Genomic DNA, 771452 nt, shown 5'->3' on the forward strand with positions numbered 1-771452 from the left:
GGGTCGAACGCCACGCTGGCGTGACGCTCGGCGGGGTGAGGCGCGCCTAGACGTCGGACGAGTAGCGGATCCCGCCGTCGGGAATCGACACACCGGGCCACACCCGGGCGCCGCGCAACAACTCGCAGCGCGCCCCGATGTCGGCGCCGTCGCCGATCACGCCGTCGCGGACCAGCGCCCGCGGGCCGATGCGCGCGCCGAAGCCGATGATCGAACGCTCGATCACGCTGCCCGCCTCGACCTTGACGCCGTCGAAGATCACGGCGCCGTCCAGCCGGACGCCGGGGCCGATCTCGGCTCCCCGCCCGACGACCGTGCCGCCGATCAGCACCGCGCCCGGCGACACCGCCGCGCCGTCGTGCACCAACTGCTCGCCGCGGTGGCCGTGCAGCGCCGGCGACGGCGCGATGCCGCGCACCAGATCCGCCGAGCCGCGGACGAAGTCCTCCGGCGTACCCATGTCTCGCCAATAGCTGGCGTCGACGTAGCCGCAGACCTTCACGTCGGGATCCGACAGCAGCGCGGGGAATACCTCGCGTTCCACCGACACCTCACGGCCCCGCGGAATCCGGTCGATCACCGCGCGCGAGAAGACGTAGCACCCGGCGTTGATCTGGTCGGTCGGCGGGTCCTGGGTCTTCTCCAGGAACGCGGTCACCCGGCCCTCCTCGGTGGTCACGCAGCCGAACGCGCGTGGGTCGCCCACCCGGACCAGGTGCAGCGTGACGTCGGCGTCCTGAGCCGAGTGAAAGTCGAGCATCTGGCCCAGGTCGGCTCCGGAAAGCACGTCGCCGTTGAACACCATCGCGGTGTCGTGCCGCAGGTGGCCGGCGACGTTGGCGATGCCGCCGCCGGTGCCCAAGGGCCGCTCCTCGGTGACGTACTCGATCTGCAGACCCAGCTTGGAGCCGTCACCGAACTCCGCCTCGAACACCGCGGCCTGATACGAGGTGCTCAGGATGACGTGGTCGATGCCGGCCGCCGCGACCCGCGAGAGCAGATGCGTGAGGAACGGCAGTCCCGCGGTGGGCAGCATCGGCTTGGGCGCCGACAGCGTCAGCGGCCGCAGCCGGGTGCCCTTGCCGCCGACCAGGATCACCACATCGACGTCTGGAGTTCCCACCTCAGTGTCGCCCTTCTAGGAGTTTGCGCCGCCCGGACGCGCGCAACGCACTGCGCACCATCAGGCGCGACCGCACCATCAGCGAGGCGCGCAGCGTCCAGCGGAGCGGAGCGCGCAACCAACCGGAATGCCGGTCGGCCAGAAACATGTACGTGCTCCTGTGGTGCGCGGCCAGGTGGCTGGCCGGGTCCGAGCCGGTGGAGTGGCCCTTGTGATGCAGCACCTCCGCCGACGGCACGTACACCGACAGCCAGCCGGCCTTGCCGAGGCGGTCGCCCAGGTCGACGTCCTCCATATACATGAAGTAGCGCTCGTCGAACCCGCCGATCTGGCCGAACGCCGACCGCCGCACCAGCAGGCACGACCCCGACAGCCAGCCCACCGGGCGCTCGCTGGGCTCCAGCCGCTCCTGGCGGTACGCCGCCGACCACGGGTTGCTCTTCCACAACGGCCCGACCACCGCGTGCATGCCGCCGCGGATCAGGCTGGGCAGGTGCCGCGCCGACGGATACACCGATCCGTCGGGCTCGCGGACCAACGGGCCCAGCGCGCCGGCGCGCGGCCAGCGCGACGCGGCGTCCAGCAGTTCGTCGATGCTGCCCGGGCCCCACTGCACATCCGGGTTGGCGACGATCACCCAGTCGTCCTCGGGATCCAGTTGCGCCACGGCGCGATTCACCGCGGTCCCGTAGCCGAGGTTGGCGCCGGTGTGGAAGAGCCGCACGTTGGGATAGCGGTCGACGGCCGCCTCCGGGGTGCCGTCGGTGGAGCCGTTGTCGGCCAGCAGCACGCACACCTCTCGCTCCGTGGCCAGCGACAGGGAAGCCAGGAAGCGTTCCAGGTGCGGACCCGGCGAGTAGGTCACGGTCACGACCGGCAGGACGTCAGTCACGCGTAGAGGGTAACGGTCGATCGGCGGCGGCCCCGTTATCGGCGGCGGCCAGCGCCGCGGCAAGCGCGGGGCGCCAAGGCCGCAGCGGCCGCATCCCCGCCGCGACGGACTGGCCGCTCGACAACGCGGAGTAGACGGGCCGGGGTGCGGGGCGGGGGAAGTGATCGGTGGTGACCGGCCGCACCCGCTCCGGGTCGGCGCCGCATTCCTCGAAGACCGCGCGGGCCTGCTCGAACCGCGAGCAGGCGCCCTCGTTGGCGGCGTGCAGGATCGGGCCGGGCGTGCGATCGTCGACGATCTGCAGCAGCGCGGCGGCCAGGTCGCCGACGTAGGTCGGCGAGCCGGTCTGGTCGTCGACCACGTCCACCGGGTCGTCGCCGGCGGCCAGCCGGCGCATGACGGCGACGAAGTCCTTGCCCGTGCCGCCGGTATAGACCCAGGCGGTGCGGACCACGACCGCCTCCGGCAGCGCCGCCAGCACGGCCCGCTCCCCCGCGGCCTTGCTGCGTGCGTACACACTCTGCGGCGCGGTCTGATCGGTGGGCTCGTAGGGCCGCGGCGGTGCGCCGCCGAAGTCGCCGTTGAACACGTAGTCGGTGGAGACGTGGACCAGCTGCGCGCCGGCCCGCGCGCAGGCGCAGGCGATGTGCGCGGGTCCGGCTTCGTTGACCGCGAACGCGCCCGCCTCGTCGGTTTCCGCGCCATCGACGTCGGTGTAGGCCGCGCAGTTGATCACCACGTCCCCGCGCCGCACGATCCGCTCGGCCGCCGCGGGGTCGGTGATGTCCCACTGCGACGACGTCAGCGCCAGCGCGTCGCGGCCCTGACTCGCGGTCAGCGAGGTCAAATAGCCGCCCAGCTGGCCACCGGCACCGGCGATCACAATCCTGCCTGACATGGTTTTCAGTCTGGCATGGCCCGAGAAGGCTGGAACCAAGCCCGGGGCGCGCGGGCGCCGGCTACCAGTGAAGCCACTGTGTCGCAAGTAATGTAGTGGGATGCCTGTGCAACGTGTGGTTCGTGTGATTGCCACCGCGCTGACCCTCGCGGTCGTCGTCGGCACCGGGATCGCGTGGAGCAACGTCCGGTCCTTCGAAGACGGGATCTTTCACATGTCCGCGCCCTCGTTGGGCAAGGGTGGCGACGACGGCGCGATCGACATCCTGCTGGTCGGCATGGACAGCCGCACCGACGCGCACGGCAATCCCTTGTCGCAGGAGGAACTGGACACGCTGAAGGCCGGCGACGAGGAAGCCACCAACACCGACACGATCATCTTGATCCGCATCCCCAACAACGGGAAGTCGGCCACCGCGATCTCGATCCCGCGCGACTCCTACGTCGCCGCCCCTGGGCTGGGCAAGACCAAGATCAACGGCGTTTACGGCCAGACCCGGGAGGCCAAGCGCACCGCCCTGGTCAAGGCCGGCGCCTCCCCCACCGAGGCCGCCGCGCAGGGCACCGAGGCCGGTCGCGAGGCGCTGATCAAGACGGTCGCCGACCTCACCGGCGTCACCGTCGACCACTACGCCGAGATCGGCCTGCTCGGCTTCTCACTGATCACCGACGCCCTCGGCGGCGTCGACGTGTGCCTCAAAGAGCCGGTGTTCGAACCGCTTTCGGGTGCCGACTTCCCGGCCGGCCAGCAACGACTCAGCGGCCCCGAGGCGCTCAGCTTCGTGCGTCAGCGCCACGAACTGCCGCGCGGAGACCTGGACCGGGTGGTACGCCAGCAGGTGGTGATGGCCTCGCTGGCCCACCGGGTCATCTCCGGCCAGACGCTGTCCAGCCCCACCACGGTCAAGCGGCTGGAGTCCGCTGTCCAGCGCTCGGTGGTGATCTCGGCCGGTTGGGACGTCATGGATTTCGTGCAGCAGATGCAGAAGCTGGCCGGCGGCAACGTCGCCTTCGCCACCATTCCGGTGCTCGACGGTGCCGGCTGGAGCGACGACGGCATGCAGAGCGTGGTGCGGCTGGACCCGCATCAGGTCGCCGAGTGGGTGGGTGGCCTGCTGCACGATCAGGAACAGGGCAAGACCGAGGAGATCGCGTACACGCCGGCGAAGACCACGGCCAGCGTCGTCAATGACACCGACATCAACGGGCTGGCCGCGGCCGTATCAGATGTGTTGAGCGCCAAGGGGTTTGCTGCTGGCACGGTGGGCAACAACGACGGTGGGCACGTGAAGGCCAGCCAGGTGCGCGCCGCCAAGAGCGACGACCTGGGGGCCAAGGAGGTCTCCAAGGAGTTGGGCGGGTTGCCGGTGATCGCCGACGCCTCGCTGGCGCCGGGTGCGGTCCGGGTGGTGCTGGCCAACGACTACAGCGGTCCGGGCTCGGGCCTGTCCGGCGGCGAGACGGTCATGCCCGCCAAGGTGTCCACCGCCGGCGCGGTGGCGACCGACCCCAGGGTCCCCGCGCCGTCGCCGATCCTGACCGCCGGCTCCGACAAGCCGGAGTGCATAAACTAACCACCGGTGCATCAACTGATCACGCTCAGCGGGGCCATCCTGGATCCGATGCTGCGGGCCGATCCGGTCGGTCCGCGCATCACCTACTACGACGACGTCACCGGCGAGCGCATCGAACTGTCCGCCGTGACGCTGGCCAACTGGGCGGCCAAGACGGCCAACCTGTTGCGCGACGAGCTGGGCGCCGGGCCGTCCAGCCGGGTGGCGATCCTGTTGCCCGCGCACTGGCAGACGGCGGCGGTGCTGTTCGGGGTCTGGTGGATCGGCGCCGAGGCGGTGCTGGCGGGCCCGGCGGACCTCGCGCTGTGCACGGCGGAGCGGCTCGAGGAAGCCGATGCCGCGGTATCGGGGGGCGAGGTGGCGGTGCTGTCGCTGGATGCGTTCGGCCGCCCGGCACCCGACCTGCCGATCGGCGTGACGGACTACGCCACCGCCGTGCGGGTGCACGGCGATCAGATCGTTCCCGAGCCGCGCCCGGGGCCGGCGCTGGGTGGACGATCCGTCGAGCAGGTGCTCGCCGATTGTCAAAGCTCCGCCGCGACAAGGGGTTTGACGTCGAGCGATCGAGTACTGTCCGGCGCGTCATGGTCCGGGCCCGCCGAACTGGTGGACGGCCTGCTGGCGATCATGGCCGTCGGCGCCTCGCTGGTGCAGGTGGCCAACGCGGACCCGGCCGGGCAACAGCGCCGAATCGAGAGCGAAAAGGTCACCAGGGTGCTGTGACGCCCGGCGGCCCCGCCCCAATACATATTGATATCGCTATATTTCGATGTTAACGTCGTGCAAGCATGGCTGAACGCTGAGGCGATAGGAAGGGTGCGGCAATGGCGGTGTACGGACTCCTGGCAAAGGCGGCAGGCACGGTGGTCACCGGGCTGGTCGGCGTGACGGCCTACGAGGTGGTGCGCAAAGCCGTGGCCAAGGCGCCGCTGCACGAGACCGCGGTCAAGGGGGCCGAGCTCGGACTGCGTGGCACCCGCAGGGCCGAGGAGGCCGCCGAGTCGGCGCGCCTCAAGCTCGCCGACGTCATGGCCGAGGCCCGCGAGCGAATTGGCGAGGAGGCGCCCACGCCGTCGATCGCCGATACCCACGACCACGAGCACTGATCCTTTGATTCAGCCGCAAGACCCTGCGCTGCAAGTCATTTCGGATGCCGGCGGACGCATGCGGGTGGCCGTCGACTGGGTGCGCGCCAACTCCCGGCGCGCCGTGGCGGTGGAAGAGGCCGTGGCCAAGTGTGACGGCGTGCGCGTGGTGCACGCCTACCCGCGCACCGGATCGGTCGTCGTCTGGTACTCGCCCCGGCGCTGCGACCGCTCCGCGGTGCTCGCTGCAATCGGCGAGGCGGCGCATGTCGCCGCCGAGCTGATCCCGGTCCGCGCGCCGCATTCGGACGAGATCCGCAACGCCGACGTGCTGCGCATGGTCGTCGGGGGCGCCGCGCTGGCCCTGCTCGGGGTGCGTCGCTACGTCTTCGCGCGGCCGCCGCTGCTGGGACCCAGTGGCCGGCTGTTCGCCACCGGTGTCACCGTCTTCACCGGCTATCCCTTCCTGCGCGGCGCGCTGCGCTCGCTGCGCTCGGGCAGGGCCGGCACCGACGCGCTGGTCTCGGCGGCGACCGTGGCAAGCCTGGTGCTGCGCGAGAACGTCGTCGCGCTCACCGTGCTGTGGTTGCTCAATATCGGTGAGTACCTTCAGGATCTGACGTTGCGCCGGACCCGCCGCGCCATCTCCGAACTGCTGCGCGGCAGCCAGGACACGGCCTGGATCCGGCTGTCCGACGGGCCCGAGGCGGGAACCGAGGTTCAGGTGCCGATCGACACCGTGCAGATCGGCGACGAGGTGGTGGTGCACGACCACGTTGCCATACCGGTCGACGGCGAGGTGGTCGACGGCGAGGCGATCGTCAACCAGTCCGCGATCACCGGCGAGAATCTGCCCGTCAGCGTGGTGGTCGGTGCGCACGTGCACGCCGGTTCGGTGGTGGTGCGCGGACGCCTGGTGGTGCGCGCCCGCGCCGTCGGCAACCAGACCACCATCGGCCGCATCATCACCCGGGTCGAGGAGGCGCAGCACGACCGGGCGCCGATCCAGACCGTCGGCGAAAACTTCTCCCGCCGTTTCGTTCCCACCTCGTTCATCGTCTCGGCCATCACGCTGGCGATCACCGGCGACGTCCGGCGGGCAATGACCATGCTGCTCATCGCCTGTCCGTGCGCGGTGGGCCTGGCCACCCCCACCGCGATCAGCGCGGCGATCGGCAACGGTGCCCGCCGCGGCATTCTGATCAAGGGTGGTTCGCACCTAGAGCAGGCCGGCCGCGTGGACGCGATCGTGTTCGACAAGACCGGCACGCTGACCGTCGGCCGGCCCGTCGTCACCAATATCATTGCGCTGCACTCCGATTGGCAACCCGAGCAGGTGCTGGCGTATGCGGCCAGCTCGGAGATCCACTCCCGGCACCCGCTGGCCGAGGCGGTGATCCGGTCCACCGAGGAACGCCACATCACCATTCCGCCACACGAGGAGTGCGAGGTCCTGGTGGGCCTGGGCATGCGGACCTGGGCCGACGGCCGGACCCTGCTGCTGGGCAGCCCCGGGCTGCTGCGCGCCGAAAAGGTGCGGGTGTCCAAGAAGGCGTCGGAGTGGGTGGAACGCCTGCGCCGGCAGGCCGAGACCCCGCTGCTGCTCGCCGTCGACGGCAAACTGGTGGGACTGATCAGCCTGCGCGACGAGGTGCGCCCCGAGGCCCCCGCCGTCCTGGAGAAGTTGCGCGCCAACGGGATTCGCCGGATCGTCATGCTCACCGGCGATCACCCCGACATCGCCGAGGTGGTGGCCGGCGAGCTCGGGATCGACGAGTGGCGTGCCGAGGTGATGCCCGAGGACAAGCTCGCTGCGGTGCGCGACCTGCAGGACGAGGGTTATACCGTCGGCATGGTCGGCGACGGCATCAACGACGCCCCCGCGCTGGCCGCCGCCGACATCGGGATCGCGATGGGGCTGGCCGGAACCGACGTCGCCGTCGAGACGGCCGACGTGGCGCTGGCCAACGACGACCTGCATCGCCTGCTCGATGTGGGCGACCTGGGCGCTCGCGCGGTCGACGTGATCCGGGAGAACTACGGCATGTCCATCGCCGTCAACGCCGCCGGGCTGATCATCGGCGCGGGCGGCGCGCTGTCCCCGGTGCTGGCCGCGATCCTGCACAACGCGTCGTCGGTTGCCGTGGTGGCCAACAGTTCTCGGCTGATCCGCTACCGGCTGGACTCGCCACGCGGCTCGGTGAACGGCGAGCGCGCCGGCTGAAGACAGCGCGGGCGCGCACCTCGCGCCCGGGCCTCCGGCGCCGGTAGTTATGGTGGCTAACCAGTAGATCGGAAGGAATCCCTCGATGGCGCGCACCGACGACGACACCTGGGACCTGGCGACCAGCGTGGGAGCGACCGCCACCATGGTGGCCGCCGGGCGGGCCCGGGCCACCCGCGACGGGCTGATCGACGATCGGTTCGCCGAGCCGCTGGTGCGCGCGGTCGGCGTCGACTTCATGACCCGGTGGGCCGCCGGCGAGCTCGCCGCCGCCGACGTCGACGAGCCGGGCGCCCCGTGGGGCATGCAACGCATGACCGACATGATGGCCGCCCGTACCCGGTACATCGACGCGTTCTTCGCCGAGGCGGGCGTCCAGAAGGACCCCGCCATCGACCAGGTGGTCATCCTGGCCTCCGGCCTGGACGCGCGCGCCTACCGCCTGCCGTGGGCGCCGGGCACCACGGTGTTCGAGATCGACCAGCCCCAGGTCCTGGAGTTCAAGGCCGCCACCATCGCCGAACTCGGCGCCGAGCCCACCGCCGAGGTGCGCAACGTCCCGGTCGACCTGCGCCACGACTGGCCGTCGGCGCTGCGACAGGCCGGCTTCGACACCGGGCGGCCCGCCGCCTGGGCGGCCGAGGGGCTGATCGGCTTCCTGCCGCCGGAGGCTCAGGATCGGTTGCTGGACAACGTCACCGACCTGTCCGCCGACGGCAGCCAGTTGGTGGCCGAGGTGTTCACGAACACAGGGGTCAGCGGGGACGCGCTGAACGCCGCGAGCGAGAAGTGGCGGCGCAGCGGCCTCGACATCGCCCTAGGCGAACTGGGCTTCCCCGGCGAGCGCAACGACGTGGCCACCTACCTGCAGCAGCGGGGGTGGCAGCCGGTGCGCACCCCGCTCAACCAGCTGCTGGCCAACACCGGCCTGCCGCTGCAGTCGACCGACCCCGACGCGCCCTTCGCCCAGAACTACTACTGCACCGCGGTGCTGAACAAGACGGGGTAGACGATGCCGAACAGCAAGCCCGCCAAGCCCCTTGACGGATTCCGGGTGCTCGACTTCACCCAGAACATCGCCGGGCCGATGGCCGGACAGGTGCTGGCCGATCTGGGTGCCGAGGTCATCAAGATCGAGGCGCCCATCGGCGAGGCGGCCCGGCACATCACCGCCGTACTGCCCGGGCGCCCGCCGCTGGCCACCCTGTTCCTCCCCCACAACCGGGGCAAGAAGTCGGTGATGGCCGACCTGCGCAGCGACGACGCCAAGCAGCAGATCCTCAAGCTGGTCGACACGGCAGACGTTGTGCTGGAAGGGTTTCGGCCCGGGGTGATGGAACGCATGGGCCTGGGTCCCGACGAGCTGCAGTCGCGCAATCCCAAACTCATCTATGCGCGTCTTTCCGCGTACGGCGGCAACGGCCCCGAGGGCAGCCGGCCGGGGGTGGACCTGATGGTCGCCGCCGAGTCCGGCATGACCACCGGGATGCCCACGCCCACCGGCAAACCCCAGATCATCCCGTTCCAACTCGTCGACGCCGCCAGCGGTCACGTGCTCGCCCAGGCGGTGCTGGCCGCGCTGCTCAACCGTGAACGCCACGGGGTCGCCGACGTGGTGCGGGTCGCCATGTATGACGTCGCGGTCAGCCTGCAGGCTAGTCAGCTGACCATTCACCTGAACAAGCCGAGCGACGCCCCCCAATCGGAAGCCACGCCAAAACCCAAGCGGCGCAAGGGTGTTGGATTCGCCACCCAACCGTCGGACGCCTTCAAGGCCGCCGACGGCTACCTGGTGATCAGCGCGTACGTGCCCAAGCACTGGGACAAGCTGTGCGAGATCATCGGCCGGCCCGACATGCGCGACGACGAGCGATTCGTCGACCAGCGCGCGCGGGCGCTCAACTATCCCGAACTGACCGAGGAACTCGAGAAAGCTTTGGCCGCCAAGACCGCCGACGAATGGGTCCGGCTGCTACAGGCGGGTGGCCTGATGGCCTGCCATGCCTACACCTGGAAGCAGGTGGTTGCCACCCCGCTGTTCGCCGAGAACGAGCTCGCCCTGTCGGTCGGCGAGGGCGCGGATGAGGTCACGGTAATCCGCACTCCGGCACGCTATTCCAGCTTTGACGCCTTGTCGGCCGGGTGGGCCGCCGAACCCCCGCCCGCCCTCGGCCAGCACACCGAAAAGTATCTGGGCGCACCCTAGGCCTTACGGCATCAGCTTGACCACCCGGTCGTTGCCGCGGTCGGCGACGTAGAGGTTCTGGTCCTTGTCGACCGTCACCGCCAAGGGGGTGTTGAGTCCGGTGAACGGCACGACGGTCCCTGTGGTCGCGCCCTGAGGGTATTTCATGACGTCGTTTTTGTCGTGCTCGGTGACGTACACCGTGCCGCTGTTGTCCACGGCGATCCCCCACGGCACCGACAGGTCGTGAAATGGCAACTCCGACGCGGTATTCGACGCGGCGTCGAGCTTGACCACCCTGTTGTTGTCGGTGTCGGCGACGTACACGTTGCCCGCGGGATCGACGGCCACGCCGTCCGGGTTCTTGAGCCCGTTGAACGGAAGCACGGTCTGAGTGCTGGATCCCGCCGCCAGCTTCACCACCCTGCTGTTGCCGCGGTCGGCGACATACACGGCACCCTGGCTGTCGACCGCGACGCCCTCCGGATAGCTCAGGCCGGTAAACGGCAGCTGCTTCTGGCTGTTGGAGCCCGCGGCCATGCTGAGCACCCGGTTATTGAAATCGGCGACGTACACCGTGCCCGCACCGTCGACGGCCAAGCCCTGCGGCTGGTAGAGCCCGTTGAACGGCAGCACCGTCGTGGCGTCCGAACCGGTCGTCAGCTTCACCGCCCGCCCGTACATGCCCTCGCTGGTCACGTAGACGTTGCCTGCGCTGTCCAGCGCCACCCCACCCGGGGACAAACGAAAGTCAATGCCCTTGAACGGCAACACACTTTGACCGCTCGCCTGCTTCGACGGCCCAGAGGATTCGGTGGAAAGGTAGCCGACGACCGCCACGACGAAAGCGACCAGCGCGACCAGAGCGATGGCGCCGACGATGATCCACTGTCGACGTTTGTTGTCGGGCGGCACGACGGGACGCCTGAAGTCGGTCGGGGGTCCATACATGCGGCCGGAAGTCGTTGGGGCGGCACGGATCAGCGAGGGTCCCTGACCGGACCGGTCGCTCCTGATCGCGCCGCTGCCCCCGGAGGGCCACGGACCGGCCACGGTGTCGGCGCCCGGCGACGGGGCGAACGATTGCGGCCCGCGCGCCCCGCCCTGGGCGTTGACGGCCGCGCCCAATGCCGCGCTCTCGCCCTCGCGCAGGATGGTGGTGGCCTTGCGCTGCTCGGATGTGGTCAGCGCGTCATGGGCGGCGGCGGCGAATTCGCCGGCGGTGCGATAGCGCTCCTCGGGGCGTTTGGCCATGCCCTTGGCGATCACGTGATCCAGGGCGGGCGGAAACGCGCCGGGGCGCAATTGGCTGGGCGGGGGGGCGGTCTTCGTCAAATGCGCGGCGACCAGCCGTTCGACGGTATCGGCCCGGTACGGCGGCGAGCCGGTCAGGCACTCGCTCAAAACGCATGCGAGCGAATAGATGTCGACACTGTGGGTGACCTCGTCGTCGGTGAAGCGTTCCGGGGCCATGTAGTAATACGTTCCGATCGCGGTCCCGACCTGGGTCAGGCCCGGATCCGTCGCGGCCTGCGCGATGCCGAAATCCGCCAGGTAGGCGAAGTCGCTGGGGGTGACGAGGATGTTCCCGGGGGTGACGTCGCGGTGCATCACCCCGGCGGCGTGCGCCGCGTCGAGTGCGGCGGCGACCTGGCGGATGATGGCGATCGCCCGCGGCGCGGCCAACGGCCCGTCCCGGTGCAACAGCGTGCCGAGATCGACGCCGTCGACAAGGCGCATGTCCACGTAGAAGCGCCCGTCGAACTCGCCGTAGTCGTGGATCGGCACCACATGCGGTTCGGTCAGCCGCCCCGCGATGTCGGCCTCGCGCTGCAGGCGCGCGCGGAACTCTGAGTTGCCGGTGAACTGCTGGGAGATCAGCTTCAGGGCCACCCTGCGGCGCTTGCGGGTGTCCTCGGCCTCGTAGACCTCACCCATGCCGCCCTTGCGCAGAAGTCGCACCAGCCGGTAGGGGCCGAACCAGGACCCGACCAGTGAGGCCGGCGCGCTATCGCTCACCCTCGAGCCTCCTTCACATCGTCACGAAATCGCATTGACCGCGCTCGACAGCTTCGTCGTGAACGAGCTGGGCAGCGGGATGGAACCGTACTGCTCCAATCCGTCCTGGCCCGGACCGATCGCCGCCTGCATGAACGCCTTCACCGCCTTGCCCGTGGCCGCGTCCGGGTACTTCGAGCAGACGATCTCGTAGGTGGCGAGCACGATCGGGTACGCGCCGGACTGCGTCGGCTTGTAGAACGACGAGGTGTCCAGCACCAGGTCGTTGCCCTGCCCGCTGAAGGTCGCCCCGGCGATCGTCTTCTCGACGGAGTCCTTGGTGATGGCCACCGCGTCCGGGGCCGCCGACGTGATGATCGACGCCATGCTCAACTGCTTGCCCACCGCGAAGGACCACTCGTTGTAGGTGATCGACCCCTCGGTGTTCTGCAGCAGCGCGGACGTGCCGTTGTTCCCGCTGGCGCCCTGCCCGACGCCGCCGTTGAACGTCTCGCTGCCGCCCTTGCCCCAGGCGCCGTCGGACGCGCCATCGAGATACTTCTGAAAATTCGCCGTCGTACCGGATTTGTCACTGCGGAAGATGACCGTGATGGGTGTCGAGGGCAGGTTGAGGCCCGAGTTGATCGCCTTGAGCGCCGGATCGTCCCACTTGGTGATGGTGCCGTTGAAGATCTTCGCGGCGGTCGGCCCGTCCAATTTCAGCCCGTTCACCCCGCTGAGGTGGTAGGTGACCGCGATCGGCCCGAACACGGTGGGCAGATCCCAGGCCGGCGAACCGCACCGCTGCGCCGCCCGGTCGTTCTGGCCCGTCGAGGGGTCCAGGGGGACATCGGAACCGGCGAGGTCGGTCTGGTTGTTGACGAATTCCGTCACGCCGGCGCCGGACCCGTTCGCGTCGTAGTCCAGCGTGTAGCCCGGGCACGCACGGACGTAGGCGTAGACGAATTGTTCGATCGCGTTCTGCTGCGCCGTCGAGCCGCTGTCCTTGAGCACCTTCTTGCCGCCGCAGTCCACCGGCGGCGCCTTGGCGCCGGAGTTCGAATCGCCGCCGCATCCCGTCAGCGCCAGGGCGGTGACGGCCGCCAGGCCCAATGCGACACAAGATCGGGCGAACCTCACAAAACTCCTTCGATCGTCAACAAAAGTTAACCAATCGCGAATATACAAACCCTTGACAAAGAATGAGAGGTTACTGAGCGGTGACCGCGTGCCGCGCCGCAAACACGTAGCATCGGTTGTCAATGCGTCGCGAACAACAGATACCCGCCGCAGTTGCGGCTCCTGTCGCCGACAAAGGTGGCCAGCCCATGCGCGCGGTCGACCTGACCCTGGGATTCGGCCCCAAGACGGTCCTCGAGCAGGTCAGCCTCGATTTCCCCGCCCGCTCCGTCACCACCCTGCTTGGCCCGACCGGCTCGGGCAAGACCACCTTTCTGCGAACCCTGAACCGGATGAACGACAAGGTCTCCGGATTCCGGCACAGCGGTGATGTCCTGTTGGGCGGGCGCACCATCTTCGCCGACCGCGACCTGATGGAGTTCCGCCGCAGCGTCGGCATGCTGTTCCAGCGCCCCAATCCGTTCCCGATGTCGATCATGGACAACGTGGTGGCCGGCGTGCGCGCCCATAAGATGGTGCCGCGCAAGGAATTCAAAAACGTCGCCGAGGCCCGGCTCACCGAGGTCGGCCTCTGGGGCGCGGTCAAGGATCGGCTCGGTGATTCACCATTCCGGCTCTCCGGTGGCCAGCAGCAGCTGTTGTGCCTGGCCCGCGCGCTCGCCGTCGACCCGGAGGTGCTCCTGCTCGACGAGCCCACCTCCTCGCTGGACCCCACCACGACCGAGAAGATCGAGGGACTCATCCGATCACTCGCCGACCGGCTGACCGTGATCATGGTCACCCACGACCTCGCGCAGGCCGCCCGCACCGGCGACCGGACGGCTTTCTTCTTCGAGGGAAGGCTCGTCGAGGAGGGGCCGACCAAGCAGTTGTTCCTGTCGCCGAAGCACGAGGAGACCGTCCGCTACTTCGCGCCGTTCCGGCCCCCGGCCGGGAGCGCCTCGCCGGACAACGGGCACGAGGAAGCGAGGACGTGACGGCTCGGTGGGTTGCGCTGTTGGGCCTGGTGGGCGCCGCGCCCCTGGCCCTGGTCGCGGCCTGCGGGTCGCACGCGACCGGCGGCGCGCAGAGCCCAGCCGAAAGCGCCGCCACCGTCGCCACCGCGCCGGCGGCGTCCACGATGGAGCTCTCCGAGACCGGCAGCACGCTGCTCTACCCGCTGTTCAGTGAGTGGGGCGCCGCCTATCGGGCCAAGTACCCGAACGTCACCATCACCACCCAGGGTGGCGGCTCCGGCGCCGGGATCTCCCAGGCCGCGGCCGGGGCGGTCGTCATCGGCGCCTCCGACGCCTATCTGTCCGAGGGCGACATGGCCGCGCACAAGGGATTGATGAACATCGCGCTGACGATTTCGGCGCAGCAGGTCAACTACAACCTGCCCGGTGTCCATCAGCACCTCAAGCTCAACGGCAAGGTACTGGCCGCCATGTACCGGGGCGCCATCAAAACCTGGAACGATCCGCAGATCGCCGGCATCAACCCCGGCCTGCAGCTCCCGGACACCCCGGTGGTCCCGCTGCACCGCTCCGACGGCTCCGGCAGCACGTTCCAGTTCACCCAGTACCTCTCCAAGCAGGACCCGGACGGCTGGGGCCGCTCGCCCGGTTTCGGCACCACCGTCGCCTTCCCGGCGGTGCCCGGCGCGCTGGGCGAGAACGGCGACGGTGCCATGGTGACCGGCTGCGCCGCGAACCCCGGCTGTGTGGCCTACACCAGCATCGGCTCGCTCGACGAGGCCGACCAGCACGGGCTGGGCGAGGCCAAGCTGGGCAACGCCTCCGGCAAGTACCTGCTGCCCAAGGCCAAGAGCATTGCGGCCGCGGCCGCCGGCTCCGCCTCGAAAACCCCGGCGAGCCAGGCGATTTCGCTGGTCAACGGCCCAGCCCCGGACGGCTATCCGATCGTCAACTACGAGTACGCCATCGTCAACGAAAAACAGCGCGACGGCGCCACCGCCCAGACGCTGCAGGCGTTCCTGCACTGGGCGATCACCGATGGCAACAGCGCCTCGTTTTTGGACAAGGTTCACTTCCAGCCGCTGCCGGCCGAGGTGGCGAAGTCGTCGGACGCCCAGATCGCCAAGATCAGCGGGTGAGCACAGAAACGCAGGGGACACCAAGGAAAGGGAGAAGATCGTGAAAGTTCGGATGAGTAGGTTGCTCGCGGCGGCCGCCGCACCGTTGGTCCTCATCGCGGCGGGGTGTGGTTCGAACTCGCAGAACGGCGCGCCGAGTCAGGGTGGCGGCGGCGGCCCGGTGGCGACGACGCCGGCGTCTTCGCCGGTGACGCTGTCGGAGACCGGCAGCACGCTGCTCTACCCGTTGTTCAACCTGTGGGGCCCCGCCTATCACGACAAGTACAACAACGTCACGATCACCACCCAGGGCACCGGCTCGGGGACCGGGATCTCGCAGGCGGCGGCCGGGGCGGTCGCCATCGGCGCCTCCGACGCCTACCTGTCCGAGGGCGACATGGCCGCGCACAAAGGGCTGATGAACATCGCGCTGGCGATCTCGGCGCAGCAGATCAACTACAACCTGCCCGGTGTCACCGAACACATCAAGCTGAACGGCAAGGTGCTGGCCGCCATGTACAACGGCACCGTCAAGACATGGAACGACCCGCAGATCGCCGGGCTGAACCCCGGCGTGAATCTGCCCGCCACGCCGGTCGTTCCGCTGCACCGCTCCGACGGCTCCGGCGACACCTTCCTGTTCACCCAGTACCTGTCCAAGCAGGACCCGGACGGCTGGGGTAAGTCGCCCGGTTTCGGCACCACCGTCGCCTTCCCGACGGTTCCCGGCGCGCTGGGCGAGAACGGCAACGGCGGCATGGTGACCGGCTGCGCCGACACCCCGGGCTGCGTGGCCTACATCGGCATCAGCTTCCTCGACCAGGCCCAGCAGAAGGGGCTCGGCGAGGCGCAGCTGGCCAACGCCTCCGACAAGTACCTGCTGCCCGACGCCAAGAGCATCCAGGCCGCGGCGTCCGGCTTCGCCTCGAAAACCCCTGCGAATCAGGCGATCTCGCTGATCAACGGCCCGGCTGCGGACGGCTACCCGATCGTCAACTACGAGTACGCCATCGTCAACAGCGGGCAGAAGGACGCCGCCACCGCCCAGACGCTGCAGGCGTTCTTGCACTGGGCGATCACCGACGGCAACAACGCCTCGTTCCTGGACAAGGTTCACTTCCAGCCGCTGCCGGCCGAGGTGGCGAAGTCGTCGGACGCCCAGATCGCCAAGATCAGCGGCCAGTAAGGGTTCGGTGACCGACGTGATGGGGGGCGCGCTGCGGCGGATCCGTGGCGTGCGCCGCCCCGGCCTGGCGATCCGTTCCCTGGGTGCCCTGGGTGCGGTGGTTCCGCTGCTCGCGCTGGTGTTCGTGCTCGCGACCCTGCTGCTCGAGGCGCTGCCCGCGATCAGGGTCAACGGGCTGCACTTCTTCACGGCCACCGACTGGAACCCCGGCAACACCTACGGCGACGCCGTCGTCACCCGCGGCGTCCAGCATCCGACCGGCGCCTACTACGGTGCGCTGCCGCTGATCGTCGGGACCCTGGCGACCTCGGCGATCGCCCTGATCATCGGGGTGCCGGTGTCGATCGGGGCGGCGCTGGTGATCGTCGAGCGGTTGCCGAAGCGTCTCGCGTCGGCCATCGGGATGGTGCTCGAACTGCTCGCCGGCATCCCCAGCGTCGTCGTCGGCCTGTGGGGCGCAATGACATTCGGGCCGTTCATCGCCCACTACGTGGCTCCGGTGATCGCCCGCAACGCCCCCGACGTGCCGGTGCTGAGCTACTTCCGCGGCAACACCGGTAACGGCGAGGGCTTGTTGGTGTCCGGCCTGGTGCTGGCGGTGATGGTCATTCCCATCATCGCCAGCACCACCCGCGACCTGATCCGGCAGGTGCCGGTGCTGCCCCGCGAGGGTGCCGTCGCACTGGGGATGACCGATTGGGAGTGCGCGCGGCGGGTCACCCTGCCGTGGGTGTCGAGCGGCATCGTCGGCGCCGTCGTGCTCGGACTCGGGCGCGCGTTGGGCGAGACCATGGCCGTCGCCATGGTGTCGGGCGCGGTGTTGGGCGCGATGCCCGCCAACATCTACGCGACGATGACGACCATCGCCGCCACCGTTGTGTCGCAGCTGGATTCGGCGATGACCGACTTCACCGACTTCGCGGTGAAGACGCTGGCCGAGGTCTCCCTGGTGCTGATGGTCATCACGTTGCTGACCAACGTCGCTGCCCGCGCGATGGTGCGGCGGGTGTCGGGCACGGCGCTGCCGGTGGGGCGGGGGGTCTGACGTGGCCGGTACCCGGCGCAAGGTCGTCAACGCGCTGTTCTGGGTTGCGTGTGCGTGCTGCCTGGCGGTGGTGGTCGTGCCGACGCTGTGGATGCTGATCGAGGTCGTCGGGCGTGCGTTGCCGGTCTTCAAATGGAGTGTGCTGACCGAAAACACCCGCGGCAACGGCGGGGGGCTGCGCAACGCCATCGTCGGGACCGTCGTCGTCGGCGTCGGCGTCATGCTGGTCGGCGGCACCGTCAGCGTGTTGACCGGCATCTATCTCTCCGAATTCGCCGGTGGCAGAACGCGTTCCATTCTGCGCGGCGCCTACGAAATACTGTCCGGCATCCCTTCGATCGTGCTCGGGTACGTGGGCTATCTGGCGCTGGTGGTGAAGTTTGGCTGGGGGTTTTCCCTGGCGGCCGGGGTGCTGACGCTTTCGGCGATGAGCATTCCGTACATCGCCAAGGCCACCGAATCCGCGCTTGCCCAGGTGCCCACGTCCTACCGGGAGGGGGCCGAGGCGCTTGGCTTGCCGCTCGGTTGGACGCTGCGCAAGATCGTGCTCAAGTCCGCGATCCCCGGGATCGTCACCGGCCTGCTGGTGGCGCTCGCGCTGGCGGTCGGCGAGACGGCGCCGATGCTGTACACGGCGGGCTGGTCGAATTCGGCCCCGAGCGGAAAGCTCACCGGCTCACCGGTCGGGTACCTGACCTATCCGATCTGGACGTTCTACAACCTGCCGTCGAAGACGGCGCGCGACCTGTCGTATGACGCGGCGTTCCTGCTGATCGTGTTCGTGCTGCTGCTGATCGTCCTCGGCAGGCTGATCACCTGGTTCGCGCGGCGGCACTCGGAATCGCAGTGACCCCGGCTAGGCCCCGTTGCCCGGCAGCCGCACGACCTGAACGAAGAACTCGTCGATCTGCCGGACGGCCTTCATGAACTGGTCCAGGTCAACGGGTTTGGTGACGTAGGCGTTGGCGTGCAACTTGTAGCTCTTGAGGATGTCCTCCTCGGCCGAGGACGTGGTGAGCACCACGACCGGGATGCGCGCCAGGTCGGGGTCGGACTTGATCTTCTCAAGTAGCTGGCGGCCGTCGTATTTGGGCAGATTCAGGTCGAGCAGGATGAGGTCGGGCCGCGGCGCGTCGGCGAATTCACCGCGCCGGTAAAGGTAGTTGAGGCCTTCCTCCCCGTCGTGTGCGACGTGCAGGCGGTTCTTGAGCTTGTTGTGCTCGAACGCTTCTCGGGTGATGAGCTCGTCGCCCGGGTCGTCCTCGACGAGCAGGATGTCGATTGCTCTGCCTTCCGGCGTGGTCATTGATGCGCTCCTTCCAAAGCAACCGAGTCTGCTTCGTCGACGGGTTCGGGCATGGGAAGGGTGAATTCGAATCGGGTCCCCTCGGTGTAGGACGTGTCGATTCGGACGGTGCCGCCGTGGTGCTCGATGATCTTCTTGACCAGGGCCAGGCCTACTCCGGTGCCGGCGTACACATCCCGGCCGTGCAGCCGCTGGAAGATCACGAAGACCTTGTCGGAGAATTCCTCCGGGATGCCGATGCCGTTGTCGGCCACACTCAGCAGCCATTCGCGGTCGTGGATGCCGGTCCCGGGCGCGCATTCGATGACGACGCGGGGCGCACGGTCCTTGTGCCGGAACTTGATTGCGTTGCCGATCAAGTTCTGCCACAGCATCGTCAGCAGCATGGGATCGCCGAGGATCTGTGGCAGCGGCTGCGCCGGGCGCACGATTTGGGCGTCCGTTTCCTCAACTGCGACAGCCAGATTGGCCAGGCCGGCATCGAGCGTCGCGTCGAGCTGCACCTCGGTTTCGGTGGTGCCCAGCCGGCCGACCCGCGAGAAGGTGAGCAGGTCGTTGATCAGCGCCTGCATGCGTTTGGCGCCGTCGACCGCGAACCCGATGTACTCGATGCCACGCTCGTCGAGCTTGTCGCCGTAGCGCTTTTCGAGCAGCTGGCAAAAGGACGCCACCTTGCGCAGCGGCTCCTGCAGGTCATGGGAGGCCACATAGGCGAACTGCTCGAGCTCGGTGTTGGATCGCCGTAGTTCGGCGGCCTGTTCGTCCAGCTGCGCCTGCGCACTCTGCGACACCGCGAGTTCGGAGACGATGCGCTTGCGCATGTCCTCCACGTCGATCGCCATCTTCCGAATGTCCCTGGGCCGGCGCGGGGGTGAAATCGTCTCGTCGAAATTGCCCTCGGTGATCCGCCGGCAGGCCGCGGCCAGCGCCGCGATCGGCCGGGTGACCGCGGCGCGACTGAGCAGCCCCAGCACCAGGGCCGCCCCGATGACGATCAGCACCGTGGTGCCCAGCACCCAATCGCGCCAGCCGTTGATCTCGTTGAGCTCGTTGGTGGCCGCCGCGGAGGCCGCCGCCAGATGGGTGTTCTGCGTATCGAAAAGCTCACGTAGACGGTCGAATTTGACCTTGCCCATGTCGGCCGTGCGGGGGCTGAGGTAGGTGGGCGTCTTGGGAGCCACGTTGGCGATCAGTGGTTCGGCATAGTTTGTCCGCCAGTCGGCGGCGGCGGATTCCACCGCGTCCAGATCGGCTATCAGCTCCGGGCGGCCGCCGACCAGACGCCGAATCTCGTCGGCCGCAGCCTGTTCGGCGCGCTGCCCGTCGTAATACGGCGCGAGGAACTGCCGGTCGGCGGCCATCAGGTAGCCGCGCATGCCGGTCTCCTGGTCACGCAGAGCCGCCTGCAGGCGTGCCGCCGCGACGCGCGCCGGCTGAATGTTCTGCGCCATCTGGCGCGACACCTCGTCGGTGCGATGCAGCAACACGGCGCCGACCAACGCCCCGACGAGCACCGTCACGCCCATGACCCACAGCACCAACGCCAGCCATCCCCGCACGGTGAGCTCCGTGAACCGAAGCGGACGCGACGCGATCACGTGGTAGTCCTTTCGATGCGCAGTACGGCGATGTCATCGGTCAGGCCGCCGCGTGGCTGGGCGAGCGTCTGGGCACCGTTGATGAGCGCGTCGACGAACGCGGGGCCGGGCTGATCCGCGTGCGCGCGGGCCAGGGCGAGCAGGCCGTCCTCGCCGAGGCGTTCCGTGCCCTGTCCCGAATATCCCTCGAAGAGCCCGTCGGTCAGCAAGAGCAGGGCGTGCCCGGTCGGTAAGTCCAGCTCCTCGGACGGCCAATCGCCGGCATGCAGGCCCAGTGCCGGGCCACCCGCCGGCTCATGCCATCGGACGGTTCCCCCGGCCTGTACCAGGATCGGCGGATGCCCGGCACGGATGACGCTGACCCGCGGGGTGTCGGGCGAGATCTCGAGGCTGAGCACCGTCGCGAAGATTCCCGTTTGGGTTCGTTCCGAATACAAGACCCGTTCGAGCTGGCGCATCCGTTCGACGCCGTGCACACCGGCGAAGGTGAGCGCCCGAAACGCGATCCGCAACGCCGCGCCCAGCGCCGCCTCGTGCGGACCGTGCCCGGCGACGTCGCCGATCAGGACGTGCACGACCCGGTCGGCCGTTTGGACGACGTCGTAGAAGTCTCCGCACAGCAATGCGTCTTCGCGGCTCGGCCGGTAGCGGGCGACGATGTCGACGCCCGGGTTGTCCAGCAGCAGCGGTGAGGGCAGCAGGCCCCGTTCCAGCAGCGCGTTCTCCCGGGCCCGCAGCTGCGTCGCGTGCAGATCCGCCGCGATGAGTTCGGCGCGCTTGCGCTCGATGGCGTACAGCAGCGCCCGGCGCAACATCTCCGGCTCGACCCGGCCCTTGACCAAGTAGTCCTGGGCGCCGGCTGCCACCGCCGAAGCCCCGAAGTACTCGTCGTTCAGCCCGGTCAGCACCACGATCGGCACCGTGGCGTCGAGGTTGGCGATGCGGTTGAGCGCGTCGATCCCGCTGGCGTCGGGTAGGTGCAGATCCAGCAGCACGCAGTCGGGCCGGGCGGATTCCAGCTCGCGTTCCGCGTGCGCCATCGACTTCGCCCACACCACCCGGGTGTCGGTGACCGCGTCGGTGATCAGGTCTTCCACCAGGACCGCGTCGGCGCGGTCGTCCTCGACCAGCAGCAACGACAGTGACTGCCAACTAGCCGTCGGGGTCACCGGAGCGCGCACAGGCATCAAATCCCAGCCATCTGTGGACCGGCATCGAAAGGCACGTTCTGCACTGCAGACCCCTTTGCCGCGATAGCCCTTTGCTCTGTGATGACAGTGGTCGGACGTAAGTCGGTGACTGTTTACCGATCGTCGGTGTGGACTTCACGCACCGAGTGCAGATCCTAAGCGGTGCGGCTCGACTCTTCGCAACAGCATCGCCGAAAAGCCGTCAGCGCAGCAGCGCTCGCGACATCACCACGCGCTGAATCTGATTGGTGCCCTCGTAAATCTGCGTGATCTTGGCGTCACGCATCATCCGCTCGACAGGGAAGTCGGTGGTGTAGCCGGCGCCGCCGAACAGTTGCACGGCTGCCTCCGTCACGTCCATGGCGGTGTCGGAGGCGAAGCACTTTGCGGCCGCGGAGATGAATCCGAGGTTCGGCTCGCCGCGTTCGGCGCGAGCCGCGGCGGTGTAGACCATCAGCCGGGCCGCTTCGACCTTCATCGCCATGTCGGCCAGCTCGAACTGCACACCCTGAAAGTCCGAGATCGACCTGCCGAACTGCTTGCGCTCCTTGGTGTAGGCGACGGCGGCGTCCACCGCGCCCTGCGCGAGGCCGACGGCCTGCGCGCCGACGGTGGGGCGGGTGTGGTCGAGGGTCTGCAGTGCGGTTTTGAACCCGGTGCCGGGTTCGCCGATGATCCGGTCGCCCGGAATGCGGCAGTTCTCGAAATACAACTCCGTGGTCGGTGAGCCCTTGATGCCCATCTTCTTTTCCTTCGGGCCGAAGGAGAAGCCCTCGTCGTCTTTGTGCACCATGAACGCCGAGATGCCGTTGGCGCCCTTGTCGGGATCGGTCACCGCCATCACGGTGTACCAGGTCGACTTGCCGCCGTTGGTGATCCAGCATTTGGTGCCGTTGAGGATCCAGTCATCCCCGTCGGCCTTGGCCTTGGTCCGCATCGACGCCGCGTCACTACCCGCTTCGCGCTCGCTCAAGGCGTAGGAGGCCATCGCCCCGTCCTTGGCCAGGGCTGGCAGCACCTGCTTTTTCAGCTCCTCCGAGCCCTGCAGGATCAGGCCCATGGTGCCCAGCTTGTTGACGGCCGGAATCAGCGAGGCGGAGCCGTCGACGCGGGCCACCTCTTCGATCACGATGCATGCGGCGACCGAATCCGCGCCCTGACCGCCGTATTCCTCGGGGATGTGGACCGCGTTGAAGCCCGACGCGTTCAGCGCGTCCAGGGCCTCCTGCGGGAAGCGCGAATTCTCGTCTACGTCGGCGGCGTGCGGAGCGATCTCCTTCTCCGCCAGCGCGCGAATCGCCGCCCGCAGCTCAACGTGTTCCTCGGGCAATTGGAACAAATCAAAGTTGGGGTCTCCGGCCCACTGAGCCATGTCGGCCTCCTTGCACTCTGCCAAATCCGCCCGACCTGTCCGCGGGCCGCTAGCCGGCCCACTTCGTCGCCAGGCTACTGGCCAGTAACCCTACCCTGACGCTGCTGCAGCGCCTCATCCTTGGCCCGCACGCTGTCCGCCAGCTGCTCCTGAAAGGCGACGATCCGCGCCCGCAGCGCCGGGTCGGAGGAGCCGAGGATGCGCACGGCGAGCAGGCCCGCGTTGCGGGCGCCCCCGATGGACACCGTGGCCACCGGTACCCCCGCGGGCATCTGCACGATCGACAGCAACGAGTCCAGCCCATCGAGGCGCGCCAGCGGCACCGGCACGCCGATGACCGGCAGCGGCGTCGCGGACGCGACCATTCCGGGCAGGTGCGCGGCTCCCCCGGCCCCCGCGATGATCACCTCGATGCCCCGCCCGGCCGCCTCACGCGCGTAATCGAACATCACCTGCGGGGTGCGGTGCGCGGAGACGACCCGGACCTCGGCCGGCACGTCGAACTCGGCCAGCGCCGCGGCGGCGTCGGCCATCACCGACCAGTCGCTGTCGCTGCCCATGATCACCCCGACGCGAGGCGCTCTAGTCATGGTCATCTATGCCGCTTCTCCCGCCTTTTCCGATCGCACTGCCCTGTTGATCGTCGCCGGCATGTGGATCCCATCCGTCCGGCCACCGCCCATGTGACAACCAGTGTGCCGCCAGGCCGGCGCGTTCCCGCAGCTTCCCCACGCTTTCCCGGTCCGCCGGCCCGGAGCCGACGAAGTTGATGTGGCCGACCTTGCGGCCGGGACGTTCTTGTTTGCCGTAGAGGTGGACGCGCGCGTCGGGCATCCGCGCGAACAGGTGATGCAGCCGCTCGTCGACGCTCATCTCCGGGGTTTCGGCCGCGCCCAGCACGTTGGCCATCACGGTCACCGGTGCGATGGCGTCGGTATCGCCGAGCGGGTAGTCCAGCACCGCGCGCAGGTGCTGCTCGAATTGACTGGTGCGCGAGCCGTCCATGGTCCAGTGCCCGGAGTTGTGTGGCCGCATCGCCAGTTCGTTGACCAGCAGTTCGCCGTCGACCGTCTCGAAGAGCTCGACGGCGAGCACCCCCACCACGCCGAGCTCGGCCGCCAGCCGCAACGCCAGCTGCTGCGCGGCGGCGGCCCGTTCGGCGGGCAGCTCGGGCGCGGGCGCGATCACCTGCACGCAGATGCCATCTCGCTGCACGGTCTCGACGACCGGCCACGCCGCGCCCTGGCCGAACGGTGATCGGGCCACCAGGGCCGACAGTTCGCGGCGCAGGTTCACCTGCTCCTCGGCCATCAGCGGCACATCGTCGGCCAGGAAGGCGGCCGCGATCTCCCGGGCGTGCGACGGGTCGCGCGCCATCCGCACCCCGCGTCCGTCGTAGCCGCCGCGGATCGCCTTCACCACCACCGGGCCAGCTATGCGTCGCGCGAAGGCGTCGAGTTCGTCGACGCCCCGGATCTCGGCGTAGCGGGGCACCGGAACGCCGAGGGCCTCGAGCCGGCGGCGCATGACGAGCTTGTCCTGCGCGTGCAGCAGGGCCTGCGGCGGCGGCGCCACGTTCACACCCTCGGCGACCAGTTTCTCCAGCAGGTCGTTCGGCACGTGTTCGTGGTCGAACGTCAGCACGTCGGCGCCCGCGGCCACCCCGCGCAGGTCGTCGAGATCGGTGTGCGAACCGAGCACGACGTCGGGCGCCACCAGCGCGGCCGGCTCGTCGGCGGCGGTGGCCAGTACCCGCAGCGTCTGCCCCAAAGCGATCGCCGCTTGGTGGGTCATCCGGGCGAGCTGGCCGCCACCGACCATTGCGACCACGGGGACGGCGCGCGGGACGGCGCGGGCAGCTGCGACGGGGGCTGCGCCCGGTACGCGTGGAGTCGACACGGCCATCATGGTGTCACGGCGAAACTCTCCGGCGCCAAAGGCGTGTTGACCGGGGCCGACGCCGAATTGTTATGTAGGATTTTGCGTCGAATTTGGGTCCGTCCGTAGACTGACGTGTTGTGTCCTTCGCCGAAGCCACGATCGCGCGTCTACCTAGGGTTATGCAGCCCTATTTGCAACGCCATCACGAACTGATCAAATTCGCCATCGTCGGCGGAACCACATTCGTCATCGACTCGGCGATTTTCTACACGCTGAAGCTGACAATTCTCGAACCCAAACCGGTGACCGCAAAGGTGATTGCGGGCATTGTCGCGGTCATCGCGTCTTATGTGCTGAACCGGGAGTGGAGCTTCCGCAACCGCGGCGGCCGCGAGCGCCACCACGAGGCGCTGCTGTTCTTCGCCTTCAGCGGCGTCGGGGTGCTGCTCTCCATGGCGCCGCTGTGGTTCTCCAGCTACGTGTTGCAGCTGCGCGAGCCGACGGTGTCGCTGGCGGTGGAAAACGTCGCCGACTTCATCTCGGCGTACATCATCGGGAACCTGCTGCAGATGGCGTTCCGGTTCTGGGCGTTCCGGCGCTGGGTGTTTCCCGACCAGTTCGCGCGCGACCCCGAGAAGGCGCTGGAGTCCGCGCTTACCGCCGGCGGTATCGCCGAGGTCTTCGAGGACGAGATCGAGGGCGGCAACGTCACGCTGCTGCGCTCTTGGCGCAACCGCGCCGGCCGCCTGGGTCAGCTGGGCGATTCCTCGGAACCCAGGGTGTCGAAGACTTCGTGATACAGCAGCGCGTGTACCTCGCGCAGCCGCGGAATGTCGTAGAACTCCAACGGATCCTGTGATGCCGATTCGATGATCAGCGTCCCGGTGCGGAACATCCGCTCGGTGATCCGGTCGCGAAACTCCACGCTGTTGATCCGGGCCAGCGGGATGTCGATGCCGGTGCGGGTCAGCACCCCGTGGCGAAACATCACCCTCCGGTTGGTCACCACGAAATGGGTCGTCAGCCAACTCAGGAACGGCCACAGCGTCAGCCAGCCCACGATCACCAGCCAGATCCCCCAGATGACGCCGTAGATGATGTTCTTGGCGAGCTGTTCCCAATGCGTCGAGTTGAGGTATCCGGAGCCGAATGCGGCCAGCCCGGTCACTCCGATGAGAACCAGCACCGGCCAGATCAGCCGCTTCCAGTGCGGGTGGCGGTGCACGATGACATGTTCGCCGGCGGCCAGAACGTTATCCGGGTAGCCCATGCCCGCCGACATTAGCTGTGCAACGCGACATTTTGCGCCCGACTAGCGCAAATGCACCACGTCGCCGGCCGCGACGACGACGGTCTGCCCGCCGCTTTCCAGGCAGAGCCTGCCCTGGTCGTCGATTGCGCTCGCGGTGCCGTCGACCTGCTTGCCGCCGGGCAGGTGCGCGCGGACCCGGTTGCCGATGGTCAGGCTGCGCGCCCGGTAGTCGGCGGCCAGCGCCCAGTCGGCCCCGCGCGCCGCGCGCCAGGCCACGATCCGCCGGCCCAGCTCCCGCAGCAGGGCCGACACCAGCTCGGTGCGGTCCGGCGCGGCGACGCCCAGGTCGAGCAGCGACGTCGCGCCGGGGCCGTCGATCTCGTCGGCGGACTGAGTCACGTTGAGCCCCAAGCCGATAACGACGACGGGCTTGTTCACCTCGGCGAGGATTCCGGCCAGCTTGCCCGGCGCATCCGGCGGGCCGGCCAGCACGTCGTTGGGCCATTTGAGACCCGCCTGCACCCCGGTGCCCGACAGCAACGGGGTCACCGTGTCCACCACCGCCACCCCGGTCGCCAGCGGCAGCCAGCCCCATCCGGTGGTCGGGACGTCGACGACGCTGACCCCTACCGACATCGTGATCTGGGCCCGCGGCGTGGCCGACCAGCCGCGGCCGTGCCGGCCCCGCCCCGCGGTCTGGTGCTCGGCGATCAGCACCGCACCGGCGACGTCGTCGCCCGAGGCCGCGCGCGCCAGCAGGTCGGCATTGGTGGAGCCGGTCTGCTCGACGACCTTGAGCCTGCGCCAGCCCAGCCCGGTGCCGATCAACTCGGCGCGCAATGCGCTCTCGTCCAACGGTGCTCGAAGCTGATCTCGTTCTGTCACCGCACCCAGCCTAGAACTCAGGGCCGACGGTCGCGCATGTCCAGCACGGCCAAATGACTGAACAGCATGCTGGTTCCGATCGGGTTGCCGCCGCCGGGATACGCGGTGCCGCTGGGCGCGGCCATGGTGTTGCCCGCCGCGTACAGGCCGGGGATCGGATTGCCGAACGTGTCGAGCACCCGCGCCGCGCTGTCGGTGCGCAGGCCGCCCTTGGTACCCAGATCGGAGATGCCGAACGCGGCGGCGTGATACGGCGGCGAGTCGATGGGCACCAGCGGCGACGCTCCCGCGCAGAACGCGCGGTCGAAGGCCTCGTCGCCGCGGCCGAAGTCCTCGTCGACGCCTGCGGCGGCAAAGGCGTTGAACCGGGCCACGGTTGCCGCCAGCCGCTCACCCGGAACGCCGATCTTGGCGGCCAGTTCCTCCAGCGTGTCCGCGGTGTGCCACAGGCCGGCGGCGACGTACTTCTCGGTCTCGACGATGGACACGTTGGCCGCCTTCACCGGCGGCACCTCGCCCTCCCTATCGTCGTAGATCATCCAGTACGGCAACGTGATCGAGCCGTCGCGCAGCTGCGCGATGATCTCGCGGCCCGCGCGGTCATACGCCCGGGATTCGTTGACGAACCGGTCGCCGTCCTGGTTGACGAAGATGCCGCCGGTGAACCACAGCGCGAACGCCGACCGGCCGTCGGGGTGGGTCATGCCGGGCGACCACCAGGCCTGGTCGAGCAGGTCGGTGTCGGCGCCCGCGGCGATGCCGGCCTGCAGCGCCTGCCCGCGACTTCCCGGCCCGCCCATGGTGTCTCGCGACGTTCCCGGCACGCCGTAGCGGCGGCGCAGCTCCTCGTTGGCTTCAAAGCCGCCGGCGGCAAGCAGCACTCCGCGGCGGGCGCGGATGGCGCTACGCTGCCCGGCGGTCTCGACGATCGCGCCGGTGACCCGACCGTCGGACAGCACCAGCTCGACCAGGGCGGCGTCACGGCGCAGCGACGCCGTCGGGTACTGGCCGATGGCCTTGAGGAATCGCGCGATCAGGGCGCGGCCGCCCAGGTAGTAGTCCGACGGGGGCTGGGCGCCGAGCCGGTCGGTGTCCAGCGGACCGCGGATCGCCTCGCGCAGTTCCGGCGCGGCGTCCACCTTCAGCGGCTTGGCCGCGATGTGGCGTTGGCCGTCCAGCCGCGCCTTGGGCGCCTTGCCGAAATAGTCGGGCCACGGCAGTGGCACGAACTTCAGGTTCGGGTCGGCCTCCAGGTACTCGATCAGCGGCGCGCCGCCGCGGACATAGGTTTCCTGCAGCTCGCGCGGGGTCCGGTCGCCGACCACGGCGTGGTAGTAGGTGAGCGCGTCCTCGAGGGTGTCGTCGTCCATGCCGGCGCGGACCAGCACGGGATTGCACGGAAACCAGACGCCGCCCCCGCCGGAGTAGGCGGTGGTGCCACCGAATTTTGACGTCGCCTCGACCAGCAGCACGTCGAGGCCTTCGCGCGCCGCGGTGTACGCACCGGTCACGCCGCCGCCGCCCGAGCCCGCGACCAGCACGTCGCATTCGGCCGCCCAATCCGCGGTTCCCAACGGGCGGGCGTGCATCAGCGGAGAGTACCGCGCCGCTAAGCTCGACTCCCATGACGAGCGTTACCGACCACACTGCGGAACCGGCCGCCGAGCACAGCATCGACATCCACACCACCGCGGGCAAGCTGGCCGAGCTGCACAAGCGGCGTGAAGAGTCACTGCACCCGGTTGGCGAAGAGGCCGTCGAGAAGGTGCACGCCAAGGGCAAGCTGACCGCCCGCGAACGCATCCTCGCGCTGCTCGACGAGGACTCGTTCGTGGAGCTCGACGCGCTGGCCCGGCACCGCAGCAAGAACTTCGGCCTGGAGCACAACCGCCCGCTCGGCGACGGGGTGATCACCGGCTACGGCACCGTCGACGGCCGCGACGTGTGCATCTTCAGCCAGGACGCCACGGTGTTCGGCGGCAGCCTCGGCGAGGTGTACGGCGAGAAGATCGTCAAGATCCAGGACCTGGCGATCAAGACCGGTCGCCCGCTGATCGGCATCAACGACGGCGCCGGCGCGCGGATCCAGGAGGGCGTCGTGTCGCTCGGCCTGTACAGCCGCATCTTCCGCAACAACATCCTGGCGTCCGGCGTCATCCCGCAGATCTCCCTGATCATGGGCGCGGCCGCCGGTGGGCACGTCTACTCGCCCGCCCTGACCGACTTCGTGGTCATGGTCGACCAGACCAGCCAGATGTTCATCACCGGGCCCGACGTCATCAAAACCGTCACCGGTGAGGACGTCACCATGGAGGAGCTGGGCGGCGCCCACACGCACATGGCCAAGTCGGGCACCCTGCACTACGTCGCCTCCGGCGAGCAGGACGCCTTCGACTGGGTCCGCGACCTGCTGAGCTACCTGCCGCCCAACAACGCCACCGACGCGCCGCGCTACGCCGAGCCGCATCCCCCGGGCGCCATCGAGGACAACCTCACCGAGGAGGACCTCGAGCTCGACACGCTGATCCCGGACTCGCCCAACCAGCCCTACGACATGCACGAGGTGATCACCCGCATCCTCGACGACGACGAGTTCCTCGAGATCCAGGGCGGCTACGCGCAGAACATCGTCGTCGGCTTCGGCCGCATCGAGGGCCGCCCGGTCGGGATCGTGGCCAACCAGCCGACGCAGTTCGCCGGCTGCCTGGACATCAACGCCTCGGAGAAGGCCGCGCGGTTCGTGCGGACCTGCGACTGCTTCAACATCCCGATCATCATGCTGGTGGACGTGCCGGGCTTCCTCCCGGGCACCGGCCAGGAGTACAACGGCATCATCCGGCGCGGCGCCAAGCTGCTGTTCGCCTACGGCGAGGCCACGGTCCCGAAGATCACCGTCATCACCCGCAAGGCCTACGGCGGCGCCTACTGCGTGATGGGGTCCAAGGACATGGGCTGCGACGTCAACCTGGCGTGGCCGTCGGCGCAGATCGCGGTGATGGGCGCCTCCGGTGCGGTCGGGTTCGTCTACCGCAAGCAACTGAGCGAGGCCGCCAAGGAGGGCAAGGACGTCGACGCGCTGCGGCTGCAACTGCAGCAGGAGTACGAGGACACCTTGGTCAACCCGTATGTCGCCGCCGAGCGGGGCTATGTCGACGCGGTGATCCCGCCGTCGCACACCCGCGGTTACATCGGCACGGCGCTGCGCCTGCTGGAACGCAAGATCTCGCACCTGCCCCCCAAGAAGCACGGGAACATCCCCCTATGACCGAGACTCAGACCGAGGCCACGCCCGAGGCGCACGAGCCGCACATCCAGATCCTCAAGGGTGAGCCCACCGCCGAGGAGGTGGCCGCGCTCGTCGCGGTGCTGGGCTGTGCCGGCGGTGCGCCGGATCCCGAGCAGCCCGAGCGGACCCGCTGGGGTCTGCCGGTCGACCGGTTGCGCTTCGCGATGACCAACTTTCAGCGGCTCACGTTCCAGCAAATGACCCACATGAGGCATTGACCCGCCTGGTGCTGGCTTCGGCGTCGGCCGGCCGGCTCAAGGTGCTGCGCCAGGCCGGCGTCGATCCGGTGGTCGTGGTCTCGGGCGTCGACGAGGATGCCGTCGCCGCCGCGCTGGGCCCGGACGCGCCGCCGCGCGACGTGGTGTGCGCGCTTGCCCGGGCCAAGGCCGAACGGGTGGCGGGCGAGCTCGACGCCCGAGTCGCGGCCGATTGCGTTGTCATCGGCTGTGATTCGATGCTGTCCATCGACGGCCGGCTGTGCGGGAAGCCCGGTTCGGCCGAGGCCGCCGCGACCCAGTGGCGCGTGATGAGCGGCCGCTCCGGCGAACTGCACACCGGGCACTGCCTGCTGCGGCTGCGCGACGGCGCCATCACCCACCGCGAAGTCGAATCACGATGCACCACAGTGCATTTCGCCGCCCCAACGGACGCGGACCTGCGCGCGTACGTCGCCCACGGCGAGCCGTGGCACGTGGCCGGCGGCTTCACCCTGGACGGCCTGGGCGGCTGGTTCGTCGACGGCATCGACGGCGACCCGTCCAACGTGATCGGCGTCAGCCTGCCGCTGCTGCGGTCGCTGCTGGGGCGGGCTGGGCTGTCGGTGTCCGCGCTGTGGACGGCACCGCCGAGCCGCTGAATCCGCAGGGCCGCTCGCGCTTTCGCCGCCGAAGTACACGTCGGGCCCGAACCCTAGGGTCAAGCCATGACCACGTGGACCGAGTTCACCGCCCAAGCGCCGCGCATCGCCGGCATCTTCACCCGTCGCCATCGAGCCAGCGGCAACCTGTGCATGCTGGCCACCCTGCGCTCCGACGGCTTCCCGCGGATCAGCCCGATGGAGCCGCGGATCTTCGAGGACGAGTTGTGGCTGCCGGGGATGCCGGCCACCACCAAGTTCCTCGATCTGGCGCGCGACCCGAGGTTTTGTCTGCACACCGCGACGGTCGACACCGAGGTGACCGACGGGGACGCAAAGTTGTGGGGGCTGGCGCGCGTCGTTCCCTACGGCGCGGTGCACCGGCGCTTCGCCGAGGCGCTGTTCTCCGAGACCGGATTGGACCTGCGCGATCAGCGATTCGACCTGCTCGGCGCCGATGTCACCGGGGCATCGGCGGTCGAGGTCCGCGACGGCCACATGGATGTCACCATCTGGAATCCCGGCGTGCCCGAGCGGGTGGTCCGCAAGCACTGACCTGCTGGCCGTTTCGGAAGCTGGCGGTAGGCTCGGCAGCGTGGCATTACCACCCGATCCGAGCCCGACATTGCAGGCCTACGCCCATCCCGAGCGACTCGTCACCGCCGACTGGCTGTCCGCCAACCAAGGCACCCCAGGCCTGGCGATCGTCGAATCCGACGAGGACGTCCTGCTCTACGACGTCGGTCATATCCCCGGGGCCGTGAAGGTCGACTGGCACACCGACCTCAACGACCCCCGGGTCCGCGACTACATCAACGGCGAGCAATTCGCGGAGCTGATGGACCGCAAGGGCATCGCCCGCGACGACACCGTGGTGATCTACGGCGACAAGAGCAACTGGTGGGCGGCCTATGCCCTGTGGGTGTTCACGCTGTTCGGCCACCCCGACGTGCGGCTGCTCAACGGCGGCCGCGACCTCTGGCTGGCCGAACGCCGCGAGACGACGCTGGACGTGCCCACCAAGACCTCCAGCGGCTATCCCGTCGTCACCCGCAACGACGCACCGATCCGCGCCTTCAAGGACGACGTGCTGGGCATCCTCGGCAGCGAGCCGCTGATCGATGTCCGCTCGCCCGACGAGTACACCGGCAAACGGACGCACATGCCCGAGTACCCCGAGGAAGGCGTGCTGCGCGGCGGCCACATCCCCACCGCCCGGTCGATTCCCTGGGCCAAGGCGGCCGACGAGAGCGGGCGGTTCCGCAGCCGCGAGGAGCTCGAGGAGCTGTACGGCTTCATCGAGCCCGACGACAAGACGGTCGTCTACTGCCGCATCGGCGAGCGCTCCAGCCACACCTGGTTCGTGCTGACGCATCTGCTCGGCAAGCCCGGGGTGCGCAACTACGACGGATCGTGGACGGAGTGGGGCAACACCGTCCGCACGCCGATCGTGGCGGGTGAAGAGCCGGGCACCGTCGAAGTCTGATGGCGCCCCGATGAGCATGCCCGCGCCGCTGGCAGAGGTGGTGTCCGACTTCGCCGAAGTCGAGGGCCAGGACAAGCTGGCGCTGCTGCTGGAGTTCGCCAACGAGCTCCCGGCGCTGCCGTCCGATCTCGAAGAGGCGGCCATGGAGCCGGTGCCCGAATGCCAGACCCCGCTGTTTTTGCACGTGGACGCCAGCGACCCCGAGCGGGTGCGGTTGCACTTCAGCGCGCCGGCCGAATCGCCGACCACGCGGGGGTTCGCGTCGATCCTGGCCGCCGGTCTCGACGAACAGCCGGCCGCCGACATTCTGGCGGTGCCCGAGGATTTTTACGCCGACCTCGGGCTGGCGGCGCTGATCAGCCCGCTTCGGCTGCGCGGCTTGTCGGCGATGCTCGCCCGCATCAAGCGCAGGCTGCGCGAGAGTGCTTAGAAACCCCACAAATCCGGACCGCCTCGTCGGGCCGAACGGCGCGGCGCTTAGACTTCCCGTGAACTCGTTGTAAGAAATTCTCTTAGAGAAGTCCGCAGAAATGCGTCTGCGGTGATGCCGAACAGGAGGCGCTGTGGCCACTCACGCCAGCTCGAGGATCTCCAAGGTGCTCGTCGCCAACCGCGGCGAAATCGCAGTCCGGGTGATCCGGGCGGCCCGCGACGCGGGCCTGTCCAGCGTGGCGGTGTACGCCGAGCCCGACGCCGACGCGCCGCACGTGCGTCTGGCCGACGAGGCGTTCGCATTGGGCGGCCAAACGTCCGCGGAGTCCTACCTGGACTTCGGCAAACTCCTTGACGCGGCGGCCAAGTCGGGCGCCAACGCCATCCACCCCGGCTACGGCTTCCTGTCGGAGAACGCCGACTTCGCCCAGGCGGTCCTGGACGCGAACCTGATCTGGATCGGGCCCAGCCCGCAGTCCATCCGCGATCTCGGTGACAAGGTCACCGCCCGCCACATCGCCGCGCGCGCGCAGGCCCCGCTGGTGCCCGGAACCCCCGACCCGGTGAAGGACGCCGACGAGGTGGTGGCTTTCGCCCAGGAATACGGCGTGCCGGTCGCGATCAAGGCGGCGTTCGGCGGCGGCGGCAAGGGCATGAAAGTGGCCCGCACCATCGAGGAGATCCCCGAGCTGTTCGAGTCGGCCACCCGTGAGGCCGTCGCGGCGTTCGGCCGCGGCGAGTGCTTCGTCGAGCGCTACCTGGACAAGCCGCGCCACGTCGAGGCGCAGGTGATCGCCGACCAGCACGGCAACGTGATCGTCGCCGGCACCCGCGACTGCTCGCTGCAGCGCCGCTTCCAGAAGCTGGTGGAGGAGGCCCCCGCTCCGTTCCTGACCGACGCGCAGCGCAAGGAGATCCACGAGTCGGCGAAGCGGATCTGCAAGGAGGCGCACTACTACGGCGCCGGGACCGTCGAATACCTGGTGGGCCAGGACGGCCTGATCTCCTTCCTGGAAGTCAACACCCGTCTGCAGGTCGAGCACCCGGTCACCGAGGAGACCGCCGGCATCGACCTGGTGCTGCAGCAGTTCAAGATCGCCAACGGCGAGAAGCTGGACCTCACCGAGGACCCCACGCCGCGCGGGCACGCCATCGAGTTCCGGATCAACGGCGAGGACGCCGGACGCGGGTTCCTGCCCGCGCCCGGCCCGGTCACGCGCTACGACATCCCGACCGGCCCCGGCGTCCGCCTCGACTCGGGCGTCGAGGCGGGCTCGGTCATCGGCGGTCAATTCGACTCGATGCTGTCCAAGCTGATCGTGTACGGCGCCACCCGCGAGGAGGCGCTCGCGCGCTCGCGCCGGGCGCTGGACGAGTTCCACGTCGAAGGCTTGGCCACGGTCATCCCGTTCCACCGCGCCGTGGTGTCCGACCCGGCTTTCATCGGTGACGGTGACGGCTTCTCGGTGCACACCCGCTGGATCGAGACCGAGTGGAACAACACGATCGAACCGTTCACCGGCGGCGAGCCGCTGGACGACGAGGACGCCCGGCCGCGCCAGAAGGTGGTCGTGGAGGTCGGCGGCCGCCGGCTCGAGGTGTCGCTGCCCGGGGATCTGGCGCTGTCCAGCGGCGGCGCGGCGGACCCGGCCGGCGTCATCCGCAAGAAGCCCAAGGCGCGCAAGCGCGGGGGGCACGCGGGTGCTGCCGCCTCCGGTGACGCGGTGACCGCCCCCATGCAGGGCACCGTGGTCAAGGTCGCGGTCGAGGAAGGCCAGGAGGTTGCCGCGGGCGACCTGGTGGTGGTGCTCGAGGCGATGAAGATGGAGAACCCGGTCACCGCGCACAAGGACGGTGTGATCACCGGACTCGCGGTCGAGGCCGGCGCCGCCATCACGCAGGGCACGGTGCTCGCCGAAATCAAGTAGCGCTGGCTGAGAGTTTTCCCAGACAACGTTGTCGCCCCTCGCTGTCGCGAGTAGGGTTCGGACAAGGTTGAGTTCACAGCCGCCCGGGATACGTCGGTGACGTGGGGGTAGGCCGAATTCCCATCTTCTCCGAACTCTTTGCATGTGGCTGACGTATCGATAGCAGGATCTCCCTGAATGGGATGGAGTCAGCGATGTCTGTGGCGCAATCTTGGCAACAAAGCCGCACAGCACAATTCACCGCCCGCTGGGGCCCGGCGGGAGCCCTGATCACCGTGGACGGCGAGCTCGACGCGGCCAACGCCGATCAGCTCGTCGCGTACGTGCAGCAGGGCACCAGCCGCTGCCGGCGAGTTATCCTGGATCTGCGCGGCCTCAAATTCATTGGTACCGCGGGCTTTTCGGCCCTGCACCGGATCAATGTGGCATGTTCGGGCGCTCAGGTGTCCTGGGCCATGGCGCCCAGCCCGGCGGTAGCCAGGCTGCTGCGGGTGTGCGACCCCGACGCGACGCTGCCGGTGACGACACAGCAGGCCGAGCCGCTGCTGGAACCGCTGTGGGTCGAAGACCAGTCCCCGCCGCTACTGCAACTGGTCACGGAGCCGCGTTAGCGACTTCGCCAGCAGCCGCGACACGTGCATCTGTGAGATGCCGACCCGCTCGGCGATCTGTGTCTGCGTCATCGACTCGAAGAATCGCAGCACCAACACCGTCCGTTCCCGCTCGGGCAGCGCCTCGAGCAGCGGACGCAACGATTCCTGATCCTCGATCCGGTCCAGGCCGGTGTCGACGTCACCGAGGGTGTCCGCGATCGCGCGGGCTTCCTCTTCCTCGCCGCCGCCACCGCTGTCGATGGACAGGGTGTTGTAGGAGCTGCCCGCCACCAGCCCCTCGACCACCTCTTCACGGTCCATGTCCAGCTCCGCGGCGAGTTCGGTCGCGGTGGGCGCCCGGCCCAGCCGCTGCGACAGGTCGGCGGTGGCGGTGCCGAGCCGCAGGTGCAGTTCCTTCAGCCGCCGCGGGACTTTCACCGACCAGCTGTTGTCCCGGAAGTGGCGGCGGACCTCCCCCATGATCGTGGGCACCGCGAAGGAGACGAAGTCCGAGCCGGCGTCGACGTCGAATCGGACCACCGCGTTGACCAGCCCGACGCGCGCCACCTGAACCAGGTCGTCCCGCGGTTCGCCGCGGCCTTCGAAGCGGCGCGCGATGTGGTCGGCGAGCGGCAGGCAGCGCTCGACGATCTTGTCCCGTTGACGCTGAATTTCCATCGAGTCGGGCGCGACAGCGGCCAACTCACGGAACATGTCCGGAACATCGGCGTATTCGTTCGGACGAGAAACCGAACCGCCGGCAGCTCGCGCTGTCACCTGCTGGAGGCCGCCCGTCGCGCCGTCAGTGTGATGCCGAAAACACTGCCGGTTTCATCGGGTTCGCGGCCGTCGTGGAAAGTCTGGACGTCGTCGGCGAGCGACGTCAGCACGTGCCAACTGAAGCTTCCGGGCGCCACCACGTCGTGAGTGTCGCATGCCGCCGAAGCTTCCACTACCAATTGGTCGTCCTGGGGGTCGACCACGACGATCAGGGTCGCGTCGGGAGTGGCCGAACGAATCAACCGGGTGCACACTTCGTCGACCGCGAGCCGAAGGTCCGCCACCGCATCGAAATCCAGGTCCTCGAAGGTGCCGATGGCACCGACCAGGGTGCGCAGCATCGCCAGGTTCTCCAGTCGCGCAGCAACGTGAAGTTCGACGGCGCGATGGCCGCGCGGACGCTTGTTAGCGTGCAATCCAGCATCGTTCATATGGTCTCCCGGCAATGTTCGACTGACACTACTACTGCTCCGCAGTCCGCCATGGACCTCGGGTTCGAGCCGGTTAGTCATGATCGCCGCCGGGTATTCGGCCCGCCGTCGGCGGGCCTCACACGACCGACATCCGGTAGCGCCGGCACCGGCGCTGTTCGGTGATCGCCGGGGCCACGCAGGTCATATCGGTGGTCGTCGCAGTAGGCATACATATCTTCGGTGTGTTCGTGATTCCGAACCCCATGATGGGGTGACCACGCAACCGTTCCGGCACTCATCATGGTGCACACCTGATACCCACAAGTTCACGCCCGTAACCCCGCAATCATCTTTGATGCGGAATATCACACCGGTGGTGTCGAGGCAGGTCACGCGAAGAAAACGCGCGACCGCCGGGACGCGTGTCAATTAGCCGGCGGCCCGCCCTAGCTGGCCGGCCGTTGGCGGTACACGTCCGGATGTTCGGTGTACCAGCGATCGCAGATCCGGCGAATCCTGCGGTGCTCCACCGCCAGCCAGGCCAGCCCCAGCACCGCGGCGATCAACCCGACGATTCCCGCCGTCATGCCCTCGTGGTGATGTCCGCTGGCGAAGGCCGCAAGGCTGCCGCAGGTCCCGATCACGCCCGCGACGACCAAGAGGTATCCGGGCCAGTGCAGGACGTCGATCAGCGACTCGCCGGCGAGCGGCCGCGTTGTCCTCAGATGGTCGACGGGGTCGTGGTAGGTGTCTCCCATAGCTGCTCCTCACCGCACCTTCAACGGTAGAACGCGGGAGGACAAACCTAAAGGGCCAGTACCGGACCGGCGATCGGCGCGACGCCCATCGCGACCATCAGCGCCATTGCCGTGAGCAGGAACCAGCCCGCGCCGTGCCACCCCCACCAGGTCCCCCGGGCCTTCCACACCAGATAGGTGCGCACGAAAGCCCAGATCCCGGCGCCGAGCGCGATCAGCGGGCCCCCGAACGCCAGCAGGGTGCGCTGCGGTGGGCCACACGCCACCATGTCCACGCCCACCCCCGGGCAGGTACTGACCCATACCGCGGCGATCAACAGGAAACCGACGGCGGCCAACGTGGACAGGACGGCGAAACGGATCGCGGCGTTCACCTCGCCGTCCTCCTGGCCCAAGCGGTCACCGCCCGATCGCGCGTCCGCTTTCTGCATCGTTGTTCACCTCCCCTTGGAAACCCCGCGCTGAGTTCATCGCTCGCTACGTCGCATTAGTTACAGGGCGGCAGTGCCTGCGCTGGTAGCTGCGGAATGCGCACGAATTCACATACCCCGTGGCAAACCCCGGTAAACGGCGTCGATGTGAGGCCCAGCGCCAGGTCATCGGCGGGGCACGAAGGTGCGCGGCGCGGGCATCCGCTTTCGTCCGCCGTCTTCTCACCCCCACCCGCGGCGGGCGCGAATCCGGAGTGGACTCGCCGAAGGCCTACCCGCGCCAAAGTGCCGATACCGTCAATTATTCCGGCGATTTATCGCCGGTCCGCGCTGTGGAGTTCGGATGATTCCAATGTGGCTAGGGGCTTATGTCCCATGGGTACTATCTGACACATGCCAACCGCCCGCAGGCGCTTATCCCCCGAGGATCGACGCGCTGAGCTGCTCGCCTTAGGAGCAGAGGTCTTCGGGAAGCGACCCTACGACGAGGTCCGGATCGATGAGATCGCGGAACGTGCCGGAGTGTCTCGGGCCCTGATGTACCACTATTTCCCCGACAAGCGCGCGTTCTTCGCTGCGGTCGTCAAGGACGAGGCCGACCGCCTGTACGAGAACACCAACATGGACGACGCGACCGGTCTGACCATGTACGAGGAGATCCGGGTCGGCGTGCTGGCCTACATGGCTTACCACGAGCAGAACCCGGAGGCCGCGTGGGCCGCGTACGTCGGCCTGGGCCGGTCCGACCCGGTCCTGTTGGGCGTCGAGGACGACGCCAAGAACCGCCAGATGGAACACATCATGTCGCGGATCAACCGGTTGCTCGGTGAGGTCAACGCCGCCAGCATGGCGCCCGACGTCGAGCGGCACCTGCGGGTGATCCTGAACGGCTGGCTTGCCCTGACCTTCGAGATCTGCCGGCAGCGGATCATCGACCCCTCCACCGACGCCGAGAAGCTCGCCGACGCGTGCGCGCACGCGCTCCTGGACGCGATCGCGCGGGTTCCCGAGATCCCGGAGGCACTCGGCGAGGCGATGTCCAACTCGCGGCTGTGAGCGGCGCGGCCATCGTGTCGGTGGCCGTTGGCACGATGGATAGATGAGCACGCGCGCTGATTCCGGGCCGTCCGGGCGCCCCGACCCGTTGGGCCGCTTCAGCGCGATCACCCGCGAGTGGTTCACCAGCACCTTCGACGCACCGACCACCGCGCAGTCCGAGGCTTGGAACGCCATCGCCGACGGCAACAACACCCTGGTGATCGCGCCCACCGGCTCGGGCAAGACGCTGGCGGCGTTCCTCTGGGCGCTGGACAGCCTCGCCGGCGCGGCCGAGCGCCCGCCCGGCACCCGCGTGCTCTATGTGTCACCGCTCAAGGCGCTGGCGGTCGATGTCGAGCGCAACCTGCGCACTCCGCTGGCCGGGCTCACCCGCATCGCCGAACGTCAGGGTCTGCCGCCACCCGAAATCAGCGTCGGCGTCCGTTCCGGGGACACCCCGCCCGCCGCCCGTCGCCAACTGATCAACCAACCCCCCGACGTGCTGATCACCACCCCCGAGTCGCTGTTTCTCATGCTCACCTCGGCCGCCCGGGAAACGCTGGCCGGCGTGCAGACGGTGATCGTCGACGAGATCCACGCCATCGCCGCCGGAAAGCGCGGCGCGCACCTGGCCGTGTCGCTGGAGCGCCTCGACGCGCTGCAGCAGGACAAATCCGCGCAGCGCATCGGATTGTCGGCGACGGTTCGTCCGCCCGAGGAACTCGCCCGGTTCCTGTCCGGGCAGGCGCCGACGACCATCGTGGCCCCGCCGTCGACCAAGACGGTCGAGCTCACCGTGCAGGTTCCGGTGCCCGACATGGCCAACCTGGCCAACAACACGATCTGGCCCGACGTGGAGAACCGCCTGGTCGACCTGATCGAATCGCACAATTCGACGATCGTCTTCGCCAACTCGCGGCGGCTGGCCGAGCGACTCACCGCCCGCCTCAACGAGATTCACGCGGAACGCAGCGGCGTTGGACTGTCTACGGACGCCAATCCGAAGGTGGCCGGCGGCGCTCCCGCGCACATCATGGGCAGCGGACAGACCTACGGCGCCGACCCGATACTGGCCCGCGCCCATCACGGCTCGGTGAGCAAGGAGCAGCGTGCCCTGGTCGAAGAGGACCTCAAGCGCGGGCTGCTCAAGGCGGTGGTGGCCACCTCGAGCCTGGAGTTGGGCATCGACATGGGCGCCGTCGACCTGGTGATCCAGGTGGAGGCGCCACCCTCGGTGGCCAGCGGCCTGCAACGCATCGGCCGCGCCGGCCACCAGGTCGGCGAGGTCTCGCAGGGAGTGCTGTTCCCCAAGCACCGCACCGACCTGATCGGCTGCGCGGTCACGGTGCAGCGCATGCTCACCGGCCAGATCGAAACCATGCGGGTGCCCGCCAATCCGCTCGACATCCTGGCGCAGCAGACGGTGGCGGCGGCCGCACTGGAACCGTTGGACGCCGACCGCTGGTTCGACACGGTCCGGCGGGCCGCGCCGTTCGCGACGCTGCCGCGCAGCGTGTACGAGGCGACCCTGGACCTGCTGAGCGGAAAGTACCCGTCCACCGAATTCGCCGAGCTGCGACCGCGATTGGTGTACGACCGCGACACCGGCACCCTGAGCGCCCGCCCCGGTGCGCAGCGCCTGGCCGTGACGTCCGGCGGCGCCATCCCCGATCGGGGACTGTTCACCGTCTACCTTGCCTCCGAGGCCGAAAAGCCTTCGCGGGTAGGCGAACTCGAAGAGGAAATGGTCTACGAGTCGCGTCCCGGCGATGTCATCTCGTTGGGCGCCACGAGCTGGCGTATCACCGAGATCACCCACGACCGGGTGCTGGTGATCCCCGCACCCGGCCAGCCGGCCCGGTTGCCGTTCTGGCGCGGCGACGGCCTGGGCCGCCCGGCCGAGCTGGGCGCCGCGCTCGGCGCGTTCACCGGCGAGCTGGCCGGCCTGAAGCGAGAGGCATTCGAAACGCGTTGTAAATCACTGGGTTTCGACGCATACGCCATCGACAACCTGTGGGGCCTGCTCGACGAGCAGCGCAGCGCCGCCGGGGTGGTGCCGACCGACACCACCTTGCTGGTCGAGCGGTTCCGCGACGAGCTGGGCGACTGGCGGGTGATCCTGCACTCGCCGTACGGCCTTCCGGTGAACGGACCACTGGCGCTGGCGGTGGCCCGCCGGCTGCGCGAACGCTACGGCATCGACGAGAAACCCACCGCCTCCGACGACGGCGTCGTCGTGCGCCTGCCGGACATGTTGTCCGATGCCGGGGAAACCCCGCCCGGCGCCGACCTTTTCGTGTTCGACGCCGAGGAGATCGACCCGATCGTCACCGCCGAGGTGGGCGGCTCGGCGCTGTTCGCCTCGCGGTTTCGTGAGTGCGCGGCCCGGGCCCTGCTCTTGCCACGCCGGCATCCCGGGCGGCGCTCGCCGCTGTGGCAGCAGCGCCAGCGCGCCGCCCAGTTACTGGAAGTGGCCCGCAAATACCCCGACTTCCCGGTGGTACTGGAGACCATCCGCGAATGCCTGCAGGACGTCTACGACGTTCCGGCCCTGACGCGGCTGATGTCCGGTATCGCGCAGCGGCGGGTGCGGGTGCTCGAGGTCGAGACGCAGCGGCCGTCGCCGTTCGCGGCGTCGCTGCTGTTCGGGTACGTCGGCGCGTTCATGTACGAGGGCGACAGCCCGCTGGCCGAGCGCCGGGCCGCCGCGCTCTCGCTGGACAGCACGCTGCTGGCCGAGCTGCTGGGCCGGGTGGAGCTGCGCGACCTGCTCGATCCCGAGATCATCGCCGCCACCGGCCGCCAGCTTCAGCACCTAGCGCCCGACCGGGCCGCCCGCGACGCCGAGGGCGTCGCGGACCTGCTGCGGCTGCTGGGTCCGCTGACCGAGGACGAGGTGGCCGCCCGCGCCGGCGGCGCCGACGTGGGTGGCTGGCTGGAGGGGCTGCGCGCGGCGCGCCGCGCGCTCACCGTGTCGTTCGCCGGCCGCGGCTGGTGGGTGGCCATCGAGGACATCGGCCGGCTGCGCGACGGCATCGGCATCGCGGTACCCCTCGGCGTGCCGGCCGCTTTCACCGCGGAGGTCGCCGACCCGCTGGGCGAATTGCTCGGCCGCTACGCGCGCACCCACACCCCGTTCACCACGGCGCAGGCCGCCGCCCGGTTCGGGCTGGGGTTGCGAGTGACCGCCGACATCCTCGGCCGGCTGGCCAGTGACGGCCGACTGGTGCGCGGCGACTTCGTCGCCGCGGACGGGGCGCCCGTGGCCGGGGGCGAGCAGTGGTGCGACGCCGACGTGTTGCGCATCCTGCGGCGGCGGTCGCTGGCGGCGCTGCGGGCCCAGGTCGAGCCGGTCAGCACCGCCGCCTACGGCCGGTTCCTGCCGGCCTGGCATCGCGTGGGCTCGGCCGAATCATCGCGCTCCCCAGGCCATTCCGGGCTGGACGGGCTGATGTCGGTGATCGATCAGCTGGCCGGCGTACGGATGCCGGCCTCGGCGATCGAGCCGCTGGTGCTGGCCCCCCGGGTCCGCGACTACTCCCCCGCGCTGCTCGACGAGCTGCTGGCCACGGGCGAAGTCACCTGGTCGGGGGCCGGCTCGATTTCCAGCGGCGACGGCTGGATCGCGTTGCACCCCAGCGAATCCGCGCCGCTGACGCTGCCCGGGCCCGCCGACATCGAATTGGGCGACGCCCACCGCGCCGTCCTGGACACGCTCGCACCGGGTGGTGCCTACTTCTTCCGGCAGCTCACGCACGGCGGATTCGGCGAGTCCGAGCTCAAAGCCGCGCTGTGGGAACTGATCTGGGCCGGCTGGATCACCGGCGACACGTTCGCCCCGGTGCGTGCCCTGCTCGGTGGCGCCGGGACCCGCAAGCGCTCGGCCCCCGCGCATCGCTCGCATCGCCCGCCGCGGCTCAGCCGATACAGCGTCGCGCACCCGCATTCCCGGCCCGCCGACCCGACCGTGGCGGGCCGCTGGTCGATCTTGCCGGCCCCGGAGCCGGACTCCACGCTGCGCGCCCACTATCAAGCCGAACTGCTGCTGGGCCGCCACGGCGTGCTGACCCGGGGCGCGGTGACAACCGAGGGAGTGCCCGGCGGATTCGCCACCCTGTACAAGGTGCTGAGCACGTTCGAGGATGCCGGGCGGTGCCAGCGTGGCTACTTCATCGAGTCGCTGGGTGGGGCGCAGTTCGCGGTCGCGTCGACCGTCGACCGGCTGCGCGCCTATTCCGACGGGGTCGATCCGGAACGGCCCGAGTACCGCGCGGTCGCGCTGGCCGCCGCGGATCCGGCCAACCCCTACGGAGCGGCGCTGCCCTGGCCGGCCGCCCGCGGTGAGGGCACGGAGTCCGGGGGGCCGGGGGCACGCCCGGGCCGCAAGGCCGGTGCGCTGGTGGTGCTGGTCGACGGCGAGCTGGCCTGGTTCCTCGAGCGCGGCGGGCGGTCGCTGCTCACTTTCACCGGCGACCCCGCCGCCCATCTCGCCGCGGCGACGGCGCTGGCCGATTTGGTCTCGTCCCGGCGCGTCGCGTCGATCCTGGTCGAACGCGTCGACGGAGTGACGGCCCTGCAGCCCCGCGCGGACGGGGCCGGCCCAGTCGATGCGCTCTCCGACGCCGGCTTCGCCCGGACTCCGCGCGGGATGCGGCTGCGCTGAGATGCCCGAAGGCGACACCGTCTGGCACACCGCCGCCGTGCTGCGCGAGCGACTGGTCGGCGGCACCCTGACCCGTTGCGACGTCCGGGTGCCGCGGTTCGCCACCGTCGACCTCACCGGACGGGTGGTCGACGAGGTGCTCAGCCGCGGGAAGCACTTGTTCATCCGGGTGGGGGACGCCAGCATTCACTCGCATCTGAAAATGGACGGCAGCTGGCGGGTCGGCAACCGCTCGGTGCGGGTCGACCACCGCGCGCGCATCGTCTTGGAGACCGACAGCGTCCGCGCGGTCGGCGTCGACTTGGGCGTGCTGGAGATCCTGGAGCGCGAGCGGGACGGCGACGCGGTCGCGCATCTGGGACCGGATCTGCTGGGCGAGGATTGGGATGCCGCGCTCGCCGCCGCCAACCTGACCGCCGACCCGGACCGGCCGATCGCCGAGGCCCTGCTGGACCAGCGCCTGCTGGCCGGGGTCGGCAACGTCTACTGCAACGAATTGTGTTTCCTTGTCGGGCATCTGCCCACCGCGGCCGTGCGCGACCTCGCCGACCCGCATCGGCTGGTCTCGCGAGCACGAGACATGTTGTGGCTCAACCGCTTTCGTTGGAACCGGTGCACCACCGGCGACACCCGGGCCGGACGTCAGTTGTGGGTATACGGGCGATCCGGGCAGCCGTGCCGTCGCTGCGGCACCCCGATCAGATTCGACGACTCCGGGGATCGGGTGACGTACTGGTGCCCGTCCTGCCAGCGCTGACGCTGCTTTTGGGCCTAGTCGCGGGCGTGGGCGAGGAAGAACTGGGCGATGGCCTCGGACCCGTCGAGCGCGCGGGTGGTGGGACCGATGACGGCCGCGGGCAGATATTGCTTGCCGCCCGGCCAGGTGTGCCCGCCGCTGTCGATCTTGTAGAACACCACCTCGGTGTTGTCCGCGCATCGCATCGACCGGTAGCGGTGCACCACCGTGCCGTCGCGGACGTCGGGCAGCGCCTCCATCGCCGGCTGCGACTGGCAGCCATCGATCGAGCGCCACTTGTCCACCATGGCGTCCGCCGAGACGGAGTGACTGACGCCGCCGCGGCCGCGCACCGTCCCACCCTTGAAGGGCACCAACGGGTCAGCGGTCCCGTGGGCTTCCCAGACCGACACGGGTCGCGACGGGTTGCAGGCCACCCCCACGCCCAGCGTCCCGGCCACCGGCGCGACCGCGGCGAAGACGTCGGCGCGGTCGCACGCCAGCCGGTTGCTCATGAAGCCGCCGTTGGACATCCCGGTGACGAAAACGTGCCCGGGAGCAACGCCGTAGTCGCTCTGCAGCTTGCTCACCAGCCCGACCAGAAAGGTCACGTCATTGATGTGGCGGCGATCGGCGGGCGAGGCGCCACGCCCGTCGGCCCAGCTCTTGTCGTAACCGTCGGGGTAGACAACCAACAAGTTGTGAGCGTCGGCAACGGTGTTGAAGCCCGTCAGGCCCCGCTGCGAGAACCCGGTACCGCCGCCCCCGTGCAAACTCAGCACCAGCCCGACGGGTTCGCCCGCCGGCACGTGCAACATGTAGGTTCGGTCCATGCCGCCGGATCGAAAGGTGCCGGAGATGTCTCGAGCGCTAGCGGCCGACACATCCCGCACACCGCAGCCGACCACGCATATCGCCACCACCCCGAGCCACAACCACCGCACGTACGCCATGTCGTCAGATCACCGGCGACGCGTCGCCGAAGGCTCGCCGGTAACGCGCGTGCGACCGCGGAGCAAACACTTGTGTGGCACACACCGCATTATCGGCGATACAGCACCGGGTGGCGCCGCGAGATGCAAGCATGCGCACTAGCCCCACCTTCAGCAAGCACCGGCAGTTCTGTTCCACGGGAGTATCAGAAATGACGACTACCCAGATGCGCAAGCCCGTCCGACCGCTGTCGCTACTGGCGATCGGCGTGCTGCCGGTGGCCGGGCTGCTCGGCGCGCTGGTGGCATCCGTTGCCGCGCACGCCACATCCGCCGATGACGCGTTCCTGGCCGCGCTGAAAGCCAAGGGCATCAACTACGAGTCACCCGACGCCGCGGTCAACTCCGGGCACACCGTCTGCCACGAACTCGACATGGGCCAGTCGCCGGAGCAGGTCGCCAACAGCGTGCTCTCCAGCAGCAGCCTGGACAGCTATCACGCCGGCTATTTCGTCGGGGTCAGCATCAAGGCGTACTGCCCGAAGTACGCGGAAGCTGCGACATCGTCGGGATCCTGAAACGCGGCCCAAAGCGGTTGCGGAAACTCGTTGTTCACGATCGGTAAACCCGACAGCCACTCGCTAGCGCCGCGGTCGCCGACTACCCGTGCTGGTCTTGACGTATCCGGGCCGTCGGGCCCGGAGTTCTGCGAGCAGGTGGGTGTCATGGAGCAATCAAACCGGTTGCGGCTCAAGTCATATCGAGCCGTTTCCGAGCACGTCGACGGCGCCTGGTGGCCGCGCTCGACGAACCTGTCCGGCGAGCTGCCGAGCCTGGTGGCGTCATTGCGCGGCCGGCTCGGACAGATCGTCATGGGGGGCTACCGCCGCAACGGCTGGCAAAACACACCCGCGGTGGCTGAAATCGACGGGCACACAATCGAATTGCTGGGCTTCGTCAGCGACGAGGAGGCCAGCGTCATCGTGCTGGGCGGCAACGGCCGCCACCTCACCCTGCATGTCATCCGGCCGGACACCGATGAGGACGCCGCACGCCGGGCACTCGATGCGGTGCGAGCACCCACCGCTGCCGGCGCCGAACTCCCCCCGGCCGCCCGGGCCACGGTTGGGCGATCGGTGGCGGACGTCGCCGACAAGCTAGCCCGTCGCGAAGGGCTCGGTGACGAAAGGCGGAACGCTCAGATCAGGCGCTGGTGCGAAGAGACGGCGCAACGATTCGTCGACGCACCGGTGCAGACCTTCGTCCCCATCCTGGTCGAACACATCGTCCGCAACCGCATGACGCAGTCGCGCAAGCAGCGCTATCCAGCCGACGGCGGTCGGTGCATCACGGTGCCCGGCAGCTCCGCGCCGTATTCAATATCGTCGTAGTCGCGTCCCTTGCGCCGCCGACCGTTCGCCGAGCCACGCGTCGGGCGCATCGGGACCATCGGGAGCATGGGTGTCTGGCCGGCCGCGGGCGGCAGCGCCGAGACCGCCGACGCCAGCTGCACCGGCGCCGAAGACCCCAGCATGCCCACCGTCGCGGGCGGAAAAGTCAGGTTGCCGAGCGAGATACCGACACCCAGCGTCGCCTGGGGCGCCAACGACGATCCCACCGCGCCGACCAGGCTCGCGTCCGCCGCCGACAGGTCGGCCGCGGCTTCGGACAGGCCGCCGAAGATGTCGGTGGCCACGCCGCCCTGCAGGGCCTGGGCGCCGCTGACCTGGGCGAAATAGCTGAGCATGTTGACCGGGAATCCGCTGGCGATGAACTGCCATCCCCAGATGCTGAAGTATCTGAACCAGCCCGAGTCGGGGTCCAGTCCGACGGCGCTGGAAGCGGCGAGGTTCTGGCTTGTCCCCGAGAGCGCGGCCGCGGTCTGTGTCCCCACATCGGCGGTGTTCGTGGCGGGCACCATGGCGGCTTGCGTCGTCACGCCCGACGGATTGGCAACCGGGGGAGGCGGCTCGAAGGCGGGCGGTCGGACGGCGCTCGCCGAAGTCGCGTCGTAGCGGACCAATGCCGCCGAGTTGTTCACCCACATGGCGTGGTACTCGGCCTCGGTCTCCGCGATGGCCGGGTAGTTGATCCCGAAGAAGTTGGTGGCCAACAACATCGCCAACCGCGCGCGGTTGGCGGCGACCAGCGAGGGATGCACCACGGTCCAGTGCGTCAGCTCGAACGCCGCCGTCATGACTTCCGCCGACGTGGCGATCTCCTGACACTGCTGGGCGGTGGCGCGCAACCAGGCGAGGTAGGGCTCGAAGGCTTGGGCCATCGCCCGCGACGACGGGCCATGGTACGTCGTAGACAGCCACGCCAGCTCCGCGCTGTAGCCGGCGGCCGATTGCTCGAGCTCCGCGCTGAGCTCCTGCCAGGCGCCGGCGGCCGCGATCCATGACCAAGCGCCGGGCCCAGAGTGGATCAGCGCCGAAGTGACCTCCGGCGGCAGTATCCCGAAATCCATGAATTTTTACCTTGGGGAAGAACGTGGGTGGGGCGAACGCGGCGCGTCGGCTCCCCTGCTGCCGGTCGCCGTTGCACGCGGTGTTCGGCACCCGCAGTCGTGGGGCAGCATCGTCGCCGTCATCCCGCGGATGGATTTCGAGGCATCACTTTGCCTGTGACCTCCCGGCCGACGGCGACGTCCTCGTACTTCTGCTGTTTGCGCTTGCGCCAGCCGGTGCCCGCCGAGGCCGTCGTCGGCGGCACCATCATCGGCATCAGCGGCAATCCCGATTCCGCCGCCGGCAGCGGCGAGGCGGCGGACGCGAGCTGCACCCCGGTCTGCGTGCCCGGCAACAGCCCCACCACGGCGGGCGGCGCGGTCAGTTTGCCCAGCGATACCCCCACGCCCATCGCACCCGTCGGCGCCATTCCTTCGCCGATGCCGCTGACCGCGCTGGACAGGCTCGCCGTGGCCGCTCCCAGGCCCTCCGACAGGCCGCTGCCGATGTCGCCGCCGACGCTCTGCAGCGCGCTGGCCGACGAGTTCTGCGCCAGGTAGCTGAGCATGTTGATGGGAAAACCGGACGAGATGAACTGGTTGCCCCAGGTGCTGAAGTAGCCGAACCACCCTTGGTTCGGATCGCCGTCGGCGCCGAAGATGCCGGCGGACGAGAGGTCCGAAACCAGTGAGTTCCCCACGTTGCCGGCGTCCAGCGCCTGGGCCTGGTTCACCGCCAGTTCTTGGCGGGTCGTTCCGCCCGGATCGGTGGCCGACAGCGGCGAATTGAAATTCGACAGCTGCGTGGTCGCCTGCGACGACGACGCCTGGTATCGGGTCATCGCCGCCGAGTTGTTCGCCCACATGGTCTGGTATTCGTTCTCGGTCTCGGCGATGGCCGCCGTGTTGGTGCCGAACCGGTTGGTGGCCAGCAGCTGCGCCAGTCGCGTCCGGTTGGCGGTCACCACCGAGGGATGAACCACCGTGGACCGGACGGTGGTGAAGGCCGTCGCGGCGCCTTCGGCGGAGGTGGCCAGCTGCGCGGATTGCTGAGCGGTCTCGCGCAGCCAGAGCAGGTAGGGCTGGACGGACTGCAGCATCGCCATCGCCGACGGGCCGTCCCAGGAGTCGATGAGCGACGACAACGTCGAGGCATAGGTGGAGACCGAATTCTCCAACTCGACGGCCAGGCGCTGCCAGGCGCCGGCGGCCTCGATCAGCGAACCCGCTCCCGGTCCGGTGTGGATGAGAGTCGAGGTGACCTCTGGGGGTGCAAAAAGATCCATCACGTCTCACAATGCCCACGCTGAGAACAGCCTCAGCAAATTTGCGTTGACCAGGCCACGAAGAACCTTGAAACTCTGCACGTCGAAGCCCTTAACCTGCGGCCGGGACCTCCCAATTCGACCGCCAGGTGTTAGGCCACCCTATCTCATAGCTGAGAGCGATTTGACATTTGCTGGCCAGGGCAACCTGCGCGACACCGGCCGTCTTTCAAACGGTCACCGAGGCGCCGCGATTCACCGTGACGATCCGGTCCCCGAGGCCTCGGCGCTGCATCTCCCGGGTGAAGTCGGCCAGTGGCGACGCGAAGACCGCGTAGTCGTCGAAGTGCACCGGGATCGCCTTCGGCAGGGCGAGCATCGCGACGAGTTCGGCGCCCTGACGGCCATCCATGGTGACGGTCAGTCCGAACGGCAACCGCCCGCCTGCGGGCAGCCGGGTGCCGCCGAGGTGCAGCATGCCCACGTCGATCGGGTCGAACCTGGTGGGGATCTCGTTGAGCTCCTCGATCAGCAGGGTGTCGCCGGAGATGTAGAGCCGGCGCGGGGGTGAGCCATCGTCGGCGGCGACCTCCACCATGGTGCCCATCACCGGCGGGAGCAGCCGCTGGCTCCATCCGGGTGCGTGACGCCCCGGCAACGACGTGAGGGTGAGCGTGGTGCCGCCCTTTGTGATCGTGTGCTGCTGCCAGGTTCTCAGGCCGCGTGCCTGCGCAAAGCCGCGCTGGTGCAGCCGTTTGGCGGCGTGCGGGGTGGTGACGACGGGCAGTTCGTGGTCGAGTCCCTTCTGCGACACGCGGTCCCAGTGATCGCCGTGCATGTGCGACAGCACGATCGCGTCGACCGGAGGAAGCTCGCTCAGTTGCAGCGCAGGCTCCTTGAGCCGTTTGGACACCAGCCCATGGCCGAGGTAGGCGCGTTGCCCCTTGTGCAAGAAATTGGGGTCGGTCAACAGCGTCAGCCCGCCCGCGGAAATGAGCGTGGTGGCGTTGCCCACGAACGTGACGGTGATGTCCATAGCCCCGGGCTACCCGGTCCCGCGCCTTCCATGCCGGAAGACCTCCATGCCGCTAGAAGGGCGGCGGGTCGTCGGCGCCGGGCGGGGCGGGCCCGTTGCAGCTTGCGGGCCCGCTGGCCAGCCGGGTGGCGCGGTTGTGCCGGCGTTCGGCCGCGACGCGCGCGGCCCGGTTCTGGGCGCGGGTGCGACGCCGGGTGGGCATCATCGCCGTGCGAGCCCCGCAGTAGTCGGGCGCCACGTCGGCTTCGGCGGCGGGGATCGCGCCGACACCCTGGCACAAATTCGGAAACAGCAGCGCGCTGCCCGGCGTGGTGACATAGGTCTGCCCCGACGGCGAAGTCAGCACGAGGGTGCCGTCGGGAAGTTGATTCTCCCGCCAGCCCCAGAAAGTTTTCACCAAATGGTGTGTGCGGCAATAACATTTGAGATTCGAGGCGTGCGTGGGGCCGCCGTCGGCGTAGGGAATCGTATGGTCGAGATCGCATTCCGTAGCCGGGCGGTCGCAACCCGGCCAGCGACACGTCAGATCCCGGCAGCGCACGAAATCGGCCAGCGCCTTGGACGGCACATAACCGGGTTCCGGGGGCGCGTCGCCGGGTGAATCAGCGGCGCCGGCGTGGCCGAGGCGGCCAACTCGGCGAGCAACTCCGGCGGGATCAAACCCTGCGCACCTATCTGAGCGGCGACCGCCGAACCGCGGCCGTCCAGACCGGCCTGTTCGGCGATCACGTGAATCAGCACCGGGCTCGACGCGGCCCGTTTACCGGCCGCACAATCCGATCGCCCGCACCCGCACGCCAACCGGTTCGCCCCGGCAGCCAACGCCCCCAACGCATCGGCGCGGCGCTGCTCGCGGGTGCGCGGATCGTGCTCACACACCGTGGCCGCCAACGCAGTCAACCGCTGGTCCAACGCCTGCGCGTCCGGGGCCAGCAGGGTGCCCTCCAGATGCGCCAACCCCTCCCCCATGTCGGCCACCCACACCTCACGCCCGGCCGCACGCTCCTTGCGGCGTCGCACCGCGTCCGCGTCGGCACGCGCGACGAGCTTGTCCACCTGCGCGGCCAGCCGGCCTCGAGTCATCGACGGCCAGCGCGCCACATTGGCCGCCAGCCGCGCGTCCACCACCGCCAGCACCTGCGGATCGGTGATCAGATCCGTTCGGTACACCATTGTGGCGAACATCCGGAAGTCGATATCACCGGCCTTGAACACCTCACCCACCTGCGGAAGCCGCTCGCGCATCGCGCGGGCGTAGCGCACCTTGCTGCCGGCCAGACCCTGACTGATCCGCAACTCGGCGGCGACTTCAGCACCGACGGCCGCCTCGGTGTCCACGGCCCACTCCTCGGTCTCCGAACACCGTGACAACCGATATCCGAACAACTCACCGATGGCCACCAACTGCGCGGCCGCCGCCCGGTTCTCCGCGCGCGCCGCCGCTCCGATCCGGTCCAGCAGCCCCTTGGACACCGGCGTCGTCGACGGGTATTGGCGCTCGGCCAGCTCGTCGAAGTAGGCGATCACCTCCGGCGGAGACGCGATACGCCGGCCATGTTCGAACATGTGTTCGACACTACCAGCTTCCGACGACACGCGCCGTCGCCTGCCAAACCGCCTAGGGCTCGGTACGACGGCTGACGAACTCCCGCCGCGCGCCGGTCAGCGGATCGGTGAACTCGATGCGCTGCGCCAATAGGCGCAGCGGCGTGCTGAAGTCGTCGGCCGCCACGTCGATGACGTTGGGATACAACGGGTCTCCCTCGATCGGTATCCCCAGCGACGCCATGTGCAGGCGCAGCTGATGCGTTCGCCCGGTTCGGGGGGTGAGCCGGTACAGACCGTCCGGCGATACCAGCTCCACGCGGGTCTCGGCATTGGGCGCGCCCGGCTCGCACACCGCCTGTAGGTGGCTGCGCCGCTTGATGATTCGGCTCTCCACCACTCGTGGGAGCTGCAGCTGCGGGTCGACGGCCGCCCGGGCCAGATATGTCTTACGGACCGATCCGCGGGAGAACAGCGTCTGGTAGGCACCGCGCACCTCGCGCCGCGCGGTGAACAGCAGCACCCCGGCGGTCAGCCGGTCCAGGCGGTGCGCCGGGCTCAGCTCGGGCAGGTCCAGTTCACGCCGCAGCCGCACCAGCGCGGTTTGGGCGACGTGGCGTCCGCGCGGCATGGTGGCCAGGAAATGCGGCTTGTCGACGACGACGATGTCGGCGTCGCGATGCAGCACCGGGACGTCGAACGGGACGGGCACCTCGTCCGGCAGCTCGCGATACAGGTACACACTCGCGCCGGCGGGAAGCACTGTGGCGGAATCGATTACCGCTCCGTCGGCGCCGACGACCTCTCCGGCCAGCACCCTGGCGCGGGCCCGCGCGCCGAACCGGGCGGTGAGCTCGGCCAGCACCGGGCCGCCGCGCAGCCGCACGCGCCGGACCGAGTCCGTCCCGCACGGGCAGTGGCGCCGGCTTCACCATAAGCTCAACTGAGCGGGACCGGCTCGAGGATCTCGGCGCGCGCCTCGGGGGCGCTGGCCCGCAGCTCGTCGGCGGACACGTCGTCGGGCTGGGCCTGCGACAGGATCTCGGCCTCCACCCGGGCGGTGTAATTCGCGACCTCGCGCCCGATCTCCTCTGCGGACCAGCCCAGCACCGGCGCCACGACTTCGGCGACCTCGCGCGCGCAGTCGACACCGCGGTGCGGGTATTCGATGGAAACGCGCATCCGGCGGGCCAGGATATCCTCCAAATGCAAAGCGCCCTCGGCGATTACGGCGTACAACGCCTCCACCCGCAGATAGCCCGGCGCCTCCTTGATCGGTTCGAGCAGCTCGGGGCTGTCAGCCGCCAGCGCCAGCACGTCGCCGATCAGCGAGCCATAGCGGTCCAGCAGATGACGCACCCGGTAGGGGTGCAGACCCTGCAGCTGGGCGACGTGTTCGGCCTGGTTGATCAGCGCGAAGTAACCGTCGGCCCCCAGCAGGCTGACCTTCTCGGTGATCGACGGCGCCACCCGGGCCGGAACGAATTGGGCCGCAGCATCAATCGCGTCGGCGGCCATCACCCGGTAGGTGGTGTACTTGCCGCCGGCGATGGCCACCAGGCCCGGCGCGGGCACCGCCACGGCGTGTTCCCGGGACAGCTTGGAGGTCTCCTCGCTCTCCCCGGCCAGCAGCGGCCGCAGCCCCGCGTACACCCCGTCGATGTCGGCATGCGTCAGCGGGATGGCCAGCACGGTGTTGACCGTTGAAAGGATGTAGTCGATGTCGGCCTTGGTGGCCGCCGGGTGAGCCAGGTCGAGATTCCAGTCGGTGTCGGTGGTTCCGATGATCCAGTGGCTGCCCCACGGGATGACGAACATCACCGATTTCTCGGTGCGCAGGATGATCGCGACGTCGCTGACGATGCGGTCACGGGGCACCACCACATGCACGCCCTTGGACGCTCGCACCTGAAAACGCCCGCGCTGCTTGGACAATGCCTGGATCTCGTCGGTCCACACCCCGGTCGCGTTGACCACCACATGCCCGCGGACCTCGGTGATCGCGCCGTCCTCGGAGTCGCGGACGCGCACACCGGTCACCCGATCGCCTTCGCGCAGCATGGCGACCACCTGGGTGGAGGTCCGCACCACCGCGCCGTAGTGCGCGGCGGTGCGCGCCACGGTCATGGTGTGCCGCGCATCGTCGACAACCGTGTCGTAATAACGGATTCCACCGATCAGCGAGCCGCGCTTGAGGCCCGGGCTCAACCGCAACGCACCGGCACGCGTCAAATGCTTCTGCGCGGGAACGGATTTCGCCCCGCCGAGCCGGTCGTACAGAAATATACCGGCGGCGATGTACGGGCGTTCCCACATGCGATTGGTCAACGGGAACAGGAACGGCATCGGCTTGACCAGATGCGGCGCCAGCGTGGTCAGCGACAGCTCACGTTCGTAGAGCGCCTCGCGCACCAGGCCGAACTCCAGCTGTTCGAGGTAGCGCAGGCCGCCGTGGAACATCTTCGACGAGCGACTCGAGGTGCCCGAGGCGAAATCACGCGCTTCGACCAGCGCCACCTTGAGACCACGGGTCGCGGCGTCCAGCGCGCAGCCCGAGCCCACCACGCCGCCGCCGATCACCACCACGTCGAACTGTTCGGTGCCCAGCCGTTCCCAGGCGGCCTCGCGCTGCCGCGGCCCCAGCACGGAAACCGGTGAGCTGCGCTGGGTGGGCGCGTGAACGGGTTCAGTCACGGCCAGGACTCCTCACTGGGGAAACTCCTCGGTTACTCGTCAGTAGGACGTGCTGCACCAAGGCTAACCGCTAGTCCAGGTCGTCGTGCGCCATCAGCCGCCGTGCGGCCTCGGTGATCGAGCCGGACAACGACGGGTAAACCGCCAGCGTCTGCGCCAGCTCGTTGACGGTGATCCGGTTCGTCACGGCCACGGCGATCGGCAGGATCAGCTCGGACGCGATGGGAGCAACCACCACACCGCCGATGACCACGCCGGTGGCCTGGCGACAGAACAGCTTCACGAAGCCCCGTCGCAGGCCCGACATCTTGGCGCGCGCGTTGGTCCGCAGCGGCAGCATGACCGTGCGGGCCGGCACCGAGCCGTCGTCGATCATCGACTGGGGGACCCCGACGGCGGCGATCTCCGGCCTGGTGAACACCGTCGCCGCCACCGTGCGCAGCCGGATCGGGCTGACGCCCTCGCCCAGCGCGTGATACATCGCGATCCGGCCCTGCATGGCGGCGACCGAGGCCAGCGGCAGCAGCCCGGTGCAGTCACCGGCGGCGTAGATGCCGGCCACCGAGGTCCGTGACACCCGGTCCACGGTCAGGTAGCCGCCGCGGCCCAGCTCGATGCCGACCCGGTCCAGGCCCAGGCCGCTCGTGTTGGGCACCGACCCGATGGTCATCAGGGCGTGGCTGCCCTCGACCGTGCGCCCGTCGGCCAGCGTGACCAGCACGCCGTCCTCCGTGCGGGTCACCGATTGCGCGCGGGCATTTTTCACCAGCTGGACGCCGCGGTCGGAGAACTCCCCTTCCAGCACCAGGGCGGCGTCGGCGTCCTCGTAGGGCAGCACCCGGTCGCGGCTGGCGACCACGGTCACCGGCACGCCCAATTCGGTGTAGGCGTGCACGAATTCGGCGCCGGTGACCCCGGACCCGACCACGATGAGGTGCTCGGGCAGGGCCTCCAGGTTGTAGAGCTGGCGCCAGGTCAGGATCCGCTCGCCGTCGGGCGGCGCCGACGGCAGCACCCGCGGGCTGGCGCCGGTGGCGATCAGCACGACGTCGGCCTCGTACTCGCTGGTGACGCCGTCGGCGGTGGTCGCCTTGACGCGGTGGCAGGCCAGGCCGGGCGTGGGATCGATCAGCTCGCCGTGGCCGGCGACCACGTCCACGCCGACGCCGAGCAACTGGTCGGTGATGTCGGCGGACTGTTCGGTGGCGAGTTGCTTGACCCGGGCATGGATCTGCGGCAGCGAGATCTTGGCGTCGTCGATGTCGATCTCGAATCCCAGCCGCGGCGCCCGGCGCAGTTCGGTGCGCAGCCAGGTCGAGGCGATGAAGGTCTTGGACGGCACACAGTCATCCAGGACGGCGGCCCCGCCGATGCCCTCGGAGTCGATCACCGTGACGCGGGTGGTGTCGGGGTGCGAGGTCGCGGCGACCAGGGCGGCTTCGTAACCGGCCGGGCCTCCACCGAGGATCACGATGCGGGTCACCACAGCCACCAACCTAACGAAGCGCCCGTCCGAATGCTCAGGGAAGACCGGCCAGCATCGGACGTCTAAGCTTTCCCCGTGCCGCTCTACGCCGCTTACGGGTCGAACATGGATCCCGAGCAGATGCAGAAACGCGCGCCACACTCGCCGATGGCCGGAACCGGCTGGCTGCACGGATGGCGATTGACCTTCGGTGGCGAGGACATCGGCTGGGAGGGCGCGCTGGCCACCGTCGTCGAGGATCCGGATTCGAAGGTGTTCGTCGTCCTCTACGACATGACACCGGCGGACGAGAAAAACCTGGACCGCTGGGAGGGCTCGGAGTTCGGCGTCCACAAGAAGATCCGGTGCCGCGTGGAGCGCATCGCGTCGGACACCGATACCGACCCGGTTCTGGCGTGGTTGTACGTTCTGGACGCCTGGGAAGGCGGGGTCCCGTCGGCCCGGTACCTGGGGGTGATGGCGGACGCCGCCGAAATCGCCGGTGCGCCAAGCGATTACGTCCACAGTCTGCGGACCCGCCCGGCCCGTAACATCGGCCCGGGCACCAGCGCCTGATCCGGAAGGAAACTCGGCTGTCAGTTCTGTCCCTACCGCTGGTCGCGGACGCGCTCGCGCGCACATTCGCCGCCACGGTCAACCCCACGCCCAAGGCCGCCGTGCGATTCCCGGAGATCGGGGGCCGAACCACCGAGGTTGCCATCGATACCCGCCACGGCCCGGTCTCGGCAACGATCTATCACCCGCCGGCGGCGACGAACCCGCCCGTCTACGTCAACGTGCACGGCGGCGGGTTCGTCGTCGGCCACCGCGAGCAGGACGATCCGTGGTGCCGATACCTGGCCGCCCACGCGGGTGTGCTGGTGATCAACCCCGACTACGTCCTAGCACCACGGCGCCGCTTTCCCGCCGCGGTGCACCAGATCTATGACGTCGTGTGCTGGGCGGCGGGCCCGGACCGCGAGTGGGACGGCACCCGGCTGTGCGTCGGCGGCCAGAGCGCGGGCGGCAACCTGTCCGCCGCGGCGGCGCGACTCGCGCTGGAGAACGGTGGCCCCGACATCGCGCTGCAGGTGCTGCACTACGCGCCGCTGGACCTCGTGACGCCCAGCCGCGACAAGGCATCGACGCTCGGGCGCCGGGCGATCATGAAGCCGTGGATGAGCGAGGTCTTCGACACCGCCTACATCCCCGAGCCGGCCCAGCGGCGCGACCGCCTGGCCTCGCCCGCCTGGGGCGACAACGCCGATGACATCGCCGGCATCGCGCCCGCGCTGGTCGTGACGGCCGAGCACGATCGGCTGCGCGACGAAGCCCGCAGGTACGCAGGCAAACTCGCCGACGTCGGCGCGTTAGCGGAGTACCACGAGGTGGCCGGCGTCGACCACGGCTACAACATCATGAGCGAGGCCGGCGACGTCACGCGGCGCGCGTACGCCCACATCGCCGAACACGTCGTCCGCGCCACCGGCGCTTAGGACCGCTCGAACGCGGCCGCCTGCTCGACGATGTTCGTCATCACGCGCACGCCGATCGGCAGGGCGCGCTCGTCGAGATTGAACGTCGGCTGGTGCAAGTCCAGCTGAGGTCCCACTCCCGGCCACACCCCCAGCCGGGCCATCGCACCGGGAACCTCCTCGAGGTACCAGGAGAAGTCCTCGCCGCCACCGGACTGACGGGTGTCGGCGAGCGCGTCGGGGCCGATCTGTTCGATCGCGTGGGTGAGGATGCGCGTCGAGACGTCCTCGTTGACCACCGGCGGCACCCCGCGCCGGTATTGCAGCGTGTGCTCGATGGCCAGCGGCGCCAGCAGCCCGGTCACCGTCTCGCGGATGACCTCCTCCATGCCCACCCAGGTCTGCCGGCTCGCGGTGCGCACGGTGCCCGCCAGCACGCCGGTCTGCGGGATGGCGTTGGCGGCCACGCCGGCGTTGACCGCGCCCCAGACCAGCACGGTGCCGTTGCGCGGGTCGAGGCGCCGCGACAGCACGCCGGGCAGCCCGGTGATCAGCGTGCCCAGCCCGTACACCAGGTCGGCGGTCAGATGTGGGCGCGACGTGTGCCCGCCGGGTGAGTACAACGTGATCTCGATCTGGTCGGCCGCCGAGGTGATGGGGCCGTGCCGGACCGCGACCTTGCCCACCTCCAGCCGGGGGTCGCAGTGCAGGGCGAAGATCCGCGACACCCCGATGACGGCGCCGGCCGCGATGGCGTCGATCGCCCCGCCGGGCATCAGCTCCTCGGCGGCCTGGAAGAGCAGCCGCACCCCGACCGGCAGCGCGGGCACCGACGCCAGCACCAGGGCGGCGCCCAGCAGGATCGCGGTGTGCGCGTCATGCCCGCAGGCATGCGCCACGCCCGCCAGGGTGGAGGCGTACGGAACGCCGGTGAGCTCGGCCATCGGCAGGGCGTCCATGTCGGCCCGCAGCGCGATCCTGGGCTCGTGTTCGGGGCCGATGTCGCAGACGAGACCGGTTCCGCCCGGCAGCACCTTCGGGTTGAGCCCGGCTTCGGCCAGCCGCTCGCCGACGAACTGGGTGGTGGCGTGCTCCTGGCGGCCCAACTCCGGGTAGCGGTGAATGTGGCGGCGCCATTCGACCAGGTCTTGGTGATGGGTGGCCAACCAGGAATCGGCGGCGTCGGCGAGGCTCATCGATGCTCCCCGCCACGCCTGCGCTGCTGCGCGTCCAGCACCCGGTCGCGCTGGGCGGGCGTCTGGGCAAGCTGAACCACCGTGCGCGCCAGCATGATCGCGCCCTCGACGACCGCGCGGTCGGCGCTGGGGCCCGCGGCGGCGTCGGCGAAGGCGCGCTGGTGCACCATGGCGCCCCCGGCATCGACGCCGACGATCGGGTGGATCCCCGGCAGCACATGCGTGACGTTGCCCATGTCGGTGCTGCCCATGGGCAGCGCCGCCTCGTACTCGCGGGCCACCGGCTCGCGGCCCAGGCGGCACATCTCGTCACGGAAGGTGTCGGCCAGCCATTGGTCGGGCTTCAGTTCGTCATACGGGGGTGCGGGAACGTCGATCTCGTATTCGCAGCCGGTGCCCAGCGCGCCGGCGGCGAAGCAGGCGTACATCCTGCCCTCCAGCTCGCGCAGCGAATCCGCTTCGAGGGCTCGCATCGCGTACTGAAGCGCCGCGCGCCCGGGGATGACGTTGACCGCCTGTCCGCCGTTGGTGACGATCCCGTGCACCAGCTGCCCCGGCGCCAATTGCTGTCGCAGCAGCCCGATGGCCACCTGCGCGACGGTGACCGCGTCGACGGCGTTGATACCCAGGTGTGGCGCGACGGCCGCGTGGGATTCCTTGCCGCGGTAGTTCACCGTCGCCTCGGACAGGGCCAGCGAGCGGGACCCGGCGATGTCGGCCGGGCCGGGGTGGAGCATGACCGCCGCGGCGATGTCGTCGAAGACCCCGGCCTTGAGTAGCAACGCCTTGCCGCCGCCGGCCTCCTCGGCCGGCGTCCCCAGCAGCGACACCCGCAGGCCGAGGTCGTCGGCCACCTCGGCCAGCGCCAGGGCGGTGCCCACCGCCGACGCCGCGATGATGTTGTGGCCGCAGGCGTGGCCGATCTCGGGCAGCGCGTCGTATTCGGCGCAGATCCCGATGGTCAGTGGCCCGCTGCCGAAGTCGGCGCGAAAGGCCGTGTCCAGCCCGCCGGCGGCCGCGGTGATCTCGAAGCCGCGCTCGGCGACCAGCGCCTGCGCCTTGGCGCAGCTGCGGTGCTCGGCGAAGGCCAGCTCGGGCTCGGCATGGATGTCGTGGGACAACTCGACAAGCTCGGCACCACGCCGCCGCACGACATCTTCAACGCTGTCTAACGGGGTGATGGGCACTCTCGCAGTATGTCGCAGTGTGTGATCGAGGCCCAACCCCGCCGGGGCTACACCAGCCCGGCGATGAACCCCGCCGCCTGGCCGGGGTACGGCGGTACGGAGTAGTCGTGGTGCGCATCGCGGTCACGGCCACCGACGACGCAGACCGGATCGCCCTCGCTGCACAGGTCGATGGCGCGGCCGGCGAACGCACCCGTCGACGACAGCGGCGTATTGAAGCGGTTGCCGGGGTTACCGAACACCGCGACCGCCCTGATCTTGCCGGCGAGCCCGGGATCCAGCGCCGGAGCCGAGCCGAAGTTGCCGATGCGCTGGCCCACCGGCGGCACCCCTGCGAGCATCGACACCGCGGCGGCGCCCTGCGAGAAGCCGCCCAGCACCAGCCGCGTGGACGGGCACTGGTCGACCATCTGCGCGATGTGGTCGCGCGCGTCGTTCGCGCCGTCGGCGGTGGTCAGGAAGTTGTAGCTGGCCGGGTAGTTCACCGCGTACGAGTCGACGCTGCGCGATCCCAGCGCGGGCTGCAGCGCGCCGAACAGCGCGTCGCCCACGACGCCCAGGCCGGGCGGCTCGGCGGTACCGCGGATGAAGATGAGTTGCACGTCGGGGCAGTCCGCTTTGGCCGACGGCGCCGGGCCGAATGTGATCGAAACCACCGACAGCGCAATAGCGACGGCTACCCCCATGGCCGGGCCAACCACCGGCCACCTACGAAGATTCATACGGCAGATCCTGACACATACCGGCGACACCTCCCCACCGCTAGGCTCCCGCTGTGACCGAAACCCCGTCGGACCCAGGCGACCTCGCCCGCCGGGCGGCCGAGGTCATCGCCGAACGCACCGGGATCGCCGAGCATGACGTCGCCATCGTGCTCGGATCCGGCTGGCCGCCGGCGGTCGCGGCGCTGGGCACGCCCACCGCCGTGCTGGCCCAGGCGGAGGTGCCCGGCTTCGCCCCGCCCACCGCGGTGGGGCACACCGGCGAGCTGTTGTCGATGCGCATCGGTGCGCACCGGGTGCTGGTGCTGGTCGGGCGCATCCACGCCTACGAGGGCCACGACCTGTCTCATGTCGTGCACTCGGTGCGGGCGGCCTGCGCGGCCGGCGTGCGCGCCGTCGTGCTCACCAACGCGGCGGGCGGCCTGCGCCCGGAGATGACCGTCGGCGAACCCGTCCTGATCAGCGACCACCTGAACCTGACCGCCCGGTCGCCGTTGGTGGGCCCGCAGTTCGTGGACCTGACGGACGCCTACTCGCCGCGGCTGCGTGCGCTCGCCCGGCAGGCCGACCCCACGCTGGCCGAGGGCGTCTACGCCGGGCTGCCCGGCCCGCACTACGAGACGCCCGCCGAGATCCGGATGCTGCGCACGCTGGGCGCCGACCTGGTCGGCATGTCGACGGTGCACGAGACCATCGCGGCCCGCGCGGCCGGCGCCGAGGTGCTGGGGGTCTCGCTGGTGACCAACCTGGCCGCCGGCATCGGCGGCGAACCGCTGAGCCACACCGAGGTGCTGGCCGCCGGCGCCGCGGCGGCGACCCGGATGGGGGCGCTGCTGGCGTTGATCCTTACCCAGCTCCCCCGCTTCTAGGGCCATGACGCCCGAGGAGTGGATCGCCCACGATCCCGACCCGGCGACGGCGGCCGAGCTCGCCGCGTGCGACGCGGGAGAGCTCGCCCGGCGGTTCGCCCGCCCGCTGATGTTCGGCACGGCGGGCCTGCGCGGGCCGGTGCGCGGCGGGCCGGACGCCATGAACGTCGCGGTGGTCTCGCGGGCGACCTGGGCCGTCGGACAAGTGCTGATCGCGCGCGGCCTACCCGGCTCGCCGGTGATCGTGGGACGCGACGCCCGGCACGGCTCGGCGGTATTCGCCACGGTTGCCGCCGAAGTACTTGCCGCCCAAGGGTTTTCCGTGCTGATGCTGCCCGGTCCGGTCCCCACCCCCGTGGTCGCCTTCGCGGTGCGGCACACCGGCGCGGCGGCCGGGATCCAGATCACCGCATCGCATAATCCGGCCGCCGACAACGGCTACAAGGTGTACCTCGACGGCGGCATCCAGATCGTCTCCCCCACCGACCGCGAGATCGAAGCCGCGATGGCCGCCGCCCCGCCGGCCGACCAGATCGGCAGGACCCCCGTCGAACCCGCGCGCACCGATCTGGTCGAGCGCTACATCGAGCGGGCCGCCGGGTTGCGGCACGGCAAGGGGTCGGTGCGGGTGGCGCTGACCGCGCTGCACGGGGTGGGCGGTGCGGCGGCCGTCGAGGCGTTGCACCGCGCGGGGTTCGTCGAAGTGCATTCCGTCGGAACGCAATTCGCACCCGACCCGGATTTTCCCACCGTCGCGTTCCCCAACCCCGAGGAGCCCGGCGCCACCGACGCGGTGCTGGCCCTGGCCGCGGACGTCGGCGCGGACGTGGCGATCGCGCTCGATCCCGACGCCGATCGGTGCGCCGTCGGCATCAAGGACGGGCCGCGGTGGCGGATGCTGTCCGGCGACGAAACCGGTTGGCTGCTGGGCGATTACCTGTTGGCGACGACCCAGGTGGACAAACCGGTGGTGGCCAGCACGGTGGTGTCGTCGCGGATGCTGTCGGCCATCGCCGCGCGCTACGGCGGCGTCCACGTCGAAACCCTCACCGGATTCAAATGGCTGGCCCGCGCCGACGCGAAAGTGCCCGGCGGCACGCTCATCTACGCCTACGAGGAAGCGATCGGGCACTGCGTCGACCCCGAAGCCGTGCGCGACAAAGACGGCATCAGCGCCGCGGTGCTGGTGTGCGACCTGGTGGCCGCGTTGCAGGCGCGTAACCGCACCGTGCCCGACGCCCTCGACGAACTGGCCCGCCGGTACGGCGTGCACGACGTCGCCGCGGTGTCGCGCCGGATCGCCGACGCCACGGAGGCGGCCGCACTGATGCGGCGCTGGCGGGCGGACCCGCCGACAACGCTGGCCGGTTACGCCGCAACCCTCACCGATATCACCGACACGCTGATCTTCACCGCCGGCGACGGCGACACGTCGATCAGGCTGGTGGTGCGGCCTTCCGGGACCGAGCCGAAGTTGAAGTGCTACGTGGAGATTCGCTGTGCGGTTGACGGCGACCTTGACTCTTCGCGGCGCCGCGCCGCCGCCCTGCGCGAGGCGCTGATCGCTGCTGTGCGGAGCTGGTGAACAGGTTGGGCCCGAATTGGCGGTCGCCGGCATCGCCGAGACCCGGCACGATATAGGCCGATTTGTTCAGCCCCTTGTCGACCGCGGCGCAGAACACTCGCGCGTCCGGCGCCGATTTCTCCACCGCCGCAAGGCCTTCCGGAGCCGCCACCACACAGAGCACGGTGATATCGGTGGCGCCGCGACCCTGTAGCAGGCCGATGGTGTGCACCATCGACCCGCCGGTGGCCAGCATGGGATCGAGGATGATCACCGGCCTGCCCGCAAGCTTGTCGGGCAGCGCCTCCAGATACGGCACCGGCACGTGGGTTTCCTCGTTGCGGGCGACACCGACGAATCCCGCCTCCGCCTCCGGTATCGCGGCGTGCGCGGCGTCGAGCATGCCCAGTCCGGCCCGCAGCACCGGCACCAGCAGCGGCGGCTTGACCAAGCGGGTCCCGGCGGCCGAGGAGACCGGGGTGCGAACCCGCACCGACTTTCGCGGCGCGTCCCGGCCGGCTTCGTAGACCAGCATCAGCGTCAGCTCGCGCAGCGCGGCGCGAAAACCGGCGTTATCGGTGCGTTGGTCGCGCAGCACCGTCAGCCGGACGGCGGCCAGCGGGTGGTCGACGACGCGAATCTCCATGGGGTCGAGGGTATATAACGATCGGGCTAAGCCCTTCTGACACGCTCGTGCCCATCCCCGGAACCGTCGGCGCCCGTTCATATACTCCGGGCGTGTTGCGCGAAATCCGCGGTCCGCTCGGCGGCGCGTACCGGGCCCTGCGGCTGCTGGGTGCGTGCGCGCTGGTGGCGCTGGCGGCCAGCCCGTTGACGCCGCGCATAGGCCTTGCCGCAGCGGTCATTCCGCAACCCGCGCACATCGTGATCGTGGTCGAGGAGAACCGCTCCGAGACCGGCATCATCGGGAACAAATCGGCGCCCTTCATCACCACGCTGGCCTCGGGCGGCGCCAACATGACCCAGTCGTTCGCCGAAACCCATCCCAGCGAACCGAATTACCTGGCGCTCTTCGCCGGCAATACGTTCGGGGTGACCAAGGACGTGTGCCCGGTCAATGGCGGCGCCGCGCCGAACCTGGGCTCCGAATTGCTCGCCGCCGGTTACACATTCGTCGGTTTCGCGGAGGGCCTGCCGGCGGTCGGCTCACCGGTCTGCAGCGCCGGCAAGTACGCGCGCAAGCATGTGCCGTGGGCCAACTTCACCAACGTGCCGGCGGCCAACTCGCTGCCGTTCTCCGCGTTCCCGATGGGCAACTACTCCAGCCTGCCGACCGTCTCCTTCGTCATCCCCAACAACGACGACAACATGCACGACGGTTCGATCGCGCAGGCCGACTCCTGGCTCAACCGCGAACTGTCCGGGTACGCGAACTGGGCGGTGGCCAACAACAGCCTGCTGATCGTGACGTTCGACGAGGACGATAACGGCGGCCGCAACCAGATCCCCACGGTGTTCTACGGCGCGCACGTCCGTCCCGGCAGCTACACCGAACAGATCAACCACTACAACGTGCTGTCCACGGTGGAGCAGATGTACGGATTGCCGAAGACGGGCTACGCCGCCGGCGCCGCGCCCATCACCGATATCTGGGGCTAGCCCCGACATGGGGCACATTCGGCCGCCGTCGCTATTCTGTGCCGCATGGTTGCTGACCTCGTGCCGATTCGCCTGAGCCTGTCCGATGGTGACCGCTACACCGTGTGGGCACCGCGCTGGCGTGACTCCGGTGACGAGTGGGAGGCGTTCTTGGGCAAAGACGAGGACCTGTTCGCGTTCGCTAGCGTCGCCGACCTGGTCGCGTTCGTGCGCGCCGACGACGACAACGACCTCACCGACCACCCGGCGTGGAAGGAGCTGCGGGCCGCACACGCGCATGCGTTCGAACCGGCCGAGGACAAGCAGTTCGACCTGGTCGCCGTCGAGGAGCTGGTCGCCGAGAAGCCCACCGAGGAGTCGGTGTCCGCGCTGGCCGGCGCGCTGGCCATCGTGTCGTCCATCGGATCGGTGTGCGAGCTGGCGGCGGTGTCGAAGTTCTTCAACGGCAACCCCAGCCTGGGCACCGTGTCCGGCGGCGTCGAGAACTTCGCCGGCAAGGCCGGCGCCAAACGCTGGCACGCGATCGCCGAGGTGATCGGGCGCAGCTGGGACGACGTGCTCGCGGCGATCGACGACATCGTCACCACCCCCGAGGTCGACTCCAAGCTGTCGGACAAGGCCGCCGACGAACTGGCCGAAGAGCGCGAACCCGACGAGCCGGACGAGGACGCCGGCGCCGAGGACGCCGCCGGCGACGAGACCGCCGAGGAGTCCTCGGAGGACGAACCCGAGGCCGAAGGCGAGGAGGCCGACGACGAGGCCGACCGGGCGACCGGCGACACCGTGGTGCTGGGCAGCGACAAGGACTTCTGGCAGCAGGTGGGCATCGATCCGATCCGGATCATGACGAGTTCGGGCACCTTCTACACGCTGCGCTGCTACCTGGACGACCAGCCGATCTTCCTGGGCCGCAACGGACGCATCAGCGTCTTCACGTCCGAGCGCGCGCTGGCCCGCTACCTGGCCGACGAGCACGACCACGACCTGGCGGACCTGAGCACCTACGACGACATCCGCACCGCCGCCACCGACGGCTCGCTGGCGGTCGAGATCACCGAGGACAACATCTACGTGCTCAGCGGGCTGGCCGACGACCTGGCCGACGGACCGAACGCCGTGGATCGCGAGCAGCTGGAACTGGCCGTCGAGGTGCTCCGCGACATCGGCGACTACTCCGAGGAGGGCACCGTCGACAAGGCGCTCGAAACCAGCCGGCCGCTCGGCAAGTTGGTGGCCGCCGTGCTCGAGCCCGACTCGGTCGCCAAGCCGTCGCCGCCGTACGCCGCGGCGGTCCGCGAGTGGGAGAAACTGGAGCAATTCGTCGACGGGCGGCTGCGCCGCGAGTAGCGCCACCGTTTGACGGGCCGGGCTTAGACGGGAAGGTTGGGTGACGTGTCGCTTCCCGGTATCGGGCCGTTACCGCTCTACGGATTCCAGCGTCCCGCCCTGTTGTTGTTCGGGCTGGTGCCCCTGGCGCTGCTGGCCGTCTACATCTGGGTCCAGGCGCGACGACGCCAACGGCTGCACCGCTACACCGATGCGCCCGTGGCGCAGTCGCCGTGGCGGCATCTCCCGATCGCCGTGTCGCTGCTGTGCCTGGCGCTGTTGACCATCGCGCTGGGCACGCCCACCCACGACATGCGCATCCCGCGCAACCGCGCCGTCATCATGCTGGTGATCGACATGTCGCAGTCCATGCGCGCGACCGACGTCGAACCCAACCGGCTCAAGGCCGCCGAACAGGCCGCGACCCAGTTCGCCGATCAGCTCACGCCCGGCATCAACCTCGGGCTGGTCGGATTCGCCGGCACGCCGTATCTGCTGGTGCCGCCCACCCCGCAGCACCAGGCCACCATCGACGCCCTGAAGAAGCTGGATTTCGCCGACAGCACCGCGACCGGCGAAGCGATCTTCACCGCCCTGCATGCGATCAGCGCCACCGCGGTCGCCGGCGGCGACACACCGCCACCGGCGCGGATCGTGCTGCTCTCCGACGGCGGCGAGAACAAGCCCTCCAATCCCAGCGATCCGCACGACGGCGTCTACACCGCGGCGCGGCTGGCCAAGGACGAGGGCGTGCCCATCTCGACGATCTCGTTCGGGACCAAGGGCGGCGAGATCGAGATGGACGGGCAGCGCCACGCCGTCCCGGTCTCGACCGACCAGATGAAGACCGTCGCCAAGTTGTCCGGCGGCCAGGCCTACACCGCCACCAACCTCGGCGAGCTGCAGAAGAGCTACAACGCCATCGAGAACGAGATCGGCTACCGCAGCGTCCCGGGGCCCGGCAGCTCCGGCTGGCTGCGCCTCGGCGTGCTGACCGCCCTGATCGCGACGGCGCTGGCGCTGCTGATCAACCGGCGCCTGCCCAGCTGAGAACTCAGGCGGGCAGCCTGCGGTTCAGCAGCAGACCGGCCAGCACGGCGCCGGCCATGACGAAGGCGCCGAGCAGCATCCAGGCCAGGCTCGCGTCGCCCTTCACGGTTTCGTAGCCGATCTGGCGCTGCAGCGTCGAGTACACGTTCTTCAGCGAATCCAGGCTGTCGGCGTGGAACGACTGGCCGTCGGTGATCTCGCAGATCTTCTGCAGGGTCTGGTCATCCACCGGAACCGGGATGGTGGCACCCTCGTAGTCGACGGTGCCGTACGGGGTGCCGAACGAGATCGTCGAGATCTGCACGCCCTCGGCCTTGGCGGCCCGCGCCGCGGTGAACGCCCCCTGCGGGGCATTGGGGTCCAGCGGCACATTCTCGGCGCCGTCGGACTCCAGCACGATCCGCGCCGGCGGTGGCCCGTCGCCGCCGCCCATCACCGACCCCACTGTCGCGATCGCCTGCAGGGCGGTGAAGATGCCCTCTCCCGTCGCGGTTTTGGGCATCGGCTTGAGGCTGTCGATGCCGGCCTTCACCGCGCCGCGGTTGGTCGTCGGGGGCACCAGCAGGGTGGCGTTGGCCGCGAACTCCACCAGTCCCAGGTTGATCGCCGGGGTCAGCTGGTCGGAGAACTGCTTGCCGGCCTCCTTGGCCGCGTCCAGGCGGTTGGGCGGCACATCGGTGGAGGCCATCGACTCCGAGACGTCGATCACCAGCATCACGACCGCGCGGTTGAGCGGGATCCGGACGTCCGAGGTCGGCCCCGCCATCGCGGTGGTCAGCAACACCAGCGACACGGCCAGCAGGATGGTCGGCACGTGCCGCCACTTGCCGGGCGCCGCCGGGGCCACCCGCTCCAGCACCTCCATGTTCGCGAAGCGCAGCACCCGGCGACGGCGGGCGAATTGCTGCACGACGTAGAGGCCGATCACCAGCAGCACGATCAGCAGGACCAGGAAGAACCAGGCGTTCTGGAAGCCGGTGAGCGACACCGGTCCCAGCAGGGGCACCTTCATGTCCAGCCACACTATGCGCCGAACTCCGGCGGTGCATGGGCCGCCGCCGGGACTATCCGGCGCCGAGATCGCGACGCTGGGTGAACTTGATATCCAGGCTGCGCAGGTAAGTCTGCAATCCGGCGTCTTGGATCGGGATCAGGTGGGCGGGCTCGTCGGTCTCGTTGTAGTGGGCGTGCCACATCCCCGGCGGGGTGGTGAAGGCGCAACCGGCCCGCCAGTCCACCCGAATGGGGTCGACGATGTCGCCGCGGGAGTCGAGGCGGGTGCCCAGCAGCGTGTAGCAGCCGAACTCCGGCGCATCCAGGATGAGGTCCAGCGCGACCGACTGGTGCCGGTGCGGGCGCTGCACCTGGTTGGGTGGCAGCACGCCGAACATGGCCCACAGCACGTGAGTGATGGTCAGCGTCTGCGCCTGATCGGCGTTGGCCAGCAGCACGCTGACCCGGCTCTTGTCGTTGGCGCCGGGACGCGACGCGATCTTGTCCAGCCTGGCCACGGCGTCGGCGCGGCGAAACTTCGTTGCCTCAAACCGCGGCTGGGTGGCTTCGGCGCCCAGGTAGCGCATCAGCGGCTCGTCGTGCACCCAGTACATGGCCGTGTCGGTGGCGGCGTAGAACACCGAGTGGCTGCCCGCGGGCAGCGTCACGAAATCGCCCTTCTCCCAGTCGATCAGCCGCCCGTTGACCGCCGCGAAGCCCCGCCCGTAGAGCACGTAGTACAGCTGCGAGGTGGCGTTGGGGCTGGTGTCGACCTGCTCGCCGGAGCGGATGCTGATGAAGTTGGCCAACAGCGCGGGGCTGGTCGCGGCGCCGGAGTCGATGCGCAGTTCCTCGGACAGGTCCAGCGGGATCACGCCGGTCGGCGCGTCGAGATAGACCTCGGGATCGAAGCGCCGCATCGGCATCGGTGGTATGTGCCCGGCTCCGATGGGGTTGGCCGCCTTGGAGTACTCGAAGTATTCGGCCTGCTGCGCCCATTGCTCGAAACGGCCCTCGAACCCGTACTCGGCCACGTTGATCATCGGTGCCGGAATCGTCGGGTCCAGATTCGGCGTGACCAGCTTGTGCGCGGTCGGCATCTCCGCCTCCATTTCCTAGCTCTGTTTCGTATCTGAATAGTATTTATCTTGTATCTTAGCGTCAATCCGCGCAGGTGGGCGCCCGGTGTTAGGGTCATGACCACGCTTGAGATACGGCCACCGGAAGGGGGTGTGCGTGCCGGCAAAGGTCCGTCGACCGGGCACCGCCAAGGACCGCGCGCTGGACTACGTCAAGACGCAGGTACTCACCGGCGCGTTCCCGGGCGGTGAGCTGATCAGCGAAGGCGATGTCGCCACGGCGCTGGGGATGTCGCGCACCCCGGTGCGCGAGGCGTTCCTGCGGCTGGAGGCCGAGGGGTTGTTGCGGTTGTATCCGCAGCGCGGCGCCCTGGTGGTGCCGGTCTCGCCCGACGAGGTGCGGGCGGTGATGGAGTCTCGGCTGGTGCTCGAGCAGTTCGCGGCCGGCAAGGTGATCGGACGCGGCCCAGTCGTCTGCGCCGCGGTCTTCGAACGGCAATCGGGCGAACTGCGGCGGCAGCGCGACGCCGCGTCCGCGGCCGACTGGCGGGCGTTCGTGGAGTCCGACCGCGCCTTCCACGCCATCACCCTGGAAGAGTCGGGCAACACCATCCTGGCGAATTTCTATTCGACGTTGCGCGACCGGCAGATGCGGATGATCGGGGAATCGTCGCTGCGCGAGCCCGATCGGGTGGCCACGATCGTGGCCGAGCATCAAGGCATCGCGGAAGCGTTGCGCGACGGCGACTTACCGCGCGCGCTGCAGGCGGTGCAGACCCACCTGGCCAGCACGGTGCGGGCCATGGGGTTGTCCGTCCTCTAGGGCTCGGGTCGCAGATGATCGACGGGCGTGCGCATCCGCCCCCGCACGATCGGCACGCAATCATCGGGGAGCTCCGTGGTGACCTCCAGACCCGCGCGCGTGAGTTCATCGAGAAATCGCGGTAGCTGCTCCATCGCGCCGGTTGGCAGGTCATGCAGTACGACCACGGTGTGCTGAGACTTGTCGGCATCGGCGAGCGCCCGGCTGACCCATCCGACGGGGTCGGCCCAGTCGCGCGGCACGCTGTTCCACAGGACGCAGGTGTACTTCTGCGCGACGAGGTAGTCGACGGCCGCTTGGTTCAGGCAGCGACGTTCGAGTGCGCCCTCGGTTCCCCACGGCCGGAAGTACCGATCGGCATCGGCGACATCGTCCAAAAGCGTTTGCGTGCCGCTGATTTCGTCGATGGCTTGCGCCGGGGAAAGCTCTCCGAGAGGCAATCCATGGGTGTAGGAGTGATTGCCGATCAGGTGCCCCTCACGCGCGGCGCGCTCCATCAGCCGGCGTCCCGCCGGCGCGCGAACGTTGCGCCCTACGACAAAGAACATGGCGGACATCTGACGCTGAGCGAGCGCATCGAGAACCTGATCCGTGACCCCGGGAGTCGGTCCGTTGTCAAAGGTCAAGGTGATTTTCGAAGGCATGGCGGGTGCTCATCCATCACGTCATAGTTGCCTGACTGATTGATCAGACAGTACGTTATCGGGTAGCCGGTGACCAAGAGAAGAGTCGATGTTGACCGCAACCGTTCCGACAGCCCCGAACGCTGATTCCGCGGGGACGGCCGGCGACGCCCGGCAGCGGATCCTGCAGACGACGATGCGGTGCTTCGGCGCGTACGGCTATGAGAAGTCGTCGATGAAGCTGATCTCGGCGAAAGCCGGCGTCTCGCAGACCCTGCTGCACTATCACTTCGAGACCAAGGAAAAGCTGTTCCAGGCCGCGATCGACGACATGGCCAAGGCGATGTTCTCCACCGCGTCGGCCCGGCTTGCTGACCGGATGTCGGTGACGGACGGTCTCAACGAGGCGGCCGATCTGGTGTACACCCTGTTCATCGACAACCTCGAAGCGGTCACGTTCATGGTCGAGTTCACCGCGGCGGCCAATCACAACGAGTTCTTGCGGAGCGCGTACGTCGACTATCGCGATACTCAGCGCCGGCGGATCGCTGAGCTGCTACGCGCGATCGTCGGTGACGACGCGCCGCCAGGTTTGATCGACGAGACGGTGCATCTCGTGGAAATCGTCTTGCTGGGCATGTCGATGCAGCGCCCGTTCGTCGGCGACACTGCGCGCTTCCGCGGCGATTTCGACGCTTTCGCGCGCATGATCGCCACCCACATCACCGAACGATTGAATTCGAGGCGCCGATGACCGCGAACACCACCACGCAGGCAGTCCCGCCGATGGCAGAGGACGCGGTGACCGGATCCGGTGGACGACGAATCTTCGTGCGCCGCTACGACAACGACAACGCCGACTACGTCTTGGTGCTGGTGCATGGCACCGCCGGGAACAGCGAAGGCTACGACACCTTCGCCGAGCACATGCGCCGCCATCATCGGGCGGCGGTGTATTCGTTCGACCTCACCGGGCACGGCCGCACCGAAGGCAGGGCGGGCGTGTTCAGTTTCGAGGCCTTCCTCGAAGACACCCGGGCGGTAACCGATTACGCCGCGCAACGCACTTGCCTGCCCGTCATCGTGCACGGCGCGAGCCAGGGCGGCGAAGTCGCATTCCACGCGCTCGACGCGTGCCCCGCCGTGGTGGCCGGTGTGTGCATGAACATCTTGTTGAACCACGAGGCGCCGATGAGCCTGGCGATCCGGCTGTTTCAGTCGCGCCCGGCCCGATTCGCGGCAGCGAAGATAGGCGATCGGCTTCGGATCCCGCTACGGCGGGTCATCGACTTCAAGGCCGCCTACCAAGAAGACCCCGGCTTACTGGCAACGAAGAAGAAGGACCCGCTGTACGTCTGGTCGTACGGGTTGCGAAGCTACCACTCGGTGTTCAACTATGTCCCGCCACGGCCCGCAGCGGCCAACACGAAACCAGTCCTGATCACGTGTGGCGAGCACGATGAAATAGTCGGCGCCGAACACTGCCGGGCGTGTTTCGAGCGGATCGGCGGGACCAAAGACTTCTTCATGATGCCCGGCGGCGGCCATCAGCTGATGTTGTTCGACAGAGACGTCTACGGCCGGGTCATCGACTCGTGGATCCGGGAGCGTGCGCTCGGTAACGCCCAATCATGGCAAGCGCCAATCGAACCCGAGGAGCGAAGGTACTTCGAGTTCCTCGACCACGAACGGGCGAACGACGCAGTCGGTGAGCCCGAGTACCGCTATTCGATGATCGATCGCGCGCTGATGCGGATCAGCAACGGCACGATCGAGCGCGGGGTCCGCTACTTCTCCAACGCCGACGTCAGCGCACAGTGGCGTTTCACGGCAGACCTGGTCAGCGAAATCGACTACACCGCATGGGATTTCCTGCGCGACTATCTGCCGTCCACAGATAGCGACCGCCCGGCGATGGCGGTGGTCGGCTCCGGCGGCGGAGGGGCGATCGCGGGGTTGCTGGAACGTTATCCGCAGCTGCGCGAGTGGGACATCGTCGGCGTCGACGTCGACTACAAATCGATCGACGCGGCCCGCAAGCGCTTCGCCGGCCGGCCCGGGGTGGACTTCGTCGTCGGCGACGCGCGAAACGCGGATGTGTTGGCGGCCAATCGGTTCGACCTGATTTACCTGCACGGAGTCTTCGACCATTGCACGGAGCACCGCCGTCTGCTCGACAGCGTGTTCACCGCGCTGAAGCCGGGCGGCCGAATGTTCTATGTGACACCGGATCGCAACGTGTTCACCTGGCTTTACTTCATCACGGTCGGGCCGCTGTTCGTGTTCGGCCTGCACAAGCCCAACCACGACTTTCGGCGATTCCCCCGCCCGGCCGAGTTGAATACCATGCTCCGGCACGCCGGTTTCGAGCTGCTGCCCAGGCGAGACCGGCCGACGGCACCGGCCATGGTCGGCCTCGAGTACAAATCCGGGATGAATCCGTTCCCGGTCAAGAGGTCGGTGCGCACTCGTGCCCTCGGCGACGAGATCTTCAAGCACACCAGCCCCAGGTGGTGGTTGGGCAACGGCTTCCTCGGTGAATATGTGGGAGCGGCGCAAAAACCGAACCGGTGATATCTGCCGGTGCTTAATATGCTTCTACGCGGCCGGGGCCGCCCGACATGAAGGGGAACCGATGGGTTGGGAAATGGCTCCGAAGATCCGCGGCGCGATCACGAGAGCGGCCGTGGCCGCGGCGGTGCTCGGGGTCGTTGCGACGGGTGCCCCAGGTGCAGCGAACGCGATGCCCGCGCGTATGCCCGGTGCGCCCGTTCCGCTGGACGACCCCGATCCCAACCTGCCCACCAACCCATCTGATCCCCGTTGCGTGGCGATGCCCGAGGTGGCGCAATGCCAGGGCGGGCCGTATGCGGCCGGCGGCGCGCCCACCGGCCCGGCGGACCTGAGCTGCATCAGCCAGCCCACTAACCCGGTGTGCGCGGGTGGTCCGTACGCGCCGCCCCCGGCGGATCCGCCGATCGCCCCGCCTCCGCCGGTGGACGCGCCACCGCCGGTGGACCCGCCACCAGTGGCGCCGCCACCCGTCGCACCACCACCGATGGAAGCCCCGCCGATGGCGCCGCCACCCATGGAGCCGCCGCCCATGCCGATCGCGCCCGCAGCGCCGGCCGACACCGGGATGGCCGGGATGCCCGGGCACATCTGACGGCGGGCCGCTAGCCGATCAGCACCGCGTAGCGCGGCTTGATCACCTCGTCGATGATCGCCAGCCGCTCGTCGAACGGGATGAACGCGGACTTCATCGCGTTGATGGTGAAGCGCTCGAGGTCACTCCATCCGTAGCCGAAAGCCTCCACCAGTCGGTGCATTTCGCGGCTCATGAAGGTGTCGCTCATCAGCCGGTTGTCGGTGTTGACGGTCACCCGAAAGCGGGCGCGGGCCAGCAGATCGAACGGATGCTCGGCGATGCTCTTGACGGCACCGGTCTGCACGTTGGAGCTGGGACACAGTTCCAGCGGAATTCGCTTGTCGCGCAGAATCGATGCCTGTTGGCCCAGCCGCACTTCACCGTCGTCCGACACCTCGATGTCATCGACGATGCGCACCCCATGGCCCAGCCGGTCGGCACCGCAGAAGGCGATGGCCTCATGGATGGACGGCAGCCCGAACGCCTCACCGGCGTGAATGGTGAAGCGGGCGTTGTGGTCTCGCATGTACTCGAACGCGTCCAGGTGCCGTGTCGGCGGGTTGCCGGCCTCGGCGCCGGCGATGTCGAACCCGACGACTCCCTTGTCCCGGAACCGGATCGCGAGCTCGGCGATCTCGCGGGACACCGCCGCGTGCCGCATCGCCGTGACCAGAAGGCGCACCACGATCGGGCGCCCCGCCGCCGCACACGCCTTCTCGCCGTCGGCGAAGCCGGCCAGCACGGCCTCGACGATCGCATCGAAGGACAGCCCGCGGTCGATGTGCAGCTCGGGCGCGAACCGGATCTCGGCGTACACCACCGAGTCCTCGGCCAGATCCTGCACGCACTCGTAGGCGACCCGATGCAGCGCCTCGGGCGTCTGCATCACGGCCACGGTGTGCGAGAACGGCTCCAGGTAGCGCTCCAGCGAGCCGCTGTGCGAGCGGGTGCGAAACCACCTCGCCAGCTCGTCGACATCGGTGGCGGGCAGCCCGCCATAGCCGACCTGCTCGGCGATCTCCAGCACGGTGGACGGGCGCAGGCCGCCGTCGAGGTGGTCGTGCAGCAGGGCCTTGGGGGCCCGCCTGATCTGCTCCAGGCCCAGCGGTGCGGTCATGCGACGATCCGATCGATGATCAGCGCTCGGGGCTGGATCTCGGCCGCATCGCCGGCGATGCTCCAGCCGCCGTCCAGCTCGGCGAGCGCGGCATCGAAGCGCTCCGGGGTATCGGTGTAGAGAGTGAACAACGGCTCGCCGGCGGTGACCGGCTCGCCGGGGCGCCGGTGGATCCGGATGCCCGCGCCCGACTGCACCCGTTCGCCCGGACGGGACCTGCCCGCACCGAGGCGCCATGCCCCCAGCCCCACTGCCATCGCGTCGATATCGCCCATTGTGCCGCCCCGCGGGGCGGTCACGTTCTCGGCATGCCGACCGACGGGCAACGGCATCGTCAGGTCGCCGCCCTGTGCCGCGACGAGCCGGCGGAACCGGTCCATCGCGGTGCCGTCGCGCAGGGTGTCGGCGGGGTCGCGGTCGTCGATCCCGGCCAGCTCGAGCATTTCGGAGGCCAGCCGCAGGGTCAGCTCGACGACATCGGGCGGGCCGCCCCCGGCCAGCACCTCCAGCGCCTCGACGACCTCGAGGGCATTGCCGACGGTCGCGCCCAGCGGGCGGTGCATGTCCGTCAGCAGCGCGCGGGTGGGCACCCCGTGCGCCGCGCCCAGCTCGACCATGGCGTGCGCCAGTTCGCGGCACTGCCGTTCGGAGTCCAGCAACGCCCCGGAACCGACCTTCACGTCGAGCACCAGCGCGCCGGCCCCCTCCGCCAGCTTCTTGCTCATCACCGAGCTGGCGATCAGCGGCAGCGACTCGACGGTGGCGGTGATGTCGCGCAGCGCGTAGAGCTTGGCGTCGGCCGGGGCCAGGTCCCCGGCGGCGAAGATGGCCGCGCCCACCTCGCGCAGCTGGTCGCGCACGCGCTGATTGGACAGCTTTGCGGTGAAGCCGGCGATGGATTCCAGCTTGTCCAGGGTGCCGCCGGTATGGCCGAGCCCGCGGCCCGACGCCTGCGGCACCGCGGCCCCGCAGGCGGCGACGACGGCCACCAGGGGCAGGGTGATCTTGTCCCCCACCCCGCCCGTGGAGTGCTTGTCGACCGTGGCCAGGCCCAGGTCGCCGAAGTCGAGCGTGTCGCCCGACGCCAGCATCGCCGCGGTCCACCGGGCCGTCTCGCCGCGGTCCATGCCGCGCAACAGGATCGCCATCAGCAGGGCCGCCATCTGTTCTTCGGCCACCCGGCCGCCGGTGTAGGCGTCGATGACCCAGTCGATCGCGGCGTCGGACAACCGGCCGCCGTCGCGCTTGGTCCTGATCACCGTGGGCGCGTCGAAGGCGGGCTCAGTCGGGTCGCCAAGGCTCAGGGCGTCATCCCGTTCTCGTTGAGGAACGACGCCAGCGCCCCGACCAGCTGGGTGGAGAACGGTAGGGCCTTCGTGTAATTGGCCGGCGTCCTGCTGGCGTCCTCCTTCAGGACATGGTCCACACCGGTCAGGTGGACATAGTCGGTCTTGGTGCCCGCGCTGGTCAGGCCGGACACCAGCGAATCGACGTCCTGGCAGGTGATTTGCAGATCGGCGTCGCTGCAGGTGACCAACACCGGCATGGCGCGCGGCAGTTTGGCCGCCAACGCCGCCGGGTCGATCGCGTCTTCCTGCAACAGGGCGTGCGCGTTGGCGGCGTTGATCACCGACCTCAACGCCGGTGGTTCGTCCGGCGGAACCTGCCCGGTCGCGCGGAACTCCTGGATGGCGTGATCGATCGCCGCCGTGCTTTGGGCGGCCTGCGCGGCGGTGAGCCGCCCGGACCTGACGGCCGCGTCGGCCTGGGCGCGGGCCTGCGCCGACACGTGGTCGAGGATGCGGCGGCTGGCGGGCTCCACCAGCCCCAGGGCCCGCACCGCGGGGGCGGTCCCGGGCGCGGCGGCGGCCAGCATCATCGCGTAGAGGGCGCCCTCGCTATGGCCGAGCACCATCAGGCGGTTCCGGTCGATGCCGGACTGGCCCGCGAGGAGGTTCAGCGCGCCGGTCGCCTCGTCTTGGAATACGCCGATATCGACCTTTGCCGGGTCGGCCGCGTAGGGTCCGAGGCCGGTCTGGCCGGTGCCGAGCTTGTCGTAGCGCAAGCTGGCGACGCCGTCGTCCGAGAGCGCCTTCGCCAGGTTCCGCAGCGTGTCGAGCCGACCCGGCATGACGGCCGAGTCACCGTTGCGATCCGTCGGTCCGCTGCCGGCGATCAGCAGCGCCCCCGGCACGGCCCCGCCGCGCCCGGCCGGATGACGGAAGGTGCCGTACACCGTCATGTCGGCCACCGAGAATGAGACGGCGTCCTCCACCCAGGACGCCGCCGCCGACGACGCGGTCGGCGACGGCGACTTTGCTTTGGTTGACTGCGACGCGCATCCCGCGGCGCCCACAGCAGCCGCGATCAGCACCGCGACAAAAAGGCGGGGCAGCGGTCCCGTCGGCGCTGCGCTCCCCCGTTGCACACGCATGACGGTAAGCGGGCCGACAACGCTCAGCAAGCGGCGGCGTGCATCAGCCGCGGCCCGCGGCCAGGTCGTCGGGGCCGAAGGCCTCCGGCAGCAGGTCGCCGAGCGGCCGCGGCCCGCCCGGGTGGTCGATCAGCAGTTCGGGGCCGCCGTGTTCGGCCAGCACCTGACGGCACCGGCCGCAGGGCATCAGCACCGCGCCCCGCCCGTCCACGCACGCCAGCGCCAGCAGCCGGCCGCCGCCGGTGGCATGCAGGGCGCATACCACCGCACATTCGGCACAGAGACCGAGGCCATATGAGACGTTCTCCACATTGCAGCCGGTGACCACCCGGCCGTCATCGACCAGCGCGGCCGCCCCGACCCGGAACCGCGAGTACGGCGCATACGCACCCGCAGAGACATCGATTGCCTTGTCCCGCAACATCTTCCAGTCGATCTCAGGCATAACGAACCCCGCTCACCCGTCGCCGATTCCGACAGTCACCCTAGTCTCAAAACTGCATTTCGCTTGACGGACATTGGCGCAAGCGGCACCGTGTCCGAGCTAAGCTCAAGTGCCCGGCGTGACTGGCGTTGAAGTCGGAAGAAGGCGGTGAGGACTGGGGTGACTACGCGACCGACAACCGCGGATCCGGCGGCACCGGTATCGGCCCGCAAGCGCAGGCCGCCACGGACGCTGTACCGGGGCGACCCCGGCATGTGGTCGTGGGTGCTGCACCGGATCAGCGGCGCGACGATCTTCTTTTTCCTGTTCGTCCACGTGTTGGACGCCGCGATGCTGCGGGTGAGCCCGCAGACCTACAACGCGGTGATCCACGACTACCAGATGCCCATCGTCGGCCTGATGGAATACGGCCTGATCGCCGCGGTGCTCTTTCACGGCCTGAACGGGATCCGGGTGATCCTGATCGACTTCTGGTCCGAAGGCCCGCGCCACCAGCGCCTGATGTTCTGGATCGTCGGCATCGTGTTCCTGCTGCTGATGGTCCCGGCCGGCGTGGTGACGGTCATCCACATGATGGAGCACTTCCGATGAGCGAGCTTCAGCAGCTGGGCTCCCAATCCCACCGGGGCGGCCTCGCCCCGGTCAAACAGCGCCTCTACGACCGCCCCGCCAGCCTGGACAACCCCCGCTCGCCGCGGCGGCGGGCCGGCATCCCCAACTTCGAGAAGTTCGCCTGGCTGTTCATGCGGTTCTCCGGGATCGCGTTGTTCGTGCTGGCGATCGGCCACCTGTTCATCATGCTGATGTGGGATAACGGCGTTTACCGCATCGACTTCAACTACGTGGCGCAGCGGTGGGCGTCGCCGTTCTGGCAGTTCTGGGACCTGGCCCTGCTGTGGCTGGCGCAACTGCACGGCGGCAACGGCCTGCGCACCATCATCGACGACTACAGCCGCAAGGACAGCACCCGCTTCTGGCTCAACAGCCTGCTGCTGTTGTCGATGGGGTTCACGTTGGTGCTGGGCACCTACGTGCTGCTGACATTCGACCCGAATATCGGAGGCTGATCGATGATCCAGCAACACCGGTACGACGTGGTGATCGTCGGCGCGGGGGGTGCCGGCATGCGCGCCGCGGTGGAATCCGGCCCGCGGGTGCGCACCGCGGTGCTGACCAAGCTCTACCCCACCCGCAGCCACACCGGGGCGGCGCAGGGCGGCATGTGCGCGGCGCTGGCCAACGTCGAAGAGGACAACTGGGAATGGCACACCTTCGACACCGTCAAGGGCGGCGACTACCTGGCCGACCAGGACGCGGTGGAGATCATGTGCAAGGAAGCCATCGACGCGGTGCTCGACCTGGAGAAGATGGGGATGCCGTTCAACCGCACCCCCGAGGGCCGCATCGACCAGCGCCGCTTCGGCGGGCACACCCGCGACCACGGCAAGGCCCCGGTGCGCCGGGCTTGTTACGCCGCCGACCGCACCGGTCACATGATCCTGCAGACCCTGTACCAGAACTGCGTGCGGCACGACGTGCAGTTCTTCAACGAGTTCTATGCGCTGGATCTGGTTTTGACGCAGACCCCGAGCGGGCCGGTGGCCACCGGGGTGGTCGCCTACGAGCTGGCCACCGGCGACATCCACGTCTTCCACGCCAAGGCGGTGGTGCTCGCCACCGGCGGTTCGGGCCGGATGTACAAGACCACCTCGAACGCGCACACGCTGACCGGTGACGGCATCGGCATCGTCTTCCGCAAGGGACTTCCCTTGGAGGACATGGAGTTTCACCAATTCCATCCGACCGGCCTGGCGGGCCTGGGCATCCTGATCTCCGAGGCGGTGCGCGGTGAGGGCGGCCGGCTGCTCAACGGCGAGGGCGAGCGCTTCATGGAGCGTTACGCACCGACGATCGTCGACCTGGCGCCGCGCGACATCGTCGCGCGCTCCATGGTTTTGGAGGTTTTGGAGGGACGCGGGGCCGGCCCGCACAAGGACTACGTCTACATCGACGTCCGCCACCTCGGCGAGGACGTGCTGGAGGCCAAGCTGCCCGACATCACCGAGTTCGCGCGCACCTACCTCGGTGTGGACCCGGTGCACGAGTTGGTCCCCGTCTACCCGACCTGCCACTACGTGATGGGCGGCATCCCCACCACCGTCACCGGACAGGTGTTGCGGGACAACACTTCCACGGTGCCGGGGCTGTATGCGGCCGGCGAGTGCGCGTGCGTCTCGGTGCACGGGGCCAACCGGCTGGGCACCAATTCGCTGCTGGACATCAACGTGTTCGGCCGCCGGGCCGGCATCGCCGCGGCCAATTACGCGCGGGGCCACGACTTCGTGGACATGCCGCCGGAGCCGGCGGCGATGGTCGTCGGCTGGGTCGGCGACATCCTCTCCGAGCACGGCAACGAGCGCGTCGCCGACATTCGCATCGCGCTGCAGCAGTCGATGGACAACAACGCCGCGGTGTTCCGCACCGAGGAGACACTCAAGCAGGCGCTCACCGACATCCACGCGCTGAAGGAGCGGTACGCCCGAATCAGCGTGCACGACAAGGGGAAACGATTCAACAGCGACCTGCTGGAGGCCATCGAGCTGGGCTTCCTGCTGGAGCTCGCCGAGGTGACCGTGGTCGGCGCCTTGAACCGCAAGGAGTCTCGTGGCGGCCACGCCCGCGAGGACTACCCCAACCGCGACGACGTCAACTTCATGCGCCACACCATGGCCTACAAGCAGGGCAGCGACCTGCTCAGCGACATCGCGCTGGACTTCAAGCCCGTGGTGCAGACGCGCTACGAACCCAAGGAACGGAAGTACTGATGAGTGTCGAAACAGGGGACGAAACCACTCTGGAGCCACCCCTGCCGCCCGTTCCCGACGGGGCGGTGATGGTCACCGTCAAGATCGCCCGGTTCAACCCCGACCAGCCCGACGCCTTCGCGGAAACCGGTGGCTGGCAAAGCTTTCGGGTGCCGTGCCTGCCCAGCGACCGGATGCTCAACCTGCTGATCTACATCAAGAGCTACCTGGACGGGACGCTGACCTTCCGGCGTTCGTGCGCGCACGGGGTGTGCGGCTCGGACGCCATGCGCATCAACGGGGTCAACCGCCTGGCCTGCAAGGTGCTGATGCGCGACCTGCTGCCCAAGAGTGGGCCGGGCAAACGCCAAAAAACACTGACCATCACGGTCGAGCCGATCCGTGGGCTGCCGGTGGAGAAGGACCTGGTGGTCGACATGGAGCCGTTCTTCGACGCCTATCGGGCGGTGAAGCCGTACCTGGTCACGACCGGCAACCCGCCGACCCGCGAACGCATTCAGAGCCCGACCGACCGGGCCCGCTACGACGACACCACCAAGTGCATCCTGTGCGCGGCGTGCACCACCAGTTGCCCGATCTTCTGGCACGAGGGCAGCTACTACGGCCCGGCCGCGATCGTCAACGCGCACCGGTTCATCTTCGACAGCCGCGACGAGGCCGCCGCCGAGCGCCTGGACATCCTCAACGAGGTCGACGGCGTGTGGCGGTGCCGCACCACCTTCAACTGCACCGAGGCCTGTCCGCGCGGCATCGAGATCACCAAGGCGATCCAAGAGGTCAAGCGCGCGATCATGTTCTCCCGCTAGGCGGGTTTTTCGCGCCGAGTGTCACGCCAGCGTGGCATTCGATGCCGAGCGTCACGCCAGTGTGACGCACCGGCGCCGCCAGCCCGTCACACATCGCGGCCCTGTCCCGTCTGACGGGTATGACACAGAAAACCCGCATCGAGCCCCTGCCGCCCAAGCGCACCGGATTGCTGACCCGGGCCATGTACCGGATCGCCAAGCGGCGCTACGGCCAAGTTCCCGAGCCGTTCGCCGTGGCCGCGCATCATCGCAAGCTGATGATCGCCAGCGCCGTGCACGAGACGATGGTCGACCGGGCCTCGAAAACGCTGCCGACCAGCGTGCGCGAGCTCGCGGTGTTGTGGACCGCGCGCCAGATCGGCTGCTCGTGGTGCGTCGACTTCGGATCGATGCTGCAGCGCCTGGACGGCCTGGACATCGCGCGCCTCAAGGAGATCGACAACTACGCCACCTCAACGGCATTCACCGACGACGAGCGCGCGGCCATCGCCTATGCCGCCGCGATGACCACCGATCCGCACACCGTCACCGACGGACAGGTCGACGATCTGCGCGCCCGCTTCGGCGACGCCGGTGTGTTCGAGCTGACCTACCAGATCGGGTTGGAGAACATGCGGGCGCGGGTGAATTCCGCGCTGGGCATCACCGAGCAGGGCTTCAATTCCGGTGACGCCTGCCGCGTTCCGTGGGCTAGCCAGCCAGGCGAGACCGCGGCGCGGCGCTAAGGTGGCTTATGCGCGTCTGGGAGCTGGAACCGGGCCGGCTGATGGTCGCCGGTGCGTTCTCCGACCTCGCGCCGCACCACCACCCAGCGGTACAGATCACCGTCGGCGGGCATGGCCCGCTGTCGGTGACCCGCGACGGCGACACGCACGACACGTGCCGGCTTGTCGTGATCGCCAGCGGAGCGCGTCATGCCGTGCGGTCCGATTCCGATTCCGGGGCGCTGACGCTGTACCTCGGGCTGCAGACGCCGCAGGGCAGCGCGCTGAACACGTTGGCGCGCAACCATGCTCGCGGCGTCTGGATCGTCAACGACGGAACGCAACTGGCCGAGGCGACGGCCGCAGAGCTGGCCGAAACCGGGCCCGAGACGGCGGCCGGTTTCCTCCTCGACAGTCTCTGCGGGACGCAAGATGGGCGACGATCGGTTCACCCGCAGCTTCGGCAGGCGATCGAAGTCGTCGCGGGCCGCGTGCCCGAGCGCATCGATGTGGCCTCAGTCGCCGGGGCCGTCGCGCTGTCCCCCGACTACCTCGGGCGGCTGTGCAAACAGCAGACCGGCGTCTCGTTCTCGGCCGCCATCCGCTGGGAGCGGCTGGTGGCCGCCATCAGCTACCTGCTCGATGGTCGCTCCATCACCGACGCTGCTCACCTGGCCGGGTTCGCCGACGGGTCGCATGCCAACCGGGTGTGCTGGGAGATGACCGGGGCCACCCCAAGCGAACTCGCCGAAGCGGTCAACAAACCCTGATCTGACGGATCCATACAAGCGCTCGCCCGCGGATTACCGCAGGGTGGATGCATGCCTGCGATGTCACGGTCCGAACGGGCCTTCTGCTGCGGCGCCGTGTGGCGCTCGTCTTGCGCAACCATCGCGTGCGAGCTTCGGGAAGGAGAAATCTGATGTCATCGTTGAGCATTCGCGCCAAAGCGGCGGTGGTTCGCACCCTGTTCGCCGCGCCCACCCCCGTCCGCCGGATGCTGGCGGGTCCGCCGCTGCGCATCGACGGCCAGGAGATGGCGCTCGACGCGCAGCTGGTCATCTGGCTCAAGAAACTCTCCGGCTCCGACGTTTTCGACGGTCCGGTGAAGCAGGCCCGGTCACGATACGACGAGTTGCCCAGCCTGATCGGCTACCGGTCACCGGTGGCCATCGCCACGCGGGAGATCACCATTCCCGTCGCGACAACAGCCATTCCGGCCACCCTGTACAGCCCCGGGCACGTGCCCGCACCGTCGGGCCTGCTGGTGTATTTCCACGGTGGCGGCTTCTCGGTCGGGTCCCGGTTCAGCCACGACCCCGTCGTCCGCTACCTGGCCGGCCACGCCGGCGTGCGGGTGCTGTCGGTCGAATACCGGCGCGCCCCCGAGCACCAATTCCCCACTGCCGCAGACGATGCGCTCGCCGCGTTCGATTACGCCCACGCGCACGCCGCCGAGCTGGGTGCGGATCCTCACTGCATCGGCGTCGGGGGCGACAGCGCCGGCGGCAACCTCGCCGCCGTTACCGCGCAGCGGGCGGCGCGGCGAGGCGGCGGGGTTCCGGTGTTCCAAATGCTGATGTATCCCGTGACCGACCTCAGCACACGCCGGCCGTCACGCGATTTGTTCGCCGAAGGGTCGACGTTCACCGACCGCAACATCGATTGGGTGATGGCCAACTACATTCCCGCGCAAACCGATCCGGCAGATCCGCGGCTGTCACCGCAGCACGGCGATGTCACCGGCGTACCGCCCGCTTATGTCGCCACCGCGGGGTTCGATCCGATCCGCGACGACGGCGAAGCGTACGCGGACAAACTGCGCGCCGCCGGGGTCCCGGTGGCGCTGACCCGCCAGGCCGACCTGCCGCACGGATACCTCAACTTCGTGGGCATCGGAGGGCGGTTCGCCGAGGCCGCGAGCGAGGCGGCCGGCGCGCTGCGGCTCGGGCTCGCCGCGAATGCCGGGTCAGCCTCGCAGCGGGGAGCCGGTGAATTTGTCGGGGTTGGCGACATCCCATAGCGCGCAGACCTTTCCGTCGCGCACCGTCGCCGCCATGATCCGCGGCATCATCTCGCGATACCCGTCACTGGCGGGGCAGCCCGCCGTGTAACCGCCCAACTCGCCGTTGACGAGCCCCAGCTGATACGAGGTGAACATGGCCGGGCCGTAGCGCTGGGCCAGGCCGAAGAAGAATCGGGCCACCTTGTCCGCGCCGTGGATGACGTTGATTGCGGTGGGCGCCTTGCCGTTCGCGTCGCCGGTCAGGATGACGTCGGGATGCAGCAGCGCCACCACGGCCTCCAGATCGCCGGATGCCATGGCCGCCAGCAACTTCCCCACCACCTCGGCGTGCGCCGGGTCGGGCTTGGGCGGCGCGTCGGCCGCGACCGCCTTGCGCGCCCGTGACGCCAGCTGCCGGGCGGCGGCCTCGTTGGTCCCCAGCACCTGCGCCACCTCCGCGAAGGGCACGGCGAACCCGTCGTGCAACACGAAGGCGACCCGTTGATCCGGTGACAGCCGCTCCAGCACCACCATCGCCGCGAACCGGGCGTCCTCGCCGGCCACCACCGCGGACAGCGGATCGGCCGCGTCAAACCCGGTGACCACCGGCTCGGGCAGCCAGTTGCCGGTGTAGGTCTCGCGACGACGCGCGGCCGAACGCAACCTGTCCAGGCCCAGCCTGCTCACCACCGTGGTCAGCCAGGCCCGCAGGTCGGTGATCGCGCCATCCTGCCGGTGCCAGCGCAGCCAGGCGTCCTGGACTATGTCCTCGGCGTCGGCCACCGTGCCGGTGAGGCGGTAGGCGACCGACATGAGATGGGGACGTAGCGACTCGAACTCGCTGACCTGCTGCGCAGAGGTCATGCCGCGAGGTTACGCTCAGCGTCGAGATGACCGACAACCTATGGCTGCACTTCGCGAGGCACGGCCCGAACATCACCGCGCCGATCATCACCCGCGGCGAGGGTGTCACCCTGTTCGACGACCGCGGCAAGAGCTACCTCGACGGCCTGTCTGGACTGTTCACCGTCCAGGTCGGCCACGGGCGCACCGAACTCGCCGAGGTCGCCGCCCGCCAGGCGGGCACGCTGGCGTTCTTCCCGCTGTGGGGGTACGCGACGCCCCCCGCGATCGAGCTCGCCGAACGCCTCGCCGGCTACGCGCCGGGCGATCTGAACCGGGTCTTCTTCACCACCGGCGGCACCGAGGCCGTCGAGACCGCGTGGAAACTGGCCAAGCAGTACTTCAAGCTCACCGGCAAACCCGGTAAGCACAAGGTCATTTCGCGCGCGATCGCCTACCACGGAACCACGCAGGGCGCCCTGGCGATCACCGGGCTGCCGAAATACAAGGCACCGTTCGAGCCGGTGACGCCCGGCGGCTTCCGGGTGCCCAACACCAATTTTTACCGCGCGCCCGAGCAGTTCGGAACCGACCCGAAGGCCTTCGGGCGGTGGGCCGCCGACCGGATCGCCGAGGCCATCGAGTTCGAGGGCCCCGACACCGTCGCCGCGGTGTTCCTCGAGCCGGTGCAGAACGCCGGTGGCAGCATCCCGCCTCCCCCAGGCTATTTCGAGCGGGTGCGTCAGATCTGCGACGAATACGACGTGCTGCTGGTCTCCGACGAGGTGATCTGCGCGTTCGGCCGGATCGGGTCGATGTTCGCCTGCTGCAGTGAGATCGGAGACTTCGGCTATGTGCCGGACATGATCACCTGCGCCAAGGGAATGACGTCGGGCTACTCACCCATCGGCGCCATGATCGCCAGCGAGCGGTTGTTCGAACCGTTCAACGACGGCGCCACCATGTTCCCGCACGGGTATACCTTTGGCGGCCATCCGGTTTCGGCGGCCGTGGGGCTGGCGAACCTCGACATCTTCGAGCGTGAGGGCCTCAATGACCACGTTCGAACCCACGCGCCCGCCTTCCGCGCCACCCTGGACAAGCTCAACGACCTGCCCATCGTCGGGGACGTGCGCGGCGAGGGCTTCTTCTACGGCATCGAACTGGTCAAGGACAAGGCGACCAAGCAGACCTTCACCGACGACGAACGCCGCACGCTGCTCGGCCGGGTGTCCTCGGCGCTTTTCGAGGCCGGTTTGTACTGCCGCACCGACGACCGCGGCGATTCCGTCATCCAGCTGGCGCCGCCGCTGATCAGCGGCCAGGCCGAATTCGACACCATCGAAGCCATCCTGCGCGATGTGCTCAGCGACGAGTGCCGTCGGTGGTGGCCAGGATCCGGTTGACCTCGTAGGCGGCCAGCAGCACCTCCCGGGAGCGCGCGGGGGTCGGATCGGCCACCAGCCGCGATTGCGCGTTGCACAGCCAGGTGAGCGCGGAGCGCAGGCCGGCGTCGGGCGTGGCGTCGCGATGCCGCTGCAGCTCCGCCAGCACGCGGTCGGATCCGCGCCCGCGCACCTGGGTGCCCTTCTGCACCTGCTCGAGCAGATCCGTCAGCGGCCGCGGACCGTCGCCGCGGCGCCCCCATTTCGATCGAATGTTGGGAATGACGCGTCCTCTCGCCGGTCGCGTGTCAGCGTAGCCCACCCGAAGCTCAGTAACTTCCGTCTCACCAGTCACAGCGCGGCTCCCCGGATTCGGGCCGCCGATCGCTTACTGTGCACAGACGATGAGCCTGTTACGTTCCGCTTCATGCCTGGCAGCGGCGCTTTTCCTGATGGCCGCCCCGGTCACGCTGGCAGCACCGGCGAACATGCCGCTCGCGAAGGCCGAGCCCGGCGCCGAACCCAATGCCGCGCCCGCGGACTGCCCATACAAGGTGAACACCCCCAAGGCCGTGGACTCGTCGGAGGCCCCCACGGCCGGTGACCCGCCGATCCCGCTGGCGGTGCCGGCGAAGCCGGTCGGCGGCGACGCACTGGGCAGCTGCGGCATCGTCGCCGCGCCGAATACGCCGGCGTTGCCGAACGACGTCTCCGCCGAGGCCTGGCTGGTGGCCGACCTGGACAGCGGCGCGGTCATCGCGGCCAAGGACCCGCACGGGCGGCACCGCCCGGCCAGCATCATCAAGGTGCTGGTCGCGATGGCCGCCATCAACGCCCTTAACCTGAACAAGTCGGTCCCCGGAACCGCCGACGACGCCGCCGCCGAGGGCACCAAGGTCGGCGTCACCGACGGCGGCGTCTTCACCGTCAACCAACTGCTGCACGGGCTGCTGATGCACTCCGGCAACGACGCCGCCCACGCGCTGTCCATGCAGCTGGGCGGGATGCAGCAGGCGCTGGAGAAGATCAACGTGCTGGCCGCCAAGCTCGGCGGCCAGGACACCCGGGCGGCGTCGCCGTCGGGCCTGGACGCGCCCGGCATGAGCACCTCGGCCTATGACATCGGGCTGTTCTACCGCTACGCCTGGCAGAACCCGACGTTCGCCGACATCGTCGCGACGCGCACGTTCGACTTCCCCGGCCACGGCGACCACCCGGGCTACGAGCTGGAGAACGACAACCAGCTGCTCTACAAGTATCCCGGCGCCCTGGGCGGCAAGACCGGTTACACCGACGACGCGGGCCAGACGTTCGTGGGCGCGGCCAATCACGACGGGCGACGCTTGATGGCGGTGCTGCTGCACGGGACGCGGGTGCCGATCGCGCCGTGGGAACAGGCCGCGCACCTGCTGGACTACGGCTTCTCCACCCCGCAGGGCACGCAGGTCGGGTCGTTGATCGCGCCCGACCCGTCGCTGACCCCGGCCAAGCACGACGCCGCCGCGGACCCGCTCGCCAACAACGCCGCGGCCGACGGGATCATCGGATCCGCGGACGCCATGCCGATCCGGGTGGGGGTGGCGGTGATCGGCACCATGGTGGTGTTCGCGCTGATCATGATGGCCCGCTCGATGAACCGCCGACCACTTCATCGCTGAGCGTGCCCACCGGATCGCGACTGCTCGCCGGGCTGACCGCCGCCAGCGTGGGCATCATCTTCGGCTACGACCTGTCCATCATCGCCGGGGCGCAGTTGTTCATCACCGAGGACTTCGGGCTGTCCACCCGCCAGCAGGAGCTGCTGACGACGATGGTGGTGATCGGCCAGATCGCCGGGGCGCTGGGCGCCGGCGTGCTGGCCAACGTGATCGGGCGCAAACGGTCGGTGGTGCTGATCCTGTTCGCCTACGCCGCTTTCGCACTGCTGGCCGCGTTCTCCGTCTCGCTGCCGATGTTGCTTTCGGCGCGGTTGCTGCTGGGGCTGACCCTCGGCGTGGCGGTGGTCGTGGTCCCGGTCTACGTGGCGGAATCCGCCCCGACGGCGGTGCGCGGTTCACTGCTGACGGCCTATCAGCTGGCGATAGTCAGCGGCCTGATCGTCGGCTATCTGACCGGCTATCTGCTCGCCGGCACCCACAGCTGGCGGTGGATGCTGGGGCTGGCCTGCGTGCCCGCATTGTTGTTGCTGCCGTTGGTGATTCGGATGCCCGACACGGCGCGATGGTACGTGCTGAAAGGCCGGACGGACGATGCCCGGCGGGCGCTGCTGCGGATCGAACCCGCCGAGCGTGTCGAGGCCGAACTCGACGAGATCGGCCGGGCGCTGAGCGAGGCCTCGCGCGGGAGCGGGATCTCCGAGCTGCTGCGGCCCCCGTACCTGCGGGCCACCGCCTTCGTGGTGGTCCTCGGCTTCTTGATCCAGATCACCGGCATCAACGCGATCATCTACTACAGCCCCAGAATCTTTCAGGCCATGGGTTTCACCGGCAATCTCGCGCTGCTGGGGCTGCCCGCGCTGCTTCAGGTCGCCGGGTTGGCGGCCGTCGGCACTGCGCTGGTGCTGGTGGATCGAGTGGGCCGGCGGCCAATCCTGTTGTGCGGCACCGCCATGATGATCGTCGCCGACGTCGTGCTGATGGCGGTGTTCGGGCGGGGTTTCGGCGGCACGATCGTCGGATTCGCCGGAATCCTGCTGTTCATCTTCGGCTACACCATGGGGTTCGGCTCCCTGGGCTGGGTGTACGCCAGCGAAAGCTTCCCGTCCCGGCTACGCTCGATCGGGTCGAGCACCATGTTGACCTCCAACCTGGTGGCCAACGCCATCGTCGCCGCCGTCTTTCTGAGCCTGCTCCATTCACTGGGCGGCGCAGGCACTTTCGCGCTGTTCGGGGCGCTCGCCGCGGTCGCGTTCCTCTTCGTGTACCGGTACGCGCCGGAAACCAAGGGCCGCCAGCTCGAAGACATCCGCCACTTCTGGGAAAACGGCGGCCGCTGGGAGAACCCGTGCCCGTGATCGCCGCGGGCACCATGGTGCTCGACGGACAGGTCTGCCGCCCCGGCTGGCTGCAGACGTCCGGCGGACGGATCGCGGCCTGCTCGCCCGGGCCGCCGCCCCAACCGGCCGACGTCGACCTCCCCGATTGCACGGTGGTGCCGGGCTTTGTCGACATGCACGTGCACGGCGGCGGGGGGGCCTCCTACACCGACGGCGACGGTATCGTCGACGCCGCCGCCTTTCACCTGCGGCATGGCACCACCACCACGCTGGCCAGCCTGGTGACCGCCTCGCCGGCCGAACTGCTGGGCGCGGTGCGCGCGCTCGCCGGGGCCGCCAAACGCGGCATCGTCGCGGGCGTCCACCTGGAGGGGCCGTGGCTGAGCCGCGCACATTGCGGAGCCCACGACCCCACCCAGATGCGTGACCCGGACGCGGGAGAGATCGATGCGGTGCTGGCCGCGGGCGACGGCACCATCCGGATGGTGACGCTGGCACCCGAGCTGCGCGGCGCCGACGCGGCCATCCGGCGTTTCGTGGACGCGGGAGTCGTTGTGGCGGTGGGCCATACCGCCGCTTCCTACGAGCAGACCACTAATGCGATCGCGCTGGGCGCCACGGTCGGCACGCATCTGTTCAACGCGATGCCGCCGCTGCACCATCGCGAGCCGGGCCCGGCCCTGGCCCTGCTGCGGGACCCGCGAGTGACCGTCGAGGTGATCGCCGACGGCGTGCACCTGCACCCCGACGTGGTGACGGCGGTGATCGCTTCGGCGGGCGCGGACCGCGTCGCCATGATCACCGACGCGATCGCCGCGGCCGGACGCGCCGACGGGGCGTTTCGGCTCGGCGCGGTGCCGATCGATGTCGTCGCCGGGGTCGCACGGGTGCACGGGACGACGACGATCGCGGGCAGCACCGCCACGATGGATCGGGTCTTCCGCACGGTGCATGCCGACGCCGGCCTGGCCGCCGCGGTGCAGACGACCGCCGCGACGCCGGCGCGAGCGCTCGGCCTGCGCCGGGTGGGCGTCCTCACCCCCGGCTACGACGCCAATCTCGTTGTGCTGGACGATCATTTAGGCATCTCGGACGTCATGGTGCGCGGCGCCTGGCGCCGGGGAGGTGCTTGATGGCCTGGCTCGTGTTGATTGCGTCGGGAGTCCTCGAGGCGGTGTGGGCGACCGCGCTGAACAAATCCGACGGCTTCTCCCGACTCGTCCCGTCGCTGGTATTCCTTGTCGCCGTGGCGCTTTCGATGACCGGATTGGCGCTCGCCATGCGCACCCTGCCGGTCGGAACCAGCTATGCGGTCTGGGTCGGCGTGGGAGCGGTGCTCACCGTCGGCTACGCGACGCTGATCGGCGACGAACCGGCGTCGTTGATCAAGCTGGTGCTGATCGGCGGGATCGTAGCCTGCGTCGCGGGCCTGAAGCTGGTCGGCTAGCGATCGCGGCGGCTCAAGCGGGCGATCCGGGAAAGCGCCAGCGCCCCAACGGCTCCCACCGCCATCGCGGTCAGCGTTTGGCGGGTCCCCCGGCCCTCATCCAGCTGCACGCGCGGCGCGATGATCGCCGGGGCCGGAGGGGCGACGGGTTGGCCGCGCGGATCGTTCGAGGCCGTCGCCGCCCACGCGGTGCAGAACAGGACGAGATACGCGGTGATGTAGGCGAACACCATCAACCCGAGCACCGGGCCGAAGGCCGCGCCCGCCGGGCTGCGCAGCACCGTCCGCAGATAGATGGAGGCGACCTGTTTGAACACCTCGAAGCCGATCGCAGCGATCAGCCCGGCCCGCATCGAATCGACGAAGCTGACCTTTTCGCGGGGCAGGCGGGCGATCATCCAGGTGAACAGCAGCCACGACACCAGCGTCGCGATCAGAATCGAGAACAGCCAGAAAAGCCAGTCGAACACGACGAACTGCGGTATGCCAAGCCATTTCAGGAGCGCGGCCATGGGTGCGGCGTGTCCGACGGTGGTCAGGCCGACGGTGGCCACGATGATCGCGAACGTCCCCATCATCGCCAGCAGATCGGAAAGCTTGTTGCGCACGAAGCCCGGCGACTCGATGTGTTCGTCCCACCACATCTCCGTCACCGCCTGGCGCAGGTGCGATATCCAGCCCAATCCGGCCCACACGGCGGTGGCCAACCCGATCACACCGACCGACGTCCGGGCGTCGATGGCCGAGTTCATCAACTCCTGCAGCTGATTACCGAGCGCCCCGGTGACCTGGGAGCGGATGTGGTCGTCGATGGTGCTCAGCAGCTGCGGCCGGCGGGCCAGCACGAACCCGAAGACCGCGAAACCGACCATGAGCAAAGGAAACAACGCGAAAATCGTGTAATAGGTGAGCCCGGCCGCAAAGAACCCGCCGTTGCGCTCATCGAACCGCTGGTAGGCGCGAATCACGTGATCGAGCCAGCCGTACCGGGCCCGCAACCGGTCGAAAACGCCCGCCTTGGCCGGCTCGCTCATCGCACGACTCCAATGAGAGCGGTACTAGCTCCGTTGTGGAAGAAACCCAAGGCGATCGTAAACCCGCTGAACCGTTTTCCCGGCCACATCGTTGGCCTTTTCCGCTCCGGCCGCGAGCACGGCCTCCAATTCGGCGAGATCGGCGGTCAGTTCGTCGACTCGGGCCTTGATCGGGGCGACGAACTCGACGACCGCCTCGGCGGTGTCCTTCTTCAAATCGCCGTAACCCCTTCCGGCATAGCCTTCCACGAGCGTGTCGATCCCGGCGCCGGTGACCGCGGACTGGATGCTGAGCAGGTTGGAGACTCCCGGCTTGGCCGCGGTGTCGAAGCGAATCTCGCGTTCGCTGTCGGTGACCGCCGAGCGAATCTTCTTGGCCGACACCGCCGGTTCGTCGAGCAGGTTGATCAGCCCGGCGTCGGTGGCCGCCGACTTGCTCATCTTCGATGTCGGGTCTTGCAAGTCGTAGATCTTCGCGGTCGCCTTGGGAATGAACATGTCCGGCACCACGAACGTCTCCGGGAAGCGGCTGTTGAACCGCTCGGCGATGTCGCGCGCCAGCTCGAGATGTTGTCGCTGGTCCTCACCCACCGGTACCAGATCGGTGTCGTAGGCCAGCACGTCGGCCGCCTGTAGCACCGGGTAGGTGAACAACCCCACGGTGGTGGAGTCGGCGCCCTGGCGCAGCGACTTGTCCTTGAACTGCGTCATCCGCGACGCCTGTCCGAAGCCGGTGAAGCAGCCCAGCACCCAGGCCAGCTGGGTGTGGGCGGGCACGTGGCTCTGCACGAACACGGTGCTGCGGGCCGGGTCGATGCCCAGCGCCAGATACTGCGCGGCCGTGATCAAGGTGCGCCGACGCAGCGCCTCGGGATCCTGGGGGACGGTGATGGCATGCAGGTCGACCACGCAGAAGAAAGCGTCATGGTCGTCCTGCAGCGCGACCCACTGTGTGATGGCGCCCAGCGCGTTACCCAGGTGAAGCGAATCGGAGGTGGGCTGCACGCCGGAGAAAATCCGGCTCGATCCGGTAGCGGTGCTCATGATGCACCGATCTTTTCATGACGTGCGGGCGCTGCGAGGGGGCCGCCTTGCGGTACCGGCGGTACCACATTTACTGTCGGGCTATGACCAAGCTCGTCTGCTCGGCTCCTTCCTCGTGAGCCCCGCTCACTCGGCGTCGCCTTCGGCCCGGTCCCCCATCCACCTCGGTCCCAGGGATGGTTCCGGAGAGCCCGTCCTGATGCTGCACGGATTCCTGATGTCGCAGACGGTATGGGATCCGGTCGCGCCGCGGCTGGCCGAGACCGGTCGCTTCGAGGTCTTCGCCCCCACCATGGCCGGGCACAACGGCGGGCCCTATGCGGGCACCTGGCTGCTGAGCTCGTCGGTGCTGGCCGACCACGTCGAGCGCCAGCTCGACCAGCTCGGCTGGGAAACCGCTCACCTCGTGGGCAACTCGCTGGGCGGATGGGTCGCCTTCGAACTGGAGCGGCGGGGCCGCGCCCGCAGCGTCACCGGCATCGGCGCCGCGGGCGGATGGACGCGGTGGAGCCCGGTGAAATTCGAGGTCATCAGCAAGTTCATCGCGGGCATGCCCGTCCTCGCGCTGGCCCGGCTGTTCGGGGAGCGCACCCTGAAGCTGCCGCTGAGCCGGCGGCTGGCGACCCTGCCGCTCACCGCGACGCCGGAGGGCATCAGCGACGACCAGCTGCACGTCGTCATCGACGACGCCGCGCACTGCCCCGCGTACTTCCAGCTGCTCGTCAAGTCGCTGTTGGATCCGGGCCTGCTTCAGTTGGCCGACACCGCGGTGCCGGTCCAACTCGTGCTGTGCGAGAAGGACCGGGTGGTGCCCGCGAGCAGGTTCAATCGGCACTTCACCAACTTCCTGCCCCCGGGAACGAAGGTCACCAAGCTCGACGGCGTCGGTCACGTCCCCATGTTCGAGGCCCCCGACCGGGTCGCCGCGACCATCGCCGACTTCGTCGACGAGTGCGGCGCCGGGGCCGACCGGCGGCAACCACCGGCTAGTTAGCCAGCCGCTTTTCCAGGTCCTCCGCGATCGAGTTCAAGAACTCCTCGCTGTTCTGCCACTCCTGGTCGGGGCCGACGAGGACGGCGAGGTCCTTCGTCATCTTTCCGCTCTCGACGGTGGACACCACCACGTCCTCCAGCGTTCGCGCGAACTCGGTGACCTCGGGGGTGTCGTCCAGCTTGCCGCGGTGCGCCAGTCCACGCGTCCAGGCGAAGATCGAGGCGATCGGGTTGGTCGACGTCGGCTTGCCGGCCTGATACTGGCGGAAGTGCCGGGTTACGGTGCCGTGCGCGGCCTCGGCCTCGACCGTCTTGCCGTCGGCGGTCATCAGCACCGACGTCATCAGCCCCAGTGAGCCGTAGCCCTGCGCGACGAGGTCCGACTGCACGTCGCCGTCGTAGTTCTTGCAGGCCCACACGTAGCCGCCCTCCCACTTCAGGCAGGCCGCAACCATGTCGTCGATCAATCGGTGCTCGTAGGTCAGTCCCTCGGCCTCGAACTGCTCGGCGAACTCCTCGTCGTAGACGCGCTGGAACTCGTCTTTGAACATGCCGTCGTACGCCTTGAGGATGGTGTTCTTGGTCGACAGGTACACCGGCCACTTGGCGTCCAGCCCGTACTTCAACGAGGCGCGGGCGAAGTCCCGGATGGAGTCCTTGAAGTTGTACATCCCCATCACGACGCCCCCGTCCTCGGGGATGGACACCACCTCGTGCACCATCGGCTCGCCGCCGTCGGCGGGCGTGAAAGTGATTGCGACGGTTCCGGGTTTGTCGACCTCGAAGTTGGTCGACCGGTACTGGTCGCCGAAGGCGTGGCGGCCGATGACGATCGGCTTGGTCCAGCCCGGTACCAGCCGCGGCACGTTCGAGATCATGATGGGCTCGCGGAAGATGGTGCCGCCCAGAATGTTTCGAATCGTGCCGTTGGGCGAGGGCCACATCTTCTTGAGATCGAACTCCTCGACGCGGGCCTCGTCGGGGGTGATGGTGGCGCACTTGACACCGACGCCGTGCTTCTTGATGGCGTTGGCCGCATCGATGGTCACCTGGTCATCGGTGCGGTCGCGGTGCTCGATGCCCAGGTCGTAGTAGTCCAGGTCGATGTCGAGGTGCGGCAGGATCAGCATGTCCTTGATCGACTTCCAGATGACGCGGGTCATTTCGTCACCGTCGAGCTCTACGACGCGGCCTTTGACCTTGACCTTGGCTTCCCCTGCCATGTCGAGTCCCGCTTCCTGCCGGGGGCCCTAGCCTGTCGAAGCCGCCAGCGCCTCATTGAAGGTCTTGCTCGGGCGCATGATCGCCGTCGTCTTCTCGCTGTCCGGGTAGTAGTAGCCGCCGATGTCGACCGCCTCGCCCTGCGCCTCGGCGAGCTCGGCCACGATGGTCTCCTCGTTTTCGCGCAACGCGTCGGCGAGCGCGGCGAAATGCTTGCGCAATTCTTCGTCGTCGGATTTCGCGAGTTCGGCCGCCCAGTACAGCGCCAGGTAGAACTGGCTGCCGCGGTTGTCGAGTTCACCGGTCTTGCGCGACGGGCTCTTGTCGTTCTCCAGCAGCTTGCCGATGGCGGCATCCAGCGTCTTGCCCAGGACCTTGGCGCGCTCATTGTCGGTCTTGATGCCGATGTCCTCGAAACACGCTCCGAGAGCAAGGAATTCACCCAGGGAATCCCAGCGCAGATGGTTCTCCTCGACGAGTTGGTGGACGTGCTTGGGCGCCGAACCGCCCGCGCCGGTTTCGTACATCCCACCGCCGGCCATCAGCGGCACGATGGACAACATCTTGGCGCTGGTGCCCAGCTCCAGGATCGGGAACAGGTCGGTGAGGTAATCGCGCAGGATGTTGCCGGTCGCGGCAATGGTGTCCTGCCCGCGCATGGCGCGCTCGATGGTGTACCGCATTGCCCACACCTGCGGCATGATCTGGATCTCCAGGCCCTCGGTGTCGTGCTCCTTCAGGTACGCCTTGACCTTCTTGCGCAGCTCGACCTCGTGCGGCCGCTCGGTGTCGAGCCAGAACAACACCGTCATACCGGAGTTCCTGCCCCGGGTGACCGCGAGCTTGACCCAGTCGCGGATCGCTTCGTCGGTGACGATGGGCATGCGCCAGATGTCACCCTCCTCGACGTTCTGGGTCAGCAGCACTTCCCCGGTGTCGAGGTCGACGATGTTGGCGACACCGTCCTCGGGAATCTCGAAGGTCTTGTCGTGCGAGCCGTACTCTTCGGCCTGCTGCGCCATCAGGCCGACGTTGGGAACGGTGCCCATCGTCCGCGGATCGAACTGCCCGTGGGTTTTGCAGAAGTTGATGATCTCCTGGTAGATCCGCGAAAAAGTCGACTCGGGGTTGACGGCCTTGGTGTCCTTCTGGCGCCCGTCGGCGCCCCACATCTTGCCGCCCGCGCGGATCATCGCCGGCATGGACGCGTCCACAATGACGTCGCTGGGCGAATGAAAGTTGGTGATGCCCTTGGCCGAATCGACCATGGCCAGCTCGGGGCGGTGTTCGTGGCAGGCGTGCAGATCGCGGATGATCTCCTCGTGCAGTGACGCCGGCAGCGACTCGATCTTGTTGTAGAGGTCGACCAATCCGTTGTTGACGTCGACGCCGAGCTCGTCGAACAGCTCCTGGTGCTTGGCGAAAGCGTCCTTGTAGAAGATCTTCACCGCGTGACCGAAGACGATGGGGTGCGACACCTTCATCATCGTCGCCTTGACGTGCAGCGAGAACATCACGCCGGTCTCGTAGGCGTCCTGCATCTGCTCCTCGTAGAACTCGACGAGGGCCTTCTTGCTCATGAACATGGAATCGATGACGTCGCCCTCGCGCAGCTCGACCTTGGCCTTGAGCTCGAGGGTCTGCCCGCTCTTGGTCTCCAGCACCATCTTCACGTTGCGCGCGCGGTCCAGCGTCATCGACTTCTCGCCGTGGTAGAAGTCGCCGTGCCGCATGGTCGCGACGTGAGTGCGCGAGGCCGGCGACCAGTCCGCCATGCTGTGCGGGTGCTTGCGGGCGTACTCCTTCACCGCCTTGGGCGCGCGCCGGTCCGAATTGCCCTGCCGCAGCACCGGATTGACGGCGCTACCAAGGCATTTGGCGTAGCGCGCGCGAATCTCTTTGTCCTCGTCCGTCTTTGGACTCTGCGGGAAGTCCGGGATCTTGTATCCCTTGCCCTGCAACTCCTTGACGGCGGCGATCAGCTGGGGGACCGAGGCGCTGATGTTCGGCAGCTTGATGATGTTGGTGTCGGGGAGTTCTGTCAGCCGGCCCAACTCGCCCAGGTTATCCGGAACGCGCTGCTCTTCGGTCAGATCGTCGGGGAACTCCGCCAGAATCCGGGCGGCCACGGAGATGTCGCTGGTCTTGATCTCGATGCCCGCCGGCTCGGCGAAGGCGCGCACGATCGGCAGGAACGCATAAGTCGCCAGCAGCGGCGCTTCGTCGGTCAGTGTGTAGATGACGGTCGGCTGTTCGGCGCTCACGGTCCCTCTCCCGGCGTCAATGATGGGTTCGAATTCTGGGGGGCTCAGCGGTCTTCCTGCCACGTTAGCAAGGGTGTTTGGACAGGTGTCGACCTGCACGTGCACCGCGATGGTTGGCACCGACTCGGCACAGTAAGATAATCTTCGAATTGGTCATGAGCGCCAGCATCAAGCCCCGGCTTGCTGGCCGGCAACCCTCCAACCGCGGTGGGGTGCCCCGGGTGATGACCAGGTTGAGTAGCCACACAACCGGCTATCCGGCAAGCGCGGGTCCGCCATGACGGGCCCCTGAGCAGACAGGGAAACGTGATGTGCATTCTCCCGGCCTTTTCGCGCCTCATCGTGTGTCGCTGCTAATCCGCGGTGCCGGCTGACGCCCCATTCCGGCGTCCCGGCCGTCGCCGAGCACATTTCCCTACCAGCAGAAAGCAACCCCGTGACCTCCGACAACGCCGAGCACGACACCGACCCGACCGCGAATTGGTCGTTCGACACCAAGCAGGTACACGCCGGCCAGCAGCCGGACAGCGCCACCAGCGCCCGCGCCCTGCCGATTTACCAGACCACGTCGTACACCTTCGACGACACCACGCACGCCGCCGCCCTGTTCGGGCTCGAAGTGCCGGGCAACATCTACACCCGGATCGGCAACCCGACCACCGATGTCGTCGAGCAGCGCGTCGCCGCACTCGAGGGCGGGGTGGCGGCGCTGTTCCTGAGCTCCGGGCAGGCCGCCGAGACCTTCGCCATATTGAACCTGGCCTGTGCCGGCGATCACATCGTCTCGAGCCCGCGGCTCTATGGCGGGACGTACAACCTGTTCCACTATTCGCTGGCCAAGCTCGGCATCGACGTCACCTTCGTGGAGGACCCCGACGACCTGGATTCGTGGCAGGCCGCGGTGCGGCCGAACACCAAGGCCTTCTTCGGCGAGACCATCTCCAACCCGAAGATCGATGTGCTGGACATTCCCGGGGTCGCCGGGGTCGCGCACGCCAACGGCGTCCCGCTGATCGTCGACAACACCATCGCCACGCCGTACCTGATCCAGCCGTTCTCCCACGGCGCCGACATCGTCGTGCACTCCGCCACCAAGTACCTCGGCGGCCACGGCTCGGCGATCGCCGGGGTCATCGTCGACGGCGGCACCTTCGACTGGACGCAGGGACGCTTCCCGGGGTTCACCACGCCCGACCCGAGCTACCACGGCGTGGTGTTCGCCGAACTCGGCCCGCCGGCCTTCGCGCTCAAGGCGCGCGTGCAGCTGCTGCGCGACCTCGGTTCTGCCGCTTCGCCGTTCAACGCGTTCCTGGTCGCCCAGGGCATCGAGACGCTGAGCCTGCGCATGGAGCGCCACGTCTCCAACGCGCAGCGCGTGGCCGAGTACCTGGCCGGCCATGATGGCGTGGTGTCGGTCAACTATGCGGGCCTGCCCAGCTCGCCCTGGCATGAGCGGGCAAAGAAGCTGGCGCCCAAGGGAACCGGCGCGGTGCTGGCCTTCGAGCTGGACGGCGGCGTCGAGGTGGGCAAAGCGTTCGTCAACGCGCTGAAGCTGCACAGCCACGTCGCCAACATCGGCGACGTGCGCTCGCTGGTGATCCACCCGGCGTCCACGACGCACGCCCAGCTCAGCCCGCAGGAGCAGCTGAGCACCGGGGTCAGCCCCGGTCTGGTGCGCCTGGCCGTGGGCATCGAGGGCATCGACGACATCCTGGCCGACCTGGAGCTCGGCTTCGCCGCGGCGGCCAAATTCGGTGCGACCGCGGGGGCGTCGGGCACCGATCCGCAAGCGGTGGCGGCATTTTGAGGAGACCGGCAATGACGATCTCAGACGCTGCAACCCAGCCGCTGCCGGCCGAAGGCGAGATCGGCGTGGTGCGCATCGGGTCGCTGACCACCGAGAACGGCGCGGTGATCGACGATGTCCAGATCGCCGTCCAGCGTTGGGGCGAGCTGTCCCCCAACCGCGACAACGTGGTGGTGGTGCTGCACGCGCTCACCGGCGATTCGCACCTGACCGGGCCCGCCGGGCCGGAACATCCCACGCCGGGTTGGTGGGACGGTGTCGCCGCGCCGGGTGCCCCGATCGACACCAATCGCTGGTGCGCGGTGGTCACCAACGTGCTGGGCGGTTGCCGCGGCTCCACCGGGCCGAGCTCGATTGCCCCGGACGGAAAGCCATGGGGCTCAAGGTTTCCGCAGATTACCGTGCAGGATCAAGTTGCGGCGGACGTCGCCGCGCTGGCGGCGCTGGGCATCGACCGGGTTGCCGCCGTCATCGGCGGATCCATGGGCGGGGCAAGGGCTTTGGAGTGGATCGTCGCCCAGCCCGACCGGGTTCGGGCCGGGCTGGTGATAGCGGTCGGCGCGCGCAGCACCGCCGATCTGATCGGCCACCTGAGGACGCAGATATCGCTCGTCAAGACCGACCCGAACTGGCAGGGCGGCGACTATTACGGAACCGGGCGCAAACCCGACACCGGAATGGCGCTCGCCCGGCAATTCGCCCACCTGACCTACCGCGGCGAGCTGGAGCTCGACACCCGGTTCGGCAACGGCAGCCAGGGTGGCGAGGATGCGGGGAACGGCGGCCGCTACGCAATACAGAGCTACCTGGAATATCAGAGCGAAAAGCTGGTCGATCGCTTTGACGCCGGCAGCTACGTGGCGTTGTCGGACTCGATGAGCAGCAATGACGTGGGCCGCGGCCGCGGTGGAGTGCGAAAAGCGCTGAGCGAGTGTCCCGTACCGGTCGTGGTCGGCGGCATCACCAGTGACCGGCTCTACCCGCTGCGTCTGCAGGAAGAGCTGGCCGAGCTGCTGCCGGGCTGCGCCGAACTGGACATCATCGAATCAATCTACGGGCACGACGGATTCCTGATCGAAGCCGACGCGGTCAACGAATTGATTGCGAAAACCCTCAAATTGGCCGATGAGCAAGGCGCGTGACGACCGTGACCCGCTCGCGCCACGACCGCTCCCTATCGTTCGGTTCGGCGGCCGCAGCCTATGAGCGGGGACGCCCTTCCTACCCCCCGGAGGCGATCGACTGGCTGTTGCCGGTCGGGGCGCGCCGGGTGCTCGACTTGGGTGCCGGTACCGGGAAGCTGACGACGCGGTTGGTGGAGCGCGGCCTGGACGTGGTGGCCGTCGACCCCATCCAGGACATGCTGGAGGTGTTGCGCGCCTCGCTGCCGGAGACCCGGGCGCTGCTGGGCACCGCGGAAGAGATTCCGTTGGAGGACAACAGCGTTGACGTGGTGCTGGTGGCGCAGGCCTGGCATTGGGTGGATCCCGAGCGCGCGATCCCGGAGGTGGCGCGGGTGCTGCGGCCCGGCGGCCGGCTGGGTCTGGTGTGGAACACCCGCGACGAACGGCTCGGCTGGGTGCGCGAACTGGGGCAGATCATCGGCAGCGACGGCGACGGCGGCCGCACCCAGGTAACGCTGCCGGAGCCCTTCACCGACCTGGCGCATCATCGGGTCGAGTGGACGAGTTACCTTACGCCGCAAGCATTGATCGACCTTGTCGCATCCCGCAGCTACTGCATCACCTCGCCGGCCGAGGTCCGCACCCAAACGCTCGACCAGGTGCGCCAATTGCTGGCAACCCATCCGGCGCTGGCGAACTCGACGGGCCTGGCGCTGCCTTACGTCACCATGTGCACCCGCGCGACGCTGGCGGGATAGCGAACGCTACGGCCCGGCGTCGTCTCCGTCGCGCAGCAGTTTCTCGGGGTGGTGGAAGGTGTTGGTGCGCGGCTGGTCTCGGTCGAGATGTGGCGGTGGAATCCATTCGGTGTCTCCGCGCGGGCGTTTTCGGGTGGTCCAACCACCGGGTTTGAGGAGTCGGTGGTGGGGGCCGCAGGCGAAGGTGAGGTCGTTGACGTCGGTCACGTGGCACTTGCTGTAGTCGGTGGCGTGATGGACTTCGCAGTAGTAGCCGGGCACGGTGCAGCCCGGGTTCGAGCAGCCGCGGTCCTTGGCGTACAACACGATTCGCTGTCCCGGTGAGGCCAGGCGCTTGGTGTGATAGAGCGCCAGCGCCTTGCCCTTGTCGAAGATCGCCAGATAGTGGCGGGCGTGGCGGGCCAGGCGGATCACGTCGCTCATCGGCAGCATGGTGCCGCCCCCAGTCAGGCCTCGCCCGGCGGCGGATTCCAGCTCGGCCAGCGTCGTGGTCACGACGATGGAGGCCGGTAACCCGTTGTGCTGCCCCAACTCTCCGGAGGCAAGCAGCGCCCGCAGCGCCGCGTTGAGTCCGTCGTGGTTGCGCTGGGCGGCCGAGCGCGGGTCGCCCTCGATGGCCTCTTGGGTGGGTGCGCCGTCGATGCACGGGGTGTCGTCGAGGGGGTTGCACATGCCCGGGGCGGCGAGTTTGGCCAGGACGGCTTCCAGGGTGGCGCGTGCTTCGGGGGTGAGCCAGCCGCGCAGCGCCGACATGCCGTCGGCTTGCTGGTTGCCCAGCGTCAGCCCCCGTCGGCGGGCGCGGTCGTCGTCGGTGAAGGTGCCGTCGGGGTTGAGCACATCGGCCAGTCCCCGCGCCAGGGCGGCGAGTTGTTCGGGGCGAAACCGCGTTCCGAACTCGGCCAGTTGGGCTTCGGCCTGCTCGCGCGCCGCGAAATCCACCCAGCCGGGCAGCTGGTGGTAGAACTTGCGGATCACTGCCACCTGGCCCGCGCCTAGCTCGCCCTGGCGTTGGGCGGCCGAGGTCGCGGCCAGCACCGAGGCCAGCGGTTCGCCGGTCAGGCCGTGTCGCGGGCCCAGATCGCGCGCCTCTTTGACCCGCCGGGCGGCTTCGGTGCGGCTGATCAGTGTCGCCTCGGCGAGGGCATGGACCACTGTGCCGCCGAGGTCTAGGGAGGGGGCTTGGCGGGCAAGAGAATTGATCAGCGGATGCTCGACGGCCGGGATGCGCCGGCGCTGCTTTTCGCAGCGCTGCAACGCCATTAGCTGTTGCTGCGGGTTGAGCGCGTCGTAGTCCAGCGCGCAGGCTCGATCCCAGGCGGCATCGAGCGCGTCGAACACCGCATCGACATCCTGCAGACCACTTGAACTCACACCGTCAAACTAGCCGCACCCACCGACAGAATCGCCCCACCGGCCGCCATAGATTCACACTCGCGCAAGATCTTTCGTTGTTGGTCAACCCCCAGGCGACAGGTTCGAGCCGCCCGCGTCCAGATCACAGTGTGGTGTCGATTGACCGCCCGGCCTTGCGCAATCGAGCTGGGTAATAACCGATGTGGCGGGCGTCGTGGCCTCACGAAACGCTTATTGTGCGAACCTTTATCCCACCGTGTCGCAAACGTGACAGTCATGGCTCAGAGTTCCATACGTGGTTCGAGTGCCGCTGACGCACTCCATTGGCGGACGGGGAGGCTGGCGTGAAGGCACTTGCACGAACTCATCGGTGGGTCTGGCTTTTTCGTCGCCAGCCCTTCACCATCCGCCTGCTGGCCGCTGCCGCCGGACTGCTCACCGTGGCCTCGGCGTTCGCGGCGCCGGCCGAAGCGGAGGGCAACGGTGACGACTTCATCGACGCGCTCAACCACGCCGGCATCGACTTCGGGGAGCCCGGAAACGCGATGTCCGTCGGCGAATCGATCTGCCCGATGCTCTCGCAACCGGGTGGCAATTTCGCCGCGGCCGCGTCCAGCGTCGCCGGTAGGGGCATGTCGCCCATGATGGCGCGGATGTTCACCCAGATCGCGATCCAGACGTACTGCCCCGAGGAGATGGCAAACATCGCCAGCGGCAACCTGTCCGCCGCCATGCCGCCGGGAATGCCGGGAATGCCGGGCCAGATCCCGGGAATGCCAGGGCAAATCCCGGGAATGGCCGGCCAGGTCCCGGGCCTGCCCGGGCAGGTACCCGCACTGCCAGGCCAATACCCGGGAATGGCGGGCCAACTGCCCGCGATACCCGGGCAGGCTCCGGCGCTGCCGAGGTTCTAGCGGGTGCCCAGCGGGTCGATGGTCCACGCGATGTAGAACATCGCCGCCCCGACCGTCGCGGTGGTGATGAAGTCGATTCCCTTGCCGCGCACCACCAGAAGGCCGGCCCGGTCCTCGGACAACACCAGCCGCAACAGCGCCGCCACCGCCACACCGATACCGATCAGCAGCGAACCACGACGCCAGAAACTGGCCCCGACCAGGGCCAGCGCTACCGCAAAGATCATGCCCACCAACACAATTGGCCATTGGGCCCGCAGCAGGGTGCGCGCGGTCATTGCCGCTCGGCCAGCTCGACGACGTTGGTCAGCAGGAACGCACGGGTCAGCGGACCCACGCCGCCCGGGTTCGGCGACACGTGGCCGGCCACGTCCCACACGTCGGGATGCACGTCGCCGACAAGCTTGCCGTCCACGCGGCTGACGCCGACGTCGAGCACCGCGGCGCCGGGACGCACCATGTCGTCGGTCACCATGTGCGGCACCCCCACGGCCGCGACGATGATGTCGGCCTGCCTGGTCAACGCAGGCAGGTCACGAGTCTTGGTGTGGCACAAGGTCACCGTGGCGTTCTCGGAGCGGCGGGTCAGCAGCAGCCCCAGCGGGCGCCCGACGGTGACACCGCGGCCGATGACGACCACGTGCGCCCCGGCGATCTCCACGTCGTAGCGACGCAACAGGTGCACGATGCCGCGCGGGGTGCACGGCAGCGGGGCCGGGTTGTTGAGCACCAGCCGGCCCAGGTTGGTCGGGTGCAGGCCGTCGGCGTCCTTATCCGGGTCGACCCGCTCCAGCGCCGCGTTCTCGTCGAGATGCTTGGGCAGCGGCAACTGCACGATGTACCCGGTGCAGTCGGGGTTGGCGTTGAGTTCGTCGATGGTCTCGTTGAGCGTCGCGGTGCTGATGTCGGCGGGCAGGTCACGGCGAATCGAGGTGATGCCCACCTTCGCGCAATCGGCGTGCTTGCCCCGGACGTACGCCTGCGAGCCGGGGTCATCGCCCACCAGGATGGTGCCCAGCCCGGGGGTGCGACCCGATGCGGCCAATGCCGTCACGCGCTGCTTGAGGTCGACGAAGATCTCGTCGCGGGTGGCCTTGCCGTCCAGCGTGATTGCTCCCACGGTGACAGTCTGGCAGACCTCGATGATGGCGACCCGCCGCGCCCGGCTCCGCCGCGCTTGCGATCGCCATGGTGCCCAATGATGGCGACCCGCCGCGCCCGGCTCCGCCGCGCTTGCGATCGCCATTAGGCTCCCGGTATGTCTACCCCTCCGGACGTGTTCAGCCCCGCGAAGCTCGGTCCGATTACGCTGCGCAACCGCACCATCAAGTCCGCCACCTTCGAGGCGCGCACACCCGAGGCGCTGGTGACCGACGACCTCATCGAGTACCACCGGCTGCCTGCCGCCGGTGGGGTCGGCATGACGACCGTCGCGTACTGCGCCGTCTCCCCCGGCGGCCGCACCGAGGGCAACGGCATCTGGATGCGGCCGGAGGCCGTGCCCGGCTTCCGGCGGCTCACCGACGCGATCCACGCCGAGGGCGCCGCGGTCAGCGCGCAGATCGGCCACGCCGGCCCGGTGGCCAACGCCAAGTCCAACAAGGCGAAGGCCCTGGCGCCGGTCCGGTTCTTCAACCCGATCGGGATGCGGTTCGCCAAGAAGGCGACCCGCGAGGACATCGACGAGGTCATCGAAGGGCACGCCAACGCCGCGCGGCTGGCCATCGAGGCCGGCTTCGACGCCGTCGAAATCCACCTGGGCCACAACTACCTGGCGAGTTCATTCCTGTCCCCCCTGATCAACCGGCGCGACGACGAGTTCGGCGGGTCGCTGCAGAACCGGGCCAAGGTCGCCCGCGGCATGGTGATGGCCGTTCGGCGTGCGGTGGAGAAGGAGGGCACGCCCATCGCGGTCACCGCCAAACTGAACATGGCCGATGGCGTTCGCGGCGGCATCAGCACCGAGGAATCGCTGGCCACCGCCAAGTGGCTGGAGGAGGACGGCGGGCTGGACGCGATCGAACTCACCGCGGGCAGCTCGCTGGTCAACCCGATGTACCTGTTCCGCGGCGACGCGCCGCTCAAGGAGTTCGCCGGCGCGTTCAAACCGCCGCTGCGCTGGGGCATGCGCATGACGGGCAAGAAGTTCCTGCGCGAATACCCCTACCGCGAGGCCTATCTATTGCGCGACGCCAAGCTGTTCCGCAACGAGTTGAAGATGCCGCTGATCCTGCTCGGCGGAATCACCAACCGGGAGACGATGGACCTGGCGATGGCGGAGGGATTCGATTTCGTCGCGATGGCCAGGGCTCTGTTGGCCGAGCCGGATCTGATCAATCGAATCGCCGCTGATGGCGCCCGGCACCAGGTGCATTCGGCGTGCACGCACTGCAACCGGTGCATGCCCACGATCTACACCCGAACGCACTGCGTGGTGACCGGCGCGCCCGACGCTCACGGGTAAACCACAGGGCTGCAAGCTACAGTTGTGGCGATGTCAGCACCAGCCCCGCCAGCGCTAACCGTCCATCACGAAGGATCGGAACGCACCTTCGCAGCGGGCCACGATGTAGTAGTCGGGCGCGATCTGCGAGCGGACATGCGTATCACCCACCCGTTGATTTCGCGCGCCCATCTGCTGCTGCGTTTCGATCAGGGCAAGTGGCTGGCCATCGACAACGGTTCGCTCAACGGCACTTTCGTCAACGGCCGACGGGTGCCGGTGGTCGAGATCCACGACGGCCAGAACCTGAACATCGGCAACCCGGACGGACCGCTGCTGACGTTCGACGTCGGCCGTCACCAGGGCATGGCCGGGCGTCCGCCCCGCACCGAATCGATGAACATCCCGGTGGCGGCGGCACCGCCGCAGGCCGCGGCGTGGCCGGGGCAACCGGCGCCGCCCACCGCCGCCCCACCGCCTCCGCCGCCGCCCGGGCGCACGCCCAATTGGGCGGCGCCGCCGCGGCGGCCGCAGCCCGCGCCCGTGCCGCGGCAAGTCCCGCCGGGTCACACCATGTACGGGGGCGGCGGTGGACGCCCGCCTGCTGCGCCGCCCCCGACGCGCAACGCCCCGCCCATCGCGCAGATGCCCGCCGTGGGCTCGGGGAGCCCGCCGACCCACATGGCCCCCGCCTCCGCCAAGCCACCCGAGGTGGCGAACCTGGCGACCAAGATGTTCCAGGCGCTGCTGCCGTCGCGCTCCGACTCGGCTGCGCAGCCCGCCGGGTCGCAAACCATCGGCCGGGCCACCGACAACGACATCGTCATCCAGGACGTTCTGGCGTCGCGCCACCACGCCTTCTTGATCCAGACGCCGCTGGGCACCGAGATCCGCGACGCGCACAGCGTGAACGGGACCTTCGTCAACGGCGTCCGGGTCGGTTCGGCGGTGCTCACCGAGGGCGACGTGGTCACCATCGGCAACGTCGACCTGGTGTTCACCGGCGACAGCCTGGTCCGGCGCACCGAGGCGGCGACCCGTACCGGCGGGCTGGAGGTCAACTCCGTCTGCTACACCGTCGACCACGGCAAGCAGCTGCTGGACCACATCTCGCTGACGGCCCGGCCCGGGACGCTGACCGCCATCATCGGCGGGTCGGGCGCCGGCAAGACCACCCTGTCGCGGCTGATCGTCGGCTACACCAGCCCCACCTCGGGCAATGTGACCTTCGAGGGCCACGACATCCACACCGAGTACGCGTCCATGCGCAGCAGGATCGGCATGGTCCCGCAGGACGACGTCGTGCACCGCCAGCTCACGGTCAACCAGGCCCTCAACTACGCGGCCGAACTCCGCCTGCCGCCCGACACCAGCAAAGAGGAACGGGCCCGCGTCGTCGCGCAGGTGCTCGAGGAACTCGACATGACCCAGCACGCCGACACCCGGGTCGACAAGCTCTCCGGCGGTCAGCGCAAGCGTGCCTCGGTCGCTCTCGAGCTGCTCACCCAGCCGTCGCTGCTGCTGCTGGACGAGCCGACGTCGGGCCTGGACCCGGCGCTGGACCGTCAGGTGATGCTGATGCTGCGCCAGCTCGCCGACGCGGGCCGCACCGTCCTGGTGGTGACCCACTCGGTGTCGTATCTGGACGTGTGCGACCAGATCCTGCTCGTCGCGCCCGGTGGCAAGACCGCGTTCTGCGGGCCGCCCGACCAGGTGGAATCCGCCATGGGGACGCGCAACTGGGCCGACATCTTCGCCAAGGTGGGCGCGGACCCGGACGAGGCGAACCGCCGGTTCAAGGAGCGCAACCAGCAGTCGTCGAAACCACCGTCCCCGCAGAGTCCGGCGGACCTGGGCGAACCACCGCAGACCAACCTGTTCCGGCAGCTGTCCACGATCGCCCGGCGCCAGGTTCGCCTCGTCGTCTCCGACCGCGGTTACACGATCTTCCTGGCGGTCCTGCCGTTCCTCATCGGCGCGCTGTCGCTGACGGTGAAGGGCCCGCACCCGGGCCTCGGCCCGGCCGACCCGATGGGGCCGGCGCCGACGCAGCCGCAGTACATCATGGTGCTGTTGAACATCGGCGCCGTGTTCATGGGCACCGCGCTGACCATCCGCGACCTGATCGGCGAGCGGCCGATCTTCCGGCGCGAACAGGCCGTCGGCCTGTCCACGACCGCCTATCTGCTGGCCAAGATCGCGGTGTTCTGCGTCTTCGCGACCGCCCAGGCGGCGATCGCGACCATCATCGTGCGGCTGGGTAAGGGCGCGCCGACGGCGCATCCCCAGTTCTTCGGCAACTCCACCTTCTCGCTGTTCGTCACCGTGGCCGGCACCTGCATTGCGTCGGCCATGCTCGGGCTGCTGCTTTCGGCGCTGGCGCAATCCAACGAGCAGATCATGCCGCTGCTGGTGGTGTCGATCATGTCGCAGCTGGTGTTCTCCAGCGGCATGATTCCGGTGTATCAGCGCGTCGGGCTCGAGCAGATGGCGTGGCTGACGCCCGCCCGGTGGGGCTACGCGGCGGGAGCGTCCTCGATCGACTTCCCGTCGCTGGTGAAGGTCAAGCAGATCCCGACCAACGACCCGATCTGGCAGCACTCGAAACACATCTTCGTGTTCGACATGTTCATGCTCGCGGCCCTGTCGATCGGTTACACCGGCTTCGTCCGCTGGCATATCCGGCTGAAACGCTAGGCCGGCGTCCCAACCGCGACTTGCAACCTGGATGTGATGACTCGACCTGAGCAGCCCGTGCTGACGGCTCGGTCTGACCGCTCCGAGGGAAGTTTCGCCGCCGGCCGCGACGTGGTGGTGGGCAGCGACCTGCGCGCCGACCTGCGCATGGCGCACCCGCTGATCGCCCGCGCGCACGTGCTGCTGCGCTTCGATCAGGGGCGGTGGCTGGCGGTCGACAACAACTCGCTCAACGGGGTCTACCTGGACGGCCAGCGGGTGCCGGTCATCGACATCCACGACGGCCAGACGATCAACATCGGCAAGCCCGACGGTCCGCGGATCACCTTCGAAGTGGGGATGGGCAACGTCGGCCTGCTCCCGCCGACCACGAAGTCGATCGCGATCATCGCCGCCCAGCCCGGCGCCCCGGCGCCCCCGCGGGCACAACCCACGGGACCGCGACCCGCGGCCGGGCCGGCCCGGCCGCCCGCGCCTCCGCCACGACCGCCCGCCTCGCCGCCGTCGCGCCCCTTCCCACGACGAGACACTCAGCGCAGGCCGGCCGTCCCGATCGCCCCGCCGGAGGCCGCGACCCGCGCCGTACCGCAGTCCGGGTCGCATCCCGCCGCACCGAACCCACCCACCGGCAGGAGCGACGCCGGGGAGTTCCCCACCACCTGGGTCAGCGTCCCGGGGGGTGAAGCCGAGCGCCGGCCGGCGGCCGGCCGCTCCGCCTGGATCGGGCGCGCGCTCAACAACGACATCGTCGTGCACGACGTGCTGGCCTCCCGCCATCACGCCTTCTTGAACCCCACCCCGACGGGCGCCGAGATCCGCGACGCGAACAGCAGCAATGGCACCTTCGTCAACGGCGTCAAGGTCGGGTCGGCGGCGCTGTCCGACGGCGACGTGGTGACGATCGGCAACGTCGACCTGGTGTTCCACGACGGCATGTTGGTGCGCCGCCAGGAGGCGGCGACGCGAGCCGGCGGCCTGGAGGTGCGCGAGGTCAACTTCGGCGTCGGCGGCAAGAGCCTGCTCGAGCGGATCTCGCTGGTCGCCCGGCCGGGCACGCTGACCGCGCTGATCGGCGGTTCGGGCGCGGGCAAGACCACGCTGTCGCGGCTGATCGCCGGGTATGCCACGCCGTCATCGGGCTCGGTGACCTTCGAGGGGCACGACATCCACTCCGAGTACGCCTCGCTGCGCACCAGGATCGGGATGGTTCCCCAGGACGACGTCGTGCACCGCCAGCTCACCGTCAGCCAGGCGCTCGGCTACGCCGCTGAGTTGCGCCTGCCGCCCGACACCAGCAAGGCCGATCGCGCGCAGGTCGTCGCCCAGGTCCTCGACGAGCTGGGCCTGACCGAGCACGCGGACACCCGGGTCGACAAGCTCTCCGGGGGCCAGCGCAAACGCGCGTCGGTGGCGCTCGAACTGCTGACCGGGCCGTCGCTGCTGATCCTCGACGAACCGACCTCCGGCCTGGACCCGGCGCTGGACCTGCAGGTCATGACCATGCTGCGACAGCTCGCCGACGCCGGCCGCGTGGTGCTGGTGGTCACCCACTCGCTGACTTACCTCGACGTCTGCGACCAGGTGCTGCTGATGGCGCCGGGCGGCAAGACGGCGTACCTCGGCCCGCCCGGCCAGATCGGCGCGGCCATGGGGACCACCAACTGGGCGCACATCTTCGCCAAGGTGGGCGCCGACCCCGACGAGGCCAACCGCCGCTTCCTGGCCCAGAACAGACCCCCGCCGCCCACCCAGACCGAGGCGCCGGCCGAGCTGGGCGTTCCCCCGCACACCAGTAAGCGCCACCAGTTCTCCACGATCGCCCGCCGCCAGGTCCGGCTGGTGGTCTCGGACCGTGCCTACTTCCTGTTCCTGGCGGTGCTGCCGTTCGTCATGGGCGCGCTCTCGCTGACCGTTCCCGGCAGCGTCGGTTTCGGTTATGCCGATCCGGTGAGCGAGTCGGCAGGCGAAGCCGGGATGATCCTGACGCTGCTCACCATGGCGGCCGTGTTCATGGGCACCGCGCTGACCATCCGCGACCTCATCGGCGAGCGGCCGATCTTCCGGCGCGAACAGGCCGTCGGCCTGTCGAGCACCGCCTACCTGCTGGCCAAGGTCGCGGTGTTCTGCACGTTCGCCGTCCTTCAGGCGGCCATCGCCACGGCCATCGTGGTGCTGGGCAAGGGGCCGCCGACGCGCCCGGCGGTGCTGCTCGGTAATGCCACTTTCGAGCTGTTCACCGGGGTCGCGGCGACCTGTGTGGCCGCGGCGATGCTGGGTCTGCTGCTCTCGGCGCTGGCCCGCTCGGGCGAGCAGATCATGCCCCTGCTGGTGGTGTCGCTGATGATGCAGATGGTGCTCTGCGGCGGCATGGTGCCGGTCACCCACCGGATCTTCCTCGACCAGCTGTCCTGGCTGGCGCCCTCGCGGTGGGGCTATGCCGCGCAGGGGGCGACGGTAGACCTGTGGACCGTGTCGCCCGGGCCGCAAAGCCCGCGGGACAGCCACTTCGAGCACACGGCGGCGGCCTGGCTGTTCGACATGGGCATGCTCGCGGTGCTCACCGTCGGCTACGCCGCGCTGGTGCGCTGGCGCATCCGGCTCACCCGCTGAGCGCTGCGCCGCGTGGTCTGCGCCGCGTGGTCAATTGGCCGACAGGCTGGCCAGGGCGTATTCGCTGACCGCGATCAGGGCGTCGGTCGCCGACCGGCGATCCCTGGCGTCGACGGTGATCACCGGGATGTGCGTCGGCAGGGTCAGCGCCTCGCGCACTTCCGCGACCGGGTAGCGCGGAGCGCCGTCGAACTCGTTGACCGCGACGAGGAACGGCAGGTTGCGGTGCTCGAAGAAATCGACGGCGGCGAAGCTGTCCTGCAGGCGGCGGCAGTCGACCAGCACCACCGCGCCGATCGCGCCGCGCACCAGGTCGTCCCACATGAACCAGAAGCGGCGCTGCCCCGGCGTGCCGAACAGATAGAGCACCAGGTCTTCGGCCAGCGTGATGCGGCCGAAATCCATTGCGACGGTGGTGGTCCGTTTGTCGGGCGTGGCCTCGAGCGCGTCGACGCCGGTCGAGGCGTCGGTGAGCATCGCCTCGGTGCGCAGCGGCATGATCTCCGACACGGCCCCGACGAAGGTGGTCTTGCCGGCGCCGAATCCGCCGGCGATCACGATCTTCGTCGACGCGTGGGCGCCGGCATCGCGCTGCGCCTCAGAGTGCGCGTAAGCCACGCAGTGTCCTCCCTATGAGTTCGTGGCGCTCATCTCTGGTCGAACGCTCCGACAACGTCTTGTGCACTCGAACGTAGCCGGACAGCACCAGATCGCCGACCAAGACGCGCGCGACACCTAGCGGAAGATCCAGCCGGGCCGAGATTTCGGCGACCGACGGGCTGTCGACGCACAGTTGGATGATTCTGCCTCGCGGGTCGTTGGGCGGCCACCGGTGCGCCAGCCCGGGCTGCAGCGATTCGATCGGCGCCTCGAGGGGAAGGTCGACGTTGGTGTCGGTGCGCCCCGACGTCAAGGTGTACGGACGGACCAGGTTCCCCTTGCGGTGCGCCGGCCAGGTCTCCGAACTATCCATCGGGGCTCACGAGTGCTGCTGCACGGCCGACCGGCGGGTCGATTGGACGACGCCGCCCACCCGCTCGACCAGCACCGCCATCTCGTAGCCGATCTGACCGATGTCGCACGACGCCACCGCGAGCGTCGCCAGGTGCGAGCCGTCCCCGACGCGCATCAGCAGCAGGTAGCCGTTCTGCATTTCGACCACCGACTGCAGCACTTGCCCGCCCTCGAACAGCTGCGCGGCGCCGGTGGCCAGGCTGGCCAGCCCGGAGGCGACGGCCGCGAGCTGGTCGGCGCGTTCCCGCGGGAGATGCTCGCTGGCGGCGATGGGCAGCCCGTCGACGGATACCAGCAACGCGTGCGCGACGCCGGGGACTTCGCGGGCGAACCTGGTCACCAGCCAGTCCAGGGAGTTGTCCGATGACGTCATCGTTGGTCGGATCCTTGGTCGGTCTCACGGGCGTGCGAGCGTCCGGTGCGTACGCCACCGAAATGGCTGCTGAACGAGGCGCGAACCGCCTCGGGGTCCCGGGCGAAGGGACCGGTGGCCGCGTGCTGCGGCTCCCGGTGCGACCGGCCGTTCACGCCCTCGTCGGGCTCGGCCGGCTCGTCTTGTTCGGCGCCGTTGGCGTTCCCGGGCACCAGCCGGGCGCCCGGCGTGCGCACCGGCAGGCCGTGGTCGGTGGTGTGCGCCTCGACGGGTTTCTCGTCGGCCGCGGCCGCCAGCGTCCAGCCGCGGTCCCAGACGGACTGCCAATCCAGGTCGGGGCTGTTGACCAGGTCGTGTGGGTCGCCCAGCATCTCCGACAGCATCCGCCGGTAGATGACGTCGTCGGCGGCGGGACTCGCCTGGGCCTTCGGCGCCGACGGGAGGGACGAGACCGGGTCCGGTCGCGCCGGCTGGTCTGGCCGGGACTCCGTGCGACTGTCGGCCTCCCGGGAGCGGGCGGAGAAGAACGCCGAGGTGTCCGACGCCGCCCGGGCCGGCTGCACCGGCGCCGGCTTGGGTTCCGGCTCGGGAGCCGGCGTGGGCGTCGGTTTCGGCGTCTTCTCCCACCAGGGGGTCGCCAGCTCGCGACGTTGGCGGCCGGGCTGCGGTTCGGCGGGCGGGGCGGGAACTTCGGTGATGCCGCTGGAACCCGGGTTGCGGCGCGGCAGCAAGGTGACCGACGGCCCGGACGCGTCCGGGGCGGTGCGCGCCGCCGGCTCCTGCGGGCCGTCGTCCCGTCCGGTGTCATCCGTCGCGGCGGCGTTCGCTCTGGCCGGCTTTGCGCTCGGCGAGGAGACCGCGCGGATGTGGCGGGGCGGCGCCGCCTCGGCGACCGCCAGGCCGGCGAGCACCGTCGGCGGCAGGTAGATCTCGGCGGTGGTACCCGACCCCGATTCGTTGGCCGCGGGGCCGCGCAGCCCCACCCGAATGCCGTGCCGGGCCGCGATCCGGCCGACCACGAAGAGACCCATGTGCCGGGCGTTGTCGGGACTGACGTCGCCGCCGGCCTGCAGTCGCATGTTCGCCATGCGCCGGTCGGCGTCGTTCATCCCCAGGCCGGCGTCGGCGATCCGCACCACGACTCCGCCGTCGCCGCCGCGCGCCGCCGAGACCCGGGCCGAGGTCGTCGGCGGCGAGTAGCGCAGGGCGTTGTCGATCAGCTCGGCGAACAGATGGATGGCACCACCGGCGGCCGCGCCGACCAGCGCACAGTCGGGCATCCCGGCGAGTTCGACCCGGCGGTAATCCTCGACCTCGGACACCGCGGCGTTGATGACCGTGGCCAGCGGCACCGGGTCGCGCTGGTCGCGGGCGAGCTGTGCGCCCGCCAGCACCAGCAGGTTGGCGCTGTTGCGGCGCAGCCGTGCCGCCAGGTGGTCGAGCCGGAACAGGCTGTCGAGGCGGTCGGGATTCTCCTCGTTGCGCTCCAGCCGGTCGATGAGCGCCAGCTGCTGGTCCACCAGCGTGCGGTTGCGCCGCGACATGGTCTCGAACATGTCGTTGACCAGCAGCCGCAACCGCGCCTCGTCTCCGGCCAGCAGCAGGGCCTGGGTGTGCAACTCGTCGACCGCGTGCGCGACCTGGCCGATCTCCTCGGTGGTGTACACCGGCAGTGGGCTCGGAACCGGTTCTGCCCCACCGGCTTTCACGCTCGCGATCTCCTCTTCGAGATCGGTGTGGGCGACTTTGAGGGCGCCGTCGCGCAGGATGCGCAGCGGCCGCACCAGCGCGCGCGCCACCAGCAGCACGACCACCAGCGCGATCACGATCGCGGCCAGCACCAGGACGGCGTCGGTGATCGCGGCCGAGCGACGCTCGGCGGCCTGGGCGTGCACCGACCTGGTCACCGACCCCGTGGAATCCTTGATGACCTCATCGGCGATGTCGTCGGTGGTCTGGATCGAACGCAGCAGATCGGCGTTGTCGACCAGCACGCTGGCCGGATCGGACATGATCGCCATCCGGCTCACCATCTGCTGTTGCAGCGTCTTGGCCTCGGGCGACCCGGCGCCGAGCACTTCGCTCATGCCGAACAGCGTCGACGGCTCGGTGCCCGCCAGGGTGATCATCGACGTCCGCAACTGCGGCTCGGGAAGCTCGGCCCCGCGGGTGATCAGGATTTTCTGCATCGTCATCTGCCCGCGGGCGCCGACGGCCCGGCTCAGGCCCTGCGCCTGGGCGCGGATCTTTTCGTCGTCGACGCGGACCGAGGCGTTGATGACGTCTTCGGCCGTCAACAGGATCGGCGCGTAGAGCGTCACCCGCTCCCGCAAACCGAGGCTGGGGTCGGCCGCCTTGTTCACCAGCATCTGACCGCCGTCGAGCAGGTTGCTGATTCCTGAGCTGACGTCGGCGCTGACGTTGGTCTCGTCGAGCCTGGCCTGCAATTCGTACTTGCGCGCCTCGTAGTTCTTCTTGGCGCCCTCGAGGTCGCGTCCGGTGGAACTGGCCACCAGCGCGACGTCGAGCGCCGACATGTACTTGGTGATCACCGGCACCACGTCGGCGCGGCTGGCCGCCAGCCGCAGGCCGGCGGCGTTGGCCATCGCGCCGTGAATGCGCAGCGCCCCGAACACCGTCGCCAACACCAGCGGGACCAGCACGATCGCCAGCACCTTCCAGCGCACCGGCCAGTTGCTCAACGACCAGGTCGGCGGGCGTTTGGCCGGCGCGGCCCCGGCGCCGCGGTTGGGTGCGGGCTCTACGCCTTCCGCCTCGGCCGGGTTTGCCGGGCGGGTGAACATGGTCATGTCATCGCGGCCGCGCGAGCGGCCGCTGCGCTGACACTGAGCGCTGAAGGAAACGAGAGGCTCATGAAACTTCCTGCTTTATTTGGCCCGCCCCGCGCCAAATACGCGTGTGCGTGTAGGTGTGGCAATCCGACGAGTATGACAGCCCGCGGCGCATGCCACCAGAATCGTTACTGAGCAGACAGGCCCCTCCAAGGTGGCGCCGCACCCGCGCGGCCGCCCCTGGCAAACACTCCGAGCGCGACGGCCTAGGCGGGCCGAAGGAGCGCAACGAGGAAATCGGAGTCGTCGGTGAACGGCCGCATGTCCCACGTCGACAGCAGCAGATCGGGGGCGAAGCCGGCGTCGGCCGCGTCGTTGAGAAAGTCGGCGAACTCGTATTCGCGGTAGGCACCGAAGCCGATCGCCGCGCGGCCGTCGCCGGCGACGTGGGCCCGTAGCCGGCTCAGCACCTGGACCCGGGTGCTCGGGGCGAGGAACGTCATGACGTTGCCGGCGGACACGATGACATCGAAAGGTTCGGCGATGCCGCGCGCAGGCAGGTCCAGTTCGGCGAGGTCGCCGACCAGCCAGCGCGGGCCGGGGTAGTCCTGTTCGGCCGCCTCGATCAGCGCCGGGTCCACGTCCACACCGACCACGTCGTGACCGGCCTTGGCCAGATACCCGCCCAGGCGCCCGGGACCGCAGCCGGCGTCGAGAATCCGCGCTGCGCGCGGCGCCATGGCGTCCACGAAGCGGGCCTCGCCGGCCAGGTCGTCGCCGGCGCGCGCCATGGCACGGAAACGCTCGATGTACCACTGCGAATGCCCCGGATCGGCAGCGACCTTCTGCATCCAGATGCTCGGCTCGACCATGCGACCATTATTCCGTTGTGTTCAAGCTGATGTTTCACTCGCCGCGGATCCCGCCCAATACCGGCAACGCCATTCGGACGGTGGCGGCGACGGGCTGCGAGTTGCACCTGGTCGAGCCGATGGGATTCGACCTGTCCGAACCCAAGCTGCGCCGGGCGGGCCTGGACTACCACGACCTCGCCTCGGTCACCGTGCACGCGTCGCTGGCTGCCGCCTGGGCGGCGCTGTCACCGCAGCGGGTGTTCGCGTTCACCTCGCACGCGCCGACCTCGTTCGCCGACGTGCGCTACCGGGCCGGCGACGTGCTGATGTTCGGCCCCGAACCCACCGGGCTGGACGCCGCGACGCTGGCCGACCCGCACATCACGGCGCAGGTGCGCATCCCGATGCTGGCGGGCCGGCGCTCGCTGAACCTGTCCAACGCCGCGGCGATCGCCGTCTACGAAGCCTGGCGGCAGCACGGCTACGCCGGCGCGGTGTGATCACCAGGCATTCCAGTGCGTGAGCTGTTCGGCGGGCAGCCGCTTGGCCGGGCGGAAGTCGGTGCCCTTGGTGTAGGCGATGGGAAACAGCCCGCCCTGGCTGTACTTGTCGTGCGGGATACCGAGCACGTCCGCGACCTGCTGTTCACCGCCACCGAGCAGGTGCAGCGTCGTCCAGCAGGAGCCTAATCCCCGAGACCGCAGCGCCAAGCAGAAGCTCCACACCGCCGGAAACAGCGACGCCCAGAACGAGACGCCGCCCAGCGGCTGCTTCTCCTCTCGGCCGAAGATGCAGGGGATCATCAGCACCGGCGCCTGGTGCATGTGCTCGGCGAGGTAGGTCGCGGAGTCGCGGACCTTGTCCATCCGCTCCCCCCGGGTGTCCCCCTCGCCGTAGTCGGGAGCGGGCGACGCGAGGTAGGCCCGCGCGTTCTTCAGGTAGACGTCGGCGATCGCCTTCTTCTTGTCCGCGTCCTCGACGAACACCCATTGCCAGCCCTGCGAATTGGAGCCGGTCGGCGCCTGCAGCGCCAATTCCAGGCATTCCATCAGCACGTCACGGCCGACCGGCTTGTCGAAGTCGAGGCGTTTGCGGACCGAGCGGGTGGTGGTGAGGACTTCGTCGACGGACAGGTTGAGGGTCATGTGTTTGGAGGCTACATAGGCGGCCTCGTCCGCCGAACGTGCACTCACGGCGACGATTCGGCGAATTTTCCGCCCTGGGTGCACGCTCGGCGGGCCGGTCACCGGAAGTCGCGGGACTTCGAGCCGACCGCCAGGGTGATGTGGCCCAGCCGCTCGGCGACGACGGTGATCGCGCCGCTGGCGTTTTGGACCTGGCCGCGCACCAGCAGCGCCGGTGCCGAGTTCGCCAGCTTGCGATGCCGTGCCCACACCCACGGCGCGCAGAGCACGTTGACCATCCCGGTCTCGTCCTCGAGGTTGATGAACGTGACCCCCTGCGCCGTGCCGGGCCGCTGCCGATGGGTGACCGCGCCGGCGATCAGCACCCGGTCGCCGTCGGGCACCGAGCCCAGCTTCTCGGCCGGCACCACCCCCATCGCGTCCAGATCGGCCCGCAGAAACTGCGTCGGATAACTGTCCGGGGAGACACCGGTGGCCCACACGTCGGCGGCGGCCAGTTCCAGCTCGCTCATCCCGGGCAGCGCCGGGATGTGCGACGACGATCCCACGCCGGGCAGCCGACCCGGCCGCTGGGTGGCCGCGGCCCCGGCCGCCCACAGCGCCTCGCGGCGAGACATGTCGAAGCAGGCAAAAGCCCCCGCCGTCGCCAGCGCCTCGGTCTGTGGCACCGAAAGCTGCAACCGGGTCGTCAGGTCCAGCAGAGAAGCGAACGGGCCGTTGGCCTTTCGCTCCTCGACGAGTTGCCCGGCCAGGTCGTCGCCGATATGGCGGACCGCACCCAGCCCCAGGCGGACCTCGGTTCCGGCGTTGTGCAGGGTGGCGTGCGCCAGGCTGGCGTTGACGTCCGGGCCGTGCACCGTCACGCCGTGCCGGCGCGCATCGGCCACCAGCGATTGCGGCGAGTAGAACCCCATCGGCTGGGCGCGCAGCAGCGCCGCGCAGAACGCCGCCGGATGGTGCAGCTTGAACCACGACGAGTAGAAGACCAGCGACGCGAAGCTCAGCGCATGGCTTTCGGGAAAGCCGAAATTGGCGAAGGCCTCCAGCTTTTCGTAGGTGCGGTCGATCACCTCGTCGGCGGCGCCGTGCAACTCGCGCATGCCCTCGTAGAACCGGCCACGCAGCCGTCGCATGCGTTCGGTCGAGCGCTTGGACCCCATGGCCCGGCGCAGCTGATCGGCCTCGGCGGCCGAGAAGCCGGCGCAGTCGACCGCGAGCTGCATCAGCTGCTCCTGAAAGAGCGGCACCCCCAGCGTCTTTCGCAGGGCCGGCTCCATCGACGGGTGGTCGTAGACCACCGGGGCCTGCCCGTTGCGCCGCCGGATGTAGGGATGCACCGACCCGCCCTGAATAGGGCCGGGGCGGATCAGCGCGACCTCCACCACCAGGTCGTAGAACACCCGCGGCTTCAGCCGCGGCAGCGTGGCCATCTGCGCGCGCGACTCCACCTGGAACACGCCGACCGAATCGGCGCGGGCCAGCATCTCGTACACCGCAGGCTCGGAGAGGTCGAGGTGGGCCAGGTCCACCTCGATCCCCTTGTGCTCGGCCACCAGGTCGATGGCATAGTGCAGCGCCGAGAGCATCCCCAACCCGAGCAGGTCGAACTTCACCAAACCGATTGCCGCACAGTCGTCTTTGTCCCACTGCAGGACGCTGCGGTTCTCCATGCGCGCCCACTCCACCGGGCACACGTCGGCGATCGGGCGGTCACAGATCACCATGCCGCCGGAATGAATGCCCATGTGCCGCGGCAGGTTCCGGATCTGGTTGGCCAGGTCGACCACCGGTTCGGGGATGCCGTCGACATCGGGTGAGTCGGCCAACCCGTTCCAGTGGCTGATCTGCTTGCTCCACGCGTCCTGCTGGCCCTGCGAAAAGCCAAGGGCGCGAGCCATATCGCGCACCGCGATCTTTCCCCGGTAGGTGATGACGTTGGCGACCTGAGCGGCGTAGTCGCGGCCGTACTTGTCGTAGACGTACTGGATGACCTTTTCGCGCTGATCGGACTCGATGTCCATGTCGATGTCGGGCGGCCCGTCGCGGGCCGGCGACAGAAAGCGCTCGAACAGCAGCTCGTTGGCCACCGGGTCGACGGCGGTGACACCGAGGGCGTAACAGACCGCGGAGTTGGCGGCCGATCCCCGGCCCTGGCACAGGATGTTGTTCTCCCGGCAGAACCGGGCGATGTCGTGCACCACCAGGAAATAGCCCGGAAACGTCAGCTGGGCAATGACTTTGAGTTCGTGTTCGATCTGGGCGTATGCGCGCGGCGCGTGCTCGGCCGACCCGTAGCGGTCGCGCGCCCCGGCCATGGTCAGCTGCCGCAGCCAACTGTCCTCGGTGTGCCCGGCGGGCACGTCGAACGGCGGCAGCTGCGGCGCGATGAGCGCCAGCCCGAACGCGCACTGCTCGCCCAGCTCGGCGGCCGCGGTCACCGGGTCAGGGCCCCCAAAGGGCACATGCGCGAACAGCCGGGCCATCTCCTCACCGGAGCGCAGGTGCGAACCACCCAGCGGGGCCAGCCACCCGGCGGCCGAATCCAGGGATTCCCGCGCCCGGATGGCGCCCATCGCCATGGCCGGCCGGCGCCGCGACGGCCCCGCGAAATGCGCGCCGGTGGTGGCGACGACGCCGACACCGAAGCGCGGGGCCAGTGCGGCCAGCGCCGCGTTGCGTTCGTCGTCGAGCGGTTGACCGTGATGAGTCAGCTCGACGCTGACCCGGTGAGCCCCGAACCGGTCCACCAGGTCGGCGAGCGCCCGCTCCGCCGCCGATGGGCCGCCCTCGGAAAGCGCTTGGCGGACATGCCCTTTGCGACAGCCCGTCAGGATGTGCCAGTGGCCGCCTGCTGCCTCGGTCAGCGCGTCGAAATCGTAACGGGGCTTGCCCTTCTCGCCGCCGGCCAGATGGGCCGCGGCCAGTTGCCGCGACAACCGCCGGTAACCCTCGGCGCCGCGGGCCAGCACCAGCAGGTGCGGGCCGGGCGGGTCCGGCTGCTCGGTGCGGGCGCCCGGGCCCAGCGACAGTTCGGCGCCGAACACGGTGCGCATCTCGAGCTCGGCCGCCGCTTCGGCGAACCGCACCGCCCCGTACAGGCCGTCGTGGTCGGTGAGCGCCAGGGCGCGCAGGTCCAGCCGGGCCGCCTCCTCGACAAGCTCCTCGGGTGTGCTGGCCCCGTCCAGGAAGCTGTACGCCGAATGCGCATGCAGCTCGGCATAAGCGACGGACGAGCGGGACGCCCGGCCGTCATCCGGCGGCTGATACGTCGCGCGCCTGCGCGACAGCGGGCCGTCGGATTCCGGGCCCGCCGACTCCCCGGCATGGCGCGGCTTGCTGTCGAGCACCCGCTCCATTTCCGCCCAGCTCGGCGGCCCGTTGAACCAGCCCACGCCTGCGAGTATATCGAAAGTATGTTCGATTACCGAGTCCTGGAAGGGTTGAGGAATGACCGCCACGATCGACCCGCGCCGCCACGATGCGGTGCTGTTCGACACCGAGTCCGCGCTGGGCTCCGCGCTGGCCGCACAGCTGCGCGAGATCGGGGTGGGCGCCGCCGTCATCTCGGCGGACGGTCCGGTGCAGGCGGCCGACGGTCTGCGGGTACGCCCAGGCCGCTGCGTCGTAGTCGCCGGGGATGCCGCGGGGGTCGAGGCCGCGCGTGCCGCCGGCTTCGCGTTGGTGATCGGCGTCGACCCGGCCGGGAACGGCGGCGCGTTACGCGAGGCCGACGCGGTGGTCGCCGATCTGGGCGATGTGACCGTGCGGACCGGCGACCGCCGGATGTCGCAGCTGCCCGACGCGTCGCAGGCCCTGGCCGATGGGCTGGCCGACCGGCGACCGGCGGTGTTCTTCGACTTCGACGGAACCCTGTCCGACATCGTCGACGACCCGGACTCGGCGCGGCCCGTCGCCGGGGCCACCGAGGCGCTGGAAAAACTGGCCGCTCGGTGCCCCGTCGCGGTGCTGTCCGGCCGCGATCTCGCCGACGTCACGAAACGCGTTGGCGTGCCTGGCGTCTGGTATGCCGGCAGCCACGGTTTCGAGCTGACCGCCCCCGACGGCACGCACCACCAGAACGACGACGCGGCCGCCGCTATCCCGGTGCTCGAGCAGGCGGCCGCTCAGCTGCGCGACCAGCTCGGCGCGATCGCCGGTGTTGCGGTGGAGCACAAGCGATTCGGGGTGGCCGTGCATTACCGCAACGCCGAGCGCGACCGCGTCGGCGAGGTGCTGGCGGCGGTGCGCGCGGCGGGTCGCCACGACGAGCTCCGGGTGACCACCGGCCGCGAGGTCATCGAGCTGCGCCCAGACCTGGACTGGGACAAGGGAAAAACGCTGCGCTGGGTGATCGATCACCTGCACGAGGCCGGGTCGGGTTCGCTGACGCCGGTCTACCTCGGCGACGACATCACCGACGAGGACGCGTTCGACGCGGTGCGCGCCGATGGCGTGCCGATCCTGGTGCGCCACGGCGACGACGGCGACCGCGCCACCGCGGCGCTGTTCGCTCTGGACAGCCCCGCCCGGGCGGGCGAGTTCACCGACCGGCTGGCCGATCAGCTCCAAAATCTCCAGCGCTAGGCGTATTCCACGGCGCCGTCGTCGAGCACCACCCGGGTGTCGGCCCCGTCCGGGCCGGAAGCCTCGGTGCGGAACACGGCCTTGCCCGGCTCGGTGCGCCAGATCAGCGTGGTCAGCGTCTCGCCGGGGAATACCGGCGAGGTGAACCGCGACGCGATCGAGGTGACGTTGGCCGCGACACCTCCACCCAACTCGGACACCAGCGCTCGACCCGATACCCCGTAGGTGCACAGCCCGTGCAGGATCGGCTTGGGGAAGCCGGCCAGCTCCCGGGCGAACCACGGGTCGCTGTGCAGCGGGTTGCGGTCACCGGAGAGCCGGTAGATCAGCGCCTGGTCCTCGCGGGTGGGCAGCGGGATGCGGGCGTCGGGCTCGCGGTCCGGGAATTCCGGTGCGACGGGCCGCTGCCCCGGCATGCCCCCGAAACCGCCCTCACCGCGGATGACCAGGGTGGTGAGCGTCTCGGCGATCAGCTGCCCGGAATCCGGCTCGGTGCCCCGGCCGCGCAACACCAGGATCGCGTTCTTGCCCTCGCCCTTGTCCTGGATGTCGGCGACCTCGGACACGACCGAGAGCTTGCCCGCGGGCGGCAGCGGCGCATGAAGCCGGATGCTTTGGGATCCGTGTAACAGCATGGCCCAGTTGAACTTTCCGACCAAACCGGCCGCGCCGAAGGCCGGGCAGCAGATGACCGCGTACGTGGGCAGCACCTGCTGGTCGATGTCGTGGCTGTTCTCGGTGGTGAAAGGCAGGTCCTCGACCCCGGCGCCGACACCGAGCGCGTAGAGCAGCGTGTCCCGGTCGGTCCATTCGAACTGCATGGGCTCGGTGACCGCGCCGACGGCACTCGGATCAATCGCCATGAATGTCTCCTGATCGTTGGTAGGGATCCTGAAGTCCACTCTGGCATCCGGCGGAATCGCGGCGCTACTGTAGGCCGCGCGGTAACAAACCAGCGCAAACCCTTCCCACCGGAGGCGTCGGCAGGGCAGGCTATCGACATGCCCAAGCGCAGCATGATCCGGAAAGCCGCGGTGACGCTCGCCGCGCTCACCGCCACGATGATCGTCGCCGGCTGCGGTGGTTCGCCGCAGGCGCGGTCCATCACCGTCACGTTCATCCGGCACGCCCAGTCCGAGGCCAACGCCGCCGGCATCATCGACACCGAGGTGCCTGGCCCGGGCCTGACCCCGGAGGGCAAGGCGCAGGCCGAACAGCTCGCGCACCAACTGGGCCATAAGGACTACGACAGCGTCTACGCCTCCACGATGACCCGGGCTCAGCAAACCGCCGCTCCGCTGGCTGCCGAGCTCGGCAAGCAGGTGGAGGTCCTGCCCGGCCTCCAGGAGATCAACGCCGGCTGGTACAACGGCAAGCCCGAGTCGATGTCGAAGTCGACGTACATGCTGGCGCCGGTGGACTGGATCAACGGCGACGTCTCCAACAGCATCCCCGGCTCGGTCAGCGGCAAGGAATTCAACGACCAGTTCACCGGGGCCGCCAACAAGATCTACAACAGCGGCCACCGCAACCCGGTGGTGTTCTCGCACCGGAACTCCATCATGGTGTGGACGCTGCTGAACGTGAAGAACGCCAAGGACAGCCTGATGGACAGCCACCCGATTCCCAATACGGGTCGCGTGGTGATCAGCGGTAATCCGATGAACGGCTGGACGCTGGTCGACTGGGACGGGATCCGCGACTTCCGCAACTAGCGCTGCGCGCTGAACATCACAGTTGACGTGCGCGGCCGTCACCGCCACCATGTCTTCATGCGGTATGTCGTTACCGGCGGTACCGGGTTTATTGGTCGCCGTGTGGTGTCTCGTCTTCTGGAATCACGTCCCGACGCGCAGGTGTTCGTGCTGGTGCGACGGGAGTCGCTGGGCCGCTTCGAGCGGCTCGCCGAACACTGGGGCGAGCGGGTGAAACCGCTGGTCGCCGGGCTGCCCGAGCTGGAGCTGAGCGACGAGGTCGTTGCCGAGGTGGGCCGGATCGATCACGTGGTGCACTGTGCGGCGATCTATGACATCACCGCCGGCGAGCCCGAGCAGCGGGCCAGCAACGTCGAGGGCACCCGCGCGGTGATCGGGCTGGCGCAGCGGCTGGACGCGACCTTGCACCATGTGTCGTCGATCGCGGTGGCCGGCGATTTCGCCGGCGAATACACCGAGGACGATTTCGACGTCGGCCAGCAACTGCCGACGCCGTACCACCAGACCAAGTTCGAGGCCGAGCTGCTGGTGCGCTCGGCGCCCGGACTGCGTCATCGCATCTACCGCCCGGCGGTGGTGGTCGGCGATTCACGCACCGGCGAGATGGACAAGGTGGACGGGCCGTACTACTTCTTCGGGGTGCTGGCCAAGCTGGCCGTGCTCCCGTCGTTGACCCCGATGCTGCTGCCCGACACCGGCCGCACCAACATCGTCCCGGTCGACTACGTCGTCGACGCGCTGGTCGCGTTGATGCACGCCGACGGCCGTGACGGACAGACGTTCCACCTGACCGCCGAGAAAACGATTGGCCTGCGCGGCATCTACCGCGGCGTGGCCAAGGCGGCCGGGCTGCCGCCGCTGCGCGGTTCACTCCCCCGCGCGGTTGCCGCTCCGGTGCTCAAGGTGCGCGGACGCGCCAGAGTCGTGCGCAACATGGCGGCCACCCAGCTCGGCATTCCCGCCGAGGTGCTCGACGTCGTAGACCTGGCGCCCACCTTCGTCAGCGAGAAGACACGAAATGCCTTGCGGGGCACTGGCATAGACGTTCCGGAGTTCTCCAGCTACGCGCCCAAGCTGTGGCGGTACTGGGCGGAGCACCTGGATCCGGACCGTGCGCGCCGCGACGATCCGCACGAACCGTTGCGGGGCCGCCACGTCATCGTCACCGGCGCGTCCAGCGGCATCGGCCGGGCGGCGGCCATCGCGATCGCCGAGCGGGGCGCAACCGTTTTCGCGCTCGCCCGCAGCGGTGAGGCGCTGGATTCGCTGGTCGCCGAGATCCGCGCCAATGGTGGTGCCGCCCATGCCTTTACCTGCGATGTCACCGATTCCGCGTCGGTGGAACACACGGTCAAAGACATCCTGGGGCGCTTCGACCACGTCGACTACCTGGTGAACAACGCCGGACGGTCGATCCGCCGCTCGGTGGTCAACTCGACCGACCGGCTGCACGATTACGAACGGGTGATGGCGGTCAACTACTTCGGCGCGGTGCGGATGGTGCTCGCGCTGTTACCGCATTGGCGCGAGCGGCGATTCGGTCACATCGTCAACGTGTCGAGCGCCGGCGTGCAGGCGCGCAATCCCAAGTACAGCTCCTACCTGCCGTCCAAGGCCGCGCTGGACGCGTTCTCCGACGTGGTGGGTTCGGAGGTGCTGTCCGACCACATCACCTTCACCAACATCCACATGCCGCTGGTGCGCACCCCGATGATCGTGCCGTCACACCGGCTCAACCCGGTGCCGGCGATCAGCCCCGAGCGTGCGGCGGCGATGGTGGTGCGCGGCCTGGTGGAAAAGCCTGCCCGCATCGACACCCCGCTGGGCACGCTGGCCGAGGCCGGCAATTACTTCGCGCCGAGGACCTCGCGACGGGTGCTGCACCAGCTCTACCTCGGCTATCCGGATTCGGCCGCGGCGCGCGGGTTGACCGCCGAACCCGCGCCGACGCCCGCTCCGCGGACCGCGCGGCGCAAGCCCAGCCGGCCCGTGCGCGCCGTCGCCCGGGGCATCCGGACACCCCGCCCAGTCAAGCGGCTGGTCCGCCTGGTGCCCGGCGTGCACTGGTGATCATTTCTCCAGCGTGAACTGGTTGACGTCGATGTATCCGATCCGGAACGCGTCGGCGCAACCGGTCAGGTATTTCATGTACCGCTCGTAGACTTCCTCGGACTGCACCGCGATGGCCTCGTCCTTGTGGGCCTGTAGTCCGGCGGCCCAGATGTCGAGCGTCTTGGCGTAGTGCGGCTGCAGCGACTGCACGCGACTCACAGTGAAGCCGTTCGCGGTGGCGCGTTCTTCCACCATCGGTATCGACGGCAGCCGCCCGCCCGGAAAGATCTCGGTGACAATGAATTTGATGAACCGGGCGAACGTGAACGAGATGGGCATGCCGCGTTCGGCCATCTCCTTCGGATGCAGCCCGGTGATGGTGTGCAGCAGCATCACCCCGTCGTCGGGCAGCAGGTCATGCGCCAGGGTGAAGAACGCGTCGTAGCGCTCGTGCCCGAAGTGCTCGAAGGCGCCGATGCTGACGATCCGGTCAACCGGCTCGTCGAACTGCTCCCAGCCTTTCAGCAGGACCCGCGCCGAACGAGGGCTGCCGGACTGGGCGATCAGCCGTTCGACGTGTTCGGCCTGGTTGCGGCTCAGGGTGACGCCGACGACGTTGACGTCGTACTTTTCCACCGCGCGCATCATCGTGGCGCCCCAACCGCAGCCGACGTCGAGCAACGTCATGCCCGGCTGCAGGCCGAGTTTGCCGAGCGCGAGGTCGATCTTGGCGATCTGCGCCTCTTCCAGCGTCATGTCGTCGCGCTCGAAGTAGGCGCAGCTGTAGGTCTGGGTCGGGTCTAGAAACAGCCGGAAGAACTCGTCCGACAGGTCGTAGTGGGCCTGCACATCGTCGAAGTGCGGCGTGAGATCAGTCCCCTCGGGGGGCTCCGACGTGGTTGGCATCGTGCCAGCCTAGCCCCGGTATCTTGGAAACAATGAACTCGCCCGTTTTCGTCGACGTCGATACCGGCGTGGATGATGCGCTGGCGCTGATGTACCTGTTCGCCAGCCCGGACGCCGAAGTGGTCGGTATCGCCTCGACCGGGGGAAACGTTGGGGTAAAGCAGGTTTGCGAAAACAACCTGGGCCTGCTGGAGCTGTGTAAACGCACCGGGATCCCGGTTTCCAGGGGTTACGAGCAGACCCTGACCGGCCCGATGCGGCTGCCGTCAAAAGTTCACGGCCCCAGGGGATTGGGTTACGCCGACCTGCCGCCGGGGTCGGGCCGGCTCACCGGCTACGACTCGGCCGGCGCCTGGGTGCGCGCGGCGCGCGCGGATCCCGGCGAGCTCATCGGCGTGGCGACCGGGCCGCTGACCAACCTCGCGCTGGCACTGCGCGCCGAACCCGAGTTGCCGGCGCTGCTCAAGCGGCTGGTGATCATGGGCGGTTCCTACGATCACCGGGGCAACACCACCGCGGTGGCGGAGTGGAACATCAGCGTCGACCCCGAGGCGGCGGCCGAGGTGCTGGCCGCCTGGTGCCCGGAAGTCGTTGGGCAACAGCGGCTTCCGATTCTGTGCGGCCTTGATCTGACGCGCAAGGTGGCGATGACGCCCGATCACCTGGCGCGCCTGGCGGCGGTCGCGGAGTCGACGACGACGCTGCTGAGCGAACATGACGCGCCGGGAACCCGGTCGAGCGCGTCCAACCCGCTGATTCGGGTGATCGAGGACGCGATGCGGTTCTACCTGGAGGCCTATCACGAACTCGGCCACGGGTATCGGGCACACCTGCACGATCCGTTGGCCGCGGCCGTCGCGCTGGATCCCGAACTGGTCAAGACGCGTCCGGCGACGGTGGACATCGAGCTGACCGGAACGCTGACCCGCGCCATGACGGTGACGGATTGGTCGAGCCGTCGAGAACCCAACGCGCTCATCGGGATTGACGTGGACGCGGCGGCATTTTTCGATCGGTTCATCGAACGGGTGGGACTGTTCGCACGTCAAATAGGGGGTTTCTGAATGAAGATTCGTGCGATCGAGCTGATCCGGGCGGGGTGGGGCGCCGTGCTGCTGGCCGCCCCGGGCGAGGTGCTCGAGCACATCCACGGGGTGCGGGTGGACCGAAAGGCGCTCGTCGTCACCCGGATCCTGGGCGCACGCCACCTGACTCAGGCGGCGCTGTCGGGGGTCAATCCCGGCCCGGAGGTGCTGGCGGCGGGGGTTTGGGTCGACACCGTGCACTCGGCGACGGCGCTCGGCCTGGCCGTGGTCGACCGGCGCCGCGCTCGCGGAGGGGTGACCGACGCCGTCGTCGCGGCGTCGTGGGCGGTCCTGGGCTGGCGCCACCTGCGCGCCGGCAAAGCCAGGACCGACGGTGTGCACGGCCGCGACCGGCTGGCCCGCGCCGTGGTGGGCGCGCTGCCCGGCGGTCGAGGGCTGATGGCGCGGGCGCAGGCGGTCCGCGCGCAATAACGCCGGGTGAGCTGCGGTATCCGCAAAGCGAAAGGCGGCCGTCCAACGTTTCCGCCGTTGGGGGCAATGACGCATTGTGTTTTCATGTTTGGTGGGGAGGGGGGTCGACGTGACGCGTCGGCGGCCCTGAAAGTGAAAGGTTTTTGCAAGTCATGACGGAGTTGGTTACCGGAAAAGCGTTGCCTAATGTGGTCGTCACCGGTGTGGCGATGACGACCGCGCTGGCAACTGATGCCGAAACCACCTGGAAGTTGTTGCTGGACAGGCAAAGTGGTATCCGCAAGCTCGAGGACTCGTTCGTCGAGGAATTCGACCTGCCGGTGCGCATCGGCGGGCATCTGCAGGAGGAATTCGACGCCGGACTGACGCGCGCCGAACGCCACCGGATGGGTTACCTGCAGCGGATGTCGACGGTGTTGAGCCGTCGGGTCTGGGAGAACGCCGGTTCGCCGGAGGTCGACAGCGATCGGTTGATGGTGTCCATCGGCACCGGCCTGGGGTCCGCGGAGCAGATCGTGTTCAGTTACGACGATTTGCGGGCTCGCGGCATCAAGGGGGTCTCACCGCTGGCGGTGTCGAAGTACATGCCCGACGGAGCGGCCGTCGCGGTGGGACTGGAGCGGCACGCCAAGGCCGGGGTGATCACGCCGGTGTCGGCGTGCGCGTCGGGTTCTGAGGGCGTGGCGCAGGCGTGGCGCAACATCGTGTTCGGCGAGGCCGACATCGCGATCTGCGGCGGCGTGGAGGTCAGGATCGAGGCGGTCGCGATCGCGGCGTTCGCTCAGATGCGCATCGTGATGTCGACCAAGAACGACGACCCGGCCGGCGCGTGTCGCCCGTTCGACCGCGACCGCACCGGCTTCGTGTTCGGCGAGGCCGGCGCGCTGATGGTCATCGAGACCGAGGAGCACGCCAAAGCCCGCGGCGCCAACATCTTGGCCCGCATCATGGGCGCCAGCATCACCTCCGACGGCTACCACATGGTGGCGCCGGACCCCAACGGCGAACGCGCCGGGCACGCCATGAGCCGGGCCATCCAGCTCGCGGGCCTGTCCCCCAGCGATATTCACCACGTCAACGCCCACGCCACCGGCACCTCCGTCGGTGACGTCGCCGAGAGCAAGGCCATCAACAACGCGCTGGGCAGCAACAAGCCGGCCGTCTATGCCCCCAAAGCCGCGCTGGGCCACTCGGTGGGCGCGGTCGGAGCCGTGGAATCCATCCTTACCGTGCTCGCGCTGCGCGACCAGGTGGTCCCGCCCACGCTCAACCTGGAAAACCTCGACCCCGAAATCGACCTCGACGTCGTGGCCGGCAAACCACGGCCGGGCAACTACGAGTACGCGATCAACAACTCGTTCGGGTTCGGCGGACACAACGTGGCCATCGCCTTCGGGCGCTACTGATCCGCGGCATAGACCGCCGCGCTGATCCTCGAGCGCTCGTTTGGTGATCCAGGCACGGGGAAGTCAGCGACTATGGCCTTCGCCGATTATCAAAAAGAGTTGTACGACCAGTCCCTGCACGGAAATCAGCCTCAGTACCCGATCAAGTTCGAGGACCTGGAGGCAAAGGCCGCCGCGGCGATGACGCCGAAAGTGCTGCAATACGTCGCGGGCGGCGCCGGTGACGAGCACACCCAGCGCGCCAACTGTGCGGCGTTCAAGCGCTGGGGCCTGTATCCGCGGATGGGGATCGCCCCGGAGGAACGCGACATGTCGGTCGAGCTGTTCGGCATGAAGTTTCCGTCTCCGATCTTCATGGCACCCATCGGCGTCATCGGGGTGTGCGACCCGAACGGCCACGGGGACATGCTGTGTGCGCGGGCCTCGGTCCGCACCGGTGTCCCGTTCTTCGTCGGCACGCTTACCTCCGACCCGATGGAAGATATCGCCGCCGAGCTCGGGGACACCCCGGCGTTTTTCCAGCTGTACACGCCGCCGGATCGCAAGATGGGCGCCAGCCTGGTGCACCGCGCCGAGGCGGCCGGTTTCAAAAGCATCGCCGTCACCCTGGACACCTGGGTCACGGGCTGGCGGCCTCGTGATTTGAGCGGGGGGAACTACCCGCAGGTGCCCAGCGGGTGCCTGGCCAACTACACCAGCGACCCGGTTTTTCGCGCCGACCTGAGCCCGGGCGAAGACGCCACCGAGGCGGCGGTGCGCAAGCTGCCGATCTTCGGCGGCCCGTTCCGGTGGGACGACCTGGAGTGGCTGCGGGCGGAGACAGACCTGCCGCTGATGGTCAAGGGCATCTGCCACCCCGACGATGTTCGCCGCGCCAAAGACATTGGCGTGGACGGCATTTACTGCTCCAACCACGGCGGACGGCAGGCAAACGGTGGGCTGCCCTGCTTGGATTGCCTGCCCGAAGTGCTCGAGGCGGCCGACGGAATGCCGGTGCTGTTCGACTCGGGTGTGCGCAGCGGGGCCGACATCATCAAGGCGCTCGCGCTGGGGGCGACGGCCGTCGGGATCGGCCGGCCCTACGCCTACGGGCTGGCGCTCGGTGGCGTCGACGGCGTCGTGCACGTGCTGCGCTCGCTGCTGGCCGAGGCGGACCTGATCATGGCCGTCGACGGATATCCCTCGCTGAAGGACCTGACCCCCGAGGCGCTGCGGCCCACCTACTCGTAACTCCCCTCCACATACCAGCGTCGCTGGCGATAGCACAGCAGCAGCGCACGCTCGTTCTCCAGCAACACCTGGGCGCGGGCGGTGCGGCCCTTACTCAATTCGGGGTCCCACCATCGCTCGTCGACCGGCCAGGGCCCGGACCACCAGCACAGCCGCTCGTCGCGGCCGTGGGCGATCATGCGTGCGGGGTCGGCCGAGAACAGCCCCCGGATGGTCACCCGTATCGGGTTTCCTTGGGCGTCAAGCAGTTCCACCGGGTCGTCCAGCAGCACCGCCGGTGACGGCTCGGGCAGCCGGCCGGGCCACGGCGGATCGGGATCGGCCCGCGGCACCGGCTCGTCGCCGAGCGGGATCAGCGTGATGCGTTCGGCCGGGCCGCGCCCGCCGGACAGCACCGGCACTCGCACCGCCTCCGGGCCGAGCAGACCCTGCACCCGCACCAGCGCCCGGCGAGCCCGCAGCCTGTCCTCCTCGCCCAGGCCGCCCCAGAGCGGCAACTGCAGCGCCTCGGCGGAGACCACCTCCACCGCCTTGAGCCGCAACAGCGTCACCGCGGCGGTGGGACGGGGATTGCGCGCGGTGCGGCTGCTCAACCATCCGTCGAGCTGCCAGCGCACCCGGTCGGCGGTGGCGTCTTCGGTCAACGGCTCGGCGCACCGCCAAACCCGGTGCAGTTCTTCGCCGTTGGCGGTGACGGCGTGGATGGCCAGCCGGGTGCATCCCACACCGGCGGCCATCAGCGTCTGATGCAGGCTGCCGGCCAGTGAGCGACCGGCGAACGCCGCGGCATCCACCCGGTCGATCGGCGGGTCGCAGTCCAGCACGGCTTCGAGTTCGGCCGGCGGCTCCCGGCCCGACGGCGGTCGTTCGGGTTCGCCGCGGGCCAACCGGTGTGCGGCCACCCCGTCGGCGCCGAACCGGGAAGCCACGTCGCTGCGCGACAGCGCGGCGAACTGCCCGATGGTGCGAATCCCCATCCGCCACAACAGGTCCGTCAGCTCTTCTCGGCCGGCGCCGGACAGGCTCGGCTCGGTGGCGAGTTGGCGGATGGACAGCACCGACAAGAACTTCGCGTCACCCCCCGGCTCGACGACACGGCCCGCCCGCGCCGCGAAGACCGCGGTGGACAACTGGTCGGCGACCCCGGCCTGACACTCCGCGCCGGCCACTGAACTCACAGCCACGGCATCGATCAGCCGTTCGGCGGCGGTGGCCTCGGACCCGAAATAGCGGGCCGCCCCACGCACCGGCAACACCAGGAGGCCGGGCCGCAGCACCTCGGCGCGGGGCACCAGGTCGTCCACCGCCGCGATCACCGCTTCGAAAAAACGGGCGTCGCGGTCCGCGTCGGCGGCGGTGACGTGCAGTTGCGGGCACCGGGCGGCCGCCTCCCGACGCCGCAGTCCCCGCCGCACCCCCGCCGCGCGGGCAGCCGACGAGCAGGCGATCACCCGGTTGGCCAGCGTGACCGCGATCGGGGCGGTCGCGGACAGACCCGCGGCCGTCGCCGCCGCGACCGCGGGCCAATCCATGCACCAGATCGCCAAAACCCTTGAGTTAGAAGGGGATACCATGGGCTACCCGGCTCGCGCTGGGGTCATCACCCGTCGTCCCGCGCACGTCCCGCTGACCTGCAGCCGCACCCCACCGATCCGGCCGAATCCGGGACGGCCGTCTGCGGTGATCTCGTAACCACAGACCCGGGCGGCAAGGCGCGTCGGCGCCCCCTGCCAATCGCCGCCGGTGACCAACAGGGTGCAGCCCTTGTTCCGGGCGCGGGCCACCACCGCCCGCGCCCGGGTGGGCGGCACCCGGCGCCCACCCAGCCCCAGGACCACCAGATCCATGCCGTCGGCGAGCACCGCGGCCACCTCCACCGGATCGGTGCCGGGATCCGGTATCACCGCGAGCCGGCTCAGATCCGCACCCATCTCCGCGGCGGCCAGCAGCCCGATGTCCGGCTGGCCGACGATTGCAGCGTTGCCGCCGGCCGCCGTGACGGCGGCCACCATGCTCAGCAGCAGCGACCGGGCGCCCGAGAGCACCGCGACCGTGCCCCGCGGCACCGGCGCGGGCAGCAGTTCGGCCAGCCACGGCGGGAGGGCCAGCTGGGATTCCGAGTTCGGCAGCAGGTCCTCAGTGGGCGCGGCGGCGGCGGGCGCGGCCTTCTTCCCGGAGATGCTCGCCATCCGCCGGCGAAGCGATTCCAGCTGCTCAGCACGGGTTTCCCGGTGACGACTGGAGGCAAAAGCCGCGGTCATGACCAGCCTCCCCTAATCCCAATTCGAAAGTATGTTCGAAGTAAACACTCGCCCTCCGACAGCCGTCAAGCAACGTGAGGGACAGCGTTATGCGATCGATACTGATGGGACTGATGGTGCTTTTTTGGTGAGAAATTTTTTCGGCGCTACCGCCGGCCCCTCATCCAAAGCCGGCGGCCGCGCGGATCTGCCGACGGGCCGCCAGCGGATCGGAATCGGGAAATATGTAATGGCTCAAGGCGGTTCGCGCGATCGCACCCGCAAGGTCAGGGGCGGCCGCCGCGGCACCGAAGCCACCCTCGCGCGCGCACTGGCGCAGGACGCCCACCAGCCCTTCGGTGATCATCGGCAGCGCCCGGGCCATTTGCTGGTACGCGAAACCCGGCTCCAGGTCGAGCTGCCGCCCGGGCGGCTGATCTTCGACGAAAGTCGCGATGACGTCGACGGCGGCCTCCAGCCGCGCAACCCCGGTCACCCCGGCCATCGCCCTGTCCAGGGCCGCGTTGAAGCGCCGGCGCTCCTGGGTCCCCAGCGCATCGATCAGGGCCTCCTTGGAGGCGAAGTAGCGGTAAATGGTCGGCCGGGACACCCCGGCCCGGGTCGCAACGTCGGACATTGACAGCTTGCGGGCGCCCATGCCGAGCACGAGCTGCCGCGCGGCGTCGAGTATCCGGTCGGCCACATCGGCCTGGGGTGAAGAGGATTGGCGCGGTTCGGCCGTGGGCACTGCGGCCTCCCCTTTCAGGCGGGCACCGAATCGAGCCGGCCCAGTTCACGCAGCCACGGGATCAGCAGGCGCAGCCCGTCGTCGAACGACATCGGGTCGTAGCCGAGGCGCCGGGCCGTCAGGTTGTCCTTGGACCTGGGCTTGCGGACGTCCTTGGCCGCCGCCTCGGCGATGGCCATCAAGGTGGGCCCGAACTCTGCCGTCAACGCTTCCGGGTCGGACCGGTAGTCGAGATCTTCGACCCGATGATCGATTCCGGCGATCTCACAGGCGCGATTGATACCGGCGGCGGTGCTGATGGTGGCCTGCGACTGGCCGACCAACAGGTATCGCTCGCCGGCGATTCCGCGGTCCAGCGCGGCGATCGAGCCCTTGGCGACATCCCTGCCCGCGACCCATGTCACGGGAAAGGCCAGATAGCGCTTGATCTTTCCGCGCAGACCGGCCAGCAGCACCCTGTTGAAGCTGGTGCGGTGCAGGGCACGCTCGACGACGGGCGCGGGTCCGAAGATCGCGCCGGGGTGGCAGGTCAGCACGTCCTCGCCCGCGGCGGCACGTCGGTGGGCGTCCAGGAACGCGGCGAGCTTGGTGACGGTATAGGGATCGGTGGGCGGGTTCTCCAGCACCGGGGCCTCCTCGAAGTCGAGGTTGGTGCTCAGGTTCAAAAAGGTGGCCGTGCTCAGCGCGACGACTCGGCGCATGCCGTGGCGCTTTGCCGCATCGAGCACGTTGGCGGTGCCCACCACGTTGACCGCCTTGAAGTCGTCGAGGTCTTGGCTTGCCCCGCCCAGCAGCGCCGCGCAGTGGATGGCCGCTTCGGCACCCTTGGCCGCCCGAAGCACATCGCCGGCGTCGCTGATGTCGCCCTCGATCAGTTCGACCCCGATACCGGCCAGCGCCGTGGCCTCGTCCGGATTGCGGACCAGCGCGCGGACCCGGTCGCCGCGCTCGATCAGCTGTTCGCAGACATTGCCGCCGGTCTGGCCGGTGGCACCGGTGACGAAGATCGTATCGGCCATGGTCCGACCCCTTCGTTACATATCAAACAATTACAGTAAAACTTGTAATGCGTGAACTGTAAATACTATGCTGACATCTATGACGCTCGATCCGGCGAGCATCCTGTTGACCGACCGCGTCGCAGTCGTCACCGGTGGCGGGGCAGGCATCGGCCGCGGCATCGCCGCGGGGTTAGCGGCGTTCGGCGCGAAGGTGGCGATTTGGGAGCGCAACCCCGAATCGTGCGCAGCGGCCGCCGAGGAGATCGGCGCGCTGGGCATCCCTACCGACGTGCGCGACAGCGCCGCCGTCGACGCCGCACTCGCACGGACCACCGGGGAGCTCGGCCCCGTCACCATCCTGGTCAACAACGCCGGAGGGGTCTTCTGGTCCGGCATCCTCGACACGAGCGAGAACGGCTGGGACGCGCTGTACAAATCCAACCTGCGCCACGTCTACTTATGCACCCAACGGGTGGCGCGCGGACTGGTTGAACGAAAGCTGGCGGGCAGCATCATCAGTGTCACCTCGATCGAAGGCGTCCGCGCCGCACCGGGTTTCGCGACATACGCGGCGGCCAAAGCCGGCGTGATCAACTACACCAAGACCGCGGCTCTCGAACTCGCACCGCATCGCATTCGGGTGAACGCTCTGGCCCCCGACATAACGCTGACCGAAGGCATCATGCAGATGGCCCCTTCGGGCTCGGAGGGACGTTTCGGTTCCGTCGTTCCGATGGGGCGCGCCGGCCACGTCGACGAGATGGCCGGCGCCGCAGTCTTTCTCGCATCCGACATGTCCAGTTACATCACGGGACAGACGATCCATGTCGACGGCGGGACCCACGCCGCCGGCGGCTGGTACCACGATCCAAAGACCGGCGTATACGCCCTGGGACCGACCTGAGGAAGGATTCTGGAACGATCATGCCTCGTATCGAACCCATTCCGATGGATCGGCTCAGCGAGCATTCGCGCCACATCGTCGAGGCAGGAGTCGAAGCGGGACTCTACGCCACGCCGGTGCCGCTGCAGATTTTCGCGTATCGCAGCGCGCAACTTGACCAGGTCAACACGGCCAGGGCCCAGCTTGGGGCCGAAACCCTGCTCGGCGCAAGGATATTGGAGCTGGTGCGCATCCGCAGCGCCCAGCTGGGCGAGTGCGAACCCTGCAGCCAGTCCCGCAAGCACGACTCGATCACCGACGAAGACGTTGCGTGTCTGCTGGCCCCGCAGCACGACGCTTTGACGCCGCAGGAGCAGATCGCCGTGGAATTCCTCGACCGGCTTTCGGGCGATCACCGCTCGATCGACGACGAGTTCTACCGGCGGTTGGGAGAACACTTCACCGCGGCGCAGATCGTCGAACTCGGATTCACGTGCGCCTCGACGATGGGACTGCACCGCTTCCTGCACACCCTCGACGTGTATGGCGATTCGCGTCCCGTTATCGGCTACTCGGCCGACCAGGTCGATTCTGCCCGTCGGTAAAGCGGGCTACTCCCACTCGATGGTGCCGGGTGGCTTGCTGGTGATGTCCAGCACCACGCGGTTGACCTCGGCTACCTCGTTGGTGATTCGGGTCGAGATGCGCTCCAGCACCTCGTAGGGAACCCGGGTCCAGTCGGCGGTCATGGCGTCCTCACTGGTCACCGGCCGCAGCACGATCGGGTGCCCGTAGGTGCGGTTGTCGCCCTGCACGCCCACCGATCGGACGTCGCCCAGCAACACCACCGGGCACTGCCAGATCAGGCTGTCCAGGCCCGCCGCGGTCAGCTCCTCGCGCGCGATCGAATCCGCACGCCGCAGGGTGTCCAACCGCGCCGCGGTGACCTCGCCGACGACCCGGATTCCCAGGCCGGGCCCCGGGAACGGCTGGCGCGCAACGATTTCCTCAGGCAGGCCCAGCTCGCGCCCGACGGCGCGGACCTCGTCCTTGAACAGCAGCCGCAACGGCTCGACGAGTTTGAACTTCAGATCGCCGGGCAGGCCGCCGACGTTGTGGTGGCTCTTGATGTTCGCGGTGCCGCTGCCGCCACCGGACTCCACCACGTCGGGATACAGCGTGCCCTGCACCAGGAACTCAACGTCGGAACCGTTGTCCCCCACGATGTCTCGCACCGCGCCTTCGAAGGCCCGGATGAACTGGCGGCCGATGATCTTGCGCTTACCTTCGGGATTGGTCACTCCAGCGAGCGCATCCAGGAAGGTGTCGGCCGCATCGACGGTGACCAGGTTGGCGCCGGTGGCCGCGACGAAGTCGCGTTGCACCTGTGCGCGCTCACCGGCGCGCAGCAGCCCGTGGTCGACGAAGACACACGTCAACCGGTCCCCGATGGCGCGCTGCACCAGCGCGGCGGCCACCGCGGAATCCACGCCGCCCGACAGCCCGCAAATCGCCCGGCCGTCCCCGATCTGGGCGCGCACCTGCTCGACCAGCGCCTCGGCGATGTTGGCGGCCGTCCAGTGCGCGCCCAGCCCGGCGAAGTCGTGCAGGAATCGGCTGAGCACCTGCTGCCCGTGCGGGCTGTGCATGACCTCCGGGTGGTACTGCACGCCGGCCAGGCGCCGCTGCCGGTTTTCGAAGGCGGCCACCGTTGCGCCGGAGCTGCTGGCCACCACCTCGAACCCGTCCGGCGCCGCCGTGACCGCGTCGCCATGGCTCATCCACACCGGCTGCGAACTCGGTAACCCCGAATGAAGTTCCCCACCAAGGACTTTCAGCTCAGTACGCCCGTATTCGCTGGTGCCGGTGTGCGCGACGGTCCCACCCAGCGCCTGCGCCATGGCCTGAAACCCGTAACAGATGCCGAACACCGGCACCCCGAGATCGAACAGAGCCGGATCGAGCTGGGGCGCGCCGTCGGAGTAGACACTGGACGGGCCGCCGGAGAGCACCAGCGCCAGCGGGTCGCGGGCCTTGATCTCCTCGACCGTGGCGGTGTGCGGGATGACCTCGGAAAACACTCGGGCCTCGCGGACGCGGCGGGCGATCAGCTGCGCATACTGCGCGCCGAAGTCCACGACGAGCACCGGTCGAGCCGGCGCACCGGACGCATCGGATACCTCGAGTTCAGGGGTTTGGGTGGGGTCGGCCACGCACGCGAGTCTAGTGGCTGGCCGCGTCGTCTCCGCCCCCGCAGGGTTACAGCGCAAACGCGGTGTGCTGCCGTTTCTATGCCTTTGATATGAGGTCGGCGCCCGAGTATTGATAACGACAATCATTTTCAATGAACTAGTCCCGGATTCTGCGAACCTCGCCCAACCCAGGAGTTGCCGTGACGACGTTGCCCGCCGCAATCACCCCGCCGAGGGCCGACCGCCGAGGGGGTGCCCGGCGATGACCGCACCGGTGTGGATGGCTTCCCCGCCGGAGGTGCACTCCGCGTTACTGAGCAGTGGCCCGGGACCGGCGTCGATCTTCGCCGCCGCAGCGGCGTGGAACTCGCTGGGGGCCGAATACGCTTCGGCCGCAGAAGAACTCAACGCGCTGCTGTCGTCGGCGCGGGCCACGACGTGGCAGGGGCCCAGCGCCGAATCCTACGTTGCCGCGCACGCCCCGTACCTGGCCTGGTTGACGCAGGCCGAGGCGCACAGCGCCGCCGCGGCCGCACAACACGAGGCGGCGGGCACCGCCTACGCCGCCGCGCTAGCGGCGATGCCGACCCTACCCGAGCTGGCCACCAACCATGTGGTCCACGGCGCCCTGGTGGCGACGAATTTCTTTGGAATCAACGCCATTCCGATCGCCGTCAACGAGGCCGACTATGCGCGGATGTGGGTCCAGGCCGCCAGCACCATGGCGACCTATGAGGCGGTCTCCGCCGCGACGGTGGCGGCAGTACCGCCCACCGATCCGGCGCCGCCGATCCTGAAATCCGAGGCCACCGCGCACCACGACCACGAGGAAGAGGACGACCACCACGACCACGAGCACGGCTTCGACAGCCCGCTCAACCAGTTCGTCGCCCAGCTTCTGCGGCTGTTCGGCATCGACTGGGATCCGGTCGAGGGGACTCTCAACGGACTGCCCTACGAGGCCTACACCAACCCCGGCGACGTGCTCTGGTGGGTGGCCCGGGCCCTCGAACTGTTTTCGGATTTCCAGCGGTTCGGAGCCTTGCTGCAGGAAAATCCCGCGGCCGCTTTCGAGTTCATCACCAACCTGGTGCTGCTCGACTGGCCGACACACCTGGCCCAGCTTGCCAGCTGGCTCCCGACGCAGCCGCAGTTGTTGTTGCTGCCGATGCTCGTCGCCGCGGCCCCCTTCGGCGCGCTGGCCGGTTTCGCGGGCCTGGTCACAACGGCGCCCCCGGCTGCGCCCGCCGCGGTGCCGGTGGCCCCACCCGCCGCCGCGCCGCACATCCTGCCGGCGGCGCTCACCACGACCCCGGCGGCCGCACCGGCCACGGCGGCCGCGGCGGCACCCGCCCCCGCACCCACCGCGGCCACGGTGACCAGCCCGGCCCCGGCCGCGCCACCGGCCCCGGGCGCTGTCCCCTTCACCCCTCCGTATGCCCTCGCGCCTCCCGGCATCGGCTTTGGTTCGGGAATGAACGCCAGCGCCGCGTCCGGTGCGAAAAAGAAAGCGCCCGAACCCGATTCGGCCACCGACGTCGTCTCGGCGGCGGCCGCGGCGCGGGCCCGCCGGCGCACGCGGGCGCGGCAACGCGACCACGGCGACGATTTCATGGACATGAACGTCGACGTCGATCCGGACTGGGACGACCCGGTGACGACGGCGTCGCAACGCGGCGCCGCAAACCTGGGCTTCGCCGGCACGGCGCGCAAGGAAGCCATCGTCGCGGCGGGCCTGACCACCGTGGCCGGCGATGAATTCGGCGACGGGCCCCGCATGCCGATGATGCCGGGCACCTGGCCCCGCGAGCGCGGCAACGAGACGCACGATAGCGGGCGCTGAGGTTCAGTATCGGCGTATCGATTGCGGCACAGCATGATAGCGCGTTAGCCGGCCAGCCCACCGCGTCCGCCGGTCCCCGCGGGAGCCGCGTCGCCGTGACTCATCCAGGCCGGCTGGGAATGCGGCACAGAGCCTCGTGGCCGCCCGCCCCCGCAGGGTTACAGCGCAAAGGCGGTACGCACCGCGTCGACGGCTGTCGGGTCGCCGTCGAAGTTGATGCGTCGCAACGCCGCCATGCGTTTGACCTCGCCGGACCCCAGACGGGCGGCCACGAGGTCGGCCGCGCTGGCCGTGATCGTCACGGCGGGTTCGCCATGCGGGGCGGCAAGGTGGCCTTGCACCACCGCGAAATCGAAACGCCGACCGTCGATCTCGATGCGGCAGGTGACATCCAAGCCGGGGGCGCCGGCCGGCTCGAACGGCAGCAGTATTCCGGCAAGGAAGCCGTTGAGCGGTGAGACCGGGCCGTCCTCGACCGGATCCAGCCGGTCCAGGCCCAACCAGGCGATGCTGCGCAAGACGGGTAGCACCTTCTGCCAGCCCAGGTCGCTGAGCTTGTACACCGTGCGCCCGATCGGCGCCGGCAATTCGGTCCGGTCCACCAGGCCGGCGTCTTGTAGCTCTTTGAGCCGGTCGGCGAGCAGGTTGGTCGCGATACCGGGCAGCGCCGCGCGCAGGTCACCATAGCGGCGCGGTCCGCCGACCAGCTCACGCAAGATCAGCAGGGTCCACCGCTCCCCGAGGATGTCAAGCCCGAGAGCGATTGGGCAGTTCTGGTTGTACTTGCGCGCTCGCACTTCCCAATCCTAACCAACATCAGACAACTTTTTCAACTTATCACTTGATTTATTTGTCTATCGGATTTACTGTCTTGTCCATGCGTTCCGACCCCACGTTTCGCGAGCACCCCATTGCCGCGCTCGCCGTCATCTGCCTCGGCGTCTTCGTCATCAGCGTCGACGCCACCATCGTCAACGTCGCACTGCCCACGTTGTCGCGTGAACTCGGCGCCGACACCGCGCAACTGCAATGGATCGTCGACGCGTACACCCTGGTGATGTCCGGGCTGCTGCTCTCAGTGGGCAGCCTGTCCGACCGCTACGGCAGGCGAGGCTGGCTGAACGCCGGGCTCGCACTGTTCGCTGCCACTTCTGCGGTTGCCGCACAAATGAATTCGGCGGACGCGTTGATCGCTGCGCGCGCGGCCATGGGCGTGGGCGCAGCGGTGATCTTCCCGACCACGCTGGGCCTGATCACCAACATCTTCACCGATCCGATACCACGCGCCAAGGCGATCGGCGTGTGGGCGGCCATGGTCGGCGTCGGAGTCGCCGTCGGGCCGATCAGCGGCGGATGGCTGCTCGAACACTTCTGGTGGGGCTCGATATTCATGGTGAACATCCCGATCGCGGCTCTGGCCATCATCGGCGCCAGGCTGTTCGTTCCCACCTCGCGCGACCCCGCGGCGCCCCGTGTCGACGTCCCCGGCCTCATCCTGTCCGCGACCGGAGTCACGACGCTGGTCTACACGGTCATCGAGGCACCCACCTGGGGATGGACCGACGGGCGCACCGGTGCCGGATTCGCCCTCGCAGCAACACTTCTCGCGGCGTTCGCGCGCTGGGAACGGCGCAGCACCCATCCGATGCTCGACGTCTCGGTGTTCTTCAACCGCAGGTTCTCCGGCGGCAGCCTGGCGGTGACCGCCGGATTTCTCACTCTGTTCGGCTTCATCTTCGTCATCACGCAGTACTTCCAATTCATCAAGGACTACACCGCGTTTCAGGCCGGCGTGCGCCTGCTTCCAGTCGCCGCCTCGATCGCGCTGGCCAGCATCCTGGGGCCCCGGCTGGTCGAACTCGCCGGCACCACCGCCGTCGTCGCCGCCGGTCTCGCCGTGTTCGCCGCCGGCCTGGCCTGGGCGTCGACCGCAGACGCCGCCACACCGTACATCCAGATCGCCACACAGATGTTGCTACTCGGTGGCGGCCTCGGCCTGACCTTCTCGCCGGCCACAGAGGCCATCATGGGATCGCTGCCGGTGGACAAGGCCGGCGTGGGTTCGGCAGTCAACGACACGACACGCGAACTGGGCGGCACCCTCGGCGTCGCCGTCGCCGGCAGCATCTTCGCATCGGTGTACGCGGGACACCTCGGCGCATCCGCGCTGACGGGATTGCCCGCCGATGCTATGCGCCACTCGATGGCTCTGGCGCACATGGTGATTCAGCGCCTGCCCGCGCAGCAGGCCGCCCAGGTGCGCGTCGCCGTCGATCGCGCGTTTCTGGACGGGATGCGGGTGAGCTCGCTGGTGTGCGCGGGCATCGCGCTTGGCGCGGCAATCGTCGTCGGCTGGCTTCTCCCGGCCAGGGAACCGGCGCGTCAACAGGAAAGGACGGGAACGCGATGAGCACCGCACCACAAGGCAGCACCTACGTCTTGGGCCACGCCGACGCGGAGGTGCAGCGGCTCCTCCTGCAAGGACGGCTGTACGACCATTACACGGAGCATGCGCTGCGCCTCGCCGGGCTGCGGCCGGGCATGCGGGTGCTCGATATCGGGTCCGGGCCTGGCGACGTGTCGTTTGTCGCCGCGCGGCTGGTCGGTCCGACGGGGACCGTTCTTGGCGTGGACGCCGCGCCGGCGATGGTCGAGCTCGCCCGCGCCCGTGCAGACGAAAAGTCGTTGCCCACAGTGCACTTCATCCTGGACGCGGTCGACGAGGTATCGGTGGACGAACCGGTGGACGCGGTGATCGGCCGGTTGATCTTGATGCATCTGCCCGACCCGGCCGCGACGCTGCGGCGTCTCAGTTCCTTCGTGCGCCCCGGTGGGATCGTCGCGTTCTCGGAGAACGACATCACGGCCACGCACACCACCCCGGACATCCCGCTGTTCGGGCAGGTCGTGGCGGCGATCGTTCGCGCCTTCGAGGCCATGGGGCTCAGCGCCGCGTTCGGTACCACACTGCACCGCGTCTTCGCCGACGCGGGCCTGGGCGCCCCGCACCTCATCCAGGGCGCGCCGACCGGCACGGCCGCCGACACCGATGTGTTGGCGTACGCCGCCGAAGTCTGGCGCCTGGTGTCCCCCGTCGCCGAGCAGCGCGGTTTCTCCGTCGATACCGACATCGACACTTTCGTCGAGCAATTCCGTCAGCTGGCGCTTGAGGCCGACGCCCTGATCACGATGGCCCCGATGATCACCGCATGGGCGCAGGTGCCGAAATGACGGGCATCATCGAAAACCAGTACTCGAACGGACTTTCGCGGCGCAGCATCGAGCGGGCTCTGATCGACGCCGGCAAGGATCTCGATCGTCTCACGCCCGCGGACCTGGCGCCGCTGGAGGACTTTCACACGATGGGCCGCTTCGCCACCGCCCAGTTGGTGGAGGTGTCGGGAATCGCTGCGCCGAACCGGGTTCTCGACGCGGGCAGCGGGATCGGCGGCACCGCGCGCTACCTCGTCGGCAGCTTCGGCTGCGCTGTCACCGCGGTGGATCTCACCGCCGAATATTGCGAGACCCACCGCTGGCTGAATCGACTTGTCGGGCTGGATGATTCGATCACCGTTGCGCAGGGCGACGTCACCGCATTGCCGTTTCCCGACGGCTCCTTCGACGTCGTCGTCAGCCAGCACGTTCAGATGAACGTGGCCGATAAGGCGCTCCTGTACAGCGAGGCCCGCCGGGTGCTCGCGCCCGGAGGCCGGCTTGCCCTGTGGGATTTGACGATTGGCGATCGCCGCGCGCTCGACTTCCCGCTACCCTGGGCCGACGCTACCGCCAACAGCCACCTCGTCACCCCCGACGAGCTGCGCACCGTGATCACCTCGGCCGGATTCGCGGTCGAGCACTGGAACGACCTCACCGCCACCGCGAGCTCGCTCATGCAGGCGTTGCTGGCTCAGCCTCCCCAACCACTGGGCCTGCACGCGTTCGTCACCGACTTCGATCGCAAAGCCCGTAACCTCACCGCGGCGCTGGCCGACGGGAGGCTTCGCGCGATCCAGGGCGTCGCCACGGCAATCGGAACCTAGATCTGGCGACACGCATAGCGGGCATGGTGAAGTGGGTATCGGTTAAACCAGTCACCAAGACCAGGAAGCGAGGACCGCCGGTGAGTTCAGCGCTGGGTCTGCCGGAGAAGGTGCGTGCCTGCCTGTTCGACCTCGACGGCGTGCTCACCGACACGGCCAGTGTGCACACCAAGGCCTGGAAGGCCATGTTCGACGCCTACCTGTCCGACCGGGCCGAGCGCACCGGCGACGAGTTCGTTCCCTTCGACGAGGCCGCCGACTACCGCGAATACGTCGACGGCAAGAAGCGCGAGGACGGCGTCCGCTCATTCCTGGAAAGCCGCGACATCCACCTGCCCGACGGCAGCCCCGACGATCCCGACGACGCCGAGACCATTTATGGCCTGGGCAACCGCAAGAACGACATGTTCCAGAAGGTGCTGAAGGAGGACGGCGTCAAGGTGTTCGACGGGTCCCGCCGCTACCTCGAGGCGGTGTCGGCCGCCGGGCTGGGGATCGCCGTGGTGTCGTCGAGCGCCAACACCCGCGACGTCCTCGAGATCACCGGCCTGGACCGGTTCGTGCAGCAGCGGGTGGACGGCGTCACCCTGCGCGACGAACACATCGCCGGCAAGCCGGCCCCCGACTCCTACCTGCGGGGGGCGCAGCTGCTTGACGTCCCCGCCGGCGCCGCGGCGGTGTTCGAGGATGCCTTGTCGGGGGTGGAAGCCGGCCGGGCCGGTAACTTCGGGTTCGTGGTAGGTGTCGACCGGGTGGGCCAGGCCGAGGACTTACGCCGCAACGGCGCCGACGTGGTGGTCACCGACCTCGCCGAGTTGCTGCAATCATGATCACCGACGAATCGTTTCCCGTTGACCCATGGCATGTCCGCGAAACCCAGCTCGACCTCAACCTGCTGGCGAATTCCGAATCCCTGTTCACCCTGTCCAACGGGCACATCGGGCTGCGCGGCAACCTCGACGAGGGTGAGCCGTACGGCCTGCCGGGCACCTACCTGAACTCGTTCTACGAGATCCGGCCGCTGCCCTACGCCGAGGCCGGATACGGCTACCCCGAAGCCGGGCAGACGCTTGTCGACGTCACCAACGGCAAGATCATTCGGCTGCTGGTCGAGGACGAGCCGTTCGACGTCCGCTACGGCGAACTGCTGTCCCACGAGCGGGATCTGGACCTGCGTGCCGGAACGCTGACCCGCACGGCGCACTGGCGCTCACCCGCGGGCAAAGAGGTCAAGGTGGTATCGACCCGGCTGGTGTCCCTGGCCCAGCGGGGCCTCGCCGCCATCGAGTACTGCGTGGAGGCGGTCGACCAGTTCGTGCGGGTGACGGTGCAATCCGAGCTGGTCACCAACGAGGACCAGCCGCAGACATCCGGTGACCCCCGGGTTTCCGCCATCCTGGAGAACCCCCTCGAAGAGGTCGCCCACGAAAACACCGACACCGGAGCGGTTCTCATGCACCGCACGCGCGCCAGCGCGCTGATGATGGCCGCCGGCATGGATCACGAGGTCGACGTCGAAGGCCGCGTCGAGGTCGGCACCGACGCGCGCGCCGACCTGGCGCGAACCACCGTCATCTGTGGTCTGCGCGAGGGACAGAAGCTACGCATCGTCAAATACATCGCGTACGGCTGGTCGAGCATGCGTTCGCGTCCGGCACTGCGTGACCAGGTCGCCGCCGCGCTGCACAGCGGTCGTTATACCGGCTGGCAGGGGCTGCTGGACGCGCAACGCAAGTATCTCGACGATTTCTGGGATTGCGCCGACGTCGAGGTCGAGGGCGACTCCGAATCCCAGCAGGCCGTGCGATTCGGCTTGTTCCACCTGCTGCAGGCCAGCGCCCGGGCCGAACGGCGCGCGATCGCCGCCAAGGGGCTCACCGGAACCGGTTATGACGGCCACGCCTTCTGGGACACCGAGGGTTATGTGCTGCCGGTGCTCACCTACACCGCGCCGCACACGGTGGCCGATGCGCTGCGCTGGCGCGCCTCCACCCTGGACTTGGCCCAGGAGCGGGCAGCCGAGCTGGGGCTGGAGGGCGCCGCCTTCCCGTGGCGGACCATCCGCGGGCAGGAGTGCTCGGCCTACTGGCCGGCCGGCACGGCGGCCTGGCATATCAATGCCGACATCGCCATGGCCTTCGAGCGCTACCGCGTCGTCACCGGGGACCACGATCTGGAGGCCGAGTGCGGCCTGCAGGTGCTGGTCGAGACCGCCCGGCTCTGGATGACCCTCGGCCACCACGACCGGCACGGCGTCTGGCACCTCGACGGTGTCACGGGCCCCGACGAGTACACGGCGGTCGTGCGTGACAACGCCTTCACCAACCTGATGGCCGCGCACAATCTGCGCGTCGCCGCCGAGGCCTGCAACCGCCACCCCGATGTGGCCAAGGCGTTGGGAGTCACCACCGAGGAGACGGCGTCCTGGCGCGATGCCGCCGAGGCCGCCAACATTCCCTACGACTCCGGGCTGGGCGTTCATCAGCAATGCGAGGGCTTCACCACCTTCGCCGAATGGGACTTCGAACGCAACACCACCTACCCGCTGCTCTTGCACGAGGCATACGTGCGGCTGTATCCCGCGCAGGTGATCAAGCAAGCCGACCTGGTGCTGGCGATGCATTGGCAGAGCCACGCCTTCACCCCCGAGCAGAAGGCCCGCAACGTCGACTATTACGAGCCGCGCATGGTGCGTGACTCGTCGCTGTCGGCGTGCACCCAGGCGGTGATGTGTGCCGAGGTCGGGCATTTGGACCTCGCGCACGACTACGCGTACGAGGCCGCGCTGATCGACCTGCGGGACCTGCACCACAACACCCGCGACGGCCTGCACATGGCCTCGCTGGCCGGTGCCTGGACGGCGCTGGTGGCCGGCTTCGGCGGCCTGCGCGACGACGAGGGCATCCTGTCGCTGGATCCCCAACTGCCCGACGGCATTTCGCGGCTACGGTTCCGGCTGCGGTGGCACGACTTCCGGGTCACCGTCGACGTCAACCACGACGACGTCACCTACACGCTGCGCGACGGCCCCGGCGGCGAGCTGACCATCCGGCACGCCGGCGAAGAGCTCGAGCTGAGCACCGAATCCGCGACGACAGTCGAGATCTGCCCCCGCAAGCCACTGCTGCCGGCGCCCCAACAGCCGCCCGGCCGCGAGCCCATGCACCGGCGGGCGCTTTCGCGGCGTCACTGAGGGTCGGCGGGCTCGAGAATCCGTTGCACCTCGGCGCCGACCGCGTGGCGTAGTTCGGCATCCGTCAGGTCTTCGATCCCGGTGGCCGAGCGCAGGATTGGGGCGAACAACCGCCAACCGAATTGCAGCGCAAGGGCATTGGCGACCGCGAGCCGGGCCGTGACCTCGTCATCGTACTGCGGCCGCACTCCGTCGAGCAGCGTCGCGATGTTGGGAAAGCGTTTCTGTAGCTGGCCCGCCGGATAGCCGTCCAGGACGGTGCGGGCCATCACCCGCATCTGCCGGTCCAGGGAACTCTCCAGCACGCCCGCGGGCGCATCGGTTTCCAGCAGGGTGCTCAGGTTGGCGCCCAGATGATCGAGCACGGCACCGACCAGTCGCTCCTTGGTGCCGAAATGCCGAAACACCAATCCGTGGTTGACGTTGGATCGCGCGGCGATGTCGCGGATGGACGTCGCGGCCGGACCGCGCTCGGCGAACAGATCGGTGGCGGCCTCCAGGATCGCCGCGGCAACTTCCGCGCGCCCGGTGGGCGCTTTTCCGCGACCCGTTGCGGAAGTTGTAGTCATCTGACTACACTACCAAATGTAGTCAGCTGACTACACCCCTTTTGATTTCAAGGATGACGAAAATGACAGGTCAGTTAACCGTCACCAAGCTGGGCAGCCGCATCGGCGCCCGGGTGGACGGGGTTCGCCTGGGCGGCGATCTCGACCAGGAAGTGGTCGAGGAGATCCGCCGGGCGCTGTTGGCCCACAAGGTGATCTTCTTCCGTCACCAGCACCACCTCGACGACTCCCGGCAGCTCGCGTTCGCCGAGTTGCTGGGCACGCCCGTGGGCCACCCGGCCGCCGGCGCCCTGGCCGCCCGGGACGTCCCGGTGATCACCCCGATCGACTCCGAGTACGGCAAGGCGAACCGCTGGCACACCGACGTGACGTTCGCCGCCAACTATCCCGCGGCGTCGATCCTGCGCGCGGTCAAGCTGCCGAGCTATGGCGGTGCGACGCTGTGGGCGTCGACCGCGGCGGCTTATCAGCACCTGCCCGAGCCGCTGAAAACTCTGGCGGAAAATCTGTGGGCGCTGCACACCAACCGCTACGACTACGTGACCGCGGAAGCGGCCGTGTCGATGAGCGACGCACAGCGGGCGCTTCGGCAGGCGTTCGAAAAGCCGGACTTTCGCACCGAGCATCCCGTGGTGCGGGTGCATCCGGAGACCGGTGAACGCACCCTGCTGGCCGGTGATTTCGTGCGCGGCTTCGTCGGCCTGGACAGTCACGAATCCAGTGTCCTGCTGGAACTGCTGCAGCGACGGATCACCTTGCCGGAGAACACGATTCGCTGGAACTGGGCGCACGGCGACGTCGCCATGTGGGACAACCGCGCGACCCAGCACCGTGCCATCGACGACTACGACGACCAGCCCCGGCTGATGCACCGCGTCACCCTGATGGGCGACGTTCCGGTCAACGTGCGCGGTGAGCGCAGCCGGGTTGTCAGCGGCGCCCCGCTGGACGTGCTCGCAAGCTGATGGTGACGACCCGCAGCGCCCGGCTGCGCCGCGCTCGCGATCATCACGAAGCTAACTGGCGTCGGCGGTGGAGCTTATGTGATTGCTCGGCAACCAGCGCAGCGCGCCGGGCGCCTCGGCAGGGACGACGGGCGCCTGGGGCGGGATGGGCTCCAGCCGTCGATACGGCTCGCCCTGCGCGGGGCGCTCGTCGTTCTCGCCGACGTTCGGCCACAACGACGCGGCCCGCTCGGCCTGGGCGGTAATTGACAACGAGGGGTTGACGCCCAGGTTCGCCGAGATCGCCGCGCCGTCCACCACGAACAGCGTCGGGTAGCCGTAAACCCGGTGATACGGGTCGATGACCCCGTGCTCGGCGTTGTCGCCGATCACGGCGCCGCCCAGGAAATGCGCGGTCAGCGGGATGTTGAACAGCTCTCCCCAGGTGCCGCCGGCCACGGCGTCGATTTTGTCGGCGATGCGGCGGGTGACCTGGTTGCCGACCGGAATCCAGGTCGGGTTCGGCTCGCCGTGTCCCTGCTTGCTGGTGTACCAGCGGATGCCCAGCTTCCCGCGCTTGGTGTAGGTGGTGATCGAGTTGTCCAGGTGCTGCATGACCAGGGCGATCAGCGTGCGCTCGCTCCATTGACTGACGTTGAGCAACCGCATCATGCGGCGCGGATCGTCGCGGGCCTGATCCCACAGCTGCTTCCAGCGCGGCACGTCGCTACCCTCGGGGCCGGTCCCGTCGGTCATCAGCGTCTGCAGCAGCCCCATCGCGTTGGAGCCCTTGCCGTAGCGGACCGGTTCGATGTGGGTGTCCGACGTCGGGTGGATCGACGACGTGATCGCCACCCCGTGCGTCAGGTCGAGGTCCGGGTCGACCTCGAGCTTCCCGGCGCCGACGATGGATTCGGAATTGGTGCGGGTGAGCATGCCCAGCCGATTCGAGAGCCGGGGCAGCAGACCCTGATCGCGCATGTTGAACAGCAGATGCTGGGTGCCCCAGGTTCCGGCGGCCAGGACCACATGCTTGGCCGTGTAGGTGCGCCGGTCGCGGCGCAGCCAACTTCCGGTGCGGACGGTGCGGACCTCCCACAGCCCGTCGGGACGCTGCTGGAAGCGCTTCACTGTTGTCATCGGAATCACCTGCGCCCCAGCCGATTCCGCGAGAGCGAGGTAGTTCTTCAGCAGGGTGTTCTTGGCGCCGTAGCGGCAGCCGGTCATGCAGCAACCACATTCCAGGCACCCGGTGCGCTCCGGCCCCGCGCCACCGAAATACGGGTCCGGCACCGTCTTGCCCGGGGCCTTGGTGCCGTCGGGGCCGAAGAACACGCCGACCGGCGTCGGCACGAACGTGTCGCCACAGCCCATCTCGTCCGCGACCTGTTTGACGATCCGGTCGGCGTCGGTGAAGGTCGGGTTCTCCACCACGCCGAGCATCCGCTTGGCCTGCTCGTAGTGCGGCATCAGCTCGTCGCGCCAGTCGGTGATGTGCTTCCACTGCGGGTCGTTGAAGAACGGTTCCGGCGGCACATACAGGGTGTTGGCGTAGTTCAGCGAGCCGCCACCTACCCCGGCCCCGGCCAGGATCAACACGTTCTTCAGCGGATGGATGCGCTGAATTCCGTAGCACCCCAGCTTCGGGGCCCACAAGAACTTGCGCAGATCCCAGGACGTCTCGGCGAAGTCCTTGTCCTCGAATCGGCGGCCGGCCTCGAGTACGCCAACGCGGTAGCCCTTCTCCGTCAGCCGCAATGCGCTGACGCTGCCCCCGAAACCCGAACCGATGATCAATACGTCGTAATCCGGCTTCATCGCACCAGTATGGCCTTACCCGCGGGTAACAAGCCAGCGCCCGCAGTCAGCTACCGACGGTCAGGCCAACCTTCTGGAACTCCTTGAGGTCGCAATAGCCGGCCTTGGCCATCGACCGGCGCAGCCCACCGACCAGGTTGAGGCTGCCGAACGGGTCGTCGGAGGGGCCGTTGAGCACCTGCCGCAGCGACGGGCGCTCGCCGACCGCGATCTGCAGCAGCGCCCCGCGCGGCAGCGACGGGTGCGCCGCGGCGGCCGGCCAGAACCACCCCTCGCCCAGCGCCTCGGCCGACTCGGCGAGTGGCGTGCCGAGCACCACCGCGTCGGCCCCGCAGGCGATCGCCTTCGCCAGCTCGCCCGAGGTGTGGATGTCGCCGTCGGCCAGCACGTGCACGTAGCGGCCGCCGGTCTCGTCGAGGTACTCGCGCCGCGCGGCGGCGGCGTCGGCGATCGCGGTGGCCATCGGCACGCTGATGCCCAGCACCTCGTCGCTGCTGGTCACTCCCCTGGTGGCGCCGTAGCCGACGATGACGCCCGCGGCGCCGGTGCGCATCAGGTGCAGCGCGGTGCGGTGGTCTTGCACCCCGCCGGCGACCACCGGGACGTCGAGCTCGGAGATGAAGGTCTTGAGGTTCAGCGGTTCGCCGTCGCTGGCCACCCTCTCGGCCGAGACGATGGTGCCCTGGATGACCAGCAGGTCGATGCCGGCCTGCACCAGCACCGGCGTGAGTGCCTGCGCATTCTGCGGGCTGACACGCACCGCGGTGGTGACCCCCGCCTCCCTGATCCGGGCGACCGCGGCGCCCAGCAGGTCCGGGTTGATTGGCGCGGAGTGGAATTCCTGCAGCAGCCGGATCGCCGCCGAGGGTTCGGGCTCCTTGCTGGCGGCCTCGACCAGCTGCGCGATCTTGGCCTCGACGTCGGCGTGCCGTCCGATCAGTCCCTCGCCGTTGAGCACGCCCAGGCCGCCGAGTTTGCCGAGCTCGATCGCGAACTCCGGCGACACCAGCGCGTCGGTCGGATGGGCCAACACCGGGATCTCGAACCGGTAGGCGTCCAGCTGCCAGGCCGTCGACACGTCCTGCGACGAGCGGGTGCGCCGGGACGCCACGATGCTGATTTCGCTCAGTTCATAACTGCGACGGGCGGCGCGGCCCATCCCGATCTCGACCATGTGGGCCTCAGCGTGCGTAGTAGTTGGGGGCTTCGACGGTCATGGCGACGTCGTGCGGGTGGCTTTCCCGCAAGCCCGCCGCCGTGATCCGGACGAACTGCGCCTGTTGCAGCGCCTCGATGCTCGCCGAGCCGGTGTAGCCCATCGCCGCGCGCAGCCCGCCGGTCAGCTGGTGGATCACCGAGGACAGCGGGCCGCGGAAGGGCACCCGGCCCTCGATTCCCTCCGGCACCAGCTTGTCTTCGGAGAGCGCATCGTCGGCGAAGTAGCGGTCCTTGGAGTACGACTTTCCGGTGCCCGAGCCGCGGCCGGCCATGGCGCCCAGCGACCCCATCCCCCGATAGCTCTTGAACTGCTTGCCGTTGACGAAGATCAGCTCGCCGGGGGCCTCGGCGGTGCCCGCCAACAGCGAGCCAAGCATGGCCGTCGACGCGCCGGCGGCCAGTGCCTTGGCGATGTCGCCCGAGTACTGCAGGCCGCCGTCGGCGATCACCGGCACGCCCGCCGGGCCGCAGGCCGCGACCGCCTCCAGAATCGCCGTGATTTGTGGTGCGCCGACGCCGGCCACCACCCGGGTGGTGCAGATCGAGCCCGGTCCGACGCCCACCTTCACCGCGTCGGCCCCGGCGGCGACCAGGGCCGCGGCCGCCGAGCGGGTCGCGACGTTGCCGCCGATCACCTCGACCTTCTCGCCCACCTCGGCCTTGAGCTTGCCGACCATGTCGAGCACCAGCCGGTTGTGCGCGTGCGCGGTGTCCACGATCAGTACGTCGACACCCGCGTCGACCAGCATCATCGCGCGCACCCAGGCGTCGCCGCCGACGCCGACGGCGGCGCCGACCAGCAGCCTGCCGTCACTGTCCTTGGTGGCCAGCGGGTGTTGCTCGGTCTTGACGAAATCCTTGACGGTGATCAGACCGGTCAGCCGGCCGTGGCCGTCGACGATCGGCAGCTTCTCGATCTTATGGCGCCGCAACAGGCCCAGGGCCGCGTCGGCGGACACGCCCTCCTGCGCGGTGATCAGCGGGGCCTTCGTCATCACCTCGGCGACCTTCTTGGTCTGGTCGACCTCGAACCGCATGTCGCGGTTGGTGATGATGCCGACGAGCGCTCCAGACTCGTCGACCACCGGCAACCCGGAGATCCGGAACCGCGCGCACATCGCGTCGACCTGGGCCAGGGTGTTGTCGGGGCGGCAGGTGACGGGATCGGTGACCATGCCGGCCTCCGACCGTTTGACCATCTCGACCTGGCCGGCCTGTTCGGCGACCGGCAGGTTGCGGTGCAGAACACCCATGCCGCCGGCCCGGGCCATCGCGATCGCCATCCGCGACTCGGTGACGGTGTCCATCGCCGAACTCACCAGCGGCACCTTGAGCCTGATCTTCTTGGTGAGCTGGCTGGAAGTGTCCGCGGTCGCGGGGACCACGTCGGAGGCCGCGGGCAGCAAGAGCACGTCGTCGAACGTCAGCCCGAGCATGGCGATCTTGTGCGGGTTGTCGCCTCCGGTGGGCACCGGGTCATCGACCAGGCCACCTACCCGCACATAAGCACTGCCGACGAGGTCGGAACTGTCTTCCAGGTGGGACGTGCCACGGGTCATCTCCTGCGCCCTCCAAACGATGCGGAGTGAGAGGCCCATCCTATCGGCTCGCCTCCCGCGGTAGTCGGCTTGCTCGGGCGCGCCGCCCGCACCAAACGAGGAGAATGGCGCGTGGGCTCCCTGCTGGCGTTATCCCCGGCGGGCTGCGTAGGCTAGGGGCGTGCGCGACCACCTCCCACCGGGTTTGCCGCCCGACCCCTTCGCCGACGACCCTTGTGATCCGTCGGCTGCGCTGGAAGCCGTCGAGCCGGGCCAGCCCCTGGATCAACAGGAGCGGATGGCCGTCGAGGCCGACCTCGCCGATCTGGCCGTGTACGAGGCACTGCTGGCGCACAAGGGCATTCGCGGACTCGTGGTCTGCTGCGACGAATGTCAGCAAGATCACTACCACGACTGGGACATGCTGCGCGCGAACCTGCTGCAGCTGCTGATCGACGGGACCGTGCGTCCGCACGAGCCCGCCTACGATCCCGAGCCGGATGCCTACGTCACGTGGGATTACTGCCGGGGCTACGCGGACGCGTCGCTCAACGAGGCCACGTCCGACGCCGACGGTTTCCACCGCCGGCACTGATCACTCACTGATTCGGGCTTAGCGGCGCCACCGGGGGTGGCGTCTGCCCGTGATGGTGATGCTTGCTTGGACTCGGCGGCACGCTCGGCGGGCTGAGCGGCGCGGGCGTAGCCACCTTCGTCGGTGCGACCGAGGCGGCGGGCGGCGCCGCCGGAATCGCGGTGGCCGGCCCGGGTGGCGCCGCGGGAGGCGAGGCGACCGGCAGCGTGGCGTTCGGGTCGCGCGCATCGACCTTGGCGTTCAACAGCTTCAGCTGGTTCGTCAGGTCTTGTCTGCTGGCCGGGTCGTCGATCGACTGCACCAGGCTGCTCACCTCGGTCAGCTGATTCTTGGCCTGCTCCCACTGCCCCCGGTCGATCGATTCCTGGACCTTCGCCAGGTCGGCCTTGGCGGCGAGCATCTCTTGACTTCCGTGCACCTGGGGTTCGTCGAAGAACATCGCGTGCAACCCGTACAGGGTGCCGCCGGGGCGGGCCTCGACCACCATGGCGCCGAACCCACTGAGCACTATCAGCGCTGCGGCGATCGACCCGATGACGGCCAGGCCACGATGGCCCCGCGGGCGCTCGGCCAGTCCGGTCCGCAACGCGTTCACCGCCTCTTCGGGCGTCACCAGCGCGCTGGCCGGCGGCCACCTCAGGTTGTCGCGCCAGTCCTCCAGCAAGGAGGTCAGCACCTCGACGTCGGGGTCCTCGACATCCACCGGCCGGCGCTGCGCGAGCGCATCGAGCAGCAGGTCGGTGCGGGCGAATTCATCCAGGGATTCAGGCACAGTCACCTGCCGCGATCATCTCGGACTTCAACCGCGACAGAGCGCGGTGCTGGGCAACTCGGACCGCCCCGGTGGTACTGCCGACCGCGGCGGCGGTCTCCTCTGCGGACAACCCGACGACGACACGCAGGATCAGGATCTCGCGCTGCTTGGCGGGCAGGATCTCGAGCATTTCGCTCATCCGGCTCGCCGAATCGGCTTCGATCGCAAGCTGTTCGGGTCCCGCGTCGTTCGACCACCGCTCGGGAATCGTGTCGGTGGGATAGGCCAGATCGCGTCCGGCGGCCCGGTGCGCATCGGCGACCTTATGGGCCGCGATGCCATAGAGGAAGGCCAGGAAGGGGCGTCCGCGATCGCGATAACGCGGCAGTGCCGTGATAGTCGCCAAGCACACCTCCTGTGCCACGTCATCCGCTGACAGCCCACCCCGATCGACCGTGCCGACACGCGCTCGGCAATATCGGACGACGATCGGACGGATGGTCTCCAGCACCTCCCTCAATGCGTTGTGGTCTCCGGTGACGGCCTGGGCGACCACGGCGTCGAGACGTTCCCCTGCTGGAATTGTCATCGACGGTGATCTCTCCAACGTTACGAAGCGGACACATCGCGGCCCAACCGGGCTAACTTACGAAATGACGATAACGGGCGGGGAGCCGTTTCAAGCGGAACGCCACGTCCCTCCGGCGCGCCGCACCTGGCCTGCGCAGACATCGCGGATTTCGTGCAGCTGATGTGTTGAAAACGTGACACTTTCGATATCGATCAGCAAGCAAGCCAGCGCCCAACGAAGCGGCAGCAGCCCCAACCGCTCGGTGGTCTGCAGCGCGGCGTCGGCGACCGTGCGGGCGCGCTCGAGATCGCCCGCGCAGCACAGCGCGGCGGCGAGCACCACATCGCTTTTCACCCGGTGCCGCGGCGACGCGACGGCCATGCCCGCCGCGAGCTTCACCCCCTCGCCGGCAAGGCGGACGGCGGCGTCGCCGTCGCCGCGTGCCATCGCGAGCTCGGCGGCCACCCATCGTCGACGCACCGGCAGCCGGTCGGGCACCGCAGAGTCGGTCGATGCCAGCAGCGGCTCGGCGCGCGCCAGCAGCGTCTCGGCGGCCGCGAAGCGCCCGACGCCCAATGCGTCTGCGGCCAGCCCGATGAGGGCGTCGGCGCACGCCTCGGGATCTCCGGCGGCCAGCGCGAGGGCGCGGCCGTCCCAGCCGCGGGCCAGGGCGTGCCAACCGAGTTGGCGCAAAAACGACCCCTGCGTGCTCATGCCCAACGACGCCAGCCGCCCGGCCGGTCCGCTGCGCCGCAGCGCCGCGAGGTCGCGGAATGCAGCGCCGTACCGTCCCTGCCCCCCGGCCGCGACGGCGCGCAGCCACAGCTGAGCCGGGGTCGTCGCCGAGGGCAGCGGCCAGCTATCGGGCCGGTCGCCGAAGGCGGCGTCGGCCAACTGCCGCCCAATCAAGGAAGTGTGACGAGTTTCAATCACAATGATGTAGTAAACAGTTTGTGGTCTTCATGTTACCGATCCGTTAATCACTATAGCCCATGGATAAATTTGTCTTATCCCTCGTCCGCGGGCTGAGCTGGGAAATCGCGTTTCCGCCAACTGCCTGGTAGCACGGCCCCCGTTTCGCATTTTCAATGGAGATGAACGCAAAGTAAATTCTGCTCCAACGGGCACATACTTTGTCCGGCTAACTGGCTATTGACGGAAATTCACCGCGGCCCCTAACGTCTACGGATGACGGGAAGTCATCGGTGACCCCACTCCACTTAATTTAAGTTGCATCAATCGCTTTCACGAGCCTGACCTCGAGCGGACGGTGCAGAGAGGGAACGAACCAATGCCACAGCCGGAACAGCTACCTGGACCCAACGCCGACATCTGGAATTGGCAACTGCAGGGCGTGTGCCGCGGCGTTGACTCATCGATGTTCTTCCACCCCGACGGAGAGCGTGGCCGGGCCCGCATGCAACGCGAGCAGCGCGCCAAGGAAATGTGTCGGCAGTGCCCGGTGATCCAGGCGTGCCGCTCGCACGCCCTCGAAGTCGGTGAGCCCTACGGGGTTTGGGGTGGCCTGTCGGAGTCCGAACGCGACATGTTGCTGAAGGGCGACATCGGGCGCGGGCGCGCCATCCCCCGCAGCGCCTGAGGACGCTCGCATCCCGCAGGGCATCGCCAGCCGGTTGCGCCGTTTCGGGGCAGGCCAATGCGGGTAGGCACCGCAAATGAACAAGGCCGCATGTTTTGCGGTCGCGGCGCTCACCGCGACCGTCGCACCGTTAGCCGCATGCGCGAATCAGCAAGGCAGTCAGCCCAACACCTCACCGCTGACCAGTCCGACTTCCGGCGCGGAGAGGCTGACCACCCAACTGAAGACCGCCGACGGCAGTCCGGTCGCCAACGCCACCTTCGAATTTGCCAACGGCTACGCGACGGTGACCGTGGAAGCCGGCCCCAACCATGTGCTCAGCCCCGGCTTCCACGGCCTGCAAATCCACGCGGTGGGCAAGTGCGAGGCCAATTCGGCTGCGCCCAACGGGAGCTCGACGGGCGACTTCGACTCCGCCGGAAGCGTGTACCAGGCGGCCGATCACACGGGTTATCCCGCCAGCGGCGACCTGACCGCGTTGCAGGTGCGATCCGACGGCTCGGCGAAGCTGGTGACCACCAGTAACGCGTTCACCTCCGCCGACCTGAGGAACGGCTCGGGCACCGCGCTGATCATCCACCAGACCGCGGACAATCTGGGCACTACCGCCCCCACGGGTGAATCGGGCAAGCGCCTGGCCTGCGGTGTGATTGCGGCGCCGTCCGCGTCGACAACGACGTCGTCGTCGACCACGAGCGTCACGACGAGCACGACCACCACCGTCGTGCCACCGGCGTCGACGAGCACCAGCACCAGCACCGTCACGGTCACGAGCACCCCGACCACGACGCCCACGCCGACGACGACGGTGACGACTCCGCAGTACTATCCGCCCGGGCGTTGACGCTCAAGCCACCATGAAAGAGGCACCCCCGATCCGCAAGGGAACGGGGGTGTTTCGCAACCGCCTAGTCGGCGTCGGTCTCGACGGCCGCGGTCACTTGGGCGATGCCTCGACGGCGGTGACTTGAATCTCGACGCGCATCTGCGGACCCGCCAAAGCGGCGACACCGATGCATGTCCACAGGGGCGCACGGTCGCCCATGCGTCGACGGAACTGTTCGACCATGGTATCCAAGTGCTCGCGCCCAATCTGGCCGTCTGCGTCCGGCACGTGATACGAGTGCACGTGCACCACGTCGCGCCAGGAGGCTCCGGCCGTCGCCAAAGTCCGTTCGACATTGTCGAAGGCCGCAATGACTTCCTCGCGAACTGACTCGGGGTAGTGCCAGCCCTCGTCCCAACCTCCTTGACCGGCGGTCTCTATCCGGTCGCCGTATCGAACGGCCTGTGAATAGTGGAAGTTCCGCAGCTGATGATCGCCATAGCCAGCAGTGACAGAGAATATCGGCCTATCCATGTGGCCCATCTTCGTCGCGGGCGGCGGCGCAGGCGGCGCTTCACCGGAATCCAAGGGGCGCGACGCGTTACCGCGCGTGCACGTCCGGGGTGCGGACATGCTCGGGACGGAAACCGCGCCCGACCAAGATCGGCGGAATAGCTTGCAGCGGGCCGAAACCCACGATCTTGGGTATGCGGATCGGGGAAAGGTCACCGCTCAAATTCGGCGCGATCGCGTTGTCTTGCATCAGCACCTGGAAGCCCTGAACGATACGGGTGGGCAGTTCGCGCCGCCGCTGTACCTTGGCGAGATCGTTGTCGGTCAGCCGGCCACCGCGAAGCGGGGCGCACAAAATGTTGGCCGCGGCGACCGCATCGGCGACGGCGAGGTTGATGCCGACGCCGCCGGCCGGCGACATGGCGTGCGCGGCATCGCCGATGCACAGCAACCCGGTGCGCCACCACGTCTCGAGCCGGTCGACCCGCACGTCGAGCTCGCTGGTGTAGTCCCACGAGCTCAGGTCGTTGACGTGCTCACGCAGCCGCGGCTGCGCGGTGACGATCCGCTCCTTGAACTCCTCCAGGGATCCATCGCGCGGGCTCGATCCCTTCGGCAGAAGATAGGCGATCTGCCAGTAATCGCCCCGGTAGATCATGGCCATCATCAGGCCTTTACGCAGCACCGCGAACAGTTCCTCCGGGTCGCCGGGGCGCCATTTCAGCCGGAACCACAGCACGTCCATCGGGGAGTGCGCCGCGGCTGTCTGCAACCCCGCCACCGCGCGCACCGCGGACTTGCGCCCGTCCGCGGCGATGACGAGCTCGGCCCGCACCTCCAGGTCGGGCGTGCGCACCCCGGCCACCCGGCCGCCGTCGAATACCAGGTCGGTGACCTCTGCGTTGCGGACCAAGGTGAATTCCGGGTAGGCACCGGCCTTTTCGGCGATGAAGTCGAGGAAGTCCCACTGCGGCATCATGGCGATATAGGGCTGCCTGAATCCCAGCCGCTTGAGCACTTTGAAGTTGCCGAAGGTGCGAATCGAGCCATCGGTGTCGAAGGCGACGCGGTCGATCTTGGTGTGTGGTAGCCGAAGGAACTCGTCGATGAAGCCCAGCTCGTCCATGATTCGCAGGGTGGTCGGGTGCACGGTGTCGCCGCGGAAGTCGCGCAGGAAATCGTTGTGCTTCTCCAGAACGACGACCCGGATTCCGGCCCGCGCCAGCAGCAGGGCGTGAACCATGCCGGCGGGACCGCCGCCGGCAACGCACACCTGGGTCTGCATCACTTGCGTCATGGTCCTCAAATTCCTCGTGGGAGTGTGGAATACAAAAGCAGATTACTCACCCCCATCGGCCGGAGTAACAGCTGAATCGAGTCCGAAGATCGTGACAGCGGCGGACTTGCCTTTCAGTCCATGTGCCCCCCCGGTCGACGAGTCCGGGCGGTCGACAAGCCAGCGCATCGACTGACCGCCGGGTGAGCAGGATCGCGTCCCCGGTGGTCTTGTGAGCTGCTCGACGCGGGCGGCGACGTTGACCGTGTCACCGATCAGGGTGAACGCCAATCCGTCGCCCCGGCGATGAACCGACGACGACCTACAACATGGCGGTCCAGGCAGCAGTGCCCACCACCGCTCGGGAAATGGTGCGACGAGCCCACCTATAGGTGGAGTCCAACGCCCGGGCCGCGTTGAGTAGTCGACTACCCAGCCGAACAGCAGGCTTCCGGCGGATACTCAGTTCACACCCGGAGGAAGATCGTCATGTCGAACCAATTCGATGGCAAGGTCGCGTTCATCACCGGAGCCGCGCGTGGACAAGGACGGTCGCATGCGATTCGGTTCGCAGAGGAGGGCGCGGACATCATCGCGTTCGACCTCTGCGGTCAGATCGACAGCGTCGCCTACCCGATGACGACCCGCGAGGATCTCGACGAGACGATCAACCTGGTCGAAAAGACCGGTCGCCGAATCGTCGCGGAGCAAGGCGACGTCCGGGACTTCCGGAGCCTGAGGTCCGCTGTCGCCAACGGCGTGGCCGAGTTGGGCAGAGTCGACTTCATACTCGCCAACGCCGGGATCCTCCCGGCGGTCGGCGAACAGCGCTACGACATTGCCGCCTACGTCGATTCGGTGAACGTGTTGCTCAACGGCGTGTACTACACGATCGAGGCCGCCCTGCCCGCGATGCTCGACCACGGCGAGGGCGGGGCCATTGTGATTACGAGCTCGACTGCTGGGTTGAACAGCCTTTGCCCGACGTTCAGCGGCCGGAGCCACGGCTTGGCCGGCTACCAGGCCGCCAAACATGGCGTGGTCGGCCTGATGAGATATTATGCAACCTCATTGGCGGAGAAGAACATTCGGGTCAACACGGTACATCCGACCGGAGTCGCAACACCGATGATCGTCAACGAACCCTTTGCCCAATTGATGGCAGAGCACCCCGAAGGTGCTTCCGCGTTGCAGGCGCCGTTGCCCGTCGAGCTCATCGAAGCCGCGGATGTGAGCGAGGCGATGGTTTACCTCTGTGGACGCTCGGGCCGCTACATCACCGGAGTCACGCTGCCGGTCGACGGCGGAATCTCGGTCAAGTAATTCAGTCCGGGTAACGGAGCGCCGACTCGAGTCCGAAGATCTGGACAGCGGCGGACTTGCCTTTCAGTTCATGCAATCCCTTGTCAACGAGCCCGGGCGGTCGAGAAAGCAAAGCATCGACGGTCTGCTGCGTGAGCAGGATCGTGTCACCGGTGGTCTTGGTGAGCTGCTCCACGCGGGCCGCGACGTTGACGGTGTCACCGATCAAGGTGAACTCCAGCTTGCTTCCGCCGCCGATGGTTCCGGCAATCACCTTGCCGGTGTTGATGCCGATGCCGATGCGAAGCGCACCCTCAAAACGCTCGGCCACGAGGCGCTGAATCAGCGCTGCGGCGGCCACCGCCGCTCCGGCATGGTCGGCGAGATCGTTCGGGGCGCCGAAGACGGCCAGCGCACCGTCGCCGAGAAACTTGTTCACGTGCCCACCGGCGTCGACGACAGCGGGCACCACGATCTCGAACAACGCATTAAGCCGCGCGACCGTGTCCTCGGCGGTATTCGCCTCAGCGAACGGGGTGAAGTCGCGGATGTCGACGAACATCACCGTCACCTCCCGCCGCTCCCCGGTGAACACGTCGTCGCCCTGCTGCAGCAGCCGCGCTGCCAACGCCGGATCGACATACGTCCCGAACGCGCTCTGAAGCCGTTGCCGCTCAGCCAAACCCGCCTGCATCCGATTGAACGACGCGGCAAGGGCGCCCAAATCGTCATCCTGTACCACCGGCAAACGCCGACCGTAATCGCCGGCCGCCACCCGTTCCGTCCCTTCGGCGAGGTCGCGAATCGGCCGCAGCGATGGCGCGAGCGCGGCACCGACGGTCATCGGCATCCCGAAGCCGATCACCAACGCGCACCCGATGATCGCAAAGAGCACCGGTTGCTCACGCGCCCAACCGAATGCAGCCAGCAGCATGGTGCCGTCGACGGCGAACAGGAACGAACTCGCCAGTAGGGCCACGCTTGACCAGAAGGCGAAAGTCGGACGAGAGCGCGGCAGGTTGTCACCAACCGCCGTGTCACCGGCGATCGCCATTCTGACCGGCCGAGCCGCTGCTTCGGCCGTGCCGTGCACTCCACTCATCACAACGGCCGTCCCCATCAAAGCGCCCAGGACCCCGTATTGGACGCTTTGCGACCTCGTCGCCCCGGCAATGGTGGCGACAACGACGGATAACAGCCCGGTCCACATAGCGTTGAACGCCACAGCCCGAACGACCGTCCCCCGGGCCCAGGCGTAGGTGGCGTCCAATGCGGTCGCCCGATCGACATCGCGTCCCGTCGCCCACCGCTCCACGAGGCGCCCGCTCCCCACGCCGGGAAGCACGGCCACATACCACGACACGGGTGCGGCGATGAGGGCGAGAACAGCCGCTTCGACGTACCGACCGGATCCCTGCACGGCAACAATCAACAACAGCCAGAACAGGTAGGTCCATAGCATCAAAGGGACCCCGACGGCGTAGACCGCCCACGAGTATCCCGCCTTGCAACGATCCCACGCCCACTGCCAGATGCGGTCCATGCGGCGACCGTAGACGCTGAACCGCGGCCCGTGGGCGGAGTCAGCGAACAAACAAGCGCCCCCGGCCTTTTGAGCCGGGAGCGCTTGTCTTTTCACTCAGTGGTGGTGATGGTGACCGTGGCCGTGGTCGGCCTCCTCGGCCGGCTTGTCGACGATCACCGTTTCGGTGGTGAGGACCATCCGGGCCACCGACGCCGCGTTGAGCACCGCCGAGCGGGTGACCTTCACCGGGTCGATGACGCCATCGGCGATCAGGTCGCCGTAGGTCAGCTTGTCCGCGTTCAGCCCGTGCCCGTTGGGCAGCTCGGTCACCTTGTGCACCGCGACCGCGCCGTCGAGCCCGGCGTTGGTGGCAATCCAGTACAGGGGTGCCGCCAACGCCTCGGTGAAGACGTCGACGCCCAGCGCCTGATCGCCGCTCAGCGACTTGCGGAGCTTTTCCAGCGCCTTGCGGGTCTGCAGCAGCGCCGAGCCACCGCCCGCGACAATGCCTTCCTCGACAGCCGCTTTCGCGGCCGCGACGGCATCCTCGACGCTTTCCTTGCGCTCCTTGAGCGCGGTTTCGGTCGCGGCCCCCACCTGGATGACGGCCACGCCGCCGGCCAGCTTGGCCAGCCGCTCCTGCAGCTTCTCGCGGTCCCAGTCGGAGTCGCTCGCCTCGATCTCGGCGCGCAGCTGCTTGATGCGGTTGGCCACCGCATCCTTGGGGCCACCGCCGTCGACGATGACGGTGTCGTCCTTGCTGACCACCACGCGGCGGGCCGAACCCAGCACATCGGTGCCGACCTCGCGCAGCAGCAGGCCCGCGTCGGGGTTGATCACCTGGCCGCCGGTCACCACCGCCAGATCCTCCAGGAACGCCTTGCGGCGGTCGCCGAAGAACGGCGCTTTGACCGCGACGGCCTTGAGAGTCTTGCGGATCGAGTTGACGACCAGCGTCGCCAGCGCCTCGCCCTCGATGTCCTCGGCGATGATCAGCAGCGGCTTGCCCGATTCCGCGACCTTCTCCAGCATCGGCAGCAGGTCCGGCAGCGAGCTGATCTTGTCCTGGTGCAACAGGATCAACGGGTCGTCCAGGACGGCCTGCTGGGCGTCGAAATCGGTGACGAAATACGCCGACAGGAAGCCCTTGTCGAAGCCGACACCCTCGGTGAACTCGAGCTCGGTGCTCAGCGTCGAGGATTCTTCGACGCTGACCACGCCGTCCGCGCCGACCTTGGTCATCGCCTCGCCGACCAGCTCACCCAGCAGCTGGTCGCGCGACGACACGGTCGCCACCTGCGCGATGGCGTCCTTGCCGGAGACCGGGGTGGCCGACGCCAGCAGCGCCTCGGACACCGCGTCCGCGGCCTTGCTGATTCCCACGCCCAGTTCGATGGGGTTGGCGCCGGCCGCAACCAGCCGCAAGCCGCCCTTGACCAGCGCCTGGGCCAGCACGGTCGCGGTCGTGGTGCCGTCGCCGGCGACGTCGTTCGTCTTGGTGGCCACCGACTTCACCAGCTGGGCGCCCAGGTTCTCGAACGGGTCGTCCAGATCGATCTCACGCGCGACGGTCACACCGTCGTTGGTGACGGCCGGACCGCCGAATGCCTTGGCCAGCACCACATGCCGGCCCCGCGGTCCGAGGGTCACCCGCACCGCGTCGGCGAGCGTGTTCACGCCCGCCTCGATCGCGCGACGCGCTGTCTCGTCGTACTCAATGATCTTGCTCATCAGGCTCCTTGTTTGAATGGTGGCGACCCGCTTCGCCCGGCTTCGCCGCGCTTGCGATCGCCACTAGCCCCAAACGCATGCCGCCCCGGAAATCACCCGCGCAGGACGCGGGGATCGCCGGGGCGGAACACGGTTCTTACTTGGAGACGACAGCCAGCACGTCGCGTGCCGACAGGATCAGGTACTCCTCGCCGCCGTACTTGATCTCGGTGCCGCCGTACTTGCTGTAGATGACGGTGTCGCCTTCCGAGACGTCCAGCGGGATGCGCTTTGCGCCGTCGTCGTCCCACCGGCCGGGGCCGACTGCGACGACGGTGCCTTCCTGCGGCTTCTCCTTGGCGGTGTCAGGAATGACCAGACCAGACGCGGTCGTGGTCTCGGCCTCGTTGGCCTGCACGAGAATCTTGTCCTCGAGTGGCTTGATATTCACCTTCGCCACGATTGGAGCCCTCCACTGTTTGGGTCGGGTCCGGGAGTCCCCGGACCGGAGTTGACGACCGGTGCGGGTTGAACCCGCCCCTGCCGAATTATCAGGTGTTCGGCATTCGTCCGTGCCCGAGCGCCGTCGTCGCGGGTGCCGACACAGGGTTTGGCCGATTGCCACCTAGCACTCTATACACGAGAGTGCTAGCACTCAAGGGCGCCCTGCTGCTTCCCGTGAGAGTCGCGGCGAGTCACCTTGCGCACGTGGACCAAAGTGAATAATCAATTCGTGGACTCGCGCATCCGGCGTGCCAACGGCGCCGCCATCGCAATAGCGAACATCATCGCGTTCTCGTCTATCTGTACCGGGCTGACCGGGGCGGCGCACGCCGACCCAAACGGCCAGATGTACGGCAATCCGCAAGCCGCCGCGCCCTACTGGCGCTATCAGATCGGCGAGGACTGCGGCCTGATGGCCGTCGCCGACGTGGTCGGGCAGGTCACCGGTAAAGAACCCAGCCAGGTCGGCATCGAGCTACGCGGGGTGTTCACCAGAAGCGAAGCCCACCACGGCGGCGTCTACTTCTTCGACGGCACCTCTCCGCAAGACATGGTGCTGCTGCTGAGCAAGTACGGTGTCCAATCCCAGCTGACGACGGGCAACACCTTGCAAGGAATGGAGCAGGACCTGGCCGCCGGCCGCAAGTTGATCGCGGCGATCAACGCCGAAACCATCTGGAACTACCCGCAGGGAAAGGGACAGCGGACCAACGCCGACCACGCCGTCGTCGTCACCGGCGTCGACACCCGCAACAACGTCGTTCACCTCAACGACAGCGGCACACCCAACGGCCGCGACGAGCTGATTCCCCTGGCCACCTTCACCCGAGCCTGGGCGACGAGCAACAACCTGCTCATCGTCGCCTAGGCCACCTGCGGTTTTACCACCGGCAGACCGGGATCGCTGGGCACGTCCAGCGGTGACTGCGGCGCCCCGGCGGCGACCAGGTGCGCGGCGAAGGACGCGATCATCGCGCCGTTGTCGGTGCACAACCTGGGCCTGGGGATCCGCAAGGTCAGCCCGACCGCCGCGCTGCGCTGCTCAGCCAGCTCGCGCAATCGCGAATTCGCGGCCACCCCACCGGCGATCAGCAGGGTCTTGACGCCGAGATCCGTGGCCGCGCGCACCGCCTTTTTGGTCAGCACGTCCGCGACGGCCTCCTGGAACCCGGCGGCGATGTCGGCGTTCACCGCGTCCGGGTGGCTTTCCAGGTAGCGCGCCACGGCCGTCTTGAGCCCGGAGAAGCTGAACGCGTACGGGTCGTCGCGGGGCCCGGTCATGCCGCGCGGGAAGGCGATGGCGTCGCGATCACCGGTGTGCGCCAGCTCGTCGAGGACCCTGCCGCCCGGATAGCCCAGCCCGAGCAGCCGCGCCACCTTGTCGTAGGCCTCGCCGGCGGCGTCATCGACGGTGCTGCCCAGCTCGATGATCGGGTCGCCGAGCGAACGCACATGCAACAGATGGGTGTGGCCGCCGGAGACCAGCAGCGCCACACACTCGGGCAGCGGCCCGTGCTCGTAAACGTCGGCCGCCAGATGGCCGCCCAGGTGATTCACCGCGTAGAACGGCACGCCCCACGCAGCCGAATACGCTTTGGCCGCAGCGACTCCCACCAGTAGGGCGCCGGCCAGTCCGGGCCCGATGGTGGCCGCAACGACGTCCGGCTTGTCCAGGCCGGCGGTCGACAGCGCGCGGCGCATCGCGGGCCCCAGCGCCTCCAGGTGCGCGCGTGAGGCGATCTCGGGGACCACGCCGCCGAAGCGGACGTGTTCGTCGACGCTGGAAGCCACCTCGTCGGCCAGTAGCGTCACCGTGCCGTCGTCGTCCAGCCGCGCGATGCCGACTCCCGTTTCGTCGCACGAGGTTTCGATTGCGAGGATAGTTGTCATGTGGCCTCCCTGCGCATCGTGTACGCGTCGGCGCCGCTGACCCGGTAGTAGCGGCGGCGCAGGCCGATCTGCTCGAACCCGACGCTGGTGTAGAGCCCGATGGCCGCCTCGTTGTCGGTGCGCACTTCCAGGTAAACGGCGCCGCCGTCGGCGAAGGTCAGCAGCTCCTCGAGCAGCCGGCGACCAATCCCCCGGCCTTGGTATGCGGGATCCACACCGATGGTGTGCACCTCGTACTCATACGGAGGGGTACGGCCCAGCCGCGAGATGCCGGCATAACCGATCAGCGTCTCACCGATCCGTGCGGCCACGTAATGGTTGTGGGCACTGGCCAATTCGCGGTGGAAAGCCGCCGCGGGCCAGGGGTCGTCGCCGTCGAAGAGCTGGGCCTCCAGCTCCGCGCAGCGCCGCGCGTCGGCTCGGGTCAGGCCGCCGAAGGTCACGGCTTCGCTGTGGGCGGTCATCGGCCCGTCGCCAGCGGTCTGGCGTCGGGCCGACGCAGATACAGGGCCACCAGCGGCTCCGGGTCGACGGACCAATCGGCCACCGCCGCAACCAGTCCGGCCGGTGTCGGGCAGCTCGGCTCGCACACCGGCAAAGCGAACAGGCCGGCGTGTTCGGGTGAGCCGGCGACGGCCGCAGCGGTACCCGGGTCGACGTCGGCCGCCGCATCGACCGCGGGTCCGTGGGTTCGTACACCGTCGCGATAGCGGGCCCAGTACACCTCGCGCCGCCGGGCGTCGGTGACCACCAGCGTGTCCCCGGCGGTACGCACGCCGATGGCGTCCAGGCTGCACACACCGTGCACCGGAATGTTCAGCGCGTGCCCGTAGGCGGCGGCGGTGGCCATCCCGGCCCGCAGACCGGTGAAAGGCCCCGGCCCACAACCCACCACGACGGCATCCAGGTCCGCCATCGTCAGTCCCGCATCGTCCAGGGCCGCAACGACATTCGGGGTGAGCCGTTCCGCGTGGGCCCGGGGGTCGACGGTGACGCGCTCGGCGAGCACGCACAGGTCCTCACGGCGCACGAGGCCGGCCGTCACGGCCGGCGTGGCGGTGTCGAGGGCGAGGACGATGCTCATGATCCACCGTCATCGTCGGCGTTGTCGGCCCACCGCCAGGTCGCGATCCGCACATCGGATCGGGTGACGCGCTCGAGCCGGATGTCGAGGTGGCGTTCGGCCAGCCGCTCGACCAGGCCCTCACCCCATTCCACGACGACGACGGCGTCGTCGAGATCGCTGTCCAGGTCCAGTGAATCGAGTTCGCCGAGCAGGCCGGCGCCCTCAGGGCCGGTGTGGTCGAGCAACCGGTACATGTCGACGTGGATCATGGTCGGGGTGCCGCGGCGCCGCGGCGGATGCACCCGCGCCAGCACGTAGGACGGCGAGGTGACCGGCCCGTCGACATCCAGTGCCGCGGCAATCCCCTTGGCCAGCACGGTCTTTCCCGCACCGAGCGGACCGGAGAGCACCACCACGTCGCCCGCCCGCAGCTGTTGCCCGAGTCGTGAGCCCAGCGCCATGGTGTCCTCGACGCGCTCCAGGGTTGCGGCGCCCTCGCGGTCGATTTCAGCCACGGCGCCGCAACCTTTCCCGCATCCGTCGCATCCGCAGCACCGCCTTGCCCGGGGTGGCCCGCCTGACCAATCGGACCAGCCCGCCATTGATGGCTTCGGGCTTGTCCAGCAGCGCCAGATGGCTGGCCCCGGCGACGATGACCAGCTCGGACTGCGGCAGGCTGGCGGCCATTTTTCGTGAATACTCGTCCGGGGTGAGCAGGTCGTGGTCGCCGCATGCGATGAGGGTCGGGATGCGCAGCAGCGTCCACAGCCCGGCGGTCTCGTCATGCTTTTCCAAGGCGTCCAGGAAGCCCACCATGGTGGGGATCGGGGTGCTGTTCATCATGCGCTGGGAGAACGCGTCCAGGCTCCGGCTGACCTGCAGGTCGCTGTAGGAGGCGGCCCGCAGCACCGGGCCGATCAACGACCGGGACACGTTGCGGCCCCGGTGCATCAGCTTCGGTGCGGACCGCGCGGCAACGCGGACCGCTTCCAGCGCAGGGTTTTTGAGTATCTCACCGAGTGGTGACCTCGAAACGCCTTCTGCCGCCGAGGAAATTATCGCGGCGCCCACGATTCGGCGCCCGTACTGCTCGGGGAACTGGCGGGCATGCGACAACACCGTCATGCCGCCCATCGAGTGGCCCACCAGCACGATCATTCCACGCGGCGCCACCACGTTCAGCACGGTTTGCAGGTCCCTGCCGAGTTGGGTCAGCGTGTAGGTCTCGGGATCGGCCTCGCCGGATCTGCCGTGCCCGCGCTGATCGTAGAAGACCATCCGCACGTCGGGACCCAACTGATCGGGCAGCCGCGTGCGCTGAAAGTGAAAGGCGCCCATCTGCAAACAGAATCCGTGGACGAACACCAGGGTCAGCGGTGCGTCGGCCGGACCGGCTTCGCGGACCGCCAGCGGTACCCCGTCGGGAGTGGTCACCACCAGGCTGGTGTCGTCTTCGAGCCGGTTGAAATCCTCATGGGCGTACGGGTCTTCGACGGTGGCACGCTGGGTCATCGACCGGCGGGCCGAGGCTCCTATGATGGTGGCGACGGCCGTCACCCCCGCACCTCCCGCAAGCCAGGCCCTGCCCTTGCGGCGCCTGCGGGGTTTTTCAGGACTCAACGGTTCGCGCCTCGCGGTAGGTTCTGGTGATCCGGCCGCGGGGGCTGGTCACCACTTCGTAGTGGATGGTGCCGAGCAGGTCGGCCCAGTCCTGCGCGGTGGGTTCACCTTTGACGCCCGGCCCGAACAGGATCGCCTCGTCGCCTTCGGCCACGTCGGCGCGTCCCGGCCCGAGGTCGACGACGAACTGGTCCATGCAAATCCGCCCGACGCCCGGCCGCCGCTTGCCGTTGATCAACACCTCCAGCCGACCGCCCAGGGACCGGAAGACGCCGTCGGCGTAGCCGACCGGAATCAGCGCGAGGTTGGTGTCGCGCTGCGCGGTCCAGGTGTGGCCATACGACACGCTCTCCCCCGCGGTGATCGACTTCACCAGGGCCACAGTGCATTTCACCGTCATCGCCGGCACCAGACCCAGGTCACCGCGCTCGGGCACCGGGCTCAGCCCGTATATCGCGATGCCGGGGCGCACCATGTCGAACGCCAGGTCGGGGCGAGACATCGTGGCCGACGAGTTCGACAGGTGCGCCACCTCGAACCGCACACCCTGCTCGCGCGCCTGGGCCAGCATGTCGCTGAATCGTTGGGCCTGAAGGTTGTTCACCGGATTGGCGGGCTGGTCGGCATACACCATGTGGGACATCAGCCCCCGCAGCACGATGGCCTCCTCGGCGACGGCCCTGCGCAGCGCGGTCAGCACCGAGGGGTACTGCCCCGGGGGCACCCCATTGCGGTTCAGCCCGGTGTCGACCTTGACGGTCACGGTCGCGGTCCGGCCGGTGCGGCGCGCCGCGTCCAGCAGCTCGTCGAGTTGGCGCTCCGACGACACGGCGACCTGTATGTCGGCCAGCAGCGCGGGCCCGAAGTCGATGCCGGGCGGGTGCAGCCAGGCCAGCACCGGCGCGGTGATTCCGGCCGCACGCAGCGCCAGGCCCTCGGCGACGGTGGCGACACCCAACTCGGTGGCCCCCGCGGCCAGCGCTGCGCGCGCCGTCTGGGGGGCTCCGTGGCCGTAGCCGTCGGCCTTGACCACGGCCATCACCTGCGCGTCGCCCGCGTGTTCGCACAGCAGCCGCACGTTGTGCTCAATCGCCCCCAGGTCGACCAGGGCCTCAGCGAGGACGCCCGGTGTCAGGGATGTCGTCGTAGCGGACACGGCCGCCATTGTCCCAGACCCCGCAATCGGGCCCGACAACTCGACGTTCGGCGCAGAACCTAGTGCGCGAAGTGCTCGGCGCTGTAGTGCCCACCCGGCTTGAGCTTGTCCAGCGACGCCAGCGCGGTGCGGGCGTCGTCGTGCAGGGCCCGGGCCAGGTCGGCGGAGAGCCCCTCGCGCACCACGATGCGCAACACCGAAATGTCGGTGGCGTTGTCCGGCATGGTGTAGGCCGGCACCTGCCAGCCATAGCCGCGCAGCTCGTGGGAGACGTCGAACTCGGTGTAGCCGAGGCCGCGGGCCAGCCGGAAGGCGACCACCGGGATCGCCGAGCCGTCGGAGATCAGCTCGCAGTGTTCGCCGACGCGCAGCTGCTCACCCAGCCAGCGCGCGGTCGACGACAGCGTCTGCATGACCTGCGTGTAACCCTCGCGGCCCAGCCGCAGGAAGTTGTAGTACTGGCCGACCACCTGATTGCCGGGCCGGGAGAAGTTCAGCGTGAACGTCGGCATGTCGCCACCCAGATAGTTCACGTGGAACACCAGGTCCTCGGGCAAGTACTCCTTGCTGCGCCACACCACGAAGCCGACGCCCGGATAGGTCAGCCCGTACTTATGGCCGCTGACGTTGATCGACACCACCCGGGGCAGCCGGAAGTCCCACTTCAGGTCGGGGTGCAGGAAGGGCACCACGAACCCGCCGCTGGCGGCGTCGACGTGAACCGGGACGTCCACCCCGCCGCCGGCGGCCAGCTTGTCCAGGGCCGCGCAGATCTCGGCGATGGGCTCCAGCTCGCCGGTGTAGGTGGTGCCCAGGATCGCCACCACCCCGATGGTGTCCTCGTCGACAGCGTCGGTGACCTGCTCGGGCGTGATGACGTAGCGCCCCTCCTCCATCGGCAGGTAGCGCGGTTCGACGTCGAAGTAGCGACAGAACTTCTCCCAGACCACCTGCACGTTGGAGCCCATCACCAGGTTCGGGGTGCGCGTCTTCCAGTCCTTGCCGACCTTCTCGCGCCAGCGCCACTTCATCGCCAGCCCGCCCAGCATCACCGCCTCGCTCGAGCCGATCGTGGACACCCCGCAGGCGCTGGACGGGTCGTCGTCGCGCAGGCCGTCGGCGTGGAACAGGTCGGCCACCATGCACACGCAGCGCTGCTCGATGGCCGCGGTGGCCGGGTACTCGTCCTTGTCGATCATGTTCTTGTCGAACGTCTCGGCCATCAGCCGCCCGGCCTGCGGATCCATCCAGGTGGTGACGAACGTGGCCAGGTTCAGGCGCGAGCTGCCGTCGAGCATCAGCTCGTCGTGGATGAAGCGGTACGCGGCCTCCGGGTCCATCGACTCGTCCGGCATCCGCAGCGCCGGTACCGGCGCGGTGAACAGGCGGCCCGTATACGCCGGGGCGATGGAATGCGCGGGCATGGAAGGGTGTTGGGGCACAACGAATTCCTTTCTGAAGGTCTCTCCTACAGGGCGGCCAGGGCGGCTCGGATGTGCGGAACCATGCGCGATGCCGAGGTGGGCGCCTCGCCGGGCCCCGGGTCGGCGGCCGACAGCGCCGCGGCCCGCGCGTGCACGAAGGCGGCGGCCGCGGCCGCCTCGGCCGGCGGCAACCCTGACGCCAGCAGCGCGCCGATCATGCCGGACAACACGTCACCGGAGCCGGCGGTGGACGCCCACGACTGCCCGGCCGGATTGAGGTAGACCGGGCCGCCCGGATCGGCGATGACCGTGACGTTGCCCTTGAGCAATACCGTGGCGCCGAACGCGTCGGCCAGCTTGCGGCACGCACCCACCCGGTCATCACCGGGTGGGTTACCCGCCAGCCGGGCGAATTCACCCGCGTGCGGGGTCAGCACCGTCGGCGCGGTGCGGTTGGCCACCAGCTCGGGATGGGCCGCCAGGATGGTCAGCCCGTCGGCGTCCACGATCACCGGCAGGTCGGTTTCGAGGGCGAACCACAGCGCCGCGGCGCCGACGTCGTCGGTGCCCAATCCCGGCCCGACGACCCAGGACTGCACCCGTCCGGCCGACGCGGGGGTGGGCGACGCGATGACCTCGGGCCAGTGCGCGAGCACCTCGCGGTGCGCGCTGCCGGCGTAGCGGACCATGCCGGAGGTCGCCGCGACGGCGGCGCCGGTGCACAGCACGGCGGCGCCCGGATAGGTCGACGAGCCGGCCATCACGCCGGTGACGCCCTGGGTGTATTTGTCGTCGTGGGGTCCGGGCACCGGCCAGCGGGCGGCCACGTCGGCGGCCTCGAACCCCAGCGCTGCGACGTTCGGTGGACCGGGCAGCCTCAGCCCGATGTCGATCAGTGCCACGCGGCCGCAGTCGGCGAGTGCGTGCACGGGTTTGAGCCCACCGAAGGTGACGGTCAGGCAGGCGTGCACCGCGGGACCGCTGATCGCCCCGGTCGTGGCGTCGATGCCGCTGGGGATGTCGACGGCGATCACCGGGATTTTCGCGTCGCCCGGCCTGTCCAAGGCGGCGAACACCTCGGCCGCGGCGGGTCGCAGCGCTCCGGAGCCGGAGATGCCCACCACGCCGTCGATGACGAGATCGGTTGTCGGCGAGACGCTTTCGACGATGCGGCCGCCGGCCCGCAGGAACGCCGCCAGGCCTTTGCGGTGGGTGCGCTCGGGGTTGAGCAGAATCGCGTCGGCGGCCGCGCCGCGACGGCGCAGAAAGGTGGCCGCCCACAACGCGTCACCGCCGTTGTCTCCGGAGCCGACGACCGCACACACCCGTCGGCCGGTGACGCCGCCGGTGCGGGCGGCCAACTCGCCGATGATCTCGGTGGCCAGCCCATACGCCGCGCGCCGCATCAGCACACCGTCGGGCAGGCTGGCCAGCAATGGCGCCTCGGCCTGCCGGATCGCGTCTACGGAGTAGTAATGGCGCATCAGAGTCAGATTACGTGTCGCGGTCGCGGTGGACGGCCGCGCTCGGTTCGCGGGCGCCGACGGCGGCCGGCGCTATCTCGAAATAATCTGGCGCCCACAGTCTTTCGGGTTCCGGCAGGTGCCGGCATTAGGCCGAAGTCTCCGGCGGCACATTGCGGCGCGCCATGGCCCGCAGGCGCGCGGGACTCAACGGGCCGCTGCGTTTCGAGCGTGTGCGAGTCATCGGGTAGAAGCACAAGCCGATGAAGATCGAGGTGAAGTGCCCGATCGCGGTGAAATTCAATTCGCTGCCCATGGTGATCAGCGGGAAACCGAAGATGACGAACAACACCCCGAGATATCCCCAGCGCCAAGGCCGGACGATGTGGTAACTCAGCACGGCCATCACGCCGACAAGGAAATAGCTGACCCCGATGTCGCGGGCGTGCACCAGGCGTTGCGGGGCGTCGTGGTCCTCGATCGCAAAGTAGAGGATGCCTTCGCTGATGTAGGTGGCAAGGATGTGCGAGCTCAATCCCACAGTGAGCCAGCGGAGCTGGCCGAGCCAGTGTTCGGCCGGCGCGAGAAACAGCGTGAACAGCAGCAGGTACGGCTCGAAGTGTTTGCCGTCGATCCACAGCAGGCTGGCGAACAGGACGCCGAGCGGGTCGCTGCCCAACTCGTGAATGTTGGTGGAGCGGTGCAGCAGTACGGAGTGCAGCTCGCGGCCGGTGAGATGGGTCTGGATGAACGTCGTGATCATCAGCACCAGCAGCCAGCAGTAGGTCAGCGGCGCGGTGATGACGAAATGCCAGACCACCAGCGTCATGCTGCGCACTCGACTGCGAACCGATGGAGCCGCCACGACATCAACCTTCGCACGAGGGGCGGGGCGCCGGACGACTTCGGCGGCAACACGCCGCCCGCGATCGGCTACTTCGCAGGCGCGGGAGCCGGATCCGCCGGGTCCGGCGCCGGGGCCGGACTCGCCGGCGCCGGGGTGGGCACCGGCTTCAAATGCCGCCACCAGCACCCGATGTAGAGAATCATCGAGACCGCCAACGCGACCAGCACCCAGATGACGACGGTGATGTCGACCCAGCTGCCGAATGGCGGCGAGCCGGGTAGCGCGTTGCGCAGGGGCACCACGGCGAACAGCATGGCCGCGTACCACGTCGTCATCGGTGGCTGAAACGGCCGCCGGTCGCGGGCCGTCTGAACCGCTACCACCAGAGCAAGACTGGCGATCGTGATGAGCACGCCGAGGATGACGATGGCGAACGCCGCGGTACTGAGCGACCGCCGCACGTTCAGTCGGTAGGGGCCGTCCGCCTGCGCCCTGGTGGCGGATAGCCGCCACCCCGAAAGGTGATCGACGAAGGTGACCGGCACATGGTCGGGTTGCCGGTCGGTGTCAGGGCCGTAGAAGATCTCGACTTCGATCGGCCCCGAGCGGTATTGATCGAAGGGCCACCGCTCGATCTGGCCGGCGATGGTCAGCGGGACGGCCATCAGGCCCGGCAGCATGCCCTTGGTCCAGGTGTGCCGAGAAGGCATCGCGGCGGACCTGACGCGCAGGCTCAGATCGTCCTTGAGGTGGTGGGTTTTCGGGTCCAGCAACGCCGATCCGGGATTGAACGCCAGATTGACGGCGAGCACGCTGTTGTTGGACTGAATGTCTTCGACATTGATGGTCGCCGACGGCTTGTCGCCGTCGCCAGTCGGCGTGGCAACATCCAGGCGCCGGCCGGTACCGCTTTGCGCATACATCCCGACCGCTACCGCGTATGCCGCGAGGATCAGAACGACAAGGCCCACGACGCCGTATTTCGTGCCGGCCGATCGCATACTTCCTCCCGTACGGACTTCACCCCAACCCGCCTGCCGCAAATGCTGCCCCAGGGCAATGTAATGGATCGGCTGGGTGTCCGCCGGTGATACGGGCGAAGTATCGACGCGAGCTGGGCGCGCCTATTCGACGGTGACGGACTTGGCCAGGTTTCGCGGCTTGTCGACGTCGTAGCCACGGGCCTGGGCCACCGACGCGGCGAACACCTGCAGCGGGATCGTCGACAGCAGCGGCTGCAAAAGCGTTGACACCGAAGGGATTTCGATCAGGTGGTCGGCGTAGGGGCGCACGGTGTCATCGCCTTCCTCGGCGATGACAATGGTGATCGCGCCGCGGGCCTGGATCTCGCGGATGTTGGACAACAACTTGGCGTGCAGCACGGCCGAGCCCTTGGGGGACGGCATGATGACGATGACCGGCAGATCGTCTTCAATCAGCGCGATGGGGCCGTGCTTGAGCTCGCCGGCGGCAAATCCCTCGGCGTGCATGTACGCCAATTCCTTGAGTTTCAGCGCGCCCTCCAGCGCCACCGGGTATCCGACGTGGCGGCCCAGGAACAGCACCGTCGGGGCCTGGGCGAACTGATACGCCAGGGCGGCCACCGGCTTGATCGTCGCGATGACCCGCGCGACGAGGTCCGGCATCGCTTCCAGCTCGTGGTATTCGCGCTGCACCTCGTCGGGGTACTTGGTGCCGCGGGCCTGCGCCAGCGCCAGACCGACCAGATAGTTCGCGGTGATCTGGGCCAGGAACGTCTTGGTCGAGGCCACCCCGATCTCCGGGCCGGCGCGGGTGTAGAGCACGGCGTCGCACTCGCGGGGTATCTGCGAGCCGTTGGTGTTGCAGATCGCCAAGACCTTGGCCTTCTGCTCCTTGGCGTGCCGGACCGCTTCGAGGGTGTCCGCGGTCTCGCCGGACTGCGAGATGGCGACCACCAGGGTGCTGCGGTCCAGAACCGGGTCGCGGTACCGGAATTCGCTGGCGAGCTCGACCTCGACCGGCAGTCGTGTCCAGTGCTCGATCGCGTACTTCGCCAGCAAGCCGGAGTGATATGCGGTGCCGCAGGCCACCACGAACACCTTGTCGATCTCGCGGAGCTCCTGGTCGGACAGCCGCTGCTCGTCGAGCACGATCCGGCCGTCGACGAAGTGCCCCAGCAGGGTGTCGGCCACGGCGGTCGGCTGCTCGGCGATCTCCTTGAGCATGAAGTACTCGTAGCCACCCTTTTCGGCGGCGGCCAGGTCCCAGTCGATGTGGAACTCGCGGTATGCCCCGGGTCCCAGGTCGTCGTTGCCGTCGAAGTCGGTGATCCGGTAACCGTCGGCGGTGATCACCACGGCCTGGTCCTGCCCGAGTTCGATGGCGTTGCGGGTGTGCGGGATGAAGGCCGCCACGTCGGAGCCGACGAACATCTCGCCGTCGCCGATGCCGATCACCAGCGGGGTGGAGCGGCGGGCGGCGACGATGGTGCCGGGGTCGTCAGCGTTGGCGAACACCAACGTGAAGTGGCCGTCCAGGCGGCGCAGCACCGCGAGCACCGAGGCGGCGAAATCGCCCGCGGTGGGGCCGTGCCGGTAGGCCTGCGACACCAGATGCACCGCCACCTCGGTATCGGTGTCGCTGGCGAACTCCACGCCCTCGGCCTCCAGCTCGTGGCGCAGGTTGGCGTAGTTCTCGATGATGCCGTTGTGGACCACCGCGATCTTGCCGGCGGCGTCGCGGTGCGGGTGGGCGTTGCGGTCGGTGGGTCGTCCGTGGGTGGCCCACCGGGTGTGGCCCAGGCCGGTGGTTCCGGTCAGCGACGACGCCGGCATTTCGGCGATCGCCTCCTCCAGGTTGGCCAGCCGGCCGGCACGACGGCTGACCGTCAGCGCGGCCGCCGACGGGCCGCCGCCGTTGACCAAGGCGACGCCCGACGAGTCGTAGCCGCGGTACTCCATCCGGCGCAGCGCGGACATCACGACCTCACACGCGGGCTGCTGCCCGACATAGCCGACAATTCCGCACATTCTGAACAGGGTAGTGCAGGCGGACCACCAACCCCGCACTCCGCGGTTAGGGTTAGGCCGCCCACCTGCGCGAAAGGCCCACTGTGACCTATCCCTACCGCCAATGAACTGGGCCGCGCTGACCTCCAATTGGACCGCGATCCGATACTGGGACAGCGCCAACTGGACGCCGTGGACCTATCCGCCGAGCCCATTCACTCACTCGTCATAAACGCGGATTCGTATTCACTTGATGTATTTGCGACGTTTTCGTTCCGACCAACACCCAATGGGATATCCCGCGGTAATATCTGAAACGCCAGCAAAGACCGGAAAAACCTCAAGGCTCCGAAAGACGAGCTGCCTTTCAAGCCCGTCCGATCACGATTACGCAGCGTGACTGCGGCAGAACCGGGGCCATCGATTTGCAGTCAGGCTTTTGTCAGGCACGAGTCGGATATTCTGGCTACCTGGGACCACGCATTGTGCCGCGCCGTGAATTCAGCCCGACGGGCGCCATGAGGAGGCAATCATGACCGCGGTTCGCGACGACGATCTGGCGCCGGCCGTCATGGTGCCGACGCTACGGCAGGCACCCAAACCGTGCGCGCAGGCGTCGACCAGTTCCGGCCACCCGTTGATGGACTTGACCACCAAAGTGTTCTCCGTCCCGCTGCGCCAGCTCTACGCGGCGCTGTGGCGGGCGGGCGTCATCGAGGTCACGGGCTAACAGAGCCTCGCGCACCGGCCGGCCCAGCGGGGCGGCGTTCCTTCTCCCCCGGCGCTCGATTGCGATGCGCTAACGTCAACGCGTGGCCCGCATCCGCAAGCTCGTCGCAGCTCTCAGCCGCCGTGGCCCCCATCGGGTTTTGCGTGGTGACCTGGCCTTTGCCGGCCTGCCGGGAGTGGTGTACACCCCCGAGGCGGGGCTGAATCTGCCCGGCGTGGCGTTCGGCCACGACTGGCTCACCGGCGCGGACCGGTATTCGAACTTGCTCGAGCATTTGGCGTCCTGGGGCATCGTGGCCGGCGCTCCCGACACCCAGCGCGGCCTGGCTCCGTCGGTGCTGAACTTCGCCTTTGATCTCGGCACCGCCCTGGACATCGTGTCCGCGGTGCGCCTGGGTCCCGGCAAGATCAGCGTCCATCCGGCCAAGCTCGGCGTCGTCGGTCACGGTTTCGGCGGCTCGGCGGCGGTGTTCGCCGCGGCCGGGATGCCGGCCAAGCCCGCCGCAGTCGCCGCGATTTTCCCCAGCGTCACCAGGCCGCCGGCTCAGCAGCCGGCCGCGACGCTGAAGGTTCCCGGGGTGATCTTCACCGCGTCCGGTGATCCCAAGACGCTGAACTCCAACGCATTGGCGCTGGCCGACGCGTGGGACGCGGCGACGCTGCGCATCGTCAGCAAGGCCCAGCCCGGTGGGCTGGTCGAGGGCCGTCGGCTGACCAAGGTGCTGGGGCTGGCCGGCGCGCACCGCCGCACCCAGCGGTCGGTGCGCGCGCTGTTGACCGGTTACCTGCTCTACACCCTGGGCGGCGACAAGAAGTATCGCGATTTCGCCGATCCGCAGGCGCACCTGCCGGGCACGGATGCGATCGACCCCGAGGCCGAAGCGATTCCGCTGGAAGAGAAGATCGTCGCGCTGCTCAAGTGAGGAAGGCGCACTTGACCTTCGTGTCGACCGTGCAAGCGCTCTATGACCGCTGGATCGTCGAATTGTGGAAGGGCGGCCCATCGCTGCGGAGATCGTCATCGACGACTTCGGGCACCTCCGCCGGCTGAGGGTCCAGGCCCGCGCGACAGCGTGGTAAGTGTCATTGATGCGAATCGGGATCGCCCTCAATTATTCGGGTGGGTTTCACGAGGCCGTGGACCGCGTGGTCGAACTCGAAAAGTCCGGCATCGAAGTGGTAGTGGTGGCCGAGGCGTATGCCTTCGACGCCATCAGCCAACTGGGCTATCTGGCCGCCAAGACGAACACCGTCGAGCTGGCGTCCGGGGTGCTGCCCATCTACATCCGCACGCCGTCGCTACTGGCGATGACCGCCGCGGGGCTGGACTACGTGTCCGACGGTCGATTCCGCCTCGGCATCGGCACCTCCGGGCCGCAGGTGATCGAGGGATTCCACGGCGTCCCGTTCGACGCCCCGATCGGCCGCACCCGCGAGATCGTGGAGATCTGCCGCAAGGTGTGGCGCCGCGAACGCGTGCAATACGACGGCAAGCATTACCAGCTGCCGTTGCCCGCCGATCGCGGGACGGGTCTGGGCAAGTCGCTGCAGCTCATCAATCACCCGGTGCGCGAACGCATTCCGGTCAGCATCGCAGCGTTGGGCCCCAAGAATGTCGAGCTCACCGCCGAGATCGCCGAGGGCTGGCAGCCCGTCTTCTACCTGCCTGACAAGGCCGCGTCGATCTGGGGCGAGTCGCTGGCGGCCGGCGCCGCCAAGCGCGATCCCGCACTGGGCCCGCTCGATGTGATGGTGCACGCGTCGCTGGCCATCGGGGACAACGTCGACAATCGGCTCGCGTGGGTCAAGCCGCAGCTGGGCCTCTACATCGGCGGGATGGGCGCCAAAGGCCGCAATTTCTACCACAATCTGGCGACGCGGTATGGGTTCGGAGATGTCGCCGACCGGATCCAGGAGCTGTATCTGTCCGGTCGCAAACAGGAGGCCATCGACGCGGTGCCCGACGAGCTGGTGCGCGGCATGTCGCTGATCGGCCCACCCGGATACGTCGCCGAGCGCATGGCCGCCTTCGCCGAGGCGGGTGTGACGACGCTGTTGGTGAACCCGCTGGCCGTCGATCGCGCCGAATCCATGCGGTTTGTCGAGGAAGCTCTGAAGCTGCGGCCCTGAGCCGTCACTGCCCCGCCTGCGGAAGCTGGTCGGCGGCAATCTCGCACGGCGTCGAGCCCTGGTCGGCCGCGGGCGCCGGTCCGGCGACAGGGGCGGCGGGTGGTGCGGGCGGCGCGTCCGGTGGCGGTGTACCGGCCGGTGGTGGAACCTCGACCGGTGCGTCGTCGGGCCCGGGCTCAGGTTCGTCGACGGGTTGGTTGGTTTCGGCGGGATCGTCTGGACGACCGGGGGTCTTGTCGGCAACGGCCTGATCGTCGGTGACGTCGTCGGCGGCGTCCCCGGTGCGCTCGGGATCGTCTGCGTCGAAAGGCCTTTCGTCGAACGGATCCTCGCCGTCGCTCATTGCGTCCGAGCCGCCCAACCCGTCACCGGCCGATCCGATCAGCCCGCCCACCGCATCGACGATCCGGCCGGCCAGCCCGAGAAGACCGCCACCACCGCCAAGCCCGCCACCGAGTCCGCCACCGCCAAATCCGCCACCGAGGTCGCCACCGCCCAGCCCACCCGGATCGCCCATCGGCATGCCCGCGGCAGCGACCGGCGGCGGTGCCGGGGCCGCCGAAGCCGGTGCGGCACTGACGGGATCGGGCACGGCGGACGTCAACGTCGGCGCGGGGCCCACCGCCGGGACGGGGCCGGTGTCCACCGCCGGGACGGGGGCGGTGTCCACCGCCGGGGCGGGGCCGGTGCCCACCGGCGGGGCGAACTGCGCCGGCGCAATTCCCGCACCGAGATCGCCAGGGAATTCAAAGCGCGCCGTCGGGACGGCGGTCATCTTGTCGATGACCATGGCGTAGGACGTCTCGACGCCGTCCGAGGCGGACCGCATCGCCGTCACCCAGTCGCTGCGAATGTCGTTGTCCACGTAGGGCATCACCTGCTGGCGCACCACGTCGGCGGCACCGTCCCGGTCGCCCGCCAGGACCGCGGCGGCGGCGGCCAGCCAGGCCGGCCGCTGAGCGCGCACCCGGTCGTCGACGGCAATGACGTTCGACACCTCCGAATCGACCAGATACCACAGGTTGTCGCGCAGCGACTCACATCGCTGGGCCGCCGCGCGCAGTTCGGTGACGACGGCGTCGCCGGTGTCGCAATGCCGCTGCAACAGCTGCACGGCGGCGTCCCCGCCCGGACCGATCCACGCCGCGGCCAGCTCGGCCACCTGGGCGCGCTGCATCCGCAGCGCTTCGGCCGCCACCACGCCCGCCGCCCGCAACTCCGCGCAGTCGCGGTCCAGCACGCGCAGGTCCAGGCCGTCCTCGCCCGCATACCGCTCGCGAACCTGCGCGGGATGCGGCGTCAGGTCGGGGTTCTGGTAGCCCAGCGCATGGCAGGCCTGCACGTAGGTCTGGGTGTGCTCGACGGCGGCCCGGCCTTCGGCGAGGCGCGCGGCCACATCCAATCGGTCGGCCACGAGTCAGGCGATCCGCGCCGCGGCATACAGTTCGGCATCGGCGTAGCATTCGGCGCTCGACCGCAGCGCCGCGGCGATCTCGGCCGACGCGCGCGACCACTGCGATACCTGTGCCACCAGCCGCTCCAATTCGGCGCGCAGTGCCTCGCCACGCGTCGTGTGCGTGCGGCCGGCGCCGGCGCCGCCGAAAGCGAGCCTGGACAAATGGTCGGATACCGCGCGGTCGATGAATTCGGCCGCGGTCGCGAATCGGTTAGCGACCCGCCGCGCCGACGACACGTCGAGCTGCGTTCGGGCGATGGGTACGGGACGTGTTCCCCCAACGGATTTCATGCCTTATCCGACGCCCGCGGGCGCGGCGGGGTTCCGGGGAGATCTACCGTGCGTCGCTGACCGCCTCGGCGACCCGGGTGGCGACACGCTGAGCGAGGTCCTTCTCCGGCGCTTCCACCATGACCCGGATCATCGGTTCGGTTCCCGAGGGGCGCAACAGGATTCGGCCGGTATCGCCCAGTTCGGCCTCGGCCTCTCCGACGGCGCTTCGCACCGCGGGCGCGCTGGCGGCGCTGTCCTTATCGGCGACCGTCACGTTGATCAGCACCTGCGGCAACGTCTTCATCGTCGAGGCCAGCTCGGCCAGCGACGAGCCGGTCTGCACCATGCGGGTCATCAGCCGTAGGCCGGTGACGATGCCGTCGCCGGTCGAGCCCAGCGCGGGCATCACGATGTGCCCGGACTGCTCGCCACCCAGGCTGTAGTCGCCCGCCCGCAATTCCTCCACGACGTAGCGGTCGCCAACGCCGGTGGTGCGCACCGTGATTCCCGCCGAGCGCATAGCCAGGTGCAACCCCAGATTGCTCATCACGGTGGTCACCAGTGTCTTGGACGCCAGTTCGTCGGCCTCGTGCATCGCGAGCGCGAGCACCACCATGATGTGGTCGCCGTCGACCAGGTTTCCGTCGGCGTCGATGGCCAGGCAACGGTCGGCGTCCCCGTCGTGGGCCAGGCCCAGGTCGGCGCGGTGCGCGACGACGGCCGCCCGCAGCGAATCCAGGTGCGTGGAGCCGCAGTCGTCGTTGATGTTGAGCCCGTTGGGGTCGGCGTTGATCGCGATCACGCGGGCGCCGGCGGCGCGGTAGGCGCGCGGGGCCACCGCAGAGGCCGCGCCGTGGGCGCAGTCCACCACCACGGTCAAGCCGTCGAGGCGCAGCGTGCTCGCCTTGCTCAGGTGGCGCAGGTAGCGGTCGTCCGCGTCCTCGGCATCGATGACCCGGCCGATCCCGGCGCCGACCGGGCGCAACTCAGGATCGACCTCGAGCAGGGCCTCGATGCGGTCCTCGGTGCCGTCGTCGAGCTTGTGGCCACCGGGGCCGAAGATCTTGATGCCGTTGTCGGGCATCGGGTTGTGCGACGCGGAGATCATCACCCCGAAGTCGGCGTCGTAGGCGCCGGTCAAATAGGCCACCGCGGGCGTGGGCAGGACCCCGACCCGCAGCGCGTCGACGCCCTGACTGGTCAGCCCGGCGATCACCGCGGCCTCCAGCATTTCGCCGCTGGCCCGCGGATCGCGGCCGATCACCGCAACCCGCCGGCCCGGTGCCCGCGCGCTCGCCAGGTGCCGCGCCGCCGCGGCACCCAGCGCGAGCGCCAGCTCGGCGGTCAACTCGCGATTGGCGACCCCACGGACACCGTCGGTGCCGAATAGTCGACCCATGCGACCAAACCTCTCACAGTTGTCGGGCTAGCACCTAACGTGCCCGTTCCTTTGTGGACGAAACCGGCCGCGCAGGGGCGCAGACACGCCGCAACCGGCCACAACTTGTGCACCACGATGCCAAGTTGTGGCCGGATAGCGACTGCTGATCAGCGCTTGCTGTACTGAGGCGCCTTGCGGGCCTTCTTCAGGCCGTACTTCTTGCGCTCGGTGGCACGCGGGTCACGGGTGAGGAAGCCGGCCTTCTTCAGCGGCGGCCGGTCCTCGGGCTGGGCCAGGATCAGCGCCCGCGCGATGCCCAATCGCAGCGCGCCGGCCTGCCCCGAGGGGCCGCCGCCGTGCAGCAGCGCGTAGATGTCGAAGCTCTCCACCCGATCGACGGTGACCAGCGGGGCCTTGATCAGCTGCTGGTGCACCTTGTTGGGGAAGTAGCCCTCCAGGGTGCGGCCGTTCAGGTTGAACTTGCCGGTACCGGGCACCAGGCGCACCCGCACCACGGCCTCCTTGCGGCGGCCGACCGTCTGGATGGGCCGGTCGAACACGAAGGACGCGGCGGGCGCGGCGGCTTCGGCGGTCGCGGGGGCTTCGGCGGCCTCTGCCGGCGCCTCGGTCACCTCGGCGACGGCCTCGACGGCTTCTGGGGTTTCCGGGTTCTCGGGGTTTTCGGGGTTTTCCACGGCCTCGGGCGTTTCGGTCACTGGGCCACCTGCTTGATCTCGTACGGAACGGGCTGTTGTGCGGCGTGGGGATGCGTCGGACCGGCGTAGACGTGCAGCTTGCGCGCGACCTGACGGGCGAGCTTGTTCTTGGGCAGCATGCCGACGATCGCGTCCTCTACCACGCGGTCGGGGTGCTTCTCCATCAGCTCGCGGATGGTGCGGCTGCTCAGGCCGCCGGGATACCCCGAGTGGCGGTAAGCCAGCTTCTTGTCCAGCTTCTGGCCGCTGAAGGACACCTTCTCGGCGTTGATGACGATGACGAAGTCACCGCCGTCGACATTGGGGGTGAACGTCGGCTTGTGCTTGCCGCGCAGCAGGGTGGCCGCCGCGACGGCAAGGCGGCCAAGCACCACGTCCGTGGCGTCGATGACGTGCCACGACCTCGTGGTGTCACCCGCCTTTGGCGTGTACGTAGGCACAGCGCTTACCACTTTCTCTTTGCGAGCCTCTTGGCTCGAGGTGGATCCCGGTGTGACCCGGGGGCCGGTCAGGCGTTCGCGGCAGGGCTTCGTCTCGGCGACCGACATTGACCCGAGGCCCGGCGTACCGCACGCCAACGGAGCAGCTTACCGACCGCCATCCCCGCAGGTCAAAATGACTGTGTGGTCCCAGCGGCTCTCCCCCGCCAGGACCACACAGTCTCACGGCGCGGCTACCTCCGCGCAGTGGTCTATTCGGTCGCTACCGCGCCCAGACGCCGGCGGCCCGGCGGTCGGCGTTGGCCACCTCTTGCGCACCGTCGCGCACGGCGTGTCCCAGGGCAGTCAGAATTTCGTTGAGGGCCGTCGCCGACTGGTGCCATTTGAGCTGCTCAGCCTGGTATGCGGCGGCCGCTTCGCTGGTCCAGAGCTGCTGCAGCGGTGCGATCTGCGATCGCAGCTCCTCCAGCGCCGCGTTGAAGCGTTCCGACGTGGAGTGAATTTCCTGACGCACCGTGTGTTCGATTTCGCCGAAGTTATAGGACAGGACCGAGTCCACCGGAATCCTCTCTCGTCACACATCCCCGCCGGCGGCGGCGATGTGGTGTGCGTGGTTCTGGCCGGCCTCCTGTAGGGCCGCCGCGTTGTGCCGAATGGTGTCGGCGATGGAGTGCAGGGCGTGATAGAGCCGCACCGACTCCGCGTTCCAGCGATCCATCACGTCTTTGAAGCGAGCGGCCGCGGGCCCGCCCCATGCCGACGGCGGCACACCGTTCATGCGGCCGACGAACGCCTGCAGCAGCGCCCGGATCTCCTCATTGCGGGCGTCGGTGGTGCCCGCCACCGACCGCATCAGGTCGAGATCGGTGCTCACTGTGTTCGATGCAGCCATACCAAATACGACCCCCGGCGCGGCCCTTCGGTTCCACAAATTTTCATCCGATCGCGTGAGCGGATCGCACCGCCTGGTCGCAGGCATCGCGGACGGCGTCTTCGTCGCCGGTCCGGCTCTGGCAACCGATGCTGATCCGAACCGGGCCGTCCAGGAGCACGGCCCAGCGCACGTGATGACCGGGGCGCACTTCGCGGTACGTCACCGCCGGGCGGCCGGCGCTGGTTCCGGCCGGGTTGAAGTCGACGAACACCCCCGGGGTCTCAGCATCGATCGCGTGCTTCAAACGCTCGGCGGTACCACTGAGCGTCTCGCCGGCGACCGGGGATTGGGTGATGTGCAAGGCCACGTCGGGATTTGTCTGCGAGGTGACCTGTACCCGGGCCGAGCCGGGTCCGCTCACCACGCGCTGGACCGACCACGTCGCCGGCACCGACAGCGCCACCCGGCCTTCCACCAGAAACGTTGTCGGCGCGGTCGCTACCGGCCTCGGCGCCACCACATCGGTTCGGCCCATCGTCATTGCGGTCGGCGCCGCCGCGGCGACCACGATCGCGGCCGCCACGAGCCCGCTGCGCGTGCGGGCGCGAGCGGCGCCTGCGGTGGCGGCCGGCCCCGGCGGCTCGGGTGTTGCCGGGTACGTCGACCGCGCGAGCCGGGCAAATCGAAAGTCGTTGATCTCCAGAATGTCTGGAATGTTGTGTCCGCCATCGCGTACCGCGTCGGCGATCAGCGCCGCCAGCACCGGCGCACCGGCGACGGTGCTCGGGGTGTCGATCAGCACGGCTTCGGGCGCCAGCGCCGCGACGATGCCCGCAACGCTGTGGGCGACGGCCTGCGGTTCGGCCGTGCGCGGTACGGCTGCGACCTGGCTCGCGGTGATCGCCACCAGCCGCTCGGCGATTTCGATCACTACGGTCGCGTCCGGTGCGGCGCCCGACGCCTGCCTCAGCAGCGACGCTCGCGTCCGCGTCCGACCTGAAACGGCCGCGGCGGCCTCGCTCACCACACCGACGCGCGACGCCCACCACCACGACGGATGCACGACGACCATTCCGTCGCGGTGACCGCGGTTTGCCGAGCGCAACGCGGCTTCCCACAGTGCGTCGACGGCCGCCGGCCGCTCCCCTGCCAGCGCCACCCCGTCGTCAATCGCATCCAGTGCCGCTTGGACAATGCCGGCCATCTCCTCGTCGCCGACTTCGCCTGTGGCGCAGCATAACCGCCGGATCGTGCCGGGCCCGGCCTCGACCACCGCGGGGTGCTCGCTCACGGTGGGCTCCACGCGACCTGGACAAGTGTCTCGTCACCGGCCCGACCGGCGAGTACACCGCGGCCCGGCGGCAATCGCATCGGCGCGGTGGAAGTCAACGATGCACCCCGCGCTGGACATCCGCTCATCATCAGCGACGCGCAACCGAGGTCGTGCAGACTCGCCAACAGCGGCTCGAACATCGCGCGCTCGAGTCCGCCGCTGCGCCGAGCGATGACCAAATGCAATCCCAGATCCGCTGCATACGGCAGGAATTCGGCGATCGGTGCCAGGCCATTGCCCGCCGGGCCGGTCACCAGATCGTAGTCATCGACGACGACGTAGAGGTCCGGTCCAGACCACCAACTGCCACCGCGCAGCTGGGCCTGGGTGGCGTCAGCCGGCGGCATCCGCGCCTGCAGCGACTCCAGCAGGCCGGGCAACAACACCGCCAGGGCGGCGGGCGACATGGCGTAACCGCCGAGATGTTCCGACTCGACGACACCGAGCAGCGTGCGCCGGAAGTCGACGATCAACAGCTGGGCCTCGGCGGGCGTCGTCGTCCGGACGATCTCGCGGCACAAGGTCCGCAGCGTCGCGGTCTTCCCGCACTCGTTGTCACCGAGAACGAGGAGATGCGAGCAGCGTTCGAAATCGACTGAGGCCGGCTGCAGTTCGCGCTCCCGCAGGCCGAGCAGTATTCGCGTCCGCAACTCGGCACCCCACCGGCGCACCACCGCCTCGCGATCCACGCGCTGCGGCAGTAGCGGTATCGCCGGAGCAACCGATTCACCGCCAGGCACCTCGGCGACGGGCAAGGCGATCACCATGTGCAGACCCTCACGGGAAAGTCCACGCCCCGGGCTGGCATACGGAACATGTTGGGCCGCCTTGCGGTCGATTTCGGAGTCGGCGGGATCACCCAGCCGCAACTCGATGCGCGTGCCGATCTGATCCCTCAGTGACGGCCGCACCTCCGACCACCGCGATGCGGACAACACCACGTGCACGCCGTACGAAAGCCCCTGAGCCGCCAGCGCGGTGACCGACTCCTCCAGCGTGTCGAAGTCCTGGCGCACGCTCGCCCAGCCGTCGATGACGAGGAACACGTCACCGAACGGATCACGCGACGCGTCGATGTCCGAACGCCGCTGCCGGTATTCGGCGATCGACGCGATGCCATGCTCGCGGAACAAGGCTTCACGGCGACGAACGACCGACTCGCACTCGGCGACTATCCGGGCGACCAGACGCGGCTCCGCCCGGCCCGCGACCGCACCCACATGCGGCAGCGTGCGCACCGCGGACAGCGCCCCACCGCCGAAATCCAGGCAGTAGAACTGCACTTGGCGCGGGCTATGCGTGGCCGCCAAGGCCGTGGTGAGCGTGCGCAGCGCCGTCGATTTTCCGGATTGGGGTGCACCGACGACCGCGAGATTTCCTGCGGCTCCGGACACGTCGACCACCAGCGGCGTTCGGCATTGGTCGAAGGGCCGGTCGACAATGCCGATGGGAACGGCCAGGCCGCCCGGCGCGCACGTGGCATCGGCCAGGACGGCGCGCAGCGCCGGCGCCGGCCCGAGCGGAGGCAGCCAAACCCGATGCGCGTGCGGTCCTTTGCCAGTCAAGCGGTCCAGGACCGCACTCGAGATGGTTCGTTGGGGCGCCTCGCTCACCTCGGCGGCGCGGCTGACCGCTCCGGTCACCCAGGTGCCGAACACCCGCGCCGTACGCGCCGCCGCGGCGTGCCCACCGGTCGTCTTGTTCGTCGGCAGCGGCGCCGAAACCAGGGCGGCCTGGAAGCGGATCGGTTCGCCGCCGCCGACGCGCAAGAAGCCGGCGCCGGGGGCGCTCGGCAGACGGTATGCGTCGAGACTACCCAGTATGGTCTGGGATTCGTTGGCCGACAGTGTCTTCAGGCACATCCGATACGACAGGTGGGCTTCCAATCCGCGCAGCCGGCCCTCGTCGAGACGCTGGCTCGCCAGCAGCAGATGCATGCCCAGCGACCGGCCGAGGCGGCCGATCGCGGCGAACGTGTCGGCGAAATCGGGATGCTGGCTGAGCAGTTCGGAGAACTCGTCGACGATGACGAACAGAGTGGGCAGTGGGGGTAGCCTTCGGACACCGCGTGCCCGTTCGTAAGCCGCGACGCTGGCACAGCCCGCCCTCCGCAGCAGCTGCTGGCGGCGGTTCATCTCACCGGAGAGGGCATCGCGCATCCGCGCCACCAGCGGCGCGTCGTCGGCCAGATTGGTGATCACCGCCGCCACGTGCGGGGCCTGCGCGTAGTCGAGAAAGGCTGCGCCGCCCTTGAAGTCGATGAGCAACAGGTTGAGCGTGTCCGGCGGGTTGTGCGCCATCATGCCCAGCGCGATGGTGCGCAACAGCTCTGACTTGCCGGACCCGGTCGCGCCGATGCACAACCCATGCGGGCCCATTCCGTCTTCGGCCGGCTCCTTGATGTCCAGCTCGAGCGGGGCGCCTCCGGCCGTGGTTCCGATCGGTACGCGAAGTCGGTCGCGGCCTCGTCGGCGGCGCCACGACGCGACCGGGTCGAGTCGGTCCAAGTCGGAAAGCCCCATCAACTGCAGCCAATTCGCCTCAGCGCCGCCCGGGCGCGGGTGATGCCGGGCCAGCCGGCGCGCACATATCAGCGCATCCAAGGGCGCCATCCGGTCCGGACACCATCCAGGTGCCGGACCGGCGGGCGTCCGGATCGTCAGCGGGGCGCCGTCGCAGCTGGTGCCTATCCCGATCGTGGTGACGTCGGCGATCGGGTCGATGCCCGGGGCCAGGTCCGTGACCACCACCGCTTCGGGTCCTGGGACCGCGGCGAGCGCGCGCTGAGCTTCCGTAGTGCTCGGGTAGATCATCCGCACCGGGCCCGCCTCATCAATGTCGACCGGGTGTTGATTGTGCGGAAGCCATTTCAGCCAATCCCAGTGACCGCGATTCTCGTCGTCGACGACCGCGACGATCAGCATCTGGTCGGGCGCGTGCAGCACGGCGATTTGGCAGAGAATCGCGCGGAGCAGCCCGCGCACCTCGTCCCGATCGCCGTCGATCGTCACGCGTGTCCCCGCACGCAGGCCGATCGCGACGGGAGCGCGGACCGTCGAGCGCACATGCAGGAAACGTTCGAGCGCGGTGGCGGTGACCGGGTCGCGGAGTTCTTCCGACGGAAGCCGCGGCGCCACCAAGCGGCGCGCGAGCGGCTGGGTTCCCATGCCCACACGCACGAGGCCGAAGTCCGCGTCGGTTGGCCGCCGCTCCCACATCCGCGAGCCGCCGATCAGCGTCCACAGCGTGTCGGGATCCGGATGCCGACCGATCGATGAACGGTATTGTGCCACAGCGATTTCGGACACGGACCGGTCCAGCTCGCTGAGGTAGCTCAAATATCGATCGCGGTCGGCATCGACGCTACCGCCCTGCCTGCGGGCACGACCGGCCAGCCCCGTCACCACGGTCGAAACCAGCATGGTGGCCGGGAATGCCAGAAACATGGGGCTACGGGCCGCACCAGTCCCAGCGGTGAACATCGCGGCCATGGCGCCCAGTCCCACCAGAGACAGCGCAACCGGCAGCAACCGCGCGAGTGTGCCCGGCGCTGTAGGTGACGGCAGGTCCGGGGGCGCCTCGACATCGATGTCCGCGGCAGCCTCGGTCACCTCATCCCCTTCCCGTGCGACGACGCTAAGCAGCGCCGACGCCGGCGGCAAGTCACCTGTGCACAACCGGATACCGGGTCGTATCGGCCTGGCTATGTTTCTTCGCAATCCGACGGAAGGGTTCGCTGTTGCCTGCATCCGATACCGGACTGCGGCGCGTCTCGGTGTATTGGGACGCTGCGGTCGCCGATGTCACGCTGCCCGCGAAAATCGCTATCGCCGTGCTGATTCCCTCGGTCGTCGACATCTTCGGGGTTGCCCATCCCGGCAACGAGGCCTGGCGCTACCGCTTGTCGCTGCCCGGCGCATCCGGGTTGGATCCGTCGATGACGCTGGCGCAGCACGGCATCGAGGACGGCGCAACCCTGGTGCTGAGCCGGAGCACCGCGCCGTTGCCCGACGTCCGCTACCTCGACGTGGCGGAGGTCGTGTCGGCCACCCTCGACGCGGGGACCGAGCCGCGCGGCGGCGCTTCACACGCGCGCGCTGCCCGACTCATCGCGGCGGCGGCTGCGATCGTCTGGTCCGCCGCAGGTGGCCTGACGATTGTGCGTAACGCGTTGCGCCTCAACGATAACCGAGAGCCGGCCACGACGGTCGCCGCGTTGGCGGCGGCCGGCGGCCTCGCCGTCGTGCTGGCCGCCGTCGCGCACCGCGGCTATCAGGACCCGACCGCCGGATTGACGTTGGGCCTTGTCGCTACGGTGTTCGCGGCGGCCGCCGGCTTTGTGGCGGTGCCCGGCGCGCCAGGCATGCCCAACGCGCTGCTGGCCGCGGCGGCCGCCGGTCTCACCGCCATTGTCGCGATGCGCGTATCGGGCTGCGGTGTGGTCACTTCGACCGCCGTGGCGACCTGTGCCGTGGTCATTGCGATGGCGGGGCTGGTGGGCGTGGTCAGCGCGGCGCCACTGCGCATCGTCGCTTCTGCCGCTGCGCTGGTCTCCGTCGGCCTGCTCTCCGTGGCGGCGCGCGCATCGATCGCCGTGGCCGGGTTGTCGCCACGGCTGGGGGTACCGGAGAGTCAACCGAGCGACGCGACGCTGCGTTCCCAAGCGGTCCGCGCCGACAGGTGGTTGACAAGCCTGCTTGCCGCCTTGTCATTATCGGCGACCCTGGGCGCGGTGGTTACCGTGCTGGCCGGCGCGCCAAATTTGGCCTGCACCGCCTTCGGCACCCTCACCGGTGCGCTACTGCTGCTGCGCTCCCGGTCCACCGACCCGAGAAAGATGCTGGTGTTCGCGATCTGCGGGATCATCGTTACCGCAACAACCTTCGGCGTTGCGGCATCGCGCGCCCCGGTGCCCGCCCCATGGATCGTGACGGCGACGATACTGGCGGTCGCGATGGCGGTGTACTTGGGCTTCGCGGCACGGCCGGCCTCGGCCGTCCTGCGCCGGAGCCTCGGGCTACTGGAGCTGGTGGCGCTGGTCGCGATGGTTCCGTTGACTTGCTGGATCGGTGGCCTGTACGGCGCCGCCCGGGGATTGAACCTCACGTGATGGGTCCGCGCGCTACCGGCCGCCTGCTGGCGGTGTCGGCGCTGACGCTGGCAGCCACATTGGAAATGCCAATGGCGCAAGCGGTTTCGCCGCCGGACATCGATGAGAGCCGGCTGCCGAAGCCCGCCTTGCCGGCACCCCCGTGGCCGACCGTGCAACGCGAGATTTGCGCGACGATGACGGTCGACGCGGGACCGGGCCGCAATCCGCCGACGGGCCTGGGGGACCTGGCGGCGGTCTGGCAATTCGGCCGCGGGGCCGGACAGCGGGTCGCGGTCATCGACACCGGGGTTTCGCGACACCTCCGGCTGCCCGATGTGGTGCCGGGCGGCGACTACGTGTCCACCGGCGACGGCACCCAGGATTGCGACGCGCACGGCACGCTGGTGGCTGGAATCATCGCGGCCGCAGCCGATTCCAAGGCCGACAGCTTCAGCGGGATGGCACCGGAAGCCACATTGATCAGCATCCGTCAGTCCAGCGCGAAATTCGCCCCGACCGGCGACCGGTCCCGCACTGGAGTCGGTGACGTCGACACACTGGCGAAAGCCGTTCGGACGGCGGCCGATCTGGGCGCCTCGGTGATCAACATTTCGTCGGTTGCGTGCGCACCGGTGGCTTCGGCGCTCGACGACCGCGCGCTCGGCGCGGCACTGGCCTACGCCGTGGACGTCAAGAACGCCGTCGTCGTGGCCGCGGCGGGCAATGCCGGCGCGGGGCAGTGTCCCGCCCAGCGTGCCGATGCAACCTGGCAGACCATCACGGTGGCCGTGAGTCCGGCGTGGTACGACGACTACGTGCTGACCGTCGGCTCGGTGAATGGCGGCGGAGGGCCGTCGGCGTTCACCCTTGCCGGCCCCTGGGTGGACGTCGCGGCGCCGGGTGAGGCGGTGACGTCACTCGCGCCGGAGCCGGTATCCGGCACGAGCTATGCCGCCCCACTGGTCAGCGGACTGGCCGCGCTGATCCGGGCCCGGTTCCCGGCTTTGACCGCCCGCCAGGTGATGCAGCGCATCGAGACGACGGCGCATCATCCACCCGCCGGATGGGATCCCCTCGTCGGCAACGGCACCATAGACCCGCTCGCCGCGGTCAGCACCGGCACGGGCCCTCCCGGTGACGGTCCCGTCCCTTCGAAGGCACCCGTGCCGCTCACCGCGCCGCCGCGGGCGCAACCGCGCGATTCTCGCGCGCGGGACACCGCGCTGCGCGGGGCCGCGATCTGCGTGGTTGCGCTGACCCTCGCCTTGGCCACCGGGGCGATCAGGGGTCGCCTACGGCGAGCCCGGGACCACATCGCGTGCGATTGATGCGTTCTGTCGGCTCAGCTCGGGTCCGGCGGGCAACAGCGTGAGAAGCGGCCACGGTGCCTGGCCCGCTTCGTCGACCCCGAGGGCGTGCGCGGCGTCGTCGTCGTGAATGGCGAACCGGACGCCGGTGTCGGTGATCAGGTAACGGGTACCGGCGTTGTCTCCCGCCCGCACGTACGCGCTTGCGCCGGGCGGCACGTATACGGCGTCCAGCGCGGGGCCGGGGCCGTCGGCTTGCGCCAAGGCCACTGGCGCCCGGCCGGACGGGATCGGTAGCCGGCTCTCGGCCAGGAACACGACTTCGCTGTGGCCGGATCCCACCCGCTCCCAGCCGGCGCACAACGCGCCGGCCGGCTCGGTCAGCGTTGGCGCCCGGTCGGGAAAGAGGCCAACCGGCAGCTCGGCGACGACGGGCGCGGCCCGGATCGCGTCGGGCGCGACGGTCACCGGGTGGGTCGTCTCCTGCGGGTTGTCGAACCGCAGGAGGTCGGCGGCCACCTGGCCGATGCGCTGCACCCCGGCGGCTAACACCACGTAATAGTCGTCGCCGCCGGAGCGTGTGACGCGAAGCACACTGCCGACCGCGAATCCGGGCAATCGCGGCGCCGTGGTACCCCGACCGTGGATGCGTGGCGGCGCGATCGGCGGCGCTTCCGGCACCGCATTCAGCAATGCCTGCGAAACGAGGAGCGGCGATCTGCCCTCGAGGCGCAGCGCGCGCACCACTGCAGCGTCGCCGAGGTCCACCAGCGCCCGGTGCCCGTCGTAGAGCAGGTAGGCAGGTGAGCCGGAAGCCGTACCCACCAGGATCGCTTGCCCGGTGAGAACGCGGTGCACCGCTGGTGCCTCGGAGCGGCGGCCGATGATGACGGTCGTGGTGCTAGCGCCGCTGCTAGCGCATATCAACCAATCCACCTCCCCGGGAGGCAACGACCTGCCGAGAAACTGCGGTGCGCCCGGAATGCCCAGCAGCGGGCCGCGTTTGGTGGCGTTGAGGTCGGACTCGGTGACCGCCTGCGGGTTGGCGGCCGTCGCGGCGATGAGCCGGGCGGACGCCAGGTTGAGCACCGGATGCCAGACGTCGCCCACTCGTACGAATAAAGCGCCCGACGCCGGGCTCACCACGATCTGCGCGCGATCCAGCGCCACATGAGGCCGCAGCACGGCCAGCAGCGCGCAGCCGGCTACGGCAACAGCGGTGATCACGCACCCAAACGCCACCGGCCGCGGGCGCGAGCGAAACCCGGCATGCTGCCCCAGCAGCGCGCTTTCGGTGCGCCGCAGCAAATACCGGTACGCGCTGACCTGCAGCCACATGGCCGGCTGACGCGGCACGTGATCTCCTGACTCGATGGTTGCGCTGACCGCCACGGTAGGCCGCCGCTTCGGGGTGCCAGAGCGGTTATCCACAGGTCATTCGGGTTCGGGCGCATCACGAGTCGGATAAAATTGCCCGGTGCAAACTCACCGTGTACGTACCCGTCGGGCGGTTACCGCGTGGTCAGCGGGCCCTCTGATCGGCCTGGGCGTTTCTGCCCTGGTTATCGCTGCCGGCCTGGTCGCGACGCCCGCCGCGGCGCCGAAAGCCTCCGCCGACGACTGCCCGGACGTCGAGGTGATCTTCGCCCGCGGCACCAACGAGCCGCCGGGACTGGGCCGGGTGGGCGACGCGTTTGTGGACTCGCTGCGCCAGCAGACCGGCCTGAACATCCTGCCCTACGGCGTCAACTACGCGGCCAGCAAGCTGCAGCTGCACGGCGGCGACGGCGCCAACGACACGATCGACCGCGTCAAGAAGAGCGTGGAGAAGTGCCCCAACACCAAGATCGTGCTGGGCGGTTACTCGCAGGGCGCCTCGGTGATGGACATCGTGGCCGGCGTCCCGATCGGTGGCATCAGCTGGGGCAGCACGCTGCCTGCGCAGTACGCCAACAACATCGCGGCGGTCGCTACCTTCGGTGACGTGGCCGACCGCGCCGGCGGCACCCTGCCCAGCCAGAGCGCGATGCTGGGCTCCAAGGCCATCGACCTGTGCAACCCCAACGACCCGATCTGCCATGCCGGCCCCGGCAACGAGTGGAGTGGGCACACCGAGGGCTACGTCCCCGTCTACACCACCCAGGCCGCGGCCTTCGTCGCGCAGAAACTGGCCGGCGCCGGTCTCGGCCAGCAGTCGCCCGCCTTCGGGCCACCGCTAGGAACCGGCCCGCAGACCTCCCCCGGCTACGGTCCACAGCAGCCCGGGTCGGGCCCGTCGATCCATGGCGGTACCGGCCCCGGTCCGGCGCCCACGCCGGCGGCGCCCGCGCCGGCTACGGCTTCACCGCAAGCACCTCTCGTCTAAATCGTTACCGTCGGGTTATCAACGCCCCCTTAACATCGCTGTGTGAGGCTTATCCCGTTCGGGCTGGGCATCGGAGTTGGCGTGATGGGAGCGTTATTGATTGCTCCCCAACTGATTCCGCATGCGTCGGCGTCGTGCCCCGGCGTTGAAGTGGTGTTCGCCCGGGGCACCGACGAGCCACCGGGCGTCGGCAAGGTGGGCGGTGCCTTCGTCAGCGCGTTGCGCGAGCAGACCCGCAAAAGCGTTGGCGCATATGCGGTGAACTACCCGGCCAGCAAGGACTTCCTGGCCGCCACCAACGGCGCCAACGACGCCAGCACCCACGTTCAGCAGATGGCCGTCAACTGTCCCAACACCAAACTGGTGCTGGGCGGCTACTCCCAGGGCGCCGCCGTCGTCGACATCGTCACGGCCGCACCGATATCCGCCCTCGGCTACCGCCAGCCGTTGCCGCCCCAGGCCGCCGACCATGTCGCAGCCGTCGCCCTGTTCGGCAATCCGTCCGGCCGCGCGGGTCAGCTGATGAGCGCTCTGTCCCCGAATTTCGAGGGCAAGACCATCGACCTGTGCAATCCGGGCGACCCGATCTGCTCGGGGGGCACGCAATGGAGTTCGCACCTGAGCTACGTGCCCGGATTGACCAACAGGGCCGCGAATTTCGTGGCGGGCAGGGTCTGATTTTGAGTCAGCGCTGGTACGGCGCGGCGGGTGCCGCGTCCATCGCCGGGGCATCGCTGCTCACCCTGGCGGTCACCACCCTCCCCCTACCGGCCGCATCGGCGGAATGCCCAGGCGCCGAAGTGGTTTTCGCCCGCGGCCGCGAGGAGCCACCCGGCGTCGGTTACGTCGGCGCCGCATTCGTCAACTCCCTGCGCGCCAAGGTGCGTATGCCGGTGGGGGCCTACGGCGTCAACTATCCCGCCGATGTCAGCCCGGCCAAGGGCGCGAACGACATGAGCGCGCACGTCCAGCAGATGGCGAGAACCTGCCCGGGTACCCGCGAGGTGCTCGGCGGCTATTCGCTGGGTGCCGTTTCCGCCGATCTGGTTGTCGCCGTGACGCAACCGGCATTCGGATTCACCAACCCGCTGCCGCCGGCATTCGATCAACAGGTGGCGGCCGTCGCCTTGTTCGGTAACGGCACCCGCAAAGTGCTTGGCCCGGTCCCGGACTTCGACCGCGCCTTCGCCGCCAAAACCATCGATGTGTGTGCGAAGGGGGACCCGATCTGTTCGGCGGCCGGCCTGAATTGGCCTTCGCATCTGCAGCCCTCGTATATCGACTCCGGGCTGGTCGATCAGGCCGCCGACTTCGTCGCTGCCAGGCTGTGACCGCTCAGTCCCGCGAGCGCACATCCCGGGTGATCAAGTTGCGCGCGGCGAGTTGGTCATCGGGCGGGTAGTCGACACCGACCAGCGACAAGCCATGGGCGGGCGCGGCGGCAAAGTCGCTGGATCGTGCCGTGGCGGTGAGCAATTCGCGGCAGTAAGAGACCGGGCGGCGATGTTCGCCGACGGCCAGCAGCGCGCCGACCAGTGAGCGCACCATCGACCAACAGAACGCGTCGGCGCTGACGGACGCGGTGATCAGGTCACCGTCGCGAGTCCAGTCCAGTCGCTGCAGGTCGCGAATGGTGGTGGCGTTCTCGCGATGACGACAGAACGCGGCGAAATCGTGCAACCCCAACAGGTCTCGTGATGCGGCGGCCATCGCCTCGACGTCCAGTTGACGCGGCCAGGCGGTGACGTAGCGGGCCTGCAGCGGCTGCACACCCCAGGGCGCCGTCGAGATGCGATACACATAGTGACGGCGCAGCGCAGAGAATCGGGCGTCGAAACCCGCAGGCGCGCGGGTGATATCGACGACCCGGACATCGGTGGGCAGAAACCGGCCCAGCCGCCGCAGCAGCGGCAGGAACTCGGGTTCACCGACGTGCGGTGCGCGCGGGTAGGCGTTCGGCAGCGCGTCCAGCGGCACGTCGACGTGAGCCACCTGGCCGGTGGCATGCACCCCGGCGTCGGTGCGTCCCGCCGCGCGCAGCCGCACCGGCGTGCGAAGGACGGTCGTCAGCGCTTCGTCGAGCACTCCCGCCACGGTCCGTTGGCCGGCCTGAGTGGCCCAGCCCGCGAAACCAGTTCCGTCGTAGGCGATGTCGAGCCGCAGACGGACGTGATCGTTAACTCTCGTCAGCCTCGTCGTTCGCCTCGGCGGCTTCGGCTTCGGCTCGCGCGGCCACGGCCTCGTCATGCTTCTCTTCAGCGGCGGCCTCGGCCGGCGTGGCCTCGGTTTCCGCCGCCTCGGTCTCGGCCGGCTCGGTGACTTCCTCGGCCGTCGGGCCGACGGCTTCCTGCGGCTCGACGGCCGCCTGAGGCGCCGCCGCTGCCGCGACAGGAGCGTCGGCCTTCTTCGACGCCTTCACTCGACGAGCCCGATCGGCCTCGGAGGTGACCGTCTTCTCCCGCACCAGCTCGATCACGGCCATGGGCGCGTTGTCGCCCTTACGCGGCTCGACCTTGATGATGCGGGTGTAGCCGCCGTTGCGGTCGGCGAAGAAGGGACCGATCTCCTCGAACAGGACGTGCACCACGTCCTTGTCGCGGATCTTCTTCAGCACCTCTCGACGGTTGTGCAGCGCACCCTTTTTCGCGTGCGTGATCAGCTTTTCCGCGTACGGCCGCAACGCGCGCGCCTTGGGCTCGGTCGTCTTGATTCGGCCGTGCTCGAACAGCGAGGTGGCCAAGTTGGCCAGCAGGGCCTTCTGGTGCGAAGACGACCCGCCGAGGCGAGGTCCCTTGGTGGGCTTGGGCATTGCGACTATCTCCTCATTGGGGCCGGCCCCCGTATCAGGTAGGGCCGGGACGGATTGATTACAGCTGTTCGGTTTCCGCGTAGTCCTGGTCGTCGTAGGACGCCTCGCTGGACCAGGTGCCGGTTGCGACGTCGTAACCCGCGACCTGCGAGGGGTCGAAGCTCGGCGGGCTGTCCTTGAGCGACAGGCCCAGCTGGTGCAGCTTGACCTTCACCTCGTCGATGGACTTCTGACCGAAGTTGCGGATGTCGAGCAGGTCGGACTCGGTGCGGCTCACCAGCTCACCGACGGTGTGCACGCCCTCGCGCTTGAGGCAGTTGTAGGACCGCACCGTCAAGTCCAGGTCGTCGATCGGCAGGGCGAACGACGCGATGTGGTCGGCCTCGGCCGGCGACGGCCCGATCTCGATGCCCTCGGCCTCGACGTTGAGTTCGCGTGCCAGACCGAACAATTCGACCAGCGTCTTGCCGGCCGACGCCAGCGCGTCGCGCGGGTTGATCGAGCTCTTGGTCTCGACGTCCAGGATCAGCTTGTCGAAGTCGGTGCGCTGCTCGACACGGGTGGCGTCCACCTTGTAGGTGACCTTGAGCACCGGCGAGTAGATGGAATCGACTGGGATACGGCCGATTTCGGCACCGGAGGCGCGGTTCTGCACGGCGGGCACGTAGCCACGGCCGCGCTCGACGACCAGCTCGACCTCGAGCTTGCCCTTGTCGTTCAGCGTCGCGATGTGCAGGTCGGGATTGTGCACGGTGACACCGGCCGGCGGAACGATGTCACCCGCGGTGACCTCGCCCGGGCCCTGCTTGCGCAGGTACATGGTGACCGGCTCGTCCTCCTCGGAGGACACCACCAGGCTCTTGAGGTTCAAGATGATCGCGGTGACGTCTTCCTTGACGCCCGGCACGGTGGTGAACTCGTGCAGCACGCCGTCGATGCGGATGCTGGTGACGGCCGCACCCGGAATCGAGGACAGCAGCGTCCGGCGCAACGAATTGCCCAGGGTGTAGCCGAATCCCGGCTCCAGCGGCTCGATGACGAACTGGGAACGGCTGTCGGTGAGAACTTCCTCCGACAATGTGGGTCGCTGAGAGATCAGCATGGTGTTTCTTCTTCTCCTTCTCGGCACCCGCTATTTGATGCCGCGGTGTTGTCTCGCGGTGACCCGCTGCGCCCGGCTTCGCCGCGCTTGCGATCCCCGCAAGTTTCCGGGCCGGACGGCCCGGAAGTCCGTTACTTCGAGTAGAACTCGACGATGAGCTGCTCGGTGAGCGGCACGTCGATCTGCGCCCGCTCGGGCAGCTGGTGGACGAGGATGCGCTGACGCTCCCCCACCACCTGCAGCCAGCTCGGGATCGGCCGGTCGCCCGCAGTCTCCCGCGCGATCTGGAACGGCACGGTGTTCAGCGAGCTGTCCCGCACATCGATGATGTCGTGCTGGGACACCCGGTAGCTCGGCACGTTGACGTGCACGCCGTTGACGCTGAAGTGTCCGTGGCTGACCAGCTGACGCGCCATCCGCCGGGTCCGCGCCAGACCGGCGCGGTACACGACGTTGTCCAGCCGGCTCTCCAGGATACGCAGCAGCTCCTCACCGGTCTTGCCGGATTGCCGCACGGCCTCTTCGTAGTAGCGACGGAACTGCTTCTCCATCACGCCGTAGGTGAAGCGGGCCTTCTGCTTCTCCTGCAGCTGCAGCAGGTATTCGCTTTCCTTGATCCGCGCGCGGCCGTGCTGGCCGGGCGGGTAGGGACGCTTCTCGAAGGCCTGGTCCCCACCGACGAGGTCGGTGCGCAGCCGGCGCGACTTGCGAGTGATGGGTCCGGTGTAACGAGCCATGGTTGTCTCCTAGACCCTTCTGCGCTTCGGCGGTCGGCAGCCGTTGTGCGGCTGGGGGGTGACGTCGGCGATCGCGCCGACCTCCAGGCCGGCGGCCTGCAGCGACCGAATCGCGGTCTCGCGGCCCGAACCCGGGCCCTTCACGAACACATCGACCTTCTTGACGCCGTGCTCCTGCGCCTTGCGCGCGGCGTTCTCGGCGGCCAGCTGGGCTGCGAACGGGGTCGACTTGCGGGACCCCTTGAAGCCGACGTGACCCGACGAAGCCCAGGCGATGACGTTGCCCTGGGGGTCGGTGATCGTGACGATCGTGTTGTTGAAGGTGCTCTTGATGTGGGCGGCACCGTGCGGGATGTTCTTCTTTTCCCGCCTGCGGGTCTTCTGACCCTTCTTGGGCGCCGAGGCGCCCGCCTTCTTTGCTGGTGGCATCGGGGGTTACCTGGCCTTCTTCTTGCCGGCGATGGTGCGCTTGGGGCCCTTGCGGGTACGCGCGTTGGTCTTGGTCCGCTGACCGCGTACCGGCAGGCCGCGGCGGTGCCGCAGGCCCTGGTAGCAGCCGATCTCGATCTTGCGGCGGATGTCGGCCTGCGTCTCGCGGCGGAGGTCACCCTCCACCTTCAGGTTTGCCTCGATGTAGTCACGCAGGTGGGTCAGCTGGTCATCGGTCAGATCCCTGGTGCGCAGGTCCTTGTCGATGCCGGTAGCTGCCAGGATCTCGTTCGACCGCGTGCGGCCGACGCCGAAAATGTAGGTCAGGGCGATCTCCATCCGCTTATCACGCGGAAGATCGACGCCGACTAGTCGAGCCATAGGTGGCGTTTCCTCTTTTTCTAGGCGGAGGTCTGTTCCCAGCCCGTTCCCCTTGATGGGGGCCCGGCCTCCGTCCGGGCGTGGATGAGCTAGCCCATCTCTATAGATGCCAGCCGCTCACTGGTGCTGGGAGGTCTGCATTCAGTTGTGTGGGTACTACCGGGGCGCCACAGCGCCTACCGGCTAGCCCTGGCGCTGCTTGTGGCGCGGATCGGAGCAGATCACCATGACCCGCCCATGCCGACGGATCACCCTGCACTTGTCACAGATTGGCTTGACGCTCGGGTTCACCTTCACGGCTATTCGATCCTGTTCTGTTTCGTTCGAGTTGTTGGAGATCAGGCGCTTTTACTTGTACCGGTACACGATGCGGCCGCGGGACAGGTCGTAGGGAGACAACTCCACCACCACCCGGTCCTCGGGCAGGATGCGGATGTAGTGCTGCCGCATCTTGCCGCTGATGTGGGCAAGCACCTTGTGACCGTTCTCCAGCTCAATGCGGAACATCGCATTGGGCAGGGGCTCGACCACCCGGCCTTCCACCTCGATGGCGCCGTCCTTCTTGGCCATAACTAGTTAAGAATCCTCGTCGTATAGTTTCGTTCTCGTCTGCGCCCGCCTCGACGCAACATTGCACCGACTTGGAACGTGAGCCGGTGACAGGAAATTCCTAGGAACTTGGCACACAAAAAGTCGGCGCGGATGCCGCACCGTTGTTCCACGATACCTGGTGAATCCGCTCCACCAAAATCGCTGTCGGCGCAACGCGGCGGCCGCCCTCGACCTCCCACACGGCCGCTGACGAGCGCATACTTGACGCCGATGACCAACCCCTCAAGCCCGCGCAAGCCCGTCATGCTGACCGTCGACGACGATCCCTCGGTGTCCCGGGCGGTCGCCCGGGACCTGCGCCGCCATTACGGCGAGGCCCATCGGATCGTGCGCGCGGAATCCGGGCCCGACGCCCTGGGCACGCTCAAGGAGCTCAAACTGCGCGGCGAGACGGTCGCTGTGCTCATCGCCGACTACCGGATGCCGCAGATGAGCGGCATCGAGTTCCTCGAGCAGGCGATGGACCTGTATCCCGCGGCGCGCCGGGTGCTGCTGACCGCCTACGCCGATACGCATGCCGCCATCGACGCGATCAACGTCGTCGACCTGGACCACTACCTGCTCAAGCCGTGGGATCCGCCGGAGGAGAAGTTCTACCCCGTCATCGACGGGCTATTGGACGCCTGGCGGGCCGCGCCCGAGCACCCCGTCCCACACACCAAGGTGGTCGGCCACCGCTGGTCGGCGCGTTCATGGGAGGTCCGCGACTTCTTGGCCCGCAACGGCCTGTACTACACGTGGTTCATGGCCGACGAGCCCGCCGGCGAGCGGCTGCTCAACGCCGCCGGCGCCGACAGCCTGCGGCTACCCGTCGTCATCACCGAACGCGGCCACCCGCTCGTCGAACCCACCGACGCCGAGCTGGCCGACAAGCTCGGCCTGACCACCACGCCGTCGCAGGAGTTCTACGACCTGATCGTCGTCGGCGGGGGCCCCGCGGGCCTGGCCGCCGCCGTATACGGCGCCTCCGAGGGCCTGCGCACGGTGCTCATCGAGCACACCGCCACAGGCGGTCAGGCGGGCCAGAGCTCGCGCATCGAGAACTATCTGGGCTTCCCGGACGGGGTTTCGGGAGGTCAGCTGGCCGACCGCGCCCGCCGGCAGGCGGAGAAGTTCGGCGCCGAGCTGATCACCGCCCGCAAGGCCGTCGCCCTGGAGGTGAACGGATCCAAGCGCACCGTGCGGTTCGCCGACGGCGGCTCCATCGACGCGCACGCGGTCATCCTCGCCACCGGGGTCGCCTACCGCCAGCTGCAGGCCGAGGGCTGCTCGGAGCTGACCGGCTGCGGCATCTACTACGGGGCGGCCGTCTCCGTCGCGTCGGACTGCGAGGACGAAGACGTCTACGTGATCGGCGGGGCCAACTCGGCCGGCCAGGCCGCCATGTACCTGTCCCGGACGGCCAAGTCGGTCAACATCGTCGTGCGCGCCCCGTCGCTGGAGGCGTCGATGTCCTACTACCTGATCCAGCAGATCGAGGCGAACCCGAAGATCAACGTCCTGACCTGTACCGAGGTGCGGCGCGCGACCGGCGAGGGCCACCTGGAGAAGCTGACCCTGGTCAACAACCGGACCGAAGAGACCCAGGAAGTCGCCTGCGCCCGGATGTTCATCTTCATCGGGGCCGCCCCGCGCACCGACTGGCTGGACGGGGTGGTGGCCCGCGACGACCACGGCTTCATCCTGACCGGTCCGGACCTGCGCAACGTGTGCGGCTGGACGCTGGATCGCCCGCCGCATCACCTGGAAACCAGCGTCCCGGGGGTGTTCGCCACCGGCGACGTCCGCTCGACGTCGGCCAAACGGGTCGCGGCCGCCGTCGGTGAGGGATCGATGGCCGTCATGCTGGTCCACCGCTACCTGGCCGAGAGCTAGGAGGGGCATGACCGCCACCGAATCGAGGCCGATGCCGTGTGAGCCCGACGAGCTGCGCAGTCTCTTCTTGTTCGAGGCGCTGACCGACGAGCAGCTCGCGGTGCTGTGCGCCAACGGGCACATCCAGCGCTACGAACCGGGTCCGATCTGCGTGGAAGGCGAACCGGCGACCTGCTTCTACGTCCTCATCGACGGGGAGCTGACCATGAGCAAGCTGTCCGGCGGCCAGGACATCGAAACCAACCGCACCTCGCAGCGCGGCGTGTACTGCGGGGCCTGGCGGGCGTTCACCGGCGGCAACCAGAAGAGCTACGACGCCTCGGTGCACGTGACCAAGCCGTCGCGCTTCTTCGTGATGGATGCGCCGGTCTTCGCCCGGTTCATGAAGGACCAGTTCCCGATGGCGGTGCATCTGCTCGACGGCATCGCCGTCGGCACCGACCGGACCCGCCGGATCATCGGCAATCGGGAGAAGCTGCTGGCCCTGGGCCGGCTGTCGGCCGGGCTGACGCATCAGCTGAACAACCCCGCGGCCGCGATCTCACGGTCCGCGGCGGATCTGCGCGAGCGCGTGGCCAACATGCGGCACAAGCTGGCGATGCTCGCCGACGGCACCATCAGCGCCGAGGCATTGAGCGCGCTTGTGCGGTTGCAGGAGAGAGTCGCCGAGCAGGTCGCCAAGTCGGCGTCACAGCACCTGAGCGCGCTCGAGACCTCCGATCGCGAGGACGCCGTCGGCGACTGGCTGGAAGACCACGGCATCGACGACGGGTGGGACATCGCGCCGACGTTCGTCGAGGGCGGCATCGACACCGATTGGCTGGAGCGCATTTCCGCGGTCAGCGAGGAGCTCGGGTCGACGTCGCTGGAGCAGGCGATCCGATGGATCAACTACACCATCGAGAGCGAGCTGCTGATGAACCAAATCATGGAAGCGAGCAAACGGATCTCGGCACTGGTCGCCGACGCCAAACAGTATTCGCAAATGGATCGGGCCCCGTTCCAGGTGACCAACGTGCACGACCTGCTGCGCAGCACGCTGGTGATGTTCGCCGACCGGTTGACCAAGGAGGTGGGCAAAGGCGCCGGCAAGGACCACGCCGTCACGGTGGTCAAGGACTTCGACCAGACGTTGCCCGAAATCCCTTGCTATCCAGGCGATCTCAACCAGGTGTGGACCAACATCATCGACAATGCGATCGCGGCGATGCGCGATACCGGCGGCACCCTGACCATCCGCACCTGCCGGGAAGGCGACAACCTGGCCCGCATCGAGATCTGCGACACCGGGCCCGGGATACCCGAGGACGTGCGCGAGCACATCTTCGAGCCGTTCTTCACCACCAAACCCTTCGGCGAGGGCACCGGCCTGGGCCTGGACTTGGCGTTCAACATCGTCGTGAAGAAGCATCGCGGGGACCTGCGGGTGGAGTCGGCGCCCGGCGACACCCGGTTCATCGTGCTGCTGCCGCTGGAGCCCCCCGCCGTGGACGCCGCCGCAGCGGACCTCGCCGCCGACGAGGATGTCGCCGTTCCGGAATAGGTCTCACGGGGTGCGGGTTACGAACACCATGACCGATGCAGCGAGCAAACCCAATCTTGGCCGGTTCGGATCGTTCGGACGCGGCGTCACCCCCGAGCAGGCCAGGGACATCGAAGCGCTGGGCTACGGCGCCGTCTGGGTCGGCGGTTCCCCGCCCGCCGAGTTGGCGTGGGTCGAGCCCCTCCTGGAGGCGACGACGACGTTGCAGGTGGGCACCGGCATCGTGAACATCTGGACCGCGGCGGCCAAGCCGGTCGCCGAATCCTTCCACCGCATCGACAAGGCCTACCCGGGCCGCTTCCTGCTGGGCATCGGCGTCGGCCATCCGGAGGCTCACACCGAATACCGCAAGCCCTACGACGCGCTCACCGACTACCTGAAGCAGCTCGATGACTACGGCGTGCCCGCCAACCGCCGGGTGGTGGCGGCGCTGGGCCCGCGCGTGCTCAAGCTCTCCGCGGAACGCTCGGCCGGGGCGCACCCCTACCTGACCACCCCGGAACACACCGCGCAGGCACGCGAGCTCATCGGACCGTCCGCTTTCCTGGCCCCGGAGCACAAGGCCATCCTGACCACCGACCCGGAGAAGGCCCGGGCCGTGGGCCGCAAGGCCCTCGACATCTACTTCAATCTCGCCAACTACCGAAACAATTGGAAGCGGCTGGGTTTCACCGAGGACGAAGTGAACCGCCCCGGTAGCGACCGCCTGGTGGACGCGGTGGTGGCATATGGCACCGCGGACCAGATCGCGGCGCGGCTCAAAGAACACCTGGACGCCGGCGCCGACCACGTCCCGGTGCAGGTCCTGACGAAGGATGAAAACCTGGTCTCGGCGCTGGCCGAACTGGCGGGGCCCCTGGGGCTGACTCGTGCAACGTGACCGATCGGCTCGGTTAGGGTTTGGGCATGCGGTTACTGGTCACCGGCGGCGCTGGATTCATCGGCGCGAACTTCGTGCACAGCACGGTCCGCGAACACCCCGAGGACTCCGTGACGGTGCTCGACGCCATGACCTACGCCGGTCGGCGTGAGTCACTGGCCGACGTCGAAGACGCCATAGAGCTGGTGGTCGGTGACATCACCGACGCCGAGCTGGTGTCGGGGCTGGTCGCCGAATCGGACGCGGTGGTGCATTTCGCCGCGGAGAGCCACGTCGACAACGCATTGGACAGTCCCGAGCCTTTCCTGCACACGAACGTCGTCGGCACCTTCACCATCCTCGAGGCGGTGCGCCGTTACGGCGTGCGGCTGCACCACATCTCGACCGACGAGGTCTACGGTGACCTGGAGCTCGACGACCCGCAGCGGTTCACCGAGGCGACGCCCTACAACCCGTCCAGCCCGTATTCGGCGACCAAGGCCGCCGCCGACATGCTGGTGCGCGCCTGGGTCCGCTCCTATGGGGTGCGCGCGACGATTTCGAACTGCTCCAACAATTACGGGCCGTACCAGCATGTGGAGAAGTTCATCCCGCGCCAGATCACCAACGTGCTCACCGGGCGCCGGGCCAAGCTCTACGGCGCCGGCGCCAACGTGCGCGACTGGATCCACGTCGACGACCACAACAGTGCGGTCCGGCGCATCTTGGAATCCGGCGAAATCGGGCGCACCTACCTGATCAGCTCCGAAGGAGAGCGCGACAACCTGACCGTGCTGCGCACGCTGCTGCAGATGATGGGCCGCGAGCCCGACGACTTCGACCGGGTCACCGACCGCGTCGGTCACGATCTGCGCTACGCCATCGACCCCTCGTCGCTGTGTGACGAATTATGTTGGGCGCCAAAGCATACCGATTTTGAGGACGGCCTGCGTGCCACCATCGACTGGTATCGCGCGAACGAATCGTGGTGGCGTCCGTTGAAAGACGCCTCGGAAGCCCGCTACGAAGAGCGTGGGCAGTAGCGTGCACGTACGCGAACTGAAGATTCCCGGTGCCTGGGAGATCACGCCCACCCTGCATGGTGATTCGCGCGGTCTGTTCTTCGAATGGCTCAGCGACAAGGGATTCCGCTCCTTCACCGGCCACGGACTGGAGGTCATGCAGGCCAATTGCTCGGTGTCGTCGGCCGGCGTGTTGCGCGGATTGCACTTCGCGCAGCTGCCGCCTAGCCAGGCCAAATACGTGACCTGCGTTCGCGGTGCGGTGTTCGACGTCGTCGTCGACATCCGGGTGGGCTCGCCGACATATGGGCAGTGGGATTCGGTCCTGCTCGACGACTGCGATCGCCGGACGATCTACATTTCCGAATGCCTCGGGCATGGTTTCCTTGCTTTGCAAGACAATTCGACCGTGATGTATTTGTGCTCGGCGGAATACAGCCCACAGCGCGAACACACGATCTGCCCGACCGATCCGGAGCTAGCCATCGACTGGCCGCTGGTCCACGGGGCGGCACCCAACCTGTCCGACCGGGACGCCGCGGCACCCAGCTTCGCTCAGGTGCGCGCCTCCGGCCTGCTACCCACCTGGGACGAGACCACGGCGTTTGTGGACAGACTCAAGCAGAAGCGGCCCGATTCCGCCTAGCCGCCACAGCGCTCGCCCACAAGGCCACCGTGAGCACTTCGGCCAGCACGCTGACGGCGGCGTACGGTGCCGGATCCCAACCCCGTTCAAGGAAGCCGGACAGGCCGACGGTGCGCGACATGACGAACGCGACCAGCGAACCGGCGGCCAGCGCGGCGCCGGCCCAGCGCAGCCACGCGGGACCGCCGATCAGGATCAGCAGCGCGACCGCGAACGACAGGCTGGCCTGAACCAGGAACGCCGTGCCGATCGTCGGAATATGCCGGTAGCCATGCACATAGAGGTAGGCGTGGCTGGCGGCGCTGACGGTCAACGACACGGCGAGGCCGAGGCGGACCAGGATGCTCGTCAAACTCATTGCAGTGTCGTCTCCTTCAGTGCCAGAGCGGTCTGCCCCTTGGCGTAGCTGACCTCGCGGATGCCCAGCGCGTCGCGCAGCTTGCCGGCCGGAAGCGTGACCGGCTTGGGCGCGGGCCCGTCGCCCGGTCGCGGCAGCGGGTACGCGGTGGTGGTGCCGCTGTAGAAAGTGACGTTGTCCTCCGTCTTGGAGAACAGTTGGTGGACATGGCCGTTCAGACACGTCACCGACGAGAAGCGGCGCAGGTAGCTCAGCGCCTGGGTGGCATCGTCGGTGCCCCAGCCCCATTGCGGGTACATCGCGAACAGCGGGATGTGACTGAACACGATGATGGGAGTGTCGCTGGAAAGTCCCGCGACGTCCTTCCTGACGAACTCCAACTGATCGGCACCGAGATGACCGAGCTTGCGCAGATTCAGCGTGTTGACCAACGCGATCAGGTGCACGCCGGCGATGTCCTGGCTGTACCACCCATCGCCAACGGAGCCGGCGCCGAACGCGTTTCGATACTTCTGCCCCGCGTCGTCGATCGAGTCGTGCTCTCCGGGGACGGTGAACACGTGTGGAGTCTTGAGTCCGTTCATCATCTGCTTCACCTGGTCGAACTGCTCCGGACTGGACAGGTGGGTGAGGTCCCCGGTGTGGATGACGAAATCCGGTGTGTAACCGAGGTTGTTGACCAGATCGATCGCGTGGCCGAACGTCGCGGTGACGTCGGGGTTGGGCGGCCCGCTGAACCCGAGGTGGCTGTCGCTGATCTGGGCGAACCGCAGGGTGGGCTTGGCCGCCACGTGCTGCGCCCCCGCCTGGCCCGCGACGTGCGAGATGACCTCGCCCCCGGCCACGGCGAATCCGACCGCCGCACCGAACCATGCCGTGTGCCGGATGAGCTGGCGGCGAGTCATGCCCCTGTCGTCGCCGGGGCGGCTCATCCCGTCACCACCACGGTGCCGTGCATCATCGGATGTATCGAACAGACGTACTCGAAAGTCCCTGCGGTGGAAAAGGTGTGGGTGAAGGTGGCACCCGTTCCCATCCCGGGTGAGTGAAACGAGCCGTCGCTCGCTGCCACCGTGTGGGGTTCCTCGTCGCGATTGGTCCACGTGACGGTGGTCCCGGCGGGCACGGTCAGGGTCACCGGCGCGAACGCGAATCCGTCGATGCTGACCTGGTCGCCGCGCACCGGAGCCGCCGGCGCGGTGATCGACACCGCGGTGGTCGTGGGTGCGGCGGTGGTCGCCGTCGGCCGGGGCTGGGAGCATCCGGCCAGCAGCAACACGCCTACTGCCGGAACGGCCGCCAAAAGTCTTCGTCGCCTGGGGATATCCATGCCAAGAGATAGCGCGGCGGGTTACACGCTCAGGCCGGGCGCTCGGGGGCCGCCGGGGCGAATACCTCGATGACCCCGTTGACCTCGCGAACCATCAAGGCCGGCAGCGGTTTCGGCGCTATCGGCAACTGGTGGGCGAGCACCTGCCCGGCGGGCGAGAACGACGTGGTGTGGCAGGGGCAGCGCAGGGTGTCCTCCGGTGCGTCGAACCAGAGCCTGCAGCCCTGGTGGGTACACACCCCGGATATCGCCTGAATTCTGCCGCCGACGCGGCGGACGAACCCGGTCACCGAGCCGAGGTCGAACGCGTGCATGGCACCGTCGGGCACGTCCGAGCCGGCCGCGACGCGCTGCCAGCTGCCCTCGGTAGGTGTGAGTTGCCCGGCGGCAGTCTCGGGGGTGCGACCGTCGCCGGCTCGGCCCGAGATCAGGGCGCGGTCGACGGACACCGCGGCGACCGCCGCGGTGGCGGCGGCCGACGTGCCGACGATGACCTGGCGCCGCGTGCTGCCGCGGCCCCGAGCCGTTTCCGTTGGCGCGCCCGACATCTGCTCGGCGACTCGCCGGTGCAGGTCGGCGACGAACTCCGGGCGCGGCGCGTCACCGCCCTCGCGAACCGCGCGCAGTTCGATCGCCGTGCGGACCTGCGCGGCCTCGAAGTCGTCCGGCGCGAAGGGCCTGGGCCGGCGCCCCCGCAACAGGTCGTCGACATACCGTCGCAGCCCTCGCGCATTCATGGCTGGCCCCCATCGTTGACCTGCGCCGCCAGCCGCAGGGCGCGGTGCTGGAGCACTTTGGCGTTGGCCACGCTGATTCCGAGTTCCGCGGCTGACTCCTTGATCGAATTGCCCCGCAGGAAGCGGGATTCCAAAATCTGGCGGTAGCGGTCCGGCAGGCTGTCCAGAACCCGGGCAACGCGCTGCGGCGCGGTGCTGATCGCGTCCTGGCTGTCGGCGGGTTGTTCGATGTCCTCGATCGAGGTTATCTCTCGCCCCAGCGTCTCGCGCCAATGCGCGGCCAGCACCGTCCTGGCAGTCGTCCGCAGGTACGCGCGCACCTCGGCGACGCTCGCGGTCAGCCGCAGCGGCCGCAGCGCGGCGAGGAACACCTCGGCGGTGAGGTCTTCGGCGTCGGTTTGGTTGCCGACGCGCGCGAACAGCGTGCGGTACACCCAGGTCACGTTGTCGGAGTACACGGCTTCCCAGTTCGGGTAGCCGCCGTCCTGGCCGTCTTCGGGCACCGCGCGCAGGGGTCGCGGCCCGACGGGTTCGTTTCTTGCCGCCACTTGCCTCCTTCACCCGATGAATAGCGGCTCGGGTTACACGGCTCAGGGCGCGTAGTGGGCCTCGATGGTGCGCATACAGGTGTCAGGCTAGCCTGGCTTGCGGCCTTCAAGAGTCGTCCACGCGCCACCCGACTGACCGGTTGCGCCATCCTTCGGGAAACTCCGGCAACGTGAAGTCGTTCTCGTACGGTGAGCAGCCCACCGTGCGGCCGATGTCGAGCGCCGGATCGGTCAATTCGCTCAACTCGATGCCGGTCCCCATCGGCATGATGTGAACGACACAGTTGCCGACCACCGCGCGGACGTGTCCGAGGTAGGACAGGACGAACGCGTATTCGCCGGGTTGGGGCCCCGCAATCTCGTAGGCGTCCGGATTGGGAGTGTGCAAATCCGATTCGGGCGAACATTCCTGCCGCACCATCTCGCGGAATTCGTTCGCCCGCTGCTCGCCGTCAGCGGCCCGATAGATGGACACCGTGAGGTTGCGCGTGTGGCCCGTTTCTCGGTTCGCCCAACTGCAGAGAAGCGAGTTTTCCCAGAACTTTTCGACGGTTTCCGAGGTGGGCCTCATGTTGATAGGCGGCACGCAGCGTGGGGCCGACTGCTCGATCTGCCGCGCCGGGCACCCGCGCAGCCTCGGTCAGCTCCACCTTGCCAACGTCCGATCCGGGTTACTAGGATATGCAAGTATCCGCTTAAGCGCGTCAACCACACTCGAGGGCCCCATGACCACACAGATTCCGCACTTCATCGATGGGCAGCGCACCGCCGGACGGTCCGGCCGCAGCGCTGACGTCTTCGATCCCAGCACCGGCCAGGTCCAGGCGACGGTGCCGATGGCCGGCCAGGCCGACATCGACGCCGCGGTGGCGTCGGCCGTCGAGGCCCAAAAGGGTTGGGCCGCAACAAATCCGCAGCGCCGCGCGCGGGTGATGATGCGCTTCATCGAGCTGGTCAACAAACATATCGACGAGCTGGCCGAGTTGCTGTCGCGCGAGCACGGCAAGACCCTGGCCGACGCCAAGGGCGACATCCAGCGCGGCATCGAGGTCATCGAGTTCTGCATCGGCATCCCCCACCTGCTCAAGGGCGAGTACAGCGAAGGCGCCGGCCCGGGCATCGACGTCTACTCGCTGCGCCAGCCGCTGGGCGTGGTCGCCGGCATCACGCCGTTCAACTTTCCGGCGATGATCCCGTTGTGGAAGGCCGGCCCGGCGCTGGCCTGCGGCAACGCATTCGTGCTCAAGCCCAGCGAGCGTGACCCGTCGGTCCCGGTGCGGCTGGCCGAACTGTTCGGCGAGGCGGGCCTGCCGCCCGGCGTGTTCCAGGTCGTGCACGGCGACAAGGAGGCCGTCGACGCCATCCTGAACCACCCCGACATCCAGGCGGTCGGGTTCGTCGGCAGCTCCGACATCGCGCAGTACATCTACGCGGGGGCCGCGGCCACCGGCAAGCGCTCGCAGTGCTTCGGGGGCGCCAAGAACCACATGATCGTGATGCCTGACGCCGATCTGGACCAGGCCGTCGACGCCCTGATCGGCGCCGGGTACGGCAGCGCCGGCGAGCGCTGCATGGCGATCAGCGTCGCGGTCCCGGTCGGTGACAAGACCGCCGACCGGTTGCGCGCCCGGCTCATCGAGCGGATCAACAATCTGCGCGTCGGCCACAGCCTGGACCCCAAGGCCGACTACGGCCCGCTGGTGACCGAGGCCGCCGTGGCACGGGTGCGCGACTACATCGCCCAGGGCGTCGACGCGGGTGCCGAACTGGTCATCGACGGCCGCGAACGCGCCAGCGACGACCTGACTTTCGGCGACGCCAACCTCGAAGGCGGCTTCTTCATCGGCCCCACACTGTTCGACCACGTCACCCCGGAGATGTCGATCTACACCGACGAGATCTTCGGTCCCGTGCTGTGCATCGTAAGGGCGCACGACTACGAAGAAGCGCTGGCGCTTCCTTCTCAGCACGAATACGGCAACGGCGTGGCGGTTTTCACCCGCGACGGCGACGCGGCCCGTGACTTCGTCTCCCGCGTGCAGGTCGGCATGGTCGGTGTCAACGTGCCCATCCCGGTGCCGGTGGCCTACCACACCTTCGGCGGCTGGAAGCGTTCCGGCTTCGGTGACCTCAACCAGCACGGCCCGTCGTCGATCATCTTCTACACCAAAACCAAGACGGTGACGTCGCGGTGGCCGTCCGGCATCAAGGACGGCGCCGAATTCGTCATTCCCACAATGGATTGAGACTGCTCTATGGCTTCTTTTACCCTCGACGACGACGAACGGGTGATCACCGAGACGGCCGCCGCGTTCGCCGCCAAGCGCCTCGCCCCGCACGCCCTGGAATGGGATGCGGCCAAACACTTCCCGGTCGACGTGCTGCGCGAATCGGCAGAGCTCGGCATGGCGGCGATCTACTGCCGCGAGGACGTCGGCGGCAGCGGCCTGCGCCGGCTCGACGGGGTGCGCATCTTCGAGCAGTTGGCCATCGCCGACCCGGTCACCGCCGCGTTCCTGTCGATCCACAACATGTGCGCGTGGATGATCGATAGCTTCGGCACCGCCGAGCAGCGCAAGGACTGGGTCCCGCGGCTGGCGTCGATGGACGTCATCGCCAGCTACTGCCTCACCGAGCCCGGCGCCGGGTCCGACGCGAGCGCGCTGAGTACCCGCGCGGTCAGACAGGGCGGCGACTACGTGCTCGACGGCGTCAAGCAGTTCATCTCCGGCGCGGGCGCCTCGGACGTCTACGTGGTGATGGCCAGGACCGGCAGTGAGGGGCCGCGGGGCATATCGGCGTTCGTGATCGAAAAGTGCGCTGCCGGGCTGAGTTTCGGCTCGCTCGAGGAGAAGATGGGTTGGCATGCCCAGCCCACCGCGCAGGTGATCCTGGAGGGCGTCCGGGTGCCGGCCGAGGCGATGCTGGGCGGCGCCGACGGCGAGGGCGCCGGATTCGGCATCGCGATGAAGGGCCTCAACGGCGGTCGGCTCAACATCGCGGCGTGCTCGCTCGGCGGCGCCCAGGCCGCCGCCGACAAGGCCGGCGCCTACGTGCGCGACCGGCAAGCGTTCGGGTCGTCCCTGCTCGACGAGCCGACCATCCGGTTCACCCTGGCCGATATGGCCACCGGCCTCGAGACGTCGCGAATGATGTTGTGGCGGGCGGCCAATGCGCTGGACGCCGACGATCCCGACAAGGTCGAGTTGTGCGCGATGGCCAAGCGCTACGTCACCGACACCTGCTTCGAGGTCGCCGACAAAGCCCTGCAGCTGCACGGCGGCTACGGCTACCTGCGCGAGTACGGTCTGGAAAAGATCGTCCGCGACCTGCGCGTGCACCGAATCCTGGAAGGCACCAACGAAATCATGCGGGTGGTCATCGGCCGGGCCGAGGCCGCACGGGTCCGCGCAAACGCGTAGAAGGGTCTTCGGAGATGACCGAGCACCTGACGGTGGCCTTCCTGGGCCTGGGCCATATGGGTGGGCCAATGGCGGCGAATCTCGTTGCGGCCAAGCACGCGGTGCGCGGATTCGATCCGGTGCCGGCGGCGCTGTCCGCGGCGACCGAGGCCGGGGTCACCGGATTCGGCAGCGCCACCGACGCGGTGGCCGGCTCCGACGTGGTCATCACCATGTTGCCCAACGGGGAACTGGTCAAACGCTGCTACGCGGAAGTCCTGCCCGCGGCGCGGCCCGGCGCGTTGTTCATCGACAGCTCCACGATCTCGGTCAACGACGCCCGCGAGGTGCATGCGCTGGCCGAATCGAACGGCGTGACGCAGCTGGACGCACCTGTGTCCGGCGGGGTGAAGGGTGCCGTCGCCGGGACACTGGCGTTCATGGTGGGCGGCGACGAGGACGCCCTGCGACGGGCGCGGCCGGTGCTGGAACCCATGGCGGGCAAGATCATTCACTGCGGGGCGGCCGGGGCGGGGCAGGCCGCCAAGGTGTGCAACAACATGGTGCTGGCGGTGCAGCAGATCGCGATCGGCGAGGCGTTCGTTCTGGCCGAGAAGCTCGGGCTGTCCGCCCAGTCCCTGTTCGATGTGATCACCGGGGCGACCGGCAACTGCTGGGCCGTGCACACCAATTGCCCTGTGCCCGGCCCGGTCCCGACGTCACCGGCCAACAACGACTTCAAGCCGGGCTTTGCGACGGCGCTGATGAACAAGGATCTGGGGCTGGCGATGGATGCGGTGTCCTCCAGCGGATCGGCGGCGCCGCTGGGCGCCCACGCCGCCGAGATCTACGCGAAATTCGCTGCGGATCACGCGGATAAGGACTTCAGCGCGGTCATCGAGATGCTGCGCGGCAGCTGAACTCACGCGGACTGGCTTCCACCACGCTGAGCGGCGAAGCGGTTCGTCGGATCCTGGTCATCTCGAACCCCGCTTCGCCCAGCAGATATCGATACTCGGCGGCCGTACGCTCCCGAGCGCCCAGATTCAACAGCATCTCCAGGTCCACCCAGTTTCCCGGGAAGTCGCGGTCGTGCTCCGGAATGACCATCTCGACCAGCAGCACCCTGGCCCGCGGGCCCGCCGCGGCGCGAACGTTACGCAGGATCCGGACCGCCATATCGTCGCGCCAGTCGTGGATGATGTTCTTGAGGATGTAGGCGTCACCCCCACCCGGAACGGTGTCGAAGAACGATCCCTCCGCGATGCGCACCCGGTCGGCCACACAGTGCTTTTCGAGCAATGGCCGCGCGCTCGCGACGACCGAGGGCAAGTCGTACAGCACACCGCGCGAACCGGGCGCCGCCGCGAGGACGGCGGCCAGCAGCGGGCCGTGACCGCCGCCGACGTCGACGATCGTGGGGTAGGCGCTGAAGTCGTATCCGGCCACCACCGACGCGGTGGTCAGCTCCGAAATGTTCGTCATCGTCTCGTTGAAGAGCTCCGCGAGCTCGGGCTCATCGGCGAAGTAGGCGAAGCTGTCCTTGCCGTGCAGCGCCGGGACGACGGACAGACCGGTGCGGACCGAATCGACGAGCAGGGTCCATCGTTCGCGCTGCTCCCGCGATCCATAGAATCGCGCCGCCGATGTTGTCGACACCGGCGCATCCGAACGCAGCGTCGCCGCAAGGGGATTCAGCTCGTAGCGGCCGTCGCGGCGGCGGCGGAAAACCCCGCGGCCGATCAGCGCGCGCAGCAACCGTCGTAGCGCGTCGGCGTCCGCGCCAGCCCGGTCCGCCAGTTCCGCGATCGGCAGCGGGCCGTGGGCCAGCGCGTCGGCGATGCCCAACTGGGCCGCCACCGTGATCGCCTGCGAAGTCCAAGTGGCGGTGATCATTTCCATCATCGCCGCCGGCGGGGGGACCAGCCGCTGATGTAGCCGATACAGGCGATGACGGATCCACTCGACAACGCGGGCAAGCCGCGGCGGCGGCGGCTTGGCGCTCGTCGGCATCACCTCACCTCCGATCGGACGCGCGCCGGTGCGCCCGCCGCGAGCTCCCGACTGATCTGGGCGGACATCCGGCTGTGACTCACCTTGTGCAGGAACGCCGCCAGCGCCCAGGTCATGAACCGGTCCGAGATCATCGCCGCCGGCCTCAGCATGGACTCGCTGCGGGACACCTGCTGCGTGGTCACCCAGGACACGGCCCTGACCTGGCGCCGCCGGGTCTTTTCGTACCGGCGCAGCGCGCTCGCGAGATCACGTCTGCTGCCGGGAGGAACTGTCCGGACGAGATGAGAAAGCGCCTGGCACAACACCATCGTGTCGAGCAGCGCCTGGTTGGTCCCCTGCGCAAGGGTGGGCGGCATCGTGTGTGCGGCATCGCCGAGCAGCGTGACGGCGCCACGGCCCGCGCGGGGAATCGGATGGCGGAAATGCGGGAATGGCGAAGGGGCAAGGTCCTCATCGCTCAGCGTCACCAGCACGCGGTCGACAAGACCGGACCACCCGGTGAAGTGGGAACGCAGCGTGTCGAGCGGGCGCGGCGGCCTGACGAAATCCGACGACCACGGCAAGTCGAACCACCACTGCAGATCCGAGCCTCCCGCCGGCCACAGGCCGAGGTTGCCATGCTCGCCGATGATCATGAGCGCGACGTTCCGATCGACGTCGCCCGGAAGCGTCACAAGTCCCTGCCAGCTGCACCAGCCCGTGGGCCGCGCGGCCGGGCCGCCGACATAGTCACGGACCCTCGAGTGCAGGCCGTCCGCGCCGATCAGCAGGTCCCCTTCGACCGAAGTGCCGTCGTCGAATTCGGCTCGCACCCCAGTGGGGGTGTTGGCGAAATGGGTGGCGCGGCGGTTGAACCGAATGCGCTGCGCGGGAAACCCTTCCAGCAGGCGTTCGAGCAGGAGCCGACGCGGGACCATCCGGACCGGTGCGCCCAATCGTGCCGTGACGGCCGTCAGGTCCACCGTGGTGATCCGGCGGCCGGTGGGTGTCGTGACGCGCACACTGGAAAGTAGCTGCCCGGCGCCGTCCATATCGACGCCGAGCTGGTCCAAAACCCTTGCGCCATTGGGCCAAATGGTTACGGCGCCCCCGCCCGGCTGCGAATCCGGGCGCCGCTCGAAGACGGTGACGTCATGCCCGTCGCGCATGAGTCCCCGGGCAACGGAGATGCCGCCGACACCGGCGCCGACGACGAGGACGCGAAGCGGCATCGGCGTCAGTTCCGCGTAGAGCCAAGGTTCATCGCAGACCTCCTACCGCTACCACGTAGGACGTCGGCGAGAGGTTCAAAAGTCGCCGGCGTGGCGCCGCAGTGTCTCAATGGACGACACGAGCGCTTCGGACTCATCGGCGTCGATTCCGATGTCGGCGAACACCTGCTCGTTGAGCGTGATGGTGGCGTCCTCGACGGTCGAGCGCCCGAGATCGGTGATCTGCACCAGTGTGGTGCGCCCGTCGGTGGGGTGGGGCACCCGCTGCACCAGCCCGTTGGCCTCGAGCCGGCGGATCGCATGCGTGACGCTGGTGACGTGGACCTGCAGGCGGTCGGACGCCTTGGTGATAGGCAGCGCGCCGCTGCGGCTGAAGGCCAACAGCCGCAACAATTCGAAGCGCGAAAAGCTCAAGTCGTAGGGGCGCAGCGCGTTCTCGACGCGGGCGAGCAGGATCTGGTGCGCCCGCATCACGGACGTCACCGCAACCATGCCCGGCGCCACGTCACCCCAGCCGGCCCGCGTCCAGTTCGCCCTCGCCAGTGCGATCGGGTCGGGTTTGTCGGATGCAGAAGGGGCCACGCCCTTTCTTACCGCACTTGGCCGCGATTTACCTCAGGCTCGTGGCTTTGCCACCGCGGCCAGCACCGCTCGGGTGGATGCGCGGCTCCCGACGGTGATCCGCGCACCTCCGTCGGGATAGTGCCGGACCTTCAGCCCGGCCTCACCGAACACCTGTTGCCAGTGCCGCCCGACGGGCGGCAGGTAGACGAAGTTGGCGTGACCGTCGGTGGTGCGCACCCCCAACGCGGCGAGGCGCCGGGACAGGTAGTGCCGCTCACCGGCGATTCGCAGAATCCGTTGCCGCAACTGGTCGTCGGCCGCATAGGATGCGGCCACCGCGACCAGGCTGGTGATCCCCATGCCGAACGGCAGCTGCATCTTCCACAGGATCGCGGCGAGCTGCGGTGCGGCGAACCCGTAGCCGATACGCAGTCCGGCCAGGCCGTAGGCCTTCGAGAACGTCCGCAGCACCACGACATTCGGGAAGCGGCGCACCAGATCCGGCCCGCCGACGCGGTGCTGGGGGGCGACGAACTCGATGTAGGCCTCGTCGAGCAGCACGACGGTGTCGTCCGGCACGCGGCGCAGGAATCGTTCGACCTCCGCGACGGGCTCCATGGTTCCGGTCGGATTGTGCGGCCGGCACAGCACGACGACTTTCGCGTCCGCCGCCGCCTCGGCCATGGCCCGCAAATCGTGGTGACCGGATTCGTGGAGCGCAACGGTGACCGGCGTCAGGTGGGCCATCTGTGCGAAGATCGGATACCCGTCGAATGTCGGTTCGCTCAACACGACTCGGTCGCCGGGCCGCGTCACCGCGTACAGGACCTGCATCGCCACCCCGCTCGCCCCGGCTCCGAGGACGACCTGCTCGTCGCCGACCCCGACGTGCCGGGCGACCAGGGTCCGCATCCGTTCGGGCCGGAATTCGGGGTAGCGGTTGGCGGCGTCGATCGAGCGGATCAACGCCGACCGCACGGCCGGCAGCGGCGGGAACGGGTTCTCGTTGAGGGACAGCGCCAGCGGATCGATCGCGTCCGGCAGTGCGCCGCCCACCTCGACGGGGTCCGCTTCCAGCACGGCCGACATCAGTCTCGCCCGCCCCACCGGACGGCGGCCGCGCCCGCGAAGTCACCGGCGTGCGCGAAGGCGGCCATCAGCACCATGTCGCCGGCCTCGAGCTGGCCGTCGGATATCGCGCGGTCGAGGTTGATGGGGATGCCGGCGCCGAACAGGTTGCCGCACTCGTCGAAGGTGTCGCGATGGCGTTCGGCCGGCACGTCGAGCGCCTCGCGCCAGTTGCGCAAGAACACCCGATTGGGCTGATTGGTCACCAGCAGGTCGATCTCTTTGGACGGCAAGCCGATCCGGTCGCACACCGCGAGCGCGACTTCGGGGACCTGCCTGTTGCCGCGCGCCAAGACCTTGGTGATCTTGCTTTCGGTGAAACCGATGCAGCCTTCACCCGGTCCGGGTTGCCACCATTTGCGGGGCGGGTCGACGGCGATCGTCATGTCGCCGGCGTATTCGCCGTAGGTGCGGCACTCGACGTCGAGAATCGGTGAATCGTCCGACAGCGTGACGAGTCCCACGGCGGCGCCGTCGCCGGGCACCGACGACTGCGCCTTCGCCCGCACGCCGGGTTGGTCGAAGATCTGCCCGGCGGCGTTCTGCGCGACAGCGATCAGTGCGGTGCGCCCTTCGCCGGACGTCAGGAGACGTCGGGCTACCTTGAGCGCCAGCACGAACGCCGCGCACCCGCCGTTGTGCAGATCCAATACCCAGTCGGGTCGCATGCCCAGGCGGTGCGCGATGCTGCCGCCCCCGCCGTAGAACGGCATGTCGGGCATTTGAGTGTGGGTGATCAGCACGTCCACGTTGGCGATGACGTCGTGGCCGTTGCGTTCGATGACACCGGCGGCGGCCCGCTCCACCATGTCGACCGCGGTTTCGTCGGCCGCGACGTGATGGCGGAATTTAGGGGCGCGGAACATCAGGTTGTCGGCCAGCTCATCGGAGCCGGCGAACTGCGCGTAATAGCTTGCGCCGATGGGTTTTCCGGGCAGGTAGGTGGAGACGTCGGTCAGGCTCGCGGTCGGTTGCTTCATTGTGCGGTGCTCACCTCATCCAAACCGGCGTGATCGGCAGGCCGTTGCGGTGGCGGTACTCGGCGATGGTCTTGAGGTTGTGCAGTTCCACCCCGTGGCCGGCACCGAAGATGTCCCAGAAGTCACCCACCCAGCCCGTCCGATCCGGCGGCGCGGCGTCGGTGTACGGGTTGTTGTCGTAGAAGGGGTGGTGGCAGTTGGTCCACAGCACAACGGAACCGGGCTTGTTCAGCACCAGCTGCGCGTCGACGACCCGCATCAGGTAGATCATCCACAGGTGCTCGCCCTGGTCCCAGGCGCAGTGGTAGTCGACGGTGCCCGCCTCGGCGTTGGCCACCGTTCGGGTGAAAATCTTGGTATCCGGCAGCAACCGGTCGTGGGCCAGCCACAGCCCCGGCTCATTGGTGGGGGTGAAGTCGCGCAGCGTGTAGGTCCACTCCTCGAGGCTGCGCGTGTCGGCCAGGTATTCGAACAGCTCGTCGGGTGGACAGTCGACGTAGTCGCTGACCGTGCAGTACCGCCCGAAGACCTCGTCGTGCGGGTACACGGACCGCATCTGGGCCATGAACATCGGCGCGGTCTTCTCGAGCGGCGAGGTCTCGATGCGGACCAGCCCCTCGATCGGCTCGGTGGTGCCGGTGTGAACGTGAATGTCGTCAAGCGCGGGCAGGGACATCTGATCTTTCCCCTTCAGGTGTCGGTCGGCCAATGCATTTGGTCGCTTGCTGGTTCAAAAATGATGCGAAGGGCGGGATTTCGTCAGCCGAGCACTCAATGCTGATCACCGACGGGCCATCGGTGGTCAGCGTCCCGTCGAGCACGGCGGCCAGCGCGTCGACGTCGGCCACGTCTATCGCCGAGAGCCCCGGGAACATCGCTGCCAGCCCGGCACCCAGCCGGCTGGGGCCGAACCGGTTGTAGCTGTACAGGTCGTCGTAGAACAGCTGCTCGCGGGTCACGCACATGGCGTGGGCGTTGTTGTTGAACAGGACGAACGTCACCGGCAGCCGATACTGCACCGCCGTGTGAACTTCCATGCCGTGCATGAAGAATGCGCCGTCGCCGGCGATGACGACCGTGCGCCGGCTGAGCCGGCTGCCCACGGCACGGCCGAAGGCCATCCCGATGGCGGCACCGAAGCTGTAACCCATGCCCCCCATGCCGAGCGCGACGGCGAACCGCCCGCCACGGCGGACCGGCAGATGATGAATGGCCGCCGCGCCGGTGTTGCCCGCGTCGACGACGATGTCAACCCCGTCGGGCAGCATCCGGTCCAGCACCGTCAGCGCATCGCGGTAGCGGACGCCGGGACCGCGGTACGGCGGTGGGCGCAGTTCGGTGTCGGTCACGAAATCGGGCACCCGCAGGCCCCTCGGCCGGCCCCGCCCGGACAGTTCCATGGCCACCATGCGCAACGAGGTCCGCAGGTCGTCGGTGTACACGTGCGCGCATTCGACGTAGGGAGCCGCCGACCCGATCGAGACCGTCCGCGCCGCCGTCAGCGCGTCGTCGAGGCCCGCCCGGGCCGTCACCGACAGGCGGGTGCCCACCACCAGGCACACCGTGCTGTCACCGACCGCCTCGGCCACGCCGGGATGCCCCATGACACCGGTCACGCCCAGCGCCGACGACGAGCCCGAACCCGGCGTGCCCGCGACGTCTTTGGCGTCGGGCACGCATGCCACCCGTGCGCGCAGCAGCGCGCGCAGCGCCTCCAGCTCCGCTCGGGCGTCGTCGCGGGCCACCTGCTCGCCGGCGATGATGGTGACCGGCCCATCGGGGGCGCGTAGCGCGCGCAGTACCGGATCCAGATCACCGATCCGGGGCGCCACCGACGGACCGGCGGCATGCCCTTCGCGACCGATGACCGTGACCGGCTTCTGCTGAATGTCCTTGGGCAACAACAGGACAGCCGGGCCACCGCCGCGTGCGGCCGCGATGGCCTCGGGCAGGGCGGTGACGATGTCGGAGGGCGTCAGCACTCGTTGGCACCAGACCGATACCGCCGAGAACAGCGCCTCGGCATCCAGCGCGCCATTGCGGCCGCTGGTGTCCTGGAAGCTGCCCCGACCATCCATCGTTGTCGCCGGCTGGCCGACCAGTGCCAGCACCGGGACGCGACTGGCCAACGATTCCCCAAGGCCGGGAACAAGATTGAGAGCTCCCCCGCCGGAAGTCGCCGCCACGACGCCCAGGCCCGCGCCGCTGCGGCTGTACCCGTCGGCCATCGTGGCCGCGGAGAATTCATGCTTGGCCAGCACGGCGGTGATGTCCGCGCAGAAGTGTGCGGCGTCGTAGAGGTCTTCGATGTTGGCGCCGTCGACACCGAAGATGTAGTCGGCGTCGGTCCTCGCGAGATGCTCGACGATGTGGTCGACCACCCGGTGTTGCCTCGACATCTGCTCACCTAACTTATGACGATGCCAGTGACACGACCCGCGGGTGACTTCAGTTCACTCCGGCAGCGGATGCCCGCGGACTGCCAGCGCTTTTAGATATGTGTCAAATAGCTGTGGAACCGGCCATCCGGGTCGTAGGCGGCGCGCACCCGGTCCAGCCGTGCCATGTTCGGTTCGGTGACGAATCGCGCGGGGCGCCGGCACAGGTTCTCGTCCGCCAGCGCGATACCGGTCGCCAGGTGCGACATCGCGGCCATGTTGGACGCGGCCCAGTCGCGGTACCGTTCGTCGTCCGCCGGGTCCCGCCAGATGGTGTACAGCGCCAAATAGATGTCGTCTTCGAGGCCGTACACCATCTCGGTGCGGCGCGGCGACGTCTTCCAGCCCGTGAAGATGAAGTGTGACGGGTGCGGCGGCATCGTGTCGATGACCCGGCGGATGCCCGGCAGTAGTTCTTCGGCGGAAGCCGCGGTGAACATGCTGTCCGCAATGTAGCGGTGGCCCTTCGGGTAACTGGTCATCACCGCCGTGTACCAATTGGCCAGGGTCGTCGGCGCGTAGGGAAGGCCGACGATCGCCTTGTCGACGACCGGGCAACTACCTAGCGGCGCAAGGGCTTTGGCCGCCTCCTCTTCCGAATCGGCGAAGACGGGCGAGGCGATCGTGATGCCCGGCTGCTCGAGGCCGGCTCCCGGGAAGCTACGGGCGGTATGCATCTGCAGTTCGACCCGGTCGTCGAGCTCGGCGCTGATCGAGCGCGCCCACGTGAAGACCTCGTCGGCGAGTTCGATCGGGTACATGTACAGGCAGGTGCCCCACACCGCCGGACGCGGATAGACCCGTAGCTTGAACGAGGTCACGACGCCGAAGAAGCCGGGGCCCGAACCTCTTGCAGCCCAATACAAATCGGGGTGGTTCTCGGGATCGCAATAGATCCGCTCACCGTCCGCGGTGATCACCTCCAGCCCCAGCACGCTCTCGCACGCCGGCCCGAGGGCCCTGCTGTTCCAGCCGTAGCCGCCCTGCAGCAGATAGCCACCGAGGCAGATCCCCTCGCAATGGCCCGCGGGGAAGAACAGGTTTTGCGCGTCGAGTTCGGCCGCGAAGACGCTGGCGCTCTTTCCCGGGCCGACGTTCGCGGTCATCCGTTGCGGATCGACGCTGCAGTGGTCGAGGCGGCTGACGTCCAGGAGCAGGCCGCCGTCGCGAAGGTGGCTGGCGACCCAGCTGCGCCCTCCCGAACACACCCCGATGCGGTGCCCGTTCGCCCCCGCGTAACGCAGCGCCGAGACCACGTCGTCGGCGTCGCGCGCCTGCACGATGACATCCGGAAACCGTTCCGGCACAAGGCCGTTCCACACGGTGTCGAGACGGGCCGTTTCGTAGCCGGCTTCGCCGCGAAAGAAAGTGCATTCGGTGGTGAGCAGGGCCATTCGCGTTCCTTACACCGTCGCCAGTTGGTCGCTGTTCTGCGACCCTTTGAGGTAACCCGCGACCTTGGCGGCCAGCGGCGTGGCGGCCAGCCGGATCGCCCGCAGCGGGCCGTTCGGCGGAATCCCGTATCCGATCGCGAAGAGTCCCTCGCCGACGTGGCAGGCGAAGCCGCCGCGCGGGTTGCCGTGCTCGTCGAGGACGCCGAGGTGGCCGACCACACCGCGCAGGTTCGCCTCGAACCCGGTCGCGGTGATGATCACCTCGGGCGCCACCGACGTGCCGTCGGCGAGGATGACGGAGCCGGGTTCCAGCCTGGTGACCGCGCCGACGACTTCGACGCGGCGCGCTCGCACCGCGTCGACCAGCCCGTCGGCCAGCGTGGGAATGCGTCCGCGGGTCTCGACGGTCGCTTTGAGGCCCACCGCCGGTCGCCGAAAACCGTAGCGGGACAGGTCGCCCCACATCAGGCGGGTCGCGCGGGCGATCAGCGGATCGACCATGCGGGCGGGGACCCGTGCGGACAGCTCGAGGAAGATGTCCGACGGGAACCCGCCGATGGCCCGCCGCACCAGGTGCGGCGGGGTGCGCACCGCCAGCCAGATCCGGCGGGCGCCGTCGTCGGCCAACTGCACGGCGATGTCGGCGGCGGAGTTACCCGCCCCGACGACGAGCACGTCTCGGCCGCGATACGGCCACGCGTTGACGAAGTCCGCGGAGTGAACGATCTCGCCTTCGAAGCTTTTCAGCCCCGGCCAGCGAGGGGCGACCGGCGCGCCATAGTTTCCTGTTGCGAGAACGACTGTCCGGCTTTGGATTTCGCCCGTCGATGTGTCCAGCCGCCACACTCCCCCGCAGCGGTCGAGCGAGTGGACTTCGCACCCGAGCAAGAGCGGGATCTGCTGCCGCACGACGTAGCGATCGAAGTAGCGGACCATGTCCTCCTTGGTGGGCCAACGGCCGGCAGTCAACGGGATACGTTGTCCCGGTAGGTGAGACAAGAACCCCGTCGTGTTGAGGCGGAAGTCGTCATAACGCGTGCGCCAGGAGATCGCCGGGGCCGCCGCCCGGTCGAGCACGAGCGCTGTGACACCGTGCCGATGGTGGAGTTGCCGCGCGACGGCCAGGCCCGCGGGCCCGGCTCCGATGACAACGGCATCGACGCTGTCCCGAAGCCCGGCCGCGAGGTGGGTCCTTGGCATGCCGGTGTAACGACAGGCGAGGCCGTTGGGTTCACCGCGCGGTGTTCACAGCGAACGCTGCAACAGGACCTGTCCGGTGTCGGCGGCAACCACCTGCACGGCGGCGATCTGGTCGACCGGAGTCGAGATCGCACCCGCCGGGGTCGCCGTGTGGCCGGGCACGGCCACCCATGTCGCCAGCCGGCTCTGGCTGCCGTCGCGGCCCAACACGACCATCGCGAGCGTGTCATGGTGCGCGGTCAGCGGAGCCAGGCACACGCAGCGCAGGTTGATCGACGTCCCCCAGTGCTGGCCGCTGACGGCCACCGTCGACGTCAGCAGGCTGGTGCCCACCTGCGCCATCGGCTCCGCCGACGCGGTCGCCTGCTGCGACGGGGCCGACGACCACCCGTGCAGGCCGACGAACACCGCGATGGCCAGCACCGCGGCCGCGGCCGTCGACGCCACCCAGGTCACCACCCGGGCGCGGCGGCGCCGCCAACGAACCGTCGCCAGCAGGGACGGCAGCAATTCCTCAGACATCTGCCGGGCCGGACCGGACTGGTCGATGGCGGCCACCTCGTCACGGTCAAGCTGTGACAGCAGCGCCGGCACCCCGCTGAGATCGGCGACCGCGGACCGGCAGGCCGGGCAGTGCGTCAGGTGCGTCTCGAATTCGCGCCGTTGCGCGGCCGACAACGAGCCCAACACGTATGCGGCGTCCCACATCGCATAACGATCTTCGGGAGGGCCGATATCGCGCACCGGCGTCCTCATTTCATCCATCTCTCTCACCCCTCGCGCATTCGGAGCCCCTCATCGGGTGACCCCAAGTTCTTGCAGAGTGAGCCGCAACGCCCGCACGGCATAGTGTAGTCGCGACTTCACCGTCCCCTCTGCGATTCCTAGGTCTGCAGCAGTCTGTGTGGTGGTCCAACCGCGGTAGTAGGACCGTTCGATCACCGCGCGGTGCTCGGCGGACAATTGGGTGATCGCGTCCGCTATCAGCAACCGGTCCAGCGCCGCATTGACCTCGTCCGGCGTGGACTGTTCGGGCGCGCCCTCGACGTCTGTGGAGCCGACGACGTTGCGGAAACGCGCGCTGCGCCGGTCGTCGATGATCATGTTGCGGGCCACGGTGAACAACCACGCCCGCGCCGAGCGCTCGGTGTCGCCGATGACCTCGGGGTGTTGCCACGCCCGCAGCAGCGTTTCCTGAACCACATCCTCGGACTGGCTCGCGTCCCCCGTCAGCCGCAGCGCATACCGCCACAGCACCGCGGCGTGCTCGTCGTAAAGCGCCTTCATCAGAGCGGCTTCGGCGGGGCCGGTCACTCCGCGACTGCCAGAAACCCGAGCCACTCGATCACCTCCTGCCGGGGAAACGAGGCGAGTGGGCGTTTAGTTCAAGGCTAGTCGGCGACTAAGCCGAGGTCAGGATGCGTGGCCCGGCGTCGGTGACCGCCACGGTGTGCTCCCAGTGGGCCGCCCGCGACCCGTCGGTGGTGGTGACCGTCCACTGGTCGTCGAGCACCACGGTCTTGCCGGTTCCCAGCGTCAGCATCGGTTCGATGGCCAGCACCGATCCGGCGGCCAGCAGGGGGCCGCGTCCCGGCGAGCCCTCGTTGGGCAGAAACGGGTCCATGTGCATCTGGCGGCCGATGCCGTGGCCGCCGTAGCCCTCGACGATCCCGAACGACCGCGCATGGCGGGCCTCGGCGTCGCGGGTGCCCATCTCGATGGCGTGCGAGACGTCGGTCAACCGGTTACCGGGCACCATGGCCGCGATCCCGGCCTCCAGCGATTCCCTGGTCGCCTGCGACAAGGCTTCGTCGGCCGCATCCAGCGTCCCCACTCCGAAGGTGATCGCGGCGTCGCCGTGCCAGCCGTCGAGCACCGCCCCGCAATCGATCGACACCAGGTCACCGGGCACCAAAATCTCGGCGGCAGAGGGAATCCCGTGCACCACGCGCTCGTTCACCGACGCGCAGATCGACGCGGGGTACCCGTGATAGCCCAGGAACGACGGCACCGCGCCGGCGTCCCGGATCACGGATTCGGCGATCTGGTCCAGGCTCAGCGTCGACACCCCGGACGCCGCGGCCGCGTGGACCGCCCGCAAGGCCGCCGCCACCACCGCGCCGGCCGCGGCCATCGCGTCGAGTTCGCCGGCACTGCGCTGCGGCACCACCTTGCGACCCCGCAGCCGCGCCAGCGGGTTCATCCCTACTTGCCCAGCGCCTGCAGCGCGCGGGCGAACACTTCGTCCATGGTGCCGATGGCGTCGACCGTCTTGAGTTCGTCGCTGTAGTAATCCAGCAGCGGCGCGGTCTCGGCGCGGTAGATCTTCATCCGGTTCAGGATGACGTCGTCGGTGTCGTCGGCGCGCCCGCGGCCCTTCAGCCGTTGCAGCAACTCGTCTTCGGAGACCCGGAATTCCAGCACGGCGTCGATGTCGGTGCCCCGGCGTCCCAGCATGTCGTGCAGCGCCTTGGCCTGCTCGATCGAGCGTGGGTACCCGTCCAGGATGAAACCGTTGGCCGCGTCCGAATCGTTCAGCCGGTCGTCGACGAGCTGGTTGGTCAACTCGGAGGGCACCAGGTCGCCGGCGTCGAGGTAGCGCTTGGCCTCCAGGCCGAGCTTGGTGCCGTTCTCGATGTTGCTACGGAACAGCTCTCCGGTGGAGATTTGCGGGATTCCCAGCTTCTCCGCGAGCTTCTGGGCCTGCGTCCCCTTGCCCGCCCCCGGCGGTCCCAGCAAAACGACTCTCACTTGAGGAACCCTTCATAGTTGCGCTGCATGAGCTGGCTCTCGATCTGCTTGACCGTATCCAAGCCCACGCCAATCATGATCAACACCGCGGTACCGCCGAACGGCAGATTCTGCACCGCTCCGCTATTGCCGATCTGCAGGAACAAGTTGGGCAGCACCGAAATTGCGCCGAGGTAGATCGAGCCCGGCAGGGTGATCCGGCTCAGCACGAAACGCAGGTAATCGGCCGTCGGCTTGCCCGGCCGGATGCCGGGAATGAAGCCGCCGAACTTCTTCATCTCGTCGGCGCGCTCGTCGGGGTTGAAGGTGATCGAGACGTAGAAGTACGTGAAGAAGATGATCAGGCCGAAGTAGATGGCGATGTACACCGGGTCGCTCGGGTCGGACAGGTAGGTGCCGACGAACTTGTCCCACCAGCTGTTGCCCACGCCTCCGGCGCCGCTGCGGATCAGCTGGGTGATCAGGTGCGGGATGTAGATCAGCGAGGACGCGAAGATCACCGGGATAACACCGGCCTGGTTGACCTTGAGCGGCAGATACGTCGACGTTCCGCCGTACATGCGGCGCCCGACCATGCGCTTGGCGTACTGGACGGGGATCCGCCGCTGGCCCTGCTCGACGAACACCACGCCGACGATGATGACCAGCGCGGCGATCAGGACCGCGCCGAAGATCATCCCGCCGCGGCTGTCCAGGATCTGCTTGCCCTCGGCGGGGATGCGCGCCGCGATGCCCACGAAGATCAGCAGCGACATGCCGTTGCCGATGCCGCGCTCGGTGATCAGCTCACCCATCCACATCACCAGCGCCGCCCCGCTGGTCATCACCAGCACGATGACGACCAGCGTGAAGATGCTCTGGTCGGCGATGATGTCGAGCGAGCAGCCCTGCAGCAGCCCACCGTTGGCCGCCAGGGCCACGATGCTGGTGGCCTGCAGGATGGCCAGCGCGATGGCCAGATACCGGGTGTACTGCGTCATCTTGGCCTGGCCGGATTGGCCTTCCTTGCGCAGCTCCTCGAACCGCGGGATGACCACCGTGAGCAGCTGCACGATGATGCTGGCGGTGATGTAGGGCATCACCCCCACCGCGAACACGGTTAGTTTGAGCAGCGCACCACCGGAGAACAGGTTGATCAGCGAATAGATCTGTCCGGCCGCGCCGCCGCTGGCCTCTTTGATGCACTGCTGGACGTTGGGGAAGTTGACGCCAGGGGACGGTAGCGCGGCGCCGACCCGATACAAGACGACGATGCCAAGCGTGAAGAGGATCTTCCGTCTCAGGTCGACTGTCCGCAGCGATGAGATGAAAGCGGAAAGCAACTCTTCCTCCTGCGCAGCCGGGGTTTCCTGCATCACGCGCCCAACACCCGCAGGCCAGGACGTACGGCCGCCTTATCTAAAGCGCGTCAAACCGTGTACGAGACTAACAGCTGGTACGCCAAGGTCTGGTCAGGGCCTTTGCGTCGGCCTTTCGATACCCCGCAGCCGTACGCCGTGAGGCGTAGAGTTCGTCGTGACTCGTTGCATTTGCTAAATAACTTGGGAGCAGCATGACACGCACTGACCAGGACAGCTGGGACCTGGCCTCGAGCGTCGGTGCCACGGCCACGATGGTCGCCGCGGCCCGCGCACTGGCCAGCGAGGCCGGCAACCCGATCATCAACGACCCGTTCGCCGCGCCCCTGGTGCGCGCCGTCGGTCTGGATTTCTTCCGGCGCCTGGTCGACGGTGAGGTCGCCGGGTCCGAGGGCTACGAGGGTAGGGGCAAGGATCTGGGGCTGGAGACCGACTCCATCGCGGTGCGCACCCGCTTCTTCGACGACTTCTTCACGGGCGCCGCCCGCGACGGGGTCCGCCAGGCCGTGATCCTGGCGGCCGGCCTCGACGCCCGCGCCTACCGGCTGAGCTGGCCGCCCGGCTGCGTGGTCTACGAGGTCGACCAGCCGGCCGTCATCGAGTTCAAGAGCGCCACCATGTCCAGCCTGGCCGCCACGCCGACCGCCGAGCGGCGCACTGTCAGCGTCGACCTGCGCGACGACTGGCCGGCCGCGCTGCGCGCCAGCGGTTTTGACGCGACGCAACCGAGCTCGTGGAGCGCCGAGGGCCTGCTGATGTACCTGCCGCCCGAGGCCCAGGACCGGCTCTTCGACAACATCACCGAGCTCAGCGCCCCCGGCAGCGTGCTGGCCACCGAGTACCACCCCGCCGCCGCGGGCACGACGATGTCGCAGCGCGCCCGGGAATTCAACGACAGGTGGGCCAAGGTCGGCTGCGACATCGACCTGTCGGGCCTGTTCTTCGACGGCGAGCGCAGCAACGTCGTGGACTACCTGACCGGCAAGGGCTGGGAGGTGGCCGCCCGCCCGCGCCGCGAGCTGTTCGGCGACTACGGCCTGGAATTCCACGACGACGAGGCGACGGCGCAGTTCCGCAACATCGTCTCCGTCACCGCCACCCTGCGCTGAAAGCTCAGCGGGGGTTGGCCGCCGGCGCGCGCACGACCATGGGCACCGCGGGGAAACACCACGCCATCTCCGAGCGCGACTTGCGCAGCGCGGCGGTGCCGTAGCCCCGCTTGCGGTGATCGGGGTGGATCCAGATCCGGACGTCGACCTCGCCCCGGACCAGCTCGCCGAACACCATGCCGACCTTCTCGCCGGAGTCGATGGCCACGAACCACGCGGCCTCTTCGTCGGCGACGCGTGCCAGCGCGGCCTTGATCTCGTCGTCCACGTTGCCGGCGGGTCCACCGGAGCCGTCCCCGGCGAAGCCGATGTCCTCGGTGCGCACGGCGAAGATGTCGCGGTCGGCCGCGGCGGAGAAGGGCCGCAGCTCGAGTGTCTCGCCCAGGCTCGCCGGACGCTCGCCCAGGGTGAAGCTCAGCTGCTTGTTCAGGTCTTCGAGCTCGGCGAGGATCTTGCGGCGCGAGTCGACGGTGAGCTGATCGAACGACATGCCCATCACCGCTTCGGCGGCGACGTGGGAGGTGTCGAGCAGGCGGACGATCGCCTCCACCGCGGCCGCCTTGTTCTCCGATTCCACGACGACGTCGGCGATTTCGTGCCGTCGCTCAAGGGCTTTCAACAGTGCGTCCGCGATTTCGCGGCGGACGGCTTTGCGGTCCTGGTCGGTCATTGCACCAGCCTAGAACGCCGGTGGTGTCACCGCGCTACATCTGCGGCTCCCCAGCTCGCCGAAGCGCTGATAGCGATCCTTGACCGCGCTCGCCCAGGCGGGATCTGGCTCGACGATGCGATCGATGCGGGCCCATCGGGCGGCATCGGCGATGGTCGTCTCCAGCCCAACCGCCATCCGCGCCAGAAATGCCGCTCCCAGCGCCGCCCCTTCCGCCACCCCGGAGACCTCGACGGGCCGCCCGGTGGCGTCGGCGATCGCCTGCAGCCACGGCGCGACTCGCGTGCCGCCGCCGGTGGCCACGATGCGCGACACCGGGGCGCCGCCGAGTTCGATGAGGCTGCGGACCACGAAGCCGGACGCCTCGTAGGCGGCGCGCCGCAGCGCGGCGGCGTCGTGGGTGAGATCCAGGGCCTCGAGCACGCCCCGGCGGTCCCGATCGTGAAACGGCGTGCGCTCACCGCGCAGGTAGGGCGCCCACACCGGAACGCGCCCTGGTTCGACATCGGTCGGATCCGCCGCTGCCACAACGCGATCCACCCAGCCCAGGAACAGCCCGCCCGCGTTGCTGGCACCGCCGATCTGGCTCTTGCCGGGCGTGGTGTGCGGAATGGTCCACAGGCCGGGCATCTGCCGCGCCTGCGAGATGGTGGTCCACACGATCAGCGTGGTGCCGCACATCACCAGTACGTCGCCGTCGTGGTCGGCGCCGGCGACGATCTGCTCGCACAGCGCGTCGATGGCGCCGGTGGCCAACGCGGCGTCGGTGCCGCGCACCTGCCCGACGACGGCTCCCATGCTCTCCACTCGGGGCATCTGTTCGACGGCCGCGCCGCGCTCGGCGCAGGCCTCGGCATTCCAGCCCGTCCCGTCGAACAGGGGGAACGCGGTGGCGGCGGTGGCGATGTCGATCACCGGCTGGCCCGCCAGCGCGTGGTTGGCCACCGCCGGCGCGGGCCAGTAGCCGGCCGCGCCCGGTGCGTGGGCGGCCGTCCAGCGCAGGAACTCCGCGGCCTCGCCGAGCGCGGGCAGCGGCTGCGCTTGTTGTTCCGGGCCGCCGGGCGCGCGGCCCCGGCCGTCGCCGTAGAGGAGCCCCGGGGTGATGGGCGTGCCGCTGTCGTCGACGGCGGTCATCGACGGCACCATCGCGGAGACGGCCGCCGCCGCGATGCCGGGCTGGTGGATCAGCTCGCCCAGGGCCGCCGACGGCCCACGGCGCCACGCCGCCTCGGCGTCGTGCTCGAGCTGGTCGGGCGCCGGCACCCGCAGCTCATGCGGGATGCGCACGCGGCCCGTCACGTTGCCGTCGGCGTCGGCGGCTATCGCCTTGACCGCGGTGCTGCCGACGTCGATGCCGATTGTGACGTCTTTGCGTGACACGGGCGTCACCGTACGCCAGCATTGGCACTCGTGACGTCTAAACCGCGCGCCTTGGTGACCGCCCCGCTGCGGGGGGTGGGCTTCGCCAAACTGCGTGAGCTGGCCGACGTCGTGTACGACCCCTGGATCGAGCAGACCCCGCTGCGCATCTACAGCCCCGAGCAGCTGGCCGAGCGAATCACCGCCGAATCCGCCGAAATCGTGGTGGTGGAAGGCGATTCGGTGCGCGGCCCGGTGTTCGGCCTCGGCGTGCGGGCGATCGCGTCCACCCGCGGCGACCCCAACAACGTCGACATCGCGGGCGCCACCGCGGCCGGCATCCCGGTGCTCAACACCCCGGCCCGCAACGCCGATGCCGTCGCCGAGATGACGGTGGCCCTGCTGCTGGCCGCCACCCGTCACGTGCTGAGCGCGGACGCGGATGTCCGCAGCGGCAACATCTTTCGGGACGGCAGCATCCCGTATCAGCGGTTTCGCGCGGCCGAGATCGCCGGCCTCACCGCGGGGCTGGTGGGCCTGGGCGCCGTCGGCCGGGCGACGCAATGGCGGTTGTCCGGACTGGGCCTGCGGGTCATCGCGCACGACCCCTACAACCCCGACGCCCGGCACAGCCTCGACGAGCTGCTGAGCGAGGCCGACGTGGTCTCGCTGCACGCCCCGGTCACCGACGACACCGCAGGCATGATCGGCGCGCGGGAGTTCGCCGCCATGCGCGACGGCGTGGTCTTCCTCAACACGGCGCGCGCCCAGCTGCACGACACCGATGCCCTGGTGGACGCCCTGGCCGCGGGCAAGGTGGGCGCCGCGGGGCTCGACCACTTCGCCGGCGAATGGCTGCCGGTCGATCACCCGCTGGTGGCGATGCCCAACGTGGTGCTGACGCCGCACATCGGGGGCGCCACCTTCGACACCGAGGCGCGGCAGGCGCAGATGGTGGCCGACGACCTGGAGGCGCTGCTGGCCGGCAAGGCGCCCATTCACATCGTCAACCCGGAGGTGCTGGGGCCATGAAGTACGTCGACAACCCGGAAGCCGCGGTGCTGGACGCCGCCAAGGACATGCTGCGCCGCGGCCTGGTGGAGGGGACCGCGGGAAACATCTCGGCCCGGCGCGCCGACGGCAACGTCGTCATCACCCCGTCGTCGGTGGACTACCGCGACATGCAGCTCGACGATCTGGTGCTGATCGACGCGGACGGCTCGGTGCTGCAGGCGGCCGAGGGCCGCTCACCGTCGTCGGAGATGCAGCTGCACCTGGCCTGCTACCGGGCCTTCGACGACATCGGCAGCGTCATCCACAGCCATCCGGTGTGGGCGACCATGTTCGCCATCGCCCACGAAGCGATCCCGGCGTGCATCGACGAGTTCGCGGTGTACTGCGGCGGCGACGTCCGGTGCGCCGACTATGCCGCATCGGGCACGCCGGACGTCGGCACCAACGCCGTGAAGGCGCTCGAGGGACGCGGCGCCGCGCTGATCGCCAACCACGGCCTGGTGGCGGTGGGACCGCGGCCGGACAAGGTCCTGCACATCACCGCCCTGGTCGAGCGGACCGCCCAAATCGTCTGGGGCGCACGCGCACTCGGCGGCCCGGTGCCCATTCCCGAGGACGTCAACCGTAACTTCGCATCGGTGTACGGCTATCTGCGCGCCAACACGTGACGCGAACCTTACGGTGTGAGTCATGGCGCCATATCGCGTAGTCCAGTGGTCGACCGGCAACATCGGCAGTCGAGCGCTCGGCGTCCTGCTGGACCGCGGCGACTTCGACGTGGTGGGCGTTCACGCGTTCGGTTCGGACAAGGTGGGCCGCGATGTGGGTGTGTTGGCCGACCGAACCCCCATCGGTGTGCAGGCAACAGCGGACGCCGACGCGTTGATCGGGCTTCGGCCGGACTGTGTGAACTACATGCCCCGCGTCATCGACTACGAGCTGGTGATCAGGATGCTGCGCTGCGGCATAAACGTCGTCACGACGGGAGATTTCCTGACCGGCACCCATCACCCGGCCGAACTGCCGGCTCTCGAGGAGGCGGCGCAACACGGGCGGGCGACCTTTTTGGGCACGGGATTCGAGCCGGGCTTCATCAACGTCGTCGCAGGGTTCCTCACCGGTGCCTGCCGACGCGTCCGCAGCGTCAAGCTCGTCGAAACATTGGACTGCACAACCTATCCCGTACAGGACGTGTGGAAGGCGCTCGGATTCGGCAAACCACCCCGTGGGCGGGTGACTTACCTCGACCCGGAGACGCAGCGATACGGTCTCGGCTACTTCGAGACGCTGGACATGATCGCCGCCATGTTGGGCACCGAGCTCGACGCCAAGGAGGCATTCGTCGAACCCGCCGTGCTGACAAGGGATTTGAATCTAGGCTGGGTAAACTATGCCGCCGGCACCGCCGGGGGCCAGCGGCGCACCTATCGCGGCTATCGTGGCGGCCGCCCGGTGGTCGAGTTGGCCATCTGCTGGACCATGAGCGACGACGCGCTCGACCCGAAATGGACCGACCCCAAGGGATTCAGTGTGGTGATCGACGGTGAACCACTCATCGACGCGACCATCCGGTTCGGCAGACCCGGTGAGGACGTGATGACCGTGTTGATGGACAGCACCGCCGTCGCGGCGGTCAACGCCATACCGTTCGTTTGTGACGCGCCGCCGGGTGTCATCACCCCGATCGACCTGCCGATCACCGGATCCCAAGGGGCACTTGCCTAGCGCTGGTCGATCCCCACCTTCACCGCGCCGCTGTCCCCCTGGTTCGCGATCGCCGAGAAGGCGTCCCGCCATTGCGCCAGCCCGAAGGTGTGGGTGAGCATGGGACGCAGGTCCATCCGCCCGGCGGCGGCCAGGTCGAGGTAATGGGCGATGGCGTGCTTGCGCTGCCCGTCCACCTCTTCGATGCCGAACGCGTTCGAGCCGACGTACGAGATCTCCTTGAAGTAGAGCGGGCTGTCCTCCCAGCGGCCGGGGGCGTGAACACCGGCCTTCACCAATGTCCCCCGCGATCGCAGGACCCGCACGCCGACTTCGAAAGTCTCGGGCTTGCCGACGGTGTCGTACACGACGTCGACCGCGCCGGGGTGAGCCATCGGCAATCCCTGCAACGGCTGGCGCAGCCGGCCACCGCCCCACGCGACCAATTCCTCGATGACGGCCAGGCGCGGTTCGTGCGCAAGGACTTTCGCGGCACCGAACCGGCGAGCCAGCTCGGCCTGCGCGGCGAAGCGCGCCACCGCCGCGACGGCCACGTCGGGATACAGCGCCCGCAGGATCGCGACCGCACACAACCCCAGCGAGCCGGCGCCGTACACCAGCGCGGCGCCGGAGCGGGGCGGCGGGTGGCGGGTGATCGCGTGCAGCGACACCGAGAACGGGTCGGCGAACACGGCCATCTCGTCGGGCATCGACTCCGGCACGGCGAACAGCATGCTGTCGTGGGCGGGCATCAGTTCGGCGTAGCCACCCGTCACGTCGGCTGATACCCCGGTGTGAATGCCCGGCTTGATGTCGCCGTCGGCGAAACTCCAGCACAGGGTGTAATCACCGGCTTCGCATGCGGGACAGGGCGGTTGGATGCCGCGCGGCCCGCAGGACAGCCACGGGTTGAGCACCACTCGCTCGCCGACCTGCAGCCCCCGGGCCCTGGGGCCGAGCGCCACCACGTCGGCGACCACCTCGTGGCCCATGACTTGCGGGAACGAACAGAACGCCGCCATGGCGTTGTCGGTGTCGCCCTCGCCGAAGTCCATCAGGATCTGCTTGGAGTCCGACCCGCAGATCCCGGTCAGCCGCGGCCGGGTGATCGCCCAGTCCTCATGCGGCAGTTCCGGATCCGGCAGATCGCGCAGGGCGGTCGGGGTTTGCGCCAGGTTCCGGGTCAACGCGTTGGCGTCGCCGGGGACCTCGAAAGGCTCCGGCGGCACGCCGTAGACGAGGGCCTTCACCGGGACGCCATCCCCGCCGCCCCGGCGATGAACGCATCCAGGTCGGCGTTCTTGGCGTCGACGACGGCCTTCATGTCGGGCACGTAGTGCTCGAAGCGCTCAATGCCCAGGGCCTCGATGATGCCGTTGGCCACCACGTCCGCGGCCACCTTGGGTCCCTGGTAGAGCGGTTCCTCGCTGCCCGGGTGGTCCCATATCTCGGTGTCGACCGGGCCCGGCTCGATCAGCTTCACACTGATCGGTGTGCCGTGCAGGTCGACGGCCATCGACTCGCTCCAGCCGCAGAGCGCGAATTTGCTTGCACAGTAAGCGGCTTCGTGGATTATACCGAGCCGGCCGCCGACGCTGGACACGTTGACGATCATGCCCGATCCGCGTGTCAGCATCCGCGGCAACAGCGCCAGCGTCAGGCGCATCGGGGCGAAGAAGTTGACCCGCATGACGTCTTCGGCCTCGTCCGGGTCCAGTTCGATGACGCTGCGCCGCTTGGGCATCGCGGCGTTGTTGATCAGCACGTCGATGCCGCCGAGCGCATCCCAGGCCCGCAGCGCCAGGTCACCCAGCGCCGACGCGTCGGCCAGGTCGGCCACGAAAATCGCCGATCCGGGTGAGGTGTGCCGGCAGTCGGCCAGCACCTCGCCCAGCCGGTCCCGCCGGCGCGCTATCAGCCCCACCACCGCGCCGCGGGCGGCCAGCTGCCGCGCCAGGGCCGCCCCCAATCCCGACGAGGCACCCGTGATGAGCACCCCCTTGCCAGCCGCCGCGTACGTCATCAGTAAAGGTTGCCGCTAAACGCGGGAAGCGTACAGTGGGGGAAGCTTGTTATATCGGCTAAATATTAGATTGACTATCTCCGATAGGGGCACAAACATGACTTCCACCAGGTACGAAGGCGACACCTGGGACCTGGCCTCCAGCGTCGGGGTGACCGCGACGATGGTCGCGGCGGCCCGCGCGATGGCCACCCGCGCCGAGCGCCCACTGATCGACGACCCGTTCGCCGAGCCGCTGGTCAAGCTGGTCGGCGTGGACCTGCTCTCGCGGCTGGCCAGCGGCGAGCTCGATCCCGCCGAGCTGAACGACGTGCACGACGGCGCCGCGGGGTCCGCCGGGGCGATGTCGCGGATGGCCGACAACATGGCGGTCCGCACCAAGTTCTTCGACGAGTTCTTCCTGGCCGCGACCAACGCGGGTATCAAGCAGGCGGTGATCCTGGCCTCCGGCCTGGACGCCCGCCCCTACCGGTTGGCGTGGCCGGGCGGAACGGTGGTCTACGAGGTCGACCAACCGCAGGTCATCGAATTCAAGACCCGCTCCCTTGCCGATCTTGGGGCCGTCCCCACCGCCGAGCGCCGGGTGGTGGCCGTCGATCTGCGCGACGACTGGCCCACCGCGCTGCGCAACGCCGGCTTCGACCCGTCCCAGCCCACCGCCTGGAGCGCCGAGGGACTGCTGGGCTACTTGCCGCCCGAGGCGCAGGACCGCCTGCTGGACACCATCACCGAGCTCAGCGCGCCGGGCAGCCGGCTGGCCACCGAAAGCGCCCCCAACCCTGAGCCCGGCGACGAGGACAAGTTGAAGGAGCGCATGCAGACGATCTCCGAGCGCTGGCGTGCGCACGGGTTCGAGCTGGACATGGCGGGCTTGGTCTACTTCGGCGACCGCAACGAGGCGGCTGGATACCTCGCCGATCGCGGGTGGCGGCTGAACAGCGCCAGCATCGCAGAACTGTTCGCGGCCAATGGACTTGACCCGCTCACCGACGACGACATGCGCATGGGCGAGATGCTGTACACCTGGGGGATCTATGAGTGAGGGACGCGCCGAGGGCGACAGCTGGGACCTGGCGTCCAGCGTGGGAGCGACGGCCACGATGGTCGCCGCATCCCGCGCCGTGGCGTCGCAGGGACCCAACCCGCTGCTTGACGATCAACTGGCCGATCCTCTGGTCCGCGCCGTCGGGTTGGACCCCTTCATCCGGATCATCGACGGTGAGGTCGATTTCGGCGACGACCCGCTGATGAACCGCAAGACCAGGGCCGAGCAGATCACGGTGCGCACCAGGTTTTTCGACGATTTCTTCGCCAACTCCGGTGTCCGCCAAGCGGTGATCCTCGCTTCCGGCCTGGACACCAGGGCCTACCGCTTGTCGTGGCCCGCGGGCACGGTGGTTTACGAGATCGACCAACCGCAGGTCATCGCGTTCAAGACCAATACGCTGGCCGGCCTCGGTGCCACCCCGACCGCCGAGCGCCGCACCATCGGCATCGACTTGCGCGACGACTGGCCAACCGCCCTGCGCGAGGGGGGATTCGATGTTTCCCAGCCGACCGCGTGGAGCGCGGAAGGGCTGCTGCCCTACCTGCCGCCCGACGCCCAGGACCGGCTGTTCGACAACATCACCGCGCTCAGCGCGCCGGGCAGCCGGCTGGCCACCGAACACGTGCCGGACCCCAATTCCTTCACCGACGAGCGCCTGCAGCGCATCACCGAGCGGTGGCGGCGTGCCGGGTTCGACCTCGATGCGGGTGATTTGTTCTACCGGGGCGATCGCAGCGTCGTCGTCGACTACCTGACCGAGCACGGGTGGGATGTGAGGGCCCATGCCGTCAGGGAACTGTACGCGCGCAACGGCTTCGAATTCCCCGAAGAACTGGTCGCCGCCTTCGGCGACCTGAGCTACGTCGCCGCGACTCTCAAGTAGGGTTCCACCTATGTCACGCACTCACGACGATGAGTGGGATCTGGCGTCCAGCGTCGGCGCGACCGCGACCATGGTCGCCGCCGGGCGCGCGATGGCGACCAAGGATCCCCGCGGTTTGATCAACGATCCGTTCGCCGAGCCGCTGGTGCGTGCGGTCGGAGTGGAGTTCTTCACCAAGATGATGGACGGCGAACTCGATGTGGATGCCATCGAGAATGCCTCGCCGGTGCGTCTCCAATCGATGGTCGACGGAATGGCCGTGCGCACCAAGTACTTTGACGATTACTTCGTCGATTCCACGCGTGGCGGAGTGCGCCAGGTGGTGATCCTGGCCTCCGGCCTGGACTCGCGCGCCTACCGGTTGCCCTGGCCGGCCGGCACGGTGGTCTACGAGATCGACCAGCCACGGGTGATCGAGTTCAAGAGCGCCACCCTGGCCGATGTGGGTGCCGAGCCGACGGCATCGCGGCGCACCATCCCCATCGATCTGCGCGCGGACTGGCCGGCCGCGCTGAAGGCGGCGGGATTCGACACGGCGGCGCCGACGGCCTGGCTGGCCGAGGGACTGCTGATCTATCTGCCACCGGAGGCCCAGGATCGGCTGTTCGACAACATCACCGCGCTCAGCGCACCCGGCAGCACAATCGCCACCGAATTCGTGCCGGGCATTGTGGATTTCGACGTGGAACGGGTGCGTGAGATGTCCGGGTCATTCCGGGAGCACGGTGTCGACATCGACATGGCGTCGCTCGTCTACGCCGGCGATCGCAACCACGTCGTCGACTACCTGTCCGGCATCGGATGGCAGGCGCAGGGCGTGACCCGCACGGAACTCTTTGGGCGCAACGGCATCGAGGTGCCCGCGCCGGAGAACGACGATCCCCTCGGCGAGATCGTCTTCATCACCGCGAAGCTGACCGGGCCGCCCACGTCGGATTAGAGTCGCCCGGGTCCCAGCCAGAGCGCGCTGGCCCCGCTGTAGGACCTTTCGACGTTGTCCAGGATGCCGCCGATGGTGCGGCCCAGCACCGCGCCGAGCGCGTCGGGCAGCGACGCCGCGGCCGGCTGCGAGGAGGCCCGCGGCCGCAGCATGTCCAACAGCGATCCGCCCGGGTAGGTCACGATGCGCACGTCGGTGTCCTCATCCAGTCCGGCAAGGATTTTCGCCCGGCGCAGCGCCGTGCGGAAGCCGCCCAGTTCGTCGACCAGGCCCCGCTCGCGCGCGTCCGCGCCGGTCCACACCCGGCCACGGGCGACGCGTTCGACGGCCTCGGTGGTCAGGTTGCGACCGTCGGCGACGCGCTCCAGAAAGTCCGCGTACACCAAGTCGGCTTCGGCCTCGCGGTGGGCGCGCTGTTCCGGGGTGAACGGCGATTCGATCGACCAGGCGTCGGCATTGGCGTTGGTGCGCACCGTTTCCAGCCCGACGCCCAACCGCTCCAGCAGATCGCGAAGCACCAGCTTGCCGGTGAACACGCCGATCGAACCGGTGATGGTTGCGGGGCTGGCCACGATCGCGTCGGCGGCCACCGCGATGTAGTAGCCGCCGGATGCGGCGACCGCACCCATCGACGCCACCACCGGCTTGCCCCGCTTGCGCGCCCTTTTCACTTCGCGCCACAGGGTTTCCGATGCGGTGACCGAGCCCCCGGGACTGTTCACCCGCAGCACGATCGCCGACACCGAGTCGTCGGCGGCGGCTTCCCGCAGCGCCGCGGCGATGGTGTCGCCGCCGACAGCGGGGCTGGCGAACGGCAGGAACTGGGGTCCACCACGACCATCGACGATCTCGCCGTCGACGTTGATGACCGCCACCGTCGGCTTGGCGCGGCGCCCGGGAACCGACGGCACCGGCGGAGTGAGCCGTGACCGGGCCGCACCCGCGTAGCGCGACACGTACAGCCGTGGTGGTGTCGTATCGGAAACATCCTCCGCCCCAACCAGTTCCGCAATGCGCTCGAAGGCTTCGTCCCGGAAGCCGATCCGGTCGACCAGGCCTGAGGCCACGGCCTGCTCGCGTAACAGCGGGGCACGATCGGCCAGCGCGTCGAGCGTGGCGGCGTCGAGCTTGCGTGATTTCGCGACCGCTTCCCACACCTGCTCTTGCACGCTGCGCAACATCCGCGTGACGGCCTCGCGGTGGGCCTCGGTGAATGTGTGCTCGGTGTAACGGTTTACCGCCGACTTGTATTCGCCGCGCGCGACGAATTGGGGTTCGATCCCTGCCTTGTCGAATGCGTCGCGCAGGAACGTGGCATTGCTTGCGAAGCCGATCAGGCCGACGCTTCCGGCCGGCTGCATCCAGACCTCACCGAAGGCCGAAGCCAGGTAGTACGACAGCGTGCCCGGGTAGGTCTCGGCCCAGGCCAGTGACGGCTTGGCGGCGGTGAAGGCGACGACCGCCTCGCGCAGCTCCTGCACCGCGGCCGCCGGCGACGCCGTGAGTTGCACACGGGCGATCAGCCCGGCGACCCGCGGGTCCTCGGCCGCCCGGTGGATGGCGGCCACCATGTCGCGCAGCGCCGTCGGCCTGCTCCCCCCGCTGATGAGGGCCAGGGGATCAAAGCCCGACGCCTCCGGCGGCATCGCGCGCAGGTCCAGTTCGAGCACGCAGCCGTTGGGCACGCCATGATGGCGGGCGGTATCGACCCGTCCGGCGAGGGCCCGAACCTCATCGACGCCGGGGATCGAAGGCAGGAAAGCAAACATGCCTGCAGACTACCGATGCACGGCCGTACGGTGGTCGGGTGAGCTTTGCCATCGCGATCCCGCAGTTCGACTACGACGGCTTCGACGGAGCGGGACTGCGCGCCTTTCTCGCGCGCGCCGAAGAGCTCGGATTCGAGGGCGGCTGGCTGCTCGAGCAGATCGTCGGGCCCGCACCGCTACTGGCGCCCCTGGAGCTGCTGGCGTACTGCGCGGCCTGCACCGAGCGGCTGCGGCTGGGCGTCGCGGTGATGGTGACCTCGTTGCACGACCCGCTGCAGTTGGCGTCGGCGGCGACCGCGGTCGACCGACTGAGCCACGGCCGGCTCGACCTCGGTGTCGCACCCGGCGGTGGCAGGCGGAAATTCGCCGCCTTCGGCGTCGAGAAGGACACCTTCATCTCGTATTTCACCGAGGGCCTGGAGCTGATGAAGGCGGCGTGGTCCGACGAGCCGCGGGTGACGTTTCACGGTCGCTTCCGCGACGTCGACGACCTGCCCATCCAGCCCAAGCCGGTACAGCGGCCGCACCCGCCGATCTGGTTCGGGGGCCTCGCCCCGAAAGCCCTTGCCCGCGCGGTGCGCCACGGCGACTCGTTCCTGGGCGCCGGCTCGTCGACCACCGAGGCGTTCGCCGGGGCGGTGACCGTGGTGCGCCGCGAGCTCGACGAGCAACGGAAGGATGCCGCGAATTTCACCATCGGCAAACGGGTCTACCTGATGGTCGACGACGACGCCGCGCGGGCGCGGGAGCGAGTGCTCGACGGGCTGGACCGCATCTACGGACGCATGCCCGGCGTGCAGGACGTACCGGTGTCCGGCACCCCCGATGACGTGGTGCGCGGGTTGCGTGAGGTCATCGACGCCGGGGCGCAGATGGTGCTGCTCAATCCCGTGGGCAAAGACACGGGAGAGAACCGCGAGCAGATGGAACGCCTTGCCGCGGAAGTGATTCCGCAGGTGAGCTAGCTAGGACAGCTCGGTCGCCGAACCGCCTGCGGCGGTGATCTTCTCGCGCGCACTGCCGCTGAACTTGTGCGCCGTCACCTCGACCTTGACCGTCAGCTTGCCGTCGCCGAGAACCTTGACCAGGGAGTTGCGGCGAACCGCGCCCTTGGCCACCAATTCGTCCACACCGATCGAACCACCTTGCGGGAAAAGCCGATTGAGGTCGCCGACGTTGACGATCTCGTACTCGGTGCGGAACCGGTTGCGGAAGCCCTTGAGCTTGGGCAGCCGCATGTGGATCGGCATCTGGCCACCCTCGAAGGTCGCCGGCACGTTCTTGCGTGCCTTGGTGCCCTTGGTACCGCGACCGGCGGTCTTGCCCTTGGAGCCCTCACCGCGACCGACCCGGGTGCGGGCGGTCTTCGAACCGCGCGCGGGCTTGAGATCGTGCAGCTTGATCGTCATTTCTTGCTACCTCCGGTGCCCGTGGCCTTCGCCTCGGCCGGCTCCACCTCGACGAGGTGGCTGACCACCGCGATCAGGCCGCGGGTCTGCGCGTTGTCCTCGCGGATCACCGAGTGGCGAATCCGCCGCAGACCCAGGGTGCGCAGGGACTCGCGCTGCTTCCAGCGGGCCCCGATGGTGCTGCGCACCTGGGTGATCTTCAGTTGACTGCTCATGGTTGTGCCCCCGAAGTCTGGGCCTCTCGCGCGGCCGCACTGGCCATCGCGTCGCTTTCGCGGCGCGCCTTGAGCATTCCGGCCGGCGCAACGTCCTCGATGGGCAGGCCGCGCCGAGCGGCCACCTCCTCGGGACGCTGCAGCAGCTTCAGCGCGGCGACGGTCGCGTGCACCACGTTGATCGCGTTGTCACTACCCAGCGACTTCGCCAGGATGTCGTGCACGCCGGCGCATTCCAGCACCGCGCGCGCCGCGCCACCGGCGATCACACCGGTACCCGGGCTGGCCGGGCGCAGCAGCACCACGCCGGCGGCGGCCTCACCCTGCACCGGGTGGGTGATGGTCCCGCGGATCAGCGGCACCCGGAAGAAGCCCTTGCGGGCCTCCTCGACGCCCTTGGCGATGGCCGCGGGCACCTCCTTGGCCTTGCCGTAGCCGACACCGACCATGCCGTGGCCGTCGCCGACGATCACCAATGCGGTGAAGCTGAAACGTCGACCACCCTTGACCACCTTGGAGACACGGTTGATCGCGACAACCCGCTCCAGATAGTTGCTCTTGTCGCCGTCGCGGTCGCGGCCGCCACGACCGCCGTCGCCACGGCGACCGCGGCTGTCGCGGTCACCGCGCGAGTCACGGCTGTCGCCGGCGCCCTGTCCGCCGGTCGGCTGCTCCGCCATTATGCGGTCCTTCCAGTCGTGTTCAAGCTGTTGTCCATCAGAATTGCAATCCGTTCTCGCGTGCGGCATCGGCCAGTGCCGCGATCCGTCCGCCGTAGGTGTATCCGCCACGGTCGAAGACCACGCTGTCGATGCCGGCGGCCTTCGCGCGCTCGGCGATCAGCTGGCCCACCCGCACGCTGCGGGCTTTCTTGTCCCCCTGCAGGCTGCGCACGTCGTCCTCGATCGACGACGCGGCGGCGACCGTGGTCCCGTTCTCGTCGTTGACCAGTTGCACGTGAATGTGTCGCGAGGACCGGTTGATCACCAGCCGCGGCCGCTGCGGGGTACCTGCGAGCTTCTTGCGCAGCCGCGCGTGCCTGCGCAGCCGAGAGACGCGCCGGGTCGCGGAAACGCTCTGCCCCACCGGCTTTCGCGCGGCGGTGTCAGCTTTTGTTTGCGCCATGATCACTTACCTGTCTTTCCGACCTTGCGGCGGATCTGCTCACCCTCGTAGCGCACACCCTTGCCCTTGTACGGGTCGGGGCGGCGCAGACGGCGAATGTTCGCCGAGATCTGGCCGACCTTCTGCTTGTCGATCCCGGTGATGGAGAACTTCGTCGGCGACTGCACGGCGAACGTGATGCCGTCCGGAGCCTCGATCACCACGGGGTGGCTGTAGCCCAGCGCGAACTCGAGGTTGGAGCCCTTGAGCTGCACGCGGTAACCCACGCCGAAGATCTCCATCTTGGTGGTGTATCCCTCGGTCACGCCGGTGACCAGGTTGGACACCAGGGTGCGCGACAGTCCGTGCAGCGAGCGGTTGCGCCGCTCGTCGTTCGGACGGGTGACCACGATCGCGCCATCGTCGTTGCGCGACACGGTGATCGGCTCGGCCACCGTCAGATCCAGGACACCCTTGGGCCCCTTCACCGAAACCTTCTGGCCATCGATCGTCACGTCGACTCCGGACGGAACCGGAACCGGCTGCTTACCAATGCGAGACATAGTGTTTCGTTACCTCCCCGCCCTTACCAGACGTACGCGAGGACTTCGCCGCCCACGCCCTGTCGGGCTGCCTGGCGGTCGGTCAGCAGGCCCGAGGAAGTGGAGATGATCGCCACACCCAGGCCACCGAGCACGCGCGGCAGATTGGTGGATTTCGCGTACACCCGCAAACCGGGTTTGGACACGCGGCGCAGGCCGGCGATGCTGCGCTCCCGGCTCGGCCCGTACTTGAGCTGGACGACCAGCGACTTGCCGACTCGAGCATCCTCGGTCCGGTAATCGGTGATGTAGCCCTCGCTCTTGAGGATCTGGGCGATGTTCGCCTTGAGCTTCGAGTGCGGCAGCGTCACCTCGTCGTGATACGCCGAATTGGCGTTGCGCAGACGTGTCAAGAAGTCTGCGATCGGGTCCGTCATCGTCATGACAGCGTTGGTACCTTCCTCGCGATGGTTCCCGGTCCGGGCCTGTCGCGCACCTTTTCTGGGTTGGTCTTGGGGGTTAGGGCTGTTACCAGCTGCTCTTCTGCACGCCGGGCAGTTCGCCCGCGTGTGCCATCTCGCGCAGGCAGATCCGGCACAGGCCGAACTTGCGGAAGACCGCGCGCGGGCGGCCGCACTTGTTGCAACGCGTGTAGCCGCGCACCGCGAACTTCGGCTTGCGCGCGGCCTTGTTGACCAGTGCCTTCTTTGCCATCTACTCAGTTCTCCTTGAACGGAAAGCCGAGAGCCCGCAACAGCGCTCGCCCTTCGTCGTCATTCGTCGCCGAGGTGACGACGTTGATGTCCATGCCGCGGACCCGGTCGATCTTGTCCACGTCGATCTCGTGGAACACCGACTGCTCGGCGAGCCCGAAGGTGTAGTTGCCGACGCCGTCGAACTGCTTGGGCGACAGCCCGCGGAAGTCGCGGATACGGGGCAGCGCGATCGAGGTGAGCCGGTCGAGGAACTCCCACATCCGGTCCCCGCGCAGGGTGACCCGCGCACCGATCGGCATGCCCTCGCGCAGCTTGAACTGCGCGATGGACTTGCGCGCGCGACGGATCTCGGGGCGTTGCCCGGTGATCAGACTCAGGTCGCTGACCGCGCCGTTGATCAACTTCGCGTCCCGCGCCGCATCGCCGACACCCATGTTGACGACGACCTTGGTCACCGTCGGGATCTGCATGACGTTGGCGTAGCCGAACTGCTGCTGCAGCGAATCACGAATCTCGCTGCGGTAGCGCTCTTTCAGGCGCGGCTGAACTTTCTCTGCAGTGCTCATCAGATGTCCTTGCCGTTGCGCTTGGAGATACGAACCCGCTTGCCGGTCTCCTCGTCGACCCGGTAACCGACGCGGGCGGGCTTACCGTCCGAGTCGACGACCATCACGTTGGAGACGTGGATGGGGGCTTCCTGGGTGACGATGCCGCCCGACTGCGCTCCGCGCTGGTTGGTCGAAATCGCGGTGTGCTTCTTGATCCGGTTGACGCCCTCGACCAGCACTCGGTCGCGTTCCGGGTAAGCCTGCAACACCTTGCCTTTGGCGCCCTTGTCCTTGCCGGCGATGACCAGGACGGTGTCGCCTTTACGGACCTTCATTTACAAAACCTCCGGGGCAAGCGAGATGATCTTCATGAACCGCTTCTCGCGCAGTTCGCGGCCCACCGGCCCGAAGATGCGCGTCCCGCGCGGGTCGTTGTCGGGCTTGATGATCACCGCGGCGTTCTCGTCGAACTTGATGTAGCTGCCGTCGGGGCGACGGCGCTCCTTGACCGTGCGCACCACGACGGCCTTGACGACATCGCCACGCTTGACGTTGCCACCGGGAATGGCGTCCTTGACGGTGGCGACGATGACATCACCGATGCCGGCGTAGCGTCGCGACGAACCGCCGAGCACACGGATGCACAAGATCTCCTTGGCGCCGGTGTTGTCGGCGACCTTCAGTCGCGATTCCTGCTGAATCACTCGATCTCCTGACCTGGTTGCGTGTGCACGGCAGGAGAACCCACCTGGGTGAGCATTCGGCGGGCATGACCCACCAAAAACCTGACGTGCGCGGTCTTTGTCACCGAAGGGCACGCGGGGCCGATTCGCACCGGCCGAGGTCTGCCCAAGGCAACCCCTAGAGTCTAGGGGACGACCAGCTCAGAGCCAAATTCTGCGCGAGGACCAGCGAGACCCGGAGCGTCTTCGGCTACTGAAGGCTTCAAATCGCCGAGGAATCCCTCCGCTGCACGCTCTTGAACTGCGGAAACGCCTGCTGAGCCGCCTACTGAGAACTAGACTTCCGCAATGTTCTCCGAGACGCGGTATGCGATGAATGGGGACCTGCGCGTCGCCTACCGCGCGTCGCGTGAAGGTTCTCGAGACATCGTGGTCGTCCCGAACTGGTTCACGTGCTGCGAGCTTCTTCCGGAGCTACCGTCCGTTCAAGGATGGGTCGAGGCCATGACGTCGCTCGGGCGACTGATCTTTTTGGACCAGCCGGGCACGGGAGCGTCTGATCCGGTCACGCCGGGAGCCCTTCCGACTTTGGAGCAGTGGGCCGACAGCATCACCGCCGTATTGGACGAGCTCGAAAGTCGCGAAGCGGTCCTCGTCACCTTCGATGGCTCGTTCGCGACGGGGGCGCTGTTCGCGGCATCACATCCGTCCCGCACCAGCGCGCTCGTCGTGCTTGAGGGCTACGCCATTCCGCAGGCCGAATTGACGACTGAAGCGCCCGCGGCCGAAGAAATCATTGCCGCCGTGGTCGCCATGTGGGGCACGGGAGAACTCGAGCATGTGCTTAATCCGGATATGCCGTGGAATGAGGAGATCCGGGCAGCGTGGGCCCGATACGAACGCTTGGCGGCGAGCCCAGCGACCGTCGCCCTCATGCAGCCGCTGCTGGCTGAAATGGATGTGCGGGCGGTGCTTCCGACAATCCGCGTGCCCACTCTCGTCGTGCACCACGCCGACGACCCGATCGCCCTGCCGGTTTTAGGGAAGGACGTCGCCGATCGCATTTCGGGCGCGACATACGTTGAGCTGCCTGGACGCAACTCGTATCACTTCGTCGAACCGTGGCGCGAATGCTTCCAGGTGATCGCCGAGTTCCTCACCGGCGAGCAGGCCGACGTGGCCGATGATCGGGTACTCGCCACGGTGTTGTTCACCGACATCGTGGATTCGACGCGGCGCGCGGCCGATATGGGTGATCGGGACTGGCGTGCGTTGCTCGACGCACACGACGCGATCGTGCGCTCACAGCTGTCCCGCTTCCGGGGCCGCGAGGTGAACACGTCAGGTGACGGCTTCCTCGCGATGTTTGACGGCCCGCAGCGAGCGATCCGCTGCGCCTTGGCAATTCGTGACGCGGTGCGGGCGCTGGGCATCCAGGTGCGTGCCGGGGTGCACACCGGCGAGTGCGAGGTCCGCGGCGACGACATCGGCGGCATCGGCGTGCACATCGGCGCGCGGGTGAGCGCCCTGGCCGGGCCGATCGACGTGCTGGTCTCCAGCACACTGCGCGACTTAGTGATCGGCTCAGGGCTCGAGTTCGAGGAACGCGGCGCTCACCAGCTCAAGGGCGTGCCCGGCGAGTGGCGTCTGTTCGCCGTCGCCCCTGGGTAAAAGGTTGCGCGCCAATCAGAATGGCGGCGGGTCGTCGTCCCCTTCGGCCGGAGGTGCGGGGCCGAAGTAAGCGGCCTCACGTTCTCGGCGTTTCGGTAGGCGGGCATGGTGGTTTTGCCGCCGTTCGGTGGCGACGCGATGGGCGCGGTTTTGGGCCCGGGTGGTGCGACGTTTGGGCATCATCGCGGTGCGGTCGGAGCAGTAATCGGGGGATGGGTCGGCCTCGGGGGCCGGTATCGCGCCGGTGGCCATGCACAGGCTGGGAAACAGCAGCGCGCTGCCCGGAGTGGTGACATACGTGTGTCCGGCCGGCGAGGTCAAGATCAGCGTGCCGTCGGGCAACTGCTGATCGCGCCAGCCCCAAAACGTTTTCACCAAATGATGTGTGCGGCATAAGCACTTGAGATTCGAGGCGTGCGTGGGCCCGCCGTCGGCGTACGGGATCGTATGGTCAAGGTCGCAGTCGGACGCCGGGCGATCACACCCGGGCCAGCGACACGTCAAATCCCGGCACCGCACGAAATCGGCCAGCGCCTTGGACGGCACATAACCGGGTTCCGGCGGCGCGTCGCCGGGATGAATCAGCGGCGCCAGCGTGGCCGAGGCGGCCAACTCGGCGAGCAACTCCGGCGGGATCAAACCCTGCGCACCTATCTGAGCGGCGACCGCCGAACCGCGGCCGTCCAGACCGGCCTGTTCGGCGATCACGTGAATCAGCACCGGGCTCGACGCGGGCCGCTTCCCCGCGGCGCACTCCGATCGCCCGCACCGACAGCCCAACCGGTCCGCCCCGGCAGCCAACGCCCCCACCGCATCGGCGCGGCGCTGCTCGCGGGTACGCGGATCATGCTCACACACCGTGCCCGCCAACGCATCCAACCGCTTGTCCAACGCGTGCGCGTCCGGGGCGAGCAAGGTGCCCTCCAGATGCGCCAACCCCTCCCCCATGTCGGCGACCCACACCTCGCGCCCGGCCGCACGTTCCTTGCGGCGCCGCACCGCATCCGCATCGGCCTTGGCCACCACCTTGTCCACCTGCGCGGCCAGCCGGCCCCGGGTCATCGACGGCCACCGCGCCACGTTGACCGCCAACTCGGCGTCCACCGCCGCCAACACATCGGAATCGGTGATCAAATCAGTGCGGAACACGATCGTCTGAAACATCAGGTAGCCGATATCCCCGGCCGCGAACACCGCGCCCACTTTCGGCAACCGCTCACGCATCGCCCGCGCGTACCGCACCCGGCTGGCGGCCAGGCCCTGACTGATCCGCAACGCCGCGGCCACTTCCGCGCTCACCGCCGCCTCGGTGTCGACCGCCCAGTCCTCGCACTCCGAACAGCGCGAGAGCCGGTACGAAAACAACTCCCCGATCGCCGTCAACTGCTCGGCCGCCGCGCGGTTCTCGACCCGCGAAAACGCACCGATCCGCTCCAGCAGCGCCGCGGACGCCGGCGTCGACGACGGATGGTGTCGCTCGACCAACTCGTCGAACCGGGCGATCACGTCTTCGAACATACATTCGATTATGCCATCGGCCGCCGACAACTTGCGAGCGGATTTGTTACGCCGACGGTGGGTCCGCCACGCAGCGAAATCCGATGTGCGTCGTCGCGGAGTCCTGCGATTGCGGCGACCGGGCCGCGGGACGGTAGCGGTGGCAGTACTCGGGCGCGCACAGGTGGCTGCCGCCCTTCAGGGTCTGGCTGACGGACGGATTGGCGGGAGCCGACGGGGTGCAGCAGGACTTGGGCGGCTGATCGAGCCGGTGATGCGCGGCGAACTCGGTCGCCGTCCACTCCCACACGTTGCCGATCATGTCGACAAGCCCAAAGCCGTTGGGGGCGAACGTCCCAACGGGCGAGGTTCCCACCCAGCCGCGCGCCCCCTCATTGCGGTACGGGAAATCGCCCTGCCAGGTATTGGCCATCAATCGGCCAGCGCTCGTGGCCTCGTCTCCCCAGGAGTACGTCGTCGTGGACCCGGCCCGGGCCGCGTACTCCCACTCGGCCTCGGTCGGCAGCCGCCGGCCGGCCCAGCGCGCATAGGCCGCCGCGTCCGGGTACGCCACCTGCACGACCGGATGGTCGCCGCGGTCCGCGACAGCGCTATCGGGCCCGAACGGGTGGCGCCAGCTCGCCCCCGGCACCCACTCCCACCACCGTCGCCAGTCGCGCAGGTCGACCGGCCCGGGTGTCGGCCGGAAAACCATTGCGCCCGGACATAACTCGTCCGGGCTCGCTCCCGGGTACAGCGCCGGATCGATCGGCTGCTCGGCCACCGTCACATACCCGGTAGCGTCGACGAATTCGGCGAACTGCGCGTTGGTCACCGGATGCCGTTCCACCGCAATCGGACCCACCGTCACGGTGTGGATCGGCGCCTCTTCGGGGTAGAAGCTCGTCGAGCCCATGCGGAAGGAACCGCCCGGGAGGTCGACCAGCTCGCTTAGCACCCCGTCAGGCTACGCCGGTCGAGCGCCCTAATCGGATTGCCGATACCAGGTGAGCATGTAAAGAGCCATCGCCGCGACCAACGCGATCAGCACCCAGATCACCAGCACTTGGTCGATCCACGCGCCCGGCGGGGGCGCACCTGGCAAGAAGTTGCGAATGGGGATGACGGCGAACAACATGGCGGCGAACCACGTCACGAATGGCGGAACGAATTTCCTTCTGCCCAAGGCGATTTGGATCACCACGGCGAAGGCTAATGCGGGTAGCGCGAAGAGCACCAAGCAGATGCCTAAGTCGAAGATCAGCGGCCCCTTGGCCCGGTGCAAGGTGATGACGACGTTGTCGGCGCGATCCGAGTCCTGACTGGCTTCGCCGACGCGCTGAACGCTGACGTCCCAGCCATCCAAGCCGCCGGTCACCTCCACCCGTGCCGGTACGTAGCGGCGCGCATCCCCCTGGCCGACAAGCACATCGGCGGACAGGGTGTCGGTGCGGTAGGAATCGAACGGCCAATTGTTCGGGTCGCCGTGTGCCTCGATGGTGGTCGCGACCTGCGCTGGCGACTTGCCGGCCGGGTACTGCAAGTCGCCGAGGTCGTTCGGGGGATCCATCCGCACTGCGGTGTCGGTCTGGAGCACTTCGAGACGTTTGTCGAACATCGACTCCTCAGGGATCACCAGCACCTTCACCGTCAATCGGTTCGCGGTGGTGTCCAGCTTTTCCAGCCGCACCAGCACGACGGTGTCATTGGTGGCGTTGAGGTCGGGCGGCTTGAGCGGGCCTCCCGATTTCGCCAGCAGATGCACGCCGAACAGTGACAGCGCATACACGGCGACGAAGCCCGCGACTGCGGCCACGGCAACGACCCTGCGCCGCTTGCGCCGGTCGGGCGCGGCCGAAACAGGAGGTTTCGCAGGTGGTTGCTCCGACGGCGCCGGAGGCGGTGGCGAAGGTGGCGCTTGGTGGGTCATCGGTCAACACCTCCGTGAGGAAACCGGACACTCGAGGACGGATGCTAGCGAACTCCCGTCCGGCACGGGTGAAGATTGACAATTCGTCATATTTAGGTAATTTTCGCCGACAGCCCCAGCGCTGCGCGGCGGGCCAGCGAAACCGGTCCGCAGGCTCGGCGGCCCCCGCGTCGCACTACGCGCAAACTTCGACGCGCAGCCGGGAGCCGCACCAGTTCATCCGGAGTTTGTTTGCCTGGCAAGCCGGTACCGGCACCGATTCGCCGGCTTTTCGCGTGCCGATACGTCAGTCCCGCGAAAAGGCAAGCGCCATCTCGGCTTCCACGTCCACGTAGGGCCGGCCGGACAGGTCGACGGTGACCTGGGTGATGGTGCCGCCGGTGAACGTGAACGGCGCCTTGTAACGGCTGGACACACCCGACCCGCCGTTGCGGCCGACCGTGATACCGGCACCGGCGAGCCCGAAGGTTCCGGGGTGGGTGATCACGCCGGCCAGCGTGCCGACGACCTGGTCGTCGATGAACAGGGTGACGTCGCCCAGCGGCGTGTGACTGTTCTCGACCGTTCCAGTGCGCGAATAGCTGGCGCCGAACAGATGTCGGCCGAGGGGCACCGCGCCGGACGAGGAGACCTCCTGCTGGCGCTCGCCGAGGAAGTTGTATACGTAGTGCAGCCGACCATCCTGGATGAACAGCACATGCCCGCCGTGCGCGCCGCCCTGCTTGAACAGCACGCCCTCGGCGCCGGTGGTGTCGACGGACACCTTGGCCAGCACCGAGAAGGACCGGCCGCGGATTTCGGCCGCGGCACCGATGCTCACGTCGGCGCAATCGGGGTAGTAAAGATAGCTATTGCGTTCGCTGACCAGATATGGCCGCTGCCGCGTCAGCGTCTCCATGATGTTCAGATCCGCCAGCGGCAACCCGTTGTACTTGGCCGCCTCCGAGAACCACAGCGCCTTGAGTTCTTCGAGTTTGTCCGGGTTTTTGGCTGCCAGGTCGTGGCACTGGCTCCGGTCGACCTCGATGTGGAACAGTTCCCAACGGTCGGCGTCGAAATGCGACCAGCCGGCCGGGGTAGCCGCGTGCACGGTGTTGGCGAACCAGCCCCGGTGCCAGATGCCGCGGGTGCCCAGCATGGTGTAGAACTGGGTGCTCTTGCCGGTGTCGGCACCCGGATCGGCAAGGGCCGCTTTGAAGCTCACGCCGTCCAGCGGCTTCTGGACGATGCCTTTGACGGTCTCCGGCGGCGTCATGCCCAGCAGGTCGTAGACGGTCGGGGTGATGTCGCAGACGTTGACGTAGTTGTCGCGGACTTCCCCATGTGCGGGAATTCCCTTGGGCCACGAGATGATTGCCGTGTCGGCAATGCCGCCCTCATGGGAGGCGTAGCGCTTGTACAGCTTGTAGGGCGTATTGAAAGCCATCGCCCATCCGATCGGGTAATGGTTGTAGGTCTCGGGGCCGCCTAGGTGTTCGAACATCTTCATGCTCTCTTCGACGGTGTCGATATAGCCGTTGAAGAACTTGCCCTCGTTGACCGATCCGTTCGGGCCGCCCTCGCCGCTGGCGCCGTTGTCGGAGATGACCACGATGATGGTGTTGTCGAGCTGCCCCGAATCCTCGAGATAGTCCAGGATCCGGCCGATCTGGGCGTCGGTGTAGCTCAGGAACCCGGCGAACACTTCGGCCATCCGGGAGAACAGCCTCTTCTCCTCGTCGTTCAGCGAATCCCAGGGCCGCACTGTGTCCTGCAGCGGCCACGGCTCGCCACTCGGCCCCTTGACATCGAGATACGGGTTCACCGGCGATAATTCGGTGTCGGCCGGCACTATGCCCAGCGCCTTCTGTCGCTCAAGCACCACCTCGCGGTATCGCTCGTAGCCCATGTCGAACTTGCCGGCGTAGCGGTCCGCCCATTCGGAGAAGACGTGATGTGGCGCATGCCCGGCGCCGGGGCATACGTAGGAGAACCAAGGCTTTTCCGGCGCAATCACTTTGGCGTCGCGGATGAATTCGATGGTCTTGTCGGCGATGTCCTTCGACAGGTGGTAACCGTCCTCCGGGGTGCCCGGCGGAGTCACCGGGTGGTTGTCGTAGACCAGGTCGGGATACCACTGATCCGTCTCCCCGCCCATGAATCCGTAGAACCGTTCGAAGCCGCGCGAGGTCGGCCAGTGCCGCTTGGTCGAGGCGAGGTTCGATTCCTCGAGGGGCGTCAGGTGCCATTTGCCCACGCAGTAGGTGTTGTATCCGCGTTCGGCGAGAGCCTCGGAGAGCAGGCCGGTTTCGAACGGGATGCGGCCGTTGGCGTTGGGGAAGCCCTCGGTGAACTCCTCGATGGTGGCCATGCCGACGGTGGTGGCGTTGCGGCCGGTGAGCAACGACGCCCGGGTCGGCGAACACAGGGCGGTGGTGTGGAATTGCGACAGCCGGATGCCGCGCTCGGCGATGCGCGACATGGCGGGCATTTCGACCAAGCCACCGAAGCAGTCCCAGGTCGCTATGCCCGTGTCATCCCACACCAGGTACAGGACGTTGGGCGCGCTCGGCGGTGCCGTCGGCGCGGCGTAGGGCCCCCAATCCGGTTCGGAGTCCCGGATGTCGAGCTCGATCTTCCCGTTGAACTGCCCCGACCCAGTCGCCATCGCCGCAGACTACACCCGGGGCCGGGCGTTCGCTGCCGCTAGCTGAAAGGGCTTACTTCGCCTTTTCCAGGATTTCGACGAGCCGCCAACGCTTGGTCGCCGACGTCGGGCGGGTCTCCATCAGCGAGACGCGGTCGCCGATTCCGGCGGTGCTGTTCTCGTCGTGCGCCTTGACCTTGGTGGTGGTCCGGATGATCTTGCCGTACAGCGGGTGACGCACGCGGTCTTCGAGCTCGACCACGATGGTCTTCTGCATCTTGTCGCTCACCACGTAGCCGATGCGCACCTTGCGGCGGCCCCGCACCTTCGGGTTGGCCGGAGTGTGCTTGGGGCCCTTGTCCTTCGACGCGGCCTCGGTTGCGGCGGCCTTCTTCGGGGCGGCCTTCTTCGGGGCGGCCTTCTTGGCTTCTGCCATCACGATTCCTTACCGTCGGGCCCGGAAGCCAAGCCCAGTTCTCGTTCGCGCAGCACGGTGTAGACCCGCGCGATCTCCTGACGCACCGTGCGGAGCCGGCGGTTGTTGGTGAGCTGCCCGGTCGCCATCTGGAAACGCAGGTTGAACAGCTCTTCCTTGGATTCGCGCAACCGCTCGGTCAGCTCCTCTTCGGTGAGCTCACGCAGTTCGCCAGGCGAAGTTCCCACTGCCATCAGAACTGATCCTCTCGAGTGACGATGCGTGCCTTGATCGGCAACTTGTGGATTGCACGCGTCAGAGCCGCGCGGGCGGTCTGCTCGTTGGGGTAGCTGAGTTCGAACAGCACCCGGCCCGGCTTGACGTTGACGACCCACCACTCGGGCGAGCCCTTACCCGAACCCATCCGGGTTTCGGCGGGCTTCTTGGTCAGCGGGCGGTCGGGGAAGACGTTGATCCACACCTTGCCGCCACGCTTGATGTGCCGGTTGATGGCGATACGAGCGGATTCGATCTGCCGGTTGGTGACGTAGGCGTGCTCCAGAGCCTGGATGCCGTAGTCGCCGAAGTTCACCGCCGTGCCGCCACTGGCGATGCCGCGCTGGCGGGGGTGATGCTGCTTGCGGTGTTTAACCCTGCGGGGAATCAACATGATTCAGCTCTCCGTGCTTTGTGGTTCTGCAGCGGGTGCGGTCTGGGTCGCGGCGGCTGCTCCCTCTTCTGCGCTCGCTGCGGCGCGACCGGCTTCGGTGCTGGTGGCCGTGGTGCCCGACGCCCCACTGCGACGCGGGCGGGTGCCCGACGGACGCTCGCGACGCGAGCGCTCGGCGCCCGCCGGAGCCGCGGCGGCCAATTCGCGCTTCCCACCGACGATGTCGCCCTTGTAGATCCACACCTTCACGCCGATCCGGCCGAAGGTCGTCTTGGCTTCGTACAGGCCGTAGTCGATGTCGGCGCGCAGCGTGTGCAGCGGCACCCGGCCCTCGCGGTAGAACTCCGAGCGGCTCATCTCGGCACCACCGAGACGTCCGGAGCACTGCACCCGGATGCCCTTGACGTTGGGCTGGCGCATCGCGGACTGGATGGCCTTGCGCATCGCCCGGCGGAACGCCACGCGGTTGCTCAGCTGCTCGGCGACGCCCTGGGCCACCAATTGCGCCTGGGATTCCGGGTTTCGGACCTCGAGGATGTTGAGCTGCACTTGCTTGCCGGTCAGCTTCTCCAGGTCGGCGCGGATCCGGTCGGCCTCGGTGCCGCGACGGCCGATGACGATGCCGGGACGCGCGGTGTGGATGTCGACCCGGACCCGATCACGGGTGCGCTCGATCTCCACGTCGGCGATCCCGGCGCGCTCCAGGCCGGTCGACAGCAGCCGCCGGATCGCGACGTCCTCCTTGACGTAGTCCGCGTACTGCTTGTCGGCGTACCAGCGTGACTTCCAGTCGGTGGTGATGCCCAGCCGGAAGCCGTGCGGATTGATCTTCTGGCCCACTAGTCTGAGCCTCCCTTCGCGTCAGAGGTCTCAGACGTCTTGGCTTCGGCTTTTGGTGCGGCCTTCTTGGCGGGCGCTTTGGTGGCGGCCTTCTTGGCCGGCGCCTTCTTGGCCGGCGCCTTCTTGGCGGGTGCCTTCGAGGCGGCCTTGCTGGCCTCGGCGCGACGGGTCCGCGCCGACTTCGCCGACCCCTGGTCCTTGCCCGGCCGGCTTTCCACCACGACCGTGATGTGGCTGGTGCGCTTGCGAATCCGGAACGCGCGGCCCTGGGCGCGCGGACGGATGCGCTTGGCAGTAGGTCCCTCGTCGGCGTAGACGGTGGCGACCACCAGGGTCGCCGGGTCCAGCCCGTCGTTGTTCTGCGCGTTGGCCGCGGCACTCGCGATCACCTTGGCCACCGGCTCGCTGGCGGCCTGCGGCGCCCAGCGCAAGATGTCCAGCGCGTCGGCCACCGAGCGGCCGCGCACCAGGTCGATCACCCGGCGCGCCTTTCTCGGCGACACCCGCACGAAACGCGCTTTGGCCACCGCCGATGGGAATTCCGTTGTGGTCATCGCCGTTTGGCCTTCCGGTCGTCCTTGATGTGTCCCTTGAAGGTTCGGGTGGGCGCGAACTCACCAAGCTTGTGGCCGACCATCGACTCGGTGACGAACACCGGGACGTGCTTGCGTCCGTCGTGGACGGCGAAGGTGTGGCCGATGAAGTCAGGAATGATCGTCGAACGCCGCGACCATGTCTTGATCACCTGTTTGGTGTTCTTCTCGTTCTGCGTGTCCACCTTCTTGAGCAGGTGGCCATCGACGAACGGGCCCTTCTTCAGGCTGCGTGGCATGTGCTACTCCTGACTTCCTAGCGACCGTGCTTCTTGCCGGTGCGCCGGCGTCGGACAATGAGCTTGTTACTGGCCTTGTTCGGGTGGCGGGTGCGGCCCTCGGGCTTGCCCCACGGGCTCACCGGGTGACGACCACCGGAGGTCTTACCCTCACCACCACCGTGCGGGTGGTCCACCGGGTTCATGACCACACCACGAACCGAAGGGCGCTTGCCCTTCCACCGCATCCGGCCGGCCTTGCCCCAGTTGATGTTCGCCTGCTCGGCGTTGCCGACCTCGCCGACAGTGGCGCGGCAGCGCACGTCGACGCGGCGGATCTCACCGCTGGGCATACGCAGCGACGCGTAGGTGCCCTCTTTACCGAGCAGCTGGATGCTCGACCCGGCCGACCGCGCCAGCTTGGCGCCACCGCCCGGTCGCAGTTCGACGGCGTGGATCACGGTACCGGCCGGGATGTTGCGCAGCGGCAGGTTATTACCCGGCTTGATGTCCGCGTTCGGGCCGCACTCCACCACGTCGCCCTGTGAAAGTCCCTGCGGCGCAATGATGTAGCGCTTCTCGCCGTCCAGGAAATGCAGCAACGCGATGTTGGCGGTCCGGTTCGGGTCGTACTCGATGTGCGCGACCTTCGCGTTCACGCCGTCCTTGTCGTTGCGGCGGAAGTCGATCACCCGGTAGGCGCGCTTGTGGCCACCACCCTTGTGGCGGGTGGTGATGCGGCCGTGCGCGTTTCGCCCACCGTGGCCGTGCAGCGGGCGCACCAGCGACTTCTCCGGGGTGGAACGGGTGACCTCGGAGAAATCGGACACGCTCGAGCCGCGACGGCCGGGGCTCGTCGGCTTGTACTTACGAATTGCCATGTCTAATCAGGTTTCCTCTCGCGGCGGCTACGCCGGTGCCCCGAACAGATCGATCGGCTTGCTACCCGGCGCCAGCGTGACGATGGCCCGCTTGGTGCTCTTGCGCTTGCCGAACCCGGTCCTGGTGCGCTTCCGCTTACCTTGCCGGTTCGCGGTGTTCACCGACGCGACCTTGACGGAGAAGATCTTCTCGACGGCGATCTTGATCTGCGTCTTGTTCGAATCGGGGTGCACCACAAACGTGTACACGTTGTCGTCGAGCAACGAATACGACTTCTCCGAGATGACCGGGCCCAGAATGATGTCGCGGGGGTCAGTGATGGTCGCCATTTACGCCGAAACCTCCACATCTTTATCGGCGGCACCGCCGGTGGCCCCGGCGATGTAGGCGTTTAGCGCCTCGACGCTGAACACCACGTCGTCCGAGCGCAGCACGTCATAGGTGTTGAGCTGGTCGGGGGCCAGGATGTGCACGCCCGGCAGGTTGCGCACGCTCTTGGCGCCGGCCTCGTCGCTGCGGCCGATCACGACCAGCACCCGCTTGCGGTCGGTCAGCGTGCCCAGGAACGCCCTGGCGTTCTTGGTGGACGGCGTCTGACCGGAGACCAGCTCGGTGATCGCGTGAATGCGGCCGTTGCGCGCCCGGTCGGACAACGCGCCGCGCAACGCCGCGGCGATCATCTTCTTGGGGGTGCGCTGGCTGTAGTCGCGGGGCTTGGGACCGTGCACGACGCCACCGCCGGTGAACTGCGGGGCCCGCGTCGAACCCTGGCGGGCCCGGCCGGTTCCCTTCTGCCGGTACGGCTTACGGCCACCGCCGCTGACGTCGCCGCGCGTCTTGGTCGAGTGCGTGCCCTGGCGAGCCGCCGCCCGCTGCGCGGTGACGACCTGGTGCATCAGCGCGATATTGGCCGGCGCGTCGAACAATTCGGCCGGCAGCTCGATCGAGCCCTCGACCTTGCCGGCCGGCGTCTTGACGTCGATCTTGAGCGTCTTGGAGCCTTGTGCCATCACTTCTCACCTCGTTTGACCGCGCTGCGGACCACGACGAGTCCACCGGTGCGGCCGGGGACCGCGCCCTTGATCAGCAGCACGCCGTTCTCGGTATCGACCTTGTGCACCAACAGGTTCTGGACGGTCACCCGGTCGCTACCCATCCGGCCCGACATCCGGGTGCCCTTGAACACCCGGGCGGGGGTGGCGCAGCCACCGATCGAGCCCGGGCGGCGGTGCACCGCCTGGGCACCGTGGCTGGCGCCCTGGCCTCGGAAGCCGTGGCGCTTCATGGTGCCGGCGAAGCCCTTGCCCTTCGAGGTTCCCGTGACGTCGACGTAGGCGCCGTCGGCGAAGATCTCCGCCGTCAGCTCCTGGCCGACCTCGTACTCGGCGACCGCCTCGGGGTTCTCCAGCCGCAGCTCGGCCAGGAACCGGCGCGGGTTCACTCCCGCGGCGGCGTACTGACCGGTCACCGGCTTGTTGACCTTGCGGGGACTGATCTCGCCGTAGGCCAGCTGCACGGCGCTGTAGCCGTCGCGCTCGGGGGTACGGATCCGGGTCACCACGTTCGGGCCGGCCTTGACGACCGTCACCGGCACGACCCTGTTGTTCTCGTCGAACACCTGCGTCATGCCCAGCTTGGTACCCAGAATGCCTTTTCTTGCCATGAGTCTGGATCTCCTACTGGATGTTGACGTCGACACTGGCCGGAAGGTCGATGCGCATCAGCGCGTCGACGGTCTTCGGCGTCGGGTCGAGGATGTCGATCAGCCGCTTGTGCGTGCGCATCTCGAAGTGCTCCCGCGAGTCCTTGTACTTGTGCGGGGAGCGGATGACGCAATACACGTTCTTCTCAGTCGGCAGCGGCACCGGACCTACAACACTGGCACCCGTGCGGACGACGGTCTCGACGATCTTGCGCGCCGACGCGTCAATAGCCTCATGGTCGTAGGCCTTAAGCCTGATGCGGATCTTCTGTCCCGCCACGCTTCTCCTACCCTCACTCCTGTTGAGGCCCGAATCCGGGCCTGGTGCCACCGGCGCGCCGATCGGGCCGGCCAACTCTGGGCCGATCGAGCGTTGCGCCGGATACTGCGCCGCTGTTTACCTGTCGTGGTCCACCGGCCCCCGCGGTCGGGCGTGTCACCCTCACGCAGCCTCATCCGCGATCGAAATTCGTCGCTCTCAAAGGATGGGACCGGACGCGCCCGTTTGGACGCTGGTCGTATGCCCGACCAGGCGCAAACCCGGCTCAAGGCAACCTGAACAGTATGCCTGAAGATCGTGCCCCGACAAAATTCGGCCGCGATCTCGGGCCGAATCCCCCGCACCCGACTCGACGAGGGTAGCGCCGGAGCCCAAACGGGCTGGTCAGAGGGCTCCAGGCGGCGGGCGGCAGACGCTTAGGCCCCGGCCGATTCGACGTCGGCCGCGCCCGCCGTGCCGCACTGCACATGTAAGAAGCCGTCGACGGCGGCCAGCGCGCACTGGCGGTAGTCGAAATCGGGCAGGGTGGACAGGCGGCCCAGCACCAGCGGGCCGATGAGCAGGGCGATCGCCCGCGACCGGTCCACCTCCCCCAGCTCGGCGGCCTGCGGGCTGTCGAAGATGGCATCGAAGGGCTCCGCGTACTGCTGGGCGATGCGCTCGCGCAGGGTGGTGATCGCCGCGCTGTCGGCGTTGCCGCTGCGCCGCGGCTCGGGCAGGCCCTCCAGATCACGTCCCAGCGCCAGCCACGACATCGCGGTCATGAGGGTGGGCGCCTGCGCCACGGATTCGGCCTGGGCCAGCACCACCGCGATCAGGCGGTCGCGCAGCGAACCCTCCGCCGGCGGGGCGGGCGACGCCGGAATCAGGCTGTTGAAAGCGGCTGCCAGTAAATCGTTTCCGCTCGGGAAGTGGCGATACAGGGTCGCCCTGGCGACGTTGGCGGTGCGGGTCACGGCGTCGACGGTCACCGCGCTGGGACCCCCGGCACGCAACAGCGTGACGGCGGCTTCCAGCAGCCTGGCCCGCGACCGCGCGGGGCGCGGGTCGGACGTCTCGGCGGTAATTGTGACCCACCTCCCGGTTCCAACACGAGACTATCGGTCTGCCTACAAGACTATTGGTCTCGAAACTTCGCACCCTCGCTAGGAGGCGCACCGCATGGTCGACACCTTCGTTCGGTCTGACCAGCACCAGCGTACTGACGCGAGCGGCGTCGACGACAGCCTGCGGGCACGAAACTGGACGCCGGCCGTCGCCCGCATCGCCGTAGCCCTGGTGGTGTGGGGCGGGCTCGTCGTCGGCGCGGTGATCGCCGCGGGGTTGGGCGGCCTCGAATTGCGCCTGGCGTTGCAGGCAACCACTGCTGGACGTCCGGCTGTTCGCCCGGTGCGACGGCTGCCGTCGCGTCACTGAACGCCCCAGCCCCAATGCCGTTGTCCAACAGTGGATTCAACGCGTAAGACACCGCCGCGAAATACTTGCGACCGCTCGCCGTATCTGGTATCAGAGATGTATATCGACAGATACAAATCATCTCTGTACTCCCGAGGTGGATGTGGTGTTGATGGGCGTTACGAGCGTGGTTCAGCCGGCATGCGCGGCGATCAGGGCGCGGGAGCGTTCGCCTCCGTCATGCCAACGTCTTTCGCACTTCGGCGAGAGGAGGTAACTGACCAAAGACAAGCACGAGCTATCGAACAATGAGATGGCGGTCGTGCCGTCCACGAATATTGCGACGCATCGTTCGCGCGACGCACATCTGCGCGCGCACAGCCACTTGTCGTGGCCATCTACGTGGACCGCATGATCTCCGCGGTCTCTTCGGGCGGGCCGCTGCCCGGTCGCCGCTTTCGGTGACCGCGTCGCGGCCCGCCCACTGCCTTCGCCATCACTGAACGAACTTTGCGGCCCGGTGCCCGATCATCACGATCGTGGCGTGCGGGCCGCGGCTGGTGATCGCGGGGAGGATAGAGCCGTCGATCACCCACAGGTTGTCGATGCCGAGCACCCGGCAGCGGGAGTCGACGACGGCGCGCGGGTCGGCGTCGGGGCCCATCGGTGCGGTGCCGCACAGGTGTTGGGACGTCGACCAGATTGCCGCCGCGGCATCGATTGTGCCGCGGGACAATTCGCGGGCCAGCTCGCTGCCGCGGCGCAGCGCCGCGACGTCTTCGGGCTCGCTGTCGTAGCGGTGTTCGATCCGCGGCGCCACGTCGGGATCGGCCGAGACCAGCGAAATGCGCCCGCGCGCGCGTGGCTGCATCAGCGCCACCCCGATGTGGGGCCAGTCGGCATGCCCGGCGGTGCCGTCACCGGTCATCGCGACGAATCCGCCTGTGTAAGGCCTGATCTCGAGATCGTCGGCCGTGCAGAGCACCACCTCGAGCACGGGCCGTCCGGGTGCCACCGCCCATTCGGTGGGCAGCACCCACTCGGCATGGTCGGTGAACGACGTGCCCACCGGCAGCGGCACCACCACCGGTACTCCCGCGGCGCTCAGCATCGGTTCGTCGCCGATACCCGAGGCCATGAGCAGCCGCGCCGTTTCGATCGCGCCGGCGCACAACACGACCCGGTCGGCGGTCAGGGTCACCCCTCCGCCGGGACCCATCGCGTCGACGCCGACCGCGACGGTGCCGGCGAAACGCAACCGGGCGGCCCGGGTCCGCGCGCGCAGGTGCAGGTTCGGCCGGCTCAGCGCCGGGATCAGGTAGCCCGCGCCGGGGCCGCGCCGTACGCCGTCGACGATGTTGAGCGGGACGGCCCCGATTCCCGAAACGTGCTCCGGCGCACAGTCATTGAGGTCGGGAATCCAGCCGAATCCGGCGCGCTCGGCGGCGGCGATGAATCGCTCGGTGGTCCCGGTCATTTCGTGCGTGCGGCGCACCTGGATGGGCCCGCTGTTGCCGTGGGCGGGACCATCGAAGTCCAGGTCGTTCTCGATGGCGCGGAAGCTGTCCAGCACGTCGGACCATCCCCAGCCCTCGATGGCGAGGCGATCGAAGTCCCGCGGCAACCCGCGGCAGAAGTAGCCGCCGTTGATGGCGCCCGATCCGCCCACCGTCGCCCCGCGCACCAGCGGGTGCTGGCGGACCGGTTCGTCGGTGAGCCGGGTCTGGTAGCGCTGGACCAGCGGACTGCCGGCGCCGATCGGCAACTGCAACCCGTTGGCCGTCTGGGCGAGCAGTCCGGGGTCGTCGAGCGCCGGGCCCGCCTCGAGGACCGTCACCGTGCACCGCGGATCGGCGGAAAGGCGTTCCGCAACAACCGATCCTGCACTGCCGGCGCCGACGATCAGCACATCGCTGTGCGAGGCGGCTGCGGTCAAGGTGGTGGTTAACTCCGGATCTGGGGCTTCAGGGCGCGCGCGTTGCGCTCCCGTAGCACACCCCACCACAACCCGAGCCCGTACGCCAGGTCGTCGACGCGTTTGAGCACCAGGTAGGTCGGCAGCCCGATCGGTTCGACATCGTCGCTGATGGCGTCGCGGCGGCGAAGCCAGTCGACCACCCCATCCATGACGGCCGCGACCAGAACGACCCGCCGGAAGTGACGCGACATGGCCGCGGCCAGCAACGCCAGCGGCCAGTAGTGCCGGCACAGCGCGGACGCCAGCTGCAACGCCGCGGACCACAGGCCGCGTCCCGCGATCATCGCGACATCGGTCATCGACGTCTCGGCGTTGCGCATCGCCCGCGCGATCCGGTGACCGGTCAACACGGCGAAGACCACGGACACCAGCCGCGACAGGGTGGACCCGAACGCCATCAGGATCCACGTCATCAGCGCCCAGCCGGAAATCACCACCGGGGCCGTCTTGTCCGGGTGGCGTACCGAGAGCGGGGCCGCCGAACCGCCGTAAAAGGCTTTGCGCGCAAGCCAATCCCGCAACTCGGTGCGGTGGTCGTGGGCGACCAGCGCGATCGGCTCGTAGCGCAGCCGAACGCCGGCCTCGATGAGCCGCCAGCACAGGTCGACGTCCTCGCCGGACTGCAGGGTCTCGTCGAACCCGCCGACCCCCCGGATCGCCGCACACCGGCAGATGATCGCCGCGCTGGGCACGTAGGACACCGTGCTGTGCGGCAGCACGGGCGCCTCACGCTCCCCGAGGTCGAGCGAGGAGTGCACCGCCTCGTAGCGCGCCACGACGTTCTCGTTGTGCGACAGGCCCACGATGCGGGGCGCGACCAGGCCGACCGTGGGATCGCAGAAGTGACCGAGCAGGGCCTCCAGCCAGCCCCGGCGCGGCGCGACATCGGAGTCCAGGAAGGCGACGAAGTCCGTCCGGCAGGCCGCCAGCCCGGTGTTGCGGGCCGCCGCCGGGCCCTTGCTGCGGTGGTGGCGCAGCACCTCGATGTCACAGTGCGCGCCGACGAAATCTTCCGGTTCGACGGGAGGAAACGAGCCGTCGTCCACCACGACGATGCGCAGCCCACGCAGGGAGCTGACCAAGCGGCGCACTCCAGAAAGGTTGTCGCGCACCGGGATTACCACCGTCACGTCATGGTGTGACGGCCCACCGGCGGGCCGCGGATGTGCCACCGTGGCGTCCAGCAGCGTGCGGGCAAGCTGGGCGCTGAGGTCGTCGCGCACCTTCAGCCGGCCATCCGAGAGCATGTCCTGCGCGGCGGGGGCCAACTTCAGCAGCCGGGTCGGCGAACCGCCGAGCAGCGCCGAGCCGTCGCCGAGCACCCGCACGCGGCGGTCGACCTGAACGGCGAACCCGTTCGGCAGCCGGGGCGCGGTCACCTGAGCATCCCGTCCGGCCCGGGCCGCCATCGGACGACTCGACGGACACACCCGTCGACCATCTCGGTCAAGATCCGCTCGCCCTCGGCGGCGGTGGCGGTGGTCGGGTCGCCCAGCACGCCGACCGGGCTGACCGCCGCGACTCCCCCACGGCGCATCGACCCGAGCAGCTCGGGCAGGGGTGCGACGTTGCCCGGCACCCACTCGTCGGTCCGGACGACGGCCGGTGAGATGTGCAGCAACAGTGATGTTTCGGTATGGCCGGCGTGGGCGTCGCCGCCGGCGGTCAGGCAGGCAGACCAGCCGACGTCGCGGCCCTCGGCGCGCAACTGGGCCACCGCCCGGCTGCACGCCGTGACGTTGCCGCCGTGACCGTTGACGAAGACCAGGCGCCGGGCCCAGGCGGCCGCTGACCTGCCGTACTCGACCAGCAGCAACGTCAACGCCTCGGTGCCCAGCGAGACCGTTCCGGCGAAACTCTGGTGCTCGCCGCTGGCGCCGTAGGCGACGGCGGGCGCCACCAGCCAGTCGGGTCCGAGGCGCGGCGCAGCGCCGACGGCGACCGCCGTCGCGATCCGGGTGTCGGTGTCCAGCGGCAGGTGCGGGCCGTGTTGTTCGGTCGACCCCAGCGGAACCAATACCGACGCCGACATGCTCGATAGCTGGCTCGACGTCGCGGTTCCCAAGTCGCCGAGTACGGACACTCGGTGATGGTAGGACGAATTCACCTGGCGTGCACCAATTGTTGGAGCTTGAAAATAACTTTTTTTCTCCGGCCGTTCACCGGGCGTTCGAATCGTGGGCTCGTCCGTCACGGTTACCCCGCCCGTATCACGATTTGCGGCCGCGTCACTTAATCCGGAGATGTCCGCCCGGCATGGCCAGGCTTTCCCTACGCGCCGCCCGAGTGCACGCCCAGCGCCCGGGTGAATCCGGACGGCACCAGGACGTGGTCGGGTCCGAGGTCGTGAACCGAGGACAACCCGAGACCCATCAGCGCCGAGTCGATGCCGCCCCGCAAGATGTCGAGAACGTTCTCCACGCCCGGTTGGCCGGCCGCGGCCAGCCCCCACAGATAGGCGCGGCCGATCATCACCGCGCGCGCTCCCAACGCGACGGCCTTGACGACGTCGCTGCCGCGCCGGACGCCGCCGTCGAGCAGCACCTCGATCTGATCGCCGACGGCGGCCGCCACCGCGGGCAGGGCACGGATCGAGGCCGGCGTGCCGTCCAGATTGTTGCCACCGTGATTCGAGACCGAAATGGCCGAAACCCCGGCGTCCACCGCCTTTTTGGCGTCATCGACGCGCATCACGCCCTTGAGCATGAACGGGCCGCCCCACAGCTCGCGCAGCCAGGCGATGTCCTCCCAGGTCGGCGGCGGAGTGCCCATCCACTCCCCGTACGCCTGAAAGAACGGGGGGCCCGGCTCGCCGCGGCGGGCCTGGTTGGGCACCCGCAGCTCCGGGGGCCGCATGGTCTTAGCCCACTGCAGGAACCACCGCGGTTTGGTGATGACCTCCGGGCTCATCTTGACGATGGTCTTGAAGTCCATCTTCTCCGGGATCGACGGGCTGCCCCAGTCCCGGCCGTGCGAGAAGCTCCAGTCGGTGGTGACGATCAGCCCCACCGCCCCGGCGGCGCGAGCGCGCTCGACCCGCGCGGCGATCGCGTCGCGGTCACCCAGCCAGTACACCTGAAAGAACACCTTGGGGTTCGCCGCGATGACCTCTTCGATCGGCTTGCTGGCGAACGATGACAGCCCCATGGCGGTGCCACGGGCCGCGGCGGCACGCGCCACGGCGACCTCGCCGTCGGGGTGCACCGCCTGCACGCCGGTCGGTGAGATCAGCACGGGTAGCGAAATGTCTTGCCCCATAACGCTGGTCGACAAGTCGCGCTTCTCCTGCGCACCGATCACGTGCGGCGCGAATCCGAGTTCGCTGTAGGCTGCCACGTTGTCGGAGACCGTGACTCCCTTCTCGCTGGCCGAAATCAGCGACGAATAGGCCGATTTCGGCAGCCGCCGCTTGGCGCGTTGCTGCGCGATGGCGACGGTTTCAAACCATGCGTCGGCCACCGCTACACCGGGCTTTCGTTACACATGCGCGCAGGCGGCGCGGCCGGCGTGACCGCCGGTGGTCGCAGCGACAGCGTGAGCGGCACCGGCTGGCGGATGCGCTTGCCGCGGGAGTGATCGGCGCGGGGACGCGGCGTCTCGCGGTCGTGCGCCAGCGCCGTGACGCTGTGGCCCTGTACGCATTCGGGGTCCGGTCCGTCCAGCGGCAGGCCGGTGAAGAATTTGGCGGCCATGCATCCGCCCCGGCAGCTGTCGTAGTGCCCGCAGCTGCCGCAGGCGCCCGCCGACTGGGGCTCGCGCAGCTCGCGGAACAGCGGGGCGTTTTTCCAGACGTTGGAGAAACCGCTGTCGGACAATACGTTTCCGGCCAGGAAGCGGTCGTGGATGGCGAACGGGCACGCGTAGACGTCGCCGACCGGGTCGATCAGGCACACGACGCGACCAGCGCCGCACATGTTCAGACCGGCCAGGGCGCCGGATTGGCCGAGCGGAGCGAGGTGGAAGAACGAGTCGCCGGTGAGCACCCGCTCGCCCTTGGCGACCAGCCAGTCATACAACTGGACCTGCTGGTCGGCGGTGGGGTGCAGTTCCTCCCAGACATCGGCGCCACGCCCGGACGGGCGGAGCCGGGTGATGCGCAGCGTGGCGCCGTAACGGCTTGCCAGCGCGGCGAATTCGTCGAGTTGGTCGACGTTGTGCCGGGTGACGACCACGGAGATCTTGGCGTCGGAGAAACCGGCGTCGGCAAGGTTTTCCAGCGCTCGCACCGCCATGTCGAACGATCCGGGCCCGCGGACGGCGTCGTTGACCTCGGCGGTGGCGCCGTCCAGCGAGATCTGCACGTCGACGTAGTCGCTGGCGGCCAGCCGAGCGGCGACCTCGGGTGTGATCCGGACGCCGTTCGTGGAGAATTTCACGCCGACGTGGTGTTCGGTCGCGTAGTCGACCAGCTCCCAGAAGTCCGGGCGCACAGTGGGTTCCCCGCCACCGATGTTGACGTAGAACACCTGCATGCGTTCCAGCTCATCGATGATGTCCATGCACTGACGGGTGGACAGCTCTCGCGGATCCCGCTTGCCCGACGACGACAGGCAGTGCACACAGGCGAGGTTGCAGGCGTACGTCAGCTCCCAGGTGAGGCAGATCGGCGCGTCCAGCCCGCGCTCGAACTGCTCGATCAGCCGGGGTACAGGGGCCGCTGTTGTCATTGATCGTCCTTCCGGGGCACCAGCATGTTGGACTCGACGAGCACCCCCAGCGCGTGCAGATACGGCGCCTGCGCGGCGTCGTCCACTCCCGCCGCGCGGCAGGCGGCCCGGACGTCGGCGTGGTCGGCCAGCGACTGCACCACGGTGAGGATGGTGCGGTTCTTCAGGAACGACAGCTTGCGGGTACCGAAGTGGTAGAGCAGCGCGCCGAACGGTTCCGGCCGAACCGCCACCTGCGGGTGCAATCGCCAGCCGCGATCAGGATCGAACGACGTCGGCGTCCGAGCCTGCGCGGGCGCGGGCACGGTCAGTAGACCCCGCACATGCCGTCGATGGACACCTCTTCGACCAGGGTCTCGGCGACGAGCTGGGTGTCGGTTTCGGTCTCGTGGTCCACGGGGCTTGCCTTTCGTCCGGTCTTGACAACGATGGGAGCTGAGTCACACTCGCCGTCAGAATATGGCATCGAGTGCCGAAATGGAAGGGCGGGGTCTGATGGTGCCGCAGCCGCGGGTGGGCAGGCGCCGCTCGACCACCCCGCACCACATCACCGACGTCGCGATCGACATGTTCGCGGCCCGCGGTTTCGCCGACGTGAGCGTCGACGATGTCGCCGAGGCCGCGGGCATCTCCCGCCGGACCCTGTTCCGGTATTACGCATCCAAGAACGCCATTCCGTGGGGCGACTTCGACAACCACCTTGCCCACCTGCGCGATTTGCTCGACGACGTCGATGCTGACGTGCGCCTGGGCGATGCGCTGCGCGCTGCGTTGTTGGCGTTCAACACCTTTGACGAATCCGAGATGGCCCGCCACCGGCAGCGCATGCGGGTGATCCTGCAAACCGCTGAGCTGCAAGCGTATTCGATGACGATGTATGCGGGCTGGCGGGAGGTGATCGCGGGATTCGTGGCGCGCCGGCTGGACTGCAAGACCACCGATCTGGCGCCCCAGACGGTCGCCTGGACGATGCTCGGGGTGGCCTTGTCGGCATACGAGCACTGGCTGAGCGACGAATCCGTACCGCTGCCGGTCGCCCTGGGCAATGCCTTCGACGTCGTTGGCGCGGGGCTGGACGGGTGGGGCAGGTGACGGCCGAGCACCTGCTGCACACCCTGCGGTCACAGGGCAGCTTCTGCGCCTCGTCGGGATCGCCGATGTATGGCGAGCTGTTCGAGTTGGTGGCCGGCGACGTCGAAGCCGGCGGTGTCTTCGCGACCGTCTTGTCCGGGCGCGAGGACGCGCCGTCGCGCGACGCGGTGCCGCTGCGGTTGCTCGGCGGGCTACACCGACTGGTGCTCGACGGCCGGGCGGCGCGGTTACGCCGCTTCTACCCCAGCACCGGGGGCCGGTGGGACGCCCGGTCCGCCTGGCCGGAAATCCTCGACACGGCCGCCGGTCACGTCGACATGCTGCGCGCGGCGCTCGGCCACCCACCGCAGACCAACGAGGTGGGCCGATCGGCCGCCCTGATCGGCGGGCTGCTGCACATCAACCACGAATTCGGCTTGCCGATAAGGCTTTACGAGATCGGGTCGAGCGCAGGACTGAACCTGCGCGGGGATCACTACCGCTACGGGTTCGCCGGTGGGCAGTGGGGGCCGGACGACTCGCCGGTGACCATCGACGACGCATGGCGCGGCGCCCTGCCACCCCGGCGCGACGTGCGGATCGTGGCGCGCCACGGCTATGACATCGCGCCCGTCGACGTCGGTGACGCCGACGGGGAGCTGACGGTGCTGAGCTACGTGTGGCCCGATCAGGGTGCCCGGCTGGCGCGGCTGCGCGGCGCCATCGAGGTGGCCCGCCGGGTCCCGGCCGTGCTCGAGCGCCGCACGGCGGCCGACGCGGTCGCCGGCCTGACGCTGGCCGACGGGGCGCTGACTGTCCTGTGGCATTCGATCACCTGGCAGTATCTGTCCGCCGAGGAACGCGGCGCCGTGCGCGCCCATCTGGACTCGCTGGCCGCGTGCGCCGATGCGCGCTCGCCGTTCGTCCACCTCACGATGGAGCCCGCGCGTGACGGGCCGGGCGCACCGATCAAGTTCCTGGTGCGTGCCCGCGTCTGGCCGGGGGGCGGTCCGCAGGTGCTGGGCGAATGTCATCCGCATGGCCCGCCGGTGGACTGGCAATGATCCGGCGCAGTCGAGCGAGCGAAAGTCCGTGTCAGCCAAGCACTTCCGCGATGGGTACGGCCGCGGCGATCTTGGCCCGAACCTTCATTACCTTGCCGGGCATCCCACCGCCGACCACCCCGACCAGCGCCCCGTCGCGTTCGTAGTAGGCAAGGAACTTGCGGCCGTCGTCCTCGACGATATGGACGATGTCGCCGGCTTCCGGCTCACCCAGGCACTGGATCTTGACGTCGTATTGGTCGCTCCAGAAGTAGGGGACGACCACCACCGACGGCACGTCCTGACCCAGCAACGCGGGCACCACGGCCCGTGCCTGATCGGCGACGTTGCTCCAATGTTCCACGCGCCCTTGGTGTCCCGTCGCGTCACGCCACGATGCGACGTCGCCGAGGGCCCAGACGTTCGGCGCGCTGGTGCGTCCGGCCTCGTCGCAGATGACGCCGTTGTCGACCTCGACGCCGCTGCCTTCAAGCCATTCGGTCGCCGGGCGCGACCCGATGCCGACCACCACGATGTCGGCCGGCAATTCGGTACCGTCGCTCAGCACCACCGCCTCGACGTGCGAGTCGCCGCGCACCTCGGCCACCCCGACCCCGAGGCGAACGTCGACACCTTCGGCACGGTGCAGCCGCGCGACCAGCTGCCCGATCTGCTCGCCGAGCACTGCGGCCAGCGGCGTCGGCTGCGGCTCCACCAGCACCACGTCCACGCCCAGGCTGCGCAGGCTGGCCGCCACCTCGCAGCCGATGAAGCCGGCGCCGATGACCACGGCGCGTTGCGCCGCCGACGCGTGCTCGCGCAGCGCCAGGCTCTCGTCGAAGGACCGCAGCACGCGGATGCCCTCGAGATCCGGGATGGCCGGGATGCGGCGGGGCACCAGGCCGGTGGCGATGACGAGTTCGGCGTAGCTAAGCGTCGTCCCGTCGTCCAGAGTCACCGTCTGCGCGGCGGTGTCCAGGCTCGTCGCGGCCGACCCCAGTCGCAGGGTGATGCCGTTCTCGTCGTACCACTCGCGCGGTTTGAGCGCGGTGTCGTCGACCTCTTTGCGCAGCACCTCTTTGGACAGCGGCGGGCGGTCGTAGGGCAGGTGCGCCTCGTCGCTGACGATCGTGATGGGCCCGGAATACTCCGCCTTCCGCAGCTGCTCGGCGGTGCGCGCGGCGGCCAATCCGCCGCCGACGATCACGATCCCGTTGTTGGCGCTTTCGTCACTACTCACGTGGTGTTCTTAGCACGATGGCCGCTCAGTACTTGAGTGCACCCTTATCCACGGGGATCTGCGTGCCGGTCAGGGTGCCCGAGCCTTCGCCGGCGAGCCACGCCACCACGTTGGCCACTTCATCGGCCGCCATGAATCCGTTGGGCTGCACCGGCATTGGCGGAAAGCTGTGGACGAAGGTGGGATGCTTGGCGAAAATCTCCATCATCGCCTCGGGTTCGATCATCGGGGTGTCCACCGAGTACGGGTGGATGGAGTTGACCCGGATGCCGAATTCGCCGAGCTCGATGGCGAGCGTGTTGGTGAGCGCCGTGAGCCCGTGTTTGCTGGCCGAGTAGTGGCCGTTGCCCGGTGTGGCCTTGATACCCGCCGACGAGCTGACCACGATTATGGAGCCGCCGTTTCCCGCGTCGATCATCGCGGGCACGGTGGCGCGCAGCGTGCGCCAGGTGCCGGTCAGGTTGACCCCGATGACCGCGTCCCACTGCTCGTCGGTCAGCTCCCAAATGCGGCCCCAGCTCAGCACTCCGGCGTTGGCCACCACGACGTCGAGCCGGCCGAACTGCTCGATCCCGTCGGCGACGAGATCCCGAAGCGCGGCGTCGTCGCGGATGTCGACCTCGCGGCTCAAGACCTTGCGCCCCTCGTTCTCCACCAGGCGGGCGGTCTCGTCGAGGTCTTCGCGGGTGGCCGGCGGGTAGGTCACGCTTGCGGACGCCGGCCCGCAGATGTCGAGCGCGATGATGTCGGCGCCTTCGCGGGCCAGCCGCACGGCGTGCGAGCGTCCCTGCCCGCGGGCGGCACCGGTGATGAATGCGACCCGTCCCTGCAGTGATCCGGCCTGTCCAGCCACGTGTAACCCCTTCGACCGCCGATAGATCAAGCCAGGCTAGCAGCGCAACTGAAACGTGTTCTAATTCACCCGGCGTTGCCGGACGGGCGCCTAGATTTCGGAGATGATCGACGCGCGCCGGCTGGCGTATTCGTCGTCGGTCAGCGCCCCGCTGGCGTGCAGATCCTTCAGTTCTTGCAACCGCGCCGCGATCGACGGCTCGGGAGGCGTGACCACCGCGGCGGGCGCGCCGGCCGGAGCCGGTTGCGGGGCAGGGGTCTGCTGTTCGACCGCTCGGCGGACCACCGCCTGGATCTGGCCGCGCAGGGCCGGGTTCGACCGGATGTCGACCATCTGATTGAGCGCGACGTTGTTGGCCTTGAGGATCTGCAGGATTTCCATCAGCGGGCCGGCCTGCCCGCTGAGGTCGTAGGTCTTGTTGTCCTCGGCCACGGTGAACTGCGCGGGCACCAGCCCGTTGACCAAAGCGCTTCGCTCCCAGTCGATCCGGTATTCGCTGGTGGTGGGGTTGACCAGGACCACCACCTTGCGGGCGTTGAGGTTGCCGAGCCGGGTGACGCTGGCGATCACCCGGTCTTCGCTGTCGAACGGCAGGATTCCGGGACCGGCGATGTGCAGGCGCACTTTGACGACCTGCTGGTTGTTCACCCACGTTCCGGTTTCGGTGATCCCGGTGATCTGCGCGAGCGCCAGCACCCCGTTCTGCTCGAGCGCGGCCGCCTTGGCCGACGACTTGGCGCCGTAGTTCGCCAACGCGAGCGCGACCAACACGTCGGCCACGGTGACCAGCAGACCGACGTAGAACATCCACTGCAGCAGGCTGTCTTGCCCCAGGTTGAAGTACACGATCAGAAAGATCGGTCCGACCAGGCCGCCGCACAGCAAAACGATCAACTGTGCCTTCAGGTAGCGCGCTAACACATGCCCCTCCTCGGCTTGCTGGGGAATCGGTGTCAGATTAGCGCTCACCGGGCCGCGGCGAACGAATTACGCGCAAACCGCGTCAGGTCACCGTTCGGGGGGCACGACCGGCACCCGTTTGACCGGCGTGCCCGCCGGGGGCCCCGGCTGCGCGGCGGCCTCGGCGTGCGGTACGGCGCGCGCCGACACCGGCATCGCCGGGGCCGCGGAGGTCTGCGGCGGCACCCCGGCCTGCGCGGCCGCGGCGGGAGCGGCGGCCGGTGTCGCCACCGATACCGGCGATGCCGCCGGCTGGACGGTGGCGGCAGAACTGGCCGGCGCGTAAGCCGGTGTCACCACCCGCGCCACGCCGGCCGGCGTGGTGGCCGAGGCCAGCGTCGCCGATCCCGTCGGTGCGGCCGCAACCGGCGGGCCGGCCGGTGCAGGCGGCGCGGCGGCCGGCGCCATCCCCGCCGCCAGCGGTCCGGCGGGCGCGGCCGGCGCGGACGTACCCACGGCGCCGGCGCTCACCGCCGGTACCTGCGCGGCCACCGACGCCTGGGCCGCCGCGGCCTGCAGCGGGGCGGTGTTGGCGGCCTCGGCGAACGCGTACTGCGCCGCACCGCCGTTCATCAACTCCACGAACTGGCTGTGAAACGCGGTCGCCTGGGCGCTGAGCGCCTGATACACCTGGGAGTGCGCATCGAAGAGCGCGGCGATGCTCACCGACACCTCGTCGGCGCCGGGAGCCAGCACGCTCGACGTCGGACCCATCGCGGCGGTGTTGGCAGAGGTGATCGTCGACCCGATGCTGGCCAGGTCCCCCGCCGCGGCCTCGACGAATTCGGGCGTCGCTTGAACGAACGACATTGCCAACCCCCCGCAACGCTACGGTCAGGAAAAGATGGGCAAATCCTAAACCAGGTCGCGCCACCGCCGCAGGGACTCGTCCGCTTTGGTCCCAGCCCGCCCAACGCGCAAAGCCCGGATTGCCGAGTCGGCAATCCGGGCTTTGCGGTGCTGCGAGATTACTTGATGATCTTGACGACCCGGCCGGCGCCGACGGTGCGGCCACCCTCGCGGATCGCGAACCGCAGACCGTCGTCCATGGCGACGGGCTGGATCAGCTTCACCGAGATGTTGGTGTTGTCACCGGGCATCACCATTTCGGTGCCCTCCGGCAGCGTCACCACACCGGTCACGTCGGTGGTGCGGAAGTAGAACTGCGGACGGTAGTTGTTGAAGAACGGCGTGTGCCGGCCGCCCTCGTCCTTGGACAGGATGTAGACCTGGCCCTCGAACTCGGTGTGCGGGGTGGTGGTGCCGGGCTTGGTCACGACCTGACCGCGCTCGACGTCCTCACGCTTGATACCACGCAGCAGCAGCCCGACGTTGTCGCCGGCCTGACCCTGGTCGAGCAGCTTGCGGAACATCTCCACACCGGTGACGGTGGTCTTGGTGCTGGTCGGCTTGATACCGACGATCTCGACCTCTTCGTTGACGTTGATGATGCCGCGCTCGACACGACCGGTGACCACCGTGCCACGACCGGTGATGGTGAAGACGTCCTCGACGGGCATCAGGAACGGCTTCTCCGTCTCGCGGACCGGGTCCGGGATCGACTCGTCGACGGCCTCCATCAGCTGCTCGACGGACTCGACCCACTTGGCGTCGCCCTCGAGCGCCTTGAGCGCCGACACCCGCACGACCGGGGCGTCCTCGTCGAACTCCTGGGCGGCCAGCAGTTCGCGGACCTCCATCTCGACGAGCTCGAGCAACTCCTCGTCGTCGACCATGTCGGCCTTGTTCAGCGCGACCAGGATGTAGGGCACGCCGACCTGACGGGCCAGCAGCACGTGCTCACGGGTCTGCGGCATCGGGCCGTCGGTGGCGGCCACCACCAGGATGGCGCCGTCCATCTGGGCCGCACCGGTGATCATGTTCTTGATGTAGTCCGCGTGACCCGGGGCGTCCACGTGGGCGTAGTGACGCTTCTCGGTCTGGTACTCCACGTGGGAGATGTTGATGGTGATACCGCGCTGACGCTCCTCGGGCGCGTTGTCGATCTGGTCGAACGCGCGGGACTCGTTCAGGTTGGGGTACTTGTCGTGCAGAACCTTGGTGATAGCCGCGGTCAGCGTGGTCTTGCCGTGGTCAACGTGACCAATGGTCCCGATGTTGACGTGCGGCTTCGTCCGCTCGAACTTCGCCTTCGCCACTTCTGTGTCCTCCTGGACTAGTTGGTGCTTGTTAAAGCAGTGTTGGTGTTTTCAGTTGTGCCGCGTCCCAGGCATTCCAATGACCCGGCAAGATTACTCCCAGCAGATTTTTACTGACCCGTCGCTTTGGCGATGATCTCCTTCGACACGTTCGCCGGCACTTCGGCGTACGAGTCGAACACCATGGAGTAATTCGCCCGGCCTTGAGTCTTGGACCTCAGGTCGCCGACGTAGCCGAACATCTCCGACAGCGGCACATGCGCCTTGACGACGCGCGCACCGCTTCGCTCCTCCATGGCCTGGATCTGGCCACGGCGGGAGTTCAGGTCGCCGATCACGTCACCCATGTAGTCCTCGGGTGTGGTGACCTCGACGGCCATGATCGGTTCCAGGATCACCGGCTGCGCTTGCTGCGCAGCCTTTTTCAGCACCTGCGAACCGGCGATCTTGAACGCCATCTCCGACGAGTCGACCTCGTGGAACGCCCCGTCGAGCAGAGTGACCTTCAAGTTCACCAGCGGGTAGCCGGCCAGCACGCCGTACTGCATCGCGTCCTGGGCTCCGGCGTCCACCGACGGGATGTACTCGCGCGGGATGCGGCCACCGGTGACCTTGTTCTCGAACTCGTAGGTTGCACCGTCTTCGCCGGTGAACGGCTCCAGGTTGATGATGACCTTCGCGAACTGGCCCGAGCCACCCGTCTGCTTCTTGTGGGTGAACTCGACGTTCTGCGCCACCCGCCGGATGGTCTCCTTGTAAGCCACCTGCGGCTTACCGACGTTGGCCTCGACCTTGAACTCGCGGCGCATCCGGTCCACCAGGATGTCCAGGTGCAGCTCGCCCATCCCGCCGATCACGGTCTGGCCGGTCTCCTGATCCAGGTGCACCTTGAACGTCGGGTCCTCCTCGGCGAGCTTCTGGATCGACAGCGACAGCTTCTCCTGGTCGCTCTTCGTCTTGGGCTCGATGGCCACCTCGATGACCGGGTCGGGGAAGGTCATCGACTCCAGCACGATCTGCTGGTTCGGGTCGCTCAAAGTGTCACCGGTGGTGGTGTCCTTGAGCCCGATCACCGCGTAGATGTGCCCCGCCGAGGCGGTCTCCACCGGGTTCTCCTTGTTGGAGTGCATCTGGAACAGCTTGCCCAGCCGCTCCTTCTTGCCCTTGGTGGCGTTGATGACCTGGCTGCCGGAGTCGACCTTGCCCGAGTACACCCGGACGTAGGTCAGCTTGCCGAAGAAGGGGTGCGTCGCGACCTTGAACGCGAGCGCGGAGAACGGCTCGTCGGTCGACGGGTTGCGGGTGACCTCTTCGTCCTCCTTGCCCGGAGCGTGGCCCACGGCAGGCGGCACATCCAGCGGAGACGGCAGGTAGTCGATGACGGCGTCGAGCATCGGCTGCACGCCCTTGTTCTTGAACGCGCTGCCGCACAGCACCGGATATGCCTCCGAGCTGATGGTCAGCTTGCGGATGGCGCCCTTGATCTCGTCGACCGTGAGCTCCTCGCCGCCGAGGTACTTGTCCAGCAGCGCCTCGTCGGTCTCGGCGACGGCCTCGAGCAGCTTGGTGCGGTACTCCTCGGCCTTCTCGGCCAGCTCGGCCGGGATCGCGATGGTGTCGTAGGTTTCGCCCAGCTTCGTCTCGCCGCGCCACACCTTGGCGTTCATCTCGACCAGGTCGACGATGCCCTCGAAGTCACCCTCGGAGCCGACGGGCAGCTGAATCGGGATGGCGTTGGCGCCGAGCCGCTCCTCCATGGTCTTCACGGAGAAGTAGAAGTCGGCCCCGATCTTGTCCATCTTGTTGACGAAGCAGATACGCGGGACGTCGTACTTGTCGGCCTGCCGCCAGACCTGCTCGGACTGCGGCTCGACACCTTCCTTGCCGTCGAAGACGGCCACGGCACCGTCGAGCACGCGCAGGCTGCGCTCCACCTCGACGGTGAAGTCGACGTGCCCGGGGGTGTCGATGATGTTGATCTGGTTGTCTTTCCAGAAGCAGGTGGTGGCCGCGGAGGTGATGGTGATCCCCCGCTCCTGCTCCTGCTCCATCCAGTCCATGGTGGCGGCGCCGTCGTGCACCTCACCGATCTTGTAGCTGATACCGGTGTAGTAGAGGATGCGCTCGGTCGTCGTCGTCTTGCCGGCGTCGATGTGCGCCATGATGCCGATGTTGCGGACCTTGGTCAGGTCGGTCAGCACGTCCTTCTGTGCCACAGAAGTCTTCCCACTCTTTCGATTGCTTGGTTAGTTCGCTGTCGGTTGGCGCCCGGCGACACTGCCTTGGGCGTCGTTGAGCCCCTACCAGCGATAGTGCGCGAAGGCGCGGTTGGCCTCGGCCATCTTGTGGGTGTCCTCGCGCCGCTTGACGGCGGCCCCGAGGCCATTGCTGGCATCCAGGATCTCGTTGGCCAGCCGCTCGACCATGGTCTTCTCACGGCGTTGCTTGGAGAAGCTGACCAACCAACGCAGAGCCAGCGTCACGGAGCGATCCGGACGCACCTCGACGGGGACCTGGTACGTGGCGCCACCGACGCGGCGGCTGCGCACCTCGAGGGAGGGCTTGACGTTGTCCATCGCGCGCTTGAGCGTGATCACCGGGTCGGTACCCGTCTTTTCCCGGGCGTTCTCGAGCGCTCCATAAACAATGCGTTCGGCCAGCGATTTCTTCCCGTCCAGCAGAACTTTGTTCACCAGCTGCGTCACCAGCTGCGACCCGTAAACCGGGTCATTGACCAGCGGACGCTTCGGCGCGGGCCCCTTGCGCGGCATCAGCTCTTCTCCTTCTTGGCGCCGTAACGGCTGCGCGCCTGCTTGCGGTTCTTGACGCCCTGGGTGTCGAGCGAACCGCGGATGATCTTGTACCGGACACCGGGGAGGTCCTTCACACGGCCACCGCGGACCAGCACCATCGAGTGCTCCTGCAGGTTGTGGCCTTCGCCGGGAATGTAGGCGGTGACCTCAACCTGGCTCGTCAGCTTCACGCGGGCGACCTTCCGAAGCGCCGAGTTCGGCTTCTTCGGGGTGGTGGTGTACACGCGGGTGCATACGCCACGGCGCTGCGGGCTGCCCTTCAGGGCCGCGGTCTTGACCTTGGCGACCTTGTCGCGGCGACCCTTGCGGACCAGCTGCTGAATGGTTGGCATCTAGGAGGCTTTCTGTGTTCGTGTTCGGCGTACTTCGAGCGTTCTCAAGTCTGGGTACTGCAGTTATGTCCGGCCGCATCACCCCGCGTCCGGGTGTGTCGCATGCGCTGCGCACCGGGCTTGGCCCGATGCTTCGTGGACACGCGAATTCGCCCGGCATCCACTCCCTTACGGTTAGGCGCCGTAAGCCGCCAGGCACGAGGGACCACAATACCCGCCGCCGGTCTCGCAGGTCAAAGCGACGGCGGCGCTCGTGCCGATCGCCGGGAAACGCGCTCCGGCTAGTGCAGGGCACCGTCGGCGGCGGTGCGCCTTTCCAGGCCCGCCGCCAGCCGAAGCACCATGTCGGAGAACAACGCGTCGGTGTCGATCTCGTCCATCACACCGGTCATCTCCAGCAGGACGAAGCCGTGCATCGCGGACCAGAACTCGATAGCCGCGTGAAAGGCCGCCTCGCCGTCCAGGCCGTAGGAGGACAGCACGGCGATCACCGGTGCGGCCGCGCCGCGTGTCGCGGAGGTGTATTCGGGATCGTCGCCGCCCAGCGGCATCCGCGTGAAGGCGGAGTAGCGGCCGGGGTGGTGGTGGGCGTAGCTGCGGTAGGCGCCGGCCATCACGAGCACCGCGTCATCGCGGGCACGGCCCTCGCCGACCCGGTTGAGCATCGTGATGATGTCGTCGATGACGCGGATCCGCACCGCGCGCCGCAGGTCTTCCAGGCTGTCGACGTGGTTGTACAGCGACGGCCCCTTGGTGCCGAGCTGCATCGCCAGCGCGTTGATGGTCAGCGCGTCCCAGCCCTCGCGATCCAGAAACGTCAGGGCGCCGTCGATGATCCCGTCCCGGCTCAGCTTGGCGGGACGGGAGGCGGGCCGTCCCGCGCGTTGGCGCCCGGTCGCCGGCGGCGGATCCGGTGGAGCTGCCATGGCGTGCCCTTCGATCGCGTGAACGGGTTGCGGTTAACTAATGACTCTAGTTGACGACCGTTCAGACACTGATCTCATGGGGATATGAGCGCCGGGCAAAGGAATTCAAAGTCTGCCACCGGGCAGGCGAATGCACGTAATGTCATGCTTGCCTCGTTTCGAGCAGCCGACCCGTCTAAAAGGGGGCCCGCAGTGAAGTGGACGACTGTCGTAGGGTCACTGGCTGCCTGTGTCCTCGCCGTCGTTGCCACCTCCGTCGCCGCGCCGCACGTCGCGCAGGCCAAGAACGGTGACACTCACGTCATCGGGGAGGGCATCGAGCAGACGGTCGACTGCAACGACGCCACCCTGATGGTCAACGGCACCCGCAACAACGTCACCGCGCTGGGCAACTGTTACGCCGTCACGGTGATGGGTTCGTCGAACACCGTCATCGCCGACTCGGTGTCGCACGACATCACCGTGTACGGCTACGACCAAACGGTGTTCTACAAGGGCGGTCAGCCCGCCCTGTGGGACCGCGGCCGCGAACTGGGCATGACCAACCGGCTCCAGCAGGTGCCGGGCTGAACCACGGCACCACAACCGATCAAGAATCGAGGAAGCATGCCCGCCTACCTCCGTGACCGTTCGCTGCGGCTGGCCGTGTTCGCCATGACGCCGGCCGCCGCAGCCCTGGTGCTGGCCGGTTGCAGCTCGACGGCCGGGCCGCCGTCGGGTTCGTCGACGACCACCACGAAGAGCAGCAGCGCCACGACGAGTGCCGGCGCCGCCCCGACGACGGGATCGAGCGGCGCGAGCACCACCGCGTCCCTCGAGATCGGCAACACCATGAACTACGGATCGATGGGCACCACCACCACCCTGGACTGCGCCGGCGGCAAGTCGCTGAACGTCGGTGGCTCGGACAACACCTTGACCATCACGGGCACCTGCGAGACCGTCACCGTCACCGGCGCCAACAACAAGATCACCTTCGACAAGGTCAACACCCGAATCACCGTGCTGGGCATGGACAACACCATCACCTACAAGGACGGCGCGCCCAAGGTCGACGAGATCGGTTCGGGTAACACGATCAACAAAGCGGGCTGACCGGTAGTCGTTCGCCGGCAACGGTTTTCACGCGTGCCGCGGTGGTTCCAGCCGCGGAGCGGTCAAGATGTGCCGGTGCGGCGTGCGCGGTCGCACACAGCCATTTCCTCTGCCGCTCGAAATGCCGCGCGCCCTGCCGCGGCATATGATCGTGCCGGCAGAACGGAATCCAGTCATGTTCAGCACCAACCACGCCGGCACCCTGGTTACGGCCCTCTTGGTGCTGACCGGCATCGTCATGCTGCCCAACGACATGGCGGCGGCCGACCCCAACCCCGACGACCAGTTCGTGGCACTGCTCGACCAAAAGCAGATCCCGGCCCTCGAGAATGTGCCGAGCCTCATCGCCGCCGCCCACCGGATTTGTCGCCAACTCGACGGCGGAATGCCGGTCGACGGCGTGGTCGACGACATGAAGCAACGGGCGTTCAATGCGAATTCGGGCGGCGGCCCATACCCTGCCGACCGAGTCATGCGCACCGTTGCCCGATTCATCTCCGCCGCGGTCGAGGCCTACTGTCCGAACAATCAAGCCAAGATCGCTTCCATCTCGTCGATGGCGAATCCCGTGCCCGGATCGCAGGACCCGGCGCAGCACCGCGCCGCGGACACGCGCTACGCAGCCCTGGCATGGCAGTTTCCCTCGGGGGAGACGGGCCAGCCGGACCCACCGCAACTTCCGCCGGATCCACCGCCGACCGTTCAAATCCTGACACCACCACAGCCGGTCGTGAAACCGCCGCCACCCAAACAGCCGCCGCTTCCGCAGCAGGAGCCCGGACCGCAACAGGAGCCGCCCGCCGCTCCCGCGCCGGCGAGCCCACCCAGCGGTGGCGGGGGTGGTCCGGACTCGCCGCCCACACAGCCCGGCCGGGTGCGGCTGGCACCGTAAGGCAGGAGCCCCGTCGGTTACCCGGCCGGCGCCCCGTGCCGCCCGGCGCCCGCCGCGAAACGCCCGGCACCTTCGTTCGCCTCGGCGGCCACCCGGGAGATGCTGGCGAATTCGAAGTCGATCGCGTCGGATTCGGTTGCGCCCCATTGGTTCAACGCCGACAGCCGGTCCGAGCGCAGGCACTGCTGCGGCAGCGCCGCCAGCTGCGCCGCCAACTCCTCGGCGGCTTGACGCGACTGCCCTTTGGGCACAACCCGATTCGCCAAGCCGATGGCAAGGGCCTCGTCGGCGGCCACCGCGCGGCCGGTGAGGATCATGTCCATCGCCCGGCTGTGTCCGATCAGCCGGGGCAGCCGCACGGTGCCGCCGTCGATCAGGGGCACGCCCCAGCGCCGGCAGAACACGCCGAACACGGCGTCCTCCTCGGCGACTCGCAGGTCACACCAGATGGCCAATTCCAGGCCGCCTGCGACGGCGTAACCGCTGACCGCGGCGATGACGGGCTTGGACAGCACCATCCGCGTCGGGCCCATCGGACCCGGGCCGCTGCGATGCACGGCGTTGGCGTCGGGCGTCCCGAATGCCTTCAAATCCGCTCCGGCACAGAATGTTCCATTATCGCCGCACAGCACCGCCACCGACGCGGTGTCATCGCGGTCGAATTCCTCGAACGCGTCGTACAGCGCGGCGGCCGTCGGGCCGTTGACCGCATTGCGGGCCGCCGGCCGGTTGATGACCACCGTGGTCACCGGGCCGTTGCGCTCGATACGCACCGGGTCAGTCATGTCGCCTCCGCAAATAGTGGTTCGCGCTGCCGCATCAGCTCAGCGGCAAAGTCGTGATATGCGGCCCGCAACCGGGCGCCGGGCCAGTCGCGCGGCAGCAGCTCGTCGGGCAACACCGGGTCGGTGAGCAGGTGTCGCACCGTCGCCGCGGCCACCAGAAAACGGCCGGGAATGTCTGGCGCCGTGGACATCTCGTCGAGCAGCCGATGGCCGGTCTGAGCCCAGGCGGGCAGATCCCACAGCTGCGCGGCCAGTTCGGCGGGGTCGTCGTCGCGGGCCCGCAGCACCCTCGCCTGGGCGGTCACCTCGGGACCGGGGTCTGCGTCGATATTGTCGGGGCGCATCCACACACCTTCACGGAGTTCACCGAAGCGCCTGTCGTGCAACGCGGTTCGCAGTGCCGCGCGGGTACGAGCGTCCTTCCCCACACTGGTCACGATGAGCGCGACCCAGTCCCCGCTCCACGGCTGCACCCGCGGGTCGATGGCGTCGTCCTGGCGTCGCTGACGAGCCAGCAGGCGATCCGAGAGCCGGTAGCCGTCCGCGGAGCGGATCAGGTCGCCGGCACCGACCATGCGGGTCAGCGCCACGCGAAGCGTCGACTCTTTGATGTCGAAATCGGAAGTGAGCCTGACCAATTCGCTGGCCCGGGCGTGCGCGGGGTGAGCGCCCAGCAGCACGCTGAGCACCACCGACCGTGCCGTCATGTCCGCCATGGCTACACTCCGGACGCGCGGCGGCCGTGGTCGCCGAACGGTTCGTCGCGATGCCGCACCGCCTCGCGGAATCCGTGCTCGACCGCGTCGGCCACGAAAGCGTGGCCCTCGGGCGTGTGGCGGGCCACGCCGTCGAACACGGTGCTGACCATCCTGCTGGTCGCCACGCCCTGTTGCAGCAGAGCGGAATTCAGCGCGAGTTTGACCATGATCAGCTGGTTGACCGGCACCGCCGCGATCCGCTCCACGAGCCGCTCGGTGCGCTCGTCGAGGTCTTTTGCGTCCGGCGCCTCCACCGCCAGACCCCACTCGGCGGCCTGCGCGCCGGTGAGGCAATCACCGGTTAGCAGAAGGCGTTTGGCACGTTGGTCGCCGAGCCGATGGGCCCACAGCCCCGCCGCCGGGACGCCCCACACCCGGGTCGGCGGGTAACCGATCTTGGCGTCGGCGGCGGCGATCACCTGATCGGCGTGCAGCGCGATGTCGGTGCCGCCGGCCACGCAGTAGCCGTGAATCTTGACCACCGTCGGCTTGTCGGCGTGCATGAGGCTGGAGAAACCCCGCACGAAGCGGCTCATCATCTGGTAGTCGATCATCGGGTCCCACGGCTGGTCCGCCAGATGGTTGACCGCCTGAGTCTTTCCGTCCAGCACGGTGCCCTGATATGCGCCGGTGCCGCCGGCCGACCCGGTGCGGTCGGCGTAGGCGCTCAGGTCGAAGCCCGCGCAGAAGCCCTCGCCGCGGCCGGACACCAGGATGACATGAACATTCGGGTCGAGATCCGCGCGCTCCACCAGTGCCGACAGTTCCAGTGGGGTGTCGGCGACGATCGCGTTGCCCTTGTCCGGTCGGTTGAACGTGATGCGCGCAACCCGGTCGGTGACCTCGTAGGTCATCGTTTTGAGGTTGTCGAAGTCGACCGGCCTGATCGCGTGAGTCATGTTGCGGCTCAGCCCTTGACCAGCGCCCGCTCCAGGATGGGTGCGAGGTCGAGCCCGTCCGGCATGGTGCCGAACGCACCGCCCCATCGCCGGTCGAGCCGGGTGGTCAGGAACGCCTCGGCCACGGCGGGGTGGCCGTGGCGGACCAGCAACGAGCCCTGCAGCGCCAGGCAGATGTCCTCTGCCACCTTGCGGCCGCGGTAGGCGATGGTCTCCAGGTCGCCCAGCTGGTCGCGCAGCCGCGCGACGTGGCCGGCCAGGCGTGGATCCTGGCCCGCGCCGTCGGCGAGCTCGTCGAACAGCACCTCGATGCATTCGGGGCGAGTTGCCATGGCGCGCAACGTGTCCAGTGCACTGACGTTGCCCGAGCCCTCCCAGATGCCCATCAGCGGCGCCTCGCGGTACAGCCGCGGCATGCCGGAGTCCTCGACATAGCCGTTGCCGCCCAGGCATTCCAGCGCCTCGGCGGCGTGCGGCGTGGCGCGCTTGCACACCCAGTACTTGCTTGCCGCCAGGCCGATGCGGCGCAGCAGCGCCTCGCGCTGGTCGCCGCGCACGGCCTTGTCGGTGGCGCCGGCCATCCGCATCGCGACGATGGTGGCCGCCTCCGCCTCGACGGCCAGGTCGGCCAGCACGTTACGCATCAGCGGTTGGTCGATCAGGTAGGCGCCGAAGGCCTTTCGGTGCTGGGCGTGGTAGATCGCACGGGTCAGGCCGGTGCGCATGCTTGTCGCGCTGCCCAGCGTGCAGTCCAGCCGGGTGAGGTTGACCATCTCGATGATGGTGGGCACCCCGCGCCCTTCCTCCCCCACCAGCCACGCGACGGCGCCGTCGTATTCCACCTCGCTGGACGCGTTGGCGTGGTTGCCCAACTTGTCCTTGAGCCGCTGCAGGAACATCCGGTTGCGGCTGCCGTCGGGCAGGACCCGCGGCAGCAGGAAGCACGACAGCCCGCCCGGCGCCTGCGCCAGCACCAGGAAGATGTCGCACATCGGCGCCGAGGTGAACCACTTGTGGCCGGTCAGGCGGTAGGTGCCGGAGGCGTTGGGGCCAATGGGGATGGCCTCGGTGGTGCCGGCGCGCACGTCGGAGCCGCCCTGCTTCTCGGTCATCGACATGCCCGCGGTGATGCCCGGCTTGGTGGTGGCCAGCCTGAGCTCGGGGTCGTATTCGCGGCTGGTCAGCAGCGGCTCGTACACCTTGGCCAGCTCGGAATTGCAGCGCAGCGCGGGAACGACGGCGTATGTCATCGAGATCGGGCACATGTGGCCCGGTTCCGCCGTCCACACCGAGGTCTTGGCGGCGCGCACGACGTGTGCGCCCGGGCGCTCGTCGGCCCAGGGCGCGGCGTGCAGGCCGTGGGCGACCGCGGCGCGCATCAGCTCGTGGTAGGCCGGGTCGTATTCGACCTCGTCGACGCGGTGACCGTTGCGGTCGTGGGTGTGCAGGACGGGCCGGTTGCGGTCGGCGAGCTCGCCCCACCGTTGCGTCTGGTGGCTGCCCGAGAGCGCACCCACCTCGTTCACCTCGTCCAGGCCCCACTGCCCGCCCTCGCGGATCAGGGCCTCGATCAGCACCGGGAAGCTGGCGGGATTGTGGTTCTCCAGGGGCGGGACCTGGTTGGTGACGACGTGGGTATCCGGCATGCCACCAATGTTACATTTTCCCGACAGTTGCACAAGAGGTGTAACAGGCGGACGGGTCAGTCCTTGACGTTCTCCCGCAGGAAGGCGATGTCGTCCTTGCGGCCCTCGTCCGCGGTCTCGCAGATCACCGGCGCGCCGGCGGCCTCGACCACGGCGACGAGCAGCGCCGGGTCGATCTGGCCGGTGCCGAAGTTGGCGTGCCGGTCGGCGCCGGAACCCGCCGCGTCCCTCGAGTCGTTGCAGTGCACCAGATCGATGCGTCCGGTCAGGGCCTTGATCCTGTCGACCGCATCGATCAGTGCCTCGCCGGCGGCCCAGGCGTGACACGTATCCAGGCAGAAGCCAATTCCCTTGTCGCCGATGTGATCCCACAGCTTGCCGATGGTGTCGAAGTAACGGGCCATTGCGTGGTCGCCGCCAGCGGTGTTCTCCAGATACACCTGCACGTCTGTTTCCAGATAGTCCAGCGCTTTGACCCAGCGCTCGAAGCCGGCTTCCATGTCGTCGTCGTCGGCGTGGCCGCCGTGCACGATCACCGCCGTCGCGTCGATGGCCGCGGCCGCGTCGCAGGTGTCCTGCAAGATCTTGCGCGACGGGATGCGGATGCGGTTGTTGGCCGAGGCCACGTTGATCAGGTACGGCGCATGGACGTACAGCGGAATGGCCGACGCCTTCAGCGCCTCGGCGTCGTCGCGCGGCTTGGGTTTCTTCCAGCTCTGCGGGTTGCCGAGGAAGAACTGCACGACGTCGGCGCCGTCGGTTTGCGCGGCGGCCAACGGGTCGTCATTGCGGACGTGTGAACCGATGAGCACGTCGGCCAGTGTAGTGAGGGGCTGTGACGCACCTAGCTCGACCGCGAATGTGAACTTAGTTGCACGTTCGGCGAGAGAACACAACGAAAAAGCCCCGGGCGAACCCGGGGCTTTTTCGTTGTCGACTAGCGGTAGTCGCTGTAGCCGTAGTCGTCCAGCGGCACCGCGGCGCCGGTGGCCTGGCCGAAGTCCGGGCTGTAGTACTGATCCTCGTAGGACGGGATCGTGTACGCGGCGGCCCGGGCCTCCTCGGTCGGCTGCACCTGGATGTTGCGGTACCGGTTGATGCCGGTACCGGCCGGGATCAGCTTTCCGATGATCACGTTCTCCTTCAGACCGTTGAGCTTGTCGCTGCGGCAGTTGATCGCCGCATCGGTCAGCACTCGCGTGGTCTCCTGGAACGACGCCGCACTCAGCCACGAGTCGGTGGCCAGCGACGCCTTCGTGATACCCATCAGGACCGGACGTCCGGCGGCGGGCTCGCCGCCCTCGGCCACCACCCGGCGGTTCTCCGCCTCGAACTCGGCACGGTCGATCAGCGAACCGGGCAGGAACTCCGTCGAGCCCGAGTCGATGATGGTGACGCGGCGCAGCATCTGGCGAACGATCACCTCGATGTGCTTGTCGTGGATCGACACACCCTGAGCGCGGTAGACCTCCTGGACCTCGCGGACCAGGTGGATCTGCACCTCGCGGGGGCCCTGCACGCGCAACACCTCGTGCGGGTCGGCCGAACCCTCCATCAGCTGCTGGCCCACCTCGACGTGGTCGCCGTCGGACAGCACCCGCTCGGACCCGTCTTCGTGCTTGAACACACGCAGCCGCTGCCGCTTGGAGAGCTTGTCGTACACGACCTCTTCGCTGCCGTCGTCGGGAACGATGGTGATCTTGTAGAACCGCTCACCGTCCTCGAGACGCACCCGACCGGTGACGTCGGCGATCGGCGCCTTGCCGCGCGGGATGCGGGCCTCGAACAGCTCCTGCACCCGGGGCAGACCGCCGGTGATGTCCTCACCGACACCACCCTGGTGGAAGGTACGCATGGTCAGCTGGGTACCGGGCTCACCGATGGACTGCGCCGCGACGATACCGACGGCCTCGCCGATGTCGACCAGCTTCCCGGTGGCCATGGACCGCCCGTAACAGGTCGCGCACACGCCGGTGCCGGTGGTGCAGGTCAGCACCGAGCGCACCTTGATCTGCGTGATGCCCGCGGCCAGCAGGGCCTCGATCGACGGGTCGCCGAGGTCCTCGCCACGCGCGACGACGACATTGCCGGCCTCGTCGACCGCGTCGGCGCCCAAAGTCCGTGCGTACGCCGAGGTTTCGATGTACGGGTCGCGGATCAGGGTGCCGTCCGGCTGACGCTCGGCCAGCTCGACGATGATGCCCCGCTCGGTCTCGCAGTCGTGCTCGCGGACGATGACGTCCTGGCTGACGTCCACCAGACGACGGGTCAGGTAACCCGAGTCGGCGGTACGCAACGCGGTGTCCGCCAGGCCCTTTCGAGCGCCGTGCGTGTTGATGAAGTACTCCAGCACGGTCAGGCCCTCACGGAACGACGACTTGACCGGACGCGGAATGAACTCACCCTTCGGGTTGGTCACCAGACCCTTCATGCCGGCCAGCGTTCGCGTCTGGGTGAAGTTACCCGTGGCGCCCGAGTCCACGATCGTGATGATCGGGTTGTCGGCCGGGTAGTGCTCACGCAGCGCCTGACCGACCTCGTCGGTGGCTTCCTTCCAGATCTCCACCAGCGCCTCGTTGCGCTCGTCGTGGTTCAAAGCACCACGCTGGAACTGCTTTTCGACCTTCTCGGCCCGGTCCTCGTACTGGTCGAGGATCTCCTTCTTGCGCGGCGGGACGAGCACGTCGGCCATCGAGACCGTGACACCGCTGCGGGTCGCCCAGTAGAAACCGGCGTCCTTGAGCTTGTCCACGGTCTGCGCGACGACGATCATCGGGTAGCGCTCGGCCAGATCGTTGATGATCGACGCCTGCACCTTCTTGTGCATCTGCTTGTTCACGAACGGGTAGCCCACCGGCAGCAGCTCGTTGAAAAGCACACGGCCCAAAGTGGTCTCGGCCATCCAGGCGTCGCCCGGCTGCCAGCCGTTGGCGCCGAACAACTCGGCCTCGATCTCCGCGGGCGGACGCAACTGGGTGAGCCGCACCTTGATCTTGGCCCGCACCGACAGCACGCCACGGTCGGACGCCATGATCGCCTCGGCCGGCGAGGAGTACACCCCGACCTCGGGCTCGTCCTTGGCGGCGGCCTTGAATTCGCCCTTGTCGCCCTCGACCTCGGTGGTCAGGAAGTACAGACCGGTCACCATGTCCAGACGCGGCATGGCCAGCGGACGGCCCGATGCGGGCGACAGGATGTTGTTGGAAGACAGCATCAGGATGCGGGCCTCGGCCTGCGCCTCGGCGGACAGCGGCAGGTGCACCGCCATCTGGTCACCGTCGAAGTCGGCGTTGAACGCCTCACACACCAGTGGGTGCAGCTGGATTGCCTTGCCCTCCACCAGCATCGGCTCGAAGGCCTGGATACCCAGCCGGTGCAGAGTAGGTGCGCGGTTCAGCAGCACCGGGTGCTCGGCGATGACCTCTTCGAGGACATCCCACACCTGGGGACGCTGACGCTCCACCATGCGCTTGGCGCTCTTGATGTTCTGCGCGTGGTTGAGGTCGACCAGCCGCTTCATCACGAACGGCTTGAACAGCTCCAGCGCCATCAGCTTGGGCAGACCGCACTGGTGCAACTTGAGCTGCGGGCCGACCACGATAACCGAACGGCCCGAGTAGTCGACGCGCTTACCGAGCAGGTTCTGGCGGAACCGGCCCTGCTTACCCTTGAGCAGATCCGACAGCGACTTCAGCGGGCGGTTACCCGGCCCGGTGACCGGGCGGCCGCGACGGCCGTTGTCGAACAGCGCGTCCACCGACTCCTGCAGCATCCGCTTCTCGTTGTTGACGATGATCTCGGGCGCGCCGAGGTCGATCAGCCTCTTGAGGCGGTTGTTGCGGTTGATCACACGGCGGTACAGGTCGTTCAGGTCCGACGTGGCGAACCGGCCACCGTCGAGCTGCACCATCGGGCGCAGCTCCGGCGGGATCACCGGAACCGCGTCGAGCACCATGCCCATCGGGGAGTTGCCCGACTGCTGGAACGCGGCGACGACCTTCAGGCGCTTGAGGGCGCGAAGCTTCTTCTGCCCCTTGCCGTTCCGGATGACGTCCCGCAGGATCTCGGCCTCGGCGTCGATGTCGAAGTTCTCGATCAGCTTCTGGATCGACTCCGCGCCCATGGCGCCGGTGAAGTACTCACCGAAGCGGTCGATCAGCTCGCGGTAGAGGTTCTCGTCGACGATCAGCTGCTTGGGGGCGAGCTTGGTGAAGGTCGTCCAGATCTCCTCGAGCCGGTCCAGCTCACGCTGGGCCCGGTCGCGCAGCTGACGCATCTCGCGCTCGCCGCCATCGCGAACCTTGCGGCGCGCGTCGGCCTTGGCGCCCTCGGCTTCCAGCTCGGCCAGGTCGGCCTCGAGCTTTTGGGCGCGGGCCTCCAGGTCGGCGTCGCGCTGGTCCTCAATGGCCTTGCGCTCCACCATCATTTCGGCCTCGAGCGTCGAGAGCTCGTTGTGGCGCATCTCGTCGTCGACCGACGTGATGACGTAGGCGGCGAAGTAGATGATCTTCTCGAGATCCTTCGGCGCCAGGTCGAGCAGGTAGCCCAGCCGGCTCGGCACGCCCTTGAAGTACCAGATGTGCGTGACGGGCGCCGCCAGCTCGATGTGGCCCATCCGCTCGCGACGCACCTTGGCGCGGGTCACCTCGACGCCGCAGCGCTCACAGATGATGCCCTTGAACCGGACCCGCTTGTACTTGCCGCAGTAGCACTCCCAGTCGCGAGTCGGTCCGAAGATCTTCTCGCAGAACAGGCCGTCCTTCTCCGGCTTCAGCGTGCGGTAGTTGATCGTCTCCGGCTTCTTGACCTCGCCGTAAGACCATTGCCTGATGTCCTCCGCGGTGGCCAGACCGATACGGAGTTCATCGAAGAAGTTGACGTCGAGCACGTAACTCCCTTTCCCCTTGCGGGTTTAGTAACTGAAAAACGTTGTTAGGCGAGATCCTCGACGGACGCGGATTCGTTGCGGGACAAGTTGATTCCCAGGTTCGCCGCCGCCCGCTCCAGGTCCTCGTCCTCGCCTTCGCGCAGCTCGATCGCCGCACCGTCGCTGGAGAGCACCTCGACATTGAGGCACAGCGACTGCAGCTCCTTGAGCAACACCTTGAAGGACTCGGGAATGCCCGGCTCCGGGATGTTCTCGCCCTTGACGATCGCCTCGTAGACCTTGACCCGGCCGACGGTGTCGTCGGACTTGATGGTCAACAGCTCCTGCAGCGTGTACGCCGCGCCGTAGGCCTGCATGGCCCAGCACTCCATCTCACCGAAGCGCTGGCCACCGAACTGCGCCTTACCACCCAGCGGCTGCTGCGTGATCATCGAGTACGGCCCGGTGGAGCGGGCGTGGATCTTGTCGTCCACCAGGTGGTGCAGCTTCATGATGTACATGTAGCCGACGGTCACCGGGTACGGGAACGGCTCACCGCTGCGGCCGTCGAACAGCACCGCCTTGCCGTCGCCGTTGACCATGACCTCGCCGTCGCGGTTGGGCAGCGTGCAGGACAGCATGCCGGCGAGCTCCTCCTCCTTGGCGCCGTCGAACACCGGCGTCGAGACGATCTGGTTCGGCTGCGCGTGCAGCAGCTGTTCGGGCAGGTTGACCGCCCAGTCGGGCGAGCCGTCGATGTTCCAGCCGGACTTGGCCACCCACCCGAGGTGGGTCTCCAGGATCTGGCCGATGTTCATCCGTCGCGGCACACCGTGGGTGTTCAGGATGATGTCCACCGGGGTGCCGTCCGGCAGGAACGGCATGTCCTCCTGCGGCAGGATCTTGCCGATGACGCCCTTGTTGCCGTGGCGTCCGGCGAGCTTGTCGCCGTCGGAGATCTTGCGCTTCTGAGCCACGTAGACGCGCACCAGCTCGTTGACGCCGGCCGGCAGCTCGTCGTCGTCCTCGCGGGAGAACACCCGGATGCCGATGACCTTGCCGGACTCGCCGTGCGGCACCTTCAGGGAGGTGTCGCGAACCTCGCGGGCCTTCTCACCGAAGATCGCGCGCAGCAGCCGCTCCTCCGGGGTCAGCTCGGTTTCACCCTTCGGGGTGACCTTGCCGACCAGGATGTCGCCGTCGCGAACCTCGGCACCGATGCGCACGATGCCGCGCTCGTCCAGGTCGGCCAGCACCTCGTCGGAGACGTTCGGGATGTCCCGGGTGATCTCCTCGGCGCCCAGCTTGGTGTCGCGGGCGTCGATCTCGTGCTCCTCGATGTGGATCGAGGTGAGCACGTCCTCCTCAACCAGCCGGTTGGAGAGGATGATCGCGTCCTCGTAGTTGTGGCCCTCCCACGGCATGATCGCCACGAGCAGGTTCTTGCCCAGCGCCATCTCACCGTTCTCGGTACAAGGACCGTCGGCGATGACCTGGCCGGCCTCGACCCGCTCCCCCGCGTCGACGATCGGCGACTGGTTGGCGCAGGTGCCGTGGTTGGACCGCTCGAACTTGCGCATCCGGTAGGTGTGCCGGGTGCCGTCGTCGGCCATCACGGTGATGTAGTCGGCGGAGACCTCCTCGATGACGCCGGCCTTGTCGGCCACCACCACGTCGCCGGCGTCGATCGCCGCGCGCAGCTCCATGCCGGTACCGACCAGCGGCGCCTCGCTGCGCACCAGCGGAACGGCCTGGCGCTGCATGTTGGCACCCATCAGGGCACGGTTGGCGTCGTCGTGCTCGAGGAACGGGATCATGGCCGTGGCCACCGACACCATCTGGCGCGGCGAGACGTCCATGTAGTCCACCTCGGACGAGGGCACGTACTCGACCTCGCCCGCCTTCCGGCGGACCAGGACGCGTGCCTCTTCGAACCGGCCCTTGGCGTCGATCGGCGAGTTGGCCTGCGCCACCACGTGGCGGTCCTCCTCGTCCGCGGTCAGGTAGTGGATCTCGTCGGAGACCACACCGTCGACCACCTTGCGGTAGGGCGTCTCGATGAACCCGAACGGGTTGACCCGGGCGTACACCGACAGCGAGCCGATGAGGCCGATGTTCGGCCCTTCCGGGGTCTCGATCGGGCACATGCGGCCGTAGTGCGACGGGTGGACGTCACGGACCTCCAGGCCGGCACGCTCACGGGACAGACCACCGGGGCCCAGCGCCGAGAGACGACGCTTGTGGGTCAGCCCGGACAGCGGGTTGTTCTGGTCCATGAACTGCGACAGCTGGCTGGTGCCGAAGAACTCCTTGATCGCGGCGACGACCGGCCGAATGTTGATCAGGGTCTGCGGCGTGATGGCCTCGACGTCCTGCGTGGTCATCCGCTCCCGGACCACGCGCTCCATGCGCGACATGCCGACCCGGATCTGGTTCTGGATCAGCTCACCCACGGTGCGCAGCCGGCGGTTGCCGAAGTGGTCGATGTCGTCGGTCTCCACCGGCACCTCGGTGCCGCCGGGGACAGTCATGACAGCGGGCTGGCCATCCGTACGGGCGTGGTGCAGCCGGACCAGGTATTCGATGGTGGCGACGACGTCTTCCTCGGTGAGCGTCGACGACGTGATCGGCTCGCCCGTGTGCAGGCCGAGCTTCTTGTTGACCTTGTAGCGGCCGACGCGCGCCAGGTCGTAGCGCTTCTCCTTGAAGAACAGGTTCTCCAGCAGGGTCTGCGCGGACTCCTTGGTCGGCGGCTCGCCCGGACGCAGCTTGCGGTAGATGTCCAGCAGCGCCTCGTCGGTGCCGGCGGTGTTGTCCTTCTCCAGCGTCGACATCATGATCTCGGAGAAGCCGAACCGCTCCGTGATCTGCTCGTTCGTCCAGCCCAGCGCCTTGAGCAAGACGGTGACGGGCTGGCGACGCTTGCGGTCGATGCGGACGCCGACGGTGTCGCGCTTGTCGACGTCGAACTCCAGCCAGGCGCCGCGGCTCGGGATCACCTTGACGCTGTGCAACAGCTTCTCGGTCGACTTGTCGATGGACTCGTCGAAATACACACCGGGCGAGCGGACCAGCTGGCTGACCACCACGCGCTCGGTGCCGTTGATGATGAAGGTGCCCTTCTCGGTCATCATCGGGAAGTCACCCATGAACACCGTCTGGCTCTTGATCTCGCCGGTGTTGTTGTTGATGAACTCGGCCGTGACGAACAGCGGGGCCGCGTACGTCATGTCCTTGTCTTTGCACTCGTCGACCGGCGCCTTGACCTCGTCGAAACGCGGGTCGGAGAACGACAGCGACATCGAGCCGGAGAAGTCCTCGATCGGCGAGAGCTCGTAGAGCACCTCTTCCAGGCCACCCACCGGAGTGACGTCCCCGCGTGCGGCGGCGGCCTCGCGCCACCGCGGCGCGCCGATCAACCACTCGAAGGAGTCGATCTGCACGTCAAGCAGGCCCGGAACCTCGAGCGGTTCACGGAGCTTGGCGAAGGAAACTCGGTTGGGCGCTCCGGGCACGGAGCCGTTTGAGGAACTTCCGTTAGAGGAACTTTGTGGGCGATCCGTCTTGCTCTGGCGGAAATCTGCCAAGATGCATCCTTCCAGCACCTCGTGCGACTCACGAAGACCGGGACCACCGGCCAGCTCGCCGCGAATTGTGTCGGTTCGGCCGGCGGACGATCTGTCCGGATCTCACGCGCAACTAGAACTAAGCCGCTTACGGGGCTCAGGCTTAGACCACGGTGTCAGGTGGCGGGTGAGGTGGGCAGGAGGTAGCCAGCGCAACGTCCAACAATAGCGCAGGACGGCGCATTCCTCAACTGCCCAGCATTAGCAGTCCAGGGACATCGGCGCTGGCTGGCATCTCGACTCTCCACTGGATACATGCTGCCCAACAGACTGGCCCGTTTACGGCCCGTCGTCAAGAGGGCGGGCCGGGAGTGTTACGCGGAGTTATCGCGAAACCCGGTGCCACCCTGGCCCTAGTCGCCGAACTCGTGCGACCGGAACTTGTGGGTCCCTTCGAGGTCGTCGAGGATGGCCGCCTGCGCGTTCTTCGGCAGGGTGTGCAGAATCTCGCGCACCCGGGCCTGGCGGCGGGCGACGGCCTTGCGCTCGGGCATGCCGGGCGTGGCGGTGATCTGCGGGGGCACCCCCTCGATCTCCTCGACACCGCCGGCGTGGTGACCCGCGTCGAGCAGGGCCTGCTCTTCGGCCATGGTCGCCTCGTCCTTCTCCTCGGACATGCCGATCGGGCCGATCCGGCGGCCGTTGAGGAACTGCCGCACGACGGGCTCGTCGCTGGTCAGCAGCACCTCGCGCGGGCCGAACATGACCAGCTTGCGGCGGAACAGCATGCCCATGTTGTCCGGCACCGTGCGGGCGATGTTGATGTTGTGGGTAACGATCAGCACCGTGGCGTCGATCTGGGCGTTGATGTCGAGGATCAGCTGGCTCAGGTAGGCGGTACGGACCGGGTCCAGACCGGAGTCGGGCTCGTCGCACAGGATGATCTGCGGGTCCATCACCAGGGCGCGGGCCAGGCTGGCGCGCTTGCGCATACCGCCGGAGATCTCCCCGGGGAACTTCTTCTCGTCGCCACCGAGACCGACCAGGGTCAGCTTCTCCATGACGATGTCACGGATCTCGCCTTCCTTCTTCTTGGTGTGCTCGCGCAGGGGGAACGCCGCGTTGTCGAACAGGTTCATCGAACCGAACAGCGCGCCGTCCTGGAACATGACGCCGAACAGCGTGCGGATCTCGTAGAGCTCCTTGGCCGAACACTGCAGGATGTCGGTGCCGTCGATGACGACCGAGCCGCGCTCGGGCCGCAACAAACCGATCAGGGACTTCAGGAAAACCGATTTGCCGGTACCCGATGGTCCCAGTAGGACGCTGACCTCCCCGGCGGGGATTTCCAGCGTCACGTCTTCCCAAATCCTCGAGGAGCCGAAGGACTTCGTCAGTCCATTCACCTCGATAGCGACGCCCATGGGGAATCCTTCCGTCGACAGTCGTGCCCGCCACCTGCCCTTTTATGTGGCATGAGTCACTGTAGCGCACGCCTGCCACACGGCATCAGGGATGCGCACGACAGCCGGAAAAATTGGCCGTCCTGAGACCACCCGGAAGCCCGCGCGGCACCGCTTATTTGACGCACGTGTTAGCCAGCGGGCGCCCAGTTGCCGTGAAAGCCCATCGGCACCCGCTGCGGCAGGTGGACGGTGGCCACGTGCTCGAGCGTCTGCGCGTCCAGCAAGACCAGCTGGCCTTCGTCGCGGTCGCGGTGATAGCCGAAGCCCATCAGGATGCCGTCATCCTCGGCGCGGGCCCCGGGGTTGGGCACAAAGGACATCTCGCCGAGCAAAAGGGGGGCATCGAGGGCCGCAACCGCGCTGGATCCCGTGGCGTAGTCGTGTTTGTAGAGCGCGGTGGACATCTCGGACGCCCCGTTCGCCAGGTAGCCGCCGTCGGTGCCGATGGTGTAGCCGAATCGGTGCCGCCCGCCCAGCAGGCCCTCGTTGATGCGCGGGAACTCCTGTGGACGATCGTCGCGACGTTCGCTGCTGACCGCGCCGGTCGCAAGGTTGATCGTCCAGCGGTCCAGCGTCGGCCGGCTGTCGCCGGGGCCGCGCAGGTCGCGGTCGAACATCCGCGAGTAGCGGACCACATCGAGCACCAAAACCTCTGCGCCACCGCGTATCTCGGAGTAGGCGTTGAGCGGGTGATAGACATAACAGGGCTCGATGTCGAACCAGCGGATGGCATCCTTGCCCGCGTTGCTCCCACGGCCCTCGCGCGGCATGACCCCGATGCGCGCCGGGTAGTCAGGATTCCAGCGGTACGGCATCCGACTGATCGGTTCGCGGTTGCGGTTGATCATCGTGGTCACCGGACCGGGGACCCGGACGCGTCCGATCAGCGACTGCATCACGAGCCGGGCCGGCAAACTCAACCACCGCGGCACGTTCGCCGGCATCACCTGCACGGGATCGAACGTCACCGGCAGGTCGTAGATCACCACGTATTTGTCGGTCAGCGAGAAGTCGTGCATCATCGGCGACCCTGACACCTCGATGTCGACGGTGCGACGGGCCCGGCCGGCGGTATCGATCACGGAGTACTGCACGGTCCGCCCGCGGGTGAACGCGTAGGACACCGCGTGCAATTCGCCGGTACGGGGGTCGCGGTGCGGATGGGCGGTATAGCCCCCGAACAGGGTGCCGTCGAAATCGCACGCCCCCTCGGTGTCCAGTTCCTCGGTCAGCCGGTAATTCGCCCCGCCGCCCTCGACGAGCGCGAGCGTTTGGCCGGCATGGCTCAGCACGTTGGTGTTCGGGCCCACGGACAGCATCCCGGCGCGCGGGTCCAGCCCCGGGGGTGCCGGCTCGTTCAATGCCGCGCACACGTGCGCGGTGCGCACCCAGCGGTTGCGGTACCAACGGGCCTGCCCGTCGCGCAATCCCACGCCGTGCACCATGCCGTCGCCGCTGAACCAGTGGTAGACGGCCGGGTTCACCTCCGCGACGGGGTTCGGCCCGTTGCGCAGGTAGCGACCGTCGAGGTGTTCGGGGATGCGGCCGGTGACCCGCAGATCGTGCGCGGTGACTTCCGCGCTCACCGGCGCCAGGAAGTCCTCGAGGTACGGGTTGCCGGGCTTGGCGGTCGTCGTGGTCGCCATGCTGAACTCCTATAACACTGTTATTTCGGCGTTATTGGCACGCTACGCCGCCGATGAGAAGATGGCAAGGATGACTTCATACGTTCACCGCAGCGTTCGGGCGGAGATGCTGCACGCCGCGGTCGGCCTGCTCGACGAACACGGGCCGGACGCCCTGCAGACGCGCAAGGTCGCCGGCGCCGCGGGCACCTCCACGATGGCGGTGTACACCCACTTCGGCGGCATGCGCGGGCTGATCGCCGAGGTGGCCGAGGAGGGGCTGCGGCAGTTCGACGCGGCGCTGAGCGTGCCGCAGACCGCCGACCCGGTTACCGATCTCTTCGTCGTGGGTGCGGCCTACCGCCGCTACGCCATCAGGCGCCCGCACATGTATCGGCTGATGTTCGGCAGCACCAGCGCACACGGCATCAATGCGCCCGCCCACAACGTCCTGACGCTGACGGTCGCCGAGATCGAGCGGCGCTACCCCAGCTTCGCCCACGTGGTGCGCGGGGTGCACCGATGCATGCTGGCCGGCCGGATCACGGTGGGTGCCGCCGACGACGATGCGTCCGTCGTGGCCACCGCGGCCCAGTTCTGGGCGTTGATCCACGGGTTCGTCATGCTGGAGCTGGCCGGCTACTACGGCGACGACGACTCGGCGGTGGTACCGGTGCTTACCGCGATGACTACGAATCTACTTGCCGCCCTTGGGGATTCACCCGAGCGGGTGGCGCAGTCGCTACAGTCGGCCAGGCGCTGAACGCACGAAACCCCCGGGATGGCGATCCCGGGGGTTTGCGCGCAGTAGACCTACTTGACGGTGACGGTGGCGCCGGCGGCCTCGAGCTTGGTCTTGGCCTCGTCGGCGGCCTCCTTGGCCACCTTCTCCAGCAGCGGCTTGGGCGCGCCGTCGACCAGGTCCTTGGCCTCCTTGAGGCCCAGGCCGGAGACGATCTCGCGGACCACCTTGATGACGCCGATCTTCTTGTCACCGGCGGCCTCGAGGATCACGTCGAACTCCGACTGCTCCTCGGCGGCCTCGGCGGGCGCGCCACCGGCGGCGCCACCACCGGCGGCGGCAACGGCGACCGGGGCGGCCGCGGTGACCTCGAAGGTCTCCTCGAACTTCTTCACGAAGTCGGAGAGCTCCAGCAGGGTCATTTCCTTGAAAGCGTCGAGCAGGTCGTCGGTAGACATCTTTGCCATGGGTACGGGTCCTTCCTTGTTTTTCCCAGGTTCCGGGGTGGTTGTTATTCGGCTTCGGCCGGAGTTTCCGGCACCTCGGCGGCTGCGTCCGATGCGGGTTCCGGGGTGGTGGCCTCCGCGGCGGCCGCGGGCTCCGCGGGAGCTGCCGGCCCCTCTGCGGCCTTCTTCTCTTGCAGGGCGGCCGCAAGGCGGGCGACCTGCGACGCCGGAGCGTTGAACAGCCCGGCCGCCTTGGCCAGGTTGCCCTTCATCGCGCCCGCCAGCTTGGCCAGCAGCACCTCGCGAGACTCGAGGTCGGCGATGCGCTCCACTTCGGCGACCGTCAGAGCCCGGCCGTCCATGTAGCCGCCCTTGATGACCAGCGCCTTGTGCTCCTTGGCGAAGGTCTTGATGGCCTTGGCGGCGTCGACCGGTTCCCCTTTGACGAATGCGATGGCCGTCGGGCCGGCGAAGAGCTCGTCGAGCCCCTCGACCCCGGCCTCCGAAGCCGCACGCTTGACCAGCGTGTTCTTGGCCACCGAGTAGGTGGCCGCCCCGCCCAGCGAGCGCCGCAGCTCGGCCAGGTTGGCGACGGTCAGACCGCGGTACTCCGTGATCAGAGTCGCGGTCGCTTCCTTGAACTGCTCGGCAATGTCTGCAACGGCGGTGGCCTTGTCAGCCCTGGCCATGCCTACCTCCTGAAAGTCAATGCGACGTGTCGTCTCGATTCCCCCGAAGAACGACGAACGCCCCGGCGCAGAAGCGGCCGGGGCGTGGATAGGCGCCGGCGCGAGCCGGCGCTGATGCCTCGTCCTCCTGCGTGGGCCGCCGGGATGCTCCCGGACCTTCAACCGATTGCTCGGTGACCGACGGTCTTCGGTGGATCGGCTAACACAATAGCGTTGCCAGCCCGATCAGCCAAAACGGCGGCCTCAGGTGACGGCGAGGGCCAGCAGGACGAACACGGCCAGCAGCAGGATCACCCGGACGCGGTGCCGCCGATCCCAGCGGGCGGCGAGCTCGCGGGACAACTCGCCGGTGCTCGGCCATTTCGCGATGCGGTTGTTGATCGGCACCAGCATGGTCAGCGTCAGGAGGATCACCGCGGCCATCAGGCCGGCGGCGACGCCGCACAGCCAGTCGCGCTGCTCGCCGCGTTCCTGGATGGCGAGCGAGCCCACCAGCAGCAGGACGATCGCGTACCAGAACGGCATCGTCGTGCCCAGCGCTCGGGCGGCGCCGCCGCGGGCCGCGCGGAAGCCGTCGTCGGGCAACCGGGCGATGAGCGGGTGGAAGAAGACCGCGACGCCCAGCTCCACGCCGACCAAGAGTCCGGTGACCACGACCGCGAGCGCGTCGATGCTGTTGTTCATGGCTACGACCCTGGCACGAAACCCGCGCCGGGTCAGCTGAGTCCCGCGAGCCGGGCCGCGCCGATCAGCCCGGCATCAGCGCCCAGCTCGCCCGGCACCACCCGCAATCCGGACAAAAAGTCCAGGCCGGCGTATTCGTCGAGTTTCGCCCGCAGCGGGTCGAAAAGCAGCGGCCCGGATTTGGCGACCCCTCCCCCGATCACCACGAGATCCAGATCGCACACCGCGCCGACCGAGGCGATCATCGCGGCCAGCGCGTTGGCCCCCCGGTGGAATGCCTGCTGGGCCAACGGATCTCCGGCCGCCGCTGCAACCGCCAGGTCACCGGCGCCGGCGCCGGCCGGCGCGGACCAGCCGCTCTCTCGCGCCCGGCGCACCAGCCACGGCCCGGACGCCACGGTCTCCACGCAACCGTGACCGCCGCAGGTGCAGGGCCGCCCGTCCAGTTCGACCACCACATGCCCGACGTGGCCGGCGTTGCCGGTGCGCCCCGAATAGGGGACACCGTCGAGCACCAGACCGCCGCCCACCCCCGTCGAAACCACCATGCCCAACAGGAATCGGGCGTCCGCGCCTTTCCCCGCTCCAATCCAGTGCTCCGCCAAGGCCATACAGACGCCGTCTCCGGCCAGTACCACCGGCAGTCCGGGCACCGCCGCGGCGACCTTGTCGCGCAACGGGAAACGGTCCCAGCTGTCGATGTTGATCGGGCTGACCGCCCCGCTGCGCACATCGATGGGCCCGGCCGACGCGATCCCGACGGCGCCGACCGGAGCGTCCGCGGCCTGCAGCGCGTCGGTGATCATCGCTTCGACGACGGCCCAGACGTCGCCGGCGGCGGGCGTGATCGGCGTGGGGCGGACGGCGGTGTGCACCAGCTTTCCAGCCGAATCTGCCAGTGCGACAGCGATTTTGGTGCCGCCGATGTCCAGGCAGAGGGTGAGCATGGCGTTCAGTGCCGGTGGGTGTTGTCGGGTTGGCGAGGGTCGCCGGGATGCTCGTAGCCGGGTGCCAGCTCGACCAGCGCGGCGCGGCGCGCGTCCAGCCACAGCCGAAAGGCCCGCCGTCGCGCGGCGGCGCGCAGCTGCTCTTCGATGGCCGATCGCACCTCGTCCAGCGGTGGTGCCGCGGACGCCGTTGTGCGCCAGCCATGTTCGAGCTGTTGCGGCGCGGCGAAGCGCAACGGGTTGCGGGCGTGGTAGGCGGCCACCTCGGTGTCGGCAACCCGCACCTCGGCGGTGACCTCGGCGAACAGCGCGCGGGCACGCGGATCGGCCAGCGCGGCGGCGGCGACGCTGCCGAGCTCCAGCCGGGCGGCCACGTCGGGCAGCAACTCGGCCTCGGATGGCGCGCCGAGTCCGGTCAGCCCGCGCGCGGCCGCCTCCGCGGCGACCACCCGCTCGGTGACGATCAGCTGGGTCAGCCAGCGCCGCAGTTGACGGCCCTCGCTGGTGCCGCCGGCCGGCAGGCCGGCCGCGCCGCGTGAGCCGCGCAGCCGTGCTTCGGCGGCGTCGAGCACGCCAGGCGCAACGGGCACGCCGGCAACGATCGCTATCGGCCGCACGCTCATGTCACCGTCACCTTCACCGCCGGCGAGTAGACCAGTCGGCCCGCGCAGCCGATCCGCACCAGCGCCCACCACTGGCCGGGTTCGAGCCAGGCCGGCGGTGTCAGCTGGAAGCCTAGGTCGACGGTGGAGCGGGCCGGTAGCACCGCGCCGAGCGCGCCGGGACCCATCCATTCCCAGGTGCCCCACGGGCTGATCAGGTGCGCCTCGAGATTCAGGTCGGCGCCGGCGTGGCTGCCGACCGTGACGGTCAGGGTGCCCGCTTCGCCGGCTCGCAGCGCGACCTCGGCGGGACCGTCGGCCAGGTAGACGAGCTCATCGGCTGCCTCGCCCACCGTCACCACGCACACATCCTCAACGGGCTGGCGCCACGACGGCGGGACCTCGTCGCCGGTGACGCGCAGTTCGGCTCGGATCGCGTAAACGCCGGGTTCGGCGCGCGCCGGGACGGAGACCAGCACGTCGGTGTGCAGGTGGTCACCGCTCGGCAGGGCGAAGGGCAGTTCGGCGGGCTGGGCCGTCCAGCCGTCCGGACACCGCAAAGTGACCGTGCCGTGCAGCGTGGCGTCGGTGCTGTCGCTGGCCGCGGTGAGGCGCAACGTCATCTCGCCGCCGGCCTGCCCGGTCACCCGTGGCGGGTGCAGGTGGGCGACCGCCGGCAGCCCGCCGAGCGGCGCGGGGCCGCGATTGTGCAGCCAGTACCGCGCGTACAGCGGCTGCGCGGCCTCGACGTTCGGGGCCAGGTCGGGGGCGCCGGTCGCGGCGCGGGTCGCGCCGAAGCGGGCCAGCACGGTCGCCACCTGGTAGCCGTGCAGCCTGACCGAGGACACGCGTTCGGGGTGCGTTTCCAGCAGATCGGCGCGTCGCAGGTCGCGCACCGTTGCGACGTCGGAGTCGATGACGACGTCGGCGCCCGCCCCGGTGGTCTCCACCAAGCGCAGGGCGACCTCGTTCGGGTCCAGCGGCGCCGCGCTGCCCGCGGCCAGTGGGTTTCCGGCTGCCTTGAGGGCGGCCAGCTGTACCGATTCGGCGGGCTCGACGCGCAGCAGCGACCCGGCCGGCGGCAGCGCGGTCCCCGGTCGGCCCGATGCGACGGCGAGCAGTGGCTGGGAGAACTGCGCGCTGCGGGCGGGGATCTCGGCCCGCCGCCAGTCGCCGGCCCCGCTGACCAACGCGTAGTCGAAGGTGTGGGTCCAGTGCTGCAGGCCGAAGTTGGACCCGTCCGGCGCGGTGCGCCGCGGGTCGTCGATCCAGATGCCCGACGGCCAGCCGGTGCAGGAACGCATCAGCGCGGTGTGCAGCGTGCCCTCGGTGTCGACGGCGAAGCTGGGCACCCCGCGGTTGAGCAGGGCGACGGTGCGGTCCTCGAAAACGCCTGTCCCCGAGGGTGCGTGCTGCGACACGGTGATCTCGGCGTCGGCGAGGTCGTCGACGACGGCGGCGATGGCGGCCCGCAGGTCGGCCTCGTCGTGGCCGTCGATGACCAGCACCGGCAGCGCGCGCGTCGCGCGCAGGTCGGCGTCGGGCACCCACACGGCGTTCAGCGGCGTCTCGGCCGGCACCCATACTCGGGCCCGACCGGTCGTCGCCAACTGGCGCTTCAGTTCTGCGGCGTGGGCCGGAGCCCCGGCCAGCACGGCCGCGGCGAAGGCGTTGCGCGCGGGCCCGCCCAGCGCGATGCGGACGTCGGGCAGGTTCGAATCGACCTCGAGGTTGCCGTAGCGCGGCTTGGCCGCGGAGCTGCAGGTGGCCGTGACGCCGGCGCGGACCAGCGCGACCATCAGCTCGCGGGCCAGCTGACCGGACACCGCCTCGGCCGGCGACACCACCTCGGCGACCGAGATCGCCCGCACGCCGGTGCCCGATACCCGGACCCGGGCCGCCGAGGACAGGCCGAACCAGCCGTACGCCGGGTTGTCCAGGGTCCACAGGTGCTGGGCGGTGTCCACCGAGCGGGGGCCGCCGGGGGTGGGGTGCAGCAGCGCAAACCCGCGGCCGACGACGGCGTCGCCCACCTCGCTGACCGGCATGGCGCCCGGCACCGGGCACGGCCAGCGCAGCCGCACCAGCTGGTCGGCGCCGGTGAACTCGTCGATCGTGGTGCGGCAGTCCACCCGCGCGACGCCGTGCCACAGGGTCAGGGTTTGGGCGTAGCGCAGCAGCGTGCCGACCCGGCCGTGCACCACCACTCGCTGGCCCAGCGGCCCATGAAAGGCCTGCACCCGCGCGGGGCTTTCGGCCGAGCACACCACCGGCCCCTTGGGCAGCAGATGCCACGGGCCTTCGCCCTGGCTCGGGTGCGCCGGATACTCCTCGTAGACAGCGAGCTCGTTGCCCACCCGCCCGTCGGCGATCAGCTCGCGTCCGTCCTGGATCAGCGAGGCGACTCCGCCGCCGCGCGCCGGGTCGACCTCGACGCGGTAGTGCTCGTTGCAGATCGCCGTTCCCACCACCGGTTGCCAGCCGGCCGGATCGCCCCCTGCGCCGGGCACCAGCCGATACGCCCGCCAGCCCAGCGACGGCACGTCGCGCGCCAACCAGCTGATCGACCGGCCGCCGTGCTCGACGTGGGCGGCCAGCTCGACACCATCGGCGCCGAGCACCCGAACCCGCGCGCCCAGGGACGGGTCGAGGCGCACGGTGACGACGTCGGTTCGCGGGCAGGTCAGCGGGCTCCACACCACCACGTCGCCGTCGACCGCGTTGGACAACACCGCCAGCGCGCGGTCGCGGGCCGTGCCGCCGAGCTCCCACGCGTCGCGCCATCCGGTCAGCAGGTCGAGGTACACCTGGTCGGATTCCGAGCCGGTGATGGCGTCGTGGTGTGCGCCGTAGACCAGCTGCACCCAGGCCTTGGCCAGGGCGGCCTGCGGGTACGCGGCGCCGGTCAGCAGCCCGGCGAACACCGCGAAGCGCTCGGCCGCCAGCACGGCGTCCTCGGCGGCCCGGTTGGCCTGCTTGGTGTCGATGTAGGAGACGTCCTTGCCGGTGTAGATCGGGTTCATGTCCCGGGTCTGGGGCGATGGTTCTCCAGGCGCGCAGCGCCCATCCGTCAGTTCGGCACGCACCGCCGCGAAGAACTCGCACGGCAGCCCGCACACGAACCGCGGCCAGGTGTAGCGGGCGGCCCAGTCGCGGTGGATCTCGGTGACCCACTTGTTGGGCGGGGTGTAGTCGGTGCCGACCGGTAGCAGCACATTGCGGGTGAGGGCGACCTTTTTGAGCTGAGCGAAAAGGTCGTACGTGGCGCTCTCGGCCTCGCCCAGCGACGCCGCGGAGTCCATCCACCAGCCCGCCGAGTAGTGCGCCGGCATGTAATGCGTCAGCAGCCCGCGGCCCGATGGCGAGATCCACTCGAACTCGCTGCAGAACTGCATCCGCTCGACATCGCCGCCGCCCAGCGCCGGACCCCACTGGTGGTGCGGGCCCCTGGCCCACGAACTCGACGTCAGCCCCGCGTCGGCGGCCATCCCGGGGAATTGCGGATCGTGGCCGAACACGTCCAGCTGCCACGCGGTGGCCGGGTTGGCGCCCAGGACGTTCCGCTGAAAACCCATGCCGTGCACCAGGTTACGAATCGTCGTCTCGGGACTGGTGAGGTTGGTGTTGGGTTCGTTGTAGGTGCCGCCCATCACCTCGACGCGGCCCTGGCCGATGAACCGGCGCAGGTCGGCCCGGTCCTCGGGCCGGGTGTCCCAGTACGGCTTGAGGTAGTCGACCTCGGCCAGCACGAACTTGTAGTCGGGATCGCGGCGCGCCATCTCCAGATGCGCACGCACCAGGTCGAAGCCGTTCCGTTGACGGGCTCGTCCCGGCGGATCCTCGGCCCACTCGCTGGTGTACGCGCCCTGGGTGTTCCACCACACCGGGTCGTAGTGGAAGTGGCTGACCATGAACATCGTCCAGCCGGGCTCGGCCACGGTGAACTCGAACGGCAGCCGCTGGCCACCGGCGTGCACCCGCGCGGAGCGGCGCTGCCCGACGACGCCCTCCTGCACGGTCACCGCGACCTCGACGACCTCGCGCCCGGGTTCGGCGACCGCCTCGCCGAGCAGGCCGTGGCCGTCGACGCGGACCGGCGTCTGGTCCGCACACTCGGCAACGGTGACGCGGACCAACTGCAGCGGCGCATGCGGTGGCCCGACGAACAGCTCGGTCGACTCGGCCTTCGTCAGTTGCATGCCGAAACCACCTGCATCCCCGAACCTTACGGCGCGTCGAGCCCCTAGGATCGATCAATGCCCGCCCTCGCCCCGCCGGTGGCCGACGAACGCAGCGCCCTCCGCGAATTCCTGGCGTACCACCAGAGCGCCTATTTCGCGGTCAGCCATGGCCTCACCGACGACCAGGCCCGATCCACGCCCTCGGTCAGCGCGCTGTCGATCGGCGGCCTGGTCAAGCACGCCACCGGGATGCAACGCAGCTGGATGGCGCGCGTGGCCGCGGCACCGGACGCGCCGCCGAAGGACCCGCGCCCGTTCGAGCAGATCGCCGCGGAGTTCGGCGATCAGCACGTGATGCGGCCCGACGAGACGCTGGCCGGGCTGCTGGGGGCGTTCGAGGCGCAGAACGCGACGTCGCTGCGGCTGGTGGAGACCGCCGACCTGGACGCCGCGGTGCCGGTTCCGCAGGACATCCCGTGGTTTCCCAAGGATCAGCGGGCCTGGTCGGTGCGCTGGGTGATCCTGCACGTGATCAACGAGCTGGCCCGGCATGCCGGGCACGCCGACATCATCCGGGAGACGATCGACGGCGCCACCATGTACGAGCTGATCGCCGCGCGGGAAGGCTGGGCGATCGAGGGCTGGGTGCAGCCCTGGAAAAGCGGGGAAAGCGGTGGCCGCCCGCGTTAGAGGATTGGGATTCATCCGTGCCGGTTTGGCACACTGCACTGATGAGCTCTACCAAACATCGAGAGGGAGCCAAGCTCGACCGGGTGCCGCTCCCGGTCGAAGCGGCCCGGGTGGCCGCGACGGGTTGGCAGGTCACCCGCACCGGCGCTCGCATCCTCACCAAGCTGCCGGGTAGGGGTCCGTGGCAGCAGAAGGTGATCAAGCAGCTGCCGCAGACCTTCGCCGACCTGGGACCGACGTACGTCAAGTTCGGACAGATCATCGCGTCCAGCCCCGGAGCGTTCGGCGAATCCCTGTCCCGCGAGTTCCGCGGCCTGCTCGACCGGGTGCCGCCCGCCGACTCCGGCGAGGTGCACAAGCTCATCGTCGAAGACCTGGGCGGCGACCCGTCGGAGTTGTTCGCCGAATGGGACGAGACGCCGTTCGCGTCGGCGTCCATCGCCCAGGTGCACTACGCCACCCTGCACACCGGCGAGCAGGTGGTGGTCAAGATCCAGCGACCGGGGATCCGACGCCGGGTCGCGGCCGACCTGCAGATCCTCAAGCGTTTCGCGCAGGCCGTCGAATTGGCCAAGCTGGGCCGGCGGCTCTCGGCGCAAGACGTGGTCGCCGACTTCTCCGACAACCTGGCCGAGGAGTTGAACTTCCGGCTGGAGGCACAGTCGATGGAGGCCTGGGTGTCGCACCTGCACCCCTCCCCACTGGGCAAGAACATCCGGGTGCCGCAGGTGTTCTGGGATTTCACCAGCGACCGGGTGCTGACGATGGAGCGGGTGCAGGGCATCCGGATCGACGACGTCGCGGCCATCCGCAAGGCCGGGTTCGACGGTGTCGAGCTGGTCAAGGCGCTGCTCTTCTCGCTGTTCGAGGGCGGGTTGCGGCACGGGTTGTTCCACGGCGACCTGCACGCAGGCAACCTCTATGTCGACGATCAGGGCCGCATCGTCTTCTTCGATTTCGGCATCATGGGCCGCATCGATCCCCGCACCCGCTGGCTGCTGCGCGAGCTGGTGTACGCGCTGCTGGTCAAGAAGGACCACGCCGCGGCGGGCAAGATCGTGGTGTTGATGGGCGCCGTCGGCACCATGAAGCCCGAGGCCGAGGCCGCCAAGGACCTGGAAAAATTCGCGACCCCGCTGACCATGCAGACGCTCGGCGACATGTCCTACGCGGACATCGGCCGGCAGTTGTCGGCGCTGGCCGACGCCTACGACGTCAAGCTCCCCCGCGAGCTGGTGCTGATCGGCAAGCAATTCCTCTATGTCGAGCGGTACATGAAGCTGCTGGCGCCCAGGTGGCAGATGATGTCGGATCCGCAACTGACGGGCTATTTCGCGAACTTCATGGTCGAAGTCAGCCGCGAGCACTCCTCGGACGTCGAGGTCTGATGGAGGTCCGCGCCGGGAACGCCACATCGGGCGACTTGAAGCTGTACTACGAGGACATGGGCGACATCGACGACCCGCCCGTGCTGCTGATCATGGGGCTGGGCGCCCAGCTGCTGCTGTGGCGAACCGCGTTCTGCGAGAAGCTGGTCGGGCACCGGCTGCGCGTCATCCGGTACGACAACCGCGACGTCGGCCTTTCGAGCAAGACCCAGCGTCGCAGCTCGGGGCAGCCGCTGGTGATGCGCTTGGTCCGCTCCTTTCTGGGGCTGCCGAGCAAAGCGGCGTACAAGCTCGAGGACATGGCCGACGACGCCGCGGCCGTGCTCGATCACCTGGGCATCGAGCAGGCGCACATCGTGGGCGCTTCGATGGGCGGGATGATCGCCCAGATTTTCGCCGGGCGATTCCAGGAGCGGACGAAGACCCTGGGAATCATCTTCTCCAGCAACAATTCGGCGTTCTTGCCACCGCCCGGGCCTCGCCAATTGCTGGCGCTCATCAAGGGACCGGCGCCGAGTTCGCCGCGCGACGTGATCATCGACAATGCCATTCGCGTCAGCAAGATCATCGGCAGCCCGCGGTACCCGGCTCCCGAGGAGCAGCTGCGGGCCGAGGCCATCGAAAGCTACGAACGCAGCTACTACCCGTGGGGCGTCGCCCGGCATTTCGACGCGGTGCTGGGCAGCGGCAGCCTGCGTGGCTACAACCGCCAGACCACCGCGCCCACCGTGGTGATCCACGGCCGGGCCGACAAGCTGATGCGCCCCTCCGGTGGGCGCGCCGTGGCGCGGGCGATCGATGGGGCCCGACTGGTGACATACGACGGCATGGGTCATGATCTTCCACAGCAGTTGTGGGATCAGGTGATCGGCGTGCTAGCGGAAAACATCAACGAGGCGCGCTAGCCAAAAACATTTGGTAGAAACACATCCCCGCGATTTCCGGTCCGTGTCGCAGGGTTGTACGGTTGGCACAGAAGGGCGGGTGTCGCTAATGGCAAAGCTGAAGCCGTATTACGAAGAATCGCAGGCAACCTACGACATTTCGGACGACTTCTTCGCACTGTTCCTCGACCCGAACATGGTGTACACCTGCGCCTACTTCAAAAACGACGACATGACCCTGGAAGAGGCGCAACTCGCCAAGATCGATCTGGCGCTGGACAAGATGAAACTCGAGCCCGGGATGACGGTGCTCGACGTCGGATGCGGCTGGGGCGGCGCCGTGGTGCGGGCGGTGGAGAAGTACGACGTGAATGTCATCGGCATCACGTTGAGCCGCAACCACTACGCGCGCACCAAAGCTCGGCTGGCGGCGATCCCGACGACGCGGCGCACCGAGGCCCGTTTGCAGGGCTGGGAAGAATTCGACGAGCAGGTCGATCGGATCGTCAGTTTCGAGGCCTTCGACGCATTCAAGAAAGAACGCTGGCCGACGTTCTGGGATTGGGCCTATAAAACCCTTCCCGAAGGCAGCCGAATGCTGATGCATAGCATTTTCACGCATCCGCAGAACTACTGGCACGAGCACGGCATCACGATCACGATGTCGGATCTGCGATTCCTGCGCTTCCTCGGCAAGGAAATCTTCCCCGGCGGACACATGTGCGGCGAGCCCGATATCGTCGACAATTCCCGGAACAGCGGATTCACACTCGAGCACACCCAGTACCTGCAGCCGCATTATGCGCGGACACTCGACACGTGGGCGGCCAACCTGGCGGCGAATCGCGAACGCGCCATCGCCATCCAGTCCGAAGAGGTCTACGACCGCTTCATGCGCTATCTGACCGGCTGCGCGGAGCTGTTCCGCAAAGGCATCTCCAACGTGGCCCAGTACACGCTCACCAAATAGCGCCAGGCCGGCGCATCCGGGCCGGGGCTGACTGAACCGAACTGTTCGCGGCTTCGTAACAGGGGTATACAGAGCAGAACGCTTGCCTGCCAGAGGGGGGCCAGGAAGAAAGGCGCGCAGGCTGATGGCTGCCAAAAATCTCACGCCGCACTTCGAGGACGTGCAGGCGCACTACGACCTATCGGACGATTTTTTCCGCCTGTTTCTCGATCCCACCCGGACCTACAGCTGCGCGTTCTTCGCCCGCGACGACATGACGCTGGAAGAGGCACAGCTCGCCAAGATCGACCTGGCGCTGGGGAAGCTGGGGCTGCGGCCCGGCATGACGCTGCTCGACGTGGGCTGCGGGTGGGGCGCCACCATGCGCCGGGCGATCGAAAAGTATGACGTCAACGTCATCGGGCTGACCCTGTCGAAGAACCAGGCGGCGCACGTTCAGCAGTCGCTCGATCAGGTGGACAGCCCGCGTGACAGGCGGGTGTTTCTCAAGGGTTGGGAGCAGTTCGAGGAGCCCGTCGACCGCATCGTGTCGATCGGGGCATTCGAGCACTTCGGCCGCGACCGCTACGACGGTTTCTTCGCGATGGCCCACAACGTCATGCCCGACGAAGGCGTAATGCTGCTGCACACTATCACCGGGCTGACGAAGCAGGAAACCATCGACCGGGGCTTGCCGATATCCCTCCGGCTGCTTCGCTTTCTCAAGTTCATCCAGACCGAGATTTTCCCCGGCGGCCAGTTGCCGTCCATCGAGATGGTGGAGGAGCACTCGTCGAAGGCGGGCTTCACGCTCACCCGCCGCCAGTCGCTTCAGCAGCACTACGCCAGAACCCTCGACCTGTGGGCCGAGGCCCTGCTTGCGCACAAGGACGAGGCCATCGAAGTGCAGTCCGAGGAAGTCTACGAGCGCTACCTCAAGTATCTGACCGGCTGCGCGAAGTTATTCCGGGCCGGCTACGTCGACGTCAACCAGTTCACCCTCGAAAAGTAGACTGCTATCCGCGGCCGGGACCGCGACGCGCACGTGCACCCTTGCGAATTCACGCCTCGACATTGGGTATCGTTGCAGGTCACGTGCGACCCCGGCGGTGGTGCGCGGATCGCAGGAAGTGCACCTCATCGGAGAGAACAGGACGAAAATGGCTGAGCAACCGACTAGCCCGACGAAGACGCGGACGCGTTCGGAGGACATCCAGGCGCATTACGACGTCTCCGACGACTTCTTCGGCCTCTTCCAGGACCCGTCCCGGATCTACAGCTGCGCGTACTTCGAGCGCGACGACATGAGCCTGGAAGAGGCCCAGTACGCCAAGATCGACCTCAACCTGGACAAATTGGACCTCAAGCCGGGCATGACCCTGCTCGACATCGGCTGCGGGTGGGGCACCACCATGAAGCGCGCCGTCGAGCGGTTCGACGTCAACGTCATCGGCCTGACGCTGTCCAAGAACCAGCACGCCCGCGCCGAAGCGTTGCTCGGTTCGATCGACACCGACCGCTCACGCCAGGTCCGCCTGCAGAACTGGGAAGACTTCAACGAGCCCGTCGACCGCATCGTGTCGATCGAGGCCTTCGAGCACTTCGGCCACGAGAACTACGACGACTTCTTCAAGCGGACGTTCGACATCATGCCCGAGGACGGCCGGATGACCGTTCAAAGCAGCGTCAGCTATCACCCGTATGACCTGGCGGCGCGCGGCAAGAAGCTGAGCTTCGAGACCGCGCGGTTCATCAAGTTCATCGTCACCGAGATCTTCCCGGGGGGCCGGCTGCCGTCCACCCAGATGATGGTCGACCACGGCGAGAAGGCGGGATTTGTTGTCCCCGAACCGCTTTCACTGCGCCCGCACTACATCAAGACATTGCACATCTGGGGCGACACGCTCGAGTCGAACCGGGACAAGGCGATCGAGGTCACCTCGGAAGAGGTCTACAACCGCTACATCAAGTATCTGCGCGGCTGCGAGCACTACTTCGGCGACGAGATGCTCGACGTCAGCCTGGTGACCTACCTCAAGCCGGGAGCTGCCGCCTAGCTGTCGGATCGGCGCTGCGGCGTTCGTCGAATAGGTAGAGAGTGGAGCACGGGCTCCGCTCACGACCGGAGGTGACGACCATGCAGTACTTCGCGCTGTTGATCAGCCAAGAACAAGACCGCACACCCGACGATGCGGCCGCCGCGATGGCGGAATGGGAGAACTTCCACGCCAAAGCCGGCTCCGCGATCAAATCCGGAGATGCGCTGGCTTCCGCCGCCGAAGCGGTGCTCATCACCGGCGGTCCGGATGCCCCGGTGGTCACCGACGGGCCCTTCGCCGAGACCGCCGAGGTGGCCTGCGGCTATTACGTGTTCGAAGCGGAAAACCTCGACGAGGCGCTGGCACTGGCGCGCGACATCCCGCTCGCCGCGTTCGGGGCCGTGGAGGTGTGGCCAGCCGTTCATTCGATCGAGCTGTCGCGCAAGCTCACCGGCAACGACTGGCTCGCGCTGCTGCTGGAGCCGCCCGCCACCGCCCACACGCCCGGCACACCGGAGTGGGAGGCGGTGGCGGCGAAACACGCCGACCTCCACGCGGCCGCGGGCGATCACATCGTCGGCGGCGCCGCGCTGCACGACCGGTCCACGGCGACGACCGTGCGGGTCCGCGACGGCGAGGTTCTGCTCACCGACGGGCCGTACGTGGAGGGCGCCGAAATCGCCACCGGGATCTACCTACTGGGCGCCGCCGACCGCGACGAGGCCGTCAAGATCGCATCGATGATCCCCGCCTCGGCGGTGCAGGTCCGGCAACTGGCTGGAGTCTCGGCGCTGTAGACCATGGCGAACCTGGACGGCGTCTTCCGCCGGGAATGGGGACCCGCGGTGGCCGCGCTCGCGCGGTGGTCGGGTGACCTCACCGTCGCCGAGGACGCCGTCCAGGAGGCCTGCGCCGAAGCGCTGCGCACCTGGCCGCATGAGGGGATGCCCGCCAACCCGGGCGGCTGGCTCATCACAGTCGGCCGTAACCGGGCCCGGGACCGGCTGCGCCGCGAGTCCGCGCGTCCCGGAAAGGAATTGGCGGCTGTGCTGGACGACATCAGGGCGCGTACCGATCACACCGATCCGCATCCGGTGCGCGACGACGAGTTGCGGATGATGTTCACCTGCGCCCACCCGGCGCTGGATCGGCAATCGCAATTGGCCCTGACGCTGCGGTTGGTGTCCGGGTTGACCGTCGGCGAGATCGCGCGCGCGCTGTTGCAGAGCGAGGCGGCCGTCGGTCAGCGAATCACGCGCGCCAAGAACAAGATTCGGCACGCCAACATCCCGCTGCGGGTGCCGCCGGCCGAGCTGCTGCCCGAGCGCACGCCGCACGTGTTCGGTTGCGTCTATTCGGTGTTCACCGAAGGCTACTGGTCGACCGCTGGCCCGTCGGCCATCCGGGACGACCTGTGCGACGAAGGGATCCGGCTGGGCGCGGAGCTGTGCGCGCTGCTGCCCGACGAGCCGGAGGCGCACGCGCTGTCCGCGCTGATGTTGCTGCACGATTCGCGGCGCGCGACCCGGGTGGACGATTCCGGGATGCTGGTGCCGCTCGAGGACCAGGACCGGCGCCGATGGGACCGGGGGCGCATCTCGCGCGGGCTCGACCGGTTGAAGCGCGCCCAGGGGTCGACGGGCAGTTATCTGCCCCAGGCGGTGATCGCAGCGTTGCATGCCACGGCGCCGTCCTGGGAGCAGACCGACTGGGTGACCATCTGCGCCGCCTACGACCGGCTGTTCGGACTGACCCACTCGCCGGTGGTGGCGGCCAACAGGGCGCTGGCGATCGGATTTCGCGACGGCCCCGATGCCGGCCTGGCCGCCCTGGACAAGGTGGCCCACGATCCGCGGCTGACCCGCTCCAATCTCGTCGCGACCGTGCGCGCCGACCTGCTGCGGCGCGCGGGCAGACCCGCCGATGCCCTCAGGTGGTACCGAGAGGCATTGGAGTCCAATGGATCTGACCCCGGCCGCGCGTTTCTGCGGCGGCGCATAGTCGAGTGCGGGGGTTAGCCCTCAGCGAAGTTGCGGGTGACGGCCGGGTCCACCGGGATACCCGGTCCGGTCGTCGTCGAGACCACGATCTTGCGCAAGTAGCGGCCCTTGGAGGCGGACGGCTTGAGCCGCAGGACCTCGTCCAGCGCGGCGCCGTAGTTCTCGGCCAGGGCCTTCTCGTCGAACGAGGCCTTGCCGATCACGAAGTGCAGGTTGGCCTGCTTGTCGATGCGGAAGTTGATCTTGCCGCCCTTGATGTCGGCGACGGCCTTGGCGACGTCGGGAGTCACCGTGCCCGTCTTGGGGTTCGGCATCAGCCCGCGGGGGCCGAGCACGCGAGCGATGCGACCGACCTTGGCCATCTGGTCCGGGGTTGCGATCGCGGCGTCGAATTCCAGCCAGCCGCCCTGGATCTTCTCGATCAGGTCGTCGCTGCCCACGATGTCGGCGCCGGCGGCCTGGGCCTGCTCGGCCTTGTCACCCACCGCGAACACCGCGACGCGGGCGGTCTTGCCGGTGCCGTGCGGAAGGTTGACCGTGCCGCGGACCATCTGGTCGGCCTTGCGCGGGTCGACGCCAAGCCGGATGGCGACCTCGACGGTCGAGTCCTGCTTGCTCGACGACGTCTCCTTGGCGAGCTTGGCCGCTTCCAGCGGGGTGTAGAGGTTGTCGCGGTCCACCTTTTCGGCGGCGGCGCGGTATGCCTTGCTGTTCTTGCTCATTCATTCATCCAATCGTGTGTTGGGTCGTGGTTGAACGGGCCGAAGCTGGCCCTCCCACGGTGGTGATGCGGGTATTACTCGACGGTGATACCCATCGACCGGGCGGTGCCGGCGATGATCTTGGCGGCTGCGTCGACGTCGTTGGCGTTCAGGTCGGCCTTCTTGGTCTCGGCGATCTCCTTGACCTGATCCCAGGTGACCTTGGCGACCTTGGTCTTGTGCGGCTCGGCCGATCCCTTGCCCACGCCGGCGGCCTTGAGCAGCAGCTTGGCGGCGGGCGGCGTCTTGAGCGCGAAGGTGAAGCTGCGATCCTCGTAGACCGTGATCTCCACCGGGATCACGTTGCCGCGCTGGTTCTCCGTGGCAGCGTTGTACGCCTTGCAGAACTCCATGATGTTGACGCCGTGCTGACCGAGCGCGGGCCCGACCGGCGGCGCCGGGTTGGCCTGCCCCGCCTGGATCTGAAGCTTGATCAGCCCGACGACTTTCTTCTTCGGGGCCATGAGGTTGTGCTGTTCCTTCCTGGGTTACGCCGGGCGTATGCGCCGGTTTAGAGCTTGGAGACTTGGCTGAACGTCAATTCGACCGGCGTTTCGCGGCCGAAGATCGACACCAGCACCTTGAGCTTCTGCTGTTCGCCGTTGACCTCGCTGATCGTGGCGGGCAACGTCGCGAACGGGCCGTCCATGACCGTCACCGATTCGCCGACCTCGTAGTCGACCTCGATGGCCGGCCGTTCCAGGCCGCCGACCTCGGCGGCGGCAGCCGTGGTGGCGGCGCCCTTGGCGGCCTTCTTCGTCGCGCCGCGCGGCAGCAGGAACTTGACCACATCGTCGAGTGTCAGCGCCGACGGACGCGAGGTCGCCCCGACGAAGCCGGTGACGCCGGGGGTGTTGCGGACCGCGGCCCACGAGTCGTCGGTCAGGTCCATGCGCACCAGGATGTAGCCGGGCAGCACCTTGCGGTTGACCTGCTTGCGCTGGCCGTTCTTGATCTCGGTGACCTCCTCGGTGGGCACCTCCACCTGGAAGATGTAGTCACCGACATCGAGGTTCTGCACCCGGGTTTCGAGGTTGGCTTTGACCTTGTTCTCGTACCCCGCGTAGGAGTGGATGACATACCAGTCGCCGGGCTTGCTGCGCAGTTCCGCCTTGAGCGTGGCGGCCGGGTCGGCCTCTTCGGCCGGCTCGTCGGGCGCCGCGGCGGCCTCGGCCGTCTCGTCGGCGGCGTCGTCCGCGGTCGCCTCGGTGACCTCAGCGGCCGCGGAGGTGTCCGTGGCCTGCGCCTGCGCGATTTCGTCCACGTCGACCGCTTCACCCGCGGACGGGTCACCGTCGAAGGTAGTCACGGTTTGAGTCCTCTCTGTCACTTTCAAAGCGGCGTCACTCGCTCAGCCGAACACCAACAGCACCAGCTTGGTCAGGCCGAAATCCGCCAGGCCGACCAGCGCCACCATGAAGGCCAGGAATGCCAGCACAACGGAGGTGTAAGTGAGCATCTGCTTGCGGTTGGGCCAGATGACCTTCCGCATCTCTGCAACGACCTGCTTGAGGTAGTTGAAGACGAACACGAACGGGTTGACGCGGTGGTCGCCGGCCTTCTTGGGCTTCGCGGCCTTCTTCGCCTTGGCGCCCTTCTTGGCCTTGTCCGGCGCGGAAGCTTCGACCTCGTCCGAAGCCTCGGCGTCTTCACCGCCCTCGATGACCCGCTGCCGGGACCGCTTGCCGGTGGGGCGCTGTGGCCGCGTCACCACCGCCGTCCGGCTGGCGCTCGCGCGGCCGTCCTCGTTCTCAGTGCCGTCGCTTGCGGCGTCGTTGGCAACGTCGCCTTCGTCGCTCACCGCATGCTCCTTTGTTTGCTAGTACTTCGCGAACCATCCCGCCGATGGTGGGAACTTTCTTCCAGTGTCCACCATGCCAGGACGTTCGCCATTAGCAGGGGCGACAGGACTTGAACCTGCAACCTGCGGTTTTGGAGACCGCTGCTCTGCCAGTTGAGCTACGCCCCTTCGCGGTTGGCAGGCCAACCTGCGCTTACCTACCGGGGCCTACATGACACGCGCGCCTTCCGATTGCTCGACTCACGGAAAGCGCGCTAATGCTGGGAAAACCCCGAGGACCGAGTGTACTTGATTGCCCCTAAGCGCGGGAAATCCAATAGTGATTACGCCGTCCTGACGACCTGCCCGGATTCCGGGTCCCAGCGCAGGTTGTCGGACTGTTCGGCGTACTGGCTCATCAGCGTGGTGTAGGCCTCCAGGACCAGCTCACCCTGATCGTTGGTGCAGATGTTCTTGGTGACGACGATGTCGGCGCCGAAGCGCTCGTCCACGGATTGGATTTCCATCCGGGCCCATAGCCGGTCGCCGGCCTTGATCGGCTTGGCGAACACGAAGCGCTGGTCGACCTGGACGATCACCAGGGTTTCCATGCCGATGTCGACGTGCCGGAAGAAGTCCAGCTGGACCAGCTTGGCGAAGATGGTCGCGAAGGTCAGCGGCGCGAGGATCGCGCTGTGGCCGAGTTCGGCGGCCGCGTCTTCCCTGTAGTACGCCGGGTGGTCGTTCTTGATGGACTGGGCGAAGGCACGCAGCTGCTCGCGCCCCACCACGAAGGAATCCGGGTACCGCCAGATCATTCCGCGGATGTCTGTCTTGAGCGCCATGAGCTATGCCAGAGTTGCGGACGCGATCGCCCTGCCGAAGATCTTCTTGCCGCCGGTGGTGGCCGTGAGCGCGATCGTCACGGACTTGGTCTCGGGATCGGCGGACTTCACCCGGCCGCTGAAGACGAGTTCGGCGCCCTTGCCGTCGTTGGGCACCGGGACCACCGCGGTGAACCGCACGTTGTACTCGGTGACCGCGCCGGGGTCGCCGATCCACGCGGTGACGTAGCCGCCGCCGATGCCCATGGTGAGCATGCCGTGCGCGATCGCGGTGTCCAGGCCGACGACCTTGGCGATCTCGTCGTCCCAGTGGATCGGATTCAGGTCGCCGGAAACGCCCGCGTAGTTGACCAGATCCTGTCGGGTCAGCGGGTAGGTCTTCTCAGGAAGCTGGTCACCCACCTTCACGGAGCTGAACTCACGCAGTGGCATCAGTAAATCCCTCTTCTCCATCCTCACCGGCACGGCCCGCGAGGGTCGTGTAGGTCTCTTGCACGACGTCGCCGGCGGCGTTGGTGACGACATTCTTGGTGACCACGATCTGGGTGCCGTGCGACTCCCGCAACGAGTCCACGTAGACGTCGCAGTACAGCCTGTCGCCGGCGACGATCGGCCTCTGCATCTTCAGCACCTGGTCGACCTGCACGATCTGCTGGTCGGCGATCGCGATGTTCGCATAGTGGAAGAACGCGGTCTGGGCCTTGTATCCGAAAACACAGATGAAGGTAGGGGGCGCCACCAGACCGCCGTAACCGAGTTCGGCCGCCGCCTTCTCCTCGAAGAACGAGGGGTCGTCGTTCTGCACGGCCACCGCGTATTCGCGGATCTTCTCCCGCTCGACCTCGTAATGATCGGGGTAGCGGTAGTGCATACCGACGATGCTCGGACTTAACGGCACGGTTCTTAAACTACCTAGTCAATCGGAATAAACGCCCGCGGGTGACCGCTAGCGCGTCTCCCTGTGCGCCTGGTGCTTACCGCAATTGGGGCAGAACTTCTTCAGCTCCAGTCGGTCCGGGTCGTTCCGGCGGTTTTTCTTGGTGATGTAGTTGCGGTGCTTGCACACCTCGCATGCCAAGGTGATCTTCGGCCGTACGTCGGTACTGGAAGCCATGACGTTCTCTCTCGATTCCTGAACTGTGCTGTTGTGTTGTAGCGATGGCCGGACTCGAACCGGCGACCTAACGATTATGAGTCGTTCGCTCTAACCGACTGAGCTACATCGCCTCTGGCCACCCCTTTCGGGGTCGGGGCCGCCACGCCTGCTCGGCGTCCGCCGAGCCCCCTAACGGAATCGAACCGTTGACCTTTTCCTTACCATGGAAACGCTCTACCGACTGAGCTAAGGGGGCCGTTCACCCGCAGCGATCTCCTCCGCGCGGGCCTAAAAGAGGGTACAGCCTGGCTCGCAGCGGAACCAAACCACGTTGTATTCCTAGGGATCACCCGGCGATCGACGAAGCCGCGGCAAACATCAGCCGCTTTTGCCGTTGCGCTGAGGTTCCCAGGCACCGAGGTCGCTGAACTCGTCGTATTCGTCGTCCTGTTCGACGGAATCGCCGTCGTTGAGCAGGGTCCGCAACGCGAGATTGATGGCCTCGCGCGCGTCGAGGAGATGGAAGCGGCGGATGGCCTCATCGATCAGATCGGCGTCGACCTCGATTTCCACCTTCTTCCTCATGCGCCAACAATACCCACCACGCCCCGGCCTAATCGGCTCCGAAACGGCGGTGTCGGTGGGCCCTTGGGCTGGGGGTCCTAGTCTGGTCACGTGCCAGAGGACCGGCTGTATTTCCGACAACTGCTCTCCGGTCGCGACTTCGCCGCCGGTGACATGTTCGCGACGCAGATGCGCAACTTCGCCTACCTGATCGGCGACCGGCAAACCGGTGACTGCGTGGTGGTCGACCCGGCCTACGCCGCCGGCGACCTGCTCGACGCGCTCGAGGCCGATGGCATGCACCTGTCCGGCGTGCTGGTGACCCATCATCACCCCGACCACGTGGGCGGTTCCATGATGGGGTTCGCCCTGCCGGGGCTTGCCGAACTGCTGGAGCGGGCATCGGTGCCGGTGCACGTCAATACCCATGAGGCGCTGTGGGTTTCGCGGGTCACCGGGATAGGTCTGGGTGACCTGACCTCCCACGAAAACCACGACAAGATCAGCGTCGGCGACATCGAGATCGAGTTGCTGCACACCCCCGGCCACACGCCGGGCAGCCAGTGCTTCCTGCTCGACGGCCGCCTCGTCGCCGGTGACACGCTGTTCCTGGAGGGCTGCGGGCGCACGGACTTCCCGGGCGGGGACTCCGACGAGATGTACCGCAGCCTGCAACGGCTCGCCACCCTGCCCGGTGACCCGACCGTGTTTCCGGGTCACTGGTATTCGGCGGAGCCCAGCGCGCCGCTCGCGGAGGTCAAGCGTTCCAACTACGTGTATCGGGCAGCCGACCTCGACCAATGGCGGATGTTGATGGGCGGCTGAGGCCGTATCGCTCCGTCACGACCATGCGGCGAGGGCACCGCCCCTGTGATATAAGCGGAGGGTGGATTCCATGGGTTGGATCCAGGACAGCTGGCATGATGTCACGCACGTCGGGTCCGACACCTGGATAGCGTGGGCGGCGTGGGCGGCAATCGTCCTGGCGATCGTCACGCTGGTCTTCATCAATAGGCAGATCAACCGGAATCGCCGCGTCGCTGCCGAGCAGACGCGTCCGCAGGTCGCGATGTTCATGGAGCCGCATTCCGCTGACTGGCACGTGATCGAACTCGTGGTCCGCAACTTCGGGCGGACCGCGGCCTATGACATCGGGTTCTCCTTCGCCAATCCCCCGACCGTGGCCGAATACGAGAACGCCACCGACGGCTACGCCGACGTCGTCGAACTGCGGCTCCCCCGCGAACTGCCCATGTTGGCGTCCGGCCAGGAGTGGCGCATGGTGTGGGATTCCGCGCTCGACCGCGCCGAGATCGGCAGCGGCATCGAATCGCGCTTCACCGGCACCCTGACCTACTACGACCGGCCCGACCGCGGGCACGGCCGGCGGTTTTGGGAGCGCGAGCGTTCCCCGCTGCACACCGACGTCGTGCTGGACTGGGATGCGCTGCCGCCCGTCCAGCGCATCGAATTGATGACCACCCATGATTTGGCGAAGCGGGAGAAGGAGAAGCTGGAGCTGCTGCGCGGCCTGCTCACCTATTTCCACTACGTCAGCAAGGAAACCCGGCCCGAGGTGTTCCGCAGCGAGATCGAACGGATCAACGCCGCGGTCCGGGAAACCCAAGACAGATGGCGCACACGCCAACTCGACGAACCGACCGATGTCAGCCTGCGCTGGAGTAACGCCGAAAACGATCTGGGCAAACACCACAGCCAGCCCGCCTGACGGCAAGGAGTAACCGATGAGCGCCCCGGTCCACTACAGCACCAAGGACTCCATCGCCGTCATCAAGATGGACGACGGCAAGGTCAACGCGCTGGGCCCGACCATGCAGCAGGCCCTCAACGACGCGATCGACCGGGCCGAGGCGGATGACGCCGGAGCGCTGGTGATCGCCGGCAACGAACGGGTGTTCAGCGGCGGCTTCGACCTGAAGATCCTGACCTCCGGTGAGGTGCAGCCCGCGATCGACATGCTCCGCGGCGGGTTCGAGCTGGCGTATCGCCTGTTGTCCCATCCGAAGCCGGTGGTGATGGCGTGCACCGGCCACGCGATCGCGATGGGGGCGTTCCTGTTGTCGGCGGGCGATCACCGGGTGGCCGCACACGCCTACAACATTCAGGCCAATGAGGTCGCGATCGGCATGGTCATTCCCTATGCCGCGCTGGAGATCATGAAGCTGCGGTTGACGCCGTCGGCCTACCAGCAGGCCGCTGGGCTGGCCAAGACGTTTTTCGGCGAAACCGCCCTTGCGGCAGGCTTTGTCGACGAGATCGTGTTGCCCGAGGTGGTGATCGATCGCGCGGAAGAGGCCGCAACCGAATTCGCCGGCCTGAATCAGCGGGCGCACGCCGCCACCAAATTGCGCACCCGCGCCGACGCGTTGACGGCCATCCGCGCCGGCATCGACGGGATCGAAGCCGAATTCGGGGTATAGCGGCGGGGCGTTCGCCCGGACCGGTTTGAGGGGCCGCCGCCGGGGAAGTCAGCGGAATGGCCATAGATCGCATCGCTGACCCCTGGGGAACACGGACTCCCTACGCACCCGGCACGCGGTGGCCGGAACGAGTCGACTCCTACCTGGCCGACGGAGTCAGCGCCGAGTCGGTCGACCGCTGGGTGCAATCGGCCGCGGTGTTGCACTCCAACGGCGACGGCCTGGACATCGCCGTCAAGGACGGGCGGATCGTGGGCGTGCGCGGGCGCGCCGTCGACCGGGTCAACCACGGGCGGCTCGACCCGAAGGATCTGTTCGGCTGGCAGGCCAACGCGTCGCCCGACCGCCTCACCACGCCGATGATCCGGGTCCGCGGCGAGCTGAAGCCGTGCGACTGGGACACCGCCATGCAACGGATCGTGGACCGCACCAAGGAGTTACTCGGCAGCTACGGCCCCAGCTCGATCGGGTTCTACACCTCCGGGCAGCTGTTCGCCGAGGCGTACTACACCCAGGGTGCGATCGCGCACGGGGCGATCGGCACCAACCACGTCGACGGCAACACCCGGCTGTGTACGGCGACGGCCGCCGAGGCGCTCAAGGAATCGTTCGGCTGCGACGGGCAACCGGGCTCCTACACCGATGTCGACCACGCCGACGTCATCGCCTTGTTCGGGCACAATGTCGCCGAGACGCAGACGGTGCTGTGGGCGCGGATGCTGGACCGGCTGGGCGGCGAGTCGCCACCCGCGATCATCTGCGTCGACCCCCGGCTCACGCCGGTGGCCCGCCACGCCACGGTTCACCTGGCGCCGCTGCCGGGCACCAACGTGGCGTTGATGAACGGTCTGCTGCACGAGATCATCGGCCACGGCTGGGTCGACCAGGACTACATCGACACGCACACAGTCGGTTTCGACGAACTGCGTCGCCGGGTCGAGGAGTTTCCGCCCGAGCGGGCCGCCGACATCTGCGGTGTGGCGGCCGACGACATCCGGCACGCGGCGCGGCTGCTGGGCACGGCCGAGCGGCTGATGTCCACCGTGCTGCAGGGCTTCTACCAGTCTCACCAGGCCACCGCGGCGGCCGTGCAGGTCAACAACATTCACGTGGTGCGCGGCATGCTGGGCAAGCCGGGCTGCGGGGTGCTGCAGATGAACGGGCAGCCGACCGCGGAGAACACCCGCGAGTGCGGGGCCGACGGGGACCTGGCCGGCTTTCGCAACTGGTCCAACGACTCTCACGTGGAGGAGTTGGCGAAATTGTGGAACCTGGAACCCCTGCAGATTCCGCACTACGGCCCACCGACGCACGCCATGCAGATGTTCCGCTTCGCCGAAGAGGGAACGCTGCGGATGCTGTGGGTCACCGCCACCAATCCCGCGGTGTCGCTGCCGGAGCTGGCGCGGATCCGCGACATCCTGTCGCAGGAACGGCTGTTCCTCATCGTGCAGGACATCTTCATGACCGAGACCGCCGCGCTGGCCGACGTCGTGTTACCCGCCGCGGCATGGGCGGAGAAGACCGGCACCTTCACCAACGCCGACCGCACCGTGCACCTGTCCGAAAAGGCCGTGGAGCCACCGGGTTCCGCGCGTTCGGACCTCGACATCTTCCTGGACTACGCGCGCCGGATGGACTTTCGCGACAAGGACGGCCAGCCGTTCCCGCCCTGGACGGACCCGGAATCGGCGTTCGAGGCGTGGAAGAAATGCACCGCGGGCCGGCCGTGCGACTACACGGGTCTGACCTACGACAAGCTGCGCGGCGGCAGCGGCATCCAATGGCCTTGCAACGCAGAGCATCCCGACGGCACCGAACGGCTCTACGCCGACGCGAAATTCTGGGCAGCCCCGGACTATTGCGAGGCATACGGCAAAGACCTGATCACCGGCGCCCCATTGCAGCCCGACGAGTACCGCTCGATGAACCCGTTCGGTAAGGCGATCATCAAGGCGGCCGAGTACGTGCCCCCACACGAGCAACCGAGTCCCGACTACCCGTTCGCGTTGATCACCGGCCGCACCGTCTACCATTTCCATACCCGCACCAAAACCGCTCGGGCACAGCAACTTCAACGGGCCGCCCCGGAGGTGTGGGTCGAGGTGTCCGACCGCGACGCGCGGCGCCTGGGCATCGGGGAAGGCGATCTGGTCGAGGTGAGCACGCCGCGCGGCTGCGTGGTGTGCGCCGCGCGCATCTGCGGCATCCGCGACGGGGTGCTGTTCGTGCCCTTCCATTACGGTTACTGGGACACCGACGGCAGGGCCCATCACCGGGCCGGCAATGAAATGACGCTGACCGATTGGGATCCGGTGTCCAAGCAGCCGATCTACAAGACCGCCGCCGCCCGGCTGCGCAAGGCTCGGGTGAGGCCGCCCGGCCGGAATGGGCAGGCGCCGACGACCGCGGCGTCAGCCGATGGATCGGTGCCCGCGACGGTGGGCGGCGCGATGGCCGGCGTCACCGAAGTCGTCCCCGGGGGAGGCCGGCCATGAAGCTGAAGTTGGCGATCCGCGAGCTGCACCGCTCCGAACGCAAGCTGGCGCACGAGCTCAACGTGGTGGCGGCGCGTCACCACAGTGACCAGGACATTCACCACCTCGCACGCGACATGTCCCGCTGGTCGCAGCATCACGTCAGCGAGCTGGCGCGGCACGGGCGTCACTACGGTCTGCGCCTGTCCTCGGACCCGCGCACCGGCGCGATCACCGGCTTTCTGCAGTCGCGGATGAGCGGCCTGCTGCGACACCGGCCGGAGCCCGGCCTGGCGCTGCTGGCCGACCTGCGGCGGATTCACCGGCTGTCGGCGGGGGTGTCGCTGGATTGGGAGCTGCTGGCGCAGGGCGCACAGGCCGCCAAGGATTCCGAACTGCTGAGCCTGTCGTCGCGCTGCCACCCCGAGACGTTGCGCCAGATGCGCTGGGCCAACGCGATGCTCAAAGAGCTGTCCCCGCAGGTCTTGATGAACTGAAACGGCGAACGCGGTGGCCGCCACTGGCCGCCACCGCGTTCCCTTCGCCTCCTCGACGCTAGTTTGACACGCTCGCGACACGCCGTCACTTCACTTTGGCGTGCTCGCCTCAGCCGTCCGCCTCGACCCATTGATAGGGAAGGAATTTGCCGTCGAACGTCACTACGACCCGGTCACCGGACGGGTGCGGCCTCTTCTGCACGTCGAGGCTGAAGTTGATCGCACTCATGATCCCGTCGCCGAACTGTTCGGCGATCACCTCCTTCAGCGCGCCGCCGTACACCTGCAGGGCTTCGTAGAAGCGGTAGATCGTCGGGTCCGTCGGGACCGCGGTGGGCAGCCCGCCGCGCATCGGCGCGGCGGCGAGCACCGGCACCGCGGACTCGTCCAGCTTCAACTTCTCCGCCAGAACCTTGGCCTGCTCCACCGGAATCGGGTGTTGGCCGAGCAGCGCCGCCGTGGTCCACATGAGTGGCCTGCCGATCGCGTCGGCCAGCTCTTGCCACGTCAGACCCTCGCGGAGCCGGGCTATGACGACCTGTTCGGTGATTTCGGTTCTGTTCATGGCCTAAGCATGCCCCGCGGTTTGGCCCGGCGCAGGTGCACGCTTCGGCATACTCAGACGTTATGCCTGAAGTGGTTGATCCGCTGCTGCTGGGCCAGCGCGTAGTGGCAATCCTGGAGACCGGCCTTCGAACTGCGACTTACAAGCTGGCAACCTTGATGGCGTTGCTCGATCAATGCATTGAGCACCTGCCGGCAGATCCGGCCGACACACTCAGTGTGCCGATTCCTGATTTGGCCCACCGAGTCCTTGAAATCTATTGGCGTCAGATCCGGCCCTTCGACGGCCGAGAACTCCGCCAGTCGACGCAATCACGCGCGCGGATCCTTCTCGCGGCCAACGTACTTCGCAATGTTTCAGGAGGCGCTGCGTCCGTCGATCGCGCAATCGTGCAACAACCTCGGGCGTACCAAGCGGCAATCGATGAAATTACGATCTGTTTGGCTCAGCAGCCATTGCATCGGCTTCAACGGCTGCCGGGCACAAGCCAACGCGACGCCTTTCTTTACGACGACTCATTCCTTCATGACCAGATCTCGCGCAGGAGTTTGAGGGAGCACGGTGATGCCATCCATCTCAGACCGGGTATCGCATATGGGCTCGCTCGTTTGGCAGGACTGCTGAAGCCTGCGCTGGAAATCATGTGGGTAGAGGACGTGAGGCGGATGAACAAGTTCCTTGAGGCGGAGGTACCGGACGTGGCGGGACATCTCTTCGGGCGAGAACGAATTGCCCTGGCCGCTGTCCGAGAACCATTCAAGGACGCTTTCGGCGCGCATTGCTTTTACTGTGGTGCGCATTTAGCGGCAGACAATCCGATCGATCACGTCTTGCCCTGGTCCCTGGTCGGCATCGACGGGCTGACCAACCTCGTTTTGGCGTGCAGCAGGTGCAATGGGGACAAAGGCAATCTTCTACCCGCTGTCGAGATCGTGGACCAGGTCCTTGGGCGTGACCGGCAACAGATCCTCGACGACATCGCGGCCGAGTTGCAGTGGCCGACCCAGCGTGATCGGGTCGTCGCGGCGGCCCGTGGGGTATATCGGGGTCAGCCACCAGGGGTACCTACGTGGTCTGGATATCGTCAGACCGCCGTTCTCGATATCAGCTATCCGCCATGGTGGGTCCGGGTCGCCGGGCGAATGGAAGGCTAGTTGCGCCGAGCCGTGTCCGGACCACTGATGCTTCGCACTTTTAGCTAGCAGATGCGCTATCGGAAACGGCCGCGCCATCTATCCTCCGCCGGATACAGCTGCATGCCCGCCGGGCATCACTCCGGCTTGGTCGCGGTGACCACGCGGGTGGAGAACCAGGGTCCGCCGTACCACATCCGCCAGCCGAGGTTGCGCCGCCGCACGTCGCGCCAACCGAGTTCGCGCAGCCGGGCGGCGTGTTGACGCGTCTCCCACAGGTCGGCGATGGCGAGCCGGCCCCCCGGCCGCAGCACCCGCACGGCTTCGTCGAGCGCGCGACGCCGCCCGGCGTGCCCTGGGATGTTGTGGATGGCCAGGTTGCTCACGATCACGTCGACGCTCTCGTCGGGCAGCGGCAGCGCGGTCATGTCCGCGGTGTGCAACTCGATGCGGTCGGCGACATCTTCGGCCACCGCGTTGGCCAGCGTGGCCTGCTCGGAGTTGTCGGTCTGGTCGGCCTGCCAGAGGTCGACGCCGATCGCGCGGCCCCGCGGCAACCGCTTGGCCGCCGCCAGCAGCACGGCGCCGCGCCCGCAGCCGAGGTCGAGCACCGTTTCGTCGCCCGTGAGCCGCAAGTCACGCAGAATCCGTTCCCACACAACGAATTTCCCGGTGCGGGTGGCGTACATGTAGAGGACCACCGCACCCGTGACCCCGGCGGAGGACACCGCGGCCAGCGCCGCCCGAAGCCGCCTGCCGCGCGCCCAGCTGATACCCGCGAACACGGCCAGGGCGGCGGCTTGAGCGCCGATGCCTACCGCCTGCGCGCGCGCCGAGATGGTGTGAAAGGAACCGTCGACTCCGTAATCGCCCTGGTGTTCATGCACGCCGATCAGCTTAGGACTCGGTAAGGCGCCGAAGGTTTTTCGTGTTGGCGATCACCATCGGCCGTGGTGGACGACCTCGGCGAACGGCCGCCTATTCGGTTTGCGGATCGCGGTGAGCGGGCGATCGGCGGGATAGCCCACTCCGAGCAGGAAGGCCACCAGGTGATCGTCGGGCACGCCCAGGATCGCGCGCGCCTTGTCCTGCTCCCCCACCGACGAATGACCGGTCCCGATCCCCAGGTCGGTGGCGGCGATCATCATCGCCATGGTGGCCTGGCCGACGTCGTAGTTGTCGGTGACCACTCGGCGCTCGTCGGGCGGCACCGGGACCACGATCGCTATCGCGGCGGCGGCCCCGGCGATGTGGCCGGCGCCCCGCCAGACCGTGGACAGCTCCGTCAGCTGGTTGCGGTCGGTGACGATGACGAAATCCCACGGCTGGCGGTTCTTCGCCGACGGCGCGCGCCAGCCGGCCTCGGCGATGCGGTCCAGATCCTCGGCCGGTATCGGTTTCGGCTGGTACTCCCTGACATTGCGACGTGCGCAGATCGCGTCCCAAGCTTCCATCTGGGTCCCTCCACTAGCTGTTTCACGGATCAACCGGCCTGGCATGGCACCGATTCCCACGGATGCCGCGCCCTAAGCGCCCACTCTCGTCGGTGTCGGGGTTTATCGTGACAGCGCAATGCCGCTTCATCTTCACCGCGCCGAGCGCACGGATCTGCTGGCCGACGGTCTCGGCGCCCTGCTGGCCAACCCGCTGCCCGACCCGTTCGCCACCGAACTCGTCGTCGTGCCGGCGCGCGGGGTGGAACGCTGGCTGAGTCAGCGGTTGTCGCACGTGCTGGGTGCGCGTGGCGGTGACGGGGTGTGCGCCGGGGTGGCGTTCCGCAGTCCGGGCTCGTTGATCGCCGAACTCACCGGCACGGCCGACAATGATCCCTGGTCGCCGGACGCCATGGCCTGGCCGCTGCTCGAGGCGATCGACTGCTCGCTGGACGAACCGTGGTGCCGCACGCTGGCCATGCATGTCGGCCACTTCCACACCGGCGCGGAGGCCGAGCTGCGCCGGGGCCGCCGCTACGAGGTGGCACGCAGGCTGGCCGGCCTGTTCGACTCCTACGCGCGCCAGCGCCCGCAACTGCTCGTCGACTGGGGCAACGGCGACCCCGGCGAGCTCGACGAGGACCTGCGCTGGCAGCCCGAGCTGTGGCAAGCGCTGGTGGCGCGGGTCGCCGCCGACCCCCCACACATCCGGCACGCCAAGGCCATCGCGCGGCTGCGCGAGGCGCCCGGCGAGCTACCCCCTCGGCTGTCGCTGTTCGGGCACACCCGCCTGACCCGCACCGACGTCGAGCTGCTGGACGCGGTGGCCGCCCACCACGACCTGCATCTGTGGCTACCGCACCCGAGCGAGGAGCTGTGGCGCGCACTGGCCGGCAGCCAGGGCGCGATCCGCCGGCGCGAGGACGTCAGCCACCGCGCGGTGTCCCACCCGCTGCTCGCGACCCTGGGACGAGACCTGCGGGAGCTGCAACGCAGCCTGCCGGCGGATCCGGTGACCGACGACTATCTGTCCGGCGACGTGCGCCCGGACACGCTGCTCGGCTGGTTGCAGTCCGACATCGCCGCCAATGCCGTTCGCCCACTTGGCCGCACGATGCGAGCCGACGACCGATCGGTGCAGATTCACAACTGCCACGGCCCGGCCCGCCAGGTCGATGTGCTGCGCGAGGTGCTGCTCGGCCTGTTGCAGGACGACCCGACGCTTCAGCCGCGCGACATCCTGGTGATGTGCCCGGACATCGAGACCTACGCGCCGCTGATCATGGCCGACTTCGGCCTGGGCGACGTGGTGCACGGCGCCCATCCCGCCCACCAGCTGCGAGTCCGGCTGGCCGACCGCTCCCCGATCCAGACCAATCCCCTGCTCGGCGTGGCCGCGCAACTGCTGGCCCTGGCGGCCGGACGGGTGACGGCCAGCGAGGTGCTCGACCTGGCCCAGTCCCCGCCGGTGCGGGCCCGGTTCGGCTTCACCGATGACGACCTAGAGGCCATCACCCGCTGGGTCCGGCAGGCGAACATCCGCTGGGGGCTGGACCAGGAGCATCGGCGGCCCTACCACGTCGACTTCGTGCACAACACATGGCGTTTCGGCATCGACCGGATACTGGCCGGCGTCGCGATGTCCGACGATTCGAACGCATGGATCGACGCGACGCTGCCGCTGGACGACGTCAGCAGCAACCGCGTCCAATTGGCCGGCCATTTCGCCGAATTCGTCGCACGGCTGCAGCACGTCCTCGACTCGCTTTCCGGAACCCGCCCGCTGACCGAGTGGCTGGACTGCCTCACCGAGGGCATCGCGCTGCTGACGCACGTCCGCGATGCGGACGCATGGCAGACCGGTCAGATGCAACGCGAGTTCGCCCAGACGGTTGCCCAGGCCGGACCCCGGGCCGGAACCGCGCTGCGGCTTCCCGACATTCGCGCGCTGCTCAGCCACCGCCTGGCCGGTCGACCGACGCGGGCCAACTTCCGCACCGGCACCCTGACGGTGTGCACCATGGTGCCGATGCGCTCGGTGCCGCACCGGGTGGTGTGCCTGGTCGGGCTGGACGACGGGCTGTTCCCACGGCTCGGCGTCGTCGACGGCGACGACGCGCTGGCCCGGTGCCCGATGACCGGCGAGCGCGACATCCGTTCGGAGGACCGGCAATTGCTGCTCGACGCGATCGGCGCGGCCACCGAGAAACTGGTGATCACCTACACCGGCGCCAACGAATATTCGGGCCAGCCGCGTCCACCGGCGGTGCCGCTGGCCGAACTCCTGGACAGCCTCGACGTCACCACCCCGACCAAGGTGCGTGCCCACATCGTCGTCGAGCATCCGTTGCAGCCGTATGACATTCGCAATGTCATTCCCGGCGCCCTGGCCGGCGACGAGCCGTTCAGTTTCGACCCCACGGTGCTGCGTGCGGCGCGCGCGGCCACCGGCGAGCACCGCGAACGCCCGAGATTCATCTCCGCGCCCTTGCCGGCACCGCCGGCCGCCGACGTCATCCTCGCCGACCTGGTCGCCTTCTTCAAAGACCCGGTGAAGGGCTTCTTCCGCGCGCTGGAATTCACGCTGCCCTATGACGTCGACGGCGTGCAGGACGCGATGCCGGTCGACATCGACGGCCTCGAAGAATGGACGGTCGGCGACCGGATGCTGGGCGACATGCTGCGTGCAATGACTCCGGACGACGCGCGGCAGGCCGAGTGGCGGCGCGGCACGCTGCCGCCGGGCCAGCTGGGCTGGCGCAAGGTCACCGAGATCCGCGACCAGGCAGCGCTGTTGGCGCGCGAGGCGCTAGGTCATAGGCAAGGGCACGATCACGGCGCCGCATACGATGTCGACATCGACGTGGGCGGCGGGCGGCGGCTGACCGGCACGGTGTCGCCGGTGTACGGCGATCGCACGGTATCGGTGACGTATTCGCGCCTCGACGGCAAGCATCTGCTCGAGTCATGGATTTCCTTGCTGGCCTTGGCCGCCCATGATCCCGACCGGGACTGGTCGGCGGTGTGTGTCGGCCGCATGCGCAGGGGCGTCGGCACCCGGGTCGAGGGGCTGGGCCCGCCGCGCGACCGTGCGCAGGCCGTCGAGGTGCTGCGCGAGCTGGTGACTATCTACGACGCTGGCCGGCGTGAGCCAATCCCGTTGCCCATCAAGACATCCTATGCCTGGGCGGCCGCCCGGTATGGCGGCGACGACCCGGTGACCGAGGCGCGGTACCGATGGAGGTCCACCGACCGCGTTCCGGGCGAGGATCAGGCCCCCGCTCACGCGCGGGCGTGGGGCAAGGGTGCGGCGCTGGACGAGCTGATGCAGCCCGTGCGCCCGGGCGAGGAGTGCGACGGCGAGGACAACCGGCTCGGTGCCTACGCAGCGCGGGTCTGGCTGCCGATGCTGCGCGCCGAGAGGAAGCCCACGTGATGCAGCGCTTCGACCTGCTGGGTGCGCTTCCGGCCGAACGCTCCACCACCGTGCTGGAGGCAAGCGCGGGAACCGGGAAGACTTTCGCGTTGGCCGGTCTCGTCACGCGGTACATCGCCGACGGGGCTGCGACACTGGACCAGATGCTGCTCATCACGTTCGGCCGCGCCGCCAGCCAGGAGCTACGCGAACGCGTCCGCTGCCAAATGGTGGATGCCGTAAAGGCTTTCGCCGATCCGTCGACCGTCGGCGACAACCAGGTGGTTGCCCACCTGCTGGACGGCACCGACGAGCAGCGCGCGGCGCGCCGACAGCGCCTTCGCGACGCGCTGGCCAGCTTCGATGCGGCGACGATCGCCACGACCCACCAGTTCTGCCAACTGGTGCTGCGCTCGCTCGGCGTGGCCGGCGACACGGCGGCCAGCGTGACACTGCTCGACAGCCTCGACGACCTGGTGACCGAGATCGTCGACGACCTGTACCTGGCGCACTTCGGCCAGGAGCGCGACGACCCGGCGCTGCACTACCGCGAGGCGCTGCGACTGGCACGCGCGGTCGTGAACAATCCGTCGACCGAGCTGCGGCCGCGCGACCCGGATCCCGATTCGCGGGCCGCCGCCAGTGTGAAGTTCGCCAAAGATGTTCTGGCCGAGCTTGATACGCGCAAGCGCCGGCTTGGCGTCCTCGGCTATGACGACCTGCTGATCCGGCTCGCCGACGCGCTGGCCACCGACGACTCCCCCGCCCGGCTGCGCATGCACCAACGCTGGCCCATCGTCATGGTGGACGAGTTCCAGGACACCGACCCGGTGCAGTGGCAGGTGATCGACCGGGCCTTCACCGGGCGTTCCACCCTGATCCTCATCGGCGATCCGAAGCAGGCGATCTACGCGTTTCGCGGCGGTGACATCGTGACCTATCTGCGGGCGGCCCAGTCGGCGGGCGAGCGCAGGACGCTGGACACGAACTGGCGCAGCGACTCCGCGTTGCTGCAGCGGCTGCAGGTGGTGCTGCGCGGCGCCCAACTGGGCGACCCCGCGATCGTGGTGAACGACGTGGACGCGCAGCACCGCGGTCATCGGCTCGCCGGCGCACCGCACAACGATCCGTTCCGGCTGCGCGTGGTCGCGCGAAAGACGCTGGGGCGTCGCGGTGTTCAGAACCTGCCGATCGACGAGGTGCGCGAGCACATCGGCGCCGATCTCGCGTCGGACATCCGGGCGTTGCTGGCCGGCGGGGCGACGTTCGACGGCAGACCACTGCAGGCCCGCGACATCGCCGTGATCGTGGAGAAGCACCGCGACGCGCACGCGTGCTTCAAGGCGCTCTGTGCGGCGGGTGTGCCGGCGGTGTACACGGGCAACTCCGACGTGTTCACCTCCGAGGCCGCCGAGGATTGGCTGTGCCTTCTGGAGGCCTTCGACCAACCGCACCGGCCCGGGATGGTGCGCGCGGCCGCCGCGACGATGTTCTTCGGCGAGACCGCCGAATCGCTGGCCGCCGGCGGCGACGCTCTCACGGACCGGGTCGCGAAAACCCTGCGGGAGTGGGCCGGTCACGCCCGCGAGCGCGGTGTGGCGGCCATCTTCGAGGCCGCTCAATTGCTGGGCATGGGCAATCGCGTGCTCGCCTGGCGGGGCGGTGAGCGGCACATGACCGACCTGGCGCACCTCACCCAGCTGCTGCAGGACGTCGCGCACCGCAACCACTACAGCCTGCCCGCGCTGCGCGAATGGCTGCGCCGGCAGCGTGACGAGCGCGGCGGTGCGCCGGAACGCAATCGCCGGCTCGACAGCGACGCCGCTGCCGTGCAGGTCATGACCGTCTTCGTCAGCAAGGGCCTGCAGTACCCCATCGTGTATCTGCCGTTCGCGTTCAACCGCAACACCCAGGACAGCGACGTGGTGCTGTTCCACGACGAGGACGGCACGCGCTGCCTGCACGTCGGCGGAAAGGACAGCCCCGACTTCAAAGCCGTTGAGCGGCTGGGGCGTAAGGAGGACGCCAGCGACGACAGCCGGTTGACCTACGTCGCGCTGACCAGGGCCCAGTCCCAGGTGGTGGCGTGGTGGTCGCCGGCGTACTACGAACCTCACGGTGGGCTGTCGCGGCTGCTGCGCGGTCGCCGGCCCGGGCAACCGGTGGTGCCGGACCGATGCGAGCCCGCCCGGATCTCCGACGACGACGCGTTAGCCCGGCTGCGGGAGTGGGAGGCGGCGGGCGGGCCGGTGATCGAGGAATCGGTGGTGGCGCCTGCCCCGTCGCTGCCCGCCGAGCCGATGGTTGAACGCCTGGCGAACCGGCATTTCCACCGCGCCATCGACACCGGCTGGCGGCGCACCTCGTATTCCGGTTTGATCCGGGCGGCGCAGGCCAGCGGGGTGAGCAGCGAACCCGAAATCGGCGAACTCGACGACGAAGTCGCCGACATCCCCTTGGTGTCGGCGGCGGCCGGGCCCGACGTGGCCTCGCCGATGGCCGACCTGCCGGCGGGCGCCACGTTCGGCACCCTGGTGCACGCCGTGCTGGAGACGGCCGACCCATTGGCCGCGGACCTGGCCGCCGAACTCGAGGCGCAGATCCGGGCGCACTCGGCGTGGTGGCCGGTCGCCGCGGCCCCCGACGAGCTGGCGGCGGCGATGGTGCCGATGCACGATACGCCGCTGGGCCCGTTGACGGGTGGCAGGACGCTGCGCCAGATCGGTTTGCCGGACCGGTTGCGCGAACTCGACTTTGAGCTCCCCCTGGCGGGCGGTGACCGCCGCTCGACGGCACCGGAGGTCCGGCTCGCGGATCTGGCGTCGCTGCTGCGCGCCCACCTGCCGGGCGACGATGTGCTGGCGTCGTATGCCGACCGGCTGGCCGAACCCGGCCTCGGCGATCAGTCGCTGCGGGGATACCTCACCGGGTCGATCGACGCCGTGCTCCGCGTCCCCGACGGATCGGGCCACCGCTTCGTGGTGGTGGATTACAAGACCAACCGGCTCGGAGACCCCGAACGACCGCTCACCGCTGCCGACTACGACCGGTCACGGATGGCCGAGGCGATGTTGCACTCGGACTATCCGCTGCAGGCCCTGCTGTATTGCGCTGTGCTGCATAGGTTTTTGCGGTGGCGGTTGAACGATTACGATCCGGGCCGGCATCTCGGCGGCGTCCTCTACCTCTTCGTGCGAGGCATGTGCGGCGCAGACACGCCCGTGCTCGAGGGCCACCCGGCGGGCGTCTTCGACTGGCGTCCGCCCTGGCCGTTGATCGCGGCCCTGTCGGACCTGCTCGATGCCCAGGGGGTGGCCGCGTGACGGTGGAGATCATGTCCGCGACCGGGCTGCTGCGCACCTTCAGCGACGCCGGCGTATTCGAGCCCGCCGATATCCATGTGGCGCAACGGCTTACCTCGCTGACCGGCGAATCCGATGAGCGGGTGGCGCTCGCGGTCGCCGTGGTGGTGCGCGCGCTGCGGGGTGGTTCGGTCTGCGTCGATCTGCGCGCGGTACACGCCCAGATCGAGGAGGCCGACCTGCCCTGGCCCGACGCCGACGACTGGATCGCGACAGTGCGGGCGAGCGCATTGCTCGGGTCGCCGCCCGTGCTCCGATTGTTCGGCGACCTGCTGTATTTCGACAGGTACTGGCTCGAGGAAGAGCAGGTGTGCACCGATCTGCTGGCCCTGTCGGTGACCCCGGCCGCCGTCGAATCGGCCAGCTACGAAAGGCTTTTCGGTCCCGGCTATGAGGAACAGCGGGCGGCCGCCGAGATCGCGGTCACGCAGGCGCTGACGGTGTTGACGGGCGGGCCCGGCACCGGCAAGACCACCACTGTCGCGCGCCTGCTCGCCCTTCTGGTCGAACAGGCGGAGCGTGCCGGTCTGCCGCGACCGCGGATTGCGCTGGCCGCGCCGACCGGCAAAGCGGCGGCGCGGCTGGCCGAGGCGGTGGCCGTGGGCAGCGAGGAGCTCGCCGCGGCGGACAGGGCGCGGCTGACCGGCCTGGCCGGAACCACGCTGCATCGACTCCTGGGTCCCCGGCCGGACACCTCGGTGCGCTTCAAGCACAATCGCGGTAATCGACTACCGCACGACGTCATCGTGGTCGACGAGACATCGATGGTGTCGTTGACGATGATGGCCCGGCTGGTCGAGGCGGTCCGGCCGAACACCCGGCTGATTCTGGTCGGCGACCCCGACCAGTTGGCCTCGGTTGAAGCCGGTGCCGTGCTGGCCGATCTGGTGGACGGGCTGGCCGCCCGCGATGACGTGCGGGTCGCGGCCCTGCACACCCCGCACCGATACGGCACGTCGATCGGCGCCCTGGCCGAGGCGATCCGGGTCGGCGACACGGACCATGTCGTGCAGTTGCTGTCGGCCGGCGGTGAACACATCGAGTGGGTCGACTCCGAGCGCCCGGCCGAGCGGCTGCGCGAGGTGCTGGTCGCTCACGCGCTGCGGCTGCGCTCGGCCGCCCTGCTGGGCGCGGTGGCCGAGGCGTTGGCGACGCTGGACGAGCATCGGCTGTTGTGCGCCCACCGCGCGGGGCCGTATGGGGCGACGCACTGGAACACGCAGGTGCACAAGTGGATTGCCGAAGCGACCGGCCAGCCTGCCTGGTCGCAGTGGTATGCCGGTCGACCCTTGCTGGTGACGGCGAACGACTACGGGCTGCGCCTCTACAACGGCGACACCGGCGTGACGGTGGCCGCCGCGGACGGTCTGCGCGCGGTCGTCGCCGGCGCCACCGGGCCGCTGGACTTCGCGACCAGCCGCCTCGGCGAGGTGGAGACGATGCATGCCATGACCATCCACAAGAGCCAGGGCAGCCAGGCCGACGAGGTGACGGTGCTGATACCGCCGGAAGATTCGCGTCTGCTGACGCGAGAATTGTTCTATACGGCGGTGACCCGGGCGAAGACCAAGGTGCGGGTGGCCGGACCCGAGGCGTCGATCCGGGCGGCGATCCAACGCCGGGCGGTGCGGGCCACCGGGATGCGGCAGCGCCTGCGGGCCGGCCCGAAATGACCACGCCCATGGACGGCGACGCGCTCGCACCGACATCGCGACGGGTCCACGTCGTGCGGCTCGCGGTGTTCGCCGGCTTTCTGGCCGTCGTCTTCTATCTGGTGGCCATCGCGCGGGTGATCGACATCGACGAGATCCGGCGCGTCGTGTCGGCGACCGGTCCCGCGGCGCCACTGACCTACGTCGTGCTCTCGGCGATGTTGGGCGCCTTGTTCGTCCCGGGATCGATTCTGGCCGCGGGCAGCGGGTTGTTGTTCGGTCCGTTGGTGGGCGTCTTCGTGACGCTCGGCGCGACGGTGGGCACCGCGATCGTCGCCAGTTTTGTCGGCCGGCGAGCCGGCCGGGCCAGCGCCCGGGGCCTGCTCGGGGACCAACGTGCCGATCGCTTCGACGCGCTGATCGAGCGGCACGGGTTGTGGGCGGTCGTCGGGCAGCGCTTCGTCCCCGGCATCTCGGATGCGTTGGCGTCGTACACGTTCGGCGCCTTCGGCGTTCCCGTGTGGCAGATGGCGGTTGGCTCTTTCATCGGGTCGGCGCCGCGGGCGTTCGTCTACACCGCGCTGGGCGCCTCGATCGGGAATAGGTCGTCGCCGTTGGCGTACGCGGCGATCGCGGTGTGGTGCATCACCGCCATCATCGGCGCGTTCGCCGCGCATCGCGGGTACCGCAAATGGCGCCGGCACGGCCGTGCGTACGACGAGGACGACGGTGCGCCAGAGGCGAATTCGGAAACTCGCTAGCGGGGATCGGGCGGCCCGAACTTGTCGGAGGGGGCTGTCATGATGGCGTTATGTCCCCGACCGCGATGGCAGCCAGCGTCGAAGTACGCCCGAAGGATCGTCTCGAGGTGCTGTTCGAGGAGATGGCGGAGTTAGCCGGTCAGCGCAACGCGATCGATGGGCGCATGGTGGAGATCGTCGCCGAGATCGATCGCGACGGGCTGTGTGGCATGACGGGCGCGCGGTCGGTGTCGGCGTTGGTGGCCTGGAAGTTGGGCTGTTCGTCGGCGAACGCCCACACGATCAGCACGGTTGCGCGCCGGTCGGCGGACTTCCCGCGTTGCGTCCAGGGCCTGCGGGAGGGTCGGTTGTCGCTGGATCAGGTCGGGGTCATCGCGGCCCGCGGGGGTGAGGGGTCTGATGAGCACTATGCGCAGTTGGCCGCGGTCGCCACGGTCAATCAGTTGCGTACGGCGGTCAAGCTGGAACCGCGGCCCGACCCCGGACCGCGGCCAGAACAGCAGGCAGCGATCACCAAGACCGGCGACGAGTGGGGCAGCTGCTATCGGATCACGCTTGGCCGTCATGAGGCGGCGAAGTTCGACGCCGCCTTGGCGTCGCATCGGGATGCGCTGATCGCCGAGTGGAAGCACGATCGCGGCACTGGCCAGGGCGCTTCGGATACCGCGCCGCCGTTGCCGGGCAGCGCCGAGGCGTTCATGCGGCTGGTCGAGGCCAGTTGGGATGCTGAGGCGGCGCGGCGCCCGCATGGGCAGCACACCACCGTGGTGGTGCATGTCGATGTGGCGGCCCGCGTCGCGGGGCTGCATCTGGGTCCGCTGCTGACCGATGCCGAGCGGCGTTATCTGACCTGTGATGCCACGTGTGAAGTGTGGTTCGAACGTGGCGGCGAGGCGATCGGTGCGGGGCGGTCTACTCGGGTGATCAATCGGCGGCTGCGCCGCGCGCTGGAGTATCGCGACCGCACGTGCGTGGTACCCGGCTGTGGGGCCACGCGTGGCCTGCACGCCCACCACCTCCGGCACTGGGAAGACGGCGGCCCCACCGAATTGGCCAACCTGGTGCTGCTGTGTCCGTATCACCACCGGTTGCATCATGGTGGCGCCATCACCATCACCGGACCTGCACACGCACCCATCGTCACCGACAGCGCCGGACGGCCACTGACCCCGGGACCGCTGGCGCGCCCACCCACTTCGCCCCCGCCCGCGGTCCCGCCCTGCCGTGGGCCTCTCGGCGAGCGCGCCGACTGGTGGTGGTACACACCGTTCCAACCACAACCGCCGCCGACAACCAACTAGCGCTGGTCGCCCGTCGCCGTCACCCCGCCGAACCCAGCATCGTCTTCCACCCCTCGTCTCCGATGTTGGTCGAATTCGCAACGGAATAGACCACACCGTCGGGGCCCACGACCTTGCCGCTGCGCACGTCGTACAGCGCGGTGGGCAGGGTGTTGGGCGTGTAGGTGCACGGGTTGGGCTGCTGCCCATTGCACAAGACGCTGCCCGATCCGGGACGCTGCAGCGGGTCGCTTTTCGGCGGCGGTGTGCCCGGCACCTGATCGGCGGGCGCGGGGTTGAGGCCGTTGTTGACCGACGGCGCCGGGATCACCAGCCCCGGTTTCACCGGCTGGTCGCAACGCGCGCCGGGCGCGGGACACGTCAGTATCTGATTCGGGTCGCCATACCAGGGGTTGGTGCCGGCCGGCACGTACGGTTCGGTGCTGCGACATTCCCGCGGCGTCGCCGCCCGCTTTCCCGGTACGTCCACACATGGGTAATTGCGCGCTCCGCGAACAACATTCGTTGCATCCATCGGGATCTTGCAGTAGGTGCCTGCCGGGAGCGGGGCGGTGCTGGTATCCGCGGGAGCCCGCCACTCCGATGCCGGCAGGAAGCCGGTCAGGCACGGCGGCGGTTGGTTGAGCGAGATGGCACCGACGCCGAGCGCTGCCTGGCCGGGAAACTGTGCGGTCACCGACTGAGCGATCGCACCCGACTGGGGTAAGAACACCAACGCCTGCTCGACGCCGTTGTGATAGCGCTTGAGCATGTCGATCACGACCTCGAGATTGGCCAAGGTCTGCGGCAACGACTCCCGCACGTCGCCGAACGTGCTGTTCACCTGCGCGGCCGTCGGCGCCGCGTTGGTCAAGATGCTGCGCACCGCCTGATCGGACTGCGCGGTCTGTGCGGTCAGCGTGTTCAGATTGGCGGCCCAACGACCAATCGTGTCAGCGGAATCCGCCTGACTGTCGATGATGGGCGCCGAACGTCCGATGATGTCGTCGACATCGTCGATACTCCCCCGGAAGTCGTGGGCGATCGCCTGGGTGGCGTCCACCAGGCGTCGCAGGGATGGCCCCAGGCCGCCCACGGCCTGTGACGTCTCGTAGAGCAGCGAGGCGATCTTGTCTTTGGGTAGCACCACCAATCCACGGTTGGCGGCGTCCAGCGCGGGACCGATCTGGCTGGGAACGGTGCTTTTGCTGATCGTCTGACCGTTCGCCAGGTACGGACCCCGGCCGGCGGTCGATACCAGGTCGATGTATTGCTCACCCACCGCCGAGACCGAATGCACGTTGGCCGATGCGTCGGCCGGTATGCGGTATCCGTCCTCGATGCTCATCGTCGCGCGCGCGCCGCGCTGGGTCGGTTCGACGCGGATGACCTTGCCGATGGTGATTCCCCGGTATGTGACGTTGGCCGTTCGGTACAGGCCCCCGGACTGGGGCAATTCGGCATAGAGGGTGTAACGACCGACGCCGACCAGGCTCGGTATCCGAAGGTAATACCAGCCGAGAACCACCACGGCGACCACCGCCACCGCCGTCAGAAGCATCAGCTGGGTTTTGATCAAGCGGGGCAACATCTTTCATTCGCCCCTTTCCACCAGCGGCCCGCCGGGGGCGTCATTGGGATTGGGCGTGTAGCGGACGTCCGGGATCATGGTGTCCGGATTCCGCCCCCACGATTGCTCGAGCGCCCGCAGCGCACCGGAGAATCCCGTACCGGTCAGCGTCGTGTTGTCGATGGTGGACAGCGTCAGGTCGAGCGCGCCGGAAACATTGACGTAGTCACCGCGGATCACCTGGGAGACGTCGTCGATATTGAACGGCGCCGTGAGACCCAGCTTCAGCGCGCCGGCGATGAACGGAGAGGCGAGAACGAGTTGGCGTAGCGGTCGCTGCAGCGACTGCAGGCTGCGGTAGAGGTTGGGCCGGGTGTCGGCCAGCGCCCGGTTGGCGGCGCTGCTGAATCGCCCGAGGGATTCGGTGGCGTCGGCGAACAGTTCTCGGGTGTCGGCGAAATGCTGGATCAGCGGCGGGATGTCGGTCAGGACCCGGTCCAGCGTGTCTTTGCGGTTCGCGAAGATCCTCAGGAGTTCGTTGCTCGAATCGATTGCGCGCGTGAGGTCGTCGCGTTGACGGCTCAAACCGGTGATGAAAGTGTCCAGCCGACCGAGGAATTCGCGGATCTGATCGGCGCGGCCGTCGAGGATGTTGACGACCTCGGATTGGATCGCGTCGAGGTTGGCGATGCCGCCGCCGTTGAGGATCACCGCGACGCTTGCCAACGTCCGTTCGACGGTGGGGTACGCCGAGGCACTTCTCAGGGGGATCGTGTCGCCGCTTCTCAGTTGCTGCGCGGACGGGTTTTTCGGCGCGGTCAGCTCCACGTGCTGCGTGCCCAGCAGGCTGGTCTGGCCGATCTTCGCGGTCGCATTCGCCGGCAGCTTCACGCCCGGATCGAGGTCCAGCCGAACAGTCGCGATCCAGTTCTTCAGGGTGATGGCACGGACCGTGCCGACCCACACGTCGGCGACCCTCACCCGGCTATTGGTGTTGAGCGCCAACGTGTCTGGCATCTGCACGTAAATGGTCATGTGGTCACTGCCCGTGCCGTGGCCGACCGGGAGCGGCATGTCGGCGATGCCCCGCCAATGGCAGGACGCCAACATCGTCCCGGCCATTAGGAACGCCAGTGCGCGGCGGACCACTCCGATGACGCGCCGCCGTCCCGCCGGTCGGCTCGGCACGCCGCTCGCGCTCACCGGCCCGGCCCCGGCTGCGCGGGCCGCGAAAACCACGGCGGGGACGGCGGATTCGACTCGTCATAGGCGTTGGGCGGGCCGGGTGCGTTGGTCCCCGGCGGTGGCAGCGCGATGTCCTGACCGCCCACCAGCTCGGCGAGCGATTCGGCGGTGAGCATGTTGGCGGTGGCCGGCTGGACCTGCGTGCCCTGCATCCCGGGCGCGACCACCCAGCCCGGCTCGTGGTTGCCGTACGAAAAGGGGGTGTCGCGCGAGAAGATCCCCGGAACGGTGGTGTCTTTGTATCCGGGCGGCGGGCGCAGCCGGTCTTCGGAGTACGCGACCTCCTTGGGCAGCGTGGCCGCGGAGTTGAACGGGTTCAGGCTGGCCGGCAGGTAGTTGAACTTGATGGTGTCCAGCACCGGGGCCAGATACTGTGCGCACAGCTCGGCCGAGTCCTGATACCCCAGCCGGCTGCCGGCCTGAATCGCACTGCAGATGAAATGAATCGGGTTGGCGAAGTTGGGAAAGACGAACAATCCCACCAGCGAGCTGTGGGCGGGCTGGTAGAGGTTGTTGAAGTTGCCCGCAAAGGTGGGCAGCACGTGTAGGGCGGTTTCCAGCCCATTTCGCGGCTCGGGTTGCAGGATCGTGGTGGTCACGTCAGCGAGGTTGTCGACATCGTGAGTGAGCTCGGCGCCGTTGTCGTGCAGGAACTTTCGGGCTGCGTCGAGTACGTCGTCGAGGTGGGTGATGGTGTCGCTCACGTCGTGATCGGACTTGGTGAACCAGTCGGTGAACTGAGCCAGGTTGTCGTTGAGTGCGACGAACTGTTGCTTGTGCTGGTATAGCGCGGTGACGAACTGCGCCAGGCTTTTGGTGATGGCGACGAAGTCCCCCCGGCCCTCGTTGAGCGCGGTCAGCGCCTGCGACAAACTGTTCAGGGTGTCGTTGATCTGCTTGCCCTTGCCGGCCAGGTTGTCGGCGGCCGACTCGATGATGTCGCCGAACGGCCCCGCCGGCTGCTGGGGTGTCGGGCCGAGCTGCCGCAGGATCCCATTGATGGAGTCCCGCAACTGATCCCACTCGACGGGCACCTGAGTGCGCTCGATCGGGATGACCGCGCCGTTTTTCAGCACCGGGCCGCCGGTGTAGGGCGGGGACAGCTGGATGGTGCGCGAGGCCACCAGGCTCGGGTTGAGAATCGATGCGGTGGCCTTGGCGGGCACTTTGTATTTGTTGTTGTAGTGCAACGTGACTCGCATCTTGTCGCCGGCCGGCTCGATCTTGTCGATCGATCCCACCCGGACACCCATGATCTGAACTCGGTCGCCTGGGTAGAGGGCCAGGGTCTCGGAGAAGTACGCGACGACCGTCGTGGTGGTGAGTTTTCGGTAGAGCTGCACTCCGGCGACCGCCGCGATGAAGACGAAGGCCGCCGCCAGCGCCGCGACGACCAGTACCCGCGCGGACACGTTGGGCAGTCGCAGGTTGCGGATGTCGAAGATGGTGCTCATCGGTCGCTACCCCCTCGGTCCTGGGTCGGGTCGGCCGGGCGAAGGTCCTCGGTGCGCGCCCCCGGTGGCGCATGCTCCGGAAGCGGCACCGCGGTGCCGGGAACGTCCGGCGGCGCCTCGCCCGGCCGGGCCGCGCTCGGGATACCGGGGGTCGGCGGCAGCCCGTCAGGCTTAGGCGGCGACGCCCCGACGTCCAGCGGCGCCGGAAAGCCGCCGAGGACGGCGCCGAACGGGCCCTGGTCGGAAAGCGCGCACGGCAACGGGTTTCCGGGCCGCGGCGGGCTATCCGGCGCCGGTGTGTACGAACAGGGCGATCCCGGCGGTACGGCCGGTCCCGGATGGTCCGGGGTGCCCTCCAGCACCGGCGGGCCCGGCGGGGGTGCGCCATTGGGAAACCGGGTGCCGTTCGGGTCGGGCCAGCGGAACGCCGGCAGCCCGGCGCTGCGCCAGAAGTTCTCCGGGTCGATGCCCCGCTTCTTGAACGCCGCGTCGAGCCACGGCTGAAGCACTTGCGCGGGAATCAAATTCGCCACGATGGCCTTGAAGAACGGTCCGGACGCGACCGCTTCGGTCAGGGCCGCGGTGTATCTGCTGACCAGCACGAGCACATCGGACAGTTCCTTCTTCCGCTTGACCAGCTCGTCGCTGACCGTGCCCAGCTGCTGCAGCACACGGTGCGCATTGGGGTTTTCCTTGATGAATCCGGACACCTGCGTCGACACCGCTGACACGTTGCTCAGCAGGATGCTCAGCGCCTGGCTGCGCTGCCGGAAGGCGGCCAGCAGGCTATCGGCGTCGACCAACAAACTGTCGACCTGTTGGCTGCGGTCGCCGAGTACGCGAGTGATCTTGTCGGCGTTGGCCAGCAGCTGCTTGATCTGAGCGTCCCGATTGCCGATGGTGCCGGAGAATTTGGAGACACCGTCCAGCGCCGCTTTCAGGTGCGGGGCGGTCTGATCGAACGTCTCCGACAAGACATTCAACGACCGTTTGACGACGTCGATGTTCCAGTCCGTCGCCGCCTTCGTGACATCGACGAACGCGTCGTAGATCTGATACGGGGTGGTGGTCTGCCCGGAAGGGATGATTCCGTTGGGCCGCAGCGAATCCGAACCACGGGGCTGGATCGCCATGTTCTTGCGCCCGAGGAAGGTGTCGGTGCGGATCGCGGCGCGGCTTTGCGTCCCAATAGTCTTGCCGGGCATCGAAAAGCCAACCAGGACCTTATCGCCGCTGATCACCAGCGAGCGCACCAAACCGACATTCACGCCGGCGATTTCCACCTTGTCGCCGACGCTGATACCGCCGGTGTCGGCGAATTGCGCGTAATAGGTCGGGGTGGCGAACAGGATCGGCACGCTGGTGAAGCTCTGCCCCACACCGACGGCGAGCAACGTCACCAGCGCGCCCATCAGACCGACACGCGTCCGGTTGAACTCCGTCAGGGTTCTCACTGCGGGGTGCACCTTCCGGTCGGCTGCCCGAAGAGCTTGATCGTGCGTACCGGGCCGCCCGGCTGCAATCCGTTGACCTTGATCGAGAGGTCACACAGGTAGAAGTTGTAGAAGTCGCCGTAAATGCCACCGGCACGGCCGATTACGCGGAAGGCGCCCGGGAGTTTTCCCAGCACGTCGTCAACCGTCGGCAGGTCGCTGATCAGCGATTGCTGGATGCCCTCGAGGTGGCCGAGCGTGTCGTGCAGCGGTGGCCGGTCCTCGCTCAACAGGCCGGCCACCGTTCCCGCGGCGTCGCTGATGTGTGCGGCGGCCGCGGCCAGCGGATCGGCCCTGTTCTTCAATCCGGTGATGAGCAATTCCAGCTTGTCGACCGTTCGATCGAACTCCTTCTCGTGCTTGACGGTGGTGGCCAGCACCGTGCTCAAATTGTTGATCACCTCGCCGATCGCCTTATCGCGGTCGGCCAGCGCCCCGGTGAGTGCCGCGGTCTGGTCGAGGATGTCGTTGATCGTGGCACCTTGTCCCTGGAACACGGTGATGATCGACTGGGCGATGCTGTTGACCTTGTTGGGGTCCAACGCCTTGAACAGCGGCCGGAACCCGCCGATCAGTGCGTCGAGGTCGAGCGCCGGCTGGGTGTGTTCGAGCGGGATCTCGCCGCCGGGGGCCAGCCGCTGCCCGCTCTCGCCGCGTTTGAGCTCCAGGTAGCGGTCACCGATGAGGTTGAGGTAGCGAATCGACGCGGTCGTCGCGCGGTCCAGTGTCAATGAGCGATCCACGTTGAACTCCACCAACACCCGGGTGTCGCCGTCGGTCAACGTCACCTTGGCGACCTTGCCGACTTCGACCCCCGACGCGCGTACGAATTGCCCGGCCCGTAGCCCGCTCGCGTCGGTGAACACCGCGGAGTATCCGGTGGTGCGATCGAATCGCACCTGGCCGAACACGATGATGATCATCACGGTGAACATCGCCAGCACGGACCAGAAGACGCCGAGTTTTACTGCTGTACCAGTGATTTTCATGGGTTGATCGTGTTCTCCCCGAATTGGCGTCCCCAGACGTATTCGGTGGCCAGCGGCTGGCCGAGCCCGAAGTGGTTGTAGGGCGCGAGGCTGGCGCCGGTGTCCATCACCAGATACGGGGCGGGCCACAAGTCCCGGGTGATCTTCTGCCAGCAGCCGGGCCGGCCGCCGGGGCCGCCGTGAGCGTTGACCCGCGGCAGGTTATCCGGATAGACATAGGGATTGGGCGCACCGATGATCGATCCGGCCGCGGCCAACGAATAGCCGTTGCCGCCAGCCGCTTTCGCGACTTCCGGAGCGGCGTCGTGGAAGTTGCGGATCATGCAGAACAGTTCGGGGCTGTAGGTGTCGAGCAGGTCGGCCGTCGGCACCAGATCCGCGGCGCCGCGGGAAAGGTATGGTCCGCCGCGGGTGAAGATGTCCTCGCCGTTGCGACCGACGCCCACCGCCGCCAGCAGCGCGGCGTCCAGGTCGCCCTGTTGCCTGGTCAGGGTGCGTGCGGTGGTCACCGCGTTGTGCAGGAAGTCCCACAAGTCCGGTGAGGCCTTGGTGTAGACGTCGGCCAGGTCCGCCAATCGCCGTACGTCATACCGGATTTGAGGCATCCGCGGGTTCAGCTGGGCCAGGATGGCGTTGCCGTTGACGATGGATTCACCGAACCTGCTTCCCAGCCCGTCCAGCGCCTGCGCCAGCGCGGACAACGTCGCGTTCAGCTCGATCGGACTCACTTTCTCGGATATCGAGGTGACCGTCTCGAACAGCGTGTTGAATTCGGTGGTCACCGAGCGCGCGTCGATAACATCATGCGGCGAGATGCGCTGTCGTGACGCATTTTCCGGCGCGATCAGCGACACATACTTGTTGCCGAACAGCGTCGCCGCCTCGATGTTGGCCACGACGTTCGCCGGAATAAGCGTGACGTAGCGCGGATTCACGTCCAGCACCAGCTTGGCGGCCGGGGCGCCGTCACGCTCGATCTCCGAAATGGCGGCGACCCGGCCGATCTCGACTCCGTTGTAGGTGACCTTGGATCCCGGCTCCATCACCAGGCCCGCCCGGGTGGCGACCATCGTCAGCTCGGTCTTCGGGGTGAAGTCCCCGCGAAATTGCAGGTATACCAGCGCCAGAACCAGTCCGCAGACCAACAGCAGGACGACGCCCTCGACGTACACCCAGGCGCGTCGACCCTTCCGCGGCACCGGCGTCATCGGTTACACCGTCAGATTGAAGTTCGGGTCGACGCCGTAGAGCGCCAACTGGGCGAGCAGGACCACCACCACCACCGAAACCAGCGAGAATCGCATCGACCGGCCGACCGCCTGGCCGACCCCGACCGGGCCACCGCTGGCGGTATAGCCGTAGTAGCAATGGGTGATCATCACGACCACCGCGATGATGACGACCTCCAGCACCGACCAGCCGACGTCCTCGGGGCGCAGAAAGGTGCGGAAGTAGTGCTCGTAGGTGCCGTTCGACTGGCCGTAGAACACCGTCGTGACCACCTGGCCCGACGTGAAAGCCATGTCGAGGGCGAGCGCGTACAGCGGCACGATCACCGCCAGCCCGCCCAGAATTCGGGTGGAGACCAGAAACGAAATCGATTTGATGCCCATGACTTCCAGCGCGTCGATCTCCTCGCTGATCCGCATGGCACCCAGCTGGGCGGTCGCGCCGGCGCCGACCGTGGCGGCCAGCGTGACCCCGGCGACGATCGGGGCGGCGATGCGGGTGTTGGCCAGCGCGGCGAAGAACCCGGTGAACGCCTCGACGCCGATGTTGCCCAGCGACGCGAAGCCCTGGATCGCGATCAGCGATCCGCCGGACAGCGTGACGAACCCGATGATCGCGACCGTGCCGCCGACCACGGCCATCGCGCCGGTGCCCATGCCGATCTCGGCGATGAGCCGCAAGGTCTCGCGTCGGTAATGGCGCACCGCCCACCCGATCTGCCCGACGCTGGTCCGGGCGAACCGCGCGAAAATCCCGATCTGCCATAGCCTTCGGGCCGTACCGCCGCCGTAGCGGTTGAGGTTGGCGGCCGTTCGCGGGTAGCGGGCGCGCAGCGCGCCGGGAGCCGATATCGCGGCCACGTCAGCGACCCGTCCCGAACCGCACGCCGATCGTGGTGAGCACCACGTTGACGGCGAACAGCGCGATCACGCACAACACCAGCGTCTCGTTGACGGCGGTGCCGACGCCCTTGGGGCCGCCCTTGGTGGTCAGCCCGCGATAGCAGCCGACCAGGCCGGCGATCGTTCCGAAGATGGCCGACTTCACCACCGAGATGACCACCTCGGGCAGGCCGGTGATCAAGGTGAGGGTGCCGACGTAGGCGCCCGCCGAAATGTGTTGGATGAAAACACCGAACACGAATCCACCGACCAGGCCGATGGTGATCACCGCCCCGTTGAGCAAGGTGGCGACGATGGTCGCGGCGACGACGCGCGGCACCACCAGCCGGTGGATCGGGTCGATGCCGAGCACCTCCAGCGCATCGATCTCCTCGCGGATGGTGCGCGCGCCCAGGTCGGCGCAGATCGCCGTGGACCCGGCGCCGGCGATCACCAGCACGGTGGTCAGCGGCCCCAGCTGCGTCACCGCGCCCAAAGCCGCACCGGCGCCGGAGATGTCGGCGGCACCGAACTCCGCCAGCAGGATGTTGAGGGTGAAGATGATCAGCACGGTCAGCGGAATCGCGACCGCGAGGGTGGGCAGCAGCGAGACACTGGTGATGAACCAGCCCTGCTCGATCGTCTCCCGCCACTGGAACGGCCGGCGGAACAGCGCCTTGCCGGTCAGCACGCAGGTCCGGAAGAACCCGCCGATGGCGTCGACCCCCGGCTGGATCTGGCCGCGCAGATACGTCGCGATCACGGTGTGGGTGCTCATCGCCGCTTCTCCCGCAGCTCGAGCGCGGCGATCATCGTGGAGTTGGCCAGTTCGAGGACGTGCTGGGCCAGGGTTCCCGCCTCGTCCGCGTCGCCGGCGCAGACGGCCTCGGCCAGCTTCCGGTACTGGTCCGTTCGGTTCGCCTCGGCGTCGATCGCGGCGGCCAGGGCGGTCAGGGCCCGCTCGTACGCGGCGCGAAAAGGGTTGTACATCAACCGGAACACGATCGAGCCGGAGCTGTCGATCATGTGATCCCAGAATGCGAGGGTGTCGCGGTGCCACTCGAGCGTGCCGGCCGAGGCCTCGAGGCTGCGCAGCGAATCTTGCAGCAGCGCCGCCAATTCGGGTCCGTGTTGTTCGGCCGCCAGTTCTGCGACCTTCGGCCCGATACGCAAGCGGGCCTCGAGGATGCTGCGGAAAACGCCCGTGTCGAGTTCGTCATCGCGAAACAACAACTGGGGCAGCAGGTCCAGGCCGGCGTGCCGCCGAAAATCGCGCACGGTGGTGACGCCGCCCTGGCGCACCTCGACCAGGCTGGCCGCCGAGAGCCGCTTGAGCGCCTCGCGGACAGCGGGCCGCGATACCCCGAGGACCTCCGCCAGCCGGCGCTCGCTGGGCAGCGCCGCACCCGGGCGCATCTCGCCGCTGAGCACATCGGTTGCGATCTGGTCGAAAACCGCTTCGGGCACAGATCGGCGAATCACCGGCTGCAGCGCCATGCGGCCAGTGTGGCTGGCCGAAAGCCAGTCAGGTGGTCAGACCACCGGCGTGTCGCAAATCTTTCCGGGCGGCTACCGTTGCGTCCGCTGCGCCGCCACAAACAGATTGCTGGGCACGTAGTCCCGGACTTCCTCGGGCGCCGCGCGCCCGTAGCCGGCCATCAAGTCGTCGGCCGGTGTCACCGTCACGTCCCAGCCGTGGCGGCCGAACCACTCGCCGACGTCCTCGCGCTCCTCGAAATACCAGAGCTCGTCGGTCCGCGGCAGCTCTCGGTCCGGATCGACGCCGGCCATCAGCCCGCGGATCCGGTCCATCCGTTCGCGGCGCTTGGCGCGGGCCTGCGGGTCGAGGAATTTCGGGCCCAGCGCCTCCACCGCGACCCGGCTGCCCGGAACGGTCAGCCCCTGAATGCGGTCGAACAGCAGCTCCTGGGCGGCGGCGGGCAGATAGGGCATCAGCCCCTCGGCCGACCAGACGCTGGGCGCTTCAGCGTCAAACCCCGCCTGCCGCAACGCGGCCGGCCAATCGTGGCGCAGGTCCACCGGCACCGCGATGCGGTTGCAGGCGGGCTGTGCCCCATGCTCGGCCAGCGTGGCCGCCTTGAAGTCCAGCACCCGAGTCTGGTCGAGCTCGTAGACCGTCGTCCCCGCCGGCCAATCCAGCCGCCATGACCGCGCGTCCAGGCCGGCCGCCAGGATCACCGCCTGGCGGATGCCCGCGCCGGTGGCATCGAGAAAGAACTTGTCGAAAAACGCAGTGCGCGAAGCCATGTAGCCGACCATCGACTGCATCTGCAACGGCAACGTCGGTTCGGCTTCGATGACCTCGTCCGGCAGCTGACCCGCGGAGTGCCAGTTCCACACGCCATCGCCCGCGGCATCGAGGAACACCTGAGCGAATGGGTCTGTGATCAATGGGTTTTCGTTGCGGGTCTCCGCCGCGCGGGCCGAGGCCACACCCAGCGCGGTAGCCCCCACGCTTTCGGTGATCTCCCAGCTGTCGTTGTCGGTTCTGGCTCGGCTCATTTCTGACGTCACTCGCCCTTTCCGGCCCGTTGCGCCCGTATCCGCCCATCAGCTCCGGCGCCGATGCGACCGTCCCGGGCCGGCCGCGCCATGTCATCATCCGTCCTGGCCACGCCGCTGCCCCCTTGATTCGCTAGCACGCCTACGTACCCGACCCTACGCGCGCCGGATGAGTGGAAGCTGTCAACGAACCCGGTATTGAGTTAACTTGTCGGCGGGCCACTTGGCAGGCCGAAGGCAAGGCGCCAGCGCGCGAACCCGAAGGATCGTTGCTACATGCGAGTTGACGGGCGCGACATCGTTGTTTCCGGCAACTTGCTGCACCCGCTGACCCGGCGGACCAATGACATCCTGCGGCTGATGCTGGCCTCGCTGTTCCTGGCGCTGGTGATCACGGGTTCGCTGATCACCCGCCCGCAATGGATCGCGCTGGAGAAGTCCGTTTCGCAGATCGTCGGCGTCTTGTCACCGACGCAATCCGACGTGGTCTACCTGGTGTACGGGTTCGCGATCGTGGCTTTGCCATTCGTGATCCTCATCGGCCTGATCGTCGCCGGGCAGTGGAAACTGCTGGGCGCGTATGCCGCGGCGGGCTTCGGCGCGATCCTTTTGCTGTCGATCAGCGCCAGCGGCATCGCGTCACCACGATGGCACTTCGACGTTCACGATCGGCTCAGCACGGTTCCGGCGCAATTCCTCGACGACCCGCGCTGGATCGGGATGCTGGCGGCGGTGCTGACGGTCTCGGGCCCGTGGCTGCCGGCGCGCTGGCGGCACTGGTGGTGGGCGCTGCTGCTGGCCTTCGTACCCATCCACCTGGTGATCAGTGCCATCGTCCCGGCGCGCTCGTTGGTGGGCCTGGCGGTGGGGTGGATCGTCGGCGCGCTGGTGGTCCTCGTGGTCGGCACTCCCGCGCTCGAGGTGCCGCTGGAGGCCACGGTGCGGGCGCTGGCCAAGGGCGGCTTCGCCGTGTCCCGGCTGACCGTGGTCCGGCCGGCCGGCCGCGGCCCGCTGATTCTTTCGGCCGACGGCGAACATCTCGGCGAGACGGCGCTGATCGAGTTGTACGGCCCGCACCAACGCAGCGGCGGAGCGCTGCGCCAGCTCTGGGAGAAGCTGAAGCTGCGCGACGCCGAAACCGCACCCCTGGTGACCTCCATGCGCCGGGCCGTGGAGCACCGCGCACTGATGGCGATCGCGATCGGTGAGGCGGGCCTGGCCAATACGGCGACGATCGCCGTCGCCCCGCTGGACCGGGGCTGGATGCTGTACTCGCACCGGCCCCCCGCCGGGACGCCCATCGACGAATGCGCCAGGACGACTCCCGTTGCCCGGCTGTGGGAATCGCTGCGAGCCCTCAACGACCACCGGATCGCCCACGGTGACCTGCGCAGCCACCACATCACGGTGGAGGACGACACCGTGATGTTCGGTGGGTTCGGCAACGCCGAGTACGGAGCCACCGACGCCCAGCTCCAATCCGACATCGCGCAGCTGCTGGTGACCGCCTCGGCGCTCTACGAGCCGAAATCCGCGGTGAGCGCGGCGATCGAGGTGTTCGGCAAGGACACCATCCTCAGCGCTTCCCGCCGGCTCACGAAAGTCGCTGTGCCGCGATACATTCGGCGGTCGGTGCCGGACGCGGGTGCCGTCATCTCCGGCGCGCGTGCCGAGGTCAAGCGCCAAACCGGCGCCGACCAGATCAAGCCTGCGACCATCACCAGATTCACCCGCAGCCAGATCGTGCAGCTGGTGCTCTTCGGCGCGCTGGTCTATGTCGCCTACCCCTTCATCAGCACGGCACCGACGTTCTTCTCCCAACTGCGGACGGCGAACTGGTCGTGGGCGCTGCTGGGCCTGCTGGTGTCGGCGCTGACCTACGTAGGCGCGGCCGCCGCATTGTGGGCCTGTGCCGACGGCATGGTGAACTTCTGGACGCTGTCAATCGCACAGGTGGCCAACACTTTTGCCGCAACCACCACGCCGGCGGGGGTCGGCGGGCTGGCACTGAGCACGCGGTTCTTGCAGAAGAGCGGCTTGTCGGCGATGCGAGCCACCGCCGCCGTGGCCCTGCAGCAGTCGGTTCAGGTGATCGCGCACCTCGCGCTGCTGGTCTTGTTCAGCGCCGCGGCCGGCGCCTCGATGAACCTGCGCCATTTCGTCCCGAGTGCGACGCTGTTGTACCTGATCGCGGGGGTCGCGCTGGGCATCGTCGGCGCGTTCCTCTTCGTGCCCACGCTACGCAAGTGGCTGGCGGCCGAGGTGCGCCCCAAACTGAACGAGGTGGTGACCGATCTGGTCAAGCTCGCGCGCGAACCGCGGCGGCTGGCCCTGATCCTGCTGGGTTGTGCGGGCACCACCCTGGGCGCTGCGCTGGCGCTATGGGCGAGCGTCGAAGCCTTCGGTGGCGGAACGACTTTCGTTGCCGTCACCGTCGTCACCATGGTCGGCGGGACGCTGGCGTCTGCCGCGCCCACGCCCGGCGGCGTCGGAGCGGTCGAAGCGGCGCTGATCGGTGGCCTGGCCGCGTTCGGTGTGCCGGCGGCCGTCGGCGTGCCGTCGGTCCTGCTGTACCGGGTGCTGACCTGCTGGCTACCGGTGTTCGTCGGCTGGCCGGTGATGCGGTGGCTGACCGCCAACGACATGGTCTGAGGATCCGGTCCTCGGATTCGGCCGCATCTTCCTGTGCCGTTTTGGCCGACGAATTTGATTGCAGTCGGCGTTCGGCGGCGCCGCGACATAACGCCGGAAAAGATTTTGGCAAACCGGCGAGATATTTCGGTTACTGTCATCCCACCATGGCTGGCGCTGGTACCGGCCCAATTTTCGGGAGATTGGATCGATGAAACATTTGACGCTAGCAACCATTTCTGTGGCGCTGAGTTTGGCGCTCGTGGGTTGCGGAAGCGACAACAAATCGGGTGACAAAACGTCGACGACCACTTCGACGACGACGTCGACGGCCTCGTCAACGTCGTCGACAACGAGCGCGGCACCGGCGGCCAAAGCCAAGTACACGATCGCCGACTACGTGAAGGACAACAACATCGCCGAGACACCGGTGCACCACGGCGATCCCGGCCCGAACGTCGACTTGCCGGTGCCCGCGGGCTGGCAGCTGAACCAGAACTCCGGCACCTCCTACGGAGGAATCGTGCAACTTCAGCCGTCCAATCCCTCGGATCCGCCCACCGTCTCGGCGCTGTTCTCCAGGCTCAGCGGCAACGTCGACCCGGCCAAGCTCATCCAGTACGCGCCGGGCGAAGTGCAGAATCTGCCCGGGTACCAGGGCCAGGGCGACGGCTCGGCGTCCACGCTCGGCGGCTACCAGGCGTGGCAGATCGGCGGCACGTACCAGCGCGGCGGTCAGACCCGCGCGATCGCACAGAAAACGGTGATAATTCCCAGCCAGGGCGCGGTCTACGTGTTGCAGCTCAACGCCGATGGTCTGGAGGCCGATCAAGGGCCGTTGATGGACGCGACCAACATCATCGACGACCAGACCACCATTACCGCCGGCTAGACCGGCTCACGCAGGTCCCGCGCCCGCGGCCGCGCGGGTTCGGGTGACGACGGGTTGCTCGAAGCCGGCGCCGGCCGCGGCGCGCCGCACCGCCTCGCCGACCCTGTCCGCGCGGTCCAGCGGCACCAGGGCGATCACACAGCCGCCGAAGCCGCCGCCGGTCATCCGCGCGCCCAGCGCGCCCGCGCGCACGGCGGTGTCGGCGATCAGGTCGATGCGTTCGGTGGTGATCTCGAAGTCGTCGCGCATGGAGGCGTGCGAGGCGGTGAAGATTCGTCCGGCTTCGGGATAGTCCGAGTCGCGCAGCGCCGCAACGCAATCGATCACCCGATGATTTTCGGTGAGCACGTGGCGGGCGCGGCGGGCGTCGACGGGATCACGCACGCCGGCCAAGGCGGCGAGGCCTTGCCCGCCCGCGGTGTCCTGCAGCTCACGCAGCGACGATGCCGACAGGTCGGCGGCCGCCCGCTCGCACGACGCGCGCCGTGCCGCGTAGTCGCCGCCGGCGTGGGTGTGGCGCTCGCGGGAGTCGATCAGCAGCAGCACGACACCCGCCGAATCCGGGTCGAAAACGACCGGCGTGACCGTGAGGTCGGCGAAGTCGATCAGCACTGCCGTCGCGTCCCGGCCGAACAGCGCGGCCAGCTGATCGAGCAAACCCGTTGGCGCGCCTACGTATTCGTTCTCCGCGCGCTGAGCCAGCCGGGCCTGCTCTGCCGCGTCGATGCGGAGACCGGCGGCCGACGCGATCGCGCCCAGCGCCGCGCACTCCAGCGCCGCCGAGGATGACAGGCCCGATCCCATTTCCACGTCGCTGGTGATCGACATCGTGCCGCCGGGTACCGGATGACCACCCTGGCGCAACGCCCAAACCACGCCGGCCACGTAGGCGGCCCAGCCGGCCACCTCGCCCGGAGCGGTACCGATCCGAACGCGCACCGGTCCGTCCGCGCGGTCGCTGACAACGGTGATCGCATCGTCGTCGGCGGGGGTGAACGTCGCGACGGTCCGCTGCGGTAGCGCGATGGGCAGCGCGAAACCCAGGTTGTAGTCGGTGTGTTCGCCGATCAGATTGATCCGCCCCGGCGCGGCGTAACGGATCGTCATGGTCATTGCGCGAGGTCCCGCAGCCGCTGGGCCACGATCTCCGGCGTGACGTCACCGATGAAGGCGTCCATCGCCGATTCGGAGGCCGCCAGGTATTTGAGCTTGGTGGCGCTGCGCCGGATGGACATCAATTCGACGTGGAAGTAGCCCTCGGCTAACGCGGCGGTGTCGGCGTATTGGTGCAGCGCCGAAATGTAGGGCAGCGGTGCGGAATACATCCGGTCGAAGCGCCCGAGCACGTCGAGGTAGACGGCCACGAAAGCGTCCACTTCGGCCTGGCTGAGTTCGGTCAGGTTGCGCACGAACCTGTTCGGGTAGATGTGCACCTCGACCGGCCAGCGCGCCGCGAACGGCACGAACGCGGTGAACAGTTCGTCGTGGGCGATGATGCGGCTGCCGTCGGCGACCTCACTCGCCAGCAGATCACCAAAGAGGTTGGTACCGTGCCGTTTCCGATGCCGGCGCGCCTGCTCCAGCATCGTGGAGGTGCGCGGCGTCAGGTACGGATAGCCGTAGATCTGACCGTGTGGATGGGTCAGCGTCACCCCGATTTCCTCGCCCCGGTTCTCGAAACAGAACACCTGCTCGACACCCGGCATGGCCATCAGGTCGGCCGTGCGATGCCGCCACGCCTCGACCACCAGCCGCGCGTGCGCGGGCTCCAGCTGGGCGACGGACCCGTTGTGGTCGGCGGAGAAACAGATCACTTCGCAGCGGCCATGCCCGGGCGCGGTGACGAAGCCGTCGTCGCCCGCAACGGGTGCCGAGGCGGGTGGTGCCGGCAGCGCGCCGGACAGACTCGGGAATCTGTTCTCGAACACGACTACGTCGTAATCCGGGGCGGGTACCTCACTGGTCAGCCCGGTCGGGCCCGGACACAGCGGGCATGCCTCCGGTGGTGGCTTGTAGGTGCGGTCCTGGCGCAGCGCCGCGATGATCACCCATTGCCCGGTGGATCGGTCGAACCGCAACTGCGACTGCGCGGCGGGATCCCGCGCCGGCAGCGGCCGGCGATCTTCCACCGGCGCCGGGCGATGCCCGGGCAGCGCGAAGAACAGCAGGTCACGACCGTCAGCCAGCTTCGCGCGCGTCGGCGGAGTCACGATGTCGAAGACTAGCTTGTGCCGATTTTCGGGTAAGCATGTTGGGTTAGCGCAAGAGAGGTGGTCCGTCGATAACTGTTCTCTACGAACGCGCCCGCAACTGGGTGATCGGCTCGGATCCTGGCTTGCTTCGGCTGCGGATGGCGACTCGGACCACGGCCGCGCTTGGATGTTCACTGCTGGCGCTGTTCATCCTGACCAGGGCGACGGGACAACCGCTGACCGTCGCCCTGTTGGGCGTCGTCATCACCATGGTCGCGTCGCGCTCGGTCAACGAGCCCGACCCGCGCCGCCAGCGGGTCACCATGGCGCTGCTGCCGCTGCCCGCCGCGGTGTCCATCACGGCCGCGGCGGTGCTGGCGCCGCGCACGGTGGTCAGCGACATCGTCTTCGTGATCGTCGTGTTCACCGCGGCCTACATCCGGCGCTTCGGCGCGCGGGGCAGGGCGCTGGGCATGGTCGCGTTCATGTCCTACTTCTTCACGCTGTATCTGCACGCCCGCCTCGCGGAGCTGCCCTGGATGATCGGGGCGGTCGCGGTGGGCACCGTGTGCACGTACGTGATGAGCGCCTGCGTGCTGCCCGATCGGCCAGAGCGGGTGCTGCGGGCCACGATTCGGGCGCTGCGGGCGCGGATGGCGATCGTCCTCGACACGACCGCCGAAGCGGTGCGGACCGGACGCCTCGATGAACGACGGCGCCGCCGCATGCGGGCCCGCACCGTCCGGCTCAACGAGACCGCCCTGATGGTGCAGAGCCAGATCGAGGACAAGGCCGACCCCGGCACCGTGTGGCCCGGCGTCACCGCCGAAGAACTGGTCCCCTGGCTGCTGGACGCGGAGCTGGCCATCGAATGGGTCGCCACCGCCGGTCGCCGGGCGGCCATCCTCGCTTGCGAGGATCCCGCTGCCATGCCCTCGCCCGCCCGGGCCGCGCTCGTCGGCGCGCTCACCCAACTGTCGCGAGCCATCCGGCTGCCGGAGCCCGACGGGCTGCGCCGCGCCGCCGACCAGGCGCAGCGCTTGCTCGACGAGCAATGCGAGCCCGGAGCCGACGACGCGGGCGGCGCCGCCGTCCGCCGCCTCGCCCTGGCGATCATCAACGCCGCATCGGCGACCTCGGACGTGCGGGCGATCGTCGACCGGGTTGCCGCCGGGCGCCCCCTCGACGATGCCGACGGGCAGCGACTCCCGGTGCCCGAGGGCGCTGTCTCCGACGAGGAAGCGCCGGGCCCCCGGCTGCGCCCGACCACCCGGCAGGCCATCCAGGTCTCCGTCGCCGCGTCCTTGGCCATCGTCGTCGGCGAGCTGGTCTCGCCGGCGCGCTGGTATTGGGCGGTGATCGCCGCGTTCGTCATCTTCGCCGGCACCAACTCCTGGGGCGAAACCTTGACCAAGGGCTGGCAACGCCTGGTCGGGACGCTGCTCGGCGTGCCCTGCGGCGTGCTGGTGGCCACGCTGCTCACCGGCCACAAGAACGCCGCGCTGGCGGGCATCTTCGTGTGCTTGTTCTGCGCCTTCTACTTCATGACGGTCACCTACAGCTTGATGACCTTCTGGATCACCACGATGCTGGCGCTGCTGTACGGCCTGCTCGGCCAGTTCTCGTTCGGCGTGCTGATGCTTCGGATCGAAGAGACCGCGATCGGTGCCGTCATCGGAGTGACCGTCGCAGTCGTGGTCCTGCCGACCAACACCAGAACGGCGATCCGCGGCGACGCTCGCGCCTTCTTGACGAGCCTGTCCGTGCTGATCGAGGTCTCGGCCGCGACGATGTTCGGTGTCCAGGACAGCGCCAGCCCGTCGGAACAGGCGCGCCAGCTCGACCGCGATTTGCAGCAGTTCCGGGTCACCGCCAAGCCGTTGTTGGCCGGCGTCGCCGGACTCGCCGGCCGGCGCAGCATCCGGCGCGCCCTGCGGATCTTCGCCGCCTGCGACCGCTACGGCCGGAGCCTGGCGCGCAGCGCCGAGCAGTATCGGGATCCGGTGCGGTCAGCATCGCTGGTTTCGGAACTGGCGCAGGCCTTTTCGGTGGCCGCGGCCCAGACACGACGAAACATCGACGCCCTGCAGGAAGCCATCGAGGGCGGCCACGCCCCGACCCTGGTCTCGGCGACAGACGAGCTCGACGCCGCCGAAGCGGTGGCCCGACAACAGGACGGCGACGGTCGCGGCGGCACCAGCCCCGACACCCGGCGCTTCCTCACCGCGGTGCACGCCCTGCGCCAGATCGAACGCGCCGTCATCACCGCGGCCACCAATCTCGGTGGGCGCGAAGGCGCGAAAGTACCCGCGGCAACTGCGAGCTGACCCGACTACGCGCTGACGTGCACCGCTGCGCCTTTCCCCGAAGCCGCGAAGAACAGCCGTGGCCCGCTTAGCATGTATTGCGGGTCGAGCGGTGAGGACTGCCATGTGGGATCTGAAGTCGCCATTGGTGCTTCTCGGTGTCGTCTGCATCCTCGCTGCAATCGTGGGGGGCGGCGTGAAAGCGCTTGGCGCCGAATTGCCGTTGATCAACAGTTGGCGTCGGCAGAGCGTGCTCGCGGCGTTCGGTATCGCCCTCATCGCGATTCCGCAGATGGTCATCCGGATTGGAGAGTTCCGGGTGACAAACGTGACGGTGTCGTGGGATGGCAACCAGTACAGCGGTTGTGTGGTCCGCGCGCGCTACACCGCATCGATCACGACCAAGGGTTCCGCCGGCGAGTTCGAGAGCCGGGCATTGGTTGTCACGACCTACACCAGCCCTGTGCGGACACATGTCGACGGTCCTGGTTTGCACGTCATTCATGGAACCGCCGAGAACGAGTTGGCCGCCGGCAGCCATGGCAATTACCCGGTCATCGTGGAAATCCTTGCCCCACAGGAACTCAAGTCGTCCCCGAGTTATCTCCATGTTGTCGACTGTTGACGTCTTTTAGCGATCGCGTGAGGAGCAAACCCATGGCGACACCGGACCTCCCGCCTGGCTTCGATTTCACCGACCCCGACATCTACGCGCACCGGCTGCCCGTGCGGGAATTCGCCGAACTGCGTGCCACAGAGCCCATCTGGTGGAACGAGCAGCCCCTCGATCAAGGGGGCTTCGGCGACGGCGGCTATTGGGTGGTGACCAAGCACCGCGACATCCGCGAGGTGTCGCTGCGCAGCGACGTTTTCTCGTCGGCAACCAAGTCGATCGTGCCGCGCTATCGGCAAGACCTGGCGCAGGGGCAGATCGAGGCGGGGCGGGCGTCGATGATCATGATGGACGACCCCGAGCACAGCCGGCTGCGCAAGATCGTCTCGCGTGGCTTCACGCCGCGCGCGGTCGAGCGGTTACGCGCCGAACTCACCGAACGCGCGCGACGCATCACCGCCGAAGCCGCCGCGCAGGGCTCGGGCGACTTCGTCCGTCAGGTGGCGTGTGAGCTTCCGCTGCAAGCCATTTCGGGCCTGCTCGGGGTGCCGGCGGAGGTTCAAGGCCCAGCGACCGAAAACCGCTGCCGACGAGATCATCCGGTGGGCCACCCCGATCACGGCGTTTCAGCGCACCGCGCTGGCGGACACCGAACTCGGCGGCGTGCGCGTCAAGAAGGGCCAGCGGGTGGTGCTGTTCTACCGCTCGGCGAACTTCGACGAAGAGGTCTTCGACGCCCCGTTCACGTTCGACATCCTGCGCAGCCCCAATCCGCATGTCGGATTCGGCGTCACCGGAGCACATTACTGCATCGGCGCGAATCTGGCCCGCATGACGATCGATTTGATGTTCAACGCGATCGCCGACCACATGCCCGATCTGCGCTCGGCCGGTGACCCCGAGCGGCTGCGGTCATCCTTCATCAACGGCATCAAGCACTGGCAGGTCGCCTACTGACCGGAACCTAGTGGAGAAGCGAAGCGACCTTCTTGGCTGTCTCCTTGGCCGAGCCTGGATTCTGTCCGGTGACGAGGTTACCGTCTACCACGGCGTAGGAAATGAAGGGAAGTTTGGCCTTTTCGTAGAGCGCGCCACGATCTTTGGCACGTTGCTCAGCGTTGTAGGGCACGAGCTTGTCGACCCGGGCGAACACCTCTTCTCGCCAAGCGAAGCCCGTCATCTTCTTGCCGGCGATGAGGTAAGAGCCGTCGGAAAGCTTGGTGTTGAGAAGTCCGCAGTAGCCGTGGCACACCGAGGAGACGATGTCGCCGCGTTCGTAGATCTCACGGGTGATGCGTTGCAGCCCATCGCTGTCGGGGAAGTCGTACATGACGGCGTGGCCGCCGGTGAAGTAGATCGCGTCGTAGTCGGCTGAGTCGATTTCGTCGGGACTGCGGGTGTTGTTCAGAAGGGCCATCTTGGCCGGGTCGGCGCGCCAGGCCTTGGCGGTCTTGTCGTAATTGGGGAACTTCAGCGCTCTGGGCTCCAGCGGCACCTTGCCGCCGGCGGGGCTGACGAGGGTCTGCTCGAAGCCGTGCGCGTCGAAGATGTGCCACGCGTGGGTGAGCTCGGATAGCCATAGGCCGGTCGGGTGCTCGGGGTCGTCGTAGTGGGCGACGTTGGTGACCACGTTGAGGATGCGTTTTGTCATCGACGGCCTGCTTTCGTGTGTTTGATGAATCGGTCAACCGGCCGGCCCGCGTAGCCGTCATGCCCGAATGTGTGCATCGCTTACATTGACGCTAGCGCGGCCCGCGCGAGAGGTCAACTGCAAGTCCGGCTCGGCTGAACTCAACGGGTTTGGGCGGCGAGCACGGCGATGAAGGACGCGCGAACCTGGGCGGCGACCTCTTGGATCGACGAAGCGGTGAGCTTGCGGTCCAGGTATAGGCAGGCCAGGCCGTGGACCAGTCCCCAGCCCCCCAGGGCGAGGTCGATGGGGTCGGAGTCGGGGAAGACGCGCGTGATCGCAGTTGCCAGAAGTTCGTGCACCTCGGCGGCCGCTCGCACGCGTTCGTCGTTCTCGTCGTCGCACTCGTTGCCGAACATCAGCCGGAACAGCGCGGGTCGGCGCAGCGCGAACACGACGTAGGCGACACCGAGTTCGGCCAAATCTTCGACATTGCAGGGCAATTCGCGATCCCGAGTCAAAGCGGCCTTCAAATCGCGTAGCCCTTGAGCCGCTAGTGCAGATTCCAAGGACTCACGGTCGGGAAAGTGCCGGTAGGGAGCGGTGGGCGAAACACCGGCCTCGCGCGCCGCGGCGCGAATGGAGAACGACTCGCCCCGTTCCAGCATGCCCATGGCCGTCGTCAGCAGCGCGGCACGCAAGTCGCCGTGGTGATAACTGCTCTTCGTCGTCGCAGTCATGGCCGCGTGGTCCTCCTGGTGGCTCTGGGCTCAATCATCAAACGCAGATTCCTGGTCAATCGGCGGACACGCCGGGGGGGCGCTCGCCCCGTCCCGGAAGCGCGCTGCCCGTCGTCGCGCCGATGTTGACTCCGCTCACATTGGATTCTATCGTGCAATGTAAGCAATGCACACATCAAGAGAGGCGGTGGCGTCAAAGATGGTCCCGAGCGAGGGCATGGTCGCGGACGTGGTCGAGATCGAACTAGGTGGCCGCAAGATCGCCATCCCGAAGGGCGGGCTGTATGACCGCTACCGGATGGACACCAGCCTGGATGCTGTCGCCGCGGACCCGCGCGTGCGCAACGTTGACTTCTTCCGGGCGCTGCCCAAGACCCAGGTTCAGTCGGTGATTGGTCCGACTCGGACGCCGAACTTCTACTATGCGATGTCGAAGGCGCAGATCACCTACCTCGCTCCGACGACGGCGCTGCGGTCCCGACTGCCCAGCGAGTTGGATCCTCTGCAGATCGCTCCAGGGATCGGGCTGTTCTCGGTGGTGTTCTTCCGATACGACGTGTGCGACATCGATTTCTACACCGAGGCCACCGTCGGCATCGCCGTCCGACCCGCGCACCACGGCAAGCTCCCGGCCGCCGACCTCCTCTCCTCACTGGCCAACGACTCGATGCACGCCTACGTCCTGTCGCTGCCGGTAAACACCGAGATCGCGCACGTCCGCGGTCACGACGGCTATGGCTTCCCGAAGTGGGTCACCGAGATCGATGTCGACATCGACGAGCGACGGACCACGGCGCGGGTGGCCAACGACGACGGCGGCACCGACATCGCGATCGACGTCGCCACCCCGGCGCAAAAGCGGGTCCCCAGCGGCACCCAGGTCTCGACACTGATCTCGTACACCCAACTCAATGGGGGCTGGCACGCCACACTGAGCCAGACCAACACCCTGGCCGCCGGCGGCAAGCTGCTGCCGAAAGACCTGGAGCTGGGCTGCGGACGGCTGACCGACGACGTCCGCTCGCTCAAGCCGATCAAGGCGCTGCGCTTGGACGTCTTCACGGAATGTCAGAACGCCCTGCACATTCCCGTACCCGTCTCGTTCCCGGCGTGAGCCCGAACCACAGGAAACGCAATGCAGACCGTCCTGGGAGCCAACGGCCAGATCGCCGAGCAGCTCACCCGCTACCTCCACGACAACTTCACCGAAAACATCCGACTGGTCAGCCGCAAACCCACCAAGATCCATGACACCGATCAGCTGTTGCCGGCCAACCTCATGGACGCCGACGCCACCGCCGACGCCCTCGCCGGCAGCGACATCGCCTACCTGACAGTGGGACTGCCCATGGACTCAACGCTGTGGGAGCAACAATTCCCGGTCATGATGGCCAACACCATTGCCGCCTGCCAGAAACACGGCACCAAACTGGTCTTCTTCGACAACACCTACATGTACCCGCGGACCTCGACGCCCCAGGACGAAGACACCCCATTCCAGCCAGTAGGCCGCAAGGCGGCGGTGCGAGCCCAAATTGCGAACATGCTGCTCAAAGAAATGGACTCTGGGTCAGTCGAAGCCGTCATCTGCCGAGCACCCGAATTTTACGGGCCCGGCAAGACCAAGAGCCTGTCCAACTCCGCCGTCTTCGACCGCATCAAACAGGGCAAGCGACCGATGATCCCGATCACCGCGCACACAAAACGAACCCTGATCTGGACCCCCGACGCCAGCCGCGGGATGGCACTGATCGGCAACACCCCCGACGCCTACGGCCAAACCTGGCACCTACCAACCGATCCCAAACGACTCACATACGCGCAAATGATCGGCATCGCCTCGGATGTCACCGCGCGCGACATCCGCTACACGACGGTCCCAGAACTCGCATTCAAGGTCGGCGGATGGTTCAACCCCGCAGTCAAGGAAGCCTCCGAGCTGCTGCCCCGCTACCGCGACGACAACATCTTCGACTCCGCCAAATTCGCCCGCCGATTCCCCGACTTCACAATCACGACCTACCGAGAGGGAATCGCCGAGATCCTCAACGATTAACGAGGGTCTCCCGTAGGAAGCGATGCGCGCCGCACTCGATGATGTCGGTGACCGCTCGTTCGGCGTCAGTTGGGCTCTGACGGCTGTGGGCTCTGCGCATCGCGGCGCTCACCCGTCGCGATGAAGTCCTCGATCAGCTCCACCACCTGCTCGGGCGCCTCCACCTGTGCGAAGTGACCGACGTCGGGCAGCACCTCGAGCCTGGCATCGGTGCGCGCCTCGTGCGCGGCGTAGGCGTGGGCGACGGGAATGATGCCGTCGCGCTCCCCCCAGATAGCCATGACGGGTAGATCTTCGCGCAACCGCAGCCGGTTGAGCGCGCTGACCGCCTGCCCGCGGTAATCCACGACCGATCGCAGCGTCCGCAGGAACGACTGCCGCGTTTGGCCGTCCGACAACGACGAATAGGCGCTCCACAGCTCCGCGCCGCGCGGCGACCGGATGCCGGCGCTTTTCATCCAGGACCGCAGCTTGTTGCCGACGGACAGCACGGGCGGCGGAGCGACGATCGGCAGCACGAATTCCGCCCCGGGCGCCGAGAGCAGCCGCAACACCCATCCCACGTCGGGACCCAGGCCGCCGCTGCTGATCAGGATCAACCGTTGGGCGTAGTCCGGGTGCTGGTAGACGAACTGCATCGCGACGCCGCCACCGAGCGAGTGACCGACGACCGTCGCGTGGCTGACGCCGAGCTCGTCGAGGAAATCACGCAGCCATACCGCGAATGCGCCCAGCGAGTAGTCCGTGCGGGGTTTCGCCGACTCGCCGTGGCCGAGCAGATCAGGGGCGATCACCCGGAACTTCTTCGACAGCGGCGGGATCACCGACCGCCACGTCTCCGAACTGCCCGCCATGCCGTGGATGAGCAGCAGCACCTCGCCGTCACCCTCATCGCGGTAGGCGATGCGGTCGCCGTGTAGTTCGAGAACCTTCAGCTCATTCATGTGGCCTGTGTACCCGCTTTGGTCCTGCTCAGCAATGATCTAGTGCATGACCGAACCGGTTGCGACCCGAGTGGCCGTCTACCTCGACTTCGACAACATCGTGATCTCCCGGTACGACCAGATCCACGGGCGGAACTCGTTTCAGCGGGATAAGGCCAAGGGGCTCGAGCAGCACGGGGAGCGGCTGGACCGCGCGACGGTCGACGTCGCCGCGATCCTCGACTTCGCGTCGTCGTTCGGGACCCTGGTGCTCACCCGCGCCTACGCGGACTGGTCGGCGGACATCAACGCCGGGTATCGCGGACAGCTGGTGGCCCGCGCCGTCGACCTGGTGCAGTTGTTCCCGGCGGCGGCCTACGGCAAGAACGGCGCCGACATCCGGTTGGCCGTCGACGCGGTCGAGGACATGTTCCGGCTGCCCGACCTGACCCACGTGGTGATCGTGGCCGGCGACTCCGACTACATTCCGTTGGCCCAGCGCTGCAAGAGGCTCGGCCGGTACGTCGTGGGCATCGGTGTGGCCGGCGCGTCGAGCCGCGCGCTCGCGGCCGCGTGCGACGAGTTCGTCATCTACGACGCGCTGCCGGGGGTTCCGGTGCCCGAACCGGCGCCGGCGGACTCGGAGGCGGACAAGCCGAAAAAACGGACTGCCCGCGCCAAGTCGGCAAAGCGGGACGAGCCCGACGAGCAGCCCGACCCGCAGGCCGCCGCCACGGCGCTGCTGACGCGGGCGCTGCGAATCGGCTTGGAGAAAGACGATGTCGACTGGCTGCACAACTCCGCCGTGAAGGCACAGATGAAGCGGATGGACCCGTCGTTCAGCGAAAGATCGCTGGGATTCCGCTCGTTCAGCGACTTCCTGCGTTCGCGCTCGGACGTCGTCGAGCTGGATGAGACGTCGACGACGCGGATGGTGCGGCTGCGCGCGCAGGATTGAGCGGCGCGGCAAGTATTCAGTGGGTCGCCGGACGATCGAATGACCAGGGATGGGCCGATTCCAATTGGGACGCAACACGAATGAGGACGTCTTCGCGCCCGTAGGCGGCGGCGAGTTGCACCCCGACGGGAAGACCCTCAGCGTTGCGATGCAGGGGAAGGCTGATCGCCGGCTGTCCGCTCATGTTGAAGGGGGGCGTGAACGCGGCGAACCGACCGGCCCGCCGCATCGGCGCCGTAGGGTGCTCGGGATCGTTCTCGAATTCGGTTAGCGGTGGCGGTGGTTCGGTCACCGTCGGCGTGAGGAGCAGGTCCCAGCCGTCGGCCCACCACTGCTGCAGCGCCCGCCGAAACGCATAGACCGCCTCCTGCGCCACCGCGTAGTCGAGCGCGCTCACTTCGCGGGCCCGCTGGGCGAGCACCCAGTTCACCGGCTCGACCTCGTCGGAGGTCAGCTCACGCCCGAGGGTCTGGCCGAAGGCGCGCACCCCCATCGCCATCTGCGTGGCCCACAGCGCCATGAACTTCTCGGTCAAGGTGGTGTCGGCCAGGCAGGCCGGCCACGCCGGCTCGACGATGTGCCCGAGGCCCTCGAGCATCGATCCGGCGGCACGCACGGCCGTGACGCAGTCGGGGTGCAGGACGTCGTTGCGCGGGTGGACGTCGAGCAGCCCGATGCGTAGCCGGCCGGGTTGGGCGCCGACCTCGTCGCGGTAGGCGCGCTCGGGCGGCGGCGCGATCACGGTGTCCCCGACTCCGGGCCCGCGCACGGCGTCGAGCAGGCCCGCCGTGTCGCGCACCGTGCGGCTGACGCACAGCTCGACGCCCAGGCCCACCTCGGCGCGCACCGGCCCGACGGTGATCCGGCCCTGGCTCGGCTTGAGTCCCACCAGCCCGCAGCAGGACGCCGGGATGCGGATGCTGCCGCCGCCGTCCGAGGCGTTGGCGAACGGCACCATCCCGGCGGCCACGGCGGCGGCCGCGCCGCCACTGGATCCGCCCGGCGTGCGGTCCAGCGCCCAGGGGTTGCGGGTCGCCCCCCACGCGAGCGGCTGAGTGGTCGGCAGGCTGCCCAGCTCGGGGCTGTTGGTCCGGCCGGCGATCACCAACCCGGCCGCCTTGAACCGGGCCACGAGCGTGGTGTCGCGGGCGTCGACCTTCGCGGCCTCTTTCAGCGCCACATTCCCGTTGGACAGCGTCTGGCCCGCGAAGCTGGTGTAGAGGTCCTTGAGCAAGAAGGGAACCCCGCGGAACGGGCCGTTGGGCAGGCCCGGGTCGGCCGCCACGGAGCGCGCGTGCCCGAACCACTCGATGACCACGGCGTTCAGCGTGGGGTTGAGACGCTCGATCCGCTCGATCGCCGCCTCCAGCAGTTCACTCGGCGTGACCTCGCCTCGGGCCACCAGCGCGGCCTGATCGGTGGCGTCCATCCAGCGCGTCTCGTCGGCCAGAGCAGTCATGGCTTCCGGTGTATCACGGGGTCAGCGTCACACCCGCGCCCGCGCACGAGTCGCGGTGCCGGCGCACCGGCCTTACGCTCGTTGGTTGCACGAACACAACGGGGGTTTATTGATGCGTGGGATCAACGGGCGAACCATGTCCAGACGGTGCTTCGCCCCGCTCGCGCTCGCGTCGGTTGCCTGCCTGCCCATCGCGTCCTGCTCGGAAACCGCGGCCCCTCCCCCGCTCAGCGCCACCACGTCGACATCCGCCGCGAAAACCAGCACCCGCGCGCCCGCCCCGCCCGCCCCGATAACCGGGCCGCTGGAAAAGGATTGGAAAAGCTACGGCGGCACGGCCTACTTCGGTTGCCCCGAGAAGTTCTCGGCCGGCAGATCGGCGCTCGAGGACATCCGGCCGAAAATCTTCGACCCGAAATCCGGGCAATACGTCGCGCCGGGCATCCCCTCGCTTCCGGCCGGCGAGAACCTCACCGGCGCCATCTGCGCGCCGACCGGCACGGCCGACGACATGAAGGTGGTGTACGTCGTCACCACGGTCAAGCCGGCGCAGGCTTCCGCCCCGGAAGTCGCCAAAACCACCGCCTACGTGTTCGACACCAAGTCCGGCCGTCAGTTGGCCGACAAGGAGCTGCAGCCGCCGGCCCCGGAGCTGAAAATGACCGCGCCGAAGGAATGGGGGTTGGCCTCGACCGCCTCGGGTGTGGCGTGGCTGAACGCCTTCACCGACGGCCACGGCGCCGCATCGCCGCCACGGACCGTGGTCCTGTCCGGCGGCGACCTGTCGATGATGTGGAACGACCCGCAGCCCGGGCGGGTCTGGCAGGACGTGCTCGCGTTCGCGCGCAACACCGAGCCCGGCAAGTCTTCCGGCGCGGAGCTGCGCCGGCCCAGCGGGGAAGCGATCTATCAGGACAACGACGCGCAATCCGTCGATGCCGAATTAACCGACGGCACAACCAAACTGGTGAAGATCACGCACTGGGATTCCTACAACCCGCCCGTGCTGTCGACGATGTTCTACGACCTCAACGCCAAGTCCGTCATCAAGATCGGCGATTCCGACCGGCTCCCCGGCGGCGGGCTGGCCGCGGCGCTGTCCGACGGCAAACTGTTCGTCGACGGCCACGGCTCGGACACCTCTCAGCTCGGCTTCGGCGTATGGAACCTGCGCAGCCAGCAGTGGGACTTCCAGAAGAGCCGAGACGACGCCAAGAAGCTGTCGGTCTCCAAGCTGGCGTTCTTCGAAGACCACCTGTACATCACCGGCACCGGCGGGACGTACTCCGTGATCGCCCTGCCCGCAACCGATCCCGTGGCATCGAACTGGACACTACGGCCTTTCGAGCGGATCTCCGGGTGGACGCTGGTGTGCCGCGGTGAGACCGCGCCGGCGTCCAACGGCGAGTGCAAGGAGATCGTCATGGTGCAAGATCAGGACGGCCACTACCCCGGCCCCTGGTTCTAGGGCGCGCTCGCCGGCGTGCCCTCAATCGGCCTGCCTTGCAACGCTTCTCGTTCTGACAACGATCAGTGCGGTGCAGGCCACCAGCACACCGGTGGCCGCGGCTTCGGCGATCAACGCACCGGAGTTCAGCACTTGCCGGTCGGCGACCAGAGATATTCCCATTTCATTCTTGGCGTCGCCGACCAGTACCGACGGATAGACCAAACACAAAACAACGGTCACGAACGCGATGACCGCGCAGCCGCATGCGACGATCCCGAGCCAGCGCGCCCGCGTCGCGGCGAGCAGCGCGCCGCCGGCCGCCAGCGAGGTGATCACCACGATCCACCCCGGCGTGCTGTCCACCATGTCGGTGAGCAAGGAGCCGTAGTATTCGCCGTGCTCACCGATGTACATGCCGAGGCCATTCCACCGAATGGGTAATCCCAGCTGGCTCACGTCGATCCAGGGCAGAAGTGTCAGTGCGGCCGACGCGATCGCCGCCGCAACGGCCACTACGGTGATTGCTTTGGTACGCAACATGTTCCTCTTCGATAGTCGGGACGAACTTCCAGCCGGCCAGCCAGGTTACGCGTACCAGTCACTAATCCGGGCGCCGCGAGTTAACCGGGCCGCGCTCGGGGGTATCCGACGGGGCATGGGGTGGGTGACGATGCACGCGGTCGCGATCGTCTCGGCTTTGCTTTCCGCTTTCTGGGCTGCGGTGGGAATCGTGGTCCGGCAACGAGCCACTCAGCGCGTTCCGGGTGATGAAGCCATGTCCGCGACCATGGCGACCAACCTGGTTCGCCAACCGTCGTGGTGGGCCGGGACGTTTGCCGCGGGGGCCGGCTACGCGTTTCAGGCCGCGGCGCTGGCGCATGGATCCCTGCTGCTCGTCCAACCGCTTTTTGTGTCGTCGTTGCTGTTCGCGTTGCCGTTGGGCGCGGCACTGTGCCACCAGCGCATCAGCCGGGCCCAGTGGGGCTGGGCGATGTTGCTGACGGCCGCACTGGCGGTTTTCCTGCTGGTGGGCCAGCCCCGCGAGGGCCACGGCCGTCCCCCGATTCCGGCGTGGACGCTGGCGCTGGCGATCACCGTGCCGTCGGTGATCGCGTGCGTCATCGCCGCCCGCCGCGCCACCGGCCGGGTGCGGGCCTCGCTGCTGGGCGTCGCGGTCGCGGTCCTGCTCGGCATGATCGCGGTCGTCACGAAGGTCTGCACCCACCGCTACTCGGTCGGCGGGTGGCATGAGCTGATGACCGTCCCGGCTCCGTACGTGCTGGTGGGGCTGGCGGTCACCGTGACCGTAGTGCAGAACTCGGCGTTTCACGCCGGTGCTCTGCAGGCGTCGGTGCCGATCATGCTGGTGGGCGAGCCGGTGGTCGCCGTCCTGCTCGGGGTTGTCGTCCTGGGTGAGCATCTGGCCGTGGGCGGGCCGACGGCGTTGATCCTTCTCATCGCGGTGGTGGCGATGGCGGCGGCCACGGTCGCCCTGAGCCGCAGCCAGGCGATCGAAAACGGCGATGTGCCAAGTGAGCGGCTACCTTCGCCGAGTCCGGACGAGGCTGCTCTGGCGGCCGCCGGGGCGAGCCGGGGACTTGCGGAGGGGCGACATCAGCTCGAGTGAGCGTCGAAGTCACTTTTTGTCGCGCGGCAACCGGCAGCCGGTGTAGCCCGAGACGACGAGGTTGCCCCGGTAGCCGACCTTGACGAAGATGCCGGTCGGGCCGTAGAAGCCCACGTCGTGGTTCCCGGGGTTGTCGTGCATGACCTGCATGTCGGTGGCGTCGAGTTTGGCGGCCGCCTGTTTGGCTGCCTCCTGGATGCTCGCCCACTGCTGCTCGGAGACTTCGACGTTGGCGGCCACCTCGTCGGGGAGGAAGTAGCCACGTCCGTCGGTCTGATCGTAGGGTCGTTCGCAACCCAGGCCCGAGCCCTCGTGCGGGGTTTCCCAGGTGATCGAGGGTATCAGTTTACTTGTCGCCGAGGTGATTTCGTTCATCGCCGCCTGCACCTGAGTTTGGGTTTCCTCGAACGACGGCAGGGATTTCAGCGTCGCCAGCGCCTTGGCGGCGTCGGTGGGCGGGGTGGGGTGGTGGGGCTGATTCACGTGGCATCCTGTCGCTAGTGCGGTGGCGGTCACGGCGGCCAAGATCAGTCCGTGGCGCCGCCGGCTCGGGGTGCTCGCTATTCGATTGTCCGTCACTTCTGCGGAACCGCCTGATCTCCCAGTCCGGCCAGCACGGCCGCGATGTTGTAGTTGGTCGTCCGGGTGCCGCCGCCGTCGGGGAAGCGGGGGTAGTCGCTGTGCCCGTGCGCGTCACTCAGGTTGAGGGTGCCACCGTGGCCGTCGGGCACCGTGGCGGCCCCCGTCGCCAGGTGCGTGAAGTTGGGGTTGGTAGCCGGATTCGGGCCGAAGTGGCCCGCGCCGGTGGCGTCGGCCGCGCCCAGCACGGTTTCGGCCAGGGTGCTCAGCGGTGGGGGCAGGAACGGGGCGACCGTGTGGGCGATGGCGGGACCGTCGTAGGTCCACTGGATCGGGTCGTCGGGGGTTTCCATGGTGAACACGTGGCCGGGCTGCAGGTGGAGTTGTTGCGGCGTGGACGCTTCGATGCCTGGGGAGCCGTAGAACAGAGCCCGCGATACGCCATGGTCGCCGGGCTCCTGCAAGGCCAGACCGGTGGTCAGCGACCCGTAGGAGTGGCCGATCGCGGTGAGATCGGCGGGGCCGCCGTGGTGGGCGGCCTGTAGCCCGTCGTAGAAGCCGGCCAGGTCGTGGGCGCCGGCCCGCGCGATGTCGTCGTGGCTGACACCCCAGCCGCCGGCCAGCGACTTGCCGAGGTCGTCGAAGCCGGGCACCTGGGGCGGGTCGTACCCGATCCAGGCGATCGCCGAGACGGTGTCGTGTTCGTGGCCGGGGGCCAGGCTCAGCTGTCGCAACGCTTCGCTTCGGAGCCGGGTCGCCTCGTCCGACATGCTGCCGATGGCGCCGTGCACAGTGGTGTTGAGGCCGGGCACGGTGACCGACACGTGGGTGGACGCGTCGGGGTCGCCGACCGCGATCGCGGCGCGGGCCTGCTTGCCGGTCTTGGTGTCCAGCAGCATGAGTTTTCGATCCGGGCTCATCTTGACGGCCTTGTCGACGGCCTGGAGGTCGGGCAGGTACTTGGCCCCGTCGCGGGCGGCATCGTATTGGCGTTGCCAAGCCTCGTACGCCAGGCGATCGTCGAAGATCGCTCCCGGCTCGTTCGGCGGCGGAATGTTCTTGCCCTGCGCCCAATCCGGATGCTGCGCCCTGAGGGCGTCGGCCTGGGCGGCGGCCGCCTGGGCGCCGGTCAACTCGGTGGCCAGAGTGAGCCGGTTGTAATGATCGCGGTCCACCGCGGGCATCCCGTTGTGGTTGCCGATGTACGGATTGTGTTGGTACTCGGCGTCTTTCTGCGCCGGCGTGAGCGAGCTCCACACCTGCGCGAATTGCTTGGGGTCATCCGGCAACGCGGGCAGCGGCGACAGCGGACCCTCCACGGCCTGGATGGCCGCGGGGTCATAGCCGTCGCCGTGCAGGGCCCCGAGTGCGTTCTGCAACGTGTTCGAGTAGCCGTCGCGTGTCGCCTGCAGCTGGCCCAGCGCGGCTTTGGTGTCGCTGATGGCGTCCTGCTCACACTTGGCAATGAGCGTCTCGAGCGCATCGATGTCGGCGGCCGTAAGGCTTTCGTCGTCCTCCATTTCGTCGGCTTCCCCGATCAGGTCGTCGAGCTCCTGCAGCTGGGCCTCCAGCGCGGCGATCTGTGCGGCCGCTGCCTTTTGCGCCTCGGCCAGGCTTGCGGCGATGTTCTCCAGGTCCGCCCCGATCTTGGGCAGCTGCAACGACTGCGCCCCAAGCGATTTGGTCACCCGCTGCACCTCGTCGGAGTCGTTGATCGGATGGCCGCCGTCCTGGTGGTTCCAGGCGGCTTCGAAGCGGGTGCGGGCCTGTTCGAACGCGTTGTTGCTCTCCGCCGTGCATACGCCCGCTTTACGAAAGGCCTGCGCCAGGTTGGAGATCTGCAGTGGGCTGCCGGCCTGCAGGCTTCGGTTGATCGCCCAAGGGTCGCCACCGGCTGCGGCGATCAGCGCCGGGATGCTCAGGTAGCGCAGTTGCATGGGATCCTCAGCCGCTCTCCCGACCAGTACCCATCGCCACCCCTTCGACGCTTGGGAAAAAGGTTACCGCCGCAGCTTCGCCAATCAATTCAGCTGCGGGTAGACCACCACGTGTTGGAAGGCCGGCCCTTCGCGACGGGTCTATCGCGACCATTTGTTTGAACTAGACCAGAATCAGCACGGCCCTCGCCTTCCGGCCTCGATATGCGACAAGATCGAGCGCGAAAGTTCGCCGCGGAAAGGACAACGATGCCGCCCAAGTCACCGACATCAACCCCGAAGCTGCCGCCCGCCCGGGTGGCTCGCGCGGTCGAACGAATCCGTCATCATGTGGGGCGTGTATACCAGCGACTGGCACCTCCGCCGATCACGGTCATCGACCTCATCTTTGGAGGTTTTCTGTCGCAGGCCATTTCGGCTGCCGCGCAGCTTGGCATCGCCGACGCGCTTGCCGCGGGCCCGTTGACCAAGCAGGATTTGGCGCGTCGCGTCGGAGCCGACCCGGACAGCGTGGCGCGGCTGATGCGGTTGCTGATCAGCCGCGGCGTGTTCCGCAGGTGCCGCGACGGTCGCTTCGCGCTCAACGCTTTAGCCGACACGTTGCGCACCGATTCGCCGATTTCGACGCGTGGGGTCGCCTTGCTTTACGGCTCGCCGCAACACCGGGCCAACTGGACGCTGCTAGCCGACGCGGTGCGCACCGGAGAACCGAACCCCCCGAAAGTGTTGGGCAAGGACGTGTTCGGCTACCTGCGCGAGGATCCGGAGTTCGCGGAGATCTTCAACACCGCGATGACGTCCACGTCGGCGATATTGGAGGCGGCGGTGGTCGCGGCCTACGACTTCAGCGACTTCGGTGTCATCGCCGATATCGGGGGCGGCCACGGCCGGCTACTATCATCGCTTCTCGCCGCCGCCCCCAATGCCCGCGGCGTGCTGTTCGACCTTCCCGAGGCGGTCGAGGGAGCGCCACCGTTACTGGCCGCGCACGGTGTCGCCGACCGAGTCACGGTGACCGGCGGATCGTTCTTCGACAGCGTGCCGTCCGCCGATGCCTACGTGATGAAGAACGTCATCCACGACTGGCCCGACGACGAGGCCATCGCGATCTTTGGCACCATCAAAGCCGCGGCTCCTCCGGGTGCGAAACTGCTGCTGTTGGAGATGGTCATCCCGGATCATGACCGCGAGTTCCTTGGCCACTATGCCGACATGGAGATGCTGGTGATGGCCGGTGCGCTGGAACGAAACCGCAAGCAATGGACCGACCTGCTCCAGCGTGGCGGCTTCCGGCTGCAGCGAGTGGTGCAGACGGCAGGGCCGCTGTGCGTCATCGAAGCCATTCCCGGCTAGGAAGCGAACCCCTCGGCGCGGCCAAGAACGCCCGTACCCAGAGTCACCCGCAAAGTTGCCCCAACTGTCCGTGATTGGAGCTCGCGTCGCACTGCGTCTGCTCGCGTCTTTGAATGAAGTCATTGATGCAGTCTTGGTGGGCAGCGGGATCGACAATGCCGGCGCAGGGGTCGCCGGCGTGTGCTTGGGCGGGTGAAATGCAGAGCGGCGCCAGTGCCAGGATTGCGGCCGCCAACAGGCCGAATATTGCCTTCTTCATCGGAATCTTCCTTCCACGCCCCTTATCTTCTATCGATTGGACGCCTGGATCACGGAATGTGTCGAGTAGGTGGCCAACAATGCGCGTCAGGGGGTCTGCTGCCAGGTCCCACAATTCCGTGTCAGGAAAGCGGTGTCACTGCCCCGGATTCCGACTACCTGCGGACCGTCTGTCTTCTTGCTATCGATTACGTCCCTTGGATCGGGACTACCGAGCCGCGCCCAATAACACGTCGGCCCACCGGCGCTGCGATACTTGCCCACCGCAATGTCAACGCCGACAAGGAAAGTCCCGTCATTGTCGATGACTGACCAGTACGAGCCCTGAGGGTCGCCAACGGTCTTACTGCCCGGCGGCGTGCGACCTGCCGTTTGACTGGCGGTGGGGCTAAGGGTGCCGGCCACGGTCGGAGTTGTGCTGTTCGTGGCGGTTGCGCATGCCGCAATCAACAGCGTGGGCGCGGTCAATGCGAGGCGCTTCATGCACGTGGATTGTAAAAACAGCCGATGGCGGTGTCCACCATGTCGAGGTCGCCGCACAATCCGCCTGAGGGCGGCATCACCGGTTATTGTCCGACGCGCATCTCGTAGAAGCGCAAGCGCACAGCGCCCTGCTGACCTATGGACGAAGTATGGCCGACCACTCCGATTGTGTGGGCGTCGATCTGCAGGTTCGTGCCGTTTACGAGCACAGGCGTACTGAGGAGGAACGGCTCGGCGGCATTGGCGACAATCAGGCGGTAGGTAACCCCGTCGAGCACGACGGTCCAGGCGGTCGGCGGAGCGATGGTTCCTTGGAAGAGCCGGTCGACGGCGGACGGTTGCAGGTCGATCCCGACCAGGACCGCCATGTTCGGTCCGCTGGGGGTTGGGACCGCGATCACGTCGTTTCCGTGGACGGTGACCTCCGACAGCGCAGTGAGCGGACCACAGTGCGGCCCGGTACGGGTGAAGAGAGCCCAGCGGTTCTCGGCTCCGGTCAGGGTGTAGTTGCACAGCAGCGCACGCGAATATCGTGGGGATTCTTCGACGCCTAGCCGGCCGCCCATGCCGCCGACGCCGGTAGCGGGCGAGGCCGGCGATTGCCTGGACAAAATGAACTTTGGCCCGTTAGCCAGGGATTCGCTGTTCAGGTCATCGAGGGCGGGCGTGTTGGCAGCGGACGTCTGATAAACGGGCGCGGGGCGCCACGACAGATCGTAGGCCCACGCCGCCGACGTCTCATAGGGATCGACGTGGACCGTTGACGACCCGATGGTTTTGATGAAGCGGTCCGGAATCGCGTAGAGCGCACGCTGGCGTGCCTTGGCCTCTGCGACGCGTTGGTCGACGCGCCCTGGCAGGGCGAGCGTGACCAGGCGGTCGACCGTTTGCGCGGGCGCCCGTAGCGCCTCCGCGAAGCGCGAGGTATCCGGGGGATATCCCCCTGCGAGCACCACGACGGCATACTCTGCGCCAAGCAGAACCAAGGTGGTGGCCAGCACCACCACTACTAACGCACGACCACGGGTTCCTGAAAGAGGGGTGATCGCCACCGCAACAATGATGAGGCCGAGAAGCGCGTAGAGATGCCAGATGTCAGGTTTTGAGAACGCACTTTTGGCCGGGATCATGGTCGCGAGGCCGACGAGCACTACTAGCCGACGGGGAATCTGCGGTCCGCCGCGGATGAACATCATCCACAACGCTCCTATCCAGGCAAGCGTTAACAGGACCGCGACGACCGTGAGCAAAGTTAAGTCATCCTCGGCCGCACCGTAACCCGATGCGAGGGTGGCGCTGGATCTGAGCCAGGCGGGCAGGTTGTCCGGTCGTTGCCCGTCGACTACCCACCAGATGAATGTCGATGCTGCGAATGCGGTCACCGTTGCGCAATGGCGTCCGATAGCTCTCCAGTCGAGCAAAACCGACAGGCCCAGTGCGATGGCCACAATCGCGAGGCCGGCGTTTAGTTTCACGAGCAGCTGCAGGCCTGCGAATGCGCCCAGCACGGTGCACGTGCTCATTACCGTCGAGCGCTTGGGATATTGCTGCAACAGGGGCACCGCCGCCCACGGCAGTGCCGCGAGACCGGCCAGCTCAGGGTATTCCAGGCCCGAAACCCCGCCGTGACCGATGTGCAGGATGGCGACGATGCCGGTGGTCAGGAAGGCACCCAGAAGCGAAGTCATCGGGGCGTGGCGCTGGCGTAACGCTGCCGCGATACCGAGGAACAGGACGGCGACGATGATCGGCTGGTAGATCGTTGCGAGCACCGACTGACCGAAGGAGTAGTAAGCGGTGTTCTGGAGGAATGCAAGCGGCCCGTAAGTCGATACGACTTCGGGGCCCCATGCGAGGTGGTGAATTCGTGCGAGCGCCACCCCGGCCAAAGTCGATTGGTCAGGTCCGATGGCCGCGTCGACTGACGCCTGCGGCCAAAAAATCAAAACCGTAATTAAGGCGGCGACGCCTCGTTGCCAACGCGCAGAGCCCCACGCAGTCGTCGAACACCAGGTCCTGATGCGTCCAAGCGCCGTCGTCGGGACCGACGCGGTTGTCACCATTCACCAAAGCTACCAATCACTTCAAAGGGCATTGGACGTTTCATGAATTGCCCTGCCCGCCTAACTCGGTCGATACCTTTCAGAAAAGTACACCGCTTGCAATCGAGGCTTTATTCGGCGACAGAGCGTCCCGCCGCGAGTATCTTGGCGGACTATGGGCCTCTCGCGATTGGGCACCAGGGAGGCCAACAAGAAGCTCCGTTACGCTGCTGTGTCGGTCGTATTCGTCCCCCTCGGGCAGATTCTCATCCAGGTTTTGGGCTTATGGCTGCACAACTACACTGCCGGTTCGCTATTGGCGGCCGCCATCGTGACCGTCCCTAACTTTTTCGTCAACAAACTTTTCGTCTGGCGGATCAGGTCGCGCGAGAACTTGCGCAGCCAGGTTCTTGTGTTCTGGGTGGCCATGATGCTGGGTGTCGCGTTGGCAACGTTGTTCACTTACCTCGTCGAGGCCGCGATGGCAAACCACACGACGCTCGCCCGCGGCGCAGCAGTGTTCTGCGCCCAGCTGCTGGGATTCGGCATCGTCTGGGTGGGTCGTTTCCTCATCCTGGACCGCTGGCTGTTCAAGCTGGCGGGCGACACCTCTGAGCACGCCGACGAGGTCATCGGCGAGATTCCTGTCTGAGCCAATCGAGCCACTGGGCGGCTCTACGCGCATGGACGCGATCGGGCGGTTCGCCCTACGGCAACCCGGTGTAGCCAAAATCACAATTGACAGGACCCACCCGGCCATGCGTCGGTACTGTTACTCCACTGGACGCGTCCGTTCAGGGAGGCAAACGCGTGACTGGTGACCACCAATCGAGCCGTGTGGACTCGATCAGCGTCGTAATCCCGGTCTACAACGGAGCCGCGACCTTGCCGGGGTTGGTAAAGGAGCTCGAGCAGCACCGTTCGCTGCAGGAGACCAGGGGCGGCCGCAAATTCCGCGTCGACGAGGTGCTTCTCGTGTGGGACCGCGGCATCGGCGGTAGCGAAGAAGTCGTGCGCGATTTGGCCGCGCGCGACGAGTGGCTCCGTCCGGTGTGGCTCTCCCGCAACTTCGGACAACATCCCGCGACGCTGGCGGGCATGACGTCATCAGGTGGCGACTGGATCGTGACGATGGATGAGGACGGACAACACGATCCGGCGTATATCGGCGACTTGCTCGACACGGCGTACCGCGACCGCACCGAACTGGTGTACGCGTCGCCGACGAACCGACCACCGCACGGTGCCTTGCGCAATGTGGCGTCCTGGCTGACGAAGTGGTTGTTCCTACATGTCCTGGTGTCGTCCAAAGGCCTTCGAGCTTTCAACAGTTATCGACTGGTCCTCGGCGAGGCCGGACGAAGTGTCGCCGCCTACGCCGGCGCCGGGGTGTTCCTCGATGTCGCCCTGTCTTGGGTCGTCACCGAACCCTCAACCTGTCCCGTGGTGCTGCGCCAAGAGGGCCGGCCCGCCAGCGCGTACACCCTCCACCGCCTCGTCTCGCATTTTTGGCGGCTGGTCATCTCCTCGGGCACCCGGCCGCTGCGCTTCGTCTCCACGATTGGCGTTCTGTTCGCTCTTCTGGGCTTCGCCACCGCTATTTACAGTGCGGTCCGGAAACTGGTGGGCGATGTCAACGTGCAAGGTTGGACATCGGTGTTCGTAGCGGTGCTTGTCATCGGTGGGGCGGCCTTGTTCTCACTGGGGATCATTGCCGAATACATCGCAGCTGCCGCCGGCATGGCGATGGGCAAGCCGGTGTATGTCATCGTGCGCGATCCGGGTGAAGCATTCGATAGCCCGGAGGGCTGACGGATGCTTACTTGGATTGTCGGCCGGCGGGGATTGCTGGGCAGCGCCGTCTCGCGGTCGATCGGTTCGGAGTTCATCGGCGCTCCGGTGCCGTGGGAAGATCACGATGCTGCGGCTGCGGTGCTCGATGCCAGCCTCGATGAATTCACCCGGGCGGCGCGCGACGACGACTGGTCGGTCATCTGGGCCGCCGGCAGCGGCGTCATAGGTTCCACGATCGACAAACTCGCAGCGGAGACCCGCATCATGTCCCACCTGCTCACACGAATTCGAGAGTCGCGGCCAACCGGTCGGGGTGCGTTCTTCCTCTCCTCATCCGCGGGCGGCATCTATGCCGGGTCGACTCACCCCCCGTTCAGTGAATCGACGACGCCGCAGCCACTGAGCCCGTACGGCGAGGCAAAACTCGCTCAGGAGGAGATTTCGCGGTCGGCGCTCGACGGCTGCGTCCCACTCGTCATCGGACGATTGTCAAACCTCGCAGGGCCCGGTCAGAACGTCATGAAACCGCAGGGTCTGGTCAGTCAGCTGTGCCGAGCCGCCGTGACGCGACAATCGGTGAACGTTTTCGTGCCGATGGAGACCCTCCGCGACTACTTGTATGTCGATGATGCCGCCGCGATGGTGCGGACGCTGGTCCAGAGAGCGGTAGAAACGCAGCCGGCCGCGCCGGTGCTGCGCAATCTGTCGTCTCAACGACCACTGCCGGTTTGCGCCGTCTTGAGGACGGTGGAGCAAGTGGCCCATCGCACGGTTCGTATCGCACTGGGAACGAGCCCGTCGACGAGATATCAAGTCCGGGACCTGAGGCTGTGCACACAGTTCGCGCAGGACTTTCAGGGCGTCGCAATAACTCCGTTTCCCGTGGCGGTCAAACGTGTATACGACGATGTACTGCGTCGACAGCTATCTCCGAACTGATCAAATGACTCTCATTGATTGCCACTCGCGAGTCCTACATGCCGGCCTTTCCGAACCCCTCACACCTTAGTGAAGCAGTACATCCGGTAAGAGGTTTGTCCATTAAGCAATCCATCGCAGAATTTGGGATGTATATATTGCCGAAGAACGCCAAAACTATTGCGAGACAACTCATGCCACCGCCGGAGATTCTGCGCTAGTGCACGCGCAACGTCCGCACTGATGTCCCTCTGCGACACGATCCGCATAGGGCCGTCTTCTAGCTCTTGTTCCCATTTGTGAATGCCGTCATGTCGGCGCCAATCGGCGTATAGGAAGTGGCCGCCGGGCCGTAGCACACGTGCTACTTCAGCGAGGAAACGCGGAAACGCGGGGTAGCAGTGCGAGGCCTCGACATTTATCACCGCATCGAAGGTTTCATCGGAGAAGGGGAGGTCCGCGGCGTTGCCCTGCACGAAGTCAAGGCCAGGCAGGTTGTGCCGTTTGCGGCAGAAGTCGACACCGGCCCGACTTAAGTCCAATCCCGTGTAGGAGGCCAGACCCAAGGTGCGCATTAGATATTCGGCTCCGCCGCCATGACCACAGCTGACTTCCAGCGCCCGTTTTCCACCTAGATCAACCTGGGTCGCCGTTCGGTGATAGAGCTGAATGAAGTAGCGGTTGGGCTCGTCGGACGCCTCCAGGGGGAGGGCCATGGGCGGATCTTCCTCATAGCCCCAGTTGATGAAAACCTGATCGTCACCGCTGAAAAAGCGGGTCGTTAGCGGGTAAAAGTATTTGGCAAAGAATTTCCACCCTGGAGTAAGTAACAGGTGGTTGGTGAGGCTCACGCGTGTGAGTATGACAGAACGCTCCGAGGGTCTGCGCCGACTTCGCCCGGCGCTACGGAACACTTCGCAAGGTGCACCGCCGGCTCAACGCGACGCCACTTGATCCCGCACATCGATTTCCTCGGCTGGGTGCCCGCTGCCGCCACCAATCGCACGTCGGTTGCAGGCCAGCGGCCAGGCCGGAGCAAAACCGGCCCAGACCCGGCTGAGGCTTGGTGGCAGGTACAGGATTCGAACCTGTGAAGCTTTCGCGACGGATTTACAGTCCGCTCCCATTGGCCGCTCGGGCAACCTGCCGCCAGACAGGTTACAACGAGCGAGTAGACAAAGCACAAACGCCTATCACCGGATGAAGGGACGGAATGCATGGCGGACTCATCGTTCGACATCGTCAGCAAAGTGGATCGCCAAGAGGTCGACAACGCGCTCAACCAGGCCGCCAAGGAATTGGCCACCCGGTTCGACTTCCGCGGCACCGACACCACGATCGCCTGGAAGGGCGACGAGGCTATCGAGCTCACGTCATCCACCGAGGAACGCGTCAAGGCGGCGGTCGACGTCTTCAAGGAGAAGCTGATCCGCCGCGACATCTCGATGAAGGCCTTCGACGCCGGTGAACCGCAGGCCTCCGGCAAGACCTACAAGATCAGCGGCTCCCTCAAGCAGGGCATCAGCAGCGAGAGCGCCAAGAAGATCACCAAGCTGATCCGTGACGACGGCCCCAAGAACGTCAAAACCCAGATCCAGGGCGACGAAATCCGGGTCACCAGCAAAAAGCGGGACGACCTGCAGGCCGTGATCGCGATGCTCAAGCAGGCCGACCTGGACGTGGCGTTGCAGTTCGTCAACTACCGCTGACCGGCGCGGTCCGTGCCGCGCGGCGCGGATTCGCGAGTTACTAGCCCGACCAACCGGTGGGTCTCTACGCTGGTACGAGTCCCACAATTCGAGCGAGGTTCACGATGACCGCGACTCCCCAGGAGGCCGCCGATAACGGTGCCGCCGAGGCCGGATACTCCGACGTGATCATCGTCGGTGCCGGCATCTCCGGCATCGACGCGGCATATCGGATCACCGAGCGCAATCCGCACCTGACGTACACCGTCCTGGAGCGGCGCGCGCAGATCGGCGGGACGTGGGATTTGTTCCGCTATCCCGGCGTGCGATCGGACAGCAGCATCTTCACGCTGTCCTTTCCGTTCGAGCCGTGGACCCGCAAGGAGGGCGTCGCCGACGGCGTGCACATCCGCGAGTACCTGGTCGCCACCGCGCGCAAGTACGGCATCGACCGGCACATCCGGTTCAACAGCCATGTGCGCTCGGCGGACTGGGACTCCGCAACCGACACCTGGACAGTCACCGTGGAGCAGGACGGCGCACGCAAGCTGTACCGCGGCCGCTTCCTGTTCTTCGGCAGCGGCTACTACAACTACGACGAGGGCTATACCCCGGACTTTCCGGGCATCGAACAGTTCGAGGGCACCGTCGTGCACCCGCAGCACTGGCCCGAAGGCCTGGACTACACCGGCAAGCAGGTCGTGGTGATCGGCAGCGGGGCGACCGCGGTCACGCTCCTGCCGTCGTTGTCGGACCGCGCCGCCAAAGTGACCATGCTGCAGCGCTCGCCGACCTACCTCATTTCCGCGTCAAAGTACGGCGCGGTCGCCGCCATGGCTCGAAAGCTGTTGCCCCGCAAGCCCGCTCACCTCGTCATCCGCATGTACAGCGCCCTGACCGAGGCGGTGTTCTACGCGTTGTCCCGCAAGGCGCCGGGGCTGGTGCGGTGGCTGTTGCGGCGCAAGGCGATCAACAGCCTGCCCGCAGGCTACGACGTCGACACCCACTTCAAGCCGCGCTACAACCCGTGGGACCAGCGGATGTGCCTGATCCCCGACGCCGACCTGTACAACGCCATCGCCGCGGGCGGCGCCGAGGTGGTCACCGATCACATCGACCATTTCGACGCGACGGGGATCGCGCTGAAATCCGGTGGACACCTGGCCGCCGACATCATCGTCACCGCCACCGGCCTGCAGCTGCAGGCGCTTGGCGGGGCCGCGATCAGCCTGGACGGCAACGAGATCAAGACCAGCGACCGCTTCGTCTACAAAGCGCACATGCTCGAGGACGTGCCGAACCTGTTCTGGTGCGTCGGCTACACCAACGCGTCGTGGACGCTGCGCGCCGACATCACCGCCCGGGCGACGGCGAAGCTGATCGAACACATGGGTTCTCACGGCTACACGCACGCCGCACCGCATCGGGGCAACGAGCCGATGGCCGAGAAGCCGTCGTGGGACATCAACGCCGGCTACGTGCTGCGCTCGGTGCACATGCTGCCGAAGTCGGGCACCAAGCGGCCATGGAACGTGCGACAGAACTATCTGGCCGACGCGCTCGACTACCGGTTCGACCGGATCGAGGAGGCGATGGTGTTCGGCCGGCTCGAGGATCGGGCGCCGCTGGCCGGCTAGGCTAGCCCGCGGCCGGCGGCCTGGCCATCACCGACGGTTTGAATCCGTAGCTCGGCAGGTTGCGCCAGCCGCCTTGTCCGACCATCGGCCCGAACGGTGTCATCGGCACGGCAGGCAACCCGTTCGCGGCCGGCGGCACCGCGGACGTCGCGCTCACCAGCGTCGCGACCCCGGGGTTGGTGACGGCGTTGACCGGAGCCCAGCTGGGCGGCACGGACAGCGCTCCCAGCGGAACCGCGCGCCCCACACCCGCTGCCACGGAGCCCGCGTTGCCCAGGCCGGCACCGGCCGCGCCCAGCGCCTTGGCGCCGTTTCCCGCCGCCTGAGCCGCCGAGGAGGCCGCCGGGGCCAGACCCTTCGCGAATGTGCTCATCGCCGTGATCCCGTTGCTGATCTGCCCGAAGGACTGTGCCGTCTGAACGCCGACCTGCCCCGAGGAGATATACGGTACAACGTATTTCGAGTACATCGAGGCGATGTCGTCGAACGGGGTGTTCTCCGAGATCCATTCGTCGATCGGCTTGAGGTTGCCGAGGGTGGGCTCTGCCAGAGTCTGCAGGTTCTCGGCAGCCTGCGCGTTCGCGTTCGCCGCGGCGTCTTGCGCACCGCTGCGAGACGAATTGCCAACGGCTTTCGCGACCGCGGCGGCCTGCTCGGACAAAGCGGCGGGATTCGTCACTTCCGCCGGCTCGTCGAATTCGGTCAGCTGCGCGGCCGTCGCCGAGGACCCCGCGTAGCCGTACATCGCCGCGGCGTCTTGCGCCCACATCTCGAAATACTCCGCCTCGACCGTCGCGATGGCGGCGGTGTTCTGTCCCAACACATTCGACGCGATCAGCGACGCCAGCAGCGCGCGGTTTGCCGCGATCACGGGCGGGGGCACCGTCAGCGTGAACGCCGTCTCGTACGCGGCCGCCGCCATGGTCGCCTGGCTGGAGGCCAGTTCGGCGTTGCCGGCGCTGGTGCGCAACCACGCCACACAGGGGGTGGTCGCCGCCGCCAGGGCCAGCGCCGACGGACCCAACCACGGTCCGCCGGTCAGCGCGGAGATGACCGACTGAAAGGAGGCGGCGCTGCTGTGCAACTGTGCCGCCAGCTCGCCCCAGCTCGCCGCGGCGCCCAACAACGAACCCGCTCCCGGCCCCGCATACATACGCCCCGAGTTGATCTCCGGCGGCAGCAGCGCATAGTCCATGTGCGTCTCCGCTCTTACAGCGCCGACGCGGCGGCGTTGGCGGCCTCGGTGGCCGCGTAGGTTCCCGCGCTCTGCGCCAGGGTGGCCGCGAGCAATTCATGCACCGCGATGGCCCGGGCGGCCAGCGCCTGGAACTGCGCCGCATGGGCGGCGAACCTCGCCGCGGTCAGCGCGGACACCTCGTCGGCGGCGGCCGGAACGACCCCGGTGGTCGGGATGGCCGCGGCCGCCTTGCCGACGTTGAGCGCCGCGGTGATCGACTGGAGATTGCTTGCCGCCGCCGACAACTTGTCCGGCTGGACAGTCACGAAAGACATACCGTTTTCCCTTCAGCGTGTGTTCGGATGTCGCGAAACGCTAAACGAGGGTTCGGCGAATTCAGTGCCGACAATTCATTCAAATGGACCTTGAGCTTGTCTTTTCGGCAACACTCATGCTGATTTTTAGCCGCACGCCGTTTCGCGTGCTTTTCTCCGTCACCGCTCCGACGCGAGGCTCACCAGTGGCTTTGAGCCGGTTGGCTTTTGGCGGGAATGGCGCACACCTGTTGATTGCCCGACCTGAGCGGGGGTCCATTTAGCATTTTATGAATCTCCCATGCATTTTCAAAGGTATTCGGCACAAATGACCGGCGCCGACTTGCCGAACGCAAATGTTGTCGCCGATAAATATGAAATCGGCATGGATAACCGCGGATACCACGCCGGGCCGTGCGGGGTGTGCAGGCACGGTGCCGCCCCGCTTCGTGAACTCCTACAAAATCGCAGGTGTCCGCAATACGCTGATCGCCATGGCATCTGAGAAGCGCGAACCCAAAGTCGTTGTCCTCGGTGGCGGTTCCTGGGGCACCACCGTGGCGTCAATCTGCGCGCGTCGCGGGCCGACGCTGCAGTGGGTGCGCTCCGAGGCCACCGCGTCCGACATCAACGACAACCACCGCAACAGCCGTTACCTCGGCAACGACGTCGTGCTCAGCGACACCCTGCGCGCCACCACCGACTTCGCCGAGGCGGCGAACTCGGCGGACGTCGTCGTGATGGGCGTTCCCTCGCACGGCTTTCGAGGGGTGCTGAGCGAGCTGGCCAAGGAGTTGCGGCCGTGGGTGCCGGTGGTGTCACTGGTCAAGGGCCTCGAGCAGGGCACCAACATGCGGATGTCGCAGATCATCGAGGAGACGTTGCCCGGCCATCCCGCGGGCATCCTGGCCGGGCCGAACATCGCGCGCGAGGTGGGCGAGGGCTATGCCGCCGCGGCCGTGCTGGCGATGCCCGACCAGCATCTGGCGACGCGACTGTCGGGCCTGTTCCGCACGCGGCGCTTCCGCGTGTACACCACCGACGACGTCATCGGGGTGGAGATGGCCGGCGCGCTGAAGAACGTCTACGCCATCTCGGTCGGGATGGGCTACTCGCTGGGCATCGGCGAGAACACCCGGGCGCTGGTGATCGCCCGCGCGCTGCGCGAGATGACCAAGCTGGGCGTCGCCCTGGGCGGCCATCCCGACACCTTCCCGGGCCTGGCCGGCTTGGGCGACCTGATCGTCACCTGCACCAGTCAGCGCAGCCGCAACCGGCACGTCGGTGAACAACTGGGGGCGGGCAAACCGATCGACGAGATCATCGCCTCGATGAACCAGGTCGCCGAGGGCGTCAAGGCCGCCAGCGTGATCATGGAGTTTGCCAACGAATTCGGCCTGACCATGCCGATCGCCCGCGAAGTCGACGCCGTGATCAACCACGGCTCCACCGTCGAGGAAGCCTATCGAGGCCTGATCGCCGAGGTACCCGGACACGAGGTGCACGGTTCCGGCTTCTGAACTGGTGCTTTGACGCCGGGCAATTCAAATCTTTGCGTTCTCTATGGGCCGCGCCAGTCGGCTTGACCGGCCTTTGCCAGCAAAATACCGTCGACGCAGGTGGCCAGGGATTTCCGGGCGCGATGCAGCGGGTCCATCCCGTCGTAATCCTCTGTACGCCAGCGCGTTACGAAGAGGTAATGGGCGCACAATGGGGCGGATATCGGAACATCCCCCGCTAACACCTACCGAGGGACGCGACCGATGCACAACGCCGAACAAATGGGTGACAAAGCCCGCGCTCAAAGCCTCGCCGAACCGCGTCTCGAACGGTTGCGCGGCATCATCCGGCACGATCTGCCGTCCTCACTCGTGGTTTTCCTGGTCGCGCTCCCCCTGTCGCTGGGCATCGCGATCGCTTCGGGCGCCCCAGTACTCGCCGGCCTGATCGCTGCGATCGTCGGCGGAATCGTCGTGGGCTCGTTGGGCGGATCCCCGCTGCAGGTCAGTGGCCCCGCGGCCGGACTGACGGTGATCGTCGCCGGCCTGGTTTCCGATTTCGGTTGGGGCATAACGTGCTTGATCACCGTCGCCGCCGGAGTCGTGCAGGTTCTGTTGGGGCTCAGCCGTGTTGCGCGCGCCGCCCTGGCGATCTCACCGGTCGTCGTGCACGCCATGCTGGCGGGCATCGGCGTCACGATCGCCCTGCAGCAGGCGCACGTGTTGCTCGGCGGGAAATCCAAGAGCTCGGCCTGGCACAACCTCATCGGGCTTCCGGGCCAGATCATCGGTGCGCACCGTCCGGGGGTGATCCTGGGTGTGCTGGTGATCGTCATCCTGGTGGCCTGGCGATGGGTTCCCGCCAAAGTGCGCCGCGTCCCGGGGCCACTGGTCGCCATTGTCGCGGTGACGGTCATCTCGGTGGTCTTCCCGTTTCACGTGCGCCGGATCAACTTCGAGGGGTCGCCGCTGGAGGCGCTGCGGTTGCCCGATCTTCCCCACGGCAACTGGGGCGCGGTCGCGATCGGGGTGATCACGGTGGCGCTGATCGCCAGCGTCGAGAGCCTGCTGTCGGCCGTGTCGGTCGACCGGATGCACAACGGGCCACGAACCGATTTCAACCGCGAGCTGGTGGGGCAGGGAGCCGCCAACATCGTGTCGGGCAGCATCGGCGGGCTACCGGTGACCGGGGTGATCGTCCGCAGCTCGACAAATGTCAACGCGGGGGCCAAATCCCGCGCCTCGTCGATCATGCACGGCGTCTGGATCCTGTTGTTCACCATCCCGTTCGCCGGGCTGGTCGAGGAGATTCCCACCGCCGCCCTCGCCGGGCTGCTCATCGTCATCGGAATTCAGCTGCTGAAGCCGGCTCACATCGAAACCGCAATGAAACACGGCGATCTCGCGGTCTACGTCGTGACCGCCGTCAGCGTCATATTCCTCAACCTGCTACACGGCGTCATGATCGGACTCGCCCTGGCCATCACACTGACCGGATGGCGGGTTATCCGCGCCAAGATCGAAGCCACGCCGACCGACGACGGATGGCGGGTGAGCATCGAGGGCGCGGCATGCACCTTCCTGGCGCTGCCGAGGCTGACGCGGGTGCTGGCGTCGGTTCCGCAGGGCGCGACGGCGACGGTGGTCATTGCGGTCCACTACCTCGATCACGCTGCGCATCAAGCCATTACCGACTGGCAACAACAGCATGAGGCGACGGGCGGGGCGGTGGCGATCCACGGCGGAACCGAGACGGATCAACGCGACGCGCGCCCATCCTCGGTCGAAGCCGAAACATCCGAAGCCGCAGCGTAATCGGTTCGCCGCCCGGCCGAGCCGGGTCAGTCCACGTCGATGCTGATATGCAGCCGCTTGCCGCACACCTGCGCCAGCCGCTGCAGCACGTCGACGCGGGGCACCTCGGTCCCGTCCTCCCACGCGGCGACGGCTTCCTGGGTGGTGCCCATCGCTTCGGCCAGTTGGGCCTGGTTCATACCGGCACCGGCGCGCGTTTCGAAGATCAAGTCCGGCAGATCCAGCGCGAGGCCGGCTTCGTGAATGTCCATCGAGTTGGGTTCAGTCATCGCCATCACCATCCGAACTCAATGGTACTTGCGAATCGGACTACCGCCCCGCCATTTCCTCCAGCCGGCGGATACGGTCCTCGATCGGCGGGTGCGTGGAAAACAGCGACCCGATCCGCTCGCCCACCCGGAACGGGTTGGCGATCATCAGGTGCGCCTGGCTGGCCAGCTGGGGCTCCGGCGGCAGCGGGGCAGCCTGGACCCCGCCGGAAATCTTGCGCAGGGCCGACGCCAGGGCCAGCGGGTCGCCCGTCAACACCGCGCCCGATTCGTCCGCCTGGTATTCGCGTGACCGCGACACCGCCAACCGCACCACCGTCGCCGCGATCGGGCCCAGCAGCGAAACCAGCAGCAGCGCAAAAGGATTGCCGCCTTCGCGGTCATTGCCACCGAAAAACATTGCCATGTAAGACAGTGCGGTGATCACCGAGGCCAGCGCGCCTGCCACACAAGAGATCAGAATGTCGCGGTTGTAGACGTGCGAAAGTTCGTGACCCAGCACCGCGCGCAACTCACGCTCGGTGAGGATGTCCAGAATGCCGGTGGTGCAGCAGACCGCCGCGTTGCGCGGGTTGCGCCCGGTCGCGAACGCATTGGGCGCGTTGGTGTCGCTGATGTAGAGCCGGGGCATCGGCTGGTGCGCGCCCGTCGCCAGCTCTCGCACGATCCGGTACATCGCCGGCGCCTGCACCTCCGAGACCGGCTGCGCGTGCATCGCCCGCAGCGCCAGCTTGTCGCTGTTGAAGTACGTGTAGACGTTCATGCCGATCGCGAACAGCACCGCGAGGAACATCGCGGTCCTGCCGAACATCGAGCCGACGAACACGATCAACGCGGACATACCAAGCAACAACGCGAACGTCTTGAACGTGTTGTGATGCGGATGCCAGGTCATCGGTGTCCTCCTTGCGAACACTCGGGAGCGCGCGCTACTGCGGTTTACAGCTCATTGAACGCCCGAGATGGCCTTGTTGGTTCCGCAGGACTTCGCGATCGCCACTAGCCGTGCCGGCTGATGGTGTAGTCGACCAGCGTCTGTAGCGCCCGGCGGCCGGGAACATCCGGTAACAGGGCCAGCTCCTGGCGCGCCTGCTCGGCGTACTCGTGAAGCGACTGCTTGGCCTTGGCCATGCCCGGCGAGGCCCGCAACAGTGCCAGCGCCTCGGCCACCGCGTCGTCGTCCTCGATGGGGCCGACCAGCAGCTCGCGCAGCCGCGCCGCCTCGGGCCCGGGTTCGCGCAGCGCGTAGACCATCGGCAAGGTGCGCACGCCTTCGCGCACGTCGGTGCCGGGCAGCTTGCCGGACTCGTGGGAGTCGCTGTCGATGTCGATGATGTCGTCGGAGATCTGGAACGCGGTGCCCACGATGCCGCCCAGGCGGCTCAGCCGCTCCACCTGGTCGGCGTCCGCACCCGAGAACATCGCACCGAACCGGCCCGCCGCCGCGATCAGGCACGCGGTCTTCTCGTACACCACCCTCAGGTAGTGCTCGATGGGGTCCGATCCCTCGACGAAGCCTCGGGTCTCGCGCATCTGCCCCGTCACCAACTGGGCGAACGTCTCGGCGATCAGCCGCACGGCCTCGGGGCCCAGCCGCGAGACCAACCGCGAGGCCGTGGCGAACAGGTAATCCCCCGCCAGGATCGCGACGTTGTTGCCCCAGCGCACGTTGGCGGTGGGCGCGCCGCGACGGACCTCCGCTTCGTCCATGACGTCGTCGTGGTACAGCGTGGCCAGGTGCACCAGTTCGATGACGGCGCCGGCGATGGTGACGTCTCCGCTGTCCGGGTTGGGCCCGATCTGGGCCGACAGCACGGTGAACAGCGGCCGGAACCGCTTGCCGCCGGCCTTGAACAGGTGCGTCAGCGACTCGGTCATGATGTCGTCGGCGCTGAGCAGCTCGGTGTCCATGAGCTGCTCGATCCGCCCCACACCGTCCCGTACGGTCGCCGCGAAACCGGGGTTGCCGAAGTCGACGCCCGCCACCACCGTTGCCGGAGTACTCACGGCACCAAACATACTGGTGTGCATGAAGACGGGAGCGACCCGAGCCCAAGTGGTGGTCGTGGGCGCCGGGCCCGCCGGTTCGGCCGCGGGTGCGTGGGCCGCCCGCGCGGGCAACGACGTACTGGTCATCGATTCGGCGAGCTTTCCTCGCGACAAGGCCTGCGGCGACGGACTGACCCCGCGCGCGGTCGCGGAGCTGGAACGGCTGGGGCTTGGCGACTGGCTGGACAGCCGCATCCGGCATCGCGGGTTGCGGATGAGCGGATTCGGCGGCGAGCTGGAAGTCGACTGGCCCGGTCCGTCATTCCCGTCGACCGGCAGCGCGGTGGCCCGCTTGGAGCTGGACGACCGGATCCGCAAAGTCGCCGAAGATTCCGGGGCGCGAATGCTGCTTGGCACCAAGGCCGTTGCCGCGCAACATGATTCATCGGGCCGCGTGACATCGGTGACATTGGCCGACGGCACGGAGGTCAGCTGCCGTCAGTTGATCGTCGCCGACGGCGCCCGCTCGTCGCTGGGCCGCAAGCTGGGCCGGCGCTGGCATCAGGAGACGGTGTACGGCGTTGCCGCCCGCGGCTATCTGACCACCGCGCGGGCCGACGACCCCTGGCTGACGTCGCATCTGGAACTGCGCTCCCCCGACGGCTCCTTGCTGCCCGGCTACGGCTGGATCTTCCCGCTGGGCAACGGCGAGGTGAACATCGGCGTCGGAGCGTTGTCGACGTCCAAGCGACCCGCCGACCTGGCGCTGCGGCCGCTGATCGACTACTACACCGACCTGCGCCGCGACGAGTGGGGCTTCACCGGCCACCCGCGGGCGGTGGCCTCGGCGCTGCTGCCGATGGGCGGCGCGGTGTCCGGCGTGGCCGGCGCCAACTGGATGCTGATCGGCGACGCCGCGGCCTGCGTGAACCCACTCAACGGAGAGGGCATCGACTACGGGCTGGAGACCGGGCGGTTAGCCGCGGCGCTGCTGGACTGCCCCGACCTGTCACAGGTGTGGCCGTCGCTGCTGCAGCAGCACTATGGCCGCGGCTTCTCGGTGGCGCGCAGGCTGGCGCTGCTGCTGACGTTCCAGCGGTTTCTGCCGTCGACCGGACCGATCGCCATGCGCTCGACGACGCTGATGACCATCGCCGTGCGGGTCATGGCCAATCTGGTCACCGAGGACGACGCGGACTGGGTGGCGCGCGCCTGGCGGGGCGGCGGCCGGCTGTCCCGGCTGCTCGACCGCCGAACGCCCTTCAGCTGACCGAGTGCCGTGCATCGCCGCTGGTCAGCGGGCTTTCGTGGCCCCTTGCGGGCGCAAAATCGGCGATTCGCTTTCGGCCGCGCAGCTTGAGCGGGCCGTGTATAGTCCAGCTAATGAAGGGAACGACGCTGGCTACTATCGGAGCCGCCGCTGCTATCGCGCTTGCCGCGCTGGCCGCGCCGGCGCAGCTCTCCGTGCCGGCGCAGGCGGATCCGCCGCCGACGGCGCCATACCCCACCCCGCGGACACCGTCGCCGCCGAGCGACTACGACGCGCCATTCAAGAACACCGTCAACGGCTTCGGCATCTACCAGCCGCAGGACCAGTTGGCGTGGCTGGGCAAGATCACCTGCGACCGGTTGGGCCGCGGCGTGGACCACGACGCCCATCAGTCCGCGACTTTCATCCAGCGCAACCTGCCGCGCGGCACCACCGAGGGGCAGTCATTGCAGTTCCTGGGCGCGGCGGTCGACCACTACTGCCCCGACCAGATCGGCGTGGTCCAGGCCGCCGGCAACCACTAGAACCTTCAGCGCCCGGGTTTGGTCCCGGCGTGTAGGGCGACGATGCCGCCGGTCAGGTTGCGCCAGCGCACCCCGGACCAGCCGGCCTGGGTTATCTGCTGCGCCAGCGCCGCCTGATCGGGCCACGCCCTGATCGATTCCGCGAGGTAGACGTACGCGTCCGGATTGCTGGACACCGCCCGCGCCACCCGCGGCAGCGCCCGCATCAAATACTCCTTGTAGACCGTGGCGAACAGCGCATTGGTGGGCGTGGAGAACTCGCACACCACCAATCGGCCACCGGGACGGGTGACCCGGGCCATCTCGCGCAGCCCGGCCTGCGTGTCGACCACGTTGCGCAGCCCGAAACTGATTGTCACGGCATCGAACACGTCGTCACCGAACGGCAGCCTGGTGGCATCGCCGGCGACCTTCGGAACGTCGCGCGCGGCGCCCGCCGCCAGCATGCCGACGGAAAAGTCGGCGGCCACACACCAGGCCCCGGACTTCGCCAGCTCCACGGTGGACACCGCGGTGCCCGCAGCGAGGTCCAACACCTTCTGACCCGGCCCGATGGCCAGCGCCGACCGGGTGGCCCTGCGCCAGTACCGGTCCTGGCCCATCGACAGCACGGTGTTGGTCAGGTCGTACCGGCGGGCGACACCGTCGAACATCGACGCGACATCCCGGGGGTCCTTGTCCAATTCCGCGCGACTCACCAGAGAAACGCTACCCGTTGGGGGAATGAGGTGGCGCCGTCGGCGTTGTAAGGGGGCGTGACTGAAAAAGTTTGGTTTATCACCGGTACATCGCGAGGTTTCGGCAGGGCGTGGACGATCGCGGCGCTGGAGCGCGGCGACAAGGTTGCCGCCACGGCCCGCAACACCACCGCGCTGGACGACTTGGTGCAGAAGTACGTCGACGCGCTGCTCCCGATTCGCCTGGACGTGACCGATCGGGCGGCGGATTTCGCGGCGGTCAAGCGCGCGCACGACCACTTCGGCCGGCTCGACATCGTGGTGAACAACGCCGGCTACGGCCAATTCGGGTTCGTCGAGGAGCTTTCCGAGCAAGACGCACGCGATCAAATCGAAACGAATGTGTTTGGGGCGCTGTGGATCACGCAGGCCGCGCTACCCTACCTGCGGGGGCAGGGCAGCGGCCACATCATCCAGGTTTCCTCGATCGGTGGCATCACCGCGTTCCCCTTGGTCGGCATCTACCACGCGTCGAAGTGGGCGCTGGAGGGCTTTTCGCAGGCGCTGGCGCAAGAGGTCGCTCCGTTCGGTGTGCACGTCACGCTGATCGAGCCGGGCGGTTTCGACACCGACTGGGCCGGCGACTCGGCCAGGCATGCCGATCCGCTGTCGGCCTACGACGATGTTCGCGCCGCCGTGCAGGCCGAGCGCAGCCGCCGGTGGGCCAGCCCGGGTGACCCGTCGGCGTCCGCCGCGGCCCTGCTCAAGGTCGTCGACGCCGAAAAGCCGCCGCTGCGAGTGTTTTTCGGCGCTTCGCCGCTGGAAACGGCGAAGGCCGACTACGAGAGCCGGCTCCAGAATTGGGAGGAATGGCAATCCGTCGCCGAGCTGGCGCAGGGCTAGCCGGCGTTGAGTCCCGCTCGCGCCTGGTCGATTTGGTCGTAGGCGTAGGTCACCATGGCGGCGGCAGTCATGCCTTCTCCCTCCCGCGCGAGAGATTCGTATGTCTGGTCTTCACCTCTGCCAGACGCCTCGCGTGTGGACATATCCCGACTGACCAGTTTCACGGCAATGTCGCAGCCCACGCGATATGTTCCTGGTAGCCAAGCGCTTTCGCCATCTCGCGGTGGTGATGCAAGAAGTGCGAATAAGAGTCGTCATCACCCCGGCTGCGGGCCAGCAGCACCCGCAACCGCAACAACCAGATGTCGCGCATCACCAGACCGTCATCGGCTCGCGCGGCCATCAATCGGTCGATCGCTGCCTCGGCTTCAGCCACATCAGCGCCGGCCCCGCGATCAAGCAGCGTCTCCGCCAGAACGGCCGTCGCCGGAACGCCCCACAAAAGGAGGTGTTCTTGGCGAAACAGATGGTCGGCAGCGGCACGCATTACCGATATGGCGGCATCGCGATCTCCTTGCCTCGCCGTCTCACGTGCCGCGTAGACCTGCACGATCGGCAGATCGCTTAGGTTGTGCCCTTGGTTCAGGAACACTTCGCCGGTCTCGCCCAACAGCTTCTGGCCCAGACCACGCTCCTCAATGGTGTCGCGGTGCGCCAGCGCGACGCCCAACGTCGCCTTGATGAAGCCCACCACCACGTCATCGCTGGATCGCTCGGCGATCCGCAGAGCGTTCTCGATCTCGTGCAGTGCACCATCATCGGCCCTCAGCACGCCGAACGGTATGCCCAGCAAGTAGATATAGCCGACGACCCCTGCGTATGACGCGGGGTCGGCGCGGCGGGCCATAGCCAGGCCGTGTCGCAGGTCTGCCGGCCATCCAGGGCGACCCAGAAAATAGCGAGCCATACCCCGCGACACGAAGGAGAGCGCTAATGGACACCCGACAAGAAAGTTGCCTTTCGACGGATCCCCGGCAGCCAAGTCGATAACGGCCTCCGACCATCGCAGGACGTCACACCATTCGGTGCTCTCGATCTTGCCGTAGATCACCGGGAAGGACAGCCCCACTATCAGGGTCGCGTCCCCGATCGACTCGGCGAGGTCCCAGGCTTCCGATGCGAGCTGGGACGCCTCGCGCACCCGGTCCTGATGCGCGTAGCCAACCACCATCCCCGCCGTCGCGATGCCAAGTGATGCCTTGTCCCCCGCGGCGCTGCACAGCTCTCGCAGTTCATCAAAGCGCTCCCCGGCAACGCTTGCGTGGACTCGCCAACCCGTCCCGCACAACATGGTGCGCGGAGCGATGCGCATTTCCGCGCGGTGGGGGTAATCGGCCGGCAGCGCATCGGCGATCTCCGCCGCTCGTCCCCAGCTCGCTCGCGCCGCACTTATGTCGCGGTTGGTCGCCCAGGTGGCGGCACGCATGTGCCAGCCATAGGCGTCGTGCAGATCACCGGCTGCCTCCACATGTTCAGCGATCAACGCTGCGTTTTCGTCCGCCGATCCGCGGGCTTCGATTGCGGCGGCCACTCGCCGGTGCAGATCTGAGCGATCCGATCGGAGTTGTGCGCCGTAGGCCACCGAATGAATGAGCGGGTGATGGAACACATACTCCGGTTGTCGCGTGAGGCCGACTACGTCGATGAGCTGGGCCGCCACCAGCTCGTCGACGACGGGCTCAACACCCAACGCCGTAAGCAGGTCGAGGCGCAATCGCGAGCCGATAACCGCGGCCGCGCTCAACGTGCGCTTGGCTTTCGGACGGAGCCGGTCGATCCGCGCGGCGATGGTCGCCTGCAAGGTCGCAGGCACGCTCACTTCGCTGACCTCCGCGGCCGACATATAGGCACCCGGCTCCCCACGCAACACTCCGCGCTCGGCCAGTTCCCGCACCAATTCCTCGGCGAAGAACGGATTACCGGCGGCCCGCTCGGCGACTCTGCGCCCCAAAGCATCGACCGACGGGTCGGGCCCGAGGAGATGTGCGACGAGTGCTGCGGTTTCTGAATCACTCAGCGGCGCAAGGACAATAGTGTGAGCATCAGTCAGTCGGGTCAAAGCGCCATGGTATTCCGGTCGGTACGCGACCAGCACCAATGAACGCGTCTGCGGGATCACCTCAAGGAAATCAGTCAGCATCGACTCGCTGATCTCATCGATCCAGTGGGCATCCTCCACGACGTAGACCGCGGGAGCGCCGCGGGACAAACTGGCTGCGTTCACCAGCGCGGCCAGCCGCCGCCGGCGCGCATTAGGATCGATCGCCGGTACGGCGGTGATCGGGTCGGCTATGCCCAGCAGGTCATCAAGCAGCAGCATGTCTTCTGGGTCTGCATTCCGAAATTGGTCTCGCACTCGCGCGCGGGCCGCCTGCCCGTCAAGACCCTCGACGCCGGTCGCCGCCCGTAGCAGCCGCGCCACTGCATGAAAGGGGAGCTGGCTGGTGTGTGACTCGCAGAAGGCGGTTAACACCTCCACACCGCGGACCGTGGCCATCGCGGCCACCTCGCGCACCAGACGACTCTTGCCGATGCCAGGTTCGCCCACCACTGCAACCACACCGCCATGACCTCCGAGCGCGCGGTCCAACAGGTCCTCGACGACGGACATTTCCAACCGGCGGCCGACGAGATCCGAGTAAACGCGTTCCCTAGCGCGATGCCGGTCTCCAATGCCTAATAGGCGGTAGGCGATGACTGGTTCGTTGGCGCCCTTTATGCGGACCATCTCCGGTTCACTCAGCGTCGCCGAGTCATCAACCAGTCGCGCGGTGGACATGCTGAGCATCACCCCACCCGGCGGTGCGACCGATTCCATTCGTTGAGCCAGGCCCACCTGATCACCGATCGCGGTGTAACCCAAAGGTCCCGAGCCGATTTCACCGGTGATTACCTGACCGGAGTTAAGTCCCACGCGCACGAGCAGTTTCGCGCGATCTCGGCGCTCGACCTCGACGGCCAGAGCTTTCGCTTCCTCCTGAATGCTCAGCGCCGAAAGACATGCGCGAAGAGCATGATCTTCCAGTGCCGCCGGCGCACCGAACACCGCCATGATGCCGTCGCCGGTGAACTTGTCCACCGTGCCGCCATACCTCCGGACAACAGTCGCACAGCGGTTGGCCAGGCGGACCATGATCTCGCGCAGCCGCTCCGTCCCGACGGTCGCCGCGATCTCCATCGAATGCACCACGTCGGCGAACAAGACGGTGACTTGCTTGTATTCGGCCCATCCAGTCGCCTGATACAGGGGTGCACCGCATTTGCTGCAGAAATTCGCCGCCGAACTGAATGGCGCGCCGCACGAACCACAGACCAGCCCGGTCTTGGCCAGTTCGCGCCCGTTGTCCCCGTTGGGGTCCACGTCAGTATCGTTTCACCGCTGGCCAACGATGTCGCGCAGATCGGCAGGCCAACTGTGGCGACTGAAGCGAAGTTTCGAGACTCATGGCAGCGCCGCGGCCCACGCGATGTGGCCGTCGTAGCCGTGTTCGTGGGCCATCGCGCGATAGCGATCCCTGAAGTCCTGATACGCGGCATCCTCGCCGCGTGCTCGCGCCAGCAGCGCCCGGAGCCGTAGCACCCAGACCTCACGTATCGCCAGAACCTCTTCGGCCGGTTCGGCCGCCAGCCGCTCGACAGCCGCCTCGGCTTCGGTCAGCTGAGCGGCGGATGGGCTGTCGAGCAATGCCTCCACCAGAGCACCCGTCGCGGGAAGGCCCCACCCCAGCGCCAGGCCCTTGCGGAACAGATGGTCGACGGTGGCCTGCATGAGCGGTATGGCCTGACCGCGATCTCCATGCCGAGCCCTCTCGCGCGCCACATACATTTCGACGATCGATAGTTGCGACAGAAGGTATTTGGGGCGTACGGACCCATCGTTGAGCTCGGTCAGCAGCCTATGTCCGCGGTCGCGCTCCATTCCGGCGCCCCGATGCACCAGCGCTACACCCAAGGTCATCCGGGCGATGGCCAGCGCCATGTCATCACCGGATCGTTCGGCGATCTCCAAGGAATTCTCGATCTCGCGTACCGCACGATCGTCGGATCTCATTGCGCCGAAAGCTATTCCCGCGAAGTAGACGTATGCCACAACGGTGACGTAGGACATGGGGTCGGTGCTGCGGGCCATAACAAGGCCCTGCTCCAGTCCTTCACGCCATCCGTCGCGACCGAGGGCATAACGAGCGATAGCCTGGTTGGTCAAGGCCAGCGCTAAGGGAGATCCGATGATGAAGTTGCCCTTGGTCGGGTCACCGGCGGCGAGGTCGATGACTCGCTGGGACCAGCGCAACACATCCGAATATTCGACGTTCTCACCCTTGGCGAAGATCGGGGCGACGGACAGGCCTACCGTCAACGTCGGGTCGTCGATCGATTCGATGAGGGCCATGGCCTCCGATGCCACCTGCGAGGCCTCGCGCCGCCGGTCGTCAAGCGCATAATCCATCACGAGCCCCACCATGCCGATGGCCAGCGAGGGCTTATCGCCGGCCGTGGCGCACAATTCGCGAAACTCGTCGAAGCGCTCACCGGCCACGTGCTCATTGACCCGGAAGGCGATGCCACACAACATGGTTCGGGGCGCGATACGCATGGCCACGCGGTTGGGGTCATCGGCGGGTAGTGCGTCGGCGATCGTTCGGGCACGTTCCCAGCTCAGCCACGCCGCGGCGATGTCGCGGTTGGTCGCCCATGCCGCGGCTCGCATGTGCCAGCCGTAAGCGCCGTGCTCGTCACCGGCGGCCTCCAAATGCCCGGCGATCAGGGCGGCGTGTTCGTCGGCCGCTCCCGGAGCGCGTGATTCGATCGCGGCCGCGATGCGCCGGTGCAGCTCGGCACGGTCCGATCGAAGCTGCGATTCGTAAGCCACCTCCCGAATCAGCGGATGGTAGAACGCATACTCGGGTTGCTGGCTGGGCATTTGATTGATGAGCTGGGCCGACACCAGCTCCTCGAGCACCGGCTCGATGCCCAAGGTTTCCAACAGATCCCGGTTGAAGTTCGAGCCGATGACCGCCGCCGCGCCCAGGGTGCGTTTCGCCTTCTGGCCCAGCCGGTCGATGCGCGCGGCGATAGTGGCTTGCAGCGTGGCGGGCACGCGCACCGCAGCGCCTTCCGTCGTCGAGACGTAGGCGCCCGAATTGCCTTGCAACACACCGCGGTCGGCAAGCTCGCGCACTATCTCTTCGGCGAAGAACGGGTTGCCCGCGGCCCGCTCGGTGATCATGGTGGCCAACTCAGCGACCGACGGGTGTGCCCCGAGCAGGTGCGAGACCAGTCCTGCGGTCTCCGAATCGCTCAGGGGCGAAAGGGCGATGGTTCGCGCACCGGCGACTTCGCCCAACGCGCCTCGATATTCGGGGCGATAGGTGACCAGCACCAGCGTGGGCGTCCTAGGGATTATGGCGATGAAATCGGTCAGCAGCGACTCGCTGACCTCGTCGATCCAGTGGGCGTCTTCGATGACGAAAAGCGCCGGGGTTTCGCGGGCCAGCGACGCGGCGTTGACCAGCCCGGTCAACCGCCGCCTGCGCGCCTCGGGATCGATCTTGGGCAGCTCGACATCGGGATCGGCGATGCCCAGCAGGTCGTTCAAGAGCAGCAAGTCCTCCGGCTCCGCATGGCGAGCCCGACCCCGGATCCGCGCCCGGGCGGTGGGCGGGTCAAGGCCCTTGATGCCCGTGACCGCGCGCAGCAGCCGCCCCACAACGTAAAACGGGATCTGGCTCGTGTGCGATTCGCAGGAGGCGACGAACACGTCGGCACCCCGCACGGCTGCCATGGCCGAGACGTCGCGCACCAGACGGCTTTTGCCGATGCCCGGTGGCCCCGCGACTCCGACCACCGCCCCGTGGCCATCGAGCGCGCGCTCCAGCAAGCCCTCGACCGCCGACATCTCCCCGCCCCTGCCGATCAGCTTCGACTCGCCATGCCAGGCATCGCGCTGCTTTTCGCCCATGCCCAGCAGCCGATGGGCCGGCACTGGCGTGTCAGAACCCTTGATCCGGACCAACTCTGATCCACCCAGATTCGCCGCGCCCTCGACGAGTCGCGCTGTCGGGGCGCTGAGCATCACCCCGCCCGGCGGAGCCGCCGATTCCATCCGCTGAGCCATGCCGACTTGCTCACCTATCGCGGTGTAACCGAAAGGCCCCGAGCCGATTTCGCCAGCGATCACCTGACCGGAGTTGAGGCCTACCCGCAGCTGCAGATGCACACCATCGCGGGCGTCGACGTCGACGGCTAGGCGCTTCACGTCCTCCTGAACCCCCAGCGCCGCCAAGCAGGCGCGAACCGCGTGGTCCTCCAATGCAACCGGCGCGCCGAACACCGCCATGATGCCGTCGCCGGTGAACTTGTCCACCGTGCCGCCGAAGCGCTGCACCACCGCCGCGCAAAGGTCGGCGACGTCGGCCATGATCTCTCGGAGTCGTTCCGCGCCCACGGCCGCCGCGATGTCCATCGAATGCACCACATCGGCGAACAGGACCGTGACCTGCTTGTACTCTGCACGGACATCCGGTCCTTTGACCGGGGATCCGCAGCCGTGGCAAAAGCGGGCGTTCTCCAGCGGCTCGGTGCCGCACGTTTGGCACGCCGCTATGGCCGTCATTCGACCCTCCGCCGGTCCGGGGCCCCAAGGTTTCCAGAGTTCTCAAAGAATAGGCGGTGGGGCACCCGCACGCACCGGGCGGCGAGTACTGCTATGGCAAGACAGGTAGTCGGCTACGCATGTGCTTGAAGGCCGAACCGCCCAGGCTGAGGCATGAAGGTACTTCGCCGACCAGCCCTGGGGGCCACCATGACGATCACCGTTGACGCGCCGAGCTGCCCGAACGTCTTCGATGCCGGACTTCCGGCGATTGATTATGAGCGTTGCCGAAGCCTGGAAGAGGCGCACGAGATCATCAGCCGCGCACGACGGCAGGCGCCTATCGCCATCGGCCCCCACGGGCCGGAGTTCTTGACCTATGACCTGGTTCGAACCGTCCTGCGTGACCCGCGATTTCGCGTGCCCCAGGGGATGTTCCTGGCCTCACAGGGCATCACCAGTGGCCCGCTGTGGGAGCGGGTGGCAACGAACCTGATCAGCCTCGACGGTCCCGCGCACCAGCGGCTGCGCCGCCTGGTGTCCAAGGCCTTCACACCGCGGGCCACCGCGCGGCTGGGCACCACGATCGTCGACGTAATCAACGAACTCATAGACCACCACGGCGCGGCCGGACGCTGCGACGTGGTCAGCGACATCGCCCGCCAATATCCGATCCCGATCATCTGTGCGCTGTTGGGCGCCCCGGCCGAGGACTGGAAGCTGTTCTCGGAGTGGACAGACGACATCTTCAAGGCCTTCAGCTGGGAGGTCGCGGCGCATGAGCGGGCCATCCTGGCGGCCTGGGACGAGCTCGACGCCTACATCGACGACATGGTCGCCCAGCGGCGGCTCACGCTGACCGACGACCTGCTCTCGGACCTGATCCGCGCGGAGGACGACGGTGATCACCTCAACGCCGAGGAGCTGCGGATGCTGGTAGCGGGCCTGCTGATGGCCGGCACGGACACCACCCGCAACCAGCTGGCCGCCTCCGTGCAGGTGCTGTGCGATCACCCCGACCAGTGGGCGCTGCTGGCCCAGCACCCCGAGCTCGCGGCAAACGCGGTCGAGGAGACGATGCGGCATTCACCGATCGCGGGCCTCACCCTGCGCATCGCCCTCGAGGACGTCGAGGTCGGCGGGTTCATGATCCCGGCCGGCACGCTGGTGATCGCCAACACGGCCGCCGCAAACCGCGACCCCGCCGTCTACGACGTTCCCGACCGGCTCGACATCACCCGCGTGGATGCCGCGCCGATGCAGACTTTCGGCGCCGGCATGCACTACTGCCTGGGCGCCAATCTGGCCCGACTGGAGCTGAGCGAAGCCCTGAAGGTCATGGCCCAACGCATGCCCAACGCCCGCCGCACCGGCCCCGCCCCGTGGAAGCCCCTCACCGCCATCAGCGGACCGGCCACGCTGCCAATCGAATTCGACCCGTCATAGGGCCGCTGGCTTACTCGCCCTGCGCGTGCCGCCCGGCGGCGATCTGCCGCCGGACGAACGGCGACAGCACCGCCTCGTAGTGACCCAGCAACTCGTCGCAGATGACCGGCCAGCTTCGGCCGACCACACTGCGCCGGGCGGCCGGGGCGTAGCGGGGCCGTTCGGCGATCAGGTGGGCGACCGCGTCGGGCAGCCGGGACTCGAACTCGTTGACGGCCAGCAGCAGACCGGTACGCCACGGTGTGACGAGGTCACGAGGGCCGCCGGCGTCGGGGGCGATCACCGGCAACCCCGACGCCAGCGCTTCCTGCACGACCTGACAAAACGTCTCGTGCTCGCCGGGATGCACGAACACGTCCATGCTGGCGTACGCCGCGGCGAGTTCGTCGCCGTACAGCGCACCGGTGAAAACCGCTGTCGGCATTGCCGATTGCAGCTTGCTGCGGTCGACGCCGTCGCCCACGATGACGAGCTGAACCGCGTCGTTCGCGGCCAGCCCGGCCAGACGCTCGACGTGTTTCTCGGGCGCGAGGCGACCCACGAACCCGACGACGGGCTTGCCCTGCGGTGACCACTGTCGTCGCAGCGCCTCGTCGCGCGCTGACGGCGCGAACCGCAGCACGTCGACGCCGCGCGCCCATCGATGCACCCGCGGAAACCGGTGAGCGACAAGCGATTCCATGGTCACACTGGATGGCGCCAGGGTGCGGTCGGCGAGGCTGTGCAGATGACGGAACCAGGCCCAGGCGGCACGCGCGGTCATCGGAATGCCGTAGCTGGCCGCGAAGCCCGGCACATCGGTCTGGTACACCGCGACCGTCGGAATTCCCAGCCACCGGGCCGCCCGCAGCCCGCCGTAGCCCAGCAGCGCCGGCGACGCCAGGTGAACCACGTGGGGATCGAATCCGCGCAGCACCTTCACCAGCCGGGGCGTCGGCACACCGAGCGGCAGGGTGGTCACCTTGGGAAACATCCGGGACGGCACCCGGTGCACCCGGATCCCGTCGTAGATGCGATCCGCCCGGGGCTGCCCGGGAGGGGTGTCGGGGGCGACGACCAGGGCTTCGTGGCCCGTCCGGCGCAGATGCTCGAGCACCCGGATCACCGAGTTGCTGACACCGTTGACTTCGGGGAGAAACGATTCCGCGACGATGGCAACGCGCACATCAACACCGTGTCAGCGCCGACTGTCGACAAGGTTGCCTGCGGGCATACGTCATGCGAAATTTGCAGGTCCGACGCTATCGGCGGGCGGCTTCTCGGTCGCGGCGGGGGGTACGTCACGCCGATCGAGCCACTTGTCGCCCAGCGCCAGCGCGATCAGGATCGCCGCCGCGCCCAGCCAGCCCACCACCGCGATGGACCCGGCCGGGATGATCGCCAGCCCGGCATTGCGATGCTGCACGCGCACCACGTTCGGATCGTTCTTGTTGTACTCGACGTAGATCCGCATCCCGGTGGCCAAATGCGACGGGTAGAGCACCCCGAGCTCGGGACGGTAGGTGACCCGCTCGGGGGTGACGAATTCGATGGTGGACCGGCGCGGTCCGGCGCTGAGCACCTCCGCCTGCGCGACACCCATGTTGTGAGTGATCGCGAGGTCGTCGCGCCAGGCGCCGGCCACCAGCAGCATGGACTGCAACGTGACCAGGCCGGCCACGATCAGCACCGCAATTCTGGCCCACCGCAACGCAATTCTGGCTCGCGTTTTCGGCGGTTCGTCACTTCGGCCATGAATCAGCAAGCGCAGCAGAGCTTTTGGTGACAGCGGCATCTAGGTGCGCCTCATAGCGCGGCCTTGATCGCGGCGTGCAGCTGCCGCAGCGACGACCGGTCGGCCTTGACCTCCAGCACCCGCATGCCGGCGCCGGGTTCGTCGAGCGCGGTGGGCAATTCGCCCACCTCGATCTGCCGGCTCTCGACGTGGTAGGCGCGGCACAGCGCACCCACGTCGACGTCGTGCGGGGTCCCGAAAATCCGCGACGAGACGTCGGAGAACCGCGGGTCGCCCTGTTCGAGCAGTTCGAAGATGCCGCCGCCGTTGTCATTGGAGACGACGATGGTCAGCCGGCGCGGGGTGGGCTCGGTGGGCCCGATGAGCAACCCGGAGCTGTCGTGCACGAACGTCAGGTCGCCGATCAGCGCGACGGTGCGCGCCGGGCTGTCCGGGCCGCCCTCGCGTTCGTGGGCGAGCGCCGCCCCGATGGCGGTGGACACCGTCCCGTCGATGCCGGCGACGCCGCGGTTGGACCGCACCCGGATGTCGCGGGTGTCCAGGCCGACCAGCGCGGCGTCGCGGACCGGGTTGGAGGCCCCGAGCACCAGCTGATCGCCGGGCGCCAACGCGTCGGCCACGGCCGCCGCGACGTGCAGGCCGGTGGTCAGCGGGTGGGCGTCGAGCTGTTCGCGGACGGCGGCCAGCGCGTGCCGGTTGGTCTCCGCGCAGCGGCGCAGCCACGCCGGGTTCGGTGCTCCGGTGGTGACCGCCCGGGTCCCGGTGGCCTGCGAGTTGCCCGAGACGTCCGGCCAGCGCGGCCCGGTGGTCAGCGCGAACACCGGCACCTGTGGGTCGGCCAGCAACGCCGACACCGGCCGGTGCAGGGTGGGGCGGCCGAGCATGATCACCTGCTTGGGCCGCAGCAGGGGCAGCGCGAGCGGGTGCAGCGGGTTGGCCGGCGCGGGCGCGGTCGGCTCGGCGACGGTCGGCAGCTGGGCGAGGTTGCGCTGCAGGCCCGCGCCGTGCCCGGCGATGACGACCGTGTCGGGTGACAGGTCGATGTCCAGCGGCTGGTCGAAGCTGACCGGCGGGGTGTAGGTCCACGGCCGCCCACCCGGGCGGCCCTGCGGCGTCGGCGTTTGAGGGTCGGGATCGGGTACCAACGGTTCGCGCAGCGGGATGTCGAACTGCACGGGGCCGGCGTTGGCGGTCCGGGATCCGGTGGCGGCCACCAGCACCCGGCAGGTCGCCGACCGCCAGGTGGCGTTCAGGGAATCCAACCGATCGGGGGCGTCCTCGGCCAGACCCAGGCTGATGGTGGCCCGCACCTGCGTGCCGAAGTAGCCCAGCTGTTCCATGGTCTGGTTTGCCCCGGTGCCCAGCAGCTCGTAGGGCCGGTTGGCCGAGAGCACGATCAGCGGCACCCGGGCGTAGTTGGCCTCGATCACCGCCGGGCCGAGGTTGGCGACGGCCGTGCCGGAGGTCATGGCGATGCAGACCGGCGCGCCCGCGGCGATGGCCAGGCCGATCGCCAGGTAGCCGGCGGTGCGCTCGTCGATGCGGACGTGCAGGCGGATACGTCCGGAGCGGTCGGCGTCCTGCAACGCGAAAGCCAGCGGGGCGTTCCGCGAACCGGGGCAGAGCACCACGTCGCGGACGCCGCCGCGAATCAGCTCGTCAACGACGACGCGAGCCTGGGTCGTCGAGGGGTTCACTCCTACAGGGTGTCACAGCCGGCTGAGGATGCCCGCCGGGTGCGCTCAGCCGTAGGCCTCGCCGAAGAACTTGAGCATGGCCGCGTTGACCTCGTCCGGTCGCTCGAAGAACCCGAGATGACCGGCGTCGGGTATCTGCACGTAGCGGCCGTTGGGCAGCGCGTCCGCGACCTCGCGGCCCATGTGCGGCGGGGTCAGCACGTCGTCGGAGAAGCCGATCACCAGCACCGGGGTCGTGATGCTGCGGTAGGCGGTCAACCGGCTGGTGTACGGCGCGATATCGAGCTGCGCGCGCGTGCCCGGGGTGGGCTTGAGGGGCCAGGTGGAGAACATCGCGATCCAGTCGGCGACGGCGGTGTCATCGTTGAGCGTCTTGCGGGAGAAGTTCTCCAGCAGGCGGATTTTGGCGTCGTACGCGGCCGGCATCTCGACACCGGTGTCGGACAGCTCGGCCTCGGCGTCGCGGAAGAACTGCCGGGCCCGGTCCATGCGGCCGCGGGTCCCCATCAGCACCGCCGAACTGACCAGCTCGGGCCGGGCCAGCATGAGCTCCTGGGCGATGTACGCGCCCATCGACATCCCGACGATGCGGGCCGGGGCCGCATTCAAGCCCTCGATCAGCGCCGCGGTGTCGGCGACCATGGTTTCCGTCGTGAACCCCTGGGCGTTCTCCGTGGCGCCGATTCCGCGATTGTCGAAGGTGATGACGCGGTATCCGGCCGCCAGAAACGCGGGGACTTGATAGGGGTGCCAGGTCCGTCCGGCGCCGCCGTGGCCGGCGATGAATACCACGGGATCACCGGAGCCGCGGTCGTCGTAAGCCAGGTTGATCACCCGGACGACGGTACAAGCAACCGATGGCACGCCTTGACCCGGTCGATCCACCACTGCCGCCGCTCCGGCGCCGCCCGCAGGGCCCGCAGCCGCTCGGGGTCGGGCGTGACCGGCCCCACCGGCAGGGCGCCGTCGACCGGCGCGGCGGTCTCGGCGACGTCGTCGACGAAGAGCCCGCCGGTGCCCAGGCCGCAGGCGTGCCGGAGTTGCGGCAAGGCCGCCGCGGCGCGCAGCCCGGCGCCGATTCCCACCGCCGAATCCAGCGCGCTGGAAATCACGACCGGGATGTCGATCTGCGCAGCGATCTCGAGCATGGCCGAAATCCCGCCCAGCGGAGCGACTTTGAGCACCGCGATGTCGGCGGCGTGGGCGCGGACCACGGCCAGCGGGTCGTCGGCCTTGCGGATGCTCTCGTCGGCGGCGATCGGCACGTCCGTGCGCCGGCGCAGCTCCGCGAGCTCGTCGACGCTTGCGCAGGGCTGTTCGATGTATTCCAGCGGCCCGTCGGCGGTCAAAGCGGCCGCGGCCCGCACGGCCTCCTCGACGCTCCACCCGCCGTTGGCGTCCACCCGCACCGTGGGGACCAGTGCGCGCACGGCGTTGACCCGGGCGACGTCGTCGGCCAGCGACTGCCCGGGCTCGGCCACCTTCACCTTGGCAGTGCGGGCCCCGGGGAAGCGGGCGAGCACTTCCGGAACGTCGGCGGCGGCCACGGCCGGCACGGTCGCGTTGATCGGGACGCGGTCGCGACGGGTCGGCGGCGGCTTCCGGTAGGCGGCTTCGATGCCCGACGCCAGCCACTGCGCGGCCTCGCGCGGCTCGTATTCGACGAAGGCCCCGAATTCGCCCCACCCGGCCGGGCCCTCGATCAGCGCCACTTCGCGGGTGGTGATGCCGCGAAAGCGCACCCGCATCGGCAGCGCCACCACGTGCAGGCGGTCGAGCAGGTCCGCGAGCGTCGGCGTCACGCGCTGTGGACCTGGCGGCCCGCCAGATACGTCGCGCGCACCTGAAGGTCGGCGATCTGCTCGGGCGGCACCGTTCGCGGATCGGCGGAGAGCACCACCAGGTCGGCGTATTTGCCGACCTCCAGCGAGCCGATCACGTCGTCGGAGAACAGCTGCCAGGCCGCGTCGATGGTTTGCGCGCGGATCGCCTGCTCCACGGTCAGGCGTTCCTCGGGTCCGAGCACCCGGCCGCTGGGCGCCGTGCGGGTCACGGCAACGCTGATGTTGCGCAGCGGCTCCTCGGGCGTGACGGGCGGGTCGTTGTGCAGCGAGATGCGCATCCCGGTGGCCACCGCGGATCCGGCTGGCATCCAACGGGTTCCACGTTCTTCGCCGAACAGGCCGTCGACGATGACGTCGCCCCAGTAGTGGATCTGGTCGACGAAGATGCTGCAGGTCACCCCGAGGTCATGGGCCCGCTGCAGCTGCTCGGGCCGGATGGCGCCGACGTGTTCGAGCCGCAGCCGGTGGTCGTCGCGCGGATGGCGCGTGAGGGCCTCTTCGTACACGTCCAGGATGGTGTCCACGCCGGCGTCGCCCTGCACGTGACAGGCCATCGGCCAGCCCAGCGGGAAGTACGCGCCGACGATCTCGTGCAGCTGCTCTTTCGTGTAATTGGCGCAGCCGCAGGAGCCCGGCACGACGCCGATGATCCGGGTGGCCTCGGTGTCCAGGTACGGAAACGAGAGGTCGATGTTGCCGATCCAGGGCGAGCCGTCGACCCAGATCTTGATGCCGACCTGCCGCAGGATGTCGTCGCCCTGCCCGGGTGTGGCGGCGGTGGACATCTGCGGGTTCGAGATCTCGTAGGTGCGCAGCCGAACCGTGAGTTGCTCGCGCAGCTGTTCGACCACCGGCCGGAAGTTCGGGTCGAAAGCCATCTCCGAGCAGGTGGTCAGGCCGGCGCGGTTGAGCCTCGCGCACTCGGCGAGCAGCATCTGCGGGTAGTCCGCGAAGTCGATGGCCCCGGCCAGCAGCGGGAACACCGCGCCGGTCTCCTCGGCGGTGCCGTCGAGTTCACCGTTGGCGTCGCGGCCGTACTTGGCGCCCTTGGGGTCCGGGGTGTCGCGGTCGAGCCCGTGCAGCTTGGCGGCGCGCGAGTTGAAGTAGGCCTTGTGCCCCGAGTTGTGGATGATCACCAGCGGGCTGTCGGGCGCGATACCGTCGAGCCAGTTCAGGGTCGGCTCCGGAAGGCCCTTCTGCAACAGCGGATCCCAGCCGTTGAGGAAGGCGCCGTCGGATCCCCGCCGGGCGACCTCGGAATGAATCGCCCCGACGACCTCGTCGGCGCCGCGCATGGTGACCGGCCGGATGTCGACGAGGCGGTCCGACAGCGCGACCGCCTCCATCAGCGGATGCCCGTGTGCCTCAACGAAGCCGGGCATCACACAGCCGTCGCCGACATCGACGGTCCGGGTGCCGGGGCCAGCGAAGTCCGCGATTTCCGCACGGGTTCCAACGGCGACGATTCTGCCGCCTTTCACCGCGAGCGCCTCCGCGGTAGGCCGTGCCTCGTCGACGGTCAGGATGGTTCCGGTAACGACGAGATCTGCATCGGCCATGGGCAGGAATCGTACTGATTGCCGGTGTCGAACAGGGTGCGGCTGACGCAAATTGCAACACGTTCTAGTCTTGCTCATGAGTCGCGTCGGCGACGATGCAGAGCAAAGCGATGAGGAGGAGCGGCGCCATGACGGCCGACCTGTTGCGCAACCCGACCCATAACGGCCACCTGCTCGTGGGCGCGCTCAAGCGCCACAAGACCAAGCCGGTGCTTTTCCTCGGCGACACCACGCTGACCGGTGGTCAGATGGCCGAGCGGATCAGCCAGTACATCCAGGCGTTCGAGGCGCTGGGCGCCGGCACCGGCGTCGCGGTCGGCCTGCTGTCGCTCAACCGCCCTGAGGTGCTGTTGATCATCGGCGCCGGCCAGACCCGAGGCTACCGGCGCACCGCCCTGCACCCGCTGGGCTCACTGGACGACCACGCCTACGTGCTCAACGACGCCGGCATCAGCTCGCTGATCATCGACCCCAACCCGATGTTCGTCGAACGGGCGCAGGCGCTGCTGGAGAAGGTGCCCGGGCTCAAGCAGATCCTCACCATCGGGCCGGTGCCCGAGGCCCTCAGCGGGGTGGCGGTCGACCTGGCGGCCGAGGCGGCCAAGTACGACCCGCAGCCACTGACCGCCGCGGACCTGCCGCCGGATCAGGTCATCGGCCTCACCTACACCGGGGGCACCACCGGCAAGCCCAAAGGCGTGATGGGCACCGCGGCGTCGATCTCCTCGATGACCCAGATCCAGCTCTCCGAATGGGAATGGCCGGAGGAACCGCGGTTTTTGATGATCACCCCGCTGTCCCACGCGGGGGCGGCGTATTTCCTGCCCACCCTGATCAAGGGCGGCGAGATGCATGTGCTGCCCAAGTTCGACCCGGCCGAGGTGCTGAAAACCATTGAGGAGAAACGCATTACGGCCACCTTCCTGGTCCCGTCGATGCTGTACGCGCTGATGGACCACCCGGATTCGCACACCCGCGACCTGTCGTCGCTGGAGACCGTCTACTACGGCGCCTCGGCGATCAACCCGGTGCGGCTGGCCGAGGCGATCCGCCGGTTCGGCAAGATCTTCGCCCAGAACTACGGGCAGTCCGAGGCGCCGATGGCCATCACCTATCTGGCCAAGAACGAGCACGACGAGAAGCGGCTCACCTCCTGCGGGCGCCCGACGCTGTTCGCGCGGGTGGCGCTGCTCGGCGAGGACGGCAAACCGGTGCCGCAGGGCGAGCCGGGCGAGATCTGCGTCAGCGGACCGTTGTTGGCGGGCGGTTACTGGAACCTGCCGGACGCGACGGCCGAGACGTTCAAGGACGGCTGGCTGCACACCGGCGACATGGCCCGCGAGGACGAGGACGGCTTCTACTTCATCGTCGACCGGGTCAAGGACATGATCGTCACCGGCGGCTTCAACGTGTTTCCGCGCGAGGTCGAGGACGTCGTCGCCGAGCACCCGGCCATCGCCCAGGTGTGCGTCGTCGGCGCGCCGGACGAGAAGTGGGGCGAGGCCGTCACCGCGGTGGTCGTGCTGCGCTCCGATGCGCCCCGCGATGACGAGGCGATCGAGAAGATGACCGCCGAGATCCAGGCCGCGGTGAAGGATCGCAAGGGTTCGGTGCAGTCGCCCAAGCGCGTGGTGCTCGCCGACTCGCTGCCGTTGACGGGGCTGGGCAAGCCGGACAAGAAGGCCGTGCGCGCCCAATTCTGGGAGGGCGCCGCGCGCTCGGTGGGCTGATAGCTCGCGAGCGTGAAACTAACTTCACGTTCGCGCGAGCGTGAAAGTAGCTTCACGCTCGGCGGGTAGGGCCTAGGCCGAGACCCCCGCCACCAGCAGGTCGAGCATGCGGCCGGTCTGCTCGGGCGAACCGCTGACCAGGAAGATGCCGATCAGGCTGGACACCACGTCGTCGGCGCGCACGTCGGCGCGCAGGCTTGCGTCGTCGGCGCCGGCGCGCAACAGCAACTCGACGGCGCCCGCGATGCTGTCGCGAGTCTGGCTGGGCGCAAGAGCGCCCGAGTCGAAAATCGCCTGCAAGGACTCGGCCATGCCGCGCTTGGCGGCCACGAAGCTCGCGTAGCGGTCCATCCACCGTCGCAGCGCAACCTTGGGTGGATGCCGCTTGAGCAGCTGCCCGGCCGCCGCGGCCACCTCGGCGAGCTCGGCACAGTAGATCGCCTCGACGAGGGCCTCGCGGTTGGGGAAGTGGCGGTACAGGGTGCCGATGCCCACCCCCGCGTCGCGGGCGATCGACTCGAGCGACACCGATCCACCGTGCACGGTGAAAGCGGCAGTGGCCGCCTGCAGCAACCGTTCGCGATTGCGACGGGCATCCGACCTTCCAACCAAAGCGGAGGCTCCTCCGTTTCTGCTACGCTGACACAAGCGGAGGACCCTCCGCATTTATCCAGTGTCTCACGGTCGAGGGAGCACCATGACTGACCAACCCCGGCCCGGCGGCATCGGCACTCTCGGCAGGAGGCCCGTCGCCCGCATGGGCTACGGCGCCATGCAACTGTTCGAGGCACCGACCGTCGACGACGCGGCGGCGGTCCTGCGTCGCGCGATCGAACTCGGCGTCAACCACATCGACACCGCATCCTTCTACGGGCCCGGCGAGGTGGACCGCCGGATCCGCGCGGCGCTGGCCCCCTACCCGGACGACCTCGTCATCGTCAGCAAGGTCGGCGCCCGCTACACCGGCGAACAACCCATTCCGCTGGCCGCCGCCCAGAAGCCGGCCGAACTGCGCGCCGCCGTCGAGGACGATCTGCGCGAACTCGGCCTCGACCAGATTCCGGTGGTGAACCTGCGCCGGCTTGATCTCGGTCCCGGCCTGGCCGCCGAGGGCGACCAGATCGTCGACCTCGACGACCAACTCGCCGAGATGATCGCGCTGCGCGATGCGGGCAAGATCGGCGGGATCGGGATCAGCGCCGTGCCGCTCGAAATCGTGCGCCGCGCGCTGCCCGCCGGAATCGTCTGCGTGCAGAACGCCTACAGCGTGCTGGACCGCTCCCAGGAAGCGACGCTCCAACTGTGCAAGGCCGAGGGCATCGCGTGGGTGCCGTACTTCCCGCTCGGCTCGGCGTTCCCGGGATTGCCGAAGGTCGCCGACCATCCGGTGGTCGTCGACATCGCCGGCGAAATCGGCGCGACACCGTCCCAGGTCGGGCTGGCCTGGATCGTGGCCCACGCGTCGAACACGCTGCTGATTCCCGGCACCCGGTCGATCGCCCACCTCGAGGAGAACCTCCGCGCGGCCGCGGTGTCGCTGGACGCCGACGCGATGGCGCGGCTCGACGCCGTCGGTACGACGGTGCCCCAGGCTCATGGTGCGGAGCCCTTTCAGAGGTAACGTCGCTGCCTATGGGAAGCGGCAAACGCGTCCGGCCGCCGTGGTGGCTGAAGCCGGCCAACAAGGTCTTCATCCGGATGTCACGGCTGGGCCTGAGCTTCGGCGGCGAGAGCCCGGTGGTGTTGACCGTGCCCGGCCGCAAGTCCGGCACGCCGCGGTCGACGCCAGTGACACCGATGACGGTGGATGGCAAACGCTATGTGGTGGGCGGGTTTCCGGGCGCGGACTGGATCCGCAACGTCCGCGCCGCCGACGTTGTGACGCTGGCCCGCGGCCGGAGCTCCGAGCGGGTGCGGATGGTGGAGTTGCCCGAAGAGGCGGCGCGGCCGTTCTTGCGGGCGTTCCCCACCGAGGTGCCCACCGGCGTCGGCTTCATGAAACGCTCTGGGTTGGTGAAGGACGGACGCCCCGAGGAGTTCGAGGCGCTGGCCGGCGTGTGTCCGGTATTCCGGCTTGACCCGGCATAGGAGTTCAAAAACGTTGAGTGACAACCCCTTTGATGCACAGGCCTGGCGTCCCGTCGACGGCTTCGGCGACCTTACCGACATCACCTATCACCGGCACGTCGAGGACGCCACGGTGCGGGTGGCGTTCGACCGGCCCGAGGTGCGCAACGCGTTCCGGCCGCACACCGTCGACGAGCTCTACCGGGTGCTCGACCACGCCCGGATGTCCCCCGACATCGGCGTGGTGTTGCTGACCGGCAACGGACCATCACCCAAGGACGGCGGCTGGGCATTCTGCTCCGGCGGCGATCAGCGCATCCGCGGGCGCAGCGGCTACCAGTACGCCAGCGGCGACACCGCCGACACCGTCGACACAGCCCGCGCCGGCCGGTTACACATCCTGGAGGTCCAACGGCTGATCCGGTTCATGCCCAAGGTGGTCATCTGCCTGGTCAACGGGTGGGCGGCCGGCGGGGGGCACAGCCTGCATGTGGTCTGCGACCTCACCCTGGCCAGCCGCGAGCACGCCCGCTTCAAGCAGACCGACGCCGACGTCGGCAGCTTCGACGGCGGCTACGGGAGCGCGTACCTGGCCCGCCAGGTCGGCCAGAAGTTCGCGCGCGAGATCTTCTTCCTGGGCCGCCCCTACACCGCCGAGCAGATGCACCACATGGGCGCGGTCAACGCCGTCGTCGACCATGCGGAGCTCGAATCCGAGGCGATCCAGTGGGCGCGCGAGATCAACGCCAAATCGCCTCAGGCACAACGAATGCTGAAGTTCGCGTTCAACCTGCTCGACGACGGCCTGGTGGGCCAGCAGCTGTTCGCGGGCGAGGCCACCCGGCTGGCGTACATGACCGACGAGGCCGTCGAGGGCCGCGACGCCTTCCTGGAAAAGCGGGATCCGGACTGGAGCCGGTTCCCCCGCTACTTCTAGCGGCGGGCGCCCACGTCACGCTGGTGTGACACGCGAGCACCAACGTCACGCTGGCGTGACGCTCGGAGCGACGCGCGCCCCGCCTAGACTCGCGTCACGTGAGCAAAAGTCCCCTCCGCCGGATCGCCGACCAATTCTCCCTGGCGATCATGCGACCGCCCATGGCGCCGCAGATACTGGTCAACCGGCCGTTGATCAAGCCGATCGAGCTGGCCGGCAAGCGCATCCTGCTGACCGGGGCGTCCTCGGGCATCGGCGAGGCCGCGGCCGAACAGTTCGCCCGAGCGGGCGCCACGGTGGTTGCCGTCGCACGCCGCCAGGATCTGCTGGACGCGCTCGCCGAGCGGATCACGGCCGCGGGCGGTGCGGCCATATCGATCCCGTGCGACGTCTCGAACATGGACGCCGTCGACGCCCTGGTCGCCGACGTCGAACAGCGTCTCGGCGGCATCGACATCCTGATCAACAACGCCGGCCGGTCCATCCGCCGGCCGCTGGCCGAATCGCTGGACCGCTGGCATGACGTCGAGCGGACCATGGTGCTCAACTACTACGCGCCGCTGCGGCTGGTCCGCGGGCTGGCGCCCGGCATGCTCGAGCGCGGCGACGGCCACATCATCAACGTCTCCACCTGGGGCGTGATGTCGGAGGCTTCGCCGCTGTTCTCGGTGTACAACGCCTCGAAGGCCGCGCTGTCAACGGTGAGCCGGGTCATCGAAACCGAATGGGGCAGTAAGGGCGTGCATTCGACGACGCTGTACTACCCGCTCGTCGCCACCCCGATGATCGCGCCGACCAAGGCCTACGAGGGAGTCGCCGCGCTGACCTCAGAAGAGGCCGGCGAGTGGATGCTCACCGCCGCCCGCACCCGGCCGGTGCGGATCGCACCGCGGATCGCGATCGCCGGCCGGGCGCTCGACATCGTCGGCCCGCGCTGGGTGAACGCGATGATGCAGCGCCAAAGCATCCAGCCCAACCGCGCCGGCACTGGCTGATCCGGCCGCATGGTAGACACGACGCTATGGAGATCCTGGCCAGCCGGATGCTGCTGCGGCCGTCGGACTATCAGCGCTCGCTAGCCTTCTACCGCGACGAGATCGGGCTGGCGATTTGGCGTGACTACGGCGCTGGCACAGTCTTTTTCGCGGGCCAGTCCTTGCTGGAGCTGGCCGGTCACGGCGCTCCCGACCCCGCCCAGGCCGCCTTCCCCGGTGCACTGTGGCTACAGGTCCGCGACATCGAGGCCACCCAGGCCGAATTGGCGGGCCGCGGGGTGTCGATCGCGCGCGAGGCTCGCCGGGAACCATGGGGCCTGAAAGAGATGCACGTCACCGATCCGGATGGGCTGACGCTCATCTTCGTCGAGGTGCCGCCGGAGCACCCGCTACGGCGCGACACCCGGGGTGAACAACAGGGAAACGCCGGTTAACTGAGAGGTAACATCTGGCGACGGTTCAAGGTACACCCGCGTTTCGGCCCCCGCATCATTCGACAATGGAAACCTCCTACCACCAGAATCAGGCGCTGTGAACATCCAATTGTTCCTCTTGATCATTGTCGTAATCACGGCACTGGCTTTCGATTTCACCAACGGCTTCCATGACACGGGCAACGCGATGGCGACCTCGATCGCCAGCGGTGCGCTCAAGCCCAAAGCGGCCGTCGCCCTGTCCGCGGTGCTCAACCTCGTGGGCGCGTTCATGTCCACCGCCGTCGCCGCGACGATCGCCAAGGGCTTGATCGACGGCCACATCGTGACGCTGGAGCTGGTTTTCGCCGGCCTCGTCGGCGGCATCGTCTGGAACCTGCTGACCTGGCTCCTCGGCATCCCCTCGAGTTCGTCGCACGCCCTGATCGGCGGCATCGTCGGCGCCACGATCGCCGCCGTCGGCGCGCACGGGGTGATCTGGAAGGGCGTGGTGTCCAAGGCGATCATCCCGGCAGTCGTGTCGGCGATCCTGGCGATCGTGGTCGGCGCGGTGGCGACCTGGCTGGTCTACCGAATCACCCGCGGCATCCCGACCAAGCGCACAGAAGCCGGCTTCCGGTACGGCCAGTGGGGCTCGGCATCGCTGGTCTCGCTGGCCCACGGCACCAACGACGCGCAGAAGACCATGGGCATCATCTTCCTGGCGCTGATGTCCTACGGCTCGGTGAGCAAGACCGCGTCGATGCCGCCACTGTGGGTCATCGTCGGTTGCGCGGTGTCGATGGCGCTCGGCACCTATCTGGGCGGCTGGCGAATCATCCGCACCCTGGGCAAGGGACTGGTCGAGATCCAGTCGCCGCAGGGCATGGCGGCCGAATCCTCTTCGGCCGCGGTGATTTTGCTGTCCGCCCACTTCGGCTACGCGCTGTCGACCACCCAGGTCTGCACCGGCTCGGTGCTGGGCAGCGGGTTGGGCAAGCCCGGCGGCGAGGTCCGCTGGGGCGTCGCCGGCCGCATGGGCGTCGCGTGGCTGGTCACGCTTCCGCTGGCCGGGCTGGTCGGTGCGGTCACCTACTGGATCGTGCACCTGATCGGCGGCTACCCGGGCGCCATCGTGGGCTTCGCGCTGCTGATCGGGGTGTCGGCCACCATCTACGTCCGGTCGCGCAGGGTCAAGGTCGACCACCACAACGTCAACGCCGAATGGAAGGGCGACCTGACCACCGGGCTCGAGGAGTCCATTGATCAGCACCCGCCCTCGAACGCCGGCCCCACCTCCGGCGGCGGCATGACCTCCCGATTCGACTCCGACGACCCCACGATCAAGGCGAACGCGTGATGAGTCACTTCGGCGATTGGTTCAACTACCAGGCCTCCCTCAAGATCCTGGCGTTCGCCATGCTGGCCGGCGCCGCTTTGCCGGGGCTGTTCGCCCTGGGGCTCCGCTTCCAGGCGATCGGCGCGGGACAGGCCGGCACCGATGGCGGCTCGCCGCAGAAGAACCCGGCGCTGCTGGCGGTCGCGTGGGCGATCTATGCGGTGGTGATCCTCGTGATCGCCTTCGCTTTGCTGTACATCTCGCGCGACTTCATCGCCCATCACATCGGCACCCCGTTCCTCGGCGCCAAACCCAAGTAGCATCAATTGATGCCCACCGAGTTACCACGCCGGACACCGGGGGAAGCTGCAACAGCGTGAACGGATTTCTCAATTCCATCGTCTCCTGGCTTCGTGCGGGATACCCGGAAGGCGTTCCGGCGACGGACACCTTCCCGGTGCTCGCATTGCTGGCCCGCCGGCTGTCCAACGACGAAGCCAAGGCGGTCGCCTGTGAGCTGGTTCGGCGCGGCGAGTTCGACGATGTCGACATCGGCGTGCTGATCACCCAGATCACCGATGAGCTGCCGTCGCCCATCGACGTCGAGCGGGTCCGGGTGCGGTTGGCGGCCCAGGGCTGGCCCTTCGACGACGCCGACCAGGCCGGGGACCCGGCATAGCCGTACTGCGCGCGGTGCACGTCCCGCCCGGGTCGGCGGTCTCGTCGCTGTTGCCCGCACTCGAGCGCGTGCTCGACGGGCGCGACCCCGCACTGGTCGCCCTGTCCTCGAGCGACGATCGTGAGTCGGATGCGCTGCGGGTGGGTCTGCGCGTCGGGGAAGCCATCGACGACGACGTCGCCCTGGTCGCGGCGACGTCGGGAACCACCGGAGTTCCCAAGGGCGCGTTGCTGACCGCCGACGCCCTGACCGCCAGCGCGACGGCCACCCATGACCGCCTCGGCGGACCGGGCAGCTGGCTGCTCGCCCTGCCGCCCCACCACATCGCGGGGATCCAGGTGTTGGTGCGCAGCGCGCTCGCCGGCTCGGTACCGGTCGAGATGGACGTCTCCGCGGGGTTCGATGTCGCCGAATTGCCCGGTGCGGTAAGGGCATTGGGACCGGGGCGGCGATACACCTCGCTGGTCGCCACGCAGTTGGCCAAGGCGCTCGGCGACCCGGCGGCGGCGGCCGCGCTCGCCGAACTGGACGCCGTGCTGCTCGGCGGCGGACCCGCGCCGCGACCGGTTCTCGACGACGCGGCCGCGGCGGGCGTCACCGTGGTCCGCACCTACGGGATGAGCGAGACCGCCGGCGGGTGCGTGTACGACGGCGTCCCGCTGGACGGGGTGCGGGTGCGCACGGTCGACGGGCGCATCGTCATCGGCGGCACGACGCTGGCCAAGGGCTACCGCAACCCCGTCGAGCCGGATCCGTTCGCCGAACCGGGCTGGTTTGCCACCGACGATCTCGGCGCCGTCAGCGACGCGGGCGTGCTGACCGTCCTGGGCCGCGCCGACGACGCGATCAGCACCGGCGGGTTGACGGTGCTGCCGCAGCCTGTCGAGGCTGCGCTGTCCAGTCATCCCGCCGTCAGCGATTGCGCGGTGTTCGCAGTGGCCGACGACCGGCTGGGTCAGCGGGTGGTTGCCGCGGTCGTGGTGCGCGACGGGTCCGCCGCGCCCACCCTGGACGCGCTGCGCGCGCACGTGGCGCGCACCCTGGACGCCACCGCCGCGCCGCGCGAGCTGTACATCGTCGACGCACTGCCGCGTCGCGGCATCGGCAAGGTCGACCGCACGGCGTTGGCGCGCCGGTTCGCCGGCGATCAATAGGCTGTTCGTCCGTGAGGATCGGTGGGCGGGCGGCAGCGCGGGAAGCGGTGGCGGTCACGGTCGGGCTCGTGCTGGTGGCCGCGGCGTTCGTGCTGCCGCGGATGAACTCAGGCGTGCGCCCGCGCCTTGATGTCGGCGCCCAGAAGTTCGCCACCCACGCCGGCTCCGCGCCGATCTTCGGCGAATGGTTGATCCACGCCGGCTGGGGAACCGGGCCCGCGATTGTGATCGCGATCGTCATCGTGGCGTGGGGACCCGTTCTGGCGCAACGCCTTTCGTGGCATGCCTTGACGCTGGGCAGCTGGGCCACCGCGTGCGGGTGGGCGTTCGCGCTGGCGATGATCGATGGCTGGCAGCGCGGCTTCGCTGGCCGGCTGACCACCCGGGACGAATACTTGTGGCAGGTGCCGGGCATCAGCGACATCGGTGCGACGCTGCGCACGTTTGCGAGCCGGATCGTGGACTACCAGCCGAACTCGTGGACGACGCACGTGTCGGGACATCCGCCCGGCGCGCTGCTGACGTTCGTCTGGCTGGACCGGCTCGGCCTGCACGGCGGCGCCTGGGCCGGGCTGCTGTGCCTGCTGGCCGGCTCGAGCGCGGCGGCCGCGGTGGTGATCGCCGTGCGCGCGCTGGCCGACGAACAGACGGCACGGCGCGCCGCCCCGTTCGTCGCCCTGGCGCCGACCGCGATCTGGGTGGCCGTCTCCGCCGACGGATACTTCGCCGGGGTGGCGGCCTGGGGCATCGCGTTGTTGGCCGTGGCTGTGCACCGTCCGGTCCGCTTCCCCGCGCTGACGGCCGCGGGCGCGGGCCTGCTGTTGGGCTGGGGCGTGTTCTGCAACTACGGCCTGATGTTGATGGGGCTGCCGGCGGTGGCGGTGCTGGCCTCGGTCCGGCAGCCCCCGGGCAGCCGCTTGGCGGACTGGCGAGCGATCCTGCGGGCCCTCGGCCCGGCGGCGCTGGCCGCGATCGCGGTGGCGGTGGCCTTCGCGATCGCCGGGTTCTACTGGTTCGACGGTTACACCCTGGTGCAGCAACGCTATTGGCAGGGCATCGCCAAAGACCGCCCCTTCCAGTATTGGAGCTGGGCCAACCTGGCGTCCGTGGTGTGCGCGATCGGGTTGGGTGGGGTCGCCGGTATCAGCAGGGTTTTCGACTGGCCCGCCATCCGCCGCCGCTCCGGCTTCCATTTGTTGCTGCTTGGCATGCTGGCCGCCATCGTCTGCGCGGACCTGAGCATGCTCAGCAAGGCCGAGGTGGAACGCATCTGGCTGCCGTTCACCATCTGGCTCACCGCATCGGCCGCTCTGCTGCCGACACGGTCACACCGGATCTGGTTGGCGCTCAACGCCCTCGGCGCGCTGGCGCTCAACACGATCATCCTGACGCACTGGTAGAGACCAGTCCGTCCGGCGGACTACCGTTCTCGTGCTACGCGGCCCCCGGCGCCGGCAAGGGAATCCAAGGAATATCCCACCAGGCGGGCGGGGGCGGCGGCTCGGTGGTGGGCTCGCCGAGGTGTTGTGGGCAATAGGCGCTGACGGCGCTGGTCGTGAAGTGGGTCGCGTCCGCCACGGTGAACCCGGCATTTTCCGACGACACACTTTGGATGACATCGGCCTGGGAGTGGCCCTGATCCATCAATTCACAGGCCTTCTTGCCGACCCGAATCGCGATGGCGCCGTTCTTGTAAGGCACGCCGGCCTGATCGAGCGCCGCCAAGAAATTCGCATCCGGGTTGCCGCCGGGCTCGGCCTGTGCCGGCGCGGCCGCGCCGATGACCGCGGCGAAGCCCGCCAGCACGAGAAGCGTTCGCACCGCCTCATCTTTCTACAAAACGCCGGTGTTGTCCTGCGGATCTCTAGAGACCGGCGGCGCGGGTGACGCCCGCGAACCGGCTGGCGGGGCCGCAGGCGTCGCGCACCGCCGCGACGTCGTCGACGAAGTCCACGTCGGCCAGCGTCTCGAGGGTAACCACATCAATGCCGTTGTCGCGCAATGCCTTCAGCGTCAAATCCCCGGTGTCGGGCACCGACATCGGCACGGTGCGCAGGCACTGCGCCGTCGCGGGGTCCGCGACGCCCAGCACCCACCAGCCGCCGTCCCGGGCCGGCCCGAGGACGGCCGGCGCGTCGAGAAGCCGGCGCGCGCAAGCCGTCAACAGATCCGCGCTCACCTGAGGCGTGTCCATGCCGATCTGCAGCACCGGAAGCCCGCCGGCCGCGTCGGTGTGCGCGTTGGCGAGCCGGTCCGCGAAATCGTCACCGCGCTGGGGAATCACGGTGAACGAAGCGAGCCGCTGCCGTATTTCGGCGGCGTTCACCGCGGCGTCCAGGTCTCCGGTCAGGGCCGCCACCCGCGCCGCCACCGGAGCGGCGGCCACGGCATCGAGCGTGTCAAGCAGTGCGGCGGCGGCGATTTCGGCGGCGACGCGATCGCCGACGGTCGCCGCGAGCCGCGTCTTTGCCCGGCCCGGCTCGGGCGCCTTCGCGACCACCAGCAGGGTGACCGGAAGGACGCTCACGAAATCACTTTCCAGAAGTCCAGGATCGCGGTGATGCTGCCCCGCAGTGAACCGCTGACCTTCGACTTGCCGCCCGTCCGCGGGCCGTAGCTGACGTCGAGTTCGACGACGCGCCAGCCGGCGGCCGCGGCACGCACCAGCAGTTCCAGCGGATAACCCGATCGCCGGTCGGCGACGCCCAGCGCAAGCAGCGCCTCGCGCCGGGCGACTCGCATCGGCGCGATGTCGTGTACCGGTAGGCCGTGGCGGGTGCGCAGTCGCCAGCTCATGACCACGGTGCCCACCCTGGCCACCCACGGCCAGTGCAGCCCGGCTACCGGCCGGCGCCGGCCGGTCACCAGGTCGGCACCGCGCTCCAACTCCGCGACCAGCCGGGGCAGATCGGCGCCGTCCATCGAGCCATCGGCGTCGATCACCGCCACGATCGGGGTCGTCGCCGCCAGCACGCCCGCGTGGACGGCCGAGCCGTACCCGGCCCGCGGTTCGGCGACGACTTGGGCACCGTGCCTGCTCGCGACCGCGGCGGTGTCGTCGGTGCTGTTGTTGTCCACCACCAACGCCCGGTATCCCGCGGGTATGGCGGCTAACACCGCGGGCAGTGACTCCTCTTCGTTGAGGCAGGGCAGGACCACCGTGACCAGGCCGTCGGTGTCGGCCACCCTCAGAATCCGTGGTGTTGGTGGGGCTGCTGCGGGAACACCGGCTGCTGCTGCGTGGGCGGCGGCAGGGTCTGCTGGGTGTGCGGCGGGAGCGTCGGGGCCTGGGTGGCCTGGGTGCTCGGCGGCGAATACGTGCTCGGCGGCGGCGCCTGGGTGGTCGCCTTGGTGCTCGGCGGCGAATACGTCGTCGTCGGAGGCGAATACGTCGTGGTCGGCGGCGAATACGTGGTGGTCGGCGGCGAATACGTCGTCGTCGGGGGCGAATACGTCGTCGTCGGCGGCGAATACGTGGTGGTCGGGGGCGAATACGTCGTCGTCGGTGGCGTGTAAGGCGTGATCGTCGGCGACGTGAAGGTCGGCGACGTGTACGGCGGGTAGTTCGGGCCCCACCCCGGGATCGGGATGGGTATCGGAATAGGAATGGGCACAATGGGATTCGGGCGGGGCGCCCAACCCGGATCGGGATTCGGCACGGCGCTGGGATTGGCCGGCGCCTCGGGAGCGGGAGCGTTCGGCACTCCGCCGCCCGACGGGGGGCCGACCTGCTGCGGGCTTGGGACGTAGCTGGGAGCCTCGACGGTGCCGCCCTGGAATCCGGCGTTGGGTTGGTCGGGCGGCGGCGGGGGCAGTGGGGCCTGCTGCTGGCTCGGCAGGATCGGCATGAACTTGCCCGGGGTGCCGTTCTGGACCCCCACCACCGGCTGCTGGCTGGCGGTCGGGCGAACGGCGACCGCGATCGCGGTGGCCAGCGACGCCAATCCGATGACCGCGAAAGCGATGACGGCGTTGCCGATCACCAACGATCGCCGCGACAGCTTCGCCGGCTCGTCCTCGTCGGCCTCGCCGTACTCGTAGTCGTCCAATTCCGCGTCGTACTCGGCGAATTCGCCCGGGTACTGCTCGCCCTCGTCGGCCATCGAGTAGGCCAGCTGCTGGTCTTCGGCGCCCGGGTCCGCGAACCCCGATGCCGGCACGAAGGCCGTCTCATCTCCGATCGGTCCCGTCGACGGCACCGCCGTGGTGGCGTCCCCGAACGCCGAAGCCATCGCGGTCTCATCTCCCGTCAGGCCGGCCGCCGGCACCATGGCCGTAGCGCCCCCCGCCTGCAGCGCCGCCGCCGTTGCGGCGGCAATCGCTGCGCCGCGGGCCAGCGCGAAGGTGGGGTCCTCGGCGACCTGCACCCGCATGGTCGACGCGTCGCGGAGCTCGTCGGCGACCCGGTTCAGCTCGGGCGACGCACCGAGCAGGTACACATCCTGCGGGGCGTCGGGGTGGGCGCCCAGGTTCGCCATCATCGTGTGGAACGCGGCGGTCGCATCGCCACCCGACGGACCCGCCAGCTGCTGGCTCGCCAGCACGGTCGGCGGCGCGTCCGGATCACCGTCACCCGAATCCACCATCGACAGCGTCGCGGTCGCGTCGTCCATCACCAGCGCGGCGCCGGGCCGGCCGGCCGCGCGCATCAGGGCGGCCACCGCCTGCGACTCCGAAAGCACCGCGACGTTGTGGACGCCGGAATCCTCCAGCGCGCGCCGAAGCTGGTCGGCGGCGGGATGATCGGTCCAGCACAGCCGGGTGCCCACCAGGTGGTGGTTCTCACCGGCCAGCAGCCGATTCGTGCCGACCACGGTCTCGGTCAGCGTCCCGATCGGATTGTCGGCGAGGTCGACGACGGATTGGTCGATCACGTCGGTTCCCTGCGCGCCGGACCCGACCAGGGCCAAGCGCGCGACGGGTCCGGTGACCGCAACCCCCAAAACGACGTCCATCCCGGCTCTCCTTCGGCTGGCTACCCCGCAACCAGCAATGTCCCGGCATCATTACACTTGCGATACCGTTGGAGTATCAATCATTCAGGCGACAAGCTTCGTCTACTAGCGCAGCGTAACCAGCTTTTCGAACGACAGGACGATTGCCGCAGGATCATCTCCGCCCCAGCAGCCGGCCACAGCCACTGCCACGGCATCCGAACGGAGAATATGTTCGCAAGCGAGCAGTGCACTTCGCCCGGCGGGGTAATCCCTCGCCGAACACCGGAAACTGCGCCAAGAATGTCGGTCCTCGCATCCCGGGAGGCATGGTGAGCCAGAGCAGCGACGACGCGCCTACCGGCCCGATCCGCAGTCAGACCCAGCAGGCGCCGGCGCCGCGCATCATCCGCCCACACGCCACGGCCGGCCCCGCGCCGGCCGCCGCGGGAGCGCAGCGGTACCGGCACGCCGGTGACCTGGCCGCGGTGGCACTGCTGATCCTGGCGGTGTTCCTGCCGTGGAACCTCTACTTCGGAGTCGGCATCCCGAACAGCAGCGCGACGCTGTTCGCGGTGCTGATCGCGGTGACGGTGCTGGCCGTCGCCGCCGTCGCGGTCGCCGGTTCCTGGCGGTCGGCCGGCGCGCGTTTCGATCCCGCGCGGGCCGCCCGGCTTCGCCTGGCGCTCAACGTCCCCTACCTGCTGCTGGTGCTCGCATTCGTCGTGTTCGACGCGTACGAGACCGTCCGCTTCGGTGGCACCGTCAACGTGCCGGGCGGCGTCGGGCCGGGGGCATGGGTCGGGATCGCCGGCTCGCTGTTGAGCGCCCAGGCGATGCCCACCGGCGCTCTCGCCGGACCCGTTCCGGCGGGTGACGAATCCACCGGGTGGCACAGGTCCGCGCGGATCATCGGCTCGCTGTCGATGCTCGCGGCGGTGCTCAGCTTCGGTTTCAACCTGTACTGGCGGGTCCGGTACGCGCTGCAAAGCACCGGCGGCACCGACCAATTCGGCAAGCAGAACATCGCTGTGATCGCGACCGCGGTGGTGTACGGCGTGGTGGCCCTGGTGGCCGTGCTGGTCGCCTCCAGGTGGTTGCTGCGCGACACCCGGGCGAGCCGGCTCACGATCGTCGCGCTCGGCGCGTCGACGCTCGCCGCCGGGATCCTGGTGTGGCTCTTGCCCGCCGGTCGTGACATCGACGCGTTCCACGGCATCGCGCAGAACACGTCCACCGCCGGCGTCGGGTTCGAGGGCTACCTGGCGTGGGCGGCCGGCGCGGCGCTGTTCGCGCCGCGGGCGCTGTTCGGTCAGCGGAACGCCTCGCCGACGGAGGAGTCGGCGTGGCGCGGCGCGACCCGAAATGGCTTGCTGCTCATCGCCGTTTGGTGCGTGGGGTCGATAGCGATGCGGATCACCGACCTGGTCGTCGGCATAATCCTGAACTACCCGTTCTCCCGGTACGACAGCATCGTGCTGGCCGCGTTCGATCTGGCCACCGCGGTCCTGGCGATCTGGCTGCGCGGCAGGCTGGCCGCCCTTTCGCCGAGGGTGGTCACGTCGCTGTGCGGGCTCGTCGCCACGCTCAGCGTCGCCCGCGTCGTCGTCGGCGTCGTGCTGGCGCCGCGGTTCGCGGACTCACCCAATTCGCCTGCGCTGCACCCGGTCTACGGCAACAACCTGGCCCAGCAGATCACCAGCGTTTTCGACGTGGCGTTGTGCGGCCTGGCGCTGGGCATCCTGGCGGCGGCTATCGTCGCCGGGCAACTGCGCGGTCGCCGGCGGGCCAATCGCGCGGCCCGCAGGCGCGCGGCCGCCGCCAACGCGGCAGCACCGACCACCCGGGTGCCGGTGGCCCAGGGCGCCGCGCCGTCGGCCGCGCCGACCACCCGCATCCCCGCCGGAGTCCCCGGCGGGGACAACGAACCGGCGACCTCGGAGATACCGCCGCTGGCCAACGCCCCGCGGATCTTTAGGGGCGACGACTCCGGAACGCGTCAAATACCGGTGCAGAAGCCGCAGATCTACCGGCCCCCGCAGGGCTGATTCAGCGAAGGGGCGCGAACGCGAATTCGCGCAGCCCGTCGCCCGGTGTGACGGCCGCACGAAAACCCAACACCTCGGCGGCCCTCGACGGATCGGCGACGATGTGGCGCACGTCGCCGCTGCGATACTGCCCGGTGACCACCGGCGACAGCGAGCCGCCGCGGGCGTCGCACAGCGCACCGGCCACCTCCAGGATCGAAATGGGTTGTCCCGAGCAGACATTGACCGCGGTGAAACCCTCGCGCTGTTGTGTCGCCGCGACGTTGGCAGCGGCCACGTCGTCGACGTGGACGAAGTCGCGCATCTGGCCGCCGTCCTCGAAAACCTTTGGCGATTCGCCTTTTTCCAGCGCCGAACGGAAGATCGCCGCCACCCCGGAGTAGGGGGTGTCGCGCGGCATGCCGGGGCCGTAGACGTTGTGGTAACGCAGCGCCACCACCGAACCACCCGTGGCCTCCGACCACGCCAGCGCGTAATGCTCCTGGGCGGTCTTACTGGCGGCGTACAGACTTCGTGGCCGCAGGCAGGCATCCTCGCCGACGAGGCGCCAGTGCAGTTCCTCCCCGCCGGCCGGGCAGCGGTGCTCGAAGATCCCGGCGTCGAGGTCGCCCCGGCGCCGGGGCAGCGGATCCACCGCTCCGTGTCGGTCGCAGTGATAACCCCCCTGGCCGTACACCACCATCGACGAGGCCAGCACCAGGTGCCGCACCCCCGCGGCGAACATCTGCGCCAGCAGGACGGTGGTAGCCAGATCGTTGTGGCCGCCGTAAGCCGGGGCGTCGGCGGCGTCCACGCCCGCGCCCACCATCGCCGCCTGATGGCACACCAGGTCCACGCCGGCCAACAGCGGGGCCAGTGCGTCGGCGTCGCGCACGTCGACGCGATGACATCCCTGCGGCAGCACCGGGTCTGGGCCGTGCGCGGCGGGCAGCAACGCGTCGACGGCGACGACTTCGTGACCCGCGGCCCGCAGCTTGGCGTCCACCCGCGCACCGATGAAGCCGGCCGCACCGGTCAGCAGCACCCTCACGGCAGCTCGATCGGCAGGGTGACCCCGGCGTGCGGCAGGCAATGCGTGCAGGTGCGGTCGGCGGCCAACCGGCCGATGGCCTGGCGGACCAGCGTCTTGAACCCGTCGATGTTCTTCGCGAATTCGGCGAACACGTCGACCGTCTTCACGCCCTCGCCGGTGCTGACACCGGCGTCCAGATCGGTCACCAACGCGATTGCGGCATAACAGATTTCGAGCTCGCGAGCGAGCACCGCCTCCGGATAGCCGGTCATGTTGACCAGCGAGAAACCGGCTGAGGCGAACCACTGGCTTTCGGCGCGGGTGGAAAAGCGCGGGCCCTGAATCACCACCATGGTGCCGCCGTCGGTCACGCCGGGCAGGACGGTCACCGCTTCGCGCAGCGTAGGGCAGTACGGGTCGGCGAAGTCGACGTGGATGCCGCCGGAGTCGAAATAGGTGTCGGCGCGGCCCCGGGTGCGGTCGACGAGCTGGTCGGGCACCACGAAGGTGCCCGGACCGAGTTCGGGATCGAGGCTGCCCACCGCGCACGGCGCCAGCACCCGCCGCACGCCGAGCTTGCGCAGGGCCCACATGTTGGCGCGGTATGGCACGGTGTGCGCGGAGAATTCGTGTTCGGCGCCGTGGCGCGGCAGGAAAGCGACCTCGTGGCCGCCGATGGTGCCGAGGGTGACCGGGGCGCTGGGCGGGCCGTACGGAGTGTCGACGGTGACGTCGCGGGAGTCGGATCCGAAGAAGGTGTAGAAGCCGCTGCCGCCGATGACTCCGAGCATCCGACCATTGTGGTGCATCACACCGAAGCGATCGCGGGTGCGGGGCCCGGGGATGGGCGGCTTTCATCCTGGCAGGATGGTCGGGTGGCCAATTTCGGGCAGTGGGTTTCCGGTGCGCGGCCGCGGACGTTGCCCAACGCGGTGGCGCCGGTTGTCGCGGGAACCGGTGCCGCAGCATGGCTGCATTCCGCGGTGTGGTGGAAGGCGCTGCTGGCGCTTGCCGTCGCGCTCGCGATGATCATCGGTGTCAACTACGCCAACGACTACTCCGACGGCATCCGCGGCACCGACGACGTCCGGGCCGGCCCGGTGCGCCTGGTCGGCTCGCGGCTGGCGGCGCCGCGGGCGGTTCTGGCCGCGGCGATCGTCAGCCTCACCATCGGCGCGCTCGCCGGCCTGGCGCTGGCGCTGTTCAGCGCGCCGTGGCTGATCGCGGTGGGAGCGGCCTGCATCGCCGGGGCGTGGCTGTACACCGGCGGGTCGAAACCGTACGGCTACGCCGGCTTCGGCGAGATCGCGGTGTTCCTGTTCTTCGGGCTCGTCGCCGTGCTCGGCACCCAGTACACCCAGGCGCTGCGCGTGGACTGGGTGGGCCTGCTCCTGGCCGTGTCGATCGGCGCGTTGTCCTCCTCGGTGCTGGTGGCCAACAACCTGCGGGACATTCCGACCGATGCCCGCACCGGAAAGATCACCCTGGCGGTGCGGCTGGGCGATGCCCGCACCCGGATCCTGTACCAAGTGCTGCTGGGGACCGCCGGGGCGCTGACCCTGGTGCTCATGCTGGCGACACCCTGGTGCGCCGTCGGATTGGTGGCCACGCCGCTGGCCCTGCGCGCGGCGGCGCCGGTGCGATCCGGCCGCGGCGGCCCGGAGCTCATCGGAGTGTTGCGCGACACCGGGCTGGCGATGGTGGTGTGGGCAATCGCGGTGGCCGCGGCGCTGGCGCTGGCCAGCTGAGCGCCCACCGGGAGTATCTATAGTGCAGACAAAGGTTTTCGAGGGCCACCCGGTGGAGTACCTTTGCGTCTGCTGGGGCGATAGCGAAGGACCGCGATGAAGCAGATTGCCGCGACCACCGGGCCCACCAACATCGGCTTACTCAGCGTCGGGTCGTACCGGCCGGAGCGGGTCGTCACCAACGACGAGCTCTGCGAGAACATCGATTCGTCCGACGAGTGGATCTACTCCCGTACCGGCATCAAAACGCGCCGGTTCGCCGCCCGCGACGAATCCGCCGCGTCCATGGCGACCACGGCCGGGCAGGAGGCGATCGCCAAAGCCTCGCTGACCGCGGCTGACATCGACTGCGTGATCGTCGCCACCAGCACGCATTTCCTGCAGACACCCGCGTGCGCCCCATCGGTAGCGGCGGCGCTGGGCGCCACCGGCGTGCCCGCGTTCGACGTCTCGGCCGGGTGCGCCGGCTTCGGCTACGCGCTGGGCGTGGCGGCCGACATGATCCGGGGTGGCACCGCGGCCAAGGCGCTGGTGATGGGTTCGGAGAAACTGTCCCCGACCGTGGACATGCAGGACCGCACCAACTGCTTCATTTTCGCCGACGGCGCCGCCGGCGTGGTGGTGGGTGAGACACCGGACCAGGGCATCGGCCCGACCGTCTGGGGCAGTGACGGCGCGCAGGCGACGGCCATCCGCCAGGACATCGACTGGATCGACTACATGGACCGCCCGACGGGCCCGCGGCCCTTCCTGCGGCTCGAGGGCAGCGCGGTATTCCGTTGGGCGGCATTCGAGATGGGCAAGGTCGGCCGGCAGGCCATGGACGCGGCAGGCGTCCGGCCCGACGAGATCGACGTGTTCCTGCCGCATCAGGCCAACAGCCGGATCAACGACGTGCTGGCCAAGGGCCTCGAGCTGCGTCCGGACGCGGTCGTCGCCAACGACATCGAGCACACCGGGAACACGTCGGCGGCGTCCATCCCGCTGGCGATGGCCGAAGTGCTGGCGACCGGCGCGGCCAAGGCCGGCGATCTGGCCCTGCTGCTCGGCTACGGCGCCGGCCTGAGCTATGCCGCACAGGTCGTGCGGCTGCCGAGCGGCTAACCGGGCCCCGAATCGCGGCCGCCCTCGTCCGGCGTGGCCTCGGCGTCCCCGTGCAGCCGGGCTTGCAGCAGTTCGCGCTCCCGGCGCCGCCGCTCCCCGGCGATCGCCAGCGCGGCGGTGGCGCGGCGGCGCAGCGGCGCGAACACCAGCATGCCCAGGGGCATCGCGATGATCAGGGCGAACAGCACCGCCACCACGATCGGGAACTGCGAGATGCCCGCCAAGCGGGCGACGCCGTAGATGACGCCGGTGAGCACGACCGCCAGCAGCACCCGCGCCGTCAGGTACGCCGCCACCGGGATGGCGACGCGGCTTGCGCCCTGTCGCGCCGTGCCCTGGTTCGCGGCGTGGTCCCGCATGCCGCCGGTGCTGTCGTCGCTAGCTTCTTGTGACACAGGGTGAGCCTACGGCGCGGGTATATTCGCCCCAAGGAGGTGTTGCGTGCTCTACCTGCTGCTCGTCGTGATTTTGGGGACGCTGATCTACGTCGGCTGGCGTGCCGCGCGGTCGCAGACCCACCGGCCGAAGACGCGCGTCATCGGACCCGACGACGATCCGGATTTCCTGCGGCGGTTGGGTCACGGCGACAGCTGACCGGCACTAGCCGATGGCGGCGGCCCGCGGCGCCCGGCTCCGCCGCGCTTGCGACCGCCGACCTAGCCGAGCACTCCCGGGTTGTGCTGGTCGCCGGGGAACCCGTCGGCGACGATGGCGGCCAGCTCGGTGAGCGCTTCGCGCGTCCCGCGCCGTAACCGGTCCAGTTCGATCTCGGCGCCCTCTTCCAGGTGCGGGTCGAAGGGGACCAGCTGCACCGCGCGGCAGCGCCGGGAGAAGTGGTCGATCACCTTGTTCATGTCGACCTTGCCCGGCCGTGGCTTGACCCCGTTGATGACCGCGATGGAATTGCGGACCAGGTCCTCGCGGCCGTGGGCGTCCAGCCAGTCCAGCGTCGCCGATGCGCTGCGCGCGCCGTCGATGGACGCCGAGCTGACCACGACGAGCGCGTCGGCCTTGTCCAGCACCGAGCTCATCACCGAGTGCAGCAGGCCGGGCCCGCAGTCGGTGAGCACCAGGCCGTAGAACCGTTCCAGGATGTCCAGGACGCGCACGTAGTCGTCGGCGCCGAACGCGTCCGAGATGCCGGGGTCCGTTTCGGACGCCAGCACCTCCAGGCCGCTCGGCCCCTTGGAGGTGTAGCGGCGCACGTCGCTGTAGCGCTCGACGGTTCCCGCGTCGTGCAGCAGCTGGCGCACCGTCGCGGCCGTCTCCAGCGGGATCTTCTGGCTCAACGTGCCGCGGTCGGGGTTGGCGTCCACGGCGACCACCCGGTCACCGCGGATGGAGGCGAAGGTCGCGCCCAGCGTCGCGGTGATCGTGGTCTTGCCGACGCCGCCCTTCAACGACAAAAAGGCCACTCGGTAGGAACCCCGCAGCGGCCGGTTCACCTGGGCGACCAGGTTGTTGTACCTCGTGGCGCGAGGGCTCTCGCCCAAGTTGATCAGCCCGCCGGACAGCTTGAACAGCAGCAGCCGCCATCCGTCCGACGGCGGCGGGGCCACCGGCCGCAGCAGCATGCCGGTGGACAGCTCCGGATACGGCGTGTGCGGCAGGTGCTCCGGCCGCTGCGGCGCCCCCTGGAACTGCGTGGGCGGCGCGTCCGGGCCGGTGTAGTAAGCGCCATACGCCGTCGGATCGACCCGTGGGATGCCGGTCACCGGCGTGGCGTCCCAGGGCGGCATCCCGCCCGGCCTGGGGGCAGTGGGCGGTGCAGCCTGCTGGCGTTCGGGACCGGGCACGCGGCGTTCGGTGCGGAAACCGGCGAAGGCGCGGGTCGGGGCCTCGGCACCCGAGCCACCCGATTCGGCCTGGGGTTCGGCGCCCTCGTGCTGGGCCGGCGCGGACTCCGTCTGCGGGGGTATCTGCGTGGTCGGTTGTTCGGGCGCCCCCACGCCCGACGTTGGCTGCTCGGTCACTGCACTCCCCTTTGTTGTGCGGTCTTCAGCGTGTTGTGCGTTGCTTGGGCCGGTTGAGCACCGTCACCCGACGCCCGCATACGAATGCAGGCCCACAGTGACCAGGTTAACGAAGAACAAGTTGAAGACCATGGCCACAAACCCCGCGACGTTGATCCAGGCGGCCTTCCTGTCCCGCCATCCCGCAGTCGACCTGGCGTGCAGGTACGCGGCGTAAATCACCCAGGCGACAAAGGACACAGTCTCTTTCGGATCCCAGCCCCAATATCTGCCCCACGCCTCCTCGGCCCAGATCGCACCGAAGATGACGCCGAAACCGAACACCGGAAAGGCGAAAATCGTCGTCCGATAGGCGATGCGGTCCAGCGTCTGCGCGTCGGGGAACCGCTGTATCAGCCGGCTCAGCGCGCTGCGCTCGGTGCGGTCGGGCTCTGCCAGCGGCGACGTCCGCAGCAGGAACAGGATGCTGGCGATGCCGGCGACCAGGAACACCCCCGAGCCGAGGCTGACCACCGACACATGGATCGGCAGCCAGTAGGACTGCAGGGCGGGCATCACCGGCGCGGCGTTGGTGTAGAGCCACCGACCGGACACGGTGAGCAGGATCAACACCGGCAGCAGCAAGAACACCCACAACGGGCGGTATTGCGGGCGGCGCAGCACGATCGCCCCGGCGATCAACCCGCACAGGCAGGTCAGGTTGATGAACTCGTACATGTTGCCCCACGGCACCCGCAGGGTGGCCAGGCCGCGCAGCACCAGGCAGGCCAGCAGCAGTCCGGTGGCCAGGTAGACCACGGACAGCCCGGCCCGGCCGACACGCTCGTCGATCGGGCGTTGGGCCGCCTCGTTCACCACGCCGGGGGTGGCGGAGTCGGCGCTGACGGCGCCGGCCAACACCCGGGCCCGCTGATCCGCGCGGCGCCCGCCGGCGTAGGCCAGCTCGAAGGCCAGCAACAGCAGCGCGATCACCAGCGCCACCACCGCCGACGTGAACGCCCAGTCGGAGTAGCGCGCCAGCTCGACGTTGACGTGCACGGTATTCATTTGACGTCCACCTCAGAACTCCTCTTGGACGCTGCGGGTGTCGCGTCGCCGTCGGACGCGGTGGGCGGCTCGGCGCGAGCGATGCCGGAGACCAGCCGCTCGGACAGCCGTTCGAACTCGTCGCCCCAACCGGAGTTGTCGGTGCGCGCGAGGCCGCCCAGTTCGACGTTCACCGTACCGGGCGACCCGCCGGCGTCGGGCGTCAGACGGACCCACACCCGGCGGCGGCGCACCAGCAGCGACACCACCAGACCGCCCATCATCGTGATCGCGAAGACCAGCACCCAGGCCTGCCCGGGGTCGTGCGAGACCTGCAGGTTGACGAACGGGACGGCGCCGTCGAAGCGGACCACGGTGCCGGCCGCCGGCCCCTGGTCGATCCGGACCGATTGACCCGCCCGCAGATTGACCCGCTTCTCCTTGGTCAACCGGTGCTGCTCGATCAGGCGGGGATCCAGCGTGAACAGCGACTGCGGCCGCCCGGTGTCCAGCCCTGTGTCACCGCGATAGATGTCGACGGCCACGGCCGGGGCGTCCAGCGCCGGGAACCGCGAGGACAGCAGCGTGCCCTCGAGCTGCTCGGTCGGGGCCAGCAGTCCCTGGATGGCGATCTCGTGGTTGCGGCGCTCCGCGGGGCTGGGATAGCTGCCGGCGGGTGGATCGATGCGCACCACACCCGACGACAGCAGGGTTTGCGGATTGTCGGGCCGCCACTGCACCGTCGCCGTGCGGATCTGCCCGTCCGGGAAGGTGACGCTGAAGGTGGGTGCGTAGCCGTGTCCCTGCAGGTAAACCCGGTCGCCGCCGAGCCGCAGCGGGTGGTTGACCTCCAGCTGGTAGTGGCGCCAGGTGTTGGCGGTCAGGTCCCTGCCGGACTGGTAGTCGATGTTCGCTGCGAACGACGTGGCCTGCCCGGACGGCAGATAGTGCGCCGCGAAGTCGTCGACCCGGATGCACAGGGGGTGCAGCGAGGTGCCGTCGACCGTGTTGCCGGCCCGGAACGAATCGAACGCGGCCGGGGAGGCCGAACAGAAGCCGGGGCCGCCGTCGGCGATGACGATGACGTTGCCCTCGTAGCCGAAGAGCTTGCCGACGGCCACCGCGACCAGCAGGCCCAGCAGGGAGAAGTGGAAGACGATGTTGCCGAACTCGCGCAGGTAGCCCTTCTCGGCGGACACCTCGACGGTGTCGTCCTGATGCCGGATGGCGGTGCGCCACCCGCGCAGCTGCGCGGTCAGCGTGTTCGCCAGGGCGTTCAGCTCGTCGGCGGCGGCCTGGATCTGCCGGCGCGAGTACTTGGGCAGCCGGGCCAGGTTGCGCGGCGCGGCCACCGGGGTGGACCGCATGCTGCGGACGTGCTCGATCATCCGCGGGGTGAGGCAGCCGACCAGCGATACGAACAGCAGCACGTAGATGGCGGTGAACCAGAAACTGGAGAAGACGTTGAAGGCCTGCAACCGATCCAGCCACGGCCCGATCACCGGGTGGGCTTTCAGGTAGTCGTCGACCTTGCCGGCGTTGAGGCTGCGCTGCGGCAGCAGCGCCCCCGGGATCGCGCCGAGCGCGAGCAGGAACAACAGCACCAGCGCGGTGCCCATCGAGGTCAGTGCGCGCCAGGTGTTGCGGCCTTTTTGAACAAGCCCTGCGACGACGTGCCTCAAATCGGCAACCTCACGTCGGACACGAACGCGTCGCGCAGCCACGCGACGAAGTCATTCCAGACACCTGTGACCAGCAGCGCGCCGACGGTGATCAGCAGGATGCCGCCGAAGATCTGGATGGCCCGGGTGTGCCGGCGCAGCCAGCCCAGGCCGCCCACCGCGCCCGCCGAGCCGAACGCCAGCAGCACGAACGGGATGCCCAGGCCCAGGCAATACGCGATCACCAACACGATGCCGCGGGCCACGCTCGCGCCGTCGGTGGCCGAGGCGACGGTGATCACACCGGCCAGCGTGGGCCCCAGGCACGGCGTCCAGCCCAGGGCGAACACCGCACCCAGCAGCGGCGCCCCGGCGACCGTGGTCAGCTGGCGCGGACTGAACCGGGCCTGGCGCTGCAGGGCCGGGATGAGGCCCACGAACACCAGGCCCATGACGATGGTCAGCACTCCCCCGGCCCGTTGCAGCAGCAGCTGGTTGGTGATCAGCGTGGTCGTCATGCCGAGGACGGCGACGGTGCCGAGCACGAACACGGTGGTGAAGCCGGCGACGAACAACGCCGCCGATCCCGCGACGCGCCAGCGGGCGCCCGGCGGGGCTTTAACCGCACCCGCCGGCGGCTGTTCGTCCACGCCGACGACCGCGGCCAGATACGACAGGTAGCCGGGCACCAGCGGCACCACGCACGGCGAGGCGAACGACACCAGCCCCGCCAGCAGGCAGGCGCCGAGGGCCACCAGGAGCGGGCCGGCGGCGGCGAGCTGGGTGAATCCGGTCATCGCCGGCTCGAGCCCGTCACGGCGCCGCCTGGCCGACCGGGGTCGGCGAGGCCTCGCCGGCCAGTCGTTGCACCACCGGCCGCAGGTCGGACGCCAGCAGTTCGCGCAGGAAGACCGCCGCGACGCGGTGCTGGCGGTCCAGGACCAGCGTGGACGGGATCACGGTGGTGGGGTATTTGCCGCCGAACGCGATCAAGGTGCGCATCGGCGGGTCGTAGATGGACGGGAACGTCACCGCGCGGTCGTTGACGAAGTCCAGCGCCGCTTGGCGGTTGTTGTCCCGGACGTCGATGCCGAGGAAGGACACCCCGGCGCCGCGGGTGGCGTCGTACACCTGCTGCAGCTGGGTGACCTCGGCCCGGCACGGCCCGCACCACTGCCCCCAGATGTTGATGACCACGACCCGGCCGGCGAAGATCGGGTCGTCCAGCGACAGCGTGTGCGCCGGGTCGGCCAGGTCGGGTCCGGCCAGCGGGCCGGGCCGGCCGCGGCGCGACGGCGGGTCGTAGTAGATGTCGGTCTTGCCGCCGGGCGAGACGAACTCGAAGGTGCCGCCCTGGGCGACGGCGTCGTGGCCCGAGGAGCAACCGGCGACCAGGCCGGGCAGCAGGGCCGCCGCCAGCACGGCCCCGGCCATCGCCTGTCGTCGCGCGGTCAAGGCGCCGCCGGTTCGCTGTACTCGACGTCGAGCAGCCGGTCGCCGTCGTAGACCAGCGTCGTCACCGACGCGAGCCCGCACTGCCGCCGCCGCGGGTCGTGCCACAGCCGGCGGCCGGTCGCGTGTAGCCGCAGCGTCCACACCGGCAGTTGGTGGCTGACGCACACCACCTCGTGGCCGGCGCCGCGGGCGCGGGCCTTGTCCACCGCCGTCTGCATCCGGGCTGCGATCTCGGCGTACGGCTCACCCCAGGACGGCCGGAACGGGTTGCGCAGCTGCCACCACACCCGCGGGTCGCGCCAGGCGCCGTCACCCGGGCTGACCCGTTTGCCCTGGAAGAAGTTGGCCGATTCGATCAGATCTGGGTCGGCGTCCACGGCCAGGCCGTGCTCGGCGGCGATGGGCGCGGCGGTCTCCTGGGCCCGTTCCAGTGGCGAGGCGATCACCGCGACGATGTCGCGGTGAGCCAGCGCGTCGGCCACCGCGGCAGCTTGCGCTCTGCCGTTGTCGGAGAGGTGGAATCCGGGCAGCCGCCCGTAGAGGATGCCGCTCGGGTTGTACACCTCCCCGTGCCGCACGACGTGCACCCGGGTGCGCTCGGCCATCAGGACTTCCCCTCCTCGGCTTGGGCGGCGGCCCTGGCCGCGGCCGGCAGGGCGTCGGCGATCCGGTCGAACGCGCCGTCGTCGAGCGCGGTCGAAACGAACCACGCCTCGAAGGCGCTGCACGGCGGGTAGACGCCCGCGTCCAGCAACGCGTGGAAGAACGGCGGGTAGCGCCACGTCTGGGTGGCCCGCGCGGACGCGAAGTCCGTCACCGGGGTTTCGGAGAAGAACACGCTGAGCATGTTGCCGGCCCGCGGAATCTGATGCGGCACACCGGCATTCGTGAGCGACTCGGAGAACAGCCCGGCCAGGCGATCGGCGTTGGCGTCCAGGGTGGCGTAGGCGGCGGCGTCGGCGTTGCGCAGGGTGGCCAGCCCGGCGGCCATCGCGACCGGGTTACCCGAGAGCGTGCCCGCCTGATACACCGGGCCCAGCGGCGCCAGTCGCTCCATCACGTCGGCCCGGCCGCCGAACGCGGCCGCCGGCAAGCCGCCGCTCATCACCTTGCCGAAGGTGAACAGGTCGGCCTCGACGGGATCGATTCCGTACCAACCGCTTCGGCTGACCCGGAAGCCTGTCATCACCTCGTCGATGATCAGCAGCGCGCCGTGCTCGGCGGTGATCGCGCGCAGCGCCGCGTTGTAGCCGGGCGCGGGCGGGACCACGCCCATGTTGCCCGGGCTGGCCTCCGTGATCACCGCCGCGATCTGCTCGCCGAACCGGGCGAAGCTCTGCCGCACGGCGTCGATGTCGTTGTAGGGCAACACGATTGTGTCGGCCGCCGTCGCGCCCGTGACTCCCGGCGAGGACGGCAGTCCGAGCGTCGCCACCCCGGAGCCCGCGTCGGCGAGCAGCGCATCGACATGGCCGTGGTAGCAGCCGGAGAACTTGATGACCTTCGCGCGGCCGGTGAAGCCGCGGGCCAGCCGGACCGCGCTCATGGTGGCCTCGGTGCCGGAGTTGACCAGCCGGACCCGCTCGACCGGCGCGACCCGCCCGATCATCTCGGCGGCCAGCTCGCTCTCGGCCGGTGTGGGCGCCCCGAAGGACAGGCCCGACGCGGCGGCCTTGGTGACGGCCTCGACGACGGCAGGGTGCGCGTGACCCAGGATCATCGGGCCCCACGAGCAGACCAGGTCCACGTAGCGGTTGCCGTCGGCGTCGGTCAGGTGGCAGCCGCGCGCCTCGGTGATGAACGGCGGCGTCCCGCCCACCGCGCTGAACGCCCGGACCGGGGAGTTCACGCCACCGGGAATGACGGCGCAGGCGTCCTCGAACAACCGGGCCGACGACGCCGTGGCCCTGGGGACCCCGGTGGCGCGCGCGGTCGCCTGATCACTGCTTCCCATGACGACCAGTGTCCCAGCCCGCGCGGCACGTTCCACTACAGGGTGTAGCAGAACGTGCTATGAACGGGCGGCGCGCTGGTTAGTCGGCGTCCTGCTGGCCGGCTTCCTGCGCCGCGATGAAGTTGCGGCGCGCGGCCTCGCGTTCTTTTGCCGCCGTCCGCCGGTGCGCGGCGACATCGCCGAGGCCCTCCGCGACGGCTCGTTCCGCGACTTCGGCGGCGCGCTCGTGCGCGGCACCGGCTTCGTAGTGACGCTGGACCGAGCGTTGATGGGCCGCCTGGTCGCGCAGGCTGGATTGCTCGGCGTGCTCGGCGGCACGCTCCACGTCGTCCGCGGTGACGGCCTGGCCCGCGGACAGCTCCTGCCCCCGGCGCAGCAGCTCCTCGGCGCGCTGGGCGGCCTCGTTACCCGCTGCCTCTCCCATGAGACGACAGTAGACCGATTGATGCGCCGAGGCGGGGTTGTCCTCGTCCCGCGCCTGCGAGTTGGATAGCGGTATGCAACTCCCAGAAGGGCTCGCCCGGTTCAACCGTCACGTCACCAACCCGATTCAGCGGATGTGGGCCGGTTGGCTCCCGCCGTTCGGGATCGTCGAGCATGTTGGCCGCCGCTCCGGCAAGACGTACCGAACACCCGTGAACGTGTTCAACACCGAGGTCAACGGCAAACCCGGGGTGGCCATCGTGCTGACCTACGGCCCCGACCGGGATTGGCTGAAGAACCTGAAGGCGGCGGGCGGTGGCCGGCTGCGCAGCAAGGGCAAGACCATCGACATCGCGGATCCGCGCGTGGTCACCAGGGACGAGGCGGCGGCGTACGTAACACGCGGGGTGCGACGGGTTTTCGCCCGGCTGCCGTTCGAGCAAGCGGTACTGCTCACGCGGACTTCCTGACACCATGCGGATCGCGGCGATCGTCGAGCGGGCGGTCGCCCTCGCCGGCGGGCCACGCGGCGGTCCGGCCAACGCGGTGGTCGACTTCTCCCACCACACGGTCTCGCTGGTCGCAGTCGTCACCGATGTGATCCGGCACGGGCGGCCCGTGGTGGGCGTGGCTTTCGATTCGATCGGCCGGTTCGCCCAGAGTGGAATCCTGCGCGACCGGATGATCCCGAGGCTGCTCGCGGCGCCTCCCGACGTGCTGCTGGATGCGTCCGGATACCTCGACCCCGCGGCGGTTCTGGCGTGCGCGCTCACCGACGAGAAGCCCGGCGGTCATGGCGATCGGGCGGCGGCCGCGGCCGCGCTGGAACTGGCCTGCTGGGACTTGAACGCGAAACTGCGCGACGAGCCGGCCTGCGTGACCATCGCCCGCCACGCCGGACGCGACCCCGCGCCGTCGGTGCCGGTGTACGCCGCCGGTGGCTACTACTACGCCGACGGCGGCGTCGAACGGTTGCGCTGCGAAATACGGGGGTACCTCGACGCCGGCTATGACGCGGTCAAGGTGAAGATCGGCGGAGCCGCGTTGGCCGAGGACCTCGCGCGGATCGATGCCGTCGTCGACATCGTCGGCGACGCGGCGCGGGTCGCCGTGGACGCCAACGGCCGGTTCGGCCAAACCGAGGCAACCCGCTGGGCGAACGCGCTGGCCCCCTACGGCCTGCGCTGGTACGAAGAGCCGGGCGATCCCCTCGATTACGCGCTGAACCGGGCGGTGGCGGAGTGCTACGACGGAGCGGTGGCCACGGGGGAAAACCTGTTTTCGGTCCCGGATGTGACCAATCTGTTGCGTTACGGCGGAATGCGGCCCAATCATGATGTCTTCCAAATGGATCCGGGCCTGAGCTACGGCCTGACCGAATACATTCGGATGCTCGACGTCGCGGCGTCGCATGGCTTTGATCGCCGCTTCGCGTTCCCACACGGCGGCCACCTGATCAACCTGCATGTCGCGGCCGGGCTGGGCCTGGGCGGATGCGAGGCCTACCCGGGCGTGTTCGCCCCGTTCGGCGGCTACTCCGACGGGTGCGCGCTGTCGGCGGGCCGGGTCTCGCCGACCGACGCCGCGGGCTTCGGGCTCGAACAGAAGGCGGGCCTGGCCGAACTGATCGCCGAGCTGACCGACGGGAGATAGCGCGGATGAAGATCGCCGTAATCGGTTGCGGTGCCATGGGTTCCATCTATGCCGCGAGGCTGGCGGCGGCGGGCCACGATGTGCTGGCCGTGGACCGCCATCGGGCCGGCATCGACCAGATCGCCCGGCACGGGCTGCGGGTCACCGGCCCGGGCTACGACCAGGTGGTGGCGCTGCGGGCGAGCACCACCGCGCCGGACGAGGCGATGGACCTGATCGTGCTCGCCGTCAAGGCGGCCGACGTGAAAGCCGGTGCGCGACAAGCCCTTTCGATGCTCGGTCCGGCCACGCCGGTGTTGACCATCCAGAACGGCCTGGGATCGGCGGAGACGGTGGCGGGCATCGTCGGCGAGGAGCGGGTCGCGGTCGGAATCGCCAGCGGATTCGGTGCGGCGACCGTGGCCCCCGGACACGTCCGGCACAACGCCATGAAGGCGATGCGGTTCGGCGCGTATTCGTCGCTGCCGCACTCGACCGTCGAAACGATCGCCCGCGCGTGGACGGCCGCCGGATTCGATGCGGCCGCGGTCACCGACATCGCGGCCATGCAGTGGGAGAAGCTCATCTGCAACGCCGCCTACAGCGCCCCGTGCGCGCTGACCGGCATGACCGTCGGGCAGGTGATGGACGACCCGGAGATGGCGCCGGTCAGCCAGGCGGCCGCGACGGAGGCGTGGACCGTCGCGCGGGCGTCGGGCATCGCCGTCGCCGTCACCGATGCGGTCGAACACGTCCGCGCCTTCGGCGCGCAGATGCCCGACGCCAAACCGTCGGCCCTGCTGGACCACGAGGCGCGCCGGGTCAGCGAGATCGACGTCATCAACGGCGCGGTCCCGCGCCAGGGCGCCCGGGTGGGGGTCGCGGCGCCGGTGAACGCGACGCTGACCGCGCTGATCAAGTCGATCGAACGGCGATGGAGCTGACTGGATGTGCGTCACGGCGCCACATCGGCACCGGAACGGTCATTCCTCATGTGCGAGTTCGGAATTGGCTAGCGCGTCTGAGAGGGAGTCCGGCCGCGCGATCGCGCGAGGAAGTACACCCCGATCACCACCGCCCAGGACAGCAGGCTGAGCCACAGCTGGCTGCGCGCGGTGTGGTCGAACGCCATTTGCACCAGCACGGCGGTGATTCCGGTCAAAGTGAGGATGGACAACACCGGGTAGAACCACATCTTCACCGTCAGCTTTTCGGCGGGTGTCCGGCGGCGCAGGATGATCTGCGAGCACGCGATCAGCCAATAGACGAACAAGATGATGGCGCCCGACGAGTTGAGCAGGAAGAGGAACACCGTGTTCGGCGCGACGCGCGCCATGATGACGCACAAGAACCCGACCGCCGACGAACACAGGATCGCGAAGTGGGGCACGCCGCGCCCGCTGAGTTTGACCAATCGGGTCGGCGCTTCACCGCGCTCGGCGAGCACGAACAGCATGCGCGAGGCGGTGTAGAGACCGGAATTCAGGCAGGACAGCACCGCGGTCAGCACGACGGCGTTCATCACCTGGTCCGCGCCGGGAAGCCCCAGGTGTTTGAGCGCGGCGACGTACGGCGAGGCGCCGAGTTCCACGGAATCCCAAGGCAACAGCGCCGCGAGCAGGAAGACCGAACCGACGAAGAAGATCCCGATGCGGGCCACCACCGATCGGGTCGCCTTCTGGACCGCGAGCTCGGGGTCGCGGCTTTCCGCGGCGGCGACGGTGACGATCTCGGCGCCGACCATGGAAAAGATCACCACCACGATGGCGGCGAACACCGCACCCACGCCGTGGGGAAAGAACCCGCCGTGTGCCTGCAGATTGGCCAGGCCCCCACGATGGCCGGGCACCAACCCCAGAACGTACGCCGTGCCCACGATCAAGAAGATCACGATCGTCGCGACTTTGATTCCGGCGAACCAGAATTCGAATTCGCCAAAGGACGACACCGAGAACAGGTTGGTCGCGGTCATCAACACCATCAGGCACAGCGACAGCAGCCATAGCGGCGCATGGAACCAGTAGTTGAGCACCTTCCCGCCGGCGACCGCCTCGAAGCCCACCACGATCACCCAGAAATACCAATACAGCCACGCGACGGAGAATCCCGCCCAGCCGCCCAGGGCCTTGGCCGCGTAGTCGGCGAACGATCCGGTCGACGGGTTCGCGGCCGCCATCTCACCGAGCATCCGCATCACCAGGACGATGAGCAGACCGCAAAGGGCGTAGGTGAGGAACGCCGCCGGGCCGGTGTCCTTGATCACCACACCCGACCCGACGAACAGTCCGGCACCGATCACGCCCCCGAGCGCGATCATGCTGAGCTGCCGCTGCGACAACCCTTGGCGTAGTTGCGGATTGACACCCATGCCCGGACGCTATCCGGCTTTGGGACCCGCAGCAACAACGACTTACAGGTAGAGGTCTCGATCGCGAATCAAAGCAGTGGCGACCACACTGATCACCGCCGTCGCAACCAGGTACCCGCATGCCAGCCACGGCGCACCGCCGAGCGCCGCGATCAGCGCGGTCAGGATCATCGGCGTGACGCCGGAGGCGTAGATTCCCGAGACCTGGTAGACGAACGACAATCCGGTATAGCGCGTATTCGTGGGATACAGCGCGGAATACAGCGTGCCCTGCGCGCCATAGAACAGCGCGTGCACCGCGCCGAACACGACGATCATCGCCAGCCCGAACCACACCAGGTTTTTGGTGCCGAACAAAGCGAACGCCGGAAAGGCCGCCAGGCCGTAGCAGGCGATGCCGGCCAGGTGCACCCGCCGCGGACCGAAGCGCTCGGTCAAGCGTCCCGATACCGGCAGCAGCACCGCCATCACCAGGGCGGCGATCGTCACCACCACAAGCACCGAAACCCGGTTCAACCCCAGGGCACCGGTTGCGTAACTGATGGCGAAAACGCCCCAGGTGTTGAACGCCGAGCCCTCGGCCCATCGCGACAGCAGGCCCAGCAGCGTGTTGCGCCGGGAGCGCGGCTCGCGGACGATGTCGCGGATCGGCACGGTGGACGCGGTCTGCAGGTCCTGCAACTCGCGGAACGCCGGTGTCTCGTCGACCCGCAGCCGGACCACGATGCCGATCACGACCAGCAGCACGCTCAGCAGGAACCCGACGCGCCAGCCGTAGGAGAGAAACCGCGCCGGCCCCAAGACGACTTGCAGAGCGGCGAATATGCCGGTGCCCAAGGCCAATCCGAGCGCCAAACCGATCTGCGGAATCGCCCCGAAGCGGCCGCGGCGGTCGCCGGGGCTGTGCTCGACGGCCAGCAGCACCGCCCCGCCCCATTCACCGCCGAGCGCGAAACCCTGCAGGACGCGCAAGACCAGCAGCAGCACCGGCGCCCATGCCCCGATCTGGGCCGCCGTCGGCAATGCACCGATCAGTGCCGTCGCGCCGCCCATGATGAGCATGGTCAGCGCGAGGCTGCGCTTGCGACCGATACGGTCGCCGATGTGGCCGAACACCAGGCCCCCGATGGGCCGCATGACGAACCCTACGGCGAAGGTTGCGAACGCCAATAGCGTTCCCACCAAGGAACTCTCGTTGGGAAAGAACAGCTTGTTGAACACCAGGCCGGCCGCGGTGGCATACAGGAAGAAGTCGTACCACTCGACCGTGGTGCCCAGCAGGCTCGCCGCGACGACGATGCGCAGCCGCCGGCGCTGCTGCTCGGCGGGTTCGTCGACCGCGTCGGCCAGCCCGGTGGCGATCCCGGCGTCGGGAACCGACGCCGGCAAGGTTGCGGCCATGGCCGTCAGTGCGCCGAGGCGACCGCGAACGGCGTCGCCGCTGCCGGGTGCGACTGGCGGTTGGGGTGCCGCCACAAACCCATCCGTTCGAGCAACGGCAGGACGCCCTCACCGAACCAGTAGGCCTCCTCCAAATGCGGATATCCCGACAGGATGAAGTGTCTGATGCCCAATTTGGCGTATTCGGCCAGCCGCTCGGCGACTTCGGCATGCGACCCGACCAGCGCGGTGCCCGCTCCCCCGCGAACCAGCCCCACCCCGGCCCACAGGTTGGGCGCCACCAGTAATTTGCTGCTGTCGCCGCCGTGCAGGTCCAGCATGCGGCGCTGTCCTTCGGATTCGCTGCGCGCCAGGCTGGCCTGCACGCGTTCGACGTCGGCCGGGTCGATCGCGGCCAGCAACCGGTCAGCTTCGGCCCACGCCTCGGCGGCCGTATCGCGGCTGATGACGTGAATCCGTAAGCCGTACTGCAGGATACGGCCGGCATCGACGGCGAGCCCGCGAATCCAGTCGAGCTTCTTGGCCACCGCGGTCAGCGGCTCACCCCAGGTGAGATACACATCGGAGTGCTTGGCCGCCACCGGTCCGGCGGCTGCCGAGGACCCGCCGAAGAACACTGCCGGTATCGGGTCCGGCGGGTTGTTCAGCTGTGCGTCCTGCACCTGAATGTGTTCTCCGGCAAAGGATACCGGCTCCTTGGAGGTCCACAGCTGGCGCACCACATGCAAGAACTCTGCGGTGCGCGCGTAGCGCGCCTCCTTGTCCAGGAAATCACCGTACGCCCGTTGCTCGTGCGGTTCACCGCCGGTGACCACATTGAGCAGCAGCCGGCCCTCGGAGTGCCGCTGGAAGGTGCCGGCCATCTGGGCGGCCAGGGTCGGACTCAGCATGCCGGGACGGAACGCGACCAAAAACTTCAATGTCTCGGTCGATTCAACCAGCATCGCCGTCGTCAGCCACGCATCCTCACACCACAGCCCGGTAGGCGTGAGGACGGCTTCGAAACCGTTGTCCTCGGCGGCCGCGCAGATCTGGTGCAGATACTTCAGAGTTGCCGGCCGGTCGCCGGACATCGCCGTGCCGTGCCCGCCCGCGACCAGATTCCGCGAATCGCCGTAGGTCGGCAGAAACCAATGAAACGCGAGACTCAATGCACCATCCTCTTTCGCCTCTGAGCACTAAAGGATCCATCCTTCTCAAAGCGGCGCCGGCGGGCGAGGGTTGAAACCTGCGAGATTGCATCCCGGGCGGGACGCCGCCTACACCGCGGCGCCCGACGGCCGCGCGCGCCTGGCCGCACGGGCGAGGTGCCGCGCAGGACGGGCCGCGTGACCGCGTCTCCCGCTGTCCCGGAAGGCAATACGATCGCAATGATTCGGCGCGCGGCAACCGGCGGAATCGGCGCTACCATGACTACGATCCGGTGCGACAGGCGCAACTCGGCGCCGGGCGGTGGCCGAAAGGATCACCGCTGCGTGACCGAAAGGTCACGCCAGATCACACAATGCTTCCAATACGGCGTGGCTCGGCGGGTAATCCCCGCTCAGCGCGGCATCATTGCGATCATGCCTGACCTCACACGCCGAGCGGTGCTCCGGATGGGCGCCGGTGCCAGCCTCGGAGCCGCCGGCGTGCTCACCTTCAGCTCGCTGCTGGCTCCGGCCGCTTCGCGCGCCGCGACATGGCCGCAGGCTCCCGCGCCGTTCGAGCCGTCGGCGGCGGGCAAGACCCTGCCGACCCGGCTCACCGGGTCGTTCGTGTCGGCGGCCCGCGGGGGCATCAAGACGAATTACGTGATCGCCATGCCGCCGGGCCAGACCGGGGCGCTGCGCCCGGTGATCGCACTGCACGGGATGGACGGCGACGCCAACCAGATGATCGACATGGGCGTCCCGGACGGGCTCGCCAAGCTGGCCAAGGAGGGCAAGCCGCCGTTCGCGGTCGTCGGCGTCGACGGCGGCAACACCTATTGGCATAAAAGGACTTCCGGCGAGGACTCCGGTGCCATGGTGCTCGACGAGTTGCTGCCGATGCTGTCCACCATGGGTTTCGATACCTCCCGGGTCGGTTTCATGGGGTGGTCGATGGGCGGATACGGCGCGCTGCGCCTGGGGGCCAAACTGGGGCCGGCGCGGACGGCCGGCATCTGCGCGATCAGCCCGGCGTTATACACCTCGTATCCGCTGAGCGCGCCCGGGGCGTTCGACAGCAACGACGACTTCGTGCAGAACAGCGTGTTGGGCCTGCCCGCGCTGAATTCGATTCCGCTGCGGGTGGACTGCGGCAACTTCGACCGCTTCTATTTCGCCACAAAGCAATTCGTCTATCAGTTGAAGACCCAGCCGGCGGGCAGTTTCTCCCTCGGCGGACACGACGTCGCCTACTGGCGCAGCCAGTTGCCCGGTGAGCTTGCCTGGATGGCGACCTAGCGGAGCCAGATGACACTTCGGGAGGAATCGGTCGCCGGCACCCCACACCAGTTGGGGCGGCGTACTTCTCGAAGGGGCTTCCGGCCCGACATCGAGGGGCTGCGCGCCGTCGCCGTGATCGCGGTCGTGCTCTACCACGCGGGCATCCCGGGAATCACCGGCGGCTACATCGGTGTGGACGTCTTCTTCGTCATCTCCGGCTTCCTGATCACCGGGTTGCTTTTCCGCGAGGCGAGCACCACGAATACCGTTGCGCTGGGCCGGTTTTACGGAGCCCGCGCCCGGCGGCTGCTGCCGGCCGCGGCCATCGTCGGCACCAGCACCGCGATCGGCGCGGCCGCGGTGCTGCCCCCGCTGCAGGCGCGCAGCGTGTTTCTCGACGGCGTCGCCAGCGCCCTGTATGTCGGCAACTACCGGTTTGCGGTGCGCGGCACCGACTACCTGGGCTCCGACGCCCCATCGCCCTTCCAGCACTACTGGTCCCTGGGGGTGGAAGAGCAGTTCTACCTGGTGTGGCCGGTGCTGATCATCGCGGTCGCGTGGTCGGCCGGGCGCATCCCGCGGCTTCGCGGAGCCGCGACGCGCATGACGCCGTATGCGGTGATCCTCGCCGTCGTCGCCGTGGCGTCGTTGGCGGCGGGCGCGCTGTGGACCCGCATCTCGCCGTCGTGGGCGTTCTTCTCGCTGCCCACCCGCGCCTGGGAGCTGGCCGCCGGTGGCCTGGTGGCGCTGTCGCTTCAGCAGTGGCGCCGGCTGTCGGTGCGGACCGCCTCGATCGCCGGGTGGGGCGGTTTGGCGCTGATCCTGCTCACCTGCACCCAACTCGACTCCCACACCCCGTATCCCGGCACCGAGGCGCTGCTGCCCGTGCTGGGCACCGCGCTCATCATCGGCGGCGGCGCCGTCACCGGCGGGCTGGGGCCCGGTCGGCTGCTGTGTCGCCCGGCGATGCGCGCGATCGGCCGCATCTCCTACTCGTGGTATTTGTGGCACTGGCCGGTGCTGTTGCTGATGCCCGCGCTGCTCGGGGAGCCGGCGGGGCTCCCGGCCCGGCTGAGCGCGGCGGCCGTCTCCGCCGGGCTCGCCGTCATCACGTTGCATCTGGTGGAGAACCCCGGCCGCTTCGCCGCGGCGCTGCGCCGGTCGGCGAAGGTCAGCCTGGTGGTGGCGGGCGGCGCCAGTGCCGCCACCGCGTGCGCGTGCATGTTGCTGCTCAACGTCATCCCCGCGCCGGTGGGCCACGGGGTGGCGGCCCCACGCGCCAACATCACCGCGGCGTCGCCGACCAGCATCCCGGCCATCAGCCCCCAGGAAGCGGCGGTTCGTCACGCGTTCGATCAAGCCCGCGAGGCGCTCGCCGCGGCCGTCGGCCTGCGAGCCGTCCCGTCGAACCTGGACCCGCCGCTGGCCACGGCGCCCGCCGACAAGGCCGCCGTGTTCGTCAACGGCTGCGTGCGGTCCTGGCGCGACGTCGGACAAAGCGAGTGCGCCACCGGTGACACCGCCTCGCCGACCACCGTCGCGCTGATCGGTGACTCGCACGCCGCCATGTGGAATCCCGCCTTCGAAGAACTCGCCGAGCAGCGGCACTGGCGGCTGGAGACGCTGGCCAAGGTCACCTGCCCGCTGCAAGACCTGCACATCGCGAGCCCGTACCTGGGCCGCGAATACACCGAATGCGAGCAGTGGCGCGCGCAGATCATGGATCGGATGAACGCCGAACACCCGCGCCTGATCGTGTTGAACATGAGCCGGCGCTACGGCGCAGACTTCGGCTTCACCTCCTACGACCCGGCATGGATCGACACCGTGGGACGCACCGTGGCGCAGTTGCGCGGCACCGGCGCGACCGTCCTCGTGTTGGGACCCGCCCCCGACCCGCATGCGTCCGCGCCGACGTGCCTGTCCGCCCACCTCGACGACGTAAGCGCCTGTACGCCAACCAAATCCGACGCAGTAGACGGCGACGGGATCGCCGCTGAGCAGGCGGTGACGGTCCGCAGCGGGGGCCACTACGCCGACCTGACCGACATGTTCTGCACGCCCGACCGCTGCCCGATCATCGTCGGCAACACCCTGGTGTTCCGCGACGACAACCATGTGACAACCGAATACGCGCGGTTGGTGGCGCCGCTGATGGGCGCGCTCGCCGACCGCGCCCTGGCGAAGGGATGAGTTGTGAATGAACTTCTCGTGGCTGACCAACGTCAGATCAGTGAAGGACTTTTGGAGGTTTTCGGGTCATGTCACCGCTATTGCTGGTCTGCGTCGCAGTAGCCGCGCCCTTCGCCGGAATCGGGTTCCTCCACGTCCAGGACCGCTTGGAGCGCTGGGACTACGAGCGGCACGCGGACGACTGAGTTCGAAACTCGTTGCCGCGCGGCGGTTTCGGCTCGGCCACCCCGGCGGGCCCGCCCTGAGTCAGGTCGACAGCTGCGACCGGATGAGGGGCGCGATCTTGTCCGCCATGTACTGATGGCCCGCATCGTTCGGATGCACCCCATCGGCACCGATCAGGTCGGGCCGGCCGACGAACCAATGCTCGGCGATCGGGTCGATGAACGTCGCCCCCGCCGCCCCGGCGGCGCCGGCGAGGACGTCGCGAATCAAGAACATCGACGGCGGCACGTCGGCGGTCGGCCACGGCGGTCCGATCACCAGCAACCGCGCCGCGGGGGCCAGCCGGCGCCCCAGATCCAAAGCGGCGTTGGTCTTCACGGTCAGCGTCCCGGGATCGACACCCTGGTCGTTGCGGGAGCCGAAGAACACCACCAGCGCGTCGTCGGGCTGGACCGCCCGGGCCGTCAGATCCTCGAAGACGCTGCCGTGGTCGCCCGGGGTGGCATAGCCGGCCCTGCCCTCGGCCGCCACACTGCCTGAGATTCGCGAACCCCGCGAACCGAGCACCTGCCAGGCGCGCGACGGCCACGATCTCGATCCCAGCCCGCCCTCACTGGTTCCGGTGGTGTACGAATCCCCCACCACCGCGACATGATTCAGCCGAAAGTCGAGCGTCAGTGTCTCGTAGGTGCGCACCTGCGCCGGACATGCGATGCCCACGCCCGCCAGAAAACTCAACCCAATGAGAAAGGTGGCCAGACGACTCACTCTCACCTCCACTGTCGACGGCATAGTCGGGTGCCGCCGAGTCCTCATCAAGTATTCCCCGGGAGTCGCGGCCGGCCGCTGAGGCGGCCGTCACACCGCGCGGGCCGAAACCGCTTCCAGCGGACGGTCGATCGGAAGCAGCTTACTGCCCGACTCGCCGGGATCGCTTGTCGCGGTGACGGCTCTGACATCGACCATCTTGCGCATCCAGCGGCGGGCGGGCTCTTCGACGCCGTGATACAGCAGCACCGAGGTGATTAGGGCAATCGCCAGCAGGCCGATGACGTTCCATTTCCATGGGTCCTCGGAGGTGTTGAGCTCGAATTGCTCCACGGCCCAACCCCAGGCGGTGTGCACCAGCTCATGCACCATGTACAGGCAGAACGAGATCTTGCCGCCGTACACCATCACCCGCGCCGACAGGACCCTCGGCAGGCTGCCGAGCCCGATGGCCAGCGAGATGACCAGCGGAACGAACAACACGTCGACGACGCCGCCGCTGTCGTTCTCCACCACTCCCGATATCGGATGCGCGCCAAACCAATACAGCACGCCCACCATCGCGGCCAGGAGTAGCAGGGAGACGTATCCCGCGACGCGGCGGCCACGGTCGCTGAGCCGCAGCCTGCGTACGGCGGCACAGGCCAGCGCTCCCGCCGTGAACTGCGTGACGATTCGCGGCAGCCAACTCCACGGCGTGTAGAAGTGGCCGCTGGCGAGCAACATCAACACCGGCGGCAGCGATGCCGCGAATGCCAGGACCATCAGGCTGCGCGCCCTGGTCGCCTGTTTCATCCGCAACAAGACCAGCACCAAGACGGCGAACAGCACATAGGCCAGCCATTCCGCGCTGATCGACCAGGCCGGGCCGTCCCAACTCGAATCGTCGAAGAACGGCACGAACCACAACTGCACCAACAGGATCTGGCGCACATAGCTGATCGCGGTGAGCTGCGCGGCATCCGGCGACGGCACATGGCCGACGTGCAGGGTGAAGATCACCCACAGGGCGGCGAGGTGCAGCGTGACCAGGTACACCGGCCACACCCGGGCCAGTCGCAGCCACAGGAAATGCAGGGTCGCGCGGGTCGACCAGGATCGCCCCATGCGATCGAGGTAGTTGTACGTCAGCACGAACCCGCTGAGGATGAAGAAGAGGTCGACGCCCTGCGCGCCGCAATTCAGCACCGGCGCGAGAGCGTCGCGGAAGTCGGTGGACACATCGCCGAGCATCGGCCGGAAGTGGAAAAGCACCACCCAGACCGCGGCGACGATACGGAGCCCCGTCAGGGCCGTGATCTCGCCCCTGATCTCTACGCCCCGCACGCTGCTCTTCCCGTCCGAATCCTGCTGTTTCGTCCTGCACTCCGATTGAGTGGAAAATCTCGCCGAGTGAAAGCACCGACCAGCAACCGGCAGCCTTGGCAGCCTAGCAGCGCGATCGCCGCCATGCGGGGACGGTCGTGGTGTGGCACACCGGATTCGGGGTATTCCTTTGGCTCGATATCGCGCTAAGCGTTTGCTCAGCGCAATATCCCGGCCGGCCCGCAAATGTTTCTTAGCAAAGCGTTAGACACGGCTTTCGGTCTCCTTATGCTTGGCGCCTAGCGTCGGAAACGTCCTTTGGCGAGCGTCCAAGCACCGCCGAAGACGGCGCGAGCGCCACGGAGAGTGAGGGGTCCGCATGACGATCGCAGGCAGCCAGACCGGCCACGACAACTGCGTGTTTGACTGCGCGGGCGCGCAGGTCCGGGCGCACCATCGCCACCTCGCGACGGTCGTGCACATTCGCGGCGAAATAACCGATGTGAACGTCGACCGCATCAGCGATCACATTGCGCGTTTCACCCTCGGAGAAAACCCTGTCGTGCTCGACGTGGCCGACGTCAACGGATTTGCTGAGACCGGTATCTCGCTGCTGTACGCGTTCGACGCCGATTGTCGCGCCGCGGGGGTGGATTGGACCCTGGTCGCCAGCTCAGCGGTGACCCAGGTGCTGGACGACACCGGTCATGACGCGAACTTTCCGATCATGCGCTCGGTTCACGAGGCCCTGCAGGATCGTGCGGAGGCCATCGCGCTGCGCCGCCGGATGGCGCTGCCGCTGGTCAAGAAGCCGCTATAGTCGCGCGCGCCGCAGCCTGGCAGCCGCGATGACCGCCAGCACCCCGGCGCTCGTCACCAGCACCAGCGTCAGCAGCAGCAGCTGTGGGTCGTAGGTCAGCGACGTGGTGGCGGGCTCGCCGTTCGCGATGGGAGCCACCGTCACCGTGTGATGCGAGTGCCACCAGCTCAGTGCCGAGCAGATGAGCGCGACGCAGGCCAGGCCGAGCTCGAGCGCTGCGCGGTAGCGGGGGTTCACTGGGCCGTCCCGGCGTCGTCGTCCCGGTCCCCGTCGATCGATGGGGTGGGCTCCACCCGCTCCTGGACCAGCGGGGTCAGCGCGGCTCTCAGCTGACGATGACGGCGTGCCCACGCCTGGGCCGTGCGCCGGTTGGTGAGTTTGAGACCGATGCCGACGCGTCCGCGCGGCACTCCGACCAGTTCGCCGAGCGCCCGGGCCGACTGCCACCTCGCCACCTCTTTCTCGGAGGCTTCGCGGTCGTCGGGCTCGGGATACACCTTGACGATTTCGCGAACCAGAATCGTTTCGGTGCCCTGGCGCAGGGCGTCTTCGGTGAGCTCGACCGAGACGTGGATCCGTGCGGCCTTCACCTGTATCCCCAGGAACGCCGATACCATCACCAGGAAGATCGCGGGCACCACCAGCGACACCGGTGCACCGCTCCAGATTTCGATCAGGACCATGGCTGCCGCCGCGGCCGGGCCGCACGCCAACCACCACCAGCTGGCGCCGGGTTCGTAGAACAACGGCTTGGGCGCGGCGTCGCTGTCGGTAGTCATCGCAAGCCCCATCTCACGAGAGCCACCCTGCCGCATCCGCGGCCCAATAGGTGAGAACGATGTCGGCTCCGGCGCGCCGGATGCTGGTCAGCGACTCCAGCGCCGCGGCGCGCTCGTCGATCCAATTGTTCGCGGCGGCAGCGCAAATCATCGCGTACTCCCCCGACACTTGATAGGCGGCGACCGGAACGGGCGACACGTGTGCCGCGGCCGCGACCACGTCGAGATAACTCATCGCCGGCTTGACCATCACGATGTCGGCACCCTCGTCAAGATCGAGCTCGATCTCGCGCAGCGCCTCCCGGGCGTTGCCTGACTCCTGCTGATAGGTGCGCCGGTCGCCGGAGAGGCTGGAACTGACCGCCTCACGAAACGGGCCGTAGAACACCGAGGCGAATTTGGCGGCGTAGGCAAGGATCGCCACATCGGTGAAGCCTGACGCGTCCAATCCGTCGCGAATCGCCCCCACCTGTCCATCCATCATGCCGCTCGGCCCCACCACGTGAGCACCCGATTCAGCTTGGGCCACAGCGAGTTCCACGTACCGCGCCACGGTGGCGTCGTTGTCGACCCGGCCCCGGTCGTCCAGGACGCCGCAGTGACCGTGGTCGGTGAATTCGTCCAGGCAGGTGTCGGCCATCAATACGGTGGCGTCGCCGAGGTCCTTGGCCAAGTCCCGCAGGGCGACATTGAGGATGCCGTCGGGGTCGGTCCCGGTCGACCCGATCGAATCCTTGTCCTGCTCGCGGGGCACGCCGAACAGCATCAGCCCGCCCACCCCGGCGGCGACCGCAGCGGCGGCCGCGCTGCGCAACGAATCACGGGTGTGCTGCACCACGCCCGGCATGGAACCGATGGGCCGCGGTTCGTCGATGCCGTCGGCGACGAACATCGGCAGCACCAAATGCCTTGGCTCCAAGGATGTTTGCGCCACCAGACGACGCAAGGCCGGGGTGGTGCGGAGCCGACGCGGGCGCTGCCGCGGGTAGGCCACAGCTAGCGCCTGCGGCTCTTTTTGCGCGGCGGTGGCAGCGCACCCTCGGCGCGCAACCGCGCGGCGTGTTCGGCCAGCGCGTCCACCAGCGGGCCAACCGCGGCGGTCTCGGGCTGGACATCCACCCGCAGGCCGAATTCGGCTGCGGTTTCAGCGGTCTTGGGACCGATGCACGCGATGATCGTCCGCGCGTGCGGCTTGCCGGCGATGCCGACCAGGTTTCGCACCGTCGAGCTGGACGTGAAGCAGACCGCGTCGAATCCACCGGTCTTGATCATTTCCCGGGTCTCCGCCGGCGGCGGGGCGGCCCGCACCGTCCGGTAGGCGGTGACATCCTCGATCTCCCAGCCCCGTTCGCGCAGACCCTCGGCCAGCGTCTCGGTGGCGATGTCGGCCCGCGGCAGCAGAACCCGATTGACCGGGTCGAAAATGCTGTCGTAGGGCGGGAAGTCGTCGAGCAGGCCCAACGAGGACTGTTCACCGGCCGGCACCAGTTCGGGGCTGATCCCGAACGCCCGGACCCGGTCGGCGGTCGACTCGCCCACACACGCGATCTTCACTCCGGAGAAAGCGCGCGCGTCCAGACCGAACTCGCCGAACTTCTCCCACACCGCACGCACCGCGTTGGTAGAGGTGAACACCACCCACTGGAAGCGGCCGTCGACCAATCCCTTGACGGCCCTTTCCATCTGGGCCGGGCTGCGCGGCGGCTCGACGGCGATGGTCGGCACCTCGATCGGCAGCGCGCCGTAGGAGGTCAGGCGCTCGCTCATCTCGCCGGCCTGATCCTTGGTGCGCGGCACCAACACGGACCAGCCGTACAGCGCGCGGCTCTCCCACCAGTTCAGCTTCGCGCGGCTGGCGACCGTCTTGCCGATGGTCACCACCAGCGGGCCGGTCAGCGGACCGGCGGGGTCGGTGCCGCCCAGCACCGCCGAGTCGGTCAAGCCGTGCAGCGTGGTTTCGATGGAACGCTGCTGACAGGTGGTGCCGTGCGCGGTCACCACGCACGGGGTGTTCTCGGCCAGCTCGTGCTCGATCAGGGTGCGCGCGGCGTCGGCCAGATGCGACGACGTGGCCTGCAGAATCAGCGGACCGGGCGCCGCGGCCAGCGCCTCCCAATCCACATGTGGGTCACGCACGTCGGCGACCGTGTGCGAGGAGCCCAGCGGCAACCCCGCGTATGTCGGGACGGCATCGCTGGGGGCCAGCCCGGGCACGATCTCGATGTGCAGGTGGCTGCGCGCGATGGCGTTCACCTCGGTGATGACCGCGTCGACCGTCAGCGGGTCGCCCGCCACCAGCCGCACCACGTCGACGCCCGTCTTCGCCTCGGCGGTCAGCGTCTTGGCCACCTCGGCGGGGTCGCCCAGCGCCGGGCGGATATCGGGACCGCCGGATATCACCGCGGGTTGCGCCTTGCCCTGGACGGCGCCGCCGTCGCCGTTCGGGGCGGCCGCCTCGGCCGGGGCCGGGCCGGAAACCGGTGGCAGGTCCTTGCCGATCAGGGCCAGCACCGGCTCAGGCACGTCCGGATCGGTGAACACCAAAGCGGCGTTCGCCAGCACCGTGGCGGCCCGGGTCGTCAGCAATCCCGGGTCACCCGGGCCGGAGCCCACGTACGTGATGCGGCCGGGTGTCGGCTTACGCCCTCGCGTCGTCATTGTCGCTCCCACGTAACTCGCAATTAATTTCCTCGCGCCGGGTCTTGCCGCGCTTCGCTCATCAGCTCTCGGGCGCCCAGCTCGAACAGTTCCGCGGCCACCGAAAGCCCAAGCTCTCGTGCCCGATCGGGACTGCCGATACCGGACGCGCGGATCACGTCGGACCCGTCCAGCGCCGCCACGCAACCGCGCAGCGACAGCTCTTCGAAGATCCGGCCCTCCTCATCGATGGACTCGACCACTTCGGCGATCGCGCCCACCGGTGCGGAACAACCGGCCTCCAGTTCGGCCAGCAGGGCTCGCTCCGCGGTGACCGACGCGCGCGTGTCGGCGTCGTCCAGTTCCGCCAGCACTGCCGCCAACCGGCTGTCACCGGCACGGCATTCGACGGCGAGCGCGCCCTGAGCCGGTGCTGGCAACATCTGCACCGGCTCTAGCGTCTCGGTGACATCGTCGAGGCGACCGATCCGGGCGAGTCCCGCCCGGGCCACCACGATCGCGTCGAGATCACCACTGCTTACCCTGTTCAACCTGGTATCTAGGTTGCCTCGTAGGGGGCGGATTTCCAAACCGAGACCCAATGCTCTAAGCTGCGCGGCCCGCCGCGGCGACGAGGTGCCCACCAGCGAACCGGCCGGCAACTCCGCGAGCACCAGCCCGTCCCGCGCCACCACCGCGTCACGCGGGTCGTTGCGTACCGGTATGGCCGCCACAGCAAACCTTGGGTCGTCGGCGGTCGGCAGGTCCTTGTGGGAGTGCACTGCGGCGTCGACACGCCCCTCTTCCATGGCCTCGCGCAGTGCGGTGGTGAAGACACCCACCCCGAGGGACTCGATGGGCGCCGACGAGCGGTCGCCTTCCGTGCTGATCGTCACCAGTTCCGCCGGGTGTCCCAACGCGATCAACGCGTCTCTGACGACCCCGGCCTGGGTGGTGGCCAGCAGGCTGCCCCGGGTACCTATCCGGATCACGTTCGCCGATCGCCTACTCGGCGGTTTGCTGCGGGTTGCCCGCGTCGAATCCGTTTGCGATGACTGGCAATTCGCCTGCGGCCACGGCATCGACAGCGGTCTGGTCGAGTTCGAAGAGTTCGCGCAGCGCTTCGGCGTAGCTGTCACCGCCGGGTGCGCTGGCGAGCTGTTTGATCCGCACTGTCGGCGCGTGCAGCAGCTTGTCCACCACGCGTCGCACGGTGCGCGCCACCTCTTCGCGCTGGGCGCTCTCGAGCCCGGGCAGCCGGTTGTCGAGACGCAGCAGTTCCGCCTCGACCACGTCGGCGGCGCGCTGGCGCAGCGCCGTGACCGTCGGTGTCACTTCGGCCATCCGCTGTCCGGCCAGATATGCAGCAACCTCGGTGGCGACGATGGTGCGGGCGGCGTCGACGTCCGCGGCCGCGGCGTGCGCCGAGGGTTCATGCTGCACGCGGTCCACGTCGACGACCCAGACGCCGGGCAGTCCGGCCACCGCCGGATCGACGTCGCGCGGCATGCCCAGGTCGCAGATCACCAGGGGGCGCGTCTCTTCGTCGCGGTGCGCGGCGGCCAGCGCGTGGTGCACGTCGGCCAGCGAGATCACCGGCGTCACCGCACCGGTACAGCTGACGACGACGTCGGCGCCGGCCAGAGTGTCGGCCAGGCGGTCCAAGCCCACGGCGTCGGCCCGCACACCGGCGTCGCGGATCTTGCGGACCAGACGCTGGCCCCGGGACAACGACCGGTTGACCACGTGCACGTGCCCGATGCCGGCGCGAGCGAGGTGTCCCGCGGCCAGCGCGCCCATCGCTCCGGCGCCGACCAGGACCGCGGTCTTGCCCGACAGTCCGCCCAGGCGGCGTTCGGCCATGTTGAGCGCGACGGAAACCACCGAGGCGCCCGCGGCGTCGATGGCGGTTTCGGAATGCACCCGCTTGCCCACCGACAACGCCCGCTGCGCCAGCTCGTGCAATATCCGCCCCACGGTGCGGTTGGTCTCGGCGCTGGCGTAGGCGCGACGGACCTGGCCGAGCACCTGCTGCTCGCCGACCACCGCGGAATCCAGGCCGCTGGCGACCGCGAACAGGTGCTCGACGGCGGCCTCGCTGTATCGGACATACGCATACTTGGTGAGATCGGCCATCGACATGCCCGACTGCTCCGACAGCACCTGCCCGATCACCGCCAACCCGCCGTGGAACGCGTCCACCACCGCGTAGACCTCGACCCGGTTGCATGTCGACAGCACCATCGCCTCGGTCACCAGTGGCGACTGCAGCACCCGGTCGACGATCTTGCCCTGATCGGACTCGTCGATGCTGAGTTGTTCCAGGACGGAGACCGGCGCACTGCGGTGCGAAACCCCGAAAAGCAAGACGCTCACGGCAGCATCACCTGGCCAGCTCCCTTGCTTCCTCCAGTAACTGAACTGCTGTCCACGGTAAACGTTTAGCAGCTGGGCTACCAAATAAATGGTCGGCGCTGGACGACCGCCCAGCGCCGGGCAGGTCAGCGGCCCAGATCGGACCGCAGCCGGGGCTCATCGATCTCCCAGTAGCTGTGTTCGCGGCCGTCGAGCAGGATCACCGGCAGCCGATCGCCGAACTCGGCCCGCAGCGCCGGGTTGCCCGCCGCGGCCGCGGCGTCGACGTCGGTCATCGACAACCCGAAGCCCAGCTCGCCGGCCAGTTCGGCCAGCCGGGCGTGCACGCGCTCGCAGATGGTGCAGCCGTCGCGGGTCAACAGCTCCACCTGCGGCCGGCCGGCGTCCTCGGTCATGGACACCAGTGTGGCATCGGTGACTTGTGGGGCCCGTCTACCAGCGGTTATGTTCCGACGATGGCCGACGAGACGGTGCGGGTGGATCCCGTGGTGATGCAGGGCGCCGCCGCCTCGCTGAGCGGTGCGGCGGAGCAGCTTTCGGCTCAGCTGTCCCAGCTTGACGATCAGGTGGGTCAGCTGCTGGGTGGTTGGCAGGGTGCGTCGGGGACCGCCTATGGAGCGGCGTGGGAGCTTTGGCATCGGGGTGCTCGCGAGATCGAGCTCGGGTTGTCGATGCTGGCGCATGTGCTGGGCCGGGCCGGTGACGCCTACCAGAGCAACGAATCCGGGTCCGCCCAGGCGGAGCGGGCGGTGCGTCGTGGCTGAGGCGTTTCGGGTGGATCCGCAGGCGTTGGCCGATGCGGTGCACCGGATGGCGGCATTTCAACGCTATGCCGAAGACATGATCGCCGAAATCGATTCTCGGGTAACACGTTTGCACGCGTCGTGGACGGGTGATGCCGCGGCGGCTCATGCCGAGGCGCATCAGCACTGGGTGCGCGGCGAGGCGATGATGCGCCAGGCGCTGGCGCAACTCGAGAAGGTGGCCACGACCGCGCACGGCAACTACACCGGCGCGATGTCGACGAACCTCGACATGTGGTCGTGAGCGAATGGCGCCGCTGGCGTGTGACCCGACTGCCCTAGACCGCGCCGGTGCCACGGTATTGGCCAGCGGTGTTTCGTTGGGGTCGGTGATCTCGGCCTTGACCTCGGCCCTGGCCGGCACCGCGGGCATGGCCGGTGACGATCCGGTGGGTGCGGCGCTGGGCCGCGCCTACAACGATGCAGCGGCCAAGGTGATCGAGGCGATGACCACCACCCGCAATGGACTGTGCAGCATCGGCGACGGGGTGCGGATGTCGGCGCACAACTACGCGCTGGCCGAGGGGATGTCGGATGTCACGGGCCGTGCCTCAGTTCTGCCGACTCCGCCGGTGACGGCGCCGCTGACCGCGACGTCTCATCCGCCGTCGGCGGTGGGCACCGGCAGCGGCGCGCCGGCGGGATGGAGCTGGGTCGCACCGTATATCGGAATGATCTGGCCCACTGGCGATTCGGCGAAGCTGCGCGCCGCCGCAGCGGCGTGGACGACTGCGGGTGTCAACTTCACGACGACCGAGATCGCGGCAGGCGGCGGCACGATGGCCGCCATTGCCGGGCAGCAGATTCCCGAGGCCGCGGCCATCAACAAAGCGTTGGCCGATGCGACTGTCGCCACCATCAGCGTTGCGCGGCAATGCCAAATGATCGCTACGCAACTTAACAGCTACGCGGCCAAGATCGACAAGGTACACGCGGCGATCCTGGATCTGTTGGCGCGCATCTGCGATCCGCTGACCGGGATCAAAGAGGTCTGGGATCTCCTGACCGACGAAGACGAAGACGAGATCAAAAGGATCGCCGACGACATCAAGACGGTGGTCGACAACTTTTCTCGGGAAGCCGAAACGCTGGGCGACCAGATCAAGGCAACCATGTCCGAAGCCGCCACTGCCACAAAGGATATGGCCCACTGGGCGGACATGGAGTGGGACCACTTCTTGCACGGGACGCCGGTGGGCAGGGCGCTCAATCAGGTGGACCAGACCTTCAAAGGCGTCGGCGTCGAGGGCTGGGATTTCCTCAAAGGCCTGTACGACGTCAGCCAATTCCACGCGCTGCTCGACCCCAAGGGTTACGCCGAAACCATGACCGGCATGGTCGCCGGGGCTGGGACGCTCGTCGGCTTGGGGCCCGACGGAGGGCCCGGAGTCGCCGAGTCCTGGAAAGCGCTGGGGAAGGACATCACGCACTGGGACGAATGGAGCAGCAATCCCGCCGAAGCGCTCGGCAAATCGATCTTCGATGTCGGGACTCTCGCGTTGCCCGGTGGACCCCTTTCCAAGCTGGGCAAAGTAGGACACACCGCGGCGGATGCGCTGAAAGGCTTGAAAAAAGCGCCCGAACTTCTGAAACCACCGGAGGTCAAGCCGCCGGAGGTCAAGCCTCCCCCGGCTGCGCCCAAGCCACCGGAATCGGGCCAACCCGCGCCAGCACCCGCGGGCAAGCCAGGGCCCTCGGGTAAGCCGGCGCCGGGACCCTCAGACGGTCCACTGCCGCACAGCCCCACCGAATCCAAGCCGCCGCCGGTGGCAAAGCCGCCGGCTGTCGAGCCGCCCAAACCGGCCGCGCCGCCGCCCGAGCCTGGGGCAAACCGCCGGTGCCGGTGCCCCCGGGGGACACACCGCTACCCCATCCGAAACCGCCCGAGCCCGTGCCCGCCCACGCGCCGGCGTCGGCCGGCGAACCCCCGGCCGCGCCGGTTCCCCACGGTGGGCCGCCACCGGTAGCAGCAGCCGCGACTCCGGCCGCGCCGCATCTGCCGGGGGCGCCGTCTGCCCCAATGGGTGGGGGGCTCCCCGCCGAGGCGCCTCCCGGCCTAGGTGAGGTTCCCCACGGCGGCGAACCACCCGCTCCCCCGCCGGTACCGCCGCATGATGGCACTCCCCCTCCGCCCGGCGGTCACGATGGGCCACACGAGCCTGGTGACAGCGGTCCACATCCGCCCGCCGACGAACATCCCCCGGGCGATGGCGACGGATCACAAGACTCACATCCAGGCGACGACGGGAGTGCGCCCGGTGACCATCCCGGCGGCGACGGCAGCGACCAGCAGCATCCGAAGGCGCGAGACGTTTTCCCTGACGCCAGTGAATTCGGCGAGCTTACTGAAAGTGAATATCGAGAACTCTTTGAGGACGAGTACGGTAACTTGAGGTATCCTGACGTTAATGACCCGGCAAAGCCTTACGCAATTCCTGGTACAGTTCGCGATTTAACACCGGCTGACATTAAATCATTAGACGGCCGATGGCTCGATCGTATCGGGCATCCGGGTGGGAATTGGCTGGCTTTCGAAGGAACTCCATATGAGGGTCGCGCACTTCCTCATACCAGTTTGGATAAAGATTATTACCGTTTTAAGGTCGATGCATCAGCGGGACTACCGCCGGGTTGGAAAATAGAGTTTTCGAGGGCAGCACCCTGGTTCGGGCATCCCGGCGGCGAACCTCAATTTCTGATCCTCGCACCCGAAGGAGAACGTGCCGACGTTCAGACCCTGATAGATCGGTTCTTCTTGAATGAACCCTAGACACGAGGAGTCGTGATGGCAGATTTCATTGTCGATCTCACCATGTTTCCTGAATCCCTCCACAGACTTGTGAAGTGTTGGTATGTGTGGCAGGTCGTTCATCTGAGGGGTCAAGGGCGTTTGCCGGGTGACACACAGCGCGAGCCGCGGGGCCGGGAGACGCGCGAGGAGATATTTTGGGGACGTCGTCCACCCCAAATGGTCAACCGTAACGAATTGGCTTTGATTGACGTAGGCGACGTTTCTTATTACATGGCCTGTAAAGACGACTGCTACTTTATCGATAGCGAAGAGCGCGGTTCGCGGAAAACCTATTGGATGTTCAGGCGGTTCGAAGATGTTGAAAAATATCTCTTGTTTCTGATCAGTCAGATGAGTCGTCCTGGCCGGTATAACCAATCACCCGCCTTTCGTTGGTATCAGGAAGGCTTGGATCCGAGGGTGACGTTGAGTAAGCCGGATCCAGATAATTTTCCGGGACGGGTTAGTTTGAGAGTTGACCAGGAACCTACGGATCGCGGATGGATGGGGCAGAATGACGCCCCTGCGGGTTCTCATGTCTTAGTAATGAGCTTCGAGGAACTCGATTCCGCCCTTCGCGAGGGGATTCCAGCGGATTGGTTCACCGTCAACATTCTCGGCGACTAGCGTTCCCGCGACCCGGCCCCGGCCACGAACGTGACATTGGCGTCACACTCGGCGCCGAACGTGAAGCCAATGTCACGCTCACCGGCCCCGGACACGTAACGCCGGCGCGCCATCTGCCCGATAGGGTTGGGGATCGGGCACCCGCTGGGTCGCCAGGCAGCACAGCGATCTCGGAGGTTTGACGATGACTTCCTCTGGCCCGGCCAACGCAGACCACTCCGGTCACGTTGACCCGGAGTCGCTGGCCGCGGACGCCAGCGCCGCCCGCGCGATCGAGGGCATGCAGGAAGCCGCCGCTTCGCAGGACCATCCCCAGCCCCCGATCGACCTGACCGCCGCCGCGTTCTTCGACGTGGACAACACGCTGGTGCAGGGCTCGTCCGCGGTGCACTTCGGCCGCGGGCTGGCTACGCGCAATTACTTCACGTATCGCGATGTCGTCGGATTCATTTACGCGCAGGCCAAGTTCCAGATCCTCGGGACAGAAAACAGCAACGACGTCGCCGCCGGCCGGCGCAAGGCGCTCGCCTTCATCGAGGGCCGGTCGGTCGAAGAGCTGATCGCGCTGGGCGAGGAGATCTACGACGAGATCATCGCCGATAAGATCTGGCCCGGCACCCGCGAGCTCACGCAGATGCATCTGGACGCGGGCCAGCAGGTGTGGCTGATCACCGCGACGCCGTACGAGCTCGCCGCGACCATCGCGCGACGGCTCGGCCTCACCGGCGCGCTGGGCACGGTCGCGGAATCCGTCGACGGCGTCTTCACCGGCCGGCTGGTCGGGGACATCCTGCACGGCACCGGCAAGGCGCACGCGGTGCGATCCCTGGCAATTCGCGAGGGCCTCAATCTCAAACGCTGCACGGCCTACTCGGACAGCTTCAACGACGTTCCCATGCTGTCGCTGGTGGGCACCGCGGTCGCCATCAATCCCGACGCCCGCCTGCGCGCCCTGGCCCGGGAGCGCGGCTGGGAGATTCGCGATTTCCGGACTGCCCGCAAGGCAGCCCGGATTGGCGTGCCGTCGGCGTTGGCGCTGGGCGCAGCCGGTGGTGCGTTGGCCGCGCTGGCCTCCCGGAGGCAATCGCGCTGATAGGCTGCGCCGCGCAGACACAATTGACGGAGGGCATTGCGTCATGACGACCCCCAAGGAAGCCGAAGGACTCATCGGCAGCCATTACCGCGCGCCGGATTACTTCGAGGTCGGTCGCGAGAAGATCCGCGAGTTCGCGGCCGCGATCAAAGACGACCACCCGGCGCACTTTGACGAGGGTGAATCCGCGAAGGCCGGATACACCGACATGGTTGCGCCGCTGACGTTCCTCGCTATCGCCGGGCGCCGAGTGCAGTTGGAGATCTTCACCAAGTTCAGCATCCCCATCAACATCGCCCGGGTCATCCACCGGGACCAGAAATTCAAGTTCCACCGGCCGATCCTGGCGCACGATAGGCTGTACTTCGACACTTACCTCGACTCGGTTATCGAGTCCCACGGCACGGTGCTCGCGGAGATCCGCAGTGAAGTGACCGACGCCGACGGAAAACCGATCGTCACGAGTGTCGTCACAATGCTGGGAGAGTCTTCAAATCAAGAGGACGTCGAGGCAACCGCCGCAGCAGTTGCATCCATATCCGCAGGAAAGTTAGGGGCCCTGTAAATGTCTGGAGAGCGGGAAACGGGAAGCACGCAACTCAAGCCGCCGGTCGAGAAGGTCCGGTCGCACTACGACAAGTCGAACGAATTCTTCAAGCTCTGGCTCGACCCGTCGATGACCTACAGCTGCGGGTACTTCGACGAAAACCCGGACCCGCAGAATCTGACCAAGACGCTGGAAGAGGCGCAGTACGCCAAGCGCAAGCTCGCCCTGGACAAGCTGAACCTCGAGCCCGGCATGACGCTGCTGGACATCGGCAGCGGCTGGGGCTCGACGATGCGGCACGCAGTGGACGAGTACGACGTCAACGTCATCGGCCTGACGCTGAGCGAGAACCAGTACGCCCACTGCGTGGCGGAGTTCGACAAAATGGACAGCCCCCGCCGCAAGGAGGTGCGGATCCAGGGCTGGGAGGAATTTCCCGGCGACGTCCCGATCGACCGCATCGTGTCGCTGGGCGCGTTCGAGCACTTCGCCGACGGTGCAGGAGACGCCGGGTACGAGCGCTACGCCACCTTCTTCAAGAAGTACTACGACCTGTTGCCCGACGACGGCCGCATGCTGCTGCACAGCATCGTGGTGCCCACCGCCGAAGAGGGCAAGGCAATGGGCTTGCAGGTGAACATGACCCTGTTGCGGTTCATCAGTTTCATCCTGAAGGAGATCTACCCGGGCGGAAAGTTGCCGCAGGTCAACCTGGTCGACAAGTACGCCACCGATGCGGGTTTCAAGATCGAGCGGCATCACTTCATCGGTAAGAACTACGTTCCGACGTTGACCGCCTGGGGGGATGCCCTCGAAGCGCACAAGGAGGAGGCCATCGCCCTGAAGGGGCGGGAGACCTACGACATCTACCTGAAGTACTTGCGGGGATGCTCGGACCTGTTCCGCGACGGCTACACCAACGTCTGCCAGTTCACGATGGTCAAGTAATCGGTTCCCGAAAGGTCAACGCCATCGCGGATTTTCCGCGGTGGCGTTTCCTTTTGCGCGGCTCAGCCGAAGAAGATGTTGCGGCGGCCGGCCAACAGCCGGTACAGCGTCTGCTGAATGGTCTCGCGCACCTGGTCGGTCAGCTCGAAGGTGACCATCGGATCCTCGGCGTCGGAGGCCGCGTAGTCGTCGGTGTGGATCGGCTCACCGAACGCGATGTGCCACTTCGAAGGAAGGGGCACCAGGCCCACGGGGCCGGCCAGCGGAAACAGCGGCGTGATCGGGAAATACGGCAGCCCGAACAGCCGCGCCAGCAGCTTGACGTCGGTCAGCATGGGGTAGATCTCTTCGGACCCGATGATCGAGCAGGGAATGATCGGCGCCTTGGTCCGCAGCGCCGCCGTGACGAATCCACCACGGCCGAACCGCTGCAGCCGGTAACGGTCCTCGAAGCGCTTGCCCAGCCCCTTGTAGCCCTCCGGGAACACGGCGGTCAGCTCGCCGGCGGCGAGCAATCGGTGCGCGTCCGTCGTGCAGGCCATCGTGTGGCCGGCCTTGCGGGCCGCCTCCCCCACCACCGGCAGATCGAACACCATGTCGGCGGCCAGCAGCCGCATGTCGCGCTGCGCGGGATGCTCATCGTGCACCGCCACCGAGAGCATCAGCCCGTCGAACGGCAACACCCCGGCGTGGTTGGCGACCACCAGCGCGGCGCCCTCGTCCGGCAGGTTCTCGATCCCGCTCACCTCGACCCGGAACCAGGATCGGAAGAACAACCGCAGCAACGGCCGGACGATCGCGCTGTTGAAGTGCGGGTCGAAGCCGAACTCGTCGACGCTGTAATCACCGGTGAGCCGTTGGCGCAGGAATCCGGCGACCGAGGCGACGCGCTGCGCCAGGTCATTCAGCGGCGCGTCGGCCGACGATGCCCCCGCGGCACGGCGATGCTCGTCGATTTCGCGGACCACCGCGGCGATCTGCTCCGCAGATGCCCGACCTTTGGGATCGGAAAGCAAGGAGGGATGCTGGCGGGAGGACTCAGCACGTTGGTCCGCTCTCCGGCGCGCCGCTACCCGACCCCGATTCGTGTGCAGCGGAATGACATTCGCTCTGTTTTCGCCCGCCACGATACCTACCTGACCCCACCCCACGGAATTGGATTTCGGCTACCCCAGCGCTGAGCCAGGGCTATCGCGCGATCTTCCCAGGAGCGTACCCGAAGTGGGTCGATAATGGGAGTTAAGCTGCGGCCGCGAACGTAATCGTCAAACGCCTCCGCCGTCGACCATTTCGGCTGGTAGCCGAGCTCCGAACGCATCCTGCTGGTATCCATGACGCGGCCGTAACTCAAATAATCGAACTGATCACGACTGATCTCGTTGTAGCGGTTGGCTCGGCGTATCGAATCCAGGGCCCAGACGCCGAAACTCGGTACTGGCAACGGAATCCGGCCGGCCCGCCGAATCGCCTGCGACAGCATGATGATCCCGTCGGCGCCGATGTTGAACGTTCCCGCCTTGCCGGCCATCGCCGCGCGCTCCAGCGCACCGAGCGCATCCTGCTCGTGCAGCAATTGCAGGCGCGCGTCGCGCCCGAACATGGTCGGCACTAAAGGTCCAGCCAGATAACGCGATAGCGTCGTGTCCATCGCCGGGCCGATCATGTTGGCCAGCCGCAGGATCGTCACGGCGATGTCGGGCCGGCGCCGTCCCAGCCCGCGCGCGTAGGCCTCGATGTCGAGGCTGTCTTTGGCGAAACCGTCACGGAACGGTCGACGGCTGGTGCTGTCCTCGGTGAACATCACCGGGTCGTGAGCGCTCGAGCCGTACACCTCCGACGTGGACTTGAGCACGACCCGGCGCACCGAGGGCGCCTTCTGGCAGGCCGCGAACAGCTGCATCGCACCCATCACGTTGATCTCTTTCAACGCGGCGGTGCCACCGGATCGCGGCGCGTAGGACGCCGCCGCCGCGTGCACCACCGTGTCGACATCGCCGTTGCGAATCACCTTGGCTATGAAGGGATTCCGGATGTCGGCCCGGACGAACTCAGCGCGCCCCATCCGGCGCAGCATGTCCTTGCTCGGGGCTATCGCATCCACCGCGATGACCGTATTGATCATCGGGTTCTGCGCGAGCCGAGCCGTCAGGTAGCCGCCCAGAAACCGGCACGCGCCGGTGACCAGCACGATCTTGGGGTAGTGCACGGTGTTGCCTGCGGTGTCGCCCGGCCCGGCGTTCTCCCCGTTCGTCGGATCCACTCGAACAGCCTAGCGGCCAGGCGAGACGGCGGCACTACGCCGCGAGCGGGGTTACTTACCGAGTTTTCTGCGCTGCACCCGGGTGCGACGCAGCAGCTTGCGGTGCTTCTTCTTCGACATGCGCTTGCGCCGCTTCTTGATTACTGAACCCATGAACTCCGCTATCTGACCGTGACCTGCTTCAAAGATTGGACCCGGACACTTTACCCGGCGGAACGCACCGAACACCAAACCGGTATCGGCCCGATCGCCGCACAACCGCGGAGTCTAGGTGCCGCACGCAAGAGGCACCGTTTCCGGTCAGCCGGCGTCGAAGTAGGACGTCTCCAGCATGTCGTGGACGGCCTTGGCGTGCACCCGGAAGGACCGGCCCACGCGGACCGCGGGCAGCTCGCCGTTATGCACCAACCGGTACACCGTCATCTTCGAGACCCGCATCAACGCCGCCACCTCGGCGACGGTGAGAAACTGCGTCCTGCCCTGCTGGCTGTCGACGGAACTGGCGTCCCGTGGCTTACCTGCGGCATCTCGCGCTGATGGCCCGTTACTAGACGTCATCGCAACCCAATCGTGTCAGGCACGCGCATGCCAGCGGCTTCCCCTCCGCTGGCACCCACACGTGCTTACAAGAGGAGAATAGCGGGACTAATGGGGTTACTGGTACTGGTGGGGGACAATCAGTTCAAAAAACTTGGATTACTCTGATGTAATTCTTAGCTGCTCAGAGCGCGTTTTGGCGGCCTGAACGGCCGCGTCGACGGCCGCTCGCAGGCCCCCGCGTTCGAGCTCGCGCAGGCCGGCCGCGGTGGTGCCGCCGGGCGAGGTCACCGTCGCTCGCAGCTGCGTCGCCGTGGCGTCCGCCCGCGGGCCGGGCGCCTCGGCGTCGCCCGGCCGGTCGGCGTCCATGCCCTCGAGCAGCATGGCGGCCGAGCCGGCCATCGTCTGCGCAGTCAGGTCGGCGGCCACCTCGCGGCTCAGGCCCGCAGCGACACCGGCGTCGATCAGGGCCTCGACCAGCAGGAAGAAGTACGCCGGCCCGGAGCCCGACAGCGCGGTGACGGCGTCCATCTGGCCCTCCGGAACGCTCAGGACGCCCCCGACGGAGTCGAACAGGGCCGAGACGCCTTCGAGCTGCGCCGCCGTGACGTACCTGCCCTTGGCCAGGGCCGTGACCCCGGCGCCGACCAGGGCCGCCGCGTTCGGCATCGCCCGAACCACCGGCGTCCCCGCCGGGAGCTTCGACTCGAAGTAGGTGATGGTGATGCCGGCCGCGACCGTGACGAAGACCTGCTCGGCGGTATCGCCGTCGGCGGCGGCGGCCGCGCGGGCGATCTGCGCCATCACCGACTCGACATCGGCCGGCTTGACCGCGACCACGACGAACGACGCGTTCTCGACCGCGTCCGATACCGAACTGATCAGCACGGAATAGGTATCGGCCAGGTACTTGGCGCGCTCGGGAACCCGCTCGACCACCACCAGATCTTTGACCTGCCGGCCCGCCCGCAGCAGACCCGACAGCAGTGCCTCCCCGATGCTGCCGCCACCGATGATCGCGATTCTTGCCATGCCGGACAGCATCGCAGACACCGCGCTCTAGCGAGCGGCAGGGACCAGTGCCAACTGGCGAGCCTGCACCACAAGGCGGCCCAGGCTGTCGACGACGGTGTGGTCCTCGTCGAACCAGTCCTGACCGATCTCGGTGCAGGTCGCGATGATGCGCAGCCAGCCATCGGCCGGCAGGCCGCGCAGAAACGCCGTGAGCTGGATGGTGGGGGCCCATCCGGTGCGGTCCACCGCGAAGGTCACCGGCGCCGACAGATCCCCGCACATGAGCGCGAACAGCGCGTCCGGGGCCACACCGCGGGGCCGCGCCCACATCTGGATCACCGGTGGACGCCCGTCACCGCGGGGCGCCATCGTCGACAACACCGGCCGCACGTCGCAGCCCTCGCCCAGGTGCACGAGGCCGGCCAGCGGATGCCCCGGCCCGATCGGCTCGATGTCGTCGGGCGGCTCGGGCGCCATCAGGTCAGCCACCGGGTTGGCCGACAGCAGCGGCCTGGCCACCCCTTCAGAACCGTCCCGATGCCAGTGCTCGGGTTCGCCGAGGTTGACCACGGCATGCACCGCGGTGCGGTCGCCCTGGTTGAGCTCGACATCGACGACGCTGATCCGGCGGCCCCGCTTGCGAAGCGAGGTCACCAGCTGCACCGGACCGGGGTCGGGCGCCCACAGGAAGCTCGCCGACACCGCGACCGGCTGCTGGACCGGTTGTAGCGCGTCGGACTGCCCACCCCAGGCGGTGCGGGCGGCGTTGGCGCAGAGCGCCAGCATCGCGCCGCCGTGCACCTTGGGACCAATGGTCCAGCGCTTGTCGAGCTCGCCCTCAAAGACGCCGGGACCGACCTCCCGCAGGGTCATTGCGGTGGTGAATAACGCGCTCATGTTGTCTGGGTTTTCTCCTGGCTGGGTCAGCGCAGCAGATGCGTGCGGGCAAACTGCAGCGATTCGGCGAGCATGGCCTCGCGCTCGTTGGCGGAACGGGCGCTGGACGTCGACACCTCCAGGATGACGTGCCCGGCGAAGTGGCTGCCGGCCAGCATCTGGCACACCTCGGCCGTCGGTTGCGTGCCGCGCCCGGGCACCAGGTGCTCGTCGGCGGGCAGGCCGTTGCCATCACACAGGTGCAGATGCACCAGCCCCTGCCCCATCCGCTCGGCCATGTCCAGCGAGTCGGTGCCCGCGGTCGCGGTGTGGGACAGGTCCAGCGTGTAGTGCGCGTGGTTGCCGTCGAGCGGGTCGTAGGAGGGCGCGAACGCCGATATCGCCGGGCCGGGGCCCCCACCGCGTCGACGCATCCGTTCCAGCGACTGGCCGGCACCGAAGAGCCGGTCCGCGCGGAACGGGAACATGTTCTCCACGGCGACCATCACGTCGCTGGACGCTTCCAGCTCCGCCACCTGCTCGCTGAAACCCTCGGCGTAGCGCCGCTGCCAGCGAAACGGCGGGTGGACCACCACGGTCTGCGCGCCCAGCTGTTCGGCGGCGCGCACGCTGCGATCCAGCTTGGGCACCGGGTTGGCGCCCCACACCCGCTGCGAGATGAGCAGGCAGGGCGCGTGCACGGACAGCACCGGGACCCGGTAGCGCCGCGACAGCTTCTTGACGGCGGCGACATCCTGGCTCACGGCCTCGGCCCACACCATGAGCTCGACGCCGTCATAGCCGAGCCGCGCCGCGTACTCGAAGGCGGCCTCGGCCCGCAACGGGTACACCGAAGCCGTGGACAGGCCGACTTTGATGGCTGGACGCACTGTCTACGGTGCCGCTAGCCCGATTGCAACGACAGCGCCAAGGGCCCCAGGGTGATCAGCGCACCCACCGCGACCGCGATCAACGTGCTGGCGATGTCCTCGGTTTTGCGAACCACCCGGACCCCGGCCACCAGGCCCAGGATGACCAGCACCGATAGCACCAGCGCCACCAGGCTGTTCCACCGCCACAGCTGGTCGAAGGCCACGAACAACCCGCCGCCGAACGCGACGGCGAGCATCGATTGCAGCACGACCACCCCGCCGCGCCACACCGCGTCGAACCTGCCCCTTTCGAGATGGGCATCGGCCTCTGCGTCCGCGTCGCGGTGCCCGATGTCGAGGTGATCGTCGCGGAGCACCCCCGCGGGCAGCGGTCCGGATCCGTCCTCGTCGGCGTCATCGCCCGAATCCCCGGACCGCAGGAAGGAGCGCACGTACGCGGAGTCCTCCAGCGCCGGTTCCGCCTCGCGCACCTCGGAGTCCATGACGTCCACCGGGACATCGGCGTAGTGATCCATCGGGTCGAAGCTCATGTCCTCGGCGCCCGAACCCGGCTCCCCGGTGCCGTTAACGGGCGAACCCGCCCTGCGGGCCTCGGGCAACGGCCGCGGGTATTCGCTGCGCTCGGGCCCCGCCGCCCGCTTGGGCTGCGGCGGTGACTTGGGCCAGCGCGGCTCGGGCTCGGACCAGTAGGGCGCCTTCGGCTCGTCCCTGACTACGGGCTTGGCTACGGGCTTCGCGGGTGAGCCCGGTTCGGCGACGTCGATCGTGTCGGCGGCTTCGGTGGATTCGAATCCGGGCTCGTCGTCATCGCGGATCACCGGGAGGTCGCCGGTCAGTTCGGCGACGGTCACCGCGTCGTTGTCGCCGCGCCGACGACGGCGCCGCCGGGTGACGGCCGGGGCGCCGATGGTTCCGTTTTTGGCCAGCAATTCGGCAACCGAGATGGGCCGAGTTCCGGAGTCCTCGGGCTCGGGGTGCGGTCCGGTCATGGTTTGTCGCCTCTCGATCGGTTCTGATTCCGATCAACTACCTGGCCTCCAGCATTGCGCACCGAAGGCTCCATGAGGGCCGATCCGTCGGCTTCGCTGTCGAGTTTGCGCAAGATGAGACCTTCCCGTAATGCCCACGGGCAGATATCCACCGATTCGATCGACAGCGCTCGCATGCTTGCCTCCGCCACCAGGGCACCCGCAACGATCTGCGGTGCCCGCTCGGCGCTCACTCCTTCCAGTTCTGCCCGGTCAGCGGTCGTCATCCTAGAGATGAAAGATATGAGTTGCCTGAGGCCGTTTGCTGTCAGCGTCCTCTTGACGCGCGGTCCGGCGCCCGAGGGCGCCGCACCGGTGAGCCGCGCCAGCGAGCGAAAGGTCTTCGAGGTGGCGACCGTCAGGTCCGGACTACCCGACTCGAGGATGTTCACGCTGGCTTCGGCGAGCTCGGCATCCAGCCAATCGCGCAGCATCGCCACCCGGCGCCGGCCCGGCGGATCGTCGGGCAGCCACTCGCGGGTCAGCCGCCCGGCTCCCAGCGGCAGCGACAACGCGACCTCCGGCTCCTCGTCGACGCCGCTGGACATCTCCAGCGAGCCGCCACCGATGTCGAGGTTGATGATGCGGCCCGCGCTCCACCCGTACCACCGGCGCACCGCCAGGAAGGTCAGCCGCGATTCGTCGACCCCGGTCAGCACCCGCAACTCGACTCCGGTCTCCTTGCGCACCCGGCTCAGCACATCGTCGGAGTTACCGGCTTCGCGGACCGCGGATGTGGCGAAGGCCATCAGCTCCGCGCAGCCCGAACTGTCGGCGATCTTGGCGAATTCGTCGAGCGTGGAAATCAGTTTGTCGGCACCACGTTTGGTGATCTTGCCGGCGCTGTCCGTGGCCTCGGCGAGACGCAGAGTGGCTTTCGTCGAACTCATCGGCGTCGGGTGGCCGCCCCGGTGGGCATCCACCACCAGCAGATGCACCGTGTTGCTGCCCACGTCGAGAACGCCCAATCGCACGTAAACAACCTAACGAAACCCCGGGTGCGCTGCTTTGCGCGACCCGGTCAACCCGTCGCGACCGGGGCCATCCGGGCCCCGAGTGTCAGCGGCTCGGATGGCCCGAACCGTGGTCTAACGTGGACCACGTGGCGAATTCGCACCCGGAACCGGGCCAAGAGGTCGAGCTGGATTTCGCCCGCGAATGGGTGGAGTTCTACGACCCCGACAATCCCGAGCACCTGATCGCGGCCGACCTGACCTGGCTGCTCTCGCGATGGACATGTGTATTCGGCACTCCGGCCTGCCGCGGCACGGTGGCGGGCCGCCCGGACGACGGGTGCTGCTCGCACGGTGCGTTCCTGTCCGACGACGACGACCGCGCCCGCCTGGATGACGCGGTCAAGAAGCTGACCGACGACGACTGGCAATACCGCGCAAAGGGGTTGGGCCGCAAGGGGTATCTGGAAATCGACGAGCATGACGGGCAACCGCAGTATCGCACCCGCAAGCACAAAGACGCGTGCATCTTCTTGAACCGGCCCGGATTCAGCGGCGGTGTCGGCTGCGCGCTGCACAGCAAGGCCCTCAAACTGGGTGTGCCGCCGCTGACCATGAAGCCCGATGTCTGCTGGCAGCTGCCGATCCGTCGCAGCCAGGAGTGGGTGACCCGGCCCGACGGCACCGAGATCCTCAAGACCTGGGTCACCGAATACGACCGCCGCGGTTGGGGTTCCGGTGGCGCCGACCTGCACTGGTACTGCACCGGCGATCCCGCCGCCCATGTCGGCGCCAAGCAGGTATGGGAAAGCCTGGCCGACGAACTCACCGAGCTGCTCGGCGCGAAGGCCTACTCCGAGCTGGCCGCAATGTGCAAGCGCCGCAGCAAGTTAGGGCTCATCGCGGTGCACCCGGCGACACGCATCGCCGAGTAACCGCGTACTTCAGGCTTCCGTTTGGTAAGCCACCACCATCCGCAACGCGCTGGCGGTGAGGTACGCCTCGACCGCGGCGGCGGCCGCCGCCGCGTCGCGCGCCAGCACCGCCTCGGTGATCGCGCCCAGCTCGGCTACCACCACGGCGGCGTCGTCATAGGCGGCGGTGAGTTCGTGTTCGCGTCCACCGAAAGCTTGCTCGACCCAGCGGTAGAGCAATCCCAGCGCGCGGTTGCGACTGCTTTGAATGAGCACGCGGAAGTAGTCGAGGTCGGCGGCCTGCCGCGTGGTCGCGCTCTCGGCGTCGCTGACCGCCAGCAGGGCGGCGCGCAGCGCCTCGGCATCCTCGGGCAGGCTGCGCTGCGCCGCCAACCGGCCGATCAATGGACCCAGCGCAGCCCGGATTTCGAGCAGCTCCACCAAGAACTCGGGTCCTAATCGGCGGACCAGCGCCTCGACCACCGCGGGATGGGTGAGCGCCTGAGGATCGCGCACCAGGTTGCCGCTGCCGTGCCGGGTCTCGATCAGGCCCATCTGCTGCAGGCGGGCCAGACCCTGCCGCAACGACGTGCGATTGACCCCGAGTTGCTCGGCCAGGTCCCGCTCCGGCGGCAGGGCGGAACCCGGCGGAAAGGCGCCGTCGAGGATGGCGTCGGCGATCGAGGCCGCGATCTGCTCATCCACCCGCTGGCGGTCCGGCGGTTGAATCGGACTTGACTGGTTCATTGGCTCAACCAATATAGTGGACTGCGTCGGCGACGGGAGCAAGTTATGGACGACGAACAGCGTTCGGCCGCGGCCCCACGCTGGCGCGGCAAGCCAGGGCGCCTCGAGGTCTGGTACGCCACGCTCTCCGACCCACGGACGCGTGCGGGCTTGTGGGTCCATTGCGAGACCGTGGCGCCGCAGCAGGGCGCCGCCTACGCGCACGGCTGGATCACCTGGTTCCCTCCCGAGGGCTCACCCCGCACCGAGCGATTCGGCCCCGAGCCCACCCAGCCCGCGACCGGCCCCCGATGGTTCGACGCCGACGGCGTGCAGGTGGCCGACGGCCGGCTCTGCGGCCGCGCCGGATCGCTGGCCTGGGACCTGTCCTGGACGGACACCGCGCGCCCGCTGTGGACGTTTCCGCGCCCGGCCTGGGAGCGCGAGCTGCTGCCCGGCGCCCAGGTCGTCCTCGCCCCCACCGCCGACTTCGCCGGCTCGCTGACCGTCGCAGACGCCGCGGCACGCATCGACGGCTGGCGCGGCGCCGTTGCCCACATCTACGGGCACGGCAACGCCAAGCGCTGGGGGTGGATCCACGCCGACCTCGGTGGCGGCGACGTCCTCGAGGTGGTCACCGCCGTGTCACACAAGCCGGGCCTGCGCAGGCTCGCCCCGCTGGCTTTCGTGCGGTTCCGCATCGACGGAAGAGACTGGCCCGCAAGCGCTTTGCCGTCCCTGCGGATGCGGACAACGCTCGGCCCCAGGCACTGGCAGCTGGAAGGACGCATCGGCGCTCGCCGGGTGCTCATCCGGGTCGACCAGCCGCCGGACCGCTGCGTGAGCCTGGACTACACCGACCCCGACGGCGGCGCCGCCGTCTGCACGAACACCGAACAGGCCGACATTCACGTCGAAATCGACGACCGCCGTTGGTCGGTGCTCGGACATGCCGAGGTAGGCCTGCGCGGCGTCGAGGCGCCCGACATCAACGAAAGGATCCCGACATGAGCTTCCTACTCGACCCGCCGCTGCTGATGGCCAGCGGCGCGCTCATCGAGCGGCACGTGCCGCCGGACCGGCGAGACGTCGCCGAGGCCGCGGTCCTTGGCATCTTCTTCGGCGGGTCGTTCGGCCTCTACCACGACGTGCCCGGGCTCGGACTGCTGTGGCGCCCGTTCCGCGCGCGCAACGGGCGCGACTTCATGTGGAACAGCGGGGTTTTCGGGGTCGACACCGCGAAAGCGCGTTGGCCGCTGCACGCGGCGGCGGCCGCCATCTTCGCGACCTATCCGCTCTTCATCAAGATCGGCCGCCGGTTCGGATTGCTGGCATGAGCCGCGCGGCCGAACGGGCAGCCGCGTCGTTCGGCACCGCGCTGCTGCCCGAGGAACACGGCGGCCCCCCAGCGGCGGAGCTGGCTGAGCGCATCGAGCGATACCTCACCCAGCTCCCGGCGACATCGAGGCTGGGAGTGCGCGCCGGATTCGCATCAGTCAGCGCCGCAAGCTATCTCACCACCGGCCGGCCACTGTCGCGGCTCGGCCCCGGCGGCCGGGAACGGTTGTTGCGCCGAGTGGCTTCGCTCAGCCCGGAGGCCGGTGCCGCCCTCGAGGCGCTCAAGGCGATCGTGTTGCTCGCAAACGGTGCCGACACCTATGCGCCCGAACTGTTCGCCCGCGCCCGCGAGCACGACGTGGCGCGCCCCGATCCGGATCTGACCGTCATCTCCTCGGCCGACTGCCCGTCGGTCGTCACGGCCGACGCCGTGGTCGTCGGCTCGGGCGCCGGCGGCGCGATGGTGGCCCGCACCCTGGCGCGGGCCGGCGTCGACACCGTCGTAGTCGAGGAGGGACGTCGCTGGACGGTCGAAGAATTCCGCGGCATTCACCCGATCGACCGTTACGCCGGGCTTTACCGCGGCGGCGGGGCCACCGTCGCGCTGGGACGCCCGTCGGTGGTGCTGCCGATCGGCCGCGCGGTCGGCGGCACCACCGTCGTGAACTCCGGCACCTGCTACCGGCCGCCGCCCGCCGTCGCCCGGCGCTGGCGCGACGTGTTCGGTCTCGGCCTGGCCGACCACGACCGGCTGACGAACCACCTCGACGAGGTCGAACGCACGCTGCGGGTCGCGCCCGTGCCGATGGACATCATGGGCCGCAACGGGCGCCTGCTGCTGGACGCCGCCGCGACGCTGGACTGGCAGGCGGCGCCGATCCCGCGTAACGCTCCAGGCTGTGCGGGCTGTTGCCAGTGCGCAATCGGGTGCCCACGCAACGCCAAGTACGGGGTGCACCTCAACGCGCTGCCGCAGGCCTGCGCGGCGGGCGCCCGGATCGTCTCGCACGCCCGCGTGGAACGGGTACTGCACCGGCGCGGGCGTGCCTATGGGGTGCGCGGGCGCCGGGTCGACGGCACCGCACTGGACATCCTGGCCGACACGGTCGTCGTCGCCGCGGGCGCGACAGAGTCACCGAACCTGCTGCGGCGCAGCGGGTTCGGCGACCACCCGCGGGTCGGCCGCAATCTGGCGGTGCATCCGGCGACGGTGCTCGCCGGGCGCTTCGACTCGGACGTCGTCGCCTGGCACGGCGTGCTGCAAAGCGCCGCCGTCCACGAGCTGCACGAGTCCCAGGGTGTGCTCATCGAGGCCACGTCCACCCCGCCGGGGATGGGGTCAATGGTCTTTCCGGGCTACGGCGCCGAGCTACTCGGCTGGCTCGACCGGGCGACGCAGGTCGCCACGCTAGGGGCCATGGTGGCCGACCGTGGCGTCGGCTCGGTGTCGTCGGTCCGCGGCCAGACGGTGATGCGCTACCCGATCGACAGGGGCGACGCCGCCAAGCTGGTGACGGCGATGGAGGCCATGGGGCGATTGCTGTTCGCCGCGGGAGCCGTCGAGGTCCTCACCGGCCTGCCGCATGCGACGACGGTGACGTCGCTGCCCGCACTGCGGGATGCGCTGCAGCGCGCCGACCCGAGAAGCCTGCACGTCGCGGCGTTTCATCCGACCGGCACCGTCGCGGCGGGCGCCGACGAGCAGTTGTGTCCGGTCGACGCGACGGGTCGGCTGCGCGGCGTGCGCGGTGTGTGGGTGGCCGACGCGTCGATCCTGCCCAGCTGCCCGGAAGTGAATCCGCAGCTGTCGATCATGGCGCTGGCCCTGGGCGTCGCCGACCACATCGTCGGCGCCGCCCGCTGAGCGTGCGGCTAGCCCTCGAGCTTGTAGCCCAGCCCGCGCACCGTCACCAGGTGCACCGGGTTGGCCGGGTCGGCCTCGATCTTGGACCGCAGGCGCTTGACGTGGACGTCGAGCGTCTTGGTGTCGCCGACGTAGTCGGCGCCCCACACCCGGTCGATCAACTGTCCGCGGGTCAGCACCCGCCCGCTGTTGCGCATCAGATATTCGAGGAGGTCAAACTCCTTGAGCGGCAACGTGATCGTGTCGCCGTTGACCGAAACGACGTGGCGTTCGACATCCATCCGCACGGGACCGGATTCGAGCACGCCGTCGCTGATCTCGGAATCGTCGTCACCGCCGCGGCGCAACACCGCCCGGATCCGGGCGATCAACTCGCGCGCGGAATACGGCTTGGTCACGTAGTCGTCGGCACCGAGTTCGAGGCCGACCACCTTGTCGATCTCGCTGTCCCGGGCGGTCACCATGATCACCGGCACGCTCGAGCGCGCACGCAGCTGCTTGCAGACGTCGGTGCCCGACATTCCCGGCAGCATCAGGTCGAGCAGCACGATGTCGGCGCCGCCCCGATCGAATTCGGCCAGCGCGGCCGTGCCGTCGGTCACCACGGTGGCCTCGAAACCCTCCTTGCGGAGCAGGAACGCCAGCGGATCGGCCAGCGACTCCTCGTCCTCCACGATCAGCACACTGGTCATGGGCGCGATTCCTCCTCATCGCTGCGTTCTGCATCGTCATACGCGCGGGTCATCGACTTAGTTCTTCCTCTCGTTGTGAGCGGTTGGGCCGCACGTCGCGGCCCTGCGACTGCTCGGATTCGCCCTCGTCTGGATGAGACGCCACGGCCGCCGGGATGGAAAGGGTGAATGTCGATCCGGTTCCGGGCTTGCTCCACACGCCGATGCTGCCGTTGTGATTGGCCGCGACGTGCTTGACGATGGCCAGGCCCAACCCGCTGCCGCCGGTGGCGCGCGAGCGCGCCTTGTCCCCGCGGAAGAACCGCTCGAAAACCCGCTCCTGATCTTCCAGGGCTATCCCGATGCCGCGGTCGGTCACCGCGATCTCGATGTTGTCGCCGCGGCGACGGCGACTGATCGACACCGGCGAACCCGGCGGCGAATAGGCGATGGCGTTGGATACCAGGTTGGCCAGGGCGGTGACCAGCAGCGTCTCGTCGCCCAGCACCCGCAGACCGCTGGGCGCGTCGGTGCGGACCTCGATATCGGCGTTGTCGGCCCCCACCTTGTGGCGCGAAATCGCTTCTCCCACAACCTTGTCGACGTCGACCTCGATGACGTTGGGCAGCCGTTCGGCTCCCTGTAGCCGGGACAGCTCGATCAGCTCGGCGACCATGTCCCCCAGCCGGTTGGCCTCGACGAGCACCTTTTCGGCGAACCGCCGGACGGTCTCGGAGTCGTCGGACGAGGCCAGCAGGGCCTCGGCGAGCAGCGCCATGGCACCCACCGGGGTCTTGAGCTCGTGGCTGACGTTGGCCACGAAGTCGCGCCTGGTCGCTTCCATCCGCGCGTAGTCGGACTGGTCGTGGGCGAACACGATGGCGAACCGGCGGTCTTCTTCGCTGAGCAAACGGGCCTGCCCGTGCACCGAGAGCCCGGAGCGGCCACCCGCCCGTTTCGCCGGCCGCAGGTCGAATTCGACGTCGACGCCGGTCAGGGCCTGCTGCGCGGCCTCCCAGGCCTGGTCATCGAGCTGACGGTCGCGCACCAGGCCCAGCTCCATGGCCCGGTCGTTGAGGTAGACGACGTCGCGATGCGCGTCCACCACCGCCGCGCCCAGCGGCATCAGCGCCACGATGCGTTGCAGCATCTGTGCGACGGTGATCCCGGTCCATTCGACGCGCTGGCGGCGCTGCACCGCCCGCGGTGACAGCCGGGTCCCGACCAGTACACCTGCGGCCAGCGCCAGCGCGGACAAAACCCCGGCCAGCAACAGCGCCGAGAACACAGTCACATAGCAAATCCTACAAATCTTCCTGAACGCTGCCCTAGCGCAACGAGGCCAAAATCGGACAAGTCACACCTTGCGCAACAGGTGTTTCGCTCCCGTTCACGCGATGTTTGGCTAAATGCCCTTCATCTCGCGAAACGGCGTGGGCGCGCCGGCGTCAGCCGCGTCCCTGGCTGGCAACCGCGGCGGCCCCGGCGGCGGCGGCCTCCGGGTCCAGATAGGTGCCGCCGGGCACCACCGGCCGCAGGTCAGCGTCCAGGTCGTAACGCAGCGGGATGCCGGTCGGGATGTTCAATCCGGCGATCTCATTGTCGGACACCTGGTCGAGGTGCTTGACCAGGGCCCGTAGCGAGTTGCCGTGCGCCACGATCAGCACCGTCTTGCCGCTGCGCAGGTCCGGGACGATGACGTCGGTGAAATACGGCAGGAAGCGCACGACCACGTCGGCCAGGCACTCGGTGAGCGGGCCGCCGCCGATGTCGGCGTACCGGGGATCGGCGTCCTGGCTGTAGGTGCTGCCCCGCTCGATGGGCGGGGGCGGCGTGTCATAGCTGCGCCGCCAGGCCATGAACTGCTCGTCGCCGTAGCGGGCCTTGGTCTCGGCCTTGTCCAGCCCCTGCAGCGCCCCGTAGTGGCGTTCGTTGAGCCGCCAGGTGCGCCGCACCGGGATCCACAGCCGGTCGGCGGCGTCCAGCGCCAGGTGCGCGGTGGAGATGGCCCGGCGCAGCAGCGAGGTGTAGAGGATGTCGGGCAGCAGGTTGTTCTCGGTCAGCAGCTCACCGCTGCGCACGGCTTCGGTCCGGCCCTTGTCGGTGAGGCCGACATCGACCCAACCGGTGAAGAGGTTCAGCGAGTTCCATTCGCTTTCGCCATGGCGAAGCAGTACCAGCGTGGCGGTTTCACCCATGCCGGTCAGTCTCTCACGCACTCATTCAGCCGTCGTCGGCGTCGTCGTCGTCGTGCCGCGATGCTCGACTCCTCCTCATCGCGCTTCGCGTCCCCCTCGCCGCTCCGCGGCTGGGGGTTCCCCCACTGCATCGTCGTCTTCGTCGATCAGGTGGGCGAAGGCCTGCAGGTTCTTCAGCGACTCACCGCGAGACACCCGCCACTCCCACTCTTTCTGGATCGACGAACGAAAACCCAACTCCAGCAACGTATTGAAGTCCGAATCCACCGCTTCGAGCACCTGCCCGAGCACTCTGTCGAGCTCGTCGGCGTCCACCGAAGCCAGCGACATGCGGCCCACCAGATAGATGTCGCCGACGTTGTCCAGCGTGTAGGCCACGCCGTAGAGGCGGCGATTGCGCTTCAGCAGGAAGCGATAGACGCCTTCGTGGTTCTCGTCGGGCTTGCGGCACACGAACGCCTCGACGCGCACCGAATGCTCGCCGACGCTCAAGATGGTGTTGGTCTTGAGCTTGCGCTCGCCGGGGAGTTCGACCACCAACCCCGACAAACCGCCATGTGCGCCAGGGTGTTTCGAGTAGTTCAGCCCACTGGCCTGCAGGGCATCCTCGATGACGCGCTCCACGGTGGACGTCATGCGCCCACCCCGCGACGCTCTGCGGTGTATTCGCGAATGGCGCGCCGATAGCTGGACAGCAGCGCATCGGTGGTGTGGTCCCAGGAGAACGTGGCGGCATGCGCGGCGGCCGCGCGGGCCATCGCGCCGGCTTGCGCAGCGGGCAACCGCAGCAACCGGCCCAGGGCATCCGCCCACTGTTCGACGTCGTGGCCGGCCACCAGGGTTCCGGTCACCCCGTGCCGCACGGCCACCGGCAGCCCGCCGACCGCGGCCGCCGCGACCGGCGTCCCACACGCCTGCGCCTCGAGGGCCACCAAACCGAAAGACTCCGAATAGCTGGGCACCGCAACCACATTGGCGGCCTGGAACAGCGTGGCCAGGTTCGGGCGCGACTGCGGGGGCAGGAATGTCACCCGCTCGGCGATACCGAGATCGTCGGCCAGCCGGGCCAATCCGTCCGGGGACGCCAGGCCGCTGCCGGAGGGGCCGCCGGCCACCACGATGCGCACGCCGGGCAGTTTCGCGGCGGCGCGCAGCACGATGTCGGGCGCCTTGAGGGGCTGGATGCGGCCGACGAACGCCACGATGTCGTCATCGGGCGGAAGTCCCAGTGCGGCCCGGGCGGCCCCGCGGTCGCCGGGACAGAACACGTCGAGATCCACCCCGGGATGGACGACGTCGATCCTCGCCGGGTCGGCGTGGTGGATCGAGATCAGTTGGTTGGCTTCGTCATCGGTGTTGACGATCAACCGGTCCGCCTCGTCGACCACCTGTTGCTCGCCGACCGTGCGCAGCGGCGGTTCAGGAGAATCGCCCTGCGCCAGCGCCGCGTTCTTGACCGCGGCGAGCGTGTGCGCGGTGTGCACCAACGGCACCGCCCAGCGATCGCGCGCCAGCCAACCGACCTGCCCGGACAGCCAGTAATGCGAGTGCACGATGTCGTAGTAGCCGGGCTCGTGCGATGCCTCGGCGCGCAACACCCCGGCGGCGAACGCGCACAGCTGGGTGGGCAGGTCGTATTTGTCCAGCCCTTCGAACGGGCCGGCCACGACGTTGCGGACCAGCACCCCGGGCGCCACCCGCTCGACCGGCGGGTCGGCGGACGCGGTCGCGCGCGTGAAGATCTCCACCTCGATGCCCCGCCGCGCCAGGTGCAGCGCGGTCTGCAGCACATAGACGTTCATGCCGCCCGCGTCGCCGGTGCCGGGCTGGGCCAGTGGTGAGGTGTGAACCGCCAACACTGCGACCCGGCGCGGTTCATTCAGCCGGAAAACGTCATCGTGCCGCACCCTGTCATCTTTACAGGATGGTTCGCGGGCCAGCCCAGGCGCGCTGGACAAGGACTCGCGTCAGGCGGACGACTCGTCGCGGGCCACGTCGTGCACCCGGGCATCCAGCGCCCCGGCGCGCCGCATCGCACCCAGCGGGTCCGCGTACAGCCCGGACAGCGAGACGGTGCCCGCGCCGGCCTCCTGCACCCGGTTGCCGAAGGCGGTGAGGCGGATGTCGCGGGGCCCCAGCACGGAGCGCTCGGCGAAGGCCGCCTCCACCTGCTGCATCGCCTCGGGGTACTCGGTGAATGCCTGGCCGCCGACCACCAGCTCGTCGGGGTTGAGCATGTCGCGCAGCAGCGCCACCGCCTCGCCGAGCACGCGGCCCCGCTCGGCGAGCAGATCCTTGGCCTGCTGGTTGCCGGCCCGCGCCACGCGCAGCAGATCGGAGATGCCGGTGGCGGAGCCGTTGGGGCGGTTCGCCGGGGCGAAGGGCAGGATGCGCAGCTGGCGCGCGATGGCCACGACGGCCTCGTCGCTGACGGTGGACTCCAGTTGGCCGGTCCCGCCGAGCAGCTCCGAGTGGGCCGGAAGCGTGGCGATGGTGCCCGGGCCGCTGGCCGGAACGTGCACCCGGCCGCCGATCATCAGCGCATAGCCCACCGTCTCGCGGGCGTAGACGTACAAGCTGGTCGGCGAGCTGGGCAGGAAGCGCCGCATGCCCAGCAGCAGCTCGGCGCCCGCCATCGCATCGACGTGCGAGGCCACCGAGACCGGCAGGCCCAACGCGTCGGCCAGCACCGGTCCGACCGGCGCCTGGCGCCAGCCCAGCCGCGGGTGGTCCACCTGGCCGGTGGCGCTGTCGACGGTGCCGCCGATGGCGACCCCCACCCACAGCGGCCGGCGGCGGTGCCAACGCCGCAGGTAGCGGCGGGCGCTGTCGGCCAGCGTCGCCAGCGCGGGGCCGGCCGGGTTGCGCGGCGTCGGGGTTTCGACGGTGTCGAGGGTCCGGCCGAACAGGTCGGTGGCCACGATGCTGGTCGTCCGTGCCCCGATGTGGATGCCGAGGGTGACGAACGGCTCGTGGTTGACCTCGACCGGCACGCGGGGGCGGCCGATCGCGCCGGAGACGGCCAGGTCGGCGCGCTCGCGCAGCAGGCCCGCCTCCAGCAGCGCGATGACCTGGCGGTTGACCGTGGCGATGCTCAGCGAGGTGACGCCGGCGATGACGTCACGGCCGACGGGGCCCCGCAGCCGGACGGCCCGGAAGACGGAGGCCGCCGCCGAGTCGGGGATGTTGAGCGCCGGCGACACGATCTGCCGGCGCACCGAGCGGTGGCCCTTTTGACCGGGCAGGTGCCCGACGGCACGGCCGGGCGAATGATGGGTATGGGTGAGGGTATTGGTGCGCACGAGCGTCCTTTTGTCCGAATTTTGCTGGCCGTCTTGGCCACACCTGGCTGAGGTCAGGAGCGGCAAAGTGCGCAGCAACAACACGCACCCGCCGCGCAAAGACACGCGGTGGTCGTGGTGTTGGACAGGGCGCTGAGGAGCACACGCAAAATCTAGCACGTTCATTAAGGTTGTTTCGATGGTTAAAACTGGCAGGAATAAGCGAGTCGCAGTAATCACCGGTGCCAGCTCGGGGATCGGCGCAGCAACCGCCCGAAACCTGGCTGCGCAGGGCTTTCATGTCGTCGCAGTGGCGCGCCGGGCGGACCGGATCGAGGCTCTGGCCAGTGAAATCGGGGGCACCGCCGTTGTGGCCGATGTCACACAAGAGGCGGCGATCGAAACATTGGCGAGCAAACTGGATCGGGTCGATGTGCTGGTCAACAACGCCGGCGGCGCCCGGGGGCTGGCGCCGGTCGCCGATGCGGACCTCGAGCACTGGCAGTGGATGTGGGAGACCAACGTGATCGGCACGCTGCGCGTCACCCGAGCGTTGCTGCCCAAGCTGATCGAATCGGGCGACGGGCTGATCGTCACCGTCACCTCCGTTGCGGCACTTGAGGTTTACGACGGCGGCGCCGGATACACCGCGGCCAAACACGCCCAGGGGGCGCTGCACCGCACGCTGCGCGGCGAGCTGTTGGGCAAGCCGGTGCGCCTGACCGAGATCGCCCCGGGCGCGGTCGAAACCGAATTCTCGTTGGTCCGCTTCGACGGCGACCAACAACGCGCGGACTCCGTCTACACGGGCATCACGCCGCTGGTGGCCGAGGACGTGGCCGAGGTCATCGGGTTCGTCGCGTCGCGTCCGCCGCACGTCGATCTGGACTTGATCGTGATGAAGCCGCGCGACCAGGCCACGACCTCGCGGTTTAACCGCCGGGGGTAGCCGGCCCGGTGCTGGCCGGTGTCGACGACGTGGTCGGAGTGCCCGACAGGGTCGGCGCGTTGGACGGCGTGACCGGCGCGGTGACCGGGATCTGCGTTGACGGCGGGCGGGCCGTCGGCGGCGGCAGCGCGGACATGGCCACCCAGGTGTCCCAGTCCACGGCCCAGTCCCAGATGTCGCCGTCGGAGTAGGACAGCTGGATGGTGCTGCCGGTCACCTCGACGGGGTCGCCGTAGATCGCCGACTGGAAGTACTGCTCGGCGTCCCCCGTCGAGAGGTTGATGCAGCCGTTGGTGACGTTGGTGTTGCCCTGCGCGCCGGCGCTCGCCGGGTTGGCGTGGATGAACTCGCCGTTGTTGGAGATCCGGACGGCCCAGCGTTCGTGGACGTGGCTGTAACCGGCGGCCGGGTTGGACATGTAGAAGTCGGCGTATTTCTCGCTGACCACGTGGATGCCGTTGCGGGTGACGTTGCGCGCCTTGTCGGCCTCGCCGTAGCTGCACGGAAAGTCCATGATGACGCCCTCGTCGCGGATCACCTGGATGCGGTGCGACGAAACCTCGGCCTTGACCACCTGCCGGCGACCGATCTGGATGTTCAGCGAGATGTCGTCGGCGCCGTAGGCGCTGTCGCCGAACGGCAGGCCGTAGAGCTTGGCCTCGACGTTGACGGTGGTGCCCGCCGGGTAGTACTCGCGAGTGCGCCAGTGCGCCCTGGCGCCGGCCGCCTCATCGGGCAACCAGGCCCAGCTGCCCTCGACGGGCGGGTTGGTGGTGACGGTGAGCGCCTTCTCGACGGCCGCCTTGTCGCTGATCGGCGCATCGAACTGGATGATGATCGGCGCGGCGATCCCGACGGTCTGGCCGTCGGCGAGCTGAAATGCCCCGCCGATCTTCTTGGTGGGCGACACCGTGGTGAACTTGCCCGCCACCGGGACCGCCTTGCCGTCGTGCCCGACGGCCGAGCCGGTCCAGGTGTAGGTCTGGTCGTAGCCCAGCGGCTCGGAGGTCGTGTAGACGGTGCGGTCTTGGTTGAAGGCGCCCGCGACGGCCTTGCCCGACGAGTTCGACAGCGTGACGCGCTGGAACCAGCCGTCGTTGACCTGGACGCTGACCGGGGCGATCGGCACGACGTTGTCGGTCGCGTTGGCCGGCTGGTATTTGAGCTGCGGCGCCGGCTGTTCTTTCTTCTCGGCTTGCGTCGCGGTCGTGCCGCCGCACGCGGCCAGCACGTTGGGGGCCAGCACGCCCAGTCCCAGGGTCGCCAAAGCCGCACGCCGGCTGAACGGCCGCGGGGCGTCGGACGGGGTCACGAAAGTCAAAGATACCGGGGAAAAACGGCCGGCCCGGCCACCACAAATCGGGCCCGGGCTCGCGTCGACGAATTTTGCGGCTACAGCCTGCAGCCGAGCAGCACGGGTTCGGGAACCAGTGTGATGCCAAACACACGCTGGACGCCGTCGCGGACGGTCCGCGCCAGCCTAATCACGTCATCGGAGCCGGCGCCGCCGCGGTTGGTCAGAGCCAAAGCGTGCTTGGTGCTCAAGCGGCAGGGCGCTTCGGGGTCGCCCGGACCCGGCTGCGGATAGCCCTTGCCGAAGCCCGCCCGCTCCACCAGCCAGCCGGCGGCCAGCTTGACTCCGCCCGGCGCTGGGTAGTTCGGGACCGGGCCGTCGACCGTCGCGGCCAGCCGTTCGTAGACGTCCGGGGCGACCACCGGGTTGGTGAAGAACGAGCCCACGCTCCAGGTGTCGTGGTCGGCCGGGTCGAGCACCATGCCCTTGCGCCTACGCAGGGCGAGCACGGCGTCGCGGACGGCTTGCGGGTCGGCGCGCTCGCCGCCGGCGACGTCCAGCGCGGCGGCCAGCTCGCCGTAGCGCAACGGCGCGCTGCGCCCGGACGCGTCCAGCTCGAACTCCACTTCCAGTACCACAGAACGGGTTTCGAGTCCGTCGCCGCCGCGTTTGAACACGCTGGTGCGGTAGCCGAAGCCCAGCTCGCTGCCGGGCACCCAGCGCACCTCGCCGCTGCCGCGGTCGAGCACCCGAACCCGGGTGATCGTGTCGGAGACTTCGGCGCCGTACGCCCCGACGTTCTGCACCGGGGTGGCCCCGGCCGAGCCGGGGATGCCGGACAGGCATTCCAGCCCGCCGAGGCCGTGCTCGATGGCCGCGACCACGACGTCGTCCCACACCGCGCCCGCCTGTGCGCGGAGCACGTTGCCCTCGACGGTGATGCCGTCGTTGGCCAGCCGCACCGCGGTCAGGTCGGTGAGGTCGTCGGAGATCACCAGGTTGGAACCGCCGGCGAACACCAGCACCGAATCGCGTTGCGCGCCAGTGGTTTCGGCGTCCAGCCGCCGCAATGCGGCGATCACCTGCTCGCTGCTGGTGCAGGTGATCAGGCGACGGGCGGTCGGGCCGACCCGCAGCGTGGTCAGCGGCGCCAGTGGCGCCGCGTCGGCCACCGCCGCACCGGCGAACTCCGCACCGGCTCCGCTGGAATTCATGGGCCGTAACGGTAGCCTGACCTGCTATGCCGCGTTCATTCGACTTGTCGGCCGACTACGACGGCAGTGTTGACGAGGTGCATCGCGCCTTCACCGACGAAAATTATTGGCGGGCCAGGCTGGCCGGGTCGGGCGTCGACATCGCGACGCTGGAATCGATGCGGGTCGGCGACGAGGACACCGTCGAGGTCGTCACCCTGCAGGTGATCCGCAGCGACAAGCTGCCGGGCATGGTGACGCAGTTGCACAGCGGTGACCTGCGCATCCGCCGCGAGGAGGCGTGGGGTCCGGTCACCGGCGGCGCCGCGACGGGGACGGTCGCGGGTTCCATCGTCGATGCGCCGGTGCAGCTGGCCGGCACCGCCGTCTTGGAACCCATCGAACGGACCGGCGGCGCCCGGCTGACGTTTCGCGCCACGGTCCAGGTGCGCGTGCCGATCATCGGCGGCAAGTTGGAGAACATCATCGGCACCCGGCTGGCCCAACTGGTCGCCGCCGAACAACGTTTCACCACGGAGTGGATCGCCAAGACGGCCTGAGATCTCGACCGCGGCGGCCCGCACGGTCACCGCGCCTAAGCTGGCGCTCATGCGAATCGCGTTGGCGCAGATCCTCAGCGGCACCGACCCGCCGGCAAACTTGCGGCTGGTGGCCGAATACAGCCGCCAGGCCGCCGACGCGGGCGCGACGCTGGTGGTGTTCCCCGAGGCGACCATGTGCCGCTTCGGCGTGCCGCTGGGCCCGGTCGCCGAGCCGGTCGACGGGCCCTGGGCGGACGGGGTGCGCCGCATCGCGGCCGATTCCGGCATCACCGTCGTCGCCGGCATGTTCACCCCGTCGGGCGACGGGCGGGTGAAGAACACACTGATCGCGGCCGGCCCGCACGATTTCGCCCATTACGACAAGATCCACCTCTACGACGCGTTCGGCTTCACCGAATCCCGCACGGTCGCGGCGGGACACGATCCGGTGGTGATCACGGTCGACGGCGTCCGGGTGGGGCTGACCGTTTGCTACGACATTCGTTTCCCGGCGCTCTACACCGAATTGGCCCGCCGCGGCGCCGAGGTGATCGCGGTGTGCGCGTCCTGGGGCGCGGGTCCCGGCAAACTCGACCAGTGGACGCTGCTGGCTCGCGCCCGCGCACTCGATTCGATGAGCTACGTCGCGGCCGCCGGGCAGGCCGATCCCGCTGACACCCAGCCCTCCGGGGCGGGGGCACCGACCGGCGTCGGGGGCAGCCTGGTCGTCTCGCCGCTGGGCGACGTCGTCGCGTCGGCCGGCTCTCAACCGCAGCTACTGCTTGCCGACATCGACGTCGGCGCGGTCGCCGAGGCCCGCGAAAGTATCGCGGTCCTTCGCAACCGCTCGGACTTTACTCAGGTTGATAAGGCAGAATCGGTCGGGTGACGAACCCACAAGGACCACCGAACCCGGACCCGTCGAAGTGGGCCCGTCCCCCTCACCAGGGACCCTTCGGCCAGCCTCCCACCGAGCGGCCGACCGAGCGGATCAGCACCGGAGGCCCCGGCCACGTGCCCCCGCCGCCGCCCCCCGCCCAGGGTCCCCCGCCCGGGCGGACCGAGCGATTCGGGACGCCCCAGCCGAACATGCAGCAGCCCGGCTACCCGCCGCCGCCCAACCCGGGCGCCGGCCAGACGGAGCGGCTGACCACTGCGCCCGGCGATGAGGCGGCGCCAGGGAAGAAGAAGCGCCGCTTCGGACGCGACCCGGTCTCCATCCTGCTGATCTTCGTCATCGTGTTCGCGCTGATCATCGCCGCGCTCATCGGGGCGGAGCTGTACGTGCGCCACACCGCAAACAACAAGATCGCCCAGGCGGTGGCCTGCGAGGTCAAGGACCAGGCCACCGCGTCCTTCGGGGTGACCCCCTTGATGCTGTGGCAAGTGGCGACCAAGCACTACACGAACATCTCGGTGGAGACGGCCGGCAACAACCTGCGCGACGCCAAGGGCATGAAGCTCTCGATCAACATCAAGGACGTCCGGCTCCAGGACAGCGCCAACTCGAAGGGCACCATCGGCTCGCTGGACGCGACCATCACCTGGACCAGTGACGGCATCAAGCAGTCGGTGCAGGACGCGATCCCGGTTCTGGGCCCGTTCGTCACCAACACCGTCACCACCCATCCCGCCGACGGCACCGTCGAACTGAAGGGCATGTTGGACAACATCACGGCCAAGCCGGTCGTCTCGGGCACCGGGTTGCAGCTGCAGATCGTGCATTTCAACGCGCTCGGTTTCACCATGCCCAAGGAGTCGGTGCAGTCGACGCTCGACGAGTTCACCTCGAACCAGACGAAGAACTACCCGTTGGGCATCCACGCCGACAGCGTGCAGGTCACCGATACCGGTGTGACGAGCCACTTCTCGACGAGGAACGCCAGCATTCCGAACGGCGGCAACGACAACGACCCCTGCTTCGCCAACCTCTGACGGCGAGCGGCTTCGTCAGTCCGGCTCAACCCAGGCCGTCGAGCACGCCCCGCGTTCCCGACAGCCCCAGGCGGGTGGCGCCGGCATCCAGCATCGCGAGCGCGTCCGCGGCGGTACGGATTCCGCCGCTGGCCTTCACCCCGAGGCGGCCACCGACCGTCTCGGCCATCAGGGCCACCGCGCGCACGGATGCGCCGCCGGCCGGGTGAAATCCGGTTGATGTCTTCACGAAGTCCGCGCCGGCGTCTTCGGCGGCGCGGCATACCCGGGTCAGCGTGGGCCCGTCCGCCAGCGCCAGCAGCGCCGCCGACTCCACGATCACCTTGAGCACGGTGCCGCCGATCGCGCTGCGCACGGCATGGACATCGGAGCGCACCGCATCGATGTCGCCGGCCAGAGCCGCCCCGACATCGATGACCATGTCGATCTCGCAGGCACCGGAGGCGACGGCCAGGGCCGCTTCGTGCGCCTTCACCGCCGGGAGGTGCTTGCCGGACGGAAAGCCCGCCACGCTGGCCACCCGCACGCCGGTGCCCGCCCCCACCGCGACGGGGACCATCGAGGGCGAGACACACACCGCGTAGACCCCCAGTTCGGCCGCTTCGGCGACCAGGGCCACCACGTCGGCTTCGGTTGCCTCGGGCTTGAGCAGCGTGTGGTCGACGAACGCCGCCAACTGCGCTCGGCTGGGTCGGGCTGCCATCAGAAGGATTCTTCCGGACCGCCGGGATTGCAGCCGGAGGCGACCATCTCGGTGTCGTCGACGACGGGCCGCCACGGCTCGAGGTTCCAGCTGATCTTGCCGGGCTGGGCGAGTTCGGCGAACTGCCAGTGGCACAGGAACTGCGCGCGCATGCCCGGGGTGTCGGCGTCCGGCGATAAGGCGAGCACCTCGGCCCAGGCCTCGTCGGCCAGAGCCGCGGTCGCGGGGATTCTGGAGGCGGTTCGGCCGGCCGGCGACGGGAAGACCCGCAGGCTGGGTTTGCCCTGCCACTGCGCCCACCGGGTGTGGTCGATGTAGGGCGGGGCCGGGGCGGACGGATTCGCCGCGCCGCTACCCGGGTCGGGCGTGGCGGCGGCGTGCGGTGCCGGACACGACAAGGCGACGAGCACCGCAACCGGCGCCGTCAGCAGGATCTTCATTCCGCTAGCGCGACTTACCCTGGATCTCAAGCAATTTGGGCCGGACGTCGACCAGATACACCCCGGCGGCACAGGCCGCGATCGCCATACCCAGCACGCCGAAAACGAATCCCAAGATGGATGTCAGGGCGACAGCGCCGCCCAGGATCAGCAACCACACCGGCTTGGTCAGCTTCTCGGCGGCGGTATAGGCGTCGGGTCGTTGCAGCGCGGCATGCACGAACGCATAGATCGCCGTCACTAGAACGGCGATCTGCAAGATCAACATGACGGTTCCCACGAGGTGGTTCACGCCTTAAGGGTATGCGGGCACCCGCCAAAACGTCGACTCCGAGTCACCCGGAGGCGACTCGGAGCCGAACGTCGTGGGACTTCCGGTGCTACTTCTGGGTGACCTTCTTGGCCGGAGCCTTCTTAGCCGGAGCCTTCTTGGCCGGGGCCTTCTTGGCGGGGGCCTTCTTGGCGACGGCCTTCTGGGCCTTCTTGGGGGCCGCTTCGGCCTTGCCCGGCAGCTCGATGCCAACCAGCTTGGCGGCGCGCTCGCCGACCGCGCGGGTCTGCGAAGCGACGGTGCCGAGCGCCTCCTGCGTCAGCTCGACGGCCTGGTCGACGTAGCCCTCGGCGCGAGCGGACGCGTCCTCGAACGCGGTCTGGCTACGCAGCCGCTGCAGGGCCGCCTCGCCGCGCTCCACCAGCTCGTTGTAGCGGGTGGTCGCCGCCTCCAGGTAGCCCTCGGCGGCCTTGCGCAGCTCGTCGGTGGTGAACTTGTCGCGCAGCTCGGTGAACTGCTCGGGCAGGTCCTCCTGGAGCTTCGTCAGGCGAGCGCGACGCTCCTCGACCCGGGTGCGGGTCTCGGCGCGGGTCTCTTCGGCGCGCTCACGCAGGCCGGCGATCAGGTCGTTGACGGTGGCCAGGGCCAGGTCGGCCGCGCCCAGCGCTGCGAGCAGCGGCGCCCGCAAATCTTCGATGTTGGTGTTTTCCGCCATGGTCTTTCCTTTCATGAGGTGTTTCGCTATCGGTGTTATTTGGCGTTGTTAGCTGTCTGGTCGAGAAAGTAGGTGCAAACGTCTCCTTCGCAACTGGGGCCGCCAGTGCCGGGACGGTTCATCCAGCGATCGGCTGTGAACCGGTAGGTTCCCCGTTGGGGTAACCCCGACGGCCGGTCGTCTATACATCACCGACTCGCGACCGCGATGTGACAAGCCCGCCTTCCGGCACGTTCTCCCAGCTCAGCTGCTGCGAGGCCGGGTGAGGCGGACTGATCACTCGCTGTCGGATTCGGTCGGACACTCCTCTTGGATCGATTCGTTTTGCTGCGTGAACGACGAATAGATGTCGAGCAGGATTTGCTTTTGCCGCTCGGTGATCGCAGTGTCAGTGACGATCGCGTCCCGTACCTGACTTTTGTCACTGGGTTCGAGAATCCCGGCGCGCACATAGAGAACCTCGGCGGAGACCCGAAGGGCCTTCGCGATCTGGTTCAAGACATCGGCGGAGGGCTTACGCAACCCGCGCTCCACCTGGCTTAGATATGGATTGCTGACCCCGGACTTTTCGGCGAGTTGGCGCACCGACACCTGCGCGAGTTCACGCTGGGTACGGATGAAGCTCCCGATGTCGGAGGCCATGTCGGAGGCAGCGTTGGACACCTTGGCGGAGAGCTTCTCCTCGGGCGTCATGGCGTGCTCCTGGTCGGCTGACTGGTCGTGACGCGACCCAGGTTACTACAAGTGCTTGCTATTGCAAGCACTTGTTAGCACTGCTAGAAATTCCGCTAGATCAACAACTGCGCGACGGCGTAGATCACCAGACCCGCCAGCGAACCGACTACGGTCCCGTTGATCCGGATGAATTGCAGGTCACGGCCAACGTGCAGTTCGATGCGCCGGCTGGCCTCCTCGGCGTCCCAGCGCTCGATCGTGTCGGTGATGATGGCTGTGATCTCCACCCCATATTGCGACACCAGGTGCTGGGCCGCCCGGACCAGCCAATTGTCGACCTTGTCGCGCAGGTCGGCGTCGTCGCGCAGCGATTCCCCGATGCGGACCACGGTGTCCGCTATCCGGGTGCGCAGCGCGCTGGACGGATCGTCCACCCCCTCGAGAACCAACCGCTTCAGCGTCTTCCACGCCGTCGCCGCGGCGTTGGCGATCTCGTCGCGCGCCATCAGCTGCTCCTTGATCGCGTCGGCGCGTGCGATGGTGTCCGGGTCGTGCTGCAGGTCCTCGGCGAAGTCGAACAGGAAGCGGGTGGCCGACCGGCGCAATTCGTGGTCCGGATTGCGGCGCACCTTGTCGGTGAAGTCCATCAGTTCGCGGTGGATGCGATCACCGACCAGATGGTCGACGAAGCGTGGGGACCAGGTCGGCGAGTCGCGCTCGACCACCCGTTGGATGACCTCGCCCGCCTTCAGCGACCACTGAAAGGCCCGGTCGGCCAGCAACTGGATCAGCGCCTCCTGCCGGTGCTCGGCAAGCAGGGTGGCCAGCACTCGTCCGACCGGTGGGCCCCACTGCGGTTCGGCGATCCGGCGCACGATCATCCGGTCGATCACCTGCTGGACGTCCTCGTCGCGCAGCAGTTCGACCAGCACCCGCAGCACCGTGGCCGTCTCGCTGGCCACCCGCTCCGCGTGGGTGGACTCCGACAGCCACTTGCCGAGCCTGCCGGACACCTGGGCGTCGCGCAGCTTGGTTTCGACGACCTCCGGCGACAAGAAATTCTCCCGGACGAACGTACCCAGACCCTCGCCGAGCTGGTCTTTCTTGCGTTTGATGATCGCGGTGTGCGGAATGGGAATGCCCAGCGGGTGCCTGAAGAGCGCGGTCACGGCGAACCAGTCCGCCAGGGCGCCCACCATGCCGGCCTCGGCGGCGGCGCCGACATACCCCACCCAGGCCCCCAGACTGACATGCGCCTGGGCCCACCGGCAGGCGAGGAACACGACGGTGGCACCGAGCAGAAAGCTCAGTGCCACCAGCTTCATCCGGCGCAACGCCACGCGGCGCTGCGCGTCGGCTTCGGGATCGGCGCCGGCGAAGGACTCGGCGAAAGACGCGCGAAGCGGGCGGGCCGCGGTCGACGGCGTCAGTGAATTGGGCCTCGCCACCGGCGGGCCCGACGCTTCCTCTCTCACCGAGGCTCGATGTGCCACCACTCCATCATCTATGTTTCCCGCCGATTAGTGTGACCACACTGTTCGCGAGGTCTCACCCGCGCCCGGCCACGGCACGAAACCGACCCCCTCACGCCGTAAGATCAGGGGCGTCTAGGGAATGGGAATTTGGCGACTGTGGCAGAGCAAATCACAGCGGTGAGCGCCAAGATGGATGGGCGCAAGCGGCGCTGGCACCAGCACAAAGTGGATCGTCGTAACGAGCTGGTCGACGGCACGATCGACGCGATTCGCCGGCTGGGTGGCGCGCTGAGCATGGATGAGATCGCCGCCGAGATCGGGGTCTCCAAGACGGTGCTGTACCGCTATTTCGTCGACAAGAACGACCTGACGACGGCCGTGATGATGCGGTTCACCCAAACCACCCTGATCCCCAACATGGCCGGGGCACTGACGTCTGGGCTCGACGGCTTCGACCTGACTCGCGAGGTCATCCGCGTGTACGTCGAGACCGTCGCGAACGAGCCCGAGCCGTACCGGTTCGTGATGTCCAACAGCTCGGCCAGCAAGAGCAAGGTCATTGCCGACTCCGAGCGCATCATCGCGCGCATGCTCGCGGTGCTGATGCGCCGCCGCATGCAGCACGCGGGGATGGACACCGGTGGCGTGGAGCCGTGGGCGTACCTGATCGTGGGTGGTGTTCAGCTGGCCACCCACTCGTGGATGTCGTACCCGCGAATGAGCCGCGATGAGTTGATCGACTACCTGACCATGCTGAGCTGGAACGCTCTCAAGGGAATCGTCGAGGTCGGCGGATCGCTGGAGAAGTTCCGCGGCGAACCCCATCCGTCACCGATCGTGCCGCCGCGACAGGGCGAGTTCGGGCCCTGAAGCTGGCTTCGGCCACGCCGCGGGTTTTGGGGATTGCACCCGTGCCGTGTGAGGCTGAGCACGCGACTTGCGGGGCGACTCGGCCCGGCGCAGGTACTAGCATGCAGAGGAGTATCGGGGGAAAACAGCGGGGTCGTCGTTCGGCTCCAACCCCTGCCCCCCAATATAGGAAGGCTCGTATCGACATGTCTGTGCAGCTCACGCCGCATTTCGGAAACGTGCAAGCTCATTATGACTTGTCCGACGACTTTTTCCGGCTGTTTCTGGATCCCACCCAGACCTACAGCTGCGCGTACTTCGAGCGTGATGACATGACGCTCGAGGAGGCGCAGATCGCGAAAATCGATCTGGCGCTGGGCAAGCTCAAGCTCGAGCCCGGGATGACGCTGCTGGACATCGGCTGCGGCTGGGGAGCCACGCTGCGGCGAGCCATCGAGAAGTATGACGTCAATGTCATCGGCCTGACGCTCTCGGAGAACCAGGCCGAGCACGTGCAGAAGTCCTTCGACCAGATGGACACCCCCCGCACCCGACGGGTGCTGCTGGAGGGCTGGGAGAAGTTCCACGAGCCGGTGGACCGCATCGTGTCGATCGGCGCGTTCGAGCACTTCGGCCGCCAGCGCTACGGCCGCTTCTTCAAGATGGCCTACGAGGCGCTGCCGCCCGGCGGAGTGATGTTGCTGCACACCATCGTTCGGCCATCGTTCAAAGATGCCCGGGCCAAGGGCATGAAACTGACGCACGAGATTGTCCAGTTCTCGCAGTTCATCCTGGCCGAGATCTTCCCCGGCGGCTGGCTGCCGACCCCGCAGACCGTCGGCGAGTACGGGGTCACGGTGGGCTTCGACTTGACCCGGGTGCAGTCGCTGCAGCTGCACTACGCCAGGACGCTGGACCTGTGGGCCGAGGCGCTCGAGGCGAATCGCGAGCAGGCTCTGGCCATTCAGTCCCAGGAGGTCTACGACCGCTACATGAAGTACCTCACCGGCTGCGCCAAGCTGTTTCGGGAGGGCTACACCGACGTCAACCAGTTCACGCTGGAGAAGTAACCGGCCCGGGTAAAGCATTCAGCCCCCGACGGATCACCGTGGGGGGCTGAATTGGCTTGTCCTACTTGACGATCACACCCGGCTGGCCTCAGTACGTATAGAAGCCCTGGCCCGTCTTCTTGCCGAGCCGGCCGGCCTCCACCATGCGCAGCAGCAGCGGCGGCGCGGCGTAGAGCGGCTCCTTGAACTCGTCGTACATCTTGTCCGCGATCAGCTTGAGGGTGTCCAGGCCGACCAGGTCGGACAGCCGCAGCGGGCCCATCGGGTGCGAGAGCCCGGCCACCACGGCCTTGTCGATGTCCTCGACGGTGGCGAAACCGGATTCGAGCATGCGCACTGCCGACAGCAGGTAGGGCACCAACAGCGCGTTCACTACGAAGCCGGATCGGTCGGAGCAGCGCACCACCTGCTTGCCCAGCACCGCGCTCGCGAATTCCTCGGTGCGCGCGGCGGCGGCGTCGTCGGTGACCAGGGTGCTGACCAATTCGACAAGCGGCAGCACCGGGACGGGGTTGAAGAAGTGCAGACCCAGCACGCGTTGCGGGTTCTTGGTGGCCGCGGCGATCTTCATGATCGGGATGCTGGAGGTGTTGGACGCCAGAACCGCGTCGGGGTCGGTGATGACTCGGTCGAGCTCGGCGAAGACCTGTCCCTTGACGGCGTCGTCCTCGATGATCGCTTCGATGACCAGCTGGCGGTCGGCGAGGTCCGTCAGGTCGGTGGTGAAGGTGAGCTTGCTCAACGCCCGGTCGCGTTCCCGCTCGGTCACCTTGCCGGCACTGACGCCGCGCTCCAGCGACTTCACTATGCGGTTGCGGCCGGCCGTGATGAGGGCCTCGGTGGTTTCGAACACGGTCACGTCGACACCGGCACGGACCGAGACCTCGGCGATGCCGGATCCCATCTGGCCGGCCCCGACAACTCCCACTCGTTCGATCGGCACGTTTCTCCTTTGACTGCTTTCATGCCTGGCTGACAGCAACAGGCCCCGCCCAACATCGCTGGGCGGGGCCTGCGCTGTCAACTTGTCCCGGGTGCGCCGAACGTGAAGTCAGGGCGAAAAATCGGCCGAAAAATCGCCACAGTTTCACGCTCGACGCACGGCGGAGTGTCAGTGAAACTGGCCCTCTTCGGTGGAGCCGGTCAGCGCGGTGGTCGACGAGGTCGGGTCCACCGTGGTGGCGATGCGGTCGAAGTAACCGGCGCCCACCTCTCGCTGGTGCTTGGTGGCGGTGTAGCCGCGCTCCTCGGCGGCGAACTCGCGCTCCTGCAACTCGACGTAAGCGCTCATCTGGTTGCGGGCGTAGCCGTAGGCCAGATCGAACATCGAGTAGTTCAGGGCGTGGAAGCCGGCCAGCGTGATGAACTGGAACTTGAATCCCATTGCCGCGAGCTCCTTTTGGAACTTCGCGATGGTGGAGTCGTCAAGGTGCTTCTTCCAGTTGAACGACGGCGAGCAGTTGTAGGCCAGCATCTGGTCGGGGAACTCGCTCTTGACGCCCTCGGCGAACTTGGCGGCGAGCTCGAGATCCGGAGTTCCGGTCTCCATCCAGATCAGGTCGGAGAACGGCGCGTAGGCCTTGGCCCGGGCGATGCAGGGCTCCAACCCGTTGCGAACCCGGTAGAAGCCCTCCTTGGTGCGCTCACCGGTGATGAAGGGCTGGTCGCGCTCGTCGACGTCGGAGGTGATCAGCGTCGCGGCCTCGGCGTCGGTGCGGGCGATGACGACGGTCGGCACGTCGCACACGTCGGCAGCCAGGCGGGCCGAGGTCAGGGTCCGGATGTGCTGCTGGGTCGGGATCAGCACCTTGCCGCCCAGGTGACCACACTTCTTCTCCGAAGCCAGCTGGTCCTCCCAGTGCGATCCCGCCACACCGGCGGCGATCATGGCCTTCTGCAGCTCGTAGACGTTGAGCGCTCCACCGAAACCGGCCTCACCGTCGGCGACGATCGGGGCCAGCCAGTTCTCGACCGAGGTGTCACCCTCGACCGCGGCGATCTCGTCGGCACGCAGCAGCGCGTTGTTGATCCGGCGCACCACCTGCGGCACCGAGTTGGCCGGGTACAGGCTCTGATCGGGGTAGGTGTGGCCGGACAGGTTGGCGTCGCCGGCGACCTGCCAGCCGGACAGGTAGATGGCCTTCAGGCCGGCGCGCACCTGCTGCACGGCCATGTTGCCGGTCAGGGCGCCCAGCGCGTTGATGTACTCCAGGTCGTGGAGCTGCTCCCACAGCACCTCGGCGCCGCGGCGGGCCAGGGTGGCCTCCTCGACCACGGTGCCCTGCAGGGCGACGACGTCCTTGGCCGTGTAGGTCCGGGTGACATCCTTCCAACGCGGGTTGGTGTCCCAGTCTTTCTGGATCTGTTCGGCGCTCTTGGGGGTGCCAACGACAGACATTGGGCATGCTCCTTCACGGTCTTCACTACGAGTGCTGGACGCCGCACCGGCGGTAGCTAGAGGCTCAACTTCGCTGGTGTGCTAACTCGAAGATGGCACAGCTCATGCAGGCCGGTCTACCCGTTTCAGTTGCCAATTTAAGTAACGGGAGCGCCGGAATTTGCGAAGTTTGCTAACTTGCTAACTAACTTAACCGTTTCAGAAGCTACCCGTCAGTAACCCTATCACCGCAGGTCAGGCCGCAATTTAACCGGACGCTTGTCCTGTTACCGAGCAAAGATCGAAGCGACGGCTTTCGTCTCGTCGCCGACGGCATATGTGAGCGTTGTAACAGCGCGATCGGCCAGCCCGGGACCGAATTGTTCGGTCGATCCGGCCGGGTGCACGTGCGAGATGATCTCCAATTTGTCGCCCAACGCCACCGGCGCCTCGTGTTCGATGGTGACGCGCAGCGGCACCCGCAGCAGCTCCGGGTGCGACGCCAGGTAGTCCTCGATGACGCTCCAGTACACAGAGTTGTTCATGTGGTCGAACAAATCGATGTCGGTGACCCGGACGGGGAACTCGTGGATCTCGGTCGCGTCGTCGCGGCTACCCGGCTTGAGGTAGGACTTCCACCGCAGCCGGTCGACGGAGGTCGTCTTGTGCAGGCCCGCCAGGAAGTCGTCGGCGATGCGCGAGGGCATCTGGGTTTCCCGGTTGATGCTGATCCAGAACGCCTCGGACTCGATCAGCCCGCCCTTGCGGCCATCGATGCGCACCCGCATCTCGCACCACCGGTTCGAGGTGCCCGAGCACCATCTGCGCATGCGCAGCATGTCGTTGAACTCGATCGGGCGGACCAGGTCAACCATGGTGCGCCGGACGATCCACAGGGGATGGGTCTCCTCGAAACCCATCTCCCGCAGCTGGTCCTGGCCGATGTCCTGGATGTGGCGGGCGGCAGCGTCCAGCCGCAACCGGCCCGTGCGGTCGATGTCGCCGACCCGCAATGGCCACTGGCGATCGAAAACGTCAGGGTGACCGTCGGGCACCGGCATCATTTGTTTGTCCAGGCTCACGCCGCCGCTCCCCGTTCCTCCTCGTGGTCGCCCCAGGCTAAGACAAAAGACCTGGACGAATCATGCCAACGAGGTGCACCGAATACTAATCCCCGACGAGACCGTACCCGATGCCAAGTCTGCGAATGCAATCTTCGCACGGCCGGTAGCCTCGGAGGCGTGTCCAAGACGTTCGTCGGCTCACGCGTTCGCCAGCTCCGCAACGAACGCGGGTTCTCCCAGGCCGCGCTGGCTCAGACACTGGAGATCTCGCCGAGCTACCTCAATCAGATCGAGCACGACGTTCGCCCGCTGACGGTGGCCGTGCTGCTGCGCATCACCAAGGTGTTCGGGGTGGACGCGACCTTCTTCGCCTCGCAGGACGACACCCGACTGGTGGCCGAGCTCCGCGAGGTCACCATGGACCGCGATCTGGACATCGACGTCGACCCGACCGAGGTCGCCGAGATGGTCAGCGCGCATCCGGGGCTGGCCCGCGCCGTGGTCAATCTGCACCGGCGCTACCGGATCACCACGGCGCAGCTTGCCGCCGCCACTGAGGAGCGGTACTCCGACGGCAGTGGCAGCGGGTCGATCACCATGCCGCACGAAGAAGTGCGTGACTACTTCTACCAACGCCAGAACTACCTGCATGAGCTGGACACCGCCGCCGAGGACCTGACCAGCAAAATGCGGCTGCATCACGGCGATCTGGCGCGCGAGCTGACCCGCCGGCTCACCGAGGTGCACGGGGTGCACATCAACCGCCGGATCGACCTGGGCGACACCGTGCTGCACCGCTTCGACCCCAAGACCAAAACGCTGGAGTTCAGCAACCATTTGTCGTTGGGCCAGCAGGTTTTCAAGATGGCTGCCGAGTTGGCCTATCTCGAGTTCGGCGATCTCATCGACACCCTGGTCGAGGAGGGCAAGTTCACCAGCGACGAGTCACACACACTGGCGCGGCTGGGGTTGGCCAACTATTTCGCCGCGGCCACCGTGCTCCCCTACCGTCAATTTCACGACGTCGCAGAGAATTTCCGCTACGACGTCGAGCGGTTGTCGTCGTTCTACTCGATCAGCTACGAGACCATCGCGCACCGGCTTTCGACGCTGCAGCGCCCGTCGATGCGCGGCGTGCCGTTCTCCTTCGTCCGGGTCGATCGGGCCGGGAACATGTCAAAGCGCCAGTCCGCCACAGGCTTTCACTTCTCCTCCAGCGGTGGCACCTGCCCGCTGTGGAACGTCTACGAGACGTTCGCCAATCCGGGCAAGATCCTGGTGCAGATCGCCCAGATGCCCGATGGGCGCAACTACATGTGGGTGGCCCGCACCGTGGAGCGCCGCGCGGCCCGGTATGGTCAGCCGGGTAAGACCTTCGCGATCGGGTTGGGCTGCGAGCTTCGGCACGCTCACCGGCTCGTCTACTCGGAGGGACTCGACGTCTCGGGGGAACCAGGAACAGTGGCCACACCGATCGGCGCGGGCTGCCGGGTCTGCGAACGCGACAATTGCCCACAGCGCGCCTTCCCGGCGCTCGGACGCGCACTCGATCTCGACGAGCACCGCAGCACGGTGTCTCCCTACCTGGTGACCCAGCCGTGAGCGGCCATCCGGCCGGCCGCATTCCGCCGGGGGGGTTTCGCGAACTGGGACCGATCAATTGGGTGATCGCCAAGCTGGGCGCGCGCACCGTCGCCGCCCCGGAGATGCACCTGTTCACCACCCTGGGTCAGCGCCGGTTGCTGTTTTGGACGTGGCTGGCGTATGGGGGTCGGCTGTTGCGCGGGAAGCTTCCGACCGTCGACACCGAGTTGGTGATCCTGCGGGTCGCGCATCTGCGCGCGTGCGAATACGAACTGCAGCACCATCGGCGGATGGCGCGGGCGGCCGGATTGGACGCGGACCTGCAGGCCGCCATCTTCGCCTGGCCCGAAAGGCTGGAGCCGGTCGATGCGCGCCTGACCGTGCGCCAGCAGGCGCTGCTGGCGGCGACGGACGAGTTCGTCAAGGACCGGACCGTCACGCCCGACACCTGGCAGCAGCTGGCGACTCACCTGGATCGGCGACAGCTGATCGAATTCTGTTTACTGGCAAGCCAATACGACGGGCTTGCCGCGACCATGTCGGCACTCGAGATTCCGCTGGACCATCCGCTATAGGTAGACGTCGGCCAGGATGGCCAGCGTCAAGATCACCGGAAGTACCGGCAGCGCAAAGGCGAACGCCGCCCATGGCTGCTTGTCGCGCCGGCGCTGGCGCAGGCCCCACACCGCGGCGCAGATCCCCAGCACCACCGAGGCCAGCAACACCAGCGGTCCCCACTGCCCGGCCGTCGCGTTGTCGCCGCTCGAAATGGCCAGCAGCCAAAGGACATAGCCGGTCAACAGGCCACCGATGGCCGCCACGATGGCCTGAGGGGTGACGGTGCGAATCATTGCCCGCTCAGAAGTTGATCATGTGTCCGGTCAGGCCGTGGAAGCATTCCTGCAGCGCCTCGGACATGGTCGGGTGGGTGTGCACGTTGCGGGCCAGCTCGGTCGCGGTCAGATCCCATTTCTGGGCCAGCGTCAGCTCCGGAAGGAGTTCTGACACATCGTGTCCGACCAGGTGTCCGCCCAGCAGCTCACCGTATTTCGCGTCGGCCACCAGCTTGACGAAACCGCTGGGGTCGCCGACACCGTGGGCCTTGCCGTTCGCGGTGAACGGGAACTTCGCCACCACCACGTCGTGACCTTCGTCGCGGGCCTGCTCCTCGGTGAGCCCGAAGCTGGCGACGTTGGGCTGGCAGAACGTCGCGCGCGGCATCATCCGGTAATCACCGAGCGCCAAAGTCTCTGCGCCGGCGATGGTTTCGGCGGCCACCACGCCCTGGGCCTCGGCGACGTGGGCCAGCTGCAGCTTCCCGGTGACATCACCGATGGCGTAGATGTGCTCGATGTTGGTGCGCATGTAGTCGGTGATTCCGATGGCCCTGCGGTCGGTCAGCGCGACGCCGGCCGCCTCCAGGCCGAAACCCTCGACGTTGGGCGCAAAACCGATGGCCTGCAACACCTTCGCGGCCTTGAGTTCCTGTGCGTTGCCGTCCTTGCTGACGGCGACGGTCACCTCCGAGCCGTTGTCGGAGATGGACTCGACTTTCGTTCCGGTGAGGATTTTGACGCCCAGCTTCTTGAACTGCTTTTCGATCTCCTTGGAGACGTCGGCATCCTCGTTGGGCAGGGCGCGCGGCAGGAACTCCACGATGGTCACGTCCACGCCGTAGTTCTTCAGCACATAGCCGAACTCCATGCCGATGGCACCCGCGCCGGCGATGACGATCGACTCCGGCAACTCGCGGGACAGGATCTGCTCTTCGTAGGTGACCACGTTGGCCGACAGCGACGTGCCGGGAACCAGGCGGGTGCTGCTGCCCGTGGCGATGATGGCGTTGTCGAAGGTGACGGTTACTGAATTTCCAGCGCCGCCCTCCTCCGTCAATTCGACCGAGATCGTGTTGGCGTCGGTAAAGCGGCCGTAGCCATGGATTTCGGTGATCTTGTTCTTCTTCATCAGGAAGTGCACGCCGGCGACGCGGCCCTCGGCCACTTTGCGGCTGCGGTCGAACGCGCCGCCGTAGTCGAAGGTCGCCTCGCCGCTGATGCCGAACGTCTTGGCCTCTTTGGTGAAGATGTGTGCGAGTTCGGCGTTGCGCAGCAGCGCCTTGGACGGGATGCATCCGACGTTCAGGCACACCCCACCCCAGTACTTCGGTTCGACGACCGCGGTGGACAGGCCCAGCTGTGCGGCGCGGATGGCTGCGACATATCCGCCGGGACCGGCCCCGAGGACGACGACGTCATAGTGAGAAGGCACGAGCCCACCCTAGTTGGCCACGGCCCCTGGTGGCCGCCCGGGCGAGGCGTCAATACGGAATGAGCCCGACGAGGCAGTGCCCCACCCGCTCGCAGTGGTAATAGCCGTACAGGGGCGCCGACGCCACCAACGCGGCGAACGGCGCGGACATCATCGCCACCGAGAGCGCCGAGATCAGCGGCCTGCCCTCGGTCATCGCCAGCATCACACCGCAGACGATGCAGACCACGACGTAGACCAGGACCACGAACAGCGCGGGCGCCTTGTGCGCCGAGTGATACCACCAATAGAACAGCCCCAGCCCGAGCACGGCCGCCGCGGCCCACACGCCGAGCAGCACCAGGGCCAGCTTCCACCACTTGAGGTAGAGATACCGGCCGGGAACGTTGACCGGTTGCACCGGCCCGACGGGCTCGGCCGGCCCCGGCTCCGATTCGGGCTCCGCCGGTTCGGGCTCGGTTTCCGCAGCAGGCTCGCCGGTGTCCTCGTCGCCGTCGTCGTCATCGAAATCGGGCACCCACGACTGGGTGCCGGTGTGCTCGGAGTCGTCATCGTCGTCGGAGAAGTCCGGCACGAACGCCTCCGTGCCGGGGCTCGAGACGTCCTTGTCGTCAGCCACCGGCGGTCACCCGCAGCGCGACCAGGACGCCGAACCAGCCCGGCGCGACCGACACGAGAAAAGCGCCCAGCATCGTGACCCAGCGGCGTCCGGAAAATAGGATCGTGGTCAGCCCGACCACGCTGAGGACGCCGACCACCGACGCGATGGCGATGCCCGGGCGGACGCTGGCGTGGATCGCCACGGTGCACGCGACACCCGCCAAAAGTCCGACCGCACTGCCGATCAGCATGGCGCTGGCCAACAACCAGGGACGCGGAAGCGGGATCACTTTCTCGACTGTACTGCGGAGACCGGGCAGGTCGCCGAGGCCGCGTCGGCCACCACCGGACCCCGCGTTGCGGGCCGTTCGCCGCGTTCGTAATCGGCGCCGGTGATCACCGCCGCGGCGGCCAGCGACGCCCGCTCCTGTTCGGTGAAGACGCGGCCGCGGGACAAAAACCGCACCCCGTCGGGCGCTTCCAGGCTGAACCCGCCGCCGCGGCCGGGCACCACGTCGATGACCAATTGGGTGTGCTTGTCGCGATAGTGGGCTGCGTACTGCGGCCCCGAAATCCACACCGGCACGCCGTCGGTCCCGACGTCGAGCACGCCGAGCAAGACGTCGCGGTCACCGACGAGGAAGTCGCCGAGCGGGTAACACATGGGCGACGAGCCGTCGCAGCAGCCGCCGGACTGGTGGAACATCACCGGACCGTGGGTGGCCTGCACCCGCGTCAGCACCTCGGCGGCCGGGGCGGTGATGACCACCCCAGCGACATCATGGCGCCGCTCTCCCCCGCGAGCGGGAGGTACCCCCACCTCATCGCTGCGCTCTGCATCGTCGCCGGCGCGCGCGACCATCAGAAGAACCCGAGCGCCTTGTCGGAGTAGGACACCAGCATGTTCTTGGTCTGCTGATAGTGCTCCAGAGCCATCTTGTGGCACTCGCGCCCGAAGCCGGACAGCTTGTAGCCGCCGAACGCCGCATGCGGCGGATACACGTGGTAGCAGTTGACCCACACCCGGCCGGCCTGAATGTCGCGGCCGGCGCGGTAGGCGGTGTTGCCGTCGCGGCTCCACACTCCCGCGCCCAGTCCGTAGAGGGTGTCGTTGGCGATCGCGATGGCGTCGTCGTAATCGTCGAACGACGTCACCGTCACCACCGGCCCGAAGATCTCCTCCTGGAAGACGCGCATCTTGTTGTTGCCGCCGAAGATGGTGGGCTGCATGTAGAAGCCGCCGGACAGGTCGCCGCCGAGCTCGGCGCGTTCGCCGCCGGTGATCACCTTAGCGCCCTCGTCCTTGCCGATTTCGATGTAGGACAACACTTTTTCCAGTTGGTCGTTGGACGCCTGGGAACCCAGCATGGTCTCGCTGTCCAGCGGATCGCCCTGGCGCACCGCCTTGGTGCGGATCGCGGCCAGCTCGAGGAACTCGTCGTAGATGTCGGCCTGGACCAGGCTGCGCGACGGGCAGGTGCACACCTCGCCCTGGTTGAGGGCGAACATGGTGAAGCCCTCCAGGGCCTTGTCCTGATAGTCGTCGGCCTTGGCCATCACGTCGGAGAAGAAGATGTTGGGGCTCTTGCCGCCGAGTTCCAGAGTGACCGGGATCAGGTTGTGCGAGGCGTACTGCATGATCAGACGCCCGGTGGTGGTCTCGCCGGTGAACGCGATCTTGGCGATCCGGTTGCTCGACGCCAGCGGCTTGCCGGCCTCGGCGCCGAAGCCGTTGACGACGTTGACCACCCCGGGCGGCAACAGGTCGCCGATCAACGACATCAGGTAGAGCACCGAAACCGGTGTCTGCTCCGCGGGTTTGAGCACCACCGCGTTGCCGGCCGCCAGTGCGGGCGCCAACTTCCAGGCGCCCATCAGGATGGGGAAGTTCCACGGGATGATCTGCCCGACCACGCCGAGCGGTTCGTGGAAGTGGTAGGCCACGGTGTCGTCGTCGATCTGGCTCAGCGAGCCCTCCTGCGCGCGCAACGCAGCGGCGAAGTAACGGAAGTGGTCGGCGGCCAACGGGATGTCGGCGGCCAGCGCCTCGCGGATCGGCTTGCCGTTGTCCCACACCTCGGCGACCGCCAGCGCGGCGGTGTGCTCGTCGATGCGGTCGGCGATCTTGTTCAGGATCGCCGCCCGCTCGGCCGGCGCCGTCTTGCCCCACGCCGGAGCCGCCGCGTGCGCGGCGTCGAGCGCCCTGTCGATGTCGGCCTCATCGGAGCGGGCCACCTCGCAGAACGTCTGGCCGGTGACCGGAGTCGGGTTCTCGAAGTAGCGACCCTTCGCGGGCGAGACCCACTGTCCGCCGATGAAGTTCTCGTAGCGGGATTCATACGACATCAATGCCCCGGCGGAACCTGGACGTGCGAAAACAGTCATCTGCTCTCACTCCTCGTGCGGCTGTGTAATTCACCTCACACTACCGCCGCGGCCACAATGGTTTCCATGACGCCGCAAGCTCACGCCGCGCCCGAAGACAACCAAGACCCGTACCTGTGGCTCGAGGACGTCACCGATGACGAGGCGCTCGATTGGGTGCGGGCGCGCAACGAGCCGACGCTGGCGCGCTTTCGCGACGAGAACTTCGAACGAATGCGCACCGAGGCGCTCGAGGTGCTCGACACTGACGCCCGCATCCCCTACGTGGTCCGCCGGGGTGACTACCTCTACAACTTCTGGCGCGATGCGGCCAACCCCCGCGGACTGTGGCGGCGCACGACGCTCGACAGTTACCGGACCGACTCCCCCGAGTGGGAAGTGCTGATCGACGTCGACGAGTTGGGCCGGGCCGACGGCGAGAAATGGGTGTGGGCCGGCGCCGGTGTCATCTATCCCGAATACACCCGCGCATTGGTCAGCCTGTCCCCCGGCGGCTCGGATGCCTCCATCGTGCGTGAATTCGACATGATCACAAGGGAATTCGTTGACGGCGGCTTCGAACTTCCGGAAGCCAAGTCGCAGATCAGCTGGGCCGATCCGGACACCGTGCTGGTCGGCACCGACTTCGGCGCCGACTCACTCACCGATTCCGGCTATCCGCGGGTGGTCAAACGGTGGCGTCGCGGCACCCCGCTCGCCGACGCAGAAACGGTGTTCGAGGGCGCGCGTTCCGATGTCAACGTGGCGGCAAGCACCAGCCGGGTTCCCGGCTTCGAGCGCACCCTGATCAGCCGGGCGCTGGACTTCTGGAACGAAGAGGTCTACGAGCTGCGCGGCTCGGAACTGGTTCGCATCGACACGCCCACCGACGCCAGCGTCAGCCTGCACCGCGAGTGGCTGTTGATCGAGTTGCGCAGCGACTGGTCATCGGGCGACGCCACCTACACCGCCGGGTCGCTGCTGGCGGCGAAGTACGAGGAATTCCTCGCCGGCACAGCGCAATTGCAGATCGTGTTCGAACCCGACGAGCACACCGCGCTCAACCACTACGCATGGACGAAGGACCGGCTGCTGATGGTCTCGCTGGCCGACGTGGCGAGCCGCGTCGAAATCGTCACGCCGCGGGACTGGCGGCGCGAGCCATTGGCCGGCATCCCCGCCGCGACCAACACCGTCGTGGTCTCCGCCGACGACACCGGCGACGAGTTCTTCCTGGACTCCAGCGGATTCGACTCGCCGTCGCGGCTGATGCGGGGTACCGACGACGGGAAACTCGAACAGATCAAGTCCGCCCCGGGCTTCTTCGATGCCGAAAACATCTCGGTGACACAGCATTTCGTGGCATCGCAGGACGGCACGTCGATCCCCTATTTCGTGGTGCGCGGCCCGGAGGCTTCCGACGGACCGGCGCCCACCCTGCTCTACGGCTATGGCGGCTTCGAATCGTCGAACACGCCGGGCTACAGCGGCGTCCTGGGCCGGCTGTGGCTCGCCCGCGGCGGCACGTATGTCCTGGCCAACATCCGTGGCGGCGGCGAGTACGGCCCCGGCTGGCACACCCAGGCGATGCGCGAGGGCCGCCACAAGGTGGCCGAGGACTTCGCCGCCGTGGCAACCGATTTGGTGGAGCGCGGCATCACCACGGTCGAGCAGCTCGGGGCGCAGGGCGGCAGCAACGGCGGCCTGCTGATGGGCATCATGTTGACCAAGTACCCGGAGAGGTTCGGCGCGCTGGTGTGCAGCGTGCCCCTGCTCGACATGAAGCGCTACCACCTGCTGCTGGCCGGCGCCTCATGGGTCGCCGAATACGGCGACCCCGACAACCCCGACGACTGGCAGTTCATCGCGGAATATTCGCCCTACCAGAACATTTCGGCCACGCGCGAATACCCGCCGGTGCTGATGACCACGTCCACCCGCGATGACCGCGTGCACCCGGGCCACGCCCGCAAGATGACCGCGGCGCTCGAGGCCGCCGGTCAGCCGGTCTTCTACTACGAGAACATCGAGGGCGGGCACGCCGGCGCGGCGGACAACGAGCAGGTGGCGTTCAAGTCGGCGCTGACCTACTCGTTCCTGTGGCAGATGCTGACGCGCGGATGAACCTGCGCGGGATCGTGGCGCTGCTGGCGACGACCGTCGTGGTCGCCTGCGGTCAGCAGAACGCCCAATCCCACGGGGCCGCAACCACCACCGGTCTGCTGCCCGCGGGCGTGCCCACCGAGGGATCCCGGCCGCCGGCCGCGACGCTGCCGCCTGCGGCTGAGCCGCGCAACGCGCCGCCGGCCGGGACACCACAGGGCCGGGTGGTGCCGGTTGCCGGTCATCCGGAAGGCGTCGCCGTCGACGCCGCGACCCGCACCGTGGCGCTCGCCACGCACGATCCCGATCAGCTCGTCCTGCTCGATGCCGACTCGTTGGGCGTATCCGTTCAGATTCCGCTGCCGGGTTCGGCACGTCATGTCGAGTTGGCCGCCCCGGGCGGACCGGTCCTGGTGCCGGTCGAAAGCGCAAATGCGTTGGTGGAAGTGCAATTACCGAGTGGCGCCGTGTCGCCGTCGATCGTCACCGGCACGTCGCCGCATGACGCCGCGGCGGCGTCCGACGGCACCATCTTCGTCGGCAACGAACTGGGCGGCACGGTGGCCGCCGTGCGCGGCGGCAAGGTCGTGAAGGTCTTCACCGACAGCGTGCAACCCGCCGGTCTCGCCGCCGCGGGAACTGCCGTCGGAATGCTGGACGCGCGGAGAAACACGCTGACGGTCTACGACGCGCAGCGGCTGGCCGTCGTCGGGTCGGCCCCGGCCGGCGCGGGGCCCACCCACTTGGTCGCCGATCGGCGCGGCCGGATGATCGCCACCGACACCCGCGGCGACACCATCCGGGTGTTCGATCCGCTGCCGGCGCCCCGCGAAGTCGCCGCCGTCACGCAGCCCGGCGGCCCCTACGGCATCGCCTACGACGCGGCGCGTGACCTGCTCTGGGTCGCCTCCTCGGGCACCAACGAGGTCGTCGGCTACGACATGAGCCAGCCGGCACCCCGCGAAATCCGGCGGATCCCGACGGTGCAGAACCCGTACAGCGTGGGGGTCGACTCGCGGACCGGGCGCCTCGTCGTCGCGGGCGCCACCGCGGGGGTGCTGCAGGTCGTCGAGCCCGGCGTCTGAGGGCCCGCCCTTAGGATCGTCACCGTGGCCGCGATTGAACGCATCGAGCTCACCCTGCTGGCGACGGGATTGATCGGCATCCTGGCCTCGGCGGCCCAGGCCCGCTACCGCTTCATCAAGGACCGGCGCGCCGGCCGGCGGTTCTACTGGGCGACCGCGATCATCGGCATCGTCTGCTTTGCGGCCGGGACCGGCCAGCTGTGGCCGAATGCCATTCTGGTGGCGGCCGTTTTCTCCTGCATCGTTGCCTTCTCCGCCTACCTGACCACGCCGTATTTGAAGATCGGCGGGCGAATCTATGCGTCCTCGCCGGAGAACCGTGAGCCCGACCCCTAAGGACGCAATGCCGACCAGCGACTTCCAGACCCTGCTCTATCGGACGGCCGGCGCGGTCGCCACCATCACGCTGAACCGCCCGGAGCAGCTCAACACCATCGTGCCGCCGATGCCCGACGAGATCGAGGCCGCTATCGGCCTGGCCGAGCGCGACCCGGCGATCAAGGTCATCGTGCTTCGCGGCGCGGGCCGGGCCTTCTCCGGCGGCTACGACTTCGGCGGCGGGTTCCAGCACTGGGGCGAGGCCATGATGACCGACGGGAAATGGGATCCCGGCAAGGACTTCGCGATGGTCAGCGCCCGCGAGACCGGGCCGACGAATAAGTTCATGGCCATCTGGCGCGCGTCCAAGCCGGTGATCGCCCAGGTGCACGGCTGGTGCGTCGGCGGGGCCAGCGACTACGCGCTCTGCGCGGACCTGGTGATCGCCAGCGAGGACGCCGTGATCGGCACGCCCTACAGCAGGATGTGGGGCGCCTATCTGACCGGGATGTGGCTGTACCGGCTGAGCCTGGCCAGGGCGAAGTGGCACTCGCTGACCGGCCGGCCGCTGACCGGGGCGCAGGCCGCCGAGATCGAGCTGATCAACGAGGCGGTCCCGTTCGAGCGGCTGGAGGCCCGCGTCGCCGAAGTCGCGGCCGAGCTGGCGCAGATCCCCTTGTCGCAGCTGCAGGCGCAGAAGCTGATCGTCAACCAGGCCTACGAGAACATGGGGTTGGCGTCCACCCAGACGTTGGGCGGCATTCTCGACGGCCTGATGCGCAACACCCCCGACGCGTTGGCCTTCATCGGCACCGCCCAGTCCGAGGGCGTGCGGGCCGCGATCGAGCGCCGCGACGGCCCGTTCGGTGATTACAGTCAGGCCCCGCCGGAGCTACGGCCCGATCCCAGTCACGTCATCGTCCCTGATGGCGACTGATACTGAGACGCACTAGCGAAATCCTGAGAGTGAGCTGGAAACTATTCCGGCCGGGCCAAGAGGTGTTACCGTAATAGCTATGTCTCGGCTGAGTACTGGCCTGCGTGCAGGCGCTGCGTTCCTTGCTCTCGGTATTACCGCTGCGATCTTTCCGTCGACCGCGGTAGCCGACTCCACGGAGGACTTCCCGATCCCCCGGCGAATGATCAACACCACGTGCGACGCCGAGCAGATCCTGGCGGCCTCCCGGGACACCAGCCCGGTGTACTACCAGCGCTACATGATCGACTTCAACAACCACCCGAACGTCCAGCAGGCGACCATCGACAAGGCGCACTGGTTCTACGCGTTGTCGCCGGCGGACCGTCGGAACTACTCCGAGAACTTCTATGCGCCACAGGCCGATCCGCTGTGGCTGGCCTGGCCCAACCACATGAAGATCTTCTGGAACAACAAGGGCGTCGTGGCCAAGGCCACCGACATCTGCAATACATACGCGCCCGGCGACATGTCGGTGTGGAACTGGGCGTAAGCCGCTTCAGGTAGTCGTCACCCCATCGGGGGTCGGGCCGCGCAAGTTCAGCGCGGCTGCACCAATCCGCCCCGCGGGTGCTCGTCGACGTCGTCGAGGATCAGCTCGCGCACGGCGCGACGCGGTCCGTACGGTCGCAACATCGTGCTCGCCGGCCGTGGACGCACGTGCTGCGGCCACCAGAACCAGCGCCCGAGCAAGGTGGCCAGCGACGGTGTCATGAACGAACGCACGATCAAGGTGTCGAACAATAGCCCCAGCGCGATCGTCGTACCCACCTGGGCCATCACCAGCAGCGGGCTGAACATGAACGTGGCCATGGTGGCGGCGAACACCAGACCGGCGGAGGTCACCACCGAGCCCGAACCCGCCATCGCGCGGATGGTCCCCGTTTTCAGCCCCGCGTGGATTTCCTCCTTGAACCGCGATATCAGCAGCAAGTTGTAGTCCGAGCCGACCGCCAACAGCAGGATGATCGCCATCGCCAGCACCATCCAGTGCAACTTCAGGCCCAGGATGTACTGCCATACGAGCACGGAGAGTCCGAATGAGGCGCCCAGCGACAGCAACACCGTGCCAACGATCACGAAGGCCGCCACGACGCTTCGGGTGATCACCAGCATGATGACGAAAATCAAAGTGGCTGCGGCGATTCCGGCGATCATCAGGTCGATGTTGGAGCCGTCGTGCATGTCCTTGTACGTCGCGGCGGTGCCGCCGAGGTAGACCTTCGCGCCCTCCCAGGGGGTGCCCTTGATCGCCTCGTGGACCGCCTGCTTGATCGGTTCGATGTGGTTGATGCCTTCGGGGGTCGCCGGGTCGCCTTCGTGGGAGATGATCAGCCGGACCGCGTGCCCGTCCGGCGAGATGAACTGTTTGAGGCCTCGCGCGAAATCCGGGCTCTTGAACGCCTCCGGCGGAAGGTAGAACGTGTCGTCGTTCTTCGCTTTGTCGAAGGCGTCGCCCTGGGCGGTGGCGTTGTCGGACTGCGCTCTGGCTTGTTCGTTAAGACCTTGCGTGATCGCATAGTTCGACATGATGGTGTCGAGGTTGCGTTGCTGGCTCTCGATCTGCGGCGGTATCAGCGCCACCAGCTTGGGCTGGATCTGATCCAACTTATCGAGGTTCGCGCTGAGGTTCACGATGTTCTGGGCCACCTGGTCGATGCCGTCGAGCGCGTTGAAGATCGACCGAAGCGCCCAGCAGCTCGGGATGTCGTAACAGTGCTTCTCCCAGTAGAAGTAGCTGCGGATCGGCCGGAAGAAATCGTCGAAGTTGGCGATGTCGTCGCGCAACGCCTCGGTGATCTGCACGGTTTCCTTGGTGAGCCTGGTGGTTTCGTGCGTCGTGTTGCTCAGATCCTGGGTCACCTGCATCTGCTCATGCAGCGTTGCCATCGTCTTGCGCAGCTCGTCGGCCTGCTTGAGCAGGTTTGCCGCCTGCTCGTCCTGATAGTGCTGCGTCTGGATTCGCCCCGCTGCCTGCGCGCCCATCTGAAAACCGAGGGTGCTGTGGTCGAGCGGCGTGCCCAGCGGTCGGGTGATGGTCTGCACCCGGCCGATACCGGGGATATGGAAGACCGCCTTGGCGACCTTGTCCAGGACGATGAAGTCCGCCGGATTACGCAGGTCGTGATCGGTCTCGATCATCAACAGCTCAGGATTGAGCCGCGCCTGGTCGAAGTGCCGGTCCGCGGCGGCATAGCCGACATTGGCCGGGGTGTCCGCCGGCAGGAAGTGGCGGTTGTCGTAGTCCGTCTTGTAACCGGGCAGGGCGAGCAGACCAACCAATGCGACTCCGATGGTCACCGCGAGAACCGGTGCGGGCCAGCGGACGACCGCGGTGCCGATGCGACGCCAGCCCCGAGTCTGCAGCTTGCGCTTCGGGTCCATCAGCTTGAAGAACGACGCCACGGTCAGGACCGCCGGCGCCAGGGTCAAGGCCGCGAGGACCGCGACCAGCATGCCGACGGCGCAGGGTATGCCGAGTGACGAGAAATAGGGCAACCGGCAAAAGCTCAGGCAGTACATCGCGCCGGCGATGGTCAGCCCCGACCCCAGCACGACATGGGCGGTGCTGTGGAACATCGTGTAGAACGCTTGTTCACGCGTCTCACCCAGACCGCGGGCCTCGTGGTAGCGGCCGACCACGAAGATCGCGTAGTCCGTGCCGGCGGCGATCGCCATCAGCACGAGCATGTTGTTGGCGAACGTGGAAAGCCCCATGATGCCGTAGTTTCCGAGCGTCGCGACGACACCGCGGGCCGCTGCCAGCTCGATGAACACCATGGCCAGCATGATCAGAACGGTGGCCACCGACCGGTAGACGATCAGCAGCATCACGATGATCACGACGAAGGTGACGAGCGTGACGACCATGACGCCCTTTTCGCCCGCGTGGGACTGGTCGGCGAACAGCGGACCGGCGCCGGTGACGTAGGCCTTGATCCCCGGCGGCGCCGGCACCGAGTTGACGATCTTGCGGACGGCGTCGCTGGACTCGGAGGACAACCCGCCGCCCATGTTGCCGGCGAGGTAGACCTGGACGTACGCGGCCTTTTGGTCGTGGCTCTGGGATCCCGCGGCGGTCAGCGGATCGCTCCAGAAATCCTGGATGTGCTGAACGTGCTTCTTGTCCTGTTCGAGCCGCCTGACGATCTCGTCGTAGTAGCGGTGCGCTTCGGGCCCGAGCGGCTTGTCACCCTCCAGCAGGACCATCGCCGAGCTGTCGGAGTTGAACTCTTTGAACGTCGATCCGACGCGCATCATCGACTGGAAGGATGCCGCGTCCGTCGGACTCATCGACACCGAGTGCGTTTTGGAGACCACCTCCAGCTGAGGCGCCACGGTGTTGGTGACGAAGACGATGCCCAACCACACCAGGACGATCGGCAGTGCCAGCCGGTGGATCATGCGCGGCAGGAACGGCGGGATCAGCGGCTGGTCGACGCGCGGCGCGGCCTCGCTTGGCTGGCTCATGCGGACTTGTCCAGGCAATAGACGAAGGCGTTCACGGTCTGGTTGGGATCTGAGCGATTCGGAGTCTTGATGACGTCACCGCTTCCATCGTGCTTGTTGACCACGAACTGGCAGGCGATCCAACTGCCGTCGCCTTGCGCCACCAGGTTTGCCGGGATGCCGGGCTTCGTTGAACTCAATGTTTTGCTCCAGGGCAAGGGCACGTTGAGGGCCTGCTGCGGATGGGAGTTTTCGTCGAGGTAGTTGATGGTCGCCGTGCTGCCCGGTGAACCCCAGACCTCGAGCGTGATCGTCTTGGCGTTGAACTCATCGAGAACCTCACCCGAGGTGCCGCCGCCGAACGAACCTTTGTGAACGCCGAAGACGCCGTGCAGTCGGTATACGACGAATCCCGACACCGCGACGACGGCTGCGATGGTGAGCACCAGCCAGAAACGCCCCAGAAACCCCTTTTTCCTGGCGCGCTGCGGAGCGGCCATGTCGCCGTCCCCGCCGGCCGAGCCCTGCGTTTTCAGCGGCTCGGTCCTCGGCTCAGTCGTCGTCATGGGCGTTTCAAGTCCTTCACGTTCACCGGTTGCAGTTCGCCAAGCCACGCCCCCCGGCCTCCTCTCTGCGTTCATTGCGATCCCGAGATGAGCCCGACGCACGTGGCCGTCAGCAGGCGGGTCAGGGCGGACGCGAAGTCCAGATTCCACTCGGGCGGAACGACTTCGGGCTCCTCGGCGTAGACGTCGGTCAGGTGTTCCGGCGGGTTCGCGACCTGCCAGAGCGTCGCGGCCAGCGAGTACGCGGCCAGCAGGATGTCGAGCGAGCCCGATCGCCCGAGTTCGGGCAGTGCGCTGCCGATCGAATCGGCCAGTGACAGTGTGGCCGCGGTGCTGATCCGCCTGACCTCGATGACCCGCTCCGCGTCCACCTCGTGTTCCAGGTGCAGGTGCAGATTGGCCAGCAGGTCGCAGAACAACGGGTCTTGGGCCAGGGCTTCGGCCAGCGTCTCGGCGATGCGCAAGGGCGACTTCGCGCCGGGCTCGGCCAGCTTCTCCGATACCGTGGTCGACCACCGCACCCAGCCCTCGGCGGACAGATGCAGCAGGACCTCCTTGTGCGAGGTGAAGTAACGGCGCACCGCCGAGTAGTGAATCCCGGCGCGACTGGCGACCGCGGTCAGGGTGACCGACGCGACGCCCGTTTCCATCGCCAGCGAGCGTGCCGCTTCCACGAGGGCCTCCGCACGTTGGCGCTTCTTCTCCTCGGTGCGGGCGCGCTGGAATGTTAGTTGCGCCACCGGCTGAGCGTAACGCACGTTGTGTGATTTGCATAACGCACGTCGCGTGATTTGTGCTGGCTCACCGGGGTCACGAAAAACAGGTAAGGGTGTAACCATACCCATCGTCCGGCACCCAAGAGCCCCTCGGAGTAGCGCGTGCAAACCATTGCCCTGATCGGGTTTCTCGGCGGGCTGATCACCGGCATCTCGCCGTGCATCCTGCCGGTGCTTCCGGTGATTCTGCTGTCCGGCATGGAAAGCACCCGCGACGGCACACCCACCGCGCGTTCGGCGGCGCGGCCATACCTGGTGATCGCGGGCCTGGTGTGCAGCTTCAGCCTCGCCACGTTGATCGGCTCGGCGCTGCTGACGGCGCTGCACCTGCCACAGGACGCGATCCGGTGGGCCGCACTGGTGGTGTTGGTCCTGATCGGCCTGGGCCTGATCTTCCCGCCGGTGCAGCACTTGATCGAGCGACCGTTCGCCTACCTCCCGCAGCGTCAAATCGGCTCGGGGACAAACGGTTTCGGCGTGGGTCTGACGCTGGGCGCGCTCTACGTGCCGTGTGCGGGCCCGGTGCTGGCCGCGATCGTGGTGGCCGGGGGGACGTCCTCGATCGGGCTCGGCGCGCTCGTGTTGACCGCGACGTTCGCCGCCGGCAACGCGTTGCCGCTGCTGGCCTTCGCGCTGGCCGGGCGGCGCGTCGCCGAACGCGTGGCCGCATTCCGCCGTCGCCAGCGGGTGATCCAGGTCGCCGGCGGAATCGCGATGATCGTGCTGGCCGTGGCGCTGGTGTTCAACCTGCCCGCGATGCTGCAGCGCTCCGTCCCCGACTACACGACGGCGATGCAGAACAGGCTGGGGGCCAACAACATCCAGCGCAGCCTGGCACCGGCCGTCGTGCAACAGCCGAACGGCGGCGGCGCGCTGCCGCTGAGCCCGCCCGGTGCCCCAGCGAACGGCGCGCTGAGCGACTGCGCCGGCGTCTCCGCCGGCCTGCAACAGTGCGGGCCGGCTCCCGCCCTGACCGGCATCACCGGATGGCTCAACACGCCCGACGGCAAGCCGCTGGACGCAGCGACGGTGCGTGGCAAGGTGATCCTGATCGACTTCTGGGCCTATTCGTGCATCAACTGTCAGCGCGCCATCCCGCACGTAGTCGATTGGTACAACCGGTATCGCGACAACGGCTTCCTCGTCATCGGGGTGCACACCCCGGAGTACGCCTTCGAGCGGGTGGCGGCCAATGTGGCCACCAGCGCCGCCGATCTGCACATCACCTATCCCATTGCGCTGGACAACGACTACGCGACGTGGAACAACTTTCAGAATCTGTATTGGCCGGCCGAGTACCTGATCGACGCGAATGGGCAAGTGCGGCACAGCAAGTTCGGCGAGGGCGATTACGACGACACCGAAAAGCTGATCCGCAAGCTTCTGCTCGATGCGCATCCCGGCGTCGCGCTGCCCGCGCCGACGAACTCGGCCGACATGACGCCGCAGACCCGGCTCACCCCCGAGACGTACCTGGGTGTCGGTCGGTCTGAAAATTACGGCGGCACTGGGGATTACAAAGCCGGTGCCACCACGCTGAGCCTCCCGCCACGCCTGGCCGACGACAAGTTCGCCCTGGGCGGCCGCTGGAGCCTGGACAACCAGGGGGCAACGGCGGACGGCGACGACTCCGTCATCCGCCTGAACTACACCGCGAAAGATGTCTACGCCGTCGTCGGCGGCAGCGGCACCGTCACGGTGACGCGGGATGGCAAGACCACCACGACCCCGATCGGCGGAGCGCCCACGTTGCACCGGATCGTCGCCGACGACTCCGCGCACCGCGACCAGCTGGACATGCGAGTCAGCAAGGGCTTGCAGGTCTTCTCGTTCACCTTCGGCTAGCCGCCCTCACGATTTGTGGGCGAGACTGCCCAGCATCGCGGCCACCACGCCGATCGCCACCAACGCGGCGCCACCGATCAACGTCGCGTCAAGCCATTGGTGCAGACCGGCTTCGGCGTGTTCGATCATCGCCTCGGCGACTTGCCGGACGTTGCCGGTGGTGCGATTCAGCGCATCGTGGACGTAGCGGCCGGCGACCTCGATGCCCGCCCAGCCGCCCGCACCGACGAGCAGCGCCGAGATGCCCAGGCTGCTCAACGCCTTGCCGCGGCGGCGCGCGGCCGCCACCGTGAGCAGCGCGCACAAGCCGCACAGCGCGGCCGCACCCAAGGTGATCCACGGGCCCCAGGTGGACAACCGGCTCAGCCGCCCCTGCTGCATCGAATGCGGCACCGAAACGGTCAGCGGGACACTGAGTTTCGCGGGGACTGCCACGTTGTGGCGGGCGAGCAGCGGCTGGATCGAGCCGTCGTTGAGCATCGGCGCCACGTCGACCGCCCACTGGTTGCCGTCTTTGCCGGACCCTGGGTCGCCGAACAACCAGCCGTGCGCCGCGCGATTCGCCTGGGCGAACAGCGGCGGAAACGCCGGGCCGGCGGTGAAGGCGCGCGCGGCCTCCTGCACCTCGGAACCCTCGACTTCAGAGCGGCCCCCGCCACGCTCGGCGATGAGAGTCATTGCCCGGCTGCTCAGTTCGGACGCCATGGCCGACTGGACGGCGGGATCCGTCGCCGCCTGCTGCGCCAGCGCGGCGTAGCCGTCGGCGTCAACGACGTGCAGCTGCGTCCACGCCGCGGGGATCGTCACCGCCAACGCGAGCGTGGTGATGAGCCACAACAACAGGGTCGCCGCGAAACGCACGCCCGCGAATCTACTGAATGCCCCGCACGTACGCGGCCTGCCCGAGGTGCTGGGCACAGTCGTCGATGATGCTCACCAAACGCGCGCCGGCCGTCACCGGCGGATCCCAGTTGGTGTCCACGACGCGGGCCAGTTCTTCGGCGGTGACCCCGGCGACGTATTCGAGGCTGAGCTCGTGCACCGCGTGGTAGTAGCCGGACAGCAGGTCCGCGGGCGCCCGCACCTTGGCCACCTCGTCGGGCCCGTGTCCGTAACCGGTGTCGTCGCGCGGCAGGTCCAGGCCGAACCGGTCCACCCAGCCGTCGCGGAACCACACCTGCTCGACGCCGGCGACGTCGGCCAGCTGAAGATCCTGGATCCGAGCGCTGTGCCACAGCAGCCACGCGATGCTGTTGGCGTTCGGCGTCGGCCGATAGCCGGATTCCTCGTCGGTCAACCCGTCGGTGATCTCATCGACGTGCTCGATCAACCGGGTGAACGCGTCGCGCAGCAGCTCGTGCAGGACGGCGGCGTCGTCGGTGCTGGCCATACTCGCGACACTACGGGAGGGTGCCGTGCCAGACCGCTTCGACGTTGTTGCCGTCGGGGTCGCGCACGAACGCCCCGAAGTAGCCGGGGTGGTATTCCGGCCAGAGCCGCGGCGCATGCAGTGCTTCGGCGCCGAGCTCGACGGCGGCCGCATAGAAGGCGCGCACCGCGGCCTCGTCGGCGGCCTCGAAGGCCAGGTGCACTTCCCGATTGGGTCCCGCCGGCGCCTCGGAGATCCAAAACGTCGGTTTGCCCGCCCGCCCGTACCCGATGGCCGGACCCACGTCGAGCTGCCGGGAGAAACCGAGCGTTGCCAGCACCGCGTCGTAAAACCGCTGAGATTCGGCGTAGTCGGCGCAATTGATTCCCACATGATCGATCACGGAGAAGATCCTGGCACGACCCGCCGCCGCGGTCGTAGATTGTTTGAATGACTTACGACCTCATCATCCGCAACGGCACCATCGTCGACGGGCTGGGGGGTGAGCCGTTCGTCGGCGACGTGGCGGTGAAAGACAGCGTCATCGAGGCGGTCGGCGCGATCAACGGGGCGACCGCCACACGGGAGATCGACGCCACCGGGCTACTGGTCACCCCGGGCTTCGTCGACCTGCACACCCACTACGACGGCCAGTCCATCTGGTCGGAGCGCCTGACCCCGTCCTCTGCGCACGGCGTGACGACGGTGGTGATGGGCAACTGCGGGGTCGGCTTCGCGCCCTGCCGCCAGGAGGACCACGAGGTGCTCGTCGACGTGATGGCGGGCGTGGAGGACATCCCCGGTGTGGTCATGACCGACGGGCTGCCGTGGACGTGGGAGACGTTCCCGGAATACATGGACGCGCTCGAGTCCGGCAAGCGCGACATCGATGTGGCCGCGTACCTGCCGCACTCGCCGCTGCGGGTGTACGTGATGGGCCAGCGCGGCGCTGACCGCGAACCGGCGACCGAGGACGACCTGGCCAAGATGCGCCAACTGGCCAAGGAGGCGATCGAGGTCGGCGCGCTGGGCTTCGCGTCGTCGCGGCTGACCATTCACAAAACCGAAAGCGGTTCGCCCATCCCGAGTTACGAGGCCGCCCGGGAGGAGATCGAGGAGATCGCCCGCGGCGTCGTGGACGGCGGCGGCGGCCTGCTGCAGTTCGTTCCCGACATCCCGTCGGGCGGGTACCAACCCGTGCTGCAGACGGTGTTCGACGTCGCCGAGGACGTCGGGTTGCCCGTCACCTTCACCCTCGTCGTCGCCAACGCCGGCGACCCGACCTGGCCGGACGCCATCACGATGATCGAGAAGGCCAACGCGGCCGGTGGTGACGTCAGCGCGCAGCTGCTGCCGCGGCCGATCGGTCTGATCATCGGGTTGCAGCTGTCCGCCAACCCCTTCGTGCTCTACCCCAGCTACCGCGAGATCGCGCACCTGCCGCTGGACGAGCGGGTCGCCGAGATGCGTAAGCCCGAGGTCCGCGCCCGCATCCTGGCCGACACGCCAGGCCAGGGTCACCCGATCCTGTTCGTGACGCAGATGTGGGACTGGATCTTTCCGCTGGGCGACAACCCCGACTACGAGCCGGACCCCTCGAACAGCATCGGTGCCCGGGCCCGCGCCAAGGGTGTGAATCCGATGGAAGAGGCGTACGACCGGCTGCTGGACGACGAGGGCCGGGCCATGCTGCTGGTCGCGACCAGCAACCTGCAGAACAATTCGCTGGACACCGTCGGAGAGCTGCTGCACCGCGACGACGTAGTGCTCGGCCTCGGCGACGGGGGCGCGCACTACGGGATGATCTGCGACGCCAGCTACACGACCTACTTCCTGACGCATTGGGCGCGCGACCGCAAGGCCGGTCGGTTCAGCGTGCCCGAAGCGGTTCGCGAGCTCACCTCGGTGCCGGCCCGCATCGCGGGGCTGGGTGACCGCGGGCGCATCGCGGTCGGCTACAAGGCCGATCTCAATGTCATCGACCACGCCGCCCTTCGGCTGCACAAGCCGATGATCAGCTACGACCTGCCGGCCGGGGGCCGGCGCCTGGATCAGACCGCCGAAGGGTATGTCGCCACGATCGTGGCCGGAGAAGTGATCGCCGAAAACGGCGTCCCGACCGACGCCCGTCCAGGCAAGTTGGTGCGTGGGCGTCAGCCCGTTCCCGTACCCGCGGGATAACGCCGCGAAAAGCGGCATATAGCAGCTAAGTTGGGTCGGTGACGAACCCGCATTTTGCGTGGTTGCCGCCAGAGGTCAACTCGGCACTTATTTTTTCCGGTCCCGGTCCCGGGCCGCTGCTTGCTGCCGCGGCGGCATGGGACGGGCTGGCCGGAGAGTTGGCCTCGTCGGCATCGTCATTTTCTTTGGTGACCTCGGATCTGGCCAGCGGGTCGTGGCAGGGCGCATCGTCGACGGCCATGATGTCCGTGGCCAGCCGATACGTGAGCTGGCTCAGCGCAGCGGCCGCGCAGGCCCAGGCGGTCTCGCACCAGGCGTCGGCCATCGCCACCGCATTCGAGGTGGCGCTTGCCGCCACGGTGCAGCCCGCGGTGGTGGCGGCCAACCGCGCCTTGGTGACGGCCTTGGCGGCCAACAACCACCTTGGCCAGAACACCCCGGCCATCGCCGACATCGAGGCCGCCTATGAGCAGATGTGGGCCTCGGACGTGGCGGCGATGTTCGGCTACCACGCCGACGCCTCGGCGGCCGTGGCCAAGTTGCCGCCCTGGAACGAGGTGCTGCGTAACCTCGGCTTCGCCAACGCCGGCGCCGCCGTCACGCGCCCGGTGCCGCAGTAGATCCCGCGCCTATCCTGGAAGGTCATGCGCACCAAGAAGAAGGTCGATCTCCAGGCGCTGGCCAACGCGCTGGCCGACTACCCATACGCCTACTTGATCACGGTCGACGACGACTACCGGGCGCACACCGTGACGGTCGAGCCGCAGCTGCGCGAGGCCACTCTCGACGTCGGACTCATCGGCGGGCGAACCCGCAACAACCTCGCCCGGCGCGCCGACGTGACCCTGGTGTGGCCGCCCGCCGAACCCGGCGGTTATTCGCTGATCGTCGACGGCACCGCCTCGGTGACCGACGCCGGCGCGGATACCGCCCGCCTGACCGTGGTTCCCACCCGCGCGCTGCTGCACCGCGACGCCGACTCCCCCGGCGCGGCGAGGGGCTGCCTGCACGACTGCGTGGTGTTCTCGCTGCCGGGCTAGCGGGTCGCCGCCATCGGGCCAGGGCCGTACAGTCTCATCCGTGAGCCGCGTCGCACCGCTCGCTCCACCGTGGAGCGAAGAAGATTCCACTGGCATCAACAGCTGGGGCCACCCCGATCGCACCTATGAGCCGCTGCTGTTGGTGCGTTGCCTGCAGCGCCATCCGACGCTGGCCTCCCGTTTGCGTAAGCTCGGCGAATCCCTTTATTTCGCAGCGCTTTTGCCGGGCCGGACGCGGACCATCGCCATCCTTCGCAGCTGTGCGCTGCTGCGCTGTCAGTACGAGTGGGGCGGACAGGCGGCGTTCTGGGGCCCGATCGCGGGCGTCAGCGAAGACGAGTGCGACGCGCTGGTCACCGGTGGCCCCGACGACCCGCGGTGGAGCCCGGCCGAGCGGACGCTGATCGAGGCGGTGGACGAACTCGAGCGCACCGGCACCTGGTCGGAGGCGACGTGGAGCGCGCTGGGCGGCTTTCTCGACGACGAGCAGCGCATCGAATTGCTCACGGCCGTGGGCTGGTATCGCACGATCTGCACGCTGTGCAACGCGCTCGCGCTGCCGGTGGAGGGCTGGATGCGGCCCTGGCCCTTAGCCCACTGACCGGTCCCTGCGCAGTCCCGGATGCTGGTTCTTCAGTAACGGCAACAGCACCCGCCGCGGCATGAATTGAAACAGCCTGGTGCTGATCTGGCTTGGCAGGCCGGGGATCACGGTTCCGCGGTCGCCGTCGAGCGCGTCTATGCCGGTGCGTGCCACGTCCCGCGCCGGCATCCACAGGAACTTCGGGAACGCGTCGGCGAAGGTCCGCTCGTCCATGCCGGCGCTCTTCAGGAATTCGGTGCGCACCGGGCCGGGGTTCAGCAGCGCGACGGTGATCCCGGTGCCGGCGAGTTCGCCGCGCAGCCCCTCGGTGTAGGTGATCACGAACGCCTTGGTGGCGGCGTAGCCCACCTGCCCCGGGAAGGGGTGATAGCCCGCGGTGGATCCGACGTTGAGGATCGCGCCCTTCTTGCGCGGCACCATCCGCTGGACCGCGCGGGTGGTCAGATCGATGACGGCCTCGACGTTGACCCGCACCTGGGCGATCTCGTCGTCGACGGACGTGGTCGTCACCGAGCCGATGGTGCCGATGCCGGCATTGTTGACCAGGATGTCGGTGGTCAGGCCGCGACGGTCGACCTCCTCGAAAAGATCGGCGCGGGAGGCGGAATCGCCGACGTCGCAGGCGATCACCTCGACGCGGACGCGGCCGGCCAGCTCGTCGGCCAGCTCGCGAAGCCGCTCTTCGCGGCGGGCGACCAGCGTGACGCCGTGTCCGCGGGCGGCCAGCTCGCGGGCGATGTCGGCGCCGATGCCCGACGAGGCGCCGGTCACGACGGCGGTGCTGGTGGGTGAGGGAGTCGGAAGGGCCACGGCGTTCAACGTACAAGGCGGGTTTCGGGCCCGGCGCGCCGAACGTGAAACCAGGGCGGGCAAATCGCCGGAATCCCGCCCTGAGTTCACGCTCGGCGCACACGAAAAACCCGGCCCCACACGGGGACCGGGCTTTCCGTTGACTGCGGACTTAGAAGTCCATGCCGCCCATGCCACCGGTCGGGTCGCCCGCGGGTGCGGCCGCCTTCTCCGGCTTGTCGGCGACGACGGCCTCGGTGGTGAGGAACAGGCCCGCGATGGACGCCGCGTTCTGCAGCGCCGAACGGGTGACCTTCACCGGGTCGGCAACGCCGGCCTTCAGCAGGTCCTCGTACTCACCGGTGGCGGCGTTCAGGCCGGTACCGGCGGGCGAGTTGCGGACCTTCTCGGCCACAACGCCGGGCTCCAGACCGCCGTTGAAGGCGATCTGCTTCAGCGGAGCCTCGAGCGCCACGCGGACGATGTTGGCGCCGGTCGCCTCGTCACCGGTGAGCTTCAGCTCGTCCAGCGACGGGGTCGCGTGCAGCAGGGCCACGCCACCACCGGCGACGATGCCCTCCTCGACGGCGGCCTTGGCGTTGCGGACCGCGTCCTCGATGCGGTGCTTGCGCTCCTTGAGCTCGACCTCGGTCGCGGCCCCGGCCTTGATCACCGCAACACCGCCGGCCAGCTTGGCCAGGCGCTCCTGCAGCTTCTCGCGGTCGTAGTCGGAGTCGCTGTTCTCGATCTCGCTGCGGATCTGGGCCACCCGGCCGGCGATGGCGTCGGAGTCACCGGCGCCCTCGACGATGGTGGTCTCGTCCTTGGTGACGACGACCTTGCGGGCCTTACCCAGCAGGGCGACGTCGGCGCTCTCCAGCGACAGGCCGACCTCTTCGCTGATGACCTGGCCGCCGGTGAGGATGGCCATGTCCTGCAGCATCGCCTTGCGGCGGTCACCGAAGCCGGGGGCCTTGACGGCCACCGACTTGAAGGTGCCGCGGATCTTGTTGACGACCAGGGTGCTCAAAGCCTCGCCCTCGACGTCCTCGGCGATGATCAGCAGCGGCTTACCGGCCTGGATGACCTTCTCCAGCAGAGGCAGCAGGTCCTTGACGGTCGACACCTTGGAGCTGACCAGCAGGATGAAGGGGTCCTCGAGGACGGCTTCCTGACGCTCGGCGTCGGTGACGAAGTAGCCCGAGATGTAACCCTTGTCGAACCGCATGCCCTCGGTGAGCTCGAGCTGCAGGCCGAAGGTGTTGGACTCCTCGACCGTGATGACGCCCTCGTTGCCGACCTTGTCCATCGCCTCGGCGATCAGGTCGCCGATCGACTGGTCGCCCGCGGAGATGGCCGCGGTGGCAGCGATCTGGTCCTTGGTCTCGACCTCTTTGGCCGACTTGAGCAGGGTCTCGGTGACCTTCTCGACGGCCTTTTCGATGCCGCGCTTCAGACCCAGCGGGTTGGCGCCGGCCGCGACGTTGCGCAGGCCCTCGCGGACCAGCGCCTGGGCCAGAACCGTGGCCGTCGTCGTGCCGTCACCGGCCACGTCGTCGGTCTTCTTGGCGACTTCCTTGACCAGCTCGGCGCCGATCTTCTCGTAGGGGTCCTCCAGCTCGATCTCCTTGGCGATGGACACACCATCGTTGGTGATCGTGGGGGCGCCCCACTTCTTCTCCAGGACGACGTTGCGGCCCTTGGGACCCAACGTCACCTTTACCGCGTCGGCGAGGGCGTTCAGCCCTCGCTCGAGGCCGCGACGGGCCTCTTCGTCGTACGCAATTGTCTTGGCCATTGCGAAGTGATTCCTCCGAATATATGGGGTGACACTCAGGGCGACCGCTTGTCGGGTCGCCCCATCAACGCTGTGGCCGGGTGCAGTGCCCGCGACGGACGGCTAGGTGTCTTCCGCTTGGCGCGGCCCTGGCCTCACCGTCCCGACCTAGCACTCGCCGGTCGCGAGTGCCAACGTCATTCTTAGCACTCGCCTATGTCGAGTGCAAGAACTGGTCAGCCCTATCGCCGAACGCGTAAACCGTCGACGACGACGTCGGTCACCCGCTCGGCCAAGTCCGAGTTGTAGGCCTCCATCGCCTGGCACCCGACCATGATCGCCTTCACTTCGCGCACCCCGATGTCGCAGCGCGCGGAGCCGGCGCGCTGCGCGGCCCGTAGCAGCTCGTCGAGCATGGCCAGGAACGCGTCCTCGGCGTCGGGGGCGGCGGTGGCGATGTCGATGCCGAGCCCGGCGAGCGCGTCGGCCAGGCCGCGGTCCGTCGCGCCCCAGTGCAGCACCATCGACCGCAGGAAGGTGAAGAGCGCCTCGCCGGACCCTTCGGAATCCAGCAGGGCGCGGCCGTCGTCGACCAGCCGCTGCATGCGGTCCTCGATGACCGCCTGGAACAGCGACTCCTTCGTCGGGAAGTGCCGATAGACGGTGCCGGCCCCCACGCCGGCCCGCCGCGCGATCTCGTCGATGGGCACCGCGAGACCCTCGGCCGCGAAGGTTTCGTAGGCGACTTCCAGCACGCGCGCCCGGTTGCGCGCGGCATCGGCGCGCAGCGGCCGTGCGGGCTGCGCCATCTGTTCACTCCTCGAACCAAAGAAATTGCAAAGCGGGGCGTGCGTTCCATATAGTGGCACAATCAACCGGAGCGATCGCCCCGTTTACTTTACAAGTTCAAGGAGCCTCTCATGGGCAAGTGGACCACCGCGGACATTCCCGACCAGACCGGACGGGTCGCCGTCATCACCGGAGCCAACACCGGCCTGGGCTACGAGACGGCCCTGGCGCTGGCCGACCACGGCGCCCATGTGGTGCTGGCGGTGCGCAACCTGGACAAGGGCAAGGAAGCGGCGGCACGGATCACCGCCCAGAGCCCGCATGCGGACGTCGCGCTGACCGAACTCGACCTCACGTCGCTGGCGTCGGTCCGGGCGGCGGCCGAGCAGCTGCGATCCGCGCACGACCGCATCGACCTGCTGATCAACAACGCCGGGGTGATGTACACGCCGAAGTCGAACACCAAGGACGGCTTCGAGCTGCAGTTCGGCACCAACCACCTGGGCCACTTCGCCCTCACCGGCCTGTTGCTGGACCGGCTGCTGCCGGTCGCCGGCTCGCGGATCGTCACGGTCAGCAGCGTCGGCCACCGCATCCTGGCCGACATCCACTTCGATGACCTGCAGTGGGAACGCCGCTACAACAGGGTGGCCGCCTACGGGCAAGCCAAGCTCGCCAACCTGCTGTTCACCTACGAACTGCAGCGACGGCTTGCCCAGCACGGCACGACGATCGCCGCGGCCGCGCACCCCGGTGGTTCAAACACCGAATTGGGCCGCTACACGCCCACGCTGCTGAAGCCCGCTGTCGACTTGTTCTTCTCGAGGGTTGCTCAGGACGCGGCCATGGGCGCGCTGCCCACCCTGCGTGCGGCCACCGACCCCGCGGTGCTCGGTGGGCAGTACTACGGGCCCGACGGCTTCGGGCAGACGCGCGGCTACCCGACGATCGTGGGCTCCAGCAAGAAGTCCCACGACGCCGATCGCCAGCGCCGGTTGTGGACGGTGTCGGAGCAACTGACCGGCGTGACGTACCCCGTTTAGCTCACGTCGAGCAGCTGCTCGTAGAAGCCGCCGAAGCCGCGCGCGCGATCGATGAGGTGGATCTCCAGGATCCAGTGGCAGATGCGGCCGCGCGGGTCGGTGCGGCGCATCGGCTTCGTCGACCCGGGCATGATGTACCACTCGACGCCCGGGCCGGCGATCTTCTTGTGCGGGAACTCGCCGATCAGATGGCCCGCGATGCGGCTGCCCCACTCGAACCCCTCGGCGCCGGCCACCCCGACGACGTAGTCGAACAGCTCGGCGCCGGTGATGTCGGGGTGGCCGGCGAAGTGCTCGCGGCCGGCCTCCCACACGCGCGGCAGGGCGTCGCGAACGGCCGCCTTGTGGGGGTCGCCGCCGAGCACGAACGTCCGCCCGAAATCGGCCTCCCACTCCTCGAAGATCGGGCCCAGGTCGAGAAAAACGATGTCGTCGTCGACGATCACGCGGTCCGGCGGGCGTTCCTGGAACGGCTGCAGCGTGTTCTCCCCGGCCCGCACGATCCGCCGATGCCAGTGCCGGGTCACCCCGAACATCTCGCCGGCGAGGTGGTGGATCCGGTCGGAGAGTTCCTTCTCCGCCAGCCCGGGGCGGATCATGGCCCGCCGCTCGATCTCGTCGAACAGCTGCGCGGCTTTGCGTTCGGCGTCGAGCAGCCGTTGCACGCGAACATCTTCGGCGGGCGATCGGTCCACACCGGCGATGCTATGCGCACACTGGAACCATGTCCCTCGTCGTGCCGCCCTACCCACCCGCCCGATACACCAAAGACGAACCGGAGATCAGCGCCTGGCTCAAGCGGGCCGATCAGCCGCCCGACTATGAGACGTCCGGGGTCAAGTACCACTACCTGGCCAACCAGCAAGACACCGCCGGCGACTACGGCCTCTACCGCGTCGACATCGCCCCGGCCGGCGGCGGGCCCCCGGCGCACTTCCACCGCGCCATGTCCGAGGCGTTCTTCGTGTTGTCCGGAACGATGAAGCTCTACGACGGCACACAGTGGGCGGACGGACATCAGGGCGACTTCCTGTACGTCCCGCCCGGCGGCGTGCACGGCTTCCGCAACGAGGCGGACGAACCGGCGTCGATCCTGATGTTGTTCGCACCCGGCGCACCCCGTGAGGCCTACTTCGAGGGCTTCGCGGCGCTGGCCGACATGACCGACGACGAGCGCCGGGAGTGGTTCATCCGCCACGATAATTTCTGGGTGCAGTAGACCTTTGCACTAACGCGAGCGCGGACTACGGGCACAGCAGATAGTCCTCGGCGACCATTCGGCGAGTGCGCTCGAAGAATGCCCTTCCGCTATAGGGCAATTGGGTCACGACCTTCCCACTGGGATGCCGAAAGTAGTTGGTACAGGCCAGCCAGACCTTGCCCGCCATCGCGGCCTGGATCTCGTCGTTGTAGCGGCGCTGCGCCTCGGCCGTCACCTCGACGGTGCGCGCCCCGCGGCCGCCCATCACCTCGAGGATGTGCCGGACGAAGGTGGTCTGCGCCTCGTGGATGTAGATGATCGAGTTGACGCCGTTGGTGTTGGGGCCATACAGCACAAAGAAATTCGGATACCCCGTCACCAGTGTGCCCAGGTAAGCCTCGGCGCCGTCACTCCAGTCGTCGCGAAGGCGGCGGCCGCCGGATCCGTACACGTCGATGCTGGCCAGATAGTCGGCGGCGGTGAACCCGGTGCCGTAGATGATGGTGTCGACGCGGTGTTCGACGCCGTCGGCGGTGCGGACCCCGCGTTCGGTCAATTCGGCGATCAGGGTCGTTTCCAGGCTGACATTGGGCAGCGCGAACGTGGGGTACCACTCGCGCGACATCAGCGGCCGCTTGCATCCGGCGGGATAGTTCGGCGTCAGCTTCGCTCGCAACTCGGGGTCGGTTACCTTGCGGGCCAGGTAACTGCGGGCGAGCTCAGTCGCTTCGAGGGTCTGTGGGTGGTCAACGTCGAAGCTGGCCGACTCGTAAGCGTCGAAGGCCTCATCGCGCAGCTTCTGCGCGGCGGCCGGTTCGCGTTCGAACAGCTCGTGTTGGTCGGTGGTGAACGGGAAGTCGAATCGCGGCGCGATCCATATCGGGGTTCGCTGAAACACGGTCAGGTGGGCCGTCTTTCGCGCTATCGCGGGCACGTATTGGATCGCGCTGGCACCGGTGCCGATGGAAGCGACGCGTTCGCCGTCCGTCGACTTGCTGTGGTCCCAGCGCGAGGAATGAAATCGGCGTCCGCGAAATCGCTTGTCCCCCACAATGTCCGGGACATACGGCACATCGAGCATGCCGACAGCGCTGACCACCACATCGAAGTCGTGCTGTCGGCCGTCAGCACTGGTCAGCGTCCAGCGGCGCCGCGAGTCCGACCAGCGCGCGGTGGTGATCGCGGTGTTGGCCCTTAGGCGCCCCGCCAGCCTGTGCTCGGCCGCCACCCTCTCGAGATAGGCAAGGATCTCGGGCTGATTGGCATAGGTCTTGCTCCAACGCGGGTTGGGCGCAAAGGAATACGAGTACAGATGGGACGGGACGTCACAGGCCGCGCCCGGAAAAGTGTTGTGGCGCCAGGTTCCACCGAATCCGTCGGCCCGGTCGAAGATCGTGAAATCGTAGCCCGCGTCGGCGAGCTGGATCGCCATCGCGATGCCGCCGGCGCCGGCGCCGATGATCCCGACCGACGGCTTCGGGGCCGCTACGTCCATTGCGCGAAGTACGGTCGCTCGGGCCGGCTCTTTTCGACCAGGATGAACACCACCCCCCATGGATCGACGAACCAGGTGGTACGAACCCGCGCGACGTCCGCGATTCCGCTGACCAGGAAGCGCACCCCCTTGGACTCCAGTTCAGCCCGGGTGGCGTCGATGTCCGCACAGACCAGCCCGACGTGCGAGAGCCCGGGATCGGTCAGCGTACGCCCCTCATCGGGGGGCCCGCCGTCGGCTCCGAGGTATTCGATCACCTCGAGCACCCTGTCACCGTCATCCTCGAATCCGAGGATGGCCGCCTTCATGCTGGGATCGGCCACCAGCTCACCCATGTCGTCGCGAATGGCGTTGCCAGACATGACATATGGCGGCGAGAGGACACGCAGCCCGAGCACATCGCGGTAGAACGCCACCGCGGCCTCGCAATCCGGAACGCACACCCCGGTGTGAGCCAAACCGGTGATCACGTTCTCACCATACGTCGCCGTGCCCACCCGCCGATCCGCTCGTCAGCAGAACCGATGGGTATGTTTTGGGCCATGCCTTCCAACGACGCCCAGACCCGCTCATGGTCGGAGGGTGACGTCCCGGATCAGAGCGGCCGCGTCGTCGTCGTGACCGGCGCCAACACCGGCATCGGTTACGAGACGGCCGCCGTACTGGCCTGCCGCGGCGCGCACGTCGTGCTCGCCGTGCGAAACCTGGAGAAGGGCAACGCGGCGCTGTCGCGCATCGTCGCCGCCGGGGGCCAAGGGCGCGGAAAAGTAGACGTCACATTGCAGCACCTGGATCTGACCTCCCTGGACGCGATCCGCTCGGCCGCCGACGCGCTGCGCGCGTCCTACCCGCGCATCGACCTGCTGATCAACAACGCCGGGGTGATGTGGACGCCCAGGCAGGTCACCGCAGACGGGTTCGAGTTGCAGTTCGGCACCAACCATCTGGGCCACTTCGCGCTGACCGGGCTGTTGCTGGAAAGCCTGCTGGTGGTGCGGGATTCGCGGGTGGTGACGGTCAGCAGCCTCGGGCACCGGCTGCGGGCCGCGATCCACTTCGACGACCTGCAGTTCGAGCACGGGTACGACCGGATCGCCGCCTACGGGCAATCCAAGCTCGCCAACCTGCTGTTCACTTACGAGCTGCAGCGCCGGCTGGCGGCCAAGGCCGACGCGAAGACCATTGCCGTCGCGGCGCATCCGGGCGGTTCCAACACCGAGCTGGCCCGCAACCTGCCAAGCGTCTTGCGGCCGGTGCAGGCCGTGCTGGGCCCGGTGCTGTTCCAGAGCCCGGCCATGGGCGCGCTGCCCACGCTGCGGGCCGCCACCGACCCGGCCGTCGAGGGCGGGCAGTACTACGGCCCGTCCGGCTTCCTCGAGCAGCGTGGCCGCCCGAAGCTCGTGAAATCCAGCGCCCAGTCCCACGACGCGGAGCTGCAGCGCCGGCTCTGGGCCGTCTCCGAAGAACTCACCGGCGTCAGCTTCCCGGTCTGACACGGGAGATAATGGCTCCGATGCGCTCAGTCGCCGAACATCAGCGGATCGTCACCGGGTTGATTCGCGCGCGCCCGCCGGCCGCGGTCCCGCTGCCCGATGCCCAGGGCCTGGTGCTGGCCGCGGACGTGGTGGCGCAGCTGGCGCTGCCGGTCTTCGACAACTCCGCAATGGATGGCTACGCGGTGCTCGCCGAAGACACGGCGGGCGCCACGCCCGAGAACCCGGTGGTGTTGCGCGTCGCCGAGGACATTCCGGCCGGGCGCACCGACGAACTGACGCTGCAGCCCGGCACGGCGCACCGGATCATGACGGGCGCGCCCCTGCCGGCCGGGGCGACGGCGGTCGTGCCGGTGGAGGAGACCGACGGCGGCGCGGACGTGGTGTCGATCCGCGCTCCCCGCACGGCCGGCAAGCACATCCGCCGCGCGGGCGAGGACGTCTCCCCCGGCACCACGGTCCTGCGTCAGGGTCAGGTCGTGACGCCGGCGGTGCTCGGCTTGGTGGCGGCGCTGGGCATCGCCGAGTTGCCGGTGATCCCGCGCCAGCGCGTGCTGGTGATCTCGACCGGATCTGAGCTGGTGACCCCGGGCACGCCGCTGCTGCCGGGGCAGATCTACGAGTCCAACTCGATCATGCTGGCCGGTGCCGTCCGGGATGCGGGCGCGGACCTGGTCGCCGTCGCGACCGCGGAAGACGAAGTGGCGCAATTCAGTTCGATCATCGACCGATACGCGGCCGACTCCGATTTGATCATCACCAGCGGCGGCGTCAGCGCCGGCGCCTACGAGGTGGTCAAGGACGCCTTCGGGCGCGAGGGCGACCAGGGCGTGGAATTCGTCAAGGTCGCCATGCAGCCGGGCATGCCGCAGGGTGTGGGACGGGTGGCCGGCGCCACGATCGTCACGCTGCCGGGCAACCCGGTCAGCGCGCTGGTGTCCTTCGAGGTGTTCATCCGGCCCGCGCTGCGCAGGGCCATGGGCCTGCCGGACCCCGAACGCCCGCACCGCACGGCCGTCCTCGCCGAGTCGCTGACGTCGCCGCGCGGCAAGCGGCAATTCCGGCGCGCGGTGCTCGACGACGACGGCAGCACGGTCACCAGTTACGGACCGCCGGCGTCGCACCACCTGCGCTGGCTGGCGTCGGCGAACGGCCTGCTGGACATCCCCGAGGACGTCGTCGAGGTGCCCGAGGGAACCAAGCTGCAGGTGTGGGATCTGCGCTAGCGAGGTCTAACCGGCGGGCGTGGCCACGTCCCGATGGAACTCGTCGGCCTTGTCGAAAGCCGGGGTGCAACGGATCGCGACGCCGACGACCGACATCATCACCGGGATGGTGACCAGCGCCGCCGACAGCCCCACCCGGCCGGACAGGTGGCCGATCAACGGCGGCCCCAGCAGGTAGCCCAGCCAGCCGGTCGCGGCCACGAGGGCGATCGCCGATCCGGCGCCGCTCGCGCCGTAGGCCGCGCTGAAGGCGGTGGGCACCAGCAGCGCCACACCGACGCCCAGGGTGGCGAAACCCAGCACGCTGACCCAGGAGTCGGCGGCGGCCAGCATGACGCTCACGCCCACGACGGCCACCAGCGCCAGCGCCGGCAGCAGCCGGCGGCTGGACACCCGCGCGTGCAGCCGGGGTGCGCCGAACCGGGTGATGACCATCGCGCACGTGTAGGCGGCGTAGCTCAGCGCGGCGACGCCCGGGCCGGCGCCGACGACGCTGCGCAGGTAGTTGGCCGACCAGTCGGTGGCGGCGCCTTCGCACAGAAACGACGCGAACGACACCGCGGCCAGGATCGCCACCGCCGGCGTCATCCAGGCGCGCCTGCCGCGCGCCGGTGCCGGTGACGCGGCGGCGTCGGCCGCGTCGGGGATGAGGCGACGGGTCAGCGGTTCCACCACGATCAGGACGACCAGCCCCAGCCCCGCCAGCTGGGCGGTCAGGCCGACGCCCACGCTGACGCACGCCGCGCCCACCAACGCCCCCGCCAACGCCCCGACGCTCCACATGCCGTGGAATCGCGCCATGATCGGAGCCATGGCGAGGCGCTCGACCGTGCCCGCCTGGGTGTTCATCGCGACGTCCAGCGCCCCCTGGAAAAACCCCCACAGCGCGAGCGCACCGAACAGCGCGGCGGCGGATCCGACGAGGCCCACGGTCGTTCCGGCCGCGACATAGCCCGCCACCGTGATCGGGATCAGCCGGTGGCTGCCCCAGCGCGGCAGCGCCCAGTGGCTGAGCAGCGTGGCCACCACCGACCCCAGCGGCGCGCCGAACAGCGCGGTTCCCAGCGCCGCATCGGACAGGCCGAGCTCGGCCTTGACGTGGGGAATGTGAGCGGCCCAGGAGGAGAACACCAAACCGTGCGCGATGAATACGGCGGTGACCGTCACCTTCGCCCGGGGCAACTGCGGCGCGCGCCGATCGTCCGTTTGCATGTCGAAGGTGGGCGTTCCCTTTGCGGGCGGCTACGAATCAGCCGTGGGCTCTAAGATGGCCGCGTGGCACGACGCCCCCGCACTATCGGCCCCTCGGCTCAAGACCCCGGCTTCAGCCCGCAACATGCGCTGGAGCTGGTGCGCTCCGCCATCCCGCCGGTCCATCCGGCCGGGCGGCCGTTCATCGGCGCCGGACTGGCGCTGGCCCTCGTCGGCCGCAAGCACCGATGGGTGCGACGGGCGGGCCTGCTGGCCGCCGGCGCCTGCGCGGGATTCTTCCGTCATCCACCGCGGGTGCCGCCCACCCGGCCCGGAGCGATCGTCGCTCCCGCCGACGGCGAGGTCTGCGTGATCGACTTCGCCGCCCCGCCCGCCGAACTGAGCATGGGCGACGCCCCCCTGCCGCGAGTCAGCATCTTCCTGTCGCTGCTGGACGCCCACGTGCAGCGCGCCCCGGTCAGTGGCGAGGTGCTCGCCGTGCAGCACCGCCCGGGCCGGTTCGGCTCGGCCGACCTGGCCACCGCCAGCACCGAGAACGAGCGCACCAGCCTGCACCTGCGCACCGCCAGCGGCGCGGACGTGGTCGCGGTGCAGGTCGCCGGGCTGCTCGCCCGGCGCATCATCTGCGACGCGCACGTCGGGGACAAGCTGTCGATCGGTGACACCTACGGCCTGATCCGGTTCGGCTCCCGGCTGGACACCTACCTGCCGGCGGGTTGCGAACCGCTGGTGAAAGTGGGCCAGCGCGCGATCGCCGGCGAGACCGTCTTGGCCGAGCTGCGATGATCAGCAAGCCGCGCGGGCGCCCGGCGGTCAACCTGCAGATCCTGCCGAGCGCCATGACGGTGCTCTCCGTGTGCGCGGGGCTGACGTCGATCCGGTTCGCCCTCGAACACCAGCCCAAGGCGGCGATGGCGCTGATCGCCGCGGCCGCCATCCTGGACGGACTCGACGGGCGAGTGGCCCGCATCCTGGACGCCCAGTCGCGGATGGGCGAAGAGATCGACTCGCTGGCCGACGCGGTGAACTTCGGCGTGACGCCCGCGATCGTGCTGTACGTGACGCTGCTGACCACCTCGCCGGCCGGGTGGGTGGTGATCCTGCTCTATGCGGTCTGCGTGGTGTTGCGGCTGGCGCGGTTCAACGCCTTACAGGACGACGGCACCCAGCCCTCCTACGCGCACGAATTCTTCGTCGGCATGCCCGCGCCGGCCGGCGCGATCTCGATGATCGGTCTCATCGGACTCAAGCTGCAGTTCGGTGACGGCTGGTGGACGTCGCCGCTGTTCCTGTGCATCTGGATCACCGGGACCTCGATACTGATGGTCAGCAAGATCCCGATGCGCAAGATGCACGCCGTCGCGGTGCCGCCGAGCTGGGCGGCGCCCCTGCTGGCGGTCTTGGCGATCTGCGCGGCGGCCGCGGTGCTGGCCCCCTACATGTTGATCTGGGTGATCATCGTCGCCTACCTGTGCCACATACCGTTCGCCATCCGCAACTCGCGCTGGCTGGCCGCGCACCCCGAGGCGTGGGACGACGCACCCAAGCAGCGCCGCGCCGCGCGGCGGGCGATCCGCCGGGCGCAGCCCAACCGCCGGTCGGTGGCGCGGCTGGGCCTGCGCAAGCCGGGCAGGCGCTTGCCGTGAGTGACAGCTCGGCCCGTCAGCTCACCCTGATAGCCCGGCTGAACACCTCCGCCGTCGACTCGAGGCGCGGCGTCATCCGCTTGCACCCGAATGCCATTGCCGCACTGGGGATTCGGGAATGGGACGCGGTGTCGCTGATCGGGTCGCGCACCACGGCGGCCGTCGCGGGGCTGGCCGGCCCGGACACGCCGGTCAGCACCGTGCTGCTCGACGACGTGACGCTGTCCAACGCGGGACTGCGCGAGGGGACCGCGGTGGTCGTCGGCACCGTCACCGTCTACGGCGCGCGGTCGGTGACGCTGTCCGGCTCGGCGCTGGCCACCCAGTCGGTCACGCCGGTCACGCTGCGACAAGCGTTGCTGGGCAAGGTGATCACCGTGGGCGACGCCGTGTCGTTGCTGCCCCGCGACCTGGGTCCGGGCACCTCGACGTCGGAGGCCACCCGCGCGCTGGCCACCGCGGTGGGCATCAGCTGGACCTCGGAGCTGCTCACCGTCACCGGCGTCGATCCCGCGGGACCGGTGAGCGTGCAACCCAACTCGCTGGTCACCTGGGGCGCCGGGGTGCCGTTCGGCGCCGGGGCCGCGCCGCAGATTTCGGTCGAGATCGCCCGGCCGGAGATGGTCGTCGAGGAACTGAAAGGCACTCAGCCGCAGGCGGCCAAGCTCGTCGAATGGCTCAAGCTGGCGCTCGATGAACCGCACCTGCTCAAGGCGTTGGGCGCCGGTGCCAACCTGGGCGTGCTGGTGTCGGGTCCGGCAGGCGTGGGCAAGGTGACGCTGGTGCGCGCGGTGTGCGGCGACCGCAGGCTGGTCACCCTGGACGGCCCGGAGGTCGGCGCGCTGGGCGCCGAAAACCGGCTCAAGGCAGTCGCTTCGGCCGTGCAGACCGTCCGCGACGGGGGCGGCGTGTTGCTGATCACCGACGTCGACGCCCTGCTGCCGGCCACCGCCGAACCCGTCGCCTCGCTGATTCTGGCCGAGCTGCGTACCGCCGTGGCCAGCGAGGGCGTCCCCCTGATCGCCACGTCGGCGCGACCCGACCAGCTCGACGCCCGGCTGCGCGCCCCCGATCTGTGCGACCGCGAGCTGGCCCTGCCGCTTCCCGACGCCGGCACCCGCAAAGCGCTGCTGGAGTCGCTGCTGCGGAACGTGCCCACCGGCGACCTCGACCTCGACGAGATCGCTTCTCGTACACCGGGTTTCGTCGTCGCCGACCTGGCCGCGCTGGTGCGCGAGGCGGCGCTGCGCGCGGCGTCGCGGGCCAGCGCCGACGGCCAACCGCCCGAGCTGAAACAAGAGGATCTGGCCGGTGCGCTGACCGTCATCCGGCCGTTGTCCCGCTCGGCGAGTGAGGAAGTCAGCGTCGGCAACATCACGCTCGACGACGTCGGCGACATGGCCGAGGCCAGACAGGCGCTGACCGAGGCGGTGTTGTGGCCGCTGCAGCATCCCGACACCTTCGCGCGGTTGGGCGTGGAGCCGCCGCGCGGGGTGCTGCTGTACGGGCCACCGGGCTGCGGCAAGACCTTCATCGTGCGGGCCCTGGCCAGCACCGGGCAGCTGTCCGTGCACGCCGTGAAGGGCTCCGAGCTGATGGACAAATGGGTGGGCAGCTCGGAAAAGGCTGTGCGCGAGCTGTTTCGGCGGGCCCGGGATTCGGCGCCGTCGCTGGTGTTCCTCGACGAGGTGGACGCGCTGGCGCCGCGGCGCGGGCAGAGCTTCGATTCGGGGGTGACCGATCGGGTGGTGGCCGCCCTGCTGACCGAGCTCGACGGTGTCGACCCGCTGCGCGACGTGGTCGTGCTGGGCGCCACCAACCGGCCGGACCTGATCGACCCCGCGCTGCTGCGCCCCGGCCGGCTGGAGCGGCTGGTTTTCGTCGAACCGCCGGACGCCGCGGCCCGGCACGAAATCCTGCGCACGGCGGGCAAATCCATTCCGCTGAGCGACGACGTCGAGCTGGACCGGGTGGCGGCAGGACTCGACGGCTACAGCGCCGCCGACTGCGTGGCGCTGCTGCGGGAGGCCGCACTGACCGCCATGCGCCGATCCATCGACGCCACCGACGTGACGGCCGCCGACCTCGCAGCCGCCCACGAAAACGTCCGTCCCTCTTTGGATCCCATGCAAGTCGAGTCGCTACGGGCGTTCGCCAAAGCTCTGTAGCACGGCCCGGGCCGACGCCGCCACGTCCCTTTCCAGCCAGGCCGGCATCGGGTCATCGTGCGCGTGGCGGCGCACCACCGCATACGGCAGGTCGGCGACCGCCCGCGCGACGGCGTCGATCGATCGCGGTTTGGCGTTCCCATACAACTGCTTTGCCAGATCGGCGACGCGCCGCGTCAGCGGGGCGTTCATCGCGGCGAGCGTCCGCTGGAACGCGGCGTCCGGCTCGTCGTCGAGCAGGTCGCCGGGCCGGATCGTCAACAACAGCCGGGCGTCCTCGGGCAGGGAGCGCGCGAAGCCGACGGCGGACACGGCCATCGCCACGGCGGTGTCGGTCGGGGTGTCGCCGTCGGCGGCCAGTGCCCGCGTCTGGAAGCGTTCCAGCGCCCGCAGCCACGCGGCCGTCAGGATGCCGTCGCGGTTGCCGAACCGGTGATACAGCGTGCCCGCGGGTGCGCCACTGGCTTTCGCGATTGCGGCCACACTGGCCGCGCGCGGGCCGCCGTCGAGCACCAGCGCCCGGGCCGCGTCGAGGATCACATCGGTTTCATGCTTCCGCGGAGGCGCCATGATCTAGTACATTCCTTCTATATGGAACGATTACCCTATATCGATGAGCATGCCATAACCATCGACGCCGGCCGCGAAGACACGTGGGCGGCGCTGCTGCGGGTGATGTGTCGCGATCCGCTCGATCCGTCGACCGTGCCGTTCGGCTTCGCCCTGGACGAAGCCCGACCGCCGGCGCGATTCGCGCTCAAGGGTCGCCACTGGTTCGCGGTCTACCGATGGGTGTTCGAGCTGGACGCGCTCGACGGCCCCGCGCGCACCCGGTTGCGGGCGGCCACCTGGGCGGACTTCCCCGGTATCCGCGGCAAGGCCTATCGGGCGCTGGTGATCGGCTCCGGCGGGCATCGCGTCGTCGTGCGGCGAACCCTGAAACGCGTTGCGGCGGCGGTGCTCGACGAGCGCGCGCAGACCGGTGAGACCGCGGCCGATTACGTGGACGTCTTCGAGGTGCCCATCGCCGCCGGCGACGCGCGCACCGCCGAAGAAGCCTTTCGCGACGGGCTCGGCGACAGGCCGGGCGCGGGCGGACGCCTGGTGCTGTGGATCCACCGCAACGTGCTGCGGTTGCGGCTGGGTCCGCCCCGCTCGGCCGGTCACCTCATCGGCTGGCCGATCATTCGTTCGGATCCCGACGAACTGGTGCTGGCGACCCGCGGGCCGCTGATGCTCGGCGAGCTGACGCTGCGCCGCCAGGACGGTCGGCGGGCGGTGCTCACCACCCGCCTGCACTACCGCCGCCGGGTCGCCGCCCGGGCGGTCTGGGCGTTCATCGGCCCGCTGCACCGGGCGGTGGCGCCGCGGCTGATGCGGCGCAGCGCGCGCCGGGGCGCGTCGAACGGGCTTGCGTCGCCGGAGAAGTCGGCCCCGGCACAAAGCGCGCGGCCCGCGCCGGTGAGCACGATGGCCCGGACGTCGTCGTCCTCGTCGCAATCCCGGTAGGCCCTGCTCAGCAGCGCACCCATCTCGGCGGTGTAGGCGTTGAGCTGCTCGGGCCGGTTGAGCGTGAGCACCGCCACGCCGCAATCGATTTCGACCGTCAGGTCGGCGCTCATCGCAGGGCCGGCACGCGGTGCAGGGCGCCGATCATGTCGGCGACGTCGGCGGGGCGGGCAGTGTAGCCGGGAAAATAACAGCACACCTCGTCGGCGTGCTCGCCGAACCGCGCGGCGATTTGCCGCGCGCATTCCTCGGGCGTGCCGACGATCCCGATCCGGGCCACCATCTCGTCGGTGATCAGCCGGCGCATCTCGGGGAAGCGGCCCTGCTTGGACAGCGCGTTGAGTTCGGGCTGGGCGTCGGCCCAACCCTCCACCTGCAGCACGGGCAGGTAGGCCGGCGTCGAGCCGTAGAACGCGATGAGGGAAGCCACGCCGTTGATCGCGGTCGCCAGGTCGGCCTCGTCGCGGCCGACGGCAACCATGGCCTGGGCGATGATCTGAAACTCGTCGAACGTTCGCCCCGAGCGGCGCAGCCCCTCGCCGATCGCGGGCACGGTGCGCTCGGCGAAATGGTCGGCACTGTTGAACGGCATCACCAACAGACCGTCGGCAACCTCCGCGGCGGTGCGGGTCATCACCGGCCCCAGCGCACCCAGCAGCACCGGCGGCGGCCCGAACGGGTTGGGACCGGGATTGAAGTTGGGCGCCATGAGGGTATGCGTGTAGAACTCGCCGCGAAAGTTTAAGCGCGCCTGGCCTTCCCACGCAGCGAAGATCGCCTTGATCGCGGCGATGGCTTCGGCCATCCGCGGCGCCGGCCTGTCCCAGCTAGTGCCATAACGCTTTTCGATGTGCACCTTGATCTGCGATCCGAGGCCGAGGCGGAACCGGCCACCGCTGTAGAGCTGCAGGTCGTAGGCGGAGTGCGCCAGGTGCAACGGACTGCGCGGCGGGGCGATCGCCACGTTGGTCATCAGGTCCAGGCCGGTCGTTCCGGCGGCGATCAGCAGCGGAAAGAAGACGTCGTGCTGGCCCTCGAAGGTGAACAGCCCGTCCGCGCCGGTCGCGGCGATGTCGGCGGCACTCGCCGCCGCCCGCACCGGTGAACCGCTGACCTGAAGCTGTACCTTCATGCACCCGTCCTTCACGTCATTCCGAAAGCTGAAACTCCACCACCTCGGCGAGCGCGTCCACGGCTTCGCGCAGCGCGATCAGGCGCTCGGCGGCCCCCGGCGCCGACAGCACCGAGTAGCGGTCGGCGGTGCCGATGGGAATGCGAGACGCCAACGCGAACAAGCGCTTCCCCGCCGGTCCGGTCCGGTCCCGCCCCAGGATCACCTCACGGCCGGGGAGCGTGATGTCGCGCGCCTGCGCGATCCGTTCGAACAGGGCCATGGCCCGGTCTTCGAGGTCGAGCAGCTGCGCGTCGGACACCGCATCGCCGGGCTCGTCGGGCCACAACTCGACCGTCGCCCGCGGATACGGGTCGTCGGGCAGCCATTCGGGCACCCGAATGCGTTCTCCGGTATGGCAATTCAACGTGTACCGACCCGCGCCGTGGTCGGCGCATTCGGCAATCCGGGACAACACGCCGACGTCGCACCGCGCGTCACCGCCACCGACCTCGCGCCCGCGCGAGATCAGTACCACGCCGAACGGGTCGCCGGTGTCCATGCAGTGCCGCACCAGCGCGCCATAGCGCGGCTCGAAGATCCGCAGCGGCAGGCCCTGGCCGGGCAGCAGCGCTGACTCCAGTGGAAACATCGCCAGCACAAGGGTTTCCGTCATCAGATCACCAGTTCGGCCACCAGCGCGTCGACGACCGCACGCAGGTCGCCGTCATGTTCTTCGGCGACCCGGCGCTGCCGCTGGTAGGAGGCGCCCTGCCGCGGGATGTCGGCCACCGCTGCCAGCTCGTCGACGCAATTCAGCTTCTTGGCCACCGGCTCCAGCCGGTTCAGCACGTCGTCGAGATCCTCGGTGACCAACCGCTCGTTGCTGTCGGCGTCCAGGATGATCACCGCGTCCAGGCCGTAGCGGGCGGCGCGCCACTTGTTCTCCTGGTTGTGCCAGGGCGGCATGCTCGGCAACGACTCGTCGGCTTCCAGCCTGCGGTCGAGGTCGACCACCAGGCAGTGGGTCAGGGCGACCAGCGCACCCAACTCGCGCAGGTTGGACACGCCGTCGCAGATCCGCATTTCGAGCGTACCCAGGTGCGGGGAAGGCCTGATGTCCCAACGGACTTCGTCGACGTGGTCGATGATGCCGGTCTTCTTCTGGTCGTAGACGAAGCGTTCGAACTCCGACCACGTCTGAAATTGGAACGGCAGCCCCGCGGTGGGCAGCTGCTGAAACATCATCGCGCGGTTGCTGGCGTATCCGGTGTCCACGCCCGTCCACCACGGTGACGACGCCGACAGCGCCAGCAGGTGCGGGTAGTAGTTGAGCAGCGACGTCATGATCGGCATCACCTTGTTCGGCGAGGAGATGCCGACGTGCACGTGGACACCCCAGATCAGCATCTGCCGTCCCCACCATTGGGTGCGCTTGATCAGTTCGGCATAGCGCGGGGCGTCGGTGAATTTCTGAGAACTCCACTGCGCGAACGGGTGTGTGCCGGCACAGAACAGCTCCATGCCGCGATCCCGGACGACGCGGCGCGCCGGGCCGAGCGTCTGCCGCAGGTCCTCCATGGCCTCGCCCGCGGTGCGGCAGATGCCGGTGACCACCTCGACGGTGTTGCGCAGCAATTCCTTGTGCACACGCGGGTTTTCGCCGATCTCCGCGATCACCGCGGTGGCTTCGTTGCTCAGGTCGCGGGTCTGCGCGTCGACGAGCGCGAACTCCCACTCGACCCCGAGGGTCGGCCGTGGTGAACGGGCGAAATCGATGCGCGAGCTGGCCCGGTTAGCCGGCACCGATGACACCGCACGCCACCCGCTTGCCGGGGTCACCGGTACTCATCGTCATGTCGTTGGGACCCTGCGTCCCATGGGTCTCCGCACCGGCGTGGATGATGATCGCGGTCTTCTGCCCGGTGAGCAGATCCTCCATGGCGAATGCGTCCGTGGTGGTCATCAACGTTGCCGAGCCGTCCTTGCGAACCTGCAACGGGGGCAGGGCGCCACTGGCGGGCTCGCCGGTGTGCCCGGGCGCCTGGAAGTGGTCGCCGGCGGAAAGGAAGTCTCCCGGCGCGCCGCCGTTCGGGGCCACCGAGTTCGGCTCACACTTGCCGACCTTATGGATGTGCACATCGTGGAAGCCGGGCGTGAGCACGCCGTTGGCGGTCGTCTCGATGGTGATGGTGGCATAGCCGTTGTTGAATTCGAACTTCGCGGTGGCGACCTGGGTGCCGTCCGGCGCCTTGAGGTGCGTGGTCATGCCCGGGGCCGTCTCGGCTGCGGGCTCCGAGGCTTTCTCGCCCGCGGGGGACGGCGATCCGGTCCACACCGCGGGGGTGGTGCCCGGAACCGACGACGCCTGCTGCGGCGACGAACACGCGCCCAGCAGCACGACGCATCCGGCCAGAACCAACGGGGGCAGCTTAGGCATAGCCTGCAGCCTAGCCCTTACCTAGCCCGCGACGAGGACGATGACACCCGGCGGCTCGCCGCTGAGCGCGGGAATTCGCGGTTCGACGGGTGCGCCCAGGTTCTTGCCCACCGCATCGGCCGTGGCGTGCTCGTCACCGGCGTCGGTGTAGTAGACCGTGGTGGCGGAAACGTCGGGCACAACCATGTTGTCGACCTTGGTGACCTTGAATCCCGCGGACGTCAGCTGATCCTTGGTGCGCGATGCCACACCCTCTTTCGAGGAGATGTTGTAGATCTGCACCTCGGCCTGGGTGCTCGCGGGCTTGTTGGTGGCCGACGTCGTCGCCGAGCTGGTGGCGCTGGTGCTGGACACCGCCGACGCGGAATCGTCGTCGGAGCTCCCAGAGGACCCCAGCGCCTGCCAACCGAGCAGCAGAAAAATGACGCCGAGGAACAACAGCACCATCACCATTGCCCGCAACGGCAGTCCGGTGGAGTCGGGAACTCGTTCTTTCATCGAGCCCTACTGTAACGAGTCAGGTCACCTCGAAGCCGAGGCGCCGCGCCGCACGCGCCTTCTGCCTGCTGGCGCGCAGCCGGCGCAGCCGTTTCACCAGCATCGGGTCGGCGGCCAGGGCCTCGGGCCGGTCGACGAGCGCGTTGAGCACTTGGTAGTAACGCGTCGCCGACATCGAGAACAACTCCTTGATGGCGTCTTCCTTCACCCCGGCGAACTTCCACCACTGGCGCTCGAAGGCCAAGATGTCGTGCTCGCGGCGGGTCAGCCCATCTGCGATCTCAGAGTCGTCCCCCGATCGATTTGCCCGCGCCATGGCGCTGTCCATATCGCTTCCCCTGGACCCTTTCGGCGAATTCCGAACTGCTCGAATGACTTGACTTAGCTAAGGGCGTGTTTCGGCGAATATTGAAACACGCGCCAAACCCTCAAGCCGTCATCCAGACCCGCGAGTCGGCCGATTGACCAAGATTGCCCAGACGTCGATCGCGGGCCGGGCGGCCCACGGGCGTGCGGTAGCTTAGCCGACCATGGCAGTCGTTCCGATCCGCATCGTGGGAGATCCCGTCCTGCATACCCCGACGCAGCCGGTGCCGGTCGCTGCCGACGGGTCGCTGCCGGCGGATCTGGCCGAGTTGATCGCGAACATGTACGACACCATGGACGCCGCGCACGGGGTGGGGCTGGCGGCCAACCAAATCGGCGTCGGCTTGCGGGTCTTCGTCTACGACTGCGCCGACGACCGCGGCCGCACCGAGCGCCGCCGCGGTGTCGTCGTCAACCCGGTTTTGGAAACCTCCGAGATACCCGAGACCATGCCCGACCCGGACAACGACGACGAGGGTTGCCTGTCAGTGCCCGGCGAGTCCTTCCCCACCGGGCGCGCCAAGTGGGCCCGGGTCACCGGACTCGATGCCGACGGCAAGCCGGTGTCCATCGAAGGCAACGACCTGTTCGCGCGAATGCTGCAGCACGAGACCGGGCACCTGGATGGCTTCCTCTACGTGGACCGCCTCATCGGCCGGCATGCCCGCAGCGCGAAACGCGCCGTCAAATCCCATAATTGGGGCGTTCCGGGCCTGTCCTGGACGCCCGGCGAGGGACCGGATCCGTTCGGCCACTGATGGTTTCGTGGCCCGACCCGGGAACGCGGGTGGCGGTGCGCTACCGCCGCCTGGCCGGTTCGGTGCCGCCGTTGACCGATGCGGTGGGCCACCTGCTGGCGGTCGACCCGATCGTGCGGGTGCGGACGAAGTCCGGCGCGGTCGTCGAGTTCGCGCCCTCCGATGCGGTCGCGCTGCGGGTGCTCACCGACACCCCCATCCGCACCTCGCAGATCCGCGCGCTCGAGCATGCCGCCGCCGCGGCGTGGCCGGGCGCGGAACATCTGTGGCTGCACGGCTGGCTGCTGCGCGCCGGTCACGGCGGCGGTCTGGTCGTCAATTCCGCGGTGCCGCTGGATCTTTCGGCTCAGCTGAGCACCGTCCCGGCGATCGTCGTGTGGTACGCGGAGCGCGGCCTGACGCCGCGGCTGGCCGTGCCCGACCGCTTGTTGCGGTTGCCGCCCGGCCTGGCGGCCGAACACGTGGAGCGGATGCTGGTGCGCGACCTGTCGAGCGTCACGCCGGCGTCACGGCCGGACCCGAGCGTCACGCTGGAGCAGCGTTCGGGCGAGGGCGGGGTTGAGCTGGCGTTCGGCACGCACGCCGGCACCGCGGTCGCGCGTGCCGCCGTGACCGACGCACCCGATGGCACGCGCTGGGTGGGCATCTCGGCGGTAGCGGACGACGACGAGCGGACGGCGGCGGAGGTGTGCGAGGCGTTGTTGGCCTGGGGCGCCGATCGCGGCGCGACGCGCGGCTACCTGTCGATACCCGACACCGGCGCGACGACGCTGGCCGCGGCGCTGGGATTCCGGCCGCACCACCGCCGTCGGTACGTCCCGGTGCCCCCGGCTAGCGTTTAGTCATGCCCGACGGGACAACTGATGGCGGCGACCCGCCGCGCCCGGCTGCGCCGCGCTTGCGATCGCCGCTGCGGCTTGCCACCTGGAACGTCAACTCGATTCGTTCCCGGCTGCCCCGCGTCATCGACTGGCTGGCCCGCGCCGACGTCGACGTGCTGGCCATGCAGGAGACCAAATGCTCCGACGGCCAGTTCCCCACCCTGCCGTTCTTCGAACTCGGCTACGAAGTGGCCCACGTCGGTTTCAACCAGTGGAATGGGGTGGCGATCGCCTCGCGCGTCGGCCTGGACGATGTGCAGATCGGATTCGACGGCCAGCCCGCCTGGAGCAGCAAGCCAGAAGTCGCGGCCACCGCGGAAGCCCGGGCTTTGGCCGCCACGTGCGGTGGCGTCCGGATGTGGAGCCTCTACGTTCCCAACGGCCGGTCCCTGGGCGATCCGCATTACACATACAAACTCGAATGGCTTGCCGCACTGCGCGATTCGGCGTCGGGCTGGTTGCGCGACGATCCCACCGCGGCGATCGCGCTGGCCGGTGACTGGAATATCGCCCCGCAGGACGACGACGTCTGGAGTATGGAGTTCTACACCGGCGCCACGCATGTCTCGGAGCCCGAACGCCGCGCCTTCCAAGCCATTGTCGAGGCGCAATTCGCCGATGTGGTGCGACCTTTCACGCCGGGTCCCGGTGTCTACACCTACTGGGACTACACCCAGTTGCGGTTTCCGAAGCGACAAGGCATGCGCATCGATTTCATCCTGGGCTCACCGGCTTTGGCGGGCCGCGTGATCGACGCGCAGATCGTCCGCGAAGAACGCAAAGGCAAGGCGGCCAGCGATCACGCGCCGGTGCTCATCGATGTGAGGCGCGCCGAGCCGAATCCCTGACGGCCGGGTTCAACCCCGCCTCACATCAAGCTCACGCAATTCTCATGCGGCTTCTCGTTGTCTGCGCGAAGACATGGTGGCAGGCTTTGAGGATTAGAAACAATGGCAGGGAGTCATCATGAGTGTCATCGGCGGAGCAGTCCGAGGCGTGAGTCAGGCGGTGAACCGCGCGGCGACCGCGACGACCGCGGCCGCCGGTGCCGTGGGCGGCGCGGCGGTCAACGGGGTCATCGGTGGCGTCACCGGAGCCGCGGAGGGCGTCAAGCGCGGCATGAGCAGCGGTAGCCACTCGGCGCCCGCGGCGGCGCTGGCCATCGGCGCGCTCGGCGTCGCCGGATTGGTCGAGTGGCCGCTGCTGCTGGCGGTCGGCGGCAGCGCTCTGCTGTTGCAGAAGTTGAGCCGGCACCAGGAGGGCGAAACCCGCGCCGTCAAGGCGAACCTCAAGGCGGTGCCCGCCCAGCCGGCGCCGCGCAAAGCGGCGCCCGCGAAAGCCCCCGCGAAGTCCACGGCCAAGAAGACGGCCGGACGCCGAGCGGGCACCACGAAATTGCGCAGCACCAACTAGCGCCCGCTGCCGATCAGCCGGTTGCCCGGCCGTACACCGCGGAGGCCGACTCCGGCAACGGCAGGCGCACCACGCGACCGTCGGAGTGGGCGGATGGATCCGGACAAATCGGGCCCCGAACCACCCGGGAGTGCGCCTTCGCGCCGCGGCGCGGCGCACGATCGTTGTGCCGGATCTCGACAACCCCGGCGCGCCACAACAGCGCATAGAGTTCGAGTAGCGGCACCCTCAGCACCGAAGCAAACGACGAAACTAGCGGATCGCCCCCGGTGCCGGTCATCGTCGACATAAGTCCGACGGTGGACGCGCGACCCAGCGAGATGGGAAACCCTTCGTTACCGAAAGGCAAATGATGGCGGAAAAGAAGTCGCGGCGCGGCACATCTCAGCGCGAGGCGGTGGCGAAGGTCCGCGAAGGTGAGACCTTCGCGGTGAACCTGCCCGCGATCGGCCAGGTGGAAATCCCCAGGCCAGAGCAGCTGGCCTACTTCGGTGGGCTGGCGGCCCTGGCCGCCCTCGAACTCATCGACTGGCCGGTGGCCCTGGTCGTCGCCGCCGGACACTTCCTGGCCAGCAACCACCACAACAAGCTGCTGGAAGAGCTCGGCGAGGCGATGGAGGAGGCCTAGAGCCGGTCAGCTCGCGGCTGAGCTTTCCGCGACCGCGTGGTCGAACCGCAAGGTGACCCGGGTGCCGGCCGGGGTGCGACGCGTTTCGACGTGGTCGGCCAGCCCGCTCATCAGGGTGAGGCCGCGCCCGCGGCGGCGGCTGCGCAGGCTGGCCGACGAATCGCCGACCCACCGGCCGGTGTCACTGACGGTGATCGCGACGGCGTCGTCTCGCAGGAAGGCCTCGATCGACACCGTCTCGCGTGGCTCGTTGCGGCTGCCGTGTTCGATCGCGTTGGTGACCGCCTCGCCGGTTGCCAACAGAATGTCGGTTTTGCGACCCGGCGCGACGACGATTGAGTCCAGCCAATCCCGCAGCTGGTGGCGCGCGACGGGGATCTGAGCGGGTGCGGCCGGCACCACGGTGGCGAAGCTGCCCGCGGCCGCGTGGCTTGGCCGCAGCGCGAGCACCACGACGTCGTCGCGGTAGCCGGACGGCGGGGCCATCCGGGCCAGCAGCTCCGCGCAGATCTGTTCCACGGGCAGGCCGACGCACTGCGCCGCGACCGCCCGCAGGCGGTCGAATCCGTCGTCGAGCGACTCGCCGGCCCGTTCCATGAGTCCGTCGGTGTAGAGCAGAATCAAACCGCCCGCCGGCAGCTCGGCCGTCGCGGTGTCACCGGGCGGTTGGTCCGACGCCCCGTGCACACCGTTTGCCTTCACCGACACCGGGGCACGCCGGCCGGACTCCAGGTAGACCGCGCGCCCGTCGGGTAGCACCAGCAGCGGATAGGGGTGTCCGGCGCAGCTGTAGCTAATGGTGGCAGCGCCGCCGCGGGCTTCGGTGTCGATCTGGGCGTACGCCACCGTCGCGCAGCGCGCTCCGGCGACGCTGGCGGCATATCGGTCCAGGGCGCCCAGCACCGCGTCCGGCTCGCCCGCGGTGAGCGCGGAGGCGGCGACCGCGGCACGCAGCCTGCTCATCACGATCGCCGCGGCCAGGCCGTGCCCGACCACATCACCGACCGATATCGCGATCCTGCCGGGGTGATCCAGCGGGGTGACCGAATACCAGTCACCGCCGACCCGCATCGCCTCCGCCGCCGGCTGATAGACGGCCGACACGACCGCGGCGGTGGAGCCGCGATCCAGCTCCAGCAGGTGCTCTTGGAAGTCGACGGCGATCTCGTGTTCGCGGGCCATCAGACGGACCCGGTCCAGGGCAGCGGAGGTGAGCTCGCCCATGCGGGCGAAGGCTTCGAGCTCGGCGGCGTCGAATTGGCGCGGCGCGGGCCACAGCAGCACCAGCACACCCAGGATGCGGTCGGAGCCATCCCGCAGCGGGTGGGCTACGCAGGCGCGGATGCTCGCGGCGCTGTCCTGCACGGCGTGCGCGTAGCGCGGTGGCAGCTCGAACGTGTCGGTGACGACCATCGGCTCACCGGTGCGCACGACATCGGCTCCGATCAGCGGGGCGTCGTGGGCGACGACGTGGTAGCGGTCGCGGATCTCCGAGGGCAGATCGCCGGCGTATTCGAAGCGCACGGACTGCTCGGAGTCGACGACTCCGATCGCGACCGCACCGGCGTCGCCCGAGCCGAAGGAGGAACCCAGCAGGGCGTCCATGATCTCGCCGACCGAGCCGGCGCCCTGCAGCGCCGAGTCGAGGTGCACCAGTTCGGCGGCCAGGCCCGATTGTGCCTCGCGACGCTGCCGGTCACGCTCGCGGCCGACGGCGGACAACCTCGACGCCAGCCGGTCGATCAGCTCTTGGGACCGGAACGGCTTGGGCAGATAGTCGTCGGCCCCGCCGGCGTAGCCCTCGTCGACGGCCTCGGCGCCGGCGCGGGCGGACAGCATCAGGATCGGCGTCGCGGCCAATTCCGGGTCGGCGCGTACGGCGGCGACGAAGCCGAAGCCGTCGAGCCCGGGCATCATCACGTCGGTGACGATCGCGTCCGGGCGTAACTTCCGGGTCGCGGCCAGCGCCGACTCGCCGTCGCCGACCAGAGCCGTCTCCCAGCGGGCCGACAACACCCGGTCCAGGTGCGCCCGCATGTCCGCGTTGTCGTCGGCTATCAGCACCAGTTGGCGGGTCCTCTCGGGCCCGGCGGCGACGGGTTCGGCGGCCGTCATCACCCACTGACTGGCCTCGGCGACATACGGATTGGTCGCATCGGGCCCGGCGTGCGACGGGCCGACGACCGCGCCCGACAGCGATCGCGGCACCCTGACGGTCACGGTGGTCCCGCGGTCCAACTCGCTGTCGATTTGCGTAGTGCCGCCGTGCAATTCGACCAGGCCCCGGACCAGAGACAAACCGATCCCGGTGCCCTCGACGCTGCGGCCACGAACGTTGTCGGCGCGGTAGAAGCGCTCGAACAACAGCTTTTGATCCTCGGCGCCGATGCCGACCCCGGTGTCGCGCACGGCGATCACGCAGTCCCCCGCCTCGGTTCGTACCTGCACCGAAATCGTGCCTTGCAGCGTGTATTTGACGGCATTGGACAGCAGGTTGAGAAGGATCGTCTCCCACATGCCCGGATCGACGTCGGCCAGGGCCGGCCCGCAGTCCAGCTCGAGCTCGAGCCCGGCCCGGTGACAAAGCTCCGTGAACGACGACGCGATCTGCGCGGTGAGCGCGCCGACGTCGGTGCGCACCAGCCTCGCGTTGCCCCGGCCGGCCTCGATGCGGGAGAAGTCGAGCAGCGAGTCGACCAGGCGCTGCAGCCGCCGCGCGTTGCGTCCGGCGGTGGTAAGCCGCTCCGCGAGCACGCTACCCGCTGCCGCGTCCGACAGCGCGTCGTCCAGCGGCCCCAGCAGCAGGGTCAGCGGGGTGCGGAACTCGTGGCTGACGTTGGTCAAGAATGCCGTCTTCGCCCGGTCCAGTTCGGCCAGCGCATCGGCTCGCTGCCGTTGCTGCTCGTAGGAGACGATCGAGGCGAATGCCGACGACAGCTGGTCGGCCAGCAGTTGGCAGAAGCCGCGGTACTGCGTGTCGAGGGGACAGCGCGGGTTCGTGCCGACGACCAAAGCCCCAGGCCTCGCCTGCCTACCCACCGGCAGCACCAGCGCGCTCTCGGGGCAGTCGTCGCCCAGGACTTCCTTGATGCGAGGAAACCTTGCCGCGATGTCGCCGATTTCTTGTACATCGCCCCGGGACCACGACGCCCGGTCCGAGTGGGTCAACCGCGCGAGCGAATCCGGCAGGAATGCCAGCGTCGAGGCTGTAGCGCCCCGCAGCATGGCGTCACCTTCGGGGCCGGCGACATAGACGGCGATCAACGGGAGATCCGCCGGTTGTGCCGCACATATCTCGACGGTCGCGTTCACCGCGTCATCAATGGTCTGGGTTTCCATCACTGCGGACGCGACGGCGTTGAGCACGTGCAGCCGCCGTTCCCCCATCACCCGCTCGGTGGTCTCGGTGACCGCACAGAAGATCCCGGAGACATCGCCGTTACCGGCGATCATCGGGCCGTAAGTGAAGGTGAAATACCGGTCTTGCCGTCGGCCTTCTATCACCATGGTCAGCAAGAGGTCGCGCGCCCACGTCGCCTCACCGGTTGCGACGACCCCGGCGAGCATCGGCGCGATGGAGTCCCAGATGTCCCACCACACCTCCCGTCCGCGCCGCCCCAGCGCGGCCGGATGCTTGTCGGCCAGAGCAGGTATGTAGGCATCGTTGTAGACGAGGAAGAGATCCTGCGGGCCCAGCCACAACACGATGGGAAACCGCGACGTCAACGCCGTCACCACCGCCACGCGAAACTCGGCCGGCCATTGTTGCGGCGGGCCCAGCGGATGACCGTCCCAGTCGAATTCAGCGAACCGCCGGCCCATCTCACCGCCCAGGGAAACAGCAGCGGCCAGGTCAGCCGGCAGTCGCGAATCCATCACTGTCGTCTTCGTTGCAACGCCGCGGAAAGCGTGGGGTAGATGTCGAAGACGCGGTCCAGTTCGGTGACCTGAATCGGTCGCAGCACCTGGTCGTGGTCGGCGACCAGGCGAACCGGCGTCCCGTCGGCTTTCCCGCCTTCGTGGCAGTCGAGCACAGCGTTCAGCGCAGCGCTTCCGAAGAACTCGACAGCCAACAAATCGACGACCACGGGTCGGACCGGCTGCGCCGACGCCAGCCCGAGCGCGTTGCTCAGCTGAGCGGCGAGCTCAGCGACGGTACTGGAGTCGACATCGCCTTTGACGCGCACGATCACTGCATCGTCGTGGGCCTCGTGTTCGACCGCCAACAACTTCATGCCTTTCGCCGCAGCCAACGTGAGGTCTGCAGCCGCGAAGCCCGCTGACGCGGCGGTATGCGCGGTCGCGCATCGCAGACCACCAGACATTATCCCCTACCCGAACTGCCCGTTTACCGATTGGCTGGTTACCCGCTGGGCTCGGGGGGGATCCTCTCGTGCACGGTCAGCAGCAGATGGTCGAATTGACCCTGCAGAGCGGCCGCCGGCGCGGGCAAGGTGGGCACCTCGGCAAGCAACTGCTTGGCCAGTGCGCGAAGTTTCATGTTGGTCTCCTGCGAGCGCCACTGCAGCACGCGGAACGCCTGCTCGGCGCTCACCCGGTAGACGAACATCAGCACGCCCTTGGCCTGTTCGATGGCCGCGCGGCTCTCGAACAGGTCCGGCAGCGCCTCGTCGAGCACTTCTTGCCTGGTCTCGTCGAAGGTGTTGGTGAGGTCGATGTAGTAACCCTCGGTGCCCAGCACGGCGCCCGACTCGTCGCGCATGCGGTCGGCGACGACGATGGCGTCGTGCACCGTGCCCGCGGTGTCGAGGAACCGGTGCCTGCTCGAGAACGACTCCTCGGACTGCAGCGCGTAGTCGAGCAGCTCCTGCACATGCGCGCGGTCGTCGGGATGCTTGTGCGACATCAGCAGTTTGGTCGTCGGCACGACCTCTCCCGGTTCGTAGCCGTGCATCCTGGCGACCTCGTCCGACCACTCCCAGCGCTGACCCACGAACCAGAAGCGGAACGCGCCGACGTTCAGGTATCCGGGGGCGGGCTCGACGGGATCGGAAAACCGCGCGCCGTCCCCGTTGGATGACGATTCCCCTGTTCGCCTGCGCTGTTGCACGTTTGCATTTTTCCACTACGGGAATGCCCTCGGCTACCGCCCCGGCGGAAATGGCCGTCGATCGTGCCACGCGGTGTCTTGTGGGGGTAACGTCGCGTGCGGACCCATCCATACGACGCGGGAGCGCACGCCGAGTGCGCTGAGAGGACGGCTCGGGGCCGTCGACCGTACGAACCTGACCGGGTAATGCCGGCGTAGGGAGATGAAAAATGACTGATGTCCTTTCCGGAACTGCGTCGGGCACCGCTTCGCCCAGTGTTGAGCCGGCCGTGACCACGGGCCCGATCGCGGGCAGCAGCAAGGCCTACCGCGAGATCGCCGGCCCGGACGGGGTCACCCTGCGGGTGCCGCTGCGGCGCGTGCACCTGTCGACCGGCGACGACTTCGACCTGTACGACACCTCGGGCCCGTACACCGATCCGGACGCGTCGATCGATCTGACGGCCGGGCTGCCGGCGCGGCCTGGGGTGGTCCGCGATCGCGGCACCCAGCTGCAGCGCGCCCGCGCCGGCGAGATCACCGCCGAGATGGCTTACATCGCCGCCCGCGAGGGCATGCCCGCCGAGCTGGTTCGCGACGAGGTCGCGCGGGGCCGCGCGGTGATCCCGGCCAACCACAACCACCCCGAGATCGAGCCGATGATCATCGGCAAGGCGTTTGCAACCAAGGTGAACGCAAACATCGGCAACTCGGCGGTGACGTCGTCGATCGCCGAGGAGGTCGACAAGATGGTGTGGGCCACCCGGTGGGGCGCCGACACCATCATGGACCTGTCCACCGGCAAGAACATCCATGAAACTCGTGAGTGGATCCTGCGAAACTCCCCGGTGCCGGTCGGCACGGTGCCGATCTACCAGGCCCTGGAGAAGACCAAGGGTGACCCGACCGAGCTCACCTGGGAGCTCTACCGCGACACCGTGATCGAGCAGTGCGAGCAGGGCGTCGACTACATGACCGTGCACGCCGGCGTCCTGTTGCGCTATGTGCCGCTGACCGCCAAGCGGGTCACCGGCATCGTCTCGCGCGGTGGTTCGATCATGGCGGCCTGGTGCCTGGCGCATCATCGGGAGTCGTTCCTGTACACCAACTTCGACGAGCTTTGCGAGATCTTCGCCCGCTACGACGTCACCTTCTCCCTCGGCGACGGCCTGCGGCCGGGATCGATCGCCGACGCCAACGATGCGGCGCAGTTCGCCGAGCTGCGCACCCTGGGCGAGTTGACGAAGATCGCGAAATCCCATGGCGTGCAAGTGATGATCGAGGGGCCGGGGCACGTCCCGATGCACAAGATCGTCGAGAACGTGCGCCTGGAAGAGGAGTGGTGTGAGGAGGCCCCGTTCTACACGCTGGGCCCGCTCGCCACCGACATCGCGCCGGCCTACGACCACATCACGTCGGCGATCGGCGCGGCCATCATCGCCCAGGCCGGCACCGCGATGCTCTGCTACGTCACCCCCAAGGAACACCTGGGGCTGCCGGACCGCAAAGACGTCAAGGACGGCGTCATCGCCTACAAGATCGCCGCGCACGCAGGCGATCTGGCCAAGGGGCACCCCCACGCGCAGGAACGCGACAACGCATTGAGCACGGCGCGCTTCGAGTTCCGGTGGAACGACCAGTTCGCGCTGTCGCTCGACCCGGACACCGCGCGGGAGTACCACGACGAGACGCTTCCCGCCGAACCCGCCAAGACCGCGCACTTCTGCTCGATGTGTGGGCCCAAGTTCTGCTCGATGCGTATCACCCAGGATGTCCGCGACTACGCCGCCAAGCACGGCCTGGACAGCGAGGAAGCGATCGAGGCGGCCATGTCCGAGGGCATGGCGGAGAAGTCGCGTGAGTTCGCCGAGCACGGCAACCGGGTGTATCTACCGCTGGCCCAGCAGTGATCGCAAGCGCGGGTATAGCGGGTCGCCACCATTTAGCCCAGTGACGTTCCTGCCGCTGCCCGCTCCGGGCACGACGCCGCGGCGGGTGCTGTCCATCGCCGGGTCGGACTCCGGGGGCGGCGCCGGCATCGAAGCCGACATGCGCACGATGGCTCTGCTGGGTGTGCACGCGTGCGTCGCGGTCACCGCGGTCACCGTGCAGAACACGTTGGGAGTGCAGAGCTTTCACGAGGTGCCCGGCGACGTCGTCGCCGGACAGATCGAGGCCGTGGTCGGTGACATCGGCATTCAATCCGCCAAGACCGGGATGCTGGCGTCGCCGCGGATCATCGACACCGTGGCCACCACCTGGACCCGGCTCGGGTTGACGGTTCCGCTCGTCGTGGACCCGGTGGCGGCCTCCATGCACGGCGATGCGCTGATGGCACCCGCCGCCCTGGATTCGCTTCGCAGTCAACTGTTTCCGTTGGCGACGCTGGTGACACCGAACCTCGACGAGGTGCGGCTGCTGGTCGGCATCGACGTGGTTGACCCGGTGTCGCAGCGGGCGGCGGCTGAGGCGCTGCATGCGCTGGGCCCGCAATGGGTGCTGGTCAAGGGCGGTCACCTGCGGTCATCGAATCGCAGCTGCGACCTGCTCTATGACGGCGCCGATTTCCACGAGTTCGACACCCAGCGAATCGCCACGGGTAACGACCACGGCGGTGGCGACACGCTCGCCAGCGCCGTCGCGTGCGCACTGGCGCACGAGTTCACCGTGCCGGACGCCGTCGGGTTCGGGAAGCGTTGGGTTACTGAGTCTTTGCGCGCCGCCTATCCCCTGGGCCATGGCCATGGCCCCGTCTCCCCGTTGTTTCGGCTGTCATGAATTTGGATCAGATCGCGGGCATCGCGCACGAACCGGACGGTGCCCCCAAGGGCGTGGTCGTCCTGACCCACGGCGCCGGCGGTAATCGCGATGCGATTCTGCTGCAACAGGTTTGCGACGAGTGGGCGCGGCGCGGCTGGCTGGCGGTGCGCTACAACCTGCCCTACCGGCGCCGCCGGCCCACCGGCCCGCCGTCGGGCTCGGCCGCCACCGACCGGGCCGGCATCGTCGAGGCGATCACGCTGTGCCGCGGCATTGCCGGCGGCCCGGTGATCGCCGGTGGGCATTCCTATGGCGGTCGGCAGACGTCCATGGTGGTTGCGGCCGGGGAGGCCGTGGTGGATGCGCTGACGCTGTTCTCCTATCCGGTGCATCCCCCGGGCAAACCCGAACGCGCCCGCACCGAACACCTGCCCGACATCACGGTGCCGACGGTGTTCACGCACGGCACATCCGACCCGTTCGGCACTCCCGACGAATTGCGTGCCGCCGCCGCGCTGATCACCGGGACGACCGCCGTCGTCGAGATCGCCAGTGCCCGACACGATCTGCGATCGAAGACGTTGAACGTCCCGGCGTTGGCCGTCGATGCCGCCCTGCAGCTGCTGGGGCGGCATTAGACAGCTGAAGCTGGACAGTTTCAACTGTCTAGATTAGGGTGGTGGCGTGGATGGCATCAGCGACTCCGCGGTGGCGGCGGCGCGCGACATCAGGGTGGTGTTCAGCCGGCTACGGCGCCGGCTGAAGGGCATCGCGACCGATGGTCTGACGCCTTCACAGACCGCGGTGCTCACCCGGCTCTGGAAAGAGGGGCCGTCGTCGGCCAGCGTATTGGCCGGCGCCGAACAGGTGCGCCCGCAGTCGATGGCCACCATCCTGGCCGCCCTGGGCCAACGCGGGCTCATTGAGCGCACACCGGATCCGAATGACGGTAGGCGCCAGATTGTTTCGCTGACCCCTGCGGGCAAGCGGCGCGCCGAAAGCGACCGGCGCGCCCGCGAGGAGTGGTTGGCCTGCGCCATCCAGGAGCGCTACACCGAGGCAGAGCGGCGCGTCATCGTCGACGCGCTGTCGCTACTCGAGCGCTTGACCGAGCAATGAAAGGACAGGTGCCACAATGCAAGTAGGACTGCACTTCATCGACTTTCTACCCGGAGACCCAGCAAGGCTGGGCCCGACGCTGGCCGACGCGGCCAAGGCCGCCGAGCAGGGCGGCGCCACCCTGTTCACCCTCGCCGACCACCTCTTCCAGATGGAAGAGCTTGCGCCCGCGCAGAATCCATTCCTAGAGGGCTACACATCACTGGGCTTCCTGGCCGGCCAGACCACGACGATCGACCTGGCCCTGCTGGTCACCGGCGTGACCTATCGCTATCCCGGTTTGTTGGCCAAGGCTGTCACCACCCTGGACGTGCTGTCGCACGGCCGGTCGATGCTGGGTCTGGGCGCGGCCTGGTACGAACGCGAGCACACCGCGCTGGGCATTCCGTATCCGCCACTGAGCGCCCGCTTCGAAATGCTGGAAGAGACGCTGCAGATCTGCCGGCAGATGTGGAGTGCGGACGACGGGCCCTACACCGGCACGCACTACCGGCTGGACGAGACAATCTGTGAGCCGCAACCGATTCGGCGACCCCCGATCCTGATCGGCGGTGACGGCGAGAAGAAGACGCTGCGCCTGGTCGCGCAGTACGCCGACATCTGGAACAGCATGTCGAACGATGTCGAGGAGCTCCAGCACAAGATCGAGGTGCTGAACCGGCACTGCGACGCGGTGGGCAGGGATCCTGGTGAGGTCCGCAGGACGTCCGGTGGCCTGGCCGGTGCCGACCCCTTCGACAACACGGACGAATTCTTGAAGATCGTCGAACGCTACGCCGCGCTGGGTGTCGACATGATCAACATCGGCCCGATGCCCGGCACTCCGGATCCGGTCGGGTTCGTCCGCCGCCTGGGCGACGAGGTGATTCCGCGGATCGCCGAAATAGGCTGACGGCGTTCGGTATTCGTCATCCGGGGTAGCGGGAATAGCAGGCGTCCGCGTTGCCGGTCACGCCGCCGCGGAACGCCGCGATCCGAGTGAAACCGGCCGGCACGCTGGTGCCGTCGGCGTCGCTGGCGACCAGATGGTTCGTGAGCAGACCGGCGACCGCCTCGTCCAGATCTCCTGCGGTGAGCAGCAATTGGTTGTGCGAGGGGAGGTCGATCGGCTCGGCCATCTTGCGATGCGCCACACCGGTCAGGCATGCGGTCCGCAGCGCGGTCCATGGGCTCTGCATCGCCAGACCGCGCTCGTGCTGCACCGCCAGCGCGTATCTCGACATCACGACGGACAGCGCGGTGTCGTCGCCTTGCGGCAGGGTGTGTTGCTTCTCGTCGGCGACCGCGCCCATTTCGGCGAGCCCGGGCAGGTCGACCACGATCGTGTTGGTGCTCGGACAGTAGGACGCCGGCGGCGTCGCCTTGGCGTCCGGGCAATCGGCCGGCTGGTAGGACAGCGCCGGCGGATTCGTCGGAGCGAAGATCTTTCCCAGCAGGTCCATCAGATTCGACAAGGTGTCCTTGTTGATCGGCACCTCACCGGTCTCCGCCGCCCCGGAGTTGTCGACCCGCAAGGCGTTTGGCAAATCGCCGCGGCGCTTCTCGATTTCGTTGCGGTTGATGGCCGCGCAGGCCGAGGCGCCGTTGAGGAAACCCATCTGGAAGGCGCTGACGCGGTCCAGGGCCGAGCCGTGCGCGTCGTCGTTCTGCGTCTCGCTGTCCATCACCGGGTCACGGGTGGTGATGATGCCCGCCAGCACGTGGTCGAGCCCGTCGGCGGTGCTCAGCGTGAAGCGCGGCGACTTGCCGTCGGCGACCCAGTACAGATAGACACCCGCGAAGCAGTCGGCCTGCTGTTCGCGGACGATGGTCGCGTCCCGTCTGGTCACCAGCTTCGCCATCTGCTGCAGCGCGTGGCCGAATTCGTGCGCCAGCACACCGGTGACGGACATGTCGCCGAAGTACTTCTGCGCGATGGGCATGAATACGCCGCGGTCCCAAGCGATCAGGTTGCATCGGCCGGTGTAGAACGCGTTGACGAGCTTGTAGGTGTCGTTGTTGCACACGATCGGGCTGCGCGGATCGCTCGAGTTGTACGACACCATCTTGCTGACCGGAACGAACTTGCCCTTCAGCGATTGGTCGTACACCGACTGCCAGTAGTCCTCGATGTCGTTGACCGACAGCAGCGCCAAGGTGTCGATGGGCCCGTTGTCGGTGTTGAGCACCTTGCCGTTGGGACTGGGTGCGTTCGAACGGGTTCCGCTGGGCCCGTTGGTCGCGGGCAGACCACCCACCAGAAAGGGGTCGTTGAGCATCGACAGCGCGCGCCCGCCGACGAATGTCGTGCATCCGGCGACCACGAGCACCGCCGCCGCCCACACAACTGCCGACCTGAGCGCATGCCTATTCATGACCAACCTCATCCCGACCGGCTACAGGGCAGCATCAAGGAAACTCATCCTAGAGGCATTGACCCTACACGGCAGCACAAATCGAGGGACCCAGCAAACTTGCGGCAAGGCACTAGAAAGGCGGTGGCTCGCCGTCGCCTTCGGCCGGCGGGGCGGGGCCGAGGCACGCGGCCTCGCGCTCTCGACGTTCCGGTTGGCGGGCATGGTGGTTTTGCCGCCGCTCGGCGGCGATGCGTGCGGCCCGGTTTTGGGCGCGGGTGCGCTCGCGTCGGGGCATCATGGCGGCGCGGTCGGCGCAAGGGTCTGGTCTTTGCGGGGCTGGTGCGGGCGCGACGCCGGTGGCCGTGCACAGCTGGGGAAACAACAGCGCGCTACCCGGAGCGGTGACGTAGGTGTGCCCGTCGGGCAGGTCCCAAATCACGGTGCCGTCGGGCAGCTGCCGGTCGCGCCAGCCCCAGAACGTCTTCATCAGATGGTGAAGACGGCACAGCGCCTTGAGGTTCGAGGCGTGCGTCGCGCCGCCGTCGGCGTAAGGGACCGTATGGTCGAGGTCGCATTCGGTGGCCGCACGATCGCAGCCCGGCGCCCGGCACGTCAGATCCCGGCAGCGCACGAAGTCGGCCAGCGCGGCCGAGGGGGCGTAGCGGGGTTCGGCGCCTGTCGGCGTCGTCAGTGGTACCTGCCGCGCCGACTTGGCCAGCTCGGTGAGCACCTCTGCCGGGATGAGTCCCTCGACGCCGGGCAGGGCACCAGGCGTCGATACCCTGCCCTCCACGCTGGCCTGCTCAGCGATCACGTGGATCACGACATTGCTCTTGGGCTTGCTCACGCTCGGCTCACCCGCAGCACACTCGGCACGCCCGCAGCCGCACACCAGCCGCGAACTTCCGGCGGCCAACGCCCCCAACGCATCCGCGCGCCGCTGCGCGGCGGTGCGCGGATCGGCCTGGCACACCGTGGCGGCCAATTGGTCGAGTCGCCGGTCCAGCGCTAGGCCGTCGGGGCCAAAGACACTGCCCTCCACATACGCCATCCCCGACTCATTGGCCAAGACATCCACATAGCGGTCGGCGACCGCGTCCTTGGCGCGGCGCACCGCATCGGCGTCCACCAATGCCACGACCCGATCCACCGCCGCGGCCAACCCACCCTTGGTCAGCGAGGGACGCCGCGACAGCAGCACCGCCAACCGCGCGTCGACCCGAGCCAACACCTCGGCATCGGTGATCAGATCGGTGCGAAACACGATCGTTTGAAACGCCCGGTAGTCGATGTCGCCGTTCTGAAAAACCTTGCCCACCTGGGACAGCCGCTCCCGCATCGCCATGGCGTAGCGCAAGTAACTGTGGCCCATCGCCACACTGCACCCCAACGCCGCGCCCAACTGCGCAGCCACCGCATCCCACGCGTCCGCCGACCACTCCGCGCGCTCCCCCGACTCGCGGCAGCGCAATACCAGCAAGTCGCCGGCGGCCACCAGTCGCTCGGCGGCCGCCCGTGCCTCCGCGCGCCCCGCCTCACGCACCCGGTCGAGCAGCGCGGCCGACTCCGGGGTCTCCCGCGAGGCATACCACCATTCGAACATAGGTTCGATACTAGCGCGATCTACTGACTCAAACTATTTGGCAGGGTCGCGGCTTGTGGATAAATGCCGCGGCCGGAAGCCGTCAGGGCACGCGTGTGCGATGCCTCTTGTTGTGCGGCGGCACACCGTTGATCCCACCGATCGACTCCGCGTAGCTGCCGACGGCGAACCCGACGCCAGAACCCATGACCGCCAACGCATCCCGGTTGATGTTGTCGACGGTGTCTCGAGGGCTCTGGAAGTTCGGATCGAACGCCACGCCGGCCTGTCCGCCCCATAACCGGGCCTGGATGGGAGTTTTCGGCTGCGAAGCTCCGGTGGTCATGCCCCCGACGGGCACGCCCGCAACCATGAAGGGGTGGTAGTCGGCCCTGGTGTCCAACGGCATGTCCGCGGGCCGCTTGCCGGCGAGGTTCAGATAACCGGCAAGCGTGCGTTCGATGCCGGCCGAGCCTTCGGGCACATCCGCGGCCGAGACGCCGGGTCCGGGTGGCCCGGACTGATCGCCGTCGTCGGTGAAGAATCCGGCGTTGGGCGAACCCAGCATGGTGAAGTTCAAGTACAGCGCGATGTCATTGAGTTGCTCACGGTCCATGCCGAAGACGTAATCCATGACGCCGTTGCGCCCGTCCTCGTCGGCACCCCAGAACACGAACCGGACCGCGTTGTTCACCGGCGCCAGCGGGCCCAGTCGCAGCGCCGTCTCCAGCACGGCGGCCACCCCGGAGCCGTCGTCGTTGATCCCGGGTCCGGCGCGCGAAGCGTCCAGATGCGCACCCACTACGACGACGTCGTTGGCCGACCCGGACTTGGTCTGCGCCACGACGTTTCGGGAGGTGATCTTGACGTTCTGCGCATCCAGCACCAGCCGTACCGGTGCGGTCGCGCCCGTCAGCGCGGCGGCGCCGGAGGATCCCAGCACGGCGACCGGCACGGTCAACTGTTTGAAGTAGCCGGTGGTGAACAAAGTGGGTGGAGCTCCGCGCCCGGTCGGGGAGCTGAGCACTATCACCGCACTCGCACCCCTGGCCACCGCGCTGTTCTGTTTGTCGACCACCGAGCACTGGGCGTCGTCGACCACGGCGATCGCCCCCTTGGGCACCACGGCCGGGTAATCGCTGGCCCGGCAACCCGACGGCTGCGCCGGACGGATCGGCTGCCCGGTCAGTCCGCCGGGCGGGGTCTGTACCAGCAGCGAGGCCTGGTCGACGGGATAGGTGCGGCCGGCAACGGTCACCGCCGGCTTGCCCAACGAGACGGTGTAGAGCCGGTCGAACTGCGGCGTCTGAACGTCGAAACCCCTGTCGCGCAAGGCTTTAGCGACGTAGTCCACGCTCGCGTCAAAACCCGGCGTGCCGTCCGCGCGGTTGCCGCCGTTGGCGTTGGCGATGTCCTGCAACGCACGCAGGTGCGTCAGCATGCCCTCGGCAGTCACCTTCTTGGCCAGGCTGTGCCCCAGGTCCGGTGTCGCTGTCGGCAGCGCCAGCCGCGTCGACGAACAACCGGCCACCATCGCGATCGACAGCAGAGTCGCGCCCAGCCGGGAAATCATGACTTGACGAGCACGTGCCGGGTGCGGTCCGCCATCGCGGGAACGCCGTTGTGGCCACCGAGGTCTTGCGCGTAGAGACCGATCGCGTAAGCCACACCGCCGCCGTTTATCCCCAACGCGGTGCGGTCGACGTGGTCGAAGGTGTCGGTTTTCTGGTGGTAATTGGGGTCGAACGGTTGATCGGCCGTCCCGCCCCACAACTTGGCCTGATCCGCGGACATCTTGCCCTCGGCGCCCGAGAACAGGCCGCCGGCGGGAATCCCGGCCAGCGTGAATCCGTCGTAGTCAGACCGGCCGTCGAACGAGGTGTCCTGCGCCGTCTTTCCGGCCGCCTTCAGGTAAGCGACCAGCGTCCGCTCGATGCCTGCCGAACCCTCCGGCACCACCGGCTGGCCACGAGCGTCCAGCGGCAGCGACTGGTCGCCGTCGTAGGTGAAATAGCCGGGGTTCGGCGACGCGAGCATGTCGAAGTTCAGGTACAGCGCAATGTTTTTCAGCGCCGTCAGATCCAGGGACTCGACATAGTTGCGCGACCCGATCAACCCGAGTTCCTCGGCGCCCCAGAAGCCGAACCGCAGCGCGTTGTGCACCGGCGGCGAACTCCCCAGCCGCACAGCTGTTTCCAGCACAGCAGCGACACCCGATCCGTTGTCGTTGATGCCCGGCCCCTCCGGCACGCTGTCCAGATGCGCCCCCGCCATCACCACGTCGGTCGCCGATCCGGTTTTGGTCTGCGCAATCACGTTGCGCGCCCGGAAGCTTTGGGCGGTGGCATTGAGCTTGATCGTGGTGGGTCCCGGTTGCCCGCGCAGCTGCAGCCCCACCGATCGGGTCACGCTCAGCACCGGAATCTTCACGTCAGTGGTTGGCCCCAGCGTGCCGCCCATCTGTTGTTCGTCGACGTTGTCGGCGATGATCATCGCCACGGCGCCACGCTGTGCCGCGGCCTCTTCCTTCTGAGCGAACGGGCAGGTGCCGCGATCGACCAGCACCACCGCGCCGCGCACCGGCAAGTTGGCGTAATCGGAGGCCGCGCAACCGAGGTTGTTCGCCGGCGCGGCGACCAGCGGCCCGGTCACGCCGTCCGGCGCGGTGCCCAGGCTGAAGTCCAGCGCGTGCGCCTCCACCGGCTTGCCGCCGACGGTGACGTCCGGCTTGTCGCCGTGAAACACTCGCGCCGAGAACTCGGGGGTCTGCACGTCAAACCCACTGCCGCGCAGAACTTTAACCACGTAGTCGACGCTGGCCTCATATCCGGGTGTGCCCACCGCCCGGGTGCCGTTGTTGGCGTTGGCGATGTCTTGCAGCTTGGACAGGTGTGCCATCATCGCGTCCGTCGTGACCTTGTCGCGCAATGCGGAGGCGAATTCGCCCGCGGCGGGATGTGTTTGCTGCGAGTCAGACGACCGATGGAAGCAGCCGGTCGACAATGCGGTCAGGGCGACCACGGCGAGCAACGCCGGAATCGTCGTGGATTTGTTCACCATCGCGCCCCAGGTTAGACCGCGGCCCAGGCGGCCGGGTTCAGGACACGGCGGTATCAGACATACAGCGCGCTGAAGGGCGAAACGGGGATGTTGCGCACCACGAACCAGGCCAGCACCAACGACAGCGTCACGACGGCCGCCCAACGTCGGTGCTGCCAACTGCGGACCCGCCGGCCCACCACGCGGCCGTAGGTCCAGGACACATACGCCCACACCAACAGCGCGACAGCCGCCAGGCCCAATGCGTTGAACCTGGCGGCCGCCAACAGATTGCCGTGCATGAGCGAATACACCATGCGCAAGCTGCCGCACCCTGGACAGTCGATACCCAGCAACGCCTTGGTGGGGCATACGGGCAGCGGGCCGTTCGGGGTGGTCGGATCGCCCGCCCAGATGGCGGCGCACATCAGCGTCGTGGATGCCGCCACCACCAGTGGTGCACCCAGATTCGCGTGCGCCGCCCCCCAGCGGGTCACCATGATCCGAGTCTTTAGAACATCGCGGCGAGTGCCGCGTTGGTGTTCGTGTTCAGCGCACCGATCGCCAGCAAGATGCCGTAGATGATGCCTGCGACGACGCCGATGACCACGGACCAGATCACCCATCGCTTGGCGCTCTCGGCGGACGCCTGCGCCTCCGCATAGCGTCCCTGCGCCCACAAACCATTGACCTGGCTCGACTTGACGATCGCCACGATTCCGAAGGGAAGACAGCAGAACAGGGTCGCCAGAATCGACCACACCAGATAGTTATTCGGCGCTTGGCCGGCCGGCGGCTGCGGCGGATAACCCGGAGACGGCGGCGGATAGTCGGGCGGCGGAGGAGGGGGCTGTGTCATGGATTCTCCAGTCAAGAGAAGTTAGCTGACGTAAAGCGGTGCTAACCATACCCGAGCGGGCTCTGATCGGCACCAGCAATGAAAAAATCTTGGTTTAGTCCGCCCCGCGCACGACGCGCCGGCAAGGCCCCCGCCTCGCCAAAAGTCTGAAATACCGCGGCGCCTCAACATAATTCGAGATTCCGCGCGCCGACGGGCGTGTCATCACCGTCTGCCTGGTCGTCCGGGGGTTGAGCCGAGGAAGGATGCCCACACAGACAATTGCCAACGGAATGTGTTGCTTTACCGCGACATAGCCCTACTATCCGTGTTTAGAAGCGGCCGTTAAGGAGCCATTCATGTCTGAGTTCAGCAACGCGCTGAGGGCGGCGATCTTAACGACACTCACCGCGGGTTTGGCCTTAGCGGGCGGCGCCCCAGCGAGCGCGGATCCCGCGACCACCGGGAGCTCTTCGGATATCAATGCGCTTGCGGCCTCGCTGTCGAAGGGCTACGGCCTGAACAACTGCACCGCCCAGAACATCGACCGCAGCACACAACTGGCCGTGCTCACGTGCGGGCAGAGCCCCGATCCGCGCGGACCGGCGCAGGCCAAGTACGTCCTGTTCACCAATGCCGACCATCTGGCCACCTCGTTCAGGGCCACCATCAACGAGGACGTGCTCAGCCCCTGCGGGGACGCCCACCAGTCGCCCTCGAGCTGGCACAAGGACGGCTCGACCGCCAGCGCCGGTCAGGCGGCCTGCGGCACCTATCGAAACGGCGCCGAGATCATCTGGACCACGGACGCAACGAACACATTGAGTTACCTGCGCGCGTCCAACACCGACGTTGCGGCGCTTTACCAGTGGTGGCGTGCAAACGGGTGACGCTCCCGCTGCGCCGCAGCCGATTCTTCGAACCGAGATCCGAGAAACGTTCGCCCCTCTTTATTTCCATCAACCGCAGGGAGTCAGGAAAATGTCACATCGGAACACCGCACTGCGAGTCGCGTCGGCCGCAGCCATAACGGGCAGTCTGGCTTTCGCGGGCGTCGGCGCCGCGAACGCCGAACCCAACACCGGCAACGCGACGGACATGAACACGTTGGCCGCCTCGCTGTCGAAGGGCTACGGCCTGAACAACTGCAAGCCGCAAGAGCTTTCCGAGACCGGTGAACTGGCCGAACTGGTGTGTGGGCAAAGCCCAGACTCCAACGGACCCGGCTCCGGCGTTTACGCGCTCTTCTCCAACAGCACGAACCTGGGCTCCGCCTTCAGCTCCACCATCAAAGACGTGTCCTTGGCCGCGTGTGGGGACGCCGGGGCGTCGCCGGGAACGTGGAAACAGAACGGCCAGACGGGCGGCCAGATCGCTTGTGGCACCTACAAGAACTACGCCACCTTGACCTGGACCACCGACGCCAAGAACGTGTTGGGCCACCTGACCGCATCCAATTCGGACGTCAACGCGCTCTACCAGTGGTGGCGCACGAACGGCTGACGTTTACAGCTGGGCCGCAATCAGATCCGTCACCGCCCGCATCCCGGCCGCGTTCGGGTGTAAGGGGGCGGGGCGGCGCGGCAGGCCAATACCGAAGCGTGCGGGCAGCGTCGTCCACGGCTCTGCCGACCATGCGTGATGCTCGCGACCCGCCGCGCCGGCGCGGATGACCTCGCAGCCGGTCGCCGCGGCGGCGTCGGCCGTCATCGTCTCCAGCGTGGCGGCCACGTGCCGGCCCAGGTCGGCGTCGGACGGCGAGAGCGGCTCGGCCGGCACGCCCGGCGGCGGCAGCAACGTCAGGTAGTCGACGAAGAAGATCCGTGCCCGCGCCGATCGCTGGCGCAGCGCCCGGCCGACCGCGCACAGCGATTCAAACACCGCGTCCAGGGCGCGATCCCGCGCCCGGCGATCCAGCAGTTCGGAGATGCGATCACCCAGCAGCGGCAGGTGACGCAGCGAATGCGGCAGTGCCGCGGCCATCAACAGCGGAACGTAGCCGACGTCATTGCCGCCGATGGTCACGGTGACAAGGCTCTCGGTGCCGTCCAGGGCGGCGATCTGGGGTGGCGCGCCGTGTTGGCGCTCGGTGAGCACGTGCGCGGTGGTCGCCCCGGAGAAGGTGACGTCGGTCAAGTCGTGCCGGTATCGCTGCGCGATCAGGTGCGCATAGTTGCGTGCGGATCGGCCCGACCAACGCGGGGCCCCGGCGGCGCGGGGGCGGATGCCGGGACCGGCGGCCATCGAACTGCCCAGCGCCACATAACGACTCATGGTTGCGGGCTCGACGCCTGCGCCCAGAACCGCTTCGGGATCCGTCCGGCGCGCCGCGCCAGATACCCGGCGGTGACGGCGGCGGCCATCGCGGCGGCCATCGCGGCCGGATCGGCGGCCCTGGTCACCGCGGTGGCCAACAGCACGGCGTCGCAACCCAATTCCATGGCCAGCGCCGCGTCGCTGGCCGTTCCGATGCCCGCGTCGAGCACCACCGGAACGCCGGCCCGGGCGACGATCATTTCGATGTTGTGCGGATTGGTGATACCAAGCCCGGTGCCGATCGGCGAACCCAGCGGCATGACGGCCGCGCAGCCGGCGTCTTCGAGCCGGCGTGCCAGCACCGGATCGTCGTTGGTATAGGGCAGGACGACGAACCCGTCATCGACCAATTGCTCTGCGGCTCGCACCAATTCGACTCCATCGGGCAGCAGCGTGCGTTCGTCGGCGATCACCTCGAGCTTGATCCAGTTGGTGTCCAGCGCTTCGCGCGCCAACTGCGCGGTGAGCACCGCCTCGGCCGCGCCGCGGCATCCCGCGGTGTTGGGCAACGGCGTGATGCCCAGCCGGTTGAGCAGATCGAGCAGGCCGGTGCCGCCCTCCGCGTCGACCCGGCGGATGGCGACGGTGGTCAGTTCGGTGCCCGAGGCCACCAGCGCCTCCTCGAGCACCGCGAGGTTGCCGGCTCCCCCGGTCCCCATGATCAGGCGCGACGCGAAACTGCGGTCGCCGATGGTCAGTTTTGCATCAGCCACCTTGCACCGCCGTCACTATCTCGAGCCGGGCGCCGTCGAAAAGTTCTGTGCTCCAACGGGATCGCGGTAACACCGCGTCGTCCATGGCCACCGCGACGCCGCGGTCCGGAAAACCCATGGAGTGCAGCAGCGCGGCGACCGTGACATGCGCGTCGACGTCGACCTTCTGCTCGTTGACCATGACGATCATTGGCGTGCTCCCACCGGGGACAGTTCGGACACGATCTGTTCAGCCGTCCAGGGCGCCAACAGGAATCCCGATCGGCCGTGGCCGGCGGCCACCAGCGTTCGCGCATCCAGGCGATGTACCAGCGGCAGATTGTCGGGTGTCATGGGGCGCAACCCGGCGGCGCACTCGGCCAGCTCGTATTCGCCCAGGGCGGGCAGCACCGCGCACGCGTCGTCGAGCAGGTCACGCACCCCCGACACGACCGGGGCGGTGTCGCGCCCGTGCTCGTATTGGGTGGCCCCGACCACCACCCCGTCGGCGCGTGGCACCAGGTACACCTGCCGTCCGTGCACCCGGGCGCGAATGACCCGCTGCGGCAACGGCATACAGCCCTTGCGCCACCGCAGTCGCAGCACTTCGCCCTTCACCGGGCGGACCGGCAGGCCGGGCCACAACGCCGGCGCGTCGATGCCGTTGGCGATCACCACCGCGTCGGCCGCGACGCGCGACAACTCGTGCACCGGCGGCGCCCACGACACCCCGAGACGCTCGCACTGGTCAATCAAGGCGTCCAGCACCGCCCGGTTGTCCACGGCCAGCTCGGTGGGCGCCCGAAAGCCGTGCCGGATGCCCTGCGCCAGCAGCGGCTCGACGTCGCGGGCGGTCGACTCCCAGACCACCGGGTGCCCCTGGGCGGACAACCACTCCGCGACGGTGCGCAGATCGGCGGCATCGGCGCGGTCGACGGCCACCACCAACGACTCGCGCGCCGTGACCACCTCGGCCGGCAACCCGTCCAGGAAGCCTCCCTCGCGCCACAGCCGCAGCGATTCCAGGCCGAGACGCAACAACTGTTCTTCGCCGGGCCAGCCCTCGCTGTGCGGCGCCAGCATGCCGCCGGCGACCCAGGATGCGCCTTTGTGGTCGCTGCGGTGCACCCGCACCGACCACCCGGCCTGCGCGGCGCGGCGCGCCACCGCGAGCCCGATGACGCCGCCGCCGATGACGGCCAGCGACCCCGGCGGCGGGCCCGAGGGTGTCCCGGTCATGCTTGAACCTCCCTTCGCCGGCATTATCCGGATCAGGTGTGACGGTAAGGGCCGGTCGGGCGCAAGCCCGGTGGTGCCCACTCTCAGCCCCGCTCCCGGGACTCCCGTGTCTGGTAATTCTCTGCGCTCCACGCTAGCGCGCTAGCGTCTCGGTGTGCATCCACGTGGTACCCGCCTGTTGGCGGCGCGGCTGTATCTGTGCACCGACGCGCGCCGGGAGCACGGCGACCTGGCCGAGTTCGCGGACGCCGCCCTGGCCGGCGGCGTGGACATCATCCAGCTGCGCGACAAGGGGTCGGCCGGTGAGCAGCGGTTCGGCCCGCTCGAAGCGCGCGAGGAGCTGGCGGCGTGCCGGATCCTGGCCGACGCGGCCCGCCGGCACGGCGCCTTGTTCGCCGTCAACGACCGCGCCGACATCGCCCGCGCGGCCGGCGCCGACGTGCTGCACCTCGGGCAGGGCGACCTGCCGCTGGACGTCGCCCGCGACTTCGTCGGGACGGACGTCCTGCTCGGACTGTCCAGCCATGACCGCGAGCAGGCGGCTGCCGCAGCCGCCGGCCAGGCCGACTACTTCTGCGTCGGCCCCTGTTGGCCCACGCCCACCAAACCGGGACGCCAGGCGCCGGGCTTGGGATTGGTGCGGGCCGCCGCCGAGCTGGGAACCGGCAAGCCGTGGTTCGCGATCGGCGGCATCGACGAGCGGCGGCTACCCGAGGTGCTCGCGGCCGGTGCCCGGCGCATCGTGGTGGTGCGGGCGATCACTGCGGCCGCCGACCCACGGGCCGCGGCCGAACGGCTCAGTTCGGCGCTGGCAGCAGCGAGCTGATCCGGCGGGTCAGCTGCGAGGGCTCCTGACCGGCCCCGCCGGCCTCGCCGGGCATACACCAGACGAAGACGCCGGCCTCGATTTCGATAGTGCGCGGCAGGTATTGGCGTCGTTCGTCGCCGTGGTCCAGCGGCAACACCGTCGGTGCGGTGCGCAGCCGCTGCCAGCTGGCCGCGAAGCCGGGATGCAGTGGCAGGTCGGCCACCTCGTCTTCGGCGACCCAACGCATCTCGGCGCTTTCCCGGTTGGGCACGGTGTGCAGCAACTCCTCGGCGTCGGCGACGACGGTGGTGTAGCTCCAGTGCGTGCCGGCCATCCCGGCGACCTCGGCCGTGACGACGGTCGCACGCACGGCCAGTCGCTCACCCGGGAGACCGGCCTCTTCGTTGGCTTCGCGGACCGCCGTCTCCTCCGGCGTTTCGTGGCTGTCGCGGGCGCCGCCCGGCAGGCCCCAGGTCCCGCCCTGATGACTCCACACCGCGCGATGCTGCAGCAGCACCGCGGGCGTGCCATCGGCCTGCGGGGCCCGCAGCAGCAAACCCGCCGCACCGAAGCGACCCCAGTAGTGGGCGCCGCTGTCGGAGATCACCCAGCCGTCACCGTCGCCCTGCACCGACTCAGGATATGCAGACTTGGTTGGGGCGTCGCGAATTGCGTCCGCCTCCACCCATCCACCCGAACATGCTCTTAGACTTCGCTTATAGAGGTCCGTGCAGCGAAATCCGGTGGCCGAGAGACGAGGGCTGATAAGACGTGACGGTTGAGCTGGCGCACCCGTCGACCGAGCCGCAGGGATCGCGGTCACCGGCCGAACCAGCCCATCCACGCTGGTGGTTCATCTCGACGACGCCGGGCCGCATCCTGACCATCGGCATCGTGCTGGCCGCGCTCGGCGGGATCAGCGCCTTCGCCACCTCGACCACCATCAACCACCGGCAGCAGGTGCTCACCACGGTGCTCAACCACACCGAGCCGCTGTCCTTCGCCGCCGGGCGCCTCTACACGACCCTGTCGGTGGCCGACGCGGCGGCGGCCACCGCGTTCATCGCCGAGGCGGAACCGCAGCCCGTTCGCCAGCGCTACGAGCAGGCCATCACCGACGCGGCGGTGGCGGTGACCAGGGCGTCGAGCGGGCTCACCGACGAACCGCTGGTGCAGTTGCTGGGCCGGATCAATGCCGAGCTGGCCGTCTACACCGGCCTCATCGAGATAGCCCGCACCAACAACCGGGAGGGCAATCCGGTCGGCTCCTCGTACCTGTCGGAGGCGTCGGGGCTGATGCAATCGACGATCCTGCCCGACGCGGCGCGGCTCTACAAAGCGACGTCGGAGCGGGTGGACGCCGAAACCACCGCGTCGACGCAGATCCCCGCGCCGGTCATCATGGTGGTCGGCGCCACCGTGATCTTCGGCGCGTTCTCCCACCGCTGGCTGGCGCGCCGCACGCGGCGCCGAATCAACCCGGGCCTGGTGGTCGGCGCGCTCGCTATTCTCGTCATGGTGGTTTGGGTTGGGACTGCGCTCACCATTTCTACGACGGCCAGTCGTAGCGCGAAGGACACTGCCGCCGAATCCCTCAAGACCGTCACGAACGTCGCGATCACCGCCCAGCAGGCGCGCGCCGACGAGACGCTGTCGCTGATCCGTCGCGGGGACGAAGAGAAACGCAAGCAGTCGTTTTACCAGCGCATCGACTCCATGCACCGGCAGCTCGACCAGTACATGTCGCGCAGCGACGCGGTGGACAAGCCGGACCTGGAAGGCGCCGATCAGCTGCTGCTGCGCTGGCGGCAGGCCAACGACCGGATCACCTCCTACATCTCGGTGGGTAACTACCGCGCCGCGACGCAGGTGGCCCTGGGCAGCAGCGAAGAAGACTCCACCCCGGCATTCGACAAGCTCGATGGCGAGCTGGTCAAAGCCATGGATCAGGGCCGCATCACCCTGCGCAACGACGTCATCAACGCCCGCAGCGGGTTGTCCGGCGCCCAGGTGGGTGGCGTGGTGCTCAGCCTCGGCGCCGCGATCGCGGTGGCGCTCGGGCTGTGGCCGAGGCTGAAAGAGTACCGATAATGGCCCGGCTGCCGCTGCTTCGCCGGGTGTGCGCCGTGGCCGGCGCGGTGGTGGTACTGGCGGGTTGCGGACACACGGAATCGCTGCGGGTGGCCAGCGTGCCGACGTTGCCGCCGCCGACACCGGTCGGCATGGAGCAGTTGCCGCCACAGCCGCCGCTGCCGCCCGACGGCCCGAACCAGGGCTGCGACCTGACGGCAAGCCTGCGGCCCTTCCCCACCAAGGCGGAGGCGGATGCGGCCGTCGCCGACATCCGGGCCCGCGGTCGGCTCATCGTCGGGCTGGACATCGGCAGCAACCTGTTCAGCTTCCGCGACCCGATCACCGGCGAGATCACCGGTTTCGACGTCGACATCGCCGGCGAGATCGCGCGCGACATCTTCGGGGCGCCCTCGCACGTCGAGTACCGGATCCTGTCGTCGGACGAGCGGGTCACCGCGTTGCAGAACTCCGAGGTGGACGTCGTGGTGAAGACCATGACCATCACCTGCGACCGGCGCAAGCTGGTGAACTTCTCGACCGTCTACCTCGACGCGAACCAGCGCATCCTCGCCCCGCGCGACTCGCCGATCGTCAAGGTCTCTGACCTGTCCGGCAAGCGCGTCTGCGTGGCCAAGGGCACGACGTCGCTGCACCGGATCCAGCAGATCGATCCGCCGCCGGTCGTGGTCTCGGTGGTCAACTGGGCCGATTGCCTGGTGGCGATGCAGCAGCGCGAGATCGACGCGGTCAGCACGGACGATTCGATCCTGGCCGGGCTGGTCGAAGAGGACCCCTACTTGCACATCGTCGGCCCCAACATGGCCACTCAGCCCTATGGCATCGGGGTCAATCTGAACAACACGGGACTGGTGCGGTTCGTCAACGGAACCCTGGAACGGATCCGCCGGGACGGTACGTGGAACACGTTGTACCGCAAGTGGTTGACGGTGCTGGGGCCCGCGCCGGCCCCACCCACGCCGAGGTATCTGGACTGATGGCCGAGCCGGACAAGCAAACCGAGCAGCCGGAAACCGGCGCCGAGGACGTGGCGGACGTGGCGCCGGGCACCCAGCCGGCAGACGTGCAGACCGGCGCGGCGACCGGGCGGCTGCAGGCCACCCAGGCGCTGTTCCGTCCCGATTTCGACGACGACGATGACGACTTCCCGCACATCTCGCTGGGTGCCCTCGACACCGATCCGCAGGACCGCTTGACGGTCGCGACGCGGTCGCTGCCCGCGGTCCGACAGCTCGGCGGTGGCCTGGTCGAGATCCCGCGTGGGCGCGACATCGATCCGCTCGAAGCCCTGATGACCAATCCGGTGGTGCCGGAGTCCAAGCGTTTCTGCTGGAACTGCGGAAAGCCGGTGGGCCGGTCCAGCAAGAAATCCAAAGGCACGTCGGAGGGCTGGTGCCCGTCCTGCGGCAGCCCGTATTCCTTTCTGCCGCAACTGAATCCCGGCGATATCATCGCGGGCCAGTACGAAGTCAAGGGCTGCATCGCACACGGCGGTCTGGGCTGGGTTTACCTGGCGGTCGACCACAACGTCAACGACCGGCCGGTGGTGCTCAAGGGTTTGGTGCACTCCGGCGACGCGGAGGCACAGGCGATCGCGATGGCCGAACGGCAGTTCCTGGCCGAGGTGGTCCACCCGCAGATCGTGCAGATCTTCAATTTCGTCGAGCACGTCGACCAGCACGGGAATCCGGTCGGCCTCATCGTCATGGAGTACGTCGGCGGTCAGCCGCTCAAGCACGGGAAGGGCGAGAAGCTACCCGTCGCCGAGGCCGTGGCCTACCTGCTGGAGATCCTGCCCGCGCTCAGCTATCTGCACTCCATCGGCCTGGTCTACAACGACCTGAAGCCGGAGAACATCATGCGCACCGAAGAGCAGCTCAAGCTGATCGACCTGGGTGCGGTGTCGCGGATCAACTCGTTCGGATACCTCTATGGCACACCGGGTTTCCAGGCGCCCGAGATCGTGCGCACCGGCCCGACGGTCGCCACCGACATCTACACCGTGGGCCGCACACTGGCCGCCCTCACGCTCAACCTGCAGACCCGCAACGGCCGCTACGTCGACGGCCTGCCCGAGCACGACCCGGTGCTGGCCATCTACGACTCGTTCCGCCGGTTGTTGCGCCGCGCCACCGATCCCGACCCGCGGCGCCGGTTCTGCAGCACCGAGGAGATGTCAGCGCAGTTGATGGGGGTGCTGCGCGAGGTGGTCGCCCACGACAGCGGGGTGCCGCGGCCCGGCCTGTCGACCATCTTCAGCCCCAGCCGCTCGACGTTCGGGGTCGACCTGCTGGTCGCCCACACCGACGTGTACCTGGACGGCCAGGTCCACTCGGAGAAGCTCACCGCTCGCGAAATCGTTACCGCACTGCAGGTTCCGCTGGTCGACCCCGCCGACGTCGCCGCTCCCGTCCTGCAGGCGACCGTGTTGTCCCAGCCGGTGCAGACCCTGGACTCGTTGCGCGCGGCCCGGCACGGGACGCTGGACGCCGACGGCGTCGAGGTGTCGGAGTCGGTGGAGCTGCCGCTGATGGAGGTCCGCGCGCTGCTGGATCTCGGCGACGTCGCCAAGGCCACCCGCAAGCTCGACGACCTCGCGGAGCGGGTCGGCTGGCAATGGCGGTTGGTGTGGTACAAGGCCGTCGCCGAGTTGCTCACCGGCGACTTCGATTCGGCCACAAAGCATTTCATCGAAGTCCTGGACACGTTCCCCGGCGAGCTGGCGCCCAAGCTTGCGCTGGCCGCCACTGCCGAACTGGCCGGCGATGTCGACGACCACAAATTCTACGAGACCGTGTGGAAGACGAATGACGGGGTGATCTCGGCCGCGTTCGGATTGGCCAGAACGCTGTCCGCGGAAGGGGATCGGGCCGCCGCGGTTCGCACGCTGGACGAGGTGCCGGCCACCTCCCGGCACTTCACCACCGCGCGACTGACCAGCGCGGTGACGCTGCTGTCCGGCCGCACCAAGAGCGAGATCACCGAGGAGGACATCCGCGACGCGGCCCGGCGGGTGGAGGCGCTGCCGCCCACCGAGCCCCGCGTGCTGCAGATCCGCGCCCTGGTGCTGGGCTGTGCGATGGACTGGCTGGAGGACAACAAGGCCAGCACCAACCACATCCTCGGCTTCCCGTTCACCGAACACGGGCTGCGGCTGGGCGTCGAGGCCTCGCTGCGCAACCTCGCCCGCGTCGCCCCGACCCAGCGGCACCGCTACGCGCTGGTGGACATGGCGAACCGGGTGCGTCCCACCAGTACGTTCTAGGGCTGGGGTTTGGGGGCCGGGGTTTGGGCCGGCTTCGTTGAGTGTGAATCGTCGGCTTTCGGTGTGAACGCTGGGCGGCGACACGCCGACAACCCCCACCGTAGGTTCACGTTCAAAGCCGTTGCTTCACTCTCGATTTCGCCAGCGCCGCCCGCACGCGGCGGACGATGCCTTCGGGCCGGTCCTCCGCGACGACCCGGACGATGATCCACCCCAGCTGCTCGAGCATCTCCGTGCGCTTGATGTCTTTGACGTATTGCCTTCGGTCGGTGCGATGTTGGTCGCCGTCATACTCCACGGCGACCATCGACTCCGGCCAGCCCAGGTCCAGGTATGCGATCGGAAAGCCGTCAACGCCCGGCACCGGGATCTGGGTCTGCGGCCGGGGCAGGCCGGCGTCGATGAGCAGTAGCCGCAGGTAACTTTCGCGCGGCGACTGTGCACCAGGGTCGACCAGGTCGAGCGCGGTCTCTAGTCGCCGTAGTCCGGGCGCGTGTGGGTGCGACCCGGCGACACCCAGTACGTCGTCCACCTTGAAACCCGTTGCACGCGCGAGCGAATCGAGCCGAACAACCGCCGAGCGGATCGCCCCGCGCCTCCCGATATCGAAGGCGGTTCGCTCCGGTGTGGTGAGGGCCAGCCCGTCACGCAGCTGCATCTCACCGGCACACAGCGTTGCCCGACGCGTCAGTACCCCGTCCGGCGGACGATTGTTGCTGTGTATCAGCTCAACCGGCACACCGTCGGGAATCCACTTGGCGCCGTGCAGGAAAGCGGCGGCAGCCCCTGCGATAACGGCTCGGCCACCAGACCACAGCCATGCAGCGGTGATGCGCAAGTCAAGAGAGAGCATGGCGTCGTTCGAGATGTAGACATCGGGAAACACCGCGCGGTATCGCGTCCGCAGCTGGTGTCGGCTCAACGCCCCACAGCGCAGCACCTCGCTGCCGACAAACGGCTCCTCCACGCCGCGACCATCGCATGTCTGCCACGGTGCGCGAGTACATCTGTGCACAGGGCCACGAGGCCACGAGGCCACGTCCGTGACTGACCCTTGCGGGCAGCGCCGGACGGAGAGTGAACTTACCTCCGCACGGACTCCGTCAGTAATTTCGATGGGCGCAGAGAATCCACAGATGCGCGAGAGTCGTCATCTGGAGACAAAGTTCCGGCGAGGTGCTAGCGCTGGCAGCGCTTGCGTTGCCGGCTGCGGCGCCGGCCAGCTGAAAGAGCCGTCGGGCCCGTCATGGTGGTGCTCGAGGGCCCGACCCAGGATTCCCCGCGCCCAGGCGAGTGTCTGGTTCGGGTCGCGGGCTTCACGTTGAATCGGCACGCTCGCGACAGCCAAAAACCTGGTGCCACCGGCGCCTGGGCACCGGCACGATCGGCCTTGTCGCCGACCGCGGTACCCCCACGGCTACTTATTGGCGCGGCGGGGCCAGCCCAGAAGCAAAGCCCACCGAGATGCGCTGGGCCGCCCCCAAGGAACATGAGACCACCGACCGCACACTGATGAAAAGCACCCACTCTCACGCAAATCACAACAAAACACAGCAAAATCTCAGTTGCACGCCGCACAGTTATCTCATGGCAGGCCAGTCCACCAGGTGGGTCAGCACGGCCCGCATGCTGCGCCGGGCCGGGTTCGGGGTGACCGGGCCCGAGGTCGACGCGGTCGTCGGCCGGGACTGGCCGGGCTACGTGGACGCGATGCTGGCCACCGATCCCGACGCCGACCCGGGCGCGGCGGCCACGCCGATGCCCGCCTTCGACGCACCCAGGCCGCCGGGCAAGGGCGCTACGCCGGCCGCGCGCCAGCAGTACAACCAGCGGGTGACCCAACAGTTGGACGTGCTGTCGAATTGGTGGATACGCCGCATGGCCGACGTGGGGCAGCCGGTGCACGAAAAGCTGACGCTGTTGTGGCACAACCACTTTGCCACCTCGGCGCAGAAGGTGCGGGTCGCGTCGTACCTGGCCGCACAGAATCAGAAACTGCGCGCCGGGTCGCTGGGCGATTTTCGCGCCCTGGCTTACGCGATGCTGACCGACGCCGCGATGCTGCGCTGGCTGGACGCGTCGCGCAGCACCGCCAAGGCGCCCAACGAAAACCTGGCCCGCGAATTCATGGAGCTGTTCGCGTTGGGACATGGCAACGGCTACACCGAGAGCGACGTGCGCAACGGTGCGCGGGCCCTGACGGGATGGGTCATCGGCCCCGGGGGCGAAACCTCCATGACGCCCAAACGCCATGACGCGGGCGCCAAGACGCTGTTCGGGCAGAGCCGCAACTTCAATGCCGCCGGGTTCTGCGATACCGTGCTGGCGCAACCGAAATCGGCCGAATACGTCGCGGGACGCCTGTGGCGGCAATTGGCGTCCGACGACCCGCCGTCACCGCAGGTGCTCGAGCGCCTGGTCGCCGCCTACGGACCCAACCGCGACCTGCGCGCGCTGACCCGGGCGATCCTCACCGACAGCGAATTCACCAGCAGCCGCGCCGCGGTGGTCAACACCCCGGTCGAGTGGCTCGTCGGCGTCGTCAGGGCGCTGCGGGTGCCGGTCGACGACACCAAGCGCCTGAAGATGATCGACGGCACATTGCGCGCGCTGGGCCAGCGACCGTTCTATCCGCCCAGCGTCGGGGGCTGGCCCAGCGGCCAGCTGTGGCTGTCCACCGCCAGCGCAGGAACCCGCCTGCGCGCCGCGACCGAACTGGCCCGCGCGGGCGACCTCTCCGGCATCGAGGACACCGCCGCCGGCGACCGCGTCGACGCGGTCGGTTATCTGATCGGCGTCGGCTCCTGGTCGGACCGCACCGCCCACGCGTTGCAGCCGCTGGTGCGGCAACCGGCGCAATTGGTGGCGGCCGCCGTCAACACTCCCGAATACCTGACGTCCTAGCGAGACAGCCATGCCCCAGATGAACCGTCGCCGATTCCTGATCGCCAGCGCTGGCGTCGGCGCGGCCGGCCTGCTGTCAGCGGTCAGCTGGCCCGACCTGATGCGTGCGGCCAGGGACCGGCCGCTGGCCGATGGCTCCGGTGTCCTGGTGATCGCCACGCTGTATGGCGGCAACGACGGCATCAACACCGTGATCCCCTACGCGGACAACGCCTATCACGACGCTCGCCCCGAACTCGCCTACGCACCGGGCGACGTGTTGCACCTCGATCAGCAGCTGGGCCTCAACCCGGCGATGAAGGGATTGGCGGGCCTGTGGAACCGGGAGCAGCTCGCCATCGTGCGCGGCGCGGGCTACCCCAAGCCCGACCACAGCCACTTTCGGTCCATGGACATCTGGCAGACGGCGTCACCGGCCGAGCCGGTGGCGACCGGCTGGATCGGCCGCTGGCTCGACGCGACCGGAGATGATCCGTTGCGAGCGGTCAACATCGGCGCCGTCCTTCCTCCGCTGGCCGTCGGCGCGAAGTGCACGGCCGCAGCCCTTTCGCCGGGCGGCGCGCCGGGCAAGGCGGAGAAGTTCGACGCGGTGATGACCGCGCTGGGCGACGACGATCCCGACGACACCCCGGCGATGGCCGCGGTGTGCAAGGCCTACCGAGCCGCACGCACCGCCGACACCACGTTCGCATCGGTGAAACCCAATGCCGGGGAACGTAATTCACTGGCGGCCCAGCTGAGCACGGTGGCTCAAGCCATCAAGGCCCACGTGCCCACCCGGGTCTACACGGTGCAGCTGGGCGGCTTCGACACCCACGCCGGCGAACGCGGCACCCAGCAGCGACTCCTGCAGACATTCGACGAGGCGATTAGCGCGTTCGTCCAGGAGACGGCGGGCCGTGACGTGGTGCTGCTGGCGTATTCCGAATTCGGGCGCCGGGTGCGCGCCAACGCCTCGCAGGGCACCGACCATGGCACGGCCGGCCCCGTTTTCATCGCGGGCTCTCCCGTCAAGGGCGGTTTCTACGGCGAACAGCCGAGCCTCGCCGACCTCGACAATGGAGACTTGAAGTACACCACCGATTTTCGTGACATCTATGCCGAGCTGCTGGCGCGAACGATCGGGACCGATCCCGCCCCGGCGGTGGGCACCGGACGAAGCAGCCTGGGCTTCCTATCGGTTTAGCAGGTTCACGCAGTCGCGGGCGATGGCCAGCTCTTCGTTGGTCGGGATCACCAGCACGGCGATCGGTGAATCGTCCGCGGAGATTTGGCGCGCACCCTTGCCGCCGCCGAGGTTGCGGCGCTGATCGAGGACGATGCCCAGTTCCTCCATGCCGGCGACCGCGTCGTGGCGCACCGCCGGGTCGTTCTCGCCGATTCCGGCGGTGAAGCTGATGACATCGGTGTGCCCCAGCACCGCCAGGTAGGCGCCGATGTACTTGCGCAGCCGATGCGTGAACACATGAAAGGCCAATTGCGCTGACTCGTCGCCGGATTCGATCATCTCCCGAAGCCGGCGAAAGTCGCGCTCGCCGGACAGACCCAGCACCCCGGAGCGCTGGTTGAGCATGGACTCGACGTCGTCGACGCCCATCTGGGCCGTGTGGGACAGGTAGCCGATGACGCTGGGATCGATGTCGCCGCTGCGGGTGCCCATCACCAAGCCCTCCAGCGGCGTCAAGCCCATCGAGGTGTCCAGCGGCCGGGCGCCGGCGATCGCCGAGGCGGAGCAACCGTTACCAAGGTGCAGGACAATCTGTTTCAGGTCGCCGACCGATCGGTCCAGGAACGCGGCGGCCTGCTCGCTGACGTAGCGGTGCGAGGTCCCGTGAAACCCGTAGCGGCGAATTTGATACCGCTGCGCCAGGTCGCGATCGATGGCGTAGGTGGCCGCCGCCGGCGGCAGGTCGTGGAAGAACCCGGTGTCGAACACGGCGATGTGGGCGAGGTCGGGCAGCAGTTTGCGCGCGACCTCGATTCCCTTGAGCGCGGGCGGGTTGTGCAGCGGCGCCAGCTCCGACAATTCGTGGAGCCTGCCGATCACCGCGTCGTCCAGCAGGGTGGGCTGATAGAAAGTGTTGCCGCCGTGCACCACTCGATGGCCCACCGCGACGATGCCGCTCGACCGCAGATCGATACCGTCGTCGGCCAGCGTGTCGAACGCGCGGCGCAGCGCGGCATCATGGTCGGGAACAGACGACGAATCCTCTCCGATTCGCTCCACCAGACCCGTCGCCCGGGCGTTACCCGAATCGGCGTCGACCAATTGATATTTCAGGGATGACGAGCCGGAGTTGATCACCAACACCAGGCGGGCGTCGCCATTGGCCGTCATGGCTGCCCCTGGGCCTGGATCGCGGTGATGGCCACGGTGTTCACGATGTCTTCGACCAATGCGCCCCTGGACAGATCGTTCACCGGCTTGCGCAAGCCCTGTAGCACGGGCCCGATGGCCAGCGCGCCGGCGCTACGCTGGACCGCCTTATAGGTGTTGTTGCCGGTGTTGAGGTCGGGGAAGATCAGCACCGTCGCGCGACCGGCTACCGGCGAGTCGCGCAGTTTGGTGGCGGCGACCGATGGTTCGATCGCGGCGTCGTACTGGATGGGTCCCTCGACCGGCAGGTCGGGATTCCGTTTCCGCACCAATTCGGTTGCCGTCCTTACCTTGTCGACGTCCGCGCCGGTACCCGAGTCGCCAGTCGAGTACGACAGCATCGCGACCCGCGGCTCGATGCCGAACCGCGCGGCGGTGCGCGCCGACGAGATCGCAATGTCGGCCAGCTGCTCGGGTGTCGGATTCGGGATGATCGCGCAGTCGCCGTATGCCAGCACGCGATCGGGTAGGCACATCAGGAAGACGCTGGACACGGTAGCGACATCCGGGACCGTCTTGATGATCTCGAACGCGGGCCGCACGGTGTGGGCGGTGGTGTGCGCGGCGCCGGACACCATGCCGTCCACCATCCCGGTGTGCACCAGCATGGTGCCGAAATACGTGCCGTCGCGCATGACGTCGCGGGCCTGCTCGACGGTGACGCCCTTCGCCTTGCGTAACTGCGCGTACTGCTCGGCGAACTCGTGGCGCAGCCGGCTGTTACGCGGGTCGATCACCGTGACGTCGCCCAGGTCGACCCCGAGTTCTCCCGCGCGCTGGCGGATTCGGGCCTCGTCGCCCAGGATGGTCAGCTCGGCGACGCGGCGCTGCAGCACCCGGCCGGCGGATCGCAGGATGCGGTCGTCGTCGCCTTCGGGAAGGACGATGTGTTTGCGATCCGACCGCGCCTGCAGCGTCAGCTGGTAGATGAACATCTGCGGCGTGATGACGGTGGGGATCGGGATGGCAAGCTGCGCCAACAGATCGGCGATATCGACATGGCTGTCCATCAGCGCCAGCGCGGTGTCGATCTTGCGCTGCGAGGCCGCCGTGACCCTGCCCCGCGCCGCCGCCGCCGCGCCGGCGGTGTCGTAGGTGCCCAGTGCGGTGGCGACGATCGGCAACCGCAGCCGCAGTCCGGCGACCAGCGCGGCGATGGACGGGTGCAGCGCGAAGCCGCCGTTGAGCACGATGCACGACAGCGACGGAAAGCCTTCCGCGGCATGGGCGCTGGCGACGGCGAGCACCACATCCGAGCGGTCGCCGGGGGTGATGACCGCGATGCCGTCGCGCAGCCGCTCCAGGACGTGGTCGGCGGTCATCCCCGCGACCAGCACGCCGGTGACCTCGCGTTCGCGCAGCGACTCTTCGCCGCTGACCGGCGTCCCCCCGACCGCCTTCTCCAGCTCGGCCACCGTCGGCGCGGACAGCAGCGGCTCGTCGGGCAGCACATAGCTGCGCTGGGAGAATCTGCGCAGCGCTTCGGCCACGTCGGCCAGCTCGGCCGGTTCGCACCGGTTGGCCACCACCGCCGCGGTGTGGGCGTGCTGGGCGTCCAGCTCGGCCAGGCAGACGTCGACGACGCCGGCGATCTCCGCGGCCGTGCGCCCCTTGCCGCTGACCGTCAGCAGCAGCGGCGCACCGAGGTTGACCGCGATGCGCGCGTTGGTCGCGAGTTCCGCGGGCCGGGTCACGTCCGTGTAGTCGCTGCCGACGATCACCACCGCGTCGCACGCCTCGGCCACCGCGTGGTAGGCGTCGACGATGCGGGCGATCGCGGCGTCGCCGTCGGCGTGCAGCTGCTGATAGGTGATGCCCACGCACTGTTCGTACGACAGATCCGCGGTGGTCCGCGTCAGGAGCAGTTCCAGGATGTAGTCGCGCTCGATTGAATCGGTGCGCGTAATGGGCCGGAACACACCGACTTTGGCGACCGTCGCGGTCAACCGGTGCAGCAGCCCCAGCGCGATCGTTGACTTGCCGGTCTCCGGCTCGGGGGCGGCGATATAGATCGCAGACACGGAACCGGTGGCCACCCCGTGCGCCTATCCGGCCAGCCGCCGCAGCCGCGGCGCCAGGTCCTTCTCGAACAGTTCCAAGAAGCGACGCTGGTCATGGCCGGGCGCGTGGAACACCAAGTGGTTGAGGCCCCAGTCGACGTAATCCTTCACCTTCGCGACCGCCTCGTCGGGGTCGGACGCCACGATCCAGCGCTTGGCGACCTGTTCGATCGGCAGCTCGTTGGCGGCCTTCTCCATCTCAAGCGGGTCGTGAATGCTGGTCTTCTGTTCGGCCGTCAGCGACAGCGGCGCCCAGAACCGGGTGTTCTCCAGCGCCTTGTCCGGATCGGTGTCGTAGGAGATCTTGATCTCGATCATCCGGTCGATGTCGTCGGGGTTTTTTCCGGCCGCCTCCGCGCCCTCCTTCATGGCGGGCATCAGCTTGTCCTTGTACAGCTCCTCGCCCTTGCCGGAGGTGCAGATGAAGCCGTCACCGGCGCGACCCGCGTATTTGGCCACCTGCGGGCCGCCCGCGGCGATGTAGATCGGGATGCCGCCCTCCGGCACGTCATAGATGGAGGCGCCCTTGGTGTGGTAGTACTCACCCTCGAAGTCGACGCGGTCGCCCAGCCACAGTTCGCGCATCAGCCGCACCGATTCGCGTAGCCGGGCATAGCGTTCCTTGAACTCCGGCCATTCGCCTTCGTATCCGGTGGCTATCTCGTTGAGCGACTCGCCGGTGCCGACGCCGAGGAAAATGCGGTCCGGGTACAGACAACCCATCGTGGCGAACGCCTGCGCGATGACGGCGGGGTTGTACCGGAAGGTCGGCGTGAGCACCGAGGTGCCCAGCTGGAGGCGCTTGGTGCGCTCGCCGACGGCGGTCATCCAGGCGAGCGAGAACGGTGCGTGCCCGCCCTCGTGTCGCCACGGCTGGAAGTGGTCACTGACGGTTGCGCTGTCCATGCCGTGCCCCTCGGCGGCGACAGCGAGTTCGACGAGCTCGCGCGGTGCAAATTGTTCGGCGGACGCTTTGTATCCGAGTTTCAGTTCAGCCACCCGTTCTTTCTACTCCTGTCTCGATGGTCGCGACTGGCTGGCTTCTACACTCGCGGGCATGGGATCGGCGCCAACTCTCGTTCAAGTGACCGACACGGTGTACCTCGCGCAGGGCGAGGCCGTGAACTGGACGCTGGTCGTCGACGGCACCGGCGTGCTGCTGATCGACGCCGGATATCCCGGCGACCGCGAGGGTGTGCTGTCGTCGCTGCGGGAGCTGAGTTACGGGCCCGGCGACGTGCGCGCCGTCCTGCTCACGCACGCCCACATCGACCATTTGGGCTCGGCGATCTGGCTCGCCAACGAATACGGCACCGACGTGTATTGCCACGCCCAGGAAGTGGGCCACGCCAAGCGCGAGTATCTGGAACAGGCGTCGGTTTTCGATGTGGCCCTGCGCATTTGGCGGCCGCGCTGGGCGACCTGGGGACTGCATGTGCTGCGCAGCGGAGGCCTGATCCGCGACGGCATCGCGTCCACCCGGCCGCTGACCGACGAGGTGGCCGCCGCGCTGCCCGGCCGCCCGACGGCGGTGTTCACCCCCGGGCACACCAGCGGCCACTGCTCGTACGTGGTGGACGGCGTGCTGGTCAGTGGCGACGCGCTGATCACCGGGCACCCGCTACTGCGCCGCGGTGGGCCGCAGCTGCTGCCGGCGGTGTTCAGCCGCAGCCAGCAGGATGCGCTGCATAGCCTGGACACCCTGGCCCTGCTGGACACCGAGATCTTGTTGCCCGGGCACGGCGACGTGTGGCGCGGCCCGATCCGGGAAGCGACCGCGCGGGCCATCTCGTTGGCTCAGTAGAGGAGCAGTGTTGCTCGAACCGATTGTGAACCAACGGCTTTGAGTGGGAAAGTGCGGTGGGGGATTGTCGGCGTGTCGCCGCCCAGGGTTCACACTCAACGCCGACGATTCACCCTCGACGCTTCAGACCTTGCCCTAGGCCAGCCACTTCTCGAACGCGATCGGAATGAACGGTCCCCAGTCGGGCAGCGGGTCCGGCGGTATCCGGGTATACCCCGTCGCGTCATAGAGCGCCTCGGCCTCGGGCTGGCGATTGCCGGTGATCAGGTAGAGCCGCCGATACCCCCGTGCCAGGGCCTCGGCCTCCAGCGCCGCCAGCAGCGCGCGGGCATAACCGCGGCGCCGATGAGCACCGTCTGTCCAGATCCGCTTGAGCTCAGCGGTGTTGGCGTCGTAACGGCGAAACGCCCCGCCGGTCACCGGCACGCCGTCCAGCACACCGATCAGCAGGCCGCCGTCCGGCGGCGCCAGCTCCGCCCGCGGCACCGGCAGCCAGGTCAGGTGGGTGCTCGGCGTGCCGCCGTATCGCTGCGCGTACTCGACGGCCAGTTCGGCCAGCAGCGGTTGTGCCAGCGGGTCGTCGTGGGTTGCCGACACGAACCGCAGTGGTCTAGAGCTTGATTCCGGCATCACGACAGCTCAAACGCGGGTGGCGGTGAGGTATTCCGGGACGAACTCCGCGTCGCCGGGGGCCGTCCGCCGCCGCCTGCCCATCCCCACCGCGCCCAGCAGTTCGGTGCTGCCCAGGCCGGCCGTCTGCCAGCCGTTCGACGCCAAATACTCTGGCACATAATGGTATTCGCCGGGGTGGGTCAGGCTGGCCAGGTCGACGTCCAGGCCGCGCCGGCGCCAGCCGTCGACGAAGGCGCGCTCGGCCCCGAGCCGCAACGGATTCCAGGTGGGCATGTGATCGGCGGTGAACCGGCTGCCCGCGGCGCTCGCGGCGGTGACGGCGTCCAGCAATCGTTTCTGCTCGCCGGGCGAGAGGTAGCCGGCGAGCAATTGCTCGGCGACCCAGACCGTGGGCGCCGCGGCGTCGAACCCGACCCGCCGCAGCGCCGCCGGCCAATCGTGGTTCAGATCAATGCCGATCGCACACCGGTGGGTGGCCAATTCGGCGTCCAGCCCGCGCAGCACCTCGGCTTTGAAATCGAGCACTTGCGGCTGATCGACCTCATACACCGTGGTCCCGCGCGGCCACCACAGCCGGTAGGGCCGGGTGTCCAGGCCCGACGCCAGGATCACCACCTGCCGAATGCCCGCCCGGACCGCATCGGCCAGGAATTCGTCCACGAATCGCGTGTGCGCCGCCAGCGCGTGCAGCAGCGCCGTCAACGCCGGGTCGTCGCCGTCGTCTTCGGCGAACACGCGGTCCTTGATCGCCCGGGTGAGGAAGTCGATCCCGACGGCGCACAGCAGCGGCTCGGCGAACGGGTCGTTCAGCAGCCCCTGGTCGGTGGCCACCGCCCGCGCGGCCGCACCGAAGGTTGCGGTTGCCGCCACGTCGGCCGTCTGCACCATGGTCGCCTCAGACGCCGGAGCGACGCCGCATGGTCAGCCCGGCGGCCACTCGCCAGCCCAACAGCAACAGCGCGGTGACCGTCGCCGCGACCACCACGAAGCTCGCCGCCACACCCGCGGACGTCGCCTTGCGCAGCAGCATGCCGACGACGACGGTGGACAACCACACGACTATCCCGGTCGGCGCCACCGCGGTCGGCCGCCGCCACCCGCGAGAGACCAGCCATCCGACGACCGTGCCGGTGAGAAACGGCCACGCCGTCGCGGCGATTCCGGTGACATCGAGGCCTTCGTCATGGCTGCGGCGCCCCACGGCGCAAAAGACCAGCACACCGACGACATCCACCGCGAGCCAGGCAGGCCGCTGGAGCCTAAGCATTCAGGCAGACTACCGGGGCGCCGCGCGATCCTTGACCGCCCGGCCGCGGTGAATCTAGATTCGTCAGCGATGAATGCGCATTCACACGGCGGCCTGGCGGTGGTGACCGGCGCCGGCTCCGGCATCGGCAAGGCAATAGCGCTGGGCCTCGCCGCGCGCGGCGAGCGCGTGGTCGCCGCCGACCTAGACTCGGCGGCGGCGTCGGCCACCGCCGGCGAACGCCCCGAGAAGATCACCGCGCTACCGGTGGACGTGGCCGACCCGGAACAGGTTGGCGCCCTGCGGGACCGGATCCACGCCGACCTCGGCGTGCCCAACATCGTCGTCAACGCGGCCGGATGGGACCGCACCGACCAATTCCTCAACGCCACACCGGAATTCGCTCAGAAGGTGGTGGCCATCAACTACCTGGGGCCGGTGCACGTCTGCTCGGCGTTCCTGCCGGGGATGATCGAGACGCACGGCGGCGGGCGCGTGGTCAACCTGGCCAGTGACGCCGGCCGGGTGGGCAGCGCGGGCGAGAGCATCTACGCCGGCGCCAAGGGCGGGGTGATCGCCCTGACCAAGTCGCTGGCCCGCGAAATGGCCCGCCACCACATCACGGTCAACTGCGTGTGCCCCGGCCCGACCGACACCCCGCTGTTTCATGCGCAACCCGAGAAACTGCGGGAAGCACTGGTCAAGGCCATCCCGTTTCGCCGGCTGGCCCGACCCGAGGAGGTCGCCGCGCCCGTGCTGTTCTTCGCGTCCGAGGCCGCCTCGTTCATCACCGGACAGGTGATCAGTGTCAGCGGCGGCTTGACGATGGCAGGCTGATGACATGAGCACTCACACGCCACCGGCCTTCGACCGCGACGACCCGCTGGGCCTGGACGCCTCGCTATCCAGCGACGAGCTTGCGGTCCGCGACACCGTGCGGGGGTTCTGCGCCGAGCACGTCCTGCCGCACGTCGCGGAGTGGTTCGAGATCGGGGACCTTCCGGTCCGCGAGCTGGCCAAGGGGTTCGGGCAACTCGGCCTGCTGGGCATGCACCTGGACGGGTACGGCTGCGCGGGGGCGTCGTCGGTGCACTACGGCCTGGCCTGTACCGAGCTCGAGGCCGCCGATTCCGGCATCCGATCGATGGTCTCGGTGCAGGGCTCGCTGGCGATGTTCGCGATCTGGAACTTCGGGTCCGAGGAGCAGAAGCAGGAATGGCTGCCCGGCATGGCCACCGGCGAGCTGCTCGGCTGCTTCGGCCTGACCGAACCCGACGTCGGCTCCGATCCCGCCGCGATGAAAACCCGGGCGCGCCAAGACGGTTCGGATTGGGTGCTGAACGGACGCAAGCTGTGGATCACCAATGGCTCGGTCGCCGACGTCGCCGTCGTCTGGGCCGCCACCGACGACGGGATCCGCGGTTTCGTCGTGCCCACCAAGACGCCCGGATTCAGCGCCAACACGATTCACCACAAGCTGTCGCTGCGGGCCTCGATCACCAGCGAGTTGGTGCTCGACGACGTGCGGGTGCCGGCGGGGGCGATGCTGCCCGAGGCCAAGGGGCTGCGCGGGCCGCTGTCGTGCCTGTCCGAGGCCCGCTACGGGATCATCTGGGGCTCGATGGGTGCGGCGCGCTCGGCGTGGCAGGCCGCGCTCGATTACGCCACGCAACGCACCCAATTCGGCCGGCCCATCGCCGGTTTCCAGCTGACCCAGGCCAAGCTCGTCGACATGGCGGTCGAGCTGCACAAGGGCCAGCTGCTGTCGCTGCACCTCGGGCGGCTCAAGGACAGCGGCGGGCTGCGGCCCGAGCAGGTGAGCTTCGGCAAGCTCAACAACACCCGCGAGGCGATCGAGATCTGCCGCACCGCGCGAACCATATTGGGCGGCAACGGAATATCGCTGGAGTACCCCGTGATCCGGCACATGGTCAACCTGGAATCGGTGCTGACCTACGAGGGCACGCCCGAGATGCATCAGCTGGTCCTCGGCCAGGCGTTCACCGGCAGCGACGCCTTCCGCTGACTCCGAGCACCGATGACCGCCCGCCTGGAGTACACCACCGAGCATCACCAGTTCCGGGAACTGGTCAGCGATTTCGTGCGGCAGACGGTGGTGCCCAACCACGAGAAGTGGGAACGGGACGGCCAGTGGGATCGCTCGCTGTTCATCGAGGCGGGCAGACTCGGGCTGCTGGGCTTCTCGGTGCCCGAGCGTCTCGGCGGCCCGGGCGTGCGCGACTTCCGCTACAACGCGATCGTGATCGACGAATTGCAGCGCGCGGGTGCGGCGGCCGAGGCCATCGCCTTCACTCTGCAAAACGACGTGGTGCTGCCCTATCTCACCGACCTGACCACGCCCGAACAGCAACAGTGCTGGCTGCCCGGGGTGGTCACCGGCGAGACGGTGCTCGCCATCGCGATGACCGAGCCCGGCACCGGTAGCGATCTGGCCGGAATCCGCACGACGGCGGTGCGAGACGGTGACGACTACGTCGTCAACGGCGCCAAGACGTTCATCTCCAACGGGCAGATCGGCGACCTGTTCGTCATCGCGGTGCGCACCTCGCCGGACCGCCACCAGGGGCTCTCGCTCCTGGTCGTCGACCCGGCCACACCCGGCTTCGCCCGCGGCCGCAACCTGGAGAAGATCGGCCTGCACGCCCAGGACACCAGCGAGCTCACCTTCACCGATATGCGGGTGCCGAGGGCCAACCTGCTCGAAGGCGAAGGCAGGGGTTTCTACCAGCTGATGAAGAACCTGCCCCAGGAGCGGCTCGCGCTCGGGGTGGGGGCGGTGGCCGCCGCCGAAGGCATTCTGGCGCAGACCCTGGACTACGTGCGCGCCCGCACGGCGTTCGGCTCACCGATCGCCAGCTTCCAGAACAGCCAATTCGTGCTCGCCGAGCTCGCAACCGAAATCGACATCGCCCGAACCTATCTCGACGACTGCCTGGCCCAGCACCTGGCGGGTGAGCTGACCGCCGCGCGCGCAGCCCGGCTGAAGTGGTGGACCACCGACCTGCAGGTGCGCACCGCCGACCGCTGCCTGCAGTTGCACGGCGGGTACGGCTACATGCGCGAATACGGCGTGGCGCGCGCCTTCGTCGACGCCCGCATTCAAACAATCTACGGCGGCACCAACGAGATCATGAAGACGATCATCGCCAAGGACCTGGGCATCTGAGGTTGTCATGGTCACCGATTACAGCGATCTTCCCGCCGACGAGGCCGTGCGCGCGGCCCGGGCGAGTTCGCGGCGCCGCCAGGTGCTGGACGCCGCCGTAAAGGTCATGGGCCGCAACGGGTTTCACCAGATGTCCATGCAGGATCTGGCCGCCGAGGCCAAGGTCAGCGTCGGCCTGATCTACAAGTACTTCGGCGGCAAGGAGGACCTGCTGCTCGCGACGATCGTGCGGATCCTGGACGTGTTCCGCGATCAGCTGGCACCGGTCATCGCGGCCGCCGGCGACGACGTCGTCGACCAGTTGACCGCGGGCGTGCGCCGCTACGTGCAGATCGTGGACGAGAACCTCGACGGCGTGGTGCTGACCTACCGGGAGAGCCGCACCCTCGGGGCGCCCGGCCGCGCCCAGATCAAGGACCTCGAAATCGCCAGCGCCGCACCCCTGCGCGCGGTGATCGAGGACGGCATCGCCCGGGGGGTCTTTCGTGCCGTCGACGTCGACCTCATCGTGTTCGACATCATGCTGCTCGCCCACGGCTGGGCGCTCAAACACTGGCACTTCGGGACGATTTACGGCATCGATCAATACATCGCGTTGCAGACCCGCCACGTGCTGACCGGATTGATCGCCGACGACCGCCGCGCCGACTACGCGCACGTGCTGAAATAAGGGTCATGAGACGCACCGCCCGCCCGATTCGCGGCGCGATCGCGCTGCTGGCCCTGGGCGCCGCCGCCGGAATGCCCACGGCGGACGCCGATGCGACGCTGCCCGCGATGACGTCCAGCGGCGGTGGACCGATCGTCGGCGGCGGCATCAACGCCGGGATCGCGCAGCAGCTGTTCAGCTTCGGCAAGCCCGACGTGCAGGAGGTCGACGGCTCGGACGCCGCGCAATTCGTCACGACCGCCGCCGCGAGCACGAATTCTCAACTGGCCGCGCCCTTTTCGCTGATGCGCCGGGTGCTGGCGTGCCAGACCAACAACGCCGGATTCGGGGCGCGGGCCTTCCGGCGCAGCGACGGGCAATGGGGAGGCGCGATGGTGGTCGCCGCCAAAAGCGCCACGCCGAATCCCGACGGCCTGGTCGCCTGCGCCAAGACCAATTGGCGCAGAGCCACGGCCGGCACGCCGAGTTCGCTGTGCAACTCCGGGTGGAGCACCCCGAACACCTTCGAGAGCCGCCGCGGCGAGACCTATTACGTCATGCTCGCCGGAACCGCCGACGACTTCTGCAGCGCGGTCAACGCGAAATTCAGGGACAACTCCAACGGCTGGCCTTTCTAGGGCAGCGGAGTCATAGGCTGGGTATGCGCCGCAGGGGGCTTGCGGAAAGACAGAAGGGGTGAGCATGTCGCGTCATCACGTCGTCATCATCGGAAGCGGATTCGGCGGGCTGAACGCCGCCAGGGCGCTCAGGAGGGCCGACGTCGACGTCACCCTCATCTCGAAGACGACGACCCACCTGTTCCAGCCGTTGCTGTACCAGGTGGCCACCGGCATCCTGTCCGAGGGCGATATCGCCCCGACCACCCGGCTGATCCTGCGGCGGCAGAAGAATGTCCGCGTGCTGTGGGGCGAGGTCAACGAGATCGACCTGACGGCGAAGACGGTCACGTCACACCTGATGGGAATGCATACCGTGACGCCCTTCGACAGCCTCATCGTCGCCGCGGGCGCGCAGCAGTCGTACTTCGGGAATGACCAGTACGCGGCCTTCGCCCCCGGCATGAAAAGCGTCGACGACGCCCTCGAACTGCGGGCGCGCATCCTCGGCGCGTTCGAGGCCGCCGAGGTCGCCACCGACCCGGCCGAACGGCAACGGCGCCTGACGTTCGTGGTGGTCGGCGCCGGGCCGACCGGGGTCGAGCTGGCCGGCGAGATCGTCCAGCTCGCCGAGCGCACCCTGGCCGGGGCGTTCCGGACGATCACTCCCAGCGAATGTCGCGTCATCCTGCTCGACGCGGCGCCCGCGGTGCTGCCGCCGATGGGTCCCAAGCTGGGTCTCAAGGCGCAACGCCGGCTGCAGAAGATGGACGTCGAGATCCAGCTCAACGCGATGGTGACCGCGGTGGACTACATGGGCATCACCGTCAAGGAGAAGGACGGCGGCGAGCGGCGCATCGAATGTGCGTGCAAGGTGTGGGCCGCGGGCGTGCAGGCCAGCTCGCTGGGCGCGATGCTCGCCGAGCAGTCCGACGGAACCGAGACCGACCGCGCCGGCCGGGTGATCGTCGAGCCCGACCTGTCCATCAAGGGGCATCCGTACGTGTTCGTCGTCGGCGACCTGATGTCGGTGCCCGACGTGCCCGGCATGGCGCAGGGCGCGATCCAGGGGGCGCACTACGTCACCAAGCTCATCAAGCAGGCGGTGAAGGGCCAGGACGATCCCGCCAACCGCAAGCCGTTCAAGTACCTGAACAAGGGCAGCATGGCGCTGGTTTCCCGGTACAGCGCCGTCGCGCAGGTCGGCAAGCTGGAGTTCGGCGGCTTCATCGCCTGGCTCGCCTGGCTGCTGCTGCACCTGTACTACCTCGTCGGCCACCGCAACCGCATCGCCGCCATGTTCTCCTGGGGAATCTCGTTCCTGGGCCGCACCCGCGGCCAGATGGCGATCACCAGCCAGATGATGTACGCCCGGCCGGTGGTGGACTGGGTGGAGCAGCAGGCGCAAGAGGGAACCCTGGCGGCGGCCGACCGCCTCGACGCGGCCGAGAAACAGGCCGGTTAGCTCAGCGCCCGGTCGATGTCCGCGATCAGGTCGTCGGTGCCCTCCAGGCCGACCGAGATCCGCACCACGCCGTCACCGAGCCCGATCGCCGCGCGACCCTCCGGGCCCATCGCCCGGTGCGTGGTGGTCGCGGGATGCGTGACAAGGGATTTGGCGTCGCCGAGGTTGTTCGAGATGTCGATCAGCGCAAGCTTGTCCAGCACCTCGAAGGCCCGTTGCTTGGCCTTGTCGGCGGGGCAGTCGAGTGCGAACGTGATCACCGTTCCCCCGCCGGACATCTGGCGCTTGGCCAAGTCGTATTGCGGGTGCGAGGACAGATACGGGTAGCGGACCCAGCTCACCGCCGGATGGTCCTCCAGGAATTCCGCGATCCGGAAGGCCGAGTTGTTGCTGTGTTCGACCCGGAGCGCCATGGTCTCGAGCCCTTTCACCAGCACCCAGGCGTTGAAGGCGCTCATCGCGGGGCCGGTGTGCCGCATCAGTTTCTGCACCGGACCGTCGATGTACTCCTTGTCGCCCAGGATGGCCCCGCCGAGCACCCGGCCCTGACCGTCGATGTGCTTGGTGGCGGAGTACACCACCACGTCAACGCCGAGCGGAATGCCCTGCTGCAGAAGCGGTGTCGCAAACACGTTGTCCAACACCACTTTTGCGCCCGCAGCGTGCGCAAGCTCGCTCACCGCTGTGATGTCCACCAGCGACTGCATGGGGTTCGACGGCGTCTCGAAGAACACCGCGGTGGTGGGCACGGACAACGCCTGCTCCCACTGCGCCAGGTCGTCGCCGTCGACGAAGACGGTTTCGACGCCCCACCGCGGCAGGATCTCGTTGCACACCACGAAGCACGAGCCGAACAGGCTGCGCGAGGCGACCAGTCGATCCCCCGCGCCCAGCAGCGCGCCCAACGAGGTGAACACCGCCGCCATGCCGCTCGCGGTGGCGAAGGCCGCCGGGGCCCCTTCGAGCAGGCGCAACCGCTCCTCGAACATCGACACGGTCGGGTTGCCGTAGCGCGAGTAGACGAAGCGGTCCACCTCGCCGGTGAACGACCCCTCGGCGACCGTCGCCGACTCGTAGACGTAGCCCGACGTCAAAAACATCGCCTCGGCGGTCTCGTCGAAATTCGAACGCAACAGCCCGCCGCGCACGCCGATGGTCGCCTGGCTGACGCCGTCGGGCAGCGCCGCGGGCACGCGAACGGAATCGTTGTCGGCCGGGGTCATCGCCGGCTCAGCCCTGTTTCCACGGCAATCCGATGGCCCGCCAACCCGTTTCGCCGCGGTGGCCATTGACGTCGAGTTGACCCTCGAAGCCGTCCAGGATGTTGTACGCCGGCGTGATGCCCAGCTCGGTCGCGACCTCGGCGGCGCCGATGGAGCGGTTTCCGGAGCGACACAAGAACAGCACCGGGCGCTGCGCACCGGTTTCGGCCGGCGCCACCTGCTCGCGCAGTTGGTCGGCGAAATTCGGGTTGCGCTGTCCGTCGGAGGAATTCCACTCCAGGAACAACACCTCGCGGCCGAGGCTGGACAGATCGGGCACACCGACGAAGCGCCATTCGGCGTCGGTGCGCACGTCGACCAGCACGGCGTCGGGGTTGTCGCTGAGCAACTTCCAGGCCTCCAGGGGTGAGATGTCCCCGGCGTAGGAGTGTGCGTGCTCTGTGCTCATGCTCGTTTCCCTCATCGTCCGTCGTCAGCCACCCTATCCGCGCCCGGGCGGTCAAGCCCCGGCCGGAGCGCCCCCCGGCCCGGCAGCGGTATCTGACCTGCGATGGTATCGAGGCCGTCGCCGCGCCCGGCTGGGGGCGGTCGATTCGCCCGAACGGCCGCGCGGGCTCAGCCCTGTGGATCTGGACCGGCGAGTCGAGCAGCGACCTGGCCGGCCCGCTCGCGCGCGGCCGTCACTTCCGGGGCCGTGGCCAGGGCGCGGTAGCCGCGCCCGACCACCCGCAGGTCGCTTTCGGGCACGCTCAGGGCGCCGGTCAGCGCGGCGGCACCGTGGGCGACGGCGTCGATCGCGCGGGCGGCGGCCGGGGAAACCATCATGGTGTCCACCGGCAAGCCCAAGATCGTGCGGGCCTGCAGTTCGAACGCGGAGAGCCGCTGGCTGCGCAGCGTCACCCAGACGGTGTCGGTGGGGCGGGAGGTGACGTCGGCGAAGTACACCTCGTCGCCGTTGATCATCAGTTCGACGGCGAAGACGCCGCGTCCACCCAGCGCCTTCACCATTCGCGCGGCGATCGACTTCGCGGCGTCCGTCGCCGCCGCACTCATTTTCTGGGGTTGCCAGGATTCCAGCACGCGCCCGCCGGAGTCACGATGACCGATGGGCGAACAGAATTCGATCACCGGACCCGCCGGCCCGTCGCTGCGCACGGCCAGCAGCGTCACGTAGAACTCGACCTCGACCACCGTCTCGGCCAGCACCCGCGGCTGTCCGGGGCCCGCGTGACCAGCTACCGCGCGTTGCCACGCCGGTCCGAGGTCTTCGCGGCGCGCGGCGACCGACTGCCCCGGCCCGGTCGGCACAGACACCGGTTTCACCAACAACGGATAGCCGGCGTGCGCACCCACCGCCTCGAGCTCGCCCAGCGACCCGACGAACCAGAACGGCGCGGTGGGCAGCCCCAACTCGTCGGCCGCCAGCCGGCGCAGGCCCTCACGGTCGGCGCTGAGCCGCACGGCGCGGGCGCTGGGGACCAGCTCGGTGTGGTTCCCGCCGGACCCGGAGGCCTCGAGGCTCTCAAGGGCCTCAATGGCTGGGCCGGCGACGGTGTCCGTCGCGGTCACCACGAAGTCGGGTCGCAGCCGCTGCAGCGCAGCGGACAACTCGGCGGCGTCGGTCAGCGGGAGCACCAGGGCCTGGTCGGCCACGCCGTGCGCCGGCGCGTGCGGATCCTGGTCGACGGCGACCACCCGCGCTCCGAGGCGGCCCAGGTCGATCGCCAGCTCCCGGCTGGTCTCGCCGGAACCCAGCAGCACCACCGTCGGCCTGTCATCGGCCGGGGCGGACAAGGCTTCACCGGGCGCGGGAGCCGGCTGAGGTACGGCGAGTACCGTCGTTTCGTCGTCCCGTCCGTCGCTCACGCCGTCAGTCACGGCTCAAGGATAGGTCGATTCCCGCGATGCACCGCCGAGCTAGGGCTGGCCTGGGAGTAGCTGCACCATGAGGCCGTTGGCCTCGGCCAGCAGCGCGCCGGCGTCGTCGAGGAGTTCCGCGGACACGAACGCCTTGCGCCCCTCGGTGCTGGTGACCCGTCCGCGCACCACCAACGGCAGGTCGATCGGGGTGATTTTGCGGTAGTCGACGTGCAGGAATGCCGTCCGGCTGATCGGGCGGTTCGAGGCGTGCGAGACCATCCCGAACATGTGGTCGAACAACAGCGGCAGCACGCCGCCGTGCACCGCGTGGTTGCCTCCGACGTGAAACCGGGTGAAATGGCCGCGCATTTCGCAGCCGTCGGGCTCGTATCGCGTCAACGTCCACGGCGGCAACAGCAGGCTGCCCATGCCGGGCAAGCCCGGCGTCCGTCCGGCCGGGGCCTGACCCTCGACGGCGGCCTGGAACGGGCCGAGCAGCTCGGTCAGGGCCGTGACGCGATCGGCCGCGTCGTCCCACAGGTCGTCGTCGGGATCGGCCGACACGGCGAGGTCCTGCAGCCGCCGCATGGCCGCCACGAACCGCCCGAATCCCGGGCCGGGGCTGGCCACCCCGTATTCCGGGAAGCCGCCGTGATGGGTGTATTCGGGGTCGAGGTCCTTGGGATCGGCAGCGGCATCCGTCACGGACGGGCCGCCAGGACGTCGCGGCGCACGATGGTCTGCTCGCGTCCGGGCCCCACACCGATGCACGAGATGTGCGCTCCGGCAAGCTCTTCCAGCCGCAGCACGTAGTCGCGCGCCTTGGCGGGCAGGTCGTCGAATTCCCGTGCGTGCGAGATGTCCTCCCACCAGCCGGGCAGTTCCTCGTAGACGGGTTCGGCGCGCGACAGGTCGCTCTGCGTCATCGGCATCTCGTGGATGCGCTGACCGTCGATCCGGTAGCCGACGCACACCGGGACCGTTTCCAGACTGGACAGCACGTCGAGCTTGGTCAGGAAGAAGTCGGTGATGCCGTTGACCCGGGTGGCGTAGCGGGCGATGACGGCGTCGAACCAGCCGCAGCGCCGGCGCCGTCCGGTGGTGACGCCGAATTCGCCGCCCGTCTTCGACAGGTATTCGCCGTTCTCGTCGAACAGCTCGGTGGGGAACGGCCCCGAGCCCACGCGGGTGGTGTAGGCCTTGAGGATCCCGAGCACGGCGGTGATCCGGGTGGGACCGATTCCGGAACCCACGGCGGCGCCGCCGGCCGTCGGATTCGACGACGTCACATACGGATACGTGCCGTGGTCGACGTCGAGCAGCGTGCCCTGCGAGCCCTCCAGCAGCACGGTCTCCCCGGCCTCCAGCGCGGTGTTGAGCAGCAGCCGGGTGTCGGCGATGCGGTGTTTGAAGCCCTCGGCCTCCTCGAGCAGGGCCTCGACCACCTGGTGCGGATCCAGCGCCTTGCGGTTGTAGATCTTGACCAGGATCTGGTTCTTCAGTTCCAGCGCGGCCTCGACCTTGTGCGTCAACACTTCCCGATCAAGCACGTCGGCGACCCGGATGCCGATGCGCGCGATCTTGTCCTGGTAGCAGGGACCGATGCCGCGGCCGGTGGTGCCGATCTTCTTGTTTCCCATGTAGCGCTCGGTGACCTTGTCGATGGCCACGTGGTACGGCAACAGCAGGTGCGCGTCGGCGGAGATGAGCAGCTTGGAGGTGTCGACGCCGCGGTCCTCGAGGCCCTTCAGCTCGTCCAGCAGCACGCCGGGGTCGACCACCACGCCGTTGCCGATGACGTTGGTGACACCGGGGGTCAGCACTCCCGACGGGATCAGGTGCAACGCGAAATTCTCGCCGGTGGGCAAGACGACGGTGTGCCCGGCGTTGTTGCCGCCCTGGTAGCGCACCACCCACTGAACGCGCCCACCGAGCAAATCGGTGGCCTTACCTTTGCCCTCGTCGCCCCACTGGGCGCCGATGAGGACGATTGCCGGCATGACACGCTCCCACCTGATCTCGCCTGCGTATTGTGGTCCAGCCGGTGACCCACCCTAGCCTGGTGACCGCACGGGCCACCGGTGGCCGGCTGTGGAGCCGGGCAAATCAGCTTAAGCCAGGAGGTGGCGAGAAAGGCATGACCGAGCCGGTCGAGGCGGGCGCCGACATCGCGGACATGGCCGTGGTGGTGTTCGGCGACCGCCGGGTGCCACGGCCGCTCGCCGGCCTGGCCCTCGTCCGCGCCGACGGCACCGGCGACCCGGAAGCCATCGATGCCGCCATCGGGGCGTTCCGGCGGCTGGTCGTGCTGGGCGGCGACGCCGAGCTGGCCGCCGTGCTGACCCGGCTGCTGCGGGCCGAGCGGTTGGACGTCGAGGTGGCCTACGTGCCGCGCCGCCGCACCCGGGCGACCGGGATCTACCGCCTGCCGGCCGGATTCCGGGCCGCGCGGCGGGCCCGGCGCGGCTCGGCCCGGCGGGTGACGCTGATCCGCGACGAGACCGGGTCGGTGGTGGTCGGGCGGGCCTGCTGGCTGCCGCCGGACGGCGCGCGCTGGATCCACGGCGAGGCGGTGGTCGACGACACCACGCTGTTCGACGGCGACGTCGGCGGCGTGTGGATCGAGCCGATGCCGGCCGCGCCGGGCCTGCGCGCGGCGGTCGCGGGCCGCGGTCCCGGCCGCCTCTGGCGCCGATGGGTCACCGGCCGGGCCGCCCAGCTGGGCAGCACCGGTGTCGCCGTGCTGCGCGACGGCGTTCCCGCGGCGCGTGCCGCCCGCCGCTCGGCGTTCTACCGCAACGTCGAAGGCTGGCTGTTGGTCGGCTAGTTTCGATCGGTGAGCATCCCTGCCTCCCAACACGAATCGGTACGGCCCAGCCCGATCTTCCTGGGCCTGATCGGGCTGACTGGCGTCGGCGCCGCACTCGCCTGGTCGGCCGGGATCAGCACCCGGCCGCTCGCCTATGCCGGCGTGTTCATCTTCGTCATCGCCGGCTGGCTGGTGTCGCTGTGTCTGCATGAATTCGGGCACGCGGTGACCGCCTGGCGGTTCGGCGATCACGACGCCGCGGTGCGCGGCTATTTGACGCTGGACCCGCGCCGCTACAGCCATCCCGCGCTGTCGCTGTTGCTGCCCATGGTGGTCATCCTGCTGGGCGGGATCGGCCTGCCCGGCGCGGCGGTCTATGTGCGGACCTGGTTCATGACTCCTGCACGGCGCACCATGGTCAGCCTGGCGGGCCCGGCGGCCAACCTGGTGCTGGCGGTGCTGCTGCTGGTGGCGACGCGGTTGTTCTTCGACCCCACGCACGTGGTGCTGTGGTCGGGGGTGGCGTTCCTGGCGTTTCTTCAGCTCACCGCCGTGTTGCTGAACCTGCTGCCCATCCCCGGCCTGGACGGATACGACGCGTTGGAACCGCATCTGAGTCCCCAGACCCAGCGGGCGCTGGCGCCGGCCAAGCAGTGGGGCTTCGTCATCCTGCTGTTCCTGCTGCTGGCGCCGGTGCTCAACCAATGGTTCTTCGGGCTCGTGTTGTCCTTGTTCGACCTGTCCGGCGTGCCGGATGTGCTGGTGGGCTGGGGCAACGCGCTGACCCGCTTCTGGAGCCGCTGGTTCTGACCCTTGCCATATATGCGTTTCTGCGCATATATTTCGGCCCATGGGCGCAGGCCACAACCACACCCCCGCCGGCGCGGACGATGCTCGGCTGATCCCGCGCATGATCACGGCCGCGGCAATCCTGGCGGCGTTCTTCGTGGTGGAGCTGGTCACCTCGCTGCTGATCAACTCGATCGCGCTGCTGGCCGACGCCGGCCACATGCTGACCGACGTCGTGGCCGTCTTCATGGGACTGGCCGCCGTGAGCCTGGCGCGCCGCGGCAGCTCGTCGCCCGCCCGCACCTACGGCTGGCATCGCGCCGAAGTGTTCACCGCCGTCGCCAACGCCGGCCTGCTGATCGGCGTGGCGCTGTTCATCCTCTATGAGGCCATCCGGCGGCTGCGCGAAGCGCCCGCCGTCCCCGGCGTGCCGATGATCGTCGTCGCGCTGGCCGGGCTCGCCGCCAACTTCGTGGTCGCGCTGCTGTTGCGTTCCCATTCGTCGGGCAGCCTGGCGGTCAAGGGCGCCTACCTAGAGGTCGTCGCCGACACCGTGGGCAGCCTGGGCGTCCTGATCGCCGGGGTGGTCACCGTGACCACGTACTGGCCCTACGCCGATGTGGTGGTGGCGGTGCTGGTGGCGCTCTGGGTGTTGCCCCGGGCCGTCGCGCTGGCCCGCGACGCGCTGCGGATCCTGTCCGAATCGTCGCCGGCCCATATCGACGTCGAGGAACTGCGCGCCGCGCTCGGCGCCGTCGACGGGGTGAGCGACGTGCACGACCTGCACGTGTGGACGCTTTCGCCCGGCAAGGACATGTGCACCGCACACTTGATCAGCGCCGGCGACTCCGCGCGAGTGCTGCATGACGCGCGCGCGGTGTTATCGGCTCGCGGACTGGAGCACGCCACCGTCCAGATCGACTGCCCGGACGACAACGATTGTTCGGACAGCTTTTAAAGCGTTAGAGCCCCAGCGCCTTACGCGCTTCGGGGTCGCAATCGTCGAGCAGGTCCAGGCAGCGCGAGTACTCGTCGGTTTCACCGATGGTGTCGGCGGCGCGCGCCAGGGCCGCCACGCACCGCAGGAACCCGCGGTTGGGTTCGTGCGAATAAGGCACCGGGCCGAAGCCCTTCCAGCCGTTTCTCCGCAACTGGTCCAGGCCGCGGTGGTAGCCGGTGCGGGCATAGGCGTACGCGGTGATGGCCCGCTCGTCGGCCAACGCCTCTTCGGCCAGCGTCGCCCAGGCCACCGACGCCGTCGGATGCGCGGCGGCCACGATGCCGGGCTCCTCCCCGGCGAGCAGTTCCGCCTCGGCATCGGTATCCCCGGGCAGCAGGATCGGGTCGGGTCCTAGCAGGTCTCCCATCGGCGACATGGCTCTATTCTGCAGCTCGCCCCTTTTGCCCGCGAGACGCACCTCGGCCAACGCCGGAAGCGGGGTACCCGGTCGCTAAGCTCTGCAACTACCCGACGAAGCGGGAGGACAGTAGTACTCATGCCCAAACGATCCGATCCCGACCGCGGCGGCGCGCCGAAACGGCCCGGGTTCGACCCACGCGAGTCTCGCAGCGAACCGGGCGACGAGTGGGGGGCCGAGTCCGGCTTCGAAACCGGAGACGACGCCACCGAGGGCGTTCCCCTGGTCCCCAGCGATCCCGAGACCGAAACCGAGGTCATCAACAGGCCCGAGCCGCAGAGCGGCCCCGAAGAAACACCGGACGGGCCGCAGCGCGAACGTCGCTTCACCGCGCCGGGCTTCGACGCCAAAGAGACCACCGTCATCGCCACCACGCCGGAGCCCGCCACCGAGGTCTTCGGGGCCCCGCCCGGACAGGACGGCACCGCGCAGTTCGGCGTGCCGCCCAAAGCCGCTGTCCCGCAATCGATCCCACCCCGGCTCGGCGGGAAGCTGCGCACGTCGCGGCAATTCAACTGGGGCTGGATACTGGCGCTGGTCGTGATCGTCTTGGCGTTGGCGGCCATCGCGATCCTGGGCACGGTGCTGCTCACCCGGGGCAAACACTCGAATGCCTCGCGGGAAGACCAGGTTCGGCAAACCATTCAGAACTTCGACGTCGCGATCCAGCGGGGTGATCTGACCACGCTGCGCACCATCACGTGCGGCACCACCCGCGACGGCTACGCCGATTACGACGAACACGCGTGGGACGAAACCTATCGCCGGGTGTCGGCGGCCAAGCAGTATCCGGTGATCGCCAGCATCGATCAGGTGGTGGTCAACGGCCAGCACGCCGAGGCCAACGTCACCACGTTCATGGCCTACGACCCGCAGCTACGCTCGACCCGCAGCATGGATCTGCAATATCGCGACGACCAGTGGAAGGTCTGCCAGTCCGCCAGCTAGGTGCTGCCAGGTCGGTCCGCCGAGCGTGAAACTGGCTTCACAGTGGGCGCCGAGCGTGAAGCTGACTTCACGCTCAAGCGATTGATCAGCTGACAGACCTTCCGGCGCAGTGCAGGTCGGTGCAGGCCTGGACCACTCGCTCGGACATCGACGCCTCGGCCTTCTTCAGATAGCTGCGCGGGTCATAGACCTTCTTGACGCCGACCTCGCCATCCACCTTGAGCACGCCGTCGTAATTGGCGAACATGTGGCCGGCGATGGGGCGGGTGAACGCGTACTGGGTGTCGGTGTCGACGTTCATCTTCACCACCCCGTAGCGCAGCGACTCCTCGATCTCCGACGTCAGCGAACCGGAACCGCCGTGGAAGACGAAGTCGAACGGCTTGGCGTCCGCGGGCAGCCCCAGCTTGGCGGCCGCCACCTTCTGCCCCTGCGCCAGGATGTCGGGGCGCAATTTGACGTTGCCGGGCTTGTAGACGCCGTGCACGTTGCCGAAGGTGGCGGCGAGCAGGTACTTGCCGTGCTCGCCGTGGCCCAGCGCATCGATGGTCCTCTCGAAGTCGTCCGGCGAGGTGTAGAGCTTGTCGTTGATCTCGTGGGCGACGCCGTCCTCCTCGCCACCCACCACGCCGATCTCGATCTCCAGGATGATCTTGGCCGCCGCCGCGTCCTTGAGCAGTTCCCGAGCGATGTGAAGATTCTCGTCGATCGGCACGGCCGAACCGTCCCACATGTGCGACCCGAACAGCGGATCTTGGCCCCCGGCCACCCGTTTGGCCGAAATCGCCAGCAGCGGGCGGACATACGTGTCCAACTTGTCCTTGGGGCAATGGTCGGTGTGCAGCGCAACGTTGATCGGGTACCTGGCCGCGATGGAACGGGTGAACTCGGCCAGCGCCACCGCACCGGCCACCATGTCCTTGACGCCCAGCCCGGACGCGAATTCCGCGCCGCCGGTGGAAAACTGGATGATCCCGTCGCTGCCCGCATCGGCGAACCCCTTGATGGCCGCGTTGACGGTCTCCGATGACGTGCAGTTGATCGCCGGGAAGGCGTACGAATGCTCCTTGGCGCGTCGCAGCATCTCGGCGTAAACCTCGGGCGTGGCGATGGGCATGGCAACCCCCTTCTGCGGCCGGGTCCCCTCAGTATCGTCCAGGTGGCTCGGCGGCTCACCCGGGGCCGGTATGTTGAGGGATCATGAGCACCGCCGTGACGGCCCTGCCCGACATCTTCGACCCGATGTATTGGTTGGGCGCCGATGGCGTCTTCGGGTCCGCGGTGCTGCCCGGCATCCTGGTCATCGTCTTCATCGAGACCGGGCTGCTGTTTCCGCTGCTGCCCGGCGAGTCGCTGCTGTTCACCGGCGGCCTGCTGGCCGCGCACCCGAACCCACCGGCCAGCATCTGGGTGCTGGCCCCCGCCGTCGCGACCGTGGCGATACTCGGCGACCAGACGGGGTATTGGATCGGGCGGCGGATCGGCCCGGCGCTGTTCAAGAAGGAAGACTCGCGGTTCTTCAAGAAGCACTACGTGACGGAGTCGCACGCGTTCTTCGAGAAATATGGGCCTTGGGCGATCATCCTGGCCCGGTTCGCGCCCTTCGTGCGGACGTTCGTCCCGCCGGTTGCCGGGGTCTCCTACATGCGCTACACGGTGTTTTTGGGCTTCGATATCGTCGGCGGCATCCTGTGGGGCGGCGGTGTCACGCTGGCTGGCTACTTCATGGGCAACGTGCCGTTCGTGCACCACAACCTGCAGAAGATCCTGTTGGCCATCCTCTTCGTCTCCCTGATGCCGGCGTTCATCGCCGCCTGGCGAAGCTATCGGGGGCGACGGCGCGCGCAGAACACAGACGACCGGGAAGCCGAACGGCTGCCGGCGGCCGAGTAGCCCGCCGCGGGGTCAGACCGCGACGTTGAAGTCACAGCCCGTCTTGGCCCGTACTTCCTCCACCGTGACGCCGGGCTGCAACTCGGTGAGCACCAGCCCCCGTCCCGGCTCGACGTCGAAGACGCACAGGTTCGTGACGATCATGTCGACCACGTTCTTGCCGGTCAGTGGCAGCGTGCACTGACTGAGGATTTTGGGGCTGCCGTCTTTCGCGGTGTGGTCCATCAACACGATCACGCGCTTGACGCCGGACACCAAATCCATTGCGCCGCCCGGCCCTTTGACCATCTTGCCCGGCACCATCCAGTTGGCCAGGTCGCCGTTTTCGGCGACCTCGAGGGCGCCCAGGATGGACAGGTCGATGTGGCCGCCGCGGATCATCGCGAAGGAATCGGCGCTGGAAAAGAAGCTGGACCCGGGCAGGCTGGTGATGGTCTGCTTGCCCGCGTTGATGAGATCGGGGTCGACGGTGTCCTCGCTCGGGTAGGCCCCGATGCCGAGCAAGCCGTTTTCTGATTGCAGCGTGACCTTGATGCCCTCGGGGATGAAGTTGGCGACCAACGTCGGAATGCCGATGCCCAGATTCACGTAGAAGCCGTCGCGCAATTCCTGGGCGGCGCGCTGGGCCATCCGCTCGCGGATGGGGCTGTCGTTCTTCAGCGCGGCGCCGCCGCTCGTGGTGCGGAACTCGATGCGTTTCTCGTAGCCGGTGCCCGCGATGATGCGGTCGACGTAGATGCCGGGGGTGTGGATCAGGTCTGGGTCCAGCTCGCCGACCTCGACCAGCTCTTCCACCTCGGCCACCGTGATCGCGCCGCAGGTGGCGATCATCGGGTTGAAGTTGCGCGCCGTCTTGCGGTAGACGAGGTTGCCGGCCGTGTCGCCCTTCCACGCCTTGACGATCGCGACGTCGGCCCGGATGCCTTCTTCCAGAACGTATTCGGTGCCGTCGAAGACCCTGGTGTCCTTGCCTTCGGCGAGGTTGGTGCCGAAGGCCGTGCGGGTGTAGAAGCCGGGGATGCCCGCGCCGCCGGCGCGCAGCTTCTCCGCGAGCGTGCCCTGCGGCGTCAGCACCAGGTCCAGCTCGCCGGCCAGCACCTGGCGCTCGAACTCCTTGTTCTCGCCCACGTAGGAGGCGATCACCTTCTTCACCTGCCGGCCCTTGAGCAGCAGACCCATGCCGAAATCGTCTACGCCGGCGTTGTTTCCGACGATGGTGAGGTCCTTGATGCCGCTGTCGACCAGAGCCTGGATCAGTTTCTCGGGGATGCCGCAGAGGCCGAACCCGCCCGCGGCGACGGTGATGCCGTCTTCCAGCAGGCCGTGCAGGGCCGACTCCGCGTCGGGGTGGACTTTATTGCTCACCGGGGCTCCTGTTCTTCGACTCGGCGGAGACGTTACAGGCGGCCTCCATGAGCATCCAGCCCGACAGCTGCACCGACAGGTCCCGCTCGGGGACCTCGGACGCCATCACCGCTCCCTCGACGAACTCCGCCTGTTTGCCGCCCGCGGTGGGCAGCTGGGCGTCGCGGTCCCAGAAGGGGCCGAACACCGGCAGCCCGTCCACCGTCTGCCGGTTGTCCCAGGCCGCCTTCGCGCTGGCCAGCACGATCCGCCGGGCGTTGTCGCGGGCCAGCACGTCGTCGGCCGCCTCCCCCGGCAGCGCCGTGGCCACCAGCGCGAGGTACCGCGCGGTCACCCCGGCGAACAGGCCGCCGTCCCCGCCGCCGGCCCCGGCCAGCACCCCGGCCGGCGCCATCTGTTCGTCCACCGCCGCGACCAGCCGGTGCACCCGGGCGGCGTGGCGCTGCCTGACCTCGACCGCGGTGCGGGCGGCGAGTTCGGTCTCCAGGCCCAGCACCACGCCCTGGCAGTAGGTGTACTGCGCGCGCACCAGCGAGCCGGCTTTGATGCCGTCGAACACCAGGTGCGTCTCCGGGTCGATCAGCGTCTGGTCGATCCAATTGCCCATCTGCTCAGCACGTTTCAGATGGTCCCCGTAGCGGGCGAGAAAGATTCCGGCGGGGCCGTTGGCCGGGGCGTTGAAGAACTGGTCGGACTTTCGCCACGGGATGCCGCCGCCGTCCTCGGGCACCCATGCCCGGACGAATTGGTTGGCCAGCTTGGGCAAGGCGCGCCGGCGCTGCACGCCGGCGATCCGGGCGGCGCGTTCGAGCGCCAGTGCCAGCCAGGCCATGTCGTCGTAGTAGCTGTTGATCCACGAGAGGTTGTTGCGCAGCCGGTGCGAGCGGACCTGCCGGTTGATCTCGGCACGCCGGTGCGGCTGCGGATCGCGCGCCTGGGCGTCGATCAGGCAATCCAGCAGGTGGGCCTGCCACCAGTAGTGCCAGGTGCCGAACCAGCGGTCACGCCGCGTCGGCGGCCAGGCCACCACCCCCAGCTGAGTGGCGGGCAGCCCCCACAACCGCTTCAGATGTCGTTGCGTGACAGCGGCTTCGCAGCTGGCCGCGCGGTTGACCCAGAGCTGATCCATAGCTGTCGATCCTGCCCCATCGGGTTTCACCAGGCGCGGGACAGGTCGGCGTGCTGCTGGACCCAGGCGTGCATGGCGATGCCGGCGGCGACGCCGGCGTTGATGCTGCGCGTGGAGCCGAACTGCGCGATCGACACCGTCAGCGTCGCGCCCGTGCGGGTGTCGTCGGTGATGCCCGGCCCCTCCTGGCCGAACACCAGCAGACACTCGCGCGGCAGCGCGGCCTCCTCGAGCCGCGCCGCGCCCGGGACGTTGTCCACGGCGACCACGGTCAGGCCGGCGGCGGTCGCGAAGTCCAGCAGCTCGGCGGTGCTGTCGTGGTGGCACAAGCGTTGATAGCGATCGGTCACCATGGCACCCCGGCGATTCCAGCGGCGGCGCCCCACGATGTGCACGGTGTGCACCGCGAAGGCGTTCGCGGTGCGCACCACCGACCCGATGTTGGCGTCGTGACCGAAGTTCTCGATCGCCACGTGCAGCGGATGCCGGCGCCGGTCGATGTCGGCGATGATCGCTTCCCGGGTCCAGTACCGGTAGGCGTCGACGACGTTGCGGGTGTCGCCCTCGCGCAACAGGACTGGGTCATACCGCGGGTCGTCCGGCGGCTCGCCCGGCCACGGCCCGACGCCGGCCGGCGGTGTCGGCGCCCACTCGGTGGGGCCCGGGCCGCTCATCGCGGCGTCCACACGCCGGCGTGCGTGCCGTCGATGGCCAGCGTCGCGTAGAGCAACGCGTCGTTGATCTCGCCCTGGGTGCACAGCGACGCGTTGACGTGCACCGCGTCCAACGAGGCGTCGGGCAGGATCAGCACCGACGACCCGTAGGTCGCGCAGGCCGGGTTCAGTCCCGGGGCGGGCAGGGTCGGCGATGCCAGCAGCATCATGGGCCCCCCGCGTTTGACGGACTCGTCGCGGTAGCGGGCCGCGACGGCGGTGGCTTCCAGCCCGAGCAGCATGTAGCCGTTGCCGGTGAACGCTCCCGGGTCGCCCAGCTGCGCCTTGGTCACCGGGATGCCGTCGGCCCGCCACGCCGACAGGCTGATGGTCTTGACGGCCAGGCCGCCGCTGTCGTTGGCGTTGGTGGGCAGCAGTCCGACCGGGAAGGCAACCGGGTAGGCCGACGAGCTGTTCGGAATCCGGTCGCGCGGCGAGTAGGCGTAGATACCGCGCACCTGACTCCGATCCTTCAGCGGCCCAAGGCAAACCGTGCCCGTGAGCCGGTCACGCGGCGCCGACAGGGGCGCGGGAATGTCGCGCACGCTGGTCTTCGCGGTGTCACAGCTGCCCAGGCCGGCGGCCTCCAGGGGGTGGGCCAGCGCGCCGTAGAGCCCGAAGCGGATGTCTTCGGGTTTCGCGTGCGGGTCGTTGGCCGAGGCCGCGCTGGCGTCGACGTCGACAAGCACGTAATCGCCGTCCCAGCGCAGGTTCGACACCGACATGTTCCACCCCAGCAGGGCCAGCGATTCGCCGAGCCGCGCGCCCTGGGCGCCGAAGGGGCGCACGGGTTGGCCTGAGGAGGAGCAGCCGGCCAGGCACAGCGTTAAACAGGCTGCGAGCGCAAGGAAGGCGCGCATGAGTCAGCCGCCCGGGCTACGAAGATCAGCCGGCAACTAGCTCAGCCCCAGATCGGCGAGGCCGAGCACACTTCGGTAGGGCAGGCCTTCGGCCTCGATGGCCTCGGCCGCCCCGGTGGCGCGGTCCACCACGGTGGCCACCCCCACCACTTCGCCGCCGGCCTCCTGGACGGCGCGCACTGCGGTGAGCGCCGAGTTGCCGGTGGTGCTGGTGTCCTCGACCACCAGCACCCGCTTGCCGGACACCTCGGAACCCTCGATAAGACGTTGCAGCCCATGGGTTTTCGCCGATTTACGTACGACGAAGGCGTCGATCGGGCGGCCCGGTGCGTGCATGACGGCCGTTGCCACCGGGTCGGCGCCGAGCGTCAGGCCGCCGACCACGTCGTAGTCCCAGTCGCCGGTCAGTTCGCGCATCAGCGCGCCGATCAGTGCCGAGGCGCGGTGGTGCAGCGTGGCCCGCCGCAGGTCGACGTAGTAGTCGGCCTCCTTGCCGGAGGAGAGCGTGACCCGCCCGTGCACCACCGACAGGCGGGACACCAGCTCGGCCAGCTCTTTGCGGTCAGGTCCGGCCACGACCGCTCCCGATTCGTTTGGTGACCGCCCGCATCAGGGGCCGCGGAATCAGGCGCTCGGCGGCGATGATCGCTTTGTACTGCAGTCCCGGAATGCTGATGACCTTGCCGCGGGCGATATCGGCCATGCTCTGGCTGACCACGTCGTCGACCTCGAGCCACATGAACGACGGCGACTTGGCCATGTCGATCCCGGCGCGGTCGTGGAATTCGGTGCGCACGTAGCCCGGGCACACCGCGTGCACGGAGACGCCGGTGCCCTGCAGGCCGACCGACAGGCCCTCGCTGAACGAGATCACCCACGCCTTGGATGCCGAATACGTCGACCCACGCCCGGGCACCAGCCCGGCGACGCTGGCGATATTGATGACGGTGCCCTCGCCGGCATCCAGCATGGCCGGCAGGGCGGCGCGGGTCAGGTGCATGACCGCGGTGACGTTGACGTCGAGTTGGGACTGCAGCAGCGCGGGATCGGCCGACCAGAAGTCGCCGGAGGTGCCGAAGCCGGCGTTGTTGACCAGGACGCGCACTCCCCCGGCCGCGAGCCGGTCGCAGACGCGCTGACGGCCGGCGGCATCGGCCAGGTCCGCGGGCAGGATCTCGACGTTGCCGGAGTGTTGGTGCAGCTCGTCGGACAACTTGGTCAGGCGGTCGACGTCGCGGGCGACCAGGACCACGTCGTAGCCGTCGCCGGCGTAGCGTCGCGCGAATCCGGCGCCGATCCCGGACGTAGGCCCGGTGATCAGGGCTACGGGGCGGGGCATGAGCGACATCCTAATGACGGCGGCTGCATTGGGCCCTGAGGTGCCCGGGGCCCGGCGTCAGCGCTGATAGTTGTTGGCCTGGTGGCCGTTGCGCCCGGCGGGAGGTGGACGGCGGATGGTTTCCGAGCGCCCATCGGCCGGCCGGGGCTGGTCGCGCCGGACCGGCTCGGCGGCGCGGCGACCCGGCTGCAGGTCGGGGCCCAGCAGTCCCGCCACGTCCTGCTGCGCGCGCCGGGGCGGCAGCTCCGCGCGGCCCGCCGGCGCCAACGGCCGGCTCGGTGAGGCGTTGCGCGGACCCGACGGTGCCCCGGCCTCCTGCGGGGCCTCCTCCGGCAGCGGGGGCAGCACCCGCAGCAGGTCGTTGAACTGGCGCACGGTGCGCAATCCCTCGTCCCACTCGGTGCGGGTGCTGGTGATCGGCATGGCCACCAGCGTCCAGTTCTGCTCGTTCCACATGATCTCGGCGCTGTCCGGTGCGGTGTGCGCGAAGGTGACCATGCGGCGGTCGCAGGCGCGCCGGGCGGCGTCGAGATTGGTGGAGTAAACCATCCGCGGCCCGATCGCACCCAACAGCCAAATGTCGCTTTCCCGTGGCTCTTTGAGCCCCTTGAGCCGCAGGTCCACCACGACGTTGGTGCCCACCTTGCGGTGCAGCGCGATGACGGTGGCGACCTCTTCGAGGTCGAAGATGTAGACGGCCTCGCCCCGGATCTGACCCAGCACCACGTTCTGGGCGGCGACGTCGCCGACGGTCGACATCACCCCCCGCTTCCACCGCTTGAGGATGTCGGCTGATTCGTTTTCGTAGTCGAACCCGTGCGACCGGGCCCACGACCTGCGGCGCCTGCTGCGCCCGCGCCGCCGATCGATGTCGACGTACAGCAACACCCCCGCGCCGACAAAGCACAGCGCGGAGAGCGTGAACCAGAGGGGGACCATCCAAAACAGGGTATCTGCTATTGGCCAAGAAGATAGAAGGCGACCAGGTCACAACCCAATCACAGCTGGCACCAGCCACCTATCGCCGGACCGCCGATGGTCCCCCCGGGGGTCAGCCCAGGATCAGCGAGTCGCCGTCCGGGCTGACGTTCACCGGAACGGTGTCGCCGTCGTGCACATCGCCGGCCAACAACATCTTGGCCAGCTGGTCACCGATGGCCTGCTGCACCAGGCGGCGCAGCGGCCGGGCGCCGTAGACCGGGTCGAATCCGCGATGGGCCAGCCACTGCTTGGCCGGCAGCGACACCTCCAGCGTGAGGCGGCGCGCAGCCAGCCGCTTCTGCAGCTGAACCAGCTGGATGTCGACGATCTGCACCAGCTCTCCGGGCTCCAGGCCGTGGAAGATGATCACGTCGTCGAGCCGGTTGATGAACTCCGGCTTGAACGCCGAGCGCACCGCGGCCATCACCTGCTCCTCGCTGCCACCGGATCCCAGGTTGGAGGTCAGGATCAGGATGGTGTTGCGGAAGTCGACGGTGCGGCCCTGCCCGTCGGTCAGCCGGCCCTCGTCGAGGACCTGCAGCAGCACGTCGAACACGTCCGGGTGCGCCTTTTCGATCTCGTCGAACAGGATGACGGTGTACGGGCGCCGCCGCACCGCCTCGGTCAGCTGACCGCCCTGGTCGTAGCCGATGTATCCGGGCGGGGCGCCGACCAGCCGGGCCACCGAGTGCTTCTCGCCGTATTCGCTCATGTCGATGCGGACCATCGCGCGCTCGTCGTCGAACAGGAATTCCGCCAGCGCCTTGGCCAGCTCGGTCTTCCCGACGCCGGTCGGGCCGAGGAACATGAACGATCCCGTGGGCCGGTTGGGGTCGGCGACGCCGGCCCGGGAACGCCGCACGGCGTCCGAGACCGCTGTCACGGCCTTCTTCTGGCCGATGACGCGCCGGCCCAGTTCGTCCTCCATGCGCAGCAGCTTGGCGGTCTCGCCCTCGAGCATCCGTCCGGCCGGGATGCCCGTCCACGCCGACACCACGTCGGCGATGTCGTCGGGACCGACCTCCTCCTTGAGCATCACGTTCTCGCGGGCCTGAGCCTGCGGCAGCGCGGCGTCGAGCTTCTTCTCGACCTCGGGGATGCGTCCGTACCGCAGTTCGGCGGCCTTGGCCAGGTCGCCGTCGCGCTCGGCGCGCTCGGACTCCCCGCGCAACGTGTCCAGCTGCTCCTTGAGCTCGCGCACGACGTCGATGGCGTTCTTCTCGTTCTGCCAGCGGGTGGTGAGCTCGGACAGCTTCTCCTTCTGGTCGGCCAACTCGGAGCGCAGCTTGTCCAGCCGCTCCTTGGACGCCTCGTCCTCTTCTTTGGCCAGCGCCATCTCCTCGATCTCGAGGCGGCGCACCAACCGCTCGACCTCGTCGATCTCGACGGGCCGGGAGTCGATCTCCATCTTCAAACGCGAAGCGGCCTCGTCGACCAGGTCGATGGCCTTGTCCGGCAGGAAGCGGGCGGTGATGTAGCGGTCGGACAGCGTGGCGGCGGCCACCAGGGCCGAGTCGGTGATGCGCACCCCGTGGTGCACCTCGTAGCGGTCCTTCAGCCCGCGCAGGATGCCGACGGTGTCCTCCACCGAGGGCTCGCCCACCAGCACCTGCTGGAAGCGGCGCTCCAGCGCGGCGTCCTTCTCGATGTACTTGCGGTACTCGTCGAGCGTGGTGGCGCCGACCAGCCGCAGTTCGCCGCGGGCCAGCATCGGCTTGATCATGTTGCCGGCGTCCATCGCGCCCTCGCCGGTCGCTCCGGCGCCGACGATGGTGTGCAGCTCGTCGATGAAGGTGATGATCTGTCCGGCGGAGTTCTTGATGTCGTCGAGGACGGCCTTGAGCCGTTCCTCGAACTCGCCGCGGTACTTCGCCCCGGCCACCATCGATCCCAGGTCCAGGCTGATGACGGTCTTGTCGCGCAGGCTCTCGGGCACATCGCCCGCGACGATGCGCTGGGCCAGGCCCTCCACGATCGCGGTCTTGCCGACGCCGGGCTCACCGATCAGCACCGGGTTGTTCTTGGTGCGACGACTCAAGACCTGCACGACGCGGCGAATCTCGTTGTCCCGCCCGATGACCGGGTCGAGCTTGCCTTCGCGGGCCCGCTCGGTGAGGTCGGTCGAGTACTTCTCCAGCGCCTGATAGGTCGCCTCCGGCTCCGGGCTGGTGACCCGCCCACTGCCGCGCACCTTGACGAACCCGTCGCGCAACGCCTGGGGCGAGGCGCCGTGGCCGGTCAACAGCTTGGCGACATCGGAATCACCGGTGGCCAGCCCCACCAGCAGGTGCTCGGTCGAGACGTATTCGTCGTTCATCTCGGTGGCCAGCTGCTGCGCGGTGGTGACGGCGGCCAGCGACTCGCGCGACAGTTGCGGTTGCGAGCTGGCGCCGCTGGCCTGCGGCAAGCGTTCCACGATGCGCTCGGCTTCGGCGCGAATGGTGGCCGGGTTGACGCCGACGGCCTCGAGCAGCGGAGCCGCGATGCCGTCAGCCTGCGTCAGCAGGGCCATCAGCAGGTGCGCCGGCCGGATCTCGGGGTTGCCGGCGGCCGAGGCCGCCTGCAGCGCCGAAGTCAGCGCCGCTTGGGTCTTGGTGGTCGGGTTGAAAGAGTCCACGACACCTCCGTTCGTAGAAGAAAATGCTTGTCCGCATGTTCAACGCCGTCAAGGTTGAGTCTGTTCCGCTCAACTCTACCGAGTTTTGAGCAATATGCCCTTCGGGGTACCCCGGTACCGATGACGCAGACGACGCAGCCACCCGACCACGCCGACGCCGAGCCCGCCAGACCTCCGCGTCGCGTTCCGCGGGCGTTCTGGCTCGCCGCGGTGGCCGCCGGACTGGCGCTCGCGGGCCTGGTCATCGTCGGATTGCACACCGATCTCACCGGCGATAGCCCGTCGACCACCGTGCCTCAAGCCGGCACGCTGCAGGTCAGCGGGACCGGCACCACGAAGACCATCCCCTGTCACGCCGGCTACCTCTCGGTCAGCGGGAAGAACAACACCGTCACCCTCACCGGGCACTGCACCAGCGTCAGCGTCTCCGGCAGCGGCAACCACGTCTCGGTCGACAGCACCGATGCGGTGAACGCGTCGGGCACCGGCAACGTCGTTCTGTACCACTGGGGTTCGCCCAAGATCGATGACGTCGGGACGACCAACATCGTCCGACAGGGCTGAGTCAGCGTCGGCCGAGCCTAGAATCGGGGCCCGTGGGCCTGGAGGATGTCGACGCACTGCGGGTGCTGCGCGATGCCTTCGCATCTGAGGGTGCCGGGCCGGCCGGTGGTTCCGGCGAGCTCGTCCACCGCTTCTACACCCATTGGTTCGCCCTCGACAGCTCGGTGCGCGACCTGTTCCCGCCCGAAATGGCCGCCCAGCGGCGAGCTTTCGGCCACGCGTTGCACTGGGTGTACGGCGAGCTGATTGCGCGGCGCACGCAAGAGCCGGTGGCCTTCCTGGCCCAACTCGGCCGCGATCACCGCAAATACGGTGTGCTGTCCCCGCATTACGAGACGCTGCAGCGGGCGTTGCTGGTGACGCTGCGCGCCCACGTGGGCGCGGCCTGGACCGATGCCCTCGACGAGGCGGCCGTGCAGTCGCTGAACCTGATCACCGGGGTGATGAGCGGCGCCGCCGACGCCGAGGAGGGACCCGCCTGGTGGGACGGCACCGTGATCGAGCACCTGCGGGTGTCGCGGGATCTGGCGGTGGTCCGGCTGCAGCTCGATCAGGCGATGCACTACCACCCCGGCCAATACGTCAACGTCCATGTGCCCCAATGCCCGCACCGCTGGCGGTACCTGAGCCCGGCGATTCCGGCCGACCCGAGCGGCGGGATCGAGTTTCACGTCCGCCTGGTCCCCGGCGGCCTGGTCAGCACCGCGATCGTCAACGAAACGCGCGGCGGCGACCGGTGGCGGCTGTCCAGCCCGCACGGCGGCCTGCGGGTCGACCGCGACGGGGAGGACGTGCTGATGGTCGCCGGCAGCACGGGCCTGGCGCCGCTGCGGGCGCTGATCATGGACCTGTCGAGGTTCGCGGTGAACCCGCGGATACATATCTTCTTCGGTGCCCGATACCGCTGCGAACTCTACGATCTGCCGACCCTGTGGCAGATCGCCTCGCACAATCCGTGGCTGTCGGTATCGCCGGTCTCGGAGTACAACAGCGACCCGTCGTGGGCCGCCGACTATCCCGACGTCACGCCGCCGCGTGGCCTGCACGTGCACCAGATCGGGCGGCTGCCCGACGTGGTGACCAAGTACGGCGCCTGGGGTGACCGGCAGATCCTGGTGTGCGGCGGGCCGGCGATGGTCAACGCCACCAAGGCCGCGCTGACCGCCAAAGGTGCTCCGCCCCAACACATTCAGCATGACCCGCTATGGAGGTAGCCATGCACGTCGTCACCCTGCGCGATCCCTCGGCCCCGCTGGTCGCCCAGTTCGTCCCCGGGGCGGGGATGATCGGCACGTCGCTGCGCGACGCCGGCGTCGAGCTGCTGGGCCAGCGCCGCGGCCTGGACGCCTACATCTCCGACGGCAAGACGATGGGCATCCCGATCCTGTATCCGTGGGCAAATCGGCTGAGCGAGAACACCTATACCGCGCAGGACGTCACCGTGACCCTGACGCCGGGGGAAAATGGGGTGCGCGCCGACCCCAACGGGTTACCCATCCATGGGGTCTTGGCCGCCTACCCCGGGTGGCGGGTGACGGCCGAGAACGCTGAGGAGCTGACCGCCGAACTGGATTTCGGCGCCGATCCCCGACTGCTGGCCAGCTTCCCGTACCCGCATGTGCTGGAGGTGACGGCTCGGCTGAGCAACCGGACGCTGACGGTCCGGACCACGGTCACGGCGACGGGCGACCGGGCGGTGCCGCTGTGCTTCGGGTTTCATCCCTACCTGCAACTGCCCGACGCCCCGCGGGCCGACTGGGTCATCGAGACACCCCCGTTGCGGCACCTGGGGCTCGATGACAAGGGCCTGCCGAGCGGTGTTTCCGAGTCGCAGCCGGCGCGCCGAGAAACATTGGGCGACAACACTTTCGACGACGCTTACGACCAGGTCGCCGAAGGCGCGGTGTTCGCGGTGTCCGGCGGCGGGCGGCGCATCGAGGTGCATTTCGAGCAGGGCTACCCGGCGGCGCAGATTTTCGCGCCGGCGCCCGACGACCCCACGAAGACCATCGTGTGCTTCGAGCCCATGACCGCACCCACCGACGCGTTGCGCCGGGGCGGCTACCGCTGCGCGCGCCCGGGCGAACCGGCGGTCACGCAGTTTTCGATCCGGGTGTGATCAGCGTCCCCGGCGCGGTTGCCACACCACCAGCGCGGTGCTCTTGGGCACCACCGCCACATCGCGGCGCTGGCTGACCCGCGTCTGCGCCAGCTCCTCGGTCAATTCCTTGACCCGGGACTGCAGCGCCTCGACCTGATTGGTCAGCTCGATGATCCGCTTGATGCCGGCGAGGTTGACCCCCTCGTCTTGGGAGAGCCGTTGCACCTCACGCAGCAGGTCGACGTCGTGCTCCGAATACCGCCGTCCCCCACCGGAAGTCCGGCGCGGGCTGACCAGGCCGAGCCGGTCGTAGGTGCGCAGCGTTTGGGCGTGCATGCCGGCCAGCTCGGCGGCCACCGAGATCAAGAAGGTCCGCGCGTCCTCTTTCCTTGAATTGCTCGAACCCTTGGCCATCAGCGATTACCCGCCCATCCGGCCCGCGGATCGAAGCCGCTGGAACGCTCCGCGGCGGCGTACGCCTCCAGCGCCTCCTGAGCGGCACCCTCCACATTGGGTGGTACGGCGACCTTTACGGTCACCAGCAAGTCGCCGTTGCCGCCGCTGCGCTTGGGCACACCGCGTCCCCGCACCCGCAGGATCCGACCGTCGGCCGTGCCCTTGGGCACCCGCACACCGACTTTGCCGTCCAGCGTGGGCACCGAAATGGTTGAGCCCAAGGCCAACTCGGTGAAGCTGACCGGAACCGTCACCGTGAGGTCGTCGCCGTCGCGCCCGAACACCTTGTCCGGGCGCACATGCACGGTCACGTACAGGTCACCCGACGGCGCACCGCGTAAACCCGCCTCGCCCTGGCCGGGCAGCCGAATCCGTTGTCCGTCTTCGACGCCCGGCGGGATCCGCACGTTGATGGTGCGCGTGCGGGTGGTGACGCCGGTGCCCTTGCACTCGTCGCAGGGGTGCTCGATGATCGAGCCGCTGCCCCGGCAGTCGGTGCACGGTTCGGAGAAGCCGAACGCGCCCTGGTTGCGGTTGATCACGCCGGAGCCGTTGCAGGTGGGACACACCTTCGGGCTGGTGCCCGGCCGCGCGCCACTGCCGTGGCAGTTGGTGCACGGTGCCGGACTGGTCAGCCGCAGCGGCATCGCCACGCCCTTGGCCGCCTCGACGAAATCCAGCTGGGTCTCGGTCTCGAGGTCGTTGCCGCGGCGCGGCCGGCTGGGACGGGCGCCCGAACCGCGCCCGAACAAGCCGCCGAACAGGTCACCGATGTTGGTGCCGCCGCTTCGGCCGGCGGCATCGAACAAATCGTTGAGGTTGAACTCAGCGCCGTCACCGCCGACGTTGAAGCCCCCGAACCCGCCGCCGTCGAACCGGCGCCCGCCGAAACCACCGCCGGCGAACAGCCTTCGGGTTTCGTCGTATTCCTTGCGCTTGGCCGGATCCGACAAGACGTTGTGCGCCTCGGAAACGGCTTTGAAGCGTTCGCCGGCGGCCGGGTTGTCGGGGTTGGCGTCAGGGTGCAGATCGCGCGCCAACTTGCGATAGGCGCGTTTGATCTCTTCGGGGCTGGCGTCGGAGGAGACGCCCAGCTCCTTATAGAAGTCCTTTTCGACCCATTCGCGCTGGGCCATGTCGCGTCACCCCCTCACCTTTCGTTTGTTGTGCTGATTGTGTGGTCTAGTCACCGGATGTGCCGGCGTTATCGTCCGATTCGGCCGGCCCGGTTTCCCCGGCCGCCGCGGCCGACTCACCGGTCCCGGCGTCGCCCTCGTCGTCGACCGTGTCGACGACGCCGACCAGAGCGTGGCGCAGCACCTGATCGCCCAGTTTGTAGCCCTGTCGCATGACGGTGCCGATCACCGGCCGGGAGCCGTCACCTTCGTGCTGGACGGCTTCGTGCAGCACCGGGTCGAAGTCCTCGCCCTCCTGGCCGAACGCCGACAGGCCGAGGCCGGTCAACGCGCTTTCCAGCTTGTCGGCCACCGACTTCAGCGGTCCGGACTCGAGGTCGCCGTGCTTGCGCGCCCGGTCGAGATCGTCCAGCACGCCCAGCAATTGGTTGACAACCGCGGCCTTCGCCCGATCCGCCGCGGCCTGCTGGTCGCGCAGCGCCCGCTTGCGGTAGTTCGCGAAGTCGGCCTGCACCCGTTGCAGATCGGCGGTGAGCTCGGCGACTTTGCCGTCGCCCTGGTCCGCCGGCTCGGCGGCCGGCGCCCCTCCCGGCGCGTCGCCGGGAGGGACCTGCCGCACTTCACCGGTCTGCGGATCGATTCGCCGCTTGTCGGTGACTGTCACCTGTTCTTGTGGGTTGCTTTCCGTCACTTGGACTCCCGGTCATCGTCGACCACCTCCGCGTCCACGACATCGTCAGCGGAGCCAGACCCGTCGCCGGCCGCACCGCCACCGGCCTGCTCGCCGGCGGCCTGGGTGGCCTCGTAGATCGCCTGTCCGAGCGCCTGGGATTCCTGGCCCAGCTTCTCCATCGCCGCCTTGATCGCGGTGATGTCGGTGCCGGCGAGGGCCGACTTGGCCTCGGCGATCGCGGCGTCGACCTTGGACAGTGTGTCCTCGGGGACCTTCGAACCGCCCTCGGCTTCGCGCTGATCCTTGACGAACTTCTCCGTCTGGTAGACCAGCGATTCGGCCTGGTTGCGGACGTCGGCCTCTTCGCGACGCTGACGGTCCTCCTCGGCGTGCGCCTCGGCGTCCTTGATCATCCGGTCGATCTCCTCCTTGGACAGGCCGGAGCCCTCCTGGATCTTGATCGTGTTCTCCTTGCCGGTGCCCTTGTCCTTGGCCGTGACGTGCACGATGCCGTTGGCGTCGATGTCGAAGGTGACCTCGATCTGCGGGACGCCGCGCGGAGCCGGCGGGATGCCGGTCAGCTCGAAGGAGCCGAGCAGCTTGTTGTGCGAAGCGATTTCGCGCTCACCCTGATAGACCTGGATCTGCACCGACGGCTGATTGTCGTCGGCCGTGGTGAAGGTCTCCGACCGCTTGGTGGGGATGGTGGTGTTGCGTTCGATGAGCTTGGTCATCACGCCACCCTTGGTCTCGATACCCAGGCTCAGCGGCGTAACGTCAAGCAGCAGAACGTCTTTCACCTCGCCCTTCAGCACACCGGCCTGCAGGGCAGCGCCCACGGCGACAACCTCGTCGGGGTTGACGCCCTTGTTGGGCTCCTTGCCCCCGGTGAGCTCCTTGACCAGCTCGGTCACCGCGGGCATGCGGGTGGAACCACCCACCAGCACCACGTGGTCGATCTCGGAGACCGAGATGCCGGCGTCCTTGATCACGGACTGGAAGGGCTTGCGGGTGCGGTCCAGCAGATCCTGTGTGATGCGCTGGAATTCGGCGCGGGTCAGCTGCTCGTCGAGGAACAGCGGGTTCTTGTCCGCGTCGACGGTGATGTAAGGCAGGTTGATCGAGGTGCTCTGCGAACTCGACAGCTCGATCTTGGCCTTCTCGGCGGCCTCACGCAGCCGCTGCATCGCCATCTTGTCCTTGGTCAGGTCAATTCCGCTGGTGCCCTTGAACTTATCGACCAGCCACTCGACGACGCGGTCGTCCCAGTCGTCCCCGCCGAGGTGGTTGTCACCACTGGTGGCGCGGACCTCGACCACACCCTCACCGATCTCGAGCAGCGAGACGTCGAAGGTACCGCCACCGAGGTCGAAGACCAGGATGGTCTGTTCCTTCTCGCCCTTGTCCAGTCCGTAGGCCAGCGCGGCCGCGGTCGGCTCGTTGACGATGCGCAGCACGTTCAGGCCGGCGATCTGGCCGGCCTCCTTGGTCGCCTGACGCTGGGCGTCGTTGAAGTACGCGGGCACGGTGACGACGGCGTCGGTGACGTCCTCGCCCAGGTATGCCTCGGCGTCGCGCTTCAACTTCATCAGCACGCGGGCGCTGATCTCCTGAGCGGTGTATTTCTTGTCATCGATCTCGACGGACCAATCGGTGCCCATGTGCCGCTTGACCGAACGGATGGTGCGGTCGACGTTGGTGACAGCCTGGTTCTTGGCGGGCTGGCCGACGAGCACCTCGCCGTTGCGCGCGAAGGCGACGATAGACGGCGTCGTCCGCGAACCCTCGGAGTTGGCGACGACGACAGGGTCGCCCCCCTCGAGAACTGCGACGACGGAGTTGGTGGTCCCGAGGTCGATACCGACCGCACGAGCCATAGTGATTCCTCCTGAATGTGTAGAGCTTGTTTGGTGCCACTATGCTGAGTGAACCCCGCTCAAGCCTGCCCTTGGGGCCGGTGGGCTGTCAACCCAGCATTGAGTGTGGTTCGCTCAACTTGTCGTTCATGTTAACGGCGGTCCGTCCCGCCTTGTTCCCGGGGGTGGCAAAAAAACTTCGGCGCTGCCGAGGATCGGCGGTCACGCGGAGATAAACCCCGGCCATCGGCTCTGCATCGATCGTCGCGCCGGGGCAGCTAGGTCCGCTTCTCGGTGCGTAACCTAAGTGCCGCTATTCGAATCGTCTGGGGAGCGGCGGGTGCGGTTTTCGGAGAATGGGCGGCGGAGCCTGGCCGGTGGTTCGCTGCTGCTCGTGGCCCTGCTGGCCGGTACGGAGCCGCTCTCGGGCTGCAGCTCCATCATCGGGGGCCGCCCCGTGGCGTCGCCGGGAGCCGGGCCCACCGAGCCGTCTTTCCCCACGCCCCGATCCACCCCGCCGTCGGCCACCGCCGCCCCGGCCCCCGGCCCCGGCCCGTCCGCCGCGCCGGCGAACCCGACCACTCCGGCGGGCGCCATCCCGCTGCCACCCGACCAGAACGGTTACGTCTTCATCGAGACGAAATCCGGCGTGACGCGCTGCCAGATCAACAAGGACACCGTCGGCTGCGAGGCACCGTTCACCAACTCCCCGCTGCAGGACGGTGAGCACGCCAACGGCGTCAGCATCAACACCGGCGGCAAGGTGCAGTGGGTGCTGGGCAACCTGGGGGCCATCCCGACGGTCACCATCGACTACAAGACCTACGCGGCGCAGGGCTGGACGATCGTCGCCAACGCCGACGGCACCCGCTTCACGAACGACCAGACCAAGCACGGCATGTTCGTGAGCGTCGAGAAGGTCAACACCTTCTGAGCCGGGCTCCATCGCGGGAGCCCGAGCGCGCGTGAATTGATTGCCAACCCGACGTCGGTAATCTTGCCGATGAGCTCGGGAGGGGGCGGCGATGCTTGTCGGTGCCGGTAGGCCGCGGTCGGTTTCCCAGGCGCCCCGCGCACTGCCCGCCACGTCCGGAACCGGGTGGATCCGAAGTCGGGCGAGCACCTGACGATCTCATGCAACTGCGATACCTGAGCATCCCCGCGCTGATCGGCGCGGCCGGCGGCGACCCGTGGGCGATCAATGCCAGCCTGCAAGCCGGCAGCCCGCTGCAGATTTCCAATCTTGCCCAGGCATTTCTTCGCGCAGGCCGGTGCACCACGGAGGCCAGCAACGCGTTCGAACAGGCCCGTACCCGCTTCGAAGCCGCCTGGAATCACCAGGACGGCGGTCACCCGATCAACGACTCCGACGAAGTTCAGCGGGTGACGAAAGCGCTTGGGGCGCAGTCCCTGCAGATACCGAAGATCGGTGCGGACCTGGAGAACATCGCCGCGACGCTGGCCGAGGCGCAGAAAGCCGCGGCCGGTCAGATCGCGTCGCTGGAAGCAAGGCTGCAAGAGCTCGACGATTTGATCGGCGAAGCCGACGAGATGGAGGACGACGAGGACCTCAGCCAGGCCGATTTCGATGCGCTGGAGGCGTTTATCGCCACATGCGAAGACGATGCCGTCCGGGCAACCAAGTCGGCGCTAGGCCAGCTGCAGGCGACACGCGACGGTTACTCCAAGTCGTTTCAGGACGCGATGGGGACTCTGCACGCGGACGGATATGACGCTCCCGGTGCCGGGCCGGCGCCCGGTCAGCCGGCAGCCGGCCAACCCGGCGGGGGTCCCGGCCCGGCGCCACCGGGCCAACCCGGCGGGGGTCCCGCATTGACCCCGTCACCGGGGGAAGTGGCGATCGGGAGCGCGGGTGCGATCGCCGGCGGGACCGCCGACGGTGTGCGTCAGACGACGCTCAACCTGCTCGCCGAGTCCCCGGGTACGGGTCCCGGCAAGGCTGATCCGTGGCTGTTGAAGTGGTTCGAGGATCCCAAGGTCGCCGGAGTTGAACTCCCGGGATTCACCCGTATCGGCGGGGTGGTTGGTGTGGCCAGCGCGGTGCCCGCCGTCCTGTCCGACATCCATGACGGAAACTCGGTGCCAGAGGCCATAACCCGCGAGACTGCTGGTGTCGCCGCCGGGCTGGCCGCGGGCGCGGAAACCGGCGCACTGATCGGTTCGGTCGTTCCCGGTGCCGGGACAGCGGTCGGTCTGGTGGCAGGCGCCGTCGTGGGAGCGGGCGCCGCCTGGGTGGCGTCCAAAGCAGTCGAAGTGTCCTGGGAGCCGGTCGCCGATGCCGTCGGCAGCGCGGTGCACGGCGTGGAATCCGTCTTCGGGTTCGGGTAGGAGCGACTTCGATGCGATTCGATGACTTCGTGCAGGAGCACAGCCTGGCTGTGTACCCGGTCGATCGATTTGCCGGGTTTGTGGTTGAGGTGGGAGTACCACCGGGTTGGGAACCCTTCGACTCGGCTGTCGGGGCGCGGGTGTGGGCCTGGCGCAACGACCCATGCATCGAAGTGTTTTGCGCTAACGCGGTTCTGACGATGCATCGCGTCGAGGCTGCTTTGGACCCAGCCGGCGTTTTCGCGATGTTGGTCGAACAGCAGTTGCAGGCGGCGCCGGGCTGTCGAGAGCAAAGCCGCGAACTGGGTGTAGCCACCGAAGGTGCCGGCGTCACGGGGTTGCTCGCAATGAAGATCGCGCATGAACTCGGCACGATCGACAGCGAGTCGAAGTCCCGGATCATCACGACGGAGCAGGAGACGTTGATTGCGCAACTCACGATGACGGCCCTCACCGATTCGCTGGTGGACCGGGCACACATCTGGCTGAAGGCCGTTCCGGGGCCGGTGGTAAGTCCAGCGCTCGCGGGTCACCGCGCCCCGCTGACCGGAAATACGAAAGGGCTCTGATGGCCGATAGCGGGAAGAGAGGCCGTTGGCGGCGGATGCTGCGCTACGCCATAGGTGGCGCCCTGTGCCTGCTTGCGGTCATTAACGTGCTGGTCGGAGCGCCATGGCCCCTAGCTCTCGGCGGCGCTGTGACCGGCGGAATCATCCTCATCGGTCACCGCCGGATCTTTCGCGCCGGGGTCAGCCGAACTGGTGACGAGATCGTCTGCCGCTACATTCCCTGGTACGAGGGCAATGCCTACAGCGCGTTAGTGCTCCTCCCGCTGATGGGGGTTGCCATGGTGGCCTTGGGGCTCGCACCCGGCAATCCGAGATGGCTGCTGTACGGCGGCGTCATCCTCCTGGCGGGTGTGACCCCGCTGTCCCTCTGGGGCATCGTTCGTATGTGGCTGCATTCTCTTCTCTGCTTTAGCCCGTCGATGTTGACCGTGCGGTTGGCCGAGCGTGGGAGCCAGTTGACCGAAATTCGGCGTGAGCTGGTTGCGTCGATCGAGCCCAAGCTCGTCCCGCTGCCGCCGCGTGCTGACTCGTTGCAAGTCGCAATCGCTTACCGCCCCGTGGAGATCGGCGACGGCACTACCAAGACGGTGCTGCTCGGCCTGCGGCTGACGGTTCAACCGGTCAACCTGCTCAACGCACTCATTGCCTGGCGAGACGGCGCCCGCGACGACCCGGGCGAGCTGCTGGATCGCATCGAAGGGATTCTCCGAGGCCGCTCAACGCCCGGCGTGTGACGGGACCGATCAGAGCTTGGAGCCCAGCCCCGCGATCAGATTGATCGTCACCGCCAGCACCACCGCCCCGAGCAGGTAGGACACCAGCGCATGGCGCAGGACCGTCGCCCGGATCGAGGCCAGCCCGATCTCGGTGTCCGACACCTGGTACGTCATGCCGACGGTGAATGCGAGATAGGCGAAATCCCGGAAGCGCGGCGGCTCGGGATCGTGAAAGTTGATGCCGCCCGGGTCATCCGAGTAGTAGAGCCGCGCGTAATGCACGGAGTACAGCGTGTGCACGGCGACCCAGGACGCGGCGACGGTCAGGACGCCGACGACGGCGGCGGCCAGGGCTTCGTGGCCCGAGCGTGAGCCCGCGGCCACCACGTAGCCGACTCCGACCAGGCTCGCGACGCTCGCCGACAGGATGACGGCGTCGGCGACCCATCGGGTGGGGTCCTCCCGCGTTGCCCAGCGGCAGGTCTGCTCGGCATCCATGCCGAGCAGGGTGAGGTGCGTCCATGCCGCATACATTCCGGCGGTGGCGATCCAGCCGGCCAGCGCATAACGCCATCCGGCGGTGTTGCCGACCACGACGGCGACCGCCACTCCGAGGGCCACGCAGACCGATATCCGAACCGCGACCGTGTCTCGCAACAACTTCACCAGGGAATCCACGACCTCGACCTAACCACTACACGGGCCGGCATCAGCAGATTGGCAGGTGCGGTTAGTACCATCGGTGCCGTGGCATCCAATGGCCCACGCGACGACTTCCACAACCAGCCGACCCAGCATGGCGAGTTCGGCGCACCCGAACAGCCGCCGACCGGCCAGGTTCCGTCCTCCGGTCCGCCGCCGAACCCGCCCCGGGAGCCCGAGGGGCCCGGCGATGTCGACCCGTTTGACCAGGAGACCGAGCCCACTCCCTGGTACCGCAAGCCCGCGATGCTGATCGCCTGGCTGATCTCCGTCGTCGTCCTGATCGCGTTGATCGTCTTCGGAGTCATCGAGCTCACTCACGGACAGCAGACCGTCAACCACGTCCCGAAGACGACGACGAGCACGACGACCACCACCACGACGACCCCGACCACCACCACGACCACCACGTCCTCGCCCAGCAGCGAAGAGTCACCGACGCAAGAGCCACCGGCGCAGCCGCCGCAACAGCAACCCACGGGCGGGCAGACGCAGCAGCCGTCGCATCACCACCATTTGCCGCAGCTGCCGCCGGTGATCACCGTTCCGGGGGTGCCGAATCCGGTCACGGTGCCCCCCGGGCTGCGGTAGCGAGTCGGTGGCAGCCTCGATCACGGTTGCGCCGCGCAGCGCGGGCGAAGCCCTACACTCGCTGCAATCTACGGTCGCTGCGGTGAGGGCGACCGCGCGAGGGCAACGGGACAACTGACACAGGGGTGCAGCAGATGAGCGAATCGCTCGGGCTATCGATCGGGGTGGCCAACCTGGTCGCCGCCCGCGCGGGCAGCGCTCCGATAACCCGCAGCTCGGTGGTCACCCTGTTCGAACAGCGACCTACCGAAGTCGGCCTGCCGGAAGAGAATCCGAATCTGACCGAACCCGGACTGGTGCTGCGGGGATTCGTCGAACGCGTCGGCGACCGCGCGCCATTGGTGGCGGCCGACGGCACCAAATACCTCGGCGCGGCGCTGACGGTCGAGGCGATCGAGGCCATGGCCCGCGCGGTCGGCTACGGGACACCGATCACCATCGCGGTGCCCGCCTACTGGTCCCACGACCAGTTCACGGCGCTGCGCGAGGAGTTCTTCGCGCAGTCGGACCTGGCGCGCGGCGGGGTGGCGCCCATGCTGGTTTCCGATGCCACTGCCGCGCTCGCGGCGCTGCGCGGCACGCCGGGCTTCAGGGCCGACGGCGTTATTGCCTTGTGCGACTTCGGCGCGGGCGGCACCACCGTCACGTTGATGGACGCCAAGGCCGGCTTTGCGTCCGTCGGCCCGGCCGCGCGGTACACCGAATTCTCCGGCGACGCGATCGATCAGCTCATCCTGGACCACCTGCTGGCCTCCGACGTCAGCACCGCCATGCTGGGCGGCACCGCGCGGGTCGGCCCGCAGGCCCGCCTGCTCGGCGCATGCCGGCGCGCCAAGGAACAGCTGTCGACGGCCGCGGTGAGCACGATCGCCGGGGCTTCCGGTGAGGGTTCCCAGCTCTCCCGCACCGAATTCGACCAATTGCTCTCCGCGCCGCTGGGCCGGTTCCTCTCATTCGTCGAGGAGTCGTTGCGCCGCAACGCGATTCCGAACACAGGACTGAGCGCCGTGGCGATAGCCGGCGGCGGTGCGAACATCCCGTTGCTCAAAGCGCGCTTGTCGCAGCGCTTCGGGGTGCCGGTGCACAGCACCGTGCAGCCGGCGCTCAGCGCCGCCCTCGGCGCGGCGGTGCTCGGCCCGCACTACACGTCGGGAGGAGCTCCGACCGCCGCGGCCGCCGCCGTGGAAACACCGACCGAACTGGTCGGCACCGCCGGGCTCGACATGACCCAGGCCGCATGGGGGGCCCAGGCCACCGACGTGGACGACGCCCTGGCGTGGTCGCAGGACGCCGACAACGACGAGCCGGTGCCATATACCGGACGCGACGCCACCGGCGAATACGCCAACGAGGCAAGGGAATTCGACGGCGCGACCGGCAGCCGCTACGCTGCCCCCCAGGCGCGACTGCCCTGGTACAAACGCACGGCGCTGGTGTTGAGCGTGGCGGGGGCGGCCGCGGCGGTGCTGGTGGCCCTGATCCTGGCGATCAACCTGTTGTCGACCAAGTCAACGCCGGTCAGTCCCACGTCGCCACCCACCCAGCCCCCGCAAACGGTGACCATCACCGGGCCGAACGACAGCACCACCGTCACCGTGATCCCGGCGCCGCCGCCGTCCACCGAGCCGTCGGCCACCACCACGACGCCGGGGCCGGCGCCGTCGACGACGACGACCACCACCACGGCGCCGCCGAGCACGACCACAACCACGACCGCCGCGCCCACCACGACGTCGCAGGCGCCCACCACAACGTCGCAGACGGCCACCACCACCGCGCCGACGACCACGCGCGGGTGGCCCCTGCCGCCCATCTTCGGGCGCTGACGCACCAGACACGGATGGCCGCCAAGCGGCGGCCGTCGAAGGGCCATTCAGCGAAGCATGGTGGCGCTCATCACTTCGGCGAGCGTCGCCTCTTAAGTTAGGGCAGCCTTTCTCGCGCTGAAAGCCGCAAAGATGTAACTATGAGCGGGGCTTTAGCAGGCAAATAAGCACAGCCGAATTTATCTATGCATTGGGGAGACCTTCTGTGACAACGCAGATGCTCATCAGGCTGATCGTGGGCATGGGCATGACGCTGGTCGTGGCCGCACTCGCCGCACGGCGTGTCCTGTGGCTGTTCAAGCTGATCACGTCCGGCAAGCCGGGCCCGGGTCACACCGACGATCCCGGCAAACGCGTCTGGGCAGAGGTCTCCGAGGTGTTCGGTCAGCGCAAGCTGTTGAAGTGGTCCATCCCCGGGCTGGCGCACTTCTTCACCATGTGGGGCTTCTTCATTCTGCTCACGGTCTACATCGAGGCCTACGGTCTGCTTTTCCAGGACAACTTCCACATCCCGATCATCGGGCGCTGGGACGCACTCGGCTTCCTGCAGGACTTCTTCGCGACCGCAGTCTTCCTGGGCATCGTCACCTTCGCCATCATCCGGCTGATGCGCAGCCCGAAGGAGATCGGGCGCCAGTCACGGTTCTACGGCTCGCACACCGGCGGCGCCTGGCTGGTGCTGTTCATGATCTTCAACGTCGTCTTCACCTACGTGTTCGTGCGCGGAGCCGCGGTCAACAACGGCACGCTGCCCTACGGCAACGGCGCCTTCCTGTCCCAGCTGTTCGGCGCCATCCTGCGACCGCTGGGCCAGCCCGCCAACGAGATCATCGAAACGACCGCGCTGCTGCTGCACATCTTGGTCATGCTCGCGTTCCTGATCATCGTGCTGCACTCCAAGCACATGCACATCTTCACGGCGCCGATCAACGTCATCTTCAAGCGGCTGCCCAACGGCCTCGGCCCGCTGCTGCCGCTCGAACACGACGGCAAGCCGATCGACTTCGAAAACCCGCCCGACGACGCCGAATTCGGTCGCGGCAAGATCGAGGACTTCAGCTGGAAAGCCGCGCTCGACTTCGCCACCTGTACCGAGTGCGGGCGCTGTCAGTCGCAGTGCCCGGCGTGGAACACCGGCAAGCCGCTCTCGCCCAAGCTCGTCATCATGGACCTGCGCGACCACTGGATGGCCAAGGCGCCCTACATCCTGGGCCAGAAGGAATCTCCGACCGAGTCCACCCCGGAGGGTGGACTCGGTGAGAAGTTGGCCGGCGAGGAGCACGCCGAGGCGCACCACGTCCCGGAGTCCGGCTTCGGCCGCGTCATGGGTTCCGGGCCGGAGCAGGCCACCCGTCCGCTGGTCGGTACCGAGGAACAGGGCGGCGTCATCGACCCCGACGTGTTGTGGTCCTGCGTGACCTGCGGCGCCTGCGTCGAACAGTGCCCGGTGGACATCGAGCACATCGATCACATCGTCGACATGCGCCGCTACCAGGTGATGATGGAGTCGGAGTTCCCCTCCGAGCTTTCCGTGCTGTTCAAAAACCTGGAAACCAAGGGCAACCCATGGGGCCAGAACGCGTCGGACCGCACCAGCTGGATCGACGAGGTCGACTTCGACGTGCCCGTCTATGGCGAGGACGTCGACAGCTTCGACGGCTACGAGTACCTGTTCTGGGTGGGTTGCGCCGGCGCCTACGACGACAAGGCCAAGAAGACCACCAAGGCCGTCGCCGAGCTGCTGGCCATCGCCGGCGTGAAGTACCTGGTGCTGGGCACCGGCGAGTCCTGCAACGGCGACTCCGCCCGCCGCTCGGGCAACGAGTTCCTGTTCCAACAGCTGGCCGCCCAGGCCGTCGAGACCCTGGACGGGGTTTTCGAGGGCGTGGAGACCGTCGACCGCAAGATCGTCGTCACCTGCCCGCACTGCTTCAACACCCTGGGCCGCGAGTACCGCCAGCTCGGCGCGAACTACTCGGTGCTGCACCACACCCAGCTGCTCAACCGGCTGATCCGGGACAACAAACTGGTGCCGGTGACGCCGGTGTCGCAGGACATCACCTATCACGACCCCTGCTACCTGGGCCGGCACAACAAGGTCTACGAGGCGCCGCGCGAGCTGATCGGGGCCGCGGGAGCGACCCTGACCGAGATGCCGCGGCATGCCGAGCGCAGCTTCTGCTGTGGCGCCGGCGGCGCGCGGATGTGGATGGAAGAGCACATCGGCAAGCGCATCAACCACGAGCGCGTCGACGAGGCGCTGGCCACCGGGGCCGCCACGATCGCCACGGGTTGCCCCTTCTGCCGGGTGATGGTCACCGACGGTGTCAACGACCGCCAGGAGGAAGCCGGACGCAGCGGCGTCGAGGTGCTCGACGTCGCCCAGATCCTGCTCGGGTCCCTCGAGTACGACAAGGCCACGCTGCCGGAGAAGGGCACGGCTGCTAAGGAGGCCGAGAAGCGGGCGGCTGAGGCGCCCAAGGCCTCGGCAGCCACGGTTGAGGCGCCGGCCGAGGCGCCCGCCAAGGCCGAAGCACCCGCCAAGGCCGAGGCCGCGCCGAAGTCCGAGGCCACCGCGGCTCCCGCCGCGCCCGCCAAGGGCTTGGGTATTGCCGGCGGCGCGAAGAAGCCCGGCGCCAAGAAGGCCGCTGCCGAACCGGCTAAGGCCGAGGCACCGGCCGACGGCGGAGAAGCCAAGGCATCCGCCGCACCGGCGAAGGGCCTGGGTCTGGCCGCCGGCGCCAAACGGCCCGGCGCCAAGAAGGCCGCCCCGGCGGCCGCGGCCCCCGAGGCCAAGGCAACCGCGGACGCGACCCCCGAAGCGGCGACCGATACCAAAACCGAAGCCAAGGCACCCGCCGCCCCGGTCAAGGGCCTGGGCATCGCCGCGGGCGCCAAGCGGCCCGGCGCCAAGAAGTCGGCACCGGCGGCCGCGGCCCCCAAGGCCGAGGAGCCGAAAGCCGAGGAGCCCAAGGCCGAGGAGCCCAAGGCCGAGGCTGCGCCCGCCGGCCCGGCGGACGCCGAACCCGAGCCGGCGCCGAAGGCCGAGCCGGCAGAGCAGACCGACGGCGACGGCGCACCGTCGCAGCCACCCGTCAAGGGCCTGGGCATCGCCCGTGGGGCGCGTCCCCCCGGGAAGCGGTGACCTGCATCGTTGCGGCTTCGTAGCAAATATCAGTGGACAGTGATGGCACCATTGGTGGTGTGACCACCCATCAGCTGCCTCTGCACGCGTCGGCTCATCACCGGCCGCAGCGCAGTTTCGCGCAGTCGTCGAAGCTTCAGGACGTCCTGTACGAAATCCGCGGGCCGGTGCACGCACACGCCGCGCGGCTGGAGGCCGAGGGGCATCGCATTCTCAAGCTCAACATCGGCAACCCGGCGCCGTTCGGCTTCGAGGCGCCCGACGTGATCATGCGCGACATGATCCAGGCCCTGCCGTACGCCCAGGGATACTCCGACTCGCGGGGCATCCTGCCCGCCCGCCGGGCGGTGGTCACCCGCTACGAGGTGATCGACGGATTCCCCCGCTTCGACGTCGACGACGTCTATTTGGGCAACGGGGTGTCCGAGCTGATCACCATGACGCTGCAGGCCCTGCTCGACAACGGCGACGAGGTGCTGATCCCGTCGCCGGACTACCCGCTGTGGACGGCGTCGACATCCCTTGCGGGCGGCACGCCGGTGCATTACCTGTGCGACGAGACGCAGGGCTGGCAGCCGGACATCGCCGACATGGAGTCCAAGATCACCGACCGCACCAAGGCGCTGGTGGTGATCAACCCGAACAACCCGACCGGCGCGGTCTACACCAGCGAAGTGCTCACCCAGATCGTCGATCTGGCGCGCAAGCACGAGCTGCTGCTGCTCGCCGACGAGATCTACGACAAGATCCTTTACGACGACGCCAAGCACATCAACCTGGCCACGCTGGCGCCGGACATGTTGTGCCTGACGTTCAACGGCCTGTCCAAGGCCTACCGGGTGGCCGGCTATCGGGCCGGCTGGCTGGCGATCACCGGGCCCAAGGACCACGCCAGCAGCTTCATCGAGGGCATCAACCTGCTGGCGAACATGCGGCTGTGTCCCAACGTTCCGGCGCAGCACGCGATTCAGGTGGCCCTGGGCGGTCACCAGAGCATCGACGACTTGGTCCTACCGGGCGGGCGGCTGCTCGAGCAGCGCGACGTCGCGTGGACCAAGCTGAACGAGATCCCGGGGGTGTCCTGCGTCAAGCCCGCCGGCGCGCTCTACGCGTTTCCCCGGCTTGACCCCGAGGTCTATGACGTCGAAGACGACGAACAGCTCGTCCTCGACCTGCTGCTGCAGGAGAAGATTTTGGTCACCCAAGGCACCGGCTTCAATTGGCCGGCACCGGATCACCTGCGCATCGTGACGCTGCCGTGGGCCCGCGATCTGGCGGCCGCGATCGAGCGGCTGGGCAACTTCCTCGTCGGCTATCGGCCGTAAGCATCCGCGCGGCCGCCTCTACGGTGGAGCGGGTGACGCACTCCCACTCGCACAGCATGGCCCGCTCATCGGAGGGCCCGTCCGGGGTCGATCCGTTGCCCGCCAGGATCGTCGTCGGGTTATTGGTCGCTATCGGCGTGGCGGTAGCCGTCGGCGCGATCGTGCTCTGGCCCAGCCGCCAGCACGTCGACATCCCGATGCCGCTGCAGAACGCGGCGGGCGGCGCGGTGAGCACGCAGGCCGGGCACGTGCTGTCCAGCGCGGTGGGCGACTGCGGCAGCCCGTCGGCCAGCCAGGTCCTCACCGGCGCGCCGCAGCAGGCCCTGCCCGGCGCGGGACGGTGCGTTTTGACCCAGGTCTCGATCGATTCTGGACCCAATGCCGGGGCCCAGACACTACTGGAGTCCTCCCCTGGCCCCGGCCAACCGAAATTCGCGGTGGGCGACCACATTCGACTCGTCCGTCAGGTCGACGATCAGGGCGCGACCAGTTATGCGTTCTACGACTTCGAACGTGGTTGGGCGCTAGGCGGTTTGGCGATCGCGTTCGCGGTGGTGATCGTGACCGTGGCGCGCTGGCGTGGGCTGCTCGCGCTGGTGGGCATCGTGGTCGCGTTCGTGGTGCTGGTGACGTTCCTACTGCCGGCGCTGCGCGACGGCGCACCGGCTGTTCCGGTGGCGCTGGTGGCGGCGGCGGCGATCCTGTACGCGGTCATCTATCTCGCGCACGGGGTGAACCTGCGGACCAGCGCCGCACTGCTGGGCACCCTGTCGGCGCTGCTGTTGGCGGCCGGATTATCATGGGCGGCAATACAACTGGCGCACTTGACCGGTTTATCGGACGAACAGAACAGCACCGTCAGCGCGTATCTTGGCAGCGTGTCGATCAGCGGCCTGCTGCTCGCCGGCTTCATCATCGGGTCGTTGGGTGTGCTCAACGATGTGACGGTGACCCAGGCCTCGACGGTGTTCGAGCTCGCCCACCTCGGCGGCTCGCGGCGGGCGATCTTTGTGGGCGCGATCCGGGTCGGCCGCGATCACATCGCCAGCACTGTTTACACGCTGGTGCTGGCCTACGCCGGCAGTTCGCTGCCGCTGCTGTTGCTGTTCAGCGTCGCCAACCGCTCGTTGACTGACGTGCTGACCAGCGAGAGCGTGGCGATCGAGATCGCGCGCTCGGCGGTGGGCGGCATGGCGCTGGCGCTGTCGGTGCCGCTGACGACGGCAATCGCCGCGGTGCTTGCCAAACCTAGAATCGACTCCGCTCCAACAGGTCCAGCAGATAGCCGCCGTAGCCGGACTTGAGCAAGCCCTGTGCGCGCTCGGCCAGCTCGTCGTCGGTGATCCAGCCGCGCCGCCACGCCACTTCCTCTGGGACGCTGACCTTCAGGCCCTGCCGCCGCTCCAGGGTGCGCACGAAATCGCTTGCGTCCAGCAGCGAGTCGAACGTCCCGGTGTCCAGCCACGCGGTGCCGCGGGTCATCACCTCGACCGAGAGCCTGCCCCGGCTCAGGTAGATCTGGTTGACCTCGGTGATCTCGTATTCGCCGCGTGCCGATTTCTTCAGGCCCTTCGCGATTTCGACCACGTCGTTGTCGTAGAAGTACAAACCCGGCACCGCGTAGTTGGATTTCGGCGTCTTGGGCTTCTCCTCCAATGACAGCGCCCTACCGTCATCGCTGAACTCGATGACGCCGTATGCCGATGGGTTGGCGACCCAGTACGCGAAAACCGCTCCCCCGCTGACGGATTGGAATCGACTCAGGCTGGTGCCCAGGCCCGGGCCGTAGAAAATGTTGTCTCCCAACACCAAAGCCACCGGCTCGTTCCCGATGTGCCCGGCGCCCAGGACGAATGCCTGGGCCAGACCATCGGGCTGTTCCTGCGTCACATAGCTGATGTTGACCCCGAACTGCGAGCCGTCGGCCAGCAGTCGCTGGAATCCGGGCGCGTCGTGTCGAGTGGTGATCACCAGGATGTCGCGGATGCCGGCCATCATCAGGGTGGACAGCGGGTAGTAAACCATCGGTTTGTCGTAGACCGGCAGCAGCTGCTTACTTATGCCGGTGGTGATCGGATGCAGGCGAGTGCCCGATCCGCCGGCCAGGATGATTCCGCGCATTGGATGGCTCCTGATGCCTTGGTCTGCCCTATTCGACGGCGTCGGACTCGGTCAGCTCGGTCGCCGCCAGCGCCGTCGCCAAGCTGTCGTGCCGGAAAACGGAGGTGACATGGTCGCGGACAACGCGAAATGCCAGCGCGTCGGCGCCCGCCCCCGGGCCGTCAGCGCTGCCCAGTTTCTGTTCGGCGACGACGACGCCGTCGTGCACATACATCTGGCCGAGCTGCGCGGAAGACCGGCGCGAGGTGGCCCAGTTACGCAGCGCCTGGTGGCCCTGCGCGGCTCCGTGCGCGTCGCCGATCTCGATGTCCTCGCTGGACAGGGACTCCAGGGTGGCCAGGTCAGAAGAGTTCAGGGCGTCGTGCCATGCCAGTACGGTGGCGATCTCCGATGTGGTCATGGTGTGCAAATTACCGTGCGGCTCCCCGGCTAGAGAGGAGTACGGGCCAACCAGCGCTCCCACACGGCGTCGTCACCGAACAGCTCGACGCCCGTCTCGGCCAGCGGCCGGCGGCGCAGTATCGCCAGCAGCAACTCGGTCGCGCCACCGCGCAGCGCGGCGCTGCCCTTGCCGTGCCGATGCGACCAGGCGATCCGGCCCTGCTCGACGGCGATGGTCCACTCGCCGTCGTCGCCCAGCCCGGCATCGGTGGCGTGCAGATGCAGGGTGTCGCCCTCCTCCAGCGGAAGCGGCGTCCCTTCGCCACCCGCCTGGATCGCCACCCGCTCCAGCCATTCGGTGATGCCGTCGGCGGCCACGGCGGGTTCCAGGGTGAAGTCGCGGCTCAGCGCGATCGCGGCGTCGGCGCGGTGCACCGCGACCTCGTGCAACCGGCGCCGGACCCACCAGTTCGCCGCGCGCGAACCCAGGAAGGTCCAGACCGGCGTTTCCACCCCGGTCAGCTCGACGGCGTCGATCAGCCGCTGGGCACCGCCGTGCAGCCAGGCGATCGCTCCGGCCGGATCGGGCGGCGGCTTACCGCCTTCCACCGTGCGGGGATCGAGGTAGCTATCGAGTCGCTCGCGCACGATCTGCGCCGCCCAGCGATCGCCGCGGCCGACGTGACGGAACAGTTGCCGCAGGGTCCAGCCCGGGCAGGTCGGCACGGGCGTCGACTCATCGGCGTCCTGAAAAAGCTCTGCGAATGCCCGATTCTCGTCGAGGAATGCGCCGGCGAAGTCCACGCCGGTCACGCTACCCGCACGGCGTGCCCGCCGGCGCTTTGCCGCCGTGACTTGAGCGCGTTGGGTCGACAGTGCAGTCTTACTAACGAATACGGGTCGGGAGGAGTGCTGGGGTGGATCGCCAAGGGCTCGCCGCCGATTGGGACAGTGGGATCGCACCGGCCGTAGGCGGGCTGCAGGACAACGCCGCAGCCCGGGGCCTGCAGCTGGACTACTCGATCGAGTCGCTGCGCGCCGTGGAGTCCGTGATACGAACCCTGTTCGACGAACCGGAACACGTGTTGCGCGCCGAGGAACGTCCGCTCGTCCAGGCGTTGATGGCCTACGTCGGGCTTTCCCTGATACGTCTCACCGGCGGGCGCTGGGACTGGGATGACGAACCGGGCTTCGCGCAACGGGCCCGTCCGGCGCTGGCCGACGCCTCGCTTGCCGAAGCGGTCGCCACCCAGATCTGGGCGTGGCCCGATGCCGAACACACTGCGGCCGGGATTCCCGTTGCCGTCCCGGGCGACGGGCTGGGCCTCGAACCCGTTTCTCCATTGCATCTGTTGCTGGCGACGGTCGCGGACCGACCGGAAGATGACAGCGGGCCGGTGGCGCGAACCTACTCCGCTTGGAGAGCGAAGGTGTCCACCCCGCCGAAGCGCGGTGTGATCGGCATCGACATCTACGACACTCCTGCCGCATCAACAGGATTGGACGCATGGCTCGCCGCGCGCCGGCAAGATTCTCCCGCTTGGGCAGCTCGTTATCCGGGCACGTGGGACAACAGCCCGGAAAGCATTGACGCACTCACCGAATTGACACACAGCGTCACGCCGACGGTGGATAGTCTTTACGACCCGGCCAACGCGGACTTCGTCCATGGCGCCACGTGGTACCTGGGCGAGATGCTGTGCCGCGCGGATCCCGCCCGCTGGGTGGACCGTCCACACATGGTGCGAGACGGCGAGCCCGCCCTCGTCGGCTATCACATTCAAACCAATGACGAAGCCGCCACAACAAACCCGTTCCTGCTGCTGGAATTGTGCCTGACGACGGGGCAACCAAAGGCGCGAAGCGTTTACGACAAGTGGGTAAGGCACCGCAGAGATTGTGATGATGGTCAGGCTGCGCCAGCTGAACGCTCGTGGTCGTGTCCGCGACCGGCCATCGCTTGACTTGTACGGGCGGGGTTGGTCGGTGCAGTCTTACCTAGTCGAATAGCGGTCGGGAGGAGCGCCGGGTTGGATCGCCAAGAGCTGGCTGCCGATTGGGAGAGCGGGATCGCCCCGGCGGTGGGCGGGCTGCAAGATAACGTTGGTCCCCACGGCCTGCACCTGGACTACTCGATCGAGTCGCTGCGTGCCGTGGAGTCCGTAACGCGAAATCTATTCGAGGAACCCGAGCACGTGCTAGACCCCCGGGAACGAGCTCTGGTTCAGGCATTGATGGCCTATATCGGACTGTCTCTGGTCCGCCTGACCAGTGGCCACTGGGATTGGGACGATGCACCCGATTTCGCGGTACGCGCCCGCCCTCCCCTCAGCGACCGTGCTCTCGCGGAGCCGATCACCAATCAAACTTGGTCGTGGTCAACGGGCGCACCGGGCCCGCCCGGCATCCCCATTGCGGTCCCGGGCGACAAGCTGGGACTTGAGCCCATTTCTCCGCTGCATCTGTTGCTGGCCGCAGTGGTCGAAGAGCCGGGCAACGATGACGGGCCGGTCGCGCGAACCTACTCCGCTTGGAGAGCGAAGGTGTCCACCGCACCGAAGCCCGGGGTACCGGGTATCGATATCTTCGATTCGCCTACTGCCTCAACGGAATTGGATTCCTGGCTGACCGCACGCCAGCAAGAATTTGCCGGGTGGGCCGACCGCTACCCCGGCACTTGGGATTACAGTCCCGATAGCATCGACGCCGTCACCGAGCTGGCTTTCAAGCTCACTCCCACCACTGACGAATTCAACGATCCGGCCAACGCAGACTTCGTCGAGGGCGCCTCCTGGTACGTGGGTGAGGTGCTGCTGCGCAGCGTGGGGGCACGTTGGGTGCATCGCCCCCACATGGCGGCGCGCGACGGAGCCCCGGCGGTCGCGGGTTATCAGGTGCAGACGAGCGACGACTCCGACACGGCATCGCCGTTCCGGTTATTGCGCCTCAGCATCACGACAAAAGAGCACGAGGCGCGCGGACTTCACGATGAGTGGGTCGATTATTTCAAGGGTGGCCAATCGTGACGGTGTGGTTGCGGGGGCTCGTTGTCCTGATACTGGTCATCTGCTTCGGTCTTCATGGCGTGCCCGTAGCCCACGCGAATTACGGCGGCTACGGCGACTGCGACCCTGGAGTTCCGATGCCTGGCTATGACGCGACACAGATGGCTCCGCCCGACGAAATGCATACCTACAACTACGATCCGCTGAGCCAGGACGTTCGCAATGCGGAGGAACCGAGTCCGGACAAGCTGGAGCGGATCAGCGTCAATAATGCGGTCAGGGGAAACGCAGACACCCTCGATGGGATGCTGGCTCGCTGGAAGATTTATGTGAATAGCGGCGGCTCCAAGCCTTGGGAAAAGTGGAAGAACGCTTATATCAACGTCCTTCAGAACCGGCGCGTGGGCCCGGCCTTTGAGAAGTTTATTTTCGAAGGCTTGAAGCTAGGCGATTTGCCACCCGAAGCCGGCTGGCAGACCAATAAACAGCTGCCCAAGAATATTTTGTCGAACGGTCCCGTCTTCGACATCTTCAACATCGCCGATAAAGTGCCGGTCTCGAAATGGCTGATGATCGAAGCCAAGTCCGGCACCACGCTGGGTGCGCACGCCCGCAAACAATTCATCGACCACATTCAGAGAATGGGGCAGCTTGGCTCGTCGCTGATGATCATGTTCGGGGGCAGGCCGACCGATTCGACGCAGAAGTGGATAAAGCAAACAATCGATGATTTGAGGGCCGCCGGCGTGAAGATGCCCCCCGCATTTTGCGCCCGCTACGTACCCGCCAAACCGCAGGAGAGAACGGATCCCGGCTCCGCGGCGGGCAATTCGGCTCCGCGACCCGCGCCGGATCCCGTTCTGGATGAATCGGCGGATTCGCCCGAGGACCAAGCACTCGAGGACCAGATAGCCAGTGGCCTCGAGGCGGAGGACAACCCCCCCGAGCAGCCGGTGCCCGGGCAGGCACCGGCCAACGCGCCGATCCCGGTGGGCGCAAATCCAGCACCGGCTCCCGCGCCGCAAGCGCCCGTACCCGCACAGCAAGAACCGGCTCCCGCCCCGCAAGCACCTGTGCCCGCGCAGCAAGAACCGGCTCCCGCCCCGCAAGCACCTGTGCCCGCGCAGCCCCCGGCGCTACCGGCACCACAAGCACCGGCACCACACGCACCCGCACCGCAAGCACCCGCGCCACGAGCACCCGCGCCGCAAGCTCCCGCGCCGCAAGCGCCTATGCCCGCGCCACGAGCTCCTGTGCCCGCACCGCGGGCACCCGCACCGCAAGCTCCCGCACCGCGGGCGCCCGCACCGCAAGCTCCCGCACCGCGGGCGCCGGTGCCCGCGCGGCCCCCGTCCGCACCGTCTCCCCCGGTGGGCATACCCGTCTCGGCATCGCCTGCCCCCTTGGGCGGGATCGACTTCACCTCGCTCGAGATGCGTTACGTGACCGACTCCGTCAACGGCAAACCGGCCATGCAGTACGCATTCAGCGCGAACACCCTGCCGGCGACGGAGGCCTCCTACGGTGGGCGACGCAACGCGAAGATGGCATTGGACGCCTTTTATGTCTGGCTGGCACTGCCACCGCAGAATTTCTGGGTGAACCTCAAGCCCACCGAACCTGACCGCATCATCGAGGCCGCATTCGGCCGGACCGAAGCCGGCGAGGTGCTGCTCGAGGCAGACCTGGAAATGAAACTGGTGTCCGCCCGACTGCAGAAGACCGACACCGAACTCGGTCGTCGTTTCGTCGACGCCATGCAGGGCAACAAATGCTACCTGGGCAGGCGGTTATGGATCGTGCCGCAACCGGCCGAAGTCCACGAAGACGGCGACCAGCTCTACATTCTCAACACGCCGCTCACGGTGAAGATCGGAACAGATCAAAGCGATGTCACCCCGGGCACAGACTTGTGCCAAGACCAGGATCCGGTGGCCACCGACCACAACGGTCAGCTGTACCAGCAGATGATCATGCCCGCGCTCATCGACGCGGTGAATCACAACCCTGATTTCGCCGATCTGCGCCGCGTCTACACCAGCCGGGTGGCGGCCGAGTGGTACCGAAAGCGCAACGCCAACAAGCCAACCCAGTACGCGAAGCTCATCGATTCCGGGAACATCGACGACCTGACTGTGCCATGGGATCCGCGCGCGGTGTGGGAGCGTTACCTGGATTCCACGAAGCATCCCGAGCCCACCTTCAGCTGGACCGACGCCAAGGGGACGACGTGGACACGGTCATGGGGCGGAGTCGATTTCAGTAAGGTGGAGACCCACGACATCGGCGCGCCGGAGTTCACTCAGAAGTACGACTCGGTGGCAAAGACGGCGGGGCCATCGATCATCGGTCCGCTGGTCCAGGACAACGCCAAGCAGGTGTGGTTGGGCAACGTGGTCAGCTCAGTGCCACTGGACCAGATCTGGCCGTCGAAGCTGAGTCCGTGGGTGCCGTTCGTGGCTCCGGCAACGGCGCCGTCAAAGCCGTTGTTCTACTTGGTGATTCTGCCCGCGGTGGCCTGGCTGGGCGGCGGCGGATATCTCCTCTGGCGCCGACGACGAGCGGCTGGGGTGCGCTGACATGGCCGGCCCGCAACATCCAGACCAGCACGCGGCGGGGTCCGACCCGTTCGGTGGCGATCCGTTCGGCAACACCGCATCCGACCCGTTCGGCGCCGATCCGTTCGCCGGCCCCGGCTCCGATCCGTTCGGCCGGAGCGAAGCCACCGCCTGGCTCCAACAGCAGGCCCACAGCGCGCCGCCGCCCCCGGCGGCTCCCCGTCGCGCACGCCCTGCGTCGCAAGCACTTCCGCCACCACCGGCAGCGCCCGCGCGGTCGAACCCGGCGCCACAGGCCGTCGACTCTTCCAAGCTGCCGGACACCGTGGCGTTCGCCAGTTGGTTGTTCGCGGGCATCGGCGCGGTCATGCTGACGATGGCCATCGCGGTCGCGATGGCCATCCCCGAATTCGACTGGTACTACGGCAGCCACACCTGGCTTGCGCTGTCAGCGGCGGCGGCCGGCGTGCTGCTCGGTGCGGCGATCATCTGGCAGGCGATCCGGATCGTCAGGCATCGACGTCTCGCTCGGCCGGTCGCCGTGCTCGCGTGCGGGCTGACCTTGGCGCTCGCCGCGTTCGGGCTCATCGTCGGACCCGGCGGTGCGGTGGCCTGGTTCACTCACCTGACGCAGGCGGGCGCCGTCACCGCGGCCGTCACCGCGGTCGCCACCGGCGTCCTGCTATTCCTGCCCGCGTCCAACGCATACCTGCACCGGGACGCCCACAAGCCGCCTCCCCCTCCGACTTTCGCCGAGATAGTGAACGCGGCGCAGCACGCACCGACGGCCACGGCGCCACCCCAGCATCCACCGGCAAGCAACCGGGCCCCTACACCGCGGCATCCACCGGCAAGCAACCCGGCGCCCCCACCCCGGCCCGCCGATTTCGACCCGTTCTCCTAGGGCCGCGGGGCGCCCAGCCGGTATACCCGCCAGCCCGCCCGCTGCCAGCCGGCGGCATCCAGGCAGTTGCGGCCATCCACGATGACGCGGGCCCGCACGCGGTCGGCCAGGACGTTCGGGTCCATGTCGACGAACTGGCGCCACTCGGTGAGCACCAGCACCGCATCCGCGCGTTCGCAGGCCTCTTCGACCGACACGGCGTAGTTCAGCGTCGGGAACAGGCGCTGCGCGTTGTCGAGGGCCTTGGGGTCGAAGACATTCACCGCCGCGCCGTTGAGCTGCAGCTGGCCCGCGACGTTAAGCGCGGGTGAGTCACGCACATCGTCGGATTCGGGCTTGAACGCCGCGCCGAGCACCGCGATGTTGGCGCCCAGCAGCGAGCCACCACAGGCCGCGCTGGCCAGTTCCACCATCCGGGTGCGGCGGCGCATGTTGATGCTGTCCACCTCGCGCAGGAACGTCAACGCTTGGTCGGCGCCCAGCTCGCCCGCGCGCGCCATGAACGCCCGAATGTCCTTGGGCAGGCAGCCACCGCCGAAACCCAAACCGGCGTTGAGGAATTGGCGTCCGATCCGGGGGTCGTAGCCGAGCGCATCCGCCAGGAGGCTGACGTCGGCGCCAGCGGCCTCGCATACCTCGGAAATGGCGTTGATGAACGAAATCTTCGTCGCCAGAAAGGCATTGGCGGAAACCTTGACCAGTTCCGCGGTCTGCAGATCCGTCACCAGAAACGGCACCCCGGCCTCGAGCAGCGGCCCGTACAGCTCACGAACGGCGGCCTCGGCGCGGGTCGAATCCGGGTTGACGCCCAGCACGATCCGGTCCGGATTGAGGGTGTCTTGCACCGCGTAACCCTCGCGCAAAAACTCTGGATTCCAGGCGATTTCGACGTCGACACCATCCGGCGCCAGCGCGGCGGCACGCTGGTTCAGTTCGGCCGCGGTGCCCACCGGAACGGTCGATTTGCCAACCAGCACCGCCGAAGTCGTCAACCGCGGCACCAGCGCATCGATGACGGCATAGACGTGGCGCAGGTCGGCGCCGTATTCGCCCTTCTTCTGCGGTGTGCCCACGCCCAGGAAATGCACGTCGGCGAAGCCGGCCGCCATGTCGTAATCGGTGGAAAAGCGCAGCCGGCCCGCAGCCAGGTTCTCCCTCAACAGCTTTCGCAGGCCGGGCTCGTAGAAGGGGATGTCACCCCCGGCGAGCTTGGCCACCTTGCCGGGGTCGATATCGATCCCGAGCACGTCGTGTCCCAGTGCCGCCATCCCAACCGCGTGGGTGGCGCCGAGGTAACCCGTGCCGAACACGGTGCATCGCATACGTCCGGTGTAGGCGGCCGCGATGAGCTAAGTGCATCGCGGGGCTAAGCGGAAGGCAAACGGCAGATGACAGGTGGCGTCTGCCCCGCGGATTACAGCCCGGGAATGCCCGGGATGCCAATGTGCGGGCCGCCGCCGCCGAATCCTCCGTGACCATGGCCGCCGCCGCCCCCGCGTCCGGGAAAACCGCCGCCGTCGTCCCCGTGGCCACCACCGCCGCCGTGCCCGCCTCCCGGCGGCCCACCGAAGCCTGGCCCGCCGAGACCTGGAATTGGCAGCGGAATTGGTACCGGGACGGGCGCAACCGGCGGGGGTGCTGGCGGCGGTGCCGCCGGCACGGGCACAGGAGCGGGCGCGGGAGCCTCAGGCACTGGAGCGGGGGCGGGAGCCGCCGGCGCCGGAGCGGGTGCCTGCGGTGCGGCTTCGGGCGCAGGTGCCGGAGCCTGCGGAGCCGGGGCGGGTGCCGCCGGCGCGGGTGTCGGGGCCGCGGGAGCGGGAGCCGGCCGGGTGGGCGCGACGACAACGTTCTGGTTCGGGCTTGGCCGCACATTGGCTGTCGGCCGGATGGCGATGGCCAGCGACACGACCAGCGCCACGACGCCGATGACGAAGATCCCCGCCACCGCGGCCCCAACCGTCTTGAACGACCTGCGCTCGTTGTAGTCCGCTCCGACCAGTGCCGTCGCGGCGGTCTGCGAGCCGGTGAAGAACTCGTCCGGGTCGTCGGGCACGGCGCTGTACGCGAGCCCGTCCACACCGGCCTGGCCCGGGGTCTCGAAGTAACCGGGTGCCACGGCCAGCGGGTCGATCGCACCGGTGCCGGGATCTTGCGCGTAGGCCAAGGCCGCGGTGGACGACGAGAACAAGGGCGCATGCGCCGACGCCAGGGCCGCGCCGCGGGCCAGTGCGGTGTCCGGTTCCTCGGGCGCCGTCAGCGGCAGGGTGGTCGCCGCCTCCAGGGCGGGCTTGATCAGCGGGATGTCGACGCCGGAGCCGACGACGAACACCGCATCCGGGCGCGTCTCCATGTGCTCCGCGCCGGAGATCAGACGAGTCAGCTCGGCTACGGCCGCCTCGTCGTCATCGGGCAGGACCTGCCGCCGGACGTCGGAAATGGATCCGTCCGCGCTGTCGACGACCGCCAGCGTCGCGGTGTCGGGCTCGATGTAGAGCAGCGCCGTCTGTGCATAGTTGGTCCGATGGCCTACCGCCTGGGCCAGCGCCGCCGCGGCCAAAAAGGCCGAGACAAGCATCACATTTTCGACCTTGTGGGCGGCCAGCTTGTCGCGCAGCGCGGCGGCCTCGAGCGGGTCGGTGAACGTGACGCCGGTCGATGCCAGTTGATAGCCGCCCTCTGCTGCGCCCTGACGCGTGCCCAAGATGGCCGACACTACCTGGTCCGAGGCGGCTACCGTTGCTGCATCATCAGGCGCAGCGACGTCGAAGTTGTCTTCATCGACGGTCGCGCCGTCGCCATTTTCCCCCTCGACCAGCACCATCCGGACTGCGGTCGGCGCCATCGACACACCAAGTACGGTGTCCAAAGCTCCTCCAATAGTCGGTTGCTAGCCGTTCACGGTGGCGGCAGGCTCGTCGCACTTTGCGGTGACGCGAGACCTCTCCGAGATCCCACCGGTATTCCCCTAAAGACCCGATTTTACGCGCGTTCGGCACTCGGGCGGTGGCTCGGTGCCGGGCCCAGGCGCGGCTACGGGGACGGAATTTGAGTGCCGAGGTGGCGGTGCAGCCAATCCTCCCAGTGTTGATGGTCACCGGAGTGTGGCGAAGGTTGCGGCCGAGGCGGGGGCGCTTGGGGCGGCGCCACTGGAGCGTCCGTCGGCCGGGGTGGGCCGGGCGGGCCGGCATTGGGATTCTGCGGCGCGACGACGTTCGTGCCGACGTTCGGGCGCTGGTCCGCGTGCGGCCGGATACCGACGGCGAGCGCCAGCGCCAGCCCCAGGATGCCGGCGATGAAGACCATCGTGACGGCGGCGACTGTCAACACCGACTTGCGGCTGGGCTGCCGGCGCGACGGGGCGTCGGTACGCCGGTGGTCGGAGACGGCGTGGTCTTCGGCGCTGTAGGCGCGTTCGGCCGCAGCCGCCGGGGAAGTCCGCGCGGCCGGGATCGATACCGTCCGCGGCGCTCCGAGGTTCGCGTTCGCCGCTGCCAACGAGGCGCCCCGCGCCAGAGCCATCTCGGGTTCCTCGGGTGTGGTCACCGACAGTGCGGTCGCCGCCTCGAGTGTGGGCTTGATCGACGGGATGTCGACCTCCGAGCCGACCAGAAACACCCCTTCCGGCCGCGCCCTCATCGACTCGGCGCCCGAGATCATCGCGGTCAGCTCCGCCAGCGCGGCGTCGTCGCTGCCGGGCAGCGGGTGCCGATGCAAGTCGGTGACCGTTCCGTCGGAGGTGTCGACGACCGCCAGGGTGGCGCTGGCCGGCTCGATGAGCAGTAACGCGGTGCGCGCCCAGTTGGTGGCGCTGCCCACGGCCTGCGCCAGCGCCGCGGCTGCCATGACCGCCGAGACCAGCATCACATTCTCAATCTTGCGTGCTGCCAACGCGTCTCGCAGCGCCGCCGCCTTGACGGGGTCGGTCCAGCTCACTCCACTGGATTTGAGCCGGTACCCACCCTGAGCAGCGCTGTCTCGCGTGCCGAGAATGGCCGCGACGACGTGATTCGCTGCGACAATGGGCGTTTCATCGTCGGCGACCGCAAAACCGTCCTGATCGACAGTCACCCCGCCGGCAGCTTCACCTTCGATGAGCACCATGCGGACTGTCTCAGGTGCCATAGACACGCCAAGTACGACGTCCACCGCTCCTCCAAATCGTCCAAATTGGTTGCTGCGCCATGCCGTACGGCTGCGTTGCCACCGCCTTGGGGTCCCGCGATTCGCGAGTCAGCCGGACTAATCACAGTTCTGGCCGCGGCCACACCCTAGTCCGCCACCCTAGCCCGACGGGTCAGACACGCGCGCGAACCGTGAACGCGCTATCGATGGCCGAATCCGTGACCACCACCGAAGCCGTGGCCGCCGAATCCATGACCACCACCGAAACCGTGGCCACCGCCGAACGGCCCGTGACCCCCTCCGAACGGTCCGTGGCCGCCGAATGGACCGTGACCGCCGAACGGTCCATGACCGCCCAAGGGTCCGTGGCCCCCACCACCACCGCCCAGGCCGGGCACCGGCAGCCGCGGCGGCGGAACGAACACGGGCGGCGGCAGGACCGGTACGGGCGGAGCCACGGGCGGCGCCGGCGCGACGGGGTGCGGCACAGCCAACGGCCGCGGCTGCGGCGGCGCGACTTTCGGTTGAGCCTGCACGGGCGGCGCCGGATTGGGCGGGGCCGGCGTGGGGGCTGGGGCGACGATGTTCTGGTTGGGACTGGGCCGCAGCGCGACGGTCGGACGGATGCTGATCGCCAACGCGATTTCCAGCGCCACCACCGCGGCGATGAAGATCACCGCGAGCGAGCTGCTGACCAGCATCACAGACTTGCGCCGACGCGCGCGTTCATCAAGGGCGATCATGGTTTTGGCGTCGGCGTCTTCGTCGCCCACGGCGCTGTACGCGACGTTGGTCTTGCCGTTGTCGGCGTCGGCGGCCAGGGCCGCGATGTGGCTGCGGTATTCGGGTTGATACGCGGCAAGCAGGCCGGGATGTTGTCCGGCGAGCGCGAGCGGGTCCACTTCGCCGGTGCCCGGGTCCAGCGCGTAGGCCAGGGCGGCCGTCGATGACGCGAACAGCGGCGCATTCGCCGAAGCCAGCGCGGCGCCTCGCGCCAGAGCCATCTCCGGCTCGTCGGGCACGGACAACTCGAGCGAGGTCGCGGCCTCCAGGACCGGTTTGATCAGCGGAATGTCGACCCCGGAACCGACGAGAACCAGTCCTTGCGGGTGCGTTTCGAGCGCCTCGGCGCTGGACGCCATGTCGACGAGTTCGGCTACCGCTTGATCCTCGTCGTCCGCGAGCGTTCTGCGCCGCACCTCCGAGACCGAGCCGTCAGCGGTGTCGACCACGGCCAGGGTTGCACTGTAGGGCTCCACGAAGAGCAGGGCGGTGCGCTCGTAGTTGGTGGCGTCACCGACGGCCTGCGTCAGCGCGGCCGCGGCCATGAAAGCCGAGACCAGCATGACGTTTTCGACCTTGTGCGAGATCAGGGCGTCGCGCAGCATCGCCGCTTCGACGTGATCGGTCCACGTCACACCGGTCGAAAGCAGTTGGTAGCCGCCGTCGGCGGCGCCTTCCCGGGTGCCGAGGATCGCCGAGATCACTTCGTTGGGGGCGGTGCCGGGCAGAGCGGTGCGTTGCGTGTCGACGTCGAAGTCGTCCTCGTCCACGGTGACCCCGTCGGCGCTTTCGCCTTCGACCAGCACCATGCGCACCTTCGTCGGCGTCATCGAGACGCCGAGCACGATGCCCACCACCGCTTACGCTCCTCCAACACCACTATTGAATCGATCACCAGTGATTTCGTGCCGATAGCAGAGGGCGGGCTGCGAGCCCACACACGATGCTGGGCTGATGAAATTCTGGCGGGTCTGGCGGCATTTTTTGACCAGCCTCAATACCCCGACCCTACTCGTGTGATCTCGACAGCGAGCGCGGAGCGCTGTGGGTTAGTTGGCAATCGGACTAGTGATGTCCGCCGCCACCGCCGCCGCCCCCACCGCTGTGGCCGCCGCCAAAGCCACCGCCGCCGCCGAAGCCCCCAAGACCACCGCCCCCACCGCTGTGGCCGCCACCGAAGCCCCCGAGACCACCGCCGCCACCAGGAGCCGGCGCATGACCGCCACCGAAACCGGGAAAACCGCCGGGGCCACCACCGCCGGGAGCCGGCGCATGACCGCCGCCGAGGCCGGGAAAGCCGCCGGGGCCACCACCGAACCCGCCGAGACCGCCACCGCCGGGGACACCTGCGGGAGGCGTGGGAACGTGACCGCCGCCCAAACCGCCCGGACCGCTACCAGGGGCGGGAACGTGCCCACCACCCAAACCGCCGGGACCGTTTTCCCCAGGCGTGGGATTGTGGCCGCCGCCGTAGTTGCCGGGACCGGTCGGCTTGGGAGGGGTGCCCTCGCCGGGGGGCGTCTGATGCGGTGGTGACTTCGGAACGGTGACCTGCGGCGGTGACTTCGGAACAGTGACCTGCGGCGGCGACTGCGGAACGGTGACCTTCGGCGGTGCCTGCGGAGGAACGGTGACCTGCGGTGGTGACTTCGGAACAGTGACCTGCGGTGGTGACTGCGGAACGGTGACCTGCGGCGGCTGGGGAAGGCGCACCGGCGGCTGGGGCTGCACCGGCTGCGGGATGGACAACCGCGGAGCCTCCAGCATCGGGGGACTCTCGACCGGGTTGGGAATCGGGATGCGGACGGGCACCGGAATCGGCACCGGAGCAACCACGACGGGAACCGGAGCAACCGGGGCCGCGGGCGGCGGAGGTGCCGCCGGCGGGGGAACCGCGGGCAGCGGCGCGGCAACCGGCGGGCTCAACGGCTGGGGCGCGGCCGCGGGGGCGGGCAGGCTGATCTTCGCCAGCGGTTCGGACGCCTGCACCGGCGCCGGGGCCGGCGCCTGCTCGGGGACGATCAGGTGCTGACCAGGGGTGGGCTGCAAGGCAACGGTTCCCGTCGTGCGGATGCCGATGGCCAGCGCGATCTCGAGCGCCAGCACGGCGCTGATCCCCACCACCGCCAGCCCGCTGCCGACGAGCAGTGCCGGCCGCCGCTTGGGCTGGCTTTCTTCGGGAAGGAAAAGCTTTTCGATGACGACGGTCGGCGAATCGGCGTCGTCGTCTGCCACCGCGCTGTAGGCGAGTTCGTCGTCGCCGGACTGCTGCCCGAACGGGACATAGAGATACTCGGGAAGGGAGTACTGGTCGACGGCGCCGGTACCGGGGTCTTGCGCGTAGGCCAGCGCGGCGGTCGACGAGGCGAACAGCGGCGCGTTCGCCGACGCCAGTGCCGCGCCGCGGGCCAGCGCCGTCTCCGGCTCCTCGGCCACACTCACGTCGAGGAACGTCGTCGACTGCAACACCGGCTTCAACGGCGCGACGTCAACCCCCGAGCCGACCAGGAATAGGCCGCCCGGCAAAAGTTCCAGCTTCTCCATCCCGGCGACCATCGCGCCGAGCTGCGCCGCAACATCGCCGTAGTAGTCGGCGTGCAGCTGTTGTTTGTAGACGTCCGGGATGGAACCGTCGGCGGTCTCGACGACCGCCAGAGTCGCGGTGTCGGGCTCAACCAGGAGCACCGCGGTGCGCTCGTAACCCATTGCGCCGCCGACGTTTTGCGCCAGCGCCGCGGCGGCCAAGAACGCGGAGATGAGCATCACGTTGTCGATCCGGTGAGCGGACAGCGCATCGCGCAGCGCAGCGGCTTCGAGTTGATCCGTCCATGTCACGCCGATGGACGACAGCTCGAGGCCGGCATCAGCGGCACCCTCGCGGGTGCCCAGGATCGCGGAGATCACCTGATCGGGCCCGGTCGTCGCAGCTGCATTTTCGACGTCGGCGACGTCGAACGTGTCCTCTTCTACCGTGGCGCCGTCGGCGTATTCGCCTTCCAGGACGACCATTTGGATCGACGACGGCGCCATCGACACCCCGAGCACGATATCCAATACAAACCCCTCCAAAGGTATTGCACGACGAACCATGGCCGGGCGGAGGAAAAAACCATGGCTAACTAAGTATCGCCCACACGGGGAGCGTGAGAGCCCCGCAGAACCTATGTAGTCCGTATGAAGTTCTGATAGGAGCGCGACGGCGTAGGTCCTCGCTGACCCTGATACTTCGAGCCAACTTGCGTACTGCCGTAAGGGTGTTCGGCGGGACTGGTCAACCGCAGAATGCACAGTTGACCGATCTTCATGCCAGGCCACAGGGTGATCGGCAGGTTGGCGACGTTGGACAGCTCCAGCGTGATGTGGCCGCTGAAGCCGGGATCGATGAAGCCGGCCGTTGAGTGTGTCAGCAGGCCCAGGCGGCCCAGCGACGACTTGCCCTCCAGGCGACCGGCGAGGTCGTCGGGCAGGGTGATGAGTTCCAGCGTCGAGCCGAGCACGAACTCTCCGGGATGCAAGACGAACGGCTCCCCGGCGGCGGGTTCGACCAGGCTGGTCAGCTCGTCTTGCTGCTTGGCCGGATCGATGTGGGTGTAGCGGGTGTTGTTGAACACCCGGAACATGGTGTCGAGCCGCACGTCGATGCTGGACGGCTGCACCAGGCTGCCTTCGAAGGGCTCGATGCCCAACCGCCCGGCGGTGATTTCGGCCCTGAGGTCGCGATCGGAGAGCAGCACGCGACGAGCCTAGCTTCTCCCCGATCGAGCTCAGCGGAGATAGACCTCGCTGCCGGTGGGATATCCGCCGCCGGTCGTCGTGACGTGTACGTGGTCGTAGTGGCCGAGCCGGCTCGCCTGCGCTCCGTTCGGCGTGTAGTAGACGCCTCGCCAGATCGCATCCTGGATGCCGAACCGGTTGGCGTTCTGTAGCACGTAGGCGACGATCGCATTGCCCAGCGCGATACCGTCGGCCGATTGCGGGTTCGGAATCATCACGTCGATCGCCAGGCCTAGGGGGTGCCACGGCAACGGATCCGGGCGCACTCCCCCCATCTCGTGGATCTGCGGAAATTCCGCGGTGATGTTGCGCGCGGTCAGGATCGTCCGGATTTGCAGCCCCCGTTCCGGGGCGACGTCGGCGGTCAGGAAGCGGGCCCGGGTGTGGTAGCGCGACGCCGCCGTCGGCTCGCCGTCAGCGGCTTCTTTAATAAGCCGATTCGATGCCGCGGTGACGATTTGTACGCAGCAGGGGGCGACGTCGCTGATAACGGGCTTGGCCTCGGTACGGGGTGCAAATGGGTGGACGTCCGCCGACACCGCGAAGAACACCGCCGCAGGGGCGACGACTGCTGCCAGGGCCACTGACGGTTTACGCCGCTTCCTGGCTAATCGGTGTCGACCCACCCGCAGCACATTACGGTGCGATAACGGAATAATAAATATGAGCATGTGAATTTGTGAAAGGAATAACTCGGGTTTGGGCGCGATGGCGCACAACGGGCGCGGAGGAACCCGTCGATGAGCCGTCCTGACCTCGACGGCTGCCGTCGGGTGCTAGCCTTCCTTGGCGAGAAGTGCCGATGTAGTTCAATGGCAGAACATCAGCTTCCCAAGCTGAATACGCGGGTTCGATTCCCGTCATCGGCTCCACATATGAGCAGGTGAAATGGACCCGGTCAATGCCTCAGTGACGGCGATCCAGTGCACTCGAGCGGAGATGGGCGGCTAGACAACAGACAGCACGTCAACTTCCTCGCTCAGGACGGGCGCGGCTGGGTCACAGTCCAGCGTGAAGCCAGGGTGTCGCAAATGGTGCGTTGCTCAACCTCATTCAGGTCGTGCATGAGGAGTCCTTCGACGGTGAAGATGCCGATCATCACTTCGGCTTCCACGGTCGAAGTCGGGACTCCCGCAGTCTCCAATTCGTAACGGAACATGCCGCCGGTGATCAGATGGAAGTTGCGATGCCATTCGGCGATGGCGGCCGAATGTTCGACGCGGGCGTGCACCGTCGTCACCAGGCGGCTCATCTGTTGTAACTGACGAACCACCCACAGCACTCGAGCGGGGATCGGTTCGGTCGCAACCTGTTGGTACTGCGGCCAGACGTCGGCCATGACGGAGTCGAGCACAGCGATGAGAACGTCGTCCTTGTCCCCGAAGTACCAGTAGATGGTGTTCGGTGCCACCCCGGCTTCCTTCGCGAGGCGACTCATCGGGGTGGCGTCGTAGCCAGTATCGATGAACAGCCGTCGTGCTGCCGCGACGATTTCTGCCCGCTTCTCTTCGGCGGCCTGTGGACGCTTGTTCCGTGCCATGGCTCCCTCTGCATCGACTAGATCACACTATGTTGAACGACATTCAAGAGCTTGGTACCTTTTGTTGAACGTCATTCAAGATACCCGATGGAGACCCGCGACGATGAACCAGCCACTTAGCTACGTCCGACACGACGTGACCTTTTTGTCCGAGGAGACAGCTTGCGCCGCGTGGCTCTACCGTCCCGAAGGCGTCAAGAACCCGCCCATCGTCGTACTGGCTCACGGGTTTGCCGCCTTCCGCGAACTGCGCCTGGACGCCTACGCCGCACGATTCGCCCAGGCAGGTTACGCCGCACTGGTGTTCGACTACCGGCACTGGGGCGCCAGCCAAGGACAGCCCCGCCGCATCCTTGACATCGCCAAACAGCACGCTGACTGGCGGGCCGCCATCGCCTACGCCCGCAGCTTGGACAACGTCGACACCACCCGGGTGGTGGGATGGGGTTCGTCCTTCGGCGGTGGCCACGTTCTCAACTTGGCCGCCCACGACCACGATCTCGCAGCCGCCATCGTCCAGGTGCCCCACGTCACCGGACCCGCATCCGCGTTCTCCCAATCCCCCACTTTGGTCGCACGCCTGATAGCCGCAGCTCTGCGTGATCAGGTCGGCGCATGGCTCGGGCGGGCACCGCACCGGGTGAAGTCCGTCGGCAGGCCCGGCGAGGTCGCGATGATGACCTCACCCGGCGCCTATGAGCTCGTGGAGGAGATGGCCGGGGGCGAAGCGGCCGAGCACAAGCGCGAGCAGCTCCTCGCCGAAAACGACGTCGCCGCGCGCATCGCCCTGCGCGTGCCGTTGTACTCACCGGGACGAAAGGTCGCAGACATCACCGCACCGACACTGGTGCAGCTCGCCGAACGTGACGACGTCACTCCCTACGCCAAAGCCAAGAAGATCGTGGCCCGCATCCCCCACGGCGAAGTCCGCTCCTATGACTGCACGCACTTCGAGCCGTACCTGGACCCGCACTTCGACGGGATCGTGGCCGACCAGATCGACTTCCTTAATCGCCACGTCCCACTGGTGTGACCCCACCGCCAGGCGGCCTCTCGATCCGGCAGACATCCCACCCCGCGGCGCGCCACGCGCGCACCCCCGATCCGTCGGCCATGATGGCCGAAGCCATACACAGACAGGAACACCCATCCATGAACACGGCCCGACGTGCCGCCCTGATCACGGGGGCATCTGCCGGCATTGGAGCGGCCTTCGCTCGCCACCTCGCGACCGAGGGCTACGACGTGCTGCTCGTCGCCCGACGCGCCGAGCGCCTCGAAGAACTCGCCACACAACTACACCAACAAAACGGCGTGCGCGCCGAAGTGTTCGCCGCCGACCTCACCGACCCCTCTGCACCCGCTGCGATCACCACCCGCGCAACGGAATTGGGCCTGCCCATCGACGTGCTTATCAATAACGCAGGACTTTCGGCCAGCACAAAATTCTCCGACACCTCCTGGGACTCGGTCGCCGGAGAACTTCAACTGATGGTCACCGCACTAACCGAATTGATCCACCGAGCCATCCCTGGCATGAAGCAACGAGGCTGGGGACGCATCATCAACCTGTCCTCATTGGCTGCGATGTCCCCTCCGGGAGAAGGGTTGCTGTACACCGGCATCAAGTCCTACGTACTGAACATGTCCCAGTCCCTCGACATGGAACTCAAACCTCATGGCATCCATGTGACTGCGCTCTGCCCCGGCTTCACCCACAGCGAGTTCCACGACGTGATGGGCACCCGCGATGCCGCCGACCGCCTGCCGGGCTTCTTGTGGCAACAGCCTGATCCCGTTGTCCGCGAGGGATGGGCCGCCGTGACCAACGGCAAGCCCGTCTGCATACCGGGCACCGTGAACAAGCTCACCGCCGCGGCCATACGCCCGGTCCCACAGCGCACTCAGTACTTCCTCGGCCGCACCTTCAATCCCTTCAAATAGACAACATCATGAAGCCTCTGGAGAGGAGCGAAGGACCTTCAAAGCACGCCCTCCTGGGTGGACGGCATGAAAAGATCCGCGGGCGTTGGCGCGTGCAGCACACCCTTAACGCTGGCCATCCTGGGGCCGGTAGGGGCCGTGCTCGGTTACGACGGCGGTGATGAGCCCGGCCGGGGTCACGTCGAAGGCAGGATTGAAAACGCCCGCGTCGGGCGGGGTGATCGTGGTGCCGCTGAACGTCCTGAGTTCGTCGGGCGCGCGTTCCTCGATGGCGATCTCGGCGCCGGTGGCAAGCGATCCGTCGACCGTGGACGAAGGCGCGACCACGACGAGCGGCACGTGGTGATAATGGGCCGCGATGGCCAAGCCGTAGGTGCCGATCTTATTGGCGACGTCGCCGTTGACGGCGATCCGGTCGGCGCCGACGAGCACGCAGTCGACGAGGCCGCGTGCCATCGCCGCCGCGGCGGCGCCGTCCGGCTGCACCCGGTAGGGCACGCCCGCCTGCGCCAGCTCCCACGCCGTCAGCCGGGCGCCCTGCAGCAACGGACGTGTCTCGTCGACCAGCACCGACTCCACCAGTCCGCGCTCATGCAGATGCCACACTACACCGAGCGCACTGCCCCAGGCCACGGTGGCGAGATGGCCTGCGTTGCAATGGCTTAGCAGCCGCAGCGGGCGGCGATCACATAGTGCGAGCACGATCTCGGCGGCGTGGGCGGATGCCGCACGGTTGAGACGTTCGTCCTCGTCGAGGATTTTCAGCGCTTCGGCGAGCACGGCTTCGGCGCCGTCGTCAAGTTTCTCGAGCGCACGCGCGGCCCCCCAGCTGAGGTTGACGGCGGTCGGTCGCGCCTTCGCAACTCGCTCGGCCGCAGCCCGGATGTCGCCTCCTTCGCGGGCCGCCAGCACGACGCCGAGCGCCCCCGCCGCGCCGAGCGCCGGGGCGCCGCGCACCGCCAGTCGGCGGATCGCGTCGATCAGCTCGTCGACGGTGCGCAGACTGACAACGCGGTATTCCGTCGGCAAGGCGGTCTGGTCGATGATCGTGACGGCGTCGCCGTCCCAGTCAATGGTCCTGCGCACGAGCCGAATCTAGCCCGCGGCTGGCGCAGCCCAGCGCACGCTTCACCTATAACTTGCCGGCGACGAAGCTAGCCGCCTGATCCACCAATCCGGAGTCGATGTATGAGGGCTGCAGATGCGACGGCCAATTCGTTCCTCTCCCGCAGATGGGATCGCCGGCCGCGCACTGGTCGATCGTCTTACCGGCGAAGGCAGGGGCGAGTCGCCGAGTGCCGTTACCGAACAACGCGACCGCCGCGATGTGCTGATCCACGCCTGGCGGCAGTGGGTTGGTGAACCCGAATGCCGCGCGGCCCCCGGTCACGAGATCAGCCACCTCCGCCCCCAACGAATAGCCGCCGAGCACTATCCGTGTGTTCGGGCAACTTGCGGCCATGAATTGCACGTGGGCGCTCATATCGTTGGCGCCACCGACGGTGGTTATGTTGGCGGGGTAGTTAACTCCATAAACGCCGAGCGACATACGCGTCTTGCCACGCAGTGAATTGACGAATGCGTCGCCGACTGCGCCGGCGCCGGGTGGTTCCTCTCGGCCGCGAGCGAAAACCACTTCGGCATCGGGGCACGCCGCCGATGCCGCCGGAATCAGCGCCGATACCGGAAAATGCATGGCTGCCAGGGTGATCACCAAAGTCGCGGCGGGCAGGCCGGCGGCCGCAAAGTTGAAGACACGATGCTCGCCCGGTGTTCTCGCGACAAGCCTCATGACGCGATATTACGGATTCACCGACGATGCGTTGACCAATCCGGTCTAAAGCGTGGTAGCCCAACAAATTGATCGACCGCAAACAGGGTTGAACACGGGCATCGCGGGTAATGCAAAACCGCGGGCGGCGCGAGCGCGCCCCGCCTGCGACATGCCCAGGGGGTCGCCACATCAATGGATAGCCATTCCGCCACGCCGGTGAAAGTCGCAAGCCCGCCACACGATGAGCTTCGACGCGGTGAACTTCCGATCTCACCCGACGATGATCCGTTCTACCGAGCGCCACAGGGCTACGAGCACACGGAGCCGGGGACGGTGTTGCGCTCGCGCGACGTGCAGATCGGATTTCTGGGTCTCATCAGTCAGCCGGTGAAGGCCACTCAGTTGCTCTACCGCACCACGAATCTGCACGAAGAACCGGAAGTCGCGGTGACGACGGTGCTTGTCCCGTCGCGGCGCGAGTCGGACGTCGCTGATCGGGTCCTCTCCTACCAATGCGCCATCGACGCTGTTGCGTCGCGCTGCTTTCCTTCGTTTGCGATGCGCCGCGGCGCGGGACCGATCGGTGCGTTCGTCCAAGCCGAGTACTTGTTGGTGACGGCCGCGCTGGCCGAGGGCTGGGTGGTTTGCGTACCCGATCACGAAGGTTGCCACGGCATGTGGGGCGCTCCGGTCGAGCCCGGCTACCGGATTCTGGACGGGCTGCGGGCCGCGATGCGGTGCGAGCGCTTGGAATTGTCACCGTCTGCAGCGGTGGGTCTGTGGGGATATTCGGGAGGAGGGCTGGCGTCGGCGTGGGCGGCCGAGCTGTGTGAGCGGTATGCACCGGAGCTCAATATCGTTGGCGCCGTTCTCGGTTCGCCCGTCGGCGACCCGGGCAGTGTGGCGCGCCGCCTCAATGGCAGCTTCTTCGCCGGCCTCGCCGCGCTGATGATCTCCGCGTTGACGCAAGTCTTCCCCGGCGCGCAGAGGGTCGTCGATGAGCACGCGACCAACGAGGGCAAGGCGTTGCTCGACGAGTTGCAGACGATGTCGACGGCCCAGGCTGTATGGCGCTTCCGCAACGTCGACATCGGGTCCTACGTCGACATGACGGCCGACGAGCTGTGGGACCTACCCGACGTGCGCCACATCTTCGATGCGACCAAGCTCGGCAAGTCCAGGCCCAAACCCGCGGTGCTGGTCGTGCAGGCGGTGCACGACGGAATCATCAGCGTCGACGACATCGATGCGCTGGTGGACGAATACGAAGGCCTCGGCGCGGCGGTCACCTATCACCGCGACCGGTTCTGTGGGCATCTGCTGTTGCATCCACTGTCGGCGCCCATGACGCTGAGGTGGCTGCGCGACCGATTCGCCGATCGGCCCGTCGACGAACACAAAACCCGCACGGTGTGGCCGACGCTGTTCAACCCGTCGACGTACTTGGGCATGGCCAAGTTGGGTGTGATCACGGCGAAGGTCGTCCTCGGGCGTTCCGTCGAACGTCAGCCGCTGTCGACGACGGATGCCCGCTAACTACTCACCAGGGGCGACGCCAACGGAGAAATCGTAGCGCCGCTCGCCTCTCAAGATCGTCGCCTGAACCGCCCGGACGACGCGCGGATGTTCGCTACGCTTGACCCGATTCGTAAATCCCTGGGAAGTTGAGGCCAGGTAATGGCTGAAAGACCCAAGACTCGCGCCCCGGCGTCGGGACGGCGCGAGGTCGTGGCGGAGTTAGCCGCTGCCGGATTCGACAACGCGCGCCAGGTCGCTCGAGGCGCCGCCGGAGTGGTGTATTGCTGTCGCGAGACCGCGCTGGGGCGCAACGTTGCGATCAAGGTGCTGCCGCCATTCAGCGATGACGCGGGCCGCGAACGATTTCTCCGTGAGGGTTACGCGATGGGTGGGCTCTCCGGGCATCCGAACATCGTCAACATCCTGCGGGTCGGCGTCACCCCCGAGGGCCGTCCCTACATCGTCATGTCGTACTGCCCCGCGGGTTCGCTGGGCCTACGGGTGCAGCGCGAGGGACCCATCGCCTGGCCCGAAGCCGTGCGGATCGGTGTGAAGTTGTGCGGGGCGCTGGAAACCGCACACCTGAGCGGCACCCTGCACCGCGATATCAAGCCGGCGAACGTACTCGTCAACGACTACGGCGAACCGCAATTGACCGATTTCGGGACCGCCCACGTCCCCGGCGGATACGAGACGGCGGCCGGATTGTTCTCCGGCACAATCGATTACCTGGCGCCCGAGATAATGACGGGCGAGCCCGCGACGGTTGGCAGCGACGTTTACTCGCTCGGCGCCACGATCTATGCGCTGATCGCCGGTAACGCCGCCTACGAGCGCCGCGGAAACGAAGACCTTCTCGCCCACTACACGCGGATCAACAACACGCGGATCCCGGACTTGCGTCATAACGGAATCCCGGACGCGGTGTGCTCGGCGATCGAGATGGCGATGTCGCCCGACCCGGATGAACGCCCGCCATCAGCAGCGGATTTCGGTCGCGGGTTGCAGGAGACGCAGCGCCGCAACGGCCTCAAGCCCGATGCGATGGCCATCACTGCCTCCGCCGGTTCGGGACGCACGGTGGGCACCTCGGCGGGTCTGTCGGAGACGCGGACCCTATCGCCGGCCGGGCGTGGCGGTAAAGCGGGCGCGTCGACCCAACGGCCGCCAAGAATCGCCAAGCCGGGCCCGCGCAGTGCCGACGCGGAAAACGCCACCTCGCTGATCAATCCGCTGAAAGGCCGTGGGAATACGGCGTCGCCGTCACAGCCCGCCGGTCCGCAACCCTCCGGTCCTCGCAGCCCCTTTGTAGACGCCCGCAGACCAAATTCGGCCCCGCCGAACACATCTGAGCCGACCCAAGCGATTGCCGAAGCCACCAGCATGACCGAGGCGATCGCCCCGCCGGCGGACCCACCCGCGGTCGGGCGCCGCGGGCTGGCCGCCGGAGCGGTGGCATGGATGGGCTCGTCGAAAAAGAAGCGCAACCGCGTAACGGCGCCACTGATCGCCGTGGGAATCCTGGTGGCGGTGCTGGTGCTGGGCATCGGTGTCTACGTACTGCTTTCGCAAGGCAACAAGCAGCACAGCACCACCGCGAACCAACCGGGCGGCCAACCGGTGAAATGGCAGCCGATCACCAATGCCCGCATCGCTCGCCAAGCGGCGGCGACCACGCAAGCCGACGGCACCATCTGGATATTCGGCGGAATGGGCAGCAACCGTGCGCTCGTCCCGAACCACGAGGGCTACGACCCGGTCATCGACAGCTGGAAAAGCGGTGACGATCTACCTGTTCCGGTACAACACGCGATGGCGGTGACGTGGCAGGGCAATCCGATCGTCCTCGGGGGCTGGCGCGCCGCGGGCGCGCAAAAGGTTGCCAGCGACCAGGTTTGGCGGGTGGTCAACAGCCATTGGGTTGAACTCCCCCATATGCTGCAGCCCCGGGCGGCAGCGGCGGCGGCGGTGGTGGGCGACCGCATCATCGTCAGCGGCGGGGTCGACTCGAATGGCGCGCTGCTGAACACCGTCGAGATCTTCGACGGCAATTCCTGGACCCTCGGCGCCCCCATACCGACCCCCCGCCAGATGCTGTCCGCGGCGTCGGACGGGAAGGTGGTGTACGCGGTCGGCGGCACCAACGGGACCGCCGAGCTGGCGACGGTCGAGGCGTATGACCCTGCCGCGAAAACCTGGACGCGGTTGCCGGACCTTCCCCAACCGCGCGGAGACCTGGGCGTGGCAATAGCCGACCGGCGCCTGGTCGCCGTCGGGGGGCAGTCGGCGGGGCAGGTCCTCAAGAGCGTGTCGGTGCTCGATCTGACGACCAACACGTGGGCGGGCCTGCCGGACATGGCGACGGCGCGGCACGGCATGTCGGTCGCCGCGGTTGGGCAAGCCGTGTACTCGATCGGCGGGTCGAGCGATGTCGGCGACGGCCAAGCGACCTCGTCCGCGGAGGCGCTGCAACTACCGCCGCGTCGAATGCAGCCGGCCGCGCAGTGGCGTTCCCTGCCCGACGCACCGACGGCGAGATTGATGACGGCGTGGACGGTGCTCGACGACAAGATCTGGATCGTGGGCGGCTTGCGCGACGGGGTCGCGCTGCAAACGGTCGAAAGCTACGACCCCCGCACCGGCATCTGGCAACCGCAACCCCCATTGCCCGTCCCGCTGCATCACGCCGCGGCGGCAACCTATCGCGGCGAGGTGGTGGTGCTCGGGGGCGCCAGCGGCGACCTCACGCAGGCGTCCGCCAAGGTGTTCGCGCTGCGCGCCGGCAAGTGGGTGGAGTTGCCCAGCCTCGCTCACCCTCGCGCAGCGCTGGCCGCCGCTGCGGTCGGCGACAAACTCGTAGTCGTCGGCGGGCAGAACGCCAAACAGCTGGTCGGCCAAACCGAGGTCTTCGACGGCAGCTCGTGGCACGACGCGGCCAACATGCCCACCCCGCGTGAACATCTGGCCGCGGTGTCTGACGGAACCTACGTGTACGCGGTCGGCGGGAGGTTCCTGTCGTCCGACAAGAACTCCGCGGCGTTCGAACGATTCGACCCGCAGGCCGGGACGTGGACCAAGCTGGTCGACATGCCGACCCCTCGCGGCAGCTACGGCGCCACCTTGATCGACGGCCGAATCCTGGCGGTCGGCGGTGAGCAACCGACGCAGGTGGTGGGCGTGGCCGAGATGTACGACATCGCCAATGGAACGTGGAACACGTTGCCGCCCATGCCAACTCCGCGCCACGCCGAGGCGGTCGCCACGGTGGGCAACACCGTCTACTGCATCGGTGGGGCGAACCGGCCCACCCATGAAGGCCCGGTGGCCACGGTCGAGGCGTTGGACTTCATCTAGCGGATACGTGGGTCAATGGCGCTTGAGCCGGCTGCGCCAACCCACGAAACTCGCGTACACGACCGTCAGCACCCCCAGCATGCCCACGTCGAACAGCCAGGCCTGCGCAGTGTGTTTGAAGTGGCTGTCTTTCGGTGCGAGCGGTCCGGGCTCGATCGTCCACAAGTCGACGGTCGAGGCCTGCGCCGCGAAACCCCAGCGCGAGGGCACCGCCCACGACATCTGGTCGAGACCGAGCCGGTCGGTGACCGGGATCATCCCGCCGCACAGCACCAACTGCAGCATCAGCGAAACCACCAGCAGCGGCATGATCTGCTCGTTGGAGCGGGCGAGGGAGGACAGCACCAACCCGATCATCGCCGCGGTGACGCACATCGCGGCGGTCGCGACGTACAGCTCGAGGGTGGCGCTGCCGAGGAGCAGCGCCGGCCGCGTCGGTGCTCCCTTGCCCAGAATCGTGATGGTCGTCGCGATCGCCGACTGGACGACGGCGAACACGGAGAACACGGCCATCTTCGCGAGCAGGTACGCCTTGGTGGACAGGCCGACCGCCTGTTCCCGACGGAAGATCGGGCGCTCGCCGATGAGGTCGCGGATCGTCAGCGCTGTGCCCATGAAGACGGCAGCCATGGTGAGCAACATCAGTACCGAGCCCGGCTCATCGGAGCCGTCACCGTTTGGATCGGCGACGCGGAAACCCGTCGAACCCGGAACCGTGAGCGCCAGCGCCCCCATCACAAACGGCAACAGCGCCAGGAAGATGAAGTAGGCGCGGTCGGCGAAAATCAACCGAATTTGGCGGCGGGCGATCGTGACGAACTGGCGGCGGGTGCTGGAGCGGGCCGGGGCGCCCAGGTCCGCCGGCTTATCCGCCTCGGCTGCGGCCGGGGGTGGTTTGAGTTGGGCCAGAAAACGGCGGTTGGCTTCGTCGGGGTCCGCGCCGACCATGCCAAAGATCTTGGCCCAGTTGGTGGTTCCCATGGTCGCTTCGATTTCGTCGGGCGGGCCGCAATACGCCGTCTTGCCACCGGGCGCCATCAGCAGCACCTGATCGCAGAGATCGAGGTAGCTCAGCGAGTGCGTCACCACCAACACCACCCGACCTGCGTCGGCCAGCTGCCGCAACATGGTCATGACCTGAAGGTCCAGCGCCGGATCCAGGCCGGACGTCGGTTCGTCCAGGATCAGTAGGGACGGCCCGGTGAGCAGCTCGAGTGCCACCGAGGCACGCTTGCGCTGTCCGCCGGACAGCTTGTCCACCCGGGTATCGGCGTGCTTGGTCAACCCGAGTTCCTCGATGACCTGCGCGACCACCTGTGCGCGGTCCTGCTTGCTGGTGTCGGGCGGCAGCCGCAACTCGGCCGCATAACTCAGCGCCTGTGTCACGGTCAGCTGGCGGTGCACGACGTCGTCTTGGGGCACCATCCCGATCCGGCTGCGCAAGGACGCGAAGCTGGCGTGAATGTCGTGGCCCTCGAAGGTGATTGAGCCGGAGGTGGGACAGGTGGCCCCGGCGATCAGCCGGGACAACGTGCTTTTCCCGGCACCGGACCCACCGATGAGGGCGGTCAGCGTGCCGGGCCTGGCCGTCATGGATACCTTCTGGATCAACCGTTTGCCGTCGACGTCGAAGTCGACCTCGCGCACCTCCAGCCCGCCGGTGCGGGTGGCCGCTTCGGCGCGGCGGAGCAAGATCTCGCCGTTGAACACCAGGTCGACGTTGCCGATGGTGACCACGTCGCCCTCCGTCAGCGGCGCCGACAAGATTCGGGTGCCGTTGACGAAGGTGCCGTTGATGCTGTGCGCGTCGTGGATCTCCGTGCCGGTCGCGCTGGAGACCAAGTAGGCGTGATGGCGCGACGCCAAGACATCCGAGATGACGACGTCGCTGTCTTCGGCGCGACCGATCACGGCGGCGCCCGTGGGTGGCGCAGCGAGCGTCGACCGCGACCGCTGCACGGCCCGCCGCAGGTTGGTGCTATCGAACTGCGCGGCTTCGAGTGCCTCCGCTCCGATCTCGGTCAGTTGACCTTTTGCCGCCGGCTGCGCGGGCCCTTCGGCCGGCGGTGCCGGCTGGGGCACGCGGGGCGGAGACGATTGGCCCGGATAGCCGACAGCGCGGCGCGGGCCGCCGGCTTGCTGCGGTGCCGGCGGCGGCGGGCCGCCCCGGGCGTAACGGAGCGGGGCGGGCTGCGGTCGCGCGATGCGGGGCGAAGAGCCGCCGGGTTGCTGCGGGTACTCGGGGTGCGCCGGTTTCGGGGCGCCGGGGCGCCTGAGGGCCTGCATACCTTCGACCGTCGGCGGCAGCTGGCCCACCGTCCTGTCGTGGCTTTCGATCACGAAGCTCAACCGCGGCCCGTCGGGACTTCCCACGTTGATGCTCTGGCCGTCGCGGATGTCGACGACGGCGACCCGGCCGCCATTGACGAACATTCCCGTCGGGGATCCGTTGTCGATCGCCATCCATTTGCCGCGATCGAAACGCAACAACAGGTGCGCGCGGGCGATCTGCGGGTGCGCGACGCGCATGTCGGCGCGCAGGTCACTTCCCACGACGACATCGTGACCGGCGGCAAAACTGCGCCGTGACCAGTTCGATTGGACCGTCAGCACGGGCGGTGCGGGCCTACTCATCCACTCAGTATTCGACCCGCCGTCTCCGCGGCGCCAGGGTTTCGCCATATTGGTCTGCAGTTCACGATCGTCTTTGCTGTCCGGGCCGCCGCGGTCGTGAGTGGCAACTCCGAGTTCGCGCGGCCGAGCCACGGGCGGGTCACGACTCGATCCCAATTCACCGCCGGCCGCGCAACCGAACACCCTTGGCCAAAACGTGACCGAGGTGTGGCCAAACATCAACGCGCCCTTGTACTTTCGCAGCTCAGCGCACATTTATCATCCCTACTACAACAAGGTCATTCAAAAGGAATTGGAGCCATGCGGACGGGTGTTCGGTGTGTTCTTGCGGTGATCGGAGCCGCTGCGAGTGTTGTCGTGACGCCGGCCGACGTGAGCCTGGCGGCGTCCAACCAGTCGCGTGGGTTCGCGATCGCGTCGATCCTGCCGGCGCGCGACGAGGTGGTCGGCGTGGCGCACCCCGTGCTGGTGAGATTCACCGCACCCGTAGCCAATCGGCAGGCGGCCGAGCGCTCCATCGAAGTCAAATCAACGCCCGCCATGACCGGCAAGTTCGACTGGCTCGACAACGATGTCGCGCAGTGGGTTCCGGACAGATACTGGCCCGCGCACAGCACGATTGCGCTGACAGTCGGCGGCGTGACCACTGAGATCAAAACGGGTCCTGCCGTGGTCGGGGTCGCCAACATCTCCGACCACACCTTCACCGTGAGCATCGACGGGGTCCAGACGGGACCACCGTCCGCACTGCCGGCGCCGCACCACCGGCCGCACTTCGGCGAGCAAGGCGTCATGCCCGCATCGATGGGTAGGCCGGAATACCCGACGCCGGTCGGCACGTACACCGTGTTGTCCAAAGATCCTGCGGTGACCATGGATTCGAGCAGCGTCGGCATTCCCGTCGACGATCCCAACGGTTACCTGCTCACGGTGAACTACGCCGTCCGCATCACCAACCGCGGCCTTTTCGTGCATTCGGCTCCGTGGGCCGTCTCCTCACTGGGGCTCGAGAACGTCAGCCACGGCTGCATCAGCCTGAGTCCCGAAGACGCCGAGTGGTACTACGACCACGTCAACGTCGGCGACCCGGTGATGGTCGTGGACTCGACTTACAATTAGGAAGCTCTGCACTTAGGCGTTAGCCCGGTGCGTCGCTTCAATCACCCTGACGTGCGCGGCTTTTGGGACTTTTGGGACGCGGCGACGTTGCCTTACCTGCGCGCCACGCAACGGGACGGGCCCGCTGGTGACACACCAGCGGGCCCGTCCCGTTCACTCAAAACTCGGCGTCAGCTCGCGCCCGAGGGGCCGGCGGGAACCGGCTGGCCGGGCACCGGTCCGCCGCTCGGTGCCGGACCCGTTGGCGCATCCTTCACCCCGGACATGTCGATGAGCGGAGCGGCCGCGTCCAGGGGCGCACCGGCAGCCGCCGGCCCACCCAGCGCAATCAGCGGCGCGCCGGCCGGCACGACCGGCACCGGCGGCACTACCGGAATCGGCGGCGCGAGGGGCAACGGCGGCACGATCGGCACCGGAGCACCGACCGGCACGGGGCCTGGCACGGCCATCGGCACGCCGGACATGTCAATCATGGGCGCAGCGCACATGCCCCCGGCGGCCGGCGCACCAGCAGCCACGGGCCCTGCGCCCGCGACCGGACCGCCGGCGGCCGGCGCCTCGCCGGCCTGCCCCTCGATGCACGCGTTGCCGCCCGTGATCAGCGGGGCGGCCGCCGCATTGGGGCTCAACGCGATAGCAGCCCCGCACAACCCAACGCCGGCAACTACTTTGATGTTGAACCGATCGACGATCGCCATCAGCGTCAACTCTCCTTTATTCACGCTCAGCTATTTCGCACTGGTGCAGCAGGCCCGCCTAGCCGTACCGAGGTCACTTTCGCGACCGCGCCAATTGTCAGCACCACGCGCGCGACACGCGCCACGCCGCACCGTGCCGTTTCCAAATGGTGACGTCACAACGGCGTCACGAATCAGAACTCAAGGCAGATCGCCACTAAACGCCGAAGGCCAGCGGTCGCCGGACGGGTTTCGAATCTCACCGAATTAAATTTTCCGCAGGTGCTTCACAGGAAACTGTTGGTGAACAGTTATCGCTTTGAAGGTTACGGAGAAGTTAACATCGAGATTAGAACTGTTGACGTAACGAGGAGAAGAGGCTATGTCCCCACGTCGTCTCACCACCGGGTTCATCGGTTCGGCTCTGCTCGGCGGCCCGCTTCTCGCCAGCCTTATCTGGGCCGGTCCAGCACAGGCCGACGCGACCACTTTCCTCAATGACATGCACAGAGACGGCGTCCACGCCGTTACCGGCGGTGACGGCGCTCTGCTGCAGGCGGGCCTGAACGTATGCCAGCAACTCTCGTGGGGCGCCCCCGAATCCCAGCTCGTCGGTTTGGCGCTGCAACGGTCCGACGAACGGCAAGGAGCCGGCGGGCTCAGTCCGCAGCAGGCCAACGACATCGTCGGCTACGCCGAGCGGGACCTTTGCCCCGGCGGCTAGGGCTCATCTGACACTTCCGTAGTTTCGCGGCCCTTGAGCGTGGGCGCCTGGATTGCGCCGGTCCGCGGGTAGCCTCCGCCGTTCTTGGCCGACTGTTCACTTCCCCGACTTGTTCGCGCAGCGGGTGTTCGCGGTTTTGTGTAAAAGTGCATCATCGGCATCCGGCGCACACAGGGAGAAGGTTGATGGCGGCACGCAGGCCGTTTGGCCGGTTCGTGGGTGCGGCGCTGGCGAGTGGCCCGCTTGTGCTCGCCGGGGTCCTCTGCGCCGGCCCGGCGCGCGCCGACCAGGCCGCCTTCATCAACGACCTGCACAACGCCGGCATCCACGCCGTCAACGGCGGCGACCCGGAGCTGTTGCAGATGGGTGCCGACCTTTGCCAGCAGCTTTCGTGGGGCGCTTCTCCGCAACAGCTGGAGGCTTTGGCGCTGCAGCGCTCGGACGCCGACCAGGGCACCGGTGGGATCAACGGTCGACAGGCCGCAGACGTGGTGATCTTCGCGCTGCGCGATTTGTGCCCCAACGCCTGACGCGTTTTAGCCCCGCGCGCGGCGGTCCGCGCTAGGGTGACCTCGAGTGAGGCTCAACGCAGCGAACGTGACCGGCCTCAAGATCCCGGTCCCGACGTATGACCGCAGTCAAATCGGCGTCGGCATAGCGCATTTCGGCGTCGGCGGTTTTCACCGTTCCCACCAAGCCATGTACATCGACCGGTTACTCAGCGACGGGCTGGCCCAGGACTTCGGGATCTGCGGAATCGGCGTGCTGCCGGGTGATCGGCGCATGCGCGACGCGCTGCGCGGCCAGGACCATCTGTACACGCTGATCCTCGAACACCCCGATGGCACGCGGGAACCGCGGGTCATCGGCTCCATCGTCGACTACCGTTATGCGCCTGACGATCCCGGCTCGGTGGTCGATCTGCTCGCCGATCCGGCCACCCGGATCATCTCGCTCACCATCACCGAGGGCGGCTATCAGCCACCGCTGAGCGCAGTGTTCGAGTTGGTCGCCGAGGCGTGCGATCGGCGGCGCGAGCGCGACCTGCCCTCCCCCACGATCGTCTCCTGCGACAACATCGCCGGGAACGGCGACATGGCGCGGCGCGTCTTCACGTCATACGCCGAACACATCAATCCCGAACTCGCGCAATGGATGCGCGAGAAGACCACCTTCCCCAACTCGATGGTCGACCGGATCACGCCGGTGACCACGCCCGACGTGCTCGAGCGGCTGGACTCCGAGTTCGGTGTGGCCGATGCCTGGCCCGTCATCGCCGAACCCTTCGCCATGTGGGTGGTCGAAGACGATTTCGCCGCCGGCCGGCCGCCGTTGAATCAAGCAGGGGTACAACTCGTCGACGACGTGGCGCCGTATGAGGCCATGAAGTTGCGGCTGCTCAACGCCTCCCATCAGGGCCTGTGCTATTTCGCGTACCTCGCCGGATACCGGCTGGTGCACGACGCCGCCCAGGATCCGCTGATCGCCGAGTTCCTTGCCCGCTATATGAATTCGGAGGCCATGCCGACGCTGCAGCGCATCCCGGGGCTGGACGAGTTCAAAGCCGGACTCCTGCCGCGCTTCGCCAACGCCTACATCCGCGACACGGTGGCCAGATTGTGCGCCGAGTCCTCGGATCGCATCCCGAAGTGGTTGCTACCCGTGGTGCGTGACAATCTGCGCACCGGCGGCGCGGTGCGGCTTGCCGCGGCGATCGTCGCGAGCTGGGCGCGCTATGCCGAGGGCGTCGACGAGCAGGGCCAACCAATCGAGGTGGTGGACCGGCTCGCCGAGTCCCTTGTTCCGATCGCCCGCTCGCAGCGCGACAACCCCGTCGCGTTCCTGGCCAACCGTTCGGTATTCGGTGATCTCGTCGACCACGAACGCTTCCGCGAGTCCTACCTGTGGGCGCTGGACTCGCTGCACCGCAACGGTGCCCGCGCAACGCTGCGGGCGCTGATCGGTGCCGGCGGATCATGACGCTGGTCGCCGGCATCGACTCGTCGACACAGTCCTGCAAAGTGCTGGTGTGCGACGGCGCCACCGGCCGGGTGGTGCGCGAGGGACACGCCGATCACCCGAACGGCACCGAAATCGACCCGGACGCATGGGAAATCGCCGCCCGTAAGGCCATCGACGACGCGGGCGGCCTGGATGGTGTCGAGGCGGTCGCCGTCGGTGCGCAGCAGCACGGCATGGTGTGCCTGGACCGCGCCGGGCGGGTGGTGCGTCCCGCGCTGCTGTGGAACGACGTGCGATCGGCCGGCGCCGCACGCGCACTCGTCGGCGAGCTCGGTGGCGCGCATGCCTGGGCCCGGGCCGTCGGCGTCGTGCCGCTGGCCGCGATCACTGTGGCGAAACTGCGCTGGCTGGCCGACCGGGAGCCGCAGCACGCCGACCGCACCGCGGCGGTCTGCCTGCCGCACGACTGGCTGACGTGGCGCCTGCGCGGCGAATCCGACATCACGACCCTGACCACCGACCGCAGCGACGCCAGCGGCACCGGCTACTACGATGCCGCAACGGGCGCTTACCGCTTCGATCTGCTGGAACTGGCGCTGCGCGGCCGTCGTCCCCAGCTGCCGATCGTGCTCGGCCCGTCGGACCGAACCGAAGGCGGCGCAAGCACATTCGGAGCGGGACTCGGTGACAACGCCGCCGCGGCGCTCGGCCTGCGCGCCGAGGAGGGCGACGTGGTCGTCTCCATCGGGACCTCGGGGGTGGCGGCCGCCGTGACCGCGGATCCGGTGCGCGACGACGCGGGATTCGTCGCCGGATTCGCCGACGGCACCGGGCGCTATCTCCCGCTGGTGTGCACCCTCAACGGTGCGCGGGTGCTTCAGGCCGCGGCCACGATGCTGCGAGTCGGGCAGGACGAGCTGTCCGGGCTCGCGCTGTCGGCGCCTCCCGGCAGCGCCGGGCTGGTGCTGATTCCGTACCTGGAAGGCGAGCGAACGCCTAACCGGCCCAACGCAACCGGAGCGGTGCACGGTCTGCGCGTCGCGAATGCGACTCCGGCCAATCTGGCCCGGGCCGCGGTGGAGGGACTGCTGTGCTCGCTCGCCGACGGAGTGGCGCATCTGGCCGCGCACGGTGTCGCCGCGCGGCGGATCCTGCTGGTCGGCGGCGGCGCCCAGTCCCGGGCGCTACGCGAGATCGCCCCCACGGTGTTCGGCATGCCGGTGCTGGCACCCGCGCCGGCGCAGTACGTCGCGCTGGGTGCGGCGCGGCAGGCGGCGTGGGCGTTGAGCGGCTCGGACCGTCCGCCCGCGTGGCAACCGCCGCCCACCGACGAATACACCGCGGAGCCCGCGCCCGAGGTGCTGGCGCATTACGCGCGGGTGCGCGACCTCACCGAGGGAGTCACCGGTCGTCGCGAAGCGGACGAAACACCGGAAGGATTCGGTACTTCGCGCTGAAGCTGGCCTTGTCGTACTTGTCGCCGACCTCGCCGTCGCACGCGACGACCGTGGGACCGTCGACGGCACTGAAGCTGAATTCCGGCACCTGCAACTCGTGATAGAGCGGGCTGCGCTGCAGGCGCCCCAGGACGAGCGCGGTCAGGATCCTGGTCCTCGCCCAGCGCCGGCCGGCCTCGAGGATGCGGACGTCGATCAGGCCGTCGTCCATCCGGGTCCGCCGCGCCGGCGCGAACCCGTTCGGCAGGTACAGCGAATTGCCCAGGAAGAACAGCGATGTCAGCAGGGTCTTGTTGTCATAGCGGATACGCACGGGCTGGTCCGTGCGCAGCGTGCGCAGCATCGCGTAGAGCCCGGCCAGCGGCTTGCCGATGCGTTTCTCGAGTTTCTCGCGGCGCCGCACGAAGGCCGGGTACGCGCCGATGCTGGCGGTGTTGAGGACCATCTGAGTTTCGTTGAGGCACACCAGGTCCACGCACGCAACGTGGCCACGCCGGATGGCGTCGACCGTCTTGGCCACGGTGTCACAGCCGATGTCCTTGGCGAAGTGGTTGAACGTCCCGGCGGGAAAGACCGCCAGCGGAAGTCCCGCGTCGATGGCCACCCCGGCGGCGGCCGCGACGGTGCCGTCACCGCCGCCCACGGCCAGCACCTCGGCTTGTTCGGCCGCGCCCCGCAGAACCTGCACCGGGTCGTCGTCGGGGCCCAGTTCGCGGATGTCGACCTTGGGCAGCTCGGCGCGCACTTCCTCGACGACGCGGGCGCCGGTGCCGCTGCCCGACTCCGGGTTGATGACCAGGATCACCCCGGCGCCGTCGGGCCGCTGCGGCGCGGCGACGCGGAGCGGTTCGGTTCGCGGCCGGGCGGTTTCGGTGATCGGCGGGACGAGCCGCCCGCCCAGCACGGCCAAGCCCGAGCCGATGCCGAATCCGGCGATGACGTCGCCGGGGTAGTGTGCGCCGGTCGCCACCCGCGACAGGCCCACCAGCCCGGCCAGCAGCGCCAGCCCGAAACCCAGCGGCGCGTTCTCCAGCCCCACCCCGACGGCGAACGCGGCGGCGCTGGCGGAGTGTCCGGACGGCAGGGAATTCGACGTCGGGCGCCGGCGGACCTGCCTGATCAGCGGCACCAAGTCATACCCGGGGCGCGGCCGCCGGCGGATCCGCTTCGCGACCTGGTTGGTGACCAGGCTGGTTACGGCCAGCGTCACCAAGCCACGGGTCGCGCCCCGCTGCGCGCTTTGCCTGCCCGTGGCGAGCAGCGCCGCACCGATGCCGACCCAGAGCTTGGAATGGTCCGCCGCGCGGGTCAGCGGCGGCATGACCCTGTCCAGCAGCGGGGTGTCCGTTTCGGCGATGGCATCGAACAGTTCGCGGTCCAGCGTGCCCAGTCCCCGGGTGATCTGTTTGATGCCGCGTCCGCGTTGGCGGGGCCCCCTGTTCATTCGCTACACCCTAAATTGGTCCGGAGACATGGACGCACAGGGCTATTGCATGAGGTGGCGCGACAACGCCGAACGCCGCGGCGTGGACGCGCACGTCGTCGCCGAGATCGCCCGCCGGCACGGCGTCACGGCCGCACGCTTCGGAGTGCTCGAGGGCATGGCCCAGCTCGAGGACCCGCACGGCAAGTCGTTCTTCCTCATCCCGGCCTACGCCGACGGCGCCCGCGCCCGCGACGCCGCGCTGATGACCTACATCCTCAACGCGGATACCGGCTACGGTAAGCCGGGCGGGCGGCCGACCGACTTTCCTCCCACCCCTTACAGCGCCGCCGAGGTGGCGCGAATCATGTTCCGGCAGAACGCAAATCGCTGGAGCTACCGTCGCGACGTGCCCTTCGTGCACCGCAACGGCGGACGGCTGGTCGCCACCCCCAACGGCATGCTGATGGGCTTGGGCGGCAACTGGATGCAACGGTTGTTCAGCCAGCGCGGCGGCACTACCTGGGGTGACATCTTCATGATGAACACGGGCAAGCCCGCCGACCCCGGCGGGCAGCTCCGCCAAGTCGTCTCATCCGGGCACGCCTGGTATCTCGACGGCAGCCGCACGCCCCGCGTGAGCCGCCTCGACCTGGACCGGGTGTTGCATCACGAAGAGCGGCACGCCGCGCAATGGGCCGACCGGGGCTACCTGGGCATGCTCGCCGGCTACGGCCGGGAGTTGTTCCGCGAGTTGGTGTTTGGCGCGGTGAACAGGTTCGAAGAGGACGCCGGCCTGTCCGACGGTGGCTACAGGGCGTGAATCCCGTGGTAGAGCACCATCGCGCCGATCACCACGAAGACCGCCGCGAGCAGGGCGCCGTTGTTGCGGTCCATCCAGTCCTTGAGCCGCGCCAGCGTGTCGTCGAGGCGGCTACCGGCCGCCACGTACGCCAATATCGGGATCGCGACGCTGGAGGCGGCGATGGCCACGAAGAAGGCCGCGGCCGCCCAGTCGCCGGCGAGACCCAGTCCGCTGGTGCCGATGCCCAGTCCCGCCGGGACGCAGATGAGCGCCACATCCGGGCGCACCACGGCCAGCACCGCCCCGACGATCCCGGCGCGGGCCGGGGTGATGCTGGCGAACGAGCGCATCCAGGCCGGGGATTCGGCCTGACCGTGCCGGTTGAGCCATCGGTAGATGCCGTAGACGATCAGCGCCGACCCCAGCACCACGCGCAGCCACGATGACCACCGCGGAGGCGCCTTGTCCAGGCCGCCCAGCAGGCCGGAGGCCGCGACAGACAGCGCCGTCAGCGCGGACAGGCTGAGCAGCCAGCCGCCCAGGAACGCAAGGCTGCTCGGCCGCGGCCGCGGCGCCTGCAGCACCAGCACCGCCGGAATGACAGTGAGCGGTGAGAGCGAGATGACCAGTCCGAGCGGAACGAGGCCGGTCAGCACCGTCCCCCAGCTTCCTGCCATGGGCGGCATCCTGCCATCGCCGCGGGCGATGCGACGTCGAACGCGCCGAACCGGGTCAGGCCAGCGTGCGAATCCCGTTGTAGAGCACGATCAACCCGATCAGGAACAGGATGACGGCCATCATCGCGTCGTGGTTGGCCTCCATCCAGGCTTTGAGACGTTCCAGGGCGTCCTCGAGGCGGTCACCGGCGCCGACGTAAGCCAGTATCGGGATGGCGACCGTCGACGCGGCGAGCACGACGAAGATCGCGGCGGCGATCACCTGGGCGCCGGCGCTCAGGCTGCTGTTGCCGACGGCCAGGCCGGCGGCCGCGCACAGGATCAGCACCTCCGGGCGCACCGGCGCCAGCACGGCGCCCATCACTGCGGCGCGTACCGGCGAGAGCGTGGAGAACGAACGCATCCAGCGTGGCATGTTGCGCTGACGATGCCTGGTGAACCAGTGGTAGGCCGCCAGGGCGAGCAGCGCCACGCCGAACGCCAGCCGCACCCAGGCCGCCCATTTCGGCGGGGTCGCGTGGAAACCACTGAGCAGCTCCGAGCCGCTGACGAACGCCGCGGTGAGAGCTGCCAGCCCCAGCAGCCAGCCGCCCAGGAAGGCGAGGCCGGCCGGGCGTGGGCGCGGCGCATGCAGCACCAGCACCGCGGGAATGACCGTGATCGGTGACAGCGCGATGACCGCCGCCAGCGCGACGACTTTGCCCAGCACCGCGGCCCAACTTGCCTCCACGGGCAGCAATCATCGCATTGGCGTGACGCTCACGCAGCGGTTGACCGCACCGGTCAGCCTTTGCGGCGCAGCGTCCACGCGGGCACCCAGTGCGTCACGGTTCTGCGCTTGGATCCGTACGCGACGGGATAGGTCACCAGGCCCCACCAGTCGCCCTGCTCGCACAGGGCCCAGCAGCTCAGCCACCCCTCGACGACCTTGTGCAGCTGCAGACCGTTGGGCTGATACCGCCCCGAGCGGTGCGGCTCGCGCGGGAAGAGGACGGTCAGGTCGACCAGAACCGCGATCGCGGGACGGACCACCCGAAACGGGCTGCGGACCGGTTGGCCGTTGTACCCGATCGACGCGAGCGGACCCATTGATCGATCATACGTTCGAATAGGCGCATCGTTGAGCCCCCTGATCGGGGCAGTTGGCTTCTGGCAACATAGCGGTGTGTTCAGCCAAACCGCGACGTCCAGGGCGGTTCGGTGAGCATCGCAACCACCGAGGCGTCAGGCGGTCGCCGCGGCGCGCCGGACGGTCGCCGGTGGGTGGCGCCGGCCGCGCTGGACCCGCTGGTGATCGCGATCGTGGCCGCCGCGGTGAGCATGGCCGGCGCCGCCCGGCCCTCCTTCTGGTACGACGAGGCCGCGACCATCTCGGCCGCCTACAGCCGGTCGCTGGGCCAGCTGTGGCACATGCTGGCCAATGTCGACGCCGTCCACGGTCTGTATTACGTCCTCATGCACGGCTGGTTCCAGGTCTTTCCGCCGACCGAGTTCTGGTCGCGCGCGCCCAGCGCGCTGGCGGTGGGCGGCGCGGCCGCCGGCGTCGTGGTGTTGGGGAAACAGTTCTCCTCCCGCAGCGTCGCGGTGGCCTCCGGTGCGTTCTGTGCGATCCTGCCGCGGACCACGTGGGCGGGCATCGAGGCCCGCCCTTACGCGTTGTCGATGATGGCCGCGGTGTGGCTGACCGTCCTGCTGGTTCACGCCGCGCGCCGCGACACCGCGTGGCTGTGGCTGTCGTATGCCGTCGCTCTGGGTTTCTCGATCCTGCTCGACGCGTACCTCGCGCTGTTGCTGGCGGCCTATGTCGTGTTCGTGTGCATCTTCCACCGACGCCGAATGACGTTGCTGGGCTTCGCGATCGCCTCGGCCGCAGCAGTGGCCGCACTGCTGCCGTTCCTGACGGCGGTGGCCGGGCAGGCACACCAGATCAGTTGGGTGGCACCCATCGGTCACCGCACCGTCGAAGACGTGCTGATGCAGCAGTATTTCGAGCGATGCCCGCCGTTCGCAGTGCTGTCGGCGCTGCTGATCGGCGCGGCAATCGTGTTGTGGCTCAGCGGGTCCGCTCGCCCGGCGGGCCCGCAGCGCCAACTGCTGGTGCTCGCGGCGGGGTGGCTTGCGGCGCCGACGGCCGCGATCGTCACGTATTCGGCGCTGGTTCACCCGATCTACACGCCGCGCTACTTGTGCTTCACCGCCCCCGCATTGGCGTTGATCCTCGGCGTCTGCAGTGGCGCGGTGGCCGGCAAACCATGGGTGACAACGGCGGTCATCGGCCTTTTCGCGGTGGCCGCCGCTCCGAATTATGTTCGCGTGCAACGCAACCCGTACGCCAAATACGGCATGGACTACAGCCAGGTCGCCGACCTGATCAGCGCGAAGGCGGCACCGGGCGATTGTCTACTGGTGAACGACACGGTGACGTTCATGCCGGCGCCCATGCGCCCGCTGCTGGCGGCGCGCCCGGACGCCTATCGCAAGCTGATCGATCTCACGCTGTGGCAGAAGGCGACCGACCGCAACGACGTGTTCGACACCAATCTCATCCCCGAGGTGGTGGCCACGCCGCTGAGCCAGTGCGGCGTCGTCTGGATCATCACCCAGGCCGACCCGTCCCAGCCGGCGCACGAGCAGGGCCCGGCGCTGCCGCCAGGCCCGGTCTATTGGGCGAGCACCGCCTTCGCAGTGCCGCACGACCTGGGCTTCCGGCTGGTGGAGCGCTGGCAGTTCAACCTGGTCCAGGTGCTCAAAGCCCAGCGATAGTCACCAGATGTGGATCCAGTCGACGAGCATGTCCGCCGGGTAGGTCGCCGCCGCGGGATCGCCGGCGCCGACGCCGCCGACCGCCAGGGTGAACATGGGTGTCATCCAGTAGCCGGGGTTGTTGAACGGCCACCGGAAGTCGTCGGGGGCGCCGCCGTGAACATGGATGGGTTTGTTCGGAACGCTGAAGTACTGTGCCCCGTCTCGGGCGAATTGAAATCCTTCTTCGCCCCAATGCATGCGCCAGGTGTGCCAGTTGCCGTCGACCATCCCGGGGATCGACTTGCCCTCCCAGGTCTTGCCGTTCGACGCGGCGTGCACGGTCGTCCCCGGAGGCCACGAGCCGTTGCCGTACCACTCGAAGAGGTCAACCTCGCCGTCGGGCAGCGGATCCTCGTTGACGCCCCAGAACGCGGACCACAGGCCCGGCTCCAAGCAGTTCAGCTTTATCCGAGCTTCCCAAGTCTGGTTGATCATGCTGCGGAAGTTGCCCCGCATTTTGGCGCCGTAGTAGGTGTCCCCTTCCTGGGTGGCGCGCAAAACGAGGTTGGAGTTCCCGTCTTGGAACACATTTCGGCGGTCGTCGCGGTATATCCCCGCGACCGGCGGGAACACGTCGTCCTGCCAGGTCTGAATGGTCCATTTGCCCGGATCGGGAGCCGAACCCGCGGGGCCGTCGAACTCGTCGGCGAAGATGTAGCCGCCGCCTCCGGCCGCCGGCGCGGCCGGCACCGGCGGGCCCGACGGGGTCGCCCACGCGCCCGGCAAGCGCATCGCAGCCCCGAGCATGCCGAGGCCCGACATCAACATCATGCTGCGACGATCCATCTAATCCACCAATCGTTCGAAGCCGGCTCGTCAAGCTCGGCGGACTCTCCCCAGGCAACTCTCGCAAACGGTGTTATGAAACCACGCGGTGGGGTGGCATGCATGCCGCGGTCGGGGTCCGCGCGCACCCGATCCGCGCGCGGCGTTCCCGCTCACGAGCCGCTGCCGCGATCCCCCTGGCATAAACAAGCGACGATAGCAGCCGAGTGGCCCACTTCTAGGGATTTCGCGACTCAACCATCAACTTAGTTGACATATGCGCCGCCGCTGGTATCAAGGAGGTTGATGGTTTGAGAAAGGAAACAGCCATGTCTCATGGATTCTTCGGTAATTTCGGTGGTCCCGGTTTCGACGGTCCGGGCTTTGGCGCTCCGGGATTCGGCGGCCCGGGCGCCGGCGGTCCCGGCTTCGCCCACTTCGGCAAGAAGGGTCGCCACGGCCTCAAGCGCGCGGCGTTCGTCACCGCGGCATTGCTGCTGGACGGGCCGGCCGACGCCGCGCAAGTGGTGCAACGGGTGTCCGACGCGACCGGCGGCGCGTTCACGCCTCCGCAGGACGTGGCCGAGCTTGCGATCGGCATCCTCGCCGGGCGCGGCGTGGTCACCGTCGACGGCGGCGTGGCGACGCTGACCGAACTCGGCCGAAACGTGTTGGCATGGCGCGGAATCAGCAGCGAGACCGCCCACGCCTTCTTGAGCCGTGCGGCCAAGTTCGGTGACGTGGTGAAGATCCGCAAGGAATTCTTCGAGATCGCCGGACTGGCCCGCACCATCGCATGGACGGGCACCGACGAGCAGAAGCAGCAGCTCGCCGAGGCGCGAACCAAGGTGCTCGAGGCGCTGACCGATGCGCGCAAGGCGCTGCACCGGGCGCTCGGCGCCGCCTAGCGGGGACTGGGTTCGCTCAGCCTGACCAGGGTCTTGCCGACGTTGACGCCGGTGAACAAGCCGTTGAGGGCATCGACACAGGACTCGATGCCCTCAAAGATGGTCTGCCGGTGGTGAAGTCGGCCTTCGGCCGCCCACTGGCGTAGCGCGGCGAACGCCTCGTCGAAGCGGCCCCACTGATCGAGCGCGTTGAACCCCTGCATCAGGGCGGTCTTCGACAGCAGGTTCACGTAGTTGGCAGGCCCGGGGTGATCGCCGGTCAGATAGCTGGAGATGACGCCGCACAGCACGACGCGCGCCCGGGCGGCCAGGCGGCCCAGCACGGCGTTGAGGATGGGACCGCCCACGTTGTCGAAGTAGACGTCGACGCGTTGCGGGCAATGCTTTTTCAGCGCCGCCGCGACGTCGTCATTCTTGTAGTCGATGCACGCGTCGAACCCGAAGTCCTCGACCACCGCCCGACATTTCTCCGGCCCGCCCGCGATGCCCACCACGCGGGCGCCGGCGATCTTGGCGATCTGCCCCGCGACCGATCCGGTGGCGCCCGCGGCCGCCGACACCACCACCGTCTCCCCCGGCTGCGGCCGGCCGATGTCGGTCATCCCGAAATAGGCGGTGGCGCCGGTCGGGCCGTAGACCGACATGATCGCCAGCTGGTCGTCCTCGCCCGGGATCGGCGTGCTGAACAGGTCGTCGCGGATGATCACGTACTCCTGGAAACCGGTCAGCGTGGTGACGACGTCGCCGACCGCATAGGCGTCGCATCGCGACGCCACCACCTCGCCGATGCCGGCCGCCCGGATCACCTCACCCAGCTGGACCGGCGGAAGGTAGCTGGGCTGGTCGTCGAGCCAGGTGCGGGCGGCGGCGTCGATGCCGACGTAGGTGGTGCGCAGCAGCGCCTCGCCCTCGGCGGGTTCGGGCGCGGGCGTGGTGACCATTTCGGTGTCATCCGGTTGGACAAGCCCGGACGGACGGCGACGAAGGAGGACCTGGCGATTCGGCAAATCGGGCACGATCGTAAAAACTACCGAACGGCCCGGAAAGCCAGAAGCGAATGGCATATTCATCCCATGGCAGCAAACGAAGACCCGGAGGACCGAATCCGGGAACTCGAGCGCCCGCTCGCCGAGACGGCGCGGGCGTCCGAGCAGGGCAGCTCGCAGCCCGCCGGGCAGCCGGGCGCCCCACCCCCGCCGGCCTCGTGGAATTACGGCGGCCCGCTCCCCGAGCCATTCCAGCAACGCTCGTCGAGTAACCGCATCTGGTGGATTCTCGGCACGGTCGTCGTCGTCGGCGTGTTGGCCCTGGCGGGGGGCATCGCCGCCTTTGCCGCACACCAAGTTTCCGGCGTGAGGTCGATCATCGCCTCGCCGCCGACCATCTCCACCACGTTGCTCCCGCCGAGCGTTTCGACGAATCCCGTTCCATCACAGAGGAAATCACTTTCGTCGTCGACGTCGACCACCGCACCACCGGGTACCGAACTCAGCGTCGCCGGCATCAACGAGAACCGGACCATCGCCTGCAACGACAACATCGTCAACGTCAGCGGGGTTTCCAACACGGTGACGATCACCGGCCACTGCACCAGTCTGTCGGTGTCGGGCGTGCAGAATTCGGTCACGGTCGAGGCCGTCGAGGCCATCGACGCCTCCGGCTTCAACAACAAGGTCACCTACCACTCGGGCGCGCCGAAGATCAGCAACTCCGGCGGCTCCAACGTGGTGCAGCAGGGCTGAGCGAAAACGATTGTTACGCGGGCTCTTCGGCGTCGGCTTCGGTGTCGTCTTGGTCGTCGTCGAGGACGCTGACCGCAATGCCGTAGGGCAGGAAACGCACCTTGCGTTTGGGATCGACGTTGTCCTTGTTCGCCCGCAGTGCGTCGAGTTCGGTCGCATAGACCTGTTCGACGCGCGCGCCGCCGTCGGCGTCCACCGTGTAGATGGCCCACACGCCCTCACCGGCCTCGCCCGCGGTTTCGGGGGCGCTGCGCGGACGCCGCGACAGGTCGTCGAAAACGGCGGACCACCCCGTCCGGACACCGGGCCCGGCCACGAACTTGCCGACCCGCTCGAATACGTCGCGCAGCCCCTCGCTGCCCTCCCGGATCATTCGGTCGAACTCTTCGGGGTCGAATCCGAATCCACTGTGCTCGCCCACGCGACCTCCTTGGCGCTCGATGTCGTAACTGCCAGTGTGCGCTCAGTCGAGGCCGTTCGCCACGTGGTTACGGGCCGGGCGGCGGCGGGGGGTTGATCGGGATAGGCACCGTGACGAACGGGAAATGCAGATACATCGTCACCGGTGGCTGCTGGGGCCGCGGCGGCGCCGCGGGCGGCGGGGGCGGCGCGGCAGGCGGGGGCTCGGGCGCCGCGGCCGGCGGGGGCGCAGCCTCCTGGACCGGTGGGGGCGCCTGCCGGACGGGCGGCGGCACGTACTGCGGTGCCTGCCGGGTCGGGGCGCGGTAGACCGGGGCCGCGGGTGCCTGAGTGACCGGGGCCTGCGGTGCGGACTGCTGCACCGGCGACGATGCGGGTGCCGGGGCGGCCACCTCGGTTGGGCTGGGCGCGGGCGGCGGGGGCGCCGGGCTCGGGGCCGGCAGCTGCGCCTGCGGGGGGTTGCTCGGCGGGTTCTTCGGCGGAGGCGCGGGCAGCTGGACGCCGGGGGTGGCCACGCTGACGCCCGAAGTGTGACGGTCGGCCGGACGATCCGAGGTCAACGTCACCAGCACCACGCCGCCTATCGCGGCGACGATGCCGACCAGGGCGCTGCCGGCGAGCAGCATCGACCGAGGGCGGCGCGGCGGAGTGTCGTCCTCGTCCGCGACCGCGCTGTAGGCCCGCGCGCCGGTGCCGACGTCGGCGTTGCCCCAGACGTCCAGGTAGCTCGGGCCGAGCGCGGGGAGACTCAGCTCTCCGGTGCTCGGATCCAGTGCGTAGGCCAGGGCCGCCGTCGACGATGCGAACAGCGGGGCGTTCGCCGAGGCCAGGGCGGCGCCGCGGGCCAATGCCATGTCCGGCTCCTCGGGCGCGGTGACCGGAAGCGGGGTGGCCGCCTCGAGCGTGGGCTTCAGCGCCACGATGTCGGTTCCGCAGCCGATCAGGAACACCCCGTCGGCACGAGACCCGCGCGCGTCCAGACCGGCGACCATCGTCGCGAGTTCGGCGGCCAGACCTCCCGGGTGGTCGCCGCCGGTCTGGCGCCGGTGCAGATCGACGATCGAACCGTCGGCGACGTCGACCACGGCCAGCGTCGCGTTGGCCGGCTCGACGAACAGCATCGCGAGGCGTTCGTAACCCAGCGCGTAACCGACGGTCTGTGCGAGCGCGGCCGCGGCGAGCAACGGTGCGACCAGCATCACGCCGCCCAGTTCGCAGGTGGCGATCGCCTCCCGCAGCGCGCCGACGCCGGCGGGGTCACTCCAGGTGACCCCCGTGGAGGTCAGCCGGTGGCCGCCCTCCAACACACCTTCGCGGCTGCCGATGATCGCGTCGATCACCTGGTCGACAGCGCCGGCCGCCGAATTAACCGAATTCCCAGCGGCCCCAACCTCGAACTCTTCTTGTTCGACGGTCACGCCGTCCGCATTTTGGCCCTCGATCGCCACCAGGCGGACTGTCCTGGGAGCCATCGACACCCCAAGCACGATGTCCACGTAACGCCTCCAAAGCCCTTTTCAACGCCCTCTGCGAGGGCACGACGGGAGGAACCCCGCCCGAACTTGGTGACATAAACGTTACGCGCGTGCAGCTAATTGCGCAGGCGGTGTGCGTACGCAGGAATAACGCTAATAACCCGGCCCCAGGTACGGATTCTGCGCGCTCCCCGGGTACTGGGGGTACTGGGGGTACTGCGGGTACTGGGGGTACTGGGGATATTGCGGGTACTGCGGAGTCGCAGGAGCCTGCTGCTGTGGAACCGGCACCGGGATCGGGACCGGTAGCAGCGGAACGTGGATCCATTCGGTGGTCATCGGCACCGTGGTGGTGGTAGTGGTCGGCGGGGGCGGGGGTGTGGTGGTTTCCACCGGCGGCGGCGGCGCCGTGGTGGTCACCGACGGTGGCGGCGGCACCGTCGTGGTGACCGTCGGTTGCGGCGGCGCGGTGGTCGGCGGCGCCGTATGCCGGGGGGTGTAGACGGGCGCCGGCGGCGCGGTGGTGACCACCACCGGAGGTGGCGGAGGCGGCGGTGACGGCGGCGGTTCCGGCGGTGGCGGCGGGGGGCTCGGGATGGGTTGCGCGCTGGGCGGCGGGGGTGGCGGCACCGCGGTGGGCGGTGGCGGCGCGGCGGGCCGGGGCGCCACCGAGTTCGCCGGGGGCGCAGGCAGGGGCGCGACCGAGGGCGGGGCCGGCCGGTTCTCTATTCCGGTCAGCGTGTAGGCCACGCCACCGATCGCCGTCATGGCGACCACGGCCGACATGCCGATGATCAACTGGGAGAACCGAAGACGCAACCAGGGTCGGCGTTCCCGGGGCGGCTCAATGACGTTGAGCCGCATCGACCAGCCGGCCGGTCCGTCTTCGTCGTAGGTTTCGCCACCGAACCGCATCCGCAGGTCGCCGGGGTATTCCGTTTGCGACCAAGCCAATTCGCGATCGGTGAGCGCCTCATCATCGATCACCAGCACATCGCCGGCGCCGAGGTCGACGACGTCACCGGCGGCGTCGGCCGAGGCGAGCAGCCCTATCGATGTCCGCGTGCGCAGATCCAGCTCGCCACCGCGCGATGCCAGGATCAGCGCCCCGCTCGCCGCGGCCAGCGCGGGCTGCGAGGGCGTCAGGATCGGCATCCGGCCGTGGGCCGAAAGTCGTTCGGTGACAAACGGAATGCGTGCGCCGCCACCGACCGTTACCACAGCGACAAGGTCCGTCCAGTTCGTGCGGTAGCGCAGCAGCATGTCGTCGAAGGCGTAGATGAAGCCGGTCAGCCGGTCAGCAATCATCTCTTCGAGGTCGTCTTGCGTCAACGTCAAACTGCAGCTGCGCCCGCCCAGCACCGCGGTGATCTCGGTGGTCATGTCGGTCGAGAGCAGCTCCTTGCCCACCCGGCATTGTTCCCTGAGTTCGACGAGCTGCCCGACGCCGGCGGTGCTGGCCGGGTCCAGGCCGCTGCCATGCCCCAACTCCTCGAACGCACGCAGCTGCAACTCCTGGTCGATCTCGTCACCGGACAACGCGGCGTAACGCATGGTGGCGCTGACGAGTTCGAAGTCCCCCGCGACATTGACCAACGTGGCCGACGTGCCGCTGCCGCCGAAGTCGAGCAGGCCCACCACGCCCTCGTCGGGCAGGCCGAGCTCGGCCTTCACCGCCGTCAGCGACGCGATCGCGTCCGAAACCAGCCGCGGCGCCATACCGCTTCGCACGAAGCCCAGATGGGTTCGCAGCGCGTCGCGCAACGCCTGCACCGTCGCGGGTTTCCAATGCGCCGGAACGGCGATGGAAATCTCCGAGCACGCCGCATCCGCACCGGCCGCGAGCACCATCGCGTCCAGCGCCTCCACCGTCAGCAGCTCCGGGTCGTGCGCCGAACCGTCGGGTGACACCAGCGCAACGGAATCACCGATGCGCTCGATAAAGCCCTTCATCGGTACGCCAGGCTCGGTTAGGTACGGGTTCTCATCGGGCGCACCGATTTTCGGTGCACAGTGCGGGTAAAGGGTCAGCACAGACCGGCGGGTAACCGGTGGGCTTCCATTACGCGCAGCGACCAGGTTCGTGGTCCCGATCGACAACCCGAGTGGGTCGTACATAGAGCGAAACCTTCGTCTATAGGGGTCGGTGGCCAGCGTCAACGATAGCCGCGGACACGCGGAAAGCCGATGCTTCGCAATGTCATTGGTATCCGCTCGATGCCCTTGCGTCACCGAAGCGGTACCGAAAACCCCTTGACAAAACGCCTTTCGTTACAAGACCGTCAGCGGCAGCGAACGCCTCGGCTCGAACTGGAAGGTCGATCCCCCACTGACTCTGACGACGGAAACCTCTGGTAGTTCCTCGGTGGGAGTGTCGGTTTCGACCAGTTCGGCCGTCCAGTCGGTGGCCGATCCGCTAACTCGAACCGCGATGTGCGGATCCACCGCGGTGGCGACCGCCTGGAGCGGCTGCACCGACTCCGGCGAGCACAGCGAGATCCAGGATCGGTCATCATGCGCCGGCGACGGGTGGACGTGCAGGCGGCTCGAATCCGTCTCGGCGACAACGTAGTCAGCAGGGTTCAGCAGCGGGTGCAGCTCGAGGACGCGCAGGGCACCTTCGGTGCCGCCCGGAAGTTTCAGTGCGCGGTGAATGCGCTCGGCGGCCACACCCGCGATGCCGGTCAGGCCGCGGGTGCACACGCCGACCGCTTCGTCGTCGTTCGCGGCACGCGCCCGCACCGCGATCGCGAACGACAAGTACAGCAGGTGCATCTGCAGGCATACTTCGTCGGCCATCCGGACCAGCGCCGAATGCGAGAAGGCGGCGAAGTCGAAGTCGGACAGCAACGGCCCGGAGTAATCCGCCTGCCCATCGTCCGAGGAGTCGATGGCGTCGAGTTCCCATGTCGCAGCGCGTGTTCGGCTGACGATGTCGAGCGCCGGGATGCTTTGCGCTTCGGGATGGGACTCGTCGATGATGACGGTCCACGCGCAGTGCGGATGCCGGTCCGCCGGCGTCCGGGGCGGGCGATGGATGGGACGCACCTGGGCGCGCGGGTTGGTGGCGATCGCGGTGGCGTCGAAGGTGGGGTCCTCGATGGTGTGGCACATGCCGAACACGTACTGCTCGCCCATCGGCTCGACGTCGAGCAGTGCGCCGCAGTGGTCGAGGTGGAATTCGCCGTGCCAGCGGTCGTGGACCGTGTACCGGAAATCCATGAATTGCGGTGGCGCACCGATGTCGAGTTGTAGGCCCTTGAAGATGGTCACCACGTCGTCGCCCTCGTAGTTCAGGGCTTTCTGCATGCGCCGGGTGTAGATCGGGCTGGATCCCGCCCACTCCTCGATGGCGATCTGGACCATCTCGTCGCGCCCGAACGAGGAGATGCACCAGGCCATCCCGGATCGGTCGATCAGCTGCCCGATCAGTAGCAGTTCGGGAACCAAGACGACGAGCTCGTCGCGGGACAATCGCGCGTATCGCGAGGGGCTGCTCACGCCCCAAAAATAGACTCGACTATGTTATAAAGTCAATAATGTCCATCGTCGCTGGCCAGAAGCCGGAACGCCCGGTCGGCCCGACCCGGCGCACCACCGCGCCACGCAAGCGCGGCGATGACACTCGGGCGAAGATCATCGATGAGACGGTGCGCTGCATCGTCGAGGAGGGATTCTCTGCCGCCACGGCCAAGCACGTGGCCGAACGCGCAGGCGTGACGTGGGGGGTCATCCAGTACCACTTCGGGGATCGCAACGGCCTGCTGATGGCAGTGGTGGACGACGGGGTGACCCGGCTGGTCGACAGCCTGTCGTCGGCCGATGTCAGTGAGCTGCCCCTGCGAAGGCGCATCGAGGTCGTCGTCGACACCGCGTGGAGCTGTTACAGCAGCCCGACGTCGATGGCCGCCTTCGAAATCCTGCGCGAGACCCGCGGCGGTCCGGACCCGTCGTCGCGGCGCCACCTGCTCGACATGAACGCCGCTGTCGGCCAGCTGGGGCGACTGATCACCACCGATCCGGCGCATGCCGGTGTGGCCGAGGTCATCTGGGCCACGCTGCGCGGTGTGGTGCTGGCACAGATGGTCACCGGCACCGCGATCGATTGGAGCCTGGAACGGCGCGCCCTCGTCGACATGGTCACCCGCCACCTCTCCGAGGGCCCGGGACACCGCGACACGTAAACCACGCACGCGACACGCCGCGCGAAGTCGCACTGGTTTAAGTCTCGGCGGCCCACCCCGTCCGACCGGCTCAGGCTTCGCATTTCCCGTGTGCTGCAATGACGGGATGACCCTCGACGATCTCGCCGATATCGAAGCGATCAAGCAAGTCAAATACCGGTATCTGCGTGCGCTGGACACCAAGCACTGGGACGACTTCACCGACACCCTGGCCGAGGACATCAAGGCCGACTACGGGCCGTCGATCGGCAACGAGCTGCACTTCACCAACCGGGCCGACCTGGTGGAGTACATGCGTACCTCGCTGCCCGCGAACGTCATCACCGAACACCGGGTGACCCACCCCGACATCACCGTCGACGGCGACACCGCAACGGGCAGTTGGTATCTGCAGGACCGCGTCATGGTCGCCGACTTCAACTTCATGTTGATCGGGGCCGCGTTCTACCGCGACACCTACCGCCGTACCGAGGCGGGCTGGAAGATCAGCGGCACCGGCTACGACCGAACCTATGACGCCACAATGTCTTTGGAGGGCCTGAACTTCACTCTCAAACCCGGACGCGCCATCGCCTCGGACTGAGAAGCTACTTGGTGATGGCGATGACCGCGCCGGGCCGCAGCCATTTCATGATCGACACCAGCTGAGCGTCGTCCACCGCCACGCAGCCCTCGGTGGGTTTTCCGTCGGTGGTGTGGAAGAAGAACGCGGCTCCGCCACCCGGGGCCTTGTTCTTGTTGACGCCCATCACGACGGCGTGTTTGTACTGCGGGATCTGCAGGTTCTCGCTGTCACCGGTGTTGAACGGGCATTGCGCCTTCTGGCAGACCTGCATGGAGTTGAACGTTGGACTGTGGTCGTCGCCGCTCCACCAGTAGTTCGGCCCGGAAACCTGGGTGTAGGGCAACCCGGTGCCGGGGTTCGGCGCGGTGCCGAACGCGGAGTCGAGGCTGTACACGCCCATCGGGGTGGCCGGCACGCCACTCTTGGCCTGAGGGGCCATTCCCGCCGAACCGACGTGGGTGGGGATGCCGGATCGCAGCGACTGCCAGCCGGTGCCGGTGCGCTGGAAGATCTCCATGTTCGCGTTGGAACCGCCGGTGCTCACCACCGAAACCACCTGGGTCGCATTGCCGACCGCGTTCGCGAACCAGGGAGCACCCGCGGCCGCACCGGTCGGGGCCAGCCCCACCGACGCCAGGATCACGCACGCCGCGGCGCACAGCGAAGCGAGCAGTCGGTGCATGCACTCCATCGTCGAACGGGAACATCTTCGGGGTCAAGTAAAGCTTTAGCTCCGTTTAGGTCACCGCGTCGTGACCAAATAGCCGCCGGCACAGCGCAGTTAGCGCGTGGCGGTGGTTTCGGTTGCCCGCCGCGGGCCGGCGGATAGCGTGATCGAGGGCCGAAAAATCAAGAGACACAACAGGAAATACAGGTAGCCCAGCGACCAGCCGGCCAGCACATCGGACGGGTAGTGCACGTTCAGCGCCACCCGCGAGACGCCGACCGTCAGCAGCGACACCGTCACCACCGCTACCGCGATGCCGCGGATCGTCCGGTTGAGCATCGGAAAGAAAAAGCACAGCACGGCGAGCAGCGCGGCCATCGCCTCCAGCGCATGCCCGGACGGAAAGGAGGTGGAGGGCGCGGCGACCAACATGGTCGCCGGGCGGGGCCGGTTGACCAGGGCCTTGGCCGCCGCGGTCGCGAACTCGTTGAGCGGCCCGCACGCGAAAGCCAGCACCAGCGCCGCCCGCAGATTGCGCATCACCAGGGCGGTCACCGTCATCGCGATGCCCAGCACCGACATCGGGACCGGACCCAATGCATAGGACACGCCTTCCCAAAACCGCAGCCACTGCGGATGTTTGAGCGCGACACCGCGGGCCGCGTTCAGCAACGACCAATCCATCCGGTACAGCCAGGTCCAGTGCCGGCAGTAGCCCGCCCACATCGTCGCGTACACGGCGGCAGCCAGCACCGCGAAGCACAGGGCCACCGGCGTCCTGGGGCGAGTCATAACCAACCGATACCAGCAGTCCCGTCGATGACATGCGGGCGACCCGCTGCACCCGGCGACAAGCGCCGCGCTTGCGATCACCCGGCGTCACCGTGCGACCCGTCCTCGCCGGCGCTCGCGCGTCATACTGTCGATATGGCCGTCTTTGTCCGTAGGTTGTTCGGCATCGGCAAGCTGCCCGACGAGCTGCACGCCCAGCTCGAGTCGGAAGGCCTCATCTACCACGCCGATTACGTGGCCGTGACCCGCCGATTCAGCGGCACCATCCCCGGCGTTCGGTTGCCGCACAGCGTCGCCAGCTACACGGGTTCACTGGTCTTCACCTCGGAGCGAGCGCTGGCCACGCTGTCGATGCTGCCCCGGCTGGCGGGCCCGACCGTCAACGTGCGCTGGGACGCGCCGCAGGCGGGAGCGGCGCGGGTGGAGGTCTCGCCGACCGGGCTGCAGGTCGACGCCGACGTCTCCCGGGTCGACGAGAAGTTCGCCGGCGAGCTGTCGCTGCACTACAAGGTGGCGATTCCCGACGATGTTCTGGCCGGCCTGCCCCGGCGGTCGCTGGCGTTCGACATGCCGCCGGAATACGTGTTCCGCGCGGTCGGGGTTACCTATAGTCCCTGATCGCGATGCGCGGCCACGGCGGCTGCCGCAGCACCGCGAGGGTGCCGATCACCGCGGCCAGCAGGCCGGTGATCACCCCGATCAGCGCGATCCGGCTGTTGTCCACGGCCGGCGTCCAGGTGGCCTGCCCGTCGCGGATGGCGAACACCCCCAGCGGCTTGGTCGCCACGATGACGGTGGTGCCGTCCGGGGTCTGATAGGGCTCACCGTAATTGCGGCCCGCGCCATCGGCGGCCAGCTGATCGAGCACATCGGAAGGCTTCACTTCACACCGCTCCCTTCCCGGGGTTCACCAGGTCCTTTGGTCTGGGCAGGCTCAACGCTAACGCCGATTTCCTACGATGGCAGGCGTGAGCGGTGAGGCATTCAGCCCGCAAGAGCGGCGGGCCGTCTATCGCGTCATCTACGAGCGCCGTGACATGCGCCGATTCGTGCCCGGTGCGGTGGTGGACGAAGCCGTACTGGCGCGCCTGCTGCAGGCCGCGCACGCGGCGCCCAGCGTCGGGCTGATGCAGCCGTGGCGCTTCATCCGGATCACCGACCACTCGCTGCGGCGGCGCATTCACGCCCTGGTCGACGAGGAACGCCCGCGCACCGCCAAAGCGCTGGGCGAGCGATCCGACGAGTTCCTGGCGCTCAAGGTGGAGGGCATCCTCGAATGCGCGGAGTTGTTCGTGGTGGCGCTCGGCGACGGCCGCGACGCGCACGTGTTCGGCCGGCGAACGCTACCGCAGATGGACCTGGCGTCGGTGTCGTGCGCGATCCAGAACCTGTGGCTGGCGGCCCGGTCCGAGGGGCTCGGCATGGGCTGGGTGTCCCTGTTCGATCCGCAACGGCTGGCGGAACTGCTGGGCATGCCCTCGGGCGCCGAACCGGTGGCCATCCTGTGTCTGGGGCCGGTGCCCGAATTCCCCGATCGCCCGGCGCTGGAACTGGACGGGTGGGCCGTCGGGCGACCGTTGCGGGAGTTCGTCTGCGAGAACCGATGGGGCCAGTTGCCGACGCCCTGATACTGAAGAGAAAGCACCCGGGGAAGTTGCGGTAACGTCGCCGGTCGCAAGGCAAGGTGAGAGGTGACGCCATTGGACGACGCCGGGCAAAAACAAAATACGGGCTCTCGGGACAACGTGCTGATCGTGCACTGGCACGACCTGGGGCGCCACCTCGGTGCCTACGGCCACCCCGACGTGTCGAGCCCGCGACTCGACCGCCTCGCCGCCGAGGGCATCCTGTTCACCCGGGCGCACGCCACCGCGCCGCTGTGTTCGCCGTCGCGCGGATCGCTGTTCACCGGTCGCTACCCGCACAACAACGGCCTCATCGGGCTGGCCCACCACGGCTGGGAATACCGCGACGGGATCCGGACCCTGCCCCAGATTTTGTCCGAATCGGGCTGGTATTCGGCGCTTTTCGGCATGCAACACGAGACCTCCTACCCGAAGCGGTTGGGTTTCGACGAGTTCGACGTGTCGAACTCGTACTGCGACTACGTGGCCGACAAGGCCGGCGAGTGGCTGCGGCAAAGCGCCGAAGGCCTTGTCGGACAGCCGTTTTTGTTGACCGCCGGCTTCTTCGAGACGCACCGGCCCTATCCGCACGACCGCTACACACCGGCCGACAGCGCCACGGTGGATACGCCCGATTACCTGCCCGACACCCCCGAGGTGCGCGGGGACCTCGCCGACTTCTACGGGGCCATCAGCACCGCCGACGCCGCCGTCGGGCTGCTGCTGGACGCGCTGGCCGACACCGGTTTGGACGCCACCACCTGGGTGGTGTTCTTCACCGATCACGGCCCCGCATTCCCGCGGGCGAAATCCACGCTGTATGACGCCGGCACCGGCATCGGCTTGATCATTCGCCCGCCGACCGGCCGGGCGATCCAACCGCGCGTCTACGACGAGCTGTTCAGCGCCGTGGACTTGGTCCCGACGTTGCTGGGGCTGTTGGGGATTGACGCTCCGGCCGACGTCGACGGTGTCTCGCACGCGTCCATCCTGCTGGAACCGGGTCCGCAAACCGCGCCGGTGCGCGAACACGTCTACACCATGAAGACCTACCACGACTCGTTCGATCCGATTCGCGCGATCCGCACCAAGGACTACAGCTACATCGAGAACTACGTGCCCCGGCCGCTACTGGATCTGCCGCTGGACATTCAGGAAAGCCCGTCCGGGCTGGCCGTCGCGCCGCTCGTCACGGCGCCGCGGCCGGAGCGGGAACTCTACAATCTGCGTACCGACCCCACCGAGACCACCAACCTGCTGGCCGACGACGGGACCGACGCGGCCGATGTCGCGGCCAACCTTGCTGTGCTGCTGGATGATTGGCGCCAGCGCACGGGTGACGTCATTCCGTCGGAATTCGCCGGCACCCGCATCTCCGCGCGCTACACCGAAACGTATCTGCAGATCCATCGCTCGAAACCGACCCCCCGCTCCGGCATCGCCGCCGACCGCGGCATCGAAGAGGGTAAGCCCACGCAGCGCTAGTTGCCGTGGCTCGAGCCGCCCACTTCCGCGATGACGAACACCCGCCGGAACGGGAAGATCGTCGCGCCGTCGGAACGCGGCCGGTAGGCGTCCTGCAGCAGCGGGATCAGTTCCTCGCGGAACTGCTCCCACGTGTCGTCGTCGAGACGCTCGCGCACCGGAACCAGCGCGGTGCCGGTGATCCACTCCAGCACCGGATGCTCGCCGGTCAGCTGATGCAGGTATGTCGTCTCCCAGACGTCGACCTTGCATCCGGCGTCGAGCAGCAGATTGGCATAGTGCCCCGGCGGCTGAACCACCGCCCCCACCCGAAAGGGTATGTCGCGCAGCAGTTTAGCGTACGGCTCCCGGCGGGCCAGCGCTCGCACCGCGGCGTAGGACGGCGACTCGAAGTTGCCCGGCATCTGCACCCCGATCCACGATCCGGGCGCCAGCTGCCCCGCCCACCGCAACAGCAGGTCGGCATGCTCGGGCACCCAGTGCAGGGCCGCGTTGCTGACCACCACGTCGGTGTCGGGTTTGGGCTTCCAGTCGCGCAGGTCGCCGGTGACGGCGTCGATGCCGCGTTCCTTGGCCGCGGCAACCATCTCCGGTGAGCTGTCCATCGCCTCGATCACCGCATCGGGCCAACGCCGCGCCAGATACTTGGTCAGGTGGCCGGGGCCGCATCCGAGATCGACGACGCGGCGCGCCCGCTCGGCGCCCACCCGCGACAGCAGGTCGTAGAAGGGGCGTGCGCGGTGGTCGGCGAAGGCCAGGTAGACGTCCGGATCCCACATGTCGATCCTCCCGATCCTCGCGCCGCCGCTCGCCGGCCGATAGCAAACCGTATAACTCCTATGGTGCGCCGCCGCGGCCCGGTTGGTCCCGGGATAACACCGCGGCGACCGAAACCGAACGAAACGCCCAGGAAAGGCGCGTTCGTCCGGCTACCATCGGCGTTCGTGGCGCCCGACTCAGATCCGATCGACCCGCCCGTTCCCGTTCCGGACGTTTCCGGCGCCGATCTGCCGGCCGGCGCCGGCGGACTACCCCCCCGCTCGGCGTTGTCGCCCCGCCAGCGAATGGTAGTCGAGGCATCGGCCCTCGGCGATCTGGCCCTGCGCACCTGGGTGGCCTCGCTGCTCTCCACCACGGTGGCGCCGTTCGTGGTGGCCAACGCGCTGCGGCAATCCGATTCCGCTGCCGAGCGCCACAACCTCGACTTCTATGCGGAGTTGGGCGCGGCGAAGGATCCGTCACGGTCCTTTCCGGCACCCACCGATGTGCCCCGGGTCGTATCGCGGCGAGCCAGCCCGCTGGCGGAGTGGATCGCGCGCGGCACGGTCGACAACATCGCGTTCCCCAGCAGTTTCACCGCCATAAACCCGGCCATGCGCGCCCGGTGGGGCGCGTGGCGGGCCAACAACACCGTGCGCGCGCAGCATTGGCGCCACGACGACGGGCCGCGTCCCACCCTGTGCGTGATCCATGGCTTCCTGGGATCGTCGTATCTGGCCAACGGGCGGTTCTTTTCGTTGCCCTGGTACTACCAGTCCGGCTACGACGTGCTGATGTACACCTTGCCCTTCCACGGCAAGCGGGCCGAAAAGTATTCGCCCTTCAGCGGTTTCGGCTATTTCGCCGGCGGGCTCAGCGGTTTCGCCGAGGCCATGGCGCAGGCCGTGCACGACTTTCGGTCGCTCATCGACTATCTGCACCGCACGGGAGTCGAGCGCATCGCGCTCACCGGAATCTCGCTGGGCGGTTACACCTCGGCGCTGGTGGCGTCGGCCGACGATCGGCTCGAGGCGGTGATCCCCAACTGCCCCGTCGTCACCCCTTCGACGTTGTTCGACGAGTGGTTCCCGGCCAACAAGCTGGTCCGGCTGGGCCTGCGCGTCTCCGACATCAGCCACGACGACCTGACGGCGGGGCTGGCGTACCACTGCCCGCTGAACTACCGGCCGCTGGTGCCCCGCGACCGCCGGATGATCATCACCGGACTCGGCGACCGGATGGCGCCGCCGGACCACGCCGTCAAACTATGGCGGCACTGGGATCAATGTGCGCTGCACTGGTTTCCGGGCAGCCACGTGCTGCACGTCAGCCAGCTGGATTACCTGCGCCGGATGACCACGTTCCTGCAGGAGGTCATGTTCTGACCACCTCGACGGTGTCGGCGACGTCGCCGGTTTGGCCGAGCGAGGCGCGATGGGCTCCGCCCAGCAGGGTGGGCCAGTGCAGCTCCGCCAGCAGGTTCTCCGGCACCGGCGCGTGTCCGTCCAGCCGGCGCGCGGACAGCAGGTCCAGGTCCGTCAACGCGGGCAGATGGTTTCCGCGTTGCGGGGCCAGCCCGTCCACCGGGGCTTTGCCATCCGGGGCGGACTCCGTCTGGAACGCACAGGCCACCGCGACGGTGGGCCTACCCTTGTCACCGGCGAGCTCCAGCGCGGTGCACGTTTCGCGCGCGGAATACGCCCGGATCGCTTCCAAGGTCTGCGGGAGCGCGTCATCCACCCGAACTCGGTATGCGGCAAGGTAATCCGAGGCACCGCGCTGCACTCCCCGCCACCTCTCGCGGGGGTTGGCAGTCAGCAGCCGCGGGACGTCGTCGGCCCCGACGGTAGTAGCTTCCCACCCGATCTCCCTCAAATGGTCGGCCAGCCGGCGGGCCGCGACCTGTGCGGTCTCGTGCAGCGGGATCCGCGGTGAGCGGGCTTGCAGCGCAGCCAGATTGTCCGGCGCCGATACGGTCAGTCCGATCCACGTCTCGCGTCGTGACACGTCGGAGGCGTTGTCGCGACTGGTGATTCGGATCTTGTCCGCCCGAACGCCGTAACGGTCGAGATAACTCGCGATCAACGGGAGCGGCAGCACTTCCGAGTCATCCTCGGGCGCGCCGAGACGAATCAGGGCGGTTGCCGCCGAGTCGGAGGTGCTCGCGGGTACGGCGTTGCCGCGTCCGATCATCGCCAGGCGGCGGCCGAGGATGGTGGTGAAGTGCAGACCGCGCCACCAGCCGAACAACACGATGACGACGACGGCGGCGATGCCCAGTAACCAGTAGTCGCGCGGCGTTCGCCACGGGTACGCCATGACGGCGGGCACAACGGCCAGCAGCGCCAGCGTGATTCGAGCGCTCCCGGGGATCGGTATCCGATGCTTGTTCACGGGGTGGGGTCCTTTCGTCGGCGTGCGGCGATGGCGGTGACTGCGCCCGCCACCGCGACCAGCACGGCCAGCGCGGCGGTACCGGCCACCGCTACGGTCCGCGGTTTGGTGTCCTTGGGCGCCGGGGCCGGAGGCACGGTCACCGGCTTCACCGACGCAGCGCCGGGCTGGTTACCGGCGGGCAGTTGCCAGGTCAGGGCCGCCACCGGATCCACACTGCCGGTGCCGACGACGTTGGACGGGTCGCGGGCGCCGTTATGTGCGGTTGCGGTGATGCGACGCTGCACGGCGGTGGCGTTCAGCTCGGGATACTTGCTGCGGACCAGCGCCGCCACACCGGCCACATAGCCGGCGGCGTAATCGGTTCCGCTCACGGCGGCGAGTTGCTGGTGCCCGTCGGGCAGGCCGTTGGCCAGCCCGCCGCCGTCGGCGTTGCCGATCGACACGATGCGTTCGCCAGGCGCGGCGACACCCACCCACGGCCCCGCCACGGTGAATTTCGACGGCTGCCCATCCGGGGTCAGCGATGCCACCGACAACACGTACGGCTGCCACCACGAGGGAATGGACACCGACGTGACACCGCCCCAATTGCGCGGATCGTTGGGGCGGCTCAGGTCGGTCAGCGGATTGGACTCACACGTGGCGCCACCGGCGCCCGCCCCGCTGTTGCCCGCGCCGGCCACGATCACCGCGTCCTTGTCGACCGCCGCGTAACGGACGGCCGCGCCGAGGGCGGCCTGGTCGACGGGACGGTCCACGGGCATGCAAGTGGCCGAGCCGATGTCGATCACCTTGGCGCCGAGGTCGGCCGCGTGCACGATCGCCCGGGCGAGCGTCGACACCTCGGCCGACACCCGCGCCAGCAGCGGATCACCACCCGGTGTCCGCGGCGAGAATTTGGCCGACGTCGTCCTGATGGCCACCACCCGCGCGGCGGGTGCCACGCCGGAGAACCCGTCGTCGGCCGAGGGCTGGCCGGCGACGAGGCCGGCCACCAGCGTTCCGTGTCCGTCGCAGTCGGTCAGCCCGTCGGTGGTCTCGACGAAATCACCGCCCGGATCCACGTTGGGCAGCCGCGGGCCCGGCCGCACCCCGGTGTCGAGCACCGCCACCAGTTGGCCCTCACCGCGCGAGAATTGCCAAGCCGCAGGCAGATTCAGCATCGACTGGCTTGGCGTGACGGCACCGGGATCGCTGCCGGGAACGACGCCGGACGTGCCGCAGGGGCCGCGTTGTTCCATCGGCTGTCCGGGGCCCGGCGCCCCGCTGGGCGGCGCGGCGCCGGGGTCGACCGTCGGCGGGCTGATCGCGGATGCCGGCGGACTCGTCCACGTCGCGGCGGCCGGCAGCAAGGCCAATGCCGCTGCGACGCAGGCTGATGCCGGCCGAATCATCGATTGAGCACCAAGCCGAACAGGCCGACCACGAAAGCCATCACGGGGATCAGCGACGCGTCGAGTCCGGTCGCGACGAAGCCGACCAGCCGGCGCACCGGCAGCGAGTAGCTTTCCGGCGCAGCGATGCCTGGGTTGAGCGCCACCACGATCCATACCGACACGAGTACGAGCAGGACCAGCACCGCACCGAGGGCGGCCGCATAGCGTCCGGTCGAGGTGTAGAGCACCAGCAGCACGCCGGCGGCCAGGAAGGGCTGAGCCAGCAGCCACGCCTTGCACGCGGCCGAGTCCCACACCCGGGCGCGCAGCACCGACGTCGCGGCGGTGGCCGCTACCACGTACCAACCCGCACCGCTGAGCGTCTCGGGCCGCAGCCCGATCGCCACCGAACCCAGGACGCTGAGTAGCACTGCGGCGGCAATGAATCCGCTCTGATGCGCGTCGCTGATCCGGACCCGGCGCGGCAGGTCCTCGAGCACCCGCAGCGACGGCGCCGACGGGGTCGGGTCACCGGGCGCCGGGATGACCGGCAGCGGGAAGCGTGCCCACAGCGCGGACAGTTGGGGCGCCTCGATGGTGACCAGCAACGCCGCCACGATCAGCCCGCAGCCGATGGCGATCGGTTGCAGGTGCCAGAGCAGTGTGGCGCCGGCGGCCAGCAGCACCCCGGCGCCCAGCACCGCGGTCGCGGTGAAGAAACCGGCGATGCGTTCACGTTCGGCGCTGGGCGCCATCAAGGCGATCAGCGACCACGCGGTGACACCGGCCGCGGCCAGGGTCAGTTGGGCGGCGCCGAATTTGCCCGGTACGGCCAGCGCGAGTGCCGCGGCGATGGGAATTAGTGCGGCGATCGAGAGCGCCATGCCGGTGCGCGCCGAGCGTGCGGTGACCAGTAGCCCGACGATCGCGGTCACCGCCGCGACCGCGCTGACCGCGACCAGTCCCAGCAGCGCACCGGTCGCCACCCGGTAGGCGACGGACAACCCGGTCGCCAGAAAGGCCACCACGATCGCAGCGGCCAACGCGCCACGCTGGATATGCGTTGTGCCCCAAGGCTTGAGCCGCGAGGTCGAGAAGATCATGGCCGCGTCGGCGATGTCCTCGACAATGCCGGGCGCGGCCGGACCGAGCGGCACCGCCTGCAGCGCCAGCAGGTCGCCGTCCACGACTCCGACCGTGTCCAGGCTGGCGTCCAGGCTGAACGGCGCACCACCGATCGGGGCCAGGCTCAACTGGGTCGCCGCGCCGACCTCGGCGGCACCGCGCGATGCGGCGCCGTCTTCCGGGCCGCCGCTGACCGGAACCACCAAACGCTGGACGGCGGGCAGGATCTCGCGCAGCGGCAGCTCCGCGGGCAAGGCCATTTCCGTCAACCTGCTATCCGCCAATATTGCCACGCGGACGATCGGCATGACGGTTCCGGACGTCACCGGACCCTCGAAACATGTTGTGGCCATTGCTGGAACATCGTGCTCTCTTCTTTCGTATTACGAATGTCGACGGACAGTGTTGAAGGGGAGAAGTCTCGGGCTAACCGGTGTTCGGAGAACCATCCGGCATCTGGCAATAGGGCGGTCAGTTGTTCGATCGCGACCGCGATCGCGAATGGCGTTCCGGGCGCGAAGGTCGAGACCCACTCGCCGTCGAAGGCGAGGGACGGACTGACCAGTACCCGCCCCTCGCGTGCGTCGACAATGCTCATCCCCACCTCGCTGGTGGAGTGCCGGCCGTCGCGGTGGCAGCCGGCGACGATCTCGACATAGCTGCGCGGCCCGTTGAACACCGACTCCACCACCTTTCTTGCCGATTGCGGAATGCCCAGGTAGTCAAGGACTTCGGCGAGTGGGGCACCCGAACGCAGTCGTTCGTCCGCCCTGGCGCCCACTCGCGTCGGCATGCTGAACTCGTCGAACCGAGCGGGCGGCCGCTGCGCGAGGCCGACGGTGAGCACCGGGACCAGCGCGCGCGGGTCATCGATGTCCATGACGGTGAACGTGATGAGCTGCGCGCTGCGCAACGCGACCACCGTGATCGACGCCTTGCCGGGCGCACCGGAGCGCTGTGCGACGACGCCGCGCAGTAACTCGGCACCGTCGCCCGCACCGGTGTCCTTGGCCGGGCCGACGTAACGCAGGTCCAGCCACCGCTCCGGAAAGCACACCACCTTGATCCACTCGGCGACCGCGGGGTTGACGACCCCGGCCGCCGAGACCAGACCGAGTTCGGTGAGCTCAGCCTTCTGACGGTCGAGGAACGCGTTGCGTTCCGCGGCATCACGATAGGGCGAGGTGATCGCCAAAACCCAGGGAAAGCTCCCCGCCCCAATCGTTTCCGCGATGAACCAGGCGTGATCGACCGTCAGCTCGACGGCGTTTGGCGTCGAGTCCATCAGGCTCGTTCAGTCACGACCTAACCGCCCCATTTGGCGGCTTCGGCCTGGTCGCGGGCCAGCATGGACATGGTGTTCGCCTCGTGGGTGCTGGCCATTGACTGGTAGGCGCGCACCAGGCTTTCCATCGCCTGGTTCCACTGGGCCTGCCACACCTGGTAGGTCATACCGGTGTCACCCTGCCAGGCGTTCGACAACGTGGCCTGCTCGCTGGCGATATCGGAACCGAGCCCCTGCATGGTGCCGGCGTAGCCCGACATGTCGGCGGCGTGGTTCAACATCGCCGGGTAGTTGTACATGATCTGCGACATGACAAGTCCTTTCGCGGTTGCTAGCGGTGAGATCAGAAGGCGGTGTAGCCGGACGCGGCGGCGGCATCCGCGGCCACGTAGGTCCCGGCTGCGTCTCCGAGGTTGGCCTGGGCGATGTCCAGCAGGGTGTTGACCCGCGCGGCGACCTCGACGAACCGCGCGTGCGCGGCCTGGAAGGCGGCCGAGGATTCGCCCTGGTGGAATGCCTGCGCCGACATCGCTTCCTGCTCGGCCTGGCTGATCGTGCTGCGCAGCAACGCCGCCTTGGCGCTGAAGGCCGATTGAGCGGCTACCAACTGCGGAATGTGAGCGTCCAACATACTCATGTTGAGTCCTTTCTGTTGCTTCCGTTGGGGTTTCGGTAATTCGCCTTCATCTGGCTGACTGCCTTAACCCCCTTTCCCGGGCTCGGTTGGGCTTGCCCCGTTACCGGATTCGTGCTCCCACGTGCCGGGCACCATCGGCATCCGCGGGCCGCCACCGAAATCGTCCTCTGCCAGCTTGGTCAATCCGGCCGCCTGAAAGGCCTTCTGCCGCTGCGTGGTTCCGGCAAACCCGAGCGCCCCAGCACCCTGGGCGGACGCGACGGCGGTGGCCAGCTGCTCCTCGTCACCGAAATTCGGCGGCACACCGAAATCGGAATCCATGTCCGCGTATTCGTCCGCGTGGTCGTGCAGCGCGGCCCGCCGACGGCGCCGCGCCCGGGACTCGGCCCGGCTGGCCGCCGCTGCGCCGGCCGCCGGGATGGTGGCCGCCGGGGCCTTGGCCCCGCCGCGGCCCCCGAGCGTGGGTCCGACGCCGGCGTCGGGGTCGCCGCCCATGGCCACCAGGTAGGCGATGTTGCTCGCCGCGGCTGCCGGCGCCGGCGCGGCGGGCGCACCGGAGGCTGCCGGAGCCGGCGCGGACGCGGGAGCCGAAGCGGGCGTCGGCGCCGGCGGGGCCATGGCGGCCACCGGCGGCATCGAGGACGTTTGGGACGCGGGAACCGGGACCGGGACCGGGACCACAGCCGGTAGGTCCGGCGCGACCTCGGGATTCAGATAGAAATAGGCGGCAATGCCGATGATCAGCGGGATGAAGAATGGCGCGGTCAACAGCACGGTCCAGAACGTGGTACCGAACGGAATGAAGAACGCCTCGTATGCGATGAAGAACAGCAGTGGGCCGTTGGCCGCCAGGAACGGCGCCAGATTCTGCAACATCTGCTGGAGGTTCTGGAGAAAGTCCTGCAGGAACTTGGACAGCTGCTGGAGGAAATTCTGCAACCAGTCCCCAGGGCCGTTCTGCGCGGCGTTGGCCGCGAGACTGTTCGTCTGGCCGCCGGGATTCACGATCGGCGGCGCCGCCGTCGTGCGCGGCGTCGCGGCCAGGGCCGAGCCCGACACGGCCTGGTAGGTGCCCATGGTGGTGGCCGCCTGCACCCACATCCGTGCGTAGTCGGCCTCGTTGACCGCGATCGGAATCGTGTTGATGCCAAAGAAATTCGTTGCCACCAGCACCCCGTGCACGGTGTGATTGGCGGCCAGTTCGGCCAGCGTCGGCATGGCCGCCAAGGCGGCGGTATACGCCGTCGCCGCGACCTCTTGCTGCGCGGCCGCACCGGCGCTGTCGGCGCTGGCCTGCTGCAGCCACGCCAGGTACGGCAGGTGGGCCGCCACATATTGCTCGGCGCTCGGCCCCTCCCAGGCGCCGGCCTGCGCCTCCCCCAACAGCCCACTGAGTTCGGCCGCCGCCGAGGCGTATTGGGCGCTCAGCGAGGTCCACGCGCCGGCGGCCGCCAACAGCGGCCCCGGCCCCGGACCGGCGCTGAGCAACGCCGAATGCACCTCGGGTGGCGACGCCATCCAGATGGGCGCGATGGGGGCGGTCATTGGTCAGACGCCCGCGATTCCGAACGTCGCAGCGGCCGCGGTGTCGCCCGCGAGGTAGCTTGCGCCCGCTTCACCGACGCCGACGCCGGCCCGGCCGAGCTCTTCGACGCCCTGGGCCGCCATGGCCGAATGCTCCTGGCCCTGAGCGCTGAATCCGACGGCCGTCTGCAGCGACACCGGGTCGACCGCCGGCGGCACCACCGCCGTAATCGCCGGAGCCGCCGCCGCGTGCGCGGCCGCCAGCCGTGCCGTCAGGGCCTCCACCGCGGCGCTGGTCGCGGCCAGACCTTCGGGAACCACTCGCAGGGTCATGGTTACTCCTTCCCTAGTCCTTCTGGACTTGCGTAAACATCAGTGTGCGAATCCTTCGTTGGCGCCCTCGATCACGGACTCCCCGACCAACGGGTTGACCAGCTGCACGTATGTCGGAGCATCGCTGTCGCCCAACAGGATCGCCCGCCCGGCGGGCAGCCGGCCGAATCGCTGACCGCGGATCTTGCCGCTGTCCTGCGGATTGCCCGCCAGCATCAACGTGGTCGCCTGCAGGTCGTTGAACCGGCGCAGCAGCGGGTTGGTCATCAAGGCGTGCCCCGAACCGGTGGCACGTGCGGTGACGATCACCCGTAGCCCCAGATCGGCCGCCTGCGAAAGCAATCCGATCAGCGGCGTCCAGGGCCGCTGCCCGACGTAGGGACCGCTCATCGCCGGCGAATCGGGTATCTGGTCGACGTCGTCGATGATCAGATAGTGGGTGTGGCCGGCGTAGCGCCAGTGGGCCAGCTCTGAAGGCGGCAGGCCGGCCGGCGGCCGCCGCGATTCGATGATGTTGGCCAGGCCCAGCATCGCCGGGGTGATCCGGTCGATGTTGGCGGTGTACTCGTTGTCGGCGAACAGCGGCTCGTCGACGAGGTGCAGCCGACGATCCAGCACCGTGAAGGCCACCTGATCGGGCGTGGAGTGCTCGCGCACGGTGCGAATGAGATGGCGCAGCAGCGTGGTCTTCCCGGACTTGCTGTCGCCGAACACCATCAGCAGCGGGTTCTCGGCGAAGTTGAGCACCACCGGCGCGAGATCTTCTTCGCGCTGGCCGATGACGACCTGCTCCGGCCCCCGATACAACGACCCGACAGACTCCGGCGCGAGGTTGGTCGGCAGCAACCGCACCGGCGGCGCCGTCAGGCCCGAGTAGCGCGCATTGAGCTCGGCCACCTGTTCCAGTTCGGGAGCGGCGAACAGGAAATGTTCTGCGGCCATGGTCAATCCGCGGCCAGGCTGATCGTGCGGCACCGCCTCGGCGGGCCGACGCAGGGCGCCGACCACCCGCACGTTGCTGTCCCGCGGGTCGTGCAGCTTGAGCTCGAGCCGCAGTCCGAGGCCGTCGCGCATGGCCAGCGGCACCTCCAGCCAGCTGGGCGTGGTGACGACGACGTGGATGCCGTAGGCGAGGCCGATGTTGACCAGCTCACTGACCCTGGCCAGCAATGGGTTTCGGGTGTTGAACTGGTCGGTGTTGTCCCGACCGAAGGCGTAGAGGTTGTCGATGACCAGGAACACCTCGCCGAACCCGTCGTCGGGGACGCCACCGCGGGAATCCCGGAACGCCTCTCGCCGCTGCCGGGCCAGCAGCAGCTGCTCGAGCTCGCCGAAGGTGCGCCGGATACGTTCGGGTTCCAGCGCCGAGGCCACGCTGCCCACGTGCGCCAAATCTTCGAGCGCCCGCAGCTTGCCGCCGCCGTAATCCAAGCAGTAGAACGTGACTTCGCGCGGCGAGTGCAGGTTGGCCGCGGAAAGGATGAACGTCTGCAGCGCGGTCGACTTGCCCGATTTCGGGCCACCGTGGATGACCATGTTCCCGGCCGACGAGGCGGCGTCGAACACCAGCGGGTCGCGGCGCATCTCGAACGGCTTGTCGATCTCGCCGAGCGGCCACTGCCACTGCCGGGGCGGCACGCCGGCGCGGGCCAGCATGGCGGTCAACGGGATCGGCTCGTCCAGCGGCGGCAGCCACAGCTGCGGCGCCCGCGGGCCGTAACCCGCCAGCTGATCGCCGATGGTGGCAATCAGCTTGCGCGGCGGCCCGGTCAACTCGTCTTCCTCCGGGGCGGTGATCACGGTGTCCTGATCCGGTTCGACTCGCCCGGCCGTAAACAGCTTCGGCTCCGGGATAGACGGCACCACAAAGGATTTGGCCTTGACCGGCGGGTCGTAGATGCCGTCCACGTAGGTGCTGCGGAACTTGATCGGCGTCGCACCCGGGGCGGGCACCAAGAAGCCCACGCCCTTGTGCTCCTTGCCGGACTCGATGTGGTAGGCGTCCTCGACACCGATGATCTGGCGAGAAACGCTGGGACTGGCCACCTTCAAACCGATGCGGTAGGAGGTGTTCTTGTCGATGTCCTTGATCTTGCCGACGTCCAGCGTCTGCGACGCGAACAGGATGTGGATGCGGAACGAGCGGCCTTTACGCGCAACGTAATCGAACAGCTCCGCGTATTCCGGGTGGTCGGCCAGCATCAGCGTGAACTCGTCGGCGACCACGAACAGCGTCGGGATCGGCGGCAGGTCGTGTCCGGCAGCGATCGCGGCCTCGTACTCCACCACCGAGTTGAACGCGCTGCCCTGCACCTGACGGCCGGCCTCACGCAACAACGTCTCCCGGCGGGCCACCTCGCCGCGCAGCGTGTCGGCGAACCGGTCGGCAAGCGACTTCTTCTCGGCCATGTTGGAGATGACGGCGACGACTTGCGGGAAGTTACGGAAGCTGTCGGCCCCGGCCTCACCCTTGAAGTCGGCATAGATGACGATCAACCGATCCGCCGAATGAGTCGTCAACAGCGACAACAGGATCGACATCAGGGTCTGGGACTTGCCCGACCCGGTCATACCGATCATCAGCCCGTGCGGCCCCATCCCGCCCTCGGCTTCGTCCTTGAGGTCGAACATCAACGGCTCACCGGTCGCGGTGACCCCGATCGGAACGCGCAACTCGTCCTCGCGCCGGCGCGGCGCCCACAGCGTGGGCACGTCGAGCTGGGACGCGTCCGAGATGCCCAGCATCGTGGTGAACGTGGCACCGCGGGTGGCCGCCGAGCGCAGCCCGGTGTGGGTGGGATTGGAGTCCCAGCGCGACAACTGGCGCGCCAGGTGTGCGGCCTCGTCGGCACCCAATTCGTCGGCATTGTCGATGTAGGGCTGCCAACCGCCCGTCTGCCAGCGCTCGATGGCGCCGCTTGCGACGCGCAGGATCGGCTTCTCCGGATCCGAATACTGGTCACGGTTCGGCGCCGTTGCGCTGCGGTGCACGACGGTGACACCGGCCCGGCCCAGCGCGAGCGTCGACGCGTTCAGGTCGTAGTCGGGGTCGTCGACGACGATCAGCAGATGGCGGAGCGCGGCGGCGGCCTCGCCGGTGAAGGCCGGACGGTCGAGGAGGGCCGAACCGAGGCTCGCCACCAAGTCGTCAACGTTGGTGAACATGAAGCGGGCCGGTCCGACCCCGTCGAGCTGACCGGGAATGTCGATGTGCGGCAACCACTTCAGCCACGACCAGTCCGGGTCCTCCAGGTTCGGGGTGACCAGCGCGGCCCCGAGCACGGTCGGGTCATGCCAGGTCACCGCCTGGGCGATCCAGGCGCGCAGCGCCGCGCGCGCCTGGTCTTCCGCGCCGACCAGGGTGATCCGGGAAACCTTGGCCAGGTCGATTCCGGTCGGCACGTCGCGCACGGTGCGATGGGTGTCGAGCAGGCTGCGTAATGCGCTGTGCGACACGGGCTCCAGGTCGATTTCGTCCGCGGTGTCGTTGACCCGCAAGGCGGTGGCCAGCGGCACGTGATGGCGGCCGGCCCGCAGCACCAGGAAGTCGGGATCGTGCGGATCACGCTCCCATTGGCGGCGGGATCCCGGCACCGCCGCCAACGCGGTCGGCTCCGGGTGGGACCACTGCGCGGCGGCGCGCTGCGCGGTGGCCTGGGTGCGGATGTTGTCCCGCACCACCGAGAGGTAGCGCAGGTAGTCGGCGCGTTCCGCGTCGACCTCCTCGGTACGCGTCTTGTTGTCGTTGCCGCGATACATCGCGGTCGCGGCGAGCAACAGCACGAACGGGAAGAACAACGTCTGCGGCGAGATCAGCCGCATCCCGGTGGCGAACAGGGCGACGACCATGCCGACGATCAGGATCACCAGCACATAGGGCATCGCCCGCCGCAGGAACGACGGCGGAATCACCCGGGGCAGCTCGGGCGGCGCCTCGATGGCGATGGTGCCCTTGCGGGTCACCGGCGGCGCCAGCCGGCGGCGCGCTTCGAAGATCAGTCGGCTCATCGGGTGGCTCCCTCGGCAGAGGCCACGCGGCCGGGCCTTTGATCGGGCGTCAGCCCGTCATGTGCCAGCAGCGCGTCGGCGCGCGAAAGTGTCGGACCATTGGCGAACAGCGACAGCACCGACCACGGCGCGGGGACCGGCGACCCGTTAAGGCCCAGCGCCTCAACCGTTTTGCCGTGCCCGGCGGCCGAATGCTCGGCCTCGTTGTCGATGCCGTAGCGGACGCCGGTGTCGGAGACCCAGAACAATGAGCCGGTGCCCGGTGAGTCCGGGCCGCCGCCGACGGTCTGGGTGAAGTAGCCGGTGCCGGGCGCCAGGGCGACCCGGGTGGCGGTTGTCGGCGCGCCGCCGCTCACCAGGTCGACGGTGCGGATCGATTCGGCGATCGGCAGTGCGGAGCCCGACATCAGGTTCAGCGAGCTGGTCGCGGCCCCGGCCGGCTTGCTCCAATAGGCGCAGCTGACAGGGGATTTGGCCGCATCGACGACGCTGATCTGCTGATCGGGGTACCGTGCGGTGTCCACCATCCGCGACACCGGGAGCTTGGCCACCGCGTCGGCACCCAGCCGCGGCGGCTGGTCCAGCCCATAGGAATTGGTGTTGCGCAGGATCGCGGCGAGCACCGGCGAGATCTGCTGTAAACCGTCGGGCATGACCGCGTAGTAGCGCGGTGCGCCCGAAGAACTCTGGTCCAGGGCGTAGGAGACCACCACAGCGCCGATCGGCGCGGGCACGCTGAACGGCGCCGGGGCGCCGGCGTTCGGGATGACCGGCGCGGTCAGCGGCGGCCCCTCGGGTATCGCGTTGAACAGGCCCAGCGCGATGGGCCGCGGCGCGGGCACCTCGGAGTTGTTCTGCCCCAAGCCGAGTGCGTTCGTGATGGCGTGGTCGGTCAGGTTGATCTGCGAACGCCTGCCATCCCACAACAACCAGGTGCCGCCGTCCCTGTCCACGAGGATCGCCTGCCGCGACGGGAGCGTCGCCGCGCGCGCACCGCTGCTGTCCGGCCGGCCCGCGATCACCGTGACGCCGGTGCTGTGGGCTGCATGCCCACCCTGGGCCGGCTCGCTGACCGAGTCGCACACCGTCCAGTTCGCGTCGTGCGAGGGGTTTTGCACCATGCGTTCCGGCGCCCCCGGGATGCCGATCAGGTTGCCGCGCGGAAAGCGGTCCAGTTCACTGCTTTTCACCATGGTGGGATCGACCGCGTGGCCGGTGATCAGCCGGGCGGAGGTCAAGTTGAGCACCGGATGCAGGTCCTCGCCGACGCGGACGTACAGAGCGGCCGTCGATCGGTCGGCCAGTATGGCGTTGGTGCCCACCGTGCCGCTCGGCCGGATCAGGGAGAACACGAAGCAACCCGCCAAGCCGGTGATGAGAAGGACCGCCCCCATGGCCACCGCGCGCGACTGCGTGCGCAGCGGGTCGACCAGCATCCTGGTGTCGTGCAGGGCGATACCGGAGGCGATTCGGCGCATCACGAACCGCCAGCCGGTGACCTGGTGGCGCGTGACGAAACCGCGGCGATACTCGACCTGGTCGGGGTTGTCGTTGACCGGCGTGCGAGAGGTGAACGAACGGCGCTCGTCGGACTCGTTGCTCATGCCGGCACCGACAGTCCCAGGCCGCGCAGCAGCGGCTCTACCGACCGTTCGACGTCGTCGTCGGTGATCGTCATCAACTCCTCGTCACTGAATTCGCCGGTGCCGGCGTGTTCCGAATGGTCGAGCCGGAACTCGCGTTCTTCCTCGGAGCGCTCGACGATGTTTCGGACGAATCGACCGTTGCCGGCGATGTCCAGGTTGCGCCGCGAGATTCCGTTCGCGTCCGGAGTCGACTCGGATGCCAGCTTGCTGAACAACGCCTCCATGTGTTGCAGGGCGGATTGTTCGAAGATGCTGTCGCGCTGCTCGGCCATGGTGTTGGCGATCTCGACCAGCTCCGACGGTGCGTAGGAAGGGAAGTCGATGTTGCGGGTGAATCGAGAACGCAAACCCTCGTTGGTATCCAGGAACTTATCCAGGTCGGCCCGGTACCCCGCGATGATGACCACCAGCCGGTCGCGGTCGTTCTCCATCCGCGCCAGCAGCGTGTCGATGGCCACCAACCCGAAGTCGTTCTTGGCGCCCGTGGCGACAAGTGCGTAAGCCTCGTCGAGGAACAGCACGCCGTCAAGCGCGCTGTCGATGATCGCGTTCGTCTTGGCCTCGGTCTCACCGATGTGCTGGCCGATGAGGTCGGCGCGGTGCACCTCGCGGATGTTTTCCCGCTTCAAAAGCCCCAGGCCGCAATAGATCTTGGCAACCACGCGGGCGATGGTGGTCTTACCGGTCCCGGGCGGACCGGCGAACACCAGGTGGTGGGCGCGCTGCGCGACCGCGAGGCCACGCTGCTTGCGGACCAGTTCCATGGCGACCGAACTCTTCAGCCGCGATACCTGGTTCTTGACCTCGTCGAGCCCGATGAATTCGGCGAGTTGGCGCTCCGCCTCGTGCAGCAGCACGGCTTTGCGTTCATGCGCGGCGGGGTCGACGAAATCCTCGGCGCTGGGCTCGGTTTCGGGGTCCCACGGATCGGTACGGGCCTCGATCCGGGCCGCCGTGGTGGTCACGATCCCGAAACTGGTGTCGGTCAAAGCCTGTTCGACTTGCTCGTTTTCGGGATGGGCGGCGTACAGGTCCTGCAGGACCTCGCTCGCCGAGTCCTCGTCCACGTGCGCGCGCAGCACCAGCGCCTTGGCCAGCGCGCCGTCGACGGCGGCCACCGCGACGGGGCCCTCGGGCTCCTCCAGATAGGACAGCGACGGGGCGAACATGCCGAGCCGGGCCAGCGCGGTGCCCAGGGCGATCTTGGCGGCGTGCGCGTACGCCTCGTCCAGATCCGCGTCGTTGACGATCGGGGTCAGCAGCTTGACGACGTCCGACCAGCGCTCGGCCCGGTAGTTGATGACGACGGACACCCAGCGGGCCTCACGCCAGTTCGGGCGGCCGGCAGTCAGGCCGGCGACGATTTCGTGGGCTTCAGCAAATCGTCCGGCCGTTGCCAGCGCGGCCGCGTAGGCGAGGTGGAAGTCGTCGGGCGCGATGGCGCGAAACTGCAAATACAGTCCGGTGTCGTAGCGGAAGCCCAGCGAGCCGGGCGCCAGATCGACCTGGCGCTGCAGCGTGCCCGCGGTCGCAACGTTGCGCGAGACCGCCTCGAGCACCCGCAGGGACACATCGCCGGCGGCCGCCAGGCCCGCCCACGCGTCGCACTGGTCGTGGGCGACGCGGGTCAGCGCGGTGAAGCCGGAGCGCGCGGCGGCCAGATCGGCGGGGCGCTGACGCTGGTATACGACGATGCCCAGCGCGCGACAGCACGTGGCGAACCGGCTGACGACGTCCTCGTCAACCCGCGAATTGACAGGCTGAGCTGTGAGCATGCCGGTGTCACCGCGCTCCACGGCCGCGTCTTTTCATGTATGTAGTCTCCCCTAACCTAACCCGCCTGAAGTTAGCATTGCATAAGCTAACTGTCGAGACGCTTGGGTCTGTCCGGCTCACCACTGCACTGTCCTTGTTTTACCGCTGTTGAGGTTGCTTTGACCCTGAGTTCTCCGCATTTTCGGCATACTCACAGCCACACGTCGGGCGCTCTCACAGCAAGGCCCTACCTTAATGAAAATCATTTTCATTATCAACTCGGCGTGCGAGCCTCGGGGCCACCCGTTACCGCCGAGCGGATCAGGGACGACACCGTCCGCACCGGCGCGGTCATGACAACGACTCCTTGACGATCGGGTGAACTCGGCTACCGCCACGACCGGTAGCCGCGGAACGATCACGCAGCCAGTAGTCGGCTGGCCGGGCGGAAAAGTTCCCCTTAATCGGTGTCCCAACTGCCCGGCAACATCGGCGCCGCTGGCCCGCTTCCGAACTCGTCACCCGCTAGCGTCGTCAGCCCCGCCGCCTCGGCGCTCCCCACCGGCGCCGTTCCGGCAAAGCCCAGCGACCCCGCGCCGCGATCCGATGCCACCGGCAGGCCAGGATCGGGTACCGGCCCGTCATCCGGTTCCAGGTCCACGTACTCGTAGCCGCGATAGTGGTCTCGCATCGTCGCGCGACGGCGCCGCCGCGCCCGCTGCCTTTCGGACACCGATGCCGCCGCCGGCGCGGCGGCCGCGGCGGAACGCGGCTCGGATGACTTGCGCTGCGCGCCGCTGCCCATGCCGGAATCGGTGCCGATGCCGGGTCCACCGACCAGATAGGGGAAGGCGAGTGCCTCGCCGCCGGTCACCGGCGGCGGCGGTGCCGCGGTAACCGGGGCCGAGGTCGGCGTGGGCGCCGGAGCGGGGGCGGAGACCGGGGACGACGCCGGCGCGGCGACGGGAGCCGCGCTCACCACCGGGGCGCTGCTGACGGCCGGCGCGCTGGGCGCCTGCGGTATGGCTGCGGGCACGGCGGCTGGTTCCGGAATCGGGTCCGCGGCAGGCTGGATCCCGGCCAGCAGGGTCAGACCGGCTACGCCTCCCCCAAATCCCGCGGGCACGATCAATGGAATGGCCGCAAGCTGCGGGAAGGTCTGAAGGGCCTCCCCGAGGTGGGTGAACTCGTCGGCGATCAGTCCCGCCGGCCCGAAGATGTCCTCGAGCAGATCCTCGATTGCGTCGGCCGGATCCTCGGGAAATTCCGCCAGATCTTTTCCTATCGTCTGGAAGATCTCGAGGAAGCGGTTCACCCACCAGCTCAGCTGGGTCGGGTCACCGCCGTCGTTGTCGACGATGCCCGTATCGTCGTCGTCTTCGCCGCTGCTGTCGCTGGCGTTCATGATGGGGGGCGCCGGATCGGTCGGCGGCGCGGACGCTACCGCCGCGGTCGAGACCGCCTGATAGGTCGTCATCGTGGTGGCCGCCTGGACCCACATCCGGGCGTAATCCGCCTCATTGAGGGCGATCGGAATCGTGTTGATGCCAAAGAAATTCGTCGCCACCAACACGCCGTGGACGGTGTGGTTGGCGGCCAGCTCCGGCAGCGTGGGCATGGCGGCCAGCGCTGCGGTGTAGGCCGTGGCCGCGGTCTCGTGCCGGGTCGCGGCCACCGCGCTGTTTGCGCTCGCCCGCATCAACCACGCGAGATAGGGCAGGTGGGCGGCCGCGTACCGTTCGGCGGTGGGGCCCTCCCACGCCCCGGCCTGCGCTGCGGCGAGGGTCGCTGAGAGCTCGTCGGCCGCCGACGCGTAAGTAGCGCTCAGCGAGCTCCAGGCGGCCGCGGCGGCCAGCAGGCCGGCCGGTCCGGGACCGGTGCTCAGCAGCGTGGAATGGACTTCCGGTGGCAACGCCATCCATACGGGTGCGGTCATCCTCCGGACTCCTTGCCGGCTGAAACCGATGCCGCCCGGGCTGTTGGACGGCGCACTGATCAGCCCGTCATTAGTCGGGGGGCGGCGCGCAAAAGTTCCGGCGCGAGGTCAACTCATCGAAAACTCATGAAAAGGCGACCGCGGAAGTCAGGCCTTTACGGCGCTCACCAGGGTGTTGCGCGCGATCATCGGGCCGGCCTCGGTTTCCGGTCCAGGCACCGGGCGGCCGACCCGCCGAAGGTAGTCGGCCAACGGAGTGCCGACCGCATTCCAGCCGTGGTTGCCGAACCAGTCGGTAGCCGGCGCATGCCGCTCGTTGTAGACCAGCTGGAAGAACACGCGCCCGTCGCCCTGCGCGGTGGCCGCGCGTTCTTCGGCGACCGCGGCTTCGAAGTCCTCGGGCTCCATCGGGGCGCCGTCCTCGACGGCGACGTGGCTGCCGTGGCCGGCCAGGCCGTCGATACCGGTGAACAGCTGCTCTTCGGCCGCTGCCGGGAGGTAGATCAACAAGCCCTCGGCAATCCATGCCGACGGTTTGGCGGGGTCAAAGCCGCTGTCGCGCAACGCTTGCGGCCAGTCGTCGCGCAGGTCGATGGCGATCTCACGACGCTCGGCACGCGGTTGGGCGCCGGCGCCGGTGAGCACGTCTCGCTTGAAGTCCAGCACTTGTGGCTGGTCGAGCTCGAAGATCGTCGTCGCGGCCGGCCAGTCCAGCCGGTAGGCGCGCGAGTCCAGGCCCGCCGCCAAGACGACCACCTGACGCACGCCCGCGTCCGCGGCACGACGGAAATATTCGTCGAAGAACTTGGTGCGGGCGCCCTGGAAGTTGACGAAGTTCTCGCCGAAGTCGGCGGTCTTCAGCTGGTGGTCGGGCTCCTTGCCGTCGAGGACGTCCGCCCACGAACCGCCGACTGCGCGGCAGAAGACCTCCGCGTACGGATCCACGGCCAACGGGTCGGCCTTTTGCGCCTCCAACGCCCGCGCCGTTGCCACGAACAACGCGGTCGACCCCACGCTCGTGGTGATGTCCCAGGTATCGCCTTCGCTACGCACGAAGACCACACTACGCCCCGCGGCCGACAAACCCTTTCCGGTGGCGCGCAACGGTAATGGCGCTCGCCGTTACCTGCGGCCGCAGCGGCTGCCGTCGGCCCCACCCCCGCGGGGACAGCCGTGAGCCGATGCAACTGATCGCTCAATGCGGGTAGGCATAGGGGTTGGGCGGGGCGTCGATGCGGGTGACCGAGGTGGCCTGCAGTATCGGAATCGCCGGCGAATTCGGTTGTCGCGGAGTGGGTATGACCTGCCCTTGGACCCGAAGCCAGGTGTTGTCCGGCAGGCCGGCCGCGGCGCCGGCGGCCGGTCCGCGCAGGTGAATGCGCGCCAGCTGAGCGTCGGCCGCACAGCAGATGATGACGATGCGACCGAGGTCGACGCCCTGGGCCTCGTTCAATACGAAGCCGGTCATGGTGATCGACCGGTTCGTCAACGATCCGGTCGAGTCGTGCGCTTCGCGCATCAGCACCTCGGGGAGCGAGACCTCTGGAGAAGGCCCGGGCGGCAGCGGCGGAAATGCCCTGTTCAGAACATCATTGGATACCGATGTCACGGATGGGGCGGCGGCCGAGGGCCGAAGCGCCGGTGGCGCCACGAACATCAGCACCAGGACGGCGACCACCAGCAACCAGGCGATGCCGGTCCGATGGGAATGCTCGTGGCCCTGATCACCGGTTGCGTCACCGACTCGCGGCCCGCCGCGACGAATGTCACCGATGACCGCGATCAGCGCCAGACCGATGAGTACCACCGCTGATCCGATCAACCATGGCAACAGCCCGGGTTTGACGTAGCGGGTGAACACGCCGGACACGGTGATCATGGCGATGCTGATGCCCACCAGGAGCAGCACGGTGTTCTCGGCTTCGCGGCTCATCACCGGGCGCCCAGGACGAAAAGCCCGATCGCGCAGGCGCTTGCGGTGGCCACCAGGAAAGTGCACGGCGCAAAGCGCGCGGCGAACGCGCGGCCGAACATGCCCGCCTGCATGGCGAACAATTTGACATCGACGGCCGGCCCGACGACCAGAAACACGAGCCGGGGCACCAGCGGCACCATCGTCATGCTGGCGGCCACGAACGCGTCGGCCTCCGAACACAACGCGAGCACCACCGCCAGGGCTGCCATCGACGCGACGCCCAGCACCAGGTCAGTCGCCAGATGCGTGAACACCCACTGCGGCATCGCGACGTGAAGCAACGCCGCTGCGGCAGCGCCGAGCACCAAATACGATGCGGCCTGCAGAAAGTCGTGACGGGCCGCCTCGACGAAGGCCACCCACCGCGGTTCGGTCCGGATTCCCCCGGCGGGCAACCGGCGGGTGATCCATTCCGCGCGGCCCCACCGCGACCACGCCCAGCCCATGACGACCGCGGTCAGCAGCGACGCCCCCATGCGGGCGAAGACCATGCGGGGTTCGCCCGGGAACGCCACCGCCGTGGCGACCAGGACGACCGGGTTGATCGCCGGCGCGGCCAGCATGAACGTCAACGCCGCGGCTCCGGTTGCCCCGCCTTCGCCGAACAACCTGCGCGCCAACGGAACTGACCCGCATTCACACCCCGGTAGCGCGACACCACCGAGGCCGGCCGCCACCACCGCCAACGCCGGCCGGCGTGGCAACCAGCTCGCCAGCCGCTGCGGCGACACAAACACCGCGATCAATCCGCTGACCACGACCCCGAGCACCAAAAAGGGAATCGCCTGCACGAAGACTCCGCAGAACACGGTGCCCACCGTCGAGAGCGCCGCGCTGTTGAACACCGCGTTGCGCAGGGTCGTGGCGGCCAACGCGCAGGCCAACAGAAGGGCGACCAGCACTTCCATCGACCCGACGCGTAACCGGCGCCCGGACTTCAGCGTCTCCACCGGGTCATTATCTCAGCGCGCACCAACAAGGGGTTTCGGGACGATTCGCCAGGCCGCGATGGTCGACCCGTCGTCACGGGCGCTACTCGTTCCCTTCATCGCTGCGCGGCGCCCGGTCGCCGGCGCCCTCGGTGCTCCAGGTGCCCGGCATCATCGGCAGCGTCGGGCCGCCGCCGTATTCGTCACCGGCCAGTGTGGTCAATCCGGCGGCCGCTGCGGCCATGTCCCGGCGGGCGGTCCCGGCGAAGCCCAGTGTGCCGGCGCCCCTGCCGGACGCCAGTGACGCGCCCCAGTCGGGGTCGACATCGACGTTCATATCCATGAACTCGTCCCCGCTTTGTGTCGCGCGCCGACGCCGGCGCGCCCGGGCGGATTGCCGCGCGGCCGCGGCCGCCACCGCTGCGGCGCTATCCGGTTCGGGTGCTTTCCTTTTCGCGCTTGTGCCGGCGCTCGCGCTCATGCCCGAGCCCGTTCCCATCCCCGGGGGGCCGATGACGTAGGGCGGAAAGAACCCCGCTCCGGGTGTGACCGGGGCCGGCGCTGCCGGTGGCGCACTGGCCACGGTGTTTGCGGTAGGGGTGGGCGCGGGCGCCGGGGCCGAGGCAGGTGCCGCAGCGGTCGCAACGGGGCTCGGGGCCATTGCGACGGCGGGCAGGGCGGGGGGCGCCGGGGGTGGGATCGGCATGGGCGCCGGGACGACGGCCGGTTGGGGTATGGCCGCCAAGCCGGCCAAGCCGGCGAACCCGCCGACGGCGCCGAAGGGAGCGGCCGCGAGCAGCAGGGCGGGGGCCAGCAACTCCGGCATGCTGGTGAAGATCTCGAGGATGTGCGTCGGCCAGTCGAACAGCGCCAGCTGAACCAGATACTGGAAGGCCAAGGCGGGATTGTGCACCAGGTAGTAACCGAACTGCTCGAAATCCTCCAGCAGTTCCAGGGCGCGCACCACCCAGAAGATGGGGTCCGCGGCGTTGGTATAGGCGTCGTAGTCCAGCCCGTTCACCGTGCCCTCGGCGGGGTCCCAGTCGATCCCGAAGTTTTTCAGGATCTTCGCGATGAAGTCGTTGAGCGGATTGTCGATCTTGGGATCGTGAAACGGGCTCCCCGAATCATCGTTCGAGGCATCGGATTTCACGATCGGTGGGGCCGGATCGGGTTGCGGTGTCGACGCGACGGCCGCGGTGCTCACCGCTTGATAGGTGGACATGGTGGTGGCCGCCTGGGTCCACATTCGCGCATAGTCGGCCTCGTTGACGGCGATGGGTATTGTGTTGACGCCGAAGAAGTTCGTCGCCAGCAGGACTCCGTGCACAACGTGGTTGGTGGCCAGTTCCGCCAGCGTGGGCATGGCCGTCAGGGCTGCCGTGTAGGCCGCAGCGGCCACCTCGTGCTGACCGGCGGCCGTGGCGCTGTCGGCGCTCGATTTCGCCAACCAGGCCAGGTACGGCGCGTGCGCGGCAGCATAGGACTCGCTCGTGGGCCCCTGCCATGCACCGGTCTGCACCCCCGCCAGTAATGTGCTCAATTCGTTTGCGGCAGAGGCATATTCGGCGCTCAGTTGCGACCACGCACTGGCCGCGGCCAGCAATGGCCCGGGTCCGGGGCCGCTGCTGAGCAGCGCGGAATGCAGTTCGGGCGGCGAGGCCATCCAAATTGGCGCCGTCATAGGCACTCCTCAGGCTGGAAGGGTTACCAGGGTGAGGAGCTTAATGAATATGATTATCGTTTTCAAGCAGCCGGGCCTGCCGGCTTGCGCCGTCACACGAGCGGGCGGCCCTTCTTGATCCTGCGGTCCAGGTCGTGCAGCAGGATGTTGAACGGGAACTGCCGGATGAACCGCGGTAGATACCGGTTCACCGCGGCCAGTACGGCGATCAACCTGTCGAAGCGGCGTTGCTTGGTTGCGTCCCAGGGCAGCCGCATCTCGTCACGAAACCGCTGCGGCAAGAAGCCCGTGGTGATCAGCAGCGCGAAGCTGTCGGAGCGGCGCTGCAGCCCACGGGGCAGTCGAACGCCCCGAATCCGGTTGGCGGCAATGGGAAACAGGTACTCACGCACGGCGTCGTCAATGTGCACCTTGGCCAGCGACTCTTCCCAATAACGGTCGAACGCCGCACGGTCGGCGGGCCACATCTCCGGCGGCACCTGCAAAGTGGTGGCCAGTGTCATGCCCTCGCGGTAGTGACGGTCGGCCTCCTCGCCCTCGAGTTCACCGATGAACATGCGGTAGATGTCGACGCCGCCCTTGTACAGGCAGGCCCCCACCCATAGCTGCAACGCGGGATCGAAGGCGTTGTAGGACACCGGGCTTGCCGCGGTGGAGTACACCTGCGCATGGGCGCGGTTCACCGCCCGGCGGAACGCGTCCTTCTGGGCATCGGTGCCATTGGTCGCCACGGCCAGGTAGGTGAAGGTCGTGCGGGCGCGTTTGATGGGGTGCAGGTCGACCCGACCACTTTCGACGCGGCTCTCCATTACGCCGTATCCGACGCCGGGTTGCGCCAATTGCATGATCACGTTCGCCGGGCCGGCCAGCAGTGCGACTCCCATCAAGCCCTCGTCGATACCCAGCAGTCGTCCCCGCCTGCGCCGCCGGGCGCGGGGCGGGTCGGTGACTCTGCGCTCGACGTGCCCAACCGGTTGGTGCACCGGTTCGTGAATTGCCATGGTCAGGTCCTCCCGCAGCGCGTCGCTAATGTGCGAACGCTTGTTTCCTGATATTGTCGCGGCCGGGCGTAAGTGTCAAGATGGTTTCCATGAGCGAGAGCGTGCGGCCGTATCGCGGGGTCGAGGCCGCTGAGCGCCTGGCCACCCGCCGCAACCGGCTGCTCGCCGCGGGCCTGGACCTGCTCGGGGCGGAGCGGCAGAACATCTCGGCGGTCACCGTCCGCGGCGTGTGCCGCAGCGCCGGTCTGGCCGCCAGGTACTTCTATGAGAGCTTCGCCGACAAGGACGAGTTCGTCGCCCGCGTCTTCGACTGGGTTGTCGCCGAGTTGGCCGCCACCACTCAGGCGGCGGTCGCCGCGGTGCCGGCCGATGAGCAAACCCGCGCCGGCATGGCGAACATCGTGCGCACCATCACCGAAGACTCGCGCGTGGGGCGGCTGCTGTTCAGCACGCAGCTGGCCGATCCGGTGGTCGTGCGCAAACGCGCGGAGTCCAGCGCGCTGTTCGCCATGCTGTCCGGTCAACACGTCGGCCAGGCGCTGCAAGTTCCGGCGAACGAACGCATCAAAGCCGCAGCGCATTTCGTGGTCGGCGGCGTGGGACAAACCATCAGCGCCTGGCTGGCAGGTGACGTCCAACTGGAGCCGGACCAGCTCGTCGATCAGCTGGCGGCGCTGCTCGACGAGCTCGCCGAGCCAAACCTGTACCGCCTCATCGAAACACGTGCGGACGCATAGAGCTCGCCGCCAAGTCACCGGATCACGGGAACAGCGGTAAATCCCAGAGCCGCATGCCGGGATGCAGCAGCCACAACCGCATCATGGTGAGCCGCATGATGCGCACCGCGCTGGTGATCAAGAAGATCGCCAGCGGCACCTCGATCAGCACCGCCGTGATCACCGACAGCCAGATGTCCTTGGGCCCAGCGGTCATCAGGTCGAACCAGGCGTCGCAGATCAGCAGGACCCCCGTCGTGAACGCGGCGAGCACCAGCAGCTGACGGCGCAGGTACCCGAGCGCCGCCGTGGTCAACATGAACCCGACCAGCAGCACGTCGAAACCGATCCAGGTGATGGGCCAGTTGTGCGCGACGTAGTTCTCGGGCAGCGTCACCGACAGGTAGCCCAGCCACGGCACCATCGCCATGGAGCCACCGATCATCAGGCTCAACCGGATGCGCCGCACCCGCGCCAGGAAGTCCGGGTCGATCACGTCACCGAGCGGCTGCTCCAGCCTGGTGATCAGGTCCCGGCGCTGCTGGGGCGTGAGCGCCGCGATCTGCGCGTCGGTCAGAATGCCGTCGGTCATCAAAACACCCTCCGGCTCGGCCCGGTCGGATCAGTGCGCCGCACCCACCGGGGGCCGGCGCTCGGCGGCGGTCCTGGGCACCGCCTTGGCATCATCGCTGGCGAATTCCTTTACCCAGCAAGCGAATTCAAGGGTAATGCCGTCCGGGTCCTGGAAGTAGAACGAGCGCACGTAGACGCCGGGATGGACGGTCGCGGACACCTGCATGGGGCTCTCGTCGTGGTTGAGCACGGGCCCGACCCGCACCCCTTTGTCCTTGAGGAGCTGACGGTAGGCGTCGAACTTCTCGGGTGGCACGTGGAAGGCCAAGTGGTTCATGGTGCTGACGGCGCTGGTGATATCGCCGATGCCCGGGATGGCGCCCGGCGACGAGATGCCAGGCACCCGGTCGGGGGCGTCGGCGAACCAGAAGAATGCGACGCAGTCGCCGTTGCCGGCGTCGAAGAAGAAATGCTGACCCGCCCCGCCCGGTAGATCCAGCGATTTGATCAGCGGCATGCCGAGGATATTGCTGTAGAAGTCCACCGTTTTCGCCATGTCCGAACACACCAGGGCGACATGGTTGATCCCGCCGAGTTCGAATTCCGTGTTGGTGTTGTGCGGCTTGATCATCTGGTGGCTCCCCTCGGTCCCCGGCTTGACGATCCTGGCCAAGATCCAAATCTGAATCTAACATCAGTTTCAGTTTTAGCCCAGGGAGGTGCGCAGGTGTCGACCGCGGCGTCCACCGCCGGCCGGGGCGGCCGGCCCGCCGAGCTTCCCACCGTTCGGGGCAGGCGCACGCGGGCGGCCATCGATACGGCCGCCCGGACCGTCATCGCGCGCAAGGGCGTCCTGGCCACGACCATCGCCGACATCGCCGCCGAGGCCGGCCGGTCGGCGGCGTCGTTCTACAACTACTACGACTCCAAAGAGGCGATGGTGCGTCAGTGGGCGCTGCGCTTCCGGGACGAGGCCAACGAGCGCGCGCTCTCGGTGACCGGGCATGGTTTGTCCGATCGGGAGCGCGCGCACGCCGCCGCTTCGGCGCACTGGCACACCTACCGCAATCGGCTCGCCGAGGTGATCAGCGTGTCGCAGCTGGCGATGATCAACGACGACTTCGCCCGATACTGGGCCGAAATCTGTGAAATACCAATATCATTCATAGCCGATTCGGTCCGACGCGCCCAGGCTCAGGGCTATTGCCTCGACGACGATCCGCGGCTGCTCGCCGAGGCCATCGTGGCGATGTTCAACCAGTTCTGCTACCTGCAGCTCGGTGGGACCCGCGCGGCGGAACCCGATGATCGGGCCTGCATCCAAACCCTGGCCAACATCTACTACCGAGCCATCTATGCGTGAGGGGGACCGCTGAATTGACTCGTCGCACCGGTGCCGGAGTGATCCGCGAATTCGTCGGGCTGCCGTCCCCCACCGCGGGGCGCGCGGGCGCGGGCGGGCACCCGTGCCAGGGTCTGTATCACCGGGGGGTCGGACGCAAACCCAAAGTGGCGATGATCGCCACGCACTACCAGATCGACTTCTCCGAGCACTACCTCGCCGACTACATGGCCACTCGCGGCGTCGGGTTTCTGGGCTGGAACACCAGGTTCCGCGGCTTCGAAAGCAGCTTTCTGCTCGACCACGCCCTGGTCGACATCGGCGTCGGCGTGCGCTGGCTGCGTGACGTTCAGGGCGTGGATACAGTTGTGCTGTTGGGAAATTCGGGTGGCGGCTCGCTGATGGCCGCGTACCAGTCACAGGCCGTCGAACCGAACGTCACCCCGCTGGACGGAATGCGTCCGGCGGCCGGGCTGACCGAATTGCCGCCCGCCGACGGCTACGTGGCCACCGCCGCCCATCCCGGGCGTCCCGAGGTGCTCACCGCCTGGATGGACGCCGCCGTCGTCGACGAGAACGACCCCGTCGCCACCGACGCCGACCTCGACCTGTTCAACGAGCGCAACGGCCCGCCCTACTCGCCGGAATTTCTCGCCCGCTACCGCACCGCGCAGGCCGCGCGCAATCACGCGATCACCGACTGGGCCGAAACGGAGCTCAAACGTGTTCGCGCGGCGGGGTTTTCCGATCGCCCCTTTTCCGTGATGCGGACCTGGGCCGATCCCCGCATGGTCGACGCCGGCATCGAGCCCACCAAACGGCAACCCAACATGTGCTACGCGGGCGTCCCGGCCAAGGCCAACCGCTCGGCGCAAGGGATCGCGGCGGCCTGCACGCTGCGCAACTGGCTGGGCATGTGGAGCCTGCGGGTGGCGCAAACCCGCGCCGAACCGCACCTTGCCCGAATCACCTGTCCCGCCTTGGTGATCAACGCCGAAGCCGACACCGGAGTGTTTCCCTCCGACGCCCGGCGCATTTTCGACGCACTCGCCGGCACCGACAAATCGCAGGCGTCGGTGGACACCGACCACTACTTCACCACCCCGGGCGCACGCAGCGAGCAAGCCGACACCATCGCGCAATGGATCAGCAAGCGATGGCGCTGACACGTCTCGACCATGTCGCCGGCGCCTGCGCGAAAGACGCCCTGGCCCATCTCGTCAACCAACCGACTGGTTGTTAGCTTGGAAGGTACGTGGCCGACGCGGCCTCCTGCAGCAACGGAAGGCGACCAATGCCGATCGCGATAAATCCCGAGCATCAAGACCTGGCCGATTCCGTGCGATCACTGGTGACGCGCGTCGCGCCGTCGGAGACGTTGCACGCGGCCATGGAGACGCCCCTCGAGAACCCCCCGCCGTACTGGCAGGCCGCCGCCGACCAGGGCTTGCAGGGCGTTCATCTCGCCGAATCCGTCGGCGGGCAGGGCTTTGGCATCCTCGAGTTGGCCATCGTGCTGGCCGAATTCGGTTACGGGGCGGTGCCGGGCCCGTTCGTGCCGTCGGCGATCGCCAGTGCCCTGATCTCCGCGCACGACCCGGACGCGAAGGTGCTCTCCGAGCTGGCATCGGGCGCCGAAATCGCCGCCTACGGCCTGAATTGCTGCGCGCTGACCGCCACCCGGCACGGTGACTCACTGGTGATCCGCGGCGAGGTCCGTGCCGTCCCCGCCGCGGCGCAGGCCTCGCTGCTCGTGCTGCCCGTTGCGATCGACAGCGGCGAGGCGTGGGTGGTGCTGCGCGCCGACCAGCTCGAGATCGAGCCGGTGAAAAGCCTGGACCCGCTGCGCCCCATCGCCGATGTGCGAGCCAACGCCGTCGAGGTCGCTGACGACGTCGTGCTGACCAACCTGAGCATGGCGACCGCGCACGCGCTGATGACCACGCTGCTGTCCGCGGAGGCCATCGGCGTGGCCCGCTGGGCGACCGACACGGCGTCCCACTACGCCAAGATTCGCGAACAGTTCGGCCGCCCGATCGGTCAGTTCCAGGCGATCAAGCACAAGTGCGCCGAGACGATCGCCGACACCGAGCGGGCCACCGCGGCCGTGTGGGATGCCGCCCGCGCTATCGACGAGGCGCGCGAAAACGGCTGGGACACAGCGGGTTCGCACGTCGCCTTCGCCGCCGCGGTGGCGGCGACGCTGGCGCCCGCGGCCGCCCAGCGGTGCGCCCAGGACTGCATTCAGGTGCACGGCGGGATCGGCTTCACCTGGGAACACGACACGAACGTCTACTACCGCCGGGCGCTGATGCTGGCGGCCTCCTTCGGCCGCAGTTCGGACTACCCACAGAAAGTCGTCGACACCGCGACCACCACCGGCATGCGTCCGGTGGACATCGACCTCGACCCCGACACCGAGAAGTTGCGGGCGGAGATCCGGGCCGAGGTCGCCGCGCTCAAGGAGATCGAGCGCGAGCAGCGCAAGGTCGCCCTCGCCGAGGGCGGCTGGGTGCTGCCCTATCTCCCGAAGCCGTGGGGCCGCGCCGCCAGCCCGGTGGAGCAGATCATCATCGCCCAGGAGTTCACCGCCGGGCGGGTGAAGCGGCCGCAGGTCGGCATCGCCGCGTGGATCATTCCGTCGATCGTCGCGTTCGGGACCGACGAGCAAAAGCAACGGTTCCTGCCGCCGACCTTCCGCGGCGAGATGATCTGGTGCCAGCTGTTTTCCGAACCCGGCGCCGGGTCGGATCTGGCCGGCCTCTCCACCAAGGCCACCCGGACCGACGGCGGCTGGCGCATCACCGGTCAGAAGATCTGGACCACCGCCGCGCAGTACTCGCAGTGGGGTGCGCTGCTGGCCAGGACGGACCCGAGCGCCCCGAAACACAATGGCATCACGTACTTCCTGCTGGACATGAAAAGTGAAGGCGTGACGGTCACGCCGCTACGCGAGCTCACCGGCAACGCGATGTTCAACACCGTCTACATCGACGACGTGTTCGTGCCCGACGGGTGCGTGCTCGGCGAGGTCGACCGGGGCTGGGAGGTCAGCCGCAACACGCTGACCGCGGAGCGGGTGTCGATCGGCAGCAGCGACGCGAACTTCCTGGCCACCCTGCCCCAGTTCGTCGAGTTCGTTCGCGACGGCCACTTCGACCAGATCGCCCAGCATCGGGCGGGCCAATTGATTGCCGAGGGCCATGCGGCCAAGGTGCTCAACCTGCGTTCGACGCTGTTGACGCTGGCCGGTGGGGACGCCATGCCGTCGGCGGCGATCTCCAAGCTGCTGTCCATGCGTACCGGCCAGGGTTACGCCGAGTTCGCGGTCTCGTCGTTCGGCACCGATGCCGCGATCGGCGACCCCGGCCAGCTACCCGGCAAATGGGGCGAATACCTGTTGGCCAGCCGCGCCACCACCATTTACGGCGGCACCTCCGAGGTACAGCTGAACATCATCGCCGAACGGCTGCTTGGCCTGCCCCGGGACCCGTAAAACGTCGCACAAAGCCCCAAAACAGGGCCATGCCGACCTGACTAGGTCAGGCCGGCATGGTTCCCCGGACGCGGTCGGCCATCCCGAGGGTTGGCGTGTCGGCGAGGGCCGTTACCGCGCGGAGATGGTGGTTACCACCACCAGTTCCACCAGTGCTGGGGGCCCCAGTAGCCACCGCCACGGCTCCAGTTGCCGTGCCCCCCATTGCCATTTCCCCGACCATCATGGCCGCCCCATCCGCGACCGCCGGGGCGATCGGGGATGAAGCCCGGTCCGCTGTGCGGCCCAGCACTGGCGAAGCTCGTGGTGGGTGCGGACGCCGGGCCGGCCTGAGCCGTGGGCGCGCCGCAAAAAAGCAGCGCGCCGGCCACAGCTCCGGCACCTATGGCACCTGCGGCCGCGCCGCGCAATGATCGCCGGGAGATCATCGAAGTCATTCCTTCCAACCACTCGCTATCGCTGATTAAAACGTTAGTTGCGCGTTTTCCGGCAAACAAGGCAGATTTGTCTTTTTTGACTGTGAATTAGATAACAATCACGCAACAGCTTTCGATATTCGGCAATATGATTTACGCATTCGTGCAATTTAACTTGTCCTCGAATACTGACGCGTTCTGGCATCAAAAACTCGATTTACGCAGCGCACAAAAGGTTTACTGAGGTACTGATCTGCGGACTACGTGTTCACTGATTTCAGGCTTTCCGTATCGACGGATGCGTTGATTCGGCGGTATTTCGAAAAATAGCCAACCGTGTCATTGGCCGCGCCGATTTAATGGTTGCCGAGCAAACAGCTACTTTCGTAACGTGCGGTGCTGAGGTGCCGCCGCGCATGCAGCAGAGTCCCCGGCCCGCGCGGCTCGTGACCGGAACGTAGGCGCCCGGCGACGCGACTTACGCCGGCGTCGGTGACAGAATCAGTATTGACACAACGGCACCGAGCGCTGATTTACTGATTGGCACTCACGGAGGAAGACACCGAAGTGAACTTCAACAGCGGCCACAGCGGACCCGGCGTTGGGGCCTTTCGCGCGCCTAACTCGGCCAACGGGCCCTCCGGGGACGCCGCCCCCACCGAACGTCTCAGTCTCGGGCAGGGCCGCCCGCGGATCGCCAGCCCGCCGCCGGCCGGCCAGCCGGGACGCACCCAGCGCACGCGCCGAACCGTCGACCTCGCGGCGGCCACTCACCGCGCACTCGACATCTGGCAGCGTGAAGCCGCCGACCGGCTGGGAGTCGCCCGGGTGACCGGGCAAGAGGTGCTCACGGCGCTGATCGATCAACTACTGGTCGACCCCAAGCTCACGGCGCAAATAACCCGCGCCATCAAAGACCGGCGCTAACCCGCCCAACGAACGGACGCCCGCCGCCCCCGAATGGGCTATTCGACGTCCATTTCGCGCAATTCGCGCTTGAGGATCTTGCCCGTCGGGTTACGCGGCAACTCGTCGAGGAAGACCACCTCACGAGGCACCTTGTACTTGGCCAACTGGTCCTTCACGTGCTTCTTCAGGGTGTCCTCGTCGACGTCGGAGCCGTCCTTCTTGACCACGAAGGCGCGCAAGCGGTGACCCCACTCCTTGTCTTCCACACCGATCGCCGTGGCCTCGACCACCTCGGGATGCCCGCTGAGGCAGTCCTCGACTTCCGCGGGGAAGACGTTCTCGCCGCCCGACACGATCATCTCGTCGTCGCGGCCGCTGATGTACAGCAGGTTGTGCTCGTCGAAGTAGCCGACATCGCCCGAGGACAACAGCCCGTCGATGATCTGCTTCTTGCCGCCGCCGGTGTAACCCTCGAACGGGAAGGCGTTGCCGACGAAGATGCGGCCGACCTCGCCCTGCGGCAGCTCCTTGCCGTTTTCGTCGTAGATCTTGACCTTGACGCCTTTGACGACCGGTCCCGCCGTCGACGGGTTGTGCTTGAGGTGCTTGGGTTCGGCGATGGTGGCAAACGCGATCTCCGTCGAGCCGTACATGTTGTAGATGACGTCCCCGAGCTCTTTGAGACCCCGCTCGGCGACATCGGCGTTCAATGCCGAACCGGAGACGAAAACGATTCGCAGGCAAGACAAATCGGGCTTCTCGTCCATCTTCTCCAGGGCGTCCAGCATCCGGGACAACATCACCGGGACGACGACGATCGCGGTCGTCTTGTGCTTCGCGATGTCCTTCAACACCACGTCCGGCTTGAACTTTCGGTGCAGCACCAGCGTCGAGCCCAGGAACGCTCCGATGGTGGCGTGCAGGAAGCCCAGCGCGTGGAACATCGGCGCGGGAAGCGCCGTCACCTCGCCGGCCTTGAACGGGACATGCGACAGGATGCCGCCGATGGGTGCCAAGGTCGGCGGGGTGCTGCGGTTCGCACCCTTGGGGGTGCCGGTCGTGCCGCTGGTCAGGATGATGATCGACGAATGCTTGTCCGCCTTCGGTGCGGGCTTGCCGCTGCTGTGTTCGATCAGCTCGGCAAGTGTCTCGTCTTTGCTGCCCGACTTCTTGTCGGAGTCGGGATTGGTACCCAGCGCCCGCAGCTTGCCCAGCGGCGGGTCGGCCTTGCTGACGTCCTCGCAGTATTCGTCGTCGTAGATGATCAGCTTGGCGTCCTCGCGCTCGGAGACCTCCTTGATCTGTGGCCCGGAGAACGAGCTGTTCAGCAGGATGATGCGAGCACCGACCCGGGCGCATCCGAACTCGGCGATGGAAAACCAGCGGCTGTTGCGGGCCAGGATCGCAACGCCGTCGCCGCCCTTGACGCCCTTGTCCAGCAGGCCGTGGGCAACCGCGTTGGCGGCGTCGTCGAGCTCCTTCCACGTCAACTCGCCGTCATCGTCGATGATGGCCACCTTGTCCGGGGTGCGCCGCGCGTGCAGGGCGGGAAGCATCCCGATCTCGCCCCATTTGCGGATGTCGCTGACCATCGCGGCAAGGTTCTGGGGAGGCTCCAGCGGAAAGCCCCCGGCTTCGAGAATTTTGCGGACATAGTGCAGCTCCGCTAGACCGCGCTCCGCGTATTGCTGAACCTTGGAAACCGCCTGCCCGGGCAGGCCGATCAGATTAGGCATGGATCCCACCCTATGTGACGTCCGTCGCATTACCAGGGGTAAGTACCCACCGACTTACGATGATGAACATGGGTCCGGTTTCGCTGGAGGTGGCCGGGCGCGAGGTCACCATCACGCACCCGGACAAGGTGGTGTTCCCCCCGGCGAGCGCCGGCGAATCCGCTGGATTCTCCGCTGGCCCGTACACCAAGCTCGACCTGGTCCGCTATTACCTGGCGGTGGCCGACGGCGCACTGCGCGGCGTGGCCGGCCGCCCGATGATCCTGAAGCGCTTCGTCAAGGGCATCACGGAGGAAGCGGTGTTCCAGAAGCGCGCACCGGTCAAACGGCCGGACTGGGTCGACGTCGCCGAACTGCGTTACGCCCGAGGCACTTCCGCCGCCGAGGCGGTGATCCACGATGCGGCGGGGCTGGCCTGGGCGGTCAACCTGGGATGCGTCGACCTCAACCCCCATCCGGTGCACGCCGAGGACCTCGATCACCCCGACGAGCTGCGGGTGGACTTGGATCCGATGCCCGGGGTGCCCTGGCGCCGCATCGTCGACGTCGCGCTGGTGGCCCGCGAGGTGCTGGAGGACTACGGCCTGACGGCGTGGCCGAAGACGTCGGGATCGCGCGGCTTCCACATCTACGCCCGCATCGCCCCGCGCTGGGAGTTCCGCCAGGTGCGGCTGGCCGCGCAGACCGTCGCCCGTGAAGTCGAGCGGCGCCTGCCCGAGGCGGCGACCAGCCGCTGGTGGAAGGAAGAACGCGAAGGGGTGTTCGTCGACTTCAACCAGAACGCGAAGGACCGCACGGTCGCGTCGGCGTACTCGGTGCGGGCGACGCCCGATGCCCGGGTCTCGACCCCGCTGCACTGGGACGAGGTCGCCGGCTGCGACCCCGCGGCGTTCACCATCGACACCGTGCCCGACCGGTTTGCCGAACTGGGCGACCCGTGGGAGGCAATGGACGACGCCGTCGGCGAGCTCGACCGGCTGCTGGTGCTGGCCGAGGAGATGGGGCCGCCCGAACGCGCTCCGAAGGGGTCGGGCACGCGCGGCAGCGGAGCGGCAGGCCGGCGGCAATCGACGATGCCGCTGATCGAGATCGCCCGCACCAAGACCAAGGACGAGGCGCTGGCGGCGCTGGACGTCTGGCGCGACCGCTATCCCGCCGCGGCCCGCCGACTCGAGCCGGTCGACGTCCTGGTCGACGGGATGCGCGGGCCCAGTTCGATCTGGTACCGGATCCGGATCAACCTGCAGCACGTTCCGGGAGACGAACGGCCACCCCAGGAAGACCTGATCGCCGACTACAGCCCTTGGGACGGATACGGCGGAAAGCAGAAGCCGTCGACCTGACGCCGGGCCTCGCCTAGATCCCCACCCGCGTGACCGCGTTGTGCTTGCGCAGGTAGCAGTGCCACGTGACGCCGAGCAGGCCGAGGAAGAACACGATGTAGAACCGCAGCGCCGGTTCGATGCCGCCGAACTGCGACTTCGACCACGCGTACGCCAGCGGAACCACGAACCCGCCGAACGCACCCACCGCCGAGATGACGCCCAGCGCCCCGGCGGCCTGGCGGCGCATGGCCACCATGGTCTCCGGATCGCCCCCGGCCAGTTCGCCCTTGATCTTGAAGATCCGCGAAATCATCCGATAGGTCGAGCCGTTGCCGATGCCGGTCGCCACGAACAGGAACATGAAGCTGGCGAAGAACGCCGGCAGGTTGACCGCCTGCACCGACCACAACGCGGCCCCCGCCCCGATCGCCAGCATCACGAAGCTCGCGGCGGTGATGCGGGCCCCGCCGATCCGGTCGGCCAGCTTTCCGCCGAGGGGCCTGATGACCGATCCGATGCCCGCACCCAGGAAGGCCCACGCCAGGGCGATGTCACCGCGCCCGAAAACCGTCTTCAGCAGGGTGGGGAAGGCCGCCGAGTAACCGATGAACGACCCGAAGGTGCCGATGTAGAGCAGCGACATGATCCAGGTGTCGGGGTGCCGCAGCGACTCCAGCACCGGCCGCACGTCGGCCTTGGCCTCGGAGAGGTTGTTCATGAACAGGAACGCGCAGACCGCGGCCACGACGGCCAGCGGCACGTAGCACAGACCGGCGCGCGACAGCGCCATCCCACCACCGGCGATGACGATGGGCGGAATGATCTTTTGCACTACCGCCACGCCGATGTTGCCGCCGGCCGCATTCAGGCCCAGCGCCCAGCCCTTGTCTTTCTCCGGGTAGAAGAACGAGATGTTGGCCATCGACGAGGCGAAGTTGCCGCCGCCGAAGCCGGCGGTCGCGGCGATCGCCACCAGGGCGCCGAACGGCAGGCCCGGATGGCTCACCGCCCAGGCCAGCAGCAGGCACGGGATGAGCAGCAGCGCCGCCGAGATGGTGGTCCAGTTGCGGCCGCCGAACAGCGGAACCGCGAAGGTGTAGGGCAATCTCAGGAACGCCCCGACGCCACTGGGGACGGCGACCAGGCACAGGGCCTGGCTGGCGGTCAGCGCCCACCCGGACGCGGCGGGGTGGCCGGGTCCGCCGACCGCGGTCATGTGAACCACCACGATGCTCCACAGCATCCACACGCTGAATCCGACGTGCTCGGCGAAGATCGAGAAGATCAGGTTCCGGCGAGCGATCGGCTTGCCGGTGGTCTCCCAGAAATCGGGGTCTTCGGGCCGCCAGTCATCGATCCAGTGCCGTCCCGCATGACGCTCGCGCGTGGGCGCGGGCTGCGTTACGGGGCTGATGGTCGTGGTCATCTGGTGGGACTCCTGAGTTTCGTGAGGCGCGGGCAGTGACGATTCGACGCTAGAGATGCCCTGTTACCGGCCGGGGTGTGCACAGTTACGTGGGCGATACGCAGAAATCGCAACGGCCCTGCCCCGTTTGTCAGAACTCCGCAACGCAACGCATCCAGGGCAAGATGGAGGTCGCGTCGCTCTTCGCCGAATCCCGCCGAATCGACCACCCGCGGAGTCCTCAGCGATCTCGACCGCGACACTATGACCGTGCCGGAAGCGGCCGGCTGAGCCCCCGACGTTGCCACGGCCCGGATAGGAACTGCATTCATGAGCGATTTCGATGCCCCATGTGCGGGCGAAGGATCGGGTCTAGAACCCCCCGTCTCACCGCGCGTGCGCAGAGCATTCGGCATTCTGGAGCGGACGGCACCGCGACTGGGTGCGCGCTGGGCCATCGAACTGTGGTGCACACCGCCCGAGACGACATCGGCCCGCATGCCGCCCGGCGTGGGCGCCAGTGAACCTGTGGAAGCGTCATGGTCCGGTCACAGAATCGTCGGCGAAGCCTGGGGCCAGGGGCCGCCGGTGTACCTGATACACGGCTGGGGCGGATGCCGTGCGCACCTCGGAGTGTTCGTCAAACCCCTGCTAGCGGCGGGCCATCGAGTGATTGCCTTCGACCTCCCCAGCCACCAGGAATCCGACCCCGGCGGATTGGCGCCCGGCCGCACGACGATCGGCGAATGTGCCCAAGCGGTCAAAGCCATGGTGGACGCCTACGGGCCCGCGCACGCGATCATTGCGCACTCCCTGGGCGCCAAGGCCACCGCACTGGCGCTGTCCTGGGGAGCACGCGCGGAGCGCCTGGTCTTCCTGGCACCGATGGGCGGCTTCGCGTTCTACCTCGACTGGTTCGCGCAGCGGCACGGCTTCGGCCCGCGCATCCGCGACGCTCTGCACCGCCGACTCGACCGCCGACTGGGATTCCCGTTGCTGCATTCCGACCTGACCCATCTGGCCTCGTGCATCGACGATCCGCCTCCGCTGCTGATCCTGCACGACCCCGACGACCCCGACAGCCCCTTTGCGATGAGCGAGGACTTGGCCTCAGCGTGGCCGGGGGCAAGCCTGACCGCCACGCACGGCCTTGGGCGCCTCGCGCACTACCGGATCCTGCGCAACCCCAAGGCCGTGCGCGCGGCGGTCGCATTCGCCACCCAGGCGACGCCCACCGCAGCGCCGCGACCCGGCGAAACCGTACAAGCGCAGCTAGACCGGTAACTCACTATCCGCGACTGCGTACTTCCGCAACGCGCGCCCACGACGAGGCGCCGATGCGCGACAATCGGCGCATGCAGGTGACTGGGGCTCCCCTGGGGCTACGGGAGCGCAAGAAGATCAAGACCCGCCGCGCCATCAGGCGCGAGGCGTTTCGCCTCATCGAGCAGAAAGGGTACGCCGCCACCACCGTGGAACAGATCGCTGAGGCGGCCGACGTGTCGCCGAGCACCTTCTTCCGCTACTTCGGATCCAAGGAATCGCTGCTGCTGGCCGACGACCTCGACCCGCTGATCCTCGACGCGTTGAAGGCCCAGCCGCGCGACCTTTCTCCGGCGCAGGCCTTCCGCCGGGCCTACGAGGCCGTCATCGCCCAGCTGCCCGACGACCAGCTCGAGTTCGAGAGCACCCGGCAACGCCTGATGTTCTCCATACCCGAACTCAAGGCCGCGATGTACGACGAGTACTACCGCACCGTGACCGTCGCCGCCGAGGCCATCGCGCACCGGATCGGCCGTGCCGCAGACGATTTCGAAGTCCGAGTGTTCGCGGGGGCGTTGACGGGTGCCATGATGGCCGCTTTCGACGGCGCGCCGAAGACCGCCGACACGATCTATCGCGCCCTGGATTTCATGGACGCCGGCATGCCGCTGGGCTGACGGGTTCCAACCGCGCGGCGATGCATCTGAACGGGCGGAACGCGATACTCTCACGCGATGCGACAGGGATGGAATCGACGGGGATTCTTGCAGCTCGCAGGTGCTGCCGGGGTCGCCGCGATCGGCGGTGCGACCGCGTTCTCCTCGGGATGCTCGTCACGCAGTGCGGCTCCCGGAGCGACCCCGGGATCGGTGACGGTCACCCACCTGTTCGGTCAGACCGTCGTCAAAGAACCCCCCAAGCGTGTCGTCAGCGCCGGCTACACCGAACAGGACGACCTGCTGGCGGTCGGCGTGGTGCCGATCGCGGTGACCAACTGGTTCGGTGACCAGCCCTTCGCGGTCTGGCCCTGGGCCGCGCCCAAACTCGGCGGTGCGCAGCCGACGGTGCTGAACCTGGACAACGGCGTTCCCGTCGACCAGATCGCCGGCCTGAAACCGGACCTGATCGTGGCCGTCAACGCCGGCCTGGACGCCGACACGTATCAGAAACTGTCCGCGATCGCCCCGACCATCGCGCAGTCGGACGGCGAAGCCTTCTTCGAACCGTGGAAAGAACAGGCAACCACCGTCGGCCAGGCGGTCTTCAAGGCCGACCAGATGAAGTCGTCGGTCGACGGCGTCGACCAGAAGTTCACCGACATCGGCAAGAAGAATCAACAATGGACCGGCAAGAAGGCGCTGCTGATGCACGGCGCGCCGGAGCAGGGCACCGTCACCGCCACCATGGCGGGCTGGCGGACGGATTTCCTGAATCAAATGGGGCTGGTCATCTCCGACACCATCAAGCCATTCGGCACCGGTCAGCGGGCCATGATTCCGCGCGACCACATCAAAGCGGTGCTCGAGTCCGCCGACGTGGTGATCTGGACGACCCAGAGCCCGGACGATCAGAAGGCGATCCTGGCCGACCCCGAAGTCGCCGGGTCGCTCACCACCGCGCAGAATCGGAACATCTTCACCACGAAGGAACAGGCCGGCGCCATCGCGTTCGCGTCGCCGCTGAGCTACCCCGTCATCGCCGACCAACTGCCCCCGCTGCTCACTAAGATTCTGGGCTAGCCACCCGGGCTCGCCGCGGCTGTTTGAGCGTTTGCTAAGGCAGCTCTGGCAGTGCTCGAAAATCCGTCGCTACCCCTCGCACAGGCGCCGATCCCGGAGTTACCGTCGAGTAATGAGCGTGACGGATCTTAGCGGCGACGTCGCCCACCACCTGCCGACCGACCTCGTCGGTAACACCGTTGTGGACTACGGCGACCGCGCGCTGATGGTGCAATGCGGCAGTACCGCTGAGGTGCTGGCATGGGCGGACGCGCTGCGCGACGCGGCGGTACCGGGCGTGGACGACGTCGTCCCGGCGGCCCGCACGGTGCTGGTGAAGCTGGACGGCCCCCGCTACCAAGGCGTCATCCGCCAGCGGCTGCGTAAGCTGCGCGTGGCCGCCACCCCGGACGCCTCCTCGGAGCGCCGCGCCGACGTGGTCATCGACGTCGTCTACGACGGTCCCGACCTCGCCGAGGTCGCCGGCCACACCGGTTTGAGCATCGCCGGAGTGATCGACGCCCACACCGCAACGCTGTGGCGGGTCGGCTTCAGCGGATTCGCACCCGGTTTCGCGTATCTGGTCGACGGCGACGCCCGGCTGCGCGTGCCGCGCCGCCCGGAGCCGCGCACCTCCGTGCCGGCGGGTTCCGTGGGCCTGGCCGGTGAATTCAGCGCCGTGTACCCACGCCGGTCCCCCGGGGGTTGGCAACTCATCGGCCGCACCGACGCCGTCCTGTGGAATCTGCAGCGCCCGAACCCCGCGTTGTTGACGCAGGGCATGTGGGTTCAGTTCCGGGCCGTCTAGTCGGCGGCGATCGTGAGCGCGACGTAGCCGGGCGAAGCGGTTCGCCACCAATAGCTAAGGAGAGAGCCGTGGCAATCCTGGAGATCCTGCGCACCGGACCGTTCGCCGTGCTCCAAGACCGCGGTCGCCCGGGGCTTGCCCACCTGGGGGTGAGCCGGTCCGGAGCCGCCGACCGGCGCGCGCACAGGCTGGCCAACCGGCTGGTGGCCAATCCCGACGACCGTGCCACCGTGGAGGTGACGTTCGGTGGCTTCGCGGCCAGGGTCACCGGCGGTGACGTGGACATCGCGGTGACGGGTGCGGACACCGACCCGACGGTCAACGGAATCAAGTTCGGCACCAACAGCATTCATCATGTGCGCGATGGCGAGGTGATCTCGCTGGGCGTGCCCCGCGCGGGGCTGCGCAGCTATCTGGCGATCCGCGGCGGCATCTGTGTGGAGCCGGTGCTGGGCTCGCGCAGCTACGACGTGATGTCAGGCATCGGCCCGGCGCCGCTGCGGAGCGGTGACCGGCTGCCGATCGGCGAGCACACCGATGCCTATCCCGAATTGGACCAGGCGCCGGTCGCGGCCATCACCGGGGGCGCCGTCGACCTGTTCGTGGTGCCCGGGCCGCGTGACGATTGGTTCGTCGAGCCAGACCGCTTGGTGCACACGTACTGGATGGCGTCCGATCGCACCGACCGGGTGGGGATGCGGCTGACGGGCCGGCCGCTGCAGCACTGCTATCCGGACCGGCAGCTGCCCAGCGAGGGTGCTACCCGCGGCGCAATCCAGGTGCCGCCCAACGGTTTACCGGTGATCCTGGGTCCCGACCATCCGGTCACCGGCGGCTATCCGGTGATCGGGGTGGTGGTCGACGAGGACGTGGACAAGATCGCCCAGGTCCGGCCCGGCCAGGCGGTGCGGCTGCACTGGGCGCGGCCCAGGGCTTTGGTCGGCGCCCACTCCGGTGCCGCGAGTTGGCCCTTTTCCTAACGCATCTCGTGCGGGCATAGTCGGTGCGGGGGGCGGTACCGTATTCCAGCTCACACGAGCAGGCGCCTATGCGTGAAATCACTTGGTGGCGGTGCCGATTCAGGCTGGAGGAACCGCACACTCGCGCGCTAAGCAGCCCCCAGGGATCTACCAGACAATTGGTAAACAACTAACAGCCGATAACGGCCCCCTCCGGTTGACCCGCTCGCGTCGTAAATGTGAGCATCGGACCGCACGGCAAGGCATGCCCCATGATCTGGGGTGCCCAAGTGTCGAAAGCCGCCCCTGAACAGCTCTCCCGGTATCGGGCGAGCGCGGTGACCCCTGGCACGGCGGCGGCCGGATGCGGCGATTTCGTGAGACCGGAGGAGAGGAATCTGTATGCGCGCCAACCGGTTCGAGGTCGTTGGGAGACAGGCGGACTGGAATCCGGAGGACGCGGCGGCCTGGGAGGCCGGCAACAAGAACATCGCCCGCCGCAACCTGCTGTGCACCATTGCCGGTGACCACGTGGCGTTTTCGATCTGGACCCTGTGGCCGGTGATGGCGCTGTTCATGCCCGGTTCCGTCTACGGCTTCTCCGCCGGCGACAAGCTGCTGCTCGGCGCGGTCGCGACCCTGGTCGGGGGCTGTGTCCGCATTCCCTACACCCTGGGTATCGCCGCCTTCGGCGGCCGCACCTGGACGACGTTCTCGGCCTTCGTGTTGTTGATCCCGACGGCCCTCACGATTGTGTTGCTGGCCAATCCCGGTCTGCCACTGTGGTTGTTCGTGGTGTGCGCGGCCATGACCGGGCTCGGCGGCGGCAATTACGCGGCCTCGCTGGCCAACGTCAACGCCTTCTATCCGCAGCGGCTCAAGGGCGGCGCGCTGGCCATCAACGCCGGCGTCGCCAACGTCGGGGTCGCGGTGATCCAGCTGGTCGGCCTGCTGGCGCTGGCCGCGGCCGGGCATAAGGCGCCGTACTGGGTCTGCGCTGTGTACCTGGTGTTCCTCACCATGGTCGGTATCGCGGCCGCGTCGTTCATGGACGACATTCACCACGGCACCCGGTTGAGCACCATGCGCTCGATCCTGTTCGAGCGCGATACCCAGGTGATCTCGCTGCTCTACATCGCCACGTTCGGCTCCTGGATCGGGTTTTCCTTCGCCTTCGGGCAGGTGATGCAGGTGAACTTCGCCGAAAGCGGGGAAAGCGCCAAACATGCGGCCCTACACGCCGCCCAGGTGGCCTTCATCGGGCCACTGCTGGGTTCGCTGGCACGCATCTACGGCGGCCGGCTGTCCGACCGCGTCGGCGGCAGCCGCGTCACCCTGGGCGTACTCGCCGGCATGACCGTGGCCGCCGGGCTTCTGGTCACCGTCAGCACCCTCGACGATCACCACGCCGCAGCGCACTCCGCCAGCATGATCGGCTACGTCACCGGCTTCATGGTGCTGTTCGTCCTGTCCGGCATGGGCAACGGCTCGGTCTTCAAGCTGATCCCCTCGGTCTACGAGGCGCGCAGTCGGTCGCTGAACACGAGCGAGGACGAGCGCCGTCATTGGGCCCGCGCCATGTCGGGATCCCTGATCGGCATCTGTTCGGCCGTCGGGGCGTTGGGGGGCGTGGGAATCAACCTGGCGCTGCGCCAGTCGTACCTGAGCACCGGCACGGAAACATCTGCCTACTGGGTCTTTCTGAGCTCGTACATCGTCGCGGCGATCATGACGTGGGTGGTCTACGTACGCCGTCCCGCGTCCGCCCCGGGCTTGTCCGGATCGGCGCCGGATACCGAGGCCGCCCGCGTGTGAGCGGACTCGCAACACGGGCAATGCCACAGCAATTGACAGGTAACGCAACCGAAACGTCGCAGGCATACACAATTCATATGGCCCCTCAACTGGCCCCACCAGACTCCGCGCCGCTGACCGGCTACCGGATCGCCGTCACGTCGGCGAACCGCGCTGAGGAGCTGTGCGCGTTGCTGCGCCGTAACGGCGCGGAGGTCTCCAGCGCCGCGGCCATCAACATCATCGCGCTGCCCGAAGACGCCGAACTGCAGAATCACACCGAAGCGGTGATCGCCGATCCACCCGATATCTTGGTGGCGCACACCGGCATAGGCTTCCGCGGCTGGGTCGCCGCGGCCGACGGCTGGGGGCTGGCGACCCAGCTGCTGGCGTCGCTTGCCAAGTCGCGGATCGTGGCGCGCGGCCCGAAGGCGACCGGCGCGTTGCGGGCCGCCGGGCTGCACGAGGAGTGGTCCCCCAAGTCAGAGTCGTCGCGCGAAGTCCTGCGCTATCTCCTCGAGTCGGACGTCGCCGGCAAGCGCATCGCCGTCCAGCTGCACGGTGCAGCCGACGGTTGGGATCCCTTCCCGGAGTTCATCAACGGATTGCGGGCGGCGGGCGCGCAGGTGGTTCCCATCCATGTGTACCGGTGGAAGCCGACGCCGGCCGGCGGTGACTTCGACCAACTCGTCGCCTCGGTCGCGCGCCGGCAATTCGACGCCGTGACCTTCACCTCGGCGCCCGCCGGCGCGGCGCTGCTGGAACGCAGCCGCGAGCTGGGCATCGAAGACCAACTGCTGCAAGCGCTTCGCAGCGACGTGCATGCGATGTGCGTCGGCCCGGTCACCGCCCAGCCGTTGATCCGCGCGGGGATCCCGACGTCCTCGCCCGAGCGAATGCGGTTGGGCGCGTTGGCCCGTCACATCGCCCAGGAGCTCCCGCCGCTGCGGTCGTGCACCATCCGCGCGGCCGGGCACGACATCGAGATCCGCGGAACGTGCGTGCTGGTCGACGGGTCGGTGCAGTCGCTGTCGGGATCGAGCATGGCTACCCTGCGCGCACTGGCACAACGTCCCGGCGATGTCGTCGCACGCAACGACTTGCTGCGGGTACTTCCCGGCAACAGCAATGATCCCCACGCCGTCGATACCGCAGTGCTGCGGCTGCGAACGGCGCTGGGCGACAAGAACATCGTTGCGACCGTCGTCAAGCGCGGTTACCGGCTCGCGGTCGACCATCCGGGAGACTCCACATGGCATTGATCCTGGTAGCCCACGGCACCCGCAGGCCGGGTGGCGTTGCGATGATCGAAGACCTTGCGGCACAGGTGAGTACGCTCGTCCGCAGCACGGTAGACGTTGCCTTCGTGGATGTTCTCGGCCCCACCCCCAGCGAAGTCCTGGCGCGCGCGAAGGCCGCCGAACGGCCCGCCATCGTGGTGCCCGCGTTCCTGTCGCGCGGATACCACGTACGGGCGGACCTGCCGTCACACGTCGAGATCAGTGGACACCCGAACGTGACCGTCACCCCCGCGTTGGGCCCGAGCGGTCAGATCGCCCGGATCGTCGGCGATCAACTGCTGAAATGCGGTTGGCGGCCGGGCGATTCGGTGATCCTGGCGGCCGCGGGGACATCCGACGACAAGGCCCGCGCCGATCTGCACACCACGGCGACGCTGTTGTCGGCGCTGACCGGGTCCCGGGTGAGCCTGGCGTTCGCGGCCACCGGTGATCCGCCGGTGCCAGAGGCCGTGGATCGGGCACGGGCGCGCCGCACCGGCGGACGCGTCGTGGTCGCTTCGTATCTACTGGCCGACGGCCTGTTCCAACAACGGCTGCACGGGTGTGGCGCCGACCTGGTCAGCGAGCCGCTGGGCACCCACCCGGGGCTGGCGCGGCTGGTCGCGAACCGCTTTCGCCGGGCGCTGCCGCCGGTCCTCGCCCGGACGGCCCGGCACGCGTCGCGCCGATCGAGCCCGCATCAGCCGGCCCACCCTCGAACCACAATTTCCCTTCCCTAGCGCAAATCGCCTGCCGGCGAGGCGCGCCGGTGCTCGGCGTTCCTTGATCTTTGGTCGCCGACGGGCGATCCTGGCACCATGCCCCGTCGCGAAGAGCAGTCGCATGGGATCCTCGACCCGGTCGCCAAGATGCTGCGGTTGCCCTTCGGCACACCGGAATTCATCGACCGGATCGTCACGGGCGGTGCCAATCAGGTGGGCCGGCGTACCCTGCGCATGCTGATCACGACGTGGGACGCCGCCGGCGGCGGCCCGTTCGCGGCCAGTGCCGTCGCGTCGACGGGAATGGCGAAGACCGCCGAAATCGTGCAGGGCATGTTCATCGGACCCGTCTTCGGCCCACTGCTGAAGATTCTGGGTGCCGACAAGGCGGCCCTGCGGGCCTCGCTGTGCGCCTCGCAATTGGTAGGCCTGGGCATCATGCGCTACGGCATCCGATCCGAGCCGCTGCACTCCATGCCGGTGGACGCACTCGTCGACGCGATCGGGCCGACGATGCAGCGCTACCTGGTCGGCGACATCACCCGCTGAACCCGGCGTTCGGCCTCAGGCGGCCCGCGGCTGGTAGTCGCGCGCGACCTGAACGTAGCCGTCGTCGGTGATCCGCACCGGGTACACCGGCACCGAAACGGTCGGATCATCCAGGCAGGAACCGTCTTCGAGCGAGAACGCCTGCTTCAAGATGGGCGACTGAACCGTGACGCAGCCGTCGCGGTCACCCACGATCCCGCGGGAAAGCACCGCGGCCCCGGAGAACGGGTCGACGTTGCCGACCGCGTACACCGAGCCGTCGTCGAGCCGGAACAACGCCGCCTGGGAACCGTCGTCGAGCAGCACGCCGACGCCGCGACCCGGAATGAGGTGCTCGTACGCGCACGCGCTGGTCCACACCGCAATGTCGTTGAGAAGTGTCATGATCGGTTCCTCATTCCTCCGTTGTCGCCGCACGGACCCGCGGCATACCAATGGACACAGGGATTTTGCGGCCGGCGTGCTCGGTGAACGCCACCGTCGAATCGACGGCGTCCGGGGCGTTGACGAACGACACGAACCGTGACAGCTTGTCCGGGTCGTCCAGCACGCCCTTCCATTCGCACTTGTAGTTCTCGACGTGCCGCTCCATTGCGGCTTCGAATTCCCCGGCCAGGCCGAGCGAGTCGTCGCACACCACCTCGCGCACGTGGTCGAGCCCGCCGTCGAGCGAGTCGACCCACGGCGCCGTGCGTTGCAGCCGGTCGGCCGTCCGGATGTAGTACATGACGAACCGGTCGACGTAGCGGACCAGCGTTTCGGTGTCCAGGTCGCTGGCCAGCAGCTGCGCGTGTTTGGGCGTCATGCCGCCGTTGCCCCCGACGTACAGGTTCCAGCCCTTTTCGGTGGCGATGACGCCGACGTCCTTGGACCGCGCCTCGGCGCACTCTCGCGCGCAGCCCGAGACGCCCATCTTGATCTTGTGCGGTGCCCGCAAGCCGCGGTAGCGCAGTTCCAAATCGATGGCCAGCTGCACCGAATCCTGCTGCCCGTAACGGCACCAGTCGGTTCCCACGCAGCTCTTCACCGTGCGTAAGGCCTTGCCGTACGCATGGCCCGATTCCATGCCACCGTCGACGAGGCGCTTCCAGATCTCCGGCAGTTGGTCCACCCGCGCGCCGAACATGTCGATCCGCTGCCCGCCGGTGATCTTGGTGTAGAGCCCGAAGTCTTGGGCGATCTGGCCGATCAGGATCAGGTGCTCCGGCTTGATGTCCCCGCCGGGGACTCGGGGCACCACCGAGTAGCTGCCGTTCTTCTGGATGTTGGCCAGGAAGTGGTCGTTGGAATCCTGCAGCGAGGCCTGCTCGCCTTCGAGGATGTGGTCCGACCCGGTGGAGGCCAGGATGGAGGCGACCACGGGTTTGCAGATGTCGCAACCCTTTCCGCGGCCGAAGCGCTCCAGCAGCCCGGAGAAGGTGCGGATCTCGGTGGCGGAGATGATCTCGAAAAGCTCCGCGCGCGATTGGCTGAAGTGCTCGCAGAGCGCCTTGGACTGTTCCACGCCCTCGGCTTCCAGCAGCTGCTTGAGCAGCGGGACGCATGACCCACACGAGGTGCCCGCCGAGGTGCACGCCTTGAGCGCGGGGACATCGGCGCAGCCGTCGGCGATCGCGCACTTCAGATCGCCCTTGGTGACGTTGTTGCACGAGCAGATCTGCGCCGAATCCGGTAGCGCCCCAACACCCAACGCGGTGCCGCCGCCGGAGGAGGCCGGTGCGATCAGCGCCAGCGGGTCGCCGGGCAGCTCGCTGCCGACCATGGGCCGCAGCACGCCGTAGGACGAAGCGTCACCGACCAGCACGCCGCCGAGCAGCGTCTTGGCGTCGTCGGAGAGCACGAGCTTGGCGTAGGTGCGGTTGACCGCGTCGTTGATGGCGACCTCGAGGCAGTTCTCGGTGGTCCCCATCGCGTCGCCGAAGCTGGCCACGTCGACGCCCAGCAGTTTGAGCTTCGTGGACAGGTCCGCCTCGCCGAACTCCGCGACGCCGTCCAACAGCCGGTCGGCCACCACCTCGGCGGAGGTGTAGCCGGGACCCACCAGGCCGTAGCACCGACCGCCGATCGCGGCGACCTCGCCGATCGCGTAGATGTCGGGATCGCTTGTCTGGCAAGCCACGTCGGTGAGCACCCCGCCACGCTCAGCGCGCGTCAGTCCGGCGGCGGTCGCGAGCTCGTCGCGCGGCCGGATGCCGGCGGCGAAGATCACCAGACCGGCGTCGATGACCTGGCCGTCGGTCAGACTCACCCGCAGCGAGGTGGTGCCGTCCGAATGCTCGACCGCCTCGATCGATTCGGTTCCGGTGCCGACGTGCACCGAGATACCGAGCTCGCCGATCATCCTGGCCAGCAGCCCACCGCCGGCCTCGTCGATCTGCTGTGCCATCAGCCGCGGCATCATCTCGATGACGTGGGTCTGCAACCCGAACTGGCGCAGCGCGTTAGCGGCTTCCAGGCCGAGCAGGCCGCCGCCGATCACGACACCCGCGGTGGCGTGCGAGGTTTCGACCGTGCGCTGGGCGTCGGCGCGGATGGCGTCGAGGTCGTCGAGCGTGCGGTACACGTGGCATGCGGGCAGGTCGTGGCCCGGCACCGGGGGCACGAACGCGTACGACCCGGTCGCCAGGACCAACGTGTCGTACGCGTGCCGCTGGCCGTCCGCCGTCGTCACTGTCTTTGCGGCGCGGTCTATTTCGGTGACGCGCTGGTTGAGCACGAGCCGCACCAGCTCGTCACCCTCGTATTCGTTGCCGGGCAATGCCAGTAGCTTGCGATCCCAGCTTTCGGTGTAGGAGGTCAGGCCGACGCGGTCGTAGGCGGCGTCGGTCTCCTCGGCGAAAACCGTGATGCGCCAGAGTCCCTCGGCGTCACGGGCGCGCAGCGCCTCGACGAATCGGTGCCCCACCATGCCATGTCCGACTACGATGATGTGACGACGCGCACAGCTGGCGCGCGAAATCCCGTCTGCAGACATGGCTTTGAGAGTAACGGCCAGAAATTACGTTCTTTTCGCCCAATGTGACGGTCCTATGACGAGGATCTCACAACTCACAGGAAGGCCTGTGATTGATCGTTCGCTGCCGGCGAACGACAAGGTGGAACTTTAGCGGGGTCGACTCATGTTTGACCTAGTAGCCGGTCGAACAGGCACCGGTCACAGGAATCTCACAATCAAGTTCAAGGAATTAGAAGGGAAGCGCCATGAGCAGCCTCGCATTGTGGTCGCGGCCGGCCTGGGACACCGACCGGTGGTTGCGCGACTTTTTCGGACCCGCCGCCGCGGCGGACTGGAACACCCCGGCGACCAGCGGCTTCAAGCCCGCCGCCGAGATCGTCAAGGACGGCGACGACGCGGTCGTACGGGTCGAGCTGCCGGGCGTTGACGTCGACCAGGACGTCAACGTGGAGGTCGACCGCGGACGGTTGGTCATCCACGGCGAGCACCGCGATCAGCGTTCGGAAGAGAAGGAAGGCCGCACGCTGCGGGAGATCCGGTACGGATCGTTCCGCCGGTCGTTCCAGCTGCCCGGCCACGTCACCGGCGATGCCATCACGGCCACCTATGACGCCGGCGTGCTGACAGTGCGGGTCGCCGGTGCATACGCCGACAACCAGGCGCAGCGCATCGAGATCACCAAATAGTCTCCGGCCAGTTCGGAGAGAAACAGCCGAATCCGGCGGAGTCACAACGGCTCCGCCGGATTCGGCGCGTCAGCCCCAGCGGGCCAGCAGCTCCTTGGCCCGGGTCGCCAGCGCGGCCTGCAGGAACGGCCCGAAACTGATGCGCGCCACACCCAGCGGACCGAACGACGCCGGGTCGTCCTGGTCGGGCAGCGCGATCGCGTTGACCGGCAACTCCAGCTCCGCGGTGAGGCGCCGCAACGTGTCGGGGTCGTGGCGGCCCACCGGATAGAGCACATCGGCGCCGGCGGCCGCCGCCTGATTCAGCCGTGCCACCGCCCGCTCGACGCGATCGGACGCCTCGCCGTCCTGGCGCACGAACAGATCCGTCCGGGCATTGATGACGACGTGCACCCCGGCCGCGTCGGCGGCCGACCGCAGCTCGCCGACCAGCTCGGCGTGTTCGCCGGCCGACCGCAACCGCTTGCCCTCCGAGTGCACGGTGTCCTCGATGTTCAGCCCGACGGCCCCGGCGCTGAGCAGGCCCTCGATCAGCCGGGCCGGCGGCTGCCCGTAACCGGACTCGATGTCCACCGACACGGGGACATCGACGGCGGCGGTGATCTGGGCGACCCGGGCGAGGACGTCGTCGAACGACATGCCCTCGTTGTCGGGTTTGCCGATCGAGTCCGCCATCGGGTGGCTGCCCACCGTCAGGGCGGCGAATCCGGCGCCGGTGGCCAGCCGCGCCGACCAGGCATCCCACACGGTCGGCAGGATGACCGGGTCACCCGGCCGGTGCAGTTTCAGCAGCGTGGCGGCCCGCTCGGCCGGCGGGGTGCGTCCCGTCATAAGTGTCTGCTCCCTCGGCATCCGGGCTCAACAAAACTGACGTGTGGCGTGTGCCGTGGATAGTATCGAGGGCGTACTGTGATCCGAAACACTGCCGAGGAGATCCGTTGACGAGCACGACTGGCACGACCGAATTCGCCGAACTCCACGACCTCATCGGCGGCCTGCGGCGGTGCGTGAGTTCCCTGCGGGCCCGATACGGTGACAGCCCGGCCATGCGGCGCATCGTCATCGACGCCGACCGCATCATGTCCGACGTCGACCTGCTCGACACCGACGTGTCCGAATTGGACCTGGCCGGCGCCACCGTGCAGCAGTCCGGCGAGAAGATCGTCATTCCAGACACCCAGTACGACAGCGAATTCTGGCGCGACGTCGACGACGAGGGTGTCGGCGGTCACAACAGGGCCTGAACAACCCAAGCCCCCCAGAAAAGGGGGGCTTTCCTCTGTGTACCCTTCGACCTACAGCCCGTTCGAAGAGGAACACACTAAATGAGCGCACCAACGGCGAACCGTCCTGCGTCCGGTGTCTTTTCACCCACGCGCGCCCGTATCCAGCAACGCACCCTACGCACCGACCGGTGGTGGATGTCGCCGCTGCGAATCGATCTCGGCTTCGCCGCCTTCCTTATCTATGCGACAGCGCGGGCGTTTCAACAGAATTACTTCTTCGTCCCCAAATACCACTACCTGACGCCGTTCTACTCGCCGTGCGTGAGCAAGGGTTGCGGTGAGGCCGGCGACATCTGGCCGCAGTTCCTTCCCGACGTGTGGTGGCTGCCGTACGCGGCGCTGTCGCTGCCGTTCCTCCTGCTGTTCCGGTTGACCTGCTACTACTACCGCGGCGCCTACTACCGCACGGTGTGGCAGTCGCCCACCGCCTGCGCGGTGGCCGAGCCGCGCGCCCACTACACCGGCGAGACGCGGTTCCCGCTGATCATCCAGAACACGCACCGGTACTTCTTCTACATCGCCGGCATCATCTCGGTGATCAACACCTACGACGCCATCGTCGCGTTTCACTCCGACAGCGGACCCGGCGGATTCGGTTTCGGTCTGGGCAATCTGATCCTGCTCGGCAACGTCATCATGCTCTGGATCTACACGCTGTCGTGCCACTCCTGCCGGCACGTCACCGGCGGCCGGCTCAAGCATTTCTCCAAGCACCCTGTGCGGTACTGGATCTGGACGCAGGTCAGCGTCATCAACACCCGGCACAAGATGTACGCCTGGATCACGCTGGGCACGCTGATGCTCACCGACTTCTACATCGCGCTGGTGGCCAGCGGCACCATCCCAGACCTGAGATTTGTTGGCTGACAAGCCATTTCGACATCAATCAGAATTTAGCTAGCGAGGGTTTCAATGGTTGAAATCGAGCGGCACACGTATGACGTGGTCGTGATCGGTGCGGGCGGCGCCGGGCTGCGTGCGGTCATCGAAGCGCGCGAACGGGGTTTGCGGGTTGCGGTGGTGTGCAAGTCGCTGTTCGGCAAGGCCCACACGGTGATGGCCGAGGGTGGCTGCGCGGCGTCCATGGGCAACACCAACCCGAAGGACAACTGGAAGACCCACTTCGGCGACACGATGCGCGGCGGGAAATTCCTCAACAACTGGCGCATGGCCGAACTGCACGCCAAGGAAGCCCCGGACCGCGTCTGGGAGCTGGAAACCTATGGCGCGCTGTTCGATCGCCTCAAGGACGGCAAGATCAGCCAGCGCAACTTCGGCGGGCACACCTACCCCCGGCTGGCCCACGTCGGTGACCGCACCGGCCTGGAGCTGATCCGCACCATGCAGCAGAAGATCGTGTCGCTGCAGCAGGAGGATTTCGCCGAGCTCGGCGACTACGAAGCCCGGATCCGGGTGTTCGCCGAAACCACGATCACCGAGTTGATCAAGGACGGCGACGCGATCGCCGGGGCGTTCGGCTACATCCGCGAAAGCGGAAACTTCATCTTGTTCGAGGCGCCCGCGGTGGTGCTGGCCACCGGCGGCATCGGCAAGTCGTTCAAGGTCACTTCGAACTCGTGGGAGTACACCGGCGACGGCCACGCACTGGCCCTGCGCGCGGGCGCGTCGCTGATCAACATGGAGTTCGTCCAGTTCCACCCGACGGGCATGGTGTGGCCGCCGAGTGTGAAGGGGATCTTGGTCACCGAGGGCGTTCGCGGCGACGGCGGGGTGCTGAAGAACTCGGACGACAAGCGGTTCATGTTCGATTACATCCCGTCGGTGTTCAAGGGCCAGTACGCGGAGTCCGAACAAGAAGCCGACCAGTGGCTCAAGGACAACGACTCGGCCCGCCGCACCCCGGACCTGTTGCCCCGCGACGAGGTCGCGCGCGCGATCAACTCCGAGGTCAAGGCCGGACGGGGCAGCCCACACGGCGGCGTCTTCCTCGACATCGCGTCGCGACTGACCCCGGCGGAGATCAACCGCCGCCTGCCGTCGATGTACCACCAGTTCAAGGAGCTGGCCGGGGTCGACATCACCAAGGAGCCCATGGAAGTCGGGCCGACCTGCCACTACGTGATGGGCGGCGTCGAGGTGGACGCCGACACCGGCGCCGCCACGGTCCCCGGGCTCTTCGCCGCCGGCGAATGCTCCGGCGGCATGCACGGCTCGAACCGGCTGGGCGGCAACTCGCTGTCGGACCTGCTGGTGTTCGGCCGGCGCGCCGGTCTGGGCGCGGCCGACTACGTGCGGGCGTTGAGCAGCCGTCCGGCCATCGCCGACGACGCCGTCGAGGCGGCGGCGAAGCGGGCGCTGTCACCCTTTGACGCGCCGGCCAACGGCGCCGCCGGGGAGAACCCCTACACCCTGCAGCTGGAACTGCAACAGTCGATGAACGACCTGGTCGGCATCATCCGCAAGTCCGACGAGATCACGGAGGCCCTGGCGCGGCTGGACAAGCTGCGGGCGCGGTTCAAGAACCTGCACGTGGAGGGGCAGCGGCGATACAACCCGGCCTGGAACCTCGCCATCGACCTGCGCAACATGCTGCTGGTCAGCGAATGCGTCGCCAAGGCCGCGCTGCAGCGCACCGAGAGCCGCGGCGGGCACACCCGCGACGACCACCCGTCGATGGACTCGTCGTGGCGCAAGGTGCTGCTGGTGTGCGAGGCGGCCGAGGGCGACGAGGTGATTCCGGACATCACCATCACGAAGAAGGATCAGACGCCGATGCGGCCCGATCTGCTGGAGCTGTTCGACATCGCCGAGCTGGAGAAGTACTACACCGACGAAGAACTCGCCGGGCACCCGGGACGGAGTGGCAAATGACCTACAACGCGACGATGCGGGTGTGGCGCGGCGACGACGCCGACGGTGGTCTGCAGGACTTCACGGTCGAGGTCAACGAGGGCGAGGTCGTCCTCGACATCATCCATCGCCTGCAGCAGACGCAGACGCCCGATCTGGCGGTCCGGTGGAACTGCAAGGCGGGCAAGTGCGGCTCCTGCTCGGCGGAGATCAACGGCAAGCCGCGGCTGCTCTGCATGACCCGGATGTCCACCTTCGCCGAGGACGAGGTGGTCACCGTCACGCCGCTGCGGACGTTCCCGGTGATCCGCGACCTGGTCACCGACGTCTCGTTCAACTACGAAAAGGCCCGCGAGATACCGTCTTTCGCGCCGCCCAAGGACCTGCAGCCGGGCGAATACCGGATGGCGCAGGAAGACGTCGGACGCTCCCAGGAGTTCCGCAAGTGCATCGAGTGCTTCCTGTGTCAGAACGTATGTCACGTGGTGCGCGACCACGAGGAGAACAAGAAGGCGTTCGCCGGCCCACGCTTTTTGATGCGAATCGCCGAGCTGGAAATGCACCCGCTGGACACCCGCGACCGGCGCAACGACGCTCAGGACGAGCACGGCCTGGGCTACTGCAACATCACCAAGTGCTGCACCGAGGTCTGCCCGGAAAACATCAAGATCACCGACAACGCGCTGATCCCGATGAAAGAGCGGGTCGCCGACCGTAAGTACGACCCGGTGGTGTGGCTCGGTAACAAGCTGTTCCGTCGCTAGTCTTCCGCGAGGATTACGCGCCGAGACGGCGAAAGACGCTTCGATGGAACACGATGGGCGCCACCTCGGCGTCCACCGTCACCTCGCTGACCCGCAGCACCACGATGGTGTGATCGCCAGCCGGAATGAGTTGCTCGATCGCGCTTTCCAGCCAGAGGCCGGTGCCCTTGATGAACACCGCGCCGGTGGAACGCGAGACGGTTTCCAACCCCGCGAACCTGTCGCCGGTCTTGGCGGCCAGCGCCCGGGCGGCCGCGTCATGTTCCTCGCCCAGCACACTGATCCCCAGCATCGGCAGATCCTTGAGTTTGGGCCACGTCGTCGAGGTGTTCTGCACGCAGAACGACACCAACGGCGGATCCAGCGATACGGGCACAAAAGTGCTGGCGGCCAAACCTTCCCGCGTTCCGTTCACTTCGGCGGCGATCGCGACGACACCGGACGGGAAGTGACCGAAGGCCTCCCGCAGTGACGACGCTGTCAACTTGTCATTCGAGTTCACCGGACTTATTCGCCCCTAGAGCCGGAGACGGGATTTGTCGGATTTGACCCTACCCGGCTTCACTCGCCCGGGCGCGGCCACCCTCGCCCGTTTTCTAAGCGTTCTGCCGAATATCCGTGCGCCGCGGCGACATCCGGATGCGCCCGCAGCCTGCTCTTCCAGGCGTTGCGGCCGTAGACCGCGAAGATCGGATCCGAGGGATCGTCGACTCGCTGCGCGCGTGCCTCGAGTTCGTCGGGCAGCGACAGCACCGGTATCCGCGCGTCCAGGCGGGGGTTGAAGAAGAAGGGCACCGAGATGCGGTCGCCCGTCGGCCCCTGCAGGTTGACCCGGTGCTCGGTGGCCCGTAAGCACCCGCGCGTCGCCACCTCCAGCAGTTCACCGATGTTGACGATGAATGCGCCGTCGCGCGGCGGCACGTCGATCCAGCCGCCGTTCGAATGGCCGATTCCCGGCGGCCGCACCTGCAGGCCCGTGCTGCCCGGTTCCGCCAGCAGCAGCGTCAACACCCCCGAGTCGCGGTGCGCGCCCACGCCCTGCGGGCCGGCCGCGCGGCCCGGGTAGCGGATGATCTTGATCAGCGTGGCCGGCGCGTCGGCGAAGGCGGCGTCGAATACATCGGACGGGCCGCCCAGCGCGGCCGCCCACTGCCGCAGCAGGGTGCGGGCCACCGCGGACAGCGCGGCGTCCCACTCCGCCACGATCCCGGGCAGGTCCGGCAGCGCGGCGGGCCACTGATTGGGGCCCTGCAGCCACCGATAGTCGGATCCGTCCAGCCCACCGATCGCAGGTCGTTCCGGCCCGACGTCGATCTGCTCGCGCCAATCCACTTCCCCGCGGGTCAACTCGCCGCCGAGCCGGGTGTAACCACGGAAGTGGGGACTGCGCACCATGGCGACGGCGTCCTTGTCCGGTTGCGGCAGCGCGAAGAGCCGACGGGCCGCGTCCAGGACCCGCGTCACCAACTCCGGCGGCACGCCGTGACCGGTGAGATAGAAGAATCCGATCTCGTGGCCCGCGACGCGCAGGGCGTCCCGCAGGCGGCCCGGGTCGGCCCGCAAATCCACTGCGGGCAGCTCCGAGGGCAGCGCAGTGACGCCGCGCACATCGGTCATGTGCCCGTCATCACCGCAGGTAAATCGATTTTCAGGGCGTGACCTGCAGCTTCCCAACCGGTTGGTTAATTAGGCAATGAAATCTAGCTCACATTGGCTTGCATACCGCTGACGCTAGCGATATTTTAGCGGTGTTACTGGTGGGTAACTTAGACCTAGTACCCAACCACAAGTGGCATTCTCAACGAGGAGGACCGTAGTGAGCCACTACAAGAGCAACGTCCGCGACCAGGCGTTCAACCTGTTCGAAGTTCTGGGCGTTGACAAGGCATTGGGCCAAGGCGAATACAGCGATCTGGACGCCGACACCGCCCGCGAAATGTTGAACGAGATCAGCCGGCTGGCCGAAGGGCCGGTCGCGGAGTCGTTCGTCGAGGGCGACCGCAATCCGCCGGTCTTCGACCCCGAGACGCACTCCGTAACACTGCCCGAGTCTTTCAAGAAGTCGGTTCGCGCCGTCATCGAGGCGGGTTGGGACAAGGTAGGCCTTGACGAGTCGCTGGGCGGCGTGCCCGCTCCCAAGGCGCTGCTGTGGGCCCTGCACGAACATCTCCTGGGCGCCAACCCGGCCGTGTGGATGTACGCCGGAGGGGCGGGCTTCGCCCAGATCCTTCACCACCTCGGCACCGACGAGCAGAAGAAGTGGGCCGAGCTGGCCGCCGAGCGCGGCTGGGGTTCGACCATGGTGCTCACCGAGCCGGACGCCGGCTCCGACGTGGGCGCCGGGCGGACCAAGGCGGTTCAGCAGGAGGACGGTTCCTGGCACATCGACGGGGTGAAGCGATTCATCACCTCCGCCGACTCCGGCGACCTGTTCGAGAACATCTTCCACCTGGTGCTGGCGCGCCCCGAGGGTGCCGGACCGGGCACCAAGGGCCTGTCGCTGTTCTTCGTGCCCAAGTTCCTGTTCGACTTCGAGACCGGTGAGCTGGGCGAGCGCAACGGCGTCTACGTCACCAACGTCGAGCACAAGATGGGCCTGAAGGTATCGGCGACGTGCGAGCTGAGCTTCGGCCAGCACGACGTCCCCGCCAAGGGCTGGCTGGTCGGCGAGGTCCACAACGGCATCGCGCAGATGTTCGAGGTGATCGAGCAGGCCCGCATGATGGTCGGCACCAAGGCCATCGCGACGCTGTCGACGGGTTACCTGAACGCGCTCGAGTACGCGAAGTCTCGCGTGCAGGGCGCCGACATGACCCAGATGACCGACAAGACCGCACCGCGGGTGACCATCACGCACCACCCCGACGTGCGCCGGTCGCTGATGACCCAGAAGGCGTACGCCGAGGGTCTGCGCGCGCTGTACCTGTTCACCGCGACCTACCAGGACTCGGCCGTCGCCGAGGCACTGCACGGTGTGGACGCCGAGCTGGCGGTCAAGGTGAACGACCTGATGCTGCCCGTCGTCAAGGGTGTGGGCTCGGAGCAGGCGTACGCCAAGCTCACCGAGAGCCTGCAGACCTTCGGTGGTTCCGGCTTCCTGCAGGACTACCCGATCGAGCAGTACATCCGGGACGCCAAGATCGACTCGCTGTACGAGGGCACCACCGCCATCCAGGCGCAGGACTTCTTCTTCCGCAAGATCGTCCGCGACAAGGGCCAGGCCCTGGCGCACGTGTCCGAGCAGATCCAGAAGTTCGTCGACAGCGAGTCCGGCAACGGCCGCTTGAAGACCGAGCGGGAGCTGCTGGCCAAGGCGCTGGAGGACGTGCAGGCGATGGCGGCGACGCTGACCGGCTACCTGATGGCGGCGCAGGAGGACGTGACCAGCCTGTACAAGGTGGGTCTGGGTTCGGTGCGCTTCCTGATGAGCGTCGGTGACCTGGTCATCGGCTGGCTGTTGCAGCGCCAGGCGGCGGTTGCCGTCGCGGCGCTCGACGCCGGCGCCAGCGGCGAGGAGAAGTCCTTCTACGAGGGCAAGATCGCGGTGGCATCGTTCTTCGCGAAGAACTTCCTGCCGTTGCTGACCAGCACTCGCGAGGTCATCGACACGCTGGACAACGACATCATGGAGCTCGACGAGGCCGCCTTCTAGGCCAACCTCGAACGCCACGCGCAAATCCCCCGCTTCGACCGCGAAGCGGGGGATTTGTCTTTTGCCGTACCGCGCAATCCCCCGGCAACGAAAAGGCCGCCGCTGGATCCCCTCACTCCAGCGGCGGCCCTTTTCGCACGCCAGTCCGTGAAACGGGCCGGCACTCGCATTCGGGGGATGCCCCGTATTGCCGTCGGGGTCGGGGGGTCAGACCACAACACGGGGCCATCCGGTGGGTCGAATACCCGCGCCCCGATGGGACTAACCAGGAGTGACCCAACTCATTACGGGCGTCGAGCCCGCGCGGGCGAGGGCCGATGGGCCGTCAGGCCTCCAAGATCGCGGCGACGCCCTGGCCGCCGGCCGCGCAAATCGAGACCAGGGCGCGCACGGTGCCGCCGCCCTTCTGCTCGGCCTTACGCTGGGCCAGCTGCTTGGACGCCTGTGCCAGGATTCGTCCACCGGTGGCCGCGAACGGGTGGCCGGCGGCCAGCGAGGACCCGTTGACGTTGAGCTTGGACCGATCGATCGACCCCAGCGCGGCGTCCAGCCCCAGGCGCTCCTTGCAGTACTCCTCGGATTCCCACGCCTGCAGGTGGCACAGCACCACCGACGCGAACGCCTCGTGGATCTCGTAGAAGTCGAAGTCCTGCAGGCTCAGGCCGTTGCGGGCGAGCAGCCGCGGCACCGCGTAGGTCGGGGCCATCAGCAGGCCGTCGCGCCCGTTGACATAGTCGACCGCCGCGGTCTCCGAATCCACCAGGTAGGCCAGCGGGGTCAACGAATGCGCGGCCGCCCACTCGTCGGTGGCCAGCAGCGCCACCGACGCGCCGTCGGTCAGCGGGGTCGAGTTACCGGCCGTCATCGTCGCGTCACCGGCCTTCACGCCGAACACCGGACGCAACTTCGCCAGCTTCTCCGCCGACGAGTCCGCGCGCAGGTTGTCGTCGCGGTACAGCCCCAAGAACGGCGTGACCAGGTCGTCGAAAAAGCCGCGGTCGTAGGCGGCGGCCATGTTGCGATGGCTGGCGGCGGCCAGCTCGTCCTGGGCGACGCGGCTGATGCCCATCTTCTTCGCCGTCAGCGCCTGGTGCTCGCCCATGGACAGCCCGGTGCGGGGTTCGCTGTTGACCGGGATCTCGACGCCCAGCGTCGCGGGCAGCGTGCCCGCCAGCTTCAGCCGTTGCACGTTGGAGTTCGCGCGGCGCAGCTTGAGCAGCGTGCGGCGCAGGTTGTCGCCCAGGCCGATGGGCGCGTCGGAGGTGGTGTCCACACCGCCGGCTGCGGCCACGTCGTAGCGTCCCGCCGCGATGCCCTCGGCCGCGTTGACGGCCGCCTGCAGCCCGGTACCGCAGGCCTGCTGCAGGTCGAACGCGGGGGTGTGGGACGACAGCTGCGAGCCGAGCACACATTCACGCGTCAGGTTGAAGTCCCGGCTGTGCTTGAGGACGGCACCGCCGACCACCAGGCCCAGCCGCTCGCCGGCCAGCCCGAAGCGATCCACCAGCCCTTCCAGGGCGGCGGTGAACATGTCCTGGTTGGAGGCCTCCGCGTAGGCACCATCGGATCGGGCGAACGGGATGCGGTTGCCGCCGAGGACGGCCACGGGCCGCCGCTCGGAACTGCGTTGCTTGCTTGCCTCAGAACTTGCAGCGGCCACTGTTTTCTCCGTGTTTCTGGCGGTCTATCGGTTTGGGAGTCGCCCGTCTGGGGCCATACTACCCACTGTTCTTACTCTGCAGTAAGTTCGTCCTCGATACGGTTGTGCTGTAGGCATACCCCGACTTCGAAAGAATATGGAAGGTAGCTCCGGTGGCTCCCAAGGCTTCATCCGATCTGTTCTCTCAGATCGTCAACTCCGGTCCTGGATCGTTTCTCGCCAAGCAGCTCGGCGTCCCCCAACCCGAGACGCTGCGCCGCTACTCCGCCGGTGAACCGCCCCTGGCCGGGGCCTTGCTGATCGGCGGGGAGGGCAGGGTCGTCGAACCGCTGCGCGCGGCGCTGGACGCCGATTACGACCTGGTGGGCAACAACCTGGGCGGTCGCTGGGCCGACAAATTCGGCGGCCTGGTGTTCGATGCCACGGGCATCACCACGCCCGAGGGGCTCAGGGGGCTCTACGAGTTCTTCACCCCCCTGCTGCGCAACCTCGGCCATTCGGCGCGCGTCGCCGTGGTCGGCACCACGCCCGACGCCGCCGCGAGCCCGCACGAGCAGATCGCGCAGCGCGCGCTGGAGGGCTTCACGCGCTCGCTGGGCAAGGAGGTGCGTAACGGCACCACGGTGGCGTTGGTCTATCTCTCACCGGACGCCAAACCCGCTGCGACGGGCCTGGAGTCGACGATGCGGTTCATCCTGTCGGCCAAGTCCGCCTACGTCGACGGCCAGGTCTTCTACGTCGGTGAGGCGGATTCCACTCCCCCGGCGGACTGGGAGCGACCGCTGGACGGGAAGGTAGCCATCGTCACGGGCGCGGCCCGGGGAATCGGCGCGACGATCGCCGAGGTGTTCGCCCGCGACGGCGCACGCGTGGTCGCGATCGACGTGGAATCGGCCGCCGAGGCGCTGGCCGAGACCGCCAGCCGCGTCGGGGGCACCGCGCTGTGGCTCGACGTCACCGCCGAAGACGCCGTCGACAAGATCACCGAACACCTACGCGAACACCACGGCGGCCGCGCCGACGTGCTGGTCAACAACGCCGGCATCACCCGCGACAAGCTGCTGGCCAACATGGACGACGCTCGGTGGGACGCCGTCCTGGCGGTCAATCTGCTTGCCCCGCTGCGACTTACCGAAGGGCTCGTGTCCAACGGCACGCTCGGCGAGGGCGGCCGGGTGATCGGCCTGTCGTCGATGGCCGGCATCGCCGGCAACCGCGGCCAGACCAACTACGCGACGACGAAGGCCGGAATGATCGGCCTCACCCAGTCGCTCGCCCCCGAGCTCTACGGCAAGGGCATCACGATCAACGCCGTCGCACCGGGATTCATCGAAACCCAGATGACGGCCGCCATCCCGCTGGCCACCCGCGAGGTCGGACGCCGGATGAACTCGCTACTGCAGGGCGGGCAGCCGGTGGACGTCGCGGAAACCATCGCCTACTTCGCCAGCCCGGCTTCGAATGCGGTGACGGGCAACGTCATTCGCGTTTGCGGCCAGGCCATGCTGGGCGCATAGGAGAACGTCATGAACCAGCCAAGCGGCCTGAAGAACATGCTGCGCGCCGCCGCCGGGGCCCTGCCCGTGGTGTCGCGCAGCAGTGAGCTGCCCACCCGCACGGTGACCATCGAGGAGCTGCCGATCGACCGCGCGAATGTGGCCGAGTACGCGGGGGTCACCGGTCTGCGCTACGGCAATCACGTGCCGCTGACGTACCCGTTCGCGCTGACCTTTCCGGCGATGATGTCGCTGGTGACCGGGTTCGACTTTCCTTTCGCCGCAATGGGATCGGTGCACACCGAGAACCACATCACGCAGTACCGCCCGATCGCGGTCACCGACACCGTCGGCGTGCGCGTGCACGCCGAGAACCTGCGCGAGCACCGCAAGGGCCTGCTGGTCGATCTGGTGACCGACGTCAGCGTCGGCAACGACACCGCCTGGCACCAGGTGACGACCTTCCTGCACCAGCAGCGGACCAGCCTGTCCGACGAACCCAAGCCGCCCCCGCAGAAGCAGCCCAAGCTGCCGCCGCCGTCGACCGTGTTGCGGATCAGCCCGGGGCTGATCCGGCGCTATGCCGACGTCGGGGGCGATCACAACCCGATCCACACCAACTCGGTCGCGGCCAAGCTGTTCGGGTTCCCGACGGTGATCGCGCACGGAATGTTCACTGCGGCAGCCGTATTGGCCAATGTCGAGGCGCAGATTCCCGATGCTGTCCGGTATTCGGTGCGGTTCGGCAAGCCGGTGGTGCTGCCCGCGACCGCGGGACTCTACATCGATGAACACGACGGCGGCTGGGACATTTCGTTGCGCAACATCGCCAAGGGCTACCCCCACCTGACCGGCACGGTCCGGGCGCTCTAGCGCCGACGCCACTAGCCCGGGTGCGTCGAACTGCGGCCCGTGGCAAGCAGTTTCAGACCGTGGGCGCTGGTCGCGGTCAGCAGGAATAGCAGGAATAGCCACAGCGGCGGCCGGGCGAGTTCCCAGACGAAGATCGCCGCCCAGATCGGTGAGCCCTGCGTCACCGCCAGCACGCCCGCGGCGCCGGCCAGCGACACCGCCGGCACGTGCAGGTGCGTCCCCGTCGCCCAGTTGATCATCAGCACCAGCGCGGACCCGGCGGCCGCGCCGGTCGCCAGTGAGGGCGTGAGCAGTCCGCCCGCCCCGCCGGCCCGCAGAAACAACGCTGTCAGAAGGGGTTTCAGCGCCAGAATTGCCAGCGCCGACAGCAAGGTCATGCCGCTGGCCAGGCTGACCGTCAGGATGCTGCGGCCGTTGCCGGGCAGCTCGGGCCACCAATGCGAACAGATCCCCATCACCAAGCCCGCCCCGGCAAGCGCGGGGATCAGCAGCGGCGTGCGCATCGGACGGGCGGGGCGCGCCGCGGCCATCAACCGGTTGAAGGCCAGCCCCACCGCCAGAGCAAGCGGCGCCAGCAGCAATCCGTGCGCGGTCAGCAGATACGTCGACTCCTCGATCGGCCACTGCAGGTTGGGCTGGTCGCGGGTGATCGCCGAGCCGACGGCGACCGCCAGGCCGGAGGAGAGAAACGCCGCGCCCACCGCGCGCGGCTGCCAGGTGCTGAGCAGAATCCGGATCGAGAACAGCGCCCCGGCCAGCGGGACCGCATACACCGCGCCCAGCCCGGCCCCGGCCGCGCAGGCCAGCAAGACCTCACGATCATGCGGTGAAAGCCGCTTGAGCCATCCGGTGCCGAAATCGCTTAGCGCAGCCGCGAATTGACGCGGCGCCCCTTCTCGCCCCAATGACGCGCCCGACCCGACGAGCAGCACCTGCAGCAAGGCATCGACGCTCCACGACAACCTCGGCACGGGCTCCCGCGCTGCGATGGTCTGCGCCAGTGGGGGCACCTCCGCCCGGCGCCGCAACAGCCACCACCCCAGGCCCGCCAGGGCGCCGCCGATCATCGGGCCTACGACCCGGCGGATCGGGCTGCTGGCGGCCACCCCCGCCAGCAACGCGCCGAAACTGTAGTGGTAGGTGGCGTGCTGGACAGCGCGCAGCACGAACGTCGTCGCCAATCCGGCAACTCCGGCGAGCAACCCGACGATGGTTACCGCACAAAAGAAGTCGAGGTTGCCGCGGTCCGAGCCGAGCGCGCTCATCCGGGCCACCTGAACGATGGCCTAGTCGCCCGCGGCGTCCGAGCCGCCCGCCGCGGCCGCTTCGCGTTCGGCCGGCGAGCCCTTGAGGCCGTACCAGAACAGGTCGACCATCAGCTGGGCCGCCTCCTCGACGTCGACGTCGCCGGCGGACAGCCGGTTGGCGACCGCCTCGCCCGCGCCCACCAGGGCCACGGCCATCATCTCGTGCTCCCGCTCGGAGCGCGCGTTGCGGCTGCCCGCCCGCATCAGCCCGGCCACCAGTTCGATGATCTGCTCGCGTCCCTCTCGGACCATGTGGGCGAACGCCTGCGAGCTGGTGGCCTGGGTGTACATCACGATCCAGGAGGCCCGATTGGCGTCGATGTAGCGCATGAACGACGCGATGGTGTTACGCAGCATGTCGTTGGGGCTCTGCCGGAAATCGATGTCGGCGCGCACCACGTCGATGAACCGGCTCATCTCCCGATTCAGGCAGGCGCCGAACAGATCTTCCTTGCAGCCGTAGTACAGGTACAGCATCGGCTTGGAGATCTGCGCCTCGGCGGCGATGGCGTCCATCGAGGTCTCGTGATAGCCGTTGACCGAGAACATCTGCACGGCGGCGTCGAGCATCTGCTGCTCACGGACGGCACGCGGTAACCGCTTGGTACCACCCGCCATCGCTTGCCTCTCCGTCTATCTGACTCAAGAGTAAGCAACGCGGCGCCGCGGCACACGCACTAGTGACCGCAGGTGGCGCTGCGGCCCTTCATCGTCGCCACCCGCACCAGCGACTCGTCGACCTGCTGGGCCGGCAATTCCCCCGACGCGACAGCCTTTTGCAACCGGTCCAAGACCGCAGGCACCTCGTCGGTGGTGACCCACAGGGCGACGTCGACGCCGGCCCGCAGGCTGCGCAGCACCGCCTCCGACACCCCGTACCGATCGGAGATGGCGGCCATGCTGGACAGGTCGTCGCTGAACACCGGCCCGGTGAACGGCGGGCCCTTATAGCCGACGCCGTTGCGCAGCAGCTGCACCGCCTCGGGGCTCAGGCTGGCCGGGGCGTCGCCGGTGAGTCCGGGAACCTGCAAGTGGCCCACCATCACCGCGACCGGCGCAGCGGCCACCAGCGTCCGGTAGGGCACCAGATCGCTGTTCTGCAAACTGTCCAGCGGCGGCGTGACCACACCCCCGGTGTGTGAATCACCCGAGCCGTGCCCGTGGCCGGGGAAGTGCTTGAGCACCGGGAGCAGCCCGGCCTCCCGCAACCCCTGCGCATAAGCCCCGGCGTAGTCGGTGACCGTGGCCGGATCCGCGCCGAACGAGCGGTTGCCGATCACCGCGTCATCGGGCTCATCGCTGACGTCGACGACGGGCGCGAAGTCGACGGTGATGCCCAGGTCGTGCATCTTCTTGCCACGGTCGGAGGCCAGGTCATGCACCTGCTGGACGGTCTGCGTCTGCGCCAGCTCACGGGGTGACGGCGACGTCCCGATCAGCGATTTCAACCGCGAGACCCGGCCGCCCTCCTCGTCGACGCTGACGGCCAGCGGCAGGGGCCCCGCCTTGGCCGTGATGTCGGCCAGCGGGCCCTTGAAGATCGACAGGTCGGTCCAGCTGCCGATGAAGATTCCGCCCACGTGATAGCCGTTGACGACGGCCCGGGCGTCGTCGGCGTTCTTCACACCGACCATCAAAAGTTGGGCCAGCTTGTCGCGGATGTTCAGGGTGGCCGGCACCGCCGACGGGTCGGCGCACACCGGCGGCGCCGGGGCGGCCACCGGCTTGCTTGACGTGGAAGTCGACGGGCGGGGCGGGTGTGCGGCGTGGTGGCCGCAGCCGGCCACCAGCGCCGACGCGACTGCGAGCACGGCGAAGGTGCGCGAAAATGCCATCGGGCCATGCTTTCACGACGGGCGTTTCGTACCCGGCTCCAGGGGGCATCAGCGGTACGTTGCTGATCAGGGGCCTGGGGCTTGTCGGGGCGCCTTTTTGACTGGCAGGGAGGAAGCCCGCGATGAACCGTTTCACGTTGGCCGCCGCGGTCAGCGTCGCGGTCGGTTTGTCCGCCGGGGTGGCGACGACGGTCGGAATCACGCTCGCCGTCGCCGACCACAGCTTGGTGCAGGTGCCACCCGTTCAGCGCCCCGCGCTCCCGGCCGGTCCCTATCAGGTGGAATACGGCGACCGCTGTGTGCACGGACACTGTCTGCACTGGTGACCGGCGGCCCGGTGGCGGCGCGGGCTTCTGCTAGGTTGGCGCTAGGTTGAAAGTCACGACCGCAAGCCGACACTCAGGAGCCGTCGAATGAACCGGATCGTTGCGCCCGCCGCAGCGAGCGTTGTGGTTGGCCTGTTGCTCGGCGCGGCCGCGATTTTCGGGATCACGCTGATGGTCCAGCAAGACACGAAGCCGCCACTTCCCGGGGGCGATCCGCAGTCGTCAGTGCTCAACCGGGTCGAGTACGGCAACCGTAGCTAGCCGGTCGGAGGCGGGGACCGGAGCGCCGGTCTCATGCTCGACGGCCGAGCCGGTGTCGCGGCGATGGTTGTGGCTGGTCGGTTCGGTCGCGCTGGCCCTGACGTTCATCCAATCGCCCGGGCGGATCTCCCCCGACACCAAGCTCGACCTCACCGCCAACCCGCTGCGCTTTCTGGCCCGGGCGACCAACCTGTGGAACAGCGAGCTCCCGTTCGGGCAGGCGCAGAACCAGGCCTACGGCTACCTGTTTCCGCACGGCACCTTCTTTCTCCTCGGCCATGCGCTGGGCGTGCCCGGCTGGATCACCCAGCGGCTGTGGTGGGCGCTGCTGCTCACGGTTGGCTTCTGGGGGCTGCTACGGGTCGCCGAGGCGTTGCGGATCGGCAGCCCGGCGTCACGGGTGATCGCCGCGGTCGCATTCGCGCTGTCGCCTCGAGTGCTGACCACCCTCGGTTCGATCTCGTCGGAAACGCTGCCAATGATGTTGGCGCCGTGGGTCTTGCTGCCCACGATCCTGGCACTGCGAGGCTCCGGCCACCGGTCGGTGCGCGCGCTGGCCGGGCAGGCGGGGCTGGCCGTCGCGCTGATGGGTGCGGTGAACGCCATCGCGACCCTGGCCGGCTGCCTGCCGGCGGTGATCTGGTGGGCGTGCCACCGGCCGAGCCGGTTGTGGTGGCGGTACACCGGGTGGTGGCTGGTGGCGCTGCTGTTGGCCACGCTGTGGTGGGTGGTGGCGCTGGTGATGCTGCGCGCGATCAGCCCCCCGTTCCTGGACTTCATCGAGTCCTCCGGCGTGACGACGCAATGGTCGTCACTGGTCGAGATGTTGCGCGGTACCGACAGCTGGACCCCGTACGTTGCGCCGACCGCCACCGCGGGCGCTCCGCTGGTGACCGGGTCGGCCGCCGTGCTCGGAACCTGCCTGGTCGCCGCGGCCGGACTGGCGGGGCTGGCCAGCCCGGCCATGCCGGCGCGCGGGCGGCTGGTGACGATGTTGTTGACCGGGGTGGTGTTGATGGCCGCCGGATACAGCGGCGGCCTGGGCTCGCCGGTGGCGCACGCGGTGCAGGCCTTCCTGGACGCCGGTGGCGCCCCGCTGCGCAACGTGCACAAGCTCGGTTCGGTGATCAGGATCCCGGTGGTGCTGGGCCTCGCGCAGTTGCTGGGCCGGATACCGCTGCCGGGCGGCGCACCAATGTTGGTGTGGCTGCGGTCCTTTGCGCATCCCGAGCGTGACAAGCGCGTCGCGGCCGCGATCGTCGTCGTGACGGCGCTGATGGTCAGCACGTCACTGGCGTGGACCGGCCGGCTGGCCCCGCCCGGAACCTTCACCGCGATCCCGCAGTACTGGCACGAGGCCGCCGACTGGCTCACCGAACACAACACCGGGACGCCCACCCCCGGGCGGGTACTCGTGGTTCCGGGCGCGCCGTTCGCCACCCAGGTGTGGGGCACCAGCCACGACGAGCCGCTGCAGGTGCTGGGCACCAGCCCATGGGGTGTTCGCGATTCCATCCCGCTGACCCCGCCGCAGACCATCCGGGCGCTGGATTCGGTGCAGCGCTTGTTGGCCGCCGGCCGCCCGTCGGCCGGGCTGGCCGATACCCTTGCCCGCCAAGGCATTTCCTATCTGGCGCTGCGCAACGACCTGGATCCCGACACGTCGCGCTCGGCCCGCCCGGTCCTGGTGCACCGCGCGGTCGACGGGTCACCGGGGCTGCGCAAGGTCGCACAGTTCGGCGCGCCGGTGGGGCCGGGCACCCTGGCGGGTTTCGTCGCGGACAGCGGACTGCGGCCGCGATACCCGGCGGTCGAGATTTATCGGGTCGGCGGCGACACCGACCCCGCCACACCGTATTTCGTCGATACCGACCGGCTGGCCCGGGTCGACGGCGGACCCGAGGCGCTGCTGCGCCTCGACGAGCGCCGGCGACTGCTGGGTCAGCCGCCGCTGGGCCCCACGCTGCTTTCCGCGGACGCGCGGGGCACCGGGCTACCGATGAATGCAGGGGTGATGATCACCGACACCCCGGTGGCGCGGGAGACGGATTATGGCCGGGTCGACCAACATTCGTCGGCGATCCGCGCCCCCGGCGATGCGCGGCACACCTACAACCGGGTGCCCGACTACCCCGTCCCCGGCGCCGACCCGGTCGCCGGCGCCTGGTCCGGCGGGCGGATCACGGTATCGAGTTCGTCGTCGGATTCCACCGCGATGCCCGACGTCGCGCCGGCCACCTCCCCCGCCGCGGCGATCGACGGGGATTCGGCGACGGCCTGGGTGTCGAACTCGCTGCAGGCCGCCGTCGGTCAATGGATGCGGATCGACTTCGACCACCCGGTGACCAACGCGGCGATCACGCTGACGCCCAGCGCCACCGCCGTCGGCGCCCAGGTGCGCCGAATCCTGATCGAGACCGCCACCGGGAGCACCACTTTGCGCTTCGACGAGCCGGGCAAGCCGCTGGCCGCGGCACTGCCCTATGGCGAGACCCCCTGGGTGCGAATCACCGCCGCCGGCACCGACGACGGGTCCGCCGGGGTGCAGTTCGGCATCACCGACCTGTCGATCACCCAATACGACGCGTCCGGATTCGCCCACCAGGTCGAGCTGCGGCACACCGTGCGGGTGCCCGGGCCGCCGCCGGGATCGGCGGTCGCCGGGTGGGATCTGGGATCGGAACTGCTGGGCAGGCCGGGTTGCGCGCCAGCTCCCGACGGTGTGCGCTGTGCGCCGTCGATGGCCCTGGCACCGGAGGAACCGGTCAATTTCAGCCGGATGCTGACCGTGCCGACGGCGACGTCGGTGACCCCGACGGTGTGGGTGCGGCCGCGCCAAGGCCCCAAGCTGGCCGACCTGATCACTGAACCGAATGTCACCGTGGCTCATGGTGATTCGGATACCGTCGATGTTCTCGGCTCCGCGTACGCGGCCGCCGACGGCGACCCCGCCACGGCGTGGACGGCGCCGCAGCGTGTGGTGCAGCACAAGACCCCGCCGACCCTGACGCTCACGCTGCCGCGCCCCACCCAGGTCACCGGGGTGCGATTGGTCCCGAGCCGGTCGACCTTGCCCGCCCACCCGACGATGGTGGCCATCAACCTGGGCGACGGCCCGCAGGCCGCCGCGGTGCGACCCGACGGGGCGCAGATTGTGCCGCTGAAACCCCGGGTGACCGACACCGTGACGATCAGCCTGCTGAATTGGCAAGACGTCATCGACCGCAACGCTTTGGGTTTCGACCAGCTCAAGCCGCCCGGGTTGGCCGAGGTCGCGGCGCTGGGCGCCGACGGCAACCCGATCGCACCGGGCGACGCGGCCCGCAACCGCGGCCGGGAGATCGGCGTCGGATGCGACCGCGGACCCGTCATCGCGGTCGCGGGCCGGTTCGTGCACACCGCGATTCACACCACCGTGGGGGCCATCCTGGATGACGCGCCGCTGGCCGCGGTGCCCTGCGAGCGCGACCCGATCGCGCTGCCCGCGGGTCAACAGGAGCTCTTGGTCAGCCCCGGCGCCCAGTTCGTCGTCGACGGGGCCGAGCTGACCGCCTCCGCCGGCCCCGAAGCCGCACAGCCGGTGCGTGTTTCGTCATGGCGGGCGTGGGGTCCGGCCCGCCGCGAGGTACAGGCGCCCGCCTCGGCCACATCCCGGGTGCTGGTCGTCCCGGAAAGCATCAACCCGGGTTGGGTGGCGCACACCAGCGCCGGGACCCGCTTGACGCCGATCGCCGTCAACGGGTGGCAACAGGGCTGGGTGGTGCCCGCGGGCGACCCGGGCACCATCACGCTGACGTTCGCTTCCAACTCGCTCTACCGCGCGGGCCTGGCGGTGGGACTGGCCCTGCTTCCGCTGCTCGCGATGCTCGCGCTCTGGCGCACCCGGCGAAAGGACGACACAGCCGAGCCCGCACGGCCGTGGCGGCCCGGCGCATCAGCGAGCGTCGCGGCGCTGGCTGCGGCCGGCCTGATCGCCGGGTGGGGCGGCGTGGTGGTGATGGGCATCGCCCTGGGCCTGCGCTACGCGCTGCGCCGGCGGCGGTGGGAACGCCTCAGCGTGGTGTGCAGTGCCAGCGGGCTGATCCTGGCCGGGGCGGCGCTGTCGCGGCAGCCCTGGCGCTCGGCCGACGGCTACGCCGGCCATTCCGCCGGTGTCCAGCTGCTGGCACTGATTTCGGTTGCGGTGCTTGCCGCTTCGGCGGTTGCAGTACCCGAACGTGCGCAGGCGCCGCGCGACGAATAGTCGGCCGAGCTCTTGGCTACCCGTTTACCGGCTGATTGACTGGATACGCGGGTTGGCGTAGCCGCCACCAACCGAGGAGTCACGCGCCATGGACTGGTTTTCGGCACCCGAATATTGGGTGGGCAGACTGGTGCTCGAGCGCGGCGCCGCGGTGATTTACCTGCTCGGTTTCGTCGCGGCCGCGGTCCAGTTTCGCGCGCTCATCGGCGAGCGCGGCATCCTGCCCATACCGCAGTTCTTGGCCAGGCAAACCTTCTGGCGCACGCCGAGCCTTTTCCACCTGCGCTATTCCGATCGGCTGTTTTCGGCCGTCTCGTGGTTCGGCGCGGCACTGTCGGCGGCGATCGCCGTCGGGGCCGCCGACGCGGTGCCGCTGTGGGCGGCGATGGCGATGTGGCTGACGCTGTGGGTGCTTTACCTGTCGATCGTCAACGTCGGGCAGACCTGGTACTCGTTCGGCTGGGAATCGCTACTGCTCGAGACCGGGTTTTTGATGATCTTCCTCGGTAACCACGCCGTGGCGCCGCCGGTGCTGACGCTCTGGATGGTTCGGCTGCTGTTGTTCCGCGTCGAGTTCGGTGCGGGGCTGATCAAGATGCGCGGCGACCCGTGCTGGCGCGACCTGACGTGTCTGTACTACCACCATGAGACGCAGCCGATGCCTGGGCCGCTGAGCTGGTTCTTCCACCATCTGCCCAAACCGCTGCATCGGATCGAGGTGGCGGGCAACCATTTCGCGCAGCTGATCGTGCCGTTCGGACTGTTCGCCCCGCAGCCGGTGGCCGGCGTGGCCGCCGCGATCATCGTCGTCACCCAGCTGTGGCTGGTCGCCTCGGGCAATTTCGCCTGGCTCAATTGGGTGACGATAGTGCTGGCGTTCAGCGCAATCGACGACGCGTCGGTGGCGATGCTGCTGCCCGAGGGACTCGTTCCGGCACACGGGGGGCTGGCGGCGCATTTGTCACAGCCGCTGTGGTTCGTCGGCCTGGTGATCGCGGTGACGGCCGCGGTGTTGTTCATGAGCTACTGGCCGTTGGCCAACATGTTGTCGTCGCGGCAGCGAATGAATGTGTCGTTCAACTCGTTTCATCTGGTCAACACCTACGGGGCGTTCGGCAGTATCGGGCGGATCCGTCGGGAGGTGGTGATCGAAGGCACCGACGAGGCGCTGATCACCGCCCAAACCGTCTGGAAGGAATACGAATTCAAGGGCAAGCCGGGGGCGGTGCGCCGGTTGCCGCGACAGTGGGCCCCGTATCATCTGCGCCTGGACTGGCTGATGTGGTTCGCCGCGATCTCGCCCGGCTACGCGCAGCCATGGCTGAGACCCTTCATGCAGCGGTTGCTGCAAAACGATCGGGCGACGCTACGCTTGTTGCGCCACAACCCTTTTCCCGAATCTCCGCCCCGCTTGGTGCGGGCCCAGCTCTACCAGTATCGCTTCACCACACCGGCGGAGCTGCGCCGTGACCGGGCCTGGTGGCATCGCGCCCTGGTCGGCGGTTACGTGCCACCGATGGCCCTGTCGACGGCGACCAGCGCCGGGTGAGGCTGTCCTACTTCTGGTAGGACAGCGCTCCGGTGCCCGCGAGCCGTCCGCCCTCGACGATCAGGTACTCGGGACGGATGGGCTTGCCGGCGAACCAGCTCTCCAGGATCTCCCGGGTGCCGGCGGCGTAACGCGCCTGAGCGGACAACGTGGTACCCGAAACATGCGGCGTCATGGCGTTATTCGGCATGGTCCGCCAGGGGTGGTCGGGCGGCGGGGGCTGCGGGTACCACACGTCACCGGCGTAGCCCGCGAGCTGCCCGGATTTCAGGGCGGCGACGATCGCTTCCGGCACCGTCTCCTCGGCGCGGGCGGTGTTGACGATGTAGGAGCCCCGCCGCATCGTCGAGATCAGCTGCTCGTTGAACATCCTGCGGGTGTCGTCGTACAGCGGCGAATGGACGGACACCACGTCGACGGCCTGCACCAGCGACTCCACGTCGGGGTGAAACGTCACATTGAGTTGTTTCTCCACGTCCGGCGCCAGCCGGCGGGTATCGGTGTAGTGCAGGTTGACGTCGAACGGCGCCAGCCGACGCAGTACCGCACGCCCGATCCGGCCGGCGGCGATGACGCCGACGTCCATGCCCTCGAGGTCGTAAGCGCGCTCGACGCAGTCGGCGATGTTCCAGCCGCCTTCGGCGGCCCACCGATGCGACGGCACGAAATTGCGCACCAGCGCGAGGATCTGCATCACCGCATGCTCGGCGACGCTGATGCTGTTGCTGTACGTCACCTCGGCGACGGTGATCCCGCGTTCTTTCGCCGCGTCCAGATCCACGTGGTCGGAGCCGATGCCCGCGGTCAACGCCAGCTTCAGTTTGGGCGCCTTGGCGATGCGTTCCTTCGTCAGGTAGGCCGGCCAAAACGGTTGCGAGATCACGATGTCGGCGTCGGCCAGCTCACGCTCGAATTCCGAGTCGGGGCCCTCCTTGTCGGACGTCACCACCAACTCGTGCCCGGCGTCTTCGAAGAACTTGCGCAGCCCCAGCTCACCCGAGACGCAGCCGAGCAGGTCACCGGGCGTGAAGTCGATCTTGGACGGAGTCGGCACGGTGCTGCCGTCGGGATATGCGTGGATCGTCGGGATGCTGTCGCGCGCGTAGGTCGGCGGGTAGCCATCGACGGGGTCGGGGTAGAGCACCATCACACACTTGGCCATTGAAGTCCTCCTTGAGCGGAATCAATCCCAGTCTCAGAGGGCGCTCACGTCGTGTCAAAGACGCGGCTCCGACCGGCTGATAGGCAACGCCGATCACTCGAGGCTGAGTCAGGGCAACTCGCTGAGCGCCGCACCGATGCAGGCCTCGCGCGCGGTTCGTCGCAATGCGCGCGCCAGCAACGAGCCCGGCTCCGCCCTGTTGGTCACCAGCGCTATCAGCGCCGTGACCGAGGGGCGCCGCAGCCTCAGCACGCTGACTCCGACCGGTACGCCCAGGGTGTGAATCCACGGCTGCGGCACGATGCTCGCCCACCGGCCGGTGCGAACGTGCGCGAATAGCGCGGCCACGGAATCGGTTTCCAGCTGCGGGGTGACCTGCAGGCCGTGGGTGGCCAGCGCATCGTCGATGAGCCGACGCCCCCGCATGCCCTGAGTGAGCAGACACAGCGGTAGCTGCACGGCTTCGGACCACGCGATGGTTTCCGCCTTACCGCCGAGAAGCTCGGCGGCGGCGATGAGCACCGGCTGCTCGTGGTACAGCGGAGTCACCAGCAGATCGGCCGTGTCCTGCTGGTCGGGGTAGAGGATGCCCGCGTCCAATTCGAAGTTGCGGACCCGTTCGACGATCCCGGCCGAGCGCAGGTTGACCTCGAGCCGAATGCGCACCAAGGGGTGTGCCGCACAAAACGGATCCGTAAGCAGCGCAACGGTAGTCGAGGCGGCCGGCACCACGCCGAGCCGCAATTCGCCGGTGAGGCCGGCGCGCAACGCGGTGACTTCCTGTTCCATGGCGTCGCGGTCGGCCAGGATGCGCCGCGCCCACGGCACCAGCCGCTCACCTTCTGGAGTCAGGCCCTCGAACTTCTGTCCGCGCCGCACCAGCGGGACGTTGAGTTCGGCTTCGAGCTTGCGGATCGCTTCCGACAGCGCGGGTTGCGACACGTAACAGGCCCTCGCGGCGCGCGCGAAGTGACGCTCCTGAGCGAGCGCGACGAAGTATTCCAGCTGACGGAACAGCATGAGCCATTCGATCATGCCGCCGGCCGTTAGCGGGTACTCGTCTTGGCGACCGAAGGTTCAGCCGTGACACGAAGTATGCGAAGGAGGCGCGGTGCCCAAACAGTTCGAAGTCGGAGATCACGTCAGGTGGAATTCCGAAGCCGGCCGGGTGAGCGGCACCATCGTGAAAAAGCACACCCGCGACACCGAGTACAAAGGCCACAAACGGCACTGCACCGAAGACGACCCGCAATACGAGATCAAAAGCGACAAAACCGACCACGTCGCGATGCACAAGGGCGACACTCTGGAGAAGATCGACTAGAGCCGGCACGGCACAAGCATGGGCGAGCACGACGAGATCTGGACCATCGGACACTGGACATGCCCGGTGCCGACCTTCTTGGAGCCCCTGGATGACGCCCGCATCGACCTGCTCGCCGATGTGCGCGCTCAGCCTGGCTCGCGACGCAGCCCCCAGTTCGGCAGCGCAGAGATGGCGCGCTGGCTGGGTGACGCCGGCATCGGTTACATCCACCTTCCCGAGCTCGGCGGACGCCGCCGTCAGCAAAGCGTCGATCCCGCCATCAACGCCGGCTGGCAAAACGCGAGCTTCAAGAATTACGCCGACTACACCCTCACCGGCGAATACCAGCGCGGCCTCACCCGGCTGATCACCCTGGCCCGGTCACACCGACTGGCGATCATGTGTGGCGAGCCGATGCCCTGGCGATGCCACCGGCAGCTGATCGCGAACAACCTTGTCGCCCAAGGGTGGACGGTATGGCACCTGATGAGCGGGTCCGTCCCGCGTCAGCACCGGCTCGGTCAATGGGGCGCCACGCCCGTCGTCGACGAGCGCGGGCACGTGACGTACCCGGCGGAGCCGACGTTGTCGGAGCTAACCGACGTATCAGATCAGGAGGCGGGGCCGTAGCCGCGACGCGGTGACATCAACTCCGGCGGCGACGTCGTCGATCAGCGCGTTGACGTACTCCACCAATCCGGCGACGTCGATGTCGTGCGGCGCCGGCCCATCCGCGTCGCCGAGATGGCCTGCCGCGCGACGGAGCAACGTGGTTGCCCCATTCGGGTTGCCCCGCTGGACGTGGGTAATCCCCACCGCGAGCTGAGTCAGGCCTTGCCACAGTGGCTGCTCGTTATTTGGACCGTTCTTCCACGCGGCCTCTAAAACCTCGTGGGCGTTGAAGGCGAGACCGCGATCCAGCAGATCCTGGGCATAGGCGAGGGTCTCGGCCGGCGCCAGCGTCAGGTCATCCGGGACGCGTGGCACACCCGCGCTGCCGGGCGGAAGTGGTCGGCCAAAAGCGTCGCGCGGCCGGGCATTTCGCGGCCGACCCGATTCGTCACGATCGCGCTCCGACATCTGCAACGGTTTCCCGAACTACAGAGTTTCGTCTAACTCACCGAGGCGGTCGGTCAGCCGCAGGTTCTCGGAGTAGTCGACCGGGCAACTGATCAGCGAGACGCCGTCGTCGTCGAGCGCGGTCCGCAGGGTCGGCAGCAGCTCCTCGGCGCTGTTTATCCGGTATCCCTTGGCGCCGAAGCTTTCCGCGTAGGTCACCACGTCCGGGTTGTTGAACTTCACGTAGTAGTGCTCGCCGAGTTCGAGGTCCATCTTCCATTCGATGAGGCCGTAACCGCCGTCCTCCCAAATCAGCACCACCAGCGGGATCCGCTCGCGCACGGCGGTCTCGATCTCTTGCGAGTTCATCAGGAATGCGCCGTCGCCGACGACGGCCAGCACCTTGGCTTCCGGTTGGGCAAGCTTGACGCCCAGCGCCCCGGGAAGGGCGAAGCTCATGGTGGACAACCCGTTTGAGATCAAGCAGGTGTTCCGCTCGTAGGTCGGGTAGAGGCGGGCCATCCACATCTTGGTCGCGCCGGTGTCGACCAGGACGACGTCACTGCGGCCCAGCGCCGCACGGGTGTCGGCCACCACCCGCGCCGGCGCTAGCGGGTAGCGCGAATCCTGTTGTCCCCGTTCGAATTCCTCGGCCAGCAGACCCGAGCCGGGGACGTCGGCGGCGTGAGCGAAGGTGTGACCGGACAGCGCGTCGGTGAGGGCGTTCAAGGAATCGCTGATGTCACCGATGATCCCCACGTCGACCGAGTAGTGCGCGTCGACCTCGGCCGGGAACCGGTGAACGTGGATGATCCTCTTGTCGGCCTGCGGGTTGATCCGCACCGGGTCGAACTCCTGCAGCTCGTAGCCGACGGCGATGACGGCGTCGGCGTTGTCGAACCCGAAGTTGACGTAGTCGTGCCGCATGAAGCCCAGCGTGCCGATGCTGTTGGGGTGATCGTCGGGCATGACTCCCTTGCCGTGGAAGGTGTTGGCGACCTGGATGCCGAATTCCTCGGAGAAGCGCACCAGGGCTTTGGTGGCGTCGGCGCGCGCGGCGCCGTGCCCGGCCAGCAGCACCGGCCGCTTCGCGTTGCGCAGGACGTCGACGGCGCGCGCCACCTGGCGGGGGGCCGGGGCGTCCGCGCGTACGACGTTGCGAGGCAACGGTCGCAGGTCGTAGTCGGCCTCGTCGGCATCGATGTGCTCGGGCACGGCCAGATATACCGCGGCCGGCCGCTCCGCCTCGGAGACTTTGAACGCCTTACGGACCATCTCGGGGATGGCGCGCGCGGTAGGGATGCCGGCCGCCCACCGGGTGATGGGGGCGAACATCGACACCAGGTCGACGTACTGGTGCGACTCCTTGAACTCCCGGTCGTGGCCCACCTGCGCGGAGATGGCGACCAGCGGGGTGCTGTTGGTGGTGGCGTCGGCGACACCGAGTTGCATGTTGATCGCGCCGGGGCCCAATGTGGCCGACACCACCGCGGCCCGGCCGGTGACCCTGCCGTACATCTCCGCCATGAACGAGGCGGCCTGCTCGTGCCGGGTGAGCACATACCGGATGCTCGACGACGCGAGCGCCTGCACGAACCGGATGTTCTCCTCGCCGGGAACCCCGAATACGACGGAAACACCCTCGTTTTCCAGGCACTTGACGATCAGCTCAGCGGCCTTGCTCATCCGACACCTCCCTTAGGGGAACGATAGTGGCAGGCTAGGTGTTGGACTTTTCAGCCACGAACCCGATGAAGGAGGGCCGACGTGCCCATCGCCACCATTAACCCGGCTACCGGCGAAACAGTGAAGACCTTCACCGCGGCCACCGATCAAGAAGTCGATGCCGCGATTGCCCGTGCCTACGACCGCTTCCTCGACTACCGCCACAACACCACGTTTGCCCAGCGCGCCCAGTGGGCAAACGCGACCGCCGACCTGCTGGAGGCCGAGGCCGACGACGTCGCGGCCATGATGACGCTGGAGATGGGCAAGACCCTGAAGTCGGCCAAGGCCGAAGCGCTGAAGTGCGCCAAGGGTTTTCGCTACTACGCCGAAAACGCCGAGCAGCTGCTGGCCGACGAGCCGGCCGACGCCGAGGCGGTGGGCGCGAAGAAGGCCTACACCCGCTACCAGCCGCTCGGGGTGGTGCTGGCGGTGATGCCGTGGAACTTCCCGCTGTGGCAGGCCGTGCGGTTCGCCGCACCGGCGCTGATGGCGGGCAACGTCGGGATCCTCAAGCACGCGTCGAACGTGCCGCAGAGCGCGCTGTACCTCGCCGACGTCATCGCCCGCGGCGGCTTCCCCGAGGGATGTTTCCAGACCCTGCTCGTCTCCTCCAGCGCGGTCGAGCGCATCCTGCGCGACCCCCGGGTCGCGGCTGCGACCCTGACCGGAAGCGAACCGGCCGGCCAGTCGGTGGCGGCCATCGCCGGCGACGAGATCAAACCGACCGTCCTCGAGCTAGGCGGCAGCGACCCGTTCATCGTGATGCCGTCGGCCAACCTGGACGAGGCCGCCAAGACCGCGGTGACCGCCCGGGTGCAGAACAACGGCCAATCGTGCATCGCCGCAAAGCGGTTCATCGTGCACACCGACATCTACGACGCGTTCGTCGACAAGTTCACCGAGCAGATGGAGGCGCTGACCGTCGGCGACCCGACCGACCCGGACACCGACGTGGGCCCGTTGGCCACCGAATCGGGCCGCGACGAGATCGCCAAGCAGGTCGACGACGCCGCCGCGGCGGGCGCCAAGGTGCGGCTCGGCGGCAAGCCCATCGATGGGCCGGGGTGGTTCTATCCGCCGACCGTCGTCACCGACATCACCAAGGACATGGCCCTCTACACCGAGGAGGTGTTCGGCCCCGTCGCGTCGATGTACCGGGCCGCGGACATCGACGAGGCCATCGAGATCGCCAACGCCACCACGTTCGGCCTGGGCTCCAACGCCTGGACCAACGACGAGGCCGAGCAGCAGCGGTTCATCGACGACATCGAGGCCGGCCAGGTCTTCATCAACGGGATGACGGTGTCCTATCCCGAGCTGGGGTTCGGCGGCGTCAAGCGGTCCGGGTACGGACGCGAACTCGCGGGGCTTGGCATCCGCGCATTCGTCAACGCCAAAACCGTGTGGGTCGGGGAATCCGAAAGCGGCTCCTCGTCGGGCGACGACAAGGTCGAGTGAGGTTCCGCCGCTAGACGGCCGCCAGCGCCCGCTCGTCCTCGTCGGCGAAGGTGTCCTCGAGCTGCAGCGGTGAGTAGTCGAGGTCGATCTCGCCCAGCGGGCGCCCGCGGGCGCTCGAGATGGTGCCGAAGCGTCGCATCCCCTTGTCGGCGGCGTACTGCATGAACTCGTCCACCGACAGCCCGAAGGGCATCGGATCGTAGAGGGCGAAGCCTTCCTCGATCAGACGCAGGCCGAGCGGCATCAGCTCGTTCATCCGGGTTTCGAAGACGCCCCAGTTGGCGTCGTCGGCGGCGACGTGGCGCCGGCAGGTGAAGGTGCCCCACGCCATGTGCCGTCGCTCGTCGTCGCCGATGCGCCGCACCAACTCCTGCATGCCGGGCAGGATGCCGCGTTCCACACAGATCTTGTGCCAGCCGAAGTAACCGGTCAGCGCCAGCATGCCTTCGACCATGTGGTTGTAGGTCACCGACGCCCGCACCTGGGCGGCCGGCGACGGATCGACCGTCAGCGCGTGCAGGCAGTCCGGCAGCTCCTCGTAGAAGATCGTGCGGTAGGTCGGCACGTCTTCGAGGAAGTCGTGCAGATCCTCGGTGATGCCGACGGCGTCCAGCCACATGCGGAACACCTGGACGTGTTTGGCCTCCTCGAAGGCGAACTGCGTCAGATACATCTCGTCGCCGAGCCGGCCTTCGGCCCGCATCGCGGCCATGAAGGGCTGAATGTCCTGGGTCACCGATTCCTCGCCGGCGATGAACTCGGCGCACAACCGGGTCGCGTAGTGGCGTTCGTCCTCGGTCAGGCGTTCCCAGTCCTCGCGATCGCGGGAAAAGTCGATGTCGGCCGGATTCCAGAACTTCGCGTTGCCGCCCGCAAAAAGCTTGAGCGGCAAGCTGTCCCAGTTCAGACCGCCCTCGACCATCGAGGCTATACGGGTTCTGTTCATGTGACCTCCTCAGATCGTTTAGGGGCTGAGCCGACCGGCGGGGTTTTCGGCGCGGCCGAGAACGCGGCGGCCAGCACGGACACGAGCCGGCGCACCGCCAGTGCGGGCTGCTCCGGGGTCGGCTCGTCGAGCCCCAGAACCGGATCCAGCCCGCGCATGTAGGGCGCCAGTGCCAGGTGCGGAAAGATCAACAGCAGCAACGACAACAGCGCATCCGTGTCGGAATCCGCGCGCAGGTCGCCGCGGATGTGCGCCTCGCGGACGAGCGGGCGCATCACTTCCAGGTAGTGGCGGTGGATGACGTTCTGCACGCTGACGCGGGCTTCGGTGTCGACCTCCAGGGTCGCCGCCGCGTGCAGCGCGCGTTCGTGCGGATGGTCCGCGAAGTAGGCCACCCACGCGTCGAGCCAATCGGTGAGAAAGTCGAAGAAGGGCCGGCTCGGGTCGAGTTCGCGAATGCGGTCCTCCATGTAGGCCCGCACCCGCTGGCTGCCGATGTCGGCGATGAACGCATACAGGTCACGCTTGTCCGCGAAATACTGAAACAGGCTGCCTTTGGCGACCCCGGCGCGGCGTGCGATGACGTTCAGGCTGCCCCGGGAGAACCCATGGGCCCCGAACTCCGACTCCGCGGCTTCGATGATCGCGGCGCGACGGGCGGGATCGACGCGCGCCCAGGTGACCGTTGGCAATGACCCTCCTCAACTTAATGACCACTGGTCATCCTACTGTGATGGAGCTCACAGTCAAGGGTGGGCGCGGGGCGTCGCCTCTCGCCTTGACGTCGCCCGACCAGGACCACTGGTGAGCGTGAAACTAACGTCACGCTCGCGGCCCAGCGTGAAACTACCTGCACGCTCGAGGGCGCCAGGCCCGCGGGAGCGCCAGCTCACGGCCGCATCGCGTACGCGCCATTCAGCGGAAGGACGTGATCCTTCCAAATCTGGTCGTAGCGCGCCGGGTCGTGGGCGGGCCGGCGGATCATCCGCAGCGCGAAGCGGGCCTGTTCGTCCGTCGTCGCGGGCTTGTCGGACAACTCCACGGCGTAAGCGTTGAAGTCGCGGACCAGCACGGCGAAGATCTCGTCGATCAACGCCTCGTCGACGCCCGACAGCCCGGCCTCCTCCAGGATGAGCTGGGCGTAGGGGACCGTCGCGAACAACTGACCGACGGCGAAGGCGAAGTCGATGTCCTTCTGCTGGGCGGCATCCGGGGTTGCGCCGGCCAGCATGTCGGCGAGCACGTCGATCTGCGAGCGCAGCAGCGCGACGTTGGGCAGATGCCCGAAGGTGTCGAACGGCGCGCGCCAGTCATGGAAGCGCACCTTGCCAAGCCCGCCGGTGGGCCCCTGCGCGAACAGGAAGGCGTCGTCGGCCGCGTCGTCCCGGCGGCCGAGCAACGGCAGCGCGCTGTTGGGGGCGAACAGGAAGTTGGGCATGAACTTGGCGAGCAGCCCGATGTTGATGTGGACCGTGCCCTCCAGCCTTGGCAACAGCCCGATTTCACGCGTCATCGCCTCGAAGATGGTGTCCTTCTCCACGCCCTTGGCGGCGATGACATCCCACAGCGCCGTGATCACGCGTTCGCCTTCGCTGGTGATCTTCGCCTTGGTGAGCGGGCTGTACAGCAGGTAGCGGCGGTCCTCGGCCGACGCGCTGCGCATGTAGTCGCACGCCCGGGTGGCGACCAGCCGCATCGCGACCAACCGCGCGTAGGCGTCGGTGAGCAGCCGGCGCACGTGGGTGAAGTCGGTGACGACGGTCCCGTAGAGGATGCGGTTGGACGCGTGGGTGACGGCCTCGTACATCGCGTGGGTGCACATGCCGACCGCGCCCCAGCCGAGGTTGTACTTGCAGACGTTGACGGTGTTGAGGGCGGCGTGGAAGGCCTCGGGACCGCGGTGCAGGATGTCGGCCTCGGTGACCGGGTAGTCGCGCAGCGCGTAGTTGGCCACGAAGTTCTGCGAGTTCACCACGTTCTTGATCAGGTCGTAGCGATCGTGCTGGGAGTCGGCGGCGAAGAACACGTACTCGTCGGTGCCGTCGAACTTGCCGAAGGTCGAGACCATCCGGGCCACGTTGGCGTTGCCGATGTAGTACTTCTCCCCGGTGGCGGTCCAGCCGCCATCCGGCGAAGGCGTCAGGTTCATGTCGGTCTGGTAGACGTCCGCGCCGTGCGTCTGTTCCGACAGGCCGAAGGCGAAGACCTCGCCGGCTTCGAGCAACGCGGCCGCCTTGCGCTTGGCATCCGAGTTGGCGCTCATCCAGATCGGGCCCAGGCCCAGCGCGGTGACCTGGAAGGGATACCAGTAATTCAGCCCGTAGAAGCCGACGATCTCGGCGAACGCACTGATCCGGTAGGTATCCCAGCGGCAGTCGTCGGCGCCGTAGGCGCTCGGGGTCAGCAATGACGCGAAGATGCGCTCCCGGCCGATGTGGTCCAAAAACTCCGAGTACCACACTCGTTCGTGATCGTCGGACTTCAACCGGGCCTTGCCCCGCGACTCGAAGAAGTCGACCGTCGCGGCCATGATCTCCCCGGAGCGACGGTCTGGGTACCGGCGTTGCAGGTTATTCGGATTGAGCAACATGACGTGACTCCCAGCGGGTTCTCGACCAAGACGAGGGTGACGGTACTGCAATAGGGCGGCCCTCGGGGCACCTGAAGCAAAACGGCCCTGTTGGTCACGTGCCGACCGACCTAGCATCAGTGGCGTGTCAGAACTCAATACCGCTCGCGGGTCCATCGATACCGCCGCATTAGGCGTGACCCTCATGCATGAGCACGTGTTCATCATGACCACCGAGATCGCGGAGAACTATCCGGAAGCGTGGGGTGACGAAGACCAGCGTGTCGCCGATGCCATCGACCGGCTCAACGAGCTGAAGGCCCGCGGCGTGGACACCATCGTCGACCTCACCGTGATCGGCCTGGGCCGCTACATCCCGCGCATCGCCCGCGTGGCAGCCGGGACCGAGCTGAATATCGTTGTGGCAACGGGGCTTTACACCTACAACGACGTGCCCTTCCGGTTCCACTACGAGGGTCCTGGGGGTTTGCTGGGCGGCCCGGAGATCATGACCGAGATGTTCGTGCGCGACATCGAACAGGGCATCGCCGACACCGGCATCAAGGCCGGAATCCTCAAGTGCGCCACCGACGAGCCCGGCATCACCCCCGGCGTCGAGCGGGTGCTGCGCGCCGTCGCCCAGGCGCACAAACGCACCGGGGTGCCGATCTCCACGCACACCCACGCCGGCCTGCGGCGCGGCCTCGAGCAGCAGCGCATCTTCGAAGAAGAGGGCGTCGACCTGACCAGGGTGGTCATCGGGCATTCCGGCGACAGCACCGACATCGGCTATCTCGAAGAGCTCATCGCGGCCGGATCGTATCTGGGCATGGACCGGTTCGGCCTCGACGTGATCTCACCATTCGAGGAGCGGGTCCGGATCGTGGCGGAGATGTGCGAGCGCGGGCATGCCGACAGGATGGTGCTCTCGCACGACGCCAACTGCTACTTCGACGCGCTCCCCGAGGAGCTGGTGCCGCAGATGGCCCCGAACTGGCACTACTTGCACATTCACAACGACGTCATCCCGGCGCTCAAGGAACGCGGCGTCACCGACGAGCAGTTGCACACCATGTTGGTGGAGAACCCGCGCCGCATCTTCGAGCGACAGGGCGCGTATGAGTGAGCCGATCCCGCCGATCGGTACGCAGATTTCGGCGCTGGCCGAACTCGCTCCCGACGAGCCGGCGGTCACCTGCGACGGGGTGACCCTGACCCGCGCCCAACTCGACCGCTCGACGAATCGGTTGGCCCGCGCCTACGCCGAGCGCGGTGTCGGTGTCGGCGATTACGTGACGATGGTGCTGCCCAACTCAATCGAGTGGATCCAGGCCGCGGTGGCGTGCTGGAAGCTGGGCGCGGTGCCGCAGCCGCTATCGGCGCGGTTGCCCGACGCGGAGCTGGCGGGCCTGGTGGACCTGCGGCCACCCGCGCTGCTGGTCGGGCGCGAGCATCGCCAGATACCCAGCGTGCCAATGGATTTCACGCCCGATCCGGCGCTGTCCGACGCCCCGCTGCCGGAGGCGGTTTCGCCGGTGTGGAAAGCGATGGGATCCGGCGGCAGCACCGGCCGGCCCAAGCTGATCGAGTCCGGCGGCGACAGCCGGATACCGTCGGCGATCGGCTATCCGCTGGGCGCCCAGGAGGGCGATACCACGCTGGTGCCGGTGCCGCTGTCGCACAACACCGGCTTCACCACCGCGACGATTGCGTTGCTGATGCGCCATCACCTGGTGCTGATGAGCCGGTTCGAACCGGAGCGGTTTCTGCGGCTGATCGCCGACCATCGCGTGACGTTCCTGACGACGGTGCCCACGATCATGCAGCGGACGCTGCCGGTCTACCAGGCCGACCCGGATGCCTACGACCTGTCCTCGATCCGGCGGTTCTGGCATCTTGGCGCGCCCTGCCCGCCGGCCATCAAGCAGGCGTGGATCGACCTGCTGGGCGCGGAGAAAGTGTGGGAGCTGTACGGCGGCACCGAATTACAGGCGCTGACGTTCATCTCCGGGGACCAGTGGCTGGCGCACCGCGGTTCGGTCGGCGTGGTGGTCGCCGGAGAGATGAAGGTGCTCGACGACGACGGCAACCCCTGCCCGCCCGGCGTGGTCGGCGAAATCTACATGCGGCCCGGCCCGGGCAGCGCGCCCACCTACCGCTACGTCGGCGCCACGGCGACGACCCGCGACGGCTGGGACTCGCTGGGCGATCTCGGCTATTTCGACGGCGACGGCTTCCTGTTTCTCTCGGACCGCCGCGTCGACATGTTCACCGTCGGCGGCCGCAACGTCTACCCCGCCGAAATCGAGAACGCGCTGTCGGCGCACCCGGATGTGTTGTCCTGCCTGGTCGTCGGCGTCCCGCACGAGGATCTCGGCCAGGTGCCATACGCGCTTGTGCACCCGGTCGACGGTTCGGAGCTGGATTCCGTTGGGGTGCAAGAGTTTCTGCGTGAACAAGTCGCGGGGTACAAGGTGCCGCACACCGTCGAGTTCGTCGACACCCCGCTGCGCGACGACGCCGGCAAGGCCCGCCGCTCGGCGGTGCGCGCCGAGATCCTGGAGCGCCTGGCGGCCGCCGAGGCGAGCTAGGGCGCGATCGCGTCCGCCTCGGCGTCGACGGCTTGGGCCTTTTCGTCCGGCCTGTCGCGTTTCTCCCAGCGGCGCAACGCTTCTCGGCACGGCGACTCGACCAGCGCGTAGCTCACCGCGGCGATCGCGAATCCGAAGATCAGCGTCAGCACCAGCACCGTGGGCATGCGGCCGGTGAACGGGAACGTCCCGAGCACCGGGAACACCATGGCCAACGCCGCCAGGTGCCACACGAACAGCCCGTAGGACCACCTCCCCAGGGTCACCATGGCGGTGGTCCCCAGGACGCGATGCGGCGTGTCCACCCGATCGAGCACCAGCGGGGCGACGAGCGCGAAGGCCACCACAGAGCCCATCGCGGTCTTAACCCCGAACTGGCCGGGGGTGCCAGGCACCAGACCCTCGGGACCGGCCAGAGGTGACGCCGCGATCAGGTACGCGATGACCGCGACGGCGGCCATCACCAGGCGCCGGCGCGCGATGCGATGCGGCACCCCGACCCCGCTGTGCACCCACTCGGCCAGCAGCATGCCGGCGGCGAACCAGGAGAAGAACGCCGGCGGCCAGTTGAGCGGATTCGTGCCGGACGCGGTATGGATGGGCGCCCAGCCCCAAGCCCAGCTGAGGGCCCCCAGCGCAGCGATCGCCGGCACCCGGGCCCGCACCGGCAGCCTGCGGGCCAGCAGGGCCAGAATCGGCAATGCCAGGTAGAAGCTGACCTCCACCGACAGGCTCCACATCTGGGTCAGGCCGCCGGTCAGCGTCAGCGGCACGTAAATCTGGGTGAGCGTGAGGTTGGCCAACCACACCGTCAGGCTGGCGTGATCGGCGTCGGGCAACAGGGTCAGGATCACGACGACGGCGACCACATAGGCGGGCATGATGCGGACCACCCTGGACCGCAGATAGTGGCCAGTGGCCGGGCGGGGTCCCAGATCCCTTGCCGCCGCGGCATGTCCGCGCCACAGCAGAAAACCAGACAGCGCGAAGAACACCGCCACGGCGAGATCGAAGCGGCCGAACAGCCTGCCGGTGGCGCCGCTGGAGTGCCCGGTCTGGAACGCGACGTGCGTGACGACGACGCCCATGGCCGCGCAGGCGCGCATGCCTTCCACGGCCGGCAGGAAGCTGCGCACCCCGCCCACCCGCTGGTCATCGCTCACCACCACAGTGTGCCTGTGGTGCCGTGCACGCCGAATGGGTACACCGGGGGGACCTCAACAGGTTGGTAAGCCGCCGCCTTACTTTCTGCTGTTAGGGTCAAACGAGTTTGCCCCGGGCTGCTGCTCGGGTCGGGTCGCGGCTGATGAAGCAAGGAATCGAGGAGGGCACAGCGACGTGAACCGAGCAGTCATGTTGCGGTTCGCCGCATGCGGGATCATCGGCCTCGGAGCTGCCCTGCTGATCGCCGCGCTGCTGTTGACGACGTACACCACCAGCCGGATCACCAAGGTTCCCCTGGACATCGATGCCACGCTGGTCGGGGACGGCACCGGGACGGCACTGGACTCCTCGTCGCTGTCGACCGACCACGTCGTCGTCAACCAGAACGTGCCGCTCGTCTCCCAGCGGCAGATCAGCGTCGAGTCCCCCGCCAACGCCGACGTGGTCACGCTGCAGGTCGGCAGCTCGTTGCGGCGAACCGACAAACAGAAGGACAGCGGGCTGCTGCTGGCGATCGTCGACACCGTCACGCTCAATCGCAAGACCGCGTTGGCCGTTTCGGACGACACCCATGCCGGCGGCTCGGTCCAGAAGCCGCGCGCCGTCAACGACGAGAACCCGCCCACCGCGATGCCGCTGCGACACGACGGGCTGTCCTACCGGTTCCCGTTCAACACCGAGAAGAAGACCTACCCCTACTTCGATCCGATCGCGCAGAAGGCGTTCGACGTCAACTACGAAGCCCAGGAAGACGTCAACGGGCTTTCCACGTACAAGTTCACCCAGAACGTCGGTTACAACTCCGACGGCAAGCTGGTGGCTCCGGTCGCGTACCCGTCGCTGCTGGCCGGCAACGAGGACGCCAAACAGACCACCTCGGCGTCGATGTGGGGCGTCCAGGGCGGCGATCCGAACGAGCAGATCACCATGACCCGCTACTACGCGGCGCAGCGCACATTCTGGGTGGACCCGGTGTCGGGCACCATCGTCAAGCAGACCGAGCACGCCGACCACTATTTCGCCCGCGACCCGCTCAAGCCGGAGCTCACCCTCGCCGACTACAAGGTCACCTCGAACGAAGACACCGTCGAATCCCAGGTCAACGCGGCCCGCGACGAGCGCGACCGGCTGGCGCTGTGGTCGCGGGTGCTGCCGATCACGTTCACCGCGGTCGGTTTGATCGCACTGATCGGCGGCGGGCTGCTCGCCTCGTTCAGCCTGCGCAGCGAGAGCGCGCTGACCGATCCCGGCCTGGACCGGGGCGACCAGGACTTCTTCGGCCGCAGCGGCCTCGAGGAACGGGTGCCGGGCGCCGAAGCCGAGACCGAGAAGCTGCCCACCCAGCGTCCCGAGGCGCGTGAAGAGTCCGGTCCGCCCGGCTCCGAACCACCTGTCTTACCCGGGAAGGCCGGGCCGGACGCGCCCACCGAGGCGGGACCGGCCGAGCCGCATCCGCCCGGCCCGCACGACCGGGAATAGCCCGGCTCGGATGCGTTAACCGTGCGCTGGACCCGGCCCGGGTACGCACTGGTCTTGGCGCTGCTGGTGGCCGGGCCGGTCCTGGCGCCCGGTTACCTGCTGTTGCGCGACGCGGTGTCGACGCCGCGGTCGTATCTCTCCGACACCGCGCTGGGGCTGACGGCGGCGCCGCGCGCCACCCCCCAGGACTTCGCGGTGGCGCTGGCCTCCCATCTGGTCGACGGCGGCATCGTCGTCAAGGCCCTGCTGATTCTCGGGCTGTGGCTGGCGGGGTGGGGGGCGGCCCGGCTGATCGCGGTTGCGCTGCCGTGCGCGGGCGCTTCCGGCCAGTTCGTCGGCACCACCGTGGCGATCTGGAATCCCTATGTCGCGGAACGGCTTCTGCAGGGGCACTGGAGCCTGTTGGTCGGTTACGGCTGTCTGCCCTGGGTGGCGTCGGCAGTCCTGGCGCTGCGGACGACGGCGGCGAACCGGTCTGTGTTCTGCGGGCTGGCCTTCTGGGTCGCGCTGGCCGGGCTGACCCCGACCGGGCTACTGCTGGCCGCGACGGTGGCGCTGGTTTGCGCGGCGGCGCCCGGTACCGGCCGGTCGCGGCGGTGGTGCGCCGCGGCGGCGTCGGGTACCGCGCTGGTGGCGGCGCTGCCTTGGCTGACGGCGTCGGTGGCGGGATCGTCGCTGACCGCTCACACGGCGGCGAACCGCCTCGGGGTCGAGGCGTTCGCGCCGCGCGCCGAGCCCGGGCTGGGCACCCTGGCCAGCCTGGCCAGTCTCGGCGGCATCTGGAACGGCGACGCAGTACCAGGTTCGCGCACAACGCTTTTCGCGGTGTTCTCGGCCGTGGTGCTGCTGGGGGTGGTGGCGGCGGGCCTACCGACGGTCATCCGGCGCCCGGCGGTGGTGCCGCTGCTGGTGCTGGCGGCGGTGTCCGTGCTCGTGCCGGCGGCGCTGGCGACTGGCCCGGGCGTGGCGCTGCTGAGCGCGGTGGTCGACGCCGTGCCCGGTTTCGGGGTGCTGCGTGACGGCCAGAAGTGGGTAGCGCTGGCGGTTCCCGGCTACGCCCTGGCGGGTGCCGGTGCGGTGGTGACGCTGCGCCGGTGGCTACGGCTTTCCTCGAGCGCCGCCCCGGCGCTGGTCTGCTGCCTGACGCTGTTATTGGCCCTGCCCGACCTGGCCTGGGGTGTGTTCGGCAAGGTGGCGCCGGTGCGCTATCCGCGCGGCTGGACCGCCGTCGCCGCGGTGATCGATGCCCAACCGGGGGCGGTCGCGGTGCTGCCCGCCGGCACCATGCGGCTGTTCTCCTGGTCGGGCCCGGCGCCGGTGTTGGACCCGCTGCCCCGCTGGGTGCGTGCCGACGTGCTCAGCACCGGCGATCTGGTGATCTCGGGGACCACCATTGCCGGGGAGGGAGCGCACGCCCGGGCGGTGCAGGAGCTCCTGCTGTCCGGATCCGATCCGGCGGCGCTGGCCGCTGCGGGCGTGGCCTGGCTGGTGGTGGAATCCGACAGCGCGGGCGACATGGGGGCGGCCGCGCGCACGCTGAACGCGGTGGCCCCGGCCTATCGCGACCACGAGATTGCGCTCTACCGGATCGGCGGCCAGACCGCCGGGGCGGCGGCCGGGCGGCGGACGGCGACGATGGTCGCACATCTCGCGTGGCTGACGATGCTGATCGGCGGTGGCGCCGGCGCGATGATCGGCGCGTGGCGTCGCCGCACCCGCTCAGTCCCGCCCGGTGACTAGCCCGCCGACCATGCGGCCGGCCCGTACGGCTTCCAGTACGCCGCACATCGCGTCCGCGCTCTGCGTCCAGGAGAATTCACCGCTGCGGGTGTGCGCCTTGGCGCCCAATTGATCGCGCAGCACCGGATCGGCGATCAGTTCTTCGAGCCGGTCCACCAGCTCGGCGTGGCTGTCCACCAGGATCCCGGTCACCTCGTCGACGATCGAGTCCGACAGGCCGCCCGAGGACCGGTAGCCGATGGTCGGCACCCGGTGCTGGGCCGCCTCCACGACGGCCAGACCCCAGCCCTCCTTGCGGGAGGGCAACAGGTGCACCCACGCCCGTTGCAGGACATGGTGTTTGGTCACGTCGTCGACATGCCCGTGGAACGTCACCGCCGAACCGATCCCCAGCCGCCGCACGTGCCCGACGAGCCGGTCGCGCCACCAGCCGTCGCCGACGATGTCCAGGTGCAGCCCCGGGATCCGCGGCAGCAGCCGCGCGACCGCCTCCAGGGCGTCCTCGATCTGCTTGTGCGGCACCAGCCGCGACAGCACCACCACCCGCGGCGCGGCCGACCGCGGGCCCGTCAGCGACTGCGCGGGCGCGCGGTCAAGACCGTTGCGCACCACCGCGATCTGCGCGCCGTTGACGCCCAGGCTCACCAGGTCGCGCGCGGACGGCAGCGACACCGTGACGTACTGGTTGTGCCGGTTCACCCGCGGCGACAGCGTCGACTCGACGAACCAGCCGAGCCGGCCGAGCACGGGCCCGGCCACCGGCCACTGTTCGCGATGGCAGTGGTGCACCAACACCACCGCGCGGCGGCCGTAGATCAGCCGGGCCAGGAAAGGCAGGCCGTTCTGGGTGTCGACGACCACGTCGGGCCGCACCGCGCGCAGCGGCCCGAGCCCCAGCCGCGCCGAGGCCATCGCCAGCAGGGCCCAGACGTACACCGAGTAGCGGCCGCCGGCCCGGTTGATTCGCACGCCGTCGACGACCTCGCGGCGCGGCGCCCCGGGGTAGCGGGCGGTGCGCAGCGTGACGGCGATTCCCGATGCGGCCAGCTGCGCGCCGATGCGCTGCAAATACGCTTCGCTGCCGCCACCCTGGGGGTGCCCGGTATCGCGCCAGCACAGCAGCAGCACGGAGCGCAAGTAAGACATCGGTCGTCAGCCTAACCGGCGAGGATGTTCATCGGGCAGCGCCACACATCCGTATGGTGTGGCCGGTGGCGGCCACCGACATCTTCGCGCGCCGGGCGACGCTGGCCCGCTCCATGCGGCTGCTGTCGGAGTTTCGCTACGAGCAGCCGGATCCGGCCCGCTTCTACGGCGCCCTGGCGGCCGACACGGCGGCCATGGTGAGCGACCTGTGGCGGGCCGCCCACGGCGAGCCGATTTGCGGCCGCACGCTGCTCGACGTCGGCGGCGGCCCGGGTTACTTCGCGGCGGCCTTCACCGATGCCGGCCTGCGCTATGTCGGGGTCGAACCCGACCCCAGCGAGATGCATGCGGCCGGGCCCGCGGTCGCCGCCCGGACGGGGACCTTCGTGCGGGCCTCGGGAATGGCGCTGCCCTTCGCCGAGGACTCCGTGGACATCTGCTTGTCCTCCAACGTCGCCGAGCACGTGCCGCGGCCCTGGCAGCTCGGCGCCGAGATGCTGCGGGTGACCAGGCCGGGCGGGCTGGCCGTGCTGTCCTACACCGTCTGGCTGGGGCCGTTCGGCGGTCACGAGACGGGCCTGGCCCATTACCTCGGCGGCGCCCGCGCCGCCGCGCGCTACGCCCGCAAACACGGCCACCGACCCAAAAACGACTACGGGTCGTCGTTGTTTGGGGTGTCGGTGGCGGAGGGGCTGAGCTGGGCCGAGAACACCGGGGCCCTGGTGGCCGCATTTCCCCGCTACCACCCACGATGGGCATGGTGGCTGACGGGTGTGCCGGTGCTGCGCGAGTTCCTGGTGAGCAATCTGGTGCTGGTCCTGCAACCCCAATAGTGAAACGTGTTCTCGTTTTGCTCTGGCTTGGGTAGGGTGGCGCGCATGCCCGCGGCGACGATGCAGCGCGGAGCAATGAGGAGGAGCGGCGGAACATGACCGACATCAAGACCGAATACGACAAGCTTTTCATCGGCGGCAAGTGGACGGAGCCGTCGACCTCCGAGGTGATCGAGGTGCGCTGTCCGGCCACCGGTGAGTACTTCGGCAAGGCGCCCCTGGCGGCAGCGGCCGACGTCGACGCGGCGGTCGCCGCGGCCCGCGCCGCTTTCGACAACGGCCCCTGGCCCACGACGCCGCCGAAGGAACGCGCGGCCGTCATCGCCAACGCCGCCAAGCTGATGGAGGAGCGCAAGGAGCTGCTGAGCGCGCTTCTCGCCGGCGAGACCGGCCAGCCGCCGACCACCATCGAGACGATGCACTGGATGGGCTCGATGGGCGCGATGAACTTCTTCGCCGGCCCGGCCGTCGACCAGGTCAAGTGGCGCGAGATCCGCAACGGCTCCTACGGACAGACCATCGTGCACCGCGAGCCGATCGGCGTGGTCGGCGCGATCGTGGCCTGGAACGTGCCGCTGTTCCTGGCGGTCAACAAGCTGGGCCCCGCGTTGCTGGCCGGCTGCACCGTAGTGCTCAAGCCGGCCGCCGAAACACCCTTGACCACAAATGCTTTGGCGGACATCTTCGTCGAGGCCGGCCTGCCCGAAGGCGTGCTGTCGGTGGTGCCCGGCGGCATCGAGACCGGCCAGGCGCTGACCTCCAATCCAGACGTCGACCTGTTCACGTTCACCGGCAGCTCCGGCGTCGGCAAGGAGATCGGCCGGCGCGCCGCGGAAATGCTCAAGCCGTGCACGCTCGAGCTCGGCGGTAAGTCGGCCGCGATCGTCCTCGAGGACGTCGACCTGGCGTCGGCGGTCCCGATGCTGGTGTTCTCCGGCATCATGAACACCGGGCAGGCCTGCGTGGGCCAGACCCGCATCCTGGCGCCCCGCTCGCGCTACGACGAAATCGTGGATGCGGTCAGTCAATTCGTGCAGGCGCTACCGGTTGGGCCGCCGTCGGACCCGGCCGCCCAGATCGGGTCGCTGATCTCGGAGAAGCAGCGCGCCCGCGTCGAGGGTTACATCGCCAAGGGCATCGAGGAGGGCGCCCGGCTGGTGTGCGGCGGTGGCCGTCCCGAGGGCCTGGACAGCGGCTTCTTCGTGCAGCCCACCGTCTTCGCCGACGTCGACAACAAGATGACGATCGCCCAGGAGGAGATCTTCGGGCCGGTGCTGAGCATCATCCCGTTCGACACCGAGGAGGACGCGATCAAGATCGCCAACGACTCGGCGTATGGCTTGGCCGGCAGCGTGTGGACCACCGACATTCCCAAGGGCATCGAAATCTCGGAGAAGATTCGCACCGGGACCTACGCCATCAACTGGTATGCGTTCGACCCCTGCTGCCCGTTCGGCGGCTACAAAAACTCCGGCATCGGCCGCGAGAACGGGCCCGAGGGCGTCGAGCACTTCACGCAACAGAAGAGCGTGCTGATGCCGATGGGCTACACCGTCGAAAGCTAGGGCTTGACGCGCAGTGTCACGCCAGCGTGACGCGCGGCGT

726 protein-coding genes, 5 tRNA genes, 14 pseudogenes and 2 riboswitches are annotated in these 771452 nt (G+C 68.2%); of the genes and pseudogenes, 311 read left to right on the forward strand and 434 right to left on the reverse strand.

What is annotated here, in order from left to right; translation table 11 throughout:
- Nucleotides 1–46: 46 nt before the first annotated feature.
- The 3 genes from manB to rfbD are packed head-to-tail and all read right to left on the reverse strand — an operon-like array spanning nt 47 to nt 2913.
- Nucleotides 47–1123: a mannose-1-phosphate guanylyltransferase gene (gene manB / locus AC5Y7E_RS04090; RefSeq protein WP_499920343.1), complete on the reverse strand. Its 1077-nt coding sequence runs from the start codon at nt 1121–1123 to the stop codon at nt 47–49.
- 1 nt (nt 1124) lies between these two features.
- Nucleotides 1125–2015, reverse strand: a complete 891-nt coding sequence (locus AC5Y7E_RS04095; RefSeq protein ID WP_499947619.1) for a glycosyltransferase family 2 protein — start codon at nt 2013–2015, stop codon at nt 1125–1127.
- Nucleotides 2008–2913, reverse strand: a complete 906-nt coding sequence (gene rfbD, locus AC5Y7E_RS04100) for a dTDP-4-dehydrorhamnose reductase (protein WP_499947620.1) — start codon at nt 2911–2913, stop codon at nt 2008–2010. The genes AC5Y7E_RS04095 and rfbD overlap by 8 nt, the downstream gene beginning before the upstream one ends.
- Before the next feature lie 100 nt (nt 2914–3013).
- On the opposite strand from rfbD, the gene AC5Y7E_RS04105 reads away from it, so the two are divergent.
- The 6 genes from AC5Y7E_RS04105 (at nt 3014) to AC5Y7E_RS04130 (ending at nt 10001) form a co-directional block, all read left to right on the forward strand.
- Nucleotides 3014–4486 (forward strand): LCP family protein, encoded by a 1473-nt coding sequence (locus AC5Y7E_RS04105; protein ID WP_499920348.1) that lies wholly within the window; start codon nt 3014–3016, stop codon nt 4484–4486.
- A gap of 6 nt (nt 4487–4492) precedes the next feature.
- Complete coding sequence (locus AC5Y7E_RS04110; protein ID WP_499947622.1) at nt 4493–5209, forward strand: TIGR03089 family protein; 717 nt, start codon at nt 4493–4495, stop codon at nt 5207–5209.
- Nucleotides 5210–5310: 101 nt separating this feature from the next.
- Nucleotides 5311–5592: a DUF1490 family protein gene (locus tag AC5Y7E_RS04115; protein ID WP_499920352.1), complete on the forward strand. Its 282-nt coding sequence runs from the start codon at nt 5311–5313 to the stop codon at nt 5590–5592.
- A gap of 58 nt (nt 5593–5650) precedes the next feature.
- Nucleotides 5651–7795, forward strand: coding sequence for a manganese-exporting P-type ATPase CtpC (gene ctpC, locus AC5Y7E_RS04120; RefSeq protein WP_499920746.1), 2145 nt, complete (start codon nt 5651–5653; stop codon nt 7793–7795).
- Nucleotides 7796–7880: 85 nt separating this feature from the next.
- Nucleotides 7881–8804, forward strand: coding sequence for a class I SAM-dependent methyltransferase (locus AC5Y7E_RS04125; protein WP_499920354.1), 924 nt, complete (start codon nt 7881–7883; stop codon nt 8802–8804).
- A 3-nt stretch (nt 8805–8807) separates the two neighbouring features.
- Nucleotides 8808–10001, forward strand: coding sequence for a CaiB/BaiF CoA transferase family protein (locus AC5Y7E_RS04130; RefSeq protein WP_499920355.1), 1194 nt, complete (start codon nt 8808–8810; stop codon nt 9999–10001).
- A 3-nt stretch (nt 10002–10004) separates the two neighbouring features.
- Here the strand turns inward: AC5Y7E_RS04130 and AC5Y7E_RS04135 are convergent, their stop codons facing one another.
- Together AC5Y7E_RS04135 and pstS (AC5Y7E_RS04140) are read right to left on the reverse strand one after the other, a co-directional pair.
- Nucleotides 10005–11999, reverse strand: a complete 1995-nt coding sequence (locus tag AC5Y7E_RS04135; RefSeq protein WP_499920357.1) for a serine/threonine-protein kinase PknD — start codon at nt 11997–11999, stop codon at nt 10005–10007.
- Nucleotides 12000–12020: 21 nt separating this feature from the next.
- A complete protein-coding gene (gene pstS / locus AC5Y7E_RS04140; protein WP_499920358.1) occupies nt 12021–13118 on the reverse strand; it encodes a phosphate ABC transporter substrate-binding protein PstS in 1098 nt (365 codons plus the stop codon).
- A gap of 188 nt (nt 13119–13306) precedes the next feature.
- Here pstS (AC5Y7E_RS04140) and AC5Y7E_RS04145 point away from each other — a divergent pair, with 188 nt between their 5' ends.
- The 5 genes from AC5Y7E_RS04145 to pstA are packed head-to-tail and all read left to right on the forward strand — an operon-like array spanning nt 13307 to nt 18273.
- On the forward strand, nt 13307–14095 hold the full coding sequence (locus AC5Y7E_RS04145) for an ATP-binding cassette domain-containing protein (RefSeq protein WP_499920360.1): 789 nt from the start codon (nt 13307–13309) through the stop codon (nt 14093–14095).
- The gene (gene pstS / locus AC5Y7E_RS04150; protein WP_499920364.1) at nt 14092–15213 is read left to right on the forward strand and encodes a phosphate ABC transporter substrate-binding protein PstS; all 1122 of its coding nucleotides are present in this window, start codon (nt 14092–14094) and stop codon (nt 15211–15213) included. The genes AC5Y7E_RS04145 and pstS (AC5Y7E_RS04150) overlap by 4 nt, the downstream gene beginning before the upstream one ends.
- 52 nt (nt 15214–15265) lie before the next feature.
- Nucleotides 15266–16378 carry a phosphate ABC transporter substrate-binding protein PstS gene (gene pstS / locus AC5Y7E_RS04155; RefSeq protein WP_499920366.1) on the forward strand — a complete coding sequence of 371 codons (1113 nt, stop codon included), beginning with the start codon at nt 15266–15268 and terminating at the stop codon, nt 16376–16378.
- A gap of 19 nt (nt 16379–16397) precedes the next feature.
- Complete coding sequence (pstC, locus tag AC5Y7E_RS04160; RefSeq protein WP_499920748.1) at nt 16398–17423, forward strand: phosphate ABC transporter permease subunit PstC; 1026 nt, start codon at nt 16398–16400, stop codon at nt 17421–17423.
- A 1-nt stretch (nt 17424) separates the two neighbouring features.
- Entirely contained in the window at nt 17425–18273 is an 849-nt protein-coding gene (pstA, locus tag AC5Y7E_RS04165) for a phosphate ABC transporter permease PstA (RefSeq protein ID WP_499920367.1), read from the forward strand.
- A 6-nt stretch (nt 18274–18279) separates the two neighbouring features.
- Here the strand turns inward: pstA and AC5Y7E_RS04170 are convergent, their stop codons facing one another.
- The 6 genes from AC5Y7E_RS04170 to AC5Y7E_RS04195 all read right to left on the reverse strand — a co-directional run bounded on the left by AC5Y7E_RS04170 (nt 18280) and on the right by AC5Y7E_RS04195 (nt 24797).
- Entirely contained in the window at nt 18280–18729 is a 450-nt protein-coding gene (locus tag AC5Y7E_RS04170) for a response regulator (protein ID WP_083097908.1), read from the reverse strand.
- On the reverse strand, nt 18726–20327 hold the full coding sequence (locus tag AC5Y7E_RS04175; RefSeq protein WP_499920369.1) for a sensor histidine kinase: 1602 nt from the start codon (nt 20325–20327) through the stop codon (nt 18726–18728). The genes AC5Y7E_RS04170 and AC5Y7E_RS04175 overlap by 4 nt, the downstream gene beginning before the upstream one ends.
- Nucleotides 20324–21514, reverse strand: coding sequence for a PP2C family protein-serine/threonine phosphatase (locus AC5Y7E_RS04180; protein ID WP_499920371.1), 1191 nt, complete (start codon nt 21512–21514; stop codon nt 20324–20326). Before AC5Y7E_RS04180 ends, AC5Y7E_RS04175 begins: the two co-directional genes overlap by 4 nt.
- Before the next feature lie 205 nt (nt 21515–21719).
- Nucleotides 21720–22889: an acyl-CoA dehydrogenase gene (locus tag AC5Y7E_RS04185; protein WP_499920372.1), complete on the reverse strand. Its 1170-nt coding sequence runs from the start codon at nt 22887–22889 to the stop codon at nt 21720–21722.
- A gap of 74 nt (nt 22890–22963) precedes the next feature.
- Nucleotides 22964–23485 carry a 5-(carboxyamino)imidazole ribonucleotide mutase gene (purE, locus tag AC5Y7E_RS04190; RefSeq protein WP_499920374.1) on the reverse strand — a complete coding sequence of 174 codons (522 nt, stop codon included), beginning with the start codon at nt 23483–23485 and terminating at the stop codon, nt 22964–22966.
- Entirely contained in the window at nt 23472–24797 is a 1326-nt protein-coding gene (locus AC5Y7E_RS04195; RefSeq protein WP_499947623.1) for a 5-(carboxyamino)imidazole ribonucleotide synthase, read from the reverse strand. The genes purE and AC5Y7E_RS04195 overlap by 14 nt, the downstream gene beginning before the upstream one ends.
- A 110-nt stretch (nt 24798–24907) precedes the next feature.
- Here AC5Y7E_RS04195 and AC5Y7E_RS04200 point away from each other — a divergent pair, with 110 nt between their 5' ends.
- Nucleotides 24908–25567 carry a GtrA family protein gene (locus AC5Y7E_RS04200; protein WP_499920378.1) on the forward strand — a complete coding sequence of 220 codons (660 nt, stop codon included), beginning with the start codon at nt 24908–24910 and terminating at the stop codon, nt 25565–25567.
- On the opposite strand, the gene AC5Y7E_RS04205 is transcribed toward AC5Y7E_RS04200, so the two are convergent.
- From AC5Y7E_RS04205 to AC5Y7E_RS04215, 3 genes are read right to left on the reverse strand one after another with little or no spacing between them, the layout of a single operon-like run.
- Nucleotides 25522–26040: a PH domain-containing protein gene (locus AC5Y7E_RS04205; RefSeq protein WP_067128527.1), complete on the reverse strand. Its 519-nt coding sequence runs from the start codon at nt 26038–26040 to the stop codon at nt 25522–25524. The genes AC5Y7E_RS04200 and AC5Y7E_RS04205 overlap by 46 nt on opposite strands.
- A gap of 42 nt (nt 26041–26082) precedes the next feature.
- Complete coding sequence (locus tag AC5Y7E_RS04210; protein ID WP_499947624.1) at nt 26083–26907, reverse strand: biotin--[acetyl-CoA-carboxylase] ligase; 825 nt, start codon at nt 26905–26907, stop codon at nt 26083–26085.
- A gap of 17 nt (nt 26908–26924) precedes the next feature.
- Nucleotides 26925–28496, reverse strand: a complete 1572-nt coding sequence (locus tag AC5Y7E_RS04215; protein WP_499947626.1) for an FAD-binding protein — start codon at nt 28494–28496, stop codon at nt 26925–26927.
- Between the two features lie 35 nt (nt 28497–28531).
- Here AC5Y7E_RS04215 and AC5Y7E_RS04220 point away from each other — a divergent pair, with 35 nt between their 5' ends.
- From AC5Y7E_RS04220 to AC5Y7E_RS04255, 8 genes are all read left to right on the forward strand, one after another.
- Nucleotides 28532–30172, forward strand: a complete 1641-nt coding sequence (locus tag AC5Y7E_RS04220; RefSeq protein ID WP_499920387.1) for an acyl-CoA carboxylase subunit beta — start codon at nt 28532–28534, stop codon at nt 30170–30172.
- Nucleotides 30169–30411 (forward strand): acyl-CoA carboxylase subunit epsilon, encoded by a 243-nt coding sequence (locus tag AC5Y7E_RS04225; RefSeq protein WP_499920388.1) that lies wholly within the window; start codon nt 30169–30171, stop codon nt 30409–30411. The genes AC5Y7E_RS04220 and AC5Y7E_RS04225 overlap by 4 nt, the downstream gene beginning before the upstream one ends.
- Nucleotides 30408–31049: a Maf family protein gene (locus AC5Y7E_RS04230; RefSeq protein WP_499920389.1), complete on the forward strand. Its 642-nt coding sequence runs from the start codon at nt 30408–30410 to the stop codon at nt 31047–31049. The genes AC5Y7E_RS04225 and AC5Y7E_RS04230 overlap by 4 nt, the downstream gene beginning before the upstream one ends.
- A gap of 66 nt (nt 31050–31115) precedes the next feature.
- Nucleotides 31116–31604 (forward strand): pyridoxamine 5'-phosphate oxidase family protein, encoded by a 489-nt coding sequence (locus AC5Y7E_RS04235; protein WP_065053361.1) that lies wholly within the window; start codon nt 31116–31118, stop codon nt 31602–31604.
- Between the two features lie 40 nt (nt 31605–31644).
- Entirely contained in the window at nt 31645–32535 is an 891-nt protein-coding gene (locus tag AC5Y7E_RS04240; protein ID WP_499920390.1) for a sulfurtransferase, read from the forward strand.
- A 10-nt stretch (nt 32536–32545) separates the two neighbouring features.
- Nucleotides 32546–32965, forward strand: a complete 420-nt coding sequence (locus AC5Y7E_RS04245; RefSeq protein WP_067938364.1) for a SufE family protein — start codon at nt 32546–32548, stop codon at nt 32963–32965.
- 133 nt (nt 32966–33098) lie between these two features.
- Nucleotides 33099–34895: an acetyl/propionyl/methylcrotonyl-CoA carboxylase subunit alpha gene (locus AC5Y7E_RS04250; RefSeq protein ID WP_499920392.1), complete on the forward strand. Its 1797-nt coding sequence runs from the start codon at nt 33099–33101 to the stop codon at nt 34893–34895.
- A 182-nt stretch (nt 34896–35077) separates the two neighbouring features.
- Entirely contained in the window at nt 35078–35506 is a 429-nt protein-coding gene (locus AC5Y7E_RS04255; protein ID WP_499920393.1) for an STAS domain-containing protein, read from the forward strand.
- Here the strand turns inward: AC5Y7E_RS04255 and AC5Y7E_RS04260 are convergent.
- From AC5Y7E_RS04260 to AC5Y7E_RS04275, 4 genes are all read right to left on the reverse strand, one after another.
- On the reverse strand, nt 35477–36265 hold the full coding sequence (locus AC5Y7E_RS04260; RefSeq protein ID WP_499920394.1) for an RNA polymerase sigma factor SigF: 789 nt from the start codon (nt 36263–36265) through the stop codon (nt 35477–35479). The two genes, AC5Y7E_RS04255 and AC5Y7E_RS04260, sit on opposite strands and share 30 nt — an antisense overlap.
- The gene (locus AC5Y7E_RS04265; protein ID WP_499920396.1) at nt 36262–36699 is read right to left on the reverse strand and encodes an ATP-binding protein; all 438 of its coding nucleotides are present in this window, start codon (nt 36697–36699) and stop codon (nt 36262–36264) included. The genes AC5Y7E_RS04260 and AC5Y7E_RS04265 overlap by 4 nt, the downstream gene beginning before the upstream one ends.
- 428 nt (nt 36700–37127) lie before the next feature.
- On the reverse strand, nt 37128–37439 hold the full coding sequence (usfY, locus tag AC5Y7E_RS04270) for a protein UsfY (RefSeq protein WP_499920399.1): 312 nt from the start codon (nt 37437–37439) through the stop codon (nt 37128–37130).
- 47 nt (nt 37440–37486) lie between these two features.
- Nucleotides 37487–37870 (reverse strand): hypothetical protein, encoded by a 384-nt coding sequence (locus AC5Y7E_RS04275; protein ID WP_499920401.1) that lies wholly within the window; start codon nt 37868–37870, stop codon nt 37487–37489.
- Nucleotides 37871–38263: 393 nt separating this feature from the next.
- Here AC5Y7E_RS04275 and AC5Y7E_RS04280 point away from each other — a divergent pair, with 393 nt between their 5' ends.
- Genes AC5Y7E_RS04280 through nei2 form a run of 3 tightly spaced genes read left to right on the forward strand, consistent with a single transcriptional unit; the run spans nt 38264 to nt 44328 of the window.
- Entirely contained in the window at nt 38264–38926 is a 663-nt protein-coding gene (locus AC5Y7E_RS04280; protein WP_499920402.1) for a TetR/AcrR family transcriptional regulator, read from the forward strand.
- Between the two features lie 43 nt (nt 38927–38969).
- Nucleotides 38970–43571 (forward strand): ATP-dependent helicase, encoded by a 4602-nt coding sequence (locus AC5Y7E_RS04285; protein WP_499920404.1) that lies wholly within the window; start codon nt 38970–38972, stop codon nt 43569–43571.
- Nucleotide 43572: 1 nt separating this feature from the next.
- The gene (gene nei2 / locus AC5Y7E_RS04290; RefSeq protein WP_499920406.1) at nt 43573–44328 is read left to right on the forward strand and encodes an endonuclease VIII Nei2; all 756 of its coding nucleotides are present in this window, start codon (nt 43573–43575) and stop codon (nt 44326–44328) included.
- Between the two features lie 14 nt (nt 44329–44342).
- Here the strand turns inward: nei2 and AC5Y7E_RS04295 are convergent, their stop codons facing one another.
- A complete protein-coding gene (locus tag AC5Y7E_RS04295) occupies nt 44343–45260 on the reverse strand; it encodes an extracellular catalytic domain type 1 short-chain-length polyhydroxyalkanoate depolymerase (RefSeq protein WP_499920408.1) in 918 nt (305 codons plus the stop codon).
- Nucleotides 45261–45451: 191 nt separating this feature from the next.
- Here AC5Y7E_RS04295 and AC5Y7E_RS04300 point away from each other — a divergent pair, with 191 nt between their 5' ends.
- Both AC5Y7E_RS04300 and AC5Y7E_RS04305 read left to right on the forward strand, forming a co-directional pair.
- The gene (locus AC5Y7E_RS04300) at nt 45452–45817 is read left to right on the forward strand and encodes a DUF732 domain-containing protein (protein WP_499920410.1); all 366 of its coding nucleotides are present in this window, start codon (nt 45452–45454) and stop codon (nt 45815–45817) included.
- Between the two features lie 147 nt (nt 45818–45964).
- On the forward strand, nt 45965–46630 hold the full coding sequence (locus AC5Y7E_RS04305) for a DUF5994 family protein (RefSeq protein ID WP_499920412.1): 666 nt from the start codon (nt 45965–45967) through the stop codon (nt 46628–46630).
- Here AC5Y7E_RS04305 and AC5Y7E_RS04310 read toward each other — a convergent pair.
- The 7 genes and pseudogenes from AC5Y7E_RS04310 to AC5Y7E_RS04340 all read right to left on the reverse strand — a co-directional run bounded on the left by AC5Y7E_RS04310 (nt 46561) and on the right by AC5Y7E_RS04340 (nt 55714).
- Nucleotides 46561–47709: a PPE family protein gene (locus AC5Y7E_RS04310; RefSeq protein WP_499920415.1), complete on the reverse strand. Its 1149-nt coding sequence runs from the start codon at nt 47707–47709 to the stop codon at nt 46561–46563. The genes AC5Y7E_RS04305 and AC5Y7E_RS04310 overlap by 70 nt on opposite strands.
- A 119-nt stretch (nt 47710–47828) precedes the next feature.
- Complete coding sequence (locus AC5Y7E_RS04315; protein WP_499920417.1) at nt 47829–48974, reverse strand: PPE family protein; 1146 nt, start codon at nt 48972–48974, stop codon at nt 47829–47831.
- Nucleotides 48975–49182: 208 nt separating this feature from the next.
- The gene (locus tag AC5Y7E_RS04320; RefSeq protein WP_499920418.1) at nt 49183–49989 is read right to left on the reverse strand and encodes an MBL fold metallo-hydrolase; all 807 of its coding nucleotides are present in this window, start codon (nt 49987–49989) and stop codon (nt 49183–49185) included.
- 52 nt (nt 49990–50041) lie between these two features.
- A pseudogene (locus AC5Y7E_RS04325) lies at nt 50042–51555 on the reverse strand (HNH endonuclease signature motif containing protein).
- Between the two features lie 52 nt (nt 51556–51607).
- Nucleotides 51608–52469 (reverse strand): annotated as a pseudogene (locus AC5Y7E_RS04330) (pseudouridine synthase).
- Between the two features lie 4 nt (nt 52470–52473).
- On the reverse strand, nt 52474–54228 hold the full coding sequence (locus AC5Y7E_RS04335) for a glycerol-3-phosphate dehydrogenase/oxidase (protein ID WP_499947628.1): 1755 nt from the start codon (nt 54226–54228) through the stop codon (nt 52474–52476).
- Nucleotides 54229–54298: 70 nt separating this feature from the next.
- Nucleotides 54299–55714: an NAD(P)H-quinone dehydrogenase gene (locus tag AC5Y7E_RS04340; RefSeq protein ID WP_499920424.1), complete on the reverse strand. Its 1416-nt coding sequence runs from the start codon at nt 55712–55714 to the stop codon at nt 54299–54301.
- A gap of 75 nt (nt 55715–55789) precedes the next feature.
- On the opposite strand from AC5Y7E_RS04340, the gene AC5Y7E_RS04345 reads away from it, so the two are divergent.
- Entirely contained in the window at nt 55790–56269 is a 480-nt protein-coding gene (locus AC5Y7E_RS04345) for a gamma-glutamylcyclotransferase family protein (RefSeq protein WP_499920426.1), read from the forward strand.
- A 101-nt stretch (nt 56270–56370) separates the two neighbouring features.
- A complete protein-coding gene (locus AC5Y7E_RS04350) occupies nt 56371–57189 on the forward strand; it encodes an alpha/beta hydrolase (protein ID WP_499947630.1) in 819 nt (272 codons plus the stop codon).
- Here AC5Y7E_RS04350 and AC5Y7E_RS04355 read toward each other — a convergent pair.
- From AC5Y7E_RS04355 to AC5Y7E_RS04365, 3 genes are read right to left on the reverse strand one after another with little or no spacing between them, the layout of a single operon-like run.
- Nucleotides 57186–58364: an amidohydrolase gene (locus AC5Y7E_RS04355; RefSeq protein WP_499947632.1), complete on the reverse strand. Its 1179-nt coding sequence runs from the start codon at nt 58362–58364 to the stop codon at nt 57186–57188. The two genes, AC5Y7E_RS04350 and AC5Y7E_RS04355, sit on opposite strands and share 4 nt — an antisense overlap.
- Nucleotides 58361–59551 carry a M20 family metallopeptidase gene (locus AC5Y7E_RS04360; protein WP_499947635.1) on the reverse strand — a complete coding sequence of 397 codons (1191 nt, stop codon included), beginning with the start codon at nt 59549–59551 and terminating at the stop codon, nt 58361–58363. The genes AC5Y7E_RS04355 and AC5Y7E_RS04360 overlap by 4 nt, the downstream gene beginning before the upstream one ends.
- A 47-nt stretch (nt 59552–59598) precedes the next feature.
- Nucleotides 59599–60213 carry a cutinase family protein gene (locus tag AC5Y7E_RS04365; RefSeq protein ID WP_499920750.1) on the reverse strand — a complete coding sequence of 205 codons (615 nt, stop codon included), beginning with the start codon at nt 60211–60213 and terminating at the stop codon, nt 59599–59601.
- A gap of 113 nt (nt 60214–60326) precedes the next feature.
- Here AC5Y7E_RS04365 and AC5Y7E_RS04370 point away from each other — a divergent pair, with 113 nt between their 5' ends.
- Complete coding sequence (locus AC5Y7E_RS04370; protein ID WP_499947637.1) at nt 60327–61142, forward strand: purine-nucleoside phosphorylase; 816 nt, start codon at nt 60327–60329, stop codon at nt 61140–61142.
- A gap of 4 nt (nt 61143–61146) precedes the next feature.
- The gene (locus AC5Y7E_RS04375) at nt 61147–62727 is read left to right on the forward strand and encodes a phospho-sugar mutase (protein WP_499947639.1); all 1581 of its coding nucleotides are present in this window, start codon (nt 61147–61149) and stop codon (nt 62725–62727) included.
- Nucleotides 62728–62734: 7 nt separating this feature from the next.
- Here the strand turns inward: AC5Y7E_RS04375 and upp are convergent.
- A pseudogene (upp, locus tag AC5Y7E_RS04380) lies at nt 62735–63352 on the reverse strand (uracil phosphoribosyltransferase); the annotation flags it as partial.
- 92 nt (nt 63353–63444) lie between these two features.
- Between upp and AC5Y7E_RS04385 the strand changes: the two are divergent.
- Genes AC5Y7E_RS04385 through AC5Y7E_RS04395 form a run of 3 tightly spaced genes read left to right on the forward strand, consistent with a single transcriptional unit; the run spans nt 63445 to nt 66702 of the window.
- Nucleotides 63445–64326 (forward strand): alkaline phosphatase family protein, encoded by an 882-nt coding sequence (locus tag AC5Y7E_RS04385; RefSeq protein WP_499947641.1) that lies wholly within the window; start codon nt 63445–63447, stop codon nt 64324–64326.
- Between the two features lie 45 nt (nt 64327–64371).
- The gene (gene satS, locus AC5Y7E_RS04390) at nt 64372–65673 is read left to right on the forward strand and encodes a protein export chaperone SatS (RefSeq protein ID WP_499947643.1); all 1302 of its coding nucleotides are present in this window, start codon (nt 64372–64374) and stop codon (nt 65671–65673) included.
- Between the two features lie 45 nt (nt 65674–65718).
- A complete protein-coding gene (locus AC5Y7E_RS04395; protein ID WP_499947644.1) occupies nt 65719–66702 on the forward strand; it encodes a VWA domain-containing protein in 984 nt (327 codons plus the stop codon).
- Nucleotides 66703–66706: 4 nt separating this feature from the next.
- On the opposite strand, the gene AC5Y7E_RS04400 is transcribed toward AC5Y7E_RS04395, so the two are convergent.
- On the reverse strand, nt 66707–67714 hold the full coding sequence (locus AC5Y7E_RS04400; protein WP_499920444.1) for a VWA domain-containing protein: 1008 nt from the start codon (nt 67712–67714) through the stop codon (nt 66707–66709).
- A 52-nt stretch (nt 67715–67766) separates the two neighbouring features.
- Nucleotides 67767–68795, reverse strand: coding sequence for a cupin (locus tag AC5Y7E_RS04405; RefSeq protein ID WP_499947646.1), 1029 nt, complete (start codon nt 68793–68795; stop codon nt 67767–67769).
- A gap of 136 nt (nt 68796–68931) precedes the next feature.
- Here AC5Y7E_RS04405 and AC5Y7E_RS04410 point away from each other — a divergent pair, with 136 nt between their 5' ends.
- Nucleotides 68932–69597, forward strand: coding sequence for a GntR family transcriptional regulator (locus tag AC5Y7E_RS04410; RefSeq protein ID WP_499947647.1), 666 nt, complete (start codon nt 68932–68934; stop codon nt 69595–69597).
- On the opposite strand, the gene AC5Y7E_RS04415 is transcribed toward AC5Y7E_RS04410, so the two are convergent.
- Nucleotides 69594–70241, reverse strand: a complete 648-nt coding sequence (locus tag AC5Y7E_RS04415; protein ID WP_499947649.1) for a polysaccharide deacetylase family protein — start codon at nt 70239–70241, stop codon at nt 69594–69596. The two genes, AC5Y7E_RS04410 and AC5Y7E_RS04415, sit on opposite strands and share 4 nt — an antisense overlap.
- An 88-nt stretch (nt 70242–70329) precedes the next feature.
- On the opposite strand from AC5Y7E_RS04415, the gene AC5Y7E_RS04420 reads away from it, so the two are divergent.
- The 3 genes from AC5Y7E_RS04420 (at nt 70330) to AC5Y7E_RS04430 (ending at nt 73386) form a co-directional block, all read left to right on the forward strand.
- A complete protein-coding gene (locus AC5Y7E_RS04420; RefSeq protein ID WP_499920452.1) occupies nt 70330–70974 on the forward strand; it encodes a TetR/AcrR family transcriptional regulator in 645 nt (214 codons plus the stop codon).
- Complete coding sequence (locus AC5Y7E_RS04425) at nt 70971–72794, forward strand: alpha/beta fold hydrolase (protein ID WP_499947650.1); 1824 nt, start codon at nt 70971–70973, stop codon at nt 72792–72794. Before AC5Y7E_RS04420 ends, AC5Y7E_RS04425 begins: the two co-directional genes overlap by 4 nt.
- Nucleotides 72795–72855: 61 nt before the next feature.
- Complete coding sequence (locus AC5Y7E_RS04430; protein WP_499947651.1) at nt 72856–73386, forward strand: hypothetical protein; 531 nt, start codon at nt 72856–72858, stop codon at nt 73384–73386.
- A gap of 10 nt (nt 73387–73396) precedes the next feature.
- Here AC5Y7E_RS04430 and AC5Y7E_RS04435 read toward each other — a convergent pair whose 3' ends face one another.
- Genes AC5Y7E_RS04435 through AC5Y7E_RS04450 form a run of 4 tightly spaced genes read right to left on the reverse strand, consistent with a single transcriptional unit; the run spans nt 73397 to nt 77364 of the window.
- A complete protein-coding gene (locus AC5Y7E_RS04435; protein WP_499947653.1) occupies nt 73397–74485 on the reverse strand; it encodes an adenosine deaminase in 1089 nt (362 codons plus the stop codon).
- A complete protein-coding gene (locus AC5Y7E_RS04440) occupies nt 74482–75789 on the reverse strand; it encodes a thymidine phosphorylase (protein ID WP_499948297.1) in 1308 nt (435 codons plus the stop codon). Before AC5Y7E_RS04440 ends, AC5Y7E_RS04435 begins: the two co-directional genes overlap by 4 nt.
- Nucleotides 75786–76913, reverse strand: coding sequence for an alpha/beta hydrolase family protein (locus tag AC5Y7E_RS04445; RefSeq protein WP_499947654.1), 1128 nt, complete (start codon nt 76911–76913; stop codon nt 75786–75788). The genes AC5Y7E_RS04440 and AC5Y7E_RS04445 overlap by 4 nt, the downstream gene beginning before the upstream one ends.
- Nucleotides 76914–76962: 49 nt before the next feature.
- Nucleotides 76963–77364 (reverse strand): cytidine deaminase, encoded by a 402-nt coding sequence (locus AC5Y7E_RS04450; protein WP_499947655.1) that lies wholly within the window; start codon nt 77362–77364, stop codon nt 76963–76965.
- Nucleotides 77365–77616: 252 nt separating this feature from the next.
- On the opposite strand from AC5Y7E_RS04450, the gene sdhC (AC5Y7E_RS04455) reads away from it, so the two are divergent.
- The 7 genes and pseudogenes from sdhC (AC5Y7E_RS04455) (at nt 77617) to AC5Y7E_RS04485 (ending at nt 83722) form a co-directional block, all read left to right on the forward strand.
- Nucleotides 77617–77955 carry a succinate dehydrogenase, cytochrome b556 subunit gene (gene sdhC, locus AC5Y7E_RS04455; protein ID WP_499920754.1) on the forward strand — a complete coding sequence of 113 codons (339 nt, stop codon included), beginning with the start codon at nt 77617–77619 and terminating at the stop codon, nt 77953–77955.
- Nucleotides 77952–78431 carry a succinate dehydrogenase hydrophobic membrane anchor subunit gene (locus AC5Y7E_RS04460; protein ID WP_499920464.1) on the forward strand — a complete coding sequence of 160 codons (480 nt, stop codon included), beginning with the start codon at nt 77952–77954 and terminating at the stop codon, nt 78429–78431. The genes sdhC (AC5Y7E_RS04455) and AC5Y7E_RS04460 overlap by 4 nt, the downstream gene beginning before the upstream one ends.
- 3 nt (nt 78432–78434) lie before the next feature.
- A complete protein-coding gene (gene sdhA, locus AC5Y7E_RS04465; protein WP_499920466.1) occupies nt 78435–80189 on the forward strand; it encodes a succinate dehydrogenase flavoprotein subunit in 1755 nt (584 codons plus the stop codon).
- Nucleotides 80189–80995, forward strand: coding sequence for a succinate dehydrogenase iron-sulfur subunit (locus AC5Y7E_RS04470; protein ID WP_499947657.1), 807 nt, complete (start codon nt 80189–80191; stop codon nt 80993–80995). Before sdhA ends, AC5Y7E_RS04470 begins: the two co-directional genes overlap by 1 nt.
- A 104-nt stretch (nt 80996–81099) precedes the next feature.
- Nucleotides 81100–81720: pseudogene (locus AC5Y7E_RS04475) on the forward strand (carboxymuconolactone decarboxylase family protein); the annotation flags it as partial.
- Between the two features lie 8 nt (nt 81721–81728).
- Complete coding sequence (locus tag AC5Y7E_RS04480) at nt 81729–82469, forward strand: helix-turn-helix transcriptional regulator (protein WP_499947660.1); 741 nt, start codon at nt 81729–81731, stop codon at nt 82467–82469.
- Nucleotides 82470–82621: 152 nt separating this feature from the next.
- Nucleotides 82622–83722 carry an alpha/beta hydrolase gene (locus AC5Y7E_RS04485; protein WP_499947662.1) on the forward strand — a complete coding sequence of 367 codons (1101 nt, stop codon included), beginning with the start codon at nt 82622–82624 and terminating at the stop codon, nt 83720–83722.
- On the opposite strand, the gene AC5Y7E_RS04490 is transcribed toward AC5Y7E_RS04485, so the two are convergent.
- On the reverse strand, nt 83669–84568 hold the full coding sequence (locus tag AC5Y7E_RS04490) for a sigma-70 family RNA polymerase sigma factor (RefSeq protein WP_499947664.1): 900 nt from the start codon (nt 84566–84568) through the stop codon (nt 83669–83671). The two genes, AC5Y7E_RS04485 and AC5Y7E_RS04490, sit on opposite strands and share 54 nt — an antisense overlap.
- A gap of 26 nt (nt 84569–84594) precedes the next feature.
- Here AC5Y7E_RS04490 and AC5Y7E_RS04495 point away from each other — a divergent pair, with 26 nt between their 5' ends.
- Nucleotides 84595–85953, forward strand: a complete 1359-nt coding sequence (locus AC5Y7E_RS04495) for an aspartate aminotransferase family protein (protein ID WP_499947666.1) — start codon at nt 84595–84597, stop codon at nt 85951–85953.
- Here the strand turns inward: AC5Y7E_RS04495 and AC5Y7E_RS04500 are convergent.
- The gene (locus AC5Y7E_RS04500) at nt 85913–86164 is read right to left on the reverse strand and encodes a hypothetical protein (RefSeq protein ID WP_499948298.1); all 252 of its coding nucleotides are present in this window, start codon (nt 86162–86164) and stop codon (nt 85913–85915) included. The genes AC5Y7E_RS04495 and AC5Y7E_RS04500 overlap by 41 nt on opposite strands.
- Before the next feature lie 256 nt (nt 86165–86420).
- Between AC5Y7E_RS04500 and dacB1 the strand changes: the two genes are divergently transcribed.
- The 4 genes from dacB1 to AC5Y7E_RS04520 are packed head-to-tail and all read left to right on the forward strand — an operon-like array spanning nt 86421 to nt 90374.
- Nucleotides 86421–87590, forward strand: a complete 1170-nt coding sequence (gene dacB1 / locus AC5Y7E_RS04505) for a D-alanyl-D-alanine carboxypeptidase DacB1 (protein WP_499948300.1) — start codon at nt 86421–86423, stop codon at nt 87588–87590.
- A 2-nt stretch (nt 87591–87592) separates the two neighbouring features.
- On the forward strand, nt 87593–88945 hold the full coding sequence (locus AC5Y7E_RS04510; RefSeq protein ID WP_499920477.1) for a sugar porter family MFS transporter: 1353 nt from the start codon (nt 87593–87595) through the stop codon (nt 88943–88945).
- Nucleotides 88936–90060 carry an N-acetylglucosamine-6-phosphate deacetylase gene (gene nagA / locus AC5Y7E_RS04515; protein ID WP_499947668.1) on the forward strand — a complete coding sequence of 375 codons (1125 nt, stop codon included), beginning with the start codon at nt 88936–88938 and terminating at the stop codon, nt 90058–90060. Before AC5Y7E_RS04510 ends, nagA begins: the two co-directional genes overlap by 10 nt.
- Nucleotides 90060–90374: a DMT family transporter gene (locus tag AC5Y7E_RS04520; RefSeq protein ID WP_499947669.1), complete on the forward strand. Its 315-nt coding sequence runs from the start codon at nt 90060–90062 to the stop codon at nt 90372–90374. The genes nagA and AC5Y7E_RS04520 overlap by 1 nt, the downstream gene beginning before the upstream one ends.
- Here AC5Y7E_RS04520 and yhjD read toward each other — a convergent pair.
- Complete coding sequence (yhjD, locus tag AC5Y7E_RS04525; RefSeq protein WP_499920483.1) at nt 90371–91408, reverse strand: inner membrane protein YhjD; 1038 nt, start codon at nt 91406–91408, stop codon at nt 90371–90373. The two genes, AC5Y7E_RS04520 and yhjD, sit on opposite strands and share 4 nt — an antisense overlap.
- A gap of 24 nt (nt 91409–91432) precedes the next feature.
- Nucleotides 91433–92452: a tryptophan--tRNA ligase gene (gene trpS, locus AC5Y7E_RS04530; protein ID WP_499920485.1), complete on the reverse strand. Its 1020-nt coding sequence runs from the start codon at nt 92450–92452 to the stop codon at nt 91433–91435.
- A gap of 196 nt (nt 92453–92648) precedes the next feature.
- Between trpS and ephH the strand changes: the two genes are divergently transcribed.
- Nucleotides 92649–93446, forward strand: coding sequence for an epoxide hydrolase EphH (gene ephH, locus AC5Y7E_RS04535; RefSeq protein WP_499920760.1), 798 nt, complete (start codon nt 92649–92651; stop codon nt 93444–93446).
- Here ephH and AC5Y7E_RS04540 read toward each other — a convergent pair.
- The gene (locus AC5Y7E_RS04540) at nt 93439–94668 is read right to left on the reverse strand and encodes an NADP-dependent isocitrate dehydrogenase (RefSeq protein ID WP_499920487.1); all 1230 of its coding nucleotides are present in this window, start codon (nt 94666–94668) and stop codon (nt 93439–93441) included. The genes ephH and AC5Y7E_RS04540 overlap by 8 nt on opposite strands.
- Nucleotides 94669–94695: 27 nt before the next feature.
- Nucleotides 94696–96930: an NADP-dependent isocitrate dehydrogenase gene (locus AC5Y7E_RS04545; protein ID WP_499920488.1), complete on the reverse strand. Its 2235-nt coding sequence runs from the start codon at nt 96928–96930 to the stop codon at nt 94696–94698.
- 151 nt (nt 96931–97081) lie between these two features.
- Nucleotides 97082–97203, forward strand: a riboswitch (SAM riboswitch).
- A 163-nt stretch (nt 97204–97366) separates the two neighbouring features.
- Here AC5Y7E_RS04545 and AC5Y7E_RS04550 point away from each other — a divergent pair.
- From AC5Y7E_RS04550 to AC5Y7E_RS04560, 3 genes are read left to right on the forward strand one after another with little or no spacing between them, the layout of a single operon-like run.
- Nucleotides 97367–98737 carry a bifunctional o-acetylhomoserine/o-acetylserine sulfhydrylase gene (locus AC5Y7E_RS04550; protein ID WP_499920490.1) on the forward strand — a complete coding sequence of 457 codons (1371 nt, stop codon included), beginning with the start codon at nt 97367–97369 and terminating at the stop codon, nt 98735–98737.
- 11 nt (nt 98738–98748) lie between these two features.
- Nucleotides 98749–99879, forward strand: a complete 1131-nt coding sequence (gene metX / locus AC5Y7E_RS04555) for a homoserine O-acetyltransferase MetX (RefSeq protein ID WP_499920491.1) — start codon at nt 98749–98751, stop codon at nt 99877–99879.
- A 5-nt stretch (nt 99880–99884) separates the two neighbouring features.
- A complete protein-coding gene (locus AC5Y7E_RS04560) occupies nt 99885–100619 on the forward strand; it encodes a class I SAM-dependent methyltransferase (RefSeq protein ID WP_499920762.1) in 735 nt (244 codons plus the stop codon).
- Between the two features lie 6 nt (nt 100620–100625).
- Here AC5Y7E_RS04560 and AC5Y7E_RS04565 read toward each other — a convergent pair whose 3' ends face one another.
- Entirely contained in the window at nt 100626–101990 is a 1365-nt protein-coding gene (locus AC5Y7E_RS04565) for an HNH endonuclease signature motif containing protein (RefSeq protein WP_499920493.1), read from the reverse strand.
- 326 nt (nt 101991–102316) lie between these two features.
- Here AC5Y7E_RS04565 and AC5Y7E_RS04570 point away from each other — a divergent pair, with 326 nt between their 5' ends.
- Complete coding sequence (locus AC5Y7E_RS04570; protein ID WP_499920494.1) at nt 102317–102886, forward strand: DUF732 domain-containing protein; 570 nt, start codon at nt 102317–102319, stop codon at nt 102884–102886.
- Here the strand turns inward: AC5Y7E_RS04570 and AC5Y7E_RS04575 are convergent.
- The gene (locus tag AC5Y7E_RS04575) at nt 102883–103164 is read right to left on the reverse strand and encodes a DUF3017 domain-containing protein (protein WP_499920496.1); all 282 of its coding nucleotides are present in this window, start codon (nt 103162–103164) and stop codon (nt 102883–102885) included. The genes AC5Y7E_RS04570 and AC5Y7E_RS04575 overlap by 4 nt on opposite strands.
- Nucleotides 103161–104006 (reverse strand): bifunctional methylenetetrahydrofolate dehydrogenase/methenyltetrahydrofolate cyclohydrolase, encoded by an 846-nt coding sequence (locus tag AC5Y7E_RS04580; protein WP_499920498.1) that lies wholly within the window; start codon nt 104004–104006, stop codon nt 103161–103163. Before AC5Y7E_RS04580 ends, AC5Y7E_RS04575 begins: the two co-directional genes overlap by 4 nt.
- Before the next feature lie 138 nt (nt 104007–104144).
- On the opposite strand from AC5Y7E_RS04580, the gene AC5Y7E_RS04585 reads away from it, so the two are divergent.
- From AC5Y7E_RS04585 to AC5Y7E_RS04595, 3 genes are read left to right on the forward strand one after another with little or no spacing between them, the layout of a single operon-like run.
- Nucleotides 104145–105350 carry an NADH:flavin oxidoreductase gene (locus AC5Y7E_RS04585; protein WP_499920500.1) on the forward strand — a complete coding sequence of 402 codons (1206 nt, stop codon included), beginning with the start codon at nt 104145–104147 and terminating at the stop codon, nt 105348–105350.
- Between the two features lie 30 nt (nt 105351–105380).
- Nucleotides 105381–108026, forward strand: a complete 2646-nt coding sequence (locus tag AC5Y7E_RS04590) for an ATP-binding cassette domain-containing protein (RefSeq protein WP_499947671.1) — start codon at nt 105381–105383, stop codon at nt 108024–108026.
- A gap of 36 nt (nt 108027–108062) precedes the next feature.
- A complete protein-coding gene (locus tag AC5Y7E_RS04595) occupies nt 108063–110636 on the forward strand; it encodes an ATP-binding cassette domain-containing protein (RefSeq protein WP_499947673.1) in 2574 nt (857 codons plus the stop codon).
- A gap of 30 nt (nt 110637–110666) precedes the next feature.
- On the opposite strand, the gene AC5Y7E_RS04600 is transcribed toward AC5Y7E_RS04595, so the two are convergent.
- The 5 genes from AC5Y7E_RS04600 to AC5Y7E_RS04620 all read right to left on the reverse strand — a co-directional run bounded on the left by AC5Y7E_RS04600 (nt 110667) and on the right by AC5Y7E_RS04620 (nt 115687).
- A complete protein-coding gene (locus AC5Y7E_RS04600; protein WP_499920505.1) occupies nt 110667–111254 on the reverse strand; it encodes a GTP-binding protein in 588 nt (195 codons plus the stop codon).
- Nucleotides 111235–111609 carry a DUF742 domain-containing protein gene (locus AC5Y7E_RS04605; protein WP_499920507.1) on the reverse strand — a complete coding sequence of 125 codons (375 nt, stop codon included), beginning with the start codon at nt 111607–111609 and terminating at the stop codon, nt 111235–111237. The genes AC5Y7E_RS04600 and AC5Y7E_RS04605 overlap by 20 nt, the downstream gene beginning before the upstream one ends.
- A gap of 6 nt (nt 111610–111615) precedes the next feature.
- Nucleotides 111616–112023 carry a serine protease inhibitor gene (locus AC5Y7E_RS04610; protein WP_065057133.1) on the reverse strand — a complete coding sequence of 136 codons (408 nt, stop codon included), beginning with the start codon at nt 112021–112023 and terminating at the stop codon, nt 111616–111618.
- Nucleotides 112020–114833: a sensor histidine kinase gene (locus AC5Y7E_RS04615; protein WP_499947676.1), complete on the reverse strand. Its 2814-nt coding sequence runs from the start codon at nt 114831–114833 to the stop codon at nt 112020–112022. The genes AC5Y7E_RS04610 and AC5Y7E_RS04615 overlap by 4 nt, the downstream gene beginning before the upstream one ends.
- A 248-nt stretch (nt 114834–115081) precedes the next feature.
- Complete coding sequence (locus AC5Y7E_RS04620) at nt 115082–115687, reverse strand: class I SAM-dependent methyltransferase (protein ID WP_499920511.1); 606 nt, start codon at nt 115685–115687, stop codon at nt 115082–115084.
- Between the two features lie 17 nt (nt 115688–115704).
- On the opposite strand from AC5Y7E_RS04620, the gene AC5Y7E_RS04625 reads away from it, so the two are divergent.
- Nucleotides 115705–116169 (forward strand): tRNA (cytidine(34)-2'-O)-methyltransferase, encoded by a 465-nt coding sequence (locus AC5Y7E_RS04625; protein ID WP_499920513.1) that lies wholly within the window; start codon nt 115705–115707, stop codon nt 116167–116169.
- On the opposite strand, the gene AC5Y7E_RS04630 is transcribed toward AC5Y7E_RS04625, so the two are convergent.
- Both AC5Y7E_RS04630 and AC5Y7E_RS04635 read right to left on the reverse strand, forming a co-directional pair.
- A complete protein-coding gene (locus AC5Y7E_RS04630; RefSeq protein WP_499920764.1) occupies nt 116170–116814 on the reverse strand; it encodes a nitroreductase family protein in 645 nt (214 codons plus the stop codon).
- 98 nt (nt 116815–116912) lie between these two features.
- Nucleotides 116913–120206: an error-prone DNA polymerase gene (locus AC5Y7E_RS04635; protein WP_499947679.1), complete on the reverse strand. Its 3294-nt coding sequence runs from the start codon at nt 120204–120206 to the stop codon at nt 116913–116915.
- Between the two features lie 55 nt (nt 120207–120261).
- Between AC5Y7E_RS04635 and otsB the strand changes: the two genes are divergently transcribed.
- The gene (otsB, locus tag AC5Y7E_RS04640) at nt 120262–121398 is read left to right on the forward strand and encodes a trehalose-phosphatase (RefSeq protein ID WP_499947680.1); all 1137 of its coding nucleotides are present in this window, start codon (nt 120262–120264) and stop codon (nt 121396–121398) included.
- Here otsB and AC5Y7E_RS04645 read toward each other — a convergent pair.
- Nucleotides 121395–122261 carry a MaoC family dehydratase gene (locus tag AC5Y7E_RS04645; protein WP_499920518.1) on the reverse strand — a complete coding sequence of 289 codons (867 nt, stop codon included), beginning with the start codon at nt 122259–122261 and terminating at the stop codon, nt 121395–121397. The genes otsB and AC5Y7E_RS04645 overlap by 4 nt on opposite strands.
- Nucleotides 122262–122399: 138 nt before the next feature.
- Between AC5Y7E_RS04645 and AC5Y7E_RS04650 the strand changes: the two genes are divergently transcribed.
- Together AC5Y7E_RS04650 and AC5Y7E_RS04655 are read left to right on the forward strand one after the other, a co-directional pair.
- Entirely contained in the window at nt 122400–123113 is a 714-nt protein-coding gene (locus AC5Y7E_RS04650) for a histidine phosphatase family protein (RefSeq protein ID WP_499947682.1), read from the forward strand.
- Between the two features lie 57 nt (nt 123114–123170).
- On the forward strand, nt 123171–125183 hold the full coding sequence (locus AC5Y7E_RS04655) for an SDR family oxidoreductase (RefSeq protein WP_499947684.1): 2013 nt from the start codon (nt 123171–123173) through the stop codon (nt 125181–125183).
- On the opposite strand, the gene cmaA1 is transcribed toward AC5Y7E_RS04655, so the two are convergent.
- On the reverse strand, nt 125184–126071 hold the full coding sequence (gene cmaA1, locus AC5Y7E_RS04660; RefSeq protein WP_499920524.1) for a cyclopropane mycolic acid synthase CmaA1: 888 nt from the start codon (nt 126069–126071) through the stop codon (nt 125184–125186). It lies immediately after the preceding gene.
- A gap of 32 nt (nt 126072–126103) precedes the next feature.
- Between cmaA1 and AC5Y7E_RS04665 the strand changes: the two genes are divergently transcribed.
- The 4 genes from AC5Y7E_RS04665 (at nt 126104) to AC5Y7E_RS04680 (ending at nt 130224) form a co-directional block, all read left to right on the forward strand.
- The gene (locus tag AC5Y7E_RS04665) at nt 126104–127135 is read left to right on the forward strand and encodes a nucleoside hydrolase (protein ID WP_499947686.1); all 1032 of its coding nucleotides are present in this window, start codon (nt 126104–126106) and stop codon (nt 127133–127135) included.
- On the forward strand, nt 127136–127588 hold the full coding sequence (locus AC5Y7E_RS04670) for a hypothetical protein (protein WP_499947688.1): 453 nt from the start codon (nt 127136–127138) through the stop codon (nt 127586–127588).
- A gap of 152 nt (nt 127589–127740) precedes the next feature.
- On the forward strand, nt 127741–128994 hold the full coding sequence (gene kasB / locus AC5Y7E_RS04675; protein ID WP_499947690.1) for a 3-oxoacyl-ACP synthase KasB: 1254 nt from the start codon (nt 127741–127743) through the stop codon (nt 128992–128994).
- Between the two features lie 72 nt (nt 128995–129066).
- Nucleotides 129067–130224: an alpha-hydroxy-acid oxidizing protein gene (locus AC5Y7E_RS04680; RefSeq protein WP_499947692.1), complete on the forward strand. Its 1158-nt coding sequence runs from the start codon at nt 129067–129069 to the stop codon at nt 130222–130224.
- Here the strand turns inward: AC5Y7E_RS04680 and AC5Y7E_RS04685 are convergent.
- The 4 genes from AC5Y7E_RS04685 to AC5Y7E_RS04700 form a co-directional block, all read right to left on the reverse strand.
- Entirely contained in the window at nt 130215–131798 is a 1584-nt protein-coding gene (locus AC5Y7E_RS04685; RefSeq protein ID WP_499947694.1) for a DNA polymerase Y family protein, read from the reverse strand. The genes AC5Y7E_RS04680 and AC5Y7E_RS04685 overlap by 10 nt on opposite strands.
- Before the next feature lie 3 nt (nt 131799–131801).
- Nucleotides 131802–132485, reverse strand: a complete 684-nt coding sequence (gene imuA', locus AC5Y7E_RS04690; protein WP_499920537.1) for a DnaE2-dependent mutagenesis accessory factor ImuA' — start codon at nt 132483–132485, stop codon at nt 131802–131804.
- Nucleotides 132486–132645: 160 nt separating this feature from the next.
- The gene (locus tag AC5Y7E_RS04695; RefSeq protein ID WP_499947696.1) at nt 132646–133212 is read right to left on the reverse strand and encodes a TetR/AcrR family transcriptional regulator; all 567 of its coding nucleotides are present in this window, start codon (nt 133210–133212) and stop codon (nt 132646–132648) included.
- Between the two features lie 14 nt (nt 133213–133226).
- Nucleotides 133227–134231 (reverse strand): NAD-dependent epimerase/dehydratase family protein, encoded by a 1005-nt coding sequence (locus tag AC5Y7E_RS04700; RefSeq protein WP_499920542.1) that lies wholly within the window; start codon nt 134229–134231, stop codon nt 133227–133229.
- A 79-nt stretch (nt 134232–134310) separates the two neighbouring features.
- Between AC5Y7E_RS04700 and AC5Y7E_RS04705 the strand changes: the two genes are divergently transcribed.
- Nucleotides 134311–135117, forward strand: coding sequence for an SDR family NAD(P)-dependent oxidoreductase (locus tag AC5Y7E_RS04705; protein WP_499947697.1), 807 nt, complete (start codon nt 134311–134313; stop codon nt 135115–135117).
- 20 nt (nt 135118–135137) lie between these two features.
- Entirely contained in the window at nt 135138–135701 is a 564-nt protein-coding gene (locus tag AC5Y7E_RS04710) for a carboxymuconolactone decarboxylase family protein (RefSeq protein WP_499947698.1), read from the forward strand.
- Nucleotides 135702–135707: 6 nt separating this feature from the next.
- Here AC5Y7E_RS04710 and guaA read toward each other — a convergent pair whose 3' ends face one another.
- Nucleotides 135708–137309: a glutamine-hydrolyzing GMP synthase gene (guaA, locus tag AC5Y7E_RS04715; protein ID WP_499947700.1), complete on the reverse strand. Its 1602-nt coding sequence runs from the start codon at nt 137307–137309 to the stop codon at nt 135708–135710.
- A gap of 241 nt (nt 137310–137550) precedes the next feature.
- On the opposite strand from guaA, the gene AC5Y7E_RS04720 reads away from it, so the two are divergent.
- Entirely contained in the window at nt 137551–139131 is a 1581-nt protein-coding gene (locus AC5Y7E_RS04720) for a PPE family protein (protein ID WP_499947702.1), read from the forward strand.
- 158 nt (nt 139132–139289) lie between these two features.
- Here AC5Y7E_RS04720 and AC5Y7E_RS04725 read toward each other — a convergent pair whose 3' ends face one another.
- Nucleotides 139290–139928, reverse strand: a complete 639-nt coding sequence (locus AC5Y7E_RS04725) for a winged helix-turn-helix transcriptional regulator (protein WP_499947705.1) — start codon at nt 139926–139928, stop codon at nt 139290–139292.
- A gap of 80 nt (nt 139929–140008) precedes the next feature.
- On the opposite strand from AC5Y7E_RS04725, the gene AC5Y7E_RS04730 reads away from it, so the two are divergent.
- From AC5Y7E_RS04730 to AC5Y7E_RS04750, 5 genes are read left to right on the forward strand one after another with little or no spacing between them, the layout of a single operon-like run.
- Complete coding sequence (locus tag AC5Y7E_RS04730; RefSeq protein ID WP_499947707.1) at nt 140009–141541, forward strand: MFS transporter; 1533 nt, start codon at nt 140009–140011, stop codon at nt 141539–141541.
- Nucleotides 141538–142362, forward strand: a complete 825-nt coding sequence (locus tag AC5Y7E_RS04735) for a methyltransferase domain-containing protein (RefSeq protein ID WP_499947709.1) — start codon at nt 141538–141540, stop codon at nt 142360–142362. The genes AC5Y7E_RS04730 and AC5Y7E_RS04735 overlap by 4 nt, the downstream gene beginning before the upstream one ends.
- Nucleotides 142359–143171 carry a class I SAM-dependent methyltransferase gene (locus tag AC5Y7E_RS04740; RefSeq protein WP_499947711.1) on the forward strand — a complete coding sequence of 271 codons (813 nt, stop codon included), beginning with the start codon at nt 142359–142361 and terminating at the stop codon, nt 143169–143171. The genes AC5Y7E_RS04735 and AC5Y7E_RS04740 overlap by 4 nt, the downstream gene beginning before the upstream one ends.
- A 23-nt stretch (nt 143172–143194) precedes the next feature.
- Complete coding sequence (locus AC5Y7E_RS04745) at nt 143195–144001, forward strand: beta-phosphoglucomutase family hydrolase (protein WP_499947712.1); 807 nt, start codon at nt 143195–143197, stop codon at nt 143999–144001.
- Entirely contained in the window at nt 143998–146364 is a 2367-nt protein-coding gene (locus AC5Y7E_RS04750; protein ID WP_499947714.1) for a glycoside hydrolase family 65 protein, read from the forward strand. The genes AC5Y7E_RS04745 and AC5Y7E_RS04750 overlap by 4 nt, the downstream gene beginning before the upstream one ends.
- Here AC5Y7E_RS04750 and AC5Y7E_RS04755 read toward each other — a convergent pair.
- Complete coding sequence (locus AC5Y7E_RS04755) at nt 146358–146933, reverse strand: TetR/AcrR family transcriptional regulator (RefSeq protein WP_499947715.1); 576 nt, start codon at nt 146931–146933, stop codon at nt 146358–146360. The two genes, AC5Y7E_RS04750 and AC5Y7E_RS04755, sit on opposite strands and share 7 nt — an antisense overlap.
- Before the next feature lie 62 nt (nt 146934–146995).
- Between AC5Y7E_RS04755 and AC5Y7E_RS04760 the strand changes: the two genes are divergently transcribed.
- Complete coding sequence (locus AC5Y7E_RS04760; protein WP_499947716.1) at nt 146996–147898, forward strand: TauD/TfdA dioxygenase family protein; 903 nt, start codon at nt 146996–146998, stop codon at nt 147896–147898.
- 51 nt (nt 147899–147949) lie between these two features.
- Here the strand turns inward: AC5Y7E_RS04760 and AC5Y7E_RS04765 are convergent, their stop codons facing one another.
- The 3 genes from AC5Y7E_RS04765 to guaB are packed head-to-tail and all read right to left on the reverse strand — an operon-like array spanning nt 147950 to nt 152472.
- Nucleotides 147950–149695, reverse strand: a complete 1746-nt coding sequence (locus tag AC5Y7E_RS04765; RefSeq protein WP_499947718.1) for a GMC family oxidoreductase N-terminal domain-containing protein — start codon at nt 149693–149695, stop codon at nt 147950–147952.
- A 46-nt stretch (nt 149696–149741) separates the two neighbouring features.
- Nucleotides 149742–150869: a GuaB3 family IMP dehydrogenase-related protein gene (locus AC5Y7E_RS04770; RefSeq protein WP_499947720.1), complete on the reverse strand. Its 1128-nt coding sequence runs from the start codon at nt 150867–150869 to the stop codon at nt 149742–149744.
- 7 nt (nt 150870–150876) lie between these two features.
- Nucleotides 150877–152472 carry an IMP dehydrogenase gene (guaB, locus tag AC5Y7E_RS04775; protein ID WP_499920568.1) on the reverse strand — a complete coding sequence of 532 codons (1596 nt, stop codon included), beginning with the start codon at nt 152470–152472 and terminating at the stop codon, nt 150877–150879.
- A 160-nt stretch (nt 152473–152632) separates the two neighbouring features.
- Between guaB and AC5Y7E_RS04780 the strand changes: the two genes are divergently transcribed.
- The gene (locus AC5Y7E_RS04780) at nt 152633–153046 is read left to right on the forward strand and encodes a DUF5319 domain-containing protein (RefSeq protein ID WP_007773416.1); all 414 of its coding nucleotides are present in this window, start codon (nt 152633–152635) and stop codon (nt 153044–153046) included.
- A gap of 4 nt (nt 153047–153050) precedes the next feature.
- Here AC5Y7E_RS04780 and AC5Y7E_RS04785 read toward each other — a convergent pair whose 3' ends face one another.
- The 3 genes from AC5Y7E_RS04785 to AC5Y7E_RS04795 form a co-directional block, all read right to left on the reverse strand.
- Nucleotides 153051–153824 carry an anti-sigma-D factor RsdA gene (locus tag AC5Y7E_RS04785; protein ID WP_499947722.1) on the reverse strand — a complete coding sequence of 258 codons (774 nt, stop codon included), beginning with the start codon at nt 153822–153824 and terminating at the stop codon, nt 153051–153053.
- Entirely contained in the window at nt 153811–154389 is a 579-nt protein-coding gene (locus AC5Y7E_RS04790) for a sigma-70 family RNA polymerase sigma factor (protein ID WP_067353183.1), read from the reverse strand. Before AC5Y7E_RS04790 ends, AC5Y7E_RS04785 begins: the two co-directional genes overlap by 14 nt.
- A gap of 90 nt (nt 154390–154479) precedes the next feature.
- Nucleotides 154480–155304 (reverse strand): hypothetical protein, encoded by an 825-nt coding sequence (locus AC5Y7E_RS04795; RefSeq protein WP_499947724.1) that lies wholly within the window; start codon nt 155302–155304, stop codon nt 154480–154482.
- A gap of 358 nt (nt 155305–155662) precedes the next feature.
- Here AC5Y7E_RS04795 and AC5Y7E_RS04800 point away from each other — a divergent pair, with 358 nt between their 5' ends.
- Both AC5Y7E_RS04800 and AC5Y7E_RS04805 read left to right on the forward strand, forming a co-directional pair.
- Nucleotides 155663–155971: a WhiB family transcriptional regulator gene (locus AC5Y7E_RS04800; protein ID WP_499947725.1), complete on the forward strand. Its 309-nt coding sequence runs from the start codon at nt 155663–155665 to the stop codon at nt 155969–155971.
- Between the two features lie 76 nt (nt 155972–156047).
- Nucleotides 156048–156815, forward strand: a complete 768-nt coding sequence (locus tag AC5Y7E_RS04805; protein ID WP_499947727.1) for a superoxide dismutase family protein — start codon at nt 156048–156050, stop codon at nt 156813–156815.
- Nucleotides 156816–156908: 93 nt separating this feature from the next.
- On the opposite strand, the gene AC5Y7E_RS04810 is transcribed toward AC5Y7E_RS04805, so the two are convergent.
- The 3 genes and pseudogenes from AC5Y7E_RS04810 to AC5Y7E_RS04820 all read right to left on the reverse strand — a co-directional run.
- Nucleotides 156909–157331 carry a Rid family hydrolase gene (locus tag AC5Y7E_RS04810; RefSeq protein ID WP_499947729.1) on the reverse strand — a complete coding sequence of 141 codons (423 nt, stop codon included), beginning with the start codon at nt 157329–157331 and terminating at the stop codon, nt 156909–156911.
- A 67-nt stretch (nt 157332–157398) separates the two neighbouring features.
- Nucleotides 157399–158607 carry an FAD-dependent oxidoreductase gene (locus tag AC5Y7E_RS04815; RefSeq protein ID WP_499947731.1) on the reverse strand — a complete coding sequence of 403 codons (1209 nt, stop codon included), beginning with the start codon at nt 158605–158607 and terminating at the stop codon, nt 157399–157401.
- 42 nt (nt 158608–158649) lie between these two features.
- Nucleotides 158650–158886, reverse strand: a pseudogene (locus AC5Y7E_RS04820) (nucleotidyl cyclase domain-containing protein); the annotation flags it as partial.
- Between the two features lie 189 nt (nt 158887–159075).
- On the opposite strand from AC5Y7E_RS04820, the gene AC5Y7E_RS04825 reads away from it, so the two are divergent.
- Nucleotides 159076–159909, forward strand: coding sequence for a mycofactocin-coupled SDR family oxidoreductase (locus AC5Y7E_RS04825; protein WP_499947733.1), 834 nt, complete (start codon nt 159076–159078; stop codon nt 159907–159909).
- Nucleotide 159910: 1 nt separating this feature from the next.
- On the opposite strand, the gene AC5Y7E_RS04830 is transcribed toward AC5Y7E_RS04825, so the two are convergent.
- The 3 genes from AC5Y7E_RS04830 to groES form a co-directional block, all read right to left on the reverse strand.
- Nucleotides 159911–161431 carry an adenylate/guanylate cyclase domain-containing protein gene (locus AC5Y7E_RS04830; RefSeq protein WP_499947735.1) on the reverse strand — a complete coding sequence of 507 codons (1521 nt, stop codon included), beginning with the start codon at nt 161429–161431 and terminating at the stop codon, nt 159911–159913.
- Nucleotides 161432–161527: 96 nt separating this feature from the next.
- Nucleotides 161528–163144 (reverse strand): chaperonin GroEL, encoded by a 1617-nt coding sequence (groL, locus tag AC5Y7E_RS04835; RefSeq protein WP_499947737.1) that lies wholly within the window; start codon nt 163142–163144, stop codon nt 161528–161530.
- Between the two features lie 136 nt (nt 163145–163280).
- Nucleotides 163281–163583: a co-chaperone GroES gene (groES, locus tag AC5Y7E_RS04840; protein WP_067129444.1), complete on the reverse strand. Its 303-nt coding sequence runs from the start codon at nt 163581–163583 to the stop codon at nt 163281–163283.
- Nucleotides 163584–163856: 273 nt separating this feature from the next.
- Here groES and AC5Y7E_RS04845 point away from each other — a divergent pair, with 273 nt between their 5' ends.
- Nucleotides 163857–164495 (forward strand): C39 family peptidase, encoded by a 639-nt coding sequence (locus AC5Y7E_RS04845; protein WP_499947739.1) that lies wholly within the window; start codon nt 163857–163859, stop codon nt 164493–164495.
- On the opposite strand, the gene tsaD is transcribed toward AC5Y7E_RS04845, so the two are convergent.
- From tsaD to glmS, 11 genes are all read right to left on the reverse strand, one after another.
- The gene (gene tsaD / locus AC5Y7E_RS04850) at nt 164492–165517 is read right to left on the reverse strand and encodes a tRNA (adenosine(37)-N6)-threonylcarbamoyltransferase complex transferase subunit TsaD (RefSeq protein WP_499947740.1); all 1026 of its coding nucleotides are present in this window, start codon (nt 165515–165517) and stop codon (nt 164492–164494) included. The genes AC5Y7E_RS04845 and tsaD overlap by 4 nt on opposite strands.
- Nucleotides 165514–165981 carry a ribosomal protein S18-alanine N-acetyltransferase gene (gene rimI, locus AC5Y7E_RS04855; RefSeq protein WP_499920592.1) on the reverse strand — a complete coding sequence of 156 codons (468 nt, stop codon included), beginning with the start codon at nt 165979–165981 and terminating at the stop codon, nt 165514–165516. The genes tsaD and rimI overlap by 4 nt, the downstream gene beginning before the upstream one ends.
- Nucleotides 165978–166601 (reverse strand): tRNA (adenosine(37)-N6)-threonylcarbamoyltransferase complex dimerization subunit type 1 TsaB, encoded by a 624-nt coding sequence (tsaB, locus tag AC5Y7E_RS04860; protein ID WP_499920594.1) that lies wholly within the window; start codon nt 166599–166601, stop codon nt 165978–165980. Before tsaB ends, rimI begins: the two co-directional genes overlap by 4 nt.
- Nucleotides 166598–167044 (reverse strand): tRNA (adenosine(37)-N6)-threonylcarbamoyltransferase complex ATPase subunit type 1 TsaE, encoded by a 447-nt coding sequence (gene tsaE, locus AC5Y7E_RS04865; RefSeq protein ID WP_499920766.1) that lies wholly within the window; start codon nt 167042–167044, stop codon nt 166598–166600. The genes tsaB and tsaE overlap by 4 nt, the downstream gene beginning before the upstream one ends.
- 46 nt (nt 167045–167090) lie before the next feature.
- A complete protein-coding gene (locus tag AC5Y7E_RS04870) occupies nt 167091–168140 on the reverse strand; it encodes an alpha/beta fold hydrolase (protein WP_499920596.1) in 1050 nt (349 codons plus the stop codon).
- A 52-nt stretch (nt 168141–168192) separates the two neighbouring features.
- The gene (alr, locus tag AC5Y7E_RS04875; RefSeq protein ID WP_499947741.1) at nt 168193–169368 is read right to left on the reverse strand and encodes an alanine racemase; all 1176 of its coding nucleotides are present in this window, start codon (nt 169366–169368) and stop codon (nt 168193–168195) included.
- Between the two features lie 50 nt (nt 169369–169418).
- Entirely contained in the window at nt 169419–170783 is a 1365-nt protein-coding gene (gad, locus tag AC5Y7E_RS04880; RefSeq protein ID WP_499948302.1) for a glutamate decarboxylase, read from the reverse strand.
- 44 nt (nt 170784–170827) lie between these two features.
- On the reverse strand, nt 170828–172267 hold the full coding sequence (locus tag AC5Y7E_RS04885) for an NAD(P)H-hydrate dehydratase (protein WP_499920599.1): 1440 nt from the start codon (nt 172265–172267) through the stop codon (nt 170828–170830).
- 127 nt (nt 172268–172394) lie between these two features.
- Nucleotides 172395–173075, reverse strand: a complete 681-nt coding sequence (locus AC5Y7E_RS04890) for a rhomboid-like protein (RefSeq protein WP_499920770.1) — start codon at nt 173073–173075, stop codon at nt 172395–172397.
- A 104-nt stretch (nt 173076–173179) separates the two neighbouring features.
- The gene (locus tag AC5Y7E_RS04895; protein ID WP_499920600.1) at nt 173180–174094 is read right to left on the reverse strand and encodes a DUF4436 domain-containing protein; all 915 of its coding nucleotides are present in this window, start codon (nt 174092–174094) and stop codon (nt 173180–173182) included.
- A gap of 123 nt (nt 174095–174217) precedes the next feature.
- On the reverse strand, nt 174218–176104 hold the full coding sequence (gene glmS / locus AC5Y7E_RS04900; RefSeq protein WP_499947744.1) for a glutamine--fructose-6-phosphate transaminase (isomerizing): 1887 nt from the start codon (nt 176102–176104) through the stop codon (nt 174218–174220).
- Between the two features lie 511 nt (nt 176105–176615).
- Between glmS and AC5Y7E_RS04905 the strand changes: the two genes are divergently transcribed.
- The 3 genes from AC5Y7E_RS04905 to AC5Y7E_RS04915 all read left to right on the forward strand — a co-directional run bounded on the left by AC5Y7E_RS04905 (nt 176616) and on the right by AC5Y7E_RS04915 (nt 178942).
- Nucleotides 176616–176813: an Rv1535 family protein gene (locus AC5Y7E_RS04905; RefSeq protein ID WP_499920604.1), complete on the forward strand. Its 198-nt coding sequence runs from the start codon at nt 176616–176618 to the stop codon at nt 176811–176813.
- An 82-nt stretch (nt 176814–176895) separates the two neighbouring features.
- Entirely contained in the window at nt 176896–177735 is an 840-nt protein-coding gene (locus tag AC5Y7E_RS04910; protein WP_499947747.1) for a dienelactone hydrolase family protein, read from the forward strand.
- A gap of 166 nt (nt 177736–177901) precedes the next feature.
- The gene (locus AC5Y7E_RS04915) at nt 177902–178942 is read left to right on the forward strand and encodes an LLM class F420-dependent oxidoreductase (RefSeq protein ID WP_499947749.1); all 1041 of its coding nucleotides are present in this window, start codon (nt 177902–177904) and stop codon (nt 178940–178942) included.
- Between the two features lie 4 nt (nt 178943–178946).
- On the opposite strand, the gene AC5Y7E_RS04920 is transcribed toward AC5Y7E_RS04915, so the two are convergent.
- The 9 genes from AC5Y7E_RS04920 to eccCa (AC5Y7E_RS04960) form a co-directional block, all read right to left on the reverse strand.
- A complete protein-coding gene (locus AC5Y7E_RS04920) occupies nt 178947–180356 on the reverse strand; it encodes a hypothetical protein (RefSeq protein ID WP_499947751.1) in 1410 nt (469 codons plus the stop codon).
- A gap of 3 nt (nt 180357–180359) precedes the next feature.
- Nucleotides 180360–180689 carry a hypothetical protein gene (locus tag AC5Y7E_RS04925; RefSeq protein WP_499920610.1) on the reverse strand — a complete coding sequence of 110 codons (330 nt, stop codon included), beginning with the start codon at nt 180687–180689 and terminating at the stop codon, nt 180360–180362.
- Between the two features lie 43 nt (nt 180690–180732).
- Entirely contained in the window at nt 180733–182070 is a 1338-nt protein-coding gene (glmM, locus tag AC5Y7E_RS04930) for a phosphoglucosamine mutase (protein WP_499947753.1), read from the reverse strand.
- A 149-nt stretch (nt 182071–182219) separates the two neighbouring features.
- On the reverse strand, nt 182220–182684 hold the full coding sequence (gene rpsI, locus AC5Y7E_RS04935) for a 30S ribosomal protein S9 (protein ID WP_499948305.1): 465 nt from the start codon (nt 182682–182684) through the stop codon (nt 182220–182222).
- A gap of 80 nt (nt 182685–182764) precedes the next feature.
- Nucleotides 182765–183208 carry a 50S ribosomal protein L13 gene (gene rplM, locus AC5Y7E_RS04940; protein WP_499920614.1) on the reverse strand — a complete coding sequence of 148 codons (444 nt, stop codon included), beginning with the start codon at nt 183206–183208 and terminating at the stop codon, nt 182765–182767.
- Nucleotides 183209–183470: 262 nt separating this feature from the next.
- Nucleotides 183471–183773 (reverse strand): WXG100 family type VII secretion target, encoded by a 303-nt coding sequence (locus tag AC5Y7E_RS04945; protein WP_499920774.1) that lies wholly within the window; start codon nt 183771–183773, stop codon nt 183471–183473.
- A gap of 9 nt (nt 183774–183782) precedes the next feature.
- A complete protein-coding gene (locus AC5Y7E_RS04950; protein WP_499920616.1) occupies nt 183783–184100 on the reverse strand; it encodes a WXG100 family type VII secretion target in 318 nt (105 codons plus the stop codon).
- A 43-nt stretch (nt 184101–184143) separates the two neighbouring features.
- On the reverse strand, nt 184144–185373 hold the full coding sequence (locus AC5Y7E_RS04955) for a type VII secretion-associated protein (protein ID WP_499947755.1): 1230 nt from the start codon (nt 185371–185373) through the stop codon (nt 184144–184146).
- A complete protein-coding gene (gene eccCa, locus AC5Y7E_RS04960) occupies nt 185370–189026 on the reverse strand; it encodes a type VII secretion protein EccCa (protein ID WP_499947758.1) in 3657 nt (1218 codons plus the stop codon). The genes AC5Y7E_RS04955 and eccCa (AC5Y7E_RS04960) overlap by 4 nt, the downstream gene beginning before the upstream one ends.
- Before the next feature lie 128 nt (nt 189027–189154).
- Here eccCa (AC5Y7E_RS04960) and eccD (AC5Y7E_RS04965) point away from each other — a divergent pair, with 128 nt between their 5' ends.
- Nucleotides 189155–190525, forward strand: coding sequence for a type VII secretion integral membrane protein EccD (gene eccD, locus AC5Y7E_RS04965; RefSeq protein ID WP_499947759.1), 1371 nt, complete (start codon nt 189155–189157; stop codon nt 190523–190525).
- A complete protein-coding gene (gene mycP / locus AC5Y7E_RS04970; protein ID WP_499947761.1) occupies nt 190525–191835 on the forward strand; it encodes a type VII secretion-associated serine protease mycosin in 1311 nt (436 codons plus the stop codon). The genes eccD (AC5Y7E_RS04965) and mycP (AC5Y7E_RS04970) overlap by 1 nt, the downstream gene beginning before the upstream one ends.
- Here the strand turns inward: mycP (AC5Y7E_RS04970) and eccB (AC5Y7E_RS04975) are convergent.
- Complete coding sequence (gene eccB, locus AC5Y7E_RS04975) at nt 191800–193170, reverse strand: type VII secretion protein EccB (protein WP_499947762.1); 1371 nt, start codon at nt 193168–193170, stop codon at nt 191800–191802. The two genes, mycP (AC5Y7E_RS04970) and eccB (AC5Y7E_RS04975), sit on opposite strands and share 36 nt — an antisense overlap.
- Before the next feature lie 121 nt (nt 193171–193291).
- Here eccB (AC5Y7E_RS04975) and AC5Y7E_RS04980 point away from each other — a divergent pair, with 121 nt between their 5' ends.
- The 3 genes from AC5Y7E_RS04980 to AC5Y7E_RS04990 all read left to right on the forward strand — a co-directional run bounded on the left by AC5Y7E_RS04980 (nt 193292) and on the right by AC5Y7E_RS04990 (nt 195510).
- Nucleotides 193292–194179 (forward strand): cutinase family protein, encoded by an 888-nt coding sequence (locus AC5Y7E_RS04980; RefSeq protein WP_499947764.1) that lies wholly within the window; start codon nt 193292–193294, stop codon nt 194177–194179.
- An 84-nt stretch (nt 194180–194263) separates the two neighbouring features.
- Nucleotides 194264–194857, forward strand: coding sequence for a cutinase family protein (locus AC5Y7E_RS04985; protein WP_499948307.1), 594 nt, complete (start codon nt 194264–194266; stop codon nt 194855–194857).
- 2 nt (nt 194858–194859) lie between these two features.
- Nucleotides 194860–195510: a cutinase family protein gene (locus AC5Y7E_RS04990; protein WP_499920629.1), complete on the forward strand. Its 651-nt coding sequence runs from the start codon at nt 194860–194862 to the stop codon at nt 195508–195510.
- A gap of 4 nt (nt 195511–195514) precedes the next feature.
- Here the strand turns inward: AC5Y7E_RS04990 and truA are convergent, their stop codons facing one another.
- From truA to infA, 8 genes are all read right to left on the reverse strand, one after another.
- Nucleotides 195515–196426, reverse strand: coding sequence for a tRNA pseudouridine(38-40) synthase TruA (gene truA, locus AC5Y7E_RS04995; RefSeq protein WP_499947766.1), 912 nt, complete (start codon nt 196424–196426; stop codon nt 195515–195517).
- A complete protein-coding gene (gene rplQ, locus AC5Y7E_RS05000) occupies nt 196356–196988 on the reverse strand; it encodes a 50S ribosomal protein L17 (protein WP_499920633.1) in 633 nt (210 codons plus the stop codon). Before rplQ ends, truA begins: the two co-directional genes overlap by 71 nt.
- Nucleotides 196989–197046: 58 nt before the next feature.
- The gene (locus AC5Y7E_RS05005) at nt 197047–198090 is read right to left on the reverse strand and encodes a DNA-directed RNA polymerase subunit alpha (RefSeq protein WP_007773471.1); all 1044 of its coding nucleotides are present in this window, start codon (nt 198088–198090) and stop codon (nt 197047–197049) included.
- A 131-nt stretch (nt 198091–198221) separates the two neighbouring features.
- Complete coding sequence (rpsD, locus tag AC5Y7E_RS05010; RefSeq protein WP_067833946.1) at nt 198222–198827, reverse strand: 30S ribosomal protein S4; 606 nt, start codon at nt 198825–198827, stop codon at nt 198222–198224.
- Nucleotides 198828–198836: 9 nt separating this feature from the next.
- Nucleotides 198837–199256 carry a 30S ribosomal protein S11 gene (gene rpsK / locus AC5Y7E_RS05015; RefSeq protein ID WP_067129334.1) on the reverse strand — a complete coding sequence of 140 codons (420 nt, stop codon included), beginning with the start codon at nt 199254–199256 and terminating at the stop codon, nt 198837–198839.
- Between the two features lie 6 nt (nt 199257–199262).
- Complete coding sequence (rpsM, locus tag AC5Y7E_RS05020; RefSeq protein ID WP_067129331.1) at nt 199263–199637, reverse strand: 30S ribosomal protein S13; 375 nt, start codon at nt 199635–199637, stop codon at nt 199263–199265.
- Between the two features lie 183 nt (nt 199638–199820).
- Nucleotides 199821–199934, reverse strand: a complete 114-nt coding sequence (gene rpmJ, locus AC5Y7E_RS05025) for a 50S ribosomal protein L36 (RefSeq protein WP_003879483.1) — start codon at nt 199932–199934, stop codon at nt 199821–199823.
- A 51-nt stretch (nt 199935–199985) separates the two neighbouring features.
- A complete protein-coding gene (gene infA / locus AC5Y7E_RS05030) occupies nt 199986–200207 on the reverse strand; it encodes a translation initiation factor IF-1 (protein WP_003418601.1) in 222 nt (73 codons plus the stop codon).
- Between the two features lie 252 nt (nt 200208–200459).
- On the opposite strand from infA, the gene AC5Y7E_RS05035 reads away from it, so the two are divergent.
- From AC5Y7E_RS05035 to rfbC, 5 genes are read left to right on the forward strand one after another with little or no spacing between them, the layout of a single operon-like run.
- The gene (locus tag AC5Y7E_RS05035; RefSeq protein WP_499947768.1) at nt 200460–202124 is read left to right on the forward strand and encodes an NAD(P)/FAD-dependent oxidoreductase; all 1665 of its coding nucleotides are present in this window, start codon (nt 200460–200462) and stop codon (nt 202122–202124) included.
- A gap of 7 nt (nt 202125–202131) precedes the next feature.
- Nucleotides 202132–203667 (forward strand): ATP-binding protein, encoded by a 1536-nt coding sequence (locus AC5Y7E_RS05040; RefSeq protein ID WP_499947770.1) that lies wholly within the window; start codon nt 202132–202134, stop codon nt 203665–203667.
- A gap of 28 nt (nt 203668–203695) precedes the next feature.
- Complete coding sequence (locus tag AC5Y7E_RS05045) at nt 203696–204547, forward strand: LLM class F420-dependent oxidoreductase (RefSeq protein ID WP_499947772.1); 852 nt, start codon at nt 203696–203698, stop codon at nt 204545–204547.
- 26 nt (nt 204548–204573) lie between these two features.
- Nucleotides 204574–205569, forward strand: a complete 996-nt coding sequence (rfbB, locus tag AC5Y7E_RS05050; protein WP_499920641.1) for a dTDP-glucose 4,6-dehydratase — start codon at nt 204574–204576, stop codon at nt 205567–205569.
- 1 nt (nt 205570) lies between these two features.
- Nucleotides 205571–206194 carry a dTDP-4-dehydrorhamnose 3,5-epimerase gene (gene rfbC / locus AC5Y7E_RS05055; protein WP_499947774.1) on the forward strand — a complete coding sequence of 208 codons (624 nt, stop codon included), beginning with the start codon at nt 205571–205573 and terminating at the stop codon, nt 206192–206194.
- Here rfbC and AC5Y7E_RS05060 read toward each other — a convergent pair.
- The 6 genes and pseudogenes from AC5Y7E_RS05060 to AC5Y7E_RS05085 all read right to left on the reverse strand — a co-directional run.
- The gene (locus AC5Y7E_RS05060) at nt 206166–206552 is read right to left on the reverse strand and encodes a hypothetical protein (RefSeq protein ID WP_499947776.1); all 387 of its coding nucleotides are present in this window, start codon (nt 206550–206552) and stop codon (nt 206166–206168) included. The two genes, rfbC and AC5Y7E_RS05060, sit on opposite strands and share 29 nt — an antisense overlap.
- Complete coding sequence (locus AC5Y7E_RS05065) at nt 206549–207484, reverse strand: metallophosphoesterase family protein (protein ID WP_499947778.1); 936 nt, start codon at nt 207482–207484, stop codon at nt 206549–206551. The genes AC5Y7E_RS05060 and AC5Y7E_RS05065 overlap by 4 nt, the downstream gene beginning before the upstream one ends.
- Nucleotides 207481–207882 (reverse strand): cupredoxin domain-containing protein, encoded by a 402-nt coding sequence (locus AC5Y7E_RS05070; RefSeq protein WP_499947779.1) that lies wholly within the window; start codon nt 207880–207882, stop codon nt 207481–207483. The genes AC5Y7E_RS05065 and AC5Y7E_RS05070 overlap by 4 nt, the downstream gene beginning before the upstream one ends.
- 29 nt (nt 207883–207911) lie before the next feature.
- Nucleotides 207912–208619: a QcrA and Rieske domain-containing protein gene (locus AC5Y7E_RS05075; protein WP_499947781.1), complete on the reverse strand. Its 708-nt coding sequence runs from the start codon at nt 208617–208619 to the stop codon at nt 207912–207914.
- On the reverse strand, nt 208616–209167 hold the full coding sequence (locus tag AC5Y7E_RS05080) for an RNA polymerase sigma factor (RefSeq protein ID WP_499947783.1): 552 nt from the start codon (nt 209165–209167) through the stop codon (nt 208616–208618). The genes AC5Y7E_RS05075 and AC5Y7E_RS05080 overlap by 4 nt, the downstream gene beginning before the upstream one ends.
- Before the next feature lie 124 nt (nt 209168–209291).
- Nucleotides 209292–209738: pseudogene (locus tag AC5Y7E_RS05085) on the reverse strand (DUF7956 family protein); the annotation flags it as partial.
- 154 nt (nt 209739–209892) lie between these two features.
- On the opposite strand from AC5Y7E_RS05085, the gene AC5Y7E_RS05090 reads away from it, so the two are divergent.
- From AC5Y7E_RS05090 to mmsB, 3 genes are read left to right on the forward strand one after another with little or no spacing between them, the layout of a single operon-like run.
- The gene (locus AC5Y7E_RS05090) at nt 209893–211413 is read left to right on the forward strand and encodes a CoA-acylating methylmalonate-semialdehyde dehydrogenase (RefSeq protein WP_499947785.1); all 1521 of its coding nucleotides are present in this window, start codon (nt 209893–209895) and stop codon (nt 211411–211413) included.
- 9 nt (nt 211414–211422) lie between these two features.
- Entirely contained in the window at nt 211423–212589 is a 1167-nt protein-coding gene (locus tag AC5Y7E_RS05095; RefSeq protein ID WP_499947786.1) for an acyl-CoA dehydrogenase family protein, read from the forward strand.
- Between the two features lie 14 nt (nt 212590–212603).
- Nucleotides 212604–213488, forward strand: coding sequence for a 3-hydroxyisobutyrate dehydrogenase (gene mmsB / locus AC5Y7E_RS05100; RefSeq protein WP_499947788.1), 885 nt, complete (start codon nt 212604–212606; stop codon nt 213486–213488).
- Here mmsB and AC5Y7E_RS05105 read toward each other — a convergent pair.
- The 14 genes from AC5Y7E_RS05105 to secY form a co-directional block, all read right to left on the reverse strand.
- The gene (locus tag AC5Y7E_RS05105) at nt 213463–214581 is read right to left on the reverse strand and encodes a methyltransferase (protein ID WP_499947789.1); all 1119 of its coding nucleotides are present in this window, start codon (nt 214579–214581) and stop codon (nt 213463–213465) included. The genes mmsB and AC5Y7E_RS05105 overlap by 26 nt on opposite strands.
- Nucleotides 214581–215795, reverse strand: a complete 1215-nt coding sequence (locus AC5Y7E_RS05110) for an FAD-dependent oxidoreductase (protein ID WP_499947790.1) — start codon at nt 215793–215795, stop codon at nt 214581–214583. The genes AC5Y7E_RS05105 and AC5Y7E_RS05110 overlap by 1 nt, the downstream gene beginning before the upstream one ends.
- Before the next feature lie 75 nt (nt 215796–215870).
- Nucleotides 215871–216377, reverse strand: a complete 507-nt coding sequence (locus tag AC5Y7E_RS05115; RefSeq protein ID WP_499947792.1) for a MarR family winged helix-turn-helix transcriptional regulator — start codon at nt 216375–216377, stop codon at nt 215871–215873.
- 33 nt (nt 216378–216410) lie between these two features.
- Nucleotides 216411–217448 carry a pyridoxal phosphate-dependent aminotransferase gene (locus AC5Y7E_RS05120; RefSeq protein ID WP_499947793.1) on the reverse strand — a complete coding sequence of 346 codons (1038 nt, stop codon included), beginning with the start codon at nt 217446–217448 and terminating at the stop codon, nt 216411–216413.
- A complete protein-coding gene (locus AC5Y7E_RS05125; protein ID WP_499947794.1) occupies nt 217448–218467 on the reverse strand; it encodes a 3-oxoacyl-ACP synthase III family protein in 1020 nt (339 codons plus the stop codon). The genes AC5Y7E_RS05120 and AC5Y7E_RS05125 overlap by 1 nt, the downstream gene beginning before the upstream one ends.
- Before the next feature lie 10 nt (nt 218468–218477).
- Entirely contained in the window at nt 218478–219143 is a 666-nt protein-coding gene (locus AC5Y7E_RS05130; protein ID WP_499920669.1) for an SRPBCC family protein, read from the reverse strand.
- Nucleotides 219124–220866, reverse strand: coding sequence for a thiamine pyrophosphate-binding protein (locus AC5Y7E_RS05135; RefSeq protein ID WP_499947796.1), 1743 nt, complete (start codon nt 220864–220866; stop codon nt 219124–219126). The genes AC5Y7E_RS05130 and AC5Y7E_RS05135 overlap by 20 nt, the downstream gene beginning before the upstream one ends.
- 92 nt (nt 220867–220958) lie before the next feature.
- Nucleotides 220959–222299 (reverse strand): FAD-binding oxidoreductase, encoded by a 1341-nt coding sequence (locus tag AC5Y7E_RS05140; RefSeq protein ID WP_499947798.1) that lies wholly within the window; start codon nt 222297–222299, stop codon nt 220959–220961.
- A gap of 9 nt (nt 222300–222308) precedes the next feature.
- On the reverse strand, nt 222309–223499 hold the full coding sequence (locus tag AC5Y7E_RS05145; RefSeq protein WP_499947802.1) for a flavin-containing monooxygenase: 1191 nt from the start codon (nt 223497–223499) through the stop codon (nt 222309–222311).
- A 45-nt stretch (nt 223500–223544) separates the two neighbouring features.
- Nucleotides 223545–224255, reverse strand: a complete 711-nt coding sequence (locus AC5Y7E_RS05150; protein ID WP_499948309.1) for an anti-sigma factor family protein — start codon at nt 224253–224255, stop codon at nt 223545–223547.
- 39 nt (nt 224256–224294) lie between these two features.
- Complete coding sequence (locus AC5Y7E_RS05155) at nt 224295–224840, reverse strand: sigma-70 family RNA polymerase sigma factor (RefSeq protein ID WP_499947804.1); 546 nt, start codon at nt 224838–224840, stop codon at nt 224295–224297.
- Nucleotides 224841–224901: 61 nt separating this feature from the next.
- The gene (gene map / locus AC5Y7E_RS05160) at nt 224902–225702 is read right to left on the reverse strand and encodes a type I methionyl aminopeptidase (RefSeq protein WP_499947805.1); all 801 of its coding nucleotides are present in this window, start codon (nt 225700–225702) and stop codon (nt 224902–224904) included.
- A 2-nt stretch (nt 225703–225704) separates the two neighbouring features.
- Complete coding sequence (locus AC5Y7E_RS05165) at nt 225705–226250, reverse strand: adenylate kinase (RefSeq protein ID WP_067129257.1); 546 nt, start codon at nt 226248–226250, stop codon at nt 225705–225707.
- Complete coding sequence (gene secY / locus AC5Y7E_RS05170) at nt 226247–227572, reverse strand: preprotein translocase subunit SecY (protein WP_499920784.1); 1326 nt, start codon at nt 227570–227572, stop codon at nt 226247–226249. Before secY ends, AC5Y7E_RS05165 begins: the two co-directional genes overlap by 4 nt.
- Nucleotides 227573–227802: 230 nt before the next feature.
- Here secY and AC5Y7E_RS05175 point away from each other — a divergent pair, with 230 nt between their 5' ends.
- The gene (locus tag AC5Y7E_RS05175; RefSeq protein WP_499947810.1) at nt 227803–228717 is read left to right on the forward strand and encodes a class I SAM-dependent methyltransferase; all 915 of its coding nucleotides are present in this window, start codon (nt 227803–227805) and stop codon (nt 228715–228717) included.
- Between the two features lie 4 nt (nt 228718–228721).
- Here AC5Y7E_RS05175 and AC5Y7E_RS05180 read toward each other — a convergent pair whose 3' ends face one another.
- Both AC5Y7E_RS05180 and AC5Y7E_RS05185 read right to left on the reverse strand, forming a co-directional pair.
- Nucleotides 228722–229387: a GNAT family N-acetyltransferase gene (locus AC5Y7E_RS05180; protein WP_499947813.1), complete on the reverse strand. Its 666-nt coding sequence runs from the start codon at nt 229385–229387 to the stop codon at nt 228722–228724.
- 9 nt (nt 229388–229396) lie between these two features.
- A complete protein-coding gene (locus AC5Y7E_RS05185) occupies nt 229397–230767 on the reverse strand; it encodes a xylulokinase (RefSeq protein ID WP_499947818.1) in 1371 nt (456 codons plus the stop codon).
- Between the two features lie 30 nt (nt 230768–230797).
- Between AC5Y7E_RS05185 and AC5Y7E_RS05190 the strand changes: the two genes are divergently transcribed.
- From AC5Y7E_RS05190 to AC5Y7E_RS05200, 3 genes are read left to right on the forward strand one after another with little or no spacing between them, the layout of a single operon-like run.
- Nucleotides 230798–231778, forward strand: a complete 981-nt coding sequence (locus AC5Y7E_RS05190; protein WP_499947821.1) for an NAD(P)-dependent oxidoreductase — start codon at nt 230798–230800, stop codon at nt 231776–231778.
- A complete protein-coding gene (locus tag AC5Y7E_RS05195) occupies nt 231775–232428 on the forward strand; it encodes an L-fuculose-phosphate aldolase (RefSeq protein ID WP_499920689.1) in 654 nt (217 codons plus the stop codon). Before AC5Y7E_RS05190 ends, AC5Y7E_RS05195 begins: the two co-directional genes overlap by 4 nt.
- A gap of 22 nt (nt 232429–232450) precedes the next feature.
- Complete coding sequence (locus AC5Y7E_RS05200; RefSeq protein ID WP_499947822.1) at nt 232451–233485, forward strand: NAD(P)H-dependent amine dehydrogenase family protein; 1035 nt, start codon at nt 232451–232453, stop codon at nt 233483–233485.
- Here AC5Y7E_RS05200 and AC5Y7E_RS05205 read toward each other — a convergent pair.
- Entirely contained in the window at nt 233482–234714 is a 1233-nt protein-coding gene (locus AC5Y7E_RS05205) for a zinc-dependent alcohol dehydrogenase (RefSeq protein ID WP_499947825.1), read from the reverse strand. The genes AC5Y7E_RS05200 and AC5Y7E_RS05205 overlap by 4 nt on opposite strands.
- Nucleotides 234711–235487, reverse strand: a complete 777-nt coding sequence (locus AC5Y7E_RS05210) for an SDR family NAD(P)-dependent oxidoreductase (protein WP_499947826.1) — start codon at nt 235485–235487, stop codon at nt 234711–234713. The genes AC5Y7E_RS05205 and AC5Y7E_RS05210 overlap by 4 nt, the downstream gene beginning before the upstream one ends.
- A 97-nt stretch (nt 235488–235584) precedes the next feature.
- Here AC5Y7E_RS05210 and AC5Y7E_RS05215 point away from each other — a divergent pair, with 97 nt between their 5' ends.
- From AC5Y7E_RS05215 to AC5Y7E_RS05225, 3 genes are read left to right on the forward strand one after another with little or no spacing between them, the layout of a single operon-like run.
- Entirely contained in the window at nt 235585–236529 is a 945-nt protein-coding gene (locus AC5Y7E_RS05215; RefSeq protein WP_499947830.1) for a class I SAM-dependent methyltransferase, read from the forward strand.
- Nucleotides 236522–237418, forward strand: coding sequence for a class I SAM-dependent methyltransferase (locus AC5Y7E_RS05220; RefSeq protein WP_499947833.1), 897 nt, complete (start codon nt 236522–236524; stop codon nt 237416–237418). The genes AC5Y7E_RS05215 and AC5Y7E_RS05220 overlap by 8 nt, the downstream gene beginning before the upstream one ends.
- A 10-nt stretch (nt 237419–237428) precedes the next feature.
- Complete coding sequence (locus AC5Y7E_RS05225; RefSeq protein ID WP_499947835.1) at nt 237429–238358, forward strand: class I SAM-dependent methyltransferase; 930 nt, start codon at nt 237429–237431, stop codon at nt 238356–238358.
- On the opposite strand, the gene sppA is transcribed toward AC5Y7E_RS05225, so the two are convergent.
- The gene (gene sppA, locus AC5Y7E_RS05230; protein ID WP_499947837.1) at nt 238355–240127 is read right to left on the reverse strand and encodes a signal peptide peptidase SppA; all 1773 of its coding nucleotides are present in this window, start codon (nt 240125–240127) and stop codon (nt 238355–238357) included. The genes AC5Y7E_RS05225 and sppA overlap by 4 nt on opposite strands.
- Before the next feature lie 38 nt (nt 240128–240165).
- Here sppA and AC5Y7E_RS05235 point away from each other — a divergent pair, with 38 nt between their 5' ends.
- On the forward strand, nt 240166–241092 hold the full coding sequence (locus AC5Y7E_RS05235) for an LLM class flavin-dependent oxidoreductase (RefSeq protein WP_499947839.1): 927 nt from the start codon (nt 240166–240168) through the stop codon (nt 241090–241092).
- Here AC5Y7E_RS05235 and rplO read toward each other — a convergent pair whose 3' ends face one another.
- The 10 genes from rplO to rplN form a co-directional block, all read right to left on the reverse strand.
- Entirely contained in the window at nt 241093–241536 is a 444-nt protein-coding gene (gene rplO / locus AC5Y7E_RS05240) for a 50S ribosomal protein L15 (protein ID WP_064950241.1), read from the reverse strand.
- Complete coding sequence (rpmD, locus tag AC5Y7E_RS05245) at nt 241533–241751, reverse strand: 50S ribosomal protein L30 (RefSeq protein ID WP_499920710.1); 219 nt, start codon at nt 241749–241751, stop codon at nt 241533–241535. Before rpmD ends, rplO begins: the two co-directional genes overlap by 4 nt.
- Complete coding sequence (gene rpsE, locus AC5Y7E_RS05250) at nt 241748–242431, reverse strand: 30S ribosomal protein S5 (RefSeq protein WP_067346345.1); 684 nt, start codon at nt 242429–242431, stop codon at nt 241748–241750. Before rpsE ends, rpmD begins: the two co-directional genes overlap by 4 nt.
- Nucleotides 242432–242468: 37 nt before the next feature.
- Nucleotides 242469–242837: a 50S ribosomal protein L18 gene (rplR, locus tag AC5Y7E_RS05255; protein ID WP_499920786.1), complete on the reverse strand. Its 369-nt coding sequence runs from the start codon at nt 242835–242837 to the stop codon at nt 242469–242471.
- Between the two features lie 41 nt (nt 242838–242878).
- The gene (gene rplF, locus AC5Y7E_RS05260) at nt 242879–243418 is read right to left on the reverse strand and encodes a 50S ribosomal protein L6 (protein WP_499920713.1); all 540 of its coding nucleotides are present in this window, start codon (nt 243416–243418) and stop codon (nt 242879–242881) included.
- Nucleotides 243419–243441: 23 nt separating this feature from the next.
- Nucleotides 243442–243840, reverse strand: coding sequence for a 30S ribosomal protein S8 (gene rpsH, locus AC5Y7E_RS05265; RefSeq protein WP_406817042.1), 399 nt, complete (start codon nt 243838–243840; stop codon nt 243442–243444).
- An 85-nt stretch (nt 243841–243925) separates the two neighbouring features.
- Nucleotides 243926–244111 (reverse strand): type Z 30S ribosomal protein S14, encoded by a 186-nt coding sequence (locus tag AC5Y7E_RS05270; RefSeq protein WP_003873499.1) that lies wholly within the window; start codon nt 244109–244111, stop codon nt 243926–243928.
- Between the two features lie 4 nt (nt 244112–244115).
- A complete protein-coding gene (rplE, locus tag AC5Y7E_RS05275) occupies nt 244116–244679 on the reverse strand; it encodes a 50S ribosomal protein L5 (protein WP_067122532.1) in 564 nt (187 codons plus the stop codon).
- The gene (gene rplX / locus AC5Y7E_RS05280; protein WP_066999320.1) at nt 244679–244996 is read right to left on the reverse strand and encodes a 50S ribosomal protein L24; all 318 of its coding nucleotides are present in this window, start codon (nt 244994–244996) and stop codon (nt 244679–244681) included. The genes rplE and rplX overlap by 1 nt, the downstream gene beginning before the upstream one ends.
- The gene (rplN, locus tag AC5Y7E_RS05285) at nt 244997–245365 is read right to left on the reverse strand and encodes a 50S ribosomal protein L14 (RefSeq protein WP_003403649.1); all 369 of its coding nucleotides are present in this window, start codon (nt 245363–245365) and stop codon (nt 244997–244999) included.
- A 327-nt stretch (nt 245366–245692) separates the two neighbouring features.
- On the opposite strand from rplN, the gene AC5Y7E_RS05290 reads away from it, so the two are divergent.
- Nucleotides 245693–247015: an adenylate/guanylate cyclase domain-containing protein gene (locus AC5Y7E_RS05290; protein WP_499947841.1), complete on the forward strand. Its 1323-nt coding sequence runs from the start codon at nt 245693–245695 to the stop codon at nt 247013–247015.
- 15 nt (nt 247016–247030) lie between these two features.
- Here AC5Y7E_RS05290 and AC5Y7E_RS05295 read toward each other — a convergent pair whose 3' ends face one another.
- From AC5Y7E_RS05295 to AC5Y7E_RS05370, 16 genes are all read right to left on the reverse strand, one after another.
- Entirely contained in the window at nt 247031–248533 is a 1503-nt protein-coding gene (locus AC5Y7E_RS05295) for an HNH endonuclease signature motif containing protein (protein WP_499947845.1), read from the reverse strand.
- Between the two features lie 46 nt (nt 248534–248579).
- A complete protein-coding gene (locus AC5Y7E_RS05300) occupies nt 248580–249470 on the reverse strand; it encodes a formylglycine-generating enzyme family protein (RefSeq protein ID WP_499947847.1) in 891 nt (296 codons plus the stop codon).
- A gap of 27 nt (nt 249471–249497) precedes the next feature.
- Nucleotides 249498–250442, reverse strand: coding sequence for a DUF4436 domain-containing protein (locus AC5Y7E_RS05305; RefSeq protein WP_499947850.1), 945 nt, complete (start codon nt 250440–250442; stop codon nt 249498–249500).
- Nucleotides 250443–250728: 286 nt separating this feature from the next.
- The gene (locus AC5Y7E_RS05310; RefSeq protein WP_499947853.1) at nt 250729–253089 is read right to left on the reverse strand and encodes an arylsulfatase; all 2361 of its coding nucleotides are present in this window, start codon (nt 253087–253089) and stop codon (nt 250729–250731) included.
- A 52-nt stretch (nt 253090–253141) separates the two neighbouring features.
- The gene (gene rpsQ, locus AC5Y7E_RS05315; RefSeq protein ID WP_082983860.1) at nt 253142–253504 is read right to left on the reverse strand and encodes a 30S ribosomal protein S17; all 363 of its coding nucleotides are present in this window, start codon (nt 253502–253504) and stop codon (nt 253142–253144) included.
- Nucleotides 253504–253737 carry a 50S ribosomal protein L29 gene (rpmC, locus tag AC5Y7E_RS05320; RefSeq protein ID WP_066999296.1) on the reverse strand — a complete coding sequence of 78 codons (234 nt, stop codon included), beginning with the start codon at nt 253735–253737 and terminating at the stop codon, nt 253504–253506. Before rpmC ends, rpsQ begins: the two co-directional genes overlap by 1 nt.
- The gene (gene rplP, locus AC5Y7E_RS05325; RefSeq protein WP_007773582.1) at nt 253737–254153 is read right to left on the reverse strand and encodes a 50S ribosomal protein L16; all 417 of its coding nucleotides are present in this window, start codon (nt 254151–254153) and stop codon (nt 253737–253739) included. Before rplP ends, rpmC begins: the two co-directional genes overlap by 1 nt.
- Before the next feature lie 3 nt (nt 254154–254156).
- Nucleotides 254157–254993 (reverse strand): 30S ribosomal protein S3, encoded by an 837-nt coding sequence (gene rpsC / locus AC5Y7E_RS05330; RefSeq protein WP_499918213.1) that lies wholly within the window; start codon nt 254991–254993, stop codon nt 254157–254159.
- Nucleotides 254993–255547, reverse strand: a complete 555-nt coding sequence (rplV, locus tag AC5Y7E_RS05335) for a 50S ribosomal protein L22 (protein ID WP_499918212.1) — start codon at nt 255545–255547, stop codon at nt 254993–254995. Before rplV ends, rpsC begins: the two co-directional genes overlap by 1 nt.
- Nucleotides 255544–255825 (reverse strand): 30S ribosomal protein S19, encoded by a 282-nt coding sequence (gene rpsS, locus AC5Y7E_RS05340; protein ID WP_008260806.1) that lies wholly within the window; start codon nt 255823–255825, stop codon nt 255544–255546. The genes rplV and rpsS overlap by 4 nt, the downstream gene beginning before the upstream one ends.
- A gap of 17 nt (nt 255826–255842) precedes the next feature.
- Nucleotides 255843–256685, reverse strand: coding sequence for a 50S ribosomal protein L2 (gene rplB / locus AC5Y7E_RS05345; RefSeq protein ID WP_007773586.1), 843 nt, complete (start codon nt 256683–256685; stop codon nt 255843–255845).
- A gap of 27 nt (nt 256686–256712) precedes the next feature.
- On the reverse strand, nt 256713–257015 hold the full coding sequence (rplW, locus tag AC5Y7E_RS05350) for a 50S ribosomal protein L23 (RefSeq protein WP_067350595.1): 303 nt from the start codon (nt 257013–257015) through the stop codon (nt 256713–256715).
- Nucleotides 257016–257696, reverse strand: a complete 681-nt coding sequence (rplD, locus tag AC5Y7E_RS05355) for a 50S ribosomal protein L4 (RefSeq protein WP_499918211.1) — start codon at nt 257694–257696, stop codon at nt 257016–257018.
- A complete protein-coding gene (gene rplC, locus AC5Y7E_RS05360) occupies nt 257696–258349 on the reverse strand; it encodes a 50S ribosomal protein L3 (RefSeq protein WP_499918210.1) in 654 nt (217 codons plus the stop codon). Before rplC ends, rplD begins: the two co-directional genes overlap by 1 nt.
- 13 nt (nt 258350–258362) lie before the next feature.
- Entirely contained in the window at nt 258363–258668 is a 306-nt protein-coding gene (rpsJ, locus tag AC5Y7E_RS05365) for a 30S ribosomal protein S10 (protein WP_003873519.1), read from the reverse strand.
- 416 nt (nt 258669–259084) lie between these two features.
- Entirely contained in the window at nt 259085–259684 is a 600-nt protein-coding gene (locus AC5Y7E_RS05370) for a TetR/AcrR family transcriptional regulator (RefSeq protein ID WP_499948311.1), read from the reverse strand.
- A gap of 145 nt (nt 259685–259829) precedes the next feature.
- On the opposite strand from AC5Y7E_RS05370, the gene AC5Y7E_RS05375 reads away from it, so the two are divergent.
- Nucleotides 259830–260084, forward strand: a complete 255-nt coding sequence (locus AC5Y7E_RS05375; protein ID WP_499947856.1) for a hypothetical protein — start codon at nt 259830–259832, stop codon at nt 260082–260084.
- A gap of 475 nt (nt 260085–260559) precedes the next feature.
- Here AC5Y7E_RS05375 and mftG read toward each other — a convergent pair whose 3' ends face one another.
- The 7 genes from mftG to mftA form a co-directional block, all read right to left on the reverse strand.
- Complete coding sequence (mftG, locus tag AC5Y7E_RS05380; protein ID WP_499947858.1) at nt 260560–261999, reverse strand: mycofactocin dehydrogenase MftG; 1440 nt, start codon at nt 261997–261999, stop codon at nt 260560–260562.
- An 8-nt stretch (nt 262000–262007) separates the two neighbouring features.
- Nucleotides 262008–263420, reverse strand: a complete 1413-nt coding sequence (mftF, locus tag AC5Y7E_RS05385; protein ID WP_499918206.1) for a mycofactocin biosynthesis glycosyltransferase MftF — start codon at nt 263418–263420, stop codon at nt 262008–262010.
- On the reverse strand, nt 263417–264148 hold the full coding sequence (mftE, locus tag AC5Y7E_RS05390; RefSeq protein ID WP_499918205.1) for a mycofactocin biosynthesis peptidyl-dipeptidase MftE: 732 nt from the start codon (nt 264146–264148) through the stop codon (nt 263417–263419). Before mftE ends, mftF begins: the two co-directional genes overlap by 4 nt.
- A gap of 164 nt (nt 264149–264312) precedes the next feature.
- Nucleotides 264313–265500 carry a pre-mycofactocin synthase MftD gene (gene mftD / locus AC5Y7E_RS05395; RefSeq protein ID WP_499947859.1) on the reverse strand — a complete coding sequence of 396 codons (1188 nt, stop codon included), beginning with the start codon at nt 265498–265500 and terminating at the stop codon, nt 264313–264315.
- A 2-nt stretch (nt 265501–265502) separates the two neighbouring features.
- On the reverse strand, nt 265503–266708 hold the full coding sequence (gene mftC, locus AC5Y7E_RS05400) for a mycofactocin radical SAM maturase (RefSeq protein ID WP_499947861.1): 1206 nt from the start codon (nt 266706–266708) through the stop codon (nt 265503–265505).
- Nucleotides 266705–267031: a mycofactocin biosynthesis chaperone MftB gene (gene mftB / locus AC5Y7E_RS05405; RefSeq protein WP_499918202.1), complete on the reverse strand. Its 327-nt coding sequence runs from the start codon at nt 267029–267031 to the stop codon at nt 266705–266707. The genes mftC and mftB overlap by 4 nt, the downstream gene beginning before the upstream one ends.
- A complete protein-coding gene (gene mftA, locus AC5Y7E_RS05410; protein ID WP_463832414.1) occupies nt 267016–267105 on the reverse strand; it encodes a mycofactocin precursor MftA in 90 nt (29 codons plus the stop codon). Before mftA ends, mftB begins: the two co-directional genes overlap by 16 nt.
- Before the next feature lie 98 nt (nt 267106–267203).
- On the opposite strand from mftA, the gene mftR reads away from it, so the two are divergent.
- Both mftR and AC5Y7E_RS05420 read left to right on the forward strand, forming a co-directional pair.
- On the forward strand, nt 267204–267800 hold the full coding sequence (gene mftR, locus AC5Y7E_RS05415) for a mycofactocin system transcriptional regulator MftR (RefSeq protein WP_499948313.1): 597 nt from the start codon (nt 267204–267206) through the stop codon (nt 267798–267800).
- A complete protein-coding gene (locus tag AC5Y7E_RS05420) occupies nt 267797–268843 on the forward strand; it encodes a DUF2332 domain-containing protein (protein ID WP_499947863.1) in 1047 nt (348 codons plus the stop codon). The genes mftR and AC5Y7E_RS05420 overlap by 4 nt, the downstream gene beginning before the upstream one ends.
- Nucleotides 268844–268874: 31 nt before the next feature.
- On the opposite strand, the gene AC5Y7E_RS05425 is transcribed toward AC5Y7E_RS05420, so the two are convergent.
- From AC5Y7E_RS05425 to AC5Y7E_RS05465, 9 genes are all read right to left on the reverse strand, one after another.
- Nucleotides 268875–270062, reverse strand: a complete 1188-nt coding sequence (locus tag AC5Y7E_RS05425) for an NAD(P)/FAD-dependent oxidoreductase (protein WP_499947865.1) — start codon at nt 270060–270062, stop codon at nt 268875–268877.
- 25 nt (nt 270063–270087) lie between these two features.
- Complete coding sequence (locus AC5Y7E_RS05430; protein ID WP_499947867.1) at nt 270088–270915, reverse strand: mycofactocin-coupled SDR family oxidoreductase; 828 nt, start codon at nt 270913–270915, stop codon at nt 270088–270090.
- 90 nt (nt 270916–271005) lie between these two features.
- Entirely contained in the window at nt 271006–271836 is an 831-nt protein-coding gene (locus AC5Y7E_RS05435) for an SHOCT domain-containing protein (protein ID WP_499918268.1), read from the reverse strand.
- A gap of 87 nt (nt 271837–271923) precedes the next feature.
- Nucleotides 271924–272685, reverse strand: a complete 762-nt coding sequence (locus tag AC5Y7E_RS05440) for a PE family protein (RefSeq protein ID WP_499947869.1) — start codon at nt 272683–272685, stop codon at nt 271924–271926.
- 158 nt (nt 272686–272843) lie between these two features.
- Nucleotides 272844–274034: an elongation factor Tu gene (gene tuf, locus AC5Y7E_RS05445; RefSeq protein ID WP_044483827.1), complete on the reverse strand. Its 1191-nt coding sequence runs from the start codon at nt 274032–274034 to the stop codon at nt 272844–272846.
- 110 nt (nt 274035–274144) lie between these two features.
- Nucleotides 274145–276250 (reverse strand): elongation factor G, encoded by a 2106-nt coding sequence (fusA, locus tag AC5Y7E_RS05450; protein WP_499947873.1) that lies wholly within the window; start codon nt 276248–276250, stop codon nt 274145–274147.
- Between the two features lie 84 nt (nt 276251–276334).
- Entirely contained in the window at nt 276335–276805 is a 471-nt protein-coding gene (gene rpsG, locus AC5Y7E_RS05455) for a 30S ribosomal protein S7 (RefSeq protein ID WP_007767793.1), read from the reverse strand.
- Entirely contained in the window at nt 276805–277179 is a 375-nt protein-coding gene (gene rpsL, locus AC5Y7E_RS05460) for a 30S ribosomal protein S12 (protein ID WP_007767794.1), read from the reverse strand. Before rpsL ends, rpsG begins: the two co-directional genes overlap by 1 nt.
- 281 nt (nt 277180–277460) lie before the next feature.
- Nucleotides 277461–278105: a TetR/AcrR family transcriptional regulator gene (locus AC5Y7E_RS05465; RefSeq protein ID WP_499947877.1), complete on the reverse strand. Its 645-nt coding sequence runs from the start codon at nt 278103–278105 to the stop codon at nt 277461–277463.
- A 192-nt stretch (nt 278106–278297) separates the two neighbouring features.
- Here AC5Y7E_RS05465 and AC5Y7E_RS05470 point away from each other — a divergent pair, with 192 nt between their 5' ends.
- The 3 genes from AC5Y7E_RS05470 (at nt 278298) to AC5Y7E_RS05480 (ending at nt 280092) form a co-directional block, all read left to right on the forward strand.
- Nucleotides 278298–278675: a DUF3060 domain-containing protein gene (locus AC5Y7E_RS05470; RefSeq protein ID WP_499947879.1), complete on the forward strand. Its 378-nt coding sequence runs from the start codon at nt 278298–278300 to the stop codon at nt 278673–278675.
- A 36-nt stretch (nt 278676–278711) separates the two neighbouring features.
- Nucleotides 278712–279200 (forward strand): DUF3060 domain-containing protein, encoded by a 489-nt coding sequence (locus AC5Y7E_RS05475; RefSeq protein WP_499918194.1) that lies wholly within the window; start codon nt 278712–278714, stop codon nt 279198–279200.
- A 175-nt stretch (nt 279201–279375) separates the two neighbouring features.
- Nucleotides 279376–280092: a DUF732 domain-containing protein gene (locus AC5Y7E_RS05480; RefSeq protein ID WP_499947880.1), complete on the forward strand. Its 717-nt coding sequence runs from the start codon at nt 279376–279378 to the stop codon at nt 280090–280092.
- 17 nt (nt 280093–280109) lie between these two features.
- Here the strand turns inward: AC5Y7E_RS05480 and AC5Y7E_RS05485 are convergent, their stop codons facing one another.
- The 9 genes from AC5Y7E_RS05485 to AC5Y7E_RS05525 all read right to left on the reverse strand — a co-directional run bounded on the left by AC5Y7E_RS05485 (nt 280110) and on the right by AC5Y7E_RS05525 (nt 295725).
- Entirely contained in the window at nt 280110–280877 is a 768-nt protein-coding gene (locus tag AC5Y7E_RS05485) for a crotonase/enoyl-CoA hydratase family protein (protein WP_499947881.1), read from the reverse strand.
- Complete coding sequence (locus tag AC5Y7E_RS05490) at nt 280874–281593, reverse strand: PaaX family transcriptional regulator C-terminal domain-containing protein (RefSeq protein WP_499947884.1); 720 nt, start codon at nt 281591–281593, stop codon at nt 280874–280876. The genes AC5Y7E_RS05485 and AC5Y7E_RS05490 overlap by 4 nt, the downstream gene beginning before the upstream one ends.
- 2 nt (nt 281594–281595) lie before the next feature.
- Nucleotides 281596–282534 carry a crotonase/enoyl-CoA hydratase family protein gene (locus AC5Y7E_RS05495; protein ID WP_499918188.1) on the reverse strand — a complete coding sequence of 313 codons (939 nt, stop codon included), beginning with the start codon at nt 282532–282534 and terminating at the stop codon, nt 281596–281598.
- A gap of 8 nt (nt 282535–282542) precedes the next feature.
- Nucleotides 282543–284180, reverse strand: a complete 1638-nt coding sequence (locus AC5Y7E_RS05500) for an acyl-CoA dehydrogenase family protein (protein WP_499947886.1) — start codon at nt 284178–284180, stop codon at nt 282543–282545.
- A 56-nt stretch (nt 284181–284236) separates the two neighbouring features.
- Nucleotides 284237–284992 carry a deoxyribonuclease IV gene (locus tag AC5Y7E_RS05505; RefSeq protein WP_499918186.1) on the reverse strand — a complete coding sequence of 252 codons (756 nt, stop codon included), beginning with the start codon at nt 284990–284992 and terminating at the stop codon, nt 284237–284239.
- 125 nt (nt 284993–285117) lie between these two features.
- On the reverse strand, nt 285118–289068 hold the full coding sequence (locus AC5Y7E_RS05510) for a DNA-directed RNA polymerase subunit beta' (RefSeq protein ID WP_499918185.1): 3951 nt from the start codon (nt 289066–289068) through the stop codon (nt 285118–285120).
- A 44-nt stretch (nt 289069–289112) separates the two neighbouring features.
- The gene (gene rpoB / locus AC5Y7E_RS05515; RefSeq protein ID WP_499918184.1) at nt 289113–292634 is read right to left on the reverse strand and encodes a DNA-directed RNA polymerase subunit beta; all 3522 of its coding nucleotides are present in this window, start codon (nt 292632–292634) and stop codon (nt 289113–289115) included.
- A 392-nt stretch (nt 292635–293026) separates the two neighbouring features.
- Nucleotides 293027–294037, reverse strand: coding sequence for an ABC transporter ATP-binding protein (locus AC5Y7E_RS05520; protein WP_065121948.1), 1011 nt, complete (start codon nt 294035–294037; stop codon nt 293027–293029).
- Nucleotides 294038–294207: 170 nt separating this feature from the next.
- The gene (locus AC5Y7E_RS05525) at nt 294208–295725 is read right to left on the reverse strand and encodes a carotenoid oxygenase family protein (protein ID WP_499947888.1); all 1518 of its coding nucleotides are present in this window, start codon (nt 295723–295725) and stop codon (nt 294208–294210) included.
- A 61-nt stretch (nt 295726–295786) separates the two neighbouring features.
- Here AC5Y7E_RS05525 and AC5Y7E_RS05530 point away from each other — a divergent pair, with 61 nt between their 5' ends.
- Nucleotides 295787–296467: a TetR/AcrR family transcriptional regulator gene (locus AC5Y7E_RS05530; protein ID WP_499947890.1), complete on the forward strand. Its 681-nt coding sequence runs from the start codon at nt 295787–295789 to the stop codon at nt 296465–296467.
- A 50-nt stretch (nt 296468–296517) separates the two neighbouring features.
- Here the strand turns inward: AC5Y7E_RS05530 and rplL are convergent, their stop codons facing one another.
- From rplL to AC5Y7E_RS05560, 6 genes are all read right to left on the reverse strand, one after another.
- A complete protein-coding gene (rplL, locus tag AC5Y7E_RS05535; protein ID WP_007767831.1) occupies nt 296518–296913 on the reverse strand; it encodes a 50S ribosomal protein L7/L12 in 396 nt (131 codons plus the stop codon).
- Between the two features lie 44 nt (nt 296914–296957).
- Nucleotides 296958–297581, reverse strand: a complete 624-nt coding sequence (gene rplJ / locus AC5Y7E_RS05540; protein WP_499947892.1) for a 50S ribosomal protein L10 — start codon at nt 297579–297581, stop codon at nt 296958–296960.
- A gap of 243 nt (nt 297582–297824) precedes the next feature.
- On the reverse strand, nt 297825–298265 hold the full coding sequence (locus tag AC5Y7E_RS05545; protein ID WP_499918180.1) for an anthrone oxygenase family protein: 441 nt from the start codon (nt 298263–298265) through the stop codon (nt 297825–297827).
- Nucleotides 298266–298297: 32 nt separating this feature from the next.
- Nucleotides 298298–299212: an ROK family protein gene (locus tag AC5Y7E_RS05550; RefSeq protein WP_499947895.1), complete on the reverse strand. Its 915-nt coding sequence runs from the start codon at nt 299210–299212 to the stop codon at nt 298298–298300.
- 5 nt (nt 299213–299217) lie between these two features.
- Nucleotides 299218–299835: a DUF7158 domain-containing protein gene (locus tag AC5Y7E_RS05555; RefSeq protein WP_499947896.1), complete on the reverse strand. Its 618-nt coding sequence runs from the start codon at nt 299833–299835 to the stop codon at nt 299218–299220.
- Nucleotides 299832–304013 carry a glycoside hydrolase family 38 N-terminal domain-containing protein gene (locus AC5Y7E_RS05560; protein ID WP_499947898.1) on the reverse strand — a complete coding sequence of 1394 codons (4182 nt, stop codon included), beginning with the start codon at nt 304011–304013 and terminating at the stop codon, nt 299832–299834. The genes AC5Y7E_RS05555 and AC5Y7E_RS05560 overlap by 4 nt, the downstream gene beginning before the upstream one ends.
- A 78-nt stretch (nt 304014–304091) precedes the next feature.
- Between AC5Y7E_RS05560 and AC5Y7E_RS05565 the strand changes: the two genes are divergently transcribed.
- The 8 genes from AC5Y7E_RS05565 to AC5Y7E_RS05600 all read left to right on the forward strand — a co-directional run bounded on the left by AC5Y7E_RS05565 (nt 304092) and on the right by AC5Y7E_RS05600 (nt 311963).
- Nucleotides 304092–304685, forward strand: coding sequence for a DinB family protein (locus tag AC5Y7E_RS05565; protein WP_499918267.1), 594 nt, complete (start codon nt 304092–304094; stop codon nt 304683–304685).
- 41 nt (nt 304686–304726) lie between these two features.
- The gene (locus tag AC5Y7E_RS05570) at nt 304727–306073 is read left to right on the forward strand and encodes an ABC1 kinase family protein (RefSeq protein WP_499918176.1); all 1347 of its coding nucleotides are present in this window, start codon (nt 304727–304729) and stop codon (nt 306071–306073) included.
- Nucleotides 306073–306978 (forward strand): alpha/beta fold hydrolase, encoded by a 906-nt coding sequence (locus AC5Y7E_RS05575; RefSeq protein WP_499918175.1) that lies wholly within the window; start codon nt 306073–306075, stop codon nt 306976–306978. The genes AC5Y7E_RS05570 and AC5Y7E_RS05575 overlap by 1 nt, the downstream gene beginning before the upstream one ends.
- Nucleotides 306979–307066: 88 nt before the next feature.
- Nucleotides 307067–307927 carry a cyclopropane mycolic acid synthase family methyltransferase gene (locus AC5Y7E_RS05580; RefSeq protein ID WP_499918174.1) on the forward strand — a complete coding sequence of 287 codons (861 nt, stop codon included), beginning with the start codon at nt 307067–307069 and terminating at the stop codon, nt 307925–307927.
- A gap of 124 nt (nt 307928–308051) precedes the next feature.
- A complete protein-coding gene (mmaA2, locus tag AC5Y7E_RS05585; protein ID WP_499918266.1) occupies nt 308052–308918 on the forward strand; it encodes a cyclopropane mycolic acid synthase MmaA2 in 867 nt (288 codons plus the stop codon).
- Between the two features lie 148 nt (nt 308919–309066).
- A complete protein-coding gene (mmaA4, locus tag AC5Y7E_RS05590) occupies nt 309067–309963 on the forward strand; it encodes a hydroxymycolate synthase MmaA4 (RefSeq protein ID WP_499918173.1) in 897 nt (298 codons plus the stop codon).
- Between the two features lie 80 nt (nt 309964–310043).
- A complete protein-coding gene (locus tag AC5Y7E_RS05595; RefSeq protein ID WP_499918172.1) occupies nt 310044–310742 on the forward strand; it encodes a YciI family protein in 699 nt (232 codons plus the stop codon).
- A gap of 3 nt (nt 310743–310745) precedes the next feature.
- Nucleotides 310746–311963, forward strand: a complete 1218-nt coding sequence (locus tag AC5Y7E_RS05600; RefSeq protein WP_499918171.1) for an RNA polymerase sigma factor — start codon at nt 310746–310748, stop codon at nt 311961–311963.
- On the opposite strand, the gene rplA is transcribed toward AC5Y7E_RS05600, so the two are convergent.
- From rplA to AC5Y7E_RS05660, 12 genes are all read right to left on the reverse strand, one after another.
- Nucleotides 311960–312667, reverse strand: a complete 708-nt coding sequence (rplA, locus tag AC5Y7E_RS05605) for a 50S ribosomal protein L1 (protein WP_499918170.1) — start codon at nt 312665–312667, stop codon at nt 311960–311962. The two genes, AC5Y7E_RS05600 and rplA, sit on opposite strands and share 4 nt — an antisense overlap.
- 74 nt (nt 312668–312741) lie before the next feature.
- Nucleotides 312742–313170 (reverse strand): 50S ribosomal protein L11, encoded by a 429-nt coding sequence (gene rplK, locus AC5Y7E_RS05610; protein WP_499918169.1) that lies wholly within the window; start codon nt 313168–313170, stop codon nt 312742–312744.
- Nucleotides 313171–313217: 47 nt separating this feature from the next.
- Complete coding sequence (nusG, locus tag AC5Y7E_RS05615) at nt 313218–314015, reverse strand: transcription termination/antitermination protein NusG (RefSeq protein ID WP_499918168.1); 798 nt, start codon at nt 314013–314015, stop codon at nt 313218–313220.
- Nucleotides 314016–314057: 42 nt separating this feature from the next.
- On the reverse strand, nt 314058–314507 hold the full coding sequence (gene secE, locus AC5Y7E_RS05620; RefSeq protein WP_499918167.1) for a preprotein translocase subunit SecE: 450 nt from the start codon (nt 314505–314507) through the stop codon (nt 314058–314060).
- Nucleotides 314508–314602: 95 nt separating this feature from the next.
- Nucleotides 314603–314675: transfer RNA gene (locus tag AC5Y7E_RS05625), tRNA-Trp, on the reverse strand.
- A 155-nt stretch (nt 314676–314830) separates the two neighbouring features.
- On the reverse strand, nt 314831–315331 hold the full coding sequence (hadC, locus tag AC5Y7E_RS05630; RefSeq protein WP_499918166.1) for a (3R)-hydroxyacyl-ACP dehydratase subunit HadC: 501 nt from the start codon (nt 315329–315331) through the stop codon (nt 314831–314833).
- Nucleotides 315332–315334: 3 nt separating this feature from the next.
- Complete coding sequence (gene hadB, locus AC5Y7E_RS05635; protein WP_067122372.1) at nt 315335–315763, reverse strand: (3R)-hydroxyacyl-ACP dehydratase subunit HadB; 429 nt, start codon at nt 315761–315763, stop codon at nt 315335–315337.
- Nucleotides 315750–316229 (reverse strand): (3R)-hydroxyacyl-ACP dehydratase subunit HadA, encoded by a 480-nt coding sequence (gene hadA / locus AC5Y7E_RS05640; protein WP_499918165.1) that lies wholly within the window; start codon nt 316227–316229, stop codon nt 315750–315752. Before hadA ends, hadB begins: the two co-directional genes overlap by 14 nt.
- Nucleotides 316230–316277: 48 nt before the next feature.
- Nucleotides 316278–316445 (reverse strand): 50S ribosomal protein L33, encoded by a 168-nt coding sequence (gene rpmG / locus AC5Y7E_RS05645; protein WP_003898538.1) that lies wholly within the window; start codon nt 316443–316445, stop codon nt 316278–316280.
- Nucleotides 316446–316484: 39 nt separating this feature from the next.
- Nucleotides 316485–316558: transfer RNA gene (locus AC5Y7E_RS05650), tRNA-Met, on the reverse strand.
- 52 nt (nt 316559–316610) lie between these two features.
- Nucleotides 316611–316683 (reverse strand) — tRNA-Thr (locus AC5Y7E_RS05655).
- Nucleotides 316684–316805: 122 nt separating this feature from the next.
- Entirely contained in the window at nt 316806–317012 is a 207-nt protein-coding gene (locus AC5Y7E_RS05660) for a type II toxin-antitoxin system VapB family antitoxin (protein WP_499918164.1), read from the reverse strand.
- Nucleotides 317013–317102: 90 nt separating this feature from the next.
- On the opposite strand from AC5Y7E_RS05660, the gene AC5Y7E_RS05665 reads away from it, so the two are divergent.
- From AC5Y7E_RS05665 to AC5Y7E_RS05685, 5 genes and pseudogenes are all read left to right on the forward strand, one after another.
- Nucleotides 317103–317816, forward strand: a complete 714-nt coding sequence (locus AC5Y7E_RS05665; RefSeq protein WP_499918163.1) for an MBL fold metallo-hydrolase — start codon at nt 317103–317105, stop codon at nt 317814–317816.
- Nucleotides 317817–317886: 70 nt separating this feature from the next.
- Nucleotides 317887–318740 (forward strand): annotated as a pseudogene (locus tag AC5Y7E_RS05670) (DUF8453 domain-containing protein).
- Nucleotides 318737–319432 carry a crotonase/enoyl-CoA hydratase family protein gene (locus AC5Y7E_RS05675; RefSeq protein ID WP_499918162.1) on the forward strand — a complete coding sequence of 232 codons (696 nt, stop codon included), beginning with the start codon at nt 318737–318739 and terminating at the stop codon, nt 319430–319432. Before AC5Y7E_RS05670 ends, AC5Y7E_RS05675 begins: the two are co-directional and overlap by 4 nt.
- A gap of 56 nt (nt 319433–319488) precedes the next feature.
- On the forward strand, nt 319489–321930 hold the full coding sequence (locus AC5Y7E_RS05680) for a molybdopterin oxidoreductase family protein (RefSeq protein ID WP_499947900.1): 2442 nt from the start codon (nt 319489–319491) through the stop codon (nt 321928–321930).
- On the forward strand, nt 321927–322406 hold the full coding sequence (locus tag AC5Y7E_RS05685) for a hypothetical protein (RefSeq protein WP_499918161.1): 480 nt from the start codon (nt 321927–321929) through the stop codon (nt 322404–322406). Before AC5Y7E_RS05680 ends, AC5Y7E_RS05685 begins: the two co-directional genes overlap by 4 nt.
- Nucleotides 322407–322515: 109 nt before the next feature.
- Here the strand turns inward: AC5Y7E_RS05685 and cynS are convergent, their stop codons facing one another.
- On the reverse strand, nt 322516–322971 hold the full coding sequence (gene cynS / locus AC5Y7E_RS05690) for a cyanase (protein WP_499918160.1): 456 nt from the start codon (nt 322969–322971) through the stop codon (nt 322516–322518).
- Nucleotides 322972–323033: 62 nt separating this feature from the next.
- Here cynS and AC5Y7E_RS05695 point away from each other — a divergent pair, with 62 nt between their 5' ends.
- On the forward strand, nt 323034–324125 hold the full coding sequence (locus tag AC5Y7E_RS05695) for a DUF8808 domain-containing protein (protein ID WP_499918159.1): 1092 nt from the start codon (nt 323034–323036) through the stop codon (nt 324123–324125).
- Between the two features lie 116 nt (nt 324126–324241).
- On the opposite strand, the gene AC5Y7E_RS05700 is transcribed toward AC5Y7E_RS05695, so the two are convergent.
- Together AC5Y7E_RS05700 and AC5Y7E_RS05705 are read right to left on the reverse strand one after the other, a co-directional pair.
- A complete protein-coding gene (locus AC5Y7E_RS05700) occupies nt 324242–324991 on the reverse strand; it encodes a class I SAM-dependent methyltransferase (RefSeq protein WP_499918158.1) in 750 nt (249 codons plus the stop codon).
- Nucleotides 324992–325042: 51 nt separating this feature from the next.
- Nucleotides 325043–325558, reverse strand: a complete 516-nt coding sequence (locus tag AC5Y7E_RS05705) for a nitroreductase family protein (RefSeq protein WP_499918157.1) — start codon at nt 325556–325558, stop codon at nt 325043–325045.
- Nucleotides 325559–325676: 118 nt separating this feature from the next.
- Here AC5Y7E_RS05705 and recC point away from each other — a divergent pair, with 118 nt between their 5' ends.
- The 5 genes from recC to AC5Y7E_RS05730 are packed head-to-tail and all read left to right on the forward strand — an operon-like array spanning nt 325677 to nt 336028.
- Nucleotides 325677–328973 (forward strand): exodeoxyribonuclease V subunit gamma, encoded by a 3297-nt coding sequence (gene recC, locus AC5Y7E_RS05710; protein ID WP_499947902.1) that lies wholly within the window; start codon nt 325677–325679, stop codon nt 328971–328973.
- Nucleotides 328973–332275 carry an exodeoxyribonuclease V subunit beta gene (gene recB / locus AC5Y7E_RS05715; protein ID WP_499948315.1) on the forward strand — a complete coding sequence of 1101 codons (3303 nt, stop codon included), beginning with the start codon at nt 328973–328975 and terminating at the stop codon, nt 332273–332275. Before recC ends, recB begins: the two co-directional genes overlap by 1 nt.
- An 11-nt stretch (nt 332276–332286) precedes the next feature.
- The gene (gene recD / locus AC5Y7E_RS05720) at nt 332287–333987 is read left to right on the forward strand and encodes an exodeoxyribonuclease V subunit alpha (RefSeq protein ID WP_499948317.1); all 1701 of its coding nucleotides are present in this window, start codon (nt 332287–332289) and stop codon (nt 333985–333987) included.
- Nucleotides 333988–333995: 8 nt separating this feature from the next.
- Entirely contained in the window at nt 333996–334727 is a 732-nt protein-coding gene (locus AC5Y7E_RS05725) for a TVP38/TMEM64 family protein (protein WP_499947904.1), read from the forward strand.
- A 50-nt stretch (nt 334728–334777) separates the two neighbouring features.
- A complete protein-coding gene (locus AC5Y7E_RS05730; protein WP_499947907.1) occupies nt 334778–336028 on the forward strand; it encodes an HNH endonuclease signature motif containing protein in 1251 nt (416 codons plus the stop codon).
- 19 nt (nt 336029–336047) lie between these two features.
- On the opposite strand, the gene AC5Y7E_RS05735 is transcribed toward AC5Y7E_RS05730, so the two are convergent.
- The 10 genes from AC5Y7E_RS05735 to AC5Y7E_RS05780 form a co-directional block, all read right to left on the reverse strand.
- Complete coding sequence (locus AC5Y7E_RS05735; protein WP_499947910.1) at nt 336048–337598, reverse strand: MCE family protein; 1551 nt, start codon at nt 337596–337598, stop codon at nt 336048–336050.
- Nucleotides 337599–337601: 3 nt separating this feature from the next.
- On the reverse strand, nt 337602–338699 hold the full coding sequence (locus AC5Y7E_RS05740) for a virulence factor Mce family protein (protein WP_499948318.1): 1098 nt from the start codon (nt 338697–338699) through the stop codon (nt 337602–337604).
- A gap of 77 nt (nt 338700–338776) precedes the next feature.
- A complete protein-coding gene (locus AC5Y7E_RS05745; RefSeq protein ID WP_499947912.1) occupies nt 338777–340276 on the reverse strand; it encodes a virulence factor Mce family protein in 1500 nt (499 codons plus the stop codon).
- On the reverse strand, nt 340273–341730 hold the full coding sequence (locus AC5Y7E_RS05750) for an MCE family protein (RefSeq protein WP_499947914.1): 1458 nt from the start codon (nt 341728–341730) through the stop codon (nt 340273–340275). Before AC5Y7E_RS05750 ends, AC5Y7E_RS05745 begins: the two co-directional genes overlap by 4 nt.
- Entirely contained in the window at nt 341727–342758 is a 1032-nt protein-coding gene (locus tag AC5Y7E_RS05755) for an MCE family protein (RefSeq protein ID WP_499918147.1), read from the reverse strand. The genes AC5Y7E_RS05750 and AC5Y7E_RS05755 overlap by 4 nt, the downstream gene beginning before the upstream one ends.
- Entirely contained in the window at nt 342755–343966 is a 1212-nt protein-coding gene (locus tag AC5Y7E_RS05760) for an MCE family protein (RefSeq protein ID WP_499947916.1), read from the reverse strand. Before AC5Y7E_RS05760 ends, AC5Y7E_RS05755 begins: the two co-directional genes overlap by 4 nt.
- A gap of 3 nt (nt 343967–343969) precedes the next feature.
- Nucleotides 343970–344848, reverse strand: a complete 879-nt coding sequence (locus AC5Y7E_RS05765) for an ABC transporter permease (RefSeq protein WP_499918144.1) — start codon at nt 344846–344848, stop codon at nt 343970–343972.
- Between the two features lies 1 nt (nt 344849).
- Entirely contained in the window at nt 344850–345647 is a 798-nt protein-coding gene (locus AC5Y7E_RS05770) for an MlaE family ABC transporter permease (protein WP_499947918.1), read from the reverse strand.
- The gene (locus AC5Y7E_RS05775) at nt 345644–346366 is read right to left on the reverse strand and encodes a FadR/GntR family transcriptional regulator (RefSeq protein WP_499947919.1); all 723 of its coding nucleotides are present in this window, start codon (nt 346364–346366) and stop codon (nt 345644–345646) included. Before AC5Y7E_RS05775 ends, AC5Y7E_RS05770 begins: the two co-directional genes overlap by 4 nt.
- Before the next feature lie 72 nt (nt 346367–346438).
- Nucleotides 346439–347392: a class I SAM-dependent methyltransferase gene (locus AC5Y7E_RS05780; protein WP_499918141.1), complete on the reverse strand. Its 954-nt coding sequence runs from the start codon at nt 347390–347392 to the stop codon at nt 346439–346441.
- A 276-nt stretch (nt 347393–347668) separates the two neighbouring features.
- On the opposite strand from AC5Y7E_RS05780, the gene AC5Y7E_RS05785 reads away from it, so the two are divergent.
- Nucleotides 347669–350044: a lysylphosphatidylglycerol synthase transmembrane domain-containing protein gene (locus tag AC5Y7E_RS05785; protein ID WP_499947920.1), complete on the forward strand. Its 2376-nt coding sequence runs from the start codon at nt 347669–347671 to the stop codon at nt 350042–350044.
- Between the two features lie 190 nt (nt 350045–350234).
- Complete coding sequence (gene lpqN, locus AC5Y7E_RS05790; protein WP_499947922.1) at nt 350235–350915, forward strand: envelope biogenesis lipoprotein LpqN; 681 nt, start codon at nt 350235–350237, stop codon at nt 350913–350915.
- A gap of 6 nt (nt 350916–350921) precedes the next feature.
- On the opposite strand, the gene AC5Y7E_RS05795 is transcribed toward lpqN, so the two are convergent.
- The gene (locus AC5Y7E_RS05795) at nt 350922–352022 is read right to left on the reverse strand and encodes a galactokinase (protein ID WP_499948319.1); all 1101 of its coding nucleotides are present in this window, start codon (nt 352020–352022) and stop codon (nt 350922–350924) included.
- A 2-nt stretch (nt 352023–352024) separates the two neighbouring features.
- The gene (gene galT, locus AC5Y7E_RS05800; RefSeq protein WP_499947924.1) at nt 352025–353125 is read right to left on the reverse strand and encodes a galactose-1-phosphate uridylyltransferase; all 1101 of its coding nucleotides are present in this window, start codon (nt 353123–353125) and stop codon (nt 352025–352027) included.
- Nucleotides 353126–353229: 104 nt separating this feature from the next.
- Here galT and AC5Y7E_RS05805 point away from each other — a divergent pair, with 104 nt between their 5' ends.
- The 3 genes and pseudogenes from AC5Y7E_RS05805 (at nt 353230) to AC5Y7E_RS05815 (ending at nt 356983) form a co-directional block, all read left to right on the forward strand.
- Nucleotides 353230–355434 (forward strand): FUSC family protein, encoded by a 2205-nt coding sequence (locus tag AC5Y7E_RS05805; RefSeq protein ID WP_499947927.1) that lies wholly within the window; start codon nt 353230–353232, stop codon nt 355432–355434.
- Between the two features lie 103 nt (nt 355435–355537).
- Complete coding sequence (locus AC5Y7E_RS05810) at nt 355538–356038, forward strand: hypothetical protein (protein WP_499947929.1); 501 nt, start codon at nt 355538–355540, stop codon at nt 356036–356038.
- A gap of 32 nt (nt 356039–356070) precedes the next feature.
- Nucleotides 356071–356983: pseudogene (locus AC5Y7E_RS05815) on the forward strand (cytochrome P450).
- 7 nt (nt 356984–356990) lie between these two features.
- On the opposite strand, the gene AC5Y7E_RS05820 reads toward AC5Y7E_RS05815, so the two are convergent.
- Nucleotides 356991–357677 carry a type 1 glutamine amidotransferase domain-containing protein gene (locus tag AC5Y7E_RS05820; protein ID WP_499918135.1) on the reverse strand — a complete coding sequence of 229 codons (687 nt, stop codon included), beginning with the start codon at nt 357675–357677 and terminating at the stop codon, nt 356991–356993.
- A gap of 140 nt (nt 357678–357817) precedes the next feature.
- Nucleotides 357818–358396, reverse strand: a complete 579-nt coding sequence (locus AC5Y7E_RS05825; RefSeq protein WP_499947931.1) for a TetR/AcrR family transcriptional regulator — start codon at nt 358394–358396, stop codon at nt 357818–357820.
- Between the two features lie 166 nt (nt 358397–358562).
- On the opposite strand from AC5Y7E_RS05825, the gene AC5Y7E_RS05830 reads away from it, so the two are divergent.
- Both AC5Y7E_RS05830 and AC5Y7E_RS05835 read left to right on the forward strand, forming a co-directional pair.
- Nucleotides 358563–359510, forward strand: a complete 948-nt coding sequence (locus tag AC5Y7E_RS05830; protein ID WP_499947933.1) for an acetoacetate decarboxylase family protein — start codon at nt 358563–358565, stop codon at nt 359508–359510.
- Nucleotides 359511–359531: 21 nt separating this feature from the next.
- Nucleotides 359532–360452: an NAD-dependent epimerase/dehydratase family protein gene (locus AC5Y7E_RS05835; protein ID WP_499947935.1), complete on the forward strand. Its 921-nt coding sequence runs from the start codon at nt 359532–359534 to the stop codon at nt 360450–360452.
- A 65-nt stretch (nt 360453–360517) separates the two neighbouring features.
- Here the strand turns inward: AC5Y7E_RS05835 and AC5Y7E_RS05840 are convergent, their stop codons facing one another.
- The gene (locus AC5Y7E_RS05840; RefSeq protein WP_499947937.1) at nt 360518–361396 is read right to left on the reverse strand and encodes an alpha/beta fold hydrolase; all 879 of its coding nucleotides are present in this window, start codon (nt 361394–361396) and stop codon (nt 360518–360520) included.
- A gap of 46 nt (nt 361397–361442) precedes the next feature.
- Between AC5Y7E_RS05840 and AC5Y7E_RS05845 the strand changes: the two genes are divergently transcribed.
- Nucleotides 361443–362333: an NYN domain-containing protein gene (locus AC5Y7E_RS05845; protein WP_499918131.1), complete on the forward strand. Its 891-nt coding sequence runs from the start codon at nt 361443–361445 to the stop codon at nt 362331–362333.
- A 16-nt stretch (nt 362334–362349) separates the two neighbouring features.
- Here AC5Y7E_RS05845 and AC5Y7E_RS05850 read toward each other — a convergent pair whose 3' ends face one another.
- Nucleotides 362350–363792, reverse strand: coding sequence for an amidase (locus AC5Y7E_RS05850; RefSeq protein ID WP_499918130.1), 1443 nt, complete (start codon nt 363790–363792; stop codon nt 362350–362352).
- 136 nt (nt 363793–363928) lie between these two features.
- On the opposite strand from AC5Y7E_RS05850, the gene AC5Y7E_RS05855 reads away from it, so the two are divergent.
- Nucleotides 363929–365260, forward strand: a complete 1332-nt coding sequence (locus AC5Y7E_RS05855; RefSeq protein WP_499918129.1) for a hypothetical protein — start codon at nt 363929–363931, stop codon at nt 365258–365260.
- Between the two features lie 21 nt (nt 365261–365281).
- On the opposite strand, the gene AC5Y7E_RS05860 is transcribed toward AC5Y7E_RS05855, so the two are convergent.
- Nucleotides 365282–365782, reverse strand: a complete 501-nt coding sequence (locus tag AC5Y7E_RS05860) for a hypothetical protein (protein ID WP_499918128.1) — start codon at nt 365780–365782, stop codon at nt 365282–365284.
- Between the two features lie 115 nt (nt 365783–365897).
- On the opposite strand from AC5Y7E_RS05860, the gene AC5Y7E_RS05865 reads away from it, so the two are divergent.
- The gene (locus tag AC5Y7E_RS05865) at nt 365898–366869 is read left to right on the forward strand and encodes a DMT family transporter (RefSeq protein WP_499918127.1); all 972 of its coding nucleotides are present in this window, start codon (nt 365898–365900) and stop codon (nt 366867–366869) included.
- 9 nt (nt 366870–366878) lie between these two features.
- Here AC5Y7E_RS05865 and AC5Y7E_RS05870 read toward each other — a convergent pair whose 3' ends face one another.
- Both AC5Y7E_RS05870 and AC5Y7E_RS05875 read right to left on the reverse strand, forming a co-directional pair.
- On the reverse strand, nt 366879–367352 hold the full coding sequence (locus AC5Y7E_RS05870) for an LppA family lipoprotein (protein ID WP_499918126.1): 474 nt from the start codon (nt 367350–367352) through the stop codon (nt 366879–366881).
- 92 nt (nt 367353–367444) lie between these two features.
- Entirely contained in the window at nt 367445–369385 is a 1941-nt protein-coding gene (locus AC5Y7E_RS05875) for a putative alpha/beta hydrolase (RefSeq protein WP_499918125.1), read from the reverse strand.
- 249 nt (nt 369386–369634) lie between these two features.
- On the opposite strand from AC5Y7E_RS05875, the gene AC5Y7E_RS05880 reads away from it, so the two are divergent.
- The gene (locus AC5Y7E_RS05880) at nt 369635–370738 is read left to right on the forward strand and encodes a methyltransferase (protein WP_499918124.1); all 1104 of its coding nucleotides are present in this window, start codon (nt 369635–369637) and stop codon (nt 370736–370738) included.
- A 43-nt stretch (nt 370739–370781) separates the two neighbouring features.
- Here AC5Y7E_RS05880 and AC5Y7E_RS05885 read toward each other — a convergent pair whose 3' ends face one another.
- The 3 genes from AC5Y7E_RS05885 to AC5Y7E_RS05895 form a co-directional block, all read right to left on the reverse strand.
- Nucleotides 370782–370997, reverse strand: coding sequence for a hypothetical protein (locus tag AC5Y7E_RS05885; RefSeq protein WP_499947939.1), 216 nt, complete (start codon nt 370995–370997; stop codon nt 370782–370784).
- 86 nt (nt 370998–371083) lie between these two features.
- Nucleotides 371084–371479, reverse strand: coding sequence for an Rv1352/Rv1906c domain-containing protein (locus AC5Y7E_RS05890; RefSeq protein ID WP_499918123.1), 396 nt, complete (start codon nt 371477–371479; stop codon nt 371084–371086).
- Between the two features lie 83 nt (nt 371480–371562).
- Nucleotides 371563–373542 carry a hypothetical protein gene (locus AC5Y7E_RS05895; protein WP_499918122.1) on the reverse strand — a complete coding sequence of 660 codons (1980 nt, stop codon included), beginning with the start codon at nt 373540–373542 and terminating at the stop codon, nt 371563–371565.
- Between the two features lie 154 nt (nt 373543–373696).
- Here AC5Y7E_RS05895 and AC5Y7E_RS05900 point away from each other — a divergent pair, with 154 nt between their 5' ends.
- From AC5Y7E_RS05900 to AC5Y7E_RS05910, 3 genes are all read left to right on the forward strand, one after another.
- Complete coding sequence (locus AC5Y7E_RS05900) at nt 373697–374173, forward strand: GtrA family protein (protein ID WP_499947941.1); 477 nt, start codon at nt 373697–373699, stop codon at nt 374171–374173.
- An 86-nt stretch (nt 374174–374259) separates the two neighbouring features.
- Nucleotides 374260–375333, forward strand: a complete 1074-nt coding sequence (locus AC5Y7E_RS05905; protein ID WP_499918120.1) for a glycosyltransferase — start codon at nt 374260–374262, stop codon at nt 375331–375333.
- 3 nt (nt 375334–375336) lie between these two features.
- Nucleotides 375337–376254: an SDR family oxidoreductase gene (locus AC5Y7E_RS05910; RefSeq protein ID WP_499918119.1), complete on the forward strand. Its 918-nt coding sequence runs from the start codon at nt 375337–375339 to the stop codon at nt 376252–376254.
- 59 nt (nt 376255–376313) lie between these two features.
- Here AC5Y7E_RS05910 and AC5Y7E_RS05915 read toward each other — a convergent pair whose 3' ends face one another.
- Both AC5Y7E_RS05915 and AC5Y7E_RS05920 read right to left on the reverse strand, forming a co-directional pair.
- Nucleotides 376314–377084 carry a phthiotriol/phenolphthiotriol dimycocerosates methyltransferase gene (locus tag AC5Y7E_RS05915; protein WP_499918118.1) on the reverse strand — a complete coding sequence of 257 codons (771 nt, stop codon included), beginning with the start codon at nt 377082–377084 and terminating at the stop codon, nt 376314–376316.
- Between the two features lie 213 nt (nt 377085–377297).
- Nucleotides 377298–377381, reverse strand: a tRNA-Tyr gene (locus AC5Y7E_RS05920).
- Between the two features lie 69 nt (nt 377382–377450).
- Between AC5Y7E_RS05920 and AC5Y7E_RS05925 the strand changes: the two genes are divergently transcribed.
- Nucleotides 377451–377942, forward strand: a complete 492-nt coding sequence (locus AC5Y7E_RS05925; RefSeq protein WP_499947942.1) for a YajQ family cyclic di-GMP-binding protein — start codon at nt 377451–377453, stop codon at nt 377940–377942.
- A 104-nt stretch (nt 377943–378046) separates the two neighbouring features.
- Complete coding sequence (locus AC5Y7E_RS05930; RefSeq protein WP_499947944.1) at nt 378047–379558, forward strand: flavin-containing monooxygenase; 1512 nt, start codon at nt 378047–378049, stop codon at nt 379556–379558.
- Nucleotide 379559: 1 nt separating this feature from the next.
- On the opposite strand, the gene AC5Y7E_RS05935 is transcribed toward AC5Y7E_RS05930, so the two are convergent.
- Nucleotides 379560–380753 carry a PPE family protein gene (locus AC5Y7E_RS05935; RefSeq protein WP_499947946.1) on the reverse strand — a complete coding sequence of 398 codons (1194 nt, stop codon included), beginning with the start codon at nt 380751–380753 and terminating at the stop codon, nt 379560–379562.
- 14 nt (nt 380754–380767) lie between these two features.
- Complete coding sequence (locus AC5Y7E_RS05940) at nt 380768–381070, reverse strand: PE family protein (RefSeq protein WP_499918114.1); 303 nt, start codon at nt 381068–381070, stop codon at nt 380768–380770.
- A 473-nt stretch (nt 381071–381543) separates the two neighbouring features.
- Here AC5Y7E_RS05940 and AC5Y7E_RS05945 point away from each other — a divergent pair, with 473 nt between their 5' ends.
- On the forward strand, nt 381544–382569 hold the full coding sequence (locus tag AC5Y7E_RS05945) for an NAD(P)H-dependent glycerol-3-phosphate dehydrogenase (protein WP_067355914.1): 1026 nt from the start codon (nt 381544–381546) through the stop codon (nt 382567–382569).
- A 261-nt stretch (nt 382570–382830) separates the two neighbouring features.
- Nucleotides 382831–384363 (forward strand): SulP family inorganic anion transporter, encoded by a 1533-nt coding sequence (locus tag AC5Y7E_RS05950; protein WP_499948320.1) that lies wholly within the window; start codon nt 382831–382833, stop codon nt 384361–384363.
- 26 nt (nt 384364–384389) lie between these two features.
- Here AC5Y7E_RS05950 and AC5Y7E_RS05955 read toward each other — a convergent pair whose 3' ends face one another.
- The 3 genes from AC5Y7E_RS05955 to grcC1 all read right to left on the reverse strand — a co-directional run bounded on the left by AC5Y7E_RS05955 (nt 384390) and on the right by grcC1 (nt 386639).
- A complete protein-coding gene (locus tag AC5Y7E_RS05955; protein WP_499918112.1) occupies nt 384390–384644 on the reverse strand; it encodes a helix-turn-helix domain-containing protein in 255 nt (84 codons plus the stop codon).
- Nucleotides 384645–384672: 28 nt separating this feature from the next.
- Nucleotides 384673–385527, reverse strand: coding sequence for a zinc metalloprotease HtpX (htpX, locus tag AC5Y7E_RS05960; RefSeq protein WP_499947948.1), 855 nt, complete (start codon nt 385525–385527; stop codon nt 384673–384675).
- Nucleotides 385528–385631: 104 nt separating this feature from the next.
- Nucleotides 385632–386639, reverse strand: coding sequence for a nonaprenyl/(2E,6E)-farnesyl/geranylgeranyl diphosphat synthase (gene grcC1 / locus AC5Y7E_RS05965; protein ID WP_499947950.1), 1008 nt, complete (start codon nt 386637–386639; stop codon nt 385632–385634).
- Between the two features lie 22 nt (nt 386640–386661).
- Between grcC1 and menJ the strand changes: the two genes are divergently transcribed.
- Together menJ and AC5Y7E_RS05975 are read left to right on the forward strand one after the other, a co-directional pair.
- Nucleotides 386662–387891: a menaquinone reductase MenJ gene (gene menJ, locus AC5Y7E_RS05970; protein WP_499947953.1), complete on the forward strand. Its 1230-nt coding sequence runs from the start codon at nt 386662–386664 to the stop codon at nt 387889–387891.
- Nucleotides 387892–388004: 113 nt separating this feature from the next.
- Nucleotides 388005–388415, forward strand: coding sequence for a DUF732 domain-containing protein (locus AC5Y7E_RS05975; RefSeq protein ID WP_499918108.1), 411 nt, complete (start codon nt 388005–388007; stop codon nt 388413–388415).
- A 5-nt stretch (nt 388416–388420) separates the two neighbouring features.
- On the opposite strand, the gene AC5Y7E_RS05980 is transcribed toward AC5Y7E_RS05975, so the two are convergent.
- The gene (locus tag AC5Y7E_RS05980) at nt 388421–389113 is read right to left on the reverse strand and encodes a demethylmenaquinone methyltransferase (RefSeq protein ID WP_499947956.1); all 693 of its coding nucleotides are present in this window, start codon (nt 389111–389113) and stop codon (nt 388421–388423) included.
- A gap of 57 nt (nt 389114–389170) precedes the next feature.
- Between AC5Y7E_RS05980 and AC5Y7E_RS05985 the strand changes: the two genes are divergently transcribed.
- Nucleotides 389171–389995 (forward strand): SDR family oxidoreductase, encoded by an 825-nt coding sequence (locus tag AC5Y7E_RS05985; protein ID WP_499947958.1) that lies wholly within the window; start codon nt 389171–389173, stop codon nt 389993–389995.
- Between the two features lie 160 nt (nt 389996–390155).
- Here AC5Y7E_RS05985 and AC5Y7E_RS05990 read toward each other — a convergent pair whose 3' ends face one another.
- Together AC5Y7E_RS05990 and AC5Y7E_RS05995 are read right to left on the reverse strand one after the other, a co-directional pair.
- Complete coding sequence (locus AC5Y7E_RS05990; protein ID WP_499947961.1) at nt 390156–393356, reverse strand: AAA family ATPase; 3201 nt, start codon at nt 393354–393356, stop codon at nt 390156–390158.
- 81 nt (nt 393357–393437) lie between these two features.
- Nucleotides 393438–396608, reverse strand: coding sequence for an ATP-binding protein (locus AC5Y7E_RS05995; RefSeq protein ID WP_499947963.1), 3171 nt, complete (start codon nt 396606–396608; stop codon nt 393438–393440).
- Nucleotides 396609–396797: 189 nt separating this feature from the next.
- Here AC5Y7E_RS05995 and AC5Y7E_RS06000 point away from each other — a divergent pair, with 189 nt between their 5' ends.
- On the forward strand, nt 396798–398033 hold the full coding sequence (locus tag AC5Y7E_RS06000; protein ID WP_499947965.1) for a cytochrome P450: 1236 nt from the start codon (nt 396798–396800) through the stop codon (nt 398031–398033).
- Between the two features lie 10 nt (nt 398034–398043).
- Here the strand turns inward: AC5Y7E_RS06000 and AC5Y7E_RS06005 are convergent, their stop codons facing one another.
- Genes AC5Y7E_RS06005 through AC5Y7E_RS06030 form a run of 6 tightly spaced genes read right to left on the reverse strand, consistent with a single transcriptional unit; the run spans nt 398044 to nt 404868 of the window.
- A complete protein-coding gene (locus AC5Y7E_RS06005) occupies nt 398044–399198 on the reverse strand; it encodes a glycosyltransferase family 4 protein (RefSeq protein ID WP_499947967.1) in 1155 nt (384 codons plus the stop codon).
- 51 nt (nt 399199–399249) lie between these two features.
- Nucleotides 399250–399807, reverse strand: coding sequence for a DUF3592 domain-containing protein (locus AC5Y7E_RS06010; RefSeq protein WP_499947968.1), 558 nt, complete (start codon nt 399805–399807; stop codon nt 399250–399252).
- Nucleotides 399808–399818: 11 nt separating this feature from the next.
- Nucleotides 399819–401465, reverse strand: coding sequence for a 2-succinyl-5-enolpyruvyl-6-hydroxy-3-cyclohexene-1-carboxylic-acid synthase (menD, locus tag AC5Y7E_RS06015; RefSeq protein WP_499947970.1), 1647 nt, complete (start codon nt 401463–401465; stop codon nt 399819–399821).
- 45 nt (nt 401466–401510) lie between these two features.
- Entirely contained in the window at nt 401511–402299 is a 789-nt protein-coding gene (locus AC5Y7E_RS06020) for an alpha/beta fold hydrolase (RefSeq protein ID WP_499918098.1), read from the reverse strand.
- The gene (locus AC5Y7E_RS06025) at nt 402296–403213 is read right to left on the reverse strand and encodes an o-succinylbenzoate synthase (RefSeq protein ID WP_499948321.1); all 918 of its coding nucleotides are present in this window, start codon (nt 403211–403213) and stop codon (nt 402296–402298) included. Before AC5Y7E_RS06025 ends, AC5Y7E_RS06020 begins: the two co-directional genes overlap by 4 nt.
- A 50-nt stretch (nt 403214–403263) precedes the next feature.
- The gene (locus tag AC5Y7E_RS06030) at nt 403264–404868 is read right to left on the reverse strand and encodes an amidohydrolase (protein WP_499947971.1); all 1605 of its coding nucleotides are present in this window, start codon (nt 404866–404868) and stop codon (nt 403264–403266) included.
- A 95-nt stretch (nt 404869–404963) separates the two neighbouring features.
- Here AC5Y7E_RS06030 and fadD8 point away from each other — a divergent pair, with 95 nt between their 5' ends.
- Nucleotides 404964–406598, forward strand: coding sequence for a fatty-acid--CoA ligase FadD8 (gene fadD8, locus AC5Y7E_RS06035; RefSeq protein ID WP_499947973.1), 1635 nt, complete (start codon nt 404964–404966; stop codon nt 406596–406598).
- Between the two features lie 72 nt (nt 406599–406670).
- Here the strand turns inward: fadD8 and AC5Y7E_RS06040 are convergent, their stop codons facing one another.
- A complete protein-coding gene (locus tag AC5Y7E_RS06040) occupies nt 406671–407210 on the reverse strand; it encodes a TetR/AcrR family transcriptional regulator (RefSeq protein ID WP_499947974.1) in 540 nt (179 codons plus the stop codon).
- A gap of 85 nt (nt 407211–407295) precedes the next feature.
- Between AC5Y7E_RS06040 and AC5Y7E_RS06045 the strand changes: the two genes are divergently transcribed.
- The 10 genes from AC5Y7E_RS06045 (at nt 407296) to AC5Y7E_RS06090 (ending at nt 415582) form a co-directional block, all read left to right on the forward strand.
- Nucleotides 407296–408219, forward strand: coding sequence for an aldo/keto reductase (locus AC5Y7E_RS06045; RefSeq protein WP_499947975.1), 924 nt, complete (start codon nt 407296–407298; stop codon nt 408217–408219).
- An 11-nt stretch (nt 408220–408230) separates the two neighbouring features.
- Nucleotides 408231–408686 (forward strand): nitroreductase family deazaflavin-dependent oxidoreductase, encoded by a 456-nt coding sequence (locus AC5Y7E_RS06050; protein ID WP_499947977.1) that lies wholly within the window; start codon nt 408231–408233, stop codon nt 408684–408686.
- 13 nt (nt 408687–408699) lie between these two features.
- Nucleotides 408700–409602, forward strand: a complete 903-nt coding sequence (locus AC5Y7E_RS06055; RefSeq protein WP_499947980.1) for a 1,4-dihydroxy-2-naphthoyl-CoA synthase — start codon at nt 408700–408702, stop codon at nt 409600–409602.
- Nucleotides 409603–409700: 98 nt separating this feature from the next.
- The gene (locus tag AC5Y7E_RS06060) at nt 409701–410597 is read left to right on the forward strand and encodes an SDR family oxidoreductase (protein WP_499947983.1); all 897 of its coding nucleotides are present in this window, start codon (nt 409701–409703) and stop codon (nt 410595–410597) included.
- Between the two features lie 26 nt (nt 410598–410623).
- Complete coding sequence (locus AC5Y7E_RS06065; RefSeq protein ID WP_499947987.1) at nt 410624–411031, forward strand: VOC family protein; 408 nt, start codon at nt 410624–410626, stop codon at nt 411029–411031.
- Between the two features lie 97 nt (nt 411032–411128).
- Nucleotides 411129–412370 carry an inorganic phosphate transporter gene (locus tag AC5Y7E_RS06070; RefSeq protein WP_499918089.1) on the forward strand — a complete coding sequence of 414 codons (1242 nt, stop codon included), beginning with the start codon at nt 411129–411131 and terminating at the stop codon, nt 412368–412370.
- Nucleotides 412370–412669, forward strand: coding sequence for a hypothetical protein (locus AC5Y7E_RS06075; RefSeq protein WP_499918088.1), 300 nt, complete (start codon nt 412370–412372; stop codon nt 412667–412669). Before AC5Y7E_RS06070 ends, AC5Y7E_RS06075 begins: the two co-directional genes overlap by 1 nt.
- Nucleotides 412670–412725: 56 nt before the next feature.
- Complete coding sequence (locus AC5Y7E_RS06080; protein ID WP_499918087.1) at nt 412726–413028, forward strand: DUF3349 domain-containing protein; 303 nt, start codon at nt 412726–412728, stop codon at nt 413026–413028.
- Between the two features lie 68 nt (nt 413029–413096).
- Nucleotides 413097–414182, forward strand: coding sequence for an o-succinylbenzoate--CoA ligase (gene menE, locus AC5Y7E_RS06085; RefSeq protein WP_499948322.1), 1086 nt, complete (start codon nt 413097–413099; stop codon nt 414180–414182).
- A gap of 17 nt (nt 414183–414199) precedes the next feature.
- On the forward strand, nt 414200–415582 hold the full coding sequence (locus tag AC5Y7E_RS06090) for a hypothetical protein (protein ID WP_499948323.1): 1383 nt from the start codon (nt 414200–414202) through the stop codon (nt 415580–415582).
- Nucleotides 415583–415616: 34 nt separating this feature from the next.
- Here the strand turns inward: AC5Y7E_RS06090 and AC5Y7E_RS06095 are convergent, their stop codons facing one another.
- The 4 genes from AC5Y7E_RS06095 to AC5Y7E_RS06110 are packed head-to-tail and all read right to left on the reverse strand — an operon-like array spanning nt 415617 to nt 419137.
- Entirely contained in the window at nt 415617–416003 is a 387-nt protein-coding gene (locus AC5Y7E_RS06095) for a DUF732 domain-containing protein (RefSeq protein WP_499918086.1), read from the reverse strand.
- Between the two features lie 43 nt (nt 416004–416046).
- The gene (locus AC5Y7E_RS06100) at nt 416047–416709 is read right to left on the reverse strand and encodes a TIGR04282 family arsenosugar biosynthesis glycosyltransferase (RefSeq protein ID WP_499947989.1); all 663 of its coding nucleotides are present in this window, start codon (nt 416707–416709) and stop codon (nt 416047–416049) included.
- Nucleotides 416706–417368 (reverse strand): glycosyltransferase family 2 protein, encoded by a 663-nt coding sequence (locus AC5Y7E_RS06105; protein ID WP_499947991.1) that lies wholly within the window; start codon nt 417366–417368, stop codon nt 416706–416708. The genes AC5Y7E_RS06100 and AC5Y7E_RS06105 overlap by 4 nt, the downstream gene beginning before the upstream one ends.
- Before the next feature lie 2 nt (nt 417369–417370).
- Nucleotides 417371–419137, reverse strand: a complete 1767-nt coding sequence (locus AC5Y7E_RS06110; RefSeq protein WP_499947992.1) for a DUF7159 family protein — start codon at nt 419135–419137, stop codon at nt 417371–417373.
- A gap of 308 nt (nt 419138–419445) precedes the next feature.
- Here AC5Y7E_RS06110 and AC5Y7E_RS06115 point away from each other — a divergent pair, with 308 nt between their 5' ends.
- Entirely contained in the window at nt 419446–421164 is a 1719-nt protein-coding gene (locus tag AC5Y7E_RS06115; RefSeq protein WP_499947994.1) for a DUF7937 domain-containing protein, read from the forward strand.
- 1 nt (nt 421165) lies between these two features.
- Here the strand turns inward: AC5Y7E_RS06115 and AC5Y7E_RS06120 are convergent, their stop codons facing one another.
- Together AC5Y7E_RS06120 and AC5Y7E_RS06125 are read right to left on the reverse strand one after the other, a co-directional pair.
- Nucleotides 421166–422194 carry an NAD-dependent epimerase/dehydratase family protein gene (locus AC5Y7E_RS06120; RefSeq protein ID WP_499947997.1) on the reverse strand — a complete coding sequence of 343 codons (1029 nt, stop codon included), beginning with the start codon at nt 422192–422194 and terminating at the stop codon, nt 421166–421168.
- Entirely contained in the window at nt 422191–422967 is a 777-nt protein-coding gene (locus tag AC5Y7E_RS06125; RefSeq protein WP_499947999.1) for an S-methyl-5'-thioadenosine phosphorylase, read from the reverse strand. The genes AC5Y7E_RS06120 and AC5Y7E_RS06125 overlap by 4 nt, the downstream gene beginning before the upstream one ends.
- An 84-nt stretch (nt 422968–423051) precedes the next feature.
- Here AC5Y7E_RS06125 and AC5Y7E_RS06130 point away from each other — a divergent pair.
- Nucleotides 423052–423947, forward strand: a pseudogene (locus AC5Y7E_RS06130) (1,4-dihydroxy-2-naphthoate polyprenyltransferase).
- A 73-nt stretch (nt 423948–424020) separates the two neighbouring features.
- Complete coding sequence (locus AC5Y7E_RS06135; RefSeq protein ID WP_499948002.1) at nt 424021–425028, forward strand: beta-ketoacyl-ACP synthase III; 1008 nt, start codon at nt 424021–424023, stop codon at nt 425026–425028.
- Here the strand turns inward: AC5Y7E_RS06135 and AC5Y7E_RS06140 are convergent.
- Entirely contained in the window at nt 425025–425387 is a 363-nt protein-coding gene (locus tag AC5Y7E_RS06140) for a DUF4229 domain-containing protein (protein WP_499918256.1), read from the reverse strand. The two genes, AC5Y7E_RS06135 and AC5Y7E_RS06140, sit on opposite strands and share 4 nt — an antisense overlap.
- 82 nt (nt 425388–425469) lie before the next feature.
- Here AC5Y7E_RS06140 and AC5Y7E_RS06145 point away from each other — a divergent pair, with 82 nt between their 5' ends.
- Nucleotides 425470–425622 carry a hypothetical protein gene (locus AC5Y7E_RS06145; protein WP_499918078.1) on the forward strand — a complete coding sequence of 51 codons (153 nt, stop codon included), beginning with the start codon at nt 425470–425472 and terminating at the stop codon, nt 425620–425622.
- A 62-nt stretch (nt 425623–425684) separates the two neighbouring features.
- On the opposite strand, the gene AC5Y7E_RS06150 is transcribed toward AC5Y7E_RS06145, so the two are convergent.
- From AC5Y7E_RS06150 to AC5Y7E_RS06185, 8 genes are all read right to left on the reverse strand, one after another.
- Nucleotides 425685–427001 carry a MinD/ParA family ATP-binding protein gene (locus tag AC5Y7E_RS06150; RefSeq protein ID WP_499948003.1) on the reverse strand — a complete coding sequence of 439 codons (1317 nt, stop codon included), beginning with the start codon at nt 426999–427001 and terminating at the stop codon, nt 425685–425687.
- Nucleotides 427002–427064: 63 nt separating this feature from the next.
- Entirely contained in the window at nt 427065–428048 is a 984-nt protein-coding gene (gene ccsB / locus AC5Y7E_RS06155) for a c-type cytochrome biogenesis protein CcsB (RefSeq protein WP_499948005.1), read from the reverse strand.
- Nucleotides 428045–429646 carry a cytochrome c biogenesis protein ResB gene (locus AC5Y7E_RS06160; RefSeq protein ID WP_499948325.1) on the reverse strand — a complete coding sequence of 534 codons (1602 nt, stop codon included), beginning with the start codon at nt 429644–429646 and terminating at the stop codon, nt 428045–428047. The genes ccsB and AC5Y7E_RS06160 overlap by 4 nt, the downstream gene beginning before the upstream one ends.
- A 59-nt stretch (nt 429647–429705) precedes the next feature.
- Nucleotides 429706–430485 carry a cytochrome c biogenesis CcdA family protein gene (locus AC5Y7E_RS06165; RefSeq protein ID WP_499918075.1) on the reverse strand — a complete coding sequence of 260 codons (780 nt, stop codon included), beginning with the start codon at nt 430483–430485 and terminating at the stop codon, nt 429706–429708.
- A gap of 16 nt (nt 430486–430501) precedes the next feature.
- Entirely contained in the window at nt 430502–431122 is a 621-nt protein-coding gene (locus tag AC5Y7E_RS06170) for a TlpA disulfide reductase family protein (protein ID WP_499918254.1), read from the reverse strand.
- Between the two features lie 17 nt (nt 431123–431139).
- Nucleotides 431140–431748: a histidine phosphatase family protein gene (locus tag AC5Y7E_RS06175; protein ID WP_499948006.1), complete on the reverse strand. Its 609-nt coding sequence runs from the start codon at nt 431746–431748 to the stop codon at nt 431140–431142.
- A complete protein-coding gene (hemL, locus tag AC5Y7E_RS06180; protein WP_499918073.1) occupies nt 431748–433097 on the reverse strand; it encodes a glutamate-1-semialdehyde 2,1-aminomutase in 1350 nt (449 codons plus the stop codon). The genes AC5Y7E_RS06175 and hemL overlap by 1 nt, the downstream gene beginning before the upstream one ends.
- A gap of 79 nt (nt 433098–433176) precedes the next feature.
- The gene (locus AC5Y7E_RS06185; RefSeq protein WP_499918071.1) at nt 433177–433521 is read right to left on the reverse strand and encodes a hypothetical protein; all 345 of its coding nucleotides are present in this window, start codon (nt 433519–433521) and stop codon (nt 433177–433179) included.
- Nucleotides 433522–433594: 73 nt separating this feature from the next.
- Between AC5Y7E_RS06185 and AC5Y7E_RS06190 the strand changes: the two genes are divergently transcribed.
- The 3 genes from AC5Y7E_RS06190 to AC5Y7E_RS06200 are packed head-to-tail and all read left to right on the forward strand — an operon-like array spanning nt 433595 to nt 436096.
- Nucleotides 433595–433990 (forward strand): nitroreductase family deazaflavin-dependent oxidoreductase, encoded by a 396-nt coding sequence (locus AC5Y7E_RS06190; protein ID WP_499918070.1) that lies wholly within the window; start codon nt 433595–433597, stop codon nt 433988–433990.
- Nucleotides 433991–433994: 4 nt separating this feature from the next.
- The gene (locus AC5Y7E_RS06195) at nt 433995–435173 is read left to right on the forward strand and encodes an enolase C-terminal domain-like protein (RefSeq protein ID WP_499948007.1); all 1179 of its coding nucleotides are present in this window, start codon (nt 433995–433997) and stop codon (nt 435171–435173) included.
- A gap of 5 nt (nt 435174–435178) precedes the next feature.
- Nucleotides 435179–436096, forward strand: a complete 918-nt coding sequence (locus tag AC5Y7E_RS06200; protein ID WP_499948008.1) for a ketopantoate reductase family protein — start codon at nt 435179–435181, stop codon at nt 436094–436096.
- A 68-nt stretch (nt 436097–436164) separates the two neighbouring features.
- Here AC5Y7E_RS06200 and AC5Y7E_RS06205 read toward each other — a convergent pair whose 3' ends face one another.
- The 3 genes from AC5Y7E_RS06205 to AC5Y7E_RS06215 are packed head-to-tail and all read right to left on the reverse strand — an operon-like array spanning nt 436165 to nt 440072.
- Nucleotides 436165–437520 carry an amino acid permease gene (locus tag AC5Y7E_RS06205; RefSeq protein ID WP_499948009.1) on the reverse strand — a complete coding sequence of 452 codons (1356 nt, stop codon included), beginning with the start codon at nt 437518–437520 and terminating at the stop codon, nt 436165–436167.
- 42 nt (nt 437521–437562) lie between these two features.
- The gene (locus tag AC5Y7E_RS06210; protein WP_499948010.1) at nt 437563–438921 is read right to left on the reverse strand and encodes an MFS transporter; all 1359 of its coding nucleotides are present in this window, start codon (nt 438919–438921) and stop codon (nt 437563–437565) included.
- 5 nt (nt 438922–438926) lie between these two features.
- Nucleotides 438927–440072 (reverse strand): LLM class flavin-dependent oxidoreductase, encoded by a 1146-nt coding sequence (locus tag AC5Y7E_RS06215; RefSeq protein WP_499948011.1) that lies wholly within the window; start codon nt 440070–440072, stop codon nt 438927–438929.
- Nucleotides 440073–440474: 402 nt separating this feature from the next.
- Between AC5Y7E_RS06215 and AC5Y7E_RS06220 the strand changes: the two genes are divergently transcribed.
- Both AC5Y7E_RS06220 and AC5Y7E_RS06225 read left to right on the forward strand, forming a co-directional pair.
- A complete protein-coding gene (locus AC5Y7E_RS06220) occupies nt 440475–441350 on the forward strand; it encodes an alpha/beta hydrolase (protein WP_499948326.1) in 876 nt (291 codons plus the stop codon).
- 51 nt (nt 441351–441401) lie between these two features.
- Complete coding sequence (locus AC5Y7E_RS06225; protein WP_499948327.1) at nt 441402–443525, forward strand: acyltransferase family protein; 2124 nt, start codon at nt 441402–441404, stop codon at nt 443523–443525.
- Between the two features lie 246 nt (nt 443526–443771).
- Here AC5Y7E_RS06225 and AC5Y7E_RS06230 read toward each other — a convergent pair whose 3' ends face one another.
- Together AC5Y7E_RS06230 and AC5Y7E_RS06235 are read right to left on the reverse strand one after the other, a co-directional pair.
- Complete coding sequence (locus tag AC5Y7E_RS06230; protein ID WP_499948012.1) at nt 443772–444458, reverse strand: Rv0518 family GDSL lipase; 687 nt, start codon at nt 444456–444458, stop codon at nt 443772–443774.
- Between the two features lie 90 nt (nt 444459–444548).
- Entirely contained in the window at nt 444549–445784 is a 1236-nt protein-coding gene (locus tag AC5Y7E_RS06235) for an acyltransferase family protein (protein WP_499948013.1), read from the reverse strand.
- Nucleotides 445785–446142: 358 nt separating this feature from the next.
- On the opposite strand from AC5Y7E_RS06235, the gene AC5Y7E_RS06240 reads away from it, so the two are divergent.
- Nucleotides 446143–446583 (forward strand): STAS domain-containing protein, encoded by a 441-nt coding sequence (locus tag AC5Y7E_RS06240; RefSeq protein WP_499918062.1) that lies wholly within the window; start codon nt 446143–446145, stop codon nt 446581–446583.
- On the opposite strand, the gene AC5Y7E_RS06245 is transcribed toward AC5Y7E_RS06240, so the two are convergent.
- The 7 genes from AC5Y7E_RS06245 to AC5Y7E_RS06275 all read right to left on the reverse strand — a co-directional run bounded on the left by AC5Y7E_RS06245 (nt 446578) and on the right by AC5Y7E_RS06275 (nt 452770).
- Nucleotides 446578–446820, reverse strand: a complete 243-nt coding sequence (locus AC5Y7E_RS06245) for a hypothetical protein (RefSeq protein WP_499918061.1) — start codon at nt 446818–446820, stop codon at nt 446578–446580. The genes AC5Y7E_RS06240 and AC5Y7E_RS06245 overlap by 6 nt on opposite strands.
- A complete protein-coding gene (mce1N, locus tag AC5Y7E_RS06250; protein WP_499948014.1) occupies nt 446817–447362 on the reverse strand; it encodes a transport-regulating membrane protein Mce1N in 546 nt (181 codons plus the stop codon). Before mce1N ends, AC5Y7E_RS06245 begins: the two co-directional genes overlap by 4 nt.
- Before the next feature lie 13 nt (nt 447363–447375).
- Nucleotides 447376–448356: a porphobilinogen synthase gene (gene hemB / locus AC5Y7E_RS06255; RefSeq protein ID WP_499918059.1), complete on the reverse strand. Its 981-nt coding sequence runs from the start codon at nt 448354–448356 to the stop codon at nt 447376–447378.
- A 2-nt stretch (nt 448357–448358) separates the two neighbouring features.
- Entirely contained in the window at nt 448359–450020 is a 1662-nt protein-coding gene (locus AC5Y7E_RS06260; protein WP_499918058.1) for a bifunctional uroporphyrinogen-III C-methyltransferase/uroporphyrinogen-III synthase, read from the reverse strand.
- A 23-nt stretch (nt 450021–450043) separates the two neighbouring features.
- The gene (gene hemC, locus AC5Y7E_RS06265; protein ID WP_499918057.1) at nt 450044–450991 is read right to left on the reverse strand and encodes a hydroxymethylbilane synthase; all 948 of its coding nucleotides are present in this window, start codon (nt 450989–450991) and stop codon (nt 450044–450046) included.
- Between the two features lie 13 nt (nt 450992–451004).
- On the reverse strand, nt 451005–452375 hold the full coding sequence (locus AC5Y7E_RS06270) for a glutamyl-tRNA reductase (protein ID WP_499918056.1): 1371 nt from the start codon (nt 452373–452375) through the stop codon (nt 451005–451007).
- A 125-nt stretch (nt 452376–452500) separates the two neighbouring features.
- Nucleotides 452501–452770, reverse strand: a complete 270-nt coding sequence (locus AC5Y7E_RS06275) for a glutaredoxin family protein (RefSeq protein ID WP_499918055.1) — start codon at nt 452768–452770, stop codon at nt 452501–452503.
- 60 nt (nt 452771–452830) lie between these two features.
- On the opposite strand from AC5Y7E_RS06275, the gene AC5Y7E_RS06280 reads away from it, so the two are divergent.
- The 7 genes and pseudogenes from AC5Y7E_RS06280 (at nt 452831) to AC5Y7E_RS06310 (ending at nt 459184) form a co-directional block, all read left to right on the forward strand.
- On the forward strand, nt 452831–453139 hold the full coding sequence (locus tag AC5Y7E_RS06280) for a WXG100 family type VII secretion target (RefSeq protein ID WP_499918054.1): 309 nt from the start codon (nt 452831–452833) through the stop codon (nt 453137–453139).
- Nucleotides 453132–453422 carry a WXG100 family type VII secretion target gene (locus AC5Y7E_RS06285; RefSeq protein WP_499918053.1) on the forward strand — a complete coding sequence of 97 codons (291 nt, stop codon included), beginning with the start codon at nt 453132–453134 and terminating at the stop codon, nt 453420–453422. Before AC5Y7E_RS06280 ends, AC5Y7E_RS06285 begins: the two co-directional genes overlap by 8 nt.
- A gap of 4 nt (nt 453423–453426) precedes the next feature.
- Nucleotides 453427–455948, forward strand: a pseudogene (locus AC5Y7E_RS06290) (TNT domain-containing protein).
- A gap of 15 nt (nt 455949–455963) precedes the next feature.
- Nucleotides 455964–456596, forward strand: coding sequence for a hypothetical protein (locus AC5Y7E_RS06295; protein ID WP_499948015.1), 633 nt, complete (start codon nt 455964–455966; stop codon nt 456594–456596).
- Between the two features lie 184 nt (nt 456597–456780).
- Nucleotides 456781–457689, forward strand: coding sequence for an HAD family hydrolase (locus AC5Y7E_RS06300; RefSeq protein ID WP_499918051.1), 909 nt, complete (start codon nt 456781–456783; stop codon nt 457687–457689).
- Nucleotides 457690–457732: 43 nt separating this feature from the next.
- Nucleotides 457733–458254 carry an FAS1-like dehydratase domain-containing protein gene (locus AC5Y7E_RS06305; protein WP_499918050.1) on the forward strand — a complete coding sequence of 174 codons (522 nt, stop codon included), beginning with the start codon at nt 457733–457735 and terminating at the stop codon, nt 458252–458254.
- Entirely contained in the window at nt 458255–459184 is a 930-nt protein-coding gene (locus AC5Y7E_RS06310; RefSeq protein ID WP_499948016.1) for a cyclopropane mycolic acid synthase family methyltransferase, read from the forward strand.
- Nucleotides 459185–459246: 62 nt separating this feature from the next.
- On the opposite strand, the gene AC5Y7E_RS06315 is transcribed toward AC5Y7E_RS06310, so the two are convergent.
- From AC5Y7E_RS06315 to AC5Y7E_RS06355, 9 genes are all read right to left on the reverse strand, one after another.
- On the reverse strand, nt 459247–460335 hold the full coding sequence (locus AC5Y7E_RS06315) for a lysophospholipid acyltransferase family protein (protein ID WP_499948018.1): 1089 nt from the start codon (nt 460333–460335) through the stop codon (nt 459247–459249).
- The gene (locus tag AC5Y7E_RS06320; protein ID WP_499948020.1) at nt 460317–461444 is read right to left on the reverse strand and encodes an SDR family oxidoreductase; all 1128 of its coding nucleotides are present in this window, start codon (nt 461442–461444) and stop codon (nt 460317–460319) included. The genes AC5Y7E_RS06315 and AC5Y7E_RS06320 overlap by 19 nt, the downstream gene beginning before the upstream one ends.
- A gap of 51 nt (nt 461445–461495) precedes the next feature.
- A complete protein-coding gene (locus AC5Y7E_RS06325; protein ID WP_003402602.1) occupies nt 461496–461597 on the reverse strand; it encodes a 30S ribosomal protein bS22 in 102 nt (33 codons plus the stop codon).
- A gap of 147 nt (nt 461598–461744) precedes the next feature.
- Entirely contained in the window at nt 461745–462002 is a 258-nt protein-coding gene (locus AC5Y7E_RS06330) for a cell division/environmental response transcriptional regulator (protein ID WP_040629292.1), read from the reverse strand.
- 138 nt (nt 462003–462140) lie between these two features.
- Complete coding sequence (gene proC / locus AC5Y7E_RS06335; protein WP_499918046.1) at nt 462141–463013, reverse strand: pyrroline-5-carboxylate reductase; 873 nt, start codon at nt 463011–463013, stop codon at nt 462141–462143.
- A gap of 27 nt (nt 463014–463040) precedes the next feature.
- Nucleotides 463041–463892 (reverse strand): thioesterase family protein, encoded by an 852-nt coding sequence (locus AC5Y7E_RS06340; protein WP_499918045.1) that lies wholly within the window; start codon nt 463890–463892, stop codon nt 463041–463043.
- A 26-nt stretch (nt 463893–463918) separates the two neighbouring features.
- A complete protein-coding gene (locus AC5Y7E_RS06345; RefSeq protein WP_499918044.1) occupies nt 463919–464761 on the reverse strand; it encodes a sugar phosphate isomerase/epimerase family protein in 843 nt (280 codons plus the stop codon).
- Between the two features lie 14 nt (nt 464762–464775).
- Nucleotides 464776–465753 (reverse strand): Rv0497 family membrane protein, encoded by a 978-nt coding sequence (locus AC5Y7E_RS06350; protein WP_499948022.1) that lies wholly within the window; start codon nt 465751–465753, stop codon nt 464776–464778.
- Nucleotides 465750–466766 carry a Ppx/GppA family phosphatase gene (locus tag AC5Y7E_RS06355; protein WP_499918041.1) on the reverse strand — a complete coding sequence of 339 codons (1017 nt, stop codon included), beginning with the start codon at nt 466764–466766 and terminating at the stop codon, nt 465750–465752. The genes AC5Y7E_RS06350 and AC5Y7E_RS06355 overlap by 4 nt, the downstream gene beginning before the upstream one ends.
- A 119-nt stretch (nt 466767–466885) precedes the next feature.
- Between AC5Y7E_RS06355 and AC5Y7E_RS06360 the strand changes: the two genes are divergently transcribed.
- Nucleotides 466886–467680: a DUF3109 family protein gene (locus AC5Y7E_RS06360; RefSeq protein ID WP_499918039.1), complete on the forward strand. Its 795-nt coding sequence runs from the start codon at nt 466886–466888 to the stop codon at nt 467678–467680.
- Nucleotides 467681–467689: 9 nt separating this feature from the next.
- On the opposite strand, the gene AC5Y7E_RS06365 is transcribed toward AC5Y7E_RS06360, so the two are convergent.
- Complete coding sequence (locus AC5Y7E_RS06365; protein ID WP_499948024.1) at nt 467690–468406, reverse strand: FadR/GntR family transcriptional regulator; 717 nt, start codon at nt 468404–468406, stop codon at nt 467690–467692.
- A 45-nt stretch (nt 468407–468451) separates the two neighbouring features.
- Between AC5Y7E_RS06365 and AC5Y7E_RS06370 the strand changes: the two genes are divergently transcribed.
- The 3 genes from AC5Y7E_RS06370 to AC5Y7E_RS06380 are packed head-to-tail and all read left to right on the forward strand — an operon-like array spanning nt 468452 to nt 471587.
- Complete coding sequence (locus AC5Y7E_RS06370) at nt 468452–469396, forward strand: tocopherol cyclase family protein (RefSeq protein WP_499948025.1); 945 nt, start codon at nt 468452–468454, stop codon at nt 469394–469396.
- Complete coding sequence (locus AC5Y7E_RS06375; protein ID WP_499948027.1) at nt 469393–469722, forward strand: hypothetical protein; 330 nt, start codon at nt 469393–469395, stop codon at nt 469720–469722. Before AC5Y7E_RS06370 ends, AC5Y7E_RS06375 begins: the two co-directional genes overlap by 4 nt.
- A complete protein-coding gene (locus AC5Y7E_RS06380) occupies nt 469719–471587 on the forward strand; it encodes a GMC family oxidoreductase (RefSeq protein WP_499948029.1) in 1869 nt (622 codons plus the stop codon). Before AC5Y7E_RS06375 ends, AC5Y7E_RS06380 begins: the two co-directional genes overlap by 4 nt.
- An 8-nt stretch (nt 471588–471595) precedes the next feature.
- On the opposite strand, the gene regX is transcribed toward AC5Y7E_RS06380, so the two are convergent.
- The 6 genes from regX to AC5Y7E_RS06410 all read right to left on the reverse strand — a co-directional run bounded on the left by regX (nt 471596) and on the right by AC5Y7E_RS06410 (nt 477701).
- Entirely contained in the window at nt 471596–472279 is a 684-nt protein-coding gene (regX, locus tag AC5Y7E_RS06385) for a two-component sensory transduction protein RegX (RefSeq protein ID WP_499918034.1), read from the reverse strand.
- 49 nt (nt 472280–472328) lie between these two features.
- On the reverse strand, nt 472329–473552 hold the full coding sequence (locus AC5Y7E_RS06390) for a sensor histidine kinase (protein ID WP_499918033.1): 1224 nt from the start codon (nt 473550–473552) through the stop codon (nt 472329–472331).
- A gap of 154 nt (nt 473553–473706) precedes the next feature.
- The gene (locus AC5Y7E_RS06395) at nt 473707–474456 is read right to left on the reverse strand and encodes a phosphoglyceromutase (RefSeq protein ID WP_499948031.1); all 750 of its coding nucleotides are present in this window, start codon (nt 474454–474456) and stop codon (nt 473707–473709) included.
- Nucleotides 474457–474531: 75 nt separating this feature from the next.
- Nucleotides 474532–475092: a type III secretion system chaperone family protein gene (locus AC5Y7E_RS06400; RefSeq protein ID WP_499948033.1), complete on the reverse strand. Its 561-nt coding sequence runs from the start codon at nt 475090–475092 to the stop codon at nt 474532–474534.
- Nucleotides 475089–476363 carry a D-inositol-3-phosphate glycosyltransferase gene (mshA, locus tag AC5Y7E_RS06405; protein ID WP_499948035.1) on the reverse strand — a complete coding sequence of 425 codons (1275 nt, stop codon included), beginning with the start codon at nt 476361–476363 and terminating at the stop codon, nt 475089–475091. Before mshA ends, AC5Y7E_RS06400 begins: the two co-directional genes overlap by 4 nt.
- A 60-nt stretch (nt 476364–476423) precedes the next feature.
- Nucleotides 476424–477701, reverse strand: coding sequence for an ROK family protein (locus tag AC5Y7E_RS06410; protein WP_499948328.1), 1278 nt, complete (start codon nt 477699–477701; stop codon nt 476424–476426).
- A 235-nt stretch (nt 477702–477936) separates the two neighbouring features.
- On the opposite strand from AC5Y7E_RS06410, the gene AC5Y7E_RS06415 reads away from it, so the two are divergent.
- Nucleotides 477937–478686 (forward strand): SDR family NAD(P)-dependent oxidoreductase, encoded by a 750-nt coding sequence (locus AC5Y7E_RS06415; RefSeq protein WP_499918022.1) that lies wholly within the window; start codon nt 477937–477939, stop codon nt 478684–478686.
- Here the strand turns inward: AC5Y7E_RS06415 and AC5Y7E_RS06420 are convergent.
- Both AC5Y7E_RS06420 and AC5Y7E_RS06425 read right to left on the reverse strand, forming a co-directional pair.
- Nucleotides 478670–480046 carry a L,D-transpeptidase gene (locus AC5Y7E_RS06420; RefSeq protein WP_499948329.1) on the reverse strand — a complete coding sequence of 459 codons (1377 nt, stop codon included), beginning with the start codon at nt 480044–480046 and terminating at the stop codon, nt 478670–478672. The two genes, AC5Y7E_RS06415 and AC5Y7E_RS06420, sit on opposite strands and share 17 nt — an antisense overlap.
- Before the next feature lie 32 nt (nt 480047–480078).
- Nucleotides 480079–481194 (reverse strand): UDP-N-acetylmuramate dehydrogenase, encoded by a 1116-nt coding sequence (locus tag AC5Y7E_RS06425; RefSeq protein WP_499948036.1) that lies wholly within the window; start codon nt 481192–481194, stop codon nt 480079–480081.
- A 26-nt stretch (nt 481195–481220) separates the two neighbouring features.
- On the opposite strand from AC5Y7E_RS06425, the gene AC5Y7E_RS06430 reads away from it, so the two are divergent.
- The 3 genes from AC5Y7E_RS06430 to AC5Y7E_RS06440 are packed head-to-tail and all read left to right on the forward strand — an operon-like array spanning nt 481221 to nt 483650.
- Complete coding sequence (locus AC5Y7E_RS06430; RefSeq protein ID WP_499918018.1) at nt 481221–481733, forward strand: DUF2505 domain-containing protein; 513 nt, start codon at nt 481221–481223, stop codon at nt 481731–481733.
- Between the two features lie 49 nt (nt 481734–481782).
- Nucleotides 481783–482604 (forward strand): carbon-nitrogen hydrolase family protein, encoded by an 822-nt coding sequence (locus AC5Y7E_RS06435; RefSeq protein WP_499918017.1) that lies wholly within the window; start codon nt 481783–481785, stop codon nt 482602–482604.
- Nucleotides 482601–483650: an LmeA family phospholipid-binding protein gene (locus tag AC5Y7E_RS06440; RefSeq protein WP_499918015.1), complete on the forward strand. Its 1050-nt coding sequence runs from the start codon at nt 482601–482603 to the stop codon at nt 483648–483650. Before AC5Y7E_RS06435 ends, AC5Y7E_RS06440 begins: the two co-directional genes overlap by 4 nt.
- Before the next feature lie 25 nt (nt 483651–483675).
- Here the strand turns inward: AC5Y7E_RS06440 and deoC are convergent, their stop codons facing one another.
- From deoC to AC5Y7E_RS06470, 6 genes are all read right to left on the reverse strand, one after another.
- Entirely contained in the window at nt 483676–484353 is a 678-nt protein-coding gene (gene deoC / locus AC5Y7E_RS06445; RefSeq protein ID WP_499918014.1) for a deoxyribose-phosphate aldolase, read from the reverse strand.
- Nucleotides 484353–484793, reverse strand: a complete 441-nt coding sequence (locus tag AC5Y7E_RS06450; protein ID WP_499918013.1) for a DUF2599 domain-containing protein — start codon at nt 484791–484793, stop codon at nt 484353–484355. The genes deoC and AC5Y7E_RS06450 overlap by 1 nt, the downstream gene beginning before the upstream one ends.
- A gap of 4 nt (nt 484794–484797) precedes the next feature.
- Complete coding sequence (locus AC5Y7E_RS06455; RefSeq protein WP_067122766.1) at nt 484798–485085, reverse strand: DUF2516 family protein; 288 nt, start codon at nt 485083–485085, stop codon at nt 484798–484800.
- An 88-nt stretch (nt 485086–485173) separates the two neighbouring features.
- Nucleotides 485174–485779, reverse strand: coding sequence for a heparin-binding hemagglutinin HbhA (hbhA, locus tag AC5Y7E_RS06460; protein WP_499918012.1), 606 nt, complete (start codon nt 485777–485779; stop codon nt 485174–485176).
- 276 nt (nt 485780–486055) lie between these two features.
- Nucleotides 486056–486472 (reverse strand): helix-turn-helix domain-containing protein, encoded by a 417-nt coding sequence (locus tag AC5Y7E_RS06465; protein WP_499918011.1) that lies wholly within the window; start codon nt 486470–486472, stop codon nt 486056–486058.
- A gap of 95 nt (nt 486473–486567) precedes the next feature.
- Nucleotides 486568–487950: a DUF445 domain-containing protein gene (locus AC5Y7E_RS06470; RefSeq protein WP_499948038.1), complete on the reverse strand. Its 1383-nt coding sequence runs from the start codon at nt 487948–487950 to the stop codon at nt 486568–486570.
- A gap of 135 nt (nt 487951–488085) precedes the next feature.
- Here AC5Y7E_RS06470 and AC5Y7E_RS06475 point away from each other — a divergent pair, with 135 nt between their 5' ends.
- Nucleotides 488086–488799 (forward strand): TetR/AcrR family transcriptional regulator, encoded by a 714-nt coding sequence (locus AC5Y7E_RS06475; RefSeq protein ID WP_499918009.1) that lies wholly within the window; start codon nt 488086–488088, stop codon nt 488797–488799.
- A gap of 185 nt (nt 488800–488984) precedes the next feature.
- Complete coding sequence (gene pcaA / locus AC5Y7E_RS06480) at nt 488985–489848, forward strand: cyclopropane mycolic acid synthase PcaA (RefSeq protein ID WP_499918007.1); 864 nt, start codon at nt 488985–488987, stop codon at nt 489846–489848.
- An 88-nt stretch (nt 489849–489936) separates the two neighbouring features.
- Here pcaA and AC5Y7E_RS06485 read toward each other — a convergent pair whose 3' ends face one another.
- The 3 genes from AC5Y7E_RS06485 to AC5Y7E_RS06495 form a co-directional block, all read right to left on the reverse strand.
- Nucleotides 489937–490791 (reverse strand): 3-hydroxybutyryl-CoA dehydrogenase, encoded by an 855-nt coding sequence (locus AC5Y7E_RS06485; protein WP_499948040.1) that lies wholly within the window; start codon nt 490789–490791, stop codon nt 489937–489939.
- Nucleotides 490792–490959: 168 nt separating this feature from the next.
- Nucleotides 490960–492246 (reverse strand): isocitrate lyase, encoded by a 1287-nt coding sequence (gene aceA, locus AC5Y7E_RS06490; RefSeq protein WP_499918005.1) that lies wholly within the window; start codon nt 492244–492246, stop codon nt 490960–490962.
- 266 nt (nt 492247–492512) lie between these two features.
- Nucleotides 492513–493307, reverse strand: a complete 795-nt coding sequence (locus AC5Y7E_RS06495; RefSeq protein ID WP_499918004.1) for an acyl-ACP thioesterase domain-containing protein — start codon at nt 493305–493307, stop codon at nt 492513–492515.
- Nucleotides 493308–493466: 159 nt separating this feature from the next.
- Between AC5Y7E_RS06495 and ramB the strand changes: the two genes are divergently transcribed.
- The gene (gene ramB / locus AC5Y7E_RS06500; protein ID WP_499918003.1) at nt 493467–494891 is read left to right on the forward strand and encodes an acetate metabolism transcriptional regulator RamB; all 1425 of its coding nucleotides are present in this window, start codon (nt 493467–493469) and stop codon (nt 494889–494891) included.
- Nucleotides 494888–495448, forward strand: a complete 561-nt coding sequence (locus tag AC5Y7E_RS06505; protein WP_499948043.1) for a carboxymuconolactone decarboxylase family protein — start codon at nt 494888–494890, stop codon at nt 495446–495448. The genes ramB and AC5Y7E_RS06505 overlap by 4 nt, the downstream gene beginning before the upstream one ends.
- On the opposite strand, the gene AC5Y7E_RS06510 is transcribed toward AC5Y7E_RS06505, so the two are convergent.
- The 6 genes from AC5Y7E_RS06510 to exaC form a co-directional block, all read right to left on the reverse strand.
- On the reverse strand, nt 495443–495724 hold the full coding sequence (locus tag AC5Y7E_RS06510; RefSeq protein ID WP_499918000.1) for a hypothetical protein: 282 nt from the start codon (nt 495722–495724) through the stop codon (nt 495443–495445). The genes AC5Y7E_RS06505 and AC5Y7E_RS06510 overlap by 6 nt on opposite strands.
- 7 nt (nt 495725–495731) lie before the next feature.
- The gene (gene lpdA / locus AC5Y7E_RS06515) at nt 495732–497141 is read right to left on the reverse strand and encodes a dihydrolipoyl dehydrogenase (protein WP_499917999.1); all 1410 of its coding nucleotides are present in this window, start codon (nt 497139–497141) and stop codon (nt 495732–495734) included.
- A gap of 49 nt (nt 497142–497190) precedes the next feature.
- Nucleotides 497191–497760, reverse strand: coding sequence for a hypothetical protein (locus AC5Y7E_RS06520; protein WP_499948045.1), 570 nt, complete (start codon nt 497758–497760; stop codon nt 497191–497193).
- Nucleotides 497753–498031, reverse strand: a complete 279-nt coding sequence (locus AC5Y7E_RS06525) for a putative holin (protein WP_499917997.1) — start codon at nt 498029–498031, stop codon at nt 497753–497755. Before AC5Y7E_RS06525 ends, AC5Y7E_RS06520 begins: the two co-directional genes overlap by 8 nt.
- Nucleotides 498028–498510: a DUF779 domain-containing protein gene (locus AC5Y7E_RS06530; RefSeq protein ID WP_499918247.1), complete on the reverse strand. Its 483-nt coding sequence runs from the start codon at nt 498508–498510 to the stop codon at nt 498028–498030. Before AC5Y7E_RS06530 ends, AC5Y7E_RS06525 begins: the two co-directional genes overlap by 4 nt.
- A 92-nt stretch (nt 498511–498602) precedes the next feature.
- Nucleotides 498603–500126, reverse strand: a complete 1524-nt coding sequence (gene exaC / locus AC5Y7E_RS06535) for an acetaldehyde dehydrogenase ExaC (RefSeq protein WP_499948047.1) — start codon at nt 500124–500126, stop codon at nt 498603–498605.
- Between the two features lie 66 nt (nt 500127–500192).
- Between exaC and AC5Y7E_RS06540 the strand changes: the two genes are divergently transcribed.
- From AC5Y7E_RS06540 to AC5Y7E_RS06560, 5 genes are all read left to right on the forward strand, one after another.
- A complete protein-coding gene (locus tag AC5Y7E_RS06540; protein WP_499948048.1) occupies nt 500193–502229 on the forward strand; it encodes a prolyl oligopeptidase family serine peptidase in 2037 nt (678 codons plus the stop codon).
- Nucleotides 502205–503293, forward strand: coding sequence for a YncE family protein (locus tag AC5Y7E_RS06545; protein ID WP_499948050.1), 1089 nt, complete (start codon nt 502205–502207; stop codon nt 503291–503293). The genes AC5Y7E_RS06540 and AC5Y7E_RS06545 overlap by 25 nt, the downstream gene beginning before the upstream one ends.
- 24 nt (nt 503294–503317) lie before the next feature.
- Nucleotides 503318–503629: a hypothetical protein gene (locus AC5Y7E_RS06550; RefSeq protein WP_499917993.1), complete on the forward strand. Its 312-nt coding sequence runs from the start codon at nt 503318–503320 to the stop codon at nt 503627–503629.
- A gap of 7 nt (nt 503630–503636) precedes the next feature.
- Nucleotides 503637–504548 (forward strand): crotonase/enoyl-CoA hydratase family protein, encoded by a 912-nt coding sequence (locus AC5Y7E_RS06555; RefSeq protein WP_499948051.1) that lies wholly within the window; start codon nt 503637–503639, stop codon nt 504546–504548.
- A 79-nt stretch (nt 504549–504627) separates the two neighbouring features.
- Nucleotides 504628–505080 (forward strand): DUF5078 domain-containing protein, encoded by a 453-nt coding sequence (locus AC5Y7E_RS06560; RefSeq protein ID WP_499917991.1) that lies wholly within the window; start codon nt 504628–504630, stop codon nt 505078–505080.
- 47 nt (nt 505081–505127) lie between these two features.
- Here the strand turns inward: AC5Y7E_RS06560 and AC5Y7E_RS06565 are convergent, their stop codons facing one another.
- The 3 genes from AC5Y7E_RS06565 to AC5Y7E_RS06575 all read right to left on the reverse strand — a co-directional run bounded on the left by AC5Y7E_RS06565 (nt 505128) and on the right by AC5Y7E_RS06575 (nt 509361).
- Nucleotides 505128–508058, reverse strand: a complete 2931-nt coding sequence (locus AC5Y7E_RS06565) for an MMPL/RND family transporter (protein ID WP_499948053.1) — start codon at nt 508056–508058, stop codon at nt 505128–505130.
- A complete protein-coding gene (locus tag AC5Y7E_RS06570; protein ID WP_499948055.1) occupies nt 508055–508603 on the reverse strand; it encodes an MmpS family transport accessory protein in 549 nt (182 codons plus the stop codon). Before AC5Y7E_RS06570 ends, AC5Y7E_RS06565 begins: the two co-directional genes overlap by 4 nt.
- Nucleotides 508604–508674: 71 nt before the next feature.
- Nucleotides 508675–509361, reverse strand: coding sequence for a TetR/AcrR family transcriptional regulator (locus AC5Y7E_RS06575; protein WP_499917988.1), 687 nt, complete (start codon nt 509359–509361; stop codon nt 508675–508677).
- A gap of 120 nt (nt 509362–509481) precedes the next feature.
- Between AC5Y7E_RS06575 and AC5Y7E_RS06580 the strand changes: the two genes are divergently transcribed.
- The gene (locus tag AC5Y7E_RS06580) at nt 509482–511224 is read left to right on the forward strand and encodes a cytochrome c biogenesis protein DipZ (protein WP_499948057.1); all 1743 of its coding nucleotides are present in this window, start codon (nt 509482–509484) and stop codon (nt 511222–511224) included.
- A 6-nt stretch (nt 511225–511230) separates the two neighbouring features.
- On the opposite strand, the gene AC5Y7E_RS06585 is transcribed toward AC5Y7E_RS06580, so the two are convergent.
- The 3 genes from AC5Y7E_RS06585 to AC5Y7E_RS06595 are packed head-to-tail and all read right to left on the reverse strand — an operon-like array spanning nt 511231 to nt 512996.
- Nucleotides 511231–512085, reverse strand: a complete 855-nt coding sequence (locus tag AC5Y7E_RS06585) for a hypothetical protein (protein ID WP_499948058.1) — start codon at nt 512083–512085, stop codon at nt 511231–511233.
- A gap of 10 nt (nt 512086–512095) precedes the next feature.
- Nucleotides 512096–512614: a mycothiol transferase gene (locus AC5Y7E_RS06590; RefSeq protein ID WP_499948060.1), complete on the reverse strand. Its 519-nt coding sequence runs from the start codon at nt 512612–512614 to the stop codon at nt 512096–512098.
- Nucleotides 512615–512624: 10 nt separating this feature from the next.
- Nucleotides 512625–512996, reverse strand: a complete 372-nt coding sequence (locus AC5Y7E_RS06595; RefSeq protein ID WP_499948061.1) for a VOC family protein — start codon at nt 512994–512996, stop codon at nt 512625–512627.
- A 47-nt stretch (nt 512997–513043) separates the two neighbouring features.
- Between AC5Y7E_RS06595 and AC5Y7E_RS06600 the strand changes: the two genes are divergently transcribed.
- From AC5Y7E_RS06600 to AC5Y7E_RS06615, 4 genes are read left to right on the forward strand one after another with little or no spacing between them, the layout of a single operon-like run.
- On the forward strand, nt 513044–514774 hold the full coding sequence (locus AC5Y7E_RS06600; protein ID WP_499948062.1) for an N-acyl-D-amino-acid deacylase family protein: 1731 nt from the start codon (nt 513044–513046) through the stop codon (nt 514772–514774).
- A 38-nt stretch (nt 514775–514812) separates the two neighbouring features.
- A complete protein-coding gene (locus AC5Y7E_RS06605; protein ID WP_499917977.1) occupies nt 514813–515394 on the forward strand; it encodes a PPE family protein in 582 nt (193 codons plus the stop codon).
- Nucleotides 515395–515418: 24 nt separating this feature from the next.
- Nucleotides 515419–515814, forward strand: a complete 396-nt coding sequence (locus tag AC5Y7E_RS06610) for a pyridoxamine 5'-phosphate oxidase family protein (RefSeq protein ID WP_499948063.1) — start codon at nt 515419–515421, stop codon at nt 515812–515814.
- Nucleotides 515815–515854: 40 nt separating this feature from the next.
- Nucleotides 515855–516415, forward strand: coding sequence for a carboxymuconolactone decarboxylase family protein (locus AC5Y7E_RS06615; protein ID WP_499948064.1), 561 nt, complete (start codon nt 515855–515857; stop codon nt 516413–516415).
- Here AC5Y7E_RS06615 and AC5Y7E_RS06620 read toward each other — a convergent pair.
- From AC5Y7E_RS06620 to AC5Y7E_RS06630, 3 genes are all read right to left on the reverse strand, one after another.
- Nucleotides 516404–517228, reverse strand: coding sequence for an SDR family NAD(P)-dependent oxidoreductase (locus AC5Y7E_RS06620; RefSeq protein ID WP_499948066.1), 825 nt, complete (start codon nt 517226–517228; stop codon nt 516404–516406). The genes AC5Y7E_RS06615 and AC5Y7E_RS06620 overlap by 12 nt on opposite strands.
- A gap of 151 nt (nt 517229–517379) precedes the next feature.
- Nucleotides 517380–519005: a chaperonin GroEL gene (gene groL, locus AC5Y7E_RS06625; RefSeq protein WP_007768358.1), complete on the reverse strand. Its 1626-nt coding sequence runs from the start codon at nt 519003–519005 to the stop codon at nt 517380–517382.
- A gap of 221 nt (nt 519006–519226) precedes the next feature.
- Nucleotides 519227–519793 (reverse strand): TetR/AcrR family transcriptional regulator, encoded by a 567-nt coding sequence (locus AC5Y7E_RS06630; RefSeq protein ID WP_499917972.1) that lies wholly within the window; start codon nt 519791–519793, stop codon nt 519227–519229.
- A gap of 111 nt (nt 519794–519904) precedes the next feature.
- Here AC5Y7E_RS06630 and AC5Y7E_RS06635 point away from each other — a divergent pair, with 111 nt between their 5' ends.
- Complete coding sequence (locus AC5Y7E_RS06635; RefSeq protein WP_499948067.1) at nt 519905–520816, forward strand: SDR family NAD(P)-dependent oxidoreductase; 912 nt, start codon at nt 519905–519907, stop codon at nt 520814–520816.
- On the opposite strand, the gene AC5Y7E_RS06640 is transcribed toward AC5Y7E_RS06635, so the two are convergent.
- Complete coding sequence (locus tag AC5Y7E_RS06640) at nt 520813–521511, reverse strand: M24 family metallopeptidase (RefSeq protein ID WP_499917970.1); 699 nt, start codon at nt 521509–521511, stop codon at nt 520813–520815. The two genes, AC5Y7E_RS06635 and AC5Y7E_RS06640, sit on opposite strands and share 4 nt — an antisense overlap.
- Nucleotides 521512–521540: 29 nt before the next feature.
- Here AC5Y7E_RS06640 and AC5Y7E_RS06645 point away from each other — a divergent pair, with 29 nt between their 5' ends.
- Nucleotides 521541–522035, forward strand: coding sequence for a cupin domain-containing protein (locus AC5Y7E_RS06645; protein ID WP_499917969.1), 495 nt, complete (start codon nt 521541–521543; stop codon nt 522033–522035).
- A gap of 25 nt (nt 522036–522060) precedes the next feature.
- On the opposite strand, the gene AC5Y7E_RS06650 is transcribed toward AC5Y7E_RS06645, so the two are convergent.
- Nucleotides 522061–523512, reverse strand: coding sequence for a flavin-containing monooxygenase (locus tag AC5Y7E_RS06650; RefSeq protein ID WP_499948069.1), 1452 nt, complete (start codon nt 523510–523512; stop codon nt 522061–522063).
- Nucleotides 523503–523982, reverse strand: coding sequence for a VOC family protein (locus AC5Y7E_RS06655; protein ID WP_499917967.1), 480 nt, complete (start codon nt 523980–523982; stop codon nt 523503–523505). The genes AC5Y7E_RS06650 and AC5Y7E_RS06655 overlap by 10 nt, the downstream gene beginning before the upstream one ends.
- Nucleotides 523983–524054: 72 nt before the next feature.
- Here AC5Y7E_RS06655 and AC5Y7E_RS06660 point away from each other — a divergent pair, with 72 nt between their 5' ends.
- Nucleotides 524055–525005 (forward strand): SDR family NAD(P)-dependent oxidoreductase, encoded by a 951-nt coding sequence (locus AC5Y7E_RS06660; protein WP_499917966.1) that lies wholly within the window; start codon nt 524055–524057, stop codon nt 525003–525005.
- Between the two features lie 20 nt (nt 525006–525025).
- Nucleotides 525026–526231 (forward strand): molybdopterin molybdotransferase MoeA, encoded by a 1206-nt coding sequence (gene moeA / locus AC5Y7E_RS06665; protein ID WP_499917965.1) that lies wholly within the window; start codon nt 525026–525028, stop codon nt 526229–526231.
- A gap of 6 nt (nt 526232–526237) precedes the next feature.
- Here moeA and AC5Y7E_RS06670 read toward each other — a convergent pair whose 3' ends face one another.
- Nucleotides 526238–527443: an MFS transporter gene (locus tag AC5Y7E_RS06670; RefSeq protein WP_499917964.1), complete on the reverse strand. Its 1206-nt coding sequence runs from the start codon at nt 527441–527443 to the stop codon at nt 526238–526240.
- A gap of 63 nt (nt 527444–527506) precedes the next feature.
- Between AC5Y7E_RS06670 and AC5Y7E_RS06675 the strand changes: the two genes are divergently transcribed.
- From AC5Y7E_RS06675 to AC5Y7E_RS06685, 3 genes are read left to right on the forward strand one after another with little or no spacing between them, the layout of a single operon-like run.
- Entirely contained in the window at nt 527507–528229 is a 723-nt protein-coding gene (locus AC5Y7E_RS06675; RefSeq protein WP_499917963.1) for a phosphatidylserine decarboxylase, read from the forward strand.
- Nucleotides 528226–529089: a CDP-diacylglycerol--serine O-phosphatidyltransferase gene (pssA, locus tag AC5Y7E_RS06680; protein ID WP_499917961.1), complete on the forward strand. Its 864-nt coding sequence runs from the start codon at nt 528226–528228 to the stop codon at nt 529087–529089. The genes AC5Y7E_RS06675 and pssA overlap by 4 nt, the downstream gene beginning before the upstream one ends.
- On the forward strand, nt 529086–531257 hold the full coding sequence (locus AC5Y7E_RS06685; protein WP_499917960.1) for an AAA family ATPase: 2172 nt from the start codon (nt 529086–529088) through the stop codon (nt 531255–531257). Before pssA ends, AC5Y7E_RS06685 begins: the two co-directional genes overlap by 4 nt.
- Here the strand turns inward: AC5Y7E_RS06685 and AC5Y7E_RS06690 are convergent.
- Nucleotides 531231–531827, reverse strand: a complete 597-nt coding sequence (locus tag AC5Y7E_RS06690) for a TetR/AcrR family transcriptional regulator (protein ID WP_499917959.1) — start codon at nt 531825–531827, stop codon at nt 531231–531233. The genes AC5Y7E_RS06685 and AC5Y7E_RS06690 overlap by 27 nt on opposite strands.
- A gap of 21 nt (nt 531828–531848) precedes the next feature.
- Here AC5Y7E_RS06690 and AC5Y7E_RS06695 point away from each other — a divergent pair.
- Nucleotides 531849–532646, forward strand: a pseudogene (locus tag AC5Y7E_RS06695) (DUF2867 domain-containing protein); the annotation flags it as partial.
- A gap of 5 nt (nt 532647–532651) precedes the next feature.
- Here AC5Y7E_RS06695 and AC5Y7E_RS06700 read toward each other — a convergent pair.
- The 7 genes and pseudogenes from AC5Y7E_RS06700 to napA form a co-directional block, all read right to left on the reverse strand.
- Nucleotides 532652–532879 (reverse strand): annotated as a pseudogene (locus tag AC5Y7E_RS06700) (enoyl-CoA hydratase-related protein); the annotation flags it as partial.
- On the reverse strand, nt 532876–533898 hold the full coding sequence (locus AC5Y7E_RS06705; protein WP_499948071.1) for a TIGR03617 family F420-dependent LLM class oxidoreductase: 1023 nt from the start codon (nt 533896–533898) through the stop codon (nt 532876–532878). The gene AC5Y7E_RS06705 and the pseudogene AC5Y7E_RS06700, both read right to left, overlap by 4 nt.
- A 16-nt stretch (nt 533899–533914) precedes the next feature.
- A complete protein-coding gene (locus AC5Y7E_RS06710) occupies nt 533915–534553 on the reverse strand; it encodes an LON peptidase substrate-binding domain-containing protein (RefSeq protein WP_499948072.1) in 639 nt (212 codons plus the stop codon).
- Nucleotides 534553–535683, reverse strand: coding sequence for a glutamate--cysteine ligase (locus AC5Y7E_RS06715; RefSeq protein ID WP_499948330.1), 1131 nt, complete (start codon nt 535681–535683; stop codon nt 534553–534555). The genes AC5Y7E_RS06710 and AC5Y7E_RS06715 overlap by 1 nt, the downstream gene beginning before the upstream one ends.
- A complete protein-coding gene (gene sodC, locus AC5Y7E_RS06720; RefSeq protein ID WP_499917956.1) occupies nt 535673–536317 on the reverse strand; it encodes a superoxide dismutase[Cu-Zn] in 645 nt (214 codons plus the stop codon). Before sodC ends, AC5Y7E_RS06715 begins: the two co-directional genes overlap by 11 nt.
- A 21-nt stretch (nt 536318–536338) precedes the next feature.
- Nucleotides 536339–536815 (reverse strand): LytR C-terminal domain-containing protein, encoded by a 477-nt coding sequence (locus AC5Y7E_RS06725; RefSeq protein WP_499917955.1) that lies wholly within the window; start codon nt 536813–536815, stop codon nt 536339–536341.
- 19 nt (nt 536816–536834) lie between these two features.
- Nucleotides 536835–537143, reverse strand: a complete 309-nt coding sequence (gene napA / locus AC5Y7E_RS06730; RefSeq protein WP_007768412.1) for a nucleoid-associated protein NapA — start codon at nt 537141–537143, stop codon at nt 536835–536837.
- Nucleotides 537144–537345: 202 nt separating this feature from the next.
- On the opposite strand from napA, the gene AC5Y7E_RS06735 reads away from it, so the two are divergent.
- From AC5Y7E_RS06735 to AC5Y7E_RS06750, 4 genes are all read left to right on the forward strand, one after another.
- Nucleotides 537346–537939: a peptide deformylase gene (locus AC5Y7E_RS06735; RefSeq protein ID WP_499948074.1), complete on the forward strand. Its 594-nt coding sequence runs from the start codon at nt 537346–537348 to the stop codon at nt 537937–537939.
- The gene (locus AC5Y7E_RS06740) at nt 537939–538781 is read left to right on the forward strand and encodes a GNAT family N-acetyltransferase, cg3035/Rv0428c family (RefSeq protein ID WP_499948075.1); all 843 of its coding nucleotides are present in this window, start codon (nt 537939–537941) and stop codon (nt 538779–538781) included. The genes AC5Y7E_RS06735 and AC5Y7E_RS06740 overlap by 1 nt, the downstream gene beginning before the upstream one ends.
- Before the next feature lie 68 nt (nt 538782–538849).
- Nucleotides 538850–539668: an exodeoxyribonuclease III gene (locus AC5Y7E_RS06745; protein ID WP_499948331.1), complete on the forward strand. Its 819-nt coding sequence runs from the start codon at nt 538850–538852 to the stop codon at nt 539666–539668.
- A 118-nt stretch (nt 539669–539786) separates the two neighbouring features.
- Complete coding sequence (locus AC5Y7E_RS06750) at nt 539787–540233, forward strand: hypothetical protein (protein ID WP_499948077.1); 447 nt, start codon at nt 539787–539789, stop codon at nt 540231–540233.
- Nucleotides 540234–540246: 13 nt separating this feature from the next.
- Here the strand turns inward: AC5Y7E_RS06750 and AC5Y7E_RS06755 are convergent, their stop codons facing one another.
- Complete coding sequence (locus tag AC5Y7E_RS06755) at nt 540247–540522, reverse strand: Rv1535 domain-containing protein (protein WP_499917951.1); 276 nt, start codon at nt 540520–540522, stop codon at nt 540247–540249.
- A gap of 63 nt (nt 540523–540585) precedes the next feature.
- Between AC5Y7E_RS06755 and AC5Y7E_RS06760 the strand changes: the two genes are divergently transcribed.
- A complete protein-coding gene (locus AC5Y7E_RS06760; protein WP_499918243.1) occupies nt 540586–540861 on the forward strand; it encodes a hypothetical protein in 276 nt (91 codons plus the stop codon).
- 6 nt (nt 540862–540867) lie between these two features.
- On the opposite strand, the gene AC5Y7E_RS06765 is transcribed toward AC5Y7E_RS06760, so the two are convergent.
- The 3 genes from AC5Y7E_RS06765 to AC5Y7E_RS06775 form a co-directional block, all read right to left on the reverse strand.
- A complete protein-coding gene (locus tag AC5Y7E_RS06765; RefSeq protein WP_499948079.1) occupies nt 540868–544737 on the reverse strand; it encodes an ATP-binding protein in 3870 nt (1289 codons plus the stop codon).
- On the reverse strand, nt 544737–545096 hold the full coding sequence (locus tag AC5Y7E_RS06770; protein WP_499948080.1) for an STAS domain-containing protein: 360 nt from the start codon (nt 545094–545096) through the stop codon (nt 544737–544739). Before AC5Y7E_RS06770 ends, AC5Y7E_RS06765 begins: the two co-directional genes overlap by 1 nt.
- Nucleotides 545097–545224: 128 nt before the next feature.
- Entirely contained in the window at nt 545225–545932 is a 708-nt protein-coding gene (locus AC5Y7E_RS06775; RefSeq protein ID WP_499948082.1) for a PAS and ANTAR domain-containing protein, read from the reverse strand.
- A gap of 107 nt (nt 545933–546039) precedes the next feature.
- Nucleotides 546040–546150: riboswitch (TPP riboswitch) on the forward strand.
- On the opposite strand from AC5Y7E_RS06775, the gene thiC reads away from it, so the two are divergent.
- The 5 genes from thiC to AC5Y7E_RS06800 all read left to right on the forward strand — a co-directional run bounded on the left by thiC (nt 546142) and on the right by AC5Y7E_RS06800 (nt 550682).
- Nucleotides 546142–547821, forward strand: a complete 1680-nt coding sequence (thiC, locus tag AC5Y7E_RS06780) for a phosphomethylpyrimidine synthase ThiC (RefSeq protein ID WP_499948084.1) — start codon at nt 546142–546144, stop codon at nt 547819–547821. Its footprint overlaps the riboswitch before it by 9 nt.
- A 40-nt stretch (nt 547822–547861) precedes the next feature.
- Entirely contained in the window at nt 547862–548689 is an 828-nt protein-coding gene (thiD, locus tag AC5Y7E_RS06785; protein ID WP_499917945.1) for a bifunctional hydroxymethylpyrimidine kinase/phosphomethylpyrimidine kinase, read from the forward strand.
- On the forward strand, nt 548686–549309 hold the full coding sequence (locus AC5Y7E_RS06790) for an alpha/beta hydrolase family protein (RefSeq protein ID WP_499948085.1): 624 nt from the start codon (nt 548686–548688) through the stop codon (nt 549307–549309). The genes thiD and AC5Y7E_RS06790 overlap by 4 nt, the downstream gene beginning before the upstream one ends.
- A 46-nt stretch (nt 549310–549355) precedes the next feature.
- The gene (locus tag AC5Y7E_RS06795) at nt 549356–549790 is read left to right on the forward strand and encodes a MarR family winged helix-turn-helix transcriptional regulator (protein WP_499948087.1); all 435 of its coding nucleotides are present in this window, start codon (nt 549356–549358) and stop codon (nt 549788–549790) included.
- 16 nt (nt 549791–549806) lie between these two features.
- On the forward strand, nt 549807–550682 hold the full coding sequence (locus tag AC5Y7E_RS06800) for an LLM class F420-dependent oxidoreductase (protein WP_499948088.1): 876 nt from the start codon (nt 549807–549809) through the stop codon (nt 550680–550682).
- 16 nt (nt 550683–550698) lie between these two features.
- Here AC5Y7E_RS06800 and AC5Y7E_RS06805 read toward each other — a convergent pair whose 3' ends face one another.
- The 6 genes from AC5Y7E_RS06805 to AC5Y7E_RS06830 all read right to left on the reverse strand — a co-directional run bounded on the left by AC5Y7E_RS06805 (nt 550699) and on the right by AC5Y7E_RS06830 (nt 557606).
- Nucleotides 550699–552144: a neutral zinc metallopeptidase gene (locus tag AC5Y7E_RS06805; RefSeq protein WP_499948090.1), complete on the reverse strand. Its 1446-nt coding sequence runs from the start codon at nt 552142–552144 to the stop codon at nt 550699–550701.
- Nucleotides 552145–552256: 112 nt separating this feature from the next.
- Nucleotides 552257–553729, reverse strand: coding sequence for an HNH endonuclease signature motif containing protein (locus tag AC5Y7E_RS06810; protein WP_499948092.1), 1473 nt, complete (start codon nt 553727–553729; stop codon nt 552257–552259).
- Between the two features lie 82 nt (nt 553730–553811).
- Nucleotides 553812–555281, reverse strand: a complete 1470-nt coding sequence (locus tag AC5Y7E_RS06815) for a M28 family peptidase (RefSeq protein WP_499948094.1) — start codon at nt 555279–555281, stop codon at nt 553812–553814.
- The gene (locus tag AC5Y7E_RS06820; RefSeq protein WP_499948096.1) at nt 555278–556768 is read right to left on the reverse strand and encodes a M28 family metallopeptidase; all 1491 of its coding nucleotides are present in this window, start codon (nt 556766–556768) and stop codon (nt 555278–555280) included. Before AC5Y7E_RS06820 ends, AC5Y7E_RS06815 begins: the two co-directional genes overlap by 4 nt.
- Before the next feature lie 53 nt (nt 556769–556821).
- Nucleotides 556822–557247: a DUF2752 domain-containing protein gene (locus tag AC5Y7E_RS06825; protein ID WP_499917937.1), complete on the reverse strand. Its 426-nt coding sequence runs from the start codon at nt 557245–557247 to the stop codon at nt 556822–556824.
- An 11-nt stretch (nt 557248–557258) separates the two neighbouring features.
- Nucleotides 557259–557606: a CD225/dispanin family protein gene (locus AC5Y7E_RS06830; RefSeq protein WP_499917936.1), complete on the reverse strand. Its 348-nt coding sequence runs from the start codon at nt 557604–557606 to the stop codon at nt 557259–557261.
- A 338-nt stretch (nt 557607–557944) separates the two neighbouring features.
- On the opposite strand from AC5Y7E_RS06830, the gene AC5Y7E_RS06835 reads away from it, so the two are divergent.
- The gene (locus AC5Y7E_RS06835; RefSeq protein WP_499948098.1) at nt 557945–558475 is read left to right on the forward strand and encodes a serine/threonine protein kinase; all 531 of its coding nucleotides are present in this window, start codon (nt 557945–557947) and stop codon (nt 558473–558475) included.
- A 91-nt stretch (nt 558476–558566) separates the two neighbouring features.
- Nucleotides 558567–559088 (forward strand): serine/threonine protein kinase, encoded by a 522-nt coding sequence (locus AC5Y7E_RS06840; RefSeq protein ID WP_499948100.1) that lies wholly within the window; start codon nt 558567–558569, stop codon nt 559086–559088.
- 3 nt (nt 559089–559091) lie between these two features.
- On the opposite strand, the gene AC5Y7E_RS06845 is transcribed toward AC5Y7E_RS06840, so the two are convergent.
- From AC5Y7E_RS06845 to thiO, 4 genes are read right to left on the reverse strand one after another with little or no spacing between them, the layout of a single operon-like run.
- A complete protein-coding gene (locus AC5Y7E_RS06845; RefSeq protein WP_499948102.1) occupies nt 559092–559859 on the reverse strand; it encodes an SGNH/GDSL hydrolase family protein in 768 nt (255 codons plus the stop codon).
- Complete coding sequence (locus AC5Y7E_RS06850; protein ID WP_499917930.1) at nt 559856–560614, reverse strand: thiazole synthase; 759 nt, start codon at nt 560612–560614, stop codon at nt 559856–559858. The genes AC5Y7E_RS06845 and AC5Y7E_RS06850 overlap by 4 nt, the downstream gene beginning before the upstream one ends.
- A complete protein-coding gene (gene thiS, locus AC5Y7E_RS06855; RefSeq protein WP_499917929.1) occupies nt 560607–560804 on the reverse strand; it encodes a sulfur carrier protein ThiS in 198 nt (65 codons plus the stop codon). The genes AC5Y7E_RS06850 and thiS overlap by 8 nt, the downstream gene beginning before the upstream one ends.
- Complete coding sequence (gene thiO / locus AC5Y7E_RS06860) at nt 560801–561832, reverse strand: glycine oxidase ThiO (protein ID WP_499917928.1); 1032 nt, start codon at nt 561830–561832, stop codon at nt 560801–560803. The genes thiS and thiO overlap by 4 nt, the downstream gene beginning before the upstream one ends.
- A 154-nt stretch (nt 561833–561986) precedes the next feature.
- On the opposite strand from thiO, the gene thiE reads away from it, so the two are divergent.
- Nucleotides 561987–562658, forward strand: a complete 672-nt coding sequence (thiE, locus tag AC5Y7E_RS06865; RefSeq protein WP_499948104.1) for a thiamine phosphate synthase — start codon at nt 561987–561989, stop codon at nt 562656–562658.
- On the opposite strand, the gene AC5Y7E_RS06870 is transcribed toward thiE, so the two are convergent.
- Nucleotides 562630–563271: an NUDIX hydrolase gene (locus AC5Y7E_RS06870; protein ID WP_499917925.1), complete on the reverse strand. Its 642-nt coding sequence runs from the start codon at nt 563269–563271 to the stop codon at nt 562630–562632. The two genes, thiE and AC5Y7E_RS06870, sit on opposite strands and share 29 nt — an antisense overlap.
- A gap of 140 nt (nt 563272–563411) precedes the next feature.
- Here AC5Y7E_RS06870 and glnX point away from each other — a divergent pair, with 140 nt between their 5' ends.
- From glnX to AC5Y7E_RS06885, 3 genes are read left to right on the forward strand one after another with little or no spacing between them, the layout of a single operon-like run.
- Complete coding sequence (glnX, locus tag AC5Y7E_RS06875) at nt 563412–564731, forward strand: protein kinase G-activating protein GlnX (protein WP_499917924.1); 1320 nt, start codon at nt 563412–563414, stop codon at nt 564729–564731.
- Nucleotides 564731–565708 (forward strand): glutamate ABC transporter substrate-binding protein, encoded by a 978-nt coding sequence (locus AC5Y7E_RS06880; RefSeq protein ID WP_499917923.1) that lies wholly within the window; start codon nt 564731–564733, stop codon nt 565706–565708. Before glnX ends, AC5Y7E_RS06880 begins: the two co-directional genes overlap by 1 nt.
- The gene (locus AC5Y7E_RS06885) at nt 565708–567996 is read left to right on the forward strand and encodes a serine/threonine-protein kinase PknG (RefSeq protein WP_499917922.1); all 2289 of its coding nucleotides are present in this window, start codon (nt 565708–565710) and stop codon (nt 567994–567996) included. Before AC5Y7E_RS06880 ends, AC5Y7E_RS06885 begins: the two co-directional genes overlap by 1 nt.
- Nucleotides 567997–568108: 112 nt before the next feature.
- Here AC5Y7E_RS06885 and AC5Y7E_RS06890 read toward each other — a convergent pair whose 3' ends face one another.
- Nucleotides 568109–568963, reverse strand: coding sequence for an endonuclease domain-containing protein (locus tag AC5Y7E_RS06890; RefSeq protein WP_499948106.1), 855 nt, complete (start codon nt 568961–568963; stop codon nt 568109–568111).
- 620 nt (nt 568964–569583) lie between these two features.
- Here AC5Y7E_RS06890 and AC5Y7E_RS06895 point away from each other — a divergent pair.
- Nucleotides 569584–570900: a DUF1800 domain-containing protein gene (locus tag AC5Y7E_RS06895; RefSeq protein ID WP_499948108.1), complete on the forward strand. Its 1317-nt coding sequence runs from the start codon at nt 569584–569586 to the stop codon at nt 570898–570900.
- Nucleotides 570901–570910: 10 nt separating this feature from the next.
- Entirely contained in the window at nt 570911–572086 is a 1176-nt protein-coding gene (locus tag AC5Y7E_RS06900; protein WP_499948109.1) for a DUF1501 domain-containing protein, read from the forward strand.
- On the opposite strand, the gene AC5Y7E_RS06905 is transcribed toward AC5Y7E_RS06900, so the two are convergent.
- From AC5Y7E_RS06905 to fgd, 3 genes are read right to left on the reverse strand one after another with little or no spacing between them, the layout of a single operon-like run.
- A complete protein-coding gene (locus tag AC5Y7E_RS06905) occupies nt 572075–573238 on the reverse strand; it encodes an acetate kinase (protein WP_499948110.1) in 1164 nt (387 codons plus the stop codon). The genes AC5Y7E_RS06900 and AC5Y7E_RS06905 overlap by 12 nt on opposite strands.
- Nucleotides 573235–575298: a phosphate acetyltransferase gene (gene pta, locus AC5Y7E_RS06910; RefSeq protein ID WP_499948332.1), complete on the reverse strand. Its 2064-nt coding sequence runs from the start codon at nt 575296–575298 to the stop codon at nt 573235–573237. Before pta ends, AC5Y7E_RS06905 begins: the two co-directional genes overlap by 4 nt.
- 24 nt (nt 575299–575322) lie before the next feature.
- On the reverse strand, nt 575323–576336 hold the full coding sequence (gene fgd, locus AC5Y7E_RS06915) for a glucose-6-phosphate dehydrogenase (coenzyme-F420) (protein ID WP_499917917.1): 1014 nt from the start codon (nt 576334–576336) through the stop codon (nt 575323–575325).
- A gap of 58 nt (nt 576337–576394) precedes the next feature.
- Between fgd and AC5Y7E_RS06920 the strand changes: the two genes are divergently transcribed.
- A complete protein-coding gene (locus tag AC5Y7E_RS06920; RefSeq protein WP_499948112.1) occupies nt 576395–577141 on the forward strand; it encodes an MBL fold metallo-hydrolase in 747 nt (248 codons plus the stop codon).
- A 135-nt stretch (nt 577142–577276) separates the two neighbouring features.
- Here the strand turns inward: AC5Y7E_RS06920 and AC5Y7E_RS06925 are convergent, their stop codons facing one another.
- Genes AC5Y7E_RS06925 through AC5Y7E_RS06935 form a run of 3 tightly spaced genes read right to left on the reverse strand, consistent with a single transcriptional unit; the run spans nt 577277 to nt 579041 of the window.
- Complete coding sequence (locus tag AC5Y7E_RS06925; protein WP_499917914.1) at nt 577277–577771, reverse strand: GNAT family N-acetyltransferase; 495 nt, start codon at nt 577769–577771, stop codon at nt 577277–577279.
- A gap of 9 nt (nt 577772–577780) precedes the next feature.
- The gene (locus tag AC5Y7E_RS06930; RefSeq protein WP_499948114.1) at nt 577781–578662 is read right to left on the reverse strand and encodes an SAM-dependent methyltransferase; all 882 of its coding nucleotides are present in this window, start codon (nt 578660–578662) and stop codon (nt 577781–577783) included.
- A 7-nt stretch (nt 578663–578669) separates the two neighbouring features.
- Nucleotides 578670–579041, reverse strand: a complete 372-nt coding sequence (locus AC5Y7E_RS06935; RefSeq protein ID WP_499948116.1) for a DUF3054 domain-containing protein — start codon at nt 579039–579041, stop codon at nt 578670–578672.
- Between the two features lie 69 nt (nt 579042–579110).
- Here AC5Y7E_RS06935 and AC5Y7E_RS06940 point away from each other — a divergent pair, with 69 nt between their 5' ends.
- From AC5Y7E_RS06940 to AC5Y7E_RS06965, 6 genes are all read left to right on the forward strand, one after another.
- Nucleotides 579111–579857 carry an SDR family NAD(P)-dependent oxidoreductase gene (locus AC5Y7E_RS06940; RefSeq protein WP_499948118.1) on the forward strand — a complete coding sequence of 249 codons (747 nt, stop codon included), beginning with the start codon at nt 579111–579113 and terminating at the stop codon, nt 579855–579857.
- A 4-nt stretch (nt 579858–579861) separates the two neighbouring features.
- Nucleotides 579862–581046, forward strand: a complete 1185-nt coding sequence (locus tag AC5Y7E_RS06945) for an acyl-CoA dehydrogenase family protein (protein WP_499917910.1) — start codon at nt 579862–579864, stop codon at nt 581044–581046.
- A gap of 12 nt (nt 581047–581058) precedes the next feature.
- Complete coding sequence (locus AC5Y7E_RS06950) at nt 581059–582207, forward strand: acyl-CoA dehydrogenase family protein (protein ID WP_499948120.1); 1149 nt, start codon at nt 581059–581061, stop codon at nt 582205–582207.
- Between the two features lie 7 nt (nt 582208–582214).
- Nucleotides 582215–582877, forward strand: coding sequence for a TetR/AcrR family transcriptional regulator (locus tag AC5Y7E_RS06955; protein WP_499948122.1), 663 nt, complete (start codon nt 582215–582217; stop codon nt 582875–582877).
- A gap of 5 nt (nt 582878–582882) precedes the next feature.
- Complete coding sequence (locus tag AC5Y7E_RS06960; protein WP_499917907.1) at nt 582883–583494, forward strand: hypothetical protein; 612 nt, start codon at nt 582883–582885, stop codon at nt 583492–583494.
- A gap of 64 nt (nt 583495–583558) precedes the next feature.
- Nucleotides 583559–584938 carry an NAD(P)/FAD-dependent oxidoreductase gene (locus tag AC5Y7E_RS06965; protein WP_499917906.1) on the forward strand — a complete coding sequence of 460 codons (1380 nt, stop codon included), beginning with the start codon at nt 583559–583561 and terminating at the stop codon, nt 584936–584938.
- Here AC5Y7E_RS06965 and AC5Y7E_RS06970 read toward each other — a convergent pair.
- The 5 genes from AC5Y7E_RS06970 to AC5Y7E_RS06990 form a co-directional block, all read right to left on the reverse strand.
- Nucleotides 584935–586161, reverse strand: a complete 1227-nt coding sequence (locus tag AC5Y7E_RS06970) for an O-succinylhomoserine sulfhydrylase (protein ID WP_499917905.1) — start codon at nt 586159–586161, stop codon at nt 584935–584937. The two genes, AC5Y7E_RS06965 and AC5Y7E_RS06970, sit on opposite strands and share 4 nt — an antisense overlap.
- Nucleotides 586162–586168: 7 nt before the next feature.
- Entirely contained in the window at nt 586169–586609 is a 441-nt protein-coding gene (locus AC5Y7E_RS06975; RefSeq protein ID WP_499917904.1) for a rhodanese-like domain-containing protein, read from the reverse strand.
- A 167-nt stretch (nt 586610–586776) separates the two neighbouring features.
- Nucleotides 586777–588039 (reverse strand): formate-dependent phosphoribosylglycinamide formyltransferase, encoded by a 1263-nt coding sequence (gene purT / locus AC5Y7E_RS06980; RefSeq protein WP_499917903.1) that lies wholly within the window; start codon nt 588037–588039, stop codon nt 586777–586779.
- 39 nt (nt 588040–588078) lie between these two features.
- On the reverse strand, nt 588079–588726 hold the full coding sequence (locus AC5Y7E_RS06985; RefSeq protein ID WP_499917902.1) for a PaaI family thioesterase: 648 nt from the start codon (nt 588724–588726) through the stop codon (nt 588079–588081).
- Nucleotides 588723–590021, reverse strand: a complete 1299-nt coding sequence (locus tag AC5Y7E_RS06990) for an adenylosuccinate synthase (protein WP_499917901.1) — start codon at nt 590019–590021, stop codon at nt 588723–588725. Before AC5Y7E_RS06990 ends, AC5Y7E_RS06985 begins: the two co-directional genes overlap by 4 nt.
- A gap of 176 nt (nt 590022–590197) precedes the next feature.
- Between AC5Y7E_RS06990 and AC5Y7E_RS06995 the strand changes: the two genes are divergently transcribed.
- The 3 genes from AC5Y7E_RS06995 to AC5Y7E_RS07005 are packed head-to-tail and all read left to right on the forward strand — an operon-like array spanning nt 590198 to nt 592577.
- The gene (locus tag AC5Y7E_RS06995; RefSeq protein WP_499918241.1) at nt 590198–590848 is read left to right on the forward strand and encodes a peptidase M50; all 651 of its coding nucleotides are present in this window, start codon (nt 590198–590200) and stop codon (nt 590846–590848) included.
- A gap of 9 nt (nt 590849–590857) precedes the next feature.
- On the forward strand, nt 590858–591640 hold the full coding sequence (locus AC5Y7E_RS07000) for a site-2 protease family protein (RefSeq protein WP_499917900.1): 783 nt from the start codon (nt 590858–590860) through the stop codon (nt 591638–591640).
- Nucleotides 591641–591680: 40 nt separating this feature from the next.
- A complete protein-coding gene (locus AC5Y7E_RS07005) occupies nt 591681–592577 on the forward strand; it encodes a cation diffusion facilitator family transporter (RefSeq protein WP_499917899.1) in 897 nt (298 codons plus the stop codon).
- Between the two features lie 4 nt (nt 592578–592581).
- Here AC5Y7E_RS07005 and AC5Y7E_RS07010 read toward each other — a convergent pair whose 3' ends face one another.
- Nucleotides 592582–592995: a DUF3151 domain-containing protein gene (locus AC5Y7E_RS07010; RefSeq protein WP_499917898.1), complete on the reverse strand. Its 414-nt coding sequence runs from the start codon at nt 592993–592995 to the stop codon at nt 592582–592584.
- A gap of 120 nt (nt 592996–593115) precedes the next feature.
- Between AC5Y7E_RS07010 and AC5Y7E_RS07015 the strand changes: the two genes are divergently transcribed.
- Nucleotides 593116–593985 carry an Rv0361 family membrane protein gene (locus AC5Y7E_RS07015; protein WP_499917897.1) on the forward strand — a complete coding sequence of 290 codons (870 nt, stop codon included), beginning with the start codon at nt 593116–593118 and terminating at the stop codon, nt 593983–593985.
- An 85-nt stretch (nt 593986–594070) separates the two neighbouring features.
- Here the strand turns inward: AC5Y7E_RS07015 and fbaA are convergent, their stop codons facing one another.
- Complete coding sequence (gene fbaA / locus AC5Y7E_RS07020) at nt 594071–595102, reverse strand: class II fructose-bisphosphate aldolase (RefSeq protein WP_499917896.1); 1032 nt, start codon at nt 595100–595102, stop codon at nt 594071–594073.
- Nucleotides 595103–595185: 83 nt separating this feature from the next.
- Here fbaA and AC5Y7E_RS07025 point away from each other — a divergent pair, with 83 nt between their 5' ends.
- Nucleotides 595186–595878 (forward strand): DedA family protein, encoded by a 693-nt coding sequence (locus AC5Y7E_RS07025; RefSeq protein ID WP_499917895.1) that lies wholly within the window; start codon nt 595186–595188, stop codon nt 595876–595878.
- A gap of 12 nt (nt 595879–595890) precedes the next feature.
- Here AC5Y7E_RS07025 and AC5Y7E_RS07030 read toward each other — a convergent pair whose 3' ends face one another.
- The 8 genes from AC5Y7E_RS07030 to clpB form a co-directional block, all read right to left on the reverse strand.
- Complete coding sequence (locus AC5Y7E_RS07030) at nt 595891–597243, reverse strand: 3-oxoacid CoA-transferase (protein WP_499917894.1); 1353 nt, start codon at nt 597241–597243, stop codon at nt 595891–595893.
- Nucleotides 597233–598372, reverse strand: coding sequence for a glycoside hydrolase family 76 protein (locus AC5Y7E_RS07035; protein WP_499917892.1), 1140 nt, complete (start codon nt 598370–598372; stop codon nt 597233–597235). The genes AC5Y7E_RS07030 and AC5Y7E_RS07035 overlap by 11 nt, the downstream gene beginning before the upstream one ends.
- 26 nt (nt 598373–598398) lie before the next feature.
- Nucleotides 598399–599046 (reverse strand): TrmH family RNA methyltransferase, encoded by a 648-nt coding sequence (locus tag AC5Y7E_RS07040; RefSeq protein ID WP_499917891.1) that lies wholly within the window; start codon nt 599044–599046, stop codon nt 598399–598401.
- A complete protein-coding gene (locus AC5Y7E_RS07045) occupies nt 599043–599945 on the reverse strand; it encodes a hypothetical protein (protein ID WP_499948124.1) in 903 nt (300 codons plus the stop codon). The genes AC5Y7E_RS07040 and AC5Y7E_RS07045 overlap by 4 nt, the downstream gene beginning before the upstream one ends.
- 36 nt (nt 599946–599981) lie before the next feature.
- Complete coding sequence (gene pyrE / locus AC5Y7E_RS07050) at nt 599982–600521, reverse strand: orotate phosphoribosyltransferase (RefSeq protein WP_499917889.1); 540 nt, start codon at nt 600519–600521, stop codon at nt 599982–599984.
- Nucleotides 600508–601284 carry an SDR family NAD(P)-dependent oxidoreductase gene (locus tag AC5Y7E_RS07055; RefSeq protein ID WP_499948126.1) on the reverse strand — a complete coding sequence of 259 codons (777 nt, stop codon included), beginning with the start codon at nt 601282–601284 and terminating at the stop codon, nt 600508–600510. Before AC5Y7E_RS07055 ends, pyrE begins: the two co-directional genes overlap by 14 nt.
- A 57-nt stretch (nt 601285–601341) precedes the next feature.
- Nucleotides 601342–602223 carry a trehalose monomycolate transport factor TtfA gene (gene ttfA / locus AC5Y7E_RS07060; protein WP_499917887.1) on the reverse strand — a complete coding sequence of 294 codons (882 nt, stop codon included), beginning with the start codon at nt 602221–602223 and terminating at the stop codon, nt 601342–601344.
- Nucleotides 602224–602335: 112 nt separating this feature from the next.
- Complete coding sequence (gene clpB, locus AC5Y7E_RS07065) at nt 602336–604882, reverse strand: ATP-dependent chaperone ClpB (protein ID WP_499917886.1); 2547 nt, start codon at nt 604880–604882, stop codon at nt 602336–602338.
- Between the two features lie 120 nt (nt 604883–605002).
- Between clpB and AC5Y7E_RS07070 the strand changes: the two genes are divergently transcribed.
- From AC5Y7E_RS07070 to AC5Y7E_RS07080, 3 genes are read left to right on the forward strand one after another with little or no spacing between them, the layout of a single operon-like run.
- A complete protein-coding gene (locus tag AC5Y7E_RS07070) occupies nt 605003–605446 on the forward strand; it encodes a DUF3060 domain-containing protein (protein WP_499917884.1) in 444 nt (147 codons plus the stop codon).
- 32 nt (nt 605447–605478) lie between these two features.
- On the forward strand, nt 605479–606660 hold the full coding sequence (locus AC5Y7E_RS07075; protein ID WP_499948128.1) for an FAD-binding oxidoreductase: 1182 nt from the start codon (nt 605479–605481) through the stop codon (nt 606658–606660).
- A 2-nt stretch (nt 606661–606662) separates the two neighbouring features.
- Nucleotides 606663–607565 carry an aldose 1-epimerase gene (locus AC5Y7E_RS07080; protein WP_499948130.1) on the forward strand — a complete coding sequence of 301 codons (903 nt, stop codon included), beginning with the start codon at nt 606663–606665 and terminating at the stop codon, nt 607563–607565.
- Here AC5Y7E_RS07080 and AC5Y7E_RS07085 read toward each other — a convergent pair whose 3' ends face one another.
- The 4 genes from AC5Y7E_RS07085 to dnaK are packed head-to-tail and all read right to left on the reverse strand — an operon-like array spanning nt 607566 to nt 611689.
- Entirely contained in the window at nt 607566–607961 is a 396-nt protein-coding gene (locus AC5Y7E_RS07085; protein ID WP_499948132.1) for a heat shock protein transcriptional repressor HspR, read from the reverse strand. It lies immediately after the preceding gene.
- Nucleotides 607961–609139 (reverse strand): molecular chaperone DnaJ, encoded by a 1179-nt coding sequence (gene dnaJ / locus AC5Y7E_RS07090; RefSeq protein ID WP_499917881.1) that lies wholly within the window; start codon nt 609137–609139, stop codon nt 607961–607963. The genes AC5Y7E_RS07085 and dnaJ overlap by 1 nt, the downstream gene beginning before the upstream one ends.
- A gap of 46 nt (nt 609140–609185) precedes the next feature.
- Complete coding sequence (grpE, locus tag AC5Y7E_RS07095) at nt 609186–609830, reverse strand: nucleotide exchange factor GrpE (protein WP_499948134.1); 645 nt, start codon at nt 609828–609830, stop codon at nt 609186–609188.
- The gene (gene dnaK / locus AC5Y7E_RS07100; RefSeq protein ID WP_499917879.1) at nt 609827–611689 is read right to left on the reverse strand and encodes a molecular chaperone DnaK; all 1863 of its coding nucleotides are present in this window, start codon (nt 611687–611689) and stop codon (nt 609827–609829) included. Before dnaK ends, grpE begins: the two co-directional genes overlap by 4 nt.
- A 319-nt stretch (nt 611690–612008) precedes the next feature.
- Here dnaK and AC5Y7E_RS07105 point away from each other — a divergent pair, with 319 nt between their 5' ends.
- From AC5Y7E_RS07105 to AC5Y7E_RS07120, 4 genes are all read left to right on the forward strand, one after another.
- Nucleotides 612009–612602, forward strand: a complete 594-nt coding sequence (locus tag AC5Y7E_RS07105) for a hypothetical protein (protein ID WP_499948135.1) — start codon at nt 612009–612011, stop codon at nt 612600–612602.
- Nucleotides 612603–612802: 200 nt separating this feature from the next.
- Nucleotides 612803–614017 carry a putative alpha/beta hydrolase gene (locus tag AC5Y7E_RS07110; protein ID WP_499948136.1) on the forward strand — a complete coding sequence of 405 codons (1215 nt, stop codon included), beginning with the start codon at nt 612803–612805 and terminating at the stop codon, nt 614015–614017.
- An 11-nt stretch (nt 614018–614028) separates the two neighbouring features.
- Entirely contained in the window at nt 614029–614586 is a 558-nt protein-coding gene (locus AC5Y7E_RS07115) for a hypothetical protein (RefSeq protein WP_499948138.1), read from the forward strand.
- Nucleotides 614586–615320, forward strand: a complete 735-nt coding sequence (locus tag AC5Y7E_RS07120; RefSeq protein WP_499948139.1) for a hypothetical protein — start codon at nt 614586–614588, stop codon at nt 615318–615320. The genes AC5Y7E_RS07115 and AC5Y7E_RS07120 overlap by 1 nt, the downstream gene beginning before the upstream one ends.
- A gap of 9 nt (nt 615321–615329) precedes the next feature.
- Here AC5Y7E_RS07120 and AC5Y7E_RS07125 read toward each other — a convergent pair whose 3' ends face one another.
- A complete protein-coding gene (locus AC5Y7E_RS07125) occupies nt 615330–615980 on the reverse strand; it encodes a DUF1345 domain-containing protein (protein ID WP_499948141.1) in 651 nt (216 codons plus the stop codon).
- Nucleotides 615981–616049: 69 nt separating this feature from the next.
- On the opposite strand from AC5Y7E_RS07125, the gene AC5Y7E_RS07130 reads away from it, so the two are divergent.
- The 5 genes from AC5Y7E_RS07130 (at nt 616050) to AC5Y7E_RS07150 (ending at nt 624195) form a co-directional block, all read left to right on the forward strand.
- On the forward strand, nt 616050–616595 hold the full coding sequence (locus AC5Y7E_RS07130) for a hypothetical protein (protein WP_499917873.1): 546 nt from the start codon (nt 616050–616052) through the stop codon (nt 616593–616595).
- A 134-nt stretch (nt 616596–616729) separates the two neighbouring features.
- Nucleotides 616730–618421: an Hsp70 family protein gene (locus tag AC5Y7E_RS07135; RefSeq protein ID WP_499948142.1), complete on the forward strand. Its 1692-nt coding sequence runs from the start codon at nt 616730–616732 to the stop codon at nt 618419–618421.
- Nucleotides 618422–618626: 205 nt separating this feature from the next.
- Nucleotides 618627–621566, forward strand: a complete 2940-nt coding sequence (locus tag AC5Y7E_RS07140) for a (Fe-S)-binding protein (protein ID WP_499948144.1) — start codon at nt 618627–618629, stop codon at nt 621564–621566.
- Between the two features lie 32 nt (nt 621567–621598).
- Complete coding sequence (locus tag AC5Y7E_RS07145; RefSeq protein WP_499917869.1) at nt 621599–622891, forward strand: pyridoxal phosphate-dependent aminotransferase; 1293 nt, start codon at nt 621599–621601, stop codon at nt 622889–622891.
- Nucleotides 622892–622923: 32 nt separating this feature from the next.
- Nucleotides 622924–624195 carry a YibE/F family protein gene (locus tag AC5Y7E_RS07150; protein WP_499948146.1) on the forward strand — a complete coding sequence of 424 codons (1272 nt, stop codon included), beginning with the start codon at nt 622924–622926 and terminating at the stop codon, nt 624193–624195.
- Here the strand turns inward: AC5Y7E_RS07150 and rfbA are convergent.
- Genes rfbA through AC5Y7E_RS07165 form a run of 3 tightly spaced genes read right to left on the reverse strand, consistent with a single transcriptional unit; the run spans nt 624140 to nt 626197 of the window.
- Nucleotides 624140–625012, reverse strand: coding sequence for a glucose-1-phosphate thymidylyltransferase RfbA (gene rfbA / locus AC5Y7E_RS07155; RefSeq protein ID WP_499917868.1), 873 nt, complete (start codon nt 625010–625012; stop codon nt 624140–624142). The two genes, AC5Y7E_RS07150 and rfbA, sit on opposite strands and share 56 nt — an antisense overlap.
- A gap of 28 nt (nt 625013–625040) precedes the next feature.
- Nucleotides 625041–625412 carry a nuclear transport factor 2 family protein gene (locus AC5Y7E_RS07160; RefSeq protein WP_499948148.1) on the reverse strand — a complete coding sequence of 124 codons (372 nt, stop codon included), beginning with the start codon at nt 625410–625412 and terminating at the stop codon, nt 625041–625043.
- A 29-nt stretch (nt 625413–625441) separates the two neighbouring features.
- A complete protein-coding gene (locus AC5Y7E_RS07165; protein ID WP_499948149.1) occupies nt 625442–626197 on the reverse strand; it encodes a maleylpyruvate isomerase family mycothiol-dependent enzyme in 756 nt (251 codons plus the stop codon).
- Nucleotides 626198–626310: 113 nt separating this feature from the next.
- On the opposite strand from AC5Y7E_RS07165, the gene AC5Y7E_RS07170 reads away from it, so the two are divergent.
- Complete coding sequence (locus AC5Y7E_RS07170; protein WP_499948151.1) at nt 626311–627357, forward strand: hypothetical protein; 1047 nt, start codon at nt 626311–626313, stop codon at nt 627355–627357.
- A 66-nt stretch (nt 627358–627423) separates the two neighbouring features.
- The gene (locus tag AC5Y7E_RS07175; RefSeq protein ID WP_499948152.1) at nt 627424–628419 is read left to right on the forward strand and encodes a hypothetical protein; all 996 of its coding nucleotides are present in this window, start codon (nt 627424–627426) and stop codon (nt 628417–628419) included.
- Nucleotides 628420–628841: 422 nt separating this feature from the next.
- On the opposite strand, the gene AC5Y7E_RS07180 is transcribed toward AC5Y7E_RS07175, so the two are convergent.
- Together AC5Y7E_RS07180 and AC5Y7E_RS07185 are read right to left on the reverse strand one after the other, a co-directional pair.
- Complete coding sequence (locus AC5Y7E_RS07180; RefSeq protein ID WP_499948154.1) at nt 628842–629030, reverse strand: hypothetical protein; 189 nt, start codon at nt 629028–629030, stop codon at nt 628842–628844.
- Between the two features lie 598 nt (nt 629031–629628).
- Nucleotides 629629–629790, reverse strand: coding sequence for a hypothetical protein (locus tag AC5Y7E_RS07185; RefSeq protein ID WP_499948155.1), 162 nt, complete (start codon nt 629788–629790; stop codon nt 629629–629631).
- 11 nt (nt 629791–629801) lie between these two features.
- Between AC5Y7E_RS07185 and AC5Y7E_RS07190 the strand changes: the two genes are divergently transcribed.
- Both AC5Y7E_RS07190 and AC5Y7E_RS07195 read left to right on the forward strand, forming a co-directional pair.
- Nucleotides 629802–630977, forward strand: a complete 1176-nt coding sequence (locus AC5Y7E_RS07190; RefSeq protein WP_499948157.1) for a hypothetical protein — start codon at nt 629802–629804, stop codon at nt 630975–630977.
- A 1-nt stretch (nt 630978) separates the two neighbouring features.
- A complete protein-coding gene (locus AC5Y7E_RS07195; RefSeq protein WP_499948158.1) occupies nt 630979–631860 on the forward strand; it encodes a hypothetical protein in 882 nt (293 codons plus the stop codon).
- Here the strand turns inward: AC5Y7E_RS07195 and AC5Y7E_RS07200 are convergent.
- From AC5Y7E_RS07200 to AC5Y7E_RS07230, 7 genes are all read right to left on the reverse strand, one after another.
- Nucleotides 631857–633182, reverse strand: coding sequence for a UDP-glucose dehydrogenase family protein (locus AC5Y7E_RS07200; protein ID WP_499948160.1), 1326 nt, complete (start codon nt 633180–633182; stop codon nt 631857–631859). The two genes, AC5Y7E_RS07195 and AC5Y7E_RS07200, sit on opposite strands and share 4 nt — an antisense overlap.
- A gap of 92 nt (nt 633183–633274) precedes the next feature.
- The gene (locus AC5Y7E_RS07205) at nt 633275–634726 is read right to left on the reverse strand and encodes a DUF7159 family protein (RefSeq protein WP_499948162.1); all 1452 of its coding nucleotides are present in this window, start codon (nt 634724–634726) and stop codon (nt 633275–633277) included.
- A gap of 164 nt (nt 634727–634890) precedes the next feature.
- Nucleotides 634891–635982 carry a DUF7159 family protein gene (locus AC5Y7E_RS07210; RefSeq protein WP_499948164.1) on the reverse strand — a complete coding sequence of 364 codons (1092 nt, stop codon included), beginning with the start codon at nt 635980–635982 and terminating at the stop codon, nt 634891–634893.
- Nucleotides 635983–636182: 200 nt separating this feature from the next.
- Nucleotides 636183–637622 (reverse strand): DUF7159 family protein, encoded by a 1440-nt coding sequence (locus AC5Y7E_RS07215; RefSeq protein ID WP_499948166.1) that lies wholly within the window; start codon nt 637620–637622, stop codon nt 636183–636185.
- A 208-nt stretch (nt 637623–637830) separates the two neighbouring features.
- Nucleotides 637831–639810 carry a DUF7159 family protein gene (locus tag AC5Y7E_RS07220; RefSeq protein ID WP_499948334.1) on the reverse strand — a complete coding sequence of 660 codons (1980 nt, stop codon included), beginning with the start codon at nt 639808–639810 and terminating at the stop codon, nt 637831–637833.
- 116 nt (nt 639811–639926) lie between these two features.
- On the reverse strand, nt 639927–640499 hold the full coding sequence (gene dcd, locus AC5Y7E_RS07225) for a dCTP deaminase (RefSeq protein WP_499917855.1): 573 nt from the start codon (nt 640497–640499) through the stop codon (nt 639927–639929).
- 30 nt (nt 640500–640529) lie between these two features.
- The gene (locus tag AC5Y7E_RS07230; protein ID WP_499918237.1) at nt 640530–641165 is read right to left on the reverse strand and encodes a VldE C-terminal domain-containing protein; all 636 of its coding nucleotides are present in this window, start codon (nt 641163–641165) and stop codon (nt 640530–640532) included.
- A gap of 172 nt (nt 641166–641337) precedes the next feature.
- Between AC5Y7E_RS07230 and AC5Y7E_RS07235 the strand changes: the two genes are divergently transcribed.
- Nucleotides 641338–641411: transfer RNA gene (locus AC5Y7E_RS07235), tRNA-Gly, on the forward strand.
- Between the two features lie 107 nt (nt 641412–641518).
- Here the strand turns inward: AC5Y7E_RS07235 and AC5Y7E_RS07240 are convergent.
- Nucleotides 641519–642079, reverse strand: coding sequence for a TetR/AcrR family transcriptional regulator (locus tag AC5Y7E_RS07240; RefSeq protein ID WP_499948168.1), 561 nt, complete (start codon nt 642077–642079; stop codon nt 641519–641521).
- 103 nt (nt 642080–642182) lie between these two features.
- On the opposite strand from AC5Y7E_RS07240, the gene AC5Y7E_RS07245 reads away from it, so the two are divergent.
- Together AC5Y7E_RS07245 and AC5Y7E_RS07250 are read left to right on the forward strand one after the other, a co-directional pair.
- Nucleotides 642183–643112, forward strand: coding sequence for an alpha/beta hydrolase (locus tag AC5Y7E_RS07245; protein WP_499948169.1), 930 nt, complete (start codon nt 642183–642185; stop codon nt 643110–643112).
- 119 nt (nt 643113–643231) lie between these two features.
- Nucleotides 643232–644023, forward strand: coding sequence for an SDR family NAD(P)-dependent oxidoreductase (locus tag AC5Y7E_RS07250; RefSeq protein WP_499948171.1), 792 nt, complete (start codon nt 643232–643234; stop codon nt 644021–644023).
- Nucleotides 644024–644128: 105 nt separating this feature from the next.
- On the opposite strand, the gene mtnA is transcribed toward AC5Y7E_RS07250, so the two are convergent.
- Nucleotides 644129–645109 (reverse strand): S-methyl-5-thioribose-1-phosphate isomerase, encoded by a 981-nt coding sequence (gene mtnA / locus AC5Y7E_RS07255; protein ID WP_499948173.1) that lies wholly within the window; start codon nt 645107–645109, stop codon nt 644129–644131.
- 46 nt (nt 645110–645155) lie between these two features.
- Complete coding sequence (locus tag AC5Y7E_RS07260; RefSeq protein ID WP_499948174.1) at nt 645156–645815, reverse strand: cutinase family protein; 660 nt, start codon at nt 645813–645815, stop codon at nt 645156–645158.
- Nucleotides 645816–645989: 174 nt separating this feature from the next.
- Here AC5Y7E_RS07260 and AC5Y7E_RS07265 point away from each other — a divergent pair, with 174 nt between their 5' ends.
- Both AC5Y7E_RS07265 and AC5Y7E_RS07270 read left to right on the forward strand, forming a co-directional pair.
- Nucleotides 645990–647333: a lipase family protein gene (locus tag AC5Y7E_RS07265; RefSeq protein ID WP_499948175.1), complete on the forward strand. Its 1344-nt coding sequence runs from the start codon at nt 645990–645992 to the stop codon at nt 647331–647333.
- Between the two features lie 141 nt (nt 647334–647474).
- Entirely contained in the window at nt 647475–650669 is a 3195-nt protein-coding gene (locus tag AC5Y7E_RS07270) for a Kelch repeat-containing protein (protein WP_499948177.1), read from the forward strand.
- A gap of 12 nt (nt 650670–650681) precedes the next feature.
- Here the strand turns inward: AC5Y7E_RS07270 and AC5Y7E_RS07275 are convergent, their stop codons facing one another.
- The 3 genes and pseudogenes from AC5Y7E_RS07275 to AC5Y7E_RS07285 all read right to left on the reverse strand — a co-directional run.
- Nucleotides 650682–651803: an ABC transporter permease gene (locus AC5Y7E_RS07275; protein WP_499948335.1), complete on the reverse strand. Its 1122-nt coding sequence runs from the start codon at nt 651801–651803 to the stop codon at nt 650682–650684.
- Between the two features lie 42 nt (nt 651804–651845).
- Nucleotides 651846–652406: pseudogene (locus AC5Y7E_RS07280) on the reverse strand (ATP-binding cassette domain-containing protein); the annotation flags it as partial.
- A pseudogene (locus AC5Y7E_RS07285) lies at nt 652383–653558 on the reverse strand (FHA domain-containing protein); the annotation flags it as partial. The pseudogenes AC5Y7E_RS07285 and AC5Y7E_RS07280, both read right to left, overlap by 24 nt.
- A 45-nt stretch (nt 653559–653603) precedes the next feature.
- Between AC5Y7E_RS07285 and AC5Y7E_RS07290 the strand changes: the two are divergent.
- Nucleotides 653604–654422: a L,D-transpeptidase gene (locus tag AC5Y7E_RS07290; RefSeq protein ID WP_499948179.1), complete on the forward strand. Its 819-nt coding sequence runs from the start codon at nt 653604–653606 to the stop codon at nt 654420–654422.
- Between the two features lie 170 nt (nt 654423–654592).
- On the opposite strand, the gene AC5Y7E_RS07295 is transcribed toward AC5Y7E_RS07290, so the two are convergent.
- The gene (locus tag AC5Y7E_RS07295) at nt 654593–655129 is read right to left on the reverse strand and encodes a hypothetical protein (protein ID WP_499948336.1); all 537 of its coding nucleotides are present in this window, start codon (nt 655127–655129) and stop codon (nt 654593–654595) included.
- A gap of 352 nt (nt 655130–655481) precedes the next feature.
- On the opposite strand from AC5Y7E_RS07295, the gene AC5Y7E_RS07300 reads away from it, so the two are divergent.
- From AC5Y7E_RS07300 to AC5Y7E_RS07315, 4 genes are all read left to right on the forward strand, one after another.
- Nucleotides 655482–655823: a DUF732 domain-containing protein gene (locus tag AC5Y7E_RS07300; protein ID WP_499948181.1), complete on the forward strand. Its 342-nt coding sequence runs from the start codon at nt 655482–655484 to the stop codon at nt 655821–655823.
- A 185-nt stretch (nt 655824–656008) separates the two neighbouring features.
- On the forward strand, nt 656009–656353 hold the full coding sequence (locus tag AC5Y7E_RS07305; RefSeq protein ID WP_499948183.1) for a DUF732 domain-containing protein: 345 nt from the start codon (nt 656009–656011) through the stop codon (nt 656351–656353).
- Nucleotides 656354–656399: 46 nt separating this feature from the next.
- Entirely contained in the window at nt 656400–657803 is a 1404-nt protein-coding gene (locus AC5Y7E_RS07310; RefSeq protein WP_499948185.1) for a mannitol dehydrogenase family protein, read from the forward strand.
- Nucleotides 657800–659242, forward strand: coding sequence for a xylulokinase (locus AC5Y7E_RS07315; RefSeq protein ID WP_499948187.1), 1443 nt, complete (start codon nt 657800–657802; stop codon nt 659240–659242). Before AC5Y7E_RS07310 ends, AC5Y7E_RS07315 begins: the two co-directional genes overlap by 4 nt.
- On the opposite strand, the gene AC5Y7E_RS07320 is transcribed toward AC5Y7E_RS07315, so the two are convergent.
- Nucleotides 659187–660686, reverse strand: coding sequence for a bifunctional phosphatase PAP2/diacylglycerol kinase family protein (locus AC5Y7E_RS07320; protein WP_499948189.1), 1500 nt, complete (start codon nt 660684–660686; stop codon nt 659187–659189). The genes AC5Y7E_RS07315 and AC5Y7E_RS07320 overlap by 56 nt on opposite strands.
- Nucleotides 660687–660714: 28 nt before the next feature.
- On the opposite strand from AC5Y7E_RS07320, the gene AC5Y7E_RS07325 reads away from it, so the two are divergent.
- Nucleotides 660715–661488, forward strand: a complete 774-nt coding sequence (locus tag AC5Y7E_RS07325; protein WP_499948191.1) for a hypothetical protein — start codon at nt 660715–660717, stop codon at nt 661486–661488.
- Here AC5Y7E_RS07325 and AC5Y7E_RS07330 read toward each other — a convergent pair.
- The 3 genes from AC5Y7E_RS07330 to AC5Y7E_RS07340 form a co-directional block, all read right to left on the reverse strand.
- Nucleotides 661476–662147, reverse strand: coding sequence for a GAP family protein (locus AC5Y7E_RS07330; RefSeq protein ID WP_499948193.1), 672 nt, complete (start codon nt 662145–662147; stop codon nt 661476–661478). The genes AC5Y7E_RS07325 and AC5Y7E_RS07330 overlap by 13 nt on opposite strands.
- A 55-nt stretch (nt 662148–662202) precedes the next feature.
- Complete coding sequence (locus AC5Y7E_RS07335; RefSeq protein ID WP_499948337.1) at nt 662203–662856, reverse strand: GAP family protein; 654 nt, start codon at nt 662854–662856, stop codon at nt 662203–662205.
- 74 nt (nt 662857–662930) lie between these two features.
- Nucleotides 662931–663236, reverse strand: a complete 306-nt coding sequence (locus tag AC5Y7E_RS07340; RefSeq protein ID WP_067134226.1) for a hypothetical protein — start codon at nt 663234–663236, stop codon at nt 662931–662933.
- Nucleotides 663237–663467: 231 nt separating this feature from the next.
- On the opposite strand from AC5Y7E_RS07340, the gene AC5Y7E_RS07345 reads away from it, so the two are divergent.
- Entirely contained in the window at nt 663468–664910 is a 1443-nt protein-coding gene (locus AC5Y7E_RS07345; protein ID WP_499948338.1) for a glycosyltransferase family 39 protein, read from the forward strand.
- Here the strand turns inward: AC5Y7E_RS07345 and AC5Y7E_RS07350 are convergent, their stop codons facing one another.
- Nucleotides 664911–665738 carry a glycoside hydrolase family 16 protein gene (locus AC5Y7E_RS07350; RefSeq protein WP_499948195.1) on the reverse strand — a complete coding sequence of 276 codons (828 nt, stop codon included), beginning with the start codon at nt 665736–665738 and terminating at the stop codon, nt 664911–664913. It lies immediately after the preceding gene.
- 308 nt (nt 665739–666046) lie between these two features.
- Here AC5Y7E_RS07350 and AC5Y7E_RS07355 point away from each other — a divergent pair, with 308 nt between their 5' ends.
- Complete coding sequence (locus tag AC5Y7E_RS07355; protein ID WP_499917834.1) at nt 666047–666625, forward strand: hypothetical protein; 579 nt, start codon at nt 666047–666049, stop codon at nt 666623–666625.
- Here the strand turns inward: AC5Y7E_RS07355 and AC5Y7E_RS07360 are convergent.
- On the reverse strand, nt 666622–667641 hold the full coding sequence (locus AC5Y7E_RS07360; RefSeq protein WP_499948197.1) for an NADP-dependent oxidoreductase: 1020 nt from the start codon (nt 667639–667641) through the stop codon (nt 666622–666624). The two genes, AC5Y7E_RS07355 and AC5Y7E_RS07360, sit on opposite strands and share 4 nt — an antisense overlap.
- A gap of 57 nt (nt 667642–667698) precedes the next feature.
- Here AC5Y7E_RS07360 and AC5Y7E_RS07365 point away from each other — a divergent pair, with 57 nt between their 5' ends.
- Nucleotides 667699–668367 carry a DUF3060 domain-containing protein gene (locus AC5Y7E_RS07365; protein ID WP_499948199.1) on the forward strand — a complete coding sequence of 223 codons (669 nt, stop codon included), beginning with the start codon at nt 667699–667701 and terminating at the stop codon, nt 668365–668367.
- A gap of 13 nt (nt 668368–668380) precedes the next feature.
- Here AC5Y7E_RS07365 and AC5Y7E_RS07370 read toward each other — a convergent pair whose 3' ends face one another.
- From AC5Y7E_RS07370 to AC5Y7E_RS07385, 4 genes are all read right to left on the reverse strand, one after another.
- Nucleotides 668381–668788: an Rv0313 family protein gene (locus AC5Y7E_RS07370; RefSeq protein ID WP_499948201.1), complete on the reverse strand. Its 408-nt coding sequence runs from the start codon at nt 668786–668788 to the stop codon at nt 668381–668383.
- A 67-nt stretch (nt 668789–668855) separates the two neighbouring features.
- On the reverse strand, nt 668856–670283 hold the full coding sequence (locus AC5Y7E_RS07375; protein ID WP_499948203.1) for a DUF7159 family protein: 1428 nt from the start codon (nt 670281–670283) through the stop codon (nt 668856–668858).
- Between the two features lie 132 nt (nt 670284–670415).
- Nucleotides 670416–672380, reverse strand: a complete 1965-nt coding sequence (locus AC5Y7E_RS07380) for an Hsp70 family protein (protein WP_499948204.1) — start codon at nt 672378–672380, stop codon at nt 670416–670418.
- Nucleotides 672381–672533: 153 nt separating this feature from the next.
- A complete protein-coding gene (locus AC5Y7E_RS07385) occupies nt 672534–673763 on the reverse strand; it encodes a hypothetical protein (RefSeq protein WP_499948205.1) in 1230 nt (409 codons plus the stop codon).
- Nucleotides 673764–673801: 38 nt separating this feature from the next.
- On the opposite strand from AC5Y7E_RS07385, the gene AC5Y7E_RS07390 reads away from it, so the two are divergent.
- Both AC5Y7E_RS07390 and AC5Y7E_RS07395 read left to right on the forward strand, forming a co-directional pair.
- Entirely contained in the window at nt 673802–674446 is a 645-nt protein-coding gene (locus AC5Y7E_RS07390; RefSeq protein WP_499948206.1) for a TetR/AcrR family transcriptional regulator, read from the forward strand.
- Nucleotides 674447–674552: 106 nt separating this feature from the next.
- On the forward strand, nt 674553–675029 hold the full coding sequence (locus tag AC5Y7E_RS07395) for a nuclear transport factor 2 family protein (protein ID WP_369829315.1): 477 nt from the start codon (nt 674553–674555) through the stop codon (nt 675027–675029).
- A gap of 4 nt (nt 675030–675033) precedes the next feature.
- Here the strand turns inward: AC5Y7E_RS07395 and AC5Y7E_RS07400 are convergent, their stop codons facing one another.
- On the reverse strand, nt 675034–675693 hold the full coding sequence (locus AC5Y7E_RS07400) for a L,D-transpeptidase family protein (RefSeq protein WP_499948207.1): 660 nt from the start codon (nt 675691–675693) through the stop codon (nt 675034–675036).
- 99 nt (nt 675694–675792) lie between these two features.
- Nucleotides 675793–676470: a phosphatase PAP2 family protein gene (locus AC5Y7E_RS07405; protein WP_499948208.1), complete on the reverse strand. Its 678-nt coding sequence runs from the start codon at nt 676468–676470 to the stop codon at nt 675793–675795.
- 135 nt (nt 676471–676605) lie between these two features.
- On the opposite strand from AC5Y7E_RS07405, the gene AC5Y7E_RS07410 reads away from it, so the two are divergent.
- Nucleotides 676606–677088, forward strand: coding sequence for a hypothetical protein (locus AC5Y7E_RS07410; RefSeq protein WP_499948209.1), 483 nt, complete (start codon nt 676606–676608; stop codon nt 677086–677088).
- Here AC5Y7E_RS07410 and AC5Y7E_RS07415 read toward each other — a convergent pair.
- Nucleotides 677072–677353 carry a hypothetical protein gene (locus AC5Y7E_RS07415; RefSeq protein WP_499917822.1) on the reverse strand — a complete coding sequence of 94 codons (282 nt, stop codon included), beginning with the start codon at nt 677351–677353 and terminating at the stop codon, nt 677072–677074. The two genes, AC5Y7E_RS07410 and AC5Y7E_RS07415, sit on opposite strands and share 17 nt — an antisense overlap.
- A gap of 76 nt (nt 677354–677429) precedes the next feature.
- Here AC5Y7E_RS07415 and bluB point away from each other — a divergent pair, with 76 nt between their 5' ends.
- Both bluB and AC5Y7E_RS07425 read left to right on the forward strand, forming a co-directional pair.
- Nucleotides 677430–678098 carry a 5,6-dimethylbenzimidazole synthase gene (gene bluB / locus AC5Y7E_RS07420; protein ID WP_499948210.1) on the forward strand — a complete coding sequence of 223 codons (669 nt, stop codon included), beginning with the start codon at nt 677430–677432 and terminating at the stop codon, nt 678096–678098.
- A gap of 72 nt (nt 678099–678170) precedes the next feature.
- Nucleotides 678171–679580, forward strand: a complete 1410-nt coding sequence (locus AC5Y7E_RS07425) for a sulfatase family protein (RefSeq protein ID WP_499948339.1) — start codon at nt 678171–678173, stop codon at nt 679578–679580.
- Here the strand turns inward: AC5Y7E_RS07425 and AC5Y7E_RS07430 are convergent.
- The gene (locus tag AC5Y7E_RS07430) at nt 679577–680359 is read right to left on the reverse strand and encodes a trans-aconitate 2-methyltransferase (protein WP_499948211.1); all 783 of its coding nucleotides are present in this window, start codon (nt 680357–680359) and stop codon (nt 679577–679579) included. The two genes, AC5Y7E_RS07425 and AC5Y7E_RS07430, sit on opposite strands and share 4 nt — an antisense overlap.
- 165 nt (nt 680360–680524) lie before the next feature.
- Here AC5Y7E_RS07430 and AC5Y7E_RS07435 point away from each other — a divergent pair, with 165 nt between their 5' ends.
- Nucleotides 680525–681724 (forward strand): alpha/beta hydrolase family protein, encoded by a 1200-nt coding sequence (locus AC5Y7E_RS07435; protein ID WP_499948212.1) that lies wholly within the window; start codon nt 680525–680527, stop codon nt 681722–681724.
- Here AC5Y7E_RS07435 and eccE read toward each other — a convergent pair.
- The 17 genes from eccE to AC5Y7E_RS07520 form a co-directional block, all read right to left on the reverse strand.
- Nucleotides 681714–682733, reverse strand: coding sequence for a type VII secretion protein EccE (eccE, locus tag AC5Y7E_RS07440; RefSeq protein WP_499948213.1), 1020 nt, complete (start codon nt 682731–682733; stop codon nt 681714–681716). The two genes, AC5Y7E_RS07435 and eccE, sit on opposite strands and share 11 nt — an antisense overlap.
- Complete coding sequence (gene mycP, locus AC5Y7E_RS07445) at nt 682730–684130, reverse strand: type VII secretion-associated serine protease mycosin (protein WP_499948214.1); 1401 nt, start codon at nt 684128–684130, stop codon at nt 682730–682732. Before mycP (AC5Y7E_RS07445) ends, eccE begins: the two co-directional genes overlap by 4 nt.
- Complete coding sequence (gene eccD / locus AC5Y7E_RS07450) at nt 684127–685590, reverse strand: type VII secretion integral membrane protein EccD (protein WP_499948215.1); 1464 nt, start codon at nt 685588–685590, stop codon at nt 684127–684129. The genes mycP (AC5Y7E_RS07445) and eccD (AC5Y7E_RS07450) overlap by 4 nt, the downstream gene beginning before the upstream one ends.
- Entirely contained in the window at nt 685560–686522 is a 963-nt protein-coding gene (locus AC5Y7E_RS07455) for an ESX secretion-associated protein EspG (RefSeq protein ID WP_499948216.1), read from the reverse strand. The genes eccD (AC5Y7E_RS07450) and AC5Y7E_RS07455 overlap by 31 nt, the downstream gene beginning before the upstream one ends.
- 20 nt (nt 686523–686542) lie before the next feature.
- Nucleotides 686543–686833 (reverse strand): WXG100 family type VII secretion target, encoded by a 291-nt coding sequence (locus AC5Y7E_RS07460; protein WP_067128585.1) that lies wholly within the window; start codon nt 686831–686833, stop codon nt 686543–686545.
- Between the two features lie 32 nt (nt 686834–686865).
- On the reverse strand, nt 686866–687159 hold the full coding sequence (locus AC5Y7E_RS07465) for a WXG100 family type VII secretion target (protein ID WP_066860115.1): 294 nt from the start codon (nt 687157–687159) through the stop codon (nt 686866–686868).
- Between the two features lie 63 nt (nt 687160–687222).
- Nucleotides 687223–688704 carry a PPE family protein gene (locus AC5Y7E_RS07470; protein WP_499948217.1) on the reverse strand — a complete coding sequence of 494 codons (1482 nt, stop codon included), beginning with the start codon at nt 688702–688704 and terminating at the stop codon, nt 687223–687225.
- 3 nt (nt 688705–688707) lie between these two features.
- Complete coding sequence (locus AC5Y7E_RS07475; RefSeq protein WP_499917813.1) at nt 688708–689016, reverse strand: PE family protein; 309 nt, start codon at nt 689014–689016, stop codon at nt 688708–688710.
- 39 nt (nt 689017–689055) lie between these two features.
- Nucleotides 689056–693024: a type VII secretion protein EccCa gene (eccCa, locus tag AC5Y7E_RS07480; RefSeq protein WP_499948219.1), complete on the reverse strand. Its 3969-nt coding sequence runs from the start codon at nt 693022–693024 to the stop codon at nt 689056–689058.
- The gene (eccB, locus tag AC5Y7E_RS07485; protein WP_499948220.1) at nt 693021–694628 is read right to left on the reverse strand and encodes a type VII secretion protein EccB; all 1608 of its coding nucleotides are present in this window, start codon (nt 694626–694628) and stop codon (nt 693021–693023) included. Before eccB (AC5Y7E_RS07485) ends, eccCa (AC5Y7E_RS07480) begins: the two co-directional genes overlap by 4 nt.
- On the reverse strand, nt 694625–696466 hold the full coding sequence (eccA3, locus tag AC5Y7E_RS07490; RefSeq protein WP_499948221.1) for a type VII secretion system ESX-3 AAA family ATPase EccA3: 1842 nt from the start codon (nt 696464–696466) through the stop codon (nt 694625–694627). The genes eccB (AC5Y7E_RS07485) and eccA3 overlap by 4 nt, the downstream gene beginning before the upstream one ends.
- Before the next feature lie 419 nt (nt 696467–696885).
- Entirely contained in the window at nt 696886–698361 is a 1476-nt protein-coding gene (locus AC5Y7E_RS07495) for a PPE family protein (RefSeq protein ID WP_499948222.1), read from the reverse strand.
- 147 nt (nt 698362–698508) lie between these two features.
- Entirely contained in the window at nt 698509–699414 is a 906-nt protein-coding gene (locus AC5Y7E_RS07500) for a class I SAM-dependent methyltransferase (protein WP_499948223.1), read from the reverse strand.
- 142 nt (nt 699415–699556) lie between these two features.
- Nucleotides 699557–700294 carry a TIGR03943 family putative permease subunit gene (locus AC5Y7E_RS07505; RefSeq protein ID WP_499948224.1) on the reverse strand — a complete coding sequence of 246 codons (738 nt, stop codon included), beginning with the start codon at nt 700292–700294 and terminating at the stop codon, nt 699557–699559.
- Nucleotides 700294–701286: a permease gene (locus AC5Y7E_RS07510; protein WP_499948226.1), complete on the reverse strand. Its 993-nt coding sequence runs from the start codon at nt 701284–701286 to the stop codon at nt 700294–700296. Before AC5Y7E_RS07510 ends, AC5Y7E_RS07505 begins: the two co-directional genes overlap by 1 nt.
- Nucleotides 701287–701368: 82 nt before the next feature.
- Nucleotides 701369–702949 (reverse strand): PPE domain-containing protein, encoded by a 1581-nt coding sequence (locus AC5Y7E_RS07515; protein WP_499948228.1) that lies wholly within the window; start codon nt 702947–702949, stop codon nt 701369–701371.
- Nucleotides 702950–703041: 92 nt separating this feature from the next.
- Nucleotides 703042–703950, reverse strand: a complete 909-nt coding sequence (locus tag AC5Y7E_RS07520) for an oxygenase MpaB family protein (protein WP_499917804.1) — start codon at nt 703948–703950, stop codon at nt 703042–703044.
- Between the two features lie 89 nt (nt 703951–704039).
- Between AC5Y7E_RS07520 and AC5Y7E_RS07525 the strand changes: the two genes are divergently transcribed.
- On the forward strand, nt 704040–704687 hold the full coding sequence (locus tag AC5Y7E_RS07525; RefSeq protein ID WP_499917803.1) for a TetR/AcrR family transcriptional regulator: 648 nt from the start codon (nt 704040–704042) through the stop codon (nt 704685–704687).
- A 22-nt stretch (nt 704688–704709) separates the two neighbouring features.
- Here AC5Y7E_RS07525 and AC5Y7E_RS07530 read toward each other — a convergent pair whose 3' ends face one another.
- Together AC5Y7E_RS07530 and AC5Y7E_RS07535 are read right to left on the reverse strand one after the other, a co-directional pair.
- Complete coding sequence (locus AC5Y7E_RS07530) at nt 704710–705258, reverse strand: hypothetical protein (protein ID WP_499917802.1); 549 nt, start codon at nt 705256–705258, stop codon at nt 704710–704712.
- A 30-nt stretch (nt 705259–705288) separates the two neighbouring features.
- The gene (locus tag AC5Y7E_RS07535) at nt 705289–705870 is read right to left on the reverse strand and encodes a VOC family protein (protein WP_499918232.1); all 582 of its coding nucleotides are present in this window, start codon (nt 705868–705870) and stop codon (nt 705289–705291) included.
- 96 nt (nt 705871–705966) lie between these two features.
- Between AC5Y7E_RS07535 and AC5Y7E_RS07540 the strand changes: the two genes are divergently transcribed.
- From AC5Y7E_RS07540 to AC5Y7E_RS07555, 4 genes are all read left to right on the forward strand, one after another.
- Nucleotides 705967–706602, forward strand: coding sequence for a TetR/AcrR family transcriptional regulator (locus AC5Y7E_RS07540; protein ID WP_499917801.1), 636 nt, complete (start codon nt 705967–705969; stop codon nt 706600–706602).
- Between the two features lie 14 nt (nt 706603–706616).
- Nucleotides 706617–707747 carry an alpha/beta hydrolase family protein gene (locus AC5Y7E_RS07545; RefSeq protein ID WP_499917800.1) on the forward strand — a complete coding sequence of 377 codons (1131 nt, stop codon included), beginning with the start codon at nt 706617–706619 and terminating at the stop codon, nt 707745–707747.
- Nucleotides 707748–707875: 128 nt separating this feature from the next.
- Nucleotides 707876–710077, forward strand: coding sequence for an acyl-CoA dehydrogenase family protein (locus AC5Y7E_RS07550; RefSeq protein ID WP_499917797.1), 2202 nt, complete (start codon nt 707876–707878; stop codon nt 710075–710077).
- Nucleotides 710078–711060: 983 nt separating this feature from the next.
- Nucleotides 711061–711420, forward strand: a complete 360-nt coding sequence (locus tag AC5Y7E_RS07555; protein WP_499918231.1) for an ATPase — start codon at nt 711061–711063, stop codon at nt 711418–711420.
- Nucleotides 711421–711458: 38 nt separating this feature from the next.
- Here AC5Y7E_RS07555 and fadD2 read toward each other — a convergent pair whose 3' ends face one another.
- Nucleotides 711459–713138, reverse strand: a complete 1680-nt coding sequence (fadD2, locus tag AC5Y7E_RS07560) for a long-chain-fatty-acid--CoA ligase FadD2 (protein WP_499917796.1) — start codon at nt 713136–713138, stop codon at nt 711459–711461.
- 59 nt (nt 713139–713197) lie between these two features.
- On the opposite strand from fadD2, the gene AC5Y7E_RS07565 reads away from it, so the two are divergent.
- Entirely contained in the window at nt 713198–714481 is a 1284-nt protein-coding gene (locus tag AC5Y7E_RS07565) for a DNA polymerase domain-containing protein (protein ID WP_499948230.1), read from the forward strand.
- 13 nt (nt 714482–714494) lie between these two features.
- Here the strand turns inward: AC5Y7E_RS07565 and AC5Y7E_RS07570 are convergent, their stop codons facing one another.
- Nucleotides 714495–715889 carry a NarK family nitrate/nitrite MFS transporter gene (locus AC5Y7E_RS07570; protein WP_499948232.1) on the reverse strand — a complete coding sequence of 465 codons (1395 nt, stop codon included), beginning with the start codon at nt 715887–715889 and terminating at the stop codon, nt 714495–714497.
- Between the two features lie 309 nt (nt 715890–716198).
- Here AC5Y7E_RS07570 and AC5Y7E_RS07575 point away from each other — a divergent pair, with 309 nt between their 5' ends.
- From AC5Y7E_RS07575 to AC5Y7E_RS07615, 9 genes are all read left to right on the forward strand, one after another.
- Nucleotides 716199–717152: an alpha/beta fold hydrolase gene (locus AC5Y7E_RS07575; protein WP_499948234.1), complete on the forward strand. Its 954-nt coding sequence runs from the start codon at nt 716199–716201 to the stop codon at nt 717150–717152.
- Between the two features lie 71 nt (nt 717153–717223).
- Nucleotides 717224–717808, forward strand: a complete 585-nt coding sequence (locus AC5Y7E_RS07580; protein WP_499948236.1) for an acyl-CoA-like ligand-binding transcription factor — start codon at nt 717224–717226, stop codon at nt 717806–717808.
- A gap of 57 nt (nt 717809–717865) precedes the next feature.
- Nucleotides 717866–718870 carry an ABC transporter substrate-binding protein gene (locus AC5Y7E_RS07585; RefSeq protein ID WP_499948238.1) on the forward strand — a complete coding sequence of 335 codons (1005 nt, stop codon included), beginning with the start codon at nt 717866–717868 and terminating at the stop codon, nt 718868–718870.
- 112 nt (nt 718871–718982) lie between these two features.
- Nucleotides 718983–719657 carry a 5-oxoprolinase subunit B family protein gene (locus tag AC5Y7E_RS07590; RefSeq protein WP_499948240.1) on the forward strand — a complete coding sequence of 225 codons (675 nt, stop codon included), beginning with the start codon at nt 718983–718985 and terminating at the stop codon, nt 719655–719657.
- A gap of 68 nt (nt 719658–719725) precedes the next feature.
- Nucleotides 719726–720637 (forward strand): 5-oxoprolinase/urea amidolyase family protein, encoded by a 912-nt coding sequence (locus tag AC5Y7E_RS07595; RefSeq protein ID WP_499948242.1) that lies wholly within the window; start codon nt 719726–719728, stop codon nt 720635–720637.
- Nucleotides 720638–721018: 381 nt separating this feature from the next.
- Nucleotides 721019–722431 carry a nitrate/nitrite transporter gene (locus AC5Y7E_RS07600; RefSeq protein WP_499948244.1) on the forward strand — a complete coding sequence of 471 codons (1413 nt, stop codon included), beginning with the start codon at nt 721019–721021 and terminating at the stop codon, nt 722429–722431.
- Between the two features lie 89 nt (nt 722432–722520).
- Nucleotides 722521–723672, forward strand: coding sequence for a uroporphyrinogen-III synthase (locus AC5Y7E_RS07605; RefSeq protein WP_499948340.1), 1152 nt, complete (start codon nt 722521–722523; stop codon nt 723670–723672).
- Nucleotides 723663–724430 (forward strand): sirohydrochlorin chelatase, encoded by a 768-nt coding sequence (locus tag AC5Y7E_RS07610; protein ID WP_499948246.1) that lies wholly within the window; start codon nt 723663–723665, stop codon nt 724428–724430. The genes AC5Y7E_RS07605 and AC5Y7E_RS07610 overlap by 10 nt, the downstream gene beginning before the upstream one ends.
- 78 nt (nt 724431–724508) lie before the next feature.
- Nucleotides 724509–724961 carry a TetR/AcrR family transcriptional regulator gene (locus AC5Y7E_RS07615; RefSeq protein ID WP_499917785.1) on the forward strand — a complete coding sequence of 151 codons (453 nt, stop codon included), beginning with the start codon at nt 724509–724511 and terminating at the stop codon, nt 724959–724961.
- A gap of 15 nt (nt 724962–724976) precedes the next feature.
- Here the strand turns inward: AC5Y7E_RS07615 and nirD are convergent, their stop codons facing one another.
- Both nirD and nirB read right to left on the reverse strand, forming a co-directional pair.
- Complete coding sequence (gene nirD / locus AC5Y7E_RS07620) at nt 724977–725345, reverse strand: nitrite reductase small subunit NirD (protein WP_499917784.1); 369 nt, start codon at nt 725343–725345, stop codon at nt 724977–724979.
- Between the two features lie 10 nt (nt 725346–725355).
- The gene (nirB, locus tag AC5Y7E_RS07625) at nt 725356–727935 is read right to left on the reverse strand and encodes a nitrite reductase large subunit NirB (protein WP_499948248.1); all 2580 of its coding nucleotides are present in this window, start codon (nt 727933–727935) and stop codon (nt 725356–725358) included.
- Between the two features lie 227 nt (nt 727936–728162).
- On the opposite strand from nirB, the gene AC5Y7E_RS07630 reads away from it, so the two are divergent.
- Nucleotides 728163–728603 (forward strand): Hsp20/alpha crystallin family protein, encoded by a 441-nt coding sequence (locus AC5Y7E_RS07630; RefSeq protein ID WP_499948250.1) that lies wholly within the window; start codon nt 728163–728165, stop codon nt 728601–728603.
- A 69-nt stretch (nt 728604–728672) separates the two neighbouring features.
- Here AC5Y7E_RS07630 and AC5Y7E_RS07635 read toward each other — a convergent pair whose 3' ends face one another.
- Nucleotides 728673–729434 (reverse strand): isocitrate lyase/PEP mutase family protein, encoded by a 762-nt coding sequence (locus AC5Y7E_RS07635; RefSeq protein ID WP_499948252.1) that lies wholly within the window; start codon nt 729432–729434, stop codon nt 728673–728675.
- A 107-nt stretch (nt 729435–729541) separates the two neighbouring features.
- On the opposite strand from AC5Y7E_RS07635, the gene AC5Y7E_RS07640 reads away from it, so the two are divergent.
- The 4 genes from AC5Y7E_RS07640 to AC5Y7E_RS07655 all read left to right on the forward strand — a co-directional run bounded on the left by AC5Y7E_RS07640 (nt 729542) and on the right by AC5Y7E_RS07655 (nt 733464).
- Nucleotides 729542–729847, forward strand: coding sequence for an Rv0250c family protein (locus tag AC5Y7E_RS07640; protein WP_064953694.1), 306 nt, complete (start codon nt 729542–729544; stop codon nt 729845–729847).
- A gap of 81 nt (nt 729848–729928) precedes the next feature.
- Nucleotides 729929–730756 (forward strand): succinate dehydrogenase subunit SdhC, encoded by an 828-nt coding sequence (gene sdhC / locus AC5Y7E_RS07645; RefSeq protein ID WP_499917780.1) that lies wholly within the window; start codon nt 729929–729931, stop codon nt 730754–730756.
- A 45-nt stretch (nt 730757–730801) separates the two neighbouring features.
- A complete protein-coding gene (locus AC5Y7E_RS07650; RefSeq protein WP_499917779.1) occupies nt 730802–732721 on the forward strand; it encodes a fumarate reductase/succinate dehydrogenase flavoprotein subunit in 1920 nt (639 codons plus the stop codon).
- Nucleotides 732718–733464: a succinate dehydrogenase/fumarate reductase iron-sulfur subunit gene (locus AC5Y7E_RS07655; protein ID WP_067123930.1), complete on the forward strand. Its 747-nt coding sequence runs from the start codon at nt 732718–732720 to the stop codon at nt 733462–733464. Before AC5Y7E_RS07650 ends, AC5Y7E_RS07655 begins: the two co-directional genes overlap by 4 nt.
- A 13-nt stretch (nt 733465–733477) precedes the next feature.
- Here the strand turns inward: AC5Y7E_RS07655 and AC5Y7E_RS07660 are convergent, their stop codons facing one another.
- Both AC5Y7E_RS07660 and AC5Y7E_RS07665 read right to left on the reverse strand, forming a co-directional pair.
- Nucleotides 733478–733966: a flavin reductase family protein gene (locus AC5Y7E_RS07660; protein ID WP_499917778.1), complete on the reverse strand. Its 489-nt coding sequence runs from the start codon at nt 733964–733966 to the stop codon at nt 733478–733480.
- Nucleotides 733967–734025: 59 nt separating this feature from the next.
- The gene (locus AC5Y7E_RS07665; protein ID WP_499948254.1) at nt 734026–735081 is read right to left on the reverse strand and encodes an isopenicillin N synthase family dioxygenase; all 1056 of its coding nucleotides are present in this window, start codon (nt 735079–735081) and stop codon (nt 734026–734028) included.
- Between the two features lie 199 nt (nt 735082–735280).
- Here AC5Y7E_RS07665 and AC5Y7E_RS07670 point away from each other — a divergent pair, with 199 nt between their 5' ends.
- Entirely contained in the window at nt 735281–737116 is a 1836-nt protein-coding gene (locus AC5Y7E_RS07670) for an acyl-CoA dehydrogenase (RefSeq protein WP_499917777.1), read from the forward strand.
- 325 nt (nt 737117–737441) lie between these two features.
- Here the strand turns inward: AC5Y7E_RS07670 and AC5Y7E_RS07675 are convergent, their stop codons facing one another.
- Nucleotides 737442–738776 (reverse strand): acetyl-CoA C-acetyltransferase, encoded by a 1335-nt coding sequence (locus tag AC5Y7E_RS07675; RefSeq protein WP_499917776.1) that lies wholly within the window; start codon nt 738774–738776, stop codon nt 737442–737444.
- A gap of 152 nt (nt 738777–738928) precedes the next feature.
- On the opposite strand from AC5Y7E_RS07675, the gene AC5Y7E_RS07680 reads away from it, so the two are divergent.
- On the forward strand, nt 738929–740293 hold the full coding sequence (locus AC5Y7E_RS07680) for a 3-oxoacyl-ACP reductase (RefSeq protein WP_499948256.1): 1365 nt from the start codon (nt 738929–738931) through the stop codon (nt 740291–740293).
- 9 nt (nt 740294–740302) lie between these two features.
- The gene (locus AC5Y7E_RS07685) at nt 740303–741145 is read left to right on the forward strand and encodes a MaoC/PaaZ C-terminal domain-containing protein (protein WP_499948257.1); all 843 of its coding nucleotides are present in this window, start codon (nt 740303–740305) and stop codon (nt 741143–741145) included.
- A gap of 11 nt (nt 741146–741156) precedes the next feature.
- Here AC5Y7E_RS07685 and AC5Y7E_RS07690 read toward each other — a convergent pair whose 3' ends face one another.
- From AC5Y7E_RS07690 to AC5Y7E_RS07700, 3 genes are read right to left on the reverse strand one after another with little or no spacing between them, the layout of a single operon-like run.
- On the reverse strand, nt 741157–742410 hold the full coding sequence (locus AC5Y7E_RS07690) for a chloride channel protein (protein WP_499948259.1): 1254 nt from the start codon (nt 742408–742410) through the stop codon (nt 741157–741159).
- 21 nt (nt 742411–742431) lie between these two features.
- Nucleotides 742432–743070 (reverse strand): TetR/AcrR family transcriptional regulator, encoded by a 639-nt coding sequence (locus AC5Y7E_RS07695; RefSeq protein ID WP_499948261.1) that lies wholly within the window; start codon nt 743068–743070, stop codon nt 742432–742434.
- 59 nt (nt 743071–743129) lie between these two features.
- On the reverse strand, nt 743130–744287 hold the full coding sequence (locus AC5Y7E_RS07700; RefSeq protein WP_499948262.1) for a glycoside hydrolase family 3 N-terminal domain-containing protein: 1158 nt from the start codon (nt 744285–744287) through the stop codon (nt 743130–743132).
- Between the two features lie 122 nt (nt 744288–744409).
- On the opposite strand from AC5Y7E_RS07700, the gene AC5Y7E_RS07705 reads away from it, so the two are divergent.
- From AC5Y7E_RS07705 to AC5Y7E_RS07720, 4 genes are all read left to right on the forward strand, one after another.
- Entirely contained in the window at nt 744410–744613 is a 204-nt protein-coding gene (locus tag AC5Y7E_RS07705; RefSeq protein ID WP_499948264.1) for a DUF2613 family protein, read from the forward strand.
- Between the two features lie 87 nt (nt 744614–744700).
- Entirely contained in the window at nt 744701–744874 is a 174-nt protein-coding gene (locus AC5Y7E_RS07710; RefSeq protein WP_007769006.1) for a DUF2613 domain-containing protein, read from the forward strand.
- Between the two features lie 52 nt (nt 744875–744926).
- Complete coding sequence (locus tag AC5Y7E_RS07715; RefSeq protein ID WP_499948265.1) at nt 744927–749117, forward strand: alpha-(1->3)-arabinofuranosyltransferase domain-containing protein; 4191 nt, start codon at nt 744927–744929, stop codon at nt 749115–749117.
- An 88-nt stretch (nt 749118–749205) separates the two neighbouring features.
- Nucleotides 749206–750666 (forward strand): lipase maturation factor family protein, encoded by a 1461-nt coding sequence (locus AC5Y7E_RS07720; protein ID WP_499948266.1) that lies wholly within the window; start codon nt 749206–749208, stop codon nt 750664–750666.
- A gap of 7 nt (nt 750667–750673) precedes the next feature.
- Here the strand turns inward: AC5Y7E_RS07720 and AC5Y7E_RS07725 are convergent, their stop codons facing one another.
- On the reverse strand, nt 750674–751828 hold the full coding sequence (locus tag AC5Y7E_RS07725) for an NAD-dependent formate dehydrogenase (RefSeq protein ID WP_499948268.1): 1155 nt from the start codon (nt 751826–751828) through the stop codon (nt 750674–750676).
- Nucleotides 751829–751936: 108 nt separating this feature from the next.
- Nucleotides 751937–752848 carry a LysR family transcriptional regulator gene (locus tag AC5Y7E_RS07730; RefSeq protein ID WP_499948342.1) on the reverse strand — a complete coding sequence of 304 codons (912 nt, stop codon included), beginning with the start codon at nt 752846–752848 and terminating at the stop codon, nt 751937–751939.
- A 91-nt stretch (nt 752849–752939) separates the two neighbouring features.
- Between AC5Y7E_RS07730 and AC5Y7E_RS07735 the strand changes: the two genes are divergently transcribed.
- Both AC5Y7E_RS07735 and AC5Y7E_RS07740 read left to right on the forward strand, forming a co-directional pair.
- Nucleotides 752940–753152: a hypervirulence associated TUDOR domain-containing protein gene (locus tag AC5Y7E_RS07735; protein WP_499948270.1), complete on the forward strand. Its 213-nt coding sequence runs from the start codon at nt 752940–752942 to the stop codon at nt 753150–753152.
- 18 nt (nt 753153–753170) lie between these two features.
- Nucleotides 753171–753764 carry a DUF488 domain-containing protein gene (locus AC5Y7E_RS07740; protein ID WP_499948272.1) on the forward strand — a complete coding sequence of 198 codons (594 nt, stop codon included), beginning with the start codon at nt 753171–753173 and terminating at the stop codon, nt 753762–753764.
- On the opposite strand, the gene AC5Y7E_RS07745 is transcribed toward AC5Y7E_RS07740, so the two are convergent.
- Both AC5Y7E_RS07745 and AC5Y7E_RS07750 read right to left on the reverse strand, forming a co-directional pair.
- Entirely contained in the window at nt 753741–754214 is a 474-nt protein-coding gene (locus AC5Y7E_RS07745; RefSeq protein ID WP_499948274.1) for a DUF309 domain-containing protein, read from the reverse strand. The genes AC5Y7E_RS07740 and AC5Y7E_RS07745 overlap by 24 nt on opposite strands.
- Nucleotides 754215–754232: 18 nt before the next feature.
- A complete protein-coding gene (locus tag AC5Y7E_RS07750; protein WP_499948276.1) occupies nt 754233–755879 on the reverse strand; it encodes an acetolactate synthase large subunit in 1647 nt (548 codons plus the stop codon).
- 81 nt (nt 755880–755960) lie between these two features.
- On the opposite strand from AC5Y7E_RS07750, the gene AC5Y7E_RS07755 reads away from it, so the two are divergent.
- The gene (locus AC5Y7E_RS07755) at nt 755961–757379 is read left to right on the forward strand and encodes an NADP-dependent succinic semialdehyde dehydrogenase (protein ID WP_499917762.1); all 1419 of its coding nucleotides are present in this window, start codon (nt 755961–755963) and stop codon (nt 757377–757379) included.
- A 10-nt stretch (nt 757380–757389) separates the two neighbouring features.
- On the opposite strand, the gene AC5Y7E_RS07760 is transcribed toward AC5Y7E_RS07755, so the two are convergent.
- The 3 genes from AC5Y7E_RS07760 to AC5Y7E_RS07770 form a co-directional block, all read right to left on the reverse strand.
- Complete coding sequence (locus AC5Y7E_RS07760) at nt 757390–758325, reverse strand: R2-like ligand-binding oxidase (protein ID WP_499948278.1); 936 nt, start codon at nt 758323–758325, stop codon at nt 757390–757392.
- A complete protein-coding gene (locus AC5Y7E_RS07765; protein WP_499948280.1) occupies nt 758322–759017 on the reverse strand; it encodes a TetR/AcrR family transcriptional regulator in 696 nt (231 codons plus the stop codon). The genes AC5Y7E_RS07760 and AC5Y7E_RS07765 overlap by 4 nt, the downstream gene beginning before the upstream one ends.
- Nucleotides 759018–759214: 197 nt before the next feature.
- Nucleotides 759215–760915: an acyl-CoA dehydrogenase family protein gene (locus tag AC5Y7E_RS07770; protein WP_499948281.1), complete on the reverse strand. Its 1701-nt coding sequence runs from the start codon at nt 760913–760915 to the stop codon at nt 759215–759217.
- 124 nt (nt 760916–761039) lie between these two features.
- Between AC5Y7E_RS07770 and AC5Y7E_RS07775 the strand changes: the two genes are divergently transcribed.
- Both AC5Y7E_RS07775 and AC5Y7E_RS07780 read left to right on the forward strand, forming a co-directional pair.
- Nucleotides 761040–762020: a phosphotriesterase family protein gene (locus AC5Y7E_RS07775; protein ID WP_499948283.1), complete on the forward strand. Its 981-nt coding sequence runs from the start codon at nt 761040–761042 to the stop codon at nt 762018–762020.
- On the forward strand, nt 762013–763485 hold the full coding sequence (locus AC5Y7E_RS07780) for an AMP-binding protein (RefSeq protein ID WP_499948285.1): 1473 nt from the start codon (nt 762013–762015) through the stop codon (nt 763483–763485). Before AC5Y7E_RS07775 ends, AC5Y7E_RS07780 begins: the two co-directional genes overlap by 8 nt.
- Here the strand turns inward: AC5Y7E_RS07780 and AC5Y7E_RS07785 are convergent.
- Nucleotides 763482–764654: an acyltransferase family protein gene (locus AC5Y7E_RS07785; protein ID WP_499948287.1), complete on the reverse strand. Its 1173-nt coding sequence runs from the start codon at nt 764652–764654 to the stop codon at nt 763482–763484. The two genes, AC5Y7E_RS07780 and AC5Y7E_RS07785, sit on opposite strands and share 4 nt — an antisense overlap.
- Nucleotides 764655–764823: 169 nt before the next feature.
- On the opposite strand from AC5Y7E_RS07785, the gene pgfA reads away from it, so the two are divergent.
- Together pgfA and AC5Y7E_RS07795 are read left to right on the forward strand one after the other, a co-directional pair.
- Nucleotides 764824–766128 carry a cell envelope lipid trafficking protein PgfA gene (gene pgfA / locus AC5Y7E_RS07790; RefSeq protein WP_499917755.1) on the forward strand — a complete coding sequence of 435 codons (1305 nt, stop codon included), beginning with the start codon at nt 764824–764826 and terminating at the stop codon, nt 766126–766128.
- Between the two features lie 21 nt (nt 766129–766149).
- Nucleotides 766150–767868: an MmpA family trehalose lipid delivery protein gene (locus AC5Y7E_RS07795; protein WP_499948289.1), complete on the forward strand. Its 1719-nt coding sequence runs from the start codon at nt 766150–766152 to the stop codon at nt 767866–767868.
- On the opposite strand, the gene AC5Y7E_RS07800 is transcribed toward AC5Y7E_RS07795, so the two are convergent.
- Nucleotides 767848–769014 carry a glycosyltransferase family 4 protein gene (locus AC5Y7E_RS07800; protein WP_499948290.1) on the reverse strand — a complete coding sequence of 389 codons (1167 nt, stop codon included), beginning with the start codon at nt 769012–769014 and terminating at the stop codon, nt 767848–767850. The two genes, AC5Y7E_RS07795 and AC5Y7E_RS07800, sit on opposite strands and share 21 nt — an antisense overlap.
- A 65-nt stretch (nt 769015–769079) precedes the next feature.
- Here AC5Y7E_RS07800 and AC5Y7E_RS07805 point away from each other — a divergent pair, with 65 nt between their 5' ends.
- Both AC5Y7E_RS07805 and AC5Y7E_RS07810 read left to right on the forward strand, forming a co-directional pair.
- Complete coding sequence (locus AC5Y7E_RS07805) at nt 769080–769847, forward strand: class I SAM-dependent methyltransferase (protein ID WP_499948292.1); 768 nt, start codon at nt 769080–769082, stop codon at nt 769845–769847.
- Nucleotides 769848–769942: 95 nt separating this feature from the next.
- The gene (locus AC5Y7E_RS07810) at nt 769943–771412 is read left to right on the forward strand and encodes an aldehyde dehydrogenase (RefSeq protein WP_499948295.1); all 1470 of its coding nucleotides are present in this window, start codon (nt 769943–769945) and stop codon (nt 771410–771412) included.
- Nucleotides 771413–771452: the final 40 nt, after the last annotated feature.

Source organism: Mycobacterium sp. NGS17 (genome assembly GCF_059813205.1).

Coding starts and splice junctions, on each gene's coding strand:
- nei2 (WP_499920406.1), top strand. CDS start 43,573: ATGCCCGAAGGCGACACCGTCTGGCACACCGCCGCCGTGCTGCGCGAG.
- kasB (WP_499947690.1), top strand. CDS start 127,741: ATGACGGAGTTGGTTACCGGAAAAGCGTTGCCTAATGTGGTCGTCACC.
- rplJ (WP_499947892.1), bottom strand. CDS start 297,581: ATGGCCAGGGCTGACAAGGCCACCGCCGTTGCAGACATTGCCGAGCAG.
- AC5Y7E_RS06735 (WP_499948074.1), top strand. CDS start 537,346: ATGGCAGTCGTTCCGATCCGCATCGTGGGAGATCCCGTCCTGCATACC.
- AC5Y7E_RS07005 (WP_499917899.1), top strand. CDS start 591,681: ATGGGCGCAGGCCACAACCACACCCCCGCCGGCGCGGACGATGCTCGG.
- AC5Y7E_RS04735 (WP_499947709.1), top strand. CDS start 141,538: ATGAGCACCGCACCACAAGGCAGCACCTACGTCTTGGGCCACGCCGAC.
- AC5Y7E_RS06975 (WP_499917904.1), bottom strand. CDS start 586,609: ATGAGCACAGAGCACGCACACTCCTACGCCGGGGACATCTCACCCCTG.
- AC5Y7E_RS06970 (WP_499917905.1), bottom strand. CDS start 586,161: ATGACCCCGGCCGACAACGATTCCGTTCGCGTGCCCGCGGCGCTGCCC.
- exaC (WP_499948047.1), bottom strand. CDS start 500,126: ATGACTGTTTTCGCACGTCCAGGTTCCGCCGGGGCATTGATGTCGTAT.
- AC5Y7E_RS07685 (WP_499948257.1), top strand. CDS start 740,303: ATGAACCAGCCAAGCGGCCTGAAGAACATGCTGCGCGCCGCCGCCGGG.
- AC5Y7E_RS05735 (WP_499947910.1), bottom strand. CDS start 337,598: ATGTTGCCCCGCTTGATCAAAACCCAGCTGATGCTTCTGACGGCGGTG.
- rplB (WP_007773586.1), bottom strand. CDS start 256,685: ATGGCAATTCGTAAGTACAAGCCGACGAGCCCCGGCCGTCGCGGCTCG.
- AC5Y7E_RS07390 (WP_499948206.1), top strand. CDS start 673,802: ATGTCCATCGTCGCTGGCCAGAAGCCGGAACGCCCGGTCGGCCCGACC.
- AC5Y7E_RS06205 (WP_499948009.1), bottom strand. CDS start 437,520: ATGGGTGTCAATCCGCAACTACGCCAAGGGTTGTCGCAGCGGCAGCTC.
- AC5Y7E_RS06670 (WP_499917964.1), bottom strand. CDS start 527,443: ATGCAAACGGACGATCGGCGCGCGCCGCAGTTGCCCCGGGCGAAGGTG.
- AC5Y7E_RS05680 (WP_499947900.1), top strand. CDS start 319,489: ATGGCCATAGATCGCATCGCTGACCCCTGGGGAACACGGACTCCCTAC.
- AC5Y7E_RS06835 (WP_499948098.1), top strand. CDS start 557,945: ATGTCTGAGTTCAGCAACGCGCTGAGGGCGGCGATCTTAACGACACTC.
- AC5Y7E_RS05490 (WP_499947884.1), bottom strand. CDS start 281,593: ATGGCGGACATGACGGCACGGTCGGTGGTGCTCAGCGTGCTGCTGGGC.
- AC5Y7E_RS05695 (WP_499918159.1), top strand. CDS start 323,034: ATGCCTGAAGTGGTTGATCCGCTGCTGCTGGGCCAGCGCGTAGTGGCA.
- AC5Y7E_RS04205 (WP_067128527.1), bottom strand. CDS start 26,040: ATGGGCTACCCGGATAACGTTCTGGCCGCCGGCGAACATGTCATCGTG.
- AC5Y7E_RS05150 (WP_499948309.1), bottom strand. CDS start 224,255: ATGAGGACGCCGGTGCGCGATATCGGCCCTCCCGAAGATCGTTATGCG.
- rpsL (WP_007767794.1), bottom strand. CDS start 277,179: ATGCCAACCATTCAGCAGCTGGTCCGCAAGGGTCGCCGCGACAAGGTC.
- AC5Y7E_RS06330 (WP_040629292.1), bottom strand. CDS start 462,002: ATGACGTCTAGTAACGGGCCATCAGCGCGAGATGCCGCAGGTAAGCCA.
- sdhC (WP_499917780.1), top strand. CDS start 729,929: ATGAGCGCACCAACGGCGAACCGTCCTGCGTCCGGTGTCTTTTCACCC.
- AC5Y7E_RS05465 (WP_499947877.1), bottom strand. CDS start 278,105: ATGGCAGCTCCACCGGATCCGCCGCCGGCGACCGGGCGCCAACGCGCG.
- AC5Y7E_RS05760 (WP_499947916.1), bottom strand. CDS start 343,966: ATGACGCCGGTGCCGCGGAAGGGTCGACGCGCCTGGGTGTACGTCGAG.
- AC5Y7E_RS06965 (WP_499917906.1), top strand. CDS start 583,559: ATGTCGCGTCATCACGTCGTCATCATCGGAAGCGGATTCGGCGGGCTG.
- AC5Y7E_RS06770 (WP_499948080.1), bottom strand. CDS start 545,096: ATGAAGTTGTTGGCGGTCGAACACGAGGCCCACGACGATGCAGTGATC.
- AC5Y7E_RS04665 (WP_499947686.1), top strand. CDS start 126,104: ATGAACTCGCCCGTTTTCGTCGACGTCGATACCGGCGTGGATGATGCG.
- AC5Y7E_RS06365 (WP_499948024.1), bottom strand. CDS start 468,406: ATGAACCAGTCAAGTCCGATTCAACCGCCGGACCGCCAGCGGGTGGAT.
- AC5Y7E_RS05290 (WP_499947841.1), top strand. CDS start 245,693: ATGTTCTCCGAGACGCGGTATGCGATGAATGGGGACCTGCGCGTCGCC.
- AC5Y7E_RS05705 (WP_499918157.1), bottom strand. CDS start 325,558: ATGGAAGCTTGGGACGCGATCTGCGCACGTCGCAATGTCAGGGAGTAC.
- AC5Y7E_RS04950 (WP_499920616.1), bottom strand. CDS start 184,100: ATGGCTGCATCGAACACAGTGAGCACCGATCTCGACCTGATGCGGTCG.
- AC5Y7E_RS06815 (WP_499948094.1), bottom strand. CDS start 555,281: ATGATTTCCCGGCTGGGCGCGACTCTGCTGTCGATCGCGATGGTGGCC.
- AC5Y7E_RS07465 (WP_066860115.1), bottom strand. CDS start 687,159: ATGAGTATGTTGGACGCTCACATTCCGCAGTTGGTAGCCGCTCAATCG.
- AC5Y7E_RS05125 (WP_499947794.1), bottom strand. CDS start 218,467: ATGAAGCAACCGACCGCGAGCCTGACCGACGTCTCCACCTACCTGCCC.
- mycP (WP_499947761.1), top strand. CDS start 190,525: ATGGGTCCGCGCGCTACCGGCCGCCTGCTGGCGGTGTCGGCGCTGACG.
- AC5Y7E_RS05660 (WP_499918164.1), bottom strand. CDS start 317,012: ATGAGGAAGAAGGTGGAAATCGAGGTCGACGCCGATCTGATCGATGAG.
- AC5Y7E_RS05530 (WP_499947890.1), top strand. CDS start 295,787: ATGGCAAGGATGACTTCATACGTTCACCGCAGCGTTCGGGCGGAGATG.
- AC5Y7E_RS06450 (WP_499918013.1), bottom strand. CDS start 484,793: ATGAAGATCCTGCTGACGGCGCCGGTTGCGGTGCTCGTCGCCTTGTCG.
- AC5Y7E_RS06950 (WP_499948120.1), top strand. CDS start 581,059: ATGACCGCCCGCCTGGAGTACACCACCGAGCATCACCAGTTCCGGGAA.
- rplO (WP_064950241.1), bottom strand. CDS start 241,536: ATGACGATCAAGCTGCACGATCTCAAGCCCGCGCGCGGTTCGAAGACC.
- AC5Y7E_RS05820 (WP_499918135.1), bottom strand. CDS start 357,677: ATGACAAAACGCATCCTCAACGTGGTCACCAACGTCGCCCACTACGAC.
- AC5Y7E_RS06170 (WP_499918254.1), bottom strand. CDS start 431,122: ATGGCCGGGGCCGTGCTGGCGGCGGCCCTGCTGCCCGGCCTGGTCGCC.
- tsaD (WP_499947740.1), bottom strand. CDS start 165,517: ATGACAACTATCCTCGCAATCGAAACCTCGTGCGACGAAACGGGAGTC.
- AC5Y7E_RS04830 (WP_499947735.1), bottom strand. CDS start 161,431: ATGGACCGCATCTGGCAGTGGGCGTGGGATCGTTGCAAGGCGGGATAC.
- AC5Y7E_RS07475 (WP_499917813.1), bottom strand. CDS start 689,016: ATGACCCTGCGAGTGGTTCCCGAAGGTCTGGCCGCGACCAGCGCCGCG.
- AC5Y7E_RS05895 (WP_499918122.1), bottom strand. CDS start 373,542: ATGGTGACAACCGCGTCGGTCCCGACGACGGCGCTTGGACGCATCAGG.
- AC5Y7E_RS07525 (WP_499917803.1), top strand. CDS start 704,040: ATGAGCGAGAGCGTGCGGCCGTATCGCGGGGTCGAGGCCGCTGAGCGC.
- AC5Y7E_RS04700 (WP_499920542.1), bottom strand. CDS start 134,231: ATGGCCGATACGATCTTCGTCACCGGTGCCACCGGCCAGACCGGCGGC.
- AC5Y7E_RS05140 (WP_499947798.1), bottom strand. CDS start 222,299: ATGGCCCTGCTCACCACCGAATGCACTTTCTTTCGCGGCGAAGCCGGC.
- recD (WP_499948317.1), top strand. CDS start 332,287: ATGTCCGCGACCGGGCTGCTGCGCACCTTCAGCGACGCCGGCGTATTC.
- AC5Y7E_RS05810 (WP_499947929.1), top strand. CDS start 355,538: ATGTGGGATCTGAAGTCGCCATTGGTGCTTCTCGGTGTCGTCTGCATC.
- eccB (WP_499948220.1), bottom strand. CDS start 694,628: ATGAGCAACGAGTCCGACGAGCGCCGTTCGTTCACCTCTCGCACGCCG.
- satS (WP_499947643.1), top strand. CDS start 64,372: ATGGTTGCTGACCTCGTGCCGATTCGCCTGAGCCTGTCCGATGGTGAC.
- thiO (WP_499917928.1), bottom strand. CDS start 561,832: ATGACCGGGACACCCTCGGGCCCGCCGCCGGGGTCGCTGGCCGTCATC.
- AC5Y7E_RS04275 (WP_499920401.1), bottom strand. CDS start 37,870: ATGCAGAAAGCGGACGCGCGATCGGGCGGTGACCGCTTGGGCCAGGAG.
- AC5Y7E_RS06435 (WP_499918017.1), top strand. CDS start 481,783: ATGCGAATCGCGTTGGCGCAGATCCTCAGCGGCACCGACCCGCCGGCA.
- AC5Y7E_RS06885 (WP_499917922.1), top strand. CDS start 565,708: ATGGCCGAGCCGGACAAGCAAACCGAGCAGCCGGAAACCGGCGCCGAG.
- truA (WP_499947766.1), bottom strand. CDS start 196,426: ATGACGAGGCCGTGGCCGCGCGAGCCGAAGCCGAAGCCGCCGAGGCGA.
- AC5Y7E_RS05520 (WP_065121948.1), bottom strand. CDS start 294,037: ATGGGCGTCGCTATCGAGGTGAATGGACTGACGAAGTCCTTCGGCTCC.
- AC5Y7E_RS06920 (WP_499948112.1), top strand. CDS start 576,395: ATGGGATCGGCGCCAACTCTCGTTCAAGTGACCGACACGGTGTACCTC.
- moeA (WP_499917965.1), top strand. CDS start 525,026: ATGCGCTCAGTCGCCGAACATCAGCGGATCGTCACCGGGTTGATTCGC.
- AC5Y7E_RS07025 (WP_499917895.1), top strand. CDS start 595,186: ATGAGCACCGCCGTGACGGCCCTGCCCGACATCTTCGACCCGATGTAT.
- AC5Y7E_RS04745 (WP_499947712.1), top strand. CDS start 143,195: ATGGTGAAGTGGGTATCGGTTAAACCAGTCACCAAGACCAGGAAGCGA.
- AC5Y7E_RS05830 (WP_499947933.1), top strand. CDS start 358,563: ATGCACACATCAAGAGAGGCGGTGGCGTCAAAGATGGTCCCGAGCGAG.
- AC5Y7E_RS04490 (WP_499947664.1), bottom strand. CDS start 84,568: ATGACCTCTGCGCAGCAGGTCAGCGAGTTCGAGTCGCTACGTCCCCAT.
- AC5Y7E_RS04255 (WP_499920393.1), top strand. CDS start 35,078: ATGGAGTCAGCGATGTCTGTGGCGCAATCTTGGCAACAAAGCCGCACA.
- deoC (WP_499918014.1), bottom strand. CDS start 484,353: ATGGCAGCCCGACCCAGCCGAGCGCAGTTGGCGGCGTTCGTCGACCAC.
- rplL (WP_007767831.1), bottom strand. CDS start 296,913: ATGGCAAAGATGTCTACCGACGACCTGCTCGACGCTTTCAAGGAAATG.
- AC5Y7E_RS07535 (WP_499918232.1), bottom strand. CDS start 705,870: ATGATCAAGCCGCACAACACCAACACGGAATTCGAACTCGGCGGGATC.
- mmaA4 (WP_499918173.1), top strand. CDS start 309,067: ATGGCTGAGCAACCGACTAGCCCGACGAAGACGCGGACGCGTTCGGAG.
- AC5Y7E_RS07580 (WP_499948236.1), top strand. CDS start 717,224: ATGCAGGTGACTGGGGCTCCCCTGGGGCTACGGGAGCGCAAGAAGATC.
- AC5Y7E_RS04710 (WP_499947698.1), top strand. CDS start 135,138: ATGCCTCGTATCGAACCCATTCCGATGGATCGGCTCAGCGAGCATTCG.
- imuA' (WP_499920537.1), bottom strand. CDS start 132,485: ATGACCGCGGCTTTTGCCTCCAGTCGTCACCGGGAAACCCGTGCTGAG.
- AC5Y7E_RS07320 (WP_499948189.1), bottom strand. CDS start 660,686: ATGAACAGGGGGCCCCGCCAACGCGGACGCGGCATCAAACAGATCACC.
- AC5Y7E_RS07245 (WP_499948169.1), top strand. CDS start 642,183: ATGAACCAGCCACTTAGCTACGTCCGACACGACGTGACCTTTTTGTCC.
- AC5Y7E_RS04645 (WP_499920518.1), bottom strand. CDS start 122,261: ATGGCGATTGATCCGAGTGCCGTCGGCGCGGTCACCGAGCCCATGCAG.
- lpqN (WP_499947922.1), top strand. CDS start 350,235: ATGAAACATTTGACGCTAGCAACCATTTCTGTGGCGCTGAGTTTGGCG.
- AC5Y7E_RS05225 (WP_499947835.1), top strand. CDS start 237,429: ATGTCACGCACTCACGACGATGAGTGGGATCTGGCGTCCAGCGTCGGC.
- sdhC (WP_499920754.1), top strand. CDS start 77,617: ATGTGGTCGTGGGTGCTGCACCGGATCAGCGGCGCGACGATCTTCTTT.
- AC5Y7E_RS05930 (WP_499947944.1), top strand. CDS start 378,047: ATGACCGCGACTCCCCAGGAGGCCGCCGATAACGGTGCCGCCGAGGCC.
- rfbD (WP_499947620.1), bottom strand. CDS start 2,913: ATGTCAGGCAGGATTGTGATCGCCGGTGCCGGTGGCCAGCTGGGCGGC.
- AC5Y7E_RS06705 (WP_499948071.1), bottom strand. CDS start 533,898: ATGAAGGTACAGCTTCAGGTCAGCGGTTCACCGGTGCGGGCGGCGGCG.
- dnaJ (WP_499917881.1), bottom strand. CDS start 609,139: ATGGCCCAGCGCGAATGGGTCGAAAAGGACTTCTATAAGGAGCTGGGC.
- AC5Y7E_RS07035 (WP_499917892.1), bottom strand. CDS start 598,372: ATGGATCAGCTCTGGGTCAACCGCGCGGCCAGCTGCGAAGCCGCTGTC.
- AC5Y7E_RS06140 (WP_499918256.1), bottom strand. CDS start 425,387: ATGCGGGACCACGCCGCGAACCAGGGCACGGCGCGACAGGGCGCAAGC.
- AC5Y7E_RS04225 (WP_499920388.1), top strand. CDS start 30,169: ATGACCGAGACTCAGACCGAGGCCACGCCCGAGGCGCACGAGCCGCAC.
- AC5Y7E_RS06710 (WP_499948072.1), bottom strand. CDS start 534,553: ATGACGGAAACCCTTGTGCTGGCGATGTTTCCACTGGAGTCAGCGCTG.
- rpmC (WP_066999296.1), bottom strand. CDS start 253,737: ATGGCAGTGGGAACTTCGCCTGGCGAACTGCGTGAGCTCACCGAAGAG.
- rplE (WP_067122532.1), bottom strand. CDS start 244,679: ATGAGCACTGCAGAGAAAGTTCAGCCGCGCCTGAAAGAGCGCTACCGC.
- AC5Y7E_RS07550 (WP_499917797.1), top strand. CDS start 707,876: ATGCCGATCGCGATAAATCCCGAGCATCAAGACCTGGCCGATTCCGTG.
- AC5Y7E_RS06425 (WP_499948036.1), bottom strand. CDS start 481,194: ATGAATTCCAGCGGAGCCGGTGCGGAGTTCGCCGGTGCGGCGGTGGCC.
- AC5Y7E_RS06935 (WP_499948116.1), bottom strand. CDS start 579,041: ATGCTTAGGCTCCAGCGGCCTGCCTGGCTCGCGGTGGATGTCGTCGGT.
- mftR (WP_499948313.1), top strand. CDS start 267,204: ATGGTGCCGCAGCCGCGGGTGGGCAGGCGCCGCTCGACCACCCCGCAC.
- AC5Y7E_RS05305 (WP_499947850.1), bottom strand. CDS start 250,442: ATGACCCACCAAGCGCCACCTTCGCCACCGCCTCCGGCGCCGTCGGAG.
- AC5Y7E_RS05860 (WP_499918128.1), bottom strand. CDS start 365,782: ATGTTGCGTACCAAAGCAATCACCGTAGTGGCCGTTGCGGCGGCGATC.
- cmaA1 (WP_499920524.1), bottom strand. CDS start 126,071: ATGCCAACCACGTCGGAGCCCCCCGAGGGGACTGATCTCACGCCGCAC.
- AC5Y7E_RS05110 (WP_499947790.1), bottom strand. CDS start 215,795: ATGCCGCTTCGCGTCCTCGTCGTCGGCGCCGGTGTCGGCGGCATCTCC.
- AC5Y7E_RS05850 (WP_499918130.1), bottom strand. CDS start 363,792: ATGACTGCTCTGGCCGACGAGACGCGCTGGATGGACGCCACCGATCAG.
- AC5Y7E_RS07515 (WP_499948228.1), bottom strand. CDS start 702,949: ATGACGGCGCCAATTTGGATGGCCTCGCCGCCCGAACTGCATTCCGCG.
- AC5Y7E_RS05880 (WP_499918124.1), top strand. CDS start 369,635: ATGCCGCCCAAGTCACCGACATCAACCCCGAAGCTGCCGCCCGCCCGG.
- AC5Y7E_RS07745 (WP_499948274.1), bottom strand. CDS start 754,214: ATGTCGGAGCGCGATCGTGACGAATCGGGTCGGCCGCGAAATGCCCGG.
- AC5Y7E_RS04620 (WP_499920511.1), bottom strand. CDS start 115,687: ATGGTCGAGCCGAGCATCTGGATGCAGAAGGTCGCTGCCGATCCGGGG.
- rplK (WP_499918169.1), bottom strand. CDS start 313,170: ATGGCCCCGAAGAAGAAAGTCGTCGGGCTGATCAAGCTTCAGATCCAG.
- alr (WP_499947741.1), bottom strand. CDS start 169,368: ATGGCGGCCGTGTCCGCTACGACGACATCCCTGACACCGGGCGTCCTC.
- AC5Y7E_RS07040 (WP_499917891.1), bottom strand. CDS start 599,046: ATGAGCGGCCCGGGCCCCACCGAGTGGGCGCCGACACCGCCGGCCGGC.
- AC5Y7E_RS04730 (WP_499947707.1), top strand. CDS start 140,009: ATGCGTTCCGACCCCACGTTTCGCGAGCACCCCATTGCCGCGCTCGCC.
- AC5Y7E_RS06280 (WP_499918054.1), top strand. CDS start 452,831: ATGGCCGACGAGACGGTGCGGGTGGATCCCGTGGTGATGCAGGGCGCC.
- AC5Y7E_RS07705 (WP_499948264.1), top strand. CDS start 744,410: ATGAACCGTTTCACGTTGGCCGCCGCGGTCAGCGTCGCGGTCGGTTTG.
- AC5Y7E_RS04265 (WP_499920396.1), bottom strand. CDS start 36,699: ATGAACGATGCTGGATTGCACGCTAACAAGCGTCCGCGCGGCCATCGC.
- eccD (WP_499948215.1), bottom strand. CDS start 685,590: ATGGCCACAACATGTTTCGAGGGTCCGGTGACGTCCGGAACCGTCATG.
- AC5Y7E_RS07305 (WP_499948183.1), top strand. CDS start 656,009: ATGGCGGCACGCAGGCCGTTTGGCCGGTTCGTGGGTGCGGCGCTGGCG.
- AC5Y7E_RS06125 (WP_499947999.1), bottom strand. CDS start 422,967: ATGCTCGGAGTCATCGGCGGCAGCGGCTTCTACACCTTCTTCGGATCC.
- AC5Y7E_RS06160 (WP_499948325.1), bottom strand. CDS start 429,646: ATGGGCACCGCGCTGGTGCTGTTGTTCCTGCTCGCGCTCGGCGCGATC.
- AC5Y7E_RS07210 (WP_499948164.1), bottom strand. CDS start 635,982: ATGGCACCTGAGACAGTCCGCATGGTGCTCATCGAAGGTGAAGCTGCC.
- AC5Y7E_RS04815 (WP_499947731.1), bottom strand. CDS start 158,607: ATGACGCAAGTGATGCAGACCCAGGTGTGCGTTGCCGGCGGCGGTCCC.
- AC5Y7E_RS05220 (WP_499947833.1), top strand. CDS start 236,522: ATGAGTGAGGGACGCGCCGAGGGCGACAGCTGGGACCTGGCGTCCAGC.
- AC5Y7E_RS06340 (WP_499918045.1), bottom strand. CDS start 463,892: ATGAGCGCGTTATTCACCACCGCAATGACCCTGCGGGAGGTCGGTCCC.
- AC5Y7E_RS05685 (WP_499918161.1), top strand. CDS start 321,927: ATGAAGCTGAAGTTGGCGATCCGCGAGCTGCACCGCTCCGAACGCAAG.
- AC5Y7E_RS07315 (WP_499948187.1), top strand. CDS start 657,800: ATGACGCTGGTCGCCGGCATCGACTCGTCGACACAGTCCTGCAAAGTG.
- rpsK (WP_067129334.1), bottom strand. CDS start 199,256: ATGCCACCAGCAAAGAAGGCGGGCGCCTCGGCGCCCAAGAAGGGTCAG.
- sppA (WP_499947837.1), bottom strand. CDS start 240,127: ATGTTTGCTTTCCTGCCTTCGATCCCCGGCGTCGATGAGGTTCGGGCC.
- nirB (WP_499948248.1), bottom strand. CDS start 727,935: ATGTCTGCAGACGGGATTTCGCGCGCCAGCTGTGCGCGTCGTCACATC.
- AC5Y7E_RS05500 (WP_499947886.1), bottom strand. CDS start 284,180: ATGCCGGATACCCACGTCGTCACCAACCAGGTCCCGCCCCTGGAGAAC.
- AC5Y7E_RS04215 (WP_499947626.1), bottom strand. CDS start 28,496: ATGCACGCCCGCCCGTTGGGAACCGCGGATTGGGCGGCCGAATGCGAC.
- AC5Y7E_RS06790 (WP_499948085.1), top strand. CDS start 548,686: ATGAATTTGGATCAGATCGCGGGCATCGCGCACGAACCGGACGGTGCC.
- AC5Y7E_RS06300 (WP_499918051.1), top strand. CDS start 456,781: ATGACTTCCTCTGGCCCGGCCAACGCAGACCACTCCGGTCACGTTGAC.
- AC5Y7E_RS06900 (WP_499948109.1), top strand. CDS start 570,911: ATGCCCCAGATGAACCGTCGCCGATTCCTGATCGCCAGCGCTGGCGTC.
- fadD8 (WP_499947973.1), top strand. CDS start 404,964: ATGCAGAGCAAAGCGATGAGGAGGAGCGGCGCCATGACGGCCGACCTG.
- AC5Y7E_RS04705 (WP_499947697.1), top strand. CDS start 134,311: ATGACGCTCGATCCGGCGAGCATCCTGTTGACCGACCGCGTCGCAGTC.
- recC (WP_499947902.1), top strand. CDS start 325,677: ATGCCGCTTCATCTTCACCGCGCCGAGCGCACGGATCTGCTGGCCGAC.
- AC5Y7E_RS04905 (WP_499920604.1), top strand. CDS start 176,616: ATGACCGCGGTTCGCGACGACGATCTGGCGCCGGCCGTCATGGTGCCG.
- AC5Y7E_RS07470 (WP_499948217.1), bottom strand. CDS start 688,704: ATGACCGCCCCCATCGCGCCCATCTGGATGGCGTCGCCACCCGAGGTG.
- AC5Y7E_RS06135 (WP_499948002.1), top strand. CDS start 424,021: ATGAAGCAGATTGCCGCGACCACCGGGCCCACCAACATCGGCTTACTC.
- AC5Y7E_RS05745 (WP_499947912.1), bottom strand. CDS start 340,276: ATGAGCACCATCTTCGACATCCGCAACCTGCGACTGCCCAACGTGTCC.
- recB (WP_499948315.1), top strand. CDS start 328,973: ATGCAGCGCTTCGACCTGCTGGGTGCGCTTCCGGCCGAACGCTCCACC.
- AC5Y7E_RS06955 (WP_499948122.1), top strand. CDS start 582,215: ATGGTCACCGATTACAGCGATCTTCCCGCCGACGAGGCCGTGCGCGCG.
- eccCa (WP_499948219.1), bottom strand. CDS start 693,024: ATGAGCCGACTGATCTTCGAAGCGCGCCGCCGGCTGGCGCCGCCGGTG.
- AC5Y7E_RS05940 (WP_499918114.1), bottom strand. CDS start 381,070: ATGTCTTTCGTGACTGTCCAGCCGGACAAGTTGTCGGCGGCGGCAAGC.
- AC5Y7E_RS06395 (WP_499948031.1), bottom strand. CDS start 474,456: ATGGGTGAAACCGCCACGCTGGTACTGCTTCGCCATGGCGAAAGCGAA.
- pstS (WP_499920366.1), top strand. CDS start 15,266: ATGAGTAGGTTGCTCGCGGCGGCCGCCGCACCGTTGGTCCTCATCGCG.
- AC5Y7E_RS07700 (WP_499948262.1), bottom strand. CDS start 744,287: ATGGCATTTTCGCGCACCTTCGCCGTGCTCGCAGTCGCGTCGGCGCTG.
- AC5Y7E_RS05095 (WP_499947786.1), top strand. CDS start 211,423: ATGGCTTCTTTTACCCTCGACGACGACGAACGGGTGATCACCGAGACG.
- groL (WP_499947737.1), bottom strand. CDS start 163,144: ATGAGCAAGATCATTGAGTACGACGAGACAGCGCGTCGCGCGATCGAG.
- AC5Y7E_RS06610 (WP_499948063.1), top strand. CDS start 515,419: ATGCGCACCAAGAAGAAGGTCGATCTCCAGGCGCTGGCCAACGCGCTG.
- AC5Y7E_RS06000 (WP_499947965.1), top strand. CDS start 396,798: ATGACGATCACCGTTGACGCGCCGAGCTGCCCGAACGTCTTCGATGCC.
- AC5Y7E_RS04235 (WP_065053361.1), top strand. CDS start 31,116: ATGACCACGTGGACCGAGTTCACCGCCCAAGCGCCGCGCATCGCCGGC.
- groL (WP_007768358.1), bottom strand. CDS start 519,005: ATGGCCAAGACAATTGCGTACGACGAAGAGGCCCGTCGCGGCCTCGAG.
- AC5Y7E_RS06925 (WP_499917914.1), bottom strand. CDS start 577,771: ATGCCGGAATCAAGCTCTAGACCACTGCGGTTCGTGTCGGCAACCCAC.
- rfbA (WP_499917868.1), bottom strand. CDS start 625,012: ATGCGCGGAATCATCCTGGCCGGCGGATCGGGCACTCGCCTGCATCCG.
- AC5Y7E_RS04770 (WP_499947720.1), bottom strand. CDS start 150,869: ATGGTCGAGATCGGGATGGGCCGCGCCGCCCGTCGCAGTTATGAACTG.
- AC5Y7E_RS06565 (WP_499948053.1), bottom strand. CDS start 508,058: ATGAGCCAGCCAAGCGAGGCCGCGCCGCGCGTCGACCAGCCGCTGATC.
- AC5Y7E_RS04470 (WP_499947657.1), top strand. CDS start 80,189: ATGAGTGTCGAAACAGGGGACGAAACCACTCTGGAGCCACCCCTGCCG.
- AC5Y7E_RS04750 (WP_499947714.1), top strand. CDS start 143,998: ATGATCACCGACGAATCGTTTCCCGTTGACCCATGGCATGTCCGCGAA.
- AC5Y7E_RS05730 (WP_499947907.1), top strand. CDS start 334,778: ATGTCCCCGACCGCGATGGCAGCCAGCGTCGAAGTACGCCCGAAGGAT.
- AC5Y7E_RS06755 (WP_499917951.1), bottom strand. CDS start 540,522: ATGTCGACGATGACCGGCACCGGGGGCGATCCGCTAGTTTCGTCGTTT.
- mycP (WP_499948214.1), bottom strand. CDS start 684,130: ATGATTCGGCCGGCATCAGCCTGCGTCGCAGCGGCATTGGCCTTGCTG.
- AC5Y7E_RS06030 (WP_499947971.1), bottom strand. CDS start 404,868: ATGGCCGATGCAGATCTCGTCGTTACCGGAACCATCCTGACCGTCGAC.
- rplW (WP_067350595.1), bottom strand. CDS start 257,015: ATGGCGACCATCACTGACCCCCGCGACATCATTCTGGGCCCGGTCATC.
- AC5Y7E_RS05855 (WP_499918129.1), top strand. CDS start 363,929: ATGTCCAGACGGTGCTTCGCCCCGCTCGCGCTCGCGTCGGTTGCCTGC.
- AC5Y7E_RS07055 (WP_499948126.1), bottom strand. CDS start 601,284: ATGCCCCGCCCCGTAGCCCTGATCACCGGGCCTACGTCCGGGATCGGC.
- AC5Y7E_RS06540 (WP_499948048.1), top strand. CDS start 500,193: ATGACGCCGCAAGCTCACGCCGCGCCCGAAGACAACCAAGACCCGTAC.
- mmaA2 (WP_499918266.1), top strand. CDS start 308,052: ATGGCTGCCAAAAATCTCACGCCGCACTTCGAGGACGTGCAGGCGCAC.
- AC5Y7E_RS06075 (WP_499918088.1), top strand. CDS start 412,370: ATGAGTCACTTCGGCGATTGGTTCAACTACCAGGCCTCCCTCAAGATC.
- AC5Y7E_RS07650 (WP_499917779.1), top strand. CDS start 730,802: ATGGTTGAAATCGAGCGGCACACGTATGACGTGGTCGTGATCGGTGCG.
- AC5Y7E_RS07520 (WP_499917804.1), bottom strand. CDS start 703,950: ATGGCAATTCACGAACCGGTGCACCAACCGGTTGGGCACGTCGAGCGC.
- rpsM (WP_067129331.1), bottom strand. CDS start 199,637: ATGGCTCGACTAGTCGGCGTCGATCTTCCGCGTGATAAGCGGATGGAG.
- rpsG (WP_007767793.1), bottom strand. CDS start 276,805: ATGCCGCGCAAGGGGCCCGCGCCGAAGCGTCCGCTGGTCAATGACCCG.
- AC5Y7E_RS04220 (WP_499920387.1), top strand. CDS start 28,532: ATGACGAGCGTTACCGACCACACTGCGGAACCGGCCGCCGAGCACAGC.
- AC5Y7E_RS06240 (WP_499918062.1), top strand. CDS start 446,143: ATGACGATCGCAGGCAGCCAGACCGGCCACGACAACTGCGTGTTTGAC.
- AC5Y7E_RS05180 (WP_499947813.1), bottom strand. CDS start 229,387: ATGACCGACCAGGACCGCAAAGCCGTCCGCCGCGAAATCGCGGACGCA.
- AC5Y7E_RS06430 (WP_499918018.1), top strand. CDS start 481,221: ATGCCGCGTTCATTCGACTTGTCGGCCGACTACGACGGCAGTGTTGAC.
- AC5Y7E_RS04460 (WP_499920464.1), top strand. CDS start 77,952: ATGAGCGAGCTTCAGCAGCTGGGCTCCCAATCCCACCGGGGCGGCCTC.
- AC5Y7E_RS04520 (WP_499947669.1), top strand. CDS start 90,060: ATGGCCTGGCTCGTGTTGATTGCGTCGGGAGTCCTCGAGGCGGTGTGG.
- AC5Y7E_RS04420 (WP_499920452.1), top strand. CDS start 70,330: ATGTTGACCGCAACCGTTCCGACAGCCCCGAACGCTGATTCCGCGGGG.
- infA (WP_003418601.1), bottom strand. CDS start 200,207: ATGGCCAAGAAGGACGGCGCCATCGAGGTGGAAGGCCGGGTGGTCGAG.
- AC5Y7E_RS06050 (WP_499947977.1), top strand. CDS start 408,231: ATGGGAAGCGGCAAACGCGTCCGGCCGCCGTGGTGGCTGAAGCCGGCC.
- AC5Y7E_RS06175 (WP_499948006.1), bottom strand. CDS start 431,748: ATGGCCGAGCGCACCCGGGTGCACGTCGTGCGGCACGGGGAGGTGTAC.
- AC5Y7E_RS05675 (WP_499918162.1), top strand. CDS start 318,737: ATGAGCGCCCCGGTCCACTACAGCACCAAGGACTCCATCGCCGTCATC.
- AC5Y7E_RS04630 (WP_499920764.1), bottom strand. CDS start 116,814: ATGACCCTCAACCTGTCCGTCGACGAAGTCCTCACCACCACCCGCTCG.
- AC5Y7E_RS07695 (WP_499948261.1), bottom strand. CDS start 743,070: ATGGCGGGTGGTACCAAGCGGTTACCGCGTGCCGTCCGTGAGCAGCAG.
- AC5Y7E_RS07600 (WP_499948244.1), top strand. CDS start 721,019: ATGCGCGCCAACCGGTTCGAGGTCGTTGGGAGACAGGCGGACTGGAAT.
- AC5Y7E_RS05200 (WP_499947822.1), top strand. CDS start 232,451: ATGGCGCCATATCGCGTAGTCCAGTGGTCGACCGGCAACATCGGCAGT.
- AC5Y7E_RS06195 (WP_499948007.1), top strand. CDS start 433,995: ATGCGGATCGCGGCGATCGTCGAGCGGGCGGTCGCCCTCGCCGGCGGG.
- AC5Y7E_RS04655 (WP_499947684.1), top strand. CDS start 123,171: ATGCGGTATGTCGTTACCGGCGGTACCGGGTTTATTGGTCGCCGTGTG.
- AC5Y7E_RS04185 (WP_499920372.1), bottom strand. CDS start 22,889: ATGGCTCAGTGGGCCGGAGACCCCAACTTTGATTTGTTCCAATTGCCC.
- AC5Y7E_RS06590 (WP_499948060.1), bottom strand. CDS start 512,614: ATGGCCAGCACCGACGACGCCGCCGTCCTGCACGAGCTGCTGCGCGAC.
- AC5Y7E_RS04790 (WP_067353183.1), bottom strand. CDS start 154,389: ATGACAATTCCAGCAGGGGAACGTCTCGACGCCGTGGTCGCCCAGGCC.
- AC5Y7E_RS05105 (WP_499947789.1), bottom strand. CDS start 214,581: ATGCCGACGAGCGCCAAGCCGCCGCCGCCGCGGCTTGCCCGCGTTGTC.
- AC5Y7E_RS05755 (WP_499918147.1), bottom strand. CDS start 342,758: ATGAAAATCACTGGTACAGCAGTAAAACTCGGCGTCTTCTGGTCCGTG.
- AC5Y7E_RS06740 (WP_499948075.1), top strand. CDS start 537,939: ATGGTTTCGTGGCCCGACCCGGGAACGCGGGTGGCGGTGCGCTACCGC.
- AC5Y7E_RS04590 (WP_499947671.1), top strand. CDS start 105,381: ATGTCAGCACCAGCCCCGCCAGCGCTAACCGTCCATCACGAAGGATCG.
- rpmG (WP_003898538.1), bottom strand. CDS start 316,445: ATGGCTTCCAGTACCGACGTACGGCCGAAGATCACCTTGGCATGCGAG.
- AC5Y7E_RS05865 (WP_499918127.1), top strand. CDS start 365,898: ATGGGGTGGGTGACGATGCACGCGGTCGCGATCGTCTCGGCTTTGCTT.
- AC5Y7E_RS07135 (WP_499948142.1), top strand. CDS start 616,730: ATGAGCGAATCGCTCGGGCTATCGATCGGGGTGGCCAACCTGGTCGCC.
- AC5Y7E_RS06940 (WP_499948118.1), top strand. CDS start 579,111: ATGAATGCGCATTCACACGGCGGCCTGGCGGTGGTGACCGGCGCCGGC.
- rplF (WP_499920713.1), bottom strand. CDS start 243,418: ATGTCTCGCATTGGTAAGCAGCCGGTTCCGGTTCCGTCCGGAGTCGAC.
- AC5Y7E_RS07240 (WP_499948168.1), bottom strand. CDS start 642,079: ATGGCACGGAACAAGCGTCCACAGGCCGCCGAAGAGAAGCGGGCAGAA.
- AC5Y7E_RS06880 (WP_499917923.1), top strand. CDS start 564,731: ATGGCCCGGCTGCCGCTGCTTCGCCGGGTGTGCGCCGTGGCCGGCGCG.
- AC5Y7E_RS06960 (WP_499917907.1), top strand. CDS start 582,883: ATGAGACGCACCGCCCGCCCGATTCGCGGCGCGATCGCGCTGCTGGCC.
- tsaE (WP_499920766.1), bottom strand. CDS start 167,044: ATGGCGCTGGGCTCACGACTCGGGCAACAGCTGCGGGCGGGCGACGTG.
- AC5Y7E_RS06810 (WP_499948092.1), bottom strand. CDS start 553,729: ATGTTCGAATGGTGGTATGCCTCGCGGGAGACCCCGGAGTCGGCCGCG.
- AC5Y7E_RS05485 (WP_499947881.1), bottom strand. CDS start 280,877: ATGACTGACCCGGTGCGTATCGAGCGCAACGGCCCGGTGACCACGGTG.
- AC5Y7E_RS06555 (WP_499948051.1), top strand. CDS start 503,637: ATGCCGACCAGCGACTTCCAGACCCTGCTCTATCGGACGGCCGGCGCG.
- AC5Y7E_RS04115 (WP_499920352.1), top strand. CDS start 5,311: ATGGCGGTGTACGGACTCCTGGCAAAGGCGGCAGGCACGGTGGTCACC.
- AC5Y7E_RS04180 (WP_499920371.1), bottom strand. CDS start 21,514: ATGCCTGTGCGCGCTCCGGTGACCCCGACGGCTAGTTGGCAGTCACTG.
- AC5Y7E_RS06760 (WP_499918243.1), top strand. CDS start 540,586: ATGGCGGAAAAGAAGTCGCGGCGCGGCACATCTCAGCGCGAGGCGGTG.
- AC5Y7E_RS07330 (WP_499948193.1), bottom strand. CDS start 662,147: ATGGCAGGAAGCTGGGGGACGGTGCTGACCGGCCTCGTTCCGCTCGGA.
- AC5Y7E_RS06645 (WP_499917969.1), top strand. CDS start 521,541: ATGTCCCTCGTCGTGCCGCCCTACCCACCCGCCCGATACACCAAAGAC.
- AC5Y7E_RS05875 (WP_499918125.1), bottom strand. CDS start 369,385: ATGCAACTGCGCTACCTGAGCATCCCGGCGCTGATCGCCGCAGCCGGT.
- AC5Y7E_RS06110 (WP_499947992.1), bottom strand. CDS start 419,137: ATGGACGTCGTTTTGGGGGTTGCGGTCACCGGACCCGTCGCGCGCTTG.
- AC5Y7E_RS05840 (WP_499947937.1), bottom strand. CDS start 361,396: ATGAATGAGCTGAAGGTTCTCGAACTACACGGCGACCGCATCGCCTAC.
- AC5Y7E_RS06725 (WP_499917955.1), bottom strand. CDS start 536,815: ATGAAAGAACGAGTTCCCGACTCCACCGGACTGCCGTTGCGGGCAATG.
- AC5Y7E_RS07410 (WP_499948209.1), top strand. CDS start 676,606: ATGGCCGTCTTTGTCCGTAGGTTGTTCGGCATCGGCAAGCTGCCCGAC.
- AC5Y7E_RS07270 (WP_499948177.1), top strand. CDS start 647,475: ATGGCTGAAAGACCCAAGACTCGCGCCCCGGCGTCGGGACGGCGCGAG.
- AC5Y7E_RS04595 (WP_499947673.1), top strand. CDS start 108,063: ATGACTCGACCTGAGCAGCCCGTGCTGACGGCTCGGTCTGACCGCTCC.
- guaB (WP_499920568.1), bottom strand. CDS start 152,472: ATGACCCGTGGCACGTCCCACCTGGAAGACAGTTCCGACCTCGTCGGC.
- AC5Y7E_RS06185 (WP_499918071.1), bottom strand. CDS start 433,521: ATGGGAGAGGCAGCGGGTAACGAGGCCGCCCAGCGCGCCGAGGAGCTG.
- AC5Y7E_RS07300 (WP_499948181.1), top strand. CDS start 655,482: ATGTCCCCACGTCGTCTCACCACCGGGTTCATCGGTTCGGCTCTGCTC.
- AC5Y7E_RS04540 (WP_499920487.1), bottom strand. CDS start 94,668: ATGGCAGGGGAAGCCAAGGTCAAGGTCAAAGGCCGCGTCGTAGAGCTC.
- AC5Y7E_RS06190 (WP_499918070.1), top strand. CDS start 433,595: ATGCAACTCCCAGAAGGGCTCGCCCGGTTCAACCGTCACGTCACCAAC.
- trpS (WP_499920485.1), bottom strand. CDS start 92,452: ATGAGCACCGCTACCGGATCGAGCCGGATTTTCTCCGGCGTGCAGCCC.
- AC5Y7E_RS07265 (WP_499948175.1), top strand. CDS start 645,990: ATGGATAGCCATTCCGCCACGCCGGTGAAAGTCGCAAGCCCGCCACAC.
- AC5Y7E_RS07380 (WP_499948204.1), bottom strand. CDS start 672,380: ATGTACGACCCACTCGGGTTGTCGATCGGGACCACGAACCTGGTCGCT.
- AC5Y7E_RS04890 (WP_499920770.1), bottom strand. CDS start 173,075: ATGACGCTGGTGGTCTGGCATTTCGTCATCACCGCGCCGCTGACCTAC.
- AC5Y7E_RS05575 (WP_499918175.1), top strand. CDS start 306,073: ATGGAGGTCCGCGCCGGGAACGCCACATCGGGCGACTTGAAGCTGTAC.
- AC5Y7E_RS07770 (WP_499948281.1), bottom strand. CDS start 760,915: ATGTTGCTCAATCCGAATAACCTGCAACGCCGGTACCCAGACCGTCGC.
- AC5Y7E_RS04765 (WP_499947718.1), bottom strand. CDS start 149,695: ATGAAGCCGGATTACGACGTATTGATCATCGGTTCGGGTTTCGGGGGC.
- AC5Y7E_RS06995 (WP_499918241.1), top strand. CDS start 590,198: ATGGCCGTGGTGGTGTTCGGCGACCGCCGGGTGCCACGGCCGCTCGCC.
- AC5Y7E_RS04245 (WP_067938364.1), top strand. CDS start 32,546: ATGAGCATGCCCGCGCCGCTGGCAGAGGTGGTGTCCGACTTCGCCGAA.
- AC5Y7E_RS04585 (WP_499920500.1), top strand. CDS start 104,145: ATGTCTACCCCTCCGGACGTGTTCAGCCCCGCGAAGCTCGGTCCGATT.
- AC5Y7E_RS07635 (WP_499948252.1), bottom strand. CDS start 729,434: ATGACGGGACGCACCCCGCCGGCCGAGCGGGCCGCCACGCTGCTGAAA.
- AC5Y7E_RS05555 (WP_499947896.1), bottom strand. CDS start 299,835: ATGAGCGTGCGGCCGATAGCGATCGTTGCCGGCGTGCCCGTTGCGCCT.
- AC5Y7E_RS05595 (WP_499918172.1), top strand. CDS start 310,044: ATGCAGTACTTCGCGCTGTTGATCAGCCAAGAACAAGACCGCACACCC.
- AC5Y7E_RS05120 (WP_499947793.1), bottom strand. CDS start 217,448: ATGTCGGCCGTGCTGGAAGCGGACCCCGTCGAGGTGGGCGGCGCACTG.
- AC5Y7E_RS05310 (WP_499947853.1), bottom strand. CDS start 253,089: ATGGCGACTGGGTCGGGGCAGTTCAACGGGAAGATCGAGCTCGACATC.
- AC5Y7E_RS04605 (WP_499920507.1), bottom strand. CDS start 111,609: ATGGATAGTTCGGAGACCTGGCCGGCGCACCGCAAGGGGAACCTGGTC.
- glmM (WP_499947753.1), bottom strand. CDS start 182,070: ATGGGTCGACTATTCGGCACCGACGGTGTCCGTGGGGTCGCCAATCGC.
- AC5Y7E_RS06200 (WP_499948008.1), top strand. CDS start 435,179: ATGAAGATCGCCGTAATCGGTTGCGGTGCCATGGGTTCCATCTATGCC.
- AC5Y7E_RS07740 (WP_499948272.1), top strand. CDS start 753,171: ATGGGCGAGCACGACGAGATCTGGACCATCGGACACTGGACATGCCCG.
- AC5Y7E_RS04405 (WP_499947646.1), bottom strand. CDS start 68,795: ATGCCGACCGCGCACAAGCTGGTCACGCCGAATCTGGACCCGACGATT.
- hemL (WP_499918073.1), bottom strand. CDS start 433,097: ATGGGAAGCAGTGATCAGGCGACCGCGCGCGCCACCGGGGTCCCCAGG.
- AC5Y7E_RS04355 (WP_499947632.1), bottom strand. CDS start 58,364: ATGAGCCTCGCCGACGCCGCCGATTCCTGGTTGGCCACCCATCACCAA.
- AC5Y7E_RS04615 (WP_499947676.1), bottom strand. CDS start 114,833: ATGACCATGTTCACCCGCCCGGCAAACCCGGCCGAGGCGGAAGGCGTA.
- AC5Y7E_RS05785 (WP_499947920.1), top strand. CDS start 347,669: ATGCGAGTTGACGGGCGCGACATCGTTGTTTCCGGCAACTTGCTGCAC.
- AC5Y7E_RS06570 (WP_499948055.1), bottom strand. CDS start 508,603: ATGACGACGACTGAGCCGAGGACCGAGCCGCTGAAAACGCAGGGCTCG.
- AC5Y7E_RS07010 (WP_499917898.1), bottom strand. CDS start 592,995: ATGTCGCCGATGGGAGACCTGCTAGGACCCGACCCGATCCTGCTGCCC.
- rplQ (WP_499920633.1), bottom strand. CDS start 196,988: ATGCCCAAGCCCACCAAGGGACCTCGCCTCGGCGGGTCGTCTTCGCAC.
- AC5Y7E_RS04495 (WP_499947666.1), top strand. CDS start 84,595: ATGACCGACAACCTATGGCTGCACTTCGCGAGGCACGGCCCGAACATC.
- AC5Y7E_RS05890 (WP_499918123.1), bottom strand. CDS start 371,479: ATGAAGCGCCTCGCATTGACCGCGCCCACGCTGTTGATTGCGGCATGC.
- AC5Y7E_RS06765 (WP_499948079.1), bottom strand. CDS start 544,737: ATGGATTCGCGACTGCCGGCTGACCTGGCCGCTGCTGTTTCCCTGGGC.
- AC5Y7E_RS06600 (WP_499948062.1), top strand. CDS start 513,044: ATGACTTACGACCTCATCATCCGCAACGGCACCATCGTCGACGGGCTG.
- AC5Y7E_RS06930 (WP_499948114.1), bottom strand. CDS start 578,662: ATGGTGCAGACGGCCGACGTGGCGGCAACCGCAACCTTCGGTGCGGCC.
- AC5Y7E_RS05780 (WP_499918141.1), bottom strand. CDS start 347,392: ATGAGCCGAGCCAGAACCGACAACGACAGCTGGGAGATCACCGAAAGC.
- AC5Y7E_RS07760 (WP_499948278.1), bottom strand. CDS start 758,325: ATGAACAGAACCCGTATAGCCTCGATGGTCGAGGGCGGTCTGAACTGG.
- AC5Y7E_RS06945 (WP_499917910.1), top strand. CDS start 579,862: ATGAGCACTCACACGCCACCGGCCTTCGACCGCGACGACCCGCTGGGC.
- hadC (WP_499918166.1), bottom strand. CDS start 315,331: ATGGCGCTCAAGACAGACATCCGCGGAATGATCTGGCGGTACCCGGAT.
- rpsS (WP_008260806.1), bottom strand. CDS start 255,825: ATGCCACGCAGCCTGAAGAAGGGCCCGTTCGTCGATGGCCACCTGCTC.
- AC5Y7E_RS05560 (WP_499947898.1), bottom strand. CDS start 304,013: ATGCAACTGACGAAGGCCGAGTCGACCGAGCTGTTCGTCGGGCCACCG.
- regX (WP_499918034.1), bottom strand. CDS start 472,279: ATGACCAGTGTGCTGATCGTGGAGGACGAGGAGTCGCTGGCCGATCCG.
- AC5Y7E_RS06275 (WP_499918055.1), bottom strand. CDS start 452,770: ATGACCGAGGACGCCGGCCGGCCGCAGGTGGAGCTGTTGACCCGCGAC.
- AC5Y7E_RS04105 (WP_499920348.1), top strand. CDS start 3,014: ATGCCTGTGCAACGTGTGGTTCGTGTGATTGCCACCGCGCTGACCCTC.
- dacB1 (WP_499948300.1), top strand. CDS start 86,421: ATGCCGCTCGCGAAGGCCGAGCCCGGCGCCGAACCCAATGCCGCGCCC.
- AC5Y7E_RS07395 (WP_369829315.1), top strand. CDS start 674,553: ATGACCCTCGACGATCTCGCCGATATCGAAGCGATCAAGCAAGTCAAA.
- AC5Y7E_RS04130 (WP_499920355.1), top strand. CDS start 8,808: ATGCCGAACAGCAAGCCCGCCAAGCCCCTTGACGGATTCCGGGTGCTC.
- AC5Y7E_RS07195 (WP_499948158.1), top strand. CDS start 630,979: ATGGCCGGCCCGCAACATCCAGACCAGCACGCGGCGGGGTCCGACCCG.
- AC5Y7E_RS06260 (WP_499918058.1), bottom strand. CDS start 450,020: ATGACGACGCGAGGGCGTAAGCCGACACCCGGCCGCATCACGTACGTG.
- AC5Y7E_RS07575 (WP_499948234.1), top strand. CDS start 716,199: ATGAGCGATTTCGATGCCCCATGTGCGGGCGAAGGATCGGGTCTAGAA.
- AC5Y7E_RS06380 (WP_499948029.1), top strand. CDS start 469,719: ATGAGCCGCGCGGCCGAACGGGCAGCCGCGTCGTTCGGCACCGCGCTG.
- AC5Y7E_RS07505 (WP_499948224.1), bottom strand. CDS start 700,294: ATGAGCCGCGAAGCCGAGAACACCGTGCTGCTCCTGGTGGGCATCAGC.
- AC5Y7E_RS07455 (WP_499948216.1), bottom strand. CDS start 686,522: ATGGACTCGACGCCAAACGCCGTCGAGCTGACGGTCGATCACGCCTGG.
- AC5Y7E_RS04170 (WP_083097908.1), bottom strand. CDS start 18,729: ATGACCACGCCGGAAGGCAGAGCAATCGACATCCTGCTCGTCGAGGAC.
- AC5Y7E_RS05725 (WP_499947904.1), top strand. CDS start 333,996: ATGGACGGCGACGCGCTCGCACCGACATCGCGACGGGTCCACGTCGTG.
- AC5Y7E_RS07430 (WP_499948211.1), bottom strand. CDS start 680,359: ATGTGGGATCCGGACGTCTACCTGGCCTTCGCCGACCACCGCGCACGC.
- rpsQ (WP_082983860.1), bottom strand. CDS start 253,504: ATGGCAGAAGCCAAGAAGGCCGCCCCGAAGAAGGCCGCCCCGAAGAAG.
- AC5Y7E_RS06630 (WP_499917972.1), bottom strand. CDS start 519,793: ATGGCGCAGCCCGCACGGCCGCTGCGCGCCGATGCCGCGCGCAACCGG.
- AC5Y7E_RS07340 (WP_067134226.1), bottom strand. CDS start 663,236: ATGGGTCCGCTCGCGTCGATCGGGTACAACGGCCAACCGGTCCGCAGC.
- AC5Y7E_RS07120 (WP_499948139.1), top strand. CDS start 614,586: ATGGCCGATAGCGGGAAGAGAGGCCGTTGGCGGCGGATGCTGCGCTAC.
- AC5Y7E_RS04810 (WP_499947729.1), bottom strand. CDS start 157,331: ATGGATAGGCCGATATTCTCTGTCACTGCTGGCTATGGCGATCATCAG.
- AC5Y7E_RS07080 (WP_499948130.1), top strand. CDS start 606,663: ATGCACGTCGTCACCCTGCGCGATCCCTCGGCCCCGCTGGTCGCCCAG.
- AC5Y7E_RS04720 (WP_499947702.1), top strand. CDS start 137,551: ATGACCGCACCGGTGTGGATGGCTTCCCCGCCGGAGGTGCACTCCGCG.
- AC5Y7E_RS05210 (WP_499947826.1), bottom strand. CDS start 235,487: ATGACGTACGCGGCGGCTGGCAAGGGGGTGCTCATCACGGGTGCCTCG.
- AC5Y7E_RS04925 (WP_499920610.1), bottom strand. CDS start 180,689: ATGAAATCCGTTGGGGGAACACGTCCCGTACCCATCGCCCGAACGCAG.
- cynS (WP_499918160.1), bottom strand. CDS start 322,971: ATGAACAGAACCGAAATCACCGAACAGGTCGTCATAGCCCGGCTCCGC.
- AC5Y7E_RS04685 (WP_499947694.1), bottom strand. CDS start 131,798: ATGGTATCCCCTTCTAACTCAAGGGTTTTGGCGATCTGGTGCATGGAT.
- AC5Y7E_RS07260 (WP_499948174.1), bottom strand. CDS start 645,815: ATGAGGCTTGTCGCGAGAACACCGGGCGAGCATCGTGTCTTCAACTTT.
- AC5Y7E_RS07400 (WP_499948207.1), bottom strand. CDS start 675,693: ATGCACCGACTGCTCGCTTCGCTGTGCGCCGCGGCGTGCGTGATCCTG.
- AC5Y7E_RS04295 (WP_499920408.1), bottom strand. CDS start 45,260: ATGGCGTACGTGCGGTGGTTGTGGCTCGGGGTGGTGGCGATATGCGTG.
- AC5Y7E_RS07585 (WP_499948238.1), top strand. CDS start 717,866: ATGCGACAGGGATGGAATCGACGGGGATTCTTGCAGCTCGCAGGTGCT.
- AC5Y7E_RS06510 (WP_499918000.1), bottom strand. CDS start 495,724: ATGATTCGCACCGTCACCCCTCAGGCCATCGTGGCGGCCATCGGTGGC.
- AC5Y7E_RS04670 (WP_499947688.1), top strand. CDS start 127,136: ATGAAGATTCGTGCGATCGAGCTGATCCGGGCGGGGTGGGGCGCCGTG.
- AC5Y7E_RS06350 (WP_499948022.1), bottom strand. CDS start 465,753: ATGACCGGACCGCACCCCGAGCCCGAGGACTCCGGAACTCGGCCCATC.
- AC5Y7E_RS07710 (WP_007769006.1), top strand. CDS start 744,701: ATGAACCGGATCGTTGCGCCCGCCGCAGCGAGCGTTGTGGTTGGCCTG.
- AC5Y7E_RS07565 (WP_499948230.1), top strand. CDS start 713,198: ATGATGAACATGGGTCCGGTTTCGCTGGAGGTGGCCGGGCGCGAGGTC.
- AC5Y7E_RS06650 (WP_499948069.1), bottom strand. CDS start 523,512: ATGGACGTAGCGGCCCCGAAGCCGTCGGTCGGGATCATCGGCGCCGGC.
- AC5Y7E_RS06010 (WP_499947968.1), bottom strand. CDS start 399,807: ATGCCGCTGTCACCAAAAGCTCTGCTGCGCTTGCTGATTCATGGCCGA.
- nirD (WP_499917784.1), bottom strand. CDS start 725,345: ATGACACTTCTCAACGACATTGCGGTGTGGACCAGCGCGTGCGCGTAC.
- rpsE (WP_067346345.1), bottom strand. CDS start 242,431: ATGGCGGAGCAGCCGACCGGCGGACAGGGCGCCGGCGACAGCCGTGAC.
- AC5Y7E_RS07085 (WP_499948132.1), bottom strand. CDS start 607,961: ATGGCCAAGGGTTCGAGCAATTCAAGGAAAGAGGACGCGCGGACCTTC.
- AC5Y7E_RS04895 (WP_499920600.1), bottom strand. CDS start 174,094: ATGCGATCGGCCGGCACGAAATACGGCGTCGTGGGCCTTGTCGTTCTG.
- mce1N (WP_499948014.1), bottom strand. CDS start 447,362: ATGACTACCGACAGCGACGCCGCGCCCAAGCCGTTGTTCTACGAACCC.
- AC5Y7E_RS04805 (WP_499947727.1), top strand. CDS start 156,048: ATGAACAAGGCCGCATGTTTTGCGGTCGCGGCGCTCACCGCGACCGTC.
- AC5Y7E_RS07530 (WP_499917802.1), bottom strand. CDS start 705,258: ATGACCGACGGCATTCTGACCGACGCGCAGATCGCGGCGCTCACGCCC.
- AC5Y7E_RS07160 (WP_499948148.1), bottom strand. CDS start 625,412: ATGACCACATCGGAGATCGCCACCGTACTGGCATGGCACGACGCCCTG.
- AC5Y7E_RS04195 (WP_499947623.1), bottom strand. CDS start 24,797: ATGATGGCCGTGTCGACTCCACGCGTACCGGGCGCAGCCCCCGTCGCA.
- AC5Y7E_RS07185 (WP_499948155.1), bottom strand. CDS start 629,790: ATGCCGAGACGGGTATGCCCACCGGGGGAGACGGTGCGGACGGGGGCC.
- AC5Y7E_RS06025 (WP_499948321.1), bottom strand. CDS start 403,213: ATGCGGGTGCGCTTTCGCGGCATCACCACCCGCGAAGTGGCGCTGATC.
- AC5Y7E_RS04310 (WP_499920415.1), bottom strand. CDS start 47,709: ATGGATTTCGGGATACTGCCGCCGGAGGTCACTTCGGCGCTGATCCAC.
- AC5Y7E_RS07750 (WP_499948276.1), bottom strand. CDS start 755,879: ATGAGCAAGGCCGCTGAGCTGATCGTCAAGTGCCTGGAAAACGAGGGT.
- rpmD (WP_499920710.1), bottom strand. CDS start 241,751: ATGAGCAGTCAACTGAAGATCACCCAGGTGCGCAGCACCATCGGGGCC.
- AC5Y7E_RS04610 (WP_065057133.1), bottom strand. CDS start 112,023: ATGACGTCATCGGACAACTCCCTGGACTGGCTGGTGACCAGGTTCGCC.
- AC5Y7E_RS06045 (WP_499947975.1), top strand. CDS start 407,296: ATGACTGACCAACCCCGGCCCGGCGGCATCGGCACTCTCGGCAGGAGG.
- ctpC (WP_499920746.1), top strand. CDS start 5,651: ATGCGGGTGGCCGTCGACTGGGTGCGCGCCAACTCCCGGCGCGCCGTG.
- glmS (WP_499947744.1), bottom strand. CDS start 176,104: ATGTGCGGAATTGTCGGCTATGTCGGGCAGCAGCCCGCGTGTGAGGTC.
- thiS (WP_499917929.1), bottom strand. CDS start 560,804: ATGATCGTCATGGTCAACGAGCAGAAGGTCGACGTCGACGCGCATGTC.
- AC5Y7E_RS06115 (WP_499947994.1), top strand. CDS start 419,446: ATGGTGAGCCAGAGCAGCGACGACGCGCCTACCGGCCCGATCCGCAGT.
- napA (WP_007768412.1), bottom strand. CDS start 537,143: ATGGACAGCGCCATGGCGCGGGCAAATCGATCGGGGGACGACTCTGAG.
- AC5Y7E_RS07730 (WP_499948342.1), bottom strand. CDS start 752,848: ATGCTGTTCCGTCAGCTGGAATACTTCGTCGCGCTCGCTCAGGAGCGT.
- AC5Y7E_RS04285 (WP_499920404.1), top strand. CDS start 38,970: ATGAGCACGCGCGCTGATTCCGGGCCGTCCGGGCGCCCCGACCCGTTG.
- AC5Y7E_RS06295 (WP_499948015.1), top strand. CDS start 455,964: ATGGCAGATTTCATTGTCGATCTCACCATGTTTCCTGAATCCCTCCAC.
- pcaA (WP_499918007.1), top strand. CDS start 488,985: ATGTCTGTGCAGCTCACGCCGCATTTCGGAAACGTGCAAGCTCATTAT.
- AC5Y7E_RS05145 (WP_499947802.1), bottom strand. CDS start 223,499: ATGCCAAGGACCCACCTCGCGGCCGGGCTTCGGGACAGCGTCGATGCC.
- AC5Y7E_RS07720 (WP_499948266.1), top strand. CDS start 749,206: ATGGACTGGTTTTCGGCACCCGAATATTGGGTGGGCAGACTGGTGCTC.
- AC5Y7E_RS05935 (WP_499947946.1), bottom strand. CDS start 380,753: ATGGACTATGCGCTGCTGCCGCCGGAGATCAACTCGGGGCGTATGTAT.
- AC5Y7E_RS06400 (WP_499948033.1), bottom strand. CDS start 475,092: ATGACGTCCACCGTGGAGCGCGTCATCGAGGATGCCCTGCAGGCCAGT.
- otsB (WP_499947680.1), top strand. CDS start 120,262: ATGACCGCCACGATCGACCCGCGCCGCCACGATGCGGTGCTGTTCGAC.
- AC5Y7E_RS06310 (WP_499948016.1), top strand. CDS start 458,255: ATGTCTGGAGAGCGGGAAACGGGAAGCACGCAACTCAAGCCGCCGGTC.
- AC5Y7E_RS06375 (WP_499948027.1), top strand. CDS start 469,393: ATGAGCTTCCTACTCGACCCGCCGCTGCTGATGGCCAGCGGCGCGCTC.
- AC5Y7E_RS05525 (WP_499947888.1), bottom strand. CDS start 295,725: ATGGCGACCACGACGACCGCCAAGCCCGGCAACCCGTACCTCGAGGAC.
- AC5Y7E_RS05065 (WP_499947778.1), bottom strand. CDS start 207,484: ATGAGCCGCCCCGGCGACGACAGGGGCATGACTCGCCGCCAGCTCATC.
- AC5Y7E_RS04145 (WP_499920360.1), top strand. CDS start 13,307: ATGCGCGCGGTCGACCTGACCCTGGGATTCGGCCCCAAGACGGTCCTC.
- AC5Y7E_RS04320 (WP_499920418.1), bottom strand. CDS start 49,989: ATGGACATCACCGTCACGTTCGTGGGCAACGCCACCACGCTCATTTCC.
- AC5Y7E_RS06370 (WP_499948025.1), top strand. CDS start 468,452: ATGGACGACGAACAGCGTTCGGCCGCGGCCCCACGCTGGCGCGGCAAG.
- AC5Y7E_RS04430 (WP_499947651.1), top strand. CDS start 72,856: ATGGGTTGGGAAATGGCTCCGAAGATCCGCGGCGCGATCACGAGAGCG.
- AC5Y7E_RS04435 (WP_499947653.1), bottom strand. CDS start 74,485: ATGACCGCACCGCTGGGCCTGGAGCAGATCAGGCGGGCCCCCAAGGCC.
- rplP (WP_007773582.1), bottom strand. CDS start 254,153: ATGTTGATTCCCCGCAGGGTTAAACACCGCAAGCAGCATCACCCCCGC.
- rplX (WP_066999320.1), bottom strand. CDS start 244,996: ATGAAGGTCCGTAAAGGCGACACCGTCCTGGTCATCGCCGGCAAGGAC.
- AC5Y7E_RS06660 (WP_499917966.1), top strand. CDS start 524,055: ATGCCTTCCAACGACGCCCAGACCCGCTCATGGTCGGAGGGTGACGTC.
- AC5Y7E_RS06635 (WP_499948067.1), top strand. CDS start 519,905: ATGGGCAAGTGGACCACCGCGGACATTCCCGACCAGACCGGACGGGTC.
- AC5Y7E_RS07350 (WP_499948195.1), bottom strand. CDS start 665,738: ATGGATCGTCGCAGCATGATGTTGATGTCGGGCCTCGGCATGCTCGGG.
- AC5Y7E_RS06065 (WP_499947987.1), top strand. CDS start 410,624: ATGGAGATCCTGGCCAGCCGGATGCTGCTGCGGCCGTCGGACTATCAG.
- AC5Y7E_RS06990 (WP_499917901.1), bottom strand. CDS start 590,021: ATGCCGGCAATCGTCCTCATCGGCGCCCAGTGGGGCGACGAGGGCAAA.
- AC5Y7E_RS05600 (WP_499918171.1), top strand. CDS start 310,746: ATGGCGAACCTGGACGGCGTCTTCCGCCGGGAATGGGGACCCGCGGTG.
- mmsB (WP_499947788.1), top strand. CDS start 212,604: ATGACCGAGCACCTGACGGTGGCCTTCCTGGGCCTGGGCCATATGGGT.
- rimI (WP_499920592.1), bottom strand. CDS start 165,981: ATGACCGCCCACAGCGAAGCCGTGACCTTCGGCGGCCTGACCCGAGCC.
- thiC (WP_499948084.1), top strand. CDS start 546,142: ATGACTGATGTCCTTTCCGGAACTGCGTCGGGCACCGCTTCGCCCAGT.
- tsaB (WP_499920594.1), bottom strand. CDS start 166,601: ATGAGCATCGTCCTCGCCCTCGACACCGCCACGCCGGCCGTGACGGCC.
- AC5Y7E_RS05035 (WP_499947768.1), top strand. CDS start 200,460: ATGACCAACCCCTCAAGCCCGCGCAAGCCCGTCATGCTGACCGTCGAC.
- AC5Y7E_RS04305 (WP_499920412.1), top strand. CDS start 45,965: ATGGAGCAATCAAACCGGTTGCGGCTCAAGTCATATCGAGCCGTTTCC.
- dnaK (WP_499917879.1), bottom strand. CDS start 611,689: ATGGCTCGTGCGGTCGGTATCGACCTCGGGACCACCAACTCCGTCGTC.
- AC5Y7E_RS07250 (WP_499948171.1), top strand. CDS start 643,232: ATGAACACGGCCCGACGTGCCGCCCTGATCACGGGGGCATCTGCCGGC.
- AC5Y7E_RS04915 (WP_499947749.1), top strand. CDS start 177,902: ATGCGAATCGGGATCGCCCTCAATTATTCGGGTGGGTTTCACGAGGCC.
- pstC (WP_499920748.1), top strand. CDS start 16,398: ATGGGGGGCGCGCTGCGGCGGATCCGTGGCGTGCGCCGCCCCGGCCTG.
- AC5Y7E_RS05045 (WP_499947772.1), top strand. CDS start 203,696: ATGACCGATGCAGCGAGCAAACCCAATCTTGGCCGGTTCGGATCGTTC.
- AC5Y7E_RS05550 (WP_499947895.1), bottom strand. CDS start 299,212: ATGCTCACCCTCTGCCTGGACATCGGCGGCACCAAAATCGCTGTCGCA.
- AC5Y7E_RS06325 (WP_003402602.1), bottom strand. CDS start 461,597: ATGGGTTCAGTAATCAAGAAGCGGCGCAAGCGCATGTCGAAGAAGAAG.
- AC5Y7E_RS05845 (WP_499918131.1), top strand. CDS start 361,443: ATGACCGAACCGGTTGCGACCCGAGTGGCCGTCTACCTCGACTTCGAC.
- purE (WP_499920374.1), bottom strand. CDS start 23,485: ATGACCATGACTAGAGCGCCTCGCGTCGGGGTGATCATGGGCAGCGAC.
- AC5Y7E_RS05090 (WP_499947785.1), top strand. CDS start 209,893: ATGACCACACAGATTCCGCACTTCATCGATGGGCAGCGCACCGCCGGA.
- AC5Y7E_RS07045 (WP_499948124.1), bottom strand. CDS start 599,945: ATGCGCGCCTTCCTTGCGCTCGCAGCCTGTTTAACGCTGTGCCTGGCC.
- hbhA (WP_499918012.1), bottom strand. CDS start 485,779: ATGGCGGAAAACACCAACATCGAAGATTTGCGGGCGCCGCTGCTCGCA.
- AC5Y7E_RS04425 (WP_499947650.1), top strand. CDS start 70,971: ATGACCGCGAACACCACCACGCAGGCAGTCCCGCCGATGGCAGAGGAC.
- AC5Y7E_RS05175 (WP_499947810.1), top strand. CDS start 227,803: ATGACACGCACTGACCAGGACAGCTGGGACCTGGCCTCGAGCGTCGGT.
- AC5Y7E_RS04375 (WP_499947639.1), top strand. CDS start 61,147: ATGACGCCCGAGGAGTGGATCGCCCACGATCCCGACCCGGCGACGGCG.
- usfY (WP_499920399.1), bottom strand. CDS start 37,439: ATGGGAGACACCTACCACGACCCCGTCGACCATCTGAGGACAACGCGG.
- AC5Y7E_RS06845 (WP_499948102.1), bottom strand. CDS start 559,859: ATGAGTCGTTATGTGGCGCTGGGCAGTTCGATGGCCGCCGGTCCCGGC.
- AC5Y7E_RS07110 (WP_499948136.1), top strand. CDS start 612,803: ATGCAACTGCGATACCTGAGCATCCCCGCGCTGATCGGCGCGGCCGGC.
- AC5Y7E_RS06800 (WP_499948088.1), top strand. CDS start 549,807: ATGCAAGTAGGACTGCACTTCATCGACTTTCTACCCGGAGACCCAGCA.
- AC5Y7E_RS05040 (WP_499947770.1), top strand. CDS start 202,132: ATGACCGCCACCGAATCGAGGCCGATGCCGTGTGAGCCCGACGAGCTG.
- AC5Y7E_RS05955 (WP_499918112.1), bottom strand. CDS start 384,644: ATGGTGATGGCGATGACTGAACCCAACTCGATGGACATTCACGAAGCC.
- rplA (WP_499918170.1), bottom strand. CDS start 312,667: ATGAGCAAGAACAGCAAGGCATACCGCGCCGCCGCCGAAAAGGTGGAC.
- AC5Y7E_RS05770 (WP_499947918.1), bottom strand. CDS start 345,647: ATGAGCACCCACACCGTGATCGCGACGTATCTGCGCGGCCAGATCCAG.
- AC5Y7E_RS07200 (WP_499948160.1), bottom strand. CDS start 633,182: ATGCGATGCACCGTGTTCGGCACGGGTTACCTCGGCGCCACCCACGCG.
- AC5Y7E_RS04755 (WP_499947715.1), bottom strand. CDS start 146,933: ATGACTACAACTTCCGCAACGGGTCGCGGAAAAGCGCCCACCGGGCGC.
- AC5Y7E_RS05195 (WP_499920689.1), top strand. CDS start 231,775: ATGAAGTACGTCGACAACCCGGAAGCCGCGGTGCTGGACGCCGCCAAG.
- AC5Y7E_RS07495 (WP_499948222.1), bottom strand. CDS start 698,361: ATGACCGCACCCGTATGGATGGCGTTGCCACCGGAAGTCCATTCCACG.
- AC5Y7E_RS07655 (WP_067123930.1), top strand. CDS start 732,718: ATGACCTACAACGCGACGATGCGGGTGTGGCGCGGCGACGACGCCGAC.
- AC5Y7E_RS05975 (WP_499918108.1), top strand. CDS start 388,005: ATGAAGGGAACGACGCTGGCTACTATCGGAGCCGCCGCTGCTATCGCG.
- AC5Y7E_RS07610 (WP_499948246.1), top strand. CDS start 723,663: ATGGCATTGATCCTGGTAGCCCACGGCACCCGCAGGCCGGGTGGCGTT.
- AC5Y7E_RS07345 (WP_499948338.1), top strand. CDS start 663,468: ATGGCCGGCGCCGCCCGGCCCTCCTTCTGGTACGACGAGGCCGCGACC.
- AC5Y7E_RS07690 (WP_499948259.1), bottom strand. CDS start 742,410: ATGAGCGCGCTCGGCTCGGACCGCGGCAACCTCGACTTCTTTTGTGCG.
- AC5Y7E_RS06305 (WP_499918050.1), top strand. CDS start 457,733: ATGACGACCCCCAAGGAAGCCGAAGGACTCATCGGCAGCCATTACCGC.
- yhjD (WP_499920483.1), bottom strand. CDS start 91,408: ATGAGCGAGCCGGCCAAGGCGGGCGTTTTCGACCGGTTGCGGGCCCGG.
- AC5Y7E_RS04480 (WP_499947660.1), top strand. CDS start 81,729: ATGCGCGTCTGGGAGCTGGAACCGGGCCGGCTGATGGTCGCCGGTGCG.
- AC5Y7E_RS04650 (WP_499947682.1), top strand. CDS start 122,400: ATGCCCAAGCGCAGCATGATCCGGAAAGCCGCGGTGACGCTCGCCGCG.
- gad (WP_499948302.1), bottom strand. CDS start 170,783: ATGCCCGCGCATTCCATCGCCCCGGCGTATACGGGCCGCCTGTTCACC.
- fbaA (WP_499917896.1), bottom strand. CDS start 595,102: ATGCCCATCGCCACGCCCGAGGTTTACGCCGAGATGCTGCGACGCGCC.
- hadB (WP_067122372.1), bottom strand. CDS start 315,763: ATGCCACTGCGTGAGTTCAGCTCCGTGAAGGTGGGTGACCAGCTTCCT.
- AC5Y7E_RS05295 (WP_499947845.1), bottom strand. CDS start 248,533: ATGTTCGAAGACGTGATCGCCCGGTTCGACGAGTTGGTCGAGCGACAC.
- ccsB (WP_499948005.1), bottom strand. CDS start 428,048: ATGAATACCGTGCACGTCAACGTCGAGCTGGCGCGCTACTCCGACTGG.
- AC5Y7E_RS06895 (WP_499948108.1), top strand. CDS start 569,584: ATGGCAGGCCAGTCCACCAGGTGGGTCAGCACGGCCCGCATGCTGCGC.
- AC5Y7E_RS05795 (WP_499948319.1), bottom strand. CDS start 352,022: ATGACGATCCGTTACGCCGCGCCGGGGCGGATCAATCTGATCGGCGAA.
- AC5Y7E_RS07070 (WP_499917884.1), top strand. CDS start 605,003: ATGACGCAGACGACGCAGCCACCCGACCACGCCGACGCCGAGCCCGCC.
- AC5Y7E_RS07590 (WP_499948240.1), top strand. CDS start 718,983: ATGAGCGTGACGGATCTTAGCGGCGACGTCGCCCACCACCTGCCGACC.
- proC (WP_499918046.1), bottom strand. CDS start 463,013: ATGGCAAGAATCGCGATCATCGGTGGCGGCAGCATCGGGGAGGCACTG.
- AC5Y7E_RS07810 (WP_499948295.1), top strand. CDS start 769,943: ATGACCGACATCAAGACCGAATACGACAAGCTTTTCATCGGCGGCAAG.
- AC5Y7E_RS07275 (WP_499948335.1), bottom strand. CDS start 651,803: ATGACCATGTTGCGGCAGCTGGCCGACGCAGGTCGGGTGGTGTTGGTG.
- AC5Y7E_RS04760 (WP_499947716.1), top strand. CDS start 146,996: ATGACAGGTCAGTTAACCGTCACCAAGCTGGGCAGCCGCATCGGCGCC.
- AC5Y7E_RS05215 (WP_499947830.1), top strand. CDS start 235,585: ATGACTTCCACCAGGTACGAAGGCGACACCTGGGACCTGGCCTCCAGC.
- AC5Y7E_RS07780 (WP_499948285.1), top strand. CDS start 762,013: ATGAGTGAGCCGATCCCGCCGATCGGTACGCAGATTTCGGCGCTGGCC.
- AC5Y7E_RS04680 (WP_499947692.1), top strand. CDS start 129,067: ATGGCCTTCGCCGATTATCAAAAAGAGTTGTACGACCAGTCCCTGCAC.
- AC5Y7E_RS06415 (WP_499918022.1), top strand. CDS start 477,937: ATGGTTAAAACTGGCAGGAATAAGCGAGTCGCAGTAATCACCGGTGCC.
- AC5Y7E_RS05910 (WP_499918119.1), top strand. CDS start 375,337: ATGCTTACTTGGATTGTCGGCCGGCGGGGATTGCTGGGCAGCGCCGTC.
- AC5Y7E_RS04885 (WP_499920599.1), bottom strand. CDS start 172,267: ATGCGCCATTACTACTCCGTAGACGCGATCCGGCAGGCCGAGGCGCCA.
- AC5Y7E_RS05135 (WP_499947796.1), bottom strand. CDS start 220,866: ATGTCGAGGCAACACCGGGTGGTCGACCACATCGTCGAGCATCTCGCG.
- bluB (WP_499948210.1), top strand. CDS start 677,430: ATGGCAGGCGTGAGCGGTGAGGCATTCAGCCCGCAAGAGCGGCGGGCC.
- AC5Y7E_RS05440 (WP_499947869.1), bottom strand. CDS start 272,685: ATGTCGTTCGTTCAAGCGACGCCCGAATTCGTCGAGGCCGCGGCGGGG.
- AC5Y7E_RS05005 (WP_007773471.1), bottom strand. CDS start 198,090: ATGCTGATCTCTCAGCGACCCACATTGTCGGAGGAAGTTCTCACCGAC.
- AC5Y7E_RS06560 (WP_499917991.1), top strand. CDS start 504,628: ATGTCTCGGCTGAGTACTGGCCTGCGTGCAGGCGCTGCGTTCCTTGCT.
- AC5Y7E_RS07325 (WP_499948191.1), top strand. CDS start 660,715: ATGGACGCACAGGGCTATTGCATGAGGTGGCGCGACAACGCCGAACGC.
- rpsH (WP_406817042.1), bottom strand. CDS start 243,840: ATGACGATGACGGACCCGATCGCAGACTTCTTGACACGTCTGCGCAAC.
- AC5Y7E_RS05775 (WP_499947919.1), bottom strand. CDS start 346,366: ATGGCGCTGCAGCCGGTGATTCGCCGATCTGTGCCCGAAGCGGTTTTC.
- AC5Y7E_RS04415 (WP_499947649.1), bottom strand. CDS start 70,241: ATGCCTTCGAAAATCACCTTGACCTTTGACAACGGACCGACTCCCGGG.
- AC5Y7E_RS07725 (WP_499948268.1), bottom strand. CDS start 751,828: ATGGCCAAGTGTGTGATGGTGCTCTACCCCGACCCCGTCGATGGCTAC.
- rpsD (WP_067833946.1), bottom strand. CDS start 198,827: ATGGCTCGTTACACCGGACCCATCACTCGCAAGTCGCGCCGGCTGCGC.
- rfbB (WP_499920641.1), top strand. CDS start 204,574: ATGCGGTTACTGGTCACCGGCGGCGCTGGATTCATCGGCGCGAACTTC.
- AC5Y7E_RS04825 (WP_499947733.1), top strand. CDS start 159,076: ATGTCGAACCAATTCGATGGCAAGGTCGCGTTCATCACCGGAGCCGCG.
- AC5Y7E_RS06830 (WP_499917936.1), bottom strand. CDS start 557,606: ATGACACAGCCCCCTCCTCCGCCGCCCGACTATCCGCCGCCGTCTCCG.
- AC5Y7E_RS04800 (WP_499947725.1), top strand. CDS start 155,663: ATGCCACAGCCGGAACAGCTACCTGGACCCAACGCCGACATCTGGAAT.
- AC5Y7E_RS07015 (WP_499917897.1), top strand. CDS start 593,116: ATGCCCAAACGATCCGATCCCGACCGCGGCGGCGCGCCGAAACGGCCC.
- AC5Y7E_RS07460 (WP_067128585.1), bottom strand. CDS start 686,833: ATGTCGCAGATCATGTACAACTACCCGGCGATGTTGAACCACGCCGCC.
- AC5Y7E_RS04485 (WP_499947662.1), top strand. CDS start 82,622: ATGTCATCGTTGAGCATTCGCGCCAAAGCGGCGGTGGTTCGCACCCTG.
- rplV (WP_499918212.1), bottom strand. CDS start 255,547: ATGACCACAACGGAATTCCCATCGGCGGTGGCCAAAGCGCGTTTCGTG.
- AC5Y7E_RS07800 (WP_499948290.1), bottom strand. CDS start 769,014: ATGTCTTACTTGCGCTCCGTGCTGCTGCTGTGCTGGCGCGATACCGGG.
- AC5Y7E_RS05835 (WP_499947935.1), top strand. CDS start 359,532: ATGCAGACCGTCCTGGGAGCCAACGGCCAGATCGCCGAGCAGCTCACC.
- AC5Y7E_RS06805 (WP_499948090.1), bottom strand. CDS start 552,144: ATGAATAGGCATGCGCTCAGGTCGGCAGTTGTGTGGGCGGCGGCGGTG.
- AC5Y7E_RS05995 (WP_499947963.1), bottom strand. CDS start 396,608: ATGACGGCCATAGCGGCGTGCCAAACGTGCGGCACCGAGCCGCTGGAG.
- AC5Y7E_RS04740 (WP_499947711.1), top strand. CDS start 142,359: ATGACGGGCATCATCGAAAACCAGTACTCGAACGGACTTTCGCGGCGC.
- htpX (WP_499947948.1), bottom strand. CDS start 385,527: ATGACCTGGCATCCGCATCACAACACGTTCAAGACGTTCGCGTTGTTG.
- AC5Y7E_RS05900 (WP_499947941.1), top strand. CDS start 373,697: ATGGGCCTCTCGCGATTGGGCACCAGGGAGGCCAACAAGAAGCTCCGT.
- sodC (WP_499917956.1), bottom strand. CDS start 536,317: ATGCCTAAGCTGCCCCCGTTGGTTCTGGCCGGATGCGTCGTGCTGCTG.
- aceA (WP_499918005.1), bottom strand. CDS start 492,246: ATGTCTGTCGTTGGCACCCCCAAGAGCGCCGAACAGATCCAGAAAGAC.
- AC5Y7E_RS06465 (WP_499918011.1), bottom strand. CDS start 486,472: ATGACGCCCGAGGAGAAGCTCTCCGCCAAGGTGTCCAACGCTGCCTCC.
- rplD (WP_499918211.1), bottom strand. CDS start 257,696: ATGGCACAAGGCTCCAAGACGCTCAAGATCGACGTCAAGACGCCGGCC.
- AC5Y7E_RS05480 (WP_499947880.1), top strand. CDS start 279,376: ATGTTCAGCACCAACCACGCCGGCACCCTGGTTACGGCCCTCTTGGTG.
- rplC (WP_499918210.1), bottom strand. CDS start 258,349: ATGGCAAGAAAAGGCATTCTGGGTACCAAGCTGGGCATGACGCAGGTG.
- mftC (WP_499947861.1), bottom strand. CDS start 266,708: ATGACAACAGCGGCCCCTGTACCCCGGCTGATCGAGCAGTTCGAGCGC.
- ttfA (WP_499917887.1), bottom strand. CDS start 602,223: ATGGTCCCCCTCTGGTTCACGCTCTCCGCGCTGTGCTTTGTCGGCGCG.
- AC5Y7E_RS06165 (WP_499918075.1), bottom strand. CDS start 430,485: ATGACCGGATTCACCCAGCTCGCCGCCGCCGGCCCGCTCCTGGTGGCC.
- AC5Y7E_RS05075 (WP_499947781.1), bottom strand. CDS start 208,619: ATGAATGCGCGAGGGCTGCGACGGTATGTCGACGACCTGTTGCGGGGG.
- AC5Y7E_RS05580 (WP_499918174.1), top strand. CDS start 307,067: ATGGCAAAGCTGAAGCCGTATTACGAAGAATCGCAGGCAACCTACGAC.
- AC5Y7E_RS05825 (WP_499947931.1), bottom strand. CDS start 358,396: ATGACTGCGACGACGAAGAGCAGTTATCACCACGGCGACTTGCGTGCC.
- AC5Y7E_RS04125 (WP_499920354.1), top strand. CDS start 7,881: ATGGCGCGCACCGACGACGACACCTGGGACCTGGCGACCAGCGTGGGA.
- AC5Y7E_RS05270 (WP_003873499.1), bottom strand. CDS start 244,111: ATGGCAAAGAAGGCACTGGTCAACAAGGCCGCGCGCAAGCCGAAGTTC.
- AC5Y7E_RS05545 (WP_499918180.1), bottom strand. CDS start 298,265: ATGAACAACAGCATCGACGCGCTCGCGGTCGTGGTCACCGGACTCTTG.
- AC5Y7E_RS05950 (WP_499948320.1), top strand. CDS start 382,831: ATGGGTGACAAAGCCCGCGCTCAAAGCCTCGCCGAACCGCGTCTCGAA.
- AC5Y7E_RS05495 (WP_499918188.1), bottom strand. CDS start 282,534: ATGACTCACGCGATCAGGCCGGTCGACTTCGACAACCTCAAAACGATG.
- AC5Y7E_RS05070 (WP_499947779.1), bottom strand. CDS start 207,882: ATGGATATCCCCAGGCGACGAAGACTTTTGGCGGCCGTTCCGGCAGTA.
- menJ (WP_499947953.1), top strand. CDS start 386,662: ATGAAGACGGGAGCGACCCGAGCCCAAGTGGTGGTCGTGGGCGCCGGG.
- fadD2 (WP_499917796.1), bottom strand. CDS start 713,138: ATGCCTAATCTGATCGGCCTGCCCGGGCAGGCGGTTTCCAAGGTTCAG.
- AC5Y7E_RS04985 (WP_499948307.1), top strand. CDS start 194,264: ATGGGAGCGTTATTGATTGCTCCCCAACTGATTCCGCATGCGTCGGCG.
- AC5Y7E_RS07355 (WP_499917834.1), top strand. CDS start 666,047: ATGTCTCATGGATTCTTCGGTAATTTCGGTGGTCCCGGTTTCGACGGT.
- pssA (WP_499917961.1), top strand. CDS start 528,226: ATGATCAGCAAGCCGCGCGGGCGCCCGGCGGTCAACCTGCAGATCCTG.
- AC5Y7E_RS06825 (WP_499917937.1), bottom strand. CDS start 557,247: ATGGTGACCCGCTGGGGGGCGGCGCACGCGAATCTGGGTGCACCACTG.
- AC5Y7E_RS04315 (WP_499920417.1), bottom strand. CDS start 48,974: ATGGATCTTTTTGCACCCCCAGAGGTCACCTCGACTCTCATCCACACC.
- AC5Y7E_RS05130 (WP_499920669.1), bottom strand. CDS start 219,143: ATGTCCCTGCCCGCGCTTGACGACATTCACGTTCACACCGGCACCACC.
- AC5Y7E_RS07630 (WP_499948250.1), top strand. CDS start 728,163: ATGAGCAGCCTCGCATTGTGGTCGCGGCCGGCCTGGGACACCGACCGG.
- AC5Y7E_RS07115 (WP_499948138.1), top strand. CDS start 614,029: ATGCGATTCGATGACTTCGTGCAGGAGCACAGCCTGGCTGTGTACCCG.
- AC5Y7E_RS05740 (WP_499948318.1), bottom strand. CDS start 338,699: ATGGCCGGGACGATGTTGGCGTCCTGCCATTGGCGGGGCATCGCCGAC.
- AC5Y7E_RS04300 (WP_499920410.1), top strand. CDS start 45,452: ATGACGACTACCCAGATGCGCAAGCCCGTCCGACCGCTGTCGCTACTG.
- AC5Y7E_RS05375 (WP_499947856.1), top strand. CDS start 259,830: ATGGTCGACACCTTCGTTCGGTCTGACCAGCACCAGCGTACTGACGCG.
- AC5Y7E_RS05475 (WP_499918194.1), top strand. CDS start 278,712: ATGCCCGCCTACCTCCGTGACCGTTCGCTGCGGCTGGCCGTGTTCGCC.
- AC5Y7E_RS07405 (WP_499948208.1), bottom strand. CDS start 676,470: ATGACTCGCCCCAGGACGCCGGTGGCCCTGTGCTTCGCGGTGCTGGCT.
- AC5Y7E_RS07665 (WP_499948254.1), bottom strand. CDS start 735,081: ATGACCGATGTGCGCGGCGTCACTGCGCTGCCCTCGGAGCTGCCCGCA.
- AC5Y7E_RS05060 (WP_499947776.1), bottom strand. CDS start 206,552: ATGAGTTTGACGAGCATCCTGGTCCGCCTCGGCCTCGCCGTGTCGTTG.
- AC5Y7E_RS04400 (WP_499920444.1), bottom strand. CDS start 67,714: ATGAAGGTGCCCCTGCTGGGACCGGTGTCGCTCACCGGCTTCCAGAAC.
- metX (WP_499920491.1), top strand. CDS start 98,749: ATGACGATCTCAGACGCTGCAACCCAGCCGCTGCCGGCCGAAGGCGAG.
- AC5Y7E_RS07570 (WP_499948232.1), bottom strand. CDS start 715,889: ATGACCACGACCATCAGCCCCGTAACGCAGCCCGCGCCCACGCGCGAG.
- AC5Y7E_RS07615 (WP_499917785.1), top strand. CDS start 724,509: ATGCCCCGTCGCGAAGAGCAGTCGCATGGGATCCTCGACCCGGTCGCC.
- AC5Y7E_RS06840 (WP_499948100.1), top strand. CDS start 558,567: ATGTCACATCGGAACACCGCACTGCGAGTCGCGTCGGCCGCAGCCATA.
- AC5Y7E_RS06905 (WP_499948110.1), bottom strand. CDS start 573,238: ATGACGGCCAATGGCGACGCCCGCCTGGTGTTGGTGATCAACTCCGGC.
- AC5Y7E_RS04280 (WP_499920402.1), top strand. CDS start 38,264: ATGCCAACCGCCCGCAGGCGCTTATCCCCCGAGGATCGACGCGCTGAG.
- AC5Y7E_RS06750 (WP_499948077.1), top strand. CDS start 539,787: ATGAGTGTCATCGGCGGAGCAGTCCGAGGCGTGAGTCAGGCGGTGAAC.
- AC5Y7E_RS07290 (WP_499948179.1), top strand. CDS start 653,604: ATGCGGACGGGTGTTCGGTGTGTTCTTGCGGTGATCGGAGCCGCTGCG.
- AC5Y7E_RS06210 (WP_499948010.1), bottom strand. CDS start 438,921: ATGGCCGCAACCTTGCCGGCGTCGGTTCCCGACGCCGGGATCGCCACC.
- AC5Y7E_RS04450 (WP_499947655.1), bottom strand. CDS start 77,364: ATGCCTGAGATCGACTGGAAGATGTTGCGGGACAAGGCAATCGATGTC.
- AC5Y7E_RS05925 (WP_499947942.1), top strand. CDS start 377,451: ATGGCGGACTCATCGTTCGACATCGTCAGCAAAGTGGATCGCCAAGAG.
- AC5Y7E_RS04575 (WP_499920496.1), bottom strand. CDS start 103,164: ATGACCGCGCGCACCCTGCTGCGGGCCCAATGGCCAATTGTGTTGGTG.
- AC5Y7E_RS05945 (WP_067355914.1), top strand. CDS start 381,544: ATGGCATCTGAGAAGCGCGAACCCAAAGTCGTTGTCCTCGGTGGCGGT.
- AC5Y7E_RS07365 (WP_499948199.1), top strand. CDS start 667,699: ATGGCAGCAAACGAAGACCCGGAGGACCGAATCCGGGAACTCGAGCGC.
- AC5Y7E_RS05570 (WP_499918176.1), top strand. CDS start 304,727: ATGAGCTCTACCAAACATCGAGAGGGAGCCAAGCTCGACCGGGTGCCG.
- AC5Y7E_RS06820 (WP_499948096.1), bottom strand. CDS start 556,768: ATGGTGAACAAATCCACGACGATTCCGGCGTTGCTCGCCGTGGTCGCC.
- AC5Y7E_RS05885 (WP_499947939.1), bottom strand. CDS start 370,997: ATGAAGAAGGCAATATTCGGCCTGTTGGCGGCCGCAATCCTGGCACTG.
- sdhA (WP_499920466.1), top strand. CDS start 78,435: ATGATCCAGCAACACCGGTACGACGTGGTGATCGTCGGCGCGGGGGGT.
- AC5Y7E_RS06690 (WP_499917959.1), bottom strand. CDS start 531,827: ATGGCGCCTCCGCGGAAGCATGAAACCGATGTGATCCTCGACGCGGCC.
- map (WP_499947805.1), bottom strand. CDS start 225,702: ATGAACCCGCTGGCGCGGCTGCGGGGTCGCAAGGTGGTGCCGCAGCGC.